This is a genomic window from Psychrobacillus psychrodurans (assembly GCF_050209195.1).
GTDB classification, from domain to species: Bacteria; Bacillota; Bacilli; order Bacillales_A; family Planococcaceae; genus Psychrobacillus; species Psychrobacillus psychrodurans.
In genome coordinates this window covers 807,400-1,730,145 of record NZ_CP189791.1, presented here as the reverse complement: position 1 = coordinate 1,730,145, position 922,746 = coordinate 807,400, and the positions used below count along the sequence as shown (strand labels likewise).

The 922,746-nt window shown below is 35.9% G+C and carries 838 protein-coding genes, 1 tRNA gene, 1 other RNA gene, 6 pseudogenes, 5 riboswitches and 4 other annotated features (2 of these 855 cut by a window edge); of the genes and pseudogenes, 144 read left to right on the top strand and 702 right to left on the bottom strand.

Annotated features, from left to right (window positions below; all coding sequences use genetic code 11):
• Positions 1-268 carry the end of a LysR family transcriptional regulator gene (locus tag ACQCPR_RS08140; protein WP_090561633.1) on the top strand. 635 nt of this gene lie to the left of the window's left edge, so 268 of the gene's 903 nt are visible here — the last part of the coding sequence; its start codon lies beyond the left edge, outside the window; the stop codon is at positions 266-268.
• Positions 269-425: 157 nt separating this feature from the next.
• On the opposite strand, the gene ACQCPR_RS08135 is transcribed toward ACQCPR_RS08140, so the two are convergent.
• From ACQCPR_RS08135 to ACQCPR_RS08110, 6 genes are all read right to left on the bottom strand, one after another.
• Complete coding sequence (locus tag ACQCPR_RS08135; protein ID WP_427138724.1) at positions 426-1,196, bottom strand: DUF2935 domain-containing protein; 771 nt, start codon at positions 1,194-1,196, stop codon at positions 426-428.
• A 375-nt stretch (positions 1,197-1,571) separates the two neighbouring features.
• The gene (locus ACQCPR_RS08130; protein WP_427138723.1) at positions 1,572-2,120 is read right to left on the bottom strand and encodes an NADPH-dependent FMN reductase; all 549 of its coding nucleotides are present in this window, start codon (positions 2,118-2,120) and stop codon (positions 1,572-1,574) included.
• A 162-nt stretch (positions 2,121-2,282) separates the two neighbouring features.
• Positions 2,283-3,659, bottom strand: coding sequence for a gluconate:H+ symporter (locus ACQCPR_RS08125; RefSeq protein WP_090561639.1), 1,377 nt, complete (start codon positions 3,657-3,659; stop codon positions 2,283-2,285).
• Positions 3,660-3,733: 74 nt separating this feature from the next.
• Positions 3,734-4,747, bottom strand: a complete 1,014-nt coding sequence (gene pdxA, locus ACQCPR_RS08120) for a 4-hydroxythreonine-4-phosphate dehydrogenase PdxA (protein WP_090561641.1) — start codon at positions 4,745-4,747, stop codon at positions 3,734-3,736.
• 3 nt (positions 4,748-4,750) lie between these two features.
• Entirely contained in the window at positions 4,751-6,052 is a 1,302-nt protein-coding gene (locus ACQCPR_RS08115; protein WP_090561643.1) for a four-carbon acid sugar kinase family protein, read from the bottom strand.
• A complete protein-coding gene (locus ACQCPR_RS08110; RefSeq protein WP_090561646.1) occupies positions 6,049-6,816 on the bottom strand; it encodes a DeoR/GlpR family DNA-binding transcription regulator in 768 nt (255 codons plus the stop codon). The genes ACQCPR_RS08115 and ACQCPR_RS08110 overlap by 4 nt, the downstream gene beginning before the upstream one ends.
• 303 nt (positions 6,817-7,119) lie before the next feature.
• On the opposite strand from ACQCPR_RS08110, the gene ilvA reads away from it, so the two are divergent.
• Together ilvA and ACQCPR_RS08100 are read left to right on the top strand one after the other, a co-directional pair.
• Positions 7,120-8,382, top strand: a complete 1,263-nt coding sequence (ilvA, locus tag ACQCPR_RS08105) for a threonine ammonia-lyase IlvA (protein WP_427138722.1) — start codon at positions 7,120-7,122, stop codon at positions 8,380-8,382.
• Between the two features lie 163 nt (positions 8,383-8,545).
• A complete protein-coding gene (locus ACQCPR_RS08100; RefSeq protein WP_340879519.1) occupies positions 8,546-10,027 on the top strand; it encodes a catalase in 1,482 nt (493 codons plus the stop codon).
• Positions 10,028-10,437: 410 nt separating this feature from the next.
• Here the strand turns inward: ACQCPR_RS08100 and ACQCPR_RS08095 are convergent, their stop codons facing one another.
• From ACQCPR_RS08095 to ACQCPR_RS08085, 3 genes are read right to left on the bottom strand one after another with little or no spacing between them, the layout of a single operon-like run.
• Positions 10,438-11,235: an ABC transporter ATP-binding protein gene (locus tag ACQCPR_RS08095; protein WP_241598868.1), complete on the bottom strand. Its 798-nt coding sequence runs from the start codon at positions 11,233-11,235 to the stop codon at positions 10,438-10,440.
• Positions 11,228-12,259 carry an ABC transporter permease gene (locus tag ACQCPR_RS08090; protein ID WP_241598866.1) on the bottom strand — a complete coding sequence of 344 codons (1,032 nt, stop codon included), beginning with the start codon at positions 12,257-12,259 and terminating at the stop codon, positions 11,228-11,230. The genes ACQCPR_RS08095 and ACQCPR_RS08090 overlap by 8 nt, the downstream gene beginning before the upstream one ends.
• 18 nt (positions 12,260-12,277) lie before the next feature.
• Positions 12,278-13,270 carry an ABC transporter substrate-binding protein gene (locus ACQCPR_RS08085; protein WP_427138721.1) on the bottom strand — a complete coding sequence of 331 codons (993 nt, stop codon included), beginning with the start codon at positions 13,268-13,270 and terminating at the stop codon, positions 12,278-12,280.
• Between the two features lie 232 nt (positions 13,271-13,502).
• On the opposite strand from ACQCPR_RS08085, the gene ACQCPR_RS08080 reads away from it, so the two are divergent.
• Together ACQCPR_RS08080 and ytzI are read left to right on the top strand one after the other, a co-directional pair.
• Positions 13,503-15,251, top strand: a complete 1,749-nt coding sequence (locus tag ACQCPR_RS08080) for a GGDEF domain-containing protein (protein ID WP_427138720.1) — start codon at positions 13,503-13,505, stop codon at positions 15,249-15,251.
• 391 nt (positions 15,252-15,642) lie between these two features.
• Entirely contained in the window at positions 15,643-15,780 is a 138-nt protein-coding gene (gene ytzI, locus ACQCPR_RS08075) for a YtzI protein (RefSeq protein ID WP_094030647.1), read from the top strand.
• Positions 15,781-16,074: 294 nt separating this feature from the next.
• Here ytzI and rlmN read toward each other — a convergent pair whose 3' ends face one another.
• The 3 genes from rlmN to ACQCPR_RS08060 all read right to left on the bottom strand — a co-directional run bounded on the left by rlmN (position 16,075) and on the right by ACQCPR_RS08060 (position 21,845).
• Positions 16,075-17,148, bottom strand: a complete 1,074-nt coding sequence (rlmN, locus tag ACQCPR_RS08070; protein WP_090561660.1) for a 23S rRNA (adenine(2503)-C(2))-methyltransferase RlmN — start codon at positions 17,146-17,148, stop codon at positions 16,075-16,077.
• Between the two features lie 283 nt (positions 17,149-17,431).
• A complete protein-coding gene (locus ACQCPR_RS08065) occupies positions 17,432-18,241 on the bottom strand; it encodes a sulfurtransferase (RefSeq protein ID WP_427138719.1) in 810 nt (269 codons plus the stop codon).
• A 13-nt stretch (positions 18,242-18,254) separates the two neighbouring features.
• Positions 18,255-21,845: a dynamin family protein gene (locus ACQCPR_RS08060; RefSeq protein ID WP_427138718.1), complete on the bottom strand. Its 3,591-nt coding sequence runs from the start codon at positions 21,843-21,845 to the stop codon at positions 18,255-18,257.
• 673 nt (positions 21,846-22,518) lie between these two features.
• Between ACQCPR_RS08060 and ACQCPR_RS08055 the strand changes: the two genes are divergently transcribed.
• From ACQCPR_RS08055 to ACQCPR_RS08040, 4 genes are all read left to right on the top strand, one after another.
• A complete protein-coding gene (locus tag ACQCPR_RS08055; RefSeq protein WP_090561667.1) occupies positions 22,519-22,971 on the top strand; it encodes a chemotaxis protein CheX in 453 nt (150 codons plus the stop codon).
• Between the two features lie 199 nt (positions 22,972-23,170).
• Complete coding sequence (locus ACQCPR_RS08050; RefSeq protein ID WP_090561669.1) at positions 23,171-23,293, top strand: cytochrome c oxidase subunit 2A; 123 nt, start codon at positions 23,171-23,173, stop codon at positions 23,291-23,293.
• 21 nt (positions 23,294-23,314) lie between these two features.
• Complete coding sequence (locus ACQCPR_RS08045) at positions 23,315-23,791, top strand: cytochrome B5 (protein ID WP_427138717.1); 477 nt, start codon at positions 23,315-23,317, stop codon at positions 23,789-23,791.
• Positions 23,792-25,459 carry a b(o/a)3-type cytochrome-c oxidase subunit 1 gene (locus ACQCPR_RS08040; RefSeq protein ID WP_090561672.1) on the top strand — a complete coding sequence of 556 codons (1,668 nt, stop codon included), beginning with the start codon at positions 23,792-23,794 and terminating at the stop codon, positions 25,457-25,459.
• A 182-nt stretch (positions 25,460-25,641) separates the two neighbouring features.
• Here ACQCPR_RS08040 and ACQCPR_RS08035 read toward each other — a convergent pair whose 3' ends face one another.
• From ACQCPR_RS08035 to ACQCPR_RS07980, 12 genes are all read right to left on the bottom strand, one after another.
• Positions 25,642-26,139 carry an SRPBCC domain-containing protein gene (locus ACQCPR_RS08035; RefSeq protein WP_427138716.1) on the bottom strand — a complete coding sequence of 166 codons (498 nt, stop codon included), beginning with the start codon at positions 26,137-26,139 and terminating at the stop codon, positions 25,642-25,644.
• 31 nt (positions 26,140-26,170) lie between these two features.
• Positions 26,171-26,779 (bottom strand): transglutaminase-like domain-containing protein, encoded by a 609-nt coding sequence (locus ACQCPR_RS08030; protein WP_427138715.1) that lies wholly within the window; start codon positions 26,777-26,779, stop codon positions 26,171-26,173.
• A 290-nt stretch (positions 26,780-27,069) separates the two neighbouring features.
• On the bottom strand, positions 27,070-28,569 hold the full coding sequence (locus tag ACQCPR_RS08025) for a carboxypeptidase M32 (protein WP_427138714.1): 1,500 nt from the start codon (positions 28,567-28,569) through the stop codon (positions 27,070-27,072).
• A 20-nt stretch (positions 28,570-28,589) separates the two neighbouring features.
• Positions 28,590-30,488: an ATP-dependent DNA helicase gene (locus tag ACQCPR_RS08020; protein ID WP_427138713.1), complete on the bottom strand. Its 1,899-nt coding sequence runs from the start codon at positions 30,486-30,488 to the stop codon at positions 28,590-28,592.
• A gap of 58 nt (positions 30,489-30,546) precedes the next feature.
• A complete protein-coding gene (locus ACQCPR_RS08015; RefSeq protein ID WP_269920934.1) occupies positions 30,547-31,674 on the bottom strand; it encodes a THUMP domain-containing class I SAM-dependent RNA methyltransferase in 1,128 nt (375 codons plus the stop codon).
• Positions 31,674-33,395: a putative bifunctional diguanylate cyclase/phosphodiesterase gene (locus tag ACQCPR_RS08010; RefSeq protein WP_427138712.1), complete on the bottom strand. Its 1,722-nt coding sequence runs from the start codon at positions 33,393-33,395 to the stop codon at positions 31,674-31,676. Before ACQCPR_RS08010 ends, ACQCPR_RS08015 begins: the two co-directional genes overlap by 1 nt.
• A 106-nt stretch (positions 33,396-33,501) precedes the next feature.
• An RNA gene (gene rnpB / locus ACQCPR_RS08005) (RNase P RNA component class B) lies at positions 33,502-33,885 on the bottom strand.
• A 226-nt stretch (positions 33,886-34,111) separates the two neighbouring features.
• A complete protein-coding gene (gpsB, locus tag ACQCPR_RS08000) occupies positions 34,112-34,411 on the bottom strand; it encodes a cell division regulator GpsB (protein ID WP_090561685.1) in 300 nt (99 codons plus the stop codon).
• A gap of 79 nt (positions 34,412-34,490) precedes the next feature.
• Entirely contained in the window at positions 34,491-35,765 is a 1,275-nt protein-coding gene (locus ACQCPR_RS07995) for a ribonuclease H-like domain-containing protein (protein WP_427138711.1), read from the bottom strand.
• Entirely contained in the window at positions 35,755-38,034 is a 2,280-nt protein-coding gene (locus ACQCPR_RS07990) for a DEAD/DEAH box helicase (RefSeq protein WP_427138923.1), read from the bottom strand. The genes ACQCPR_RS07995 and ACQCPR_RS07990 overlap by 11 nt, the downstream gene beginning before the upstream one ends.
• Entirely contained in the window at positions 38,027-38,395 is a 369-nt protein-coding gene (locus tag ACQCPR_RS07985; protein ID WP_269920931.1) for a YppE family protein, read from the bottom strand. Before ACQCPR_RS07985 ends, ACQCPR_RS07990 begins: the two co-directional genes overlap by 8 nt.
• A 75-nt stretch (positions 38,396-38,470) precedes the next feature.
• Positions 38,471-38,626: a hypothetical protein gene (locus ACQCPR_RS07980; protein ID WP_211893974.1), complete on the bottom strand. Its 156-nt coding sequence runs from the start codon at positions 38,624-38,626 to the stop codon at positions 38,471-38,473.
• A 183-nt stretch (positions 38,627-38,809) separates the two neighbouring features.
• Between ACQCPR_RS07980 and recU the strand changes: the two genes are divergently transcribed.
• Together recU and ACQCPR_RS07970 are read left to right on the top strand one after the other, a co-directional pair.
• The gene (gene recU, locus ACQCPR_RS07975) at positions 38,810-39,409 is read left to right on the top strand and encodes a Holliday junction resolvase RecU (protein WP_090561692.1); all 600 of its coding nucleotides are present in this window, start codon (positions 38,810-38,812) and stop codon (positions 39,407-39,409) included.
• A gap of 21 nt (positions 39,410-39,430) precedes the next feature.
• Positions 39,431-42,115: a PBP1A family penicillin-binding protein gene (locus tag ACQCPR_RS07970; protein ID WP_340879509.1), complete on the top strand. Its 2,685-nt coding sequence runs from the start codon at positions 39,431-39,433 to the stop codon at positions 42,113-42,115.
• A gap of 132 nt (positions 42,116-42,247) precedes the next feature.
• Here ACQCPR_RS07970 and ACQCPR_RS07965 read toward each other — a convergent pair whose 3' ends face one another.
• From ACQCPR_RS07965 to ACQCPR_RS07915, 11 genes are all read right to left on the bottom strand, one after another.
• Positions 42,248-42,538: a YpoC family protein gene (locus ACQCPR_RS07965; RefSeq protein ID WP_427138710.1), complete on the bottom strand. Its 291-nt coding sequence runs from the start codon at positions 42,536-42,538 to the stop codon at positions 42,248-42,250.
• Positions 42,525-43,181 carry an endonuclease III gene (nth, locus tag ACQCPR_RS07960; RefSeq protein ID WP_427138709.1) on the bottom strand — a complete coding sequence of 219 codons (657 nt, stop codon included), beginning with the start codon at positions 43,179-43,181 and terminating at the stop codon, positions 42,525-42,527. The genes ACQCPR_RS07965 and nth overlap by 14 nt, the downstream gene beginning before the upstream one ends.
• Positions 43,182-43,190: 9 nt before the next feature.
• The gene (locus ACQCPR_RS07955; protein WP_427138708.1) at positions 43,191-43,901 is read right to left on the bottom strand and encodes a DnaD domain protein; all 711 of its coding nucleotides are present in this window, start codon (positions 43,899-43,901) and stop codon (positions 43,191-43,193) included.
• A 40-nt stretch (positions 43,902-43,941) separates the two neighbouring features.
• Positions 43,942-45,237: an asparagine--tRNA ligase gene (gene asnS / locus ACQCPR_RS07950; RefSeq protein WP_340879506.1), complete on the bottom strand. Its 1,296-nt coding sequence runs from the start codon at positions 45,235-45,237 to the stop codon at positions 43,942-43,944.
• A 21-nt stretch (positions 45,238-45,258) separates the two neighbouring features.
• On the bottom strand, positions 45,259-45,747 hold the full coding sequence (locus ACQCPR_RS07945; protein ID WP_093494675.1) for a DUF5590 domain-containing protein: 489 nt from the start codon (positions 45,745-45,747) through the stop codon (positions 45,259-45,261).
• Positions 45,748-45,749: 2 nt separating this feature from the next.
• On the bottom strand, positions 45,750-45,920 hold the full coding sequence (locus ACQCPR_RS07940) for a YpmA family protein (protein WP_090561709.1): 171 nt from the start codon (positions 45,918-45,920) through the stop codon (positions 45,750-45,752).
• Positions 45,921-45,941: 21 nt separating this feature from the next.
• Positions 45,942-48,704, bottom strand: a complete 2,763-nt coding sequence (gene dinG, locus ACQCPR_RS07935) for an ATP-dependent DNA helicase DinG (protein WP_427138707.1) — start codon at positions 48,702-48,704, stop codon at positions 45,942-45,944.
• Positions 48,705-49,233: 529 nt separating this feature from the next.
• Positions 49,234-50,226 (bottom strand): S66 family peptidase, encoded by a 993-nt coding sequence (locus tag ACQCPR_RS07930; protein WP_427138706.1) that lies wholly within the window; start codon positions 50,224-50,226, stop codon positions 49,234-49,236.
• A gap of 299 nt (positions 50,227-50,525) precedes the next feature.
• The gene (locus ACQCPR_RS07925) at positions 50,526-50,864 is read right to left on the bottom strand and encodes an ASCH domain-containing protein (RefSeq protein WP_090563509.1); all 339 of its coding nucleotides are present in this window, start codon (positions 50,862-50,864) and stop codon (positions 50,526-50,528) included.
• Positions 50,865-51,028: 164 nt separating this feature from the next.
• On the bottom strand, positions 51,029-52,258 hold the full coding sequence (locus ACQCPR_RS07920) for an MFS transporter (RefSeq protein WP_427138705.1): 1,230 nt from the start codon (positions 52,256-52,258) through the stop codon (positions 51,029-51,031).
• A 29-nt stretch (positions 52,259-52,287) separates the two neighbouring features.
• Entirely contained in the window at positions 52,288-53,292 is a 1,005-nt protein-coding gene (locus ACQCPR_RS07915) for an ROK family protein (protein ID WP_427138922.1), read from the bottom strand.
• Positions 53,293-53,910: 618 nt separating this feature from the next.
• Here ACQCPR_RS07915 and ACQCPR_RS07910 point away from each other — a divergent pair.
• The gene (locus ACQCPR_RS07910; RefSeq protein WP_427138704.1) at positions 53,911-54,915 is read left to right on the top strand and encodes a nucleoid-associated protein; all 1,005 of its coding nucleotides are present in this window, start codon (positions 53,911-53,913) and stop codon (positions 54,913-54,915) included.
• 251 nt (positions 54,916-55,166) lie between these two features.
• Here the strand turns inward: ACQCPR_RS07910 and panD are convergent, their stop codons facing one another.
• The 9 genes from panD to ACQCPR_RS07865 form a co-directional block, all read right to left on the bottom strand.
• Positions 55,167-55,550, bottom strand: a complete 384-nt coding sequence (gene panD, locus ACQCPR_RS07905; protein WP_090561723.1) for an aspartate 1-decarboxylase — start codon at positions 55,548-55,550, stop codon at positions 55,167-55,169.
• Positions 55,551-55,606: 56 nt separating this feature from the next.
• Positions 55,607-56,437, bottom strand: a complete 831-nt coding sequence (panC, locus tag ACQCPR_RS07900) for a pantoate--beta-alanine ligase (RefSeq protein ID WP_427138703.1) — start codon at positions 56,435-56,437, stop codon at positions 55,607-55,609.
• Positions 56,412-57,269 (bottom strand): 3-methyl-2-oxobutanoate hydroxymethyltransferase, encoded by an 858-nt coding sequence (gene panB / locus ACQCPR_RS07895; RefSeq protein WP_090561727.1) that lies wholly within the window; start codon positions 57,267-57,269, stop codon positions 56,412-56,414. Before panB ends, panC begins: the two co-directional genes overlap by 26 nt.
• A 218-nt stretch (positions 57,270-57,487) precedes the next feature.
• Positions 57,488-58,477 carry a biotin--[acetyl-CoA-carboxylase] ligase gene (locus ACQCPR_RS07890; RefSeq protein WP_427138702.1) on the bottom strand — a complete coding sequence of 330 codons (990 nt, stop codon included), beginning with the start codon at positions 58,475-58,477 and terminating at the stop codon, positions 57,488-57,490.
• On the bottom strand, positions 58,461-59,675 hold the full coding sequence (locus ACQCPR_RS07885; protein WP_427138701.1) for a CCA tRNA nucleotidyltransferase: 1,215 nt from the start codon (positions 59,673-59,675) through the stop codon (positions 58,461-58,463). The genes ACQCPR_RS07890 and ACQCPR_RS07885 overlap by 17 nt, the downstream gene beginning before the upstream one ends.
• Positions 59,653-60,783, bottom strand: a complete 1,131-nt coding sequence (gene bshA, locus ACQCPR_RS07880; protein ID WP_090561733.1) for an N-acetyl-alpha-D-glucosaminyl L-malate synthase BshA — start codon at positions 60,781-60,783, stop codon at positions 59,653-59,655. Before bshA ends, ACQCPR_RS07885 begins: the two co-directional genes overlap by 23 nt.
• Positions 60,784-60,795: 12 nt before the next feature.
• Entirely contained in the window at positions 60,796-61,203 is a 408-nt protein-coding gene (mgsA, locus tag ACQCPR_RS07875; protein ID WP_090561735.1) for a methylglyoxal synthase, read from the bottom strand.
• 10 nt (positions 61,204-61,213) lie between these two features.
• Complete coding sequence (dapB, locus tag ACQCPR_RS07870) at positions 61,214-61,990, bottom strand: 4-hydroxy-tetrahydrodipicolinate reductase (RefSeq protein WP_090561737.1); 777 nt, start codon at positions 61,988-61,990, stop codon at positions 61,214-61,216.
• 2 nt (positions 61,991-61,992) lie between these two features.
• On the bottom strand, positions 61,993-62,325 hold the full coding sequence (locus ACQCPR_RS07865) for a nucleotide pyrophosphohydrolase (RefSeq protein ID WP_269920918.1): 333 nt from the start codon (positions 62,323-62,325) through the stop codon (positions 61,993-61,995).
• A 102-nt stretch (positions 62,326-62,427) separates the two neighbouring features.
• Here ACQCPR_RS07865 and ACQCPR_RS07860 point away from each other — a divergent pair, with 102 nt between their 5' ends.
• Positions 62,428-63,297, top strand: coding sequence for a YitT family protein (locus ACQCPR_RS07860; protein ID WP_090561741.1), 870 nt, complete (start codon positions 62,428-62,430; stop codon positions 63,295-63,297).
• A 355-nt stretch (positions 63,298-63,652) separates the two neighbouring features.
• On the opposite strand, the gene ACQCPR_RS07855 is transcribed toward ACQCPR_RS07860, so the two are convergent.
• The 34 genes from ACQCPR_RS07855 to prsW all read right to left on the bottom strand — a co-directional run bounded on the left by ACQCPR_RS07855 (position 63,653) and on the right by prsW (position 94,175).
• Positions 63,653-64,276, bottom strand: coding sequence for a zinc metallopeptidase (locus ACQCPR_RS07855; RefSeq protein ID WP_241598888.1), 624 nt, complete (start codon positions 64,274-64,276; stop codon positions 63,653-63,655).
• A 115-nt stretch (positions 64,277-64,391) separates the two neighbouring features.
• Positions 64,392-64,988 (bottom strand): DUF1405 domain-containing protein, encoded by a 597-nt coding sequence (locus ACQCPR_RS07850; protein WP_427138700.1) that lies wholly within the window; start codon positions 64,986-64,988, stop codon positions 64,392-64,394.
• 68 nt (positions 64,989-65,056) lie between these two features.
• On the bottom strand, positions 65,057-65,836 hold the full coding sequence (locus tag ACQCPR_RS07845; RefSeq protein ID WP_090561748.1) for a menaquinol-cytochrome c reductase cytochrome b/c subunit: 780 nt from the start codon (positions 65,834-65,836) through the stop codon (positions 65,057-65,059).
• Positions 65,837-65,878: 42 nt separating this feature from the next.
• A complete protein-coding gene (gene qcrB, locus ACQCPR_RS07840; RefSeq protein WP_090561750.1) occupies positions 65,879-66,553 on the bottom strand; it encodes a menaquinol-cytochrome c reductase cytochrome b subunit in 675 nt (224 codons plus the stop codon).
• Between the two features lie 20 nt (positions 66,554-66,573).
• Positions 66,574-67,077 carry a ubiquinol-cytochrome c reductase iron-sulfur subunit gene (locus ACQCPR_RS07835; protein WP_090561754.1) on the bottom strand — a complete coding sequence of 168 codons (504 nt, stop codon included), beginning with the start codon at positions 67,075-67,077 and terminating at the stop codon, positions 66,574-66,576.
• A gap of 157 nt (positions 67,078-67,234) precedes the next feature.
• Positions 67,235-67,681 carry a YpiF family protein gene (locus tag ACQCPR_RS07830; RefSeq protein ID WP_090561756.1) on the bottom strand — a complete coding sequence of 149 codons (447 nt, stop codon included), beginning with the start codon at positions 67,679-67,681 and terminating at the stop codon, positions 67,235-67,237.
• A gap of 12 nt (positions 67,682-67,693) precedes the next feature.
• Positions 67,694-68,245, bottom strand: coding sequence for a ReoY family proteolytic degradation factor (locus tag ACQCPR_RS07825; protein WP_090561758.1), 552 nt, complete (start codon positions 68,243-68,245; stop codon positions 67,694-67,696).
• Between the two features lie 20 nt (positions 68,246-68,265).
• Positions 68,266-69,510 carry a tetratricopeptide repeat protein gene (locus tag ACQCPR_RS07820; RefSeq protein WP_427138699.1) on the bottom strand — a complete coding sequence of 415 codons (1,245 nt, stop codon included), beginning with the start codon at positions 69,508-69,510 and terminating at the stop codon, positions 68,266-68,268.
• 191 nt (positions 69,511-69,701) lie between these two features.
• On the bottom strand, positions 69,702-70,991 hold the full coding sequence (aroA, locus tag ACQCPR_RS07815) for a 3-phosphoshikimate 1-carboxyvinyltransferase (protein WP_340880830.1): 1,290 nt from the start codon (positions 70,989-70,991) through the stop codon (positions 69,702-69,704).
• Positions 70,992-71,006: 15 nt separating this feature from the next.
• Positions 71,007-72,107, bottom strand: a complete 1,101-nt coding sequence (locus tag ACQCPR_RS07810; protein ID WP_427138698.1) for a prephenate dehydrogenase — start codon at positions 72,105-72,107, stop codon at positions 71,007-71,009.
• Positions 72,107-73,207, bottom strand: coding sequence for a histidinol-phosphate transaminase (gene hisC / locus ACQCPR_RS07805; RefSeq protein WP_427138697.1), 1,101 nt, complete (start codon positions 73,205-73,207; stop codon positions 72,107-72,109). Before hisC ends, ACQCPR_RS07810 begins: the two co-directional genes overlap by 1 nt.
• Positions 73,208-73,229: 22 nt before the next feature.
• Positions 73,230-73,592 (bottom strand): chorismate mutase, encoded by a 363-nt coding sequence (gene aroH / locus ACQCPR_RS07800; protein WP_090561766.1) that lies wholly within the window; start codon positions 73,590-73,592, stop codon positions 73,230-73,232.
• Entirely contained in the window at positions 73,585-74,679 is a 1,095-nt protein-coding gene (gene aroB / locus ACQCPR_RS07795) for a 3-dehydroquinate synthase (RefSeq protein WP_427138696.1), read from the bottom strand. The genes aroH and aroB overlap by 8 nt, the downstream gene beginning before the upstream one ends.
• A gap of 2 nt (positions 74,680-74,681) precedes the next feature.
• Complete coding sequence (gene aroC, locus ACQCPR_RS07790; protein ID WP_427138695.1) at positions 74,682-75,863, bottom strand: chorismate synthase; 1,182 nt, start codon at positions 75,861-75,863, stop codon at positions 74,682-74,684.
• A gap of 290 nt (positions 75,864-76,153) precedes the next feature.
• Positions 76,154-76,924, bottom strand: a complete 771-nt coding sequence (locus ACQCPR_RS07785) for a CheR family methyltransferase (RefSeq protein WP_090561772.1) — start codon at positions 76,922-76,924, stop codon at positions 76,154-76,156.
• Between the two features lie 340 nt (positions 76,925-77,264).
• Positions 77,265-77,711, bottom strand: coding sequence for a nucleoside-diphosphate kinase (gene ndk, locus ACQCPR_RS07780; protein ID WP_090561775.1), 447 nt, complete (start codon positions 77,709-77,711; stop codon positions 77,265-77,267).
• A 145-nt stretch (positions 77,712-77,856) separates the two neighbouring features.
• Positions 77,857-78,831 carry a heptaprenyl diphosphate synthase component II gene (gene hepT / locus ACQCPR_RS07775; RefSeq protein ID WP_427138694.1) on the bottom strand — a complete coding sequence of 325 codons (975 nt, stop codon included), beginning with the start codon at positions 78,829-78,831 and terminating at the stop codon, positions 77,857-77,859.
• 18 nt (positions 78,832-78,849) lie between these two features.
• Positions 78,850-79,554, bottom strand: coding sequence for a demethylmenaquinone methyltransferase (locus tag ACQCPR_RS07770; protein WP_427138693.1), 705 nt, complete (start codon positions 79,552-79,554; stop codon positions 78,850-78,852).
• A 3-nt stretch (positions 79,555-79,557) separates the two neighbouring features.
• The gene (locus ACQCPR_RS07765; RefSeq protein WP_427138692.1) at positions 79,558-80,319 is read right to left on the bottom strand and encodes a heptaprenyl diphosphate synthase component 1; all 762 of its coding nucleotides are present in this window, start codon (positions 80,317-80,319) and stop codon (positions 79,558-79,560) included.
• A 54-nt stretch (positions 80,320-80,373) separates the two neighbouring features.
• A complete protein-coding gene (mtrB, locus tag ACQCPR_RS07760) occupies positions 80,374-80,595 on the bottom strand; it encodes a trp RNA-binding attenuation protein MtrB (protein WP_090561783.1) in 222 nt (73 codons plus the stop codon).
• Positions 80,596-80,662: 67 nt separating this feature from the next.
• Positions 80,663-81,232, bottom strand: coding sequence for a GTP cyclohydrolase I FolE (folE, locus tag ACQCPR_RS07755; protein WP_090561785.1), 570 nt, complete (start codon positions 81,230-81,232; stop codon positions 80,663-80,665).
• 234 nt (positions 81,233-81,466) lie between these two features.
• Positions 81,467-81,739, bottom strand: coding sequence for an HU family DNA-binding protein (locus ACQCPR_RS07750; RefSeq protein WP_090561787.1), 273 nt, complete (start codon positions 81,737-81,739; stop codon positions 81,467-81,469).
• 172 nt (positions 81,740-81,911) lie between these two features.
• On the bottom strand, positions 81,912-83,390 hold the full coding sequence (spoIVA, locus tag ACQCPR_RS07745) for a stage IV sporulation protein A (RefSeq protein ID WP_090561789.1): 1,479 nt from the start codon (positions 83,388-83,390) through the stop codon (positions 81,912-81,914).
• Positions 83,391-84,134: 744 nt separating this feature from the next.
• Positions 84,135-84,845 carry a hypothetical protein gene (locus ACQCPR_RS07740; RefSeq protein WP_427138691.1) on the bottom strand — a complete coding sequence of 237 codons (711 nt, stop codon included), beginning with the start codon at positions 84,843-84,845 and terminating at the stop codon, positions 84,135-84,137.
• Positions 84,846-84,858: 13 nt separating this feature from the next.
• Positions 84,859-85,068, bottom strand: coding sequence for a DUF2768 family protein (locus ACQCPR_RS07735; protein ID WP_269915712.1), 210 nt, complete (start codon positions 85,066-85,068; stop codon positions 84,859-84,861).
• Between the two features lie 380 nt (positions 85,069-85,448).
• Complete coding sequence (locus ACQCPR_RS07730; protein WP_427138690.1) at positions 85,449-86,468, bottom strand: NAD(P)H-dependent glycerol-3-phosphate dehydrogenase; 1,020 nt, start codon at positions 86,466-86,468, stop codon at positions 85,449-85,451.
• Between the two features lie 30 nt (positions 86,469-86,498).
• The gene (der, locus tag ACQCPR_RS07725; RefSeq protein WP_090561795.1) at positions 86,499-87,809 is read right to left on the bottom strand and encodes a ribosome biogenesis GTPase Der; all 1,311 of its coding nucleotides are present in this window, start codon (positions 87,807-87,809) and stop codon (positions 86,499-86,501) included.
• Positions 87,810-87,909: 100 nt separating this feature from the next.
• Complete coding sequence (gene rpsA, locus ACQCPR_RS07720; RefSeq protein WP_427138689.1) at positions 87,910-89,058, bottom strand: 30S ribosomal protein S1; 1,149 nt, start codon at positions 89,056-89,058, stop codon at positions 87,910-87,912.
• Between the two features lie 93 nt (positions 89,059-89,151).
• Entirely contained in the window at positions 89,152-89,739 is a 588-nt protein-coding gene (locus ACQCPR_RS07715) for a lysophospholipid acyltransferase family protein (protein ID WP_090561800.1), read from the bottom strand.
• Position 89,740: 1 nt separating this feature from the next.
• Positions 89,741-90,415: a (d)CMP kinase gene (cmk, locus tag ACQCPR_RS07710; protein WP_427138688.1), complete on the bottom strand. Its 675-nt coding sequence runs from the start codon at positions 90,413-90,415 to the stop codon at positions 89,741-89,743.
• 191 nt (positions 90,416-90,606) lie between these two features.
• Positions 90,607-91,254, bottom strand: coding sequence for a flagellar brake protein (locus ACQCPR_RS07705; protein ID WP_427138687.1), 648 nt, complete (start codon positions 91,252-91,254; stop codon positions 90,607-90,609).
• Positions 91,255-91,329: 75 nt separating this feature from the next.
• A complete protein-coding gene (locus tag ACQCPR_RS07700; RefSeq protein WP_427138686.1) occupies positions 91,330-92,613 on the bottom strand; it encodes a PepSY1/2 domain-containing protein in 1,284 nt (427 codons plus the stop codon).
• A gap of 9 nt (positions 92,614-92,622) precedes the next feature.
• Positions 92,623-93,438 (bottom strand): spore cortex-lytic enzyme, encoded by an 816-nt coding sequence (gene sleB, locus ACQCPR_RS07695; protein ID WP_090561808.1) that lies wholly within the window; start codon positions 93,436-93,438, stop codon positions 92,623-92,625.
• A 44-nt stretch (positions 93,439-93,482) separates the two neighbouring features.
• Positions 93,483-94,175 (bottom strand): glutamic-type intramembrane protease PrsW, encoded by a 693-nt coding sequence (gene prsW, locus ACQCPR_RS07690; protein WP_090561810.1) that lies wholly within the window; start codon positions 94,173-94,175, stop codon positions 93,483-93,485.
• Between the two features lie 68 nt (positions 94,176-94,243).
• Here prsW and ACQCPR_RS07685 point away from each other — a divergent pair, with 68 nt between their 5' ends.
• Complete coding sequence (locus ACQCPR_RS07685; protein WP_427138685.1) at positions 94,244-95,209, top strand: asparaginase; 966 nt, start codon at positions 94,244-94,246, stop codon at positions 95,207-95,209.
• Between the two features lie 163 nt (positions 95,210-95,372).
• Here the strand turns inward: ACQCPR_RS07685 and ACQCPR_RS07680 are convergent, their stop codons facing one another.
• The 6 genes from ACQCPR_RS07680 to ACQCPR_RS07655 form a co-directional block, all read right to left on the bottom strand.
• Positions 95,373-96,350, bottom strand: a complete 978-nt coding sequence (locus ACQCPR_RS07680; RefSeq protein WP_427138684.1) for a YpdA family putative bacillithiol disulfide reductase — start codon at positions 96,348-96,350, stop codon at positions 95,373-95,375.
• 25 nt (positions 96,351-96,375) lie between these two features.
• A complete protein-coding gene (locus tag ACQCPR_RS07675) occupies positions 96,376-97,143 on the bottom strand; it encodes a metallophosphoesterase (protein WP_427138683.1) in 768 nt (255 codons plus the stop codon).
• Positions 97,144-97,219: 76 nt separating this feature from the next.
• Positions 97,220-97,852 carry a CBS domain-containing protein gene (locus ACQCPR_RS07670; RefSeq protein WP_427138682.1) on the bottom strand — a complete coding sequence of 211 codons (633 nt, stop codon included), beginning with the start codon at positions 97,850-97,852 and terminating at the stop codon, positions 97,220-97,222.
• Positions 97,853-97,930: 78 nt separating this feature from the next.
• On the bottom strand, positions 97,931-98,527 hold the full coding sequence (locus ACQCPR_RS07665; protein WP_427138681.1) for a LysM peptidoglycan-binding domain-containing protein: 597 nt from the start codon (positions 98,525-98,527) through the stop codon (positions 97,931-97,933).
• A gap of 80 nt (positions 98,528-98,607) precedes the next feature.
• Positions 98,608-100,023: a RecQ family ATP-dependent DNA helicase gene (locus ACQCPR_RS07660; protein WP_427138680.1), complete on the bottom strand. Its 1,416-nt coding sequence runs from the start codon at positions 100,021-100,023 to the stop codon at positions 98,608-98,610.
• The gene (locus ACQCPR_RS07655; RefSeq protein WP_427138679.1) at positions 100,020-101,051 is read right to left on the bottom strand and encodes a helix-turn-helix domain-containing protein; all 1,032 of its coding nucleotides are present in this window, start codon (positions 101,049-101,051) and stop codon (positions 100,020-100,022) included. Before ACQCPR_RS07655 ends, ACQCPR_RS07660 begins: the two co-directional genes overlap by 4 nt.
• A 110-nt stretch (positions 101,052-101,161) precedes the next feature.
• On the opposite strand from ACQCPR_RS07655, the gene ACQCPR_RS07650 reads away from it, so the two are divergent.
• Positions 101,162-101,410: a ferredoxin gene (locus tag ACQCPR_RS07650; protein WP_090561824.1), complete on the top strand. Its 249-nt coding sequence runs from the start codon at positions 101,162-101,164 to the stop codon at positions 101,408-101,410.
• 614 nt (positions 101,411-102,024) lie between these two features.
• Here ACQCPR_RS07650 and ACQCPR_RS07645 read toward each other — a convergent pair.
• The 12 genes from ACQCPR_RS07645 to ACQCPR_RS07590 all read right to left on the bottom strand — a co-directional run bounded on the left by ACQCPR_RS07645 (position 102,025) and on the right by ACQCPR_RS07590 (position 114,824).
• On the bottom strand, positions 102,025-102,618 hold the full coding sequence (locus tag ACQCPR_RS07645) for an ECF transporter S component (RefSeq protein ID WP_427138678.1): 594 nt from the start codon (positions 102,616-102,618) through the stop codon (positions 102,025-102,027).
• Positions 102,619-102,771: 153 nt separating this feature from the next.
• Positions 102,772-102,904, bottom strand: a riboswitch (FMN riboswitch).
• A gap of 302 nt (positions 102,905-103,206) precedes the next feature.
• Positions 103,207-104,451, bottom strand: coding sequence for a hypothetical protein (locus tag ACQCPR_RS07640; protein ID WP_427138677.1), 1,245 nt, complete (start codon positions 104,449-104,451; stop codon positions 103,207-103,209).
• A complete protein-coding gene (gene sigX, locus ACQCPR_RS07635; RefSeq protein ID WP_090561831.1) occupies positions 104,444-104,980 on the bottom strand; it encodes an RNA polymerase sigma factor SigX in 537 nt (178 codons plus the stop codon). The genes ACQCPR_RS07640 and sigX overlap by 8 nt, the downstream gene beginning before the upstream one ends.
• Positions 104,981-105,294: 314 nt before the next feature.
• Complete coding sequence (locus ACQCPR_RS07630) at positions 105,295-107,073, bottom strand: ATP-binding protein (RefSeq protein ID WP_427138676.1); 1,779 nt, start codon at positions 107,071-107,073, stop codon at positions 105,295-105,297.
• Complete coding sequence (locus ACQCPR_RS07625) at positions 107,066-107,782, bottom strand: response regulator transcription factor (RefSeq protein ID WP_090561835.1); 717 nt, start codon at positions 107,780-107,782, stop codon at positions 107,066-107,068. Before ACQCPR_RS07625 ends, ACQCPR_RS07630 begins: the two co-directional genes overlap by 8 nt.
• A gap of 336 nt (positions 107,783-108,118) precedes the next feature.
• Positions 108,119-109,318, bottom strand: coding sequence for a c-type cytochrome biogenesis protein CcsB (gene ccsB / locus ACQCPR_RS07620; protein ID WP_427138675.1), 1,200 nt, complete (start codon positions 109,316-109,318; stop codon positions 108,119-108,121).
• A 4-nt stretch (positions 109,319-109,322) separates the two neighbouring features.
• Positions 109,323-110,981, bottom strand: coding sequence for a cytochrome c biogenesis protein ResB (gene resB, locus ACQCPR_RS07615; RefSeq protein WP_090561839.1), 1,659 nt, complete (start codon positions 110,979-110,981; stop codon positions 109,323-109,325).
• Positions 110,982-110,994: 13 nt separating this feature from the next.
• Positions 110,995-111,531, bottom strand: a complete 537-nt coding sequence (gene resA / locus ACQCPR_RS07610; protein WP_241598791.1) for a thiol-disulfide oxidoreductase ResA — start codon at positions 111,529-111,531, stop codon at positions 110,995-110,997.
• Between the two features lie 99 nt (positions 111,532-111,630).
• Complete coding sequence (locus ACQCPR_RS07605; RefSeq protein WP_090561843.1) at positions 111,631-112,365, bottom strand: pseudouridine synthase; 735 nt, start codon at positions 112,363-112,365, stop codon at positions 111,631-111,633.
• 107 nt (positions 112,366-112,472) lie between these two features.
• Positions 112,473-113,420 carry a D-alanyl-D-alanine carboxypeptidase family protein gene (locus tag ACQCPR_RS07600; protein WP_427138674.1) on the bottom strand — a complete coding sequence of 316 codons (948 nt, stop codon included), beginning with the start codon at positions 113,418-113,420 and terminating at the stop codon, positions 112,473-112,475.
• Positions 113,421-113,485: 65 nt separating this feature from the next.
• On the bottom strand, positions 113,486-114,052 hold the full coding sequence (gene scpB, locus ACQCPR_RS07595; protein WP_427138673.1) for an SMC-Scp complex subunit ScpB: 567 nt from the start codon (positions 114,050-114,052) through the stop codon (positions 113,486-113,488).
• The gene (locus ACQCPR_RS07590; RefSeq protein WP_090561848.1) at positions 114,045-114,824 is read right to left on the bottom strand and encodes a segregation/condensation protein A; all 780 of its coding nucleotides are present in this window, start codon (positions 114,822-114,824) and stop codon (positions 114,045-114,047) included. The genes scpB and ACQCPR_RS07590 overlap by 8 nt, the downstream gene beginning before the upstream one ends.
• Before the next feature lie 54 nt (positions 114,825-114,878).
• On the opposite strand from ACQCPR_RS07590, the gene ACQCPR_RS07585 reads away from it, so the two are divergent.
• Positions 114,879-115,382 (top strand): DUF309 domain-containing protein, encoded by a 504-nt coding sequence (locus tag ACQCPR_RS07585; protein WP_427138672.1) that lies wholly within the window; start codon positions 114,879-114,881, stop codon positions 115,380-115,382.
• 8 nt (positions 115,383-115,390) lie between these two features.
• Here ACQCPR_RS07585 and ACQCPR_RS07580 read toward each other — a convergent pair whose 3' ends face one another.
• The 12 genes from ACQCPR_RS07580 to ACQCPR_RS07525 form a co-directional block, all read right to left on the bottom strand.
• Positions 115,391-115,750: a GNAT family N-acetyltransferase gene (locus ACQCPR_RS07580; protein ID WP_427138671.1), complete on the bottom strand. Its 360-nt coding sequence runs from the start codon at positions 115,748-115,750 to the stop codon at positions 115,391-115,393.
• 304 nt (positions 115,751-116,054) lie between these two features.
• Positions 116,055-117,371: a diaminopimelate decarboxylase gene (lysA, locus tag ACQCPR_RS07575; protein WP_427138670.1), complete on the bottom strand. Its 1,317-nt coding sequence runs from the start codon at positions 117,369-117,371 to the stop codon at positions 116,055-116,057.
• Positions 117,372-117,439: 68 nt separating this feature from the next.
• On the bottom strand, positions 117,440-118,870 hold the full coding sequence (locus ACQCPR_RS07570; protein WP_427138669.1) for a spore germination protein: 1,431 nt from the start codon (positions 118,868-118,870) through the stop codon (positions 117,440-117,442).
• A gap of 14 nt (positions 118,871-118,884) precedes the next feature.
• The gene (locus ACQCPR_RS07565) at positions 118,885-119,667 is read right to left on the bottom strand and encodes a SigF/SigG family RNA polymerase sporulation sigma factor (protein WP_090561857.1); all 783 of its coding nucleotides are present in this window, start codon (positions 119,665-119,667) and stop codon (positions 118,885-118,887) included.
• Positions 119,667-120,113 (bottom strand): anti-sigma F factor, encoded by a 447-nt coding sequence (gene spoIIAB / locus ACQCPR_RS07560; protein ID WP_090561859.1) that lies wholly within the window; start codon positions 120,111-120,113, stop codon positions 119,667-119,669. The genes ACQCPR_RS07565 and spoIIAB overlap by 1 nt, the downstream gene beginning before the upstream one ends.
• Positions 120,103-120,459, bottom strand: a complete 357-nt coding sequence (locus tag ACQCPR_RS07555; protein WP_090561861.1) for an STAS domain-containing protein — start codon at positions 120,457-120,459, stop codon at positions 120,103-120,105. Before ACQCPR_RS07555 ends, spoIIAB begins: the two co-directional genes overlap by 11 nt.
• 789 nt (positions 120,460-121,248) lie before the next feature.
• Entirely contained in the window at positions 121,249-122,538 is a 1,290-nt protein-coding gene (locus tag ACQCPR_RS07550; RefSeq protein ID WP_427138668.1) for a thymidine phosphorylase, read from the bottom strand.
• A 109-nt stretch (positions 122,539-122,647) separates the two neighbouring features.
• Positions 122,648-123,826 carry a phosphopentomutase gene (deoB, locus tag ACQCPR_RS07545; RefSeq protein ID WP_427138667.1) on the bottom strand — a complete coding sequence of 393 codons (1,179 nt, stop codon included), beginning with the start codon at positions 123,824-123,826 and terminating at the stop codon, positions 122,648-122,650.
• Positions 123,827-123,898: 72 nt separating this feature from the next.
• Positions 123,899-124,798: a site-specific tyrosine recombinase XerD gene (xerD, locus tag ACQCPR_RS07540; RefSeq protein WP_090561867.1), complete on the bottom strand. Its 900-nt coding sequence runs from the start codon at positions 124,796-124,798 to the stop codon at positions 123,899-123,901.
• Positions 124,799-125,026: 228 nt separating this feature from the next.
• The gene (locus tag ACQCPR_RS07535) at positions 125,027-125,470 is read right to left on the bottom strand and encodes a Fur family transcriptional regulator (protein WP_090561869.1); all 444 of its coding nucleotides are present in this window, start codon (positions 125,468-125,470) and stop codon (positions 125,027-125,029) included.
• A gap of 85 nt (positions 125,471-125,555) precedes the next feature.
• Positions 125,556-126,023, bottom strand: coding sequence for a hypothetical protein (locus ACQCPR_RS07530; protein WP_090561871.1), 468 nt, complete (start codon positions 126,021-126,023; stop codon positions 125,556-125,558).
• A 50-nt stretch (positions 126,024-126,073) separates the two neighbouring features.
• Positions 126,074-126,622: an NUDIX hydrolase gene (locus tag ACQCPR_RS07525; RefSeq protein WP_269920875.1), complete on the bottom strand. Its 549-nt coding sequence runs from the start codon at positions 126,620-126,622 to the stop codon at positions 126,074-126,076.
• 88 nt (positions 126,623-126,710) lie between these two features.
• On the opposite strand from ACQCPR_RS07525, the gene ACQCPR_RS07520 reads away from it, so the two are divergent.
• Positions 126,711-127,613, top strand: a complete 903-nt coding sequence (locus ACQCPR_RS07520; protein WP_427138666.1) for an aldo/keto reductase — start codon at positions 126,711-126,713, stop codon at positions 127,611-127,613.
• A 196-nt stretch (positions 127,614-127,809) separates the two neighbouring features.
• Here ACQCPR_RS07520 and ACQCPR_RS07515 read toward each other — a convergent pair whose 3' ends face one another.
• From ACQCPR_RS07515 to ACQCPR_RS07505, 3 genes are all read right to left on the bottom strand, one after another.
• Positions 127,810-129,933 carry an AAA family ATPase gene (locus tag ACQCPR_RS07515; RefSeq protein WP_427138665.1) on the bottom strand — a complete coding sequence of 708 codons (2,124 nt, stop codon included), beginning with the start codon at positions 129,931-129,933 and terminating at the stop codon, positions 127,810-127,812.
• Positions 129,934-130,166: 233 nt separating this feature from the next.
• Positions 130,167-130,430, bottom strand: coding sequence for a DUF3886 domain-containing protein (locus tag ACQCPR_RS07510; protein WP_427138664.1), 264 nt, complete (start codon positions 130,428-130,430; stop codon positions 130,167-130,169).
• 8 nt (positions 130,431-130,438) lie between these two features.
• Positions 130,439-131,620: an acetyl-CoA C-acetyltransferase gene (locus ACQCPR_RS07505; protein ID WP_427138663.1), complete on the bottom strand. Its 1,182-nt coding sequence runs from the start codon at positions 131,618-131,620 to the stop codon at positions 130,439-130,441.
• A 106-nt stretch (positions 131,621-131,726) separates the two neighbouring features.
• On the opposite strand from ACQCPR_RS07505, the gene ACQCPR_RS07500 reads away from it, so the two are divergent.
• Both ACQCPR_RS07500 and ACQCPR_RS07495 read left to right on the top strand, forming a co-directional pair.
• Entirely contained in the window at positions 131,727-132,623 is an 897-nt protein-coding gene (locus ACQCPR_RS07500) for a hydroxymethylglutaryl-CoA lyase (RefSeq protein WP_427138662.1), read from the top strand.
• 11 nt (positions 132,624-132,634) lie between these two features.
• Complete coding sequence (locus tag ACQCPR_RS07495; RefSeq protein ID WP_427138661.1) at positions 132,635-133,564, top strand: alpha/beta hydrolase; 930 nt, start codon at positions 132,635-132,637, stop codon at positions 133,562-133,564.
• A gap of 62 nt (positions 133,565-133,626) precedes the next feature.
• Here ACQCPR_RS07495 and ACQCPR_RS07490 read toward each other — a convergent pair whose 3' ends face one another.
• The 5 genes from ACQCPR_RS07490 to yneA form a co-directional block, all read right to left on the bottom strand.
• Positions 133,627-133,845, bottom strand: coding sequence for a YneF family protein (locus tag ACQCPR_RS07490; RefSeq protein ID WP_090561886.1), 219 nt, complete (start codon positions 133,843-133,845; stop codon positions 133,627-133,629).
• 209 nt (positions 133,846-134,054) lie between these two features.
• Complete coding sequence (gene tkt, locus ACQCPR_RS07485; protein ID WP_427138660.1) at positions 134,055-136,055, bottom strand: transketolase; 2,001 nt, start codon at positions 136,053-136,055, stop codon at positions 134,055-134,057.
• Positions 136,056-136,141: 86 nt separating this feature from the next.
• Positions 136,142-136,375: a DUF896 domain-containing protein gene (locus ACQCPR_RS07480; RefSeq protein WP_090561890.1), complete on the bottom strand. Its 234-nt coding sequence runs from the start codon at positions 136,373-136,375 to the stop codon at positions 136,142-136,144.
• Positions 136,376-136,437: 62 nt separating this feature from the next.
• The gene (locus ACQCPR_RS07475) at positions 136,438-137,088 is read right to left on the bottom strand and encodes a YneB family resolvase-like protein (protein ID WP_427138659.1); all 651 of its coding nucleotides are present in this window, start codon (positions 137,086-137,088) and stop codon (positions 136,438-136,440) included.
• Positions 137,085-137,402 (bottom strand): cell division suppressor protein YneA, encoded by a 318-nt coding sequence (gene yneA, locus ACQCPR_RS07470; protein ID WP_427138658.1) that lies wholly within the window; start codon positions 137,400-137,402, stop codon positions 137,085-137,087. The genes ACQCPR_RS07475 and yneA overlap by 4 nt, the downstream gene beginning before the upstream one ends.
• Before the next feature lie 173 nt (positions 137,403-137,575).
• Here yneA and lexA point away from each other — a divergent pair, with 173 nt between their 5' ends.
• A complete protein-coding gene (gene lexA, locus ACQCPR_RS07465; protein ID WP_090561896.1) occupies positions 137,576-138,196 on the top strand; it encodes a transcriptional repressor LexA in 621 nt (206 codons plus the stop codon).
• Between the two features lie 186 nt (positions 138,197-138,382).
• Here lexA and ACQCPR_RS07460 read toward each other — a convergent pair whose 3' ends face one another.
• Together ACQCPR_RS07460 and ACQCPR_RS07455 are read right to left on the bottom strand one after the other, a co-directional pair.
• Entirely contained in the window at positions 138,383-138,739 is a 357-nt protein-coding gene (locus tag ACQCPR_RS07460; RefSeq protein ID WP_427138657.1) for a peptidoglycan-binding protein, read from the bottom strand.
• Between the two features lie 38 nt (positions 138,740-138,777).
• Complete coding sequence (locus ACQCPR_RS07455; RefSeq protein ID WP_427138656.1) at positions 138,778-138,957, bottom strand: M23 family metallopeptidase; 180 nt, start codon at positions 138,955-138,957, stop codon at positions 138,778-138,780.
• A 226-nt stretch (positions 138,958-139,183) separates the two neighbouring features.
• Here ACQCPR_RS07455 and ACQCPR_RS07450 point away from each other — a divergent pair, with 226 nt between their 5' ends.
• The 4 genes from ACQCPR_RS07450 to ACQCPR_RS07435 all read left to right on the top strand — a co-directional run bounded on the left by ACQCPR_RS07450 (position 139,184) and on the right by ACQCPR_RS07435 (position 141,484).
• The gene (locus ACQCPR_RS07450) at positions 139,184-139,354 is read left to right on the top strand and encodes a hypothetical protein (protein ID WP_427138655.1); all 171 of its coding nucleotides are present in this window, start codon (positions 139,184-139,186) and stop codon (positions 139,352-139,354) included.
• Between the two features lie 210 nt (positions 139,355-139,564).
• Positions 139,565-140,104, top strand: a complete 540-nt coding sequence (locus ACQCPR_RS07445; protein WP_090561900.1) for a hypothetical protein — start codon at positions 139,565-139,567, stop codon at positions 140,102-140,104.
• A gap of 346 nt (positions 140,105-140,450) precedes the next feature.
• Positions 140,451-140,621 (top strand): hypothetical protein, encoded by a 171-nt coding sequence (locus tag ACQCPR_RS07440; protein WP_427138654.1) that lies wholly within the window; start codon positions 140,451-140,453, stop codon positions 140,619-140,621.
• Between the two features lie 428 nt (positions 140,622-141,049).
• Positions 141,050-141,484, top strand: a complete 435-nt coding sequence (locus tag ACQCPR_RS07435; RefSeq protein WP_427138653.1) for a hypothetical protein — start codon at positions 141,050-141,052, stop codon at positions 141,482-141,484.
• Between the two features lie 577 nt (positions 141,485-142,061).
• Here ACQCPR_RS07435 and ACQCPR_RS07430 read toward each other — a convergent pair.
• The 3 genes from ACQCPR_RS07430 to ACQCPR_RS07420 all read right to left on the bottom strand — a co-directional run bounded on the left by ACQCPR_RS07430 (position 142,062) and on the right by ACQCPR_RS07420 (position 142,711).
• Positions 142,062-142,289, bottom strand: coding sequence for a hypothetical protein (locus tag ACQCPR_RS07430; protein ID WP_427138652.1), 228 nt, complete (start codon positions 142,287-142,289; stop codon positions 142,062-142,064).
• Positions 142,280-142,417, bottom strand: a complete 138-nt coding sequence (locus ACQCPR_RS07425) for a hypothetical protein (protein WP_427138651.1) — start codon at positions 142,415-142,417, stop codon at positions 142,280-142,282. Before ACQCPR_RS07425 ends, ACQCPR_RS07430 begins: the two co-directional genes overlap by 10 nt.
• A gap of 90 nt (positions 142,418-142,507) precedes the next feature.
• Positions 142,508-142,711: a hypothetical protein gene (locus ACQCPR_RS07420; RefSeq protein WP_427138650.1), complete on the bottom strand. Its 204-nt coding sequence runs from the start codon at positions 142,709-142,711 to the stop codon at positions 142,508-142,510.
• Between the two features lie 339 nt (positions 142,712-143,050).
• Here ACQCPR_RS07420 and ACQCPR_RS07415 point away from each other — a divergent pair, with 339 nt between their 5' ends.
• The gene (locus tag ACQCPR_RS07415; RefSeq protein WP_427138649.1) at positions 143,051-143,179 is read left to right on the top strand and encodes a hypothetical protein; all 129 of its coding nucleotides are present in this window, start codon (positions 143,051-143,053) and stop codon (positions 143,177-143,179) included.
• Between the two features lie 114 nt (positions 143,180-143,293).
• Here ACQCPR_RS07415 and ACQCPR_RS07410 read toward each other — a convergent pair whose 3' ends face one another.
• Positions 143,294-143,422 (bottom strand): hypothetical protein, encoded by a 129-nt coding sequence (locus tag ACQCPR_RS07410; RefSeq protein ID WP_427138648.1) that lies wholly within the window; start codon positions 143,420-143,422, stop codon positions 143,294-143,296.
• Positions 143,423-143,492: 70 nt separating this feature from the next.
• The gene (locus ACQCPR_RS07405; protein WP_427138647.1) at positions 143,493-143,624 is read right to left on the bottom strand and encodes a hypothetical protein; all 132 of its coding nucleotides are present in this window, start codon (positions 143,622-143,624) and stop codon (positions 143,493-143,495) included.
• 95 nt (positions 143,625-143,719) lie between these two features.
• Between ACQCPR_RS07405 and ACQCPR_RS07400 the strand changes: the two genes are divergently transcribed.
• Entirely contained in the window at positions 143,720-143,998 is a 279-nt protein-coding gene (locus tag ACQCPR_RS07400; protein WP_427138921.1) for a phage integrase SAM-like domain-containing protein, read from the top strand.
• A pseudogene (locus ACQCPR_RS07395) lies at positions 143,971-144,642 on the top strand (site-specific integrase). Before ACQCPR_RS07400 ends, ACQCPR_RS07395 begins: the two are co-directional and overlap by 28 nt.
• 118 nt (positions 144,643-144,760) lie before the next feature.
• On the opposite strand, the gene glnA reads toward ACQCPR_RS07395, so the two are convergent.
• The 16 genes from glnA to ACQCPR_RS07315 all read right to left on the bottom strand — a co-directional run bounded on the left by glnA (position 144,761) and on the right by ACQCPR_RS07315 (position 162,211).
• Complete coding sequence (glnA, locus tag ACQCPR_RS07390) at positions 144,761-146,095, bottom strand: type I glutamate--ammonia ligase (RefSeq protein WP_427138646.1); 1,335 nt, start codon at positions 146,093-146,095, stop codon at positions 144,761-144,763.
• Positions 146,096-146,135: 40 nt separating this feature from the next.
• Positions 146,136-146,519: a MerR family transcriptional regulator gene (locus tag ACQCPR_RS07385; protein WP_090561907.1), complete on the bottom strand. Its 384-nt coding sequence runs from the start codon at positions 146,517-146,519 to the stop codon at positions 146,136-146,138.
• A gap of 137 nt (positions 146,520-146,656) precedes the next feature.
• Positions 146,657-147,907, bottom strand: coding sequence for an aminotransferase class I/II-fold pyridoxal phosphate-dependent enzyme (locus tag ACQCPR_RS07380; protein WP_427138645.1), 1,251 nt, complete (start codon positions 147,905-147,907; stop codon positions 146,657-146,659).
• Between the two features lie 79 nt (positions 147,908-147,986).
• Positions 147,987-148,286: a rhodanese-like domain-containing protein gene (locus tag ACQCPR_RS07375; protein ID WP_090561911.1), complete on the bottom strand. Its 300-nt coding sequence runs from the start codon at positions 148,284-148,286 to the stop codon at positions 147,987-147,989.
• A gap of 74 nt (positions 148,287-148,360) precedes the next feature.
• On the bottom strand, positions 148,361-148,582 hold the full coding sequence (gene hfq / locus ACQCPR_RS07370) for an RNA chaperone Hfq (RefSeq protein ID WP_090561914.1): 222 nt from the start codon (positions 148,580-148,582) through the stop codon (positions 148,361-148,363).
• 63 nt (positions 148,583-148,645) lie between these two features.
• On the bottom strand, positions 148,646-149,566 hold the full coding sequence (gene miaA, locus ACQCPR_RS07365) for a tRNA (adenosine(37)-N6)-dimethylallyltransferase MiaA (protein ID WP_427138644.1): 921 nt from the start codon (positions 149,564-149,566) through the stop codon (positions 148,646-148,648).
• Complete coding sequence (locus ACQCPR_RS07360; RefSeq protein WP_090561918.1) at positions 149,559-150,455, bottom strand: alpha/beta hydrolase; 897 nt, start codon at positions 150,453-150,455, stop codon at positions 149,559-149,561. The genes miaA and ACQCPR_RS07360 overlap by 8 nt, the downstream gene beginning before the upstream one ends.
• A gap of 25 nt (positions 150,456-150,480) precedes the next feature.
• A complete protein-coding gene (locus ACQCPR_RS07355) occupies positions 150,481-152,127 on the bottom strand; it encodes a glycerol-3-phosphate dehydrogenase/oxidase (protein ID WP_269920856.1) in 1,647 nt (548 codons plus the stop codon).
• Positions 152,128-153,639: a glycerol kinase GlpK gene (gene glpK, locus ACQCPR_RS07350; protein WP_090561922.1), complete on the bottom strand. Its 1,512-nt coding sequence runs from the start codon at positions 153,637-153,639 to the stop codon at positions 152,128-152,130.
• A gap of 12 nt (positions 153,640-153,651) precedes the next feature.
• Positions 153,652-155,460, bottom strand: coding sequence for a DNA mismatch repair endonuclease MutL (mutL, locus tag ACQCPR_RS07345; protein WP_427138643.1), 1,809 nt, complete (start codon positions 155,458-155,460; stop codon positions 153,652-153,654).
• A 21-nt stretch (positions 155,461-155,481) separates the two neighbouring features.
• Positions 155,482-158,052, bottom strand: coding sequence for a DNA mismatch repair protein MutS (gene mutS, locus ACQCPR_RS07340; RefSeq protein ID WP_427138642.1), 2,571 nt, complete (start codon positions 158,050-158,052; stop codon positions 155,482-155,484).
• 150 nt (positions 158,053-158,202) lie between these two features.
• On the bottom strand, positions 158,203-158,340 hold the full coding sequence (locus ACQCPR_RS07335) for a YfhE family protein (protein WP_139219679.1): 138 nt from the start codon (positions 158,338-158,340) through the stop codon (positions 158,203-158,205).
• A 212-nt stretch (positions 158,341-158,552) separates the two neighbouring features.
• Positions 158,553-159,107, bottom strand: a complete 555-nt coding sequence (gene cotE, locus ACQCPR_RS07330) for an outer spore coat protein CotE (RefSeq protein ID WP_093494601.1) — start codon at positions 159,105-159,107, stop codon at positions 158,553-158,555.
• Positions 159,108-159,225: 118 nt separating this feature from the next.
• On the bottom strand, positions 159,226-159,801 hold the full coding sequence (locus tag ACQCPR_RS07325; protein WP_427138920.1) for a nucleotidyltransferase family protein: 576 nt from the start codon (positions 159,799-159,801) through the stop codon (positions 159,226-159,228).
• On the bottom strand, positions 159,802-161,424 hold the full coding sequence (locus tag ACQCPR_RS07320) for a hypothetical protein (RefSeq protein ID WP_427138641.1): 1,623 nt from the start codon (positions 161,422-161,424) through the stop codon (positions 159,802-159,804).
• Positions 161,417-162,211 carry an ABC transporter ATP-binding protein gene (locus ACQCPR_RS07315; protein WP_241598738.1) on the bottom strand — a complete coding sequence of 265 codons (795 nt, stop codon included), beginning with the start codon at positions 162,209-162,211 and terminating at the stop codon, positions 161,417-161,419. The genes ACQCPR_RS07320 and ACQCPR_RS07315 overlap by 8 nt, the downstream gene beginning before the upstream one ends.
• 193 nt (positions 162,212-162,404) lie before the next feature.
• Between ACQCPR_RS07315 and ACQCPR_RS07310 the strand changes: the two genes are divergently transcribed.
• Positions 162,405-163,604, top strand: coding sequence for a CynX/NimT family MFS transporter (locus ACQCPR_RS07310; RefSeq protein ID WP_427138640.1), 1,200 nt, complete (start codon positions 162,405-162,407; stop codon positions 163,602-163,604).
• A gap of 39 nt (positions 163,605-163,643) precedes the next feature.
• On the opposite strand, the gene ACQCPR_RS07305 is transcribed toward ACQCPR_RS07310, so the two are convergent.
• Entirely contained in the window at positions 163,644-164,699 is a 1,056-nt protein-coding gene (locus ACQCPR_RS07305) for a nitric oxide synthase oxygenase (RefSeq protein ID WP_427138639.1), read from the bottom strand.
• A gap of 346 nt (positions 164,700-165,045) precedes the next feature.
• On the opposite strand from ACQCPR_RS07305, the gene ACQCPR_RS07300 reads away from it, so the two are divergent.
• The gene (locus tag ACQCPR_RS07300) at positions 165,046-165,309 is read left to right on the top strand and encodes an excalibur calcium-binding domain-containing protein (protein WP_090561940.1); all 264 of its coding nucleotides are present in this window, start codon (positions 165,046-165,048) and stop codon (positions 165,307-165,309) included.
• A gap of 272 nt (positions 165,310-165,581) precedes the next feature.
• Positions 165,582-165,654: transfer RNA gene (locus ACQCPR_RS07295), tRNA-Val, on the top strand.
• 175 nt (positions 165,655-165,829) lie between these two features.
• Here ACQCPR_RS07295 and ACQCPR_RS07290 read toward each other — a convergent pair.
• On the bottom strand, positions 165,830-166,018 hold the full coding sequence (locus ACQCPR_RS07290) for a hypothetical protein (RefSeq protein WP_313894938.1): 189 nt from the start codon (positions 166,016-166,018) through the stop codon (positions 165,830-165,832).
• A gap of 148 nt (positions 166,019-166,166) precedes the next feature.
• Here ACQCPR_RS07290 and ACQCPR_RS07285 point away from each other — a divergent pair, with 148 nt between their 5' ends.
• Positions 166,167-167,060 carry an NTTRR-F1 domain gene (locus tag ACQCPR_RS07285; RefSeq protein ID WP_313894937.1) on the top strand — a complete coding sequence of 298 codons (894 nt, stop codon included), beginning with the start codon at positions 166,167-166,169 and terminating at the stop codon, positions 167,058-167,060.
• A gap of 206 nt (positions 167,061-167,266) precedes the next feature.
• Here the strand turns inward: ACQCPR_RS07285 and ACQCPR_RS07280 are convergent, their stop codons facing one another.
• From ACQCPR_RS07280 to ACQCPR_RS07270, 3 genes are all read right to left on the bottom strand, one after another.
• Complete coding sequence (locus ACQCPR_RS07280; protein WP_313894936.1) at positions 167,267-167,641, bottom strand: YolD-like family protein; 375 nt, start codon at positions 167,639-167,641, stop codon at positions 167,267-167,269.
• Positions 167,638-167,859, bottom strand: a complete 222-nt coding sequence (locus ACQCPR_RS07275; RefSeq protein WP_313894935.1) for a transcriptional regulator — start codon at positions 167,857-167,859, stop codon at positions 167,638-167,640. Before ACQCPR_RS07275 ends, ACQCPR_RS07280 begins: the two co-directional genes overlap by 4 nt.
• Before the next feature lie 126 nt (positions 167,860-167,985).
• Positions 167,986-168,144 (bottom strand): hypothetical protein, encoded by a 159-nt coding sequence (locus ACQCPR_RS07270; protein ID WP_427138638.1) that lies wholly within the window; start codon positions 168,142-168,144, stop codon positions 167,986-167,988.
• 285 nt (positions 168,145-168,429) lie between these two features.
• Between ACQCPR_RS07270 and ACQCPR_RS07265 the strand changes: the two genes are divergently transcribed.
• Positions 168,430-168,603 carry a helix-turn-helix domain-containing protein gene (locus tag ACQCPR_RS07265; protein WP_427138919.1) on the top strand — a complete coding sequence of 58 codons (174 nt, stop codon included), beginning with the start codon at positions 168,430-168,432 and terminating at the stop codon, positions 168,601-168,603.
• A 307-nt stretch (positions 168,604-168,910) separates the two neighbouring features.
• On the opposite strand, the gene ACQCPR_RS07260 is transcribed toward ACQCPR_RS07265, so the two are convergent.
• The 4 genes from ACQCPR_RS07260 to ACQCPR_RS07245 form a co-directional block, all read right to left on the bottom strand.
• Positions 168,911-169,387: a hypothetical protein gene (locus ACQCPR_RS07260; RefSeq protein WP_427138637.1), complete on the bottom strand. Its 477-nt coding sequence runs from the start codon at positions 169,385-169,387 to the stop codon at positions 168,911-168,913.
• 24 nt (positions 169,388-169,411) lie between these two features.
• Positions 169,412-170,944 carry a T7SS effector LXG polymorphic toxin gene (locus tag ACQCPR_RS07255; RefSeq protein WP_427138636.1) on the bottom strand — a complete coding sequence of 511 codons (1,533 nt, stop codon included), beginning with the start codon at positions 170,942-170,944 and terminating at the stop codon, positions 169,412-169,414.
• A 749-nt stretch (positions 170,945-171,693) separates the two neighbouring features.
• Positions 171,694-172,530, bottom strand: a complete 837-nt coding sequence (locus ACQCPR_RS07250; protein ID WP_427138635.1) for an STAS domain-containing protein — start codon at positions 172,528-172,530, stop codon at positions 171,694-171,696.
• Between the two features lie 665 nt (positions 172,531-173,195).
• On the bottom strand, positions 173,196-173,867 hold the full coding sequence (locus ACQCPR_RS07245; protein WP_427138634.1) for a DNA alkylation repair protein: 672 nt from the start codon (positions 173,865-173,867) through the stop codon (positions 173,196-173,198).
• Between the two features lie 840 nt (positions 173,868-174,707).
• On the opposite strand from ACQCPR_RS07245, the gene ACQCPR_RS07240 reads away from it, so the two are divergent.
• The gene (locus ACQCPR_RS07240; protein WP_427138633.1) at positions 174,708-175,694 is read left to right on the top strand and encodes a DUF2268 domain-containing putative Zn-dependent protease; all 987 of its coding nucleotides are present in this window, start codon (positions 174,708-174,710) and stop codon (positions 175,692-175,694) included.
• Positions 175,695-176,280: 586 nt separating this feature from the next.
• Here the strand turns inward: ACQCPR_RS07240 and ACQCPR_RS07235 are convergent.
• Entirely contained in the window at positions 176,281-176,928 is a 648-nt protein-coding gene (locus ACQCPR_RS07235) for a hypothetical protein (protein WP_090562198.1), read from the bottom strand.
• Between the two features lie 329 nt (positions 176,929-177,257).
• Entirely contained in the window at positions 177,258-177,551 is a 294-nt protein-coding gene (locus ACQCPR_RS07230; RefSeq protein ID WP_427138632.1) for a hypothetical protein, read from the bottom strand.
• 510 nt (positions 177,552-178,061) lie between these two features.
• Here ACQCPR_RS07230 and ACQCPR_RS07225 point away from each other — a divergent pair.
• From ACQCPR_RS07225 to ACQCPR_RS07210, 4 genes are all read left to right on the top strand, one after another.
• Positions 178,062-178,754, top strand: a complete 693-nt coding sequence (locus ACQCPR_RS07225; RefSeq protein WP_427138631.1) for a response regulator transcription factor — start codon at positions 178,062-178,064, stop codon at positions 178,752-178,754.
• A gap of 80 nt (positions 178,755-178,834) precedes the next feature.
• Complete coding sequence (locus ACQCPR_RS07220) at positions 178,835-179,758, top strand: ABC transporter ATP-binding protein (protein ID WP_427138630.1); 924 nt, start codon at positions 178,835-178,837, stop codon at positions 179,756-179,758.
• Positions 179,751-180,500, top strand: coding sequence for an ABC transporter permease (locus ACQCPR_RS07215; protein ID WP_427138629.1), 750 nt, complete (start codon positions 179,751-179,753; stop codon positions 180,498-180,500). Before ACQCPR_RS07220 ends, ACQCPR_RS07215 begins: the two co-directional genes overlap by 8 nt.
• A gap of 20 nt (positions 180,501-180,520) precedes the next feature.
• Positions 180,521-181,417: a sensor histidine kinase gene (locus ACQCPR_RS07210; RefSeq protein ID WP_427138628.1), complete on the top strand. Its 897-nt coding sequence runs from the start codon at positions 180,521-180,523 to the stop codon at positions 181,415-181,417.
• Between the two features lie 233 nt (positions 181,418-181,650).
• On the opposite strand, the pseudogene ACQCPR_RS07205 reads toward ACQCPR_RS07210, so the two are convergent.
• The 3 genes and pseudogenes from ACQCPR_RS07205 to ACQCPR_RS07195 all read right to left on the bottom strand — a co-directional run.
• Positions 181,651-181,764: pseudogene (locus ACQCPR_RS07205) on the bottom strand (DUF3221 domain-containing protein); the annotation flags it as partial.
• A 30-nt stretch (positions 181,765-181,794) separates the two neighbouring features.
• On the bottom strand, positions 181,795-181,989 hold the full coding sequence (locus tag ACQCPR_RS07200) for a hypothetical protein (RefSeq protein WP_427138627.1): 195 nt from the start codon (positions 181,987-181,989) through the stop codon (positions 181,795-181,797).
• Positions 181,986-182,507 (bottom strand): hypothetical protein, encoded by a 522-nt coding sequence (locus ACQCPR_RS07195; RefSeq protein ID WP_427138626.1) that lies wholly within the window; start codon positions 182,505-182,507, stop codon positions 181,986-181,988. Before ACQCPR_RS07195 ends, ACQCPR_RS07200 begins: the two co-directional genes overlap by 4 nt.
• 900 nt (positions 182,508-183,407) lie before the next feature.
• Between ACQCPR_RS07195 and ACQCPR_RS07190 the strand changes: the two genes are divergently transcribed.
• On the top strand, positions 183,408-183,548 hold the full coding sequence (locus tag ACQCPR_RS07190) for a hypothetical protein (protein WP_427138625.1): 141 nt from the start codon (positions 183,408-183,410) through the stop codon (positions 183,546-183,548).
• A 437-nt stretch (positions 183,549-183,985) separates the two neighbouring features.
• On the opposite strand, the gene ACQCPR_RS07185 is transcribed toward ACQCPR_RS07190, so the two are convergent.
• From ACQCPR_RS07185 to ACQCPR_RS07165, 5 genes are all read right to left on the bottom strand, one after another.
• Entirely contained in the window at positions 183,986-184,642 is a 657-nt protein-coding gene (locus tag ACQCPR_RS07185) for a Type 1 glutamine amidotransferase-like domain-containing protein (protein ID WP_427138624.1), read from the bottom strand.
• 141 nt (positions 184,643-184,783) lie between these two features.
• A complete protein-coding gene (locus tag ACQCPR_RS07180; RefSeq protein ID WP_427138623.1) occupies positions 184,784-185,062 on the bottom strand; it encodes a hypothetical protein in 279 nt (92 codons plus the stop codon).
• A gap of 476 nt (positions 185,063-185,538) precedes the next feature.
• Positions 185,539-185,775, bottom strand: coding sequence for a DUF4181 domain-containing protein (locus tag ACQCPR_RS07175; RefSeq protein WP_427138918.1), 237 nt, complete (start codon positions 185,773-185,775; stop codon positions 185,539-185,541).
• Between the two features lie 287 nt (positions 185,776-186,062).
• The gene (locus tag ACQCPR_RS07170; protein WP_427138622.1) at positions 186,063-186,230 is read right to left on the bottom strand and encodes a hypothetical protein; all 168 of its coding nucleotides are present in this window, start codon (positions 186,228-186,230) and stop codon (positions 186,063-186,065) included.
• Positions 186,231-186,576: 346 nt separating this feature from the next.
• The gene (locus ACQCPR_RS07165; protein ID WP_427138621.1) at positions 186,577-187,056 is read right to left on the bottom strand and encodes an NUDIX domain-containing protein; all 480 of its coding nucleotides are present in this window, start codon (positions 187,054-187,056) and stop codon (positions 186,577-186,579) included.
• Positions 187,057-187,649: 593 nt separating this feature from the next.
• Between ACQCPR_RS07165 and ACQCPR_RS07160 the strand changes: the two genes are divergently transcribed.
• Entirely contained in the window at positions 187,650-189,338 is a 1,689-nt protein-coding gene (locus tag ACQCPR_RS07160; protein ID WP_427138620.1) for a M3 family oligoendopeptidase, read from the top strand.
• Between the two features lie 226 nt (positions 189,339-189,564).
• Here the strand turns inward: ACQCPR_RS07160 and ACQCPR_RS07155 are convergent, their stop codons facing one another.
• The 10 genes from ACQCPR_RS07155 to ACQCPR_RS07110 all read right to left on the bottom strand — a co-directional run bounded on the left by ACQCPR_RS07155 (position 189,565) and on the right by ACQCPR_RS07110 (position 198,383).
• A complete protein-coding gene (locus ACQCPR_RS07155; protein WP_427138619.1) occupies positions 189,565-190,035 on the bottom strand; it encodes a DUF5412 family protein in 471 nt (156 codons plus the stop codon).
• A 1,230-nt stretch (positions 190,036-191,265) separates the two neighbouring features.
• Positions 191,266-192,225, bottom strand: a complete 960-nt coding sequence (locus ACQCPR_RS07150; protein ID WP_427138618.1) for a DUF3885 domain-containing protein — start codon at positions 192,223-192,225, stop codon at positions 191,266-191,268.
• Positions 192,226-192,273: 48 nt separating this feature from the next.
• Positions 192,274-192,741 carry an Imm30 family immunity protein gene (locus ACQCPR_RS07145; RefSeq protein ID WP_427138617.1) on the bottom strand — a complete coding sequence of 156 codons (468 nt, stop codon included), beginning with the start codon at positions 192,739-192,741 and terminating at the stop codon, positions 192,274-192,276.
• A gap of 202 nt (positions 192,742-192,943) precedes the next feature.
• A complete protein-coding gene (locus ACQCPR_RS07140; protein ID WP_427138616.1) occupies positions 192,944-193,285 on the bottom strand; it encodes a cell division protein FtsK in 342 nt (113 codons plus the stop codon).
• A 239-nt stretch (positions 193,286-193,524) separates the two neighbouring features.
• Positions 193,525-193,809 (bottom strand): 3-isopropylmalate dehydrogenase, encoded by a 285-nt coding sequence (locus ACQCPR_RS07135; protein ID WP_427138615.1) that lies wholly within the window; start codon positions 193,807-193,809, stop codon positions 193,525-193,527.
• 168 nt (positions 193,810-193,977) lie between these two features.
• Positions 193,978-195,702 (bottom strand): MutS-related protein, encoded by a 1,725-nt coding sequence (locus ACQCPR_RS07130; protein WP_427138614.1) that lies wholly within the window; start codon positions 195,700-195,702, stop codon positions 193,978-193,980.
• A gap of 342 nt (positions 195,703-196,044) precedes the next feature.
• The gene (locus ACQCPR_RS07125; protein WP_427138613.1) at positions 196,045-196,449 is read right to left on the bottom strand and encodes a CPBP family intramembrane glutamic endopeptidase; all 405 of its coding nucleotides are present in this window, start codon (positions 196,447-196,449) and stop codon (positions 196,045-196,047) included.
• A 441-nt stretch (positions 196,450-196,890) separates the two neighbouring features.
• Positions 196,891-197,022 carry a hypothetical protein gene (locus tag ACQCPR_RS07120; RefSeq protein WP_427138612.1) on the bottom strand — a complete coding sequence of 44 codons (132 nt, stop codon included), beginning with the start codon at positions 197,020-197,022 and terminating at the stop codon, positions 196,891-196,893.
• A 175-nt stretch (positions 197,023-197,197) separates the two neighbouring features.
• Positions 197,198-197,794 carry an SMI1/KNR4 family protein gene (locus ACQCPR_RS07115; protein ID WP_427138611.1) on the bottom strand — a complete coding sequence of 199 codons (597 nt, stop codon included), beginning with the start codon at positions 197,792-197,794 and terminating at the stop codon, positions 197,198-197,200.
• A 313-nt stretch (positions 197,795-198,107) separates the two neighbouring features.
• Positions 198,108-198,383 (bottom strand): hypothetical protein, encoded by a 276-nt coding sequence (locus tag ACQCPR_RS07110; protein ID WP_427138610.1) that lies wholly within the window; start codon positions 198,381-198,383, stop codon positions 198,108-198,110.
• Positions 198,384-198,844: 461 nt separating this feature from the next.
• Here ACQCPR_RS07110 and ACQCPR_RS07105 point away from each other — a divergent pair, with 461 nt between their 5' ends.
• The gene (locus ACQCPR_RS07105) at positions 198,845-200,038 is read left to right on the top strand and encodes a winged helix-turn-helix domain-containing protein (RefSeq protein WP_090562239.1); all 1,194 of its coding nucleotides are present in this window, start codon (positions 198,845-198,847) and stop codon (positions 200,036-200,038) included.
• A gap of 621 nt (positions 200,039-200,659) precedes the next feature.
• Positions 200,660-201,625, top strand: a complete 966-nt coding sequence (locus tag ACQCPR_RS07100; protein ID WP_090562241.1) for an aromatic acid exporter family protein — start codon at positions 200,660-200,662, stop codon at positions 201,623-201,625.
• A gap of 277 nt (positions 201,626-201,902) precedes the next feature.
• Here the strand turns inward: ACQCPR_RS07100 and ACQCPR_RS07095 are convergent, their stop codons facing one another.
• The 3 genes from ACQCPR_RS07095 to ACQCPR_RS07085 all read right to left on the bottom strand — a co-directional run bounded on the left by ACQCPR_RS07095 (position 201,903) and on the right by ACQCPR_RS07085 (position 204,017).
• Positions 201,903-202,148: a hypothetical protein gene (locus tag ACQCPR_RS07095; RefSeq protein WP_090562243.1), complete on the bottom strand. Its 246-nt coding sequence runs from the start codon at positions 202,146-202,148 to the stop codon at positions 201,903-201,905.
• 188 nt (positions 202,149-202,336) lie between these two features.
• Complete coding sequence (locus tag ACQCPR_RS07090) at positions 202,337-203,434, bottom strand: DUF418 domain-containing protein (protein WP_427138609.1); 1,098 nt, start codon at positions 203,432-203,434, stop codon at positions 202,337-202,339.
• Entirely contained in the window at positions 203,427-204,017 is a 591-nt protein-coding gene (locus ACQCPR_RS07085; RefSeq protein WP_090562248.1) for a TetR/AcrR family transcriptional regulator, read from the bottom strand. The genes ACQCPR_RS07090 and ACQCPR_RS07085 overlap by 8 nt, the downstream gene beginning before the upstream one ends.
• A gap of 283 nt (positions 204,018-204,300) precedes the next feature.
• Between ACQCPR_RS07085 and ACQCPR_RS07080 the strand changes: the two genes are divergently transcribed.
• Entirely contained in the window at positions 204,301-204,453 is a 153-nt protein-coding gene (locus ACQCPR_RS07080) for a Spo0E family sporulation regulatory protein-aspartic acid phosphatase (protein WP_427138608.1), read from the top strand.
• Positions 204,454-204,763: 310 nt separating this feature from the next.
• On the opposite strand, the gene ACQCPR_RS07075 is transcribed toward ACQCPR_RS07080, so the two are convergent.
• Positions 204,764-205,723: a serine hydrolase domain-containing protein gene (locus ACQCPR_RS07075; protein ID WP_427138607.1), complete on the bottom strand. Its 960-nt coding sequence runs from the start codon at positions 205,721-205,723 to the stop codon at positions 204,764-204,766.
• A 365-nt stretch (positions 205,724-206,088) separates the two neighbouring features.
• Positions 206,089-206,189: riboswitch (purine riboswitch) on the top strand.
• An 88-nt stretch (positions 206,190-206,277) separates the two neighbouring features.
• Here ACQCPR_RS07075 and ACQCPR_RS07070 point away from each other — a divergent pair.
• The gene (locus ACQCPR_RS07070) at positions 206,278-207,447 is read left to right on the top strand and encodes an MFS transporter (RefSeq protein WP_090563549.1); all 1,170 of its coding nucleotides are present in this window, start codon (positions 206,278-206,280) and stop codon (positions 207,445-207,447) included.
• Between the two features lie 465 nt (positions 207,448-207,912).
• On the opposite strand, the gene ACQCPR_RS07065 is transcribed toward ACQCPR_RS07070, so the two are convergent.
• From ACQCPR_RS07065 to ACQCPR_RS07020, 10 genes are all read right to left on the bottom strand, one after another.
• A complete protein-coding gene (locus ACQCPR_RS07065) occupies positions 207,913-208,476 on the bottom strand; it encodes a class I SAM-dependent methyltransferase (protein WP_090562253.1) in 564 nt (187 codons plus the stop codon).
• Positions 208,477-208,521: 45 nt separating this feature from the next.
• Entirely contained in the window at positions 208,522-208,731 is a 210-nt protein-coding gene (locus ACQCPR_RS07060) for a hypothetical protein (protein WP_427138972.1), read from the bottom strand.
• Positions 208,732-208,758: 27 nt separating this feature from the next.
• The gene (locus ACQCPR_RS07055; protein WP_090562257.1) at positions 208,759-209,172 is read right to left on the bottom strand and encodes an RrF2 family transcriptional regulator; all 414 of its coding nucleotides are present in this window, start codon (positions 209,170-209,172) and stop codon (positions 208,759-208,761) included.
• Between the two features lie 543 nt (positions 209,173-209,715).
• On the bottom strand, positions 209,716-211,323 hold the full coding sequence (locus tag ACQCPR_RS07050) for a helix-turn-helix domain-containing protein (RefSeq protein WP_427138606.1): 1,608 nt from the start codon (positions 211,321-211,323) through the stop codon (positions 209,716-209,718).
• Positions 211,324-211,428: 105 nt separating this feature from the next.
• Positions 211,429-212,406 (bottom strand): ABC transporter substrate-binding protein, encoded by a 978-nt coding sequence (locus ACQCPR_RS07045; protein WP_427138605.1) that lies wholly within the window; start codon positions 212,404-212,406, stop codon positions 211,429-211,431.
• A gap of 748 nt (positions 212,407-213,154) precedes the next feature.
• Positions 213,155-214,150: a glutaminase gene (locus ACQCPR_RS07040; RefSeq protein WP_427138604.1), complete on the bottom strand. Its 996-nt coding sequence runs from the start codon at positions 214,148-214,150 to the stop codon at positions 213,155-213,157.
• Positions 214,151-214,614: 464 nt separating this feature from the next.
• Positions 214,615-214,989: a YolD-like family protein gene (locus ACQCPR_RS07035; protein ID WP_090562264.1), complete on the bottom strand. Its 375-nt coding sequence runs from the start codon at positions 214,987-214,989 to the stop codon at positions 214,615-214,617.
• Positions 214,986-215,207: a transcriptional regulator gene (locus ACQCPR_RS07030; protein WP_340879424.1), complete on the bottom strand. Its 222-nt coding sequence runs from the start codon at positions 215,205-215,207 to the stop codon at positions 214,986-214,988. Before ACQCPR_RS07030 ends, ACQCPR_RS07035 begins: the two co-directional genes overlap by 4 nt.
• A gap of 215 nt (positions 215,208-215,422) precedes the next feature.
• Positions 215,423-215,728: an NIPSNAP family protein gene (locus tag ACQCPR_RS07025; RefSeq protein ID WP_269921217.1), complete on the bottom strand. Its 306-nt coding sequence runs from the start codon at positions 215,726-215,728 to the stop codon at positions 215,423-215,425.
• Between the two features lie 235 nt (positions 215,729-215,963).
• On the bottom strand, positions 215,964-216,434 hold the full coding sequence (locus tag ACQCPR_RS07020) for a DUF3291 domain-containing protein (RefSeq protein WP_427138603.1): 471 nt from the start codon (positions 216,432-216,434) through the stop codon (positions 215,964-215,966).
• A gap of 254 nt (positions 216,435-216,688) precedes the next feature.
• Between ACQCPR_RS07020 and ACQCPR_RS07015 the strand changes: the two genes are divergently transcribed.
• Positions 216,689-216,829: a hypothetical protein gene (locus tag ACQCPR_RS07015; protein ID WP_241595748.1), complete on the top strand. Its 141-nt coding sequence runs from the start codon at positions 216,689-216,691 to the stop codon at positions 216,827-216,829.
• A gap of 191 nt (positions 216,830-217,020) precedes the next feature.
• Here ACQCPR_RS07015 and ACQCPR_RS07010 read toward each other — a convergent pair whose 3' ends face one another.
• Complete coding sequence (locus ACQCPR_RS07010) at positions 217,021-218,286, bottom strand: M48 family metallopeptidase (protein ID WP_427138602.1); 1,266 nt, start codon at positions 218,284-218,286, stop codon at positions 217,021-217,023.
• A 162-nt stretch (positions 218,287-218,448) separates the two neighbouring features.
• Between ACQCPR_RS07010 and ACQCPR_RS07005 the strand changes: the two genes are divergently transcribed.
• On the top strand, positions 218,449-220,638 hold the full coding sequence (locus tag ACQCPR_RS07005) for a YhgE/Pip family protein (protein ID WP_427138601.1): 2,190 nt from the start codon (positions 218,449-218,451) through the stop codon (positions 220,636-220,638).
• A gap of 689 nt (positions 220,639-221,327) precedes the next feature.
• On the opposite strand, the gene ACQCPR_RS07000 is transcribed toward ACQCPR_RS07005, so the two are convergent.
• The 9 genes from ACQCPR_RS07000 to ACQCPR_RS06960 all read right to left on the bottom strand — a co-directional run bounded on the left by ACQCPR_RS07000 (position 221,328) and on the right by ACQCPR_RS06960 (position 233,406).
• Positions 221,328-223,292: an LTA synthase family protein gene (locus tag ACQCPR_RS07000; RefSeq protein ID WP_427138600.1), complete on the bottom strand. Its 1,965-nt coding sequence runs from the start codon at positions 223,290-223,292 to the stop codon at positions 221,328-221,330.
• Positions 223,293-223,856: 564 nt separating this feature from the next.
• Positions 223,857-223,937 (bottom strand): YjcZ family sporulation protein, encoded by an 81-nt coding sequence (locus ACQCPR_RS06995; RefSeq protein WP_139175955.1) that lies wholly within the window; start codon positions 223,935-223,937, stop codon positions 223,857-223,859.
• 144 nt (positions 223,938-224,081) lie between these two features.
• Positions 224,082-225,515, bottom strand: a complete 1,434-nt coding sequence (gene glgA, locus ACQCPR_RS06990) for a glycogen synthase GlgA (RefSeq protein ID WP_427138599.1) — start codon at positions 225,513-225,515, stop codon at positions 224,082-224,084.
• A 17-nt stretch (positions 225,516-225,532) separates the two neighbouring features.
• Positions 225,533-226,639, bottom strand: coding sequence for a glucose-1-phosphate adenylyltransferase subunit GlgD (gene glgD, locus ACQCPR_RS06985; protein WP_427138598.1), 1,107 nt, complete (start codon positions 226,637-226,639; stop codon positions 225,533-225,535).
• A 15-nt stretch (positions 226,640-226,654) separates the two neighbouring features.
• Positions 226,655-227,812: a glucose-1-phosphate adenylyltransferase gene (locus ACQCPR_RS06980; protein ID WP_427138597.1), complete on the bottom strand. Its 1,158-nt coding sequence runs from the start codon at positions 227,810-227,812 to the stop codon at positions 226,655-226,657.
• Positions 227,802-229,751 (bottom strand): 1,4-alpha-glucan branching protein GlgB, encoded by a 1,950-nt coding sequence (gene glgB, locus ACQCPR_RS06975; protein ID WP_427138596.1) that lies wholly within the window; start codon positions 229,749-229,751, stop codon positions 227,802-227,804. The genes ACQCPR_RS06980 and glgB overlap by 11 nt, the downstream gene beginning before the upstream one ends.
• Before the next feature lie 279 nt (positions 229,752-230,030).
• Positions 230,031-231,053, bottom strand: coding sequence for a glycoside hydrolase family 15 protein (locus tag ACQCPR_RS06970; RefSeq protein ID WP_427138595.1), 1,023 nt, complete (start codon positions 231,051-231,053; stop codon positions 230,031-230,033).
• A 398-nt stretch (positions 231,054-231,451) separates the two neighbouring features.
• A complete protein-coding gene (locus ACQCPR_RS06965; RefSeq protein WP_427138594.1) occupies positions 231,452-232,459 on the bottom strand; it encodes an LLM class flavin-dependent oxidoreductase in 1,008 nt (335 codons plus the stop codon).
• Between the two features lie 377 nt (positions 232,460-232,836).
• Positions 232,837-233,406 (bottom strand): hypothetical protein, encoded by a 570-nt coding sequence (locus ACQCPR_RS06960; protein WP_427138593.1) that lies wholly within the window; start codon positions 233,404-233,406, stop codon positions 232,837-232,839.
• Between the two features lie 975 nt (positions 233,407-234,381).
• Here ACQCPR_RS06960 and ACQCPR_RS06955 point away from each other — a divergent pair.
• Positions 234,382-234,819, top strand: coding sequence for a hypothetical protein (locus ACQCPR_RS06955; RefSeq protein ID WP_427138592.1), 438 nt, complete (start codon positions 234,382-234,384; stop codon positions 234,817-234,819).
• A gap of 163 nt (positions 234,820-234,982) precedes the next feature.
• Here ACQCPR_RS06955 and ACQCPR_RS06950 read toward each other — a convergent pair whose 3' ends face one another.
• Positions 234,983-235,690 carry a TrkA C-terminal domain-containing protein gene (locus ACQCPR_RS06950; protein WP_090562317.1) on the bottom strand — a complete coding sequence of 236 codons (708 nt, stop codon included), beginning with the start codon at positions 235,688-235,690 and terminating at the stop codon, positions 234,983-234,985.
• A 242-nt stretch (positions 235,691-235,932) separates the two neighbouring features.
• On the opposite strand from ACQCPR_RS06950, the gene ACQCPR_RS06945 reads away from it, so the two are divergent.
• Positions 235,933-236,934, top strand: coding sequence for a YeiH family protein (locus ACQCPR_RS06945; RefSeq protein WP_427138591.1), 1,002 nt, complete (start codon positions 235,933-235,935; stop codon positions 236,932-236,934).
• 226 nt (positions 236,935-237,160) lie between these two features.
• On the opposite strand, the gene ileS (ACQCPR_RS06940) is transcribed toward ACQCPR_RS06945, so the two are convergent.
• The 3 genes from ileS (ACQCPR_RS06940) to ACQCPR_RS06930 all read right to left on the bottom strand — a co-directional run bounded on the left by ileS (ACQCPR_RS06940) (position 237,161) and on the right by ACQCPR_RS06930 (position 243,599).
• Positions 237,161-240,256 carry an isoleucine--tRNA ligase gene (gene ileS, locus ACQCPR_RS06940; protein WP_427138590.1) on the bottom strand — a complete coding sequence of 1,032 codons (3,096 nt, stop codon included), beginning with the start codon at positions 240,254-240,256 and terminating at the stop codon, positions 237,161-237,163.
• Between the two features lie 53 nt (positions 240,257-240,309).
• Positions 240,310-240,549, bottom strand: a binding site (T-box leader).
• Positions 240,550-240,600: 51 nt separating this feature from the next.
• Positions 240,601-242,037, bottom strand: coding sequence for a 4-hydroxyphenylacetate 3-monooxygenase, oxygenase component (hpaB, locus tag ACQCPR_RS06935; protein ID WP_427138589.1), 1,437 nt, complete (start codon positions 242,035-242,037; stop codon positions 240,601-240,603).
• Positions 242,038-242,813: 776 nt separating this feature from the next.
• A complete protein-coding gene (locus tag ACQCPR_RS06930) occupies positions 242,814-243,599 on the bottom strand; it encodes an SDR family NAD(P)-dependent oxidoreductase (protein WP_090562327.1) in 786 nt (261 codons plus the stop codon).
• 247 nt (positions 243,600-243,846) lie between these two features.
• Here ACQCPR_RS06930 and ACQCPR_RS06925 point away from each other — a divergent pair, with 247 nt between their 5' ends.
• Positions 243,847-244,170: a DUF3889 domain-containing protein gene (locus tag ACQCPR_RS06925; protein WP_427138588.1), complete on the top strand. Its 324-nt coding sequence runs from the start codon at positions 243,847-243,849 to the stop codon at positions 244,168-244,170.
• A gap of 106 nt (positions 244,171-244,276) precedes the next feature.
• Here ACQCPR_RS06925 and ribH read toward each other — a convergent pair whose 3' ends face one another.
• The 3 genes and pseudogenes from ribH to ribE form a co-directional block, all read right to left on the bottom strand.
• Positions 244,277-244,741 (bottom strand): 6,7-dimethyl-8-ribityllumazine synthase, encoded by a 465-nt coding sequence (gene ribH / locus ACQCPR_RS06920; protein ID WP_427138587.1) that lies wholly within the window; start codon positions 244,739-244,741, stop codon positions 244,277-244,279.
• Between the two features lie 36 nt (positions 244,742-244,777).
• Positions 244,778-245,365: pseudogene (ribB, locus tag ACQCPR_RS06915) on the bottom strand (3,4-dihydroxy-2-butanone-4-phosphate synthase); the annotation flags it as partial.
• A 12-nt stretch (positions 245,366-245,377) separates the two neighbouring features.
• Positions 245,378-246,013, bottom strand: coding sequence for a riboflavin synthase (gene ribE, locus ACQCPR_RS06910; protein WP_427138586.1), 636 nt, complete (start codon positions 246,011-246,013; stop codon positions 245,378-245,380).
• Positions 246,014-246,152: 139 nt separating this feature from the next.
• Positions 246,153-246,284, bottom strand: a riboswitch (FMN riboswitch).
• Positions 246,285-246,472: 188 nt separating this feature from the next.
• Positions 246,473-246,604, bottom strand: a riboswitch (FMN riboswitch).
• Between the two features lie 207 nt (positions 246,605-246,811).
• Positions 246,812-246,943, bottom strand: a riboswitch (FMN riboswitch).
• 290 nt (positions 246,944-247,233) lie between these two features.
• Here ribE and ACQCPR_RS06905 point away from each other — a divergent pair.
• On the top strand, positions 247,234-247,458 hold the full coding sequence (locus ACQCPR_RS06905; protein WP_427138585.1) for a hypothetical protein: 225 nt from the start codon (positions 247,234-247,236) through the stop codon (positions 247,456-247,458).
• Between the two features lie 60 nt (positions 247,459-247,518).
• On the opposite strand, the gene ACQCPR_RS06900 is transcribed toward ACQCPR_RS06905, so the two are convergent.
• Positions 247,519-248,379, bottom strand: a complete 861-nt coding sequence (locus tag ACQCPR_RS06900) for a YitT family protein (RefSeq protein ID WP_093494514.1) — start codon at positions 248,377-248,379, stop codon at positions 247,519-247,521.
• Between the two features lie 217 nt (positions 248,380-248,596).
• Here ACQCPR_RS06900 and ACQCPR_RS06895 point away from each other — a divergent pair, with 217 nt between their 5' ends.
• Positions 248,597-249,490 carry a 3-hydroxyacyl-CoA dehydrogenase gene (locus ACQCPR_RS06895; RefSeq protein WP_427138584.1) on the top strand — a complete coding sequence of 298 codons (894 nt, stop codon included), beginning with the start codon at positions 248,597-248,599 and terminating at the stop codon, positions 249,488-249,490.
• A gap of 54 nt (positions 249,491-249,544) precedes the next feature.
• Here the strand turns inward: ACQCPR_RS06895 and ACQCPR_RS06890 are convergent, their stop codons facing one another.
• The 124 genes from ACQCPR_RS06890 to ACQCPR_RS06275 form a co-directional block, all read right to left on the bottom strand.
• Positions 249,545-251,014, bottom strand: coding sequence for a protein adenylyltransferase SelO (locus tag ACQCPR_RS06890; protein ID WP_427138583.1), 1,470 nt, complete (start codon positions 251,012-251,014; stop codon positions 249,545-249,547).
• Positions 251,015-251,599: 585 nt separating this feature from the next.
• Positions 251,600-252,307, bottom strand: a complete 708-nt coding sequence (locus ACQCPR_RS06885) for an ABC transporter permease (RefSeq protein ID WP_090562356.1) — start codon at positions 252,305-252,307, stop codon at positions 251,600-251,602.
• Positions 252,304-253,152, bottom strand: coding sequence for an ABC transporter ATP-binding protein (locus ACQCPR_RS06880; protein WP_090562359.1), 849 nt, complete (start codon positions 253,150-253,152; stop codon positions 252,304-252,306). Before ACQCPR_RS06880 ends, ACQCPR_RS06885 begins: the two co-directional genes overlap by 4 nt.
• A 120-nt stretch (positions 253,153-253,272) precedes the next feature.
• Positions 253,273-254,283, bottom strand: a complete 1,011-nt coding sequence (locus ACQCPR_RS06875) for a LytTR family transcriptional regulator DNA-binding domain-containing protein (RefSeq protein ID WP_427138582.1) — start codon at positions 254,281-254,283, stop codon at positions 253,273-253,275.
• A 112-nt stretch (positions 254,284-254,395) separates the two neighbouring features.
• Positions 254,396-256,423, bottom strand: a complete 2,028-nt coding sequence (locus tag ACQCPR_RS06870; RefSeq protein ID WP_427138581.1) for a TRAP transporter permease — start codon at positions 256,421-256,423, stop codon at positions 254,396-254,398.
• Complete coding sequence (locus ACQCPR_RS06865) at positions 256,416-256,931, bottom strand: DUF1850 domain-containing protein (RefSeq protein WP_427138580.1); 516 nt, start codon at positions 256,929-256,931, stop codon at positions 256,416-256,418. Before ACQCPR_RS06865 ends, ACQCPR_RS06870 begins: the two co-directional genes overlap by 8 nt.
• Before the next feature lie 73 nt (positions 256,932-257,004).
• A complete protein-coding gene (locus ACQCPR_RS06860; protein ID WP_093494506.1) occupies positions 257,005-257,994 on the bottom strand; it encodes a TAXI family TRAP transporter solute-binding subunit in 990 nt (329 codons plus the stop codon).
• A gap of 228 nt (positions 257,995-258,222) precedes the next feature.
• Positions 258,223-258,660, bottom strand: a complete 438-nt coding sequence (locus tag ACQCPR_RS06855) for a RicAFT regulatory complex protein RicA family protein (protein WP_090562374.1) — start codon at positions 258,658-258,660, stop codon at positions 258,223-258,225.
• Positions 258,660-260,207 carry a tRNA (N6-isopentenyl adenosine(37)-C2)-methylthiotransferase MiaB gene (miaB, locus tag ACQCPR_RS06850; protein ID WP_090562377.1) on the bottom strand — a complete coding sequence of 516 codons (1,548 nt, stop codon included), beginning with the start codon at positions 260,205-260,207 and terminating at the stop codon, positions 258,660-258,662. Before miaB ends, ACQCPR_RS06855 begins: the two co-directional genes overlap by 1 nt.
• A 339-nt stretch (positions 260,208-260,546) precedes the next feature.
• Entirely contained in the window at positions 260,547-261,413 is an 867-nt protein-coding gene (locus tag ACQCPR_RS06845) for a 2-oxoacid:ferredoxin oxidoreductase subunit beta (protein ID WP_090562380.1), read from the bottom strand.
• On the bottom strand, positions 261,400-263,154 hold the full coding sequence (locus ACQCPR_RS06840; protein WP_427138579.1) for a 2-oxoacid:acceptor oxidoreductase subunit alpha: 1,755 nt from the start codon (positions 263,152-263,154) through the stop codon (positions 261,400-261,402). The genes ACQCPR_RS06845 and ACQCPR_RS06840 overlap by 14 nt, the downstream gene beginning before the upstream one ends.
• A 218-nt stretch (positions 263,155-263,372) precedes the next feature.
• Entirely contained in the window at positions 263,373-263,639 is a 267-nt protein-coding gene (locus ACQCPR_RS06835) for a stage V sporulation protein S (protein ID WP_090562386.1), read from the bottom strand.
• Positions 263,640-263,723: 84 nt separating this feature from the next.
• Positions 263,724-264,521, bottom strand: a complete 798-nt coding sequence (locus ACQCPR_RS06830; RefSeq protein ID WP_090563553.1) for a TIGR00282 family metallophosphoesterase — start codon at positions 264,519-264,521, stop codon at positions 263,724-263,726.
• A gap of 93 nt (positions 264,522-264,614) precedes the next feature.
• Positions 264,615-266,171, bottom strand: coding sequence for a ribonuclease Y (rny, locus tag ACQCPR_RS06825; RefSeq protein WP_090562388.1), 1,557 nt, complete (start codon positions 266,169-266,171; stop codon positions 264,615-264,617).
• Positions 266,172-266,834: 663 nt separating this feature from the next.
• The gene (gene recA / locus ACQCPR_RS06820) at positions 266,835-267,905 is read right to left on the bottom strand and encodes a recombinase RecA (RefSeq protein WP_269921255.1); all 1,071 of its coding nucleotides are present in this window, start codon (positions 267,903-267,905) and stop codon (positions 266,835-266,837) included.
• A gap of 179 nt (positions 267,906-268,084) precedes the next feature.
• Positions 268,085-269,341 (bottom strand): competence/damage-inducible protein A, encoded by a 1,257-nt coding sequence (locus ACQCPR_RS06815; RefSeq protein ID WP_427138578.1) that lies wholly within the window; start codon positions 269,339-269,341, stop codon positions 268,085-268,087.
• A gap of 14 nt (positions 269,342-269,355) precedes the next feature.
• The gene (pgsA, locus tag ACQCPR_RS06810) at positions 269,356-269,934 is read right to left on the bottom strand and encodes a CDP-diacylglycerol--glycerol-3-phosphate 3-phosphatidyltransferase (protein ID WP_090563557.1); all 579 of its coding nucleotides are present in this window, start codon (positions 269,932-269,934) and stop codon (positions 269,356-269,358) included.
• Positions 269,935-269,988: 54 nt separating this feature from the next.
• Positions 269,989-270,849 carry a helix-turn-helix domain-containing protein gene (locus tag ACQCPR_RS06805; protein ID WP_427138577.1) on the bottom strand — a complete coding sequence of 287 codons (861 nt, stop codon included), beginning with the start codon at positions 270,847-270,849 and terminating at the stop codon, positions 269,989-269,991.
• Between the two features lie 16 nt (positions 270,850-270,865).
• Entirely contained in the window at positions 270,866-271,672 is an 807-nt protein-coding gene (locus ACQCPR_RS06800) for a DUF3388 domain-containing protein (protein ID WP_090562399.1), read from the bottom strand.
• Between the two features lie 157 nt (positions 271,673-271,829).
• Positions 271,830-272,561 (bottom strand): elongation factor P 5-aminopentanone reductase, encoded by a 732-nt coding sequence (gene ymfI / locus ACQCPR_RS06795; protein WP_427138576.1) that lies wholly within the window; start codon positions 272,559-272,561, stop codon positions 271,830-271,832.
• On the bottom strand, positions 272,554-273,855 hold the full coding sequence (gene yfmH, locus ACQCPR_RS06790; protein ID WP_427138575.1) for an EF-P 5-aminopentanol modification-associated protein YfmH: 1,302 nt from the start codon (positions 273,853-273,855) through the stop codon (positions 272,554-272,556). The genes ymfI and yfmH overlap by 8 nt, the downstream gene beginning before the upstream one ends.
• On the bottom strand, positions 273,848-275,125 hold the full coding sequence (yfmF, locus tag ACQCPR_RS06785; protein ID WP_427138574.1) for an EF-P 5-aminopentanol modification-associated protein YfmF: 1,278 nt from the start codon (positions 275,123-275,125) through the stop codon (positions 273,848-273,850). Before yfmF ends, yfmH begins: the two co-directional genes overlap by 8 nt.
• Before the next feature lie 300 nt (positions 275,126-275,425).
• Positions 275,426-276,385 carry an ABC transporter permease gene (locus tag ACQCPR_RS06780; RefSeq protein WP_090562411.1) on the bottom strand — a complete coding sequence of 320 codons (960 nt, stop codon included), beginning with the start codon at positions 276,383-276,385 and terminating at the stop codon, positions 275,426-275,428.
• Between the two features lies 1 nt (position 276,386).
• On the bottom strand, positions 276,387-277,433 hold the full coding sequence (locus ACQCPR_RS06775) for an ABC transporter permease (protein WP_093494496.1): 1,047 nt from the start codon (positions 277,431-277,433) through the stop codon (positions 276,387-276,389).
• Positions 277,423-278,973: an ABC transporter ATP-binding protein gene (locus tag ACQCPR_RS06770; RefSeq protein ID WP_090562417.1), complete on the bottom strand. Its 1,551-nt coding sequence runs from the start codon at positions 278,971-278,973 to the stop codon at positions 277,423-277,425. Before ACQCPR_RS06770 ends, ACQCPR_RS06775 begins: the two co-directional genes overlap by 11 nt.
• 140 nt (positions 278,974-279,113) lie before the next feature.
• Entirely contained in the window at positions 279,114-280,202 is a 1,089-nt protein-coding gene (locus tag ACQCPR_RS06765) for a BMP family lipoprotein (protein WP_427138573.1), read from the bottom strand.
• Positions 280,203-280,248: 46 nt separating this feature from the next.
• The gene (locus tag ACQCPR_RS06760) at positions 280,249-280,977 is read right to left on the bottom strand and encodes a GntR family transcriptional regulator (RefSeq protein ID WP_093494493.1); all 729 of its coding nucleotides are present in this window, start codon (positions 280,975-280,977) and stop codon (positions 280,249-280,251) included.
• Between the two features lie 198 nt (positions 280,978-281,175).
• Positions 281,176-283,419: a DNA translocase FtsK gene (locus tag ACQCPR_RS06755; protein WP_090563559.1), complete on the bottom strand. Its 2,244-nt coding sequence runs from the start codon at positions 283,417-283,419 to the stop codon at positions 281,176-281,178.
• A 434-nt stretch (positions 283,420-283,853) separates the two neighbouring features.
• A complete protein-coding gene (locus tag ACQCPR_RS06750; RefSeq protein ID WP_427138572.1) occupies positions 283,854-285,521 on the bottom strand; it encodes a ribonuclease J in 1,668 nt (555 codons plus the stop codon).
• Between the two features lie 394 nt (positions 285,522-285,915).
• Complete coding sequence (gene dapA / locus ACQCPR_RS06745) at positions 285,916-286,797, bottom strand: 4-hydroxy-tetrahydrodipicolinate synthase (protein WP_427138571.1); 882 nt, start codon at positions 286,795-286,797, stop codon at positions 285,916-285,918.
• Positions 286,798-286,799: 2 nt separating this feature from the next.
• A complete protein-coding gene (locus ACQCPR_RS06740) occupies positions 286,800-287,846 on the bottom strand; it encodes an aspartate-semialdehyde dehydrogenase (RefSeq protein WP_427138570.1) in 1,047 nt (348 codons plus the stop codon).
• 78 nt (positions 287,847-287,924) lie between these two features.
• Complete coding sequence (locus ACQCPR_RS06735; protein ID WP_427138569.1) at positions 287,925-288,512, bottom strand: dipicolinate synthase subunit B; 588 nt, start codon at positions 288,510-288,512, stop codon at positions 287,925-287,927.
• Entirely contained in the window at positions 288,512-289,312 is an 801-nt protein-coding gene (locus ACQCPR_RS06730) for an NAD(P)-dependent oxidoreductase (RefSeq protein WP_427138568.1), read from the bottom strand. The genes ACQCPR_RS06735 and ACQCPR_RS06730 overlap by 1 nt, the downstream gene beginning before the upstream one ends.
• The gene (locus ACQCPR_RS06725) at positions 289,309-289,584 is read right to left on the bottom strand and encodes a YlmC/YmxH family sporulation protein (RefSeq protein ID WP_090562440.1); all 276 of its coding nucleotides are present in this window, start codon (positions 289,582-289,584) and stop codon (positions 289,309-289,311) included. The genes ACQCPR_RS06730 and ACQCPR_RS06725 overlap by 4 nt, the downstream gene beginning before the upstream one ends.
• A 627-nt stretch (positions 289,585-290,211) precedes the next feature.
• A complete protein-coding gene (locus ACQCPR_RS06720) occupies positions 290,212-291,441 on the bottom strand; it encodes a M16 family metallopeptidase (RefSeq protein ID WP_427138567.1) in 1,230 nt (409 codons plus the stop codon).
• Between the two features lie 94 nt (positions 291,442-291,535).
• Positions 291,536-293,656, bottom strand: a complete 2,121-nt coding sequence (gene pnp, locus ACQCPR_RS06715) for a polyribonucleotide nucleotidyltransferase (protein ID WP_090562448.1) — start codon at positions 293,654-293,656, stop codon at positions 291,536-291,538.
• A gap of 155 nt (positions 293,657-293,811) precedes the next feature.
• Positions 293,812-294,081 carry a 30S ribosomal protein S15 gene (gene rpsO / locus ACQCPR_RS06710; RefSeq protein ID WP_090562453.1) on the bottom strand — a complete coding sequence of 90 codons (270 nt, stop codon included), beginning with the start codon at positions 294,079-294,081 and terminating at the stop codon, positions 293,812-293,814.
• A gap of 857 nt (positions 294,082-294,938) precedes the next feature.
• The gene (gene ribF / locus ACQCPR_RS06705) at positions 294,939-295,892 is read right to left on the bottom strand and encodes a riboflavin biosynthesis protein RibF (RefSeq protein WP_427138566.1); all 954 of its coding nucleotides are present in this window, start codon (positions 295,890-295,892) and stop codon (positions 294,939-294,941) included.
• Position 295,893: 1 nt separating this feature from the next.
• Positions 295,894-296,814 (bottom strand): tRNA pseudouridine(55) synthase TruB, encoded by a 921-nt coding sequence (gene truB / locus ACQCPR_RS06700; protein ID WP_427138565.1) that lies wholly within the window; start codon positions 296,812-296,814, stop codon positions 295,894-295,896.
• A gap of 69 nt (positions 296,815-296,883) precedes the next feature.
• Positions 296,884-297,225, bottom strand: a complete 342-nt coding sequence (gene rbfA, locus ACQCPR_RS06695; RefSeq protein WP_090562463.1) for a 30S ribosome-binding factor RbfA — start codon at positions 297,223-297,225, stop codon at positions 296,884-296,886.
• Positions 297,226-297,247: 22 nt separating this feature from the next.
• Positions 297,248-297,526, bottom strand: a complete 279-nt coding sequence (locus ACQCPR_RS06690) for a DUF503 domain-containing protein (protein ID WP_090562467.1) — start codon at positions 297,524-297,526, stop codon at positions 297,248-297,250.
• Positions 297,526-299,892, bottom strand: coding sequence for a translation initiation factor IF-2 (gene infB / locus ACQCPR_RS06685; protein WP_427138564.1), 2,367 nt, complete (start codon positions 299,890-299,892; stop codon positions 297,526-297,528). Before infB ends, ACQCPR_RS06690 begins: the two co-directional genes overlap by 1 nt.
• A 4-nt stretch (positions 299,893-299,896) precedes the next feature.
• A complete protein-coding gene (locus tag ACQCPR_RS06680; RefSeq protein ID WP_090562473.1) occupies positions 299,897-300,217 on the bottom strand; it encodes a YlxQ family RNA-binding protein in 321 nt (106 codons plus the stop codon).
• A complete protein-coding gene (gene rnpM / locus ACQCPR_RS06675; protein WP_427138563.1) occupies positions 300,214-300,492 on the bottom strand; it encodes an RNase P modulator RnpM in 279 nt (92 codons plus the stop codon). Before rnpM ends, ACQCPR_RS06680 begins: the two co-directional genes overlap by 4 nt.
• Before the next feature lie 19 nt (positions 300,493-300,511).
• Positions 300,512-301,642, bottom strand: a complete 1,131-nt coding sequence (gene nusA, locus ACQCPR_RS06670) for a transcription termination factor NusA (RefSeq protein WP_427138562.1) — start codon at positions 301,640-301,642, stop codon at positions 300,512-300,514.
• Positions 301,643-301,664: 22 nt separating this feature from the next.
• Positions 301,665-302,144: a ribosome maturation factor RimP gene (gene rimP / locus ACQCPR_RS06665; protein WP_090562482.1), complete on the bottom strand. Its 480-nt coding sequence runs from the start codon at positions 302,142-302,144 to the stop codon at positions 301,665-301,667.
• Between the two features lie 134 nt (positions 302,145-302,278).
• Positions 302,279-306,592, bottom strand: a complete 4,314-nt coding sequence (locus tag ACQCPR_RS06660; RefSeq protein WP_427138561.1) for a PolC-type DNA polymerase III — start codon at positions 306,590-306,592, stop codon at positions 302,279-302,281.
• A gap of 74 nt (positions 306,593-306,666) precedes the next feature.
• Positions 306,667-307,932: an RIP metalloprotease RseP gene (rseP, locus tag ACQCPR_RS06655; RefSeq protein WP_427138560.1), complete on the bottom strand. Its 1,266-nt coding sequence runs from the start codon at positions 307,930-307,932 to the stop codon at positions 306,667-306,669.
• A 45-nt stretch (positions 307,933-307,977) separates the two neighbouring features.
• Complete coding sequence (gene dxr, locus ACQCPR_RS06650; protein WP_427138559.1) at positions 307,978-309,126, bottom strand: 1-deoxy-D-xylulose-5-phosphate reductoisomerase; 1,149 nt, start codon at positions 309,124-309,126, stop codon at positions 307,978-307,980.
• 17 nt (positions 309,127-309,143) lie between these two features.
• Positions 309,144-309,935 carry a phosphatidate cytidylyltransferase gene (locus tag ACQCPR_RS06645; RefSeq protein WP_427138558.1) on the bottom strand — a complete coding sequence of 264 codons (792 nt, stop codon included), beginning with the start codon at positions 309,933-309,935 and terminating at the stop codon, positions 309,144-309,146.
• A complete protein-coding gene (locus ACQCPR_RS06640; RefSeq protein ID WP_427138557.1) occupies positions 309,932-310,726 on the bottom strand; it encodes an isoprenyl transferase in 795 nt (264 codons plus the stop codon). The genes ACQCPR_RS06645 and ACQCPR_RS06640 overlap by 4 nt, the downstream gene beginning before the upstream one ends.
• A 192-nt stretch (positions 310,727-310,918) precedes the next feature.
• Positions 310,919-311,476: a ribosome recycling factor gene (gene frr / locus ACQCPR_RS06635; protein ID WP_090562503.1), complete on the bottom strand. Its 558-nt coding sequence runs from the start codon at positions 311,474-311,476 to the stop codon at positions 310,919-310,921.
• Complete coding sequence (pyrH, locus tag ACQCPR_RS06630) at positions 311,476-312,201, bottom strand: UMP kinase (protein ID WP_340773644.1); 726 nt, start codon at positions 312,199-312,201, stop codon at positions 311,476-311,478. The genes frr and pyrH overlap by 1 nt, the downstream gene beginning before the upstream one ends.
• Positions 312,202-312,442: 241 nt before the next feature.
• Positions 312,443-313,327: a translation elongation factor Ts gene (gene tsf, locus ACQCPR_RS06625; protein WP_427138556.1), complete on the bottom strand. Its 885-nt coding sequence runs from the start codon at positions 313,325-313,327 to the stop codon at positions 312,443-312,445.
• Between the two features lie 102 nt (positions 313,328-313,429).
• The gene (gene rpsB, locus ACQCPR_RS06620) at positions 313,430-314,152 is read right to left on the bottom strand and encodes a 30S ribosomal protein S2 (RefSeq protein WP_090562513.1); all 723 of its coding nucleotides are present in this window, start codon (positions 314,150-314,152) and stop codon (positions 313,430-313,432) included.
• 151 nt (positions 314,153-314,303) lie between these two features.
• Positions 314,304-314,780 (bottom strand): DUF6115 domain-containing protein, encoded by a 477-nt coding sequence (locus ACQCPR_RS06615; RefSeq protein WP_427138555.1) that lies wholly within the window; start codon positions 314,778-314,780, stop codon positions 314,304-314,306.
• An 8-nt stretch (positions 314,781-314,788) separates the two neighbouring features.
• Positions 314,789-315,091: a hypothetical protein gene (locus ACQCPR_RS06610; protein ID WP_090562518.1), complete on the bottom strand. Its 303-nt coding sequence runs from the start codon at positions 315,089-315,091 to the stop codon at positions 314,789-314,791.
• A 143-nt stretch (positions 315,092-315,234) separates the two neighbouring features.
• Positions 315,235-316,005, bottom strand: a complete 771-nt coding sequence (locus tag ACQCPR_RS06605) for a FliA/WhiG family RNA polymerase sigma factor (protein ID WP_427138917.1) — start codon at positions 316,003-316,005, stop codon at positions 315,235-315,237.
• Between the two features lie 115 nt (positions 316,006-316,120).
• On the bottom strand, positions 316,121-316,438 hold the full coding sequence (locus ACQCPR_RS06600) for a hypothetical protein (protein WP_427138554.1): 318 nt from the start codon (positions 316,436-316,438) through the stop codon (positions 316,121-316,123).
• Positions 316,435-316,932: a chemotaxis protein CheD gene (locus ACQCPR_RS06595; protein WP_427138553.1), complete on the bottom strand. Its 498-nt coding sequence runs from the start codon at positions 316,930-316,932 to the stop codon at positions 316,435-316,437. The genes ACQCPR_RS06600 and ACQCPR_RS06595 overlap by 4 nt, the downstream gene beginning before the upstream one ends.
• Position 316,933: 1 nt before the next feature.
• On the bottom strand, positions 316,934-317,566 hold the full coding sequence (locus ACQCPR_RS06590; protein ID WP_427138552.1) for a chemotaxis protein CheC: 633 nt from the start codon (positions 317,564-317,566) through the stop codon (positions 316,934-316,936).
• Positions 317,567-318,034, bottom strand: a complete 468-nt coding sequence (locus ACQCPR_RS06585; RefSeq protein ID WP_427138551.1) for a chemotaxis protein CheW — start codon at positions 318,032-318,034, stop codon at positions 317,567-317,569. It lies immediately after the preceding gene.
• A gap of 32 nt (positions 318,035-318,066) precedes the next feature.
• Positions 318,067-320,130: a chemotaxis protein CheW gene (locus ACQCPR_RS06580; RefSeq protein ID WP_427138550.1), complete on the bottom strand. Its 2,064-nt coding sequence runs from the start codon at positions 320,128-320,130 to the stop codon at positions 318,067-318,069.
• A gap of 14 nt (positions 320,131-320,144) precedes the next feature.
• Positions 320,145-321,242, bottom strand: coding sequence for a protein-glutamate methylesterase/protein-glutamine glutaminase (locus ACQCPR_RS06575; protein WP_427138549.1), 1,098 nt, complete (start codon positions 321,240-321,242; stop codon positions 320,145-320,147).
• Positions 321,242-322,114: a MinD/ParA family protein gene (locus ACQCPR_RS06570; RefSeq protein ID WP_427138548.1), complete on the bottom strand. Its 873-nt coding sequence runs from the start codon at positions 322,112-322,114 to the stop codon at positions 321,242-321,244. The genes ACQCPR_RS06575 and ACQCPR_RS06570 overlap by 1 nt, the downstream gene beginning before the upstream one ends.
• The gene (locus ACQCPR_RS06565) at positions 322,098-323,213 is read right to left on the bottom strand and encodes a flagellar biosynthesis protein FlhF (protein ID WP_427138547.1); all 1,116 of its coding nucleotides are present in this window, start codon (positions 323,211-323,213) and stop codon (positions 322,098-322,100) included. Before ACQCPR_RS06565 ends, ACQCPR_RS06570 begins: the two co-directional genes overlap by 17 nt.
• Positions 323,210-325,243, bottom strand: a complete 2,034-nt coding sequence (gene flhA, locus ACQCPR_RS06560; RefSeq protein ID WP_427138546.1) for a flagellar biosynthesis protein FlhA — start codon at positions 325,241-325,243, stop codon at positions 323,210-323,212. Before flhA ends, ACQCPR_RS06565 begins: the two co-directional genes overlap by 4 nt.
• A gap of 25 nt (positions 325,244-325,268) precedes the next feature.
• Positions 325,269-326,354: a flagellar biosynthesis protein FlhB gene (flhB, locus tag ACQCPR_RS06555; protein ID WP_241595917.1), complete on the bottom strand. Its 1,086-nt coding sequence runs from the start codon at positions 326,352-326,354 to the stop codon at positions 325,269-325,271.
• A 1-nt stretch (position 326,355) separates the two neighbouring features.
• Positions 326,356-327,132, bottom strand: a complete 777-nt coding sequence (fliR, locus tag ACQCPR_RS06550) for a flagellar biosynthetic protein FliR (protein ID WP_241595920.1) — start codon at positions 327,130-327,132, stop codon at positions 326,356-326,358.
• Positions 327,133-327,136: 4 nt separating this feature from the next.
• Positions 327,137-327,406: a flagellar biosynthesis protein FliQ gene (gene fliQ, locus ACQCPR_RS06545; RefSeq protein WP_093263173.1), complete on the bottom strand. Its 270-nt coding sequence runs from the start codon at positions 327,404-327,406 to the stop codon at positions 327,137-327,139.
• Positions 327,407-327,418: 12 nt separating this feature from the next.
• Positions 327,419-328,084 carry a flagellar type III secretion system pore protein FliP gene (gene fliP, locus ACQCPR_RS06540; RefSeq protein ID WP_241595921.1) on the bottom strand — a complete coding sequence of 222 codons (666 nt, stop codon included), beginning with the start codon at positions 328,082-328,084 and terminating at the stop codon, positions 327,419-327,421.
• Positions 328,077-328,766, bottom strand: a complete 690-nt coding sequence (locus tag ACQCPR_RS06535; RefSeq protein WP_427138545.1) for a flagellar biosynthetic protein FliO — start codon at positions 328,764-328,766, stop codon at positions 328,077-328,079. The genes fliP and ACQCPR_RS06535 overlap by 8 nt, the downstream gene beginning before the upstream one ends.
• A gap of 4 nt (positions 328,767-328,770) precedes the next feature.
• On the bottom strand, positions 328,771-329,133 hold the full coding sequence (locus ACQCPR_RS06530; protein WP_241595927.1) for a response regulator: 363 nt from the start codon (positions 329,131-329,133) through the stop codon (positions 328,771-328,773).
• A gap of 19 nt (positions 329,134-329,152) precedes the next feature.
• The gene (gene fliY, locus ACQCPR_RS06525) at positions 329,153-330,313 is read right to left on the bottom strand and encodes a flagellar motor switch phosphatase FliY (RefSeq protein ID WP_427138916.1); all 1,161 of its coding nucleotides are present in this window, start codon (positions 330,311-330,313) and stop codon (positions 329,153-329,155) included.
• Positions 330,306-331,304 carry a flagellar motor switch protein FliM gene (gene fliM, locus ACQCPR_RS06520; RefSeq protein WP_241595929.1) on the bottom strand — a complete coding sequence of 333 codons (999 nt, stop codon included), beginning with the start codon at positions 331,302-331,304 and terminating at the stop codon, positions 330,306-330,308. The genes fliY and fliM overlap by 8 nt, the downstream gene beginning before the upstream one ends.
• 29 nt (positions 331,305-331,333) lie before the next feature.
• Positions 331,334-331,768, bottom strand: a complete 435-nt coding sequence (gene fliL / locus ACQCPR_RS06515; RefSeq protein ID WP_427138544.1) for a flagellar basal body-associated protein FliL — start codon at positions 331,766-331,768, stop codon at positions 331,334-331,336.
• Positions 331,758-331,979, bottom strand: a complete 222-nt coding sequence (locus ACQCPR_RS06510) for a flagellar FlbD family protein (RefSeq protein WP_241595935.1) — start codon at positions 331,977-331,979, stop codon at positions 331,758-331,760. Before ACQCPR_RS06510 ends, fliL begins: the two co-directional genes overlap by 11 nt.
• 65 nt (positions 331,980-332,044) lie before the next feature.
• The gene (flgG, locus tag ACQCPR_RS06505; protein WP_427138543.1) at positions 332,045-332,974 is read right to left on the bottom strand and encodes a flagellar basal body rod protein FlgG; all 930 of its coding nucleotides are present in this window, start codon (positions 332,972-332,974) and stop codon (positions 332,045-332,047) included.
• An 81-nt stretch (positions 332,975-333,055) separates the two neighbouring features.
• Positions 333,056-333,436 (bottom strand): TIGR02530 family flagellar biosynthesis protein, encoded by a 381-nt coding sequence (locus tag ACQCPR_RS06500; RefSeq protein ID WP_427138542.1) that lies wholly within the window; start codon positions 333,434-333,436, stop codon positions 333,056-333,058.
• Between the two features lie 20 nt (positions 333,437-333,456).
• Entirely contained in the window at positions 333,457-334,095 is a 639-nt protein-coding gene (gene flgD / locus ACQCPR_RS06495) for a flagellar hook assembly protein FlgD (RefSeq protein ID WP_427138541.1), read from the bottom strand.
• A 3-nt stretch (positions 334,096-334,098) separates the two neighbouring features.
• Entirely contained in the window at positions 334,099-335,286 is a 1,188-nt protein-coding gene (locus ACQCPR_RS06490; RefSeq protein ID WP_427138540.1) for a flagellar hook-length control protein FliK, read from the bottom strand.
• A 32-nt stretch (positions 335,287-335,318) separates the two neighbouring features.
• Positions 335,319-335,912, bottom strand: a complete 594-nt coding sequence (locus tag ACQCPR_RS06485; protein WP_427138539.1) for a MotE family protein — start codon at positions 335,910-335,912, stop codon at positions 335,319-335,321.
• 8 nt (positions 335,913-335,920) lie between these two features.
• A complete protein-coding gene (gene fliJ, locus ACQCPR_RS06480) occupies positions 335,921-336,370 on the bottom strand; it encodes a flagellar export protein FliJ (protein WP_090562580.1) in 450 nt (149 codons plus the stop codon).
• Complete coding sequence (fliI, locus tag ACQCPR_RS06475) at positions 336,371-337,693, bottom strand: flagellar protein export ATPase FliI (RefSeq protein ID WP_241595949.1); 1,323 nt, start codon at positions 337,691-337,693, stop codon at positions 336,371-336,373.
• Positions 337,694-337,698: 5 nt separating this feature from the next.
• Entirely contained in the window at positions 337,699-338,478 is a 780-nt protein-coding gene (fliH, locus tag ACQCPR_RS06470) for a flagellar assembly protein FliH (protein WP_427138538.1), read from the bottom strand.
• A complete protein-coding gene (fliG, locus tag ACQCPR_RS06465) occupies positions 338,462-339,475 on the bottom strand; it encodes a flagellar motor switch protein FliG (RefSeq protein WP_427138537.1) in 1,014 nt (337 codons plus the stop codon). Before fliG ends, fliH begins: the two co-directional genes overlap by 17 nt.
• A gap of 122 nt (positions 339,476-339,597) precedes the next feature.
• Entirely contained in the window at positions 339,598-341,187 is a 1,590-nt protein-coding gene (fliF, locus tag ACQCPR_RS06460; RefSeq protein ID WP_427138536.1) for a flagellar basal-body MS-ring/collar protein FliF, read from the bottom strand.
• A gap of 59 nt (positions 341,188-341,246) precedes the next feature.
• Positions 341,247-341,552: a flagellar hook-basal body complex protein FliE gene (gene fliE / locus ACQCPR_RS06455; RefSeq protein WP_427138535.1), complete on the bottom strand. Its 306-nt coding sequence runs from the start codon at positions 341,550-341,552 to the stop codon at positions 341,247-341,249.
• 20 nt (positions 341,553-341,572) lie between these two features.
• Complete coding sequence (flgC, locus tag ACQCPR_RS06450) at positions 341,573-342,034, bottom strand: flagellar basal body rod protein FlgC (RefSeq protein ID WP_427138534.1); 462 nt, start codon at positions 342,032-342,034, stop codon at positions 341,573-341,575.
• Positions 342,035-342,036: 2 nt separating this feature from the next.
• Positions 342,037-342,426 carry a flagellar basal body rod protein FlgB gene (gene flgB / locus ACQCPR_RS06445; protein WP_427138533.1) on the bottom strand — a complete coding sequence of 130 codons (390 nt, stop codon included), beginning with the start codon at positions 342,424-342,426 and terminating at the stop codon, positions 342,037-342,039.
• A 280-nt stretch (positions 342,427-342,706) separates the two neighbouring features.
• The gene (codY, locus tag ACQCPR_RS06440; protein WP_090562602.1) at positions 342,707-343,486 is read right to left on the bottom strand and encodes a GTP-sensing pleiotropic transcriptional regulator CodY; all 780 of its coding nucleotides are present in this window, start codon (positions 343,484-343,486) and stop codon (positions 342,707-342,709) included.
• An 84-nt stretch (positions 343,487-343,570) separates the two neighbouring features.
• Positions 343,571-344,962, bottom strand: coding sequence for an HslU--HslV peptidase ATPase subunit (gene hslU, locus ACQCPR_RS06435; protein ID WP_427138532.1), 1,392 nt, complete (start codon positions 344,960-344,962; stop codon positions 343,571-343,573).
• Positions 344,959-345,507 carry an ATP-dependent protease subunit HslV gene (gene hslV, locus ACQCPR_RS06430; protein WP_090562607.1) on the bottom strand — a complete coding sequence of 183 codons (549 nt, stop codon included), beginning with the start codon at positions 345,505-345,507 and terminating at the stop codon, positions 344,959-344,961. Before hslV ends, hslU begins: the two co-directional genes overlap by 4 nt.
• An 18-nt stretch (positions 345,508-345,525) precedes the next feature.
• Positions 345,526-346,425, bottom strand: coding sequence for a tyrosine recombinase XerC (xerC, locus tag ACQCPR_RS06425; RefSeq protein WP_427138915.1), 900 nt, complete (start codon positions 346,423-346,425; stop codon positions 345,526-345,528).
• A 71-nt stretch (positions 346,426-346,496) separates the two neighbouring features.
• Positions 346,497-347,807, bottom strand: a complete 1,311-nt coding sequence (trmFO, locus tag ACQCPR_RS06420; protein WP_093494451.1) for an FADH(2)-oxidizing methylenetetrahydrofolate--tRNA-(uracil(54)-C(5))-methyltransferase TrmFO — start codon at positions 347,805-347,807, stop codon at positions 346,497-346,499.
• Positions 347,808-347,822: 15 nt separating this feature from the next.
• Positions 347,823-349,898: a type I DNA topoisomerase gene (gene topA, locus ACQCPR_RS06415; protein ID WP_427138531.1), complete on the bottom strand. Its 2,076-nt coding sequence runs from the start codon at positions 349,896-349,898 to the stop codon at positions 347,823-347,825.
• Between the two features lie 110 nt (positions 349,899-350,008).
• Positions 350,009-350,890, bottom strand: coding sequence for a DNA-processing protein DprA (gene dprA / locus ACQCPR_RS06410; RefSeq protein ID WP_090562615.1), 882 nt, complete (start codon positions 350,888-350,890; stop codon positions 350,009-350,011).
• A gap of 734 nt (positions 350,891-351,624) precedes the next feature.
• Positions 351,625-352,527: a succinate--CoA ligase subunit alpha gene (gene sucD / locus ACQCPR_RS06405; RefSeq protein WP_090562618.1), complete on the bottom strand. Its 903-nt coding sequence runs from the start codon at positions 352,525-352,527 to the stop codon at positions 351,625-351,627.
• An 18-nt stretch (positions 352,528-352,545) separates the two neighbouring features.
• On the bottom strand, positions 352,546-353,706 hold the full coding sequence (gene sucC, locus ACQCPR_RS06400) for an ADP-forming succinate--CoA ligase subunit beta (RefSeq protein WP_090562621.1): 1,161 nt from the start codon (positions 353,704-353,706) through the stop codon (positions 352,546-352,548).
• Between the two features lie 116 nt (positions 353,707-353,822).
• A complete protein-coding gene (locus ACQCPR_RS06395) occupies positions 353,823-354,122 on the bottom strand; it encodes an EscU/YscU/HrcU family type III secretion system export apparatus switch protein (RefSeq protein WP_427138530.1) in 300 nt (99 codons plus the stop codon).
• Positions 354,119-355,978 carry a hypothetical protein gene (locus ACQCPR_RS06390; RefSeq protein WP_427138529.1) on the bottom strand — a complete coding sequence of 620 codons (1,860 nt, stop codon included), beginning with the start codon at positions 355,976-355,978 and terminating at the stop codon, positions 354,119-354,121. Before ACQCPR_RS06390 ends, ACQCPR_RS06395 begins: the two co-directional genes overlap by 4 nt.
• 4 nt (positions 355,979-355,982) lie before the next feature.
• Positions 355,983-356,753, bottom strand: a complete 771-nt coding sequence (locus tag ACQCPR_RS06385) for a ribonuclease HII (protein WP_090562628.1) — start codon at positions 356,751-356,753, stop codon at positions 355,983-355,985.
• A gap of 326 nt (positions 356,754-357,079) precedes the next feature.
• Positions 357,080-357,931 (bottom strand): ribosome biogenesis GTPase YlqF, encoded by an 852-nt coding sequence (gene ylqF, locus ACQCPR_RS06380; RefSeq protein ID WP_090562630.1) that lies wholly within the window; start codon positions 357,929-357,931, stop codon positions 357,080-357,082.
• A 14-nt stretch (positions 357,932-357,945) separates the two neighbouring features.
• A complete protein-coding gene (lepB, locus tag ACQCPR_RS06375; protein WP_090562632.1) occupies positions 357,946-358,506 on the bottom strand; it encodes a signal peptidase I in 561 nt (186 codons plus the stop codon).
• Positions 358,507-358,792: 286 nt separating this feature from the next.
• Positions 358,793-359,137: a 50S ribosomal protein L19 gene (gene rplS, locus ACQCPR_RS06370; RefSeq protein ID WP_090562635.1), complete on the bottom strand. Its 345-nt coding sequence runs from the start codon at positions 359,135-359,137 to the stop codon at positions 358,793-358,795.
• Positions 359,138-359,275: 138 nt separating this feature from the next.
• Entirely contained in the window at positions 359,276-360,004 is a 729-nt protein-coding gene (trmD, locus tag ACQCPR_RS06365; protein ID WP_269921484.1) for a tRNA (guanosine(37)-N1)-methyltransferase TrmD, read from the bottom strand.
• Entirely contained in the window at positions 360,004-360,522 is a 519-nt protein-coding gene (gene rimM / locus ACQCPR_RS06360) for a ribosome maturation factor RimM (protein ID WP_090562638.1), read from the bottom strand. The genes trmD and rimM overlap by 1 nt, the downstream gene beginning before the upstream one ends.
• Positions 360,523-361,386: 864 nt before the next feature.
• Entirely contained in the window at positions 361,387-361,620 is a 234-nt protein-coding gene (locus ACQCPR_RS06355) for a KH domain-containing protein (protein WP_090562641.1), read from the bottom strand.
• A gap of 14 nt (positions 361,621-361,634) precedes the next feature.
• The gene (gene rpsP, locus ACQCPR_RS06350; protein WP_053590001.1) at positions 361,635-361,907 is read right to left on the bottom strand and encodes a 30S ribosomal protein S16; all 273 of its coding nucleotides are present in this window, start codon (positions 361,905-361,907) and stop codon (positions 361,635-361,637) included.
• A gap of 104 nt (positions 361,908-362,011) precedes the next feature.
• On the bottom strand, positions 362,012-363,367 hold the full coding sequence (gene ffh / locus ACQCPR_RS06345) for a signal recognition particle protein (protein ID WP_090562644.1): 1,356 nt from the start codon (positions 363,365-363,367) through the stop codon (positions 362,012-362,014).
• 13 nt (positions 363,368-363,380) lie between these two features.
• Positions 363,381-363,710, bottom strand: a complete 330-nt coding sequence (locus ACQCPR_RS06340) for a putative DNA-binding protein (RefSeq protein ID WP_090562647.1) — start codon at positions 363,708-363,710, stop codon at positions 363,381-363,383.
• A 71-nt stretch (positions 363,711-363,781) separates the two neighbouring features.
• The gene (gene ftsY, locus ACQCPR_RS06335) at positions 363,782-364,807 is read right to left on the bottom strand and encodes a signal recognition particle-docking protein FtsY (RefSeq protein WP_427138528.1); all 1,026 of its coding nucleotides are present in this window, start codon (positions 364,805-364,807) and stop codon (positions 363,782-363,784) included.
• A gap of 13 nt (positions 364,808-364,820) precedes the next feature.
• Complete coding sequence (gene smc, locus ACQCPR_RS06330; protein WP_427138527.1) at positions 364,821-368,375, bottom strand: chromosome segregation protein SMC; 3,555 nt, start codon at positions 368,373-368,375, stop codon at positions 364,821-364,823.
• A 3-nt stretch (positions 368,376-368,378) separates the two neighbouring features.
• Positions 368,379-369,137, bottom strand: a complete 759-nt coding sequence (gene rnc, locus ACQCPR_RS06325; RefSeq protein ID WP_090562656.1) for a ribonuclease III — start codon at positions 369,135-369,137, stop codon at positions 368,379-368,381.
• Positions 369,138-369,415: 278 nt separating this feature from the next.
• Positions 369,416-369,652, bottom strand: a complete 237-nt coding sequence (gene acpP, locus ACQCPR_RS06320) for an acyl carrier protein (RefSeq protein WP_090562659.1) — start codon at positions 369,650-369,652, stop codon at positions 369,416-369,418.
• A gap of 198 nt (positions 369,653-369,850) precedes the next feature.
• Positions 369,851-370,597 carry a 3-oxoacyl-[acyl-carrier-protein] reductase gene (gene fabG, locus ACQCPR_RS06315; RefSeq protein WP_090562663.1) on the bottom strand — a complete coding sequence of 249 codons (747 nt, stop codon included), beginning with the start codon at positions 370,595-370,597 and terminating at the stop codon, positions 369,851-369,853.
• Positions 370,590-371,540, bottom strand: a complete 951-nt coding sequence (fabD, locus tag ACQCPR_RS06310; RefSeq protein ID WP_090562666.1) for an ACP S-malonyltransferase — start codon at positions 371,538-371,540, stop codon at positions 370,590-370,592. The genes fabG and fabD overlap by 8 nt, the downstream gene beginning before the upstream one ends.
• Positions 371,533-372,528, bottom strand: coding sequence for a phosphate acyltransferase PlsX (gene plsX, locus ACQCPR_RS06305; protein ID WP_090562669.1), 996 nt, complete (start codon positions 372,526-372,528; stop codon positions 371,533-371,535). Before plsX ends, fabD begins: the two co-directional genes overlap by 8 nt.
• Positions 372,529-372,543: 15 nt before the next feature.
• Positions 372,544-373,110 (bottom strand): transcription factor FapR, encoded by a 567-nt coding sequence (fapR, locus tag ACQCPR_RS06300; RefSeq protein ID WP_427138526.1) that lies wholly within the window; start codon positions 373,108-373,110, stop codon positions 372,544-372,546.
• Positions 373,111-373,206: 96 nt separating this feature from the next.
• Complete coding sequence (gene recG, locus ACQCPR_RS06295; protein WP_427138525.1) at positions 373,207-375,255, bottom strand: ATP-dependent DNA helicase RecG; 2,049 nt, start codon at positions 375,253-375,255, stop codon at positions 373,207-373,209.
• Positions 375,245-376,144: an L-serine ammonia-lyase, iron-sulfur-dependent, subunit alpha gene (gene sdaAA, locus ACQCPR_RS06290; protein WP_090562679.1), complete on the bottom strand. Its 900-nt coding sequence runs from the start codon at positions 376,142-376,144 to the stop codon at positions 375,245-375,247. The genes recG and sdaAA overlap by 11 nt, the downstream gene beginning before the upstream one ends.
• 12 nt (positions 376,145-376,156) lie before the next feature.
• Positions 376,157-376,819: an L-serine ammonia-lyase, iron-sulfur-dependent subunit beta gene (gene sdaAB / locus ACQCPR_RS06285; RefSeq protein ID WP_090562682.1), complete on the bottom strand. Its 663-nt coding sequence runs from the start codon at positions 376,817-376,819 to the stop codon at positions 376,157-376,159.
• Positions 376,820-377,448: 629 nt separating this feature from the next.
• Positions 377,449-379,104: a DAK2 domain-containing protein gene (locus ACQCPR_RS06280; protein ID WP_427138524.1), complete on the bottom strand. Its 1,656-nt coding sequence runs from the start codon at positions 379,102-379,104 to the stop codon at positions 377,449-377,451.
• A gap of 16 nt (positions 379,105-379,120) precedes the next feature.
• Entirely contained in the window at positions 379,121-379,483 is a 363-nt protein-coding gene (locus tag ACQCPR_RS06275) for an Asp23/Gls24 family envelope stress response protein (protein WP_093494436.1), read from the bottom strand.
• Between the two features lie 1,175 nt (positions 379,484-380,658).
• Here ACQCPR_RS06275 and rpmB point away from each other — a divergent pair.
• Complete coding sequence (gene rpmB / locus ACQCPR_RS06270; protein ID WP_090562690.1) at positions 380,659-380,847, top strand: 50S ribosomal protein L28; 189 nt, start codon at positions 380,659-380,661, stop codon at positions 380,845-380,847.
• Positions 380,848-380,896: 49 nt separating this feature from the next.
• Here the strand turns inward: rpmB and spoVM are convergent, their stop codons facing one another.
• From spoVM to gmk, 13 genes are all read right to left on the bottom strand, one after another.
• Complete coding sequence (gene spoVM, locus ACQCPR_RS06265; protein WP_235753847.1) at positions 380,897-381,031, bottom strand: stage V sporulation protein SpoVM; 135 nt, start codon at positions 381,029-381,031, stop codon at positions 380,897-380,899.
• Positions 381,004-381,660: a thiamine diphosphokinase gene (locus ACQCPR_RS06260; protein WP_427138523.1), complete on the bottom strand. Its 657-nt coding sequence runs from the start codon at positions 381,658-381,660 to the stop codon at positions 381,004-381,006. Before ACQCPR_RS06260 ends, spoVM begins: the two co-directional genes overlap by 28 nt.
• Positions 381,657-382,325 (bottom strand): ribulose-phosphate 3-epimerase, encoded by a 669-nt coding sequence (gene rpe / locus ACQCPR_RS06255; RefSeq protein ID WP_427138522.1) that lies wholly within the window; start codon positions 382,323-382,325, stop codon positions 381,657-381,659. The genes ACQCPR_RS06260 and rpe overlap by 4 nt, the downstream gene beginning before the upstream one ends.
• A 3-nt stretch (positions 382,326-382,328) precedes the next feature.
• Positions 382,329-383,210, bottom strand: a complete 882-nt coding sequence (gene rsgA / locus ACQCPR_RS06250; protein WP_427138521.1) for a ribosome small subunit-dependent GTPase A — start codon at positions 383,208-383,210, stop codon at positions 382,329-382,331.
• Positions 383,211-383,221: 11 nt separating this feature from the next.
• Positions 383,222-385,213: a Stk1 family PASTA domain-containing Ser/Thr kinase gene (gene pknB / locus ACQCPR_RS06245; RefSeq protein ID WP_427138520.1), complete on the bottom strand. Its 1,992-nt coding sequence runs from the start codon at positions 385,211-385,213 to the stop codon at positions 383,222-383,224.
• A gap of 2 nt (positions 385,214-385,215) precedes the next feature.
• Positions 385,216-385,983, bottom strand: coding sequence for a Stp1/IreP family PP2C-type Ser/Thr phosphatase (locus ACQCPR_RS06240; RefSeq protein ID WP_427138519.1), 768 nt, complete (start codon positions 385,981-385,983; stop codon positions 385,216-385,218).
• A 10-nt stretch (positions 385,984-385,993) separates the two neighbouring features.
• Positions 385,994-387,346: a 16S rRNA (cytosine(967)-C(5))-methyltransferase RsmB gene (gene rsmB / locus ACQCPR_RS06235; RefSeq protein ID WP_090562708.1), complete on the bottom strand. Its 1,353-nt coding sequence runs from the start codon at positions 387,344-387,346 to the stop codon at positions 385,994-385,996.
• Positions 387,343-388,284: a methionyl-tRNA formyltransferase gene (gene fmt, locus ACQCPR_RS06230; protein WP_427138518.1), complete on the bottom strand. Its 942-nt coding sequence runs from the start codon at positions 388,282-388,284 to the stop codon at positions 387,343-387,345. The genes rsmB and fmt overlap by 4 nt, the downstream gene beginning before the upstream one ends.
• Positions 388,281-388,769 carry a peptide deformylase gene (gene def, locus ACQCPR_RS06225; RefSeq protein ID WP_090562714.1) on the bottom strand — a complete coding sequence of 163 codons (489 nt, stop codon included), beginning with the start codon at positions 388,767-388,769 and terminating at the stop codon, positions 388,281-388,283. The genes fmt and def (ACQCPR_RS06225) overlap by 4 nt, the downstream gene beginning before the upstream one ends.
• A gap of 23 nt (positions 388,770-388,792) precedes the next feature.
• Positions 388,793-391,204, bottom strand: coding sequence for a primosomal protein N' (gene priA, locus ACQCPR_RS06220; RefSeq protein WP_427138517.1), 2,412 nt, complete (start codon positions 391,202-391,204; stop codon positions 388,793-388,795).
• Positions 391,201-392,406 carry a bifunctional phosphopantothenoylcysteine decarboxylase/phosphopantothenate--cysteine ligase CoaBC gene (coaBC, locus tag ACQCPR_RS06215; RefSeq protein ID WP_427138914.1) on the bottom strand — a complete coding sequence of 402 codons (1,206 nt, stop codon included), beginning with the start codon at positions 392,404-392,406 and terminating at the stop codon, positions 391,201-391,203. Before coaBC ends, priA begins: the two co-directional genes overlap by 4 nt.
• Before the next feature lie 107 nt (positions 392,407-392,513).
• Positions 392,514-392,738 (bottom strand): DNA-directed RNA polymerase subunit omega, encoded by a 225-nt coding sequence (gene rpoZ / locus ACQCPR_RS06210; RefSeq protein WP_093494426.1) that lies wholly within the window; start codon positions 392,736-392,738, stop codon positions 392,514-392,516.
• Positions 392,739-393,359, bottom strand: a complete 621-nt coding sequence (gene gmk, locus ACQCPR_RS06205; protein WP_090563572.1) for a guanylate kinase — start codon at positions 393,357-393,359, stop codon at positions 392,739-392,741. It lies immediately after the preceding gene.
• A 424-nt stretch (positions 393,360-393,783) separates the two neighbouring features.
• Here gmk and ACQCPR_RS06200 point away from each other — a divergent pair, with 424 nt between their 5' ends.
• Positions 393,784-395,469, top strand: a complete 1,686-nt coding sequence (locus tag ACQCPR_RS06200) for an Rqc2 family fibronectin-binding protein (protein ID WP_427138516.1) — start codon at positions 393,784-393,786, stop codon at positions 395,467-395,469.
• A gap of 1,279 nt (positions 395,470-396,748) precedes the next feature.
• On the opposite strand, the gene ACQCPR_RS06195 is transcribed toward ACQCPR_RS06200, so the two are convergent.
• Both ACQCPR_RS06195 and ACQCPR_RS06190 read right to left on the bottom strand, forming a co-directional pair.
• Complete coding sequence (locus tag ACQCPR_RS06195; RefSeq protein ID WP_090562730.1) at positions 396,749-397,585, bottom strand: YitT family protein; 837 nt, start codon at positions 397,583-397,585, stop codon at positions 396,749-396,751.
• A gap of 57 nt (positions 397,586-397,642) precedes the next feature.
• Positions 397,643-398,539: a LysR family transcriptional regulator gene (locus ACQCPR_RS06190; protein WP_427138515.1), complete on the bottom strand. Its 897-nt coding sequence runs from the start codon at positions 398,537-398,539 to the stop codon at positions 397,643-397,645.
• 260 nt (positions 398,540-398,799) lie between these two features.
• Here ACQCPR_RS06190 and ACQCPR_RS06185 point away from each other — a divergent pair, with 260 nt between their 5' ends.
• Together ACQCPR_RS06185 and ACQCPR_RS06180 are read left to right on the top strand one after the other, a co-directional pair.
• Positions 398,800-399,072, top strand: a complete 273-nt coding sequence (locus ACQCPR_RS06185; RefSeq protein WP_427138514.1) for a small, acid-soluble spore protein, alpha/beta type — start codon at positions 398,800-398,802, stop codon at positions 399,070-399,072.
• A gap of 159 nt (positions 399,073-399,231) precedes the next feature.
• Complete coding sequence (locus tag ACQCPR_RS06180; RefSeq protein ID WP_427138513.1) at positions 399,232-400,035, top strand: YgaP family membrane protein; 804 nt, start codon at positions 399,232-399,234, stop codon at positions 400,033-400,035.
• A gap of 142 nt (positions 400,036-400,177) precedes the next feature.
• On the opposite strand, the gene psiE is transcribed toward ACQCPR_RS06180, so the two are convergent.
• The 48 genes from psiE to ACQCPR_RS05940 all read right to left on the bottom strand — a co-directional run bounded on the left by psiE (position 400,178) and on the right by ACQCPR_RS05940 (position 449,502).
• Complete coding sequence (gene psiE / locus ACQCPR_RS06175) at positions 400,178-400,624, bottom strand: phosphate-starvation-inducible protein PsiE (protein WP_427138512.1); 447 nt, start codon at positions 400,622-400,624, stop codon at positions 400,178-400,180.
• A 241-nt stretch (positions 400,625-400,865) separates the two neighbouring features.
• On the bottom strand, positions 400,866-401,783 hold the full coding sequence (gene hprK, locus ACQCPR_RS06170) for an HPr(Ser) kinase/phosphatase (RefSeq protein WP_090562745.1): 918 nt from the start codon (positions 401,781-401,783) through the stop codon (positions 400,866-400,868).
• Between the two features lie 239 nt (positions 401,784-402,022).
• Positions 402,023-402,655 (bottom strand): orotate phosphoribosyltransferase, encoded by a 633-nt coding sequence (pyrE, locus tag ACQCPR_RS06165; RefSeq protein ID WP_427138511.1) that lies wholly within the window; start codon positions 402,653-402,655, stop codon positions 402,023-402,025.
• Positions 402,652-403,362, bottom strand: coding sequence for an orotidine-5'-phosphate decarboxylase (gene pyrF, locus ACQCPR_RS06160; RefSeq protein WP_427138510.1), 711 nt, complete (start codon positions 403,360-403,362; stop codon positions 402,652-402,654). The genes pyrE and pyrF overlap by 4 nt, the downstream gene beginning before the upstream one ends.
• Complete coding sequence (locus ACQCPR_RS06155) at positions 403,359-404,273, bottom strand: dihydroorotate dehydrogenase (RefSeq protein ID WP_427138509.1); 915 nt, start codon at positions 404,271-404,273, stop codon at positions 403,359-403,361. The genes pyrF and ACQCPR_RS06155 overlap by 4 nt, the downstream gene beginning before the upstream one ends.
• Positions 404,270-405,046 (bottom strand): dihydroorotate dehydrogenase electron transfer subunit, encoded by a 777-nt coding sequence (locus ACQCPR_RS06150; RefSeq protein WP_090562758.1) that lies wholly within the window; start codon positions 405,044-405,046, stop codon positions 404,270-404,272. The genes ACQCPR_RS06155 and ACQCPR_RS06150 overlap by 4 nt, the downstream gene beginning before the upstream one ends.
• Entirely contained in the window at positions 405,043-408,240 is a 3,198-nt protein-coding gene (gene carB, locus ACQCPR_RS06145) for a carbamoyl-phosphate synthase large subunit (protein ID WP_427138508.1), read from the bottom strand. The genes ACQCPR_RS06150 and carB overlap by 4 nt, the downstream gene beginning before the upstream one ends.
• Positions 408,233-409,333, bottom strand: coding sequence for a glutamine-hydrolyzing carbamoyl-phosphate synthase small subunit (gene carA, locus ACQCPR_RS06140; RefSeq protein WP_427138507.1), 1,101 nt, complete (start codon positions 409,331-409,333; stop codon positions 408,233-408,235). The genes carB and carA overlap by 8 nt, the downstream gene beginning before the upstream one ends.
• Positions 409,330-410,610, bottom strand: coding sequence for a dihydroorotase (locus tag ACQCPR_RS06135; RefSeq protein WP_090562768.1), 1,281 nt, complete (start codon positions 410,608-410,610; stop codon positions 409,330-409,332). Before ACQCPR_RS06135 ends, carA begins: the two co-directional genes overlap by 4 nt.
• A gap of 1 nt (position 410,611) precedes the next feature.
• A complete protein-coding gene (locus ACQCPR_RS06130; RefSeq protein ID WP_427138506.1) occupies positions 410,612-411,490 on the bottom strand; it encodes an aspartate carbamoyltransferase catalytic subunit in 879 nt (292 codons plus the stop codon).
• Positions 411,491-411,732: 242 nt separating this feature from the next.
• Positions 411,733-413,052: a solute carrier family 23 protein gene (locus tag ACQCPR_RS06125; protein WP_427138505.1), complete on the bottom strand. Its 1,320-nt coding sequence runs from the start codon at positions 413,050-413,052 to the stop codon at positions 411,733-411,735.
• 93 nt (positions 413,053-413,145) lie between these two features.
• Positions 413,146-413,685 (bottom strand): bifunctional pyr operon transcriptional regulator/uracil phosphoribosyltransferase PyrR, encoded by a 540-nt coding sequence (gene pyrR / locus ACQCPR_RS06120; protein WP_090562776.1) that lies wholly within the window; start codon positions 413,683-413,685, stop codon positions 413,146-413,148.
• Positions 413,686-413,891: 206 nt separating this feature from the next.
• The gene (locus ACQCPR_RS06115; protein ID WP_090562778.1) at positions 413,892-414,818 is read right to left on the bottom strand and encodes an RluA family pseudouridine synthase; all 927 of its coding nucleotides are present in this window, start codon (positions 414,816-414,818) and stop codon (positions 413,892-413,894) included.
• Positions 414,818-415,294: a signal peptidase II gene (lspA, locus tag ACQCPR_RS06110; RefSeq protein ID WP_090562782.1), complete on the bottom strand. Its 477-nt coding sequence runs from the start codon at positions 415,292-415,294 to the stop codon at positions 414,818-414,820. The genes ACQCPR_RS06115 and lspA overlap by 1 nt, the downstream gene beginning before the upstream one ends.
• Before the next feature lie 336 nt (positions 415,295-415,630).
• Positions 415,631-418,381 carry an isoleucine--tRNA ligase gene (ileS, locus tag ACQCPR_RS06105; protein WP_241596035.1) on the bottom strand — a complete coding sequence of 917 codons (2,751 nt, stop codon included), beginning with the start codon at positions 418,379-418,381 and terminating at the stop codon, positions 415,631-415,633.
• Between the two features lie 73 nt (positions 418,382-418,454).
• Positions 418,455-418,675: a binding site (T-box leader), on the bottom strand.
• A 49-nt stretch (positions 418,676-418,724) separates the two neighbouring features.
• Positions 418,725-419,234, bottom strand: coding sequence for a DivIVA domain-containing protein (locus ACQCPR_RS06100; RefSeq protein WP_090562787.1), 510 nt, complete (start codon positions 419,232-419,234; stop codon positions 418,725-418,727).
• A gap of 97 nt (positions 419,235-419,331) precedes the next feature.
• On the bottom strand, positions 419,332-420,120 hold the full coding sequence (locus ACQCPR_RS06095; protein WP_427138504.1) for an RNA-binding protein: 789 nt from the start codon (positions 420,118-420,120) through the stop codon (positions 419,332-419,334).
• 48 nt (positions 420,121-420,168) lie between these two features.
• The gene (locus tag ACQCPR_RS06090) at positions 420,169-420,432 is read right to left on the bottom strand and encodes a YggT family protein (protein ID WP_090562793.1); all 264 of its coding nucleotides are present in this window, start codon (positions 420,430-420,432) and stop codon (positions 420,169-420,171) included.
• An 18-nt stretch (positions 420,433-420,450) separates the two neighbouring features.
• Entirely contained in the window at positions 420,451-420,930 is a 480-nt protein-coding gene (locus ACQCPR_RS06085) for a cell division protein SepF (RefSeq protein WP_241596038.1), read from the bottom strand.
• Entirely contained in the window at positions 420,927-421,619 is a 693-nt protein-coding gene (locus ACQCPR_RS06080) for a YggS family pyridoxal phosphate-dependent enzyme (RefSeq protein WP_090562800.1), read from the bottom strand. The genes ACQCPR_RS06085 and ACQCPR_RS06080 overlap by 4 nt, the downstream gene beginning before the upstream one ends.
• A gap of 80 nt (positions 421,620-421,699) precedes the next feature.
• On the bottom strand, positions 421,700-421,933 hold the full coding sequence (locus ACQCPR_RS06075; protein WP_090562803.1) for a YlmC/YmxH family sporulation protein: 234 nt from the start codon (positions 421,931-421,933) through the stop codon (positions 421,700-421,702).
• A gap of 226 nt (positions 421,934-422,159) precedes the next feature.
• Positions 422,160-422,939: an RNA polymerase sporulation sigma factor SigG gene (sigG, locus tag ACQCPR_RS06070; RefSeq protein ID WP_090562806.1), complete on the bottom strand. Its 780-nt coding sequence runs from the start codon at positions 422,937-422,939 to the stop codon at positions 422,160-422,162.
• Positions 422,940-423,028: 89 nt separating this feature from the next.
• Positions 423,029-423,736, bottom strand: a complete 708-nt coding sequence (gene sigE / locus ACQCPR_RS06065; protein ID WP_090562808.1) for an RNA polymerase sporulation sigma factor SigE — start codon at positions 423,734-423,736, stop codon at positions 423,029-423,031.
• On the bottom strand, positions 423,736-424,578 hold the full coding sequence (locus ACQCPR_RS06060; protein ID WP_427138503.1) for a sigma-E processing peptidase SpoIIGA: 843 nt from the start codon (positions 424,576-424,578) through the stop codon (positions 423,736-423,738). The genes sigE and ACQCPR_RS06060 overlap by 1 nt, the downstream gene beginning before the upstream one ends.
• 899 nt (positions 424,579-425,477) lie before the next feature.
• Positions 425,478-426,632, bottom strand: coding sequence for a cell division protein FtsZ (ftsZ, locus tag ACQCPR_RS06055; protein WP_090562814.1), 1,155 nt, complete (start codon positions 426,630-426,632; stop codon positions 425,478-425,480).
• A 42-nt stretch (positions 426,633-426,674) separates the two neighbouring features.
• On the bottom strand, positions 426,675-427,964 hold the full coding sequence (ftsA, locus tag ACQCPR_RS06050; protein ID WP_427138502.1) for a cell division protein FtsA: 1,290 nt from the start codon (positions 427,962-427,964) through the stop codon (positions 426,675-426,677).
• Between the two features lie 100 nt (positions 427,965-428,064).
• A complete protein-coding gene (locus ACQCPR_RS06045) occupies positions 428,065-428,415 on the bottom strand; it encodes a small basic family protein (protein ID WP_090562821.1) in 351 nt (116 codons plus the stop codon).
• Position 428,416: 1 nt separating this feature from the next.
• Positions 428,417-429,139: a DUF881 domain-containing protein gene (locus ACQCPR_RS06040; RefSeq protein WP_090562824.1), complete on the bottom strand. Its 723-nt coding sequence runs from the start codon at positions 429,137-429,139 to the stop codon at positions 428,417-428,419.
• A gap of 18 nt (positions 429,140-429,157) precedes the next feature.
• The gene (locus ACQCPR_RS06035) at positions 429,158-429,883 is read right to left on the bottom strand and encodes a DUF881 domain-containing protein (protein ID WP_340879342.1); all 726 of its coding nucleotides are present in this window, start codon (positions 429,881-429,883) and stop codon (positions 429,158-429,160) included.
• Positions 429,861-430,658: a cell division protein FtsQ/DivIB gene (locus ACQCPR_RS06030; RefSeq protein ID WP_090562830.1), complete on the bottom strand. Its 798-nt coding sequence runs from the start codon at positions 430,656-430,658 to the stop codon at positions 429,861-429,863. Before ACQCPR_RS06030 ends, ACQCPR_RS06035 begins: the two co-directional genes overlap by 23 nt.
• A gap of 1 nt (position 430,659) precedes the next feature.
• Entirely contained in the window at positions 430,660-431,733 is a 1,074-nt protein-coding gene (locus ACQCPR_RS06025; RefSeq protein WP_427138913.1) for an FtsW/RodA/SpoVE family cell cycle protein, read from the bottom strand.
• A 37-nt stretch (positions 431,734-431,770) separates the two neighbouring features.
• Complete coding sequence (gene murD, locus ACQCPR_RS06020; protein WP_427138501.1) at positions 431,771-433,126, bottom strand: UDP-N-acetylmuramoyl-L-alanine--D-glutamate ligase; 1,356 nt, start codon at positions 433,124-433,126, stop codon at positions 431,771-431,773.
• Between the two features lies 1 nt (position 433,127).
• Positions 433,128-434,099, bottom strand: coding sequence for a phospho-N-acetylmuramoyl-pentapeptide-transferase (mraY, locus tag ACQCPR_RS06015; RefSeq protein ID WP_427138500.1), 972 nt, complete (start codon positions 434,097-434,099; stop codon positions 433,128-433,130).
• A gap of 46 nt (positions 434,100-434,145) precedes the next feature.
• Positions 434,146-436,014, bottom strand: a complete 1,869-nt coding sequence (locus tag ACQCPR_RS06010; protein WP_090563574.1) for a penicillin-binding transpeptidase domain-containing protein — start codon at positions 436,012-436,014, stop codon at positions 434,146-434,148.
• Between the two features lie 101 nt (positions 436,015-436,115).
• On the bottom strand, positions 436,116-438,320 hold the full coding sequence (locus tag ACQCPR_RS06005) for a penicillin-binding transpeptidase domain-containing protein (RefSeq protein WP_427138499.1): 2,205 nt from the start codon (positions 438,318-438,320) through the stop codon (positions 436,116-436,118).
• Positions 438,317-438,685, bottom strand: a complete 369-nt coding sequence (gene ftsL / locus ACQCPR_RS06000; RefSeq protein ID WP_090562841.1) for a cell division protein FtsL — start codon at positions 438,683-438,685, stop codon at positions 438,317-438,319. Before ftsL ends, ACQCPR_RS06005 begins: the two co-directional genes overlap by 4 nt.
• Positions 438,686-439,636 (bottom strand): 16S rRNA (cytosine(1402)-N(4))-methyltransferase RsmH, encoded by a 951-nt coding sequence (gene rsmH / locus ACQCPR_RS05995; protein ID WP_241596044.1) that lies wholly within the window; start codon positions 439,634-439,636, stop codon positions 438,686-438,688.
• A gap of 132 nt (positions 439,637-439,768) precedes the next feature.
• Positions 439,769-440,200 carry a division/cell wall cluster transcriptional repressor MraZ gene (mraZ, locus tag ACQCPR_RS05990; RefSeq protein ID WP_090562848.1) on the bottom strand — a complete coding sequence of 144 codons (432 nt, stop codon included), beginning with the start codon at positions 440,198-440,200 and terminating at the stop codon, positions 439,769-439,771.
• Positions 440,201-440,779: 579 nt separating this feature from the next.
• The gene (bshC, locus tag ACQCPR_RS05985) at positions 440,780-442,396 is read right to left on the bottom strand and encodes a bacillithiol biosynthesis cysteine-adding enzyme BshC (protein ID WP_427138498.1); all 1,617 of its coding nucleotides are present in this window, start codon (positions 442,394-442,396) and stop codon (positions 440,780-440,782) included.
• Between the two features lie 108 nt (positions 442,397-442,504).
• Entirely contained in the window at positions 442,505-442,873 is a 369-nt protein-coding gene (locus ACQCPR_RS05980) for a DUF3397 family protein (RefSeq protein WP_427138912.1), read from the bottom strand.
• A 1-nt stretch (position 442,874) separates the two neighbouring features.
• Entirely contained in the window at positions 442,875-443,765 is an 891-nt protein-coding gene (locus ACQCPR_RS05975; protein WP_427138497.1) for a 2-dehydropantoate 2-reductase, read from the bottom strand.
• A 427-nt stretch (positions 443,766-444,192) separates the two neighbouring features.
• Positions 444,193-445,734 (bottom strand): acyl-CoA carboxylase subunit beta, encoded by a 1,542-nt coding sequence (locus ACQCPR_RS05970; protein ID WP_090562861.1) that lies wholly within the window; start codon positions 445,732-445,734, stop codon positions 444,193-444,195.
• A gap of 15 nt (positions 445,735-445,749) precedes the next feature.
• A complete protein-coding gene (locus ACQCPR_RS05965; RefSeq protein WP_090562863.1) occupies positions 445,750-445,962 on the bottom strand; it encodes an acetyl-CoA carboxylase biotin carboxyl carrier protein subunit in 213 nt (70 codons plus the stop codon).
• Entirely contained in the window at positions 445,959-447,320 is a 1,362-nt protein-coding gene (locus ACQCPR_RS05960) for an acetyl-CoA carboxylase biotin carboxylase subunit (RefSeq protein WP_427138496.1), read from the bottom strand. Before ACQCPR_RS05960 ends, ACQCPR_RS05965 begins: the two co-directional genes overlap by 4 nt.
• Positions 447,321-447,447: 127 nt before the next feature.
• The gene (locus tag ACQCPR_RS05955) at positions 447,448-447,849 is read right to left on the bottom strand and encodes a hypothetical protein (protein ID WP_090562870.1); all 402 of its coding nucleotides are present in this window, start codon (positions 447,847-447,849) and stop codon (positions 447,448-447,450) included.
• A 60-nt stretch (positions 447,850-447,909) separates the two neighbouring features.
• Positions 447,910-448,671 carry an enoyl-CoA hydratase/isomerase family protein gene (locus tag ACQCPR_RS05950; protein ID WP_427138495.1) on the bottom strand — a complete coding sequence of 254 codons (762 nt, stop codon included), beginning with the start codon at positions 448,669-448,671 and terminating at the stop codon, positions 447,910-447,912.
• Positions 448,672-448,764: 93 nt separating this feature from the next.
• Positions 448,765-448,938 (bottom strand): 50S ribosomal protein L32, encoded by a 174-nt coding sequence (gene rpmF, locus ACQCPR_RS05945; RefSeq protein ID WP_090562877.1) that lies wholly within the window; start codon positions 448,936-448,938, stop codon positions 448,765-448,767.
• A gap of 24 nt (positions 448,939-448,962) precedes the next feature.
• Positions 448,963-449,502: a YceD family protein gene (locus tag ACQCPR_RS05940; protein ID WP_090562880.1), complete on the bottom strand. Its 540-nt coding sequence runs from the start codon at positions 449,500-449,502 to the stop codon at positions 448,963-448,965.
• A 124-nt stretch (positions 449,503-449,626) separates the two neighbouring features.
• Between ACQCPR_RS05940 and ACQCPR_RS05935 the strand changes: the two genes are divergently transcribed.
• Positions 449,627-450,844 carry a nucleotidyltransferase gene (locus tag ACQCPR_RS05935; protein WP_427138494.1) on the top strand — a complete coding sequence of 406 codons (1,218 nt, stop codon included), beginning with the start codon at positions 449,627-449,629 and terminating at the stop codon, positions 450,842-450,844.
• A 1-nt stretch (position 450,845) separates the two neighbouring features.
• On the opposite strand, the gene ACQCPR_RS05930 is transcribed toward ACQCPR_RS05935, so the two are convergent.
• Positions 450,846-451,892, bottom strand: coding sequence for a SepM family pheromone-processing serine protease (locus ACQCPR_RS05930; RefSeq protein WP_427138493.1), 1,047 nt, complete (start codon positions 451,890-451,892; stop codon positions 450,846-450,848).
• Positions 451,893-451,988: 96 nt separating this feature from the next.
• Between ACQCPR_RS05930 and ACQCPR_RS05925 the strand changes: the two genes are divergently transcribed.
• A complete protein-coding gene (locus ACQCPR_RS05925; RefSeq protein ID WP_090562889.1) occupies positions 451,989-452,867 on the top strand; it encodes a hypothetical protein in 879 nt (292 codons plus the stop codon).
• A 315-nt stretch (positions 452,868-453,182) separates the two neighbouring features.
• Here the strand turns inward: ACQCPR_RS05925 and coaD are convergent, their stop codons facing one another.
• Genes coaD through ACQCPR_RS05910 form a run of 3 tightly spaced genes read right to left on the bottom strand, consistent with a single transcriptional unit; the run spans position 453,183 to position 455,670 of the window.
• Positions 453,183-453,668, bottom strand: coding sequence for a pantetheine-phosphate adenylyltransferase (gene coaD, locus ACQCPR_RS05920; protein WP_427138492.1), 486 nt, complete (start codon positions 453,666-453,668; stop codon positions 453,183-453,185).
• 1 nt (position 453,669) lies between these two features.
• Positions 453,670-454,236, bottom strand: coding sequence for a 16S rRNA (guanine(966)-N(2))-methyltransferase RsmD (gene rsmD, locus ACQCPR_RS05915; protein WP_427138491.1), 567 nt, complete (start codon positions 454,234-454,236; stop codon positions 453,670-453,672).
• Between the two features lie 15 nt (positions 454,237-454,251).
• Positions 454,252-455,670 carry a hypothetical protein gene (locus tag ACQCPR_RS05910; protein ID WP_427138490.1) on the bottom strand — a complete coding sequence of 473 codons (1,419 nt, stop codon included), beginning with the start codon at positions 455,668-455,670 and terminating at the stop codon, positions 454,252-454,254.
• 53 nt (positions 455,671-455,723) lie between these two features.
• Here ACQCPR_RS05910 and ACQCPR_RS05905 point away from each other — a divergent pair, with 53 nt between their 5' ends.
• Entirely contained in the window at positions 455,724-456,110 is a 387-nt protein-coding gene (locus ACQCPR_RS05905) for a DUF7147 family protein (RefSeq protein WP_090562901.1), read from the top strand.
• A 6-nt stretch (positions 456,111-456,116) separates the two neighbouring features.
• Here the strand turns inward: ACQCPR_RS05905 and ACQCPR_RS05900 are convergent, their stop codons facing one another.
• Positions 456,117-456,389, bottom strand: a complete 273-nt coding sequence (locus ACQCPR_RS05900; RefSeq protein ID WP_427138489.1) for a YlbG family protein — start codon at positions 456,387-456,389, stop codon at positions 456,117-456,119.
• Positions 456,390-456,582: 193 nt separating this feature from the next.
• On the opposite strand from ACQCPR_RS05900, the gene ACQCPR_RS05895 reads away from it, so the two are divergent.
• Entirely contained in the window at positions 456,583-457,485 is a 903-nt protein-coding gene (locus tag ACQCPR_RS05895) for a glycerophosphodiester phosphodiesterase (RefSeq protein ID WP_427138488.1), read from the top strand.
• A gap of 617 nt (positions 457,486-458,102) precedes the next feature.
• Here ACQCPR_RS05895 and ACQCPR_RS05890 read toward each other — a convergent pair.
• Positions 458,103-458,552, bottom strand: a complete 450-nt coding sequence (locus ACQCPR_RS05890; protein ID WP_093494382.1) for a YlbF family regulator — start codon at positions 458,550-458,552, stop codon at positions 458,103-458,105.
• A gap of 83 nt (positions 458,553-458,635) precedes the next feature.
• On the opposite strand from ACQCPR_RS05890, the gene ACQCPR_RS05885 reads away from it, so the two are divergent.
• A complete protein-coding gene (locus ACQCPR_RS05885) occupies positions 458,636-459,133 on the top strand; it encodes a PaaI family thioesterase (protein WP_427138487.1) in 498 nt (165 codons plus the stop codon).
• On the opposite strand, the gene ACQCPR_RS05880 is transcribed toward ACQCPR_RS05885, so the two are convergent.
• Positions 459,082-460,473 (bottom strand): UDP-N-acetylmuramoyl-L-alanyl-D-glutamate--2,6-diaminopimelate ligase, encoded by a 1,392-nt coding sequence (locus tag ACQCPR_RS05880; protein ID WP_427138486.1) that lies wholly within the window; start codon positions 460,471-460,473, stop codon positions 459,082-459,084. The two genes, ACQCPR_RS05885 and ACQCPR_RS05880, sit on opposite strands and share 52 nt — an antisense overlap.
• A gap of 177 nt (positions 460,474-460,650) precedes the next feature.
• Between ACQCPR_RS05880 and ACQCPR_RS05875 the strand changes: the two genes are divergently transcribed.
• On the top strand, positions 460,651-461,382 hold the full coding sequence (locus ACQCPR_RS05875) for an aspartate kinase (RefSeq protein WP_269921375.1): 732 nt from the start codon (positions 460,651-460,653) through the stop codon (positions 461,380-461,382).
• Here the strand turns inward: ACQCPR_RS05875 and ACQCPR_RS05870 are convergent, their stop codons facing one another.
• Positions 461,383-462,471, bottom strand: coding sequence for a CAP domain-containing protein (locus ACQCPR_RS05870; RefSeq protein WP_241596077.1), 1,089 nt, complete (start codon positions 462,469-462,471; stop codon positions 461,383-461,385).
• 151 nt (positions 462,472-462,622) lie between these two features.
• Here ACQCPR_RS05870 and ACQCPR_RS05865 point away from each other — a divergent pair, with 151 nt between their 5' ends.
• Positions 462,623-462,988, top strand: coding sequence for a YugN family protein (locus ACQCPR_RS05865; RefSeq protein ID WP_090562923.1), 366 nt, complete (start codon positions 462,623-462,625; stop codon positions 462,986-462,988).
• A gap of 103 nt (positions 462,989-463,091) precedes the next feature.
• Positions 463,092-464,156, top strand: coding sequence for a sporulation integral membrane protein YtvI (ytvI, locus tag ACQCPR_RS05860; RefSeq protein WP_241596079.1), 1,065 nt, complete (start codon positions 463,092-463,094; stop codon positions 464,154-464,156).
• 60 nt (positions 464,157-464,216) lie between these two features.
• Here ytvI and ACQCPR_RS05855 read toward each other — a convergent pair whose 3' ends face one another.
• The 7 genes from ACQCPR_RS05855 to cyoE form a co-directional block, all read right to left on the bottom strand.
• Positions 464,217-464,678, bottom strand: a complete 462-nt coding sequence (locus tag ACQCPR_RS05855) for a DUF420 domain-containing protein (RefSeq protein WP_090562930.1) — start codon at positions 464,676-464,678, stop codon at positions 464,217-464,219.
• A gap of 31 nt (positions 464,679-464,709) precedes the next feature.
• Positions 464,710-465,621 (bottom strand): cytochrome c oxidase assembly factor CtaG, encoded by a 912-nt coding sequence (gene ctaG / locus ACQCPR_RS05850; protein ID WP_340879329.1) that lies wholly within the window; start codon positions 465,619-465,621, stop codon positions 464,710-464,712.
• Positions 465,622-465,876: 255 nt separating this feature from the next.
• Positions 465,877-466,212 (bottom strand): cytochrome c oxidase subunit IVB, encoded by a 336-nt coding sequence (gene ctaF, locus ACQCPR_RS05845; protein ID WP_090562936.1) that lies wholly within the window; start codon positions 466,210-466,212, stop codon positions 465,877-465,879.
• A gap of 1 nt (position 466,213) precedes the next feature.
• Positions 466,214-466,840, bottom strand: coding sequence for a cytochrome (ubi)quinol oxidase subunit III (locus ACQCPR_RS05840; RefSeq protein WP_241596081.1), 627 nt, complete (start codon positions 466,838-466,840; stop codon positions 466,214-466,216).
• 2 nt (positions 466,841-466,842) lie between these two features.
• Positions 466,843-468,705, bottom strand: coding sequence for a cytochrome c oxidase subunit I (locus ACQCPR_RS05835; protein ID WP_090562941.1), 1,863 nt, complete (start codon positions 468,703-468,705; stop codon positions 466,843-466,845).
• Between the two features lie 34 nt (positions 468,706-468,739).
• Positions 468,740-469,822: a cytochrome c oxidase subunit II gene (gene coxB / locus ACQCPR_RS05830; RefSeq protein WP_090562944.1), complete on the bottom strand. Its 1,083-nt coding sequence runs from the start codon at positions 469,820-469,822 to the stop codon at positions 468,740-468,742.
• A gap of 99 nt (positions 469,823-469,921) precedes the next feature.
• Positions 469,922-470,845: a heme o synthase gene (gene cyoE / locus ACQCPR_RS05825; RefSeq protein ID WP_090562947.1), complete on the bottom strand. Its 924-nt coding sequence runs from the start codon at positions 470,843-470,845 to the stop codon at positions 469,922-469,924.
• 324 nt (positions 470,846-471,169) lie between these two features.
• Here cyoE and ACQCPR_RS05820 point away from each other — a divergent pair, with 324 nt between their 5' ends.
• Positions 471,170-472,081: a COX15/CtaA family protein gene (locus tag ACQCPR_RS05820; RefSeq protein ID WP_090562950.1), complete on the top strand. Its 912-nt coding sequence runs from the start codon at positions 471,170-471,172 to the stop codon at positions 472,079-472,081.
• Between the two features lie 746 nt (positions 472,082-472,827).
• Here ACQCPR_RS05820 and pyc read toward each other — a convergent pair.
• From pyc to ACQCPR_RS05805, 3 genes are all read right to left on the bottom strand, one after another.
• Positions 472,828-476,268 (bottom strand): pyruvate carboxylase, encoded by a 3,441-nt coding sequence (pyc, locus tag ACQCPR_RS05815; protein WP_427138485.1) that lies wholly within the window; start codon positions 476,266-476,268, stop codon positions 472,828-472,830.
• A gap of 12 nt (positions 476,269-476,280) precedes the next feature.
• Positions 476,281-477,444, bottom strand: coding sequence for an FtsW/RodA/SpoVE family cell cycle protein (locus ACQCPR_RS05810; protein WP_090562956.1), 1,164 nt, complete (start codon positions 477,442-477,444; stop codon positions 476,281-476,283).
• 66 nt (positions 477,445-477,510) lie between these two features.
• Entirely contained in the window at positions 477,511-477,792 is a 282-nt protein-coding gene (locus ACQCPR_RS05805; protein WP_090562958.1) for a YlaN family protein, read from the bottom strand.
• A gap of 176 nt (positions 477,793-477,968) precedes the next feature.
• Between ACQCPR_RS05805 and ACQCPR_RS05800 the strand changes: the two genes are divergently transcribed.
• Positions 477,969-478,466, top strand: a complete 498-nt coding sequence (locus ACQCPR_RS05800) for a peptidyl-prolyl cis-trans isomerase (RefSeq protein WP_427138484.1) — start codon at positions 477,969-477,971, stop codon at positions 478,464-478,466.
• Positions 478,467-478,477: 11 nt separating this feature from the next.
• Complete coding sequence (locus tag ACQCPR_RS05795) at positions 478,478-478,681, top strand: YlaI family protein (RefSeq protein ID WP_090562964.1); 204 nt, start codon at positions 478,478-478,480, stop codon at positions 478,679-478,681.
• Positions 478,682-479,632: 951 nt separating this feature from the next.
• On the opposite strand, the gene ACQCPR_RS05790 is transcribed toward ACQCPR_RS05795, so the two are convergent.
• The gene (locus ACQCPR_RS05790; RefSeq protein ID WP_241596089.1) at positions 479,633-479,959 is read right to left on the bottom strand and encodes a YlaH-like family protein; all 327 of its coding nucleotides are present in this window, start codon (positions 479,957-479,959) and stop codon (positions 479,633-479,635) included.
• Positions 479,960-479,980: 21 nt separating this feature from the next.
• Complete coding sequence (gene typA / locus ACQCPR_RS05785; RefSeq protein WP_090562966.1) at positions 479,981-481,828, bottom strand: translational GTPase TypA; 1,848 nt, start codon at positions 481,826-481,828, stop codon at positions 479,981-479,983.
• Positions 481,829-481,932: 104 nt separating this feature from the next.
• Here typA and ACQCPR_RS05780 point away from each other — a divergent pair, with 104 nt between their 5' ends.
• Positions 481,933-482,118 carry a YlaF family protein gene (locus tag ACQCPR_RS05780; RefSeq protein WP_090562968.1) on the top strand — a complete coding sequence of 62 codons (186 nt, stop codon included), beginning with the start codon at positions 481,933-481,935 and terminating at the stop codon, positions 482,116-482,118.
• A 24-nt stretch (positions 482,119-482,142) separates the two neighbouring features.
• Here the strand turns inward: ACQCPR_RS05780 and ACQCPR_RS05775 are convergent, their stop codons facing one another.
• Together ACQCPR_RS05775 and ACQCPR_RS05770 are read right to left on the bottom strand one after the other, a co-directional pair.
• Entirely contained in the window at positions 482,143-482,949 is an 807-nt protein-coding gene (locus ACQCPR_RS05775) for an inositol monophosphatase family protein (protein ID WP_427138483.1), read from the bottom strand.
• 104 nt (positions 482,950-483,053) lie between these two features.
• Positions 483,054-483,251: a hypothetical protein gene (locus tag ACQCPR_RS05770; RefSeq protein ID WP_090562975.1), complete on the bottom strand. Its 198-nt coding sequence runs from the start codon at positions 483,249-483,251 to the stop codon at positions 483,054-483,056.
• 157 nt (positions 483,252-483,408) lie between these two features.
• On the opposite strand from ACQCPR_RS05770, the gene ACQCPR_RS05765 reads away from it, so the two are divergent.
• Positions 483,409-484,038, top strand: a complete 630-nt coding sequence (locus ACQCPR_RS05765; protein ID WP_427138482.1) for a YktB family protein — start codon at positions 483,409-483,411, stop codon at positions 484,036-484,038.
• 38 nt (positions 484,039-484,076) lie between these two features.
• Here the strand turns inward: ACQCPR_RS05765 and ACQCPR_RS05760 are convergent, their stop codons facing one another.
• Both ACQCPR_RS05760 and ACQCPR_RS05755 read right to left on the bottom strand, forming a co-directional pair.
• A complete protein-coding gene (locus tag ACQCPR_RS05760) occupies positions 484,077-484,346 on the bottom strand; it encodes a UPF0223 family protein (protein ID WP_090562981.1) in 270 nt (89 codons plus the stop codon).
• Positions 484,347-484,362: 16 nt separating this feature from the next.
• Positions 484,363-485,319 (bottom strand): NAD(P)H-dependent flavin oxidoreductase, encoded by a 957-nt coding sequence (locus ACQCPR_RS05755; protein WP_427138481.1) that lies wholly within the window; start codon positions 485,317-485,319, stop codon positions 484,363-484,365.
• Positions 485,320-485,456: 137 nt separating this feature from the next.
• On the opposite strand from ACQCPR_RS05755, the gene ACQCPR_RS05750 reads away from it, so the two are divergent.
• Positions 485,457-486,926, top strand: coding sequence for an aminotransferase class I/II-fold pyridoxal phosphate-dependent enzyme (locus ACQCPR_RS05750; protein WP_090562987.1), 1,470 nt, complete (start codon positions 485,457-485,459; stop codon positions 486,924-486,926).
• Between the two features lie 90 nt (positions 486,927-487,016).
• On the opposite strand, the gene ACQCPR_RS05745 is transcribed toward ACQCPR_RS05750, so the two are convergent.
• From ACQCPR_RS05745 to ACQCPR_RS05690, 12 genes and pseudogenes are all read right to left on the bottom strand, one after another.
• A complete protein-coding gene (locus tag ACQCPR_RS05745; protein ID WP_427138480.1) occupies positions 487,017-487,691 on the bottom strand; it encodes an LrgB family protein in 675 nt (224 codons plus the stop codon).
• Entirely contained in the window at positions 487,688-488,065 is a 378-nt protein-coding gene (locus tag ACQCPR_RS05740) for a CidA/LrgA family holin-like protein (RefSeq protein WP_427138479.1), read from the bottom strand. The genes ACQCPR_RS05745 and ACQCPR_RS05740 overlap by 4 nt, the downstream gene beginning before the upstream one ends.
• A 251-nt stretch (positions 488,066-488,316) precedes the next feature.
• The gene (locus ACQCPR_RS05735; RefSeq protein ID WP_272508854.1) at positions 488,317-489,138 is read right to left on the bottom strand and encodes a polysaccharide deacetylase family protein; all 822 of its coding nucleotides are present in this window, start codon (positions 489,136-489,138) and stop codon (positions 488,317-488,319) included.
• Between the two features lie 298 nt (positions 489,139-489,436).
• A pseudogene (locus ACQCPR_RS05730) lies at positions 489,437-489,860 on the bottom strand (MarR family winged helix-turn-helix transcriptional regulator).
• The gene (locus ACQCPR_RS05725) at positions 489,820-490,131 is read right to left on the bottom strand and encodes a transporter suffix domain-containing protein (protein WP_427138478.1); all 312 of its coding nucleotides are present in this window, start codon (positions 490,129-490,131) and stop codon (positions 489,820-489,822) included. Before ACQCPR_RS05725 ends, ACQCPR_RS05730 begins: the two are co-directional and overlap by 41 nt.
• A 319-nt stretch (positions 490,132-490,450) precedes the next feature.
• A complete protein-coding gene (locus tag ACQCPR_RS05720) occupies positions 490,451-491,161 on the bottom strand; it encodes an ABC transporter permease (RefSeq protein ID WP_427138477.1) in 711 nt (236 codons plus the stop codon).
• Positions 491,161-492,060 carry an ABC transporter ATP-binding protein gene (locus tag ACQCPR_RS05715; RefSeq protein WP_427138476.1) on the bottom strand — a complete coding sequence of 300 codons (900 nt, stop codon included), beginning with the start codon at positions 492,058-492,060 and terminating at the stop codon, positions 491,161-491,163. Before ACQCPR_RS05715 ends, ACQCPR_RS05720 begins: the two co-directional genes overlap by 1 nt.
• A gap of 721 nt (positions 492,061-492,781) precedes the next feature.
• Positions 492,782-494,194 carry a dihydrolipoyl dehydrogenase gene (gene lpdA, locus ACQCPR_RS05710; protein ID WP_427138475.1) on the bottom strand — a complete coding sequence of 471 codons (1,413 nt, stop codon included), beginning with the start codon at positions 494,192-494,194 and terminating at the stop codon, positions 492,782-492,784.
• Between the two features lie 3 nt (positions 494,195-494,197).
• Positions 494,198-495,556 carry a dihydrolipoamide acetyltransferase family protein gene (locus tag ACQCPR_RS05705; protein ID WP_427138474.1) on the bottom strand — a complete coding sequence of 453 codons (1,359 nt, stop codon included), beginning with the start codon at positions 495,554-495,556 and terminating at the stop codon, positions 494,198-494,200.
• A 31-nt stretch (positions 495,557-495,587) separates the two neighbouring features.
• Complete coding sequence (locus tag ACQCPR_RS05700) at positions 495,588-496,565, bottom strand: alpha-ketoacid dehydrogenase subunit beta (protein ID WP_090563011.1); 978 nt, start codon at positions 496,563-496,565, stop codon at positions 495,588-495,590.
• A gap of 3 nt (positions 496,566-496,568) precedes the next feature.
• The gene (gene pdhA, locus ACQCPR_RS05695) at positions 496,569-497,681 is read right to left on the bottom strand and encodes a pyruvate dehydrogenase (acetyl-transferring) E1 component subunit alpha (RefSeq protein WP_090563014.1); all 1,113 of its coding nucleotides are present in this window, start codon (positions 497,679-497,681) and stop codon (positions 496,569-496,571) included.
• 233 nt (positions 497,682-497,914) lie between these two features.
• Complete coding sequence (locus ACQCPR_RS05690) at positions 497,915-498,562, bottom strand: YkyA family protein (RefSeq protein WP_427138473.1); 648 nt, start codon at positions 498,560-498,562, stop codon at positions 497,915-497,917.
• Between the two features lie 133 nt (positions 498,563-498,695).
• Here ACQCPR_RS05690 and def (ACQCPR_RS05685) point away from each other — a divergent pair, with 133 nt between their 5' ends.
• The gene (def, locus tag ACQCPR_RS05685) at positions 498,696-499,253 is read left to right on the top strand and encodes a peptide deformylase (protein WP_090563020.1); all 558 of its coding nucleotides are present in this window, start codon (positions 498,696-498,698) and stop codon (positions 499,251-499,253) included.
• A gap of 130 nt (positions 499,254-499,383) precedes the next feature.
• On the opposite strand, the gene ACQCPR_RS05680 is transcribed toward def (ACQCPR_RS05685), so the two are convergent.
• Positions 499,384-500,313, bottom strand: coding sequence for a carbohydrate kinase family protein (locus ACQCPR_RS05680; RefSeq protein WP_427138472.1), 930 nt, complete (start codon positions 500,311-500,313; stop codon positions 499,384-499,386).
• Between the two features lie 13 nt (positions 500,314-500,326).
• The gene (locus ACQCPR_RS05675; protein ID WP_427138471.1) at positions 500,327-501,100 is read right to left on the bottom strand and encodes a Cof-type HAD-IIB family hydrolase; all 774 of its coding nucleotides are present in this window, start codon (positions 501,098-501,100) and stop codon (positions 500,327-500,329) included.
• Positions 501,101-501,528: 428 nt separating this feature from the next.
• Between ACQCPR_RS05675 and ACQCPR_RS05670 the strand changes: the two genes are divergently transcribed.
• The 3 genes from ACQCPR_RS05670 to ACQCPR_RS05660 all read left to right on the top strand — a co-directional run bounded on the left by ACQCPR_RS05670 (position 501,529) and on the right by ACQCPR_RS05660 (position 504,356).
• Positions 501,529-501,738: a DNA-dependent RNA polymerase subunit epsilon gene (locus ACQCPR_RS05670; RefSeq protein ID WP_090563028.1), complete on the top strand. Its 210-nt coding sequence runs from the start codon at positions 501,529-501,531 to the stop codon at positions 501,736-501,738.
• A 3-nt stretch (positions 501,739-501,741) separates the two neighbouring features.
• Positions 501,742-503,409 (top strand): ribonuclease J1, encoded by a 1,668-nt coding sequence (gene rnjA / locus ACQCPR_RS05665; protein WP_090563031.1) that lies wholly within the window; start codon positions 501,742-501,744, stop codon positions 503,407-503,409.
• Positions 503,410-503,729: 320 nt separating this feature from the next.
• Entirely contained in the window at positions 503,730-504,356 is a 627-nt protein-coding gene (locus ACQCPR_RS05660; RefSeq protein WP_090563035.1) for a LysE family transporter, read from the top strand.
• Here ACQCPR_RS05660 and ACQCPR_RS05655 read toward each other — a convergent pair.
• The 3 genes from ACQCPR_RS05655 to ACQCPR_RS05645 form a co-directional block, all read right to left on the bottom strand.
• A complete protein-coding gene (locus ACQCPR_RS05655; protein ID WP_427138470.1) occupies positions 504,353-505,687 on the bottom strand; it encodes an amino acid permease in 1,335 nt (444 codons plus the stop codon). The two genes, ACQCPR_RS05660 and ACQCPR_RS05655, sit on opposite strands and share 4 nt — an antisense overlap.
• Before the next feature lie 239 nt (positions 505,688-505,926).
• Entirely contained in the window at positions 505,927-506,586 is a 660-nt protein-coding gene (locus ACQCPR_RS05650; RefSeq protein ID WP_090563041.1) for a potassium channel family protein, read from the bottom strand.
• 76 nt (positions 506,587-506,662) lie between these two features.
• Positions 506,663-507,109, bottom strand: coding sequence for a TlpA family protein disulfide reductase (locus tag ACQCPR_RS05645; RefSeq protein WP_427138469.1), 447 nt, complete (start codon positions 507,107-507,109; stop codon positions 506,663-506,665).
• Between the two features lie 454 nt (positions 507,110-507,563).
• Here ACQCPR_RS05645 and ACQCPR_RS05640 point away from each other — a divergent pair, with 454 nt between their 5' ends.
• From ACQCPR_RS05640 to ACQCPR_RS05615, 6 genes are all read left to right on the top strand, one after another.
• Positions 507,564-508,106 (top strand): helix-turn-helix domain-containing protein, encoded by a 543-nt coding sequence (locus ACQCPR_RS05640; RefSeq protein ID WP_427138468.1) that lies wholly within the window; start codon positions 507,564-507,566, stop codon positions 508,104-508,106.
• Between the two features lie 32 nt (positions 508,107-508,138).
• Complete coding sequence (locus tag ACQCPR_RS05635; RefSeq protein WP_427138467.1) at positions 508,139-509,245, top strand: ABC transporter ATP-binding protein; 1,107 nt, start codon at positions 508,139-508,141, stop codon at positions 509,243-509,245.
• Positions 509,235-510,059, top strand: coding sequence for an ABC transporter permease (locus ACQCPR_RS05630; protein ID WP_427138466.1), 825 nt, complete (start codon positions 509,235-509,237; stop codon positions 510,057-510,059). Before ACQCPR_RS05635 ends, ACQCPR_RS05630 begins: the two co-directional genes overlap by 11 nt.
• A complete protein-coding gene (locus tag ACQCPR_RS05625; protein WP_241596146.1) occupies positions 510,043-510,846 on the top strand; it encodes an ABC transporter permease in 804 nt (267 codons plus the stop codon). The genes ACQCPR_RS05630 and ACQCPR_RS05625 overlap by 17 nt, the downstream gene beginning before the upstream one ends.
• Positions 510,843-511,916 (top strand): ABC transporter substrate-binding protein, encoded by a 1,074-nt coding sequence (locus ACQCPR_RS05620; protein WP_427138465.1) that lies wholly within the window; start codon positions 510,843-510,845, stop codon positions 511,914-511,916. Before ACQCPR_RS05625 ends, ACQCPR_RS05620 begins: the two co-directional genes overlap by 4 nt.
• A gap of 476 nt (positions 511,917-512,392) precedes the next feature.
• On the top strand, positions 512,393-513,577 hold the full coding sequence (locus ACQCPR_RS05615) for an MFS transporter (RefSeq protein ID WP_090563060.1): 1,185 nt from the start codon (positions 512,393-512,395) through the stop codon (positions 513,575-513,577).
• 203 nt (positions 513,578-513,780) lie between these two features.
• Here ACQCPR_RS05615 and ACQCPR_RS05610 read toward each other — a convergent pair whose 3' ends face one another.
• From ACQCPR_RS05610 to ACQCPR_RS05555, 12 genes are all read right to left on the bottom strand, one after another.
• Positions 513,781-516,378 carry a VWA domain-containing protein gene (locus ACQCPR_RS05610; RefSeq protein ID WP_427138464.1) on the bottom strand — a complete coding sequence of 866 codons (2,598 nt, stop codon included), beginning with the start codon at positions 516,376-516,378 and terminating at the stop codon, positions 513,781-513,783.
• On the bottom strand, positions 516,362-518,119 hold the full coding sequence (locus ACQCPR_RS05605; RefSeq protein WP_427138463.1) for a vWA domain-containing protein: 1,758 nt from the start codon (positions 518,117-518,119) through the stop codon (positions 516,362-516,364). The genes ACQCPR_RS05610 and ACQCPR_RS05605 overlap by 17 nt, the downstream gene beginning before the upstream one ends.
• An 11-nt stretch (positions 518,120-518,130) precedes the next feature.
• Positions 518,131-519,006, bottom strand: a complete 876-nt coding sequence (locus tag ACQCPR_RS05600) for a DUF58 domain-containing protein (protein ID WP_427138462.1) — start codon at positions 519,004-519,006, stop codon at positions 518,131-518,133.
• Positions 519,003-519,995 carry an AAA family ATPase gene (locus tag ACQCPR_RS05595; RefSeq protein WP_427138461.1) on the bottom strand — a complete coding sequence of 331 codons (993 nt, stop codon included), beginning with the start codon at positions 519,993-519,995 and terminating at the stop codon, positions 519,003-519,005. Before ACQCPR_RS05595 ends, ACQCPR_RS05600 begins: the two co-directional genes overlap by 4 nt.
• 11 nt (positions 519,996-520,006) lie before the next feature.
• Positions 520,007-521,443 (bottom strand): hypothetical protein, encoded by a 1,437-nt coding sequence (locus tag ACQCPR_RS05590; RefSeq protein WP_427138460.1) that lies wholly within the window; start codon positions 521,441-521,443, stop codon positions 520,007-520,009.
• Positions 521,444-521,455: 12 nt separating this feature from the next.
• A complete protein-coding gene (locus tag ACQCPR_RS05585) occupies positions 521,456-522,298 on the bottom strand; it encodes an ABC transporter permease (protein ID WP_093494339.1) in 843 nt (280 codons plus the stop codon).
• A 1-nt stretch (position 522,299) separates the two neighbouring features.
• Entirely contained in the window at positions 522,300-523,229 is a 930-nt protein-coding gene (locus ACQCPR_RS05580) for an ABC transporter ATP-binding protein (protein WP_090563074.1), read from the bottom strand.
• Complete coding sequence (locus tag ACQCPR_RS05575; protein WP_427138459.1) at positions 523,229-525,631, bottom strand: hypothetical protein; 2,403 nt, start codon at positions 525,629-525,631, stop codon at positions 523,229-523,231. Before ACQCPR_RS05575 ends, ACQCPR_RS05580 begins: the two co-directional genes overlap by 1 nt.
• A gap of 58 nt (positions 525,632-525,689) precedes the next feature.
• Complete coding sequence (locus tag ACQCPR_RS05570) at positions 525,690-526,565, bottom strand: LysR family transcriptional regulator (protein WP_269921421.1); 876 nt, start codon at positions 526,563-526,565, stop codon at positions 525,690-525,692.
• An 803-nt stretch (positions 526,566-527,368) separates the two neighbouring features.
• Positions 527,369-527,809 (bottom strand): cyclic-di-AMP-binding protein CbpB, encoded by a 441-nt coding sequence (gene cbpB / locus ACQCPR_RS05565; RefSeq protein WP_427138458.1) that lies wholly within the window; start codon positions 527,807-527,809, stop codon positions 527,369-527,371.
• Between the two features lie 103 nt (positions 527,810-527,912).
• On the bottom strand, positions 527,913-528,680 hold the full coding sequence (fadH, locus tag ACQCPR_RS05560) for a 2,4-dienoyl-CoA reductase (protein ID WP_090563083.1): 768 nt from the start codon (positions 528,678-528,680) through the stop codon (positions 527,913-527,915).
• A gap of 323 nt (positions 528,681-529,003) precedes the next feature.
• Entirely contained in the window at positions 529,004-531,043 is a 2,040-nt protein-coding gene (locus ACQCPR_RS05555; protein WP_427138457.1) for a sensor domain-containing protein, read from the bottom strand.
• A gap of 193 nt (positions 531,044-531,236) precedes the next feature.
• On the opposite strand from ACQCPR_RS05555, the gene ACQCPR_RS05550 reads away from it, so the two are divergent.
• Positions 531,237-531,701, top strand: a complete 465-nt coding sequence (locus ACQCPR_RS05550) for a YkyB family protein (protein WP_427138456.1) — start codon at positions 531,237-531,239, stop codon at positions 531,699-531,701.
• A 339-nt stretch (positions 531,702-532,040) separates the two neighbouring features.
• Here the strand turns inward: ACQCPR_RS05550 and ACQCPR_RS05545 are convergent, their stop codons facing one another.
• The 7 genes from ACQCPR_RS05545 to ACQCPR_RS05515 all read right to left on the bottom strand — a co-directional run bounded on the left by ACQCPR_RS05545 (position 532,041) and on the right by ACQCPR_RS05515 (position 537,838).
• Positions 532,041-532,946, bottom strand: a complete 906-nt coding sequence (locus tag ACQCPR_RS05545; RefSeq protein ID WP_427138455.1) for a chemotaxis protein — start codon at positions 532,944-532,946, stop codon at positions 532,041-532,043.
• A 68-nt stretch (positions 532,947-533,014) separates the two neighbouring features.
• On the bottom strand, positions 533,015-533,884 hold the full coding sequence (locus ACQCPR_RS05540; RefSeq protein ID WP_427138454.1) for an NAD(P)-dependent oxidoreductase: 870 nt from the start codon (positions 533,882-533,884) through the stop codon (positions 533,015-533,017).
• A 142-nt stretch (positions 533,885-534,026) separates the two neighbouring features.
• Entirely contained in the window at positions 534,027-535,271 is a 1,245-nt protein-coding gene (locus tag ACQCPR_RS05535; protein ID WP_427138453.1) for a hypothetical protein, read from the bottom strand.
• Complete coding sequence (locus tag ACQCPR_RS05530; protein ID WP_427138452.1) at positions 535,264-536,424, bottom strand: DUF58 domain-containing protein; 1,161 nt, start codon at positions 536,422-536,424, stop codon at positions 535,264-535,266. The genes ACQCPR_RS05535 and ACQCPR_RS05530 overlap by 8 nt, the downstream gene beginning before the upstream one ends.
• Positions 536,421-537,359: an AAA family ATPase gene (locus ACQCPR_RS05525; protein ID WP_427138451.1), complete on the bottom strand. Its 939-nt coding sequence runs from the start codon at positions 537,357-537,359 to the stop codon at positions 536,421-536,423. The genes ACQCPR_RS05530 and ACQCPR_RS05525 overlap by 4 nt, the downstream gene beginning before the upstream one ends.
• On the bottom strand, positions 537,356-537,553 hold the full coding sequence (locus ACQCPR_RS05520; protein ID WP_427138450.1) for an aspartyl-phosphate phosphatase Spo0E family protein: 198 nt from the start codon (positions 537,551-537,553) through the stop codon (positions 537,356-537,358). The genes ACQCPR_RS05525 and ACQCPR_RS05520 overlap by 4 nt, the downstream gene beginning before the upstream one ends.
• 93 nt (positions 537,554-537,646) lie before the next feature.
• The gene (locus ACQCPR_RS05515; protein ID WP_427138449.1) at positions 537,647-537,838 is read right to left on the bottom strand and encodes an abortive phage infection protein; all 192 of its coding nucleotides are present in this window, start codon (positions 537,836-537,838) and stop codon (positions 537,647-537,649) included.
• 123 nt (positions 537,839-537,961) lie between these two features.
• Between ACQCPR_RS05515 and ACQCPR_RS05510 the strand changes: the two genes are divergently transcribed.
• The 3 genes from ACQCPR_RS05510 to ACQCPR_RS05500 all read left to right on the top strand — a co-directional run bounded on the left by ACQCPR_RS05510 (position 537,962) and on the right by ACQCPR_RS05500 (position 539,589).
• Complete coding sequence (locus ACQCPR_RS05510; RefSeq protein WP_090563100.1) at positions 537,962-538,150, top strand: YkvS family protein; 189 nt, start codon at positions 537,962-537,964, stop codon at positions 538,148-538,150.
• 61 nt (positions 538,151-538,211) lie between these two features.
• The gene (locus ACQCPR_RS05505) at positions 538,212-538,823 is read left to right on the top strand and encodes a CPBP family intramembrane glutamic endopeptidase (RefSeq protein WP_427138448.1); all 612 of its coding nucleotides are present in this window, start codon (positions 538,212-538,214) and stop codon (positions 538,821-538,823) included.
• 136 nt (positions 538,824-538,959) lie between these two features.
• A complete protein-coding gene (locus tag ACQCPR_RS05500; protein WP_427138447.1) occupies positions 538,960-539,589 on the top strand; it encodes a hypothetical protein in 630 nt (209 codons plus the stop codon).
• 701 nt (positions 539,590-540,290) lie between these two features.
• Here the strand turns inward: ACQCPR_RS05500 and ACQCPR_RS05495 are convergent.
• Both ACQCPR_RS05495 and ACQCPR_RS05490 read right to left on the bottom strand, forming a co-directional pair.
• Positions 540,291-540,737 carry a MarR family winged helix-turn-helix transcriptional regulator gene (locus ACQCPR_RS05495; RefSeq protein ID WP_269921434.1) on the bottom strand — a complete coding sequence of 149 codons (447 nt, stop codon included), beginning with the start codon at positions 540,735-540,737 and terminating at the stop codon, positions 540,291-540,293.
• Between the two features lie 75 nt (positions 540,738-540,812).
• Complete coding sequence (locus ACQCPR_RS05490) at positions 540,813-541,868, bottom strand: ATP-binding protein (RefSeq protein ID WP_427138446.1); 1,056 nt, start codon at positions 541,866-541,868, stop codon at positions 540,813-540,815.
• Positions 541,869-542,048: 180 nt separating this feature from the next.
• On the opposite strand from ACQCPR_RS05490, the gene ACQCPR_RS05485 reads away from it, so the two are divergent.
• On the top strand, positions 542,049-543,803 hold the full coding sequence (locus tag ACQCPR_RS05485; protein ID WP_427138445.1) for a B12-binding domain-containing radical SAM protein: 1,755 nt from the start codon (positions 542,049-542,051) through the stop codon (positions 543,801-543,803).
• Between the two features lie 317 nt (positions 543,804-544,120).
• Here ACQCPR_RS05485 and ACQCPR_RS05480 read toward each other — a convergent pair whose 3' ends face one another.
• Both ACQCPR_RS05480 and ACQCPR_RS05475 read right to left on the bottom strand, forming a co-directional pair.
• Positions 544,121-544,540: a phage holin gene (locus ACQCPR_RS05480; protein WP_427138444.1), complete on the bottom strand. Its 420-nt coding sequence runs from the start codon at positions 544,538-544,540 to the stop codon at positions 544,121-544,123.
• A gap of 12 nt (positions 544,541-544,552) precedes the next feature.
• Positions 544,553-544,939, bottom strand: a complete 387-nt coding sequence (locus ACQCPR_RS05475) for a hypothetical protein (RefSeq protein WP_427138443.1) — start codon at positions 544,937-544,939, stop codon at positions 544,553-544,555.
• Positions 544,940-545,034: 95 nt separating this feature from the next.
• Between ACQCPR_RS05475 and ACQCPR_RS05470 the strand changes: the two are divergent.
• Positions 545,035-546,271, top strand: a pseudogene (locus tag ACQCPR_RS05470) (IS3 family transposase); the annotation flags it as partial.
• A gap of 170 nt (positions 546,272-546,441) precedes the next feature.
• Here ACQCPR_RS05470 and ACQCPR_RS05465 read toward each other — a convergent pair.
• The 5 genes from ACQCPR_RS05465 to ACQCPR_RS05445 all read right to left on the bottom strand — a co-directional run bounded on the left by ACQCPR_RS05465 (position 546,442) and on the right by ACQCPR_RS05445 (position 548,855).
• The gene (locus ACQCPR_RS05465) at positions 546,442-546,948 is read right to left on the bottom strand and encodes a hypothetical protein (protein ID WP_427138442.1); all 507 of its coding nucleotides are present in this window, start codon (positions 546,946-546,948) and stop codon (positions 546,442-546,444) included.
• 144 nt (positions 546,949-547,092) lie between these two features.
• Positions 547,093-547,902, bottom strand: a complete 810-nt coding sequence (locus ACQCPR_RS05460; protein WP_427138441.1) for a hypothetical protein — start codon at positions 547,900-547,902, stop codon at positions 547,093-547,095.
• A 102-nt stretch (positions 547,903-548,004) separates the two neighbouring features.
• Positions 548,005-548,148, bottom strand: coding sequence for a CD1375 family protein (locus tag ACQCPR_RS05455; protein WP_427138440.1), 144 nt, complete (start codon positions 548,146-548,148; stop codon positions 548,005-548,007).
• A 31-nt stretch (positions 548,149-548,179) separates the two neighbouring features.
• Positions 548,180-548,317, bottom strand: a complete 138-nt coding sequence (locus ACQCPR_RS05450; protein WP_427138439.1) for a hypothetical protein — start codon at positions 548,315-548,317, stop codon at positions 548,180-548,182.
• A 235-nt stretch (positions 548,318-548,552) separates the two neighbouring features.
• On the bottom strand, positions 548,553-548,855 hold the full coding sequence (locus ACQCPR_RS05445; RefSeq protein ID WP_427138438.1) for a hypothetical protein: 303 nt from the start codon (positions 548,853-548,855) through the stop codon (positions 548,553-548,555).
• Positions 548,856-549,011: 156 nt separating this feature from the next.
• On the opposite strand from ACQCPR_RS05445, the gene ACQCPR_RS05440 reads away from it, so the two are divergent.
• Positions 549,012-549,155, top strand: coding sequence for a hypothetical protein (locus ACQCPR_RS05440; protein ID WP_427138437.1), 144 nt, complete (start codon positions 549,012-549,014; stop codon positions 549,153-549,155).
• 101 nt (positions 549,156-549,256) lie between these two features.
• On the opposite strand, the gene ACQCPR_RS05435 is transcribed toward ACQCPR_RS05440, so the two are convergent.
• From ACQCPR_RS05435 to ACQCPR_RS05400, 8 genes are all read right to left on the bottom strand, one after another.
• Complete coding sequence (locus ACQCPR_RS05435) at positions 549,257-550,609, bottom strand: TrkH family potassium uptake protein (RefSeq protein ID WP_427138436.1); 1,353 nt, start codon at positions 550,607-550,609, stop codon at positions 549,257-549,259.
• A gap of 98 nt (positions 550,610-550,707) precedes the next feature.
• On the bottom strand, positions 550,708-551,478 hold the full coding sequence (locus ACQCPR_RS05430; protein ID WP_269921438.1) for a TerC family protein: 771 nt from the start codon (positions 551,476-551,478) through the stop codon (positions 550,708-550,710).
• 222 nt (positions 551,479-551,700) lie between these two features.
• Complete coding sequence (locus ACQCPR_RS05425) at positions 551,701-552,789, bottom strand: SDR family oxidoreductase (RefSeq protein ID WP_427138435.1); 1,089 nt, start codon at positions 552,787-552,789, stop codon at positions 551,701-551,703.
• Positions 552,790-552,862: 73 nt separating this feature from the next.
• On the bottom strand, positions 552,863-555,922 hold the full coding sequence (locus ACQCPR_RS05420; RefSeq protein WP_427138434.1) for an efflux RND transporter permease subunit: 3,060 nt from the start codon (positions 555,920-555,922) through the stop codon (positions 552,863-552,865).
• 807 nt (positions 555,923-556,729) lie between these two features.
• Entirely contained in the window at positions 556,730-558,304 is a 1,575-nt protein-coding gene (locus ACQCPR_RS05415; RefSeq protein WP_090563121.1) for a peptide chain release factor 3, read from the bottom strand.
• Positions 558,305-558,490: 186 nt separating this feature from the next.
• Entirely contained in the window at positions 558,491-559,540 is a 1,050-nt protein-coding gene (locus tag ACQCPR_RS05410; protein WP_427138433.1) for a M42 family metallopeptidase, read from the bottom strand.
• 43 nt (positions 559,541-559,583) lie between these two features.
• A complete protein-coding gene (locus tag ACQCPR_RS05405; RefSeq protein ID WP_427138432.1) occupies positions 559,584-561,764 on the bottom strand; it encodes a sensor domain-containing protein in 2,181 nt (726 codons plus the stop codon).
• 243 nt (positions 561,765-562,007) lie between these two features.
• On the bottom strand, positions 562,008-563,396 hold the full coding sequence (locus tag ACQCPR_RS05400; protein WP_427138431.1) for an aldehyde dehydrogenase: 1,389 nt from the start codon (positions 563,394-563,396) through the stop codon (positions 562,008-562,010).
• Positions 563,397-563,678: 282 nt separating this feature from the next.
• Between ACQCPR_RS05400 and ACQCPR_RS05395 the strand changes: the two genes are divergently transcribed.
• Positions 563,679-563,822 carry a hypothetical protein gene (locus ACQCPR_RS05395; RefSeq protein ID WP_427138430.1) on the top strand — a complete coding sequence of 48 codons (144 nt, stop codon included), beginning with the start codon at positions 563,679-563,681 and terminating at the stop codon, positions 563,820-563,822.
• A gap of 58 nt (positions 563,823-563,880) precedes the next feature.
• On the opposite strand, the gene ACQCPR_RS05390 is transcribed toward ACQCPR_RS05395, so the two are convergent.
• Positions 563,881-564,723, bottom strand: a complete 843-nt coding sequence (locus ACQCPR_RS05390; protein ID WP_427138429.1) for a DNA-3-methyladenine glycosylase family protein — start codon at positions 564,721-564,723, stop codon at positions 563,881-563,883.
• Positions 564,724-564,772: 49 nt separating this feature from the next.
• Here ACQCPR_RS05390 and ACQCPR_RS05385 point away from each other — a divergent pair, with 49 nt between their 5' ends.
• On the top strand, positions 564,773-565,504 hold the full coding sequence (locus ACQCPR_RS05385) for a thermonuclease family protein (RefSeq protein ID WP_427138428.1): 732 nt from the start codon (positions 564,773-564,775) through the stop codon (positions 565,502-565,504).
• 38 nt (positions 565,505-565,542) lie between these two features.
• Here ACQCPR_RS05385 and ACQCPR_RS05380 read toward each other — a convergent pair whose 3' ends face one another.
• Entirely contained in the window at positions 565,543-566,127 is a 585-nt protein-coding gene (locus ACQCPR_RS05380) for a phosphatidylglycerophosphatase A family protein (RefSeq protein WP_090563132.1), read from the bottom strand.
• Positions 566,128-566,229: 102 nt separating this feature from the next.
• Here ACQCPR_RS05380 and ACQCPR_RS05375 point away from each other — a divergent pair, with 102 nt between their 5' ends.
• From ACQCPR_RS05375 to ACQCPR_RS05365, 3 genes are read left to right on the top strand one after another with little or no spacing between them, the layout of a single operon-like run.
• Positions 566,230-566,952, top strand: coding sequence for an alpha/beta hydrolase (locus tag ACQCPR_RS05375; protein WP_427138427.1), 723 nt, complete (start codon positions 566,230-566,232; stop codon positions 566,950-566,952).
• A 58-nt stretch (positions 566,953-567,010) separates the two neighbouring features.
• The gene (locus ACQCPR_RS05370; protein WP_427138426.1) at positions 567,011-567,526 is read left to right on the top strand and encodes a YjcG family protein; all 516 of its coding nucleotides are present in this window, start codon (positions 567,011-567,013) and stop codon (positions 567,524-567,526) included.
• Positions 567,527-567,529: 3 nt separating this feature from the next.
• Complete coding sequence (locus tag ACQCPR_RS05365; protein ID WP_427138425.1) at positions 567,530-567,958, top strand: GNAT family N-acetyltransferase; 429 nt, start codon at positions 567,530-567,532, stop codon at positions 567,956-567,958.
• Positions 567,959-568,482: 524 nt separating this feature from the next.
• Here ACQCPR_RS05365 and ACQCPR_RS05360 read toward each other — a convergent pair.
• From ACQCPR_RS05360 to ACQCPR_RS05345, 4 genes are all read right to left on the bottom strand, one after another.
• Positions 568,483-569,838, bottom strand: coding sequence for an arsenic transporter (locus tag ACQCPR_RS05360; protein WP_427138424.1), 1,356 nt, complete (start codon positions 569,836-569,838; stop codon positions 568,483-568,485).
• A gap of 241 nt (positions 569,839-570,079) precedes the next feature.
• Complete coding sequence (locus tag ACQCPR_RS05355) at positions 570,080-570,754, bottom strand: DUF6897 domain-containing protein (protein ID WP_427138423.1); 675 nt, start codon at positions 570,752-570,754, stop codon at positions 570,080-570,082.
• 39 nt (positions 570,755-570,793) lie between these two features.
• On the bottom strand, positions 570,794-572,560 hold the full coding sequence (locus ACQCPR_RS05350) for a hypothetical protein (protein WP_427138422.1): 1,767 nt from the start codon (positions 572,558-572,560) through the stop codon (positions 570,794-570,796).
• Between the two features lie 88 nt (positions 572,561-572,648).
• Positions 572,649-573,146: a hypothetical protein gene (locus ACQCPR_RS05345; RefSeq protein WP_427138421.1), complete on the bottom strand. Its 498-nt coding sequence runs from the start codon at positions 573,144-573,146 to the stop codon at positions 572,649-572,651.
• Between the two features lie 183 nt (positions 573,147-573,329).
• Between ACQCPR_RS05345 and ACQCPR_RS05340 the strand changes: the two genes are divergently transcribed.
• On the top strand, positions 573,330-573,767 hold the full coding sequence (locus ACQCPR_RS05340; protein WP_427138420.1) for a hypothetical protein: 438 nt from the start codon (positions 573,330-573,332) through the stop codon (positions 573,765-573,767).
• 341 nt (positions 573,768-574,108) lie between these two features.
• Here ACQCPR_RS05340 and ACQCPR_RS05335 read toward each other — a convergent pair whose 3' ends face one another.
• From ACQCPR_RS05335 to ACQCPR_RS05305, 7 genes are all read right to left on the bottom strand, one after another.
• Positions 574,109-574,414 (bottom strand): hypothetical protein, encoded by a 306-nt coding sequence (locus tag ACQCPR_RS05335; protein WP_090563150.1) that lies wholly within the window; start codon positions 574,412-574,414, stop codon positions 574,109-574,111.
• An 80-nt stretch (positions 574,415-574,494) separates the two neighbouring features.
• Positions 574,495-574,740 (bottom strand): stage VI sporulation protein F, encoded by a 246-nt coding sequence (locus tag ACQCPR_RS05330; protein ID WP_090563152.1) that lies wholly within the window; start codon positions 574,738-574,740, stop codon positions 574,495-574,497.
• 30 nt (positions 574,741-574,770) lie between these two features.
• The gene (locus tag ACQCPR_RS05325) at positions 574,771-574,911 is read right to left on the bottom strand and encodes a YjcZ family sporulation protein (RefSeq protein ID WP_090563154.1); all 141 of its coding nucleotides are present in this window, start codon (positions 574,909-574,911) and stop codon (positions 574,771-574,773) included.
• A gap of 67 nt (positions 574,912-574,978) precedes the next feature.
• Positions 574,979-575,344, bottom strand: a complete 366-nt coding sequence (gene spoVAE, locus ACQCPR_RS05320; protein WP_090563156.1) for a stage V sporulation protein AE — start codon at positions 575,342-575,344, stop codon at positions 574,979-574,981.
• 1 nt (position 575,345) lies between these two features.
• A complete protein-coding gene (locus tag ACQCPR_RS05315) occupies positions 575,346-576,353 on the bottom strand; it encodes a stage V sporulation protein AD (RefSeq protein ID WP_427138419.1) in 1,008 nt (335 codons plus the stop codon).
• Positions 576,347-576,802 carry a stage V sporulation protein AC gene (gene spoVAC / locus ACQCPR_RS05310; protein ID WP_090563160.1) on the bottom strand — a complete coding sequence of 152 codons (456 nt, stop codon included), beginning with the start codon at positions 576,800-576,802 and terminating at the stop codon, positions 576,347-576,349. Before spoVAC ends, ACQCPR_RS05315 begins: the two co-directional genes overlap by 7 nt.
• On the bottom strand, positions 576,802-577,194 hold the full coding sequence (locus ACQCPR_RS05305) for a hypothetical protein (protein WP_090563162.1): 393 nt from the start codon (positions 577,192-577,194) through the stop codon (positions 576,802-576,804). The genes spoVAC and ACQCPR_RS05305 overlap by 1 nt, the downstream gene beginning before the upstream one ends.
• Before the next feature lie 135 nt (positions 577,195-577,329).
• Between ACQCPR_RS05305 and ACQCPR_RS05300 the strand changes: the two genes are divergently transcribed.
• Complete coding sequence (locus tag ACQCPR_RS05300) at positions 577,330-577,848, top strand: CotY/CotZ family spore coat protein (RefSeq protein WP_090563164.1); 519 nt, start codon at positions 577,330-577,332, stop codon at positions 577,846-577,848.
• A 285-nt stretch (positions 577,849-578,133) separates the two neighbouring features.
• On the opposite strand, the gene ACQCPR_RS05295 is transcribed toward ACQCPR_RS05300, so the two are convergent.
• From ACQCPR_RS05295 to ACQCPR_RS05270, 6 genes are all read right to left on the bottom strand, one after another.
• Positions 578,134-578,499: a hypothetical protein gene (locus tag ACQCPR_RS05295; RefSeq protein WP_427138418.1), complete on the bottom strand. Its 366-nt coding sequence runs from the start codon at positions 578,497-578,499 to the stop codon at positions 578,134-578,136.
• A 52-nt stretch (positions 578,500-578,551) separates the two neighbouring features.
• Positions 578,552-579,904 (bottom strand): magnesium transporter, encoded by a 1,353-nt coding sequence (gene mgtE, locus ACQCPR_RS05290; RefSeq protein WP_427138911.1) that lies wholly within the window; start codon positions 579,902-579,904, stop codon positions 578,552-578,554.
• A 303-nt stretch (positions 579,905-580,207) separates the two neighbouring features.
• A complete protein-coding gene (locus tag ACQCPR_RS05285; protein ID WP_427138417.1) occupies positions 580,208-581,119 on the bottom strand; it encodes an RluA family pseudouridine synthase in 912 nt (303 codons plus the stop codon).
• Positions 581,116-581,922 carry an NAD kinase gene (locus ACQCPR_RS05280; RefSeq protein ID WP_090563176.1) on the bottom strand — a complete coding sequence of 269 codons (807 nt, stop codon included), beginning with the start codon at positions 581,920-581,922 and terminating at the stop codon, positions 581,116-581,118. The genes ACQCPR_RS05285 and ACQCPR_RS05280 overlap by 4 nt, the downstream gene beginning before the upstream one ends.
• Positions 581,919-582,596, bottom strand: a complete 678-nt coding sequence (locus tag ACQCPR_RS05275; protein ID WP_093494299.1) for a GTP pyrophosphokinase — start codon at positions 582,594-582,596, stop codon at positions 581,919-581,921. The genes ACQCPR_RS05280 and ACQCPR_RS05275 overlap by 4 nt, the downstream gene beginning before the upstream one ends.
• Before the next feature lie 32 nt (positions 582,597-582,628).
• A complete protein-coding gene (locus ACQCPR_RS05270; protein ID WP_427138416.1) occupies positions 582,629-583,012 on the bottom strand; it encodes a hypothetical protein in 384 nt (127 codons plus the stop codon).
• 97 nt (positions 583,013-583,109) lie between these two features.
• Between ACQCPR_RS05270 and ACQCPR_RS05265 the strand changes: the two genes are divergently transcribed.
• The 5 genes from ACQCPR_RS05265 to ACQCPR_RS05245 all read left to right on the top strand — a co-directional run bounded on the left by ACQCPR_RS05265 (position 583,110) and on the right by ACQCPR_RS05245 (position 587,563).
• Positions 583,110-583,685: a CYTH domain-containing protein gene (locus ACQCPR_RS05265; protein ID WP_090563180.1), complete on the top strand. Its 576-nt coding sequence runs from the start codon at positions 583,110-583,112 to the stop codon at positions 583,683-583,685.
• A gap of 5 nt (positions 583,686-583,690) precedes the next feature.
• The gene (locus ACQCPR_RS05260) at positions 583,691-584,344 is read left to right on the top strand and encodes a lytic transglycosylase domain-containing protein (RefSeq protein WP_427138415.1); all 654 of its coding nucleotides are present in this window, start codon (positions 583,691-583,693) and stop codon (positions 584,342-584,344) included.
• 543 nt (positions 584,345-584,887) lie between these two features.
• Positions 584,888-585,286, top strand: a complete 399-nt coding sequence (locus ACQCPR_RS05255; RefSeq protein WP_090563181.1) for a globin — start codon at positions 584,888-584,890, stop codon at positions 585,284-585,286.
• Positions 585,283-586,101 (top strand): ClpXP adapter SpxH family protein, encoded by an 819-nt coding sequence (locus tag ACQCPR_RS05250; protein ID WP_241596219.1) that lies wholly within the window; start codon positions 585,283-585,285, stop codon positions 586,099-586,101. Before ACQCPR_RS05255 ends, ACQCPR_RS05250 begins: the two co-directional genes overlap by 4 nt.
• A gap of 137 nt (positions 586,102-586,238) precedes the next feature.
• Positions 586,239-587,563, top strand: a protein-coding gene (locus tag ACQCPR_RS05245) for an IS3 family transposase (protein WP_427137854.1) whose coding sequence is annotated in 2 segments (ribosomal slippage) — positions 586,239-586,635 and positions 586,635-587,563 — 1,326 coding nt in all. Because the reading frame shifts where the segments join, the coding sequence is not laid out codon by codon here.
• A gap of 678 nt (positions 587,564-588,241) precedes the next feature.
• On the opposite strand, the gene pepF is transcribed toward ACQCPR_RS05245, so the two are convergent.
• The 10 genes from pepF to ACQCPR_RS05195 form a co-directional block, all read right to left on the bottom strand.
• On the bottom strand, positions 588,242-590,062 hold the full coding sequence (gene pepF / locus ACQCPR_RS05240; RefSeq protein ID WP_427138414.1) for an oligoendopeptidase F: 1,821 nt from the start codon (positions 590,060-590,062) through the stop codon (positions 588,242-588,244).
• Between the two features lie 62 nt (positions 590,063-590,124).
• A complete protein-coding gene (locus ACQCPR_RS05235) occupies positions 590,125-591,285 on the bottom strand; it encodes a competence protein CoiA (RefSeq protein WP_427138413.1) in 1,161 nt (386 codons plus the stop codon).
• A gap of 384 nt (positions 591,286-591,669) precedes the next feature.
• Positions 591,670-592,338 carry an adaptor protein MecA gene (mecA, locus tag ACQCPR_RS05230; protein WP_090563209.1) on the bottom strand — a complete coding sequence of 223 codons (669 nt, stop codon included), beginning with the start codon at positions 592,336-592,338 and terminating at the stop codon, positions 591,670-591,672.
• Positions 592,339-592,562: 224 nt separating this feature from the next.
• Entirely contained in the window at positions 592,563-592,958 is a 396-nt protein-coding gene (spxA, locus tag ACQCPR_RS05225; protein ID WP_175453953.1) for a transcriptional regulator SpxA, read from the bottom strand.
• A 405-nt stretch (positions 592,959-593,363) separates the two neighbouring features.
• The gene (locus ACQCPR_RS05220; RefSeq protein WP_090563213.1) at positions 593,364-594,572 is read right to left on the bottom strand and encodes a putative glycoside hydrolase; all 1,209 of its coding nucleotides are present in this window, start codon (positions 594,570-594,572) and stop codon (positions 593,364-593,366) included.
• 328 nt (positions 594,573-594,900) lie between these two features.
• Positions 594,901-595,833, bottom strand: coding sequence for an ABC transporter ATP-binding protein (locus ACQCPR_RS05215; protein ID WP_427138412.1), 933 nt, complete (start codon positions 595,831-595,833; stop codon positions 594,901-594,903).
• Positions 595,833-596,897 (bottom strand): ABC transporter ATP-binding protein, encoded by a 1,065-nt coding sequence (locus tag ACQCPR_RS05210; RefSeq protein ID WP_093494282.1) that lies wholly within the window; start codon positions 596,895-596,897, stop codon positions 595,833-595,835. The genes ACQCPR_RS05215 and ACQCPR_RS05210 overlap by 1 nt, the downstream gene beginning before the upstream one ends.
• 15 nt (positions 596,898-596,912) lie before the next feature.
• Complete coding sequence (gene opp3C, locus ACQCPR_RS05205; RefSeq protein WP_427138411.1) at positions 596,913-597,932, bottom strand: oligopeptide ABC transporter permease; 1,020 nt, start codon at positions 597,930-597,932, stop codon at positions 596,913-596,915.
• Positions 597,932-598,864, bottom strand: coding sequence for an oligopeptide ABC transporter permease (gene opp3b / locus ACQCPR_RS05200; RefSeq protein ID WP_427138410.1), 933 nt, complete (start codon positions 598,862-598,864; stop codon positions 597,932-597,934). The genes opp3C and opp3b overlap by 1 nt, the downstream gene beginning before the upstream one ends.
• A gap of 192 nt (positions 598,865-599,056) precedes the next feature.
• Positions 599,057-600,769 (bottom strand): peptide ABC transporter substrate-binding protein, encoded by a 1,713-nt coding sequence (locus tag ACQCPR_RS05195; RefSeq protein WP_427138409.1) that lies wholly within the window; start codon positions 600,767-600,769, stop codon positions 599,057-599,059.
• A 237-nt stretch (positions 600,770-601,006) separates the two neighbouring features.
• Here ACQCPR_RS05195 and ACQCPR_RS05190 point away from each other — a divergent pair, with 237 nt between their 5' ends.
• Both ACQCPR_RS05190 and trpS read left to right on the top strand, forming a co-directional pair.
• A complete protein-coding gene (locus tag ACQCPR_RS05190; RefSeq protein WP_427138408.1) occupies positions 601,007-601,354 on the top strand; it encodes a DUF3899 domain-containing protein in 348 nt (115 codons plus the stop codon).
• A 48-nt stretch (positions 601,355-601,402) separates the two neighbouring features.
• Positions 601,403-601,616 (top strand) — a binding site (T-box leader).
• 54 nt (positions 601,617-601,670) lie between these two features.
• Entirely contained in the window at positions 601,671-602,663 is a 993-nt protein-coding gene (trpS, locus tag ACQCPR_RS05185) for a tryptophan--tRNA ligase (protein ID WP_427138407.1), read from the top strand.
• Between the two features lie 239 nt (positions 602,664-602,902).
• On the opposite strand, the gene ACQCPR_RS05180 is transcribed toward trpS, so the two are convergent.
• The 7 genes from ACQCPR_RS05180 to ACQCPR_RS05150 all read right to left on the bottom strand — a co-directional run bounded on the left by ACQCPR_RS05180 (position 602,903) and on the right by ACQCPR_RS05150 (position 611,273).
• The gene (locus ACQCPR_RS05180; RefSeq protein ID WP_427138406.1) at positions 602,903-604,750 is read right to left on the bottom strand and encodes an oligopeptide ABC transporter substrate-binding protein; all 1,848 of its coding nucleotides are present in this window, start codon (positions 604,748-604,750) and stop codon (positions 602,903-602,905) included.
• Positions 604,751-604,813: 63 nt separating this feature from the next.
• Complete coding sequence (locus tag ACQCPR_RS05175) at positions 604,814-605,722, bottom strand: ABC transporter permease (RefSeq protein WP_340879283.1); 909 nt, start codon at positions 605,720-605,722, stop codon at positions 604,814-604,816.
• Positions 605,723-605,752: 30 nt separating this feature from the next.
• A complete protein-coding gene (opp4B, locus tag ACQCPR_RS05170; RefSeq protein ID WP_427138405.1) occupies positions 605,753-606,715 on the bottom strand; it encodes an oligopeptide ABC transporter permease in 963 nt (320 codons plus the stop codon).
• Between the two features lies 1 nt (position 606,716).
• Positions 606,717-607,664 (bottom strand): ATP-binding cassette domain-containing protein, encoded by a 948-nt coding sequence (locus ACQCPR_RS05165; RefSeq protein ID WP_241596284.1) that lies wholly within the window; start codon positions 607,662-607,664, stop codon positions 606,717-606,719.
• Positions 607,661-608,650 (bottom strand): ABC transporter ATP-binding protein, encoded by a 990-nt coding sequence (locus tag ACQCPR_RS05160; RefSeq protein WP_427138910.1) that lies wholly within the window; start codon positions 608,648-608,650, stop codon positions 607,661-607,663. The genes ACQCPR_RS05165 and ACQCPR_RS05160 overlap by 4 nt, the downstream gene beginning before the upstream one ends.
• A 423-nt stretch (positions 608,651-609,073) precedes the next feature.
• A complete protein-coding gene (gene fabF, locus ACQCPR_RS05155) occupies positions 609,074-610,309 on the bottom strand; it encodes a beta-ketoacyl-ACP synthase II (protein WP_427138404.1) in 1,236 nt (411 codons plus the stop codon).
• 28 nt (positions 610,310-610,337) lie between these two features.
• A complete protein-coding gene (locus ACQCPR_RS05150) occupies positions 610,338-611,273 on the bottom strand; it encodes a beta-ketoacyl-ACP synthase III (RefSeq protein WP_090563233.1) in 936 nt (311 codons plus the stop codon).
• 164 nt (positions 611,274-611,437) lie between these two features.
• Here ACQCPR_RS05150 and ACQCPR_RS05145 point away from each other — a divergent pair, with 164 nt between their 5' ends.
• Complete coding sequence (locus tag ACQCPR_RS05145) at positions 611,438-611,626, top strand: YjzD family protein (RefSeq protein WP_090563235.1); 189 nt, start codon at positions 611,438-611,440, stop codon at positions 611,624-611,626.
• Between the two features lie 221 nt (positions 611,627-611,847).
• Here ACQCPR_RS05145 and ACQCPR_RS05140 read toward each other — a convergent pair whose 3' ends face one another.
• The gene (locus ACQCPR_RS05140; protein ID WP_427138403.1) at positions 611,848-613,983 is read right to left on the bottom strand and encodes an ATP-dependent Clp protease ATP-binding subunit; all 2,136 of its coding nucleotides are present in this window, start codon (positions 613,981-613,983) and stop codon (positions 611,848-611,850) included.
• Between the two features lie 144 nt (positions 613,984-614,127).
• Here ACQCPR_RS05140 and ACQCPR_RS05135 point away from each other — a divergent pair, with 144 nt between their 5' ends.
• Positions 614,128-614,862 carry a Crp/Fnr family transcriptional regulator gene (locus ACQCPR_RS05135; protein WP_427138402.1) on the top strand — a complete coding sequence of 245 codons (735 nt, stop codon included), beginning with the start codon at positions 614,128-614,130 and terminating at the stop codon, positions 614,860-614,862.
• 187 nt (positions 614,863-615,049) lie between these two features.
• Here the strand turns inward: ACQCPR_RS05135 and ACQCPR_RS05130 are convergent, their stop codons facing one another.
• Positions 615,050-615,370 carry a metal-sulfur cluster assembly factor gene (locus ACQCPR_RS05130; protein WP_090563238.1) on the bottom strand — a complete coding sequence of 107 codons (321 nt, stop codon included), beginning with the start codon at positions 615,368-615,370 and terminating at the stop codon, positions 615,050-615,052.
• A gap of 240 nt (positions 615,371-615,610) precedes the next feature.
• The gene (locus tag ACQCPR_RS05125) at positions 615,611-616,369 is read right to left on the bottom strand and encodes a prolyl oligopeptidase family serine peptidase (protein WP_090563239.1); all 759 of its coding nucleotides are present in this window, start codon (positions 616,367-616,369) and stop codon (positions 615,611-615,613) included.
• Positions 616,370-616,499: 130 nt separating this feature from the next.
• On the opposite strand from ACQCPR_RS05125, the gene ACQCPR_RS05120 reads away from it, so the two are divergent.
• The 3 genes from ACQCPR_RS05120 (at position 616,500) to ACQCPR_RS05110 (ending at position 618,844) form a co-directional block, all read left to right on the top strand.
• Positions 616,500-617,312: a Cof-type HAD-IIB family hydrolase gene (locus ACQCPR_RS05120; RefSeq protein WP_090563245.1), complete on the top strand. Its 813-nt coding sequence runs from the start codon at positions 616,500-616,502 to the stop codon at positions 617,310-617,312.
• A gap of 22 nt (positions 617,313-617,334) precedes the next feature.
• Positions 617,335-618,186 carry a DegV family protein gene (locus ACQCPR_RS05115; RefSeq protein ID WP_427138401.1) on the top strand — a complete coding sequence of 284 codons (852 nt, stop codon included), beginning with the start codon at positions 617,335-617,337 and terminating at the stop codon, positions 618,184-618,186.
• 148 nt (positions 618,187-618,334) lie between these two features.
• Positions 618,335-618,844 (top strand): DUF3231 family protein, encoded by a 510-nt coding sequence (locus tag ACQCPR_RS05110; protein WP_090563247.1) that lies wholly within the window; start codon positions 618,335-618,337, stop codon positions 618,842-618,844.
• A gap of 302 nt (positions 618,845-619,146) precedes the next feature.
• On the opposite strand, the gene ACQCPR_RS05105 is transcribed toward ACQCPR_RS05110, so the two are convergent.
• Complete coding sequence (locus tag ACQCPR_RS05105; protein WP_427138400.1) at positions 619,147-619,881, bottom strand: YqcI/YcgG family protein; 735 nt, start codon at positions 619,879-619,881, stop codon at positions 619,147-619,149.
• Between the two features lie 168 nt (positions 619,882-620,049).
• On the opposite strand from ACQCPR_RS05105, the gene ACQCPR_RS05100 reads away from it, so the two are divergent.
• Positions 620,050-620,904 (top strand): dimethylarginine dimethylaminohydrolase family protein, encoded by an 855-nt coding sequence (locus ACQCPR_RS05100; RefSeq protein WP_427138399.1) that lies wholly within the window; start codon positions 620,050-620,052, stop codon positions 620,902-620,904.
• A gap of 144 nt (positions 620,905-621,048) precedes the next feature.
• On the opposite strand, the gene ACQCPR_RS05095 is transcribed toward ACQCPR_RS05100, so the two are convergent.
• From ACQCPR_RS05095 to ACQCPR_RS05055, 9 genes are all read right to left on the bottom strand, one after another.
• Positions 621,049-622,491 carry an alpha-amylase family glycosyl hydrolase gene (locus ACQCPR_RS05095; RefSeq protein WP_427138398.1) on the bottom strand — a complete coding sequence of 481 codons (1,443 nt, stop codon included), beginning with the start codon at positions 622,489-622,491 and terminating at the stop codon, positions 621,049-621,051.
• Between the two features lie 344 nt (positions 622,492-622,835).
• On the bottom strand, positions 622,836-622,997 hold the full coding sequence (locus tag ACQCPR_RS05090; protein WP_269920459.1) for a hypothetical protein: 162 nt from the start codon (positions 622,995-622,997) through the stop codon (positions 622,836-622,838).
• 90 nt (positions 622,998-623,087) lie between these two features.
• A complete protein-coding gene (locus tag ACQCPR_RS05085; protein WP_427138397.1) occupies positions 623,088-623,450 on the bottom strand; it encodes a YisL family protein in 363 nt (120 codons plus the stop codon).
• Between the two features lie 55 nt (positions 623,451-623,505).
• The gene (locus ACQCPR_RS05080; protein WP_427138396.1) at positions 623,506-624,402 is read right to left on the bottom strand and encodes a fumarylacetoacetate hydrolase family protein; all 897 of its coding nucleotides are present in this window, start codon (positions 624,400-624,402) and stop codon (positions 623,506-623,508) included.
• A gap of 45 nt (positions 624,403-624,447) precedes the next feature.
• Positions 624,448-625,644 (bottom strand): DUF418 domain-containing protein, encoded by a 1,197-nt coding sequence (locus ACQCPR_RS05075; protein ID WP_427138395.1) that lies wholly within the window; start codon positions 625,642-625,644, stop codon positions 624,448-624,450.
• A gap of 11 nt (positions 625,645-625,655) precedes the next feature.
• Positions 625,656-629,369, bottom strand: a complete 3,714-nt coding sequence (gene addA / locus ACQCPR_RS05070) for a helicase-exonuclease AddAB subunit AddA (RefSeq protein ID WP_427138394.1) — start codon at positions 629,367-629,369, stop codon at positions 625,656-625,658.
• Positions 629,356-632,850 carry a helicase-exonuclease AddAB subunit AddB gene (addB, locus tag ACQCPR_RS05065; RefSeq protein WP_427138393.1) on the bottom strand — a complete coding sequence of 1,165 codons (3,495 nt, stop codon included), beginning with the start codon at positions 632,848-632,850 and terminating at the stop codon, positions 629,356-629,358. The genes addA and addB overlap by 14 nt, the downstream gene beginning before the upstream one ends.
• Positions 632,851-633,379: 529 nt before the next feature.
• Positions 633,380-633,931, bottom strand: coding sequence for a signal peptidase I (lepB, locus tag ACQCPR_RS05060; protein WP_269920463.1), 552 nt, complete (start codon positions 633,929-633,931; stop codon positions 633,380-633,382).
• The gene (locus tag ACQCPR_RS05055; RefSeq protein ID WP_090563273.1) at positions 633,924-634,565 is read right to left on the bottom strand and encodes a TVP38/TMEM64 family protein; all 642 of its coding nucleotides are present in this window, start codon (positions 634,563-634,565) and stop codon (positions 633,924-633,926) included. Before ACQCPR_RS05055 ends, lepB (ACQCPR_RS05060) begins: the two co-directional genes overlap by 8 nt.
• Positions 634,566-634,651: 86 nt before the next feature.
• On the opposite strand from ACQCPR_RS05055, the gene ACQCPR_RS05050 reads away from it, so the two are divergent.
• Both ACQCPR_RS05050 and ACQCPR_RS05045 read left to right on the top strand, forming a co-directional pair.
• Positions 634,652-635,383, top strand: a complete 732-nt coding sequence (locus ACQCPR_RS05050) for an AzlC family ABC transporter permease (RefSeq protein ID WP_427138909.1) — start codon at positions 634,652-634,654, stop codon at positions 635,381-635,383.
• 3 nt (positions 635,384-635,386) lie between these two features.
• Positions 635,387-635,695 (top strand): AzlD domain-containing protein, encoded by a 309-nt coding sequence (locus ACQCPR_RS05045; protein WP_211893376.1) that lies wholly within the window; start codon positions 635,387-635,389, stop codon positions 635,693-635,695.
• A 636-nt stretch (positions 635,696-636,331) separates the two neighbouring features.
• Here ACQCPR_RS05045 and ACQCPR_RS05040 read toward each other — a convergent pair.
• From ACQCPR_RS05040 to ACQCPR_RS05025, 4 genes are all read right to left on the bottom strand, one after another.
• Complete coding sequence (locus ACQCPR_RS05040) at positions 636,332-636,589, bottom strand: CsbA family protein (RefSeq protein WP_090563280.1); 258 nt, start codon at positions 636,587-636,589, stop codon at positions 636,332-636,334.
• 8 nt (positions 636,590-636,597) lie between these two features.
• Positions 636,598-637,767 (bottom strand): PDZ domain-containing protein, encoded by a 1,170-nt coding sequence (locus tag ACQCPR_RS05035; RefSeq protein ID WP_427138392.1) that lies wholly within the window; start codon positions 637,765-637,767, stop codon positions 636,598-636,600.
• Positions 637,768-637,853: 86 nt separating this feature from the next.
• Positions 637,854-639,269: a S41 family peptidase gene (locus ACQCPR_RS05030; RefSeq protein ID WP_090563284.1), complete on the bottom strand. Its 1,416-nt coding sequence runs from the start codon at positions 639,267-639,269 to the stop codon at positions 637,854-637,856.
• 71 nt (positions 639,270-639,340) lie between these two features.
• Complete coding sequence (locus ACQCPR_RS05025; RefSeq protein WP_090563286.1) at positions 639,341-639,919, bottom strand: peroxiredoxin family protein; 579 nt, start codon at positions 639,917-639,919, stop codon at positions 639,341-639,343.
• Positions 639,920-642,150: 2,231 nt separating this feature from the next.
• On the opposite strand from ACQCPR_RS05025, the pseudogene ACQCPR_RS05020 reads away from it, so the two are divergent.
• Positions 642,151-643,474 (top strand): annotated as a pseudogene (locus ACQCPR_RS05020) (IS3 family transposase).
• 72 nt (positions 643,475-643,546) lie between these two features.
• Here the strand turns inward: ACQCPR_RS05020 and ACQCPR_RS05015 are convergent.
• The 27 genes from ACQCPR_RS05015 to ACQCPR_RS04885 all read right to left on the bottom strand — a co-directional run bounded on the left by ACQCPR_RS05015 (position 643,547) and on the right by ACQCPR_RS04885 (position 679,737).
• The gene (locus ACQCPR_RS05015; protein WP_269915647.1) at positions 643,547-644,860 is read right to left on the bottom strand and encodes a murein hydrolase activator EnvC family protein; all 1,314 of its coding nucleotides are present in this window, start codon (positions 644,858-644,860) and stop codon (positions 643,547-643,549) included.
• A 24-nt stretch (positions 644,861-644,884) separates the two neighbouring features.
• Positions 644,885-645,772 carry a permease-like cell division protein FtsX gene (ftsX, locus tag ACQCPR_RS05010; RefSeq protein ID WP_269920469.1) on the bottom strand — a complete coding sequence of 296 codons (888 nt, stop codon included), beginning with the start codon at positions 645,770-645,772 and terminating at the stop codon, positions 644,885-644,887.
• Complete coding sequence (gene ftsE, locus ACQCPR_RS05005; RefSeq protein WP_090563293.1) at positions 645,762-646,448, bottom strand: cell division ATP-binding protein FtsE; 687 nt, start codon at positions 646,446-646,448, stop codon at positions 645,762-645,764. The genes ftsX and ftsE overlap by 11 nt, the downstream gene beginning before the upstream one ends.
• A 288-nt stretch (positions 646,449-646,736) precedes the next feature.
• Positions 646,737-647,087, bottom strand: a complete 351-nt coding sequence (gene cccB, locus ACQCPR_RS05000; RefSeq protein WP_093494254.1) for a cytochrome c551 — start codon at positions 647,085-647,087, stop codon at positions 646,737-646,739.
• Between the two features lie 44 nt (positions 647,088-647,131).
• Positions 647,132-648,007, bottom strand: a complete 876-nt coding sequence (locus ACQCPR_RS04995; RefSeq protein WP_427138391.1) for a YitT family protein — start codon at positions 648,005-648,007, stop codon at positions 647,132-647,134.
• Between the two features lie 801 nt (positions 648,008-648,808).
• Complete coding sequence (locus tag ACQCPR_RS04990) at positions 648,809-650,275, bottom strand: methyl-accepting chemotaxis protein (protein ID WP_427138390.1); 1,467 nt, start codon at positions 650,273-650,275, stop codon at positions 648,809-648,811.
• A gap of 82 nt (positions 650,276-650,357) precedes the next feature.
• A protein-coding gene (gene prfB / locus ACQCPR_RS04985; RefSeq protein ID WP_418939770.1) for a peptide chain release factor 2 occupies positions 650,358-651,462 on the bottom strand; the annotation gives its coding sequence in 2 pieces (ribosomal slippage) (positions 650,358-651,395 and positions 651,397-651,462; 1,104 coding nt in all).
• A 235-nt stretch (positions 651,463-651,697) separates the two neighbouring features.
• Positions 651,698-654,208, bottom strand: a complete 2,511-nt coding sequence (gene secA, locus ACQCPR_RS04980) for a preprotein translocase subunit SecA (RefSeq protein WP_427138389.1) — start codon at positions 654,206-654,208, stop codon at positions 651,698-651,700.
• A 230-nt stretch (positions 654,209-654,438) separates the two neighbouring features.
• Positions 654,439-654,996 carry a ribosome hibernation-promoting factor, HPF/YfiA family gene (gene hpf / locus ACQCPR_RS04975; protein WP_090563306.1) on the bottom strand — a complete coding sequence of 186 codons (558 nt, stop codon included), beginning with the start codon at positions 654,994-654,996 and terminating at the stop codon, positions 654,439-654,441.
• Positions 654,997-655,110: 114 nt separating this feature from the next.
• Entirely contained in the window at positions 655,111-655,488 is a 378-nt protein-coding gene (locus ACQCPR_RS04970) for a PilZ domain-containing protein (protein ID WP_340879268.1), read from the bottom strand.
• 143 nt (positions 655,489-655,631) lie between these two features.
• Positions 655,632-656,126, bottom strand: coding sequence for a C40 family peptidase (locus tag ACQCPR_RS04965; protein ID WP_427138388.1), 495 nt, complete (start codon positions 656,124-656,126; stop codon positions 655,632-655,634).
• A 179-nt stretch (positions 656,127-656,305) separates the two neighbouring features.
• Entirely contained in the window at positions 656,306-657,994 is a 1,689-nt protein-coding gene (locus tag ACQCPR_RS04960) for a methyl-accepting chemotaxis protein (protein ID WP_427138387.1), read from the bottom strand.
• Positions 657,995-659,103: 1,109 nt separating this feature from the next.
• Positions 659,104-659,952 carry a VOC family protein gene (locus ACQCPR_RS04955; protein WP_427138386.1) on the bottom strand — a complete coding sequence of 283 codons (849 nt, stop codon included), beginning with the start codon at positions 659,950-659,952 and terminating at the stop codon, positions 659,104-659,106.
• Between the two features lie 349 nt (positions 659,953-660,301).
• On the bottom strand, positions 660,302-661,225 hold the full coding sequence (locus ACQCPR_RS04950) for a threonine/serine dehydratase (RefSeq protein ID WP_427138385.1): 924 nt from the start codon (positions 661,223-661,225) through the stop codon (positions 660,302-660,304).
• A 71-nt stretch (positions 661,226-661,296) separates the two neighbouring features.
• A complete protein-coding gene (gene leuD / locus ACQCPR_RS04945) occupies positions 661,297-661,878 on the bottom strand; it encodes a 3-isopropylmalate dehydratase small subunit (RefSeq protein WP_427138384.1) in 582 nt (193 codons plus the stop codon).
• A gap of 233 nt (positions 661,879-662,111) precedes the next feature.
• Complete coding sequence (gene leuC / locus ACQCPR_RS04940; protein WP_427138383.1) at positions 662,112-663,527, bottom strand: 3-isopropylmalate dehydratase large subunit; 1,416 nt, start codon at positions 663,525-663,527, stop codon at positions 662,112-662,114.
• A 19-nt stretch (positions 663,528-663,546) separates the two neighbouring features.
• On the bottom strand, positions 663,547-664,647 hold the full coding sequence (gene leuB, locus ACQCPR_RS04935; protein ID WP_427138382.1) for a 3-isopropylmalate dehydrogenase: 1,101 nt from the start codon (positions 664,645-664,647) through the stop codon (positions 663,547-663,549).
• Between the two features lie 264 nt (positions 664,648-664,911).
• Positions 664,912-666,453, bottom strand: a complete 1,542-nt coding sequence (locus ACQCPR_RS04930; protein WP_427138381.1) for a 2-isopropylmalate synthase — start codon at positions 666,451-666,453, stop codon at positions 664,912-664,914.
• Entirely contained in the window at positions 666,440-667,471 is a 1,032-nt protein-coding gene (ilvC, locus tag ACQCPR_RS04925) for a ketol-acid reductoisomerase (protein WP_090563326.1), read from the bottom strand. Before ilvC ends, ACQCPR_RS04930 begins: the two co-directional genes overlap by 14 nt.
• 144 nt (positions 667,472-667,615) lie before the next feature.
• Positions 667,616-668,131, bottom strand: a complete 516-nt coding sequence (gene ilvN, locus ACQCPR_RS04920; RefSeq protein ID WP_090563328.1) for an acetolactate synthase small subunit — start codon at positions 668,129-668,131, stop codon at positions 667,616-667,618.
• A complete protein-coding gene (ilvB, locus tag ACQCPR_RS04915) occupies positions 668,128-669,882 on the bottom strand; it encodes an acetolactate synthase large subunit (protein ID WP_427138380.1) in 1,755 nt (584 codons plus the stop codon). Before ilvB ends, ilvN begins: the two co-directional genes overlap by 4 nt.
• A 131-nt stretch (positions 669,883-670,013) precedes the next feature.
• Positions 670,014-670,265 (bottom strand) — a binding site (T-box leader).
• Positions 670,266-670,310: 45 nt separating this feature from the next.
• The gene (ilvD, locus tag ACQCPR_RS04910) at positions 670,311-671,978 is read right to left on the bottom strand and encodes a dihydroxy-acid dehydratase (RefSeq protein WP_090563332.1); all 1,668 of its coding nucleotides are present in this window, start codon (positions 671,976-671,978) and stop codon (positions 670,311-670,313) included.
• Positions 671,979-672,905: 927 nt separating this feature from the next.
• Entirely contained in the window at positions 672,906-673,337 is a 432-nt protein-coding gene (locus ACQCPR_RS04905) for a hypothetical protein (protein ID WP_427138379.1), read from the bottom strand.
• 332 nt (positions 673,338-673,669) lie between these two features.
• Complete coding sequence (locus tag ACQCPR_RS04900; protein ID WP_427138378.1) at positions 673,670-675,352, bottom strand: methyl-accepting chemotaxis protein; 1,683 nt, start codon at positions 675,350-675,352, stop codon at positions 673,670-673,672.
• Positions 675,353-675,441: 89 nt separating this feature from the next.
• Positions 675,442-677,124, bottom strand: a complete 1,683-nt coding sequence (locus ACQCPR_RS04895) for a methyl-accepting chemotaxis protein (RefSeq protein WP_427138377.1) — start codon at positions 677,122-677,124, stop codon at positions 675,442-675,444.
• Between the two features lie 153 nt (positions 677,125-677,277).
• Entirely contained in the window at positions 677,278-678,966 is a 1,689-nt protein-coding gene (locus ACQCPR_RS04890) for a methyl-accepting chemotaxis protein (RefSeq protein WP_427138376.1), read from the bottom strand.
• An 18-nt stretch (positions 678,967-678,984) separates the two neighbouring features.
• Entirely contained in the window at positions 678,985-679,737 is a 753-nt protein-coding gene (locus ACQCPR_RS04885; protein WP_427138375.1) for an NlpC/P60 family protein, read from the bottom strand.
• A gap of 437 nt (positions 679,738-680,174) precedes the next feature.
• Between ACQCPR_RS04885 and ACQCPR_RS04880 the strand changes: the two genes are divergently transcribed.
• Positions 680,175-680,501 carry an SCP2 sterol-binding domain-containing protein gene (locus tag ACQCPR_RS04880; protein ID WP_427138374.1) on the top strand — a complete coding sequence of 109 codons (327 nt, stop codon included), beginning with the start codon at positions 680,175-680,177 and terminating at the stop codon, positions 680,499-680,501.
• A gap of 1,016 nt (positions 680,502-681,517) precedes the next feature.
• Here the strand turns inward: ACQCPR_RS04880 and ACQCPR_RS04875 are convergent.
• The 14 genes from ACQCPR_RS04875 to ACQCPR_RS04810 all read right to left on the bottom strand — a co-directional run bounded on the left by ACQCPR_RS04875 (position 681,518) and on the right by ACQCPR_RS04810 (position 693,678).
• A complete protein-coding gene (locus tag ACQCPR_RS04875) occupies positions 681,518-681,871 on the bottom strand; it encodes a hypothetical protein (RefSeq protein ID WP_427138373.1) in 354 nt (117 codons plus the stop codon).
• A complete protein-coding gene (gene fliS / locus ACQCPR_RS04870; protein WP_427138372.1) occupies positions 681,868-682,269 on the bottom strand; it encodes a flagellar export chaperone FliS in 402 nt (133 codons plus the stop codon). The genes ACQCPR_RS04875 and fliS overlap by 4 nt, the downstream gene beginning before the upstream one ends.
• 30 nt (positions 682,270-682,299) lie before the next feature.
• Complete coding sequence (gene fliD, locus ACQCPR_RS04865) at positions 682,300-683,808, bottom strand: flagellar filament capping protein FliD (protein ID WP_427138371.1); 1,509 nt, start codon at positions 683,806-683,808, stop codon at positions 682,300-682,302.
• 17 nt (positions 683,809-683,825) lie between these two features.
• Positions 683,826-684,197: a flagellar protein FlaG gene (locus ACQCPR_RS04860; RefSeq protein WP_427138370.1), complete on the bottom strand. Its 372-nt coding sequence runs from the start codon at positions 684,195-684,197 to the stop codon at positions 683,826-683,828.
• Positions 684,198-684,384: 187 nt separating this feature from the next.
• On the bottom strand, positions 684,385-685,209 hold the full coding sequence (locus ACQCPR_RS04855) for an SDR family oxidoreductase (protein WP_427138369.1): 825 nt from the start codon (positions 685,207-685,209) through the stop codon (positions 684,385-684,387).
• Positions 685,210-685,234: 25 nt separating this feature from the next.
• Positions 685,235-686,167: a Gfo/Idh/MocA family protein gene (locus ACQCPR_RS04850; RefSeq protein WP_427138368.1), complete on the bottom strand. Its 933-nt coding sequence runs from the start codon at positions 686,165-686,167 to the stop codon at positions 685,235-685,237.
• The gene (locus ACQCPR_RS04845; RefSeq protein WP_427138367.1) at positions 686,161-686,946 is read right to left on the bottom strand and encodes an SDR family oxidoreductase; all 786 of its coding nucleotides are present in this window, start codon (positions 686,944-686,946) and stop codon (positions 686,161-686,163) included. The genes ACQCPR_RS04850 and ACQCPR_RS04845 overlap by 7 nt, the downstream gene beginning before the upstream one ends.
• 18 nt (positions 686,947-686,964) lie before the next feature.
• Positions 686,965-687,666 (bottom strand): cytidylyltransferase domain-containing protein, encoded by a 702-nt coding sequence (locus ACQCPR_RS04840; protein ID WP_427138366.1) that lies wholly within the window; start codon positions 687,664-687,666, stop codon positions 686,965-686,967.
• The gene (locus tag ACQCPR_RS04835) at positions 687,663-688,712 is read right to left on the bottom strand and encodes a nucleotidyltransferase family protein (protein WP_427138365.1); all 1,050 of its coding nucleotides are present in this window, start codon (positions 688,710-688,712) and stop codon (positions 687,663-687,665) included. Before ACQCPR_RS04835 ends, ACQCPR_RS04840 begins: the two co-directional genes overlap by 4 nt.
• A 3-nt stretch (positions 688,713-688,715) precedes the next feature.
• Positions 688,716-689,339 (bottom strand): acetyltransferase, encoded by a 624-nt coding sequence (locus tag ACQCPR_RS04830; RefSeq protein ID WP_427138364.1) that lies wholly within the window; start codon positions 689,337-689,339, stop codon positions 688,716-688,718.
• On the bottom strand, positions 689,332-690,411 hold the full coding sequence (gene neuB, locus ACQCPR_RS04825) for an N-acetylneuraminate synthase (protein WP_427138363.1): 1,080 nt from the start codon (positions 690,409-690,411) through the stop codon (positions 689,332-689,334). Before neuB ends, ACQCPR_RS04830 begins: the two co-directional genes overlap by 8 nt.
• Positions 690,408-691,541: a UDP-N-acetylglucosamine 2-epimerase gene (gene neuC, locus ACQCPR_RS04820; protein WP_427138362.1), complete on the bottom strand. Its 1,134-nt coding sequence runs from the start codon at positions 691,539-691,541 to the stop codon at positions 690,408-690,410. Before neuC ends, neuB begins: the two co-directional genes overlap by 4 nt.
• Complete coding sequence (locus ACQCPR_RS04815) at positions 691,541-692,695, bottom strand: LegC family aminotransferase (RefSeq protein ID WP_427138361.1); 1,155 nt, start codon at positions 692,693-692,695, stop codon at positions 691,541-691,543. Before ACQCPR_RS04815 ends, neuC begins: the two co-directional genes overlap by 1 nt.
• Entirely contained in the window at positions 692,692-693,678 is a 987-nt protein-coding gene (locus tag ACQCPR_RS04810; RefSeq protein WP_427138908.1) for an NAD-dependent 4,6-dehydratase LegB, read from the bottom strand. Before ACQCPR_RS04810 ends, ACQCPR_RS04815 begins: the two co-directional genes overlap by 4 nt.
• A 191-nt stretch (positions 693,679-693,869) precedes the next feature.
• Between ACQCPR_RS04810 and ACQCPR_RS04805 the strand changes: the two genes are divergently transcribed.
• Positions 693,870-696,470, top strand: coding sequence for an IPT/TIG domain-containing protein (locus tag ACQCPR_RS04805; RefSeq protein ID WP_427138360.1), 2,601 nt, complete (start codon positions 693,870-693,872; stop codon positions 696,468-696,470).
• 51 nt (positions 696,471-696,521) lie between these two features.
• On the opposite strand, the gene ACQCPR_RS04800 is transcribed toward ACQCPR_RS04805, so the two are convergent.
• From ACQCPR_RS04800 to ACQCPR_RS04730, 15 genes are all read right to left on the bottom strand, one after another.
• Positions 696,522-698,204: a motility associated factor glycosyltransferase family protein gene (locus tag ACQCPR_RS04800; protein WP_427138359.1), complete on the bottom strand. Its 1,683-nt coding sequence runs from the start codon at positions 698,202-698,204 to the stop codon at positions 696,522-696,524.
• Positions 698,205-698,720 (bottom strand): hypothetical protein, encoded by a 516-nt coding sequence (locus ACQCPR_RS04795; RefSeq protein ID WP_427138358.1) that lies wholly within the window; start codon positions 698,718-698,720, stop codon positions 698,205-698,207.
• A 75-nt stretch (positions 698,721-698,795) separates the two neighbouring features.
• On the bottom strand, positions 698,796-699,617 hold the full coding sequence (locus ACQCPR_RS04790) for a flagellin (protein WP_427138357.1): 822 nt from the start codon (positions 699,615-699,617) through the stop codon (positions 698,796-698,798).
• 163 nt (positions 699,618-699,780) lie between these two features.
• Positions 699,781-699,996, bottom strand: coding sequence for a carbon storage regulator CsrA (gene csrA / locus ACQCPR_RS04785; protein ID WP_427138356.1), 216 nt, complete (start codon positions 699,994-699,996; stop codon positions 699,781-699,783).
• A gap of 3 nt (positions 699,997-699,999) precedes the next feature.
• Positions 700,000-700,449, bottom strand: a complete 450-nt coding sequence (fliW, locus tag ACQCPR_RS04780) for a flagellar assembly protein FliW (RefSeq protein ID WP_427138355.1) — start codon at positions 700,447-700,449, stop codon at positions 700,000-700,002.
• A 118-nt stretch (positions 700,450-700,567) separates the two neighbouring features.
• Positions 700,568-701,122 (bottom strand): DUF6470 family protein, encoded by a 555-nt coding sequence (locus ACQCPR_RS04775; RefSeq protein ID WP_427138354.1) that lies wholly within the window; start codon positions 701,120-701,122, stop codon positions 700,568-700,570.
• Between the two features lie 90 nt (positions 701,123-701,212).
• On the bottom strand, positions 701,213-702,112 hold the full coding sequence (gene flgL, locus ACQCPR_RS04770) for a flagellar hook-associated protein FlgL (protein ID WP_427138353.1): 900 nt from the start codon (positions 702,110-702,112) through the stop codon (positions 701,213-701,215).
• Between the two features lie 15 nt (positions 702,113-702,127).
• Entirely contained in the window at positions 702,128-703,696 is a 1,569-nt protein-coding gene (flgK, locus tag ACQCPR_RS04765) for a flagellar hook-associated protein FlgK (RefSeq protein WP_427138352.1), read from the bottom strand.
• Positions 703,697-703,708: 12 nt separating this feature from the next.
• A complete protein-coding gene (locus ACQCPR_RS04760) occupies positions 703,709-704,203 on the bottom strand; it encodes a flagellar protein FlgN (protein WP_427138351.1) in 495 nt (164 codons plus the stop codon).
• An 18-nt stretch (positions 704,204-704,221) separates the two neighbouring features.
• Complete coding sequence (flgM, locus tag ACQCPR_RS04755) at positions 704,222-704,485, bottom strand: flagellar biosynthesis anti-sigma factor FlgM (protein ID WP_241595519.1); 264 nt, start codon at positions 704,483-704,485, stop codon at positions 704,222-704,224.
• A gap of 322 nt (positions 704,486-704,807) precedes the next feature.
• Entirely contained in the window at positions 704,808-705,224 is a 417-nt protein-coding gene (locus tag ACQCPR_RS04750; RefSeq protein WP_340879231.1) for a TIGR03826 family flagellar region protein, read from the bottom strand.
• 43 nt (positions 705,225-705,267) lie between these two features.
• A complete protein-coding gene (locus ACQCPR_RS04745; protein WP_427138350.1) occupies positions 705,268-705,891 on the bottom strand; it encodes a ComF family protein in 624 nt (207 codons plus the stop codon).
• Complete coding sequence (locus ACQCPR_RS04740) at positions 705,888-706,877, bottom strand: DEAD/DEAH box helicase (protein ID WP_427138349.1); 990 nt, start codon at positions 706,875-706,877, stop codon at positions 705,888-705,890. Before ACQCPR_RS04740 ends, ACQCPR_RS04745 begins: the two co-directional genes overlap by 4 nt.
• Before the next feature lie 353 nt (positions 706,878-707,230).
• On the bottom strand, positions 707,231-708,073 hold the full coding sequence (locus ACQCPR_RS04735; protein WP_093494193.1) for a DegV family protein: 843 nt from the start codon (positions 708,071-708,073) through the stop codon (positions 707,231-707,233).
• 108 nt (positions 708,074-708,181) lie between these two features.
• The gene (locus tag ACQCPR_RS04730; RefSeq protein ID WP_427138348.1) at positions 708,182-708,769 is read right to left on the bottom strand and encodes a nuclear transport factor 2 family protein; all 588 of its coding nucleotides are present in this window, start codon (positions 708,767-708,769) and stop codon (positions 708,182-708,184) included.
• Between the two features lie 130 nt (positions 708,770-708,899).
• Between ACQCPR_RS04730 and ACQCPR_RS04725 the strand changes: the two genes are divergently transcribed.
• On the top strand, positions 708,900-709,082 hold the full coding sequence (locus ACQCPR_RS04725) for a hypothetical protein (protein ID WP_427138347.1): 183 nt from the start codon (positions 708,900-708,902) through the stop codon (positions 709,080-709,082).
• Between the two features lie 11 nt (positions 709,083-709,093).
• Positions 709,094-709,273 carry a nuclease-related domain-containing protein gene (locus ACQCPR_RS04720; protein WP_427138907.1) on the top strand — a complete coding sequence of 60 codons (180 nt, stop codon included), beginning with the start codon at positions 709,094-709,096 and terminating at the stop codon, positions 709,271-709,273.
• A 623-nt stretch (positions 709,274-709,896) separates the two neighbouring features.
• Here ACQCPR_RS04720 and ACQCPR_RS04715 read toward each other — a convergent pair.
• The gene (locus ACQCPR_RS04715; RefSeq protein WP_090563421.1) at positions 709,897-710,571 is read right to left on the bottom strand and encodes a response regulator transcription factor; all 675 of its coding nucleotides are present in this window, start codon (positions 710,569-710,571) and stop codon (positions 709,897-709,899) included.
• A 35-nt stretch (positions 710,572-710,606) separates the two neighbouring features.
• Positions 710,607-711,752 carry a sensor histidine kinase gene (locus ACQCPR_RS04710; protein WP_427138346.1) on the bottom strand — a complete coding sequence of 382 codons (1,146 nt, stop codon included), beginning with the start codon at positions 711,750-711,752 and terminating at the stop codon, positions 710,607-710,609.
• Positions 711,753-711,892: 140 nt separating this feature from the next.
• Between ACQCPR_RS04710 and ACQCPR_RS04705 the strand changes: the two genes are divergently transcribed.
• Positions 711,893-712,528, top strand: coding sequence for a YigZ family protein (locus ACQCPR_RS04705; protein ID WP_427138345.1), 636 nt, complete (start codon positions 711,893-711,895; stop codon positions 712,526-712,528).
• Positions 712,529-712,558: 30 nt separating this feature from the next.
• The gene (locus tag ACQCPR_RS04700) at positions 712,559-713,728 is read left to right on the top strand and encodes a CAP domain-containing protein (RefSeq protein WP_427138344.1); all 1,170 of its coding nucleotides are present in this window, start codon (positions 712,559-712,561) and stop codon (positions 713,726-713,728) included.
• Positions 713,729-714,122: 394 nt separating this feature from the next.
• Here ACQCPR_RS04700 and ACQCPR_RS04695 read toward each other — a convergent pair whose 3' ends face one another.
• From ACQCPR_RS04695 to ACQCPR_RS04595, 21 genes are all read right to left on the bottom strand, one after another.
• Entirely contained in the window at positions 714,123-715,658 is a 1,536-nt protein-coding gene (locus ACQCPR_RS04695; protein WP_427138343.1) for a SpoIID/LytB domain-containing protein, read from the bottom strand.
• Positions 715,659-716,354 carry an SH3 domain-containing protein gene (locus ACQCPR_RS04690; protein ID WP_427138342.1) on the bottom strand — a complete coding sequence of 232 codons (696 nt, stop codon included), beginning with the start codon at positions 716,352-716,354 and terminating at the stop codon, positions 715,659-715,661. It lies immediately after the preceding gene.
• Between the two features lie 18 nt (positions 716,355-716,372).
• Positions 716,373-718,919: an SH3 domain-containing protein gene (locus tag ACQCPR_RS04685; protein ID WP_427138341.1), complete on the bottom strand. Its 2,547-nt coding sequence runs from the start codon at positions 718,917-718,919 to the stop codon at positions 716,373-716,375.
• A gap of 982 nt (positions 718,920-719,901) precedes the next feature.
• The gene (locus tag ACQCPR_RS04680) at positions 719,902-720,939 is read right to left on the bottom strand and encodes an LCP family protein (protein ID WP_427138340.1); all 1,038 of its coding nucleotides are present in this window, start codon (positions 720,937-720,939) and stop codon (positions 719,902-719,904) included.
• An 80-nt stretch (positions 720,940-721,019) separates the two neighbouring features.
• Positions 721,020-722,240, bottom strand: a complete 1,221-nt coding sequence (locus ACQCPR_RS04675; protein WP_269920547.1) for a glycosyltransferase family 4 protein — start codon at positions 722,238-722,240, stop codon at positions 721,020-721,022.
• Between the two features lie 13 nt (positions 722,241-722,253).
• The gene (galU, locus tag ACQCPR_RS04670; RefSeq protein ID WP_427138339.1) at positions 722,254-723,117 is read right to left on the bottom strand and encodes a UTP--glucose-1-phosphate uridylyltransferase GalU; all 864 of its coding nucleotides are present in this window, start codon (positions 723,115-723,117) and stop codon (positions 722,254-722,256) included.
• Between the two features lie 27 nt (positions 723,118-723,144).
• Entirely contained in the window at positions 723,145-724,212 is a 1,068-nt protein-coding gene (locus tag ACQCPR_RS04665; protein ID WP_427138338.1) for a glycosyltransferase, read from the bottom strand.
• The gene (locus ACQCPR_RS04660; RefSeq protein WP_093496597.1) at positions 724,209-725,324 is read right to left on the bottom strand and encodes a glycosyltransferase; all 1,116 of its coding nucleotides are present in this window, start codon (positions 725,322-725,324) and stop codon (positions 724,209-724,211) included. The genes ACQCPR_RS04665 and ACQCPR_RS04660 overlap by 4 nt, the downstream gene beginning before the upstream one ends.
• Positions 725,321-726,619 carry an oligosaccharide repeat unit polymerase gene (locus ACQCPR_RS04655; protein WP_241595474.1) on the bottom strand — a complete coding sequence of 433 codons (1,299 nt, stop codon included), beginning with the start codon at positions 726,617-726,619 and terminating at the stop codon, positions 725,321-725,323. The genes ACQCPR_RS04660 and ACQCPR_RS04655 overlap by 4 nt, the downstream gene beginning before the upstream one ends.
• 168 nt (positions 726,620-726,787) lie before the next feature.
• Positions 726,788-727,852 (bottom strand): non-hydrolyzing UDP-N-acetylglucosamine 2-epimerase, encoded by a 1,065-nt coding sequence (wecB, locus tag ACQCPR_RS04650; RefSeq protein ID WP_427138337.1) that lies wholly within the window; start codon positions 727,850-727,852, stop codon positions 726,788-726,790.
• A complete protein-coding gene (locus tag ACQCPR_RS04645; protein WP_427138336.1) occupies positions 727,849-729,447 on the bottom strand; it encodes an asparagine synthase-related protein in 1,599 nt (532 codons plus the stop codon). Before ACQCPR_RS04645 ends, wecB begins: the two co-directional genes overlap by 4 nt.
• Before the next feature lie 13 nt (positions 729,448-729,460).
• Positions 729,461-730,870 carry a lipopolysaccharide biosynthesis protein gene (locus ACQCPR_RS04640; protein ID WP_427138335.1) on the bottom strand — a complete coding sequence of 470 codons (1,410 nt, stop codon included), beginning with the start codon at positions 730,868-730,870 and terminating at the stop codon, positions 729,461-729,463.
• The gene (locus ACQCPR_RS04635; protein WP_241595470.1) at positions 730,871-731,602 is read right to left on the bottom strand and encodes an acyltransferase; all 732 of its coding nucleotides are present in this window, start codon (positions 731,600-731,602) and stop codon (positions 730,871-730,873) included.
• A gap of 13 nt (positions 731,603-731,615) precedes the next feature.
• Positions 731,616-732,932 carry a nucleotide sugar dehydrogenase gene (locus ACQCPR_RS04630; RefSeq protein ID WP_427138334.1) on the bottom strand — a complete coding sequence of 439 codons (1,317 nt, stop codon included), beginning with the start codon at positions 732,930-732,932 and terminating at the stop codon, positions 731,616-731,618.
• 18 nt (positions 732,933-732,950) lie between these two features.
• Positions 732,951-733,964, bottom strand: coding sequence for a Gfo/Idh/MocA family protein (locus ACQCPR_RS04625; RefSeq protein ID WP_093496602.1), 1,014 nt, complete (start codon positions 733,962-733,964; stop codon positions 732,951-732,953).
• Positions 733,961-734,698, bottom strand: coding sequence for a hypothetical protein (locus ACQCPR_RS04620; RefSeq protein ID WP_427138333.1), 738 nt, complete (start codon positions 734,696-734,698; stop codon positions 733,961-733,963). The genes ACQCPR_RS04625 and ACQCPR_RS04620 overlap by 4 nt, the downstream gene beginning before the upstream one ends.
• A gap of 79 nt (positions 734,699-734,777) precedes the next feature.
• Complete coding sequence (locus tag ACQCPR_RS04615; protein WP_269920558.1) at positions 734,778-735,893, bottom strand: DegT/DnrJ/EryC1/StrS family aminotransferase; 1,116 nt, start codon at positions 735,891-735,893, stop codon at positions 734,778-734,780.
• Between the two features lie 73 nt (positions 735,894-735,966).
• Positions 735,967-737,031: a glycosyltransferase family 4 protein gene (locus ACQCPR_RS04610; protein WP_090563465.1), complete on the bottom strand. Its 1,065-nt coding sequence runs from the start codon at positions 737,029-737,031 to the stop codon at positions 735,967-735,969.
• 766 nt (positions 737,032-737,797) lie between these two features.
• Complete coding sequence (locus ACQCPR_RS04605) at positions 737,798-738,202, bottom strand: hypothetical protein (protein ID WP_090563467.1); 405 nt, start codon at positions 738,200-738,202, stop codon at positions 737,798-737,800.
• 90 nt (positions 738,203-738,292) lie between these two features.
• Positions 738,293-740,794 carry a phosphodiester glycosidase family protein gene (locus tag ACQCPR_RS04600; RefSeq protein ID WP_427138332.1) on the bottom strand — a complete coding sequence of 834 codons (2,502 nt, stop codon included), beginning with the start codon at positions 740,792-740,794 and terminating at the stop codon, positions 738,293-738,295.
• A gap of 36 nt (positions 740,795-740,830) precedes the next feature.
• Positions 740,831-743,179: a hypothetical protein gene (locus ACQCPR_RS04595; RefSeq protein ID WP_427138331.1), complete on the bottom strand. Its 2,349-nt coding sequence runs from the start codon at positions 743,177-743,179 to the stop codon at positions 740,831-740,833.
• Between the two features lie 166 nt (positions 743,180-743,345).
• On the opposite strand from ACQCPR_RS04595, the gene secA (ACQCPR_RS04590) reads away from it, so the two are divergent.
• On the top strand, positions 743,346-745,715 hold the full coding sequence (secA, locus tag ACQCPR_RS04590; protein ID WP_427138330.1) for a preprotein translocase subunit SecA: 2,370 nt from the start codon (positions 743,346-743,348) through the stop codon (positions 745,713-745,715).
• 144 nt (positions 745,716-745,859) lie between these two features.
• Here secA (ACQCPR_RS04590) and ACQCPR_RS04585 read toward each other — a convergent pair whose 3' ends face one another.
• Positions 745,860-747,590, bottom strand: a complete 1,731-nt coding sequence (locus ACQCPR_RS04585; protein WP_427138329.1) for a methyl-accepting chemotaxis protein — start codon at positions 747,588-747,590, stop codon at positions 745,860-745,862.
• 278 nt (positions 747,591-747,868) lie between these two features.
• On the opposite strand from ACQCPR_RS04585, the gene ACQCPR_RS04580 reads away from it, so the two are divergent.
• Positions 747,869-748,774 (top strand): LCP family protein, encoded by a 906-nt coding sequence (locus tag ACQCPR_RS04580; protein WP_427138328.1) that lies wholly within the window; start codon positions 747,869-747,871, stop codon positions 748,772-748,774.
• A 530-nt stretch (positions 748,775-749,304) separates the two neighbouring features.
• On the opposite strand, the gene ACQCPR_RS04575 is transcribed toward ACQCPR_RS04580, so the two are convergent.
• From ACQCPR_RS04575 to ACQCPR_RS04560, 4 genes are all read right to left on the bottom strand, one after another.
• Positions 749,305-750,465 (bottom strand): aminotransferase class I/II-fold pyridoxal phosphate-dependent enzyme, encoded by a 1,161-nt coding sequence (locus tag ACQCPR_RS04575; protein ID WP_427138327.1) that lies wholly within the window; start codon positions 750,463-750,465, stop codon positions 749,305-749,307.
• Positions 750,466-750,728: 263 nt separating this feature from the next.
• Positions 750,729-751,157 carry a VOC family protein gene (locus ACQCPR_RS04570; RefSeq protein WP_093496611.1) on the bottom strand — a complete coding sequence of 143 codons (429 nt, stop codon included), beginning with the start codon at positions 751,155-751,157 and terminating at the stop codon, positions 750,729-750,731.
• A 93-nt stretch (positions 751,158-751,250) separates the two neighbouring features.
• Positions 751,251-752,234: a GMP reductase gene (guaC, locus tag ACQCPR_RS04565; protein ID WP_427138326.1), complete on the bottom strand. Its 984-nt coding sequence runs from the start codon at positions 752,232-752,234 to the stop codon at positions 751,251-751,253.
• 117 nt (positions 752,235-752,351) lie between these two features.
• Positions 752,352-752,549: a hypothetical protein gene (locus tag ACQCPR_RS04560; RefSeq protein ID WP_427138325.1), complete on the bottom strand. Its 198-nt coding sequence runs from the start codon at positions 752,547-752,549 to the stop codon at positions 752,352-752,354.
• A 207-nt stretch (positions 752,550-752,756) separates the two neighbouring features.
• Here ACQCPR_RS04560 and ACQCPR_RS04555 point away from each other — a divergent pair, with 207 nt between their 5' ends.
• Positions 752,757-752,912 carry a hypothetical protein gene (locus ACQCPR_RS04555; RefSeq protein ID WP_241595445.1) on the top strand — a complete coding sequence of 52 codons (156 nt, stop codon included), beginning with the start codon at positions 752,757-752,759 and terminating at the stop codon, positions 752,910-752,912.
• A 92-nt stretch (positions 752,913-753,004) separates the two neighbouring features.
• Entirely contained in the window at positions 753,005-754,111 is a 1,107-nt protein-coding gene (gene menC, locus ACQCPR_RS04550) for an o-succinylbenzoate synthase (protein ID WP_427138324.1), read from the top strand.
• A gap of 316 nt (positions 754,112-754,427) precedes the next feature.
• On the opposite strand, the gene ACQCPR_RS04545 is transcribed toward menC, so the two are convergent.
• Positions 754,428-756,740 carry a 5'-nucleotidase C-terminal domain-containing protein gene (locus tag ACQCPR_RS04545; protein ID WP_427138323.1) on the bottom strand — a complete coding sequence of 771 codons (2,313 nt, stop codon included), beginning with the start codon at positions 756,738-756,740 and terminating at the stop codon, positions 754,428-754,430.
• Between the two features lie 269 nt (positions 756,741-757,009).
• Between ACQCPR_RS04545 and ACQCPR_RS04540 the strand changes: the two genes are divergently transcribed.
• Complete coding sequence (locus tag ACQCPR_RS04540) at positions 757,010-757,987, top strand: proline dehydrogenase family protein (RefSeq protein ID WP_093496616.1); 978 nt, start codon at positions 757,010-757,012, stop codon at positions 757,985-757,987.
• Positions 757,988-758,121: 134 nt separating this feature from the next.
• Here ACQCPR_RS04540 and ltrA read toward each other — a convergent pair whose 3' ends face one another.
• The 4 genes from ltrA to ACQCPR_RS04520 form a co-directional block, all read right to left on the bottom strand.
• A complete protein-coding gene (gene ltrA, locus ACQCPR_RS04535) occupies positions 758,122-759,396 on the bottom strand; it encodes a group II intron reverse transcriptase/maturase (RefSeq protein WP_427137677.1) in 1,275 nt (424 codons plus the stop codon).
• Between the two features lie 1,150 nt (positions 759,397-760,546).
• A complete protein-coding gene (locus tag ACQCPR_RS04530; RefSeq protein WP_427138322.1) occupies positions 760,547-761,722 on the bottom strand; it encodes a PepSY domain-containing protein in 1,176 nt (391 codons plus the stop codon).
• Positions 761,723-761,761: 39 nt separating this feature from the next.
• Positions 761,762-763,123, bottom strand: a complete 1,362-nt coding sequence (locus ACQCPR_RS04525; RefSeq protein WP_427138321.1) for a sensor histidine kinase — start codon at positions 763,121-763,123, stop codon at positions 761,762-761,764.
• The gene (locus ACQCPR_RS04520) at positions 763,113-763,820 is read right to left on the bottom strand and encodes a response regulator transcription factor (protein ID WP_427138320.1); all 708 of its coding nucleotides are present in this window, start codon (positions 763,818-763,820) and stop codon (positions 763,113-763,115) included. The genes ACQCPR_RS04525 and ACQCPR_RS04520 overlap by 11 nt, the downstream gene beginning before the upstream one ends.
• Positions 763,821-764,155: 335 nt before the next feature.
• Here ACQCPR_RS04520 and ACQCPR_RS04515 point away from each other — a divergent pair, with 335 nt between their 5' ends.
• Positions 764,156-764,755: a transposase gene (locus tag ACQCPR_RS04515; RefSeq protein ID WP_427138319.1), complete on the top strand. Its 600-nt coding sequence runs from the start codon at positions 764,156-764,158 to the stop codon at positions 764,753-764,755.
• A 23-nt stretch (positions 764,756-764,778) separates the two neighbouring features.
• Here ACQCPR_RS04515 and ACQCPR_RS04510 read toward each other — a convergent pair whose 3' ends face one another.
• The 4 genes from ACQCPR_RS04510 to ACQCPR_RS04495 form a co-directional block, all read right to left on the bottom strand.
• Entirely contained in the window at positions 764,779-765,576 is a 798-nt protein-coding gene (locus tag ACQCPR_RS04510) for a gamma-glutamyl-gamma-aminobutyrate hydrolase family protein (protein ID WP_427138318.1), read from the bottom strand.
• 64 nt (positions 765,577-765,640) lie between these two features.
• Positions 765,641-766,717, bottom strand: coding sequence for a branched-chain amino acid aminotransferase (locus tag ACQCPR_RS04505; protein ID WP_340879197.1), 1,077 nt, complete (start codon positions 766,715-766,717; stop codon positions 765,641-765,643).
• Between the two features lie 266 nt (positions 766,718-766,983).
• Entirely contained in the window at positions 766,984-768,114 is a 1,131-nt protein-coding gene (locus ACQCPR_RS04500) for a glycerate kinase (RefSeq protein WP_427138317.1), read from the bottom strand.
• Positions 768,115-768,258: 144 nt separating this feature from the next.
• Complete coding sequence (locus ACQCPR_RS04495) at positions 768,259-768,744, bottom strand: C40 family peptidase (protein ID WP_269915903.1); 486 nt, start codon at positions 768,742-768,744, stop codon at positions 768,259-768,261.
• A gap of 350 nt (positions 768,745-769,094) precedes the next feature.
• Here ACQCPR_RS04495 and ACQCPR_RS04490 point away from each other — a divergent pair, with 350 nt between their 5' ends.
• The 3 genes from ACQCPR_RS04490 (at position 769,095) to ACQCPR_RS04480 (ending at position 772,506) form a co-directional block, all read left to right on the top strand.
• Positions 769,095-770,795, top strand: coding sequence for a methyl-accepting chemotaxis protein (locus tag ACQCPR_RS04490; RefSeq protein ID WP_427138316.1), 1,701 nt, complete (start codon positions 769,095-769,097; stop codon positions 770,793-770,795).
• 320 nt (positions 770,796-771,115) lie between these two features.
• Positions 771,116-771,679, top strand: coding sequence for a transposase (locus ACQCPR_RS04485; protein WP_427137164.1), 564 nt, complete (start codon positions 771,116-771,118; stop codon positions 771,677-771,679).
• Entirely contained in the window at positions 771,643-772,506 is an 864-nt protein-coding gene (locus ACQCPR_RS04480; protein WP_427137165.1) for an IS3 family transposase, read from the top strand. The genes ACQCPR_RS04485 and ACQCPR_RS04480 overlap by 37 nt, the downstream gene beginning before the upstream one ends.
• A gap of 62 nt (positions 772,507-772,568) precedes the next feature.
• On the opposite strand, the gene gdhA is transcribed toward ACQCPR_RS04480, so the two are convergent.
• The 4 genes from gdhA to ACQCPR_RS04460 all read right to left on the bottom strand — a co-directional run bounded on the left by gdhA (position 772,569) and on the right by ACQCPR_RS04460 (position 777,974).
• A complete protein-coding gene (gene gdhA, locus ACQCPR_RS04475; RefSeq protein WP_269920577.1) occupies positions 772,569-773,951 on the bottom strand; it encodes an NADP-specific glutamate dehydrogenase in 1,383 nt (460 codons plus the stop codon).
• Between the two features lie 221 nt (positions 773,952-774,172).
• Positions 774,173-775,144, bottom strand: a complete 972-nt coding sequence (locus tag ACQCPR_RS04470) for an LCP family protein (protein WP_427138315.1) — start codon at positions 775,142-775,144, stop codon at positions 774,173-774,175.
• Positions 775,145-775,662: 518 nt separating this feature from the next.
• A complete protein-coding gene (locus tag ACQCPR_RS04465; protein WP_427138314.1) occupies positions 775,663-777,258 on the bottom strand; it encodes a M20/M25/M40 family metallo-hydrolase in 1,596 nt (531 codons plus the stop codon).
• A 278-nt stretch (positions 777,259-777,536) separates the two neighbouring features.
• On the bottom strand, positions 777,537-777,974 hold the full coding sequence (locus ACQCPR_RS04460; RefSeq protein ID WP_427138313.1) for a HEAT repeat domain-containing protein: 438 nt from the start codon (positions 777,972-777,974) through the stop codon (positions 777,537-777,539).
• 202 nt (positions 777,975-778,176) lie between these two features.
• Between ACQCPR_RS04460 and ACQCPR_RS04455 the strand changes: the two genes are divergently transcribed.
• Complete coding sequence (locus tag ACQCPR_RS04455; RefSeq protein ID WP_090565238.1) at positions 778,177-778,377, top strand: hypothetical protein; 201 nt, start codon at positions 778,177-778,179, stop codon at positions 778,375-778,377.
• A gap of 78 nt (positions 778,378-778,455) precedes the next feature.
• Here ACQCPR_RS04455 and ACQCPR_RS04450 read toward each other — a convergent pair whose 3' ends face one another.
• The 12 genes from ACQCPR_RS04450 to ACQCPR_RS04395 all read right to left on the bottom strand — a co-directional run bounded on the left by ACQCPR_RS04450 (position 778,456) and on the right by ACQCPR_RS04395 (position 793,503).
• Positions 778,456-779,250 (bottom strand): hypothetical protein, encoded by a 795-nt coding sequence (locus ACQCPR_RS04450; protein ID WP_427138312.1) that lies wholly within the window; start codon positions 779,248-779,250, stop codon positions 778,456-778,458.
• On the bottom strand, positions 779,247-779,981 hold the full coding sequence (locus ACQCPR_RS04445) for a hypothetical protein (protein ID WP_427138311.1): 735 nt from the start codon (positions 779,979-779,981) through the stop codon (positions 779,247-779,249). Before ACQCPR_RS04445 ends, ACQCPR_RS04450 begins: the two co-directional genes overlap by 4 nt.
• 796 nt (positions 779,982-780,777) lie before the next feature.
• On the bottom strand, positions 780,778-781,461 hold the full coding sequence (locus tag ACQCPR_RS04440) for a hypothetical protein (RefSeq protein ID WP_340879188.1): 684 nt from the start codon (positions 781,459-781,461) through the stop codon (positions 780,778-780,780).
• Positions 781,462-781,506: 45 nt separating this feature from the next.
• Complete coding sequence (locus tag ACQCPR_RS04435) at positions 781,507-782,955, bottom strand: ribonuclease YeeF family protein (RefSeq protein ID WP_427138310.1); 1,449 nt, start codon at positions 782,953-782,955, stop codon at positions 781,507-781,509.
• Complete coding sequence (locus tag ACQCPR_RS04430) at positions 782,952-783,254, bottom strand: YwqI/YxiC family protein (protein ID WP_090565249.1); 303 nt, start codon at positions 783,252-783,254, stop codon at positions 782,952-782,954. Before ACQCPR_RS04430 ends, ACQCPR_RS04435 begins: the two co-directional genes overlap by 4 nt.
• A 21-nt stretch (positions 783,255-783,275) precedes the next feature.
• Complete coding sequence (locus ACQCPR_RS04425) at positions 783,276-783,635, bottom strand: YwqH-like family protein (protein ID WP_090565251.1); 360 nt, start codon at positions 783,633-783,635, stop codon at positions 783,276-783,278.
• Positions 783,636-783,654: 19 nt separating this feature from the next.
• Positions 783,655-784,164, bottom strand: a complete 510-nt coding sequence (locus ACQCPR_RS04420; protein WP_090565253.1) for a type VII secretion EssA family protein — start codon at positions 784,162-784,164, stop codon at positions 783,655-783,657.
• Entirely contained in the window at positions 784,154-787,003 is a 2,850-nt protein-coding gene (gene esaA, locus ACQCPR_RS04415; protein ID WP_427138309.1) for a type VII secretion protein EsaA, read from the bottom strand. Before esaA ends, ACQCPR_RS04420 begins: the two co-directional genes overlap by 11 nt.
• Positions 787,000-791,478 (bottom strand): type VII secretion protein EssC, encoded by a 4,479-nt coding sequence (essC, locus tag ACQCPR_RS04410; protein ID WP_427138308.1) that lies wholly within the window; start codon positions 791,476-791,478, stop codon positions 787,000-787,002. The genes esaA and essC overlap by 4 nt, the downstream gene beginning before the upstream one ends.
• Before the next feature lie 57 nt (positions 791,479-791,535).
• A complete protein-coding gene (gene essB / locus ACQCPR_RS04405; protein ID WP_340879183.1) occupies positions 791,536-792,909 on the bottom strand; it encodes a type VII secretion protein EssB in 1,374 nt (457 codons plus the stop codon).
• Entirely contained in the window at positions 792,896-793,135 is a 240-nt protein-coding gene (locus tag ACQCPR_RS04400) for an EsaB/YukD family protein (protein ID WP_093494092.1), read from the bottom strand. The genes essB and ACQCPR_RS04400 overlap by 14 nt, the downstream gene beginning before the upstream one ends.
• A 74-nt stretch (positions 793,136-793,209) precedes the next feature.
• Positions 793,210-793,503: a WXG100 family type VII secretion target gene (locus ACQCPR_RS04395; RefSeq protein ID WP_090565261.1), complete on the bottom strand. Its 294-nt coding sequence runs from the start codon at positions 793,501-793,503 to the stop codon at positions 793,210-793,212.
• A 1,239-nt stretch (positions 793,504-794,742) separates the two neighbouring features.
• Between ACQCPR_RS04395 and ACQCPR_RS04390 the strand changes: the two genes are divergently transcribed.
• From ACQCPR_RS04390 to ACQCPR_RS04380, 3 genes are read left to right on the top strand one after another with little or no spacing between them, the layout of a single operon-like run.
• Positions 794,743-795,495, top strand: a complete 753-nt coding sequence (locus tag ACQCPR_RS04390) for a DeoR/GlpR family DNA-binding transcription regulator (protein ID WP_427138307.1) — start codon at positions 794,743-794,745, stop codon at positions 795,493-795,495.
• Positions 795,492-796,403 (top strand): 1-phosphofructokinase, encoded by a 912-nt coding sequence (gene pfkB, locus ACQCPR_RS04385; protein ID WP_427138306.1) that lies wholly within the window; start codon positions 795,492-795,494, stop codon positions 796,401-796,403. Before ACQCPR_RS04390 ends, pfkB begins: the two co-directional genes overlap by 4 nt.
• A 16-nt stretch (positions 796,404-796,419) precedes the next feature.
• Positions 796,420-798,342 carry a PTS fructose transporter subunit IIABC gene (locus ACQCPR_RS04380; protein ID WP_427138305.1) on the top strand — a complete coding sequence of 641 codons (1,923 nt, stop codon included), beginning with the start codon at positions 796,420-796,422 and terminating at the stop codon, positions 798,340-798,342.
• A 120-nt stretch (positions 798,343-798,462) separates the two neighbouring features.
• Here the strand turns inward: ACQCPR_RS04380 and ACQCPR_RS04375 are convergent, their stop codons facing one another.
• The 10 genes from ACQCPR_RS04375 to ytxJ form a co-directional block, all read right to left on the bottom strand.
• A complete protein-coding gene (locus ACQCPR_RS04375; protein ID WP_427138304.1) occupies positions 798,463-799,278 on the bottom strand; it encodes an undecaprenyl-diphosphate phosphatase in 816 nt (271 codons plus the stop codon).
• 62 nt (positions 799,279-799,340) lie between these two features.
• A complete protein-coding gene (locus tag ACQCPR_RS04370; RefSeq protein ID WP_090565274.1) occupies positions 799,341-800,078 on the bottom strand; it encodes an ABC transporter permease in 738 nt (245 codons plus the stop codon).
• Entirely contained in the window at positions 800,071-800,991 is a 921-nt protein-coding gene (locus tag ACQCPR_RS04365; protein WP_427138303.1) for an ABC transporter ATP-binding protein, read from the bottom strand. Before ACQCPR_RS04365 ends, ACQCPR_RS04370 begins: the two co-directional genes overlap by 8 nt.
• Before the next feature lie 76 nt (positions 800,992-801,067).
• Positions 801,068-802,105, bottom strand: a complete 1,038-nt coding sequence (locus ACQCPR_RS04360) for a sensor histidine kinase (RefSeq protein ID WP_427138302.1) — start codon at positions 802,103-802,105, stop codon at positions 801,068-801,070.
• Positions 802,095-802,808: a response regulator transcription factor gene (locus tag ACQCPR_RS04355; protein WP_427138301.1), complete on the bottom strand. Its 714-nt coding sequence runs from the start codon at positions 802,806-802,808 to the stop codon at positions 802,095-802,097. Before ACQCPR_RS04355 ends, ACQCPR_RS04360 begins: the two co-directional genes overlap by 11 nt.
• 180 nt (positions 802,809-802,988) lie before the next feature.
• Positions 802,989-803,348, bottom strand: coding sequence for a hypothetical protein (locus ACQCPR_RS04350; RefSeq protein WP_090565282.1), 360 nt, complete (start codon positions 803,346-803,348; stop codon positions 802,989-802,991).
• A gap of 304 nt (positions 803,349-803,652) precedes the next feature.
• The gene (locus tag ACQCPR_RS04345; RefSeq protein ID WP_427138300.1) at positions 803,653-805,146 is read right to left on the bottom strand and encodes a class I adenylate-forming enzyme family protein; all 1,494 of its coding nucleotides are present in this window, start codon (positions 805,144-805,146) and stop codon (positions 803,653-803,655) included.
• A 208-nt stretch (positions 805,147-805,354) separates the two neighbouring features.
• Entirely contained in the window at positions 805,355-807,106 is a 1,752-nt protein-coding gene (locus ACQCPR_RS04340; RefSeq protein ID WP_427138299.1) for a mechanosensitive ion channel, read from the bottom strand.
• Between the two features lie 132 nt (positions 807,107-807,238).
• Positions 807,239-808,054 (bottom strand): STAS domain-containing protein, encoded by an 816-nt coding sequence (locus tag ACQCPR_RS04335; protein WP_427138298.1) that lies wholly within the window; start codon positions 808,052-808,054, stop codon positions 807,239-807,241.
• A 23-nt stretch (positions 808,055-808,077) separates the two neighbouring features.
• Positions 808,078-808,410, bottom strand: a complete 333-nt coding sequence (gene ytxJ, locus ACQCPR_RS04330) for a bacillithiol system redox-active protein YtxJ (RefSeq protein ID WP_427138297.1) — start codon at positions 808,408-808,410, stop codon at positions 808,078-808,080.
• A gap of 161 nt (positions 808,411-808,571) precedes the next feature.
• Between ytxJ and ACQCPR_RS04325 the strand changes: the two genes are divergently transcribed.
• Both ACQCPR_RS04325 and ACQCPR_RS04320 read left to right on the top strand, forming a co-directional pair.
• Positions 808,572-809,081, top strand: a complete 510-nt coding sequence (locus ACQCPR_RS04325) for a YusW family protein (protein WP_427138296.1) — start codon at positions 808,572-808,574, stop codon at positions 809,079-809,081.
• Positions 809,082-809,150: 69 nt separating this feature from the next.
• A complete protein-coding gene (locus tag ACQCPR_RS04320) occupies positions 809,151-809,624 on the top strand; it encodes a YusW family protein (RefSeq protein WP_427138295.1) in 474 nt (157 codons plus the stop codon).
• A 260-nt stretch (positions 809,625-809,884) separates the two neighbouring features.
• Here ACQCPR_RS04320 and ACQCPR_RS04315 read toward each other — a convergent pair whose 3' ends face one another.
• Both ACQCPR_RS04315 and ACQCPR_RS04310 read right to left on the bottom strand, forming a co-directional pair.
• Positions 809,885-810,349: a divergent PAP2 family protein gene (locus ACQCPR_RS04315; RefSeq protein ID WP_090565297.1), complete on the bottom strand. Its 465-nt coding sequence runs from the start codon at positions 810,347-810,349 to the stop codon at positions 809,885-809,887.
• Between the two features lie 79 nt (positions 810,350-810,428).
• Positions 810,429-811,094, bottom strand: a complete 666-nt coding sequence (locus ACQCPR_RS04310) for a diphthine--ammonia ligase (protein WP_427138294.1) — start codon at positions 811,092-811,094, stop codon at positions 810,429-810,431.
• A gap of 117 nt (positions 811,095-811,211) precedes the next feature.
• Here ACQCPR_RS04310 and ACQCPR_RS04305 point away from each other — a divergent pair, with 117 nt between their 5' ends.
• Positions 811,212-811,547, top strand: a complete 336-nt coding sequence (locus ACQCPR_RS04305; RefSeq protein WP_427138293.1) for a DUF5658 family protein — start codon at positions 811,212-811,214, stop codon at positions 811,545-811,547.
• Between the two features lie 138 nt (positions 811,548-811,685).
• On the opposite strand, the gene ACQCPR_RS04300 is transcribed toward ACQCPR_RS04305, so the two are convergent.
• The 4 genes from ACQCPR_RS04300 to ACQCPR_RS04285 form a co-directional block, all read right to left on the bottom strand.
• Positions 811,686-812,717 (bottom strand): M23 family metallopeptidase, encoded by a 1,032-nt coding sequence (locus ACQCPR_RS04300; protein WP_427138292.1) that lies wholly within the window; start codon positions 812,715-812,717, stop codon positions 811,686-811,688.
• 270 nt (positions 812,718-812,987) lie between these two features.
• The gene (locus ACQCPR_RS04295; protein ID WP_427138291.1) at positions 812,988-813,689 is read right to left on the bottom strand and encodes a gamma-glutamyl-gamma-aminobutyrate hydrolase family protein; all 702 of its coding nucleotides are present in this window, start codon (positions 813,687-813,689) and stop codon (positions 812,988-812,990) included.
• A gap of 96 nt (positions 813,690-813,785) precedes the next feature.
• Positions 813,786-814,679 carry an NAD-dependent epimerase/dehydratase family protein gene (locus ACQCPR_RS04290; protein ID WP_427138290.1) on the bottom strand — a complete coding sequence of 298 codons (894 nt, stop codon included), beginning with the start codon at positions 814,677-814,679 and terminating at the stop codon, positions 813,786-813,788.
• Between the two features lie 226 nt (positions 814,680-814,905).
• A complete protein-coding gene (locus tag ACQCPR_RS04285; protein ID WP_090565308.1) occupies positions 814,906-815,385 on the bottom strand; it encodes a metal-dependent hydrolase in 480 nt (159 codons plus the stop codon).
• Positions 815,386-815,547: 162 nt separating this feature from the next.
• On the opposite strand from ACQCPR_RS04285, the gene ACQCPR_RS04280 reads away from it, so the two are divergent.
• Positions 815,548-815,949: a hypothetical protein gene (locus tag ACQCPR_RS04280; protein ID WP_090565310.1), complete on the top strand. Its 402-nt coding sequence runs from the start codon at positions 815,548-815,550 to the stop codon at positions 815,947-815,949.
• A 98-nt stretch (positions 815,950-816,047) separates the two neighbouring features.
• Here ACQCPR_RS04280 and ACQCPR_RS04275 read toward each other — a convergent pair whose 3' ends face one another.
• Both ACQCPR_RS04275 and ACQCPR_RS04270 read right to left on the bottom strand, forming a co-directional pair.
• Positions 816,048-816,710 carry a ribonuclease H family protein gene (locus ACQCPR_RS04275; RefSeq protein WP_427138289.1) on the bottom strand — a complete coding sequence of 221 codons (663 nt, stop codon included), beginning with the start codon at positions 816,708-816,710 and terminating at the stop codon, positions 816,048-816,050.
• A gap of 333 nt (positions 816,711-817,043) precedes the next feature.
• Complete coding sequence (locus tag ACQCPR_RS04270) at positions 817,044-817,919, bottom strand: helix-turn-helix domain-containing protein (protein WP_427138906.1); 876 nt, start codon at positions 817,917-817,919, stop codon at positions 817,044-817,046.
• A gap of 261 nt (positions 817,920-818,180) precedes the next feature.
• On the opposite strand from ACQCPR_RS04270, the gene ACQCPR_RS04265 reads away from it, so the two are divergent.
• Positions 818,181-819,116, top strand: a complete 936-nt coding sequence (locus tag ACQCPR_RS04265; protein WP_427138288.1) for a putative bifunctional diguanylate cyclase/phosphodiesterase — start codon at positions 818,181-818,183, stop codon at positions 819,114-819,116.
• Between the two features lie 401 nt (positions 819,117-819,517).
• Here ACQCPR_RS04265 and ACQCPR_RS04260 read toward each other — a convergent pair whose 3' ends face one another.
• From ACQCPR_RS04260 to ACQCPR_RS04225, 8 genes are all read right to left on the bottom strand, one after another.
• Positions 819,518-823,405, bottom strand: a complete 3,888-nt coding sequence (locus tag ACQCPR_RS04260; protein ID WP_427138287.1) for a S8 family serine peptidase — start codon at positions 823,403-823,405, stop codon at positions 819,518-819,520.
• A 727-nt stretch (positions 823,406-824,132) separates the two neighbouring features.
• Positions 824,133-824,984, bottom strand: a complete 852-nt coding sequence (locus ACQCPR_RS04255) for an STAS domain-containing protein (protein ID WP_090565318.1) — start codon at positions 824,982-824,984, stop codon at positions 824,133-824,135.
• A 92-nt stretch (positions 824,985-825,076) separates the two neighbouring features.
• Positions 825,077-825,676 (bottom strand): transposase, encoded by a 600-nt coding sequence (locus ACQCPR_RS04250; protein ID WP_427138286.1) that lies wholly within the window; start codon positions 825,674-825,676, stop codon positions 825,077-825,079.
• Between the two features lie 219 nt (positions 825,677-825,895).
• Positions 825,896-826,825: a transketolase family protein gene (locus ACQCPR_RS04245; RefSeq protein WP_427138285.1), complete on the bottom strand. Its 930-nt coding sequence runs from the start codon at positions 826,823-826,825 to the stop codon at positions 825,896-825,898.
• A gap of 5 nt (positions 826,826-826,830) precedes the next feature.
• A complete protein-coding gene (locus tag ACQCPR_RS04240) occupies positions 826,831-827,664 on the bottom strand; it encodes a transketolase (RefSeq protein WP_427138284.1) in 834 nt (277 codons plus the stop codon).
• 385 nt (positions 827,665-828,049) lie between these two features.
• Positions 828,050-829,315, bottom strand: coding sequence for a PTS ascorbate transporter subunit IIC (locus ACQCPR_RS04235; RefSeq protein WP_427138283.1), 1,266 nt, complete (start codon positions 829,313-829,315; stop codon positions 828,050-828,052).
• A 12-nt stretch (positions 829,316-829,327) separates the two neighbouring features.
• The gene (locus ACQCPR_RS04230; protein ID WP_090565328.1) at positions 829,328-829,597 is read right to left on the bottom strand and encodes a PTS sugar transporter subunit IIB; all 270 of its coding nucleotides are present in this window, start codon (positions 829,595-829,597) and stop codon (positions 829,328-829,330) included.
• A 2-nt stretch (positions 829,598-829,599) separates the two neighbouring features.
• Positions 829,600-830,046, bottom strand: a complete 447-nt coding sequence (locus ACQCPR_RS04225; RefSeq protein ID WP_090565330.1) for a PTS sugar transporter subunit IIA — start codon at positions 830,044-830,046, stop codon at positions 829,600-829,602.
• A gap of 323 nt (positions 830,047-830,369) precedes the next feature.
• On the opposite strand from ACQCPR_RS04225, the gene ACQCPR_RS04220 reads away from it, so the two are divergent.
• Genes ACQCPR_RS04220 through ACQCPR_RS04205 form a run of 4 tightly spaced genes read left to right on the top strand, consistent with a single transcriptional unit; the run spans position 830,370 to position 834,912 of the window.
• On the top strand, positions 830,370-831,866 hold the full coding sequence (locus ACQCPR_RS04220; protein WP_090565332.1) for a DUF6583 family protein: 1,497 nt from the start codon (positions 830,370-830,372) through the stop codon (positions 831,864-831,866).
• 34 nt (positions 831,867-831,900) lie between these two features.
• Entirely contained in the window at positions 831,901-833,121 is a 1,221-nt protein-coding gene (locus ACQCPR_RS04215; RefSeq protein ID WP_427138282.1) for an ABC transporter permease, read from the top strand.
• Positions 833,118-834,275, top strand: coding sequence for an ABC transporter permease (locus tag ACQCPR_RS04210; RefSeq protein ID WP_427138281.1), 1,158 nt, complete (start codon positions 833,118-833,120; stop codon positions 834,273-834,275). The genes ACQCPR_RS04215 and ACQCPR_RS04210 overlap by 4 nt, the downstream gene beginning before the upstream one ends.
• A complete protein-coding gene (locus ACQCPR_RS04205) occupies positions 834,238-834,912 on the top strand; it encodes an ABC transporter ATP-binding protein (protein WP_427138280.1) in 675 nt (224 codons plus the stop codon). Before ACQCPR_RS04210 ends, ACQCPR_RS04205 begins: the two co-directional genes overlap by 38 nt.
• A gap of 1,019 nt (positions 834,913-835,931) precedes the next feature.
• Here ACQCPR_RS04205 and ACQCPR_RS04200 read toward each other — a convergent pair.
• The 30 genes from ACQCPR_RS04200 to ACQCPR_RS04055 form a co-directional block, all read right to left on the bottom strand.
• On the bottom strand, positions 835,932-836,873 hold the full coding sequence (locus ACQCPR_RS04200) for a bile acid:sodium symporter family protein (protein ID WP_427138279.1): 942 nt from the start codon (positions 836,871-836,873) through the stop codon (positions 835,932-835,934).
• A 157-nt stretch (positions 836,874-837,030) separates the two neighbouring features.
• The gene (locus ACQCPR_RS04195) at positions 837,031-837,330 is read right to left on the bottom strand and encodes a Zn-ribbon domain-containing OB-fold protein (RefSeq protein WP_090565362.1); all 300 of its coding nucleotides are present in this window, start codon (positions 837,328-837,330) and stop codon (positions 837,031-837,033) included.
• Between the two features lie 4 nt (positions 837,331-837,334).
• Positions 837,335-838,468 (bottom strand): thiolase C-terminal domain-containing protein, encoded by a 1,134-nt coding sequence (locus tag ACQCPR_RS04190; RefSeq protein ID WP_090565364.1) that lies wholly within the window; start codon positions 838,466-838,468, stop codon positions 837,335-837,337.
• Between the two features lie 2 nt (positions 838,469-838,470).
• Positions 838,471-839,946 carry a class I adenylate-forming enzyme family protein gene (locus ACQCPR_RS04185; protein ID WP_427138278.1) on the bottom strand — a complete coding sequence of 492 codons (1,476 nt, stop codon included), beginning with the start codon at positions 839,944-839,946 and terminating at the stop codon, positions 838,471-838,473.
• On the bottom strand, positions 839,930-840,430 hold the full coding sequence (locus ACQCPR_RS04180; protein WP_241595343.1) for a PPC domain-containing DNA-binding protein: 501 nt from the start codon (positions 840,428-840,430) through the stop codon (positions 839,930-839,932). The genes ACQCPR_RS04185 and ACQCPR_RS04180 overlap by 17 nt, the downstream gene beginning before the upstream one ends.
• Positions 840,423-841,169, bottom strand: a complete 747-nt coding sequence (locus ACQCPR_RS04175; RefSeq protein ID WP_090565370.1) for an SDR family NAD(P)-dependent oxidoreductase — start codon at positions 841,167-841,169, stop codon at positions 840,423-840,425. Before ACQCPR_RS04175 ends, ACQCPR_RS04180 begins: the two co-directional genes overlap by 8 nt.
• 15 nt (positions 841,170-841,184) lie before the next feature.
• Positions 841,185-842,507 (bottom strand): TRAP transporter large permease, encoded by a 1,323-nt coding sequence (locus ACQCPR_RS04170; protein ID WP_427138277.1) that lies wholly within the window; start codon positions 842,505-842,507, stop codon positions 841,185-841,187.
• Entirely contained in the window at positions 842,504-842,998 is a 495-nt protein-coding gene (locus ACQCPR_RS04165; RefSeq protein WP_093493996.1) for a TRAP transporter small permease, read from the bottom strand. Before ACQCPR_RS04165 ends, ACQCPR_RS04170 begins: the two co-directional genes overlap by 4 nt.
• A 12-nt stretch (positions 842,999-843,010) precedes the next feature.
• Complete coding sequence (locus ACQCPR_RS04160; RefSeq protein WP_090565375.1) at positions 843,011-844,024, bottom strand: DctP family TRAP transporter solute-binding subunit; 1,014 nt, start codon at positions 844,022-844,024, stop codon at positions 843,011-843,013.
• A 4-nt stretch (positions 844,025-844,028) separates the two neighbouring features.
• Entirely contained in the window at positions 844,029-845,336 is a 1,308-nt protein-coding gene (locus ACQCPR_RS04155; protein WP_427138276.1) for a (Fe-S)-binding protein, read from the bottom strand.
• Positions 845,329-846,726: an FAD-linked oxidase C-terminal domain-containing protein gene (locus tag ACQCPR_RS04150; protein ID WP_427138905.1), complete on the bottom strand. Its 1,398-nt coding sequence runs from the start codon at positions 846,724-846,726 to the stop codon at positions 845,329-845,331. Before ACQCPR_RS04150 ends, ACQCPR_RS04155 begins: the two co-directional genes overlap by 8 nt.
• A 312-nt stretch (positions 846,727-847,038) precedes the next feature.
• Positions 847,039-848,121: a CdaR family transcriptional regulator gene (locus ACQCPR_RS04145; RefSeq protein WP_090565382.1), complete on the bottom strand. Its 1,083-nt coding sequence runs from the start codon at positions 848,119-848,121 to the stop codon at positions 847,039-847,041.
• Positions 848,122-848,354: 233 nt separating this feature from the next.
• Entirely contained in the window at positions 848,355-849,227 is an 873-nt protein-coding gene (locus ACQCPR_RS04140; RefSeq protein WP_427138275.1) for a Gfo/Idh/MocA family oxidoreductase, read from the bottom strand.
• The gene (locus tag ACQCPR_RS04135; RefSeq protein ID WP_427138274.1) at positions 849,224-850,546 is read right to left on the bottom strand and encodes a hypothetical protein; all 1,323 of its coding nucleotides are present in this window, start codon (positions 850,544-850,546) and stop codon (positions 849,224-849,226) included. The genes ACQCPR_RS04140 and ACQCPR_RS04135 overlap by 4 nt, the downstream gene beginning before the upstream one ends.
• 59 nt (positions 850,547-850,605) lie before the next feature.
• Positions 850,606-851,664 (bottom strand): dihydrodipicolinate synthase family protein, encoded by a 1,059-nt coding sequence (locus tag ACQCPR_RS04130; protein ID WP_427138273.1) that lies wholly within the window; start codon positions 851,662-851,664, stop codon positions 850,606-850,608.
• Positions 851,665-852,681 (bottom strand): NAD-dependent epimerase/dehydratase family protein, encoded by a 1,017-nt coding sequence (locus ACQCPR_RS04125; RefSeq protein ID WP_427138272.1) that lies wholly within the window; start codon positions 852,679-852,681, stop codon positions 851,665-851,667. It abuts the gene before it with no gap.
• 18 nt (positions 852,682-852,699) lie between these two features.
• Complete coding sequence (locus tag ACQCPR_RS04120; protein WP_427138271.1) at positions 852,700-853,944, bottom strand: Nramp family divalent metal transporter; 1,245 nt, start codon at positions 853,942-853,944, stop codon at positions 852,700-852,702.
• A 383-nt stretch (positions 853,945-854,327) separates the two neighbouring features.
• Positions 854,328-855,947 carry an extracellular solute-binding protein gene (locus ACQCPR_RS04115; protein WP_427138270.1) on the bottom strand — a complete coding sequence of 540 codons (1,620 nt, stop codon included), beginning with the start codon at positions 855,945-855,947 and terminating at the stop codon, positions 854,328-854,330.
• A 65-nt stretch (positions 855,948-856,012) separates the two neighbouring features.
• Entirely contained in the window at positions 856,013-856,888 is an 876-nt protein-coding gene (locus tag ACQCPR_RS04110) for a carbohydrate ABC transporter permease (protein WP_269920637.1), read from the bottom strand.
• Between the two features lie 219 nt (positions 856,889-857,107).
• Positions 857,108-858,019 carry an ABC transporter permease gene (locus ACQCPR_RS04105; protein WP_427138904.1) on the bottom strand — a complete coding sequence of 304 codons (912 nt, stop codon included), beginning with the start codon at positions 858,017-858,019 and terminating at the stop codon, positions 857,108-857,110.
• A 388-nt stretch (positions 858,020-858,407) separates the two neighbouring features.
• Positions 858,408-859,049, bottom strand: a complete 642-nt coding sequence (locus tag ACQCPR_RS04100; protein WP_427138269.1) for a YesL family protein — start codon at positions 859,047-859,049, stop codon at positions 858,408-858,410.
• A gap of 67 nt (positions 859,050-859,116) precedes the next feature.
• Positions 859,117-861,387 carry a heparinase II/III domain-containing protein gene (locus tag ACQCPR_RS04095; protein ID WP_427138268.1) on the bottom strand — a complete coding sequence of 757 codons (2,271 nt, stop codon included), beginning with the start codon at positions 861,385-861,387 and terminating at the stop codon, positions 859,117-859,119.
• A 26-nt stretch (positions 861,388-861,413) separates the two neighbouring features.
• Complete coding sequence (locus tag ACQCPR_RS04090) at positions 861,414-862,844, bottom strand: extracellular solute-binding protein (protein ID WP_090565400.1); 1,431 nt, start codon at positions 862,842-862,844, stop codon at positions 861,414-861,416.
• A gap of 80 nt (positions 862,845-862,924) precedes the next feature.
• Positions 862,925-863,986, bottom strand: a complete 1,062-nt coding sequence (locus ACQCPR_RS04085) for an alpha/beta hydrolase family protein (protein WP_090565402.1) — start codon at positions 863,984-863,986, stop codon at positions 862,925-862,927.
• 5 nt (positions 863,987-863,991) lie between these two features.
• Positions 863,992-865,809 carry a hypothetical protein gene (locus tag ACQCPR_RS04080; RefSeq protein ID WP_427138267.1) on the bottom strand — a complete coding sequence of 606 codons (1,818 nt, stop codon included), beginning with the start codon at positions 865,807-865,809 and terminating at the stop codon, positions 863,992-863,994.
• 298 nt (positions 865,810-866,107) lie between these two features.
• Entirely contained in the window at positions 866,108-867,352 is a 1,245-nt protein-coding gene (locus tag ACQCPR_RS04075) for a DegT/DnrJ/EryC1/StrS family aminotransferase (RefSeq protein WP_427138266.1), read from the bottom strand.
• Positions 867,353-867,367: 15 nt separating this feature from the next.
• Complete coding sequence (locus ACQCPR_RS04070; RefSeq protein ID WP_427138265.1) at positions 867,368-869,050, bottom strand: hypothetical protein; 1,683 nt, start codon at positions 869,048-869,050, stop codon at positions 867,368-867,370.
• A gap of 569 nt (positions 869,051-869,619) precedes the next feature.
• Positions 869,620-872,220, bottom strand: a complete 2,601-nt coding sequence (locus ACQCPR_RS04065) for a bifunctional 2',3'-cyclic-nucleotide 2'-phosphodiesterase/3'-nucleotidase (RefSeq protein ID WP_427138264.1) — start codon at positions 872,218-872,220, stop codon at positions 869,620-869,622.
• A 603-nt stretch (positions 872,221-872,823) separates the two neighbouring features.
• Positions 872,824-873,291 carry a competence protein ComK gene (locus tag ACQCPR_RS04060; RefSeq protein ID WP_427138263.1) on the bottom strand — a complete coding sequence of 156 codons (468 nt, stop codon included), beginning with the start codon at positions 873,289-873,291 and terminating at the stop codon, positions 872,824-872,826.
• A gap of 247 nt (positions 873,292-873,538) precedes the next feature.
• Positions 873,539-874,018: a sigma-70 family RNA polymerase sigma factor gene (locus ACQCPR_RS04055; protein ID WP_427138262.1), complete on the bottom strand. Its 480-nt coding sequence runs from the start codon at positions 874,016-874,018 to the stop codon at positions 873,539-873,541.
• Between the two features lie 574 nt (positions 874,019-874,592).
• Here ACQCPR_RS04055 and ACQCPR_RS04050 point away from each other — a divergent pair.
• The 3 genes from ACQCPR_RS04050 to ACQCPR_RS04040 are packed head-to-tail and all read left to right on the top strand — an operon-like array spanning position 874,593 to position 878,845.
• Positions 874,593-876,818: a putative bifunctional diguanylate cyclase/phosphodiesterase gene (locus ACQCPR_RS04050; protein WP_427138261.1), complete on the top strand. Its 2,226-nt coding sequence runs from the start codon at positions 874,593-874,595 to the stop codon at positions 876,816-876,818.
• A 19-nt stretch (positions 876,819-876,837) separates the two neighbouring features.
• On the top strand, positions 876,838-878,472 hold the full coding sequence (locus ACQCPR_RS04045) for a thiamine pyrophosphate-binding protein (RefSeq protein WP_427138260.1): 1,635 nt from the start codon (positions 876,838-876,840) through the stop codon (positions 878,470-878,472).
• A gap of 1 nt (position 878,473) precedes the next feature.
• A complete protein-coding gene (locus ACQCPR_RS04040) occupies positions 878,474-878,845 on the top strand; it encodes a carboxymuconolactone decarboxylase family protein (protein WP_427138259.1) in 372 nt (123 codons plus the stop codon).
• Between the two features lie 385 nt (positions 878,846-879,230).
• Here the strand turns inward: ACQCPR_RS04040 and ACQCPR_RS04035 are convergent, their stop codons facing one another.
• From ACQCPR_RS04035 to kduI, 10 genes are all read right to left on the bottom strand, one after another.
• Positions 879,231-879,854 (bottom strand): bifunctional 4-hydroxy-2-oxoglutarate aldolase/2-dehydro-3-deoxy-phosphogluconate aldolase, encoded by a 624-nt coding sequence (locus ACQCPR_RS04035; RefSeq protein ID WP_427138258.1) that lies wholly within the window; start codon positions 879,852-879,854, stop codon positions 879,231-879,233.
• A gap of 32 nt (positions 879,855-879,886) precedes the next feature.
• Positions 879,887-880,834: a sugar kinase gene (locus ACQCPR_RS04030; protein WP_427138257.1), complete on the bottom strand. Its 948-nt coding sequence runs from the start codon at positions 880,832-880,834 to the stop codon at positions 879,887-879,889.
• Positions 880,835-880,863: 29 nt separating this feature from the next.
• Positions 880,864-881,628, bottom strand: a complete 765-nt coding sequence (kduD, locus tag ACQCPR_RS04025) for a 2-dehydro-3-deoxy-D-gluconate 5-dehydrogenase KduD (protein WP_427138256.1) — start codon at positions 881,626-881,628, stop codon at positions 880,864-880,866.
• A gap of 22 nt (positions 881,629-881,650) precedes the next feature.
• Complete coding sequence (gene kduD, locus ACQCPR_RS04020; RefSeq protein WP_427138255.1) at positions 881,651-882,415, bottom strand: 2-dehydro-3-deoxy-D-gluconate 5-dehydrogenase KduD; 765 nt, start codon at positions 882,413-882,415, stop codon at positions 881,651-881,653.
• Entirely contained in the window at positions 882,390-883,427 is a 1,038-nt protein-coding gene (locus ACQCPR_RS04015; RefSeq protein WP_427138254.1) for a zinc-dependent alcohol dehydrogenase, read from the bottom strand. Before ACQCPR_RS04015 ends, kduD (ACQCPR_RS04020) begins: the two co-directional genes overlap by 26 nt.
• A 101-nt stretch (positions 883,428-883,528) precedes the next feature.
• On the bottom strand, positions 883,529-884,836 hold the full coding sequence (locus ACQCPR_RS04010; protein ID WP_241595287.1) for a TRAP transporter large permease: 1,308 nt from the start codon (positions 884,834-884,836) through the stop codon (positions 883,529-883,531).
• A 1-nt stretch (position 884,837) separates the two neighbouring features.
• A complete protein-coding gene (locus tag ACQCPR_RS04005) occupies positions 884,838-885,371 on the bottom strand; it encodes a TRAP transporter small permease (protein ID WP_427138253.1) in 534 nt (177 codons plus the stop codon).
• 14 nt (positions 885,372-885,385) lie between these two features.
• Positions 885,386-886,411: a TRAP transporter substrate-binding protein gene (locus tag ACQCPR_RS04000; RefSeq protein ID WP_427138252.1), complete on the bottom strand. Its 1,026-nt coding sequence runs from the start codon at positions 886,409-886,411 to the stop codon at positions 885,386-885,388.
• Between the two features lie 18 nt (positions 886,412-886,429).
• Positions 886,430-887,398, bottom strand: coding sequence for a C-terminal binding protein (locus ACQCPR_RS03995; protein WP_427138251.1), 969 nt, complete (start codon positions 887,396-887,398; stop codon positions 886,430-886,432).
• A gap of 33 nt (positions 887,399-887,431) precedes the next feature.
• Positions 887,432-888,262, bottom strand: a complete 831-nt coding sequence (gene kduI, locus ACQCPR_RS03990; RefSeq protein ID WP_427138250.1) for a 5-dehydro-4-deoxy-D-glucuronate isomerase — start codon at positions 888,260-888,262, stop codon at positions 887,432-887,434.
• Positions 888,263-888,473: 211 nt separating this feature from the next.
• On the opposite strand from kduI, the gene ACQCPR_RS03985 reads away from it, so the two are divergent.
• The gene (locus ACQCPR_RS03985) at positions 888,474-889,241 is read left to right on the top strand and encodes an IclR family transcriptional regulator (RefSeq protein ID WP_427138249.1); all 768 of its coding nucleotides are present in this window, start codon (positions 888,474-888,476) and stop codon (positions 889,239-889,241) included.
• 241 nt (positions 889,242-889,482) lie between these two features.
• On the opposite strand, the gene ACQCPR_RS03980 is transcribed toward ACQCPR_RS03985, so the two are convergent.
• Entirely contained in the window at positions 889,483-889,899 is a 417-nt protein-coding gene (locus ACQCPR_RS03980) for a hypothetical protein (RefSeq protein WP_427138248.1), read from the bottom strand.
• 163 nt (positions 889,900-890,062) lie between these two features.
• Between ACQCPR_RS03980 and ACQCPR_RS03975 the strand changes: the two genes are divergently transcribed.
• On the top strand, positions 890,063-891,745 hold the full coding sequence (locus tag ACQCPR_RS03975) for an Ig-like domain-containing protein (protein WP_427138247.1): 1,683 nt from the start codon (positions 890,063-890,065) through the stop codon (positions 891,743-891,745).
• 153 nt (positions 891,746-891,898) lie between these two features.
• On the opposite strand, the gene ACQCPR_RS03970 is transcribed toward ACQCPR_RS03975, so the two are convergent.
• From ACQCPR_RS03970 to ACQCPR_RS03935, 8 genes are all read right to left on the bottom strand, one after another.
• Complete coding sequence (locus tag ACQCPR_RS03970; RefSeq protein ID WP_427138246.1) at positions 891,899-897,169, bottom strand: S8 family serine peptidase; 5,271 nt, start codon at positions 897,167-897,169, stop codon at positions 891,899-891,901.
• Positions 897,170-897,532: 363 nt separating this feature from the next.
• Entirely contained in the window at positions 897,533-899,896 is a 2,364-nt protein-coding gene (locus ACQCPR_RS03965; protein ID WP_427138245.1) for a hemoblobin-interacting domain-containing protein, read from the bottom strand.
• Positions 899,897-900,103: 207 nt separating this feature from the next.
• Positions 900,104-901,192: a response regulator gene (locus ACQCPR_RS03960; RefSeq protein ID WP_427138244.1), complete on the bottom strand. Its 1,089-nt coding sequence runs from the start codon at positions 901,190-901,192 to the stop codon at positions 900,104-900,106.
• Positions 901,193-904,198 (bottom strand): ATP-binding protein, encoded by a 3,006-nt coding sequence (locus tag ACQCPR_RS03955; protein WP_427138243.1) that lies wholly within the window; start codon positions 904,196-904,198, stop codon positions 901,193-901,195.
• Positions 904,199-904,437: 239 nt separating this feature from the next.
• Positions 904,438-905,898, bottom strand: coding sequence for a DUF2628 domain-containing protein (locus ACQCPR_RS03950; protein WP_427138903.1), 1,461 nt, complete (start codon positions 905,896-905,898; stop codon positions 904,438-904,440).
• Positions 905,899-906,057: 159 nt separating this feature from the next.
• The gene (locus ACQCPR_RS03945) at positions 906,058-910,089 is read right to left on the bottom strand and encodes a choice-of-anchor I family protein (protein WP_427138242.1); all 4,032 of its coding nucleotides are present in this window, start codon (positions 910,087-910,089) and stop codon (positions 906,058-906,060) included.
• A gap of 348 nt (positions 910,090-910,437) precedes the next feature.
• A complete protein-coding gene (locus tag ACQCPR_RS03940; protein WP_427138241.1) occupies positions 910,438-915,159 on the bottom strand; it encodes an endonuclease in 4,722 nt (1,573 codons plus the stop codon).
• Between the two features lie 21 nt (positions 915,160-915,180).
• The gene (locus ACQCPR_RS03935) at positions 915,181-917,874 is read right to left on the bottom strand and encodes a 5'-nucleotidase C-terminal domain-containing protein (protein ID WP_427138240.1); all 2,694 of its coding nucleotides are present in this window, start codon (positions 917,872-917,874) and stop codon (positions 915,181-915,183) included.
• Between the two features lie 342 nt (positions 917,875-918,216).
• On the opposite strand from ACQCPR_RS03935, the gene ACQCPR_RS03930 reads away from it, so the two are divergent.
• Positions 918,217-918,903 (top strand): hypothetical protein, encoded by a 687-nt coding sequence (locus ACQCPR_RS03930; protein WP_427138239.1) that lies wholly within the window; start codon positions 918,217-918,219, stop codon positions 918,901-918,903.
• A 266-nt stretch (positions 918,904-919,169) separates the two neighbouring features.
• Here ACQCPR_RS03930 and ACQCPR_RS03925 read toward each other — a convergent pair whose 3' ends face one another.
• Positions 919,170-921,422, bottom strand: a complete 2,253-nt coding sequence (locus ACQCPR_RS03925; RefSeq protein ID WP_427138238.1) for a hypothetical protein — start codon at positions 921,420-921,422, stop codon at positions 919,170-919,172.
• A 185-nt stretch (positions 921,423-921,607) separates the two neighbouring features.
• Between ACQCPR_RS03925 and ACQCPR_RS03920 the strand changes: the two genes are divergently transcribed.
• Together ACQCPR_RS03920 and ACQCPR_RS03915 are read left to right on the top strand one after the other, a co-directional pair.
• A complete protein-coding gene (locus ACQCPR_RS03920; protein WP_427138237.1) occupies positions 921,608-922,429 on the top strand; it encodes an SLAP domain-containing protein in 822 nt (273 codons plus the stop codon).
• A gap of 225 nt (positions 922,430-922,654) precedes the next feature.
• Positions 922,655-922,746, top strand: partial view of a hypothetical protein gene (locus ACQCPR_RS03915; protein WP_427138236.1) — the 5' portion only. 523 nt of this gene lie beyond the right edge of the window; the window shows 92 of its 615 coding nt (coding positions 1-92); it begins with the start codon at positions 922,655-922,657; its stop codon lies beyond the right edge, outside the window.

Below are 922,746 nucleotides of genomic sequence, written 5' to 3'. Positions count from 1 at the left end.
TGGTTTCACACCAAAAGTTTCTTCTGAAGGTGAAGATATGGATGCAATCAAAGGATTAGTTGCGGCAGGAATAGGACTAACACTACTACCTGAAAGTACCTTCTATGACTCTACACCTAGATTCACAAAAAAAATACCAATTGAATTGCCTAATATACGAAGAACAGTAGGAATTATTAGCCCAGCTACACGGAATCTCTCCCCTTCTGAAAAGGTTTTTCATGATTTTGTAGTACAATTTTTCTCGCTTCTGGGCCAATATCAATAGATTATCAATTCTTTTAACTAATAGCACACAACCTGTTCCTACGATAAACGAAAAGAGCGATGCCTTTTAAAGCATCGCAACTAATCTTGATAAATATAGGACTGGACGTTACAGAAGGCTAACAATCATAATTCAATGGTATTCCATTCACGAAAGTTTACATGTTCTCTACATTTGAGGATTCTGCCACCTTGGTTAAATAATATTTTTCTTCTCTTGCCATATGGTCTGCCATTGAAACGGTAAAAGTCCCAAGTACTTCTGCACTAAGTTCCATTTCTTCTAGTTCATTTAAAAAAGTTAAAAATAAATCCATTTCTACTTCTACATTATCATTAAATCTACTTAATGCTGGAAACTTGTTGATATTTGTGCGTAGGTAACCAGTCAATTCAACCGCTTTTATATAAAACTGATCAAAATGCTTGGCAAAGGTTCGACTTTTTTCCTTTAGTCTTTTTTCTACATCATCCATTCGAGCATCGATTGCTCCAGCATGACCGGAAGCGTCCATGAGCCAAATTAAATGATGGTGCAATTCGTGAAAAATTGGTGGTACTTCACCTTTTTCCAGGTAGCTTAATACCAGTTGATACTCTTCTAATTCATTAACCATATGACTCAAGAAAGTAGGCGTGAGGTGGATACCCATGTCCCCTAGTAAATGTCTTTTAATAATAGATAGTTTAAATGATTTTAGTTGTTCCACATACTCTGCGGCAATACTCGCGAAGGAAATGGCATTTGCTTCATTCAAAGAATTTACTTGAGGAAGAAGTTGATGGAACTGCTGGATAAAATAAGTTGCCTTTGCGATGTCCTCCTTCTGTGAAGGATAAAGAGAATCATGAATAAAGCGAGAATGGTCTCCTAGCACCCGAAGCCAAAACTGATGTTCAAAGACAGCACTTTTCAAATAATTTTCCAATCCGAATACATCTCCTTTAATTTTACCTCTACTACACTTTATTCATATCAAATAGTATTATTAATGAAATTATGTGTAACCCAAAATGTCCTTTAGCCTCTATAAAATAAATTTGCATAAAGAGGCGGGGACAGAAGTAGAAATTTTATTGGATATGGAGAAACCTTTACTAAATAATGGATATTTAATCAAATTGATTGGAATGGAGGGGCGACTCCTACGGGAATAGCGTGATGCTTGAGACTACAGGCTCAGGCCACGCCCGTGGAAAGCGTCCCTGTAATGGAAATCAGTTTTGTGCATAGCAAAAAAACAGCATTTTTCTCAGAGAGAAAAATGCTGTTTTGGGGGTTCTGTCCCAGCCTCTTAACATACTTATTTAACTTTGTTATAGAATTCCACAAAATTATTAACGACTTGATCTAAGAAATCACTTGTCGCTTGGTCTGTGATTTCATTTTGTTCATTTATCTTTGTATGAATAGCTCCAATATATACTTCATTGCCTGGCAGTAATTTTGGTTGAAGAGTCGGGTTGGAGATAATTTCTCTTAAATGCATTTGCGCACGTACACTACCTAGTACACCCATAGAAGATCCTACGATAAAAGTTGGTTTGTCTTTAAGGTCATGTCCACTGCGTGACATCCAGTCAATCGCATTTTTCAATGCGCCCGGAATAGAGAAGTTATACTCTGGAACTGCAAATAGTACAGCTTCTGAATTACGAACTTTCATCTTAAATTCCATTGCTCCTTTTGGAGGATTCTCTTCTATATCTGCACTAAACATTTCTACATCATTAATGGATACTATTTGAATATCCAATTGCTCGGAATAACGTTTTTTTATGTACTCCACTAGTTTTAAATTGTATGAACCTTTTCTATTACTTCCTATAATAGCCGTTACTTTAATTGTCATTTGAACATCTCCTCTTTCTCAGTTGTTTAAGGAATTGGTAATGTTTACTTACGGTTGTTAGTATATCACTATAATTCAAAATTATGCTGAGATTTACTCATTCACATCCATAAAAAATAAGATCGCTAATATTTTAGCGATCTTATTCCAATAGTAATATTTTTAACCCACGATAGCATTAGCGGTTACTAACATGATTAATGCAGTTAACCAAGCTAACGTTGTAGGAACCGACCAAACTAAAACCTGTTCCTTCAATTTAGTAATACCAAGCATACGGTTAACAACCCAGAACATGGAATCGTTAAAGTATGAGAATAGCATTGCACCTAATGCGGCTGCTTGAGCAGCAAGAGCTAAGTTGACATCTAAATTCGCTAAAATTGGCGCCGATATTGAAGCTGCAGTAATCATTGCAACTGTCCCACTACCTTGTATTAATCGTACAATAGAAGCAATGAAGAATGGAATTAATATTGCTGGAAGCGGCAATCCTGCAATAATTTCCGCAAGATAGTCACCAGTACCACTATCACGTAAAACAGTACCTAAAGCACCACCGGCACCAGTAACTAGTAAGATAATACCTGCTGTTGTCATACCTTCTTCCATTCTGTCCAACGCTTCTTCACGCTTCATATAATTAGCCAAGCCGTAAATAGCTGCTACTAATCCTAGAGCTAAAGCGATAATTGGTTGACCTAAGAACAATACGTAATCCCAAGCTCCACCTGTAAATTCCAAAGCAGACAAAGTTGTGTTTAAGAATATTAAAATAATTGGTAATAAAATTGGGAAAAACGATTTAAATAAACCAGGAAGTTCTTTCTCACGATCATGCGATGCTGCTAAGAAATCATGATACACTACTTCAGATGAATCTTTACGAACAAATCCTTCTCCATCTTCTTCTGGTAATTGATAGATTCGTTTCCCAAGCCACTTTGCATATAATACTCCTACAATGATAATAGGCACTGCAAAAATGAGACCCCAAAATATCATTTCCCCAATATCTACACCAAAAATACCCGCAACTCCTAATGGTCCTGGAGTTGGTGGAACTGCATGGTGAGTTGCCACCAATCCAATTGCAAGTGCAACTCCAAGTGTAACTACTGATTTACCAGTTTTACGCGATAAAGATTTAACTAAAGGATTTAAAATAACAAACGCTGAATCTACAAAAATTGGAATCGAAACGATATAACCAGCAATTGCCATTGCCCATTCTTCTTTTTTCTTACCAACTAGTCGTATTAATGAATATGCAAGTTTTTCTGCTGCACCAGTAACTTCTAAAATACGGCCCATCATTACCCCTAAACCTACTACTATACCAATAGAGGCTAACGTATTTCCAAAACCAGAGGTAATTGAGTTTACGACTTTAAGCGGCTCCATTCCTCCTATTAATCCGGTAATTGACGCAGCAATTATTAAGGCTAAGAAAGCATGAATTTTAGTTTTTAAAACAAGTAAAATAAGAACTGTAATACCAATTGCTAAACCAAGTAACATTTGCATTTCTAAAGTCATTCCCATGTAACCCCTTTCAAAACTCTATTTTTAAAATAGAAGGAAAGTAAATTACTTTCCTTCTATTATATTACTTACAATGATTCACGAGTAAATTTCGGCGCATACTCTGCAGCAAGTTTGATACACTCGTACATACTTACTTCAGAAGCAATGTTTTTCCAAGCAATATCAAATGCTGTACCATGATCAACAGATGTACGCAGGAAAGGAAGCCCATTTGTAATAGATATCGTACGGTGGAAATCCGTCATCTTCGCAGCTATATGACCTTGATCGTGATATAGAGAAAGAACCGCATCATATTTACCATGAAGTGCTTGGAAGAAAACTGAATCTGCTGGTACCGGACCATAGGCATCGATTCCATCTGCTTTCGCAAGCTCAACTCCCGGTTTAATTTCTTCTACTTCTTCCATTCCAAATAGACCGCCTTCACCTGCATGAGGATTTAATCCTGCAACAGCAAGCTTACGATTTTCAACTCCAAGACGTTGCAGAGCTTTGTCACATCTATTTAAATAATCACGAACTCTTTCTTTTGTCATTTGTGTGATTGCTTCTGCTACTGACACATGACGAGTTAAGAAGAAAATTCGCATTCCATTTACTTGGAACATTGTTAGTGGATCAGGTGCACCACCTAAATCTTCTAACATTTCTGTATGGCCGATATAAGGAACTTTTGCTGCTTTTAATGATTCTTTATTGATCGGTGTAGTTGCAATTGCTTTAACTTCTCCAGCCATTGCAAGTTCTACTGAGCGTTTGATAAATTCAAATGCTGCTTGACCGTTTTGTGCCGAAACTTGCCCAGGCTCGAATTGTTCCATATTAATATTAGCTAAATCCATTACATCAATTGTTCCATATTCATAAGAACCTTCAGAAGGAGATGTAACAACACTAACACTTAACTTTACTCCTGTTACCTCGATTGCTTTACGAAGTATGTTCGCATCCCCAACTACTAATGGTTTACACATAGTATAAAGTTCTTCTTTTGCTAAAGATTTCACTGTTATTTCAGGACCAATACCGGCCGCATCTCCCATAGGAATCGCAATAATTTCTCTTACTGTAGTCATTTCCTAAACACTTCCTTCTTCTTTTTTGTTTGTTAAAAATCTTACACATTTATAAATAGAGTATTTATCCCCTACCATGCCACCTTTAGTGATTACAGGAATGCCATCAAAAACTCCTCCTATAAAATGACCATACGCCGCTAAAGGAAGTACTTCATCCTGCAAACCGATAGCCTGCGCTTCGCTAACAGAACATAAAGCTGCTGTTACATCTCCACCACTGGAAAACATTCCATCAATTGTGTGCTCTGTTTGGTCAATAACACTATGAGTAACCCTTGCCAAGCCTTCCGTTAAACGTTTAGCAAGTATTTCTTCCGTTACCCCTTCCCTAACGGCAATTTCTTTTAAGTTTAATTTCCCCGCACCAGGTGCATAAGTAGTGATGATTAGAACTTCTTGCTCTTCAAGTTTAATAATCGCTTCCTTCATTGCGCGCTCAATTTCATCTTCCCACGTACTACTGGTAGAAGCTAAGGCCGCCGTATTTACGTAAACCGGATCAGCGTTTTTCTTTTCAATTAAGTAATTAAGCTGTCTTCCAGTTAAAGGAGTTATACTACCAACTGTCACAATGAATTTGTTAGTCAAGACATGTTGATGCGCTTTCAAACGACTATAAGATGCGGATAATGGACCTGGATCCACTGGTACGAAAATCACACCCTCAATTGCAGCCATCGATTCCGCTATATGATCGATTTCCTCATTGGTTACAGCATCTACAACAATAATCCGATTACCTGCCTCTATTTGTCTCATCATTTCTAGATGTATACTATTTTTCCCTTTTAAAACTCTTCCTAATCCTATATGAGAAACCGGATACTGACTTTGCTCACTCATAATAGTTGGCACATGGGATATCGTAATTGGATTCATAGGATCTTTTGCAACATCAGTAGACTCCACAGGTACGCCATCTACTAATAGATAACCTCCAGATAAGATACGTCCCGAATCTGGATAAGAAGTAACTACTACTGCCACACTGTTTTCTCCTAATGCATCTAATAATGTGTCTGTTTCTACTCCAAGGTTTCCACGTACAGTACTGTCGATGCGCTTACAAAACACACTTGCTCCCCATGTTGAAAGCTGTTCGTACGCTTTTAAAACTCTTGTTTGTGCAGAACCCGGCGCGCAGTATCTGCTATCTGTATCTACACTAATGGAGGTAAATCCACCAATTGTTGGTACCTCTCCTCCAAATACTACGGTAGCGCTATTAAATCCGTTTTTAGATAACAACACCCCTGTCGCATTAGCACCAGTTAAATCGTCTGCAATAATTCCAACTTTCACTTTCTCACACCCTTTATAAAGGTAGTCATTTCGCTGTATATTTCTTCTACTTCTTCTGGTAGTGATTGATCTGTTATTATAGCCGTCACAGAATCAATACTTGCTATTTTAGCAAACGCTTTCTTTCCAAACTTCTGTGCATCTACTACTAAATAAACAACTTCACTACTGTTAATCATCTCTCTTTTAATAGAAGCCTTTTCCAACGTGGCAGACGTAATTCCTAATGTAGAATGAACTGCATGTGCACCTAAAAATAGTATGTCTACATGGATTTCTTTTAACATTTTTTCTGCATATGTTCCAAAAACGGCACCAACACCATTTTGTATTTTTCCACCAAGCATAATGACATCCACTTTACTATCCATTAATTCTGCCGCAATTTTGATATCATTTGTAACAATTGTGAGATTTTCTCTCCGTTTTAGACGTTTAGCAATCTCAAAGTTTGTTGTCCCAGAATCTAGGAATACTTTCATGCCATCTTGTACTAGCGTAGTTGCTATTTCAGCAATTTCCATTTTCTGAGGGTGTGCCTCTGAAATTTTTTGTAGATAACTCTGTTCAGCAATAATAGCCTCGGGTATTGCAGCTCCACCATGAGTTCTTATCAGTTTTTTCTGCTTTTCTAATTCATCTAAGTCTCGGCGAATTGTCATAGCAGATACATCAAGCAAATTCACTAAATCTAAAATATCTACTTTACCTTTGACGGAGAGTTCTTCAATAATGCGTTTCTTTCTTAATAATGGAGTCGTCATACAATTCTCCTTTTTATAAAAACGTTTACTATGAACATATTATGTTCGTTTTTATCGATAAAGTCAACATTTTTTGTTAATTTCACATTTTTAATGTGAATAATGAACATTAAATCGCATTTTATTGTTTAATAATTTAGAATTTTATATAAAACGCTGTTGATTTAACGATGTAGTGTGTTAAAATATAGTAATCTTTATCAATAACACCTATGCGCCATTACAGCAGTCATCTCCGCATTTAGAAGTAGGAGGCTTATTCAGACGCAAGTTAAATATAAAAATGGAGGTACCGTTCCTATTATGCAATTAACAGATACGAAATCTATACAAGTCGAGAATGTTCTTATTGCACATCAGTTTTTAAAAGATGTTGTCTACCATACTCCCCTACAAAAAAATGAATATTTATCCGAAAAGTATGGAGCATCTATTTACTTTAAACGCGAAGATTTACAACATGTCCGCTCATTTAAATTACGTGGAGCATACTATAAGATTAGAACTATTGAGGTAGAGGCAAAGGAAAAAGGGGTTGTCTGTGCCAGCGCAGGTAATCATGCACAGGGAGTCGCATATGCTTGTGCACAATTAGGAATCATTGCGAAAATTTTTATGCCATTAACCACTCCCTCACAAAAAATTGAGCAAGTGAGAATGTTTGGACGTGAATTTGTTGAAATCATTCTTGCTGGGGATACTTTTGACGACTCTGCAGACAGTGCAACTGCTTATGCAGAATTAGAGGATAGAATTTTCATCCACCCATTTGATGATGCTGAAATCATTGCGGGTCAGGCTACTGTCGCGGTAGAAATTATGAATGACATCGATGTTCCTCTAGATTTTCTGTTTGGTAGTATAGGAGGTGGCGGATTAATATCTGGTCTTTCTACATATATAAAAAACGTCTCACCTCATACTAAAGTGATTGGCGTTGAGCCTGCAGGAGCTGCTAGTATGAAGGCTGCCTTTAATAACGAAGGCCCAGTCATGTTAGATTCAATTGATAAGTTTGTGGACGGCGCGGCAGTAAAATGTGTCGGAAATCTTTCTTATAATCTTTGCAAAAAATACGTAGATGATATTATCCTTGTACCTGAAGGAAAAGTTTGCACAACGATTTTAGATTTATATAACAAACATGCCATTATCGCAGAACCTGCTGGAGCCTTATCAGTTGCGGCATTGGATTTATACAGTGAAGAGATCAAGGGGAAATCGGTAGTTTGCGTTATCAGCGGAGGGAATAATGATATTGGTCGTATGCAAGAGATTAAAGAGAAATCATTAATCTACGAAGGATTACTCTATTATTTCATTGTAAAATTCCCTCAAAGAGCTGGAGCATTACGACAATTTCTTGATAAAGTTCTTGGACCAGATGATGATATTACGACTTTTGAGTATACAAAGAAAAACAATAAAGAAAGTGGACCGGCTCTTGTAGGTATTGAATTAAAAAATAGAAATGACTATTCTGGCATACTTTCTCGTATGAATGAGAATGGATTTTCCTTTAAGGAAGTAAATAAGGATAGTACCTTGTTTGAATTGCTAATTTAACGAAAACCTATGTAACATCAACGTTTGTAACGATTGATGTTGCATTTTTTATTGTACTAAAATAAAGTTTTTTAAATCTCCACACCTCAATTCTAGCAATATATTCATCCGTTTGATATAATGATTCTTGTATTATAAATATTCTAATCTAGGGGGAAATTGAATGTCAGAAAATCAAAACAACAACAACAAATTGACAACTGCAGCGGGCGCGCCAGTAGTAGATAATCAAAACTCGCAATCAGCCGGACCACGAGGACCACTTTTATTACAAGATGTATGGTTATTAGAAAAACTAGCACATTTTGATAGAGAAGTAATTCCTGAGCGTCGTATGCACGCAAAAGGATCAGGTGCTTATGGTAAATTTACTGTAACTCATGATATTACTCAATATACTTCAGCAGCTCTTTTCTCTGAAATTGGAAAAGAAACAGAAATGTTCGTTCGTTTCTCAACTGTAGCTGGTGAACGTGGGGCAGCAGATGCTGAACGTGATATCCGTGGTTTTTCTATGCGATTCTACACTGAACAAGGTAACTGGGATCTAGTTGGTAACAACACTCCTGTATTCTTCTTCCGTGATCCACTTAATTTCCCAGATTTAAACCATGCTGTTAAACGTGACCCACGTACTAATATGCGTAGTGCTAATAATAACTGGGATTTCTGGACGTCATTACCAGAGGCTCTTCACCAAGTTACTATCGTAATGAGTGACAGAGGAATTCCGAAATCTTACCGTACAATGCATGGCTTCGGTAGTCATACATTCAGTATGATCAATGCTAATAACGAACGCGTTTGGGTAAAATTCCATATGCGCTCGCAGCAAGATATCGAAAACTTAACTGACCAAGAAGCAGTTGAAGTTGTAGGGGTAGACCGTGAAAGTCATCAACGTGATCTTTACGATAATATTGAAGAAGGTAACTTCCCTAAATGGAAAATGTACATTCAAGTAATGACTGAAGAGCAAGCTAATAATATGCCTTACAATCCATTTGACTTAACTAAAGTTTGGTACAAAAAAGACTTCCCACTAATCGAAGTTGGTGAATGGGAACTTAACCGCAATCCTGAAAACTATTTTGCAGAAGTTGAGCAAGCAGCTTTTACACCAGCTAACGTTGTGCCAGGTATTAGCTTCTCACCAGACAAAATGCTTCAAGGTCGTTTATTCTCATACGGGGACGCTCAACGTTACCGTTTAGGTGTAAACCATCACCAAATTCCAGTTAACACACCAAAATGCCCTGTACACTCTTTCCATAGAGATGGAGCGATGCGTGTTGACGGTAATAAAGGAAGCACACTTCACTATGAGCCAAACAGCTATGGTCAATGGAAAACTCAACCAGAATACAAAGAACCTCGTTTAGCACTTCAAGGAGATGCTGGTATTTGGGATTTCCGCGAAGATGATGATAACTATTATGAGCAACCTGGTAAGCTTTTCAGATTGATGAGCTCAGAGCAACAAGAAATTCTGATTGATAACACAGCACGTAATATGAATGGTGTAGAGGAATTTATTAAGATTCGTCATATCATTCACTGCTTCAAAGCTGATCCTGCTTACGGACAAGGACTTGCAGAAGCTATGGAAATTCCATGGGGTAATGTCGAAGCTGCAATGGCTTAAGAAGAAAAACTTAGAGTGGCTAGTCGTAACTAAGGTTACGACTAGCCACTTTTTTAAAAAGCAAGTATATAAAGACGTCTCGTGAACACTGGATTCATTGGAGTTAAAAGATTAAACCCCTGATTTCCGTAACAGGTGGGCGCTTTTCGCGGGGTGAGCGATGAACCATCATCTGTCTCACTAATCCCGCCGGAGTCGCCACCTTCCACTCCTATCAACTGAATGTGTTGCCCTAAACAATGTAGATTTTCTTTTAACATAGTACATTTCATTATTACTAATATTAATAAAAAAACACTTACTTGCGTTAAGAAAATAATTACTTGCGAAACAGAAAATCTATCAAATATCCAGTTACCCAAAATCACAAAAAAATGAAAGAGCAGCACTTTAGCTACTCTTTTACTTTTTTATGACGATAATAGTGTTCGGTCACTCGTAAACTTTTGACCTCTAATTCGTTGGAATTCTTCCATTAGAATTTCGATTGTTAGATTTTTCTTTTCTACTTCTCCGACCTCTAAAATAATTTGTCCTTTATCCATCATGATTAAGCGATTTCCTAAGTCTAATGCTTGTTGCATATTATGAGTTACCATTAGAGTGGTAAGATTATCTTTTTTGACCAGCTTTTCCGTTAAATTTGTTATTAATTCCGCACGAGAAGGATCAAGTGCTGCTGTATGCTCATCCAGCAATAAAATGGAAGGCTGTGTAAAGGTAGCCATCAATAAGGATAATGCCTGCCTCTCCCCGCCAGAAAGTAATCCAACTTTAGCGTTTAATCGATTTTCCAGATTTAGATGCAATCTTTCTAATGAGTGGAGAAAAAACTCTTTTCTTTGTTTATCCACACCAATTTTTAGACCTCTTTTTCTATTTCTAGAGTATGCTATTGCTAAATTTTCTTCAATTGTCATAGTAGGTGCAGTTCCCGACATCGGATCTTGAAACACTCTTCCGATAAACTGAGAACGCTTAAATTCTGGTAGTTTTGTTACATCGTTATCACCTATTGTAATTTGTCCGAAGTCTGGTGATAATGCTCCAGATACCATATTTAACATGGTAGATTTACCAGCACCATTACTACCAATAACCGTAACAAAATCCCCTACTTTTAATTCAAGATTAATTTGATCTAAAGCAATTTTCTCATCTGCGGTACTTTCATTGAAAATCTTGTTAATATTGCGTAATTTAAGCAAGGTTCTCACCCTCCTTACTTTTTATCAAAGTTTGAGACTCACGAAGTTCATGACGTTTTGCTTTCCTAATTTTTTCACGACGTTTATCAAAATACTGAGGTAAAATTAGCGCAACAATTACAATTATCGCTGTGATAAGTTTCATATCACCAGTGTCCATTATTTCCACTCGAAGTGCTAAAGCTAAAACAATTCGATAAATAATAGCACCTGCTATTACTGCAAGAGTCGTACGAACAATTGTTTTTGTACCGAAAATGGCCTCGCCTATAATTACAGATGCAAGCCCGATCACAATCATACCGATACCCAAACCTATATCCGCTGCTTTAGAATATTGAGCGAACAAAGCTCCCGAAAATGCTACTAATGCATTTGACAGTCCAAGCCCTAATATGACAAGCGTATCTGTATTAACAGAAAAACTGCGAATCATTTTTTTATTATCTCCAGTAGCCCGAATCGCTAATCCAACTTCAGTTTTTAAGAACCAATCAAAAACTAATTTTATAATAACTACTAAAATAGCAACAATAACCACTGTACCCCAAGTCTTTGGAACGTACTGTATACCCATAGAAGTTAAGAATCCATTAATCGAATCATCAATACCTAAACTTCCCCACCAATTAAAAAACTGACTAAAAAGAGTTTCTGAATTCATTAAAGGAATATTGGGGCGTCCTACCGAGTTCTCAACAGTGAATCCCATTATCCGTAAATTAATCGAATACAAAGCAATCATCATCAATATCCCAGAAAGTAACGGATTAATCTTTCCTTTCGTGTGTAAAAGGCCAGTCATACAGCCCGCTAAAAAACCAGCAACAATTGCTACAATTGTTGCAATAGCTGGATGATAACCGAGAACAATCATTGCTGCGGCAGTACCTGCACCAGTCACAAAACTACCATCCACCGTTAAATCGGGAAAATCTAACACTCGGAATGTCAAATACACGCCGAGTGCCATAATTGCATATATAAATCCTTGTTCCACTGAGCCAAAGATTGCTGAAAACATAATATATCAAACTCCTATCTATTCCACAAATTCAGATTTCCACTCATCTTTCACTTCAATCCCAAGAGTATCAACAGTGCCTTTATTCAATACAAATCGCAAGTTTTGTGGATATTGAACTGGTAAATCTGCAGGTGTACTTTCACCTTTCAGAATTTTCACAGCCATCTCTCCTGCTTCGTATCCAATATCAAAGTACTCAAATCCATAAGCTCCTAAACCACCACGTTTTACCGAATCAAACTCACCAACCATCATTGGAAGCTTATGTTCATTTGCAACATCTACTACTGATTCAAGTGCTGATACTACTGTGTTATCCGTAATAATATATAAAGAATCTACTTTTCCAATTAATGATTCTGTTGCTTGTTTTACTTCTGCTGAAGTAGAAACGGAAGCTTCAACAACATTTAATCCAACTTCAGCCATCTGTTCTTTTACTGCATCTACTTGCGCTCTTGAATTTTGCTCACCAGAGTTGAAAACCATTCCAACATTTTTAGCACCAAGTTCATCCTTCAAAAATGCAATTGTGCTAGGAATAGCTTCTGGCTGGGTATCTACAGTACCAGTAACATTTCCACCTGGACTTTCCATTGAATCAACAAGCTCTGCACTCACTGCATCCGTAACGGACGTAAAGACTACTGGAATATCTTCTGTAACAGCAGAAACGGCCTGTGCGCTAGGAGTTGAATTAGCAAATATTAAGTCTACTCCCGAGCTTACTAGATTATTTGCAATTGTTGTATTGGCACTATTATCATTTTGTGCATTTTCTACCTGGTATTCTACCACTAGTCCAGCATCTTCAATCGCTTTTTTGAAACCATCATATGCTGCATTTAATGATGGGTGCTCAACGATTTGAGTAACCCCAATTTTAAATTTATTTGTTTCACCTTTTATTTCTGATTCGGTAGATGTAGACTTATCTTCACCACATGCAGCTAAAAATAGTATTGCTGCTGATAAAATCACACTTAGCTTCTTCTTGTTCTTATTCATCTTCTAAATACCCCCTATTAGCAATACATCAGCGATTCAACTCGCTAAAGCATTATGATAAAGCAATGTTACACTGGAAATGCATAATAGTCAATAACATTATGAATTATTAAAAAATTTTATAGCGTTATGTGATCGTTACAATTTCTTAACATAGAAATCAAATGTAGGTGACAATTCTTCTTTAAACTATAAATTAGGATATTTTGCTTTATTTTAGGGGGAAATTAAAATGGCAATTTTAGAAAATGATTATTATGATCTTTTTAGTTATATTTTAGAAGAAAAAGCTATAGAAACAGTTTTCCAACCAATTATTTCACTACAAACTGGGCAAATATACGGTTATGAAGCATTAACGAGAGGACCGATTAATACCGTATTATATAATCCCGAGAATTTATTTGATTATGCATTGAAGACCGGAAAGTTATGGGAGCTTGAAAATGTTTGCAGAGCAAATGCATTGAAATGTGCACATGAATTACAAGCTGAAGGGAAACTTTTTTTAAACGTAAATCCCAACGTTATGAATGACCCTAAGTTTAAACAAGGGTTTACGAAAGAATTTTTGTCACTTTTTCAGATGGATCCTGATTCAATAGTATTTGAAATAACTGAACGGGAGGCTATCAACAACTTAAAGGATTTTATAAATACGATTGATCACTATAAAAGACAATATTATCAAATCGCTATTGATGATGTAGGATCCGGATACTCTGGACTAAATATTATTACGGATGTACGTCCGCATTTTATAAAGTTAGACATGAAACTAACCCGTAACATTAACAAAGATAGAACAAAACAATTGCTCGTTAGAAGTTTATGTGAATTTGCTAATTATTCACAAATACATATTATTGCAGAAGGCATTGAAACAATGGAGGAATTACATACACTGATTGCTATGGGAGTGCATTTCGGACAAGGATACTATATTCAAAAACCAAATTCGAAGTTATTTCCAGTTAGCAGCGAGTTAATAAGTATTATCAAAAAAGAAAATAACCGAAAAAATAGTATTATTTCTAATCGTCTAACCGACACATCAATTGAACATATCGCTACTCCCTTACATATGATTTCTAGTGATATGCCTATCTCCAAAGTTAGTAAATTAATGGAATCAAATGACTCCCTTCCTGGTTTTTGTATCAAAGAAAACAAAAAGTTAATTGGAGTAATTACAAGAAACAAACTACATTTGAAATTCAGTGGTCCTTATGGATACAGTTTATATAATAAAAAACCAGTATCAGCAATTATGAGTAGACAATTTATGAAAGTAGATGCTAGCACACCTATAGATGTTGTTGCTAAAATCGCTATGAAACGAGATCCATTACACTTATATGATTTCATTACAATTACGAAAGAAGAAAATTATTTCGGTATTGTCACCGTCAAGGATTTATTGGAGAAAAGTATGCAACTAGAAATTGATTATGCGAAGCATTTAAACCCACTTACAGAATTACCGGGGAATATTATAATTGAACAACAGCTACAAAAATGTATTGAATCTTCGAACGATCTGATTGTTCTCTATTTAGATATTGATAATTTCAAACCGTACAATGATGTATATGGATTTGAAAAAGGAGATAAGGTAATTATAGACCTTGCCAAAATATTAGAGAAAGTTTGTCCTTCTGAAGGATTCATCGGTCATATTGGTGGAGATGATTTCATTCTAATTACAGATATAGCTAGATGTAAAGATGTTTGTGAAGAGATAATTGAACAATTCAATCAATCCATTGAGCATTATTACTATGCGTATGATTATATAAAAGAATATATTATCTCAAAAAACAGGCACGGAGTAGAAGAACAATTCCCTCTCTTAAGTATTTCAATAGCAGGATTAACAAATCGAGAGAGTCATACTATTTATGAACTTTCAGAGAATGCAACAAAACTAAAAAAACAATGCAAGCAGTTGATAGGAAGTAATTATTTAATTCAGTACTAAATGAGTCAGTTTCATAATTACTTGTTTCATTTAAAAGTACGATTGTTTACTTAATATCGCAATATATTATTCGTTTTTTTAAAAGCGATCCAGTTGATTGGAGTGGCAGGCGGCGACTTCAGCGGGAACAGCGCGAGCTGAAAGCCCCAGAGGAAAGACATTAACCGCAGGAGCATATGTTTTCCTAATCACGAGGAGATTGAAGCCGTGCCCGCGGAAAGCGTCCGCCTAGAGCGGAAATCAGCGTTGTCCTGATTTAACTATATAATATTCTTTATGAAATTGATTCAAATGAGTAAGTTTAACAAAAGCAAATTGTGGAATCTGAACAACATTTGATATACTCTTATGCTATGATGTAGCTAACAACTCATTATTAGGAGGATCTTGGATGATTACCGTAATAATCATTGGTATATTTATATTCCTAATTGTTTTAGGGCTCACAATTTTCACTATAAATAAAGGATACGCATTTAAGCATACAATTGACGAAATACCTGTAAAAGACGATAAGAAAAACCGGTGAAAAAGCGGTCCGGTTCTTTAAGTTCAAAAACTGTATCCAACACTTTCGAAGTGACTTGGACATACTTGTAGCTATATTATTACCGCTAGATTTTTTGGATAACTAGAGAAATGCTGCTTTCTTATTCATGAAAGAAACCTACAGGAATGCAGTGACAAAGGGATTAAAGCAGTGCACGCAGAAATATAAAACCCCATGAACCCAGTGTTCACGGCACATTTTTATAAATTTTCTTGTCTTTAAAAAAACGCATAGCCACAATGGCTAATGCGTTTTTTCGTTCATATAAAATTCTTAATTGGAAACTTTTACTTTATCTTTTTTAATTTGTTTACTTCTCAATTGTCCACATGCAGCATCTATATCTGTACCCTGCTCCATCCGAACACCACAATTAATACCTTTGTTTTTCAATGTTTGGAAGAAAGCACTAATAGATTTTTCACTACTGCGTTGATATTGACCGTGCTCATCTACTGGATTGTACGGGATTAAGTTTACATACGAAAGATGACGTTTGTTTTCTAGAAGTTTTGCAAGTTGTTGCGCTTCTTCTACATGATCATTCACATCTTTAAGTAGTATATACTCAAATGTTATTCGGCGATTTTTCTTCTCTAAATAATAGTCCACTGCAGCCATTACTTTTTCAATTGGAAACGCTTTGTTGATGACCATAATTTTCGAGCGAAGTTCATCATTTGGTGCATGCAAGGAAACGGCAAGATTTACTTGGATATCCTCTTCTGCGAAATCCATGATTTTCTTCGCAAGACCACTTGTCGAAACAGTAATATGACGAGCACCAATAGCAAGTCCTTTTTGATCATTTACTGTTCGCAAGAAATTCATAAGGTTTTTATAGTTATCAAACGGCTCCCCAATACCCATTACAACGATATGGCTAACACGTTCTTCTTTTTGAATTTTGTCTAAATGGAATTGCACCTTCATAATTTGTTCCACAATTTCCCCTGCATCAAGATCACGGCTCTTTTTAAGCAATCCACTTGCACAGAAGCTACATCCGATATTACAACCTACTTGCGTCGTTACACATACTGAAAGACCATACTTAAAGCGCATTAGTACTGTTTCGATTAAATTTCCATCCTGCATTTCAAAAAGGAATTTAATCGTTCCATCCGCTGATTCTTGTTTTACACTTTCTTTTAGCGTCTGTATGACAAAGTTTTCTTCTAATACTTGAAGACAATCCTTATTTACATTTGTCATTTCCGCAAAGCTTTGTACGCGTTTGATGTACAACCAGTCCCAAACTTGTTCAGCCCGGAATTTCTTTTGACCATGTTCCATTAGCCATTCAATTAATTGATCTCTAGTTAGACCATATATAGATTTTTTCATTATTAGCCCTCATTTCATGCGTATACAATTTGCCTATTATACTATAGTTATTTACCCAAGACAACTTATTATACTGGAAATAAGGTTGAAAAGAAATATTTATGCTCGTTTAACTTTATTCAGCATGTTTTTTACGTTCAGATGGAGTCCACATCGTTAAAGCCTCCGGCGGATGCCACAGATTTTTAAAGGGATTTACCGAGCGAGCTCGAAAAAAATCTTGGCGCACTGTTTTCTGCGACGAGCTTGCGCAGGAGCAAATATGCCAAGGCGTATTTGATTATTAAGTTTCCACTTCATTCTCTCTTATCCAATCACTATAGCTACCAACATATAGCTGGACATCTTCGTAGCCAGCCTCTTTTAAACATCCATACAATGGCGCCGCTGTAACACCACTACCACAATAAGCTATAACTGGTTTGTCATTTGGAGCCAAGTTACTCAATTTTTCTTGTAACTCTTTCTGCCCTAAAAATTTTCCATCTTTTTTGAGTTGCTCCCAGTCAAAGTTTATCGCAGTTGGAATATGACCAGCAATCGGATCAATGGGCTCACTTTCACCTCTATAGCGGACATTGGATCTAGCATCTATTAATTGACCATCTTTTTCGTTTGCAACAACTTGTCTTACTTCATCTATTGTAAGTAATCTACTGTTGTTCCACTGGGGTATCGTAGTTGAGTGTGTTATGACAGGCTCGATTTTAGATACTAAAAGTTTGGTCTTCAATTCTTCAAATCCAGAACGGGATACATATATATTTTTAAAGCCTGCCCATTCCAACAAGAAATATGCACGTAATGCAAAAGGAACAGCTCCTTGGTCATAAATTACGATAAAATCATTCAGGTTTAAACCAGCTTGCTGAACAAGGCTTGTCATTTTTTCCTTAGAAATCATCGGGTGGCGACCATTTTGGCTGAACATATCAGATAGATCATCTTCTAAATCCCAATATATTGCACCATCTATATGTTCCTGATTATACATAAGACGCCCTGCATTTTTATCACTTAAGTCAAAGCGAGCATCGATAAAACGGGGATTATTCTCTAAAATCTCTGCTAATTCTATAAATACTTTAGCCATATAACCACTCCTTTTATAGTTGTGCGTATACTGTTTTCCACATTTGAAGTGTTTCTTCTTGCTCTAATAATTTTCGTTCGGCATCGATTTGAGTAATCGACTCTTGTAATAACTTCAAACGTAAAGCCTCCGATTCAATATCAGAGTATTGCTCAATCCAGTTGCCTAAACGCTCTTTTTCTTTCGTTAAGTACTCATCTGCCTCTACCTTAGATTCATCAGATAACGTATCACGTAGTTTTTCTTTTTCATTGTTTTCAAAAAAGCTTTTAGGATTTTTATAGTAGGATTTAACGTGTTCATATTTAACAATATTATCAAAAGGCCCTACAAAATCCAGAAGTTCTCTCTCCATAACTTCATGCGGACTAAAGGTAAAACTTAAATTCCAATCTTTGAGTACGCGTATTTCTTCTTTTTCTAATTGAAGGATTTGTTGCTGAATATATTGTAGTATACGGAAATTTGAGACACGCATTTCTTGTTCTAAGTCGAAACGTATCATTTTAATAATATCTTTTAAAGCAAGATCCAATGCAACTGAAGCAGAGTTATTAGCAAACAACGATGGATTATATGCTTCTTTGAAGAACTCATTAAAACGATAATATACACGTTGCAACACATAATACAACAGCGTATCTAGCTCCTGCTTTGCTTCTTTTGCAATTTGTGTAGATTTAGAATTTGCATAACGCTTACGAATATTTTGTTCTTGAGTTCGAAGCTCTATTAATCGTTGTTCTTTTCGTGCAAGATTTGCTTCCGTCTGTTTTATTAAACCAAGTAATTTCGATTGCTGGCGAGTTGCTTCCTCTTCTAGTGCTGAAATGGAAATTTGCTTTAAATCTTTTTCTAGAAACTGATGAAATGATTCTTCAAATTGTTGTATTCCTTCATGCAATGATAATCCACCGAGTTTCTCTTTTAATCCTTGTAAGCTAGATACTCCATACACTCTTGGGAAACGTATACCAAATCTTTGAAGTTCATCGTGGACATATTGTTTTACTAAATTGGCTTCCTCTTCAGAGTCTGCTAAATCGATTGCATTTACTACGAAGAACATTTTATCAAGCTCGAATGCATCCTTAACTCTTCCTAGCTGTATTAGGAACTCACGGTCAGCTTTAGAAAATGCATGGTTAAAGTACGTTACAAACAAGACAGCATCAGCATTCCGAATATAGTCAAAAGCTACACCGGTATGTCTAGCATTAATCGAATCTGCTCCAGGAGTATCTACAAGTGTTACTCCTAGTCTCGTTAATTCACAATCATAATAAAAATCAATGAAGTCTACAAAACAACTTTTGGATTCATCAGCGACAAATTGTCCAAATTCATCTCCAGAAACGTGTAAAACATTCCCTAATTGCTCCTTAAATGTTGGGTATCCTTTATAAAAGGCTGTAACAAACGATTTGTGTACTTCCTCTACTACCTTCTCCTTCATTACAGAACTAGCTTTTTCAAAAGCTTCCTCTAATGTTTGAATACATATTCCAAGCTGTTCATACGCATAAGACACATCTTCTAAAATCTGTTCCTTCGATTTTAAAACAACGTCAGCAGTATTATGCAGATGGTGTTCTGTCACAGGATGAATCTTATTAATAGCGGCTGTTGTAGGATTCGGTGAAACTGGTAGTACATTCGCTCCCATTAATGCATTTGAGAAGCTAGATTTGCCAGCACTAAATGCACCAAACAATGCGATGGTAAATTGCTGATTTTCCACTCTTAGTGCTTTTCTTTTAATCGATGCAGCTGCTTCTTCAAAAGCAGGTAATTCTGCTAATACTTCTCCTATTCTTTTGGCACGACTCACTACAGCCTCTGCCGAAAGAAAATCTTCTTCACGCTTTACTTCCACTACCTCTTCTATATTTAAAATCGGTTCCTCAGAAGAATACTCTTGCTCAACATACTCAGTTATAGAACTTTCAAATTGAAGTCGTTCATGTTCCCAGTTTTTTAATAATTCATCGCGATCCTTCCTAATCGATAAAGAAGGAGTATCAACTGTTTTTTCAAATGTTTGTATTCGAGTATCTATTTCTTCCAAAGCATGTATAGCTAATTTTTTTTCGTTAAGATCCTTTGTTTTCGATTCAATTAGGTCTTCATCTTCCATTGGACTCTCTTCTATATAATGTATATTCTCTTCTTTCCATACATCCGTTTGAGTAATATAATATCTATTCACTGCTTCTGTAACTCGATTGGCAAAATTTAAAATTGCATTTCCAGTTGTACTTGCTCCTTCATGTACTGAATTGTCGATCAGGATAGAAGGAATACTAAATTGCATTTCATCGATTTGTTGAATTTTTTCTTCTGTTAATAACGAAAGGTCTTTTAACATACGCTTCATCAATAATTTCATATGAGTAGTTATATTAGTAGAAATAATTTTTTCTAGCATGCTGATAATGTCATTAAGTCTTCTTTGTCTTTCTTCTTCTGTCTTCTTTTTACTACCTAAAAATCCCACTTTAAAGTTTGACTGCTTACTTTCAGCATAAGACTTTAAAGCCTCCCGCATTTCGAACGTCATAATGGAAGCATTTTCTAGTATGTTTTTCCGTCGGTCTTCAAAAGTCTCTTTCCATAGAGTTACATCTTGAAGCTTTACTTGTGTTTGAGCCAGTTCCAATTGTTCTAAAATATCTTCTTTGTTATTCCACTCTTCTTCACTTAGCTGACTCTCAAAGGTTTCAAAACATGCCGCTTTTTCATCCTCTAAAAAATGTAAATGCTCATCTTTTAACTTTTCTAACGTCGCGTTAGCCAGTGTAAGATAATACTCCTCTTTGTTTTCAATAGAACTAGTAACTATTTGTTGAACCTGTGAAAAATCATTATGTATAAAATCATTATTTTTTAAGCTTGTATAAAAAATTCCTTTTGGATCGACAGACCAAGATTTGAATGCATCTGCAACTGATTGCTTATAGGCTGTAAAAGGTAATTCTTCCTCTCTATGTTTATCCACTTGGTTTACGATTAGATATACATTTTCATTATAATGAAGCAATTGTTTCGTAAATTGAAAGTTTAGCTCTGACTGTACATGATTATAATCCATAACGTAAAAAACTATATCAGCCAAATGCAATGCAGACTCAGTGGAAATACGATGTGCGTCATCAGTGGAGTCAACCCCAGGGGTATCCATTATGGTAATTCCTTCAGGGAGACTAGAACCAGCATGACCTATTTCAATTTGGGAAACTTTACTTCCATCTTTTGAGTATTTTTTAACTAATTGAATATCATACTCCCCAGAAAACCTAACTGGTGGCTGCTCCACAAAGTGGACTAAAGCATAGTTTTCACCTGTATTTTGGACAGTAACGATATTTGCAGAAGTTGGAATCGGGCTAGTTGGAAGTAATTGTTCATTAACCAAAGCATTAATCATACTAGATTTCCCGGCAGAAAAGTGACCTGCAAACGCAATTGTAAATGTTCCTTTTTCCAATTTCCCAGCAAACAGTTTAGATTTACGATAGCGTTCATCATCATTATTTTGTTGGAAAACAGTTGCAAGTAATGCATTTTGTTCTTTTATCTTTTGTAATTCATTTGAGTTCTGCATATTAAAAGTATATCTCCTTCATAATTCGACAATGTACATCTATCATAGCAAAAATTTAAAGCCTGTAACAATATTCTTTGACTCTTTTATATAAATGAAAACCATTAATTAATCGCAGTTTTGAGATGCAAACGCTCTCATTTTACTTTTTGCAATACCTTTCATCTATAGTTACCACCCTTAATGTTAGAAGGATACTCAGTGTAGATTTGCTCTTTCTAAAACTTAGGATAAGTAATACTGTGATTTACGTTTCAGATGGTGCTTTACTTGGGCAGTATCCAAGCCTCCCAGCATTGCGACCATCCTAGAAGGCTCATGCGTAGCGTGCGTCAAGCACACATCTGTGTAAAAAGCATATATAACCTTCCCTACCAAAACGATAAACAGAAAAAATGACTCTATTTGTATGCACAAATAAAGTCATGTGGGTTATTCATATTATTTTGGTCTTTGGCGCAGTAGACTTTAAAATATATACAGTTAACACACTGTACACTATAAGAGATGCTCCAATTATAATTGCCAACATATAAATCGCCCTCTCAACTGAATTTGATATTCATTCTCATCGACATAATACCATAGTATATTTTAAAATTCTACAATACCTATTCTTTTTTCCTATATTACATGATAAAATTGATACATCTATACTAGATGGAGGGAAGAAATGAGCGCTTCAAAACATATACAAACAATTTTAAATGGAACCATCCAATCATTAAAATCAGTCATACCAATTGCAATGGATATTAAATCCCCTTCCTTAATGGTTCAACCATTCGAACAAAAAGAAATGGGTGTACTAATAGGAATTATCGGTGATATTAAAGGGCGTATAATTATTGACTCCTCAGCTGAATCCTTTTCTGCAATTGGAGCAACCATGTTCGGCATGCCATTAGAAGGTGAAATGCTCGAATCATTTACAGGCGAACTTGGAAATATGGTCGCAGGAAATATATGTACCTCCGTTGCAGGAAATGGCGTTGAAATTGATATTACACCACCTACTGTTATAGTCGGCACTACTCGGTTATTTGGATTTCAACATGCTTTCAAACTTCCAGTAGAGATTGAGAATGTTGGTGAGATGACAATTATCTTAACGATAGATGAATAAAAAGCAGAGCCTCCTTTTTAAGGATGGTTCTTTTTTTATGTAAAAAATTCATTCTAATTAAGTAATTACTCATCTATACTTTCACATTTCACATATAGTTCACAGTTTGCATCCGTTCGTGTGATTTTTATCACATCATCTATTAACCAATCAATTTATTATGGAATTATACAAGTTGAATAGGAGGAGGTGTAAGTAAATGTCGAAAAAGAAAGAAAAAAACCCTGATTTAAAAGGAACTCTTTATTCTGTTGGTTTTGTTGGTTTATTTATATTAGTTTCTTGGTTCATGGCATTTTACTTATTCATTGATAGATTTTAATTTAATGGAGGTTAAAGACTTATGCATATTCATAAGTATGAAAAATGGTGGCTAACTTTTGGGATTAGCTCATTGGTATTATTTTTATTTATAGTAGGTTTTAGTGCATTTCATTATGGCTCACATCCCCCAACTGGAAAAGTTTACATCGATCCTGAGCGAGTTGATGAGATTGTACCTTTTAATAATCCAGGGGTTCATAAAGTAGAAGGTAAAGAATGGGATTATGAAGTAGTGCTAGTTGCATCTGCATTCTACTATAATCCGCCTGAGATTGAAGTTCCATTAGGTTCCACCGTAAAGTTCATAGCAACTACTAAAGATGTTGTCCATGGATTTCAAATTGTAGGAACAAATATTAACATGATATTAGAACCAGGTTATGTTTCAGAATATGTAACAACGGTGGACAAATCTGGCGAGTTTTTAATCTTATGTAATGAATACTGTGGCATAGGACATTCTACTATGACGTCCATGTTTAAGGTGGTGGAGTAAATGACAACGATTAAAGAAAAAGCAAAAGAATTTACAAAGGTGGATCGTCGTGATGGTAAGTTAGCCCTTGCTCATATATATGTAGCATTTATCGCATTATTCATCGGAGGTCTTTGTGGGTTATTACAGGTTTTAGTTCGCTCTGGTAAGTTTACACTCCCTTGGGGAATCGGTTATTATCAAGTTTTAACTGTTCATGGTGTGTTACTCGGCCTTATTTTAACAACATATTTTATACTAGGATTCCAAATTGCTGCTATGAGTAGAACTTCTGGAACTTTTACAAACAAACAACGTTCACTAGGTTGGATTGGTTTCTGGATAATGACTACTGGTACGATTGCAGCTGCAACTATGGTATTACTTAATGAAGCTTCTGTATTATATACATTCTATGCCCCTCTTCAAGCACACTGGATTTTTTATGTGGGAATGGCATTAGTAGTAGTAGGATCATGGATTGTTGGACTAGCAAAAATTATGAAGTATAGAGAATGGCGTAAAGTGCATCCAGGTGAATCTAGTCCCCTTCTATCCTTTATGGTAATTGTCAATATGGCAATGTGGATTATTTGTTCTCTAGGTGTAGCTGTGGAAGTTGTATTCCAATTAATTCCTTGGTCATTGGGCTGGGTTGATAAAGTGGATGTTCTGCTTTCTCGTACATTATTCTGGTATTTCGGTCATCCATTAGTTTATTTCTGGTTGTTACCTGCATATATGGTATGGTATGTCGTGATTCCAAAAATTATTGGAGGAAAAATTTTCTCTGATGCCTTAGCAAGACTTTCATTTATGTTATTTCTATTGTTCTCTATACCTGTAGGATTCCATCATCAGTTAACAGAACCAGGGATTGAATCATTTTGGAAGTTTTTACAAGTAGTTCTAACAATGATGGTAGTAATTCCTTCTTTGTTAACAGCTTTCTCCATGTTTGCTACATTTGAATTACGTGGTAGACAACTTGGTGGAAAAGGGTTATTTGGATGGGTTAAAAAACTGCCTTGGAAAGATGCTAGATTTGCTGTACCATTTATCGGTATGGCCGCATTTATACCTGCCGGCGCTGGGGGTATTATTAACGCATCCCACCAGATGAATCAGTTAATTCATAACACTATTTGGGTAACAGGTCATTTCCATCTAACGGTAGCAACAACTGTAGTTCTAACATTCTTTGGTGCTTCCTACTGGTTATTACCTCATCTAACTGGTAGAGTGTTGACAAAACAAATGAATAAGCTTGCTATTATTCAAGCAATCGTTTGGACTGTTGGTATGTCAATCATGTCAGGTGCTATGCATATCGTTGGATTAATGGGAGCTCCGCGTCGTTCGGATTTTTCTACCTACGGTGGTGCAGAACAAGCAACTGACTGGATACCTTACCAAATAGCACAAGCAGTTGGTGGTACAATTCTATTTGTTGGTATCATTTTAATACTATATATTGTGGTAAATCTGTTGTTCTTTGCTCCTAAAGGTGAAACAGAGTTTCCTGTTGGAGAGGTTTCGGAGAATGCAGAAAAAACTCCTATGTGGTTGGAGAATTGGAAGATTTGGCTAACAATATGTATCGCTTTAATCTTGTTTGCTTATACCGTTCCAGTTATAGATATGATACAAAATGCTCCGCCAGGCTCAAAAGGATATAAATTCTGGTAATTAGATAATAATAGAATGGTTAGTCGAGACATATGTCAAGACTAACCATTTTTATATTCTCCACTAGTATTGTAGAGAAGTATCCGTTCATATAAAATCAAAAAATAAAAAATTACCAAATACAATGAGAACATTGCTATTAACAGTGTGCACATTGTTCTTTTGTACGTCCTAGACCTATATCAGTTTTTTGAGATATTTGATAGATAATCATCCAGTTGAATGAAGGTTCCTGTAAAGCCCTTCTGAACCATTTCTTGCGACTCCTCGTAAGTTTTCATTTCCTCCTCAGTTGGAGTTACAAGTGTCCCAATCATCGTAATTACTGTTTTACCTTCATGCTCAGTGAATGTAAAAGTATTGAGAATTTCCAATGGCCAGTTGTCATCAAAAGGAGCACGTATGATGTTACCCTTTTCATCAGAAAAGAAAGAAGTATAAACGAGTTTGTCTGAAACATTTACTTCATGATATATAAATTTGACCCACATGACATTACCGTCAGGAGACGTATGGCTGTAATGAAAGACTCCGTTCTGGCGTAGCTCAAACTTAGATATATCAAAAGCCCATCCTTTTGGGCCCCACCAATTCTGCAGATGTGTTGATTCGGTAAATGCCTTAAATACAAAATCACGAGGAGCGTTGAAACTATGGGTGATTTCGGTTTTTGTAATCATTTTAGTCCTCCAATTATTGTTTTTGAAAAACCTATAAACTCTCTGGTAAATGATGTTTATACATTTCTAATACATCAGTATGCTTTTCTAACACAGCAATCGTTTTTGGATGTGGCTTTTCATAGATAACAGGATAATCCTTTTCATCAAATACCTCTTGAACCGAAAACGCTAACTTTTCTTGACCAACAGAAAATTGAGCATTAATCCCCTTTTTATTTCCCCTAGTGTCCAGCCTCACCCATTTATTAAGTGACTTTAGAAATACAGCATTTAAAGCGTGTATACAATACCCTTTTTCTGGTGTATCAAACAACATTAAACGTTGGTAACAGAAACCTGTAGGGATTCCTTGTGATCGCAGTAGAGCCGCTAATAAATTTGATTTTGCATAGCAGATCCCCTCTTTATACGTTAAGACATCTGATGCCTTACGCGTCACACGGTTCCCTTGAATATCCCAAGAGTGAGATATTTCATCACGAACAAATTCAAAAGCTATTTTCGCTTTTTCAATTTCTGTTTGAGATAGATTAAAAAGCTCATCTATTTTCGATTTTATCAAGGCATTAGAATAATTAATTTCTTCTAATTCAAGCAAATAATCTTCTAATTTATCAGTTTCACATATTAGATGCATTAGCTCCACTCCTAAATCAATTATTCGTGATACTTACCCTATTTGAGACTTTTTATCATAGAAACAACTTTTATATTTATGCCGTTTGGTTTATGTACAACTTCCTCATCATAGATTTCAAACCCAATTGAACTATATAACTTTATATTTTTTTGGCACAGTCATACAAACTTTGCAAAATATCGTAGTCACTCCTTTTTATTGCCATGCTTCAATACATTGGAAGATATCATTTGTTTTTTTACTTTAAAAAATACCCAAGCAATATTCGTTGCTTGGGTCACATTTGTTTAAAGCTTATATATTCTTGTATACTTTTCTTCTAAATAATCTGCCAGATAGTTTCCATTAAGACCTTCGCCTGTCGCTGCTTTTAGAATATCCAATGGCTTTTTAAGAGCACCATATTGATGTACATTTTGTGTAAGCCATTCCTTGATAGGAGACAAATTGCCTTGTTCCAACAAACTATCAAACTGTGGAATATCTTTTAGCATCGCTGCTTTAAACTGTGATGCATATATATAGCCAAGTGCATACGAAGGGAAGTAACCGAAACTAGCACCAGCCCAGTGGACATCCTGTAAAATACCTTCTGCATTAGTAGATGGTCTAACACCTAAATATTCTTCATACTTAGAATTCCAAATCTCTGGTAGGTCCTCTACTTTTAAATCTCCATTGAACAGCCCTTTTTCAATTTCATATCGAATCATGATATGTAGCGCATACGTCAACTCATCAGCCTCAATACGGATTAAGGAAGGTTTTACTTCATTGATTGCCCGAAGAAAATCCTCCACTGAAACGTTTCCAAATTGTTCTGGAGAATAGCTTTGTAGCTTTTTATAGTTTTGCTCCCAAAACTTTGGATTACGTCCTACAAAATTCTCATAAAATAATGATTGTGATTCATGAATACCCATGGAAGCGCCACCAGCTAAAGGTGTTCCGGTTAGTTCTTCTGCAACGTTTTGTTCGTATATAGCATGGCCACATTCATGAATTGTACCGAATATAGCAGAACGGAAATCAAATTCATCATATTTAGTCGTTATTCGAACATCGCCTCTATTTAAGCCAGTAGCAAATGGATGTACTGTTTCATCCAATCTTCCAGCATCAAAATCATAACCGAGTTGTTTAAGTATATCTAAACTAAATGCCTCTTGTTTTTGTTTATCAAAAGAGTGGAACAAGAAATCTGTAGTTGGCTGATTGGGTGATTCCGAAATCCGTTTTAATAAAGAAACAATTTTGTCCCTTAACTCACTAAAAACTTGATCTAAAATTTCAGTAGTCATACCAGGCTCGTATTGGTCCAACAATACATTATACGGATTGTTATCCGTAACTCCCCAATACTCCACAAATTTCTTTAAAGTTTCAACCATTTCTGTTAAATATGGTTGGAACATACCCCAGTCGTTTTTGTGCTTCGCTTCTTCCCAAACAGATTCCGATTTAGATTGAAGTACAACAAATTTTTTATATTCATCAGCAGGAATTTTTTTACTGAGATTGTATTCCTTTTTTACTTCTTCAAAAACACGTTTAGTCACTTCATCTACAGAACCCAGCTCCAATTCCATCTGGTCAAGTAACCCTTTTAGTTCGTCTGAAGTCGATAAGTTAAATACATCCGTTGCAAGTACCCCAACAACCTCTGATCGTTGATCGATACCCTTTTTTGGTGCACCAGTTCGCATGTCCCAATAAAGCACCCCCAACGCTTCTTGGTAGGCACCAATTTTTTTCACATAATCTAAAAAGCTTTGTTCTACTGACATTTCTTTTCCCCCTTGTATCATTACGAAATAGTTGTAGGTAAAATTCCTGTAAACCTATTTTCTAGCTTTGCTTCTGTTTCATTTAACAATAAATGAATCTCCCCATAATCACTAGATGTACGGATTAAGCGACCAATACCCTGTTGTAATCTTAAAAGCATAAATGGCAATTCTACTTCCTCAAATGGATTATTAGAGAAAGATCGTTTTGCATCAAATAGAGGATCTACTGGTGGAAAAGGTAGATCATAAATAACTACTCTAGTTAGTGCTTCTAGTGGTAAATCTAAACCTTCCCAAAGATGATACGAACATAAAGTAGAGTACTCACCATTTTGGAACTCTTTAACAATTGTTGAAAGCTCTCGATCTCCTTCAAAGACGATATCTTTTCTATCTCCTATAGTTGCTCTAAAAGAAGCCATTGCTGCTTTGGATTTGAACAAAATAAGTGTTTGCATCGAATTATTTAACAAGCTTTCTACATAACCGGGTTTTTCCTGCTGTTCCATTTCCTTGGTATATATCTTCATTACTTCATCATAATCAAATGGTGATGCGACGGAGAATGATTGGAATTTTTCAATTCCTAAAGAATCTGCTATATACGTAAAGTCCTTTTCTATGGATAATGTAGCGGAAGAAAAAACGATTGGTATTTTAGAGGTAAATAATTTCTCATGTAAAATATCTGTAACTAATCTCGGCATAATGATTAATGTTTCAAAACCATCAATGATTTCTAACCATTCAATCCCATCCCCTTTTTCGGTAAATAAACGAAGTGAGAATGTATATTGCTCTAAAAACTCTTCTACCATACGGAGCTCATATTCCGGGATTGTATATAACTCAGATTCGAATACAAATTCTTCTAGTAAGCTATCCGCTACTCCTATAGCTTGTTTACATAGTTTCATTAACTCAGGAGATTTATCAACCTTCATCCGATCGATTTCTTCCATATTACTTCCAATTCGTAATAACCCAAATATTTTATCATGTAATTCTTGTAATACTTCCATTAAATTTAAAGTCTTTTCTCTAACACCATCGACCATAACTTTTTCCAATAATCGAATTAGCGTTTCACTTTGGATTTCATAAGTCAAAGCTTTTTGAGCAGCAAATTCAAGTAAATGGCCCTCATCTAGAACAGCCATCGAAACCTCTGGCAATAAAGGCATTTGACCTTCACGGACACGAGATTCCTTCGTCCAAATATGCTCCATTAAAAATTCATGTGAGCATATGATTAAATCTGTAGACTCACGATAATGCTGTCGATGTATTGTTTGACCACAACGATTTCGTAAATCGCATACCATACATTGTTGAGTTGGATGATAGTTTACTTTTTGCCAATCTTCATCACTTACTCCAGCAAATTGGCTGCGCTCGCCATATGGAAAAATCTTTTGCATAGATGAATGAGCATAGACAAAATCTGGAACTTTATCTTCAATTTCTTCTAAGAAATATTCGTTATCATCATCTTTTTGTGCTTCTTCTAGTCGCTTTAAACATAAATATTGATCACGTGATTTTGCTAATCGTACATCAATTTTAATATCCAAATAGTTCTGAAGCTTAAAAATATCCCCAGCTTCTTTTACTAGCTGTTCAATTAATGTTTCATCTGCACATGCTATCAATGCCGGTTTTCCGGTATAACGAGCATATGAAATAGCAGGAAGTAAATATGCTATAGTTTTACCAGTACCTACTCCAGCTTCTGCAAATAGTACATTTTTTTCTTTTAACGTTTTTTCAATCTGATAGGCCATGAAAATTTGTTCATCACGACATTCAAACCCTTTTTCGGGTAATTCATCATATAACACATCACCCATCCAATCCCCTAATGATTCGAAGAAAGAACGGTCTTTTGAAAGTTGGAATGGTAAAGCTTGTTTCATCTAAAAACTCCCTTAAATAATAATATAACAGTAAGGGAGAACATAGTCTCCCTTACTGTTATGAACGTTTACCCCAGAACTGATAGTAATCCGTTCGAATAAATCCATTAAATAATTTACGCTTTTTTGTTGCTCTTCTACCGTATACGTTCTCAAAGTTCTCCATAGACGATAACATATATACGGACCATGAAGGATATTTATCCATTAAATGGCCTAATTCACTTATTACTTGTTCAATTACTTCCACTTCTCCAATACGTTCTCCATATGGTGGATTACTAACCATTACACCGTCTGTAAAATTAGTAGTAAAGTCCTTCGCATGCATTTGCTTAAATGTGATTATATCAGCGAATCCAGATTCAAATGCATTTTGCTCTGCAATTTGGACCATTTTATGATCAATATCTGATCCGATAATTTGAAGTTCTTGATCATAGTTTGCTAAAGATTCTGCTTCATTACGCACTTCTTCCCAAATTGTTTTTGGCATCCATGGCCAAGCTTCACTATGAAAATCTCGATTAAAGCCAGGAGCGATATTTTGACCAATCATTGCTGCTTCTATCGGAATAGTGCCTGATCCGCAAAACGGGTCAACAAATGGTCGGTTGGGACTCCATTTAGAAATTTTTACTAAAGCTGCAGCTAGTGTTTCCTTCAATGGTGCTTCCCCTTGACCGTGACGATAGCCACGCTTGTGGAGACCTGCCCCACTTGTATCTATCGTAATTGTAGCAATGTCTTTTAATATACTTATTTCCAGTTTAAATGTTGCTCCAGATTCATCAAGAAAGCCAATTCTTTTATGGGCTAATTTTAATCGTTCAACTACTGCTTTCTTTACAATCGCTTGACAATCTGGAACGCTGAATAATGTTGATTTAACCGACTTTCCTTGAACAGGAAAAGCTGCATCCACGGGTAAGAATTTCTCCCATTGCACTGCTTTCGTACGCTCAAAAAGCTCATCAAATGTTTTTACAGGGAACTGAGCAGCTACAATTTTAACTCGGTCCGCAACACGTAACCATATATTTGCTCGTGCTATTGCACGCTCGTCCCCTTCAAAATAAATTTTACCGTTTTCTGTTGTTGTTTCATATCCTAGTGCTTTTACTTCATCCGCAACGATGGATTCTAATCCCATAGCCGATGTAGCTACTAATTTAAATGTTGTCATTATATATTCCTTTCCTGTCTATAAATTTCCCATATCTCGATAAAATCCAAAAGATCATTGGGTGCTAGTGGTTTACTATAATAATAACCTTGAATGATATCGCAGCCCATTTCTTTTAAAAGCTTAGCCTGATCTTTCGTTTCTACACCCTCTGCAATAACTTTAATACGTAGGCGATGAGCCATAAGAATGATAGCTTCCACTATAGCTTGTTTGTCTTTTAAGCTAGTAATTTGCTGGATAAAGCTTCTATCTATTTTCAAATAATTAAGGGGAAATCTATTTAAATAACTAAGGGATGAGTATCCTGTTCCAAAATCATCTATTGATATTTTGAACCCCATAGCTTTTAGTTTTATTAGTTTAACTACAATATCTTCTGAATCCTTCATAACTGTGCGTTCCGTTAACTCTAACTCTAGAAGCTGCGGACTACAATTATACTTCATTATGATCGAATTTATGCGCTCGATGAAGTCATCCTGTTGAAAATGAAGAGAAGCAATATTAACGGATACCGGTAATACACTTATATTCCCTTGTGATCTTGACTCCAGTATATCCATACAAATTATTTCTAAAATAACCTCGCTTAAAGGGATAATAAGACCAGTGTCCTCAGCAAGAGGTATAAATTCAACCGGTGAAACGAGCCCTAATTTTTCATTGTTCCATCTAACTAGAGCTTCTACTCCAATAATCTCCTGTGTCGCTAACCCTATTTTGGGTTGATAATGGATATAAAAATCTTTATTTTGTATAGCTTTTCTAAGCTCTGCTTCTAGGACAATCAATCTTTTGGAATCTTTTTTCAAGTCATCAAAATAAAAAGCATATTGATTTCTCCCATTTTGTTTGGCAAAATACATTGCCTTGTCAGCTTTATATATTAATTTCTCTATTTGTTTACCATCCTGTGGAAAAATACTGATTCCTATACTTGCAGTAACATAAACTTCAGTTTCACCCACATAGAATGGTTTATTGAAAAGCTTAGTTATTTCCTTAGCAAGATGTACAGCTTCTTTTTGATTTTCTATATTCGATCTGGAGTATAGAAATTCATCTGCACCATATCGCGCAAAAATATCGGATGGACCTACAATCGAGTTAATCCGGTCTGCAACCTCTATTAAAATATGGTCACCAACTTCATTACCCAAGGTGTCGTTTATCTGCTTAAAACGATCTAAGTTAATAAATAAAATAGAATGGCTATCATTCGAATTATTTACTTTATCAAATAATAATTCATTGAACGCGTTTCGATTTGAAATATTTGTTAAAAGATCAGTTTGCGTTAGTTCCTCTAGTTCTTTTTCCGTTTCTTTTGCTAGAGAGATATCAGAAAAAATCCCATAATAATTTGTTAGTATACCTGTATCATCATATACACTATGTATCTCAAGGATTTCTGGAAATATTTCACCATTTTTACGTCTATTCCAGATTTCCCCTTTCCAATAACCTTTTGAATGAATTTCTGACCACATTACCGTATAAAAGTTAGAATCTTGTTTACCTGATTGTAAAATACTTGGAAATTCCCCGAGTACTTCGTATGACTTATATCCAGTAAGCGTTTCAAAGGCATTATTGACCAGTAAAATCTGCATTTTTTCATTTGTTATCATAATACCTTCTACAGTAGAATGAAAAATTTGTTCAACTAATTTGTTTGAATATGTCTGTAATCGTTCGGGTGGTTGTTGTTTTTCCACAATCCAGTACCTCCCTTGTTACGAAATTTCTTTAAATCATATATATAATAGAAAAGCTCTCCGAAAATGGAGAGCTTCTTAGTTATTAAATATAGCCACTCATACACTCAATAAGCCATGTTTTGTTTCCACGGTACTCAAACGGTGCATTACCTCGTACGTTTGTGGATGGCAATCATCTATCTACAGATTAAATCTGTTCTTCTATCCGTTCAATTCCTTCAAGAAAATGCCCCTACCATAATTTGGGTTTCTCACTCGTGGGGTTTACCTCGTTCCACCTGTATAGTTTCCTATACAGCTCCGTCACTGTGGCACTTTCAGAGATTGTCAGCCATATCCTAAGACTTAGGCCTTCATCCCGCCGTCAGCTATAAATAGCTGCCTTAGTTTATTTTTTCACTAAGCACGAACACTACATTCATCTCAGAATTGTGTGAGCATGGACTTTCCTCTACAATGTCAAGCATTGCAGCGATTGCCCGAATATATAAGTGGTATAACTATTATATACGAAATACTTGTTAGTTTCAATACAAGATTACATTAAATTCGCTTTGTTGTATTGCTTCACTTTGTTCAGATGCTAGAAAAACGTGTATCCTGGTTTTACACCAACTTACATGTTAAATAACACAAAAAAAATTGTGGTTTATGAAAGAGGCTTTATGTTCTCTCAGTAGGCGTTTTCCATTCAATTGAAAGAACTTAAGTAATTATTCGTACAGTTTACTGCCGAAGACATGTTTTTCAAGATGTGAAAGACGCTTTAAAATATCAAAATTAGTTGCTCCCGTTTGTGGAGGTGCAGCAGCCTGTGTTCTCTTTGGTAATTCTTCTAGTTGCTCTGTCAATTTTTTGTTTTCTAATTGAAGTTGAGCTAGTCTTTTTTCAAAAGCCTCGTAATCTTGAATGATATCGTCTAAAAAAACATCAACTTCTTCTTGGTTATAACCTCTTAAGCCCGTTTTAAATTCTTTTTCTAATATATCAGAAGCCTTTAGTTTAAATTCCATATGGTATCTTCCTTCCATCTACAATTAGCTACTCGTATTATAGCATATCATTGTCGAATAATGGAGTTTTTTCAGCCAATTATATGCGCTTTTTGTTGTGTTCTGCGCTTTCCCGGGAAATATTTAATTTCCGGATTATTCTTGTTTCCCTTTTAATAAGTTCTTTTTTCAAGCGTGAATGCATGTCTGTATTCAGTTTTGCTTCATAATCTATACATTGCTGCGTCATTTCTAGAGCTTTTGGGAAATTTTTAAGTTGATGTTCGAATAGCTTGGCCAACTCGATAAATACCTCAATGCGATATTTCCCAGAAATCTCTTTTAAAGCATGGGTGAAAGCTAAATGACTATCCTCGTATAAACCAACTCTTTTTAGATGGAGTCCAACAAAATAATAAGCAATACTTGACTCTTCGTCTGAAAAATTATTTACTACAAAAGTAAACCAATCCAAACTTCTATCCATCGTTTTTAAATCACGAAACCATTTTCCTATATTCGTATAGGTTGTTGCTGTTTCAACTACTTCCTTCTCTTGAAGTAACTCCACTGAGAGAATATACAAAGTAACTAGCGATAGAATATCCCATTCATTATGTTTTAACACTTTCATCAAATTGATAGGATTCCCACTTTTCACTGCATCAAAATATATTATTGGTGCAAGATGACCAGGAACATCATTTTCTCTTCTAAAACCAAGCTTCATTTCCTCAATTTGTTTTAACTTAAAACGATCTAACTCTCCCTTCCAAATTCTTTTAGAGGAATGCATTAAGTCAATTTGGTGATGTTGCATTAGCCGCGGCAGATTATTTCTATTCATCGTCCATCTTGTAACTAATTGAGGTAGGTCAAAACTCTTTCCGTTATAAGTAATCATAGTTTGTTCGTTTTTCCAAAAATCAGTCGCTTTTAAAAAGCTTACCTCTTGCCCTGGATCTGCCAGTACATATTGTGTCAGCAGAAACCCATTGTCTACTACTTTCAAAATTCCGTTTAAGAAAATTTGCACTCCAGCGCCTTTTAACCCAGTAGTTTCGGTATCATAAAAACTAAAAGGACTTTCTTTTTCAATTGTTAATGGGTGAGTAGGATATACTTCTTGCATAAATTTTATTGCCTGTTGTAGCTTATTAAGCCCAATATTTCCATGTATATGCCCCGAATGATAAAAAGTTTCCTTTACAAAGTAAAACCCATTTTCATCCTTTATAAACTTCAGACCCGCATTTTGCCATTGTTCAACATAAAAGGGAAGCGCCATATCCGACACTTCCTTTATTTCTATTTGTTCTACGGGTTTCTTTTTGATTAAACCTTTCATTTCCATTAGCTTTTTTTCATACGACATGACGGCCCACCTGTAATAAATGAAGTAACTTAATAACTTCTTTTTTTAAATTTAGTTCAGCGTCCTGAGCACCGATACACGCCGGACATCCATTAATACAAGAACAATTCTCTACCTGCTCCGTTACTTTTGGTATCAACTCATTCCAAAGGTCGTACATTCTTTCGGACAAACCAATACCACCCGGATAACTATCATACATATAAAAAGTAGGTTTTTCTCCGTGAATAGATTTCACCTGTGGTACAACATGAATATCCTTTGCGTCACAATGAATAAATAGAGGGATAAACGCATGTAATGCATACGAAACTCCAGTCATTGCATCTGACAGTAATGTGTCTTTCCAGTCTTCAGGCTTATCAAAACTAAACCATGTAGAAGAGGTGTGTAATTCTAATGGAGGTAAATGGATTTGACCGGAACCGATGTTATCATGCGTATCGAATTTAATTTTTTTAAATATAGTTGGTTGTGCTAAAACAATGATGTCACCGAACCTGAGCATACCAATTTCCGCTTCTTTTATTTTGTCTTCACTAAGCACTTTTAGCTCTATCGCAATATTGGCATCTGTAAAGTAATCGACATCGACCTCTCTTACAAATGCTTTCTTTTCTTCCCAATCTAAAATTTCTACTTGAAATTGAGTACCTTGATGCAAGTAAATAGCTTCTTCATGAAGTAAGGTCATCGCACTATATTGATCCATTTCACCAATAACCCTCGTCTTAGTTGGAATTGACTGATCAATAATAATGACGTTCTCTTGAGAAGCAGAACGTAGACTTATATTGCTTGCAGGAAAACTATCAGACATCCAATGCCATTTTTCAGACGTTTTTAAAAGGACCCCTTCGCTTTCTAAAAATGCGAGTAATTCCTGTATAGAAAATTCCGCATACGAATCTACAGGTGAAAAAGGCAGTTCAAATGAAGCACATTTCAAATGGTCCATTAAAATAATCATATTATCTGGATGAATCCTAACTTCCTCAGGAGACTGTCCAAGAAAATATTCAGGATGTTTAACCACATATTGGTCAAGAGCAGTCGACCCGGCCACATAAATAATAAGTGCTTCATCCTGTCTTCTGCCTGCTCGACCAGCCTGTTGCCATGCACTTGCGATGTTCCCAGGATAACCCGTCATAATACATGCCTGTAGCTGACCAATATCTACACCTAACTCTAGCGCATTTGTACTTACAACTGTTCTAATTACCCCTTCTCGTAAACCCTTTTCAATCGTCCTTCTTTCTGAAGGTAAATAACCACCGCGGTATCCTCGTATAGTTTGATCATTAATCTTTTTACTTACTAAAGACTGTAAATACGTCACAAGCATTTCTACTCGAACCCGACTCTTCGCAAAAACAATAGTTTGAATACCATTTACGTATAATTCCCCCGCTAAATCTCTCACTTCTAAAACAGCACTTCTTCGTACATTAAATACAGGATGAACTATTGGGGGATTGTAAAATACAAAGTGCTTTCTTCCTGCTGGCGCACCGTTCTGATTGATCAATTCATGAGTTGTATTTGTTAAATTATCTGCTAATTCTTTTGGATTTTTTATCGTCGCAGAAGTACAGATAAACTGTGGATAGCTACCATAATATGCACATATTCTTTTCAGACGTCTAATAACATGCGCAACATGACTTCCAAATACTCCCTTATATGTATGAATTTCATCTATTACAATATACTTTAAATTTTCAAATAGCGTTACCCATTTTGTATGATGCGGTAAAATTCCCGAATGTAGCATATCGGGATTTGTTAATACAATATGACCTGATTTTCTAATTTTTTGTCTTATACCTGGAGCTGTATCTCCGTCATATGTATAACTAAGTATTTCTTCCCCAGTTGCTTCAATCAATTTATTTAGATCACTTTTCTGATCTTGTGCTAATGCCTTAGTTGGAAATAAATATATTGCCCGTGAAGTTGGATCTTCCATAATCGATTGTAATACTGGGAGATGATAACAAAGTGACTTACCAGAGGCTGTTGGAGTGATAGTAGTATAAGACTTACCAGTTGAAGCAGCATCGAAAGCGAGTCGCTGATGTATATATAACTGATTTACACCACGACTTTTTAACGCCTTTTGAATAGACGGATGCATAGTCTCTGGAAAAGGGGCAAAAATCGCTTCTTTTTCTTCTGTTGTATGAATATGTTCAATTTGTGGAAAGCGATTTCCATCCACTTTCCACTCATCTAATAATTGTTGGATACTCTTTTTTTCAAGCATGCTCATCCCCTACCTCCTTAATAGCTTGGGCAATTGTTTCTAGCGTATATTTGGATGAATGGACAGCTGAAAGAAACCTCTTTTTGCTTGTGCCCTTGTAGTAAGATTGGACGATAAACTGTTTCATGGAGTCAAGTAATGAGTCAATTTGGCTCGGGTGGACATATTTTGGACGTTTTACTTGTATCCATTTCCGAACCAGTTGTTCCCATTCAAAACATATCTCATCTATTTTATATGCATGTGGCTTCACATCTGTAAAAAAATCTGGTTCTTTATCTAGTTCTCTATATAAGTGAAAACGCGAAATACAATCGTCGCATTCTTTCATCAACTGGTTACTAAGCTTTAATAATGACAAAGTGATCCCTCGCATTCTAGTTATAGTTTAGCAAATTCTCACCTATATTACTAGTTTTAAGCGAACGTACATTCTTTATAATTTATTTTCGATTTTTTCGAGCTTTCCAAGAAGTCGAAACGAGTTTTTACTAAAATCCTCTTCAAACTTGTCCTGTTCGTCATTTAATCTATTTTCTAATAAAAACTCCAGAAGTTCTAACTGATCTATAAGTCTTTCAATTTTATTCATCATATACTCCTCCTTTTTAGAGGTATATTCGCTAGTTTTACATTCTCTCCTTCCTGTTTGACAAAGCATCTTCTTTAAAGACAAAACAAGTGTTTACTCGACATCAAGAGAAATGAAACCTTATATATTAGCTGTTCGTCTAATGTACTTGTGATAAACTAATAGCATAAAGAGGTGATTATTTTGGCTATTCATTATCCAAATGGAAAAGCGTATATCCCGGTTACCAAAACAACAAAAGAAAAGAAAAAAGATTACTCTTTCAGTAATAGGGGTAAGACGTTAGAAGACGAAATAAATGATGCAAATGAATTTTATATTGCACAGGATATTGCTGTAATTCATAAAAAGCCAATACCTATACAAGTCGTCAAAGTAGATTACCCATCTAGGAGTAGTGCAGTTATCAAAGAAGCATATTATCGGACACCTTCTACAACTGACTTTAATGGAGTATATAAAGGTAAATATATTGACTTTGAAGCAAAAGAAACGGAAAATAGAACAGCATTTCCTTTAAAAAATGTTCATCTTCATCAGGTTGAACATATGAGAAAAGTTTCTAAACAATCGGGAATTACCTTCCTACTCGTCCGTTTTTCTGCATTAGAGCGTTATTTTTATTTACCTTTTGAACAATTATCGTTATTTTGGGATAGAATGCTAACAGGGGGAAGAAAATCTATTGCTTTATCCGAAATGGAAACAAGCGCTATAGAGATTACTCCAAAATATGCACCAAGAATTGATTATATAAAAATAGTTAATGACTTGAACGTATAAAGTGAAAGTGAGGAGACGTTTATGAGTGAGCAAAAAATGACTCGTGAACAACGCAGAAAACAACAAGAAAAAAAGAAACAACCTAAGACACCAGCTAAATTATGGATGAAAAGAATATTGTTAACTATCGTAATTATAGGAGTTGTAGGACTAATAGCTGGAGGATCCCTGTTTGCCTTCTATGCAAGCAGCGCGCCTGAACTGGATGAAACAGCTTTAAAAGATCCTATTAGTCCAAAACTATTAGACGCTAATGGAGACCTATTCGCAACAGTCGGAGCAGAAAGTAGGGAATATATTCCTTACGATGAAATTCCAAAACAAATGGAAGATGCAATCATCGCTACTGAAGATGCTCGTTTCTATGATCATTTTGGAGTAGATGTATTACGTTTAGGAAAAGCAGTACTTGCTAACGTCACAAATGGTTTCGGCGATCAAGGAGCGAGTACAATTACACAACAGGTAGTAAAAAATTCATTCCTTACAAATGAAAAAACATTAAAAAGAAAAGCACAAGAAGCTTACCTTTCAATTCAACTAGAAAGGGAATATGAGAAAGAAGAAATATTTGAAATGTACTTTAACAAAGTTCTAATGTCTGGAAGAATATACGGATATGGAACAGCAGCTCAGTATTTTTATGGTAAAGATTTAAAAGATCTTACATTAGATCAATACGCTGTACTTGCAGGTATGTCGCAACGTCCAAATGCGTTTAATCCGTTTAAGGATCCAGAGCTTACAGAGAAAAGAAGAAATGTCGTTTTACACTTGATGAACCTACATGGCAAGATTACAGAGGAAGAAATGAAAACAGCTCAAGCAGTTCCAATAGAGGATACTCTCCTACCTGAGGATCAGCGAGTTGCCAACCAAGATTCCAAATATGATGCTTTCATAGATATCGTATTAAATGAACTAGAAGCCAATGGTGATGGAAACGCAATTTCTGAGGGAATTACTATCCACACTACACTGCAACCAAATGCACAACAGCAAGTAGAAAAAACATTAAATTCCGATATGTTCCCTACCGATGATATTCAGTCGGCTGTAGCAGTAATTGATACGAAAACAGGAGCTATCGCTGCTGTTGGTGGTGGCAGAAATTATGGAGCTGATAGAGGTTTTAACTATGCTCAAGACATGACTACACGTTCACCCGGCTCGACGATTAAACCATTAATCGACTATGCCCCAGCAGTAGAATTTTTAGACTGGTCGACAGGACATACACTTGTTGATGAAAAGATAACTTATACTGGATCAGAACAAGTAGTACGCAACTTCGATGGAAAATATAAAGGTAAGATGACATTTAGAGAAGCGTTATATAATTCCCGAAACGTTCCTGCAGTAAAAACACTGCAAGAAGTAGGAACAGATAATGCACAAGAGTTTGTTAACCGATTTGGAATTGACCTAGGTAATGTAACAGAAAGTAGTGCAATCGGTGGTACATCGAAAGCAATGTCCCCTATTCAAATGGCTGGAGCTTACGCGGCATTTGGAAATAGTGGAATCCATACAGAACCATATGCAATTAACAAAATTGTTTATCGAGATGGAAAAACAGAAAAAAATTATAAACCAAAAGCAAAAGAAGTTATGAAAGATTCTACTGCTTATATGGTTACCGATGTGTTACGTGATGTAATGACAAAAGGAACTGGTAAGCGAGCTGCTATCAGCGGTTTAGATATTGCAGGCAAAACAGGAACATCTAACTATAGTAGAGATGATATGAAGAAATGGGACCTACCAAGCAGCGCCTTTCCTGACGTTTGGTTTGCTGGTTATTCCACAGACTATTCAATTGCTATTTGGTCTGGATATCCAGAGATGAAAACACCGATGACTACTAATGAGGAGCGGAACCTACCTCAAAATATTTTTAAAGAAGTCATGGCTAACATTTCTGCTGACTCAGCAAATGAAAAATTTAGTAAGCCCAATTCTGTTGTAGAGGCTACGATTGAAAAAGGCTCAAGTCCACTTAAACTGGCAAGCGAATATACACCAGATGAACTAAAATTAACGGAACTATTTGTGAGAGGCACGGAACCTACAGCAGTTTCTGAGGAATATAAACAACTCGAATTAAACAGTCCATCCAATCTTTCAGTGGAATATGATGAACTAACATCAACTGCAACTTTAGCGTGGGATTTTGAACAGGAAGATCTTGAATCTGAAGTTCAATTTGAAGTGGCTGTTACGATAGATAATGGACCACCTGAAGTAATTGAAACAACTAAGCAAAATGGGTTAATCGTCCAAAGCCTTATTCCAGGAAGTACCTATGTATTCAGTGTAACAGCAGTTTCTGATGATATTCGCAGCGAAAGTGTCCCTGTAACGTTAACACTAGAAGCTATTGTTGAAGAGGATTTAGATGATTTAGATCCAGATGGAGAAGACGTAGAAAATCCAGATGGTTCGAATAATGGAAATGGAAACGGAAACAGTAATGGAAACAACAATGGAAATAATAATGGTAGTAGTAACGGTAATAATAACGGTAATAACAGCGGGAATGGGAATGGAAATGGCAATGAAAACGGGAATGGGAACAGTGGTGGAAATGAAAATGGATCCGATTCAGGTGATGAAACTGAAAATCCAGATGGCGGTTCAACGGAAACTCCACCTACTGGGACTGGAGAAACCGGCGGAAATGGTGAATCTGGAACTAATCCTTAATAAGATATAATAAAAGTAGCAGGTCATGACATTAGTCAAGACCTGCTACTTTTTGTTAAATATTGGAAATGAGAGAAGAACATTGATAGTACTGGAAAATGAGAGTTATCTCTAACTTCAAATCCGATCAATCTAATGATTCATTTGTGCTCGTATGCGCGCAATTTTTTTCTTAGTTTCCTTAAATAGCTCCTCAAGTTGAACAAATGCAACATATTTTACCATATTCGATTCGATAAATATTACGCGTTCTATATAGTTTAGTGGAGCAGCTTCTGCTACCTCATTAAGAATAGCCATAAGAAGTTCGATGCCCTTTCGCATTAGCTCAATCTTTTTATTATCATTTGTTTTAATTAATACTATTAGTTCTTCGCGAATAAATTCCCATTCATCCAAATAACGTAGACTACTGAGCGACAATTTTATTCATCCTCTTCTTTCCTTCTCTACAAACCGAAAGTAGGGGGCATTCTGGGCAATTTGGATTTTGCGCTTTACAATGATAACGACCAAAAAAGATTAATTGGTGATGAGTTTTGGACCATAATTCCATGGGCGTCTTTTTCATCAACGTTTCTTCGACTTGTAGAACTGAATCCTTCCACCTGCAAAGTCCCAAACGTTTAGAGACTCTCTCTACATGCGTGTCTACTGCAATCGCTGGGATATCAAATGCGACAGAAACTACTACATTTGCTGTTTTACGACCTACTCCTGGGAAAGTAGTAAGTAAATCACGATTAGGTGGTACTTCCCCATCATATAATTCGAATAGCTGTTTACTAAGCGCTTGAATATTTTTAGCTTTATTTCGATACAAACCAATCGAACGTATATCGGTCTGTAATTCTTCGATGGATACAGCTAAATAATCCTCTGGTTTTTTGTATTTTTGAAATAAGTTTTTTGTTACTTTATTCACTAACACATCTGTACATTGTGCTGATAGCAAAGTAGCGACTAATAATTCGAATGGATTATCGTGAACCAACTCACAATGAGCATCTGGGAACATTCGCTCCATTTCATCCAAGCAATATAACCACTGTACTTTTGTAAGCAAAATTTACACCTACTCTCTTTCTTCTAACCAGTTGTAAAAAGGCACTTTCAAACTGGAAGATGGTTGTTCCGATGTTTTTTGTACTGGAACATGCTGTCTAAATTGTGCCGACTGATTTTCAGCAGCTTCTACGGTTTTAATATTTTTCTTTCTCCAATCAAATAATATTCGATCTATATAGCGAAGACTCAATTTTTGTGAAAGTACTGCTTCCTTTAAGGCTAATCGGATGAGTGACGCAGAATGCTTGTCTTGATCAAACCACATACCTATAGTCTCATATTCCATCGGGGATAATAATCGACCAAATTCTTGCTCGAATAATTTATATATATCCCCTTCCTCTTCCTTGCTACGAAGATCCTTTACATCATTTTGTTGCTGCTCCATATAATCTACTAGCAGCTCCCATAATTGATGGAATGCATAATATTCATAATGTATACCATTTTGATCTAAATGCTGCTCTATTTGAATTAACCCTTTTTGCATTAGGCGTTGTAAAATAGTTACTACTTTATCTTCACTAAAATAAGTACGTTCTACTAAATTTTGTGGGGTAGGAAAATGAATTCCTGCTTCTCCATAAGCGATTAAATGTAATAATAGAATAGCTTCTTCATCTCTTATATTAATCGCTTTATAATGACTAAAAAAAAGCTGGGAAATAGTTACATTCCCCTGCTCAGTCCAGATACGGAGTCGATCTCGCTTTTGCATTTTCGTACTCCTTTCTCTCTATATAATTTCTATTTACTTATTATGGATACAAACGATTTAATAAACGTGGAAATGGAATAGACTCACGAACATGTTCTGCCCCACTAAACCACGCTACTGTACGCTCTAGTCCTAGTCCGAAACCAGAATGAGGTACAGAACCTTGTTTACGTAGCTCTAAATACCAAGCATACGCTGATTCATCTAGATTATGCTCTGCAATACGTTGCTTCATAAGGTCATAATCATGAATACGCTCAGAGCCACCAATAACCTCACCATAACCTTCAGGAGCGATTAAATCTGCACATAAAACTACATCATCACGTTCAGGGTGTGGTTGCATGTAAAAAGGCTTAATGCCTACTGGATAGTGTGTAATAAACACCGGTTTATCATAACTTTCTGCGATAGCAGTTTCATGAGGCGAACCAAAATCATCTCCCCACTCTATATCATCGAAGCCTTTTTCATGTAAAAACTTAATAGCATCATCATATGAAATACGTGGAAATGGCGCTTGAATATTTTCTAATTTCGAAGTATCACGACCAAGACGTTCTAATTCTAATGTACAGTTTTTCAATACTGATTGAGCAATAAATGAAACATACTGTTCTTGTACTTCTAAGCTTTCTTCAAATTCAACAAAAGCCATCTCAGGTTCAATCATCCAGAATTCAATTAAGTGACGACGTGTTTTAGATTTTTCTGCACGGAATGTAGGTCCGAAAGAAAATACCTTCCCTAGTGCCATAGCTGCTGCTTCCATATATAATTGACCTGATTGAGAAAGAAATGCATCCTCGTCAAAATATTTAGTATGGAACAATTCAGAAGTTCCTTCTGGTGATGAACCAGTTAAAATGGGTGGGTCCATTTTTACAAAGCCATTCTCATTAAAGAATTCATATGTAGAACGAATAATTTCATTACGAATTTTCATAATCGCATGCTGCTTTCTAGAGCGTAACCATAAATGACGGTTATCCATTAAAAACTCTGTACCATGTTCCTTAGGGGTAATAGGGAAATCTACCGCTGCATGAATTACTTCTATTTCTTTTACCTGAAGCTCATAACCGAAAGAAGAACGTTCATCTTTGATCACTTCACCAATTACATACATGGAAGTTTCTTGAGTTAGCCCTTTTGCAGTTTGAAAAATTTCTTCTCCAACTTCTTCTTTTACTACTACACCTTGTACAAATCCAGAACCATCACGTAATTGTAAAAATGCAATTTTACCACTTGAACGTTTATTCGCAAGCCAAGCACCCATTTTTACTGTTTCACCAGCGTGGTTGGACATATCTTTAATCATGATTTTTTTCATATTACCCTCCAAAAGTTTTGACTATAAGTTTGATATTCGCTTCCACCATTCCCCATTATCGAATAACAAGTAGACATAATTGAGGTTGTCTTCTGCATTAACATAGGTTATTTCCCACACCGGTCCTATTTCTTCTACACCAAGTTTAGCATGTAATAGCTTACCGTCTTTAACATCCTTCATAGCTAGGTCCACAGCTTTCTGCTCCGATATACCTTCGTCTAAGCTCACTTCCATTATCTTTTCATCCGACTGCTTGTCTGGCAAAAAATACGCTTTTTCTTCTCCTTTAGCTGTCGTTCCAATTACCGTATGAAAAGTGGAAGTATTGTTATATACATAGGTCTTATCCACCTGAGCTAACAAATTGTTATCCAACGCATACGATTCTGCTTTTTCCGCTGAATCCGAGAATGGACTTTTTGCTTGAAAGTAAATTAATAAGCTTAATATTATAGTTAAACTTAATGCAAAAACTACAATAAATAATAACCATTTTTTAAGTGTCATCTTTATGTCCTATAAATGGTGAAAACAGCTTTATTTTCATCCTGCTTATCTAATGCTAGCCCAAACATTAAATCTTTCTCTTTTAAAGTTCGATTTAATGCATCAACTATTTTATATAAGTCTGATTGGTAGTCGACTACAACAGTCGATAGCGTTTCAATTTTGTTTTCCATATTCCTACCTGCTTTCTAAAATCATCCTTCATTAGTATACCAATTTTCTAGCTCCAAGACCATATTTTCTAGCGATACTTTCTTAACAGGAATATTAGGAATTGCCTGTAAAAAGTCTTTCCCATATGATTTCGTCTCAATTCTTCTGTCTAAAACAATGAAAACTCCTTTATCAGCAGATGATCGTATTAAACGTCCGAATCCTTGTCTAAACCGTAACACTGCTTCCGGTAATGAATAAGCAGAAAATGGGTTATGACCATCTTTTGTTATTAAATCTGCCCTTTTTTTGAATAGAGGGTCATCTGGAGACGAGAACGGTAAACGGACCATAATGATCACTGATAATGCGTCACCAGGTACATCGACTCCCTCCCAAAAACTATTCGTCCCAAATAGAACTGATTTGGAGAAACGTTGGAATGATTTTAACAACCTCATCCTGCTACCAGAAGTCATTCCTTGTGCAAATAGCATATAGTCATCCAATAAATGAGTATCTTGTATTAATTCCACTGTTTTTCTAAGCATATCTTGGGAGGTAAATAAAACAAAGCATCGACCTTCCGAAACAAGGACTGTTTGTACTACTGCTTCTGCAACAGCTTCAATATAATCACTTTGCGATACCTGTTTAATATCGGGCATATTTTCTACTATCAGTAGCTCCGCCCCATTATAATAGTCGCTAGAGGCTTTATACTGAAAGATAGGTATTTCTGAATTTAATCCAAGCTGAGAAGTGATAAAATGCCTATTAGAAGGCACTGTTAACGTACCAGATGTCCAAATAACAGCTCCTACTTCACGGTGAGTCTTAATTGCATTTTTAATATCATCTTTATAGTTAAGTGGTCGCTTAATAACAGTGAGGCTACCAGGAATACTTCTTGTATCAATCTCTAGCCATCTCGCCTCTGTTACTCTATTCTGTAAGAAAATCTCATCCCATTCACTAACTTTAATAGTCAATTCTCTTATCCAATACTGCCATTCATTGATGAATGACTGTATTGTTTCTTCTTCAATATGTTTACTGTACGATTCGATCATAGATTTAGTTGAGAAGATAAAAACCTGAATAGAATTAGCAACAGCACGGAAGATAGATTGATCTAGCTCAAGGTCTTCTAATGCAATCATTTTTTTAGTGCTCTTCCCGTTTCTTTTGCTTTTTTGAAGAAAGGCATCAATAACATACGATACAGCGTGATCAAATTTTTCTATGGTTTCTACATATTGCTTTTCTAAACGAACTTGAACAGACAAAGGAACATTCAGAATTTCCAATTTTTGAAGTAACTGTTCGGTATCAAGGGTTCCAAATTGTCCTAACACGTATTTCCAATTAGTATATGAAAAAATACGTTCACCACGGGACATACTAGCATGAATCATTTGATGTGCCTCATCTATAATCATTGCACAACCAGAAGTAAGTATTGGTTGTTCCCTTTCTTGATCGGCCATAATCATCGCGTGATTGGTCACCAAAATATGGCAATCCTTACTTTTGCGAAGAGCTCTTTCATAAAAGTCATATTCCCCTACTTCTTTTAAATTCGAGAGACTTCCTCGTCTAATTTTATCTATAAAAAGTTGGCCACCTCCAGAAACATTTAGTTCTGTAAGATCCCCATCTTCTGTTAAAGTCAACCACACTAATATTTGCATAATCGTAAACGTTTCATCGTATGACTCATCATCGAGTTGGACCTGCTGCCAAAAGCTATATAAATCAATATAATGATGCATGCCTTTTAGTGTTGCAACCTTTACATTCATGTTTAAAATCGTATTTATCTTTGGTATTTCCTCACTAACCAACTGATCTATCAGATGAGTTGTATATGTACTAATGACAACAGGTCTTTTCGTTTTGATAGAATAGAGAACAGCAGGTAATAAGTATCCTAATGTTTTACCTATTCCCGTTTCGGCTTCACACACTATTTCTGATTCATTAATAAGAGCTGTTTGAATTTGATCCATCAATTCAAATTGTCCCGCACGTTCTTCAAAGCTAGGAAAACCCTTACTAAATAACTCTACCTTCTCATCCTTTGTTTTAGGATATAAAAGTAATTCGGATACTTCCTCTATCTCCCACGATATTTGCTTTATCGGTATTCCTCGGTAAATTAGATAGTTTTCTGATGTTACCTGTTTTCTTTTACTCACAAGTACATCAAAAAATAATATAGATAAATTAGATTTTAATTGAAAGGACCTCTTATGTAACAGCTCAATAGTTTTAAGTGGTAACTTCATTAATTGATCAATACACTTTATCAATAAATGAGCAGTTGCTTGAGCATCATCATCCGCTCTATGAGCAGATTCCAAATCTATTTCTAACTCAACTGCGATATCCTGAAGCTTATAACTATAAAGGTTTGGAAACATTAATTTTGTGAATTCTACCGTATCCATTGTTTTACATACTAACTTCGGAAGTCCAACTCGTTTCAATTCTTTTTGAAGGAAGGGTAGGTCGAAGTTAATATTGTGCGCAACAAAGATATGATCCTGCAGCATTTCTAATACTTCCGCTCCAATGTCCTCAAATAATGGTGCATTTTGAACATCGCTATTAGCTATGTTCGTCAAATCCTGGATAAATAGAGGAATTGGCTTTTCCGGATTAATAAAAGACGTATATGTGTTTATTAATTTGTTATTTTCAATAAATACAATTGCAAGCTGAATAATACGGTCACCATTCGTCGATGAGTGCCCTGTTGTTTCAATATCGACAACTGCATATTTATGATTTTTCATCATTCCCCAACTCACAGTCCTTTTGTTCTAAAAAAATTGTACCACATTCACTTTCCAGTGACGAAACTTTTACTTTCGAATATACATCTCGAGCGTCTTTTTTGGCTTTGTTTTAAAGTAAGAACTTGGTAGAAAAGATTGTTAAATCGTTATGACTCTGGTGTTCGGGTTTTCAAATGTTGCGCTGGTTATTTGTATTAAGATTTTGAAAGTCGTCACTTAAATCTATCGGATTTTTTGTCGAATAAGGGATAATTTGATGGTTGTGGAAGTGGGTATTATATGGAGAATATCCTTAATTGAACTAACAAAGTAGCTTCAATATTAACAAAATTGATACTTAGAAAGACGCTTTCTACTACAATCCTATAGTGAAAAAGCGTCTCCATTTTTTTAAAATCGCACTGCGCTGTATAAATTTGAGATATAATGAGAGGCATCTTCCGAATTATAATGTTCTCTGTTAGTTTCACAAACTTCTAACTACATACAAAAAGAAACAAGCAGGAATTGCAATAACGTTTATTCCAATTTATATCCATTTTTCTATGCATATTACCTTTTTAGCATCTGCATCTAATTTCACATTTTTACCGATAGCTAATGGATGCATTGGATGAGTGTGGCAAGTATCGAATTCTGCTAAAATTGGAATATCTATTGTATCTAATTGTTCTTTCAACAAATCTAATGGCTGTTTTCCTGTTCCTAGATCATCATATTGTTCATGTTTACCTAAAATAATGCCCGCGACTTTATCAAAAACACCATGTAACTTAAGCATAGCAAAGTTTTTCTCAACAACAGCAGCATTTTTCATACAGTCCTCAATTAATAATATGTCACCATACTCAATTGTTGGAAAATAAGGAGAGCCAATAAATCCATACATCGCATTTACATTTCCTCCTATTAATCTACCTTCTGCTATTCCACTTTGCCCAGTTATCCACTCATTACGATAAAGAGTTTTTTCAGTCGTTTTTTCAAGCCAATTTACCGGCTCATCGGACCAATATGAAGGCATTGGCACTTCGTAAGGAAGTATATTTTCTTCCATGAAATAATGTTCAAAATAACGATATGTATCTTTTACAAGTGGATCAAATTCACCAAAAGAAGGAATAAGAGCAGGACCATAATATGTTGTTATACTTGTTTTTGCATAAAGAGCAAGCAATACAGCAGTCGCATCAGAGTACCCGACGATTAACTTTGGATTATCCTTAAATGCTTCATAATCTATATATGGTAACAAACTATTTGAATTTGTACCCCCAATAGTAGACATAATCATTTTAATATCGGAATCCCTTAATAATTTATTTAATTCTTCTGCTCGTGCTTTTGGAGAACCAGAACGATAAGTATCTGATACTCCTGTCAGATTCCCTTCTACAATAACAAAACCTTTTTCTTCTATAAAAGCCTTAGCACGTTGAAAACGCCGATAGGCTGTAACAGTTGCAGGAGAAGATGGGGTAAATATTCCTATTTTATCTCCCTTTTTTAGCCTTTGGACCATTTTTCACCCTACTTTCTATATGCTATTTTTAATTAGCAAGCATCAAATAATAATATTTTGCTTCTTGCAACAATCTACTTAAATCAACTGATGCTTTGAATGCGATATATATTGCAATACTCGCTCATATAGTTATAATTACTCCGCTATCTTTAAGCATTTTTCTATTTTCTTATAAATTGCCAGCGATGTTATAATCTTTATAATAAGAAAATCTACTTTTTCTAATTGATAAAATATGAGTTAGTTTAAGCCCCTAAATAATGTAAACAATGTGTGCAGCAGAAACACTGTTTAGTTTAGTATTTTATAGTGATAGCCAATGTACCCCATTCTTCTTCTTTTTCTGGTGTATATATGTCATATGTTCCTTCTAACATTTCCTTCATAGACCAACCCCCACAATCAAAGTCTTCAAACGAAATATTTCTATACATTTCTTCAAAAGTATCAAATATCCTTAAATTTGTAACTCGGACTTTTAATACTTCACTTTGTTCGGGCAACCTTATAAATTCGATTGTATCACCTATTTTAATTTCCCTTCTCTTCTTATCGTTTAAGCGTACCTCAACAATCTTCTTACCTTCTCTAATTGGTGTAAAATAATTTCCATATAGACCCATTTGATGTACCATTTCACTCACTACTAATTCACCCATCTTCCCTAATTTATTTCTCCATTCTCTTCAGTTTCCTTCCTAACATGCCTATTTACTTTACTTCAATAAAAAATGCCATTCTACTTCTTGAAGAATAGCACCTGTTATATGTTCACGTATCATTAAATAAATCTCGCTACTTAAAGTGTTGTTGAACTTGTATCATTCCTTTTATAAACATCCTTCTTCGTCATTATTATATTTAACTTTTCTGAACTCAGAAGCATTGCTACAACAAATATTACAATAGCAATTGGGAAAATTCCTATTGTTGACTGAGAGGCCATGAAACCAAGAAGTGGTGGCATGAAAGTTGTACCGGTATACGCAAGCGCCATTTGATAGCCCATAATTGTCTGTGAGTTTTTTTTCCCAAAACGTGTTGGTGTCTCATGCAACATACATGGAAATATTGGAGCTAAACCTAATCCAATAGTTATAAACCCAATAAGTGAGAAAACAGACGGCAATGGTAAAACTAAAATAATAGTACCAATCAAAGCTATTATTTGTCCCCACCGTATAAGCGTACGGTTAGTGATTTTATAAGTAATAAACCCAGTTATTAATCTACCAATAGTTATCCCTGCATAATAAAAAGAAATCCACCCAGCAGCAGTTACTACGCTCAACCCTTTGACATTTACTAAGAAACTGCTTCCCCAAAGACCAACTGTTGCTTCAACCCCACAATAAAAAAAGAAGGAAGAAAGTGCCAATTTAACTCCTTTAGTTTTTAGGGGTTTTATATTATTATCGCCTTCTTCAAGTTCAACTTTTAAGTCTTCACGCTCATCCTGTATTGTAATATCGCTCTTTCTGCTAACCTTTTTCCATATAGGCAAAGTGAAGAGAAGGAGAATAACCAATGCAAACTGAACACCAGAAATAACCAAATACCCATTTCTCCAGGAATTGTCTTCTGAAATAAACTGTGCCATAGTAATTGGTCCCAGAGTTGCACCGACTCCCCAAAAACAATGTAACCAACTCATATGACGTGCCTTATAATTAGTAGCTACATAATCGTTTAAACCTGTATCAACAGCCCCTGCTCCTAGTCCAAGTGGAACAGCACATACAATTAACCAAACGATTGATGGAGCAAAATGAAATCCAAGCAAAGCTACAGCAGTCATTAGTACGCTAACAAATGTGACTTTTCCAGTCCCATAACGTTTAAGTACCCTTCCGCTAATCAGACTCGAGATAATTGTACCACCTGCTATTGTCATAAAAAGAACTCCTGCAGTTTCGAGTGGAGCTCCAAAGTCTGGCTGCATTACGGGCCATGCAGACCCCAACAAGGAATCTGGTAAACCTAAGCTGATAAAAGCCAAATAAATGATTATCAAAAGAAATGTTGCCATAATTCACCTCATCTACATTCTAAATATTTTTACTGAATTGTTTCATTTATAAGAAGATTAATTCCAAGACTTTGTAGTCCATATAAATAATCCTGCCTCCAATCACTTATAGTAAGGTTCGGAAGATGTTCTGGTGGTATATATTTAGAGCTTGCTATGGCAATTTTATCTATAAATTCTTCATCCACTTCATTATTGCAAAAAATGATGGTATGTGGATTAATGATGGCTGTTAATGATGCTACTAAACTGCTGATCGGTACGATCTGATAATCCTTGCAAAAGGCAATATCATCATATTTAGGTCCATTTTCCAACGCTTGCTGGAAATTTTGATTATTATTTTGAGGGACAAAAGAAACCTCTCCTGCAAAAAATGTATTTCCTCGCACTACATTTCCATTTATCAACAATCCCGCACCGGGACCATTTTGACCGGAATACAAATATACGAGCGATTGATTGTCCTTAACTCCTCTATTTTGGTGATATCCAAGAACTGCAGCATTCATATCGTTTTCTACAACCACGGGTATAGAAAAATGATCCTCATAGAATCCTTTTACATCCAAATTTTGAAACTGCTCATATCCAGGTATATAAAAAATCCTCCCATTATCAACTGAACCAGGAACCCCTATTGCGATTGAATTAATTTTTGGATTATCACTCACTAATCTTTCAATGCATATAGTTAATAAATGCAGATCATTCTCCTCTAATACACTGGGAACTTCTCCGCGTTCCTTTATTTCTCCCAAACAATTAAAAATGACATAATTGGTCTCGGTCTTTTCTAAGTAAATAGCAAGGCCGAGCATATACTCCGGATTGTACTTATATCTCTTTGCCCGTCTCCCACCACTAGATTCATCTAAACCGACTGAAATAATTTCACCATTCATCTCCATCTGTGCAATGAACTTACTTATTGTTGGAAAACTAATTTCTAATCTTTCGCTGAGTTCTACTTTTGTTGCGCTCTCAGATTCTAAAAGATAAGTTCGAATATGAGAAAGAATTTCCTTCTTCATAGATTTTGGAGTAGTATTCACATACGTCACCTCCTACGAAATATACTTAGTAAAATACTTTAATAAGTACGGATAAATAACTTATTAAAAGCCTTTAATAAGTATTTCTCATAACATACCATATGAAAATATCAAAAACAATTAATTTATTTAATATTTCTGATTAATAAAATAATATTATTATTTTTTACATTCAAATGAATATGCACTTGTGATATTATTATGGATTTTTAATATGACTTCTCCATCCACTTCATAACAGCGTGTACTAGCTATATTTATTTCTGAAGTATTGAGATAACTAAATGCAATTGTTAATGAAGTTATTACAAATAAAGTACTAACTAGTATCCAAAAAAATGCAGTAAAAAGTCTATTTTTATATATAATCATTGTTAGAAAACCTCCTATTTGAATAGAACCTATCTATCCTACCCTTTAATACGTTTAAATGTAATAGATGTTCCACTTTCTTTAGTCAATAATCCCTCTATAAATATTACTGATTGGTTACTAGATTAACATTATTTTTTAAACAGTCCTCTATTAGATAAAATATCATAAGAAGTATGATATGGTAAACTATCTACAACTAAAGATTAGAAGGTGAAGAAGTCCATGCTAGAAGTAAGTGAAAGTAAATTAACACAGTATGTAGTCCATTATGTAGGAGATACGCTTGTTTTGGGAGATGGGGTATTTTCTCAACCCGAGACTATGCTTGAAGCAGCTTTTACTCAATTAGCTTTTAACAAAATTGATTTAGAGCAGCAATACGAATTTTTTCACGAATCAAATATAGGATTAAACGAAGTCTATACATTTGTAAATTCAATCTTTGATCAAGATAGCAGCTTTTATGAACAATCCAAGCATATTGCCAATCATTTAAAAAGTGTATCTCAGCACCCTAATATTAAAAACGGTGAATTGTTTATAGGATTATTCGATAACTGCTTATGGCATACAGAAGTGAAAAAGGTGATAGCCATCGTAAAAATCGATGAAAAAGAGATGTTTTTAGATGTAAAAAATGAACATAACAAAATGATAGTGAACGGGATCGACGGTATTAATGTAAAAAAAATCAATAATATGGCTGTCATCATGGACATGGGACCAGACGTAGCACCTGCTGTTTTTATGAAAACGAAGAAAAAAGAAGATGTCGTATATTGGCAAGAGCGTTTTCTAAAGATTAAAGTAGCTGATGAACATTATCATAAAACAAATCTAGCATTAACAGAGTGTAAAAAATATATCATTAAAGAAGAAAACTACACAAACACGGAAAAATTGGGTTATTTGAATAAAACACTCGATTACTTTAGAAATGAAGAAGAATTCCAAGTAGATAGCTATATTGAAACAGTATTCGAAAAAACCGATTCAGTCCAAAAGGATATTATCGTCAATTCAGTAAAAGCTTATGAAACAGTTATTTCTGAGAGTGCTATTGCAAAGGTAGAAAAAACGTATAAACGTAAAATAAAACTAGATTCCAACATCGAGATTCAAGTAAATGTACGGGATATAGAACAAATCGATGAGCTGATTGAAGTTGGCTTTGATGAATCAACCAATCGAAAGTTTTATAAAATTTATTTCCAAGAAGAAATTTAAACTTTAAGACTCACTAAAATCTAATGAGTACAAGAAAGACTAGAAGAAAAGCCAGATCGAGGATATTAACTCGATCTGGCTCATTTTAAATAATTATACTTTTCCACTCTCTTTGCTTTACTCGCAAGCTAGACAAACTAAGTAATTGAAATGGAACTAGCTCGGATTATAAGTTACCAGAAAATCTAAAAAAACCCTACCAATAATATCAATTTTCACTATCTTCATGAGTAGATCGATTCTTTTTCAAATTACATTACTGTAGCTTCAGGTTCGTAATGGATGATTTGATCGATAGAGTTATCTTGATTCATAATCGCAACTGTTGGCTTATGGGATTGTGCCTCTTCATTCATCACATATGCATACGATAAAATAATCACTATATCTCCACGTTGAACTAGGCGTGCTGCTGCACCATTTACACAAATTACTCCACTTCCACGTTTACCTGAAATAATATATGTTTCAAAACGGGCTCCGTTATTGTTGTTAACGATATGCACTTTTTCGTTTGGTAACATACCAACAGCATCTAGTATATTTTGGTCGATTGTAATACTTCCAACATAATTTAAATCCGCTTCCGTCACAACTGCGCGGTGAATTTTACCATTTAACATCATACGTAGCATTTGTTACACATCCTTTTTCTTATATAAATTTCTTAAAAGCAAATGAGATCGACTATTTAAGTTAAAATATTATCTATCAAACGAGCTTTCTCAAAAAATACTGCTGTCGCAAATAAAATTTCCTTCGTTTCGTCAGCAACATTCTGCAAATCTGGATATGACAATGCCTCTAAATAATCAATTTTACCCGACGTATTACTTTCAATATGTTCTTTCCCTTTTGCAATTGCCACAGTTAAATCATTTGTTTTTTCCCATGTTATTTTGGCTAACTGTAACGCTTGGTATAAATGAACTGCCTCATCACGTTCTTGAGCACTTAAAAATACATTACGAGAGCTTTTAGCAAGTCCGTCTGGTTCTCTCACTGTTGGTATACGTACTATTTGTACTGGAAAATTATACTCATTCACAAATGTCTCAATTATAGCTAGTTGCTGCGCATCCTTTTGTCCAAAATAGGCATTCGTAGGCTGAACAAGATTAAATAGCTTAGTAATTACCTTAAGTACACCATCAAAATGACCTGGTCTGCTCTCCCCACATAGCTTTGTCGAAAGATTCCCCACATTTATAGTAATGCCACTTTCAAATGGATACATTTCACTAGCACTTGGAAGGAATAATATATCCACTCCTGCATCTGTCGCTAACTGTGTATCTCTTTCAATATCTCTTGGATATCGGTCTAAATCTTCGTTTGGTCCAAATTGAGCAGGATTTACGAAAATACTTGCCACAACAATGTCATTATCGATTCTTGCCTTATTTAATAATGCGAGATGTCCTTCGTGCAAATAACCCATCGTTGGAACGAAGCCAATTGTTTTTTCTTTATTTAAAGCGATTATATTTTTAAGCTCATTTATCGTTTGTACTATTTGCATGATTGCCTCCATAAAGTGCGGAAAGTTGTTCTTCCTTCATCGTAAAGGAATGCTCTAGTGTAGGAAAAATACCACTTTTAACTTCCTCTACATATTGCTTTATTCCTTCTAAAATTGGTTCACCAACATTTGCATATTCCTTCACAAATTTAGGAATATGATGTGTACCGTATTTCACCATATCATGGAAAACTAACACTTGACCATCAGCTGCTGGACCTGCTCCAATACCAATAGTCGGGATTGTTAGAGATTTAGAAATTTGTTCTGTCAGTTGATGTGGAATACATTCTAAAACGACCGCACATGCTCCTGCTTTCTCACATAATTTTGCGTCCTCTATTAGCTTTTCTGCAGCCGCTGCAGTTTTTCCTTGTACTTTATATCCACCTAGGACGCCCGCAGATTGAGGCAGCAAACCAAGATGAGCAATAACTGGAATACCTGCAAACGTCAGCTTTTCGATGACTGGTAATACATCATCCGCACCTTCTAGTTTCACAGCCTGCGCCCCTGTTTGTTGCATTAATTGTATTGCATTCGTTAGCGCTTGGTCTAATGTAGTATGAAACGTTCCAAAAGGCATATCTACAACTAGGAAAGTATCCTTCGCTCCACGTCTAACAGCTTTCCCATGATGAACCATGTCATTAATCGTTACGAAAACAGTAGTATCATAGCCAAGTACTACCATACCTAGTGAATCTCCCACAAGAATCATATCCATTCCTGCTTCTTCTGCAAATTTTGCAGTCGGAAAATCATAAGCTGTCATCATCGTAATTTTCTCATTGTTATTTTTCATACTTATAAAATTACTCGTCGTTTTCATACTATTATCCCTCCATTTGTTGTGAAGAGAAAACCATATAAAAACCCTTCTATTCCATTTGGACAGAAGGGCAGAAAAATTATGTTCATAGGTTTTCTCCGTCCCTGTCATGTAGATCAAGGCAGACTATTTAGTTAAAAAGATTTTTCTAAAGGTGCAGTTCAATAAGATACTGCCCAACACTTACAGAATAACAAAAATATTTGAATCCGTCCAAATTAATTTTTCCCTAGTAAATGGATATCTGCAGAATACACACCACGTATTTCACCACTATCCAACTTTATTTCTAAAACACCATCATTTGTAATACCTAAGGCAACACCCTCGAGGGTTTCTCGTAACGTAGTGGCACGTATGCGTTTCCCAATCGTACAGTTATGACTTTCCCATAGAATTTTAATAGGTTTAAAGCCATTTTCTACATATAAATCCCCATACTTTTCAAGATAGTAAAGTATTTTAGCTACTAATATTGAACGATCTATCTCTTCACCATTCTCTATTTTCAATGATGTAGCGGTTTTTTGAATGGATTCTTCAAATGCACTCAGTTCTTGATTTACATTAACTCCAATTCCTATAATTATGGAATGGACTATATCCATATCAGCCTGTAACTCGGTCAAAATACCTGTAACTTTTTTTCCGTTAATAAGAATATCGTTTGGCCATTTAATCTCCGGAGTAAGATTTGTCACCTCTTGAATTGCTTGTGTAATTGCTACTGCAGAAACAAGTGTGAATTGAGCAGCGAACTGGGGACTAATTGCTGGACGAATAATAACACTCATCCATATACCTTTATTTGCAGTTGAGTTCCAGCTTCGATCTAATCTTCCTCTTCCATCAGTTTGTTCCTCTGCAATGACGACTGTACCATGTGGGGCACCTTCACGTGCTTTGTCAGCCGCAATAATTTGAGTAGATTCGCAAGTTGTATAATACTCTATTGTTCTTCCTAATTGCTTCGTTTTCAGATTAGGAATGATTTGCTCTGGGATAACTAAATCAGGTATAGACTGTAGTACATAGCCTTTCTTTTTGATGGCTTCAATAACATAGCCATCCTCTTCAATACTTTTCAAATGCTTCCAGATCATGGTCCGAGAGATATGTAATTCATCAGCAAGCTTCTGACCAGAGACCGGTTCACCCTTTGCATTTATTAGTTGAGATAGAATTTTTTCTTTAATGGAGATATTCACGAGAAAACCATTCCTTTATATCATGTCTGTCATTTTTTATTTGACCATTGACTATCATGCTTGTTAATATGTCTAATACTTCTTTTATCCATGGACCTCTTTTTTTGTTTGCCCATTGCATAAAGTCATTTCCGTTTACAACTATATCTTTTTTTGAGTTAATCGGAATAGCACGTTTTTGAAGCAAAAATTCCTCAAGCGGAAGAGCTATATCGTTTGAAAGAATGGATTTTCCATAATGATACGCTACCCTTAAAACTTCATCACTATATTGGAATAATTCATCAACCGTCCAAGCGCCATTTAACAAATTATGAACTGCTTGAATAACATTTTTCACCTGTTTTTTCTCAACATTTGAACATTTATAATGATTTAATAGCTCATTAATATCATTTTCCTCTATAGACTGAATGAGTACAAAGAATGCCCACCCATTTGCTTTAAGATTAAAACTAGAGAAGTTGACCCAACTCTGTAAATTTCTTTCCCAATCTCCCGGAAAAATGCTCGATAATCCACTGTCTACAAAAAGTTTCATGCCTTTGTATGGAAACTCACTTAGCCATATTTTTTCCAGCTCGACTTTCACTCTTTCAATGGAAACATGTCCAATAAGTGCATGCAAGGAACGAATTGCATTTAACGTCTCAGAATCAAGTGTAAAATTCAGCTGTGCCGAGAACCTAACTGCTCTAAGCATTCGTAATGCGTCTTCTGAAAATCTTAACTGTGGATTACCAACTGCTTTAATTATTCCTGCCTCGATAGCTTGCCTTCCTCCAAAATAATCGACTAGCTCATCTTCTTTTGTTAATGCCATCGCATTTATCGTAAAGTCTCGTCTTTGAAGATCCTCTGTTAACGTACGAACAAATTTAACTCCATCTGGTCTTCTAAAATCTGAGTATGTCGATTCAGACCTATAAGTAGTTACTTCAATTGGCTCGTCCAATACAACTAATACAGTACCATGTTCAATTCCAACATCAATCGTATGAGTAAATATCTTTTTGACTTCATCCGGCGTGGCGTTTGTGGTAATATCCACGTCATTTACTGGAGCGTTACGTATAAAGTCTCGGACAGCCCCACCCACTACAAATGCTTCGAAACCTGCTTGTTCCAGTTCATCAATTATTTTATAAGCTGCTGGCCACCGATTTTTCATAACGCTATTTTCTCGCCACTCTTTCATACATCTCTTCATATTGCGCCACAATACTTTTGGAACTGAATCGATCCTGTATAATCTCAAATGATCTATCTACTATTTGTTTATGTAATGTTGAGTTTTGTAAAATTTCCACACCATATTCTGCTACCTTTTTCCAATCTCCTAATTCAACGATATATCCATTTTCCCCATTTGTAATAACCTCAGGAATCCCACCGACATCAGTTCCAATACAAGGTACACCACATGCCATCGCTTCTAATAGTACTAAACCAAATGATTCTTTTTCTGAAAGTAATAGCATAAGATCCGAAATTGCATATAGTTCAGATAAACTCTCCTGTTTTCCTAAAAACAATACATCCTTTTCGACGGAGGTGCCTTTAATAGACTCCATAATAGGATGTTTTTCAGGACCATCTCCTACCAACAAAAGTTTAGCTGGAACATTCTGGTGAATTAGTTTAAAGCTTTCCACAATATCGGGTATATGCTTCACTTTTCTAAAGTTAGAAACATGAATAACTACTTTTTCATCAGGTTTGATACCTAATAATTCTTTTAGATTACCAGGATCTTTTTTAGTATATTCTCGTTCATCTATAAAATTATATATCGTATCAATTTCTTTATTCGGGGCTATTAAATCCATTGTTTCTTGAGCAAGGGAGTTAGATACCGCAGTAACAACATCCGATTTTTCTATACCATATTTAATCGCACCTTTTAGCGACGAATCATATCCTAGCACTGTTATATCTGTTCCATGTAAAGTTGTAACAATCCCAATGTCTGAATTTGCCATATTTTTTGCCAAAATAGCACACACTGCATGAGGAATAGCATAATGGACATGTAAGACATCTAATTGTTGATCAACAATTACCTCTGCCATTTTATTGGCTAATGCAATATCATATGGAGCATATTGAAAAACAGAATAGCTATTCACTTCCACTTGATGGAATGTTATTGTTGGATATATTTTATTTAATCTGAAAGGGATCCCTGAAGTAATGAAATGTATTTCATGCCCTTTTGCAGCAAGCATCTTCCCTAGTTCTGTTGCAATTACACCTGATCCACCTACTGTTGGATAGCAAGTAATACCTATTTTCAATTTACGCACTTAACCACTTCCTTAACGTGAACGTCTCTCTTCCAATAAACGCCAATCTAAAAAACCTTGTTCTATTCCTTTTAATAGTATTTCAGCTGTTCCCATGTTTGTTGCAAGAGGAATCTGATATACATCACAAAGTCGAATGAGCGCAGTTACATCTGGCTCATGAGGTTGAGCTGTAAGCGGATCCCGGAAAAATATGACCATATCCATTTCGTTATTTGCAATTGCAGAACCTATTTGTTGATCTCCACCTAGCGGTCCTGATTTATATCTAAATATTTTTAAGCCAACTTCATCCATAATTCTAGTACCTGTTGTTCCGGTAGCATATAAGTCATGCTCCTCTAATATCGATTTAAAGGCAGTTACAAACTGTATTAAATCTTCTTTTTTCTGATCATGTGCTACTAATGCAATTCTCATTTTATACCTCCTATAAAATAATATCCTCTAAACCGTAAGTCAGTATATTACGTTTCATAACTTCTTCGATAGACAGTACAATTCCAGACATAAAGGAAGCACGGTCAAAAGAATCATGACGTAGAGTTAGCAATTGACCTTCTCCCCCAAGTAGTACCTGTTGATGTGCAACTAAACCAGGTAATCGGACACTATGTATATGCATGCCATCCATATTTGCTCCTCTTGCGCCCTGAATTGTCTCTTCCTCCTCAGGATGACCTTGTTCCATTGAAGTACGTGTTTGTTGAATCATTTGAGCCGTCTTAATAGCTGTTCCTGAAGGGGCATCTACCTTTTGATCGTGATGCATCTCGATAATCTCTACATTAGGTAAATATTTTGCAGCTGTTTGTGCAAACTTCATCATAAGGACAGCACCAATAGAAAAGTTAGGGGCGATAATACACCCTACCTGTCTTTCTTCTACTTTGTTACGTAATGTATCTAATTGTAAATCAGTAAAGCCAGTTGTACCAATAACTGGTCTTACACCATACTCAAGTGCTGTCATAGCATGTTCAAAAACAGCTGAAGGTACCGTCAAATCGACTAATACATCAGGTTCTGTCTGCTCGATTAATAAATTTAAAGATGTGAAAATGGGAATATTATCTCCTAAGCACTCCATATCTTTTTTAGAATCTAAAACCGATACTAATAAAAAATTCTCGTTCTTTATAACCGTTGCTACTGCTTCTTTTCCCATTTTACCCCTAGGGCCGGCTATCGCTACTTTAATGACCATTATTAGTCCTCCTTGATCGTCCATCTATCTTTGTCTCTTGTATTGTATTTGTTTAAGACTTGCTCTAGTGACTGTTGCAGATCTATACCTTCCGCATTTGCCAAACACAATAGTACAAAAAAGAAATCTCCCATTTCATCAGCAATTTCTTTTTCCACTTCTGTAGGTTTCTTTTTCTTTGTCCCATACTTATGTTGAACCTCCCTAGAGAGCTCCCCTAATTCTTCAGTAAGTCTTGCTAATAGCTCCATAGGTGGAAAGTAACCTTCTTTAAATTGATTTATATATGTATCTACCTCTAGTTGTAATTCGGACAACGTTTTTTTCTCTTCCATTGTTTATCCCTCCTATATCCTAATAAAAATAGCAGCTAGTTGTCAAAAGCATCGAAATAATCGATAATAACTTTAGTATGAACTAATAAGTGAGGTGGAACAATGGGACTTGGACTTAAATTTAAAAATATTGTGATGATTATTTTGGGAGCAGCTATATATAGTTTTGGCTTTGTTCATTTTAATATGCAAAACGAACTTGGAGAAGGTGGATTTTCTGGTATTACTCTCGTTTTATACTTTGCATTCAACTGGGATGTAGCCTTGATGAACCTTTTATTAAATATACCAATGTTCATCATAGGTTGGAAGCTGCTCGGCCGTAAAATGTTTGCTTATACATTAATAGGGACCATTTCAGTATCTATATTTTTAAAAATATTTAATATTTATGAATTTCAGTTAGGGTTAGAAGATGACCTTTTTCTCGTATCACTATTTGCTGGTGTTTTTGTAGGATTAGGTTTAGGAATTATTTTCAAATATGGAGGTACAACTGGAGGCGTAGATATTATTGCCCGTCTTGTATTTAAATACAAGGGATGGAGCATGGGTAAAACTATGTTTATCTTCGATGCATTTGTCATTTTGTTATCTTGGGCAACTTTCTTAAATGAGCGTTCTATGATGTATACCCTAGTAGCCGTATATGTAGGTGCAAGAGTCATTGATTTTGTTCAAGAAGGAGCTTATTCTGCTAGAGGTGCATTTATCATTTCAGAAAGACAAAATGAGATTGCAGATCTGATTACCAATAAGTTATCTCGCGGAGTAACTATTTTAAATGGTCATGGACATTTTACAAAAAGTAGTCGTGAAGTAATATATTGTGTTGTAGCTAAAAACCAGATAAGTGTGTTGAAATCAGTTATTAGCTCTGTTGATCCACATGCATTTGTTTCTATTACAGAAGTAAAAGATGTAATGGGTGAAGGTTTCACATTAGATGATGAGAAAAATCCGATAGAATAGTTATAAGGGATTGTTCAAGTATTTTACTTGGGTGATCCTTTTTCTAACTATACGTTCCAGTTCAATTAAAAGAGATTAAAAATTACTACAGGATAAGATTTTACCTACATAGCGGTTGCTTAATACACCATTTACTTGTGGAACGACAAATTCTTCCTAGATATAAATAAACCGGGTAAAAAGACGCCTGAACATCTTCAATAGAAATCTAGATATGCAGTGATTTCCGCAGCCAAACGAAGGATTGAGACAATGCCCTCGGTAAGCGGCGAGAACCCAATGTTTACGGAACACTAAAAATAAAAAAAATGAAGAGGATGACTACTGTCATCGCCCTTCATTCTTTTAAATAATCTTAATCATTCCGAGTCATTCCAGTATAGATCAATACTAAACGTAACAACTCTAAAACAGCGACTGCTGCAGCAGCAACATAGGTTAATGCGGCTGCATTTAATACTTTTTTCGCATGAGGTTCTTCCTCATTGCGAATAATGCCGTGAGACACCATTTGGTTCATAGCCCGGTTAGAAGCGTTAAATTCCACTGGTAACGTAACGATTTGGAATACAACACCCGCAGCTAACAACACAATCCCTATTAATAAAAGATTAGAGAAGCTAGCAAGCATACCTATCATAATGAATATCCAGGAAGCATTAGAAGAAATATTAGCAACTGGTACTAATTTGTGTCGTAAACTTAAAAATGAATATGATTCTTTGTGCTGAATAGCATGACCAACCTCATGTGCTGCAATCGCAGAACCTGCAACAGAAGCTTCATGAAAGTTGTGAGAAGATAATGCAACTATTTTTGTCATTGGATTGTAGTGATCACTTAAAAATCCTCTGCTTTCAACAACTTGAACATCATTCAAACCATTTGCATCAAGAATTGTTCTTGCCACTTGAGCACCTGTCATTCCTGAAGTAGAACGAACTTTTGAATATTTTTTATATGTCCTTTTAACTTTCATTTGTGCATACAAAGGCAATAATAAAATTATCGCAAAGTATATGAGATAAGAAACCAAGTTTCTTTTCCCCCTCTCTAATCTATACTATTTATTTTAATAGGAATAATAGAGACATTCAACTAATAAGCTTTGACCTTTTTTGATATATGAAAGAAGCTAAAGAAATACAAGCAATGGATAGCCAGAATGTAAAGTAACCAATCTGATTAGCATATTTGTATAAACTGCTATAAACTGGCATTTGATCAAATACATAATCTATCACATCATTATGTAATGTCCAAATAGCAGCAATAAATATATGTATCCAAGTAAAGCGATAATAAGGAATGTATAATATAGCTTGGATTGCCATTGCAAAATGAGATGCAACAAGCATCCATCCCATCCAACCGAGATAATCATTTTCCACATACGTCCAAATATTCATCACTACTGCCCATAATCCATATTTTACAAGCGTGATTAATGCTAAAGCTTCGATTAACTTCCAATTTTTCTTAAACAGCCATGCGAACAAGGCAATTGTAAAAAATAAACTAGCTGTAGGACTGTCGGGCACGAATAGAAGAAACTTAGCTTCTGTTTGGGACAACTGTCCTTCATACCAATAGTAGCCATAGAGGGTACCAAATAGGTTTACTATGAGCAATAGCCACATAAATGTTTTGTTAAAGAGAACCATCTTTGTGTACAGTAGCAATTCTTTCATTTATTTTGGCTCCTTTTTAATATGAAAAAAAAGAGAGCCAGTTTCCTGACTCTCTTCACTTGTAAAAATTATTCTGCTGGTTGAAGTGTTGTAATAAACTCAGCTAGTTTTTGTAATTCTTCTTCAGTACCTGTGTAAGTTCCACCAGGCATACCGCCTCTACCTTCATGAGCGATTTCTACGATTTCCTCAGCAGTCATGTCTAAACCTGCTAATGGCAAACCAATACCGCCCTCAAAGGAGTTACCGTGACACCCAATACATGAAGAAGCCTGGTAAAGTTGATAACCCTCCGAGGTTTCATCATATTCAACAGAAACTTCTTCTTTAATTTCACCGTAAGCTTTAGCAGCTTCCCAGTCATGGTTTACAACAGATTCCCATGTTAAGAAAATAATTGAAGCAATTGCAAGAAGCATGAATCCTGTCGGTAATGGACGTTTCCATGGGCTTCTTTCTTTACTTGTATCTAAAAATGGAACTAATAATAGCGCTCCGAAAGCCAATCCTGGCATAACGATTGCTCCAATAATATTATACGGTCCAGAAGCAAATTCATATTTTAATAATTGGTATAAAAATAAGAAATACCAGTCTGGTACTGGAATGTAACCTGTGTCAGCTGGATCAGCTGGGCGTTCAAGTGGCGATGGATGTGCAACTGTTAATACCAAATAACCAACTAAGAAAACCGCACCGACTAACCATTCTTTAAGTAAAAAGTCAGGCCAGAAAGCTTCTGTTTTACCTGGATACTCTGAATAGTCCTTTGGAGTGTTTTTCTTACGATTAGAAAGATCTGGTACACGTGAGTCTCCAACAAATTTCATGCCTTTTCCGCGATGCATAATGTCCCCTCCTTGTTAAGAATTATCTGAACCACTTACCCATTATAGTGGTCCAGAAATACCTTGACGACGAATCATGATAAAGTGAGCTGCAAGTAATCCAAATAAAGCAGCCGGCAAGAAGAACACATGAATCGCAAAGAATCTTGTTAATGTTTGTGCACCGATGATTGTTTCATCACCAGCTAAAAGTGTTTTAATTATTCCACCAATAAATGGAACAGATGCTGCAATTTCAATACCAACCTTCGTTGCGAACAATGCTTTCATGTCCCAAGGAAGTAGGTAACCTGTAAATCCTAAACCTAACATAACGGCGAAGATTAGTACTCCGACCATCCAGTTTAGTTCACGAGGTTTTTTATAAGAACCAGTAAAGAATACACGTAATGTATGTAAGAACATCATAACAATTACAAGTGATGCTCCCCAGTGATGCATCCCACGCACTATTTCACCGAATGCTACTTCATTTTGAAGGTAGTAAACAGATTCCCATGCATTTTCAATATCCGGTACATAATACATAGTTAAGAACATACCTGAAAGAATTTGAATTACTGTGATGAAAAATGTTAATCCACCGAAACAGTATACAAATGCAGAGAAATGGTGTGCAGGGTTTACGTGTTCTGGTACTTCATGGTCTGCAATATCACGCCATATTGGTGTAATATCTAGACGTTCATCCACCCAATCATAGATTTTATTAAGCACTGATGTCGTACCCCCTTACTTTAAACTAATGTGTTAGGAATAGCTTTCCCAATTTCTAAGAACCCGTCATTTTCACGAACTTCATATTGATCCAACGGACCTAGAGGTGGTGTTTTTGGAACATTTTTACCGTTTTTCTCATAACGACCCGCGTGACATGGACAGAAGAACTGATTTTTGTGAGCTGGGTCTGCTTCCCAGTTTACTGTACAACCCAAATGCTTACATACAGGAGATAGTGCGATAATTTCATCGCCTTCTTTGTATACCCAAGCAGCATTGGTAATATCAGACTTGTACCATGCATCCACTTGTTCAAAAGTGAAGTCAACACGTTCTGGAACTTCCGTAATATCGGCAATTTTCTTCTCCGTTAGTACAAAATCTCCGCCTTCTTTTTTCTGCAATACAGGATCAACTGCAAATCGTACCATTGGCATAAGCATTCCAGCTGCCATAAATCCGCCAACACCTGTTAAAGTGTAACTTAAAAATTGACGTCTTGATACTTTATTGTTACTCATCCTTTTCCCCCCTCTTACTTAAAGGTCAGTCCAATGGACATACTTGCTTGAATAATAATACTAGGACATATACATGATATATCAATAAAAAAGGAAGGTCAATAATCGATTTCCTCGAATTATAAACTTTATAGACAAATCATGAAACAAATTGTCACTAATTCGCCCATTTTTTCGCGAAAATAGGAATAAGTTGTCGTAATTGATCTTCTAGTACTGAGTTTCTCATTTTTTGGTCCATGGAATCCAGTGGTACAGATGGAATCCAAATAATATTTTGTTCCTCTCCCATTGTACTCCACTCTCTATCAGAAGTAACGTAAAAGATATGCTTGAAGGATGCTTTGTTTAGTTCTTCCTGCCAATCTTTAAATACGGATTGCTTGTCCTGACTTTTTGTATAGGAGAAGGAAGGAAATAAAACAATCCTTCCTTTGAACTGATTTTCAATTACGTTTGCTAGGGACAGTGTGAAGTCAGCTGCAGATGCTGCAAATTGGAAGCCCTCATCTGAGCCATCAATTTGTATTAATGGAATCACTGCTGTGTCTATAAATTCTTTTTGTGCTTGATATACTGTGCTATCTTTTCCGTTCCAATGCATTTGTAACCTCTCCTAAACCTCTTTTTGTTGTATTTGTTTCCACAATGAAGAAAGCTCCATGAATTTTTCTTTGTTATTATCATCTATCGCTTGATCAATCTGCTTTTTTAATTGTTCCACTTGAAATGAATACAAGCTTTCACTAACTATATCCTCGGCTATCAATTTATCTTTTTCACTAATCTGCAAATATTTCGGCATATATGGATTCTCTTCTAATACCGCCAAATACTCAGGACTAGGTGGCATCATTTGAAAGTTCAATTGAATGTACATATCTTCTTCTGGATGTAACCGCAAATCATGGAAGGACTTTTCAGCATCAGCAGTCATGATACTTCCTTTGTAAAAGCGAAATGGGATACCTGAGGACGTCGTAACCGACATAATCATCGCTCGAGGACAATAATGCGCCTCCTCCACAAAGTGTACATTATTCAACAATGTTTCGTGGCTTATCAAGTAATTCAAGATCCACACGCACTCTCTTCTTTTCATCTGATACTTTTTTAAAAACCACCGAACAAATTCTTTTTTCTCACCAACTGAAACAGAAGCAGTCACGTAACCTCTCCTTCCTTCATTTATTCAAACATTTCAAACCATTCACTATTTTCTGGTTGAAGTTTTTGTAAAATTAACACAATATCTTTTGCCTCTGCTCTTTTCCCTTCTTCTAAAAGGAAATAAACGTATTTCTCTAAAAAAGGAACATCCTCTTTATGTTCAGTATATGCAAGCTGATAAAATTCGTATGCTTTTTCGTAGGATTCTAATCTTTCATACGCAGCTGCTAAAAATGGATACATTGCAGACCATTCAAAATGCTCTTGCTTCAACGTTTCATAGAGTTCCACTAACTCCTCATCTTTCTCTTCTGTTGAAAATAAGGAAGACAAAATGAAAATAGCATCCATATATTCTGGGTCAAGAGCAATTGCTTCTCTTAAAAAAGTTTCTGCTTCTTTCACTTTACCCAATTTCAAGGAAATTTTACCTGCAAATAAATAATATTCTTTTTCATATTCATCACGGGTGATACCATCTGTAATTGTTTTTAGAGCATCCTCATTTTTTTCCAGCATTGCATAGGTCTCAGCAAGAAGCATATACCCTGAGAAGTAGTCAGGATCAATTTGAAGGAGATCTTCTAATTGTTTTGCAGCACTTTCATAATGCTGTACCTGGAAGGATGCATAAGCTGCATGGAAAAGTACGTCTGGGGCAACTTCTTTTTTCAGTGCTTCTGTATAATATGGAATCGCTTCCTCATATGCTGCCCCAGCACTATAGATTTCTGCTAGTTTAAGCGGTAAATCTACTGCTTGTATAGAGTCCTGATGAGGCAGTAAATCCTCCATTACTCGTGCTGCCTCTAGGTATCGACCAGTTTCAAACAACAATTCACCTTTAGCATACATTAGTAAAGGTTCTTTTGGTAATAGCGTGATTGCTTCATTTATCTTTTGTTCTGCAACCTCATATAACCCAATCATTTGATAATAGTCAGCTAATGTAAGTAGGGCCTGCGGGTAAGCATCGCTAGTTTTTTCGATAGTTGTTAGCATCTCTAGAGCTTCATCTTCTTTATCCATTTCTAAATAAAGCTGGGCTTGATCAATCTTCAATTGATTCTCTTCAGGAAATAAAAACTGAAGATGCTCTAAGACTGTAATAGCTTCCTGTATAAAACCAAACTGCGTTAGTAGATCTGCAAGCTGGTATTGCTCATCTGGATCGCCATTCAATAAAAAATTATCAATCATTGTTCCAAGTTTTTCCATGTTTCCTTCTTCCATCGTCTGGATAAAAGGTGTCAAGTTGTCCATGTTATCACCATTCTTTCATTATACCTTTATCCTACAAGAACATTTGTTTTTGAACAAGAAAAAAACCCTCTTCTAAAAAAGAGGGTTTTTATTTTTTTCATTTATTAATGAGGTAAAGCACCCGTGATGTTTAACTATAAAGGTGTTCAGCTAATGATCAGTAAGGAATGAAGCTTTCCCTAATCTAAGATTCATTTGATCACACTCGAAATATCTTCAAAAAATGTAGGGTATGAAACAGCAATACATCCCGCATTGTCAATTGTGACAGGTTCTGTTGTTATTAGGGAAGCAACTGCAGCCATCATACCAATACGGTGATCTCCATATGTGAGAATATCTCCGCCATGAAGTGTTGTCGGCCCCTCTATTATCATTCCATCATCTGTGGCAGTAATATTTGCTCCTAGTTTCTTCAACTCATTTACTACTGCATCAATTCGGTTCGTCTCTTTCACTTTTAGCTCTTCTGCATTTTTAATAACAGTTTTGCCGTTAGCTTGTGTAGCGAGTAAAGCTATTATAGGTATTTCATCGATGAGCCGAGGTATGAGTTCTCCTCCGATTTCTGTTCCAACTAAAGAAGAGGACTCAATTTCAATTGTACCCATCTCTTCGTGACTGCTATTTGCTGCGTCATTAACTGTAAAAGAAGCACCCATTGCTTGAAGAACATCCATAATGCCTGTTCTTGTTGGATTTAACCCTACATTTGTTAAAGTTAACTTACTACTAGGAACAATTGCACCAGCTACTAGGAAGAACGCTGCAGAGGAAATATCACCAGGTACGACAACGGCAGTTCCATTAAGCTTTTGTCCGCCTAGAAGTCTGATCGTCCTATTATCAACGGTGATGTTCGCACCAAAGTGTTCTAGCATTTTCTCTGTATGATCCCTAGAAGTTTCTATTTCTTCAACTACTGTTTCACCGTTTGCATTTAAAGCTGCTAGTAATATTGCAGATTTCACCTGCGCACTAGCTACTGGCATCGTATAGTGAATAGCTTGTAATTTAGTACCTTCTACAGCAATAGGAGTAAACTGACCGTTTTCTCTCCCGATTAGCTTAGCATTCATTTGTTTTAGAGGATCTGTAACTCTTCTCATTGGACGTTTTTGGATTGATTCGTCACCTATTAATACCGAAGATACCGATGAACCAGCTAAAATTCCAAGCATTAAGCGAGTAGTTGTCCCTGAATTCCCCGTATATAATATTTCATCGGGTTCTTTCCAGTGCGTGATTCCCTTACTATTGATATTTACTTTGTCACCTTCTATAGATATTTCAACTCCAAGCTTTTGAAAGCAATCAATCGTACTTAAGCAATCATCACTTTGCAAAAAGCCTTCAACTGTAGTAGTCCCTTCAGCAATAGCTCCGAACATGATAGAACGATGCGAGACAGATTTGTCCCCAGGTATACGAATAGCACCCTCCAATGAGGGCTGTGCATATTCTAATTTCTTGCTAGTTATCAAGATCACCCCTCCTTAAGAAATATACGTTTCATATGATGTATTATTGGCAATACAGTCTACCGCTTTAGCACGATCATCTGTTGATTGAAAGCTTATGACAAGTATTCCGAAAACGTCTTCACGAGTTTCTACAATTCGTAAATTTGTAATACTAATATTGTCTTTAGCTAAATATCCTGTAATCTCCGAAATAACACCAGGATAATCAGGTACATCAACATAAAGGTCGAAAGAGCTAAACATTGCACCCTGTGCATTTATAGGAAGATCATCTCTTACTCTTTTAGCAGTAGCAAAATATTCTTCTATATCACTAGAATCTGCGTATGATAGTAAGTCTTGTAATTTACTCATTTCATTCGTCCATGCCTGTAATTGATTACGTAGTTCTTTACGATTTTGAAGCGTTATATCTCTCCATACAATCGGGTTTGCAGAAGCAATTCTTGTTATGTCTCTAAATCCGCCGGCTGCAAGTTGTTTTGTAAATGGATATAGTTCGTTTTCAAAAGATAATTGATGCACAAGTGAGGCGGCAACTAAGTGGGGGAAATGACTAACTACAGCAGTCATGTGATCATGTTCCTCTGCTCCGACTTTTACCAGCTTCGCTTTCGTCACCTGCAATAAATCTATCAGAACTTGAATACGTTCATAAGATTCGTCTTCAAAAGGTGTGAGCAAATAATAAGCATTCTCAAAAAGAATCGGTCTGGCAGCCTCTACACCACTTTTATGGGAGCCCGCCATGGGATGTCCACCTATAAACGTAATGCCCTTTTCTCTTAAAGAAATGGCAGCTTTCATAATTTCTTTTTTGGTACTTCCCGTATCCGTAATAATTACTTGGTTCTTTAGTTGCCATTTTGGCAATTCATTCATTAATCGGATTGTTTCACTTACTGGAGTAGCAAAAACAATTACATCCGCACACTCCGTTCCATCTTTCATGTTTATGACTATTTCATCTATGACACCAATTCTTTTCGCTGTCCTAAGGGTATGACCATTTTCATCATACCCAATTATTTTCACATCTTTATTGCGTTTTAAACCAAGTGCTAGAGATCCACCTATTAATCCGAGACCAATAATAAAAACTGTTTGCTGCATTATAAGACGCCTTCCTCTTTTAGAACTTCATCTAGCTTTTCTAATAACTCGCTATTTTGCTGTTCTGTCCCAATTGTTATACGAAGGTATCCTGGTTTCCCTAATGCATTCCCACTTCGAACGATAAACCCTCGCTTCATTAATCCTTGGAATACTACGTCACTATTAGCTTTGACTTCCATTAAGATGAAGTTTGTTTGGGAAGGAAAATAATCTAAATTTCGTTCCTCGCAATATGCCACGAATTGAGCTTTTCCAGTGTTATTTTTCTCTTTACATTGTTCTATAAACGCTTGATCTTCTAATCCAATAAGGGCTACCTTCTGACTTATAATTGTATTATTAAATGGCTCCCGAGTTGGTTCTAGTTGAGCTATTACTTCTTCTGATCCAATCGCATAACCAATTCTAAAGCTTGCAAGTCCATAAGCTTTAGAAAATGTACGCATTATTAATATATTTGGGTGTTTTTCTAATAATCCAAGAGAATCCTTGTAGTTATTGTCTGTTATGTATTCTGTGTATGCTTCATCTAAAACGATCAATACATCCTTTGGCACTTTTTCAATAAAATCTTTCAATTTATCGCTAGGTGTTAGTGTCCCTGTTGGATTGTTTGGATTACATACCCAAATGATAGCGGTGTTCTCATCAATCGCTGCAAGCATACTGTTTAAATCATGCTCCCCGTTATTTGTAAGGGCGATTTCACGAACTTCTGCTCCTTCAACAATCGCATTATGCTTATATTGACCGAATGTTAAATCTGCCATAATAGTATTCAACCCAGGTCGTAAAATAGCTCTTGATACGATAAGAATATTCTCGTCAGAACCATTACCAAATAATAATTGTTTTTCAGAGATGTTTAAATGATTCGCTACAGCTGTTCTAAGGTTCGAAGCATATCCATCAGGATAGATGGCAAAATCTAAATTCGCATTTGCGAAGTATTCTTGTACTTTTGGAGACGCACCATATGGATTTTCATTAGAAGCAAGTTTCGTCACTTTTTCTAAGTTAAACATTCTCTTCACTTCGTCGGAAGTTTTGCCAGGCTGATATGCATGTAACCCATTAATCTGTTGTTTGAATTTCATTTTAACCCCTCAGTTCTATAGTTTATTTGAGTAAATCTGGTCTTAACTGTACAGCGTTATTTAAATAAATATGTTGTATCTCTTGCTGCGGTTTTGTCGTATTTACATGCATTAGTAATCGTATACACTTTTCCAACGCTCCAGGAACGTTCATTTCATGCGTGCACATTACTGGGACATACGCCCATCCTTCTATGCCTCGAACAGCTCTTGCAGGAAAAGCAGAAGTAATATCCGTCGTAGTAGATATGATGACTGAAGCGATATCTTCTGGTAAAATACCATTTGATTTTGCCATTTCTTCTACAAGACGTCTAGTTTCCTGAAGTACTAATTCATTTGAATCCTCTGTTACTGTAGTTGCTCCTCTTACGCCTCTAATCATTAGTTGCCTCCTTAACCCATTGCCGCAGTTGTTCATCGCATCTTTTAATTTCTTCCACCGAAATTATTTGCACAAATGGATTCCCAATTTCTTGAAGCAACGCAAAATGTAGTTCTCCATTTGTCGTTTTCTTATCTTTTTGCATAAATTTAGATAAACTTTCAAATGAACACTGAAGCACATGTTCAAAATTATAGCCAAGTCTTTTCGCTAAATCATACACTTTTTTGGCATATCCTTCTTCCACATTTCCATGAAGTTCACTTAGCATTAACGCTGGAATCATTCCAATCATAACTGCTTCACCATGCGTAATTTTACCGTAGCCTACAGATGCTTCAATTGCATGACCATATGTATGACCAAAGTTCAAGAATTTACGATAAGATTGTTCCTTTTCATCTAATTCGACAATACGAGCTTTTACTCGAATTCCTTTTTCAAGCCATTGTAATAATTCTTTATTATTGATTGCCTTTAAGTTGGGAAGAGCAATAAATTCATCCATCCAACTAGCATCACTGATAATCGCATGCTTTATAACCTCTGCAAGGCCAGAGCGAACTTCTGCTGCTGGTAATGTTTTTAAGAAATGAAAATCATATAAGACTTCCGAAGGTTGATAGAAAGCCCCAATCATATTCTTTCCATTTGGGTGATTGATGGCAGTTTTACCTCCAACGGCACTATCATGTGCTAGTATAGTTGTTGGAATTTGATAAAAAGGAATACCACGCATAAATGTTGCCGCCACAAATCCAGTCAAGTCCCCAACTGCTCCCCCTCCTAATGCGATAAGAGCAGAATTCCTTGAACAATTTTCTTCCAGCAAAAAGGTTTGGACTTGAAAATAGGATTCAAACGTTTTGCATGCCTCACCGTTTGGAACAATATAAAGTTTAAAAGACAGATTAAAATTAGTACGAACATAGTCTTCATGAAGTCTCCAAACATGTTCATCCGTGATTATCACTAGTTGATCATATTTTTTAAAATCTGCTGCTCGTCTTTCACAAAAAGATTGTAAAATATTCTCTCCTAAAAAAACTTCATAAACAGAGTCTTTCGTTTTTACTTGGATAGACATCATTAAAACCCCTTTGTATATGCTCTATGACTCTCTATGTCTGCAAGTAATGTATCTATTTTATCTCCATGAAAGGTTTCTAATACCGCTTGTGCAATCTCCCAAGCAATAACTGCTTCAGCAACTACTGAAGCTGCTGGTACCGCACAGCTATCAGATCTTTCAATACTAGCCTTGAACGGCTCCTTCGTATCAATGTCCACACTTTGAAGCGGCTTGTAAAGCGTAGGAATTGGTTTCATCACACCTCGTACTACTATTGGCATTCCCGTAGACATACCTCCTTCAAGTCCACCTAGACGATTTGTATCGCGTGTATATCCTTCTACATCATTCCAAGAAATTTGATCATGAACTTGACTTCCAAAAAGGTTAGCCATTTCAAATCCTAATCCTACCTCTACACCTTTAAATGCATTGATGCTCATCATCGCCATTGCCAACTTGCCATCTAACTTACGATCATAATGGACATAGCTTCCAACTCCAGCTGGCATACCAGAAACGATTACCTCTACCACTCCACCAATGGTGTCTCCAGCTTTTTTTGCATTATCGATTGCCTCTACCATTCGGGCTGATGCTTCCGGATCTAAACAATATACCGGATCTGCCTCAACAATCTCACGAATTGCCTCTACTGTTTTGCCATTAGCTAGACTTAAATCGGCTTCAATCCCACCAATTTTCGTCACATGTGCCACGATGGATATACCTAGTTTACTAAGCAATTCTTTTGCAACAGCTCCTACAGCAACTCTTACCGTAGTCTCGCGCGCAGAAGATCGCTCTAGAACATTTCGTAAATCACGATGACCATACTTCATACCTCCAACTAAATCGGCATGACCAGGACGAGGTCTTGTAATTTGTCTTTTAATATCCTCAGGATCTATTTCTTCTCCAAGAGGCTCAATTCCCATTATATTCGTCCAATGCTTCCAATCATCATTATTTACAACTAGGCAAACTGGAGATCCTAATGTTTTCCCGTGGCGTACACCTGAAGTAATAGCAACTGTATCTTTTTCAATTTGCATACGTCTTCCACGACCATGTCCACCTTGACGACGTTTTAATTCTTTATTTATCATTTCACTCGTTATTTCTAATTGGGCTGGTAACCCTTCAATAATCGCTGTTAGTTGTGGTCCATGTGACTCACCTGCAGTTAAATATCTCACAGCACTTTCCCCCTTCAACTCGCTAAAGTATTTGTTTTTCACTATAACAAAATTTTAGAACAATGTATACAAAAAATGTGTAAGTACCTTTTAAAGGCTAGTTGAAAAATAAAAATCATTCCTCAACTGAAGTCGACCTTTGTTCAGTGAACGATTGTCTTGACTTATCTATACTTTCTTTTCATTAATCATTTACCACTTATCTTCCACTATTGCTGAATTCGTGCGACCTTCTATTCATTATCTTTGCTTAGAAGAAAAACTGTCCGGAATTTCACGGACAGTTTTTCTTATTTTTTCCGATAAAAAAAGGTATCTTCCGTTTCAAATCCATATTTTCCTGGATTGAATATTTGCTCAGTACTACCAACAAATAGTATTCCACCGGAACGAAGGGAATCGCTAAAATTTTGATATATTTGATCTTTTGCTTCCTCTGTGAAGTAAATCATAACATTTCTACAAACAATCAAATCAAAGTTTTTATCATATGTATCTTTCAATAGATTATGTTTTTTGAATGTTACCGTTCTTTTAACTGCATCACTCATCTTATAAAATGGAGTTTGGTTCTCAAAATGCTTATTCTTCATATCAGTTGGAACCTCGGCTAGGGAACGTTCAGGGTAAATGCCAACTTTCGCACGTTGAATTGCATTTTCATCTAAATCCGTTGCGTGTATAGCAACTTGAGTTAAAGGAACATGATTGGACAGAACCATTGCAATGGTATAAGGTTCTTCTCCAGTAGAGCAAGCTGCACTCCAAATTTTTAGACGTTTATTTGTTTCTAATAATTTTGGGAATATTTTAGTCTGTAGTATTTCCCACCGTTTTGCATTCCGATAAAACTCCGAAACATTGATTGTCATCCTGTCTAGAAATTCATTCATTAAATCTCTATTGGAGTCGAGAGCTTGATAAAATTCAACAAAATTTTTATATCCCTTTTTTTCATACAACGAAGTTAGTCTACGACGCATCTGCGCCTCTTTATATGCTGCAAGATCAATGCCTGTCTTTTTCTTAATGGAATCCACAAATTTAATATAATCCGGCAAAATGATTTCGCCCCCTTCTAAAACCTATAATTAGTATATCCTATACGTAGCATTTCGAACATACTAAAAAGACAGACAAATATGAACACTTACCTACCATTTAGTTTGTTGAGTGTGAGTTTCTCTCGTTTAGGTCAACTCCCTCGGATAAAAAGAGATGCCCCTGGTTTAAACTCCAATCTCACTTCTAAGATCGATATGCCATTCGAATAACAATGCATTTCTCTGTTAGCAGTTATTCTCTCTCATTTTAGCTATATTCTATCTTGTAGCTTCTTTTTTCAAAACAAAAAAAGGTTGTTTATGAATGAAGTCATAAACAACCTTTTTCTATTTCTTATTAGTTAATCCAGTTGTTAGCATCTTTTTTGTATGATACTAGCTCTTCTTGCTTGAAGAATAATCCGATTTCGCGTTCAGCACTTTCAGGAGCGTCAGAACCGTGGATAATATTTTTCCCTACAGTTACTGCGAAATCACCACGGATAGTTCCTGGTGCAGATTCTTTAGGGTTTGTAGCACCCATCATTAAACGAGCAGTTGAGATAACATTTTCGCCTTCCCATACCATAGCAAAGACCGGTCCAGAAGTGATGAATTCTACTAATTCTCCGAAGAATGGGCGTTCTTTGTGCTCGCCGTAATGTTGTTCAGCAAGTTCGGTAGGAATTTGCATTAATTTTGCTCCAACTAATTGGAATCCTTTTGCTTCAAAACGACCTACGATTTCACCGATTAAGTTACGTTGTACGCCATCAGGTTTTACCATTAAAAATGTTTTTTCCATAGTTAACACTCCTCGAATATATATAATGGACTTTATTCTCCACCGTTACAAATATTATCATTATAATGCATTATTTTCAAATTAAATTAACAACTTAGTTTTTCGCTACGGAGTTCCAAAAGTAAGCAACTAATCAATCTTCCTCTTAAAATTTCCTTTTGCTCATGAATAGCGCAATATTTTGTAACGATTTCTTCGCTGAATTTGCCGGTAATTGCTTAACCTCATTTAGCGCTTTTTGTAAGTATATATTACTTATTTGTTTGGCACGTTCAATACCGTCTGATTCGCGAATTTTCGTTAACAATATTTGTCGATTGGTGTCGCTAATAGTTCCAGCTAAAATATCACTTAATAAAGGTTCAATGGCTGGATCGTTTTTAACGAATAAAACAGGCAGAGTAATATTGCCCTGCGCGAGATCAGATCCAGCAGGTTTGCCTAATTCCTCGTCAGAAGATGTGAGATCTAAAATGTCATCAATTATTTGAAATGACATACCAACATAATATCCAAACCGCTTCAAATGACTTACAGTTTTTTCATCTGCTTTGGAAGCAATTGCACCTAATTCACAGCTGGCTGATATTAATATTGCCGTTTTTCGTTTAATTCGACGTAGATAGTCTCTAACTGTTTGCTCTAGATAGTGCTTATCCTCAATCTGAATAATTTCACCAATACAAAGTTCCACCATTGTTTGAGATAACACTTCATGTGCATATGTATTTTGTAAATCTGTTATGTATTCAATTGCATTTGCAAAAAGAAAATCACCTGTATACATCGCAACCCGATTGTTCCATTGCGCCTTTACAGTTTCTCTGCCCCGTCTGGTTTCTGCATCGTCTATTACATCATCGTGGACGAGAGAGGCCATATGAATGAGTTCAACTGAAACAGCCACACTTTTTATTGAGTCTATAGAGTAATTTCCGAATTTCGCTGCAAGCAAGACGAAAACTGGTCTAATTCTTTTACCTCCAGCAAGTAGTAGATGAAGAGACGCTTCATTCAATAAGTGAGAAGAAGAATTCACCGCTACAGCTAATTCTTTTTCGATGATTTCAAGATCCGATTTTAAATCGGAATAGAGTAACTTCAACTTCATCTTGTCCACGGTTACAACCTCACTCACTTAAATATCTTTTTTATATCCAATATGTCTAGCTGCCGCTCCACCACTATATGGTTTACTAGTTACATTGACCAAACCCACTTTTTCAAAGAGCTTTGTTAAATCAGCTCTATTTGGAAATTCTTTAGCTGACTCCTGTAACCATGAATATTCTTTATAGCTTTTTGCAAATAGTTTTCCGAATAGGGGCATAATATAACGGAAATAGAATCGGAACAATCCATTAAATAGTTTAGAATCTGGCGTAGATGTTTCTAAACATACAACCATTCCACCTGGTTTAACAACACGGTTCATTTCACTTAATACTTGTGTATAGTCGGGAACATTGCGTAAACCAAACCCAATCGTTACATAATCGAAAGAATTATCTTCGAATGGCAATTCCATAGCATTTCCTTGAATTAACTCAATTTGCGAAATATCCTTAACTTTTTCTAATCCTACATTTAACATGTTCTGACTAAAATCTAATCCTCTTACTTCACCAGTTGGTCCAGTTGCCTTTGCCAATGCGATTGTCCAATCTGCTGTTCCGCAACATACGTCCAATGCTTTGCTTCCACGTTTTACTTGCATAGCCTTCATCGTATCTTTTCGCCATGCTTTATGTTGTTGAAAGCTAATAACCGAATTCATGGAATCATAATTATCGGATATCTTTTCAAAAACTTCATGTACATGTTGTTCTTTTGATTTTCCCACGATTTAACCTTCTCTCAACTGCTTTTCTAAGGTGCATCTCATTAATTTATCTAACAGTAGGCCTTTTAGTTGGTCTTGCAATAGCTCTGAGTTAGTTATTTCTTCCTTGAGTAAAGACTCAACTTTTCCTATCTCCACCTGTAGCAAATTAATATTGGCTTGTAATTGACTAGATTTACTAATGTAAAATGGTTTGCCGCCTTTTTCATATGCTTCTAGTTCTCTTTTTAGAGCAATGAGTAGCAATGATTCTTTCATAACGAATACATATTCATGAAATGAATAATATTCATATAATTGTTCGATAGATTTAGATTCAATCAGTTGGATAGATTGTATGATTTCCTCAAAGCTATATAATTGTCGATCATAAAATCTAGTCTTCTGTTCAGATATAGTTGCGACACCATCCGACAATTGTTGGATTAAGTCTAATTGTTTGTCACTAGCTAGTAACTGGTAATACTTCCCACTATAATAGTCCCCAGCTAATACTTGTAGTTGCTGTTCCTTAGTGGTTGCATTCAATTCTTTTACTAAGTCGTGAGCAGCTAAGGCAGAAAAGATAAGTGTAACTGCAATGGCAGATTTACTTTGGGACTCATCCCATTCTTCCCCATTAAATAGTGGTAAAAGTGTAAAAAACAAACGCTCTTCATCAATGACAGGAGCCCCGGTATATTTTAACAAAGTACTATGTTGTACTTGCTTGAATATGCCATCTTTATACTGCTTTATATGTTGTTTGATCAATGCTTCGTTCATACACTTTACTCCATTTCCCAACTGCGCTTAATCTGTCTATCTGGTTATTTTAATTTATTTTTTAGAATCGGATTGTATAATACCATTTGCAGAATGGATTGATGCTTTTCCTCTGATCTTCATGGCCGACGTATGTTCGGTAAATTGGGCAATCATAACTTCACCATTATCCAGTTTTTCAGAATGATGAAATTTTGTATCTGTTCCTCTTGTAAGACCGATTACATGAACTCCATCTTCCTCTGCTTTTATCAAAATATAATCTGAACTAGACATATTATAGTCTCCTTTGTTCACAGTCTTTTTCCATCATACCATATTCTAAAGCCGACATCCAAAGGTGTTACTTCATCTTTATGAATGAAAGTATTTCTGAGCGCTTCACATCGTCAGTTTCTAAAATTCCACGTGCAACAGCAGTAATTGTTTTTGCACCAGGTTTTTTAATACCTCGCATTGTCATACACATATGTTCTGCTTCCACTACTACATACACACCATGTGGATTTAGCATTTGCATTATATCATCCGCTACGCTTGAGGTGATTCTTTCCTGTAGTTGTGGGCGTCTTGCTGTAGTTTCAACAGCTCTAGCAAGTTTACTTAAGCCCGTCACAACCCCATTACGAGGAATATATGCTACATGTGCTTTACCGTAAAAGGGAACTAAATGATGTTCACACATGGAGTAGAACGGTATGTCCTTTACTAAAACTAACTCTTCATGTTCTTCGTTAAAGACAGTTTTAAAATATTCCTTTGGATCCTGATGTAAGCCTTCGAACATTTCTGCGTACATTTTAGATACTCTCTTAGGTGTCTCTAATAATCCTTCTCTATTTGGATCTTCACCGACTGCTTCTAAAATCATTTTAACAGCTTCTTCTATCTTGTTCAGATCGACTTTTGTCATCTGTAGACCCCCTAAAACTATGTATTATATCAATTGCATCTTAGCATATGACATAATTATAATAAATAAATTTATTCTAATGTCATATCTGCATATTTTATCTCGTTAATAGCTGAAATTCTTTTTTTGGGTTATAGCTTAACAATTGAACAATCTGATAACAGAACTTAATTGAAAAGAACGGCTACCGTGAAGCAAGCTCCACAATAACCGTTCTATGTACTACAACATCAGTTATTTAACTGCGTCTTTAAGTGCTTTACCTGGTTTAAACGCAGGTACTTTGCTTGCAGCGATGTCGATTTCTTTACCTGTTTGTGGGTTACGTCCTTTACGTGCAGCACGTTCACGAACTTCAAAGTTTCCAAAACCGATTAATTGTACTTTTTCACCATCTGCAAGAGCAGTTTGAATTGATTCAAATACAGCTTCAACAGCTTTAGAAGCATCTTTTTTAGAAAGTTCTGTAGCTTCTGCAACAGAGTTAACTAGTTCTGTTTTATTCATACCATTCACCTCCTCTCAAAGGAAGATAGCTTCAATCCTGTAAAAAGAGTATCACAACCAAAAAACCTTCGCAACACAATTTACACGAGTTTAGCTAAGTTTCCTCAAAAAAAGGACATTTTCACACAATAACAGGACTTTTTGCATACTCGCAAAAAGTCCTGTATTGACTTCACAATATAAATGTGACCATCCCTCGGTCACCTTCATTTACCATTCGTTCAATCGTTTCTCGCATTCTCTTCTTCGCTACGTCAGAAACACTTTCTGTTTTATAACGTAAACTTTCTTTTAAAACTTCCACTAGAGAAGTTCCAAAAACCTGTGTTTGCCATAAAGCATCTCGGTCGTGTAAATACCCATGTTTTAAATCCTTTAATAATTGCTGACTATGAAATTCAGACCCGATTAATGGTGCGAATTCAGCTTCCATATCTACACGTATAATGTGGAGAGAGGCAGCTTTTGCTTTTAAGCTTACACCATAGAAATTATTTTGTTTGATAATTTCGGGAGCGGTAGGCTGAAAATCTTGAATTGTTGGTAATGATACGCCATAACCATGTTTTTTAGCTGCTTCCAAAGCATCTGAAAATTTATGATATGCCTTCTTTGCGGTAGATGCTTCTTTAACGAACAGTAGCCAATCCTTCTTCGACTCAATAGGTTCCTCTAACCATTCATCGCAAACTTCCTGAAACACTTCGGGTTTTAAGCCAATTTGTATACATGCTGACCCTCTACCGGGATTTGCTTCTACAACTTCTGCTGACTGGATAAAGGGAACTTGCTTGAATCTAGAAGCTAATTCTTTCACGTCTTTCATTTTGGATACTATTTGCAGCCATTCTTGTAAGGAGGAAGTGATAGCATTATTGACAAAATGGTCAGGTTCTAACACATCTGTCCAATCTGGTTTTACTAATTCGATATCCGTGATCGGAAATTCATAGAGTGCTTGTTGGAGTATGTATTGAATTTCCTCAGCAGTCATACGATCAACGGCAGTTGCAATTACTGGAACTTCATGTTGTCTTTGTAATTCTTCACTTAATTGAATCGTCTCTAAATGACCTGGATTTTTACTGTTTAGAACGATAACGAATGGTTTACCAATTTCCTTTAATTGTGTAATTATTTGTTGTTCTGCACTTTCAGCTGCCATACGAGGAATATTATTTACTGATCCATCCGTTGTGACAACAATACCAATAGTAGAGTGATCTCTAATTACTTTGTCTGTCCCAATTCTAGCAGCTTCCTCGAAAGGTATTGCTTCGCTATGCCATGGTGTATGCACAAGCTTTTGCCCTTCTTCACCAGAGTGCGTTTTAATGCCATCGATCATATAACCGACACAGTCTACTAGTCTGATCTGTAAGCGTAGTTGATCTTCTCCTAAGTGGATATTTGTCCCGTGTGCTGGTACGAATTTCGGCTCCGCTGTCATAATCACATTGCCTGGAGAACTTTGAGGCAATTCATCTTGTGCACGTAGTCGCTCGGCCTCTTCCTGAATATTCGGGATTACTACTAACTCCATTACACGTTTTACAAAAGTAGATTTACCTACTCGGACAGGGCCGACTACACCAATATACACATCTCCATTCGTTCTTTCTGCTATCTGTTCATACAGTTTACTCGACATGGATACTCTCCTTTCTTAGCAATTTAATATATGCACAAAAAAAACGTTTCATGCATATCGCACGAAACGTCCTTTTTAACTTCTAGAAACGATTGATTATTAATCCACATTGTCTTGCTCAAATGCATGTTATAGCTAGACATAGAAACTGTTACTTAAATACTAATATTAGTTAAATATAAAATGTGACAAAACCATTTATAAATGGTATTTGAAACAAAGATGCAATTATTTATTGTGATTTATAGATGTAAAGATTTTCAATTTATATAAGTTTAAATGATTCAATTTCACAAAGAATATTATATAGTAAAACCCGAACAACACTGATTTCCACTAGATTCGCCGGCTACCACTCCAATCAACGGGATCGCCTTAAAAAACGAATAATATATGGCGATATTAAGTAAACATTCGCATTTGGTAAATGAAACAAGTAATTATGAAATTGACTCAAATAGTAAATATTTATCCGATTAGGAAAGAAAAACACAATAACATTTATATTTCGAGAACCACAGGATAAAAATCAAATTCACTATTCTCTCTAATAGTTTTTGAAGGTGGACTGACAGAGAAATGTCATAAAATTATCAAAAAAGTGATTCTGATTGCAACATCCATCACAATCAAAATCACTAAAAATTCACTTGGTAATATTATAACATCAAGAATGATCAAGACATTTTGAAAACAATTTAAACAGTTTTCCACTTAAATTTAAGTCTTTATAACTATTTCTTCTTACTTACTCAACATAAAAACTGGCTCATTTTGTTCATTAATCGTGTAGGGAAGGGAATATGCAGGAACAATTGCAAAATTATCCGTTAACAAAAAACGAATGTCATCTCCCGGTTTTATTTGCTCTTCTGTTTCTTCGAGTAATCTATTCAATTCTATTGAGTAATCAACATAGACCTCCCCATCGCCAGTAGCAACAATCGGTAATTGAGTATCAGAATATGGACTTTGAATGGATAATTCACTATCATATCCCATTTTTTTATAGTCCAACTTATAAACACCTTCTACAATGGTCTCAGCAATAGGTCCGAATCCATTTATCCCTTTTCGATGGTTGATGTCACGAAGGGTATCTGCAATACGTAAGTCTACTAATTTAACAGTAGGATTCTCTTCTACATTCATTAGTACATATTGATAAATACCCCCAGCTTCATAAGAATTAGCAGGAGCCTCTCCAAGTTTAGATGGAATGATTTTACTAAAGTCAATTGGGTATTTAATGTATTGGTCAGTTTCCATATCGCGTGTTTTTATCGGTAATAGTCCACTGGAATCTTCCTGAAAACTATCAACAGCATTTTGAACTGCTAACAGTTGATCTTCATATGGTAATAAATTTTCAGGTTCATAACCACTTTTATAACTACATCCAGCTAAAAAAATCACTAACATAATTACAACAGCAAAAAGTTTAAAGTTTTTCATAGGAATCTCCTTACTAAGCCTTAGTTGGGTTAGATATTATATAAATCATCGTAATGAAACCTATAAACAATAATATGTATGCGATTAAACCTAATATAAATTTCAAGAATTTATTTTTCAGTTTATTCTTTACGAAAAACATAAATGCCATAGCTAAAAACATACAACCCATAGATCCAAACGATATCCACATTTTATCCATTGATGATACTAATAACACCACAACAACTTCCACACCTTTCTTCAATAAAAATACAAAACAAACTAAAAGCGCACAACGCCAATGAAAGCCCCGCCAACTTGCTTATATGACAAGCTTTACTCCGGGGTAAGCGTTGGTAGAATTTCACGTGAAGACGACCCTTTGCAAAAAAGTTATTCTGTCTAAGATCGTGACACCATGTAACAACCAATGACTACTATGTCTCATCCAGTTTCCCTGAAAGCCCGATGCGACTAAGGAAACTAGGCGTTGAAGATAGACAAATTCTAACAAAAAAGTTTGGGGCAACACTTACAAGGAACTATTAAATAAACAACATTTCAAGTATACAGTCAAAAAAGAGTTGTTATTATCAACAACTCTTTCCATTTGTGACAAATTTAGAACGTTTTATAATCTTCTAATTCGTGTTTTTTCGTGCGGTGCATCAAAATATCTACTGCCTCTTTAGGATTGACCTGTTCAAATAAAACGGAGTGCAAGGCTTCTGTAATCGGCATGTCCACTCGTTGCTTAATAGCGAGCTGATATGCTGCTTTTGTAGTACGGACACCTTCTACCACCATTCCCATCTCTTCTAACACAGTATCCAGGGTTGCCCCCTTACCTAACATATTACCAGCGCGCCAATTTCTTGAATGCACGCTTGTACATGTTACGATTAAGTCACCCATACCTGTTAATCCAGAGAAAGTGTATGGTTGCGCACCAAGACTAATGCCTAGACGAGATATTTCTGCAAGCCCTCTAGTTATTAGAGCCGCTTTTGCATTATCTCCGTATCCTAAACCATCAACAATTCCAGCTGCTAATGCAATTACGTTTTTTAAAGCCGCACCAATTTCTACACCGATTACATCATCGTTTGTGTAGACACGGAAAGATTTGTTCATAAACAAATCTTGAATCTTCTCGGCTGCCAGCATATTTTCACTTGCAACTGTAATAGTTGTTGGATGCTCTAAGACAACCTCTTCTGCATGACTAGGACCAGATAATACGACTATTGCTTCCGTAACACCCGCAGTTAACTCTTCCTCAATCATTTCTGATATCCTTTTTAGCGAATCCGGTTCAATCCCTTTAGAAACATGTACAAACAGTTTCTTCTCATCCAAGATAGTTAACATGTTTTCGCAAACTTCTCTAATCGCTTTAGTTGGCACAGCAATCACAATAACATTTGCATGTTGAATTGCTTTTTGAAAGTCACTAGTAGCCTTTAGATTAGCTGGCAAAATAGTGTCAGGCAAATACTTTTTGTTTGTATGGTTAATAGTTATTTCTGTTGCCTGTTCATCTCTGTGTGACCAAAGTAAACAATCATGGTCATTGTTTGCAAGAACCATTGCAAGGGCTGTTCCCCAACTTCCTGCACCCAGTACAGTTACTTTTTCCATCGCTATTTCGCTCCTTTAAAACTAATAGGATTAAGTTCTTGCGCGTGTGATAATCCGGATTGGAGTACCCTCAAAGTCAAAGGACTCTCTTATACGATTTTCTAAAAATCTTTCATAAGAAAAATGCATCATCTCTGGCTCATTAACAAATACAACAAAAGTTGGCGGTTTGATAGCCACTTGAGTTGCATAGTAAATACGCAGTCTCTTCCCTTTATCAGTTGGAGCTGGATTTCTCGCTACAGAATCTTCAATTACCTCATTCAATACAGATGACTGAACACGCATTGCATGATTTTCACTTACCTGATTAATGACCGGTAACAGTGCATGAACACGTTGTTTCGTTTTAGCAGAGACGAAAACGATCGGTGCATAGTCCAAGAATTGGAAGTGATCTCTAATTTTTTTCGTCATCACATTCATTGTTTTGTCATCTTTTTCAATAGCATCCCATTTGTTCATGACAATAATAACTGCTTTTCCAGCCTCATGTGCGTAACCAGCAATTTTTTTATCTTGTTCTTGAATACCTTCTTCTGCATTCAAAACAACTAAAACAACGTCAGAACGTTCAATCGCCTTTAAAGCACGTAAAACACTGTATTTCTCCGTCGTTTCATATACTTTCCCTTTTTTACGCATACCTGCTGTATCAATCATTACGTATTCTTGGCCATCAAAAGAGTATTCCGTATCAATCGCATCTCTTGTTGTACCCGCGATATCACTTACGATTACACGATCATGTCCTAAAAATGCGTTTATCAAAGAAGACTTCCCTACATTTGGACGTCCAATTAGAGAAAATTTAATAACTTCTTCGCCATATTCTATATCTTCTACATCTGGGAAATTCTTCGCTACTTCATCTAGCAAATCACCTAATCCAAGTCCGTGGGAGCCTGAGATTGGGAAAGGTTCACCTAATCCTAAAGCGTAAAAATCATAAAGCATATCCCGCATATCCGGATTATCGATTTTGTTAACAGCTAATACAATTGGTTTTTTAGTTTTATACAAAATTTTAGCAACATATTCATCTGCTGAAGTTATTCCTTCCCGACCATTAGTCAAGAATATGATAACATCAGCTTCGTCCATCGCTATTTCTGCTTGCTGCTTAATCTGTTCTAAAAATGGTTCGTCGCTTAGTTCAATACCACCTGTATCAATAATATTAAATTCATGTGTCAACCAATCGGCAGAACTATATATACGATCACGTGTAATACCTGGAATGTCCTCCACAATAGAAACACGCTCTCCTACGATTCGATTAAATATAGTCGATTTGCCAACATTTGGCCTACCAACGATTGCTACTACTGGTTTTGTCATTACTTTTTCATCCTTCCAACTTCGTCTAAGTTGTATTATACAACAAAAACACAAAAACAGGCGACTTTATTGAAGTCGCCTGTTCAATATATGGTATGTTTTAGTTATTGTTTGTGAAGCCTTTCAACTTGTCTCCTAATACATCACTTATAGAGAATCCTCTTGATTCTTCAGGCATTTGATAATCTTCTATATTGTATTTATCTTCATTTTCAACTAATTCTTTAATGCTTAAAGAAAGACGTTTATCAGCAAGGTTAACTTCAATCACCTTAACTTGTACTTCTTCACCCTCTTTTAAGACCTCTTGTGGATTACTAATATGCTTATGTGCAATTTGAGAAATATGCACAAGCCCTTCAACTCCAGGGAATACTTCTACAAACGCACCATATGAAACTAGACGTTTTACTTTCCCCGTAAGTACTGCTCCTTTTGAAGCTTTTTCTTCCACTTCAGCCCATGGTCCAGGCAATGTATCCTTGATAGAAAGAGAAATTCTCTCTGCATCACGATCGATAGATAAAACTTTTACCTTAACTTCTTGCCCTTCTTTTAAAACGTCTGCAATATTTTCTAAATGCTCGTACGAAATTTGTGAAATATGAACAAGTCCATCCACTCCACCAATATCAACAAATGCACCGAACGATGCTAGACGTTGTACTGTACCTGTTAAAATGTCACCACTTTTGATGGATTCAAATGTTTGTTGCTTGCTAACAGATTTTTCATCTTCTACAACTGCTTTATGAGAAAGAATCAGTCTATTTTTTTCCTTTTCAATTTCAACTATTTTAAAAGTTATTACTTTCCCTTTATAGTCTTCAAAGGACTCTACAAAATGATCCTCTATTAATGAAGCAGGGATGAAACCACGGACACCTAAATCTACTACTAGTCCGCCTTTTACTACTTCTTTAACCTCTGTTTCAATAATTTCTCCAGATTGGAATTGCTGTTCTAACTTATCCCAAGCTTTTTCCGCATCCACTTTTCTTTTAGAGAGAACAAAATTAGTTTCTTCCACTTTAGTAATCATTAATTCCAATTCGTCACCGATGGAAACGGAGTCGGATGCTTTTTCAATATGCAAGCTAGATAGTTCACTTATTGGAACTATACCATCATAAGGTGCTCCTTCAATTGTTACGATTATAGATTTTTCATCTACTTGTGCAACAGTTGCTTTTACTAGTTCACCCTCTTTAAACTCATTCGTGTCGTTTAAGTTCATTTCTTCTGACATATGATATTCCTCCTTCACAGCGTCTCTATTCTATATTATGCGAATTGGCACAGAATTACAAAAGGAAGCACTTTTCAAATTAAAATTTTCTAATTATTTTGATTGGTGCTCTTTTAATAATTGAGCAATATTCTCCATTATTACTTCTGTAACTTCATCTGCTGAAGCCTTTCTTTCACGATAAGGTTTTATATCAATTGGTTCGCCGTATACAACTTTTAACTTTTTAAAAGGTTTATAAGGACCAATTATAGCGCAAGGAACAACATTTGCTTCTCCGCGTAATGCGAAGAACCCCGCTCCACTAAATCCCTTCCCTAACTTGCCATCTTTACTTCTTGTCCCTTCAGGAAATAATCCTACTACTTCCCCTTCTTTTAAAAGCTTAATAGCTGTTCTCAGGGCATCGCGGTCACTTAGCCCTCTCTTAACTGGGAAAGCATTCACACCAGGTAAAATCCCCTTTAATAGTGGGACATTAAATAATTCTGCTTTCGCCATAAAATGGACTGGCCTAGGAGCAAGTATCCCTACTACAGGTGGATCCAATGCATTAATGTGGTTGGAGCATAATAAAATACCACCATCTTTTGGGAAATTTTCGGTTCCAATAACTTCAAATCTATATATTGGTTTTAATGCCGAAAAAACAACCGTCTTTGCAAAGGAGTATATATTCAAATTAGGACATCCTTTCTTTTGCAAGTTGCATAATTTTTTCAGATACTTCATCAACCGTTAAGTACGTCGTATCTATAAAAATTGCATCATCTGCCTGTATTAAAGGTGATGCTTGTCGTTCACTATCTAACTTATCTCTAAGCGCAATCTCTTGTTTAAGTTCTTCTAAGTTTGTTTCAATTCCTCTATTTTGGTTTTCTAGATATCTCCTATTTGCTCTTTCGTCTACACTAGCACTCATAAAAATCTTTAGCTCTGCATCCTTTAATACATGGGTACCAATATCTCTTCCATCCATTACAATGCTCCCATTTTTGCCCATTTCCATCTGTCTTTTTACCATTTCTTCTCGTAATGTCGCATGTGCAGCAACCGCTGATACAGAAGCTGTAACTTCTTTTGAACGAATTTCCTCAGTGACAGCCATATTATCAAGAAATACCAATTGACCATCTGGAGAAGGTTTTAAATCAATCAAAGTATCCTTTAGTAAGTATGTTAATTTATCTTCGTCTTGCAAATCTATGTTTTCTTGTAGTGCTTTATACGTGATTGCACGGTACATTGCACCTGTGTCAACATATGTATACCCTAGTAATTCTGCAGTCTTTTTTGCAATCGTGCTTTTACCTGCTGCTGCAGGGCCATCAATGGCTATTTGTATTTGTTTCTTCAATCTATTTGCCTCCACTCTATTCCTTTACATTTTATCATAGAACTGTATTAATGAGAAAAAAGCAAGTGTCCAAATGATAATTTGGGTTACATCTCTCAAAAAGCCTTTTATGAAATTGACTGAAATTAATATCAAAAATTTTAAGAGGCTACCCAAAAGTTATACTTTTGAGCAGCCTCACTTCTTTTCATTTAATTCATCGTTTTCTTTCGAATCGATAGTTGACGCTCAAAACAAAATCTTACTATTTGTTGTTTATCTAGGTCATCCGTATCTGTAAAGTTTAAAGAAGCAATAGTAAGTGATTCTTTTTCCCAAATCCTAATTACTTGGGCTAGAGTTGTAACATATTTAAGGTCTCCATTGTTAAACAATAGAGGAATTAGTAATGTCACTTCGTCTCCAGCTTTAAAGTTGACTGGTTTATTCAAGATAACAGCGGATCCACCGGCACTGATATCATCTGTAACGAATTGGTATCTTTCCCCTTCAAATTGTACAGAAATATCGATAGAAGTATTTACACGTACAAAATCTCTACGCTGAATTCGCAAAAATTCGGAATCTGCTGGAAATGCAAGTCTAACCATTGGTATTTGTTTTGATTTTTTTCCTAATACCTCTGTTTGAAATGCATAAACTGCCTTTGAATCTTCTACAAAAGTTGCTCTTAGCTGCATGCCGTCCATTAAAAAAACTGTCCTATTGGATATTGTATCCGTCGGGTAATCGATATAAATAAATTGTTCGTCTAGATCAACCACTTTACATCGATACTTTTCTGTTTTATCAGTAAAGGTTGGCTCTAACGTTAATTGTGTACCAACTTTGATTTTCATAAGCAACCCTCTTTAGTGTTATAATATACTTTCTATTATGACACTGAAATGAGTATATTTCTATAGAAAAAAGTTCTATGGAAGCTTATCTGCATGTAAAATTTCATGGTTTTCGGTATCTACATAAATTTTGTACGTGCCAATAGTATCATTTTTAGCTAATACTTGATAGGCTAAACGTTGCTCTAGTTGTTTATTTTCTACATATGCTAAACGTTCTTCCTCAATGTAAAAGTTACTTGAAAAGAGCCCCACATTATCTAACGGTACTATTTCTTGCTTACCAATTTTTTCTTTCTGAATATATTCCATGGCATTTAAACCGAGCAATTCTCCATTGTCCTTAGCAATTTTCAATTGAATACCATCTGCATAAATTAAAGCATCATTATTTTCTTCTTTTCTTGCAAACGATAAATGCCAAGCCACTGAGTTTTCACGATATTCTACCATCTCTGTATCGGTAAACCCTAATGTTTTCATATATTCAGCTGACTTATCTTTCATCTGCTGTACTGTTATAGTCGTCTTTTCAAAAGGTCTTTCCAGCAAAAATGACAGTATGTGTCCACCTTTTTTGGTCAAATCTGCATATCCTATCCGAATACCTTCATGGAATTCGATATGATAAAAAGGATAAGGGGCATCCTGGGAACTTTCTGTTATATGAATTTTTGCATCCTTAAATTCTGGAAACAATTTGACGAACTGTTCCTTAGCCTCATCTTCCGTTATTTCGGAGTCCTTAATATGCTGTAAATCCTTTTTCTTTTGCTGATCCGTTTCACTGGCAGTCATAGGGAAGTCGCTTTCTGTATATGCCTTTACAGAGTTCCCTAGTGACTTCCAATTTTTCTCACCATTTTTATCTAATTTATTTTGAACAAAGGCTGTTACAATATAGTCTTTATTTCCACCGTCTTTGTTCGTAAATGCCCACTGATCTGAAAGGGCTTGCAAGTTTTCTCTAGTACTGACCATATTCTTTTGCCATTCGTCAATTGGCACTTCTCCATTTTTCACCTGCGCAGCACCATTACCTAGTCTGTTTAAATAATTCATCCATACTGTAGATGTTTCGCTACTAATAGGCAATGAACTTATAGAAGTTCTTATATCAGAGGAAATCCGCCATACATCATCTAAGGGCTGTTCTAGTGCTTCTTTATCCGTAAATAGCATTGTCTGATCGACGGATTCAGTTAGCTTAGTTAATTTTTCTGATGCTGAGGTCAATTGATTGGAGTATTGTACTGCTAATGCATTTTCTAACCTGTTATTTTGAGACTGAACTGAGAAATGATACATAAGGAATACTACTGCGACGGAAGACACGATTACCCATATAATTTTTTTCATTTTATCTCCTTATGCACAGAAAATATGCTGTCCTATTGTTTTAATTTGTGGTCTGCTCCATATCCATTCACTTGTTGCAGTGTCTGGATTGAAATAATAAATAGCATTTTCAGTTGGATCCCATCCATTTAGCGCATCTAACACAGCTTCCTTTGCACGTTCATTTGGTTCAAGCCAAATTTGCCCATCCGCTACTGCTGTAAATGCTAAAGGCTGAAAAATTACTTCTGAAACCGTATTTGGAAAATCTGGATGTTCGATTCGGTTTAAAATTACTGCTGCTACTGCAACTTGTCCTTCATAAGGTTCTCCACGCGCTTCTCCATATACAGCATTAGCAATCAGTTTCAAATCTTTTTCCGAATATTGTGGAGGCAGCTGCATATTTGTACTCTCTGCTTTTTTGTTTTTTACTTGCTTATCTAAATCCACCCCACCATAATGTGTAAAACTATTCCCTTTATTTATCTGCTCGTGGACAAATTCTTTATTGTAATCTGAAACACCTACTAATTTTTTCTTAGTGTCTTCTCCTAGTAGGCCGTCGATTGGAAGCCCATATTTTTCCTGGAAATTCCTCAGTGCCCAGTAAGTACTATAACCAAATTTACCATCTATCTCACTCTTATAAAATCCAATATACTGTAACCTTGCTTGGAGTTCGATAACGTCGTCTCCGTAAGCACCCCGTTCTAATATTTGAGCAGAGAAAGCCTGGGTAGTTGGTTGCTCATTGATCAATGAATAACTAAACGTACAAAATAGCAAACTAATCAGGATGTATTTTATTTTTTTCAAACGACATCTCTCCTTTTTATTTAGCATGGAGCATGAAGTGTCAAAATATACAAAAAAAGTCTAGCATATAGCTAGACTTTTTCTTCTACATAATATTCATGATTCTTATATCTTTTTCTACGGGATAAAATATGGGCTTTCTTTACTTTCGATAAACTAAATAGCCACAAAAACAACATAAATGGTACCATTAATAATAACTCCAAGCCTGTAATACCCAGAATACTATTATAAACAGTGTGCAAGGCTAGTGGTCCTATCAATGCGTAAAATATTTCATAACGAGATTTCGTTAAGGTCGTGAATTTTGCTCTACCGATATAATACCCCATTAAAACGCCAAATAGGGCATGACTGGAAACTGGAAGAATTGCACGTAAAATTGCTTCATCCATACCAAAATTCAATAAATATAATATATTTTCAACAGTCGCAAAACCTAGTGCTACGCTAGCACCATATAAAATGCCATCGTAGGGATCATCAAACTCTACATGCCCATAGATAGCTACTATAAGAACCAACCATTTAAAGAACTCTTCTAGTGCACTCGTTACAATAGCTTGATGTAAAAATAAAGAAGAAAAAATCTGTTCCTCTTGAAAAACATGTTGAATAAACATTATTGGAAATGTTAATATAGCGCCATATATAAATGTATGTAACAATAATCTGGAGGGTTCTGCAGATATTTCTTTACGTAAGTAAAAAAAACTTAATAATGCCAACGCTGGGGCTATTGCAACGGAAAGTAGTATGAACATAAACTTACTCCTTCCATTTCATTATTACTATTATACCTTAAATACACAGATTATGGGAGGTACTTACATTGAAAACTATTTTATTAATCCATACAGGTGGCACAATATCTATGCAGGTGCACGCAGACACAGGAGCTGTTGTTCCAGCAGATCAAAATCCACTTTTAATCGAGGCAGGAAAACTTAAATCATTAGCCAATATAGTAGAAATAGAGGCATTTAATCTCCCTTCACCTCATGTTACACCCGACGAAATGTTAGAGCTGAAACAGCTAATAGATCAATATATTATAACTGACGATATAGATGGTGTTGTCATTACGCATGGAACAGATACATTAGAAGAGACTGCATACTTTTTGGACCTCACTGTTGATACGGAAATACCAATTGTCCTTACGGGTGCGATGCGCTCTTCCAATGAAATTGGTGCAGATGGGTTATATAATTTAATGTCTGCTATCCAAGTAGCTTCTTCCGATGATGCAAAAATGAAAGGTGTACTAGTTGTATTAAACGATGAAATACACACTGCAGAAAATGTAACTAAGACCCATACCAGCAATGTGAGTACGTTTCAGAGTCCACAATATGGACCTATCGGGTTTATTTCTAAATCCATCGTACATTTTCATCATTCACCCAATCACCGTATCGTTTTTCCGATTGAACATATTGAGAAAAAAGTTGCATTGTTTAAAGTATATGCGGGAATGGAGCCAGACTTGCTAAAAGCATCGATAGATTTAGGATACGATGGAATAGTATTAGAGGGGTTAGGTCAAGGCAATGTACCTCCAAGCCTTGTTTCTGTCATTGAAGAGACATTAAACAAAAATATTCCAATTATATTGGTTTCTAGATGTTTTAATGGAATTGCACAAGATGTGTATGGTTATAGAGGAGGAGGAAAAGGCCTTAAAGATGCTGGTGTAATTTTTGCACAAGGCTTAAATGGACAAAAAGCTAGATTAGCATTGCTGATAGCATTAAACCATCCTGATCCACAGAAAGCAATTGAGTATATTTTTTGAGATACGAAAAAGCAGTGTAGAATATTTAAGAGTAGTTGTCGTACTGACTATACAACGACAACTACTCTTTTTTCAATCAAGATAATAAAGTGAAGAAATTTGTATAAATGTTATCACAGAAACAAGCATTAAAATATTTGACTCATATAGTCATGAAAATGACTCACATATTGTCTTGTTTTCTTTTAATTTCTTTTGCTATTTGCTCTCCATGGAATCGTCCATTTTCTATAAAAATTTCATTTGCATTATTACCAGCTGCAATTACACCAGCTATGAAAATCCCTTCTACATTCGTTTCCATTGTATCCGCATCATAAGTTGGTCTTCCTGTAGCTTCATCAATTTGAATACCCATTTGTTTTAAAAATGTATGATCAGGGTGATAGCCCGTCATTGCAAATACATAGTCATTTGACACTTGGAATTCCCCAGTTTGACTATTTTTTAATGTTACATTAGATACTCCTATTTCTATTACTTCTGTATTAAAATGCATTTGTACCTCGTTATTTCTTACGAGACCATCAAACTCTGGAAGTACCCATGGTTTTATACTTGGTGAATATTCATTCCCTCTATAAGCTACCGTTACATTAGCTCCAGCTTTGTTTAGTTCTAAGGCTGCATCAATGGCTGAATTTTTCCCTCCGATAACCAGTACATCTAAACCAAAATACGGATGTCCCTCTTTAAAATAATGTTGTACCTTTCCTAAATCTTCACCAGGAATATTCATATAGTTCGGATGATCATAATAACCAGTTGCTATGACTACATATGTTGCCATATAAGTTCCTTTAGAAGTATATACCTTAAAATTATTTTCTTGTTTCTCTACTTTTAGCACCTGTTCATATTTACGGACATCAAGGTTTTTAAGTTTTGCTACTTCTCGATAGTAGACTAAAGCCTGATTTCTTTTGGGCTTTCTCTCCTCTACTATAAATGGAACTTCACCTATTGATAATTTCTCACTTGTACTGAAGAAAGTCTGATGTGTGGGATAATTATAAATAGCCTCCACTACATTTCCTTTTTCAATTATGAGGGTTTTTAGTCCGATATTTTGTGTAGAAATAGCTGTTGCTAACCCGCAAGGTCCTCCTCCAACTATTAATATATCTACCTGTTGAAACACAAAAAAACTTCCTTTCTTTGTTCACTTAATTTCTTCCACTTATGGTTACTAAATGACATTCAGATTTTGCTCCCAGTCTCAATGGTACCGCAGTTGTTCCAAATCCATTACTTATGAGCTCAGCACTATTTTCTTTTTCACGATAGCTACCGTTCTCATAAATCCCAAATGGGCCAAAACGTATTTGGCCACCATGGAGATGACCCGCTAAGAGAAGATGCGGCTTACATACCTTTTTGGCATTATTAAAGTATGCTGGAGCATGAGTTGTAAAAATGATAATATCAGATTCAGTAACGTCTTTGAACGCTTCATATATTTTTACTGGTCCCTCAAATCCATCATTAATCCCTACTACACGAACAGAAAAATTGTTTTTTTCATATTTAATAGAGTTGTTCTCCAATATACAGACATCATGCGAATAAAGGATATCTCGTAAATTTTGTTCCCCAACTTCTCGATCATTGTTACCGAAAACGTAACAAGTATTTCCTAATCTGGCAAGTTGTCTAATATTATCATTCGTCCGTTTTAAAGGGACTCCCCTCTCCGTCAAATCTCCTCCGATTATAACGATATCTACTTTTCCGCTGAGTTTTTGAATAAGCTCATCACTTATTTTTCTGCGATGGATGTCGGATATGAAAAAAATATGAAAATGATCTTCCTTCTTCCATTCATCAATATACAATGAATGGGTATGAATATTTGTTTGAAAAGCTAAAAATAACATATACAAAAAAATAATAAAAAATATAAACAATCCTATACCAATTATCCATCCTATCAAATATATACCCCCATATAACATGGAAAAGGACAGGGAAATTCCCCTGCCCTGCACTCGTGTTTTCTATAAGCTAATTTTACTCTTCTTTGTCAATATGTAAAACACGAAACCCCGCTTTTTCTAAATCTGCTAGAATACGGTCAATTTTTGAATCGTTTTCAATCTTTAATACAATACGTCTGAATAGTTTATCTGTTTCATCAAAAGTTACGATTGAAATGACCGAAGCGTGATATTTATGCAGTACATCCGTCATTTTTTGAATTCGTCCTTCAGATTCTACAGAAGTAAAAGTTATACGCGTTCCCTTACTATTCATACCAAATGCACTTTTAAATTGTATTACCGAATCATAACGAGTTACTAAACCAAGAAATTTTCCATCCTCCACAACAGCTAGGACAGGAAAATCATGAAGCTTAATCATTGCATTTTCGAAAACTTCTTCGTAACCAACAAATATATCCTCGTTTGTCATAATATCTGTTACTTTCGTTTGCTCCATGAAAGTTTGTTTATCAAGATTGCTATAGAAATGCGCTTTATACAAAAGGTATTTGTTAAACATACCTACATATTGGCCGTTGTCTAAAATCGGTAAAGCATCCATTTCTTTTTCCTCTAAAACACGAAGAGCCGACGATACAGAAGTATCTACTTGAACTGTAATACACTTTTCTTTTGGGACCATCACACTTTTTACAAACATATTAGCACCTCTTCCAACTAGAATATACCCTATATTATATATTCAACATTTATGAAAAATATCCTTCTTTGTATATGTTTAAGGTAGTACTAACTTTTGACCAACAGAAATTTCATTTGACGAAAGACCATTAGCAGATTTTATTTTTTCGACCGCTGCTGGATCTTTATAATAATTAACGGCAATACGATATAGTGTTTCATTTTCCTTAACTATATGCGTTTTGGAACTAGCTGCTTCTGTAGGTTCTGTTTTATCTACTGCTACTTCTTCTTGCTTTGGCTCTTCAGTAACTTCCTCTGTCTGTTCAGCTGGTTGCTCAGTTTCTTCAGGAGTAGTTACCACTGGAACTTCTACTTCTTCTTTTTCTTCTGCTTTGGTAGTTTCATCTTTTTCTGTCCCATTATTAATAGCTTGCGTTTCTACATGTATCGTATCATTTTTTACTACTTCTGCTTTATCTGGATCAGCTACATAGAAAAATTGTACGTAAATAAATATACTAATTGGGATTAATATGAAAATGCAAAAAACAACTGGGATTAATAAATTTCTAGATTTTTTCTTTGGTTTCTGATTTGAACTTCTACTTCTTCTCATTTCATTGGTATCGTCATCTTGTCCTATGGATTGTCGATGTTCGTCGATTTTTTTTTGATAATCATCTTGGTTCATTTTATTCAAACTCCATTTCTGCCTTCATTTCTACTTCTATTATGACGAATATTGTAGAAAAAGTAAACTTAACAAAAGTATTATGATGGAAGAAGTATATTTAATCTATCTATCCAATTCATTTCATCTTGCCTATTCTTTTCATCAGTTCTTTTCCTTAAAATGCTAGAAACATTTAATTTACATTTGGAGCAACAATGATGGGGTCGTTCTATTAATGCTTGATCAAAATAATGAAGTAGCTGCTCCCTCAAACAAGAATCATTTCGAATCATTAAGTAAAAACTTTGAATATCCTGCCACTTTTTTTGTTTAATTTGCTTAAATAATTGAATAGTTTGCTGTTCATTTAATTGCTCTTTCCAATAAGCTAGAATGCGGCTTGTAGTCTCTGCCTGTTCAACTTCAGAATATTCTTCTTGATAAGCAAAATGAATGTCTTGTTCCTCTGGAAAATCTTGCATCGCTACGTAAAATGTTTGCTCAACATCTGAAGAAGTATATAAGAGTGAGGCGATCGCCTGATTGCCATCTCTTGCAGCTCTTCCAACCTCCTGCATATAGCCTGCTACAGATGTCGGAATATGATCATGAATAATTTGCCTGATATTATCTTTGTGAATACCCATTCCAAAAGCATTTGTCGCACAGATCCAATCTAATTGTCCCTGCTGAAACTGTTGCTGGATTAATATCCTGTCACTTTGCTCCATTTTTGCGTGGTAATAGGCAACAGAAATTCCTTGTTCTCTTAGCATTGTTGCATAAACTTCCGTCTTTTTACGTGATTGTGTATAAATTATTCCTGGACCTTCAGTAGAGATAACTCTACCTAATATCCATTTCATTTTTTCTTGTTGGTTTTCAACCTCTACTATTTCATATGCAATAGCAGGACGATCAAGTGAATGAATGTATTCAAATGGTTTTGTCATCCGTAAAGTTTCTTTAATATCTTTGACAACTTCGCTTGTCGCAGTTGCTGTTAATGCAAGAACATTTACGGCTTTTAGCGAATGTATCCAACTTGATATCCTCAAATAATCAGGTCGAAAATCAAACCCCCACTGAGAAATACAATGCGCCTCATCTGCTACAACATATGCGATGGAAAGCTCTCTAAGCGCACGGTTAAATTGTTCATTTTGGAGCATCTCTGGTGAAGTAAATATAAATTTAAAATCATCTAAGTGACGAAAAGCCATTTCTCTTTCTTGGAATGGTAAAAATGAATTTATGGCAATAACTCTTTTTTCTCCTAGTAATTTTAGTTGCTCCACTTGATCCTGCATAAGAGATAAAAGAGGTGACACGATAATCACAGTTCCTTCCATTAGGTATGCTGGTAGTTGATAAAGAAGGGATTTCCCCATACCAGTAGGAAGTATAGCAACAACATCCTTTCCTTCTATAATTTGTTCAATTATTTCCTGTTGCCCATCTCGGAAGTTTTCATGACCGAACTTTTTCTGAAGAATTTCATTTAATTTATTCAAGAATTCTTTTCTCCCTTCGTCAATGCTAAGCGCACTTGAAAGAAACTAATTTCCGGTAATCTTTGTTTTATTAATGTGAGTTTTTTTGTTTCTAGTTCGTTTGATAGATGAAGAATTTCTTCTACTTGCTCCTTAGAAATAAAAGCAGAAATAGAGAAATTTTTATCGTTTGAGACTATTTCAATAACATGATCTTCTATTGTATTAATCTTCAATTTTCTTATTTTAGCAATTTCTTCAATAGAATATCCCTTTTCGAATAGACTATTTGTTTTAAAAGCAGATTCAGTTAGAGGCGTATCGATACGAATATCTTTAGCTAAATTAAATAACCGGGGACTTGTCTCTATCGAAATATTGTCTAACATACTATGTAAACATTCTAAAAAAATTATTTTGATGTTCAAGTCTGTCATATGATAGTGGCGAGCCAGTTGTTCCCATGTCAAACCAGTTGTCTTATAGCCACTAAGCCGATAAACAAACAACGTTCTGTGTATGTCATCAAAAGAAGGATTTTCAAGTAAATAAAAAATTTCTTGCTTAATGTCGGTATTCAAGTTAAATTCACGAAAATTATTTTGGATTAAAAAGTCTTTAACAAAATGCTGTATAGAAATATCCTTTTGGTTTGGTACGAATTTTTTTTCATTCGCTTGGAACTGCGATAATGTTTGGATAACTAAGTCTATTCTTTTCCAAAAAAGTTGTTCCTTGCCCCTATATTTCCAACCATTAAATAGAGGTTCTTTATCACTCGGTAGTATTTCAATTCCTTTTTCAGTTATATATACGAGTGATTCATTTACCCGAATAAACTCATTTTTAAACAGCTCATTTATCGCTTCATCATAATCTTCCTTCGATAATTGTGGAAGGATAGAGAAGAAAGCATGAAGTTGAAAATATGTCACATCTTGAATGGTTTGTCCTGATTTTTTGCCTTTTAATAAATAATATGGGGCATTCTCAGAACGTTGCCCAGATATTTTATGTATTATAAATAGTAATATTTGATGAAAATGCATAGGAATACCTCTCTTTTCTGAAGTATTTTGGTTGAAATGTATGGAAAACATCTTTAGAATGAATAAGATAGCATATTCGTTTTAGTAGTTATAAAGGAGAGAATATAATAATGGCAAAATATACAATTGTAGATAAAGATACATGTATTGCATGCGGAGCATGTGGAGCAGCTGCCCCAGATATTTATGATTATGATGATGAAGGTATTGCCTTCGTTATTTTAGATGATAACATGGGTACAACAGAAGTTCCAGAAGAACTAATGGAGGACATGGAGGATGCATTTGAAGGTTGTCCTACTGATTCTATTAAAGTAGCAGATGAATCATTTGAAGGCGACGCTTTGAAATTCGAATAGTATATTGAATGGTGGTTGTGACTCTTGTCATGATCACCATTCTTTTTTATTCTGTAAGAAAAACTGGGAAAAAAAGATACCAGTGCCTTTAAGGTCAAAACCTGTCCCAATCGTTTACGAAGGCTTGGACAGACGTTTTGCTATATTGTTACCAAGTGAATATTTAGTGAAATTGGCGTTTACCTATCCTCGCCCTTCTGCTGTTTGGTATGCGATGCACTTCATATCATAAAGCACTCGGAACATAGGCTTTGTGCGTATACATCCTCATCTTTTATGAAATAATTGAATCCAATTTTATCGTTACTTGCACTCACCTATTGTTTACTTGCTTACATCTGTTTCTTACTTGCGGTCGTAAAGAGCTTACTTGCACTTGGTCCATATTTACTTGCGGTTTATTGCCTTATACTTGCGAAATGGATAATTCCCCCAAAATATTTGATTAATTCATAACCTAATGTAACTGAATTACTAATTGTTGTTTTCTACTTATTAGTTACAATGCTATGAATGATGTCTTAGATGATCCTATAATAATCGCGGTATTATCCATTTATATTTACTATCCTCTAAAAAAAAAGTTGTTCCTCCTAATGGAGAAACAACTTTTTTTAATTTGTATTAGGTTTCATATATGAATTAGTAACCTTATCAAGTAAAGGTTTTATACGTTTAAATAATACAATCATCACAATAGTTACTATTACGCCTTTAATCAAATTAAAAGGTAAAATACCGAAAATGATAGTATTAAACAAGGCAGTACCGGTTTCCATTGGGAAATTTAAGAAATAAGTGTACATTGGTAAAAACACATAATAATTTAAAACACTCATACCAATCGCCATAGATACTGTACCTGCTCCTAGTCCTACCATAATTCCTTTTGACGTAGTAACTTTACGATAAATCAAATACACTGGTGTTAAAAATAAGATACTAGTTACAAAGTTAGCCATATGACCAACAGGTACACCAGTTGGACTTCCTGCAAATAACCAATCTAACACATTCTTTAAAAATGCGACTAGAATTCCTGCTATTGGTCCCATCGTGATTGCAGCGATTAAAGCTGGTATATCACTAAAGTCCACCTTCAAATATGCCGGTAAAACCGGTAATGGAAATGCAAGTAACATTAAAACAAAAGAAATACTACTAAGCATTGCGACTGCAATAAGCATTCGCGTTTTGCCTTTTAACATAAAATCCTCTCTCCTTTTGCGATTCACTCCACAAGAAGAAAGGTTCAGCTCGTTTGCACACTTAAAGAATCCCTTGAACCAATAAAGTTCAAGGGAGAAACAAGGTACACTTAAATAAGCGTATCCGTATAAGCATACGAGAAACGACTGCACCTTCACCTTCTCCCATCCAGACTATACTGTCGGCTTTGGAATTTAACCAAATCAACCTGTTAAGGTTCGCGGGCTGAAGAAATAAATTTCTAATACCGCCGGTCGGGAATTGCACCCTGCCCCGAAGATGAATCAATATTTTGTTGATCTTCAAGATTAATATCTTGAATTAATAACATTTTATCAAATATAAACAATATATGCAACAGACCTGTTTGTAATTGAGACCAACATCCTAATATAGGCTATAATAAAAAATTTACGGGCTTTTTTGATTTAATTAATGGCTATATTTGAAATCTTATGGGCTTTCATCTCGTTATTATTCCTGGATTGATTGTTTATGGGCTATTTCCATAACTTTATAGGCTATCGCTTACCCAGATACAAAAAAACTGCCAAGCTTTAGTTGATAAGCATTGGCAGTTACGTTATTTAGTTGGTTCGCAAAGTAAAACCATTCGGTCCGATTGGAACAGGAAGTGAGCTGCTTAAATTAATTCCATCCCAACTTTCTTGTACAACATTTTCTAATTGGATGGATTGATTAAAGCTTGCGGCAGTTAGGGAAAAAGCTTCTAATAATCGAGATGCCTCACTCACATCTAAAGATTCCAGGTTTAAAGGTTTATCGAAGCGTATTACTAAACCTTTATCCTCTCTTATTGTGTAGGTCACATTATTTGGTATAACAGAAGTGTATATATCATTTCCAGGATCTCTCATATCCATCAATGCTTCCGATAATGTAGCGAATGTTTTATTAAAATTAGGTGCTAAATATGTCTCTCCATTAGAACCATTATATGCAAAGTAATTTACCTTTTTCTCTGTACCTTTTAGCTCCACAGGTTCATCTAGCGTACCGACTTGATCCCAGTCAATCGGCGAACCATCTTCATTGACCCTTAAAAAGGTATCAAAATCAGTGAAAATTTCATTGATAGAAGCTAGATAAGGCGCCATTGTTCCAGGGGCAGCATCATAACCATGATCTACTGGTAAGTAGTGCTTTAACATTTTACCTTCTGTCAAAAAGTAACCTTTGTAAGGATGGTATTCTTGGAATCCAAGGGAAATCTCATCAATCCCAAATGCGTATCTTTCATATAGCTCGAAGCTATTTGGTGTCTTATTTGGAAAATCCATATCTATTTGTTCTTTAGGAATTACAATCGTTATTGGAATAGAGAGAGCATTTTCTAATAAAGAAAAATGAAAAACTGTTCCTCCATTTAAATCGTTCTCGTAAACAGAAGTAATTAGACTGTCGAAAGGAACTAATTCATACGAAGATACTATTTTTCCAGACATAGTCGACATATCGCTAGACTTGTCTTCTTCAGTAGCCATTGATGCTTCTTCTGGTATGTCCATCGTTCTCATATGATCTTTTGCCATAGATGACTCTTGGGCTTTATCAGCTGTGGAACTCTCATTCTTATTTATAAAGGAAGAGACGAGAACTGTTAATATAAGGACAGAAGCTACGGAAATGATAAAAGGTAGCCATTTGTTCATTGAAACCTCTAGTCGATTACGTTTCTCAGGCCTCTCCTGAATTTCTATTTTGGATTTTACCAGTTTATACATTTCATCTTTCGAGCGTTTATCTGTAAACTTCGGCATGTTATTTAATAGCTCATCTAATACACGATCTTCTGTCTTTTTCTCACTCATGATGAACATCTGCCTCCTTTTGCTTATCAGATAATCGTTCACGAAGTGCTTTTATTGCACGATGTTGCGTTGTCTTCACTTTCCCTTCCGACCAATTTAGAATTTCCGACGTTTCCGCAATCGAAAGTTCCTGGAAATATCGCATAATAATAACCATTTTCTGATCTCCCGTACAATCATCCAATGCAATTAATAATGTTCTCATCTCATCATTAAGCTGTACTAAATCTTCCGGTAACATTTCGGAAGATGCAAGTTGCATCGTTTCCCAGTCAAATGAGTCAAATAACCTTTTTTTTCTGACGGTTTGTTTTCTAAAATGGTCAATTGCAATATTTTTGGCTATTGAAAATAGCCATGTCTTTTCTGAGCTTTTCCCCTCAAAGCTACTGTAAGCTTTAAGCACTCGTACATATACTTCTTGAACCAAGTCTTCTGCAGTTTGTCTATTTTTCACCAAATATATGAGAAACTGAAAAACGTCTTGATGATAGGTATCATACAAGCGGTGGAAAACGGAGTCATTCATAGGCTCCCCCCGTTCTTTCAATTAGTCGTTTCAAGTACATATTTGTTACACGCCTTTTCCCACATTAACACAGACAATACAACTCTCATTTAGAAGATTAGATGGGAGAATAACTGCCTGTATAAGCCCAACGTAGAACATAGTTGAAAACGCTACGACAGATGGATCTGTCTCTGTAACACGCTTCCCACGAGACACGGACCATCAGGAAGTTGTTTACTCAGGTATTGCGGTCCGAATCAATACACAGCGTTATATACAAGAGTCCATTTTCATCCCTCGGGATGTGAAGGTAATCTTCACAGTTTGTAGTTTCACTTTATTGGCAAGTTAATAATAAAGGATGTACCTACTCCAATTTCACTTTCTGCAGTTAGCACACCATCATGTCTTTCCACAATGTTTTTCGCAATTGCCAATCCTAAACCAGTGCCACTTTTCCCTCTAGTTCTAGCCTTATCAGCTTTATAAAAACGTTCGAATACATACGGAAGATCTTCTTTTGGAATGCCATATCCAGTGTCGATTACCTTTATAACAAATTGTGTATCTGACTTACATAATTGGACGGTGACAGAACCATTCTCTTTTGTATGCCTAAGGGCATTATCGATTAAATTGGTTAACACTTGTTCCATACGATCTTCATCAATTTCCATCGATAAATTTTCATCTATATTATGTTTAAAGGAAAGTCTAATATTATTTTCTTTGGCAACTTGATCAAATTTTTGTGTTATTCGTTCAATTGTCGGGACAACAGAAACCTTTTCTTTATATATACTTAGATAACCTGACTCTAGGCGGGCTAAATCTAACAATTCGGTTACTAGTCTTCCCATTCGCTTAGACTCATCGTATATAATACGGATCATTTCATTCTTATCCTCTTCGGTTGTAACGACATTATCTATTATTGCTTCTGAATAGCCTTGTAGCATCGAAATAGGCGTTCTAAGCTCGTGCGAAACATTTGCGATAAAGTCTGACCTCATTTTATCTAAACGATGCTGTTCAGTCATATCACGAAGTACTATTACTGCACCACGCACAACATTACCACTAGTGTATAAAAGACTAATAGATGCAGCAAAATAGGAGCCTTTAATCTCTAATTTTTCGTCAAACTCCTCTTGAACATCAAAGACATACTCTAAAAGATGATGAAGTTCAGCAGGTAGCTTAGAATCATCTAACGTCTCTGCATTTGCATACCATTTGTTGAGAAGGATATCTGCCTGTGGGTTACTAACTTGAACTTCAAATTTAGTATCAAATGTAATAACCGCATCCGTCATAGATGTTAGTATACTCGCCAGTTGTTCCTTTTCTTGGTTAATCACTTCTACATGATGTTTCAATTGTTTCCCCATTTGGTTAAAAGCGATTCCTAGTTCTCCAATTTCATCCTTTTGCAGATACGGAACTTTTGTTTCAAAGTTACCTTTAGCTAATTGAATCGCCGCTTCCCTCATAGACCTAAGTGGTAAAGTAATTCGTGAGGTTAAGAAAAAAGTAAACATCGTAGTTAAAAGTAACGCGATAAATCCTGATAAGAAAACAATTTTCGTAGTACTATTAGTCGTCTTACTAACTACTTCCAAACTTTGATAAATAAATACAGCACCATGAATGTTCTTATTGGATTCTAAAGGGGCAGCTAAAATAATATAATCTTCCATCCGATCTTCACTATTCATGGCCGGCATTAGCATTTTCTTCACAATTGGCTCATCTGAAGTGTATATTTTAGATAATTCCTTATTATCCAATATTTTTTTCTGCACTACATCCTTGTTAAGACCTTCATGAACCGATAAAAAAACGGATTCTGCATTCCGTACAATTAAAGTATTAGTTTCTGTACCTAAAATATCTTGTATAATTTTAAACGAATCTTCTACATTGTCATGTTGCTCAACAATTTTACCGATAGTTACTGCCTCTTTACGAAGTGACTCTTCCGCCTGCTCTGTATGAAAATCACCTAGAAATTCAAGTAATAAAACGGTTACAATAAATAACACAAATAAGACGAGAAGCAGTATGGTTCCCCATAGCTTCCCGACAACACTATTCCAAATTCTATTCATTTATGACCTCGAATTTATATCCGACACCCCACACAGTCACAATCATTTTAGCAGACTTTTCGGAAACTCTATTTAACTTTTCACGTAACCGTTTTACATGAGTGTCAACTGTTCTCAAATCCCCAAAGAAATCATAATGCCAAACTTCTTTTAGTAACTGCTCACGATCAAATACTTTATCTGGCGCTTTCGCTAAGAAATATAGTAGTTCATATTCTTTAGGAGTTAAACCTACTTCTACCCCATCCGCAGTAACTCTATGCGCATCATGATCTATCGTTAGATGCGGAAAGACTACTATTTCTTTTGAAATAGATGTTCCTTGAGAAGGTGCAAAAGCAGTAGAGCGTTTCAAGAGAGCTTTTACACGTAATACTACTTCTCTTGGGCTAAACGGCTTTACAATATAATCGTCTGCTCCAAGTTCAAAACCTTCCACACGGTTAGCTTCTTCACCTTTAGCTGTCAATAATATGATAGGTGTTTCTTTATGCATACGTAGCTCTGTCATCACTTCTATGCCATCTTTTTCGGGCATCATTATATCTAATAGGATGCAATTATACTCAAATTCTAATGCGAGCTGTAATGCGATTTCTCCATTTTCAGCTTCTTCTACTTCATATCCTTCTCGTTCTAAATACATTTTTAAAAGACGACGAATGCGTTCTTCATCCTCAACTACTAGAAGTTTAATTGTTTCAGACATAGTTTTATCAAACCTTTCTATCAACATCTACTTTATATTGTACAATTACTGTATCCAAAATGAAAGAAAAGCTCTTCCTCCCGTTAAGTAAAGAGTAAAGAGCTTTCTTACTGTGCACTAGTTCTATTTTATATCTATTTCCAACGCCTAGCCCCTCGAGTCCCTTCAGGATTTCAGGGTCGCACGATGCGGGTCAGTCAGTCGTTGTGACACGATGTCACGACCTTAGACTGACCTCCCCTCTGCAAAGGATGGCTTTACGTGAAATCCTTCCAGCGCTTGCTCCTGCGCAAAGCTCGTCGCAGAAGAACGGTGTCGGGGCATACACTTTTATTGTTATGCGTAAGAATGTAATCCCGCTAAAATTAGATTTACTGCAATCAAGTTAAACATAATTATGATGAAACCAATTAGAGCAATCCAAGCTGATTTCTTTCCTTCCCAGCCTTTTGATAAACGAAGGTGTAAGAAAACTGCATAGAATAAGAACGTGATAAGTGCCCATACTTCTTTTGGATCCCAACCCCAGAAACGTGACCACGCTTCATGCGCCCATATCATGGCGAATATTAATGCTCCAAGTGTAAACACAGGGAAACCGATTAATACTGAACGATACCCGATTTCATCCATCAATTGAGAATTAGACTTTTTCGTAAGTGGTTGTAAAACAGTAGAAATACGTTTACGTAATATTAAACGAAGTAATACATAAATTACTGTACCAAATATAACTGACCAAACAACTGTAGTTAATTTTTTTGCATTTACTAACGGTGGCATTTCCACAAGTGGTTCAAATGCTCCATCTGTAATTGCTTCTGATTCATTCATACCAAATAGAGCTGGCATTGTGTATACAATTGTATGTTGTGTTTCATCTTTACTTATATAGTTGTATTCTGCATTATAATTCACTAAATAAAACGATAGCGAAGCAACAACAAATCCTACAACAAGGACTAAAACGTACATAACTGCCTCAATGCCAAAACGTTCCAAAAATCCTTTGAATCCTCGTCCTTTTGTCAGATCGATATTTTTCAATAAATAAATAAATCCGGCTACAGCACTAATCGCTAAAATTGCCTCACCCATTGCTGCAGTAATAACGTGAATAGTCAGCCAGTAACTTTTCAAAGCCGGTATTAGCGGGGTAATTTCTTTTGGGAACATACTTGCATATGCAATGATTAGTAAAGCTATTGGTAATGCAAACAATCCAAGAGCAGGAGCTTTATATATAAAGTAAATAAGAATAAATGCTCCTACAATCATCATTCCAAATGCAGTAGTAAACTCAAATAAGTTACTTACTGGCGCATGTCCAGCAGCAATCCATCTAGTAATAAAATAGCCGAGATTAGCAATAAATCCTATAATGGTAACGGTAATCGCTAATTTGCCCCATCTATCAAAGGACTTGGTGGTTTGAGCATTTGAAGATTTCACTGCTCCTCCAAATAAAAATGTAGCAACTAAATATGCTACAAAAGCTATAAATAATAAGGTACTACTTAGAGATGCCATATCCATTTTGTTAAACTCCTTCTTCTTTATCCACTTTTTCTTCTAAAGAATCTATATCCTGCTGATCTAGATATTTTGGAAGATGAGCTACTTCTGTAACCTTGTCCAAATCTCTCTTAACACTTAACCAATTTTTGTTTGTATGCGCAGCAACAACCGTCTGTCCATCTTCTGATAATTGAATCCAAATCCTACGATGGTTCCAGTAAGAGCCTTGGGCTACACCTATCATAAATATAAGACCACCTAACGCAAGAAGTGGAAGTGTTAAATCTTTACGAACTGTTAAACCAGATACATCTCTCGTTTCCACGCTTTGGAAAGCAATTTTATGTTGGTTTACCCCTAGAGGTTCTACAGTTTCTTTAATCATGACAAAGCTAGTTTCACCTTTAGGGAATTCAGGACTATACATTTTTATCAAAAAGGCAGGATTGTTTGGAAGTGGTGATTGAGATTGCGGAACCCCTTCTTCAAATCCAGTAAAATCAGCATAATAATCCATTATCTCGACCTTATATCCCTCATCTAATTCATAAAAAGGTTGAGGATCTGCTAAATCAATCGTAAACTCTCCAAATGATTGCTGTGTCTCTTTATCCTGTAATTGGAATGTCATCGTTGCTAATTCATCCAAGCGGAAGTCCATTTGGAACACTGAGAAATTATCAAATTTAATTGGTTTATTTACTTGAATGGAAGCTTCCTTTTCAAATTTCAAGTCCTCTGTATGTCCTGCTACAGAATCTTCTGGTCCTTTATATAAGGAAACGTCTGTTTGATAGTTCTTTGCAATCGTACCTACTCGATCAATTGCATCTCCGTATACTTCTTTAGATTCTTCTTTCGAGTATGTCTCATAGATGAATTCTTTACTTTCTAAGAAATATCCGTCTGTTTCAGGTACATAAAGCGTTTCACCTTCACGTAACCACATTGTTTCATCTACATAGAAACCAGGAAGGGCACGAAGCATTACACCAAAAAGGAAAATAATAAGTCCTAGATGGTTAACGTACGGACCCCAGCGTGAAAAACGTCCTCGTTCTGCTAAAATCGCATTACCTTCACGTTTTACATTGTATTTTAGCTCTTTAAGCTGTTCTTCCGCTTTCAGCAATGACTCTTCAGTAACTTCCGATTTACCCATGCCAAAAATACGTTGTCGCTTCAAGAAACTTAAATGTCTCTTCGTCTTTTGCTTTTTCAATGATTTATAAAGAGGTATGACTCTATCTAAACTTGCTATTACTAGAGAAATACCAAGCATACCAACTAATACCTGAAACCACCATGAGCTGTATAAGTCCGATAACCCAAGCTTATAATACAGGGTTCCAAACCCACCATACACTCTCTGATAATATGCAGCAATATCAGTTTCATTTGTTGCTGGCACATAAAATACTTGTGGAAGTATAGTTCCAATTGCAGCTGCAATTAGAATCGCTACGATTATCCACATACCTACTTTTACACTGGAAAAGAAATTCCATACTTTATCAATTATCGTCTTATTATACGTTTGAGACCGTCTTGCAGATCCTTCATAGCGCATATCTACAATTTTTTTCTCTTTTGTCTCTTCAGTTAATGGACGACCACAGCTCTCACATAACTCTGTACCAGCTGGATTAACGTTTCCACATGCACAAACTATCTTGTCCATTTTTAAGACTCCTTCATGAAGGTTTAATTTGATCCATAAAATTCGCAATATCTTCTTCGGTCATTTCGCCTTTAATAATTTTCTCAATCTTACCTTCTGGATTGATCAAAAAAGTAGTTGGCAGCGGATCAATATTATACGATTCCATTACACTTTTATTACGATCAATTGCTATAGGAAAAGTTAAACCATATCGATTTGAAAAACTATTTACCTTTAGGTCTGATTCACCAATATTAATAGCCAGTGTTTGGACACCCTTATTAGCATATTCACCGTATTGGTTGTCCATGGCCGGCATTTCTTTTGCACAAGGCTTACACCATGTACCCCAGAAGTTCAGAAACACACCTTGCCCTTTATAATCAGACAAACGTCTTTCAGTTCCATCCATATCTACTAATACGAAATCTGGAGCTTTATCGCCTACTTGTAATACAGCATTTTTCTCTTTATTTAAGTTGGAGTAAACTGTAAAAACAATAGCTACGACGAGTACTGCTAATATAGCTGTTCTCATATAAAAACGTCGTTTCTTAGACTGTGCCAATTTGCTAACCTCCATTTCCAAGCATAATCATGAATTATTATAACAAAATTTACAAATTAAAAGAGCCTTACTTATGAAGGCTTTGTGAACACATAGGTTTTATTTTCCTATTTTCCCCGTCTCTGCTAACACTCTCATTTGTTTTACTTCATGAGTAGTCAATTCTCTCCATTCCCCGGCATTTAAACCGTGAAGAGTTAAGAAACCAAATTGTTCTCTTTTTAGCTTTTGAACAGGGAAACCTATTGCATCGAACATTCTACGTACTTGTCTGTTTTTTCCTTCATGTATGGTGATCTCTATAATCGATTTATCAGCTTTTCGCTCGGAAGATAGTAGCTTTACTCTAGCAGGAGCTGTTTTACCATCTTCTAAAACAATACCTCGTTCCAGTGGTCGCAACTGTTCCTTTAAAGGGATGCCTTTTACTCGTGCTACATATGTTTTATCCACTTTATATTTTGGGTGTGTGAGGGCATAAGAAAAATCTCCATCATTAGTAAGAAGTAACAAACCTGATGTTTCATAATCCAGTCTTCCTACAGGATATAAGCGCTCTTTCACATGTGGCAATAAATCCGTTACTGTTTTTCTGCCTTTATCATCCGAAACAGCCGAAATTACTCCACGTGGTTTATAAAGTAAATAGTATACTTTTTGCTCTTTTTCTAATTTAACCCCGTCAACTTCTACTACATCATTGTCGGACACTTTTAACCCTTGTTCTGTTACTACTTTTCCATTCACTTTAACTTTTCCTTGTGTAATCATTTCTTCCGCTTTTCTTCTAGATGCCACACCTGCATGTGCGAGCACTTTTTGTAATCTTTCCAACACATTCACCTCGTCCATTCTATCCAAATCATATGAGTGAATTATGTCATACTTTGGGACAAATTAAAAGAAGACAGTCTTTTGTAATAACTGTCTTCACCATAATTCTATTTAATTTTCATTACGTTAAATTTTAATGCAATCTCATTATTAATCGTAACATTCCAAAGATAGGGTTTTTTTTCTGATGATTTACGTGGAATCATCAATACATTTTTAGTCACATCTTTTTCTTCTTTTTTAAGTAAAAGGAAATAATCTTTTTTCACTTCAATAATCTGTTTATCTAACAGACGATATTTTCCTTTTTCCACAACCTTGACGTTATCGTATGTCTGAAAAACATTTGCTGCAAGAGAAGAATGAGTATTCCAATCATTCGAATGGTTTAATGTTACTACAATAACTTTTTTCCCATTATCCTCAAAATAAGTCACTAGTGTTCTTCCTGCTACTTTTGTATACCCGGTTTTTCCAGCTACCGCATACTTATTAAAGTGCAATAATTTATGTTTATTTCTCCAAGTTACGGATCTTTCTTTAGGAGTATAAGTTTTAGCTGATGCAATTTGAGTATATGACTCGTTCTGCAATGCCAATCGGAACATATTAGCCATATCTAAAGCAGAAGCATAGTGCTCATCATGGTGGAGTCCCGATGGATTAGTAAAATGAGAATTTTCTAACCCAGCTAACTGTATTTTTTCGTTCATCAATTTTGTAAAGCCTTCTATAGATCCACCTGTATGCTCAGCAAGCGCATAAGCAGCGTCATTACCTGATTGTAACAGCAACCCATACAATAAGGATTCGACAGTCCAAACCTCACCGGCCTTTAAGTATAGAGATGATCCTTCTTGTGTTGCAGCAGCATTTGAGATTGTTATTTCGTCATCGAGCGACACATTATCCAACACTGTTAAAGCAGTCCAGACTTTAGTTAGGCTTGCGATTGGTAGTTCTGAATTTGCATTGCTACCCTCTAATAATCTCCCTGTATTTGCGTCAATAACAGCATAAGAGGACGAGGCTTCCACATCATTTACATTCCACAAAAGAAAAAGCAACAGAAACAATACCATTTTTTTTAAAATGAATCATACTCCTCATTCAATTATTTCTACCCTTCAAAGGTCTCTTGAAATTTCGTCATAAATAAATCTGTGTCTTCCATTTCATCAACGGACAAATCTTCAGGTAGTGGCGGAAGTGCTTTAATATCTTTTAACCCAAAGTATTGAAGAAATTCAGTTGTCGTTCCATATAAAATAGCCCGACCTGTCCCTTCTGCACGGCCTATTTCTTGTATTAGACCTTTAGAAGAAAGAGTATGAATTGGTCGCTCTGACTTAACACCACGAATTTCTTCAATCTCTACTCTCGTAATAGGTTGCTTATAAGCAACAATTGCTAGAACTTCAAGAGATGCCTGCGACAATGACTGATTTGTTGGATTCTCTACTAGTCTCTGAATACTATCTATATTTTCTTGCTTCGTAACTAATTGATAGGTTCCTGCTAATTGCTTTATCTCAATTCCCCTAGTGTGATTCGTTTTATATTCCTGTATCATTTCCTGGAGGATCGCTTCTATTTCCTCATATGCCGAACTAGTTAGGAAAGCTAATTGTTTTTTAGTTAGACCATCCTCTCCACTTACAAATAATAGACTTTCTATATTACTCATCAATTTCATCTTGGAATTCACTTTCTATATCTTCCTTTCGCAAATGCACAAACAAATCTTCAAAATTACTTTTTTGTTCTACATGTATAATCTGACGTTTCATCAGTTCAAGTAGAGATAAAAAAGTAGTAACGATCGAGGTCTTATCTCTTGTAGGGAATAAATCGTAAAACGATAATTTCCCTCCTCCCTTTTTCAAAACCTCAATAACATTTTTCATCTGAGCTTTAATCGATATTTCTTGTTTACTTATTCGTGTATGAAGTGGTGCATTTATTTGTTTTCTTCGCAACATTTTTTGAAAAGCACCTAGCATATCGTACACATTTGCGTCTAATTCAAGTAATTCTAATTGTTTACTAGTTTGGTATTCACTTAAATCTGTTGGTGGCCTAGAATAATAGAGTGAACGTGTCTCCTCCATCTCATGCAAGTTTTCTGCTGCTTCTTTATACTTCTTATATTCTATTAATCTTAGTACAAGTTCATCCCTTGGATCTTGTAAATCCATATCGAAATCATCGTCCATGTCATCGTCTTGGTGAATTGGCAATAACATTTTACTTTTAATCGATAGTAAAGTTGCAGCCATTACTAAGTATTCACTTGCTTCATTGAGTTCTAGAACACGCATTGCGTGAACATGTTCCATATACTGCTCTGTGATTTCCGCCATTTTTATATCGTATATATCTATTTCCAAACGATTTATTAAATGTAATAATAAATCTAGAGGTCCTTCAAACGCTTCTGTTTTTACTTCGTAAGTCATAAAACTCCACCTATTATCGGTTTTTAACATTATTATAGAGGAAAGGTGATTGTATTGCACCCTACATTTCATACTAGTTTTGTCGCATTTCTAAAACATTTCAATGAAACCTTCGATTATTTTGAGTGTCACGAGTTATTGGAAGACTATTGGAAGGAAGTTTCTCCAAGGCATAAAAATCATGCGTTAACTGCTCTAATCTTGTTAGCAACTTCTATGTATCACTGGCGTCGCGGAAATCTAACTGGAGCTATTAAAACGATGAGAACAAGTATTAAAAGAATGGAAATAACGAAGAATTCTCCTTTCTTTGAAAACCTAGATTTCCAAAAGTTAACAAAAAATATGACATCTGCACTCGAATTAATGAGTAGTAACCAAAAGTTTCAAGGATTTACTATCGATATAACTAATCCTAGTCTACAAACGCAAGTAAGTCGCGTCCATTTAGAAACGAATGAGGACATACATTTTCTTATTCATAAACATATGCTTCGGGATCGTTCAGAAATACTGGAGGAACGAGAAAGAGAGAAAAAAAAGAGAGATGACTTATAAAATTAAAGTCATTCCTCTTCTTTTTTTGTTTGGCATTTAGTATAAAATGATTCTACATCCTCAGATGGCTTTATGGAATTAGTTTGTAAAACGGCTGGAAGTTTTTCCAACATTTTTTCACCAAGACCTTCACCACGGTGTGAAGGGTTGACTGAAAGATGTTGAATTACTGCTTCAGTACCTTCCATTCGTACTCCTATTAATCCTACTAAGTCGTCCTCTTTCTTCCAAAGAAACAAATGCCACTCTGGATTTGTCTCATACTCATGAATTGTTTCTAATAATTTTTTTACATCTTTTTCATGAGGCATAAAGGAAAGTAGCCCCATTGAAATTTTTTCAAATGTTTTTTTATAGCGAAGTAGCATAATTAAAACCCTCTTTTAATTTCTTGGCTTGTTTATTCATTCATTATTGATATTATACATACGAATATACAACTCTAATTTGAGACCCTTACAAGGGTAATTTAGTTCGCAAAATCTATAAACGTATCATACCCAACACTAAATTAACATAGTCCAATTTCTTAAAATATCTGTATTCGCACCTTAACTTACCATTTTTACAAATTCGCATTTGGTGCTATAAATAACCAGTATATGACACCCCATACTATTCCAACAATAAAAATCATTAGAAATAGCATTACGTTTGCCTTTTTCATCTTGTTCACTCCTTCTCCATTGTTAAAGGAAGGTCAAGATGTATGAGGTCTTCCAACGTCTCTCTTTTCACAGCTAATTGATGTTTACCATTTTCTACAAATACTACCGCTGGTTTCGTTAAACGATTATAGTTACTAGCCATGGAATAACCATAAGCGCCTGTACAGAACATAGCTAGAATATCTCCTGGCTCAGCAACAGGTAATTGTATATTTTCGATTAGCTTATCACCAGACTCACAACATTTACCAGCAATTGTATAATTATTTGTTAACTTTTCGTCCATTTTGTTTGCAATAACTGCGTCATATTCAGCTCCGTATAATGCAGGTCTGATATTGTCGGACATACCTCCATCAACTGCTAAATAATTTCGAACATCTGGTACAATTTTTTCAGATCCGACAGTATATAACGTAGTTCCTGCATCTCCAACTAATGATCTACCTGGCTCTATCCAAATTTCTGGCATTTTAAAAGAAGAATTATGCACGAGCTCTTTTACAATTTGTATCATTTCTTTTACATATACAGCTGGTTCAAGCGGAGCATCCTCATCTGTATATTTTATACCGAAGCCACCGCCTAGATTTAATACACCACATAAGAAGTTATAATCTGTATACCACTCTATCATTTTAGTAATTAGCTTCTCAGCAGCCACCTTAAAACCAGTCGTGTCAAATATTTGAGAGCCAATATGACAATGCAAACCAAGCAGCTGAATATATTCATCCTGATATACATCCAGAAATGCTTGGTCAGCTTGTCCATTCAACAGATCAAACCCAAATTTAGAATCTTGTTGACCCGTTGTAATATAATCATGCGTATGGGCTTCAACACCAGGTGTTACCCTTAATAAAACATTAACTTTTTTCTTGGTTTTTGCAGTAAGAATCTTTAATAATTCTATTTCATAAAAATTATCGACAACTATACAACCAATATTATGCTCAAGAGCTAATAATAATTCTTCTTTACTTTTATTATTTCCATGAAAATGAATTCTTTCTACTGGATATCCTGCTTGAATCGCAGTATATAATTCTCCAGCAGATACCACATCTAATGATAAGTTTTCTTGTTTCATCAATTGATACATTGCAACACTTGAAAAAGCTTTACTCGCATAAGCAACTTGTGCCGATATATGTTGATCTCGGAATGTCTGGATGAATGCATGTGCTCGTTCTCTAATTAGAGACAGATCGTACACAAACAATGGTGTTCCATATGTTTTTGCAAGCTCTAAGCTATCTATTCCACCAATCATTAAGTGACCTTTTTCGTTTACAGCATGCCGTGAAACTAGCACCATTTAGTTCGCCTCTTTTCCCTATATCTATTAAAACTTTATCACAATAGATAAGGAAATGGCAATGCACATTATGAACGTTTACGATCTGGTGATCTTGTTATAAATGGTCGTTTCGCATCATCAGGCATTGGAAACCTAATGATCAAACGCATAAATGCCCTTGGAAAAAAAGGTTGAAGTGGCCATAAATAAGGCACATTTAAAGGTTTAACAGAACATACGTACCAAAGCAATGCTAAAGAAGCTACAAAAAATCCACTCGGTCCAAATAACGCTGTACTCAACAGAATAATCGTCCTAAATATTTTTGTTGTAATACTAAGCTCATATGAGGGAATAGAAAAAGTGAATATCGCTGTTATAGCAGTATATAAAATAACCTCTGGCACAAAAATTCCTACATCAACAGCCATTTGTCCAATAACTAACGCAGCTATAATCCCCATCGCAGTTGATAGCGGAGTAGGGGTATGGATAGCAGCAAGCCTTAAAAATTCTATCCCAATATCTGCAAATAGAAGCTGTAATAACAGCGGTATGTCAGTGGATTCTTTCGGTCCAATGAAATCAAGAGCCTTTGGTAAAAACTCTGGATGTACCGATAATAAATACCAAAATGGTAAAAGAAATAAACTTAGAAGAACCCCTACAAATCGAATCCACCTAACCACTGTACCAATTGCTGGTGCTTGCCTGTATTCCTCAGCATGTTGTAGGTGGTGAAAAATAGTCGTAGGTACTATAACTACGGATGGAGATGTATCTACTACTATTATTATATGTCCTTCTAGTAAATGCGCTGCTGCTATATCTGGCCTTTCTGTAAATCGTACAAAAGGCAAAGGGTGAAACCCTTGTTTAAATAGCCATTCCTCTAATGCTTTGTCCGTCATAGTAATTCCATCATGTTTTATTTGCTTTAATCGATCTCGAATTTGAGTAAGATTATCTTCATTAGCAATATCTTTAATATAAGTTATTGCAATATCAGTTTGACCTAACTCCGTAATTTGGTGTAGCTCAAAGCGCAAATTGGTATCCCGAATCCTTCTTCTAATGAGTGCTGTGTTTTGGATTATGTTTTCTGTAAATCCATCCCTTGAGCCTCTTACAACCTTCTCATTATCAGGTTCTTCAGGTGATCTTCCAGGGTACGAACGAACATCTATTGTATATACTGAACCATTTGTTAATATAAAAGTTACTTGTCCACTCAAAAGTGCAGCAAGCCATTTTTCCTTGGAATCATATTGCGTAATAGAGTAATACGGTAAATAATGCTCAATAATATCATTTTCGCTTATTGTTTTATCTGTAATTTTCATTTGGGTGTTCGTTAATAATTGTGTAATTACTAGGCCATCAATCAGTCCAGTAATAAATACGAGTAGTACAGGAAATTCATATAAATGGGTATGTAAAATTCCCACATCAAAAGACTCGTTTTCACCGAACTTTTCTTTTAAATATAATTCTGCTTCATCCTTACTAGTAAACAAGGGTTTCGTTTCAATCACCTATCTTTTGCATTTGTATTCGTATGACCTACTGGTACTAGCCAGGTTTTTAATTGAGTTAATATTTTCTTCTCTAGTCTCGACACTTGTACTTGGGAAATTCCTAATCGTTCAGCAATGTCACTTTGTGTACAATCAAGATAATAGCGTAAATAGATAATCATTTGCTCTCTTTTTTCCAGCTTTTCTACTAACTCACGTAACGGAATATGCTCAAATGGTTTCTCAGAACGCTCGTCCTTCATTTGATCCATTAACGTTAGTGCATCCCCGCTATCATTTTCATAAAGCTGCTCCTGCAACGATGCCGGATCACGAAGAGCATCTGTGGCCATCACTATTTCTTCTCGTGAAACCTCTAAAATATGCGCAAGCTCCAAAATAGTTGGTTGACGCTCAAACGTTTTTAAAAAGTCATCCGTAGCATGACGAATTTTAAAATTTAACTCCCGAATCGAGCGACTGATTTTCACCATTCCATCATCTCTTAAAAACCGCTGAATCTCCCCTATAATCATAGGAACCGCATACGTTGAAAACTTCACTTCATAGGACAAATCAAATTTATCTACCGATTTCATCAAGCCAATACAGCCGATTTGAAACAAATCCTCTAGATCTGCTCCTCTTGATGCAAACCTTTGGACAATAGACCATACAAGCCTAGTATTACCCTCAATCATTTGCTGCCTTGCTAATTTATCACCAGTCTGTGATAGCGCTATGAGCTCTCTCATTTTTTCTTGAGTTAGTAAAGTAGACGGTTTTTTATTTATCATTAGACGATCCTACAAGATTCCTGGATTGGTACAAATTGCTTTGTTATTGTTACAGTCGTCCCCCTATCAGGAATGGAGTAAATCTCAACTCCGTCACTAAAGCTTTCCATAATTGTAAAGCCCATTCCCGAACGTTCCTGCTCAGGCTTTGTCGTAAATAGTGGTTCACGTGCTTGATTTACATCACGTATTCCACGTCCATAATCTACTATAGAAACGATAATTTCTCTATCTACTCTTTGTGCATGCAATTCAATTTTTCCGATACCATCTTCTTCATAACCATGAACGATAGCATTCGTTACAGCTTCAGAGATGACTGTTTTAAATTCAGATAACTCTTCAATTGTCGGATCAATCGTTGCGATAAAACTAGACATAACCATTCTAGCTAATGCCTCATTCTCACTTTTAGCGATAAAAGATAATGTGATCTCATTGTCCATAAACTATTCCCCCTAACTTAGACATTATTTCAATTTCGGATTCGCTATAGATATAAGGGCTTAAACCTGCAAACTGAAAAATTTTACGCATTGTTGGTGACGGATTTACAATAATTGTTTGTCCATCTATCGGAGCAAGCTCTCTCATTCTGCCTAAAATTAACCCTATCCCTGAGCTATCCATAAAATTCAAATCTTTCAAATTCCAAACTATTACTTTAATAGACCCGTTTTTTATCATTGGAACTATCTCATTTCTAATATCATTTGTACTGTGATGATCTAATTCACCTTTTAATCGAATAATAATAATTTCGTCTCCTACTTTTTCTACTTCATGAATCATACAATCGCCTCCTTAGATAGCGCTATTCCACATGTTCCTTGAAAACTCCTTGCGCTTGACAAAAGTAGAAGAAATCATCTCTTATTAGTCGATTTTCGACAGAGGGTGGTCATTTAAAGTATGGGAACATATTCTTTTTTTTAATCAAAAAATAGGCATCTCGCTAAAGTTTTTAAAAACCTTAGCGAGATGCCTATTTTGAATGTTTTAAACTGGAAAAAAGTCGCCGTTTAGCAAGTAAACGTCACCCTAATGCAAGTAAGTAGACATGGAGAGCAAGTAAACGAAATAATTGTATTTCTCCACTTTGTTGAGACATTGGAAAAATAAACCACTTCGCAAGTAAATGTCCCTCATGAGCAAGTAAAACTACTGCTTCCGCAAGTAAACAGTCACAGAGAGCAAGTAAACCTAGAATACTTTATTACTGCAAGTAGCATTTCTATAGCTTCTTCCTTTGTGGCTGCCTTTTCGCAACTACTACCATTTTCAAAAATATCTTCGGTTTAATCATCAGTACCGTTTCCATTTAATGTATCATTAGATTCCACTTTTCCAGTTTTAAGATGCACCTCGAAAAACTAATTGGATCCTTCAAATTTGTATTAGTTAAGGAAAATTTGAAGTCTATTTAAAAGTTAGCTAATATTATATTAGCTCAAAATGGAATTCAATATATCAAATTTTAAAAAGTGATCTAGTTTTCTTTCATGTATTTTTATTTATTTCTACACTTATTTAAAATAAAAAAGTTGGTAAGCTAAATCCAATTAGCTAACCAACTTTTTTTTACATTATTTTTAAAATAGAATTGTTTTTGATTGGTTCATCTTCAATAATTTTATAAGCTTCTTCAATCAACTTAATTGATTCCGCTACATCATCTTTGTTTGAATATAGAATAGCTAATGTATCACCTTTTTGAACTTCTTGACCAGTTAATGATACCAGTTTAACTCCTGCATCAAAATCAAGGGTATCCGCTTTTGTTAAACGACCTGCACCTACTAATAGAGAAGCCATACCAATCAATTCAGCATCAATTAAATTGATATAACCATCTTTTACAGCTTTTACTTCAATCGTATGCTTAGTATCTTTCGGATTAATATCAGAAGCATCTCCGCCTTGAGCAGTTATAAACTCTTTGAATTTTTCCAATGCAGCACCATTTGTAAGTGTTTCTACTACTTGTTTTTGCGCTTCATCTTCACTTACTCCAGTAGCTAATTGATACATTTTTGAAGATATAGCTATTGTAACTTCTAACAAGCCTTGCTCACTATCTTTATAGTTTCTAAGGAAATCATGTGCTTCTGCAACTTCTAATTTATTACCAATGTTATGACCTAAAGGTTGGTTCATGTCAGTGATAACAACTGATACTTTTCGACCTAAACTTTCACCAATGCTAATCATAGTAGAAGCCAATTCTGTAGCATGATTTAAATCCTTCATGAAAGCACCTTTACCACATTTGACGTCTAGTACAATGCCGTCTGCCCCACTAGCAATTTTCTTACTCATAATTGAAGAAGCAATTAACGGGATTGAGTCCACAGTACCTGTTACATCTCTTAAGGCATATAATTTTTTATCTGCTGGAGTTAAATTACCAGATTGACCAACAATCGCAATTTTATGTTCATTTACCTGCTGTATGAATTGATCAGAAGTTAATTCAACATTAAAACCTTGTATAGATTCTAATTTGTCTACAGTACCACCTGTGATACCTAATCCTCTTCCACTCATTTTTGCAATGGGAATGTTTAATGATGCTAAAATCGGTGCAACAAGAAGACTAATTTTGTCTCCTATTCCTCCTGTTGAGTGCTTATCAACTTTGAATCCTTCAATAGAAGATAAGTCAATAACATCACCTGATTCAACTATAGATTTTGTTAACCATGATGTTTCATCTTTATTCATTCCATTTATTAAGATTGCCATCAACATTGAACTCATTTGATAGTCTGGAATTTCATCATTTGTATACTTATTAATCATATATTGTATTTCTTCTTCGGTTAATGAATTGTTTCTTTTTTTCTTATCGATTAAATTAAGCATATTCATAGTAATTAATCTCCTTACACATATCTTTTATTTTTACAAACTTAATATTAGGCGTCCACCTGGAGTGGAATTTTACTATCCTTATGAAATTAATTCATATAAATATGGATTATCTTAATAGAGAAAGGAAACTCTCTCCGAATTCGGTAGTCGATACACCAAAGTTTTCACTAATCGTTGCTCCAATGTCGGCAAATGTATTACGTAGTGGTAACTCGGTTATTTCCTTAAATTTTGGTGAGTATACGATTAACGGAACATATTCTCGCGTATGATCTGTTCCTGGCATAGTTGGATCATTTCCATGGTCTGCAGTAATTATCAACAAATCTTCCTCTGTTAACTTTGGAAATACTTCTTTTAAACGTACGTCGAATTCTTCTAGAGCTTTACCATAGCCTAACGGATCGCGGCGATGACCAAATAATGCATCAAAATCAACTAGATTTAAGAAACTGATTCCTTTAAAGTCTTTATCCAGTGTAGCGATGAATTTATCCATCCCATCCATATTATCTGTTGTTCTTTCCGTAGAAGTGATACCCTCACCATTATAAATATCGTTAATTTTACCAATTGCGATTACATCTAGTCCCTCGTCACTCAGTTCGTTCATCGCTGTACGACCAAAAGGTTTTAACGCGTAATCATGGCGATTTGATGTACGAACAAATTTACCCGGTCCTCCGATAAAAGGACGAGCAATTATGCGACCTACTAAAAATTCCTCCGACAGAGTTAACTCACGTGCAATTTCACAAATACGATACAATTCTTCTAATGGAATTATTTCTTCATGTGCTGCGATCTGTAGCACAGGGTCAGCAGATGTATATACAATGATGGCACCAGTTTTCATATGCTCTTCGCCAAGCTCATCTAAAATTTCTGTTCCACTTGCCGGTTTGTTTCCAATTACTTTACGACCAGTTTTCTCCTCTAATTGGGAGATTAACTCCTGGGGGAATCCGTCTGGATATACTTTAAACGGTTTATCAATATTAAGACCCATGATTTCCCAATGTCCAGTCATTGTATCCTTACCAACAGAGGCTTCCTGCATTTTACCAAAATAAGCGGTAGGCTCCGCCTGTCTAGCAATCCCTTGAATATCATCAATGTTACCAAGTCCAAGTTGTTCCATCTGAGGCATATGAAGTCCGTTCATTTTTTCTGCAATATGCCCAATTGTATGTGATCCTACGTCACCAAAGACGTCGGCATCTGGTGCTTCTCCAATACCTACAGAATCCATTACAATAACATGTATGCGCTTAAATTTATTCATTTTATAACCTCCTACTATTTTCTTCTAGTTTACCAAAAAAAAACAAAATGTACAGGTCAGACCTCTGACAATTTATGCTCTAGGATGGAATTGTTTATAAACATCCTTTAAACGGCTTTTGCTAACATGGGTATAAATTTGAGTCGTAGAAATATCGGCATGTCCTAGCATCTCCTGAACAGCACGTAAATCCGCTCCATTTTCGATTAAATGTGTTGCGAATGAATGGCGAAGTACGTGAGGTGTAATTTCTTTTGAAATCCCTGCTGTAGTAGCATGCTTATTTAATAACTTCCATATTCCCTGTCTAGTTAGACGTTTTCCACGTTGATTAATAAAAATTGCTTCCGTTTTTTCGGACTTCAATAATTCTGGTCTTGCATTCTCTATATAAGTTACACATGCTCTAATGGCAGAACCACCTAAAGGTACAATTCGTTCTTTGCCACCTTTTCCAAATACACGAACAAATCCCATGGATAAATGAATATCTTCCAGATTTAAGTTCAAACACTCACTAATCCGCATCCCACTAGCATACAAGAGTTCAAACATTGCTAAATCTCTTTGGCCCTGTGGTTTGGACTGATCAATACTATTTAATAGATTATTCAATTCCTCCACTGACAGATATGTAGGCAGTTTTTGTTCTAGTTGGGGCAAATCTAAATGGACAGAGGGATCTGTGTTCGCCACTTTCTCTCTTAATAAAAATTGATGAAAGGAACGTATAGAAGAAATATGCCTAGAAATGGTTCGAGCAGATTTTCCATTTTCTTTTAAAGATCGCAGATACAAAACAATATGCGTGCGCTCTATCTCATTTAGACTATGTAGTTGCTGCACTTCAAATATATGATGTAAATAGTCGGTTAAATCTTTTTTATAGGAGGTCAATGTATTACTCGCTAACTGGCGTTCAATTTGCAGGAAGTGCATATAATCCTCTAAATGTAGTATTCCATTATTCATGTTATTCACTCCTTTTAATGAGACAATCTAGGCAAATTTCGTAATGAAGAATTTAAAGTAAAATAGATTTCCGTTCTACTACCCTTTCATTCTTCGAAACTAGCGAAGCAATGTGAAAGAATTTACCGCTCCCACTGGAATCACTAGTTTGTGTGTAATTATATTGAAATAAATTATGTAATTGACTTAATCATTTAAAAAAAGGATAGCAATAAGCTATCCTTTTGTTTATTTATCCTCTTGGCAACGGTAGCATATACCGTGAAATGTTAGACGATGGTCTTTTATTCTAAAGTTCCACTTCTTTTCTACAATAGCTTCTACATCTTCTAACAAATCTTCTTGAATTTCATCTACAGCTCCACATTCAATACATACTAGATGATGATGAAAATGCGCTGCACCTTCTTGTCTTAAATCATAGCGAGATACGCCATCACCGAATTGAATTTTATCTACCACATTCAATTCGTTTAATAACTCAAGCGTTCTATAAACTGTTGCAAGTCCTATATCAGGTGATATTTCTCTAACTAGTAAAAATACATCTTCTGCACTTAAATGATCTTCCTCATTTTCAAGCAAAACTCGGACCGTCGCTTCTCGCTGCGGCGTCAGTTTATAGCTCGCACCAGATAATTGTTTTTTTATACGATCAATACGGCTTTCCATATGACGCCTCCTTAACTGAATCCATTATACCAATAATTGAATTCTCATTACAAGAGATTCACATAATAATAACTATTAATAAAAACTAATTATTAAATAATATAAATGGTATTAAGATGGATTCTATAATTATAACAATTATATAAAAGGATAGCGAAAAAATATTAATACGATTTGCTAAAGCTAATAACAAGACACAATACACTAGCTGAAATGGAAACCACCAAAACACATAAGGAAAAGTAGATTCCTGTGTTTGTAGTATATAACTCGAACAATATCCATAGAATGTAATCTTAAATGCACAAATAACTAAAATTAGCTTTCGTAAAAAAGGATGCTGATAAAATAAAAAAAACACAATGGCAAACATAAGGTGAGGAAAAATCGTTTCTAAAAAAGTAGGCTGTTCTATTAATAGAACGCGTGCATCCAAGAGATTAATAATCCATTGCTGCTGTTCTGCCGTACTTTTTTCAAATAATACTAAACCTCCGATAAAACTAACAACGAGTACACATAATGAGATGAAAATAGTATAAGTCTGGTTCAAATTGGAACACCCCCCTATCTACTTTCATCATATGCTTGTACTATCTTAAATCATGCTTCTTTAAAATAATCTTTCAACCAAATATATGCAAAGGCAGTTTTAGCATCATAGATTTGTTGTTTTTTAACCATTTCTTCCATCTCGGAAAGACTCACATGTAGTAATTCTACAAACTCATCTTCATCCAGGCCTACTGGTTGCTCCAACTTTTCAATATTCTCTGCAAAATATAGATGAATAATCTCATCAGCAAACCCTGGTGATGTGGCAAATGATTGAATGTATTGAAGTTTGTCCGTCGTATAGCCCGTCTCTTCTTCCAATTCACGCAGCGCAGTTATTTCGGGAACTTCATCAATCTCTATTTTTCCAGCGGGAATTTCAATAATTGATCGTTCTAAAGCTTTTCTATATTGTTCCACTAAAATTATTTTCATATCTTTTGTTACAGCTATGACCGCTACAGCACCAGGGTGTTTGACAATCTCTCTATTACTAGTTTTACCATTTGGTAGTTCTACTTCATCTATCTGAAGAGATATTATTCTTCCTTTATATTTAACCTCAGATTGAATTGTTATTTCCTCAAATTTTTTCAGAACGAATCGTCCTCTCGTTTCTAGTGTTTCACTTTAGTTGAATCTATCTATTTGACATTGTACCATGTAGAAAAGGACGTGATGAAACTTGAAGAAAAGACAATTAGGTAAAAGTGATATATACGTATCTGAAATCGGACTAGGATGCATGTCACTCCCATCAAATCAAATAGATGCGGATAAAATTATTCAAGTAGCACTTGAAAACGGTATTAATTATTTTGATACAGCAGATCTTTATAATAAAGGTGAAAATGAAAAGATTGTTGGTAATGCCCTTAAGAGCAATCGACAAAATATTATATTAGCTACGAAGGTTGGAAATCGACTCAATAATTCTGGTGATGGTTGGTCATGGGATCCAACTAAGGAATGGATAACAGATGCAGTTCATGCCTCTTTAAAGCGACTTCAAACTGATTATATAGATGTTTATCAGCTACATGGGGGCACGATGGAAGACAATGTAGAAGAGGTTATAGACACAATGGAATCTCTTCAAAAAGAAGGGTTAATTCGTGAATATGGCATATCCTCTATTCGCCCAAATGTCATAGACCGATTTTTACGCAAAAGTAATGCCGTCTCTGTTATGATGCAATATAGCCTACTAGACAGAAGACCCGAAGAGTGGTTTTCCTTGCTAGAAGACCATCAAGCTTCCCTGTTCACGCGGGGAACAGTTGCAAAAGGTTTCCTTACAGCAGATGGTCTTAATCGTGCAATTAAAACAAAAGATTATCTTAGTTACACGCAGAAAGATTTAGTTGATACTATCAAAAAATTACAAACATTAGAAGCTCCGATTGCTTCTATTGCACTTCAATTCGTGTTACAAAGAAAAGTGACAGGTTCTCTGATCATTGGAGCTAGTAACTCGGAACAATTACTTGAATCGATCGAAGCTTATAAACAGCAAGTGCCAGACACCATTCTATTACAAGCAGCAGAAATAACAAAGCAAGAGTTGTACACGGAGCATAGAGTTTAAAGGAACCTTCATAATTAGGGAAGTGCTGAAACAAGAATATCGCGGTTTGTGGGACTATGATAGCTTCCTATGATATGAAATCTTTAAGCCATGCTAAACGATGTAATATAGTAAGACATAAAGCCTAATACATCCTACTTTAATAGTTACACGAAAAAACACCCCCTGAATAGCTTTCAGGGGGTGTTAAATATTTTTATACTTTGCGAACAACAATTTCATCATCCATAACATCTACATGGACCTTTTTAATCATTTCTTCCTCTAAAATAAGATCTGTTAATGGATCTTCAATTTTGTCTTGAATCACTCTGCGAAGCGGTCGAGCACCGAACCGTTTATCGTAACCTAATTTGACCAAGGTTAGTTTTGCTTCCGACGAAATCGTCATATCAATATTATTATCTGAAATTGTTACTAGTAAATCTCCAAGCATCAAGTCTATGATTTTTAGTAAATTTTCTTCTGTCAGTTCATTGAATGCGACAATAGCATCGAAACGGTTGAGAAATTCTGGTTTGAAATAAGCCCCTAGCATTTCAAGCATATTGATGGATTCATGTGCTGGTTGATTGAATCCTACACTTACTTTTTTGTCGCCTGTTCCAGCATTACTCGTCATTATTATGACCGTATCCTTGAAACTGACTGTACGGCCATGCGAATCCGTTAATCGACCATCTTCCATTATTTGCAGGAACATATTTTGTACGTCAGGATGTGCCTTTTCAATTTCATCCAACAATAAGATGGAATAAGGATTACGGCGAACATGTTCTGTCAGTTGACCTGCTTCCTCATGGCCTATATAACCTGGAGGAGAACCAATAATTTTAGACACCGAATGTTTCTCCATATATTCACTCATATCAAGACGAATTAACGTATCACGTGAACCAAATAATTCCTCTGCCAGCACTTTTGTAATCTCTGTCTTACCGACACCTGTTGGACCGACAAATAAGAAAGAACCAATAGGTCGATTTTTAGATTTTAGCCCTGCACGACTACGACGGATCGCTTTGGCAATTTTATCGACCGCATCTTCTTGGCCAATTACTTTTTCACTAAGATTTTCTGCGATTCCTTTCATTTTTGCCTGTTCTGCTGCTTGTAGTTTTGTCACAGGAATTCCAGTCTTTTCTTCTACGATTAATTCGATATCTGCTACCGTCACATTTACTCGAGCTATGTCCTCATTTTGTTTTACCTGCTCCAATTGTTTCCGCAACTGGATTTCCTCAAAGCGTAAATTTGCCGCTTTCTCGTAGTCTTCTTTTTCTGCGGCTTGATCTTTTAGCTGAATGACTTCGTTAAGACGTGTTTCGATTGACTCCGAATATGCTGACGTATGTGTCAGATTTAACCGTGCCCCCACTTCATCCATCAAGTCGATTGCTTTGTCTGGTAAAAATCTATCTTGGATATACCGTTGTGATAAAGTAACAAAAGCTTTAATCGTTTCATCTGGATAGTGCACTTCATGGAAGTTTTCATACCGATCCTTGATACCATTTAGAATGTGAATCGTATCTTCTGTAGATGGTTCCTTTACAATAATTGGTTGGAAACGACGCTCAAGTGCAGCGTCTTTTTCAATTTGACGATATTCTTTCAACGTCGTTGCACCAATAAGTTGCATTTCTCCACGCGCCAAAGCAGGCTTCAAAATATTACCGGCATCCATTTTTGAACCTTCTGCCGTGCCTGCCCCAACGAGTAAGTGAATTTCATCAACAAATAAAATCACGTCTTTCCGTGTTTGAAGTTCCTCGATTAATTGTTTTATTCGCTCTTCGAATTGCCCTCGAATACCGGTGTTCGTTACGAGTGAAGCGACATCTAACAAGTACACTTGTTTGTTCATTAATTTCACAGGTACATCGCCTTCATGGATTTTTACTGCAAGTCCTTCTGCAATAGCAGTTTTACCAACACCTGGTTCCCCAATTAGAACGGGATTATTTTTATTTCTTCTATTTAACGTTTCAATGACACGTTTTACTTCTTGATCACGTCCAATTACTGGATCAATCCGCCCATCTTTAGCATCGTTGGATAGGTTTTTACCAAGTTGATCCAACAAACTATTGCCATGAGATTCTTCAAGCTGTCTCGTTTGTGTTCGTGCCTGTTGGCTCCCATTCGATTGGAAAAAATGTTCTGCATCATTGCCAAATGACGGTATTTTTCCTGCAGTCAATTGCCCTTGAATATCTTGAAAACATACGTGGCATAAGTTCATTTGCATTCCTTGATGATTCAACTGCACTTTCAGGCTCATCGTTGCATCATTTTTACTACAATGTTGACATTTCATATTTATTTCCTCCTATATACATAACTTTTTGACTTTGACTATATTTAACCTTTGAGATTAGTATACACTGACCTTTTTTGACTTTCAAATAAGATGCTTAGCTTTTGAATCTATTTTGCTGACTCTTTGCAGACAGAGTTATTTCGCTAAAAACTATGTAATGAATATAATTATCAAACAAAAAAACAGTTTAGCAATCCATTTATTGGATTACTAAACTGTATCTAATTCACCTAGAACTTAGAGCCACCAAAGCCATATTCATCTAGTAGTTCTTCAAATGATTTGTTCTTTTCTTTTTCTTTCTTTTCGAAAGCGAGTTGTGCTTGTCTTTCTTCCTCTTTTTCTTGTTCAGCTGTTACTAATTGTTTCTTCGTTTCTTTTAGTTTTGCTAGAACGTCAGATGAAAGTTTGTCAGACAATGAATTCCCTTCATCCAATTGCTTAGCAGGCTTTACTTGTTGTTGTCTTTGTTTTTTCTTAGCCAATATGTTCACCTTCTTTATTAACGTTTAACTATGGTTGCAACTCCTTGGCCACCACCGATACAAAGTGTTGCTAGACCGGTTTTCGCATCTCTCTTCTTCATTTCGTGAAGTAAGGTAACGAAGATGCGTGCACCACTAGCCCCAATCGGATGACCTAATGCAATCGCTCCACCATTTACATTTAGTATATCATGATTAAAGGATAGCTCTCTATCAACAGCAATCGATTGTGCTGCAAAAGCTTCATTTGCTTCAATTAAATCGATATCCGCTAATGATAATTGAGATTTGTTTAATACTTTTTTTACTGCTTCCACAGGTCCAATCCCCATAATGCTCGGATCCACTCCTGCAGATGCATTTGCTACCACTGTCGCTAGTGGTTGAAGACCAAGTTCATCCGCTTTTGCTTTGGACATCACCACTACAGCAGCTGCTCCATCATTAATACCTGAAGCATTACCCGCAGTTACAGAACCGTCTTTTTTAAATGCTGGACGAAGCCCAGCTAGTTTTTCTTCAGTAGAACCTTTCTTTGGATACTCATCCTGAGAAAAGATTACTGGATCCCCTTTTCTTTGAGGAATTTCCACTGACACGATTTCATCAGCAAACTTACCTTCTTCTATCGCTTTAGCTGCTCTGCTCTGCGAACGTGCAGAAAATCTATCTTGTTCTTCTCTAGTAATATTATATTGATCACATAGGTTTTCAGCGGTTACCCCCATATGGTAATCATTAAAAGCACACCATAGACCATCTGAAATCATGCTATCTACTACCTTTTGATCGCCCATACGGAAGCCATCTCTAGCGTTTTTCAACAAATAAGGAGATTGACTCATGTTTTCCATTCCACCTGCAACAATAATATCTGCATCTCCTGCAATTATAGCTTGAGTAGCAAGATGAATTGCTTTTAAGCCAGAACCACATACTTTATTAATAGTAAGAGCAGAAACTGATTGTGGCAAACCAGCCTGAATAGTGGCTTGTCTAGCCGGATTTTGTCCTAAACCTGCTTGAAGGACATTCCCCATAATTACTTCGTCCACAGCATCTTTAGAAACCCCTGCTTTCTCTAATGCCTTTTCAATTACAATAGCACCTAGTTTAGTAGCTGGCACATCTTTCAAAGCCCCTTGAAACGAACCAATTGCAGTTCTAACTGCGCTTACGATTACAACTTCATTTGTCACGTGATTTCCTCCTTGTTTCCCCTGTATTAAACAAACTTCTACAAAGCAAAATTTAAATTTGCTTGTTTAACCATCCTTTCTTTACAATAAAGAGGGAGGGATGATTATGTTTAGTTTACCAAATAAAGTGACAATTATCGAGGTAGGTCCAAGAGATGGCTTACAAAATGAAAAAAACGAGGTGCCGACAGAAGTAAAATTAGCCTTTATCGAAAAACTGCAACTTGCAGGAATAGAGGAAATGGAATTGACTTCTTTCGTATCACCAAAATGGGTACCACAAATGAAAGATGCCATTGAAATAGTCACCCAAGTTAAAAAGTTGGGTAGACAACTCGTATTAACCCCTAATCATAAGGGCGTTGAATTAGCCAAACAATCCGGTGCACAGAATTTCGCCGTTTTTGTTGGGGTTTCAAACAGTTTTAATAAAAAAAATATTAATAAAACTACGACAGAAAGTATGGATGAACTCAAGCCTATTGTGGGAAAACTATTACAAGAAGGTCATTTTGTTCGTGCCTGTATATCCACTGCATTTTATTGTCCATATGAAGGAAAAGTAGATTCATCGGACACGCTTGCATTATGTAAGGAATTTGTTTCATGGGGTGTAAACGAACTTAGCGTAGCTGACACTATTGGAATGGCTAATCCGCAGGAAAGCTATGAATTATTCGACTCACTAAAGAAGGAATTCCCTGGTACACTAATAACTGCTCATTTTCACGATACTAGAAAAATGGGAATAGCCAATATTCTTGCTAGCCTACAAGCGGGAATTGATCGATTTGATACATCAGCTGGTGGTCTTGGTGGCTGTCCTTTTGCACCTGGTGCTACAGGGAATGTAGCAACCGAGGATGTTGTGAATATGCTACATCAAATGGGCATTGGGACGAATATAAATCTCGACTCATTGCTTAAGGCAGTAGAAGTGGTTGAACCGTATGTGTCCAGGCAGATAGACACGGGAATGTATAAACTATTTAAAAGTAAGTAGGGGTTGATCAGATGAAGAGACGTGTAATTATTTGGACGAGTATTTTTACTAGTGTCTTGACCGCTATGGCTACGTTCTTTGGTTTCTTTGTAACTAATAGGCTTATGTATATGAAGAAAAAAGAAAATGATTTTATATTAAATCGTGAAATAACTTCTAAACGATTAGATGAAGCCTGGTTTAACGCAGTAAATAAAACAGAACAATGGATTGAATCTAAAAACGGATATTCCTTAAAAGCTATTTTTGTCGAGCCATTAGAAACAAATAATTATGTCGTTATTTGCCATGGAGTTACAGAAAACAAAATTAACTCACTCCGTTTCGTTCGTATGTTCGAAAGACTAGGCTTTAATAGTGTCGTCTACGATCATCGTAGACATGGTGATTCTGGTGGCAAGACAACTAGTTTCGGCTTTTACGAAAAGGTAGATTTACAATCTATTGTTGAGGCAGTAAGAGAAAGAGCTGGGAAAGATGCGGTTTTAGGTATCCATGGGGAATCTATGGGCGCTGCTACTACATTATTGTATGCTGGTTCTATAATAGATGACGCTGATTTTTATATTTCAGATTGTGCATTTTCTGATTTTGAGCAGCAAGTTTTTCATATAATGACACAGACGACTCCACTTCGAACTAGTTTAGCCATTCGATTTGCTAATTTGTTTTTGAAACTTCGTGATGGATATACGTTAAATCTCGTTTCACCAATTGATGTTATAGACAAGATTGAAAAACCTGTCTTGTTTATCCACAGTTTACAGGATGATTTTATCTTACCTAAAATGACCGAAGATTTATACGAAAAAAAACAAGGCCCAAAGACTTTAAAATTATTTGATATTGGTGAGCATGCTAAATCCTTCAATGAAAACAGCAAGGAATATGAGCAAGTTGTTGCAGATTTCTTACAAGAAAATGGCTTACTAAACAAATAAAATCTATTTTCAGATGAAGTATAGTTTCTTTCAAATAAAAAAGCACTCAGTTGAGTGCTTTTTTATTTTTGCATTTTATTCATTTGATTCATCATTTGTTTAACTTGTTTTTCAGAAGGCTTACGACCCATTTGTGCCATCATCATACGAAGCATTTGTTCATTGATCGGTGGATTTTCTTTTAAATATTTCATCATATATTGACGTGCCGCAAAAAATCCTATTGCCACACCAGCGATTAAAGCAACGATTATAATAACAATCCAAATCCATGTTTGCATATATTCTCCTCCTTTACGAACTTATCTACGTGTACAAGACACCACCCCAAATTATACTATAGATTCTTTTTGCATTCTATTATAATTTTAAATAAAGTGAAACTTCACTTTGAAGGGCTATCTTCTACAGCAACCGCATGCAATTGCGGTATAAAAAAAAACAATTCGAATACTTAATATCAAAGTATTCGAATTGCTTGTACAACTGTTTACTTTTGAAGTAATGCTTTCATTTTTGCAACTACGTTCTCTACAGAGAAACCATATTCTTTCATTATAATTTCACCAGGAGCACTTGCACCAAATTTATCAATAGCAATTACGTCCCCTTCAAATCCAACATAACGATGCCACCCTAATGAAGCACCCATCTCAATTGCAAGACGTTTCGTTAAATGAGATGGTAATACCGCATTTTTATAAGCCGAATCTTGCTTCTCAAACAAATCCCATGATGGCATAGAAACGACAGAAACTTCGATTCCTTCTTTAGAAAGTGCTTGTTGTGCTTCCACAGCAAGACTTACTTCTGAACCAGTTGCAAGTAAGATTGCCTCCGCTTTTTCATTAGGTGCTGCAACATAAGCTCCTTTTGAAACTCCTTCTTTAGCTAGTTCAACGGAATTTTCAAGAGTCGGTAAATTTTGTCTAGAAAGAACTAAAACTGTAGGGTTATTTTTTGATGATACAGCTAGTTTCCACGCTTCTGCAGTTTCATTAGCATCAGCTGGACGGATCACAGATAAACCAGGCATTGCTCGTAAAGAAGCTAAATGTTCCACTGGCTCATGAGTTGGGCCATCTTCCCCGACAGCGATACTATCATGCGTGAATACATACGTTACAGGAAGTCCCATTAATGCCGATAAACGAATTGCTGGTCTTACATAATCACTAAATACGAAGAAAGTACCACCAAATACATTTAGCCCACCATGTAAAGCCATTCCATTTAAAGCAGTTCCCATTGCAAATTCACGTACACCAAACCATATGTTTTTCCCAGCATAATCATCAGCTGAAAAATCTCCAACATTTTTCATAGTTGTTTTGTTCGATCCCGCTAAATCGGCACTACCACCGAAGAAAGATGGTAGGTTTTGAGCAATTGCATTAATAGCTTCTCCAGAAGCAGAACGAGTCGCATGTGAAGTACCAGCTTCATATGTTTTAAGAGCGTCTGCATAGTTTTCAGGTAATTCACCAGAAATCGCAGTTTTTAATGTCGAAGCTAACTCAGGGAATTCAGACTCATACTTTTTCAGTTTTTCATTCCAAGCGGACTCTTCTTGAATACCTAATCGTTCTGATGCTTGTTTAAACGTGTCATAAACTTCATCTGGAACATAAAAGTCCTCTTCAAATAACCATTTATATTCAGCTTTAGCTAAAAGTGTTTCGTCTTTTCCTAACGGCATTCCGTGAGCATCTGACTTACCAGAACGGTTAGGAGAGCCAAACCCAATAACAGTTTTAACTTCAATAATTGTTGGCTTGTCATTTTGAGACTTCGCTTTTTCAATAGCACTTGAAATTTCTTCAATATTATTTCCGTCTTTTACATGAATGTAGTTCCAACCGTATGAATCAAATCGTTTTGCTACATTTTCTGAGAATGATTTATTTAAATCACCATCTAAAGAAATATCATTACTATCATATAATACAATTAACTTATCCAACTGAAGATGTCCAGCAAGAGAAATTGCTTCTGCAGCTACACCTTCCATTAAATCACCATCACCACATAAAGCGTAAGTGTAATGATCAATAATAGAATGGTTTTCTTTATTATAAGTAGCAGCTAAATGCGCTTCCGCCATCGCCATTCCTACCGCCATTCCAATTCCTTGACCAAGTGGACCTGTTGTTGCTTCTACTCCTGCAGTGTGACCGAACTCTGGATGTCCAGGAGTTTTAGAATCCCATTGTCTGAAGTTCTTAATCTCCTCCATTGGTAAATCATAGCCACCAAGATGAAGTAAGCTATATAAAAGCATAGAGCCATGACCTGCCGATAACACAAAGCGGTCACGGTTAAACCATGTTGGGTTACTTGGATTATGACGTAAATGTTTTGTCCATAATGTGTAAGCCATTGGCGCTGCCCCCATTGGTAAACCAGGGTGACCAGAATTTGCTTTATCGATTGCATCAATAGATAAAGTTCGAATCGTATTAATTGCTAATAAATCGGATTGTAATGACATGAATGACATCCTCTCAAACAAATTTTTTCTATATTTCTAGTTTAGACAAGAATGTCTGTATTATCAATGGTTTCTGAAATGATTAATTAATTCAGAAACTTTCCTTTCTTCGCTTCCTGAACTTTTACAGGTGTCACATCATTTCCTTCGGGGTCAATTATTTTTACACTTTCGATTGTATCTCTCATTGTGGAACGAAAAGTTTCCAAATATTCTTTGCGTAAAGAGCTTTGTTCTTTTGCTTCTTCAATAGAAAGACCCGATGTTTTAGATTTTCTAGATAACTCGCCAATTCTCGCTAATTTTTCTTTGCTTAACAATTTATTTCATCCTTTCACTTTATCTAAATATAAAGGTAAGGAAAAAACACACAGAGTGCAAGTCATTTCACTCCATGTGCTTCTATATACTCAATATAACGTCTATGTACTGTTGCTTTACTAATATTAAATCCTAAACCTTTTAAGGTCATTGAAATCTCTTCATAAGTAAGTCCTGCATTCCGAAGTCTGACTACTTCTTCTAAAGGAACATCTATTCTTTCTCTACCTTCAGGGTTCCCTTTTGTCTTTAAGTTTTTCTCTGGTCTATATCCCTCGGAGACCGCTTTCTTCATACCTCTTCTGATTTTAGCGTTGTGTAATTTCCTTTGATACTCTTCTACAAGCGCAAGTATTTCCAGTAACATAGAATCCATTTCATTTAAATTGATAACACCCTTGTCCTGTAAAGTATATATTGAGGTATTTGTTTTTTGAAGAAGATGCAGAACTGCCATTCTTCCATTTCCTCTACCAATTCGGGTTTCATCTTGAACAAATATCGCTTTAATTTCATTTTCTTTTATATAATCCAGTAAATCTAATAAGCCTTCACGTTCAATATCATATCCACTATGTTGATCTATAAATACTTTCTCTACTTCATAATTGTGTAGCGTTGCAAATTCTAATAGCTCTTCCTCCTGCCTTTGTAAAGATGTCTCTTGAGACTCTTTTTCAGTACTCACTCGACAATATATAACTGATTTCATTTAGGATCGCCCGCTATCTCCGTTTCATGATTGAAATGGTAACTTTTTTCCTCCACTGGGATTTTAAGCATCTCCCCAGCTTTAATATGTCCATCTTGTAAATTATTCATAGCTATAACCTTATTAATCCATACTTTTTTATCTTCCTTCACGCCATACTCATTTGCTAACTCCCATAAAGAATCGCCTTGCTCTATATTAATATGAAGACTCTCATCAGTTGAAAAAGAATTCGAGATTAATATAAACATTATAAAAGCAATACTACACGCTACAAATATTGTTAGAAAATAGTTTTCTTTAATCCAAGTCATAAATAATACCTCCAATAGAATGTGTGTTCGTAATGTATATTTCAATAATAATGCGAACACTTGTTTTTGTCAACAACAATTAGAACCTATGTTTGCATTAAAGTTCTTCGCCTGTTATACTATTAATAAGATAGAAAAGGATAGAGATTAATTACTCTAAAAGAGGTGAGCATATGAAAAAAGCATCTAAGAGACAGGAAGACATTCTAGCTTTTATAAAAGAAGAAGTTCGTAAAAAAGGATATCCACCATCTGTTCGAGAAATAGGAGAAGCTGTGGGCTTAGCCTCTAGCTCAACTGTACATGGACATTTAGCGAGACTGGAAAGTAAAGGCTTAATAAGAAGAGACCCGACTAAACCACGTGCCATTGAGATTCTTGATGGATTAGGTAGTATTGCTGAAAAACAAAATGTTGTGCATGTCCCACTTGTAGGTAAAGTTACCGCTGGTGTTCCCATTACCGCAATTGAAAATATAGAAGAGTTCTTCCCGCTTCCAGAAACTTTTGGTACTGCCGATGATAATTTATTTATGTTGGAGATTATGGGTGATAGTATGATTGAAGCAGGTATATTGAATGGTGACTACGTCGTTGTAAAACAACAGCAATCAGCCAATAATGGAGATATTGTCGTTGCTATGACAGAGGAAGATGAAGCAACTGTTAAACGATTCTTTAAAGAGAAGTCTTACTTCCGTTTACAGCCTGAAAACTCTTCCATGGAACCTATCATCGTAAATTCAGTTAGTATACTCGGAAAAGTAGTTGGTGTTTACCGCAATATTCAATAGATTTAACGTACTTGACAATATACTTAAATATCAGTAAGATAACGAAGAGCCGATATCATATTTCAACGAAAAGTGGACATTTTCGTTGAAATCATCGAAAAACCCCTTTACCTTTATGGTTGAGGGGTTTTATTTTGTCCGAATTTCTTTTTTTGTTAACATATTCTGTTTTCCTCTTAATGTTTTTTATTTTTTCTTTAAAGCAACTAAAGTTCTTGGCCCAACTATTCCGTCAACTGCCAAGCCGTTTTTCTTTTGAAAATCTTTAATAGCTGCAATTGTTAAAGTTCCCTCGATCCCATCAACCATTAGTTTATAACCTACTGAATTTAAAAGCTTTTGTACATCGGTTATATCTGTTTCGCTTATATAATTTAAAGGATTCACTGCATTTGGCTGCCCCGCCTCGTAAGATGGTATGTGAATTTCAAAATGCAAATGTATTCCTGTACTATTTCCTGTTGTGCCCTTTATACCAATCTGTTGGCCTTGTTTTACATTTTGTCCAATCTTTACGGTAAATGATTTTAAATGAGCATACAAGGTTTCATATTTCTTACCGTTTAAAGTATGGACAATTGTTATTGTGTTCCATAGCCACCTATAATTTTTGCTCTCGTCACTACTCCACTTGCTGATGCCTTTATAACCGGACTTCCATCACTTCCGAAATCCACTCCTTTATGCTCTTTAACTATATTATTCCTTCGAATTTCCCCAAAATGCGATGTAATTCTTCCTTCGCATGGTCTGATAAACAATGTTTTCCCCCCCTTCTAATTTAAGTAGAGATTCAATATCCCCTTACTAGTAAATGCTAAAATAAATAGTAACAAATAGTCAATTGCCATTATATTTATCAAATAAAATAATAAAATGGTTAAAAATGCGTAAATTTGGGTATTAGTATTTATAATTGAACATAGGTTAAATTAATTATATTATTTTTATATCAGCCTATATAACTATAAAGGGGCAAAAAAACTTATGAAACTAATTATAGTAGAACTAAAAAAGCTCATTAATGATTACTATAGATGCAATAACTACCATCTGAAGGAAGAAATTTTGATCGATATCAATTTGTTAAAAGATGCTATAAGAATCTTAGAAAAAAGAAAGTTAGAACTAAACACAAACAGCTCACTTGGTTATTAACCAAGTGAGCTGTTTTATATATTTTTTTAAACCATACTTTGTTTTACTGTATCTCTAAAACTCACCCACCTATATAAACTACTTCAAATCCCTCCATATTTATATTATTTATTCATACGAGATAATCAATCTAACTAGTCCGATTAATTTATAGGACATATATTATTGTATGCCGATAATTTGGCAAATCTATTAAAAGGAGGTGATTATATGGTTCTTGTACTTCAAGAGTTTACTACCCCAGCTAATACAGTTGTCATTGCAGATACAGCTGCACCACCCGGAACACTTCCTACACCTGCAGTGTTAACTCCACCAGCAATGGTTTCACCCTTGATAGACGGAAGTAATGCTTACATTTGGTCTCCAAACACAGAATCCAGCCAAACAGTAACATTTCAAAGCACCTTTGATATTGGTACTTTGCCAATTCTAACTCTAGCATTACCACTTTCTGCTTATTATGCTTTTGCAGCAAACGAAACCGTTTCAGTTACTGCATCTTTAGAAGTAGTAAATCTACTTGGTACCGTAATTGCTACAATCCCGCTTTTTGTAGGAGCAAACTCAGGTAGCTCTCAGGACGTTGCAATTACATCCGGAGACACATTACTTGCAGTAGGCCTTTTAGGCAATGCAGGTCGTATTGTAGTTAATGCCACTGTAACTTCTCCAGTAGCTGCTGGATACTCACCAAATCCCGGTAGATATTTGGGACAACTTACAGTGCACAGTATTCTAGCATTGTAGTATGGATGAAGAAATAAAATAAGGTAACAGTTTTTTGCCGTCAGTAACACATTGAAATAGAGAAAAATGCTCCTCTTCTAACAGAGAAAAGCACAAATTTCTAGGAACAAGCCCTCCTTGTTTGTGGAAATGTATATATTTTGGAGGGGCGCGTATAAAACCGCGCCCCTCCAATCTTTCTATTAATAATTAACTATACAATTGCATTATATAAACTTACTAAAGGAATAACAACAAAAAGGAACGATACTAACATTTCAAAAATTATAGGTCAAATTTCTTCCAATTACACATAATTTGTTACATAATATAAAATAGGAAATATAGATCATTAGGGGGAGCACTTTTGCCTATCATTTTAATATATAAAGAACTAAATCACCTAATAGATGATTACTACAAATGTCCCTTTACTCATATAAAAGAGCAAATTCTCATAGATATTAATCTTCTAACAGATGCATTGCTAATGTTCGACGCAGATCTTCAATTGGAAGCTCCACTTAAATCCATTTAAGCACAATCAACTTATCAACGGAATATAGGTGGGGCAATTCTTGTCAAAACATTAAACAAGGACATGTGCTACAAAAGACAATATGCAACTTACAACAAATGATATGGTCAACATATAAAAAAGCGTTGATAGCGTAGTGCTACCAACGCTTTTTTATTTTATCATTTTCAAGCATTGTTCAGGATTAGAGCGTTTCATTCTAAGAATTAATATAAGTACGTGGTAACATAAACAACTACTTATCTAGAGCGTGATTTTTACGCACTTTCATATAATGTAATAGCCAAGGTACTCGATTTTAATTATTTTTACCGAGTTATTCATCTAATATTTCAACCTCAAATTCTAAAACCGTCTCCTAAGAATCTCAATGAGGTTGTTTACTTTAAATCTTTCCAATAAAATGAAATAAAGGGAGATGATAGAGTATGAAAAAAATATTTTTCATCGGCGCTTTAGCTGTATTATTGTTAACTGCTTGTGGGAATGAAGGAAATTCTGATGAAACCAATACCTATAAAGTATCACAAGGTAAAATAACGAATGAAAAGCTATTAATTAATCTAGCAGTTCGCGCAGAAACTATTATTGAAAAATATGATGGAGTCGATAATGTAAAGGTAGAGGATGCTGAAATTGAAGCTAAAAAACATCCAAATTTGAGAAATGATGAAACTAAAGAAATTTATAAGAATGTTTACTATATCGAAGGTGAGTATTCATATCAGGGTAAAAAATATGATTTCGTGTGGAGTGTCTCTTTTAATAATAATGATATTGATTCTGGAGGACAAGTTCTTCAATATATATCGGACATGGAAACAGGCGAAAAAATAAATGTCAATAGATCACTAGCAGATTGATTATTATAATCCTCTACAATAAATAAAAAAGCGTTGGGAGCTTAGAGCCCCAACGCTTTACTATTAATACATTTTTAGATATTGCTCACGTTCCCATGGGTGTACAGTCGTTCTAATGACATACTTATTTAATTTCAAGTTATTTGAGGTCAGAGAAGTACCATTATATTAATGTTATCGTGATTATGAATTATGTGTGATTATGCTTACTATTTTATTTTTGGGGTATTCATGGGGTGAATTATGGTGTACGAAAAATCTAGACCATGCTAACAAAGGTGGTCTTTTATTTTTATTATTCACTACCATAATAACAAATTCTCCAAATTAGGATTACTTTTCACAACTATTCTTTCATCAATCTCTTCTAACCAGTTATAAAACTTCACAGGCTTACTCACACGTAGTTGTTCCTCCACAGATGATATTGTGGACGTATTCTAATTATAAGCTCCTAAGAATGCACTCCTTAATGTCTTAGTTAAAGTTAATGTTCCATCTGTGCAATATCACTTATAAGCTTGAAGATAACATTCTTCGCTTTAATGAAATCAGATACATTATTTAACTCTGTTGCTCATACTGCTTTATGCAGCTGATGATCTAAACAGATGGTTAATAGGTTGTCCAAGTCTAATGCAAGCTCTGGATTCGATTTCTTTAATATGATGGACATGCAACTCAATGCTCTTGCGTTGTCCTTTGACTTTGATTGAATCGATATGAACCTTCCCTTCAGCTTTACATAGTTGGCAATAGAATCATTCAGTTCATTTTGATTTAATGAAAGTGAAATTAAAGCCAATCAAAATCATACTCAATTTCAATCTTTGCAGCTTCCCATTCTGCACCACATGAAGAACAAACTCTATCACCTTCAAACGTTACTGGGAAGCCTTTGTCACAATAACGACATTCCCAACGCTTCACCATTGCCATCACCTCACACTGTTAATTCATCTAAATATCCTACAAGCTTTATCAACATGGCATGTTTGTTATATATAGTACCTTTGCTATAACCTACTTCATCTGCAATTTCATCAAACATCTTTCCTTCGATATATCTGCCATATAGAATCTTTTATTTACTAAACTGAATTTTTGGACAATACGCTTAATATCAATCAAATCATTCATTTTATGAGCGAGATTAAATTCTAAAGTGAAAATTTGTTCTTCAAGTTGCGCTCCGTTACTATCAGTGGATAACTTGACTCCTATCAAGTCACCTCCTGTCCATCGACCTAACTCACGCTTTGAGCGAGTAATCGAATTTTCTAGTTCAATAATATCAATCTCAATTTTTCAATAGTCTTTCAACCATTCATACATGTAATCACCTTCCTTTGTGGTGTTGATATCTCTCAAGACCTGCTCAGCAAATTCACTAGAAACTGACATAGATATATAAATAATTCAATTGTCCAAAGTTTACCAGTAGGATAATTTTAAATGCATAAAAACTCATGTCGAATACTGTAGAAATTATCATACTAAATGCCCTTTATTTTCCATTTTATCAATGTTACAATAGATTTAATATTCAGAAAGGAAGTGATTTTAATGAAAAAAATGCAAAAAGTTATTCTATCTGTCTTACTTCTTTCAGCAATATTTGCAGGTACAGCGTCATCAGTATTAGCTGATGAACAAGGGCCGTGTGGCATGAAGCCATGTCTTCAAACACCTTAAATTATGCACTATGAATGTCTGTTCTTTGTCTTGAAGAGAATATTCTTTAAGGCAAAGAATAAATAATCAAGTGAGAATCTCAATGAGGTCATACTTTTTTATAATTTCCCTCTTTCACATAATGTTGTCTACTGCGTCGTACCTCTCCATTCTTTTAACTCGCTTACATAAATTCAAAATGTATAGAATGTATTCCAATCTACCAATGGCTAGAATAAGTAGGATGAATAGAATGATTGTCATAACCGTTCCCCCTCCTGCATCATTTCAAATCGTTCACGGTACATCAGAATTTGTTGCATCAATCCAACATTTAACTATCAGTCATAAGTAAATCTTCTACCTGTTTACGAAGTCGTTTATTATCCTCAACTTCATCAGAATAATCAGCATATGCTTTTTTCGTTTCTTCTTTTTCAGCAGCTAAGTGTTTTTCATAATTCATCTTTTGTGTAACACGCAGCTGAAAAAGTACAAGAAAAAATACAAGAAGGTTATGATCAATCGGATATTACATTGAGCGCTTATCTAGATTTGTGGATGAAAGAATATAAGGAGGGGAATATCAGTAAGAACTATCATTCTTTCTTAAATAACTGTATAGAAAACCATATCAAACCATATTTTAAAAATATCCCTTTAAAGTCGATTAGTCACGAGACTTATCAAAAATTCATCAATCATCTCTTTAGAGAAAAGAAGCTTGCTCGCAACACTATTTTAAAAATCCACAATGCTATTTACAATTGTATGAAACAAGCGAAGAAAAACAAACGTATTTCTGATAATCCTTGTGTAGACGTGGTGATGAGGAATTAAAATTTATTGACTCAGATAATATTCCAGAACTTTTGAATCATGCATATCAGTACTGTTATATTTATTGGATATTTTTGAAAGTGCTAATTGAAACAGGCATACGAAAAGGTGAAGCCGCCACTTTACAATGGAATGATATTAATTTAAAAGAAAAGACTATTTCTATTAGTAAGAGTATGGATTTTCAACCTGGAGAAAATGGAGAAATATTCGGAGATACTAAGAATAGAAAGACAAGGGTTATCGATATCGCTGATACTTCAGTAAATGCATTGAAAACACATTTCAATTCACAAAACTAAAACAAACTTCTTTTAAACGATATTTATCGTCATGATTTAAACTTAGTCTTCTGCAGGAAAGATGGACAGCCCATGCCCAAAACTAGTCTATTCAGTGCTTTTGGCAGGATATTAAAAAGAGCTGGATTAAACTCTTATCCAATTCATTCTTTACGTCATACGTATGTAGTTATCCTATTAGAAGCTGGTGCAGATATAAAATACATTCAGAAACAACTAGGTCATGGCAGTCAACAAATCACTTCAGATGTGTACGCTTATTTATCTAAAAAAATGAATAAGAAAAACACCGAACAAGTCAATGAAAGACTGAACGATGTTTTTAAAGATATAAGTAAATGATATTTTTTTATAAAAATAATGGGGTGAATATGGGGTGCAAGCTATTTTTCTGAACTACTTTATAATTACACCCCACACTAAAACCCTCTAAAACCCTATAAAACCCTATAATATCAGCTTAATACATTTTCAAGTATTGCTCACGTTCCCATGGGTGTACAGTCGTACGGAACATATCCCATTCAATTTCTTTCGCTTCTACAAAATTTGCATAAATATGCTCACCTAATGCTCTGCGAATAGTTTCACTCTTACCTAACTCTTGTACAGCAGCATGTAAAGTTGGTGGTAGGTTATGAATGCCATTTTCGATGCGTTCTTCTTCTGTCATTACGTAAATATTACGGTCCACTGCTGGTGGTGGAGTTAGTTTATTTTTAATACCATCTAAACCAGCCTGAAGTATTACCGCCATCGCAAGATATGGATTGGCTGCCGGATCTACTGAGCGAACTTCAACACGTGTACTTACACCTCTTGAAGAAGGAATACGGATTAATGGACTTCTGTTTTGTCCTGACCACGCCACATAACAAGGAGCTTCGTACCCAGGTACTAGGCGTTTATATGAGTTAACTAATGGATTTGTAATTGCAGTAAAGCTTTGTACATGCTTCAATACGCCAGCCATAAATTGCATTGCTGTTTCACTTAACCCGATTTCTGCTGATTCATCATAAAATGCATTTTCTTTCCCTTTAAATAAAGATACATTAAAGTGCATTCCTGAACCGTTTACGCCAAATAGTGGTTTCGGCATGAATGTCGCATGTAAACCATGTTTACGAGCAATTGTTTTTACTACAAGTTTGAACGTTTGAATATTATCACATGCTGTTACTGCATCTGCATATTTAAAGTCAATTTCATGTTGACCTGGAGCAACCTCATGGTGAGATGCTTCAATTTCAAAGCCCATTTCTTCTAGCTCGAGAACGATATCGCGACGGCAGTTTTCCCCTAAATCCATTGGTGCTAAGTCAAAGTAGCCACCATGGTCATTCAGTTCAAGTGTTGGCTCCCCTTGAGCATCTAATTTAAATAAGAAAAATTCAGGTTCAGGTCCTAAGTTAAAGCTAGTAAATCCTAACTCTTCCATTTCTTTTAGGATACGTTTTAAATTATTACGGGGATCTCCTGCAAAAGGAGTTCCATCTGCTTTATTTACGTCACAGATTAGACGAGCCACTTTCCCTTTACCCGTAATCCAAGGGAACACTACCCATGTATTTAAATCAGGTACTAAGTACATATCTGATTCTTCAATTCGTACAAAACCTTCGATAGAAGATCCGTCGAACATCATTTTGTTATCGAGAGCTTTATCGAGCTGACTCACTGGAATTTCTACGTTTTTAATCGTACCTAGTATGTCTGTAAACTGAAGACGTATAAAATTCACCTCATGCTCTTGAACGAACTTTTTAATATCCTCTTTTGTATACTTGCTCATTGTTTCACTCTCCTAGTTAATTAATGTATATGAACCTCGATTATCTAAAAAATCGAGATAGGTCCCCTTGTCGCAGAGAAGCTCGTTGTTGTCTTTGAGCTAAATGCATTTCTTCTTTTACTATTGCACGTAGTTCTCTGTCCGAAATTACTTGTCGAACTTCTTTTGAAGTAATTGGACTGTTTTTCATTTCAAAAATCTGCTTGATTCCCGCAATATTAACACCTGTTTTCAATAAATCTTTAATCTCTAATAATATATCAATATCATCTAATGAAAACATGCGCTGTTTACCTTCAGTACGTGCAGGGTGAACCAGTTCTTGCTCTTCATAGTAACGAATTTGCCTTGCAGTCAAACCAGTAAGCTGCATGACAATATTCATAGAAAGTAATGGCATTGAACGTCTCCATTCCTTTTCCATCACTGCACCTCCTAGTAGGTTATATAAATAGTATATGTCATGTTAGTTAACATGTCAACATCATGTTAGGAAAACTAACAAATATTTTTCGGAAAATTAAAACCATTCCTTATAACTCAGAAATGGTTCTACACTTTTTATTTGTTGAATGTTTGTACGGCTCCTAAAATAGCATATTTCACATGTTCGTATGTTAATCCACCCTGAATAAATGCCGTGTAGGGAGGACGGATTGGCCCGTCGGCTGTTAACTCCATACTCGACCCTTGTACAAATGTACCTGCAGCCATTATGACATCGTCAGCATAACCTGGCATATAAGCTGGTTCAGGCATAAACTGAGCATTTACTGGGGAATGCATTTGTATTGCTTTACAAAACTGAATCATTTGATCGGCAGTTTGGAATGATACCGATTGTATTAAATCTGTACGCGGCTCTGCATAGTGTGGTTCAGTTGTCATTCCGATTTCCTCCAAAAGTGCCGAAGTGAATATGGCTCCCTTCACTGCTTGAGATACAACATGCGGAGCAAGAAAGAATCCCTGGTACATATCCATTAATGCATTTAAAGAAGCACCCGCTTCTGCTCCTATACCCGGTGAAGTCATTCGGTAAGCACATTTAGTGACATATTCCTCTTTCCCCGCAATATAGCCCCCTATTTTAGCAAGACCACCACCAGGGTTTTTAATCAGAGAACCAGCCATTAAATCTGCCCCCACGTCCGTCGGCTCCAACTCTTCCACAAATTCTCCGTAACAATTGTCTACAAAAATAATAGCATCCTCTTTAATACTTCTGATTTCGATAACCATTTGTCTTATTTGTTCTATCGTAAACGAAGGACGTACTGCGTAACCCTTCGAGCGTTGAATTGCAATTACTTTCGTATTACTTTTCACAGCGCTTTTTACAGAGTCCCAATTGACTTCCCCGGTATCCATTAAATCCACGTGATTATATGTAATGCCAAAGTCGGCTAGGGATCCTGTATCCTCTTTCCCTCCACTAACTATCGATTGTAAAGTGTCATAGGGTTTGCCCGTTATATATAGTAATTCGTCATTTGGTCTAAGCACACCGAACAAGCTTATAGAAATCGCATGGGTCCCTGAAATAATTTGAGGACGCACAAGTGCTGCCTCTGAACCAAACGTCGTTGCATATACTTTTTCCAATGTATCTCGACCTTCATCATCATAGCCGTATCCAAACGATGGATGGAAATGGTGATCACTAACCCCATGATTCTTAAAAGCCTGAATTACTTTTTGTTGATTTAAAAATGCAATTTTTTCTACAAGTTTGTGATATGGTGCTATTTTGGATTCAACCTGTTCAGCACGATCCAATACTTCTTTTGATAATGTGGTTGTAAATGTCATGTAATATTCTCCTATTTTTCTTCAAAATACAAATAGAAAAGACTAATCTCATAAATGAAATTAGCCTTTTATCTATAAGTTAGAACTGCAACTCGCCGTCCCAGTCCATCATCCCTCCAGCAATATTCGTTACGTTATATCCATTTTCCTCTAGAATTTCACAGGCCATTGCGCTACGGCCACCCGCTTTACATACTATGTAATGAGGAACTGATTTGTCGAGTTGATCCATGCTGTTTTCGATTTGTCCTAATGCGATATGCTTAGCACCGGGAATAATCCCAGTTGCCACTTCATCACTTTCACGTACATCGATGACACTGATTTCTTCCCCAGCATCTATTTTTTCTAAAAGTTGTTCTGTCGAAATAACATTCATATTAAACTCTCCCGCTTCTCTGTTTATTCTATAAAATCATAATAGGAGCATGCCCATCTGTCAAACAATCCATATTACTCCTCTGTTAGCTTAACTGGTTTAGAAGGAGCAAATGTAGAAATGGCATGTTTGTAAATTAACTGTTGCTTTCCATCTGATTCAAACAGGACGGTAAAATTATCGTAAGACTTTACTAACCCCTTTAGTTGGAAGCCATTCAATAAAAATACTGTTACAAAAATATCATTTTTTCTAAGCTGATTTAAATATAAATCTTGAATATTCATAGGTTTCATCCCAATACCCCCATTATACAATTTGCATGTGTATACATACTACATAGTTAATATTCGCTTTAATTATTCATTTTCCTGCATAAATTCATTAATTTCTTTTATAATTTTTTCGGAATCAGTAAACGGATTATACCAATGGATATCCATTTTGTTTCTAAAATACGTTAACTGCCTTTTTGCATACCTTCTAGAGTTTTGCTTCAGTTGTTCAATTGCTTCCTCGAATGAAACCTCTCCATCCAAATATGCATATATTTCTTTATAACCGATGGCTTGGATTGATTGAACATTTCGGATTCCTTTACTGTAGAGCGTCTTTACTTCTTCCAAGAGTCCTTTTTCTAGCATTATGTCTACTCGATCATTAATGCGATTATATAATTGCTCACGTTCTATAGACAGGCCAATAATATAATGTTGATATATATCTTCATGACCCTGGTTTTGTTCAATATCATTCTTTTGCTTCCCAGTTAGTTCTACTCGTTCAATCGCTCGTATCACACGTTGGATATTATTTGGATGTATATCCTTTGCTGCCTCCGGATCAAGTGATTGTAAATGTTCAAATAATTTATAAGGAGCCATATTTTCTAATTCCGCAAGTCTAGTTTCATCTCGATTCGGTTGTTCCGTAAATCTAAAGTCATACAGAACGGATTGAATATAAAGACCAGTCCCTCCAACTATAATCGGAATTTTACCCTTTAATGTAATTTCCTCAATTTTACCTCGTACGAGCTTTTGATACTCCGCAACAGAAAAATTCTCCTCAGGTTCCTTAATATCGAGTAAGTGATGAGGAATACCTTCCATTTCTTCTTGGGTAATCTTTGCAGTTCCTATATGGAGCTCTCGATACACCTGCATCGAGTCTCCATTTATAATTTCTCCATTAAATGCCTTAGCCAGTTGAATACTTAAAGCGGTTTTGCCGACGGCAGTTGGTCCGACTATTGCAATTACATTTGCAGTATTATGCATTTTCTATCATCCAATTTGCAATTATTTCATATGTTTGAAGCTTATTTACCTCGTTTAATATTTCGTGTCGCGCATCCTCTATCAAATGTAAGGTTACGTTTGTCATTCCAACACTTTTTAATCCAGTAGCGACTTTGAATAAATCTTTTCCGTCTTTTCCAACAGGATCCTTGGCACCACTAATAACTAAAACGGGTAAATCCTTTTTTATATGATTATTTTCTATGTCTTGGTGAATTATTTTTAATCCATCGAAAAGGTCAATATAGAATTGGTTCGTTGGTATAAAACCGCATAGCGGATCTTCAATATATTTTTGTACTTCTAGTTCATCTGTTGTAAGCCAATCAAATGGTGATTTCGGATCTTTTATTTGTTTATTGAAACCTCCAAATGCCATACTGTTCAGTACTTTCCCTTCAGATTTGGGACTTTTTACAGCAGATATAAGTTTACCGACTACTTTACCAACGTCCCCCATAACTCCAGGACTATAAGTGGTGCCAGAAAGGACAACTTTCGTTAAGGAGTCACTATATTTTTGCATATATCTTCGAGCAATAAACGACCCCATGCTATGGCCGAATAGAATAAGCGGAATATCCCCTAAATCCTCCCTCACATGCAGCAACACTTCGCGAACGTCTTCGGCTACCCGTTCAAAACCTACCTTATCTGCAAAATATCCAAATTGCCCATTTTTTTCAGCTGTTTTACCATGTCCACGGTGATCATGACCGGTAACGACAAACCCTTTATCAACTAGAAATGTAGCGAAATCATCATAACGACCAATATGCTCTACCATTCCATGTAGAAGATGGATATGTGCAATCGGGGGTGTATCAGGAGAAAACTTAACGATATGAATTAGATGATCATCTGACATTTTGCCTTCTAAGATAGTTTTCAGCTTAATCCCAACTTTCTTTTAATGTAGCTTCATTCAAGAGTGTATCTAGTTGTTTATTAAAAGCCTTTGTTTCCTCTTCTGAGTATTGAAGCAATTTTTTCATCACATTCACTATTTCTTCTTTATACTCGTTAAAATGCTGTATATCAAAATAGAGCATACCAGTTCTTCTTACCAAAAAGTCTTCAGGAGAATATGCCATCTCTTCATGCACTGCGTAATAAATTTGGGCTAGTATTGCTAAAGGCAAAGTTGAAGGGAATGTAGAAAGAATTTGTGCATATTGAAATACTTTATCTACATTCGTCCCGTACATTTTGGCCAGTTTCCTTCCTTCCAAACCAGAAAGTCCGTAAGCTTGAGCTACTTGTTCCTTTTGAGTGAGAAAAGCCTCCCATTGTTTAGAGCCTCCAACGTCTCCTCCGGATAGCGTTAAATGCCTCGTTACACATGGTCCGTATTTTTCATCCCCTAATTGCTTCGATATTTTATCTACAATAGTTTCAGCCATTTTTCTATACCCTGTGAGTTTACCTCCAGCTATTGTAAATAAACCAGCTTCCGACTGCCAAATTTCATCTTTTCGAGAGATTTCTGATGGATTCTTCCCATCCTCAAATATCAATGGACGAACCCCCGCCCATGTAGACTCCACTTGATTTGCGGTAATATGAACTAAAGGAAACATAAAATGAATTGCTTGAATTAGGTAATCGACATCTTCCGTTGTAGCTACAGGATGCCGAATATCACCTTCAAAGAACGTATCAGTTGTTCCTACATAAGTTTTACCATCACGTGGGATAGCAAAAACCATTCGTTTATCAGGTCCATCAAAATAGACAGCCTGTTTAAGAGGGAAAACAGATTGGTCAATAACAACATGCACACCCTTGGTAAGCTTTAGTTTTTTATTGTTCTCAATAGCATCCAAAGCACGAACTCCATCAACCCAAGGACCAGTAGCATTAACTATTTTTTTGGCATGAATGGAAATTCTTTTATTGCTAACTGTATCAACGATTTCCGCACCAATTACTTGATTATAATCGTCATATATAAATGAACGTGCTTTAGCATAGTTTAAGCACACCGCACCTTTTTCCATTGCTTTTTTTAGCACCTCAATCGTTAGACGTGCATCATCTGTACGATATTCAACGTAGTATCCTCCACCTAGTAACCCTTTACTTTTTAGTAGAGGTTCTTTTTCAAGTGTCTCTTGATCGGAAAGCATTAATCTTCTTTCCTCTTTCTTAACACCAGCTAAATAGTCATACATCTTTAAGCCAGCTGATGTAGAGAGTGGTCCAAAGGTACCTTTTTTATGAAACGGTAGTAGCATCCATATAGGTTCAGTCACGTGAACCGCATTTTCATATACAATTTCTCTTTCTTTTCCTACATCAGCAACCATTTTCACTTCCAATTGTTTCAAATAACGCAAACCACCGTGCACAAGTTTTGTGGACCTACTGGAAGTTCCAGCAGCAAAATCTTGCATTTCTACCAAAGCAACAGACATACCTCGTGTAACAGCATCTAGTGCTATGCCCGCACCTGTAATCCCTCCACCTATAACCAACACATCGAATTCATAATAATTTAGTGTATTTACTATTTGGTCACGCTCTACAGAAGACTTCAATTATTCCACCTCTTCGTCTGAAAGTTTGAAAATACGTGTTGCTTCGACTGCTTTTGTCCAACCCTTATATAGTTGTTCTCTTTTCTCACTTTCCATTTTTGGCTCATACTGCTTTTGACTTTCTCGCAAACCGGATAGTTCTTGTTCATCTTTCCAGAAACCAGTAGCTAACCCTGCTAAGAAAGCAGCTCCTAATGCTGTTGTTTCATTGAGCTTAGCAAGTTCTACAGGTAAGTTTAATAAATCACTTTGAAACTGCATAAGAAATTCATTGCTTACTGCTCCACCATCTACTCTTAATATCTCTACATCTACTCCCGAATCTTTTTCCATCGTATCAAGCACGTCTTTTGTTTGGTAAGCAAGAGATTCTATCGTTGCACGTATGAAATGCTCCTTAGATGTGCCTCTCGTTAATCCAAAAATTGACCCCCTTGCTTCAGAATCCCAATAAGGAGTTCCAAGCCCGACAAAAGCTGGAACAAAATAGACACCTTCCGTAGAATCTACTTTTTTGGCATATTGTTCTGACTCAGGTGCACTCTTTATCATGCGAAGCCCATCTCGAAGCCATTGGATCGCAGAACCAGCAACAAATATACTTCCCTCTAACGCATAGGTCACTTTACCATTTAATCCCCAAGCGATTGTCGTTAATAAACCAGAAGGCGAAGTAACTGCTTCTTCACCTGTATTTAAAAGCATAAAACATCCAGTTCCATACGTATTTTTAGCCATACCTTTCTCAAAACAGCATTGCCCAAATAGTGCAGCCTGTTGGTCCCCAGCTGCTCCTGCAATGTCTATTTCTTTACCAAAGAAAACAGATGGATCAGTCTGTGCGTATACTTCAGACGAAGACGCTACTTTAGGGAGCATTCCCATAGGGATAGATAGCTTTTCACAGATTTCTGAATCCCACTTTTGATCATATATATTATAAAGCATCGTCCTAGATGCATTGGAATAATCTGTCACATGTGCTTTTCCATTTGAAAGTTTCCAAATTAGCCACGTATCTATCGTTCCGAAAAGTAGCTCACCCGCTTCTGCTTGCTCTCTCGCACCATCAACATTATCCAATATCCATTTTACTTTGGTAGCAGAAAAGTATGGGTCCAATTTCAAGCCGGTCTTGTCTTGAAAAAAAGTTTCCAGATTATCTTTTTTAAGTTCCTCTATAATGGATTGAGTTTGTCTGGATTGCCAAACAATCGCATTATAAACAGGTTTCCCTGTATGTTTGTTCCATACGACTGTTGTTTCTCGTTGATTTGTAATTCCAATCGCATGTACATCCTCAGGCTGGTTCCCACTTTCAGTTAGGACAGCAGCCAGAACCGATAGCACAGATCCCCAAATTTCTTTCGCATCATGCTCAACCCAACTCGATTTAGGAAAATATTGTTTAAATTCTCGTTGAGCAGAGTGAACAATATTGCCGAGCTTATCAAAAAGTATTGCTCTAGAGCTTGTCGTTCCTTGGTCAATTGATAATATATATTTTCCCATTCCCGTTTCCTCCTACATAACTCGTTTGAACATTTTCTCAACCTCATACGTCGAAAAATGTACGATTACTGGTCTTCCATGTGGGCAAGTCAATGGATGTTGCGCATTTTTTAAGCTTTCGAGCAGCTGTTCCATATCATTCATCGTTAAATAATGATTTGCTTTGATGGATAGCTTACAACTCATCATAATAGCTGCATCTTCTCTAAGCTTTTTTATATCCGTTTTACGGTTGTTCAATACCTGTTCAATCAGACCCTCGATTATCTTCGTCTCATCGCCTTTAGGGAACCAAGTAGGGTAATCTCTTACGACAAAGCTAGCAGAACCAAACTCCTCTAAAAAAATCCCTACATTATTCAATTCGCTCAATGACTCCTTAATACGGTAGGCCTCGTCTAAAGAATAGTGAAAAGTCAGTGGCAGCAATAGTGATTGTCGTTCATTTGCATTTACTTCCCCAATCTTTTCCTTATAAAACTCATATTTTACACGCTCTTGCGCAGCATGCTGATCTATTAAATAAAAACCATCATCACTTTGGGCAACAATATATGTACCATGGATTTGTCCTACAACATGCAAATCAGGAAATGGCTTTTTATCCTCCACATATTCAATCGGTTGAATATCGAGGTCCGCCAATGGCTCTACCTCTTCATATACAATACTAGGCTGTTCTTCAGGTGGATTATGTGTTTGTTCGGATATCACACCCTCATAGTTTGGAGTAATTGGTTCCTTTTGAACTGGCTCATATGTTTGTTTGAAGAAATCGAATTGTACACTCGGCTGCTTTTTCACAACTGGCTTCTCTATAATTTCAGGTGGTTTCTGCACGCGATGCATGATCGAACGTATTGTTACTCGGATCATTTCCATCAGCTCTTTTTCCTTACTTAGACGAATTTGATGCTTAGCAGGATGAACATTCACATCCGTTAGTATCGGATCCATTTCAATATTTAAAACAACAATCGGATACCTGCCAATCGGTAACAATGTATGGTAGCTATCTACTATTGCGTTATTTATACCATAGTGTTTAACCCAGCGACCGTTCACGAGAACGGTTATATAGTTTTTAGAGGCTCTTGTTATTTCTGGTAATGTTGCAAAACCTGAAATACGAAAATCTGATGATTCCTTGTCGAATGCAACCATCTTTTTTACATTAGAAATCCCATAAATTGAAGCTAAAACCTGTTTCAAGTCTCCCCTTCCACTGGTCTGCACAATAGTTTGATGATTATGTGTAAGTTTAAACGCAATCCTCGGGTAACTGATTGCTAAACGGTTTATCAAGTCAATGGAATGCCCTAACTCTGTTTGAATCGTTTTCAAATATTTTAAACGAGCTGGTGTATTATAAAATAGCTGGCTTACGATTATATCAGTCCCTCTTCGAATAGGAGCAGGGGTATTAGATAATACCCTACCACCTTCTAACTCTACTTTTGTCCCAATATTTTCGCCATTTGATGTCCATAAACTAATTTTAGATACAGAGGCTATACTAGCAAGTGCCTCTCCACGAAAACCTAATGAACGTATTCTAAAAAGGTCATGCTCCGTAGTTATTTTAGAGGTCGCATGTCTAGAGAACGATTTTACAGCATCCTCCTCATCCATCCCCTTACCATTATCAGTCACTTGAATTTTAGCCAGACCCGCTTCTTCTAGTGTAATTTCAATAGAGGTACTTTCTGCATCTATTGCATTTTCTACCAATTCTTTCACAACTGAAGCTGGTCGCTCTACCACTTCACCGGCAGCAATTTTGTTGGACAGGAGTTCGTCCATTAAAATGATTTGTCCCATTTCATTCACCTACTTCCTGCGCTATTCTAGCTCGTTTTGTAACTCGTACAATAGTTGAAGTGCTTCTAAAGGAGTCGTACCTGATATATTGACTTTCTTCAACTTTTTTATTATTTTATCCGTCGATTTATCATCTTGGATAACTACTGGTTCTTTACGTGTCTTTGGTTGTTCATCGAAGAAGGATAATTGGGTTTCGCTTACCTGAACAGCACTCCCTCCTTTTTCCTCCTGATCCTCGAAGGTCGCTAGGATATCACGTGCTCGGGAAATAATTTGTTCCGGCAATTGTGCTAACTCTGCTACATGGATACCGTAGCTCTTATCAGCAGGACCATCTTTTAGCTTGTGTAGAAAGACCACTTTTCCATCTTTTTCAGTTGCTGACACATGTACATTTCGGAGCTTTGGTAACGAGTCCTCTAAATCCGTCAGTTCATGATAATGAGTGGAGAAAAGCGTATTAGCTCCTATATTTTCATGAATATATTCCATCATAGCTTGTGCCAAACTCATGCCATCATAGGTAGAAGTACCACGGCCAATTTCATCGAATAACAACAAACTCTTACTTGTAGCATTCATAATGGCATGCTGTGATTCCATCATCTCAATCATGAAAGTACTTTGCCCACCCGCCAAATCATCGGCAGCCCCAATACGAGTAAATATTTTATCGACAATTGGAAGCGTCGCAGATTCTGCAGGTACATAGCATCCAATTTGCGCCATTACAGTTGTAATGGCTATTTGACGCATAAAAGTACTTTTACCAGACATATTAGGACCAGTGATCAATAGCATATTAATATCTTCCGTAAGAACACAGTCATTTGGTACATATAACTGATTGTTCATCATTTTTTCAACAACTGGATGTCTCCCCTCTTTAATAATCATTGCATTGGAATCATGGAAAACAGGTTTCGTTAATCTATGGTTCTCTGCAACCTGGGCAAAAGAGATAAAAACATCTAGCTCACTAATTTGTTTCGCTAATTTTTGAACTAGCGGAATATATGTTTTTATTTCTTCTCTAACTTGCGTAAACAATTCATATTCCAAAACTAGGCTTTCATCTTCTGCAGATAAAATAAGGGATTCTTTCTCTTTAAGCTCGTCGGTAATATATCGTTCTGCATTCGCAAGTGTTTGTTTACGGACATATCTAGACTCATCTGCTAAATGAATATTCGATTTTGTTAGCTCGATATAATAGCCAAAAATCCGGTTATATCCTATCTTCAAGTTTTTAGAACCTGTAATTTCTCTTTCCCTTTGCTCAAGTTCTGCAATCCACTTTTTACCGTTGACAGAGGCATCACGTAGCTGGTCCAGTCGTTCATGGAAACCGTTGTTAATCACTCCGCCGTCTTTTACGGAAATCGGAGGGTTCTCACTAATCGCTTCTTGTAACTTTCTCCAAATAACTTCACAATCCTCTAATGCGTTCCCAAGTCTTTGCAACTCTTGATCTTCCGATTCTACGAGTAGCTGTTTAATAATAGGGACCTTAGAAAGGGACTGCCTTAACTGGGCAAGATCTCTCCCGCCAGCACTACCAAATCCAATACGGCCTACAAGACGTTCTAGGTCGTATACTTCCTTGAAAGCTTCTTTAATCTCTTCACGAAGCATAAAGTCATTCAAAAAACTCGTTACTATTTCTTGACGCGCTTCAATCGATTGTCTGTTTGCAAGGGGCTGATGAATCCATTGCTTTAATTTGCGTCCACCCATTGCAGTCACTGTTTCATCTAATAACCATAATAATGTACCTTTTTGGTCACCACTTCGAATAGATGATATTAGCTCTAAATTTCTCTTAGAATGATAGTCCATTGCTAAAAAGGATTCTCTTTGTTGAAAAGTGAATGGTTGAATATGTAATAGAGATTGTTTTTGCGTTTTTTGAATATATTGTAATAATCGTTTAACCGTTTGATGTGTTTGATCGGGATGGTTCGGAATGTATTTATGAATATCTTCATTCGATAACTCATCTTTTTCAATGGAAACCGTAAAATCATGAATAGCAGATAATTCATTGATCAAGACGTACATTTGTTCACTGACGATCAATTCTTTTGCCTGGATTGCCAGTAGCTCCTGTACTACTTCCTTTTCATCTCCTGTAAGAATAGTCGTAAAGCCATCTCCTGTTGATACATCTAAGTATGCAAAAGCGACTTCATTGGTAGCAGCAAGCAAGTCAGCAGAAGCAATAAAATAGTTAGACTTCGTTTGCATAGCTTTTCCTTCGATTATAGTTCCTGGTGTAACAAGACGTACAACCTCTCTTTTAACTACACCCTTCGCATGTTTAGGATCTTCCACTTGTTCACAAATAGCGACTTTATAGCCCTTACTTATAAGCGTTTCGATATATCCTTGAGCAGAATGATGAGGTACTCCACACATCGGTATATTGTCCTTCCTACTAGTCAGCGTAATTTCCAAAATCGCAGCAGCTTTAATAGCATCATCGTGGAATAATTCATAAAAATCACCTAAACGGAAAAACAAAAACGCATCTATGTGGTCTTCTTTAATTTTTAAGTATTGTTGCATCATTGGAGTTTGTGTAGTCATTTAAATCCTTCTCTCTTCATTACTAATATAATGATTATACCAAAAACAATAAGAAAAGAGGCAGAAGTAAGAATCGCGTAAAGGATATATGCGATTAGTACTAATAAATTGAACCCTGAATTATCGACCTATTCAGGGTTCATAATTAGGTTACTTTTTAATCGGATTTTTTTTAAATGACTCTTCATCAGCACGTTTGAATTCTTTTGGATATATTACTTCTTGCATAGAAGATAATCCATTATCTTTCTTAGTAAACTTCTCATGTGGTTGTTTCCGGTCCTTCATAGTGAACACTCCTCTCATTTTTAATCTTTATTAGTTTTTCCCTTATCATGAGAGATATTCAGTCAGTTATATAATTGAAACAATTGAATAAAACAATAAAAAATAAATTCACGTAAATATTCATTTTCTTGATCAAATAATTGACTCAATAAAAAAAGTCATTTCCTAATTTTTTAGGCAATAAAAAAAAGCCGGAAGAAATAGCCGGCTTGTTAAAGGGACGAAGAATCTTCTGCTTCTTTGGAGGAACCGGTGGATCCTGCAGAACTTGATGACGAACTAGAAGAGCTTTCTTCCCCATATGCCCATTCTTCTTCAAATTCCGCTTCATGAACTTGAATGCATATAGTTGTTTCTCCTACAACCTCAACAAGTATTTCTCTTTCTACAGTTACCTGGAACTGTGTTCCTCCTGAAATAATAATTGCCTCTGTACAATTTGGTTGCTGTAACACACGTACATGTACTTCTTCCCCAGTAGAGTCTTTATCGCGATAATGTAACTTAATACGATCTTTGTAATTGATCGTTTCTGTGAACACAGAAGTTTTGGAATGATCATGATGTGCATACCAAACGTTTATATCAAATTTTCCAGTTACTTCAACATATCTTCCGTGTTTTTTAGACGAACATGTGTGATTAATAACCCAACATCCTAAAATACTCGACGGTGTATTTGGTGGACGAAGCACTTCACAGGATTCTGTTCTCTTTTTACCTTTAGCAACAACAGCTTTCGTCACAATATGGCGCATGTGTTTCATTTTTTTCCTCCTTGTAATCAAGTCATAACATCATATGCGCCCATCGCCCAATCGGTTCATCAAGTTTCAAATGTTATGTAGAATAAAAGAAGGAAAACAAAAACTAATGTACTTTTTGTCACATCTTGCTGTTACTTATACTTATATTTGGCCAAATAGAATGCCAGTTTTTCCTATGGATACGTTGCTCGTAAATTTCTAAAAGTTCTTTATTTGTTGCAAATCGAGGAACTGGTTTCACTGTCATCTGCAGGATATCCACTATTCCATGTGGAGCAACAACTACTATTTCATTCTGATCATTTAATTTCACTCCTATTGCTGTCACTGTTTCCGGAAAATTGGATATTCCATCTTCCGAAGATTTATAAGGCGGCAGGTTATTTATCCTATGCATTCTAGCCTGATTTTTCACAGACCATGGAATATTTGGTCTCAACTTCTGTAGCTGGTCCTCCCATTTTTTCTCCTCTGACTCTTCCGTATTATGAGGATTAAAATAAATAACATCGATATCAGCTAATGGAGTTTTTTCCTTATATCCATGTAAAGTATCCCAAATCTTCGAGCGTACAAACCCTGCGCATATCCACCAGTCTGGCAGCTCCAATTGCTGAGCTACTTTTAATATATCCATCATCCATTTATCTTCTATTATTAAAGTTTCTATATCTTCTATTGTTTGAATAACAATTCATCCCTTCGAGAACATTAACTTCCATCCTATGAAAATACTTATTAACAGTATGAAGGCATATACCGGTAAACCATAAGGAATGATTAAAACCACAGCATGTAACGCCGCCATAAGTCCTACTATGAACATACTACCGAAAACTTTAAAAAAGGCATTAGTTTGTGTATGCTCATGCGAACTAGTGAAGGGAAACTTCCCCTTCTTAAAAATGCCATAAGATACTAATGTTAGTGCAATTGTGGCTAATAGGACAACGACTAAGTCCAGAATTATTTTAAAAGAAAAAATCCATAAAAATATAACACTAAGCATAGTTAAAATAGGTATGAAATAATTCATTATGCTTGCCTTTAGAGTTGCACTATAAACAATTGATTTGTTTTTAATAGGAGCAGCGTAGAAGATCCATTGCCCTTTATAATTACCAGAGTACTCGAGCATTTGCACAACGGATGGAATCATAATTAGCGCAAAATATATGACCATAAATGAATTTCCGCTTTTCATTTCCTCATAAGAACTAGTGCTTAATGTATTGAATAAAAAGATAAAAGGAAAAATAACCGCAAATCCTAGTAAGGGAAATATTTTTAGCTTTAATTCCCTTTCTTCTTTTAACATAAGAGATGCAAACTTATAAAAAGTACGCTCCTCTTTAGTTCTACATAAAATTTTTGCAAAAACTAATTGTAATTTACGATTTTTCTTTTTCCTTCTGTTTGTATCACTTTGTAATTTAGATAGGTTTCGTTCAAAGGTCGGCATTAGACGAATATACACCGCAATCGCAAGAAATGGAGTTAAAAGAGCGAGTAATGATAATACAATTATATGAAAAGAAAAATCTTTATTTAAGATTAATTCAAAAGGTGCTGCGAACCAAAAAGGAGGCAGTAACGTATGCCACCAAGCAAAGGTATACGAAATTTCAATATTAACTATTTGAAATACGCGCCCAACTAATTGATAACTTACCGCCATCCCAATTGCTAAGAAAATTTGTACATAGTTAATAATATCCTTTAACATTTCACCACTAAAAAAACGAAGAATGAACAAATAAACAAAAGCGGTCAACACCACAGCCAAACTACTTATCAATATTATTTCTATTAAAAATAAGAGTGCAAATATAATACCAAATTTAAATATACTTACAATAAGTGGAATAATTACAAACGCACCAGTTAAAAGAACCATATATATCATAATATGAGTAATCTTCGCTGCATTTAAAGTCTTTTCACTAACGGGTTTCGGGTGAAGTATATTTTTATCCCGTATATCAAGCAGAACAGCAGAAAAATCAGATACCATTGATGTCATTAAAATGACAAATAAGGAGCTAAACATAATAGTAAGAGAAAATAGAAACTCATTACCTAAAAATAGAAAAGGAACTAAAAAGAGAATTCCAAATAACGCGTACATCCATAAGGATTTTAGAAACTGGTTCCCTTCTTTTTTTACATTTGAACCACTAAAAATAGCCGGCATCCTTCTGCTATCCATCGTCAGCTTCAGTTGTAGAATCAAACGCATCACATCATAGTCTATATTCAACTTTTGAAAGACAGGTCTAAAACGATCTAGTATTCTAAGTGATGCAAAATCATTCATGGACGCTGCCTCCACGAACTAAATCTACAAACCTGCCTGCAATGTCCTCGTGCTCGGTAAAACCAGTCAACTGATTGAAGATGTCTTCTAACGACCCTTCCTGATTCTGCGATTTTAACTCTTCAAAAGTTCCATCCGCTACTACTTGACCATCTACTAATAATACAATTCGGTTACTGATTTTTTCTACAACATCCATAATATGGGAAGAATAAAAAATAGTCTTCCCTTGCTGTGCAAGCTTTGCAAGTATCTCTTTTATAACCATTACACTGTTCGCATCTAAACCACTAAGCGGTTCATCCAAAAACAATAAATCCGGGTCGTGTAACAAACTCGAAATGATTAATACTTTCTGCTTCATCCCTTTTGAAAAAGAGGAAATTCGTTGATGAAATACAGTTTCTAAACCAAATTCCTTCATTAAACCGAATGCCTTTTTCTCCGCTTCCTCACTACTTAATCCGTATAGTTCACCTGTGAAGGATAGATATTCGAATGCAGTAAGATTTTCATAAAGCTCAGCCGTCTCTGGCACATAGCCAATTCTCTTTTTATAGGAATAATCACTTTTGAGAATATTTTCTCCAAAAATTTCTATAAATCCAGTATAGCCATCTAAAAGGCCAAGCATCATCTTTACAGTTGTACTTTTTCCTGCTCCGTTTGGTCCGATATAGCCAATAATTTGACCTTCAAATACATCTAGATTGACACCTTTTAACACTTGTTTATTTCCAAAACTTTTAGATACTCCCACCAATGATAATACTTTCTTAGCAGTCAATTGAATCCCCCTATTAATATATCAATTTCGAATTGTAAATATTTACATATCTATTTTATCATAACAATTCTCTTAATATTCCATTATTATCTTTTATAGAAATATCTTTCTAATATATCTATTGAACTTCAAGGACAAAGGGTGTAGCATTTTCTAATATCGAAATACATAATCTCGTAAGGAGAGAATTCATTTGTTAACGAATCAAGAAACAAATAAAAAGACAATTGCATTATTAATAATTGGAATTATTTTCATTTCAACGACACTACGAGCACCACTTACTGCCGTAGGTCCAATTATTTCGTACATACGAGATGGATTAGCCATATCGAATGTATTAGCTGGGTTTATCACAACGATTCCACTTCTGGCGTTTGCGATCATATCCCCTTTTGCCCCAAAGATTGCACGACGCTTTGGGATGGAAATGACACTCTTTCTGGCAATTCTATTATTGGCAATCGGAATAATTATTCGCTCGCTCGGAACACCATTCTTCTTACTATTAGGCACTGCTTTAATAGGAATTGCGATTGCTTTTGGTAATGTACTAATCCCAAGTTTTATAAAGCTTAAATTTCCTTTACAACTTGGTCTAATGACTGGAGTGTTTACCGTGTCCATGAACTTATCTGCAGGTATTGGGGCAGGTATCAGCTATCCAATAGCAGATGGGACTTCATATGGTTGGCAAGGTGCACTTGGTTTTTGGTCGGTTCTTGCGATAGTCGCGTGTATCATATGGTTACCACAAATCAAGCAAAAACAAATAGTTGTCGTAAGCCCTACAACTAATGTGGTAAAAGCTAAGTCTATTTTAAAATCACCTTTAACCTGGACCATAACCTTATGTATGGGTCTACAATCACTTATTTTTTATACAACTGCAGCATGGATTCCTGAAATATTACAAACCAAGGGAATGGATGCTGAAAGTTCTGGATGGATGCTTTCCTTTATGCAATTTGCGCAGCTTCCAATGACTTTCCTTATTCCAATTCTCGCAGGTCGACTTAAGGATCAGCGAATACTTGTTGCATTATTTACGGTTTTCTATTTAATAGGTTTCACTGGTTTATTGTTTGGAGATATTTCACTTTCTTTACTTTGGATGATTACACTTGGCTTAGGTGGGGGGGCATCGTTTGGTCTTGTAATGATGTTCTTTTCGCTTCGTTCTCGCACACCCATGGAAGCAGCTGATTTATCGGGTGTTGCTCAGTCAATTGGATATTTACTCGCAGCAGTTGGACCGGTGTTCTTTGGATTTATCCATGATGAAACAGGAAGTTGGTATACACCAATGATTTTATTCATTGTAACCGTCATTCTCCTCTTCTTAGTTGGAATGCATGCTGGGAGAGATCGATATGTCTCGGAGGAAGTCTAACAAGAATTGAAAAAAGAAGCATGAAATCATGCTTCTTTTTTAATACGGTGATGGTTGATAGGAATAATTTGGCGTTACTTTTTCATTATTATATTGCTTATGGAAGATATGAGTGGTAGCAGGGGACATTGGAGGAATAAGCCATGTCCAGTTGCCTGTTACGTCACGATCTGCATCCTTCTCAATTTCTTCGAATTTTTTAAATTGCTGTGCTGCAGTATGATGATCTACAATACTGACACCGTCTTTTTTGAAGGAATACAATACCGCTACATTTAGTTCCAATAGCGCACGGTCTTTCCATAGAGAAGCATTAGATTTCGTATTTAATCCCATATGTCTTGCAACTGAAGGTAACATATTGTAGCGATAATCGTCGGCCAGATTCCGTGCACCAATTTCAGTTCCCATATACCATCCATTAAAAGGAGCAGCAGCGTAAGTAATACCTCCCATTTCTAACTTCATACTTGAAATCATCGGAACTGCATACCATTTTAGTTGTAAATCCTCAAACCATTCATATTCAGGATGACGAATGGGCACTTCTAAAATATACTGCTCCGGAATATCAAATAATTTCGGAGGGTGATCTTTTATCTGAATGACAAGTGGTAGAACATCAAAATTGGTTCTCTTCCCTTTCCATCCAAGCTCCTCACATTTTTTCGTAAAAACAATAGAATCAGAATCTCCTATTATCCAATCTTCCGTTTCATAGCCAGCATATCTAATTAGCTGATGATTCCAAATCCGTACATCTTTTGGTGAAAATATTGTAATGGTAGGTCTGATCCGACCTTCATTTGTCGCAAACTGCATATGCTCTATTAGTGCTTCAAATACAGCGTCCTCGGTATGTAAATCCCGTTTATCAAAAACAGTAAGGCTTTGCCAAAATAGTCGTCCTATGCACTTATTGCTATTGCGCCACGCTACCTTGGCCCCAAATTCTAACTCTTCGGTAGTATGTTCATAAGTACCTTCTATTTTTATCTGATTTTCTACTTCACTAAATCGCGTATGCATGTCTAATTCTTTTTTACCAGTTTCATCATAAAAAAGACGAATAAAATTTTGTGCTTCCAATAACATGATTGTAGCACCTCCCCTATATCTCCATCTTAGTAGAATGATGCCTCTGCAAACAAGTACCAGAGATGAAAAAGATGTGAGGAATTTATGACAGTAAAAGTACTTGTATTAATCCTTTTTGGTATATACGTATTTATCTAATATATGTTAAAATATAATTAACATGGGATATTATGGTTCGTCTGCTTCGGGTTTTGAAAATCTGCTTAAAGTTAAAGGACCCTTTTAGATTGAAAGAACGAGATATAGTTATCTATGTCTCTTTTTTATCAAATGGATATAGTAGTTTTTACACGTACCTTTAGACATAGTTATTTACTTATTAAAAAATTTAGGAGGAGTTACAATGAAACGAATTTCAGTAATTTTACTTTCAGCAACATTAGTTTTTGGAGTTTCTACAATTTCACCAACAGAGACAGATGCGGCAGCCAAAAAATTTAACAATTGCACAGAGTTAAACAAAACCTATAAAGGGGGAGTAGCCAAAGCCGCGAATATTAAAAATAAAGGTGGAAAAACTAAATTCACTCCTTTTGTATCAAAAGAAATTTATGACGCCAACATAAAAAGCGATCGTGATAAAGACGGCATTGCTTGTGAGAGATAACTATAAAATAATAGTTTGAGAATAGTTTTATAAGATAGAATATTATTCCCTTGTTTTACATTGACTCGATTCCATTTTTTACTTTTTGATATAACTATAAAATAACCTTGAAAGGTGTTAGCTTTTCAAGGTGTTATTTTTTATTTAGTTTCAGGATTCCTCTTTTAATAAAGTGATTTTATGTAAGAATATATCTATAAAAGTATTCCTTTTAGATATATACTAGCTCCCTACTTTATAGTATATTTATATACAGAAACATTGAGTAAATCGGTCTTGTAGCTCAGTTGGGAGAGCACCACCTCGACAAGGTGGGGGTCGCTGGTTCGAGACCAGTCGGGACCATCTAAACAAAAGCCTTTAACCTCAGTGGTTTTGGGCTTTTTTCAATTCAATTTAATACCTATAAAACAAGTGAAAATCCTTCTTATGTGACCGATATGTGACGAATTTATTAAAAACGTGTTTTTTGGACTTTGTACAATACAAATTTCCATAAAATAAATTAAACCACCTTCCATTAATCTGGTTGGTGCTTTTTAGCTTTCTCTACTTCTTCAGCTTCCGCTCTATTTATGACTTCGCATAATTTACCTAAAGCTATAAGTTCTTCTCTGTTCATTCGTGACATCTCTTCAAGGGCACCTAGTACTAACTCTGGAGGATGTTCATCCAGTAACTTATTAAATAGTTCTTCCGTTCTATCCATTTCAATCACGACCTTTAATTAATAATAGTTTACTTTTCAGAGATAAGTATTCCAGTGAATACAATTGCCCTCTTAGTTTATAAATTAAAACATAATATATAAAGACTTTAATTAATAAAGTTAATATTAATAGAAAGGTGGTGATTACATGACGATTCAAAATCTAGTAATCAATGGAGATTTTGAGACTGGAACCCTGTCCCCTTGGATTTCGGATAATGCAACAATTACTAACCAATATTCACATTCTGGTTTTTTTTCAGCTAGACTTCAAGGTGGCAATGTAGTATCTTTTATTGCCCAAACTGTTTCCGTTAATGAGGGCGAAGGATTTGAGTTACTTGTTTCATTAGCCAAAGTTGGATTTTCCCCTGCTGCTCCTGTACAGATACAAGTTATTTATTTGGATAGTATGGATAATTCGCTCGGGAATGGTATCTTCGTTAATGTACCCGTGGACCGAATCCCTACAGCAGACAATGATACATGGCTTGAAATCTATCAAACGACAACTCAATCTCCCCCTGGTGCTACACAGGCATTTATTTTGATAAATAGTCTTCCTCAAGCAGGAACGAGTGATATTTTGGTCGATGATGTCGCTCTATTAACTGCACCGACTGCACCACCTGACCCGGGAGTGAACCCAACGTTTGGTTCATTATATGGTTTTAATACAGCTAGAGTTGCTCAACAAGGTGTAAATATAGAGTTTGATTTTGTTGGACCAATCCTGAATACGGATCCCGATCCAGAAACAAATAGTATTACAATCTTATCAGATGGTGTCTATGAAATAACAGCATCTTTAGAGAATTTTAATACGGGAGGAAGTTTTGTACGCTACGGTATTAGAAGAAATTCATTAACGATTCCAGGTTCAAGTTTTGCCTCACAACCAGGTGGAACAATATCTATTGGGAAAACCATTCAAGTCGATTTAATTGCAGGAGATATCATAACAGTAGTTCCAGATCAAGCGATCGATGGAATCCCACAATATTCAAGTGCTGCACTTACTGTTAATCTTATTGGCTCTTAAGATTAGAATGAAATTCTGAAATTTTTTACAGGGGTGCCGGACTAGTAAATATAAGATTCACATTGATTCGCCCAAATCTACTTGAAGTTTTGAACTAAAAAACTTAGCTTCGATATAAACTTACCTTAGGTGCTATGATTTTCATTAGGCAAAAATATAAATAAGTCAGTATTGCATCGGACTTATTTTTATTTTTGCCCTCTTCATTAATCCATTATAGTTACGTCTACTATTTCATCAAGCTTTAATGATAACAAATAAAAAGGATCTTTCAATTCGATTTCTCGCTTCTGCAAATTCACACTTTCTACCGTACCTCTGTTGTATATAAATTCTCCATTTTTCCATCTTTTAATTTTTGTATCAGCTTTACTTTTAATGGCTGCATCCAAAGTATGTTGAATGGCATCATAATCCCATTCGTCTAATTCTGGTTTAGGTTCTCTTTTAATTTCTTCACTATATTGTCTTAATAAGGCTACGTGTTCTGGAAGCATCATTGCTACCCATTTCTTACTTCCTCTGTCTTGTAAACGTGACAAATCAAATATTGGCTCATCCTCATAAAAACCGTGATTCATACCACCCCACGCTCCTTATGGATGATGGGAACACATGCGAGTACATTTTCAATTTTAAAAGTCCTTTTATTATTTCGTAAAAAACAATGCGCTTTTAATGTATTACCCTCCACACACAACACCTTTACTTTTCGCTTACTGATTTCACCATTATTTTTCATGTAGATCATTTCAATTATTTGATTGAGTTGCATGGATTTTAAAATATTTATACGCACATATGTTCCCCCCTTCTTTTGACTAGTATACGAACAATAGTTCTATTTTACAACTAGTAATTTTAGGGAAATAAAACTTACTGTCATTCACAATATGTATAAAAGCAAACATGTATAGGTAATATATCAGAACCTAAAATACTCTATTAAATGGTTTTTTTCACCAAAAAAAGAGTCATTAATCATCTCGTAGATGATTATTACAAATGTCCAGACGACTAAACCTTCAGATGCTAACTCTTTCCGCATTTGAAAATATATTTTCATTGCTTCTTTTGTTGACAAATTTATCACCCTATACTTACTTATTAATTCGTTCTTGCTCAGCTAGACTGCTAAACTGCAGGCAGAGATTCGGTATTTGAAACAGTCGATTTAGATTTTAAAAAAGTACGCAGCATTGGAAAAGAACCGACGCCAAATGAGTTATCCAATTAGTCGAAGAATTAAAAGAAGTTTTGTCCGTTGGAAAAAGAATGAGGATCAACACGTACAAAAGGAGATACGATATCAACAGATCGGCGACTTGTACAAACAACATATGATTCGAATGGTTATCAAAAAAAAGAAATCTTGAAAGAACGTGACCTTTCACAACGTGAATTGGCACGAATGACAGGTCTGCGACCAAATACAATCAGCCATCTTTGTTCAGACAACGTAGACAGGGTTTATTTATCGACATTAGAAACGGTATGCAAAGTGATAGACATCGACATTCAGGAGTTAATCGAGGTGGAGTAGTCCTCTTGTACTAGTCGTTCTATGTACGTAAAAGTTGCGAATAAATATAAAAGATAGGGGGAAAGCGAAGGTTGGGCTTCGAAGAATAGAAATGGTGGTATCTGATGTAATTATGGTTATTTGCTTAACAAAATAAAGGGTAAATAGGGCATACATTTTAAATGTGTGTACGTACTTTATAATTGTAAAAACATAATATAGGGCTTACAGGGGTCACTCATATTCTCCGTATAAAAAATGAACTATTCGTACTCCCCTCCCAAAATAAAACCTTAGAGATTGTCTATATCTCTAAGGTTTATATAATTTATTCCTGTGTTAGAGGTGTAATAAAACAATTATCTATTGAAAACCTATTAAAAAAATCCAATGCTTCTTGAGTTACAACTAACTCGCCTTTCGGTGATAAACAGAAATGATGCCCTGACCAGTTTTTGAAGTTCTCTTCTTCTACTTCAATTTTACCAAGCGGAATAAATCTGCTAAATTTAGGTATTTCTTTATCTGGATACATTTCTATAAACTCATCTGACTTTGTAATCAAACACTCTTCAAGTTTGTAATCGATAAAATCACTATTCTCTAATTCTGTTCCAAGTTTACTTGACACGATGAAGGCTGGTGTTGACTCTAAAAGGTCATCTCCTAGCCATCCTTCAAATTCATAATGTAAATATTTTACCTTTTCTGATATACCCTCTGTTGCAATTTCTTCTTCTGTTCCATAAATGGTATATTCACCATGACCACCTGATACTTCTGGTTCTAAAAAATATAATATCATTAGTTTACTCCTCCTACCACAAACTTACCTTTTCACTGGCGGATTAAAATTTCCACCATATTTCTTATCTAACTCTATCATATAATTTATTACTTCTTCTTTTGTAGGATTTGGATTATTTCTATAAAATCTATTCCAATCCCTTCTTATTTTTGATAAATGTATATCACTGTTTATTTCTTTTGGTATCCCTCTCAGGTTTTCTAGAGCATGTATTTCTTCAAGTGAAAATATATTAGGATGTCTTTTTAATATTTGTTGCTCAATTGCATGATGTACCACAACACTACCTTTAAGGTCAGGATACTCATTAAAGAATGTCTTTTTATAGTCCTTAATATTTTTACCTTTTTCTATACCCTTAGCTCCATCATTAACATTATCCACCGCTTTGCTTGCATCCTGAGCTTCCTCTATTGCCTTACTTCCTTTTACAGCAAGTTTCCCACCGGTACTAGCCATACCTACAACTGGAATCATCGCAGAAAAAGAAAGTGTCGCATTTAATGCGTCCCCTCTTGCCGTATAGATTAGACCATTTGCCCCATCTGCTATTTCACCAACAACAGGTATAAGCCCCGCTATATCCAAACCAAACTGTAAAGAATCTAGTATTTTGTTTTCTTTCGGTTTGTCGACTTTAACGGTCTCTTCTTCCTTATATTCAACTTTGGAAACAACTTCATAGAAAACTGTTTGCCCTACAACATACTCTTTAATGAGTAAACCATTATCATACGCATGATATTTTACATTTTCCGCTACGTTTTCTTCAATAGTCTTAACTTTCTTTCCATGCATCGCTTGAAAAGTCGGTGCAGTAATCATTGCACCAATCAGCTGTTCCTGTTCTCTTACCCATAAGTAATTTGGATCTAAGAATACTTTTGGGAACAGCTCTGTTCTAATATCACTTCTAAACGTAAGGACATCCCACTGACTCGGCAAAAAGTTTATATCCTTGACCCCAGCTTGGAACAGCCCTTCCATATCTGTCAGCCACGTGTCCATCGTCTGCAAGCCTTGTTCAATTGGATTTAGTGCATATGTCTGAAGAGCATCAAATTCATAAAGTTGCATTAAGGTATCATCCCGTTTTCTTTTAGAACTAATGACTCCCTCTTGCACTCCGCTATCGTCTAAATGTGGCAGGGCAACAATATCACTCACTTGATCCATGATACTATTTGCCTCATCCGTCAAGCTAGCAGTGAGTTCACTAATAAGCGTTAGTCCCTGTTCTAGCTCTCCTTCAAGGAATGTTTCGAGTATGTAACCGGAGGAATCAGGTTCCAGTGAATGAAGTGCTGCCTCCATCTGGTTAAGCACTTGTTTAAACTGTTCAGAAAACAACTGGAAAAAGTGAAGAAACGGTAAATGGCATTCCTGGTAAAAAGAGCGGATGGCATTACCTCCCGCTCCCTTTAATTGATCCTCCATCTGAACTAGACCCTCCACTGCATGGTGGATTGCTTTCATTTCACTGCTTAGCCTATCTAACATAGTAATATTGCGCTGTATCCCATCTTGAAATAAATCTACATCCAATATTTTCATAGGATTTGCCTCATCGAGCATGTACAAATAATCAATTCACAATATTCTTTATTATACATTATTTCCCCACAGGTGAACATTCTTCTCCCCCTCTAGCAAACTATTAATAGTTATAATATTCCATTTATACTCACGAAGGTAAAGGGAGAAGTGATAATATTCAAAAAAATAAACCATAAGAATTAATAAATAAATAATAGATCATGACTCATTCACTATCATAGAAAGAGAATAGTAGTTAAATAGATAGTAATGAATATGTAGTTTGATTTTATCTTTAATGAGAGAACTTGCTATATGAAAGTAAATGTTGCTATTAAAAAGCTGGAGTCTAAAAAATGGTACTAATACATTAAGTGGGGATTTTATTTGGAAAAATCAAAGAGGCATACCTAATAAAAGCAATTCTGAAATTAAATCATGAAGGATGCTATTACTGAAACTGTTGTAACCTATCCTCATCAAATGAGTACCGTTAAAGCCATGCGCTATTTTCGCTCTTAAGCTTAATAGTTTCAAAGTTACCTTTTTCTTTCATCATAATTTCTTTATCATCTGTACCAAAGTAATAATCAACGAATCTCCCCAGCAATTCTCTTGCTTTCTTCTAAAGTTATTAATCTAGCTAAAACTCATTCATGGAATAATTCATATTATTTTATTAGTTTCTTGGAGAGAACCTACTCCACTTGTCACACTGTCACTCCTTTTTAATTATTAAAAAGAACGTCCCTATTGGAACGCCCTTATCATTGATTATTATGTTTACTCATAGCTTGTTCAATGCTAGAGAATGTTTTTATATCCTTAAAATCAATCCCTAGTTGTACTGTTGTTTGTGCTATACTTGGACGCAATCCTGATATTGAAGTATTCACTCCAATTAATTTCAGTGCATTGATCATTTGAAAAAGTTCATGTGCAACCATTGTGTCTACGATAGGTACACCTGACAAATCAATAAACAAGTGATTGATTTGCAAATTAGTACATTGTTTTAATGTTGATTCTAAAATTACTTTAGCTCTATATGTGTCAATTTCCCCAACTAGTGGTAATAAAGCTGTAGTGCTATTAAATTTAATGACAGGTGCACTTAGTTCTATAATCATCTCTTGTTGAGATTTTAATCTTAATTTGGACTGCTCAATAAATTCATTAGTAAATTTGAGAATAACCTTATTGATTGTAGACAATATTGCGCTCGTATAGGCTATTATCTGTTTGATTGAAAGTTCGTTAGGATACTGACCCGTAAATTCTTCTAGCAATTCCAAGTAAAGTTGCTGTTGATTAAAAAATTCCCCTATTATTTCTGTGAGTGGAGTATGTTGGTGACCTACGTCATTAACAACTATTGTAATAAAATCATCAAAACTTTTTTCACATACTTCTTCTGATTTATTAAACATTTCAACAAATTTTTCATGGAATAAATGGTTCTGTTGTTTAAGCAATTGTATTTCTTTTGGATTAGAAGTACCATAAATACCGTTTTGTTCTTTGTTTAGATTCTCATACCATCTTTCTGTTAATTGCCATGTTTTACTTTTAAGAAAAACATACAACTTTTGATTTTTGTCCATTTCATTTCCTACTTCCGTCTTAAATTTACAATTTTACCATTCAAAATACTACTATTTTGATAGTACCATAGAAAAAAATAGAAAAAGACATTTTTTATGAAATTATACAGTAATCTACATCACATAAAATGATCATAGATTGTTAAAGTTCTCCTCAACATTATCTTGTGAAGTACTATCTCCCCCCCCAATCCCGTTCAACAGATCATACTCATTAAGCAAAGTTCTCCATTCATTAAACATTTCAATTTTTCTTTTTACCCTTTCTCCATGTTCCATAGAAAAATTGAAAGTAAGGTTTTTCAAGTCTTTTTGTCCTCGGACTCATTTTTCCCTCCTAAACTCAGAAGTAACATTCGAAATAATCGTATTAACTTGAATATCGGGTTCTGTATTATTGCAAGCAGTTAATATGCTACAAAGTCCAATTAATAAAGATTAAAATGCAATATCCTAACATAAAACCCCATTCCTTCATAAACTAACCTGTCGCTTGAGTTAAAATAGAAAATGTTTCACAAACTCCTCTAACAAATGGTTTCTGACTACCTATTTATAGGTCTGTCTAAGATCAATTTCATTGTATTTTGATCTGCTAGTATAGTAGGTTACCAACAAAACAAACGTGTTGAAGGCGTTTAATTAAAAATAAATACAAATTCAGGTTAGTTTTCATTATTTCGCTTATTAACTTCAATCATAATGAACTCTGGCAAATAGTTGGGAGTACATCCTTTTGATACTATGTCATCTTTGTAAAGGCCAGTTCTCTCACCAAGTTTAATACAACGTGCACGATTTTTTTCATCATAAACGCCTATCCAGCCTGCGGTTAAATTCATAGCCCATTGAACTTCCGGCTCTTCCTTCGTAATATTAGCTTCTAATACAGATAGCAAGGCTGAGGTGTTATCAGGCGGTGTTTGCCCAGTCCATCTCAATCTCCCTTGATAATACCAGAAAGCTCGCCTTTGAAGAGCAGAAGGACTATTTCCCCATGACTCCATCAATGCAATATTCTTCTTTTCTTTGGTAAGCTGATTAGCCATTAACCAATCCATTAAGTTATTTCGCTCATCAAAAGTGTGAGTCTGCATATCCTTATCAAGCTCATTTAACACATCTTGTGAAAGAAGTTTTTTGTCCATAATTAAGATTGCTAATAGTCTGGGCAAAAACTCTTCAGTTGACCAAAGTTCCATAGCTAGTTCGTGATCTTTCTTAATGTCCTTCGCAATTTTTCGTAAGTCGCCAAGCTTAGTTTTACTATTGATCTGAGCTAGAATGTTCTCTGCTTGTGAAGAGCGTTTTATTTCTGTATCTTTTTTTTCATCCATTTTATACAACTCCTTTATTAGCACTGTTTCATAATATGTCCTTGATGGGATATATCAAGAACTTAATTTAGTTATAAGTCATATGCAGTGGTGCGCATCAAAAATTCCCCTTTTATATATTGTGGAATATATCGTATCAAAGCTTTCTCCACTCATGATAGAAGAGTAACCATTTTTAATATAATAATAACATTTACTTCCTTTTAGTTGCATATGAAAAAAGCATTCCTTTTTTAAGAAACGCACCAGTTAGCCATCCATGAACCACAAAATCACTTCACCAGAAAGAATGCAGGTCATTACTTATAGTCTACCGAAAACAATAGACATATTAATGTTTGATCTTCTCTTTTTTAGCTTTATTTTCAAGTCCCTCTAACCCTTTAATTACTATAAAAATTTCAAGCAATAAAGTGATTTATAGAACTAAACTACTGCATTAAGGCAAGAAAAAAGTGCCACCACAGACTTGAAGTAAAGCAAATTGTTCAATAATTTACATATATTAACTTATTCAACACAATCTCAAACAAACCTGCTTCTTCACCTCACAATGCATCTTTGGGAGCAACTTAATGTGCTGGACATAAAAATAGACTATCGAAATGATAGCCATATATTACCAAACACTCGTTAGCTTAAGTACATTTCTCATAAAGGTCTTATTTATAATTGGAAAGGTAGTCTCCCTTCTTCCCTCCAACTATACCAAGCCGACCTATTATCTTAAAAGTAGGTTTTGTTTTATCTTATTAAAATTAATAGTTTAAATTAATGAAACTTTTAGACAAAATGGAATGTATAGGAAATAGGTCAATATTGAAAAGGGAGATGAAGTTTATGAATATCACAAGAAAAGTTTTTGTTTCATTTTGTATACTTCTATTATTTTTTATTTTATCAGCCTGTAAGCAAACTGAAAAATCTCATGAGAATATCATTATGGAAAATGAACAACAAAATATATCCTACTCTTTTAAAAACCCCAATACAGGCCAAGAATTTACTATAATTCATGCTTATATGCTTTATAATAACTATTTTGAAACTGTAAAGGATAATCCAGATGAATCACTAAACCAATTATATCAACAGGTAATTATCGAACCTATATATGATGCTTGTTTTAAAGATGCAGAATATGATAAATTTAGTGTATTTGAATGGACACCGGCTGAAAGTGATTTTAATAATATTAGAGTTCAAATTGAATCACTGGATAAAGATTATATGAATAAGTTATTTGAGGAATCCCTTGTCAAATCATCTGACGTACTTTCCTCAAATAAAAAAACAACAGTATGTGTTTTTCCTGAAAATGAAAGATTTCCTTCTGACATGATGACATTAGGAACAGGGAAAATTACAGTCTTTCTCAGTGAGCTTAATAATTATTTTAAATTGAGCGAACTCGATAATTATACTAAATCAGGTATTTCGCATGAATATCATCATAGTGTTTGGACCGAAAAACATTTTACGGAAGATTATTTCATGACAGTTTTAGATAATATAATTATGGAGGGGTCTGCCATAATGTTTGAAACCTTAGTATACCCTGATACAAATAGTAAGGATTTGGTGCTTGACGAAAGCTTTAACAAAGAATACTGGAGTAAGATTGAAACATATCTTGAAAGTAGTGGTACCAATGATTTTATATTAGGTGGCTCTAAAGGTTTACCCGATTATTATGGCTATAGTGAAGGCTATAAAATGATTAGATCTTACTTAAACTTGCATCCCGATGCGACAGTAGAAGAATGGACTTCCAAAAGTCCGAGAGAAATTCTTGAAGAAGGGAATTATCTGGCTAATTACGAGTAGATTTCCTTATTAATGGTCTTGATACTTTATGTGTCCTTTTCTAACATGTAGAAAAGGATTTTTTATTTATATCCATGAAACACTTCTTTCACTAAGCTGCTGCTTAGTTCAATAAGAAAATACAGCAACCTAGATAGCTCAACGATCTTCAAGTAAAGCACTTGAGAGTTTAACAAGACCTTAATAAGATATAGATAAAGGTATCTTCATTATTTTATACTTTTTCAATAATAGTAACTAAATTTACGCAAATAATTATCGCAAATATTGGATTAAAGAAATTCCTAATTCTGCAACGCGAATCACAACATTCACTTCCTTCCACTTTCGTATTGAACTAAACTGCTGCGTTAGATCGATAAGAAAAAAGGCTTTACTCCTTCTTGAAGAATAGCACCTCATTAGTTGAAGAACGAAATTAGTAGTTTCAACAGTTTCACTCAAGAGAATCAACTATTAAGTGGTAAAAAATTCTATCTTCGCATTCACTAAACACAATTTTTCCTCCATAAAAAATAGCCCAGATTATAAACTGGGCTACATTGTATAATATCTATCCTTCTATTTATTTTATTCTATTAAATTATTACTTATTAAGTAATGCTAACTTGGACTTAGATGGTGTTTCATATTTCAAAGCACCGTCCATATTGACAAACAATCCGCCGCCTAAGCCATATCCTCCTCCGTGATTATCTAATACGAACGTATAGACACGATACTCTCCACCCGCTGGTAACACTTCTTTTCTACTAGTGCCATCTGCATTAAATGTTGACACATCTGCGGAAAGTGTTACTTTACCAATCTGTCCTACTTTAAGTTCCGTTTTACCCCACATTACTTTTGCAGATGAATCTTCTAGTAATGCAAGCTTTGCTTTAGATGGTGTTTCGTATTTCACATTTACACCATTTAATTTACTATTTTGTACAACATAATACTCACCGCCTAAATTGTACATAGGTGCATATCCTTCTGGTGTTTTGGTGGAATATACTCGATACTCTTCGCCAGGTTTTAAAGCACGAACAGCACCTCCATCAACTGAAGGGTCTTTACCGATATGTAATAGAGGTGTGTCTTTTAAGATGGTAACTTTACCAATTTGCCCCTTCTTTAATTCCGTTTTACCCCACATAACTTTTGAGGTTGAAGCTTCTGATGTTATGCTACTGAACGTAAACATCGCTACTAAAGTGAATGCAATTACTATTAACTTACTTTTTTTCATTTTCTTACCTCTTTCAACAATTAATAAATTAATTATAACATAAAATATAGTAATATTATGATATAAATATTAACTATATATTTTGAACATCGAGAAAGTTCTTCACTTATTGAACACCTGCCACGTTTGTTGCAGAAGAAAGTAGTAATCTCGCTATCTATATTGATTAAAAGTTTGTTTTATTTGGCATTATCGATTTAATAAAGGCTATCATTCTAGTTAACATTGGGAGCAAATAAATATAGAATCATTTTATCTTTCCCTCAATCACGACATCTAGTGCTATATTCCCTTTGAAAACAGTAAGATTTCAAAAAGAACTAGGAAGCTTACATTTCGTTCCATTTTATTGTCATTTGAAAGGGAATATTACCGTCTTCAAAATTAACAAAGTCACTTGCTATATCTTTGACAAAAGCCTGCCCTGCCAGAGGATATCCACTTTCTCTTATTCGTGTCATTGCATTTAGAGAATCGGAAATAATATGATTCCCTCCTGAAATAAAATAAATCCCTACATATCTCCCTTTTGCTTTCTCGAAGTTAGCCTTTTTGGCATTATCCATATGTTTATACTTCGTGATTTCTATTTTCTCAGCTGGATGGTCTGTGATATCCAACATAATGCCAAAATGATACCCATCAAAGAGGTAATTTGCTATTAATTCTTCTTGTGGAGAAGGCCAGTCGACGTACAGCCATTCTTTATTAAAATTTTTAATATAGACTTGATTGATGCCGATTTGATCATAATGTTCTAACTCGACAATTTTTTGATCCAGTGTATTCTTTACTGCAACTAATTCTGTTGAATTTTTTTGCAGACGCTTTTAGTAGTGCCTTGTTTGGAAAGTTACTTGAAAATGAAAACGGTTCATTACGACTTAATCCTTTTTCCCTTATAGGGGAGAATTTAATTTTCAGCAATATATATGTCATATACAATAATAGGAGTACTAACTTTGAGCTTTTTTTCTTTTTTCCAAAAACCCATCTAATGGCTGATTTATTTATCGCCGACTAGTGGTCAGACATTTCTTTATCAACAATTAGTTTTTATTAAGCTCTATAGATTGAATTCCTTGACATAGATCTTATTTAAATGAATGATAAAAATTGTGAGGATGATTAAGATGAATGATTTAAAAAATATATTAATAATTGAAGATGATGAAGATATTAATCGATTACTTTGTGATATTATCAGCAAAAATGGTTATTCTCCTAAGCCAGCTTACTCTGGGACTGAGGCGCTAATTTATTTAGAAAGTCAAAATTGGGATATGGTTCTGCTTGATTTAATGCTTCCTGGCTTATCGGGCGAAGAAATTCTAAGGAAAGTAACTAAAGAAAGTAATGTACCTGTCATTATTATTTCTGCAAAGTTGGGAACACAAACAAAAATTGATGCTTTAAGGGCAGGTGCGGATGACTATATTACGAAACCTTTCGATATTGAAGAAGTTTCTGCCAGAATCGATTCTTGCCTAAGAAGATATCGACGTGTGGTCAATGTGCCAATAACCAAACAGATTTGCCACAAAGATCTCATGGTTGATACAGATGCAAAAAAAGTGTCTGTGAATGGGAATGAGGTAAAATTAACAGCGCTTGAATTTGAGATATTATTTTTAATGATGTCCTCCCCCAAGAAGGTGTTTACAAAAGCCAATTTGTTCGAGAGTATTTGGAATGAAGAATTCTGTGGTGATGATAATACGATTAATGTTCATATGAGTAATATAAGAAGTAAGTTATCCAAGGCAAATTCTGATGAAGAGTATATCGAAACGATTTGGGGTATGGGTTATAGGTTAAAAACTTAAGGTTTTCTTAAGGATTTGCTTAAGACTTTCTTATGTATTGCTAGTTATACTAAGAGCATTGCATGAAGGAGGTAAAAATAATGAATAAATATGTTCTTAAAAGCAATCGTTTGTCTAAGAAGTATCACAATAATATGGCTCTTAACAAAGTGAATGTATCGATTAAAAAGGGATCCATATATGGTTTTATTGGGCAAAATGGGGCTGGAAAGTCAACTCTAATTCGCGTCGTATGTGGGCTTGCCTATCCGACAACCGGGACGATCGAGTTGTTTGGAAAGAACAGTGAACAAGAGTTGATCGAAGCAAGAAAACGAATTGGGACAATCATTGAGGGACCAGCCTTATATCCGAATATGACAGCTTCTGAAAATCTAGAAGCGCATAGGCTATTAAAAGGAATACCGGGGAAGGAATGTATTGAAAAAAACCTTACTCTTGTAGGCTTACAGAATACAGGAAAAAAGAAGGCCAAGAATTTTTCTTTAGGGATGAAGCAGCGTCTTGGACTTGCAATCGCTTTGTTGGGAGATCCTGAATTTTTAATTCTTGATGAGCCCATAAATGGCCTAGATCCAATGGGAGTAGTCGAAATACGTGAATTGTTAAAGAAGCTCAATCAAGAGTATGGAATTACAATCTTAATTTCCAGCCATATTTTAAGTGAGCTCCATTTATTAGCAACTCATTATGGAATCATTCATGAAGGGGAATTGCTAGAGCAGTTATCGGCAACAGAACTAAATGAAAAATGTCAGCAATATTTGCATATTAAGGTAGATAATCCAGACAAAGCGGCAACCGTTATAGAAAGGCTTTTTACAACGCAAAATTTTGAAGTCATGCCAGACGGATCAATTAAGTTGTTTGCATTTGTAGATGTACCGGGAGAAATTTCAAAAGCCCTGACAACTGAAGGCTTGGTTATCGAACAATTCATGCCCATGGGAGAAGATTTGGAAACCTACTACACCCATCTCATCGGAGGTGTAAAACGTGGATAATCTCTTGAAATCAGAATGGTATAAGTTAAGAAAAGATCGATCTTTTTGGGTATTGATATTGTTCTTACTCGCTTTCGCTGTTTTGTATCCTCTTACACTGCAAAGCGGTGAAGGTGTTAATGGAAACGACTATTATCGTGGTTATATTCTCTCCATCAACAATGAGATCGTAAGGCTGTTACCAGCTATTTTAGCAGGTTTCTTTATTGCGAGTGAATATTCGATGGGAACGATGAAAAGTATCGCTTCTTCAGGCAATAGTAGAATTCGGATATATTTTGCCAAGTTGACCGTGTTTTCGATTGGATCCATCATCATTTTATTAATACTACCGATTTTCATGATGGGCGCTAGTGCGATTTATAAAGGTTTCAATGCCATGCCTGAATGGACATTTTACTTACAGTCTATTGGATTGATTGCGCTTTATGCAGCAGCCTTCGCCTCTATTATGGCGCTCTTTTCAACCCTCTTAACTGACAGTGGAAAAGCAATAGGCTTTCTACTTCTATTCTTTGGTCTTATCGGGGGCTTGTTAGAGTATTTAAGTGCCAAGGTTGCGTTTTTAGAACCTTTCATTACTAATTCTATATTTATGTCTTTTGAGACGATCATAACCATTGATCAGATTGGGCATTGGAATAGTGATGATGTGTTCACTTTTGTAGTAGTTCCAATCCTGACATTTCTAGTATTCGGGTTTTTGGGGAGTTTCATTTTTCGAAAACAGGAAATTAAGTAAAAAGTAGAAGGGTGAGTTGTATGCTTTATGTAACGATATTAGTCATAATTGCTTTAGGATATTTTCTCACCCGTCTATACTTTTTGAAAAAGGAAATCAAAAGGGCAACCCGTCAACTCAGTGATCTAAACAAAAACATAACCGATAAGAAAGTAGATATTCGCTTTTTTGATCGAGATATTGAGAAACTAGCAAAAGAAATAAATAACCAAATTGATTTAACAAAAAAGGCAAAAGCAGAAAAGAGTTTGACGGAAAATGAGTTAAAACAAGCGATATCGTACATATCACATGATATTCGCACCCCTATGACCTCAATATTGGGTTATATGCAGTTATTAGAATCAGATGAAATAACACCAGAGATTAGAAAAGAATATACCAGTATCGTTAAAAATAGTGCAGGGAGATTAAAGGTTTTACTTGAAGACTTTTTTGAGCTCTCGATTATCGAACAAGCAGATTATCCCGTGAAAATTGAAGTGATTAAATTAAATCATCTGATTGTAGAGGTACTAGTAGGATTTTATGAAGAATTTAATAAAGGAAATCTAGAGCCAACTATTAGAATTCCAGATCATGATATTATAATCACGGCCGACCCATCTGCTGTTAAACGAGTCATTGAAAATTTAGTCGTAAATGCAATTAGACATTCAAGCGGTCATGTAACTATCCGACTTGAAAAACTGAATACATCCGTCCAACTGACAATTAGTAACTCGGTTACCCAGTTAAGTGAACAAGATTTACATCATATATTTGACCGTTTTTATAAAGCGGACCGAACAAGGATTGGAAAAGGGACAGGATTAGGGTTACCTATTGCGAAAAGCTTAATGGGGAAAATGAATGGGAATCTTACTGCTGAGTTAATTGAAAACCAATTATTTATGAAGTGTGAATGGAAATATTAGGCGCGATATGAACAGACACTTTAATATAAATGGTAAATCTTTTTGGCTATGTTAAAGGGAAAGGTTGATTCAAATACACATACCTCCCAGCTCTACAGTTAGTTCATGAACTAACTATTAGAACGTAAATTGTTCTTAACATAAATTCTTTACTCCTTCTTGAAGTAAAACACCTGTCAGTTGAATAAGGATTAAAGTTTGTTATTTAATAAATATCACTTTTTTATATCTTTTTATTTATCTATTACTTCGATTTTTGTTCCATGACCAGACCCGGGTAAACTTGTATCCATGGCGTCATACCAAACTTTTACTTTGTCTCCTACTTCAATACCTGAAATTTCTTTATCAAAGCCAAAGTATGATGCTTGTAACGATTATGAAATGACCTCTTCTTCAGATAGAATCATTGTTTCTCCCTCTAGTTCTTCTTCATAAATAAATACTTCACGAGCGTCTACCTTAGCAACAATCCCTTCCATGACCAGTTCATTATCCTTACTCTCTTCTTCACAACCAAAAATAGTAAGCCCCCCAAAAACTATCAAAAGGAATAGATATCGTCTCTTCATTTATTTAGCTCCTCCCATTTATTATCTAGTATAGTATTTTTCAAGGATTGAACTAACCTGCCACGGTTGTTGTAGATGAAAGTAGTAATTTCGCTATTTATATTGATTAAAGTTTGTTTCATTTGGTATACCGATTTAATAAAGGCTATATCTTTCTCGTTAACATTGGGACCAAAAAATTCCATCCCCCAATGTTCGGAATGAAAAATAGTGGTGGCATTTTTACTCAAAAAAATAGAGAACCATTTTATCTTTCCCTCAATATTTACATTATTAGATAATAAATGATTTACCACATCTAGCGATATATTCCCTTTGAAAATAGTAAGATTATTTTCATTAACTGTTTCAAGTGAGGCTTTAAGCATAGATTTGACTTCCTCTACAGCCTCTTTTTCTTCATTCCAACAATGGATTTCTATAGTATCTGATTGTGATAAAAAATAGTTCATCAAAGGACCCCAGTAATCATTTTTTTCATGTTCATCAGATACACTAAAATACAGTTGGAAAACCATTTTACTTCCTCCTTTACGGGTTTTTTTATATACTTTTGCTCAAATTTCTTATTAAACTAACCGTCGTGTTAGTTCAATAAGAAAAAATGCTTTACCCTTATTGGATTAAAGCACCTATTAGTTGGGCCCAATAATAAGTTCTATTTCTCGATTGTTTAAGAATCTGTTATTTGCGCGGTAAAATAAGTTCCTCTTTATCATCTACTTATCGATACGGTAATACTTTCATCTACTTGATGTAATTGATCTCCGTTATTATCTGGTGTTGTTGATTGAATTAATTCATCTTCATTTATGCGATAGTTTTTACTTCTAATTTATACCTCTATAATTATGGGAAATAGTGTTGTCAATCGTTTTAGGACTTTCTCTTTACCGCATAAAAAAATAGTGTATGAAAGATTTGATTCAGTTATTTCATAACTAGCTCGCCAATTTCCCCCTTCTCCTTGAAAGGAATACTTTCCCCTTTTCGCTACACGCAACTAATAATATCAATCCAAGCAAATAACCAGAACTAAAGGTAATTTTTTCATAATATACCCCTTCTGTATATTACAATTCGAGAAACGAAGGAAAAGTATACTGTTCTGAAATACTAAAAATACGTAACTTACCTTTCCCTATAATATCTTCACACGACCACCTCGATGGTTGATATGTTTGCTATTTATTCTTCATTAATTCTATAGAAGTTTCAAATGTGTTTATTTTAAAAACATACTTCAACAGTGATAAATAAGGAAAAGGAACACATTTTTTTAGTGGTAAAAGAACAACCTGCTTATAGTGAAACAGTAGGCAGGTTTCAATTTCATATAAATGCAGAAAAATCAGTTTAATTGAAACTTATTTTAGCTAACTTCGTATTAAGGTATAGATTAAAAAGGAGGAATTATAATGAAAAGTATTGAAAAGGAGTATCCGATATTAAAAGAAGACCGTAGACGAAAAGAAAGTAAAAACGGGAATATTAAATCACTTATTCTTTTAGTTATCGGACTTATAGGAATAACTATTAAAATAATATTTTTTAGCTGAAACACCTGTTACTCGAATTTTCATTATGAAGTCCATATTTTTAGTATTTGCTGAATAATTACCTCATTGCCAAACGTGAACCATAATAAAAGCGAGAAAACTATTACTCCCATCACAACTAAATCATGTAAATTATTGATTTTCTATATGTATTAAGGGATTAATGACGTATCAAAAGTGAGTAATTACGACCGAAAATTATCCTGTTAGTTTTTCGAAAACCGTAGTAGTAATACCTCCATTCTCCATAATATTTAATATTTTTTATTGACGCCTTATTCAACTATACTGCCGCTTTAGTTTAAGTGTAACAATTCACAATGCAAATCTGAGAACAACTTAATGTTTGGACATAAAATAGACCATCGAAATGATGGCCAAATTTGCTAAAGCACATTGTTAATCTTTACAGGTAGCCACTTGGCCATTCACTACAACTAGAGCGTCGCATCCAATTTCTGAATCCTCGAGTGGGAAATTAAAAAAACATTGCCAAAAACGTCGATTTTATCCTCCTTTACACGTATAGCACAATCTTTGTTCGACGCATAAATATTTATTTCTTCCGATAGGAGAGATAGTTCGCTTTGAACCAGTGCAATGTTATTTTCAAGATCAAAATGAGACAGGACGGAAAAATTGTCAAGACCGATTCCGTTGAAAACAGTGCTCATTTCAACTTTATATCCTAAGTTTTTCGAGCATAACCATTTTGCGGACATGTTGATTGCACCAGCACTTGCTCCCATCACTACGGCGCTGCTTTTTTTAATCGAATCCGATAATTCATATTCTATCAAAAAGCCATTTTGTTTAAGAGTATCCCCTCCTAATAAGAAAATGACTGAAGCATTTTGAATTATCGTTTTGGCATCTTCCTTCTGTACGCGATAATTAATTAAATGATATTCATCAAACATAATGCCAGCCTGGTCAAGCCACGAGCGTTCAGTAGCACCAGCTTCTTCATAAATAGATGGATTCGAGCTAATCATAACAAGCGATTTTCTATCAGTTATATCCTGCTGTAACAAACTGCACAGATTCACTGGAAATAAATTGTTAAACCAGCCTAAATAATAGTGAGTTTTCATAAGTCCCCCCGTAGTATAGCGTAAATAACATTTATTCCTTGTGTCACTCATTCCGTTTTCTAGTTACCATCACAAAATACTCTCCATATGGCCCAAATGTTGTACACAACAACGCTTATTAATATATTTTTCTTCATTACTTCACTTTATTGATTTATTTAACCTGTTTTTAGTAAAAAAACCTAAAACTACTTCAATAATACCGCTTAACAATAAAATTAGATGGGATAAGATTAAGAAGCCTACACTGTCCATTTCTTGCTTGATTTCGATTATTAAAGTGAAGGTTAATGGATATGTAAAAATAGATAGTATTAAAACAATCCCAATTATTAGTCTATTCATCCCGTTTCCCACACTTAGCTGAAAAGAAAAATAAACAATAACAAGTGATAATATTAACAAAATGACATTTAACATTTTTTAATCACCTCTCTTCGTTTACTTATTCCACTAACTTGCATCGTTAGTTCAATTAGAAAGATTGCATCAACCCTTCTTGAAGTAAGTTTCAACTAATTTTGGAATAAATCTTTCTTTTCCTGGAGAGAGATCCTTATAAACTTAAATCCTAAAAAAGTAATTATGCTGTGTCTTCTTTAGGATTACGTCTGCCTATTAAAAACCTAATATGATACCTGTCAAAAATGTGGTGTTAAACCCACTTGTCGAATACTCTACAGTAATGACTCCCCATAAATATGTTGGGATTAAACGGTAACATAAAATAGAAAATCCAATTTCAGTTAAATTTTCCATTTAGAACTAACAAAATCCATTTCTTCGTCTTCAACTAAACTGCTTCGTTAGTACAATAAGAAAGAAGCTACCCATACACAGTCAGCCATTTGTTTACTTAGCACCCGTCAACTTAATAAAGGATCAAGTAATTTAAATTAAAAAACGATTATTATTGCTATTAAAATAAAAAACATTTCAGATAAAGTCAAAATAGATTGTTTCGGATATTGTGTATATTTCCATTCAAAAAATGCTCTTACCATATAATCCAATACCATAAAAACAATTACTGCAATTAAAGTCAGATAAATTAGATCTTCATAATAAAAAAACATCACAAAAGACAGAGTTATTAAAGTAATCGCAGAAAAAGTTCTCAAACCTTTATCAATTTTTCGATGTCACTCGTTTATGTAATTAAAAGAAAAAAACTCTTTTTTTACTTTATCAATTTTAAGTAGGTTCCTCAGAAGAAGCTTAACTATTGAAATAAGGACAAAAACAATTAACACAATCAAACCAAATTTTATCCAGAACACACAAATCCTCCTATTCTATTTACCTGTGGCCTTGGTTCAATGAGAATAAAGTCTATAAACCTTGTTTAACTAAAGCACCCTTTGAATAAGTACCTTCTCATTTATTATATTTTATCAACGAAATGTGTCCATAGTTTACTTCATCGTTTACTTTGTATTATTTTTTTTTTTCTAAATAAAAATGTAATTATTATACCCGCAATAAGAATCATAATAGCCACTTTTTCGCCAACTATATTTTGTCCATACAGGAGAACTGGACTAGCCATTAAAAGTAAACCAATAAATCTAAAAATACTAATGATCATCTAATCTAACTCCCATCTTCTTCAACTAACCTAAGAGATTAAGACGGCTTTTATTTTCCAAAATTCTCAATTTTAAAACAAAAATACCCCAAAAAGCACCATTATTCCTACTATTTTAACCATTATATTTTTATTAGGTTCATTCAAAATGGTGATACTTAAAAACAATAAACCAACAAAAATTATTAGAAAACCAAGTAAAGAACTTATTTATTTCATTTTACAACTCCCATGAGATAACGAATTAGTTGAATGACCTTGTATTTTAATAATTCGTTATTAGTTTTAATATTCCCCTTAAAGCACACCGTTAGTTGAGGAAGTAAGGAATTAATTCCCCGAAACTTCACCTAACAGCTTGATTTAGTTTATGTTCTTCGATTAAGTCAATATTTCTACCCTTAGTGGTATAACTCTGTAAATAAGAACTGATATTAGCATACATTTCAACATCTTGTAACTCTGATATTGGTAGCCATTTAACATCTATTTGATTCGAATCTGGATTTTCTGGAAATTTTGGAGTCGTGTGGTTTATTATTTTGCATTCAAACATCATAACTAACGTATGTATTTTTCCATACTTTTCAAGATTAAGATATGGTGTATATTCATAAACAAAGGCTAAAGGACCTACTTCTACATCTACACATGCTTCTTCTTTGGCTTCTCTTTTAACTGCAGCAGTAATAGATTCATTTGGTTCTGTTCCACCAGCAGGTAAATCATAGACGATACCTCTTATCGGGTCATTATAAACTGTTAATAATATATTATTATTTTCTATGATAATTGCACCTGCACGTACTCTGATATGAAATTGCATTTAATCCCCCCTATATTTAATGTCAATAGGTTACATTATATCGATAAAAATGCACTTTATTAATATATAATTCAACGTTAAATAATAATATCCTTTATTTGTTCTTCCTCAACTAAATTGCTGCGTTAGTATAATAAGAAAAAATGCTTTACTTCATCTTGAAGTAAAGCACAGAATTAGTTGAATAACAAAATTTCCATTTTGAACTAATATTCAATTGAATTGGCTATATCTAACAAGGTTTCAGGAGTAACTTTATCTGATACTCGTTTATCGATTTTCGCTACAAACATTGATGGCCAACCGGTTACAGACTTTGCTACTAATTGATTACTTTTAGGATGAAGATATGGAATTACTGGATACAAATCAACTGAAAGAATATCTCGCTAGCAGTTGAAAAGATTGAAATAGTCTAATAGTGTCACTTTTAGTTAAGAAAGATAATGCATTCATTTATAAAAATAAATTTCAGAAATTCTCTATGAGTACTTTTACTCTTTAGCGTAATTTTTTACTTAAAAGCTTCCGTTATTGCATTTTAAAGTAATTTATATTACTCTTTAAAGTAATATAAACTTGGAGGGAGAAAAATGAGTATTAGACAAAAGGGTTCCATATTAGATATTGACCAATATGAATTAGACTTTGACAGAATGTTGAAAGACTTTACAAATGCAACTTCTTTTGAGGAGCAAAATGTCCAGTTCGAAAGGCTGAACCATCATCGGCTTGCTTATCAAGCGTCAGAAAACAAAGCGAGGATTCATTACTTCCAAGATATTACAAATGATGGATACAATAAACAGCATGCCTTTTTCCAAGAGTTCGAGCCACGCTGGCTTTGGATGACAGGGGAATACTACAGAGAGATTTTGGACTCGAAATTTAGGGAACAGCTTGAGAACCAGTGGGGCAAACAGCTATTCAAAATAGCTGAGATTAAGCTGGAAACCTATTCTGATGAAGTACAAGAAGATATCAGGATGGAAAATCGTCTTGTATACGAGTATCAGGAGCTGTTGGGAAAAGCAGTCATTCCTTTCGATGGAAAAGAGCTTAGATTAAGTACCTTGGCTCTATACCTTAACTCAACTGATCGTGAGGTTCGAAAAGCAGCCTTTGAAGCAAAATCGGGCTACTTCAAACAGCATGCCTCTGATTTTGACCGTATCCTTGATAATCTGATTAATACACGTAACCGAATCGCGAAAAAGTTAGGTTATTCCTCCTTTGTGGAACTTGGCTATGTCCGAATGCATAGAACAGGACATACACCCGACGACCTCGTTCAATACCGCAAGCAAGTGAGAGAGCACGGGGTGCATTTCGTTTCTGCTCTTAGAAAGAAACAGCTGAACCGTATTGGCGTTTCCAAACTAAAGTATTATGATGAGAGCTATTTCTTCAAAAACGGTTCACCCTCACTTAAAGGGACACATCAGGAAATATTAGAGGTTTATCGGACTATTTTCCGTGAACTGTCTCCTGAAACAGGTACATTTTTTGATGAACTGATGGAAAAAGGGAATGTTGACGTGGAATCACGTACAAACAAAATGGGTGGGGCATTCGCGTCGTATAGTGGTCCGGAAGTTGCTTCATTTATCTTCGCAAATTTCAACGGCACATCCAATGATGTCAGGATTTTTGCACATGAAGCTGGCCATGCATTTCAGTTTTATATGAGCCGTCACTCCAATATTCATGAGTACATTATTCCGTATGATTCCTGTGAGGTATTTTCATTCACAATGGAACGTTTTGTCTGGCCATGGATGGAACTGTTTTTTGGGGAAAATACGATGAAGTATCAGTTTTCCAACTTGACCGAAGCATTTATTTATATGCCAATTGCATCAGTTGTTGATGAATTTGAACACTTCCTGTATGAATTTCCAACAGCCACCATGCAAGTTCGTAAGCAAAAGTGGAGAGAGTTGGAGCAAGACTACTTGCCTGAGCGGGACTATGATGGCAATGAATTTTTACAGCAAGGTACAGGGTTTTATGAAATTGGGCATTTGTTCACTTCGCCTTTTTATTACATGGACTATGATTTGGCTCATTTTGCTGCTGTCCAGCTATGGATGAAACAGAAAGATGACCCAATATCCGCTTGGGAAAGCTTCCTGAAAATATGCAAACATGGGGGACGCCTCCCCTACTCTGAACTCTTAAAGAGTGCCGATCTGGAGTCTCCTTTTGAAGATGGAAGCATGACGAGGCTTCTTGAAAAGGTCAAAAACTGGATTAATCAGGTTGATGATCGTTCATTTTAATAAAAAGTTTATGGGTAGCTGAAATTCCATTTTCGGCTACTTGTTTTGTCTAGTAGCTGTTTTCGATTATTTCACCCTCCTTTACCTGCAGCGTTAGATTAAGTGTAACAGTTCACAATGCAAATCTAAGAACACCTTAATGTTTCCGAGATAAAAATAGACTACCTAAATGGGTGCTGCACCATGATTTCCTTATTTTACCAAAGCATCCTATAGTAAAAAAATTTTAATCCAAAAAATTTTCCCCTTTATCCAAGTCCAGAGTGTGATTGTTAATTATAATAATATGGTTATTGTCCCATTCCACATCAACCTTGTGCATAGGGTCTTCATAATAAATCCTCTTTTTAAACCAAAGGGGACCATTTACAATTCCTTCTACACTAATAGAGGAAGCTGCTCCACCGTTTAATGTGTAAAAATCGATGATGATTTTAGAGTCGGGTGATTGTGCTGTTTCAATGGGTTCTCTCGCAAATGTATTTACTGCTACCCCTAATAGAAAAATTACCGAAAGGGGGAATGTAATTAGCACAGTAAGCCAACTTCTCCATCTTGCTGGTCTACTACTTTTGTCTTTCAATCCAATAATGCCCGTAACGAAAGCAATAACAGTGAGTAACCATAAGGTCAAAGCAGGTGGTGCTACTTGCCAAGTTCGGTTATATGATGCATATAACGATTGTAATGAAAGCACTAATAATATCAAACATAAAATGAATGACTACAAATTATATTTTCTTCCCACTAAATTACCTCCCGTTTAGAAGTTCTGGTGTTCCCCTAAAAAACTTCTTATTGGAATAACTCGCGGCGCTAGTTAATAAAAAGCTGCCCATAAATACTGCCTCATGTTCTGCTAAAGTACACTGTTAGTGAAATAATTATTATCCAAAATTCCTATCCAAAAACAGAAGTAGATAACTACCTGCACAAAGATAAATTGCAACTTGAGTTATGATATAAATTGAACGTTCAGGAAAAGTTAACTTTCTTTCCCTCTTAATTTTCTTGAAATGTCTAAAATAATAGAATGAACATAGGAGTAGTATTATTGCTGATACTTGGAATAAAGTTTCCAATATACTAACCAAAAAATCGTCTCCCCACATTATAATCTTTTTTATTTTATTCTTCTGTTACTACTTCAATAAAAAAGAATTACTGTTATTACACTAAAGCACACAAGAAAAGTTTGATATCCATTAACCGCTGTCATTCTTATTGTCCACATTATTTCTTTTAGGTTGAACTAGCCAAGTTACTAGTAGAAAAAACAGTCCAAAGCAAACTCTATATAATGTATTTATTACTCTACTATTTTCATCAAATAAATCTATTGATAAAATAAAACTTAAACAATATCCAATAATAAAGATAACGAAATAGCGAAATATTATTTCTACACCCCTATTCTTTAAAAAATCCAACTCAAACATCGAAATCAACTTGGTATTCTTGGTATAACAATAGATCTTCAAAAAGTGATAGCCTTGTTTAACTAAGCACCCGTTGATTTAAGTATGGTTTTTCACATTTTTTGTTTATTAGTATTAATTCTATTAATTTACTCATATTGAACAGCTAAAAATTCTAAATACCCCTCTTTAAAATAGCTCTTCAGTTTTCGTTTACTAAAAAAAATCTTCCTAGTAATATTTTTAAAAATAACGTGCGTACTATTCTTCGTTAGCTGAAAGGTAAAACTTTCGTACTCAACACTTTTAAATCCTATCGAATAGGTTTTGCGGTACTGTAATTTGGGAGGTAGCCAATTAAATTTATGATGTAACATAAATGGTTTCATAATTACATCTCCTTTTTATTCCCTTTTACGACAGTTATCAATGAAAATTGTTTTGTTCTTGTTCAATTAAACTGCTTCGTTAGTCACTTAGAAAAAAGGCTTTAATCCTGGATTTTCAAATTAAAAAGCTTCTTTAACTGACCATCCTTTGTACTCACTTTTATATTTTTTTGAATATAAAGCCATGAGCTCAGTTTGATAATCAACAATTGCCAAAGCCTCTGTTTTTGTTACTTTAATGTTAGTACACTCGCTATTTTTGTTACTGATCGCAATATTAAATCCTGTTTCACCTATCTCATTGATACATTCTTCTGCATATTCATTTGGTATGGTAAGAGCATGAGTAATGAGACATGTATTGTCCTGAGATAAGTTAATTTTAGTTTCTTTTACTTTCAGTCTGTTTTCTCTATGTCTTTTTTCTCTTTCCTCTATAGTTTCATGATAATTAAATAAACCTTCTTCAAAAGCGTAGTCTATTTCAATACGGTTATAGTCTAAAATCCACTTTCTAAACTTATGGTATACAGGCACAAGAGTATCTTTATTTAAGCCAAAAACATCACATCCACGGTCGTCATACATGTGAAATATTATGCCCTTTTCAGTGCTAATAAAGTAAACAGATTCTCCAATAGAAGGCTCTCTTCCTTGTTCATAATTCCCTATGCCTTCCAATACTTCCTTGTAGCTTATAGACTTTAAACGTGAGTATACAAATTTCACTTTGTACTCATTTTTTATTTCTATTGTTTGACCCGTTAACTCATCATAATCCTCATCTAAATCGTAAAAAGTTTCCTCTTCTATTTTTTGTTTACTCAATAAGTTATACAGGTATTCTGGGGTGTTATTTCCAAACATAACATCCTCTGTTACATTCCAATCTTTTATAAAAAGATAAATAAAATCATTCGGCCTGAACACTTCTTCGAACAATGTGGTAACTCTTGTAACAACTTGATTAATTCTTTCTTCAGTTCCATTTTTATATGGATGACCTAGTTCGAACCTTAGATGCAAATCACTTGATAAGTTAGGGAAATTACTTTCTATGTACATCATTATTTTTTCCATTATTGGAATTCCTCCCTTAAATTAATCAAATTAAAATCAAAGAAAGTGCTAGTAATACAAAATTATTTTTATCTCTTCAACTTTGCTCCCAAATTTATTAGGAGCTTCGTTCTTGATATCATTTAATAATTTCAATACCACCTCCTGATTTTGAACATTAACCTCTTTTAATGCTTCACCAAATAGTCTCCTATATTCATCATGGTTTAAAATCCTAAAATGCAAAATTTCTATCCACTCTCTGCATTTTTCAATATTATTTGGAATGGCATTTATCAGCGATTTTAAAGCTTCTTTTGGAGAAAATTCACTTAAATATTCTATTGTGTGTACAAGCCCCCACATAATTTCTTCGTGTTCGGTGTCATCCTCTAATATATCAATCAACTTTCCAATTATATGATAATCACTGGTTTTACCTATTACTTCTAATGTTTCTTCAAATAATAGAATTTCATTTTCAGTTTTCATAAAACGATTTAATTTCAAAGTATTAATTTGATAATCTAATTTCATGTGACTTCACCTCTTTAGTACCAAATTTCTATATTCACAGACATTTTTATTAGACTAAACTGCTTCGTTACTTCAATAAGAAAAAGGCTTTACTCCTTCTTGAAGTAAAGCACCCGTTACTTTAAGTGTAGTCCTTCACAACCGTTATATAAGAGAATACCTTAATATTAATTTTTTCTCTTCTGAAAACAAAAACATTGTACTAGATTATTAATTGATGAACTTCACCTGTAATAAACATCAATAACCCCAATAAAGATAATATTATTCCCATAATAAACGTCCAAGGATTATCTTCTTTTTCCTTATCAAAAGTAAAAAAAGTTACTATACAAAAGATCAGAGTAATAATAGAAAAAGGATATTGAGGAAATACGAAAGCAAATCCACTAATAATCATTCCTACCACTCCATACGGATTTTGAGATGGAATGCTATCCATATATTTTATATCATCCTCCGATAAATCCTCGTTCCTGTCTCCCCATATGTCTATGTTCTTCCATCTGTTGAGGAAGTCGATAGTTTTTTTAAATATCTTCATAAATCACCACTTTTCAAATCATCGGACTTTTTTCCTCAAAACCTACAATGTCATTCGAGACCACTATGGTTTTCATCATAAATCATTTTATAAAACTAATCTGAGGCATTACTTAATTACGTTTAAAACAAGTTGAGATTCTATTTTGAAATTAACTTTCCATTTAAACAAGCAAAAAAATATTTTCCTTATTCAACTAACCTGCTGCGTTAGTTGAATATAATCGCGATTTACATTTTTTAGCTCCTAAATTTCTTTATTACAGTTACTAAAATTGCAATTAAAAAAACGATGACACTATTTACTATTAGATATTGTCCTACTCGGAAACCATAGAATATTGCAAAAGCATCATTAATAATAAATACTGCTAATGCACCACCGAATGCCCCTAATAAAAATGCTAATAACAATATTATAAAAGCAGCAAAATATAAATTTTTCTTTTTTTTGTAAGATATAAATCCAATAATATTTGCAATTACAATAAAAAAGCCCATAAGTATTAAAAAAAAATTAGTCATTTAACTCCCCCTACATAAACGCATTTTACCAATGCCGCGTTAGTTCAATAAGTAAAAGCTACCCTTACAGGTAGCCACTAGTTTAATTAAAAATAAAAGAGCAAGAAATTTTAATACCATTTTATTTCCACTAGTTTTGAATCTAACAACATATTCACTAAAAAATGATTATAATGAAGACTTGTTTTCTGCCTCTTTTAAATATATAGAAGACTTCTCCAACTTATTACCATTATCAAATACATCCCATTTGCGTTTCTTGGTAAAGTTCTGTGCCAACCTATTCGATCTATTTGTTATACTTTTTGGATATCTAAGCATTTCGAGTAGTTTGATGGCGTTCCTCGACTTTGAAGGTCCTGAATGAATTTTATAATCAAATCGGACCTCTCCATTTTCGATAGATTCCCTGAAATGATAATTCACATACATATTTTCAGCTATTTCAGTTAGTTCAATATCATGCGATGCTAGGACATTCATTCCATTATTTAATGAAAGCCATTCCATTATTGCTGCTGATGCAGCAATTCGTTCGATTGTATTGGTACCCTTTAATATTTCATCAATAAATGATAGACATGGTTTTCCTTCTTCAATAAGTTTAATAATACGGTTAAGCGATTTTATCTCTGCAATAAAATAACTATCCCCATTTAACACGTTATCTTGAATAGCCATAGACGTTACGATGTAACTCGGCTTCATAGTCCATCTTTCAGCAATTACAGTGTTAATTGTCTGTGCTAAAATTGCATTAATGGCGACTGCTTTAATGTATGTTGATTTCCCGGAGGCATTAGAGCCTGTGACGAGCGTACACTTACCCAGGCTAGATGTATTTGAGACTGGCTTCGTTATAAGTGGATGAGCCATATTCTCAAAAAACAGTTCTTCCTTATCAGTAAAAGTAGGTGTACAATAAGTTCCCATTGATTTACGATAAAATGCTATCGCAATTGCTGCATCCATTTTTCCAATAATTGTCCAGACTTTAAAATATTCTTTTTGATGTGTGGAAATTGTCTTAATAATATTATTATATGAAATGAAATCCAATAAAAAGAGAATGCGTAAATATTCAAGTAATACATCGAACTCTCCACCACTGCCACTTCCGAACGAAGCTATTTTATTAAAAGTGATTACTTTTTTAATAGGTTGAACATTTTTTTTAAGATCTTTTATATGTATCAAAAGCTTTGGATGCCTAAGATTAGCTATACGCTTTCCTGTATTAATAATAGCAGCTACATACCCAACAGAGTAAAGATCATTCTCTAATTTCATTTTGTTCCGGTAATAAATAAATGTATTTATGCAAAGTGATGATATAAGACTGACAATTCCATATTTAAGACTGAAAAACAACAAAAGAATGGAAGCAACTGGAAATAACGAGAAAATAACATAGAAATATGCATATTTTATTTTATTATCTTTAAGATCGTAAATAAACGATGAAGAATTTGTATAGTTTTGTTTGCCAAGTCTTGAAAGGATTAGAAGGATCTCTTCTCTTAATTGCTGATCCGCTGCAATTAATCTATATAGTTCCTCTTCGTTTTGTTTTTTGGATGGATTAATATCCCTAAGCTGATTAAATAAATACTCTGATCCAACAGTTGATTGTGTGTAATTGAGTTTTTGGAAGACATCATTCATAGCCAAATCATCCCAAGTCAGCTGATCTAGACCAACGTAATTCTTTGAGTTTCTATGCCTATTAGACCAGTAAGATGAAATAGAATTAAAATCTAAGTTTAGTTGGACAAACTCTCCAGTCTCCCACTCATTTCGAATCTTTATAAGTTTCTTTTTATTTTTCGTTAATAAATGATAAACGATAATAGCTCCTACAATAATTAACGCGATTACAATTGGATTTAACAATATAAACACTCCTGATATTCTTCGAGTCAGCAAATAGAATTAATAAAAAGTAAAACTAAAATAGTGATTTTCAACACAAATGATTAAAGTCACTTATCTTTCAACAAATCAACATCACTTTATTGAACTTTCCCTTTACTTTAATACGATTGGATCATATAGAAGTTCCATTTTTAATTAAATTTACCAATTTAAATTCGTTAATAATCAATCCTTCTTTTTTTATAACAAGGAAATGTTTTTGATCATTCCTTATGAATATCATACTTACTTATAGAACTAACCTGCCGCGTGTGTTCAATAAGAAAAAAAGCTTTACTTCTGCTTGAAGTAAAGCACCAGTTAGTAGAAGAGTAATACTAACAAATTATACAAAGAATGAATAATAATTACTGACCAAAGAGAATTACTTTTCTTATATACAACCCCAAATATAATACCCAACACAAAAACTGTTAATATGGAACTTAGAATATAAGGGAATTCAAATAGATCTTTATAAAACCAAATAGGAAGATGAATCAATACAAAGAGTAAAGCTGTAATTGTATTTGCTATCCAGAATCCAAGAGAATCCATTAGTTTTCTTAATAAAAAACCTCTAAAGACAATTTCCTCAGTTATACCAACCAATAGAATAGTATTAAGCCAGCCGTTAAATCCTATTTGAAAATCGATATTTTTTTTAAAATGATAAGTTTTATTAGAAAATAGAATATCAAGGCTAAGGATACCCAACCTGTCCATTTTAGACCTTTTCTAAAGTTATGATGTAACTGTAAATAAGAAAACGGTTTACTTTTTTCCAAAATTTTAACTAATAAAATAACAGGAATGATCCAAATACCTATTTTAATAGTGACTGATGATAAAGCTCTTGGGATGGGGGCCATTAAATCTAAATATTGCACCAACCATAATTCTCTGATACACCATAGGGCATAAAATATTATGAAATATACCCAAATATAGTTTTTATTTACTTTTAATTCTATCAGAAACTTCCCCTTCTCTTCTTCAACAATCCTTTTGCGTTAGTTTAAGTACAGATATTCACAATCTTTTTTATATCCTAAAGCAAATATCCAATTCTACATGTAAGATAGTTGGCATAATAGCGTTTTGTGAAAAACAGCCTTTACCTTTCACACCAGTACTCAAGCATCCAATAGGTGAAGAACTAGTATTTTATTTTTCATTCAATTGTTTTAACAGTTCAATTATTTCTTTATTTTGTTCATTTGCTGTTCTTAACTTCACTTCAATAGTCAAGCAACTTATTGCTATCACAATAACACCAACGGTTATAATAAAACCCATCTTTAATTCTCCCTCACTACATCTATATTGCTTCATAAAAACCTAGACTCTACTTCAACTAAACTGCTGCGTTAGTTCAATAAGAAAAAAGGCTTTACTCTTTCTTGAAGTAAAGCACCCTTTACTTGATTAAAAAAAGATCATTGTTATTGAAGTATCGCACCGTTTGTTCCTTTTAAATTTTCTTAATATACTCATACACATCTTTAGGTTGTATATTAAGCAGGCTAGCAATTTCTGTAATTTTCTTGCCTTCTTTTTTCATTTCCTTTACTTTTGTGTCCAATACTTCCTCGCATTCTTCTGCAATATCGAATAACGGATTCAATAAAGATTCCCATATCTCAAAATCCACAAATTTGTTTTTTTCTAAAATGTTATTTACCAGTGCTTTCAACTCTTTATTTTGAATAGTTTGTTTTCTTCCTAAGAACTGCTTTTCTGTAAGAAAACACCCTATATCTTTAAAAATATTTAGGAATGATTCCATTGAATCTGCAAGGAAACTGCCACTATCCCAATTGTCCATTCCGTGCATCTGACTAGATACAGGGTACCCATCTTCATTTAACTCAATTATAATGGGATCACCACACAGAGTTTCATATGCAATAACAATCCAATTATCATTCCATGTAGCCTCCTCATTGGTTACAAGAGAGTTTCCATCGATGTCGGTACTAAATCCTACTTGACGTTCATCAAGTTGTTCGAAAGAAAAGATTTCAAGATTTACATAGTCTTTTATTTTTTCGTACTCCAAGTTGATCAATTTCTAATTTCTCTTAATGTCCTCTTTTTGATTACAAGAATCAAACTTTATATTTGGCATTATGACCACAATCCAATCTATACTTTATATTTATCTTCATTTTTCATTTTCATTTTTCACAAAAAAATAAAGACAAAGAATATCATTAATAATATTCTACAAATATGTGGAGTTTCCTTCCTAAACTAACCTGCCCCTTTCGTTGAAGAAGAAAAATGCTTCACTCCTTATTGAAGTAAAGCACCCTATGGTTGAATAATATTATTTTCTCTCTCTAATTAGGTTCCTATTTTCTATTACGAGAAAATGACCATTATCTAATATCTGATTTTAGCTTATCAATATAATTTTTTCCTTCTAATAGTGAAAGACCTAAATTTTCTCTTGCTTTTTTAATCGCTTTTACGTCTTCCCTATCTTTTATTAGTTCACGCAATTCATTATTTATTGGATTTTCTGGGAGTCCATGTTGTTTGGTTAATTGGTCTAATGTGTATTGTATTCTTTTCATTCGACCTTCCAATTTCTCTAATTTGACTGACAAATAAATTACTATTAGAAAAGATACGATTATGATATAGTATTCCATTTATCTAAACACCCCTAAAATATATTTCTTGTCTCTACCTTACATACGGATTCAAAAAACAAAGGTTTCACAATCTCCTCTAACAAATAGTTTTAATTCCCGATTAATAAGTCTTTATAAAAGTCTTTCTAAAATCAATTTTATTGTATTTTGAACTTTTAGTATAATAAGTTCAACTAAACAATCGTTGATTCCTTCCCTTCAGAATCTACTCTCCTATTTATTTCATCCGTTTTCTCCAGCTTTTTTTATTCGTTTCTTAGTACCACTAAACATATCCCCGTGGTCAAATAATGCTGCTGTTATGTCAAGCAGGCTTACCAGACTCAAGTCAACCAATAAAAAGTCTAAGAAACACTCTTAGCTATAATTATGAAAAAATTTATCTCATCCGTCTCCTTTGTTTTTCCACTCCACTGTAATATAATAAAAAACTAAACTAGAGGTAGGTGCGAACAATCATGATTCAATTAACAAATCGACAGGCACGGCAATTTCTGTTGTTGAAGCATGGACTTTTGGGCAAATATAAATTTAGTGGGAAACAGGGCGTATTGGATTTTGCTCGCCAGGTCAGCTGTATCCAGTACGACCCCATCGATGTTTGCGGAAAAAACGCTGAATTGGTGCTACAATCGCGAATTAAAGGATTTACTAAGGGAATGCTCTACGAGTTGCTTTATGAAGATAGAAGCCTTGTAGATTATCCCGACAAAAACCTGGCCATTATACCTGTCGAGGACTGGCCGTATTTTGAACGATACAGGCAAGCCGCGCGACAACATGCTGAACGATATCCTGAAATGGAAGCATTAACAGCGCAAGTACGTGCTCACATCCAAAAACACGGTGCACTAAGTTCGAATGATTTAAAATTGGATGGAGATTTCTCGTGGCAATCGGCCATTCACTGGAGTGGAGGAAACAATTCATCTCGATCGGTGTTGGAACAGATGTATTCGACAGGTGAGTTGATTATCCATCATAAAAAAGGAACGCGTAAATATTACGATATCGCCAAGAAGTACATACAGCCAAATCTACTGAATGCATCAGAGCCGCTAGAGGATGAGCTTGAACATCATAAGTGGCGGGTACTGCGTCGAATTAGCTCTGTAGGTCTATTATGGAATCGTGCGTCAGATGCATGGCTGAACATTTGGGGGTTGAAAGCAGCACAGCGCAACGAAGTTTTCCGTCAACTATTACAAGAATCTTCCATTGTTGCAGTTTCTGTGGAACAAATGAAGGATACACTGTATTGCGTCGCAGAGGATTTACCGCTTATTGAAGCCGTTCTACAAAATCAGGAGCAGAAATTGCGTTGCGAGCTTATTGCCCCGCTTGATAATTTCATGTGGGACAGAAAACTTATCAAAGAATTGTTTGACTTCGATTATACATGGGAGATTTACACGCCTGCAATCAAACGAAAATTCGGCTATTATGTAGTGCCTCTATTATATGGAGAGAGCTTTATTGGACGCGCAGAGATAATCGCGGATCGAAAAACTGGAACGCTAATTGTTAAAAACATCTGGTATGAGAACGGTGTGAAACAAACAACACGATTGCAAACTGCTTTGAACAGTTGTTTCCAAAGGTTTGCGTTATTCAACGGGTGTGAGACGATTACGACAGAGTCTAAGAATTGATATTTGTAATATTTGTATAGTAATAATAAATTTGTTTACTTTTGGGGAAAAAGCCTTACTATTCATTTGTAGTAGATTAATCGAGTAGATGGGATTCTTTCTACCTTGTAGTATATTGTGTTTCTTCCCCCTCTCAAAACCGTGCTTGCGATCTTAAGCACATGCATTCTCTTAGTCATCATTCACAGAATATAACTAATCTCTTTTCATAAGTCGTATATATTCACCTTATTTCTTGATGAAGGTAACGTATAGGTCTTAAGAAAAAACTGGTTTTATCCCAAGTAAAAGATTTTCTTTGACTTCTTCTATTGAATTGTTGATATAGTAAATAGTAGCTTTCAAAAAGAAACGATTGCTCGACAGAAATACCTGCATACATACCCCTGAGGTAAGTAAAAATAATTTTACTACAATAAGATTTTCCATTCTAATTAATCAAATATAACCAGTCTTAATTATGGTTTTGATTTGATTACTCGAGTGCAGGGTTTGTTGCGCAAATTACGTACATCCGTATTATTTGTGCAATTATCTCCAGCTTAGTGAATTAACGCGTTTTTTGTAAAACAGGTAGTATGCAAGGATTTACATAGTAAAAAATAATAGGATGGTGCTTCTATGATTGGTTTTGGTTATCGGACGATAAAGACTGCTGTAGGAGCAGGTCTGGCAATTTGGATTGCGAGTTTATTGGATTTGGAATTTGCAACATTTGCAGCAATCATTGTTATTATGTGTATTGAGAAAACGAAGAAAAAAACATTAATTACAATTAAGGATAAATTCTTTGCCTCTCTTTTATCTTTGATTCTTGGTGCTTTGTTGTTTGAATTATTGGGTTATAATCCTATTGTCTTTTCCTTATTTATTATTTTATTTGTTCCACTCCTCGTAAGAGCTCATATCCAGGGTGGTTTTGTCACAAGTATGGTTGTCGTTTTACATGTTTATACTGTAAAGGATGCTAACTGGGCTATTTTTCTGAACGAGCTCTATATCATTTTTATAGGTATGGGTATTGCTCTTCTTGTTAATAGTTTTATGCCAAATCTCAAGCGAGATATTGAAATCTTTAAGAAGGAGATTGAACAAAAGTTTGAAGTTATTCTCTTTGAATTCTCTGCCCATTTAAGGGATAGTATGCGAAACTGGGATGGGAAAGAAATACTTGAAGTAGAGGAATTGATTAATCAATCCAAAAGCATAGCCATTCAAGATGTAGAAAATCATCTGTTGCGAAAACAAAATAAAGACTATTATTATTTGGAAATGCGAGAGGATCAACTGGAACTCCTAAAACATATGATGAAAATCGTTGCTATCTTCTCTTCCTCTAGTCTAGACGTCAAACAGAAAGAAATGATTGCAGAGTTTTTGGAGAATTTAAGTCGAAACGTTCATTCGGGAGATACAACCGACATTTCATTAAATGAGTTAGAGGATTTAAATGCCTTGATCCGCAAGATGGATTTGCCAAAGACAAGAGAAGAATTTGAAGTACGGGCAAATCTATTTTATCTGATTTTTGAAATGAAAAACTATTTAAACATAAAGAAAAAACTTTTTGTAAAAAGAAGTCGATAATGGAAGAGCTAGCGAGAATGGATATTTAGTTCATTAACAATAAAAAGTCTCTTGTAGCTTATCAAATCCAATCAATCCTATATTTTTTCGGCACTTGTGCGAATCAACTATACTAGTCAACAAACAATTATAGATTAAATTATCACCAATTTATCCCCAGTTTTATAATTTCCAAAACAATATAAAATAGCGAGGTATTCGATTATTAAATCGACAAATACCTCGCTAATTTAAACTCTATTCCAATGGTCTCGGTGAGTGTTTCTCTGTTGAGCACTTATTTGTTGTTTTTAATGTAGTCCATACCTTTTGGTGTTATAGCTAAAACTAGGTTATCTGAACCTTGCCCACTATCTAAGGCATATTCCTTTTCGATAAGGTATTCAATAGCTAGTTTGCTATTGAGGTCTGCATTTACCATTGCTTTAGGTAATACATAACTTCCTCCATTATTAGCAAAATGATAGTCATACAGACTTTGCAATAATATATTTGATAGTTTATTTATTTCTTCATTAGTCATAAATAATCCCTCCTCACTAATCAATATACAACACAAGAGGAAAAAATTCTTTATTTTAGCATTCGATGCACAATATTCATTATGGACCACTCTACCCTCCGAGAAAAGTGTTGCATATAATTCATCCCCTCTAGCAGTATAGATAGCACCAACCATTTATACTATCTGCTATTTCTAATGGAATCATTCTAGTTAACAAGCTTTCTCATAACCAATTCAAGTGGACCTCTTTTAAATTTCATTCTCCATATTATTGAAAACAAAATACTCCCTACAAAAAACAAAATGGAAAATATCAATGAAAATCCAAGTGTCTGATATTCCAATTTATTTAATAAAATCAATATCCCAATACCAACAAATACGTGACTTACATAATGAGTTAAGGCTAATTGGCCTGTTTTAACTAAGGCATTTATTAACCAATTCCTAGAGAATTTACTTGTAATATAAATGGAAATTACTACTACAAGTAAAGCTGAAGAAGCATTTGATATTAGGTAGAATAGATTTGGAGGTATTGGTCCTGTTTGAAATAAATAACTTGCACTTTCTACATCTAATATCCTAAGAGAAAACTGAAGTAAAACTCTAGATATGAACTCAGAGAATATTAAAAGTATTGAGGAAATTATTCCTATTTTTTTAAGGATAATCTTATTTGTTAAATCGAGCCGTCCTATAATCATGCCTATTAAAAAGAAGCAAACCCAAGGAAATATAGGATGGTAACCATTAAACAATAAATTTCTTAAATATCCTTCGGCAGTCCAAAAGTCTGTGTATTCTATAAACGGTCTATCGAGATTCCATCCCTTTAAATAGTTACCTGTTACTTGCATAATTTGAGCAATTAGGCCAAAAAGGATACATATTATTATAATAATTTTGTTAGAAGCAACAATTAAAAATGAAGCGATAAACATAAACACACCATAGTAATGTAGAATATCTCCAGTCCAACCTACTACGTATAAAACCATACCTAGTAGAAATAGAAAAACAGATCTTTTCCAGATGATTTTCTTGCTCTTCCTTATTAATAAATCTGAATTTCCATTTCTAGCTTGCCTAGTCATTAAGGATATACCAATTCCAGCCAACAAAACAAAGATTGCAGAAGCTCTGCCTTGAAAAAGCTCTGTAAACCATATTAACCACTCTGCACCATTACCCTCAGCCCCAACTATTACCTTATAGTTAACAACAAACATTCCAAATAAAGCTAATGCTCTAGCAAAGTCGAGCCCCTCTATCCGTTGATTTGTGATTTGGCGTTTAATCATTTCTAACTCCCTTTAGCACACTTTTTACTGCTTCTTCCCATGTCCCCTTGTAATCTAATTCAAGCCCTGTCAATATAAAATTGCCTATATTATCTATAACCATTACAAGTATATTAGATTTGTTTTCAACATTATCCCTATTAACAACACCAATTTTAACGCCATAATTCATTAACATACTAAAGTTTTCAAAGTAGCTTTTCTGTATTTTATTTAACTGAGTCATATATTTATCATTCCTTGTTGCTAATAAAATATATTCATTAAATATTTTATTAAAATAAACATCTCTTTCCTGTTCCTCGATCATTTTAAATCCAAAGTTAAGCAGAAATTGTTCAAAGTTATTAACTGTCAAATCATCAACCGTAATGGTAGATTGAATCATTATTTCCTTGCAAATTTCCTCAAATAAAAAATCAATTAGTTTTTCTTTCGAGTCGAAGTAATAATAAATAGCTGGCTTTGAAATGCCTACTCCTTTAGCAATCATGGCTAAACTAGTTTTATCAAATCCATTTTCTGCAAACATTTTATAAGCAGTTTCTACTATGAGATCATACGTTTCTTTTTTATCTTTCATATTATTACTCCCCATATTTTACTTACCGGTCGGTAAATTTATGATAGCATCGATTAAAGAAATATTAAACAATTTGTTTGTAGAGATTAATTTATTTTTAATAATTTTAAATTTTAGTATATTTATAATTTTCAAATTAAATTATAATATAAGTAATTATATTAAATACATAATTTAAAGTAATAATTTTATTCCTTAAAAATTGAATTGAATATCCTAATCACTTTATTCAATTTAACCATAGAGACAAAGCTATGATTACCCAATAATCTGGAGGTTTTTTATGAAAAGCTTAGTTAGTAAGAAAAAATTGGAAATTATAATAGAGATCAAAAGAAAAGTTATGTGTAAAAAAGCAATTATTTTAGGATTCACTCATCCAGAAGTGGTTAAATGTAGTCAAGAATTAGATGTATTACTTAATATTAGAAAGTAGTCAAAAACGTCATCGAACTTTAAAGAATATGTTAACTTCGTCGGAATAATTCCAAACTCTAATATCACGATTCATCAGTACATAACAAAAACCTTTATTTAATTTTATTAATTAAAATACAGATTCTCACAAAAGCGTTTTTTATCATTACAATTATAAAGAATCATTTTTAGATAAATTGATGCTAAACTGGTATTTTCCATCCCTCTAGTCTTATTTTCATATTATTATATCTAGAGAACTAAGCTTGGAGAATTATTTCCAAGCTAAGTTTTTTTTCTGGCACATTCACTAAAGCACCCGATTTATTTTATTCGAACAATGGCATAATATGCTTTCTAATCAATTCAATTCTATCCTTGGCACGTGGCATAAATCGAGAAGCAATAGTGACTACCATTTCCTTTTTGGGGTTTATGAAAATTACATTGCCACCATCACCCAGAGCTGCATAGCAATCATCAACAATCCACCATAAGTAACCGTATGACAACTCACCCCATCGAGTTTTTTCCTTAGTGCTGTCCTTTATCCATTTGGAAGATAGTATTTGATTACCGTTCCATACACCACCACTTAAATATAACTGACCTATTTTAGCCATATCCCGTGCCGTTAAAGTAAGCCCCCAACCGGCGGTGTTTATACCTTTAGGGTCTACTATCCAACCAGTTACATATTTATCCTTAAGAAAAGCTAAATACTCTTCTTTGTTTTGTATAATTACATTTTTAGGAGCTTTGATTTTAAGAGGTTTAAACAAACTTTCCGTTGCGAAATCAATCACAGATTGACCTGTTGCACTTACAAGTACACCTGATAAAATATGTGTTCCAACGGTTGAGTATTTAAACTCTCCAATATCGCCTTTCCCCCCTAGCAAATCCAATGTAGCCTTTATCCAATCATCACTTGTATAAATTTTAGTATATGGCTCTGACTTATATTTGTACGGTGCGGTCATTGTCATCAAATTTTTTATGGTGATATTTTGTATTGTTTTTTCGCCACGCTTAACTGTGTAATCCGGAAAAAATTCTAATACTTTCTGTTCAACATTTTTAATATATCCTTTATCTATTGCAATACCAATAAGAACAGATATTATACTTTTGGTTACAGATGCTATATGCAAAACATCGTCTTTGGTGTACCCATCAAAATATTTTTCATAAATCAAACTTTCATCCTTTATAATAACAACGCCTGATATATTGGAATATTCTGTTTTTATTAAATCTTCAAAGCTAGAAATAGGATTATTATTCATTCTCACCTTTTTGTATTGGCATATTGACGTCAAATATATCAATCCATTCCTTTCGTTAAGTTGTTTTATCAATATTGATGTAATAAAGATTAATTTAATATAAAATTATATTCAATTCTTTTTTTTCAAATAAATACGAATGTGCTAGGCAGCACTTTGTCAATTCAAATCCTTTATCCATCTTTTCTTTGACTTTATAAATAACTAAACAAAACGTGGGCACAAACATGACAAAAATCAGTACAATTGATCAAATAGAAAAATAACATAATTCCATCTTTACTTTCTGAATTATGAGGAACACATATATCGCAAATAACACTTGAATGGTAGGAGAATTGGTAGTAATATCAATAAAGTGATCACACTTAATACTATATAGAAACTGTATAATCTCTAGAATATGGCTAGAGGGTATCTACCAGGAACCATAACAATCCTGACTACAGAAAATGAATTTTTTCATTTTTTATAGTCAGGATTATTTGTGTTTTCTGTAGAAAATCTTAAAAGCAATTTCTTTATTTTAACTTAGAAGGGAAATGAAACAGAATATGAATTTGAAAGTATTTATATTAGCATTATCAACCGTTGCGGTAGGATTGGTTGAATTAATCGTTGGTGGAATATTGCCGACGATAGCCGAAGATTTTAATATTTCATTAAGTACTGCGGGGCAACTTATTACGGTGTTTGCACTTATCTATGCCATTGCCGGTCCAGTTCTGTTGGTATTGACCAACAATATAGAACGTAAAAAATTGTATCTTGCTTCTATGTTTGTATTTTTCATCGGAAATGTAATGACATATTTTAGTCCAAACTTTACCTTTATGATGGTAGCAAGGGTGTTTACGGCAACTAGTACAGCACTTGTCGTTGTCCTTTCCTTAACTATAGCTGTTAAGGTTGTTGCTCCTGCTCACCAAGCAAAAGCTTTGGGGCTAATTTATATGGGGATTAGTTCGTCACTAGTGTTAGGTGTACCATTGGGAATACTAATTTCCAATATGTTTGGATGGCGTGTAATATTCCTTGGAATCGCTGTATTATCAATTGGATCGATGGCACTAATTTCTCTATTTTTGGGCCGCATTCCCGGGGAAACAACAATTCCACTTTCACAACAATTAAAGGCTTTAGGAAGTCAGAAAATAATCAGTGCCCACCTTGCTACGATGTTAATGCTAGCAGGACATTATACGATTTATGCCTATTTTACACCATTCTTAGAGACGAATCTTCATTTAAATTCGAACTGGATTAGTATCTGCTATTTTGTTTTTGGTATTGCAGCTGTAAGTGGTGGAGCATTCGGAGGAACTCTTTCAGATTGGATTGGTGCTCGCAAAAGTATCATCATCGTTATCAGTGCATTTGCTGTTATATTGTGTATTTTGCCATTAACAACCTCTTCACTCTTTTTATTTATACCAACGATGATGGTTTGGGGAGCATTGAGCTGGAGCCTGGCACCGCCCCAACAAAGCTATTTGATTCAAATAGATCCAGCTACCTCTGCTATACAGCAAAGCTTTAATAATTCAGCATTACAAATTGGTATTTCACTTGGGTCAGCAATTGGAGGCCTAGTATTAAATCAAACGGGCTCAGTTTCCAGTACAGCTTGGTTTGGGAGCGGCATTGTCATTATTGCGTTATTGTGTGCTATTTTTTCTATTACGAGACCTATTATATCAAAAGAAAAAAAGGAAGCGGTCTAATTTTCCCAAATGGTTAAGCGTTGGCGATTGTAATATTACAAAGTACAAATTACAAGTTTATTTTGTGCCATTTCAAAGAGTGTATTTATAAGAAGGGTAACTCCTCAAAATATAAATGCACTCTGAAATGCTGTATCAATACTATTTTATTGATTTTAGAACTTGTTTTAAAAAACATATTTTTTTCCTTCGTATCTTCGCTGTTTACCCTTTAGTCTTCAGAAAGTAAATTCGACTCTCCATCAATTTCTATGCCCGCTGTTCTTTTATTAAATTTTCAAGATATATAGTACTGTTGCTTAGAGTAATTATAGTATTGGAAGTCAATTGAACAATATTATTCTTAAAATATGCTTATTGTACGAAAAAATAGACCATCAAAATGATGGCCATGTTACTAAAGCACTTTTATATTAAGTATTTTAAAGATACTTAATATCTTTAATTGAGATAAAAGTCAACCGGTTAATTCGTATTCTGCGCAATGAGCATGTATAGAGATTCCGTCGGGAAAAATTTCTCTGTTATCTGGAACCCTGCTTCTTTCAGTTCCTGCTCCATTCCTTCCATGGTAATTCTCGGTGCTTTCTTGGAACTTCCTTTTGGTTCAAGTTCCAAACAGATTAGATAACCTTCTTTTTTCAGTACTTTTTTCATTTGCCGTAACAGCGGAGCCAGCGGCTGAATTTCATGTAGTACCAGGGAAGCAATGATTATATCGATAGAGCCTTCAGGTAAACAAAGAGCCTCCATACTGCCCTGTACCGAGACAATATTACTGAGCTGTTCCTCCAAGGCTTTCTCATTTATTATTTCCAGCATGGTAGCGTCGATATCCAGCGCATATACTTTCCCCTTAATTCTTTTTGCCGCAGGGATGGAAAAATAACCGGTACCAGCACCAAAGTCCAACATGCTGTCCGTTTCTTTTACAGGAATCATGTTCAACAGCTGTTCCGGCGAGAACTCTTTTCTTCGTTCAGGACTTTCCAAGTAAGATAATTTTCCTTTATTGTGCGAGTGATGCATATAAATCCTCCTTTTTTAAGCAGCTATTTAAGCGTGCTGTTACTACTAGTTAAATTTTTCTTCTATCAGTTCTGCATATACAGCCATAGCAGCCATACTGCCTTCCCCCGCAACAATAATCAGTTGAGAGGGACCAGCAATTCTTGTATCCCCGCAAGCAAACACCCTTTCAGTTTTACGTCTTGATCTTCCAAGTACTAAAGCAGCATTCAGTCCACCCTGCCCTCCACCAATAATAGCGCAATCTATTATCATCTTTTCCTCTCCATTTAAAATAAAAATTTAACTTTTTACTTCTTTCAGTTTGGATTCTGCCTCTTTAGCAATATCGATCAATAACTTTGAGTGAAGTTCAGCTTTCATATTCTCCTCTGCCTGCCTCATGACATTCTCAATCAAGCAGCCTTCATGATGAATGGAGCAGTCAAATAAGCTAGTATCTCCTTCAATCGCATTTATAACATCCAAAAAGGATATTTCATGTTTTGTTCTAGAGATTTTATAGCCTCCCTTCGCTCCAGGCGTCGACTCAATCAAACCTGCTTTTGTAAGTTTGGTAAGTATCTTAGAAAGATACGTCGGGGAAAGATGCTGCATTTCGGCTAATTCCTGCACTCCCACCAAGTTTCCTGCAGGCTGCAGTATTAAATGAACCATCGTATGCAAGGCGTAGTTTGTCGCATTTGAATACTTCATACATTACCTCCTTATATTTAAAGACGATATTAAAGACTTTCAATATCTCTAATACGAATAAATTTATCACTAGACGTGAAGGATGTCAACTTGGGGGAATCTTCGAACGAATTCCTAACCTATCAAATTTCCAATCCACTTTACATTCCATTTGAAATGGAAGCTAATTTATACTCCTCTCTTAATTTTTCTAGAAAGCATTTCTTCTACAAATAGCTCACAATGACCGACAAAATTAGTTCAGTAAAATAACTCATTTATTATGATTAATTTCTCCAAGTTCTTCTGCAAAAGTTCCATAATAACACTTATTGTATTGTCTTCTTTCCAATCTGTATTCCCTTTTTACCTAACTGCTGCTTTGTCTTAAAAAAAAGAATAGTTCGCACTTTGAACTACTCTTTATTAACTATTAATTTCATCAATAGGGCATATTGGATTATTTTGCTTGTACAAATATTAAACTTCCCCGGCAACAGTATTCCAGAGGAGCTTAATAGGTACTTGGACTTTCCAATATGTGTTCTAGTTATTGTTTCAATTTTAAACTAACACTCTAAGTACATCGTCTATTTTTTTACTACTGGCTATATGGCCATAGTTCATCCATGTCATAAAATCGACTTCGAACGCACGACAATTTCTAACAGCAGGGATTTCCTTCCAATGAGGATGATTAATCTGACGCCTTTCTGCCCCTATTTCTCCTTCATGCCATTTATCAAACACGAAGAAAATATAATCTGCATCTAGTGATTTTAACCATTCCCATGATACACCTGCTCTACTCTCCTCAAGAGTTAACTTCTGAATCTTAGGATGAAGTATAATTCCTAAATCCTCAGTAAGAAAGGACTTTGTATATTGTTGATCCATAATAATGCAGTCGCTCTTAAATCTTATGAAGGCATACGTTTGACTTTTCTTGGAATGGTTCAACAAATTCCTTGCGCTTGTTAATTTTTCTTCATATTGCTGAATGGCAATCTCGGCTTGTTCAACGCGTCCCAATCGTTTGGCTAGTGTTCGTAATGTTAAACGCCAGTCTGCATCATCTTTTGAAATAATTTCGGTATTTGCAAAATGCTTACATCGCTCATATTGATTGGAATGGTACTCGTATTCACTTTTACGTGCAATAATTAAATCCGGCTCATATTCCGAAAGTGATTCGTAGCTTTCTTGCAAAACATTAAAAGTTGGAACATGTATTAATCCAAGATAATCTAGCTGCCCCCATGCTGGGTGAGCCCACTGAACAACTGGGGTAATCCCTAAAGTTACTAGTAAATCCTCCATAAATAATGAAACAACACGAATAGTACTTTGGTTTTGTTTACGATACTGGCCCGGAGCTAAACCCACAGACTTACTAAAGCATCTATTAAAGTAAAACTCATTGTTGAAACCAACATGATTAGCTATCTCATGTATGCGATCCTCTGTTTTTAATAGTAAATGCTTCGCTTGATCGATCCTCAGATTATTAACAAAACCAAGGGGAGTTTGTCCAGTAAGCTTTTTAAAGATTTGTGAGTATTGCCATGGAAGCATGTTCACATCTTCTGCAAGTGTAGCCACTGTCACCTGCTCGGCAAAATTGTCTTTTAAATATTTAATCGAACCTTTAACTGCACTATGTAAATCCGGTAAAGGTGCTAAACTTTCTTTTTGTTTAAGCACATACCTAATTAATTCCTCGAATCGTACATGATTGTAATATCGCATTAATTCGTCTTTCTCATGACTATGCCGTTCAATTTCCTCCAACAAATCAATACACTTTGAAAATGGTACACAATTCCATAGACCAGTGTCTGTGAAAATGGAAGATTTGTACTTATCATTAGAACTATCCGAATTTGGAATTTGAATCACATTGAATGTAATAACATAAAAAGAAATGCTATTTTTATATGGATAGATATGAACGGCTTGATTTGGTTTCACGATAGCTATATTACCTCTGACAATTCCTTTCGCACCATATCCAATATCCATATTTGCCTCGCCATCCGTTATTGCAATTAACATGTGTTCACCAGAACTACTAAATTCTTCACCGTTCAATTCATTCAAATTGATATGTCTGATTCCAACCATAATGTAAAAGGCTGACGGATAACAAGGAGGGATCACTTCACTACACACCATACATCATCCTTTCCATTACGATAATTATATTCTTAAAGAGAAAGCCCTTCAATGATACTGAAGAGCTTTCCCATTTCTTTTGCTATATCAAATATGAAAACTCTACTTCACTATTAATCTTAGTAAATCTTCCATTTTCATTGTATTTGCTTTAATAGCTCCTGATTGCCAATGAGATCGCTCCAGTTGATAAACATGGTTGTTTTTTACAGCAGGAATTCCTTTCCATAGAGGATCTTGAAGCAGGGCAACAGCCTTCGCATTAGACTCGGAGTCCCAGGTACCATTGGAAGGGAATATGATAATATGATCAGCGTTAAACTCTGGGATTTTTTCCTGTGAAATAACATCATGTGCCTGGATGTTTTTCACCCACTCAAACGGTTCCAAACCAAGGTCTTTGTAAATCATTCCAGTATATGGATTATTCAGACCGAATAAACGCAATTCCGGTTTGTCTCCTACATCCAGACGTACTACAGCAACTGTCTCGCGTCCAATAGCCTCTTCCAATTTCACTTTGGTGTCGGCAATCTTTTGCTTGTAATCTGCTATTACAGTAGTAGCCTTTTCTGGAATACCCAATAAATCAGCGATCGTTTTGAGAGTCTCTTCTGCATCCCAAAGTACTTCATCAGGAACGCGATAAGTAGGTGCGATTTTAGAATACAATTGATAAGATTCATCCATTCCCCCAGTTAGGATTATTAAGTCTGGATTTTTTTCCAACATTGCTTCCAAACTTCCTGTGATATCAAATAACGGAACATCTGACAATCCTAAATAATCTTGTTTACCCCAGCTTGGATGGTACCATTGTACAATTGGTTCAACACCTAGTGCCACCATATAATCCTCTAAGTAAATCCCTGCTATTCTCTTAGGCTTGACAGGAATTTCAACCTCGCCAAAAGCATCTTTAACTTTCCTTGTGTCAGTATTCTCTTCCTCCTTACTTGTTTGTTTATTGTCTTCAACATTCGTGGATGTTTCCTTTCCATTATTACATGCAGCCAAACTTACCATAATAGTGAGTAGGACCACCAACCAACTAATCTTTCCTAATTTTCGCTTTGCCATACTATACTCCCGCTCCTTTATTTCCTATTAATACAATTAAATGATTATGATTATCATTATCATTAATCTCTTTTATCATTATATTCTTTATACATGACTGTCTCAATGCACATATCTAAATCTATTTTGCACAAATACTATAACTACAACTTTTTAAATACATCAAAATGTCTTTTTAAAAAAACAATGTCACCAAACCAAAATATATAATCTATCATTCCATATTTAACTAACTTGTCGTATGAGTATAATTTAAGTGTAATGTCTCACAATGGATTGACGAAATCTGCTTAATGTTTTGGACGTAAAAAAGACCATCAAAATGATGGTCGTGATTAACTAAAGTACTCATTAGCCACACATGTAGTACGAAATCAGTGCTACACCACAGTGAATGTAAATGTGAAAAACGGGTATAAGATACTAGGGCTGGGATAGGAAGGCTGATGTACTATGGTGCCATCAAGTCCATTCTTTAGTCTGACTCCAAAGAACACGGTTCAACACAGACTGTCGCACTCAATACGGGTAGCACTCAAGGGAGACTAATCTTAATCTGCTTTACCTTTTAGTTCGATATAGACTTTGTGAAGGCTCAGCTTTTAAAAACTATTTCTGATCCACTTTTATTATGCAATTTAATAGTTTTCAGCATTTTTTAATTTTCATGGGAGTTGAATAAGGGGTTAATGATTAGCGTAATATTCTTTTGGATTTGTTATTCTATTTTTGTGATAGCACACCACATTTAAAAAATATTAAAGTCCCATTCTCTGGATATTTGCTTTAACAGCATAACTCCTGCAACACTATTACCAAATTCATCAATGGCAGGACCATATATTCCTATTCCACAGCCATCCATAAATGGGGAATCACCGGATCTACCTCGCGGGGGAATTGCTGCCAATATACCACCCGATACTCCACTTTTTGCAGGAATACCTACAAATGCAGCAAATTTACCAGAAGCATTGTACATACCACATGTGACCATTAACGCTTTTGTTAACCTAGCTACTTCCTTAGAGAAGATTTGCTCCTTACGGATAGGATGATATCCGTCATTTGCAAGGACTAGGCCAATCATGGCAACATCTTCGGTAGTTACTTCAATTGAACATTGCTTTAAGTATACTTCTAATGCTTCTTCTACAGTACAATCTAAGAATCCCATCTCTTTTAGATAATAAGCTAAAGCTCGATTTCGATGAGCCGTTTGCCACTCAGAATGAAACACTTCCTCATTGATAGTTGGATATCTCCCAACGATTCTTTCTATTAATAGAAGTATAGATTCCACTTTTTCGACAGGATTTCGTCCACCTAGTAATGATGCAACTGTGATTGCTCCAGCATTTATCATCGGATTGAAAGGTCTTCCAGGTTTATGAACTTCTAGGCGAATAATCGAGTTAAAAGCATCCCCGGTTGGTTCGACGTCCACCCTTTCTAAAACATAAGAAATTCCATAGTCTATACATGCAGCTATAAAGCCAATCACCTTCGATATACTTTGTAAAGTAAAAGCGGTATCAAAATCACCCATCTTTACCATTGAACCATTTGAACCAATGATACAAATACCTAACTGTGAAGGATTTGCTCTTTCTAACGCTGGTATATAGTTAGCACATTTCCCTAAATTCGCATAAGTTCTACTATCTTGTACCCATGCTTTTATTTTGCGGGAATGTTCATGATTATCAAATCTAATTTGTGTATCTTGCTGTACAACTTCCATATCTTTTCTTCCTTTCGGTATCTAGTGCACAACTGCGGCTTAAATAGCCTAGTAACTACATACATATATACCACAAAAAAAACAAGAAATCTAACTACATTTTCTTTATAAAGGAAAGGTATAAATTCGGTTTATCGAAATAGTAGACAAAGTCAATAGAAAGCTTCTTTTTCATATTCTAAGGGTTCTAATTTTTCTCCATTTTCTTTACTATTTAAAGTATTGTTCAACCTCTAAATAAAGGTTCTTAATGAGCTTTCTGCCGTGCTTAAGGCATCAGCCCTTTCGATTTGCTAACATTATGGAGCTCTCTTGCTTCAACCTGTTGGCTTTCGGCCCGCCACCTAACTTTCCGATCACCTCTTCTTGAGAACGCCGGATGGATTGTCACATGAACCTTAAACTCCTTGAAATACATCCCCCTTAAGTTATCTACTCGAAATGAGCAAGTGAAGTCCTGCTTATTAATCCATAATAGTTACATCTACTATTTCATCTAATTTTAATTGCAACAAAGAAAAGGGATCTTCTAGTTCCATTACTCTACTTCGTAAATCTATACTTTCTACAATACCTCTGTTGTAAATGAATGCTCCATCTCTCCACATCTTCACTTTAGTATCAGCCTTACTTTTAATGGCTATATCCAGTGTGTGATGTATTGCATCGTAATCCCATTCGTCTAACTCTGGTTTTGGTTCTCTTTTAATTTCTTTGCTATACTCTCTAAGTAAAGCTACATGTTCTGGAAGCATCATCGCTACCCACTTCTTACTTCCTCTGTCTTGTGCCTTAGATAAGTCAAGGATTTGTTCAGATTCGTAAAATTTATCGTTCATACAACTTCACGCTCCTTATGGATGATGGGAACACATGCGAGCACATTATCAATAATAAAATTACGTTTAGCATTTCGCTTAAAACAAAACACTTGAATAGTATCCCCTTTAATCTTCAGGACTTTTACCTGCCTCTGGCTTATATTACACTTAGAATCCATATACATTAACTCAGCAAGCTGATTACGTTCCATACATTTCATTAAATTTATACGCACACTCGTTCCCTCCATTCTTATGCTTAGTATACGAACGTTTGTTTGATTTTACAACTAGTAATTTATGGACAAATAAAAATACGATCTACCCATATATGGTAAGTCGCAAATTTTAATCATTTAATTGACTGGTTACACTTTCAATGAAATCAATAATTTTTTGTGTAACTTCTTTATTAAAGCACCTGTTTGGTAAGATATGTATAATTATTAGTTCACTCGAAAACAGGTCTCATAAAGCTTCTCTCATAACTTAAAATACATCTCGTTTCCTCTGCAAATTTATAAGCTTCCTGACATTCTGCATCCAATGCCATCTTTCTTCGGTACTCTTCATAAGCAGTCAAACTAGGGAAACTGAATAAGGCATATGCAATATTGTTAGCACCTTCATGTGGGAGATAATAACCTTGATGTGTACCACCTAACTTATTAACTAATCGAATCCACATTTTACTATATACTTCGAATTCCTTTATTTTATATGGGTCAATAACGTATTTTAAATAGCATGTAATCATCTAATTACCCCCTTTTTCTCATCATAACATAATATTTGACTAACGATTTATTTAAATAGAAAATTCTAATAATTATTTTTTGTACATGAATATATAAAAAAAATCCCGGTCAAATGAACAGGACAGTAGATTTATTTACTATTTAGTTTTGCAGTCATACTTATAACAACGCTTTTGTTCCAGACATGAAACAGATATTATAAGTGTAATTTGTTTAACTAAGTACGCTATTACTTCAAGAAGATTTAATCAAGATGGTCTCCCCATTTTCATCAAATGCTTGCTTAAAATCAAATGCAAAAGGTGTGGAGCCATTCTGGATATAATAGTTATATCTTTTGAATGCCTCCTCCCATGAGACATCCTTGACCTTTTCTGTCCACCATACTACATATGAGAGATGTTTTTCTGGATATATCTCAATCCATTTGTTTCTATCCCGTAATGCTTGCAAATGTTGCCTTGAATAAGTAAAACGATATAAGGATTGAAGGTCTTTCCATACTGTTAATGTAAGAATAGGAGAACCATTACCCTGTATGGTTTCTTCAGAGATAGTGACTCCATCAGGTGAAAATGCCTCTACAAGACCAGATCTAGTTGCCTGACGATATACTCCATCTCCCACTTGAAAAAATTCACGAGAGGCAGAGTGATTATAAGGGTGGTTTAGCCTACCAACAGTATAGATTGATACTAATGTCATAAGGACTCCTCCATCATTTAGCCTTTACCTATATATATTCTAATATAAAGTGAAAAATCCTTCTTTTACTAACCTTATTAGTTAGATGAAAAAGTTTACTACAAATCCTTTTTGGCGAGGGAATTTCAATTCCTTTCAGAGATTCATTTTAAGGCTATGAAGAATTTGAAGATCTTACTTTTTTCAAGAGCATTAGTATATCCGTATTTTTATTATGACTCTGTGCACATTAAACTTTAGGAGGTGACGATATCATGTCAAATAAAAGTAAACCAAACTTTAAAAAGAAAGAACCTAATTCAAGAAATGACAATCGTGAGGAATTTGCAGAAGACTTATATTCTAAGCAGACTAAAGGCAAAAATACACAACAAAATAACCAACAAAATCGATAATTCAACCGTTAGCTGGATTTAATTGTGGAACAACTCTTATCACCATGTATTCATTGAAACTTCTATTATTGCAAAACTAATTGAAACAAAAGATTGACTTCGTAAAGTCAGTCTTTTGTTTGCTCCTTTATTAGAAAACACAATATAGAGGAAGATTAAAAAAATTTAATCCTTTGATGTTATCGGCCTTTTTACTCTTTGGATTCTATTTCATTGGTCACATTAATAATTCTTTCAAGCGTAGTTGGATGAGAATATCGAAACCATTTAACGAGGAGTGGAGGATTCACCTCGTTCAAACCAGCTTTCGTAAGCTCTTGAAAAGTACTCACAGCAGCACTTGGATCCTCTACTAACTCTATTGCATACTCGTCAGCTCTTACTTCTAGATATCTAGAAATGTAATTTGAAAGTGGACTTGAAGCAAATAATAGGAAGGAAGTAATAAGGAAAAACAATGGTAGTGAATGGATAGCATTTATCTGTTTTATTTTTAAAATATGTTTAAAACGAGCGATAAACCAAAGCATTAATTTCGCTGTTAACCAAAGCCCTAAAAGCGTAGTTATAATGGATTGTGTTATTCCAAAATATATATGTTTCTCCACGTAATGACCCATTTCATGTGCCATAACGAATAGGATTTCACTTTCTGATAAGCGATTTAATGTTGTATCCCATAATACTATCCTCGAATTACTCCCAATCCCCGTCACATATGCATTTAGCGCATTAGTCTTTTCTCCCATATTTACTTCATAAACATGTTCTGCTGGTATATTTGCTTGCTCGGCCAATGTAAGAATTTTCGTCTCCAATTCTTTGTTAGTGAGTGGGTAGAAATCATTGTATAGTGGGTCGATTAATACAGGTTGAATGAACATGATGAAAATGGAGAACGGAATCATTAGTAAACTAGCAGTTAACCACCATTTCTTTGGATTCCTATTAATAAGCCAATAAAGAACAGTAACAATTACTACAGTCGTTCCGAAGTCCACCCAAAAGTCAATTACATTATCACGCATCCAGGAATTGAAAGTCTGGGTACTGATTCCATAGTTTTTGCTTAAGGAATACCTATAATAGTCTAAAGGGAATAAAACGATAAATATAAATAGAGAAAGTAAAAATAAGTATAAAGCGTTTTGCAAAAACGCCCATTGGCTCTTCACAGTAGTCCATTTTTCGAACACTTGAGAAAGCCCAGTAATTAGTATAAATAAATAAACAATCCATTCGAAGGGTGTTGCTACAAAATAGAGGAAATTTTTTATTTTTGAATATTCTTCACTAAGGTACAATTCCCGCTCTGACATAAATACATGCGGATCTACAACAGTTCCATTCAAAGGTACCGGTATACCCCCACTATTACTATGAAAAATATATACATACATTACTATCGCGTATAGCCCAAATAACAATAGGGCTGCAATCCCACATTTTCTTGCCAAATCCACTTCAACTCCATTCACTCTCTCATACATTAAGTGTAATCAGAAAAAAGAAAGATAGAACCACTTTCTATCTCCCTGTCCATACTTACATTAGTCGCTATCTATTGGGGTATACTACAACCATCAAAGACCTATCAAATTCAGTAGGGTGGACTAGTTATGAAAAATAGTTGGGTTATTTTCAAGACAGACATTCAAAATATAAGCAGGAATTGGGTTGCTGCAATTATTATAGGGGGGTTAGTTTTTCTACCTTCTTTATATGCATGGCTTAATATATACGCTTCTTGGGATCCTTATGCTAAAACTGACCAAATTCCTGTGGCTATTGTGAATGAAGATACAGGAGCAATAGTCCGTGGTGAACAACTAAATGTTGGAAATCAACTGGTCGACACATTAAAAGATAACCGGGACATGAACTGGTCTTTTACTTCACGCAAGTCCGCTATGGAACAAGTTGAATATGGTGATTTTTTTGCCGTAATTATTATCCCTAATAATTTTTCCGAAAAGTTAGCTTCCGTCGTTTCAGATAATCCCCAGAAGGCGGATATAGAGTACTATGTAAATGAAAAAATTAACTCCATTGCACCCAAAATAACGGAAAAAGGTGCAACGGTTATTGTTCAAAAAGTTAGTAGTCAATTCATCTCAAGTGTGAATGGAGTCATTTTTGACCTCTTTAATGATTTAGGAATTGCAATAGAAAGTGATCTACCAGATATTCAAAACTTCGAAAACTATGTATTTAAAATGGAAAAAGAATTGCCTACGATCCATAAATTGCTTACTGGTGTTAAAAATGATGCTTCTTCCGCACAAAAAATTATCTCACAAGCTAATTCAATGGTGCCACGAGCCGAACAAATAACGACTGAAGGTTTGAGTTCGATTGAAAAAACAATAGATTTCTTGACGAAAGCACAAAATCGCTTAAATGAACTGGCACCTGTAGTTGAAAATGATTTGGAAAAAGTATCGGAGATTGCACAAAGTACAAATGAATTTATTCAAAGCGTTCAAAACGTCCAATTGGATTTTACAGAGTTGGACAGAGTAAAAGAGGATCTTGACAACAAGATAACCTATAATATACAAACAGTTGACTCTATCGAGAAGGACCTTAATTGGTTAAAGGAAGTAGCCAATAGCTCTAATGATTCTAATTTGGAAGAAAACAACGTAGAACAACAAACAAAACTAGCTCATGCAATTGATAGAACGAACGAACTGAAAGCTTTTTTACAAGAAGCGCAAACAAATGCACGAACAATTGATACCCTTGTAAAAGATAAAGAACAACAAATGCAAAAAACGTTGAATGATTTACAAAAAATAGCTCAGAATACATCCGTCCAACTGGATGCCTTTATAAACGAATACAAGAACACGATTGAACCAACTATTCTTTCCGAAGTAGCTAAAGCAAAAAAGACTTTAGGAAATGCCAAAGAAATGCTAGCCAGTATACAGTCCACTCTACCAGAAGTCACCCGTACCCTAAACAGCACAGACGCCCACATAAAAGAGGGAAAAACAACATTGGATCAAGCATTGGCACAATATCCTTATATAAGTGATAAAGTAAACCAATTAGCAGATAGGATACGAAAAGTTCAAGGTGAAACGAATATTAGTGAAATAATCCAGTTACTCCGCAATGATCCACAAGCGGAACGTAGCTTCTTTGAAGAACCAATCGTCTTGAAAGAAAACAAACTTTTCCCTATCGCAAACTATGGAACAGGTATGACTCCTTTTTATACAGTTCTTGCTATCTGGGTCGGTTGTTTGCTTCTTATCTCCCTGCTTGCTACAGATACCAATCATGAAAGTAGTGTAAGCGAACGAGCAGTGTATTTCGGTAGACTGTTTACATTTTCAGCTATTGGTCTTCTACAATCATTAATTGTAACAATAGGTGACATTGTTCTTTTAGGTGTTGATGTTAAAGATTCTTTCTGGTTTATATTATTTGGGTTTCTTATTAGTTTCGTTTTCATGTCAATTGTTTATACGCTAGTTTCTGTTTTTGGTGATATAGGTAAAGCGTTTGCAATTATTATGCTTGTCTTGCAAATTGCTGGGGCAGGTGGTACTTATCCAGTCGTTCTATTACCAGAGTTTTTTCAGGCGATTAACCCTGCACTCCCTTTTACGTATGCAGTCGATATTATGCGAGAAGCTGTAGGTGGTATAGTGTGGCAGAGAGCAATACGAGATGCTTCCTTCCTTTTGCTATTCAGTCTAGCATTTTTAATATTCGGCACCTTCCTTAAAGAAAAGATTAACCGAAAAACAAAACTAATGTTGAAAAAGTCACGAGAATCCGGATTATTTCACTGAACTATAGTTATATAGAAAATGTGGTGAATGTAAATTAGAGATACAGGAGCAATCAAAAATAGGCACCTGAAATAGTACCAGGTAGAAACGCATCCGCCTGAAACATATATCAACGGCTCCCCAATTTAAAATAGCGAGTAAGCGAACGATAAATCGTTCACTTACTCGCTATGAAATACCTTTGAGGACTCTTTCAGTGCCCTTTTCAAGGTCAAATAGTTTTTATATCACTGTTCACATATTCTTTAAGGATAAGTAATTCCAAAACGTCTTGCGCCGAATATCTATAAACCGCATGCTTAGGAATTAATTCGTTAAATTGGTTAACTAATTCATTAAGCGTTTCAAAATAAAAATCATTCAATGTTACTTCTAATTTCGTAATAGTGTTCACCTACTTCTTTTTTAGAAGTATGAACTTATCAAGTGAAAACTACTCAGTTTATGGGATATCCAAATCTTGATGCCAGAGGAAACTGGGACAATTGAAGACTATTAACTACTAATTAATAGTCTTCCGTTGTCATATGAGGAGTTTCTTAAACGCTAAAATAAAGTGAGCAATTCAACCTCCGAATGGTTCGATGATATATACTTCAGTCTATCTTCCAAGATATTTAGCAATTGTGAAATGCATGCCAAACCTATCTCTGTGTTACCCACCAACTATATATTAGGTGTATTACTCCCTATTTTTCTTCATTATCAGTTTCTTCCGTTACACCCTGATTATAATTGAATTCAGAAGGATTAACTTTAGAAAATCCCGCAGGTGTATAGAATCTCAATAAGTCACCATTTACAACTTTATCGGATAATTGTAATTTTTTATCCACTTCTTTTTTATACTCAATCGCTTTCTCTAATTGATTATCATCATCTAGTGGTAAACCTGTTGTTGCATCATAGAATTTTTCATCAATCGCATAGATGGTAGGAGTTACATAATCACCATTTCTAAATGTTACTACATTATTATGCTCTTTTGATAATAAGTCAGTACCAAAATGAACGTAATTTTGTGAATCAATACCAAGTAAGTGTAATAAGGTGGGGAGAAGGTCTATTTGCCCTCCGTAAGTATGATTAATTCCACCTTGCATTCCAGGAACGTGAATAATTAATGGTACACGTTGTAAATTGGTACTTTCGTATGGAGTAATTTCTTTTCCTATGATTTGTTCCATTGCTTTATTATGATTTTCTGAAATACCGTAATGGTCACCATAAAAAACAAGCATACTATTATCATATAAGCCAGACTTTTGTAATTCACCAATGAACTGTTCAATTGCTTCATCTGCATAACGAGCAGTTTGGAAATAATCATCTACACTTGCATCACCAGTATCAGCTTTATCAATTGTTGTTAAGTTTTGATCCATTTTATACGGATAATGATTCCCAACTGTTATAAATTTAGAATAGAAAGGCTGAGGTAGAGCTTTTATATAATCTAATGATTGTTCAAAGAATGGCTTATCCAGCAAGCCATATTCAGCCATATCTTCTCCAACACTAGTGTCATAATAATTGGCATCAAAGAAATGGTCATAGCCGAATGATTTATAAATTTCGTTACGATTCCAAAAGGTTCCGTTATTACCATGGAATACAGCAGATGAATAACCACTCTCTTTTAAGATTGCAGGAGCTGCTTGATAGGTATTCTGACCTTTTGTAATAAATGCAGATCCTTGCGGTAAACCAAATAAAGAATTTTCAAGCATAAATTCAGCATCCGAAGTTTTACCTTGTGCTGTTTGATGGAAGAAGTTATCAAAGTATAGTGTATTCGGATCTTTAATTAAAGAATTTAAGAATGGTGTAACTTCTTCACCATTTATTTTATAATTCATTAGAAAGTTTTGAAATGACTCTAAATGGATATAGATGACGTTCATTTCTTTTGCTGCCCCAAAATATTCTGGGTTAGATTCACCATAGTTAGATTTTGTATAGTTAATAATTTCTGTCATATCATCGCTATCAGCTAAAACCCTTTGTGAAGAGGCCTTTATAGTTTCAGTAGCGTCATAAATAGTATAGTTATACATTCCTAAATACTTCACAATATAGCTTCTATCAAAGCCACGAGTTAATAGCTGTGGTCGATCAATGTTAGCTAGTCCTAAATTTAGTATAGATATTGCTAACACAAAAGCAATTCCTGTAATAGCTTTTTTATATCCAATTCTACTATTATCTTTTTGTGTTTTTTTAGATAAACATAAGTAAATTAACAAAAGTACATCAACAAAGAACAATATATCGTAGGGTTTTAATAAAGAAATTACACTGCCACCTAAGTCTCCAAAGTTCTGCGTTTGAGTAAACGTAGGTAATGTAATAAAGTCACTAAAGAATCTATAATAAACTGTATTTGCATATAAAAGAATAGACATTAAAGTGTAGAATATTACAAGTAAAGTATATTTTCCTCCTCTGAAAAAGAAAGAAAACCCAAGAAATAACATGGCGGAGCCGAGTGGATTTAATAATAGAAGGAAATGTTCAAGGAATCCTTCTACTCCTAAGTTAAACTGAGTTACTTGTGTGATATATGTTTTAATCCATAGCATGAAAACGGCTAAAAAATATAGACTAGAAAACTTCTTTAAAAAAGCAGTCTTTTTATTACTTAAAATTTCCATTTTATCACCTTCCGATTAGACTAGCGATCAAGCTTTAAATTATTGGAGTAATTTGGTAACAATATTTTAATATAATTTTATAAAGCTAATATAACCTACATCTTTTTCTGACTTATGTCAAGTAAAAGTTTACTCTCTCTCTCTCTCTCTCTCTCTCTCTCTCTACTACTCCTAATCTTTGGTGTCAGTTCATTCTTATCATTGCTTTCCAATTTAATAATTAGCTGATTTAATATAAATCATAGTATAAAACCTTGAAAGCATTTAGCTAATAAAGGTAATAGAATTTTTTAACTACTAAATTATTTCAATTGTGCTCTATTAAAAAACTCAGCAATAAAAATTTTAATCAGTTGATGATATCTCTTTCTTCTATGTATTTTAAAAACGCCTTGCAGTTCTCCTCCAGTATCAATAGACTCAATAGTAATTAAGGGTTAAAAGAACAAGTTTTTAAAGTCGAACTTCCATCAATTATTCCTAGCATGTTGGAAATAGCATCTACTCTATGACTAATTATTATATTTTTGGCCAACTTTCTCTTTAATTTCGAACGTATTTGTATTAATTAAAACTTGCTCCTACAATAATTAGTAAAATAAACAATACTACAATCAACTCGAAGCTCGACCCATTATTTTTCATTTTCACTAAATAATAATTAACGCATTTTCATTTAAATCTCTAGTGATTTTCAATTTGCGAACTACACAAAGACGCATCCCTCAATGGAATGCGTCTTTGTGTAGATTATCAGGTTTTACAACCATTGTTAACAATTCTTGATTATTAATGGGACTTAAGGAGATTCTCATACAATTTTATATATTGCTGCGAAGATGAAGACCAGCTAAAGTCCAGATCCATTGCACGACCTACCAGGTGGTCCCACTTAGTAGGTTGGGAACGATATAGTGCTACTGCACGCTCAATTGTATGAAGCAATTCGTGTGCATTATAATTAGCAAAGCTGAATCCATTTCCTTCTTCTGTTATTTCATTGTATGGCATAACTGTATCCTTCAGCCCCCCCGTTTCACGGACGATTGGCAAGGTTCCATAGCGAAGTGCGAGCAATTGCCCAATACCACACGGCTCAAACTGAGATGGCATTAAAAAGAGATCCGAACCGGCATAAATCTGTCGCGCCAATGCTTCGTCAAAATAAAGGTTAGCTGACACTTTATCCGGATAAATGCCTTCTAAATAAATGAACGTTTCTTCATACCGCTGATCTCCTGTTCCTAGTAAAACAAACTGAACATCTAGACCAATAATTTCATGGAAGACATGTAAAATCAAATCTATACCTTTTTGATCAACTAGTCTAGTAACCATTGAAATTATGGGAATATCAGCATGAATAGGTAGCCCAAGTTTTTCCTGAAGGCGCATTTTATTTATAGACTTCCCCTTATAATCGTCGTATGGAAGGAAAAGATTTTCATCCACTTTAGGATCGTAGGAATTATTATCTATTCCATTCACGATTCCTTGCAGATTAACACCTCTTTTTCGTAAAAATCCATCCAGTTTTTCCCCATAATATGGAGACTGTATTTCAGATGCATAGGTTGAACTAACAGTCGTTAGACAATCTGCGAAGGCGAGTCCTCCTTTGAGGTAGCTTACATTACCATAAAACTCTAAGGCGTCCAAATGATAATATTGCTCGTCTAGATCCAACAAATCAGTTAGAACTGATTTAGGATATACACCTTGATAGCGTAAATTATGAATGGTAAACACAGTTTTAATTCCCTTATAATACTTATTGTTTTCATAATTAGCTCTCAATTGAACAGGAATCAGCCCTGTTTGCCAATCATGACAATGTATAATATCCGGTCGCTCCTCTAGAAATGGTAAGGCCTCTAGCACGGCTCGCGAAAAGAAAGCGAAACGTTCACCATCGTCGTCAAAGCCATAACTACCATGCCTATTAAAATAATATTCGTTATCTAGAAAATATACAGTTACTCCTTGATAATGAATTTTCTCTATACCACAAAATTGACGTCTCCATCCTACTGGTACTTCAATGCTTTTAATCCACTCCATCTGTTCTTTAAAATTCAATGGGAGATCGTCATATTTAGGTAATACTATGCTGACGTTTACTCCCTGTTCTTTTAAAGATTGAGGCAAGGCGCCAATAACATCACCTAGTCCCCCGGTCTTTATAAATGGGGCGCACTCTGAGGCTGAAAATAAAACATTCATGCTAGTGTACCTCCAGTTTAAAATACTACTTCTTTTCTGATTACAATCGGCTTATTCATTGCTGTGATTATTTGATTTTTAGTAATGACAACTTGTTTATCAGTAATCACATTTTCTATATGAGCTCCTTCTTCAATATCACCTTTTTGCATAATGATACTGTTTTTAACTACTGCTCCCTTTTTAACTTTAACCCCTCTGAAAATAATACTATTTTCAACAGTGCCTTCAATAATACACCCATTTGCGATTAATGAGTTAGAAACCTTGGAAGAAGTTGCAAATTCGGCAGGTGCTTCATGTTTGATTTTCGTGAAAACTTCCCACGAATCATAAAAAAAGCTTCGAAGAATTTCTGGATTTAGAAATTCCATATTACTAGTATGATATGTTTCTAGGGAATGAATAAATGGCATATAACCTGTAAATCGATATCCTTGCACTTTAAGGTTGATTAAATTTGCTTTAACAATATCCTTTAAAAAATCATATTCATCATATTCTATACAATTCTTTATTAAATCTATTAATAGTTGTTTCTTAATCACATATGTTTCTAAACATATATGATCACCTTTCTTAGGTGACGTAAAAAAATTTATATCACCAACTACACCGTTTGTATCAAGTGAACATTGATGATAAATTGGTCTTTTCACTGCCTCCCCATCGTAATCCTTATACAGAACTGTAATATCAGCACCATTACTTTCATGCTGTTTGATCACATCATTAAAGTCAATTTTACAAATATGATGGCCAGGAGCAATAATTACTGTATCTGCAATTGCCCGCTGGAAAAATTCTAAATGATCATAGAACTGCTGCAAGTCTCCTTTAATTTTTTCGTCAGGATGGATTGAAGGTAAAATGAAAAGACCTTGTGAACGGTGATCGAGATCCCATTCCTTTCCGGAACCTAGATGATCCATCAATGATCGATATTTATCTTTTGCGAAAATAGCAACTTTACTTACAGAGACGTTCATAAAGTTTGACATAGTGAAATCAATCATCCGGTAACGTCCGCCAAATGGTAAGGAGGCTAAGCAACGATGATGAGTTAATTCTTTTAATATAGGTCTTTCATTTACAAGATTAATAACACCTAATACATTCCTCATTGAACCTACCTCCTATTATAAAGCCTTCAGCAAAGCACTTTCCGAGGAAACCCGTTGATTTTCACCAATTAATATGAGTCCTTTTTTAGAGTCAGAGATTACAGCACCATCTTCAATAACTGTACCGCTACCGATTATAACTTTTTCAACGATAACATTATTACCGATTTTCACATTTGGCATGATTACAGAATTTTGTACAATAGAGCCACTGCCAACTTGGACATTATAGGAAAGAACTGAATGATCTACCTTTCCAAACACCAAACAACCTTCATTGACTAAAGATTGTGTTACATCAGCATCTTCAGATATATATTGTGGGGGATGGTTGGCATTTCCAGCGTATATTTGCCAGTTTGGATCTCCTAACTTGAAATTTGAAGGTTCCTCCAATAAATCCATATGTGCTTCCCACAGGCTTTCAATCGTTCCGACATCTTTCCAGTAGCCTTTAAAGCGATACGCTTGTAGTTTTGCTTCATCCTTCAGCATTTTGGGAATTATGTCTTTTCCAAAGTCATTAGAAGAACTACTATCCTGTTCATCTTCTGTTAAATATTTTTTAAGATGTTTCCAATTAAATATATACACTCCCATCGAAGCTAAATTACTTTTTGGATATTTTGGTTTTTCATCAAATTCAATAATTTGATCCGTTTCGTTTGTATTCATAATACCAAAGCGATTTGCTTCTCCCCAAGGTACCTCTAAGACAGCTATCGTCGCATGTGCACCCTTTTCAATATGATCTTCGAGCATATTATTGTAATCCATCTTATAAATATGATCTCCTGAGATTACAAGTACATATTCTGGATTATTATGATCGATAAAGTGGAAGTTTTGGTAGACGGCATTTGCTGTACCTTTATACCATTCACCACCATCTTTTCCCTGATAAGGTGGTAGCATCGAAACCCCACCGTTATTCCGATCAAAATCCCATGGACGGCCGTTCCCAATATATGAATTTAAAATGTGCGGCCGATATTGAGTTAGTATGCCGACAGTATCAATACCTGAATGTGTACAGTTACTTAAGGTAAAATCGATAATCCGGTATTTCCCTCCAAATGGCACTGCTGGTTTAGCTAAGTCACTCGTCAATTCCCCGAGCCTCGAACCTTGACCACCTGCTAAAAGCATTGCAATCCATTTTTTAGATGCCATTTGTACTGACTCCCCTTTTTCTTTTTTTCGTTTCTTTCATGAATATAGCTATCCCTAATGGTGGTACAGTTATTTCTAAGCTATAAGGTTGGTTATTTTGAGAAATTTGACTGGCATTCATTGGGGTTGAATTCAACTGTCCCGACCCTCCATATGAAGTAGCATCACTATTAAATGCTTCAAAATATTTACCCTTGGTCGGAACTCCTATTTGATATTTATGGTAAACAGTGGCTGAAAAATTACAAACAATAATGCAATAATCCCCCTTACGTTTTCCTTTTCTCATAAAGGTAATCACACTTTGATCTGCATTATCCGCGTCGATCCAATGAAAGCCGACTGGCTCATGATCTAATCGCCATAGTGAAGATGTTTCTTGATATAATTTATTTAAATCTCTATAGTACCGAAAAAAAGTGGAATGAGCGTCAAAATCTAATAGCATCCAATCCATTTCTTGTTGGTATTTCCATTCGTCAAATTGTGCAAATTCACTACCCATAAATAAAAGTTTCTTCCCTGGATGCGCAAATAAATAGCCAAATAAGAGGCGAAGGTTTGCAAATTTTTGCCAGTAGTCACCGGGCATTTTATTTAGTAATGACCTTTTGCCGTGAACTATTTCATCATGTGAAAATGGAAGGACAAAGTTTTCTGAAAATGCATATAAAAACGAAAATGTTAATAAATGATGATGCTTTGGTCGTTGATTAATATCAAGCATCATATATTTGAGCACGTCATTTGACCAACCCATATTCCATTTATAATTAAATCCTAGTCCACCTGCACTAGTTGGACTTGTTACCAACGGCCATTCGGTTGCTTCTTCCGCCATCATCAGAGCACCTGGGAATCTTTGGAAAATATTCTCATTTAACTTTTTTAGAAATTCGATTGCTTCAAGATTCTCTCCACTTCCATATTGATTTTTCAATTTTACAGGGAGAGGATTATCATGATTTAGGTAAATCATGGATGAAACTGCATCTATACGAAAACCGTCTACATGATAGACATCCATCCAAAATATTGCGTTTGAAATGAGGAAGCTGACGACTTCAGGCTTACTATAGTCAAAGCTATATGTTCCCCAAATTGGTCTCTCTGCTCTCATTGGGTCTGCCGATTCGAAAAGTGCCGTTCCATCGAACTTTCCAAGTCCATGTATATCCTTACAAAAATGTGCAGGCACCCAGTCAAGTATTACGCCAATGTCCTTTTGATGGCATCGATCTATAAAATACATTAGTTGTTCAGGCGTACCATATCTGCTAGTCGCTGAATAGTAGCCAGTTATTTGATAACCCCATGAACCATCGTACGGATGCTCCATAACAGGCATCAACTCAATATGTGTAAAGCCATTATCAATTGCATAATTGATCAATTCATCTGCAAGTTCTTGATAATTATAAAACTCCCCATCTTCTTTTTGTTTCCATGAAGCCAAGTGAACTTCGTAAATCATCATGGGTTTGTGATAAATATCCTTTTTTACTCGGTTTGCCATCCATTTTTGATCTTGCCACTTAAATGTATTCAAATTGTAGATAATAGAAGCTGTTTCTGGTCGGAGCTCCGAATAAAAAGCATACGGATCTGCTTTTAACTCCTTCCGTCCATCTGGTCCTGTAACCTCATACTTATAGATATCACCATGTGCAAGTTCAGGAACAAATAAAACCCAGATTCCAGATTGATCCAAGCATTCTAGTTTATGCTGAGTACCATTCCAATTATTAAAATTACCTACAACGGAAACCTGTCTTGCATTTGGTGCCCAAACTGCAAAACGAACACCTTGTATATCTTTCTCATCAAGTATATGAGCTCCGAGCATCTTATAACTTTCATACAGTGTTCCTTCATGAAAAAGGTATACATCAAAATCACTTGGGTATAGCTGGTTATTCAACTTCATGACTTCTACCATTTAAACACCTCTTTCAATCTATGATTTTCTCAATATAAATACCAATTCTACTCTAAATTATTCGCCATATATCTTTAAACACCTTTTAATATTTAACTATTCCTAATATTCGATAAATATTGACATAATAAAAAATCCTCCATACAATGGAGGATTTTTGTGAAATACATTTTGTTCATGCAATGTTAATAACAATAAAATACTAAGGTCCGTTAATCGTAGAAAAGTTATCAGCTGTCCTCCCTTGTTAAAAGATAATCTTATACCTGTATTTTGAGCTCAGTCATTTCCTGTCAATTGTGTAGAATGTGTATTTACCATACGGTTTAAAAATAAATATGAAAGCGATACGGACCATGCTAGTGGAGTGTTGCCATTTGGGACATTTTTACCGCCAATATATAATTCAGGGACTTCCCAATTTTCTGGTACGATTCTTTCCGTTTTATCCACATATTCATAAGCCTTGTCATGCAACCCCAGTTCAAAATAACACAGTCCAAGCCAAGGTAGTCCAAAGCACCATTCTGCTTCGCTGCCTTCGTTATAATACTGATCGTTACGATAACGAATACAGCCATTTGTCCGCTCAAGTTGTTCGGAAACCATCTCGACTATCTTAAGTGCAGTTTTCCTTTCAATTACACGATACGGATAGATAAGTGAAAGAAGTGATAAATCTGTTTCTTTTGTTTCACTTTCACGAGGTAATAGAAAACGCAGCGTCTCTTCACCTTTTTGAATTAGTTCATCCTTAACATTCACAAGCATTTTCACCGCACTCAAGCCTGCCACACATGCACCTACACTTGAAGCATGTAGTTCCATATTTTCTTCCCACATTCCATTATCCTTTGCTTGCCAGTACCCTAGACACTCTAGATAGTCGACTAGTTTCTGAACAATAGAAAGATCATTCTCATCACGGATAACTTTATGTCCGTGGCTTAATCCCACTCCTACTCCCCATAGGAACGCTCCAATCGCATCATTCTGCGCATGACCCCATTCTTGGCTCAATTCCTCTAAATCTGTGGAATATCGCGAGTGGATATACTCAAAAAGATAAACCGGTTTTTTTTCTCGGTGAATATCTATTTTCCATTCGTATGTTTTAAATAGTTCAAATAAAGCATGATATGCTTTTTCATACCGATCAGAATTGCTTTGTAAAAAAGGCAATACCGTGTATACGACATCACGTATCCAGACAAAATGGTAGTCTTTTGAAACGCTGGCTGTATAAGCTCCATTCGATAGACGCATCCGATCTAAAACTTCAATTGCATTGTTAATTTTCATTTACTGGACCTCCCTTTAATAATTCTATACAGTGATTGTTAACTATTTGCATTTATTCTAGACAAATAAAACACGAAAGCGCTCCCATAGAAAAGTAAAAAAAATTAGTACTTATATTTTATGTAGGAATTTTTCTATTGGAAAAGCAACCAGACCCAATTCCCAAAAATATCATTAGCTTGCACTTTATAATCCGTTTAGGCAATGACCCGATGCAAATTTTATTAATGTCATACCTACTTATTAAAATACAAAGAAAAAAACATAACCTTATCCTATAGGGATTCAGTCATGTTTTCGTTTGACGCCAAAAAATGGTTGCTACATTCAGCAAAAATTTTAAAATTCCGTTTCGTTTGAATTCCACATAGAATTCAATTTAGTAAGAAATAGGCTGCTTATAGTTGATCAACAGCTTCCTTCAATATTTCATATGAACGTCTTCTTGCTTCTTGATCGTAAATATAAGAAACAGCCATCAATTCATCAACGTGGAATGCTCCTAGGAATGATTTTAATTGGGTACTGATTGCATTTAGATCTCCCTTAAATGTATAAACAGACATTCCACGGACAGCATTTTCTTCTAAATGGTTCCAATGACCATCCATTGTATCTATTGGGGGCTGTAACAAATCCTTTTTACCGCTTACTACATTTAAATAAAAACGATCACTAGATGTTGCAAGCTTTTTAGCTTCCTCATTTGTATCTGCTGCTATCACATTTACACAAACCATCACATATGGTTCTGACAAATACACAGAAGGAACAAACTTATTACGATAAATTTGTATCGCTAGTTCAAACTGTTGGGGGGCAAAATGTGCAGCAAATACATAAGGTAGTCCCAAACGAGCGGCTAACTCTGCGCTTGAAGTACTCGAACCAAGAATGTAAATTGGTACTTTGACACCTACACCAGGAAAGGCACGAACTCCACCTTGCTGATCTAATGATTTAAAGTAATTTTGCAATTCCACTACATCCTGTGGGAAAGAAAAAGAAGTTTCCTGAGTCGTTCTGCGTAGAGCATGAGCAGTTTGCATGTCAGTTCCCGGAGCACGACCCAGTCCTAAATCCAGTCTATTCGGATAGATTGTTTCAAGAGTACCAAACTGCTCTGCAACAACAAGTGGTGCATGATTTGGTAACATAATACCACCTGACCCTACTTTAATAGTTTCTGTTTTTTCCAATACATGACCGATTAAAATAGAAGTAGCAGAACTAATAACAGTCTGCGAATTGTGGTGCTCCGTTAGCCAATAACGATTGTATCCGATCTTTTCCGCATGTTGTGCCAGGCTAACCATATCTTTAAAAGCTTCTTTGTTTGACTGGCCTTCTTTGACAGCCACTAAATCCAAAACCGAAACAGGAATGGGCTTAAGTTTTCTTATCATATTTTTTTCTTCCCTTCGTTATTTAAACGTCTCTAATAGATAATAATTCTAGGTAAATATTTGTTCAAGGTATCTGCTTTATAAACGACAGAAACTAAAAATAGACACCCTAGATTGTATAAGTAGAATAATATATAAAGAAAAACGAAAGTAACATTTTTTTTAAAAAAGAAGCCCCACTACTTTTACAACAGTGGGACAACTTTAATAAAATTAAGATTCTCTGTGAATTACGGGGGTCTTCAACTTTTAAAATATATTCTTTCTATTCAACGTTTCATTAGACTCTAGCAATATACATAGCTATAAGTATTGATATTTACCTCACATAACAATAATTATTTTAATACAAGAAAACCTGGAAATATAATTATTTTTTAACCTGTTACTATCTCATAATCTATAACTTTGTCTTCTTCATCAAACCAGATAATTAGGTAAGAGCTATCCATTTGTATGAATCCTAACTCAAGACCAAGCAGGTATTCTATAGCATTCTGTTCGCTGTAAAACGAGTTTTTTTCTGGAACTCCTAATTGCTTTTGGATATCTTTTTTTGTTTGTCCGACTATTTTATTTTCTTGTAAAAAATCATAGACAATATACCTTCTGTCATCAGGATAATTCAACCACTTTTCCGTTGTAAAATTTAGTTTTTCCTCATTCTTCCCTAACATATCTATCAAAAATAAAGGCGGAATGAAACTAAGAATAGCAAAAACCAGTAACAAAGTTCTACGTTTTTGTGCATGCTTAAGATAACTGTATTTCCACAAAATTAGTATAAACACTAAAAACAAAAAGAGTGGCACAAGAACTGCAGACAGACTTAATATGCTAAATGTCGCATAAAAAAAAGCTATGATAACCGCAAGTCCTAAAAAAAGTAATGAATACAAAATAACGCCTAAGATAAATATAATATCTGTTGATTCTTTTTTAGCCAAGTCCTAATCACTCCTATTTAATTTGATAAAACTGTGATTATTAATTCCTTGAAAATGCTAGCTTTTATTTTTAAAAATACATTTGGTAGATCAAGAGTATTTAAAAACTCCACTCCCTGTAACCTATCGGATACCCTAGAATTCTCATGGGGCCAGCTACTTAGAAATTATGGAGTTTTCTTATCTCTATACAAATTCCTTTCTTTTCAAAATGCTATGATAAAAACCCTGCACAATATCCTCTGAGATCGTATGATTTTTCACTTAGATAAACAAAGTAGCTCCCCTCCTGCGTTCGAATGAGTCCCAAGAATAATCGATCCTCACCCCTATCTTCCATATTAACCCACCTCTAGAAGTAACAGTTAGACGAATTGCGCAAAAGAATTGTTTCATTTTACTTTGTATAAAATTTTGAAATAAAAAAATTCAATAGTTTATGTTAAAATACTAATGGAATAGACCAAGATTAAATAAATAAATGTCGACAAAATTGCAGTGCTTGGCACTGAAAAGGAATGTTTGTATTCGTTTTTAAATTGAGTTCTATAAACATAAAAAAGTTGGCCAAAAGTACAGTGATAATTTTACTTATAAATGAGTCAATTTCATAATTACTTGTCTTATTCAAAAATACGAATATTTACTTAATATTGCAATATATTAAAAGCGATTCCGTTGATTGGAGTGGCAGGCGGTGACTCCAGCGGGAACAGCGCGAGCTGAAAGCCCCGGAGGAACGTAGTGACGAGGAGATTGAAGCCGTGCCCGCGGAAAGCGCCGCCAAGAGCGGAAATCAGCATTGTTCGGATTTGACTATATAAAATTCTTTATGAAATTTATTCAATTATATAAAATGATCAATTATTCACATTTGATGTAACTATAACTACGTTGTTGTATCTTTCAAAGTTATTGAAGCCTAGAGTAATAGAACTGGGTATATGTGATTAATATAGAAATAGGGGAGATTTTTTGAAGAATTACTTGCCTGGTTTTATCATATCGTTGATTCTATTTATAATCCTAGCTATAGTAAATCAACAAGTTTATAGTAATGTCATGTCTTTAGATTTGCTGATTCCTTTGTTGGTACTTCAAGTTACCTTTTATAAATTTTTTATTGTAGACAAAAAGCGTTTACCGTATTTTATTTTCATTTGTATTTTTTTAATCACTGTTTTATTTTCTTTACCAGAGTTAACTCTTAATCAAGCAAAAGAGAAGGTAATTAACAAGTATGAAATGAACATTTTAAAAACAGACACGATTCCGATTGAATTCGACAATATCTGGAATCCTTTCAACCCAAATAGGGCTTACTTTTTTAAAGGATATAGTTCAAGTTCAGATAAAGAAGTTTCAGTAATGATTATACCTAATAATGGTATGGTTGTTGTAATAAATCAGTAAGAAAGCACAAAAATTTCGCATGGGAATAATTATTCTAAACCTCTATTTTTATAATTAAAGCCTAGGAAGATAATGGAGATCTACCCTGGCGATGCAGGTCAATATTTCTAATCTAACTTTATTTAATGTATCTATTCTAATTTAGATAATTTTGGTACTAAGTTTAATTCCGACGATCAATTTCGTTCTTTATCTCCTCTTCATGTTCCTTCAGTTCTGCTTTAAAAATTCTTCTAATCACTTCTTTATCACCGAACATTAAAATGAAATCTCCGGCTTGAAGCTCGGTATTTAGTCTTTTCTTTCGGATAATAATTTCTCCTCGCTTTATTGACAAAACATTTATGTCTTCCTCTGAATTTAATTTCTCTATTAGTTTTCCACCAATCATAGTTGAAGAACTGTGGAGTGGAACTTCCACTAAGTAATCATTCTCTTCTGTTAAAAAGACATCTTTTATAGTCATATCTTGAAGATCAAAGTTTCTTTCAAGTTCATGCTCAAATAAGACGGTTAGTTTATTTTTGACTTTACCAACCTTTAAAACAAATAAGAACAAAACCAATGTTCCAGCGACATAACCTATTTTCATAGTGAAAAATTCATCTGACAATATGCTGCTAATTGCAGAAATAATAACCGCTAAAGAAAATGCACCAAAGAGGATTAAAAAAGCACCAAGCCTTCTACGTATGGGGTGATCAATAATTAGTTCTGATTCCCCTGTCGTAAATCCAGTTCCTGTAAGCATGGAGATAACCTGAAATCTGGCAATATTTTTTTTAAGTCCTGTAAAAGTAAACAGGATGGTATTAATTTCTATTACAATTAAAATAATCGTTAAATACACAACAACAAATACATAGCCCATATAGTTCCACCCCTGATTAAAAGTCCTTTAAGTTAATCTTTATTATCCAACAATTTACTAATATATATACTTGGACTTTAAGCTTCACTTTCCCACAAACTGCTCGATTAAAACATTTCACTTAAATAGTTCCCATACCTATATGTCTATTTGTTTCTATTGGTACCCAAAAACAAAGCATGTGTATATTATGTTAAAATGATTTTTAGCGAGAACAGTAAACTATTTAATGAGGTAGAAAAATGACAAGGAAAATTATAAATCTTTTACCTGGACTATTAGCTTGTATTGCAATTGCAATGTTTGGTATAGCTCTCGGTAGAATATTCCCTAATTTAGGAAGTGGCTTATTTGCGATTTTGATTGGTATATTATTTGGCAATCTAAAAATAGGTTCATATTCTATTTTAAAGTCGGGAGTAAAGTTTTCAGGAAGTAATTTATTATATATTTCTATTGTGCTGTTAGGAGCTACTTTGACTTTCAATTCATTATTGGAAATCGGAATATCAGGACTAACTTTTATTCTCATTCAAATGACAGGGACGATTATGTTTGTTGTTTGGTTAGGAAAAAAACTACGATTCGGCGAGGACTTTGGTTTACTGATGGCTAGTGGAAATGCAGTCTGTGGCTCATCCGCAATTGTGGCAACTGCACCAACCATTCAGGCGAGGGAATCTGACGTTGCCGTTTCTATTACAATTGTTAATCTGCTGGGGACGGTTTTGATGGTCATGTTACCATTGATTATAAGTGTAATTTTTCATGACAATGTATTGCGTTCATCTGCTTTAATAGGTGGAACATTGCAATCTGTTGGACAAGTAGTGGCTAGCGGAAGTATAGTCGGTGAAACAGTTAAGGATCAGGCAGCCGTCTTTAAAATCAGTCGAATTATATTTCTAGTAGGTGTTGTTTTCGTTTTGAAACAAATCAAACTAACAAAGGTAGAGCAGCCAAAAACAAAGGTCCCATTTCAATGGAATACAATCGTTCCATGGTATGTCGGAGGGTTTTTCATATTATGTTGTATAAATAGTATTCTACATTTCCCTGAAATAGCTACTCATTCCATTAAAGGATTCGGAAACTATTTGGAAATAATTGCTTTAGCTGGAATTGGATTGAGTGTTAAAATTAAAGACCTTACCCTAAACGGTTGGAAGTTATCGGCTTATGCCGGTGGAATCGGACTATTCCAGATTGTATTTGCTCTATTATTGATTTTGCTGTTATTGTAAAATGAACTTCCTTTTGGGAAGAGGATGGCGAGAAGTACTATGAGTTAACTAATAAAGGTTTAAACTTAATACAAAAAGAACAATTACAGTTAAAGAATCGATATTCCTTAAAAGATTTATTCCAGCGTCCCTGGAATGGAAATCAATTTTGTGCACAGCAAAAAAACAGCATTTTTCTCACTGAGAAAAATGCTGTTTTGGGGTTCTGTCCAACCTCTTAGTGCAATTATTCTAACTGTATACTAAAGCTTACTTTTTGATTATCTAACATAATAGTTATTGATGAGTCAGATTCAAGGTCTGAAACAAATTGTATATGATGAACCAATACATTTGTTTTTATTAAGGAGTCAAAACGCTCAATTAATGATTTGGAATCCTCGTTGCAACTTATTGAAAGATTTATATATTTTTCAATTGGATAATTATGCTTTTTACGTGTGTCCTGAATGATACGTATAAACTCACGAATTTGCCCTTCTTCTATTAACTCAGTAGTTAGCTTCGTATTTATAAGTACCTTATAGATTCCATCCTCTAAAAATGCATAATCTTCTTTCATATGGGATTCTGTATTTACATGCTCTTTTAACAATACATAGGATTCATTTGACAAAACTATTGTTATATTTCCTTCTGATTTTAGTAATTCTTTTTCGGAAACCGTCAAATGCTCCACATACTGTTTCACATCATTCACATTTTTACCAAATACAGCACCAGCTGTTTTGAAGTTTAACTTAAACGAAACTTCTTCTAGCTCTTCCAAATCCGTTACAAAATTTATTTTTTTTATGTTTAGTTCGTCTTGAATAATGGATTCATATTTCTTTAAGTTTTCGTTGGATACTACTGTATAAATGACCATTTCGGCTAGTGGTTGTTTTACTTTCAAGTTATATGAATTTCGGATGCTGCGACCTAACTCCACAATCTTCAATACAGCATTCATATCATCCTCTAATTTTCTATCGATGAAGTTGCTTTGATGTTTTGGGTAGTCTTGAAGATGAACGCTGGCATTTTGTAATTTTAAATGTATGTCCTCTGCGATGTATGGACTAAACGGTGCAACTAATTTACTAACAGTACTTAATACTTGGTATAGAGTATTAAATGCTGCACGTTTATCGTCAGAAAAACCTGTCGCCCAAAAACGCTGTCTCGATCTACGAACATACCAATTACTTACTTCCTCTACTAATTCAGCAATTTCACGAGTAGCTTGAGTAATTTGATAATCTTCCATAAACTCTGTTACCTTTTGAACTGTACTATTCAGCCTTGAAAGAACCCATCGATCCATTTTTGTTTGTTCACCAGGTTTCGTTCTATCGAAGGTAAACTGATCAATATTTGCATATAGTGAATAAAATTTAAAAATATTATCAAGTGTATCAAGTAGCTTAGAACTAGCTTCTTGTACATTCTTTGACGAAAAACGTTTTGGATTCCATGGAGAACTATCGACTAATAATGACCAGCGTAATGCATCGGCACCGTACTGATGCATTAAATCAAGTGGATCTAGTGCATTCCCTTTACTTTTAGACATTTTTTGACCTTGCTCATCTAATACATGTCCAAGTGACAACACATTTTTGTAAGGTGCTTTTCCTGTAAAGAGGGTTGATACAGCAAGCAAACTATAGAAGAATCCTCGAGTTTGATCAATTCCTTCTATTACTACATCTGCAGGGAACTGATCGTTAAATTGTTTATTATCACCAAATGGATAATGGTGCTGTGCAAAAGGCATCGATCCGCTATCAAACCATACATCGATTACTTCAGGCGTACGCAACATTTCCCCACTACATTTTGGACAAGTACAGAGAATGGTATCTATATATGGCTTATGCAACTCTAAGTTTTCAGGCAATGGCTTAGATGCGAGTTTTGCTAAAGATGTAATACTAGTCGGAGCTACTTCATATTCACAGGTTGAACAAATCCAAATGTTTAAAGGGGTTCCCCAGTAACGATTTCGGCTGATATTCCAATCCACCACATTTTCTAAGAAATTCCCAAAACGCCCTTTTTTAATATGGTCAGGATACCAATTTACCGACTCATTATTTTCAACTAGCCGTTCCTTTAATGCTGACATCTTAATGAACCAACTGTCCGTTGCATAATAAAGTAGAGGTGAATCACAACGCCAACAATGAGGATAGCTATGCTCGTATTTCTCCTTATGAAATAATAAGCCGTTATTCGCTAATAACTTAATGATCTCAACGTCACTGTCCTTCACAAATTGGCCAGCTAAATCTGTGACCACTTCTGTATAACACCCTCGTTGATCCACGACATTTACGAAAGTAAGTCCGTTTTGTTGTACTGTTAGATAATCATCCTCACCATATGCAGGGGCAATATGCACTATTCCTGTACCACTCGTTTCTGTTACATAATCCGCTAACACAACAATATGCCCTTTTGTTATATCTATATAATGGAATGGCGGAAGATAAGGAACACCTTCAAATTCGACTCCTGAATGTTCACTTAGGACAATAGCTTTTTCTCCTAACACAGCAGGAACTAATGATTTTGCAAGTATATATATTTCACTTTCTACCTTAGCCCGCACATAGACTAGACTAGGATTCATAGCAAGCGCTACGTTTGCTGGTAGAGTCCAAGGTGTTGTAGTCCAACCAAGAAAGTACTCATCAGCATTTACGAGTTTAAACTTAACCGTAGCAGAGAGATCCTTTACATCTTTATAACCCTGTGCCACTTCATGTGAACTCAAAGATGTTTGGCAGCTAGGACAATAAGGTGATACTCGATGTCCTTTATAAAGCAGTTTATCGTGATGAACCTTACTTAAAATATTCCAAACACTTTCCATATACTCGTTACTTAATGTTAAATATGGGTTATCCATGTCTACCCAATAACCAAGTTCTTCGGTAAAAGAACGCCAAATTTTTTCGTATGTGAATACACTTTCCTTGCACTTCTTAACAAAATCCTCAACACCGTAATTTTCAATATCTTGCTTCCCTGATATTCCTAGCTGCTTCTCTACTCCAAGTTCAACTGGTAAACCATGTGTGTCCCATCCTGCTTTTCGCTCGACTCTAAACCCTTGCATAGTTTTATAGCGAGCTACAACGTCTTTAATCGTTCTTCCTAATGCGTGGCCGACATGCGGTAGGCCATTTGCTGTTGGTGGTCCCTCATAAAAAACAAATGGAGTGTTCTCTTCCCGGTTTTGTACAGACTTTTCAAAAGTTCTATTGTTTTGCCAATACTCTCGAATTCTTTGTTCCCTTTGTACTTTACTTTCTTTTACATCTTGCGCACTCATCACTATTCCTCCTATACATTGTATAAAAGGCATACAAAAAACCCCGTCCCAAGTAAAGGGACGGGGTTAACCGCGATACCACCCTAATTCTATTGAGCCGATCCAATAGCACTTAGCAACGTACAAATCATACGTGTTCTTTTTAACGGTAGACACCCGGATAAGCTTACTAAAATCTTCAGCTCTTCTTCTCAGAGAGGATATTCATGTATAACCTGCACACTGACTTTCACCAAGTTGTCAGCTCTCTGGGAACAAATCGATACATTACTCTTTCTCTTCAACGAATTTATATGCTTTTATTGAATAGTAATATAGCAAAATTAGAAGATAGTGTCAATTATTTATTGTTTCAAAATATCTTTCACTCGTTGTACATATTCTTCCGTATCATAGGAAAAGTATAACTGACTTGCCAATCGAACAGGATCACCAAAGAAAAAACGTTCATATAGTGTTTGTCGTGTGCCAAATGCACTCATAGTTAAATCCCATGCTAATCGGAAAAGTTTGACACGATCCTTTCCAATGTCTTCCCAAGATTGTAAGTAGTGATTTAACTCATTTCTAATAGGCGATTGAAATGCGCTTTCGGTTGGGATGGACATTAATCCACTGGCACCTAAGAGCTGAATTATTTCGCTAAAACGCGGATATATGCGTGGAAATACATTCATAGCAATTTGTAATGTGGTGCTGTCTGGTTGCATCCATCCACCTTTGTCTACTTTGGCCTCTACTTCTGATTTTATCACCAACGCTTTCATCGTTTCCAAGGCAATAATTATTTCAGTTGCTTTCTCTTGCACATGTTGATATTCCTCAATATTAATTGTTTCAATAATAGATTGGACAATTCCCAATATGAATTCAGTTTTCACAATCTGCCTAGATGCTACTTGGTGAAGTGTAAAGGGCAAGAACGAGCTCGACTTCATAAAATTAGTTGATATAAATAAATTGTCATAATAAAATACACGCTCCCAGGGAACTAAAACATCGTCAAATACTACGATACTATCAATTTCTTCGTACTTCGAACTTAATGGATAGTTAAAATTGGAGTCTCCTCCAACAAATGATTCCCTACCGATGAATCTTAACCCTTTTGTATTACAAGGTATTGAAAATGCAAAGCTATTACCTTCTTCTGCTTTCCCCCCTGCTGCAATAACTAATAGTTCATCCGTTATTCCACCTTGTGTCGCAAGTAGTCGCGCACCTTTTATAATGATTCCATCTTTGTTCTTGCCCACTATTTTTGCGGCTATAGGTTCATCTGAACGTTCCACATAAAGTTGTGTGCGATTTACTTGTGGTTCTATAAACGTATGAGTCATAGAGATGTCATTTTCTCTTGCATATTCGTAAAATGATTGTAGATTATCTGGAAAACAATTCTTTTGGTCCTGCAATAAATGAACTGATGAGGCTAATGCCATTAATACTGTGTTCATATAATCCGGACTTCTTCCCATGAGTCCATTGTTCGATTTAGCCCATTGCTGCACCATTTCTCGTCTTGCCCCTAAATCCTCTTTTGTCTTGGGCTGCAAATATGACATTCCTACCCATTTTTTTGTAGTTGGAGATAAATAAGTTAGAACATTTTTTAAGTCTTTGTCATGCTGAAGATCGTACAATCTAGCCTGACTTTTTATAATTCCTTTAAAAGCAGGATGCTCAGAAATGTTCCCTGATACAGGCTTTCCGTCTATCCAAACATCCGCTTTAAGCTGATCGATCCGATTAATATACTGCTTGCCTGTTATAGCTGGCATACTTTCACTCCTAATGTTTAGGCTGCACTTAGCTCTATAATATTACTTTTAGAGTAGAGTTGTGACTGTAAAGGTGGGATGATTCCACTGCTCTTTCAGGAGATGGTTTGTAAATTACAAATAACCATGTGTTAAAAAAGTAGGATTACAGGATAGCGAGGAAGAAGGTTTAATTCATGGCTATTAGAAAGTCGAAATAGAAATTCGGGATATATAACACATATGACGCCTAAGAAATCAAAAGGAAGTGATTTTCTTATTAAAGCAGATACAATGGAAGAGCTTGAACGCAAATGTAAAATTGACTTGGAGGACTTCAAGCAACTATTAAACTAAAAATTACTGAAAAAGCTACAAATGAGGATTGTGGTCGAGGAAACTCTGCTTATGATCTAATATAAATATTGACTGATTTAAATAATTAGAAACCCTTTTACAATTAGGATTTCTAGTTTTGTTTTCAATTCCATAATATTATTAAATTTACATTTTAATTGAGTCAATTTCATAATTACTTGTATTATTTAAAAGTACGTATGTTTACATAATATTGTAATAAATTATTCGTTTTTAGGGAAAGTTGATCCCGTCGATTGGAGTGGCAGCCGGCGACTCCAGCGGGAACAGCACGAGCTGAAAGCCCCGCAGGAACGTAGTGACGAGGAGATTGAAGCCGTGCCCGCGGAAAGCGTCCGCCTAGAACGGAAATCAGCATTGTTCGGGTTTAACTAAATAATATTTTTTATGAAATTGACTCAATTGATATTCTATTTCCCTTAAAGTGTTCCACCAGATCCACCATCGATATTTACGGCTGTTCCAGTTACATAGGACGCAGCATCGGATACTAGAAAAGTAATGACATTTGCTGCTTCAGTTGTTTCACCAATTCGTTGAAGTGGAATCGTAGGACCTACTACATTTCTAGAATATTCTTCCCAAGTAAGTTCTGGAGCGTCCTTTTTCCATTTTAATTCGATTTGATTACTTCTGATAAGTCCAATGCAAACTGTATTTACCCGAATATTGTCTTTGCCTAAGTCTTTACTCATAGCTTTAGTCAAAGCCATTCCAGCTGCTCGACTAACTGTCGTTGGTAAAGAACTTGCAGGCGGTGTTTTCCCTAAAACTGCTGTTACGTTTACAATAGCTCCTCCGCCTACTTCTCTCATATAGGGAATTGCAGCTTTTGAGGTATGTATTGCTCCAAATAATTTTAAGTCTAAATCTGTTTGCCATAAATCTGTATCTACTGAATCGAAAGGATTGGCAGAGGAAGTACCCGCATTATTAACTAAGATATCAATTCGACCATAATGACTAATTGTTTTTTGAATGATTTCTTTACAAGCTTCCTCTTTTGTAATGTCAGCAGGAACAATTAATACGTCTGCTCCTGTTTCAGTTTTAATAAATGCAGCTGCCTCTTTTAATTTTTCTTTTCCTCGTGCACAAAGTACTACACTTGCTCCCTCTTGCACTAATTGCAATGCTGTTTGTAAACCTATACCTTTACTTGAACCAGTAACTATTGCTACTTTTCCTGCTAATCCTAATTCCATTATGTTGCCCCCTTGATTTCGGTATCCTGTTCATCTTTCATTATATTACAAGTTTATCATTTTTCAGAATTATTACTCTCGTTATATAAAAACAGGCTACATGAAAGAATATATGTACTGATGAAGAAATACAACTTCCTTAAAACCTAAATTACGTTGTATTCGATAATGTTTTAATAAACATGCCTCTTCATAGAATTATTTTCAACGAAAGACTCATCCTAAACAAAAGGAAAGGAGTTTAATCATGCAGAAAATAGTTATTGCACTTGGAATTATTACTTCTACCCAATTAGTTCCAGCACATATACAGTCGATTGCACCTACACAACAGGAAATACCTGCTTATGCTAAGTGGGGACAGCTAGCTATGAAAGAAGCTCAATCCAAATATCCGAATGCAAGTATTATTGACTACCTACATGAAGGAAAGGAAACTAAAGAAAGTTCTACAATTGAAAAATTTAAGTTATTGTTAAAAGATAGTGGTAAGGAATTTGGAGTATCTGTAAGGATTGAATATATTACTGATACTGATGAGCTTGTTAATATTCAAATACAAGAAAATTAGGATTTATTTTTAACATTTTTTTCTTATTATAATAAGGAATATTATTAGTAAACTAACCAATGACCTGTTGCGTTGGTCATTGGCTTCTATATTATTATCGCTCTTTTTACATTATCTTCAAAAGATTTGCCATCTCAATTGCTGATATAGCAGCATCGTACCCTTTATTCCCTACTTTTGTACCCGCTCGTTCAATAGCCTGTTCAATTGATTCAGTTGTAACAATACCGAAAATAATTGGAACTCCAGTTTGTAAACCTACTTGAGCGATTCCTTTTGCAGCCTCATTACATACATAGTCATAGTGTGTAGTAGCTCCACGAATTACTGTTCCAAGACCAATGACAGCATTATAATTATGTGATTCAGCCATTTTTTTTGCAATAAACGGTACTTCGAATACACCTGGAACCCATGCGACTTCTATGTTTTCTTCCTTTACGCCGTGACGTTTCAATCCATCTATTGCGCCATCAACAAGCTTTGCATTAATGAAATCATTAAAACGCCCTACGACAATACCTATTTTCAAATCTGTTCCGATTAAATTTGCTTCTATTGTTTTTACCATCTTATTCTCTCCTTAGTTACCTTTAATATTTATTAAGTAATTTGATAATTCTTCAATTGTTACAATCTTCACTTGAAATTGTTGGGCAAATTCCAGTAAATCTGGTAAGCGTGCCATTGTCCCATCTTCGTTCATAATTTCACAAATTACACCAGCTTTTGACGATGCACAGAGCATTCCAAAATCCACTGCAGCTTCTGTATGTCCTCGTCTTTCTAATACACCACCAGGTTTTGCAATAAGAGGAAAGACATGTCCAGGTCGCTTAAATTGTAATGCTCTTGCTTCTGGATTAATCACTTGCAACATTGTTTTAGAACGATCGAAAGCACTAATCCCTGTTGATGTGGTCTCGTGATCAATCGACACAGTGAATGCCGTTTGATGAAAATCTGTATTGTTAGAAACCATCGGATGCAATTGTAATTCCTGGGCAATTTCTTCATGAATAGGCATACAAATCAACCCCCGACCATACTTAGCCATGAAATTAATATTTTCTGGTGTAGCAAATTCTGCTAAGCAAAGAAAATCGCCTTCGTTCTCGCGGTTTTCATCATCAATTAAAATAATGATCTTACCTTGTTTTAAATCCGTTATTGCTTCTTCTATCGTATTTAGCATGTTATTATCTCCTTAAAAACCGTTCTGCTTTAGAAAATCTTGTGTAATAGTTGATTCCTTTTTATTTTTAACATATTGATACATATACTTTCCTAGCATGTCACATTCAATATTGACTAGTTCACGCTCTTTCTTCATCCCTAACACTGTCTCTTTGTTTGTATGGGGAATTAGTGAAATAGTTATTGTCGACTTTGTTATTTCAAAAATAGTTAAACTTGTGCCATCTACGGTAATAGATCCTTTAGGAATACAAAAGTGACTTACATCTTCTGGTACAGTAATATCAATATAAACTGCATTTGCAGTAGGTCGTTTCTTCAATATCGTACCTACTCCGTCAACATGTCCGGAAACGAAATGTCCACCAAAACGGCCATTTGCGCCCATTGCTCGTTCTAGGTTAACAGCTGACCCATTATTTAATAAATTGGTTGTAGTCGCATGAAACGTTTCTGGCATTACATCTACTGTAAATTCAGTTTGAGAAAATGTGATTACAGTTAAACAAACACCATTTACTGAAATGCTATCGCCCAATCTTATATCTTCTAAAATTCTGTCAGCTTGGATAGAAAGTTGCATACTGCTAGCACTTTTTCGAATGTTATTTACTATACCTTGCTCTTCTACAATTCCTGTAAACATTGTATCCTCCTTTACTAATATGTTTTGAGGAGAAATCAGAAGCTTCTTAAAAACAAAAAACTCCGCCCACAAAGGTGACAGAGGAAAATTAGGTAGATTCAAACAAGCCTTTTGTCAATATTTCTCAAAAAGCATCGAACTACTCCTTCTCCCATCCAGACTATAACTGTCGGCTTTGGAATCTCACCAAATCATGCGTTTTACGGCTCACAGGCTTCAAGATTGCTCTCTTACTGTCGATTGGGACTTTCACCCGACCCCGAAGGATAATTATTCAATTTTGAAAAGCGCTAGCTCCTATGTCAACCTTGCCAAGCGCTAGAAGAATTGCAATAAAGACGTTCTTTTCTGGACATTAAAAAACACATCCAGAATTCATTGGATGCGAGAGAAGTCATACTTTAATAAGCCCTTTTATACCGTTTTTTAGCATAACTAAAAAACCTACTCATTAGGCACTTATTCCTTCTCCCATCCAGACTATAACTGTCGGCTTTGGATTCACACCAAATCATGCGTTTTACGGCTCACAGGCTTTAAGATTGCTCTTTTACTGTCGATTGGGACTTTCACCCGACCCCGAAGGATAATTATTCAATTTTGAAAAGCGCAAGCTCCTATGTCAACCTTGAACGCGCTAGAAGAATTGCAATAATGGCAATCTTCGCCTTAATTGCTAAGTCTTATCCAGACATAAAAAAACACATCCAGAATTCATTGGATGCGAGAGAAGTCATACTTTAATAAGCCCTTTTATACCGTTTTTTAGCATAACTAAAAAACCTACTCATTAGGCACTTATTCCTTCTCCCATCCAGACTGTAACTGTCGGCTTTGGACTCTCACCAAATCATGCGTTTTACGGCTCACAGGCTTCAAGATTGCTCTCTTACTGTCGATTGGGACTTTCACCCGACCCCGAAGGATAAATTATTTAATTGGTCTAAGAATAACAAGTCCTTAAATTTTTTGCAAGTTATTCCGATTACAAACTCCTAACAAAAATTAAATCAGAAATCTAAAAGTCCGTCCACATTAACATTTACAATTGCAATGATTGCTTATTTTAGCCAGAACTATTCTGTCTTGAGTTTATTGTTATGAACACCTCTTCTTTTTAAATAGATATACTAATATGTTTACAACTTATAGAAGTTCTATATCTTTCAAATAATCATAAAATACATAGATTCTAAAATATAAAATAAGGGGAAATGGAAATGTATGCTGTTCATTTTATGGAGAAAAATATAATTGTTTTAACTCAAGTATTGAGAGATATACCTGTGGTCGAAGACAATCTAAAAATTAAAGGCCGAAAAGGCAAAGTGATTAGTGTCCAAGAAACCGAAGAAAATGGCATCCATGTACAAGTTGAATTTGAACAGATTGTAGATAAAAATAAAGCTGCTACAAAAGAACTTGGAAAGAAAAAACGAAAATAATTTTTGTATAATAAATACCCGTTAAATGACGATAGTTACTCATTTAACGGGTTTATTGTATTAGTGAATATCACGTTTTTTGAAGCTACCGCCTCTTACTTCTGCCACATCTGTGATCACAACAAAAGCACTTGTGTCCAATTCTTTAATAATCGTCATTAATTTGTTTTCTTCCATACGAGTAATTACACATGTAACAATATCCATTGTTTCATTTGAAAAACCGCCACGTCCACTTGAATATGTAACACCACGACCTAAACGATCTTGAATTGCAGAGCCAATCTTCTCAGATTGTTTACTAACAATACGTACAGATTTAGACTTTTCAAGACCAACTTGAATTACATCAATTACGATTTTAGCTATGTAATAAGTAGTAGCTGAATAAAGTGCACTTTCTAAACCATATATAAAACCTGCACCTACAAAAATAAACGCATTGATAAGTAAAATGATATCTCCTACTGAAAACGGTACTTTTCGAGATACAAGGACTGCTAAAACTTCTGCTCCATCAAGAGCTCCACCGTTTCGAAGGACAACCCCAATACCAACACCTAGCATTACTCCCCCAGATATTACTACTAATAAAGGATCCTTTGCACTTAAAATTGGCTCGATATGATGCAGTAAAACTGTAGAAATAGATAGTGATGCTATTCCAACAATACTCATTATTGCAAAGGTTTTACCTACTTGTTTATATCCTAAATATACAAATGGAATGTTTAATACAAATAGTAATACGCCAAGAGGAATATTAAATAAATATGTTCCCATGATACTAACGCCTGTTACCCCACCGTCAATAACTGAGTTTGGTATTAATACAGCTTCAAGTGCATAACCCGCAATAGCTGCACCTATTACGATTAAAATTATTCGTCGGGTTGTATCCGCTACTTTGTTCGTCTGCATACGCTTTTAAAACTCCTTTTTCTAAAAATTGAACCTAACTAGATTACTCTTTAATTTTAAAGATAAAAAAGCTATGTTACAAGTTAGAGTTCCTATAATTAGCCCTTTCTATATTATATAGTGTTTGTTATATTCATTTTGCTAAACTCTGCTTGAACATTCGCTTAAAGGGTATAGTAAAACGATTATACTTTTTACATTGGAGAGGAGATTGTAAATGAATTACGAACAAATTACTGTTGCTGGTAGTGGAGTTTTGGGAAGTCAAATAGCTTTTCAAACGGCATTTAATGGTTTTCAAGTTGCAGTATATGATATTAATGATGAGGCTCTTGACAATGCAAAAAATAGAATGATGAATTTAAAATTACGTTATAAAGAAGATTTAGGAGCTACTGACGGAGAAGTTAACGAAGCATATAATCGTATTTCTTTCTACACTGATTTAGAAAAAGCTGTAACTGAAGCGGATCTCGTAATCGAAGCAATCCCTGAAGTTGTACCAATAAAAAATAATTTCTATAAGGACTTAAGCAAAGTTGCACCACAAAAGACAATTTTTGCAACTAACTCTTCTACATTACTACCTAGCCAATTTGCCGAAGTAACAGGTCGACCAGGAAAATTTCTAGCATTACACTTTGCCAATGAAATTTGGATGAACAATACAGCCGAAATTATGAAACACCCTGGAACAGAGACACAAGTTTTTAATGACGTGATTAAATTTGCCAAAGCTATTGGGATGGTAGCCTTACCACTACAAAAAGAACAGCCAGGATATATATTGAATTCTCTACTAGTTCCTTTTTTAGAAGCTGCTCAACAACTATTAATAAATGACATTGCTGATCCGGAAACTATCGATAAAACTTGGATGATTGCAACCGGCTCTCCAAAAGGTCCATTTGCTATTTTGGATATCGTTGGAATTAATACCGCATACAATATTGCCAATGCAAAAGGACAATCTGGCAACGATCATTTCATTAAGTTGGCCAATATTTTAAAAACGGAGTATATCGATAAAGGCAAAACTGGCAGTGAAGCTGGAGAAGGATTTTACAAATATCCAAACCCCAATTATTTGAAACCTGATTTTTTGTCCTAATTTATTAGTACAAGCCTGTAAACTTAGAATGTTTACAGGCTTGTTTTAACTTTTTTAAGTACCGCAAAACGTTTTATACGGTCTTGAGGTATCAGGGGGTAGTGAAGTATAATCCATATGATCAGAACTATAATCGTATGGTTTTGAAATTACTTTAAGAAGGCTCTTTAGCACACTATAATCTTTATTATTCACTGCTGCTTCAATTGCTTCTTCTACCCGATGATTTCTTGGAATGACTGCAGGATTACTTTTCTGCATCAGCTGCTGGATAAATTCTTTAGACACATCTTGTTTTTCAAGTCTAGCTAGCCACTTCTCATACCATTGGTCAAAATCTTTTTTACCAAACAAAACAGTTTCCTCTAACTTATCAAGAGTCATCAATCGGAATGTATTAGTATAGTCTGCTCTGTATTTCTCCATAAGTTGAAGCAAGTTATCAATTAACGAAAGGTCCTCTTCTTCTATATTAAAAATACCTAGCTTATTCCCCATTCCTGTCAACCAGTATGTCTCATATTTTTCCGGAAATGCCCCTATTTTTTCTGTTGCAAGTTTGACTGCTTCTTCCTGGTCTTCATGAATAAGTGGTAATAAACTTTCTGCCAACCTTGCTAAATTCCAAGCAGCTATATTCGGTTGATTTTCATAAGCATAACGACCATGAGTATCGATTGAGCTAAATACTGTTTTCGAATCAAAAGTATCCATGAAAGCACAAGGACCATAATCGATTGTTTCACCACTTATTGTCATATTATCCGTGTTCATCACTCCATGAATAAAGCCAACAAGTTGCCATTTCGCAATTAAAGCTGCCTGATGCTCAATTACTTCCTGGAGTAATAATAGATAACGATTTTCTTTATCCAATAGTATCGGATAATGTCTCTCTATTGCATAATCTGCCAAGTCTTTTAAATCGTTTATACTTCCCCATTTTGCAGCAAATTGAAAAGTACCAACACGTAAATGACTAGAAGCTATACGCGTCATTACAGCTCCTGGTCCAACAGTTTCCCGCATAATATCCTCACCTGTAGTGACTACAGAAAGGCTACGAGTCGTTGGAATACCAAGTGCATGCATAGATTCACTAATAATATATTCACGAAGCATTGGTCCAAGTCCTGCTCTTCCATCTCCTCCACGAGAATATGGTGTTCTACCTGAACCCTTCAACTGGATATCAACTAGTTCTCCCGAAGGCTTAATATGTTCACCGAGCAGCAGAGCTCTACCGTCCCCTAACATAGTAAAATGTCCAAATTGATGCCCAGCATAGGCCTGTGCTAAAGGTATCCCACCTTCTATTGTGCGATTGCCAGCCAGTTCCTCAATACCTTGTCTACTTTCTAATGCTTTAGGATCTAGTCCTAACGTAGTTGCTAATTCTCCATTTAAGACAACAATTTTTGGGTTGCTAACAGGATTTACATTAATAACTGTATACATTAATTCCGGCAGATTGGTATAAGTATTTTCCAAGTTCCATCCTACTTTTATATTATCTTCTGTCATCGAATCTTCCTTTCCTTATTTGATAAGGCAATACTAGATACTTATTTTTATTATACCCTTACTTAGTCAAGATACGCTTCCATTGCATTTATACTTATCTTTCAAAAAGAGAATGCCCTATAAAAGGCATTCTCTCGGCTTGACGAACAAAGTATTTTTATAAACTGCTATGAGTAATAATAAATATCTTTAAAGTGGTTGCTTTATCTAAATAAAAGTATATATAGTGGAAACCTTTAAGGAGTTGTTTATAAGGCAAGGACCACCACGAAGACTCCTGTGGGAACAGTTTGAGCAGAAGACCCCGCAGGAAAGACATTGGTCGAACTTTGTTTGACCAATGTCTTGACGAGTAACCGCAGGAATATGTTTTCGCAGTGACGAGGAGGCTGAAGCCAAGCCCATGGAAAGCGAAGTGGTGGTCCTTGCCGATTTTAGTATACAACTCTATGCACCAAAAATTGAGTTTGTCTACAGTCTGAAAGAATGCCCTATAAAAGGAATTCTCTGTATATTTAAACAAATATTAATTGTTCAGGAACAATAAAGCCCCTACAGTTTGCTGATGCTTTATCATACTTAAAACTAATCCACCATTCGTTTTTTATATACAATCACAGTTAATATATATACGACCACAGTCCAAATCAGAATTATAGCCAGATTTGAAATTACATCACCGAATCCTGCTCCTTTTTCCACTTTTGTTGCAAGGTCAATTAGTTGAATGTTTGGCAAATATTCAACTATCTGCAATACTGGATACTTCTCTATCCAAACAGTTACAAATGATCCCATTGTAAAAACAGCAATAACAGGAAGAACTATTACAGAAGATTCCATAACTGATTTTGCAATAAGCCCTAATAAAGTTCCTAAACCTATGAAGAAAACAGATGAAATAACAATAGCTGTTGCAATGATTGCTATATTAGCTGGACGATATTCCGATAAATATGCACAGAAGAATGCAATAACAATAGTTAATACAAATGATAACAGGCTTTTTCCACCAAGAATTTCTAATGTACTGGCTGGGGATAGCATAAGTCCACGTAGTGTGTTCTTTTCTTTTTCTTCTGCTATCAAGCAACACTGGACGTATGTACCAACCATGGCAAACGTCATATTAATATTCATAAAATGAGCTTGTATTGTATCTAATCCCATACGGCCATATACAGCTGCTAAAATTAGTGGTAAGAATACCACGATTGAAACTGCTAAGTTTCTTGAGAAATCCTTAAAATCTTTTTGAAAAATTGCATTTACTCTCTTCCATGAAAACGTCATACCAATTCTCCTCCAGTCACTTTTACAAATATATCTCCTAAAGTTGGTTCATTTGAATGTACTGTTTGAACTCGATTCTCTTTCATAAGCTGGAACATTTCTTCTGCTCCCTCTGAATCCTTTCGTAGTACAACTTTCTCATTGTTCGATAATTCTACAGTTACTGTCCCATCTGCAAATTGTTTTTTAAGCTCTCCTGGTTTATCAAGAAGTTGAATTTTTCCCTTGTGAAGGAAAGCTACTCGGTTACATAAAACATCAGCCTCTTGCATGTCATGAGTAGTTAAGAATATCGTTGTTCCCCTATTATTTAATGCACGTAAGCCGTTATAGATATGTAGTGTATTTACTGGATCCAATGCAGAAGTTGGCTCATCTAAAAATAGCAGTTCAGGTTCATGTAATATTGCTCTAGCTAAATTGACTCGCTGCGTCATTCCTTTAGATAAAGTGGAAATCTTCTTTTTCCCAGCTTCCTTTAAATTGACAAAATCCAATGCCTCATCAACTTTAGAATTGGGTAAGTCATAAAGTTTGCAGTAAAGCTGAAGATTTTCAATTATTGACAGCCTTCCATATAATCCACTATTATCTGTTAGAACACCAAATCGTTTTCGAGCTGTTGGATTTTTCAGGACAGAAACGCTCTCTCCAAAAACGAAAGCTTCTCCTTCTGTTGCATTCAATTGTCCCGTTAAGATTTTAATAGTTGTCGTCTTGCCAGATCCACTAGGTCCAAGAAATCCAAAGATCTCTCCCTTTTTAACTTCAAATTGAACATCTTCAATTGCTTTAAAGTTTGAATAATATTTTGCTAGACCCTTCACTTCGATTGCGTTTTCCATTTAAAAACCTCCTAATTTTTTGGTTGAGCATTTTTGTATGAACAACCTAAGATTAAGAGATATTCTCATTAAAAACCTTATATTTCAGGTGAATGGAGTTAAATTTGGGGTGAACGGAGCTTATTTTAGGCCCAACATTCCTTTTAAATCAGTCATTTTCGTCTTTGAAAGTGGTATAGATGATTTTTCCGAATCATCCAGAACTAAACTGTAACTATTTCTAGTCCATGTAATTACTTCGCGCACTTTTTGTAAATTCACAATATAAGATCTGTGACAGCGAAAAAATCCAAAGGGTAATAATCTTTCTTCTAAATCATTTAACGTAAATGCACACGGAAAACTTTCTCCCTTATTATGCAAAAAAGTTTGTCCCTCAATACTCTCTATATAATCGATTTCTGGTGGATCAAATAATACAATTTTTTCATTAACCTTAGTTGGTATTTTTTCAAAACGAATAGGTTGAACAATCTTGTCTTTATGTTCATTTCCTGTTTTCGTATTTGAATCATTTTGCGTATCCACCTCTAAGTGAATTGGATGAAGTCCTTTTTCATCCAAGCGGTATATTTGATCAGAATAAGCTATAGCACTTTCTACTTGCCCCGTCAAAATAAGAATTGTTTTCTGTGACGAACTCAGCATTTTAAGTATATTGATAAAGATTTTTTTCGATTCAATATCTAGATTTTGATCGGGTTCTTCCATTATGTATATGGCAGGATTTTGAATAAGTATATGTGCAAGTTGAACACGTTTCTTTTCAGAATATGAAAGTTCTTTTATTCTCTTATTTTTTTTGCTTTCCAACTGCACAGTCTGTAAAACTTCTTCAATTGATTGATCGGATTGATGAATACGATGGAAAAATTGTAGAGATTCCTTCACTGTAAGTCTTTCATATTCCCCTTCACGTAAGAAATAAAATCCTAGTTTTTGCTCGGGACCAATTTCTATACTGCCTTTCGATAGGTTGGTTTTCCCTAATAATATGAATAGCAGTTGCTCACGAACATTGACGTTTGTACATAACGAAACAATTTCACTTTCATTAATAGTTAAGTTAAACTCCGGAAAAAGTATTGCATCATTCATCTGCTTTTCAGCTAGTATAAATTTCATTGACATGTAAAAAACCCCAATTCTATCTATCTTAACTCTATTATATAAAAACACGAGCCAAAATGGGCTCGTGTTTTACTTTAAATTTATATTATTTTACTTAAGAAGAGATGAAATTTTAATGTGCTATTGCTTCTGGATTATTCTTACCCTTAGTAAACAATTGAATTGCTAATAGGATTGCAAAGATAATTAATCCGGCAATATCTGAAAAACTTTCTGGGTAAATCAAAAGCAACCCAGCTCCAACTGCAAATATTCTTTCAATCCATGTTACCTTGCGATACCAATATCCAATCATTCCTGCACCAATTGCAATCATTCCGGTAATTGCGGTAAATACAACCCAAATAACTTCAAGGAATGTCGTATCTATCATGAGTAATGCAGGCGAGAATATCACCATATATGGAATGATAAATGCTGCGATTGCTAATTTAGCAGCCACAACTCCAGTTTTAATTGGATCTCCACCAGAAACCCCTGCTGCTGCAAATGCTGCAAGTGCAACGGGAGGTGTAATATCTGCAATAATACCAAAGTAAAATACGAACAAATGCGCAGATAAAGCGACAACTAATGGTACTGTAGCACCTGCCGGCATATCAAGCATCAAAAGTGTGATGATAGCTGGTGCAGCAATCGTTGACGTAATTACATAATTGGCTGTTGTTGGAGAACCCATGCCCAAAACAATAGATGCTAGCATCGTAAAGAATAGAGTTAGGAAAATATTTCCACCTGATGCAGAAATAAGACCATTTGCCAGACTAAGTCCTAATCCAGTTTTTACAACTACTCCAACAATAATTCCAGCAGCAGCGGTTGCCGCTGCAACTGCTAATGCAGTTCTTGCTCCATCAACTAGAGCATCTATTATATCTTTAAAATTCATTCTGGTTTCTTTATCAATTGCACTGAATACTACGGCAGCAACAATTCCCCATAATGCTGCTTGCATCGTTGGTACTCCTATAAACATTAGAACAATAATCGCTATAATTGGTATTAATAAATATAACTTTTTCAAAACTTCTTTGCGATCTGGCATTTCTTCTTTTGACATACCTTTTAGTCCAACACGTTTTGCCTCAAAATGTGTCATAATCCATATACCAGCAAAGTATAAAACTGCTGGTATCGCTGCTGCTTTTGCAATTTCCCAATAAGTAATACCACCGATAAACTCTACCATTAGGAATGCCGCTGCACCCATAATTGGGGGCATTAATTGCCCACCTGTAGACGCTGCTGCTTCTACTCCACCTGCAAATTCCTTTCGATAACCTAGCTTTTTCATCATTGGTATCGTATAAGAACCAGAAGTTACTACGTTAGCAACTGAGCTTCCTGAAATAGTACCCTGTAACGCACTGGAGAAAATGGCAACCTTTGCAGGTCCCCCAGTTAAACGACCTGCAAGTGTTACCGCTAAGTCATTGAAGTACTGCCCAACTCCGGTTTTCACTAGGAATGATCCAAATAGCAGGAAGACAAATATAAATGTAGCAGATACACTAATCGGAGTACCTAAAATTCCATCTGTTGTAAAGAACATTAGATGCACTAAACTGTTTAAATCTTGCCCTCTGTGCGCTAAGAAACCTGGAAAATACGGTCCGAAGAATGCATACACTAAGAAAACAGTAGCGATTATTGTAATAGGTAACCCGACAGTACGGCGAGCTGCTTCTAAAGTTAATAATATTGCTAAAGCACCTACTATAAAATCTAAATCTGTCATTGTTCCTACTCGAAAAACTAATTCTTGATATTGTATAGGCCAGTAGAGACCTACTCCAATAGATAATATGGATAAAAGATAATCATATATTGGAATTTTTCTTTTTCGGATAGATTTTTTCATTGCAGGGAACATTAAGAAAATAAGCGATAATGCAAACCCTAAATGTATTGACCGTTGAATATAAGCTGTAAATTGACCTTCAATAGCTGTATAAAGTTGAAATAAAGAAAATGCTAATAATCCAAAGAAAATTACCTTCTTCATAATACCATCTACAGATCTTGTATTAGATTCAGGATCGTATTTCTGTAAGATGGCTTGCTGTTCTTCTTCCGATAACTGTTGAAAAGATTCTGTTTCTGTCGATTCGCTGTTCGGTTTTGATTGTTTTTCAGTCATTCATCTTAACTCCTTTCCATTGTTCATATAGAGATACTTTTTTTACTTTAAATTCATAAGCTTTACTACGTTTTAACAATTTTTTTAAGTCATAATCCTTTTGTTTATATTTAAATATTAAATCCATATCAATATCGGCAACAAAAAGCGTAAAGGAATCGATAACTTTATCATCGTAGGAAAGTTTATAGATTCCATCTTTCTCTTCAAAAGTTTGCCCTTCTTCTGCGTGTCCAGGCATTCCAATTGCTAAATCCTCATACATCATTGATATTAATTGAATTTTAGAATCCTCTGTTATTTTATAAAGTTCTATTACGTCACTTTTATGTATAGAATGTGTGAATATAATTTGGAAGTCTCGTACATCCTCAATCCGTAAATAATATAATTTAGGATCGTCACTTCTAGTTTCAGTAAAAACAAATACTTGTTGATATGGAAAGAAAAATGAAATGCCAACTACGCATAAAAGGACTATTATTCCAAACACCTTAAGAAACCGCATTTCTTTGCTCCACCATTCTTTCAATAAAAAAGGGACATGTAAGCAACAGCAACATGCCCCCGAGCATTTAATTTTATTTATTTACTTCATCAAAATACTTTTGAGCACCAGGATGAATTTTAATTCCAATACCTTCTAGCCCAGTTTCAGGTTTAATAAATTGACCTTTTGGATGAGTAATACTACCAGCATTATCATAAATTGCTTTTGTCATTTCATAAACTAAGTCCTCTGGTAGCTCGTTAGTTACAGCTAGCATTGCTAATACAGATACTGTAGGTACTTCTTCAGTTAATCCATAAGTACCTGATGGCACTACATCTTTAGCGTAATATGGATATTTTTCGATTAGCTCATCAGCTTTTGCATCTTCTACAGGAACGATTACTACATTAGCAACTGCGTTCAACGCTTCTACAGCCCCAGTTGGAGTTCCCGCAGTAATAAATGCCGCATCAATTTGACCAGCTTGTAAACTATCTTGTGATTCACCAAAATCTAAGTTTTGTGGTTCAATATCGTCCATCGTTAATCCATGAATTTCAAGTAGTTGTTCTGCATTTGCATATGTTCCTGATCCAGGAGCACCTACAGAAATTTTCTTACCTTTTAAATCATCGAATGACTTAATACCAGTTTTGTCCGTAGTTACTAATTGAACTGTTTCTGGATATAGTGCACCAAGTGCAGAGATTGTATCTACTTTATTGTCCTTAAACATTAACTCTCCTTCTGTTGCATAGAAAGCGATGTCTGTTTGAGTGAATGCAATTTCTGCAGTCCCCTCTTTTAGTGCTGTCATATTTGCTGCTGATGCTTGTGAAACCTCAGCTGTAGTTTTAATCCCAGTTTCACTGCTGATTAATTCCGCAAATGTTCCCCCAAGTGGATAATACGTTCCTTGTACTCCACCTGTTAATAAGCTCAAAAACTTGTAGTCTTCTTTTGTTTTACCAGAATCTCCATCTGACGATGAATCCCCTTCATTTGAGCCACATGCTGCAAGTATTAATAAAACAAAAATACTTAGTATGCTTAATAGCTTAAACTGCTTTTTCTTCATACAATTTCCCCCTCATATATATATTCCCAAAGTACATAACAATTTTAACACAAAAGTTTAACAAATTGCCAACCAATTATGCATTTTCAGTGTTTTTATAAAAGTATAATACTAGTTTTCTTTTCAGTACAGAACTATTATTAACCTAGTTTTGAAAGACTCGGAACAAGCAATTAAAGGCATCCATTTAATCCTTTCAGATTAAATGAATGCCTTTTAAAATAAGTATTATGAACAACTATCGTACGTTGTATTTTTTACTTTTGATCCTGTTTCGCCTCTTAATAGGTCACCATCAGTTGCTTCAATAATTTGATTTGTTACGTTATTAGAAATTGAATTTGCAACTAGTTGTAGCAGACTATTTACGTCACCTTGTGATTGTTTGAATTGTTGTACAATCGGTAGACTATCAATTTCTTCCTCGATTGCTGAAATTTTACCCTCAATTAGTGTAAGAGCTTTTTCTTTCCCTAAATGCTGAAAGTTGACAGCTTGTTTTTGTAAGCTTTTAAGACTCGCTATTTTTTCGCGTACCTTTGTATTTTCATTGATTTGCTCTTCGGCACGTTTGAAGAATTCAACTTCTTCTGTATTTGCAATCATAGTTGCAATTTCTTTTGCTTTTTCAATAATTTCGTCTCTAGTATATTTTGTTGTAGACATTATACTCCCACCTTTTGCTCGATTGTTTCATTTACTAGTTCCCCAGTAAGTGACCATGTTTTTGCTTCTGTTATTTTCACTTTAACTATTTGGCCAATAATATCTTTAGGACCAACGAAATTAACTAGTTTACTTTTACTTGTGTAGCCTGCAAGTACATCGGGGTTGTTTTTACTCTCACCTTCGACTAAAACTTCCACAATTTGTCCAGCATGTCTTTTCATAGCTTCAGCTGACATATCATTTACTAACTTATTTAAACGCTGCAGTCTTTCCTTTTTCACTTCCATCGGTACGTTATCTATCATTTTTGCAGCTGGAGTACCTTCCCGTGGAGAGTAAATATACGTATAAGCAATTTCGAAACCGACTTCTTTATATAGTGATATTGTTTCTTCAAATTGTTCATCGGTTTCATTTGGGAACCCAACAATTATGTCGGTTGTTAATGAAACATTTGGGATAGCAGCTTTTATTTTACGAACAAGTTCTAAATAATGCTCTCTTGTATATTTACGAGCCATTATTTTAAGGATATCCGATGATCCAGATTGAACTGGAAGATGAATATGATCGACTAAGTTTCCGCCTTTTGCAAGCACTTCGATTAAGTGATCATCAAAGTCCCTAGGATGACTAGTCATGAAACGTATGCGAGCTACGTCAATCTTCCGAAGGTCATCCATTAGATCACCAAAGCGATAATCTAGATCTTCAAAGTCTTTTCCATATGCATTTACATTTTGACCAAGCAATGTTACTTCCTTGTACCCTTGCGCCGCTAGATGTCTAATTTCTTGGATAATATCTTCCGGGCGACGACTGCGTTCTTTTCCACGTGTATATGGAACGATACAATATGTACAGAATTTATCACAGCCATACATAATATTAACCCATGCCTTAATCGAACCCTTACGTACTCTCGGCAAGTTTTCTATAACGTCTCCTTCTTTAGACCAAACTTCCACTACCATTTCTTTAGAAAGGTAAGCCTCGTTTAATATATTAGGAAGACGGTGAATATTATGTGTACCAAAAATCATATCTACTTGATTGTAAGTTTTTAATATTTTGTTGACAACTGATTCTTCCTGCGACATACAACCACAGACGCCGATTAATACATCTGGATTTTTTTGTTTTAAATGCTTAAAATGACCAAGCTCACCAAATACTTTGTTTTCAGCATTTTCACGAATGGCACAAGTATTTAGTAAAACAACATTTGCATCGTCTACAGTATCCGTAGGTTCATATCCTAGTTGCATGAAAATGCCTGCCATTACCTCTGTATCATGCTCGTTCATTTGACAGCCATAAGTACGTATATAAAATTTTCTATTTTGACCCATGCCTTTAAATTGCTCTGCAATAGCAAAGTCGTTGTGGTATTCTACCTCTTCTTTGCCACGTTTCTTCGCATCTTTTAATGATGGTGGAGTATAGACTGCTTGAAAATATTTACTATAATCCTTCTCGGACTTTTTATCCAAAGAGCTAGCTTCCTTCACTTGAGTACTTTGTAAACGTGATTCCTCGTTCATAAGAACTCTCCTTTCCTTCATTCGTGAAAAGTACGAATATCCCTCCTATTATACTGAATAGTTCTCTAATGCCACAAGGCTTTCAACTTAAAATTTCTTATTTAGACAAATTAAGCTCATATAATTGGTTTATTGAGGTTGGGTGGGAAATGTTATGGGCTATTTCTTCATGTTTAAGGTCTATCCAAGCATACTTAAGAGCTATAATCTGTCTATTAAGGGCTAGCATTGATTTTATGGGCTATCTTCTGCTTGTTATGGGCTATTTTTTAATATTTATGGGCTTTCGTTCGTATAAAAATAGCCCATGAACATTAACGGTTCATGAGCTCAGTTATATCACATAAAGTCTTGAATTAAAGCGTTGAATTCCTGTTCACTCATCTTCAAATTTTGATCGACAAGTGGGGTTGGTGCATAACCAGGAACTTGTTCTTGGTAGGATGGGGCGTTTTCATCTTGATAAATAATACCTGTAACAAGACCTTCTGTTTCCATTACTACTTTCATAGCTTCTTCTCTGTTAGTAGAGTCATATCCTTCGACAGCAGAAAGCTTTGTTAAATGTTCTTTAAACCAGTCATAAGTATTTACCTTATTGTAAGTTACGCACGGGCTAAATACATTGATGAACGAAAATCCTTTATGATTAATGCCAGCTTCGATAATTGCAGTTAGCTCTTTAATATCAGAAGAAAATCCTTGCGCTACAAAAGTAGCTCCAGAAGTTAGGGCCAGTTCTAATGGTTGAACAGATGGTTCAATTGCTCCTCCAGGAGTTGACTTCGTTTTAAAGCCCTCTGCTGAACGTGGGGATGTTTGCCCTTTTGTTAAACCGTAGATTTGGTTGTCCATTACAACATAAGTTATATCGACATTACGACGGATGGAATGAATGGTATGACCCATCCCTATTGCAAATCCATCACCATCACCACCAGAAGCGATAACATGTAAATCTTTATTTGCCATTTTTAATCCCTGCGCAATTGGAAGTGCGCGACCGTGAATACCATGGAAACCATATGAATGAATATATCCAGAAATACGCCCAGAACAGCCGATACCCGAAATTACAGCTAAATCATGTGGTTGAATGCCAACATTTGCTGCAGCACGTTGAATTGCTGCCTGCACCGAGAAGTCACCACAACCAGGACACCAGTTAGGTTTTACATTATTACGAAAATCTTTAAATGTTACCATCTGTTAGCAACTCCTTTACTTGTTTTGCAAGCTGTAATGGTAAAAATGGTGTGCCGTCATATTTTGTTACACTTACCAATTTATCATGACCGCCAACATTCATTTTAATGATATTTGCCAATTGACCAGTTGCATTATTCTCTACTACTACTACTTTTTTCGCTTTTGCAACTAGTGAGTGCATTTCTTCCACTGGGAATGGATGAATTAAACGAATCTGTGCATGATTTACTTTTATATCACTTTCAATAAATGTTTGTTGTAATTCTTCTAGCACCCCTCTAGTAGAGTTAAAGCCAACAAATAGTATATCCGCTTCTTCGTAAGGTGCGTTTACGTATACCGGCTCTTTGAAGTTAATATGCTTAAGCTTCCCTAAACGTTTATCCATTTGAGCTTTACGATTTGTTGCTGCCTCAGATGGTTTACCTGTTTCATCATGCTCAACTCCAGTTACATGGTGAATAGCATGCTCTGTACCCGGAAGAACACGTGGTGATACACCATCTTCCGTTACTTCATAACGCTTGAAGTAAGATTTATCTTCAGCTACAGGAATTTCATCATTTTCTACTAATTTACCACGACGGATTTCAACCTTAGAATAATCAAATGGCTCTACTGTTTGTTTACCTAATGATAGTTGTAAATCGGATAAAATAATTACTGGAAGCTGCAATTCCTCTGCAATATTGAAAGCTTGAATAGTATCATAGAATGCTTCTTCTCCAGTACTTGGTGCAATAACCACCTTTGGAATTTCTCCATGTGTTCCATAAATCATTTGCATTAAATCGGATTGTTCTTGTTTAGTTGGTAAACCTGTAGAAGGTCCCCCACGCTGTGTATCCACAATTACAAGTGGTTGCTCCGTCATACCAGAAAGACCGATTGCCTCCATCATCAATGAAAGCCCTGGACCTGCTGATGCTGTAAATGCACGAACACCACCATAGTTTGAACCAATTGCCATTGTAGCAGCAGCAATTTCATCCTCTGTTTGTATAACAGATCCACCAAATAATGGTAGTTTTTTAATCATATATTCCATAATTTCCGATGCAGGAGTAATCGGATATGCAGCCATAAAGCGAACACCCGCTGCTAATGCACCAAAAGCAATCGCATCATTTCCTATCATAAACATCCGATGTTTTCCATCAGCAGGCGCAATTTCCCACTCACCAAGACGATCTCCCAGTTGCTCAGCCATTGTTTCAAAGCCCTGCTGAATAGCTTGCATGTTTTTTTCTACTACTTCTTGTCCCTTTTTACCAAAAATTTCATCCACTACCCCTTGGAATACTGCTTTATCCAAGTTAAGTAGTGCGGCACTTGCGCCAATTGCTACCATGTTTTTCATAAGAGATGTTCCAAGTTCTGCCGCTACCTCTGTGAAAGGAACAATATACATTGGTGCCTTACAATCTTCAGGTGCTACTGGTGAGAATTTCGCATCTGCCAAAACTACACTTTTTTCCGTTAACTCTTTGTAGTTGACATCGATTGTTTCTTGATCGAATGCTACTAAAATATCTAAATCATCTGGAATTGTACGAACTTGCGTTGGACGTACACAGATTTTATTGTTTGTATGGCCACCTTTAATTCGAGAAGAGAAATGACGGTATCCGTACAGATAGTATCCTAGGCGGTTCATCGCCATTGAGAATATTTCTCCTGTACTTTCTATACCCTCTCCTTGCTGCCCTCCTACTTTCCAAGAAAGCTGTTGCAACATATAAACATCTCCTTACTATTCGACTAAATACTAATTTCCTTCATAAGTTTATCATGAACTAGCAGTTATCACTATGTATTCCCCGTATTTTTATAGAAATTCAGACCTTTGACGGAAACGTAGTGTCACAAATTATACGAAAAAATTCTATAATCCATTTAGTTAGTACTAATTATTAAAAAGAGAGGTCGCCTACTATAAAAGTAGGGACCCCCCGTCTATTTTGCTTTTTTTTCAACAAGTAACTTTAAAGCTGTTCGATCTTCACCAGATATGACAATATCGGTGAAGGCAGGAGAACAAGTTAGGTCTGTTCCACTTGGGGCTACAAATCCTCGGGCAATTGCTATCGCTTTGATAGCCTGATTTAATGCTCCTGCTCCTACTGCTTGCATCTCTGCATACCCTTGTTCTCTAATTACTGCAACTAATGCCCCAGCAACTGAATTTGGGTTTGATCTGGAAGATACTTTTAAAGAATCCACTATCATTTCTCCTTTTGTCGCTATATTATGAACTTGCTTCTGGTTCATAATCTAACTTATGCGCAGGAGTAATCTTTTAGACTTTTAGCCTTTAAATGGGTAATCCTCGTTTATATAAATTCGTTCCTGGTGTATTGCTTTCCCAGTGGTATTGTCCACTTCTACAAAGAAACCGCTAAGCACAGAACGTCCCGTCTTTGGTACTTCAAAACGAGCTGGCATATTCGTTTGAAAACGGTAAAGAACATCTTCTTTTTTCATACCTAGTACCCCATCGTATGGACCTGTCATTCCAACATCTGTGATATAAGCAGTACCTCCAGGTAATATACGGGAGTCAGCAGTTTGAACATGCGTATGTGTTCCAACTACAACAGAAGCTTTTCCATCTAAATGCCAACCAAATGCGATCTTTTCACTGGTAGCTTCTGCATGAAAATCTACAAAGACAATTGGTGATAGTTTTTTCGCATCTTCAACCATTTCAGTAGCCATCTTAAATGGATCATCATGGGGTGGTAAAAATGTGCGGCCATGCATATTGATCACTGAAATGGTATGACCACCTTTAGAGATGGAAGTCATCCCTTTACCAGGAGCATCCTCTGAAAAGTTCGCAGGACGAATTAAATAATCCGTGTCATCGATAAAATCCATAATTTCTTTTTGATCCCAAGTGTGGTTACCCATAGTTACTACATCTACTCCCATATGAAGCAATGATTGAAAAATACTTTTAGTAATCCCACGTCCTGCAGCTGCATTTTCCCCATTAGCAATAACTACATCTACATTATATTTTCTTTTTAATCTTGGTAAATAATCTTCTAATGTATCTCGTCCCATCGAACCAACGATATCACCTATAAATAATATTCTCATTACTATTTCATTCCTTTCACGAAAAAAAGGCTTCATTTCGAAGCCTTTTTGTTAATACTAACTTAGCAAACAGTAGAACACCATTGTTGAATGTTATTTTGCATATTCTACAGCTCTAGTTTCTCTAATAACAGTCACTTTAATATGACCTGGATAATCTAATTCTTCTTCAATTCGCTTACGGATATCTCTCGCCAAACGATGAGCAGTTAAGTCATCAATCTGATCCGGACGAACCATTATACGAATCTCTCGACCAGCTTGAATAGCAAATGATTTTTCTACACCCTCATAGGATTCAGAAATCTCTTCTAATTTCTCCAAACGACGAATGTAGTTTTCTAATGTTTCGCTTCTTGCACCAGGTCGTGCTGCTGATAATGCATCGGCAGCCGCCACTAATACGGCAATAACAGAAGTAGCTTCTGTATCTCCATGATGGGAAGCAATACTATTAATGACTACTGGATGTTCTTTATATTTTGTTGCAAGCTCAACACCAATTTCTACATGGCTGCCTTCCACTTCATGGTCAATTGCTTTCCCAATATCATGAAGTAACCCTGCACGTCTTGCAAGTGTTACGTCTTCACCAAGTTCTGCAGCTAATAACCCAGCTAAATAGGCAACTTCTGTTGAGTGTTTTAATACATTTTGACCATAGCTTGTACGATAACGGAGTCTACCTAGAATTTTCATAAGGTCGGGATGTAAATTATGAATTCCAATATCGAATGTAGTTTGTTCACCAATTTCGCGAATTTGCTCATCTACTTCTCTTCTAGACTTTTCTACCATTTCTTCGATTCGCGCAGGATGAATTCGTCCATCCTGTACCAGTTTTTCAAGTGCTAAACGGGCAGTTTCTCTTCGAATTGGATCAAAGCCTGAAAGAATCACAGCTTCTGGAGTATCATCGATAATTAAATCAATACCAGTTAACGTCTCAAGTGTACGAATGTTTCGACCTTCACGCCCAATAATACGACCTTTCATCTCATCATTTGGCAAGTTAACTACAGAAACAGTTGTTTCTGCAACATGGTCTGCTGCAAAACGTTGTAACGCAAGGGAAAGAATCTCACGAGATTTTTTATCGGATTCTTCTTTAGCTCTAGTTTCCGATTCCTTTGTCATCACAGCAATATCCGTAGCAAGTTCATTTTCTACTTCTTGAAGAATTATGGATTTCGCCTCTTCACGAGTTAAAGTAGAAATTCTTTCTAGTTCAGTTTGTTGCTTTTTAACTAGTTCATCCACTTTGCTTTCTTTCTGTTCGATATGCTGTTGTCTTTCAGTTAGAGCATCATCTTTACGCTCAAGACCTACTTCTCTCTTGTTTAGAGCATCATCTTTACGATCAAGGTTCTCTTCTCTTTGTAATAACCGATTTTCCTGTTTTTGCAGTTCGCCTCGGCGTTCACGGATGTCAGATTCTGCTTCATTTCGTAATTTGTGAGTTTCATCTTTGGCTTCTAAAAGTGCTTCTTTCTTCAACGCTTCCGCTTCTCGCTTTGCTTCATCTATGATAATTGCTGAAGATTGTTTTGCACCAGTCACTTTTGAATCGTTCACGTTTTTCAGATAAATATAACCAACAACGGCACCGACAATCAGACCAAGCAAAGCGGAGATGATAATTTCTGTCATTCGAACACCCCCTAATGCTATACTTTTTAGTTTCAGTCGGCACGTATATACAAAAACATATACGTAATGCCTATAATCATTTAATAATAAAGAAATTATACAATTTTAATTGTATAGATGTAGAAATACTCTGTCAAGGAAGGGAGGTATAATATATGAAAAGTAGGACAAAATAAACATCTGGATATAAGCAGTTTCATTCAAGCGAATAAAAATACAGTTTTTTATTGAAAATCATGGTTTGAAAAAGTCTACTTTAAAAAGCATAGGCTTTCTTTACGGACAAAAACCGTTTCTATCTTTTTTGAGGGCTTTTGCCAAACATCCTGCTATATTATACAGATGGACTTTTTGGAGAGTCTGGTCGTGACTAACGTCACGACTAGTCTCTAGGTTAGTGCGTTTTTGTTTAACTAGAGAAAAGATGATTCTTATTCAAAGTGAAAGGTGGCGACTCTGCCACGATCAGTGAGACAGATGAACCAACACGTTGAGCGCAATCGACGGTGATGGTTCATCGCTAACCCCTGCAGAACGGGTCCAACTGAAGCGCAAAACAGCTGCATGATACATTCTTAAAAGACCTCTGAACCCAGTATTCACATTACATGTTTTTTAACTTTCAAAAAAAGTCTCTCAAATGAATGAGAGACTTTCTGGACTTTATTCTTCATCTAATAGTAATTCGAACTCTCCGTCTTCTTCCTCTTCGACTTCATGTCCACCAATCGTTAGTGAACTCGCTGCCATTCCAAGTGATTCACGGATTTTACCAGTTATTTCAGCTTTAATAGAAGGATTTTCTTTTAGGTACTGTTTTGCATTTTCTCTACCTTGACCTATGCGCTCTTCATTGTACGCATACCAAGAACCACTTTTTTGAATAATATCAAACTCTGATCCTATGTCAACTACTTCTCCTTCTTGTGAAATCCCTTCACCATACATAATGTCTACTTCTGCAGTTTTAAATGGTGGAGCTACTTTGTTCTTAACTACTTTAATCTTCGTTTTGTTCCCCATAATATCGGTACCTTGTTTGATCGCTTCTGCACGTCTTACTTCTAAACGAACAGAGCTATAGAATTTAAGCGCACGACCACCTGGTGTAACTTCTGGATTTCCGAACATTACTCCAACTTTTTCACGAATTTGGTTAATGAAAATTGCAATCGTATTCGATTTATTAATTACACCTGATAGCTTACGCAATGCTTGTGACATTAAACGTGCTTGAAGTCCGATATGAGAATCTCCCATCTCTCCTTCAATTTCCGCTTTTGGAACTAATGCTGCTACCGAGTCAATTACTAAAATCTCAATTGCTCCACTTCGTACAAGAGCTTCTGCTATTTCAAGTGCTTGCTCCCCTGTGTCTGGTTGCGATAACAGTAATTCATCAATGTTTACACCAAGTTTTTGTGCATAGACTGGATCTAAGGCATGCTCAGCATCGATAAATGCAGCTTGACCACCAGTTTTTTGTATTTCTGCGATAGCATGAAGAGCAACAGTTGTTTTACCTGAACTCTCAGGACCATATATTTCAATAATACGTCCTCTTGGATATCCGCCTATTCCTAGTGCAGCATCCAGTGCTAATGAACCACTAGAAGATGTAGAAATTTCTAGATTTGTTTTTTCTCCTAGTTTCATAACAGAACCTTTACCAAATTGTTTCTCTATTTGTTTTAACGCCATATCTAAAGCTGCTTTACGATCATTGTTAGCCAATTATATTTCCTCCTCAAAAGAAATGATGATGTTTTTTATTTCTATTCTTACTATACTCGGTCTTTGAGAAATTTACAAGAAAAAAGCGAACGTTCATTCGTTTATTTTTTATAACTATTTAATTTTGAGTGTGAAAAACGACTCAAAATTAAATTTTGGGCCGTTTTTATAAATCAAAATTAAATTCCTGATAATTTTAGTTCCCGCAACAAACGTATCAAATAATAGATTGTAAACTTCACTGTTCTAATTCTATTCGTGTTTCGTAAACCTGATAGATTAAGCTTGTATGTTACTGGCTTAGTATCGCCCAATGCGATTCCAATCCAAATTGTACCTGCCGGTTGACCCCCATGACCATCAGGACCCGCTGCCCCGGTAATGCCCACACCGATATCCGTCTGAAATTTTTCTTTTACTCGAAGAGCCATTTGCTCAGCACACTGACTAGAAACAACGCTGTATTTCTCAATAATATCAGCATCAACACCTAATTGGTTAATCTTCACATCTTTTGTATAGGTAATCATTCCACCCACCAAAGCTTCTCCCATTCCCGGTACTGCAGCAAGCTCCGATTGGAAAAGTCCCGCCGTCATACTCTCTGCAGCTGAAATAGTAAGGCTATTTTCAATAAGGATTTCTCTCAGCTTTGAAGGTAGAGAGTCATTATTATAACCATAAACAAATTTACCTACACGGTTGAGGATTTCAGCTTGTAACATTTCAATCTTTTTCCAAGCTTCTTCTTCAGAATTACTTTTTGAGGTTAAACGAAGTGTAACCTCACCATCAGATGCAAGTGGTGCAAGTGTTGGATTCGTTTGGTTCTCTAAGAGATCCTGCACTTCTGTTTCCAATTCAGCTTCTCCAATTCCATAGAAACGGATAACATGGGACATAATAACATTTTCATCCAAAAGGAGTTGAGGTAATAATGGCTTCGCTTCGAATTGGAACATTGGCTCCATCTCTTTCGGTGGTCCAGGAAGTAGCATATATGAATGACTATCCGTAGAAAGTAACATCCCTGGCGCCATACCATGTTTGTTTTCCAGCACGGTGCATCCTTCTAAAACAAGTGCTTGTTTTTTATTGTTTTCCGTCATTTTACGACCCATGCGCTTGAAGAAATCTTCAATATACATGATTGCATGATTATCTAGCACTAAGTTCATACCTAGATGCTTTGCAATAGTTTCTTTCGTCAAATCATCTTTTGTCGGACCTAATCCACCTGTGAAAATAATAAGGTCTGCTCGTTTTTCTGCAATTTTAATCGATTCTAACAGCCGATTCGCATTATCTCCAACTACCGTGTGATAGTAAACGTCCAGACCAATCTCTGCTAATTGAGTGGAAATAAAACGGGCATTTGTATTAGAAATCTGCCCTAGTAATAACTCTGATCCTACTGCAATAATTTCTGCCTTCATGAAGAACTTCCTTCCTACTTAGAATCTAGTAACACCTTGCGGTTCAAATAAAAATAATCCCATCCAGACCAGACCGTAAAGAATAGACATACATACAGCATGATCATATCAAATGGTATATGGAACATTTCAAAGAATATATTACCCAATAAAAGGGAGGAAATCGCAACGATTTGTGTCCACATTTTAATTTTGCCTAATTGATTGGCAGCTACTACCTCGCCTTCATTCGCTAATATTAATCGAAGACCAGTAACTGCAAACTCACGGCTGATAATTAATATTACTACCCATGATGGTGCCATTCCAAACTCAACTAAAATGATTAAAGCGGCTGAAACTAATAACTTGTCTGCTAAAGGGTCAAGAAATTTCCCCATATTCGTAACTAAGTTATATTTTCTAGCGTAGTACCCATCTATAAAGTCTGTAATCGAAGCAATTATAAAAATAATCGCACCAACTAGATGTCCAACAGGAATAGTTGCACCCAATAAAGTAATATCTCCCCAATTGAAGTCTACAAGCATAAAAAACATAAAAACAGGTATTAAAAATATACGAAACAAAGAAATTTGGTTTGGTATATTCATTTTCATGAAAAAAACTCCTTTCAATTTCAAATAAAATAGCCATCACTAAGATGACTATTTGTTGAACTGTATTACTACGTTTTGAGTAACTTCTGTACTTTTAAACTCAACTACTTCGTCATTAATTGTAACAATGTTTCCAGGAGCATGACCAAGACGTATACGTATTCTTGATAATGCACTTGCATCAAATTCAAAGGTTTCTCCAGCCTTTACCGCTTGATCCACAAGTGTTTTGTCATTTTCATCCCTAATATTCAACCACGTATTATTTGCTGCGACCAATTTTACTGCATAACTTTCTGCACCGGTTAAATTATACGTTGAAGTTACACCTTGTATATCTACGAATGATAACTGCTGTGCAGGTGGTTCTGGCTCTTCCACAACTTCTTCTACTGGTTCTTCCTCAACTGGCTCTTCTTCAGCATCAGGTTGTATATTTTCATTGTCCTCAAAAGTTGGTTTATTCTCTTGCGTTAACTCGTCGTTAGTAACTTCTGTATCCGGATCATCGGCTCTATTTTGGTATAAAAACCAAAACATTACGATAATTGCAATAACAAAAACTACAACCATAACCATTGGGAAAATCTCCATCAATTTACTTGACGATCGTCCTCCTAATGCTCGTCTAGATGGTGTTGTAGGAATATTTTTTGTTACTTCCTCGTTTGATGGAGAAGGGATCTCTGATTTATACGTTTCTAATAATTCGTCTCCATTCATTCCAACTGCCTCTGCATATTGTTTAATAAATGCACGAACATAAAATGCACCTGGCATAGTTGCATAATTACCTTCTTCAATACCTGCTAAGTACCGTTTTTGAATTTTTGTTATTTCTTGCAAATCGTCAATACTATAACCCTTTGCTGTTCTCGCTTCTTTTAAGCGAGCCCCAAGTTCAGTCAATTAAAACACCTGCCCATTAAAAATTGAATCCACCAAATCCGCCAAAGCCCGTCATCCCTTTGTCAGACATTCCGTGGTTTTTTTCCATCATTTCATATGTGATTTGCTCGTCCGGACTATGACGAAGCTCGATAATATAGTCAAAATCATCAAGAGAATACTCAGAATGCTGGATGAACATATCAGGATGTTCCACAACCTTGATAGTCGGCATCCGCATCATTTCCCTTACTAACTGTAAATGCTTTTCATCATTTGATTTTCTTGTTACAATACCATCTAATATAAAAATATTACGATCACTAAACTCGTCTCCTGCCAATTGACTTCTAATTGTTTGTTTAATCATCGTAGAGGACAAGAATATCCATTTTTTATTTGCACATACACTTGCTGCTACGACTGATTCCGTCTTCCCTACTCTTGGCATTCCTCTAATTCCAATAAGTTTATGTCCTTCTTGCTTAAAGATTTCAGCCATAAAATCTACTAAAAGACCAAGCTCATTACGAACAAATGTAAATGTTTTTTTGTCGTCTGCATCACGTTGAATATATCTACCATGACGAACTGCAAGACGATCTCTTAGCTTAGGTTCCCTAAATTTAGTCAATTGAATCGTTTCCATTGTTGAAGCGATATGTTCAAAACGTTCAATGTTTTCTTTTTTCTCTGCTTTTATAAGCATACCCCGTCTGCCTTCATCTACACCATTAATCGTTACAATATTAACTCGAAGCATACCAAGTAAAGAAGCAATGTCACCTAAAAGTCCTGGACGATTAACTTGAATTTCATATTCAAAAAACCATTCACTAGCCATGTTATATCTTTCCCTTCTCTATAGATGACGTTTCACTTCATGATTAGTTCTATCATATATGATTTTGTAGTCGAATAAAAGAAAAAAAGAAAAGAGCGTGTAATACTCTCTTTTCTTTTTCTATTTGGTTTCACTATTTGCGACATGTAGTAGGGTATTAAATATACCATCCACCATTAACCCGAATGATTTGACCTGTTATGTATTTGGCCTTTTCACTCGTTAAAAATTCGACGGCATCCGCTATATCTTGCGTGGTTCCCAAAAAACCGGCAGGAATTTCTTCAAGAATCAGCTGACGAGCTTCCTCTTCAATATGAGCGTTCATTTTTGTATCGATAAATCCTGGTGCGACCGCGTTTACCCTTGTTCGTTGTAGTGCAACCTCTTTAGCATATGCCTTTACAAAGGCATGCTGAGCTCCTTTTGCAGCAGAGTAGGCAACTTCAAAAGAGGCACCTGTATCTCCCCATATACTGCCAACAAAAATAACTGAACTACTAGACTGCTGACGAAGCTTACTATTTAGTTTTCCTAATAATGCCATAGGATGCTCCACATGCACTTGAAACAACAGACGAATATCATCTAAGCTAGTGTCCTCTAAACCTTTGTACAGACTATGTCCCTGGGCAAATACTATCGCTTGAAGTGTAAATATAGAAGCAACTATTTTTTCAATACAATTCGGATTACTCATATCTGCTTGTACTACGATAAACTCTTGTTCAGGATAAGACTTGTTGAGTTCTGTTACTAATGTTACTATGCTTCCTTTATTATTTGCATAGTGTAGGTACATGGACCAACCGGCTTCCGCGAGATTACGACATATTGCGTGACCAATTTCACCGGATGCACCTAACACCAATGCAAACTTTTTACTCATTACTTTTCTCATAAGGCAAGATTGTAAAGACAGTATGAGCATTATCGTCTATTAACGATTGGAATGCTGCTTTCACCTGATCCATTGTTAGTTTCTCTAAAGCAGGAACAACATCAAATAAATTCATGTCATTGAAGGAGTATCGTGTAAATTGATTTGCTATATATTCTATGGAATTTAGTGCTCTTAAGAAAAAGCCAATTTTCTTGCGGACGATACGTTGTAAATCTTCATCCTCCACATTCCAATTAGAAGCATAATTTTTAATGGTTTCCTTTATTTTCTCGGTTAGTTCAGTCGGGTTAACGGTATCTGAACCAATCATTGTAAAACCATAGCCTTGCTCCATTGAGAAATCTGCTGAATAAGATTCATCAATCCATCCATTCTCATATATTTCTTGATAAAATGCCGAACTTCTACCGAATATCATTTCAATTGCTACTTGCATCGCTAGTTCATAATTTAACATTTCATCGCCAGAGATGTCGGTATTACTTGCTTTAATGCCAAATAATACCTTAGGTTTTTGAACATCCATCTGAAGAGTACGTTCTTTTTTATCGACTGCTTTTTGCTCCTCAGGGTAGAAACGTTTGATCTCCTGTGGTTCCTCAAATGTTTTTGCCGCTTGATCTGCTTTGATGAAGTCCATCATCTCTTCTGGATCAACTGCCCCCACTACGAATAAAACCATATTTAATGGATGATAGAAAGTGTTGTAGCACTCATATAAATGTTCTGCTGTAATATGGCTAATAGTATCAATTGTCCCTGCAATATCAATCTTTACTGGGTGTTCTTTATACATATTTTCGATTGTCCCAAAGTACAAACGCCAATCTGGCTGATCGTCATACATCGTAATTTCCTGACCAATAATACCTTTTTCCTTCTCTACGGTTTGTTCTGTAAAATAAGGCTGTTGAACAAAATCCAACAACGTTTTCGTATTATCTAATACATGGTCTGTCGAGGAAAACAAGTACGCCGTTCTTGTAAAAGAAGTAAATGCATTAGCAGATGCACCTTTCTCACTGAACTTTTGAAATACATCCCCTTCTTCTTTTTCAAACATTTTATGTTCGAGGAAATGAGCAATGCCATCAGGAACAATAACAGGTTCATCTTTACCTAAAGGAATAAATTCACGGTCTATAGAACCATATTTTGTAGTAAAAGTGACAAATGTCTTCGAAAACCCTCTCTTCGGCAAAATATAAACATCTAAACCATTCGGAAGTGTTTCGTTGTATAATGTTTCTTCTAATTGTTGAAAATACGTTTTATTCATCTGCTGCACCTTCCTTGCCTGAAAGGAAATAAACAAATTCCTTTTCAATAGTTAATGCCATTTTTTGTATTTGTTCTCTTGTAACATTCATCCATTTTTCGACCCAATCTTCTACGGTAAAGGATGAGTTCAATTCTTTATATTGGTCGTATATTTCAATTTGAGCACGCGCGGAATCTAAAGCTTCTTTCAGTTGATTGGTAAGCATAGATTTTGTTTGGTTTAATTCTAAGTCCGAAATATCGCCTGCTTGCATTGCTTTTAGTTGTTCATCTATTAATGCGACCGCTTTTTCCTGCAAATTAGAATCTATTCCTGCTAACACAAATATTAATCCATAGAGTGAAGAGTAACTACTCGATGCATAATAAGCCATACTTTCTTTTTCCCGCACGTTCATAAAAATTTTAGAATGCGAAAATCCACCTAAAATACCATTTGTAAGCTGCATAACCGGAAATTCTTCCGAGAAAAAAGTGATAGGTGTTTGATAGGCAATATGAAGTTTACCTTGTTTCATATCTTGTATTTCATGAAGAAATTTCTTATCAGTTGTTTCGCTCGGTATATCTACTGGCTTTTCAATCTTTTCTGTTCGATCTACAAAGGAAAAATGACTCTGCATTTTTTCTTTTATTTCCTGTATATTTACATCCCCAACTACATAGATAGATAAATCGTCTTTTGTTAGCAAATCATGATGCATATCGATTAGTTGTTCGTTTGTAATCGCTTTAACAGCCTCCACTGTACCATTAGATGTAATAGAAGCTGGATTATTTGGGCGAATGTTCTCTAACAAACGTTGTTGCGCATATCTGGTCTTGTCATCATACATGGATTGAATTCGTTCAATTACCTGTTCTTTTTCTCTTTTTACAATTGATTCACCGAATTTGCCATTCTCCAAATTTGGTTTAAAAATAACGGTATGTAATAAAGAAAATACTTCATCGACAATTTTTTCATTGGATAAGTATGCATCGTTTACGGTTTCTGCGTTCAGTGAAAAAATATGGTGGCTCCCTTTTTTCGTTGTATCAAAGTATAAAGCAGTTCCATACAAGTCGTCTAAGCGCTTTCTAAATGCTGCATTTGTAGGGTATACTTCATTGCTGAATTGTAATATATTCGCTAAAACTGCACGAATAGATGCTTTTTCTACTGTTAAAGGTTGTTTCCATTTGAACGAGATATTGATCGTTTTGAATTGTTCTGTAGGTCTCACAAAAAGCTTAACGCCACTTGCAAGTTCGAATTGTTGAAACATAAGTGATCCCCCTTTTTCTTTCTAGTGTATCTCAGTTAGTGATTCACTATACATTTTCTAATTATATCAGTCCAAACAAAAAGGGACCAATTAATTGGTCCCTCTTCCATTTTATATTTAATTTCGATTATTATACACTATACTGTCGATTTGAGTTGCAGAAACTGCAGAAACATCCAGCGCTTTCACAGGCGCTCCCAGCTACTCGGTCGCTTAACACGTTGGATTCGACGTCTTTCCCTCTAACCAAATTTATAGATTAAAATAATAAAGAAATACTGTATTCACTATAACTATAATTTATCGTTTACCTTTGATATAAGGTATTCCACTTGCTTTTGGTGCGTGTGCTTTTCCTATAAATCCGGCTACTGCCAATATAGTTAGAGCATAAGGCAAGATGTGTAAGAAATAAGTTGGTACTTGATCTACATAAGGAATCTGACCACCAACAATACTTAGTGCTTGAGCAAACCCAAAGAACAATGCTGCTCCAAGTGCTCCAAGTGGATGCCATTTACCAAAAATCATTGCTGCAAGAGCCATGAACCCTTGTCCATTAATAGTAGTATGACTAAATTCTCCAGAAATAGACTGAGAGTAAACTGCACCACCTAATCCTGCAAGCGCACCAGAAAGGATAACAGCAATATAACGCATTTTAGTTACATTAACACCCATTGTATCTGCAGCCATCGGATGTTCCCCTACAGCGCGTAGACGTAATCCAAATGGAGTTTTGTAAATAACGAACCAAGCCAACACTGCAACTCCGATTGCTAAAATTGAAGTTCCATATACATCTTTAAATAGCATTGGTCCAATTATCGGAATATCACTTAATAGCGGAATATCAAAGCGAATAAATCGCTCTTGAATATAATCTGTTTGACCTTTATCATAGATCATTTTCACAGAGAAAAGAGCAATTGCAACCCCTAGCATATTGATCGCAACCCCGGATATTGTTTGGTCAGCACGGAAAGAAATCGATGCAACTGCATGCATAACCGAAAATATCCCTGAAACAATCATTGCGGCAATTAACGAAACCCATGGAGTCATAGCGCCAAATGTATCGACAAACATTAAGTTAAATAGAATACCGATAAATGCCCCCATTACCATTAAACCTTCTAATCCGATATTAATAACACCAGATCGTTCGGAGAAAACCCCACCGATAGCTACGAAGATTAAAGGAGCTGCATAGAAAATCGCAGAAGGGATAATAAAATATAATACATCTAAGAAGCTCATATTATTTCGCCTCCTTTTTCTTGTTCGCTTTTTCAAGGAAATAGCGAATAACGTAACCACATGCTACGAAGAATATAATAATAGCTATTACAATTGAAACTATTTCTACTGGAATACCAGCTTCGTTTGGCATATTGAGAGCTCCATATTTTAATGATCCAAATAGCACCGCACCAAAAATTACTCCCAGTGGAGTATTCGCTCCTAATAAGGCAACTGCGATTCCATCAAAACCAATACCAGTAAATCCACCTTTAACATTTGCGTATTGGAACGTACCTAACGCTTCCATCGCACCAGCTAGTCCAGCAAATGCACCGGAAATTACCATAGAAAGAATAATATTCTTGTTCACATTCATACCAGCGTACTCAGACGCATGTTTGTTAAAACCAACTGCTTTTAACTCGTAACCAGTTGTTGTTTTTTCTAATAAAAACCACATCAATAACACCATTGCTAATGCTATGAAAATACCATAATGCAAACGGGAATAATCTGTAATACTTTCGAAAAATGCAGATTTTAAGGAAGCCGTTGCATTTATCGTTCCTGTATTGTCCCCGCCATCCGATACAACTTTTATCAATGCGTTTGTTGTATGTAAAGCAATATAGTTCATCATGATTGTTACGATTACTTCATGGACCTGTAATTTTGCCTTTAAAAGACCCGGAATGAAAGCCCATAATGCTCCAGCTAAAGCTGCTGCGATAATTGCAAATGGTAAATGGATATACATAGGTAGATCAAATGCAATCCCAACATAAGCTGCTGCAAACCATCCTACTAATAATTGTCCTTCAACCCCAATGTTAAATAATCCTGTACGGAAAGCAAATGCTACTGATAAACCTGCAAGTAAATATGGAGTAATTTGACGAATAGTTTCTCCAATCGCATAAGTATCCCCAAAAATACCATTCCAAAGTGCAGCATACCCTTGCACCGGATCATATCCACTTACTAGCATGACAATGGCTCCTACGAGCAATCCTAAAATAACAGAAATTACAGGGACAAGTATATTGACTACTCTATTCGACATGAGTTGTTTCCCCCTGTTTATCTATGTTTGAATTCTTTTTTTGACCTGCCATCAATAATCCTAACTCTTGTTCAGAGGTTTCTTTAGGCAATAATGTATCTACAATTTGTCCATCATAGATAACTGCAATACGGTCGGATACATTCATAACCTCATCTAATTCAAATGAGAGTAAAAGTACCGCTTTTCCCTTATCTCGTTGTTCAATAAGACGCTGGTGAATAAATTCAATAGCTCCTACATCGAGTCCACGTGTTGGTAATGCCGCGATTAACAATTCTGGATCACGTATAACTTCTCGTCCAATAATTGCTTTTTGCTGATTTCCACCAGAAAGTGCACGAGCAGGTGTGTGCTCCCCTTGCGTACGAACGTCAAAGTCGTTAATAATTTTTTGAGCTAGCTCGGAAACTTTTGAATAATTCATAATCCCATTTTTCGAAATAGGATCTTGATAGTAAGTTTGTAATGCAATATTATGCCCGATAGAAAAGTCTAAAACTAAACCATGCTTATGACGATCCTGTGGAATATGACCTACACCAGACTCTGTAATTTTACGTGGTTTTTTATTGGTCAAGTTGGTTCCATTTATCGATATTGAACCAGATTTTGATTTCCGTAGACCAGTGATTGCCTCGATTAATTCACTTTGCCCATTACCATCAATTCCTGCAATCCCTAATATTTCACCCTTACGGACAGTTAAGTTTAATCCTTTAACTTTATCGATTCCACGATAATCTGCTACGACAAGGTCCTTTATAACGAGTGTATCATCTGTAGGATGTGCTTCACTTTTCACAGTCTTAAATTCTACTTGTCTACCAACCATTAATGATGCTAATTCATTTGGATTTGTTTCTGCGGTAACCACAGTACCAATTCCTTCACCTTTTCGAATAACGGTAACTCGATCAGATACATCCATAATTTCTTTTAACTTATGCGTGATCAAAATAATTGATTTACCCTCTTGTATTAAGCGCTTCATAATTTGGATAAGCTCACTAATCTCTTGAGGAGTAAGCGAAGCAGTCGGCTCATCGAAAATCAGTATATCTGCACCGCGATAAAGCGTTTTCAATATTTCAACTCGTTGCTGCATCCCAACAGAAATATCTTCAATCTTTGCATTAGGATCTACATCTAATCCATACATTTCTGAAAGCTTTTGAATTTTTTTTGCTGCATCTTTAATATTGACAATGCCTGCTTTTGTTAACTCATTTCCTAATATTATATTTTCTGTAACTGTAAAATTCTCAACAAGCATGAAATGCTGATGGACCATACCAATACCTACCTCATTCGCAACATTTGGGTCCGTAATTTTAACAGTCTTTCCTTTTACTTTTATCTCGCCGGCCTCAGGTTGATATAACCCAAATAAAACGTTCATAAGGGTGGATTTACCAGCTCCATTTTCTCCTAAAAGAGCATGGATTTCTCCCTTTTTTAACTGAAGGGTAATGTTATCATTTGCAACAAACGATCCAAACTCTTTCCGTATGCCAAGCATCTCTATTACATATTCCAATGAATTCACTCCCCACTATAATACTAGTACTAAATTAATACAGGAAAGACTTTATACTTTGAAAAGTTAAAATCTTTCATCTATTAATTTAAAATATCATAAAGACCGAGAAAATTCGGTCTTTATGATGTTGGATAATACTATTTTTCTACTGTTTCAGGAACTACGATTTCCCCAGCAATAATTTGTTTAGAGTACTCTTCAATTTTGTCAAGAACATCTTGTGGGATAGCTCCACGAGAATCTGCAAGCTGTACTCCTTTTTCTGCTAGACCATAAGTAACCGTTTCCCCACCAGGGAAGTTACCAGCCATTGCTTCTTTTGCAATTGTTTGTACTGCAATGTCTACACGTTTTTGCATAGATGTAAGAGTTATATTTTTATCGCCAACTGCACCTTCTTCGTATTGGTCAGAGTCAACTCCGATAACCCATACGTTTGCATTAGGATCTTTTTCTTTACGTTCTTTTGCTTCAGCGAATACACCATTACCTGTACCACCAGCAGAGTGGAAAATAATATCTACGCCTGAAGAATACATACGGTTTGCAGTTGTTTTACCAAGTGCAGCATCATCAAATTTACCAGTGTATTGTACATCTACTTTAATAGATGGGTCTACAGCTTTAACACCTTCTAAGAATCCAGCTTCAAAACGTTCGATTACTGGAATTTCCATCCCACCAACAAAACCAATTTGTTTAGATTCAGACATTAGAGCAGCAGCAACACCTGCAAGGAATGAACCCTCTTGCTCTTTGAACATTACAGATGCAACGTTTGGTTTATCTACGATAGCATCGATAATTGCAAGTTGTGCTTCTGGTTGTTGGTCTGCAATAGTACCAATTGGTTCTTCCATTAAGAATCCAATCCCATAAACTACATCAAAGTCACGACGTACTAAGTTATTTAAGTTCGTAATATAGTCAGCGTCACCAGTTGATTGAAGATAGTCATATCCACCATCGCCTTTTTCAAGACCATTTTCTTTACCGAAAGCTTCAATACCTTCCCAAGCTAGTTGGTTGAAAGATTTGTCATCAACTCCACCAACGTCAGTTACCATTGCTAAAGAAAAATCTACTGCTTCAGTAGTACCTTCAGAACCTGTACCCTCTGAATCTTTTGGTTTAGTTGTTTCTTCATCTTTAGATCCACATGCTCCTAGAATTGTTCCAGCAGCTAGTACTAGTGATAGACCTAATCCAAATTTACGTTTTGTCAACTTGAAAACCCCCATTATTTTTCTTATTAGCAGGAATTATTACATTTTACACCCTTTTCCGAACAACGTGAAAGCTAAATTTATCTGCTCGAAAATAATTTTTCGAGTACAAAACCACACGATCGTTTTCATCGTAATGGAGTTGTTTTAAAACAAGCAATGAAGTTTCTGGCTCACAATTCAAAGTTGGTGATGCAATCTCGTGGTAACCCACAGGATCTATAAACGTCACCGCGTACGAAATATGTATTTCCCCAGACTCCTCTAATGCAGTAAAAATAGAGCCTTCTTCTCTAATGAGAAAATCATTAGGTAAATAATTTTTCGGAACCTTATCGACACAATATACAACTGGTTCGCCATTTGCAGTACGGACACGTTCCATCGTAACTATCGATTGCTCATCACCGCATTGAAATCTTAAAATATCATCCTCAGATGGAATCGCTTGCATAGAACTCAAGTAAATAGTACCTGGCTCCATCCCAGCTTTACGAATCATAGAAGAAACGCTTGAAAGCTGTTCGATACCTGATGTGAAAATTGGCTTAGAATTTACAAAGGTACCCACACCATGCCGTCTGATTATTACATTTTCTTCTTCCAATAAGCGAAGAGCCTCTCTTAAAGTTGCACGACTTACTCCTAGCGACTTGGCTAATTCAAATTCAGAAGGAAGTTTTTCCTTTTCTTTAAATATGCCCTTATCGATGTCTTGTTTAAGACGATCAATCACTTGCAGATATAAATGACGATGGTCTACTTTTATTGTCATCTAAAACACCACCATTTTGAAGAGATCAGACCTCTGATGTAAAACTTTCCTACTAATCAGTCATACTATACCATTTTTAAAACGCGAAATAAATACTTTTATTTATATTAGGTTAAAAGTCGTTACAAAAACTTTATTGATTTGTAATGATTTTGTCATACTTTTTTTAGAAAGTGTTATACTATTAAACCTTTTGACTCAAATAAATTCATCATCTACCGAGTGTTTGGAGACCAGAACCTGTCTTGGCTTACTTCCTTCATAAGGTCCGACAACTCCACTAAGTTCTAGCTGATCTATAATTCTGGCTGCTCTAGAATAACCGATTCTAAATCTTCTTTGAAGCAATGACACCGACGCAGTTTGCATTTCTGTTACAAGTTGAACAACCTCATCATATAATTCATCTCTATCTATTTGTCCTTCAGATTCTTCCACTTCGTCAGGAATCATTTCATCTTGATAATTTGCTTTTTGTTGTTCAATAACAAAATCTACAATTCTTTCAACTTCCGCATCTGACAAATATGCTCCCTGTACTCGCACCGGTTTGGAGCTACCAGCTGGAAGAAATAACATATCGCCTCTACCTAATAGTTTTTCTGCTCCGCCCATATCTAAAATAGTTCTAGAATCAATAGCTGAGGAAACTGCAAACGCAATTCTAGAAGGTATATTTGCTTTAATAATTCCCGTGATAACATCAACGCTTGGTCTCTGTGTAGCAATAATTAAATGAATACCCGCAGCACGAGCCATTTGGGCTAAACGAGTGATAGAATCTTCTACATCATTAGAAGCTACCATCATTAAATCCGCTAACTCATCTACAATTACAACTATAAATGGAAGTTTTGGATGTTTTTCTTCATTTTCTTCATTCCATCTATCAATATGCTCATTATAACCTTCCATGTTTCGGGTTCCAGTATGTGAAAATAGTTCATATCTTCTTTCCATTTCCGATACGATTTTTTTCAAGGCTTGTGATGCCTTTCGCGGATCTGTTACAACCGGCGCAAGCAAATGTGGAATCCCATTATACATATTAAGCTCTACCATTTTTGGATCAATCATCATCATTTTTACTTCATGTGGTTTTGCGCGCATCATAATACTTGTAATTATCCCATTGATACATACGCTCTTCCCACTACCTGTGGAACCTGCAACAAGTAAATGAGGCATTTTATTTAATTGTGCAAGAACAGCTTGTCCAGTAACGTCTCGACCAAAACCTATTAGTAGCTTCAGATTCGGTTTATTATTTTCTTCTGATTCTAGGACCTCTCGTAAGCTTACAATTGCTACTTCTTTGTTAGGTACCTCAATACCTATTGCCGATTTCCCAGGAATAGGTGCCTCGATTCGAATATCTCTAGCAGCTAAAGCTAGTGCAAGATCATCATGTAAACTAACAATTCTGCTAACCTTTACCCCAACGTCAGGTAGAACTTCATATTTAGTTACTGCTGGCCCTAAGTGAACTTGAGTAACCTTTGCTTTTACTCCGAAACTTAAAAATGTTTGCTCTAACTTTTTGGCATTTGCTTGAATTGCGTTTAGTTCTCCACTTTGGTCACTATAACCAGGTGAATCTAATAAGCTAATAGAAGGCAATTGATAATCTTCATTTTCAACTGTCACATTTTCCATATTAATCTCTAATGGTTCAACAGCTTCAGAAGGTTCCTCAACCACTTCTTTTCTAGCTATTCGTTCAGTGAATGCTGAAATGATTGGCGACGAAGATTGTTCTACTTCTTCTGTTTCAACAGGAATTGCCTCTATTACAGTAACTGCTTCTTCTTGAGCAGCCTGTTTCTTGTTTCGACGGGACTGGCCCTTCGGTGGAGCTGGTGCTGGTTTTACTTTCTTTTTTTTCGTTCTATTTAGGAAACTTTCTTTTAGCTTCGGAAATGTCTCTACTAAGAAAGGAACAAGTGCTTTTCCAGTCAGCAGAACGATTCCTATAAATAACATAAGCCAGCCTGCTACTTTTGCTCCTGCCGAATCGAAGAGAACATGGAATGTCGCAAAAAGAATGGCTCCTATTATTCCCCCACCTAACGAACTATTTCTATCGGTAATCCCACCACTTTCAACTAGAACACGATAACTTTCTCTTAGAACGGAATTTGTCACCAATGCTTTTCCTTCAAATAATTGCTGAAATAAAGCGATGTGACTAAACAATAGTAAACTGCTTAATATAAATGCACAACCTAATAGTAGTCGATGATTCCATGCTGGAACTGATTGTTTAATCATAATTATAAGTGCATAAACGATGAGCATAAACGGAACCGCAATATGCCAATTACCAAATAAGAAATAACTTATATAAGCCAAGAATTCCCCAACAAGCCCATATTCAAAAAAAGAAATGATGGATAATCCAATAATTAGAAGTCCAATAATTTCATAAAGGAGCGGATGCATTGTTTTTTTTGCTGGCTTTTTTGTCGGTCTTTTTTTCTTCCTTGCCAAAGTGTCACCTACTTTCTAAATTTTATTGATATTACTTATAAAAAACACCCGGTCCTCTCAGAACAGAAACCCAGATATGCCGTTGATCTCCGCTCCGAGCGGACGCTTTCCGTGGGCACGGCTTCAGCCGCTTCCTTTGCTCCTGCGCAAGCTCGTCGCAAAAAAGATTTTCACTACGCTCAGTCCACCTTGCTCGCGGAAAGCGTCCACCTGTTTCTGCATTGCTGCGCTAGCTTCGAAAAATAAAAGTACGTTGTAACGGAAATAACAGTATTATTCATTCTTTCAAATTCCATGAATCCAGACTTCACACTACATTTTTAAATACTTTCTTTAAGATAAAAAGGATTTCCTTTCGTTTTCGGAAAGGAAATCCTTTATTCACATTAATATTCCATAATAATCGGGATGATCATTGGACGTCTTTTTGTTTGCTGGAATAAATATGAATTTAGCGTATCACGGATTTCTTGTTTTATGTTTGTCCATTCAAACGTTTCTTTATTCACATATTTTTCAACAACAGTTCTAACTAAGTTAGCAGACTCGTCCATTAGCTCTTCAGACTCACGAACATAGACAAATCCTCTCGAAAGAATTTCTGGCCCGGAAGCAATTTTCTTCTGTGCTCTGTTTAACGTAACAACTACAATAAATATACCATCTTGTGAAAGTAGCTTACGATCGCGCAGAACAATATTGCCTACATCACCAACACCAATTCCATCGATTAAAATGTTTCCAGCTTGAACTCGACCACTCATTCTCATTTTACCGCTCTTATATTCAACAATATCGCCTTTATCGGCAATGAAAATTTCCGATTTGGACATTCCAGTTGCTTGAGCCAATTTCGAATGGGCCATCAACATGCGATATTCCCCTTGGATCGGTATAAAGTATTTAGGCTTTGTTAAGTTAAGCATCATTTTCAAATCTTCTTGACTTCCATGACCGGAAACATGGACATTTTTTTCAGAAGTTAGTACTTTCGCTCCAACTTTTGCAATTTGGTTCATCGTGTTATACATCCCTACCTCCATACCAGGAGAAGGAGTAAAAGTGATTAAGACTGTATCTGTATCTTTTATTTTAATATCTTTATGGTGTTTACGGATCATTTTTTCTAAAGCTTCTAATGGTTCTCCTTGCGTACCAGATACAATGATTACAATATTTTCATCATTATGTTTAGAGATTTCTTTAATAGAAATCATTGTGTCCTCTTCTACATTGAAATACCCAAGGTCTAAACCAATTTCAAAAATATTTTCTAAGCTTTTCCCTGCAATCGCAACTTTTTTCCCAGTTTCAATAGCTTTGTCAATTACTTGTTGTATACGGATAAAGTTTGATGCATATAGAGCAACAAGTATACGTCCTTTAGCAGCGTGGAATGTTTCTGATAATTGGTTTTCAATTACCGCTTCTGATGTGGTATAACCTGGTCTTTCTGCTTCAGTTGAATCAGATAGAAGAATAAATACACCATCTTCACCTAAACCAGCTATTTTTGCTATGTCCGGACGATATTTTCCTTTAGCCGATTGATCAAACTTAAATTCCCCTGTGTGAACAATTGCCCCTTCAGAAGTATGGAAAACAATTCCGAGTGAATCCGGTATACTATGCGTTGTATGGAAAAAGGTTACATATGTACCTTGGAAATTCATCCGACTTTTGTTTGTTACTTCGAAAAATTTGACTGGTTGCTTTGTCGGCAACGCCTTTAAATGCGTTTTTGCCAGAGCTATAGTCAATTTAGAACCATAAACTGGTGCTTGTACCTTCTGTAGTAAATAAGAAATAGAACCAATCGCATCCTCGTGACCATGCGTTAAAAAGATCCCTTTTACACGTTCTTTGTTTTCCACTAAATACGTAATATCTGGTATAACGATATCTATTCCTAGCATTTCATTTTCTGGGAACATTAATCCACTGTCTACGACAAATATTTCTTCATCTATTTCTACTACATACATTGCTTTTCCGATTTCCCCAACTCCACCGAGCGGTATAATTCGAATAAGTTCATTTTTTACTTTTACCAAATCTTTTCCTCCTATAAATCAATTACGCCTCGAAATTACGTCCAGATTTTGAATTGTACTTAGGCCTGCTTAATGCAGGTCAGTTAGCTACTATCGCATGAATACGACGATTTTACTTTAGCAACTTCTAAGAGTCTGTTCAAATTCTGTGACATCCGCCAGAGACTTAAATTATCAGCAAGTGCTAATACTCACCGAGTTGTTATTACATTTTAGTATTCATCTCTACGCTTTCTCCAGAAGTGAGAGATATCTATTCCTACGTTTGATTGTTAAATTTTTACTGAAGAAGGTAACCCGACCAACATCCACTAATCTCCATTATATCGGACGTCAACGATTCACACAAATAAAAAAAAGGCTGAAATAGGAAATCTTCAGCCTTTCCGCTAAATTATTTAGTATTCAAGTATTGTTCCCATACTACATCAAATTCCCTTTTTTCACTTTCCGCCATTTCAACAAGTGGTAGGCGTAAACTTCCTGCATCTATCCCTACCTTAGAAAGCGCATATTTTACAACAATCGGATTGGGATGTTTGAATAACGCTTGTATTAGCGGCAATAATGATTGATGAATTCGTGAAGCTTCCGTATGATTACCAGACCGAAAAGCTTCAATCATTTCACTCATTTCATTCCCCACAACATGGGAAGCAACCGAAATTATTCCGGAACCCCCTACGGCTAGTAAAGGAAGAGTTAAAGAATCATCTCCACTATATACTTCCAAATTACCTTTTGTTTCGGACAAAATTCTGGTCATCTGGTCTAAATTTCCATTAGCTTCTTTTAGAAATTTAATAGATGGAATTTTACTCAGCGTTACCATTGTCTCCAATTCCATATTTATAACAGAACGGCTTGGAATATTGTAAACGACAAGTGGTAAAGTAGTTGCATTTGCGATTGCTGTAAAGTGGGCAATTAACCCTCGTTGATTTGGCTTATTATAATATGGTGTAACGATCATAAGACCATTTACTCCAAGAGCTTCCGCCTTTATAGACAAGTCAATAGATGCTGTTGTACTATTACTTCCTGTACCTGCGATAACAGGAACTCTATTATTCACTTTCTCTACAACGAATCTCAGTAAACTTAGCTTTTCTTCGGTTGATAGAGTAGGAGATTCCCCAGTTGTACCGGTAATGACAAGGGAGTCAGTCCCTGTCGCAAGTAAATGTTCGATTAATAGTTCTGCCTGTTCATAATTGATAGAACCGTCTGACCGAAATGGGGTAACCATTGCCGTAGCAATAGAACCTATATTCATTTTTACACCTCTTTTAATATACCTTCAGAAATAAGTGTTTCTGCAATTTGTATAGAGTTCAGAGCTGCACCCTTCAATAAATTATCTGATACAATCCACATATGAAATCCTTTATCATTCGATGGGTCTTTTCTTAAACGGCCTACAAATACATCGTCCTTATCCTCAGCATAGTACGGCATAGGGTATACTTGTTGATCAGGAGCATCCTGTAACGTAATACCCTCAGAATCTGCAAGAAGTTGCCTTACCTGATCAAGAGTGACGTTATCTTGTTCTACTTCTATATATACAGATTCGGAATGCCCCGTCACAACTGGTACTCTTACACATGTAGCTGCGATTGAAAGATTCGGTAAAGACATAATTTTTTTCGTTTCATTCATCATTTTATGTTCCTCAAATGTGAAACCATCTTCGGTGAATACATCAATTTGTGGAATAACATTTCCTGCAATAGGATAATGCTTATCAGCACTTTTCACTGGTAAAATTTCTGGTTTTACTTGTTTATCTTTTATACTTTTGGATTGTGTTGTTAGTTCGTTAATAGCAGCTGCTCCTGCACCAGACACAGCTTGATAAGTAGACACTATAACTTTGTTCAAACCAAATTTCTGTCTAATAGGTTCAAGTGCGCAAACCATCTGAATAGTAGAACAATTCGGGTTAGCAATAATCCCTGTTTGTTCATGCAACGCTTGTTTATTCACTTCTGGAACTACTAGCGGCGTATCTTTATCCATCCGGAAGGCGCTTGTATTGTCGATAACTATTGCTCCTCTATTACTAGCTTCTTTTGCTAAAGCTTTCGATATAGAACCACCAGCAGAGAAAAATGCAACGTCAACACCTTCAAAAGCCTCCGGCGTCGCTTCTTCAATTGTATAAGTGCTCCCATTTACTTCTACTTTTTTTCCAGCTGATTTTTGGGAAGCTAATAATTTTAAAGTTGTATATGGAAAACTTCTTTCTACCAATTTTTCGATAATTTTTTGACCGACTGCACCTGTCGCTCCAACTATTGCTACTGTGTACCCCTGTGACATGAAAAGCTCTCCTCCTAGACCAATGCTATTTTTCGATATTGTATTATATTATACATGAAAATACATCATCATCAATATTTATAATTCGTGAGAAATTAGTAAAGGTTGTAATTGTTTAAATTGAATTGCATGTTCTACTGTTGGGACTATTTTTGTAAAATCAGCAATAAGTGAGTTTGGTTTGTTATGTGGGCTATCTTGGCCGAAGGGGATAAAGTATATATTTTTGGTAGAAAGTAGTTTCATAATATTCATGCCATTCAATCCTAATGCATCATTTGTTGATATTCCGAGCACTACTGGTTTTCCATTTCGCAATGTAGCCTTTGCTGCCATTAACACCGGGGAATCTGTTTGGGCATTGGCTAGTTTACTAATAGAGTTCCCAGTCATCGGAGCTATTATCATACAATCCAATGGGTTTGTTGGCCCAAATGGTTCTGCTTCTACTATTTTTGATACTACTTTACTACCACTTGCCTGTTCAATTTTCTGTATCCATTCCTCACCTGTTCCAAAACGTGTTGCCGCAGTCAGTACAGAATAGGTAATAATAGGAACTACAGTTGCTCCTAAATCCGTAAACTGTTTAATCATTGGAATTACTTCCTCATAAGTACAATGAGAAGCAGTTATCCCTAAGCCAATTCTAAGATCCTTTAACACTATTTTTCCCCCTCCAGTAAAGCCAATTGAGTTTGCACAGCCTTTGCTATTAAATATCCTGCATCCTTCGGAAAATACAAGCCTGGTAAGCTAGTGGAATGTATATAATTTGTAGGGATTGAATTGGCTGACTCGAGTAGACATCCTGGATTTGAAGCTAGATCATAAACTTTTTTAAATCTAGTCGTATCGGACGGGCTAAGCCATCTATTTGGAATGGTATTAATTAGATAGGTTGAGAGTCCACCTTGGTTTTTAACTGCATGCTCCAATTGCTCTATCTGGTACCCATAACTTTTTGCTTCAAATAACTGATGATCAGAACGTACCGAGATAATTACTTCGGCACCTAAATGATGCAGGGCAAAAGCCAGTCTTTTTCCTACTCTTCCGTAGCCTGTAATGATGAATTTTTTGTTATATATTGATTCTTTTTCGCTTCTATAGAAATCATTTATGAATCCCTCGGCTGTCAGATTTGCATTTTCCCAAATCCACTGTTCATCCTCTAAATAATAAAAAGCATGGACTTGGCTATTTTGTATTTCCTGTTCGATCTGTTTATTCTTTTTTCCAACGAAAAGGAGAAGACATGACTCTGGCAAAACGAAAGAACTTTCAATTTGTAATGCTGGTATAGGTAAAAAGATTATGTTAGGTTGAAAATCGTTTATTGCAGCTTTCAGTTCTTCCGTCCAAATCATCGTTGGAAATATTTTCACATCTAGTAAGTTATCTAATGTTTCTTGTAAAAACGGTAGACGGGCATCTGTACCTATGATTGCACATTTTTTTTTCACGAATATTCACTATTTCCAATTTCATAGTTTGCTTCATTAAACAGGATTCTGTCTTTTCCAATGAGAATAATTTCTTCCCATGCTATAAATTCTTTTTTCTTACCAGATTTATTTCCTTGAAAAAATGAACCTGTTGTTCTTTGAAAAACTTCAAAACCTTCAATTTTTCCATTCTCAGGATTGAAGAGTAATTCAGTGTCTGCTAGCTTGCCATATCTTGCGCCGTCCTTAACTTGGATAAGTTCTTTTTCTGCAAGTTCCGAAAGTAACAATCATTCTCCCCCTTATTGATTTCTATTTATATATATGCCATTTCGGGGTACAAAGTGAATAAAAGAAAACCTGGGCAATAAGACGCACGGTTCTTAAAGTACAAAACCTGTTTCTAGCGTTTTCAGTAGGCTTTAGCCAGACTTACTAAATTATTACCGGATAAATTTTTAGGTAATTTTATGACGTTTGTCTGTCCCTTGCACTCCTACAACTCTTAGAAACAGATTAGTTCGTTTTTGGATAACTAGAGAAAAGATGTTACCTATTCATAGAGTAAGCTCTCGAAGATGCAATTTCGTTCGCTATTTTGCTTCTTTAATTAGTGAGCACTCACTATTTCCCTTTATTTCTACTAGTTCTAAAGAATATCTACTTTCTTCATCCTTCATGATAAAATAGTATCTCTAATTCAACAGAGGGTTTTATTACTATATTAATTTTGACTACTATTATTATCTAAGCTATAGACTATTCTATATCTTATAGTATAGTACTACATATTATATTGATTGTAGCGGAAAGCGTCCGCCTAGAGCGAAAATCAGCAGTATTATCCATCATTCCAATTCCCATTACCCCAGTGTTCAATGACCATTTTTATATATTTCCCATATAAAAAAAGCCGATCAGTTTTGATCGACTTTTGGTATGATGATGGAAATAGCTGGTTTGTGAGAAAATGTTTCTGCAGCAAGGTCCATTACTGATTGTAATGTAACTTCATCAATTGATTCACTTACTTCATCTAATGAACGATGTTCTCCGTAGAGTAATTCATTTTTTCCGTTACGGCTCATTCTAGCATTAGAACTCTCTAATCCAAGAAGTAAATTACCTTTTAGTTGCTCTTTAGCATTAGAAACTTCTGTTTCAGTAAATCCCTTTTCAAGGACGGATTGTATCGTTTGCTGAATAGACTCTGATAGTTCTTCTAGTTGGTTGTTTGAAGTACCACCATATATAGCAAGTGCCCCTGTGTCTTCATAGGAAGAATGATAAGAATAAATAGAGTATGCGAGACCTTTTTCTTCTCTGATTTCTTGGAAAAGCCTAGAGGACATGCTACCACCCAAAATATTATTCATCACGACTAAACTATAAATATTATCAGCTTTTACGCTTAAACTTGGATAAGCTAAACAAAGATGTGCTTGCTCTGTCTCTCTAAAGTTTTCCACATGCACTGGTTTCAAATTAGGCGTTGCTACATCTATTTTCTCATTATTATTTTGGTCTAATGGACTAAATAATGTTTCAATATGCTGTATTAGTCCTTCAGGAATATTTCCTGCAACAGAAATGACTACATTTTCTGGCGTATAATGTTTTTTCATATAAGCCAAAATCTTTTCTTTTGTGAAACTATTCAACGTTTCCTCTGTTCCAAGAATAGGAGATCCTAGAGGATCATTTTCGTACATCGCTTGCCATAAATACTCGTGAACGATATCATCTGGTGTATCCTCTACCATATTAATCTCTTCAAGAACAACCTGTCTTTCTTTCTCTATTTCATTTGCATCAAATTGAGAATGAAAAAACATATCTGCAAGTATTTCTACTGCATGTTCAGCATGATGATCCAATACCTTTGCATAGTAGCACGTATTTTCTTTTGAAGTGAAGGCATTGATATTTCCACCAATACGATCGAATTCTTCTGCAATTTGCTTTGCTGTTCTCTTTTCAGTTCCTTTAAATAACATATGTTCAATGAAATGAGTTAAACCATTTTCTTCTGGCAGCTCATATCTTGACCCAGCTTGCACCCAAATCCCCACAGCTACAGAACGTACATATGGGATATGCTCAGACACAATCCGAAGCCCATTCTTACATGTAATTTTGTTTATCAAATTAACACCTCTGTTTATTCTATTCAGCTATTTAAAAAGGTTGCCGTAGCTACATGTCTACGGTCAACCTTTTATATCGTGCTGATATTGTTGATTATTTGTTTTCTTGTTGCTCAGCGCGTTCTTTTTCTTCCTTAATTACAACTTTACGAGATAAATTGACACGACCTTGATTGTCGATCTCGATTACTTTCACTAAAAGCTCATCACCTAATTTAAGGACGTCCTCTACATTTTTCGTACGTTCCTCTTGAATTTCCGAAATATGCAATAAACCATCTTTTCCTGAGAAAATCTCTACGAAGGCACCGAATTTTTCAATTCGTTTTACTTTTCCTAAGTAATATTCGCCAACCTGGGCAACTCGCACGATGTTTTCGATAATTTCTTTTGCACGTGCAATCATCTCTTCATCAGCTGAAGCGATATAAATTGTACCATCTTGCTCTGTATCAATTTTCACGCCTGTTTCATCGATAATTTTATTAATTTGTTTACCACCTGGTCCAATTACATCACGGATTTTATCCGGATTAATCTTGATAACAACAATCTTAGGCGCATATTTAGACAACTTCTCACGTGGGTCAGAAATTGTTGCAAGCATACTTTCTAAAATTTGCATACGGCCAATTTTAGCTTGTTCTAACGCTTCTTCAAGAATTGTTCTTGATAACCCATCAATTTTAATGTCCATTTGAAGTGCTGTGATTCCTTTAGATGTACCAGCTACTTTAAAGTCCATATCTCCTAGATGATCTTCCATCCCTTGAATATCCGTTAAAATTGTATAATGTTCGCCTTTTTTCACAAGTCCCATTGCAATACCCGCAACAGGTGCTTTTAAAGGAACACCTGCGTCCATCATTGCAAGAGTAGACGCACAAATACTAGCTTGTGATGTAGAACCATTAGATTCTAATACTTCAGCTACTAAACGAAGTGTATATGGAAAATCAGCTTCATCTGGAATAACTGCTTCTAAAGCACGTTCTCCTAATGCACCGTGTCCAATTTCACGACGACCTGGAGCACGTATAGGACCAGTTTCTCCAACACTAAATTGTGGGAAGTTGTAATGGTGCATGAAGCGTTTAGTTTCTTCTAGACCGATACCATCAATAATTTGAACATCACCTAGAGGTCCTAAAGTACATATACTCAAAGCTTGTGTTTGACCACGTGTAAACAATCCAGAACCATGTGTTCTAGGTAATACGCCAACTTCTGACGAAAGAGGACGGATTTCCGCTACTCCACGGCCATCAGGACGAATTTTATCTTCTGTAATCAAACGACGAACTTCGTCTTTTACCATTGCGTCTAAAATTTCACGCACTTGTTTCAACGTTTCGTCAGTAGCTTCTTTTTCTGTGTATTGTTCTAAAACTTCTGTTTTTACTTCAGTAATAGCATCTTCACGAGCATGCTTTTCTTGTACTTGAATTGCTTGTACAAGTTTTACTTCGCAAATGCCCTTCACTTCTTCGAAAAGCTCTTTATCCAACTCAAACAGAGGAATATCTTTTTTCGCTTTTCCAACTTCAGCTACTACTTTTTCTTGGAATTCGATTAACTTGATAATTTCATTATGACCAAACATAATTGCTTCAAGAACCGTTTCCTCTGAAACTTCTTTTGCTCCAGCTTCAACCATGTTGATAGCGTCTTTTGTTCCAGCAACAGTAAGATCTAAAGTACTCTTCTCCATTTGCTCAACTGTGGGATTAATAATTAGTTCTTCGCCAATTAACCCAACTTGTGCACCTGCAATTGGTCCATCAAATGGAATGTCTGAAACGCTAAGAGCTAAAGAAGACCCTAACATTGCTGCCATCTCTGAAGAACAGTTTTGGTCAACAGACATAACGATTGAAATAACTTGTACCTCGTTACGGAATCCATCAGGGAATAAAGGACGAATTGGACGGTCAATTAAACGACTAGTTAAGATTGCACGTTCCGATGGACGCCCTTCACGCTTAATAAATCCACCTGGTATTTTTCCTACAGCGTAAAGTTTTTCCTCATAGTTAACTGTTAATGGGAAGAAGTCTAAATTCTTAGGGTTCTTCGACGCAGTTGCTACAGATAATACAGTTGTATCTCCGTATCTTACTAAAACTGCTCCGTTCGCTTGTTTTGCAAGTTGTCCTATTTCTACTTGCAACGGGCGTCCTGCCCATTCGTACGTAAATACTTTCTTTTCACTCATGTAATCTGGACTCCTCTCGACTTCAAAAACTCCTTAAAAAAAGGGTATATAATGGTTATATGTATCATAAGTAGTGTATCAAAAATCTTTCAACTATGCGAAGTTTTTTATGCAAAAGAAAAAGCGGGATAAATCCCGCTTTCCTAAATCGAATCTTATCGACGTAATCCAAGTTTTGCGATTAGATCACGGTAACGTGATACTTCGTTTTCACGTAAGTATTTTAACAAGTTACGACGACGTCCAACCATTTTGAATAGACCACGACGTGAGTGATGATCTTTCTTATGAGTACGTAAATGTTCGTTTAAAGAGTTAATCTCTTCTGTAAGAATTGCGATTTGAATATCAGCAGATCCAGTATCACTTTCGTGAGTTCTGTACTCAGCGATTAGTTCATTTTTGCGTTCTTGTGTAATTGCCATGTTGTTTTCCTCCTAAATTCTAGTTATCCCCTAATCCTGAGCAATCGTTGGAGAATCGAAAAAGCCAAGGAAAGGTTAAGTACAGTATTGTACTTATAAAGATTATCATAAAAAGTTTAGTGAAGCAACTAATTAGTAATAGAGAAAATTAATGATTCTTGTAAAAATCTGAGAAATTTTTATGTCATTGCACTAAAAATCTATATATTAATTCTCTGATTCCCGTTCCATACGGACGCTTTCCGCGGGCGAGTAAGTCGAGCCTCCTCGCTCTACTCGCTGTGGGGTCTCGACTTACTCGCCGTTCCCGGTGGAGTCGCCGCATTGCACTCCAATCATTATGTGGGCAGTACTAATTATGGAGATTGAATACAGAACCTTTAATAAAAACTATCACTATCATTTTGACAAGCGTATTGAAAACTTCAAATTATTAAATAGAAATTGAACTCTATTAATGGACGTAACTTCTGAGTAGAACAACCGGGAGTGCACAAAATAATACGTTAATTTTACCAGAACTTTCCGATCCATAAATATTGATTATATCATGGGATTTTTCACTACACTAAATTAGACCAATTTCTATGATCTAAGCGATAGACTGTGCTCTATATATGTTGAATGATACTCACTTCCTTGATTGTAGCGGAAGGCGGCGACTCCAGTGGGATTAGCTTGAGCTGAAGACCCCGCAGGAGTGCAGCGACGAGGAGGCTAAAGCCAAGTCCACGGAAAGCGTCCGCCTGAAGCGAAAATCCGTATCTTTTTTCATTCTTTTAAGTCCCTTAAAACCAATATTCACATGACTGTTTTAAAAAAGCTACCGAAATTAAACTTCGGTAGCAAATCTATTATCAGTCATCTTCTTTTTTAAAGAACTCAATTGCAACTTGCTTGTCTTTTCCGATTTGTTCTTTTAACTCATCAATTCCATTGAACTTTTGTTCTGATCTAATGCGCTTATACCAAAGGACCGTTACTTCTTCACCGTAAATAGATTGATCAAAGTTAAAAATATGTACTTCAATTGAAAGCTTTTTCTCTTCGGGATTATTAAATGTTGGTTTATAGCCTACATTACATACACCTTCATGCCAAGTCTCCTGAACACAAATTTTAACTGCATAAACCCCAATTGCAGGTGTAAATTGCCCCTCAGATGGTTCGACATTTGCCGTTGGGAAGTTAATAGTTCTTCCTCTTTTGTCTCCATGTATAACTACCCCTGTTAACTTAAAGGGTCTCCCTAATAATTCCTTTACTTGCTCCATATTACCAACAGTTAGCTCTGATCTAATACGAGTTGAGCTAATCTTGTCACCAACTAACTCCTTTTTATCTACAACTGATACTTTAAATTTACTATCAGAAAGAAGCTCCATATCTTTCATAGTTCCTTTTCCAAAAGCTCCAAATGAGAAATCAAAACCTGCTGTAACATGCTTAACATTTGCTTGTACAATAAAAAATTCGATAAATTGCTCTGGTGTTAATTTTGCAAAGTCGGAAGTAAACCGAACAACAAAAACCGCGTCCACTCCCAAGTTTTTCAAAATTTCTAATTTTTCTTGAAGAGGTGTTATATAAAATACTTTTTCTTTTCTACCGCCTAACACTAATGAAGGATGGGGATCAAAGGTCATAACTGCCGTTTTAATATTTAACTCTTTTCCTCTATTAAGCGCTTCTTGAATTACTGCTTGGTGACCATTATGCACACCATCGAAAAATCCAATAGCCATAGAATATGCTTCGTTTGATTTATTGTTAAATAAATGATTGGGATAAGCTAAGTGATGTACGTCCATATTAATCTCCTTTTTCAGATGAAAACATTTTTTCTGGTTTCATCATACCATTTTTTGTTGGATGTTTAATATAAACTGCAATCGGATTCTCCAGCAATAAAAATACTACTTTCTCGTTTTCAGCTAGTAATGGATGGATTTCTACTACTTGTCCATTCGTAATACTCTTTATGTTTTCATCATTCACTTCAAGTGTTGGCCAACCCGATAATGCATCTTTTAAAGGGAGTAATGTATCTGCCAAAGTTTGTTCATTAACAGCTTTCTGTACATTGGTTAAAGTTAGGCATTGAGCTTTAGTAAAGCTTCCTGAAGAAGTTCTAACCAAAGACGACATATGTGCAGGATAACCAAGAAGTTCACCAATTTGAACAGCAAGTGTTCGGATATAGGTTCCTTTTCCACAGTCAATTTCTATGTTAAAGGTAACCTCCTTGCCTGAAAAAGTAGCTGCATCATCCAATAAGTTAATATTATGAATCATCACTTTCCTACTTGGACGTTCTACTTCTTTTCCTTCACGGGCATATTCATACAACTTTTTCCCGTTCACTTTGACTGCTGAATACATAGGAGGAATTTGAGTAATTTCTCCTGTTAACTCTTCTAGTACACCTAAAATTTGTTCACGGGAAAAAGATTTTAGGCTAGAGTCATTTTCTACTATATCTCCATCTGCATCTTCAGTCGTCGTTGATGTACCAATAGAAATAGTAGCTACATACGTTTTTCCTTGATCCATTATGTATTCAGACACCTTAGTAGCTTGCCCTAAACAAATGGGTAAAACTCCCTCAACACTAGGATCCAATGTTCCTGTATGTCCAATTCGTTTCATTTTTAGTATTTTTCTAAGTTTAAATACACAATCGTGTGAAGTCATTCCTTTTTCTTTCCATAAAGGCAATATTCCTTCGTACATTAGTTCACCCCCGGTATATAACAAAGAAGTCTGCTTCAGTAAAATAAGCAGACTTCTTTGTTTGTTTTATTACTCAGATGGTTTATTAATTTGTCTTAATAAATCATCAATACGATTACCATAAGCTGCAGATTCATCATATTCAAAGATTAGTTCAGGCGTAATACGTAAGCGAATACGCTGCCCAATTTCCGAACGAATAAATCCTTTCGCTTTTTCTAATGCTTTTAAAGTATCAGCACGGTTTCCTTCAAGGACTGTAATGTAAATAGTCGCTTGTTGTAAATCACCAGTAACAGCTACATCTGTTACTGTGATAAAACCGATACGTGGGTCCTTTAACTTACGTCCGATTATTTCGCCCAACTCTTTTTTCATTTGTTCAGCAACTCGGTTAGCACGCATTGACATGATCGCTACACCTCATTTTCATTTATAAATATTCTTTACTTATATTAATGCATTCCCATTCAGGATTAGATTCGAGAAAACGGATGGCGTTCATAAGCTCTCGTTCTGCTGCATCTTTTTGCGAGGCAATTGAAACGATTCCTATAGTAGTACGCTGCCATGTATCTTGATGATCTAATTCTGAAATAGAAACATTATACTTCTGTTTTGTTCTAGTGAGCATTCGTTGAAGGACTGCTCGCTTTTCTTTTAAAGAATGTGCAGTAGGAATGAGAAATTCGCAATCTGCATATACAATCATTATCGTTTAATTTCTTCCATGATATACGCCTCTACGATATCGCCTTCTTTGATATCATTAAAGCCTTTAATAGTGATACCACATTCATATCCTTTAGCAACCTCTTTTGCATCATCCTTGAAGCGTTTTAGTGTATCAAGTTCACCTTCAAAAATAACGATTCCGTCACGAATGACACGAACACCACTATCTCTAGAAATTTTACCCTCTGTAACATAAGAACCAGCAATCGTACCAACTTTAGATACTTTGAAAGTTTCACGAACTTCCGCTTGACCGATGATTTTTTCTTGGAATTCTGGGTCAAGAAGTCCCTTCATCGCATATTCAATTTCTTCGATTACTTTATAGATAATACGGTGCAGACGAATATCTACGCCTTCTTGATCTGCCATACGTTTAGCATTTGTATCTGGACGTACGTTAAAACCAATAACAATTGCATTCGATGCAGCTGCTAAGCTAATATCTGATTCCGTAATAGCTCCTGCTCCAGTGTGAATGATGCGGACATTAACACCTTCAACATCAATTTTCATAAGGGAAGCAGCCATAGCTTCAACAGTACCTTGAACGTCTGCTTTAACGATTAAGTTTAACTCTTTCATTTCACCTTGTTTCATTTGATCAAATAAATTGTCTAATGTCACACGAGTTTTTTCTGAACGTTGAGTTACTTGAGCTTCTGATGCACGAGATTCTCCAACTTGACGAGCTGTTTTTTCATCTTCAAATACGACAAAACGATCACCCGCTTGAGGTACTTCGTTTAAACCAGTAATCTCTACCGGCGTAGATGGACCTGCCTCTTTCACACGACGACCAAGATCATTAACCATTGCTCTTACACGGCCAAATGCATGACCAACAACGATAGGATCTCCAACTTTTAACGTACCATCTTGAACTAACAATGTAGCAACAGAACCTCTACCCTTGTCAAGTTGTGCTTCAATTACAGTTCCTAATGCAAGGCGATTTGGATTTGCTTTTAACTCTCCAACCTCAGACACAAGTAATACCATTTCTAATAGATTTTCGATTCCTTCACCTTTAAGGGCTGAAATTGGCACGAAGATTGTTTCTCCACCCCATGCTTCTGGAACTAATCCATGCTCAGTTAACTCTTGCATAACACGGTCAGGGTTAGCAGATGGTTTATCCATCTTATTAACTGCAACGATAATTGGAACCTCAGCTGCTTTAGCATGGTTAATGGCTTCTACAGTTTGAGGCATAACACCATCATCTGCTGCAACTACCAGAATCGTAATATCCGTAATTTTCGCACCACGTGCACGCATTGTTGTAAATGCAGCATGTCCTGGTGTATCTAAAAACGTAATCTTTTTGTCATTATCAATAATCTGGTAGGCACCGATATGTTGAGTAATACCGCCTGCTTCCCCTGCAGTTACTTTTGTATTACGGATTGAGTCAAGAAGGGTTGTTTTACCATGGTCAACGTGCCCCATAATTGTAACCACTGGTGGACGCTCCGATTGCTTAGTACTGTCTTCTGGAGTAGGATCGAAGTGAACTTCTAAATCAGTAATATCGATTCGAATTTCTTCTTCCACTTCTACACCATAGTCTGCACAAATAAGTTCGATTGCATCCTTATCTAACACTTGATTTATTGTCGCCATTACGCCAAGTAGGAATAACTTTTTGATGATTTCTGCTGGTTCACGACCAATTTTTTTCGAAAGTTCTAGAACAGTTAAAGAATCGGTAAACGTAATTTTCTCTGGAAGTTCGCGTTCTTTTCTTGGTACTGGTGGTTGAACTGGTGTAGTAGGACCTTTTCTACGTTTTTGGAATTTTTGACCAGGTCTATTACCACCTGGACGATTTTGACCACCCGGACGATAAGCACCAGCCGGAGCTTTGTTGTTAGTAAATGTCTTTTTAGGTTGGTTATTACTTCCTTGTGTGCTACTAGCTTGCGTATTAGTACCTGATGTACCAGGTTTTGTATTCGATTGGTTAGCAGGTCTAGATTGTCCTTGTGACGCTGGTCTTTGTTGACCTTGGTTAGCTGGTCTCGACTGTCCTTGTGATGTAGGTCTTTGTTGACCTTGGTTAGACGGTCTCGACTGTCCTTGTGATGAAGACCTTTGCTGTTGACCTTGATTAGTTGGTCTTGATTGATTTTGTTGTACTGGTTTTGACGATGTTTGTGCAGGTTTAGCTGTTTGCTGTGTAGACTTTTTATAAATACCATCAAGCTTTTTGATAGCTTCACCTTCAAGTGTTGACATATGATTCGTTACTTGAATATTCATCTTTCCTAGTTGCTCAATAACTTCTTTACTTGATTTATCTATTTGTTTCGCGTATTCATGAACTCTGATTTTAGTCATTAGCTCACCCCCGGTTATATTCGTTGAGAAGGCCGGACAGTTTTTTAGCGAAACCGTCATCCATAATGGCTATTGCCACCCTGGCCTCTTTTCCCGTCGCATGTCCGAGATCGTGCCGGTCTCCAAAGACATGCAGCTCAACGTTAAAAGATGCACATTTATCGTTAATTTTTTTTGCTGTATTTTTAGAAGCATCATTCGATAAAACAACTAGTTTTGCCTTTTGGCTTCTTATTTCTTTAACTACTAATTCTTCACCAGTTATTGTCTTTCTTGCTCGAGTCGCTAAACCCAATAGATTAGATATTTGTTCTCCTAATGTCATTTGAGTTTTTCTCTTTCAATAATGACGATTAACTGATCGTATATTTCATTTGGAATTGGTGCTTCTAAATGAGTGCCTAATGAATTTTTCTTGTTCGCTTGGTTTACCGCTTCGATAGATTTAGATACATAAGCTCCACGACCTGATTTTTTACCAGTTAGGTCCACAGATACTTCTCCTTCTTTCGAACGGACGATACGAATCATTTCTTTTTTCGGAAACATTTCACCAGTAGCAACACATTTACGTAACGGTATTTTCTTTTGAACCGCCATACAAAATCACCATCCTTGCTTATTCTTCTTTATAAAAATCGAAATCATCCAATTCTTCTTCATCCAAGTTTTCTATTATAAGTTGTGGAGAATTTTCATTTGGATAAATTCCAAGTTCTCTTGCATCTGTTTCACTTTTAATATCAATCTTCCAACCAGTTAGTTTTGCTGCAAGACGAGCATTTTGACCTCTTTTGCCAATTGCAAGTGATAGCTGATAATCTGGAACTACAACAGTTGTAGATTTTTCTTCTTCATTTACTTGAACGTCGATTACTTTAGAAGGACTTAGTGCATTTGCTACAAACACTACCGGATCTTCAGACCATTCAACTATGTCAATTTTCTCTCCACTTAGCTCATTCACAATTGTTTGTACTCGAGCTCCTTTTGCACCAACACAAGAACCAACTGGATCTATTTCATCATTATGTGCAAAAACAGAAATTTTAGAGCGGTCCCCTGCTTCACGAGCAATAGACTTAATCTCGACAATACCTTCAAAGATTTCTGGTACTTCCATTTCAAACAGGCGACGAAGTAAGCCTGGGTGTGTTCTAGAAACGAATACTTGAGGACCACGTGTTGTGCGTTCTACTTTTGTAATATACACTTTTATGCGTTCATGAGGTCGGTATGTCTCTGTTTGAATTTGTTCATTCGCAGGTAGTACTGCCTCTACTTTTCCTAATCCCACGTATATATTTCGTGCATCTAATCGTTCCACAATACCATTTACGATATCATCTTCACGATCCACATATTCTTCGTAAATAAGACCACGTTCAGCTTCACGGACACGTTGAGTTACAACTTGTTTAGCTGTTTGAGCAGCAATACGACCAAAATTACGCGGAGTTACTTCCTCTTCCACTACATCACCAATTGCATAATGTGGGTTTATAACCCGAGCATCCTCTAAAGAAATTTGCAAGCGATCGTCCGCAACTTCTTCTACTACATCTTTTCTTGAATAAACCAGCATAGTACCAGTAGCTAAGTTAATATCCACTCGAACATTTTGGGCTTGGTTAAAATTTCTTTTGTAAGCTGTCACTAAAGCAGCTTCTATTGCTTCTATTAAAACATCTCTTGAAATTCCCTTTTGTTGTTCGAGCGCAGTTAACGCGTCTAATAATTCACTACTCACTGCTTTCACTCCTCCATATACGTTATGCAGAGAAATCAATTGCTAAACGAGCAAGCGCAATTTTCTCTTTTTCAATTTGAATTTTAACTCTTCTAGTTTTAACTCGTACTTCAATTAATGCGCCTTCTTCTATTGAATATGAAAGTAATGTCCCTTCAAATTCCTTTGCCCCGTTCACTGGTTCGTATGTTTTGATATAAACATATTTACCAATTGCCTTCGTAAAGTCAGCATCTTTTTTCAAAGGTCGTTCTGCTCCAGGAGAAGAAACCTCTAAAAAGTAATTTTCCGATATCGGATCTTCTACATCTAGCTTTTCACTTAACTTTTCACTAACCTGAGCGCATTGTTCAATATCTATACCGCCAGTTGGAGTATCGATATAAATACGTAAAAACCAATCTCGGCCTTCTTTTACATATTCTATATCTACAAGATCTAAATTTAACTCTTGTAAAATAGGCGATACAAGCTCTTCAATTTTACTTGTAATATTACTCATATAAGCCTCCTACACAACAATGATTTTCTATATAACAACAGAAAAGAGCGGGAAATCCCACTCTTTCGTCACAGAACTATGAAACATTGGTAGTTTTATATTACCATACATCATGTAGCCTTGCAAATTTCCTACTAAAACAGTGAAAGCTGATTGGCATCTGGTAACCCTTCTAAACAGCCCATCGTATCCATATAATCGATGATTGTCTTCGACACTTTACCTCTCTGCTGAAGGTCTTCCTTCGATAAAAATTCACCATCAATTCTTGCTTTAGCAATTTGGAAAGCAACATTTGTGCCTAATCCTGGTATCGAATTAAAAGGAGGAATTAACGTATTTCCTTCAATTTTAAATTCATTGGCATGCGATTTGTATAAATCCACTTTTTGGATTTTAATACCTCTTTCGGACATTTCAAGCGCAATTTCTAGCACCGTTGATAAACTCTTTTCCTTTGGAGATGCTTCCAAACCCTTCGCATTTATTTCATCTAATTTAGCACGAATTGTATGAGAACCATTAACCATAGAGATTAAGTCAAAATCAGATGCTCTTACTGTCAAATACGCTGCATAATATAGTATGGGGTAATGAACTTTAAAATATGCAATACGAACAGCCATTAAAACATACGCGGCAGCATGGGCTTTCGGGAACATGTATTTAATTTTTTTACAGGATTCAATATACCAATTGGCAACTCCCTGTTTCTTCATCTCTGCTTCAAATTCTGGAGTAAGTCCTTTCCCTTTCCGGACGGACTCCATGATCTTAAACGCTAAAGAAGGCTCTAACCCTTGATAGATCAAATAAACCATAATATCATCTCGGCATCCAATTACGTCGGAAAGCTGACAGGTGCCAGCTTGGATCAGTTCCTGAGCATTTCCAAGCCATACATCTGTACCGTGAGATAACCCAGATATTTGGACTAACTCAGAAAATGTAGATGGCTTTGTTTCTTCTAGCATTTGACGAACAAAACGAGTTCCGAATTCCGGAATTCCTAATGTACCTGTTTTACAGTCAATTTGCTCTTCCGTTACACCTAACGATGCCGTTCCACTAAATATCTTCATTACTTCTGGATCATCAGTTGGAATTGTTTTTGGATCAATACCAGATAGATCTTGAAGCATACGTATAACAGTAGGATCATCGTGCCCCAGAATATCTAGTTTTAACAAATTATCATGAATGGAATGGAAATCAAAATGAGTTGTTTTCCATTCGGAGTCTTGGGCATCTGCAGGAAACTGTATTGGTGTAAAATCATATATATCCATATAGTCTGGAACAACAATAATACCACCTGGATGCTGACCAGTGTTTCGCTTAACTCCAGTACAGCCCTGTACTAAACGATCGATTTCCGCACCACGAAGAGCTATATTATTATCATTCATATAGCCTCTGACATATCCATAGGCTGTTTTTTCAGCTACGGTTCCAATTGTACCAGCACGAAATACATAATCCTCGCCGAATAATTCCTTCGTATAATTATGTGCAATAGGTTGATACTCACCGCTAAAGTTTAAATCTATGTCGGGTACTTTATCTCCTTTGAATCCTAGGAAAGTTTCAAACGGAATATCTTGTCCATCTTTTACATAAGGAGTATCACATTTAATACAATTTTTGTTTGGTAAGTCGAAGCCAGAACCTACTGACCCGTCCTGGAAAAACTCTGAATGTTGACAACTAGGACATACATAATGAGGTGGTAACGGGTTTACTTCTGTAATTTCAGTCATTGTTGCTACAAGAGAAGAACCTACCGAACCCCTCGAACCAACCAAATAACCATCATTTAATGATTTTTTTACTAATTTATGAGAAATCAAATAAATAACAGCAAAACCATGACCTATAATGGATTTTAGCTCTTTCTCAATTCGTGCTTCAACTATTTCAGGCAATTGTTCCCCATAGATTTCTTTGGCTTTAGAATAAGTAAGAGTTCTTACTTCCTCATCTGCTCCTTCAATCTTAGGTGTATATAAATCATCTTTTATTGGTTTAATGTCTTCAAGTGAATCTGCTATTTTTTGAGGATTAGTAATTACAATCTCTTTTGCCAGGTCTTCTCCAAGAAACGCAAAGGAATCTAACATTTCATTGGTCGTACGGAAATGTACTTTAGGTAGCCCATGACGATTCAATGGATTGGCCCCACCTTGTGAGTTTACTAATATTTTTCTAAAAATAGCGTCATTTTCATGCAAGTAATGCACATTACCGGTTGCTGCAACTGGTAAATTTAATTTTTTACCAAGTTTAACCATTTTACGTATGATATCTTCTAAATTCCATTCATCTCTAACTAATTCTACTTCGATTAAATGTGCGTACACCTCTTTAGGATGTATTTCTAAATAATCATAGAACTGAGCAATCTCTTCTACTTGTTCTAATGGTTTTTGCATGAGTCCCTCAAAAACTTCTCCTTTATCGCATCCCGATCCAATGATTAGACCTTCTCTATGTTTTTGAAGTACAGATCTTTTTAATCTTGGTACACGATAGAATGTAGTAGTATGAGCAAGGGATACTAATTTAAACAGGTTTTTTAAACCTATTTCATTTTTAGCTAAAATTGTACAATGAGTTGGCCTAGCTCGTTTATAAGAGTCACCTTGTCCAATATGCTTGTTAAAATCATCGTGGTATACTATTTTGTGTTCTTCTGCTTCTTTTAATAAATGAAGCAATAAATAACCTGTTGCTTCGCAGTCAAAGATTGCACGGTGGGCTTGTGTGAGCTCAATATTGAATTTTTTAGTTAGAGTTCCAAGTCGATGGGACTTCATCTCTGGATGTAAAAACCGAGCAAGTTCCAAAGTGTCTATAACTGGGTGATTGAAATGATCTATGCCAGTTCTACGATATCCCTCGTACAAGAATCCCATATCAAAAGATGCATTATGTGCAACAATAATGCCATCTCCAATAAACTCATAAAAGTCTTTAATAACCTGTTCTATCTCAGGTGCATTTCGAACCATTTCATCTGTAATTCCAGTTAACTCAATGGTTGTTGCAGAAAGTGCATGGTGTGGATTTACAAATCGTTCAAACTTATCTATTATATTGCCGTTTTGCATTTTAACAGCGGCCAATTCAATTATTTTATCGTAAGTGGCAGATAACCCTGTAGTTTCAACGTCAAATACAATATAGACAGCATCTTCTAATGCAGTATGTTGCTCATCATAAGCAATAGGAACCCCATCATGTACAAGATTCGCTTCTAATCCATATAGAATTTTAATGCCATTCTTTTTCCCAGCAGCATATGCCTCTGGAAATGACTGCAAATTAGCATGATCAGTAATAGCTATAGCCTTATGCCCCCATTTAGCTGCTTGCGAAACTAATGATGAAACTGAAGAAACAGCATCCATTTGACTCATCGGAGTATGAAGATGTAATTCTACTCGTTTTTCTTTCGCTGTATCCATTCGGACCATCGGATTTATCTCGTTCATATCTTGTGCCATAATGATTAAATCTCGTACAAATGTATCGTTTTGCACTGAGCCTCTAACCTTTATCCACATACCTCTCTGCAGTCGTTCCATCATTTGGGCATCTTCTTTATCTCTAGAGAACATCTTCACTAATATGGAGTCTGTATAATCGGTAACTTTTGCAGTTAGAAGTGAACGGCCACTTCGCAACTCTTTAACTTCTACATCGAATACAAATCCTTCAATCGTCACTCTACGTTCTTCATCCTGGATTGTTTTTATATCGATAATAGGCTCATCTTTTTTAAGCGGTACCCCCAGTTGGAAAGGTCCGTCTGTATTTTGGTTTCCATTTTCCTGTCTATTTTGATCGCGTTTTTGCATATCTTCTAACGCTTTTTGACCAAGCATCTCTTCTTCTAAACGGCGTTGTTCTAGAAACTCCATCTGAGCTTTAGCTATTGCTTCAGTATCTTCTACTAAACGGAAGTCGAAGGCTATTTTAGGAAATCCAAACCCGACATATACATTCGATAATTGTTCGATATATTTCTTTTTAAACGTACGTAATTCAATCTCCTGTCCACAGGTTAAATGAATCATCTGGCCGTTCCATTCAGGTTGTTGTTTTAATAAGCGCTCTTTTAAAGGTGGAGCCATATCACTTAACTCTTTAAGAACTAACGGCCAATATTGATTGATCAACTCCTGTGAAACATCTTTTCCATCACTTTTAATAGTTAGCAATATATTAGCTATACCAGAAAACTTTTCTATTAGCCTTGTTTGGAGTATCGTAAATACATCTATAGGTAGTATAGCCTCTAATTGAATTTGAAAATCCCATTGTCTATTTTTCTTATGTACAGTGAATCGATCAATCGAAGCATGTTCAAAATGCTTTACGAAAGAATCCTCTGTTAAATCGAGCTGTTGCAATAACAAATGCATCCTCATTTTCCCGTCATCCATAACTCTTACCCCTCCTTACTCCAAAGATAAAGGAAGGAAGTTCAGATAGTTGAACTTCCCCCCCTTTAGAATTTTTACCCATTAAAGAAAAACCTTTGTATGTCATTCCATGTAACGACAACCATTAATACCATGAGCAGCATAATCCCTACAAAGTGGACCATACCTTCTTTTTGTTTATCTACCGGTTTCCCTCGTAAAGCTTCAAACAAGAAGAATAACAATCTACCTCCATCTAATGCTGGTAATGGCAACAGGTTCATAATACCAAGATTTATACTAAGTATTGCAGCCCAGTGCATTAAATTGTATACACCATATTGAGCAACTTTTTCTGTCGCTTTATATATACCTACTGGCCCTGATAAATCATCAATGGAGAAATTACCAGTTATTAATGTACCGAGTATCGTAAATATACGTTTAGTCCATTCATATGTCTGTTCTGCTCCAAAGACAACTGCCTTAGCGGGATTCTTTTCCATAGGACTAGTGTATGTAACACCAATTTGTCCAACTTTTTCTTTCTTTACTACCGCTTCATTTGGTGTCATAGATAGATTTACTTCTTGTCCATCACGTTCAACTGTAAATTCCATCAGTTCATTTGAACTAACCTTCACTTTTTCTGATAGTTCATCCCATGTAGTAATTGAAGTTCCATCTATTTTGGTAACTAAATCACCGTCTTGCATACCTGCTTTTTCGGCAGGACTGTCTTTAACAACCGTAGTTATAACAGGTTCATATGTTGGTAATCCTTGGAACAAACCAAGTGCTAAGAAAATGAAAAAGGATAGGATAAAGTTAAATAGTGGTCCTGCAAAAATAGTCATCGTACGTTGTCCAACTGACTTGGAACCGAATTGACGATCTGCAGGTGCAATTATTGTTTCATTGCCTTTTTCATTGATGACAGCATTTCGCGCTACCTTATATCGCACTAACTTTTCTTCTTCATTGTATCCTTCTATAAACATTTTATCTGTTAAATTAGATCTTTCTACTTCTAAAAATAACATATCTGGAAACTGTTTGTTTTGATTTAATAAAATTTGATCGATTTCATCTAAATCATTCAAATGTATACCTAAACGAAAACCTGGCTGTAGTTCAACGGAGTCCATATCTTCCCCGGCCATACGGACATATCCACCAATTGGCAATAAGCGCAGTGTATAAAGAGTCTCGCCTTTTGTATATCCAAAGATTTTAGGTCCCATACCAATCGCAAACTCACGGACCATAATTCCTGCTCTTTTAGCAAAGATAAAATGCCCTAGCTCATGGAAAAATACAATACTTCCAAATATAATTATAAACGCAATGGCTGTCTCCATTATATCCCACCTTTAGTTTCTAGCTGATTATGCTTTCACATCTCATCATTTTACCATGTTCTCAACGGATTTTCTTGTTTTTGCATCTACATGTAGAATTGTTTCCAAATCTGGATCTGAAAGGTTCTCATGCTCATTCATTGCTCGTTCAATTAACTCATCAATTGTTAAGAAGCCAATTTTTTGTTGTAAAAACAAAGATACAGCTGCTTCATTTGCAGCATTTAGCACCGTTGTCATTGTACCACCTGCTCGTCCTGCATCTATAGCCAATTTCAATGCATGATAACGCGTGTAATCCATCTCTTCAAAATTTAATTTCCCTATTTGAGCTAGATTAAGACGCGGTGCATTTTGTCTTGTCAATCTCTCTGGATAAGACAATGCATATTGAATTGGTACACGCATATCCGGTGTTCCTAGCTGTGCAATAACACTAGTATCTTGGAATTCAACCATCGAATGGATAATACTTTCTCGGTGAAGCAACACTTCAATGTCATCATAAGCAATATCAAAAAGTACTTTCGCCTCGATTACTTCCAGACCTTTGTTCATCATCGTGGCTGAATCAATCGTAATTTTCGAACCCATCGACCAGTTCGGATGATTAAGTGCATCCTGTACTGTTACATTTTTTAGTTCATCCCGTGTACGATCACGAAAACTTCCACCCGATGCAGTAATTATTAGCTTTGCAATTTCCGATCGTTTTTCTCCGTTCATTGCTTGAAATAATGCTGAATGCTCACTGTCTACTGGTAGAATAGGTACATTATATTCCTTTGCAGCTTTCATTACTAAGTGACCTGCAGTTACTAGCGTCTCTTTATTAGCAATTGCAATTGTTATTCCTTGTTTGATAGCTTCTAATGTTGGTCTTAAACCCACACTACCTAATACTGCATTCACTAAGACATCCGCATCAGCATGGGCAGCAACTTGTACTAATCCATGGTCACCAAAAACTATTTCGATTTGAGGAAACTCTTTTCGCAATTGATTGGCATCCTCTTCGGATAAAACAGAAACTAAAGGAACAGCAAAGTCTCGAATTATTTGCTTTGTAGTTTCTATATTTTTCCCCGCTGAAAATGCTACTAGTTGGAACTGTTCTGGATGTTCTTTTATTATATCCAGTGTTTGTATCCCGATAGAACCAGTGGCTCCTAATAAACTTATTCTTTTCACCATGAAATAATGTCGTCTCCTTATATAAAATGTAAAAAGTGAAGAAGCGGTAAGACAAATAAAATACTGTCAAAACGATCCAAAATTCCACCGTGACCTGGCAACAGATTACCAGAATCTTTCACATTATAATGTCTTTTTATCGCTGATTCCACTAGGTCTCCAAGTTGTCCGAATATAGATGCAATAATAGTAATTCCTATTAAAACTAGTATCGATGAAGTAAGTGGGCTGATCCATTGAATGATAAAAGCAGTAATTAACGCCCATATGATTCCTCCAACAAATCCTTCTACCGTCTTATTTGGAGAAATTTCAGGCCATAATTTCCTTTTCCCGATTTTTCGACCTGTAAAATAAGCACCAGAATCTGTTGTCCATACTATAAGCAATGCAAAGATAACGTATGCCAAACCTTCATTTCTTGTTTCAATAAAATAATAAAAACCAATTCCAACGTAAAGTGTACTCAAAATTACAAATGCAGCATCATCAAAAGTAAAACGATTTTTTACTAATACTGTATAGATTAACACTAAGAAAACTCCAACAAACAACCATTCTAATTTCGTGTGTCCTGTATACGTTAATATCTCTTCCGCAAAGGATGACGGCAATAATAGTAGAAACAGGAGTAGAAACGAAACTAAACCAGCAAATGAAAATATGCTTATACCCTTCATACGCAGCATTTCATGCAAGCCAACTGCTGCTATTATGTATACTAATATCGTGAAAACAGACCCGCCTAATAAAACAATCGGGAGGAATAGTGCTAACGCAATAGCACCAGTTATAATTCGTTGTTTCAATTCACTTCTTCCCCCTTAAGTCCACCGTATCTTCTATTTCTTTTTTGATAGCTTTCGATAGCATCTAACAAACTAGCCTCATTAAAGTCAGGCCATAACGTATCTGTAAACCAAAACTCAGTGTAAGCAAGCTGCCATAGCATGAAATTGCTCAGTCGCACCTCGCCACTCGTTCGAATAAGAAGGTCAGGTTCCGACAAGTCTTTAGTCATTAAATGACTGTTCAATAACTCTTCCGTAATTTCTTCTTCGGAAATTTCATCTTGCTCTATTTGCTTGGCAATACGTTTAACTGCTTGCACAATTTCATTTCTACTTCCGTAGTTCAAAGCAAAATTAAGTATCAGACCATCATTTTTTGCGGTTTCCTCTACCGCTTTGTTAATAGCTCTTTTAGTATGCTCAGGTAGCACATCTAAATTCCCCATCATACGCACTTGAACATTTTGCTCGATTAGTTCTGGTAAATACGTCCCTAAAAACTCCTCGGGGAGTCGCATTAAAAAGTCTACTTCCATTTTCGGACGCTTCCAATTTTCTGTTGAAAAAGCATACAAAGTTAACGTGTCGATTCCTACTTCATTGGCGAATCGAGTTATTTTTTTCACAGTCTTCATACCTTCATGATGTCCAGCAATACGGGGAAGGGACCTCTTTTTTGCCCATCTACCGTTCCCATCCATAATAATCGCAATATGGCATGGCAATTGTTCTTTTTGGGCATTTTCTTTTCGTTCATCTAAATGAATATCGATTCTTTTATCATTTTTACGAATAAGTTTTTTAAACATTTAGAAACCCCCAATCTAAACCAAGTCGAACGTCTATACCTATCATATCAAAAAAACGTACATATAAAAAGACGTCCCCTTCAAAGGACGCCTTTTTTAAATAAAAGTTCAAAGGTGCTTAACCAAAATACTTCATTGAAAAAGATATTGGTATTCCTTACTGCTTTAATCCCAAACACATCTTTTTAAAGATTAAACATCTAAGATTTCTTTTTCTTTTTCTTTTGTAATTGCATCGATTTTTTCAATATTAGCATCTGTTAGTTTTTGAATTTCATCTGTATAGTTTCTTAGCTCATCTTCTGTTATTTCACCAGACTTTTCAAGTTTCTTCAAGTCGTCATTACCGTCGCGGCGAACATTACGAACATTTACTTTTGCTTCTTCCGCTTCTTTTTTCACTTGTTTAACTAATTCTTTACGACGCTCTTCCGTTAATGCTGGGATTGCAATACGAATTAATGTTCCATCATTAGTTGGAGTAATCCCTAAATCAGATTTCATAATCGCTTTTTCAATATCCCCTAGAATTGTTTTATCATAAGGTAGAATTGTTATTAAGCGGGCTTCAGGTACAGAAATACCAGCCATTTGATTGATTGGCGTAGGTGCTCCATAATAATCTACTGAAATTTTATCAAGTAAAGAAGCACTAGCACGACCAGCACGGATAGTAGATAACTCTCTACTATAAACTGATATCGTTTTTGCCATTTTATCTGTTGTTTGCTCTATCACTTTTTTCGGCATTATGAATTCCTCCTAACGACTGTACCTATGGTCTCCCCTAGCACAGCCTTTTTAATATTACCTTTTTCCATTATTGAGAATACAATAAGAGCTATGTCATTATCCATACATAAAGTAGAAGCAGTAGAATCCATAACTTGCAGACCTTGTTGAATCACTTCGATAAATGAAAGATTATCATATTTTACTGCTGTACTATCCATTTTAGGATCAGCAGAATATACACCATCTACATTATTTTTGGCCATTAAAATAACATCTGCTTCTATTTCAGCAGCTCTTAAAGCTGCTGTTGTATCTGTTGAGAAGTATGGATTTCCGGTACCTGCTGCAAAAATAACTACACGCTTTTTTTCTAAATGACGAATGGCTCTTCTACGTATGTAAGGCTCTGCAACTTGTCGCATTTCGATAGATGTCTGAACGCGTGTTTCGACACCTGCTTTTTCAAGAGAATCTTGTAGTGCAAGTGAGTTCATAACTGTAGCAAGCATACCCATATAGTCAGCAGTGGCACGATCCATGCCCATTTCGCTTCCTACTTTACCTCGCCATATATTTCCACCACCAACAACTACCGCAACCTCTACACCAAGATCTACAACTTCTTTCACTTGTTCGGCTACAGATTTAATAATGTCAGGAGATAAACCGAAACCTTGTTCTCCAGCTAATGCCTCGCCACTTAATTTTAAAACGATTCTTTCGTATTGTGGTTTGCTCATAGGTATCCTCCATCTCTATCTTGAAAAATAGGGAACACAAGTTACGTGTTCCCTGGTTGTTATTGTATATTATTTCGAGCAAAAACGCTTATAAGGCGTCTGTCGCTTTTCTATATTGTCCAGCTCCGGCGCCTAGCATCTCGAGTCGCTTCAGAATTTCAGCAAAGGCAAAGTACGCCTTTTTCGTGAAATTTTTCCAGCGCTTTTCGATGCTAGATTAGGCGCCTACGCTTTTCTAATATTAGTTTCCTTTAACCTGGCTCATTACTTCTTCTGCGAAGTTGTCTTCACGTTTTTCGATTCCTTCACCAACAGCATAGCGAGTGAATGAAACTAGTTTACCACCAGTTGATTCAACAAATACTTTTACTTTTTGGTCTGAGTTTTTAACAAATGATTGCTCTAATACACAAACTTCTTCAAAGTATTTTCCAAGGCGACCTTCTACCATTTTAGCAACGATATTTTCAGGTTTCCCTTCATTTAAAGCTTGTTCTGTTAATATTTTGCGTTCACGTTCTACTTCATCAGCAGAAACCTCATCGCGTGAAATATAAGCAGGGTTTAATGCTGCAATATGCATAGCAACATCTTTAGCTGCTTGGTCATCTGTTGAACCTTCTAATAATGTAAGAACGCCGATACGTCCTCCCATGTGAAGGTATGGACCAAATGCATCTGCATCTGTTTTAGTTTCGATTACGAAACGACGAAGTGTAATTTTTTCTCCAATTTTAGCAACTGCGTTAGAGATTAAGTTTTCTACTGTAACTCCTTCTTCAACAGTTGAAGCTAAAGCTTCTTCTACTGAAGCTGGTTCTGTAGCTAATAAATGAGAAGCTACTGTTTGTACTAATTGTTGGAAAGATTCGTTTTTTGAAACGAAATCAGTTTCTGCATTCATTTCTAATAATACAGCTTTGTTTCCTTCAACTTGAATATAAGTTGTTCCTTCAGCAGCAATACGATCTGCCTTTTTAGCTGCAGATGAAAGACCTTTTTCACGTAAAAAGTCAATTGCTGCTTCTAAATTACCATCTGATTCAACTAAAGCTTTTTTACAATCCATCATTCCTGCACCAGTTTTTTCACGCAATTCTTTTACCATTTGTGCTGTAACTGCCATTATAAATTCCTCCTAGTACATTTAATATCATTTTCTCAAAAAAAGGTGATAAGAGGTTTGGCCGCTTATCACCTGTTAATTACAATTTGTATTACTCAGGTCTTACTCAGCTGCAACTTCAGCAGAAGTTACTTCTTCGTCTTCACCTTGTCTTGCTTCAAGTAATGCATCCGCCATTTTAGCTGTTAATAGTTTAACCGCACGAATTGCATCATCATTTGCAGGAATTACATAGTCGATTTCATCTGGATCACAGTTTGTATCAACGATTCCTACTAATGGAATGTTTAATTTGCGAGCTTCTGCAACTGCAATACGCTCTTTACGTGGATCAACAACAAACATTACATCCGGAACAGCTTTCATATCACGGATACCGCCTAAGAATTTAACAAGACGCTCATGTTGTTTTTTAAGTTGAACAACTTCTTTTTTAGGAAGTACTTCAAAAGTACCGTCTTCTTCCATTTTTTCAATTGCTTTTAGACGAGCTACACGTTTTTGAATAGTACCGAAGTTTGTTAAAGTACCACCTAACCAACGTTGGTTAATGTAGTAGTTACCTGAACGTTCAGCTTCTTCTTTAATAGCTTCTTGAGCTTGTTTTTTAGTTCCTACGAAAAGAACTTTCCCACCGTCTTGACCTACTTGACGCATGAAATCATAAGCTTCTTCTAATTTCTTTACCGTTTTTTGAAGATCGATAATGTAGATTCCGTTACGTTCAACAAAAATGTATTTTTTCATTTTTGGATTCCAACGGCGAGTTTGGTGACCGAAGTGTACACCAGCCTCTAATAATTGCTTCATTGAGATTACTGACATGATTTGTTTCCTCCTGGTTTGGTTTAGTCTTCCGCATTCATCATTTTTCTTTAGCTACTCTATAAATAGAGCACCTGCTAAATCCATCCGAAATGCGTGTGTATTCATACCGTTTTCTAATATAACATATGATTTTTATACTTTCAACTATTTAGTCGTTAAATTTTAGAAAAAGCTCCACTTCTGTCTTCCCTATTTGTAACATTTTTGCTATTTCTTCAGGATTTTTTCCTTCTTCATAATGAAATAACACTTTTTCTCTCAAAGTTTCAGGAACTTTTTTCTTTGTCGCTTGAGCAGTTTTCAAATAACTGCTTGCAGCTATTTGTTTAGATACAAATGAATTCTGCGGTTCAAAAGCTGTAGCCTCTTTTATTGATGGTTTTTCTATAACTTTCGTATGTGTTGTTCTAGGTACTTCTGTATTTTGCAGTTCCTTCAAAAGTCGATTATTTTCATCTATAATTTCAGCGATATAGGCACTAAAAGAATCTTCAATGTCGATTAAAACTTGTTGTTGCTTTTCTTCCATCTTACTAAACTTCGAAATTTTGGCATTTAATAGAGCAATAAAGTAAAAACTCATTATTTGCAATAAGAATAATATTATTAAAATAGTCGTTATCATAACTGCTCCTAACCACTAAAATCTACAAAGTTCCCCTTGAAAGGATGCTTTGTCTCTTTTATTTCCTGTTCTCTCTTTTTTCTATTTTGACGCTCTTGTTCCATTCTTTCTTTTTCTTCATCTTGGGAACTTGTCTCCGAGGCTTCAGTAGACTTTGTGACCGTTTCTCTATTTTTTTCTAACTGTCTTTCAGAAGCTGCTTGCGCATTAGATTGTTGTATTGCACTTTGTTGTTGGATTTGATCGGCTACTTTACCAGCATCAAACGTCTTAGGAATAGCTATTTGAAGTTCTGCTAATTTTAAGCTCATGGTAGTATCCCCTTATTCTATATATGCCAATTCAATAATTTAGTAATAAAATCCGAAAAGTTAATTTTCGCTCCAACTCACTTTATGGATAATTGAATATCACATCGCTATTCGCATTTTCTATTGAAGTAAGTATGAATAACTTATACATTCATCATTTCATTCATTAATAGCTTTCGTAGTTTAAAAAGTGCTTTCGAATGAATTTGAGATATTCTAGAAGTAGACAAACCTAGCATTTCTCCAATAACTGTAAGCGTCAATTCCTCTGTATAAAACAAATTTAACACTAATTGTTCATTTTCATTTAGTTGTTGAATTTGATTTGCTAAATCTTCAATTAGCTCTCGTTTAACCATTTGTTGTTCTGGAGTTTTCTGAGAGTCATCTCGAATGACATACGATTTATTTTCAGCATCTTCACTTTCTTGTAGCTGCTCATCGATTGACAGTACATTCGAGAAAAAATGCTCCTGTACTGTATGGTATACATCTTCAACAGGCATTTCGACAAATTCCGCTATTTCTTCGGCGGATACATGTCTCATCAACTTTTGCTCGAGTTCTTCAATTTTAGATTCTAATTTCTTCGCTTTTTCTCGCGAAGAGCGCGGAAGCCAATCTTCCTTCCTCAACCCATCAATGATAGCCCCTCTTACACGAAACGAAGCATACGTATCAAATTTTAACTCTCTTCTATAGTCAAATTTATTTAGAGCATCAAATAATCCCATCATTCCTAAACTTTTAAGCTCTTCTTTAGATATATTTTTAGGGATACCTGCACCGATTCTTTGCACATGATAGTTGACTAGTGGTATATATTTTTTCATGAGTAAATCTCCGGCCTGAGGATCTTTGCTTTCAGTCCAACTCTTCCAAAGAAGTTGCTCATCTGTCGAATCTTGATTTATCAAAATTATCCCCCTTTCCAATATATCTAATCATTATTGTTATTATAACAAAAATCTCACTAAAAAGGGGAGTCGAAACTATCGACTCCCCCGATTTTTTATACATTTCGACATATCAGGTCTGTGAACTGGTTTGTTCCTCTTCGTTTAACATTGTCTTTACTAGCTCTGCATAATCTTCTGGGGAAATTTCAGATTTTAAAATTTCAACATCATTATCTATCGGCATATCTTCCATTTCTTCCAGCGGATTACTTATTATATATCTAATAATTGCTCTACCCAAAAATGTTAGAAGAAAGAATACAAAAGCAACAATACACGCATCAAAAATAATTGCCATACCTTCTATAAAAGGATAAGAAAATAAAAAATACACACTGAAAGCAATAAGCGCTACCCAAAAGTTAGAAAGAATAGTTCCTACCATCATATATCTCTCACTCCTTGGTTCACTGTTCTAATATTTAATAGTTTTGTAGTAGGATCAAACTCTATTGTTCTACCACTATTTCCCCCCGTATCTTCTGCGATAATAGGAATAGAAAACTTTTTTAAATACTCTTTAACTGCCTCGACATTACGTGGCCCAATTCTCATCGTCTCACTAGTAGTAGAGAACTGAAACATTTGAGCCCCTCCAGCTATTTTAGCTTTTAACTTATAAGGTTGAATACCTTCAGTTTTTAACTGCTCCACCATCGCTGGAATACCAGTATCTGCAAATTTCGCAATATTTATCGCTTCCGCTCTTCCTAGACTCGAATCAGGTAGCATAACATGAATCATACCTACCGTCGTTGATCTCTCGTCATATAGAACAACTCCTACACACGAACCAAGTCCGGAAGTACGTATTTTATCTGGAGCTTTTGCAATATTCATATCTGCAATGCCGACTTTGACTATTTGACCTTGTGCGTTCATATTAGTTAACTCCTAAAGCTTTAAAAATAGCTTCAAATGATTCTGGATCTGGTAATAAAAAGAAATGTCCTTTCACACTCTCTTCGTTCGGAACATCCACTTCATTGATAGCTGTATCTATTACAATGACATAATCACTTATATGAGATAACTCTACCAATCCAAAACTTATAATAGCACCAACCATATCTACGCTTAGGGCAGGTACAGTAGGGTATATTTTTAAACGTGTAAAATCTGATAATGCAGATAGATAGGAACCAGAAAGTATATTGCCAAGCTCTTGCATGGCAGAGGCCCCTATTTCAGATACTTCACCTGTTTGAAAATCGAAAGTTTCATCTTGTACCAATCTTCGTATAAATCGATTCGCCTGTTCCACTGGTAGGACAAAAAACATACTACCAGTAACGTCACCTTCTATACGAAGATAAATGCCGGCAACTACACTTTCTGGGCCTCCAGCTAAATCCATCATATCGTCAAATGATACCATTTCCACCTTTGGTACCTTCATATCAATTTTTTTATTTAATAACGTCGACAATGCTGTAGCCGCATGCGCAGCGCCAATGTTTCCTATTTCCTTTAAGACATCTAAATGCATGGAAGTTATTTTACTGTCATACATCATTTAAACTCCTGACTTAATAGGATTTAATACATGATTTAAGTGAAGAAGGATTAACAGACGGCTATCAATTTTCGCAACTCCAGCTATAAAGTCTTGTTCCATACCTCCAACTACCTCTGGCTGTGGTTCAATTGAACCTACTGGTATATCTAATACATCATTAGCCGAGTCAACAATTACTCCAACATCCATATCATCCATATCATCCAGCGTTATTATAATAATACGAGTAGATTCGTTTAAACTACTCTCTCCTAATCCAAAACGATTTTTCAAATCAATAATAGGAGTAACTACTCCACGTAAGTTGATAACTCCCTTCACAAATGAAGGGGTTTTAGGGACACGTGTAATATATATAAGTTTCTCAATACCTTGAACCTGACTAACAGGTATAACATATTCTTTATCTGCCAATTGGAAAACTACTACTTTTAAATTTTCATAATCTACTGCTGTTTCTGTCATAATGCTCTCTCATCCTTTCTAGTAGATGCTATTTAACTGATTAATGCATTACAATCTACAATTAGTGCTACCTTACCATTACCTAAAATAGTTGCACCGGAGATTGCGAATACACTTGATAAATATGCACCAAGTGATTTTAAGACAATCTCTTGTTGACCGATAAACGAATCTACTACAAGACCAGCCATTTTGTCTCCTTTTCGAACAAGAACAACAGAGTGAAATTCATCATCAGTACTTTCTCTAGGAACATCAAATACATTTTCTAAGAATACTAACGGAACGACCTTGCCACGGAAATCTATTACTTTTTGATTGTGAGCATTTAATATATCAGATGAACGGATAATCGCAGTCTCAATAATAGAAGAAAGAGGTATAGCATAAATTTCCTCACCAAGTTCTACTAACATTACTGAAATAATAGAAAGCGTCAACGGTAATTGGATAGAGAATAATGAACCTTGCCCTTCCGTTGAAGATATATCAATAGAACCACCAAGGGATTCAATCGTCGTTTTTACTACGTCTAATCCAACACCTCTACCTGAGACATCCGAAATAACATCAGCAGTAGAGAATCCAGAAGAAAGAATTAGCTCTGCTACTTGTTTATCACTCATCGCTTGAGCACTTTCTTTTGAAACAATTCCTTTTGATATAGCTTTTTTCAAGACTTTTTCACGGTTAATGCCCGCACCATCGTCCTCAATCTCGATAAACACATGATTACCGCTATGATATGCGCGAAGTACTACTGTACCTTCCTCTGGTTTACCTTTAGCTAAACGGATTTCTGGACTTTCTACTCCATGGTCTAAGGAATTTCTAATTAAATGTACAAGAGGATCCCCAATTTCATCAATTACTGTTCGGTCTAATTCTGTTTCAGCACCAATCACTTCTAAATTGATTTTTTTATTTAAATCACGTGCTAACTGACGTACCATTCTTGGGAATCTATTGAATACTGTTTCTACTGGAACCATACGCATATTTAATATAATATTTTGTAGGTCACCAGTTATGCGGGACATACGTTCTACAGTTTCATCTAACTCGCTGTTATGTAAATCTTCCGAGATTGACTGAAGACGACCACGGTCAATTACTAACTCCTCAAATAAATTCATCAATATATCTAATCGTTCAATATTCACACGAATTGTTTTACTAGATTGAACTTGATTGTTTTTAGATGTCGGCGACTTTTCAGGAGACTTTACTTCCACTATTTGTTGGTTATCTTCAGTAACATCAGTTAATTCCACCACTGAAGTCTCTACAACTTTGTCTACCTCAAAACTATTACGTTTTTTTAGTTGTTCTAATGTTACTGAGTTAACTATTACTTCTATCACTTCAGAAACTTTCATCAATTTCTTTTGCACATCTTCTGAAGTTTCAGTTGTCACTAGAGCTACATAGAAAATCTCATCAAAATCTTCACCCTCTAAATTCTCAACTGTTGGGGAAGATTTTATAACGTCACCCATTTTTTCTAATAATTCAAAAACCATGTATACTCTAGCAGCTTTAAGTAAGCAATCTTCACGCAGTTTGACAGAAATTTCATAGGTAAAGAAATCCTGTTCGACTGACTGCTGAATTACAGTCATTTCATAATCGTCATAAGTTAACCAGTTATCTTGGGTAGTAGTAGTATCATCTATAATAGAGGGTTCTACTGTAGTAGCAGCAACTGGAATTACTTCTCCAGTTTCTATTTTATGGAGCTTTTGTACAGTATCTGTTACATCCAGCTTTCCTTTTCCTCCCGCCGCAATATCCAATACCATTTCTTCCAATTGGTCGACTGCAACGAAGACAACATCTAATAATTCAGCAGTGACATGTAGACGACTATTTCTAATTTCATCTAAAACATTTTCCATTTTATGCGTTAAATTTGCGATATCTTCATAACCCATTGTTGCTGACATGCCTTTTAAAGTATGCGCAGAACGGAATACTTCATTAACAATTGCTATATTCTCAGGATTTTTTTCTAATTCTAATAAATGTTCATTACAAGCTTGTAAATGCTCCTTACTTTCTTCTATAAACATTTCCAAATATTGATTTGTATCCATTGATTAACACCCCTTTAAGGTAGATATTGTATGATGGTTTTTGCTATTTGATCTAAATCCACTACTTCATTTACTAAATTTGTTTCTATAGCAGCCTTTGGCATTCCATATACAATGCAAGTACTCGCTGCTTCTGCAATGGCCACAACGTTTCCGCTATTTTTCAACTGTTTAAGACCGAGAGAACCATCAGATCCCATTCCAGTCATAATAACTGCAATCTTATCAAAATCATTAAACTGGCTATTATCTTCAAAAAGTACATCTACTGCCGGTCTATGTCCAGATCGTGGCGCTTCTTTGTCATCTAGTACGATGAAGTATGATGCACCTTTTTTCTGGATGCGCATATGGTAGCCGCCAGGTGCAATATACGCATGTCCATTTTGAAGTACATCGCCATCTTCCGCTTCTTTTACTTCTATTGCTGATAGTTGATTGAGCCTTTGTGCCAACGATTTCGTAAATCCGGCGGGCATATGTTGAACAATTAATACTGGAGCCTTTATACTGCTTGGTAATTTTGTAATCACTTCTTGAAGTGCTCTTGGACCTCCAGTTGAAGTTCCAATTAAGATCATTTTCTTCTTCAGCTTATCCCATTTAATAACATTTGGTGAGTCGGGTATTTTCTTTATTTCTACATTTTTTGTAGTTAATTTTTTTAATGGTAATGGTGAACGTTTCTTCATTTTATTTATTGATACTTGAGCTGCATTTTCTACTTTTTCTAATAATTCCTCTTTAATCTTATGTAAATCTAAAGAAATAGTGCCACTTGGCTTCGCGATGAAATCAACGGCACCATATTCCATTGCTTGAATCGTACTTTCCGCTCCACTTTTTGTTGTACTAGATAGCATTACAACAGGAACTGGCATATCGGACATTATCTGGCGTAGTGCATCCAAACCATTCATCACTGGCATTTCAACATCCATCGTGATGACATTTGGTTGTAGAGTTTTTATCTTTTCAATTGCGTCTTTTCCATTTCTAGCGATACCTATTACTTCTATCGATTTGTGATCAATAAAAAAGTCACTAATAAGTTTACGCATAAATGCGGAGTCATCTACTATTAACAACTTCATTTTTGGTTTCACGTCCATCATCTCACGCCCCTATGCGAAAAAAGACTTTTTAATCGAGATATGAATTTATTGTGCTTAGGAATAACTTCTTCCGCATCATCAAAATCAGTAAATGTAGAAGTAATTTTTTTTAACTTTTTTGTTATTTCAGCTTGTGGATATAAAATAGAAAATGGTATTTGTTCCCTTACTGCTTTTCGAACAACTGAATCCTCAGGCAGAACGCCTAATACCGTAATTTCTTTGGATAGAAATTTGGACATTGCTAATTTTAATCTACCGGTTGTGTCTAAACCTTCTTCATCGGTAAATGCTCGATTGCAAATAAGGAAAAAGTTTTTCTCAGAATCTTTATAGTAAATATATTTCATCATCGAATAGGCATCTGTAATGGATGTTGGCTCTGCCGTTGTTATAACAATAATATCGTCAACTGATACTAACAAATCCAATGTCTGACTCGTGGCACCAGCCCCCATGTCAAATACAATATAATCAAAGTTCTTCTGTAAATATTCGAATGCTTCTATTAACCGATCAAACATATCTTCTGTCCATTCCATTACACCATTTAACCCTGAACCACCAGATATATATTGTAAATCGTTTGGACCTTCGAACATCACTGATTCTATCGACTGATCTCCCACTAAGTAATCCTTTAAGTTAGAGGAAACTGATTTACCCAGTAATATATGAATATTCCCCATTCCAATATCCATATCAATTAATACAACTTTTTTACCTTGTCCACTTAAAGTTGTAGTGAAATTAATAGAAAAATTACTTTTTCCTACTCCACCTTTACCACTAACAACTGCTATTGATCGCCCAAGCCTATTTTGGTTCCGAAGCATTTTCATTCTAAGTTCTTCAGCCTGATCTCTCATAGTGAATCCCCTTTAAGAACAATTTGAGTAATTCTTCAAGACTAGCTTCCATAATATCCTCCGGGACTTCTTGACCATCCGTATAGTAAGCAAGTCCCTTATTATATTTAACCATTAAATTGATAATTGAGCCAATAGTATTTGTTTCATCTACCTTAGTAAAGATAAATTTTTCAATTGGAAATTCACTAAATTGTTCTATTATTACTTCCATGTCCTTTTGTTTAGATGTTGAAGAGAGTACTAGGAAAGTTTCTGTATTTACTTCAAATTCTATTAACTTTTGTAGATCTCTAACAAATTTAGTTTCTTTATAGTTCCTACCAGCTGTATCTATAAATACGATATCTAAATTTTCAAATTTAACCATCGCATCTTGCAAGTCCTGTTCGTTGTAGACAATTTCGAGAGGAGCTTGAAGCAAACCAGCATATGTTTTAAGTTGTTCAATTGCAGCAATCCGATATGTATCCGTTGTTATAAATCCGACTTTTTTCTTCTTTTCTAAAACTGCTCGTGCTGCCATTTTAGCTATTGTCGTCGTTTTACCAACACCTGTTGGACCTAGAACATTTATATATTTCTTCGTATACGAAATCCCACCGAACGGAAGGTGCTCCAGTTGTGTTTCAAGTATATTTTTCGTTATCGTAATTTGCTCTTCCATTTCGAGAACTCCTGTATTACTTTTCAGATGCACAAAAAGCTCATCACTAACAGGTGTGATAAGCTCCTCTGACAATTCTTGCTCTTGTAAATAGTCTATAAGAGTCTTCATTTCTGTTGGATATGAACTTAACATTTCTGGGCGCCCGATGTTCTTTACCATTAGTTTTAAGTCTTCTAATTCCTTTTTTATCTCTACAGAAACATTTAGATGTTCTTGAGGTACCACCGATGGCACCTCAAATGTATTACTCGATTGTTCGAATGTGTCCATACCAGCTACTACTTCAATAGATTTTTTCTTAAACAAGCCTAAAAAACCTTTTGAAAAGACTACCTTTGAACTTAAAATAACTGCGTCATCACCAAGTTCTTTACGTATTAACTTCATAGCTTCTGGCATTGAACTCGCTATATATTTTTTCATTTTCAATCTACATTCACCACCCCGACACTTTGTACCTCAATGGAGGATTCTAGTTCATTATAAGAAAGAATTGGTACATGTGGGAAATATCTTTCTGTCATTTGTCTCACATACATTCTAACTGCGGGTGAACAAAGAATGATTGGAGATTGCTCCATCATTGAAGCACGCTCAATCTCTTTAGCCATAGATTCTAGTATCGCTTGAGAATCACTTGGATCTATAGATAAATAGTTCCCATGTTCTGTTTGTTGAATACTATCAGCAATTAGTTTTTCCACTTTACCAGAGACCGTTAACACTTTTAACACATTACTATTTCCAGCATATTGCGTCGTAATTTGCTTCGCTAAAGATTGTCTTGAGTATTCAGTTAATACATCGGCATCAGAGGTCATTTTTGAATAGTCCGCAAGGGTTTCAAATATGATTGGCAAATTCCGAATTGAAACATGCTCTCTTAATAGATTGCTTAATATTTTTTGAATCTCTCCTACTGTCAATGGAGTAGGTGTTAACTCGTCTACTAAGATTGGGTATGTCTCTCTAATATGATCGATTAATTGTTTCGTTTCCTGGCGTCCTAATAACTCATGTGCGTTATTACGAATAATTTCAGTCATATGTGTTGAAACAACACTTGGTGGATCCACAACGGTATATCCAAGTATTTCGGCTTCTTCCTTCACAGATTCCGTTATCCATTTAGCTGGTAAGCCAAAGGAAGGTTCTACAGTATCAATACCCTCAATTGAATCATCGTCTCCAGGACTCATAGCTAAATAATGATCTAAAAGAAGCTCTCCTCTTGCCATTTCATTGCCCTTAATTTTGATGCGATATTCGTTTGGTTGTAGCTGAATATTATCACGTATTCGAACTACCGGAATAACTAACCCTAATTCAAGTGCAAGTTGTCTACGAATCATTACGACCCGATCAAGCAAATCCCCACCCTGAGCAGCATCTACTAAAGGAATCAATCCGTAACCAAACTCAAACTCGATTGGATCCACGTTTAGCAAATTAATAACATTTTCTGGACTTTTCATACTATCAGTTGTTACTTCCTCTTCAAATTCTTCCATTTCATCTGGATCTTCTTTTCTAGCCTTGCTCATCATATAAGCTCCAACAGCAAGTGCAGTAGCGATAGGCAAAGTTAAAACTAAACCAATTGGTGTTATAATGCCTAGAAGCGTTATTGTTGCAGCAGCAACATAAAGAAGTTTCGGTTGATTAAATAGTTGGCCGGTAATATCTCCACCAAGATTCCCTTTAGATGCAGCTCTTGTAACAACTATCCCAGTTGCAGTGGAAATTAATAATGCTGGAATTTGGGAAACTAGACCGTCCCCTACTGTTAGTGTTGAAAATTTTACTGCTGCTTCACCAAATGGAAGTCCAAATTGCACAACTCCGATAATAATACCGAATAATAAATTGATAATAACGATGATGATACCTGCAATGGCATCCCCTTTTACAAATTTTGTTGCCCCGTCCATAGCACCATAAAAGTCTGCTTCACCGCCAACCTTTTCACGTCTTTCACGTGCCTCTTTCTCGGAAATCATCCCAGCATTTAAATCCGCATCGATACTCATCTGTTTACCCGGCATTGCATCTAATGTAAAACGAGCTGCCACTTCAGCAACACGCTCGGCACCTTTTGTAATTACTATAAAGTTTATAATTACTAAAATAGAAAATACAACTAAACCAACAAGCATATTCCCGCCTGTTACAAATGTACCAAAGGTTTCAACTACTTTACCCGCGTCACCTTCTGCTAAAATTGCTCTTGTTGTGGAAATATTTAACGCAAGCCTAAACAATGTTATAAGTAAAACGATTGTTGGAAATACTGAGAACTCTAAAGCTTCTTTCATATTCATAGCTGTCATCAATATTAATAACGCTAGTGTAATATTTATAATAATAAGAAAACTTATTAACCAATGAGGAAGAGGTATTACGAGCATCGCCACAATAGATATTACAGCTGCCAATACGGTTATATCGCGGACTTGCATATACTTCCACCTCTATCTTTATCAATTATATTTTTTGTTTAATACGATATACATAAGCCAATACTTCGGCAACTGCTTTGAAAAACTCGTCAGGAATTCGTTGACCAACTTCTACTTGGTCATACATTGACCGAGCAAGTGGTCTATTTTCAACCATGACAACATTATTTTCCTTCGCAATTAGCTTTATCTTTTGTGCAACAAAATCTGCACCTTTTGCTACTACTGTTGGAGCATCCATCGATTCATCGTCGTATTTTAAAGCAATTGCAAAGTGTGTAGGATTCGTAATAATGACATCGGCCGTAGGGATTTCTTGCATCATACGACGCATCGCCATCTCCCTCTGTCTTTGGCGAATACGAGACTTTATAATTGGATCCCCATCTGAGTTTTTATGTTCATCTTTAATGTCTTGCTTAGACATTTTAAGATTTTTTTCGTAGTCATACTTCTGATAAAAGAAATCCAGGATAGAAATAAATAATAATACACAAGAAGCACCTATTCCCATTGTTCCAGTTAACCAGCCGACAGTGGAAAGTGCATCCCAAGCAGTTTTAAACGATAGAGATAAAACTTGTTCCAAATTAATCCAAAGGATTAAAGTAGTTACAGAACCAATAAAAGATATTTTCAAAATAGATTTTAATAACTCAATAATTGCTTTAAGGGAAAAAATCCTTTTAAGACCTTTTATAGGATCAATCTTTTTCAAATCAAACTTCAAGGGCTCTGTAGTAAACAATAACCCAAACTGAAAGAAATTTGCACCAACTGCAGCTACCACCGCTACCAGCATTATTGGTAATAAAATTATAGCCATTTCAAGAAGCATATCTTTATAAATAATTATTGCTGTATCAATTGTCAAAGTTTCTATTAACATGTACTTAGTAAAGGTCATGCTAAAAAACGAGAATATCTCTGTTCTTAAAAAACTAGCAAAGAAAAATAGAAATAGAAAAACGGAGAGTAATACAATCGCACTTGTCACATCTGGACTCTTTAATACTTGTCCTTTTTTACGAGAATCCTCTCTCTTTTTAGGAGTAGCTTTTTCTGTTTTTTCTCCCGCAAAACACTGGAGATCCAAGCGTAGAGCAAGCATATTAGCCACCACCTAAAATTATCATTAAGTCACGCATTGCAACAACCAAAGTTTCAAATAACCGCTGTACGACTGCCAGAAGTACCCCCATCATCACTAGAAGAACTATAAAACCTACAGCGATTTTAATCGGAAATCCAATAACAAATATATTTAACTGAGGTACAGTCCTTGCAGTAATACCAAGAGCTATATCCACAAGAAATATTGTAGCAACTATTGGTATAGACATTTGAAATGCTACAGCAAAAACTCCAGCGAAAGTTTTCATAATGAATTCTACATAATTCTCTTGTCCAAAAGATGGCCAAACCATTTCCATCGGCATAAATTGATAGCTATAAAAAATACCATCTAACAACAAATGATGACCGTTTAACGCTAACAACAACAATAAGGATAAAGTATTCAAAAATTGTCCTATTAATGGACTTTGAGTACCTGTTTGAGGATCAATAACATTTGCCATTGCAAATCCCATTTGAAAGTCAATAAATCCACCTGCAATTTGAATAGCTGACATAATAATATAAGCAAGTAAACCTATAAATAATCCAAATATAACTTCTTTAATAATCAACAGAATATAATCTCCATTTATTTTAAATGGTTCGACATCGAGGGTATAATACATCATCCATGATAAGACTACAGCAAAGGCTATCCGATGTGTTGCAGGTATTGTTCGATGCGAAAATAGTGGTAACACTACAAAAAATGCGGAAACACGAGCAATTATAAGTAATAACACAGTTAAACTTGGTAAGATCGCATCCATAGTATCAACCAATGTATCGTATTAAATTCTCAAAGATATCGGCTGCATAGGAGGTGACTTGCGAAAGCATCCAAGGACCAAAGAAAACTATAGCAACTAAAACTGCAACAATTTTTGGCACAAATGCAAGTGTTTGTTCTTGGATTTGTGTAGTTGCCTGAAAAATACTAACCGCAAGACCTGTAATTAAGGCAACTAAAAGAAGAGGACCTGATGCAAGAAGAATGACCCAAATTGCTCGTTCCGCAATTGAAATTACCATTTCATTATTCAATACAATCAGCTCCTAAAAACTTTGTAAAATAGATTTCATAACTAAATACCATCCATCTACTAAAACAAATAGTAAAATTTTAAATGGTAGTGAGATCATAACTGGCGGTAACATCATCATACCCATTGACATTAGTACACTCGCTACAATCATATCAATAACTAAAAAAGGAATAAAAATCATAAAACCAATTTGGAATGCTGTTTTAATTTCACTAAGTGCAAATGCAGGTACCATAACTGTTAAAGGAATATCCTCGATTGTTTCAGGTCTTTCTGCTTCTGAATACCTTAAGAAAAGTTCTAAATCTTTTTGTCTCGTATGCTTACTCATGAATTCTTTAAAAGGACCACTGGCATTTTTGTAAGCTTCTTCTAGAGTAATATCTTCATCAAATAAAGGAGTTAGTGCCTCTTCATTAACTTGCTGTAATGTTGGTGCCATGATGAAAAATGTTAAAAATAGTGCTAAACCAACTATCACTTGATTTGGTGGCATCTGATTAGTTGCTAATGCAGTTCGAACAAATGAAAGTATAATAACTATTCTGGCAAAGGACGTCATCAATATTAAAATACTAGGAGCCAATGATAAAACCGTTAGCAAAAGCATTAATTTTATAGATGTGGAGAGATTTGATGGGTCGCTGTCCGAGAAAAACTGGACAAATTCATTCATTGTTATCGCGCTCCTTCGTCTTCCAATCCTTTAATACATTACTACGGTCTTTTTGAATTTCTTGTAACCTCTTCTGAAAGGTCTCATCAAACGAAGATTTCTTATCCTCAGTCTCCGTTCTTGAATTTCCTTTTTCTTTCAAGCGACCTATTAACTCAGATATGTATGGAATACTCTTTCCAATATCTATTTTTTCTTCATATACTTTAGTTAAGTTTTCTATTTCTTCTGGATTAGTTATTTCTTTTAACAAAGTAATATCGTCTCCAATACCAACTAAAAATATGGAATTACCTACTTGCATTAGCTGTAAGGATTTCCCCTGTCCAACTCCAACCCCACCTAAATTATGAATAAGCTGATTGGTCTGAAAGTTTTTGTTTCTGCTATTTACAAAGCGAAGTAAACCATAGAGTAAAGCAATAACGAACAAAAGTGCAAATATCATTTTGATATAATCCCAAGCTGTTACAGAAACACCCACAGAAACGGGTTCATCATTCGTTTCTGGAGTTTTTTCTATATTAGCCTCTGACTCTTTTTCGTTATTTTGATCTTTATTTAATTCTTTATAGTAGTCTTCTATACTTTTATTTGAATCTAATTCTGCTTTTACACCTAGCTGGGTTCCAAAAGTTAGTAAGAGAAGAACACTTAAAAAGAGGGGGAATTTCCTTATCATGTCATTACCCTAAAGCTTTTGAAATTGCTTCAATTACACGATCAGCTTGGAAAGGTTTTACAATGAAATCATTTGCTCCGGCTTGAATTGCATCAATTACCATGGCTTGTTGCCCCATTGCAGAGCACATAATGATTGTGGCAGTTGGATCTTTTGCTTTAATCTCTTTTAGGGCAGCAATTCCATCCATCTCAGGCATTGTAATATCCATCGTAACTAGATCAGGTTTAAGCTCATTATACTTTTCAATTGCTTGAACTCCATCTCCTGCTTCTCCTACTACTTCAAAACCATTTTTGCTTAAAATATCTTTAATCATCATTCTCATAAATGCTGCATCATCTACTATTAAAATTCTTTTCGACATAATATGTCTCCTCCAGTGCTTATCTTAAATTATTAATACGTTCAGCTTGACTTAAAATATCTGTAATACGAACACCAAAATTCTCATCAATTACAACGACTTCTCCTTTGGCTACATGTCGATTGTTGACAAGAATATCTACAGGCTCTCCAGCCAATTTGTCGAGTTCAATGATGGAGCCACTTGTCAGTTCCAAAATTTCTTTTACAGTTCTCTTAGTACGACCTAATTCTACTGTTACTTGGAGAGGAATATCAAGTAGTAAATTTAAATTTCTAGACTCATTTTGCGATAAACTTGGTGCTTCAAAGTTAGCAAATTGTGCTTGTTGTACTTCCACTTGTGGTGCTTGTGGTCGTGATTGATGCTGATTATACTGCACCTGCGGATGCATTTCAGCTGCTTGTTGTGTTTGCGGTTTAGACTGTTGTTGAACTGGTTGCTGATGTACTTTTTCTTCTGTAATAGTTGCAGCTACCTCAGGTTCTTCTCCACCTATTAATGATTTCACTAAATTAAGCCCAAACTCTAATGGTAATAGCTGCATAATATTGGAATCTATTAAATCACCAATTTTAAGACGGAAAGATATTTTTATAAGCAATTCATCTTCTGGAAGTGCATCTGTACCTTCACCTTCAATTAGATTCATAAGATCGATTGTAGGAGGTGAAATATCCACTTTTTTATTAAAAACGGTAGACATTGAGGTTGCAGCTGAACCCATCATTTGATTCATCGCTTCTTGTACTGCGCTTAGTTGAATTTCGCTAAGTTCTGGTTTTGGATCTAAACCATCCCCACCAAGCATTAAGTCAGCAATAATAGCAGCATCCGATTGTTTTATAACGAGAAGATTCATACCAATCAGTCCAGTGGTATATTGTACTTGGACCGCTACATAAGGATGAGGAAACTCTTCTTTAAGTTTACTACGGTTAATCATACTAATGTTTGGTGTAGTAATATCTACTTTTTGTCCTAAAAGGGAAGAAAGGGCTGTAGCAGAACTACCAAATGAAATATTACCAATTTCCCCGAGGGTATCCTGAGCAAATGAATCCAAATAGTCTTCTATATTTATCTCTTTCGTAACTACTTCTTTTGTACCTTCTTCATCTATATTCGTTCCTCTAAGGAGGGCCTCAATTTCTTCTTGGGAGAGCATATCATCACTCATCATCATCCTCTCCTCCTTTCACAGTTTCAATGACTTGAACAGCCATTCGTTTTTTTAGTTTACCAGGTTGACCAATAAATTTAGGAATGCCACCAACATTAACTGTTAGCGGGTCATCAATTTTAGTATTTAACTGAATGACATCTCCTAATTGTAAGTACAACAGATCTTCCATAGATATATCCGTTGTCCCAATTTCCGCAACAATCGGAATTTCTGCTGCTTTTACACGTTTTTTTAGAACCTCTAACTGTTCAGGCGATACTTCTTTTTTATTCGTTTGCATCCAGTATCGCACCGATAGGTTAGGGACAATCGGTTCTAATACAACATGTGGGATACAAATATTAATCATCCCACTTGTTTCTCCAATGACTGTATTAAAGGAAATGACCACTACTGTTTCATTGGGAGAAATCATTTGTAAAAATTGTGGATTGACTTCTAACTCTGTTAGAATAGGATCGATATCCGCAATATTTACCCATGCTTCCCGTAAATTATCAAACGAACGCTCAAATAAATTGGTCATAATCTTCGTTTCAATTTCTGTTAGATTATCCACTTTTGTATGTGCTTGTCCTTTACCACCCATCATTAAATCCAGCATGGAATACGCAATATTTGGGTTAATCTCCATCAGAATATTTCCTTCCAGTGGTGGAACCTCGAACACATTGATCAATGTCATATGTGGTACCGATCGGACGAACTCTTCAAAGGGTATTTGATCAACCGACACGACCGATATTTGCACATATGTTCTTAACTGGGCAGAAAAAAATGTAGTTAATAGACGCGCAAAGTTTTCATGGATTCTCGTTAAACTTCGAATCTGATCTTTTGAAAAGCGAAGTGCTCTTTTGAAATCGTATGTCCTTACTTTTCTAGCCTCTTGCTCACTTTTCATTTCATCTGCTGTCATTTCACCTGTTGAGAGTGCACTTAACAATGCATCTATTTCTGATTGAGATAATATATCACCTGCCAATCTGCCCACCTCCATTCGAAAAAGTTACTTTATTGAATTATATAAGAAGTTATATAAACTTGTTTAATTTTTCCGTCATCCATTAGCTCATCAATTTTTGTTTTTAATGCAGTTTCAAACAACTCTTTGCCATCTTTACCATCTAAGTCTTCAGGAGTCATTTCAGACAGTTCCGTAATTACTATATTTTTCACTTGGAAATCCCTTTTTGTTAACTCTTCCGCTGCTTCCTTACTATCTGTTTGGACCTTTAAAGAAATGCGGATAAATTTGTTAGCTGCTAAATTTGTTGTTATTTCCGGTATATCTACAGAAGACTCGATAATTTCATCAATTGTCGGCTTACTATCACTTTCATCTGGCTTGTTTAACTGCATGACTATTAGTAAAGCGACTACACCTACTAACGTAATCGAAACTAAAATAATAAGCATAATGGTTAATAGTTTATTTTTACTCTTCATCTTGTTCACCTCTTATATGCGGGTTCGATAATATATGTACTTCTTTGTAATACTGAGCGATCTTGTTTTCTACCTCTTCACGAGATTCTAACGCAACATATTTATGACCATTCGTGAGCGTTATAGTAGTATCCGGAAAAGATTCAACCGTCTCTATGTATAATGCATTCAACGAAAACTCTTTGCCGTTTAAACGAGTAAGATTAATCATTATAAAGGGCCGGGCCATTAAAGGAACGGCCCAACCCTCCCTTACAATAAATATTAGTTAAAAGATTAACGTTTTAAGTTAATCAGCTCTTCTAAGATTGAATCAGAAGTTGTAATAATACGTGTGTTTGCTTGGAATCCACGTTGTGCAACTATCATATCAGTGAATTCTTCAGAAAGATCGACGTTGGACATTTCTAGGAAACCAGATTCTAAAGAGCCCGTACCATTTTCAGTACCAAATGAATAATAAGGAGTACCTGAGTTACTTGTAGTCGAATAATAATTATTACCCGTCTTCTGCAAGCCTCCAGTATTAGCAAATTTGGCAGTTACTAGCTTACCTGCATATTGAAGGTTACTATTTGCATCTACATAAGTGACCATTCCATCTTGTGAGATAGACATACTTTGAGCGTCAGTAGGTATACGTATTGGACCAACATTATTACCAGCGGGAGCCCCCCCTCCTGCAGGTATAACGTAACCAGGAGCTGCAGGAGCTGGTGCTGATGCTGCACCAGCTAAATCCCTAGCATTTTCAGTGAATCCATATACATATTTACCATCACCGTTTACTAAGTATCCTTTAGCATCCATGTAAAAATTCCCAGCTCTCGTATATTGCAAGTTATCTAAAGCCACAACAGCACCACCTGGTACTGGAGTATTGGCAGAATCTCCTACAACAAAGAAACCATCACCTGATATTCCAATATCTAGAGTTCTACCAGTAGTTTGTAGTGATCCGCCAGAATGAATTGTATCAATTGCAGATAGTTGGGATCCTAGACCAACCTGTTTAGGATTAACCCCCCCACGAGTAGCAGAAGCACCTGATGCTCCTGAAGTAGTTTGTGAGATTAAGTCTTTAAAAACCGTACGACCTTTTTTGAAGCCATATGTATTAACATTGGCGATGTTGTTACCAATTACATCTAGTTTTGTTTGAAAGTTTTTTAAACCTGAAATACCTGAGTACATTGAACGAATCATTTATTTTTTCTCCCTTCTATTTGCGTGCTAGCTTCTATCAATCAGCTACACATAGCATCCTTTTCAGGTCCTGCTATTTTATTAGTTCAGCACAATAGTGCCATCGATTTTTGTAAATAATTGATCTCTCGCTTCCGTTCGATCCATAGCAGTAATCACTGTAGCATTTTTTGCACTGACGATTAAAGCTGCCTGATCCATCAATACTAATGATTCATTCACACCTTTTGAGCGAGCTTCTGATACTTTGTCACTCACAAGTTGCCACTCTGCGTCTGTTATATGAATATTTCGTTCAGTTAGACGCTGATTGGCATGTTTACTAATCTTCAATTCTGTTTTTACAGTTGCCTCATGTAGTTGCTGTAAAAACGATTGTTTAGTAGTAGTGACTTGTTTAGATGGTAGTGGTTGACGGATAGTTGTGTGCAGCGGAACGCGATTAAGATTAATGTTGCCCATTGCAAGTCTCCGTTCTATTTTTATTTAATCGACATTAGTTCATCTGATTTAATAGTTGTGCCATCACTTAAGTTAAGAACGACAGCTCCATCTTTTTTTGAAACAGATACTACTTGACTTGTTGTTTCTGATGTTGCGCCAGTAGGAATATAACTAACAGTTTTACCTATTAACATACTTGCTTCAACTAAACCGTTCGAACTCGTTCCTCCACCTACAACTTCTGAAATATTACCTGGTGAAATTACTTTTCCATCAGCCAGTGTGAACTGTACTGAACCATCAACAAATTTAATAGCAGAAATAGTTCCTGTTCCTTCATTAATGATAGGTTTGTTATTTGCATCTACCTTATCAGTCACTTCATGCCATTTTACTTGTTTTCCAACAAAGTTACTGTACTCAATCATTTGGGTTTGTTCTTGTGCCATTGCAAACTTTTCAAATGCATTGGACAAGTTAGTCATTTGTTCTAGTGATGAAAACTGTGCCATTTGGGCGATGAATTCATTATCTTTCATCGGGTTAGTCGGATCCTGGTTTTGTAATTGTGTCATTAATATCTTCAAAAACTCATCTTTTCCAAGCGTACTATTTCCTGTTGTGCGTTGTTTTTGCTGTGGTAAATACATACTGCTTGTAATTGGATTCATAGCCATATACTAAACCTCCATTTCTTTTAATAACTCAACAAAAGTAGAAGAATCTTCTGCTTCTTCTTTAGTTGTCTCTGGTTGCTCTTGCTGCTGTTGTTTAAATGATTCTTGGAAAGTTTGGTTTCGTTCTTGTCTAGTAGACTCTTGTAATGCTTGAGTAATTTCAAGCTTATCCACTTGAATATTTTGGTTTACTAGACCTTGTCTTAACTGACTAGAATGAGAATCTAACATTTCTTTTCCAAGTGCTGTTGATGCAAGCATTTTAGTCGTCAGTAATCCATCTTTTTGGATTATCTCAATTCGAATAGATCCAAGATGTTCCGGATTAAGCTTTAGAACTAATCTGTTCGCTCCGCCAGCTTGTCCGAATTGTGCACGATTCATAGCTTTTTGTAATTCTTTTACGAACTCTTCAGATTGAGCAGGCTTTTCAGTAGGTAGCGTCACCGATACCGTTTGAACTTTCGTTTGAACGTTTATGGAAGACTGACCCTGTACATTAGAAGTTACTTCTTTTGTTTCAATCACCTTGTCAGCTTGAGAAACTACTTGCTTAACGACTATTTGCCGAACAACAGATTTCATTGTTTGTTCTATTGTAAGTTGTTTTGTAACATTTGCTTTTTGAAGTGTTTCCTTCACATTACCTAGCAATTGCTGCGTGTCGAATAATGTTGTTTCTTGTTTTAATGTCAAATCGGATTTTTTCCCAATTAGTTGCATCACTTTTAGCATTTCTAATGCTTGTTTTGCTTCTACTGGAGTAGCAGGTCCTTGCCCATCTAAAGATCGCATTATCGCATCTGTTAGCTTACTCGGTTGTTCTTGGATACCTGCTAGTAAATCCCAAACATTTGACCCTGTAGGTTCTTCTTCTGTATCCGTTTTTTCACCTAAAAGCTTATTCAGTAGCTCTTTTAGTTGTTTTGGATCAATCGACAATTCTTTTGAATCCAATAACGATTCTGCCTCTTCTAGTGATTCTGCACCTAGTAACGTTAATAATTCTTCCACTAGATTTTCAGCAGATTCATCTGGGATCGGCGTAACAGGTTGTTGTACTTGTTGACTTGACAGTATTTGACCAAAAACACTTCCAAATACTTGATTGTTTTGAACTTGTGTTTGTTGCTGACCTTTTGGTTGAACAGCAATATTATTCCCCATATTCACAACTGTTGCGATATTCATTTATTCACCTCCTTTCCTTTTAGATACTGCTATTACTCTGCCATTAACTCTGTATACTTGGCAGCGTCTTCTGGAGTCATTTTTTCATAAATACTTGCTACTGTATCTGGTTTAAGACTCGTCAAAATACGTAAAGCTTCTGCATCACTCATTTTAGTAATAACTGGTGCTGCTGTTTTTGCAGACATTTTTTCAAAGGTAGAAACAATTTCTTCGTAATCACGCTTGGCGCTTTCTTGGTCTCTTGTTAATTTTGCAATTTCATCTAATAATCTTTCTTGTTCTATTAAAAGAGCTTCTTTTTCTGTTGCTGAGTTATCTAGTTCTTTTTGAACTTTATCAATTTGAGCTTCTTTTTCTTGGATTTCTGCTTGTAACGAGACAACTTTTCCTTCTAATACATCTGTTTTTTTGTCATCTGTTAAAACCTGTTCCTCACTAAAACCAGTTATCTCTTTTGCTTTTTCAAAAACATTTATATTTGCTATTTGAGCAATTACTAGTAAGAGAAGTAAAGTAAATAAAAGAGGAATTATAAACCAATAAAAGAACATTTTTATTTTACTTATACCTTTTGTTTCACTATTTCCTTCAATACTTTTGTTTGTTTTGTTCTTTTTAGCCATGCTTCTATTCACCTAATCTCTTTGTTTTGAAACTTCAAAGAAGATATTTCATCTAATTGAATTGTTTCTAGTCTTTGTTGCTCTTGATGAAAATGCTCGAAATCTTTTTCTTTTATCTTTTCGAACTTTTTCACCTCTAATGATTTTTCGAGAAGTTTCTCTTCCATCCAGTTCATTTTAGATCTAGCTTGAATGACTTCCTTTTGAATAATATCAATTCTTTTTTGTAGTCCTTCAATATAGTTCGAGTAATGATGGATATTGTTAATGGAAAGGCCAGAAACTAGTAAGCTATTTTGAGTTTCCGTAGTGTCTTCTCTTTTTTTCAGCAAATTATAGAGTTCTGTTGCAACTTTTTCAAAGGCAGATACCGATTCCTTGTAAGCCAATTCAGTTTCTGATTTTTCTTGTTCACGAATTGTTAAAACTTTGGCAAATTTAAATTCATATGCAACCATTTATGAAACACCACCTGATAATTTCACTAATTCATCTACGGAGGAATTTAAAGATACCTTATCTAAATATCCTTGTTTTAAAAATGAAGTAATTAAAGGTTCGTACTGTATAGCTTCGTCAATTTCACGAGATGTACCACGCTTATATGCTCCGATATTGATAAGATCTTCCGATTTATTGTACGTAAAATATAAATCTCTCAATCTTTCCGCAGCTTTCACATGATTTTCATCTGAAATATGATTCATCAATCGACTAATACTTTTTAATACATTTATAGCTGGATACTGTCCCTTGTTAGCAAGTGAACGATCCAACACAATATGACCATCTAAAATTCCGCGAACGGTATCTGCAATTGGCTCATTCATGTCATCGCCATCTACTAGTACTGTGTAAAATGCTGTAATAGTTCCGTTTTCATTTGTACCTGTTCTTTCTAGTAGCTTAGGTAAAATGGAAAATACTGAAGGGGTATATCCTCTAGTTGCTGGAGGTTCTCCCACAGCAAGACCCACTTCCCGTTGTGCCATTGCTACACGAGTAACGGAATCCATCATAAGCATTACGTTTAACCCTTTGTCTCTAAAGTATTCTGCGATAGCTGTAGCTGTAAATGCACCTTTAATCCGCATTAATGCAGGTTGGTCAGAAGTAGCTGCTACTACAATCGACTTCTCTAACCCTTCTTTTCCCAAATCTCTTTCGATAAACTCTCGAACTTCTCTGCCGCGTTCTCCAATTAGTGCAATAACATTTAAATCCGCGTTAGTGTTTCTAGCAATCATTCCAAGTAAAGTACTTTTCCCAACACCTGACCCTGCAAAAATACCTACCCTTTGACCTTTTCCGACTGTTAGCATTCCATCTATTGCCTTTACACCGACTTCAATTTGTTCTTCAATAGGTGGTCTTGTCAACGGATTTGGGGAATCTTTTTCGGTACCAACTGTCATCAAACCTTTAGGCAAAACAGAACCATCAATTGGATTTCCCATCGAATCTAAAACTCTCCCTATTAACTCTGGACCAACCTTAATCTCTAATGGACTATTTGTCCCTTCGACTAAACAGCCAGTTGATATTTCTCTAATATTCGTATAGGGCATTAATACTACGACTTCTTCCTTAAATCCAACTACTTCAGCAAGAATAACGGAGGCACCTGTTTTTGGTGAATTTATATGAATCTTACAAACATCACCAACAGAACTTTCAGGACCTTGTGATTCAATCATTAATCCAACAACTCGACTAACTCGACCATATTTTTTAAAAGTAGGTACATTCGAAATTTGTTGAATTAAATCTACAGCTTTCATCACATTCACTCCATACTATCAAGAATATCTACTAGCTTTCGTCGCAACTCCTGGACCTGCTCGTCAATACTGACAACGATTCTTCCATGATTTGTTTCTATATAACAATCAGTTCTATTCATATCTTCATCTACGAAAATCATAAATGGGACATCTACAGGAAAGATGGAAGAGAGTTCTTGTCTATTATTAGATACGAGTTCAAAATAGATGGGTGAGACATAAAGTTTGATCTCTTTCATTTCTCTTGCTTCTTTTAAACCTCTTTTAACAATCGATAAAAACAACTCTTCATTTTCATCTAGCTTTGTTGCAATAATTCTCTCTGTGGTTCGTATAGCCAATTCCAAAATGACCTGTTCTTGTTGTTGCAAGTAATTTGCCGCATTCTCATGAGCAGTTTGCACTGCATCATTAGCTAATTTTAATGAGTTTTGCATTTCAGCCTGAGCTTTTAAACGGCCTTCTTCCATCCCTTGCATAAAGCCTTCGTCATACGCTTGTTGCTGAAAGGTTATCTTCTCTTCTTCCCATTCACTCAGCTGATTTTCGATATACTGTTTAGTTTCTTCGATATCTTTAGTTAAATTAGATCGTTTCTCTTCTATTTCTTGATTTACTTCTTCTATCATTTTACTTCGTTCTTGTATAAGAACATCTAAAGTCAACGGCTCGTCTGTGTTCAACACTTCTTGAACATATAAATTCCTTATTTGAATGGATTTTGAATTTTCCTTTGTTTCATTCAAATATACATTTCGGAAAATTTTAGACAATGATGTCATCTCCTCCACCACGAGCAATTATTATTTCGCCTGCATCTTCCAATCTTCTAATTACAGTAACAATTCTAGATTGTGCTTCTTCCACGTCACGAAGACGAACTGGACCCATGATTTCCATTTCTTCTTTAAATGTCTCAGCCATACGTACGGACATATTGCGGAAAATAACATCTTTAACTTCCTCACTAGAAACTTTCATCGAAAGTAGAAGATCTTCATTTTCACAGTCACGAATAACTCGTTGAATAGAACGGTTATCCAGTGTGACAATATCTTCGAATACGAACATTCTTTTCTTAATCTCTTCTGCGAGTTCAGGATCTTGTATTTCTAGAGCATCCAAAATTGTTTTCTCAGTTGTTCTATCCACACCATTTAACACTTCTACGACTGCATCGACACCGCCCGTTTCTGTGTAATCCTGGGTAACTGTCGAGGATAGCTTGCGTTCAAGCACAGATTCAATTTCACTAATCACTTCAGGTGAAGTAGAATCCATTGTAGCTATTCTTTTTGCAATATCTGCTTGTACTTCCTGCGGTAACGATGAAAGAATTATTCCAGCTTGCTGTGCTTCTAAGTAAGAAAGAATTAGAGCAATCGTTTGTGGATGTTCATTTTGAATAAAGTTAAACAGTTGAGCTGGCTCTGCACGTCTAGCAAAATCGAATGGCCTCACTTGTAAAGAAGAAGTAAGTCGATTAATAATTGCCTGTGCATGATCTGTACCTAATGCTTTTTCTAAAACTGTTTTTGCGTACCCAATACCACCCTGCGAAATATAGTCTTGTGCTAATGCTATATTGTGAAATTCTTCTATTATATCTTCTTTAATCTCAGGCTCTACTTTTTTCACCCCAGAAATTTCAAGAGTTAAACGCTCGATTTCTTCTTCATTTAAATGTTTATAAATAGAAGCAGACACTTCAGGTCCTAGAGAAATTAATAAGAGCGCGGCTTTTTGTTTTCCACTTAATTCTTTTTCCTGCTTGTTCATAGCCGTCCCCCCAATCAATTACGCTTCGGCGTAATTGTGTCTAGATTTTAAACCCAGCAATTTTGGGTTTAAAATCTTTGACATCCCGCCGGAGGCTTTAACTTTATTTTAGTAAAACAAAGTTAATCCTCTGATATCCAAGTACGTAATAACTTCGCAAATTCCTCTGGCTTGTTTTTAGCCATTTTTTCGAGTTGTTTTCGTCTTAGTGTCGATTCGGTTTCTTTTTCAGTATTTATATCATCTACCTTAAGCTCTTCTTGTTGCTCTTCTAGAATAAACATTTCTTCCTCATCGTTTTTTCTAGAACGTAGTAAGGATATTACTAGAAGGATTATTGCTACTAGTAAAATTCCACCGATTACATATACCCACCAAGGAATAGTCGATTGCGTACTTGTCGTTGTCGTCGCTTTTCCGTTAAATGGTTGCACAGAAACTACAATTTTTTCTTGTAGTAACTCCTCAGTCAATTCTCCACCTGCTTCTTCATCTATAGAAGTACGAATGATTGTTGCAAGAATTTGTTCTATATCTTGTTCTACACCGTCTGGCATAGTAGTAACATCATCAGGACTAGGTGGTTCTACCATCACTTGAATACCTATATCTCTAATTTTATATGGGCTTTCTACTATTTCTTTTCGAATACGATTTACTTCACTATTAATCGTGTCCTCAATTCGCTCATAATCACCGTTTGACGTAGAACCTTCTACATAGTTTGTAAAGTTATCAGTTGCATCCTCTGTCGCTGGAGTACCACCTGCTACGGGATTCTCACCAGTAAAAGTTTCAGAAATACGCTGGGCACTAATTTCAATTCCCGCCATATTTTCTTCATCAACCGGTTCTACTAAATTTTCTTCTCGATTTTCCTGTTTGAAGTCAATGTCTGTAGTAACAGAGACGACTACTTTATCTTGTCCCATTAAAGTACCTAACATTGTTTGAACTTGACGTTGCAAATCACGTTCAATTGTTTTCTTAATCGACATTTGATCGTTTACATTCGCTCCTGCTGTATTTGCATTTGCTTGTTCTAGGTCAAAGTACTCTAAATACTGATTTCTTATGCTGATATCTTCTGGAGCTAGATTAGGAATTGACTTGGATACTAGGTTATATAAGGACAAAATCTGTGTATCTGTAAATTTGTATCCTGCCTCTGTATTCAAAACTATCGCTGCACTTGCAGTTTCAGTGGTTTGAGATAAAAATACCCCTTCTTCAGGTAAAGTTATCATTACCTGGGCATCCTTTACTCCTTTGACACCTTTAATCAATTTCGCAAGCTCTGTTTGCATGGAAGCCAGTTTTAACACATTAAACTCATTATCTGTCATACCAAATCCCGCGTTTTGGGAAAAGAAATTATAGTCGATCATACCCGATTCAGGATAACCTTCTGCTGCTAGTTGTACTAATAATGAATCAACTTGCTCTGTTGGTACTAATATGGACGTTCCACCTGGAGCAATTTCATTTGGCACTCCTTGTGCATCTAATGTTTCTTTAATACGTCCGATTTCAGATGGTGATACATCTGTATAAAGCGGAACAAAGTTAGTTTTATTCATCATTAAAGTTACAGCTATAGCTAGAACGATAATTCCTAACAAACTACCAATCATTGTTCCTTTTTGCATTTTAGTGCGACTCTTCCAAAAATTGGTTGCATCGCTTATCATTTTTTTTATACGCTCATTCATTATTATCCTCCGGCTATGGTGAATATTTTTACCCGATATTTAGCGATAACCGAGAGAGGTTATACTGACATACGCATTATTTCTTGATATGCCTCTACTACTTTGTTCCTAATTTCTAATGTCGCATTTAATGTAATACTTGCCTTTTGAGATGCAATCATCACATCGTGTAATTCGATATTCCCACCTGTTAATAGCTTTTCAGTAGCTACATCTGATGCTTTTTGATTTTCATTCACAGTTTGAATGGCTGTTTTTAAAAAATCACCAAATTCATCTTGTGCCTCTGCGGGACTTAATTTCGAAGTAGTCGAAACCGGATTTATTTGTGAAGGATTAAATAATGATATGGATTCTATTGACAATTTAAACTATACCTTCTTTCTTATTTCCCTATTTCTAAAGCCTTAGACAACATCGCTTTGTTTGCATTAAAAACCGTTACGTTTGCCTCATAGGATCTCGTTGCTGATATTAAATCAACCATTTCTCTTAAAGGGTCAACATTTGGCATTTCTACATACCCATCTGCATTTGCATCGATATGTGTCGGATCATACACTAATTTAAAAGGTGTTTCTGTATCCTCTTTTACATCACTAACTTTTACTCCACTACCGACATTTCTATTTTGGGAAGTGCCCATTGCCACATTTAAGAAATTCGAGAAATTACCTTCTAAAGGCTTTAAAGTAACAGACTTTCTTCTATATGCTTGCCACTCACCGTTTACTAACTTTGCTCTAGTTGTATCTACATTCGCCATATTGGAGGAAATTACATCCATTCTAAGTCGTCCGGCAGTTAATGCTGAGGCTGTCGTATTCATTCCATGAAAAATCGACATAATTAGCGTCCTCCTTTAATAACAGTTTGTAATGTATTCAACTTGCCACTTATTCTATCTATTAGTGCATTATAATAGATTTGATTGGTCGCTAGATTTGCTTGTTCCTTATCCATATCAACGCCGTTGCCATTGTGGTTATAGCTGTAATTGTAATCGAACACACCTTTTGCACTAGAGTTTCTATGAAAATCTATATGTTTTTCTTGTGTTCTATGCGCTGATATAGTCGATTGTTTAGCGTCGGATAAGTATTCACTAAAACTAACACTTTTCGCCTTATAATTAGGAGTGTCGACATTTGCTATATTTTGCGCAATTGTCTTTTGCTTTACCGTTGCGAAATCTAATCCTTGCTCTAAACTTGCTATTGCACCACCAAATATACTCATTTTGTTCACCTCTTCTTTAAAGTATTCGACATATATTTCTGTAATCTTCTTTTAATATCACGATAATCTTATTGTAATGATTATGTAACATTGTGTCTATTGAAATTTTGATAAATTAATGGGACTTTATACCTTTTTTTGGATATCTTCCGTCTATTTATGTCGATTTTAATCATTTTTTTAATATTCAGATATATTCAAAGTCCTAATATTGTCTCATTTTTATCCCAATCAAAAAAACTCTTCCACATAAAATGGAAGAGTTTTAATTTATTCTTGTTTATTTCATTTTAAGATGAGCTAATTCTGCAAGAAACTTATCATTTAATACTTTGATATACGTCCCCTTCATCCCAAGTGATCTTGACTCAATTACACCTGCACTTTCAAGTTTACGAAGTGCATTTACGATAACAGATCTTGTAATTCCTACGCGATCAGCAATTTTAGATGCTACTAATAGACCTTCACTGCCATCTAATTCTTCAAAGATATGTTCGATTGCTTCTAATTCACTATAAGACAATGAGTTTATAGCCATTTGAACAACCGCTTTACTACGAGCTTCTTCTTCAATTTCCTCTGATTTCTCACGTAGAATCTCCATACCAACAACCGTTGCACCATATTCGCCAAGGATTAAATCATCATCTTCAAACTCTTGTTTTAGACGACCTAAGATTAATGTTCCTAAACGTTCACCACCGCCTATGATCGGAACAATTGTTGTTAAACCATCTTTAAATAACTCACGGTTTTCTTCTGGGAAAACAGAATGCTCGCTGTAAACATCTAAATTTGATGATGTTTCGTCCACGTGAAAAAGGTTTTTTGTATATTGTTCTGGGAATTGACGCTCTTCCATCATTTTAATCATGCGCTCATTTTCAATTTGTTGATGAACTTCAAAACCTAATAATTTCCCTTTTCTAGATACGATAAAAGCATTACTTTCAATTACTTCACTTAATGTAGCAGCCATTTCTTTAAAGTTAACTGGCTTACCAGCAGATGCTTGTAACATCGAGTTAATTTTTCTTGTTTTAGTTAATAAATTCATGAATTGAATCCTCCATTTAATTTTCTTATTTATTTTAATATTCTAAAGGTTTTTAATTGTTTTAGATACTAATTTGAATTGATTTTATAAAATAAATTGCGATAAATCTCTATTTTTCACAATTTTGTCAAGTTTTTGGTCTATATAAGCAGGGGTAATCTGAATATGAGCTGGCGAAATGTCAGACGCCTCAAAAGAAAGCTCCTCTAAAATCTTCTCTAGAATTGTGTGTAAACGTCTCGCTCCTATATTATCGGTCTCCTGATTGACTTCATAAGCGATTTCACCAATTCTTTCAATTGATTCTTCTGAGAACGTAATGGTTACTCCTTCAGTTTCTAAAAGAGCCTTATATTGTTTAATTAGAGATTGGCGCGGCTCTTTTAAAATACGAACAAAATCTTCTTTTGTCAATTTTTCTAATTCTACGCGAATTGGAAAACGCCCCTGTAATTCGGGGATCAAATCTGACGGCTTAGCCATATGGAAGGCTCCCGCTGCTATAAACAAAATATAATCTGTTTTTACTGCACCATATTTTGTAGTAACTGTAGATCCCTCTACAATTGGCAGAATATCTCGTTGAACACCTTCTCTAGATACATCTGCAGAAGAACCGGCACCATTCTTACTTGCTATTTTATCCATTTCATCGATAAATATGATACCTGTTTGTTCTGTTTTTTCTATAGCAATTTGGGACAGTTCATCTTTGTCTATCAACTTGTTCGCTTCTTCTTGCATTAATACTTTACGTGCATCTTTTACTTTCATTTTACGTTTTTTCTTTTTCTTTGGCATTAGATTCGATAGGGCGTCTTGCATATTCATCCCCATACTCTCCATTCCACTTGGTTGTAGAGCATCAAATAGTGAAGGAGTTTGTTCCACAACCTCTACAGTTATATACTCTTCTTCCAATTTTCCATCTCTTAAATCTTCGGCAATTTGCGAGCGTTTTAAACGTACATCTGTATCTTCTACATCAGTAGTATCTTCTTCTTTGCCTCCGAATAATGCTTCAAATGGATTGGAATTAGAATTCTTTTTCTTTAAGGAAGGAACAAGTAATTTAACGATTGCATCATTTGCCAAACGAATCGCTTGGTCTTTTACTTCTTCCATCTTCTCTTCTCGAACAATTCGTATAGCTGCTTCTACCAAATCTCTCACCATGGACTCAACGTCTCTACCGACGTAACCTACCTCAGTAAACTTTGTTGCCTCTACTTTTATAAAAGGTGCTTTTGTTAATTTAGCAATCCTTCTAGCAATTTCTGTTTTCCCGACTCCTGTAGGTCCAATCATTAGAATATTCTTTGGAATCACTTCGTTTTTCATCTCTTCATCCAATAATTGTCGACGATACCGATTTCGAAGTGCGACCGCTACTGCTTTTTTTGCAGCTTCTTGACCAACGATATATTTATTTAGATGCTCAGTAATTTGTTTTGGGGTTAAGTTAGTTTCCTTCATTCACCTAATACCTCCACAATAATTTGATGGTTTGTAAATACACATATATCTGCAGCCGTAGTTAGCGCTGCCTTAGCAATTTCCTTTGCTGTCATATTCTCTCCAGCGTATTGCTTTAAAGCTCTTCCAGCAGCTAATGCATAGTTCCCGCCAGAGCCGATAGCTAGTATACCATCATCCGGCTCTATCACTTCACCCGTTCCGGATACAAGCAATAAACTATTTTTGTCCATCACTAGCAGCATTGCCTCTAATTGACGTAGCATTTTGTCTCCTCGCCATTGCTTGGCAAGCTCAACTGCTGCTCTTTGTAAATTTCCGTTATATTCTAAGAGCTTTCCTTCAAACATTTCAAATAATGTAAATGCGTCTGCTACAGAACCTGCAAAACCTGCTACAACTTGACCATTAAAAAGTCTTCTCACTTTTTTTGCAGTATGCTTCATCACTACTTGGTTACCTAATGTCACTTGCCCATCTCCAGCCATAGCATGGCTGCCATTATGACTAACTGCAAATATCGTGGTTGCATGAATATTACCCATTTTTATTACCTCCAATATTTACGCACGAGGATGCGCATTCATATAAGTTTTACGTAAATGCTCTTTTGTTACATGTGTATATATTTGTGTGGAAGATAAGCTTGAATGTCCCAATAGCTCCTGCACACTTCTAAGATCTGCTCCGTTATTCAATAAATGCGTTGCAAATGTATGTCTTAGCATATGTGGATAAATTGTTGAATTAATAGATGCCTTTTTCAACATTTGGTTCAATATATATCTAATCCCGTCTGTTGTTAAGTGTTCTCCCCGACTATTAACGAATAAAAATGAATGGGTTGTTTTCTTCATCAGCTTTGGTCTACTATTGACCAAATAATCATCTATTGCCGCTAATGCATAATCACCTACAGGAACGTACCGCTCTTTTCTCCCTTTACCCATCACTCGAACGACACCATACCCACTATCTATATGACGCAGTTCAATCGCAGTAAGTTCACTAACACGTATTCCAGTTGCATATAATAATTCTAATATAGCAATATTTCGGATAGATAAGGAATCGGTTCCTCTATTCCCTTCAAACAATTGCCTTATTTCCTCTTCATAAAAAAAATGAGGTAGTCTTTTTTCTTTTTTAGGATGAAACAAAGATTGAAATGCATCATCTGGAATATTATATTCTTTATGTAGAAATTTATAGTAAGAACGAATGGAGGAAATCTTTCTAGAAATAGAGGTTCTTGCTAGTTTTTCCTCATATAGCTTTGTCACATATAATCTCGCATGGATATACTCAACCTCACTTAATTCAGAAACTCCCTCGATGTCTAAAAAAGACAAAAATTGCTTTATATCTTTCTCGTACTCCTGAATTGTATGATTCGAATAATTCCTTTCTAATCGTACGTATTCCATAAAAGCATGAAGTTCTTCAAACCCTATAATGATTATCAACTCCGCTCCAGTAAATCTCCATTGTAAAAGCCTCTAAAAGTATACAACTTTTAAGAGGCTTTTAGCAATTATAACGCAGTACTTTTCATAAAATTTTGAATTGTTGTCAACGCTCTATTTGCTAATTGTTCGACTTTTACTTTTTTATCTCTAACTTTCGGCTGTAATTCAGGGAATAAACCAAAGTTGATATTCATTGGTTGGAAGTTTTTCGGGTTCGCTTCTGTAATATATCTTGCCATGCTACCAAGTGCTGTTTCAGCCGGTAATACGACTAATTCTTCACCTTTTGCCAATTTCGCCGCATTTATTCCAGCCAACAATCCACTTCCAGCTGACTCCACATACCCTTCTACACCCGTCATTTGACCCGCAAAGAAAATTTGTTTGTTTGCTTTTAGTTGATAAGTTGGTTCTAAGACATATGGCGAATTAATGAACGTATTACGATGCATCACACCATAACGTACTATCTCCACGTTTTCAAGACCAGGTATTAGCTTCAATACCTCTTTTTGCGGTCCCCATTTTAAATGTGTCTGGAAACCAACAATATTATAAAGAGTCCCCGCACCATCATCTTGTCTAAGCTGAACAACCGCATATGGACGTTTACCTGTTTTAGGATCTTCTAACCCTACAGGTTTCATTGGACCAAATAATAATGTCTTACGACCACGCTCAGCCATTACCTCAACAGGCATACAACCTTCAAAGTAAATTTCTTTTTCGAATTCTTTTAATGGCACTACTTCAGCTGCTACTAATGCATCGTAAAAGCGATTAAACTCATCTTCAGTCATTGGGCAATTTAGATAAGCAGCTTCACCTTTGTCATATCTGGATTTCAAATAAACTTTATCCATGTCTATGCTATCTTTTTCTACAATAGGTGCTGCTGCATCATAGAAATACAAATAGTCTTGACCAGTCATTTCTTTTACTTTTTCTGCAAGTGCCGGAGAGGTTAACGGACCAGTTGCTATAACAGTAATTCCTTCTGGGATTTCTGTTACTTCTTCATTTACAATTTCTATCAACGGATGATTACGTATGGCATCTGTAACTCTTCCAGAGAAATCATGTCTGTCAACAGCAAGTGCACCTCCTGCTGGTACACTGCTGTTATCTGCTGATTGTATAATAATAGAGTCTAACATACGCATTTCTTCTTTAATAACGCCTACAGCGTTAGTTAGGTTGTTGGCTCTAAGCGAATTGGAGCAAACCAATTCAGCAAATTTATCTGTATGATGCGCTGGAGTTTGTTTAACAGGGCGCATTTCATAAAGACGTACTTTAATACCTCTTTTAGCTATTTGCCATGCCGCCTCGCTTCCTGCAAGTCCTGCACCAATAACGTTTACTATTTCAGTCATGTCGTATCCTTCTTTCTAACTTTGCGGATCTTCTTTATAATCACACGCAACACATTGTATTTGTATACCTTTTTTCAGTTTTTTCTCTACTAACATTTCGTTACACTTCGGACATGGTCGACTTATCGGCTTATCCCAAGAAACGAATTCACATGTCGGATATTGGTCACATCCATAAAATAAACGCTTCGTTTTACTTTTTCTTTCAACTATCTGACCTTCTCCACACGCTCGGCAAGGGACCCCAATTTCTTTGATGATTGCCTTTGTGTTGCGACAATCGGGGAAATTGCTGCACGCCATAAATTTGCCGTATCGCCCTAATTTATACACCATTGGGGAACCACAGTTTTCACAATCTTCCCCAGTTGGTTCATCTTTAATTACGATTTTCTCCATCTCAGCATCTGCATACACGACACGCTTCTCGAAATCCTGATAGAAGCCATCAATTACTTCTACCCATTTAACCTGTCCCTCTTCTACACTATCCAAATCTCTTTCCATCTGTGCGGTAAACTCTATGTCTAAAATTTCAGGGAAGAACTCTAACACAAGCTGATGAACTATTGTTCCAAGCTCAGTAGGAACAAAACGCTTCGTCTCTAAAGCTACATATCCTCTTTTTTGAATCGTATCTAAAGTTGGAGCATAAGTAGAAGGTCTACCTATTCCTAACTCTTCCAATGTTTTCACCAGTCTTGCCTCCGAGTATCTTGGAGGAGGTTGAGTAAAGTGCTGCTTTGGCTCAATGGACAAAGCATTAACCTTATCTCCGACTTCTAGAACCGGTAATAATTTGTCCTTATCGTCCGTTTGATCATCTGAACCTTCTACATACACCTTCATAAATCCAGGAAATTTAACTTGTGATCCATTTGCTCTAAAGTAAACTTCTCCATTTTTTAGATCAACAGCCACTGTATCTAATATAGCCGATGCCATTTGGCTAGCTATAAAACGCTCCCATATTAACTTGTATAGTTTTAGTTGATCACGAGAAAGGATCGCTTTTAGTTCATTAGGAGTTCTTAGGACACTTGTAGGTCGAACAGCTTCATGTGCATCCTGTGCTTTTTTCGATTGCTTTTCTACTTTCTTCGTAGAAATGTATTCAGAACCAAATTCATTTTTGATATATTCCTGTGCGTCAGCTTTTGCACTATCCGAAATTCTTGTTGAATCTGTACGCATATAGGTTATTAACCCGACCGTTCCTTGTTTTTTCCCTAGATCGATACCCTCATACAATTGCTGTGCTAGCATCATTGTTTTTCTAGCTCTAAAATTTAGTTTTCTTGCAGCTTCCTGTTGAAGCGATGATGTCGTAAAGGATGAAGCTGGATTACGTTTGCGTTCTTTTTTTACTACATTTGCAACTTCGAACTTTTTGCCCTTCATTAACTTCAGTACTTCTTTTACTTCTTCTTCTTTAGATAGCTTCCTTTTTTCTTTCTCACTTCCATAATAAAGTGCATCGAAAGCTTTCTTATTCTTATCGAACTGTCCTTCGATCGTCCAATACTCTTCTGGTATGAAATTATTAATTTCATTTTCTCGTTCAATGATTAAACGAAGAGCTACAGATTGCACACGTCCTGCTGAAAGTCCTTTTTTTACTTTTTTCCATAAAATTGGACTTATATTATAACCTACAAGTCGGTCTAAGATTCTTCGTGCTTGCTGAGAATCTACTAAATCCATATTTATTGGTCTAGGGTGTTTAAACGATTCAAGAATAGCATCTTTTGTAATTTCATTAAATACAACTCGGCAATCCGATTCTATATCTACATTTAAAGAATTTGCCAAGTGCCACGCAATAGCTTCCCCTTCTCTGTCGGGGTCAGCCGCGAGATAAATTTTCTTCGCTTTTTTTGCTGCTGTTTTCAATTCCTGTAGTACCGGGCCTTTACCCCTTATCGTAATATACTTTGGTTCGTAATTATTTTCAGTATCGACACCCATTTGACTTCTAGGTAAATCACGTACGTGACCAATCGATGCTTTCACTTTATATTTTTTTCCAAGATATTTTTCTATTGTTTTTGCCTTTGCTGGCGATTCAACAATTACCAAATAATCCGACATAAATCTGCCTCCTTATAGAAGGTAACTCGCTTTAATCTTCAAAACAAATACCTGTTGCAAAATGTATAACAGTTTTCTTATAAAAGCAAGACTTTTCATTTTTTAGTTTTTTATTTATTTAATTCTTCTAGTATTTGATGTCCATTCCAGATTGGTTTCGCACCTTCTAATATTAGCATATTTGGACCTATTGAAAGCGGAGAGTGTATGGAACCAGGGATTGCAAAAATCTCTTTACCATTTTCTAATGCATGCTCCATTGTGGAAACTGTACCACTCTTTTTTGTTGCTTCTGTAATAACAACACCTTGGGAAAGTCCACTAATAATTCGATTTCTCATAGGAAAATTCCATTTTTGAGGTGTTATATAAGGAGGGTACTCCGTTAATAATAACTGATTTTTCTCCATTTCGTTCGATAATTTCAAATTTTGTTTAGGATATACGTGAAATAATCCTGTTCCAAGAACTGCAATTGTTTGTCCACCTAAATTCATCGTTATTTGATGTGCCAATGTATCCGCACCCTTGGCAAGTCCACTAATAATTACATACTCTTCATTTACTAACGGAGGTAGTATTGATTTGATACTTTCTGCGGAGTAATCCGTAGCCTCTCTCGAACCGATAATTGCTATTTTTTTAGGATTGGCAAGTAATTCTATTTTACCTTTTAGGTAAATTACAGCAGGAGGATCATACAGATTTAATAGACTTTTAGGATAGTTGGGATTGGAAAAAAGAATTGGGGTAATCGAGTGCTTTTCATACATTTGAAACATCGGAATTTCGACAAATTCCTTAAACATTTTTTGGAGTTTAATAGCTCGATCGAGGGAGATTTTACATAATTTCGCCAATAAATGCGGGGATATTATATCAAATTGAGCTAGACTTTGATCATACTCAAGTAACGGACGTAGCTTATTTAAAGGTACTGGATAAACATAATGTAAAGCTAAAAAGCGGTTAACAAATTGACTTTTACTCATCGGTTTCCTCCTCTATTATACGACTAGTTTAGTATTGTTTTTCTTTCATTCTTAGAATTATTTAAGAAAGACCCAGGCAAAAAGATGCCTGGTCCATTACGAACAGAAACATAGATATGACACTGATTTCCGCTTCGGGCGGACGCTTTTCGTGGGCACGACCTCAGCCGCTTCCTTCGCTTCGCTCGTCCAGGGTCTTCAGCTCGCGCTTGTTCCCAAAGGAGTCACCGCCCTGCATTCCAATCAAGCTTGTATGCTTGAAGTAAGCGGATAATTGAGTTAATAGTACTTACTATATTATCGTGTATTTGGAAATAAGTAATGTTTGAACTGGGATCTATTACAAAGAAATTTTACTGTCTAGGAATTATCATTGAATAACAGCATTTCTAATTCAACAGAGATTAGATTATAGATGATGTTTTACTAAATAAAATTGGACCACTCTTACTATCTATGCGATAGGCTTTGCCCAATCTTATAATGGAGGAATATACACTAGTTGATGGAAGTGGAATTTGTCGATTCGAGCGGGATAAGCGAGAAAGTTGAGACCCACAGGTAGCGGAGTATACGAGAGGGCTCGGCCTCGCCCGCGGAAAGGGTCCACATGAAACGAAAGTCACAGAATTATTCATTATTTACCACAAACGAAGTTTTTCTGTTCCATTTTCATCTACCTAGAATTATTTAAAAAAATACGGCAACATCAGTTGATGTGCCGCACTTCTATATTAATGTGTTTTACAAGAATCGTAAATACCTGCTTCTTTAATCGCTTCGATTAAAGTTTCACCAATTACAGATGGAGTTGCTGCAACTTTCATGCCTGCCGCTTCCATTGCTTTGATTTTTCCTTCTGCAGTACCTTGTCCACCGGAAATAATAGCTCCAGCATGACCCATACGTTTACCAGGAGGTGCAGTTTGCCCACCAATGAATCCAATGACAGGTTTTGTCATATTAGCTTTAATCCATTCAGCTGCTTCCTCTTCTGCAGTACCACCAATTTCCCCAATCATAACTGCTGCATATGTGTCAGGGTCATCGTTGAATTCTTTTAGAACATCGATGAAGTTTGTTCCGTTAACTGGGTCTCCACCAATACCTACAGAAGTAGATTGACCGATACCTGCATCCGTTAACTGAAGAACTGCTTCATAAGTTAGAGTTCCTGAACGTGAAACTACTCCTACATGACCTTTAGTATTGATGTAACCTGGCATAATACCAATTTTACATTCATCTGCAGTAATAACACCCGGACAGTTTGGTCCAACTAGACGTGTTTTTTTACCTTCCATGTAACGTTTAACGTTAACCATATCTAATACTGGGATATGCTCAGTAATACAAATAGTCATATCCAATTCAGCGTCAACTGCTTCTAAAATTGCATCTGCAGCAAATGGTGCTGGAACATAAATTACTGAAACGTTAGCGCCAGTAGCTTTAACAGCATCTTCAACTGTATTGAAAACTGGTACTCCTTCTACTTCTGTTCCACCTTTACCAGGTGTAACCCCAGCAACGATTTTAGTTCCATATTCTAACATTTGTTTTGTATGGAAAAGAGCAGTTGAGCCCGTAATTCCTTGTACAATTACTTTAGTATCTTTATTAATGTATACGCTCACTTTTTGTCCCTGCCTTTCTTATCCTACAAGATTAACGATTTTTTGAGCACCGTCTGCCATTGAATCTGCAGCAACGATATTTAAGCCTGATTCATTTAATAATTTTTTACCTAAATCTACGTTAGTACCTTCTAAACGAACTACAAGTGGTACTTCTAATCCTAATTCTTTCGCTGCAATAATAACACCCTCAGCGATGATGTCACACTTCATAATTCCACCGAAGATATTAACAAAAATACCTTTTACGTTTTTATCAGAAAGGATGATTTTGAATGCTTCTGTAACTTTTTCAGCAGTCGCGCCGCCCCCAACGTCAAGGAAGTTTGCGGGTGATCCGCCGTAATAGCTAATTGTGTCCATTGTTGCCATAGCTAGACCTGCTCCATTAACCATACATCCGATATTTCCGTCTAAAGAAATATAGCTCAGGTCATATTTTGAAGCTTCGATTTCTTTTGGATCCTCTTCATCATAATCACGCATTTCTAATATGTCGTTATGACGATATAATGCGTTACCATCGAAGTTGAATTTTGCATCAAGTGCTAAAACATTGTCATCAGCAGTTACTACTAATGGGTTAATCTCAACGATTGAAGCATCTTTTTCTTTATAAACTTGATATAAACCAAGCATGAATTTAGCTGCTTTGTTCACAAGTTTAGCTGGAATATTCATGTTAAATGCCATGCGACGTGCTTGGAAGCCTGTTAAGCCTACAACTGGATCGATTTCTTCATAGAAAAGTTTTTCAGGTGTATTTTCAGCCACTTCTTCAATGTCCATACCGCCCTCTTCAGAGCCCATTAATGTTACACGTGAAGTTGAACGGTCTAAAACTAGCCCTACATAATATTCTTTCTTAATGTCGCTTCCTTCTTCGATCAGTAAACGTTTAATTTCTTTACCTTCAGGACCCGTTTGGTGAGTAACAAGTACTTTACCTAATAGTTCCTTCGCGTATTCACGTACCTCATCTAGATTTTTAGCGATTTTTACTCCACCAGCTTTACCACGCCCACCAGCGTGAATTTGAGCTTTAACAACAATGACGCTTGATCCTAATTCTTTTGCTGCTTTCACTGCCTCTTCAGGTGAGAAAGCTACAATTCCGTTAGAAACTGCTACGCCATATTGTCTCAGGAGTTGTTTACCTTGATATTCATGGATATTCATCTTACATCCTCCAATCAAACTTATGTCAAGTAATTTACTACCTTTCTAATTGTATTAAAAGTGTCACATCTTGTCCACAAAAGTATGATATTTAGCTAAAACAACTAATATTCAGACTACGTGTCGAAAGATTTAACTCTGACTTCTTTTTCTTTATCAATTTTATAAATATAAGCAAATACCTCTGCAACCGCTTGATATAACTCTTCTGGAATCGATTGATTGATATCTAATTGTCCGAGAAGTTCAACTAAACTTGCATCCTCCTGAACCGGAACATTAAATTCTTCTGCTTTTGCCAATATATTTTCTGCTATTTTACCTTTTCCTTTGGCAACTATCTTTGGAGCATCACTAAAACCTGGATTATACGTTATGGCAACTGCTTCTTTTCGAGTATATTTTTCATCTTTCATATACGAATGTCTACTCCTTGCGTGTCAAAAGTTTTTGGTTTTGACTTCAAAACAGATGTCATTTTTTGTTCCTCAAAAGTTTTTACGAATACTCCTGATAGTTGATAGCCGACTGAGGATAATCCTGCCTTTAATGTTTCCTTAAATTTATCTGCGAAGGAAACCAACTGCGTATCATTGTTATATAAAGTAATTGATACTACTCTATTTTGCACCTGCATATCTACCACGGTTTCTTCTAAAGTATCTAACTGCAAATAAAACATTATTCTAGCAAACTCAGAATCAATTTTACCATCCTCTTTCATCCGACCATTCCATTCAAGTGTAGCATCCATTTTTTTACCTAAAAACTCCAATGGAACTTGCATCAATAGCTGGTGTTGTGGTCCATTTTCATTGGATAGTATTTGTAACCCATTCATACGACCAAGTACAACTTCTGCGCTTTCTCTAATCGCAGAAGAAATGGTCTGGTTTTGCAGTAACTCCACAATCTGTGGCTTTAGTTGGGTAGCTAATTGTCTGATTTCGTCACTATTAGCCCCAAGTTTCGCTTCATAACCAAATCCTAGTGATTTCAATACTTCTTTCATTGCATGTTCAAATGCTTTTCCATCTAATTGTTGCATAACTTGCTGTTCTGATTGCACTAGTGTTTGAGTTAATACATTACTACTCGTAGAATTTTTACTAATACCCGTTATTTGCTGTAGAGTCTGAGCAATCGATTCTACAGAATCCCCCTTACCAAGCAATGACACTAAATGATCCTTGGGGGTTAATCCATTCATATCCTTTGCAAAAATTGCTTGCTGACTTTGCTCAGCAAATACTTTTGTCAGGGCATTGTTTATTACTTGAAGCTGGTTAGGCTGATTATCACTTTTCAGTAAAGCTATCACTTCACTTTTTTGGTTTGCCGTTAAAGTAGGTTGCTGAATTACCCAATTACGAAATTGTTCTAACGCTGTTCTTTTTTCTGCTGGGACAGCCTGACCAAGCTTTAACAATTGGTCTCCAGCAGAGTTCACAATTGACTGCTGGTTAGTTAATGGTGTGGGATTTGCAAGACTTGCAGTAGCTGGCAGAACACTGGAGTCCTTTAATGTTTGTAGCATTGTCAATCGTGAGGATATCGGTTGCTGCTGGTTTTGAAGGGTTTCTATTTGCTTACCAAGTATCGCTCCAGCCACTGGTCCATTAAATGGTTCTGCTATTTTCTGTAGATTTTGAAGCATATTATTTTTCAATGCTGGCTCTACCGTTTGATCTTGTTGTAATTGAAACTGCAAATTTTGCAGGATATTATGCAATCCATCGGTAGATTTACCACTCAACACTGTTTGAAACATTGAATTCGTTAAAGGTAACTTCATATCTATTATCTTCTGAATTGTTTCTAGCGCCGCTTTCATCGTCATATCTTTTGGAAGTTGTTTTAATAACTGTTCTACTTGCATTAATGTATCTTTAGAAACGGGTAATTGTTGTTTTAAAAAAAACTGTATCGCTGCTTGCATTTCAGTTGTTTTTGGTAAGTTCATCGCTTGTAATAATTGTTGCCCTTGTTGCACCAATGTATTTCCTTGCGTGAGAGGTCCTGTAACTACTTTCAGCTGTAATTCAGGAGCGGATTTTTCTACTTGGAAAAAATGAGAATCTCCAGCTTTTAATGGAGTCTCTAATTTAGCTATTACTTTTTGATTTCCTATTTGGACTTCTGCAGTTTGATTTGGATACAGTTTTTTTATCGTACCGTGAATCACTTGACCTTCCTTCATAGGAGTTTGTGACTGAGAAGTAACCCCAGAAGTTAATTGGGATTGAATAGTTGAAAAAGATGTCGAAGTCACTTTATCACCTCATTCTTAATATGGATTTGATCGGTTCGAATGTTTTTCGATGATGCTCAGTTGGACCGAATTTCTCTATCATTTCAACATGTAGCTTTGTACCGTAGCCTGCATGTTTATTAAACAAATACATTGGAAATTGCTCGTGCAACTGATCCATGTATTCGTCCCGTGCTGTTTTTGCTAATATGGACGCTGCAGCGATTGCTAAGCTTTGTGCATCACCTTTTATGATTGAATGGACTTTAATATCAATCGGCAAATTCATTGCATCTACTAATACGACATTTGGTCTAGTTTTTAAACTTAATACAGCTTCTGTCATGGATTGTTTCGTTGCTTCATAAATATTAAGTTGATCTATTTTTTCAACCGATTGGAAGTGGATACTGTATGCAATTGCATTTCGTTTAATCGCTATAGCTAGTTCTTGTCGTTTATTTCTGGATAATTGTTTAGAATCGTCTAGGCCAATTAATTCTTCTGTAGCATTTTGAAGAATTACCGCTGCTGTTACCACTGGACCGGCTAAAGGGCCTCTACCTGCTTCATCCACACCTGCTACTAATTCATTTTCCAGAGAACAATAGCTTCTATCGAAGACAACTTTTTGTTCATGCGATTGACGTTCTAATTGGAGAAGCTGTTGTTTTTTTTTCCAGCTCGTCCATAGTTTCCTGGCACCAATTCGTTCATCCTGTTCTAACTCAGTTATCCAATCTTCCGAGCCCTTTGATTTTTCCAATTTATTTTTGATCTCTTTTAGACTTAACAATTTATTCACATTCTTTCTATATCTAATCTATGTATCGGCATTTGAGTCAATTTCATAATTGTTTGTTTCAATTAAAAACGAAAGTATACTTTTATTACAATATTTATTGGTTCTTTAAAAGTCGATATTATTGATTGGAGCGGAAGGGAAGCGTCAGTTTCACGAGCTGAAAGCCCTGAAGAACCTTTTGAGAGGGACAAAAGTTAAAGCATGCCACATCCCTGGAGCAGAAATTAACATCGCACGGCTCCATTAAGTACTAATAGGACACTCTTTTGAAAAGAGAAAACCCTTTTTACCAGTGGCAAAAAGGGTAGTATGTCTGTTTAATATTCCTCTACAAAATCAAATGTTAATCTTCCTAGATGTAGGTTTCGAACGTCCCGAACAATCAGTTCCGATACTTGATCGTAATCTATTTCGGTCCCATTTGTATAACATCTTCTTAACTTCCCAATTTTGTCAAATGTTTCTACTAAATCTTCGCTCATCTCTTTTATTTGATACCGTTCTTCCATCCGTTTTGGATAGTGATCCTGCAAGAAGTTTAAGCCATAGACTGCCAAATCTTCCATATTAATCACTGCATCTTTAATAGCACCAGTAAGGGCAAGCTTATAGCCCACTTGTTGATCCTCGAACTTCGGCCATAAGATACCTGGAGTATCCAGCAATTCAATTTCTCTTTCAACTTTAATCCATTGTTGCTTTTTCGTTACACCTGGTGTATTACCCGTTCTCGCAATATTTTTCTTGGCAAATCGGTTAATCAATGTTGATTTACCCACATTTGGTATACCAACAATCATTGCACGTATTGCTCTAGGCTTTATACCCCTGTCCTTCATACGGTCCCATTTAGGCTTTAAAAGCTCTTTTGCCGCCTTGAATACAGTTTGGAGCCCTTTACCTTCTAAAGAGTTAATCGCCACCGCAGGGTGACCTTTTTCCTCAAAATAAGCAATCCACTTTTTAGTTTGTGTTTCATCAGCCATATCCATTTTATTTAATATGAGTAGTCTCGTTTTCTGATGTATAACTTCATCTATCATTGGATTTCTAGATGATAGCGGTAAACGTGCATCTATTAATTCAAATACGATATCCACTAATTTTAAGTTCTCGGTTACTTCTCTTCTTGCTTTGGCCATATGACCAGGAAACCATTGAATTGTCATAGTGCACTTCCTTTTTACTTTATCAAACCAATTTCATTGAGTGGCCAAAAAACAATATTTGTATTTCCAATAACTTCATCAATTTTAACCAAGCCAATATGTCGACTATCTTTACTATATCTTCGATTATCTCCCATTACAAAAATATAACCTTCAGGGATTTCTGGTTTCTGAGTAATCTCTTCTAAAGTGAAATCATCTGTAAGAGTACCTTCTGTTATTTCACTTTTGTATTGATCTAAATATGGTTCTTCCATAGCTTCTCCATTTACATATAACTGATCATTTTTATACTCTACATGATCACCAGGGAGCCCAATTACACGTTTTATATAATTTTTTTGCTCTGGGGCATGAAATACTACTATGTCATAACGATCTGGTTCACCAACCATATAGCCTATTTTGTTGACAACCATGCGATCCCCATTTTTTAAAGTAGGCATCATTGATTCTCCGTCTACTACGATAGGTGTAAATAAAAAGAAGCGAATTATTGCTGCTAGTCCAAAAGCAATTAATAGAGCTTTTGACCACTCCCATAATTCATTCTTTTCTTTTTTTACTTGTTCCATCAACTTGCCCCCTTTGGTTATTGTCTTTATTGTACAAGGAAATCTCTTTTCAAGCAAAAACAATTGTCCACTTTTCTTGTTGTTTACGTGATTTGTTTATATGAACTAAATAGAAAATAGCCTTTTAATGAATCTATTATGATCATCTGATATAAATGCCATTATTCTAAAATATTTGTTAACAAATCATATTAAATATTTCTTATGAATTAACTCGGACATAATTATAATAAAAAATGTTGTAGCAAAAGTGTAAACACCTTTACTACAACATTTACTTTTGCTATTAACGACGCTCTTTAATACGAGCTGCTTTACCACGTAGGTCACGTAAGTAGTACAATTTAGCACGACGAACTTTACCACGACGGATAACTTCTAAGTTTGCAATTTTTGGTGTGTGTACAGGGAATGTACGTTCAACACCAACACCGGATGAAATTTTACGAACTGTAAAAGTTTCGCTAATTCCGCCACCACGACGTTTAATTACAACACCTTCGTACATTTGGATACGTTCGCGAGTTCCCTCAACAACCTTAACGTGAACACGAACTGTGTCCCCAGGACGGAATGTTGGAAGGTCTGAACGTAATTGTTCTTTAGTGATTTCTGAAATAATGTTTTGCATCATTTTCTCTCCTTCTGTAGAATGCTCTTACACACAGTTGCTGTTGCAGCGGAACACCCAAAATCAGTACTTTTCATAAAAGCACATAGTAAAATATAACACAACTAATTATTGGATGCAATAATTATTAGAAATTTACTATCCTTTTATTTCTTTTAATAAACGCTCCTCGTCGGAAGTTAGTTCAATCCGCTCCAATAAATCTGGCCTTCGCATGAATGTTCTTTTTAATGATTCTTCTTTGCGCCACTTTTCAATTGCTGCATGGTTTCCAGACATTAAAACATCTGGAACTGTATGACCTCTGAATTCGACTGGACGAGTATAATGGGGATGCTCTAGCAAACCAGTGGAAAAGGAATCTTTCTCATGCGATTCTGCATTACCCAAGACATTAGGCAATAATCTCACAACACTATCCACCACCGTCATGGCTGCAAGCTCGCCACCTGTTAAAACAAAATCTCCAATAGAAATTTCGTCTGTCACTAAGTGCTCTCGAATTCGTTCATCATAGCCTTCGTAGTGACCACAAATAAAAACAAGCTCTTCTTCCCGTGCTAGTTCTTCCGCTTTTTTCTGCGTAAAACGTTCTCCCTGAGGACACAAAAGGATAATGCGTCTACTTGGTCCTTTACTTGGCGGAAGAGCCTCTATGGCATTAAAAATAGGTTCTGGCTTTAACACCATCCCTGCACCACCGCCATATGGATAGTCGTCCACTTGATGATGTTTGTTACCTGAGTAATCCCTAAAATTTACTACATTAATCGTTGCTTCATTCTTTTCTTGGGCCTTTTTCAAAATCGATGAATTAAATACACCAGTAAACATTTCTGGAAAAAGAGAAAGAATGTGAATGTTCATCATGATAACAGACCATCCAATACTTCTATTTTGATTTTTTTATTTTCAATATCAATTGATTTCACTACGTCTTCAATATAAGGAATATAGTGGTCTTTTTTTCCTTTTTCGGGTCTCACAGCCCAAACATCGTTGGCGCCAGTTTGAATTATTTCTGTTATAGTTCCAATAATTTCACCTTCAGTAGATTCTACTGTACAACCTATAATTTCGTGAAAATAGAACTCATTTTCTTCTAACTCTGAAAGGTATTTTTCAGAAACCTTTAAAATTGCGTTTTTAAATGCTTCTACATCCTTCAACAATGAGTATCCTTCAAAAGTTAATAAATCAAAATTCTTATGTCGACGATGACTCGCTACTTTAACAATAATTGGTTTAGAACCATCTGCTTTATGTAACGCTAGTTCGCTTCCAACTTCATAGCGTTCGTCAGCAAAGTCTGTTGTAGAGATTACTCGAACCTCTCCCCAAATACCGTGTGTATTTACTATCTTACCTACATTAAACCATTCCATTAAGATTACCTCCTAGTAAGAAAACCGGGTAAAAAAAGACGCCCGGACCTTTAAAAATAAAAATGTAGATATGTCATTGATTTCCGCTCCGAGCGGACACTTTCCGTGGGCACGGCTTCAGCCGCTTCCTTCGCTTTCGCTCAGTCCAGGGTCTTCATCTCGCGCTTTTCCCACTGGAGTCGCCGCTCTGCGCTCCAATCAATTAAATCCACTTAATATGTTTGGCTAACTAGTATAAAATCACCTAAGTACACATGTTTTATCTTAAAACAAGTAAAGAAATAAGGGACTTAGGAAAAAGAAGATCCACTTTCTACATTCTTCTTTACAAAATAGTAGCTCAGTTCAACAGACGATTTTATCCCTATATTACCCTGACTAAATTTATTATCCAAGCGATAGACTATGCAAAATCTTATAGTGCAGTACTATTCACTTAATTGATTGTAGTGAAATGTGGCGACTCCAGCGGGATAAGCGACAAAGTCGAGACTCCACTAAGAAGAATCGTAGCGCCTGACTGAGGAGGCTCGACCTCGCCCGCGGATGCCGACAGGATGTTGGTCACAAAGACTTTGCCACAAGACGTGGCGCACTTAGCCTTTGTTCTCCACTTGTAACGCTAATCAGTAGTATTATTTATTCATTCTTTCACCCTTAAACACAGTGTACACGGTACAATTTTATATACCTTCTTAATCTTTTAGAAATGCGCAGGCGCCTAGGTCAGCCCTGACAACGTTCTTCTGTGACGAGCTTTACGTAAAATCCTGAAGCAACTCAGGTGGACTAGGCGCTGGAGCTAGACATCTGAGTATAATGTTTTCATAACTATCAAAAAAGGAAGAACAAATTGTTCTCCCTTTAATCTAATATGTCGACATATGTTTTTTTCTTTTGGTGACTGCCTGCTGCTGAGTAAACAATTGTACGAATTGCTTTCGCGACACGCCCTTGTTTGCCAATTACTTTCCCCATATCTTCAGGATGAACAGAAAGTTTATAAACTATACGGTTTATACTTTCTTCTTTTTCAACCTTTACATTTTCTGGATAATCAACTATCGGTTTAACGATTGCTTCGATCAGCTGCTTCACATTGTCCCCTCCGATTATTTGCCGAGTTTTGCGTTATGGAATTTTTCCATAATTCCTTGTTCTGAGAACAAGTTACGTACTGTATCAGATGGTTTCGCACCGTCTTGAAGCCATTTTAACGCTAATTCTTCGTTAATTTTAACTTCAGCTGGTTTAGTAAGTGGGTTGTAAGTACCTACTGTTTCAATTTGACGACCATCACGTGGTGAGCGAGAGTCTGCTACTACAATACGATAGAAAGGAGATTTTTTTGCTCCCATACGTTTTAAACGAATTTTAACTGCCATTTTCATTGCACCTCCGAATAGTTTCACACAAGATAGTATATTATCAAGGTTTTATTTGTTTGTAAAGTGTTTTTTCTTAACACCCTGTTTTTTTTAGTAAAACTCTACTTAAACAACGAGTCTAGACCTGGCATTTTCATCTTTTTCTTGCCTTTTTGTTGCATGTTGGTCATTTGTTTCATCATTTTTTTCATGTCTTCGAATTGTTTCAGTAATCTATTTATATCTTGAATAGATGTACCAGATCCTTTAGCAATTCTCTTTTTTCTTGGTCCATTAATAATCTCAGGAGTTGTTTTTTCTTGCGTTGTCATAGAATAAATGATGGCTTCTACACGATCCATCTGTTTTTCATCCACCTTCGCATTTTCCAATCCTTTGATTTTGCCTGCACCTGGTAGCATTTTTAGAATTTCATCTAAAGGTCCCATCTGTTTCACTTGACCAATTTGTTCTAAGAAATCATCGAATGTAAAACTCTGCGTGCGGAATTTTTCTTCTAATTCCTTCGCTCTTTCTTCATCGACATTTGCCTGAGCTTTTTCTATAAGTGACATCATATCGCCCATACCTAAAATTCGAGAAGCCATTCGTTCAGGGTGGAATGGCTCTAATGCATCCATTTTTTCACCCATCCCGACAAATTTAATCGGTTTTTGAGTAACAGAGCGAATAGATAATGCAGCACCACCGCGTGTATCTCCATCTAGCTTCGTTAAAACGACACCCGTAATACCTATAGCATCATTAAAGTTGTTCGCAACATTGACTGCATCTTGACCTGTCATTGCATCTACAACTAAAAACACCTCATCAGGCTCTTTGATTGCACGGATATCCTTTAATTCCTGCATAAGTGTCTCATCAATATGAAGACGCCCTGCAGTATCTATAATAACTACATCGTGATGTTCTTCTTTTGCTTGCTCCATAGCCTGTTTGACTATTTCAACAGGAGAAATATCTGTCCCTAATGCAAACACAGGTAATGATAGCTGTTTCCCAATAGTTTGTAACTGTTGGACTGCCGCTGGTCTATAGATATCGGCAGCAACTAATAGAGGCTTTTTATTATACTTTTTACGTAGAATATTGGCCAATTTACCCGTAGTTGTTGTTTTCCCCGCACCTTGCAAACCGACCATCATAATAACTGTCGGGGGTCTAGTAGAGAAAGAAATTTGACTTTGCTCTCCACCCATAAGTTCAGTCAATTCATCTTTAACGATTTTAACAACCTGTTGTCCTGGTGTTAAACTTTTCATCACGTCTTGCCCAACGGCACGATCCGATACATTTTTGACAAATTCTTTTACTACTTTTAAGTTAACGTCTGCTTCAAGAAGTGCATATCGAACTTCTCTCATCATTTCTTTTACATCGGCTTCAGAAACTTTCCCCTTACCTTTTATTTTCTGAAGTGTGCCTTGGAGTCGCTCAGCTAACCCTTCAAATGCCATGCTCGTTCGCCTCCTAATCCCATTCTTTTAATTGATTAATGAGTTGAATCAGTTCTTTTTCAGATGATTGATCTTTTACAAGAGAAAGCAGTTGTTCCACAGTTTCTTGTCTACGTTGAAATTTAGAAAACAGACTAAGCTTTTCCTCATACTCTTCCAACATAGCTTCAGTTCGGCGTATGTTATCATATACCGCTTGCCTAGAAATAGTATATTCTTCTGCAATTTCTCCAAGAGATAGATCGTCTAAATAATAAAGCTGCATATAGCTTCTTTGTTTATCTGTTAATAAAGCCTGGTAAAAATCGAAGAGAAAATTCATGCGAGTTGTTTTTTCAATCATTCCCATCTCTCCTTACCATTTCACTTGTCATACTATATTTTAGTAAGAGAAGAGACAACTGTCAAGTAAAATTACTTGTCTGACTCTTCCGCGTCTTCTAAATCCAATCCATCAGCAAAAAGTCCGTATACGTACTTCTCAGCATCAAATGGTTGTAAATCATCCATTTTTTCCCCTAGTCCAACAAATTTAACTGGGATATGAAGTTTATTGCGTATAGCAAGCACTATACCACCTTTTGCAGTACCGTCTAGCTTAGTTAAGACTATTCCCGTCACATTTGTTACTTCTTTAAATGTCTGTGCCTGAACAAGTGCATTTTGTCCAGTAGTAGCATCAAGAGCTAATAGCACTTCATGTGGAGCATCAGGTATCTCACGAGAAATTACCCTATGAATTTTTTCAAGCTCATTCATTAAGTTAACTTTGTTTTGTAATCTCCCCGCAGTATCACAGATCAACACATCCACATTGCGAGATTTAGCCGCTCTTACAGCATCATACATAACAGCTGCGGGATCAGAGCCTTCAGACTGCTTAATGACTTCGACTCCTACTCTATCTCCCCAGACTTGAAGCTGATCAATTGCACCAGCACGGAAAGTATCCCCCGCTGCTAACATGACATTTTTGCCTTCTTCCTCTTTTAGTCTATGAGCTAACTTTCCAATAGTTGTTGTTTTACCAACCCCATTTACTCCGACAAACAAAATTACAGACAATCCACTTTCTTCTAGTTGAAGTTCTGCTATATCGTCTTCTCCAGCTTTATAAATTTCTACTAATTTCTCAGAAATAACCGATTGAATTCCAGAAGTATTTTTAATATTTTTGCGTTGTACCTCAAATCTTAAAGAATCCATCAGTTCTGTAACAGTTTCAAAACCTACATCTGCTTGAAGTAAAATTTCCTCAAGTTCCTCAAAAAAGTCTTCGTCCACTTTACGGTATTTGGCAACTAAATCATTAACCTTTGACGTAAATTGGTTCCTTGTTTTGGAAAGACCTTCCTTGAACTTATTGGTAATCGAAACTGTTTCTTCCACTTCTGGAGTAGAACCTAACATTTTCTCTTTGAATTTTTTAAAAAAGCTCATATATAAACTCCTTTTAAGTTACTAGTTCCGCTTCTAATTTAACAGAAACTAATTTAGATATACCAGATTCCTGCATTGTAATACCATACAGGACATCTGCACCTTCCATTGTTCCCTTACGATGTGTAATAACGATAAACTGCGTATTATGACTGAATTTCTTCAAATAATCGCTATAACGAGTTACATTTGCCTCATCTAGAGCTGCTTCCACTTCATCCAAAATACAAAATGGAACCGGGCGTGTACGTAGAATAGAAAATAATAACGCAATGGCAGTAAGTGCTCGTTCTCCACCAGATAATAAAGAAAGATTTTGGAGTTTTTTTCCTGGAGGTTGGGCAAGAATATCAATACCCGTCTCAAGTAACGAAGTGGGATCAGTTAATACTAAATCTGCCTGCCCACCACCAAACAATTCTCGGAACACCACTTTGAAATGACGTTGAATTTCATTGAAGGTTGTTTCAAAACGAATTGTCATTTCCTCATCCATTTCTTTAATAACCTCATGTAATGTTTCTTGAGCAGATAATAGATCTTCTCTTTGTTCTGTCAAGAATGAGTGGCGCTCGCTAACTTGTTCATATTCCTGAATCGAACTAAGATTGATAGGACCTAACTCTTCAATAGATCGTTTCAATAATTTAACCTTTTTACGGGCTAAATCCTCATCCATCTCAAATGGATAATCCCGCTCTGCATCTACCAATATCATTTCATAAGTTTCTTCTAAATGATTTTGTAACGTTCTCATTTCTACTTCTATTTTACCCTGCTTTATATCTAATGCACGTTCTTCCGTAAGTTGAACATTCGCTTGTTGTTGCAGCTGTTTCAATGCAATTTCTGCTTGTAAAATTGTTTGTGCAAGTTCTGCACGCTGAGTTTTACCAGATTGAATTTGGACGATTAAATGTTCTTTTGTCTGTTTGCGTTGATCTATTAGTTTCATTAGTTCTTCAGGAGATGTACCACCCTGGTCATCATTTTCATACCAAGCGATTTCCTTCTGCAATGTTGCCACTTTTTGTATACTCGCTACGCTAGATTGATCTAATAAAACCTTTTCTTTGTCTTGTTGAGAAATTTGTTCATTGACCACCGCGATAGAAGAAAGTATTTCACCTAATTCATTTTGGAATTTATCTTTTTCTTGTAGGGATTGTTGTTTCAATGTTTGCAATTCGTCGATTGTCTTCTGAATAGAAGTCAAGGATTCGTTAATCTCTGCGCTTCTGGAAGCAGTTTGCTCTTTTTTCCGAACTAAGCCTTCATGTAGATTATTCTTTTCTGTTTTTTCTTCATCGTATTCCAACAACTGATTCGTCAATCTAGAAATTATAGCAGCACATTCTCTGGATTCTGAGAGTAGTTTATGTTCTAGCTCTCTCAATTGCTCACCGGAGAGTCGAGTTTCTTCTAAATCTTTTTTCAATTCTTGAACTTCTTGCTTTCTTTTGGAAACAGAAACTTCTGCTTCCAAAACAGATTTTTCTAGTTCCACTAGTTTTACATTAAGTTGCTCTAGCTCTGCTTTACGTGTAAATAAAGATGATTGCTGTTTAACTGAACCTCCTGTTAAAGAACCTCCAGCATTCACTACATCCCCATCTAGAGTAACGAAACGGAATTTATATTGTAATCGGGCAGCCATTTCATTGGCACCTTTTAAATCTTTGGCAATAATGATATTTCCAAGTAAATTTTCTACAATAATTTGATAACCACCTAAATAGTTTACAAGTTTATCCGCTGTATTCACAAAAGACGGATGTTCCTTAATAGAATTTAGTGTAGATTCGTTTATTTTACGAGATTTCATAACCTGTAAAGGCAGAAATGTTGCTCGTCCCACTCTTTTCTTTTTTAACCAATCTATTGCAATTCGAGCATCCTGACTACTATCCGTAATTATATGCTGAGATTGGGGACCAATTGCAGTATCAATTGCAGTCATATACGATTCTGGTATTTGAATTAGCTCGGCAACTGCACCGTGAATTCCTTTTAGTTCCTTTTTATCTCGCGCAATAAGAACCTCTTTAACTCCTTGGAAAAACCCTGAAAACTCAGATTCTAACTCTTCCAATGAATCTCTTCTAGCTTGCATTTGATGTTTCATTTGATAGGCTTTTTGAAGCATTGTTTGCTGTTCTTCAAAAGAACCTTCCAGTCGTTCTGAAACTTCTCGTTTGGTTTTATAATCCGCAAGTTTTTGTTGTAGATCCTTTTGACAATTTACCAATAATGGATCTAGTTCATTTTTGCGGATTGTTAGTTTTTCTAATTCGTCTTTGATTTCCTGATAATCTGCAGTCATTCTTTCAGAAGAAACTAATTCAAATTGAAGTTGCTGCTCCATATGCTTCATTTCGTTTTTCATCGTTGCTTCTTCATTCAGCAAATCGATATACGTACTTTTTAAATCTTCAATTTCTTCTTCCATTTCGGAAGCTGATTTACTCAAAACATGATCGATTTGAACTTTCTTAGTACGAAGCTCTTTGAGTTGAGCTAGTTTTTCAGATTTAGCTAAACCATTAGTTTTCAATTGCTCTTCTAGTGTTTGGACTTTATATTGTTCCTCTTCCAGAGCTTTTTTCAACTGCGATATTTGCTGACTAGCATTTTGCTTTTTCTCTGCCAAAAGTAATTTTCTACCTTCTAACCGTTCTAGCTCAGAACTAGACTCTACAAGTTCGCTTTGCTCTATATCTAACTTTCCATCAATATCAGACATCAGTTTTCTATGTTGTTGAATATTTTTTTCCAACTCATCAATTTGTACTAGCAAAGACTGTTTGATTTGCTGAAGTTCTTCTAATTTTGTTTGTAACTCCATATTTTCTTGAACATATAATCTTAAGTCGTGGGCAATTACCGCGATTTCAATATCCTTTAGCTCCGCTGACATCATTAAATAATCAGAAGCCAAAGAAGACTGGATTTGTAGAGGCTCCATTCGACCATCTAATTCATGTAAAATATCAAGCACGCGATTTAAATTATCATCTGTTTCGATCAGCTTGAATTCAGCTTTCTTTTTACGTTGCTTATACTTTAGAACACCCGCAGTTTCCTCAAAAATGGTCCGACGATCTTCTGGTCTACTATTTAATATTTCATCAACTCGTCCTTGAGAAATAATAGAAAAAGCTTCTTTTCCAAGTCCCGAGTCCATAAATAAATCGGTAATATCCTTTAGTCTACATGTTTGTTTGTTTAACAAATATTCACTGTCTCCCGAACGAAACACCCTTCTAGTCACACTAATTTCCGCAAAATCAAGAGCAACCCGTTGATCTGCGTTATCTAATATCAAGGTCACTTCTGCAAAGTTCAAAGCTTTTCTAGAATCACTTCCAGCAAAAATGACATCTTCCATTTTTGCACCTCGAAGGGATTTAGCAGATTGCTCACCTAATACCCATCTAATTGCGTCTGTAACATTACTTTTCCCACTACCATTCGGTCCTACTACTGCAGTTACTCCAGGAACAAAATCAATTCCTATACGATCTGCAAATGACTTAAATCCAACTATTTCCAATCTTTTAAGGAACAATGATTATTCCTCCCGTTCTGAATCCCTAAAATAGAGTATGGCTAGCCTTGCAGCTTGTTGTTCTGCCTCTTTTTTGGAACGACCATTTCCTATACCCAGTTCTTTAGTGTTTAAAATAACCCGAGAAACAAAAGTTCGATTGTGAGCCGGACCTTTTTCCTCTACAATTTCATAGCTTAACGTACCATTATTTTGTTGTTGAATAATTTCTTGTAATTGACTTTTATAATCCATCACATGCGAAAAAGCACCGAGTTCGATTTTAGGGAAAACAATTTTTTCTAAAAACTCTATCACTGTTTCTAATCCCTGATCTAAGTATAAAGCACCGATAAAAGCTTCAAAAACGTCTGCTAGAAGCGCAGGTCTTTCACGACCACCTGTCAGTTCCTCCCCTTTTCCTAACAATACATATTTGCCGAAGTTTAACTCATTAGCAAATAATACAAGTGATGGCTCACAAACAATTGCTGCTCGAAGTTTAGTTAACTCTCCTTCACTCATACCTGTATACTGTTGAAATAAATATTGAGAAACAGACAGCTCCAACACCGCGTCTCCAAGGAATTCTAATCGTTCGTTATCGGCAAAAAATTTCCGTCGATGCTCATTCACATAAGATGAATGGGTAAAGGCTTGATACAATAATGTTGAGTTTTGAAACCTAATCTGAAAATGCTCCTGGAACTGTTCAAATTGTTCTTTTACAGTTTCCGAAAAAACTGACTTACGTGTAATATTTTTTTTGCGATTTACTTTCATGAATTATCTGCCTTTCTCACTTATCATATGTCCTTCTAAGTTTACCCGTTTCTAAACTAATGTGCAAAAAGAAATAGAGACGTTCTGTACTATTCGCACGGAATAAGTAGAACGTCTCTGCTACTATTAGATTTTATGTAGTAATCTCCAGAAAAGCGCAAGTGCCTATATTAGCCCTAAAAGCACTGGAAGGATTTCGAATGAAGGCTTACTTGGCTTTAACGAAATCCTGAAGCAACTCGAAGGTCTAGGCACTGGAGCTGGACACTTCATAAAATTTAACCTTGTTTGCTTTCAATATACTTAACTGCACTACCTACAGTTGAAATTTGTTCAGCATCTTCATCTGAAATTTCCATATCGAATTCATCTTCTAATTCCATTACTAATTCTACCACATCTAGTGAATCTGCACCTAAATCTTCACGAAAAGATGCTTCTAATTTCACTTCGCTCTCATCTACTCCTAGACGATCAACGATTACTTTTGTTACGCGTTCTAAAACTGTTGACACATTAGTCACCTCCCCTCAATGATTATACAAAATCCTGCAATTTAATGAAAGAGTCACTGTAATTTAAACCCTTGTTAAACACTACTATTCTTTTCCGTTGTAGGCGGACCCTTAACCTTAATTTTAATGTAGCGGTAAACACGATAAATAAGTAAAGTTATATAAAACTCAATCTAGGCACCTTTTGGAATAGAGATCTTACATATACATTCCGCCATTAACATGAATTGTTTGACCTGTTATATAATTTGCGTCTTCTGAGGCTAAAAATGCAACTGCCTTAGCAACATCCAATGGATTCCCAAACTTAGCCAGAGGAATCTGACTAAGCATTTGAGACTTAATATCCTCTGGCAAGGCATCTGTCATATCTGTTGTAATAAATCCTGGAGCAACCGAGTTCACAGTGATATTACGACTTGCCAATTCTTTTGCAGATGACTTTGTTAAACCAATAACACCTGCTTTTGCAGCGACATAATTTGCCTGCCCTGCATTACCAGATACACCGACAATGGAAGTGATATTTATGATTCGGCCAGCACGTTGTTTCATCATTTGTCTTGTGACAGCTTTTGTACATAGAAAAACACCTTTTAAGTTCGTATTAAGCACATCATCCCACTCTTGCTCCTTCATACGCATAAGAAGATTATCTCGAGTGATACCAGCATTATTCACTAAAATATCTACAGAACCGTATTGTTCTATAGTTGAACTTATTAGATTTTGAACATCATCTGATTGGTCGACATTCGCTTGAATTGCAAATGCCTCTCCACCAGTTGCCTTAATCTCTTCTACAACTGCATCCGCTCTATCTTTACTACCACTATAGTTTACAGCTACCATTGCTCCTTCTTTTGCTAAATATAGAGCAATATCTCTCCCTATCCCACGAGAGGCACCAGTTACAATTGCAGATTTACCATCTAATTTACCCATTTTGTGCATCTCCTAACTCTGTAATAACTTGCTGTAACGTCACTTCATCATACACACAATAAGTAGTTACAGATCGATCAATTTTTTTCACTAAACCACTTAATACTTTTCCAGGACCACATTCCACAAAGACTGTAGTTCCTTGCGCAATCATTTGTCGAATTGATTCTTCCCAGCGAACAGGTGAATACAGTTGTTCTACAAGCAAATTTTTAATATGACTAGCATCTGTAACCGGTTCAGCAGTTACATTGGAAATCACAGGTATAGAAGCTTGTCGTAATTCGACCGCTGAAATAGCGGCGTCTAATTGCTCCGCTGCAGGTCTCATTAATTCGGAGTGGAATGGACCACTAACAACTAAAGGAATTGCTCTTTTTGCACCAGCTTCTTTTGCTTTACTAGAAGCCAATTCTACTCCAGAAGCGGTACCCGAAATAACAATTTGCCCAGGACAATTTAAGTTAGCTATTTGGACAACCTCACCATTTGCTGAAACAAAATCAGTGACAGCTGACAATTCTTCTCTGCCCAATCCTAGTATTGCAGCCATTGCGCCTTCTCCTGCTGGCACTGCCTCGTTCATATATAATCCTCTTTGATGAACCAATAAAACAGCTTCCTCAAAGCTTAGAACATTTGATGCAACAAGGGCAGAATATTCGCCTAAACTATGACCAGCAGTGAAATGCGGAATAATTCCAGCTTGTTTTAGTTTGTATGCAACCATTGAACTTGTAGTTAGCAATGCTGGCTGTGCATTATAAGTTTTAGTAAGTTCCTCAGCAGGTCCATGTAACATAAGCTCACTCAAAGAAAATCCTAATACCTCATTTGCCCGCTCATAGAAAGTACGGCATTCTTCATTATTCTCTACTAATTGTTGACCCATCCCTACTGATTGAGATCCTTGTCCAGGAAAGATAAAAGCTATTTTAGTCATTGGATGATTCCTTTCTTAATGTGGTAGAAATGATGTCTGCAACATTATGCTCCACCATTGTTCGAGCCTGTCTTATTGCATGATAGATTGCACGACCGTTTGAAGACCCATGAGCTTTAATAACAGGATTCTTTAGTCCGAATAAACCTGCACCACCATATTCAGAGTAATCTAGGGTATTTTTTAATCCTTTAAGTTCACTTTTAACCAATAAAGCAGAAATTTTCGTTTTAGCAGATGTATTAAAAGCTTCCTTCAATAAAGTAAATATACCCGAAGCAGTACCTTCAATCGTTTTAAGTACCATATTACCAGTAAAACCATCTGTTACAACAACGTCTGCTACTCCAGTAAGTAAATCTCGAGATTCAACATTGCCTATGAAATTGATCGGGGCGTCTTTTAAGAGAGTATATGTCGCTTTAGTTAGCTCGTTCCCTTTAATATCTTCCGTCCCAATGTTCAACAGCCCAACACGAGGATTTGAAATTCCTCGAACTTTCTCAGCATATATACTACCCATAACCGCAAACTGCTCTAAATGCTCTGGTTTAGCATCCGCATTAGCCCCTAAATCTAACATTACAAATCCTTTGCCATCTAGTGTAGGTAAAGTAGGTGCTAAAGCAGGTCGATCTACTTGGTCGATTCGACCAACTATAAATAATCCTGCTGCCATTAAAGCGCCAGTATTCCCGGCTGACACACATGCATTCGAATTTCCATTTTTCACGGATTCCGCCATTTTAACCAGGGAGGAATTTTTCTTTCTTCTAATTGCACGAACGGGTTCATCCGTTCCTTCAATTACTTCATCTGTATGTATAACCGTTAAACGTTCATGATGTTTGATTAAAGAAGCAAGCTTTTCCTTATCACCATATAGTTGAATTTCTACATCAGTGAACGCATCTAATGCCTCATAAACACCCTTTACAATTTCGTGGGGAGCATTGTCGCCGCCCATTGCATCTATTGAAATTTTCATTTTTTATCACCTTTTTTATGACATCGTAACTCTGTACATACTAAATTGACCTACGAAAACCGTCTCATTTTCAACTTTGCTAGTTACCTCTATTATCGTACTATTCTTTTCGGCATCACTATTTGATACTACCGCTTTTGCAATTACACGATCACCTGCTTTGACAGGTTTGACAAAAGTAAGGTTAGACTTTCGAGTAAGTGCAAGATCGTCATTTATAACCGCAACAGCCAGTGAATTTGCCTGGGCAAATAAATGGTGTCCTCTTGCTATACCATTTCTAGCGAATACATGATCTTTTGTAATATCCAATATCGAAATGGCTTGCTTATCAAGATCTATATCTATGATTTCTCCAATTACTTCATCAATTGGAAGGGATTTGACCTCTTCTTCAAAGTTATGAGCAGCTACAGATTTAATACGTTCCCGCAATTCTGGAATAGATAATTCCATTCTATCCAATCGAATAGTTTGAACGCTCACTTTGAAAGTAGAGGCTAAATTTTCATCTGTAATAAACGGATTTTTCTCTAGCGTCTCTAGAAGTAATTTCTGCCTATCTTTTTTGGAGTATTTCATTTCTTCACCACCATTTTAGCACTTGGTACTAATATCAGTATATAAATATTAAAAAAAGAATGCAAGAATTGATTCAAAATCATTCTTACATTCTCTTTAATCAATTCGTTCACCGTCCATAGCTTTTGAATTGATTAGTATATCCCTAAGCAAGGTCATTTCATCAGAATTCCAAAATTCTTCAGAGTCTAATAACCTCTCTGCATCTACCTTAGCAGTATTCAAAGCCCTGTAATCGTGTACAAGATCTGCTACTTTAAACTCTGGAAGCCCACTTTGCTTTTTCCCGAAAAAGTCGCCAGCTCCTCGAAGCTCTAAATCTTTTTCTGCTAGGACAAATCCATCGTTTGTCTCGGTCATGGAAATCATTCGCTCTTTTCCTTCTTCGGACTTTGGATCAGCTAGCAATATACAATACGATTGATATTCACCTCGACCAACTCGCCCACGCAATTGATGAAGCTGAGCTAATCCAAATCGTTCTGCATCGAAAATAATCATAAATGTTGCATTAGGAACATTCACGCCAACCTCTACAACAGTAGTGGAAACTAATACTTGGATGCCGCCTTCTGAGAAATCTCTCATTACTGCTTCTTTCTCATCCGAATGGAGTCTTCCATGCATTAATCCAACTGTAGAGTTACCCTTCAGTTCCTCAGACATCATATTATACACATCCACTGCATTTTGGACATCGAGCTTTTCAGACTCCTCGATTAAGGGACAAATTATATAAGCTTGTCTCCCAGCGGCCAGTTCATTTTTTAATCGAGCTATTAGTTTATTTAACTGATCAGGCTTCATCCAATGAGTTTCTATTTTCTTACGACCTGCAGGCATTTCGTCAATAATGGAAACATCCATTTCACCAAAAGCCGTAATTGCTAAAGTACGAGGTATAGGAGTCGCAGTCATAAATAGGACGTCTGGATTTTCACCTTTATCTTTTAGGACTCTCCGCTGCTCCACTCCAAATCGATGTTGCTCATCTGTTATAACTAGACCAAGCCTTTTAAATTCAACATCTGGTTGAATTAATGCGTGTGTACCTATCAAAAGATCTATAGTCCCAGCTTCAAGATTTTCTAATACTGCTCTTCTTGCTTTAGCTTTTGTAGAACCTGTCAGCAATGCAATTCTCACACCCACTGGAGATAGCCATTCATCAAGCGAGCTTGCATGTTGCTCAGCTAATATTTCTGTCGGTGCCATTAGCGCTCCTTGATACCCTGCTGTAATAACTGCATATAGGCAAATAGCAGCGACTATTGTTTTCCCGGATCCAACATCTCCCTGTAGAAGGCGGTTCATACGATGAGGTTCACGCAAGTCTCGACATATTTCATTTACTACTCTTTTTTGAGCACTTGTCAGTTCATAAGGTAAAGTTTCTATTAACTTTTTAACTAAGTCATTATGGAAGGCAATCCCATTTCCGACGTTTTGTTCTTTTCGCACCTTTTTTATAGCCTGCATTTTCAATTGAAAAACTAGTAATTCCTCATATACAAAGCGTCTTCTCGCATCTTTAGAATGCTCCGCGTCTAGTGGGAAATGAATACCTTCTAAAGCATCTGATATACCTGGTAAACGATATGGTACTCGAATAGACTCTGGTAATGGATCTACTAGGGATCCCTTCATTTGAGTTAATGCTTGCCTCATAAATTTTCGAAATGTTTTTTGATTGATTGAACCTTTAAGAGAATACACCGGTTCAAAATCCTGTAAGTCTGTTTTTGGACCAATCGAAAAAGTGGAGACATTAATAACCTGTCTTCCTCGATCCCATTTTCCTGTGACTGTTACAATTGAACCAGGAATAATTTTATCTTTTAAATAACCTTGATTAAATAATACAGCTTTTATTAAATGCTGCCCTGCCAGAATACGGACTTGCATTCTGGATTTGTTCTTCCCTAAAAAAAGAAGTGAAGGCTCGCTTTCGACCCTTCCCTCTACCGTAACTCGTTCATTATGCGCTGTTTCTGCTAGGTTCTTCAGCCGGAAATCCTCGTGTCTATATGGAAATGTCATGACTAAATCCTCTAATGTAACAATTCCTAGGTCCTGTAATGCTTTAGCTGTTCCAGTTCCAACTCCTTTTAAAGAAGTAACTAGATCATTCTTACTAGTTTCCACTTCCCACTACTGCCCCACCAAAAATTTTAGCTTCCAACCACTTACCGGTAGGAGTTGCTGCAAGACCACCCTGACCTGTTTCTCTTAGAGAAGCTGGCATCGTCTGTCCAATTTTATACATAGCATCAATTACTTCATCACAAGGAATTCGACTCGTCACACCCGCAAGTGCCATATCGGCTGCAACCAACGAATTAGAAGCACCCATGGCATTTCTTTTCACGCAAGGTACTTCGACTAGTCCAGCTACAGGATCACAAACTAAGCCAAGCATATTTTTTAAGGTTATCGCAAAAGCTTCTGCACATTGAGCAGGAGACCCGCCAGCCATTTCTACTATTGCAGCAGCAGCCATTCCTGATGCTGATCCAACTTCAGCCTGACAACCACCTGCTGCTCCTGAAATAGAAGCATTATTTGCAACTACAAATCCAAACGCACCAGATGTGAACAAGTAACGTATCATTTGCTCTCTGGTAGGATTCAATTTGTTTTTAACCGCAAATAAAGTACCTGGAACTACTCCTGCCGACCCTGCTGTAGGCGTTGCACATATCGTTCCCATAGCAGCATTAACTTCGTTAGTTGCTACAGCTTTGCTTACGGCATCTAACATCAGCTCTCCGGTTAACGTATTACCTTTTTTAAGATAGTTTTGTAGTAGAACAGCATCTCCACCAGTTAGGCCTGAAGTAGATTGAACCCCGCGTAATCCTTTTTCTACAGCTTCTTCCATAACTGTCAAATTACGATCCATTTGAGCCATTATCTCTTCTCTTGAACGATCCGTAATCATTATTTCTTGTTCTATCATTATTTCGGAGATAAGTTTATTTTCCTGGGTTGCTCGCTCCACTAATTCGCGAACGTTACGAAATAGAACTTCCATTTGTATTCCCCCTTAATCGGCGATTCTAGTTACTTGTGTAATATTAGGTAAATCGCTGATTTCTTTTAATAGTTGTGCATTCACATTTTGATCGACTTCAATAACCATTAATGCCATATTCCCTTTTTCTTTACGTGAAACTTCCATATGTCCAATGTTAATATCATATTTTGCCAAACAGTTCGAAACACTTGCAATACATCCTGAACGATCCTCGTGAACTACTAAAATAGCAGCTAAATCCCCAGATAGACGTAGCGGAAAACCATTTAACTCCGTAATTTCGGTCTTTCCTCCACCAATTGAGATTCCGACCATAGACATTTCTGAAGTTTCGTCACCAATAACGATGCGAGCGGTATTCGGGTGCTCAGTATTTGCAGTTTCTGGTATAAATTCATATGTTAAGCCTGCTAGTTGTGCATCTTCAAACGCTGTCTTAATACGTTCATCAAATGTATCGTAATCTAGCAATCCACCAATAATAGCTTTGTCTGTTCCATGTCCTTTATAAGTTTCAGCAAAAGATCCGTATAGATGTATTTTAGCCCATGTAGGCTGTTTTCCAAATAAATCTCTAGCCACTCTTCCAATGCGAGCCGCCCCTGCAGTATGGGAGGAGGAGGGACCAATCATGACAGGTCCGATAATATCAAAAACAGATTTAAATTTCACTGATTAAACCTCCACAAGATGTTATAGTAATCCCATTTTACACTCAAAGCAGAAAATAAACAAAGTATTGTATTTTGTTAAGTTAAGTGTTGAGCAAATGGAGTACGAGGATATATTATCTATTATATGTTTTGGAGTGAATCGAGACAATATAAGGAGTGGTTGAGATTTAAAGGATAAATTTTCCCTTCCACATGTAAATCTCACATAGGAGCAAGTAAACAGCTTGGTTAGCATATCAATTTTTATATGATTGAATCAATTTCATAAAGAATATTTTATAGTTAAATCCGAACAACGCTGATTTCCGCTCTAAGCGGATGCTTTCCGCGGGCACTGCTTCAATCTCCTCGTCACTACGAAAACATATGCTCCTGCGGTTACTCGTCGCAAAGACATTTGTCAAACAAAGCTCGACCAATGTCTTTCCTCCGGGGCTTTCAGTTCGCGCTGTTCCCGCTGGAGTCGCCGCCTGCCACTCAAATCAACGGGATTGCTAAAAAAAACAAATAATATATATCGATATTAAGTAAACATTCGTATTTTTAAAAGAAACAAGAATTTGAAATTTGCTCGAATAAAGCAAGAAAAAACCATGTAGAGAAAAATTCTCCACATGGGTTTTTGTATTATTCTACAGATAAAATATATGGGTACAATGGCTGTTTACCATTATAGACTTCTACTTCTACATCCCCGTATTGCGCTTCGATAAAAGCAGCAAATTCGTTTGCTTCCTCTTCACTTACGTCTTCTCCGTATATGACAGTAACAATTTCAGCTTCTTCGTCCATTAATGATTGGATCAAGCTAGTAGTTACCTCATTTAAGGAAGGATTAGAAAGAACAATCTTACCTTCTGCAAGTGCCATAAAATCATCTTTTTTGATTTCGACACCATCTATAGACGTATCACGAACAGCAAATGTAACTTGTCCAGTTTTGACATGTGCATATGCTTCAGTCATATTGTTTTTATTTTCGTCTACGGTTGCTTGTGGATTAAAGGCTAATATTGCAGCCATTCCTTGTGGGATAGTTTTAGTAGGAACTACCGCAGCTTCAATTCCTAGTATTTCCGCAGCTTGTTCAGCAGCCATTACAATATTTTTATTGTTCGGTAAGATTAATACTCGCTCAGCTCCAACTGCCTCTACAGCTTTCACAATATCCTCAGTTGATGGATTCATTGTTTGTCCACCCTCGATTATTGCTGATGCTCCTAGGCTTTTTAATAATTCTGAAACTCCACGCCCCATCGCTACAGTAACAATCGCATATGGATGAATTTCAGCTTTTTTTGCAGTTGCTTCAGATGAATATCCTTCTCCAACGATTTCAGTATGTTGCTGACGCATATTTTCTATTTTAATCTTAATGAGGTCTCCGTATTGTTGACCGTATGTTAGAACCTCACCTGGCGTTTCTGAGTGAATATGAATTTTAGCGATTTCATCATCAGAAATTACTAGTAAAGAATCACCATATTCACTTAAATCATTACGGAATGCAGTTTCATTAAATGCTTTTTTGCCTTCTTCGAAACGAACCATAAATTCTGTACAAAAGCCGAATTCAATATCTGCAGTATCCATAAACCCTTGAACATTCATATGATGTTCAGCACTGACAAGGTCATCCATTGAAGTACCTATCGTTTTACTTGGGAGCGCTTCACCTTTTAGACTTGCTAAAAACCCTTCATATACAAATACAAGTCCTTGTCCGCCACTATCAACTACTCCAACCTCTTTTAATACAGGTAATAAGTCTGGTGTTCTATCCAAAGATTTTTTTGCTTCTATTACAATTGCTTCCATTAGTTCACGAATATCATCCACATCTTCGCTAACCTCTACAGCTTTTCTAGCAGAATCCTTCGCGACAGTTAAGATGGTACCTTCTACTGGCTTCATTACTGCTTTATATGCAGTTTCAACACCGTAGTTAAATGCGTCTGCAAATTGTTTTGCATTTAATACATCCAATTGTTCAATCGATTTACCGAAACCACGGAACAATTGTGATAAAATAACGCCTGAATTTCCACGAGCCCCCATAAGTAACCCTTTAGAAAGTGCTTGAGCTGTTTTTCCAATATGTTCATTTGTATGTGCAGCTGTTTCTTTTGCACCTGAAGTCATGGATAAGTTCATATTAGTTCCTGTGTCACCATCTGGAACAGGAAATACATTTAATGCATCTACATAATCTGCGTTTTGGAAGAGATGATGCGCTCCCATCTGAACCATGTCTGCAAATTGGATACCATTGATTGATTTCATTATTTTCTCTCCTTATTTACACGTTAGCCACGCGAACTCCTTGAACATACACATTAACGGATTTCACTGACATACCAAGAGATTTGTTTAGTGTGTATTTTACTTTTGACTGTACTTGATAGGCTATTTCTGAAATTTTCGTACCGTAGCTAACAATTATATACATATCAATATGTAGATTATCTTTTTCTTGTCTAACTAAAACACCTTTAGTGAAATTTTCTTTTCTTAATATATCTGTTAATCCATCTCGAATTTGATGCTTTGATGCCATACCAACTATCCCATAGCATTCAATAGCTGCTCCACCAGCAATTTGAGCAACTGTATCTTGTGATATATCAATTAGTCCGAATTCATTTTTCAATTCAATTGACATGTTAAGACCTCCCAAGTCTTTTTGACTATCCTTTATTGTACTACACCCATTAAAATTATAAAAGAGACGTTTACATTCGTCCACTTTTTCAATGTTTTGTAAATATGTACTAGTTAGTAAATGAATAAACTTTTAAGTAAATTGGGGAAATCAGGTAAAAAGACACTCGGTCCTTTACTAGTTGAAAATATACATGAGAAATGCCCTTCTCAAAGATTTTCATAACTAATTTAGAGCCTCTGCGTTGCACGCTGTCCTTTGTATTCAATAGGCACACAAAGTACCATGAACACACAGATGAAATATACTAAAGCATTTATATCCTAATATTTAATGAATGATTTAATCTTAATTTAACTTTACTTGCTCTCGCCTATTGTTTACTTGCTTCCACCTAAAACTTACTTGCGGTCGCAAAGGATTTACTTGCTCTAAGTCTATATTTACTAGCGATCTATTACCAATTACTTGCGAAAAGGATAATTTTACCAAAACATTTTATTCATTCACACCTAATAAGGAGAATCAAATAATCAAATTATTAAAATTATTTTCTACTCGTTGAGTCGAATGCATTGGATAATGTCTTTATATGACTTTGCTTATTCATCTTGTTTATCATAAACGTTTGATATTAATTTATGATTAAGGACTACTACTTAACTGATTGTAGCGTAAGGCGGCGACTCCAGCGGGAAAAGCGTTAGATAAAGACCCCGCAGCGAAGACATTGACCAAACTTTGTTTGGACAATGTCTTTGCGACGAGTAACCGCAGGAGCATATGTTTTCCAGCGAGGAGGCTGAGGCAAACGCCCGCGTAAAGCGTCCGCCTAAAGCGAAAATCATAGCGGTATTATTCACTGTTCACTTTTCTTAAACTAATTCTTCCAGAGCTTTTCGGGTCTTACACAGGCGCTTGCGCTTTTCTAAGTTGGCCAGCTCCAGACGCCAGCAGCTCGATCGCTTCAGAATTGTAGAAAAGGCAAAATACGCCTTTTACTACAAGTCTTCCAGCGCTTTTCGCTGCTAAACGGCGTCTTGCGCTTTTCTATGCTGTAAAGGTTTTTTTCTTGATAAGTCTTGCACTTCATTATGGTCTGTGGTAAATTATTAAAGTATGTGAAATATCGAACTGAAAAATCTTTCAGCTTCTTTTTTAAAGGAGGAAATATAATGCCAAAAGTATGTGCAATCACTGGGCGTAAAGCTCGTTCGGGTAATGCTCGTTCTCACGCAATGAACTCTACAAAACGTACATGGGGAGCTAACCTTCAAAAAGTACGTATTCTTGTAGATGGTAAACCAAAACGTGTATGGGTTTCTGCGAGAGCTTTAAAATCAGGAAAAATTGAGCGCGTTTAATCGCCCTCATAATTAATGCCAGGCCGACAAAAGTCGACCTGGCATTTTTTCATTTCTTCTTCTCTTCTTTTTTAAATAGCCGTATACAAACCTTCACAAAACTACTCACCGATTTAGGCAATCTAAATGTGTAGACCTTCACACAATTCCTCCCTTTTAGTCGCTGCTTCTTATCATTAAACATATGCCCGCAGTAAAAGAGATAGTACCAGTTCTATCTTTAAGTTCATTGCTTGTAAATTTAGCATTACCAACATTTATATACTCATCTTCTACATCGTATAGAAAACCTTGTAAATTCATATTCTTCACATGTTCTCCAAAAGAGAAAAAAGAAACATACTTATAATGATTATCAAAACTAATGGTATGAGTTCCCGACGGTAAAAATTGAATGATATTTTGATTGTTTTGGATGGTAAAAATAATAGTTGGATTTTCCATTTGAAAACGACAAATATCATGTAGTGCCGCTTCATAATGATCTAAACGTCCACCTGTAACTCCTGTTACGATTACTTCTTCAGGTTTATATTCTAAAGCAGTGAGTATTGCAATATGAGTATCGGTTTCATCTTTCTCCATTTGTAGTTCTGTTACTTTTTGTATTTTTTGCTTCATGAAACTCTGCTCTTCCTGTGTAAGTGAATCAAAGTCCCCTATAGCTTCATTTGGCAATATTCCCGCTTCTAGCAGTCCCAAAGCACCACGATCAGCGCCTATAAAAATAGCTTCATCTGTATGAAAAGGAAGTTGTTTAAAATCAACAACTTCCTTAGATGGTCCACCTGAACAAACTACTACTCGCTTCATTTTGGAACTACACTTAAACCAGCTTCTCTAATCGTTTGAAGGGCTTTTGCTTTGTCAGGAGCGTTATAAATTGCAGATCCAGCAACTAATATAGTAGCCCCTGCTTCGACACATGGTTTAATTGTTTCTTCATTGATACCGCCATCAATTTCTATTTCAATAGATAAATTACGTTCTTTAATAATATCTGATAACTGCTTTACTTTAGGTACAACAGAATGTATAAACTTCTGTCCACCAAATCCTGGATTAACAGTCATGAAAAGAACGATATCAATATCCTCTAATACATGTTGTATTGTTTCGATCGGTGTATGTGGATTTAAGACTACTCCAGGTTTTACACCGAATGAACGGATAAGTTGAATCGTTCTATGCAAATGCGGACATGCCTCTACATGAACTGTAATGTAATCTGCTCCTGCCTTGGCAAAAGATTCAATGTATTGATCCGCATTTTCGATCATCAAATGAACATCTAAAGGTAGCTTTGTGAGTGGGCGAAGTGCTTCTACAACAATTGGGCCCATCGTAATATTCGGAACAAAATGCCCGTCCATTACATCAATATGAATCAGTTCAGCACCCGCTTTTTCAACTTCTAATACCTCTTCTCCTAATTTAGAAAAGTTTGCTGCTAGTATAGACGGCGCTATTTTTACCATAATTTAGTACCTCGGCTTTCTATCCATAATTTCTTCTAAGAATTGTAAATAATGTTTGTACCGAAATGATTTTATCTCACCGGTATCGACTGCTTCTTTCACTGCGCATTTTGGTTCTTTTACATGCATACATTCTCGAAACTTACAGTCATTTTGCTTTACCACAAACTCAGGGAAACACCGGTAAAGTTCCTCTTTTTCCATCAAATCAAACTCAAACGAACTAAATCCCGGTGTATCTGCAAGTAGTCCCCCGCAAACCTCAATAAGTTCCACATGCCTTGTTGTATGCTTACCTCGTCCTAATGCGTTGGAGATTATACCTGTTTTTAAATCTAATGAAGGTAAAATCGTATTTAACAAGGTTGATTTACCCACTCCGGATTGGCCTGCTAGAACGGTTGTTTTACCTTCTAATAAAGGAGTAATTTTCTCATCAAACGCAGGATCATCTTTATATGTCATAAACAACTGATAACCTATTTTTTCGTAATCCTTCATATATTCCCTAATCTGAGTTTCTAGTTTCTCATCCATCAAGTCGCTTTTAGTCAAACAAATAATAGGCTCAATATGAAATGATTCTAATACAACCAGAAAGCGATCCAATAAAATTGTATTAAAATCAGGTTCTTTAATTGAAAATACCAGTATTGCTTGATCAATATTAGCGATAGGTGGACGGACCAAATTATTCTTTCGCTCATGGATGACTGTAATTGTACCGTCATTTTTTCCTTCCACTGTATAATCAACAAAGTCACCAACTAATGGTGATTCACCTCTGTTTCTAAATACACCTCTTCCACGACATTGAATAACCTTTCCATTATCATAAACATAATAAAATCCGCTTAATGCTTTTCTAATTTGACCTGTTGGCATCCGAAACCTCCCTATTCTAAATCTTCATACGGTATTGTCTCTCGTACAAACTCAGTGGAGTTTATATCAATCCGATATGTTGCTTTTTCACCTTCACTAATTTCTAATTTCAATTGTTTTACTACCGTTTCAGTTAAGACAAATTCTTCGACTGGCTCGGCCATTGTACGAGTTTTATCTTGAATATAAATTCTAACTACTTGCTCTTGAACAACAGGTTGCTCGTTATTTTCTTCCTCATCACTACCATTTTCTTCATCCGCTTCTTCTACTACAGGCTGTTTATAAGGGATCGTAACAGATTTTACGACAGTCTTTGTAGGCTTGGCCTTTGGACCATCCGAAATAGTTACTTCTATCGTGCTACCAGGACTCACTTTTGTATTTGGTTTCGGTGTTTGATTTATCACATTTCCTTTTGGAACGGAGTCATTTTTACTCTTCACATATTTTATTTTAAATCCAGAAGATTTTTCATAATCCTTCAAAGCTTTCTCGTTCCAATCAGTCAGATCGCTAACCGTACGTAAGTCAGGACCTTTACTGACAGTAAATAGAAGATCCGTTTCATCTGGAATAATTTCTTCACCTACACCTGGTGTCTGCTCAATTATAGTACCTTTGGGCTGGTCGTCAAAAGCTTCCTCTGTTTCTATATTAAAATTTTGTAATAATATTTTTACTTGATCTATATCTTTACCGACATAATTTTCAAGGACAAAGGATTCTTTTCCTGAAGAAACAAATAAATGAATTTCAGTATTTTTTTCACGAAGCTTGCCCGATTCCGGTGTCGTTCGAATTATCTTGTTTTCTTCTACTTCTTCTGAAACCTCTAATGTTTCATCGCCAATTATAAATCCTTCTGACTCTAATTGTTCAATAGCTTCTTCTAGTTCTAGGTTTGATACATCTGGTACTGGTATCTTATCAGCCTTAAACAGTCCAGGAAAAACGATGAACAAAAGCAATAATAAAAGAATTATTCCCCCTAGAATTCCACCAATTATTTTCCGTTTTTTGTTCTTATTTTTTGGCTTTACCGGTTTCGTAAACTTATTTGAAGCGGACATTTTTTTTGTTTCAGTAACTTCATCAAATGAAACAGGCTCTTTAATAACTGGCAATACCTTCGTGGCATCATCATCAACAGCTACTACGAATTTCTCCTCACCAGCTCTTTCAGGAGATAATGCAGTAGCCAAATCCGCTTCCATTTCTTCTGCAGAACGGTACCTGTCCTTCGGGTCTTTCGCTGTGGCTTTTAACACTACATTTTCAATACTTTGCGGTATGGATGGAATAATCTTTCGTATCGATGGCGTTTCTGTTTGTAAATGTTTTAATGCGATTGATACCGCGGACTCTCCTGAAAATGGGAGTTGTCCAGTTAAGAGTTCAAATAAAACGATACCTAATGCGTAGATATCTGACTGTTTTGTTGCCGTACCACCTCGTGCTTGTTCAGGCGATAGATAATGTACTGTACCTAATACAGAATTCGTCTGGGTATAGGAAGTTGCACTTAGTGCCATCGCAATACCAAAATCAGTTACCTTTACATTTTCCTCTTCATCCAACAAAATATTCTGCGGTTTAATATCTCGGTGAATAATATGATTATTATGAGCGGTTGAAATAGCCGACGTAAGTTGCTTCATAATCATTACAGATTTCGTTGGGGAAATCGGTGCATTCAGCAGTATGTATTCTTTTAACGTTTTGCCCTTAACATATTCCATGACAATATAGTGAATATCTTCATCTTCACCTACATCGTAAATATTGACAATATGGGGATGGGTAAGGCTTGTTGCAGAAAGGGCCTCACGTTGAAAACGACGGTGTAATTCTTCTTCATTAGAAAAATCATATCGCAACACTTTGATCGCTACATCACGATCTAAAATCATATCATGTGCCAAGTAAACATTGGACATGCCGCCTCCGCCAATCATTTCAAGTAACTTGTATCTGCCACTTATTCTTTTACCTATTAGCATCCTCACACCTCCTTGTCGTTGTTAGATAATAGGATTAAAGAAATATTATCTTCTCCGCCTGACTTATTTGCCTCATCTACTAAAACTTGCCCTTTTTCTTCAAGCGTCTTTTTAGAATATAAAATGGACTGCATAAATGATTCACTTACCTTATTGCTTAAACCGTCTGTACAAAAAAGTAAATAAGAGTTTGGGTGAAAAACAATCTCATAAAAGTCTGGTTGAATTGTACGTTCAGTACCAATCGCTTTCATTAATACATTTTTATTGGGATGTGTCTTCGCTTGTTCCTCACTAATTTCCCCAGAATCTATAAGAACATTAACATACGAATGATCTCGAGTAATTTGAAGGACTTGCTCGGGTGATATTAAATAGACGCGGCTATCCCCAACATGAGCGATAATTCCTTGATGATTTTCAAACAAACCAGCGATTAATGTCGTACCCATACCTGCACATTCTGCACTCACTTTAGAATGCCTACTAACAGTTTGGTTGATCGATTGAAATGTATAGGTTAACCAATCTCTAGCTTTTACGATAAACGGATTGAATGCAGCAAAATATTTTTTAAACTCCGTAACAGCAAGCTCACTTGCAACGTCTCCTGCTTTATGACCACCCATACCATCTGCGATTACAGCCAATAACCGTCCGTCTTCTCGCAAAAAAACCTCTACTCTATCTTCATTTACCGTTCTTTTCATTCCTACATCCGTCTTCACAACAAACTTCATCTTATCATTCACCTCTTTTGAATTTGGCAAAGAGTGGTCTCTATTTCTTTTTTTGAAATAGAGCTACATAAAATCCATCACTACGTAAATCTTGTGGAAAAATCTGAAGCGTTCCTTCGTTTTTCTGATTCTTTATACGTTTAATAACGTCTGGAAATTGTTGAAGTTCCATATCAGGATGTGCATTTAGAAATAGCTGAGTCGTTCCTTCGTTTTCTTCTAAATCAACTGTACACGTACTATAAACCATTAATCCATCCGGTTTTAATAGTTTATATGCTTCTTCTAGTAAGTTCATTTGAATTGGTTTAAGGGAAGCAAAATCCTTCTCCTTCTTTGTATACTTAATATCAGGTTTACGTTTCATCACGCCAAGTCCACTGCAAGGCGCATCCACAAGTATGCGATCAAATGATTGTTCTGCATAATTCTCACTAGCTTTTCTTCCATCCATCTCCACTGTTTCGATAAAACTAAAACCTAAACGCTCTGCATTTTCTTCCACTAGCTTTAATTTATGCTGGTGAATATCCATTGCCACTAGTTTCCCTGTGTTTTTCATTTTTTCGGCAATATGAGTAGTTTTACCTCCGGGTGCCGAACACATATCAAGAACGGTCATTCCAGGTTCCGGTTGAAGAACATAAGCGGGAATCATCGAACTTTCATCTTGAATTGTTACAAAACCCTCCTGATAAGCAGTTGTTCTAGCTGCTTGTCCGTTAAATAAGTATATACACTCTGGAATGATTTCACTTTTAGCCACAATATGTCCTTCTTGTGTCATTAAATGAAGCACTTGATCAACCGTACGCTTAAATAAGTTTACTCGCAAAGTTGTAACAGGTGGTTCATTATTTTCTTTCAACATTTTCTCCGTCGTTTCAAAACCATATTGTGATATGAAACGCTCTACCATCCATAGAGGGTGGCTTGTTTCAATAGATAGTCGTTCTTCTTTATCTTTAATCTCTTCCGTTGAACGGACGCCTTCTCTTAAAATTGAACGTAATATTCCGTTTACTGCTGAGGCAATCCCTTTATGTCCTCTTCTTTTCGCGATTTCGACCGCCTCGTTCACAGCCGCGTGATCAGGAATACGCGATAAATAATGGATTTGATACAGAGATAGGCGTAGTAACTGTTTAACCCAATCATCTAATTTACCTTTTATAAACGGTTGTAAATAGTAATCTAATGTCATTTTATATTGAAGTGTGCCATACGTTAATTCCGTAAGTAACGCACGGTCTTTCGGGTCAATCGTATACTTTTCTATCGTTTGGTGTAACAGCAAGTTACTATACGCTTGCTGCTTTTCAACAGCCATTAAAATAGTAAGAGCAGCATCTCGGACATTACCTGTCCAAATTTTTTCGCTTTTTTTCGTCATTCAAATATATCTCCTATTCGCAATTTCGAACCTACGCCACGCAAATAATCTTCTGCGGACATTTTCTTTTTACCAGCTGGTTGTAACTCATTAATGCGAATTGCTTCTGACTTTCCAGTTTGAACAGCAAAATGATCCGATCCAATTTCCACAACAGTACCAGGTTTTTCATTTGTGTGAATAGAGGTAGTATTCGCCTTCCAAATCTTAACTACCTGTCCATCTAAAGTTGTATATGCTACAGGCCATGGGTGAAGCCCACGGATTTGATTGTGTAATTGCAGTGCTGAATTATTCCAGTCTATTCTTTCTTGTTCACGTGAAATATTTCTAGCAAAAGTTACTTTTGTGTCATCCTGTTTAGTACGATTATTCGTTTTTGCAATAATCGAAGGCAATGTTTCTTTAAGAAGCTCAGAACCTACTGCACTAAGTTTTTCAAATAACATACCAGTATCATCATTATGCTCTATAGATATTTCGCTTTGCGATATGATATCTCCGGCGTCTAATTTCTCTTCCATATACATTATTGTGACGCCTGTTTTACTTTGTCCATCTATAATTGCTTGATGAATTGGAGCTCCTCCACGGTAGGCAGGTAGTAACGAAGCATGAACATTAATACAGCCCAGGTTAGGAACATCCAACAGTTCTTTTGGGAGAATCTGCCCGAATGCAGCAGTAATGATTAAATCTGGCTTAAGAGCGATAATTTGCTCTAATTCATCTGATCCCTTTAGTTTATTTGGTTGAATGACAGGTAAACCAAGTCTAAGAGCTTCTTCTTTTACTGGAGGCGCTGTCAGCACTTTTTTTCTACCTACTGGTCGATCTGGTTGAGTTACTACAGCCTTTACTTTATAGCCTCCATCCACTAACATTCTTAGGATAGGTGCGGAGAATGCCGGGGTACCCATGAAGATAATAGATGTCATACTTCTTCCACCTCGTTTTCAAGTTCTTCTAACTCAACATAACGAATTACCTTTGTCGTAAATAAAACACCATGCAAATGATCTATTTCATGTAAAATGGCTCTGGCTTCATAATCCTCGGCTGTTAGTTCATATAAAGCACCTGTTCGATCTTGAGCTTCTACCTTTACATGAAATGGACGCTCTACTTCCCCATAAATGTCTGGAAAACTTAAACATCCTTCCACTTCTATTTCTGATCCCCCGATTTCCACTATCTCAGGATTAATCAATTCGATAATATCCTGTCCTTCACCTAGGTCTACGATTGCTGCTTGAATAGCCTCTCCGACTTGTGGAGCAGCTATTCCGATTCCATCAGAAGCTACCATAGTGTCGTACATATCATCCAAAAGTTCGGCTAGTTTTGTATCAAATACAGTAATTTCTTTACATTTCTTTAATAATACATCATTTGGATGTGTAATAATTGGTCGTATTGCCATTTCTTTTCCTCTTTTCAAACACCTTATAAAATAGTGGATGGATCCAGATCAATTGTTAAAATGATTCCTTTTTTTATCCACTCGGTTCGGTATATTTTGATTAATTGTTGGAGTTTTTCCACTAATATTGGTTCTTTTTTGTATTTTATCAAACATTGGTATCGATATCTATTTTGTATTTTACTGATTGCACTAGAAGTTGGTCCTATTACCATTGTGGTGGAAGATAAATTCGTTCGGAGCCAGTCAGTCGCTAGTTTTGCATATTCGGCCGCTAACAGGACATTTTCATGTGTAACCTGAACAAGTGTTAAATAGTAGAAAGGAGGGTATTCGAACTGTTTTCGCACCAACATTTCTTTATGATAAAAAGGCTCATATAATTGTGATTTTGAATATTCAATTGCATAATGCTCTGGAGTATACGTTTGGATGTACACCTGTCCTTCTTTGTCATGTCGGCCAGCTCGTCCACTTACTTGTGTCATTAGTTGAAACGTTTTTTCTGCTGCTCTAAAATCAGCTAAGTGCAAAGTTGTATCTGCATTTAACACTCCAACCAGCGTAATATTTGGGAAATCCAATCCCTTGGCGATCATTTGAGTTCCAAGTAAAATATCCGCTTCTCCATCTCCAAATTGTTTTAAAATTCGTTCATGTGAACCTTTCGTTTTAGTCGTATCTACATCCATTCGTAGAACTCTTGCATAAGGGAATAATTTAGTTATCTCCTCTTCGACTTTCTGGGTACCCGTTCCGAAAAAGCGAATATGCTCACTTGAACATTCTGGACATTGCTTCGGCACTGGTTCTTCATGTCCACAATAATGACATTTTAACTGCTCCCCCTCTCGGTGATAGGTAAGCGAAATATCACAATTGTCGCATTCAACTACAGTTCCACAATCTCGACATAAAACAAAGGAGGAAAATCCTCTTTTGTTTAAAAATAAAACGATTTGTTCATTCTTCTCTAACTTTTCTCTGACAGCATCTGCTAGCCCTACACTGAACATAGAACGATTTCCGTTTTTTAACTCAGCACGCATGTCCACTATATTTACAATCGGCAATGACTGTTCCTTTGCACGCATATTCAAAGTCAATAAAGTGTAGACATCTTTAGTAGCACGAGCATACGATTCAAGTGAAGGAGTAGCACTACCTAAAATGACTGGGCAGTTATGAAATTCGCTTCTCCAAATTGCTACATCTCTAGCATGATACCTCGGTGTATCTTCCTGTTTATAGGTAGACTCATGCTCTTCATCTAAAATGATTAAGCCAAGATTTTTAAAAGGAGCAAATATTGCAGATCTTGCTCCAACAACAACCTTTACCTCTCCACGCCAAATTTTACGCCACTCATCAAACTTTTCGCCAGCTGACAATCCACTATGCATCACAGCTACTTGATCATCAAAACGCAATTTAAATCTTCTAGTCATTTGTGGAGTCAATGATATTTCAGGCACAAGCATAATGGCTTGTTTGCCTTCATTGATTGACCTTTCAATAGCATTCAAATATATCTCTGTTTTACCGCTACCAGTAATACCGTGTAACAGAAAAGTAGTATTCTGATCATTATCCTGCGCATCATTAATCTTTTGAAGTGCTTCTTGCTGTTCATTCGTCAATTTAAATCTTCGATCTTGGTCATTGTATTCTAAGCTGTTTATCTCGCGGTATATTTCTTTATTTTCCTTTTCTAAAATTCCTTTGTCGATTAAAGCTTTAACCGTATGATTATTAGTTTTTGCAAATTTTTTAAGTTCTTCCATTGTAAACGAAGGTTGCTTTTGCATTAATAACCATTCAATTAATTCTTTTTGTTTAACAGCATTTTTGGGAAGTTCATTAAGTTGCGTATGAACTAATTCCAAGTCCTCCACTATACGATACTTAGCGATTGTTTTCACTTTTGCATTTTGTTTAATCACAGTTTCTAACCGAAAATTTCCTTGATTCAAATATTTTTTCATCAATCGTAATAAACCAGCTTTTTCAAATACTTCATAAGCAATAGTTTCTTTTGCACCAAATAATGCCAAAGATTCTATATCTACTCCATCTGGATCTACAAGCATAATTTCTTTTTTATATGTGGCACGAAGAGCAGCTGGCAACATGACTTGCAGTGCGTCTATTTCATAGCATAATGTTTTATGGGTCATCCATTTCGAAAGTTGTAATAATTCTTCAGTAATTACGGGCTCCACGTCGATTATTGAAATAATCTCTTTTAACTTAGAAACATCTAAAGCAGAATGTCCTTTAATATTCGTTATAAATCCTTGTACCTTTCTATTTCCGAAAGGAACATGAACTCTGCTCCCGCGTTCTATAACCGTTTCTAAATTTTCAGGAACTATATAGTCAAAAGGCCGATCAATAGGATAAGCTGAGACATCTACAATAACTTCTACTATCATTTAGAATCATCTTTTTCCAAATGAATAATTGTTTCCATTAATTGCATCGCAAGCTCTTTTTTGCTTTGATTTGGAAACTGCCGCTCTATATTTTTACCAACTAACGTAACAGTATTTGTTTCTGTTCCAAATCCTGAATCCTCTTCAGTCACATCATTTGCAATGATATAATCCGCGTTTTTCTTCACTAATTTACTTTTTGCATAATGGATAACATCGTTCGTTTCCGCTGCAAAGCCTATTAACAATTGGTTTTTTTTTCGTTTACCTAGTTCCAAAAGAATATCTGTAGTTCTTTCTAATACAAGAGCTGAATCACCTGCTTGCTTTTTCATCTTTTGAGAATATACCTCTTTTGGCTTATAATCAGCGACTGCAGCTGTTTTTATGACCATGGAAGCTGTGTCAAAATGAAGTAATACAGCATCTAACATTTCTTTTGCACTTTCCACGGAAACTAGTGTTACATTTGCTGGGGGAACTAAACTGACTGGACCAGAAATCAATATAGTTTCTGCACCAAGACTTGCTGCAGCCTCAGCCATAGCGTATCCCATTTTCCCACTAGAGAAATTAGTCAAAAATCGTACAGGGTCTATTCTCTCTCTAGTTGGACCTGCTGTTACGACAACTTTTGTTCCTTTTAAAGGTAGTTCTTTCGGTACAAAATACATTCCTACCAACTTTACTATTTTTTCCGGTTCTTCTAATCGACCTTTTCCTACATATCCACATGCTAAAAAACCTTCAGAAGGTTCGATAAACTGATAACCATCACTTGAAAGTTGGGCAATATTACGTATAACTGCAGCATTTTCATACATATGTACATTCATCGCAGGTGCTATCCATACATCCGAAGTTGTTGCTAGTATTGTTGTAGTTACCATATCATCCGCAATACCATTTGCTAATTTGCCGATTACATTGGCAGTTGCAGGAGCTACAATTACTAAATCTGCCCAATCCGCTAAATCGATATGTGCAATAACGCTAGAATCTTTTTCATCAAAAGTATCAAAATACACATCATTTCTAGACATAGCCTGAAAGCTTAATGGCTGAACAAATTCCATTGCTGATTTTGTCATCATTACTTTTACATTTGCCCCTGCTTGTGTCAATTTACTAACCAATGCTACTGCTTTGTATACAGCAATTCCACCGGTAACACAAACAAGAATTTTTTTAGAAGTTAACATCATGAATTCTCCCCTCTAAACAACAACCTCCCAAAGAACCGTACATTCTTTGGGAGGTTGCAGTTAATCCGCAGCTTGTTAAGACATCTACTACGTATTGTTAAATATTATACTTCGTCTTCGTAAACTACAGAATCACTAGATGATTGTATAGTTAGTTCACCAGCTGCAACTTCTTCTAACGCTCTCCCAACTTGCTTATGAGATACATATGAAGTTAGACGTTCGCCGCCTTCTTCTTGTAACTGTCTAGCTCGCTTGGAAGCAACACTCACTAAAGAATATTTTGAATCGATTTGGGTTTTTAATGAATCTACTGATGGATATAACATTTAAAATTCTCCTTCCAGCATAGCTGAATATCTTTTTTCTACACGTTCACGTCGACAATGTTCGGCTACTACTATCGCATTTATTTTCGCACATGCTTTAGCCACTTCATCGTTTTCTACCACATAATCATATAAATGCATCATTTCAAGCTCTTGCCTTGCAGCTTTAATTCTTGAACTAATGACATCCTCCGTTTCCGTCCCTCTACCTATAAGTCTTTGCTCAAGCTCAGAGAGGCTTGGCGGTGCAAGGAAAATAAAAAGAGCCTCCGGAGCTTTTTCGCGAACAAGAGCAGCTCCCTGAACTTCTATTTCTAAAAATACATCTCGTCCAGAATCTAATGTTGCGTTTACATAGTCAATAGGTGTCCCATAGTAGTTTCCAACATAGGATGCATATTCTAACAATTTACCTTGTTCGATCAGTTGTTCAAATTCTTCTTTTTGCTTAAAGAAATAATCTACTCCATCTACTTCACCTTCACGAGGGCTTCTCGTAGTCATGGATATAGAATACTCATAGTTTGTACCTGGCTCTGAAAATAATTCTTTTCGGACTGTCCCTTTACCTACTCCAGACGGACCTGATAAAACGATCAATATACCTTTTTCTCTTCGCATAACGTCTCCTTCAAATACAGTCATACTACGTCGACTTCTTCCAATTACATACTTAACTGATTATAACACAAGTACAGTGGAAAATGATAAGATATATTAGAAAAGCGCAAGCGCCTATGAAAGAACCGACACCGCTCTTTTGCTACGAGCTTTGCGCAGGAGTAAACGAACTTCCTTTCTGCGACGAGCTTTGCACAGGAGCAAACGAACTTCCTTTCTGCGACGAGCTTCGCGCAGGAGCAAACGAACTTCCTTTCTGCGACGAGCTTCGCGCAGGAGCAAGTGCTGGAAGGATTTCACATAAAAGCGTTCTTTACCTTAGCTGAAAACCTGAGACAGTATTGAAAAGCATAGGACGCCTTTTTACTTTTACTTTAGGTACTGGTTACTAAATACAAAATAATGTTTTGAAAGAGGAATACTTATGGCTTTTGATGGTTTATTTACAATTTCAATGACAACTGAATTACAGCAGCTCGTTACAGGTCGTATTTCTAAAATACACCAACCAAATGCACAGGAATTATTAATGCACATAAGGGCTCAAGGTAAAAATTATAAACTTTTGTTCTCCGTTCATTCATCCTATTCACGTGTACAAATTACACAAGAAACAATTGATAATCCCGCCCAACCACCACTTTTTTGTATGGTTTTAAGAAAGCATTTGGAAGGTGGAATTATTACTGGTATTTACCAACATGAAAGCGATCGAATTATTATTTTCCAAATACAGAGTAAAAACGAGATTGGTGATGATATTTCACGTGAAATTCATATGGAAATCATGGGACGGCACAGCAATTTACTTTTAGTTGACCCTTCTCGTAATCTTATTTTGGAAAGTATAAAGCATCTATCTCCATCCATGAATAGTTATCGTACTATTTTGCCTGGTCAACCATATATTGCACCACCATCTCAAAATAAGTTGAATCCACTGGAGATTTCAGAAGAATTAGAAGGAGTACTGCAATCGGGCAACGATCCTAAAGAAATTATGGACCAAATTTCTGGGTTTTCTCCACTACATGCAAAAGAATTAGTATATAGATTCCAAAATTCTAAAGATAGAGTGAAAACCTATAAAGAATTTATAGATGAGATTAAACAGGGTGGCTCTAATAAACAAATTGTAGAAGTAAATGGGAAAACCTTCTATTCTCCCAATGCATTAACACATTTAGATGGCAACAAATTTAATGAGGAAAGTCTAGGCAATTTACTGGATCGTGTTTATTTCGCAAAAGCAGAGCGAGACCGTGTGAAGCAACAGGCTGGAGATTTGGAACGATGGCTTCAAAACGAACTAAACAAATTAAAGTTAAAAATGAAAAAACTCCAAAAAGATTTCGAGCAAGCTGAAAACTTAGATACGTATCAGCTATTCGGCGAACTGTTAATGGCAAACGCATACGCGATTGAAAAAGGATTAAAAGAAGTAGAGCTTGTCAATTATTATGATGAAAATGAAAAGACTGTTCTTATTCCATTAGATATTCGGAAAACAGCTACACAAAATGCACAGAGGTACTATAGCCGTTATACAAAAGCAAAAACTGCATTACTTAAAATTGAACAGCAATTTGAAATTACAAAAGAGGATATAGAATACTTCGAGTTACTGCTCCAGCAAGTTATGCAAGCTTCTCCAACCGATATTGAAGAAATTCGGGAAGAACTTATGGAGCAGGGTTTATTAAAAGCAAGGGCATCGAAAAAGAAGAAAAAACCAACGAAACCGATACCAGAAAAATTTATTGCCTCCGATGGCACAGAAATTTCAGTTGGCAAAAACAACAAACAAAATGATTTTGTAACATTTAAATTAGCTAGGAAAACCGATACATGGCTTCATACAAAGGATATCCCTGGATCTCATGTAGTAATACATTCTGATAATCCTTCAGAAACTGCATTATTAGAGGCGGCAAATCTTGCTGCTTATTTTAGCAAAGCTCGTGAATCAGCTTCAGTTCCGGTGGATTATACTGTGATTAAACAAGTGAAAAAACCTAACGGATCAAAACCTGGGTTTGTTATTTATTTTGAGCAGACGACATTGTTTGTAACACCGGATGAAGAGAAAATTAGAAATATGAAAAAGTAGAAATTTCTTAGAAAATTGACGTATTTAATTAGATGATATATTTGTTATAAGGAACAATCGATAGGTCAGATGGAAGTAGCTCCCTTACTTCTATCTGACCTGCTCTTTCTTTATATACACTAATTTTAATGCTTTTCGTATACTTATAATTCCTTTACCAAGTAATTTTGTGTTCTCTACAATCTCAATAATAACTACTTCTAACAAAGCAAAACTGAATACAACAAGAAGTACAATAAAAGCAATTTTATCGAAAATGCTATCGAAGGGATTAGGGGAATTAGAAATATAATTTAGTCTAATATAAAAAAAGATCACTCCTGAACCCAAGGAAAACACTGGTATATATCTTATAAATCTTTTAGATATCTTTATCCCCAAATAAAAAGTAATACAAGCAATTAGACAAATTAAACTAAAACAAATAAGTAAAGCAAATTTCAAACTCATTGAGCACCTCTTTCATACTAACTAAAATTTGGATTATTATTCTTCAAATAATCTCTACTCTACTCTATTCTATTCTGAAAATTGTATAGATAACACTTCATCATAGAGAAACTAAACTAGTGCATGATCCGAATTCTTGTAAGTGCATTAACTTCCCTATTTCAAATAAAAGTTTACCCAATTCAGGAAAAATTTATGCTGTATTTGAGGATTTAGAAGCATGCCATTACAGTTGAAGAGAGAAGTAGCTTAACAATAATTTTTCTAGTGAATCTGCCATTTAACCATAAAAAATAACCCATCATTGTGTGAGTTGGAACTCTGATGGGTTATTCCTATAAAACAGTCAATTAATTTGAGTGAGTCACTATAAAGGGTATTCCTAAAACCATTTATTTACCACTTAGGTTAATGAAACGTATAATTTTTTCACTTGACCTTGTTTCCCACAATCTTTTTATTCACTCGATAAAGGAGGAACCATAAAAAGAATGTACAGATAGCACTTTCAAATATACTAATAATCAAGACAAACAAAATTGAACCAAAGTCTTCTAATTCGTTGAAATGATATAGTTGAAACTTCCAATTAAAAAAAACATTATTTATGGCAATTAATAGTAAGACGATTGGAAAAACAATCCGAAAAAAATTAGTATATTCTTTTGGCAGGATTAATCTCATCTTTTCACCCTCTCACAACTCCAAAACCTTCTTTAAAAGTGAATATTTGATTAAAGGCTACTACTACTACTACTACTACTACTACTACTACTACTACTACTACTACTACTACTACTACTACTACTACTAATAATAATCTTCCATTCTACTGAACACTAAAACTACTACCTAATACATCACGTACTTCATGGACGACAACAAATGCCTGCTCATCTACGCTACTAACAGTTTGCTTTAATTGGACTAATTCCTGTTGGTTGATGACAATATAAAGGACTTCCTTTTGATCCTGGCTATAGCCGCCACGACCTTCAAGAATTGTTACTCCTCGAGACATTTTAGATAATATAAATTGGCGAATTTCTTCGGAACGTTCCGAAATGATTGTCACAGCTGTTCGGCTATTTAGTCCTTCAATTACATAATCAATTACTTTAGAACCTAAAAATACAGCAACAAGTGTGTACATCGCTTTTTCCTGACCAATGATGAATACCGAGCCAGCAATAACGACAATATCAATGATAAGGACGCCCTTACCCAGACTCCATCCTAAATATTGATTGGCTAAACGAGCTAAAATAGCGGATCCCCCAGAAGTTCCTCCAGCTCTGAACATTAAACCTAGACCAAGACCAACAAATACCCCTGAGAACAATGCGGCAAGCAATGTGTCACCATTCAATTGATGTCCTACATCTTCTGTGATAAATAGAAATAAGGAGGAAAAAATAATTCCAAGTACTGTATATATCATTGTCTTTCTATCAAAAAACTTATAACCAATCACTAAAAGAATAGCATTGATAATAAGGTTCACAACACCTGGTGACCATTCGAATAAATAATAAGTAATAACAGTTATCCCAATAACCCCACCCTCAGATAACCGATATGGGATTGCAAAATAGTTAATACCGACTGCGAACAATAAGGACCCAATTATAATTAAGAATATTTCTTTAGTACGTTGTTGTGCCATGTTATGTAATTCCTCCTACCAATAACCAAGCAAAAACTCTACATATGTAGTTTACTGTCAGTCTTCAGACTCCCATTTCTTTGCGTGTTTTTCGATTATTTCAATTAATTTATTCATAGCTGGCGTTAGCCACTTATCTTTGTGATATGCAAGTTGGGTAGTTACGAACTCATCGCTATGCACCCAAGGAAGTGCGACTAAACTGCCCCGCTCCAATTCCTCTCTCACCGTCATCAAAGGTAAATAGGATAAACCTAGCCCACACTTCACCGATTGTTTGATTGCTTCAATATTCCAAAAGGCAATGCGTGAACAACCAACACCATCGTCTTTAATCCATCTCTCCAACAAGTCACGGTAACTTCCTGCCTCCGTCAGAAGCAATACTTCATCTTCCAAATCATTTGGAGTGATTACCGCTTTACCACATAAACGATGGCCTGCAGGGGCAATCATTACCAGCGTCTCTTTCACTAAATCCCTCGTTATAATATCTGAACCTAATTTTTCAGGATTTGTAAATAGAGCCAAGTCAAACTTTCCGGATTTTAACTCATTGTTAAGCTCCTGACTTTCAGAAGGTTGCAAAATAAGCTGGACTTTTGGATACATCCTTTTAAATTCATACAGTATGGTCGGTAATCTATATACCATTAAAGATTCATTTGCTCCGATTAATACTGTACCAGAAGGCTCATTATTTAATTTGGATGAATCGACCGCTTCTTGATAAAGTTTTAAGATTTCATTGGCATATGTAGCTAGATGTGTACCCGCATCCGTTAAAACTACTGTTTTTCCTAATCGATCAAAAAGGCGGTTCCCTACAGCCTCTTCCAATGCTCTAACATGATTCGTAACAGTTGACTGCGTATAACCCAATTGCTCACCAGCTCTAGTAAATCCACCGCAATCAGCAACAACCAAAAAGGTTTTTAAATTGCGAAGTTCCATAGTCATTCCCCCATATGAATAATATTCCTCATATTGTATAGGAATCCTTTCTAAAAGACGATAATTTACCGCCAAATGCAATTATAGTACCTATCTAGATATTAAGGAAATGAATTATTTTAATTAAAATCATTTAAAATTTTAGGGTTAATAGTTACTACAAGAAAAACTATGCTGCTACCAACAACTTTTTAATGAAATACCAATAGTGTAAAATCTCATTTTTCGTAAAGACTACCTTATGAAGGAGTGAAGACAAAATGGCAAATAAAAATAAAATATTAGTACCTTCTGCACGTAAGGAACTAGATAAATTGAAGGTTCGAGTAATGAAAGAACAAGGTTATGAGGTAAAAAGTAATAATCCAGACGATGTAAAATACGAAATTGCAGATGAATTAAGTATTCCCTTAAATAACGCATATAACGGTAAACTTACTTCAGAACAGGCAGGAAAAATTGGGGGCCCAATTGGAGGGAGTATGGTAAAAGAAATGGTTAGAATGGCACAAGAACAAATGCTTAAGAAATAAATTCTTTTCCCCACAGAAATAATATCGTATAAAAATGGAATGTATGGGGATTATAAGGGCTGAAATGGATCAGTATAAATATCTGTTTCTTAATTTTACTACTTATTTCTTTGTATTATTTCCCAAGCAATAATGAAATGAATATTAGGAGGTCATGACATGGCATTTAACCAACAAAATCTTAATCCAGGAACTGCATTCTTCCGACTCATGGTAGGTTCAGTAATGACCACTTATGGTACCCTACGCCTTTTACGTGAACCAAAAAGTAGAAGTGGAAAGATGCTTGTCCTTTTTGGGTCTATGAAAGCAGCTGAAGGAGCAACAAAATTTTGTCCAACTAAAGCGTTAGGAACTATTATGGAAAATCTAGCAAGTGAAAATGCAAATCAAGGTGCACAAGCTAATGCTAATAATATGATGGCAAACGGAACTCAATCTGGACAATATGCTTCAGGTGGCAATGCTGGACAAAAAAGTGGAAACATCATGCAAATGGTTGGAAATATTGCACAAAAATTAACAAGCACATCTTCGTCTCAAACTGCTTCTGGCTCACCAAGTATGGGAAGTAGCCAAAATAGTAGCAGTGTTGGACAAAATTCTATGGGGACCAATGCACAAACAATCGGAAGCATTGCTCAAACTGTCGCACCACAGGTTAGTCAAATGGTCAAAGACGTAGCAGGTATGACCAACTCAAAAAATGCCTCTGGAACAAGTGGGACAGGCAATATGAAACCAAATACAAATGGGAACACAAACAAGAAAGATGCTATTACAACTGGGAGCAATACTAAATCAGCCTCTAGTTCAACTATTAAGCAATCTGCTTCTCAAAAATCAGATACAAAACCGCAGCTAGATGGAACTGCGAAGAATACAAACCTAGATTCAACCATCATTGACGCAGTATCCAAATCTGGTCAAAAAAACATTTCTACTCCAAATATTCTTCAATAAAAGAAGCCGAAGAATAGGAGCATTAATCTCAAGATTTATTTGTAATAAAGATGCATTACAATAAAAAACGTGTTGCGTAGCAAATGTTTACTTAATAAATACGCAGCACGTTTTTTAGTTAACATTACTGATTTACACCATACTACTCTTTAAAGAACAATTGACGCTTTGGTCTTTCCAGAGGTGTAATATTCATAATGAAATAACCGACTATTAAAATCAGTATAACTAGTGAATAGATTAATGTATCAATCGGGTGATCATGCTCGACAATAATTAGCCTAATCATGGCAGTAATTCCTACATATAAAAAATACCTAAGTGGAAAATGATAGTCTTCCTTAAAATATTTAACAATCATTGTAATGAATTCAAAATATAAAAAGAAAATGAGGATATTTGCAAGGAATTGCTTGTAATCACTGGACCCAACAGTTATCAAAATTTTAAAGAATACAGTTAACTCTTTAATAAGTAAAAATGATAAAATTAGCGCTAACAATATTAGACAGAAATTCAGAAACATTTGCAACATCTTTGGGATAATTGATAAAACTATAGAAAATTCTTTTTTTAATAACTTTTCCATTTAAAATCCCCCATTCCAAATTATAAATACAAATTCATCTGCTTTTATTCTTATCCTTTCTATTTAGCGTGGAATCCCCAAATAGAGCTTTCAATTATTTGGTGATATCATTTAGAGAATAATAAACTGGAAAACGCTTCCAAGTCTATAATTTTATTTGAAAATAAAAAATATTTTAATAAAGCATAAAAAGTACCCACCGTTAAAATAAATACGGTGGGCGCTTTTTATGTATTCTTCACTAATCTTCCATTTCTTGCTCTAGTCTTTTCACAAATTCTTCTGCAGCACTATATCCTTGCTGCTTTAGATACCAATTATTTGCGGCAGCTTCAATAAGACCTGCTACATCACGACCTGGTTGTAACTGAATTTGAATATGAGGTATCTGAACGCCCATATAATCTATAAACTTAGTTTCCAATTCTAACTCATTATTCAATGTATTGCTTTCCCATTTAGTTAACTCAATATCTAATGCTATACGTGTTTCCTCTTGAAATGCTGTACGACCATACAGACGGACTACGTTTAATAATCCAATACTTCGCAAAGCCAAGAATTCTTTGTTTTTTTCATTATGAGATCCCAAAAGCGTCTGTGGACTTAGCTTTTTTAAAACGACAATATCATCTGCAACTAATCTATGACCGCGTCCAATCAATGTATGAGCTGTTTCACTTTTACCTACACCTGATTTACCACGTAACAATATCCCCATTCCGGACACATTCACACAAACACCATGTATCGAAATCTCTGGTGCCATAGCTTTAACAACGAATGCATCAAGTTTTGCACTTACTTCGCTAGTGGAATCAAATGTGCGCAGTAATGGTATTTCATTTTCAACACAATATTGTATTAATCCTGGTGGCTCCTCTTGATTAGATGTAATTATTATACAGGGCGGATCGTATTTAATAATATTGCCTATTCGTAATTTACATTCTTCTTCTTGGAGTGTATGTAAGTAGCTTATTTCATTTTTACCTAAAATTTGAACATGTTCCGTTGCTATAAAATCAAATTTATCCATAAACTCCAACCCTGGACGTCGAACTTTTGTTTTCTTTAATACCCGATGGCATTGATCGTGACCAGATAAAACTTCCAAAGAAAATCTATTCACAAGATCTGTCACCATTAAATTCTTCATATCTTACACTCGTCCTCTCAATAACAAGTTCCATATTAAATCTTAAGTTATATGGTCCCGTCCGTTTAAATTAAACGGAATCCAATATCGCTAACTCATAATATAACAAATACCAAAGCAAATAGCACATATGGAAATAAATAAATTAATCTCGGTACCTATTTTAATCGTGTGTCCAGGTATACGTTTCTCTATAAGAAAACGATCTCCTTTTGTTAGGGAGATCGTTTTACTATAAGTTATTTCAACAAGCCTTGTTTTAAATCATTATGCCATTTAGAAAGCATTGGAATATCCTCTTCTCCAATTATTCCTGCTTCTTTTGCAGCAGATGTTAACGCATCATAGTGTGTTAAGCTGACAAAAGATATACCTGCTTCTTTAAATACTTGTTCAGCTTTAGGTAGTCCATAAGTAAATATACTAACTACACCTAGTACTTCTATACCCTCTTTTTGAAGAGCTTCAACTGCAACTAGACTGCTTCCACCTGTGGAGATTAAGTCTTCTATCACTACTACTTTTTGCCCTGCGATTACTTTACCTTCAATTTGATTGCCACGGCCATGTTCTTTTGCTTTTGACCGGACATACATCATCGGCAGCTCCATTAAATCACTTACCCATGCAGCATGTGGAATACCTGCAGTTGCCGTACCTGCTACTGCTTCTGTTCCTGGGAAGTTTTTCTCGATTGCTTCTACTAATCCTTGTGCAATTTCTTTTCTAATAGTAGGCGAAGACATTGTAATTCTGTTATCACAGTAGATTGGAGATTTGATACCAGAAGCCCATGTGAACTGGTCGTTAGGTTTTAATGCAACTGCACCAACATTAAGAAGTGCCTTGGCAATTTTGTTTTCTAAGCTCATGCATTTTCCTCCCACATTTTCAAAATAGTTTCATATACTTGTACTGGGTTTTTCGCTTTTGTAATCGCTCGTCCTACGACAATATGAGAGGAGCCAAGGATTCGTGCATTTGTAGGAGTTGCTACGCGGACCTGATCGTGAGCTTCACCTTCTTCTAAACGAATACCTGGAGTAACTCTTAAAAATTCATGACCACATGCAGCTTTAATTTTCCTTGCTTCCAAAACAGAGCAAACGACTCCATCTAGCACTGCTGTTTTAGCTAGCTCCGCATAATGAACAACCGATGCATCAATCGTCGTTTTAATCAGTTGTTCCTGTTGCATTTGAGGTTCAGACGTTGAAGTTAGCTGAGTTACAGCAATAATTGAGGGTCTTTTGCTGCCAGTTGTGGTACCAGCCTCTAATCCTTCACGTGCAGCAATCATCATAGCCGCTCCCCCAGCTGCATGCACATTGACTAAATCTGCACCTAAACGAGCTAGTCCTTTCATAGCTTGGCCAACTGTATGTGGAATATCATGTAATTTCAGATCAAGAAAGACATCATGACCCATTTCTTTCAGACGATAAACAATGGAAGGTCCCTCTTGCAAATAAAGCTCCATACCTACTTTTACAAATAACGATTGATCAAAGGGTGTTAGAAATTGATATGCATCACTTGCATTTGCAAAGTCTAATGCGATAATAGGGCTATTTTTCATAGTCGTTGACTCCTTCCCACTAAATCATTTACTGTCTCATAACCTAGTTCATCTAATTTAGCTGGAAGCTGTTCGATTAACATTGGACAAACAAATGGATCTACAAAATTTGCTGTCCCTACTGCTACCGCGCTCGCACCAACAGATAAGAAGTCAATCACATCATCAATTGTTGTAATTCCACCCATTCCGATAATAGGAATAGACACTCGTTTCGCTACATCATAAATCATACGAAGTGCCACTGGCTTAATAGCCGGACCTGATAATCCACCTGTTACGTTTGCAATTACTGGACGACCAGTTATAGTGTCTAAGCGCATGCCAAGTAATGTATTAATCATTGTAATACCATCAGCTCCACCTGCTTCTACCGCTTTTGCAATCTCTCCAATATCAGTTACATTTGGAGATAGCTTCACGTATACAGGAACAGATGATACTGCTTTTACCGCCTTCGTTAACTCTTCTGCAATAAGGGGGTCTGTTCCAAATGTAATACCACCTTGTTTGACATTTGGACAAGAGATATTTAGTTCAAGTGCGTGCACATTTGGCGCCTTTGAAATCGCTTCTGCAACAGTGACATAATCTTCAGTTGTATAGCCAGCTACATTTGCAATAATTGGTACTTCGTATTGTTCAAGCCATGTGAGTTCATTTTCCATCACTTTAGTTAATCCTGGGTTTTGTAGACCAATTGCATTTAACATTCCAGCTGGGGTTTCTGCCACGCGTGGTGTTGGATTACCTAATCTCGTTTCTGGTGTTGTTGCCTTAATCATAATGGCACCTAACTTAGACAAATCGTATAATTTTGCATATTCCTTTCCAAACCCAAAACAACCAGATGCCGGCATGATTGGGTTTTTCAAAGAAAGACCTGGTAATTGGGTAGCTAATCTATTCATACTTGAACCACTCCTGACGGGAACACTGGACCATCTGAACAAACCTTCACATAATCAGCATCTATTTTCTCAGTTGTATCACAAACACATGCAAAGCATGCACCAATTCCACAACCCATTCGTTGTTCAAAAGATAAGTACCCTTCTTTTTCTGGGTACATTTTTTCTAATGCTGCAAGCATCGGTGTGGGACCACAGCTATAGTAAACCGCAAAATCATCTTTTAGTGTTTCTAATACATTTGTTACAAATCCTGCAGAGCCATAACTACCATCCGCGGTTACGATATGGGTATCTCCAAGTTCAATAAATTGCTTTTCATAAAAAACAACGGATTCCGATTGAAACCCTAACACATGGATAGGTTGTACACCTTTTTCCACAAGTCTTTTGGATAATTCATACAAAGGTGGAACACCAATACCGCCACCTACCAGTAAAGCCTTTTGACCAGCTTCTATTTTATCAATTGGAAAACCATTTCCAAGAGGTCCAAGTACATCGACTTGGTCCCCTTGTTTTTTTTCAGATAGAAGTGAAGTTCCTCTTCCATCTGCTCGGTAAATCATCGTAAATTCTAATGTTTCTTTATTTATAGTTGAAATACTTATTGGTCTTCTTAGCAAAGGTTCCATTTGATCAGACACTCGTAGATGGACAAATTGACCTGGTTGTTTCATATCCAGTACAAGAGGTCCAGTCAATGTGAGTTCAAAAATGTTCGTCGCAATGGATCTTTGGTGTACGACTTCCATTTGCTCCTGTCTAATCATGCTTTAGCCTCCTGATGTTTCATAGTCTCCGTAGAGAATGTCATCGATTCAATAACACGTAGCATCGCTTCTGCAGTATCTAATGAAGTTAAACAAGGAATACCATTTTCTACAGACTCTCTACGAATACGGAATCCATCACGTTCAGGCTGCATGCCTTTTGTCAAAGTGTTAATGATAAATTGCGCTTCCCCTTTTTGAATTACATCTAATAATGTAGTTCCTTTTGAACCGATTTTATCTACAATATCTACTGGAATTCCTGCATTTTTTATTGCTTTTGCAGTGCCTTGTGTTGCCATAATGCGGAACCCTATTGCATAAAATCTTTTCGCAATTTCTGTACCCTCTTCTTTATCTTTATCCGATATAGTCATTAGTACCGTGCCGTGGTCTTTGATTTCCATACTAGCTGCTGCTAATCCTTTATATAACGCTTTTTCAAGTGTAATATCTTTCCCCATAACCTCTCCAGTAGATTTCATTTCAGGTCCAAGCGTAATATCTACACGACGAAGTTTTGCAAAACTGAATACTGGAACTTTGACATACACTCCAGGGCTATTTGGGGCAAGTCCCGGTGAATATCCTTGATCGATAATCGTTTGACCTAAGATTGCTTTTGTAGCAATATTTGCCATTGGGATAGATGTGATTTTACTCAAGAATGGTACTGTTCTACTTGAACGTGGATTTACTTCAATTACGTAAACCTCATCCTTAGAAATGACATATTGAATATTCATCAATCCAACAATTTTCAAACCTTTAGCAAGTCTTGTTGTGTAATCTACCAGTGTATCAATCTGTTGTTGAGAAAGTTTTTGTGGCGGATACACAGCAATTGAGTCACCAGAGTGAACTCCTGCACGTTCAATATGTTCCATAATTCCTGGTATTAATACATTTTCTCCGTCACAAATTGCATCTACTTCAATTTCTGTTCCAGTTAAGTAACGGTCTATTAATACTGGTTTTTCAGGGCTTGCTTCCACTGCGTGCTCCATATAATGTTTGATCTCATCTTCGCTATATACAATTTGCATTGCACGACCACCAAGTACATAAGAAGGTCTGACTAATACAGGGTACCCTATCTCATTGGCAATGCTTGTAGCTTCTTCTACAGAGACTGCAGTTTTACCTAGTGGCTGAGGAATTTCTATTTCATGTAGAGCCGCTTCAAACTTGTTGCGGTTCTCAGCACGGTCAATGTCTTCTAACGTTGTACCTAGAATTTTAACTCCTCTTTCTTCAAGCCCAGCAGCTAAGTTAATCGCTGTTTGTCCCCCGAATTGTACAACTACACCTTTCGGCTGCTCTAAGTCAACGATATGCATGACATCTTCTAATGTTAGTGGTTCAAAATATAACTTATCTGAGATGGAGAAGTCAGTTGAAACTGTTTCAGGGTTATTATTTATAATAATTGCCTCGTAACCTGCTTCTTTAATAGCCCAGACAGAATGTACAGTAGCATAGTCAAACTCAACACCTTGACCGATACGAATCGGACCTGACCCTAGTACAATTACGCTTTCCTTTTCTGAACGAATGGATTCATTTTCCTCTTCGTATGTTCCGTAGAAGTATGGTGTTTCTGACTCAAACTCCCCTGCACACGTATCGACCATTTTGTATACTGGTACAATTCCATTTTCTTTTTTAAAGTTATATACTTCTAATTCAGTCACATTCCAATATTTCGCAATAGTTTTATCTGCAAAGCCCATGCGTTTTGCTTTATAAAGTACGTCTTGGTTGAACGGATTTTTTTGAATAATTTCTTCATATTTCACGATATTTTGAAGTTTGTTTAGGAAAAATAGATCAATTTGGCTCCATTCATGAATAGTTTCAACAGTTACTCCACGGCGAAGTGCTTCTCCTATGAAGAATAATCTCTCATCTCCTGCACGACGAATACGTTTTTCCATCCAGGCATCTGTTATGGATTCGCTATTTTTCATTTCGATATGGAAATGACCCGTTTCTAGTGAACGAATTGACTTAAGTATTGCTTCCTCAAATGTGCGTCCTAGGGACATTACTTCCCCAGTAGCTTTCATTTGTGTTCCAAGATTACGTTTAGCCGATTCGAATTTATCGAATGGCCATCTTGGAATTTTCGCTACAATATAATCCAATGCAGGCTCGAAGCAAGCGTATGTTTTTTGAGTAACTGGATTCATCATCTCATCCAGTGTAAGACCTACTGCGATTTTAGCTGCAAGTTTTGCGATTGGATAACCAGTTGCTTTTGAAGCCAGTGCAGAAGAACGGCTAACTCTTGGGTTAACTTCGATAATATAATAATTGAAGCTATGCGGATCAAGTGCTAATTGAACATTACATCCACCTTCAATTTTAAGTGCACGAATTATTTTAAGAGATACATTTCGAAGCATTTGGTTTTCACGGTCAGACAATGTTTGTGTTGGAGCAACTACGATTGAATCCCCTGTATGAATTCCAACAGCATCGAAGTTTTCCATATTGCATACGACAATGGCGTTATCGGCAGAATCACGCATTACCTCGTACTCTATCTCTTTATATCCAGCAATCGATTTTTCAAGTAAACATTGAGTTACAGGGCTGTATTTTAAACCACTTGTCACAATTTCAGCTAAATCGGCGTCATTGTAACAAATACCTCCGCCTGTACCACCCATTGTAAATGCTGGACGAACGATAACTGGGTAACCAATTCGCTCGACGAATACTTTCGCTTCTTCAAGATTATGGATAATATCACTATCTGGAACTGGTTCATTTAATTCATTCATCAATGAACGGAATAGATCTCGGTCTTCTGCTTTATGAATCGCCTCTAGTTTTGTACCTAGTATCTCGATTCCTAGTTCATCTAAAATTCCAGATTCATCGAGTTCAATTGCCATATTCAAACCAGTTTGCCCACCAAGTGTAGGTAATATTGCATCAGGACGCTCTTTACGAATGATTTTACTAACAAATGGTAATGTAAGAGGTTCAATATAAACTTTATCTGCGATTTCTGTATCCGTCATAATAGTTGCAGGGTTGGAATTCACAAGAATAACACTATAGCCTTCTTCTCTAAGTGAAATACAAGCTTGTGTACCTGCGTAGTCGAATTCAGCTGCTTGACCGATAACAATTGGACCGGAACCTATTACTAGTATTGTTTTTATATCTTTACGTTTAGGCATGTGAATTCTCCTTTTTGCTTTCTGTATTCATTAATTTGATAAACTCGTCAAATAGATGTTTTGAATCTTCTGGTCCTGATGATCCTTCTGGGTGGAACTGAACACAAAATACCGGGAACTTAGTATGTCTTACCCCTTCTACTGTGCCGTCATTTAAAGCTATATGTGTAATTTCCAAATCAGTTTGTGCAATGGAATCTGCATCAATTGCATAACCATGGTTTTGCGAAGTTAACTCTGTTCTACCAGTTCTTATATCTTTTACTGGGTGATTTCCTCCGCGATGACCAAATTTCAATTTGAAGGATTTAGCACCACTTGCCAGTGAAATAAGTTGATGTCCGAGACATACTCCGAAAATCGGTACTTTTCCGATAATTCCTTTTACCATTTCAATTGCTTCTGGAATATCAGTTGGATCTCCAGGTCCATTAGATAGCATGACACCATCCGGGTACATACCTAGAATTTCAGTTGCTGAAGTGTTATATGGGACTACAATAATATCGCAATCACGTTTGTTTAGTTCTCTTAATATGCCATGTTTCATACCAAAGTCCACCAGTACCACTCTTTTTCCACGTCCAGGACTTGGGTATGGTCGAGTTATTGAAACTTGTTCTACTAAATTTTTAGGAAGTTCAGTTGCTTGAAGTTCTTGTACTATTTGTTCCACATTCACCTCTTCGTCTGCATTGGTAAGTCTTCCTTTTAATGAACCGTGCATACGAATAATACGTGTTAGCTTTCTTGTATCAATTCCTTCAATTCCGGGAACGTTTTTAGCATTTAAAAATTCACTTATAGTAGCAGTATTTCTGAAGTTCGATGGTTGTTCAGCAAGCTCTCTAATAACAACTCCAGAAAGTCCTATTTCTATAGCTTCAAAATCATCTGGATTTATACCATAGTTACCAACCATAGGATACGTAAACGTTAATATTTGCCCACAGTTAGAAGGATCTGAAATGGATTCCTGATAGCCTGTCATTGCAGTTGTAAAAATTACTTCACCAATTGTTCCTGCATCACTTCCAAATGCATTTCCCTTAAATACCGTACCGTCTTCTAATATTAAGTATCTTGTTTTCATGCTTGTTCCTCCTGCCATACGATTTCTCCGTTATACATTGTAAGTTGTGGCCAACCATTGCAGGCCCATCCGTTAAACGGTGTATTCTTTCCTTTGGATACAAAAGCTTCTTTAACAATCTCTTGTTCTTTTTCTAAATCCAATAAAACTAAATCGGCTGGAGCACCTACTTCAAGCTTTCCAAACTCAAATCCAAATACTTGTGCTGGTTTGATAGTTAGGTATTCCAATAGCTGCTTGAGTGTCCAATCACCTGTTTTAACAAAGTGAGTATATAATAATGGGAATGCTGTTTCTAAACCGACAATTCCGAAAGGAGCTTTCTCAAATCCAAATGACTTTTCTTCCTCAGTATGAGGAGCATGATCTGTTGCGATAAAATCTAAGGTTCCATCTACCAGTCCTTCACGCAGTGCCATCATATCTTCTTTCGCTCTAAGTGGAGGGTTCATCTTCCATGCTGCGTCATTTGATGGAATATCGTCCTCACATAGTAATAAATGATGCGGGCTTACTTCTGCTGTAACCTGAATACCAGCTTTTTTAGCGTCTCTAATCACTCGAACTGATTCTTTCGTACTCACATGACATACATGATAGTGAGCACCTGCTGCTTCTGCGAGTAAAATGTCTCGCGCTATATGTACTGATTCAGAAACAGAAGGTATACCTTTTAAACCAAGTTCTTCGCTGCGTTTCCCTTTATGCATCACGCCACCGTAGATAAGCGTGTTATCTTCACAGTGAGCGACAATCGGGATATTGAATTTTGCTGCTTCCTCCATTGCTTCTAGCATTGTTCCAGCTTCCTGTACACCAACACCATCATCTGTTAAAGCAAAAGCTCCAAGATTTTTTAAAGCTTCGATATCTGTTCTTTCTTTGCCCGCTTGTCGAATTGTTATGGAACCATACGGTAATACGCGTACAAGTGCATTTTTCTCTACTAAATCTAATACATGTGAGAAATTTTCTGCACTGTCAGGTACGGGTCTTGTATTTGGCATAGCGCAAATGGTTGTATAACCACCTTTTGCTGCTGCTTTCGTTCCTGTTTCAATCGTTTCTTTATGCTCTCCCCCTGGTTCACGTAAATGAACATGTACATCAATAAAGCCAGGTGAAAGTAATTGTCCCTTACCATCTATTAGTTGTGCACCATTTGATGTGATACTCGCTCCGATTGCTTCAATTCTTCCATCTTGAACTAAAATAGCAGTTGTTTCTAGATTTCCTTCATTGTTAACTATTTGAACGTTTTGAATAATTTTTGTCATGTTATTCTCTCCCTTTCAAAATCATTTCAATGACAGCCATGCGAACATAAACACCATTTTCCATTTGCTTAAATATCCTTGACCGATCACATTCTACTAACTCACTAGCTATTTCCACGCCTCTATTGAATGGTGCTGGATGTAAGATAATTCCAGTTTTTTTCATTTTCCGTTCACGTTCTATTGTCAGACCATATAAATGATGATATTGCTCTTTAGAAAATGTTGTCTTCCCATCATGTCTCTCATGTTGAACACGGAGCATCATGAGAACATCACTATCTTCTATTACATCATCGAATTCATTAAACGCTTCGAACTCTCCCTGCCACTCTGGCGGGCATACAAATCTAACTTGTGCGCCTAATTTTGCAAGTGCATCTGCATTAGACCTAGCAACACGACTATGGTTGATATCTCCTACAATCGTGATTACTTTATCTTGTAAAGTGCCAAACTCTTGCCAAATTGTATAAATATCTAAAAGACTTTGCGTTGGATGATTTCCTGTACCGTCTCCCCCGTTGATAATCGCAGGTTTAACTTTTCCAACTAATTCTTCAAAATAATTATTTTGTTCATGCCTAATTATTAATACATCTAGCCCAATGGATTCTAAAACTTTTACTGTGTCATAAAGTGTTTCACCTTTTAACGTACTAGAGAATCCAGCATCAAAAGGAAGGATTTCTAAATTCAATTTTCTTTCAGCCATTTCAAAGCTCATTTTAGTTCTAGTGCTAGGTTCAAAAAACAGGTTTGATACCATGTATTTATTTTTCAGAGTTGAGGTGATACCATCACGAAACGCCTGTGTTTGTTTTAATATCTGATGTATTTGATCTGCTGATAAGTCTTTCATTGATACTAAATTCTCCATGAATATCCACCTTTCTGTTTAAATCCAATTCTCCTTGGTGAATTTGCGTCCAGATTTTTTTCGAAAAGCTCGATAAAGTCTGTGACATCCACCGGAGGCTTGTTTAGTAAATGTTAAAACCTCCTCGAAAAAGTTTCGAGAAGGTTCGTTTTTGCATAGACAAGTAGTGGGATCATGCTACCTGTCCCAACTTGCTATCCGAACCTTTTGCTGACTCACTGTTCAACTTCTTAAAAGGTCTATTATTTAGTTTGATGTAAATCTGTACTTTCTGCTTGTTTTCTACCTGGTAGGATCAGATTTAGTATAACCCCGATAATTGCCGCTAAAGCCATACCTTCAATACTAAGAGCCTCTGTGACAATGAATTTTGCCCCACCGATTCCTATTACTAGAATTACAGAAGCAATGACTAGATTTCTACTATTGCCAAAATCTACTTTTGCATCCACTAACATACGTAACCCACTTGCTGCGATTATCCCAAATAGTAGGATAGATACACCGCCTAAAACTGCTGTTGGTATCGTAGAAATGACTGCCATTGCTTTTCCAAAAAATGAAAGTAGGATCGCTACTACAGCTGCACCTAAAATAACATAAACACTATATATACGAGTTATTGCTAACACTCCAATGTTTTCACCGTAAGTAGTTTTAGGTGGCCCACCGATAAGTGCACTTACTAACGTTCCTAGACCATCACCTAGTAATGACCTATGCAATCCAGGTTCTTTTATGTAGTCTCTTTCTACAACTTTCCCTAACACGAGCTGATGCCCAATATGCTCTGAGATTGTGACGATAACGATTGGAACCATCACTAGTAATATATTTAAAGTAACAACAAAATCATAATGTACTCCAGGAACTAAAAAGTCTGGTGAAGCGAACAATTTCGCTTCTTTTATTGGGGTAAAGTCAACAATCCCGATAATAATGGAATATATATAACCTACAACTAATCCTATTAAGATTGGCATTGTACTAATTATATTTTTGAAGTATACCGTACAGATGATCGCTGTAAACAATGTAACTAAAGCTGCTGAGAAGTGCAGGAAGCTATATTCTTTTAAGCCTGATTCTGCATTTGTTATATTCATTGCCATATCGACTGCTGTACTCGACAATCCGAGACCAATTACCATAATGACAGGACCTACGACAATTGCTGGTAAAAGCTTCATGATCCATTTATAACCACTTTTCCAAATTACAAGAGACACAATTCCATAAACTAATCCTACGAAAACTGCCCCGATCATGGCATTACCCGGATTAATAGCTTTTCCCGATTCATTCAACCCATTTACTGCCACAAGAATAGGTGCGATAAATGCGAACGACGATCCTAAATATGCTGGTACTTGGAATTTAGTTACGAGTAAGAAGATAATTGTTGCTATCCCGCTTGTTAACAATGCAATCGCAGGGCTTAAACCTACTAGCTGTGGTACTAATATGGTAGATCCGAACATCGCAAACATATGTTGAAAACTTAAAGTGATGAGCTGTCCACCGGATGGCTTTTCATTTACATCTAAAACGGCATTTGACATGAATTTTACCTACCTTTTAAATAATTTTTGGAAGTATATGCTTCTTACTCAATATCTGTTTATCTCCAGCGCTTGTCGGTGCTTTCTCTTTGCTTATTCGTAAATGGTTACTGCATCTACTTCGTCTGTTTCTGTAACTTTTACAACAATTCTCTCACTGCTAGAGGTAGGTATATTTTTTCCAACATAGTCTGCTCGTATCGGTAGCTCGCGATGCCCTCTATCAATTAAAACTGCTAACTGAATTTGAGATGGTCTTCCTAAATCCATTACTGCATCCATTGCAGCGCGGACAGTTCTACCGGTAAATAAAACATCGTCAACCAAAATAACTTTTTTATCCTTCACATCATGTGTTATATCAACTTGTTGTACTAGCGGTTCAGCTGTATCATTCTTCAAGGAAAGATCATCTCTATATAGCGTTATATCAAGCTCTCCTGTTTTTATCGGTTTGCCCTCAATACGTTCGATTCTACCCGCTAGACGCTGAGCTAAAAATGCTCCTCTAGTTTTGATGCCCACTAGAATACATTCATCAATCCCCTTGTTACGTTCAATAATTTCATGTGCAATTCTTGTGAGTGCTCGATTTATCGCTTGCTCATCTAGAATATTCGCTTTTTCTCCCATCAACTTACATCTCCTTTGAACAAAATAAAAAACCTTCTAAGCTCGAGAGCCCAGAAGGTTGTAAATGCGTAATAAATTAGAGTGATTCCTAAAAATCCGCAGATTGATAGTGAGTCACGTTCACAAGTACCTTCTCAGCCTCTCTGGACTGTTATTAAAGGTGAAGCTATATAATTTTTTCTTATTTCTTTCACTAGTATAGAGTACTATTCCTCATTAATCAATGATTGTTTTTTTAAATCTTGTATCAAATTAGTGAAATCCTCTGGAAGTGGGTAGGAGAACTCTAAGTATTCTCCCGTTTTTGGGTGAATAAAACCTAATAATCCTGCATGTAAAACTTGTCCATCAAAACTAATAGTTTTTTTCGGGCCGTATTTTGGATCTCCAGCAAGTGGATAACCGATATATTTCATATGAACACGGATTTGATGTGTACGTCCAGTTTCCAATTGGCATTCAACTAACGAAAATTTATCAAATCTCTCTATAACACGAAAATGTGTAACAGCGTGCTTACCATTATCTACTACCGCCATACTTTGTCTTTCTTTTTTATCACGAGCAATAGGAGCATCAATCGTCCCTTTATCGTGAGCAATGCGACCATGCACAAGTGCTGTATACTTACGAGTAACTGTTTTCTTTACAAGTTGGTCCACTAACGAGACATGTGCTACATCATTTTTAGCAACCATCAAAAGACCTGTCGTATCTTTATCAATACGATGCACAATTCCAGGACGCATAACTCCATTAATACCTGACAAATCTTTAATTTGATACATCAGACCATTAACTAGTGTTCCAGTAGTATGTCCAGGTGCAGGATGTACAACCATTCCACGAGGTTTATAGACAACAACTACATCTTCATCCTCATAGATGATTTCTAAGTTCAAGTTCTCGGCAACAATATCAAGTGGAACAGCATCTGGAGGTGTAACCACAATAACATCACCAGCTTTTACTTTATAGCTCGTTTTTGCTGGCTCATTATTTACTGTTACAAATCCGTCTTTTATAAAATTTTGAATTTGTGTACGTGACCAATCTGATTCAAAAGATGCAATTGCTTTATCAATGCGCTCTTTTGCTTGTTCATTTTCAATAATAAATGTTAAATCTTCCATTACTTCACCTTTTTCTTTTCAGCTCGTTCTTCTTGAAATACGAATAATATTATAATTACAACACCAATAGTTAGTGCAGCATCCGCCACGTTAAAGATTGGAAAATCATAATTAATAATAGGTATTAAAACATCGACGAAGTCTACTACTTCGCCTCTCCAAAGTCGATCAATAAAGTTCCCTATTGCTCCTCCAAGTAGCATCATCAAACCAGCTTGAAATATTGGCTTTCCTTTTGCTTCTTTATGAAAATAATAGATAATTCCAATGATGACGATGACAGTTACAATGGTAAAGAATCCTATTTTTCCTTCTAGAATGCCCCAGGCTGCCCCTCTATTTCTATGAGAAAGTAGCGCTAGGTAAGGGTCCCACATAATAATTCGTTCACCAAGTATCATATTTTTAACGACTAGCCATTTTGTCCATTGATCTAATGCAATGACAAAGGCCGCCAGTCCATAAAATTTCCACACATTATTTCCCCCACATAACAAATTCTTTTCAGCAAAATTGAACACTCTCCATCTAGTTTAACACAGAACCATGCAATACGTAAAAGAGCAGTCACAATTTCAACATCGATTATGTACCATAAGAGTTGAAAGGATAACCGTTTTATGGGCTATTTGCTCGATGTTAAGGACTATAGTAGATAATTTAAGGGCTATATTGAATTTATGGATTATTAAAAGTGATTTATGGACTATCCGAAAACACTTAAGGGCTTTTCCTTTAAAATTAAGGGCTCTCTATCCTGTTTCCTATAAAAAATGTGATCCAAATAATTGGACCACATTTCTTTGTTTTATTTACTTAACAACCTCTGCGCAACGTGCACATAAAGTTGGGTGTGCTTCACTTGTACCAACTGTTTCGGAAATTGTCCAACAACGCTCACATTTTTCACCATCTGCTTTTTCTACCACAACAGAAGCATGCTCTAATACTAAGCTGTTTGCTGGTGCTTCAGACGGTGCACCGCCTAATTCAAATTTAGAAACAATGAACAATTGTGCAAAGTCAATGGCATCTGTTTCAAACAGTGCTTTATAGTCATCATTTACATATAAAGCTACTTTAGCTTCTAATGATTTACCGATTGTTTTTGCATTACGCGCTTCTTCTAGTGCTTTTAATATATCATCACGTAATTCCATAATTTTATCCCACTTAGCTGCTAAATCCTTGAATTCAGGATAATCAACAGCTTCTGGCATATCCGTTAATTGAACACTTTCCGCAGTTTCATGCTCTAAATAAGCCCAAAGCTCATCTGTCGTATGAGGCAAAATAGGTGTTACTAATTTTAGTAAAGCTAATAATGTATCATACATAACTGTTTGCATAGCACGACGATCCGAGTGGTCCTCACCATAGATATACACAACATCTTTTGCAATATCTAAGTAGAATGAACTTAACTCACTTGATACAAAGTTATTCACCGTATGATATACACTTGCAAAATCGTAGCGATCATATGCAGCTCTTACTGTTGTAATTACTTCTTGAAGTTTCATGTACATATACTGATCCACTTCACGAAGATCCTTGAATTCCACACGATTATTAACAGGATGGAAGTCACTAATATTACCATGTAAGAATCTGAATGTATTACGGATTTTACGATATACTTCTGATACCTGTTTGAAGATCGCATCTGATACACGTACATCTGCTGTATAATCTACAGAAGCTACCCACAAACGTACAATGTCTGCGCCTAACTGATTTATCACTTTAGAAGGAACGATTACGTTTCCTAAAGATTTACTCATTTTACGTCCATTTCCATCCAATGTGAAACCATGGCTTAACAAACCTTTGTAAGGAGCGTGACCAAACATAGCCGTACTTGTTATTAACGAAGAGTTAAACCAACCACGATATTGATCCGATCCCTCTAGATATAAGTCAGCTGGGAATACTAAATCGTCGCGTTCTTCTAGAACACCTTGATGAGATGAACCAGAATCGAACCATACATCCATAATATCTGTTTCTTTAGTAAAGATACCATTCGGACTTCCAGCATGTGTAAATCCTTCTGGTAGTAATTCCTTTGCTTCTTTTTCAAACCAAATATTTGAACCGTGCTCACGGAATAGTTTAGAAACATGTGAAATAGTCTCTTCTGTCAGAATCGGTTCTCCATCTTCCCCATAAAATACTGGAATTGGAACTCCCCATACACGCTGACGAGAAATACACCAGTCTCCACGATCACGAATCATGTTAAATAGACGAGTCTCCCCCCATGCAGGAGTAAACTTGGTATCTCGAATAGCTTGTAACAATTCATCTCTAAATGCCTCAATAGAAGCAAACCATTGTGCTGTAGCACGATAAATAACTGGTTTTTTTGTACGCCAGTCATGCGGATATGAATGTGTAATAAATGTAAGTTTCTCAAGCGCACCTGCAGCCTCTAAAGCTTCAGTAATCGCTTTGTTAGCTGTGTCATAAAATAATCCTTCAAAACCAGGTGCTTCAGCAGTCATTACACCGCGGTCATCAACTGGACAAAGAACATCTAAGCCGTAAGCTTTTCCAACGTAAAAGTCATCTTCCCCGTGTCCAGGAGCTGTATGAACACATCCAGTCCCTGATTCAGTTGTTACATGCTCTCCTAAAATGATAAGAGAATCACGATCGTATAATGGATGTTTCGCTACGAGACGATCCATTTCCTTACCTTCCAGTGTACGTTCTACTGTATATTCTTCCCAGCCTAATTCTTCCGCAACAGATTTTACTAAATCTAATGCAACGACAAATTTAGAACCTTTCGTATTAACAACTGCATACTCAACTTTAGGATGCAAGGAAATAGCTAGGTTTGCAGGAATTGTCCAAGGTGTTGTAGTCCAAATGATAAATTTTGTTCCTTCTTCCAGAACTCCTTTACCTTCAGTCACCTCAAAGCTTACATAAATAGATGGTGATTTTTTATCTTGGTATTCAATTTCTGCTTCAGCCAATGCTGATTCACTTGATGGTGACCAGTAAACAGGCTTTAACCCTTTATAAATATATCCTTTTTTAGCCATTGCACCGAATACTTCGATTTGACGTGATTCAAATGCAGGAGTTAAAGTAACATATGGATTATCCCAGTCTCCACGAACACCCAAACGTTTGAATTGTGAGCGTTGATTGTCAATTTGTTGATATGCATACTCCTCACAAAGCTTTCTAAACTCTGCTAAAGACATCTCTTTACGTTTTACACCTTTGTTGGTTAGTGCTTGCTCGATTGGTAGACCATGTGTATCCCAGCCTGGAACGTAAGGTGCATGGAAGCCTGACATAGACTTGTGACGGACAATCATATCTTTTAATACTTTATTTAATGCATGACCCATATGAAGATCGCCATTGGCATAAGGTGGTCCATCATGTAATACAAAAAACGGACGATCTTTTGTATGATCCTGTACTTTTTTATAAATATCCTGATCTGCCCATTTAGTTTGAATTTCTACTTCTTTCACTGGTAAATTTCCACGCATAGGGAAATCAGTTTTTGGCATTAATAACGTATCTTTGTATTCCATCTTATAACCTCCTAATTATTAAAAGCATGAGTACTATATAGGAGTGGCAAAAACAAAAAAACTCCACATCCCTAAAAGGGACGAGGAGTTATGCTCGCGGTACCACCCTACTTGCGATTTGTATAAAAATCGCCGCTTAGAATGCCATAACGGGGCACTAACCGAAGACACTTACTACATGTTCAGTGCCCTTGCTCCAAAGTGATATTCTAAATAAGATTCTCCCCTGAGCTCTCACCACCCTCAAGTCGCTTTGTCGAAATCTATTTTAGACGTCTTTTTCAACGCATATTATATGATATGAAATTATTATAGGTAAAGTATGGCTATGAGTCAAGAAATGTTAATCTTCCGTAACAGATATACGATCAATTGCTTCTGTATCCACATCATATTCCATTAAATGATTCCAGTCATCTGTGTTGATCAAATCTAGCTGGGCTTCGACTAACATTTTAAAACGATTACGGAAAACTTTTGATTGTTTTTTCAAATCCTCGATTTCCAATGCAATCCTTCTAGCCTTAGTTAATGCTTCGTTAACAATCCGGTCAGCATTTTTTTCTGCCTCTTTCACAATTAGCTTCGCTTCTTTTTGTGAATTGCGACGAACCTCTTCTGCTGCCTCTTGTGCAACGACAATTGACTTATGTAATGTCTCTTCAATTGAAGTAAAATGACCAACCTTTTCGCTTGAAGTTTTAAGCTTTGTTTCTAATTCCTTTTTTTCTTTCATCAATATTTCAAGATCTTTCATAATTTGATCAAGGAATTCATTTACTTCGTCTTCATTGTATCCTCTAAATCCTTTACCAAATTCCTTGTTATGTATATCAAGTGGTGTTAGTGGCATTTTAACATCTCCTTTACTTACTATTCTTCTATTCTTTCTTACATTATACATTTCCAAGAAGGTGAATACATCTAAATTTGAAATATTCTTATAAAAATTAGTTTTTAAGTTCTAACCTACCTATTTGAAGTCGTAATTTATCTTTTTTTGTTCTTCCTTCAATCATTATTAATTTTACTCTTCCATGCCCTCTAATAGAAAGTAAATCAAGTTCTTGTAACTCAAGAGATACCTGATCCTTTTCTGACCAGTTCACTTTGACCTTACCACCTTGAATAAGGGATGCTGATTTTTGACGCGAAATATTAAAAACTGAAGCAATCACTGTGTCTAACCTAAGGGAACTAACCGTTAAAGTATCAGTTATCCATTCCTCCTGTTGAACAAAATAATCGATTGGATCTTCTATCACATTTATATGAACTTTCACTTTCCCAATAGATGTGAAATTAGCTCGAACGTAATCTAAAACCTCTAAGGCAACGACGAACTGAATGGCTCCATCTTGTACACGTATATCACCAAATTTACTACGATCAATTCCTAGTGACATCATTGAACCAAGAACATCCTTGTGCTTTAGCGTTACAAATTTAGTAGGATAATGAACTTCCACTACTTTCGAAGAGAAATCGTTATCAGATGGAGTATAATAAGAAGGAAACAATAAGACTCTTCTTCTTTCCGCATCCTCTAGTGCACCTTGAGCGCTAGAGTCAATCTCTTCATATTGCCTACGAATCGAGTCTAAGATAAATTGCTGCCTTGGGTCTAGAAAGTCCGTCAACTTAGGAGCATATCGATCCTCAACTTCCCGCATCATACTCACAACCTGTTCTATAAAAGGCTGTTCTTCTTTTCTAAAATGTTGCAATACATTTTCCATATTAATATTTCCCTTTCGACTATAGTAAAAAACCCCACGAAAGTGAGGTTAGACAACTATATTAGCTATATAATATATGCCCGTCATTGCTAGGTTTAATACAAAAATTGCCACGATTGGTGAGATATCAATCATCCCTAATGGAGGAATAATTTTTCTAAATGGTTCTAAGTATGGCTCACATATTCTCCCTAAAAACTTTCCAAAACCTGATTGTTGAATGCTCGGAACCCATGACATTAAAATATACGCTATTAATGCATACGTATAAATTTGAACACCCCAACTTATTAAAGATAAAACTAATCCCATAATTTAAATACTCCTCTGTTAATCTAAGTCATTATAGTAATAATCCGATATTGCACCATCGACTTCAACAGAATCTGGTGCACAAAGGAATATATCCGTACCTATTCTTTGTATGTCTCCACCTAAAGCGTACACTGTCCCACTTAAAAAGTCGATTATTCGAATTCCCTGCTCCTTATCAATACGTTGCAAATTTACAATCACAGCCTTTTTACTTTTTAAGTGTTCAGATATATCTTGTGCTTCTGCGTATACTCTCGGCTCTATCAATATTACTTTTGAAGACTTTTGGACATTTTGAATACTAACGAGATTAGGAGTGTTCATATCCTTTGGAATCGTATTGAATTTACGTTCTTTAGGAGCAGACTTTACAGTCTGTTGTTTTATATTATTATCAACTGTTTTTTGCTGTTGAGGTCTTGGTTGCTGCGCTTCTGATGCTTCCTCATCTTCATCTAAGTAGAAGAAATTTTTCATCCAGTTTTTCATGCTCATACCATTCCCTCCCTCTCTTTTCCAACCAATGCTGTTCCGACTCTAATAAATGTTGCACCTTCTTCTATTGCTATTTCATAATCTCCAGACATTCCCATGGAAAGTTCTGTACATGGGGCGCCTGCTATTTGTTTAGCTGCAATTTTACTTTGGAGTTGTTTCAATCTGCGGAAAACATTTCGAATGATTGTGTCATCTTCCGTATTAGGTGCCATTGTCATCAATCCAATAATGCGAATACGTTTATGGTTTTTAAGCTGATCTACAAATGCTTCCACTTCTTCAAAAGCAAGCCCATGTTTTGACTCTTCTTGGGATACGTTTACTTGTACAAAACAATCCTTTGTGGAGGTAGCTCTTTTCTCAATTTCATCCGCTAAACTCATCCGGTCTAATGAATGCAGGAAATTTATATGGTTAATAACTGATTTAACTTTTCTTGTTTGCAATGAACCTATGTAATGCCACCCAACATCATTAGAAATGGCATCTAACTTTTTCTGTAAACCCTCTGGTCGATTTTCTCCCAAATGCCGTATACCATTTTCTATTACCTCGTTTGTTCGACTAACTGAAACTTCTTTTGTTACTGCTATTAATGTAATATCTTCTATCTTTCTATTACCTCGGTCGCATGCATTTTGCATACGCTGTTGAATTTGTTCTAAGTTTTGTTGTACGTTTGTCATTCGAAACCCAACTTTTCATCAATTGTTTTTGTTTATTGTATCAATGAAAAGCCGTTTTATCAATGATGAACATTGTAAGTCTATGTTTTTGATACAATTATAACATCTTTTCCAATTATCGCTATATTTTGTACGGCTATTTTCTTTGTGTCTCTTTTTTTATTAAAAAAAGTTGGATACGCTCCATTTTCTTCTACTAAAAATGAAATAATATAACCAGTTTCTTTATCAATTTCTGCATCTACAATATAGCCGAGTAATTGCCCACTCTTTGCTTCTATTACTTCTTTTTGCTGCGCATCTGAAAATTTCATCATTAACCCCCTTTATTCATTATATGAATGAAAATGAAAAAAACGCTTTTTTTCAAAAAAGAAAAAAATCCAGATTGATTTTTAAAAAGTGTTTTCTGCCGGACCAAAAGTAACTACGATTATGCTCCACCCAAATCACAGGAGCTAACTTGTTGTTCTTAAGAAATTTATAACAACAGAAAAACGCTTCTTCGAAAAAAAAGAAAAAGCGTTTTTGCTAAATAACTTATGGATTCAATTGGCTTTGAATAGTTGATAAGGCACTTTTCTCTAATCGTGAAATTTGTGCCTGCGATAAACCTAAGTCCATCGCTATTTCAGTTTGTGTAGCTCCATAGTAAATTCTCTTCGTTAATATTTTCTTTTGTCTTGTATCTAGCTTCTGAAAACTATCCTTCACAGTAAAATAAGTTACCCATTGATCTTCGGATACATCATTATCGCATAATTGGTCCATCATATAAATAGCGTCTCCACCATCACTGAATATTGGTTCTTGTAAAGATACAGGATCTTGAATAGCATCTAAAGCAATTAATATATCCTCCACTGAAATATCTAACTCTTTTGATAAGTCATCCAAGGTTGGTTCTTGTAAATGTTCGTTGATAAACTGTTCCTTTGCTTTCATAGCTTTATATGCAATATCTCTTAACGATCTTGATACTCGTACTGAATGATGATCACGTAAATGTCTTTTTATTTCTCCAATAATCATAGGAACTGCATACGTAGAAAAACGGACGTTATGCTTTAAATCGAAATTCTCAATTGATTTGATGAGCCCAATACAACCAACTTGAAACAAATCATCTGCTTGCTCTCCTCGGTAAGCAAACCTTTGAACTAGGCTTAAAACTAGCCTTAAATTACACATTACCAGTTCATCTTTAACAGATTCTTCACCAGATTGTAAACGGATAAACAATTCTTTCATTTCTTCATGCTTAAGTAAAGGAAGCTTAGATGTATCAATGCCGCATAATTCAACTTTTGTTCTCGTCATAGATCTTCCTCCGGACTTTTTAATTGTTCTAAGTCAGTTTGTCCGGGAAAGAAAAGATTATTCTATACGTTTCTATCCAATTTCACCCATTAGGCAATTGGTTCGTTTAACAGCTCCTTTAAATCTAAAATGATTTTTTTTTCTAAACGTGATATATATGATTGCGAAATACCTAAATGATCAGCTACTTCTTTTTGAGTCATTTCTTCTTTACCATTTAAACCGAACCGACATTGCATAATGTACTTCTCCCTATTTCCAAGTAAATTTATTGCTTCAAATACATGTTGACGCTCTAGTTTTTTCTCCACATCTTCAATGATTAAATCCTCGCTAGTACCTAAAATATCTGATAGTAATAGTTCATTCCCGTCAGAATCAGAATTTAAAGGTTCATCAAAAGATACTTCTGACTTCATACGATTTGTCTTACGTAAATGCATTAAAATTTCGTTCTCTATACATCTTGATGCGTAAGTTGCGAGCTTGATACCTTTTTCTAGATTAAACGTCTCTACAGCCTTAATAAGTCCGATTGAACCTATACTAATAAGGTCTTCTATATTAGTATTTGTCTGATCAAATCTTCTCGCAATGTAAACAACTAATCTTAAGTTTCGTTCAATTAATACATCTCTAGCATGTTCATCGCCATCCATAAACGCCAGTAGCATCTCTCGTTCTTCTTCTCTCGATAATGGTTTTGGTAATGATTCATTGCCACCAATATAATGTACACTTTTTCTTCTAAAGGAAAGTACCCAATAGTAAATCTTACGCAACCAATTCATCAGCATTATCCTACACTCCTTTTTTTCAAATGAAAATATGAGGAACTATGTAATATCCCATCCGCCCCATGTGGAAACTTTTCTCTTGCTTTCGTCATAACAATATAACCTTTAGGTAATGCCTGATCTCCAATCATCCAGTGATCATACTTAATACCAACAACCCATGTTTTATGCTTTTGAATCGTTGCAATTGGAATTAATCTTAATTTACTTGCATATTCTTTTGAAATCTTGTCCAATCCGGTTCTTCCATCAAACTCCCAATTACTAATAGCTTCATATAACGCATGTGGCAGAATTTCCTGCAACATTTCAGCTGCCACAAAGTGGACAGGATCATTAGATAACGGTTCCGTACACACATTTCCTGAGTCTATAAAAAGTGTCAGCTCCTTAGAAACACCAAATAACGAAACGTTAGATGAATATAGAAGCTCTCTTTCTCCTTGAGTAATATTCAGATGAAGGACATGTTTGGTCAACAAATATAGACCACCTGTTGCAATCAACGCAAAGTTCATAATCATAAACAAATTACTACTATTGTCATACAAAGGAGCAATAGCTGTAAGTAAACCGCCAGCAAAAACGCTAGTCAGTAACGTTAAAATAATTGCTTTTCCTATTTGCGAACGTTTTTTCCAAAAAGCAATCGCAATCATTACAAAAAAAGATAAAAATATTGTACTCATAGAATGAGAGAAAACAACTGTGATTACTCCAGCCGTTAGAGCAGATAGGAATAAATACCTTTTCTGATTTTCAATCCACCCAATTTTATTGGCAAATGCCAAAACGGTATAATTGAAAAAAGTATTGGTTACAATCATTACTTCCGCATACATAGTTTCCCTCCTTTTGACTAAAGCTTAGCATCTAAAGTTTAAGAAATTTGTCAAAAGACCGTTCAAAAACGTTCTTTTTTTACGACAAATAATAAGAGTTAAAAAATACAAAAAAAGATGCCAATTAGGCTGGTGGTGACTGAACGTCACCATCAGCCTCTGTTTTCTCAGCAGTTTTATGGCATTTGTCTCTCCGTCACCCTTATACCTTCTAGAAACAGGTTAGTGCTTTTTGGGATAACTAGAGATAAGATACTCTCCAATTCAAAGAGGAAGCTCCCGAAGATAAAATTTCGGGAGCTCTAACGTTAATCTATAAGGCAAATACCGGCTATTTATTGTCATATACTTTTTACTAGTGAAGAAATATATAAGAAATGCCTTTTTTGAATGCTTGATAACACAAATCTAACCGCTCTGTATGTAATTGTTGTATTCTATACCACTCAAATTACCAAAAACTTATTTTTAGCTCCGGAATCAAAAATATCCTTATATGCAGGATTTGATCTTAATATTTCTTTACTTGCTCTCACCTATTGTTTACTTGCTCCCATCAGTGGCTTACTTGCGGTCTTAAAGTTTTACTTGCTCTAAGTCTATATTTACTTGCGGACTATTATCTTTTACTTGCGTAGTGGAAAACTTTTACAAAATTTTCAACCAAAACATGTAGAACCATACTACTAATAGGTGTTTCTATTCACTGTTTCGACTGAAATATTCCTACATATTCATCATATATATATAAAATCTTGATATTAATTAATTTATAAGGAGTCCTTCTAACACGGGAAATTATAGCATTACTATTCATAGCTTCATTATCAGGAACTTAGCATTTTTATATACTTTATTCAAAAAAAGCAACCACCGAAGTGATTGCTTTAGTCTTTATATTAGTTTCTACGTTGACGATTTCTTAAGAAAGTTGGGATATCTAATGCATCCTCTTGTTGGTTATGAGATACATGTCGATCTTGTTGAGGTGCTTGTTGTTGCACTTCTTCTTTACGCTGTTCACGAATTGGTGCTACAGATGGTTGTGGCGTTCTGCTGCCGCCGAAACCTGTGCTTCGAGGTTGTTTTTGTGTGATAAGTTCTTCGTTGAATCCAGTTGCAATTACCGTAACAACTATTTCATCTTTCAAGTTATCATTAATAACCGAACCGAATATCATATTAACTTCTTCATCTGAAGCAGAGGCAACAATATCAGCCGCTTCTTGAACTTCAAACAGACTTAAGTTTGAACCACCAGTAATATTCATCAAGACACCAGTTGCTCCATCAATTGATGTTTCAAGAAGTGGACTTGAAATAGCCTTTTTCGCAGCTTCTGCAGCACGATTTTCTCCTGCAGAAATACCGATACCCATAAGTGCTGCACCTTTGTTTGACATAATTGTTTTAACATCTGCAAAGTCAAGATTGATAAGACCAGGTACTGCGATCAAATCAGAAATACCTTGAACCCCTTGACGTAGTACATTATCCGCTTCTCTGAAAGCTTCAAGCATTGGTGTGTTTTTATCTACGATTTCTAACAAACGGTCATTTGGAATGACGATTAACGTATCAACTGACTCTTTCATCATGCTAATACCACCAACTGCTTGTGTAGAACGTTTACGACCTTCAAAAGTAAATGGACGTGTTACTACACCAACTGTTAATGCCCCTAAATCACGTGCAATTTGAGCAATGACTGGTGCTGCTCCAGTACCTGTACCGCCACCCATACCTGCTGTGACAAATACCATATCTGCGCCTCTTAAAGCTTCTTCTATCAGTTCTTTACTTTCTTCCGCAGCTTTTTTCCCTACCTCAGGATTCGCTCCTGCACCAAGACCGCGAGTTAGTTTTCCACCAATTTGTAGTTTTACTTCGGCTTTTGACATATTGAGAGCTTGTGCATCTGTATTAACAGCAATAAAATCTACTCCTTGAACACCGTGTTCAATCATTCGATTTACAGCGTTGTTACCGCCACCACCTACTCCAATAACTTTAATGATCGCTAATTGATCTTCATTTGTTTCAAATTCTAACATGCTATTGCCTCCTATGCTCTCTCTGCTATGATAAAGGGTTTGTTATTCGAAAAACTTGTCAAAAAATCTTTTTGCTTTTGTCATTGCGCTATCTTTGTGTTCATTGGTTGTTTGCGCAGTTTGTTTTTGTTTTTTAGACACCGCAACTGTGTCATTTGGAACCGAATGCGCTAATGCATAGCTACTACCAATTTTACCATAGAAAAGATCTTCTTTATAGGCATATCTTATAAGACCAACTGCAGTCGTATATTGTGGCTCACGAACCCCAATATAATCTGGAGTATATAGTCTTACTCTTGTTTGGAGTATATGTCTTGCCAACTGACCTAAACCTTCCAGTTTAGAAACTCCGCCAGTAATCACTACTCCTCCTGGTAAGTCTTGTAAACCAAGTCGATAGAATTCTTCCAGAACTAGTTCAAATAGCTCTTCAAGTCGAACTCCGATGATTTCAGCAATATAACGTTGCGAGTATTGTTCCTTCATATCAGCTCCTATTACAGGTACTTCAAATAATTCATCATCCGAAGCATCATCATAGAATGCATGTCCATATTTTAGTTTAATCATTTCTGCTTGTTCGGTTGGTGTTTTCAGTACAATAGATAAATCTTTTGTAATATGATCTCCACCTACCGGAATAACTGAAGTATTAATTAAATGTCCTTCATTAAAAATGGCAATCGTTGTGGAACCCCCGCCTATTTCAATATAAGCAGTGCCATGATTTTTTTCATCTTCAGTTAATGCAAAATGGCCACCAGCTAAAGGTTGCAAATAAATCTCCCTTATTTGGAGACCAGCTCTTTCCACACATCTTAACACGTTATGTAAAATTGTTTTGGATGTAGTCATCATAATACCGTCTAATTCAAGGCGGGTGCCAATCATCCCTCTTGGATCTTTAATTTCCTCTAAGTGATCGACGATAAACTGTTTTGGCGCTATATTAATAAGCTCTCTCTCAGGAGGAATAGACATTACTTGAGCAGACTCAATCACACGTTCTAAGTCACCATCCGTAATTTCTCTATCCTCACGATTAACAGCGACTACTCCTTTAACATTTTGAATATTCGCCATATTTGCTGGGATGCCTAATACTATTTCATTAATAGACATACCAATCATTCTTTCGGCTTCATTAACAGCTTTTTTTATAGATTGTACGGTTGCATCTATATCCACAATGGTGCCTTTTCTTATTCCATTTGATTTTACATTTCCTACACCTATTACATGCAGCGAGTCATCATTCATTTCGCCGATTAAGACCTTGATTGATGACGACCCAATATCTAGTGATACGTATAATTCTGATTGATTCAACCCGTGGCACCTCCTGTAAACTCTTTATTTATTATTCTAGTGTAAAAATAGTATAAAGTCTAAAATTTTCTAAAGAAATAGTCAATTACTATATAAAACCTTATTGATTTTTTCTTTCCGACCATTTAGTTAACATTATTCGACGAATAACTGCTATATTTTGAAATAATCGTACTCCAAACGCAAAAATTGCAGCCAAGTATAAATCTATCCCTAAGTGGACTCCTAAAAATGCTAGAGCTGCAGCAAGAGCAATGTTGAAGAAAAATCCTGAAACAAATACTTTATCATCATAAACATGCTGAAGATGGGCACGTATTCCACCAAATAAAGTATCAAGTGCAGCCAATACTGCTATTGATAAATAGCTTTCATATATTTCTGGAACCTGCATTTCAGTTAATAAACCGAGGGAAATCCCAAGTATCAGTCCTAATAATGGCAACCACATTTCATGACTCCCCTTCTGGTACTTCTTTTAAGAAATGATTGTTCACTGGCTGGTCATAAGCTGAAATACTGATAATCTGCTCTGGCTCACCAATCTTAAGTTTTAAATTATCGATATAGAAGTCGTCACCGATTGTAGAAGCCTCTAACTGATTGTACATTTTTTGTGCCTCATCATAGGTAGAAGTTCCAATTCTGATCATAAATGGAGCATTTCTTACAGGTATATTATTCACTGTAGTTTTACCATTTACATCTCTTATTGGTGAAGAATATATTATACGTTTACCGTCAACTTCAATATCTTTAGCTTTAAAACGATTGATTTCATTGATTAGACGAATAAGTAGGTCTGGTGAAATACCTTCTACAGGTTGTCCAAGTGCAATGCTTTCTAGTGATGGCTCTACTTTAATAGTAAGCCCTGGACCAGTATAATCTACTAGACCAATATCTTCCTTTAGTTGCACCACTGTATCCTCTAAAGCAAACGCAGCACTTTCACTCACCATATTCCCATATTTAAGGATTGTCTGATCTAACATATAAACTTCAGATAGTAACTCTGAGTGTGTTTCAGTTTCTTTGGACAGCTCTTGACGAATAGCCCATATGTCTCGTGTGTCTCTAGTTTCTGGATTTTGAACGGTGTTATATTGTACTGCTAACATAAAACCCACTATTAACAAAATTATGGTGAACCGAATATAGACGGTTTTTTTCATTATTCGGCCTCCTTTTCGTTAGCTATAATCATCATCCCTTAAAGCAGGCATAGTTATTAAATCTTTTTCTCCGACGGTTACCACTATATTATCACTAGTAAGTTGATCTACAACGCCTCCACCTAAGTTTACGGAGGCGAATAAAACTTTGGGATCTCCTACTGCTTCTATTGTGAATGGAGCAGGAAAGGTTTTCCCATCAACCACAATTACAGGGCCAGTACATCGTATATAGGAGTTTGCGTGAAGCCGCTGACCATTAATAGATATAGCCTCTGCACCTGATATTTTTAATTCATTGATCACTTTAAAAACATGACTCTCATGTACAATGTAATCATTTGGGTTTTCTTGAGAAGGATTATATGCCCCGTCTTCCAACGAAACAGTAATTCCTTTTCCTTGTGATGGAATATCACCAATTAATAATCGAAGTAATTCTGCTTCCTCAACTAGCTCTTCCACACTTTCTTCACTCTCTACAAAAGATTGTTCATAATCCCGAACTTTTTGCTGCTTTACGATAATTTCTTCCGTTAGTTCTTTATTTCGTTCTTTTTGTTCTACTAATTTTTCTCTATATTTTTCTTGTTGTTGGAACCCCGAGACATCTGAAGCGTTTTCATCTGTGTCATCTGAGGAGATGCTATACGAATATGCAAGTATAAATCCTAACACTAAACTTACCATCGATATAGTAATAAGTCCCCTAGACGGTACTTTAAGGAGTTTGGTCTTCCTCATTTTCCACAACCTCCTCCTTTTCTGGTACATTGTACACATCTACATATGGTTGAAAAAATGTTCCTACTTCTAAATCTACAATCCCTTTCACTTCTGGATTCAGTTGAGAAACAATAGACGGGTAGTAATTCATTTTCTCTCCAAATGATGGAATGATTGCTTGAACCTCATTGCCATCATTCATATACACTTGAATAGAATAGGCATCGTTTTCGGTTGGTGTATATTTAATCTGTGAAATACCCGTTAACACTTCACTGTCTAAGAGCTTTAACTCTTTAATCATTCTTTGACGAATTTTCTCATCTTCAAACCCAGTAAATATGGGACCATCCTTAGGAATAACTTGTCCATCTGTTTTAATAATCTGCCCATTTTCTAAAATAATATGAAGAAAATCGCCTTCCTCAAGGTATCCTATTTGATTAAACTCATTAACCTGTATATGAACGGATGTTAACCACTTCCGCTGGACATGCACTGATTCTACCCAGGCATTCCCTGCCAATAGATTTTCTATTTTACTTTCATTAAAACTCCACATCGATTCACCAGTAACCAATGTACTTTCTTCTATGTACAATTGCTCTGGAACTAGTTTTGCACCATCTAATGAGATTGTTTGAATTTGACTATAAGATGATTGGAAATATAAAACAATCAACAAAGTAGTTACAAAGAGAAAAAGTAGAATGGAAAATTTTTTGTTTGTTCTACGTCTTCTTCGCTCTTTTAGTGTAGGTATACGATCTTCAATATCAATAATTTTTTCCATTCTACCGCCCCCCTTCTTTATCAGTTTCTTTGGCTAAATTTAAAATAATTCCAATAATCCCCCATGTCATCACTAATGACGATCCCCCATAACTGATGAATGGTAAAGTCACTCCTGTCACTGGTAACAGTCCAGTAACTACCCCCATATTTAAAAATGTTTGTACTGCCAACAGGGAAGTAAATCCGATAATCATCAGCTGGCGTTCACGTGTTTTTGCACGTGCAGCCATTGTGAAACTAGTCGTAAAGAAAGTCACAAAGGCAAGTACGATGATGAATCCCCCGATGAAACCTGCCTCTTCTAATAGAATAGAAAAGATAAAATCATTTTGAGGTTCCGGCAAATATAAAAACTTCTGGCGGCTATTTCCATAACCAAACCCGAATAATCCAGCAGGACCTATTGCAAGCAATGATTGTATAGCTTGAAACCCAGATCCCAAAGGATCGTTCCAAGGGTCTAAAAAAGCTTGAATTCGTACAAGTCTGTATGGTGCTGAAACGATTAATAACACAAAAGCAACAATTCCACTCAAGCCTATCCAGAGGAAGAACTTAAACGGAAGACCTGCTGCGAACAATAAAAAGAATACAGCAACAACCAAGACAAATGCAGAACCAAAGTCTGGTTGTACCATGATAAAACCAATTGGTAATAATAACAGGACCGCACTTTGAATATACATTTTCATCCTAGAATTTTTTTCATTTGCAAGGGAGCTTGCCAAAACTCCTAAAACAGCTATTTTAGCTAACTCAGCTGGCTGAAAGTTCATAAAACCAAGTGAAATCCAGCTTTGAGATCCATTTCGAACAACTCCAATGCCTGGAATCAAAACGCCGATTAGCAAAACAATTGCAACTATATATAAACCTTTCCAAAATCCATTCGACCTTATGAAACTCGATTTTTGAATAATAAAGGCTCCAAAGATCCCTACAACTAAATATGCAGCTTGTTTTAACGCAAAAGGCATTTGTCCTTTATAATGGACTTCGCTCCAATAGGAACCTGCTGAATGAACAAATAATATACCTATAATGGATAAAAACAGTACAGAAGATAGGAAAATAAATTTTCTTGTATCTTTCGTTTAGGTCATCCTTTCATTACTCTTCTAGAGAAATAACTCGATTGATAAATTCTTCGCCACGTATCTCAAAGCTTTCATATTGGTCCCAACTTGCACAAGCGGGAGATAATAATATAATATCCCCTTCCGATGACAACTCAGTTACCATTTCAAATGCTTCACCTAATGTTTGAACACTAACTACAGAAGGTATTCTCTGTGCTTCTCCAAACTTTTGTAGTCTGTCTTTAGTTGCTCCGTAATGGACTAATGCTTTCACACGATGTAAGTATGGTATTAATTCATCAAATGAATGTCCACGGTCCACACCACCTGCTATTAATATAACCGGCTCCGTAAATCCTTCCAATGCACTTTTAGTAGCAAGTGCATTGGTAGCTTTTGAGTCATTATAGAATTTACGTCCCTTCCACTCCCTGATAAACTGTGTGCGATGCTTAACCCCATGGAACGTCGACAATACTTGCATAATAGCTTCCACAGAGCAATTCATCATAAGTGCAGTAGCAGTAGCTGCTAATGCATTTTCTAAATTATGTTTACCTCGTAGCGCGATGATTGATCTATTAAATAATTGTTCACCGTTCCAGTAAACATATAAATCATCCGCACTAATACCATCCTTTGTTTTACCACTTACATAGAAAGGTATTTTGGATGCATTACTTTTTTGGGCATAATCTTTTACAATTTGCTGCTCCCCATTAAAAACTAGCCAATCGCTAGCATCTTGTTTTTGGGTAATTTTAAATTTAGCATCTGTGTATTCTTGAAAATCCCTATGATAATCTAGATGTGCCTCATACAAGTTAAGCAATACGGAAACTTTAGGCTTTAAGTCTTCTGTACCCATTAGTTGGAACGAAGATAATTCAGTGACGATAATATTGTCTTCTGTTGCTTCTTTTGCAACACTAGTTGCCACCGTCCCAATATTTCCAGCTATTTTTGGCTTTTTATTGGCAGTTGCAAGCATTTCAAATATTAATGTTGTTGTTGTTGTCTTCCCATTTGACCCTGTAATTCCTATCATAGGAGCTTCGCTAATACGATACGCTAGTTCTACCTCTGTCCATACTGGAATACCTCTTTTATTTGCCTCTGCAACGACTGGATTGGTATAAGGTATCCCAGGATTCTTGACGATAAGACTAAACCCTTCGTCTAAAAGATCTTCCGGATGACTTCCGCAAATAACTGTAAGCCCTTTGGACAACAAATACTGAGCGTTTTCGTTTTGCTCAAATGGCTTTGAATCATTTACGGTAACAAAAGCTCCTAAATCATGAAGAATTTCTGCAGCAGCAGTACCACTTTTCGCCAATCCTAAAACGAGTATTTTTTTATGAAATACAATTGGTAATTTCTTCATATTACAAAACCTCCAAGCAGACTACAATCATTGCAGCTATAAAACCTATTGCCCAAAAAACGGTAACTATTTTACGTTCATTCCAACCTGATAATTCAAAATGATGATGAATTGGGCTCATTTTAAATATACGTTTTCCGGTTGTTTTAAAGCTAATTACCTGCAAAATTACGGACAATGTTTCAATTACAAAAATAATACCGACTAGTAGTAATAACAATTCATGTTTAACTAGAATGGATACCATTGCTAGTGCGCCACCTAATGCTAGAGAACCCGTATCTCCCATAAACACTTTTGCTGGATTTTTGTTGAATAATAAAAACCCTAAAAGTGAACCCGAAACACTGAATGTGAATATAGCTATATCTGTTTGTTCATAAGCAAGTGCTAGAACACCAAATGTCGCAAAAGCAACCGTTGCAGTTCCTGCTACTAAACCATCTAAGCCATCTGTTAAATTGACAGCATTTGAAAACCCTACTAACCAAAATATTAGGAACGCAATATACAATTGTCCTAAAGCTAGTTCCATTTGTGTAAATGGTATTTCAATGGTTGTATCAAACGGACCTTGCTTTAGTAAGAAATACGCAATTACCGCAATAAGAATCTGACCAATTAGTTTCTGAATAGAAGTTAAACCCAGATTTCTCTTCAATACTACTTTTATAAAGTCATCTAAAAACCCAATTACACCGAATCCTACCAGGATAACTAATAATACAATTGACTGAGTCGTTAACTGATCAAAATAAAATGAAAGAGCAAGTGTAGAAATAATAATAGATGCTAAGAAGATAAGTCCTCCCATTGTAGGAGTACCCGCCTTTTTATGGTGCGACTGTGGGCCTTCTTCTCTTATACTTTGACCAAATTTCATTCTTCTTAAATACGGAATAACTATTGGAGCAAGAATAATAGTGATAAAAAAACTAACAATAAGTGTAATAACCGTTGTAGACAATGTCATGAAAAAATCTCCTTAAATACGATCAACTAATAATGAATGTACTGTTTTATTTATTTGTGTAGACATGTATTGTTCCATCTAATGGGATGAGCCCATTTTCTTTTGGTAGCTGAGATATTATTTCGTCTCCCTCACCATGCCAAACAATAGTAAATGGATACATATAGGACGTAATTTCTTTCCTTTTCGTTCCTACTAGGTTTGGTGTACGGACTTGTTCCACATCTCCCCATCTATACTCTTTTTCCAGTTGGGTGCCACTACCCTTAGTCTTCATTGAATCTTCCAAAATTTGACCTACAATTGGTGCTGCAATGACTCCACCAAATTGAGTGCTATGTTTTGGGTTATCAATTGCCACATATACAATAAGCTCAGGATTATCAGCAGGTGCAAATCCTATAAAGGAAACAATGTATTCCCCTTCCATATACCGCCCGTCTTGAACTTTTTGTGCTGTTCCTGTTTTACCACCAATACGAAGTTGGTCGCGATACGCGTTTCTACCTGATCCTTCCGCAACAACGTGTTCCAAAGCATCTCGTACAATGGCTGAAGTTTCCTCACTAATAACTTGACGCTTCATCTCTGGCTCACTACTTGATAATATTTCGTTTGTTTCCCCATCAATTGTATTTTTCACAATAAATGGTTTATACAGATATCCACCATTAACTGCTGCGGCTACAGCTTGAACTTGTTGGATAGGTGTAACAGATATACCTTGACCAAAGGATGTTGTAGCATGTTCAACTGGTCCAAAGTTCTCTTTACTAAATAGAATACCCGTTGATTCCCCAGCCATCCCTGATCCTGTAGATTCACCAAAGCCAAAGTTGCGTATGTACTCCGACAGTTTCTCTGCACCTACTCTATTCCCTAGTTCAATAAAACCAGGGTTACAAGAATTTTCAACAACCTCTAGGAATGTTTGATCTCCATGTCCTTCACGTTTCCAACAACGGAGTCTCGCTCCCTCGACCATTGTATACCCGATATCATGGAAATGATCTTCCTCTAAGTCTACTACTTTCTCTTCTAATGCGGCACTTAATGTAATAATCTTAAAAGTTGAACCAGGTTCAAAAGTCATCCAGACTGGTAAGTTTCTGTTATAAATGGTTGAGTCCACCTCTTGATATGAAGATGGATCGAAATTAGGAGCAGAAGCAAGGGCTAATATTTCACCGTTTTTCGGATTCATGACGATTGCAATCGCTTGAGTCGCCTCATACTTTTGCATAGCTTGAGTAAGTTCACGTTCAACTACTTTCTGAATATCTAAATCCACGGTAAGCTGAACATGATTACCTTTTACTCCATTTTTCCAACCATCATCCACATGAGGAAGCGGTACTCCCTTGGCGTCGGTAAACATTCGCACTGCTGAAGACTCGCCTTTTAAAATAGAATCATATTGATATTCGATTCCAGCAAGCCCTTGTGCATCATATCCAGTGAATCCTACTAATCTAGATAACATATTACCATAAGGATAGTCTCTTATATAATCTACTCCTGCATACAATCCTTTAATATTCTTATCTTGTATGTCCATTGCAAGTTCACTTGAAATATTTTTTCCTTTTGGTGCAATCTTTACCAAGTAGCTTCTTTTGTTTATTTGCTCTAAAAGCTCACCTTTGTCCATGCCAATTAAAGGACCAATTTCATCAGCTACTTGTTCTGGATCATCATTTTGAGATGGCATATAAAACAAGGTAGGTGAAAGCTTATTGCCAACAATTACTTCACCATTACGATCCAAAATATTCCCACGCAGCGATGCGTAAGGTAGTTCTCTATCCCAGCTTTCTTTCGCTTTCGTCGTAAGTTCATCAAACTGAAAAAATTGAAGTTGAACTAACTTGAACAGTACCAATAAGAATAAAAAAATAATCATAATCCAAATCATGCGTAGACGTACAATTTGTTTTAATTTTGAAATTGCCAATTCCCCTTTAGTCCGTTTTAGATAACTTATGAGAAAATGACTCTAACTATTCTATCCCTCTTTTAGTCCTGAGGTAAATCTGTAAGTGATTCTTCTTTGCTTGTCTCCATATTCGTTACTTCATCAGGAGTGGCAAGTTTTACGACTATGGGAGTGTCAGCCGTTACGATCGATCCTCCAGTCAAACTCTGTTCTGTTACAAACCCTTCTCCAACAATTTCAATAGGTAATTTTGATAATGATTTATATAACATTATATTTCTTTTTGACCAACCCTTAAAGTTTGGTAATTGAATGTCTCCCTGTCCCTTTATAAAGACTGTGCTATTTGAAATAGTGGATGCATTAGCCATAGGATACTGTTCTTCCACCTTATCCGACTGACCGATAACTACTGTTTTTAAACCCTCTGCTTCAAGTTTACTTTGACTCTCAATTATATTTTCTCCAATTACATTAGGCATTTTAATTGGTTTTGCAAGTTCCGTGTTCTCCGGCTCGATATTTAAATATTTCAAACTTCTTTCTGTTACCGAGTTGAAAATTTCAGATGTCGTTTCGGAACCTGATTCAGTTGGCTCCAAATTAGGTCGATGAACCATGATATATACGATTAACTCCGGGTCCTCAACTGGAGCCATCCCTATGAAAGAATATAGGAAATCATTTCTTCCCCAATAGTAACCACCACCAGGTTTTGCTATTTGAGCAGTTCCAGTTTTTCCAGCTGATGTATATCCATTTAACTTGAATTTCTTAGCAGTACCTATTTCTGATGTTATAGTGCTTTCCAGTATTTCTTTTACCTGCTGTGCAGTCTCTTTAGAAATTGGAGATTTTTTTTCAGTTGGTTTATGATTCTCCACTACTTCATTTGTATTAGGATTGACAATTTGCTCAATAATATAGGGTTGCATCATTTTACCTTCATTTGCTATTGCAGTCATACCCTGGACCATTTGTATAGGTGTAACAGTTGTCCCCTGACCAAATGTTGTAGTAATTCGTTCAACTGGTCCAGAATCTGCTATAATTCCAGAAGCTTCATTGGGGAGGTCAATTCCCGTCTTCTGTCCAAATCCGAAGAGTTTAATGTATTCATTGAATGTTTCCTCTCCTATTTGGTTCAGTAAGTAAGCCATTGATACGTTGGATGAACGTTGGAAACCTTCTAAATACGTTATATTACCCCACCCTACTACGTTATGATCACGAATTGTTCTATCGTAAATCGTATAGGATCCAGATTTAAACCTGGCATTAGGTGCCCATACCCCCTCTTCAATTGCAGAGGCTAGTGTGAATACTTTGAAGGTAGATCCTGGTTCAATTGTCTGCTCTGTTACTTCATTTAACCAGTTAGTCGATAATCCTTCTCTTGTATTCGGTTCAAAGGTAGGTCGCTGGGACATTGCTAATATCTTCCCAGTTTTCGGATCTGCAACAACTGCCGTAATCTTTTCTGGTTCATATTTTTCTTGCACTTTATTCATAGATTCTTCTAAAAAGTTCTGAATAGTCTTATCTAGTGTGAGCTGGATATCCAAACCATCCTGTGCCTTTGTTACCATTTTCTCAGCATTCGGGAGTAAAAAACCTTTAGTATCACTTTTGAATTCGACTTTACCCGGAGTGCCAGTTAACTCTTCATCATAAATATATTCAAGACCCATTTTCCCAACAGGTTCAGCTGTCCCATCTTCTTTCTCTTCTTTTAGAGCGAAACCTATTAAATGGGAAGCAAATTGGCCATTAGGATATAATCTTTTCAAATCCTCGATAAAAATTATTCCAGGTAGTTTGTTACTTTTAATCTCTTCCATTAATTGATTGTTAATATCTCTACCGGCTTTTCCGAACTCCACTTGATATTTCTCAGCTTTTATATTTTTATCTAGTAAACTAATAATCTCTTGTTCTGTCATATCTATATAATTCGATAATACTTTAGCAGTCTTTGCCGTATCAGTAACATGTCTTTGTACACTACTATTATTAGAGGCACTTGGACTAATCACAGCAATCATTTTATAGCTAAGTGTATCCTGCGCAATAATTTCACCATTACGATCAATTATTTTACCTCTACTAGCTTGAAGAGTTTGTTCTCTACTATATTTATTCTCTGCTTTTGTTGATAATTCTTGTCCTTCGGCTGTGCCTGTATACTGTATAAATACAAAACGACTAAGTAATAAAAAAAAGAGCCCTCCATATAGTAAAAACATTAGAAAGGCTCCCCATTGAAAACGAAATTTCTTATTCATTGTCCTGGCACTACCTTTACGTTTTGCTCATTCAGTTTCAAACCGAGCTCTTCCGCCTTTTTCCAAATGCGATCATAGGTAGATAATTCATTTACTTGTATAGACAAGTCGGTATTCTTTTTCACAGTAGAGTCAATTTCCTTTTCAAGTAGAGAAATATCGGTAGTTGTTGCCCGTACAGCGGTTTGAGTTTGAATAATCATTAAAGACAAAATGGTAACTATAGCTAATAACCCAATAAAAAGGATTTTTTCTCCTCGAGAAATCAGTTTATTACGTTGTTTTGCCGGCTTCTTTACAAGTGGTTGTTCAGGGTAAGAAGGCCGAGTTATGTATGTTTGTGACTGATGTTTACGAATAGCCATTTAGACACTCCCCTTTTCGATTAATTTTTCCACAATGCGTAACTTTGCTGAACGGGAACGATTATTTACTGCTAATTCGTCCTCCGACGGGACAATCGGTTTCCTTGTAACCAGCTTTAACATTGGCTCCATGCCTGCAGGAATCATTGGTAAATTTGGAGGTAAATCAGGTATAGAAGATGCTTCCTTAAAAATTGTTTTAGTTAGTCTGTCTTCCAAAGAGTGGAAAGTAATAACACTTACTCTTCCCCCTACTTTGATAAGCTTAATAGCATCTTCAAGGGAGTCTTCTGCCGCTCCTAATTCATCATTTACTGCAATTCGGATTGCCTGGAAAATACGCTTTGCAGGATGACCTCCAGTTCTTCTAGCAGCTGCCGGTATGCCTTCTTTTATTAATTCTACGAGTTGGAATGTAGTAGCAATTGGCTCTATTTCTCTAGCCTTTTCAATTTTACGCGCTATCTGTTTGGAAAACTTCTCTTCTCCGTAACGGAAAAATATTTTGAGTAGTTTTTCATAGGACCATTCGTTGACTACATGATAAGCAGTTAACTCACTTGATTGATCCATACGCATATCTAAGGGTGCATCATAGTTGTAGCTGAATCCACGCTCAGGAGTATCTAATTGTGGAGATGATACTCCTAAGTCATACAAAATCCCATCGACTTTTTCAACACCAATTTGGTAAAGTTCATCTTTTAAATAACGAAAGTTAGCATGGACAAAAGTAACTTTATCTAAAAACGGTGCAAGTTTTGTCTTGGCATTTTCAATAGCCGTCATATCTTGGTCAAAGCAAATAAGTCTACCTTTTTCATTTAATTGTTGTACTAAATACTCACTGTGGCCAGCTCCGCCTAGTGTGCAATCCACATAGATCCCATCAGGACGAATAGCTAGTCCATCTACTGTCTCTTTTAATAATACGGTTGTGTGATGAAACAAGCTGTCCCCTCCTCTTTATTAAATTAACCTTGGCGTAGTTCTGTTTAGATTTATATCGAGTTTACTCGATGTTAATTCCACCAGATACTTTATCCTCGTTTAGCAGGGGAGAAAACCCCTACTAGTTAAAAGTTATATGTCAAAGCCAATCATATTTTCTGCAATATCATTGAAAGAATCCTCAGATTCCACAAAATAATTTTCCCAAGCATCTTTTGCCCATATTTCAAGACGATTCGATACTCCAAGTACGATACATTCCTTGTCCATTTTTGCATAGCTACGGAGGTTGATCGGAATATTAATACGACCTTGTTTGTCTATTTCTACTTCGGTTGCACCTGAGAAGAAAAAACGAGTAAATGCACGAGCATCTTTCTTAGTAACTGGGAGTTCTTTTAATTTTTCTTCGAGTTTTCGCCATTCATTCATAGGATAACCAAATAAGCAATTATCGAGACCACGCGTTAAGACAAAACTGTCATCTAAATGCTCTCGGAATTTTGAAGGAATTATTAACCGTCCCTTCGCATCAACGTTATGTTGATATTCGCCCATGAACATGCTACTCACCCCACTTTATGTCATTAACATACCACATCGCTCCACTTTCCTCCACCGTTTTTTTTAAAACAGGACGATAATTCTTTAAAATGTGTAAATAGTACTTGTTGAGACAGGATTTCTAGCAATTTCAACAAAGTATTCCTAGAACTTTAAGACTTATAAAAGTTAGAATATTGGCCGGTTTTTATATAATGATTACAACCTTTTCAAAAATTGCAGATGAAATTCCTCAGAATGTGGGGGAGATTCCATTAAAATAAACCATCGAATCAAAAATAAGGTGCTTAATTGGATAATTGGCATGTTAGTTGGAAAAGTGCGTCTCATACAAAAATCAGAAGCGCTCAGATCTAATCCTGTTTCTACCGTTTTATGAGCTCTTAATTTGATCACCCTCTAAAACTTGATTGATTGTAGTGCAAGGTGACAACTCCGACGGGAATAGCGTCAGGCGAAGACCTTGCCAGCAGGATTATACATTCTTGAAAGTTCCTGGAACTCAGTGTTCACAGGAAATTTTTATTTACTTCCCTATCTCATAAAAAATCCCCCACTTAGGAAAGTGGGGGCATAGAATTATAAATAAATCACATGATGTTTACCATTAAATTCATAAGGAACCTCTAATAATTTTTGAATTAGAGATGGACCATACTCATTCAACAATTGAATAGGTGTATATGTGCGTTCTTGTAGTCCGCCGTTTGGCACTAGATTCATACTAATACGATCATAGCGATTAATAGTCGCATCTAACTTACTTAGGAATGTATCTTCAATTGCATTATGGATGAATTTCAGCTGCTTTTCATGGTTAAGTAAATTCTTTTGCACTAAAGGAGACAGCTTTAACCCATCGTTCATTAAAAGTTTCTCAAGCTTTTCATACTTTTCTATAAGATCTTCTTTTATTTCTTCAACCAAATGAGGGATTTCTTCATTACGATTATTATTAATGTAATTCAACTTAGCATCTTGCAGTGATCCATCCCACACATCTTCTATAGTAAAGGATAACTTCTCTAATAATGATTGCGTTTTGGCATTGACAATAGAAATACTAATTCGTGGCATAAGAACCGGCATTTTCATATCAAAAAGCTCAAATGCTGTTTTAAGTGTACCCCAATAAGCAATTTCACCAGGTCCAGCAATGAAACTTAACACCGGGAAGACCATTTCCTGCATAATTGGTCTAGTCACCACATTATTACTTAACCTCTCAGGATGTTCTCTAGCAATTACCATCATTTCATCTAGCGTAAACGATATTCCCTTTGCCTCATGGATAAATCGATCGTTGACTCTTTCAAGCAAAAAACGTTCTCCCTCTTCAATATAAAATAAATGAGCCGCTGATTCTTTTGCTTGTATTGGAGTACCAAACCCTTCTCGCTCCATTTCTCCTTCATGTTCAAATACAACCTTAGCTATTTCTGCAGAATGTAATATTTGTAACTGGAAAAAATCACTTTCCAGTTTTCTTAATGGTTCATATGCAGCATCTAATAAAAGTAACCCTTCTTCTTGAAAAAGTTCATTCATCAAAGCTGTAAAAAAACTTGTATACGTTAAGTTATTTTCTAAAAGCTCTATGACTTTTAATTTAAGGCTTTTCGTGTATAAGGTCTCTGGTAAACTTTTGAAAATTTCATCCAAATAGCCATTCATTAGTTGTAGATCGAAAGTAGATTCGGAGGCAATTTTTTTGATTCTAGACTTTTCCGGATAAACAAGCTTTTGAAGTGTTCGACTTCTTTCTATGTAGACATGATTTATTTCATCAATATCATGATCCTCTCCTGCAATCCAAAAAACAGGTATAACAGGCACTCCTAGTATTTCCCTTTGTTGTTTTGCCAATGCAATAACAGAAATTGCTTTATGGATTGAATACAACGGTCCAGATAGAATCCCGGCTTGCTGCCCTCCAATAACTACAATCCCATTGTTTTTAAGTTCATCTATATGCTGCTTACTCTTCGCAGATATACCATATTTACTCATAAATGAAGTTATCACTTCAGCAAGTTCAGTTCTTTTATGTTTACTAAAATCAGCTTCTTGAATCCTTTTATTAAATGCCTTTTGATTCCATTCATAATGAAAGAAAGAAGATAAGTCAGTAATATCTTCCAAATATTTCTTGTAAAATGAGGAAGCGAATGGTTGTGTGTACTGCTGTAATCGCACGTTTTTTCCACCTCGGTTATTTTCATATTCATTTTGGTGAAAATTCACCAAAGCTATCATCTTAAATACTTTAAGAGTATATCACTTACTATTTATGTGTGAAAATTATTAGCTTATATAAGTTAAAACATATCGGATAACTCCGAATAACCATAAAATCGCATACATACAGCATAATACCAGAAATAACATTCTCCAAATTTTCCTTAATAAAGCAATTACTTCGATTTCTTTTATAGAGCGCCATTCTAGATAAGTCATAATTGTAGCAAAAATAATGGATAAAATAACTAGATGCCAACCAATCTCTTTTAAGAAGATAAAAGAAAACAAATTAGTAACAGAAAAATATAAACATAAAGTCGATATATCAGATGCTATTCCAATTGACTTTTTTCTTTTTCGTAAAATGTATTTACTAAAAAGAAAAGTAATCAAAAAAACAACTACCGGATATATAACGAAAACTGAAAGCACATTAACGATTATAATCACCTTCTTTATTCATTTCACTTAATAATAAATAAAACGCCTGTAATATAGGCAATGTTTTCTTTCTTAGAGTGGCTCTCTCTAATATAGCTCCAACTATTGTATCTAACTCCATCATTCGACCATTCTCATAGTCCTTAAGCATGGAAGAACGATTGGATCCAGTATTCTCACAAAGCGCCACAACTTCATCCCATGTAAGCCTTTCTTTCCATTCTTCAAATGCTTCCATCATTTCGTTGTACATACTTCTCAATATAACTTTGTATGAATCATTGTTAATAAGCTCACTGTTTGTCACGCAAGCAATGGTAGTCAATGGATTGATTAAACAATTTAGCATCGCTTTTTTAACAAGCATTTGTTCGATGTTCGGTGTTAAAATCATCGGAAATTTGTCATTATTCCTCTCCACAATATTGTTAATGAAATGCCATTCACCCTTATAAAACCCAATATAAGTTGGACCTACCCCTAAGTGTTGAACCGTATGTTTATTTTTTTTCGTAGCACCATGTAACACAGAACCGATCATAATTGTATCTTGTTGTAATTGCTCTAGGAAATCTAGATGTGAAAGTCCATTTTGTATAAATAATAGGGGGATATGTAGTGGTAAAGAGTTTAACTGGTTTTTTAATTGTTTAAGATGATGATACTTCACTGCAATAATAATAAGATCCATTTGTTTTAGAACAGCTATATCCGAAACGATCTCACAAACAATTCGTTCCCGATTTTCATTACTTTTTTCTATGTATAAATGCTTGTCTACATTAGTTTCTCGGACTAAGAAAGTAATACGATGTCCCGCCTCCGAAAAATAAGCACCAAATAGTAGTCCTATCGCTCCTGCACCAACAATTCCAATATTCATAAATTCACCCCTGTGTCCTAATAAAAACCGGGAAAAGACATTCCCAGCCCTTTAAGTTCAAAATCAGTTTCTGTCGTTTTCGAAGGGCTTTAGACATACGTTTTCCTATGTAATTACATTATGAGTACCAAATACACTTACTTTGTGCCCAATAAGCATATCATCTTTTATGAATAATCCGATTTTAATTTTTCTTTCTTGCTCTCACCTATTGTTTACTTGCTTCCACCTCTAACTTACTTGTGGTCATGTGTGATTTACTTTCTCTAAGTCTAAATTTACTTGCGGTCTATTGCCTTTTAATTGCTAAATGGGTAATTTTTCCAAAGTCCTTTATTTATTCAAATTTTTTCAATTACACTTTTTATATACTTTCAAATCTTTCAAAAAAGGTCTACCTCTGAGGTAGACCTTAGCATTAATAATATTATACAGGAAGCACCGGATGTTTTCGAGGTGCATTTACTATTTGTTTGCCTTCATAGAAGCGCAAACGATTTGCGAGTTCCGAACGTAAAGCACTTGGTGCTACAATCTCATCGATAATCATTTCAGAGGCAAGTTTATAAATATCAATTTCCTCTTTATATTCCGCATGCTTTTCTTGAACAAATTTTAAACGTTCCTTTGGATCTTCGATTGCTTCAATTTTGTTTGAATATACAGCATTTACTGCCGCTTCTGGACCCATTACAGCAATTTGCGCTGTAGGTAAAGCAATACACACATCTGGCTCAAATGCCGGACCAGCCATTGCATATAAACCCGCTCCATATGCTTTACGCACAATAACAGATATTTTCGGAACTGTTGCAGAACTCATTGCTGCAATCAGCTTCGCCCCATGTCTAATAATACCTGCACGTTCTACTTTCGTTCCAATCATAAATCCAGGAACGTCAGCTAGGAATAATAGTGGAATGGAAAATGCATCACAAAGTGAGATAAATTTCGTTGCTTTATCGGCAGAATCAACAAAGAGTACTCCACCTTTAGCTTTTGGTTGATTGGCAATAATCCCTACTGCTCTACCGTCTATTCGTGCTAATCCAGTAATTAGCTCAGGAGCGAACAGCTTTTTCACATCAAAGAAAGTTCCATCATCAATAATCGCATCTATTGCTTCGTACATATCAAATGGTGCATTTTGATTTTCTGGAATGATTTCTTCTAGTGTTCTTCCTTCTTTAATAGCCTTTGCTTCCACTTGTTTAGGTTTTTCTGTATAGTTCGACGGGAAGAAGCTTAAGTAGCGTTTAGCCTCTAAAATTGCCTCTTCCTCTGTAGAAACAAGTACATCCCCTACACCACTGACTGTACAGTGCATACGAGCTCCGCCCATTTCTTCAAGTGTTACCTTTTCACCAATAACCTTTTCGGCCATTCGAGGTGAACCTAAATACATGGAAGCATTACCTTCAACCATAAAGACAATATCACAAAAAGCGGGTATATATGCTCCTCCAGCAGCAGAAGGACCAAACAATAAACAAATTTGTGGTATAAAGCCAGAAAGTCTTACTTGGTTATGAAATATCCTCCCTGCTCCTCGGCGATTTGGAAACATATCCAGCTGATCCGTAATACGAGCACCAGCTGAGTCTACTAGGTACAGCATTGGCACTCTATTTTTTTCTGCTATTTCTTGGATGCGAATAATTTTTTCAACTGTACGTGATCCCCATGATCCAGCTTTTACAGTGGAATCATTTGCCATAACGCAAACAGTTTGTCCATTCACTTTACCAGTTGCAGTTACAACCCCATCTGCTGGCAAATCCCCTGCCTCTACATTCGCAAAGCGGCCATCTTCGATATATTCCCCATTATCGAAAAGTAATGCTAAACGATCACGTACAAATAATTTATTTTGCTCTTTCATTTTTTCATGATACTTTTCATGTCCACCAGAATAGACTGATGCTAGTTTTTCTTCTAATCTATCATTATACCCCTTTGATTCTCCCACGGTTTAAAGCCCCCTTTATTCAAACGTTACTAAAACATCGCCTTCATTTACGAAGTCGCCTTCTCCGGCATTGATTGTTGCAATTTTACCCGCTGTTTCCGCTTCTATTGGAATCTCCATTTTCATGGATTCCAATACCATTACTACCTGCCCAGCTGATACTTCTTCCCCAACTGCTACATTTACTGTAAATACTGTTCCTGCCATTGTCGATTCTAAATTTTTCATTTTGAAACTTCCTCCCTTTGTTTGTTCATCCATTCCCCTAAAACAGATGTTGAATACTCACCACTTATAAAACTCTCATCTTCCAAAAACTGATGGAATAGTGGAATATTTGTTTTCACACCTTCTATTTTAGCAGAAGAAAATACTTTTTGTGCAGACTCTATCGCTAATTTTCTATTTTCTGCATGAACAATTATTTTAGAAATCATCGGATCGTAGAACGGCGTGACTTTATCACCTTCTGCGTAACCTGCATCTATTCGAATTTTCTCATCTGTTTCAAAGCTTTGCGCAGTGATAGTTCCAGGTGATGGGAAAAATGTTTTTGGGTCCTCCGCATATATTCTAAATTCTATTGCATGTCCATTAGATTTTATCGAAGATTGATCTTTCACAGGTAGTTCTTCTCCAGCAGCAACCTTTAGCTGCCATTCTACTAAATCGAACCCCGTGATAGCTTCCGTAATCGGATGCTCTACCTGTAATCTAGTATTCATCTCTAAGAAATAGAACTGATGATTATGATCTACTATAAATTCAACAGTCCCAGCATTAATATAGTTTACAGCTTTCGCTGCATTAACAGCTGCCTCCCATAATTTCTCCCTAGCTTCCTGAGGGAAATTGGGAGAAGGTGCCTCTTCCATAACTTTTTGGTTTCTACGTTGAACAGAACAATTTCGTTCAAATAAATGAACAATATTTCCATGAGTGTCCCCAAAAATTTGTACTTCAATATGTCTAGATGAATCAATAAATTTTTCAAGAAAAACTACATCGCTACCAAAATATGATTTTGCTCGTGTTTTAATAGATTCAAAATTTTTAACAAGCGTGGCTTCATCATCACATCGGATCATCCCTATACCGCCACCGCCAGCACTCGCTTTAAGCATAATCGGATACCCAATCGAAGAAGCCGCTTCTATTGCCTCTTCTACAGAAGCAAGTCCTTCTTCCGTTCCGGGAACAACTGGAACGTTCGCATTAATCATCGTAATTCTTGAACCAATTTTATCTCCCATTTTTTCCATTGTTTCTGGTTTTGGACCAATAAAAATAATACCTTCTGCCTCTGCTTTACGGGCAAACTCAGCATTCTCCGATAAAAACCCGTATCCCGGATGAATCGCATCAACTTTTTCCCTCTTTGCAAGGGCAATAATATCATCTACTTTTAAGTATGATTGTTGAACTTGATTTGGACCTATTAAAAAAGCAAAATCAGCCTCTTTTGCGTAAGGTAAATCTTTGTCAGCTTCCGAATAGATTGCCACAGTTTCAATATTTAATCTTTTACATGTTTTAATAATTCGTCTAGCTATTTCTCCCCTATTTGCAATTAACACTTTCTTCATCTTATTTCCCCCTTCGTTTGACATTTCCCCATCTATATTAGTCTATACGAATGGTGAAAGCGATTTCAACTATATTCTTCAGTATTGTATCTTATACAATAAAAGAAGCCTTATAAAAAGGCTTCTTTTACTTGCGTTCGATATGAGTAATACCTTGTTTAACCCAGTTTAATAACTGTTCATAATCATTTTTCAACAAATTATATGCACTTGAAATTTCATCGTAAGAATGCTTCATTTCATCATAACTTTCCATTGCCAATTGCAAATGGTTTTGAAGCGATGAGGAATCTGCTATTTCTCTAGTAGAATACGAGGTTGTTGTTTTATGTTCTTTTTTAATAATTTGAGGGCGTAGATTCTTGTTCCATCGGAATGCACACGCCTGCTTTGATCTTCCTAGTAATACACTAGCTTCCTGAAAACCAGAAATTTGCGTGTGGCCTTGATTAATTTTGTTCAAAATTATTTCTTTTAGAAGATTATCTTCTTCTTCAGTCCAACTATCTTTTCTCAATTTTACATTCATCTAGATCACCCTTTGCTTTTTTATTAATATATGCAAAGTGGGTACAAATAGACTCTCATATTATTTCTTTTTAGATAAAAATGAATCGACTGCTTGATGATGCGCTTCTTGCTCCCATAGAACGGAACAAGTTCTAACCTCTTCTATAATTCTTTCGAATAATTTAGTCTGTTGCCATTTTCGAATTAATTGCATTTTGTATGCTTTTAATACAGATTCATGTGGCACAATCATTTTTTGTATAAATGTTTCTAGGGCATCGTATTTATTTCCTTCGAAAACTTCCGTTGCCCAGCCAATCGCTTGAAGTTGGTCAGATTCATAAGGAATCGATTCTGTTAGCATTTGGAGTGTATGATCTAGTCGCAACCCTTTTTCCCATAAATAGGTTCCTCCGCCCCAACCAGAAGTAATCGCCAATTGACCTTGAATGAATCCACATTTTGCGCCTTTCTTTACTAAACGATAATCGCATAAAGTTGCAATCTCACAACCTCCACCTACTGCGGTGCCGTTAACTAACGCTAAAGTAGGAATTGGCAGCGTAGCAACATCATATAAAATAGTCGCTGCGTCACTTAACATTTCATACGATTCTCGCTCTGTTTTCAACTTATGTAGAACAGTTAAATCGCCACCGGAACAAAAAGACTTATCCCCTGCTCCTGTTATTACTGCTAATTTAATAGAACTTTCATTTTTTACTGTATGTACTAACTCTTTAAACCCCTCTAAGACTTCCATGTTTATCGCATTATGTATAGCAGGTCTGTTTATTTCTAAAATAATTATTCCTTCTCTTTTTACTAATGTATAAGCCATTTACTCGCACCCCTTTAAAAAAATGTGAATAGAGAAAAAGACTACCGAAGAGCCATGGTCTCTTTGGTAGTCTTTTAAGGAACAAATACTGAATTATTTGCTCAATACTTCTTTCCCTTTGTATTGACCGCAAGATTTACAAATACGGTGAGCCAATTTCATTTCACCACAATTTGAACAAGCAACCATACCAGGTACGGATAATTTAAAATGTGTACGACGCTTTCTTTTTACAGTTTTAGAAGTTCTTCTAGCTGGTACTGCCATAGGTGGCACCTCCTTACAGATCTATTATTCGTCTGTTTGATCAAAATACTTAGCTAAATCAGCAAGTCTTGGATCTACTTTTGGTTGTTCATCTTCCTGCACTTCTTTGAGTTCTTCGTCTGTTGCATAACTCCAACCATTTCCACCCTCATGTCTAAATTGGTCTGCACCTTCTTTATACACTTGCATTGGAATTTCTAAAAGAATTAATTCTTCTAGAACTGGATCTACATCAATAACATCGCCTTCTACAACATGAAAGTTATCATATGCTCTTGCGGAAGCGAGTGCTGTCTCAGACCAGTTGAAGATTTCATCAGATTCAATCTCAAATGGATATTCTACATCTTCCCAAGTGCGTGCACATGGTAAAATAAGAGTCCCTGAAAGCTGAAAGTGACAAGTCATTTGCGCTGCACCAAATGTACAGTGCCCTTTTACGTGAACGGGTGAAATCCTTCGAACGTCCTGGTTCCGCTTCTTCACGTTTTCGAGTTCCACGAATTCATCTAAAGTTAGTCCGTTCTCACGATATTTAGATAGCTGATGAATTGCCCATTTCATACGATTATCACCTCAAGACAACAAAGTTGATTATATAATGACTGATTTTAGATGTCAAGATAATTTCTTGTCACTACATTAGTTTAACATTATACTGGCATTAAGGAAAGGATTTGATTTAAAGATGAAAGCAACTGGAATTATTGTAGAATATAATCCATTTCATAACGGTCATTTGCATCACCTACAGCAAACTCGTATAAAAACGAATAACGACATCGTCATTGCCGTCATGTCTGGTAACTTTCTTCAACGTGGGGAACCAGCCCTAGTTGACAAATGGACTCGTTCAAAAATGGCCATTGCTTCAGGCGTTGACTTAGTAATTGAACTTCCTTATGCATTTGCTACAGCGCAGGCGAGTGATTTTGCGAAAGGTGCTATTTTCTTATTAGATGCTTTAAAGTGTAGTTCCTTTTGTTTCGGTAGTGAAGAAGGTTCATTAGAAGCATTTCAACAAACCTACAGTCTATTATCAACCAAAAAAGACGAATATAATACAGCCATTGCAAATTATATAAAAAAAGGTATCAGTTATCCTAAAGCATTAAATGAAGCGTACAATGACATTTCTAAAGCCTCTACGGACCGTTTAGTAGATCTATCTAAACCAAATAATATTTTAGGATACCATTACGTCCAGGCTGCAAACCTTTTAAACAGTAATATTAAACCTGAGACTATTCAACGTGTTGTCGCAAATTTTCATGATGATGCTAATAATAACGAAACTATAGCCAGTGCAACTGGTATTCGCAAATTACTATTCGAAGGGCAGAAAATCTCTGAGGTAAATGCTTTTATGCCTAGTCCTAGCTTAGAAGGACTGAAGGATTGGGAAAGTACCTACTTTTCTTTTGGTAGCTGGGAAAAATTTTATCCGATACTACGAATACTTATACTTCGCTCATCGAAGGAAAAGTTGGCACAAATTGCAGAGATTACCGAGGGTATGGAAAACGCCATTTGGAAAGCTGCTAAGACACACACTAACTTTGAATCTTTTATGCAACAAATAAAATCAAAGCGCTTTACATGGACAAGGATTCAACGAATGTTAACACATATTTATACTGATTTTACTTGGGACCAATTACGTGACATTGATTTACCCACTTATATTAGACCTCTATCAATGAACAAGAAGGGGCAAACGTATTTACAAAGCATAAAAAAAGACTTGCAGCTCCCTCTAATTAGTAGAGTAGCCGCAAGTAAAAATGATAAACAGTTACAATTAGATATTAAAGCTGCCGACCTTTATTACTTAGGATTACAGTCTTCGTTTGGTCAAAGCATGGTTGGTAGTGATTTTCGAACTGCCCCTATTATTCAAGAATAGATTATTTGGGCTCTAAGTGTTCTAAGTAAGCAAGAGCATCATCAATAGTTTTCACAGGTACGATTTTCATATTCGTACCTATTTTTCTTGCAGATTTTAGTGCTTCCTCATAATTAGATGTTAGACCAGGATTATTTTCCAAAACAATAGGATCAATATCATCATCAGGAGCAAACATTATTTCCATGTCTTTATTGTCCGCAGCTATTACTTTTAAGTCTATCCCTCCGATTCTACCAACAGTTCCATCTGGTCCCATTTCACCTGTTCCTGCTATCTTATATCCCTTTGTAATATCTTCTGGTAATAACTGATTCAGTATCTCTAAAGTAAACATGAGCCCAGCTGATGGTCCACCAATATCTTCAGAGTTGATATGTACACCAGGAGTCGTTTCAACTTTTTTGTCCGCAGTGTAACTAATTCCGATACCTGGCTTTTCAAGCACTCCGGGAATTGATTTGAGAGAAACTTCTTTATCCACCTGTTCCCCATCACGCTCAACCTTTAAACGAATAACATCCCCTTCTCCTTTCTCAGCTAGATAGGCTCTTATAGACTCTTCTGTTAAATCATCGATATCATCCATTTGCAAAATTTTATCACCAGCCTCTAATACTCCATCAGCTGCACCTTCATCCACTACATTAAAAATAAATATTCCGTTATTTGATACCGTATAAGGCTTATTCGCACGGTCAAATGCAACTGAAATAGCATTAAATTGAGAATTTGACATAAGCTTTAATTGACGAACATTATATTCTTTTTCGTCTTCATCTTCTTGACGAATTTCATTTGCTTTGTAAATTTTTTGACTATCTGTAATTTTAGCATAGGCGTATGTGAGCGGTGTAGCTTTTGCTAAAGCAATCGTTAGGAGACTCAATGTACCTTCGTCATCTTGATCACCACCATCGACTTCTACAAACGGATCTAATTCGTATGCACCACCCGGTCTAGAAATATAAGATTCTAATGGATAGAAACCTAATGCTAAAACTATCACTACTATGAAAAGAAGGATTATAGGATTTCTCTTCTTCATCAAAATATCCCTCTCTTTCTAAAACACATTTGAATATTAGTTTATCACTTCCATTTTTTTCTGACAAAATATATGTGAACAAAGGATGAATTTTACATGCATCGACTGATTACAATTGGAAGCTGGGCACTTATAATCCTTTTATTTTTGCAGCCTGGTGTTGCACACAAAGGTGCAGTTGAAGGTATGAGGATTTTCACAACTGCTCTACTACCTTACTTACTGCCTTATTTAGTAATAACACAGCTATTTATACGTTCTCAAAACTCGTTTTTAAACACGACAAATAAATTTAAATTGTATTTTAATATCTATTTATTAAGTGCTATAGGTGGTTTTCCAAGTGGTGCTGCAGTTATTACTTCATTGAAGGAACTGGGTACGCTTAATAAGAGTAATGCTAGTTGGTTAATCGCAATATCCCATGCTCCTAGTCCAATGTTTGTAATAGGCTTTGTAGGGATTGAAATCTTCCATGCTGAAATTGCGGGAATTAAACTCTTACTTATAATTCATGCGGTGAACTTAATCTTTTTACTAGTATTTATCTTTTTATCTCCTCCTATCCATGAAAATACGCATATTCAAAAGTCTTCTGAGTCGCCATTCCAGGAGAGTATTAAAGAGACCTATCAAATATTATTGCTCATCGGTACTACTGTTATATTTTTTACTACAGTAAGTTTTATAGTGTTTGAATCCGTAAAAGAAATTCTACCTAATATTTCACCTATTCTACTTGTTTTTATTGCTTCTCTTTTTGAAATGACCGGCGGGATTAGCTTAGCAGGGGAAATGTTATCAGGTTCCACGTTTTTACCATTTGTAGTCGCTATTATTATTGCATTTAGCGGAATTAGTATTCATATGCAAATAATTGTGCTTGCACAAAAAGCAAATATCCCGATTCGCAAATATGTTCTGTTCCGCTTTCTACATATTCTTATCATTCCGATATTGTTTTTCTTTTTGTGATTCTTCCTTTGTTAAAAAAATAATAAACCCGGGTAAATTTGATGTCCTGACTTTAGTTTCTAACGTTTCCGAAGTGCTTTGAACAAGATTTTTCGCTATGTTATTATCGATGATTTTTTGAAATTCTGATGGTGATTTATGTCACTACTAGACTCTCTTTCTTTCGGTAATCTTAAGGCGTTTAGCGTCCGCCTGAAGCGGAAATCATAGCGGTTTTATTCATTTGTTTAAATATCAAGATCCCCGTGATTATGCTACTTTTTTTTATACTTATCTTCAAAAAGAACCTTGCATAATAGCAAGGTTCTCTAGTTTTTAATATGTATTATATTTTACTTTTAAAGCTTCTTCGACATGAGATGGTACAAGTTCATCTATTTTACCGCCGTACCTTGCCACTTCTTTCACTATACTTGAGCTAAGGAAAGAATACTGATTTTTAGTCATAATAAAAAATGTTTCAATTTTATCATTTAATACACGATTCATAGAAGTAATTTGCATTTCATACTCAAAATCAGAGACAGCACGTAAACCCCGAATAATAGCGCTCGCATTCACACTTTCAGCGTAATCTATCAATAATCCAGAAAATGTTTGAACTTTGACATTTGGTAAATGTGAAGTAGCATCTTTGATTAATTGCATTCTCTCTTTTACAGAGAAAAGCGGATTTTTAGAAGAGTTGTTCAAAACAACTACAAAAACTTCACCAAACACTGAGGCTCCACGATTAATTATATCTAAATGACCATTAGTAATCGGATCAAATGTTCCTGGTACAACAGCTATTTTCCCCAATTTAATTCCCCTCCTCTTTAAGGTAACGATAAATAGAGATAACCGTTCCACCGTAAATCTCTTTTTTCACTAATTCAAAGTCACCGTAGGATTTTTCAAGAATGACATTTTTCTCATGTTCACAAACAATAATTGCAGTATCACTCATACATCCTTTGTCTACTAGCGTTTGAACTAATTCATAATACATTACTTTGTTATACGGAGGATCTACAAATAATAGGTCAATTTTAAGTTCTCTTTTCTCTAAAGCTTTCACTGCTCTTATGGCATCTGCTTTGAAAATTTCACCTGAATCCTCTAAACGACACTTCATCAAATTATCTTTTATGGTTTGTATAGCTTTTGGGTCTTTTTCGATAAAGATACATGTATCGATACCTCTGCTCAAGGATTCAATCCCCAAATTACCACTACCTGCAAATAGGTCAACGGCTATACCACCGTCAAAGTATGGACCAATCATATTAAATAAGGACTCTTTTACTTTATCTGTTGTAGGTCTTGTATTCATCCCAGGGACCGCTTTTAATGGCAGCCCTTTATTCGCACCTGATATAACTCTCATCTCAAAACTCCAATCCTAAAATAGTGCGGATTGTGTAATATTAATACGTTTGTCTTGCTTTTCAATATTCAATAAAAACAAACGTATCATCCACGCTTCTTCAATATATAATTGTGATGCTATAACCTCAAACGGTTCCGATAACGCATCATATCTTTTATTATTTAATACATAGAATGGTTCTTTAATCGGAAAACGAAATGCTCTAGTTGCATTTTGAACATATAAGCCTTTGTCCGTGTCGTTAAGAGTATACCCCAAAGAAGTTAACAATTGTTCTGCAGCATATAAAACCTTACCATCCTTGAATAGAACTTTCATCTCTTCTTGCTGTTGCTCATTTATATATACAGGTCTAGGATCTTCAAATAATAATGGGAAATTTTCTGCCCCTGATTGTTCATTCATTACAAAAAAGGAAGTCTTTAAATCGATAATATCTGTCAATATTTTATCAAATTCTGCTGCTGTTGTATTTTTATTATTTAACAAGGCTGTTTGAAATTCTGCTCGTTGATCGGATGTTAAATAGTTATTTATCGTTTCATACATCCAAATGGACTTCGCTGAACCGACAGGTATTTCAAACAAAAAGTTACTTAAAACCTCTGCAATCAGCTGATTATCTTGAGCTAAACCATATTGAGCTTGTATATTCTTGATGATAAGCTCTTGTTGTATAGAAGCTATATCCCCTTGTTGTATAAATGCAATTCGAGTGGCATCAATTTTATTTTTATTTTCCTCAAATAATATTGCTAAATGCTCATCATTAGTTGAATCTAACTCCCCTATTATGTTAGTGACTTCATCCGGTAAAGTATTGGAAGCATAAACTGTGAAGTAATCATCTTCATATTGAACAGGTAATACCTCCTGCTGCCAATATAATTCTTGCACATCACCCGCACCAAAAGAAAGTGTATAATCGATCAGTTCCAATGAAGTTGTACCGATTAAAGGCAATCCAGATACCCACATACCACCTCTTTTCAACTCATCGGTAATATCAAGTGAAGTGAGCGAGACATCTCCTGTTTCTAGTTTAACTAGGAAGTTTTGGATCATTTGTCCATCCTTTAACCCTTCCACTAAGGGAATTTCATAAGAAATACTCTGCTTAGAGTTTTCCCCTACTTTAAATGTAGTCATCTCTTCGGACAAACGGTTACAACTATCACTTGTATCTAGATCACAGCTTCTATTCTCACTAATAATCGGCCATGATAAAGCAACTTCTTCCTTTGGTATATTGTTAAAATGTTGTTTAATAACAATCTTGTCATTCTTTACTTTCATCTCCACATCCTGCTCATAAAAAAATACTTGTCCATTCTCTTCTAACTCGGATGAGTATGCATCGTATTGAAACAAAAGTAGAACACTATTAGAAACAATAAGGAATAGACATAAAAAACTTAAAACAAATTTCATAGAATTGTCCTCCAACAAAGTGGTAATATATATAAGAAAGGAAGTGTTATCAATTGATTCAACGTTTTATAGAACTAGGCGAAGGTTATGGAGATATTTACGAACTCTGTGAACTTGCAAGAGTAAACAAAGATCGTATACACCAAGCATTTATTTTTTCTTCAACTAAAGACAATATAAGATATTTTTCTATCGCAATCGCTCTAAAACCAGTAAATACTGCAAACTTTTTTCCCATATATATATGTCGAGAGGGTATAGTTGAAACGCAACAAGAATCAAAACGACTCACTACATTTAAGGAAGCTTTGGCTGAGTTATCAATCGAACCCATTAAAGTCGACATAAAACACTCTTCTATCTATGTGGATGTAAATTTATATTATCAGTATATAATTGGTATTTTACGTTTAAATCATTTAATTCCACCGCTACAGTAGGCTTAGTTATAGTCCGATTTTATAATCGTATTCTTTCGCTTTATCTGGTTTACTATTTTCAAATTCAGTTTTCAAAAATGGTCTATATGACTCTAAAATTTCCTTAACATAAGGCAATTTGTTCATCTTTTGCTTAGCAGCATCAATTTGATCATGATCGCAATATAATACGACATATTTTTGTCTTTTTGAAATATAATGAACGTGACCAAACTTCCGCAAGGATTTAGCTTGTTTTAAATGATGCACATAGACAATTAGTCCTTGTCTTTCTGTCATACTTTTCCCCTCATTTCTTCCTCTCAAGAATAACATATGGAGGAATTTGATAGCAACAACAACTAGCTGACAGTTTTATGTACTTTGGATATAATAAGAAAATGCCCTTGGTAAATGAAATTCATACTGGATAATTCATAGAAACAAGTAATATTTTTATTAAATACACTTCACTCTAAGGAGGAATTGATTTATGGGTAAAAAGTCAAATGTTGCTTTCGCACTTGCAGCCGCAGCAGGTGCAGCTTGGGCTAGTACTAAAGCACTTTCCAAACCGCAAAGTCGACCACCTAAAAAAGCATTGGAATATGAACAACCTATTATATTGGCACATCGCGGAGGATCAGCACTTGCCCCAGAATGTTCTCCTTCTGCATTCGAACAAGCTGCAAAACTTGGGGTCCATGGTTTTGAAATAGATATAAGACTAACAAAAGATGAAGAGATAATTGTATTTCATGATGAAGAACTAAACAGAGTAACTAACTTTGCTGGAAAAGTATCTGACTATACATTAGCGGAATTAAAAGAAGCAGATCTTGGACATCATTTTTTGGATGTTGAAGGAGCCCCTTCCTTTAAAAACTGTGGCGAACAGATAATAACCTTAGGGGAATTACTAAATTCATATCCACAGATGCTGATCAACATGGATATGAAGGATGCTCCTCAAACTTATGAAGGAAGTTTAATGCCTTCCAAACTTTGGAGACTTTTAGAGGAGCATCAAGCATTAGATCGTGTCGTGGTCGCTAGTTTTTATGATGACCAACTAGATCGTTTTAACTTATATGCACAAAATTCGGTTGCACTAGGTGCAAGCGAAAAGGAAGTAAAAAAAGCGTATACAGCATATACAAGTCAATTTAAACATTTATATCATCCAAAGGCCGATGTCTTTCAAATTCCAGTAAGATCAAATTTATTCCCACTGGATAATCCAGGTTTTATCAAATTTTTAAATTCATTAAATATCCCAGTTCACTATTGGACAATTGATGATCCAGAAATGATGAAAAGACTAATCAGCAATGGTGCAAAGGGAATAATTACCGACAGACCAGATTTAGCGATGGAAGTGCTGAAGCTAGATTAGTAACTAAATGAGAAGAAGCGAGAGCAGCATTATAAGTAGAATACAGGCAACGTTGATTTCCGCTCCGAGCGGACGCTTTCCGCGGGCACGGCTTCAGCCGCTTCCCTCGCTCCGCTCAGTCCAGGGTCTTCTGCTCGTGCTTTCCCACTGGAGTCTCCGCTCTGCGCTCCAATCAACTAGGTCCACTTTATATAATCAGATAATTGGATATAATACCATCTTAATATACGTGTTTTATCTTAATATAAGTATTAATGAAATGGACTCAGATAAAAGAAAATCCACTTGCTTCTTTCATGATAAAATAGTATATCTATTCAAGCAGAAGGTTTTATCCCTATAATAATTTTGATTACTCTTAGTATCTCAGCAATATGCTTTGCTTTATCTCAGAGTTGAGAACTACACTTTATATTGATTGGAGTGCAAGGTGGCGACTCCAGCGGGATAAGCGAGAAAGTCGAGACCCGCGGAAAGCGTCCACCTGAAACGGAAATCAGTAGTATTATTCATTTTAAAAGTTCTGTATATCCAGCGTTCACGCTGCATTTTTATATAATTTCTTTCAAAAAAAGATGTGTGCATTTTTTGCACACATCTACACTTTACTAATAACGTTAGGCAGAACAAGAACAAGATCCGCCTGTACCGCATCCACTTCCGCAGCTAGAGCCCGAGGAAGCGAAAAATGGATTACTTACAGGAACCTTAACGCCTTCTGAAACAGATTTACCAATTAACAAACTCACTTCGTCCAGTAAGTCCTGCAATTCGTTCTCAGCGACTTTCAAGTGCGCCACTGCATCTACCATATCCAATTTTCGTTTAGTTACACGAATATCTTTCATAACCTTCGAATAATCAGGATGGTATTTCCCGAAACGTTGAACCTCTTCGTATTGCTCTTTTAGTCTAGTGAAGCTATTAACCTCACTTACTAAAGATATATCTGTATATACAGCACGATGTGCATCTAAGTATTGGTAAAATTGCTCAGAGGAAAGAATCATAGTACATAATATATCCGACTGGTCCATTATATCGACCCATTCGTTAGTCATAATCATTTGATTAACCTCCAATCTGAGTTAATCATACCAGAAAAGTAAAAACAAATGCCAAACTATTAACTTTTTGTTAGGAGAAAATAATGAACAAACTACAAAATTTATTCGACAAAGTAGCAGAACAGTCATCTAAACAAGAACTAAGCTTAATAAATGATTTTCTAAATGCGATTCAACAAAAGCAGCAAAACCAGGCCCCTACATACTTAAATGCCGTATTTCAAATGGATACTCAGTATGAGCAAGATCAATGTATTGTCACAATGCCAATAACTCCAATCACACATAATAGTTTTAATATGCCTCATGGCGGTATTATCGCTACACTTTCTGATAATGCAATGGGATTTTTAATTAATAAGGATTTACACCCAGAAGGAAAAGGTGCAGTAACAACGAATATGACAATTCACTATGTTAAATCTTCAACGGAAAAAACCTTAATAGCAACTGCTAAATACTTACATAAAGGTCGTCAAACAATAGTGATGGAATGCACCGTAACACAGCCTGACGGAAGAAAAATTGCTTATGCTACAGGATCATTTTTTGTAATTAATCCTCCCACTTCTTCAAAATAAGAACTAACTACATCACGATCAGAAAAAGGGACTACGAGGTCATGTAAAATTTGCTCTTGTTCATGTCCCTTTCCTGCTATTAATACAACATCTCCTTCTTTTGCTATTTGTAGTGCATAAATAATGGCTTTCTTTCGGTCAGGTTCTATATGATATTTCTTTTTATCCAAACCCCTTACAATTTCTTTTATAATATCTGTTGGGTTTTCATCTCGTGGATTATCGGAGGTTATTATTGATTGTGTTGCAAAAGTTGTTGCTACTTTTCCCATCTCGTTTCGTTTTTTCTTATCTCTATTTCCTCCACATCCAAATACAACGTATATATTATTTTTAGAAAAAGCATCAATAGTTGAAAGGCAAGCTTCCAAAGCATCTGGTGTATGCGCGTAGTCGATTAGCACTTTAATCCCTTTATTGTTATCTACATGCTGAAATCTTCCGTTTGGAAGCATAAGAGGTTTTATATTATGAAGTGGAACCTTCAAAGCCCATAAAGAAGCAAGTGCAGCGGCGAGATTCATCCCATTATAAAATCCACTGTTCTTCATTTTCACTTCTATTTCTTCATTTTTCACATAAAATTGATACGTTATTTCATCTTCATTGTCGTTTTTTTGTTGAAAAGTAACAGTATTACGAGCATCGACACCGAAGCTTATTATAGGTAAAAAAGAATTTTGAGCAACTGTTCTACACCATTCATCATCTGCATTTACTACTAATGTGGTACATAGTGGTACGAGTAGTTCTTTTGACTTTTTATACGGAACCATTCCCCCATGGAATTCAAGATGATCTTTTCCAATATTCAAAAATACTCCTACGTCTATCGGATAACTCCCTAAGCGATTGTCCAATAATCCTTGCGAAGATGCTTCTAAAATGATGAATTCGACAGAATGCTCATAGCAATAATGTACAATCTGTATAAAATCATAGAATGGTAGCGTTGTATTATTGCGGAAATTTTGTTTCAACTGCTTTCCGTTGATAAACACCCCTAATGTCCCGATTACACAAACCGATTTCCTTTGTTGCATAAGTAATTGACCTATAAAAAAAGCGACTGTCGTTTTACCATTTGTCCCTGTAATCGCTACAGTCTTCACTTTTTTCCCATACAATTCATAGGTTTTTTCGCAAATTCTCTGCTTAAATCGTTCCATATCTGAAGGAATAATAATCTGAGGAACACAGCAGTCTGCTAGAAAAACTTCTGATATTACTGCAACTGCTCCCAGATGAATCGCTTCATCTATAATACGACGACTATTTCGTTCACAAATAAATATATCGCCTTCTTTAATCTGCTTTGAGAAATTAACAATCTTGCTCATCCGACATATTGAAAAGTCGCCAATTACACTATATGTTAATCCTTTTAAAAGTTCATTTAACGGATAAATAGTAACACACTCCCTACACCATTCTTGTAAAATCGCATACAGTAAAATGAATTCCCTGTATCGTATGAACGGAGTGTTTGAAATGTCACGAATAGAGTGGTTGAGATTATGATTGTTCAAAAATTTGGCGGTATTGCCATGCAAAATCATCAGAACAGACAATTAGTAATACAACGAATCCAGCAAGCTATCAATACCCATCAAAACGTGCTTGTTGTTGTTTCGGCAATGGGAAGAAGGGGGAAACCCTATGCAACTGATACTCTTTTAGATTTGCTTCCTATCAACGACAATAGCATTGAAACAGATTTGCTCTCTGCATGTGGTGAGTTGATCTCAAGTTCTGTATTATCAACAGAACTAAAAACTGAAGGAGTATCTTCTACCCTTCTTTATGGCAAAAACGCCGGCATCATAACGAACGAAACGTATGGAAATGCCCTTATTAAGAAAGTAGACATGAGCTCTGTACATCAAGCATTTGAAAATTTCCAATGCGTCATCGTCCCAGGTTTTCAAGGTGTCTCAGAAAGTACACACAATTTTACTACATTAGGAAGAGGTGGGAGTGATCTAACCGCCGTCGTTTATGGATATTATTTAAGTGCTGACGTAGTTGAATTTTACAAGGATGTCCCTGGTATCATGACGTCAGATCCTTCTACAAGTAAGAATGTGGAGCTGATACCTTTTATGACCTATGAGGAACTTCAGGAGAAGATAGATGAACCTGTCGAAGTCATACAAAAAAGAGCAGCTACATTTGCTGCTCTTCATCAAGTCCCTTTGCACATTCGCTCTTTGTATCAGGAAAGTGAGGGAACGTTTGTCTCTAACTAATTATTGTAGAATATCCTTAGTAGTATTTACAGCAGTTCGTTCAATAAAGTTTTGCGTATAGTAGCTACCGTAAACCCCAATACCAGTATGTGTATAATCCTGACCTAATAAAATCTCACGATGATCATTAGAATTCATCCAACCATTTACGGCTTCTCCTGCATCAAAATAAAAAGCGGCTGTATTTCCAGCGGCACTAGAAAATTCAATTGATGACTCTTTTAATTGATCACTAAACTTGGATACCTCAAACTTTTCATTGACAACAATATTATTTTTCGCCATTTCCTCACTATTATCCATCGCAATATTTTGCAATTCATTATCAGACACTAGTAATCGAAGGTTATTACGATAACGATATACATTTGTAAGTTCAAATACCTGACGCTCATTTGCGCGGTCTATCGCAGCTTGAAAGAGGGAATCAGGAGTTTTTGTTTCTACCATAATTCCGTTATATAAAATATCATAAGGCTTATGCAGCAAAATAGTTTTGGGGTCTGTAAACCTAACTGCTTCTAGCTGCCGACTTTCCGAATCTATATATAGCATAGCAAATAAATTATCAAACTGAACTAATATTCTATTGTCTATGTCATCTTCCGTAAGAGAAAAAGTATAAGTATTTGAATCTATAGAAAATGTAATTTCAGATTGCACTAACGTAAAACGATAAATTTCATCTACGTCTTGCCCAATTTTATAAGGTGCGACCTCTACGTTATCTCCAGCAGCAAAGGCTTGGGTTACTTTATCCCCTTCTACTCCAATTAACAAATAAGTTTTAAGAGACTGATTGTATACCCACCACTCATATCCAAATGCTGATGGTTCGGTCCGAGTAGGTTTCCCTAATAACTCAATAACCGCTTGGGTCGAACCTCCTACTAATGTTGAAACTCCTTCCTTGGGACGTGTAAATGCGGTCTCAACTTCCACCACTTCTGTTGAAGAGTTTGGAATTACCTGCCCTGTATTATTTGAGCCAGTAATGAGCTCATTTTCATGTACAGGATTATCAAAATATATAAATATCACTAGTACTATAGCTATAGCAATAACAATACGTATTAGATTATTCATCATAACTTCTTCTCCTAACTCTTCCACCATTTCTCCTAGTATACCAAGGTTAACTAGAAAGACACAATGTTACCATTGCAACATTATCAAATTTGAATTAATATTAATAGGAACAGATTCTATTTGGAATATGAACGTGAAGGAGGACAATTCAATGTATTTCGAAAACACTGGTATAGAAAACACTGTCATTGATCTAAATATATTAGATGACCTTATGAAAAAGCAAGGTTTAGTTCGTGCAGGTCAATGGGATTACGAACGTGTTACTTATGATAAAAAGTATGTTATAAAAGAAGGTACATTTTATCTTCGAGTATTTGGTTTCACAAAAGATGGTGATGTAGGGGCACACGATGCAAATATTACACTTTTAAAACCGGTTATAGGAAAACACTATTATCCACATGGTGTTGAATATGGCGAAAATGAAGTTTTCCCAAAGCATCTCCTAAAATCTTGTGATCAAACATTAGCCGCTGTAAGAGCAGAATTAGCTGCTTTTGAAATTCATGCTTAATAGGAAATCCTAAAACGCAAGAGTTTAATTCTCTTGCGTTTTTTCTGTTCAAAAATTAGGAACTTGTCTATACTGTTAATAAACGACAAGAAAGGAGCGTATAATGGTCTTAAATTTTTTTAAAAAAGAATATATAAAATATATTGTTCTTGTCTTTATACTCTTATTATTAACAATATTTATCCTTCCTGTTTCCATTCCAATTATACTCGCTTTACTTACAGCTATTATTATGGAACCTGTCGTAAAGTTCACTCAAAAAACATTTAAATGGAAGCGTAAACCTGCTGTCATAACTAACTTTGTTCTTTTTATTATCGTCATTTCCGGACTATTATACTTGGTAATTACCAAACTAATTAGCCAGCTTATTCACATCTCTCAGACCATTCCTACATATATTAATAACTGGACCGGATTATGGATTAACATGCAAAACAACATATTTAAATACACAGAAGGTCTCCCTACAGAAGTTGTCGTATCGATTCAAAGTAAATTTGATGCTACATTAGAAAGTATGAGAGATGCCCTACTAGATATACTTAGTTACAATAATATTTCTACACTTTTAACGAATATACCGAACTTTTTAGTCAGTTTTATAGTGTTTATTATTGCCCTTTTTTTATTTATGTTAGATTTACAGAATTTACAGCTTAAATTTTTTCATTATTTATCAGATAACACAGCTGGTAAAGTACGTTTTATGTTTTCTAACATAAAGAAAGTAGCTATTGGTTTTATGAAAGCCCAAATTATAGCTAGTTTTATTATTTTGGGGGCAGCATTCATTGGCCTATTACTTATTATCACCCCAAAATATGCTTTAATAATGGCTATCGTTATTTGGATAATCGATATTATCCCGATATTGGGTTCCATTGCTGTATTAGCACCTTGGGCTATTTATCATTATCTAACAGGTGACATGGTATTGGGAACTAAGTTAACTATATTGGCAGTTGTGCTACTAGTGATACGCAGAGCTATAGAACCTAAGTTAATGGGTTCTCAGATGGGAATATCCCCTCTTGCAATTTTAATAGCCATGTTTATAGGAGCAAAGCTATTTGGTTTCATTGGGTTTATGATAGGCCCTCTTGTAGTTATTATTTTTATTACTGCTAAAGAATCTGGAATGCTTAAACTAAATTTTAAAATTTAAACGATTATAAAAAGCCTATACTCTATTGGAATGATTCCAATAGAGTATTGGCTTTTCTTTTTATCCACCTATTATTGCTTTGATAACCGATGTAGTTTCTCCACCTGTATAAAATACATATAGCAATAAGTAGACAGCAACTCCTGTTATTGCAACTAAGAACCATATTACACTTGTGATTGGTCCAATTTTACGATGCTTTTGGATATTATTTTTATATCCTAGATATAGAGTTACCAAACCAAAAAATGCACCTGTCGTTGCTAATGTAATATGAAATATTAAAAAGATTGTATAGTAAATTTTAATATCGGCTGGTCCACCAAAAGCTGTATTACCAATGAAAATAGTTCGTGAAGCATAGATGATGAAAAATATTAAAGCTGAAATAGCGGCTGCAGTCATCGTTTTTTTGTGGGCTTCAATTTTCTTTTGTTTTATGAATGCCCAACCAATAGCTACTAAGATAGCACTTAACACGATAAAAAATGTACTTATTGTTGGTAGAACTGGTAAATTCATCAATCATTCTCCTCAAATCACTATATTAAGATTATAGTCTAGCCTGTACTTTTAAATCATCCAGAGCTTTTTGCGTAATTTCTTCTGCGTTGTCCTGCTCATTTTTATACCATTTGAAGAAAATGGACATTAAGAATACTGCATATATAATCTCTTGAACAATTTTCATCAGAATACCACCCAATTGCTGATCTGCGATAGGTGTCATATTGGAAAATAATTCAGGTCCACTTAATGATAGTCCCGCTAATGTACTTGCTGGAACACATAGCTCCATCGCTTTCAACCAAGAATCCGAATTTGTGTACGTATCGTACAATGGTGTTCCAGTGAATATAATCAGCGCACATGCTGGAGTTATTAAAACTGCACTTCCTATAATGAATCCTATCTTTTTCAAACCGTGTAAACGTCCAGTAATTCCTTTTATCTCTATGATTGACCACCACATGAAAAGTGCTGACAGGAATAGAATAAACGTGTATGTTCCATGTAATCCTTCATCCAATTTGATATAATCGAAAAACAAAGGAATATGGTAAAAAGAGAACAACCCTGAGAAGACAATTAGTGAAAGTAATGGCTTTGTTAAAACTGGAAAAACCTTACGTACCACAGGTAATTCTATGACGACTTTCCATACCCACCATGGTATCCCTTTCATTAAAAGCGGCGGAATTAATAATAATAAAAGTGCCATCTGGACCATATGAAATGAGAACATAATATGTGCCATTAAATCCACTGGAGAACCTTTTACAATATATAAAAGTACAATACCTACTAAAAAGTAAACAGCCTCTTTCATTTTCAACGGCTCGGATACTTTAAAGTCATTTCTCCATTTGACAGTTATTAAAAAATATAAAATAGTTAGAAATACTATTACTCCAATCATCACTGGGCTCCACATTGCTTGGAATCCAAATATACTTAAAGGCATAGAAATCATCGCTCCTTTTTAGGTAACTTCCTTTATTATATAGGTCGAGCCCAATAACTTCAATGAACGAACTATGACATTTAGAATTTAAAGCTACATCCTTCACCTTTAAAAAATTTGCAAACAATACAATTACTATTAATTTCTTCCTCCCAGTATTTCCAATCTAATTTGTATGTCAATAGATTATAAACTTCTTTATTCTATAAAAAAAGCCGAGACAAAGTGTTTAACTTTGTCTCGGCTTTAAATTGTTTAACCCCACCAAATAATTGTAAGGAAAGTTAAGATGAAAGTGAAAGCTATCAAACAAGCACTGTACAAGAAAAATGCAGCTACCTGATGATTTTTTTCGCTCATATGCATGAAGTAGTACAGTTGTAAAACTACTTGAATTGCTGCAAGCAATAAAATAACTGGAACTATTAAATATACGGAAAAACCAGCAGCTACAGTAGTAAAAGCAATTAATGTTAAGAATATCATAATCGCAAAAGTTGTAACTTGGTTACGCATATCTTTTTTACGTTTTTGCTTAATATATTCAAATTCTGTTTGTGATCTCACATAAACTTGAGCGTCGTGTGACATATTAACCAACAACTCCCATCAAGTATACTACTGTAAAGATGAATACCCACACTACATCAATAAAATGCCAGTATAGAGAAGCAGTATAATATTTTGGTGCATTATACAAACTAAATCCTCGTTTAGCATTACGTAACATTAATAGAATAATCCATCCCAATCCAATTACTACGTGCAATCCATGAGTACCTACAAGCGTAAAGAATGAAGATGAAAAAGCACTTTGACCATAAGTAAAACCTAAATGTACATAGTGGTTAAACTCATAAATCTCTAAACATAAGAAAGCTAATCCTAAAAGAACTGTTATAGCTAACCAAGTTTGCATACCTCTAAAATTGTGATTTTTCATGTGATACATTGCGTACACACTTGTTAATGAAGAAGTTAATAGTAACATCGTCATGACAAATACTAACGGTAATTCAAAAAGTGTTTCAGTTGAGAAAGTCATACCACTTGGACCTTTGTTTTTTAACGCTAAATAAGTAGCAAACAAACTTGCAAATAGTACAGTCTCTCCACCTAGGAATAACCAAAAGCCTAAAAATTTATTCTTACCTTCTAAAGTAACTTGCTCAGGATGATCTGGCCAAGTTTGTGGGGTGTACTTTTTATTAAAGTCCATAATTATTTACCCCCTTCATCATTCATTAAATCTTCTTTGTGAATATGAAAACCATGATCGTCTTTAATCGAACGAACAGCCATAGAACCAAGTGTAATTGCTAAACCTAGTACTAATACTGGAATTGCCCAATCTTTTTCACCATTGTATAGTGCTCCAAAAGCTGCGATGAACAAACCAATCGTCATAACAAAAGGAATGAAAGAATTGTTAGGCATATGGATATCAGAAACTGGTTCTGCATATGTCATACCTTCTTTGTTACCTTCTTGTTTTTCAATCCAGAAAGTATCTAATCCACGAACAAGTGGAGTTTGTTTAAAGTTATAAAACGGAACTGGTTGTGGAATAGCCCACTCCAAAGTACGTCCGTCTTCCCAAGGGTCATTACCAACAGGAACGTTTTTAACAACTGTAATTATGATGTTAATTACTAGTATAATTACACCAATTGCCATGAGTGCAGCACCTGCAGAACTGATTAAGTTGAAAGTATCCCAACCTTGGTTTGCTCCGAAAGTAAATACGCGACGAGGCATACCCATAAGTCCTAAGAAATGCTGTATAAAGAACGTACAATGGAAACCAATAAAGAAGAACCAGAATGTCCATTTACCTAACGTTTCATTTAACATTTGATTGAACATTAACGGCCAATATAAATGTACCGCTGCTAGAATTGCTAGCACTACCCCTCCAACGATTACATAATGGAAATGGGCAACGATAAAGTATGAATCATGTAATTGGTAATCAAGCGGTGCTGCTGCTTGCATAATACCAGTTACCCCACCTGCTACGAATGAAGGGATGAAACCTAATGCATATAGCATTGGAGTTGTGACTTTAATGCTACCACCCCAAATTGTAAGCAGCCAGTTAAAGATTTTCATACCTGTTGGAACAGCGATTGCCATAGTAGCAACTGCGAAAATCGCATTAGCTGTTGGTCCTAAACCAACTGTAAACATATGGTGAGCCCAAACCATGAATCCTAGGAAACCGATTAATACGGTTGCAAAGACCATAGATGAGTAGCCAAATAAACGTTTACGCGAGAACAAAGCGAATATTTCTGAGAATATACCAAAGGCAGGTAGTATTAAGATATACACTTCAGGATGCCCGAAAATCCAGAATAAATGCTCCCAGATAATTGTATTACCACCCATTGTATGATCAAAGAAGTTACCACCAAACATACGGTCAAAGATTAAGAAGAATAATCCAATAGTAAGTGGTGGGAATGCAAATAATATCAATGCACTAGCTACAAATGTAGTCCAAGTAAACAATGGCATACGCATGTACGTCATACCTGGAGCGCGCATATTAATAATTGTTACTAGGAAGTTAATACCTCCTATATAAGTACCAGCACCGGATATTTGTAGCCCAAGTGCATAAAAGTCAATACCATGACCAGGTGATGCTAATGATAATGATGCATAAGAAGTCCATCCTGCGTCAGGTGCTCCACCCATAAACCAAGATAGGTTAAGGAAAATACCACCAAACAAGAATAACCAAAAACCAAGCGCATTTAGAAATGGAAACGCTACGTCACGTGCGCCAATTTGAAGAGGCATGACTGCGTTCATAAATCCAAATAATATAGGCATGGCTGCAAGGAATATCATGGTTGTACCATGCATTGTAATAATTTCGTTAAAAAGACCAGCACTTACAAAATCATTATCTGGTTGTGCTAATTGAATACGAATAAGCATTGCCTCGATACCACCGATTACGAAGAACAAACCGCCGGCAGCAAGGTAAAGGATTGCGATTTTTTTATGGTCTACTGTTGTTAAATAGTCCCATAAAGTTGCGCCAAAGCCCTTTTTCTTTGCGATAGAACTCACAACTTTAACCTCCCTCATAAATTATCTGCGGAACTTATTTTTCTACAGATAGTCCCATTAGATATGCTGCAAGAGCATCTAATTGGTCTTCACTAAATTTTTCGCCGTCGTTAATAGTTTCTGGCTGAGGCATTAAGTTACCTGGTTTGTATAATTGAGGATCATTAATCCATTTTTTTAAGCTTTCTTCATCATGGGACATAAATCCAGCAACACGATTACGATCACCAAAAGTTGCTAAGTTTGGACCCATTCCGCCGGTAGTACCAGCACCTGAAGTTGCGTGACAAGCGATACAGCTAGTATTGAAAATTTCTTCACCTTGAGAAGCAAGTTCACCTTCTGCAACATGCTCGTTAGTTTTCATTGTTTCAACCCAAGCATTAAAATCTTCTGGTTCTAAAGTTTTCACTTTGAAATCCATAAGGGCATGTGACGGTCCACATAGTTCCGCACATTTACCGTAGAACACACCTTGTTCTAGATTAGCAGATGCATCATCAAATTCTAAATAGAATTGGTTAACATTTTCTACGTTTGTATCCATTTTACCGCCAGCTGTAGGAATCCAGAAGGAGTGTTTCACATCAGCAGCTTTTAAATTGAAATAAACTTTTTGATCCGTAGGAACTACTAACTCTTGAGCTGTAACAATTCCTAGATCCGGATACTCAAATTCCCACCAATAAAGACTTGCTTTAACATTTACAGTTACATTTGTTTTGTTTCCTTCTTCATCGACTTGATCCATTGCAGCTACATCCGCATGTTTATAAGTATAGTAAACAGTCGGTATAGCAAGTACGATTAACAGTAATATTGGAATAACTGTCCATACTATCTCAAGCGTATGACTTCCCTCTACTTGTTTAGGAATAACATCTTCCCCAACTTTTTTGCGACGGAATTTCACTAGAGCAACCACATAAATAATTACTACTACAATAATAACTAAAGCCATAATAGCAGAAGATAGTAATAACAAGTTAAATTGATCTCTACCGACTTGTCCTGCAGGTGTAAGCGTTGATAAGTATTCTTCGCCACAACCCGATAAGAAAATCGTTAGAGCTGCTAACAGTGAAAAAAGTCGCCATTTTTTAAGCCCTTTCATCATAGCTAAATCAAACCCCTCTTTCATAGTTGTTTTCATGTTTCTTTGGACTGTGGTTCTGTTTATATGAATTCTTGTTGACTAAAGAAAGAATTCCAAGGATTAAATAAAAATAGAAAAAATAATTATCGCTACGAATAATATCGTCATATAGTTTAAGGAATATATAAACATACCTGTTGCCCATTTTATATCATCCTTCACACGGAAACCTTTGATGGAGAAGTATAACCAACCAAGATTTAGTGCAGTTGCCAAAACAACAAATATTATACCTAATTCCATTAATAAAAATGGTAATGGGAATAATAGTAGAATCCATAAAAGTATTGACACTTTTGTACGTTTAAAACCTTTTACTACTGGTAGCATTGGGATATTGGCAGCTCGATATTCTTCTGTACGCTTCATCGCAAGCGCATAGAAATGTGGAGGTTGCCATGCAAACATGATTAAAAATAAAGCAAGTGCCCCAAAACCTAATTTAGGTTCAACAGCAGCCCACCCGATTAAAGGTGGTATTGCACCAGATATACTACCAACTATTGTGTTACTCACATATTTTCGTTTAGACCACATCGAGTATAACACAACATAGCTGACGATTCCTGCTAGTCCCCACACTCCCGCTGAAGTAGAGGCCAAAAACAATAAAATTTCACCTACAATCAATAGTGAAAAAGAAGTTATTAGCACGGCTAATGGACTAAACCTTCCAGTAACTGTTGGTCTTCCTTTTTTGCTCTTCATGACAGGATCTATATCACGATCGATAAAATTATTCATTGCTGCAGAACCCGCGATAATCATTCCGGACCCTATTAACGTATAAAATAATATATCCAACTCTCGAAGAAAGTTTCGATCGGTAAATTGAAATGCTAGCCACATACCAGTAAAAGTTGTAAATAAGTTAGAATTGACTATACCTATTTTAATGAGAGATAAAAAATCTTGAAAAAATGAAGTGTTTACTCGTTCAGTTTCAGTCTCATTAGTTGCGGTTATTGAATGACCATTTGACATGCTGTCCCTCCTTTCAAAGATGTAAGCATATTCCGCTACCTTTTACTATAACGAAAATCTTAAGTAATTTCTACAGTTAATGATAATTTTCGCATAAATATAGTTGAGATACTCTTTTATATACTTAGGACATATCAATAGTAATGCATTTTCGTGCATTGTTTGTGAATGTTCGAGTACGAATTTATGAACAATTTGTGAAATGCAATTACTCTACCTATTAGTTTGAAGGTTATACATTGTATTTTCCTCCGTGATTCGATATCATCAAAAAGCAGATACCGTCTTTTTAAGACGAGCAAGATACATAAAGTAGGTGACGTATTGCACATTCATAAAAATTTAAAATTGTTAGCTGTTGCATCTACAGTTGGTATGCTGCTCATTCTTTTAGGAGGAGCATTAGTTACTAAAACCGATAGTGGTATGGGTTGCGGTAGACACTGGCCTGGTTGTAACGGACAACTTATACCCGATGTAATAACTGCTGAGGTATTGATTGAATTCTCACACCGTCTAGTTACAGGGGCTGTTGGTATATTAATCGTCGCCCTAGCAGTTTGGTCATGGAAGGCGCTTGGACATGTTCGAGAAACAAAATTCTTATCAGCAATGGCAGTATTTTTCTTAGTCGCTCAAGCATTAATTGGAGCAGCACAGGTAAAATGGGGACAAGGCGACTTTATATTAGCTCTTCATTTTGGTATATCTCTCATCTCCTTCGCTTCAGTTTTATTATTAACCTTATTAGTTTTCGAGATTGACCGTAAGTTCGATACAGATAAAATCAGAATCGGCAAAACATTAAAGTTCCATACAATTGGTGTTACACTTTATTCTTATATTGTCGTATACACCGGTGCATTAGTTCGACATACAGAATCTAGTCTTATATGTAATGACTGGCCATTATGTAATAACGACCAGTTTGCACTTCCTTCTAATTTATATGAGTGGGTACAAATGGGGCATCGAGCTGCTGCAGGATTAATATTTATTTGGATTTTAATTATAGCGATTCACGTAATGCGAAATTATAAAGATCAGCGGGCAATTTACTGGGGATGGGTCATCTCTTTAATACTAGTCTCCTGCCAAGTAATTACCGGTATGTTAGTCGTGTTGACTAAACTAAATCTTTACATAGCTTTATTGCATTCTTTATTTATATCCTTATTATTCGGTCTGTTATGCTATATGATTCTACTATTATCAAGAAGTAAAATGAATAACTAAGAACAAAAAAAAGCAGGGTAAACAAACGTCAAGTCCTTTAAGAACAAAACCTTTTCCTCTCGTTTCCGAAGGGCTTTGGACAGACATCTTGCTTATGATTATCGAGTGAATATTTAGGGATATGTTTGGTTGAGACTTACGTCACAACCAAACATATCCCTTTTTCCGGAAATATTATGGCGATTTGCTATCCGTTGCCCTCCTGCAACTCTCTTAGAAACAGGTAAGTGCGTTATGATAATAAGAGAAAGACACTTTCATATTCATAGAGGAAGCTCTCGAAGATAGAATTTTGTTCGCTGTCTCACTTCTTTATTTGGTGAAAACTTACTACTTCTCCTAATTTTCACTAGTATTAAAGAAAATCTACTTCATTCATCATTAAGTAATAGTATCTCTAATTCAACTGCAATTTCAGATAGCTTTTCTTCTTACATTAACTGAAATTAATCTTATTATCCCTAGCGATAAGCTGCGCTAAATTTAAATTGAGTACTACATATTATTTTGATTGTAGTGAAAGGTGGCGACTCCAGCGGGACCAGCACGAGCTGAAAGCCCCGGAGGAATGTAGTGACGAGGAGATTAAAGCCGTGCCCGCGGAAAGCGTCCATCTGAAACGGAAATCTGTAGTATTTTTCATTCTTTAAAGTCACATGAACCCCGTGTTCACCGGACATTTTTATATACTTATTCTAAAATAAAAGGCTGTCAGACAGGAATGTCTAACAGCCTTTGCTTATTGGTTATTCTTTATCCATCACGATTAACAAATCACCAGTTGCAATTGCCTCTCCAGCAATAACATGAATCTCTTTTACAACTCCATTAAATGGGGCTTGTACGGTAGTTTCCATTTTCATAGCTTCCGTAATAAGGAGATGTTGACCTCTTTTCACTTTGCTGCCTGTAGAAATTGCCACCTTCAGAACAGTACCTGGCATAGTTGCCCCAATATGACCTTCTTTTGTCAAATCTGCCTTTGGTTTAGATAAATGGCTCACTTCTACATTCATATCCTGAATAGAGATTTCACGTGGTTGACCGTTTAATTCGAAATAAATAATACGGTTTCCATCATGGGTTGGCTCGCTTATAGAAACAAGCTTAATAATTAAAGTTTTTCCTACCTCGATTTCCACTTCAATTTCTTCCCCTAATCTCAATCCGTATAAAAATGTGGGTGTATCTAATACCGAAACATCTCCAAAGTTTTTATCCATTTCACTATATTCTTCAAAAACCTTTGGATATAGAGTGTAAGCAAGAATCTCTTGACTCGTAACAGGTCGCTCTAATTTATGGAATAACATTTCTTTAATTTCTTCGAAGTCCACCGGCTCGAGTAATTCACCTGGACGAACTGTTATCGGTTGGCGACTCTTTAGAATCACTTTTTGTAATTCTTGTGGGAAACCTCCGTAAGGCTGTCCGATATAGCCTTCAAAAAACTCTATAACAGAATCCGGAAAATCGATTGTCTTCCCTCTAGTAATGACAGAAACTTCATCTAAATTATTTTGTACCATGAATAAAGCCATATCCCCTACCACTTTAGAAGATGGGGTAACTTTCACCACATCACCAAATAATAGATTTACACGAGAATACATTTCCTTTACTTCTTCCCAGCGCTCTCCTAGTCCAACTGCTTTAGCTTGTTGTTGAAGATTACTATATTGTCCCCCTGGCATCTCATGAACATAGATTTCAGTATGAGGACTCATCATACCGCTTTCAAAGTCTTGATAATATTTGCGAACATCTTCCCAATAATAAGAGATTTTTTCAAATGCCTCGATATTTCCAATAACCTCTCTATTAGAGCCTTTTAGCGCATAACTTAAACTACTTGCACTCGGTTGTGAAGTTAGACCAGCCATTGCACCTAATGCTGTATCCACTATGTCCACTCCTGCTTCTACAGCTTTTGCATACGTATATACACCGTTACCACTAGTATCATGTGTATGAAGATGAATAGGGATATCAACTGTGCTTTTTAACTCACTTACTAGACGATAAGCAGCTTCTGGTTTTAAAAGTCCAGCCATATCTTTAATCGCTAAAATATGTGCCCCTGCGTTTTCTAATTCTTTTGCCATGTCTTTGTAGTATTGCACCGTATATTTGTCTCTAGAATCATCTAAAATGTCACCAGTGTAACATAGTGCCGCTTCTGCAATTTTTCCTGATTGTCTAGTTGCATCTATAGCAACTTCCATCCCTTTTATCCAGTTTAGGCTATCAAAGATACGGAATACATCGATACCAGCTTCTGCAGACTTTTGTATAAACTCTTTTATCACATTATCCGGATAATTTTTGTAACCTACTGCATTTGCTCCACGGAATAACATTTGGAATAATACGTTTGGAATCATTTGTCTCATTTTTATCAAACGATCCCAAGGATTTTCTTTTAGGAAACGGTATGCAACGTCAAAAGTTGCCCCTCCCCACATTTCGTAGGAGAATAAATCAGGCATCCCTTGTGCTGATTCCTTCGCTATTCCAAACATATCGTGTGATCGAACTCGTGTTGCTAATAGTGATTGGTGAGCATCACGGAAAGTAGTATCCGTTAACAATACACCTTGTTGTTGCTTAACCCAATTAATCACACCATCTGCACCATGTTCATCTAAAATTTGCTTTGTGCCGATTGGAGGAGCAGTACTCAGATCAAAACTTGGTGTTCTGATAGCACCAAAAATAGGTTTAGACTTTTTCTCGATACCTGGGAAACCATTAATCGTAACATTCCCTATATAATTTAATAATTTAGTTCCACGGTCTTTGCGATTTGGGAATAAAAATAATTCAGGTGTTGAATCGATGAAACTTGTATTAAACTGACCAGAAATAAAGCTTGGGTGTTTTACGACATTTTCCAAAAAAGGAATATTTGTTTTAATCCCTCGAATTCGGAACTCCTGCAAATTTCTGTCCATTTTAGCTGCCGCTTCTTTAAAGGACATTCCCCAAGTAGAAACCTTCACTAATAATGAATCGTAATATGGAGATATTACAGCACCCTGGAACCCATTTCCTGCATCTAAGCGTACTCCAAATCCACCACCTGAGCGATAAACCATTAATTTACCTGTGTCTGGCATAAAGTTATTTAATGGATCCTCTGTAGTTACACGTGATTGAATAGCAAATCCAAATAACGGCATGTTTTCCTGGCTTGGAATTCCCATTTCCTCACTATTAAGCGCTGTGCCATCCGCTATTTTAATCTGTGCATGGACAATATCCACACCGGTGATCATTTCTGTAATCGTATGCTCCACTTGAATTCGAGGATTTACTTCTATAAAAAAGAATTCATCTTCCGTAACTAAAAATTCTACTGTTCCAGCATTTATGTAAGAAACATTTGTCATTAATTGGACAGCCGCTTTACAAATTTTGTCGCGCAATTCTGAATTTAAAGAATTTGAAGGTGCTATTTCCACAACTTTTTGATGTCTTCTTTGAATTGAACAATCGCGTTCATATAAATGAATTAAATTACCCTGAGTATCACCGAGAATTTGTACTTCAATATGTTTAGGCTGGAAAATACAGCGTTCAACATAGACTTCATCAGAGCCAAAAGCAGCTTTAGCCTCTGATTTAGCACGTTCATATGCACTTTCAAGCTCATCTTCAGATTGAACTACGCGCATTCCACGTCCGCCGCCACCTAAAGATGCTTTAATCATTAAAGGATATCCGTGAGCTTTACCGAATGCCCGTACCTCTTCAACAGTATCTAAAGGTCCATCACTTCCTGGAATAACGGGTATACCTGCTAATACTGCTTGTTCACGAGCTTTCACTTTATCTCCAAACATATCTAAATGTCTAGAGGTAGGTCCGATAAAGATAATCCCTTCCTCTTCACATCTTTTCGCAAAATCTACATTTTCCGAAAGAAAGCCATACCCTGGATGGATTGCATCAGCTTTACTTTCTTTTGCAATACGAATTATATCTTCAATGTCTAAATATGCATCGATTGGTTTTTTACCTTCCCCGACTAAATAGGACTCATCAGATTTAAATCGGTGAAACGAACCACTATCCTCTCTTGAGTAGATAGCTACTGTTCGAAGATTTAACTCCGTACATGCTCGAAAAATACGTATTGCAATTTCCCCTCTATTTGCAACTACAATCTTTTTAATCTTTTTCATCCCATACACCCCTTATTGTCTATTTTTTTCATGCTTCACGAACATAGATACGTTCATCAATATCCCAAGTGCTGCCGATAAAATAATAATAGAAGTACCCCCATAACTTATAAATGGAAGTGGTACCCCGGTCAGCGGGATAATTCCAAGCATTCCTCCTAAGTTTATAAAAGTTTGAAAACCTATAATACTACCAATACCCGCAGCGATCATACGAGCTTGAGAATCCTTTGTAGATAATGCAATGCTAATCGCTTTGAATACAATAAAGAACAGACCACATAAAACAATTAATACCCCAATTAGTCCAAGTTCTTCTGCTATGATAGCCATGATAAAATCAGTATGTGGTTCGGGTAAATATCCATATTTCTGATTGGAATTCCCTAAACCTAAGCCGGTTAAACCACCTGATCCAATGGCAATATAACCATTTACAATTTGATATCCAAACCCTTGCTCGTAATCAAAGGGATTGAAAAATGCTTCCAATCTTCCTCTACGACGATCTGTCAACAATGCATCTTTCATCATATAGATGGCAAATAGACCCGCTACGATAACTATACCAATTAATCCGATTATTTTGGAAAATGATTTAAATTTAATTCCACTAGCTGCAATTACTGAAATAGCTACGAAACTAATAATCATTGTATTCCCAACGTCTGTCTCCATCATAATTGACACGAAAACAAAAAATAACACGATTAATGGTGGTCCCACGGATTCATTTAATTTATCTAATGTACCATTTTCTGATTTTTTTGCAAATATTCCAGCAAAATATAAAACTATTACTAGTTTTGCAATTTCGGAGGGTTGGATATTAAAACCTAAGTCGATCCAGCTCTGAGAACCACTTTCTCCACCAACTCCGATAATATGCACTAAAAATAAAAGAGTAAACATAACAAGAAGCATTAGTTGCATCATTACTTTATTTTTATAATGCTTGTAAGGAAAAAAAGCAGTTATAAAAAATACTGGAATACATAGCAGTAAATTTGTTTTTTGCTTATTGAAAAAATGGTCAGGATCCCAACCGTAATTGAGTACTGCCCAGCCCATACTGGCGCTATAAATCATTACCAAACCAAAAAAGCATAAAGCTAAGTAAACAAAAAATAATGGGTAGTCAAAGTTTCTTGCATAACGTTTTAAATATGAAATCATGTATTATACCTCTATTTCTTTATATAGAAAAAAAACTCAAACAGTTAGTTTGTTTGAGTTTTATAATTATCTTTCTGTATGAATCTCATGTAAAACGGATAATTCTTTTTCAAGAGAAGCGATAATCTCTTTTCCTTCGATTTTCTCTAAAAGGCCAAGTTTTACCGCAAAATCTATTTCACGTGATAATCCAAACATCTGCGTGTCTAAAACCTCTTCATAAAGAGGGCATTGAGGCATCGTTAAGTTATCCATCTGCACTTTTATAAGCTGTGCAATCTTTTCTGCATCTTTTTTCAAAAGCTCTAGAGCCTTATCTTGATACGAAATTTGTATATTAGTATCCATGAGGACGCCCCCATTTTTATAATTTCTAATTATTTATCTCCTAAAGTGTATCTTTTGAACAGAAAAATTGCAAGTGTTCTCTCATTTTACTTGTAGAAATAGTTAAATATTCTTTAGAACTTTTCAATTTAAAGGTATACTTATTATGATTAGATAGTTTAGAGGAGGCAATTTTGTTGGAACTTATCATACCAGTTAAAGGTGCAGTTAAATTTAATATTACGTTAGACCCTACCGTTTGGATTTTCGATGATCGTAAAATCGATTTGGATGAGTTTTTTTCTGGTGAGTATGAGTACAAAGATGAACTAGAAGAGTATACAAAGGTCACATCAGCTCATTGGTCCCGTGAAATCATTGAAGGATCTACAAATCCACCAACTTTACAAACTGAGAAAAAATTCGACCGTACGAAAGCACTAACAAGTACTTTCGGGATTGATATGAAACCATTTATCCTAAATTCTGAGCCATTGCCAAATGCAACAAAAGTTGTGGTCGAAACGACAGAGGGTGAACATATATTTTCTTTTGAAGATTTAGATACTTTATTATTAAAATTTAGCCATAAGGGGAAACCACTTCGTGAGGACGGCCCTGTCCATATATTAAAAAAAGATGGATCAAATATTAATACTCCGATAAAATCTGTCACAGCGTTTCGTGTAGAATAGGAGATGTATAGATGAAAGTACAATGTGCCATTTGCGATCGAATTGATGAACTTCCAAATGATTTACCACTGGCTAAGAAGCTCAGAAATCGCCCAATTCACACGTATATGTGTCCAGAGTGTCATGACCGTATTGAAGAAAGAACTAACCGTCGTCTTGCAACCGGAAAGTTCATTTTTTACAAGAGCTCACGACTAATTGAAAACGAGTTTTAATATTAATTATACGAAAAGCTGGCCATAAAACGCTCAATCTTTTAAGGCCAAAACCTGTTTTTATTATTTCCGAAGTGCTTTAGGTAGCTGTTTAGGTATATTATTACCGAGTTAATTTTTAGGGATGCTGGTTGGTTGTGATGTCAGTCACAATCAACCAGCATCCTTTTTTTCGGTAATCTTATGGCGTTTGTCTATCCTTACCCCTTCAACAACTTTTAGAAACGGGTTAGTGCGCTTTTGGATAATTGAGAAAAGATGCTTTCTTATTCATAGAGGAAGCTCTCGAAGATACAATTTCGGGAGCACTATCGCAACTCTAAACAATAGATATCAGCTATTAACTTATCATTTACGAATGATTCGAGCCTATTTTATCTTTACTTTCTCTCATCGATTGTTTACTTGCTTCCATCACCGGCTTACTTGCGGTCATGTATTATTTGCTTGCTCTTAGTCTATGTTTACTTGCCATCTAATACCTTTTACTTGCGAAACGGATAATCTTTCCAAAATTTTCTATTCATTCAAAACCTTAATGTGTAGAATTAAAATACTAATAGCTATTTTCTACTCCGGGGTCGACTGCAATGGATAGTTCCTTTAGATTATCCTGCATCGTGTTTTTCATAAAGGATTAATTTAATTTATAAATAATAGCCACTTACTTAATTGTTTGTAGTGTAAGCCAGGAACTCCAGAGGGATTAGCGAAAAAGTCGAGACCCAGCGGAAGCTTTTATTTGAACAAAGGTAGTAACTCAAATTTTTGTGTCGAAAATTCGAATATAGTGTCCTTCTGCACCGAGGGAGCTTTGCCTCGCCTGCAGAAAACGTTCGCCTGAAACGAAAATCAGCGGTATATGACTGAATTTTTATTAAGTATTTTCCCTTAATCAATGCTTTCACATATTTTGCTCATTTTTTTTAAAAAGAAAAAGCTCAACTACATTTAAGTAGTCGAGCTTTGTTTTTTCTCAAGTCGTAAGCGTATTTTGTAAATAATTAAAATCAATGCTGCCACGATTAACCCTTCCACAACAGGAAGGAAAAATGCGAGGAACGTCAACATTAAGCATCCTAATAACAAGAATACGTAAATTACAACATTTTGACTAAAACGCAATTTCTTTGCAAATCCAAGCTTGTACACAAGCACAGAAAGCAAGAAAATTAAAACAAATAGCACATAACCAGCTATATCGAAATTTGGCATAACCTCATAAATATATCTCGCTATACTAGACATTCTACCAAATACGAATTGCTTTTCCTCCAAGGTTATTCACCCTTTCAGTTTCTATTCAAGTTCTGCATTTTTCTTTTTCTTCGTAACACGTTCACGTTCATTCTTCTCTAGAATTTGTTTACGTAGACGAATAGACTCAGGTGTAATTTCTAGATACTCGTCATCACCTAAATACTCAATAGCTTCCTCAAGTGTCAAAATACGAGGTCTTTTAATAACATTAGTTTGGTCTTTATTAGCTGAACGAATGTTAGTTTTTTGTTTCATTTTCGTTATATTAACTGTGATATCAGCATCACGAGTATTTTCCCCAACGATCATACCTTCATAAATCTCAGTACCTGGTTCAAGGAATAATGTCCCGCGATCCTCCACTTGCATCATACCATAAGTTGTTGCTTTACCAGTTTCCATTGATACAAGAACACCTTGGTGACGTCCTCCAACACGACCGGAAACTACTGGTTGATAGCTATCAAACGTATGGTTAATGATACCGAAACCTTTAGTTAAGGACATGAATTCTGTTGTATATCCAATTAATCCACGAGCTGGCACCATGAAAATTAGACGAACTTGGCCATTACCATTGTTGACCATGTCAATCATTTCACCTTTACGTGTACCCATCGATTCAATAATAGAGCCTACAGCGTCTTCTGGCACATCAATTTGTACTCTTTCGATTGGCTCACATTTTTTACCGTCAATTTCACGTATAATAACTTTTGGTTTTGAAACCTGTAACTCGTAACCTTCACGACGCATGTTTTCGATTAAAATCGACAAATGAAGCTCTCCACGACCAGAAACAGTCCATGCATCTGGAGATTCTGTATCTTCAACACGTAGTGAAACGTCTGTTTCTAGTTGAGAACGTAGGCGCTCTTCAATTTTACGTGAAGTAACCCATTTACCTTCGCGTCCAGCAAAAGGTGAGTTATTTACTAAGAATGTCATTTGTAAAGTTGGCTCATCAATACGTAACGGAGTTAACGCATCAGGGTGATCTGTAGGGCATACTGTTTCACCAACATTGATTTGTTCCATACCTGACACCGCTATCAAATCTCCAGCTTTAGCTGACTGAATTTCTTCACGTTTTAAACCGAAGAAACCGAATAATTTTGTAACACGATAGTTCTTAACGGAACCGTCTAATTTCATTAATGAAATTTGTTGCCCAACTTCGATTGTCCCACGGAATACACGACCAATACCAATACGTCCAACATAGTCATTGTAGTCCAGTAGTGCTACTTGGAATTGTAATGGCTCATCAGAGTTATCAATTGGTGCTGGAATCGCTGAGATAATCATTTCGAATAGACATTTCATATCTTCTTCTTGTTTAGAAGGATCATCATTTAAAGAAGCAGTTCCGTTTACACCTGAAGCATAAACAACTGGGAATTCTAGTTGATCTTCATCTGCACCTAATTCAATAAACAATTCTAGAACTTCATCTACTACCTCTAGTGGACGAGCTGAATCTTTATCTACTTTGTTTACTACTACGATTGGTGTTAATTTTTGTTCTAACGCTTTTTTCAATACAAAACGTGTTTGAGGCATACACCCTTCATATGCATCGACAACAAGTAAAACGCCATCTACCATTTTTAAAATACGTTCTACTTCTCCACCGAAGTCAGCATGTCCAGGCGTATCAAGGATGTTAATACGCGTTCCATTATAATTGACCGCAGTGTTTTTTGCTAAAATTGTAATACCGCGTTCACGCTCTATATCATTCGAGTCCATGGCTCTTTCATCAACATGTTCATTTGTACGAAAAGTACCTGACTGTTTTAATAATTGGTCGACTAATGTCGTTTTCCCATGGTCAACGTGTGCTATAATTGCAATGTTTCTTAAATCTTGACGTATATTTGTCATATTTCCACTCCATATTCTTTTTTCGAGTCCATAACTGTGTTATTATATCACAAGTGAAACTAAAGTAATATTATTTTTTATCATTTATTTTGGAGGTAATTATTTTGGGTCATATTAAATGGATTTTCGTACTATATTCTTTAGGTGCAATTTTATCAATGGCACTTGTCGGAATTGCTATTGCACTGCGGAATATTCCACTTATTTTTGTATTCCTTATTTTATTGTTCGTCATTATGGGATTTGGTTTCAAAACAAAGAAAAAAATGCGCGATGCAGGCTTACTTTAAATGCCTATTCCTTTCCAGCAGGATTTAATCTGCTGGATTTTGTTTTATTTGAATATAATCTGTCAATAATTGTTCATGTAATCCTGGTTTGGATATGATAAAGCTATCAGCATCTAGTAAATCTAGATGCTCAAATGCTAAATTAGTAGCAATTGCCCCTACTTCTTTTGCTATGACCATTCCTCCGGCTATATCCCAAGGTGATAATCGCATAGATATATAAGCATCTAACTTTCCAGTCACTACATAAGATATTTCGATTGCTGCTGATCCAAGTGACCTAGTACCTCTGACGGTTTTAAGTAAGTTCACCATCCCTTCATGATGTACATATCTATTTGGCACTACCCATCTTGCATTTATACCAACAACTGCCTCCTCAACCGAAGAAGCACCTAACTTTGGCAAACGCAAATCATCCAAATATGCGCCACCGTTTAAGGACCCACTAAGTAACGTATCTTCCATAACATTATATATATATCCTAGGATTCCTACTCCATCCTTATATATTCCCAATGATATAGCAAAATTTTGTTTTTGATGAATGAAATTTGTTGTTCCATCTATTGGATCAAGTAACCATACAAAACCACTTAAATCCTTTATGTCATCTCCAAATCCTTCTTCTCCAAATATTCGGTGCTCTGCAAAATCTGCTTTAATATGCTTTATAAAAAATTTTTCTGTCTCTTTATCTATATTAGTGACTAGATCATTTGCCTCTGACTTCGATTCAATGATGAGTTCGGAAGTCAGAGAAGTTTTAATGTTATATGCCGCTTCCTTTATTAACGACTTTGCATATGTATCAAGCTTGTGTATATCCAATCGTTCCACCCCTTCTTAACACCTATACTTTTAGTATAAAGAAAAAAACACCGGCTGTCTTTTCATTAGCAGGTGTTTTTTAAGGTACTCCTATGATGGAAACATTAATCGAGAGCATTTAGTTCCTCCAAAAGCTGGTGAATTTCAGCTAATCGATTTTTAGAAGCACTTATTTCTTTTTCATTTTTATTTGTCATTGCGTCAAATAAGGTCGCTAACTCATAATCTAACTCCATTTTTAATGTTTGAATTTTCTCTTTTTCCATGTCTTCCTTACGAATAATATGCACTACCTGTCTCATCACAACCACCCCTTCTTATTTTATATCGTAATATTCAGAAGATTCTTTATAATAAAGTATGCTACCATATAAATAATGTCTACTGAAAAATACTACTTACAAGATTTTTACCCAAATTTCCTATAAAATAAACATAGAAGTTGAAAGGAGTCTACATATGAGCAAAACATTTTGGACAGTTGAAGATTTTGATGTCTTTCAAATAGATGGACTTGAAAACAGAATGGCTGGATTAATCGAAAAAATTAGACCGAAATTCGAGGAGTTAGGCGGTCATTATAGTCATTATTTTTCTACAATACTTGGACAAGAATATTATCCCCATGTAGCTAAGCATGCAAGACGTTCGGTTAATCCTCCAAAAGATAGTTGGGTAGCATTTGCACCTTATAAGAGAGGATATAAAGCTCTACCACACTTCCAAATAGGTCTATGGGGTAGACACGCTTTCATCATATTAGCTGTTATTTATGAGGCACCCGATAAAGTAGCTATTGCTGAACGGTTATTAAAGAAAAAAGGATTATTTAACAAATTGCCCGCAGATTTTATTGTTTCTGGAGATCATATGAAGCCTGAAGCCTCTTTGCTAAAAAAAGAAAAGAAAGATGGCCTTGAACAACTACTGGTTCGTTTAAAAGATGTAAAAAAGGCAGAATTTTTAGTTGGCCGTCATATTAGTAGAGAAGAAGCTGTAAAACTTACTGAAGAAGAGTTCTTGGAACTTGCAGAAGAAACATTTGATCATTTATTGCCAATATATAAAACGATGGTCCACATGAAATAATATGCACCTCCTATACTTTTCAGTATAGGAGGTATTTTTTAACCCTTGATGATGCTACCGTCTGATTGCTCCTTCATCTTTTTAATAATAGGAAAGCTTACATAACCACTTTCTTTTTCAAATTCACGAAAATATGTTTTTTCTTCCGCAATAGAAGGTACTATTTCTTTAAATCTTCGGTATCTTTTCATTAGTTCTTCGCGTTTGATTCCATTTTCATATGCTTTTTCTATCGCTTCAAAAAATTGTACTACATCCACTATTTCTTCTGTCGACCAATCCAATGAAAAAGGGTATGTGTATTCCATCTATTACTACCTCCTTCTATTTCCACTTTTTTCGAATGTCCATTGCTTGCATTTCCATACGATCGAATAATTCTTGTACGGAAGGTATATCTTTGATGAACCCTACCGACTGGCCAGCCCAACCGAATCCTTTCTCTTCATCACCTTCGTAAATGAATCGCTTATTCGCTTCACCATTAATGTAATCCTTAAGAGCATCATATGTTACATTTTCACTTTCAATACTTAAAATAGAATCTGTCCAACTACTTTTTATGGCCCTTGCAGGTGCACCAAGGGATTTCTTAATAATTACAGTGTCCATTTCTTCGCTCTTTATTAATGAATTTTTATAAGCAGATGAAGCATGCACACATTCTTTTGTGGCGATGAATCTGGTACCCATTTCAATTCCTTCGGCTCCAAGTGCATGAGCAGCCATCCATCCTCTGCCATCTGCGATACCACCCGAAGCGATGACGGGTATCGACACAGCATCCACCACTTGAGGGATTAATACGATAGATCCGATATCATCTCTTCCAAGATGCCCTCCACCTTCATGCCCTACTACCATAACTGCATCCGCACCAAGTTGCTCGGCTTTTTGAGCTTGTCGTTTAGCAGCAACTAAGACTAGTTTTTTTATCGAAGTATTAGCGAGTTTTTCTAAAATAGGAGCTGGATTTCCCCCTGTCATCGATATTACTGGAACCTCTTCCTCAATAGCTACCTGCAACATATGCTCATACGGTCTCCCAGTTTGGCCAATTGCAAAATTTACACCAAATGGTTTTTCCGTCAGCTTTCGTACTTTTAGTATTTCTTCTCGCAACTCTTGTGGCGTTTTTAAACTCATGGCAGTTACTTGTCCTAAACCCCCAGCGTTTGAAACAGCTGCACATAAATCAGAATACGCTAGATAAGCAAGACCTCCTTGAACGATTGGAAGCTTTGTACTTAATAATTCTGTAACCCTTGTTTGAAAAGCCATTCTTCCCCCTCCTTATATTAATAGTCTAATGAAATTGTTCTATTGATACAAATTACAATGATTTTGATAGTATTACAGCTATTGAAGTGCTATAATTTCTTTTGTTTTATAAATTCTAACTAGAGGTGGTATGAACGTTGTCACAATTAGAAACTCCATTATTCGATGCATTACTAAAGCATCGAAATCGTCATCCAATCCAGTTTCACATTCCTGGGCATAAAAAAGGGAAAGGGATGGACCCTGCATTTCGAGAGTTCGTTGGAGATAATGTACTTTCTATAGACTTGATCAATATTGCTCCTTTGGATGATTTACACTCACCTAAAGGTGTAATAAAAAAAGCACAACATTTGGCAGCAGAAGCATTTGGTGCTGATGAAACATTTTTCTCTGTACAAGGGACAAGTGGTGCAATAATGACTATGATACTTACTATTTGTGGACCTGGAGATAAGATTCTTGTTCCACGAAATGTTCATAAATCGATAATGTCGGCAATTGTATTTGCTGGTGCGATTCCAGTTTTTATCCATCCAGAAGTAGATAAAGAATTAGGAATCTCTCATGGTATATCAGTAGAATCGGTAGAAAAAGCATTAGATGCACATCCAGATGCAAAAGGATTACTAGTTATTAATCCTACCTATTTTGGTTTAGCTGCGGATCTTAAAAGAATCGTGGAGCTTTCGCATAAGAAAGGGATTCCTGTTGTAGTAGACGAGGCACACGGAGTTCATATTCATTTTCACGATTCACTTCCCGTTTCTGCAATGCAAGCAGGGGCTGATATGGCTGCAACATCTGTTCATAAATTAGGTGGATCCATGACTCAAAGTTCTATTCTCAATGTAAAAGAGGGCTTAGTATCTACTAAACGTGTGCAGTCTATTTTGTCCATGTTAACAACAACTTCCACGTCCTATCCATTACTTGCATCATTAGATACTGCAAGACGACAACTAGCTATCCATGGCGAGGATTTAATAGGGGATGCTATTCGACTTGCAAAAGATACACGTAAACGAATTAATGCAATTCCCCATATTCGTTGTGTGGGGGAAGAAATATTACAAACATCTGCTACGTATGATATGGACCCAACAAAACTATTAATAAGTGTTAAAGACATAGGTATGACAGGGTATGATGCGGAAATCTGGTTAAGAGAAAAAGCAAATATAGAAGTAGAGCTTTCAGACTTGTATAATATTCTATGTTTAATCACTCTTGGAGATACAAAAAAAGAAGTTAATTTACTTGTTAACGCTCTTTCAAGAATGGTGGCTGCCCACGAATCTGATGCAGTCGTCGTAGAACCATCTGTTACTCTGCCAGATATACCAGGACTTGCTATGTCACCTAGAGATGCGTTTTACGCAGCTACAGAATCTATTCCGCTAAAACACGCAAGCGGTCGTATCTCTGCAGAGTTCGTAATGGTTTATCCACCAGGTATTCCAATTTTTATTCCCGGGGAAATAATTACCCAAGGTAATATAGATTATATAACGATGAACATTGAAGCAGGGCTACCTGTCCAAGGTCCTGAAGACGACACACTTGAGATGATTCATGTCATTAAAGAACATCAAGCAATATTTTAATAATTTTAAAGGAACTCATTTTGATGAGTTCCTTTTTTTGTATTGGACAAAAATATTAAGCTAAATGGGATGATATTTCTAAAATTATTATTAGATTAAAAGAGTAAATAACGGGCAAACAAATGACCCTAATACTGCACTTAAAGTCATAGAAACAGAGCCCATTGTTAATGTTTCCTCCCCATACTCCCCTAGTTTTGAAACACCAATACCGTGAGAGGCACTTCCCATTGCTATCCCTCTACTTATCTCATTATCGATGCGAAAAACCCTAAAAATAAAGGGTCCAAGAATAGCTCCAACTAAGCCTGCAAAAATAACGAAAACAGCTGTTAATGTTGAGATACCTCCTATTGCCTCACTAATTGGAATAGCAACCGGAGAGGTAATAGACTTCGGTAATAAAGACAATAGAACATGTTCATCGAATGACAAAAGCTTAGATAAAATAGTAATACTGATTAAACCTGAAAACAAAGCAATCAATACACTCAGGAGTATTGGAACTTTATAGTTGTAAATTTTCTCTCGGTGAATATATAGGGGATAGGCCATACTGACAACAGCTGGTCCTAATAATTCATTTATCCACTTTCCCCCCGACATATATGTATCATAGGGTATTTTACTTATTAATAAAATTATCACAATCAGTACTGTTGTAGAAAAAATAGGAATCAATAGCGGGTATGTAAATCTCTTATAAACGATAGACATTACATAAAAAAGCACAATTGTTCCGATTACCATCATAATTGCAATCATTCAATCTGCTCCTTTTTTAATGACTTCCCTTCAACATACTGACAAAAAACTCCGGTTATTATGATGGTTATTATTGTACTAATGACAATTGATACAACCATTCCTAAACCAGCCCAAGATAAGAACTCTGGATAATCCATAATTCCAATAGTAGCTGGTATAAAAAATAGCGCCAAAAAGGTTAATAAAAAACCTGCTCCATCCTTTATAAGATCAACCGGTATTATTTTAAAATATAAACAACTAAAAAGTAAGAACAGTCCAATAATACTTCCAGGAAATTGAAGGGAGAGACTTTGTACAATCCAAGATCCGATAAGCGAAAAAAGATACAAAATAATTACCTGAAGCACAATCCGAATAATTTTAACCATATATGCACTTTAAAGAATCTACCATAAAGCTATCACCTCCGAAAAAATGGTATTTAAAAAAAATATATTCTTTATACCATGTCCTGTAGAAATACTAAGTTGATAATAGGATGTTTTTTATTACAGTAAGTTCAACTAATTGTAGTACTATTGAAGACTATCGATTTAATAATTTTCATTAAACAGAATACAAGATACAAAATTGTACACTCTCTTTAAAAACACCTTTGGAATATCCAAAGGTGTTTAAATTATTGTATTCCTTTAATTGTTTTTGGATCAATCAAATCATAACCTTTTGCACGCAGCCCCTCTACAATACCCTGCAAAGCCTCTGCAGTCCATTCACGATCATGCATTAATAAATTTGCGCCATCTGTTAAATATTCAGTGTTCACCATAATATCAGTCAAACTTTCAGCAGTACGATATTGTTTTTCCCAATCATATCCATATGTCCAATTCATTAAAAGCATACCTTCTTGTAGGACAAGAGATTTACTAAAGTCTGTATTAACTCCAAAAGGTGCACGGAAGAACTTAGGCTTTTCACCAATTACTGCTTCTACGGTTTCATTTACTTTTATAATTTCTTCCTTTTGTTGGTCCTCAGAACTCTCTTTTAAATTAGCATGGGTTTGTGTGTGATTTCCGATTGAAAAACCCATATCATAAATAGCTTTTAAATTGGCTTTTTCTTCATCGGTATCTATAAAATGTCCATTTACGAAAAAGATAGCAGGTGCATTTAACTCTTTCAAAGTTTTTGCCATTTCTACTGCATATTTTTCAGGAGCATCATCAATTGTAAGCAAAACCGCTTTTGGATTCGCAGCTCCAATTGGCTGGAATGTCCAGTTTGCCTCGTTTAATTCGTATAGCGATTCGGGTTCCTTAATAGCAACTTCCTCCTCTACTACCTCATCCTCATTCATTTCTTCTACAACAGGCTCCTGAGATACTGGGGTTGTCTCTTCCGTTTCCTTTCCTACTTCAGGCTTTTCATCTGCAATACCACAAGCAGAAAGTCCAAGTAACATAATTGCTGGTATTATCCAAGTTGTAAGTTTCAATATAATCACCCTGTCCCTTCCTCTTTATTTTAACAGGCAGAAGAGATAGTTAGTAGGGTATATTTCTATGCCTATAGCTTAATCTTGCAATTAGTTCTTCAAAAATCGCAACGAGAGAATAGTTAATCCTTATTCGACCAGAACTAAGATCGCCCATAAGCACAAGTAAATTTAAGTACATCACTTCACAATCTTCACTTTCTTATAAACTATTGAAATATTAGTACTAACTCCGACTTTCTAAAAACTCTTGACGAAATGTAAAAAAACTATAACAGATTCTTAATAATCATCACAGTTACTCAAATATTTCTCGTAACTTTTGAAGCATTAATAACATATTTGTCAATTCTACAGGTGACAAACTCTTATGATATTTATCAGAAACTTGTTGATGAAAAGCTTCCATTTCTTTTTTATAAAGCAACCCTTTTCGCCCAATTCAATTGAAAATGTACGCTTGTCCTCTACATGTTGTTTTCTAGTTATATAGTCTTCCTTTTTAAGTTTTGCTAACTGTTGACTGACCGCACTTTTCGTGATGCCCATTTTTTCAGCCAGTTCTGTAGGTGAAGTAAATGGCCGTCTAATAATTAAATTTAACAATACATATTGTTGGTCATTAATATATAATCTTTTTCGCTTTTCTCGAGTATAATCCATATGTCTTCAATCGTTTGATTAATCCGATTTGCTATATTTTTCACGTCTCTGTAACTCACTATTTTTCCGCCATTTTTTGGGGTTTAAGTAGCTTTTAAATTTTGCAGCTACTTCTTTTCCAACAAGTAAAGCACCTATCCAAAACATAACTTCAGCTATTATTATGCTAACTGTTATGGTAACAGCTTTTACTTTAGTTGGAAGTGGTGTAAATGGCGTGATAATCGGGATTAGCCACATTGAAAGTGAGAGGATCAAAAGTCCTATTCCAAGTTTATACAAACTGGATTTTTCTTGTTTCTGTTCTGTAGAAACTTTTTCTTTTTCCACTTATAAATCCCCTATTTTTTTATTTTAGTTTACTTAACTAAATCATATGATAAAAGAAAATTGATTACAAAAATATTTGAAGATACATTTAAGAAAATACTTCTTCCAATTCTGTTTTGTTATGTAAATTGTATAAATTTTGAGCATTTTTATATTTTCATTTGAATTCTATAAGAAAAGATCTGACTATCTCATCTATTGTAAAACCAATCTATATAGAATTGTCATAAAATTTCTATTACCTCTGAAGCTAGGAATGACACCAAAGTAGGTTGTACTGGGTTAAATAACTACATTCTTTTCTAATGATAGTTTTCATTTAGAGTTTTCTACTTTTTGAGACCACAACTATAAAAATCGTAATCAAAATTAGGCTGTAAATAAAGATCCAGGCAAACTGAGCGTAAACCAGTACAGGGACAGAGGTAATCTTATCTCCAACACTCATGATTTCCAGGGAGTAACGTAGAGGTGGTAGAATCCAGGTTAGTATTTTTACTTTTAGAGTATCTGCTTTCGCCACTGCAAGAGCCAAGGAAACAACCAATATACTAATAACACCCCACCAAGAATTTACATTACTTTTTACAAGTTCCCTCGTGAAAAATAAGGACAGTGCAATCGAAAGAATAACTAAACTAAAATGCGCCAAAAACCCCATGACAATATGGATCGTAAGAAGCCCAGGCTTAAAGACATGAAAAACGATAGGATACACAACTGCTACAATACTTAGTATCAGACCGACAAATGCACAATTAATCACGAGAGCTAGATAATATCCACTTTTATTTTTCGCATGTAAGATAGTAAGTTGTTGTAGACCTTGATCCTCTGCATGCAAAATCGTGATTGTGACCCAACCCATAATAAAAAACAACACTAATGACGTAAATGAATAGCTATCTAATATAGGATTAGGTATGAAAGTATAATTGATGATGAGAATCATGATAAAAACTGATACTGGGGGAACGTATTTGTGTGTTCGTATATAATTAGCAAATTGGTAGTGTATTAAGCCCTTCATTATTGTATTTCGACCCCTTTTTTAAAACTGTCATAAAAGTGATTTTCCCTTACTAAAGGCGCTAGCAGCTGGATTGTGGCCCCTCGATCCAGAAATTCTTTTACAATTTTATTCGTTTGTTCTTTGGTTACACTCAGTTCTATCAACCTATGTCCGGAACTGGTTTCCTTCTCTTTCACGATGGTTACTTTCTCCCTTAACAGATTGAGTGAAACGGTGTTTGACAGTTCAAAGACTATCCTGTTCATGGGCTCATCTTCTATCTGTTGATTTCTAGTATAGGTGATTTGGCATTGGTGGATGACTAGGATGCGGTCTACTACCTTTTCAAGCAACTTTGTCTCATGACAGGTTAAAATAACACTAATATCCCTTTCCTTTAATGAGATTAACAGTCTCTCGAATTCTGTTTGTGCATTTAAATCGAGACCAGAAAGCGGCTCATCCATAATTAGCAGATCAGTTTCTTCGAGCATTGCTTGCATAATAATTACCTTTTGTTTCATCCCCTTAGAAAAATGCTCTATTCGGGTGTTTTGGTTTTCTTCCATATGAAATATTTCCAACAAGCTGTTAATCCGCTTTTGCAGCCAATCTATCGGCAGCCCTCTAATTTTCCCCATGTATGTCAGATACTCTCTCGGAGTAAACGGAATAACCACAGGAGTCACCTCTGGTACGTATCCAATCCGGACCGGCTCTCCATTTCGAAAAATGATTTGGCCACTATCTGGCTTCGTTAACCCTCCAATCATTTTCAATAACGTACTTTTTCCTGACCCGTTTTTTCCAACAATAGCCGTAATCTCCCTGGAAGGAATAGAAAGGGACACCCCCTCCAGTACTGAAATGTTTTTGAATTTCTTGGTTATATTCTTTAATTCTATGAAAACATCCACTTCCACACACCCTTTAACTCTAGTTAATAGTATTTGTACGTAAATCTATTTAGTAAGTTTCAATTAATTGCAATAAATTTACACTCATTTCTCTCCCCGCTAAACGCTTATAAAAAAGGTTCTTTGTCAAATAACGCTGGTGAACATTGAATTATATTAAGGCTGATTAGAATGTCGGGGAAACTGGCTTTCTAATCTGGCTTTTTTTATAGTGAATCGAATACCCTGTTACTTTCCGTTCCAGATGGCGCTTTCCGCGGGCACGGCTACAGCCTCCTCGCCGCGAAAATCGCGCTCCTGTGGGGTCTTCAGCTCGCGCTGTTCCCGCAGGAGTCACCATCTTTCACTACAAGAAACCTAAAGTGTACTTTAAATCGAGTGAAAACTTATAACCTAAAAAGGCAGACTAGGTTACTTCTAAGTGTGTTTGTCTTAAATCAGATTCAGCTGGCTTGAATTTAAAGTGAATTAATTTTGAGTCTTGAATATCAATGAGCATTCTAATATCATTAGCAACTGACAAGTGGGTTTCTTCCAAGATGATGGTTTTCGACGACTTTAATTCTACGGGGAGCTTCACTTGTTTTCTATTTAAAATAGTTAGTGCAAGTTCATCACCTTCACCAATAATCTGGAGAAGGTAATTTTTTTCACTAACGTTATAAATTATAGAACCAAAAAAATAGACTTGTCGCAAAAGCGAACAAGTCTAAATGGTAAATTATTTAGAAAGTATATGAATTGGATGACCCATAACGACTTCTGCCGCTTCCATAGAAATTTCACCTAATGTTGGGTGAGCATGAATAGTCATTGCAATATCTTCTACAGTCATTCCTGCTTCGATAGCTAAACCAAGTTCAGCAATCATATCTGAAGCTCCTTGACCAACGATTTGAGCTCCAAGTAATAAACCATCTTCTTTACGAGAAACTAGTTTAACGAAACCTTCAGTAGCATTCAATGCTAGTGCGCGACCGTTAGCTCCGAATGGGAATTTCCCAGCAGCTACGTCATACCCTTGCTCTTTTGCTTGTGCTTCATTAAGACCAACAGTAGCCATCTCTGGATCAGTAAAGCAAACAGCAGGAATTGCTAAGTAATCCACAACAGATGTTTGACCAGCGATTGCTTCTGCAGCTACTTTCCCTTCGTAAGATGCTTTATGAGCAAGTTGAGGACCAGCAACAATGTCACCAATAGCATAGATATTAGAAATGTTTGTACGACACTGTTTGTCTACTTCTAATAATCCACGCTCAGCAAATTTAAGACCAATTTCTTCTAGACCCATCTCATCCGTATTAGGACGACGACCTACAGTAACTAAAACATAGTCAGCTTCGACTTTTTTCTCTTCTCCACCAACTTCATAAGTTACTACTACGCCATTATCCGACTCTTCTACACCTTTAGCAGATGCTTTAACTGCTATCTCAACGCCTTTTTTCTTCAAGCCTTTTTTAACAATTGTTGTCATTTGTTTTTCGAAACCAGCTAGAATATCATCGCCACCTTCAACAATTGTAACTTTTGAACCTAAGTTAGCAAAAGCAGAACCAAGTTCAGTACCGATATATCCACCACCAATTACAACTAAGTTCTCTGGAATCTCAGGTAGACTTAATGCACTAGTAGAGTTTAATACACGTTTAGAGTATTTAAAAGTTGGAATTTCTACAGGGCGTGACCCTGTTGCGATAATTGCATTTTTAAATGTATATGTTTGCGCTGATTTTTCATCCATTACACGAACAGTGTTAGCATCAACGAAATATGCTTCGCCCATAACTACTTCTACGTTGTTTCCTTTTAACAATCCAGAAACACCGCTAGTTAATTTTTTAACTACACTGTCTTTGAAAGCTTGTGATTTAGAAAAATCGATTTTTACATCTGTAGCTGTAATTCCCATATCATCAGCGTGTTTTGCTTGTTCAAAACGGTGACCAACAGAGATTAACGCTTTAGAAGGAATACATCCTACGTTTAAGCAAACTCCTCCGATATATTCTTTTTCCACAACTACAACTTTTTGTCCTGTTTGTGCTGCGCGAATAGCTGCAACATATCCTCCAGGGCCTGAACCTATTACAAGTGTATCTGTTTCGATTGGGAAATCTCCTACTACCATTTTTTACGCCTCCATTAATAATAGTTCTGGACTGCTAAGCAAACGTTTTATATGATTCAAAGCGTGCTGTGCAGTCGCACCATCGATCATTCGATGGTCAAAGCTCAATGATAATGCTAACACAGGTGCAGCCACAATTTCACTATTTTTTATTACAGGTTTCTCCGAAATTCGACCAATTCCCAAAATAGCAACCTCTGGATGATTGATAACTGGAGTGAACCATTGTCCGCCCGCTGATCCAATATTAGTAATAGAACAAGATGCACCTTTCATTTCAGCTGCAGCAAGTTTACCATCACGTGCTTTTCCAGCAAGTGCATTAATTTCATCTGATATTGCAAAAACAGATTTACGATCCGCATTTTTGATAACTGGAACTAACAATCCTTTATCAGTATCTGCTGCGATACCAATATTGAAGTAATGTTTTTGGATAACCTCGTTTGTATCGTCATCATAAGATGTGTTTAACGCTGGGAATTCTCTTAGTGTACTTACAAGTGCTTTCACTACATATGGTAAATATGTTAACTTGATATTTTTTTCAGCTGCAATTTCTTTGAACTTTTTACGGTGTGCAACAAGTTCAGTTACATCTACTTCATCCATTAATGTAACATGTGGAGCAGTATGTTTTGAATGTACCATTGCTTTTGCTATTGCTTTACGCATTGGTGAAAGCTTTTCTCTAGTTTCAGGGAATTCTCCTTCAAATGAAACTGGAGCTGAAGTTTGAGCTGTTTGTTTAACTTCTGCATCTGTAGATGTCTCAGCTTTTTCTTCCATTGCTGAAGGTTGATCTCCGGATAAGTAAGCTTCAATATCTTCTTTTAAGACACGACCATTTTTACCTGAACCAGTCACTTCCGAAATGCTAACATCGTTTTCACGCGCAAACTTGCGAACAGAAGGCATAGCAATTACACGTGTATCGCCTTTTGGTTGTTCCTTAGGTGCAGTGTTAGTGTTTTCTGTAGAAGCTTCTTTTTTGTTTGGAGTCTCTACTTTTTCTTTGTCAACTACTTGACCAGCTTCTGCAGTTGCTTGAACTTGTGCTTCAGTTTTTTCTTCTGCTTTGTCCTCATCACTATGATCGCCTTTAAATTTAAGGTCTTCATAACCAGGTGCATCAAGCTTAACTAGTATATCTCCAACAATAGCTACTGTCCCTTCACTTACAAGAACTTCCGTAACTTTCCCTTTTACAGGAGAAGGAATCTCAACAACTGCCTTATCATTTTGTACTTCACATAAAATATCGTCTTCTTGTACCTCATCGCCTGCTTTTACAAACCACTTAACAATTTCACCTTCATGTATACCTTCACCTATATCTGGTAATCGAAATTCAAATGACAATGTATTCACCCTTTCTATAACAGATTTTGTATTAGAATGTTAAAACTTTTTTAGCTGTTTCTACTATATCCTTAGAACTTGGTAACCAAACCGTTTCTGCTTGAGAGAACGGGAAAACAGTATCAGGAGCAGTTACACGTAATACAGGTGCTTCTAAACTTAAAATTGCACGTTCTGTAATTTCTGCTACAACGTTAGCTGCAATACCAGCTTGCTTCTGCGCTTCTTGAACAACCATTGCGCGACTTGTTTTTTCTACAGAAGCAATAATTGTTTCAATATCTAATGGCTGCACTGTACGTAAATCGATTACTTCTACAGAATGTCCTTCTTTTTCAAGTTCTTCTGCAGCTTTTAAGCTTTCATGTACCATCGCACCATATGCAATAATAGTTAAATCTGATCCTTCACGTTTTACATCAGCTTTCCCAAGAGGAATTGTATATTCTTCTTCAGGAACTTCGCCGCGGAAAGAACGATATAATTTCATATGCTCCAAATAAATTACTGGATCATTATCGCGAATTGCTGAGATTAGTAATCCTTTTGCATCGTATGGAGTGGAAGGAATAACAACTTTCACTCCAGGTGTCGAAGTCATAAGAAGTTCTAAGCTATCTGCGTGCATTTCCGGTGTATGTACACCACCACCGAATGGAGAACGGATAGTTACTGGTGCATTAAAAGCTCCTCCAGTACGGAAACGCATGCGAGCTAGCTGACCAGCTATAGAATCCATAACCTCAAAAACAAAGCCAAAAAATTGAATTTCTGGAACAGAACGGTACCCTTGTAGTGAAAGACCTACTGCAAGACCACCAATACCTGATTCTGCAAGAGGTGTATCAAACACACGATCTTCTCCAAATTCTTTTTGTAATCCTTCTGTTGCGCGGAAAACTCCACCGTTAACGCCTACGTCTTCACCGAAGACTAGAACGTTTTCATCATTTTTAAGCTCAGTACGGAGTGCGTCCGTAATTGCTTGAATCATCGTCATTTGTGCCATCGGTTACTTCGACTCCTTCTCTGTGTAGTAAGCTAATTGCTCATCTAAGTTATATGGATTTTCTTCATACATAATATTAATCAAATCAGTTACCTTTTGTTTAGGTGCTGCATCTGCTTTTTTAACTGCTTCTTTAATTTCTTCTTTAGCTTTTTCAATTACTTCTGCTTCTTTTTCTTCACTCCAAATACCTTTTGTTTCTAAGTATTTACGGAAACGAACTAATGGATCTTTCTTTTCCCACTCAGAATCAGTTTCTGAAGTACGATAACGAGTCGGATCATCTCCTGCCATCGTGTGAGGACCGTAACGGTAACACATAGTTTCAATTAGTGTTGGTCCTTCTCCATTAATTGCACGTTCTCTAGCGTCTTTTGTTACCGCATAAACAGCTAAAGGATCCATACCATCAACAAGTACACTAGGAATACCAGCAGCAATACCTTTTTGAGCTATTGTTTTTGCCGATGTTTGTAGTTCACGAGGTGTAGAAATCGCGTATTGATTGTTCTGTACGATAAACACTGCTGGTACTCGGAAAGCTCCAGCAAAGTTAATACCTTCATAGAAATCACCTTGCGATGATCCACCATCACCTGTATAAGTGATCGTAATCGCTTTTTTACCACGTTTTTGCATACCAAGCGCTACTCCTGCTGCTTGGATAAATTGGGCACCAATAATGATTTGAGGTGGGAAAACATTTACACCTTCAGGAATTTGGTTCCCCATAAAATGCCCACGCGAGAATAGAAATGCTTGCCATAAAGGTAAGCCATGCCAAACAATTTGAGGTACATCACGGTAACCTGGTAGAATAAAATCCTCTTTTTCAAGCGCATACTGAGATGCTAGTTGAGAAGCTTCTTGACCTGCCGTTGGAGCGTAAAAGCCTAAACGTCCTTGTCTGTTTAAAGAAATAGAACGCTGATCTAAAATACGTGTATAAACCATACGGCTCATCAACTCTACTAATTCCTCATCTGATAAGTTAGGATTTGCTTGTTCGTTCACAATTTCCCCGTCTTCATTTAAAATTTGAAACATTTCAAACTTATCTTCAATTTCGTGAAGCGTTTTCATAGGGTTTAACTGCGCTTGTTTGTTTGCAGCCATTATTACATCTCTCCTTTTCTTCTGTATTAAAATTTTCATCTAAATATAGTAGTACAACAATATTTCATTATTAGTATACTCAAGAATAAATCTTGGGTCAATCATATGAAATAAACGAATTTAATTGTCGGAACATTGTAATATTAACAATCTGTATCACTCTCGAATTATGTCTGTACTATATCAGATTACTATAATTATATAAAAAAGCAGCTCTACGTAGAGCTGCTTTTTTATTTTGCATCTTTCTGTAACGAAGTTAACACATCTTCTTTAACCTCATTTACCCTGATAGTTGCATCATTAAACTTCTGGACAGATTGTTGAACTAATTCGTTATGCAAATTTACTTCCTTAACTTGTTCTTGTATTGCAGTTACATCCGCTGATTCATCAACTAACATTTTGTATAATTCCTGCTGCATATTAGCCAGTTCATTATAGTTATTCGTAACTTCTTCATACGCTTTAATACGCTCATTCAAAGAAGTCTCTATTTCTTTTAGACTTTCTTTTTCGGAAGCTTCTTTTGTTTCAGAAACAAGTGAACTTATTTGTTTGATACTTTCAGAAGTTGATTTTATTGAGGCAGCTTCCTTTTCAACTAAAGCTAATCTAGTTTTTAATAGAGTTGCAGTATCTTCTACCATTGTCGTAAGTTCTTCTTTCTGATCTTTTGTCAGTTCCATCATCTGTTGAAAGTTTGCTTGTTCTTTTGACTCTGTATCCGCTAATTCTTCTTGTACATCTCTATAATCGGCTTCCAGATCATAAATTTCTGTTAAGATGGTTGATAGCTTTTGTTCTGTCGAATCACCAAAATTACAGCCAGCAAGAAGAAATATAATGCTGCAGATGAGTATATATTTGCTTATTTTCATCAATGAACCCCCTATACCCATTCAACTATAATTGTAATAACTATTAATTTCAACTGACAAAAAGGCTGTTTTTGTTTAGTATATGGTCAAATTTCGCTATAATAGATATATGAACATTGAAAGGACGATTAAAATGATTTTAATGAATAACATTGTCAGAGATGGTCATCCATCTTTACGAAAAAAAACTGAGGAAATAACTTTCCCATTATCAGAAGAAGATTTAACTCTAGCAAATGAGCTATTGGAATATGTTATTAACAGTCAAGATGATGAAATGGTAGAGAAATATAAAATACGACCAGGAATTGGTATTGCAGCTCCACAGGTAAATGCTAACAAAAGAATGTTTGCTCTTCATTTAGAAGATGAAAACAATGAAGAGGTTAGTTTTGTGGCAGTAAACCCAAAAATAATTAGTCATTCTGTTGAAAAAACGTATATTTCTGCTGGAGAGGGTTGCTTGTCTGTTGATGAAGTAATTGAAGGATATGTTCCAAGATATGCGCGCATTACTGCAACAGGATTTTACCCAGACGGGACTCCTTTCAAAAAACGTTTAAAAGGACTAGCAGCTATAGCTTTTCAGCATGAACTAGATCATTTAAATGGCATCATGTTTTATGATCATATAAATAAAGAGAATCCGTACGCTCCTATTCCGGATTCTGTTCCATATGAACGAAAATAAACCAATACATAAAACGCCAGTCCTATAAGTGTAGAACTGGCGTTTTGTATTGAATTGGAGTTTCTAGTCGCGATTTGTATTTTTTATATTGCGATTCTTCACTCTGACCTTGCGATTTCCATGGATAAACTCATTTTTCCAAATCAATCAGTCTAGGCATGGCAGATAATGCACCAGATTTAGTTGCACAGATCCCACCTAATTTATTGCCAAACGAAACATACTTGACCCAGTCATCTATTGATGATGGGTACCCTTCCAAATAAATCTTAGAGAGAATACCTGCTACAAAAGCATCTCCAGCTCCGGTTGTATCTATGGGAATTACTTTTTCTACTGAGACATGCTCAACTTCGCCATTAATCACCGCATAGGTTCCTTCAGCACCGATCGTAATCATTACTGCGTCAATATTATAAGGCCTTAACTGTGCGATTCCATCTTCTATTGTTGTCGTATTAGTTAAAAAGAATAGTTCTTCCTCGGTTAACTTTAATATATTTACAAAATCAAAAAAAGAACAAATAGTTTCTTTACAAATCTCTTCACTCTTCCATCGTAACGGTCTAATATTAGCATCGAAGGAGATAAGAACATTCGATTTTTTCATACTCTCAACAAACTTTCTTGTAGTCATAAGAGCAGTTGGATGAAAGAGAGTTCCTGAACAGAAATGAAATACTGATGTCTGATCAATTACCTCGCTTTTAATAGAGGAAAAGTCCACTTGGATATCAGGTGTCTCATCTACATAACGTTCGAAATGACGTTCATTATTTTCCAACAGATGAACATAAACTCCACTTACCTCTTTTTCCGGCACAATTTGTGAAAAAGATAAATCTACACCTTCAGCCATTAATTCATTTCTTACAAATTCAGAGGTTTCATTTTCCCCAGTTACGGTTATAAACGAGGAAGCTGCTCCAAGGCGAGCAACACCTGCAGCAACATTAACAGTAGCTCCACCTAAAAACTTTGAAAATCGACTATTACTCTGGTCTTCTGCAATATAGTCGACAAATGCATCCCCAAATATGAGGACAAACTTCTTGGACATCAAACAAACTCCTTTAGATTAAACTTAATTTTTTCATTGCATTGATTAGTCCGCTCTCTGATACATGATCCGTAACAAAAGTAGCGTGTTCTTTTAACTCTTCTACACAGTTCCCCATAGCAACACTTGTCCCAGCAAATTGAAGCATTTCAATATCATTTAAGCCGTCTCCAAATGCAACTGCATCTTCCGGTCCTCTTCCAATATGCTTTAGTAAAAGATCCATCCCTTTTGCTTTTGAAACACCCTTAGGAAGTACATCACAAGAAACACGATGCCACCGGACGAATTTCAAACTAGGAAAAGCTTGTTCATATTCTTTTTGCTCTTCAAAACTGCAAAAGATTAGTGCCTGATGGATATCATTGGTTAAAAAGAAATCTTCTGCATAACGTGGCAAGTCTACCTTCAACGTAAAAATACTATCAAATACATCTGGATGATCTTGGAAATTAGAAACCATCTCATCACTATCCATATAAACCAATGGTTGGTTCCTAGCATTTGCAAAGTCCGTCAAACGCGTCAGCTCTTCTTTTGCAAGAATTCCTTTATGTAGCACTTTTCCTTTAAACTGAACAATTTGTCCATTATAACAAACAAATGAATCTATTTTAAATCGATCTAATACAGATTTAGCTGTAAAAGGGGAACGCCCAGTGGAAATAACAATTTCATGTCCGTTATCTCTAACTTTTTGAAGAGCTTCCTCCACACCATTTGGTATATTTTTGTCGTGATCTAAAATAGTTCCATCAATATCAAAAAATAAAATTTTGTTTTTCATAATAATTTCTCCATTCTCAAATACAAATTATTTGACTTTTCCGTCTAAATCCTTTACACATCTATTCCTACAGTATATAATACTCTATAAGGAGTGAATAGCCATGTTGAAACGCCTGAAAAGGAAATTGTTGAGACGGCTCGGTGGAATGCTCAGAAACAAAACGATTGCATAAATATGAAACTTCAATCTGTCGGGTGGCATCCCCGCTGATTGTTAGTTGAATCATTCGGGCGTTTACGGGTAGTTAATCTCTCAATTACGCTTCAGTCCATGGACAAAGCGCAAAAGGGGAAGTTATACTGCCCGTTAACGCGGGATAAATACTTTTGCCCTCTAAATTGGAGGGCTTTTCTTTATTTTAAATAAGTGTCGTGATAATATAAAGAGAATTGATTTATTTTGAACGTGAAAAAGGAGAGTATAAAATGATTTTTAAAGTTTATTATCAAGAGAATGCACTAGAAGTACCAGTTCGCGAAAACACACAATGTTTATATGTAGAGGCAGAAAATGAGCGCGAAGTTCGTGCACTTTTAATAGACCGCAAATACAATATCGAATTAATTCAGTTGCTTGAAGGTAATCATTTAGAGTACGAACAAGCAAGCGAGAATTACAAAGTAGAGAAGATTTAATATATGAAATTTGTAAAAAATGACCAAACTGCAGTTTTCGCCCTCGGCGGACTAGGCGAAATCGGCAAAAACACATATGGCGTTCAATTTCAAGATGAAATTATTTTAATCGATGCTGGTATTAAGTTTCCTGAGGATGACTTACTAGGCATAGATTATGTAATTCCTGATTACACTTATTTAGTGAAAAATGTCGATAAGATTAAAGGTTTATTTATTACACATGGTCATGAAGATCATATTGGTGGTATTCCTTATCTTTTAAAACAACTTAATGTACCAGTATACGGAGGAAAGCTAGCGCTTGGTTTATTACGAAATAAATTAGAAGAGCACGGCTTACTACGTCAAACAAAAATGATTGTTATTGAAGAAGAAGATATTATTAAATTTAGAAAAACTTCAGTAAGTTTCTATCGTACAACACATAGTATTCCAGATGCGTTTGGTATTGTTGTCAAAACTCCACCAGGTAATATTGTACATACTGGTGACTTTAAGTTTGACTTTACACCTGTAGGCGAACCTGCTAACTTGACAAAAATGGCAGAGATTGGTCGCGATGGTGTTTTATGCTTACTATCGGATAGTACGAATGCCGAAATTCCAAACTTTACAATGTCTGAACGTAAAGTTGGAGAAAGCATGGATTCTATCTTCCGAAAAGTAGATGGTCGAATAATCTTCGCTACTTTTGCGTCTAATATTCATAGACTTCAACAAGTAACAGATGCAGCTGTTCTTCATGGTCGTAAAATTGCCGTATTTGGTCGAAGCATGGATAATGCTATGACAATCGGTCGTGAACTTGGCTATATTACTGCTCCAAAAGAAACTTTTGTGGATGCGAGTGCATTGAATCGATTACCTGCGAATGAAGTATTGATCCTTTGTACAGGTAGTCAAGGGGAACCGATGGCTGCATTATCTCGTATTGCTAACGGTACACACCGACAAATTCAGATTCAACCTGGAGATACAGTAGTATTTTCTTCTTCTCCAATCCCAGGAAATAGAGCTAGTGTCAATCGTACGATTAACTTGCTATTCCGAGCAGGAGCTGAAGTAATCCACGGGTCATTAAACAATATTCATACTTCAGGTCATGGTTCGCAAGAAGAGAATAAACTTATGCTTCGCCTTATGAAGCCAAAGTTCTTTATGCCGATCCACGGTGAATATCGTATGTTAAAAATTCATACTGAGTTAGCCGTAGACTGTGATGTAGATCCGGATAATACATTCATTATGGAAAACGGTGAAGTACTAGCTTTAAGTGCCAATGAAGCACATGTTGCTGGGCGCATCCCTTCTGGTGATATTTATATTGATGGAAGTGGAATTGGTGATATCGGTAATATTGTTCTACGTGATCGCCGTGTCTTGTCAGAAGAAGGATTAGTTATTGTTGTTGTAAGTGCTGATATGGAAAAGAAAAAAATTGTATCCGGTCCTGATATTATTTCTCGTGGATTCGTTTATATGCGTGAATCAGGAACAATGATCAATGAGGCTCAACAAATGTTGAACAAGCATTTACGATATACTATTCAAAGCAAAGATACAGAGTGGTCTGAATTGAAAAATGAAATTACGGATGTACTAAGTCCGTATTTATATGAGAAGACGAAACGACGTCCAATGATACTTCCAATTATTATGGAAGTGTAAAATAATCCCCTCAGAATCCATGGATTCTGAGGGGATTTTATTAAAAATATAAAAATAAGCGCTTACTCTCTTTAAATAAGATATGTCACATGAACTCTTGGTTCGTGTAAAACAAGAGGCTGAAGCCATGCCCACAGAAAGTGTCCACTCTTCACTACAATCAACGACATAGCTCGGTTTCTGATCAGAGAGAACCGGGCGTCTTTAGCCCTGTTTTTCTTATGACAAAATATAAAGAGAATTCTTTTACTTTGCTTAGTTGTACAATCCCGTCTTCCTGAATATCATACAAAGATATCATTACTTTGGGGGACTCAATTATGAATTCTATCTTTGCTTATGTTTTTTTAGGTGTTTCCTTAGCAGCTCCAGTAGGACCAGTCAATGCTGCACAATTAAATACAGGTATTAAAAACGGTTTTTTCCACGCATGGATTTTTGGATTTGGGGCTTTATTAGCAGATATTTTGTATATGGTATTGGTCTATTTCGGTGTTGGTCAATTTATTGATTCTCCATATATCAAAATATTGCTTTGGTCTTTTGGCTGTTTTGTACTAACTTATACTGGTATAGAAAGTATATTCTCTCTACAAAAAATTAAGTTAAACTTTCGCAAAGAGAAAAAAATTAGACTAAGACAAACATTATCGTCTGGATTCCTTCTATCTCTGTTAAATCCATTAACAATCCTTTTTTGGTTAGGTATATTTGGATCTGTTCTAGCAGAAGCTTCTCAAAAACTTACGGAAAGTCAACTTTTTTTATACAGCTTTGCAATTATTGCAGGAATAATATTATGGGATACTTTTATGGCCTTCCTATCAAGTGGGGCACGTAAATTCCTATCGAATAAGTTTTTAATCATAATCTCCATCATCTCATCTCTTTCTATGCTTGGTTTTGGGATATACTTTGGAATCCAAGCCTACCAGTTACTTTTTTAAGTCTCATCTTCTTTCCATCTCTTGCGTAAAAATAACACTATGATGGCAATAACTGATAGAAATCCTAGACTGATAAAAAAACCTGGTCTACTAGTTGTATGGAAGATTGCACCACTAACAGCTGCTGATACAAGAATAATTCCTATTATTCTTTTTATCTTATCTGCTTTTGTTGCTTCAACTAGCCTTTGGTACATAGATAAGATAAACAGCCAATTATAAAGCAACATCAAGGCGGCGGCTGTTGTTATATACTGATAGACTTTTTCTGGTAATAATAAAGAAGTAACTATTGAAAGAATAAGACCTACTGAAGTTAGTGCTATTGCTGGTAACGGCATCTTAAACTTTTTTTTCGTTTGCTTGCTAAATATTGCAGGTGCATCACCCTCTTCAGATAAGGTTGTAAGAATAGTCGTAACTGAAAAAAGAGATGCAGACATAGTTGAAAAACCGGCAATGATAATTGCAGCTGTAAACACATGAGGGAAAAAGTCTAAGTTAAAACCAGATAAAGCTGTAACAAATGGGCTCTTGTCTTCCTTAAACTTTGTATAAGGCATTAATAATAATGCCAAAGTAAGAGAGGTAATATAAATTATACCAAGTAAGCCTAGCATGACTTTACCAGACTTCGGAGCATCTTCTTTCTTTTTCAAATGAATTGCCATAACTCCCATTACTTCAATTCCACCATGGGCATAAAAAGCAAATAAAAGTGCACTCCAAAAGCCTAAAAATCCTTTCGGGAAAAAACCCTCTACACTACTAGGAACATCTCCCTTTGGATTGCCGTCTAGTACCCCTGTTAATGCCAAAATGGCAATGACGATAAACATAAAAATAGCAGCAATTTTCATCACTGCGAAAACACTTTCCAATTTCCCAAACGCTTTTGCTCCAATAAATAGTACAAGTAATCCACAAATTGCGTAAATTAATGCAAATATCCATAAAGCTACTTTTGGAAACCAAAGCTTAGTCAAAAGAGAAATTACCGTCAATTGACTGCCAATGATTAAAATTTCAGAACACCAGTAAACCCACCCACTACTAAAGCCCGCCCATCGCCCATAAGCTTTTTTAGCATATGTCCTAAATGATCCTTTTTGTGGATCATTTGCAGACATTTTAGCAAGTGCTTCGAACACTATATAAGTAGCACAGGCGGCCATAATAAAAGCCAATATTACGGAGGGGCCAGTCATTTGAATCGCTATGCTAGATGCTAAAAAAAATCCTGTCCCTATTATACATCCTACCCCAATAAGAGATAACTGCCACCAGGTTAGATGGGCCTCTTCTTTATTGTTAACTTGTTTTTTGGACATGTTGCACCTCCTCGTAAACTTAGTCTTTCACGAGGAATTATAATTATGTGTCCAGATAACTGTAAAAGTATGGTTACTATTAGTTTAGATTTCTTTGCCAATTAGCCATCCATGCAGCATAAAATAGTGCTGAACTACAGAGAATTTAAATGGTAAGAGGAGTCAATACTGGTTGTTCAATGAAAAGAGGCTATTCATGACCATAGTCACAAACAACCTCTTTAAATATACTGTCTTTTTTATGATAATACTTTTTTTTCAAAACGAATAATATCTACATCCGCTCCAATAATGATTAGAACATCATTTAGTATGAGTTTTTCATCCGCCTGTGGAGAAACAATGATATTATTCCCACGTTTGATAGCTACAATATTGATACCATATCGCGCACGAATATCTAAGTCAATAATGGATTTACTTGCTATTTTCTCATTCACTCTTATTTCCATAATTGAATGTTCATCTGAAAGCTCTAAGTAATCTAATACATTATTAGATAAGATATTATTAGCGATACGGATACCCATATCTCTCTCAGGATGTACTACTTGGTCTGCCCCAATTTTTCGTAGCACTTTTTCGTGATAATCATTTTGTGCTTTCACAGTGATTTTTTTAACACCAATCTCCTTTAGCATTAGTGTTGTAAGAATACTCGATTGAATATCATCACCAATAGCAACTATAACATGCTCGAAGTTTCGGATTCCAAGTGATTTAAGCACTGCTTCATCTGTTGTATCAGCTACTACTGCTTGCGTAGCGATAGTCGCATACTCATCTACTCGCTCGGATGCTATATCAATTGCCATAACATCCGCTCCTTGATCAATAAGTTCTCTAACAATACTACCGCCGAATCTCCCTAAACCGACTACAACAAATTCTTTGTGCATTTTAATGCCCCCTACATATCTAATACAGTAAGTTTACCACATCCAATCAGTTTATAGATACGAAATCTATTAGTCATTATTTGTTCTCATTCATCAGCATAAGTAATCTTTTTTCTAACATCATCATACCTGTTTCTCCCGATTGTTTATGACGTAATAATCCCTTTTTATCAAACAAATAAAAAGAAGGAACAATTCGATTTTGAAATTGTTTAGTTACGATCAGCTCGTGGTCAAGATAAATGTAATCTTCCATCTGTCCTTTTTTAATTGCCTCTTTTATAGGCTTCTCCTGTAAGTCCTCTTTAGATCTTGGCATATGAATACCTATAAGGTGAAAAGTCTCCCCATATTTTGCTTTCCACTGTTTAATGTAATTATATGCTCCGCCACATAAAGAGCAGCTTACTGACCAAAAGTAAACGACAACAGGCTTTTCCCCTATTAACTTTTCAATGTTTATTTGCCCATTTATCCATTTCGAATCAGTCGGTAATAATGGTATTTTGGTACGTAGCTTCACTGCAAATATCCCTTCTTTCTTTAAGCATTCATTTATTATATGCGTACACCAAAAATAGCGTTTATCGCGATTTACAAGCTGAAATACCGTTAACTCAATTTTGGGGAGAAAATCGAGAATAATAATTAGGAATAAACAGCTGGTAAGCTCAACGTAAAACATAGACGAAAAACGCCACGTCGAGTGGCTTCATCTATGTGATCCACATCCCGTGAGCATCGGACCAACATGATATGTGTCAGACGGGCATCGCCTCACGATGCGGTGTTATTTATCTGAGTTCTAATTTCCATCAATGGAGATTCAGAAAACCCCACTGTTAGAAGTTTCACTTTATCTAGCTTAAAAAAACTTTGAAATTCGTCAAATAAATTGTTAAAGTAAACTTTAAGTTGTGTTAAAATAAACTTTGTTTGAAAATAATACTGTTTTATTTCCGAAGGAGCCTAAAAATATGCAAATTGGGAAAAAAATAAAAAGGTTACGCTTAAAAAAAGGTCTTACACAAGAAGAATTAGGCGAAAGAACAGACTTAAGCAAGGGATTTATCTCTCAATTAGAAAGAGATATAAACTCTCCTTCTATAGAAACACTATTTTCGATTTTAAATGTTCTTGGCTCTAAGCCAAAAGATTTTTTTGATGACGAGCAATCATGCACGAAAGTGGTATACCCAACAGAAGAACAGACCGTTTACTTGGACGAAGAAAAAAAGTACAAGCTCCACTGGCTGATTTCAGAATCTAATGAAAATGAAATGGAACCGGTGTTAATTTCACTGGATTCTGGTGGACAATTTAAACAATTTGAGCCTTCTCTTTCCGAGACTTTCATCTATGTTCTACAAGGTAAGGTGACCCTAACTTTAGGTAAGCAAACCTATATTGCATCTGCTGGTGAATCCCTTTATTTTGAAGCAGCTGACAATCATCTTCTACAAAATGCAGATGAGGAAATCGCTAAGGTAATCTACGTCGTTACTAATTCTTATTTGTAAGGAACTTATTTATATAACAATGGAGGTATATTATGTCTGATAATACTATTATTCGTTTTGAGAATGTGACAAAATCATATGACGCAGAAACGACCGTATTAAATAACATCAACTTAGAACTAGAGCGTGGGAAGTTTTACACATTGCTTGGTCCGTCTGGTTGTGGAAAAACAACTATTTTACGATTAATTGCTGGATTTATGCAGCCTACGAGTGGAAGTATTTACTTTAATGGAAAACTCATCAATAACGTGCCTGCCAATGAACGGCAAGTAAATACAGTATTCCAGGACTATGCTTTGTTTCCACATTTAAATGTATTTGAAAATGTAGCATTCGGTCTTCGAATTAAAAAACTTGGCAAAAAAGAAATTGAACAAAAAGTTATAGAAGCACTAAAATTCGTTAACTTAGTAGGTTACGAAAAAAGAGAGATTGCGGAAATGTCAGGTGGACAAAGACAACGTGTGGCAATTGCAAGGGCAATTGTAAATGATCCTGAAATTATTCTATTGGACGAGCCTCTTTCTGCATTGGATTTAAAATTACGCTCAGAAATGCAATATGAACTTCGTGAACTTCAGCAAAGACTTGGTAAAACATTTATATTTGTAACACATGACCAGGAAGAAGCATTGGCAATGTCTGATGAAATCTTCGTTTTAAATGAAGGTGAGATTGAGCAAAGTGGTACGCCAATGGATATTTACGATGAGCCGATTAATCGTTATGTGGCTGACTTTATCGGAGAGTCGAATATTGTTTCGGGTACAATGGTCGCCGATTTCCGCGTAAAAATTGGTGGGAAAGAGTTTGAATGTGTGGACCAAGGACTTAATCCAAATGAAAAAGTGGATATCGTCATACGTCCAGAGGATTTAGAAATAACAGCTGTCGAAAAAGGGAAAATGAAGGTAAAAGTAGATACGCAATTATTCAGAGGAGTTCATTATGAACTTTCTACTTACGATGAAGAAGGAAATGAGTGGCTTGTACACTCAACCAAAAAGGCAGACGTTGGAGAGTTTATAGGCTTAGATTTCGATCCCGAGGCTATTCACGTTATGCGTTTAAATGAAACAGAAGAAGAATTTGATAAACGTCTCGAGTCTTATGGAGAAGACGCATATGCAAACTAAAACCACAAAAACGTTTTATTTAATACCATATTATGTATGGATTGTATTATTTGTTGTTGCACCAATCGCGTTAATCGCCTATTATTCCTTCTTCGATTTAAGTGGAAATTTCACTTTAGACAATTACCTAAGCTTTTTTACATCTGTTTACTTAAAACTAACCCTTAGTTCGTTTTGGTATGCTTTCTTAATAACATTTTTCACTTTAGTTATTGCTTATCCAACAGCCTATTTGCTCACAAAAACGAGACATAAGCAATTATGGCTACTGTTAATCATTATTCCTTCTTGGATCAATTTACTATTAAAAACATACGCATTTATCGGTATTTTTGGTTTATATGGTCCAGTGAACGCATTTTTAAATGTATTTGGATTTGGCGAAACACAAATTTTATTCACAGATTTTAGTTTCGTCTTTGTAGCGGTCTATATATTTATTCCATTTATGATTTTACCTATTTTTAACTCTCTGGATAAATTAAATCCATCCTTAATAGATGCCAGTCGAGATTTAGGAGCATCCAGTTGGACTACTTTTTCAAAAGTTATATTACCGTTAACAATTAATGGCGTTAAAGCAGGGATTCAAGCTGTATTCATCCCTTCCCTCTCATTGTTCATGATTACTCGCTTAATCGCGGGAAATAAAGTTATTACTCTAGGTACAGCTATTGAGCAGCAATTTTTGGTTACACAAAACTGGGGAATGGGATCCACTATCGCAGTTTTCTTAATAATATTTATGGTAATTATTATGATCATTACTGGTCAACGTGATAAGGGGGCTAATTCAAATGGAAAAAACAAGTAAGACAGCAAAGTTTTACTTAGCCCTTGTGTTTATCGTATTATATACACCAATCCTCTATTTGATTTTTTATTCTTTTAATAGTGGTGGTAGCATGAATGGCTTTGAATCATTCACTTGGGAACATTACGCTGCTGTTTTTTCAGATACCCGCCTAATTATGATACTTCTAAACACAGTTATTGTCGCATTACTTTCGGCGTTAATTGCAACTATTATTGGTGTTTTCGGTTCAATCGGTATTGTATTTATGCGAAATAAATCACTGCGGAAATCTATCCTTTCTTTAAATAATGTTCTAATCGTTAGTCCAGATGTTGTAATTGGGGCATCTTTCCTAATCCTCTTTACTGCTATTGGAGTAAAACTTGGATTTGCATCTGTTTTAATCTCACATATTGCATTTAGTATTCCGATAGTAGTATTGATGGTATTACCTAAGCTACAAGAGATGAATAGCACGCTTATAGATGCAGCGGCAGATCTTGGGGCAACTAAACGTGATATTTTGACTCGTGTTATTATCCCTTTTATTAAACCTGGAATTTTCGCAGGATTTTTTATGGCTTTAACATATTCTTTAGACGATTTTGCAGTAACATTCTTTGTAACTGGAAATGGCTTTAGCACACTTTCTGTCGAAATTTATTCGATGGCAAGAACCGGTATTACGTTAACTATTAATGCATTATCTGGAATCGTCTTTATCGTGACACTTCTTCTCGTTGTTGGCTATTACTTTGTTAGCCAACGTGGGAAAAACCCTGTCGGAATGGGGGTTCGAAAATGAAAGAAATAATAAGAGCATCCATAGCTATTGTTGCCGTTTGTATCATTTTGTTTGGTGTTAACAAATATTTAAATCAAAGCTCGGGTAATGCAGGTAGTGATACATTGACAATCTTTAACTGGGGTGAATATATTGATCCCGATTTAATCACTCAATTTGAGGAAGAATCCGGCTACCGCGTTGTTTATGAAACTTTCGATTCCAACGAAGCAATGATGACGAAAATTGAACAAGGCGGAACTTCATATGATATCGCGGTACCATCCGAGTATGCGATTGATAAGATGAAAGAAAATGATTTATTGCTTGAAATTGATCATTCTAAAATTCCGAACTTAAGTAATATTGATCCATATTTTTTAGATTTAGCATTTGACCCAAAAAATAAATATTCCATCCCTTATTTTTGGGGTACAGTTGGAGTAGTATTCAATCCTACTCTACTAGATGGACAAACCTTTGAGAGTTGGGAAACGCTTTGGGATCCTTCCTTAAAAGGAGAAATTTTACTTGTAGATGGTGCACGAGAAATCATTGGAATGGGGTTAAACAGCCTAGGTTATTCCCTTAACTCCACTGATGAAAAAGAATTAAAGGAAGCTACAGCTAAACTAAAGGAATTGACCCCAAATGTAAAAGCAATTATCGGGGATGAAGTAACACCTTTAATGATAAATGAAGAAGCTTCAATAGCTATAACTTTCTCTGGCCAAGCAGCAGACATGATGTGGGAAAACGAAGATTTAGATTATGCAGTTCCTCAAGAGGGATCTAATTTATGGTTTGATAATATGGTTATCCCTAAAACAGCAGCCAATGTTGAAGGAGCTCATGAGTTTATCAACTTTATGTTAGATGCCGAGGTTTCTGCACAAAATGCAGATTATGTTGGATATTCGATACCAAACTCTGCAGCGGTTGAGCTAATGGATGAAGAAGTAACTTCTGATGAAAGGTTTTATCCTCCAGAAGATGCTCGAGAAAACCTGGAAGTTTATAAAAACTTAGGTCTGGAAATGCTCGGTAAATATAACGAGCTATTTTTAGAATTTAAAATGAGTACTAACTAAATAGGAGAGCCGTCGCTAAGACGGCTCTTTTTATTGTGTAGAAAGCATATAAAAATGTAGATGGACTATAAAGAAAGAGTGATTGAATAATCCTAATGATTTCCCTTTCAGGTGGACTCTTGCAGTGGACGTTGGCGTTGGCCTCCTCGCTCGGAAAACCTAGGCTCCTGCGATTACACGTCACAAAGACATTATACAAACAAAGTTTGGCCAATGCCTTCGCTGGGGGGCTTCGAAATTTTTTTTCGACGAGCTTGCGCAGGAGCAAGGGAAACGGCTGAAGACATGCCAATGGAAAGCGTCCACTCGGAGCGGATCAACTGCATATTTACCTTTACCTAGGGGACCAGACTCTTTTCACTCGGTTTTTCTTATGTCAAAAATCATATAATTCGTTACACGAAAGTTTTTATTCTTTGAGGAATATGGTAGAATCGATAGACGTGTAGAAAGTATTTACAGAAAGCAGGAATTTTATGACAAAGAAAACAAACAACTCTGCATTATATATATTAATGTTTAATATGTTTATAGCAATGTCTGGGATAGGATTAGTAATACCAGTAATGCCTCAATATCTAGAAACATTCGGAGTCGCTGGTCAGGCATTAGGCTTTATAATAGCTTCCTTTGCTTTTGGCCAGTTTTTATTTTCACCATTAGCTGGTGACCTATCTGATACTTTAGGACGAAAAAAACTAATCATTGTGGGACTAATCATTTTCGCTGCCTCTCAATTATGGTTTGGACTTGCTACTCACGAATGGATGTTATACTCTGCACGGTTTATAAGTGGTATTGGAGGTGCATTTTTAGTTCCAGCGACTATGGCATTTGTAGCAGATATAACCACTTTAGAAGAACGTGGAAAAGGAATGGGTCTTTTAGGGGCATCAATGTCTTTAGGATTTATGATTGGGCCAGCGCTAGGAGGATTTTTAGCAAAAGTCAGTTTAACATTCCCGTTTTATATGGCTTCTATTGCAGCTGTAATTGCAGCTGTTGTTTCAGTTATTATTCTACCTGATATTAAAAATGCTATTTCGGAGACTCCACCAGAGCCTAAAAAACGTGAAAATATATTAACACAAATGAAAAATTCATTGAAAACTCCTTACTTTATGATGTTAGTTATCATATTTGTTTTCACTTTTGGTATAGCAAATTTCCAAACGACATTTTCATTATATGTAGATCATAAGTATAATTACACTCCTCAAGATATAGCCGTTGTTTTAACTGTAGGTGGATTTATAGGTGTTATCGTACAAACCTTAGTAGTTGAGAAACTATTTAAACGTTTTGGTGAATTAAATGTTATCCTAGTCAATCTAGTAGTTGCTGCTATAGCATTTCTACTGTTCTTCGTGGTAGATGGTTTTGCCCTTGTATTAGTTGTTGCATCGATATTTTCGACTGCTACTACACTCATTCGTCCAGCAGTTAATACTGTTATATCTAAATTGGCAGGGAATGAGCAAGGTTTTGCTGCAGGTATGAATAATGCTTATATGAGTTTAGGAAGTATGATTGGTCCAGCTCTTGCAGGAATGTTTTTTGATATTAATATTAATTATCCATTCATCGTAGGATCCGTTATTTTATTAGCTTCTTGGGCTATCACACTTGTTTGGATTAAAAGAAAGAAACCAGTAGTTTAATCGTAAAAGCAGACTATTGAGTGCTATATACTGACTGTTTTTAAAGGGGGTAGTCGTGACTGACGTCAGGACTACCCCCTCTTTTTTATTTAAGGCATTACCAAGTGAATATCCCATTTTATAAAAGCAGGACTCCTCGCGGTGATCTAATTTTCATTTACTTCAATGACTTCATTTAATTCGAACGGTTAATTTTATACTACTTATCTTTTTTTCTTTTCTCTAACTAACTTTCCTACATTCGTTGTAGTAGTCGAATTTACTGGCTCTAACTTTTTCCTAGATCTTTTGAACGGAGCAAATAATAGATTGAATCCGAATCTTCTAATCGTGATATCAATAAAGAACAATATGATAGCTACCAATAAAAGAAAGTGTTGGATAGATTGTTTCTCTGAGCTAGATAGTTCCATTTCACGGAATACTTCAGAAGGTTCCGTTAGTAGCTTTCCATTCGTTCTGTTAGTAATCATCTCTAGAGTTTCTGTACTCGGCTTTTGTATTTTGTATTCCTCACTATAAGGAATGGAAATACCTGCTTGATATACAGCATCCTGTTCATTTGAAATACGGAAGAACACAAGTCCGGGATCACTATCTACCGTTACTCTTGCTTTACCAGGCGCAAGTGCTTCGCTTGTAACTGAAAGCTCTTCTCCTTTTTCATTGACAGCAGCTACCTCCAAAAATGACGACTTGCCAGATGGATCCGTAACGGTAAATGATTCGTCTGCTGATTTTTGGATGGAAAAGGGCACATCACTATAGGCTGGTAACAACTTTGATACAGCCGTATTCCAAAAGTCTCCCCAATTCTTCCATCTTGCAAAGTCACCGCTCCATTCACCTGTTGAATCCGATGTAAATGCTATCGTCCGACCGAGTCCATACATCCATTCAGCTAATACTGGATCCTCTTTTTCACTTTCAGCAATAATGGATGCTGTTTGTTTCGGTGTAGTTGCAATATAAGCATTCAATTGCGGAACTCCTTCTGAAAATAAGCTCGTCCATGCTGCGTCCCCATAAATAGTTGGATAGAACGGATTATCTTCAATATAAGTCCTAGAAATCATTGCTGTCTCGGTGGACATTATCGCTGGAATGGTGGATTCATCCTGGACATCATAAAACGTTCCCCCTCCCATTTCTGCTAAGCTTTCCAATAATGCCCTATCCGCATCTTGGCCAACAGCAACGGTGGAAACAGTTATTAACTCCTTTGTCCCATTCTCTATTAACGTTTGATAATCATTACTTGTAGCTGATTGTCCATCCGTCAATAATATAATATGCTTTCGCTGAAGTTTGAGAGGAGATAGTTTTTCGTATGCTGCAGCTAGACTCGTATAAATTTCTGTTCCCCCACCTGGCCCTACTGATAGTATACTTTCAACCGCAGACTCTTGATCATTTAATGGAGCAGCTTCAATAATTTCCCATGGACGATCATCGAATGCGATAAAACCAAGTGTATCTCCTTCTCGAAGCATTTCCACAGAACGTGCCGCTGCTTCCTTCGCATATTCTAATTTTGTTCCACTCATACTACCAGATCGGTCCATCACGATGATTAACCCAAGTGAAGGAAGTTGCTGTTTTCCTTTTATCTCCATCTCAACTGGTAATAAACGTTCAATTGGACTCTTAAAATAGCCTCCTAAACCAAAGCTATTTTTCCCTCCAACCATCATAAAGCCGACACCAAAGTTTTTCACCGCCTGTTCAATTACTGTCATCTTTTGTTCACCAACGACGTGACCTGGTACATTATCAAATATAATCGCATCATATGCTAAATAATTCGATAGATCGAAAGGCAACACACTAGCATCAATAACGTCTGTTGAAATTGCCTGTTGGTCAATCACAGCTGCGATATTAGAAGAATTACCATCATGAGTGACTACTAACAGTCGAGGTGAGCTCTCTACATTTGTAACACTTGTCAGCTTGTTATTCTCAATCAGCCCATCTTCTGCAAGAACTACTTGAGCTTCATATTTAAGTAGTCCTTCCCCCTTAGATGCATTTCGAAATGTATAAGTATTAGTTCCTGGTTCTATTTTAATTTGTTCTCTTGTTATTAGCTGATCATTTTGATATATAAGTAACTCTGCAGCTGAATCACTTGTCGCCTCTAGTGTGACATTCAGTTGTTGTTGCTCACCTTCAAATGCTACCGGCGGTGTCTCAAAAGAAGTAATTGCCACATCTTCCGACGACAATCTTGCCCTTTGAACAACATCTATCGTGACATTTCCTCCAGCAATTTTCACAATTTCATCTTTGACAGAACCAACCGTTTCTAACCCATCCGTAAAGAGAACAATTCGTGTTGCCTTGTTAGGCTCTACAATGCCTGTTGAAAGCTGTAGTGCTTTTGCTAGATCAGTATTTCCTGCTTCTGCCATCGGGCTAAAAACAGGTAAATTTATTTCTCCATCAGTTAAGGCAATTTCTGTTTGAAAGTTCTCTGCAAACGTATATACACCTACTAGATGAGAAGACTTTTTAGATTGTAAGCTTTCGTCTATCCATTCTGTTATTTGCTGATCAGTCCCTTGTAAGGAAGCTGAACGGTCTATCAAAAATAGAACCTGTTCTTCCTTAATAGGTAATAATAAATATGGATTAGTAATACCTAATATCAAACAGAGAATTGCTATAATTCTTATACAAAATACTATTTTACCTTCTTTTTTTAATAACTTTTTATCTTTTTTCCAAGTCCAAATAAAATAAATACCAATAGGAATTAGTAGCAATAGCCACAGTGGTTGGTCAACTCGTAAATCCACGTCGTCTTTGCACCTCCCACTCTATAACACATAATATTACTAATAAGATTAATAGATAAGGAACAAAGGAATGAGCTTGGTAGTCATCCTCCCCATTTGTCTGCTGGTTGTTTACTTTATATGAAATTCCTTTATCAATCACTTTTTCTTCTTGTGGCAATATAACAGAAAGATTTTTCACGATATCGTTCGAACGCAGTGCATATAAACCTGGTTCACTTGGTGCAAGGAATTTCCCACCATTTTCAATGGTATATTCATACTCATCACCCATCGTATAAATTTCCCACTCCTCTGTAGCTCCAAGGGATAGAGGCTTTCGCTCGTTTGGAGTGAATGTTCCTATGTAATCACTTCCCACTGAAAGATACTCCTTCACACTCCACATGAAAAGGGGGAACGTTGGACTTAATGGCCAATCCGTCATTTGAATATCTGCAAGGATAATAATATCTCCGGTTTCAGAGGTCTGGATAAAAGGATTGTCCCCAACAGTAGCAATAGTAGTATAACCGTCAACAGGGGGATATAATGAGCTTACATATATATCTGATAAATCAGCAAACGCAAACAAAGGAGATTCGTTTGTCTTCACTATTCCATTTACTTCTTTTGGTGATACATCATTCCTCCCTATATACAAGGTTGGTTTCTCATTTTCATCATCTATTCCAAATTGATTGGTAACAATTATACCTTCTTCCTTTAACAACTCTACTTGTTCTGAGGGTACACTGCTCACATTAATATCTAATGACTGGAAGGCAGTTCGAACTAGCGAATGAATGGAGCTGTCTATGAAAACATTAGTCAATTGATCTTGCATAAAAACGATCGTCTCATTATCTAATAGGTAAGAATCCTTGATGTCTATACTTGCTTTCAAATAACTTGAGGTACTAAGCTGTTCAAATGACAACGTAATTGTTTCCTTTGGTGGTAATATAACTTCTTCAGTCAATAATTTCTTCTCTTCATTTGATATTATAAGCTCAGTTGTGAACTCCTTATTTGACTGATTCTCCAATTGAACTAGCGTAGAGATTCCATTTGTAGTTTCTGTTGCACCAAAACGTTTAATAGATACATTCGTAATATCTGTCGTTAAAGCTTCGACATTCCAGCTTACATTTTCATGCTGCAAAGGAAGTGATTGTCTGTCTAATTCATCAGTAAAAATATATACAGAGGTCGCTTTTTTTTGGAAAAAAGATTGGGCAAAATCCAATGATTTTGACATATTTTCCGCTTCATAGCTTATTTCTAGTTTCTTAATTTCATTTACCATTTGCTCTGTATTTGTTTCTTGACGTAATAGGACAGTTGGTTCATTTCCAGTTGTGATTAAAGTAAGTGGTTTGCCTGATAATTGCTCGACTAGTTCAACCATTTTCTTTCTATGTTGTTCAAAAAGAGAAGTAGAATTATTCGCATTTACTTTCATTGTTGCAGAAGTATCTACGATAAATACAATCTGTTCTCCAGCAATAGCTTTCGTTTTCCAATATGGTTGAAGTAGTGCTAGAACAAGTAAAATCATTGCAACCATTTGTAGATAAAACAAAGTATTACGCTGCAGATGCTGCAAATAAGGAGAAGCTTTTGTTTCCTTCATTGCCTCCTGCCAAAATAAAGTAGAAGAAACAGATTGTTTTACATACTTTTTTCGGAAAAAATAATACAGAAGTACAGCGATTGGGAAAATTGCTGTCCAAGCATATATTAATTGATTAATACCCAAACCTTATCACCTCATTGCACCCAATTTGCTCGTAGTAACTGATGAAACATCGTATGCGAAATACCTTCATCTGCATTAACTTGAAGTAATTTAATACCAAACCTATGACAAAGTAGTTCTATTCGCTGTTGGTGCTCTTTTCTTTCCTGATGATATGCTTCTAGTACTCGAGAAGATATCGATACATTTACTTGTTCCGAAGTTTCAATATCCTCCAATTGCACATCTCCACCATAAGATGGATCTAACTCTTCACCAGTAACAACTTGTAAAACTCGAATATCGCCAGCAAATTTTGGTAGCTTTTGAAGGAATCTTTCCCATGACTCAATACTTTCCAGGCAATCCGTTATGACAAATAAAACTGTACTATCCTTTGGTAGAAATGGAAGTGCATGATCTGTAAAAGAAGAACTCATAGCTGGCTCGTCTATATCAGAAATAGTTTGGATGAAGGCTTTCCGGTAGGTTGCTCCCTTTCTTCTGAAAGGGGACTTCTTACCTTCACTAACAGCTGAAAAGGATAATCGATCATCCCTCTGAAGTACAAGAATCCCCAAAGATGCTGCTAATTGTTTAGCAAAGTTCCATTTAATAGGTTGCCCCATTGACTTTGTAGTATCAAGTAAAATATGCACTCGCATTTCTTGTTCGTCTAAAAACCGTTTGATAAAATAATTATCTGTACGTGCATACACATTCCAATCTATTTGCCGTACATCATCACCAGGTGAGTATTCCCGAAAGTCTGAAAAGTCTAACGAAGCACCAAAACGTTGTGAGCGATGAGAACCTTTATGCTGACCTCTTAGTTTCGATTTAGATGTTATCGATAATCTACTTAGTTTCCCAGCCCAATCCTTTGGAACTAATTGTTCATTAATCATATAGCTTGTCCTTGCTTAACTGTTTGTAGGATAAGGTCAATCAGTTCATCTGCTGTTTTCCCTTCTGCTTCCCCTTCATAATTAAGTAATAAACGATGTCTCAATACAGGCTTAGCAACTGTTTTAATATCTGCAATTGATACATGATAACGCCCAGCAACTAGCGCTCTGGCTTTAGCAAGCTTGATCAAACTTTGTAATCCACGTGGACCACTTCCATATTGAACATACTGAGCAATTTCAGGAATGCTAGCTTCTTTGGGATGTGTAGCTGCAATGATATCCACTGCGTATTCCAACATATCATCTGCTATAAGTACTTCCTTTACCATCTGCTGGGCATGTACTATTTCTTCTGCATTCATTATTTTATTCAATAGAATCGTTTGCCCACCCGTCGTACGTTTAGTTATTTCCATTAATTCGGCTTTGGAAGGATACGATACAAGTATTTTACATAAGAAACGGTCCATTTGAGCTTCTGGTAATGGATAGGTTCCTTCCATTTCAATTGGATTTTGAGTAGCAAGAACGAAAAAAGGTCTATCCATTTGTTTGGTTTCCCCTAGCACGGTGACTGTTTTTTCTCCCATTGCTTCTAGAAGTGCACTTTGCGTTTTAGGTGTTGCTCGATTTATCTCATCTGCTAATACCATTTGGCTAAAAATTGGTCCTTTTTGAAAGGTAAATTGTTGTTTTCCATTTTCTAATCTTTCAATCATACTCGTACCAGTGATATCCGAAGGCATTAAATCCGGGGTAAACTGAATACGAGAAAAGGATAAATCTAAAACTTCCGAAACTGTTCGTATGAGCATCGTTTTACCTAACCCAGGTAAACCTTCTAGTAAAGCATGCCCATCTGCTAACACACAGTAAATAGAAAACTCGACTGCCTCCTTTTGACCAACGATAAATTGCCCTATTTCAGTTCGAACATCGCCTAAACGATTACTCATATTCATATAGTCTTCTGTTGTAAAAGTCATATTTCCCTCCGTTATTCACTATTTTCAACTGACGAAAAGTAATCTTGAACAATCCTTTGTAAATCTGATGGTAACTGCATACGTTCAGAGGTTTTTATATAGGACTCTGAGTATTCATTGACCACTTCTTCATATGGTCTTGCGGAGCCACGAGTTATGGGGGTATCGGCAGGTTGTTCACTAGCGGAATCTCCGTCTCCAAGTTCACCTGGATCGACTGATGTTTCTCCAGTTCCTCCAATCCTTGAGGGAATAGAGAGTAAATCTCTACTTCCTAAACCTAAACCTGCACCAGACCCAGCTCCAGTACCTTGACCTTGACCTTGACCTTGGCCTTGGCCTTGTCCTTGGCCTTGTCCCTGTCCTTGGCCTTGTCCTTGGCCTTGGCCTTGTCCTTGGCCTTGGCCTTGCCCTTGCCCCTGTCCTTGGCCTTGGCCTTGCCCTTGCCCCTGTCCTTGGCCTTGGCCTTGACCCTGGCTTTGGCCTTGGCCCTGGCTTTGTCCTTGGCCTGTTTGATTATTCCCCTGTTTACCTTTATTTTTGCTAGAAGATTGACTATTTTTACTTCCTTTAGCGATCTCACTTGAACTGAACGGTAAAGATTTACCCATCTTACTTAACGTAGTTTGAGAATTAGATGCACTTTTAGCTAGTGAATTATTAGTATCTATTAGAGATGCTAACTCTTTTTGCTCCTCGACTGTTAAAGAAGAGTCAGATGCACCTTCCAGCTGAGGCACCTCTTTCTTTTGCTCTAACTTCTGTTCCTTTAGTGCTAATTCCTTTTGTTTTTTCACTACTTCACGTAGAGCTTCTTCTGCTGTATCTACTTCCTTTAGTTTTTCTTTCAGATTATTTAGTTCTTTTTTTACTGGCTTTGACAACTCTTTTTTCTCAAGCTTACTTACCTCTTTCTTTAGTTCCTTAACAATCTTCTGCTCTTGTTCCAAATCCTTTGCCTCTAATTGTGTAGTAGCTGGGAATGCATACAAGAAGAGAACAGCCGCAAATGCCAAAACAAATCCCAAAATCCACTTTGGCTGAAAATACTTTTTGTCGCGTTTCCTAAATAGCTGGAATGCAACTTCACTGTTTTGTACCGCTTTATCTATTAACCCTTTGGAGAGCAAAGACTTTTCCTCGAGGAAAGCTAAAGCACTTACCAATAAATTATCTAGATAGAAGGAATCTAACTTTTGTACTGCTTCACTTTTTGTTGGTCTTTTCCAAAACGCATACAAAAACGTTCCTATAAAAACAGAACTTCCAACAAGAATGGAAGTTCTTAAATAATACGGAAGGACAAACAAACGGGATACTAAAAGAATTAACGCAGTAGCACTAAAACCGTAAAATATAGCAGCTTGGAACATTCTAATATAATGCTCTGCTGCAAGGCTATTTTTAGCTTTTAGAATGTACCGGATTAACTTTTTTGGACTATTCATCTATCGTCCTCCTCATTTTGTCCGCTTCATATTTACTCGTAACTTTTTCACCGATATAAAAATAGCTAATGCTGTAATACAAATATAAAAGATTGCATAGCCTGCCCAAATGGGAAAATCTACTTTAGTTGTATCCGTTATAAAAGTATCTGATCCTGGTGATACAAGCGTTAGCACTAACACAACTGGGTTAATACTCGCAAAGAAATGACCTACCGGTGAAGATGATAGAGAACCTGATACCATCGTATTCATTCCTGTTATAACTAAGTAAATAAAACCAGTTACCGCACTTAAGAAAATCATTGTCCCATATGTTGCTATCATTGAAACAATTGTTTTACGAATGATGGTCGAATACATAATTCCAATACTTCCGATGGCAAGCATCGTTAAAAAGAAATATAAGAAAATAATCCCTAGTTGTCCTGGTGATACCCCACCAAATAAGAAAACCATACTATAAATCGGTAAGCCTGCTATTAATAGCAATAGTAAAAATGCAATGGATGAAGTTAATTTTCCAAAAATTATTTGAAATGAAGTCTGTGCTGTCGTTAATAATATGTTTAATGTTTGCTTTTCTCGCTCTGAGCTAATAGCACCTGCCGTTAAACCTGGAGTGATGAAAAGTATTAATCCTAATTGTATATAAGTGAGCATTGTGAACATAAAAAAGCTTTCTTCTGGGCGGAAATATCCAGTACCTGAGAATTGAGTTGTTAGTAAGATAAATCCAAAAACAAAAATGCACATGGCGATTAAATAAAATAGAATTCCTATAAAACTTTTTGGGGAACGAAAGCGCAACTTTATTTCTTTTACCAATACTGGATTAGAAAACACCTGCTTCATATTATTTCGCTCCTTTCGTTATTTCCATAAAGACATCTTCAAGATCTGTTTCTGTCTCGGAAAAGGAAATAATTTTTATTGAATGATCCATCGCTTTTTTCAATAAATTGATTTGATCGTCCTCGGTACCTCTATAATTGAAGGTAACCGAATTTTTCTCTGTGTGTAATTCCACTGAAGATACAAAAGGATCCTCTTCAAAAAAGGTCGCAACATTTTCTAATAATCCCTTTGCCTTCACCGTAATATGTCTTTCTCCTGCAAGTTGTGCTTGGATGTCAGCGACAGAGCCGTGCGCGATAAGCCTTCCCCCGTCAATCACACCTATTTCATCACACATTTCAGCTAACTCTGGCAATATATGTGAGGAAATGAGTATCGTTTTCCCCATTCCTTTTAACTGCTTTAGTATATCTCTCATTTCTACACGCGCACGTGGATCAAGTCCTGAAGCCGGTTCATCTAATATAAGAACCTTTGGATCATGTATTAGTGAACGGGCCAAACATAAGCGTTGCTTCATCCCTCGTGAAAGTAAATCGACATATTCATAACGTTTATGGGAAAGATTAACTAGCTCAAGCAACTGAGGTATTAGTACCTTTCGTTCCACTTCTGAAATTCCATAACTTGCTCCATAAAAATCTAAATATTCATTTGCTTTTAATTGATCATACACTCCAAAAAAGTCAGGCATATAACCAATTTGTTTGCGTACATCACTTGGATCTGTCCTTACACTTTTTCCGTTAACAAAAGCATCTCCAGAGGTCGGCTGAAGTAATGTTGCAAGTATTGAAAAAGTTGTGGACTTACCTGCTCCATTCGCTCCTACGAAACCAAATACTGTACCTTCTTGTAGTGTTAAATTTATATCATTTAATGCATAAAACGAACCGTATTTTTTTGTTAATCCTTTGATTTCTATCATTACTTCACCTCCCCCTTCACACGTACTTCTGGAAGTCGTGTATATGGATCCCCTTGCACTGATTTTTTGATTAGTTTGTAATGTATTATTCCTGTTTCATTGATATACGTATCAATATTTTCAGTTAAAGTAAATCGACTTTCAGTAATTTCTTCAAAAGACTCTGTTTTTAAGTTCCAAATTTCAATTGTATGGGAATTGCGATCTGTATTTGCAATTTGTAGCTGTGTCCAATTGACCTTATCTACAGGTAGTGTTTCTGGTACTGTCCAAAATACATTGTATTCCCCATCATCTAAATACCACTCGAGATTACTATTTTGAACTGGTTCCATATATTTACCATATTCTTCGGTATTTACATTGACTGTAAACATATTAGCTGGAAGCGTAAACTCTCCAGAGAAAATAGTAGTAGCCGTGAAAGGTTGAATAACTAAATGCAACGCGGAAAGCTCTACTTTTTTGTTCTTTAATTCAATCGGAAGAATATTGTCCTCAGCAAAGCCTGTAATTGCTGGAGCTGAGTTAGAATTTTTAAACATAATACTCGATGAATATAGAGCTTGTTTTCGTTGGGTCAATAAATCCATTTGGTTGTTCGCAAAAGCTCCGTAATTTGTATTAACATATGGGTTAGAAATTGGCATTAGCATGACCGTACCAAGATCCTTATCAACCTCTAGCTTTTCTCCAACAGCGAGATCACCTAATTTATACAATTTACTACCTGACCAAATTGCGACATCTTTTAAGCCAAAAGGAAAGTTATTTTGAACTGTTCCAAGAATCTTACTTGAATCGACTCTTAAATCTACCTCGAAATTACCAACATCTTGAACTTGTGTCTCCCCAAACAATGAAGATACAGACCAATAACCAACATCACGGAATGTAAGTTCACTATTCGTTGCATGTTTTTCCATAATTGCATTTTCATGCACATTAGCAGTTTGTCCCGTGAACGAATTTGTACCTCTTTGTGCAACCATCGTAGTGGAAACCGGTGCATCAAAAGTAAAATCTCCACCTTTATTACTTAAAATCGATTCTGCGTAATATCCATGTAAGCTCTTATCTTCATTAACTTGAAGAAAGGAGGATTGCTGGACTTGAGGTCTTGCTATTCTATCCTTTGCACCATAGCCAAAAATCGCAAGTGAAGCGATTATCGCAGTAAGTGGAATGATTCCCCAAGCATATTCTCGTTTGTCTTTTCTCTTCAAGATAATATATAACAATGGAACTATAATAATCATATATACAATGACAATACCTATCATTAGTGGTGTAGATACCTTAAAGGAACTAAATAACGAGTTCGTTCCACCTAAGTTATATACAAGCTCATCTTGCGTATTATAACCGTACATACTTTGTGTATTTTTCACTTGTACTGACTGCAATATGCTGGACATTAAATCACTATAAACAGGATCAGCCGCCAAAGGAGCATCTCCAAGTGAAAAAGTAGTTTGAATGATTGTTCCGCTGCCGACTTGTTTGGTAGCTGCTAGTAATGTCCCATCCAGTTGTATCGATGGTGCCGATCCACTTGTCAAAGATGCATCATATATCTTCAAATCATTGGACAGCAAGTTATTCGCTGTTAATGCACTTGCTTGTTGAGCAGTGATACTTTGCGTTGTTGTATGTAAATTTAATGGTAAATACCCACTTATGCTTCCAAGCTCTGCTGCTACATTATCGGAGGCACCAACTACCATTATTCCACCATATGAGACATAATCGATAAGTGCTTGCTGTTGCTGTTCAGTTAAATCAGCAATTACGAACTCATCTATAATAATGTAATCTGCCATTTCCCAGGCAACTGCTTCTTCCGGTAACACAAAGTCACTCTGCTGCGCTACATGAATAATTTCATCGTTCATTTGATTTGGTTGCTTAAGCTGATTGAGAACTTTTAGACGATCTGCACTTTCCGTTAATGTTAAATAGTAAATGGTTGCTGGATCTTGAAAGCTTGTTTTGAACGTTTTATTTCCTTTGAAGGTGATGGACTTCCCTTTTTCCCATCCTCCCTCAAAAAAGTGAATCATTTGAACATTATTTCCTTGATACATATAATCTTCCGCTAACCCACTAGCTCCTACCTGAATTGTCTTTGTTTCTCCTGCTCCAATCTCAAACGGAATGGACTGTGCATTTCCTAAATTATAGGACTCAGCTAAGTCGAGGACGATGTCACCTGAAAATGCATCCCCTTTATTTTCCACTGTTAGAGATATAGGCAAGCCTTCGCCATATTTTGCTTTTCCATTAAATCCAGTCGTCACTTTTACATTCAGTTCAGGCGCTGCTAATGCTTCAATTGATGGCAATAAAATAAAATAAATCATAAATGCTGAAATAACCATCACAAACTTTTTTATATGCATCTTTTTCCCCCCTTTGTCTATATATGTATTAGTACGATAATGGCGGAGTTAGGTTCCTTCATTGAAAGTTTTTTGCGTGTTTTTTGACAATTTCGACAAAAGCGCCAACTTGAGGTAGTTCAAATGCCGCATCATAACCAATAAGCCATGTATCTCTAGTCAATTCAAACTGCTCTTCATCATTTGTTAAAGGTATTTTGTTCACATTCTCATGTCCCGTTAATGTGATGGAAGGTAGAATTGCATAGCCTATTCCATTTAGTGCCATTTGTTTACATGTTTCAATTTGATCGACGATAATTTGTCTTTTAGGATTAATTGCAAAATGCTTCTGCCACCATTGTTGAATTTCCTGATAATAGTTAGAATCACTTTTGAATTGGATAAAAGGTTTTTCCGTTGTCAACACTTCATCAATGGACGTCATCTCCTTGTCCACCAAATATAAAGTATCTCTAAACAAATGAATTTTGTTCCCCTTCCAATCAGATTGTCCACGCACTATTCCAATCTGAGCCTCACCATCATATATTGATTTGACAATTTCTGAACTCCATCCAGTTAAAAGAGAAATCTTAGCTTCTGGATATGTTTGTACGAAGTCTTTCAATACTTTTGGTAACCAATTTTGCCCTACAATTGAAGCACATGCAATTTTCAAGGTACCATGTACTTTTGATGATAATGATTGAATCGTTTCAAATACTTCCTCTCTTTGCTGAAGTACCTGTTTAGCAAAATCAATGACGAGCTCCCCTTCTGGCGTTGCAGTTAAACCTTTTTGAGATCTCAAAAAAAGCTTTGCATTCCATTCTTTTTCAATTGTTTGGAGTCTTAGAGATAACGCTGGCTGAGATAGGAACAATCTTTCAGCAGCTTTTCGCATATTTTGTTCCTCTGCTAATGTTCTAATAATAAGAAAATCTGTTACCATAGTCTTTCCTCTTTTCAAATGGGATTGTAGTGACATTCATACGCATTCTAAAAGGATATGCACATAAATGATTTTATAAGGAAAACCGAGCAAAAGACGCCCGGATCTTTTAGGTCAATACCTGTTTCTGTCGTTTCGAAGAGCTTTAAACAGCCTTTTTACTATATGATTCCCGAGTGAATTTTTAGGGATGCTGGTTGGTTGTGACGGACGTCACAACCAACCAGCATCCCTTTTTTTCGATAATCTTATGGCATTTGTCTGTCCGTCGCTCTTCTACAACTCTTAGAAACAGGTAAGTGCGTTTTTGTTAACTAGAGAAAAGCTACTTTACTATTCATTGTGGAGGCTCTCGAAGATGCAATTTCGTTCGCTATTTCGCTTCTTTATGGGACAAACACATACTACCTCTCTTTATTTCCACTAGTATAAAAGAAAATCTGTTTTCTTCCACCATTATTGGATAATCGCATTTTTAATTCAAAAGCAATTACAAATAACTTTATCACTTTCTTAAATTTGACCAATTTTATTATCTAAGCGATAAGCTATGCTATATCTTAAAGTGGAGTACTACACACTAAGTTTATTGAAGTGAAAGATGGCGACTCCAGCGGGAACAGCGAGATAGTCGAGACCCCGCGGAAAGCGTCCAGCTGAAACGGAAATCACAGTAGTATTATTCATTTTTTAAGTCTTATGAATCCAGTGTACACGGCACATCTTTTTATATTTTCTTTTCTTTTGAAAAAAAGAAGGCCATCTTAGATTGGCCTTCCTTGATAAAAAAAATATCTAAAATTTTATTGTGCCTTATATAGGTACTTCTTCATTTGCTTCAATATGACTCTTCTAGTTAAAATCCCTAAAAAAGTTCTCTCATCGTCTACTACACAGATATAAGGATTATTTACTAATAAATCTAACCCTTTTTGGAATTTCTCATCTACATGAATGACAGCAATGTCTTTTTTCATAATATCGTCTACTTTTAAATCTGGTAAACGTTCATATTCAATATGTTCTAATCCTAAAATTTCGTCTGTAATTTGTTGAGAACTGATTAACCCTTGAAGTCTATATTTTACATCTAATACTGGAATAGAAGAATACCCAGTTTTTGTGAGTACAAGTAAAGCGTGTTCTGCGTTATTTCCTAATTGTACATGTGCAACCTTTTCTGCAGAAATAATGTACTCCAAAATCGGAATTTGTAAAAAATCTTTGCTGCTCACAGTTATCATTGCATCCTACTCCTTTGTTTGCTTTCATCATAAGAAAACACCCTATGTAACTATCATAGCATATTAAAGGAATAAAAAAACCATGAAATCGCTTACTTATATGTTAGAAAGGATTTGGATTTAACCATTGACCACCGTCTAACGTTACAATTTCACCATTCATATAAGAAGCTTTATCGGATAATATAAATGTCGCAAGTTCTGCAATTTCTTCTGGTTTTCCTAGGCGTCCAAGTGGAACAGATTTAAGTGTTCGTTTTGCTGCTTCTTCTGATTCCCACAGTTTTCCTGCTCCTCCAGTACGCTCAATTGGGCCTGGTGCGATTCCGTTTACTCGAATCCCATATTTACTCCCCCATTCAACTGCTAATGTTCTAGTTAATGACATAACACCAGCTTTTGCAGCAGCTGAATGGACTACTCCTGCTCCTGCTCCCCATGCATATGTGGCAAGCATATTTAAAATAGACCCCTTACTTCCTTTGCTAATCCAGTAGTTTCCAATAGCACTTGAACAATAAAAAGAACCATTTAGAACGATATCAATTACAGCTTTCCACCCGTTAGGTGAAAGTTTTTCTGCTTCTACTATAAAATTACCCGCCGCATTATTAACTAAACCATCAATTTGACCATATGTTTTATCTGCAAAATGAATCATTGCCTCTACATGCTCTGGATTTCGAACATCCATTTGAAAGTACGATATAGTATTACCATATGCTTCAATTTCTTTTTTAGCGCTCTCTAGTCTTTCTAAATCACGCCCGGTTATGACTACATTTGCACCTTCTGATACAAACTTCATAGCCATGTATTTTCCCATTCCGTTTGAGCCACCTGTAACAATTATCGTTTTCTGTTTTAACATAATCAAACACCCCTTTTAAATTGAATGAACATTCACTCAATATTTTATCATATATAAACAAATAAAACCGTAAATTCTTTGTCCAGTAAAAGATCAATTAAAGTTAAAAACTGTTACTATTTTGTCCAAGGTTTTCTTGCGTACTTCTCCCTATGCTATTTCCCATTACTAGAGAAAGGAACACCAATAACGCAAAAAGCCTTCATCTGAAACAATAATCAGCATTGTCAATAAATAAATCATGCTCTTTATAACACCTATCTCGCTCTTGAAGACATAAAGTTTTATACTTTCATTAAAAAAGCCGTAAATTCTTAATGAATTTACGGCTTTTTATATTGCATATATGATTCATTGATATCTTCAATAGGAACAGGTTTACTGAACAAATAACCTTGAGCTTTTTGGCAATTAGCTGATTTAAGTATTTCTACTTGTCGATCCTTTTCCACGCCTTCTGCAATAACTTCCATGCCTAAGCTATGAGCAAGTTGGATAATTGTTGTAGCAATAGCTGCATTTTTATCATCTAATTCCATATCTTTTATAAATGATTGATCTATTTTAATAATATCTATAGGATATTTCTTTAAATAGCTTAAAGAAGAATACCCAGTTCCGAAATCATCAATCGAGATTACAACGCCTATATCCTTCAGTTCTTTTAAAGTAGTAAAAGTATCCTGCATATCGGTCATAGCACTCTCCGTGATTTCCACTTCTAATGAACTAGGTTTGATATCATACTTCTGGATTTTCTCGTGTATCTTCACAGCAAAATTGTCTTGTACAAATTGTTTTGGTGATATATTTACTGCGATTCTAACTGGGCGGTACCCTTTTTCTTGCCAATATTTTAACTGTTTACAAACCTCTTCTAACACCCAATCTCCTATTTGCATGATCATTCCCGATTCTTCGGCAAGAGGTATAAAATTCATTGGTGAAACATATCCAAACTTTCTATTGTTCCATCGAAGTAATGCTTCAAATGAATTTATTTCACCTGTTACTAGATTAACTTGTGGCTGATAATGTATAGAAAACTCTTCTTTCTCAATTGCTCTTCGCAAATGTGACTCCATTAAGGCATCATTTGGAAAGGCTAAATTCATTTGTTCTTGGTAATAACGATAATGTGCTCTTCCTCTATCTTTAGCTATATATAATGCTTGGTCCGCTTTTATAAGTAATTCATCCATCTTTTTTCCATCGTACGGAAACATAGAAATACCTATCGATGCTGTAACGAAATATTCTTGATGATCTAAGTATAGTGGCTTAGATAGTTCTATTAAAATATTTTCTGCAAACTCACTAGTCTCATCTCTTGTTTTCCCTATCACTATAAAAACAAATTCGTCCCCACTTTGACGATATAAATTATTCGATTTATCTATGTACAACCCAAGTCGATCTGCAATTTTTTTCAGTAACTCGTCTCCATAATTATAGCCAAGTGATTCATTTATCATTTTGAATCGATCTAAATCAATCCGTACTACTGATATTTCAGTACCCGGTTCTGCATTCATTAAAGTATCCCGCAAATGTTCTTTTAAAGCACGCCTGTTCCAAAGACCAGTAAGATGATCATGGTAAGCAAGATAATATAATTGTTCTTGTTCATCCGATTCTGTTTTTGTATCTCGAAGAACCAAATGCAATCCAATTACATTATTATTTATTTCTATCGGTAAGGCTTTTATATACATAGGTAAATAATGCCCATTATCATGACGTATTAAGCAATTTTGCATTTCAGTAGCATAGCCAGTGAGTGTTTGCTTCACCATCAATTGAAAATTTCTCATTGAGTTTTCCTCAATAAGCTGTTCAATTGGTTGTCCTACTAAGATTTTAGGATCATACCCTAAAATCTTTGAAGTTATAACGTTTAAGTCGAGAACGTTTCCATTCTCACAAACAGAAATGATGGAATCTAAATTATTGTTAAATAGGGACAGATATTTGTCTTTATATCTTTTTAATATACTTTTTTCAATCTCATCCTTCGTCCTATCATACATTGTTACACCATAAACCATCTCTATTCCATTTTCTAACAACATAATAGCAACATCATACTTATAATGGTGTTTTTGTATGTTAAAAGGAATATTTTGATGGAACTTATATTTTTCATTGCTAACAAGTAGTGTTTGTAGTTGATTTGACAATTTTTCTAATGAACTTTGTTCAAATGGTTGTAAAATAGATGTAGCAGCATCATTTGCATAAATAACAGCAAATCCATTTTGTCCATCTTTTTTAAGTAAAAATGTTGGGATGTTGGGATTTTCCTTAATGACATTGATTAAATAATCACTGATTGCTGTGTTTTCATTTGTTGAATTATGCATATAGGCCTCCAATGATTACGATAAAAGAACTTAATATATATATAATTCTACTTCATTTTATCAGTTTATACACTACTTTCTTTAGAAATATTATCCAAATATATTTATTTTCTATATTTATTTGATTTGTGTACACAATTTGCAATGGAATTGGTATGATATAATTATGGAGCAGCTTTCGAAGGGGGATTATATGTCAGTTTTATTAGATGAAAAAAACATAGCAACAGCAATCTATACAGTAAACCGTCATGCGAAAACAGCAATAGATAACAGGCCACTTTATGAATTAAAAAAGTTAACAATTGATAAACTATTAGCTGAAAACAAAGCAAAAAAAGTTGGTCTTCATTTCGTCCGAAACCCAAAACATAGTCAACAACAATCCTCAGTCTTGATCCAGTATGCCGACTATTACTTTCATATGATTCCGGTAAAAGAAGATTTTAAGAACCTCCCACATCTTGGACAATTAGACGATTCCTATCGAAACCCAATCCAAAAGATGAATTTAAAGATGGCTAAGCAGTTACTTACCGATTATATTGGTCCTCAACTTATTGTGAAAAAGTCCTCAAAACAACCTGTTGTTTGTACTAAGTCCTACATGAAAGAGAACCGAAATAAACGTACGATGAAATCTTATTTAGATAGGTAAGTAATTTTATAAACGAATAGAAAACTAGCAGGAAGAAACCAATCTTTCTGCTAGTTTTTTAATATAAAGTATATGGTTAATTATGCTAAGAACGAAGTATCCTTAGTACTTTAAAGAATAAATAATACCACTGATTTCCGTTTCAGATGGACGCTTTCTGCGGGGTGAGCTGCAGGCCCTGGACTAAGCGTGAGCGAAGGAAGCGACTGAAGTTGTGCCCACGGAAAGCGTCCGCACGTAGCGGAAATCAACGGTATTTCTACGTTTCTGTTTTTAGAGGACCAGACGTCATTTTACCTGGTTTCTCTTATCCCGCTCTCCATTTCAAACTAGACACACTTATAATATAAATTTATCGATTTTAAGAACTAGTTCGGCTATTTCTGGTTTACTTATTTGATCCTCTGCTCCGACTTGATCTCCTTTATGGCGAAGATCATCGGTAATTAAACTAGAGAATATTAGCACAGGTAACTTCGATAAGTTTTTATGCTCTTTTATCTTTTTAGTTAGTGCATGACCATCCATTTGAGGCATTTCTATATCTGTTACAACAATTTGTACATGCTCTGAAATGTCACTTGTTACTGATGTTAGTTGTTCTAAATAATTAATAGCATCTAACCCATTCTCAAAAAACTCCAAGTTTGCGTATCCAGCTTCTATCAGAGTATCATGTAACAGTTTACGAAGTAATGGTGAATCCTCAGCTATGACAATTTTTTTGTCTGAACGCTCACGTTTTCCTAGCTTTTTCACAGACTCTACACTGATACCTGATTCTGGATTAATATCGACAATAATTTTTTCAAAATCTATTAATAGAATCATTTCTTCTAGTCTTTTAATAACCCCAATAACATGCGAAGAAGCACCTTGATAAATATCGGATGGTTTTTCAATTTGATCCCATGAGATACGATGAATTTGAGTAACATTATCCACATGGAACACGACACGTTGTTTGTTGAACTCTGCTACGATAAACTTTTCTTGGTCACTTTTGTTTTGGACAGGAATTCCTAAAACTCTATTCATGCTTACTACAGGCAATACCTCACCACGAAGTTGTACAATACCCTCAACGTGTGGATGTGCATGTGGGATAAACGTTATTTCAATAGGTTGAATTATTTCCTTTACTTTGATTACATTTATACCAAATTTATTTTGTCCAACTTGAAATTCTACAATTTCTAATTCGTTCGTGCCACTTTCAAGTAATATTCCTTTATGGTCGTTCATGATGAATCGCCTACCTTCATAATATGTATTACAGCTATTATAACATGCGCTAGTAAATAATTACTATATTATAAATAGATATTGATTAAGGCTTGTGTACCATTTTCTGCGTAACCTTCATTTATTAAGTCCTCATACAATGATTTTGCTAGTGTTAAACCAGGTAATTGTAAATCCATCTTATCTGCCTCTTCCAAAGCAATCTTCATGTCTTTCACAAAATGCTTTATATAAAAGCCTGGTTCATTGTTTCCTGCTATCATTCTCGGTGCTAAATTACTAAGTGACCATGAACCTGCTGCTCCTGTTGAAATGGAACATAAAACTTGATCTAAATCCAAGCCAGCTTTCCTTCCATAAGCTAATGCCTCACAAACACCTATCATGCCAGTAGCTATAGTTATTTGGTTACACATTTTAGTATGCTGCCCCGCACCAGCAGTCCCTTGGTATAAAATAGTTTCCCCAAAGAGATTTAATATTGGAAGTGCTTGGTCAAATGTCGACTTGTCTCCACCACACATAACAGAAAGCTTCCCTAACTGTGCACCAACATCTCCCCCAGATACAGGGGCATCTAGCGACAGCATCCCCTTTTCTTTTGCTTTTTCATCAATTTTCTTTGCTAAAGTTGGTGTAGAAGTTGTCATATCTATAACCACTAAATTAGCATTTTCTATTTGAAAAATACCATTGTCACCAAAATACACTTCTTCCACATCATGAGGATAACCGACCATTGTAAACAAGATTTCAACCGTTTGTGCAACTTCGCTTGGAGATAAGGCCATTTTTGCTCCTGCTTTTACAAGATCAGCTGCCTTATCTTTCGTTCTAGTATAAATTGTTACTTCATGTTTAGCGTTTAATAAATGCTTCACCAAGCTTTTCCCCATCACGCCAGTACCAATAAATCCAATCTTAAATTGTTTTGACATAGTTAGACCTCCGTTTATATTTTCTAATACATTTAGTGTACCAAAAAAAGAGGACCACCCATATAACTTTTGGGTGATCCTTAAAAAGGGGGAAATGAGAATGTTGCTGTGTTCTTTATTATTATGCCCCGCTCAGACATTTTTAAACATCTTTTTTAAAAAAATATTTTGTTTTTATTTTTTCCAAGTTAGATAGGAAAAATTCAGCCTTCTCAGATTGAATTGCTCGACCGCCATATCTTACTTCCTCATAAACTTGAAAGAACTCATCTATCACTGCCCATTCCATCCGTCCGAACCATTCACGTACAGTTTCACTTTTAGTTCGATCATATTCATACATGGAAGCCTCTATTTCAAATTCTTTATACTTCTCTCTTAATAGTGACGTATCCACTTGATACAGGGATAGCTGACCATTCAACCGTTTCCTTTCCTTATCCTCCTCTAACTCTTTATTTATATAATGAATAACACTAGAATCTGCCGATAAAGTATCTGGTTTATTTTTCAATAAAAATCGGATGAAAAATATAATTATAATAACTACTATCGCAATGAAGATTAGTTCAAATGGAAAGCCATTACCTATACTTTCCGAAACTATTTCGTTTGGCTCCATTTCCGTTTGCTCTTCTGACTGGATCCGTTCACTTTCTTTCGGTACTTTAATTTCTAAACGACTTAACAACTTGTCTAGATATTCTAACAAAGGCATAAATGGAATGATGGCGATACTCATAACCTTCCCGAACAGAACATCAAGTCCTTTTCTTATAAAAGGAAAAATAAAATAAAGCACAGTGGATAAGCACACTATAGAAAACAATCCTAGGAGAAATCCACCTATTACCTGAGACATTGAAGCTGAATTTTGTTTATTAGTACTCACCCAAACCGCATACAATCTCATAGCGATAGGAAATATTATTCCTGAAATAACTACGCAATATAATGGAAAAATATAGTTCTCCACACCAATGATAAAACAGACAAAATGGACAGCTAAAAATATTAAAAAGAAATTCAAATTATAGTTACTTTCAACTGTTTGTTCATCCTGTATTTTGTTAAATCGTACTTGTATACGCCAAATTGAATACCCAACACCTATAATAAATAACCAAAGGGGACAATTAAACAAAAATAATAATAGTAGAATAACAGTAGGAAGTATAAATGGAATAATTGGATTTGGTCCAATTCTACTCATTATTATTTGCGTGCAAATAGCTATGATAATTTGAAGTATAATCCATAAAAAAGGTAATTCGAAGGTTGTCTCATGATGAAAAATAACCAAAAGTAACGCAATGATCCATACATCTTGAATGTATTTTCCTATTGATTGTGCTTGAACATTTAGCTTGTTTATCATTTTATCCATGAGAGATGCCTCCTGCATTTGCAGAAGACTTATATATTACATTCGTTCTCTGCTCCCACCGATGTAAAAACGGTGTAAACGTATCTTCTCTATTCGTAATCACATAGGTTGCAACTGGTAGCTCTTCATGTATATCTAAGTATGCTAGTAGTTTATCAAAAGGAACAAGACTATTAGCAATTGATAGGATGGAGAGTAATTCCATTGCTTGTATACGATGAGAATCTCCACTACCTAATGGGAGATACACAAAAGGTACTTTTCCTGATGCTCTAATATTTAACGCAAATGAAAATGGAATATCTTGCTTGTAGCAAGCATCAGCGTAGGAAGCAAGCCACTCTAATTTGTCTTCAAAATCAGAAAGAACATTATATTTTTCTCCTACATTGATAACAAACAAAACCGACACATTTGCAACACGTGTAAAAATCTTTGTCTGTAACTGCTGAGTCTTCGCACTAGCCTTCCAATGTATATGATGGAACTGGTCACCAGGTTCATATTCCCTTGTCCCAACAGGGAAGAAAGGATCATCGAACAAAGAGGAATTTAACGCTAATTCTCCTTGTTTCAATTTTGACGGCGCAAAGTCCTCATTTATATCGTATATAGTTGGAAAAACAATGGCATCTAAAAGTATATAAGGTTTGAATTCCAATAATATAGATCCTTCTGTTAATGGATGAGGAATTTCAACTTGGAGATGTTTAATACGAGCAAGGCCTCTACTCACCCCTTTAATAGGAACCTTTAATGAGACACTTTTATTATAACCAATGGAAAAAGGAATTTTAACTTCATGAAAATCACCCACTGCTGTATTAAATATTCTATCTGGCTCAATATTCTTCTGAAAAGAAATTATTAAATTAGCGTTCCAGATTGGAAGCCCTTTATTATTGAAATTTAATGTGAAGTGTGAGGAAGTATCTTTTATCAATCGTATTCTATTTTTATCATTCACAAAGTCAAACTTTTGGCCTACTCTATGAAAATATATTATTTGTACTAAAGCAATTAACAATAAAAATGAAATAACCGCAACAAAAATGAATTGTTTAAATAGAAAACTGAGTATTAAAGCAAAAACGAGAAGATCTAAATACATTTTAGTATTTCTAATACCGGAACCATGACGATTCCAATTCATCGTACATTAGCCTCAACAGGTGCTTCCACCTCTTCAACTATTGTTTTCAAAATCTCTGCTAGATTGTGAATAAGCATTCCTTGCGAAGATAACTTCATCCGATGAAGACATACTGGTTCAATAATCTTTTTCACGTCATCTGGTGTCACGAAGTTTCTATTGTTAACAAAAGCATATGCCTTCGCAGCTTGTAGAACCGCCAAAGAAGCACGGCTACTAAGCCCTAGTTCTATGTATGGGTGGTTTCTAGTATGATGTACGATTTGAATGATATACGTCATGATATCCTCATGAACAGTTACTTCTTTCACTTGCTCTGTCCACTTTTCAATCTGTTCCAAAGTAACGATTTTATTAATATTAACTTTTCCTGGAGAGTGACCAAATTGCTGCAGTATACTTTTTTCCTCTTCCTGAGAGGGGTAATCAATCGTCAATTTAAATAAAAATCGGTCTAATTGCGCTGCTGGCAAAGGAAAAGTACCTTGTTGCGATTCTACTGGGTTTTGAGTGGCAATAACCATAAACGGCTTTAAAAGCGGTATGGTTTCCCCATCTATGGAAACTTGTTTTTCTTCCATTGCTTCCAACAAACTAGACTGGGTTCGTGGAGTTGCACGATTGATCTCATCTGCAAGTAATATATTACTCATTACTGGTCCCATTCGAAGAACGAACTCTTGTTTTTGTGGATGAAAATAACTAATACCTGTAACATCTGAAGGCAATACATCCGGTGTAAATTGTAAACGTTTAAATTCACCATGAATTGCTTCTGCAAATGCCTTAGCCATCATTGTTTTCCCGGAGCCAGGAACACTTTCCAATAAGACATGACCTTGTACTAATAACCCCATAAGCATAAAGTCAATTTCTTCTTTTCTCCCAATAATGGCCTTATTCAGTTCTTGTTGTAATAATGATATACTAGTCAATTTACTCTCTCCCCCTTGTTATCTCTCTTTTTGGTCTTATCCTCATCCCTAACTTTATGTTGAAAGTCATTTAATAATTGATCTAACTCTTCACTTAACTTTATCGTATTATGATTTAAGACACCTTTTTCTAGGGCTGATCGAATCATTTTCTCTCTAGTATCCTCTATTTTTTTTAACCTTGTCTCTGACATACTGATCGCTCCCCTTAACAATGTAACTTCCCTCCAGTATACCTTTTGACGAGCATGACTAAACCAATAGATGTACGACAATTTATGACATTCTTAGCTTCTTGGAGTATTTAAATAGGTATATATTACCCGTCCCCCTTGTTCTGCATTACCAGAGAAATGTTTAAAATCTTCTCTATGGACTAATACTTCTCTAAAAGCTATAAATTCATTTTTTTCTACGACTATATTTTGAATATCCCCATTTTGTAGCATATTAAGTTTTTCTTCATATGATTCTTGCATATGGATCAATCCTTTCGTTGATTTTTTATATTTTTTTTAAGAAGTTTAGTGAAAATACTTTACGTAGTCCTTATTTTAAGGCAAACTGTATTATATTATGTTCTTAAGGGGATGGGACACTCTATGAAAATAGCTGAAGTTGGGAATATTATTGAATTCAAAGATGGTCTTCAAGGTATTGTAGAGAAAGTTAATGAGAACTCGGTGATCGTTAACTTAACTTATATGGAAAACTTTAACGAACTCGAAACAGAAGAGAAAACAGTTATCAATCATAAGCGTTATAAAATATTATATAGTAATGAAGATTAAACGTCATGCCGTTCCTCTCAAAAAGAAGGACGGTTTTTTAAATATTAGAAGGATGTGTATTATGTTTCGTCAATCACCCATTTATCAACTTGTACTTTCATTAATTCTTGCTTATTTTCTATCATGGATCACTTTTTCAAATGAGAAGGTTTTTTGGTACTTTTATACTTTCTCAGTATTTTTTCTAATGGCAGCCTTCTTCTACTTTTCCAAAATAGAAGAAGACAACAATTCAATCCACTCAATTATCATTGGGTTTATGTTTGGAGCACTTTCCTATGCTGGCATACTAGGAGCTTATCTTTTAATGGACATGGGACCATCCTATTGGACAAACAGTATTGATAATTTTTTAAGCCATTATGGTCCATCAGCCATCTGGCATTACCTTTTGCTAATATTCATTATTGCTCCTGGGGAAGAAGTTTTTTGGAGAGGATTAATCCAACAACATTTGAAAAAATATATGCAACCTAAATTTGCCGTTATTTTGAGCTCCCTGCTTTTTGGGTTGTCGTTCATTTTCACTGGTTTTTGGATAGGTATATTAGGAGGATTTTTCGTCGGTGTCATCTTTGGTATACTATATGAGTGGAAAAGAAGTATCACTGCCATAGTTCTTGCACATATTACACTGCTAGTTTTATTGTTTTTAGTATTGCCTTTCACTTGAAACAAATAAAAACCCTTTTCGTCTATATAAGAAAGGCGCAAGCGCTTGAAGAATTGCATTTGGGGATAGACGCTGGAGCTAGACAAATGCTGACTAAAGGAAGCACTTGGTTATTTAAAAAAGGAGCTGAATACGGATGAAAAAAATTTATACATTGTTTACTATTTTAGTACTAACAGTTCTACTCACAGCATGTGGGACAAGCACAACAACTGAAGAACAGGATAATTCCAATGAAACAGTAAGTGGCACTACCGAACAAACAACTTCCCCGGAAGAAACGGAAAATATTGAAACAGATACAGCACAATCCACTACTTCTCCTGAAAAGGCACTGGAAGGAGCCATTACAGAAAGTGATAGTCAAAATTATTCCATCACTGTTGTAGAAGGCTACGAGTTAACAGGTGAAGAACCTAACAAAGACTTGTTGTTCAATAAAAACAATGATTTACAGTCAATGCGTATCGAGACTTTCTCTGCAGATGAAATAACAATCGAGGAAATCCAAGAAAATTTAGTTTCAACTTTACAAGCATCGAATGAATCTGCAACTGTTACAGATCTTAAAGAAGAAAATCTAGTTCCTACAAATGATTCCATAGATAATACTTCCGCTCATCAGATTGAAACACCTGAAGGTAAGGTTACAGGTTTTGCATTTGAACGAGAAGGAATGATTGTTAAACTAACAGTATTTGACACAACTGATTCTCCATCACTAGAAACATTTGTACAGATGGCAGAAACAATTAAAGCAAAATAAGCTAAGCTTAAGTACTCTTTCAGGCCAAAATCACTTTCTATCTTTTTGGAAAGGCTTTAGGCAGACTTGTTGCTATTATATTGCCCAGTGATTTATAAGTATGTTGGTTGGTTGTGACGTGCGTCACAACCAACCAACATACTTTTTTTAGTATAATCCGTCGCACTCCTATTCTTAGAGTCTTTGGGATAAGTTGAGATATATAATCCATCACATCGACGCGTTAGCGACGGTGATGGCTCATTGCTTCCCCCGGGGATAGCATTCACCTGTATTTATTCATTCTTTTAAGGTCAATGAAACTTTTAATCACAGGATATTTTTATATACTTTGAATCAATTTCATAAAGAATATTATATAGTTAAATCCGAACAACGCTGATTTCGCTCTAGGCAGACGCTTTCCGCGGGCACAGTTTCAATCTCCTCGTCACTACGATGCTCCTGCGGTTACTCGTCGCAAAGACATTGGTCAAACAAAGTTCGACCAATGTCTTTCCTGCGGGGCTTTCAGCTCGCGCTGTTCCCGTTGGAGTCGCCGTCTGCCATTCCAGTCAACGAGATCGCTTTTTAAAAAAAGAATAATATATTGCGATATTAAGTAAACATTCGTATTTTTAAATGAAACAAGTAACTATGAAATTGACTCCTTTCTCTAATAAAAAAACTGCGTCCCATACTGAGGGGCGAAGTTTTTTTGGTTAATAAGATAAGTTTTTAATAGATAGACCTAATTTTTTTATGAGTTCAATTACTTCCTGCTTTTCATCTTCAGCTAATGCATCCATGAGACCTACTAATTGTTCCTCATGACGTGGAAATAATTCATCCATAAACTTGGTGCCTTCTGCAGATATTTCAGCATATGTCACACGTCTATCAGTTGGACTCGATACTCTTTTAACATAGCCTCGTCCCTCAAGTTTATCAACGACATACGTGATTGACCCACTTGCCAATAAAATCTTATTACCAATTTGCTGAAGTGGTTGCTTACCTTTATGATATAAAAGCTCTAGCACAGCAAATTCTGTTGGATTTAAACCATTTTCCTGGAAAAACTGATTGGTGCACTCATGTATTACTTTATGAGCACGTGACAATACTATAAATAGTTTTAGCGCACTGTTTGATTGTTCTGCTGTCATAATACGTCATCCTCACCTATATAAAATACATTACCCACTATTATATAGGTCCTTGGTTTGTATTGTCAAAAAGCTTTATAAACTATTTTGACATGGAAGGATGAAATCGAAAGTAGTTCCTTCCCCAACTAAACTTTTAATCTCTATATTTCCACCATGTTCTTCAATAACTTTGTAGACATGTGATAGCCCAAGACCTGTCCCGGTTGATTTTGTAGTAAAAAAAGGTTGGAAAATTTTATTGATATGTTCATCTTCTATCCCATGTCCTTGATCACTCACAGAAATACTAACAGAGTTACCAAGCTTGTATGAAATATTAACATGAATATTTCCACCATTAGGCATTGCTTCTATGCCATTTTTAATAGCATTTATAAATACCTGTTTCAATAATAAACTATCTCCATAAACTCGACATTCTTTTTTAATCAGACTAGAAACATTAAGGTTAATTGATTTTAATAATGCTTGAGGAGCCATAAAATTCACAACTTCTAAGATTGTATCTTCTACATTTATGACAGTAAACTTGGATTTACTCGGTTTAGAGAGTTCTAAAAATTGAGTGAGGATTTCTTCCATTTTATTGATTTCGTCATTTATTACAGTTAAGTATCGCTTTGCATCTTCTGTTGCATTTTGATTTAATAATTGTGTAAACCCTTTTAATGATGTCATAGGATTTCGAATTTCATGTGCTATACCTGCTGCCAGTTGTCCTAATGTACGAAGAGATTCTGACTGATCCAGTCTTTTCTTCATATACATTTTTTCCGATTCATCAGTTATCTCAGCCAAATAATGCCCACTATCGTTTTGCTTGGAAATTACTATATGGACATATTTATATTCACCAACAAAAGTTTGTAATTCCCCATGAATCTCCGAATACCCTTCGTTTAGAAGCTTGTCTAAGAAGCTACTTTTTGCTTCAATGGGATTATTAAACAAACTATACAGTTGATGTGCATTCATTCCAATTACTTCACTTTTATTCGTTTGTAAAATTTTTTCTGCATAAGAATTCACATCTAATATTATTCCTTTGTCGTTTATAAATATAAGTCCACTTGAAAAAAGCTGAAATATATGTTCAAACTTTTCCTTATACTCGTATTTTGTTAACAAGAAATACACCAGCCCTTTCTGAATTTACAAACTACATTCTTATGATGGACAACAAATATTTATTTATATATTCTGATTATTCCATAACCTTGGACAGATTGACATAATGCATATGACCTATATTGTCGACAGGATTATTGGCTGATACAATAGAAATGAGAAAAAAGGAGTTTATGAAAAATGAATATAATATTGACCACCTTGAATGCGAAGTTTATTCACACTAATTTAGCACTACGCTGTTTAAAAGCATATGCAGAACCTGAGTATCACCCCTCAATAATAGAGTACACAATAAAAGATCCAACTTTCAATATTGTTTCAGATCTTTATCAAAAGAAGCCTAATGTTGTTGGTTTTAGCTGTTATATTTGGAACATTGAAGAAACGATAAAAGTTATTAAAATGTTAAAAACTGTTGACCCATCGGTAGTTGTCGTTTTAGGGGGACCTGAAGTTTCCTATGATACAAATCTCTGGTTACGACAAATAAAAGAAATCGATTATATTGTCGTAGGAGAAGGAGAACAATCATTTAAAGATTTACTAGATTTTTTATCTCAGAAACGGATGATAAATGAGGTTCCTGGTTTAGCTTATGTACAAGATGACAAATTTATACTTAATCCGCTACCACCAAAACTCGACTTAAGATTATCCCCCTCCCCCTACCGTTTTGACGAAGATATCCCCGATCTACCAAAACGTATTGTCTACGTGGAAACAAGTAGAGGATGCCCATTTTCTTGTCAATTTTGCTTATCTTCTATAGAAGTTGGTGTGAGATATTTTAATCGGGATAAAGTAAAAGAGGATATTCGGTTCTTGATGGACAATGGCTCTAAAATTATTAAATTTGTGGATCGTACATTCAATATTAGTAGAAGTTACGCAATGGAAATGTTTCAATTTTTAATAGATGAACACCAACCAGGAGTAGTTTTTCAATTTGAAATCACAGCAGATATTATGCGCCCTGAAGTTATTCAATTTCTAAACGAGAATGCTCCAGCGGGATTATTCCGGTTTGAAATAGGTGTACAATCTACAAACGATTTAACAAATGAACTTGTTCAACGTCGTCAAAACTTTGAAAAACTAAAACGAACTGTAACTATGGTTAAAAGTGGTGGGAAGATTGACCAACATTTAGATTTAATAGCCGGTCTTCCAGAAGAGGATTATTCTTCTTTTAGAAATACATTTAATGAAGTATTCGAGATGCGTCCTGAGGAACTTCAATTAGGATTTTTAAAATTACTTCGTGGAACTGGTCTACGCGTTGAAGCTGAAAAATATGGCTATGTCTATGTAGACCAAGCTCCATACGAAATATTCTCTAATAATGTATTAAACTTTGATGACATTTTACGCATTAAACAAGTGGAGGATGTTTTAGAGAAATATTGGAATGCACATCGAATGGATAGTACTCTCGAATATTTATTCGAACATGTATTTGAAACACCTTTCGATTTTTTCCAACAGTTCGGTACATTCTGGGAAGAGAGGAACTGGTCAAAAATCGGCCATCAACTAGAGGACTTGTATACTAGACTTTATGCGTTCTTAGAAGGACTAGATAATATTTCATTACCTACTATTCGAAGTGTAATGAAAATAGATTATTTATCTAAACAAAAGTTCCAACCTCGCAAACCTTGGTGGAATAATGATCTCAATAAGGAAGAACAATCTAAAATGTATAAATTATTAGTAGAGGATCCCACTCTAGCCGGAGAATCATTTTCTACATTACAGTTGAATGAACGAGAATTATATAAACAAACATTTATCACACCAATTTCTATTAATGTAGATGCATTTATGCAAGGATTTATTGAGGAAAAAGAAGGTTATTTATTAACTACCTTTGGAAAGACAGAGACACCTCATTTATCTTTTGTTAGCGGAAAAACTGCATCTCATATTTAGTTTTATTAAAATTTGATCCAGTAAAATTCGGAAAATCATTAAGAATCAAAACCTGATTTTATATTTTCTGAAGTGCCTAGGACGGATACTTTTTGTTATATTTTCGAAAAACTGGTCGTGACCTGCTGTCACGACCAGCCTTTATTTTTTCAGTAATCTTAACAGATGAAACATCACAACGTATCGAAGAGGCGGGGATGGTTCATCGCTCACCCTGCGGAACGCGTCCACCAGAAACGAAAATCAGTAGCATTAAGCATTTTTAAAAGGTACTGCAAACCCAGAGTTCCCAGGTCATTTATAAATACTTTCCTATTTCATAAAATGAGGTGGGACAGAGCAAAAAATTGATTTCCATTCCAGGGACGCTTTCCACGGGCGTGGATTGCAAAGACTGTAAAACTGGTTAGATTCACATAACAATCACCTCCTTCAAAATAAAAAGCCGCCAGATGGCAGCTTATTTTGGTTTTTGGTTCCTTGTATTTCATAGCTCGTGGACTATCATTAAGACCTTTTGTAGTTGGATCAATTAAAGAAGTCACTACAGCAATAAATACTGTAATAACTAAATGAGGAGTTAAAATAGCTTTTTTAGCAATATCCCAAACCCTCTGCCAAGTTGTTAAATCCTCTAGATTAACTCCAAAAGAGACTCCTATTGGTGCTACAATCGCCAATACTAATGCTGCATAAAATAATCGGTTTTTAAATCGTACTTTCCAGTTGATGTTCATAAACGTTTCCTCCTAGTTTTTTAATATCTCAATAACTGCTGCAACTCCTGCTAATATTCCACCAGATCCACCTAGCACCCCGATAAAACCAAGTGCAATTTTTGCTCTTAGACTCAATTGCTTTAGAGTAACTTTTTCTTTCAACACAAGCTTTTTATCATCTGTACCAAAGTAATGATCTACGAATCTTCCAAGTAAGTCCCTTGTTTGTTGACCATCTTTCATGACTGTTAACTCTAAGCTAGTTTGAGATGCGGTGATTTTTCCTATTTCTACTCTAAATTCTTCTTGTACTTCTTCTAACTTTTTAAGTCTTGGTAAAACCTCCTCATGAAATAACTCATCATGTTTAATTACCTTTTCAAAGGTATCTTGCATTGAACCTACTCCTCTTGTCACCCTCTCACCCCTTTTTGGTAAATAAAATGAGCACCCAGTTTGAAGTGCACCCCAATTGTTAGACACAATCTAACAATTGGAGGTGTATTTTTTTTATGTCTAAATTTACATTTGAAGAAAAATTATTTGCAGTACAGAGCTATTTGAACAACGAAGGTGGATATAAGACAATTGCCAAACAAATTGGCACGGTTCAATCAACAGTAGTTAAGTGGGTGATGCTCTACAAGCAATATGGGATAGATGGGCTTATGAAAAGCTATACAAATTATAGTGCAGAGTTTAAACTAAACGTACTAAATTATATGAACGAACATAGGACGTTTTTGTATGAAACTGCTGCCATTTTTAAAATCCTTTCTCCTTATACGATTACAAAATGGAAAAACACACTCGAAAAAGCTGGAGTAGACGCCCTAGAATCAAAAACAAAGGGGCGTCAATCTTGAAAAAAGAAACAAAGAAAGCAACACCAACTGAAGGGTCATTTGAAGCATTACAAGCAGAAAACGGGCGTTTACGCATGGAGAATGCCTATTTAAAAAAGCTGAACGCCTTAGTTCAGGAAAAGGATGCACTACAACGAAAGACAAAGCGCAAGTAGTGTATGAACTAAGGGAAGAATTCGCTGTTAAAAAGCTAATCAAAGTTGCGGGGATAGCACGTAGTACCTACTATTACTGGATAATACCTTTGGGCGTGGAGATAAGTATGAGGAAGTAAAATCAGTTATCTCTTCGATTTTCCACGAACATAAAGGTAGATACGGATACCGTCGTATTACATTCGAACTGCGCAATCGTGGATATCAAATCAATCACAAAACGGTTCTTCGCTTAATGAAGCAGCTTGGTTTAAAATGCCTTGTGCGCATGAAGAAATATCGTTCGTACAAAGGGCCTGTCGGAAAAATTGCGCCTAATATCTTAAAGCGTGATTTTGTAGCAACGAAGCCGAACGAGAAATGGGTAACGGATGTGACTGAATTTCATTTATTTGGTGAAAAACTCTATCTCTCGCCCATACTTGATTTATTCAATGGCGAAATTATTGCATATAACCTAGAGTCACGACCAGTATATCCACTCGTTTCGAAGATGTTAGACCAAGCTTTGATGCGTTTATACGGGAGACGCTCCAATTCTCCACTCAGATCAAGGATGGCATTACCAAATGAAACAGTATTCTAAAAGTTTAAAAGCACATGGGATCACGCAAAGTATGTCCCGTAAGGGAAATTGTCTTGATAATGCGGTAATTGAAAACTTCTTTGGGTTACTAAAATCCGAATTACTTTACCTACAAGAGTTTGAAAGTATGGCTCACAATAAAAACTTTTAATCTTTGTTTATCGACTTTGTTCGTTTGTTTTTTACTTTAAAAAACAAAAATGGTTAAATAAATTTATCAATTCAATATCCTCAAAAGAATTAATACTATAGTCCAACTAGTTCATAAAAGAACGCTCCAAATGGAGCGTTCTTTTTGAAATCTACTAATTATTATTTTCCTTTTTCTTTATACTTATGAATAATTTTTAGTGAAGTTTCAGGTAAATAAGGCCATGCTGCATTAGCACCTTCAAAAAAATGATCTTCTTCTGCAAGATGCCAATATAACCTAGCTTCTTCATAATGATCAACGTGTAACCTTTTTATAATTTCTTGATATTCTGTAAAGTTCCTGATCTCAGTAACACCAAGTCCCAATAAATATACAAGGCCGCTATCACCAACTAAACTTTCTAACAGCATAGAAATTGCTTGCTTACCTTCTTTAAATAACATTTGAGGATCATACATACATGTCGAATCATGATGCACTATCCTAAAATTTTCTACTAAACTATCATCATTTCCTTTATACCACTCTAAACACCCATCTTCTATACTTTCAATAACTTCGCCACAGTTATCGCAAATCCATTGTTGTTTGGGTTTTAATCTTGTATCCAACTCAGAAAAGACAATAATAAAAATCCCCCCATTTTTACTAAATAAAACCAACATAGGATAATTATATTATATATCTAGCAGAAAAAACATTCTATTTCTACTGTTAAGAAATAGGTAGAGTTTTAAGTCTATAATTATATTATTTTGTATAACTACTTAAAGGTATGACGCAATATGTTCCTAATCTGAATAAATCTCTTAATTTCTTTGGTAAGATTTATCGTACTTGCTATTGTTTACTGAAATCGAGAAAAAAGGATTTCCATCTCCTCCAATTCCTGTAGAAAAACTTAGTTCTTCATCTCCATTTCTCCAAATAGCATCATAGTACTTACCTTCTCTTAAAAAAACTTCATTAGGTAAACCAATTTCTGCGGACACAACTTTTATTAAATCATCTCGAAACTGGATAAATTCTTTATCGCTGTATTTATTTAAGCTAAATCCAGTTTGAGACAAATGATTGATTTTTTTATCATCAGGATTATAAACAATTATTATTATTTCACTTTCAAAATCTTTATGTTTTAATTTTGTATTGACCCCCTTATCTCTGACTACTAGGCAACAATAGCCGTTCTCGTAATTGGTGGTATTTAAAGAATTTATAACATTTTCATCATTCATCCCCCATTTCAAGTAAGGAAAGAATTGTTTTGTTATCCCCTCCACTTGCAAGACTTTTTTCTTTGATGGCGTTTCATATTTCACTTTTGAATTTTGGGGGATGAAATTTCCACCACCTACACCATAAAGACCTCCGTGGTTACTTTTATAATTGTATACACGGTATTCCTCTCCTTTTTTCATCGTACGAACAGTTATTAATGATCCGTTGCTGCCCAATTTCACAAGTGTTGTATGCGCAAGAATTGTTGCTTTACCAATTTGACCAATTTTTAATTCTGTTTTCCCCCACCTAACTCTTGTTGATGCTTCTGTTACTGTAACATTTGATATTAATAAAGTTATACATACCATTACAAATATTAGAATGCTTCTTCTCATTACGCTGACCTCCATTTTTAAACAATCATTCGATATATCGGTCATCTTTCATATTAATTTACTGAAACTCACGCTTGCATATACTGAGGTTAATCAATTTCTCTATTTAGAGATTGGATTCCCTTGCCCATCTAAACCAAGTGTAGCTAAATCGGCTAATACAGGTTCTTTTGAATGAGCTGGCACTTCCTCAATTGTTCTGCGTTTCCCTGCGATTAATCCACTAAAAATTGCTACCATAAACATAATATTACCCCCAATTATTTTTAATAGTATTTTAATTGCTATAATCTGTATCCAATACATATTGAACACCCTCACGATCTTGTTCTGGAACATCCTCTATAGTTCTTCTTGGTGGTTCTGCGGATATCAAAGCGGCAAAGATACGGTGTATAGGTTTAATTTCTGGCATTTAAAAACCTCCTGACATCAGAAGGTAGAGTTCGGCTATTGCCTCTTTGTTGTTTAAATCTTCTTCTTTAAGTTTTAGGTTTTCTTGTTGTAATTTTTCTATATCAGTCGGTGGTTGTGGCTCGGGTTCTTGTGGAGGATTTTCGTCCCAGTATTTTTGTTTTCTCTCTGTTAGGGTTTCCGTAATACCTAACTCATTCGTTCGAGACTTATATATCCCTTATTCGTCTTCCCATTCAGATCCTGCCATTATCTAGCCCCTCCAACACTTCAAGTGTTCCAGAATTCACAACTTCTCCGCCTACATTATTAAAAATTTCCAAGTTTATACTGTCTATGTTAGGCGGAACTGTAGGGGTACCCCCACCGTTAAAGGTTCCGAATACATGATGATAATCTCCTATGTTTCCTTGATAAGAGAAAAAACGACTACTAGAGTAATAACGTGGTCCAAGCCCGCTCAAATTTTCTATATCTAAAAGAAATTCCGACACGTTCCCTGGTGCTTGTCCCCCTATTGTTAGATTAGGAATTCCCACGTACTCCACAAGAACAGAAAACTCTAGTTGGTCGTGTGTTTAACCTAATTGATCGAGCGGTAGGTGATGTTCGTGCTGAGGTAGAAGTTATGGGTATGCAAGCCTCTTGCTAATGGAGAATTATCACTTGCAATGGATGGTGGAGGAACCCTTAAAGTGAATTACCACGTACCATCTGGTAACAAGGAAGCTCTTGCAGGTACCGATATTTGGGGTACTGATCGGCTCGGCCATGGGGACATTAAAATCACAGCTAATACCTATCTCATATTTCTGTTAATCATGAGAGAAAATCAATAAACTTATTCGATTCCTATCTAAAAAATGACTAAAAGGGGTCAAAAAGGGGTCCAAATGAATACTCCCCCTTTTTAACCCCTTGATATCAACGGTTTATTGAATTACCCAATAATTACGCGTTCTTTTGGATAATGATATTTTGTTTTGTTATGCTTTCCTCCTAGTGTAAACAAGAAAGAAATTAAACCTACTCTTCCTATAAACATCAGAACCATTATAGTTATTTTCCCTATATTCGACAGATCCTCCGTAATACCAAGACTCATACCGCATGTTCCAAAAGCAGATGTTATTTCAAATATTAAAGAGGAAATTGGTACATCAGGCTCCGTAACGGAAAGTAACAATGTAGCAGTGAAAACCATGACTAAAGCCAGAATAATAACAGCATATGATCGATAGACATCTATTAAGTGTACTTCTCGATTAAATACTTGAATATTATCTTTTCCTCTTGAAAAATGGATTAGAAAAAGAAGCGCAATAGCAAAAGTTGTAGTACGAATTCCACCCCCGACTGAACTTGGTGAAGCTCCTATAAACATTAAAACACTCATTAAAAAATTGGTACCTTCACTAAATAGTGTAACATCCATAGTCGTCAAACCGGCTGAACGTGTAGATACTGAATGGAAAAATGCAGTAAAAAACTTCTCATGCCATGGCATATCCTTAAAGGAATTAAAAAGTTCTAATAAAAATATCATAACTGCTCCAAAAATCAGAAGCGCTCCATATGTGATGGTCGTTAGCTTTGTAAATAAAGAAAAACGAAAGTTCTTGTTTTTGTTCGATAAAAATTCTTTTACTTCAATTAAAACAGGAAAACCTATTGCTCCAAATACGATCAATATACTTGTTATCGTTTGCACAAAATAGTCATTATGGTATGCAAATAATGATTGCCCAGTAATGTCAAATCCTGCATTAGTTGTTGCGGACACAGATGTGAAAATTCCATGCATCGCTGCTTGTTTTAACGTATCAAAATACTGTGTAAAATATAAAGTTAATAATATCGCACCGATAATTTGAATAAGTAGAAGGATTTTAACTATCTCTTTAATCAGATGAACAACACCTGATAAATTGGATTGATTATGATCAACCATTATTAATTGTCTTTCACGTAGTCCAATCTTCTTACCTGCAATCAACCAAATAAATGTTCCTAATGACATAATCCCAATTCCGCCAAGTTGTAGAATAAGAATAAGCATAAAGTAGCCAAACACACTGTATGTATCCAAAATACTAACAGCAGTTAAACCAGTAACGGAAACAGCGCTTACTGCAGTGAACAAACTATCGATAAACGCTACTTCAACCCCTGGTTTATGTACACCTGGTAAACGTAGAAGAATAACAGAAATAGCAATTGCAATGAAATAATAAGTGACAATTACTTGAGCTGGTGTAAATTTTAATTTCTTTTTTATTTGTGGTTGCTTCATAATTTTATTTCCTTTCGGCATTCCAAGTAATCATTATCTCATTGTAAAAAAAAAAAGCGTAAAAAGATAGTTAAAACTAACTTTTTACACTCCCTAATTTAATTAGCTTCTTTTTTCTGTTTCGCAACACCTAATAGGTAACCGCCAATTGCTATCCCAAGTAATATAATCCAAAATGTTATCTTCCAAGGAGTAGAGTGAGGGAAATGCTCATCTAAAACTCCAACATTCGGATGTGCTAATGTCATAACCGCAAGTTTAACCCCAACCCATCCTACTATTAAGAATGCCGCTGTTTCTAATGTAGGCATTTTTTCCAGTAACTGAACGAATTTATGTGCTGCAAATCGCATAATTATCAAACCGATAACTCCACCAATGAACATTACTGCAAACTGCCCACCATTTATACCACCGATTTCAAATTCTCCCCAATGTGGTAATGTTACCGCGATTGCAACTGCAGCTAACATAGAATCTATTGCAAATGCTATATCTGCCAGCTCTACTTTTAATACAGTCATCCAGAATCCAGAGCCTTTTTTAGGTTCCATACCTTCCACGTCTAAATGTGGTCCTGGAGTTTTCCGCTGATCATAAATATGTTTGATCGAAATAAATAATAAATATGCTGCTCCTATTGCTTGAACTTGCCAAATATTCACTAAGAAAGTGATCATAAATAACGCTAAAAATCTAAATACAAACGCACCTAATAATCCATAAAATAACGCTTTTTTCTGTTGATCTTTTGGTAAATGTTTCACCATTACCGCCATTACTACCGCATTGTCAGCAGCTAGTAACCCTTCTAAACCAACTAATACTAATATTACCCATCCGTACTCTAACAATAATGACGCGTCCATCAAAGTCCTCCTTTTTGCATATAAAAAGACCCCTGCCTTTAAAAAAGGCAAAGGTCTTGCTAAGCAAAATTAATAAAATTGCTATCATAACCGGTGGCAAAAACCACGTAATGACGACTATGAAATAGGTTTCCCTATAGCTACTCCCCTTTGACGTTAGTCAAGAGTCTATTTAATTATGTTATTAATTATAACATATTCCAAACATTTGTAAACTAATAATTACTTTAATGGAATATGATATGTTGAATCGTCTTTATGGGCATTATAAAATGTAATCATAGCTGGGATAGATAGTATAAAATCTGGACATGTTATTTTCCCTTTTTCTAAAATGGATTCCGCATTTGTCGTGTCAAATGTTGCGTTCCAAGTTAAATAATCTAACGTTTCTTTTTCTACCTGTAAAAATTTTCGCACTGGAAATAGGGCAACGAAGGATCTTGCTATTAATAATGGTAGTCTTCCTCTTGGATACTTTCCAGTGATTTCTTTTACAAATGCTTTATAAACCACTTCTGCTGGATATGGTCTGGGATCGGTCAAATGTATGGTTTGTCCTAATGCTTCTTCACTAAATGAACAATAGATGGATGCCTTTGTAATATAATCACTAGGTACAACATTAATATATGCGCTTGATTTACCTAAGTATGGTAGGAAAGGAAGCTTCTTCAAGTTTGAAATCATGTTAACAAAGAAATACGGACCATCAAACTTAATTGTTTCTCCGGTTTCTGAGTGTCCCCTTACAATACCTGGTCGAATAATTGTAACAGGTATTATTTCCTTTAACTTCTCAACAAGTAATTCTGCCTCATATTTTGTTTCCTCATAATAATTTTTAAAACCCTCTGGTCTAATTAATTCCGTTTCTAATAATTTCCCTTCTCGCAAACCTGCTATATATGCTGTACTAAAATAGATATATCGCTTTAATTTGGAGAATTGTGTTACTAATTTATTAAACATTTCTGTACCATGAACATTCACTTTCCATGCAATTTCTTTCGGTACAGCTAAATCATAAATAGCGGCAAGATGCCAAACATATTCAACTTCTTTTCTTAACTCTTTAAGAATATCTTGATATATCCCCGCATTAGGAACTGTAATATCTCCCTCTACTATTTCTATAAAGGAAGTATTTAATTGACCTTGATAAATTTCCTCAATCATACTTTCCGCTACTCCCTTTTGAGAAGGAAGAACTAGGACGTAAATCTTCGTATAAACCTTTTGCTTGTGTAATTCTTTTATAATACTTTTTGCTAAAAAACCTGGAAATCCAGTTATTAATGCTTTCGCCATACGATACACCCCTTTTCTCATTATACGTAAAAAGAGCCTTCAAATGAAGACTCTCCCTCTTTTTTTCTGAATATTAGGATACTTTATTATTTCTAGTTTCTTTATCAAAAAAACTATAAATAACTGGAACTACGTATAGAGTAAGAAAAGTAGAACTTATTAATCCTCCAATAACAGTAACCGCCATAGGTTGATTAATCTCAGTACCTTCCCCAATTCCTAAAGCTAAAGGTACGAGTCCTAATATTGTCGTCAACGCAGTCATCAATATCGGTCGGACACGATCGCGGACAGATGTAATAATTGCCTCGTATGAAGACATTCCATCTATTTTGCGTTGATTTATATAATCGACTAATACGATACCATTATTTACAACAATTCCAACCAATATTAAAATTCCAATTATGGCTGAAATACTGATTGGTAAATTAGTAGTAAAGAGTCCTATAAAGATACCTATGACTACAAGGGGTACAGTAAACATAATGACAAAAGGGTATTTGTATGATTCAAACTGTGCTGCCATAACTATAAATACTAATACCACTGCAAGTAATACTGACAGTATCATATCATTCTTGGAGTTATCCAATAATTCTCGATCACCGCCATAAGATACTGCAATATCCTCTGACAATTTCTGATCTTGTATAATCTCATCAACTAAATCTGACATTTCACCTAGCGAATACATGGACTCATATTTTACTGAAAATGATACCGCACTAGCTTGGTCAACACTTCGAATTGCGACAGGTCCTTCTGCTATTTCTACATTTGCCACATCCTGTAGGGCAATATACTGGCCCGATGGAGTTCGTAACTGCAATTGCTTTAATTGTTCCAAGTTACTTCGATATAACTCATCATATTTCACATAAACACCTAATACTTGGTCATTTTCATCAATAATTTGAGAAGTTAATACCCCTCTTGTAATATTATTAACGGTCTGCGCAATTTGAGCTGGTGCTATTCCATACTCCGTAGCCTTGTCTCGAATGACATTAATCTGGATTTCTTCCATTTTTGTGCTTAAATCATTTGTAACTTCTACAACTCCCTCTAGGTTTTCCAAATCTTGTTGTAATTTGTTTACTGCTGTGTCCAACGTGGTCTTATTATTAGATGAAACAGTAAATGACACTACATTTGGAGAAGATCCAGAAGCAGTCTGCACATTGAAATTAATTTCTGCGGTATCTCCTACAGCTTTTACCACCTTTGGCTGTACTTCGTCTACAAAGGTAAAAACGGAACGGTTTCTATCCTCTAATGCTTTTAATTTCACTGAAATTTCAGCTGTATTGGAGCTTGAACTTCCTCTAGACTGCCCTTCTTGACTGCCACCGACAAAACTCACATAAACCTCTATATCCTTCTCTTTTTGTAGGACATCTTCCACTTTATTTACAACATTATCTGTTGCTTTAAAAGAAGAGCCCTTTTCAAGAGTTGCTGAAATAGTTACAAATCCTTCATCAGTTGCTGGCAAAAACTCTGTTCCAACTCGGAATAAACCGATTCCTGAAACAACTAAAAGAATAACAGTGATCATTAATATCATTGCACGATGACCTAAAGTCCATTTAATCGAACGCTCAAAATTATTATATGCTTTTGACCTTCTTCTTTTAGCTTCAAGGTTTCCTTTAGGCTTTTTCAGTAATTTACTTGCCATCATTGGAATAACAGTAAGAGCTACTACCAATGACGCAAACAAACTAAATGAAATCGTAAGTGCAAATTCAGTAAATATTTGTCCAATTAAACCGGATAAAAACAGAACAGGCACAAAAACAGCTATAGTTGTTATAGTAGAGGCAGTAATAGCACCTGCTACCTCCTTTGTGCCAATACTGGCGGCTTCTTTTGGTGTCTTTCCTAATCCTAAATGCCGCTCGATATTTTCAATAACTACAATGGAGTTATCTACAAGCATCCCAATACCAAGCGCGAGTGCACCTAACGTCATAATATTAAGTGAAAACCCAGCAAAATACATAAGAACAAAGGTTACAATTACTGAATATGGAATTGCTACACCTACAATAATCGGACTTCTAATGCCTTTTAGGAATAAAAACAAGATAATCATTGCCAATATTCCACCCGTTATTAGGGTGGTTCCAATATTACTAATAGCAATTTTCACATAATCCCCTTGATCAAAAAGTATATTTGCTTTTACATCCTGAAACTCATTTTTTTCCAGTTGCTTTTCTAATGCTTCTTGAAAAGCTGTAGAGACATTAGCTGTATTAGCACTAGATTCTTGGAAAACAGATAGTAAAACAGCAGGTTCATCATTTGCTCTAGTTTCGGAAAATTGATCTTGTTTTGTTAATTCGACAGCAGCTACGTCAGCAATCGTGACACTCGATCCATCCAATGGGTTAACTGTTACTACCAAACTTTGTATATCCTCGACAGATGTTAACGTACTAATTATTCTAGTAGTCAATGATTTATTCTCGTCTGTTTCAATGGGGTTACCTGGAAGTGAAATATTATTAGCTTGAATGACTTGTACAATATCCGTTTGTGTAAGTCCTTTGCTTTTTAATTTCTCTTGGTCCAATAAAATCTGCACTTCTTCAATCAAAGAACCAGATACATTAACACTAGCAACTCCTTCAGTTCTTAACAATTCTTTCTCTAATTGCTCCGCTATAAGCTGAATATCTGTTTTAGAATCCTTCGTATTCAATGACAGTTGGATGACTGGAAATTGTGCAGGATCAAACTTCAAGAATCTTGGTTTATCTGCACCTTCAGGAAGAGGTGTAATATCAATACGTTGCATGACATCTAGCTGAATTGCATCCATATCCGTAGACCAATCGAATTCTAATAGGATGAAATTAGCTCCTTCTTGGGATGTACTATTAACAGATTCAATACCTGGTAAAGTGCTAAGTGAAGATTCTAAAGGCTTCGTAATTTTCTCGTCTACCTCAACAGGACTTGCCCCTTGATAATTCGTGACAACTACTGCGATTGGTGGATTTAAATCTGGTATTAAGGTAACAGGTATTTTAAAAAATGAAACCCCACCCAGAATAATGATTAAGAACATAATAACAGTTGTAAATACGGGTCTTTTTATGGAAAAGTCACTAATTTTCATTTTCAGGGGCCCACCTTCTTATTTGCTCTTTCTATCATATGCTCTACTCAAGAAGAGTTCAAATTTTTATCAAGTTTAAAGATAAGTCTAGATGATTTGACATAATCTATATATTTTGTAATATTCTGCTCAGATATGCGCAATTCAACTTTCCTATTAGATAAATATTCCATTTCACAAGTAAATCAACATCGAGAGCAAGTAATGCAACATTACCCATAGCGCAAGTATAGTCAAAATTATCGCAAGTAATGGTATCGAAGATGGAGATATCTCCATCTAAATAGTCTCTATACGGATGTAGGCTTGCCGCACACTACGCATAAGCCTTCAGACATGATCGCTATTGCTCCTGCGTAAAGCTCGTCACAGCAAAAGCGGCCCGCTAATACAACCTTTTGAAGTCCCCTTCTTCGCACTCATGCGGCTTGTAAGGCGCACATCCTAAAGATTCCTACAGCTAAGGAAATCACTATTAAATAAATTGTTTTCCTGTAAATATGCTTTTCAAAATCATCATTTTTGTAATAAGCGTTCTGCTAAATTTTCTTATAATAATCTTCTCACATTTGATTGAAGTGGAAGGTGGCGACTCCAGCGGGAATAGCGTGGTCAGGTGAGACCCCGCAAGGAGCGCAGCGACCGAGGAGGCTCACGACCCGCCCACGGAAAGCGTCCACCTGAAACGTAAATCATATTATTGCTACAACTTGAACTGTTCAATATGAAAAACTAGAACAAGTATGTATGCTCTTCAAATACCATAAGAATTAGAAAGAGGTCACCTTATAGGCAACCTCTTGGATATTAGAGTAAATTATAAAGTTTAATATGCTCGTATTTATCTTGGAACCAACGAGTGGCAAACTCATTTTCAAATAAGAAGACATAATTGTCATAACGATCTCTTACAAGCATTGAACGCGGACCTGTCATAGATTCCTTAACATCTTCCTCGTTCTCAATCCATCGTGCTACCTTCGAGCCGATTGGTTCCATTCGGACCTCCACATTATATTCGCTGCTCATACGATGCTCAAACACTTCAAATTGAAGTTGTCCCACAGCACCTAAAATAACTTCCTCTGTGTGAAGTGTTTTATAGTACTGGATGGCCCCTTCCTGCACAAGTTGTAAAATCCCTTTGTGGAAATGCTTAGACTTCAGTACGTTTTTAGCAGTTACTTTAACAAATAGCTCCGGTGTAAATTGAGGTAGTTTTTCGTAAGTAAAAGCTTTTTTGCCACCAACAACCGTGTCTCCTATTTGATAATTCCCCACATCGTAAAGTCCGATAATATCACCTGCAACCGCCGTTTCAACTGTTTCACGATCATCAGCTAAAAATTGAGTCGATTGTGTCACTTTGAAGGTTTTTCCTGTCCGAGCCAAAGTAACGGTCATACCGCGTTCAAATTTACCAGATACAATTCGTACAAAAGCAATTCGGTCGCGATGCGCTGGATTCATATTTGCTTGGATTTTGAAGATAAAACCAGAGAAATCCTCGTTTAACGGATTTACTTCTTCTTCATGTTCTGTCATGCGTGGCTGAGGAGTCGGTGCAAACTGTAAATAAGTCTCTAAAAATGTTTGAACCCCAAAATTAGTTAATGCACTGCCAAAAAATACTGGTGTTAAGTCACCAGCTAATATTTTTTTCTCATCAAAATCATTACCGGCTTCATTTAGTAGCATAATATCTTCCAAAGCCTGAGTGTAGTATGAAGTCTCTTTCATCGAATGATCAACTGCAAGCTCTCCCTCATCATCTAAAGGAAGGAATCTCTCAGATTCTTCTGTACGGAATTGCTCAATTCGCCCGTTATAACGATCGTAGATGCCTAAAAACTCTTTCCCCATACCAATTGGCCAGTTCATTGCATAAGATTGAATGCCAAGAACTTCCTCTAGCTCTTCCATTAGTTCAAGTGGTTCTTTACCCTGACGATCAAGTTTGTTTATAAAAGTAAAGATTGGAATTCCTCTCATACGACAAACTTTAAATAGTTTTAACGTTTGTGCTTCAATACCTTTTGCAGCATCAACAATCATAACTGCGCTATCAACTGCCATTAGTGTACGATACGTATCCTCACTGAAGTCCTGATGACCAGGTGTATCTAATATATTTATACGACAATTATTATAGTCAAATTGCATAACAGATGATGTAACCGAAATTCCACGTTGCTTTTCGATTTCCATCCAGTCAGATGTTGCAAATTTCCCAGTTTTTTTCCCTTTTACAGTTCCTGCATCACGAATTGCTCCGCCAAAGTATAGTAGCTTTTCTGTAATAGTTGTTTTACCAGCATCTGGATGGGAAATAATTGCAAAAGTTCTTCTTTTCAATATTTCATCTTGTAATTTTATATCCATTCTGTTATATCTCCTTCTTATTCACTTACTAATCATATGGATTTAGGGAGCAAAAAACAAGTAAAAAAAAGCGCAAGCGCCTATTTTAGACTCGAAAATCGTTCATATGCCTTTAACCTGCATAAAACGACTCAAGCAACCTTAGACGCTGGAGCTAGATTAAAAAGAATTGGTATTACCCGATTCTTAAGAAATTTGTGTGTTTACATAACTGTATAAAAGTTTAGCTGTATTTTCTAATGAATCAATATGTGTACGTTCATATGCGTGAGAGGCCTCTATACCAGGACCTAATAATGCGTGCTTCACGTCATACCCAGCTCTAATAGCAGCCGATGCATCTGACCCATAATAAGGATAAATGTCTAATTTATAATCAATATTTTCTTTTTTAGCCAACTCTACTAATTGACGGGTGAATTCATAATGGTATGGTCCTGAAGAATCTTTTGCACAAATAGATACTGTAAACTCATCCGACAATTGTCCATCTCCAATAGCACCCATATCAACAGCCAAATATTCTACTGTTTCTTCCGGTACATTAGAATTACCCCCATAACCAATCTCTTCATTATTCGAAATATAGAAATGTGTTGTATGCGGTAAAGTCACGTTTGTATCTTGAATTGTTTTGATTAATTGAAGTAGTAATGCTGTGCTTGCTTTGTCGTCTAGATGACGAGATTTAATAAAACCTGCCTCAGTTTCTTCAAATCGAGGGTCGAATGAAACAAAGTCACCCACCTCTACACCTAACTTGCGTGTATCTTCTGCAGTTAATACTTTTTCATCAATACGGACTTCGATATTTTGTTCATCACGAGGTAAACTACTAGCGTTTTTATATACATGTACAGTAGTTTGATGCATTAAAATAGTACCTCGAACCTTTTTACCATTTGCTGTATGAATAGTACAATATTCACCTTCAACAGCATTCCAATTAAAGCCACCAACCATAGTAAGCTTTAATCTACCGCTACCTTTAACTTCTTTTACCATAGCACCTAATGTATCTGTATGCGCAGTTAGAAGTCGATGCTTGGTTTCATCTTTTCCTTTTATGGTAGCGATTAACGCACCTTTATTTGTACGTATATAATCCACTTGGAGTTGATTTAATATATTCTCCATAAAGTCCATAATCTCTTTAGTAAAACCAGACGGACTTGGAATTTCTACCAGCTGCTTTAATAATGAAACCGTATCTTTTACATGAAATGTAAATGTCATTTATTTATCCTCCTTCAATTCCTTACTAGTATCTTACCAAAAATTATATACTTTTTAATACAAAACTTGGTACTTCATGTGCTTCTATTGGTTTTGAATAATAATATCCTTGTATAGTATGACAGTCATGATCCTTTAAAAACTCCACGACTTCTATGGTTTCTACTCCCTCTGCAACTACCTCAATTCCCAAACTATGACCTATTCTAATTATGGAGGATACAATTACTTCATCTTTGCCTAGGAATACTCGATCCATGAGACTACGGTCAATTTTTAAAGTATGAATCGGCAGCTCACTTAAGTATCGGAAATTAGAGAAACCTGAACCAAAATCATCCATTGCTAGCTTAATTCCAAGTATCTCTAATTCTTTCAGTAGCTTCACAAGTCTATCCATATTTTTCATCAAAATGTTTTCTGTCATTTCTATTTCCAAATACTTCGGAGGTAATCCTGTTTTCTCTAAAATTGCATGCAGGTTTGATAGAAAATCATATTGCTCTAGCTCTACAGGACTTATATTAACGGAAATAGTTTGAAAGGGAACCCCTTGTTTAATCCACAAAACACCTTGTTTACATGCTTCTTCTAAAACGTATTTTCCAATTGAAATAATGAGACCTGTTTCTTCTGCGAAAGGTATAAAATCATTTGGAGGTATAATTTCTTTGCCTTTTTTATTCCAACGGATCAAGGCTTCATAGCCATCAACAGTTTCCCTTTTCAAATTGACTTTAGGCTGATAGACAAGGTAAAACTCATGATTATCTAACCCTGATCTGATGTCACTTTCTAAACCTACCTTGTTAACATAGCCTTCCATATGTTTTAGATCGAATAGCACCGCATTACGTTTACCATACTCTTTGGAAATATTTAATGCTAAGTCGGCTGCTCGATGTATTTCCTTATAATTGGAACCGTGTAGTGGAAAACAAGCGATACCAATAGAACACGATATATGTATTTCCATACCTTCTATACAAAATGGTTCTTCAATCTTATGGATTACTTTTTTTGCATCTTCTAGCGTTTTAGTATCTTGTTGCTTTTTCCCTATCAGCACAACAAATTCATCGCCACCAATACGATATATCTCTCCTACATTTCTGTAGAATTTCATTAATCTTTCAGCAACTAACTTTAATAACGAGTCACCGGTAACATGACCTAAGGAATCATTAATGTTCTTAAATCGGTCTAAGTCAATATACACAAAACTAAATGGAAAGTGATTGTTGATCTTTTGTATAATATCTCTTTCTAAGGCAGCTGTGTTATAAGTATTTGTCAAATGGTCTCGGTAAGCAAGCTCAGAGAGTTTGGTTCTTGCGGATTCGAGTTCTGTTATATCATTGCCAATTCCAATCGCGCCACTTATTATTCCATTTTGTTCAATAGGGGAGATTGTAATATGTACACATCTATTACCTAACCATTCCTTATAGGAGACTTCCTCACCATTATTTACTTTTTCAAGATAAAATAATAATCGGTCTGTCATCTCTTCTGAAAAATATGTATTTAAACGATGGATTGGAGTTATTATTTTTTTCTTAATAGAATCACTGTTAGGTTGAATAGTTTGAAGTCCTTTATTTACTAGATAGTCTGAAGCCACTTTCCCAGTTAATAATGAAAAACCATAGTTATTATCACTATCTTTTTCCACTTTGAACACTAAATTGTTAATGTGGTGCACTACTGTTTCAAAAGATGATAATAGTCTTGACTGTAATAACATTTCCTTCTCTTTTTCGAGTGTAATATCAGTACGGATACTTAGAAAATAAGTTTCACTACCATATGTTTCAACAGGTATAATATAAGTTTTTACCCAATACAATTCACCGTTCTTGCGTCTATTGCATATTTCCCCCGTCCAAGTGTTCCCTTTTAGAATAGTAGACCACATTTCTTTAAAGAAAGGTTCAGGATGAGTTTTCGAATTTATTATTCTATGTGTGTTTCCTATTAATTCTTCTTTTGAATACCCCGTAATATCGCTAAAGCGATCATTCACGAATAATATTTGTCCTGACTTATTTGTTACAGCAATAATCATTGTTTCATTTACTGCATAATCCATAAGTTCCATCTTAAAAAAGGCATCTTCTAGCTTTTCTTGAAGTGCTATATCGCTCGCCAATGACTCATTGAAAATTGCATTTTTAAATTTATATAATAATTCATCGGTGTTCGTATTAAATACAGACTTCATCTTGCTTCCCCCGCCTAAATATGATTAATTAGTATCAATATTACATACAATATTAGTAAAATAGTCTCTATTTGTCAATGTAGTTATAATATTTAAATATGTATAATTTAAGTCCTTTTATTAAGAGTTAATCAGTTTTTAAGGCATTCCTAAAGCTTTTGAACGTTTAGATTCATATTTTGTTAGTATTATATAAAAACCATCATAACTCATAGAATTATGATGGCTAAGTCTGCATTTATATTACTTTAGTAACCCTCTAACTAGCTTCACTTTATTTTTGTACGGTGGGAAAACAATATTGATTGGTAAGGTAGTGTTTTTCTTCACTATGGATTTTTGATGGGTAAATAGAGTAAAACTTGCTTCTCCATGATAAGATTGAACGCCTGAGTTTCCTACTCCACCAAATGGAAGATGGGCACTACCAGCATGTGTGATTGTGTCATTTATACATCCTCCACCAAATGGAAGCTCTTGAAGAAAGAATGCCTGTGCTCTTTCGTTTTCGCTAAACATGTAAGCCGCCAATGGTTTAGGTAATTGACGTATTCGATGAATTACTGTCCGCAAATCATTGTAACCAATTATCGGTAACAATGGTCCAAATAATTCATCAGCCATAGAGGGACTATTAAAATCAACCCCATTTAACAACGTGGGTTCAATAAATAAATCATCTCGGTCCGTCTTACCTCCAAAAATAATATGATCACTTTCCGCTTCTAAAATCTGCATAAGTCGATCAAAATGATTACCATTCACTATTCTTCCGAGGTCAGGACTTTGTTGCAAATCTTTTCCATAAAACTGAGTTATAGCTTTCTTCATTTGTTCGATAAACTTATCTTTTACATCCTCTTCGACTAATACATAATCGGGTGCTATGCATGTTTGGCCCGCATTAACGAATTTTCCCCAGACAATACGTTTAGCTGCAATAGCTAAGTTTGCTGTATGATCAACTATTGCTGGACTTTTTCCACCTAGTTCTAAAGCAATTGGAGTCAATCTTTCAGCAGCTGCTTTCATCACTATCTTTCCTACCTGGACGCTTCCAGTAAAGAAAATAAAATCAAAAGGAGCATGAATTAACAAAGAAGTTTCTTCCTTTTCACCCTCTACAACACGAATATATCTTGGATCGAATGCTTCCGAAATAATTTTTTTCACTATTTTAGATGTATGTGGTGTAGCTTCAGATGGTTTAATAATAGCGCAATTACCTCCAACAATAGCTCCTATTAGTGGTTCCATAATAAGTTGAAATGGATAATTGAATGGTGCAATGATCAAAACAGTACCATAGGGATCATTTACGATAAAACTTTTAGAAGGCATTAAAGCAACTGGAGTTTTTACATACTTTGGTTCCATCCACCGCTCAATGTTTTTAACCATATAAGAAATATTGTCATAAACTAATCCGATTTCTGTAACATATGATTCAAATTCACTTTTTCTTAAGTCTTTGTATAATGCGTCTATAACTTCTTCTTCATACTTTTTAATCGTATTCTTGAGTATTTCCAACTGTTCTATTCGAAATGCAACTGGTCTAGTTATTCCAGCATAAAAATATGATTGATGCTCACCTAACATATGATTTAGTTGTTGTTCTGTGAATTTCATTAATATTCACTCCTTTTAATCTTTTTCTTATGGGAATCATACTATTTATTTCTAATAGAAGAAAGAACAAACATTTATTTTGAAATACATGAAGAGTGTCTTTCGTGGAATACTATTTTCATGAAGTCTTTTATAACTTATTCGACTGCAACTATAAGTCTATAAGATTTCAGAATACCCATGCTAAATGATTCATTATTCAAATAATCGGTTTATGAATGAAACTTGGCAGGGTATAGAATTAATATATAAAAACAAACAATTTAAAGGGAGGAAATAAAAATGACAGAAACAGAAACTTGGTGGGAGCCCATTTTCACTGGAGCTTTTGCATTAGGACTTAATAAAGAACGTATAAATGAAATTGAAGAAGAATCATTTTTATATTTTAAAGAAGAACTGGATGAAATGGAGACAACTAATTGAATAAATTCTATAGGATTTCAGCTTTTCCCTTCATATGATAAAAGGAAAAGCTGATTTTTCATTCTATATTTCTCCAAAGATATAAGGCAGCATAGCTATTATAAGGTGACCAAGAATCTAAGTGAGGTGCTATTTCACTTTTCATAGGCTTTCTGTCTAAATTCCATAGTTGCTTAAGTGAATTTTGGAGCCCTACATCTGCTAAAGGAAATAAATTCTCTCTTCCTAGACCAAATAACAAAAAACTTTCCGCAGTCCAAGGACCAATTCCTCTGTATTTTATCAGTTCTGAGAGGATGAAATCGTCTGATTGAGATACAAGTGCTTCTAGGTTCAAATTACCCTCAGCAATGGCTTTAGATATCCCAATCACATACTCAGCCTTTCTTGTACTAAATTGCATTTCGCGTAACGTCGAAACCTCAAGATTGGCAATAATCTCAGGAGCTGGATACAACCAGATACCCTCTTTACTACTACCAAATGTATGTACAAATCGCTCTGTCAATGTTTTTGCAAAAGAAAGATTTAGTTGTTGATGAATTATACTTTTAATAATATTCCCATACAACGAAAAGTCAGTAATAATTGGAGTGCCCTCAAATTTTAAAAATAACGAATGTAAATTCGTTCCTAAAAAGTGCTCGTGAATACGCTCTAGACTTCTATTGAAATGAAATATGGACAGGACCCGTTCATATTGTTCATCTGTCTCTAAACCGTTTATCATAAATTTTGGTTCATGCAATGTTCCGATACTTTGAATTGTTATTATTGTTTCATCTATCGGGATTTTGACTGTTTGTTTGGAGAGATCAACGCAGTTTAATGGATCTAAAGCTAGTCTACTTAATACATCCTCCATACTATATTTGAATGCTAATTCCAAGGTTTGTGTCATAAGTTTAACCCCTTTCCGATTAGATGATAAACTGCTATGGGTGATATCAATGAAAAAGTCTATTTTATGTATAGGACTTCTTTTTGGCTCACTGTATGGCTATGATGAAAATTCCACTAATGGAGTCAACCAAACTATAGGGAGTACTGAACAAATTCCAGTAGAAGTTGTTGAGGTTATTGACGGTGATACTATTAAAGTTAAGTATAATGGAAACACAGAAAAAGTACGATACTTGTTAATAGACACTCCAGAAACAAACCATGACCCATTAAAAAAACAACCATTTGGTGAAGAAGCAACACAACGGAACAAGAAATTATTAAGTAGTGGAGATGTGACAATTGAGTTTGATGTAGGAAATCGAATAGACGACTACGGCAGATTGCTTGCGTATATTTATGTTGATGGTGAAAGCATTCAAGAAAAGTTACTAGAAGAGGGGCTAGCACGTGTGGCTTACATTTTCTCGCCGAACACTAAGTATTTAAATAATTTCGAGGAAGCTTCCGAAATAACTAAAGAAAAAAATACTGGAATATGGGAGAGAAAAGATTACGTGACTGATCGAGGTTTCGATGCTTCTGTAATCACTAGTAACACCACTGAGCAAGAAATTGAAACATCTAGAAAATGTAACATCAAGGGTAATATTAATCGACAAGGCAAAAAAATTTATCATATACCTAGCGGTAAATATTATGTAAAAACAAATCCTGAAGAATGGTTCTGTACCGAGCAGGAAGCTATAAAAGCCGGGTTTAAAAAGTCTGGGGAGTAAAAAACAAACTGTGCAGCCTCTTAAGAGGCTGCACAGTTTTAGGTTCTAGCACCTTTTACTTTAGCTTCTGGTACTGTTTCTTCTGGTGGAATATCTGCAAAAGTTTCATTTTCCTCTTCTAAATCTCTTGTACGATGTGCTAATCGTGAAGCTGCACTTGAAGCTATGCTTGCTACTAAGTCATCTAGAAATGTGTGAACAGCTCCGCCAATTTTTGTATCTAATTTTGAAATAAGTCCAATTTTATTTTTATCTAAATGACCAAACGTAGTTACTGCAATACTTCCGTAAGTAAATACTGCTCCAAGCGCAATTGTTTCGTCTACCCCAAACAAACCTTCATCCGCTTCAACTATTTGTTGCAATGGTGCAGATAACATCTTTTTCTCTGCTAACTCGTCAAGTTCAATACCAACTAATATAGCATGTTGCATTTCTCTTTTTTTCAGCACGCTTTTTACGGATTCTACACAATGCTCCATAGTAAGCCCTTTGTTGTATGGAAACTGCATTTCGTATACAATTTTTGCAATTTCTTCAATTGTAACTCCACGTCTTTTTAACGCGTCTTTTGTAGCCTGCTCCACTTCACGTGAATGAACTCTAGACGTCTGTCTATCCATTTTATTATCCCCTTTGTTGTTTCATCATTTCGTTTATTATACCTCTTTGCTAGTATATGATACAATTTCTGTACTACAACATGAATGACTTAGGAGGAACTTATGAATAAGGGTACTATACAAGATATTACACTTTTTAGCGAGTCTTTACAGGAAGAAATGCAACTACTTATTTATTTGCCAGCAAACTTTTCACCCCTTTATAAATATTCTGTTCTCATCGCGTCCGATGGAAAAGACTATTTTCAGTTAGGTAGAATTTCTCGAATTGCAGATGAATTATATGAAGAAGAGGCAATTGAGAACTTAATCATTGTTGGAGTGCCTTATAAAAACGTAAAAGATCGTAGGGACAAATATCATCCAGACGGTTCTCAGCATGCCGCATATATACGATTTTTAGCACAAGAATTAGTCCCTTATATAGATGAAAAATATCCTACTTATCAGGTTGGTATGGGAAGATCACTTATTGGAGACTCCTTAGCTGCGACTGTTTCGCTTATGACAGCTTTAGCCTATCCAAATACGTTTGGGAAAGTAATAATGCACTCCCCATTAGTAAATGAAGAAGTTCTAGATAAAGTGAAAAAACACGAGGACGTTCATGCATTTTCTCTTTACCATGTGATTGGAACCGAAGAAAAAGCGGTGAAAACAGGTGACGGTTTATTGACGGATTTCATCACTCCAAATAGAGAGTTACACAATTTAATAAAAAATAAAGGATTTTTGACCTTTTATGACGAATTAAGAGGAGACCATACCTGGAAGCTATGGCAACCAGATATTAAAAGATCACTGTTGCAAAATTTTAGCCTATAGAAAAATATTTGTTATAATAGTAATGTGTTTTATGTAAAAATTCGAGGAGGTAATGAAAATGAAATACGGGATTGTTGCTTTTCCATCTAAAAAGGTACAGGACTTCGCCAACTCCTATAGAAAGCGTTATGACCCTCACTATGCTCTAATCACTCCACATATGACAGTTAAAGGAGTATTTGAAGCAGACGAAAATGAGATAAAGTCAATTGCTGAAAAGGTTTCAGAAGTTGTAAAAAGTCATAAACCATTTACATTAAAAACAGAGAAGGTTAGTTCATTTGCCCCTGTTACCAATGCAATATACTTTAATGTGCAGCCAACAGCTGAACTAGTTAAACTTCATAATGATTTAAATGCAATTCAATATAATGATGAGGAGAGTTATTCGTTTGTTCCTCATATTACAATTGCTCAAAAATTGAGTGCAAGTGAACATGATGATATTCTTCCTCAGTTAAAAATGATTGGGGCGGAATTTGAAGAAGAAATTGACCGTCTTCATCTTTTATACCAACTAGAAGATGGATCATGGACAGTTTACGAAACATTTAGATTATCTGGAGCTGAGTAAGTATTGGTGTACGCAAAGAAAGTTGAAACTGAAAAAGAATATGAAGATGCAGTTAAAATTAGAAGAAAAGTTTTCGTAGAGGAACAGGATGTCCCACTTCACCTTGAACTCGATGAATATGATGCGGATGCTGTGCATTTTGTAGCATACGATGGTGACATCCCTTTTGGTGCAGGTCGAATAAGAGAAATTGAGCCAGGCATAGGAAAAGTCGAACGCGTCTGTATTCTTCCTAATTATCGTGGTAGAAAGTTAGGAAATCTAATGATGCAATGCATGGAGGACTACTCTATTACCGCCGAAATTACCAAGTTAAAACTAAATGCGCAAAGTCAGGCTATTCTTTTTTATGAAAAAAGAAATTATACAATTACTTCACCTGAATTTTTAGAGGCTGGCATTCCTCACCGAGCTATGGAGAAACTAATTTAATGTAGTGATTTTTCGGAGGGTTGTGACTAACGTCATACCCTCTTTTTGATTTTGATAAGAAGAAAAAATGAAGTAAACCAAAATGAAAAGAAATGCTTTTACTATTTATGCTCAATATCGACGTTGCGCACATTTTTGTAATAGTAATTTTTCGTTATGATTTTATTCAATATGATGTATTTTAGTGTCATTCCTTACTTTAAATTCATATATATACTAAGAACGAATGTAATACGAATACTTGTCAAGCTGTTTTAAAACTCTTGAAACTGCTGTACTTGGACTTAACTGACGTTTATTATACTGATCTATTATTAGCTGAAGAATGCATTAAACTATATACGTATCCACATTAAATTAATCTTAACAATCCAATATTTTTAATCTTCTAGTTGGGGATAAGATTTTTTATGCTGGATTCTTTTTGTTTTAATGAAGAATAATTAAAGTTAAAAAAGCAGGAATTTCGGTATTGAAAAATTCCTGCTAGCTCATAGCTTCTTTATTATTAATATTTATTATAGTTAATTAAAAACGAATTGTACCCAAAAATACAAAAGGGTTAGCGTTACAATTGTTGATATCGGAATAACTTTTATCGTAATACTTAAATAATCTTTCCATGTAATTTTAATTTTATTCTTTCTTAAAATATCCATCCAGATAAGGGATGCGAGTGTTCCAATTGGTAACAACAGTGAACCCATGTCACTTCCAATAATATTAGCAAGATAGATTGTTTTTAATGTGATTGGGTCTAAGCCCATCTCTGTTAATGTTATCGTCCCTATCATCAATGCAGGATGATTGTTAAAAAGGTTAGAGAGTACAGACACTAATCCCCCCATAATTAAACTTGCTTGAAATAACCCTTGCTGAACTATCGGTTCACACCATTGAACTAATAATGCAGTTAGTCCTACGTTGTGAAGACCAAAAATAATTACATACATAGAAAATGCAAAAATTAATATATGCCATGGCGTCTTTTTCAAAATATCTATCGGATTAGATTTTAAATAGTACCCTCTCCAAATTAGAAGAATGAGCGAACTAATTACTGCTACAATTTCAATGGGAATGTTTACATAAGATGCTACAAATAGCATCCCTCGTACAACTAATACAAAGAATAGGATCTTCAACATAAACTTAGTACGCTTTTGTTTTGTTTCTAAGGAAATACTTGCTTTCAAAGGATGGAAGCTTTTAGAGAAAAAGGATTCTTCAATATTAATGAGAGAGTTTGGTAGGGTTACTGGCAGCTTTTCCTTCACTAGAATAAACATTAAATATGACATAAATAATAATCCTAAAGTTGCAGGGACAAACATCATTAAAGTATGCATCCATAAAGACATATTCACAATCTCTAAAGCTATTAGGTTAACTAGATTACTTACTCCTATAGGTGCGCTGGAGGCAGTAGCAATTAATGCTCCACTGATTAAATAGGGGATTTGTTGAGGAGTCTTTAGTCTCATGTTCTTAAGTAGTAGTATTAAAATGGGAGTAGTTATTAAAATACTACCGTCGTTATTAAACAGTAGTGTCATCCCAAAGCATAATAACTGTATATACCAATATAATCGATAACCCGAACCTTTTGATAAACTTACAATTCGAGTAGCTACCCAGTTGAAAAAACCGAAGCTTTCTAATATGACAGCCATAACAACTGTCGATATTATAGTAATGGCGGCCCCTCCAATTTTGTTGATTATATCTAAAGCATCTTCTAGTGACACAATTCCAACTAATAATATAATCACGGCACCAATTGTAGCTGGCCAAGCTTCATTTACTTCTCTAGGTCTTATAAAAATGACCAACATAGTAGATAGGAACACCAAAATGGCGATTCCAATTTGCAAACTCATACATATACCATTTCCTCTCCTTGTTAAGATTGTCCGCTTCCTTGTATGTATATTCCCTTTCCACTTAGAGAAACGAGTAGTATGTCCATATTCTTAAAAATATTCTATCTAATTCACTACTCTCATTAATAAATAAACAAAATCTATTTAGTCCCAACTTCAAGAAGCATGAAACATTTCATGCTTCTAATTTAGTTTTTTTTTTTACCCTTTATAATGAAAGATTTAGTTATTATCTTCCTTATACTTCGTGGATAGTTTTTATATGATCAATATTTAGATAATCCTTAGTTGCTCTTGCTTTTTCTAACTCAATAACTTGTTCTTCTACATTTTTAATTTTTCCTATATGACTCTTACTTCCACCAATATTGAACACTATCATCTTATCTATAAACTGTTCTATTCTAGTTTTAAAGGTATTGACATGAGTTCCATTAGCTGAAAGTTTGGAGTAGTTGTTGTTTAACCCATAAGGGGCTTCATTTGTAGTATAAGGAATTAGCCACTTTAAGTGATTTATAGATATATACATAGTTTTATAGACGGGTGAATAAAACTCAAAATAGTCTTTCATTATCCGAATAATACAACCATGTAGTGGCTGATCATCTGTTAAATAAATTTCTGAGTTCTTCCCTTCGGCTTGTTTTAGCGTTACTTCTAAGGATAAATTCGCGTTATTTTCTCCAGATTTTATACTATACGACTCCGTAGTTAGAACCGTATCAAATTCATTTTTCTGAATAACACAAAAGCATTGGATATGATTAATAGGAATATATATATAATCTGTTCCGTTAAAAATAACCAATAAGTCTGTTCCCACATCGATGAGAGTACCCTTTAGTATCTTTTTTCCTGAAACCTCAATTTGAACAAATTTCTTGATCAGACTTTGAATAGTTTTATTCAAGGTCACAACTCCTTTTAGCATTTATACGTCCAAAAAATACTAGTTCCTTAATTTCCGGTACATTTTTGTTGCATGGCTCAATAATGATATATACTGTTTTTCCAATGCAGTTGTGTCTGATTTGGAATCATAAAATGGATAACCACTTACCACTTCACTCCGTCTAATTTTTTCTGGACCATATACTCTGTCTTCTGCTCTTGGGTGAAAATAGAATTTGTTATCTTCTTGTTTAGAATTTATTCCATTTGAAATTTGTACTGCAACGTAATTCATTAAAGCAAAGTATTGCTGCTCCAGCATTTCATTTACCTCTTCTTTACTCAGCACATTTACATTTAATACTGTTTTTTTTTTTTCTGATGTCTCCGATTCTTTATCTAGGACATTCAGTTTGTCCTGGCGATCCGTATTGTTTATCTGATTTGAAAGTGATGGTTGTTTATTTAGCCCCGTATCACGGTTAATAATCATAGTATTTTCTATAGGTGTTTCAAGTTTCTTTTTCGAATAAGTTTTCTTTGGTAGTGCAACTGTGGATTGATCGTTGTTCATAGTACTCCAAGCTGTTAGAAGTACATCTTTCCTCTTCAATTTCAAAGGATTTTGGGGAAGATTTAATTGTTCGTCGGAAAACACATTTTTTTGTTCTTCTATTATTAAATCTTCTAATTGAGGAGAAATCGAATTTTCTTCTAATGTATCGGTATTTATCGATTCAGTTACTTCCTGAGGGATATCTATTGTTGCTGCTTCTTGGTCACTTACTAATACATTGACTTCCGCTACCCCTAAATCAAAGCCTATACTTTCTAGTGTCTCTTCTAATTGAGAAGATGCGTTTCCTTCCATTGGATACGTATTAATATGTTCAGTAACTTCCTTTGGATTATCTAACGACGCCACTTCCACGTCATTAACAAATATATTGGCAGACGCTTCTACTAGATCCAAAGTTATGCTTTCCAGCGTCTCTTCCATTTGAGGAGAAAACGCATTTTCCTCGAACATATCGGTATTCATCGATTTCGTTACTTCTGTATGAACACCAGCATCTATTGTGGATAATTTCTCTTCTTTAACTAAAATATTTGGAGCCGCTGCCTCTAGATTCAAGCTTTTACTTTTTAGCGACTCTTCCAATTGAGAAGAAATTGCATTTTCTTCTATTGCATACGTATTTTTAGGTTCCATTACTTCCATTTGAATACCACAATGTATTGTGGCTAACTTCTCTTCAGTAACTAAAATATTGGCATCCGCTGCTGCTTGATCTAAGTTTCTACATTCTAATTCTTTCAATTGAGTAGATTCTTTGCTAGTACCCATTCTATATAATTTTTGGATATTAAGCTGTTCCCTTTTGTTTAAAAAATAATAGTCACTTTTAGATATATTGCAAGAAATATCCGTAACATGTGAAATAGGTATATAAAGTAACTCTTTGTTATTGATTAGAATAATATAATCCTCGAAAATACTGCTTAATACACCAACAAGAGTAGGATTACTAAATTTATTTATAGTAACCCAGTGGTATCTTAATGCAATTAGCACATCTATCAAATCATTTCTAACTAAATGTGGACTGGATTCCTTTGCTATGCGTAAATCTTTAGTGCTCTTAGAAAGTGCTTGTATTTGGTGAATTTCGATATAAACAATACTTCTTTCCACTTCCAAAACAATATGATTATTTTGAATATCTAATAAGATACCTTCAACAAATTGATTTTTTGTTAGAAACAACCCTATATTCCTGTTTTCATTTGAATATAATACATTTTCGAATTTTTTTCTCTGCATTTGGAGGTCCCCTCCCTTTTAGAATATTCGCCGCTTTTAAATATAAAAAGCGACGAATGTACCCTCTATTATTAATAAACTTTATTTTTTATTCTTCTTGATCTTTTGAATCGCTTATATTATCTTCTTTGTCATTTTTACCTTTATCTTCTTTAGTTTTTTCAAGCTTTACTCCATAACTGATATTACGAATATGAAATAAAGCAACTCGAATTATTTCTTCGTTCGCCACAATGGTTACAAAATCATCTGTAACTACGTCCATAACCCCTTCTAACGTTTCAGGTCCACCACGGTTAATTTTTACCCACTGTAGTGTTAAACAATCCAAAACACCTTTAAAATCATCTGCTTGTATATACTCAAAATCCTTAGGTATATCCAGATTGAATTCTACCTTGTTCTTTGAATTATAAGTCAAGCTTTTAATATGCTGAGTATTATAATAAATAATGCCATCGTTTTCTGTTAGTAAAGTAAAGTGATCATCCGCTGTTGACAAAAGTTTACCAACCCGCGATTCCGGACCTCCTCTATCTACTTTAATTACTTTATCTACTAGAGACTGTATCATTTTTTTATTCACCTTTATAACCTCCTTTTTTAGTATCCTAGTATCTATATGTATCCTGGGATAATAGTGTATTGGTTAAATGCCCATCTACCGATAATTATACAAGCACTAAAATAGATTAGTTCCCGAACAAAACTGTACTATTCCACATACTCTGTAATAGTGACATTAAATTATAGAAAGTAGTGATTCATTTTGAAAGAACATAAAAAGAAAATAATGCCTCATCATAAATCCGAAGATACATCAAAAGAACATACTGATAGTGATGTAAGCGAGTCAGAAGAACAAAACGAAGGTTCTAAGAATAGAAAAGAAAAAGACCAGAAAAAAGAAGATAAGGATAAAAAAAGTTCTAAGGATATAGAAAAAAAAGAAGATAGTAATACAGAAAGTAAAGAAAAAAAGGACAAAAAGGACTCTAAGGATTCAGAGAAAAAAGATGTTAGTAATACAGACGAAAAAGGAAAAAAGGAAAGAAAAGAAAAGGACTCCAATGATTCTGAAAGTAATGAGGAAGATCGTAATGATAAAAAGAAAAAACATGATAAATCAGAATCCAATGAGTTAAATGAAAAAGATTCTGAACATAAGAAAGACTCGAAAGAAAAGAAAAAAGGACATAAAAAATAGTAAACTTTTTCTATTTTGAATGCACTTCGGACAAATGATTGAGATAATTTTTCTTCTCAACATTAGAGGTTAATGATTTTCCTCACATGATGTGTAGTAGTAAAGATTAACTTCACTCAAATGTTTGATAAATTAACATCCAGATGAAACATTGCAATAATAAATAAGATATATACAAAGTTTTACACAGTAAAAAAGGTCTAGCTAATGTCCATCATGGATATAGCTGGACCTTTATTTAATGCTCTAGTATATCACCATCTTTTAGGGACAAAAATGGCGGGAGAAAGAAAAATCGCTTATCGGAATAGAGCCGATAAGCGATTTTCTGATACTATGAACTAAACATATAAGTTAACACTGTTTCCTTTGCCACTTATTTCAGCAATTATAGGAGATAGGTTTACTGGATTCGGATGAATAAAGCCTTTAAATAAAGGTTGGATTGATGGTCTTTCTAGTTCCGATAACTGCTGTTCCTCTTCTTCTTCAAGAAGTTGTTCTTGCTTTTCTAAATGATCCTCAAAATCTGATTTAAATTTTACGTTTTGTACATCATCTATATAAGCAAAATTATAATCATTTGATATCATACGATTTGCATAAACCTGTGATTGAATCGGTTGCATTGGAAGAATGTATCCCATTAACTCCACCTCCACTTTATTGTCTTTACTTACTATTACCCCATCCTCTTCTTATATAAACCTAATAAACTAAATATATTTTATAATAATTTTTCAATATCTTTTAAACTTAAAGAACTTCCACTTTGTATAATAGAACGAGTTAGCTCATCTTCTAATTGTTGAGAAACAGGCTTATTTGCTAGCTTGCCAACTTTACGGACAATTTTACGGACCTGTTTTTCATCTGTAAAATCAGCATATGAGATGGCATTAGCAAGCGTAAATAGTTCATCCATTGATACACCAGTTTTATTTTCAATTGATTTAAAAAATGAATTTTGCATAGTTTTTCCCCCTCACATCTTTATTTTTTATTAATAAGGGAGAAAGCTTCTACCAACAATGATTAATAATATAAATAATACTACGATTAGTACAAATGTAGAACTCTTGTTACCTCCGTTCTCATATCCTCCTTGATATCCTGGATAACCTCCGCCACAGTAACCATACATACTCTTTCCCTCCTCTCCTCTTCAACTTATAGTATGCAAGAGGAGATTGGAAAAAAGGGCGATTCAACTAGTACCTTGTTTTCCGTTTTTGAAAAATGAATGCACCAATTACGCCAAACAATATTGCAGCACTAATACCAGAGCTTGTGACTTCAAACATTCCAGTTAAAACACCAATTAAACCATGCTTCTCTGCTTCTGCTAATGCTCCGTGTGTCAATGAGTTACCAAAGGAAGTTATTGGAACAGTAGCTCCAGCCCCAGCAAAGTCAATCAACGGCTCATATAGACCAAAACCATCTAAAATAGAACCTAGCACAACTAATGTACTTAATGTATGTGCAGGTGTTAGTTTAAATACATCCATGAAAATTTGTCCAATGACACATATTAATCCGCCAACTACAAATGCGGTTACTAATGAAGAAATCATCCTAACCCCTCTTTTCCATGCGGCATTCAATGGCATGTGCAATACAAGGGATTGTTTCCCCTTGCTGAAATGTTAATGGAGACAAAAGTGCCCCTGTTGCTACTAGTAAAACTCTTTTATAAAAACCTTTTTTTAACTGTTCGTATACTTGACCAAAGAACACTGTTGCCGAGCATCCAGCTCCACTGCCACCTGCATTGAAAAACTTATCCTTTCCATAGAACTGAGCTCCCGCGTCTTGAAGCACGACCCCAGTATTCTCATCCTGAAACATTTCTTTCAATATCAAAATTCCTATATTCCCTAAATCGCCTGTCATAATGACATCGAAGTCTGCTATCTTACTGTTCGTATTAGTTAAATGCCGCTCAATTGTATCTCTAGCAGCAGATGCCATTGCAGCACCCATATGTAATGGGTTTGTCTGATAACTGTCAACAACTCTGCCAATTGTTGCATGTGTCACAACTGGAACATTTTTTATATCTTTTTCTAATAGCGAAAAACCTGCTCCTGTTACAGTCCATTGGGATGTTTTAGGTTTTTGAGTACCATACTCAAGTGGATATCTAAACTGTCGCTCCACTGCTTGATGATGACTAGAAGCACCAGCAAGTACTGTCCGCGCATTTCCTGACTCCAACAAAAGACAGCCGAGAATAACCGATTCCATTGAGCTGGCACATGCAGAAAAAACACCAAGGAATGGAATGGCCAAATTTCGTGCTGCAAAATTTGTCGGTGATAGTTGATTGATAAGATCGCCTCCTATCAAAACATCTACCTTATCTACCTGGGTATGACTTTTTTTAGCTGCCCAATGACATGCTTTTTCAATCATTCTAGAATGTGCCTGCTCATTCGTTTCATCTTTCTCCGTCTCTAATGAAAGAACCTCATCAAAGGAGTCAGCATAAGTACTATCCTTTTCAACTGGTCCCACAACTATTCCCGTATTGGCTATGCAGATTTTGGCTGTAAACTGGAGAGTACCAAACGTATTTACCATGAAACTACACCTATATTCACCAATATTGTTTTAATAAGTGCAACGACAAATGCAGAGAGCACACCGAATAATATAACAGAGCCTGCAAGCTTGAACATATTGCCTCCAACACCCAACACATAACCTTCTGATTTATGTTCTATAGCGGCTGAGATAACTGCATTTCCAAATCCTGTAACTGGTACTGCTGATCCAGCCCCTCCAATCTGAGCAATCTTTTTATACAATCCAGTTCCTGTTAAAACCATCGCGATAAATACTAAAGTAGCAACCGTTGGATTAGCAGCAGTTCCTTCTGTAAAAGGGAAAAATCGCATATAAAAAAAAGTGATTAGTTGTCCAATAGTACAGATTATTCCCCCTACAATAAATGCTTTTAGTATGTTCATAAAATAGGGTACTTTAGGATTTTTTTCATCTACTATTTTTTGAAATTGTTTTTGGTCCATTATGTCTCTTCCTTTGATAATGATTTTATTTTTTCAATCGACTTTCTAAGGTCCTCCTCCTTCAACTTCTTATCAATGATGGATTCAACTTCCCATATTATTTTTTGGTCTCCAGTGACAAGTACTTTTTTTTCTGGGAATTTTTTTTCAATTTGTTTTGTTATTTTTTCTTCTATTTTCGTTTTATTAAAACGGTCAAAACGGTTTATATAAATTGCCACTAATATATCTTCCTCGTTTATCACACCTTTATACCCATGAATCGAATCCTGTTTTTGCATGATCGGTTTTAGTGAAGTGGAATTATCTGTAGGAAATAAGACTTTTTCTTTTTCGCTCGAACATGCGCCCAACAATAAAACCATTAGAAAAACAATTACGCTTTTTTTCATAAGATTTACTTACTCCTTTTTCGTGTTAGTATGCACGTGGCTTGTTGAAATATGTAAATGGGCTACGAGATATTTGCCCTTATCAAGATGAACTTCCCACATACGTTAGTAAGAGATGAAGAGGAGGTGAAATTAATGGGTTGTGGAAATATAGGTGATGTTACTGACGAAAAGCGATCTAGAAATTGTGTTTGTGATGTTGTCCGCGCTATTAAAGACATTCAAGATCAAGCAACAGATGACGATTGCCCTCAATGTCCAACAAATTGTTTTCTAGAACCACTTGGAGGCCTTGTTAGCCCAGCTGCTCGACGCCAAGCTGACACTCGAGTATTTATGCTATTAACAAAAGACGGAGATCCATTTAAAGCATTTTTCCGTGATAATGATAGATTTGATTGTGATTGCATTTCTGTTTTCTTCCGTGTAGAAGATATTTTTGATGGTTGCTGTGCTACTTTACGAGTATTAGAGCCACTTGACAGAGAACGTCAAGAAGTTGATCTATTGAACGATTGTGGTACAAAAATCGATTTAAGAAAGCTTTGCAAAGTTCGTAATTTCAGATCAACTGGTAGCTGTGTGACAGTAGACTTGGATTGTTTCTGTGCAATTGAATGTATCGCCGATGTATTTTTAGGTGTATGTGACTGATCGTTTCATCATTGTAGTGTCTATTCCGTTCGGGCCGAACCCGAGCGGTTTTTTTATTGATTGGAGTGGAAGGCAGCAACTCCTGCTCGAACGAAGTCAAACTAATCCCCAGCTTACTTGAACAATCATGGTAAGGAGGTTTAGCGACTGCCTGTGGGAAGTTTCTACCTGAAACAGAAGTCAACATCATCCTTTTAAAAAACACTAGAAAAACAATGAATTAATCACCAGAAACTTACAGAATTCCAACAAAAAAAGCTATCCTATAATAGGATAGCTCACATTTCAATTCAATATACTTCCTCGCCATACAATTCTTTCAATATCTTCTACAGGATACGTCAATAATTCTCCTGTACCTACAAGTAAAATAACTGTATCTTCCTCAACTTTCTCAACCTCACCCTGCACCGATACTCCATCCTTTAGATGAAATATTAATGGACGGTAAACTTTTCGTTGAAACGGTTTTGCTAAAAAGTTCAATTTATCTATAATTGCTAGTGTCTTCGTCGAGTAACTTTTTTGTATTTCATAAATCGATGTACTTTCATCTAGTAATTCATATGGTGCTTCAAATCTTTCTTTTGGTGGTAGATGAAAGACAGGAGGACCTTTTATAAAGATTAAAGGATCATTAAACGCGTTCATTAGCACATCCTTTTTCCTTTACTTTATGCAACTTTAAAAAATATGATACAAACTACAAGGATGAGATAAATAAAGTGGCCAGTCCAAGGTATATTAAGATACTTACTACGTCATTGACCGTTGTGATAAATGGTCCTGATGCAACTGCTGGATCTATCTTCATACGATGAATTAATAAAGGAATAAAAGACCCTCCTAATGTAGCGATAAAAATAGATCCAAAAATAGATGAACCTACCAATATGCCAATTAGTAAATCATGTTTCCAAAAATATACTACTCCGACTACTAGTAAACCACAAATGAGACCGGTAATAAGACCAGTACCCGCTTCTCTAAAGAGTAATTTACTCTTGCTTTGTTCTTCAATATCACCAGTTGCGATACCACGAACAGCGACCGCTAGTGCTTGCGTACCACTATTACCAGCCATACCAGCGATTAATGGAATAAAGACAGCAAGTAATGCCACTTTATCTAGAGTTTGCTCAAAAATACTCATTAAATTAGCAGTAAACATTCCAAGGAACAATAAAATAATTAACCAGGGCAATCTTTTTCTAGCAGCCTGTAGTGGTCCCTTATCAAAGGTATCCATGTTAGAAACCCCAGCAAGTTTTGAATAATCATCTGATGCTTCTTCTTCTAAAACATCTAAAATATCATCGACCGTAACAATCCCAAGTAAATGATTTTTAAAATCTACTACTGGAACAGCTAGAAAATCATAGTCTTTGATCATTCGAGCTACTTCCTCTTGATCAACACTTACTAAAACGCTAACTACCCGATCATTCATTACATCTTTTATGAGCGTATCCTCATCTGCAATGATTAAATCACGAAGTGAAATTACACCAGATAGTTTATGTTCATCATCCACTACAAATAAATAATAGATTGTCTCTGCTTCTGGTGCAGCACTACGTAAAATAGTCATTGCGGAACGACATGTTGAATTCTCAGGAATTGCTACATATTCGGTCGTCATAATGGAACCAGCTGTATATTCTTCATAATGTAGAAGATCCTTAATTTCTTGTGCAGATTCTCTATCCATTATGTTTAAATAACTTGCAACTTGATCTTTACCTAATTCATTTAATACATCTACCGCATTATCTGTATACATAAAGGAAAGCATATCGGCAGCATAAGTAATATCCATTTCCTGCAAAAATAGATCATATTGTTCATCATCAAACTTTGTCGCTTCAAATAGCTCAGCTATTTCTTTAGGAGAAAGATAATGATAGATTTTCTTCCTTAAATCAGGCTCCACCTTTTCAAAAAATATGGATTGATCATATGGATGAAGTTGCATAAATTCTTCTCTAAAATTATCCATTGAATCATTTAATAAAAAATCAATTAAAACGGATTCTTCTAAAGGTTGTTGAGTCATTTCATCTTTCATCTTTCTCCCTCCTCTCAGCATTTGTCTCGCAGTATAAATTCCCCACATCCTATGGCAACATCGGCACTTTATTGGCTCAAGTAAAAAAGCATAAGTTGAAGATAATTGCCCATAAAAGCCTGAATGGTTCTCCTTACAATCCGTGAGGGATGAAGAATCCCCTCAAATCGATGTTTCACTTTGTCCTTACTTATTGTATGGAGTAAGCATTAAATAAGCAATAAAAATATTCCCTAGGAAATAATCAACAAATACCCTATAAATATGAATTCCCACCATTCCTCCTATCAATTAGGAAGAAATAGTGGGAATAAGCTCTTTCATGTCTTCTGGGAAAGGAGCAATTAAATGAACTTTCTCTTTTGTAAAGGGATGAACCAAGGTCAGTTCTCTCGCATGAAGCGCTTGTCTATTTATTAACCTTAGATTGCCACCATATAAATCATCGCCTAGTAAGGGATGACCTATGGACATCATATGCACTCGAATCTGATGTGTCCGACCAGTATGTAACTGTAATCGCACATGCGTAAGCTTTTCTCCAATATTTTCAAATCGGGACAATACTTGAACAGAGGTTTTGGCTTGTTTACCTTCAGAATCGATAACTCTTTCAATAATGCTTCCATTCTTTCTACCAATGGGAGCATCTATGAGAAATTCATCTTGTTGAATATGGCCATGAACAATTGCCTCATATGTTCGTGAGATTTGTCCAGACTTTTGCATTTCACTTAATAAATGATGAGCATGTCGATGCTTTGCGACACAAATGATACCAGATGTATCCTTATCCAGCCTAGTTACAATATGTACAGTAGAGGATAACCCACTCTCCTCCAAATATCCAGCTAGAAAATTCGCCATTGTACCAATAGGATGCTCTCTAGACGGAATTGTACTAATCCCAGCAGCCTTTGTGAGAATGAGAAGATGATTATCCTCCATCAAAATAGGAAACCGTACTTGCTGTGGAATTAGTCCGTCACTTTTTTTCTCTGGTGGAAATGTAATCTGTACCATATCACCTGAATCTAATTTATGCCTTACCGTCTTCTCTACTCCATTAACGGTAATTTTACCACCCTCGTATTTAATACTAGTCAATGCTTTTTTTGAAATACCATATTTGCGAATTGCATCTCGAAGTAATTGTTGCGGTTCATCTATTCGAAATGTTAATTGGATTAATTCTTCCTTCATATTTCCAAATCACTATCAATAAAGGAGGAATGTACTCTGTGCCAAAATGGAAATGCTCTAAACCGAGCGAAGCGTACTTTTTCATCTGCTACTCGATACTTAATAGATAGGACATCTTTATGTAATAGCTGAAGATGATCCACCGTTACCATGAAATCTGGTCCTTTCACAGGTTTTAGTAAACATGAGTGATGTTTTGGCAAGACAAGCGATGAACCTACGGTACGAAACACTCTGTTATTAATAGATGCGATTTCAGCAAGTTGAATTGCCTCTAGGGAAGGATGAACAATGGCACCTCCAAGTGCTTTGTTATACGCTGTACTTCCCGATGGAGTAGACATACATAATCCATCTCCTCTAAAACGTTCAAAATGATCTCCGTTCAACTCCACATCCATTACCAAAGTAACGTCCGGGGATTTTACAGTCGACTCATTTAACGCCAAATAGACTGAACTATCTTCACCATGTCTATAATTAATCGTCACCTCAAGTAATGGGTATTCTATTACTTCAAATTCTTTCTTTGCAATACTAATAACTAGCTTTTCAATTTCTTCTGGTTTCCAGTCCGCATAAAAACCTAGATGCCCAGTGTGTAGCCCCACAAACGCCACAGAGGTGGTTAAATGTTTGTACTTATGAAAGGCATGTAGTAATGTGCCATCGCCACCAATTGATAAGACAATATCTGGATTTTCTTCATCTATTACCAATCCAAAATCTACTAGATACGTTTTAGCGCTTTCCATCAATTCATTGGATAAATCATCATTTCGAGACAATATGAAAAACTTCATTCACGTGACCTCTCTTTCGTATCGGTTTCATGGAGACTTGGATGAGAAAGTTCCTTATTTTCACTAAAGTATTTTTGTGCTTCTTGGATTTCTCCTCGAATTAAAGACATTTCTTCATCTAATCGAAATGCCGCTTCAGCTGCATATTGAAGCCTCTTTTTTATTTCTTCTGGAAAGATTCCTTTATACTTATAATTCAAGGAATGCTCGATGGATGCCCAAAAATTCATTGCTAATGTTCGTATTTGAATTTCAGCAAGAATATTTATCTCACCATGAATTGTTTGAACAGGATATTCAATAATCACATGGTAGGATCTATACCCACTTTGCTTTTTGTGAGAAATGTAATCGCGCTCCTCAATAATTCTTATATCATTTCTAGTACGCAGTAAACTTACGACTGTTTCTATATCATCTACAAATTGACACATCATTCGTAAGCCTGCAATATCTGGAATTTCCTGCGCCAACGTATCGGAAGGCTCAAATACTATTCCTTTTTCTAATGATTTATCATAAATACTAGCAAGTGGTTTAACACGACCTGTTACAAATTCTATCGGTGAATTTGTATTATCTCTCTCAAACTGAGCTCGCATTCCTTTTAATTTTACTTTTAACTCTGAAACTGCCTGCTTGTACGGCTCTAAAAAGCGATCCCATTGCCCCATAAGCTTGACCTCCACTTCCCTTGAACTAAGTACTATGCTTTTAAAATTTCGCTAAATGCTTCTTCCACAGCTCGGGAAAAATCAGCACCGTAATTGTCATTACCTTCAATATTGAAAATAAGCATAGTTAGTTCTTCTTTAAAGCCAAATAGAGTCAGCTCTTTTTCACCGATTTGCAACGAAGGATCTACTACTGCTTTTAAGGTATTTACGAGCAATGGCCAAACTTCCTGACCAAACTTTAAATAATGATACTCAGTCTCATCTTCTAATAGGTAGATAAAAGCACTTGAATCCGAATCAGTAATCATTTGACCAGCCGCTTTTATATTAGGATTATTAGGAAACACCTCTAGTGTAAATCGTATATCATTTTCTAATTGAACACCACTATGCACATTATAAGTAATAGGCAAAATAATCGTTCCTTTCTGTCCATTCTTCCACTATTTTAACATATTGAAACTAGTTGAAAAGCGCATATAATAGAAATAATAGGAAAGGTCGTGTATTATGCAAACCGAAAAAGAAATAGAATTTAAAAATTTATTAACAAAACAAGAATTTGAGCTATTTTTATCGTATTTTCAGGTAGACGATAAGGACTTTCGTTCACAAACAAATTATTATTTTGATACGCAAGATAACTTTTTTAAGGACAATAGGATGGGTTTTCGCTTGCGTGTTTTAAGTAACCAAAATGAGCTTACACTTAAACGACCGCTAGAAGAACATGTAATGGAAGAGAATACAGTACATATATCTGACCAAGAGAGAGATGCAATCATTACCAAAACCTCTTTTCCTTCTATTCCCTTTTTGGAGCAATTTAATCTTGATTCTCCATTAATATGTATTGGAACCCTGCAAACAAATCGTGTCCAGGTACCTTTTGAAAATGGAATTCTTTTTTTAGATCATTCCATTTATAGTCAAACAGAGGATTTTGAGGTAGAATATGAGAGTAGTGATGTAAAATATGGAGAAAAAGTGTTTCTTGATTTGTTAGATTCACATAATATCCCCATTCGACACACCGACAAAAAAATTGCTCGCCTTGTGAAATATAACAACAAGTTGAAAGGTTGATCCCTTTGGATATTCAATCCCTAAAAGTTTTAATGGAGATAAATGCAATGCAATCACTAGGAAGTGTGCAGAGTTCACAAAATAACGCTTCCACTTCATCCATGTTCTCAGATATGTTAGGACAAGTGCTACAATCTAATACAGGAGATCAGTCAACTGAAGATTTAACTTCTTTACTATATAGTGGTGACTCCCCTGTATTTGTACCATCTAATATATATTCTGGGCAGAGTAGTTTAGCAGATGTCCTTTCTTCTTATTCATCGACTCCTACAAATAATAGGACAGATTATGATGAAATTATTAAGAAAGCCGCAGCAACTTACAATGTTCCAGAAAAACTTATTTCATCCATCATTAAACAAGAATCTAATTTTAACCCCGCAGCTACTAGTTCTGCTGGAGCTTCAGGGCTAATGCAATTAATGCCAGGTACCGCTAAGTATTTAGGTGTTACTAATTCGTTAGATCCTGAACAAAACATAATGGGTGGAGCCAAATATATCAGCCAAATGCTCTCTCAATTTGACGGAAATATTGAAACGGCCCTAGCAGCATATAATGCAGGACCGGGAGCCGTAAAAAAATACGCTGGTATCCCACCATATAAAGAAACACAAAATTACGTTCAAAAAGTAATGAATTACTTCCAAGCATAGCCCGAGTAACAACAACCTATTAAATTTAATAGGTTGTTTTTTTAAAAGATTAGAAAGTATATAAAAATGTCCTGCGATCACTGGGGTCGTGGAATTTTAAAAACGAAAAATACTATAATTTCCCTTTCAAAACACTTCATGCTTCGAAACTAGCGTGACTGACGATACAACCAACATCTTTAAAAATCCACACGGCTATCATATATACGACAAGTCTGTCCAAGCATTTCGAAAACGATAAATATAGAAGGCGCTTGGGCTTTTCTTATAAGTATCTCGTTTTTTTTATCTTAAAAAGCTATTTACTTGCGCTGGTAGGTGTATTACTTGCTCTGTCATAGGATTTACTTGCGTTACTTTTTAACATAATTGCGCTCATAACTTGATTACTTGCTTTTAAGTACAATTTACTTGCGGAAAGCGTAATTTATCCATTTTTTACTACATTCCATCTTTTGCTTTTCTATGAGATAATCTAATTGTTTGAGATATTTGGGTTTCGTTGATAGAATAAGTATAGTGCTAGAGCAAAGGAGTAAGAAAATGACACAGAAGCCAATACTTCCTTACGATGAAATCGGAGCAGAGAAATTACATCAGCTTGTCGATACGTTTTATGGCAATGTAGCAAAGCATCCGCTGCTTATACCGATTTTTCCAGACGATTTATCGGAAACAGCTAGAAAACAAAAACAATTTTTAACTCAATATTTAGGTGGACCTAATTTATATACAGAAGAACACGGACATCCGATGATGAAGATGCGCCATAATCCATTTCCTATTACGCCAAAACGCGCGCAAGCTTGGCTCTCCTGCATGAGAGATGCAATGGATAAAGTAGGTTTAGAAGGCAAGGTTCGCGATACATTTTATAGACGTCTAGAGCTTACAGCTAACCACATGGTCAATCAAATGAGTCATGAGGAGGAAGAAATGTGACAAGAATACAAATTCCGTCCGAGACGTTCACATCCCCATTAGTAAACAAGCCGCTTGAAATGTATGTGTTTTTGGACCCGTTATGTCCGACTTGTTGGGATATGCAACCTACCCTTCGGAAATTGCAAGTAGAGTATGGACAGTATTTTACTGTACGCACTGTTCTTAGTACTCAATTAAATAAGTTAAATATAATGTGTAACTTCCCAAGTTCCAATTTGGGTAATGATTCTTATAATATTTCCCAAATTGAACACTCTGTTTTTCCTTCAATAGCTGTGAAAGCTGCAGAATTTCAAGGAAAGAAAGCTGCTTTACGATTTTTCATAAAAATACAAGAGTATCTGTTTTTGAACACTAAAAACGTCACATCCTTTTCTGTATTACAGGAGATAGCAAAAGAAGTTAATCTTGATGTAGATGAATTTACTCGTGACTTTCTTTCCAATGAATGTGCTAGGTCCTTTCAAAGCGACCTATCCATTACATGTGAAATGGAAGTGGACTCTTTTCCAAGTATTGTATTCTTTAATGAAAATATCGAAGATGAAGGTATAAAAGTAGCTGGAAATTATCCTTATGAGATATATGTACAAATCCTGCAAGAAATGCTATATGAAAAGCCAGAAATTCAAGATCCTCCATCACTGGAAAAACTTTTTGATCGATTCCATTCTTTAACCACAAATGAAATTGCAAGCTATTATAATATTTCCGATCAATTAGCTGACCGTGAACTTAAAAAACTACTATTATTACAAAAAGTTGAAAGACTTCTCTTACCAAACACAACCGTGTTATGGCGATTAAAATAAATAAACAACAGCCTATCTGATTGAATGAACTGAACCCCGAATAGTGGACACTTTAAAAAAAGTGCCCTTTCGGGGTTTTTTCTATGGAAAAAGCCCGTTATACTAAAACCTAATATATAGGAACGGGAGTTACACTTATGAGTAAAATCTATTTTAATGAACATCAACGACAACTGTTAGAAGCCAATCCTAATGTAGCTTCAGTATCTGATCGAGCGATTCAATATACACCTGAGTTTAAAAAAATAGCAGTCGAACAGAATTTAGCAGGTAAAGGTCCTTCACAAATCTTTATAGAAAATGGATTTGATCTTGAAATGATTGGTTCTACCAAAGCTAAGAATTCTTTAAACCGTTGGAGAAGAACCTTCAATCAATATGGTGAAGATGGATTTTTTGAGGAGCGTCGAGGTAAAGGAAGTACAGGTCGACCGAATACAAAAAATCTATCACCCAATAAGAAACTGGAAAAAGCAGAAGCTCGTATTCGTTATTTAGAAGCGGAAATCGAACTACTAAAAAAGCTGGAGGAACTCGAAAGGCAGGCGAAGAAACGCTAGTAGCTGCACATAAAAAATACGAAATTATCAATGAAGTAATTCGCAAATACCAACTAATAAATAGCGTCTCTGAATTATGTGCAGTTGCGAATGTTAGTCGCAGCGGTTATTATGCATGGATGCAGAACACGGAAAAACATGCATTACGAGCGCATAATGATTATGAAGATTATCTCTTTTTAAAGTGCATCTACGATGCATTCAAAGGGAAAATTGGCTACCGTGGGCTTTATATGGAAGTGTGTGCGTTACTTGAAACACCAATGAATCCAAAGAAAATCCGTCGTCTAATGAGAAAATACAATTTCTTTGCGAAAGTACGTCGGGCAAACCCATATAGAAATATTGCAAAAGCAACTCAAGAACATAAGACATTACCAAATGTTTTAAATCGCGAATTTACACAAGATGAACCTGGAAAAGTATTCTTAACCGATATTACCTATTTGAAGTATCGTGGAAAAACAGCGTACCTCTCCTGTGTAAAAGATGTAGCTACACGTGAAATAGTCGCTTATGAATTATCTCAAACGCTAAAAATGACTATCGCTTACAATACGCTCGTTAAGTTGAAAGAAAAACTAGTGGAAAATGTTCATCCAGAAGCCATGATCCATTCTGATCAGGGATTCCATTATACACATCCAGAATTTCAAAAACGATTGAAACAAATGAATATGAAGCAATCTATGTCTCGAAGAGGCAACTGTATCGATAATGCACCAATGGAGTCCTTCTTTGGACACATGAAAGATGAGATGGAATATAAACAATCAAAAACCTTTGATGAATTAAAACAACGGGTTGATAGCTACATGATTTTCTACAACGAATCAAGAAAACAATGGAATCTAAAAAAGATGACTCCGGTAGAATACCGAAGCCATCTGATAGCTGCTTAAATAGAAGGTTGCTTTTATTATACTGTCCAAAATTTAGGGCGCAGTTCAGAAAGATAGGCTGTTGTTTTATATTAGTCTCAATTTAGAATTATAGTAAGAAAAAGCGGGGAAAGACATACCCGGTCCTTTAAGATAAACCCGTTGCTATCGTTTTCGAAGGGCTTTGGACAGACGTTTCTTCAGGCTTATTTTATTAAGAGCATGATACAACTGATTTTCAGAATAGCCTCTCTGCTTAATACCACCGAACTAGCCTCCTCTGTTCATCATTTCATCCTTTTCCCGGTAAATTTTAAAATTACAACAATTCAATCTGTAGTTCATTTTGATTATGGGTAATCAAAATGAATTCTTTTCTTACAGTAATTAAATTAGATAAAACAGAAAATGCCCATTTCCTCCTACCGAGGAAAGGGCATTTTCAATTACAAAGGGGATGGGAGAAATGTTCACGTTCAAACAAAGGGGTGTATGTTATCTTGTGATTTATTTCACACTCTTACTTTACCACGTCGGTTTATATAATACAATATATTAGCGCCGCTTTTCACAAATTCGCCATACATCATAGGACGTCCTACCTTTATATTTTTGAATATGATTGGAACTCAACTTCGAATATAGTATTAGTAACTCCAAAATTAATAAAAGCCTAACATAGCGTCAGGCTTTTATCATTTATTTCGTTAAAAGTAATTGTTCTAACTCATTTAGTTTTTCTTCAAATACGCGACATGCTTCCTCAATAGGATCGGCAGTATTCATATCTACTCCTGCTTTTTTCAATACTTCGATTGGGTAATCTGAACAACCTGCTTTTAGGAACTCATTAATATAACGGTCAACAGCCGGCTTACCTTCTGTAAGTATTTGATTGCTAAGGGCAGTTGCTGCGCTTAAACCAGTTGCATATTGGTATACATAGTAGTTGTAATAGAAATGAGGAATTCTTGCCCATTCCAATCCAATTTGCTCATCAATAATAATTTCATCACCAAAGTACTTTTGATTTAACTTATAGTATTCTTCCGTTAGCTTGTCAGCAGTTAAAGCTTCACCATTTTGATCTAACTGATGAATAATATGTTCAAATTCCGCAAACATGGTTTGACGGAAAACAGTTCCACGGAATCCTTCCAACCAATGATTTAACAGGTAAATACGTTTCTTAGGATCGTCAATTGTTTTCAATAGATAATCGTTCAATAATGCTTCATTGCAAGTAGAGGCAACCTCTGCCACGAAGATGGAATAATCTCCATAAACATAAGGCTGATTTGCTCTTGTATAATAACTATGAATACTATGTCCAAATTCATGTGCTAGCGTAAAAAGGTTGTTTACGTTATTTTGCCAGTTCATTAGAATATACGGATTGGTACCATATGTCCCTGAAGAATATGCTCCAGATCTTTTACCTTTCGTTTCCACTACATCAACCCAACGACTTTCAAGTCCCTTCTTGACGATAGAAACATATTCTTCACCTAGAGGTTCAAAGCTCTTAATCATCGCATCGCAAGCCTCTTCGTATGTGTATTCCATATTCAATTCTTTTACTAATGGTGTATAAAGATCCCACATATGCAATTCATCTAAGCCTAACACTTTTTTACGTAGACTTACATATCGATGAAGTAAATGGACGTTTTTATTTATTGTATTAACTAAGTTATCATATACACTCTCGGGAATATGATTGTTAGACATCGCTGCCTCACGCGCTGAAGCATAGTTTCGAATTTTTGCGTTGACATTGTCTCCTTTAATATTGCCTGTTAGGGTAGAAGCGAATGTGTTACGGAATTTACCATACGTATCATACATTGCTTTAAATGCATCCTCACGCACACGTGGATCCTCACTTTCCAAGAAACGTGAATACCTGCCATGTGTTAGTTGTACTTCATTGCCATCTTCATCTTTAATAGATGGGAACTCTAAATCAGCATTATTTAATTTGCCGAACGTATCAGATGATGCCCCAGCGACCTCCGAAAATTGTGCCAGTAATGCTTCTTGTTCTTTTGGGAGAACATGTGGGCGTTCTTTATTGATTTCTTCAAGTAGTTGTCTGTATATTTGTAAATCATTACTCTTTTCTAAATAACTGGCAATAACAGACTCATCTACTGAAAGAATTTCTGGCACTAAAAAGGATAACTCTGTTGAAACTTTTACATACAATGATTTAATCCGACTGTCCATAGCCTGGTAAGTGCTATTAGCTGTATCTTGGTCGGTACGCATATGTGCAAATGTATATAGTTTACGTAATCTCGAAGTAATTTCATCACGATAAGTCAACACTTCCAATAGAGCATTTGCTCCTTTATCGATCGTCCCTTGATAGGAAGATGCTTTCTCCGACAATTTTGCAACCTCTTGGTATTCCCTTTCCCATTCATCATTAGAGGCAAAAATATCTTCTAATTTCCATGTTAAATTTTCTGCTACTTCATCACGGGTCAAGATTTTATTCTTTGTATCTCTAGTCAAGTTAGTATCCCCCTCATATTGTTTCGAATTTCGAATCACTTACTATTTTCTCAATTTTCTAATCAATTTGCAAGGAATTCACTGTATAACAACTGCGTCATCGACGAGTAATTTATATTACTATTATATATGACATTATCTGATGAAATAAGACAGCGTTGCAATAGATAGAGATAAGATTCAACCGCCTTTATATGTTGAGCTGAAGGTTTGGAAGTTAGTTTGTTTCTATAAAACAGAAATGATTCGCAATGTCGGGTATCTGCTTGCTGAAGTGATAAGTCGAGTTTATACAAATAGTCGATAAATTGAATTTGCCACTCGACAGCATGCTCTGAAAAAATAGATGCATGCTTTGTAGGTATACCTATAAACATAGGAAGGTTTTTAGGATGGATTCTCCATCTATAGCATATTTGTAGAAAAGGAGATTGTATTCCTTTTCTATTAAAAAAGAACAGATTGTCTATCTGTTTAGATCGATGATGCATATATACGTTGAAGTACTTTTGAAATTCCTCCCATGAGTTTCTTTTTATAATGGCGAATGGCCAAGACTGCTTTTCCAAAGAAAGTTTCTTTACTTTTACAATATAATTATTTGCCTTTATATGCATTAGATTTGAAATATAATGAAAGTTTTTAGATGGAGGACAATAGGTGATTATTATTTTCCCATTAGGGGTTGAGTAAAAAAACTGCTGTCGATATGCGGAGAGTTGCATAGTCCCTATTTCTTGAAGTGGGAATTCAGACATTGTAGGTGTTCTTAATATCCATATGGGGATTATCTGCTTAGCAATATAACCTTCTGTTCGCTGCTGAATTGCATTAATTGGGATTTGGCTACACTGAAATTCTATTGCAAAAGGGTAAGGTTCACTTTGAACATATAGATCAGGTCTTTGATGAAGGGAAGGAAGATAGGCTTCTAGTTGAACTGGTGAAGAGTGCTTTTGAAAGAACTCATATAAATGTAATTTACCATTTAAATGGTCCTCGCTTTCCCCTTCTGAAAAAGCGGTAGTGCAAGAAATATTACGAATATGGGCAAAGTGCGGTATTTTTATTAAACCATTTTTTAATATGACTTGTTCATTACATTGTATACAAGAGAATTTCTTGCTTGTCTTCAATTTGTCTAAAAAAATTCTTGGATACTGTGCTGGTATGATAATTTCTCCATCTGCTGTTACTGCTGATAATATTAGTATCACCTCCATATATAAATATACAAATTTTCAGTCAATAATGCAACCTCCTTTGTCTCATAAGAGAACAGCAGATCATAAAGCTGTGTTAAACATTTCAAAGTGTATTGAACGGACTCGTCCCTATATTATTACACTTTTATTTTTTTGAAAGGCTTCGCTAGACTTTATTATTATGTACTATTCTTATTATTGATTGAAGTTACAAGGTAATGAATCCAGAGGCATATGGCTAAGGGAGATCTTACTGTGAAGCGAGGAGACAGAGGCATCACCCGCAGGACGCGTCCAGCTGAAACAGAAGTCAGGAGTATTATTCACTCTACAGGTGTCGAGAACCCATTGGTTACGGGACACTTTCATTCTTTAAAAAAAACCTTCTATAAATAGAAGGTTTTAAAAATGCTTATTTAATTCATCTAGAACTCTGCTTTCGATTATCTGTTTTCCATACTCTTGAATAATATGAATAGTCGTTTTTGAATTATTTGCAAACTCTGAAACAACACTCAATATATTAAGTACTGAATCAAATTCTGTTATTTCAAAATCAAAAATGATATGCAAATAGTATTTTTCTTCGTAAAAATACAAAGAGGTCTGTAAGTCTGCTTCATCTAACTTTTTAGCAAGACCAATTACATCCTCGAAGCTTTCAAAAACAAATGTATAATCCATTGGTATTTCTTCTAATTCATCCATATAACTTGAAAAATCATCAAATTCATGTGCGCCAATTGAACTTGATACCCCATTTTTAAATATTTTACTGGATATATCATCTACATCCGAATTGCTCCCTATACGCTCATCTTGTTTTGTTATTTCCGTTCTTGTCACAATCACTTCCAAACCCTTTTCCATCGCATGAACTTGAATCCATAAGGGACCATCTAATTCCTCAAAATGATCATCATCATGAACCTCATCCATCATTTCCCAAAAAAGCTGCTCGCTCTTATCCTTATTGAACCAGATTTCATCTCGGCTGAAGCCTCTTTCTTCAATGTCGATGTATGAAATGTATACTTTGAAAGTGTTATCATTGATACGCTCGATATCCATTTAACACATCTCCTTTCGCTTCTTACCGTCTCAATTGTGTAGTGTCTATTACTATTGTATGTCGTTTGTGAAAAAAAGAAAAGGATTCCTGCTTCACTTTTAAAATTATTAACCAAACTATATGCATTGTAGAAAATTTTCGCAACGAATGCAAGTAGAAGGAAAAAAGAAAAGCCAATTATTTTTCAAAACGAACTTTGAAAAACAATTAGCTTAGTATAATACTAGTTAACTAGACGTTGTGCTTCAAGTAATTGATAAGCACGTACTTTTCTAGGTAAGAATCTACGAATTTCATCTTCGTTGTAACCAACTTGTAGGCGCTTTTCATCTAAAATAATTGGTCTACGTAGCAATCCAGGATGTTCCTGAATTAATTCGTATAGACGTTGCAACGGAAGACTTTCTAAATCCACATTAAGCTTTTGAAAAATTTTCGAGCGTGTTGAAATAATTTCATCTGTTCCGTCTTCGGTCATTCGTAAAATTTCTTTTATTTCACTTATACTAAGTGGTTCAGAAAAAATGTTACGTTCTTTATATGCTATCTCATGTTCCTCTAACCAAGCTTTTGCTTTTCTACAAGAAGTACAACTAGGTGAAGTGAATAAGGTTACCATCATTTTAAAAAAACACTTCCTTTCAAATGTCTGTGTTATATAAGGTAGATTATAATTAATTTAATGTAGTAATATACTTTCTAAGTATACACCACTTTTAATTCATTTTAAATACGTTTTACTGAAAATTTTACCTTGTAAAAATTACTGTCACAATTTCGTGTTACTTATTAAGAATTCCTTATATTTAATAAATCCAATTTAAGTACATATTAATTAATACCCATCATTTAAAGAACTTAAACATTTCTATTATAAAAAATAGCATTCTCAATTAGTGATACTTAATGAAAATATCTGTTATACTTAATAGTACGTTCAGAATGTAAAAAGGTTTCAAAAAAGAAAAAAAAGTAGGATTAAATTTCATCCTACTTCTTTAATCATTTTAGTTTTATCTTATCCTTAAGGCGTATAATTTACCCCTTTAGAATATTTGTTACCTGCATTCCATAATAAATACTCTTTTATACCTGCTTCACTTAACGCTTTAATCTGCGCCTCTACTTCATCTTTACCATATTGTTGATAATTACCTGCCCCCAAATAGGAAGCTGTAAAATCTTGTAGCCATGGTCTAGAAACCGGAGGATTTTCAAGCTCTGCTAGTTTTGCATTTTCAACTTTTGCATATTCCTGCACTAATCTATATGGTTCTAAATCTGGTTTAGCAATTCCGAAATAAGAAGTCCAATGACTTGGGTAAATCATAGAGGAAATAACATCTACATTTTCAGAAATTTTGTTGAAATTTTGACCAATTCCTGGTGCTTCTGGTAAAGTGGCTGAATAACCGAAAATATCAACTGATAATTGTGCACCATATGGTTTAAGCTTTTCTTTTGCATAAGCTACAAAATCTGTAACCGCTGAAACTCTACGTTGAACCAAATCTAATTCGGAAGTTTCATACTCCCCCATAGAGTATTTCAAAGTATTTTCTCTTTTTTCAAATCCTTCAGGAAAACGAACATAGTCAAATTGAATTTCTTTAAAGCCCATTTTAGCAGCTTCGATTGCAATTTCTACATTATAATCCCATACTTCTTTCATAAATGGATTAACGAATGCTTCACCCCGCCCATTTTTCCAAACTGATGAACCTTCTACAAATGACCATTCAGGTTTGCTCTCTGCAAGCTCAGTATCCTTGAAGATAACGACACGAGCAATAGGGTAGATTTCTTTTTCTTCCATTTTCTTTAACATTGTCTCTGGATCTTTTATGTATGGTTTACCTATATCGTATTTGGTCAGAGGGGAATCCTCTTTTGGAACGTATGTAAGATTACCGAAATCATCTTTAATGTCTATAACCATGGCATTAAGATCCGTAGTATCCATTAAATTTAATAAATCATTAAAACGTTCTCCTCCTGCGGAATGTCCGGTTACATATACGCCTCTTACAGCATCTGGATAATTGAACGTCAATCCAGAATCATAAACAAATAATTTAGAAGAGGAAATAAGAGATTCGTCTATTGCTTGAAAGCTATACTCCTTAGTCGAAAAATCTTTTGAAAATAAACTAGTTTCTGCGCTAACTGCTCCAGGCAATAATACGGTCATTGCAATCGATGCAGAGGCTATTATTCTTAGATGTTTTTTCATATATTTAAAAATCCCTTTCCTATAAGTCACTCTATTCTAACAAGTTGAATCTATGAAAGAAAGTGCCATTAGTCCAAAAGTAAGATAAATTACTAGAATTTATTAAAGTTACTCTGTCTGTACCCATAATTACTTGTTTTAAACCTTTTCAGTATATAATTTTTTAGTTACTTTTTAATAAGTCATTATCCAGCGGGATAAGTTAGAAAGTACTTATAGCAGAAATTAATGTTTTAGGTTCCACTATAAATTAGTTAGAGAAATCTTATACTTTCTTCAATAAATAACGACCATTCAGGGTTGAATGGTCGTTGATTTATAATACTTATCAATTTGAAATAGTTTGTAAAGTTGCAAACTCTTTTTCTGAACAATATACAAAATGTCCAGGTGTTACTTCTCGCATAGCTATCTCTTCTCCATCTTGATAATTATGAGAGGCAGAATCATATGATTTACGTACACGAGTACGCTCATAATTTGGATCAGGAAGTGGTATTGCAGACAACAATGATTGTGTGTATGGATGCATTGGATTATTGTATAGGTCCTCTGCAGGAGCTAGTTCTACTAGTTTCCCAAAATACATTACACCAATACGATCGGAAATGTATTTAACCATAGATAAATCATGTGCAATAAATAAATAAGTTAAGCCTTTTTCTTCTTGTAATTCTTTTAATAAGTTTACTACTTGCGCTTGAATAGAAACATCTAGTGCAGAGATTGGCTCATCGGCAATGATGAATTCTGGGTTAACTGCTAATGCTCTCGCAATTCCTAGACGTTGACGTTGACCACCAGAAAATTCATGTGCATAACGATCTGCATGCTCGCGATTCAAACCAACTGTTTCTAATAATTCAACCACACGTTCTTTGCGTTCTTTTGGATTTTTAACAAGTCCATGAATATCTAGACCTTCTGCAATAATATCCAGTACTTTCATACGAGGATTCAAAGATGCATACGGATCTTGGAAAATCATTTGCATTTTACGGTTAAATGACTTTAAATCTTTTTTTGATTTTTTATCATGTACATTTATACCATCATAAATTACTTGTCCATCTGTTGCATCGTAAAGACGGATAATTGTACGACCAGTTGTGGATTTACCACAACCAGATTCTCCAACTAGTCCAAGTGTTTCCCCTTTATAAATATCAAAACTGATATCATCTACAGCGCGAACTTCATTAGGCTTACCTTGATTGAAATACTGCTTAAGATTTTTAATTTCTAGTAATTTTTCAGCCATCAGTAAGTACCTCCTTCCGTTCCTTCATAATAGCGACTGCCTGGAAACTTTTTCATACGTTCTACAATTGCTAGTGGTGGTTCTACTTCTGGCGCATCTGGATGTAACAACCATGTTGCTGCTGAATGAGTATCACTTACCTTAAAGAACGGCGGTGCTTCTTCTAAATCTATTTTTAATGCATAATCACTACGTAGAGCAAATGCATCGCCTTTTGGAGGATACAATAAATCAGGAGGAGTTCCCGGAATTGCATATAATTTTGCTTCTGCTGTATCCAGTGATGGCATCGAACTCAGTAAGCCCCAAGTATACGGATGTTGTGGGTTGTAGAATATTTCATCGACAGTTCCAATTTCTACAATTTTCCCCCCATACATCACTGCGACTCTATCAGCTACATTAGCAACAACCCCAAGGTCATGTGTAATGAAAATGATAGATGTATCTATTTTCTTTTGTAGATCCTTCATTAATTCTAAAATTTGTGCTTGTATTGTTACATCTAAAGCAGTTGTAGGCTCATCCGCGATAAGAATCTGTGGATTACATGCTAAAGCAATAGCGATTACAATACGTTGGCGTTGCCCACCTGAGAATTGGTGAGGATATTGTTTAATACGAGCTTCTGGTTTAGGCATACCTACTAAGCGTAAAAGATCAACTGCCACTTTACGTGCTTCTGTTTTACTAACCTTCTGGTGCTTTAAAATTGGTTCCATGATTTGGTTACCAATTGTCATCGTTGGATTTAAAGAAGTCATTGGATCTTGGAAAATCATCGAAATATCTTTCCCACGAATCTTTTGCATCTCTTTGTCCGATAGCTTAGTCAAATCTTTCCCGTTAAACAAAATTTGACCATTTTTAAATTCTGAACTTGATTCAGGCAATAAACGCATAATTGCCTTCGTTGTAACTGACTTACCAGAACCAGACTCTCCTACAATTGCAAGTGTTTCTCCTTTTTTCAAGTCGAAGTTAACACCACGGATGGCTTTGACTTCACCAGCAAATGTATGGAAGGAAAGCTCTAGGTCATTAACTTCTAATATCTTTTCCATTATGCTTTCCTCCTATTAGTCTTTCATTTTTGGATCAAGTGCGTCACGTAATCCATCACCAAGTAAGTTAAATGCAATCATTAGTAAACTAATAATAATAGACGGATACAAGAGAATATGTGGTTGGAATTGAACCAATTTGTAACCATCGTTAATAAGAGTACCTAACGAAGCTTCAGGTGGTTGTAACCCTAATCCAATAAAGCTTAAAAATGCTTCAAAGAAAATGGCACTTGGAATTGTGAACATTGTATTGATAATAATTATCCCTAAAATATTTGGTAAAATATGTTTGGTAATAATACGACCATCTGTTGCACCTAATGTACGTGATGCTAAAACAAACTCTTGGTTTTTGAATTTTAATACTTGGCCACGTACTATACGGGACATCCCTATCCATCCTGTTATAGTAATCGCAATAATAATTGCGGTTATCCCTGGGTCCATGACCATAATCATGAGGATAACAATTACAAGTGTTGGAATGCCGTAAAGTATTTCTACTATACGCTGCATAATATCATCGACACGACCGCCATAATAACCAGATATCCCACCATAAGCAACTCCAATAACCATGTCAATTAAAGCTGCTACAAAAGCGATAAATAAAGAAATTTGGGTACCTTCCCACACACGTGAGAATAAATCCCTTCCTAAACCATCCGTACCAAACCAATAGTACGTATCTACTTTCTTCATTTCATATAAGTCTACTTCTTTACCTGCTAGAGTACCAACACCATCCATTATTCCAAGTTTTTCAATTCCAGGAACTTTTGGCGGTAGGTTAGCATGGGTGATTGTTTGTGTTGATGAATCATGTGGGCTAATCATTGGCCCAACAAAAGCCATAATGATGATAAAAGCCAAAATGAATATACTAACAATCGCTGCTTTGTTTTTACGAATTCGTAGCCAAGCATCCTGCCAGAAACTTAAACTTGGTTTTGTAATACGCTCTGCATGACTTGCGTCAATATGAACTCTTTCAAAGGAAGCTGCAGGTGGTTTTTGTAAGTCGTGTTTCATTAATCTTTACCTCCTGACAAACGAATACGTGGATCAATGATGCCATAAAGTACATCAACTAAGAATATTATGACAATTAGGAATACAGAGAAGAATAATGTTGTTCCCATAATTATAGAGAAGTCATTAGACATAATAGATTTAACAAACTGCTCACCGATACCAGGAATTGCAAAGATTTGTTCGATAACAAGCGAACCTGTTAACAATCCTGCTGCAAGTGGCCCTAAAACTGTAACTAGTGGAATCAATGCATTACGGAATGCATGCTTAAATGCGACTTCAAATCCATTCGCACCCTTAGATTTTGCTAATGTTATATAATCCGAACTTAAAACTTCAATCATCTCTGTACGTATAAAACGTGATGACGTAGCTAGTGGTCCCATTGCTAAAGCAATAGATGGTAGTATGCTGGACTTCCAACCGTCATTCCATAAAGCTACCGGGAAAAGTTCCCATTTAACTGCCAACCAATATTGAAGAAATGTTGCGAAAACGAAAGATGGAATTGAAATACCAATTATAGCTACAAATGTGCTACCGTAATCCCAAATAGTATTTTGCCTTAATGCTGCAATCATACCTAATAGTATACCTATTGCTACACCTAGCACTAAACCTTGAGTTCCGAGTAACATAGATGGTCCTAAACGATCAATGATCAAATCTGTTACGCTAGCATTTTTAAATTGGAATGAGTTGCCTAAGTCACCTTGTGCCAAATTTAACATGTACTTTGCGTATTGTACTGGAATCGGTTGATCTAATCCGTATTTCGCTTCAACTAACGCAAGTTGTGTAGAGTTAAGTTTTGAAGCAGAGCTAATCGGGGATCCTGGAAGCGCCTTCATTAAGAAAAATGTCGCCGTCGCAATCAGGAAAAATGTAATAAACATATAAAAAACACGACGAATAATGTATTTTGCCATCTTTGCACCTCCTAAAAAGATATTTTTAACTTATATACTACTAATATATATAAACAGATAAACTAGGTAATTGTCAAAATCAAATTATTAATATTAAATATTTCGTGAATTCAGATTCATTTAAAAAGAGAGTACATGGTCCATTAGGATACCATATACTCTCTAACTATGAGATTTTAAAGCTTGTAAATTTTACTTAGTTTTACCTTCTATATAAGCCCATTTATAGCTATAGTCTCCACCGAATGGGTGAGCAACAATACCTTTAACATATGGTTTTACTAAGAACATAAGACCGCGTTGATAGATTGGTCCAACTGCATAATCTTGGTCTACGATTATTTTTTCAGCTTTAGCCATAGCTTCCCAACGTGCTGGTAAATCTAAAGCTAGTGAACCATTAATATCTTGTAATAATTGGTCATACTCAGGATTAGAGTAAGACATTTGGTTGTTACCGCCGCCAGTTTCCCATAGACTTAAGAACGAGAATGGATCTTGGTAGTCAGGTCCCCATCCAGCAACTTGAATGTCGTAATCTTGGTTAGTATCTAAGTCCAAACGAACATTGAATGGTACTTCTTTAAGAGTAATAGTTAAACCTGGTAAATTAGTTTCTAATTGAGATTTTAGGTATTCATCCATTTTTTTAGAAGTTTCAGTGTCTCCACCAAGAATTTCTAGAGTAAGTTCAGTAACACCTAGTTCTTTTAAGCCTTTGTCCCATGCTGCTTTTGCTTCGTCTACATTAAACACAGCCATGTCTCCATTAACTTCACGGAAATCATTTCCATCTTCATCGAAAGCAAATTCACTTGGTACGAAAGAATATGCTGCAGTAGAACCGTTAGCTAATACTACAGACGCTAAGTCTTCTTTGTTAAATGCTTTAGTAATTGCTTCACGAATATTTACGTTAGCAAGTGGAGTTTTTTCTCCTAAACGTTCTTGATTGTATTTGAAGTAGAAAGTTGAAGTATCTGCTTCTAATAATAATTCTGGGTCAGCAGCATATTGCATTGCATATTCACCAGTTAGACTTGTACGATCTTTTTCACCATTTGTATATAAGTTTACAGCAGTTGAATTTTCTTTTACTACATCATAGTTAATTTCAGTAAGTTTTACGTTTTCTTTATCCCAGTACTGCTCATTTTTAAGTAGTTGCCAAGATAAACCTGTTCCGTCCCAGTTAGCTAGAGTAAATGGTCCGTTGTATAAAACTGCATCAGAATTTTTCGCGTAGTTTTCACCTTGCGCTGTAACGAATTCTTCTTTTTGTGGTAAGTATGTTCCAAATGACATAAGTGATAAGAAGTAAGGAATCGGTTTTTCAAGCGTTACTTCTAATGTTTTTTCGTCAAGCGCTTTAACACCTAATTCAGTGTATTCAGCTTCACCATTAGAAATAGCAGTAGCGTTTTTAAGAACTCCGTTCATCATGTATGGACCGTATTCAGATGCAGTATCTGGGTTCATAGCACGTTTCCATGCAAATTCAAAGTCATTTGCAGTTACTGGAGTACCGTCAGACCAGTTAGAATCACGTAGAGTGAATGTATAAACTAATCCATCTTCAGAAACAGTTGGTTCACCATCAGAGATTGCAGGAACAGCAACATTTTCTTGATTCAAACGGTATAAACCTTCGTTTACGTTGTTAAGTAGATCGAAACCAACTGCATCAGTTACTAGAGCTGAGTCCATTGTTGGAATTTCGGCAGTTTGTATCAAGTTTAAAACTTGTTCCTCATCTGCTGCTACTTCTGTTTCTTCAGTTGTTGCATCTTTATCGTCTGTGTCTGTAGTTGTATCTTTAGCATCTTCGTCGCCACCACAAGCAGCTAGGAATAGACCAACAACTAACAGTAGGCTTAAAAGCCATACAAGCTTGCTATTCTTCAAAAAAATAACCTCCTTAAATATTCAGAAAAATTCATTACAATATTTATTATACATTTTCTTTTGAGCTTGTACAGGTTTTTTTAAAATATTTTTACAATAGTGTAACAAAATCATTACATTGTCCTAACAATTGTGAATGTTTGGAAAAGAAATTGTTTATTTTTGTTAATTTAAATAATCAATTTTTTGCATATTTTCTGAGTCTATTTTATAATTTAAAATTGATAGAGGTGAAATATGAAAAAAAAATTGATATACTTTCTTGGTTGTCAGGTAATTATTTTTGCGCTAATGCTTTTAGTTTATAAAAATATTCAACTCATCCCTTACATAAACATGTCCTTTTTTGTTGGTGGAACAATTACTTTTGTTGGTTTAATGACATATGTCGTATCAGGTGGTTTTTTTGACTTTTTTACTGAAAGTACACGTAAAGTCTTTACCCCTAAACATATGAAAAAAGAGGCAGAACAGATGCGGTTACCGTCTCAGATATTTTCTTTTCCACATAAGCCAATTATTGCATTAGGTCTCTCTAGCTTATTTTGTATGTGTATCGCTTTATTCATTTATTATAGTAACTAGGAGTACTTGATTTTTGAGTTCCTTCTATATATAATAATCAAAACAAAATAATGAGCTTTGAGGAAGAAAAGTACATTTACCTATGTATGCTTAGAGAGTCTGTGGTTGCTGCAAACAGATCATACTTTAAATGGAATGGGCTTCTGAGCAGTATATGTGAAAGTAAGTAGCATATACCGTCCCCTTCACGTTACGAAGAAGAGTGGCTAATTATTTTAGCAAGCTGGGTGGTACCACGGATTTAACATCGTTCGTCCCTTTTATAGGGATGCATGATGTTTTTTTATTTTCTAAATAAGAAAAGGAGACTCGAAAAATGAAGAAAATTTTTTCAGGCGTACAGCCAACAGGTATTATTACCCTTGGGAATTACATCGGTGCTTTCAGACAGTTCACTGCATTACAGAATGATTTTGATTGTGTGTTTTGTATTGTAGATCAACATGCTATTACAATTGCACAGGATCCAAAAGAATTGAGCGGTCATATACGTTCCTTAGCAGCGTTATATATTGCAGTCGGTATTGATCCAAAGAAGTCTACATTATTTGTGCAATCTGAAGTTCCTGCACATGCACAAGCAGGATGGATTATGCAGTGTATCTCTTATATCGGTGAATTAGAAAGAATGACTCAATTTAAAGATAAGTCTACTGGTAAAGATGCTGTTTCTGCTGCATTGTTAACTTATCCTCCATTAATGGCAGCAGATATACTTTTGTATCAAACAGATATCGTACCAGTTGGAGACGATCAAACCCAACATGTTGAATTGACACGTGACTTAGCTGAAAGGTTCAACAAACGTTACGGAGAGGTATTTACAATTCCTGAAATACAGTTACCTAAAAATGGGGCTCGTATCAAATCCTTACAAGACCCACTAAAGAAAATGAGTAAATCAGATCCAAATCAAAAAGCTACGATACGCCTTTTAGATAGTCCAAAGGAAATTGAAAAGAAAATTAAAAGCTCTGTTACAGATTCTGAAGGTATCGTTACATTCGATCCTAAAAACAAACCCGGCGTTTCCAATTTATTAACCATTGAATCCGCTTTAACGGACGTTTCAATTTCTACACTTGTACAAAAATATGAAGGAAAAGGATATGGAGACTTTAAAGCTTCTGTAGCTGGTGTTATAATCGATCATCTTACTCCTATTCAACAAAGATATGAGCAGTTGCTAAACTCTTCTGAACTAGATGAAATTCTAGACTTAGGAGCTACAAAAGCACAGGCTATTGCAAATGATACATTGACTAAGATGGAAGCCGCAATGGGCCTCGGAAGAAGACTACAACGGTAATAGATAGTAAGGCTAGGCATAAAAATACAAAGTCTGTTGACTCTATCATATACATGAGTACAGATCTCCATGAGTATCCTAGTGATAAAAAGTTTAAATAAAGTACTAAGTGAGAGCAGCTAATTACTGCTATTCCATAACTGATTAAAAATATTAATAGTCTTATTAGTATCACATCCTTATAAGACTATATGAAAAACCGCTGCTAAACTTTCATTTAGCAGCGGTTTTTTTATATACTATTTTACTGGAGTATCAGCAAGTAACTCGATCTCGTAAGGATCGATTTCTGTTTCATGACCGAAGTCATAGTTTTTCACACGATTATTAATTGGACGTAACTCGTAACGGAATTGTAATGGAATAACAGCAGAAACATCTGCCATATATTCTTGCCATTCACGGAACTTATCAGAACGGAACTTAGGATCAAGTGCGTCCTTAGAATCGATATCAGTTAATAGACCTTCTAAAGCATCTGATGTGTAACGGCTGAAGTTATAAACTGCTGTTTTAGAGTATAGTCCAGCTGGAGATGGATTTGTACCCGTACCCCATGCGCCCATAAAGATGTCAATTTCTGGATCATCTGCTTGGACTTTATCGTAGAATGTGTTGAATTCGATTAGACGACCTGTAGCTAATTGTACATCTAAACCAACTTCACCCCAATTTTGTAAGTAATAAGAGATTACTTGTTCTTGAGTTTCATCACCAGCCATTGCAGCAAGTTTGATTGATAATTTTTCCCCTTTAGGGTTTTCACGAAGACCATCGCCATCTGTATCCTTATAACCAGCGTCGTCTAAAAGTTTAATAGCTTTTTCAGCGTCATAGTTATATCCTTCTAATGAACCATCATAGAAAGATTTGAAAACAGGTGGGATTAGAGAGTTAGCACGTTCACGTAAATCGAAGTAGAATACTTCATTAACTTGCTCAACGTCTAAAGCATAACCCATTGCTTGACGTAATACTTTGTCACCCATTTTCGCTTCTGCTTCATTTGTAATTGCAAGACTTGCGTCATAATCATATTTACCAAGTTTGAATCCTAAATATGAGTAGTATAATTCTTGACGACCAAGGAGTGTAATATTTTCAAGATCTTTTATATTTTCATATGCGCTCGTTGGGAATGAAAGCGCCATGTCGTACTCACCAGTCTCAATAGCTTTAGCAGCTGATGAACTTGGAACAGTCTTAACAATTACACCATCAAGTTTTGATTGACCTTTCCAGTAGTGCTCATTGCGTACAAATTGTACAGACTCACCTGGAACGATTTTTTCGAATTTGAATGCCCCTAAAGTAACTGGGTTTTTACGTATTGCGTCATGTTCAAGTAGTTCTGCAACAGGAATATCTTTTAAAATATGACTTGGTTCAGCATAGCCCCATAGTCCATCTCCACCCGAGTAAATTGCAGGCGATACTTTGTTAAACGAAATTTCTAAGGTAGTTTCATCCACTTTTTTCAAACCAGAAATTGTATCTGCTTTTCCATCATGGTATTCTACAGCACCAACGATATTTTGGAAATCAGAATCATAACGAACTCCAGCATAATCAGGGTGACCGATAATAAGGTATGGTTGGATTAAGTCTTCAACTTTAAGAGGTTCTCCATCGGACCATTTTACCCCTTCTCTAATTTTAATTGTTGCTTTATTATTATCTCCATCTACTGTTAATGAAGCAATACCAGTATCAGTTAAAAGGAAATCTCCATCAGTATCAAAAAGTGAGTTACTAGCAAATTGCATAATCTCATCATCATAAGCATCTTCATATAGTACATAAGCGAAAATACCTTGGAATGGAGAATCGTTTACTAATGCAACTTGTAAAGTTCCACCTTCAATAGCTTCTCCTTCATTATCCAATACTACTGGAAATAAATCATCTGAAGCAGGTTGTTCAGCATCTTCTTCTGCACCTTCTTCTGGATCTTCTTTAACTGTATCCTCCTCTGTTTTGTCCGGCTCATCAGCAGGTTTTGCTGAATCATCATCTGAATTACAAGCGGCAAGAACTAACATAAGAGTTAACAGCAGTGCCAATAGAGCTATAAGCTTTTTATTCATTCTTTTTCCTCCTTTTTTTATCTCTTTATATATATCAAACGCACTTGCGTCTAATAACAGTTTTTAACCAAGTCTTTGACGTGCATCAGCAGATCGTCGAATGGCCTGACCAACGTAATTGATCGCTAACATAAGTAATAAGATTAGTAACGCTGCCGGTAACCAGTTCCACCATGCATTTTCCATAATGAATGGATCGAACGCATAGCTTACAAGTGACCCCAAACTTGGTGTAGAGGGTGGTAAACCAAAACCTAAAAACGATAGTCCAGTTTCTAATCCTACATTTCCTGCAAAGTTCAAGGTCATTTCTACGATTAATATAGAGCTTAAATTTGGCATCATTTCTTTGAAAATAATGACGAAATTATTTGTACCTAACGTTTTCGAAGCACTAATATAATCTCTCCTACTTTCAGTTAGTGCCTTGCTTCGAATAAGCCTCGCAGTACTAACCCATAAAAATACACTCATGATCAAAATAAACGTGAAAATAGTATATTTTGGAACCATAGTTACAAATACAATAATGATCATTAATGTCGGAATAGTAATGAAGAAATCGATAATGCGCATGAAGATATTATCAATCCATCCTCCAAAATATCCTGTCACTAAACCAATTACAACACCTATAAAACCAGTTATGAGCGTAACTGCAATTGCAATTGTCAAAGAGTTTCGTGCACCTACTATTAATTGTCCAAGGATATCACGTCCACCTTTATCTGCTCCTAACCAGAATTTTTCTCCTGGTTCTGCTAGCTTGTCTCTTAAACTTATTCGCATCAATTGTGTTTGGTCTATTTGGGCGGCCCAATAATAAATTCCTCCAATCACAATAATTAAAGATATAAGCGAGAACATAGCTAGTTTATCTTTCATAAACTCCCGCGCTATAACTTGAAAACCTGTCGTGGGAGAGCTTGCTTTCATCTCTTTGGTTGGTTCAATAGCTTCAGTATTTTTCATGTTCTGGACTCTCCTTATCCATTATTTTTGTTAGTCAATCCTAATTCGAGGGTCAACAATGCTCATGATGATATCGGATAATAGACTTCCTAATAATGTTAAGAATCCAAAAAGCATAACAAGTGCTGTAATTACACTATAATCACGCCCACTTATTGCCTCAATGAACAATTTACCCATACCTGGATACCCAAAAATGGTTTCAATAAAGATAGATCCGGTTAAAAGTCCAGTGATCGTGAAACCTAAGAATGCTGCAATCGGTAACAATGAGTTACGGAATATGTGACGTGAGTATACTTTGTTGATAGGAATACCTTTACTTCTTGCGGTACGAACATAATCCATCGTTTTCGAATCGATAATTTCCGTGCGTAAATACTGAATGATTGCTGTAGTAGCAAGTAAAGCATAGGTAATGGCTGGTAATAATATATGGTAGAACTTACTCCATAAGTAGCCGAGCGTACCTGAGTCGTATTTGATATCTACCGTCCCACTTGTTGGGAACCAACCTAGTTCATAACCGAAGAAGAACAGATTGATCAACCCCAAAATGAATGTTGGTATTGCATATACGATAAAACTATAGAAAACAATCGTTTTGTCTAGGAATGAATCGTGGTATCTACCAGATAATACTCCTAAAGGAATAGCGATTAAATATAGTAAAAAGACACTAAGTAAAGATAACCATAATGTATGCATTGCACGGTCTCCGATTAAATTAGCTACCGGCACGTTAAATGTGTAACTTCGTCCGAAGTCTCCTTGGAATGCATTTCCAATCCAATTCACATATTGGACATACCATGGATCATAGAAACCAGCTTTAATCCGAAGCTCCTCGAGCCTAGCAGGATCAGTTTGTGGAGTGATTAGTCCAGTGAAAGGGTCACCAGGCATAAACTTTGCCATAATAAATATTAAAAGACTAAGTACAAATAATTGTGGAATCATGATAAGAATTCGTCTAATTATTGTTTTCCACATACTACATGCCCCCTTTATTCTGAGCATTTGTTGCTACTTGATGTGTTTCGGAAATAGTTTGTAAATCAAATACTCTTCCATTTTCATCATAATAATCATGATGATTCGTTAAATAGTCTACTTCTACCGCTCTTCGAATTTTCTTTCGCTCTTCGCGGTTTGTTGGATTTACCTCCGGAATTGCCGAAAGTAATCTCTTTGTATATATATGTTGAGGATTTGTATAAATGTCTTTCCTATTACCGGACTCTACAAAACGCCCTTTGTACATAATCGAGATATTATCACACATATGTTTGACTACTCCAAGATCGTGGGATATAAATAAGAAACTTAACCCAAACTCCTCTTGGATATCTTTTAAGAAGTTTAAAACCTGTGCTTGAACTGATAAGTCAAGTGCGGATACTGGTTCATCTGCAATAATTAGTTTAGGATTACTGGCAATCGCTCTAGCAATACCGATACGCTGCTTTTGTCCACCTGAAAATTCATGTGGATATTTAAGTCTTGCTTCCTCGTTCATACCTACAATTGCTAGTAATTCATTAATTCTTTTTCTTTCTTCACCAGGAGAAAGTTTTAAAAAGTTCCGAATAGGTTCTGCGATGATATCCTGTACTCGTTTACGGGGATTCAAACTAGAATGCGCATCTTGGAAAATCATTTGAATGTCTCGGTTATAAGCTGAATTTCTGCCTCTAGCTTTGTTTGTAACATTTTCACCTTCATAAATAATACTTCCAGATGTAATTTTCTCTAATCCTATAATAGATTTTCCTGTTGTAGATTTCCCACAGCCTGATTCACCTACTAATCCGTACGCTTTCCCTTTTTCAAATTCTAGACTTATTCCATCTACCGCGTACACATTGTCCACTATTGTATTGAAAAATCCTCCACGGATAGGGTAATGCACTTTTAAGTCCTTAATTTGCATGAAACTCATAGAGAATTACCTCCTTTTTCACTCTCAAAGTGAAAGTGTTGCCAGCATGTACATCTAACAAGATGACCCGGAGATACTTCATGCATATTTGGATTTTCCTCATGTGCCTCTGCCGGAATCCACGGAATACGATCTGCGAATCTACATCCTACTCTCGGTAATTTTACTAATGATGGGACCATCCCTTGTATTACTTGGAGCTTTTCATTCTCACTATTCATCTGTGGTATAGAATTTAGTAGAGAACGTGTGTAAGGATGTCTAGGATTTGCAAATAACTCTTCTACAGGAGCCTCTTCAATAACCTGACCTGCATACATAACCGCAACACGGTCTGCTGTTTCTGCTACTACACCTAAATCATGTGTGATTAATATGATACCTGCTCCAGTTTCCTTTTGAAGCTCTTTCAACAGATCCAAAATCTGAGCTTGAATAGTAACATCAAGTGCAGTTGTTGGTTCATCAGCTATAATGATATTCGGTTTACAAGAAATAGCGATCGCAATAATAACACGTTGTCTCATCCCACCCGAAAGTTGGTGGGGAAATTGTCTAGAAATTCGCTCTGGGTTGGGTATTCCTACTTGTTTTAACAGTTCTAAAACTCGGTTATTTCGCTCTTGTTTTGACATTTTAGTATGATACACAAGTCCTTCTTCTATCTGCTCTCCAATTCTCATTAATGGGTTTAAAGCAGATAGCGGGTCTTGGAAAATCATTCCTATTTCTTCCCCACGAACTTCGTTTAACTTTTCCTCTTCCAATAGCGCAAGGTTTTTCCCCTTATAAAGAATTTCTCCTTGGACTCTTGTCTTGTTATGATCATACAATCCAATGATAGAAGTTGCTAAAGTAGATTTCCCACAACCTGATTCACCAACTATTGCAAGTATTTCATTTTTTCTTAAGGTGATGGATACACCATCAACCGCATCGTAATATGTATCTTTTATGCGAAAACCAGTATGTAGGTCTTGTATCATTAAAAGCTGATCTAAGTTGTTCAACGTATTACTCCTTTCAATCATCACTTTTCTAAACTATTAATTTAGCAAGATAATTACTTATTCAATTTTTACATTTTTCTGTTTATTTAATTCTTAAGATAAAGTCTATTACAGTTTTATTACAATCGCAATATTATTTTTTTATTATTTACTCAATTTAGTCTTTTTTGAATATTTGGTCACGCTATAAATCTATTAATACCAATACATTTGGATCTCTTTTAATAGTTAAAATTATTTTTTGCAATATTAACCATTCGTCATGTTTCAACAAATTATCTTATTAAAACGTTGTTCTCTCGTCTAAAGCACTAGTGTTACAACGCTTTAAATCGTTGATATTTAAACATATAAAAAAGCATTTCCAAATTTTACTTGGAAATGCTTTTTGAGAAGAATTTATATTTTTTTGAATAAAATACTTGCATTATGTCCACCAAAACCTAATGAATTACTCATAGCGAACTCAATATCCGCTTTTCTAGCGGCATTTGGCACATAATCTAAATCACATTCTGGATCTGGAGTTTCTAGATTCATCGTCGGTGGTAAAATTCCTTCTTTTAATGCTAAAACAGTGAAGATTGCTTCCACTCCACCAGCGGCTCCTAGAAGATGACCCGTCATTGACTTTGTAGAACTCATCGCAAGTTTATATGCATGCTCTCCAAAAACAGTTTTCACTGCCATTGTTTCAAAATGATCATTATAAGGAGTGCTCGTTCCATGTGCATTTATATAATCGACTTGCTCTGGTGTGATTGTCGCATCCTCTAACGCTTGTTTCATCGCACGTGCTGCTCCTTCTCCACCCGGAGCTGGAGCCGTAATATGATGCGCATCACCTGTGGAACCATATCCGATAATTTCTGCATAAATTTTCGCACCACGAGCTACGGCATGTTCATATTCCTCTAAAATAATAATCCCTGCACCTTCTCCGATTACAAATCCATCACGATTGGCATCGAATGGACGAGAAGCTTTTTCCGGATTAGTATTTAACGTAAGTGCTGTATTTGATACAAATCCTGCTACCGACATGTGAGTAATTGGAGATTCTGCACCACCTGTAATCATTACGTCTGCATCTCCACGTTCAATCACCTTAAATGCATCTCCAATAGAATTTGTACCGGATGCACAAGCAGTTACCGAGCATGAATTAATAGCTTTCGCGCCAAAATGAATTGACACTTGCCCTGCTGCCATATCTGGAATCATCATTGGAACAAAAAATGGGCTAACTCGGCGTGCTCCTTTTTCTAAGAAAACACGAAATTGAGCCTCATAAGTTTCCATTCCACCAATCCCAGAGCCAATCCACACTCCTGTACGAAGACCCACTTCTTCTGTAATGGTAAGATTTGCGTCTTCCATCGCCATGATAGATGCAGCTAATGCATAATGGGTAAAACGATCCATTTTTCGTGCTTCTTTTCTTTCGATATACTTTTCAATATCAAAATCTTTCACTTCAGCTGCAACCTTTGCTGCAAATTGTGATGCATCTAGTCTTGTTAGCATACCTACACCAGATTTACCTTCTTTTATACCCGACCAAGTTGTTTCAATATCATTACCTAGTGGTGTAACAGCGCCTAAACCAGTTACTACTACCCTGCGTTTCTTCATGAATTATTCATCCTTCCAAATTGTAAGTTTATTTTCCCCATTTTAGTGCAATTGCGCCCCAAGTTAAACCTCCACCAAAACCAACCATTACAATGACATCATCGTCTTTTACTTTACCATTTTTCACTTCTTCATCTAGAGATAGAGGTATGGAAGCCGAAGATGTATTACCATACTTATGGATCGTTTTAGACATTTTTTCAATAGGTAACCCTAGTCTTTCTCTAGAAGATTCCATTATACGGATATTGGCTTGATGTGGAATTAACATGTCAATTTCTTCTTTATTTAACCCAGCTTTTTCTATTACATTTACAGCAGATTCACCCATCTGTCTTACAGCAAATTTAAAAACTTCTCGTCCGTTCATTTGAAGATGCGGACCTTCTTGCGATAAATGCTTGCCTCCACTACCATCAGCACCAAGCTCGAAGGATAAAATACCACGACCTTCAGAAACTTTACCTATTATCGCAGCGCCAGCACCATCTCCAAACAAAACTGCTGTGTTTCTATCTTCCCAATTAGTAATTTTAGATAGTTTTTCTACTCCGACTACAAGGACGTGTGAGTAAGTATTAGACTCCACAAATTGCTTCGCTGTTACTATCCCATATATAAATCCTGCACATGCTGCCGACAAATCCATTGCAGCGGCATTTGTTGCACCAAGTTGTTCTTGTAGCATAGTTGAAACACTTGGAAATGGTCGATCTGGAGTTACCGTTGCTACAATTATTAAGCCAATTTGATCTGCAGTAATTCCTGCATCTTTTATTGCCTCTTTAGCAGCTTTCACCGCCATATGAGAAGTGTTTTCTTCTGAGTCTGCAATTCTACGTTCTTCTATACCAGTCATCGTTCTTATCCATTCATCAGATGTATCCATTCTTTTCTCAAGGTCTTCATTTGTCAAAATATGTTCAGGTGCATATGTACCTAAACCAATTATTCCTGCATTCATGAATGTTCCTCTTTTCTTATAATCTATTATTAGTACCTGGTATTAATAATAACGAATTTATGTATATTTTTCAACAACAGAGTTTCTTTTACCAAATATTCTTTTGTAATATGCTATGCTATGGTATGATACATATATAAAATTAGCGCCTGAGGTGAAATTACATGCAATATATAATGACATTTGTCTGGTCAGTACTTTTAGTTTCTATGTTAAATTACGTAGTAAGTTCCGTTCAAAACGTTGAGTTTGTATTCATGAATGGTATTATCATGTCCATTCCAGTTGCAATTATGGTTTTAATCATTGCTGCAATCATTCCAAACGAACCAGTAGCTAAAGCACATCACTAAAAAACAGCCTTCCTTCTTGGGAGGCTGTTTTTATATTCCTAAAATTCCTGTGGATTTTGCATGTTCATTTTTATATGAAAGCAATTATAAGCTATTCAAGATAGAAAAGCTCATATACACGTTTTACGAGAAAGCTTGGTGCTAGAGCATATTTTCTTTTCATCAAAAAACCATAGATAAATCACAATTTATAGGTGAGTTATCTATGGTGTATTTACCGATTAGCTCTCAATCGATATTTTTAGTTTATCTTCTTCCATTATAGCCACTATTTTGCTGCCCGGAAGAACGGTACCTCCGATTAAAAGTTTGGCCACTGCTGTTTCTAAATAACGTTGGATGTAACGCTTTAATGGTCTCGCTCCAAATGCAGCATCTGTTCCTTCTTCAACAATCCACTGTGTCACTGATTTATCCACCTGTAACTCAATTTCTTGTTGCTGTAATCGTTTTTGAAGTTGTTTCACGTATTTCTCCGTAATTTTAATAAAATGGTGCGTTGTCAATGAGTGGAACATAATGATGTCATCTAATCGATTTAATAATTCCGGTTTAAAATGCTCACGTAATGCACTCATAACAAGGTTTTCTTCTTGTTCAGAGACTTCCCCCGTTGTATTCGCTAAATATACTGAACCAATATTGGAAGTCAAAATAACAATGGTATTCGTAAAGTTAACAATTCTTCCTTGGCTATCTGTAATTCTTCCATCGTCCATCAATTGTAATAAAATATTAGCAACATCTGGATGCGCTTTTTCTATTTCATCTAGCAGCACTACTGAGTATGGATTTCTACGTACTGCTTCGGTTAATTGGCCACCTTCCTCATAACCGATATATCCTGGCGGCGCGCCAACTAAACGGGAAACACTATGTTTTTCCATGTATTCAGACATATCAATACGGATAAAGTGCTCCTCAGAATCAAATAAGTTAGCTGCTAGTGATTTAGCAAGTTCCGTTTTTCCGACACCAGTAGGTCCTAAGAATAGAAAAGAACCAATTGGTTTATTTGGATCCTTAATACCCGCTCTTGCACGCCACACAGCTTCTGTTACTAATTGAACTGCTTGGTCTTGTCCCACTACGCGCTCTCCTAGTGTTTCTTTCAGCCTTAAAAGTTTTTCTCTTTCGCCCTCAACAAGTTTTGTAACTGGAATTCCCGTCCATCTGGATACGATTGAGGCAATTTCTTCTGCTGTTACTTCTTCGCGCAGTAACCGTGTTTCTGAATCTTCATTGATTTGATTTTCATATACTTGAAGTTCTTTTTCTAGTGTTGGAATTTTCCCATGACGAAGTTCAGCTGCATTGTTTAAGTCGTATTGGTTTTCAGCTTCTTCTAATTCTCGACGATAACGATCCAGTACTTCTCGTTTTTGCTGTATTACTTGAATGGCTTCTTTTTCTAATTGCCATTTATTTCGCATTTCACTAGTCGAAGCCTCTAGTTCTTTCAAATCTTTACGCAATTGTTCTAGTCTTTTCTTACTTGCATCGTCTTTTTCTTTCATTAATGCTTGTTCTTCAATTTGAAGCTGCATCATTTTTCTTGTAACTTCATCGAGCTCCTGTGGCATTGAATCGATTTCTGTTCGAATCATTGCACATGCCTCATCGACTAAGTCGATTGCCTTATCAGGTAAAAACCTTTCTGTAATATAACGATTAGAAAGCTCGGCAGCTGCAACGATTGCCCGATCATGTATTCGCACACCATGATGTAGCTCAAAACGTTCTTTAAGTCCACGTAAAATAGATACTGTATCTTCTATTGAAGGCTCTCTTACCATCACTTGTTGAAAGCGTCTTTCAAGAGCTGGATCTTTTTCAATATACATTCGATATTCATCAAGTGTAGTAGCTCCAATACAATGTAACTCACCTCGTGCTAGCATTGGTTTAAGCATATTCCCAGCATCCATTGCACCATCAGATTTTCCAGCACCAACTATTGTGTGAATTTCATCGATAAACAAAATAATTTGTCCTTCACTATCTTTCACTTGCTTTAAAACCGCTTGAAGACGTTCTTCAAATTCTCCTCGATATTTTGCACCGGCGATTAAGGAACTCATATCAAGCTCAAAAATTTCCTTCTCTTTCAATCCTTCAGGTACATCTTTACGCACAATTCGCTGTGCTAAACCTTCTACAATAGCTGTTTTCCCTACCCCTGGTTCTCCAATTAGTACAGGATTATTTTTCGTTTTTCTTGAAAGGATACGAATAACATCTCTAATTTCCTGATCGCGGCCAATAACAGGATCCATTTTCCCCTCTCTAACTGCAGTTACTAGATTTCTACCGTACGTTTCTAAAGGACTTTTTTCATCTTGTTGTTTCATTTGCATATGCAAACCTCTCCTTATGAAATTAGTTTGACCTTCTTTGACTATTATAAGTATAAGTCCTTAATAATAACTTTGTAAAGAAATATGGCTAATAGTATTTCTCTAATATATCTTCTAAATATGCTATTATATAAGAAGGTGCACATGAAAACGAATGTGAATGAAGGAAAGGAAGTAATAATTATGAATGAACATAGCTCCAATTCACAGGGTATACATGCACTGTTCGAACAATTTGGAACCAACTTAAAAGTAGATAAGGATCGTCCTGTTTTCTTAGAAGGTGAAAGTGCAGAAGATATCTACCTCATCAAAACAGGTACAGTACGCATTAGTAAGGATACTGAAAGCGGTAAGATGTTGACTTTACGAATTACTGGAAATAATACATTTATCGGAGAAACATCTATTTTCTGCGAAACTATTTATCATTCTGTCTCAGCTAATGCGATAGAAACAACTCAATTATTAGTATTACCACGCACAACGTTGGAAAAATATTTATCAGATTGTTCGTCTCTCATGATGGAATGGATTCAAGTAATGCAAATGCATAGTTTGAAAAACGAGACTCGCTTTAGAGACTTGTTGCTTCATGGGAAAAAGGGTGCGTTATTATCCACCTTAATACGATTAACAAATACTTATGGGATAAAACAGGAGGATGGAAGCATTCTCATTGACTATGCTATGACCAATCAGGAGCTAGCCAACTTCTGTGCGACAAGTCGAGAGGTCGTAAACCGAATTTTAAATGATCTAAAGAAAAAAGATGTGCTTTCTTTAGACAAGGGAATGATTACGATTCATGATTTACAGTTTTTACGAACGGAAGTAGAATGTGATAACTGCCCACTTCATATTTGTCGGATTGACTAGTATAGGAAGCTGCTGAAATATTTCAGTGGCTTTTTTTATTGGTAAGATTTTATTTGGTTGAGTTCTGAGTGGGTTGGGTTTACTTCAAGTTGCTGTAGGTGATAAACGGTTTAGATTGGGGTGAACTCCATAATAATAAAAGTCGAATCTTGTATGATTCGACTTTTATTATATATGGTATATTTTATTACCTTACCCCAAGAGCTATTTTAGCGTAGCGGGACATATTGTCTTTTGACCATGGTGGGTTGAAGACAATATTTACATCTGTATCTTTTACTTCAGGTAGTTCACCAAGTGCAGTTTTTACTTGATCGACAATCTGTGGACCCATTGGGCATCCGATGGATGTTAATGTCATTGTAACTTTTGCAATATCTTCATCTGCTAATTGTACATCATATACTAAACCTAAATTGACAATATCAATACCTAGTTCAGGGTCGATAACATTCTCAAGAGCGGCCATCATACTATCCTTCATATCTTGCTCTGTATCTTGACTCATTTTGAAAACCTCCTCTATTCTATTCTGGTTTAACAGGCGGAAATACTACCATCTCAACTTTTCAAAAGAAAATCAGAGGAAATGGTGATAATAAACAGCCTGTAATTCGCCGATTGGTTCGGACCAACAAGATGTTGGTCACTCAGGAATTGCCTAAGTTCCTTTTCCATTAATGGGGATAAAAAAATTCCCAATAATAGAAGTTTCACTTTATATCTTAATCATATCAAACTCGTCAGTTTATGCCAAACTGTTTGCAAGCCACTGCATAGAAGTTAGCATTCCTTTTCGTGATACTGCATGTCCTGCTGATTTTTCATTCATTAGGACTATATTCTGTTTATCATATTGTTTTCTGAGAGCGGCAATGAATTGGGCAGTTGGTTCATATGGTACAACAGGATCCTTTTCTCCATGCCAGAAAAATAGTGGTGTTTCAATAAGGTTATCCGAATGAATTGATGCATCAAAAGTCGATAAGGTGTCGAACATATTTTTCTTCTCTTCTGCATTTAATGGTACTTTGAATCCTTTTTGCTCTACGGAAGCAATTTGCGCTTTGGCAAGTTCTACATAACCAGGTGTTCCCATCATAATAGCAGCAGCATCAATCCAAGGATATGCCGTTAAACAACCTAAAGTAGTAATCCCACCCATAGAAGTTCCACCGATACCAATTTTTTGTCCGTTGAAATAGCCACGCTTTTCTAATTCATGCTTAATATGTCCAACTTCTTCAATAGAAGTTAAAACAATTTCCCAAAAACGTAAGCTGATTTCTACATCATCTAATTTCTCGTCTCGTTCTCCATGCAAATGTGCATCTGGTAGAATGACTCGACAACCTTGTTGAACAAGCTGATATGCATAATGTAGGTTATGCTCTTTTCCACTTTCAAATCCGTGTAAAAAGATGACAATTGAAGCATCTTTTTTTGTATCTTCTTTATAAATATGTAATAAAGGAATGTTTCCCCATGCCTCGGTTGTTACTATCATTTATATCCCACCTTTCTTCTATTATTATTCTACCAAAGTAATCTAGAGAGTACAAAGAGGCTGATTTTACATTTTGACGTTATTCGTTGAAAACGATACACTTTAACATAAGATAGAAGGGAGTTTTTTTATGAAACAGCATTTAATCGTGTTAGATTTAGATGGAACTTTATTGACCGATGAAAAAGTAATTTCAGCAAAAACTAAAAACATACTTCAACAGGCAAAAAATGAGGGACATGAAGTTATGATTGCCACTGGTAGACCATATAGATCCAGTGAAATGTATTATAAAGAACTTGGTTTAACTACACCAATTGTAAACTTTAATGGAGCATTTGTTCATCATCCTAGAAATTCTTCATGGAAAACTTTACATACTCCGATTGATTTAAAAGTTGTAAAACAAGTAGTAGAGGCTGTAGAAAGTTATTCCATCAAAAACATGCTAGCTGAGGTACTTGATGATGTGTATTTACATTATCACGATGAAAAGATACTTTCTGCATTTTCATTAGGAAATCCACAGGTTACAACTGGAGACTTAAAGTCTCTTTTGAAAACTGACCCTACTAGTTTACTAATCCATGCCGAAGAAGATTCAGTCGATTTAGTTCGTCAGCATTTAAGAGATGTACATGCGGAAGTAATTGACCATCGTCGTTGGGGTGCCCCATGGGATGTCATTGAGATTGTAAAGCATGGTTTAAATAAAGCCGTTGGATTATCACATGTATCCGAGTTTTTGAATATTCCACAAGAACGTATTATTGCATTTGGTGATGAAGATAATGATTTAGAAATGATTGAGTATGCTGGTGTTGGGGTAGCAATGGGAAATGCTATAAGTCCTCTTAAGAATATTGCTAACGAAGTTACTTTATCAAATAACGAAGATGGTATTGCGGAATTATTAATAGAAAGATTAAACTTAACTAAATAATAGAGATACAGGAGGATGAGAAATGAGAATATTTGCTGATAGTGCTACAGATTTACCAAGAGAATTTTTTGAAGATAACAACGTTCTATTAGCTCCACTTAGAGTTCATATTGATGAAGATGAGTATGAAGACATTATTGGTATTGATTCATCTGAAGTTTACGCAGCAATACGGGCAGGAAAGCATCCAAAAACTTCACAAGTTTCACCAGAATTATTTTTACGACTATTTGAGGATCTTGCTAAATCTGGAGAAGAAGGATTATATATAGCCTTTTCGTCGGCTCTATCCGGAACCTATAGTACGGCTATGATGATGCGCGAACAATTATTAGAAACGTACCCAGATCTGAAACTAACGATTATCGATTCACAATGTGCATCACTCGGATATGGTTTAGTATTAAAAGAAGCAGTTAAATTACGTGATGCAGGAATGGACAATGCTCAAATTATTGAAAAAGTACGTTTCCATGCAGAGCATATGGAGCATTTATTCACAGTAGAAGATTTAGATTACCTAGCACGAGGTGGGAGAGTTTCTAAAGCAAGTGCATTTGTTGGTGGATTACTTAATATTAAGCCTCTTCTTCATGTGGAGGATGGCAAGCTAGTACCTCTTGAAAAAATTCGCGGTCGCAAAAAAGTCTTGAAGCGAATGATTGATATGATGGACGAACGTGGTGATACGATTAGTGAACAGTCAATCGCCCTTTGCCATAGTGATGATGAACCTACAGCTCTAGATTTAAAACAAATGATCGTGGATAGATTTCATCCGAAGAGTATTGAAATACATTCCATTGGTTCAACTGTAGGAGCACATGTCGGTCCCGGAACAATGGGTTTATTCTTTTTAAATAAATTATCATAAGAATGCGAAAGCGCATATGTTTATTTATAAATTGAGGTCTATATTATGTAGATCCTCTTTTTTTATTGAATGAATACTTTCTCATAAGCTCCACATACTACCATTTACATGGATAATATCTGTGAAAATGAAACCAAGGAGTGAAATAATGGGTATCTTAAGTGGAAATCCTAAGGAAGAACCTCTGCATTATGGTGAAGTATTTGCTATTTGGACAAATTTAGTAATGAATAACGGGCTAATTGCTGCATACCAGACCTTTTATAATCATGCTGGTGATGACGAGTTGAAAGGGTTAATTGAAGAGTGCGTTAAATCAATGGAAGAAGAAAATAAACAAATTGAGAAAATACTTAAGGTAAATGCTGTTGGGTTACCACCTGCTCCTCCTGCTCGACCAGATGCTCGTCTTGAAGATATTCCGGTTGGAGCAAGATTTAATGATCCAGAAATTGGCGCAGCATTGGCTAAAGATTCAGCAGCTGGGTTAGTAGCTTGTAGTAAAGTCATGGGTGAAAGTATACGTGAAGATATCGCTATGCTCTATGGCCAGTTCCATACTGCTAAAGTACAGATTGGCGCCAAAATACTTCGCTTAAACAAAAGTAAGGGCTGGTTAGTACCACCTCCTCTTCATCATTTCCCTGGTAAAGGATAAGAATATATGTATTGCTCGTTCGCTAAAAATTAGTATGAGTTCCGAGTAATAATTCCAGTAGTGCTTTACTGCATAATTTCCAAGAAATATATAAAGGCGGGTAATGATTTTTATCACTACCCGCCACTCTATTTTCAATAACCTTGGGCGGTCTAGTAGGACAATTCCGATTGCCATCTGTTGCTCCCATTCATCAGCGGTTATGACAGAATGGTATTATCTATAATACTAACTTAAGCTATATACCTATATCCTCATGTTTTTTCCACAAATAATGCTATATGAAAGCATAGAATAGTTTTTTAAACTTGTGATTTATGGCGGAATGGACATTTGCCTTGAATCGGCACAATATCATCACCAATAAAGGATTGCTTCCATTCGTTATGCGTAGGGTCGCCGAAATGGCCGATATCTGGATGCTTAGGTAGCTGATCCCATGCTTCTACACGTTTACGAACTTTTTCACGTGACATAATACCACCTTTTTCAGTACCTTCTAATCCTTCAAATATTTTCCGTGGTTGAAATCCAAGAACCATCGCATTTCCTAGATGACGTGTCTTTCGCTTCTTATATGCTGGAGCATTTCCAAATACAAAAATCGGCTCTCCGTTGAATCGGAAATCCCACAAATAGTGATCAGGGTCACGAGGACTGTCTTCTGGCCATTCTACTTCATCGACTTCATGTAAGTATTGAAGGATATCCCAAAATTGCTTTCGGTAATCTTCGATAGAACCTTCTGACTCAAAAGGTTCTACAAATACAAAAAGGCCGTGTCTCTTGTAGTTTGGTAATTTAAATAAATCTAGAAATCCTTCTACCGCAGAAGGTAAATTACTCCAGTCGTCTTGATTGATAAAAGCGTAACGGAGTTCACCTTTCAACTCACCACTCATTCCAAAAAAACATGGAAACGTTTTATCCGTTACCGTGTTATGAAAAGTTTCGTATTCTTTATAGAGCCAACTCGGTAAGTCTTTTCTAGTATGAAAATCTTCTTTTGTCAATAAAGCTTGTTCCTTTGTAATCATACAATCTCCTCCACTATCGATATCTAGATATTCTATACCTAGCCTTTACCCCATGTTAAATTTTCTGAAACAACATTGTTCAAATGAAAATAAATTTCACAAATAGGTTATGAAATGAAAAATCAAGGGAATAGAAAAGGAATAAACCAAGAAAGTGGAGGTAGCCTAATGGTAAAAATATTCAAAGATCAATCTCAAATACAATGTCAAAGTGAATATGGTGAACTTCAAAAAGTCATCCTATGTGAACCTCAGTACATGGAAATTAAAGAAGTGATTAATGACGTTCAAAAAAAATATATAAATAGCAGTATTGATCGTTCACTTGCGATTTCACAGCATCAGTTATTTGAACAAACTTTACGAAATGCTGGTGTGGAAGTGATTAAACTACCACCAAGTAAAGATCACCCGGAACAAGTTTTTACTAGGGATATTGGTTTTACTTTAGGTAATTGCTTGTTTATCTCCGAAATGGCAAATCCGATTCGCCAAGGCGAAGAAAAGGTATTAGCAGAGTGGATGAATGAACATGATATCTCTTATAAAAAACTATCCACACATTCCATCGAAGGTGGCGATGTAATCGTTGACGGCCACCGTGTATTTGTTGGAATTAGCCATCGGACAAGTAAGAAAGCCATACAAGATTTACAAGAAGAATTACCAGAATTTGAAATTTTCTCTATTCCTTTTAACCCAAAATATTTACATCTTGACTGTGTGTTCAATATCCTTTCTTCCAAAGATGCCTTGATTTTTCCTGATGCAATCGATCCGGAAATCGTCGACAATTTGTCCAGTATGTATAATTTAATCGAGGTGAGTGAAAGTGAGCAGTTCTCAATGGGGACGAATGTATTGTCTATCGGGAATAATCGAGTACTTAGTTTACCATTAAATTCTGACGTCAATCATCAGCTTAGAAAGCACGGATATCAAGTAATTGAGGTTGATTTCTCGGAAATCATTAAATCAGGCGGATCATTCCGATGCTGTTCAATGCCAATTGTACGTCAATAACAAAGTAAAACATTTTAATTCGGGAAGAATCCGCCTGAAGCAGAAATCATAGCGCTGCTAGTTCACGGAACATTTTTCTATTCTTTCTGCATAATCTAAAAAAACTGTCCACCTTATTTTGTATGGGGGACAGTTTTTTTGCAACTATTTATTCTCTTCATCCATTCTTCTTTGCTTTCCTTTTTTCCAAACTATAATCAGAAATAACATAAACAATAAGTAAGCGATGATCATTGCTGCGATGTAGGCGCTATTTAGACCTTTATCTTCTTTAACTTGATACACTTCGGCTATTTCTCTATCCAGTACTAAACGATAGGAACCATCATCGGAAGAACGAACTGTATCCGACTCAAATAACCCACGTAGTTCTTTATCTTCGCCTATTTCCTCACTCGAAATGTCAATTCTTTTTGTCTCACTAGTGTTATTGATGACAACGATAAATGTTTCTTTATCAGAATATCGTTTGTACACAGCATACCCATCTTTATTTTCTAATAGTTTCATTTTACCAGTTCGCATCGTTTCTGATTTTGTACGAATGGATGCCATGTCTTTTAAATATTCAATTAGCTCTTCATCTACACGGAAATTCATGATTTGATGGCTATCTTGTGCATTTTGACCATTCATCGCTATTTCCGTTCCGTATGTCATATAAGGTACACCTGGTAAGGTAAGAATAGTGCCGATTGCCATTTTAATACGAGTAGGTGGGAACATATTCTCCAAGGCACTATGATACGTAATTCTTTCAGCCAACAAATGATCCACCATTAATAGATTATTTTCATTAGCTAAAGAAATAGTTTCTGAAGGTCGATCTGTATTTTTGAAAGTATCCCGGAAACCTAGCATTAGCTTTTCCGAATACTCTAAGTCAAAATTAGCTTCTGACTCCTCGAGAGCAATGACATACATTGGATCGCGAATTTCTTTTACTGCCGCAATTAAATCATTTATAAAAGAAGTTGGTGCACCATCTAGCTCAGACAATTTAATACCATCAATTTTGTAGGCTTCTGCAAAATTTACAATTGTCTCAGTAAGAGCCTGTTGTACTTTAGGATTAGTCAAGTCAAGATGCATTTGACCATTTTCTTTTGATAGTATCCAATTACTTTTCTTGTTATCAGTAGCCCAAATATGGTTCTCACTATAATTATTTAGAGGAAATTCAACCATAATCTTTAAATCTTGTTCGTGCGACTTGTCTAATAGCTCGTTAAATTCTTCTGGTGTCCCGAATTGTTTTTCTAATTCATCGAAATTTAAAATTCGCTTTCCATCATAAGATTCTGTTGCAAAAACTGGACCTATGGAGATAGTAGTGAATCCCATATCTTTAATGTGCGCCATTTTTTCCATAACACCAAGAAAATCCCCACCAGCGAATGCATTTGGATCTTTGGGATTGACATTATAATCGTTTGTTCCTAATTTATTGAAGTATCGATCTACATATAGATCGTAAATACTTTCGTTATGTATAGAGTTATTCGTTTCTGCATTACTCACTTGAGATGTAGTTAAGCATAGACTACTCATCAGCAATCCAGTTATAATCCATTTTGTTAACTTCAAGGTAAATCCTCCTTTGACGCATATACATATTATTTTAACAAAGCAATGTTTTAATCGCTATCGTTTCGCAATTAAAGCAATAAATATCTATAATATTTAGTCCAAACTGTGACAGGTTGCAAAGTAATCATAAATCTACTATTTAGAAGGTTACTTGCTTTATACGAGATTAAAATTGCTCTTAAATGTTTACAAATAGCACATAAATCGTCAATAGAAGCTTATAAACTTCGGTATAGCCCTTAGATTCTCCCCTTCAGCCCAAAAGTGTAACGAAATATCCCATAACATCTAACATATAGCTCATAACACCACTATTCTTTTGGCATAACAAAAACCACCGATCATTTCGGTGGCTTTTGTGTTTTATGGAATTCTTGAAGGATATGTGATTGGAGTTCAACTTGAGAATCTGATTTGTTTTTTTGTAGATTGGCAATGACAAATGATGCGCCTACAAATGCAATCATAAGAACAATGAGTAATATTAGCAATGTTATTCCCACTTGCCACTCCTCCTCTCTTCTTACCTATCAAAATAGCATAATATCGATAAATTGAAAAGAAGCTTCCACTATGTGAAAGCTTCCCAAAACTTAAGCTAAGAAGTTGATACCCATTGGTAATTTGAAACCAAGGAAAAGTACGATAAAGAAGAAAACAAACATTAACACTAAGAAAGTTGTAAACGGTTTTCCTTTTGCCTTTTTCACTAAAGTCATTTCCATCATACCAATTATCAATATGCCTGCTAGGAATTTTAATCCGTAAAGCATTCCTTCACCGAAGTCCATACCTTTGATGAACAAAGCAACTCCAGTAATGATAATTAGGATGTAGAACAAACGTAAAATCATGTGAACTACTTTCGGTTTTGCAATCGCTAATGCTACAAAAAATAGGATTAGTGCGACTACCCAAGTGGTAATGTGTAAATGTGTTGATGCTAAGAAATCCATTTTTTCCACCTCAATTATACTTGTAGTTTACTACTATCCTATTTAGTGTACCATGTTAATCGAATTTGTTCACTAATGTACCTATTCCTTCAATAGAAATTTTGACTATATCTCCTGACTTTAGGAAGCGTGGTGGATTAAACCCTTTCCCTACACCTGCAGGAGTTCCTGTTAATATAACATCTCCTGGTTCTAGGATAACTGACTTTGAAATTTCAGCAATAATTCGTTCAACCGAAAATAACATGTCAGATGTTTTTCCGTTTTGACGAATTTCATCATTTACTTTTGTGACAACTGCAAGTTCCTGTGGATTTGGTAACTCATCCTTTGTTACTAAGTATGGTCCCATAGGGCAAGACCCTTCAAGACTTTTGCCTAAGAAGTATTGCTGATGCTTCGTTTGTAAGTCACGCGCAGTTAAATCATTGGCAATTGTGTATCCAAAAATATAATCATAAGCTAACTTTTCCGGAATATTTTTTCCTTGTTTACCAATAACGATTGCTAGCTCTCCTTCGTAATCGTAGGAGTTTGTTACATCTGCATGTAGTGAAAGAGTTTGTTCATCTGCTGCAATGGAAGTTGGAGACTTCGTAAAGACAACAAAACTACTTGCAACGCCACCCATTTCTTTCGCATGATCAGCATAGTTTTTACCTACAGCCATAATATTTTTGGGAGTACGCGGAATTGGTGACAGCCATTCGATTTCAGCGAAAGAGCGTTTAAAATCATTTGGATTCTCTGCCTTCAATGCTGCTTCTACTAATTTACGAATTTGTTCGACAAAATCCATCCCTAAATGAACACCTTCTACGATTGTAGTAGGAAATTGGGGTAATACTTGGAGCGTCTCTTGAATTTGTAAAACATCCCATACTGCCTCTTCTTTTTTGACTTTAGGTCCGAAGTAAATTTTGTCATGTAAACGGTAGGATAACAGTTTCATCTTTTGGACACTCCTTTAATAGTTTTGAATCTATCAATTAGTCTATTACAAATTAGTTTCTTTTTCACCTATTTTAGATAAACTATTTGAATAAGTCAGTTTTCTCCACAATAACTCTACAGGACCTTGCTTAAATTTCATAAACCAAAATTCTGCAAACACTATTTGTAACGCGAAAATGCCTACCGCCATCCATGTACCAGTACTTATATCGATTTTTCCGTATAACCCGAATCCATAGGAATAAAAAATAGTCGTTGCAATAATCGATTGCATTAAATATATTGTCATGGACATCCTACCAGCCTTCGAAATTGGAGATAGTATTTTTGCACCGATTGGAATGGAACAAACCATGGCAATTACGCCTGCGTATGCAATTGCTTGTAGTGGTCCTCCAAAAGTATCTTGAACGCTCATAGTGAACAAGTTCGCTTCAGTTAAGTAAGGAAGCCATTTGATAGCTGTACCTGCTATTAAAGTTACTAACACCGTAATAATCCAAAACAACTTTAACTCTCTTGCCCTCTCAATAAGCTTCCACTTTGCTGCTGCTGCACCTAATAGAAGAAATGGAACGATTGTAAACAGCATGCTTATGATGATTAGACCATTTCCACTCATATATAACCAATCAGCTAATCGTTGAGAGAAAATATCACCCCATGATCCTTGCCCGTATGCAACAATAGATGCTTCAATTTCCTGTATTCCAGTATAAATAACCATGGCATCTAGCTCTATTAGAGAGCCCAAGTAGACTAAACCATTTAGTAAACCATTTGGTATTAAGAATAAGAAAATACTTATGAGAAGCAACCAAATTGGCTTTAATCTAATGATGAGTATTAAAACAAATCCCGCTAATGCATAGGTTATCAAGATGTCTCCTGCCCATATAAGAAATGCATGAATACATCCAATTATTAGTAAAACAGACAATCGTCGTACTGCAAATTTGGAAAATGGACTCCCATTTGCTTCAGACTTCATATACTGCATTGCCAAACCATATCCAAATAACATGGAGAATAGTGGATATACACTTCCTTGTACAAAAATGTCAATCATTTTAAATGTCTCATAATCACTTGGGTTTTGATACCAAGTATATGGATTTATATAAATATATGGAGTATGAAAAAATAGCATATTCACGACAAATATCCCTAGTAAGGCGAACCCTCTCATTACATCTATCGAGATGATGCGCTCATTTACTCCTGTTGGTTTGATTAGCAAGCTTTTTCCCCCTAAAATGACACTGTTCTATTTATGTCAAACAAGTATAATACTTTCTCTTTAATCTCTACTTGTAAAATTGCTTCAATTGCCTGTGTATAAAGTGACAATTGAAGTTGATAACGTTTTTGCATTTCTTGCTGTAATAAAGACTCGTTATTAACTAAATGTTTAACTTTATCCGTTTTATAATCCAATAAAACCCAACGCCCATCATCCTCTAAAAATAAGCAATCGACGACTCCTTGGATAATTTGTTTGTCGCCATCATTATCCTCTAGTGCATACGTAAAAGGAAATTCTCTCATCACTTCTTTTGCATTTCGTAAACGTTTTGCTATTTCTGAGCTGAAGAAAGGTACCATTTTGTTTGGATTAATCGCAGCTTGTTCAGCTTTCGTTAAAATTTCCCTTTCAGCCAGTCTTTCTGCAAATAGCAGAACCTGCTCCTCATTTTTTTCTTCGTGAAGATCAACGTTTTGCATAAAAGCATGTACCGCAGTACCTGCTTCTGCCCCTGTCAATTTTGCTTCTTGCTGAAGGAAAAATGGACGCTTCGCAATCTTTTTCAGACTAGTAGGACTAGACATTTGAAAATAGTCATCATCTGATTGGTCCATAAGTTGCTGTATTCTTTTCATCTCACTTACCGTTTGCTTTGATCGTTTATGAGTAGTTATTTCATGCAAGTATGTTGTATCAAAACGTTCCTGAATCTTCTTTAAATATATATTTTGTGTTGGATCAATCAACTGGTCCAATTTAACAGCCTCTTTTTCTTCCACTTGTACAATATGCTTTAAATCATTTACACATTTAGCGACAATTCTCCAATTCGATTCACTATCCACTATATTCGCTTCATTTACATCCGATAACTGGCGGAAATTTGTATGTCTTGATAAGGCTGGACCAATCCAATCTAAATACCCTTTTGCTTTTGCACGCATATAGTCCGGCAGCATTTCATCACTTAATACGTTTTGGGCATCTTGCCATTTTGCCAATGTTTTTGCTAAATCTTTTATAGATCCAATGAGGTATAAATGCTCTTTTGCACGCGTCATGGCCACATATAAAACCCGCATTTCCTCCGCCTTCAACTCCATCTGCTTTTTTTCTTTCATAGATAAAAATGGCAATGAAGTAAATGAAATACGCTTTTCCGGATCAATTGCTTTAACAGCAAGACCAAACGATTGGTCAAACAAGTAGGACTCATTAAAATCCATTTGGTTAAAAGGTCTACCCATTCCAGCTAAAAAAACAACTGGAAATTCTAAACCTTTGGATGAGTGGATAGTCATTAAACGAACAACATTCTCCTTTTCACCAATAGCTCGTGCAGCACCTAAATCATCCCCTCTTTTACGCATACGATCGATAAAACGTAAAAAACGGAACAGTCCTCGGAAGGAAGTTTTCTCATAATCGATTGCACGGTCATGAAGAATACGAAGGTTTGCTTGTCTTTGTTTACCATTTGGCATAGCACCTACTATTTCGTAGTAATGTGTATCCAAGTATATTTGCCATATTAAATCCGCAAGTGAACCTCTTCTACTTAAATCGCGCCAATCCTCATATTGAAGTAAGAACCTTTGTAGTTTCTCAGCAGTATCTGCAGACAGTCCCGGCCCTCCGGTAGATACAAAAGTTTTTAATGCATCGTAGAAAGGCTCTTTTGGAGCAGATAAACGGATAAGTGCGAGCTCTGACTCTGTTAGTCCTACAAATGGCGACCTGAGAACGGATGCAAGTGATATATCCTGATAGGGATTATCTATTGCACGAAGCGTATGAAGCATTATAAGAACTTCAATTGCTTCAAAATATCCCTTCGAAAGTTCGGCGTACAAAGGAATACCAGCTTCTTTAAATTGCTCTGTAACCTCTCCTGACCAAGTCATCGAGCGCATCAATATAACGATGTCACTGTACTCGACGGGACGATGAGCTTTTTTCCATGGATCATAGACAGTTTGTTTAGAGTGAATCATCTCGTTTATTTTTGAAATAATATAACGTGCTTCGGCTTGCGATTTTTTTAACTCTTCTTCAGCAATTGCTTCTATCGTTTCTTCCTCTTCCTCTAACGGTTCTGCACTGCCATCTTCTACTTCATATAATAGAGCAAGCTCAACAGGTGTTTCAGTTTCTTCATAGGGTGCTCCTGGCTTTAACGATGCTGCTTCATCATACACAATTTCTCCTACTGACTCACCCATAATTTGACTGAAAATATAGTTGGTTGCATGTAACACTTCCTTTCTACTGCGGAAGTTAGCATTTAAATCTATTTTGATGCCTGAATTAATCGGAAGATCATTGAATGCAAGATATTTCCCTAAAAATAGCATTGGTTCTGCTAAACGGAATCGATATATGGACTGCTTCACGTCGCCTACCATGAACATATTCCCTGTATTTTCATCGCCACTTTTCACAAACTGTAAAATGGTTTCTTGTAGTAGATTAGTATCCTGATATTCATCTACAAGTACTTCTTTAAAACGAGACTTATATTCCTTCGCAATATCTGATGGTATAAGTTCACCATTTTCATCCTGCTCGGATAGAATATCTAATGCAAAATGCTCCAAATCTGAAAAGTCGACGAGACCCTTTTCATTTTTAGCTGCAGTATACCTTTCTCCATAAACTATAGTCAGTTCTACTAGTTTTTGTAGCTGAGGTGCCATTAAACGCATTTCCTCCAAGAGCCGTTCTGGAGTTCGTGTAAAATAATTATCCTTTAAGTCATTAATAATTTTCTTCACTTTAGTCCGTTTGTCTGTCGCTTGATTTTTCATTCCTTCATCACAGGAATCTTTTTTTATGGCTGCTGCTCTTCCCCATTTAATGCCTTGGAAGTAATGAAAAACACTTTGCCACGAGCTATTCTTCATCAAATCTACTGCCTCTTGAATCATTTGCTGATCGATCATAGCAGTTTCTGCAAGAGGTGCCGGGCCATTTGGTTCATTTGCAAGTCTACGAATCTCCTCGGTTACAGCGATCGCTTCTTCTAAATGATGGATGATTGCAAGCTTCAACGGACCCATAAACGATAGTTCGTCTATAGACATATCTACTGGCAGATTATAAGCTTCTGGAATTGCCAACAACCATTTTTGGGGCTCTGGATGAACGCGCGAATAGGAATATAGTTTTTCAATCATCACTTCAATTGATTGATCGTCACGATCGGAGGTGAAACTATCAGACAATCGGTACATCGCCTCCGGATTGTCAACATGATAAGCTTCTTCTAATACTTCTGCTAACATATCGTCACGCATGATTGCTGCTTCTGTTTCATTTGCAATACGGAAACCTGGATCTATCGTTAGCATATATGCATATTGCCGTACAATGTTTAAACAAAATGAATGCAGCGTAGAAATTTGTGCTTTATTTAACAAACTTAGTTGTTTTCGTAAATGATTTGATGTTGGATCGTTTGCTATTGCCTTTTCAAGCGCCTCTGCCATTCGGTGACGCATTTCTGCAGCGGAAGCATTGGTAAATGTAACAACTAATAACTCGTCAACATTGATAGGTTGTTCTTTCGCAATAACCTTTTGAATGAGGCGGTCGATGAGGACAGCTGTTTTTCCAGATCCTGCAGCTGCGGAAACGAGCACATCTGAACCCGTAGCCCAAATTGCCTTCCATTGTGCAGCTGTCCATGTTAGCTCTGCTGGCATATTAGGAATGTTCATTTGAACCCATCTCCTCTCGTATTTTTTCTGCTACTATTTCTGGTTGCTCCACTTTCAATACACGTACTTGTTGAGCTGGATCCCCGGGATCGAATTGGCAAACACTACGATAAGAGCAATAGTTACAAGGCATTTTATCTTTTATTCGATAAGGTAGAACGCGAGTATCCCCGGCATTCATGCCATTCCCTGCTTGCTCATGCTTTTTACGAACAAAGGACTGTAGCAATCTCATTTGCTCTGGCTCAACTACCTTGGAAGATGATTTCGACAAGTTTCCGTCTTTGTTCATACGTACTGGAATCACTTTCGAAAATCCTGAAATCTGCTCGTCCATTTCCATAATTACTTCTGGATCATCAAGTAGTAGACCATTCATTTTGTATGATTTATAAATCGCATCCTCTAATTCTGCATCTTCCATTTCTTTTTGGGACTGAATAAATGGATTATGCATATGCACATATAAGACTCCTGCTGGATCAGCATCCTCATGTAGCCATATATCCGCATTTTCAACAGCAACATCTAAATAAGTTAACATTTGAAGAGAAATACCATGATAAACCTCGTTCAAATCAATCCCTTTTTTAGATGATTTATAATCGACAATCCGTACAAACATATTGCCGTTAATATTAGCTGCATCCACTCGGTCGATTCGACCACGCAATTGCATTTTACGATTACGCTTCAGTGGAATTTCCAAAGCAGGGAGCGCCTCACCAGGACCGAAACCAGCTTCTATAGCAATTGGAACAAAGCTGGACCCTTTAGAATGTTGGCTTAAGGCAATCAATGTATTGGCAACGATTTGCTCCAATTTTCGTTGAATATATCGATATCGATTTGTACTTAATAATAATTGGTGTACAAAGACTGGCACAATATAATCGACTGCTTGTCTAGCAAGTTGGTAGCATTGTGGTCGAGTTAACTGAGACCACTGTAAATCTACACGCTTTGTTTCATCCGCAATCCATTTTAACGCCGCATGGAATAAGTCTCCCATTTGTGGTGCTTCTAATCTATATTCTGCACGTTCTTCTAGCTTCAGGCCATAAGATGCGTAGTGTGCAAACGGGCAGCTATAATATTTTTCTACACGAGATACACTGGAAATAATCGTTTCCCCATATAGGGCTTCAGTCATCTCTTCATTTAATTTCTCTGTTTTATTGCCATGTATTAAGGGCTTTGTAATTCTTTTTACTAGTTTCGACCAATAAGGATCCATTAAATAATACTGATAAACCGACTGCCACACTTCGGGTAATTCCCCTGTTTCTAGAGCACTTCGAAGCTGCGTAATAACATAAGGTAAAGTAGGACGTGGGTGACTAATAGAAGTCAGATCTAATTTATCTGTTAGCATATCGCTCGGATCGACTACAGCTACTTCAACAGGCAAATCACTTACCATTTGATGTAGCTTTTTAATATACATGGAAGGTAATAGTGCTTTCCCTTCGTTGTCTGCCATTGGATAAGATACGTATAAGAAATGTGAAGCTGTTACAAATGCTTTATAGATTAAATAATTTTCATCCATCAAGCGCACTTTCGACGTTGGTGCAAGTTCAAATCCAATTTGCATGAACCATTCACGCTCTGTATCAGTTAGTATCCCTTCATGATCCATCCGCTTTGGATAAGCTCCATCATTAACTCCTAGTACAAATGCCGCTTTTATATTCGTTAGACGAATGATATCAACATTACCAACAATCACTTGATCAATAGTAGGTGGAATGCTAGAAAAATCAAGCTGATCATAACCCTCATCTAAAATTTTGGCTACTTCTTCCAAGGACATTTCCTTCTCGCCAAACATCAATACAAATTGGTCGACTACATTTACCCACTCATTCCATACTTGCTCATGTTCGGAAGCGAGGAGTAATTGGCCGTTTTCCTCTTCAGTTTGCTTCAAGCTTTGCAGTTTTTCATATACGTTTAGTGCTTCTATAAATGTATAGATAGCTATTGCATAATCTTTTCCTGTTTTACTTTGTTTCAACTGATCGGACAGAGCTTTGATTGGTTCAACGATCAAATCTCTTATTGTATGGATATCTGCTTGAATACTTTTTTCTTCATCGGTTTGCACTTTGGAATAAAATTCTAAACCACGATATTTTTTATAAACCCAACGTCTTTCATCCCACCATCTATCTCCATAGATTCCGAATGCCAGTACAAAATTTTCTAAACGATCCGCACGCTCTCTCCACGTTTTTTTAGGGGCATCTAACGGAAAAAACAAATCAGTCTTCACTGCGCGAAACACTGGTTCATACTTCCAGTCTGTTCGAATAATTTCTAAAATGGTCCGGCTAAGTTCGATTAGTGGATGATGTAACATCGGTTTCTTTTTACTAATGAAAACTGGAATATCGTACTGTGGGAAAATAGTCTCGATCAACCCTTCATACGTATCTGCATCTCTATGCAAAATAGCCATTTCGTTATAACGAACACTTTTTTGTTGCATCAATTCTCGTATTTGCCTTGCTACTGCATGCATTTCCGCACGACGATTGGCAGCTTCTGTTATTCGAATATTCCCTTCTGAATTTGTTTGCAAGGGAGGAAGCTGATCCAGATTTGCCTCAATATGAGCAATTTCTTTTGACATAAAGCGTTTCTGTTCATGCAGATGCACTGCTTCTTCGATTTCAACTTGTTCGGTTTGTGCTATTTCTAATAACCTAGCACATGTATTTGCTGGTTGATAGAATAGCGATTGTTCATCTACAGCATCCTGCAATGATTCCATTGGTAGAGCAATTGTAATACGCTTTACCTGTTTCATTAATTCCGCGATAATCTCTAATTCTCTTGTTGTAAATGAAGTGAAACCATCGATGTATATATCTGTTTTTGCAAGGAGTGTAGAGTCTTTTATTTTGGTTGCTAATAATGTTAAGTAACCTTCCCCGTCAATATAGCTAACTCCTAGTTTTTGCTCCATCTTTTCAAGCATTAGCATTATATCGGAGGATTTATCTATAAGCGTTTTTGGGGCGTTAACATTTTCTAGATTGTTTAGGGCATTTGCCATGGTAGAGTAATCCATGCAGTATCTACTAAACTCTTTAAGTAATACTTCGATTTGATCGGTGAATCCTCTTTTTGTTGCTGCTCGCTTAAATAGCGTAAATTCGTCTTTGTGATTTTCAAGCAGACTCCGAATAAGCATACGATAACCAAAGCCACTTATTTCTTCTTTGGCAATTCCACCTGTTTCTTGAAGAACACGCCACGCTAATCGTTTAAATGTAGTTACCTGTGCTCGAATTAGTCCTGGAAGTCCCGATTCTGCTGCAAGGTCATACTCACTGGAAAATGACATTTGGTCGGGAACTATGTAGAATATTGGGTCTCCTATAGGAGCTCTTTGTAGTTCTGTGATTATTTCTTGGTGGATAAAGGTTGTTTTTCCATAGCCTGATCGGCCACTAACTATTCGTAGCGACAATATTTTCAATCTCCTTTCGGGCGAAGTTTTCTTTTAGGTTATATGTAAAATAATTATAGGCTGTGATTTTGTTTCAGGTTGACGCATTCCGCGGGCGTTGCCTAAGTCTCCTCGCTGGAAAATATATGCTCCTGCGGTTACTCGTTGCAAAGACATTGCCCAAACAAAGTTTGACCAATGTCTTCGCTGCGGGTTCTTCACCTAACGCAGTTACTCCATTCAATTAGAGAGTAGCTATAAGATTGAGCAGAATAAATATTATAATAACGATAATCGAAAAGGTTAAATAGAGAGAGACATCAAAACCTAAACTTTCACATGTTACTTGCGGTGTCATGTTGATTACTTGCGTTTCTAAGGATTTTACTTGCTTTACTATATTAGTTACTTGCGCTTTACTGTCTGTTTACTTGCTCTCGATGCTAATTTACTTGCGGAACGGGAAATTTATCCAAAATTTGATATAGTAATAAAAAAACCCGAATAATCTCCTATCTCTATTGTACAAAACATACTACAGAGAGGGAAATTATTCGGTAGTGAATTGAGTCGTTGACTGCGAAATCGGCCAGTAACGTGCTTGCACCTCACCAACAATTTTTTCAGTATCTACAAAGTGAAAATATCGACTATCCATGCTAGAAATACGATTATCTCCTAAAACAAACAATTTATCTGGTGGAACCCGGTTACTTCCGGTCATTTCCTCTAATTCAAAATTTCCTGTGAAGTTATCATTTGGATTTTCATATGCACTATAAGATTCTAGAAAAGGCTCTTCTACTTTTTTGTTGTTAATAAACAACTCATCGTTCTCATAACTAATCTTATCACCTGGTAGACCAATGACACGCTTTACATAATCTTCACCCTGATCTCCATGGAAAATCACAATATCCATATGCTCGATTTTGGAAAGTTTTGTCACAATCACTTTATCTTTATTATGCAATGTTGGCATCATCGACTGACCCACTACCTCATAATTTGTCACAATGAACATTCTGACGAACATCACGATTAAGATACCTATTACTAATGCCATTAACCATTCCAGCATTTCTTTTTTTACATTATTCAAGACTTTCTCCTCTTTTGTTTTTTCTTTCGCTGCTGATTAATCGAAAATCTGCTTCTACTTTTTTATTTATTCTTTTTTCAATTGCTTTACCAACAAACCATAGAATAGCAATTAGCAAAATGACAATAGCTGTTCTAATAGGTTGAGTAATCAATGCCTTAATGTCTGAACCAATAAAACTGACAACAAAAATCATAATGAGTTTACCTAATGCCAGCGTCCAGAAATACGTATTTTTTTTCATATCTGAAAGTCCCGCAACAATATTGACTAAAGCAGAAGGTGTGAACGGGAAGCAAACGAGTAAAAAGAGTGGTCCAAATCCATTTCTCTCTACCCATTTTATAAGTTTTTGAATTCTCACATGCCTCGTTATAAAACCTAGGACACGTGCTCGTCCATATTTTCGAATCACTAAGAATACTGCATAGGAACCGGCAACCGATCCTATCCAGGAAATAAGAAAACCAATCAGTAGACCATATGCATTGACGTTAGCAACTATAAAAACGACTAATGGTAAAAATGGAAGAAAGGCCTCCAAAAACGGCAATAGAATACCAATTAGTGGTCCTAGTGCTCGATAATCATGTGTTAAATCTGTTAATGTCTCTATTGAAAACCAGTCCGGCATTTGGCTCTCCTCCAAATATGTATATTTATACTATTCCCAATATTACTGTACATAAAACTCACTTCTTATAGTATAATTTGTTGATTATGTATTCAGGTGGTGAACGTTTTGTGAATAATAGATCATTTTTTTCAGGATTAAAGGCTGGAATCAGTATTGCTATTGGTTATTTTCCGGTTGCCCTAACATTTGGCTTGCTTGCAAAAACGACTGGACTTTCAATTTGGGAAGCCACAGCTATGAGTATTTTCGTTTATGCAGGAGCAGCTCAATATATGTCCCTCACACTCATTTCAAAAGGTGTTGACCCTATTTTAATCGTTTTAAATACGTTTGTCGTTAATATTCGTCACTTCTTAATGACGGCTGCGCTGAACGAAAAGATGCAAAGTGAAAAAAGGTGGATTAAAGGTATTTATGCTTTTGGAATCACAGATGAGAGTTTTTCGGTACTAGCTACACAAAAAGATAAGAAAATAGCTACACCTTTTGCCTTTGGAGTAGCCTTAATAGCTTATAGTAGCTGGGTTGTCTTTACTGCAGTTGGTCATGTCATTGGGGCAAATCTTCCAGCATTTTTACAAGCAGCTATGTCCATTGCTTTGTATGCCATGTTTGTCGGACTACTAGTACCCTCTATGCGAGGAAATAGAAAGGTAGTAATGCTTGCTCTTTTAGCAGCTATGATTAACGGGTTCTTTTACTGGACTCAGCTATTATCCACTGGTTGGTCCATTTTAGTTGCTACACTGGCTTCTTCTATTTTTATCGAAATAATTTATGCAAAACGTGGGAAAAATTTACCAAAGGGGGTATAACAAATGGGTATGTGGTATTGGTGGACATTGCTTGGAATGGCTCTTGTTACATATATTCCTCGGGCGTTTCCTCTCACCTTTTTAGAGGGAAAAGAATTGCCTCCAGTCGTATCAGGTGTATTACGTAATATTCCTTTTGCAGTCTTAGGTGCTTTAATCTTTCCAGCTATTTTATACGTACAACAAGATAATCTATTATTTGGTTTAATAGGAACGGTTGTGGCATTTAGCTTAGCTTTTCTATTTTCAAATGTGATGGTTGTTGTACTTGGTACAATCGGAGTTTTAGCTGTATATAGTTTGATATTTTAATCGTACATAAAATTTATGCCTTTGATTTCCGCTCCGAGCGGACGCTTTCCGTGGGCACGGCTTCAGCCGCTTCCTTCGCTCCTGCGCAAGCTCGTCGCAAAAAAGATTTTCGCTACGCTCAGTCCAGGGTCTTCAGCTCGTGCTGTTCCCACTGGAGTCGCCGCTCTGCGCTCCAATCAACTAGGTCCACTTTATATAAACGGATAATTGGATATAAAACCACATAAATATAGTTTTTTTATCTTATAAGAGTTATGATCAAGTTGACTCTTATAAATAAACTTACCTTCTTCTTTTATTATAAAATAGTATTCCTAATAGGGCAGATAGGTTTTATCCCTATAAATTTTTTTTGATGACTCTTAATATCTCAGCGATATACTTTGCTAAATCTTATAGTTTAGTACTACACATTATATTGATTGGAGTGTAAGGTGGCGACTCCAGCGGGATAGCTTGAGCTGAAGACCCCGCAGGGAGCGTAGCGAACGAGGAGGCTAAAGCCAAGCCCGCGGAAAGCGTCCACCTGAAACGGAAATCAGTAGCATTATTCATTCTTAAAAGTTAAGTAAAACCAGTGTTCATTCTGTATTTTTATATACTTTCTTAACTTTGAACAAAAAAATCCGCTCTCTTTCAAAGAGGCGGATTTTTTTTATTTTTACTAGTTTTCATATGAGTACTATACCAGAAGCCGATTGTAAGTGATGCAGCGTCGATCATATAAATCCACCATCGATGTGTGTAGCCTGCATAGACTGATGCGGCAAATAATGCAACGGTTAATATTAACGCAACATAATGATTGAATGTTATGCGTGTAAATAATACAACGAGTGCTGCAGGAGCAAAAATAGCCAATATTATTTGAGTTGTGAGTGATAGTGATTCCATAGTTTCTCCTATCTAACTAAGATTAGACCTAGTCGATAATGATCATGTCTAAATAATATGTGCTGACGAAGACGTAATTCTCCATTTGAATCTAATACTTCAAGCCGACAATGCGCGGCATTTATTTGAACTGCTTCATATAATTCCTGTTCGTTTTCAACTTTTTGTCCGTTTACTTTTACAATACGTTCTCCTATTAACAGCCCCATTTTCTCTGCTGGAGAACCGGACAGGACACCCGCAATCATAACACCATTCGATTGTGGTGAGACAGCATAATTCCCTGTTTTTTCTTGTTGATACTTTATGATTGTTATAAGCAATCTTGCTATTACTCCGACTAGTAGAGCAATTGCACTAACTAATGGCTCAAAATAACCGAAAGCTGCAATTATCGTTATAACAATCCCTAATTGCCAAACAATTTTTCCGTATCCTGCGAAGAAATGAATGGGTAGAGAATGTTGAGATTTTTGTTGGAAGCCAATTACAAATGGAAATAAAACCAAAGAAAAGCTCGTTTCACCAAGTAAAAACTGTGGCCAATAAGGTAAATAAGTCGGAATGACATCGCCAGGAATTATAAGTAATATAGGCAATAGCCATAATCTTTTTACATGATAAACGATTGCTTCTACACCTCTAGCAGTCATCACTAGTTTTGGAGAAGCTTGTGAAGCACCATGTTTTTGAATAAGAACACCTTCAACAATAAGTAGAAGACCCGCTATTATAGCTATTGGAACAATCCCATTTTGTAAAATATCCAAACCAGAAATAGTCCATGAATATAGGTCTAATGACCAGCCATATGTATACATGGCATAGATTGTTGCCGTACCTAATGCAATTGCGTAAATCGCAGAACCAAACTGATACGTAAATAATAATATAAATAAAATCATCCACGCGCTATATACCCATAACCAAGAATTAGGAATAACTAATCCCACAACTACACTGACAACAGATATAATTAACGCCCAAATTAATCCATCCAACAAGAATTTCTTAGTTTCTGTCCATCCCCATAGTAATCTTGTGCGAAACTGCCTTCTTTCTCTTTTTACTCGAACATATCCGATCAATATCGAGAAGAGAAGCGTAATATATACTGAAGGATGAAGGAAAAAACGTCCAATTCCTTTAACCAATTCGATTAAAATTTCTTGCACCATACGCATCCCCCTCACTTGCAACTATACTTCCTATTATTGTAACAAACAGAGAGGGCTTTGCGTATAGGATTTTCGTATTTACTTTGTTATTTTATATCATGAAGTAAATAACTAATACCCATTTGGAACTGCTTATCATTTTCTCTACTAGTTTTATAATCCAGAATAGTTTTTGTTAATGACTGAAAAAGTGCATCATCTATCTCATTGAATTTATCCAAGCTTCTCTCCTCTCGATATTTTTCAACTGCTGCTCCCGTATCTTCATCAAAGTATCCATCTTGGCGACTTATATTATAACCAAGTGCGCCTAATACTTGTTGAACATACTTTACCTCTTCCCCAAAGTCACCTACACGAAAATTACCTTGATAATATTTTGTATCCATTGTATATAATTCATCAGGTTCGACCTGTAAGTCTGCTTGAATGCCTTTATGATGAATCCACTCTTGTTTTGGAGTAAGCCATTTATGAGTAGAGATTTTAAGCTTTCCACCATTCTTCAGTGGACGTGTTTCCTGAACAGTCCCTTTACCAAAACTTGTTTCTCCGACAATCATCGCACGCTGGTTATCCTTCAATGCTCCAGCTAGCACTTCACTTGCGGAAGCACTTCCACCATTTTGTAATAGCACTACTGGGAGCTTGTTTAGATACTGATTATCCTGTGTTTCAGTATTAAGCATTTCCAACACACCTTTTGCATCTTGCATATAGGCGAAAGTGGAGCCATTCGGCAATAAAGTACCGATAATAGTAGATACACTAAACAAATAGCCGCCAGGGTTTCCTCTTACATCAATTACTAGCCCATCTATCCCTCGTTCCACTAATGCCTTCGTTTGTTTCTCCCACTCTTCTCCAGTCTTCTCACCAAATAAAGTGATATTCACAATACCAATTGAATAGTCTTCTACTTCATAAATATCACTGGAAACCGTATGCATCGCAATCGTATCACGTTTCATATGTAATTCTACATGGCGATTCTCACTAGCTCGATACACCGTCATTTTCAAGTTAGATCCTTTTTTACCACTTAACAGCTGTATTAACTCTGCCATTGACTTGCCTTCTACTCTTTCTTCGTTCACACGTACAATTTCATCCTGAGATTTTAAGCCAGCTTTAAAAGCAGGCGAATCCTTTAAAGGTGCCACTACGACAAATTTCCCTGCCGAGAGCATAATCTCCGCTCCAATTCCAACTCTTTCTTCTGCAAGTGAAGCCTCTTGATTCGCAGCTTCTTCCTTAGTTAAATACGTACTATGTGGATCTTCTAACGCATCTGCCATTCCACGAATTGCACCTTCAACGAGCAGATTTTCATTTTTAGAGAATACCGCCTCTTTTTTTATTAATTTGAACGCTTCATCAATGACTTGACTATTGCTCACACTTTTTTGTTCTGTAGCTGAAGGTTTCATCAACCACATATACCCGATACCTAAGATAACAACGACTAACAAACCATAAAGAAAAAACCGACTTTTGCGCAAGTTCAACCTCCTACTTTTCCACTAATATATGTGTGAAAACAGGAGTTTAATACTTGCTCAAAAATCGGTTGTTATTTTAAATTACTCACATAGTCTGTCAACATTTGCTCGTCCATCGGTCCAACAATCTTATTTTGAATGGTTCCCGTAGTATCTATCATATAAGTAGTTGGTATTGTAATCGCTTGATATGTTTCCCCAACTATCCCTTCCTCATCTAGTGGTATAGGAAAGCTAAGTGCATAATCTTCTTGAAACGCTTTGACTTTGTCCAGACCAGTATCAGTACTTGTCAAATTGACCGCTAAAATTTCCACATTTTCTTTCTCTGCCATATCTTCATAATAGTTTTGCATATGTGGCATCTCTGCTTTACAAGGAGGACACCAAGTTGCCCAAAAATTTAATACAACTTTCTTTCCTTTATAATCTGCGAGTGTGACTTCCTCACCCGCTAGTGTAGTCAGAGTAAAATTAGGTGCTGCATTTCCTTTTCCTAAGCCTTCGTTTGCAGCATTGTTCGCTAAATCAGTACCCATTTGCTCGCCCGCAAATGCTTCTTGTTCATCAATATTATCTCTTACAAAGGATATTGTTGCGATTGCTACTAATGCAGCTATAACTACTAGTCCAATAACTTTTTTCTTCATATTATACCTCCTACTGGTACGATAATATTTCACTGCCCTTATTATATGTTATCTGTTGCTTTAAATACGAATTAAATGAGCTGAATATGTGACTATGTAGTGAATTAAGAACTGGTAATTGGGTATGCATTTATTTATTGAGTAGTTTTGTATCCGGATGTGTGCTTGCCGCACGCTACGCATGAGCCTTCAAGGATGGTCGCTTACGCTCCTTCATCCTTTTTGAAGTCTCATTCTTCGCGCTCATGCGACTTGGAAGGCACACATCCTATTTTTCGACAATTAAATAGAATTAATTTCTAAAGGAACGAATTGTCACATTAGTAGTATAAAGATTTCCATCAATAAAAGGATAATTATTCCTTTTATTGATGGAAATTTGCATTTAGAACAAGTAAACGATCCATATATGCAAGTATTATCTACATGACCGCAAATATTCAACCTAACAAAGCAAACAACTAATCATCAGGTAGAAATTTTACCATAAAGAAACTTTCTATCCGGATGTGCGCTTGCCGCACGCTACGCATGAGCCTTCAAGGATGGTCGCTTACACTCCTTCATCCTTTTTGAAGTCTCATTCTTCGCGCTCATGCGGCTTGGAAGGCACATATCCTATTTTTCACCGATGAAATAGAATTGATTTTTAAAGGAACGAATTCTCACATAAGTAGTATAAAGATTTCCATCAATAAAAGGAGAATTATTCCTTTTCGCAAGTAAATTTGCATCTAGAACAAGTAAACGATCCATATATGCAAGTATTATCTACATGACCGCAAGTATTCAACCTAACAAAGCAAGTAACTAATCATAAGGTAGAAATTTTATCATAAAAAAACTTTCTATCCGATGTGTGCTTGCCGCACGCTACGCGTGAGCCTTCAAGGATGGTCGCTTAAGCTCCTTCACCCTTTTTGTAGTCTCATTCTTCGCGCTCATGCGGCTTGGAAGGCACACATCCTATTTTTCGACAATTAAATAGAATTAATTTCTAAAGGAACGAATTATCACATTAGTAGTATCAAGATTCCGTTGGTAAATGGATAATTATTCCTTTTCGCAAGTAAATTTGCATCTAGAACAAGTAAACGATTCATATATGCAAGTATTATCTACATGACCGCAAGTATTCAACCTACCAAATCAAGTTACTAATCATCAGGTAGAAATTTTATCATAAAGAAACTTTCTATCCGGATGTATGCTTGCCGCACGCTACGCTTGAGCCTTCAAGGATGGTCGCTTACGCTCCTTCATCCTTTTTGAAGTCTCATTCTTCGCGCTCATGCGGCTTGGAAGGCACACATCCTATTTTTCGACAATTAAATAGAATTAATTTCTAAAGGAACGAATTATCACATTAGTAGTATCAAGATTCCGTTGGTAAATGGATAATTATTCCTTTTCGCAAGTAAATTTGCATCTAGAACAAGTAAACGATTCATATATGCAAGTATTATCTACATGACCGCAAGTATTCAACCTACCAAAGCAAGTTACTAATCATCAGGTAGAAATTTTATCATAAAGAAACTTTCTATCCGGATGTATGCTTGCCGCACGCTACGCTTGAGCCTTCAAGGATGGTCGCTTACGCTCCTTCATCCTTTTTGAAGTCTCATTCTTCGCGCTCATGCGGCTTGGAAGGCACACATCCTCTATTTCACCGATGAAATTACATAAATAGGATAAAAGATACCAAATAAATGGATATAATCCCTATTACTTAAGTGAATCTACATCGAGAGCAAGTATCCAACCTACCAAAGCAAGTAACAGTGATTTCTCGATGTAAAAATCCCTACTATACGAATGGCACTGCTGTTCGCTCTTTTTCATCAACCTATTCTAATTATTGTTTTTATAATACTAATCCGGTTCAATTATAAAGTAATATCTACTTATTGTTTGGAGTGTAACGTGGCGACTCCAGCGGGAATTGCGTGTCCAGGCGAGACTCCATAGGAGGCTCATAGACAGCCCGCGGAAAGCGTCCACGTGAAACGGAAATCATAGTATTCCCTGTTTACTGTTATCTGAGAATTGTAGTAGAAATACTCTATTAAATTCTAAGACTTTTTAATTCTAAAAAAAACAACGCCTCTCCATGATTTGAACTGAACCCCGAATAGTGGACACTTTAAAAAAAGTGCCCTTTCGGGGTTTTTTCTATGGAAAAAGCCCGTTATACTAAAACCTAATATATAGGAACGGGAGTTACACTTATGAGTAAAATCTATTTTAATGAACATCAACGACAACTGTTAGAAGCCAATCCTAATGTAGCTTCAGTATCTGATCGAGCGATTCAATATACACCTGAGTTTAAAAAAATAGCAGTCGAACAGAATTTAGCAGGTAAAGGTCCTTCACAAATCTTTATAGAAAATGGATTTGATCTTGAAATGATTGGTTCTACCAAAGCTAAGAATTCTTTAAACCGTTGGAGAAGAACCTTCAATCAATATGGTGAAGATGGATTTTTTGAGGAGCGTCGAGGTAAAGGAAGTACAGGTCGACCGAATACAAAAAATCTATCACCCAATAAAAAACTGGAAAAAGCAGAAGCTCGTATTCGTTATTTAGAAGCGGAAATCGAACTACTAAAAAAGCTGGAGGAACTCGAAAGGCAGGCGAAGAAACGCTAGTAGCTGCACATAAAAAATACGAAATTATCAATGAAGTAATTCGCAAATACCAACTAATAAATAGCGTCTCTGAATTATGTGCAGTTGCGAATGTTAGTCGCAGCGGTTATTATGCATGGATGCAGAACACGGAAAAGCATGCATTACGAGCGCATAATGATTATGAAGATTATCTCTTTTTAAAGTGCATCTACGATGCATTCAAAGGGAAAATTGGCTACCGTGGGCTTTATATGGAAGTGTGTGCGTTACTTGAAACACCAATGAATCCAAAGAAAATCCGTCGTCTAATGAGAAAATACAATTTCTTTGCGAAAGTACGTCGGGCAAACCCATATAGAAATATTGCAAAAGCAACTCAAGAACATAAGACATTACCAAATGTTTTAAATCGCGAATTTACACAAGATGAACCTGGAAAAGTATTCTTAACCGATATTACCTATTTGAAGTATCGTGGAAAAACAGCGTACCTCTCCTGTGTAAAAGATGTAGCTACACGTGAAATAGTCGCTTATGAATTATCTCAAACGCTAAAAATGACTATCGCTTACAATACGCTCGTTAAGTTGAAAGAAAAACTAGTGGAAAATGTTCATCCAGAAGCCATGATCCATTCTGATCAGGGATTCCATTATACACATCCAGAATTTCAAAAACGATTGAAACAAATGAATATGAAGCAATCTATGTCTCGAAGAGGCAACTGTATCGATAATGCACCAATGGAGTCCTTCTTTGGACACATGAAAGATGAGATGGAATATAAACAATCAAAAACCTTTGATGAATTAAAACAACGGGTTGATAGCTACATGATTTTCTACAACGAATCAAGAAAACAATGGAATCAAAAAAGATGACTCCGGTAGAATACCGAAGCCATCTGATAGCTGCTTAAATAGAAGGTTGCTTTTATTATACTGTCCAAAATTTAGGGCGCAGTTCAGATTGGAGAAGCATTGTTTAAATATTATAAGGAAATATATCTCAATGGGTTAACAGAGTTTTTCGCCATACCTTCCCAGTTTCCTAAATGAATTTCAAAATGCAAATGAGGTCCAGTAGAGTTACCAGTAGTACCAATTCCACCGATAATCTGCCCTTTCGACACAACTTGTCCTTTACTTACTTTAATACTGCTTAAATGCGCATATAGCGAAGTAAAAATTTGACCGTCAATAGAATGAGTTACCATAATTACATTTCCATATGTGCTGAGCGGAGAAGCATAAGAAACAACTCCATCTGCAGCCGATACTACCGGGGTACCTGTACTGTTTGCAATATCAATACCATAGTGAGTTTTTACTACACCATGTATCGGGTGTGTTCGACTACCATATCCAGAAGTGAAGCGTCCAGATGCAGGTCTAGTCCAAGAACCAGCAGAGACATTTGGTATGGCTGAAGAAGAACCGCCACTCGCAGCTTGCTGACGTTTTCTTTCTTCCGCTTCTTTACGTTTCTTTTCTTCAGCTGCTTTTCTTGCAATTTCTGCTATTCTTTTTTGTTCAGCAACAATTTTATTTTGCGTTTCTTGGCTTAAGTTTAGAATTTCGTCATATTCTGTTTCTAATACTTCTTTTTCTTCATGTAATTTAGCCTGTTCTACTTCTAACTGATCTACTAAATTACCTTTTGAAGCCTTTTGAGTGTCTAGAGATGCCTTCAAACTTACAAGCTCATTTTTACTATCTTCCTGTTGTTGGAGTTTTTTCTCTAGGCTTGCTTGTTGCTCTTCTAATTGGGCTTTATCATCTGCCTGTTCTTTTAAGATGGTACGGTCTGCATCCATCAACGTATTGACTGCAGAAAAGCGGTCAATAAAATCGATGAAACTATTTGCCCCTAGCAATACATCTAGGTAACTAACAGAACCCCCACTTACTTGAACTGCACGGATTCGTTCTTTTAATAGTTCATCACGCTCTTCAATTTTTCTTTCAAGTTCTTTAATTGAAGCATGTAATTTTTCAATCTCAGTTGTTGTTAATTTAATTTGGTTTAGCACTTCAGCAATCTGAGATTCCGTACTAATAATCTTAGTATCCAGCTCTTTTATTTGAGCCATAATTTGATCTATTTTTGATACGTTTTGGTCAATCTTGCCTTCTGTATCTTTAATATTTGAGTCAATACTATTTTTCTTTTGTTCTAATTGTTTTTGTTCGTTTTTTAAATCATCTAGAGTATTAGCTAAAGCACTTGGTGTTGTTATTAAAAGTGCACCTGTAGTAGCTATCGCCATAATTCTTAGCATCCATTTAGACTGTTTTCTCAACACTTCTTGCTCCCTTCAATTTACAAACTACACACGTAGAAACTTACGGACTGACATAAAACTTCCCCAAACGCCTATGAGTACGCCCATTAATAAGATCAAGCCGTTTACTTGATAAATAAATGGCGAGAAATCTAGCAGTTCAAATAATTTTCCTTGTTTCAATTTTGGTGCTAGCAAATTAGAAATATTATAGTAGAGTACTGTTACTAACGTGATAGGAACAATAGACCCTAAAATTCCAAGCCACATACCTTCTAAGATGAAAGGAATACGTATAAACCAATTCGTAGCTCCAACCAATTTCATAATTTCAATATCTCTTCTTCTTGCAACGATAGTAATACGAATTGTGTTAGAAATTAGGAACATTGCTGTAAATAGCAATGCTAAAATCAGTACTAACCCAACGTTTCTTCCCGTGTTCAAGAACGAGAATAAATTTTCTATCTTTCCTTCGCCATACTTCACTTCAAACGTATTATCGAGACGGTCTAATTTCTTTGCGACTGCTTCGGTCTCTTGAGGATTTGTAGCTTTAGCATAAAATACATTATGTAATGGATTCTGTTGGTCATATAATCGTAAATCTTCTCCAAAATCAACTACTAATTTACTTAATTCATCACCTTTTGGAGAATATTTAACTTCTGCTACTCCAGCTGTCTCTTTAATCTCTTGCTCTAGTTTTGTTATAGAAGCTTCATCTGCTGTTAACTCAACATAGACTTTAATCTCTACGTCTTTCTCCAAATCATCTGCTACTTTGTTTAAGTTCATCATGATCATGACGAACACTCCAACAAGTAACAATGTAACTGTTACTGCACTTACGGAAGCAAATGTCATCCACCCGTTGCGACTGATGCTCTTTAAACTTTCTCTGAAGTGTCTTCCTAATGTTCTACCCTTCATAACCGTATTCTCCTCCGTATTCGTCTCGAGTGATTAATCCACCCTCAACTGCTATAACACGGTGTCTAATAGTATTAACAATTTCTCTATTATGAGTTGCCATAATAATCGTTGTTCCTCGAGCATTGATTTCTTCAAATATATTCATAATTTCCCATGAAGTTTCTGGATCTAAATTTCCTGTCGGTTCATCTGCAATTACTAGCTGTGGAGTATTCACAATTGAACGAGCAATCGACACACGTTGCTGTTCTCCTCCTGAAAGCTCTGTTGGGAACATTCTTGCTTTATGTTTCAAACCAACTAACTCTAATACATCCATAACTTTTTTGCGTATTACTTTTGGTGTTTCTTCAATAACTTCTAATGCAAACGCCACATTTTCATAAACATTCAAACGGGGTAATAACTTAAAGTCTTGGAATACTACACCAATTTGACGTCTTAAATATGGTACTTTACTGTTTTTGAGACTTGCTAAATTGGTACCATTGATCAAAATATCTCCTGAGGTAGGGCGTTCTTCTCGATACATCATTTTGATGAATGTCGATTTTCCTGCTCCACTTGGTCCTACTACATAGACAAAATCACCTTGTTCAATCTTTACATCAATACCGTTAGCGGCAACAATACCATTCGGGTATTTTTTGTAGACATTTATCATTTCTATCATTATAAACCACCTAATTAGATTCGTCATAAAATGCAACACGCCTATTATAACATTAGAAGAGCTTTTGTTTGTTACAAATAGATTTCAATTTATAGGTAATTATAGGTAGTTTTTTTAAAAACAAACCTACGTTTTAGCCTAAATAGTAAATTTCTCTTACCTACTTTATACCCTTCTTCAACATACATTCTACACCAATCGCGGAGATTCCTTCTTTTATATCAATAAAAAAATCAGCTGCTCAATAAGAGCAGCTGATTCCATATTTAGGTTTGATTTTCACTAAAATTACTTCTTAGCAGCTAACCACTCTGCTACTGCTTGAGCGTCATCACCAGAAATAATTCCACCAGGCATAGCGCCTCTACCGTTTTCAATAACGTTTAAAATTTCATCTTCTGATAAGCGTGAACCTACATTATTTAGAGCTGGGAAGTTACCTTGCCCTTCTAAATTTTGACCGTGACAGCTAATACATTTTGCACTAACTATCTTTTCTGCATCCACAGAGGCTGTTTCAGTTGTTGTACCTGAGTCTGTTGATTTATCCGTATCTTTATCGGCATTATCATCACCGCCACCACATGCTGCTAGTACTAACCCTGCCCCTAATATTAAAGCTAAAAGTTTCTTGTTCATGTTACTACCTCCCTAATTTAGTTTGCATAAATATTATACCTTAGTTAAGATCTTTTGAAACCTTCTCCCAGTACCTCATAGGCATCCGAAACTATGACAAAAGCAGCAGGGTCAATAGTTTTAATGATATGTTTCAACTTTGTGAACTCTGTCTGATATGCCACAACCATTAAAATTGGTCTTTCTATATTCGTATACCCACCATAAGCTGGAAGTTTTGTTACACCGCGATCTATCTCGGTATATATAGCATCTCTAATTTCATCTTGTTTATTCGTAATAATATAAATCATTTTGGATTGACTAAACCCTAATTGAACAAGATCAATCGTTTTTGTCGTAACAAACAATGCTATTAGCGCATAAAGAGCCTTCTCAATGTCGAAAACGACTGCTGCACTAAGTACTATCAATCCATCTAATAAGAGGACACTTGTCCCAAGAGAAAATCCTGTATATTTTGTAATTATTTGAGCAGCTAAATCGGTTCCACCTGTGGACGCACCGCCTCTAAAAACTAGGCCTAAGCCAAGGCCTACAGTAATTCCGCCAAATAATGCGCCAAGTAATGGATTCATCGTCCATGGTTCCCAATTAGCAGACACTAACACCACTGCTGGCAGCACTAATGTTCCAACTAAGGATTTAATACCAAATTTTGCTCCCAAAAAGATAAGTCCTGATATAAACAAAGGAATATTAAAAGCATATTGCACAAGTCCTGGCTCCCAACCAAAAACTCCTTTTAAAATTGTACTGATCCCACTAACTCCACCTGAAGCGATTTGGTTTGGTAATAAAAAGACGTTAAATGCTAAAGCAATAATAGCTGCGCCAACAATTACATAAACATAATCTTTCGAATTTTTTATGAGGGGATGTGGTTCTTTATATTGTCTACGATTATAATTAGTTTCCATTTCTTATCCTCTTTCACTTAAATACTTGTATTTGCCTGCACTAGTATAACAAGTGAGAAGTAATTTGTGAACTTCAACAAGATAGCGTGTTGACTAGGTGAAGTGAATGAAGTAGAGGATTTTGGATGATATATATGTTATCTCTCAACATTAGTGATCTATACATACAATTGAGTCAAGTTCATAAAAAAGTAATCATTAGTAAAAGCCAAACAATGTTGATTTCTGCATCAGGCGGTCGCTTTCCGCGGGCATGACTTCAATCTCCTCGTCGCTACGAAAACATATGCTCCTGCGGTTACTCGTCGCAAAGACATCGGTCAAACAAAGTTTGGCCAATGTTTTTTCTGCGGGGCTTTCAGTTCATGCTATTACCGCTGAAGTCGGCACCTTGCGCTCCAATCAACGAAGTCCACTTTAAATGTTCGGATAGTTGAATATAACATCACATAAATATTTCTAATTTATATTGAAATGAGTAATTATGAAAATGACTATAGTCAAAACCCCATTTATTTAATAAGAGAAGAAACAGAGAAAAAGCGAAATCTTTTTCATAGCATTTTTATGATTGTAAAGACTTACATCATGACTAAAAAGCTCAATTCTAATTAGAAGTTAATTACTACTCGCTTAATTGGTTGGAGTGAAAGTTAGCGACTCCAGTGAACGGTGTAAGACAAATGAGCTATCACATCTACTCGTTGTCGACCGTGATAGCTCATCTCTCACTCCACGGAAAGTGTCCACATGAAACGGAAATCAGTAGCATTGTGTCTCTAGACATGCTTTTAGTAGTAGCTATATTTTATTAATGCTCTGCGCTTCTTTGTATGTTTGATCGATATATTTGGCAATAGCCTGTTGATCTTCGGTTATTTGAACAAGTGTTGCGTTGAACTCTTCTACAGTGGCTGTACTTTCTTCTATAATTGCGGCGAACTCATTTGTACTAAGACTAATGGATTCTGTATTATTTGAAATGACATCCACATCTTGTAAGAATTTAGCTAACTCGTTTTGTAAATTCTTCATTGTTTCATGAAGTATGTTAAATGACTTATTGGATTTATCAGCTGTTGCTACTTGAGCGTAAATTTGGTTCACTCCATTTTCTAGCTTATTAAGAGCCTCTTGATTGAATTTATTTAATTGATTCAAATTATCATCTATTTTTTCCAGTGATTGATCGGTTACTCCTGCAAGTTTTCGGATTTCTTCTGCAACGACAGCAAATCCTTTGCCTAGTTCTCCGGCTCTTGCAGCTTCTATTGAGGCGTTTAGGGCTAGAAGATTAGTTTGTGAAGTAATTTGGCGAATATCACTTGCAAAATTATTTGTTTCATTAATTTTTTCAGAAAGTCCATTAAACGTTTTATTTAATTCTACAAAAAAGACTGTAAATTGATCAATTTCATATTTCATCTTCTCCATCACTGCAGAGCCATCCGAAGCATTCTGTTCTGCTAATTCTGCTTGTTTAACAATTTCATGCAAATGTCCGGCCATTTCTTTAACAGAATCAGAAGTTGCCTCTGTATTTTTTACAATTTCAACTACGTGGTCTGCTTGTTTTTGAGAACCAATACTAACTTCTCCAACAGCAACAAGCATTTCTGCCTGCGCATTATTGGTATTAAATGTATTAGTGCGAATTTGCTCTAAATTAGTCGTAATGACAGATACAGCGGTTTCTAATTTTTGATGTAAGGAAGCATCTTCAACTGATTTTACCTTGGCATCTTCTATAAGCTTTTCGACATTAGAGAATAACTTTTTACTTTGTCTTACTTGTAGGAAAATCCCAAGTGCCATAACGAACTGTATAAGAAAAATATTGACGATTCTACCTTCAAATATACCTGAGTTGTCCATTAATATATTATTAATCATGGCTATTACCGACAAAATATAACCGAATATAAAAATACTCTGTTTAGAATGCAAACTACTTAAAATTAGGATAAATAAAGCTAATACAATTGTGGCAACACTCACGACATTAAAAAAACTCATACTTAATGCTGTAATTGCTCCTGCGAGGATAACAAAATAAGGAAAAATAAGTGCAATAGCTGATGCTTTCCTTGCAAATAAATACATGATGACTGATATAATAAATGGAATTGCAAGTGATACAATAATCACGGTTTTCTCTTGAATAATAATTTGTACTAATAAAGCTAACCCAGAAGCCAACCCATAAGCTAAAAATAAAATGAAGTTTTTTCTCCTTAAATCTTCGTTTTTCAACTCATTAATATTCATTTCTACTTCCCCTATCCTTAATATTCTGAAAAATAAAAAAACCGATATTATATAATTATAACATCGGTGTTTAAAACGTCTATTAATTTATTTTTGAACGTAGGTAAGCGTGAATAAACGGATCAATTTCACCATCTACAACTGCATGAACATTACCACTTTCTTCATTTGTACGGTGATCTTTTACCATCGAATATGGATGGAATACGTAAGAACGTATTTGACTTCCCCAGCCGATTTCTTTTTGTTCTCCTCGGATTTCCAATAATTGCGCTTCTTGTTCTTCGATTTTCAGCTGATAAAGTTTAGATTTTAATAATTTCATCGCATGCTCACGGTTTTTAATCTGTGAACGCTCTGATTGACAAGTAACAACTGTATTTGTAGGTAAATGTGTAATACGAACTGCTGAGTCTGTCGTATTAATATGCTGACCACCAGCACCAGTTGCACGATACGTGTCAATTTTCAAATCTTCAGTACGAATATCAATTTCGATTTCATCTGTGAACTCAGGCATTACTTCACATGAAACAAAAGAAGTATGACGACGTCCTGAAGAGTCAAAAGGAGAAATACGAACAAGACGATGAACGCCTTTTTCCGCTTTTAAATAGCCATATGCATTATGCCCTTTGATGAGTAAAGTTACCGACTTAATACCAGCTTCATCTCCAGGTAAATAATCGATTGTTTCTACTTTAAAGCCACGTTTATCTGCCCATCGTTGGTACATACGTAACAATATAGATCCCCAGTCTTGAGACTCAGTACCACCAGCACCAGGGTGCAATTCTAAAATTGCATTATGTTTATCGTATTCCTCGCTAAGTAACATTTGCAATTCAAAATCACTAAGCTTGTTTGTAAAATCTTTTAATTCGTTACCAAGGTCTTCCTGCAACTCTTCATCAGGCATTTCTTTTATCAATTCCAAAGTCATCTCTAAGTCTTCTTGAGTGGATTCAAGATTACGATACTCTTCTACAATAGCTTTTAATGCATTTGTCTCATTAATCACTTTTTGAGCTCCCTGTGCATCGTCCCAGAAATCAGGAAATGTCATCAGCTCTTCTAATTCTTGAATTCGGACCTCTTTGTTTTCTAAGTCAAAGAGACCCCCTAAAGTCTTTTAACTTGCCTGAAGTTCTATCTAGTTCATTACGTACTGTTGCAATTTCTATCATTTGTTGTTCCTCCGACTTTCTTGATTTCATTCGAATATTGTACTGTAGCATTAGCATGAGTGTTCTTGTTTATGCAGTGAGACTACTTTATGACTAATGCCATACAGTATAAACTTAGCTGTATCCCTTCCCAATCTGAACGAAGACCCACATTATGTGGGTCATTCAGAGGTTGCGACAGGATTTCGTGAAATTAAACTGTATCATTTAGCATAGACGCTTCCACTTTTTTTTATTATTGCACTGCTCCATGACAGTTTTTGAATTTTTCACCGCTTCCACATGGACATGGATCGTTACGTCCAACAGAAACTTGTTTGCGTACTGGTTTTTTCTTCACAGGACCGCTTTCTTCTTTTGGATTTATAGCTTGCCCTTTTGCTACTTCTTCGCGTTCTAGGTTATTGCGAATTTCAGCTTTCATCGCATATTTTGCAACGTCTTCCTGGATGGAATCGACCATAGCTTCGAACATAGCAAATCCTTCACTCTGATATTCACGAAGTGGGTCTGTTTGCCCGTATGCGCGTAAATGGATTCCTTGGCGAAGTTGATCCATTGCATCGATATGGTCGATCCATTTGGAGTCAATAGAACGAAGTAATACTACTTTTTCAAACTCACGCATACGTTCAGCAGTCATTTCTTCTTCCTTCGCATCGTAGAATCGAATTACTTCTTCTTTGATTTTTTCGATCATTTCTTCTGAAGATAAATTTTGTAGTACCGATTGTGTTATTACACCTTCAGGCAATAGGTTCGCTTGAATGTGATCTTCAATTCCTTTCAAACTCCAATCAGCCTTATTCTCAGAGCTTGTATGGGAAGAAACTAAACGCTCAATTGCACCGAATAACATGGACTCAACAAGTGCACGCATATTTTCTGTTTCTAATACTTCATTACGTTCCTTATAAATAATTTCACGTTGTTGACGTAGTACATCATCATATTGTAATAAACGCTTACGTGAATCGAAGTTATTTCCTTCTACCCGTTTTTGCGCTGATTCTACTGCACGGGATACCATCTTCGATTGAATTGGTTGCGTGTCATCCATACCTAGCTTCGACATCATAGCACGCATGTTATCAGAGCCAAACCTGCGCATTAATTCATCTTCCATTGATAAATAGAATTGAGTAACCCCAGGATCTCCTTGACGACCAGAACGTCCACGTAGTTGGTTATCTATACGACGAGATTCATGTCGTTCCGTCCCAATTACTGCTAAACCACCAACTTCAACTACTCCATCGCCTAGTTTAATATCTGTTCCACGACCAGCCATATTTGTTGCAATCGTAACAGATCCTAGATGACCAGCAGTTGCAATAATTTCTGCTTCATGTTCATGGTTTTTGGCATTTAATACATTATGCTTAATACCATGTTTGGTTAATAAATTAGAAATAATTTCAGAGGTTTCAATAGCAACTGTACCAATTAGAACTGGTTGACCGCTTTTATTGCGCTCAGCAATATCAGCAGCTGCTGCTTCGTATTTCCCATTCATGGATGCATAGATTAAATCTGCACGATCATCCCTTGCAATGGGACGGTTTGTTGGAATCGCAATAACATTCATATTGTATATATTGCGGAACTCCTCTTCTTCCGTTTTTGCTGTACCAGTCATCCCCGACAGCTTATCGTACATACGGAAAAAGTTTTGGAACGTAATCGTAGCCATTGTCATCGATTCGTTTTGGATTTCTAAGCCTTCTTTTGCTTCAATCGCTTGATGAAGACCATCACTATAACGACGACCTTTCATTAGACGACCAGTGAATGAATCGACTATTACAACATCGCCCTCTTGAACGACATAGTCGACATCCAAATGCATAGAAGCATGGGCTTTTAATGATTGATTGACAGCATGATTTAAACGAACATGAGTCAAATCAAACAAATTATCTATATTGAAAGCTTTTTCTACTTTTTCTACACCAGTATCAGTTAGTGTTACACCTTTTGTGGATTCTTCATAAGAAAAATCTACTTCTTTTGTTAATGTACGTACAAATGCATTTGCTTGTTTATATAGAAGTGCTGCTTTGTTGGCTTGTCCTGAAATGATTAAAGGTGTTCTCGCTTCATCTATTAAGATGGAGTCAACTTCATCGATTACTGCATAGTGAAGAGGACGTTGAACTTTATCTTCTTTATACAACACCATATTATCTCGTAAATAATCGAACCCAAGCTCATTGTTTGTCGAATATGTAACATCCGCCGCATAAGCTTCACGCTTTTCTTCTTTAGACAATGAATTTAAGTTCAATCCAACACTTAATCCTAGGAAATTATATAATTGTCCCATCTCAGCAGCATCACGGCTAGATAAGTATTCATTGACAGTCACGACATGCGCACCGAGGCCAGTAATTGCATTTAAATAAATAGACATAGTTGAAGTTAGTGTTTTACCTTCCCCTGTTTTCATCTCCGCAATATTACCCTCGTGAAGAGCAGCCGCCCCCATAATTTGAACACGGAAAGGGAACATTCCAAGAACACGTTTAGATCCTTCGCGCGCTACTGCAAATGCCTCTGGCAATAAACTATCTAAGCTTTCTCCTTTTGAATGGCGACCACGGAACTCTTCTGTTTTCGCTCGTAGTTCTTCATCAGACAATGCTTCCATTTTACTTTCTAATGCTTCTACTTTATCCGCAATTTTCTCTAGGCGTTTTAGTTCACGTTTATTTAAATCGAACACTTTATTTAATACTCCAAGCATCTATTTTCACTTCCCATTTAGTCTTACTCTCCATTTTACCATTCGTTCTAAAGGCACGCAAATAAGGTACACTATTATTTTGCATGCACTTGGAGCCTTATATGCATATTGCATAAGTAAAAAGTGTTTCTGATTATTTAGACCACCCATCATTTTACTCGCTATTATCCCATATAAACGATAAAAACTCTCCTCGTAATGAGGAGAGTCCCGTATTTAAATTTAGACGCTTAGTTTGTTTCGATTAAACCGTATTTTCCATCGCTACGTTTATAAACAATATGCGTACCATTAGATTCTGCATCTGTGAAGATGAAGAAATTATGACCAAGCATATTCATTTGAAGTACTGCTTCTTCCTGATCCATCGGTTTTAGGTCAAACTGTTTAGTACGAACGATATTATATTCATCTTCTTCAGTATGATCTGTTACAGCATCTGGTGGATCAATTGTTGCAAAAAATGTTGCTACACCTTCACGTTCACGGAACTTACGATTTACTTTTGTTTTATATTTTCTAATTTGACGCTCTAATTTATCAACGATTAAATCGACAGCAGCGTACATATCTGCATTGCGTTCTTCTGCTCGCAGTGTTAAATTTTTCATAGGAATTGTTACTTCTACCTTTGTTTGCTTGTCGTTATACACTTTTAAGTTAACGTTTGCAGTTGCTTGAATTTCTTCGTTGAAGTAACGGTCTACTTTCTCAATCTTCCCTTCAACGTATTCACGTATTGCAGGAGTCACCTCAATGTTTTCTCCACGAATGTTAAAGTTTAGCATGTAAACTCCTCCTTTAATTTAACTCTATATATATATTTCAACACCACCTTTAAAATATCCTTCTTATTTTAAAGTTTTTATTTATTTTTTGTCGAAACTTGTAATAATTTTTACTTACCTAAGTTCCATCTCTTTGCGTCTACGGTTTTTTAGCTCTCCAATAATCATTTTTTCACTCTCACTATCCCCAACTAACTTTATGCCATATTCATGACCATCTGCTTTTCGGTGGGACCAAACAAATTCTCCTACCATTGAAATAGGATTTGTATCTAATGTGAAATGTAATTCAACATGATGTAATTGATCTATGGAAATAAATAATTCACTAAACATCTTCAAGCCATTTGGACTGATATCTATAATTTTGCAAATACCTTTGTTTGATAATTCCACTCCATTACTGCCTTCATTTTGTTTTATTAAACGAAATGTTGCATCGCAAGGTTCTTCAAATGTATAACGAAAATACTCGTTACGGTTATACTTCAAATTCCTTCCTCCTTCCGATGGATACTTATAATATATTTTTCATTATGCAGAATTAACAAAGAATTATCAAACGATAAGAAGATGTTGGGAACACAAAAAAAGTTCTACCGTAGATTATACGATAGAACAGATATGTATATGTTTTATTTGTTTACCGCTACTGTTACATCAGCAATTCGCTTAGCTCCCACGTAACGATCTCCCCAATAATATGGATCACTTAATTTATCGATTTTCACACCTTTTGAAGTGGATGAATGGATAAATTTGCCGTCTCCGATATAAATACCAACATGTGAGACGCCTCTACCAGAAGTATTGAAGAATACTAAGTCACCAGAAGATAAATCACTTTTATCTATTTTAGATCCTGAAGCGTACATTCCTGAAGAAGTTCTTGGAAGACTTACTCCTAAATCATTGTACACATAGCTTACAAATCCTGAACAATCAAATCCTGCTTTTGTTGTACCGCCACCACGATATTTTGTGCCAATTAAATCCTTAGCTGTTGCTACTAATTCAGATGAATTAACAGAACTTGCTGCTTCCGTATTTACTGCGAATGTTGATATAACTAAGAGAACGGATAATGCTAATATAGCCATGACTTTTTGCGACATAGATTTTAAATTCATCGTGTTCCCCCAAGGTTTAAAGTTTTCTGATTATTTCTCTAAACTCATCTTACCACTCTTTAAACCTTTTTAATTTTACAGTTATGTAACAATTGTGTTACAAGAAAAACTAAGTGTTTTCAACGGATTACACAAAAAAAACCTAACAAGTATAGAAATAATTACTTGTTAGGACTAATTTATATGACAAATCTAGTGCTTGATTTCTCCAAAATAATTGCCTGTTCACTTACATTATTTATCAATTTAGAAAGCATTTCGATTGTCTGAACATTAGATAAAAGCATGTCCTCAGTGTGCTCCATTTGCGCTGTGTTAGATTCGATTGATTCTATTAATGCAAATATGAGTTTCTCAGAAGTATTCTTTTCTTCTTCAATCGTTAGAATAGAATCTTTCATATAATCATTTTGATTTTTGGAATCTCGTATATAGGAAACTATTTTATCCATTTTATGATGCAGCATCTCAAACGTTGCCGCGTTATTTTTGGATGTAGCCAATCCATCAGCAAAAACGCTTGCCATCTGAGTCCCTTGTTGAGTAATAGAATTAGATATCTGATGAATTGTGGAAGCTGTACCAGACACTTCATCTGCAAGTTTTTTTACTTCTTCCGCTACAACTGCGAATCCTTTACCATGTACACCCGACCTGGCAGCCTCTATTCCAGCGTTCAATGCCAATAAGTTAGTTTGCTTGGAAATCGTTTGGACGATTGTAGTCATTCGTGCTATTTCTTCAGTCCGATCTTGCAGTATTTTTCTCTCTGCATCAGCTTCTTTAAATAATGTTCGTAATTTTGCCGATTCACCAGCAGCATTTTTCAATGCCGATGCACTTTCATCAGCCATTTGTACAGCAATTGTGGAATACTCGGTCAGTTCAATTACTTTTTCTGTTACTTCGCCAAAAGTCTGGGAAAACTCCTCTAAAAAGGAACGGATACTTATAGAACTTTCCTTTTGCTTTAGCATACTTCCACTCGTTTCATGAATAGCTAATTTGACGATATTTGTGCTATCTACTGTATTAGTGGAGTATTCTTTTAACTCTGCGCTATTTCCACTCAATTTCTCTGCAGTATATTTAATAGTTTTTACGATATCTATAAGGTTACCTCGCATCTCATTCATCGCTTTTGATACTTCACCAATTTCATCGTTCGCTAAAACTTGTAATGGTTCGCTATTTAAATTTCCTTCAGATATATCTTTTGCAGATAAAACTACTTGTGCTAGCTGGGTTTTAATTTGTCTATTTGTTATTAAAACTAAAGCAAGTGATAGTAAACCTGCTATAAGAAAAGCAGTAACTACAATAACAATGGTATTTTTCTGACTTTTGGACATTTCCTCTATTGAAAGCTGTCTTTTGTCAGATTCACGTTGTCTAGTTTCTTCTAATATTAAAGTCAGGCTAGTGTATTTTTCATTGATAGATTGAAGCTGTCTTCGTTTCGCAACGTTTTCTTTATTGACAACCGATTCCTTTAAATTATTCTCGTATGTAGTTTCAATTGATTGTAATGTTTCTAAGAAAGCCTTCCAATCTACATTAGGTATTTGCTTACTAGCTACATTTAGTTGACTTGCTAAACTCTCTTTTGTCAATTTATAATCTTGATCGAAAACTTCTAATGGATCTCCTGCGAAATTGGATATAGCAATGTATAAACTCGCAACCTCCGATCGCATAATATCTACACTTTCCACACTTTGTGACGAAGTTTCCATATCATCAGCTAATTCTTGATTGTGAACTACTTGGATGATTAATAAAACAGCCATCACCCCGAATAAGATAAAGGAACTAAAAATTGCAATTAAATACTTCATTCGCAGTGGAATAACAGACCATTTTTTCATAGGTATTCCGACCTCCCCAGTTGAAATATAGCATAATTCTTTAAAGAAATGATTGTGTTTTCTGAAACTTAACATGAATTTTACAAAGTTGAATTTTAAAACATGATGTACGTTAAAAGCAATCTTCGAAAATACTTCAATATTTCACATCATTCACAGACAGTCTAATTCTGTCGAATCAATACCGACTAGGGATGGTCGATTGTCGAATGCGTGCGCAAGAAACTACATAATAATCAATATAGCTGATTTAAGTCGAATTCAAGCAAATTGTGTCAAGAGTTAAAACGAATAGTTGCTGACAAAAGAGAAGAATCTATAGAGGAAGAAGAGAAAGATTAGAGCAAATAATTTCGATTGAATATATTGCGAAGCGGCTTTATTTTAGTTAAATTATCACATTTCTCAAATAAACACATAGAGTTTAATAATCGGTGGCGGTATGCTGAAGATATTATAAATGAGGGAGAAGACATAAAATGACTCCGATAGTTCGGAGTCATTGCAGACTGTAGACAAACTCAATTTTTGGTGCATAGAGTTGTATACTAAAATCGGCAAGGACCACCACCTCGCTTTCCGTGGGCTTGGCTTCAGCCTCCTCGTCACTGCGAAAACTATATGCTCCCGCGGTTACTCGTCGCAAAGACATTGGTCAAACAAAGTTCGACCAATGTCTTTCCTGCGGGGTCTTCTGCTCAAGCTGTTCCCACAGGAGTCCTCGTGGTGGTCCTTGCTTTATAAACAACTCCCTAAAGGTTTCCACTATATATACTTTTATTTAGATAAAGCAACCTCTTTAAAGATATTTATAATTACTCATAGCAGTTTATAAAAATACTTTTGTCGTCAAGCTGAAAGAGGCTGGGACAGAAGTAGAAATTTTATTGGATAAGGAGAAAACTTTACTAAATAATGGATATTTAATAAAATTGATTGGAATGGAGTGGCGACTCCTACGGGAATAGCGTGACGCCTGAGACTACAGGCTCAGGCCACGCCCGTGGAAAGCGTCCCTGGAATGGAAATCAATTTTGTGCACAGCAAAAAAACAGCATTTTTCTCACAGAGAAAAATGCTGTTTTGGGGTTCTGTCCCAGCCTCTTGCTTTATTTTAAGATTAATTTAATTTTATTTTGGGAAGGATCTTGCACAACAAATACTCCATTTTCTTCCACAATATCTGAACCAATTTCTATGACATTAGTAATTGCAGCTTGTAGCTCTTCGTTTGTTGGAAAAACTACTGAGAATGTCTTTAAACCAACTACGTTCTCTGGTGTAGGAGGAGCGTCAACCCCAGCCCAAGTGTTTAAACCAATATGGTGATGATATTTGCCTGATCCCATAAATAATGCTCCAGGATAATTAGGTGTCATAACATCAAAGCCTAATGCGTTATAAAATTTCTTTGTTGCATCCAGTTCAGAAACATGCAAATGAATATGTCCCATTACAGTTCCTTGAGGTAGCCCATTCCATTCTGTGTTTGCACCATCCGCTAAGATACTTTGCGCATTAATTTGTAGTGTAGCCATCTCGACGTATTCATTCTCCCATTTCCAGTCAGAATCTGGACGATCACTGTAAATCTCAATTCCATTTCCGTCTGGATCATTCAAGTAAAGTGCTTCACTAACTAAGTGGTCTCCCGCTCCAATGCGAATATTACTCTCTGCAAAGTGTCTTAAAACTGCACCTAGATCTGCACGTGTCGGTAACAATAGAGCGAAGTGATATAACCCAGTTGTTTTTTGTTGTGTTGGCATTATACCCGAAGGTTGTTCAATAGAAATCAGTGCATTCTTCCCATCAGCAGTAAGTAAAATTTTGTCGGCGTGTTGCTCAAGAACTTTAAAGCCTATAATATTTTCATAAAATTCTAGTGAACGTTGAAGATCCACTACTTTTAGTTCTACTAAATCTACAAATGTGTGCGGTTTATTATGGTATTTCATTTGAAATCCTCCAGTTAATTTGTTAGTTTTTGGTTACTTTTCGTAAGTAATTATATTTTAGTTACCTATTGAAGTCAAGTGATGGGTTTAGGTTAAGTGGATGGCAGAGTGAATCACAAGTTCATTGGGCAGAATCGCAAGATAGTTGGCGAGAATCGCAAAATCTGCGCACCAAATCGCAAATTAACAGGATAGAATCGAAATATAGGGCATGCAAATCGCAAGTTCGGTCTAATGGGGATTGAGTTTTGTTTTGCTGTCGAATATTTTAGTTATTCCCTATATAGATTTGATTAATCTATAGTATTAAAACACCACTAGCTCAATGGCTAGTGGTGTTCGAGAGTCGTTATTTAGCTAAAGGCATATTCGTACATAGTTGCTGGCATTCGTCTAGTTTACTAACATCGATGTTGCCACCACTAACAATTATGCCGACATTTTGGGAGGATTCTGGAATGCGGTTATTCAATACTGCCGCTACTGCTGCAGCTGCAGCACCTTCGATGAGCGTTTTTTCACGTTCAAGCGTGAAGAGAATGGCAGATGCTATTTCTTGTTCGCTCACGGTGATTACATCGTCCACTAGTGCTTGAATAATGTTCATAGTCAAATTCCCTGGTATTTTCACGTTGATACCTTCAGCGATTGATTTGCCCAAGAATGGTAGCAGACCGTTTCCTTTATAAGCAAAGGCAATTGCAGAAGCGTTTCTGGATTGGACTCCGATAACTCGGATATCAGGACGGATGGATTTTACTGCAAGAAGGGTACCAGCTAGTAAGCCTCCTCCGCCTGCTGGCACAACAATCGTATCTAGCTCTGGACGCTGCTGAAGCATTTCCATCGCTACGGTTGCTTGCCCCTCGATAACTGCCATATCGTCAAAAGGATGGATGAACGTTGCTCCTGTTCGAAGCTGTTCCTCACGAGCAGCAATATACGCTTCATCGAAATTTTGACCGATTAGTTTGACTGTTGCTCCATACCCTTTCGTAGCATTTACTTTCGAAACGGGTGTTCCAAGCGGCATGAAAATCGTGACTGGCACATTTCGTGCTTTACCAGAAAAGGCGACACCTTGTGCGTGGTTACCAGCAGAGGCTGCGATTAATCCTTTGGCACACTCGGCTTCGCTTAGCTGCGATACTTTATTCATAGCGCCTCTAATTTTAAATGACCCAGTTTTTTGCAGGTTTTCTAATTTCAAAAACACATTTTTCTCGGTAATTTTATTGAATGTGGTCGATTTTTTAAACGGTGTGCGATGCACAAACTCCGCTACTTTCTCAGATGCTAGATATAAACCTACAGTGTCGTATGAATTCCCAACAAAACCATCTCCTAATTAGCTATTTTTTTATCTTCGTAAGCTTTTATTTTATCTTCATATTGGAAGGTTAACGAAATTTCATCCCAGCCATTTAGAAGCATTTTCTTTTGGTATGGATCAATGTCAAATGAATACACAATACCGTCCGCACCTGTTACCGTTTGCTCTTCTAAATTTACTGCTACGTTATACACTTCTTTACTTAACAATGCTTCCACTTCATCCACCGATAACTTTATCGGTAAAATCCCGTTTTTCATGCAGTTATTATAGAAGATATCCGCAAAGCTTGGTGCAATGACTACTCGAAAGCCATAATCCAAAATAGACCATGGTGCATGCTCACGGGAGGAGCCACAACCAAAATTGTCATGTGCTATTAATATAGTAGAATCTTTATATCGTTCATCGTTTAATACGAAGTCTTTAATTGGCTCATCATTTGCATCGAATCGCCAGTGATAAAATAGGTATTTACCGAAACCAGTTCGTTCAATGCGTTTTAGAAATTCTTTCGAAATTATTTGGTCAGTGTCTACATTTTTTTGATTCAAAGGTGTTATGACACTTATTATTTCATTGATAGGCTCCATTGATTTTCCTCCTTAAGCATTTACTAGATTAAGAGTTGAAATTAACCTAAGTTCGTCGCATCCTTGCGACAACGGTTAACTGACCTGCATCACGCAGGCCCCACCTTGATCAATTTACTCCTTTAAAAAATCTGTGACATCCGCCGGAGACTTAAGCCAGCAGGGTGTTGGTCACACAGGCGTTGCTGCAGGACGCGGCGATTTTAGCCAGAGTTCCTTTAATACAGTAAGGGTTAAACTCCTACTGTATTAAGTTGAAATTTGCGAATGTCTACAATATGTCCTTCGATTGCTGCTGCTGCTGCCATTGCTGGACTCATCAGGTGCGTTCTGGAACCAGCTCCTTGACGACCTTCAAAGTTGCGGTTGGATGTAGAGGCGCAGTGTTCCCCTGCTGGCACGACATCTTCATTCATCGCAAGGCACATACTGCAGCCCGACTCACGCCATTCGAATCCTGCATCAAGGAATACTTGATCGATCCCTTCTTGCTCTGCTTGTTTTTTTACCGTTTGGGATCCCGGAACGACAATGGCTGTTACGTTTGGATGCACTTTACGACCAGCAATTACGTTGGCTGCTGTACGAAGATCACTTAAACGTGCATTTGTACAGGACCCGATAAATACATTCGAAATAGCTATATCCTCTAGAGGCATTCCCTGTTCTAGACCCATGTAAGCTAGTGCTTTTTCATGTGCTTGTTGATCACTTGTCTCCATGAAATCAGATGTGAACGGAATATTTTGCGATACACCAGAACCCATAGAAGGATTTGTACCCCATGTTACAAATGGTTCAATCTCATCTGTAGAAATTTCTACAGTTTTATCGTAAATAGCACCCTCATCAGTCGCTAAAGCTAACCAACGAGCAGCTTCTTTCTCAAATGCTTCACCTGAAGGAACATGCTCACGACCTCTAAGGAATTCAACCGTTGTCTCATCCGGGCTAATCAATCCAGCTCGTGCTCCTGCTTCAATGGACATATTACAAATGGTCATGCGCTCTTCCATTGATAGCTTACGAATCGCTTCACCAGTATATTCCACGATGTAACCTGTTCCCATATCAATTCCAAACTTTGAAATAATCGCTAAAATAATATCTTTTGCAGCAACACCATACCCAAGGTCACCCGTTACTTTAATTTGCATCGTTTTTGGTTTAGCCTGCCATAGTGTCTGAGTAGAAAGAACATGCTCTACTTCACTAGTACCTATACCAAAAGCAATTGCCCCGAATGCACCATGTGTAGATGTATGACTGTCTCCACAAACAATTGTTTTACCAGGCTGTGTTAAACCAAGCTCTGGTCCAATAATGTGCACAATCCCTTGGTCAGGATGATCCATATTGGCAAGTGGAACCCCAAATTCTTCACAGTTTTGTTGAAGAGTAGTGATTTGTTTACGAGCGATAACGTCTTTGATCTGTTCTCTATTCCGAGTAGGTACGTTATGATCCATTGTTGCATAGCATAGATCTGGCCGACGAACCTTACGTTTATTTAGTCGTAACCCTTCAAAAGCCTGCGGAGATGTCACCTCATGGAGTAAGTGTAAATCGATATAGAGAAGGTCTGGTTTACCTTCTTCCTCATACACAATATGTTCATCCCAAATTTTCTCAATAATCGTTTTTACCATTTAGTTCCTCTCCTTTTGGTTAGACATAAGAAAACATAATACTATCTGATACAAATTCTGAGTCTAATTCTTCTATAACCTTTAAGGTCCATTCCGTTGTAGACAGCACTCGTTTCCCTTTTATTTGAAGGTCACTTGTGAAATTACCGTCATTCAATACATTAAATACCGCCTCTTCAATAGCCGCTGCTTCCGTTTCCATTTGGAATGCTTCACGTAGCATCATTGCAGTTGAAAGAATTGTTGCTGCTGGGTTTGCTTTATTTTGCCCCGCAATATCAGGCGCAGAGCCATGGACTGGTTCATATAAACCAAATCCATCCTCACGCCTACTTGCTGACGGTAACATGCCTAAGGAACCGGTGATTACGGAAGCCTCATCACTTAAAATATCACCAAACATATTTTCCGTAACAATTACGTCAAATGAATCTGGCTTCGTGATCAACTTCATCGCAGTTGAGTCCACAAGCATATGCTCTACTTCTACATCAGGATAGCCTTGTTTTTTCTCTTCGACGATTTCACGCCATAATTTACTAGAATCTAATACATTTGCTTTATCTACAGATGCAAGCTTGCCACGACGGCTCCTTGCTAATTGGAAAGCAGTATCCACAATTCGTTCAATTTCACTGCGTGTATAAACTAAAGTGTCGACTGCGTAATCATTAGTTTTCTTACGTGGCTCTGCAAAATATAAACCACCTGTCAATTCACGTACAATTACTAGATCTACCGCCTCTGCAACTTCCTTTTTAAGAGGAGAGGCTTCAAGTAATGCGGGAATCGCTTTTACAGGACGAATATTCGCATACAATCCAAAATGCTTCCGAATAGCTAGCAGTCCTTTTTCCGGGCGTAAATGAGATGGATTTTGATCCCACTTTGGCCCACCTACTGCGCCTAAAAGGATGGCATCACTTTTACTGCATACGTTTATCGTTTCTTGTGGTAGGGGATTTTCACAAGCATCAATTGCTGCCCCACCGATCAATCCGTATTGTAAGTTAAACGTATGGTTAAAACGTTTTGCAATTGCTTGAAGCACCTTTACTGCTGCTTCTGTCACTTCTGGACCGATTCCATCTCCCGGTAATACCGTTATCGTTTTTTCCATCCCATTCACTCCCATTTTTTTGTTTACAGAGTTGATTATCACTCCAGGTGGACGCTTTCCGCGGGCACGACTTCAATCTCCTCGTCACTGCGAAAACATATGCTCCTGCGTTACTCGTCACAAAGACATTGGTCAAATAAAGTTCGAATAACGACTTTCCTGGGGGCTTTCCGATCGTGCTGTCCCACTGGAGTCGCCGCATTGCGCTACAATCAACGTAATCCAATTAAATTTTACTGAATTTATCCCACCTATTTATTACTGTCACTGTCCTACCGCGGCTTGCTCTTTTATTTGAACGTTTACTAATTGACGATTAATAGCATTGATGTATGCTCTAGCAGATGCTTTCAATACATCCTGAGAAGCATTTCGACCAGTTGTCGTTAAGCCGTTATATGTTAAATTAACAACTGCCTCTCCAAGTGCATCCCGCCCTTTGGAGACAGAAGATACACGATAGTCTAAAATACGAACCTCGCCTTTTACAAGTTTTTCAAGTGTATTGAAAATTGCTTCCACCGCACCTGATCCTGGACAAGTTTCCATTACACTTTCACCAGACGGAACTTTTACTGTAATCGTAGAGGTTGGAACATTGTTCTCATATTGAATGATGAGTTCCTCTAATTCATACACTTCCACTTCTCCACTTTTCACCTGCTGGTCAGTCAATAAAACAAATAAATCTTCTTCACTTATTTCTTTTTTACGATCCGCTAATTTCTTAAATGCTACAAATGCTGCATTTAGCTTCTCTTCACTTAATTGGAAGCCCATTTCCACTGCTCTGCTAAAGAATGCATGACGTCCTGAGTGTTTTCCAAGCACAAGCTCAGTTGCTACATCCCCAATCAAATCTGGTGTAATAATTTCATACGTTTCCGGATTTTTAAGCATGCCATCTTGGTGAATACCAGATTCATGGGCAAATGCATTTTTTCCGACAACCGCTTTATTTGGTTGAATAACAACACCTGTCAGCTGGCTAACTAGTTGACTAGTACGTTTCGTTTCTTTCAATAAAATCCCAGAATCGGCTTGGTAATAATTATTGCGGATATGTAATGCAACAGCTACTTCCTCCAGTGCCGCATTACCCGCACGTTCACCGATACCGTTAATAGTACCTTCTACTTGAGTCGCCCCATTTTCAATAGCTGCTAAAGTATTGGCAACAGCCATTCCTAAATCATCATGACAATGAGCGGATAATTTCACTTTTTCGATACCTATCACGTTTTCACTTAAGTATTTGAATAAAGCACCGTATTCAATAGGAGTTGCGTAGCCTACTGTATCTGGAATATTAATCGTTGTTGCGCCTGCTTTAATCACTTCATTCATAATCCGTACAAGGAAATCCTTGTCTGAGCGGGTTGCATCCTCTGCCGACCATTGTACAAGTGGAAAATATTTTTTCGCTAGCTTCACAGATTCAACAGCAATCTCAATTACTTGCTCAGGTGTTTTATTTAGCTTATATTGCATATGGATTGGGGAAGTTGCGATAAATGTATGCAGATGTGGTTGCACGCCACCTTTTAGCGCTTCCCAGGATGTCTCAATATCACTCTTAATCGAACGTGCCAAACCAGTAACAACTGAATTTTTCAGTGTATCCGCAATTAGTTTAACTGCTTCGAAGTCTCCAGGTGATGAAGCAGGAAACCCTGCTTCAATAATGGAAACACCGTACTTTTCAAGCTGACGAGCAATTTCTAACTTCTCTTTTGTATTTAGATTAATACCAGCTGATTGTTCGCCATCACGTAGAGTTGTGTCAAAGAATTCAATTTTGCGCACTGGTCACCACTTCTTTCTTGACTTTTTTCCCTTCATTGATGAAAGGCATCATTTCGCGAAGTTTTGCTCCAACTACTTCGATTTGGTGCTCAGATTCTGCTTGTTTGATAGCATTATATTTTGGACGATCTGTTTCGTTTTCTTTAATCCATTCTCTTGCAAAAGTACCGTCTTGAATGTCTGTTAGGACGTCCTTCATACGATCTTTTACGGATGAGTCGATGATCCGTGGACCTGACACGAAATCTCCCCACTCCGCAGTGTCTGAAATAGAAGAACGCATTGTAGCCATTCCTCCTTCATACATTAGGTCAACGATAAGTTTTAGTTCGTGTAATGTTTCAAAGTAAGCAAGCTCTGGTTGGTAACCTGCTTCTACCAATGTTTCGAAACCAGCTTTTACGATAGCTGTTGTACTACCACAAAGTACTGCTTGCTCTCCAAATAGATCTGTCTCTGTTTCTTCTTTGAATGTTGTTTCTAAAACGCCTGCACGAGCTGCTCCGATGCCTTTAGCATAAGCAAGTGCTAGGTCTTTTGCCTCGCCAGTTGCATCTTGATAAACTGCGAATAATCCAGGTACTCCTGCTCCTGCTTCGAATGTTCTACGTACTAGATGACCAGGACCTTTTGGTGCTACTAAGAATACATCCACATCTGATGGAGGAACGATTTGACCGAAATGTACGTTGAAGCCATGCGCGAATACAAGTGTTTTGCCAGCTTTTAATGAAGGTTGAATTTCAGCTTCATAGACAGCTTTTTGTCTTTCATCTGGTAATAAAATCATGATAACATCCGCTTTTTCAGCCGCTTCTTTTACGGAATATACTTCTAGACCATCCTCTTTTGCTTGATCGAATGATTTACCTTCACGAATTCCTACAACTACATCAAATCCTGAATCCTTTAAGTTTTGTGCGTGTGCATGACCTTGTGATCCGTACCCGATGATTGCGATTTTTTTGTCCTGTAAAAGTCCTTCGTTGATATCTCCGTTATAATACATTTTAGCCATTGTTATTTCCTCCTCGAATTTGGGTTTTTTATATTATTTTGACTCATTAATCACATCTGCTGATTTACGCGGTCTGTGAGCCCTCCCACTGGAGTCTCCGCCTATAAAGTTTCTAAATACCAAAACTAAAATATTCCAAAGTCATTATTTTAAAATAGATAACTGTGGTGCATTTACTTTTTGTGTCTCTCGAACAAAAGCAGTTACGCCTGTTCTTGTCAGCTCTTTTATGCCATAAGGCTTTAACAAATCAATAAATGCATCAATTTTCTCAGGGCTACCTGTGACTTGGAATGTGACAACATTTTTTCCAGTATCAATAATAGAAGCTCGGAAAGGTTCAATGATACTATTAATCTCTGCTCTTACAGCTGGTGGCGATACGACTTTCAAGAGTGCCAACTCTCTTACAACAATTTGTTTTTCTGTAATATCATTCACTTTTAGCACATCTACTTGTTTTTGCAGCTGTTTTAATAGTTGCTCAAGCTTTTGTTCGTCCTCCACATTTACGACAAATGTCATTTTGGATATTTCAGGATTTTCTGTATGCCCAACAGTGATGCTTTCTATGTTGAACTGACGCTTCATGAGTAGACCTGTAACACGATTGAGAACTCCGCTTTGATTGATCACGGTTACTGTTATGATTCGTTTCATTCTGGCTTCACTCCAATCATTTCATGTAACCCTTTACCTGGAGCAACCATTGGATAGACACTTTCTTTTTGTACTACTCGACAATCAATTAATACTGGCTCATCGGATTCTAGCGCTTCTTTTAATAGCACCTTCGCATCTTCAAACGTTTCAATTTTATAACCTTTAATATCATAGGCCTCCGCTAACTTCACGAAATCTGGTTGAACCGGAATAAGTGATTGCGAAAATCTTTCCCCATGGAATGTCTCTTGCCATTGGCGAACCATTCCAAGAGCTTGGTTGTTTAAAATAATAACTTTTACTGGAATTCTTAGCTCCTGTAAAAGTGATAGCTCCTGTAACGTCATTTGAAAACCTGCATCACCAACGATTGAAACTACTTTCGCGTTCGGTTTAGCTAGCTGTGCTCCAATTGCTGCTGGGAAACCAAAACCCATTGTTCCAAGTCCACCAGATGTTACCCAGTTATGCGGCTGAGTGAATTTATAGTACTGTGCTGTCCACATTTGATGCTGCCCAACGTCTGTTGTGACAACAGCATCTCCGTTTGTATACTCATGGACTAGCTCTAAAACTTGCTGTGGAAGTAATCCACGTTCCTCACTCGCTTGATAATGAAATGGGTATTGCTCTTTGGAAATATTCAAGCTTTCTAGCCATGCCGTTGTGTTCCCGTTCGGTGAACCTTGCGCAAGTAATGCTTCTAAAGCTTCTTTTGCATCCGCTACGATTGGAATTTCTGTAGGAACATTTTTACCGATTTCCGCTGGATCAATGTCTATATGAACTACTTTTGCGTTTGGTGCAAAGTAGTTTAAATTTCCTGTTAGACGGTCATCGAATCTTGCACCAACATTTATGAGTAAATCACAGGTTTGGATTGCCATATTAGCTGTATACGTTCCATGCATTCCCGCCATTCCTAGGAAAAGTGGATGATTTCCTTCGATACCACCTAACCCTAAAAGCGTGTTCGTTATCGGTATTTGATATTTTTCTGCAAATACAGCTAGTTCATCGGTTGCTTTTGCGAATAATACGCCTGCTCCCGCAAGAATTAACGGCTGCTTTGCAGTAGAAATAGCTTGCGCTGCTTTTTGAATTTGTAAAAAGTTTGGTTTTGTCGTTGGCTGGTATCCTGGAAGATTGACTTCCTGTGAGTTTTCCTCCGGCGTTACGAACAAACTCGTAGCCATATTTTTAGGTATATCTACGACAACTGGTCCTGGACGACCTGTAGAAGCAATATGAAAAGCTTCGTTAATGATTCTTGGAAAATCTGCTACATCTTTAACTTGGTAATTATGTTTGGTAATAGGCTGGGTAATGCCGATAATATCTGCCTCTTGGAATGCATCTGTACCAATCACGGTTGTAGCAACCTGCCCTGTAAACACAACCAGTGGAATTGAATCCATCATCGCATCGGCAATACCAGTTACTAAATTCGTTGCACCAGGTCCAGAAGTGGCAATCACTACACCAACTTTTCCTGAAACTCTTGCATACCCTTCTGCTGCATGAATAGCTCCCTGTTCATGTCTGGCAAGAATGTGCTTAATCGGATTTTTGTACAATGCATCATAAATAGGTAAAACCGCTCCACCTGGATAACCGAATATTACTTCTACCTGATGTTTCTTTAACGTTTCAATAAAAACATCCGCACCATTCAATTGTCTAGGAGCCTTTGTGGTTATCGGCTCATCATAAACTTGCTCAGCTTCCTCAACGGTCAACTTCATCATTAATTCCTCCTTTTTATCAAATCGTCCAGTTTACTTAGAAAAGCTTTTCGACTTTGCGCTTTAAATTGCTGAAGTCTAATTTATAAAAAAGAAAAGAATTTCACCCCACACAAATAAACCTTCGTTTTTTGTATAGGGATGAAATTCTTTTCATGGTACCACCCTAGTTCGTAGCGCAACCGCTACCTCGCAGATAGCAGACAAACGCCCACCATCCATTTATAACGAGAGTAGCTAAACTACACCCGGAAGTATCTATTAGGTTTCCCATTCAACACTTCACTCCGAGGGGATGTCGCTAAAGGTTGTACTGTCGGTTCCCACCACACCGACTCTCTGTAAATACAAGATTCCTTTAACTTTTGCCTCATCAATGATTTAAATATTAGATTTAATCAAATTAGCCTTGGCTTATTTGCTTAACTAAATTAGATTTTCATTACTCCACCAGTGCTTGCTGATGTTACTAATTTTGAATATCTTGCTAAATAACCTTTTTTAATCTTTGGTTCAAATGGTTGTAAGTTTGCTTGTCTGGTAGCTAATTCCACATCGCTAACTTTCAAATCTATCGTTCTATTTGTTAAATCAATAGCGATCACATCATCATTTTGCACTAAAGCAATCGGACCACCATCTGCAGCTTCAGGAGAAATATGTCCAATGGAAATTCCTCGAGATGCTCCAGAAAAACGACCGTCTGTTATAAGTGCTACCTGAGTTCCTAATCCACGCCCTTGAATGGCTGATGTCGGAGCAAGCATTTCTGGCATCCCTGGTCCTCCTTTTGGACCTTCATAGCGGATAACCACTACATGACCTGCTTGAACTATACCGTCATCAATAGCTTCTTGTGCAGCTTCTTGTGAATCAAATACAATTGCTTTACCAGTAAACTCTTTAATAGAAGGGTCCACTGCACCTACTTTAATAACTCCGCCTTCAGGAGCGATATTTCCGAATAATACGGATAAGCCACCTACAGGACTATATGGATTTTCTTTTCGGCGTATGACTTGATCATTCGTAATTTCTGCTTCTTTCACATTTTCATAGAGTGACTTACCAGTAATCGTTAGCCGATCTGGATGAACCGCTCCAGGAATTTCGCAAAGCTCTTTTATAATGGCACTAACCCCTCCTGCAAGATGTACATCATGCATGGAGTAGTCTGATGCTGGCATAATTTTCGATAAATAAGGAATACGCTTAGCAACTTCGTTGATCTCTCTCACGTCGTATTCGATTTCAGCTTCATGTGCAATTGCCAATGTGTGAAGGACAGTGTTTGTAGAACCTCCCATTGCCATATCGAGTGCAAATGCATCATCGATTGTTTCTTTTGTTATCAAATCTCTAGGTTTTACATCTTCTTTAACCATACGTACAAGATGATGTGCCGCTTCTTTTATGAGGCGATGACGTTCATCCGATGTTGCAATAATCGTTCCATTACCCGGTGGTGTCATTCCTAACATTTCCATTAAAGAGTTCATGGAGTTAGCTGTGAACATCCCTGAACATGAACCACATGTTGGACATGCATTTTGTTCAATATCAAGTAGTTGTTCCGCTGTCATGCCACCTGATTTATAAGACCCTACCCCTTCAAACACAGATGTGAGTGAAAGCTGTTTCCCATCAGCTGAAGTACCAGCTTCCATCGGTCCACCTGAAACAAATACAGATGGGACATTCGTTCTTACCGCTGCCATAAGCATTCCCGGCGTAATTTTGTCACAATTTGGAATGTAGAACACTCCGTCGAACCAGTGCGCATTAATCACTGTTTCAGCTGAATCTGCAATAAGTTCACGGCTCGGAAGTGAATATCTCATCCCGATGTGACCCATTGCAATCCCATCGTCTACACCAATCGTGTTGAACTCAAATGGAATTCCTCCAGCTTCTCGAATTGCTTCTTTAACGACCTCTGCAAATTTGTTTAAATGCATATGTCCTGGAATAATATCAATATAGGAGTTACAAACACCGATAAACGGTTTATCTAAATCTTTCGTTTTGACCCCAGTAGCGTAAAGTAAACTTCTATGTGGGGCGCGATCGACGCCTTTTTTTATCATGTCACTTCTCAATTCAATCGCTCCTATACTTTCCGCTTATGTAGCGTTTAGCTTTGCAGCTCTGAATATTAAGTCATTGTGAATTTTCTCACAATATTTAATATATTGTTGATATCATATCGCCTTTGAAATGCCGCGTCAACACCCTTTTTTATAATTGTCAGTTATTTTTGAATATTCTTTTTGTTTGTAATCGCTTACATCTGCGATATATCGCATTTCGCAGGATTTAAAAATAATTGTGAATTTTTTTAAAAATGACGGGAGTATGGAAGATTTTATTGTTGTCGATGAGCGTGGACAGATGAATTTTATTTAAGAGTTGATATTATATAGTAATTTTGTATCTTAAGACGGAGAATCACAAGTTGTATGAGGTAAATCGCAAATCAAACGGGGCAAACCGCAAGTTCGGCTTTGCGAATCGCAAGTTGCGAACGGATTTAGGTCCTGCGGAATGGAGAATCGCAAGTTGTATAGGGTAAATCGCAAATCTAACAGGGCAAACCGCAAGATCGGCTTTGAGAATCGCAAGTTGATATGAAAAAAACCTTTCTCAACAAAGAGAAAGGTTCAGACTGTAGACAAACTCAATTTTGGGTGCATAGAGTTGTTTACTAACTTCGCTTTCCGTGGACTTGGCTTCAGTCTCCTCGTCACTGCGAAAACATATGCTCCTGCGGTTACTCGTCGCAAAGACATTGGTCAAACAAAGTTCGACCAATGTCTTTCCTGCTGGGTCTTCTGCTCAAGCTGTTCCCACAGGAGTCTTCATGGTGGTCCTTGCCTTATAAACAACTCCTTAAAGGTTTCCACTATATATACTTTTATTTAGATAAAGCAACCTCTTTAAAGATATTTATTATTACGCATAGCAGTTTATAAAAATACTTTTGTCGTCAAGCTGACCCTTTCTCAACAAAGAGAAAGGGTTTTCTTCTACCATAAATTCGGTTTTGCAACCATGAACCACAGCATGATTAGTAATAATAAAATATATTTCCACACGTTAGAGTTTAACTTTCTTATGAGTGTATCAAGATCAATCGTTCCTGCTTGGAATTCACGAATATTAGGCTTAAATGCTTTAGCTAGAAATAATATGGAACTTGCCATAACTAGAATTGTCATAATCACCCATGATGTCGTCCATGGCCAATTCCCCTGCCAGACAAGTAGAATACCTGAACCAACAAGCACATGACCAGCGTGCTTCACTAGACGAATCGCTGCTTGAAACACCTCTAATGATGTATCTATCATTTCTTTATTTTTACCTTTCATCCTATTTAATAAAGGAAATAGAACAAAAAATGGTCCAATTGATAAAACTGCACTAATCACATGTATGAAAATAATGAATGTATACATTTCTAAACAACTCCCTACTGCAAGTATACTTTATTTTCATCGAATCTTTTGTGACGAGTTCAAGAATATTAAAAGATAATTTAGACTTAAATAGGGGTGGTCCCTAGTTTTAATTTACATTCAATATGGTGTTCCCTAAAAAAGAATGAATGGTAAGAACAATTTGAGATTAACTTTTGTCTAAATTTTGCAGGGATTTTTTCGCGCATGTTTTCATTTGGACCACGATTTATGCGATTTTCCCAACATTTAAAGCCGTTCTCGCAACATTCCATTTCCTTTATGCAAAAAACGACACCTATTGCTATTACAAATAGGTGTCGTTTCTTGTTTTATATTCTAAAATGGCTTACTTCATTTTGTAGTTTCTCTGCTAAATCTGCTAAAGATTGTGCACTTGAAGAAATTTCTTCGTTTGCTGCTAGTTGTTGTTCAGTTGCAGCGCTTGTGTCGCTTGCGCCGTCCGCTGCATGTGTTGCTAGTTTTTGAACTTGTTGGACACTGTCTGTTACGAAACTTGCTAGTTCTGAAATGTGACTTATTGCAGTTGTAACGGATTCTACTTTTTGGACTACATCATCTACACTTGTTTCAATTTGTTGGAAGACATTTAATGATTCTGTTGTTTTCGTTATACCTTCTTCAATTTTATCTCCCCCAGTAGTAATTGCTTTTACTGCGGACCCAGATGCTGATTGGATTAATTGTACCATTGATTCTATTTCAGAAGCAGAGTTTTTGGATTGCTCAGCTAATTTACGTACCTCTTCTGCAACTACTGCAAAGCCTTTTCCGTATTCTCCAGCACGAGCAGCTTCAATTGCCGCATTTAATGCAAGTAGATTCGTTTGATCTGAAATGTCTGTTATAAGTGATGTGATATTTTGAATTTCATTGGAATGTTTAGCCATGTTTTTCATAATTTCTGTTGTTTCATTGAAAGTCTCATGAATGGTATTCATTTGGCTAGCCACATTTGTTACTACAGAAGACCCTTGTGTTACGAGTGATCGTACACCATCCGTGGCTTTTAACATGTCTTCATTACTAGTAGCAATTTGGGAAACTCCTTCTTGTAAGTCTGTCATGGAATGCATAGAGGCATTCATTTGCCCTACTTGTTCTTCACTTGCGACCATTTGCGCTTCGGCAGATTTTGCAACCATCTGTGAGGAAGCTAAACTTTCTTCAGAGCTTGCTGATAGTTCTTCCGCATTTGCTGCTAGCTGCATCGAAGAATCGCGCACACCAGATACAATTCGTTGTAGATCATCCGACATTTTATTGAACGTTGATGCCATCTCGCCTACTTCATCCCTATTCTTAATAACAATAGGCTCAACCGTTAAATTCCCATCTGCTATTTCGGCAAGACCATTTGTTACTTTCTTAATAGGTCTAGCAATACTTCTACTTATGAAGTGGGATACAAGGATTCCAATTACCACACTAAGAATAGTAAGTAATAAAGTAATAATATTTGACATTGTCACATATGTATCCAATTCTTCTCTTGTTTGACTCGCACTTTTTTCCTCAATAGTTTTTAATTCAACTAATGCTTCACTAATTTCTAGGTTAAGCTGAGTAGATTGAGATGCTGCCTTTTGATACATACCGTTGACCTTTTTCAGCTCAATCATTTCAGTGTTTGCTTCAAATAACTGTGTGGATTGCTCCTGTAACTTTTCTACTATTTCTAATGCATCTTTATTATCAAGATTTTTAGATAAAGAAGTTATAATCTCCATAACTTGTTTATAATCCGCTTCTAGTTTCTCTACAGACGCTAGTTTACTAAACATTAGATATTCCAGCACGGACGTGGACATTTCCTTTTGAATTACTTCCACTTTTTCGACAAGAGACACACGTTCCAATTCTTCATCGATTAATGAATCATATCTAGTCGACACATCATTTGTTGTCCACATAGACATAACACTCGCTATTATTAATAAAACCAATACTGCTGAAAATCCACCCCATAATTTCTTAGAAATTGTTAACTTCATTATTATCCCCTTTTCTTCCAAACGATTTATATTATTTATTAAGCTATAAAAGACTCTAAAACTAACTGGTGATTTAGAGTCATTGAAAATTATAGTTTAAAATGACTTACTTCATTTTGTAGTTTCTCTGCTAAATCTGCTAAAGATTGTGCATTTGAAGATATTTCTTCGTTTGCAGCTAATTGTTGCTCAGTCGCAGCACTTGTATCACTAGCTCCATCCGCAGCCTGTGTAGCAAGTGTTTGTACTTTATCGGCACTCACTGTAACAGAATTAGCCATTTCCTGAATTTGTCCAATTGCAGTCGACACTAATTCTACTTTTTGAACTACAACCCCTACACTAGTTTCAATTTCATTGAATACATTTAGAGATTCTGTAGTTTTTGCAAGGCCTTGCTCTACCTTATTCCCACCAGTCGTTATTGCTTTAACGGCAGATCCAGAGGCAGTGTGAATTAACTGTACCATCGACTCAATTTCAGACGCAGAGTTTTTCGATTGCTCTGCAAGTTTGCGAACTTCTTCTGCTACAACAGCAAAGCCTTTACCGTATTCTCCAGCACGAGCTGCTTCAATTGCAGCATTTAATGCAAGAAGGTTCGTTTGTTCGGAAATATCGGTAATCAGTGATGTAATGTTTTGTATTTCGTCTGAGTGTTTAGCCATGTTTTTCATGATTTCAGTTGTTTCAGTGAACGTAGTATGAATTGTTTCCATTTGATCAGCTACTTCAGAGACAACAGAGGACCCTTTTGTTACTAGTATTTTCACACCATCTGTCGCTTGTAGCATTTCATCATTACTATATGCGATTTCTGATACGCCTTGTTGTAGTCCTCCCATTGAACTCATGGATGACTCCATATGATTTACCTGTTGTTCACTTGCAATCATTTGCTCTTCAGCAGATTTCGCTACCATTTGAGAAGACGCAAGACTCTCTTCAGAGCTTGCAGAAAGTTCTTCTGCATTCGCCGCTAATTGCATAGAAGAATCGCGGACACTTGATACGATTTGTTGTAAATCGTTCGACATTTTGTTAAAGGTTGTCGCCATTACACCGACTTCATCTCTGTTTTTAATAATGATTGGCTCAATCGCTAAGTTGCCCTTTGCAATTTCCTCAAGACCAGCTGTAACCTTTTGAATTGGTTTAGAAATGGATCTACCTACAAAGTATGATATTAAAATACCCACGACAATAGCTAATACAGTTATTATATTTAGTGCTATCGTTGTTTTATCTTCATAATCCTCTAACTCTGCTCTTGTATCTGCCATATTGTCTTCTTGAATTTTTTTTATTTCAGCTAAAATACCAAGTACACCTGTATTAAGTTCAGAAGATTTTTCTGCATATTCTTCAAATGGTTTATTTGCAGTTTTTAGCTCAATAATCTTATTGTTGTTTTCAAACAACTTCTCCGTTTCTGTTTGAAGATCTTTCATCAACTTAACCGATTCTGCATCTGTAGATTTTTCAATCAAAGCTCTAGCTGCAGTCATACCTTTTTCTATCTCAGCATCAAACTTATCTACAGCATCTCTCTTACCGAACATAACAAACTCTAAAACGGCAGTTGACATGTCTTTTTGTATAACTATAATTTCCTCTACTAGATTAATTTTAGTTATATCATCATCGAGTAAATCCTTATATCTATCTGTTAATTTTGTTGTTCCACTTTGAGTAAGAATACTAGTTATTACTAATAATACTAAAACCGCACAAAAACCAAACCACATTTTCCTTGAAATCGTTAACTTCATATATATCCCCTTTTTCCTATACAACTACATTATATAAATCCAAGTAACTATACTATTATACATAAATTAAGGGTATTTGGACATAAACATTTTGAATATTTTCAGCAAAATATCCTATGTCGTATTAAGCGACATAGGATAGAAAAACTTAAGCTATATTTTAAAGTGACTAACATTATTTTGTAAGGCTTCTGCAAGATCTGCTAGGGTCTGCGCATTGGACGAAATTTCTTCATTTGCAGCAATTTGTTGCTCCGTTGCGGCACTTGTATCATTAGCGCCATCTGCTGCAAGTGTTGCGAGTCGCTGAACTTCTACAGCCCCCTGAGAAACTGACTCCGCCATTGCCTGTATCTGTTCAATAGCTGCAGAAACAGATCCCACTTTGTAACCAACCTCTCCTACTGCTTCTTCAATATTTTGGAATACTGTTAAAGATTCCGTTGTTTTAGCGATGCCGGCTTCCACTTTCTTGCCGCCATCAATAATAGCATGTACAGCATCACCAGAAGCACTTTGAATCAGTTGAACCATTGAAGCTATTTCCGTCGCAGAGTTTTTAGACTGCTCAGCAAGTTTACGTACCTCATCCGCTACAACAGCAAAGCCTTTGCCATATTCACCAGCCCTAGCTGCTTCAATAGCTGCGTTTAAGGCAAGGAGATTGGTCTGCTCTGAAATATCCGTTATTAAAGCTGTGACGGTTTGTATATCATTGGAGTGCTTCTCCATATTTTGCATAATAGTCGTCGTATCATTAAATGTAGAGTGAATTGTATCCATTTGTTTAGCAACTTCTGATACAACATTAGAACCTTTTTGGACTAGATTTTGTACATCATTTGCTGCATGTAACATATCTTCGTTACTAACACTAATTTGACCGATCCCTTGGGATAGCTCTGTCAACGACTGGACAGAAATATCCATATGGTGTACTTGCTCATCACTCGATACCATTTGAGCTTCGGCAGATTTCGCAACCATTTGTGAGGATGCCAAACTTTCTTCTGAGCTCGCCGAAAGTTCCTCTGCATTAGCAGCAAGCTGCATAGAAGAATCCCGAACTCCAGAAACTATTTGACGCAAGTCTTTAGACATCATGTTGAAGGCTGTGGCCATTTCGCCAACCTCATCTTTATTTTTAATAACTATAGCTTCGACAGTTAAGTTTCCAGTTGCAATTTCTGTAAGACCTGCGGTAACACGTTTCACCGGTTTTGAAATACTTCTGCTGATGAAATACGCTAAAAGAATTCCTAGTATAACACCCAATATAGCTAAAGAACTGACAAATATTTTAGCTCCAAACTCATAATTAGTTAGCTCGTCTCTTGTTTTATCCATATCAGCCTGTAAAAACTGCTCAATTTCACCCAAAATGGATAGCGCATCTGTATTCAGCGTTTTCGATGTTCCAGTAAGTTTATTAACTGCTGATGTATCTTTATTTGTTTGTGCTGTTATTACGTCTACATTTATAGCGGCAAACATATCATTTTTTTTATCAAATTCTGTCATCATTTCTAACGCCTCAGGAGAAAACAAATTGTTTCGCAGCTCAGCAGTCAATTCAGTTGTTCTTTGCTGATGTACGTCGACGTTTTGTCTTGCTGCATCAGTATTAGATACTAAATAATCCAATACTGCACTAGCAGTGTCTTTTTGCGAAATCTCAATTTCTTTCACTAGATTCACTTTAAGCGCTCGATCATCTAGTAAAAATTGATATTTATTACTAGTTTCCATAATTGCCATAATTGATAAAACAGAAACGGCGATTAATAATACTAAAATAGCAACAAAACCAAGCCACATTTTCCTGCCAATGGTCCACTTCATATAAATCCCCCTATATCCCTATTTTACAGTTAATGAATTGAAACGATTGAATGAGACAAAATGCTCTTTCCAATAAGAGGATTCTAAACTCGCTACTTCTACACCTTTTGCCCCCGCATGGATAAACTTATTTTCTCCAAGATAAACCCCCATATGAGAGATTCCCTGCTTATATGTATTTTCGAAAAACACCAAATCACCTACAACTGGGACCGCCACATTAGCAGTTTGTGTATAGTAACTCTCACTACTTTGTCTCGTAATATCTAACCCTGCTTGAGAATGAAGGAAATATATAAATCCGCTGCAATCAAATCCAGCAACTGTATTGCCAGCATATAAATATGGAATTCCTTCTAAATGTTTTGCAAAATCTACTATAAAAGAGTACATAGCTTGTCCTTCAGTCGATAAATTCATTGCTTGCACAGCATTCGGAGCAATAGTTAGTTGTTCATCTTTCGCTTGAACTGGCGGAATTACTGTTTCCTGTTTTGGCTTAGTATTCTCTATTATTTTGGGGCTAGTAGAAACTACATTTGTTGTTGTTTTAGAAGCAACTGTTGGTTTTTTCACTACCAATTTCTGTTTAAGGTAAATATTATCTTTTTTTAGTTTATTCCACGTTCGAAGGTCATTGACCGCTACTTTATTTATCCTAGCTATTTTCGTTAATGTGTCTCCTTTTTTAACTTCATATAAGGTATTGGCACTAGCACCTGATGCAAATGAAACAAGTAAAGCTGTTACTATCAGCACTTTCTTGAACATAAAGACCCTCCTTCTATTTAACTATTAATCTCATCATACCATTTCTATTAAATAATCACATTATAATTTTTATTAAATTGAGTCAATTTCAAAATGAAGTAATTTGTAGTGAAATCTAAACTAAATTAATTTCCGCTTCAGGAGGACGCTTCCGTGCTCTCGGCTTCAATCTCCTCGCTACTAGCGAAAACATTTGCTCATACAGTTTTTCAGCTCGCGCTGTTCCCGCCGGAGTCGCCACCTTACGCTCCAATCAGCGAAGTACACATAAAATAAGCGGATGGATAATTGAATATAATATCACTTTAATATTCTTGAAATTAGAAATTATGAAGTCGACCAATTTCCCAGGAAATATTAGCTCGTAAATAAGATGAAACTATGCGAAAATAAAACATGAATGAATATTCACTCATAAACGGGAAGGATGAGAACTAATGAATGAAATATGGCAATTAATTGAATCTACTATGAATGAAAACTCGGCACCATTTCAAAATGAAAATGTACGTTTTGAATTTAATTTAACAGGGGATAATCCAGGTGTGAAACAGCTAATTTTAGAAAATGGAACTGCGGAGGTAATAGATGATACTTCAACAAAGGCAGATTGCAAGTTAACATTGAGCTCGAAAGACTTTATGAAACTACTAGTGGGTGATTTGAATAGCACTACTGCATTTATGTTTGGGAAGTTGAAGGTTGATGGGAGTATTGGGTTGGCGTTGAAGTTGGAGGGCTTGTTGAAGGAGTATAGGTTTTGAGATTAGTAACCATTTAACTTCACATTTCCGATTATAAATAACTAAAATACTTGTGAATAAGGAGGTCTCCTTTCTATTTCCTCCACTATATTTATATATTCATAATTTTTCTTCTTTAAAGTGAATAGTCTTCTACCAAAACTCATTCTTATTTATGACCTAATATGTTTTTTTTGCTCAACTGACCAATATGACTCTATTATCCAGCAGTATATATATAACTTTTGATAATTTCTTTAGTGTTATTAATTCCCATGTTGTAACAGGCAAAATATATAAATGGCCGACAATAATCCTCCGTTAATTAATTAAAACATTTCTAAGTAACTTATTTTTTTGATCTTATCTGAAAACTCTATCAAAAGAAAGTGTCCTAGGATATAAGAATTCCCCTTTAATAGTGTACTTACTCTAAAAGCTTCTGTTATCTCAGGTTCTATATAACAATCTATATTAGAACCACTAAAAAATGGACCAAATAAATGAACACAGTTTTCTAAAACTTCAAACCACACTTTTAAAATTCTTATGATTACTCATGATAGGCATTTAGATATAAGCTGTTTTATTTGTTCTATTACTTGGTCCTGTATACTTAATAGCCCTGTCATTTAAGTAATTATCAATCTGTTTTTTCTATTTCTGATATGTTGATTTCACTATTATCTTTATATACTGAAAATAATCTTACAATATAACGGGATGAAATTGAAATGCTGTCTAATGTTTGATTTGCTACATAAAAATTTGTATATGAGGTTACATGATGTACCTTTTGTTGAAGTTTTTAGAATCTCCCTGTACGACATTCACCACTTTTTCCAATCTTTTATCTAATCAATTTAATACGTGCGATGTGTAGAAACGATGGTTTTGTTTTATCGTTGGTATTGCTTCTTCGTGTGCATCTTGGAATACATTTATCCGATCAACTCTATACGTGCATAATTCAGATGTCAGATGGAATATAGGAATACAAAAAAACATGGTAAGGATTAGTTCCCTACCATGTTCGCCTATTGTTTCGTATCGTAAAAAGTTCCGTCTCTCATTACATTACTGTATGGTGTTACGTAACTTTTCATATTGCTTTTCTTGGATTTTGTTTCGAAAATATCCGATCGAATTTGCTTTGTAAATATGGTAAGTTTCTCCTGAATACTACCTTCCAAAGTTAGGAGCTTTTTACCTAAAACTTCTTCTTCTGTAGTAAACGGAGCCGTTATTTGCGATTGCATTTTTTCACGGACGTCTAGACATTTTTCAATACTTGCTATAGTCTCGTCGCGGTCAGCTTCATCCGTGTTCCGTGTTAGTTTTAGAAGGGTCTCGGTCACTTCATGCCAAACTTTCATCGCGGGACGAATCATATTTCATTCACGTCCCCGTATTGTTTTTGACGATTAATTTGAATAACTTGCTTCCAAGTATCTCGAAAATCTGTAATAATAGCAGCTGCTTCCTCGAACATTTTAGCATCTTTTTTTATGTTACCATCGATCAGTCGACTATTTACAAATTCATATAGGACAAGCATGTTTTGTGATACAGGGTATGATGTATCCAACGTCACCATCAATTCTGATATAATCGCCTGTGCTTTTTGTGAAGATGTATTCAACTCTTGAAAATTCTCGTTGTTTAGTGCATTTTTAGCCTGTTGGATGAATTTCAGGCAACCATTGTACAGCATAAGCGTGAGTTCACCAGGCGTCGACGTATTTATCGAGTTGTTCTTATAAGCCGCATAGGGGTTATTTATAGCCATAAAATTATCTCCTTTTGTGTTACTAACTTATTAAGCTCCCCCACCAAGAGCATTCATCAAGTTAGCCGATTGTGCATTTGCACGTTGAATTGCATTTTCCATTGCGTTGAATTGTTTCCAATAACGGGCTTCTACCACTTTTAAGCGATCTTGGAACTTGTCCATTTGTTTATTTATGCCTTTTAAGTTGCGTCCTAAAGTAAATGATTCCTCCGTAGAACCGGTATCTCCAGCACGTTTATGAATATCTTTATAACTACTTTCCGCAATAGCTCTTAGTCTAACTGCAAACCCTTGCTCGCCTGTCGTACTACCAGGAGTTGTTGCAGCTCCAGTTTGCGCGAACATTTTTTGAACTTTATCGGGATCTGCATTGATAGCTTCTTTAAGTTTTTTCTCATCAACCACCAATTTACCGTCCTTTTGCCAAGCATACTGACCACCTGGCGTTGCAATCCCAATATCTTTCAGTGAGCCTTGGTCTTTAACGGAGCCCATAAGTGCAGAGCGCATCTGTGATACCATTCCTGAAATAACAGGATCATTTTTTAGCAATCCACTTTTTGCTTTCTCTTCCCATAATTCGACTTCTTTATCCGACATTGCCTCTTTCTCTTCTGCAGAAAGTGGTTTAAAGTCCCGGTTTGTTTTTTCTCTAACTAAACCATTCAACTCATCCATTAGTTTATTGTAGTCATCTACAAACTTGACGATATTATCAAAAACAGCATCTGTGTCTGGCTTCGTACTAAAATTTATATCTGTTTTATTTGCTGCTTTGAGAGTAAATTCGAACCCATTAACATCGACCGTATTTTTTGAACTTTCCATTCTAAGACCATTTACCGTATATATCGCATTTTGGCCCTTATTTGCAGTAGCAACCGTTTTTCCTTCCAGTCCAAGCTTATTTGCAACATCCCCTGTGCTAGTAACTACGATTTCACTAGGACCATTCGCACCATTATTCCCACCATTTTTAGTAGACAATGCAATTTGACCTGACTTCGCATCGTAAAAAGCATTTACCCCTGTCTGCTTCGTAATTCTATCCATTACATCTGAAATTTTATCTGTAGATGCAATAGTTATATCTTTATCTTGCATTACTCCATTTTCATCTATCGCACTTATTTTAAGCGTGGTTCCAGTAATTCCAAGATCAGCCATAGTTGTTGTTGCTGGTTTTCCAGCACCTGCTGCTATTACATCACTTTGCATTGTCGAGTTTTTTGCTAACTGTTCAATTTTAATCGTTCCTGAAAAATCGCTCGTTGAATTTTTGTTTTTAATGGAAACATCGTTTGGCGCAGAGCTTTCCGTAATTTTCGCATTAAATTTAGTTGAAAGTATCATATTGTTGAACGTATTATCGCTAAACTCTTTCACCTTTCGATTTACAGCACGGTAACTATCTAGTTGCCACTGAAGCGTTTGTTTCTTTTGGGTAATTTTAGTAAGTGGGATTCGTTCCGCATTCATTAAATCTTTAATAATTGACTCTGTATCCATTCCTGATGCTAATCCACCAATTCTCATAATTAGTTACACCTTCCTTATATTTTGTGATTGACAAACAAACCATTAAACTCTCGCATAGCAGCATGAGCATCCATCAGTTTTTTTGAAGGAATTTCTTTAATCACTTCATGCGTTTTTGGATCGACAATTGTTACATAATATTCATTCAATTTTTCATGGAACTCGAATCGCAATTCCGAATTCGAACCTTCTAAAAACTTATTCATGCTTTCCGTCATTTGCTTTGCCTGATCGGCAGGTAATTGATCCCCATCCGCAGCCTTCTGCAGAGCTTTACTTACTATTTTTTGAAACTGTTCAACCATGACATCCTTGTCTGGTCCGCTCCGCTCCAATTGAGAACTTCCTTGCGTTGATACCCCATTCCCTTCAATACGACTTACCATTTCCCATACCTCCTTGTATTTGAGAGCACTCACATATTGATTATATCGGCTAGTCAAAATAGAAGTTAAGAGAATTGGTAAAATTAAGTATTACGCCTATATTAAGTTAAATCATAAATGCAGTTTCAACTAAAAATTGAATCAGAGAAAAATATTTTCATTCCAACATTTTAAAAAACTCTTTCAATTACCACGCATTCAACCCGCCATCTATTATAATATTCTGTCCAGTTACATAACTGGATGCATCAGAAGCTAAGTAAATAAGTGCTCCAACCATTTCCTCTGGCTGCGACATGCGCCCCAATGGAATACGATTGCTATAATTTTTCTTAAAAGTATCATTTTGTCCACTTTCTACTCCACCAGGTGTAATTGCATTTACACGAATACCTTCTTTTGCCCAATAGGTAGCAAGATACTTTGTCAGACCTATAACCCCTGCTTTAGATGCCGAATAAATTGCAGGTGAGTTAATTTGGCGATCTAAATAATACGAACCTTCATATATCCGTTGATCTGGGGCCATCACACCATAGATAGATGAGGTCTGAATTATAGAGCCGCCTTTTTGTTGCTCCTTCATTACTTTTCCAACATGCTTAGCAACAAGAAACATTCCGTCTAAATTTGTTCCCATTATTCCTTTCCATTGATCTATATCATAGTCTTCGAAATCAGCAAAGAAAGCATCAAGATCATTTGATTTTCCAGCGGCATTATTATGTAGTATATGAATTTCACCAAATTCATTTTGAACTAATTCAACCATTTTCTTTACTGATGACTCTGACGCAACATCACATTCAAAAGCTAAAGCTTTTACACTATATTTTGCAGTAATTGATTTAGCTATATCTTTTGCTGCCTGAATATTTATATCTACCACAGCAACATTTGCTCCTGCATCCGCCAACCCAGAGCAAAAATGGCTTCCTAGTATACCGGCACCACCGGTAACAATTACATTTTTATTTGTCAAATTAAACAAATTTACATATTCTTTTCTCATCTAGTCTTCCTTTCTCAAATTACTTTCATTTCAAAGATTCTTTAAACTCATCTAAGTATACTATTCTACGTTCTTTTCGGGATATATTCCCTGCAATCAGTAAGCAAATTGCTAAAAGGGTATCCCGAGGTTCATAATGCATCTCATTTGTCTCAACCAGTTTAACAAATCTCCATAATAGCCTTCTGAACATAGAGAAATTGTCATTGACTTCAATCGATTCTCTTTTGTTAGAACCCCAAATATTAATATTAAAAGTTTTTGGCACTTCTTCTAATGTAGTGATTGTCCAAGCTAATCCATTTTCAAATAGTATCACGAAAATACCTTCAGATCCCTGTATATATTCTATCGATTTTGGCTCGAATGGTATTAGCCCCAGTACTGCATCAATGAGATGAATCCCGTATTTGTTCCAATCATTTATCACTGTTGATTGAATGCATTTCAACTTCCCAAACTCTGCTAAATTACTTCTAATATCGTCTAGTTCTATTGCATAACGCATTCCAGAGAAGGACATTAGCTGACCACTTAATAGAAATGGTTTATAGTAATTCAACTCTTCTTCATCCACAGTCAAAGGTTTATCTATAAATACTTTCAAACCAGCTTCAAGAAAAGGCTTAGCCATTAGTAGATGGTTTTCATAATCATCTCTTGCAATAAGAACTGCGTCTACATGACCAATCATGTCTTTGTAATCTTCTACAATATGCTCTATTTTACAGGACTTTGCTATACTCGTACTTATTTCTAAGTCTTGTGTCCAAATATGAGTGATCTCCGAATTATCAAATCCAATTTCAGATATATCACGTTTTTTAACATACTTGTAAATGACATCCCAACCAGATTTCTTGAAGTGTTGTTCATGAAAGCCATTCATGATTACACTGTATGAATAAGGATGTCCGTTTCCTTCAGAAATACCGACTAATCCAATTTTTTTTACCATACACCCCAACCACCGTCAACACAAATATTTTGTCCAGTCATATAACTTGATGCATTCGAACATAATAATGCAACAGTTCCCTTTAACTCATGTGGTTGCCCTATTCTGTTCAAAGGATTTTTACCTGAAAGTCTGTTCATAAATTCTTCATCTTTTTGGGTTTCAGGATGAGGAAATGGACCTGGGCTTAAACAATTCACTCTAATTTCATGTGGCGCAAGAAAACTTGATAAATACTTAGTAAATTGAATAACCCCTGCTTTTGCAGCACCATAGCTAGGAGGATTCGTATATTTTTCATCATTATATAATCTGTAATCAGGTGCAACATGTCCATACATAGAAGTAATATTTAAAATAACTCCCTTTGATTCAATTAATTTTGGCATTGTTGCTTTCACTAACCTAAAAACAGAATTCAAGCTCATATCGATGTCATATTCCCAATCAGAATCGGATATTGATTCAAACGAGTTCTTATTACCCGACCATGCATTATTTACAAGGATATCGATTTTATTTAATTGACTTACAATATTCTTGATGGACTCCTTATTCATTAAATCCAATTGAATAGCTTCTATTTGCACATCCGGAAATGCAGTTTTCAACTCATTCACTTTATCTTTGCATTTCTCCAAATCTCTGCTAGCAATAATTACATTTGCCCCTAATTCGGCTAATGTTTCACTGATAGAGCTTCCTAAATAACCCGCTCCACCGGTAACTAGTGCAGTTTTACCTTTTAAATCAAATAGTTTTTCTAATGAATAAATCAATTTAATCACTCCATCACTTCAAATATTTTTTAATGAAATTAGTGTTTCAGCAATAATAAGATCAACTGAATCATCAATATCAACTGACCTTTCTTTTGGCATAATAATTGCTCCTGTTTTGCCAATAACCAAGCCAATACTATCCTGATTAATTTTACTAGCTTTCACTATATATACAGCACCGTTTAGCTGATACGCTTCTGGTAATTCCTGCCTAGGAAGCCACGGTACTGCCCCTTCAATAAATATTTCAGGATGATCATCATTTATCTTCCAGGCCCGATGAGGATTTAACGTTGCTTCTGTGTAAGTCGCCACAGAATCAAAATCTTTCTCAACTATTAGATGAATGCATCCACTAATATCCTTTATAGTTCGTAAAGGAGACGTAGGTTCAAGATAAACTAAATAATCCGTATCATAGTTACTTTTCTTTAGCTCTTCTAAAACATGCCGTACGGTATCTATAGGCAGAGAATTATCTTGTGCAAATTCTTTAGGTCTAAAATGAATATCAGCTCCATATTCTTGTGCAACTTTTGAGATATCGTCACAGTCAGTTGATACGATTACCTTATCAATCTCAGGTGTTTTCAGTGCTAATTCAATTGTCCAAGCAATTAATGGTTTTCCAGCCAGATTTACAATATTTTTTTTTGGAATGGTCTTACTACCACCTCTTGCTGGTATTAGTGCCACCACTTTTTTTTGACTATTCATTTAAACCCCTCCTTAAAATCTCCATTTGCCTTTTCGTAGTCATCTAACCGTCCTATATCTAACCAGTATTCTCTTAATGGAAATGCTGAAACTTTTTCTTGTTTAGCCATCAACTTTTTATAAAGCTCGGGCATATCATAAAACTCTTCATTTGGTACAAGTTCTAGTGCCCCAGGGTTCAACACATAAATACCCGCATTCACAAAACTTTTATGTACCGGCTTCTCTATAATTGATAACAATTGATGATTTTCTGTTTCAATGACGCCATATGGAATCTGATATTCGTACTCACGAACACACATAGTTGCAGCAGAATTCGTTTCATAGTGAAAATCTAGCAACTGTTCAAAATTTATTTTTGTTAATAAATCACCGTTCATCACAAAAAAAGGTTCCAATGGTTTTTCAGACAAAAGCGACAATGCACCCGCTGTACCCAATCTTTTTGTTTCTTCTATGTATTCAATATTTACACCAAGATGTGCACCGTCCTGAAAATAATCCATAATCATTTCTTTTTTATAGTTAACCGATAAAACAAAATTCGTAAAGCCATAGTTTTTAAAACTCTCAATAATTGTCTCTACAATTGGTTTACTTCCAACGTTTAACATTGGTTTTGGTATTGTATCAGTTAGCGGACGGAGTCTTGTTCCAAGTCCTCCAACCATTAATACCACTTTATTAACTTTTTTTGACGTTAACTCGAGCTCATCAGAAAACACTATACGTTGTAATTGATTAGTACTTGAGATGAGGGGCAACTGCTTTAGTTTTCTTTCTCTCATTTTCTTTTTATAATAATTGGACCTTTTGCCCTCTTTTTCACAAATTGGAGAAGTATTCATCACTTCACTGATAGCGGTATCGAGCGAAAGCCCCTTTAAAATTCCACGCCTAATATCGCCATCTGTTACGGTTCCTAACAAAAACAGATTATCGTCTACTACAGCAGCAAATTGCATAGTCGTAGCATCGATTAATCTCATAGCCTCCAAAATCGTTGTTTTAGGTTGAACAAGAACATCTTTCCAACTTTTCATCAGTTACACATCCCTTGCAGGAACTCCATAGGCGGTTTTCCTGTTTCCAATATTTTTTACAACAACTGAACCTGCCCCGACTAGCGTTTCGTCACCAATCGAAATTCCTTGAATTATTGCTGTCCCAACACCGATAAGACTATTCTCTCCAATTTTAACTCCTCCTGATAGAGTAGTACCAGGTCCTAGATGGGTATGACTACCGATAATGCCATCATGGTCGATAATAGTGCCTGTATTAATGATTGTGTTGTTTCCAATAGTTACATTAGTTTGAACAATAGCCCCCGCCATTATTTGAACTCCATGTCCAATTTGTGCTGTAGGAGAGACAATGGCAGCATTATGAACGACATTCGCAAAAATATAGCTTTTTTCACTAAATTGTTCAAAGATCGATTTGCGTATAGGTGAAATATTAATCGTTCCTAGTCCTAATACTAGCTCTACTTCATCGATATGATAATTAATAATAACATCATCTGTACCCAAATATGGTAGTTTCAAAAAGTTTTCTTTCTCGTTTGGTGCGGTATACCCTATTATTTTTCTTTGCTGTGCAATTAGTATTTCTACTAATACAGCGGCATGACCACCATTTCCTATTATGATTAATGGCTTATTCATCGATTAAGTCATCCACTCTATAAGAACGCTTTGCAGCTTTCCCAATTAAAGACCAATACGAAGTTGGTGACATTCCATTACCAGGACGTTTAATAGCAAAATGGCTTTCCGTAAATATTTCGCCAACAGCTATCTCTACCTTAGCAACAATACTCTTTCTAGCAGCTTGCCGATTCTCAAGTTCAATTTTGGTTGGAATTTTTTGCCCAGTTCCAAGAGATTTTTCAATTGTTCTAATCCCAGCGACCATTTCTTTTAACTCTGTTGGTTCTAACGAAGCAAGATGATCTGGACCTGGTAAATTGCGATCTAATGTAAAGTGCTTCTCTATTACAACTGCTCCTAATGCCACTGCCGCAAGCGTTACTGCGATACCTTCTGAGTGATCAGAAAAGCCGATTGGTAATCTTAAATCTCGTTTCATCTCTTGCATTGCTTTCAGATTTATAGTATTCGATGGTGCAGGATATTCCGTTGTACAGTGTAAAACTGTCACATATTCATCTAAAAGAGACTTTGCTTCTCTCGTTTGATAAAATGTTCTAACTTGAGCTAGATCAACTAATTGTTCTGGATATGCTAAACCATAAGCTATGAATGACAATGCATCATGAATATCATCCATTGTCGCCATTCCCGTTGATAGAATCATTGGTTTTTTCTTCGTAGCAATATAGTGAATAAAAGGACTATTCGTAAGCTCACCAGAAGGGATTTTAAAAGTCCTCATTCCGATTTCATTTAACAAAAAATCGACACTTTCCATATCAAAAGGTGTCGACAAAAATTCAATCTGATTGGCATCACAGTAAATTTTAAGTTCAACAAATTCCTCATAAGTTAATTCTAGTTTTTTCAACATCTCAAATTGAGAAGTTGCTTCACCTAGATTATTCACTTGATAACTAGCTTGTTGTGCAGAACGCGTTACTAAATTCTCTGCTTTAAATGTTTGAAATTTCACCGCATTCGCACCTGCTTGCTTTGCGACATTAACTAATTGTTTTGCCATTTCAAGTGAACCATTATGATTAACACCAGCTTCGGCAATTATATATGTTTGATTGCTCATAGGTCATAAAACTCCTTTTGAATCGACTGAAGAGGAAACTTTTTAATTTGCTTGACGATTTTTTTGGATACTTCCCCATCTCCAAATATTTGTTCATATGAACCTTGAAATTTCATCGCTTTTTTAATCGCTTCATAAATAGAATTCTCATCAAGAGAAGCTTGTATAACTGAAGATGGACATTCTCTACCCAATTGGCGATTTCCACAATTAACCGTTGGAGTCCGTAAATAAGGTACTTCAATCAGCCCACTAGATGAGTTACCAATAACAATTTCTGCGTGTTTCACTGCACTTAAGTAACGTAACTGTCCTAGCGATTCGAAAAGATACGCATTAGGTTTTTTCAAAACAAATTGCTCAATCTCTGCATTAACAACCCTTCCACCGTTATCTGCATTTGCTTTTGTGAAAATAAGATGGGCATCCGGGAAGCGATTTAAAGCAGATAGCAGTGGATATATGCCACTTGTATTACCATTGGTTTCAGGATGATAGGTAATTAAAAAGAACGGTTTATTGTCGTCAAGCTTTAGATCTGTACATAATTCAGCTTTAGTGAGCAATGGTATTTTTAAAATATTCTCGATACCAAGAGCTCCTACATTCCATACACGTTCCGGATGTTCCCCTAGTTGGATAACTCGCTTACGATGCAATTCCGTACTGACAAAATGCCAGCTTGCCATTTTCGTAATCGAATGGCGGATGCAATCATCATATGCCCCAAAAGTCAATTCTCCTCCGTGCAAATGAACAATTGGCAGCTGCATAATAAGTGCTGTTTGTGCAACAGCCAACATCTCAAATCGATCTCCAAGAATAATTAGTAAGTCTGGTTTTAGTCGTTTAAATGCATCTGCAAAACCAATTGTTGCAAGCCCTATAGACTTAGCTACACCTACTGAAGTATCAGATGAAAGTAGTATTTCAACTTTTTCATTTAGCATAAATCCATCTTGCTCAATCTGATTATATGTCATGCCAAACTCTGGCGATAGATGCATTCCCGTTGCAATTATTTGTAGTTCTAGGTCTTCATCCTTTTGAATTTCTTTCATAAGCCAGTAGAGTAGGCCATATTCAGCTCTTGTACCAGTGACAACACATATTTTTCGACGCAAAGACATCACTTCACTTTCAATGGTGTACTCGGAATGTTAATTAACGTATTTTTTAATTGTTTTGTTACAATCAATTCAGCTTTTGGCATATGTTTGTACGGACTTAACTCATCCATCGGTGTCCAGATCGGTCGGGACATTACACCATTTTCATTTAAAAACTCCAAGACGGTATCGCGACTAAAATTTTGTTCTAATATCAAAGACTGCAACCAATAGTTTCCTTTTGTATTAGTTGGTTCTTTAAATAAAGTTACTCCATCTATACACATAACTAGCTTCTCATAAAACTGAGTAAGCTGTCTCTTCTGTTCGATAAAAGTTGCCACTTTATGCAACTGTGCACAACCAAGCGCTGCATTAATGTTTGGCATTCTATAGTTGAAACCAACCTCATCATGCTCATACTCCCAGCGATGAGGAACTTTAGCAGTTGTGGTTAGATGTTTGGCATAATCAGCGAGCTTGTCATCATTCGTTAAAATGGCGCCACCTCCACCTGTAGTCATGATCTTATTGCCATTAAAGCTCAATGCACTAACACGACCAAATCCACCTGTATGTTTTCCTTTATAATAGGAACCAAGTGATTCAGCTGCATCTTCTACAAGCACTAAGTTATAACGTTCACAAAGTTCAATTAACGGATCAATATCGACTGGATGACCAAATGTATGCATAGGTACAACCGCACGAATTACTCTACCTGTTTTCTTATTCATCAATTGTCCATTCTTCATTTCACCGATATCCTTAATATGCTCTTCCAACATGAACGGATCTAGTCCAAGCGTTTCTTCGCTAACATCGACAAAATGTGGTATTGCTTGTAAGTACGTTGTTGCATTTGCAGTTGCGATAAAAGTCAGTGACGGCATGAATACCTCTTCGTTTGCTTGTACCCCTGCTACTTTCAATGCAATATGAAGGGCTGCTGTGCCATTGACTACTGCAACAGCTCTTTTTACTCCAGTAAACTCAGCCAATTCCTTTTCAAAACGGTCGACATACTTTCCGACTGATGAAACCCATCCGGATTGTATGCAATCAGTGACATAATCCAATTCCAATTCATTAAATGTTGGTTCATGAAGTGGAACAAAATCTTTTTGATATAACTCCTTTATGGCAGTAGCAAATGTAATCCATTGACGATTCATATATTGTACACGTCCGTTTTATATGAAGCTAAATTTTGGGGATTTGTAAACCACTCAATAGTCTCCTCTAAGCCCCTTCTTAAACCATCTTTTTCACCGTAGTTGGGTTCCCATCCAAGAATGTCTTTTGCTTTCTGATTATCTGCCCACAAACGTTCCACTTCGCTTTTATCAGGACGAATACGTTGCTCATCCGTTTCAATCGTCAGACGTACATTCATAATATCTGCAATCATTTCTGCTGTTTCTCCAATGGAAACTTCGTAATTTGACCCTATATTAATAACTTCCCCATTCGATTTGTCGCTATTCATAACAGAGATGAAGCCATTCACAGTATCTTTCACAAAATTAAAGTCACGAGTAGGACTAATAGCTCCTAATTTTATATTGGTGTTTCCTGCTGCTAGTTGACCAATAATTGTCGGAATAACAGCACGTGCCGATTGACGTGGACCATATGTATTAAATGGCCGAATAATTGAAACCGGTGTATCGAATGATTTGTAGAAGGATAATGCCATCTGATCTGCGCCTATTTTAGAAGCGGAATAAGGAGATTGCCCTTGAAGTGGATGATTTTCATCAATCGGAACATATTTAGCCGTTCCATATACTTCACTTGTAGATGTATGGATAACTTTTTCAACATTCAACTCACGTGCTGCTTGAACAACATTTAACGTTCCTTTTATATTCGTATCAACATAGGTATCTGGTGAGTGATAGGAATATGGGATGGCAATCAAAGCAGCTAAATTAAGGACATGTGTGCACCCTCTCATGGCTTCTTTTACACCGTGAGGATCACGAATATCCCCCGAGAATACATCTAGATTCTTTTTAATCTCATTAGAAGTTTGATCTAACCAACCCCATGAATTAAATGAATTATAATAAACAAATGCACGAACGTCGTACCCTTGACGAATTAGTTCTTCAGTTAGATGAGAGCCAATGAAACCATCCGCACCCGTAACCATTATTTTCGAATTTTTCAAAGCATTTCCTCCTATTACTATTTACTCATAACTAAAGTCCTTTAAAAGGATAATTTTTAAAACTTTAGTGCTAAATGACTGAATTTTATCTCATGATATAAATTACCTAAACCTAACTTCCATTTTGCCGATATAAAAATAGAATTATAATAGATTAGAAAGGAATGGATTCCATGAAGTTTTTTAAAAGTTTAAAACTATTTTTAATAGCTATCCTTATTATCGGCATAGCTTTACCACTTTCAACAGAAGCTGCAACAGTTAAAAGTGGCGATTTAATGAAAATTAACAAAACAGTAAGTAACAACACCCTCGTTAAAGGGGAGACAACTGACGTAACACTTACTGTAAAAGGTACTCCACAAGATTCTACCTTTGTAAAACCTAATGATGTGGTTTTAATCATTGATAAGTCTGGGAGTATGCAGGCTGATAATAGACTGAATGCTGCAAAAGACGCAGCTAAAGAATTTATCGATTTGATGGATTTAACGAAGCATGAACTCGGAATAGTAGACTATAGTGATCGTGCATCTACTTTTCCTTTAACTACTGACAAAACTGCTGCAAAAGCATATGTTGATACAATTCAACTAGGCGGAGGGACAAATACGAGTGATGCGATTAGAGCAGCTACTGCAACGCTAGCAAATAAACGCCCTGATGCACAACCAACAATTGTCATTATGACGGATGGAGCTGCAAATAGTGCACCAGACGCTCTAGCTGCTGCTAAAGCTGCTAAAGATGCTGGCATCACGTTCTATTCAATCGCTTTATTGGGACCAAACGAAAACCCTGATACTAGCGCGCCTAACAAATTATTACAGGAAATGGCTTCTTCATTTGATCATCATCATTTCGTCTTAGGTTCAGTTGGACTATCTGATGTATACAAAGCAATTGTAGAAGAAATTGGTCTTGCAAGTGCTTATAATGTAACAATCACAGATACAATTTCTCCTGAGTTTGAATTGGTTCCTGGTTCATATGATCATCATATCCCTAAACCAACTGTTACAGGCAACAAGATCGAATGGTTCATCTCTGAATTGAAGACAAATGAACTAAGTTTTACTTACCAAGTACGTGCGAAAGCTGATGCTACTGCTGGTAAATACACTGTAGCACAAACATCTTCAACATTTGAAATTGGCGATGGTTCTACATATTCATTGAACACTACAAACCCAATTGTTGAAATTAAAAATCACGCACCAATTATTACAAGCATCACAGAAGATAAAGGTCTTACTACAGGTGGAGAAACAGTAACAATTACTGGCCAAAACTTCTTAGCTGGTGTCAAAGTTTACTTCGGGTCAGTTTTAGGTACAGTTACTTCAGTTACCGACAATGAAATTATCGTCACTACACCTGTTGGTACGCAAGGAACCGTACAAGTTAAAGTTGAAAATACGGATCGTCAATTTGCAATTGGTAACTTTAACTATTATGCAATCCCAACAATTACAACTGTCTCACCTGCTGAAGGTCCACTAGAAGGTGGCAATACAGTTGTTATAAACGGGACAAATTATTTAAGAGGGGCCGTAGTATATTTCAACGGGGTTGAAGCCCCAACTAGCTTTAGTAGTGCTACTCTTTTACGTGCTACTGTACCTACAGCTAGCGTAAGTGGAGTTGTAACAGTTAAGGTAGTCAATCCTGATCAGTCAAGTGTAGAACTCATAGATTCATATACTTACCTTGCTCCACCACCACCTCCAGAGATTGAATTAATAAGCTTATCCCTAACAAGTGGTGAGCTCAAGGGTGGGTTAAACACTATTCTTACCGGGAAAAATTTTGCTCGTGGTGCAAAAGTATATTTTGGAGATGTTGAAGCTACCACAACCTTTATGAGCACTACTTCCCTTAGAGTATCTGTACCTGCAGTTACTCAACCAGGAAAAGTTGCGGTAAAAGTTGAAAATCCAGATGGAATGAGTGCTACATTAACGGATGCTTATGAGTATTTAACGCCGCCACCAGCACCAATACCTGAGATTACTTCTTTGTCCGTAGATACAATCTTAGTAGGCCTATCACAGAGTACAGTTGTTTCTGGAAAAACTTTTGACAGTTCTACAAAAGTATTTTTTGGAAACCAACAAGCAATTGTCAAATATCTTTCTTCAACTACTTTACGTGCTACGATTCCAGTAAGTAATGTAGCAGGTGCAGTAGACGTGAGAGTAGAAAACAATGATGGTCAAGGTTCTACATTGGTAGACGGATTTACGTACACAGAACCTGTTCCAGATCCTGCACCAATCATTACCGCACTATCAAGTAACGTAGGTTCTACTGTTGGTAATGATATTATTACAATTACGGGTGATAACTTTAAAAGTGGCGCTAAAGTATATTTTGGAGATAAACTAGCAACTTATACATCTCTTTCACCTACACAAATCACAGTAAAAACACCTAGTGTAACAGTAAAGGGTATTGTTTCTGTAAAAGTTATTAACCCAGATATGCAAGAAGCTACATTACAAGATTCCTTCAAATATGAAGGAATTAAGCCTACAATTACTCGTATATCTTTAGATAATGGTTCAGTAAAAGGTGGCTATAATACAATTGTCTATGGTACAAATTTCACTAGAAATTTAACTGTAACTGTTGGTGGTAAACCAACAACATTCACATATCTATCTGGAACTCAACTCCGTGTTGCTATACCAGCCGGTGTGGCGCCAGGAATCGTCGAAATCGTTGTGAACCTTGATGGTGACATGGATAGCATTCCATTCACATATAACTAAATAGTACAAAATAAAGAGTCATGGCTTTAATAACAGCCATGACTCTTTATTTTAGTTCTTTAACCTTTGATCCGTTATTATTTCAATACAAATCTTACTAATGAGCGAGTAAAATTTCTCCAATTCTATTATTAGTTCCAAATAATTTTTACTCATATACTTCTTTTTAAGGTCAAACATTTTAAATTTGTTGTCGATTTTTTTAAACATAAAAGTTAAATTAGCAAGTAATACTTCTTCTAAGATTGCATTTTGCCTAATCTCACTAAAATCTTTTACTACCTTAGGCATATCGTTTGCCGTCACAACCGAAATTCGAACTAATCTATCCAAATTATCTTTTGCTTCGAACACTTGTTTTTGTAAGCTCTTTAGTTTTCTAGTAAATTCTTTTCTAATTGCTAGCGAGTCGATTAAGTCCTCTTGAGGATCCTCCTCCATAATAATTATATTTTTTATCTCTTTTGTAATAATGCTTTCATCAATATATGTTGCACCTTCGATTTTAGCACCGTGCTTAGATAAATTAAATATCGCGATATCAGCTGGTAGCCCTAAAATCATTGCTTCAAATGTTTCTAAAAATATCTTCAATTGCCTTGTAGTGCCTACCTGATGACCTAGATTATTTGTTACTAACAATTCTTCTTTGACATTTTGCACAGCCGCATGATGCTGTACTCCTTCAGCATAATAATCTCCATTTACCAAGGCTAAATCCTGACCGACTAAATAGACTTCTGAAAAACCAAAATGTATAATTACACGCAATGTAAAGATAGCTACGGATGGTGAAGGTTGTATAAATCCAAACAGATTTTCAACGAATTGAGGAGAAATATTATCAGATGTTGTTTTTGAGACCACTAATCGACCTTTATGGTTCGTTTGAATATTTGAATTTGACATCGTTTCATAAATTAAAGTGCCTTCGAAATCAATTCCTTCAAAATGTGTTTCATAGTTCACAATACCTGCGTCTATACTTAAAACATAGTCAGGTTTAATACCATTATCAAGTAATACACGTAAAGCAGGACCAACCACAAAAATATAGAAAAAGTTTTTATTCTGCCTTAAAAATTCTATATGTTGTTGAAGTGATGGTCCTGCTGCAACCAAAATGGCTCTTTGCCCTTTGAACTTATCTTTTAAAGTATGTATTTTAATAGCTTTTTCCGTGTATTTTATATTTAATAATGGTTCAATAATCCAATCTTTCGCAAACTTCATCTCAGTATTATTGATAATTTGTTTTGTTTGTATTCCGTCATTAATAACTTCTAAACAATTTTTTATAGCAGGGTCGTCAATTTTCATGTAATTAGGATGTATTTGAATAGATGTAGGCAAACCAATATACTCCGATAAAAATGCCATAAATGAAATAGAACTTAGATCTTTATAATATAGTAATGATAATTTATCCTTCTGGCTTTTAAAAGTCTCTGTATGTACATCACTTACTAGTACTTCTTGGAATGGCTCAATAAAAAGAATATGAGCATTTTGCTTATAAATATCATACTTTACAAGTTGCTCTAACAACTCACCATTACCATAACCAAGAATAATGATAAAATTATTTTTTAAAGAAGAGATTTTTTTTAGAAAACGTTGCGCCTCTTTCTCTGGTGAATACAATGAATTCAAGGGTGTTGTCTTTCCTGCTTTTTCATAAATATAGACTTCCTTATTTGAATCAGATTGCTCGGTACGAATTGTATAAGTCATTTACATTACCTCATTTGTCTCATCTAAGAAATAATGAAGAATAGGCAATACTTCATATTCTAATATATCTAATACATATTCTAAGTTTCCTTCTTCAGCACGCGCCAGTGTTTTAGTTGAAATGTCATTCACTTGTTGTTGATTGACTAAACTTTTTTGTAAAAATTCTTGGACAACTGAAAACTCTAATAATGCTTCAGTTGTTTGGACAAAGCCATTTAAAACGTCTGAGAAGTTTTCTGTTTCGCGCATATCTTCAATATATACTTCCACTTTTTGAATGTAATTTTCTAGTTCTTCTTTAAATTCCCTAAGCAATACTGTAGTATACATAGCTACTAATCGAATCTCTGGAGCATTGGTTTGTAACAGACTCGCTAATTCTTCCTGTGTTACCGGAACTTGATCCTCTCTAACGATGATTAACTTTTCTTTAAACAAGTAATCCTTCAGTTGTTGCGCTACTATTTCTAACTCATTTTCCTCAGTCACCAAATAGTCATTTACATATAGCAAAGTATTCCCTCCTTAATCTAAAAAAAAGATAGCCAGTTAAGGCTATCTATTTTTTAATCATTGTTTAACTACTGATTAACGAAGTAGTTGTAGTACACCTTGTGGTTGTTGGTTAGCTTGTGCAAGCATAGCTTGTGAAGCTTGTGTCAAGATGTTGTTTTTCGTGAATTCCATCATTTCTTTAGCCATGTCAACGTCACGAATACGTGATTCTGCAGCTGTTAGGTTTTCAGAAGAAGTACCTAAGTTGTTGATTGTGTGTTCAAGACGGTTTTGAACAGCACCCATTGTCGCACGTTCTCTTGAAACTTGACTAATTGCTGCATCGATTTTAGTAATCGCTTCAGTCGCACCAGTACGACCTGTGATAGTACCAAGTTGAGCTGCATCTACACCTAAAGCAGCTGCACGCATATCTTGGATTGTAAACGTAATAGCTTGACCAGAGTTTGCACCTACTTGAAGTACTTTGTTAGACATCCCACCACTTAATAGTTTTTGTGTATTGAATTCAGTTGTTGTTGCAATGCGGTCGATTTCTTTAGTTAGCTCATCGACTTCTAATTGCATAGCTTCGCGGTCTTGAGTTGTATTTGTATCGTTACCAGCTTGTACAGCTAGCTCACGCATACGTTGAAGGATTGAATGTGTTTCATTCAATGCACCTTCAGCTGTTTGAATAAGTGAAATACCATCTTGTGAATTTTTAGCAGCCATATCTAGACCACGAATTTGTCCACGCATTTTTTCAGAAATTGCAAGACCCGCAGCGTCATCGCCAGCACGGTTGATTTTAAGACCTGAAGATAGTTTTTCGATGCTTTTAGAAGCAGCAGCGTTGTTACCAGTAAGTTGACGGTGCGTGTTAAGCGCAGCGATGTTGTGATTAATTCTCATTATAAATTTCCTCCTTGAGTGTGTTTAGTTCACATCCATGTGAACTAGATTTTTTTTGTTTACAACGTTCAGGAATCGGCCGGTATTCCTTACTTGCTGCTTACAATATTAATATCGGATTAGCTTTATATATGTTTAGTTTATTTTTTTAAAAAGTTTAATATTATTTTGAGAGTTTCTTGAAAAGGTCTTCTTTTAGTTCAGTTGCTTCTGTATTTGTTTCGGAAACAGTAAGAATTAGTTCACCTCGCAAAATTTCCATAGACTTTGGCGCATCAATTCCTAACCGAACAGAGTCTCCTTTTACTTCTAGTACTCTAAGTTCGATGTCATCCCCAATTTTGATTGTTTCATTAATTTTACGGGATAGTACAAGCATCGGTCACGCCTCCTCTTTATTTGGTAATGGTTTCGAGCCAATTACGTGACGTACTGCAAATTTATTGTCATTGAGGATCATTTGCTTCGCTAATTTTTTTGTTGTATGAAATACAATAGGAGCTTGCAAGTTAATTGTTGACGTTTCTAATGGATCTTTTAATGACAAAACCCCTAGAACAAAAATATCATCCTCTTGTTTAATATCAAGTAATTCAATTGTTGGTTCATCGATATCAAAGGAATATTCATGCACTAATACATATGGATTTCCTACAATTAGTGCAATATCTCTTTTTTTAGTTGATTGTAATACTTGAAAAAGTGAGTTCCCTTCAATTGGGAGTAAAACAAATTCTTTTTGGTCTTCGAAACCTGGAACGCCCTTTGGAAAACGCCAAAGTTGTTCTAAATTTAGTTTTACTTCACCAAAGAACTTTGTTTGGATTAGCATAAGATTCACTCCTTTTCTTCTTGCTTACGATTAATACTACCATTGTATCTCTCTCAAAAATAGACTTGTATATATACAAGTCCTTTAGTCAATTATTAATTGGAGAGCTTTATCATAACTACCATTTAACATCAATTTTAATGGACGGCCATTGTTCCATTTGAGCTGTCAATTTACTTGGAGTGTATCGATAAATTGGTTTCTGAATTGTAACTTCATTTATCGGCTTTTGTGGCTCTACGTTAATATCGAGTGTTCCCGGTTGAATTGACATTTGTAGCTTTAATGGATTCGGAACAAACTTGATGCCTAATGATTTCATTGGGCGGCTTCCATTTTCAATAGCTTGCTGTTTGATGACATTATTTCCATTGCCAATATTCATCAGTTCCCTGCCCTGTTCCGCCCGGCGTGCAATCCCTTCCATCCCTTCTTGGATACCAAGTTCGGCAAACTCCTCAGTTCGTTTAAAAACGCTTTTCAAATCTAAATCGGCACGTACTTCTGTCGTATCAAGAGAAAGCTCGGAACTTGTCGTTGAGATTTCTAGAATAGCAGCAGGTTGTTGTTGCGAAAGAATTGCACGTGGTTGTTCTATTTCTTGAGTTCCTGGTGTATTTTGAAGACCTAGAACACCTCGTGTCGTAGTAATTTGAAGTTGTGGGATATTCAATAATGTCACCTTCTAAAGAAAGACGTTTGGATTTATATCCAAACGCCTTTTTAAATTTTGATAATAATAAGTAATTAATTCCGCGAAGACTTAGCGTAGAAAATCTACTAATGATGGTTGGATAATTCGAGATCCAACAGCTAATCCAGCACGATGAATCGATTCCTGCGTAATCAAGTCTGTAATAGCTTCCTCATATTCAACATCTTCGTTTTCAGACAATTGTTTAGTTACGATTAAATTTTGTGAAGAGAGACGATTTTCCATCATCTCGACGCGATTTTGACGTGCTCCTATTTTTGAACGAGCTGTAAGTACTGTATCCATGTTTTTATCCGCTAACCCTATGAAATTATCTAAAGGAGCATTTGTTTCTAGGGCAGTTTGTAGCTGATTCATCATATCATCAATTTCATCAAACACTCCGATTCCGTTCGTATTTACCGTTATTTCTACGCCTGCATTAATCTCGATGTTGACATCTTCTGTAACTCCAGGATGATTTGCATTTAAAAATCCGTTTGCATCATATAGCGGAGCATTCCCATTTGGATCGTACAAGGGAGCTAGCGTTTTGGTGCCAGAAAATATATACTTATCTCCAACTTTCGAATTTCCTAAATCACGGATTTGTAATTTAATTTGCTCGATTTCTTTTGCAATTTTGTCGCGGTCATCTGGTGTTTTTGTATCGTTATTGGCATCTATGACCAGTTCTCTAACTCGTTGTAACGCTGCCCCAACTTTATCTAGTCCATCATCTGATGAATCTAGCCAGTTGTTTACTTCACCTAAGTTACGTTCAAACTGTTCTACTCTATTTAAATCGGATCTATATCCAATTCCCTTCATCGCAATTACAGGGTCTTGTGATGGACGAGATATCTTTTTACCCGTATTGAGTTGTTCTTGAAGAGTACCCATCTTTGAGTAACTGCTCGATAAATTACGAAGCATATTACTCGACAGCATTGATTGAGTTACGCGCATATTATTTACCCCCTTTTATAATCCTACTCGGCCCATTCCATTTATAATTTTATCTAGAGTTTCATCTACTACTGTAATCATACGAGCAGATGCATTGTATGCTTGCTGGTATATGATCATGTTCGTCATTTCTTCATCTAGTGAAACGGAACTTACTGATGCACGGTTATTAGCGATTGTAAGTTGTTTAACTGCTGTAGTTTCAGCAAGACGATTAGCTTGCTCTCCATCTACCCCTAGTTTTCCGATTAAAGATTGATAGAAGGATTGAACAGTTGCATTGCCTAATCCCAATATTGAAGTTGTTTTAACTGCTGCGAGTAAAACGGCATTTTTTCCATTACCTTCTTGATCAGGTTCAGTAGAAGCAGCCACTTTACTTGGGTCATCTTTTATGACTTTATTTACTGCAATATTTCCAGCAGTAATAGTGTTCCCATAGTCTGGATTGTTCGGATCAACTGGAGCATATGGAATATTTGGATCTACGAAAAAGTTTTCTAAATGTGAGTTACCAGGAGGAAGTCCATAACCCTTAGAGTGAACTTCATTAAACGCTTTAGCAAATTCTTGAGCCATTTTATCAAGTTGGGCAAGCATTTCTGGATATACGCCTTCTTTATTGGCTCCATATCCATATGAATTAATAAGGGAAAGCATTTTACCTTGATTTGGTAAAAGTTCCGTATGATTAATCGTAGCACCATTTGCCGGAATCCCGTTAATCGTAAATCCTTGGAACGGATCTTTAGTATCTCCTACAGGAAGATTATGTTCAAATTGCGATGCTTCTTTGCCTTCGACAATTTTAATAGTATCGTTAGGTACTGGTTTACCTGTTCTAATACTTATCGTCATGTTGCCTTCTGCAATTGCAAGTGAATTACCACCATTTTTGGCGTATTCTATTTTTATAGGGAAGTACTGAGATAATTCATCAACTAAGGTATCGCGAGCATCATACAAGTCATTTGGCAAATATCCATTTGGCTCGACTTTAGCGATGTTCTCATTCAGTGCTGCGATTTGTTTTAGAATAGAATTTACATCTTTTGTTGTAACATCAATTTCGTTTTTTAAGTTACCTTGTACTTCTACAAGTTGTTTATAAATATAATTAAATGATTCCGCTGCTGTAACTCCACGCTCAGTAACCACTCTCCGGGTACCAGCATTTTCAGGTGATGTACTCAACTCTTCTAGTGATTTCCAAAATAAATCTAATGATTCATTTAGACCATAATCGGATGGTTCTGCCATGATATCTTCCATTTGTGTAATTGCTTTTGATTTGGTTTCCCAATAACCAAGTTCGTTCGTCTCTTGTCTATATTGACGATCGATGAATTGGTCACGAATTCGTTGGATAGAATGTGCCTCTACACCTGTTCCGATAAAGCCAGGAACTTTTGGTGCATTTAAACCAATCCCTGGATATGGAAGTGTTGGTTGCATATTAACACGTTGACGAGAATACCCGAGAGTGTTCGCATTTGAAATATTATGTCCTACTGTATAAAGAGCTGTTTGTTGTGTGAACATACCACGTTTACTAGTTTCTAATCCCATAAATGTAGAGCGCATGGGTTCGCCTCCTTAGACTTGTGAGTTGAAGTAGGTTTTGTCATTTGATGGACCTTTTACTTCAGTTTGTGAGTAGTTTATTTGGTCTGGCTTTGGACGCAACATATCGAGTGTCATGTTGACAAATTGTAGTGATTGATATGTTAACTGTTGATTTAAATCATTTTGTTTTTTTAATGTTTCTAATGTTAATAATAGATTATTGCGTGCTTTTATTAGTTGGGCTTTTTCTGTGTCTGTGGTGGTATTTTCTATAACTAGTGCTACAGTTGGGTTGTCAGTAGGAGCAATTCCTTTTGCTCGAAGGTAATCCGTTACCTCTAACTGACGCTGTTGTTCTAGCTGTGAAATGCCTGCAACATGTGCCTGCTCGTCCTTGAGCAGTTGGTTTAGACTGTCCATGTCACCAATTTTGATAGCTTCAGTTTTTTTGTATGCAATCTCTAGCAAACTTTTGTGAAGCATATCTAGTTTTGTTAAAGATTGCAAAATGTTATCGATGGACATGTTTGTAAGCTCCTTTTACTAGATGCGGTAATAATTTAAGATATTGGATGCTAATTGTTTTGCATCTACTTTGTATGTTCCAGCTTCGATATCTGCTTTGATGGCAGCCACTCGTTCTGCTTGTTCTACTTCAATAGACGACTTTGTTTGCATGTTTTTAGCAGCGGATGAAATTTCCAATTGATCTGCCGTTGTTTTAGTTGTTTGCTGTACTTTTTCCGCTTGTTGCTGATTGCGTTTGTAGGGATTTACTTGATTTAAACCAACGTTTGTTATTTTCATATAAGAATTCCTCCCCTCTTCTTGCGTAGTGTCTATGTATTATTTCGGCACTAAATATGAAGTGTTTAGAGTAATTTGAACGATTTATAAGGAATAGGTCTTGTGAATTAAAGCTGTTAGTGGAATTGAAGGGTCTTTTGGTGGAACTAGTGCTTGGTTGAGTGATAAAGGTTTTGATTGGGTTAAACTCGTGTGCCTTTCGATGGAACTTGGGTAGCTTGTAGCGCCTTCATGCGTTGTGTGTTGAACTCGTATACTTTTGGGGTAGTTATTTTATATTAAAGTTTTCACCTAAGTAAAAACTCCCACACAAAGTGAGAGTTTATTTTCTTTTGGTATCTGCATGGTAAGTTCCATGATCCTGGTTTGCTACTTTGTCTCTGAATTCTTTTGCTGCATCAAATTGACGGAGTCCTGATTTTAAATCTTCCGTACATGTTTTACAAAGTTTGCCTTGGTTCGTGATTTTTCCACAACTATCACATGGATAACCTAAATTTGGGAACATTGCTGGTTGCAGACGGTTTTTGCGTACCCACTTATGTAATAGTGATTCCTCAACGCCGGTTGCTTCTACAATTCGCTCTACTGTTGCTGCACGGTTTTCGCGCTTGCGGAGGAAGCGATATACTATTTCGTATAGTTTTTCTTCGTTCATTGCACAGTTGTTACATACTTCTCTCATTCCTGTATAGTTAAAAAACTCGCCGCATGAAGGACAATTTTTTAGTTCTCCCATGGTGTTACCTCCAGATAATATTCTTTTATCTTTTATCGGCAAGTTAGCCTTTTATTAAAGTGATTGCATCCACTCTTTTCGCCCCGGAGTCCTTTAAAATCTTCGCAGCGTGATGAATGGTAGCACCAGTTGTATAAATATCGTCGAATAAAATATAATTTGTTTCTTCTATGTTACTCATTGATTCGAACAAGTTTGTGGTTTTTAAGCGTTCCTTTTTTGTTTTCTTTCCTTGTGTTTTAGATTTTGTTTTAACGAGTAATTGTTGATAGGAAACTTGTGCTGCATTTAACAGCTCGTCAACTTGAGCAAATGTGCGTAATTCTAATTTTTCTGGATGCATGGGAATAGGGACGATAATGCCTTCTCTCGTCTGAAATGCCTGTTGCAGCTTCCCAGCAAAGACTTTTGCTAATGCTACGTCTTGTAGAAATTTGTATTGGTGCAGAAATTCTTTCATGGGTTCATTATAAGTGTATAAACAAAAGACTGAGTCGACTGTTCCTTCATAAGGTGTTCTTAGAAAATCGGTAAAATCTATGGTCGAATCTGATATATCAAATTTCTCGAAGCATCTAGTGCAAGTGGAAGAGTCCAATTGGTTTAAAAAGAGCTTAGACCAAGTTGGTGTAGATTGATAAGGAGTGCCACAAATTAAACAAGTCATGAACGATTCCATCCTTTTATCGTATCCTTCGCTTTATCCATTTCTTTACTTATCCCATGATGAAAGAATGTGATGTCTCCGCTTGGATACTGTGCAGACCTGCCTACTCGTCCACTTATTTGAATGAGTGCACTGGAAGTGAAAATCGGTTGCTCTGCTCCCACTACTGCTACATGGACATTTTCAATCGTTACCCCACGTTCTAGTATGGTCGTTGTTAGTAAACCAGGTATTTGCTTTTCTCTTAATTGCATAACTAATTCCTTTCTATCTGGGTGTTCAGCGTGAACTCTAGGTATTTCTCCTGGGAAGTTTTCAAGCATTTCGATAGTAGGTAGGAAGATTAGAAAAGGCGTTTCGATTTCTATTTTTTCATTTATCCACTTTAGTAGTTTGTGTGGAATTTTCCCTGTCTTCAATTGTCTGAAGTAACCCCAGAGGCTATCGAATTTAGGTACTGGAAGGTCGTGGCCGTGATATCTTCTCGTGAGAATAGATTGATTGGTTGTTTTTAAAGATTTGGTAGGAGTGGCTGTTACGTAGTGAATGGCTGCATGTTGTTTAGCCGCTTTAGTAACTGCTGCTTGGAGTGTTTCGTCCGCATAATAGGGAAATGCATCTGCTTCGTCGACAAATACGACGTCGAAGGCATGTACAAATCGGTAAAGTTGATGGGTAGTGGCTAGCACTAATTCAGCAAATCCTTGTTGGTCAGGTGCACCTCCATACAATGCATGAATTGTTGTATTTGGGAAGACTTTGAGAAAGCGAGGGTATAACTCTAAAATAACATCCGTTCTTGGAGCAGCAACACAAACTCTTTTGCCTGCTTGTAAACTTGCAAAAATGGCGGGAAATAGGAGCTCTGTTTTTCCTGCTCCACATACTGCATTTAATAAGTGGGATTTGTTTTGTTCGACACTAGCAAGTAGTTCTTCACTTGCCTTTTGCTGAAGTGGGGTAAGTTCCCCGCTCCATGTAAACACATGAGCGTTCGCGCCGCGAGCATGCTGCTTGGCCCACAGGAGCAATTCTGAGCAGCTACTCACCCGCCCCATTCGGATACAGTGGCGACAATAGGTACAAATTTTGTTACAGCGTGCACAGTTGAATGTGTGAAAAAAGGATTGATTTGTGTTGTGGCATCTGTTGCAGACGTTCTTCTTTGATTGCCAAAAAAGGACAGATTCTGTTTTTGCGATGATGCCGGGCTTTAGGTGGATGTAGCCGGAGTTAATGTGGGCGTCGATGACTTCGCGGGGAAATGGGGTATGTTCGCGAAGCCATATGCGACCGGTGAGAAAATGCTGCAATTGTTCATTCATAGGCGTTCTCCTGTTTAGTTATTTTTATACCAACCGAGACCCATTGACCCTTCCCCAAGGTGTGTACCAATTACGGGACCGAAATAGCTGATCGTGAATTCTACGTTTGGCATTGTTGCTTGGAGTTCGTTTTTCCATGCGATTGCTTCGTTTTCGTTGTTAGCATGGATGATCGTTGCTTTTATGTTGAATTTGTTTGAGTCAGCCTGGAGCATGTCCGAGATACGTTTCATCGCTTTTTTTCTCGTTCGGACTTTTTCGAACGGAACAATAACTTTGTTTTCGAAGTGCAGAATCGGTTTTACTTGAAGTACAGATCCAATGACGCGCTCGAAGCCGTTTAGTCTTCCTCCACGATGGAGATGGTCTAGATTGTCGACCATGAAGTATGCTCTCATTGTTTGTTTCATGCTGTCTAGTTCTGCAAGGATTGCGTCAGGTGTAGCACCTTCTCTGGCCATTTCAGCGGCTTTAAGTACGTAGAAGCCTTGAACCATACAGGAAATTTCTGTGTCGAATGTGCGTACGTCGATGTCGTTTACCATTTCTCCCGCTTGTTCTGCTCCAGCAAGTGTTCCGCTGATACCACTTGAGAGATGGATGGAGATCACCGCGTCGTATTCTTTTGCTAGCTGTTCGTATGTTTCGATAAACTTTCCAAGTGCAGGCTGGGATGTCTTTGGTAGGGCTCCACCCTTACGGATTTTATCGTAGAATTCTGTGGTGTTAATGTCTATTTCTTCTTGGTAGGTGTCATTTCCGATGACAACGCTTAGCGGCACCATATGAATATTCAGTTGGTCACGAATTTCTTTCGGGATATATGCGGTGCTGTCGGTTACGATTGCTGTCTTCATTTTATAAATCACACTCCTAACTTTAAGTTTACTGAAGTTTTGTTAGAAATGAAAGGATAAAAAAGCCCAAAACATGATATTTGTCATATATGTTTTGGGGAAGTGTGATTATTCAGTTGATTCACCTATATAGTAGACGCTGGAAACTAACCATTCACTGTTTTCTTTGACGAACACAGTTACTTGGCGACCATTTTGGTCTAGCTTAGCGCCTGTATCCATTTGCTCTAGTGAAGTATGGATATTAGAGAATACTTGTGCTTGTGATTTGTCATATTTAATGATGGTGATGTTTTCCGCCGTCCGGATCGTGTCGAAGTCTTGGAAGGTTTCTTCGACTTTCACTTTTTCAGCATCGTAGTTGAAGCCTTCTGGATTTTTCGAAATTGTGTTCATGTAACGTTCAGTATCTTCTTCATTGAATGATTCCATGTATTCAGTAAAGGAGTCGATTATAGCTGTTTTTTCTTTATCTGGTACATTCGTCTCTTCTTCAATATCTCCACCTGACAATTCGAACCCTACATTTGTTTCACTTTTGTCTTCCGCACCATGATCTGTTGTGGCTTGAGTGTTCGTTGGAGCAATGTCTCCTGCAGAATTGGTGTTTTGGTTTTGAGCTGTTTCATCATTACTATTGCAAGCTGCCAGAGTTAGTGCAAAGGCTGCGAGTGTAATTGTTTGGATTATTTTCATTTATGTCTCCTCCTGCTGAAGGTTATTTTGTCATAATTAGGACGAAAACTCAATTAATATGTTCCTTTTATTAATAGGTAGAATATTCCGGTATTGGAATGTAAAATATAGGTAGAAAGGAGGTGAAGTATTGAATGGACATTTTGCTTTGTTAAACAGGTTGCGTGATGGATCTGGGATAGTTGATTTTATTCAAGAGGAGATTCGGAAAAAAGAGGCCGGAGTACGTGGTGAGGACCGGCTTCTTGGTCGGTTGAAAGAGCTGCGTTTGCAAGGTGAGTTTCGCTTTTTTTGGATGTTTGTTTGGAGCTAGATGATTGGAAAGTGCAAATCGACTGTGTTGTTGTGACCGACCGGTGCTGCATCGTGCTCGAGTCGAAAAACGTAAGTGGACGCTTGTATTTTAATGAAGAGCTAGATGAATTTTACAAGGAAGAAAATGGAGTAGAACCCCCATTTCTAATCCGTATTTTCAATTGTTGCGACATATTCGCTTCATGCTAGAATTTCTACGTAACACCCATCCACTAATGAAAGTGACTGGCGCTGTCATCATGACCGCTAAGTCCTGCCGCATTATGCATAGACCTACCCATTATCCCATTTATAAGTTAGAGAGCATGGTTGAGAGAGTGCCTCAGATGTACAATAGTTCCGGTGATGTTAGTTTTTCTGCTGAAGAACTAATGGTTGTTGAGAAGTTGATACTGGAGAATAGATCTGCTTTTGTGTATCCGCCACTTTGCGAGCATTATCGAATTCCCTTGTCTTATCAATGATAGAATAACAAATAGAGACTTCCGAAAATTTTGTATGGTCGAATCTATTTATAGCGCTTCGAGAATGCTAGGTAATATGGATTTACAAGTGCATAAAGCTGGAGGGAGAACTTATTATACGAAAAAATAGGATTACATTTTAGTAGCAGATTGTTTTTAGGGTGATTCACAAATTAAGTGATTCGAATCGCAAGGTCTTCACCGCGAATCGCAAGTCGAATCGCATTTTAAGATGAATCACAATATACTTCACCAAAATCGCAAGGTCGTTCCTGAAAATCGCAAGTCACATTGATTGTCCAAAGCAAAATCCCACTCCAAAAGATGGAGTGGGATTCATTATGTGTGTTATCGAACTTCAACCCAACCGTTTTTGATGCCGGTTACTACGGCTTGGGTACGGTCGTTTACGTTCATTTTTTGGAGTATGCTGGATACGTGATTTTTTACGGTTTTTTCGGAGATGAATAGAGTTTCTCCGATTGTGCGGTTGCTTTGGCCATCTGTTAGTAATTGTAATACTTCGCATTCACGTTTAGTTAGTAAATGGAATGGACGACGAATTTCTGTTTGATGGAAGTTTCCTTTGTTTTCACGTTCGCTTAAGCGACGGAATTCTGCAACTAGGTTACGTGTTACTTTTGGATGTAAGTATGACCCACCTTTTGCTACTACTTTGATGGCAGAGACGATTGCATTCGCATCCATTTCTTTTAGCATGTATCCTAGTGCACCTGTTTTAAGTGCGTGTGATACATAGGACTCATCGTCATGGATAGATAGGATGATTACTTTAGCTTCAGGATATTTTTCTAGTAATTCTCCTGTTGCTTCTACTCCATTTTTAGTAGGCATATTAATGTCCATTAATACTACGTCTGGTTGATGCTTATCATAAAGTCCAAGAACGTCATTGCCGTCGTCACCTTCTGCTATTACTTCGAAAGAGTCTTCAAAATCTAAAATACGTTTAACTCCCTCGCGAAATAGTTGGTGATCATCTATAATTATTATTTTTGTCATGTTCATTTCCTCCTATAATTAAAACGCCGTATTTATTATTCCTCATTTAATGGAATGCTAAACAATATCGTAGTGCCTTTGCCTGGTGATGAAATAATTTTCATCGTCCCTTCTAACAAATCCACTCGTTCTTTCATACCGATTAAACCAAAGGATTTTTCTTTAGCAATCTCCGGATCAAATCCAGCTCCATTATCTTTGACGATAATATTTATTTTTTGTTTCAACCATTCTACTTTCACCGTTGCTTCAGTAAATTTTCCATGTTTAGTTCCATTTGTTAAACACTCTTGGACTATGCGGAAAATGGCTACTTCAAAATTAGTTTCTAGTCGTTTCTCTTCTCCAAAAGTTTGGAAATCAATCTTTCCTTTTGGATTGTATTCTTCGATTGTTGTTATATACTTTCGAAGCGTTGGTATTAATCCTAAATCGTCTAATGCCATTGGTCGTAGGTCGTAAATGATACGACGTACTTCTGATAGGGCATTACGAACCATTGTTTTTAGGTCAATAATTTCTTTCATCGCTTCGTCTCCGCCACGTTGCTGATATGTAAGATTGATTAAATCGGTTCTTAGTAGTACATTCGCTAGCATTTGAGCGGGGCCATCGTGAATTTCCCTTGAAAGTCTTTTGCGTTCTTCCTCTTGTGCTTCGATAATTTTCAAGGTGAAATCTTGTTTAATTTTTGCATTTTCAAGTGCTGCACCTACATTTTTCAAATCGGATGTTAAGTAATTCATGACAATATTCACTTGATTGACCAGATGATCTGCACGCTCAATCATCTCCAATAAGCCCTGTAACCTGCGTTCTAATTCGTCTCTTCGAAGTCTTAGCTGTCGTTCTTCACTACGTTTGATAAGAAGATTTATTTGAATTTCATTTGCAGTTTCGTAGGCTTGGCGAACTTGTGGTTCATCGTATGAGTCAAAATTCTTAGACACTTCTGCTAAACGATTTCTGGAAAGCTTCGATTTCGCTTCAAGCGCATCCCCTTCAATAATAACCGTCTCGATATTTCCACGAATAATTTCTAACTCTACTTTCATTTCTTCAAAGCTTTGTCGACTTTGTTCGCTTATAATGAATATATCCTTTTTCGAATGATCCATCACTTCGACCATTCGATCGAAAATAACATCTAACGATTGTAATTCACTATTCTTATTCGTCATCTGTTTTTTCTCCTTTATGTGCCCAAATGAGTCTTCATTCACTAATGATGACAAGTCCTATTATAGCACTAAGTGACTAAAAATAAATTAAAATTACTTTACAACTATGTTTCAATAGAATCAGGAGGAGAAATATATCTATGAGAAAAGATTACCATACTATTCAAGGCTACGGAGAAAGCGAGATCGTTATTCAAAAATCACGTTTTATTACTTACGTGAATCGAGCTGAAACTGAAGAACAAGCACAAGAATTTATTAATAATATCAAAGCAAAGCATAAAAGTGCTAATCATAACTGCTCTGCATACATTATTGGGGAGCATGACAATATACAAAAGGCAAACGATGACGGCGAACCAAGTGGCACTGCGGGAGTCCCAATGCTTGAGGTGCTCAAAAAACAAGGACTTCAGGATACAGTTGTTGTCGTAACTCGTTATTTTGGAGGTATCAAACTCGGTGGCGGTGGACTTATCCGTGCATACGGGAAAGCAACTACGGAAGGAATCGATGTTGCAAAAGTGGTGGAACGTAAGCTGCATCATCTCATGAAAGTCTCTATCGACTATACTTGGCTAGGAAAAGTGGAAAATGAAGTACGTAACTCTGTCTATCCCTTGAAAGAAATTATCTATGCAGATCAAGTCGAAGTCTTAGTATATACAAAAGCAGATGAAGAAGAAGGCTTTATAAACTGGGTGGCAGAAATCACTAATGGACAAGCGAAAATTGAGATTGTCCAAAAAGAGTTTTTGGAATTTACGGTGAATTGATTTATACTTTTACTATGAGGAGATGAATCTATGAAAAAACTATCTATTGTAGTATTATTACTTTTCGCTTTAATTTCAGTTCCAACGATCTCTCAAGCAGCAGATTGTCCTTCCATTGTTTCCTGGGATGGAGTACAACTAAAGTCCGGGCAAATCGGCCGAGTTTTGATACAAAAACCAACGACTGTTTATAAAAATATCAATGGAAAATTTGTGGCTTCTAGAACTGTAAAACCTGGTGAGAATTACAGAGTATACGCCAACAAGTCGACATACTATCATCTTGGTGGCGGGTTATTTATTCTAGACAATAAAGATATTTTGTATCAGACACCATCTAAAAGTAAACTAAGTCAGTTAAACTGTGTGAAAACCACTCCAACTTCTCTTTCAATCGGAGATAACAAAACAACTGCAATAGCAAAACTAGATCCGCAAAAAGTAGCTGTTGTAAATGAATTTGGTGCGCCAACTTCCGTTTATCACAATAACTACAATGACTTTTATGCAATAAGCTATTTAAAAAATAAAGTAGCATCTATTTATACGAAAGATAAAAGTTATCAAGTAAGTGGAGTTTCAGTAGCTAATACTATTGAACATTTAGAAAGTAAACTGGGTACAAACTATGAAACTACGGGAAATACGTATCCAATCGAAATTATTACTTATGATCTACCAAAATATGAAGCAAACTTTTTCATAGATGTGCATAATGATAATAAAATTTCTGCTATCTATTTAATTGACCACGAGATGATTAATAATAATCCTAATTTATATCCAAAAAAATCTACGACTTTAGAAACAAGCTATGAAACTCTTTTATTCGAGTTAACGAATGCTGAGCGTAAAGCGCAGGGAGTGACTCTTCTTCAAAACTCTTCGAAGGTTGCTAATGTTGCACGAGGTCATAGTATAGACATGGGTTTAAATGATTATTTTAACCATGATAATTTAAAGGGTGAATCACCATTTGACCGCCTTTCGAACGGCAGCATACAATATAGAAATGCTGGAGAGAATATTGCAATGGGCTATACGAGTCCCTATTTTGCTCATGAAGCTTTGATGAATTCTTTAGGTCATCGTAAAAACATCATTAGCACGGCTTACACACAATTGGGTGTAGGTGTTTACTTTGCAAAATGGGTCTATGGCTCAATTCCATATTATACTGAGAACTTTATAAAACCTTGATAGATAGGAAGCAGCCCCGAATTGATGTGAAATTCTGGGCTGCCTTTTTCATTAATTTAAAGGTAGCAATTTAATAATTGAGCTTTTAGTAGTTTATTTCCGCTCCAGGCAGACGCTTTCCGTGGGCACGGCTTCAGCCGCTTCCTTCGCTTAGCTCAGTCCAGGGTCTTCAGCTCGCGCTGTTCCCACTGGAGTCGCCGCCCTACGCTACAATAAACTATGTCTACTTTTCAAAAACAGACAATTGAAATCATTATTAGCTAAATAAACAAGGTTTACATGGTAAAACGTCCAGATGAAATTAACGATAGTAATAAGAAAAATTTTAGCATCTAAGCGATTCTCTAAAAAGATAATAGAAAAAGGCGACCACAAATGCGGTTGCCTTTTTCTATTAGAATTTCTCGATTGTCGTTCCTTGGTAATAATGCTTCAGAATACGATCGTATGTCCAGCCAGCTTCAGCGCGTGCTTTTGCACCATATTGACTCATGCCGATTCGGTGGCCATAGCCTTTTCCGTTAACTGTAACTGTTTGGATTCCTGTACTTGTTACTCCTGTTGTTGAGATGATGCCTTCGTTCGTTTGTACATTCACTGAACCATTTGGAACTGTTAGTACTCCCGAAGCTGTTTGAACTGACATTCCGTTAAGTGATGTCACCTCAGTAGAACCTTTAGCTCCTTGAATAGCTAAGTCCGTTCCACCTGTTGGTTTAGTGAAGGAAATATCAAACCAGCTTGACTTTAATGATGCATTTTTAGCATCTAAAAATACATTTCTCATAACAGATTCATTGCCAGAAATGGTTTTCTCGCCGGATGAAGTAATTGCGGTTACTGCGGTTACTTCCCCGTTGGATCCACCTTTTGTTAGCTTGATATCTAGTAAAGTATCAGTTGATGCAAATCCGAATTTCTTTAAAATATTTGCCACTGGTATACTAACCGTCCAGTTTTTATAAGGTGATTGTTCAATAGAATCGTCTACAGATACAAAATGTGAAACCTGTGTACTATTCCATACCTCACCAATATTGGCGGTTTTACCACCACTTGTCGAGTAGAAATAGGCTTGAACAAGTTTGCCATTTGCTTTTACTACTAATCCATTAGTAGCTTCTACCGCAGCATTTGTATTTTTATGTTCTGATGAGTAACCTTTGTACATTTGGTCCTTCGTCGTACTGCTTAGAATACCAGCTTTACTTAATGTATAGCTTCGTGCAGCAACTGTCTGTGCTTTTAATGCTTCAATATGCCAAGAAGCTGGTGATTCATTCGGAATTACACCTTTTAAGTAGTTTTCTAAATCAAGTCTATTAACGATTTGAACTGTTGCACCTGATTTAACAACATTAAAACTACCACGATATGAACTGCCATTTGATGTCTTTCCTATAGGTAATGAGGAAACCTTTGCAACTATACCACTAGTAGCAGGAATCCAAGATGAAACACCTTGATCATCCGTTATAGAGTACCATGTTTCCCCACTGGCATTTGTAAATTCATCAACTAAGTTTGCCCCTTGGAAAGCTGTGTATGATTTAACAGTCTCATAATCAGCTGTAGCACCTTTTTTACCATCAACGCTTTTATTGAATACAACTATTTTTTCATCTCCAGAAATTGCATGTAAAGCATATCCATTTGCCGAATACATAGCTGCTCCTGTTTGATAGATGGATACTTCCCCATTTACCTGAGAAAAAGTGACTGGTGTATCTGGTAAAGCATAAAACATTTCATTTGTCGTTAAGTTTTGGAGCTTGTAAACTCCTGATAGGTTAAGAGAAGTTGTAGAGGCATTATGTACCTCTACTTGTACTTGTTTGGAATAGCTCTCTTGTTTATATGCCAAGGCGCTATTTGTTGAAACTAAGCTAAGCACTGCTACTGATAAGATGGCGATAACTTTTTTCTTCAATTATTTCACCTCAGTCAGCGTACTTAGCACCCAACCTTTAGTACCCTTTGGAGTTTGAACATTATACCAAGTTTCTCCATTTGCATTTTTAAATGATCCTAAATAGGTTAATGTTGACCCTTTAGCTACTGTTTCAAGCGATTTATAGTTTGTAGTTGCCCCTTTGCGAACATTTGTAGCTTGTTTTGTTACAACTTTTGAAGGTATGAACTCACTTGGTTTAGTTGTAGAAACATCGTTTGAGAAGACCCAACCTTTTACAGTAGATGAAACTTCTACACGATACCATACTCCATCTGCCCCTTTGTGCTGACCGATAACAGTTAGTCCTTTGTTTGCTGCAATCGTTGAAAGAACTTTATAGTTTCGTGTTGCTCCACTATGCACTTTTGCGCTTGTAGTTGTATAAACTACGGCTGGTGTTTCAGTTGAGGGTGCAGTTGTTGGCGGTGTCACTACAACATTGCCACCCTCTGCAATTGCTTTTTGTAGCTGTTTAATAGTTGCATCTTGTTCTGCAAGTTGTTTTTCTAAAGATGTTACTTTTGTTTGTAGTGGGCTTAGTTGTGCTTGTACCCATTCAACGGATGCTAATAGTAAGTTTGAATCCGCTTTTGTTGAAGTTGGCGTATTGATCGTTAATAACAAACTTAGTCCTAGGACAGCCCCGACCGTTGCTAATAATTTCTTTTTCATCGGCTTATCTTCCTTTCATTATTGATTGAAATAGTTTTCTAATCCTTTACGAATTCCAGCTGCCGCTTTTTTGCGGAAGGAAGTAGAAGCCAATTGAGCTTCTTCCGTCGGGTTGGATATAAATGCTAGTTCTACTAATACGGACGGAATTTTGTTCATACGATTTACATAGAAGTTTTGTTGCTTAACTCCACGATTATAAGTTCCAACTGCTTTTACTAAATCAGCTTGAATACTCTTCGCAAGTGCCAAACTCTTTGGTCCATTAAAGTTTACTGTCGAATTGTAATATGTTGTTGTTCCTTTTGAAGTAGAACTAAATGAATCCGCATGAATACTAATAAATGCATCATAATCAGAAGCATTTGAGATACCCGTACGCTCTGACAGCTCCAAGAAAACATCACTATTACGTGTAAGCGTTACAGTTGCACCTGCAGCTTCAAGTTCAGCTTTAAGGAATTGAGCGGTTGCAAGATTTACATCTTTTTCCTTCGTACCATTTTTACCTACTGCTCCAGGGTCCTTAGCGCCGTGTCCTGCATCTATAACTATTTTCTTGCCAACCAAGCCTTTTGGTACTACTTTGATCGTTAACTCTTTATTATAATCACGAATGGTATAGGTGTAATTCGAATCGAAAGTGATTAATAATACAGATGTACCTCCAGAAACCTTCTCTACTTTCATACTCTTGACACCAGTAACCTTCGATTTAATCTCGTTAATATCTGAAAGATTACCATAAATGCGTAGAACATTAGCAGAAGGCATAGAGTAAGTAATGTCGAACGTCGATGGTTTAGACCAAACCATATAGTTTTGACCATTTCTAACTTCAGTTCGACCATTCGTTAATGAAATTGGCGAGTTGTCAGAAAGTACAGAAGCCTGGATCCAACCACGTTTTTCATTTTGTGTTTCGATATTAACCCAACCATTTAATGAACGCAGAACACGTACAGGAGTGCTTAAGTAGATGGTATCTACTTTTTTCGCGGTTGCACTTGCTCCACTATATACTGTAGATGTTTTAGTACCATATTTAGTTGGGATATTTTCATTTATTTCGAAATCTGGAATCCAACCTTGTTTTCCATTAGCCTGGATGTTTAACCAAGTTGTCCCATCGGTTGAAACTAATTTGCTCAATACAGTGAATTTTGTATTCTTTGGTAAGCCTACTAAAACCGCTGAGTTATAGTTGCTATTTGCATACAGTAATGCATTAGCACGTAGAATCGTCCCTGTTTCCCCATTACCTGGAGTGACTACTGGAGTCTCGTCGACTTTGTCTACTACTGAAACAACTGATTGATGTAACCATGCATCTCCATTAGTCGAAGTTACTTTATACCATTTTTCATTCTTACTATCTGTTGCATATTGTGCTGAAACGAATTGATCATTTAACTTCGATTGAGTTACAACATCGTAAGTGATTCCAGGACCTGAACGCATATTTGCTACAGAAACGGAAACCTTCAAATTTGTTTCCTCTACAACGATATTTTCTTCTGGTTTTGGCGTTTCAGTCGATGGATTTTCGGGTACAGTAGAAACACTTTCAAATGCGGATGAGGGAATCCAGCCTTTTTTCCCAACAGCATAAGTTACTTGATACCATTTTTCTTTTGAAGCGTTTGTAAACTCTTGATGGATTGCTAGTTTTACTCCCATTTGGATCGTTGCCACAGTTTTATAGTTTTTAGTAGCTCCAGAATGAACTGTCGAGGTTTTACTTACAACTTTATTGGCAATGGAGTTATCTTCAAAAGCAGTTGCAAGAATCCAGCCTTTTTTCCCAGTGGCATATGTAACTTGAACCCATTTTTCATTGTAACCATTTGTAAATTCTTGGTGAACTACTAATGTTGTACCCACTTTTGCTGTAGAAACAACTGTGTAGTTTTTTGTAGCGCCTTTATGAATTGTTGTTTGATTGATTACTTTCATCGATGTTGCTGTTTCACCAGCAGTACCGTTCAATACGAATAAGTCAGAAGATACCCAGCCTTTTTTTCCTTTATATTCAACATTGAACCATATTTCGTTAGAGGTATTTGTAAATGCCCCTAATATTTTTAGTGAAGTGCCAACTGGAATAGTAGCTACTACTTTATATGCAGTTGTTGCTCCACTTCTCATTTTAGAAGCACTAGTCCCTATTTTTTGCGTTGTACCTACATATGAATCTCCAGATTTAGTCGTAGACGCTTTAACTGCTGCAGTAGCTGCTGTTAAATAATCACTAATAATCCAACCTTCCGTCGAATTCAAGGAGACTTTGTACCATACTTCTCCCTTACTATTTTTCTCATTGGCAACTACAGATACCATTTTACCGGCTTGTACAGATGTTATTTTATCGAATTCTGTACCAGCGCCAGTTCTGACATTGACATTATTTTCAGTAAGCAGCGCTTTGTTGCCAACCAATTGTTGAATGTCGTCTAATATTGCAGAAGTTGAGGCTGCATATACGGATGGTGCTTCACTAGCAAGAAGGTTAAGCGGCAAAAGGACAGAAGTTGCTAAAACTGATGATGCGATTACTTTTTTCATTTGTTCCTCCTAGAACGTTTATTTCTTCCATTTTAAAACACAGAATTTCATAAAACAATCCAACGAATGTAATTAAAACCTATGTATTATAAATTTAACATATATCATAATTTTATGGCATAAGCTAAAAATACCCATTTGTATAACAATAAGGTTACAAGTTTCGAGTTTTCATGTAATTGAATTGTAATAAGATAATTTTGTTGCTATGGAGAATAGTGTAAGATTCTAAATTATACTGTCTAAACTGTGAAAAGTATCTTGGCTAATTAATAGAATAAACCTAAGGGCTTTGGACAGATGTTTTGCTATATTATTACCGGGTGAGTTTTTAGTGATATTGATTGTGACGTCCGTCAAACCAGTATCACTTTTTTCGTTAATCTAATTGGGTTTGCTTGTCCGTCGCCCTCCTACAACTCTTATAAACAGGTGGTAAGTTCGTTTTCGTATAACTAGTAAAAGATATTTCCAATTCATAGAATAAGCGCACGAAGATATACTTTCGTGCGCTATTTCGGTTATTTATTTAAGATACATATCCTTATATTTATTGAATGATTTGATACTAATTTATCTTTACTTGCTCTCACTTATTGTTTACTCACTCCCATCTGAGGTTTACTTGCTATCGTAAAGGACTTGCTTGCTCTAAGCCTATATTTACTTGCGGACTATTATCTTTTACTTGCGGAAAGGATAACTTTACCAAATTGCTCTGCTCACAGCCTAAATGTTTAAAATGGAATTACTAGAAGTTGTTTTCTACTCAATATACCGACTAAATTGGATAGTATCGCTAGATGATCTTGCAAACTCATCGTGTTTTCCATAATAGCTTGATATTAATTTTTGAACAGTAACTACCTACTAGGCGAAGGCAACACTCGCGAAAAGTGTCCACCTGAAACGAAAATCAGTAGTCATGGTACATTTTTTATAAAAAAAAGAGTAAGACGAAACGCCCCGTAGGACGCTCATCTTACTCTCCCAATGTTAAATTATTTACACTCTTCGTTTTATTTAGGTCACTTTGAGCATTTTGTCCAAAGTCATCTAAATTCAACTTAAGTTGCTGTTGAATTTCTTCAATAGATTCCTCTTCAGGTATGAAGTAATAGATCCCTCTAATTGTGGCATCATCTCCAGAGATTTGTAGCTGTTCAATTGGAGAAGATTTTAAGTTCTGATACATTTTTATCAGTCCTAAATACTGAGAGGTAGGTATATTTGTTTTCACATTATTTCCGACATCAGCAATCATATCATCGATTTTGGTAATATTACTTAGGCTTGTGCCTTTATTGATGATTTCTTGAATCACATCTTTTTGACGTAAGTTACGCCCCATATCGCCTTGAGGATCCGTTTTACGCATACGTACATAAGCAAGCGCTTCGTTTCCATTTAAATCCATTGTTCCTTCAGTGAACGTCTTCCATTTTAAACTGTCTGTTAACTGAGCTTTAAATGTAAATGGTACATCTACTTCAATACCGCCAACCGTATCAACAATATCCTCGAATCCCTGGAAGTCAGTAGAAACGTAATAGTCTATTTTTAAATCTAATAATTCTTCTACAGCATTGATCGTGTAGTTAATACCACCGTTTGCGTAAGAGTGATTTATTTTGTCTTCATATCCTAGATCAGGTATATATACTTTTGAATCTCGGGGTATACTAACCATTGAGATTTTTTCTGTTTTAGGATTGATGGTCGCTACAATAATAACGTCGGATCTACCGTAAGTAGCGCCTTCTTGGTTTTCAATACCAGCAAGTAAAAATGTGAAAGCTGAATCTTCCGCTATCGCACTTTCAAACTTACTTTTTGTTTCCTCTACTTTATCTCGTTCAAGTGGTTCATACATATTTGCTGTAGCATTTTTTGTCTGTAAAGATAGGTTAGTAGCAAAAACTATCACACCAGACAATAAAAGCATCGAAATAACTAGAACTGTATATAAAATTTTTCTTCTCGTCTTCTTTTTTCGTTTTGTGTGACGTGAAGTAGCCATAATTCTTCCCTACTTTACTGTTAAAATATAATCTAACCAATTATACAAAAATTTTTGTCAAATGTATATCGAAAATACACTTACTTCTTCGTAAGGTTAGACAACAGGTCTTTGACAATGGATACCCAACTGTATTCATTCAATGCCAATTTCCGACCACATTCTTTCATTTCTGAACGATCTGTCTCATCCATTTCTACAAATGAAAACATTGTATCTACTATAGAATCGACATTTTCTGGCTTAGCAACAAGTCCAATATTATTTTTTGTCACGATTTCGGCACTTTCCCCTTTACCGCAATATAATACAGGAACCCCTGATGAAGCCGCAGGGAAAATTTTAGATGGACGTGCTCCTTCAAATAACTGTATATCACGCAATGGGACGATACTTACATCCGTGACAGAAAATAATTTAGGCATTTCTGTCAAAGGTAAATGTCCTAAAAAAGCAATGTTGGTAAGGCCTAATTCTTCCGCTAATTGATGTAGCTTTTCTTCTTCGGGACCTGCCCCTGCAATTAAGAAAAAGGCATTTGGTACCATTTCTTGCATATTCTTTGCTGCATGCAAAATATACTCTAGACCTTGCGCATATCCTAGATTACCACCATAAGAAAAGACAAACTTGTTTTGTAGATTAAACTTTTCTACATATTCAGCATCTTTTTCTCGTGGTTGGAAGAAATTCGTATTTACTCCATTAGGAAGTACAAACACTTTATCTTCTGGCTGGGAGTGGTTAATGATATATGAACGAATACCGTCTGTTGCAGTAGCTATTTTCCATGAATGTTTATATAAAAATGACTCTAGAATTTCTGCAAGCTTTATGAAAAACTTATTTTTTACAAGTCCTAATTTCACTGCGGACTCTGGCCAAACATCGGCTACGTTAAAGACAAACTTTGCTCCTTTTAGTTTCGCACTAATCAAGCCCGTTAGTCCTAGAAATATTGGTGGTGAGTTAACTATAATAACATCTACTTTTCCAGATTTCAATAATCCATAAAATGAACTGAATGTAAATGAAAAATACGAGACCAAACGTTTATAAAAAGTCCCTTTTTTGGAAGGATATATCCAAGTACGATGGACAGGAATTCCATCCCACTTTTCAAACTCATATTTTTTCCCTTTATACTCCTCTGGAATAATTCCGTGAGGATGATGAGGAAAAGCCGTAACCACTTGAATATCATGGCCTTGAGCTAAAAGTTCTTTACTTACCTCATATACCCGAATTTGCGGGGCACCCGTTTCAGGTGGGAAATGTTGACACAAATATACAATACGCATTTAAATCACCGTTTTAATCTTTCAATTTATTCTTTAAATAGGCTATTAATGGCTCTTTTAAATCGTCACGTTTTAATGCAAAGTCAAATGTCGCTTGTAAAAAACCTAATTTATCACCTACATCATAACGTTTACCTTCAAACATATATGAGTAGATAGATTCTTTAGCTAACAAGGAATCAATGGCATCCGTTAATTGGATTTCTCCTTTTGCATCTGGTTGCACTTTTTCCAGTTCTTCAAATATACCAGGTGTCAAAATATAACGACCAACAATTGCTTGGTTGGATGGAGCATCCTGAATAGCAGGCTTTTCCACTAATCTTTTTACTGTATATAATTTATTATCTACTTCGCTATAGTCAACTATACCGTATTTATTTACATCTTCGGTCGGTACTTCATTGACACCTAAAATACTACTTTGAGTTGACTCATACATATTAATCATTTGTTTTAATGCAGGTACTTCTGCGTCTATAATATCATCGGGTAACAAAACAGCAAAAGGTTCGTTGCCAATAAATTTTTTCGTACAAAGAATTGCATGACCTAAACCAAGAGGCTCCTTCTGACGCATATAATGTATGTCCACCAGATTAGAAATGTTCTCCACTGTTTCTAACAACTCAGTTTTTCCAGTTTTCTTTAATAGTAGTTCTAATTCGATGGATTTATCGAAATGATCTTCCATCGATTTTTTATTGCGCCCAGTTACAATAATAATATCTTCTATTCCAGAAGCAATTGCCTCTTCAATAATGTATTGTAAGTTTGGTTTATCTACAATTGGCAGCATTTCTTTAGGTAATGCTTTCGTTGCAGGTAGAAAACGAGTCCCAAACCCTGCCGCAGGAATAACAGCCTTCTTAATCATATCCAATCACCTTTCTCTTTCTAACGATTATAGATACTTTTTATATAACTCTAACATGTAATGTGCGTTATCAATCCAACTATAGTGCTCTGCTACATGTGATACTCCAGCTTGTCCCATAGATTCTCTTAAGTCACTACTTTTAGCAAGTTTTTTGAATGCACTCGCTAATTGTTCCGGACTTTCTTTATCTGTTACAATGCCAGTTACACCGTCTACCACTACTTCTGGAAGACCGCCTACATTAGATACGACTACCGGAACACCACAGGCCATTCCTTCTACTGCTGCCACTCCAAAGCTTTCACTATTTTCTGTAGATGGAACCGCGAAAATAGACATCTTACGGATAACATTAGGGACCTCAGTATTCGGTACTTTTCCAGTAAAGGTTGTAACTGCATCAATACCTAAATCCTTAGTTAGTTGCTCATATTCTGCTCTTTGTGGGCCATCACCTGTAATAAGGAGTTCAGAGTTTGGAAATTCTTTATAAAATAATGCAAAGCCCTTCACTAAATCAGCTATCCCGTATTTATCTTCTAACGCTTTTACAGTTCCAATAATAATTTTGTCACTTGTTTGTTCTTTAGCTGCTTCCGGATAAAAAATATTAATATCTACACCAAAAGGAGTTACTTCTACAAAACGATTCGTATATAAATTTGTTTCTTTAGCCATCACATGACTTGTAGAGAAAATAGCAGTAGCTTTACTTAACGTGAACTCTATCAATTTTTTATTAAGTTTATTCTTTTTAGGAAAATCAAAAATATCTTTTCCCCATACCGAAACAAAATACTTTTTATAATTGACCATCGCACCTAACAACCCGTAGCTAGAAACAAAATGCGAATGAAGCACATCTGGTTGCCATTCTTTCAACATTTTTTTCAATGCCGGAGCTGCCGCTAAATAAGAAGCTTTGCCAGGTAATGACTTTGGCAATACAATAGTCGGAACCAGCTTTGCGTTGTCCTCTGAGTAATGATCTTTAAACGTGTACACTTTCACATCGATTCCTTGAGATTGGTAGAATAACGCCCATTTTTGTGTATGAATCGATCTGCTTGGTGCTAATAACGCAATTTTCATTGGTTACCTCCTATTAGTGCATGCGCCGCTTGTTCGGCACGTTCATTCCATGCATGCTTTTGTAAGAAAGTTTGCTGTATATTTTGTTTGTATTCAGCAAACTTTGGTTGTATCGCTTGCATTCCTTCTACAAGACTCCCGGCATCATCACCTGTTAGAACCCCGTAAGGTCCTGATCCAATGAAGTCCTCTTGTGCAGAACAATTGGTAGCAATGATTGGTAGGCCTGCTGTTAAATATTCAACTAGCTTAATTGGCACTGCAAAGTCATTGTATACAGAACGTTTTCGAGGAATAAATGCAAAATCTACTTCTTCGTATAGTTTTTGTAGTTCTGTCCCGCTGACATGTTTCACTTCAATATACGATTTGTTTAGCTTTTCCTTTTCTAAACTAGTTAAGTCGTTATATTCATCTTCGCGACAAACAATCACTAAATTTCCTAAAACATCGTCTTTGTTTAACAAAGCATAAGCATCTACCAGTGTAGGCAGTCCATAATCATCATTATTAATACCACCTACATAGATACCTTTGAACGGCTTTTTAATGTTGTCTGAATTAGTTTTAATATCTGCAAAACGTCCACCTGGTGGAAGAGCCATTTTGGAAGCATTTATATTCACGTATTTTCCCATAGCATCACTCGGTAAGAAAACAGTATGAACGTATTTCCCGTAAAATTTTTCTTCCATTTTATAAATAGATTGCATGATGAATTTTTTTATACCTCTTAAAGAATATAATTCATCAAACTTCCAGTATACATCTCTGTAAAATACTCCAGTCGGAACTTCATGTTTCTTAAGCATCTGAAATACTTGTTTATCTATTTTCCAATCTTTCGGAATATGTCCAGCATCCGTAAGCCATAACGGAATCGTTTGATTTTCTGAATAACAAAACAATGTGTGCTCTAGTTTTTTATCCTGTAAGAATTTATTCCAAAGTAGACGACGTTCATTTGTACTACCAGAAATAACGACTAATTCAACACCATGCTTTTGCGCATAAGCTTCAAATGCTTTTATCATTTCTACAGGACGAATAGCAGATCCACTTTTGGGATTCGTTGCTATCGTAAATGGATAATATATAAGAATATTTTTCATGCTTTCACCTTTTTCCTCTTCACCTTACTCATAAGGAATGTCCAAATAACGTGAAAATACTGCTCTAATATAAATAATCCGGCAAGAACGACTGTCATCATTATCCAAATTGGATTGAAGAAAAAGTCTGCTGCTCCACCAACAAGTGTTCTTGGGATATTAATGGTAAAGTAAACTGTTAAAGCAATAACGACTGGAGTTTTTGGTAGTCTTAAGAAAGCGATATATAACAACTGGACAACTGCAGCTACATAAATAATACAAACTATAACTCCAACATATCCAAATGATCCAAAAGCTTCTCCAATGAAAATCGTATTTAATACGCCGCCTGTCCCTTTATCTACATTTTCAGGGAACACATTTTCCATGACCATTCTTGCTGTACGCACCTGTTCAATATCGAATATACCAGCGATAAACGAAGGTAATCCTTTCATCTCCAGTAAAGCGATAGAATGTGAGTACGTATCTAAATGTAAAAAGAAAGGAGATATTTGCGCTAGAATAATTCTTCCAATTGGACCAGAATTATAGGACAAAAAGCTCTCAACTTCTGTTACTCCTTGGATAGCTACATACATGATTACTAATAATACTGTCCCTGAAATAACAAAGGCACTGATTTTCTTCCAATTTAACTTTAGTGTTTGTGTGAATACACCTGCTAACAACAACATGATGACATAAAAGAAAACGGGTGATTTTGCCAAATCGTATGTAGTTATTACTAAAGATGACATAAACAACAAAAAGAATACGATCTTCCAATATAATGCTCTAGATTGTGTTGTATATATAAAAGCAATTATTGAAAGAACCGGAGTTAAGGCGATTGCAAATATATTTCGTATATATACATCAATTCCACTAATTCCTCGTGACGCATCAATACGCATCTTCGCCAGTTCCGATGTATTTCCTTTTAACAATTCAAATAAAGGTACAGTAGAGGTCTTCAGCATTGTATAAGCTACTGCTAGCACAGATATAGCAGTAAGTGCACCAAAGGCTAATCTAAACAAGCGTCTATTCTTATCTACACTTGTACGAACGGGTTCGTGTAGGTAGCGGTCAAACTCTATTTCCGAATTAAAACCTAATATTCTTCCTACAACCAATTGCGTTAGTGGGAATAAAATCATTAATAACGTCAACAAAATAAATCCAATGATTCGATACTCCTCATGGTCCATTCGTTTAATCATATAATAATCATCAATCCCTAATGCTATCAATAATCCGCCAATATAACTGGAGATAAGGAAAGAATAATAATATATTATGGTAATCATATTTGGCTTTACAAGAGAAAGGCTTCCAGAGACCTTTTTAAAAAGGTATGTGGAAGCCACCACAGTAAAGAGCCATATGCTAAAAATTAACAATGCTCACACCTACTTTATATTCATCAATAACGCCCAGATTTGATCTGTGGGTTTTGCTAGATTATATCAAAAAAATTAAGCTAAATATTCCTTCAGTAACGCTAGCACTTTTTCGGATGTTTTTCCATCTCCAAATACAGGTGTATAAGAAGGTGTTACTTTTTTGTTTACAGCAGCTACTATTTTGTCCGTGTCTGTACCAGTTAGAATATTTGCATCTTCTATTAATGTTTCTACCCATTCAGTTTGATCACGAACTGTTACACATGGGACTTCTGCGAAATATGCTTCTTTTTGAACGCCACCAGAATCTGTAACTATTTTTTTCGCATTAGTTTCTAACGAAAGCATATCCAGGTAACCAACTGGTTCGATAACATGTAAGTTTGGAATTTGGTCTAATTTAAATCCATAATCCTCTAATTTATGCTTCGTACGTGGATGAATTGGCCATACCTTTTTATCTGGGATTTGACTAAATGCATCTAATATAGATTTCATACGATCTACATCATCCGTGTTTTCTGCACGATGGATCGTGATTAATAAATAATCTTTTGCAGTTAGGTTTTCACGCTCTAAAATAGTCGTTGATGATGCTGCTAATTCTTTATTATACAATACTGCATCATACATTACGTCTCCCACATTATAAACGCCTTCGGATATATGTTCGTTTGTTAAATTTTGTATTGCTGTATCAGTTGGACATAGAAGTAATGTAGAAATATGATCTGTTAGTATGCGGTTTACTTCTTCTGGCATTTTCTTGTTAAAACTACGTAGCCCCGCTTCTATATGTACAATAGGTACATGAAGCTTTGCAGCTGCAAGTGCACCGGCAAGTGTTGAGTTAGTATCTCCATATACAAGTACAAAATCCGGAGTTTCAGTTAAAATTATTTCTTCAATTTTAGCTAACATTTCTCCAGTTTGTTTCCCGTGGTTTCCAGAACCAATACCTAAATGATAATCTGGTTTTGGAATATTTAATTCTTCAAAAAAGATGTCGGACATATTTGCATCATAATGCTGTCCAGTATGAACTATTAGTTCTGATACTTCTTCACGGATGACTCGTGATACTGCAGCAGCTTTTATGAATTGGGGTCTTGCTCCTAAAATTGTAAGAACTTTCATTTTGTAATCTCCTTCATCATTTCAATCATGTCTTTTACGATAAATGAATTAATATTATATGGATGTTCATACTTCTTACCATTTCTTGTGAATTTTAACGATTTTACATATTGCTTATAAGTTGGGTAGATACCGAACCATTCCATTGGCTCATCAAAGTATTTTCGATAAAGGTTTTTCTTCCTATATAGCTTGCGCAAAATAGGATAGAGCATGCCATACTTATTTTTCAACGAATTTTCTGGACCTGGTTTTTGAGGCATTGAATAATAATCTGGATGCATTTTATGCAATGTATAATCGTATAAATATTTTTTATATTTTAAGTCTGCTGGAAGCTTACTGAAGAAATGGATTAACCGATCATCCCATAACGGAAGGGACCAGCTTTGGCCAAAATACTCATACACTCGAACAGAGTTAATGATGAACTTGGATTGTCTTTCTCTCCAGTTCCATTCATCTATTAGTGAAGACACTCGCTCATTCGTGTAATTGGAATACACTTCTATGTCTTCGATTAAACCTCTTCCTATATTCGTGTTTGCATAAGTTTTTTCTCCATTAAGTTCCCATAACCGGAAATGCTTATTCATGATGAAGGTTTGAATTTCACTCACTTCAAATTCTTTATCAATAATCGATTCATAGGGTAAGTGGCCACCCGCTAGGTAATCTAGGGAATGACCTGGTAGGAACACAGCATCCTTTAAATTTTCTTCTTGTACTAAAAGCTTGGTACTCGGGAAATCTTGTAAATGTGCAACAGAGACACCATTGCTAGAATACACAACATAGTCTTTCCAGTCCCCCGACTTGTACATGTCTTCCCACATTTTCTTATCATAAGCAAAATACTTCCACTTAAGCCCTAACTGATCAGCTATTTGCTTACTAACAGTAGATTCCCCATTACCGGGTCTTCCATATGTAAATGCAGTAATATTATCTTTTAATCCTCGTTCCACCAGATTTAAAGCGATTAACCTAGAATCATAGCCACCACTAAGTGGGATAACTATTTGACGTCCTTGCAAACGTGTTGCTAAATCATCAAATAATTCATGGAAAACCTGCTCCAATTCTGCAGCAAATGTATCTATAGAAGCTGATTCTTTTTCCAAAACATATGTGTAATAATATGTTTGTTTTGCATCTTTAGCTAGTTCTACATAGGAAACAGCCGGCACTTGAAGCCAGTCAGCAAAAAGTGTTTTATCTCTAAATACAAACCCCGTTACAAGAAACTCATCTTCTGCCTCTGGCACCATTTTCATGCCTTTATAAGGTGTGATATAGTCTTGAACAATCCAATTGGATGCAGAGTCTTGGGAATAGAATAATGGGATAGATCGTTTCATATCCGTCACTAAAGTAGTATTATGTTCATTTGTGAAAACTAAAGCGTACTCCCCATTCCAAGTGGAATATTCCATCGAGGAAAGCTGAGCTGCACTAAATATGCTACCAAAGTTTTCATGGGTGACATATTGATTTTCGTAGTAGAAATAACCTCTAAAAAACCCTTCGTACCCTTCGCCTGTAATAGGATAAAAATCTTTATGCCTAAGGTTAATCTTACAATTTCTCGCCATGCCATATCCCCCATTACTTTCTAAAATATTTATCCATTCTAACTACTAATACTAGTACTAAAAATACAATCCATACTCCAGCTATCAACCAGTCATTTAACTCTGTTAATTGAATATAAACGATACTCAATGTGGCAGCTATTAACCAAAAGATTGTCCATGCCATCTTAAATCCAGAGAAAGGCACATAGTAAAGCTTCTGACTTTTGCGGAACACGATGAACAGAGCCAAACAGTATGACAATACATAAGAAATAACAGTACCCCAAATTAAGAAAATTGGGACGAATATAAAATTCAATATAACAGAAACAACTGCCGCTATTCCAAATGCTATGGAAATATGTTTTGTCTGTTTAGAGTAAAATATCCCCGTAGAAACAATCATATAATAAAAACTTAAAAATGTTGCGATGGAAATTGGTGCTACGTATTGAAATGCTGTTCTAAAATCCTCGGGCATCACCAAAATTATCCACGGCATAAAAGTGGCTAATGCTAAAACTCCTAAACTACCTATCAATAAAAATGCTGCATATAACGTAGAAAATAGTTTTGGACTACTTTCCTTATCTTTTAATGACATGGAAAAAGGTCTCCAAGCAAGTTGTATCCCACTAGTCAATAAAGTGATAAATGTAGCGAATTTAATAGCAGTACCATAGATCCCTATGTCTGATAAGGTGGCATATGCCTTGAGAAAATAGTTATTTGCATTAGCAATAATCCAAAACGCTAAAGAAGCAGGTACCAAAGGAGTTGCATATACAAGTATTTTCTTTAGAATACTCCAATCAAACAAAGGTTTTAAATATATTCTTACTGGCTTTATTAATACTAAGACTATAATAGCGACACTTAATAATCGGGCCAATAGAATCCCCTCAAGTGACGTCCACACGAACATCAAGAAAAGCAATGACACAACAGCGATTAAAAGCATCTTTGCAACAGTTGTTATGACAACTCTCTTCGTATGAAAGTCATATCTCAATATAGTTAATACAAGTGTGATTATAGTATCCAAACAAAGTGTTCCAAGTGCAATATAAAATAATTGCGATTGACCAGAAACATCTAATAGTAATACAGAAAGCCACTCTCCACCGATTAAAAACACAACGAATAATAAAATAACTATGGATATCCTAAAGGTCATAACGGATCGAACATACTTTTCACGTGTCTCTTTGTCTTTATACTCAAAGTAGTAATAGGCCAGAGCCGAATCTGTACCAAAAATCACTAAGAAAGTAAGCATCGACACATTTGTATCGACGAGTTGAAGCAAACCTACTAGCGATGTATCAACTAAATAATGAGCGTATAAAGGAAAGAGGATGAAAGCTATTAGTTTCGTCCCTACATTCATAAATGCGTAAAGGAGCGAATCCGCTCCTAAACGTTTTAACTGAGAGAACACTTAGAGAAGCTCCTCTTCAGGTACATTTTTTAAGAATTTTGCCGGGAATCCTTTGATTACCGTTTTTTCTTCTGTATCTTTTGTAACAATTGCTCCTGCTGCTACAAAAGTTTCTTCTGCAATTGTGATTCCCGGAAGAATTATAGATGCTCCACCTACACGTGCACCTTTTTTCACAATTGCTCCTTTGATTTTATCAAAACGAGCTTCAGTTCTACCCATAAAGTTATCATTCGTCGTAGTTACACATGGTGCGATAAAAACATGATCTTCTAAAGTAGAATGTGCTGTTATATATGAATTCGATTGAATTTTAGTACGTTCTCCGATGGTTACAAAGTTTTCTACCGTGACATTACGTCCGATAATAACGAATGCACCAATCTTAACATCTTCACGTACGGTCGCTAAATCAGCGATTAATGTACTCTCACCGATAATAGCTCCTCTATAAATAATCGTATTTGCTCCAACTGTACATTCTTTTCCTAATTCAAGGGGTGGAATTACTTTCGTGATTTGCATCGTGCTTGTTTTAGCTGGTTTTGGTTGCTTTCCAACAACAGCACCATCATCAATTGTTGTACCATCCCCGATAATCGTATTCGCATGAATCGTCACACGATTACCGATACGAACGTTATTGCCTATTTTGGCACCTTCTTCAATTACAGAAAAATGACCAACTGTTGTTAGTTCACCTAATTCGGCAGTTTCATGTATAAAGTTCATATTCATGTCCCCCTTATAGTTTAATGTAACGGTTTGGAGTTTCGATTCCTTTGAATGCATTACGCGTATCAAATATAACTTTCGATCTCTTCGCAATGTTTTCATAATCAAATCCAGTATGGTCAGTAGCTAGTACAACGATATCTGCATTATCAAGCATCTCATCAGTTAACTCTGAAGTATGAAGAACTTCACCATTTACACGATAAGATTCGACATGTGGGTCTACTGTTTTGAAATCAGCACCATGATGTAATAATAACTCAACTAATTTTAGTGATGGAGATTCACGCATATCATCGATATCTTTTTTGTAAGCTACACCTAAAAGAAGAACTTTAGCATTACGTAATGCTTTACCTTCATCATTTAAGATTTGCATAGCACGTGTAATAACGTAATCTGGCATAGAGTTATTAATTTCTCCTGCAAGTTCGATTAATCTTGTGTGGTAGTTATACTCACGAGCTTTCCAAGTTAAATAGAATGGATCGATTGGAATACAGTGTCCGCCTAGACCAGGACCTGGATAGAATGCCATAAAACCATATGGTTTCGTTTTTGCTGCATCAATTACTTCCCAAACATCAATTCCCATTTTCTCACAAAGGATAGCCATTTCGTTCGCAAGAGCGATATTAATATGACGGAATGTATTTTCAAATATTTTTTCCATTTCAGCGATAGCTGGACTAGAAACTTTGTGTACATCACCTTCTAATACGCTACTATATAGTGCAGCTGCAACATTGGTACATTTTTCTGTAATACCACCAACTACTTTTGGTGTGTTTTTTGTATTAAAGTCTTTATTACCTGGATCTATACGTTCTGGCGAATAAGCGATAAAGATGTCTTCTCCTACATTAAATCCTTGGTCTTCTAAAGCAGTACGAATAATTTCTTCTGTAGTACCTGGGTAAGTTGTTGACTCTAAAACAACTAATGTTCCTTTTTTCGCATATTTAGCGATTTCATTTACTGAACTCTCCACATAAGAAGTATCTGGTTGTTGGTAAATATCAAGTGGTGTTGGTACACAAATAGCAACTGCATCCACTGCACTAATAGAACCATAATCAGATGAAGCTGTTAAATGACCAGAGTCTACCATCTCTTTCAAGTCGTTATCTACAACGTCACCAATATAGTTAATACCTTGATTTACTTGTTCTACTTTAGATTCTTGTACATCAAATCCAATAACTGTATATCCAGCTTTTGCTTTTTCTACTGAAAGGGGTAATCCCACATAACCTAGGCCTACAACACCGATAACCGCTGTATGGTTTTCGATTTTCGCTAATAATTCTTCATAGTAATTCGACATATATGTCTCTCCTTTAAATTAACTGAATATAATACGTTTTCCTGTCTCTGATGATTCAATAATTGCCTCAATTAGTCGGACAGGATTATAACCATCTATTCCACCAACTTCTGGTTCACGATCCTCATTGATAGCTGCAACCATATCTTCAATAATACAGTCATGTCCTTTTTTGCCCCAAGGATCATTTTGTATTTTCGTTTTCAATGCTTTTACTTCATCTTCTGAATAACCTTCTACATCCCATGTATCAATAAACACTGCATTTTTTCCACTTACTTTCACGCTTGCAGATTCACCGAAAATGGATAGGGATTCTTCCAGGTTTTGTGGATACACTGTAGTTGCAGCTTCCACCACTCCTAAAGCTCCGCTTTCAAACTCAATTAAAGCAGTAGCTACATCCTCTGTTTCGATGTCGCGGAAACGAGTTGCCACCATCCCTTGAACTGATTTAACTGGTCCCATAAACCATAATAATAAGTCTAGATTATGTATGGCTTGATTCATTAGCACTCCACCATCGAATTGTTTCGTACCTCTCCATGGTGCTTGGTCGTAATACTCTTGTCCTCTATTCCAACGAACAGTTGCATTAGCATGGCTTAGCTTTCCAAATTTACCTGCATCCATTAACTCACGAACTTCCATAATTGCTGGACGGTATCTATTCGGATGTACGATGGAAAGTTTAACTCCTGCGTCTTTTGCAATCTCCATCATTTCTTTTGCATCAGCCGAATTAAGTGCCATTGGCTTTTCAGTCACTATATGTTTGTTATACTTTGCTACTACCTTCGTTAAAGTTGCATGTAAACCAGAAGGAACACAAATATTCACTACATCAATTTGTGGATTCTCAGTCAACATTTTTTCTAAATCTGTATATTTTAATACATTTTCATCATCTAATACTAATCTATCGGGATTTGTATCACAGATAGCAAAAAGGTTAGCTCCTTCTGCATTTTGGATAGCAGCTATATGTTTATCTGCGATGAAACCCATACCTACAATTGCAAATTGAATCATACTCTTTTACTCCCTCTAGCTTCTAAAATATATTTCCATAAAGATAAAATAAGGATAGCAGCTAATATCCCAAGAATGAATCCTGCGATTGCTCCTTCTAAACCGTACGATTTTGTTTTAACTACATAAGTATTTGCCAGTGCAGGTTGTTCATAAGTGATAATGTCATTTCTAACACGCTGCTCTGTAGCTAATGCATTTTTCAGGTCCATTTCTGCAGTACTTAATAATGCTGAAAAGTTATTTACAACTGTTAAATTTTCTGTATCACTAAGAATTCCTTTATAGGACTCAATTGCAGTCTTTAATGTTTCAATTAAGGAAGCTTGATTATTTGCATAATTTTCTGTTCCTTGAATAACTTTGTCATGTTGAGCCATTAAGTCTTCTAATAATAGATCATTAAACTTTGATATTTCTTTTGTTAATTCTTCCTCCTTGTTTCCATGAGTTTCTACCTTAATATAACTTCTTGTAGGTACAAATACTTCTGTAGCACCAGTAAAGTGTTGCCCATACCTTTCTTGAATATGCTCAGGGTTTGTTAATGCTTCTAACTTAACAGAACCTGTAAAAATTGTACTTTTTGCTACGTATTCTCCATCTTTAGGAATTAGCATCGAACCAAGATATCCCAACAAAGCTACTATTACAGGAATAATGATAAACCATACTTTTTTCTTCCAAAAAAATTCTAATGAATCGTACAAACGATATGTTCTATTTTCAGCCATTTCACTTCTCCTTTAAATCTCTTTAACAGGCAGTTAGAGGGAAACGTAAATAACGTCTCCCTCTACTTTTATCCATTCATTATTTACTAGCAAAAAACTCAGCGATTTTCTCTACCACATATTGTTGTTGTTCTTCTTTTAACTCTGGGAACATTGGTAAAGAAAGTGCTTCATTTGCAGCTTTTTCAGCTTTAGGGAAATCACCTTTTTTATAACCTAGGTTTTCAAAAACTGGTTGAATATGCAATGGTAGTGGGTAATAAATCATTGTAGAAACTCCATTTTCATTTAAGAAAGCTTGTAATTCATCACGACGTTCAGTCAGAATCGTATATTGATGGAATACATGATGGAATCCTTCAACGATAACAGGCGTTTTTACATGATCTGCTACTTTTTCGTTTAGTAAATTTGTGTAGAAGTCTGCATGTTTTCTACGTTGCTCACCCCAAGTATCTAAATGTGGAAATTTCACATTTAATACAGCTGCTTGCAATTCATCTAAGCGACTGTTGTAACCAAGTACATGGTGGTAATATTTTGGTTTACTTCCGTGCACACGAATTACACGACTTTTTTCTGCAATATCATCATTATTTGTAACGACCATACCTCCGTCACCATATGCACCAAGGTTTTTCGTAGGGAAGAAGCTATAAGTTGCTGCATCTCCTAGTTCACCAACTGTAAATTCACCTTGTTTAGCACCAATTGCCTGTGCAGCATCTTCTACAACGAATAGATTATGCTTGTCCGCAATTTTACGAATACTAACCATATCTGCCATTTGTCCATACAAATGAACCGGAATAATAGCTTTTGTTTTATCTGTAATATGTTTTTCAATCTCATTAGGATCTAAGTTAAAAGAAATTGGGTCAATATCTGCATATACCGGTGTTGCACCAGTTCTAGCAATCGCTCCACCAGTCGCAAAGAATGTAAATGGAGTTGTAATAACTTCATCTCCAGGTCCAACCCCCGCAGCTTGTAACGCTATATGAATTGCATCACTACCATTCCCACAACCAATACCATGAGCAACATGACTATACGCAGCAATGTCAGCCTCAAGCTTTTTAACATTACTACCAAGAATGAATTGTGAGCTACTCATAACACCATCTAAGGCTTCTAATACTTCACTTTTTAATGATGCATATTGTTCCGATAAATCTAACATAGGTACTTTCATTTTATCAACACCAACCTATCCATGAATTAAAATCTAATATAAGTTTTAAAGCAATATGTGAAAAGCACAATTATTAATCGCGCTTATACCCAACAACCTTTTGGAATACAGAAATAATAGGTCTGTATTCTTCACTAACGAGTCCAATCTTTTCAGCAATAATTTCAAACGCAATTAATATAAACAATAAGATAAATATCGCCCATCTTAATGTTAATGTTTCAAATGTAATTGCGGCTATACTAAATATTAAACCAAAACCATATATCACCAAAACAGTATCCCGGTGCGTTAACCCTAGGGCTAATAAACGGTGATGTAAATGTGACTTATCTGCAACGGATATAGGTTTCCTATTTACTACTCTTCTTATAATCGCGAATGAAGTATCGAAAATTGGTACACCTAAAATCATAATCGGTACAACAAAGCTAAATAAAGTTACACTTTTGTATAAACCAAGTAATGAAAGTATCGATATTGCATACCCTAAAAACATTGATCCTGTATCACCCATGAAAATTTTTGCTGGGTAGAAATTATGGAACAAGAATCCAAGCGTACTCCCCAATAATATTAGGGAAAGTGTAAGAATTAACATCTTATCTGCTGAGAAAGCTAGAAAAGCAATACTTGCAAATACTATTGAAGAGATACCTGCTGACAGACCATCCAATCCATCAATTAAATTGATGGCATTCGTAATAGCTAATATCCAAAACAATGTAACTACATATGAGAAGATACCAAGCTCAAATACACCAATGAACGGAATATTTAATACATCGATTGTTAATCCACTACCCATTACTGCACAAGCCGCCAAAATCTGACCTAATAGTTTAATTTTAGCTGATATCTCATATTTATCATCTATTATTCCCAAAACGATTATGATCAATGCACCGACCATAATACCTGTAATTTTTGCTTCATACAATCCTGCCACAAAATAACCAGCAATTACTGCTATAAAAATAGCAAGGCCTCCCAAACGAGGCATTACATTTTGATGTACTTTTCTTTCAGAAGGTTTATCAACCGCTCCTATTTTATGTGCTAGTTTAATAACAAGCGGGGTTACCGCTATTGCTGTCGCCATAGATATGATAAAAGCAAGAAGTAATTTTATATCCAAATATATCATCCTTGTTTTATTATTTTCAAAAATTAAAGTACAACATTCATTTAGACGTATACGCTATATGAAAGTTTCTTCAATTACTGATTATACTATAAAAATACGCTTATAACCAAATTTAGTATAAAGAAAGAAAAGACTGATTTTTCTTTTATAAATACATAGGAAATCTGTCTTAGTTTATGGAATTAATAATCCCCACCCTAATGACCTCTTAAAAAACAAATCCCTTCTATTATAACAAGTTATATTTTCTAGTCAGTTTTCAAGATAATGAAATTGATCCGAAGAGAATTCCTATACGGATGTGCGCGGGCCGTACGCTACGTATGAGCCTTTAGGGATGTGTCGCTTGCGCTCCTGCGGCTTGGAAGGCGCACATCCTTGGAACCGGTGTTAAAAAGTAATTCATTCTCTAAGAAACATAAATTAGAGGTTTTATGTACATATGGATTGCGGTTTTGATACTTATTACTTCATTATGAAATCGACTCTATATAAGCTAAATAACTAAAACTCAAAATCGTGACATCGTCCTTAGAAAGCATCCACTTGAAACGGAAATCGGTAGTATTATTGTATAGACCTGATTGTTCAATATACTTGGATATCCGAGTTGAAGTATATAATTTAATACTTTCTTAGAACAAAAAAATCCTGCAAAACTCACAGGATTTACATCATAGATTATCTACTAAAAAACAAAGGAGCGCGACAGTAGTCACACTCCTTTAACGAAAAGAATAGTTATATAGAACTCACATTAAGAGAATTCTGGCCAATTAACTTGATACTGATCTCCATCAATTTTTTCTATCGTTCTATACTTGAATGGTATTAGCTCATCTAACTTAAACTCTTCTAAAGCTCTTTCTAAGGGTAGTAATTGAAAACTATCCTCTTCTTCAAGAATCAAATATGCTCCTACAACTTTACCGTTTTCTTCCGTATTAATACGAATAAAAGCTGGGAAGAAAAGATCATTATTGGATTGAATGACAGAAGAAGCTAGTATTACATTATTACCATCCTCGACAATGTTATCTTGTTCTATTTTATCAAATACCTTTAACGCCCACGCTTGTCGCTTATAATACCCTATAATCTTTTGAGCATTAGCTTCTACTGATGCGTTAAAATTCTTCGTTTCTTTTTCTTCCGAATCCATGTACTTCCCTCCACAATTAGCAAAAATCCATACAAATTACGTTATCATACATCAATATAGTTCGCAACTTCTAATACTTTTTCCTTACTTTTAATCTTTATAAATAGATTGAATGTCATCTATTATAATTTCACCATTCGTTTTGTTAGCATTTTCTGTTTCCATATAACGAACAGGTAATGCCATCTTCAATGGATATGTCAGTCCAGCTGGTACTTCTGTAGAAACAAATTGCCAATCTGTCCAGTTCACATTTTTACTAAAGTCTAATTGAACTGTTTTCCCAGAGGCATCAGTTATTTGTGAGCGTAACCAATGGCCTTTGCCATCTCCTTTTACCCACATACCTATTTTCTTAGCTGGTGTGCTGATTGTTAAACTTGTTTTTGCATCAACATATGCGCCTGATGTTCCAGTAGTACCTGCAAAATCATAAGCTAGTTTAAGAGCTTTTGATCCATCGCGATCATTCGTTACTGATTGCACAGAAACAGTTTTTACTCGATCACCTGAAGCTTCATAGTTGGAGATACCTTTATTAAAAGATTCTAAAATAGTTGGTGCCACATCTCCTACAACTACCGGAATAGTTGCTGACTTAGAACCGTATGTTACAGTAATCGTTCCAATACCATCTTTGTTTGGAGCTGTAAATTTACCATTGCTTATTGTTCCAATTGTAGTCGTCCACTTGAAAGCAGTAGGGGCAGTAATCACTGCTTGTCCATTATTCATTCCACTCGCTGTAAGTTGTGCTGTTTTTGCTTTAGCTACCTGTAAAGAGTTTACACTTGTTTTTATACTATCCAACGTATTTGTAACTTTAATATTGATATTTGTCGTTTTCCCGTCATAAGTTACAACTCCTGCGTATGTTCCTGGTCCAGCAGTAACTGTTTGTTTACCGTTCGAACTTTTTATAATTGAAGAAGTTACTGTACCATTACCAGATACTGCTACAGGGTTCATATACTGATCGATACCTTTTACAGGTACTGAAAGATTAGTATAAGTTGCTCCTTGGAAAAGGTTTAAAACATCGGACGCAGGTGCTATTGTTGCAAGTGCACTTGTCTTATATTTACTTATAAATAGTAGTGTATTAGATACAGAGCGTTCGCCACCATCTGAAGGCTTATTGGCTACTGATACTTTATTGGCACCTAGCTCTCTAGCTACTAGAGTAGAAGATCCACCACCATCAAATGTCATTGCATATTGTGCACCTAAATCTTTCATGAGTTTAGCAGTATTTTGAAGAGTTAAACCTTTACTTGCAGTACTTCGACCATCTACTACAATCGTGAAAATACTACCGTCTTTTTTAATACCAACAGCAGTACGTGGTGCGACACCTGCAACTTTAATCGTTTGTAGTGAACCATTTTTCACTAAATGATAACGACCACTTACGGATTCACGAACATCATTCCATTCAGCTGGAGTGAATGCAGTTGTAATTTCTATTTTGTCACCGATTTGTACTTTTTCTAAAAACTGACTAGCAAAATGGTGTCCAGATAGAATTATTTCACCGCTATTTAGTTTTGCATTTCCAACGTTTGTAACATTCTCTGTTACTGTACCTACTAATTTTTCAGATCCATTTAATTTACCAGATTCTACTTTTACTCTAACTTCAGTCCCTAACTCATTAGTTCCAGTAGTTGCTGAAAAGTCTTTTGTGTAGATTACTAGGTGATTTGCGGCTCTTGATCTATTAACTGAATTGATAGCATATGATTGTCCACCATTAACTATTACATTCATCGCAACCTTTGGAGCACCGATAATTGCTCTACCATTTGACTTAATCCCTAAAACAGCTAAATCACTTAAAGCAGTTTGAGGCGTTGACACGATAGAACCGTCCATCATCATTAAATCAATTGGTTGACCATACTTATCGAAATAATCTCCATTTACTCCTCCTACAACATGATAGGAATCATTTTGGACCACACTATTTGCTTGTGATGAAGTAGTTTCAAATCCTTTAATTTGATCTTTTGCTAGTTCTGTTTTCAGCTCAATATTAGACGTAACTCCATCATATTCCAGCATGAATAGTTTTTGTGAACCATTTGAGGAATCGATATCAAAGAACTTTTTACGTACGCCAGGTGCTATCTGAGTAACAGATTGGCTAGAAACCTTACCTATTGTCAAAGAAGGTGTCTTTTCCACAGGAAATAGATTAGAAGCTGTATTTCCTGGTGCCGGTGATGATCCTTGTGCATTTGCTAGTTCTTTTAATTTTGCTTTTGATGGTGTTTTGTATTCTACATAACCAGCCATTTTAGTAATGTACATACCACCACCAAGACCGTATTGTCCACCGTATAAATTATCATAACGGTAAACACGATATTGTTCGCCAGGTTTTAATATTCTTTGAAATACCAAACCATCTGAAGTGCGTTTCCAAAGGTTAATTGGTTTTACAACTTTAATTTTACCTGCTTGTCCTGGAACCATTAAAATTCCATCCCAATAAACTTTAGTTGTTTGTGCTTCTACACGTTCTGTTTGGAATAATCCGCCCATGGCTACAGCAAAAATTATAAAAAGGTATAGCAATTTTTGTTTCATTAAGTTACATTCTCCTTCGCTTCGTTGAGTTTTCTCTTACTGCTCAGTTTGTTTTATCGCACGATTTTGCTCAATTGTATATCTCCATAAATTACTTCCATCATAGAAATATAAATTACCATTTAAATCTTTTTCCAGGCCGTAAACGCCTTTATCTTTCAACCACTCTACTTCTAATGTATCTTTTGTAACTTTAAATAACTTTCCTTCTACACTTCCGTAGATATAGCCGTCTACATTTTCAATAATTTGAGCATTACGGAATCTACCAGATATTAATGGTAATAACTCAACCGTTTTAATATCAGTCCACTCATCTGTGTATACAAATAACTTTCCATCCGCCATACCCCACACTTTATTATCTTTATCTACTATTAAACTAGTAATCATACTTGCACTAAATGGTAGATGGATATACTTTTTGTCTTCCGGGGTACTTCTATTAAAATAGAATAATCTTGCTCCCCTTGGATTTACTTGTTGGTTTGCATGAATAGATGTACCACCAAATACTTGCGTTCCTCTACTTACTAATGAAACGATACTTTGGTTATAAATATAATTCTCGTAAATTTCCATTTCTTCTGTTTCAGTATCATAAAATGCTAAAGCACCGCCACCAACACTAGTATCTGGTAAAGTACCAAATATGATTTCTTTGCCTTTATTGTAAGGTGCAACAGCAGTTGTACGCTCTTGTCCATATTGGTTCATACGAATAACTTCTTTTGGATTCCCAGTAGTCCATTCTTGTTCACGATCATAAACTAGAAGTCTAGCAAGTGGGTATGCCCCAATATATAGTTTGTTATTGATATCGAACATCGACTCAATTTGACTAATGTTACGGTACAATTCCTTGTTACCTGTTTGTACATCATAAACTCCGAGTCCACCAGACATATATCCATTAGCGAAAATTTTAGTACCATCTGAGCTAGAAGCAAGTGTGTACAATTCCACAGGTTGTTCTGGTAATTCAAATTGGTGATAAGTCATTTCACCTGTTTGAGGATTATATTCAAAAATCTGACCTAAATTATCAACCATACCAGAAAGAACAAATTCTTTTGGTTCTTCAATTGGCTCTTCTACTATTAAATCTTCATCATTTGGAACTTCTTCCTTAACCTCTTCATCGATTGGTTCTACAATAACTGGAAGAGTCTCAACAATTTGAACATCTTTTACTAATTCATTTTTCACTTGTGGAACAATAACATCTTCTAACGATGGGTCAGTTGGAGTTGCTTCCCCCTTAGAATCATCTCCACCTTCAGTGATTCCTTCTTTACCATTCTCTTCTTCAACCTTTGGAGATTCTTTTAAAATAAAGTCTAAATTAATAGCTTCCGTACCTTTCGGCAAATAAACACCTAATTCTGTATGCTCTTTTGTTTCAAAATCATATTTTATTAGCTGTTGCGCTTTTGTATAATATAGCGCTTCTTCATTCGGCGAAATAGTTGAAACTGTTTTAGACTTCAATTCAAACTCATCGACAATTTTTAATGTTTTACGGTCAAATACTACCGCTAGATTCGACGGATGTAATCTTGCAACGATATAGTCTTCCGTTAGAACTAAATCCTGCGCATATTTTTCAGACATATATTTAGATGGTAAGAATGAAGTGAAATTTTTCGTATTAGGTTTTTTCACTAATAAGTCCATTGGAGAACCAATCGAAACATAAATTTCATCTTTCTCTTCATCAGCTACAATTGCTTTTACAAATTCTCTTCTTTTACGAATTTGACCAAACTCTTCTATTTCTTCTGTTTCTGTATCAAAGGCAACTAGACTTCCTCCGTACGCAGAACCAGCATATACTTTCTTCCCAGAAACGATTAAATCTTGGATTGACGTATCGCTTTTGTTTGAAAAAATAGCACCGTGTTTTTCAAATTCTTCTGTGTTTGGATCGTAGCTATATAGAGTGCTAGATACAGAACCACCAACCCATAACTTCCCATTTTCATCTACATCAAGACCCCATGCACTTTTTGAGTCTTCAAGAGTAAACGTATGTAAGATTTTTTTTGTTTCATAATTGACAACAACTAAAGCTGCGGGAGAACCATGCATGATGTAATAAATGAAATACTCTCCCTTTTCATTTGCTGCAATTTTAGAAGATACAGCTGATGACTTGTAAATCATGGAACCCAAATTCTCATAGCCTTCTAATACCACATCTTCTTGTGGTTGTTCAACTTCAATAGTATCTTCCAACCATTCCTCAGAATCACCATCTACTTCAATGACCTCTTCAACATTCTCTATTTGGTCTTCCGTGGCTTGTGATTCCTCTGCATAAACTGTTGAACTAATTGGTGCAACTAACATAAAGCAAATCATAGATGTGTAAATCTTTCTCATTTTATAACCCCTTTCCCTACTATTCTAACATTAACATCTATTGGTAACATTTAAAACTTATTGTTGTAATATAATTGAAATATTAGTACATTATCTTACAACTGCTCGCTTATACAATTCATGATATAATGGAGTTTGGAATTTAAAAGTAGGGAGAATGAATATTATGTTACATTCTATTAAAAAGATGATATCTGGTGAAACAATTGAATTAAAGCAGCTGAATAAAATTGTTTCTAAAATAAATGCCTTAGAAGAATCGTTTTCACTTAAAACTGATAAGGAGCTCCAAGCATATACACAAATTTTCCGCGACCAATTAAATAACGGAATTTCTCCAGAAGAATTAATCATTGAAGCTTTTGCTGTCGTTCGAGAGGCGTCCAAACGAGTTCTTGGCTTACGTCATTATGATTCTCAGTTAATGGGTGGAGCCGTACTTACTCAGTCACAAATTGCTCAAATGCAGACTGGGGAAGGTAAAACGTTAGTAGTAACGTTGCCTGCATATGTGTTTGGCGCACACGGAAAAGGAACACATATTATTACAGCAAACGAATATTTGGCAACACGAGACTTCCAACAAATGAAACCCCTGTTTGAATTTTTAGGTTTGACTGTCGGATTGAATATTTCCGGATTGGAAGCTGATGAAAAACAAGAAGCATATAATTGTGATATTACATACGGTACGGGAACCGAATTCGGGTTTGATTACTTGCGTGATCATATGATTCAAGGTTCTGATCAGTTAGTTCAGCGTCCACTATTTTATGCACTAATTGACGAAGTGGATAGCATATTAATAGATGAAGCAAGAACTCCTTTAATCATTGCTGGGAAATCAAATGCTAGTCTAAACTTATTCCCAATTATGCATATGGTAATTGAGTCCTTTGAGGATAAAGTGGAATATGATTATTATCCAGAAACCAAGCAAATCGTTTTATTGGACGAAGGTGCTGACCGTTTAGAAGAAGCGTTCGGAATTGACAATGTATATGATAGTGAACATCGTGAATTTATGCATATCGCTATGCAAAGTCTTCGTGCTAAAATAGTAATGCGAAAAGACGTAGATTATATCGTAAAAGACGATAAAATTATGATTGTAGACCCTTATACAGGTCGTGTAATGGAAGGTAGGACATTCAGTGATGGATTACATCAAGCGATCGAGGCAAAAGAAAAAGTTTCATTAAAAGAAGAAAATAACACGCAAGCATCGGTAATGATTCAGCATTACTTCCGTTTATATAAACATGTTTCCGGAATGACAGGAAGTGCTGTTCCTTCTAAAGATGAATTTTGGGAAACATACTATTTACGCGTTACAGAAATTCCAACAAACAAACCAAACCAGCGTAAGGATTTGGAGACACTTGTCTATTTAACAAGTGATGATAAAATTAAAAAAATTATAGAAGAAACCAAGAAATACCATGATATTGGTCGTCCAGTATTAATCGGAACTACTTCTATACAACAATCTGAAAAGCTATCTATTGCTCTAAAAGAGTTGGATTTAAAACATTCTATATTGAATGCCAAAACAGAAGAAGATGAAGCAGAAATCATTTCTAATGCAGGGCAGTTGCATAAAATTATGCTTGCCACTAACATGGCTGGTCGTGGGACTGACATTATTCTTGGTGAAGGAGTACCCGAATTAGGTGGACTTCATATTATAGGCACCGAGCTACATAGCAGTGCTCGTATTGATATGCAGTTACGTGGCCGCGGAGGTCGCCAAGGAGATCCTGGCAGCACACAATTTATTATTTCTTTGGAAGATGAACTTTTCTACTATTATGACGAAGACGAATTTGAGAAATATAAAAATAAAGTAAAAATTGATCAAACTGGTTTAATACTTGCCCCAAACCCTTCCAAATTTGTTTATAATGTGCAAAAAGTTATTGAAGGCACTCATTTCTCTAGTCGCTCTCACTTATTGAAACTAGATGATATTAATAATGATCAGCAATCAGTTATGTATAATTATCGTGAGAAAGCACTATATGTTGAAAATATGCAGTCACTAATAATCGATGCTATGCATGAACGCATGGAAAACCTAATCCAAGAACTTAATGAAATTAATTTGGATAATAGCGAACATGCAGCCATGTGGAATGAAATTATTGATGAGATTAAGATTCTATCAACTTTAACTTTAGATATGGAAAACCTCATGGACTCCACTGACAAGGAGAGTAAAATCGAATTAGAGGCATCATTGAAAAATGTATATAGTCAAGCTCTGGATATTGCGAGTACTGTTTCCCTTGAAGAAGACATATGGCCGAATATACAGTCCATATACTTAGAAACATTAGACAGATCTTGGATCACACACTTAGATAATCTACATCATTTAAGAGAAGGTATTAATATACGTGGATATGGTCAAGAAGACCCGTATAGACTATATGCATTTGATGCTCTTCATACTTTCAATGAAATGTTACAGGCTTTCTTCCGAGATATAATTCGGTATTTCTTACAGCTTAATGCAACGAAAATAGAAGATTAAATATAGGTTATTCAATTTATATAGAGGTCCATGGTATATGTAATGGACCTCCTTCAAGATTAAAGGCTAACACGACAGAGTAAATTTCATCTCCGTCATGTTAGCCTTATTTAAATTTTCCTTTTTGTTACGCATTTCGATTTCTTACTTAAATCTAGCAACTAGCTCATGCATTTTCTCAGCTTCTTCGTGAAGTTCTAATGCCGACTTCATAATTGATTGGATAGCAATGTTTTGTTCATCGATAGAAGCGTTTACTTCCTCTGTAGATGCAGCTGATTCTCCTGCTACTATAGAAATATTGGAAATTGATTGTACAACTACTTCATTACTAGTGACCATTTCTTCCATATCTTCATTCAAGCTATTTAGATTATTTTTTACTTGTTGAATAGACTGAGATAGATCTACGAATGATTGCTTTGTGTTATCAACTGATTTCATTTGTTCATTGGAAATCATAAGCGTTTCGTCCATTTGCTTCTGAGCGGATTTTGTATCTACTTCAATTTCGTTTAATAATTGTTTTACACTAGTAGTGGCAGTTTGCGTTCCTTCTGAAAGTTTACGAACTTCTTCGGCAACTACCGCAAAGCCTTTCCCATGTTCTCCCGCTCTTGCGGCTTCGATACTTGCATTAAGTGCCAATAAATTAGTTTGAGCTGATATATCTGTAATGGTATGAACTATTTGAGAAATTTCTCCCATTCTAGTTGTGAGCTGCATAAAATCTTCTTGTAGGATGCTAATAACCCTTTGGAAATTATCTGTATTATTTGCCAAGTATTGAACACTTGATAGTCCATCATCCTGGAGTTTATTCATAAGAGTAACATCATCTAGTATGACTGTATATTGCTTACTTGTTTTTTCAATGATGGAAGATAAGCTACTTACTTTATCGATTGCCACCTCTGCTTCCTCTGCTTGAATAACCGCTCCTTTAGAAATCTCAGTAATCGCCAAGTTTACTTCATCAGCAGATGCAGTAGTTTCCTCTGTAATTGCACTTAACATTTCAGATGAGTTTTTCATTTGATCGGAGGATAGTCGTGTTTGACTAACCATTTCCTCTAAACTATTTTTCATTTCATTCACATTCTGCGCTAGTTTTCCTAGTTCATCCTTTGTCTCTATTGGTATCAAACTCCCACTTAGCTTACCTTTCGCTATCTCTGAGGTGAGAATCATAATCCTCTTAATATACGAGGTCATTTTACCCGCAAAAAACCAAAATAGTGCAATTCCTATAAGCAATGCACAAACAATTGCAATCACAGATGTATTAAGTACTGCCATAGCTCCCTCATTGAAGTCCATTTCATAAGTACCCGCAGCAATAACCCAGCCCCAGTTTGGATCTTCCATACTATACGTAATTTTTGGTTCTATTTTTTCTGGGTTATTAGGAAGTGGCCAATCATAAGAAACATAGCCTCCACCATCTTTAGCAACTTCAATAACTTCTCTTATAAAATATCTACCATCATCTGTTTGATTGTCATATAAACTTTCCCCTTCTAAGCTTGGATGCACTAGTAATACTCCATTTTCATCCACTACGTAAAAGTAGAAGTTATCCCCATACTTTGCCGGATTTTCTATGTTTCGTGTTCCATCTTCATTTAAGTTACCCAGAATTTTAGAGGCTGCTCTTTGTTGTGCCTCTTCTAACGTTATGTGACCTCCTTCATATTCTTTATTGAGTTCTTCTATCAAATCAAGAATTGCATATGTACCATTTTGCATTCCAAGCTTACCGATTTTTTCTAACTCATTTTTAGACACATTGTAATTGATAATTCCTACAGCTAATAGCGGAAGAAAAATTACGACTATAGCTAATAGAACTAATTTGTTTCTAACAGATCTCATTAGTAACACCCCTTTAGACCCATTATAATAAGAATTTCACGAAAAATATATAGAAAATTTAATATATTCAGATATTTTATCGTTAATTTCGACATAAATAGAGAGAATTCCTGTTATTGAACGGTTCTATTGTCATATCCCATAATAAAATAGATTTTTTTATTCGTTTAATAAAATCAAATTCTATACATACTAGAACAAGTTTAGATTAATAATATGGATCGTGTATTCATATATTTACGAAAAGCCTTTATAGTTAAAAGAAATGAGGACCATGAATGTCGAAGAAAATAATTTGGATTACTATTATTAGTTCATTACTTATAGGTGGAACAGTCTACGCTGCTAGTATTTATAAAAATGTATCTACGACACTCGAGACTATCCACGAACCCGAAATCCGAAAAGTTTCTAACCTTCGAGAAACGGAGGTGGAGCTCGTAGAAAAAGAACCAATCTCGGTATTATTACTCGGTGTAGATGAACGAGAGGCCGATGTCGGTCGTTCAGACACAATTATCGTACTCACCGTTAATCCCTCCCTTGCTTCTATAAAAGTATTGAGTATTCCTAGAGATACATATACGGAAATCATTGGATTAGACAAAATGGATAAATTAAATCACGCTTATGCATTTGGCGGGATAGATATGGCTCTACATTCTGTCGAAAGTTTACTAGATATTCCGATTGATTATGTAGTACAAGTTAATATGGAAAGCTTTTTAGAAATTGTTGATAGCGTTGGCGGTGTGACAGTCGAGAACACATCCGTTTTTGAAGAAAACGGTTATTTATTTGAAAAAGGTCCGATTCATTTAGATGGGGATAAAGCGCTTAACTATGTACGTATGCGAATGAATGATCCGCTAGGTGACTTTGGCAGACAAGCTCGTCAAAAACAAGTTCTTCTAGCCGTTTTAAAGGAAGGAGCTTCATTTAGCAGTCTGCTCCACTATAAGAATTTGTTGGCCACATTAGCGGAAAACATCCGTACCAATATGACCTTCGATCAAATGATGGATATACAAAAAGGCTATAAGGAGGCACTGACAAATATTGAGTCTATTTCGCTGGATAGTGGAAGTGGCAAGCGAATGAATAATATTTGGTATTACGTGCCTGAAGAAGAAGAATTGAATGAAGTGACGATGATTTTGAAGAAGCATTTAGAGATTGAATAGCAGGAAGTTGATTTGGTTGGCTACTTGCGTTTGATTGATCGATACTTGCGGTCGTGCGTTGGTTACTTGCGAACGTGATATATATACTTGCGCACACGATTAAAATACTTGCGGTCAGTTAGCGTTTACTTGCAAAACGGGATATTTATCCATATTCAGTGACTTCAAAAGATGCTGGGACAGAACCCCAAAACAGCATTTTTCTCTGTGAGAAAAATGCTGTTTTTTTTGCTGTGTACAAAACTGATTTCTATTCCAGGGACGCTTTCCACGGACGTGGCCTGAGCCAGTAGTCTCAGGCGTCACGCAATTCCCGTAGGAGTCGCCCCTCCATTCCCCTCAATTTGATTAAATATCCATTATTTAGTAAAGCTTTCTCCTTATCCAATAAAATTTCTACTTCTGTCCCAGTCTCCCTTTTTTATTCCCGTAAACCATTCACAATTAGGTATAACCTCTCCCACCCCTTGAGTATACGTAAACTTAAAGTGCAATAAAAAGACACTAAACAACGTCTAGTGTCTTAGAAATTATTTATTTAATGAAAAGAGGAATTTTTCTAGTCTATTTAATCCTTCCTCTAGCACAGTCATGCTGTAGGCATATGAAATGCGTATGTAGCCCTCTCCATATGTTGTAAATGCACTTCCGGGAACAACCGCGACTCCGCCCTCTTGTAATAGCTTAGTAGCAAAATCAAATGAATTCAATCCATACTTTTTTATCTCAGGGAAAATATAAAAAGCTCCATTTGGCTTTTCAACAGTCACCTCCATATCCGTTAAACGACTATAGACAAAGTCACGTCTTTTCACATATTCAAAGTTCATTTCAGTCGGTGTATCCTTTGCATTTGTTAATGCCTCAATTGCCGCATATTGAGCAGGTAGTGAAGCACAAATGGTGTTAAACGCATGTACCTTTACTACATGTTCCATCACATTTGCTGGACCCATCAAGAAACCAATTCGCCAACCAGTCATCGAATGTGACTTGGATACCCCATGGATATAAAATAATTTATCGCGTATTTCCATATAGCTTGCAAAAGAATGATGCTTTCCAGAGAAAGTGTTTTCGCTATATATTTCATCAGTTAGCACAAATATATTTTTCTCTTTTATAACATCAACTAATCCATCCATCGTCTCTTTTGTTAGAACAACCCCAGTTGGGTTAGAAGGGTTATTGAAAAACATAGCCTTTGTTTTATCCGTAATTAAGTTCGCAAGTCTTTCAGCAGAAGGCTGAAAATTAGTGTCAGTCGTATCTAAATACACTACTTTGGCTCCGCAAAGTTCAATAACAGGTACATACCCAGAATAAGTAGGAGCCGGTAGGATAACCTCGTCCCCTTCTTCTAATATTGTTCGAAATACTGCATCTATCGCTTCGCTAGCACCGTTTGTAATAACTATTTCATTTTGGATATCATACGAGAATCCATATTTATCAGAGAAAAAAGAGTTCACAGCGTTTCTTAACTCCAGAAGTCCTGCATTATGCGAATATCCAGTTAAATTTTGTTCAATCGCTCGAATACCTGCTTCTTTTACAGAAAGTGGTGTTGGGAAATCTGGTTGACCAATCGTCAAATTAATCGCATCAGGATAATGAACTAATTGATTGGAGAATTGTCGGGTTCCAGGGATTTTCAAGGATTGCGCTCGAGGGTTTATTCGTATACTCATCGTATTATCTCTTCCTTCTATTATTTTTCTAGTATGTTTATATGTAAGTATACTGTAAACAGTATCGGTTTATCATTATATTTTGAATTATTTAGAAAACGAAAATGAGATATTTAGAAAGAATCGAGCCTTTTAGAGACACACTCTGTTAATATTATTCACGGTTAGTTTTGGACATTGCAGGATGCTTGTAGCAGCAGTTTTCACTATTTTCAAAAAATGGCCATGCAACATATACTAACGTTGCATGGCCTTTTAAATTATTATTGTGGCATTTGATCAGTTTCGTGACTAAATTGCCATTCGATGCCGAATTTGTCTCTTAGGGATCCATAACATTTACTCCAAAATGTTTCTTGGAGCTCCATGCTTACTCTACCGCCCTCTTTTAGTGCGTTAAATGCAGATTTAACCATATCTTCTTCTTTACTAACAAAAGCCAAACTGATATTATTTCCTTCCATAAAAGGTGATCCTGGAAATGTATCAGAGAACATTATATTGCTACCATTAATATTTAAGCGAGTGTGTAAAACTAAATCTTTTGCTTCCTCAGGCAGTACATAATCAGGGTTTTGTGGTGATTCACCAAATGTCATAATTTCTGGTTTTTCTGTCTTAAATACTTCTGCATAAAACTCTGCAGCCTCTCGACAATTCCCGTTGAAAGTAAGATATACATCTATAGCCATTTAGAACACTCCTCTTTTCAAATAATGTTATTATTCAAATAATAAAATAACAACCTTATTGTAACATTGGACCGTCTATAATAACATAAATTTTTAGTAAACTTTATCTCCATTGAAAATAGAGTTTTTCACAATTACATAATCTACATTGCGAATCGATTCTAATTTATTACCACCAGAATAAGAAATAGAGGATTGTAAGTCTTGTTCCATTTCTCTTAAGGTATCTTCCAGTGGTCCTTTATACTCTACAAACATTTTCTTGCCTTCAACATTTTTCTTTTCGCCTTTTTGGAATTCAGATGCAGAACCAAAATATTCTTTATACTGTTTGCCATCCTTTTCCACTGTAACACCAGGAGATTCTTCATGTCCTGCAAATAGAGATCCAATCATAACCATGGAAGCCCCGAAGCGAACGGATTTTGCAATATCACCGTGTGTACGAATTCCACCATCAGCTATTATTGGCTTGCTAGCTGCTTTCGCACACCAGCGTAGTGCAGCAAGTTGCCAACCACCAGTTCCAAATCCAGTTTTAATCTTCGTAATACACACTTTCCCTGGACCAATACCAACTTTTGTTGCATCTGCTCCAGCATTTTCTAGCTCTCTCACAGCTTCTGGAGTACCTACGTTACCAGCGATGACAAAGCTCTCCGGTAAGTGTTTTTTTAGGTGTTTAATCATATCAATTACTGCATTGGAATGACCATGTGCAATATCTATAGTAATGAATTCAGGTATAAGTTTCTCTTCTACCAACTGTTCAACAAAAGCGTACTCTTCCACTTTGACTCCTACACTAATAGAGGCAATTAATCCACGTGACTGCATACTCTTGATAAACGCAATACGTTTTTGTGGTTCAAAGCGATGCATAATATAAAAATACCCTTTTTCAGCTAAATAATTTGCAATATTTTCATCTATAATTGTCTGCATATTAGCAGGTACTACTGGCAATTTAAATGTATGCCCTCCAAGTGTGACTGTAGTATCACATTCAGATCTACTATTTACCACACACTTTGCCGGAATTAATTGAATATCTTCATAATCGAATACGTTATCCATCATTTACACTCCCAAATACGAATATTTATTATCAATTGAACTGAAATGTTCGTCCATTTGGTAATTTACATCATATTTAGTAGTATGTCAATCTTTATGGTGTTCATGTGTCATATTTTAATGAATCTTCTCTCGCTTGTTTAAGTCTATATGCATTTCGATTACTTTGATACGATCACTTAATTCTAAAACTGCCTGCATAATTTGGTGCTGATCAGCCTTTGACATATATGTATATCGTTCCATCTGATCAACCGTTGCCTCTACCTTTTGTATACTTCGATTCATTACTTGAACTAGATATTCGACAGTCATATTTTATCTACTCCTTTCATTTCTTTTATTGTAACTATTTGTTAAGATGTTGCAATTATCAGAATTAAAAAAATAAATAAAACTATGGAATTTCTATAACTTTTTCGATCAAAGAATTCATTTTTATAGCGATTTTTGATATGCAAAATAATTTTTTGATGTTTCATGTCATATTTTATTTTTGAATAATATAATAATAGAAAGGATATGAGGAGGAGATTTTCTATTAACCCAAATCCAGTTGAACAAGAAGAAATGGATTATAGAAATGACTTAGATATACAAGCGTCCCTTCATATGATTTGGGAGGGAGCACCTGTTTCACCATTAGATACGGAGAAAGAGGCGTTAGATCCACACTAATTTCCCCTACAATTGTAGGGTTTTTTGATTTGTTTTAGTGGCTAGAACATGATAAGTTGGTTGATATTAGCTTTAACTAGAGGAGTAAAAAAATGATAATAAAAAAAATGAACTTGCGCCATTTAAAAATGACAATGAAGAATCCATTCGTCACTAGCTTTGGAAGTATGCAGGAGAAAGAGTTTTTCTTATTAGAAGTATTCGACGAAGATGGCAATTCTGGTTGGGGCGAATCTGCAGCTTTCCAAGCTCCATGGTATACAGAAGAAACAGTTCAAACAACCTTACATATGATTAGAGATTTTCTTATACCACTGTTATTGAATAAAGAAATCAATCACCCCGATGAAGTTAGTGAAATTTTTACCCCAATCCGAAAAAATAATATGGCGAAGGCTACTGTTGAAGGGGCTATTTGGGATTTATATGCAAAACGTAACAAACAGTCTCTAGCGCAAGCTCTTGGCGGAGTTGCAAAAAAAATTGAAGTTGGTATTAGCATTGGCATCCAAACAAGTACGGAGAAGCTCTTAGAAGTAGTACATCATTATATTGAAGAGGGCTACAAACGCATAAAGGTGAAAATTAGACCAGGATATGATATCGAAATGATTCAAAAACTTAGAGATGCATTTCCTCACGTTCCTCTCATGGCAGATGCGAATTCCGCTTATACTCTAGATGATATAGAGCTATTAAAAAAACTAGACGACTATCATTTACTTATGATTGAACAGCCTTTGGCAAGTGATGATATTGTTGATCATGCTAAGTTACAAAAACAGTTGAATACCCCTATTTGCTTGGATGAAAGTATACTCTCTGTAGAAGATGTACGCAAGGCGATTGAGCTTGGTAGTACGAAAGTAATTAATATTAAGATTGCTCGTGTTGGAGGTCTAACTGAAGCAAAGAAAATTCATGATTATTGTATGGAAAAAGGTATTCCTGTTTGGTGTGGTGGAATGCTAGAGGCAGGTATCGGACGTGCGCATAATATCGCTCTTACCACCCTGCCAAATTTCGCGCTACCAGGTGATACTGCAGGATCTTCTCACTATTGGGAGGAGGATATCATTTCCCCGGAAATAGTAGTGGTGGATGGTTACATTGAAGTTCCAAAAGGATATGGAATTGGCTTCGAACCGAATATGGAGGTAATTGAACGTTATATGTTAGATTCGATTGTATTCGAATAGTATTGTAATCCTTGTTTGGGCAAATAAGAAGAACCGGGCAATAGACTCCCGGCCCTTTAAGAACATGAACATAGATATGCCGTTGATTGTAGCGAAGAGCGGACGCTTTCCGTGGGCACGACTTCAGCCGCTTCCTTTGCTCCTGCGCAAGCTCGTCGCAAAAAAGATTTTCGCTACGCTACGCTCCGTCCAGGGTCTTCAGCTCGGGCTGCACCCATTGGAGTCGCTGCCTAAGCTCCAATCTTTGTAATATAATTTATATTTTCCATACTAAAAAATCCTTTCACTACTCTAATAGCGAAAGGATTTACTTCTATTACTTTTTCACGTCCACAATACGACCTTCTGTTTTATTGTTAACTGTTTTTAACGTTTTCAACTGTTCTTGAAGGTTTTCCCAGTCTGAAAGTCCAAGGTCTGTAACACGACCCTCTTTATAGATTTTTTCAAATACATCATAGCTATCGCCGCCTTTAGCTGTAAACGCATTTGTGGCTACTACATATTTTTCACCATCTTTAATATCCACAAACGATCCATCCGCTGCTTTGTATTTGATTGATACTACACGTTCTCCAGCAGGTTTCGAAGAATCGAACTCTACTTTTGCACCAGCAACGTGTAAGAAACCACCATTCTCTTTTGGATAAGATTTAAAACTAATTTCAAATGCAGATTTTAGTTCTGCTCCAGTGATTTCCATTGTAGCTAATGTATTACCGAACGGAAGAACTGTAATTACCTCTCCAACAGTAATCGGACCTTGTCCAATTTCTGCTCGAATTCCACCACCGTTTTGTAATGCCATAATAACTTTGTTATCGTATTGTTTTGCTTTTGAAAGCATACCATCAGTAATTATATTTCCAAGAGCAGTCTCATTTTTACGAACACTCGGCTTAGTATCATCACCATCTGTACGAGGTAATTGTAATTCTTCTTCTGCAACTACACCAATTTCTGTTTTATTGATTGCATCTATTTTATCCGAATATGTTTTTAATAAAGTAGCTGCTGTAGGATCTTCTACTTGATCTTTAATCTCAACAAGTTCTCCAGCATGTCCGACTATTTTACCGGCTTCATCAAAATCTACGTCTAGTGTCCCTAAGAATTCACTATATTGTGAAGCTTGTACGATAATAGTAGGATCTTTTTCCTTACCAGTACTATCTTTTTCTACTAGTACCGGCTTCTCTAACTTAGTATGGCTATGTCCACCAACTATTACATCAATGCCATTAACAGCAGCAGCTAGTAACAAATCATTATCCACTGTAGGGTTGTCATCATATCCAATATGAGTAACTGCAACAACTTTATTGACACCTTGTTTCTCAAACTCATCAACCATTGTTTGAGCTGCTTTTATATAATCAGTAAAAGTTACATCTTTCGGACTGGATATATTAGCAGTTTCTGCAGTAGTTAGACCGAATAATCCAACCTTCTGGCCGTCTATTTCTTTAATAATACCACTATAAATTTGTCCATCTTTTGGTTCTGTTGATACATTTACATTAAATAGCCCTTTTAAATTAGTATCTTTTGAAAAATCAACATTCGAACTAACGAATGGGAAGTTAGATTTCTCAATAAATTCTTTTAATGCTTTATGTCCTTCTTCGCTACTACCTAAATCAAACTCATGATTTCCAAATGTCATTACATCATAATCCATTAGCTTCATTAATTCTAAATCTGCTTGCCCTTCAAATTCATTGAAATATAAAGTACCTGAGAAGACATCTCCAGCGTCGATAAGTAGAGAAGAAGGTTTTTCAGCTCTCACTTCTTTAATAGCCGTTAAACGTTTAGGTGCTTGTGTTGTACGTGCATGTGTATCGTTTACATGCATTAACGATAATGTAAAGTCTGCTTTTACTTGTTCACTAATATTTTCAACATATACAAGTAATTCTTTTATAATTGGAGAAGAATCACTAGGTAATTTTTCTATTAATAGATTGATAGATTCAAGTACTTTTAAAGCTTCTTGTTCTTTATTTGCAGCTATGTAAGCTTCAGCTTCCTTCGCTTTCATAAATATAGTAACTGGCACCATTAATTCATCCCGCTTTTGGTTTGCTGGTTCTTTATATTGTTCTAGTAATAGATCACGAGCAGCTTTCCCAGTAAAACGATACAAAATAGCAGTACGGGTTTTTAACTGTACAGAAAGTTTATGATATGCTTTCTCTATCTTAACCCAATCTTTACTTGTTTCTGCTTGTTCAATTTCTTTCATAATTGGAGCTAAGTACTTGTCAGCATAGTTATAAGCATCAATATAAGGAATAATGCCCTTAGTTACACGTTCGTGATATAGCTCATCTAAATTTTTTAGTAATAAATCTTTGTTTTTTACATTGGATTTAACGATTTCATTTCTAGCTTTTTGGTAGTTTGCTTTAGCAGTGTTCAAAGCGGGGTAAAGGTTCTTGCTAGCCGCAAGTTTTCCAGCTTGTGCTGGGACTACATAGGAATAAGCTGAGTTTTTAATATCTTTCCTTGCATTGTCAACTACCTCTTGTAATGAGCTATTTGCAAATGAAACGCTTGAAACAGAAAATAATGATGTTGCAATTACTACAGCTACAGCTGATTTTTTCATCTTACTATTTCGCATGTCCTGCCTCCTAAAAATGATTTTGAATAATTAATTAATGATGGTAAAAATTACTCACTATCTCAAAGTTAACTTACTATTTTACAAATGGCAAGTTAATTTTCTGATAATTTGACAGGAGATTTCATATAGATTTATATGTATTAAATAAAAGTATCTTTCCCCTCCCTCTGTTTGATAGAAATTTGTCGAACTATGGCTAAAGGAATACTATTTCCACTGTAAAATGTGTTATAATGAATCATCAAAACAGAGATAGGAGCATTACAATGTTAAAAGATTTTTTTATGGCTTTGTCTGAGAATCAAATACTAAATGGTGCGGCAAAAAAATATGGTTTAAAAATGGGTGCTCAGCATGTTGTGGCTGGAACAAACATAGAAGAAACAATAGAAAGTATTAAAAAGCTGAACGCAATGGGTATTTCTTGTACAGTCGATAATTTGGGGGAATTTGTCTTCGAAAAAGAAGAAGCATTAGCTGCTAAAGCACAAATTATCGCAGTAATCGAAGCAATCGAGGAACATCAAGTAGATGCACATATTTCTTTAAAACCATCACAGCTTGGTTTAGATATTGATTATGACTTCGCTTTAAATAATTTAAAAGAAATTGTACAAACTGCACATAAATATAATACATTCATCAATATTGACATGGAGTCTACCAAACATTTACAACCATCTTTTGATATTTTGGATGAGCTTTCAAAAGACTACGATAACGTTGGAACTGTTATTCAAGCATACTTCTATCGTGCAGTTGAGGACATTCAAAAGTATAAAAACTTCCGTCTACGTATCGTAAAAGGAGCTTACAAGGAGCCTGTGGAATACGCATACCAAACAAAGGAAGAAATTGACAAAAACTATATAGAACTTATAGAATGGCATTTATTAAATGGTAAATTCACTTCCATCGCTACTCATGATCATAATGTGATTAACCATATTAAACAGTTTATCAAAGACAATAATATTCCTTATGATAAATTCGAATTCCAAATGTTATACGGTTTCCGCACTGAGATGCAACAACAACTTGCAAAAGAAGGCTATAACTTCTGTACGTATGTACCATTTGGACAAGACTGGTACGGCTACTTCATGCGTCGACTAGCAGAGCGTCCTGCAAATATGAACCTTGTTGTAAAACAAGTTTTCAATAAGAACACGAATACAATGATAGGTCTAGCTGCTGGTGCATTTGCACTTGGGCGTTTAACGAAACGTAATAAACGTAAATAATGAAGAAGTTGTCTCCCAGTAGTAAACTACTGGGAGACAACTTTTTTGACTAAATCGAGTAGAGGGAAAATAATTTAATTATTTTCGCCCCTCTCACACCACCGTACATACGGTTCCGTATACGGCGGTTCAATTTATATTACAGTGTGTACTTTTAGATAATGTTCTAAAGCAGATGGAAGTCCTCTTTGCTTAAGTCTTTTGTTTGAGATTGCTCTATGAACAACTTTTGAAAGTCCGATGTACCGATAACCTTTTCGACAGTAAGTTAATCCTTTCGCTTCTTCCTCTGGAATTCCTAATTGGACAAGCGATTTGATTTGTTTCTTCGGTACCTTCCATTGCTTCCAGACGATAACTCTGATTCTGGAACGAAGCTTCTTATCTATCAAGGTCATCGCTTTTTTCATATTTGAAATTCTAAAGTAATTAACCCATCCAAGTATGACTTGTTTTAGTTTTAAAATTCGGAAGTCCAGCCGGACACTCCAACTTCGTTTGGTTAATTTTCGAAGCTTTCTTTGAAATTTTTGTATGGACAGTGAATGAGGTTTAACTTGATATTTGTTATTTAGAAAATCGTAGTAATACCCAAATCCCAAGAATTTTAAGTCTTTTGGACGGGAGATTTTACTCTTTTCTACGTTGACTATCAGTCCTAATTTCTTTTCTATAAATCTCACGAGTGATTCCTTCACTCTATTTGCGGCTTTTTCACTCTTCACAAAGATTAAGGCGTCATCAGCGTATCTCACGAAGTGGAGTCCTCTACTTTCTAGTTCCTTATCCAATTCGTTTAACATAATATTACTCAACAACGGGCTTAGGTTTCCTCCTTGCGGAGTTCCAACTGGTGTATCTTCATATTTTCCATTCACCATAACCCCACTGGCAAGATATTTTCTTATAAGAGAAATGACATCTCCGTCGTCTATTGTATTAGAAATGATTCGCATGAGTTTATCGTGGTGGACTGTATCGAAAAATCTTTCCAGGTCAATATCCACAACCCAATCATGTCCATCATTCAGAAATTCCAAGCTCTTTATAATTGCCATTTCACAACTTCTTTTCGGTCTAAAGCCGTAACTGAATTCGCTGAACTGCTTTTCGAATATCGGACTGAGTACTTGATGAACCGCTTGTTGAACTACCCTATCCACTACTGTTGGTATTCCCAGTTTGCGCATCTTTCCATTTTCTTTTGGGATTTCCACTCGTAAGGCAGCTTGTGGTTGGTATTTTCTAGTTCTGATGCGCTGACGTATCTCATCCTTGTTCTCTTTCAGATATTGTTTCAGCTCATCAACAGTTATTCCATCGACACCACTTGCCCCCTTATTTCTATAGACACGCAAGTAGGCATCATTCATGTTTTGATTACTAAGGATCTTTTCTAAAAGTTCCACACTCGTTTCTCCTTTCCTCTCACGTAGTAAATGATATCTCCGTTTTGGTTATCCTCTGAGTTACGCTCATACTTTTACCATTAACACATTCGGAGTTCGTCACTTACGCATTCGTGGCGTTGAAACACTATAAATTGTTCAGCCCTTCATGACCTTAGGTCATTACTATGGCTTCTGCTGACTTCTTGCGACTAACCTTTTTCGACTGTACATATGTACATCCGCAAGACCTCCCAGGGTAAGACAGCTATCTTTCCTCTTTTACTCGCCTGATTTACCCTACAAAGTTACGCACATCTTTTGGACTTTAACTTGTTTAGGAGCCTTATCCCTTTGTAGAGCCTTTGTATCAGATTTCTGTTCGTCGAGCCAAGATTTTATTCCACGCTTCCTTCAGCCCTTACCTCACGATAAGCACCTTGCGCTTCCTTAGTGGTTGGTCGATGTGTACCCCCACAGTGGACTTTCACCACCTAGATAGTTGCCATGCCTGGCACACTAAAAAAACCGGGCATATAGACACCCGGTCTCTCAGAACATAAAACTAGATAAGCCGTGTTTCTTTTACAAGTTTAGAAAATTGGGAACGGTATCAGCAAAATTAACGAGGATTACACTATAAAACTAACTCATGATGAATTTAACACTAGTAATAAGGAAAATCCTACCACCTAAATGTTATACTTAGGCCCAATCCCCTAGTGGAGTAATGGTTCGTGCCGAATTCAGTGGGATAAGTGAAAAGTCTAGAGCCCCCGTACAGAGGCTCGGCCTCGGAAAGAGTCCACATGTAAAGAAAATAAATAGTATCACTAATTCTTTCAAGTCTCATAAAAACAGTGTACACGATATATTTTTATATACTTTCTTATAAAAAAACACCTCACTCTACGGGGAATTGTAGAGTGAGGTGCATTTTCCCTTGTTATCGCTCAAGGATTATATTATTACGCCGTAAATATTATTACCTTCATTCGCTTCGTTTTATCGCTTTGATCGCCGTAAGATCGTTCCCCTATTATGCTTAGTTGCCTGAACTTGTTTCCTTCAAACTAGTTCAACAACTTGAAATGCTATTCATTTGTTAATTTCATAATAAAGGATCAAAATGAGAAAACCGCTAGAGTTTTATTAGAATTTGATGAGAAAACTATTCCCAAGTCACAGAAAGTATTTTTCCAGAGATAGCATGTACCTGTATTGTTGCTTTCGTTTTCTTTTCTTTCGTACTTTCTTTTGTTTCCTCTGTTTTCGTAGCCATCATTACAATTAAATAATATCCACCCTCATCTGTCTTTACAAAGGAATTACTATCTACTGTTCCTTTTTGTTGTTGCTGCGCAATCTTTAACGCTTCATCTGCAGTGATTAAAACTGTAACGGGTTTTTCAGTTACTTCTGTCTTTTTTTCGTCTGTTTTCCCTACAGCAATATCACTAGTCTCAGTTTTCTGTTGTTCTTCTGTCTTTGGGCTTTCCGTTTTTACAGTCGTTTCACTTTTAGAAGTTTCAGATTTAGCCGCATCTGTTTTTGGTGACGTATTTGTTTTAGATGGCTCATTTTTTGCCGTGTCTGCTTTGTTTGCATCTACTTTACTTGTATCTGATTTACTTACATCTGCCTTAGCTGTATCTGTGTTAGAAATCTCTGTTTTAGTTGTATTCTCTGTTTTTGTTTCTTTTTTAGCATCTTCCTTGGAAGTCTCAACCGGTTTAGTCGTTTCAGATGCCAACACTTCTTTAATAGCATCTTTGATCACTTTTTTAATAGGCTTTTCTTCTGTTTTTACTACTTTATCAGCAGTTGTTTGTTTTGACTTTTTATTATCCGAAACATTAGGATTTTCCACAACTTTTACTTTCGCAGATGAGTCCTTTGATTTTTCAATAATAACTAATTTAGAAGTGCCATTAGATGAAATTATATTACTTTCAACTATTTCCCCTCTAGAAGAGGTTTTAGCATTTTTCGGACTTACTTCAGGACCCATATCTAATACTTCATTAGCTTCTTGAGTTTTAACAGGTACTTCTTCAATAATGAACTCATCCGTGTGTTTCAAGGAACTCACATCACCAGTAGTGGCATTCATTTCGACCAAATACACTTGTCCACTTTTTGCAATTATCGCCTCATAAACATCTTTATCATCACTTTTCTTCACTTCAGCTACTTCTGCATCATACATTTGCTCGAGTTGGGTGCGTACGTTCTTTTCGGTCATAAGTAAAGAATCTGAGCCAATGTTGACTACGAATACTATTACTACGATACCGACTGTAGCGATACAAACGATAAAAGTTCTTTTCATTTTATTAAATTCCATTGACGCACTCCCCCTCGTATTCATCATAAGTGACGAACATTAAAAATCCATGAGAATTTGATTAGAAGGAAGAAAAATATGGATGGTTGTACCAAATCCTACCGTGCTTTGAATTGTTAATTTAGCACAAAGGCGATCTGCTATATCTTTTGCAATAGCCATCCCAAGTCCAGTCCCACCTGTTTTTCGATTTCGTGCTTCATCGACCCGGTAAAAACGATCAAAAATTCGATCCAAGTCTTCTTTGGGAATACCATCCCCATAATCCATGATTGAGATAGTCGTTCCTTCCTCGCTTTCTGAAATTGTTGTCTTAATATCTTTTTCGCTATATTTACGAGCATTATCCAAAATGATAAATAGTAACTGTCTTAATTGCTCTATATCAGTATTTACATAGGATGGTCCATTAACCTTTAATAAAAAGTTTCGATCATATCCAGTTCGCATTGACTTTAAGGTTTCTTCCACTAAAACATTCACATCAATCAATTCAAAATTATGTTGTTGTTTTCCGTTACTTTTTGCCAGCACTAACATTTGCGACACCATTTCTTTCATTCTGCTCGTTTCTTTGATAATTGCCTGAACGGATTCTTCCGCAATTTCAGTATTACTGAAACCATGTCGAGACAATAGTTTAGCGTAACTTTCTATTACTGTTAATGGTGTTTTTAATTCGTGTGAGGCATCAGATACAAATTGCTCCTGCTTTTTAAAGTTTTGCTCCAGCTGCTCCATCATCTCATTAAAAGCAATCCCCATTTGAGCTATTTCGTCTTTTCCATTTGGACGAACCGCTATTTTTTCATATTTTCCTGAAATTCTACTATGAAACATTGTATTTATTAGTTTATTGATTGGCCTCGTAATTATTTTTCCTAATGTAACACTCGAGGCCATCATCAGTAACATCCCAGCTACTGTTACACCAAGTAAAATAAGACGAAGGAAATCTAAATTATTCCCCACATCTATTAATTGTTTCATCGTCTGAACTTCTACAACTTCTCCATTCGGCCAAATAACTGGTTTACTTATTGTCAAAACAGGAGTACCTTCAAGACTTCCAATTGAGTACCGTTCATCCTGTTCAAAATAAGGTTGATAAGTAGTTAGCTCTTCAACTGATTGAACTACTAATTGTAGTTCTCCTTTGCCATCTAAGATCCGTATTCCTCCACTAGTTGGTATATAGGTGCGCAAAATTGTGGCAGGGTCATCCTTTTCTTGCATTTTACTTAATGCAGTTATCATAGAGTCTACATCCGTGTTGAGTTGATTATATTCCGAATCATAGGCCATATCTTCAAATAAAAAATATACACCTATATTCATTAAACCTATGATTAAAAGCGTCAATAAGGTAGAAAATAGATGTATTTTAGTATTAAGCTTCATTCTTTTGCTCCTTCAGCACATATCCAACACCACGGACGGTTTGTATAAAAGAAAGTAACTCGTTTTCTTCTAACTTTTTCCGAACATATCGTATATAAACATCTACAACATTCGTATCCCCATAATAATCAAATCCCCAAACAGCATCTAGTAGCTGCTCTCGCGTCAACACTTGGTTAGGGTGCTTCATCATATATAATAGTAAATCATACTCACGAGGCGTTAGATTGATAGATACTCCCGAGTTAGTAATTTCACGTGTTTGTTCATTCAGAATAAGCGTCTGAAAAATATGCACATTTTCATCATGAACAGGAACTGGAGTGGATGATTTAGAAAAACGAATTGCCGAACGCACGCGAGCTAACAATTCCTCAATTTCAAATGGTTTAGTTACATAATCATTCGCTCCAAGGTCCAATCCAGCTACTTTATCTTCTGTATTGTTTTTTGCGGTTAACAAGATTACTGGCGTTTCATCTTCTGTAGCACGAATTCTTCTTAATACATCCAATCCATTTAAACCAGGAAGCATTAAATCCAGTAAAACTAAGTCCCATTGATGCTCTCGATATTTGATCAATCCGTCTGTTCCCGTATATGCAATATCCACTGTGTATCCTTCAAACTCAAGCTCTAATTGAAGAACACGTGCAATATTTTTTTCATCTTCTACAATTAACACCCTGTCCTTCATTGGACACACTCCTTTTTCCCCTATTTTATCACACAATATAATGCAGTGCAGTTTCATAATAAGCCAAAAGGTGAACCTTTCCAGGTACGAGTAACGTTCCTTGTGTACTTTGTATAGGCTTCTCGGAACATTTGCTACTGTAAGGGGAAATTCCCGATAGCATTAGAATAGAGAATTGATAATTTTATTTTGAGTACAATTATTGATGGAAAATTGAATTTTGATTAGTTATTTTAAGTAAGAATGGAATTGTTGTTTGTAATAATAAATTTTGACAATTGTAGTTTACTCTATTTTATATTATGGTGTTGTCAAATAGAGGAGGCGAAGTTTAAATGGGTAATATTCGAAAAGTATGGCAGCCAGAAATTTTTTATCATATTACAATGCGAGGAAATCAGATGCAAAATATCTTTATTAATAAAGAGGATTTCATGTTCTTTACACATACGCTATCTCAGGCTCATAAATTATATTCCTTTACAATAATTGCTTACTCTCTTATGAATAACCACTACCACCTACTTATACGTTCTCCTAAAGTTCCACTTTCAGATGTGCTAATTTTCATTAATCAACAGTACTCAAAATATTTCAAGCTTAAATATAAATACTGGGATCAGTTATATGAATCTAGATATTATACAAACATGATTTCTGATCCGAAAGAGTTATTAAAAATAAGTAAGTATATACATCAAAATCATCTTTACATAAAAAGAAACATTTCAAAGAGTATGGCAAACAACCAGTATAGCTCCTATCAGTTTTATATAAATGAAAAAAAGCAAAAGCCTTCTTACCTCGATATATATTTACTACCAAATTTGATTAAAAAATATCCTGAATTAAGGACGGAAAATTATAAAATATACTGCGAGGATATTCAAATTGAGGAAGAAAAATCCTACCATCGCCAATATAGTTTGACATAGGTAGGATTTCTCCAAAAGGCCAGTTAAGCTATTGTTTCTTCAGATGGAACTAGTCCAATAACTTGTGCATTCATTTTACTTGCTTCGACGAAAGCTTTAAAGATTAGACGAACTGTATCAACTTGTCCTTCCATCATTTCAGGATGCCATTGAACCGCTACAACAAATCTATTAGGCTCTTCCCATTCTATTCCTTCGATGATTCCATCAGGAGCAGTCATCGTCACCTTAAAACCTTTGCCTAGCTCTTTTACAGCTTGGTGATGGAAACTATTTATTCTTAGCTCATCATTTTGAAAAATATTATGTAATATTGAACCACTTTCAATTCGAACCGGATGAGATGCGTGATGTCTAATTGATTTTGGTACTGAGTGGTTGATCCCCTCCGGTTTTTGAGATGATAAATCCTGATATAGTTTGCCACCGGTTGCAACGGTAAGTAACTGCATACCACGGCATATGCCAAGTACAGGAATGTTCATATCCGATAAAACTTTTCGGGCTAGCCTAATTTCATGGAAATCCCTTTTTGGTTCAATAGCTCCTAATCCAAATTTCGGATATTCTCCGTAAAAATATGGATCTATATCAGAACCTCCAGAAAATAATATCCCATCCAATTTTTGAAGAAGAGGAGTCAATGTTTCTAACTCTGTAGTGATAGGCAAAATAACTGGTACCCCTCCCGCTCTTTCAATTGCAACAATATAATCATCTGCAAGCAATTGCCATTCCTGATTTTTTGCACCGATTCCTGCAGCCAATCCGACTATGTCATCTGATAAATAATTAGCGCATATACCAATTAGTGGTTTCATCGTAAAGCATCCTCCCCATAAACAAAATTAACGCCTCTCTGTGAAGAGAAGCGACTAAAAAACATTAATTTTCTAACTCAACAACCCAGCCAAATGGATCTTCGATAATGCCTCGTTGAATTCCAGTTAACGTATCATATAATTTTTGGGAAAGTTCTCCTGTTTCTCCGTTATTTACGTAGAATAACTCACCTTTCCAGCGTAATTCTCCGATTGGAGAAATAACAGCAGCAGTACCAGTTCCAAATGCTTCGTCCAGTTTACCGTTCAAATAAGCTTCACGTATTTCTTCCATTGAAACTTTACGTTCTGTAATTGGAACACCCCAGTACTTCAACAATTCAATGATAGACTTTCTGGTAATCCCGTCCAGAATACTTCCGTTTAAGGCTGGAGTAACTACTTCTCCATCAATTTTGAAAAAGACATTCATACTTCCTACTTCTTCAATGTATTTTCTCTCTAATCCGTCTAACCAAAGAACTTGAGCATATCCTTCACGATCAGCTACTTCCTGAGCTTTTAAACTTGAAGCATAATTACCGGCTGTTTTTGCTGTTCCTGTTCCACCAGCAACTGCTCGAACATATTCACTTTCCACTAAGATTTTTACTGGATGAATGCCCTCTTTGTAATAAGATCCGACCGGCGACATAATGATGATGAAGCTATATGTTTTAGAAGCTGATACACCAAGATGTGCTTCAGTTGCGATCATAAAAGGTCTAATATAAAGTGATGTTCCGGGTTCTGTAGGAATCCATTCTTTGTCTATCTCGATTAACTGTTTTAAAGCACCAATAGCTAATTCTTCTTCTATTTGTGGCATGCTTAAACGGTCTGCCGAAATATTCATACGTTTCATGTTTTGCTCGGGGCGGAACAATCGAACAATTCCATCTTCCGAAAGATAAGCCTTCATTCCCTCAAAAACCGTTTGTCCATAATGTAATATAGAAGCAGATGGATCTAATGTAAGTGGCTGATAAGGGACGATACGATGATCATGCCAACCTGTTCCTTCTGTGTAATCAGCGATAAACATATGATCCGTAAATTTCGTTCCAAACACTAGCTGATTTGCTGGTGTTTTCTCGTTTTTCGCTCCATTTTTTGTGAAATTAATTTTTAGATTATTCATGGCATGTTTCCCCTATCAATAAAATTAGTAAATTGCAACAATTTTAAGTGTGCAATATATTATATGCAATTATACTACTTTTACGAGAATTAGAAATACCTTTTTAAAATTATTTTCAAAAAATTTAAAACTCTCTAATTAAAATTAAACACAAATTGTTTAATAGTTATTTATCAAGCAATTTTAAAAGGTAATAACTACATTTAAAATTAGGGTGATTTTTGGTAGTTTAATTATGATTCGTTAAACTTAGCAATATTATTTAATTATAAATTTAAAATCGATTTTATTGTTTCTTTTGTTCTCTCCTTCAGGTAATAAGATGCTCTACGCATAGATTTTTCAGCAGAAATTGTTTCATTTGCTATACTTACAAGCTTGAAAAAACGAGTAGATAGAGCTGGTATACTCTCTAATTCAATGACTCCGGATACTAAAATAACTGGTACGTTATGTTTATTTGCAACTTTAGCAATACCAATAGGAGCCTTTCCAGAAAGAGTTTGAGAGTCTGATTTACCTTCACCTGTAATGATGAAATCAGCATCCTTGATATGCTCTTCAAAATTGATTGCTTCCATTACCACTTCAATACCCGGTTTCATATAAACTGGAAAAAATGCTAGAAAAGCACCACCTAGTCCACCAGCAGCGCCCGCTCCTGGCAATTTATGTAGTGTAATTTGCGTGACTTCTTCTATTATATTAGCTAGTTGTTCTAGACTTTTATCTAGCACCTCTAACATATTTGATGTCACTCCTTTTTGTGGACCAAAAACTTTTGTTGCACCGTTTAATCCTACGAAGGGATTATCCACGTCAGAAGCCAATATAAAATGGCAATCCTTTATTCTATCATCAAAGTCTGTTGGATCAATTTCATGTAAATCTCTTAAAAATTGAGGTCCAAGAGGAATTTCTTTTCCATATTTGTTTAAAAACCTCATCCCTAAAGCACGTAACATTCCTGTTCCACCATCATTCGTTGCACTACCCCCAAGCCCTATTATGAACTTCTTGTATCCACGATTTAAAGCATGAAGTACAAGCTCTCCTGTACCAAATGTGGAGGCTTGTAAAGGATTTTTCTCCTCTTTCTGTAATAGCATAATTCCAGATGCTTTCGCCATTTCAATAACACAAGTTTCTCCATCACCAAGCACTCCATACTCCGCTTGTATTAGACGACCTATAGGATCATGAACCTCGACATCAATAGTACTTCCTTGAGTTGCTGTAATAAGTGCTTCGAGTGTCCCTTCTCCTCCATCTGCAACTGGAAGTAATACCGTTTCGATGTCCTGACTAATTTCTTTGATGGCTTTATTAATCTCATAAGTTGCTTCTATAGCAGTTAAGGAACCCTTATAGGAATCAGGACTAATAACAATTTTCATACTACCATCCTTTTAAAATCATATTAATAAATTCAAACAAACAAATGCAACTATATGCATAGGAGATTACGATTTCCGTCCTTAATCATTTAAGATTTAAAAAACCGTTTCAGCTATAAGCTAAAACGGTAGTATATGTTCAAATTATTTTTTTGCTACTGTTACGTTCGCTACTCTCTTAGCACCAACGTATTTTTTACCCCAATAATAAGGGTCATTTAATTTATCAACACGAACACCTTTAGATGTTGAAGCATGGATAAACTTACCGCTACCTATGTACATACCCACATGAGATACGCCTCTACCAGAAGTATTGAAGAAAACCAAGTCTCCAACTGCTAGGTTTGCTTTTTTTACAGCTTTCCCACTGTTGTACATTCCCGCTGCTGTTCTTGCTAAATTAACCCCTTTGCTTTTGTAAACATATCCGATATAACCTGAACAATCAAAACCAGCCTTCGTTGTTCCACCATAACGATATTTAATTCCTACTAAACTTTTCGCACTCGATACTATTTCATTGGATGCTACAGTGCTTGCTGCTTCTGTATTTCCTGCAAATGTTCCCGCGGCTAAAACTACAGTTAAACTAAAGATTGTGATGATTTTTTTAAACAAAGAAGTCAAAACTTATGTTCCTCCAAAGATGTGTATTGAAAAATAGATTCAAAATGTTTTCTGAAAATTTCTCTATACACATATTAACACCTTTTAAACTTTATTAACTTTACAGTTGTGTAACAATAACATTACAGAGAATTATACGTTCTAAAAAGTAATCTACTAATACATTAGAAATCTTATAGTTCTATATTAGCTCTTAAGTAACATAAAAGCAGTTAAAAAAATATAACTCGGAAGTAAAATAGTTACATATTTGTGTTAATTCTAATTATAAAGGTATATCTTTTATATCTGTTTCTATGGTATAAATGTTATATAAGTTACATGGAAAGTTAGACAGGAGAGAGTTTAAAATGAAAAATACTTTAACAATGCATTTAGGGATGATTATTGTTGGAATCATTGCTTCTATGCTGTTAATCACTTCGTTTGCTACATACAATACTGCTTATGACGAACTATATAAGGCAGCTGGTATTGAAGCTTATGGGTGCGCAAATATTACTACTGGTTTGATTCAAGCGGATGATGTTAAAAAGCTAATTGCTGGTGATACTTCCACCATTGACAAGGTTAGCGAGCAGCTAAATTGGACTACTGCTCATAAAGATATATTTGAAACCCAGTATATTATAGATTTAGATGGTAAACTACTCGCTATGGATGATAATCTTAAAGAAGATGGCTTTAAAGCTGGAGATCAGTTTTATATAGATAAGGATGCTATTGCAATGTTAGTAGAAATGCAACATTCTACATATTCAGAAGCCTATGAATTTGCCGGCTTAGAAAGACTTTCTGGCTATGCCCCTATATTTGAAGATCATGATCCTTCTAAAGATATTATTGCTATTAGTGTTATTGATTTTGATGCATCTATTGTTACTGATCGTACTTGGGACGTTGTTAGTGGAGGAATACTTATTAGTTTGATCCCATTGATGTTAGCATCATTAATTACACTTTATTTAATTAGAAGAAAAACAAAGCCGCTTTCAGCACTTATTGCACATGCAGGTGAAATTGCAAAAGGAAATTTAACAGTCAAGGACACACATTTCACAAGTAAAGATGAAGTTGGAGATTTAAGTCGAACATTAAATACATTAGCTTCGAATCTACGAGATATTATAGGAACGCTACAAAAAACGTCCGTTCAATTAACAGATAATGTCGAAAACAACTCTATTTCACTAAACGAAATGAAAGATGCCATACACCAAGTCTCAACTAATATGAGTGAAACTGTTGCATCGGTAAGCGACGGAACAATTACAGCCGAACGCTCCTCCAATATTTTGCAGAACCTAGCACAAGGTTTACAAAATTCAAAAGATCGTGCAGATACAACTGTGATAAACTCTAAAACAACTATGAACACTGCCGAAGAAGGTCTAACTCGTGCAAGTGAAATTAGTCGTGATATGGATAAAATCAAATCTGCATCCATTGAAACTAGTGAAACAATCGGGCGATTAAATGAAGCAACTACAAAGATTCAACAAATTACTAGTTCTATCTCTGCAATTGCAGCACAAACTAATTTACTAGCACTAAACGCTTCAATTGAGGCCGCTCGCGCTGGTGAGCATGGAAAAGGATTTGCAGTTGTTGCGGAGGAAGTTAGAAAACTAGCTGAACAATCTAATACCGAAGTGGAGCAAGTCGAAACTATCATTAAAGATATTACCGAAAGTATTAAGCTAGTAGTAGATTCTACAGAAGAAAGTACAAAGTTAATCGAAACAGGTTCTTCGACTGTTCTTCAAACATCTCAATCATTAAGTGATATTTCTACAGCCGTTGCAAAAACCGTTAAAGAAATATCCATGATTTCTGATATGACAACTACAGAAGCAGATAATTCGAAACAAGTCGTAGTGTTGATCAATCAACTTACTGAATCAATAAAAGAGATTGAACAAGTTACAACATCAATTTCAGCAGCAACTGAACAAACGACAGCTTCAATTGACGAAATTGCAAACCGTTCTAGTGAAACAAATGATATTGCACATCAGTTAAATCAGATTGTAGGTAAATTTAAGCTTTAAAGTAAACAGTAAGAAAAACTAGGCAAAGAACATGCCTGGTCCTTTAAGAACACGTAACTACACTCTATTTTGACAGAAGTGGAATGTGACGACTCCAGTGGGATAAGCGAGAAAGTCGAGCCCCCGCGAATGAGGCTCGTCCGCACGCGGAAAGCGTCCACATGAAACGCAACTCACAGGATTATTCGTTCTTTAATGCCCCATGAATCCAGTGTTCACAGCACATCTTTATATACTTTCGAATCTTTTAAAAAGGAGCAACTCGGTGCTGCACCCCAAAAGTTAGAGTAAAAAAATCTAACTTTTGGGGTGTTTTTTCTATGGCAAAATATAGTGAAGAATTTAAATTGCAGGTGGTACAAGAATATCAAAATGGTCTTCTTGGGTTTAGTTTACTAGCGAAGAAATATGAAATTCCAAATAAATCACAAATCAATAAGTGGGTACGTGCTTATAAGGAATTTGGGGTAGAGGGCTTATCCAGAAAAAAGACAAAGCAGGTTTATTCTGTTCAATTCAAGCTCGATGTATTAAACTTTATGAGACAAACAGGTGCTTCTTATCAAGATACGGCAATTGAATTTAATATGAATAATCCAGCGTTAATAGTGAGTTGGAGCCGCATTTTTTTAAAAGAAGGGATAGAAGGCCTGCAAGAAAAAGCGAAGGGACGGCCTCCTATGTCTAAAAAACCCAAAACCAAACCTACCAAACAAGAAAGTACAATGTCTCGTGAAGAAGAATTAGAACGTGAAAACGAGCTTCTTCGCCTTGAGGTCGCATATCTAAAAAAGTTAAAAGCTTTTCAGGAGAACCCGGATGCCTATCTCGAAAAGTACAAGCTACGTTGGCATTCGAACTCAAGCAAGAAGGATTCCGATTAAAAGATGTACTAAAAATCGTTGAGATTCCTGAAGCGACCTATCATTATCACATCAATCAAATGAACAATGAAGATTCAGATCAGGAATGGAAAACACTGATTTCAGCACTATTTGAAAAGCATGAAGGACGATATGGTTATCGTCGAATCCATGCGGAATTACAAGCGCAGGGACATGTGATTAATCATAAGAAAGTACAACGAATCATGAAGGAAATGGATTTAAAGTGTGTGAAATTCGTTCGTAAATCTCGTTATAGATCGTATAAAGGCAAAGTAGGTAAAGTCTCAAAAAACCGTTTAAACCGCCGATTCAAAACGCCACACGCCTTACAAAAACTTGTGACAGATGTAACAGAACTCAAGTGTACAGGAGAAGAAAAACTATATTTAAGTCCGATTATGGATTTGTACAACTGTGAAATCATTAGCTTTAGTATGTCTAAACGTCCTACACTTGACTTTGTGATGGCATCTTTAGAGCAGGTAATACCGATTATTAAAGCGCACGCAAATTACCGTACAACGATACATTCGGATCAAGGATGGCATTATCAACACAATACTTGGGTGAAGACTTTAAAGCGAAACAAGATATTCCAGAGTATGTCTCGTAAAGCAACGTGTGCAGACAATGCGGCGATGGAAAACTTCTTTGGCTTACTCAAACAAGAAATGTATTACGGTGAAGAATTGATGTCTTATGATGCGTTAAAACAAAGGATTGAAACGTACATCAATTACTATAACAATGAACGGATTAAACAAAAATTAGCCGGCATGAGTCCTGTAAAATATCGAACTCATGCCAGCCAATTAGCTGCATAATAAAAACTCTAACTTTAAGGGGTCACTACCCTCTCTAACTAGAGAATTGCTCCTTTTCTATATTAGTGAATACCATGTGCTACCATAGCGTCCGCTACTTTAAGAAATCCTGCGATATTTGCTCCTATTACTAAATTACCTGGATGGCCATAGCTTTCTGCAGCATTATAGCAGCTAGTGTATATGTTCTTCATGACTTGCTTTAATTTCTCATCTACTTCTTCAACCGTCCACGATAAGCGCATGCTATTTTGCGACATCTCCATTGCTGAAACAGCTACTCCTCCCGCATTTGCTGCTTTAGCTGGTGCAAATAAAACGCCACTTGCTTGGAAAGCAAGAATGGCATCTTCTGTGCAAGGCATATTAGCACCTTCCCCTATTGCCTTTACCCCGTTTTGGATTAATATAATCGCATCGTCTTTTGCCATTTCATTTTGTGTAGCACAAGGTAAAGCAATATCACATGCCACTGACCAAATGTCCATGCACCCCTCATGATATACAGCATTTTTATGAACCTTTGTATACTCCTTAATTCTTTTACTATCAAACTCTTTTAATTGTTTGATAGTTTCTACATCGATACCATTAGGATCATATATATATCCATTTGAATCACTACATGCCAACACCAATGCACCAAGTTCAATTGCCTTCTCCATTGCGTAGATTGCAACGTTTCCAGATCCAGAAACAACTACTTTTTTTCCTTCAAAGCTATCATTTGCTGTTTTCAACATTTCTTCAACAAAATAGACTGTGCCGTAACCTGTAGCCTCTTTACGCCCCAAGCTTCCTCCATGATTTGGATCTTTTCCTGTAAACACACCAGCCTCATAGCCGCCCCTTAAACGATTATACTGGCCGAACATATAACCTATTTCTCTCTTCCCCACTCCAATATCTCCAGCAGGTACATCCATATCAGGCCCAATATATTTACTTAACTCGGTTATAAAGCTTTGTGTAAATCGCATTATTTCACGTTCTGACTTTCCTTTCGGATTAAAATCAGAACCACCTTTACCTGCGCCAATCGGCTGCCCTGTCAACGCATTTTTAAAGGTCTGTTCGAAGGCCAAAAATTTCATAATGCTACTATTTACCGTCGGATGAAAACGAATTCCTCCTTTATAAGGCCCTAAGCTATTATTAAACTGTACTCGAAAACCACGATTGACCTGAACTTTTCCAGTGTCATCTTCCCATGCAACTCGAAATGTAATTACTCGGTCAGGCTCCGTAATCCGCTCTAGTATTCCATTATGTATATATTCAGGGTGCTTTAGAAATACAGGACGAAGTGAATCAAATATTTCACGTGTTGCCTGTAAAAACTCTTTTTCCCCTTGATTTCTGTCTTTTACTAACTGGAATACCTCATGTACATAATCATTTGCTTTGCTCTTATATTCTGTATTATTTCTTGTAGTTATTTCCATCCAATTACTCCTATCGTAAAAAATTATTAGTTTCATTATCTCCAAAATACTTTAACTATTCAACATATTTATAAACAAAAAATTATAAATATACAAAATAGTCTTTATTTATAATGTAAACAATCTTAAAATTTCATTAGATTACTATGACAGTAATAGTTGAAAAAAAAGTAAATTAGGTAATTATGAAATTGACCCATTCGCCTACCTTTATCATTTTTTTAGTTCTTTCCTAGGTTGGCCTTCAAATTTTGCTTAAGTTCTTCCAGAGAAGCCTCGTTAGGGATAAAATACGATAATTCCTTATTTTCTATTTTACTGTAAATTCTTTCATCTTGTCCCTCCAAGGTTAACGGGACGATAGGAGAATCTTTAATTTCTTGGTATAGTTTTACAAATCCCAAGTAATCAGAGGTTGGCATATTTGTTCTAACATTTTCCCCAACGTTTTCTATTAAATCATCAAGTTTAGTTACACTGCTAAAACGTGTAGATTCGTTTAGTATTGCTTGAATAACTTGTTTTTGACGTAGATTACGCCCTTTATCCCCCTCTGGATCTTTTTTACGCATTCGAACATATGCAAGAGCTTCATTTCCTTTTAGTAGCATAGGACCTTCCGTATAGGTTTTCCATTTGAGTGTATCTGCTAGTTGGATATCTACTGTAAACGGCACATCCACTTCAATTCCCCCTAGCGTATCGACGATATCTTCAAATCCTTGAAAATTCGTAGTAACGTAATAATCGATTGGTATTTCTAACAAGTTTTCAAGCGCATTTATCGTGTAATTTATTCCACCATATGAATAAGCATGGTTTACTTTGTCTTCTCTTTCTAATTCTTCGATATATAATCTTGTATCTCGAGGAATATTAACCATCGAAATTTTTTCCGCTTTCGGATTAACAGTAACTAATAATAGCATATCCGAACGACCATATTTCGCCTCTTTCTCGTCATCCACGCCTGCTACTAATATGCTAAAAGGAGTGATTCGTAACTTCGTCTGCTCTTCTTCTTCTCTTTCTAAAGGTACATACATTTTAGAAGTTGCATTCTTTGTTTCCTGAGTAAGACTAATAGCAAAAGCGATAACTCCGACGAGCAAAAAGGAAGAAATAACAAGTGCTAATAGAATAATTTTCCTTTTTTTCTTTTGTTTTTGTTTAGACCTTCTTGAAATAGGCATTGTTCTCCTCACTTCATCGTTAGTTTGATTATTCACTCTAATTTAAATACTAACAATATATAATAAATTATAATAGAAATACATTATTATTTCCTTTATAAATGAATCAATTTCATAAAGAATATTGTATAGTTAAATCCGAACTACGCTGATTTCCGCTCTAGGCGGACGCTTTCCGCGGGCACAGCTTCAATCTCCTCGTCACTACGAAAACATATGCTCCTGCGGGGCTTTCAGCTAGCGCTGTTCCCGCTGGAGTCGCCGCCTGCCACCCAATCAACGGGATCGCTTAAAAAAAAACGAAGAATATTGCGATATTAAGTAAACATTCGTATTTTTAAATGAAACAAGTAATTATGAAATTGACTCAAATAATTAGGATTAATATATACAGGGTAACATGGAATGACGTTTGATTTACTGGATGGAATATTAATGCTAATTACATTAATAAAGTAATAGAGGATTTCTGCAAGAAAAAAAGACTCCCCTTTTTAAGGAAGTCTCAATCGATTTACTTAGTACAAACTTCTAATCAATGCTTCCAACATTACAGGCATCTCTATAAAAGCACTATCTACATGGAGTCGCTCAGTTTTTTGGTGAGCATCCTTACCAAATGGTCCAACATTCAAAACTGGACCTTTTAACTTCGCCATGTCGTTAAATGGAATGCTATAGGTGTCTCCCCATACAGGTGTATTATTTTCAAATGCTGTCCAGCCCTTACCTTCATCCTCATAGTTCACATAACTTAAATCACAAATTCCATTGAAATAATGGATTCGATCTATCTTATTGTTGAACGATAAGCTTGATTGCTTCATCAATTCCACTGCTTCTTTAATCAGTGGATCATTGGAAGTGTTAACTGCTGGGTAGTAAGGTGGTGTGAATAGGATAACTGTTGCTGGTGCTAACTCCTGGCATTGGATCATCAAGTCATCTACAATACGGAGCGATTTTTCTCGGTCATCCCATTCCTCATTTGCTAGCGTTAGTTCTTTAAGATGTTCTACTTGTTCTTTTCCTAATTTTTTATATGCATATTCGAGCAATTCTTCATAGCGCAAAACCTTTACTTCTCCTATCCCCGTTACCTGCTCCCGCTCACAAATTATAGAATATTCTTCGTTCAATGCTTGCATTGCATCTTCTGCAACTTGTTCGAACAAATCCATCACTTCCGAGGCAGTACGTTTCAGTAAAAACACATTATATAATGCAACCGCACGGTAAGGTGTTTGCGTAGAATAAGACAGTTTCAGATCCTTCTGCTGCAATGAAACTGGTAAAGGCGTACTCTCCCCAAGATCCGTCTCACAAAATAGATTATTCCACTCCATCCGTTGCGTTAAGAAGGATGCAATATAATTGGCAGTCATGCCTTTCATAGGTTCTCCCACATGTGTTTCCTTCCCGTAAAACAAAGCGGCTGGCATGATTTTACCAATCGTACCTGTATAAATATACTCTGCAATATCAGTTGGATTTTGAGAAAATGAAGGTTCACTATTTAAAAATAGCTTATAGCTTAATCCGAACTCCTCACGTATTCGCACTAAATGTGTAACTGCAGCACGCATACCAGCAGAATTGACTTCTTCATCTGGAACAGTAGTTAAAATAAGATTAATAGGCCACTGCTCAACACTCGCTTTTTCAATTAACTGCATATGTAGCGCAAGCCCCATCTTCATATCCATCGTGCCACGACCAAACAAATACTTACCAGTTTCCAAATCAGTTCTAGCACCTTCAGGCAATTCTTCTGGATTCTCCATTAACTTTTTTGTTAACTCTTCTGGAAAATATGCAAGCGGCTCCAAAACACCATACTCTTCCGTTTGAACCGTATCAAAATGACTAATCAGCACTATTGTCTCAGTCGCTTCTGGGTGCTTGTACAACGCAGTCACTACTTGTCTACCAAGTCCCGCATCATGCATTTGTAATAGACTTGGATGATTTTGAAAATAGCGTAGTTCCCCTAGCTTTTTCACTAATTTAGGGGCAAACGCCCGCTCTCCCTCTGTTAATGTAATACTATCCCAGCTAACCAATTCACATAACAAAGCCCGTAGTTTCTCAGGTGTATCCCATAATTTGCCCATGATGATTTATCTCCAATCCCCATCTATATTAACTATCTATTTAAAATATAGGGTCTACCCTATAAACTGTCAATCTATTTCGAATTTTTTATTATTGATACTTATTATTTCTTAAATTTTATATCAATAAATCGCAATTTTATGACGTCACTATTTTCATTTCAGAAGTATATATAATAAATCAGCAATAATAATTAATCGGTATTAAATACTTACTTTTATAAAAAAAGCAATTGCCTATGATGACAATTGCTCTTTTTTAGTATTTAAAATGTATGTTATTTTAAGTTAGACCATTCTTTTTCTAACCAATTTTTAAATTCTTCGCCTTTGTCACCTTCATACGTATCATATACATCGATACGCATTCTTTTTAATTTTGTTAAATATTCTTCAAAGGTATGATCCTTAGGTAAACTCTTCTTAACACGAACAAATACTTTGTTTGCTCCTTTTACTAATTCGAACTTTTTACGTTTCGGTAATTGTGCTTCTTCCCCAAAATCTAAAAGACTTTGGAAAGCAGCTTCTTGTACTTTGTAAACTGGATCATTTGCAAGGCGTGTTCTTAAAATGTCTTTCACCTGATTATGATTGTACATACCTAATTCAACTACTGCGTCATAGCGTGCCTTCCAGCTTGCAGTACGATTGGCAGCTTTCTTCAGTTCCTCATAATTCTCTGGTAACTCAGTTTTAATAGTTTTTTTACTCATATGATTCAAACTCCTTTATATTCTCTAATTCAGTATTTTCAGCATCCCTTCATTATATACTACTTAAGTAGTATCACCTAATTTATTTCTATAAGAAGGTCTTCCTCATTAAGTCTCATAAACTATATACCCAATAAAACTATTTTCTATCTATTAACCTTTATCAAGGCGAATGATATACTCCGTTAAAGGAGGGAGAATATTGCGTAATGCTGGTGAATTAAAAAAGTATAAATTTTACCTGAAGTTTAAAGGTGGTCATAATCTGATATTCGAAACGAATACAGATATCCGTACAGCTGAAAGGAATAAAGTGAATGGTGGGCTATTTGTAGATACCGAAAACAATTATACGATCAACCTAGCGCAATTGGAAAGTTTAAATGTCAAAATACTTCATTGAAAATACATAAGAATTACAATCTAACAGACATCAAGCACATTTCGATTATTTGAAATGTGCTTGATGTTCTACTTTCATTTATTTAATCGTTGCTTTCTTAGCTTGCATCCTTACTAAAACTTCTAAAATCTCTGAAACAATGTCCAAATTTGTACTTTGTCTTCCTTCTAATAATTCCTTATTGTCCTGTTGAATCATCTTGAATGTCCAATTATTATTAGGAGATGTTAAAACATGCATACCTTCGATAACCCAACCGGCATCCTCTTTGAAAAATACCATTAGTCGATTATTATGTATCATACTTTTTAGCGCCGCATCCAATTGACTACTGATACGTTTCCAGTCTTCCCCTAAATTGATAGAATCCAAGCTCTGCACATCTGTCACTGATCCGGCTTTCACCCAAGCATTGTATGCAGCAGGAGAAACAAAAATAGTTTCACTTACAGTGACAGAGTGCTTTTCTACACCTACTAGCATTCGAGGGTAAATGACATTATTCCAAACATGATCAGGCGCACCATGAACGTATAACGTATATTCACTTTCTTCGTTTTCTTTACATTCCACTACATGGTCTTTGCTAAAGTAAAAATAACTTTTCTGATTTCCATCTTTCATAATCTCTACAACCATATTAGTACGCGACATGATCCATAAAGCATTACCGAAGTTTTCTTCTAATTTAATTTCCTTATCGACTAAATCAATAAGATTAAGCTTATGAAGTTTTTTATAGGTCTTCTCCCATACCCTTTCTATTTCGTATTTTGTTAGGTGTTCGAAGGGATTAGAAAAGCCTATTAAAGTTCTCGTATTTAACGTTTGCATCATTACAAAAATATCCTGTACTGTAAATGTTGGAATCATTCTTTTCCCTTCTTTCTTTTTTTCTTGTTCTTTTTCTGCTCCGTGTATCTGTCGCTTTTTGGCAATCCAAATTCAGGGAATCGTTGTTTCACAATATCTATATTTTTATTAATAAAGAAATATCTATGAATGTTAATCGTAAAAAAAGCAGTACAAAGAGATAAAATTGATATCCCAACTATTAACAAAATATTTACAGCTGACTCTGAGTAGATAAAGGATAAAATAAATTGACCGATAATGTAAGAACTACCACCAATAGCTGTCCAGGCTATAGGCATAGTTCTTTTTTGTTGTAATTTATAATATGTTCCACTGTATAGTGCTTTCCAGTTTAACCAATTGATCACCCCCAATAAGAGGACAAACAAAACTAAATTAATAACAAAAGGAGTACTTCCTTTCCATTCCATATTTACATATATTAATTTTAAAATTACTAAAAAAAACACGTAAGTATTCACTACTCCGTATATACCAAAGAATAAATAATACGATTTTTCGTATTTATATGGATCAATCAAATAAACAATTGCCCATAACTGAATAATTATGATTGGTATAATTGCAGCAAGGAAAAAAGGCAAAGAGAACGGCACTCCTAATAGTGGTATTATTCCAACCACATATAACAGTATTAGGAAATACCCGACTATACCACTTCTGTTTTCCTGGGGTGATTCTAGATTTAAATACGATAATTTAATGTGGTCTAATTTAGTATTATTCATATTAATCTCCCGTCTCAGGAAAGATTATTTTTTTATATTCTTATTCATATTCTTCTTTTTCTTTCTCGTTCCTCGTCTCTCAACCATTGGTAACCCAAACTCTGGAAACATTCTCTTTACTATTTCCATATTTTTTTATGAAAAAATATCGGTGAATATTAATTGAAAAAAATGCGGTAAATAAAGATAAAATGGACAGACAAACAATGATTAATATACTTATTCCCGAGTCTGTATAGACAACAGATAATATTATTTGCCCTAATATATAGGAAGTCCTGCTATTGATGCCCAACCTTCTGGAATGGAACTCTATTGTTGTAACTTATAATATGTCTCATTATAAATAGCTTTCCAATTCATCCAATTCATACCACCAATTAATAAGATGAACAATATTACATTAAATAAAAATGGACTCAAGCTATCTATGATTTATATAAAATAATTTTTGTATACTAACGAAATAGACGTAAGTATTGACGACACCATATACCCCTAGAAATAAATAATAGGATTTTTCGTATTTATAAGGTGCTATTATATAAATAATTCCCCAAAATGTTATTAATACTGTTGGAATAATAGCGGAAAAGAAAAATATCTTATTAATGGTTCCCCTAAAAGGGGGTAGAATCTCAATTAAATAAAAATTACAAGAAAATTCCCTAATACACTTTGTTTATTAAATTTTGGTGAGTTAAATTTTAAATACGATGATACGATGAAAAAGTATTAGACATTCCATCTTTTTCTATTAGAATTCTCTCCTAACTAACTTCAGATAATATATGAATTATTTCTTCTTTTTCTTCCTTTTTGTATTTCTCTCCATCTCTGGCAATCCAAAGTCTGGATACACCTGTTTTACCAATTCCATATTCTTATTAATAAAATAATAGCGATGAATATAAACAGAAAAATAAGAAGTCAATAGAGCAAGTGAAGAAATAAGTACAATCAGAAGGGTACTCACTGCGTCGTCACTATAAATGAACGACAATATAAACTGACCAACTATATAACCTAATGCCCCAACCATTGTCCAAGACACATTAATACTCTTTTTTTTCTGCAACTTATCATACTTACCAGAGTAAAGAGCTTTAATATTTAATATGTTCACACCTACTATCAATGCTATAAATAACAAAAGCCATATAATAAAAGGTTTGATTCCCTCTACACCCATATTCACATAAAGTAATTTTACAACGACTAAGAAAAAAACATAGGTATTAACTACTCCATAAATACCGAAAAATAAATAATAGGATTTCTCATTTTTATAGGGATCAATTAAATAAACGATTGCCCAAATGGAGATTAGAACAATCGGAATAATGGCAGCAACAAGAAATGTAGAGGAAAAAGGTTCACCAATTATCGGCATTATTCCAGTGAAATATAAAAACATGGTGAAAAATACAATAATATTCTTTTTATTTACCTCAGGTGTTTGAAACTTTAAATAAGACAATGTTACCGCATCTATGTTTTGCTGTATTATTTCTCTCTCCTCCTATCAATCAAACCAGGAAGCAATCCCGTCGATCATTCCTTTTGTTCCTATTTTGATAGCATCTCCAATTGAATCAGAATTCCCATCACCATTTACATCCATAATTTTAGCCTCATTCAAAATAGTAGTCACCACTGCACCGAAAAATAAACCCGCCACAGCTCCAGCAACAACCCCTATCGGTCCGCCAGCTGCACCTACCATTGCTCCAGCTTGTGCTCCTGCCCAAGCTGATGCAGCCATAGAAGCTCCAGCTATTGCAACATCTCCTGTTACGTTACCAGCTATTTGACTAGCTGACTCATTATTTTCAATACCATGATAAATATCACCACCAGCTGTTGCAAATATACCGACATATCCTAACTTATTAGAAGACCATCGGAATGTCGATTTTACATTGGTCGCTCCGTCAACTCTTTTCCAAACTTTTTCATAATTAGTTGCATTTGCGCCAGTATATGTTTTTTTCTTTACACCAATTAAATCTGGACGAGTTATCTTAACAACTGGCGTGGGGACTCCTTTTCTCATTTTACTTTTGAGGGTTATACCAAAACCTTGAGAAGCCAATCTTATTTCCTTATACGCTACGTGCCCAGATGATGCAGATCCTAGTAAAGTAGCTGCTGCATTAATAGGTTTCTCTTGCCAATCGTTAATATTAACACCAACAGTGGTCATAATCCCTTCCCATAAATTCTTTTCTGTATAGGCAGGTGCTGATACTTCCACATTATTCTGTTCTACTCGGGGATCTGAAGCTAGCATATCTATTTGGTGCTGCAAATAGAATTGACCAATCGGTGTTGCATCCTGTACAGAATTCCAACTATCTGCCGGGAAGTTAACATCCGTTAATCCTTCTTCCATTAAATATTCAATATCTGTTAGCCATGCTTCCATATTTAACATGGCTGCCTCTATTAAAAGTAGCGCATTCGTTTGAGTCAAATCGAATTCATTTAGATCGGTAACCGTATTATCCCTAGATGTTCTTGCACTAGTTACGCCCTCCTGTACACCACTGTCATCTAAATGGGGCAGAGCAACGATATCAGAAACAGAATCCATAATGCTATTGGATTCATCTGTCAAACTAGTTGTTACTTGAGAAATTTCTGTTAAACCCTCTTCTACTTCTCCTTCCAAATACGCCTGGCGAATAAAGCCATTGGCATCTGGCTCTAATGCATCGAGTGCGGAATTCATAGTAGTAAGGGTTGTATTAAATAGAGAATTAAACGTCAAAAAGAAATGTAGAAAAGGTAAATGGCAATCATTATAGAACGATCTTATTGCATCTCCCCCCTCCCCTTTAAGCGTTTCCTCCATAGCTACTAAGCCTTGCACAGCGGTTTGGATTGCATTCATTTCTCCTTCAAGTCGAGAGAGCATATTAATATTACGCCCTATACCATCGTGAAACGGATGTACGTCTAATATTTTCATTGGGCTGCCACACTTGTTCCATTGATGGTACACTGCATAGCCGCTGATATTTTTTGATCAGACTCTTCCATAAAGTCAATTGAAGCGGAGGTAGTTTGTATATTTTGGGTTGATAATGTTTGATATTTTACAAGTAATTGGTCCAATTTTATGGATAATTCGTTGAACTTTGTAACGACATCTAGAGTATTACCCGTAATAGGTGGCTCTGCTTTTGGATTCAGCAAATCGACTGCACTAGTCATTTCTCCAATTTGATTTTCCACATCTGCATATACGATTTTAACTTCCGTAGACATAATGCTTTTCCTCCTTGCAAGTTAGTTTGCTTTAGCTTGATTTTGACGTGCTTGCTCCGCTCTAAGATTTGCTATTATTTGTTCAATAGATGCAATTTCAGCAATCAATTCACTTATTTTCGCAGATATAGCACTAAACACATTAGAAAATTGACTTCCTGATATATCTACATAGCTAGTATGAATACCCGATTCACGAATATCGTCAAACTTATCTGCATGAGTCCCCTGCCAAGTAGTAGCAGTGAGCTCAGGCTCTAAACACTTCGGTTCATTCGTATTAAATTCTGATTGCTTCCCTTGCAAAGAAGATTGACATGCAGTTAATCTTTGCAGATCTTCCTTCTTTTTAGCTAATAAAGCAATATAATATCCAAGCATATACATTTCCTCCCTTTTTTCATTTGGCTGATTTAGTAGATTCAGAGGTATTAACTAATTTGGGTAAAAGGATAACAAATATTGCAATAATACCAATCCCTACTAATCCTAAAAATATAAAGGTCCTTATCTTTCCGCTAGAGGATTTCTTCTCTCCCATTGGGGAAACCGATAACTCTGCTTGTTTTGTATCTTTAGCAGAAAACAGCTTTAACTCTGAGGACTTTGCCGTTACGGTACTTTTTTCCCCACGTTCAGCCGTTAAAAACAAGTAAGAAGTATCTCCTCTGTTAGGGAGTTTATTTCTTCCATCAAAATATATATCCACTTGTTTTTTAGGAATTGTATTTTTCATTTCAGTTTTCTTCTTATCATGCAGATAATCGGTGTTTTTCTTAAATTCTAGTTTTTCATAAATCATAGGATCCAAGTCTTCTGCTTTTTTTGGTTCTTCCGCAAGGACGATAAAAGCATTTCCAACGAGCATTAAATATAATATTGGAAACAAAAGACGTAATTTAACTTTCATACGCTTCATCTGCCACAGATGCTTTTAATCTATTATTTTTATTCATAAAATATGTGGTCGTTAGCATCGCTATTGCGATTACCGCTGTTATTACTGCACCCCATATAAAGCTGGTTTCAGGTTCATATTTGATAGACATATAAACGGTAGACAAAACATCTGGAATATTAATATCAGGTACAGCCAGTATTAATAGTGGAATAATGTATAAGCACATCAATGCCACACTAGCAAGCCAACCAACTGATTGTCCGAATTCTAATGCTACACGAATTATTGCTGCGCCTGCTAGCAGTAATAAAATAGTAAAGATTGTCCATTCTAGTGCACGATGGTCATTTAAAATGTACATATAGATACTGTAGAAACTAATAATTAGACCAACAATTATGGACAATAAAGCTGTCATAGTAAGTTGAAGCCCAATTGAACCTTCTTTCATCTGATAAGAGAAATATCCGATTAACAAACTACTGATTAATAGAATGATAAACAAAATAACAGGTGGAACTTTCTCCATTTCATCAGAAACGACTGCTTCTCCTTTTACATCTAGCGGGTTCACAAAATGATTAAATGCATATCCGTTTTCCTGACCATCTACATATGTATTGGCAAGAAATTCTTGAATATCATTATCAAATTCAGACATGACAGCCACATTCGTATCCCATTTCCCACTAAATTCATTCGAGGTATCTTTTATATTGTCTGCTTTAACAGTTAAGTCGTTTGCATAATCTACTAAACTGCTTTGTTTTTGTGATAAGGACTGAATCATTCCACTTAACGTTACTAATTGGTTCGTCACATTTTGTTGACCAGCCATTACTTCCCCTTCAGAAGTAGTCGCCACTGGCTCACCTGAAGGAATCATATTTGCTGGATTTTGAATTTGCGCAAGTAAAACATTTGCTTGCTTGTCAATAGAATTTAATTCATTAATCAACGATGCATGTTGTTGTTCTGCAGTTTCTTTATATCCCGACATAATCGCAGCAAACGTTGTACTTAAGTCGGACATTCCTAGTTCGGTTTGAGGAATACTTTCCCCAACAGAAGTCCAACCCTCTAGCTCCAATTCGTTAATATCCACAACATTTTTCAGCAATGTTGTTAAAATTTCATCCTTCAACATAGCATCCTTATTAGCACTATCTCCTCCCTCATTGAGGGTAAATTCAAATTGTTCTAAAGTAGCGTAGTAGGATAACAAAGAACTTGTATCTGTTTTTGCTGCACCTTTTGCGAATAGCTCCTGCAGTCTAGCACGTTGTTCGTCCGCCAAACTTGAATTAGCTAAAAGTGCCTCTTCTTTTTGTTTTATTTCCATACCTATACGAACCGTATCCGTTGGGTATGAATTGATAATTTGTTGAACTGATTCATACTCTCTGTAAATAGAGCCATAGTTTTCTAATAAATTCGCATATTCCGTAGAGGCATGTGAATAATCTGTAGTTCCTGTTTGTTTTGCACTAGCCCATGTTGCTTCTCTTTCAGCCAGTAGTGCTGGAATTGAACCCAATTCTGCTTGAAGCTTATCAATTTCACTTATAAAAGTGGAAGTTGGATCCGTTTCTGCTACTTTTGATTTTAAAGATGTCAGTCCAGATAAAATACTATCTACCTTCGCACGTTCTTGTTCAAGGCCAAGTAAATTAGTAGAAGCTTTCTCCACTGCTTTTTGTTCTAGCTGTTCTTTAATAGAAACAAACTGATTTGGCTCTGTACCTATGGAAGCTGCTGCAAGAACTGCATTACCACTTTTCCCTGCTTCAATACCTTTTTCTAGATTAGATAAAATGGTGTTATTATAACGATCGATCGCACTACCTTGCACTACTAGCAAGTCCGTAACTTGACGATCTACTTCATTTTTTCGAAGCTCCGATAATGCATTAAATTTTTCTTTATTGGTATCAATAATGCCATTCACTTTTTGAATTTCTTCATTTAATTGGTTATTACTATCCTCTAGCAGTTGTACAGACTGATTGAATTGCTCTGCTTGTGTTGCTGCTGCTGCGTGGATTTTAGCCAAACTATCATCTTGCACTTGCTGTAGTATTTGTCTTTGGGTATTCTGAAACTCCTTATATTGCTGTACATAGGTTATGAAATTGTTCATTTGTAATCCAAACGAATCGGCATTTTCAATACGACTAGTATGTGCATTATTTGCAGACCCGAGAGTTGTTTGCAATGATTCCATTTGATCCTTTTGTCTTAGCATTTGTTCAGCCAGTGTTTCTGATTCTGGCTTATAGTATGCTGACATAGCACTAAGAAATTCTGTTTCTTTTCCTAAAATACTTGTAAACTCTTTTTTAATATGATTCATTTCTTGTGCTATATAGCTCCAGTACAAAGTTGAAATTTTATCATTTACACGGTCTGTTGCTACTTCTATTTCATGCAAAACATGTTCCTTACGTAACCCTGTTTTCTGACGCTGCACTTGGTATGCAAACTCCGCTTTTTGGGGATTTTGTTCATCATACGACATAATATTTCCCGAGAAATTGGAGGGAATATAAACAATTGCATCGTACTGGTTTGATTTTAAACCGTTTTCTGCTGCCCCCCGCCCCATTACTTCCCATTCATAATCCGAGTCCTCCGCTAAAATGGATACTACTTCTACACCCATTTGAACTGTTTCTGCATCCTTCGTTAAACCCATATCTTCATTTACAATAGCTATGGTACGTTTATTTGAGTTATTCAAATCGAGAATATTAACACCCATTAGCTGGAAAAAAATAATGGGAACAGCTAATATTACTAGAATTCCAGCACCGTATTTTAATAGTCTGGTATTTATACTTGATTTCATTGTACTATCGTCCTCTCCAACTCACTTAAAGGAATCTTTACTTTTGTATCGTTCCCATTCAAAATATAATGTGCAAATCCAAGCGGAAGTTCCGCTTCTTTGCGCTCATACGCTACTGTAAACAAAGTTTGCTCCGACTTTTTCATGTACACGAGCGCCTGTCTTACAAGCTTCAACTCATTCGTGAAGGCATCATAACCTTTAGTGATTTCTGCATTATTACCAGACATAATGACATTGAAGCCTAAGTGAGCGTAACGCTTCATCAGTTTCGCTAATCTGTCCTGAAGGGTAATATCAGCTACTTGTAAGAATCTCGTATATCCATCGATGATGAAGTAAGAAAGCGTAATTTCTATAGGATCTCCTTGTTGAATATTTTCGAGGTAAGCCTGTTCGATTTCCGAATAATATTGCTCTGTTCGTGTAATCCATTCTGCCAGATTCTCTTTCGTTTCCAGATAGTCAATTGCATCATAATCAGCAAATTTTGATAATCCTCTATCAAACGAATCAAATATAGTAATGAATCCTGTTTTTTGTTCTAACAGTGTGTGAAGCATCCAAGTTATCGTATTAGTCTTCCCTCTTTGAACCTGTCCAACAAGTAAACAATGACGATTTTTCTTAAAGTCAATGGAGATTGGTAGAACAGTATTTTCATCCAATCCAATTGGAACGATTCCATCCTTTTTCTTACCATCAAAGTAGAAGGAGAAGTTTGTAGATGTAAGCTCTAGTGGGAGCATCGGAATAGGTTTCGGATAACTATCTTCCTGGTGCTTATTTCGTAAACTTTTAACTTTTGCTTTGATGGACTCTAATACTTCATAGTCATCTGATCCACTCGCTGGTAAATAAATTTGCGCAAAATGGGTATCCTCTTTTTTCAAAATTGCTCTACCCGGGAATGGCTCTAAATCGAATGGTACTCTGCCAACTACTGTAAATGACTCTGTCGTATCCATTAAATAATGAACGATCTTCGTTTTTAAGTTATTCATTAAGGACTGTCGAACCGATTGAACTCTTGTCGCTGCCACGAACAAATAAATTCCGAGTGATTGACCATCCCGACCAAATTGAATCAGTTGTGCTTCTAGCTCTTCCATTTCTTCACGGACAATATCATAATTATCAACTGCTATATACAGAAGAGGTAACGCCTGCGTTGATAACTTATTGTACATTTGGATGTTACTTACTTCTGATTTCTGGAAGGCAATTTTTCGCTTAGCAATCTCTTCTTTTATAAGCTTGACTAGCTTATCTCTTTTCAGCTCTTCATCGATTGTAAAATAATCTGCTGTATGAGGGAGCTGTCTAAGTGGTAATAGTGATCCATTTCCATAATCGAGCAAGTAAAAGTTTACTTCTTCCGGAGATAGGTTTTCTGCTAGCCCCAATATTGTTGAAAGTAATGTATATGACTTACCATAGCCCGAGGAACCGAATACTCCAAGATTTCCATCCTTTGTCCAGTTATATGCTACCGGTGACTGGCTTTGCTTATCTGGTTCATCGATCATTCCAATTGGGAATCCAGATTGACTAGTAGGAATATCTAGTTGCTTTTCAAGTCGTAAGGCTAACGGCTCTAACCAAGGACTTGCTACTTTTTGAATATTCATTTCAGCAGTTATTTCCGCAATTTTCCCTGTCACTGCCTCCATCTCCGTCATTCCACTTGAATTCTTCTTCACACTTGTAGCTATCCCAGAAAGTGGATACAATCCAAGATCAGTAACAATTGCTACATCCTCTTCTCCCTCTAACACCTCTTCCTTATAAGGGGCCCCGCTCCACGCTGACTGGAATAGTTCATACACTTCATTGTTTCCAACTTGTAAATAACCACGGCCAGTTACAGTAATAGAAGCGGCATCCCCATTCTTCAAAATTTCCTTACTATCCGATGCATCCTGTACCTTCAATGCAACTCGGAATCTCGCGTTACTCCAAATCTGTTCGTCTATAACTCCCCCTGGCTTTTGGGTAGCTAAAATAAGATGTACTCCTAAACTCCGACCGATGCGAGCTGTACTTACAAGTTCTCGTATAAATTCAGGTTCCTCACGTTTCAACTCGGCAAATTCATCGGAAATGAGAAATAAATGAGGAAGTGGTTCCATCGCCTTTCCTTCTTTATAAAGTGTCGTATAATCATCGATATGAGTAACGACGTATTGATCAAACAAACGCTGTCTTCGTTTTAGTTCACTATTTATAGAGGCAAGTGCACGCATACTAAAGTTTTTACTGCCTTCAATATTCGTAATCGTTCCCAACAAATGCGGAATATGCTTGAACGGCTGTGCCATTCCTCCACCTTTGTAGTCGATTAATAGAAAGGCTACTTCATGTGGATGATAATGAACTGCAAGTGATAATATATACGTCTGTAGAAATTCACTTTTCCCCGAACCCGTTGTACCAGCTAACAAACCGTGGGGCCCATGTGCCTTTTCATGTAAGTTCAATGCCACAAGCTCATTTTTCCCTTTAAAACCTATTGGCACAGCAAGTGATTTTGCTGACTCGTTCATTGTCCAATTTTGTACTATTGGGACGTGCTCAATTTCTTTAACACCGAACATCTCTAGAAAACTAACCGAGTTTGGAATAGAATTTTTTATTCCTATTTGATGATTCAATGTTCGAAGCATTCGTGTAAATCTCTCGTTCGTAGCAGGATCAAATTCATCTAAGTTGAATGGGATATCTACAGCCTTGCCAGCCTCAATGAGAATATCTCCCTCGTGTTCGTTGACGTATCGAATAAGAGTGTGAACGTTTTCGGTCATTCTTTCCTGTGCCGATTCCGCGAAAATAACGGATATTCCAAGGTCTTTTGTATTTTTGCTTTCTAAGTATTCCAAGATGACATGCTCAGCAAGCAATGAATAATTGGAAACGAAGAAAACTAAATGTGGCGCAAATATTGTTTTGCCCTTCTGATCATCTGTATCTCGCTCACGAATTATTTCATATAACGAAGACAATAATTGATCCCTAGTTTCCTCGTTATGTATCAACCCTCTTGCATGCATATTCGGAAGTTTAAAATGTGGTAACCATTTCATCCACTCAATTTCAGCATACTCATCATGATTGAAAATATAAATAAATCTTGTATCATGATAGCTTTGAGAAAATGCCATTTGACCAATTATTTGCTGAAGTTCTCGCTTAATCACTGATTCTTTTCCAGTTAACCCTAAGATACCTTCGGATAATTTAGTTGTTATTGGTGCAGCAGGAATTTCTTTATAGACCTTTTCCATTCGCTGAGCTTGTTTGAGCAAATTATCTATTTCTCTATTCGCTAAATCACCTGAAGAAAGTTTAATTTCATAGCTAGATTTCACGTTTCCTGTTCCTAATCTAAATTCTAAAAAGTCATGACTATCTAAAGTTCTCTCCCAGATTCTACTAGATAAATCACTGGTCATTTGTTTCATCTCTTCAAAACTCGGGAAATGATAGTCCAACACTTTCTTTTGTTTCTCGGAAAGCTCATAAAGTTCTTCTCTCATGTTCTCTAAATACGCTTTATAGACTCGAAGGCGTTTTTCCGCATTCCGCTTATGCTTCTTTTTGTCACGGAAATATTGAACAGTAGAGGTAACTAGTACTGTTAAAAACATAGTAATAGAAATAATAACGAAAATTCCCCTAGGGATAAAAATTGCTACTAGTGCCATCACTACAAGCATCACCAGTGGTGGTGCGATAATGAGCCATAATCCTCTTCCAGAATCATCTGTTTCTTGAGTCGGAAATGTTAATGAAATTTTGTCATCTGGAAGATCATAAATCATTCTAGGTGTACGACGATAATCAGGATACATATGCAGAATTTCAGATTCAGGAACATCTATAATAGAAAGTTTCGTTGCAAAAGGAACAGCAGCAGTCACCTCGAGCAGGTCTTTTTGGAGTAATTTCATTTCCATAAAAGCCCACTGAAGCACATCTCCATCAGCTAGAATTGTATTAGATTCTACTATCTTGCCATTTACATATAAAGGACAGCCAAAGTCTTTCTTTATAATCCATCCATCCTTTATTTTGTTTAACGAAAAATGCCCGGACTCAACTTTTGGAAAACTTGTTTTAAGTCTTTGAAATGTCGCAATTTCTAATTGGGTATCAAAGGAAACCTCATTATCAAAGTCTATATAGTATGTTTCCGAAGTTAGCGGAGTGGAGGAAATATACAAATGGAGCATTTTTTGTTTTTGTTCAATCGTAAGGCCCTCATCATCAGTAAGCCTTCCGAAAGGTTTATCTCCACTATAAACTGCTAGTCCAGCATCATCCCTTGTTAATGTAATAGGACCATTGACAAAGGGAAATGTCTGAATCGTAATATCATGTTCAATTGCTGGACCAATTGTGAAAGATGTAAAATCATTTTCAGGTACAGTTATTCGCTGATAATTTTCGGCGTAAAACAACCATAGTTGTTGCAATAGGTACACCTTCTTTCGAACCATTTTTATAATTCATCTATCCGTATTTTCTTATTTCTACTTCGGTTGTTCTGTTTGTTGTTCTTCTGCTTGTTTTTGTTCGAGTTCTTGTTGCTCTTTTTGTTTTTGTTCAAGTTCTTGTTTTTCCTTTTGTTGTTGTTCAAATTCTTGTTGTTCTTTTTGTTTTTGTTCTAATTCTTGTTTTTCCTGTTCTTTTTTCTCTAGTTCTTGCTGCTCTTGTTCTTCCATTTCTTCCATTAACTTTTCATATTCCTCTACTTCTTGATCAATTTCATTAAGTAATTCTTGCATTTCTTCACCGGTTAAACCTTTATCTGCCTTCACTTCTTCTCTTCTTTTCAACAAACCATAGGTAATTAGCTCGCCATCCTCCATTGCTCTTGCGATATCAACAGCATTCTCTGCTTCTCCACGACCGAGATAAATCCAATATCTTAGATAATCTGCGTCGGTTTGTAATGTAATATTAGAAAGCACATTTTCTTTTTGTTCTTCATCCAAGCGTTCATTCGTAACAGATGAATAAGCAAGTTCGTAAAGAACGATATATGGCATAGACTTAACGCTATAAGGACTTAAAGTTGTAACTACTTGGCTGTAATTTTGACCGAGGAAGGATGCTTGACTATCGATGTATGCTTCGTTTTTTGGCTTTTCGTGTACAAAAAATATGATTGTAAATACAATTGCAGGAATAATAAGTACACCTAGCCCAACCGATAACCATTTGGTAACTTTCCATTTTTTTCGAGGAATCTTCACATTTTCTAGTTCTTTTACTTCTAAGTGCTCCATTTGCTGACTTATGAAGTCGAGTAATGAATCACTTTCTTTCATGGCCATAATGGTAGCGCCTGTTTCTTTGAGTTCGAGAATCTCCGAATACTTCAAATACTCTTCAAATGTGAAAGAGCCGTCTATTGCGGCTGCAACTACGGCTTTTGTTTCTAACCAGACGCGTTCATCATTTGCTTCAAAAGGCGGTAAACTGCCTAATACACCGTAATAAAGAAAAACAGGCTCCATTCCTCTGCTATACACAATATTTTCTGGGGACACGATTAAATTTAAACGAGGATATGAATGTGAGTTAACTTTTTCTACTAATTGGTATGCAAACATCCAACGAGACTTTTCATCCTCTTTTTGGATGTCATCAAATCGCCTAAAGGTCTCTGGGATATCAGCTTGAATAATAAGCTCGTTATCGGTAATCACTATATCTTTTTTAATTTTTGGATTAACTTCTTTTAGAAAAACAACTTCTTCTGTTCGCTTAAATCCCACTCTTTCTTTTTGAAAAACAAAAGTAGTTTTTAGGGGTTCTTCATTTATTTCTGCACCTATACGGTTTTTTAAGTATGTATGTGAATGATTGGCCATCTTTGTAGCTCCTTCAAATAATTTCAATTCGATCACCTGTCGTTATACCACAGTGGGCTAACGTCAAATGTCCAGGGAATATTTTATCTTTATTTACTACACGCACCCAATGGCCTTCGCGTGGAGTTTTAGATATAGAATTGGCCTGCCAGGCAATATCAATCATTTTTTTCATAGTATAATAATCAGAAAGTCTTAAATCTAAGACTTTTCCATCGTATTTAGAAAGATCTACTGTAATCTCTATATACACTCTCTCACCCCAATTAAGGAAAAAGCGCCTTCCTGGAGGAACGACGCTCTACTATTTGACATTCTAACGGTTGATTATCCGCGAATTTGACTAGCAACTTGTTGATCTGCATCTTGCAACGCTTGACCAGCACGGCTTAATTGAATTCCTACTTCACTTAATAATTCACGCATTTCATTGAAATGAGGTTTAAGTCTCTCATATTGCTCAGCGAAGGCTGCACTTGAAGAACCTTCCCACATTGATTGCAATTCACCAATCATGCCATCTAGACGACCAATTTGAGAAGCAACCTCCCCTGATTCATGGTTGTAGCGAGAAGCCATAGCATCTAACTCAGCCGGTGTTACGCGAATAATTCCTGACATTCCATACATCTCCCTTATCTTGAAATTTTGTGGCATTTATAAAATAACTGTGTAGTGCTTTTATAAGGACCCACAGGTACTTCCTACATTGGTAAAAATGGGTAATTGAAGTCAACTAACACCCAATACCCCAACCTCTTACTTTATAAACCTATTTCTATAAATTATTTTTATAAATTTATAAATAGTAAGATTCGTATAACACTATATGACGTAAATTCGTGTTATTAATTGAACCAACTTATTATGAAATTGAGTCTCTATAATAGGCTAAGAAACTGTTTAGAAAAGTTTTTAACTACTTAATATGGTGGAAGTACTAGAAAACTTTTCCTTTAATATAATAAATACCATTACATATTCTTATAGTCAAAAATCCTATAAAAATTAGTAAATTTCAATAGAACTATCAACTCATAGACTTTAGTCACTAAATTTTAACAATTAGATTTGCATAATGTTTTTTTGTTTTCATTTTTTAATATTAGTTTTAAATAATCAAATTATTAATATTAGAAATAAAATGAATTACTTTTTTCTCATTTTTCACAGAATATATCGTGAAAATATCTCGGTACAAAGATACTCAAAACTATGCATTTCTATGTCATTGCTTTCCAATTGAATGTTTAAAGAAACATTACATCAAATAGGTATATTATTCGTAGTGCACTTCAAAATTATGGACGGCTAACCTATTTTGAGTATTAAGAAAACCAGGCAAATAGAAACCCGGTCCTTATAGTTCAAAACCTGTATCTAACGTTTTCGTAGTGCTCTGGACAGACTTATCGTTATATGATTACCGAATGTTTTTAGAGCAGCTGGTCGTGACTAACGTCGCGACCAGCTGCTCTTTTCTCGGTAACCTTAAGATAATTGTCTGTCCGTCTCCCTACCACTACAACTTTTAGAAACAGGTTAGTGCATTGTATGAACGAGACACTTTCCTGGGCTCAGTCCGGGTGCTCTCCGCGGCTGCATCCCCTTAATCGCCGTTCTTCACTCATCTCCACACCAATTTTGTTACTTTAATATCTGATTATTTTTGGATTATTATTTATCTCTTCCTATATAATCCTCGTATTATGAAAGTGGAGTTCGTGATTACCTGATAAATTTGTTATACAAATGATTGTTTTTGAATGAGTTTGAACGTTTTTGATTGATTATAACTATTACTTAGAGTATTATGGTTTTAACAGAAATATAACTATATTCTAGGAAGCGGGTGATGACTTGCTAACAAATGAAAGACATTCCTATATTTTAAAGAAGTTAGAAAAAAAACAAGCAGTAAAAATCCAAGATTTAGTGGATGAAACTGGTGCTTCCGAATCGACAATTCGAAGAGATTTGACTGAACTTGAAAGCCAGCAGAAGCTAGAACGCGTTTTTGGTGGTGCAATTCTGACGAGACACAATTTAATAGAACAAAGCGTAACCGATAAATCTACTCAGAATCTATCCGAAAAAATCCAAGTCGCCCAAGCAGCAGCGGAACTGATTAAAGAAGGAGACAGCGTCTTTTTGGATGCTGGTACCACGACTTTTCAAATGATTCCATTTCTGCAGAACAAAAACCTGGTAGTCGTAACGAATGGTCTGACACTCGTTGATACCTTGAATGAATATGGCATAACCACTTATTTGACCGGTGGATTATTTAAGTCGAAAACTAGTGCATTTGTCGGTTCTCAAACGGTACTGGCTATGAAAAATTATCGTTTTGACGTATGTTTTCTCGGGGTAAATGGTCTGCATGTAGAAAACGGTTATACGACACCAGATCCTGAAGAAGCGGCAGTCAAACAAGTGGCAAGTTCTTTGTCCCGAAATACCTTTGTGCTCGCTGACCATTCTAAAATCAATCAAGTCAGCTTCGCTAAAATCATGGATTTGGAAAATGCCATGTTGATTATCGACAGTATGCCTTCAGAAATACTCGATGATTTCAGAAAAAAAACTTCAGTAAAGTTGGTGCACGAATGATTTATACTTGTACGATCACACCATCAATCGATTATACCGTTTACCTGCCTGCTTTCGAAAACGGTAAACTAAACCGTTCTGAAGAAGTGTATTATTATCCCGGCGGTAAAGGCATTAATGTTTCACGCGTATTAAACAGACTGGGTGTTGAAAGCCAAGCTCTAGGATTTACTGGTGGCTTTACAGGCAGCTATATAGAAAGCTTTCTACAAAAAGAAGGTGTAGCTACTGATTTTATTGAAACTTCACAAATAACCCGGATAAATATAAAAATCAAGTCAGAAAAAGAAACGGAATTAAACGGACCAGGTCCACAATTGACAGAACAACAATTGATGATCCTTACAAATAAAGTAAAAGCCATGAAAAAAGGCGATTGGTTCATTCTTGCGGGCAGCCTTCCTGGCTCTATCCCCGATAGCTATTTTCTCGATCTAGCTAAGATTTGCAGTGAGAATGGAGTGCGTTTTGTACTGGACACATCGGGTCCCGCACTAAAAAAACTGACAAATGTTCCATGTTTTTTAATCAAGCCAAACCTCGATGAACTGGGCGAATTATTCGATACGAAAATCACAGATATAAAGGCTGCACACTTCTATGCCAAGAGGCTTTTAGAAAACGATATTAGACATGTCATAGTGTCGATGGGCGCTGATGGGGCTTTGCTCGTTACCAAAAATCTGTCTTTAAGTGCAAAAGCACCTATCGGTACCGTCATTAATACCGTAGGATCAGGCGATTCTCTCGTTTCCGGGTTTATCGCTTCCTATTCAAAAGAAGAAAATCCTGAAAAAGCTTTTCGGTACGGTGTCGCAAGTGGTAGTGCCACGGCCTTCCGTTCCGATTTATGCGATCAACAAGGCGTAGAAGCATTACTTGAACAAGTAGAGATCACCCCAATCTGACAAAGGATGTGACAGAATGAAAATTATACAATTATTGACAGAGGAAACAATTATACTGTATTTAGATGCCACTTCAAAACAACAAGTTCTGGAAGAACTGACCGGGCAATTAGAACAAGCGGGAAAACTAGTGGACCGACAAGCATTCCTACAAGATATCCTAGCACGTGAAAATCAGAGCACTACAGGTATTGGAGAGGGTATTGCTATTCCGCACGCCAAGTCATTAGCAGTGAAAACTCCAGCTATTGCATTCGGAAGATCTGAACTTGGCCTCGACTATGAATCATTGGATGGCCAACCGGCACATTTATTTTTCATGATTGCAGCCACTGAAGGTGCAAATGATGATCACCTTGAAGCCTTATCAAGACTCGCAACATTTTTAATGGATGAAAAATTCCGTTCCCGTATCCTTGCAGCCAGTTCGAAGCAGGAAGTATTAGAGGCAATTTCAGATAAAGAGACGGAAGACGAAGGTCCAGAACAGGCATTTGCAGAAAAAGCTGAAACACGGACCGAATTATCCGCTAAAAAGATTCTGGCTGTAACAGCCTGTCCAACAGGAATTGCCCATACCTATATGGCGGCAGAGAAACTCAATGAACGTGCAAAAGAACTCGGTATTACGCTAAAAGTGGAAACGAACGGTTCGAGCGGCGTGAAAAACCGTCTGACCGATGAGGAAATTAAAGAAGCTGAAGCAATTATCGTAGCTGCGGATACAAAAGTCGATATGGCTCGCTTTGATGGCAAACCGGTCATCCAGACTGCTGTAGGTAAAGCGATATACGAAACAGACAATTTACTTAATCGTGCGGTGAATAATGATGCACCGGTCTATAAACATGACAAATCTAAAGATGAAGCATCCTCTAATGAAGGCAAGGGTGGATTTTATAAACATTTAATGAACGGTGTATCTAATATGTTACCGTTTGTAGTTGGTGGTGGTATTTTAATTGCCATTTCGTTTTTCTGGGGTATTAATGCCTCCAATCCGGAGAGTCCCGAATATAATGAATTTGCTGCTATGCTAAATACCATTGGTGGCGGCAATGCCTTCTTCCTTATGGTGCCTGTTCTAGCCGGATTTATCGCGATGAGTATTGCCGAACGTCCGGGATTTGCACCTGGGATGGTCGGTGGACTGATTGCAATTACCGTGACAGGAGTAGAAGGAGCAAGCGGTGGTTCTGGATTCCTTGGCGGACTTATTGCAGGGTTCCTTGCTGGTTATGTAACGCTGTTAGTCAAAAAAGTATTTTCTAGGCTTCCCAATTCACTTGAAGGTTTAAACCCGGTATTATTCTTTCCAGTATTTTCAATTGCTATTACCGGCATAATTATGATGCTAGTCAATCCAGAATTGACCAAAGTTTATACAGGTATTTCAAGCTTCCTTGAAAGCCTCGGTGGAACTAACCTAGTGCTAGTCGGATTACTTCTTGGAGGCATGATGGCAATTGATATGGGCGGTCCTGTCAATAAAGCCGCCTATACATTTGGTATTGCTATGCTTGATGCACAGAACTTTAATTTCATTGCTACTGTCATGGCAGCGGGTATGGTGCCGCCACTCGGCGTAGCAATTTCTACAACGCTATTTAAAAATAAATTCACAAAACCTGAACGTGAAGCCGGCAAGACCGCTTATGTGCTCGGTGCTAGTTTTATCACAGAAGGTGTCATTCCGTTTGCAGCAGCTGACCCTGCACGCGTAATCCCGGCTTCTGTTGCCGGAGCTGCGGTCACCGGTGCATTGGTTATGCTGTTTGACATCGGTTTGCGGGCTCCTCATGGTGGAATCTTCGTTATCGGTCTCGTTGATGGAGGAGCGGCAAATATTCTAATGTATGCCATCGCTATTCTCGTAGGTTCCTTTATTACTGCTATAATCCTCGGACTACTGAAAAAGAAAATCGCAGTAGCTGCATGATACAATACACCTTAGCTTTCGGATTTCCTCCGAAAGCTATTTTTATTTAGGTATATTTAGTTAATGGTTGATACTTACACGGTTTCTAATATAGCAACAGAGAAAAACAATTTATATCCACTAAAAGAAAATTAGTAGCAATACTCCTATGAAGAAACAATAATAGGTAAAATAAACAAGCTTCCCATTTTTCATAATTCCCATAAACCACTTCATCGCAAAATAGGTCATTAAAAGTGTTGCTATAAACGCCGCTAAATACGGAATTGCTAATTCTGCTTTATTCGGTTCATTTAGAAAATCTGAAAATCCTAATATAACCCCCCCGAGGCTAATAGGAATATACAACATAAATGAAAATCGAAGTGCAGTATCTTGTTTCATTCCAACAGCAATCGAGGAAATAATGGTTGCTCCTGAACGACTAATCCCTGGTGTTAATGCAACAGCCTGCCCTAATCCTACAAGGAAAGCATCCTTAATTTTAATATCACCCTCGCCTTTATTACCTTTAATGTTGCGAATCAACCACAAGGCAATCCCAGTTACGAAGAGCATAACCGCAATCGTTGTCATGCTAACACTTTCAGCAATATAATCACTTAATAAAACCCCAAGAACACCCGCTGGAATTGTACCAATGATTATAAAGAAAACAAAACGATAGTCGTCCTTATAACTAGATTTTTTTGTTTTCAAATAAAGAATTGAATTTACCGCAAGTCTTACGATATCTTTTTTGTAAATGAAAAGTATGGCAAATAGTGAAGCTGTATTTGTTAATATAGCAAAAGTAAATCCTTGTTCACCTAGCCCCAAAATTTCACTAGCAATCATTACATGCCCACTAGACGACACGGGAATTGGTTCTGTAAAGCCTTGAACTAGTCCAATAATAATCATTTTGATTATTAATATAATATCTACTTCTCCCATTTTGGCCTCCCAATAAATTATCATTTTTAGATCAACGCATTATGATTAAGGAATTTATTTTTTCAATGGATATCCACCTTTTTAAAGTAGACGATGGCTACGATAAAACCAATGATAGATGTAATAAAAATAATGGTATAAGATATTTCCGCTGGGTATGTCGGTTGAAGAGTACCATTTGCGATATCTCCTGCTGCTGCCCATGGAAATAGCGCCCTATGTTCCGAATTTGCACTCATTACGTTAATCAAGGTTATTACGATTGTTAGTATAATTGTTGGCACATAATTCTTCATCACAACTGCTACAAGTACAATAGGAGTAGATAGAATAAAAACAAGTACTCCACCTGCAATAAATCTACCTAAGTATTCAACTATCAATAAGGTACTTAGACCTTCGAACTGCCCTAATATCCCTAAAAACAGTGTTAATCCCCAAGAAACTAACGTCAATAGCATGATCCACATAAATAAGATGACTAATTTACTCATTATATAGCTTATTCGTGACACTGGAATGGTTAAAAGATTTTTCAACGTATCTTCCAAATATTCACGACCAAATAGATAAGCAGTAATCACTCCATATAAAGGAACTCCTATTATTAATACAGTATACAAATTAGTTTCATAAAAAATTTCATCAAATGTAATTAGTTGAGCTGGATTTTCAGTCTTCATATGGACATAGGATGCGACTACCACCATAAAGGGGGCTACCACTGATCCTAGAATACTAATTAAGAACATCTTAGAGCGTTTTAGCTTTAAAAGTTCTGTATATAAAAGATTAACCAATCGTGCCACCCCCAACTAAATTTGTAAAATAGTCTTCTAATTTGTCTTCGCTCATCGTAATCTTGAATACTTCAATATCGTTTTGTACAAATAATTTGTTCATTTTTCCCTGTTGTCCTAAGTAAGAATAAACGCGGATATTACCATCATCATGAGCTTCATAATCATAAATATTAAAGTGCTTCTCTAGGAGCATCACTGCTTTATTGTCGTTAGATACTTGAAACTCTATATATCTACGGTTTCTTTTTCTAAGATCATCAAATGTGACCTCTTCTAAGAGCTTCCCTCCATGAATAATCCCCATCGTATCTGCCAATTGCTCTATTTCTGATAAAATATGACTTGAAATTAATATGGTTATATTTCTTTCTTCAGCCAGTAATTTAATTAGGCGTCTCATTTCCTTAATACCAATAGGATCCAACCCGTTAGTAGGTTCATCTAATATTAAGACTTCTGGATAATGGACAAGAGCTCTTGCAATCCCCAATCTTTGCTTCATTCCTAAAGAATATTTCCCTACTAACTTTTTCGTTTCATCCTGAAGTCCAACAATTTCTAATGCTTCTTCAATTGCATTTTTCTTATAAATCCCCATGATTTTGGAATTAATTAGTAAGTTTTCTTTTGCTGTAAGGTTTTCGTAAAACCCAGGCACTTCAACCATAGAACCGATCCTTCTTAAAATCTCCTTTTGATTTTTAAACAAATTTTCTCCGAATATTTCGATTTCCCCATTGGTTGGTTTGATTAATCCTAATAGCATTCTAATTGTTGTCGTTTTCCCTGCACCATTTCGTCCTAAAAAGCCATATATCTCCCCTTGCTTCACACTCATACTCAAATGATCTACTGATGTTTGGTTGCCATATACCTTCGTTAGATTAGTGGTTTTGATAATCGTACTCATTTTGTAACACCTTCTTTCTGTAATCCTAGTTACATTATAAGTAGGAATATTTAAACGCTTCTTATCTATTTCTTAACTATTTCTTAAATGTGTTCGAGTTGTTTTGTCTAGGAATCGAAAAGCCAAACGTAGTTTTTTGCCAAGGAATACTTTCAACCCATATTTCTCCTTGGTTTTTTTCTACAAGTGCTTTAGCTATAGAAAGTCCTAGCCCACTTCCCGCACTAATAAGAGTCCTAGATAGATCCCCTCTATACATTCTTTCGAATACAAATTCAAGGTTCTCTTTTGGTATGCCTGGTCCTTGATCCCAGATAAGAAGTTGATATTCATTAGCTTTTTCTATAAGCTCTATCCCTAGTGTTTTCCCATCTTTTCCATGTTCCAATGCGTTTTGAATTATATTACGAATGATTCGCATAAGGCTTAGACGATCTGCTATGACAAAGCATTTTTTTTCAGGGATACTAATATGTAGCTCTGTATGATCATTCTTCACTTTAGGTAAAAACTCAATTAACAATTCTCTAGCTATTTCAGCTAAATCCAGGGATTCTACTTTCAATGAGATTTCATCTGCATCAAGCTTTGCCATATCAAATATTTCATCGATCAATTGTTTTAAACTATCTGCTTTCTTAGAAATAATCACAAGGTACTCCTGTTTTTCTTTTTCTGAAGTTGCTATATCATCTTGGAGGGCATCAATATATCCAATAATTGAGGTAAGGGGAGTTCGAATATCATGAGAAATACTAGAGAGAAGGCTTCTTCTAGCAGTTTGGGATTTAATAGACTGGATTTGAACTTTTTCTATTTGTTCAATTAGTTCATTAACAGAAAAAACTACTTCATCAAATAAGGAATTGTCCTGTGCTAATAATCTTGTCTTAAAGTTCCCTTTAATTGCACGTCTTAACTCCACTATCATATGTTTTAGTCTAGCTCTAGAGCGAAGCCTTAATATTAAATGAATGAACGTTACAGAAAATAGTAAAATGAATAATGTCCCTTTGAACAGTCCTATTAATTGATCATTGAGATCAATGAATAAGAGTCCAATAATCACTATAAATTGCAGGTTAGTTAGCAGTAAATATTTGTCATATTTCATTTTTTTCACCTATAAACTTATATCCAATACCCCATACAGTTTGAATAAATTGTGGGTTAGAGGGATCCACTTCTATTTTCTTTCTAAGTTTCCTAATGTGAACCATCACTGTATTGTCATCTTCTATATAATTTTTGTCCCAAACATTGCGAAATAGTTGTGTTTTGGTAAATACTTGCTCTGGATGAGAAGCAAGAAACTTCAGTAGGTCAAACTCCTTTGCAGTTAAAGATATTTCTTCTCCAGCTACAGTAACTGTGTACTTTTTAAAATCAATGTTTAAACCTTTAAAACTAATGAGATTTTTGTCATGGGAATTGCCACTGATACCTAATATTAGATATCTCCTCATAAGAGCCTTAATTCTTGCGATAACTTCATTAATACTAAAAGGCTTTGTAATATAATCATCTGCTCCTATGCTTAAACCTAAAATTTTATCAACTTCGTGATCCTTTGCAGTGAGCATAAGTATCGGCACATTCGTTTGAATTCTTAGTCTTCTGCATACCTCTATACCATCAATTTTTGGCATCATTAAATCTAAGATGATTAAGTTATATGTATTTATATCAAATAAAGCAAGGGCTTCTTCTCCGTTTGCTGCTACATCTACTCTATACAATTCTCTTTCTAGATATTTTTTCAGCAAATCTCGAATATCTTTGTCATCGTCTGCTAACAGTACTCGAATATCTTCCATATTTTCACCTATTTCTTATATAATTTAATCAATTTCATAAAGAATTTTATATAGTTAAATCTGAACAAAGCTGATTTCCGCTCTAGGCGGACGCTTTCCGCGGGCATGGCTTCAATCTCCTCGTCGCTACGAAAACATATGCTCCTGCGGTTACTCGTCGCAAAGAAATCCACTTGATAATCAGAACAGCAAGAATTTAATTAAAAAATCAATAATAAAAGTCTTATTGTAATTTAAAAAGAAAAAAAGTTGCTGGGAACCACTATAAATCAGACAAACTAACGCTAATATTGCAAGTGACAAATTTATTATCGCACTTATTTTATTACTGTCCCATAATTCCAACATCATCTGGTGAACTCCTCTAAACATCCAAAAAGCTAGCAGTAATAACCACCCGAAGTTGTTGTTCAAAGAGTTTTTATCGAAGAAAAACTTTATAGCCCCCAAGATTAACACGATATAGATTACATTAAATATAACTCTGATTATCTTATTTTCCAATTTATCCTTTTCTGTCACTTGTCTCATAATTAACATAAATACCTCCTATGGTTCAACAACTATTGAATAAAAATTATAAATATGAATTCTTAAACCATTAATTATATCAATTCCCTATTTAATTCCCTATTAAAATAATTTTGATTTATTAATAAATTAAGAAAAACTTATATATGTTGTTTCATAGAAAATAAATTGCATATAAATAAGCTCCTACGGGAATAGCGTGACGCCCGTGGAAAGCGTCCCTGGAATGGAAATCAATTTTGTGCACAGCAAAAAAACAGCATTTTTCTCACAGAGAAAAATGCTGTTTTGGGGTTCTGTCCCAGCCTCTTAGTTAGTTTCGTAATACAGTCTTTAGTACTTTCCCACTTGCATTTCGAGGTAAAACCTCTATAAATTCAACTTCAACTGGTAGTTTATATTTTGCCAATTTTTTCGAGCATGTACTTAAAACCTCGTCTTGAGTTAATTGTTTTCCTTCTTTCAAGACGACAAAAGCTTTTGGGACTTCTCCGTAAATACTATGTGGAACCCCAATTACTGCCGCTTCTAATACTTCAGGTATCTCATAAAGAACTTCTTCTACTTCAACTGGGAAGACATTTTCTCCACCGCGTATAATCATATCTTTCTTTCGATCCACAATATACAATAGTCCATCCTCGTCCATACGGCCTAAATCACCGGTATATAACCATCCATTTCTAATTGCCTGACGTGTTGCTTCCTCGTTTTTCAAATACCCTTTCATTAACTGAGGGCCCTTCACAACAATTTCTCCTACTTGGCCAGAAGGGAGAGCTTTGCCATGTTCATTGACTACTTGAATCTCTGTTCCTGGAACTGGTTCTCCAACGGAACCTACTTTAACAAGTGCATAATGATCCTTTAATGTCGTTGCCGCTGGGGAGTTTTCTGTTTGTCCATATATATTCTGGACTTTCACTTCTGGGAACATTACTTTTATTTTACGGATTAACTCAAACGGCATGGTAGACGCACCATACGTAAATAGTCTTAAATTAGATAACCTTAGCGTTTCCATTTTGGAGCTATTCAACAAAATACTATACATTGCTGGTACACCAAAGAAAACGGTGATTTTCTCTTGTTCCAATGTGTCCATCGTTTGTTCCGGAGAAAATCCCTCTTCAATAACAACAGTTCCACCAGCGTAAATAACTGGAATGCTAAACACATGACTTGCTGCACAATGAAAAAGAGGAGCTACAATTTGCATGCGATCCGTTGAATTTAGTTCAAGTGCCTCAACATATAGTTTCGCAGTTGCTCGAACATTAGCTGCCGATAGCATAACCCCTTTTGGCTTACCTGTCGTACCAGATGTATAGAAGATAACAGTAGTAGTATTTTCATCTATTTTAATTTCATCAAATAATAAACTTTCATCATTTAATACGGTGAGTAGCGTATCTTCTTCTCCTAAACATAGAAGATCATCAAAACAATTCATTGTTTCTGGAATATCGTCTAATATTGTTTGTAAACGAGTATCATATATTAATGCCTTTGCTTCTGAGTGGCTAAATATATAGTTAACTTCTGCTGCAGTTAACTTTGTATTTATCGGTAATATCGTAAAACCACCTAGCTGACATGCATAATAACACGTCAAAAAATAATCTGAGTTTATCATATAAACTGCTATGATATCCTCTTGTTTATACCCTTGCGATTGAAAATAACCTGCAAGACGTTTAGCCTGCTCGAACATATCTTCGTAGCTTGTCTCCCTACCTTTAAAAGAAGTAATTATTTTCGTTGGTTGTTCTTTTGCTAAATATGCCAACCTCTCTGCTACTAACATTCTATTCCCCCTTTTATAGTCACTCTCTTTTAATATTCATAAATTACTGAATATTAAAACTTCAATACTATTATACATAAATAGTAGAGAAATCATAACTAATTTCTGTGGTAATCTATAAGAGTGGGGATAGATATATGATCGGACAAAAACGTTCTTTTCTCAGAAAAAAAACTCCAGCGAGATTATTTCTCGCTGAAGCAATTTATTATTGTTCATCTTTTCTTTCGTCAATCGGTGGTAAGTCCTCGAACGGGTGAAGATCATCCGTCGATGGAATATTATAGCCCGTGCTAGGTGAATCTTCCTCATGTGTAGGATTTACTTCAGTTACATTAGCTTCTCTAATAGGACTCATTTCATCCATATGAGGACTTGCCCCTTTTAAACTTTGCTCTGTTTTTGAAGGGTCTTGAAAATTTTCTTTAAATGATTCTTTCATCGATTCCTTTTCTTGTTGATATTTCTCTTTAGATACTTCTGCATCATCTAAGCTTTTTTCCATTTTCGTTAAATACTTTGTAGCATGCTCTCGGCCACCAAGTCCAAATGCAAGACCGAATGCCAATGCCACTCCTCCAAGAATAAGGATGAATGCTGCGTTAATAATTGAAGCAGCAATACCTAATTGATCTAATGCCATGAAAAACGCAAATGCTAAAATAGCATATTTTGCTACATAACGAAGGAAGTGCGGTGTTCCTGATGAATGCGTCATCACGTTGCCAACTATTTTTTCTACTAAACTAGCTAACCAGAATCCTACAGCTAAAATAATTATTGCTGCAATTACAGAAGGTAAATAAGCAAAGATACCAGTCGCCAACGTTACCATAAAGTCTAATTCTAATAGTTGAAGTGCTTCCACTACAAATAGCAAGATAATAATAACTTGTACAATCGTCCCTAGTAATGTAGCAAACGATGGTGCTCCTCCAGTAACAGATTTGAATCCCATTTTTCCAAAAATTGAATTCACACCTAATTTTTCTAGTAGGGATACAACTACATCCTTAACCCATTTGGCAGCAACAATACCAACTAGTACAAGAACAATTGCTACGAAAATCTTTGGAAGCATGGTCATAACATCATTCAACATTGCAATTGCCGGGCCAGAAATACCTTCTAAATCTAAAATCTCTAGTGCTGTAATCGATACTGGAATCATTATTAAAACTAATGCAATGATACCAACAATTTTCGATAAACTAGTACCTTCAACGAAAGAAGATAGTTTCCATTTATCCGCCAGTCTATCTGCTCCAGCAGATTGTAATAACTTTTCTATTATGTTTCGAACTAGTTTCGCAACAAACAAACCAATTGCAAATACAATTCCAGCTGATATTAACTTCGGTATAAAGTTGAAAAAGCTTGCAAGCATCCCTTCAAAAGGCCCACTTAAACCGTTAATTCCTAATGCATTCAATACAGCGGGAATAAATAACAAGAATATTAAATAATATGCAACTTTTGCTGTAGTTTCCGTCCACTTAGCTTGGTTTTCAGGTTTTGCGTCAATTCCTGCCTTCGCCGAGTATTTATTTAAGTTGAGTTTCGATCCAGCCATTTGAATACCTTTTTTCACAACAGTAGCCAAAACCCATGCAAATAATAATATCAAAGCAGCCTTCAATATGTTCAAGAAAGCTCCAGTCAATCCTGAATACATCGAAACAAATGGTGTTGCCATCGTATTCAAATTTAAAATATTAAAGAATAATACTAGTGCTAAAATCAACACAATAACAAATACAACTTTACTAATAATCTTCTCTACGGTCCATTTGGACTTCGTGTTTCCTAAACGTTCATTTACCCGAAACTTTCTCAATAACTTGTGAGTAGCATTTTCCAATACTTTTGCAACGATAAATCCAATAACAAGTGCAAGTATTGCAACGATTAACTCAGGTAAATATGATAATGTATCATTCCAATAATAGCGATCTAGCATACTTTTTCCTCCTTCTATTCAACTTTATTTATGTTGTTCACATAATTCAGTTACCCCCCAAGCAGAAAAAATAAACAGGTATACTAAAAAATCCAATCCCACAAGTGAAAGGATTGGATTAACTAAAATATATTATTTTAAACTATCTATCGCATGTTTTACACTTCCATATGTATCAAAAGAAGTAAAATCAATTCCAGCTTTAACTACCGTCATCGATAAATTAGGACGAATTCCAGAAAATAACACATGGATCCCTAATAGTCCAAGCACATTGTGAATCGTGAATATATGCTGAGCTATTTCCGTATCTATTGCTAAAATACCACTAAAGTCGATAATCAGATGGTCAACCTTTAAACTAGGAATGCTAGGAACTACATAATTTAACAAATGTTGAACACGAGTATAATCAATAGCACCTATTAATGGTAAAACTGCAACCCCGTCTTGAATAGGAACAATGGGTGCAGATAGCTCATTAATTTCTCGCTGATGATCCTTCATTAATTTATCACGATACATTTCATACGCTTGAATAGTTTCTGACATACTTACATCCATTAAATAACAGAATCTATTATTTACTTTAACAACATCTTCTGTAGATAACCCATGTTCCATTGAAATTTGAGATATTTTTTGCAAAAATAACAACCGATTAACTGCATAAGGTTTTATAACTGCAGAAAATTGATGAAACAACCTCGCTTCTGCTTCCCCGTTCTGCTTACTCCACTCTTTCAGTACTTCTTCAGCTGACTCTTTAGAATCTTGCAGAGATTCGGACAGCAATACCAAAAACTGTACGTTTTTTTGTATGGCATGTTCAAGCTCTTCCTGCGTTAATTTAATACTCAAGTTTTCCAGTGCTGTATCGGTAATATCCCGTATAATCGTCTCTGCATTATCCACTAAATAATTGCTTACTTTTTGTATAGGTTCCATTCCTTTGCTCTAATCCCCAATCTTTATAAAGTTGCTGTTACCTTATCTAATGTCTTTTTAGTAATTTTCCAGTGCGATGCATTCCACACTGCTTCTCCATTTGCTATCAAAAATGTTTGAGGAGATTGATGTTGAATTCCCAGGTCAATAGCTATTTCATTGGATACAGAACGTTGCTCTATCACCTTCACCAGATAGCGGTCCATCTGTTTTTCAAACGAACTGAACTCTCCATACGCATGAGCACTTACGGGACAGGTTGTACTATGCTTGAACACTAGTACTGGTTTTTCACTTGACCGTTCCAAAACTTTCTTCCATTGGTCAACAGATGTAAGTTCCGTATAATTCTCCATTCAATCATACTCCTCCTTATTAGAACGATATGTTTCTTTACCCCATAATACTAATCATAATCATTTATAACTTCAATTAATAAATATACTAAAATGTTTAAGGCATCTATTTTGGGTTATATAATACAGTAGGTTTGAACACCTCGAAAGGAGCCAACTAGATGAAAACCACAAAATTTAAAGTAATAACTTCAACATTTCTAACTTCGGCATTACTATTAGGAGCTTGTGGAAACAACAATGATGAAGTAGAAGAAAACGAACTCAATGAAACCGAAGTACAAAAACAAGAAGAAGAAACAGCAAAAGAGGACACTGCTGTAGAAACTCCTGAAGAAGAACCAAAAGAAGTAGCATTCCAGTCGTTTAATCTACACATTGATACTGCCGAAGCAAAAGATGCGGTAGTTGCACAATATACCGCAGAACCAAAAGACTCTCTTTACACTAATGAAAAAGATTCTGCGAACATAGAGGGAGAAGAAGCTAATGAACTTCTTAAATCTGTTCTTGGTGAACTACAACTAAACAAAGATATGGCCGATGAAGATGTTATTCAAAGAGTCACACTTGCTTTTGGTATGGAAGAATATACAAACTTAAATTTAGAGATTGCTTATGATGGTGAAAAAGAAGTTAAAACCTATACAGATAATAAAAATAAAAAATAAATACACTTAACCAAGTTGGACTTTCTAACTTGGTTTTATTTTTATTATGCTATGAAAGGGGTCATCATCTTGAAATTGTCTAAAATACTTAGCACTATAATATTAACCTCCGCACTAACTTTAGGAGCATGTGGTGGCAACAATAATGACGAAACAGAAGAGAATGTTCCTAATGGTACAATAGTTAATCCAGAAGAGGATAATCTAGTAGATGAGAATCCCAAAAATGAATATAGCTTCACTAACTTTGACCTTCACATCGATACACCTGATAATACAGATGGTATAGTGGCTCAATACAATGTCGAATCAGAGGAAGCAATATATAGTAATATGCATGCCGCTACCAGTTTACAAGGGGATGCTGCCTATGCTGTGCTCCAACCAATTTTCTTAGAACTACAACCAATGAAAGTAATGAGTAATGAAGAAATAATCCAAAGAGTAGTATCGGCATTTGAAGTAGATGAGTATACGAAGTTTGATTTAGAAATCGAATATACAGATGGGGAGACTAAAACTTATAACGACGAAAACCAATAAGAAAAACCGATTTTAGAGACGTTAGCCCCCTCTCAAAAGAAGCCTAGGCAGCGTTGTTCGGGTTTCACTATTTAATATACTTTTATGAAATTGATTCACTTTTTTATTTTTAAGAAAAACCAGCAAAAAGACGCCCGATTCTCTCTGAACAAGAACCTAGAAATGCTATGTCCAATCACCTAATGGATTATCTTACCTTTTAGAAGAACAAAGCCAGGTTAGAATTCCTATCTAACCTAGCTTTTGAATATAACAATTGGTTAATCTTCTAATTTAGCACACAAAACTCCAAAAGCAGTTCCTAATAGCGCACCAGCCATTACTTCTACCGGTTGATGACCTAGAAGTTCTTTTAACTCTCCTTCTCGTTGAACATATTCAAAGCTAGGAAAATTACCAGATAGCGCCACAATATTATCTTCCAAGTCGTTTACTAATTGAGCAATTTCACCTGTATGTCTACGAATTCCCTGTGCATCATACATCACAATTACACCGAAAACAACCGCTAGAGCAGTTTCCGTATGACGAGCACCTTTATTTGTTGCGACATAAGATGCCAAAGCCGCTACACCCGCTGAATGAGAGCTCGGCATTCCTCCTGTTGTAAAAGCCTGCTTTAAATCCCAGTTACCCGTTAGCTTTTTATGCGTTAAAACCTTCAAGCCTTGTGCTAAGCCAATTGCCGAAAGCGCAGTAATAATTCCTCTATTCATTTTCGTCATTTGTATTCTCCACCATTTCAAAATTATATGTATTTCCTTCTTTACGATACCCTTTTTCAGTACTAATAATCAAAAAGGTTTAACTTTTTCCTTCGATAGATACTTGTGAGAAAATATAATCACCTCTTACGACAGCTTCTCCAATTTTAACTGGAACCCTTTTAGAAAAAATTGGACCGTCCACAACGACCGTATGAAATTCTCCATTTTCCCCACAAGCATCAATCTCTAATTCTTCTAGTTCTACTATTAATTCTTTCGAAAATTTTCTCCCAACAAATTCTGCTGGCATCATAGAAGTGTTAACAACTACAATCCAAGCCTCAAAACCTACGTCTAACAACTCCTCAATAATTCTTCGACGTGGCTCCTTCCACAATGGATGCACAGCAACAATACCCGATTTCTCACACGTCTTTTGTACCCATTCTAAGTGACCCTCAAGATCAATATCTCCAAATACACCATGTGTAATTCCTTGAACACTGCACTGATCCATTGCATCTATAAATTGACTCTCATAGGAATTCCAACTTGCTTCTTTTATGAACAATGGCACCCCTAAACTTTCTGCTTGAGCTCTCACCACTTCAAGGTGAAGTGCATGAGATTTAGAAATTCCTCCATTCTCTTCAAACATTGTCAGTAACCTTTTTGGTTTCATCCCCATTTTCATTGCACGATAATAAGCCATTGCAGAATCCTTCCCACCACTCCAAGAACATATAAATGGAATATCTTTCAATCTTGGCACATCCTCTCTTAACTAGTTTCATTGTAATCTATTTTTATAAATACAAGAATATATTCCTCCACTTCCATCACATACTAATAGAAAAACAGGAAAGAGGATTATATCACTTTGCAATCAATTTCTTCTACTTCACCTCGAAATAAACTGATTAATATGGGCATTATCTTGTTACTACTTGCGACTTTCGATGCTCTTTTTACCGATTTTGGAATTCAAAATCATCTTATTACAGAATCCAATCCGATTATGAATACTATATATAATGTTAATGTTGCAGGTTTTTATTTTTTAAAAATAGCTCTACCGGTTTTATTAATCGGAATTGTATCCAAGTTAGAATCGAAACCATTCATACTGATTTTATTAAATATAGCAATTTCCCTCTATGTAGGTGTACTCATGCTTCATTTATTTTGGATTACTCTTGCTTTTATTGGGCATTAACGACCTGGTCGATTAGATCGCCACGTCCTAAACGTCTTAAGATTGCCACCTTCATTAGTTAACCCAAGCAACAAAGAATAAGTGGATGAAGTAACCCATTGATCGAAGTTTCACTTTCTCGACATGTAAATCCAGCAACTAACTCGCTGCTGGATTCTTTTTAGCATTCCTTTCCTGCTGTTCCCAACGCTTCAATAATGGAAAAGGGTCGTAAGCCCACTCCGTGCGACCGTTAAATTTATACATTCCGTAATGCAGATGTGGCGGGAATTTACCCGAGGTTCCTTCACGACCGTATCCTGAGCTACCAACATAGCCAATGACCGTACCTGGTTCCAAAATATCGCCTTCTTTTAACTCCTTCGTATAACCCGACAAGTGGGCGTAATAATGATAGGTATTATTTACATCACGAATCCCAACACGCCAGCCGCCGTAATCATTCCAGCCCTTCGTTTCTACAATTCCATAAGTTGTTGACTTCACTGGTACACCATAGGAAGCGAATAAATCGGTCCCTTCATGCATACGACGACCGCCCCAACCGCGTCTGTCACCCCAAGTACTACGGTAACTGTAATTATGCTGAAGAGCCAGTGGAAATGCACGTCCATCAAGGTCAACCGTATTATAATGCTTATAAATTTTAGCATTTGTTATGATCTGTTTAACTGCTTCATCTCGAATATAATATTCCTTCAAGGACTTTTCAAAATCTTCCTCAGTTACCACACGTTCATTCAAGTAATTAGTTAGAGTATACATCACATCTTCATCCTGTTTAAGATCAGCAAAACCATCATTATTCCCATCAAGACCTTTTCCATCAAAGAAAGTTATTGATATAAGATCGCGGTCATCTCTAATTGGATTCAATAAACCAACCCAAAAGTCAGTGGAAAATTGAAACGCCACAACACCATCTCGTTTCGGAAGATCACTTCGAACCTCTTGTAGATTTCGTTCATATTGGTCAATTGCCGCCAAGTAATACCACGGTAGCATTTCACTCGAATACTTTATATAATAATCCATGCGCATTTCCAAAATCTGCTCCCGCGTTGGTTCCTTCTCCGCTGCTGAAACACTCGTTGAAATCATAAATGAAAGCACACATGCATAAAAACCTCGCCTCAGCCAGCTACTCAAAGCCAATACCTCCTTATTCATGATTCAAATAGCTTTCCCCAGAAAAAACAATTCATGAATTACATTTTTTAAGTAAAAAAGAGAATAATAAAAACGACTGCAATTAAACAGTCGTTTCAAAGCATTAGTTATCAGGGATCCAATGTTCCTAATATGTTTTAGGCTGACGCTTTACACAGGAGTGGTTGATGAGCAATCACCCGAAGCTTCGTTTCCGTTTACATTCCCTTAGCCCCTTACAAACCCTGGAACTCGACAGAAAACCTTTAAAAACTTGTTCTCTGTCTAACTTTATTTCTTACACTCATTTATAAATGCCTCAAATATCGCAAGCGAACTGGTATCATTTTTACTTATTAAGCTCTCTGGATGCCACTGAACCCCCATAACAAATGTGTGGTATGTGCTTTCAAAAGATTCAATTACACCATCACTTGCAACACCACTGACGATCAAACCATCTGGCATATTTCGAAGTGCTTGATGATGATAGCTATTCACCTTAAATTTATCCACCCCAACAATTTTACGTAACAAAGATCCTTCTGTCACTTCAACAAAATGAGAACCATGCCAATTTGGAGCCTGCTGATCATGCTGTAATAATGAACCATCTCTTTGTGAATAAATATCCTGATACATATCCCCACCCATCGCAATACTCATAATCTGTGCACCACGACATATCCCTAAAATTGGCTTATTCAATTTCAACATCTTTTGAATAAGTGCTACTTCAAACCGGTCTCGCTCCGGCATAATATTACCCAATCCAGGCAGTGGCTCTTCACCAAACAACGTGGGATCAATATCTCCACCACCAGTTAATAACAGCCCATCGATTGTACTTGCTATTTCCTCTATACCATCCATCTCTAAATTCGGCAGCACAATTGGAACACCTCCGAACTGCGTGATTGCACGAACATTACTCAACGGAACTGATAGCAAATCTTCTTTAATGTTTGACGAAACACCAATAATAGCTCTCACTCAGATCACTCCCCCTGGTAAAAATTTCTGTTTTTTAGAATATCTGTTTTTTATAAAAACATATTTTAATTTATTGCACCAAACTAATTGTAGTGCCTAATTTACATCCATTTTAGCTAATGCCTCACCTATTAGCCCAGGCAAGTACTCCTTCAAATCTTTAAATTCATAACCTAGTGACTTTGCTTTTTCATTGCTAATCAACCAAGTTGCTGAAATATTGTAAGGTGATCCGCTCTCTTCTTCGGTCGTTGTAACAATATTCGCATGCTTCTCAACTTTTTCTTCAATATATTCAAGCAGTTCTCCCATTCTCACGTAACCATTGGAAGTCGCATTAATAGGACCTTCAAAATCAGATTGGCCAACCCATGCTAAGAAATCACCAGCCTCCTCCTCTGATATAAAATCCATAGCAGCCTCTAGGTTGACGAAATGCACATCCTCATGATCTCTTACTTTTCGAATATAGTAATTTAATCTCTCTGTATAATCATTAAGTCCAATTACAATTGGAAATCTTACTGCTACGACAGGAAAAGGTGAACGCCAAAAAAATGCTGCTTCAGCTTGTCTTTTTCCTTCACCGTAGGAAAAGTCTTCTTTTGAGCCTACATTTAAACTGTACTCAAATGGATTGAAATCCTCTTCAGTAAATCCTTTACCTGTGCTAACTGATTCATAGACAGATTTAGAAGATGTAAATACATACTTTTTCGTTTTCCCTTTAAAAACGTCTATTGCATCTATCGCTTCCTGGGAGGAGTAACATATTTGATCAAACACGATATCCCATTCGGTATCTACAAAATTCTTCTGCATATCGCTAACATCTAGGCGGTCGACCTTTATGCGACTCACTTTATCTTTAAAAGGATCCTGCACATTCCCTCGTGAAGCAATTGTTACATCAAACCCTTGCTTCAATAATGATTCGACTAGCTGTACTCCAAAAAACCTTGTTCCGCCTAACACCAATGCTTTCCTCATATTTATAGCCCCCTTATTTGTACATCTTTCTTAACTATCCCACTTCTATTACTAAATCGTCAATTATATATTGCGAGTTTTCTATAAATTCTATTAACTTAAGAAATCTAAAACAATTATAAGTTCCATGGAAAAATTCGTTTTATTATACTAACTAATACGGCTTATTATTATAAAAAACAACTTTCCTAACAAAAAAAAGCCACTCTTAAGAGTAGCTTTTTTGTTAAAAATAATTTCCGAATACACCATAGCCGAAATAGACGGTTAGTAGTGATAATACTGCAAATACGAGGTACTCAACTGTGCCACCAGTCCTGGTTGTGACGGGAAATCGAACGGTAATCTTTAGTGGGTATAGTAACTTGATACCGTTTTTCGTCGCCATATCTAATATGTAGTGACTCGCCATACCAATTAAAATTCCTAGGATGATTGAATCATTATCAATAAAAGTATTCAAAAGGACGGCCATTAATACTAAAAACAGTAAACTATGCGTGAAAGAACGGTGTCCAAAAATGGTATTAATCAAGCTTGATAATACCTTAAATTTCCGACCAATTTTACTGCCCCCATGGCAAATGTCAGGTATGATTGCCCCAACGACGCCAGCGCCGACTAATAGGACGGGCTCGTAGTTTGAAACTTGAGCAAAAGCAAGACTTGCTGCAAGACCGCCAATGATGTGTGTGTTTCCTGTCATGCTTTTTTCTCCTTCTTCTTGTAAGTCGACTATTATTTTATCCTATTTTTAGTATGAAAGTTATCGGGCATATGTACTGTTAAAACAATTAAAAAAAGGACAGATAAAAAAGGATTGAGCTTGAAAAGAAATGGGTATATATAGAGAAAGGGAGTGATGATTATGGCAAACGGAAATAAAAGATCTATGTTAATAGGAGCAGCTACAGCACTTGCAGCAGTATATTTCACAAGTAAAAACAATAAAGCACAATTAAAAACTGCAGTAAAAAATTCTAAAACGAAGATTGACTCTATGGTATCTGCTAAAAACACAAAACCAAGTCAAATGACAAAGACGGGCTTCTCAGATCCGAATGATCCAGATGACAATCGTATGGTTGAAGAGGGTGCCATGACAAGCGTTCAATATTATAATGAAAATGTACAAGATGCTAACTCAAAGGCAGAAGCAAAACAAGCTTTCCCGAAATCTCAACAGAAAAAATTAGCTAAAAAAGTAGAATCTTTACCGGAAGACAACAACGATTCACCAGCAAAACAAGAAAATGCAGCACATTTATAGAAATTATGAATATAGAGCAAAGTAAAAACACCATTGCCCACACAGGCAATGGTGTTTTCAATATGTAGGTAGGCAATTAAATAAATAAGAAAGTAAACCTAATCCTCTACCAACTCAATTACAGCCTTAATCTCAATACCATTCAAAGCCTGTGTCGCTAAGCGATCTGCTTCTCCATTAATCTTTCTCGGCACAAGCTCATACTCAGCCTGAATACCGAGATCTTTTAATTTGGCTTCAATTCGGTCGGCCCATCCAGTTAAATCCCTCTCGATTACTGGCCACTCGCCGTTCAAATGATTGATCACTACCTGTGAATCACCTATAAATCGAACAGGCAAATGATGAACGCCTAGTAAATTCAATTCCTGTAAGCCTAAATGCATCGCTGCATATTCTGCTTCATTATTCGATTCCAAACCCGTCGCGGCAGCATTCCGTCTTAATCGATATGCCTTTCCATTCTGCTCATAATAAATAACACAGCCAAGCCCAGAACTTTTCGTTTCACGGTCATATCCGCCATCGAAATACACTACCACATTATGCGGCTCCGTTTCAATGCCTTTCAAATATCCCTTCAATTCCTTTACTGTCCAAGAGCTATCAAAACGGTCAACAAACGTCACCGTCTTTAATCTCCCTGTACGCTCGATATCTTCCACAAACAATAGAGCTTGAGCAGCTGGTACTTCCTCTGAAAAGAAATCCATCTCCGCTCCTCTCGGCGTTTTGTAAACCCACTCAATTCGCACCTTCATCAAGCATTCCTCCTTCGATAAGTATTAGTATTTCCATTGTATATCACATTATGACACTTCTACTGAAATCCAAAAAACCTTAATATAAAAATAGCGGTCGAAAGAAGTTTTCGACCACTTAAGAAAATATCCATTTATGCATATCCTACATATTTCTTTCAATAAATCTAGTATATTAGAAATGCAAAAAGTATTTAATACATCAAATAATTAAGTAATAAGTACTCTTTATTAAAATAAACAATAAGTAATAATTGAGTGTATTTCTTAATTATAGAATTGGATTTATTCTATCAATAGAAACTCTATGAAAATTGAAACAAGACTCCCAGTCTACTGTAAAAATTGTTTTTTATTTTGATTAATCGCTTGAATATAAAAAGGTAATTCTTGAAATTCGAAGAAAAACAGAGCTTGTTGATACACTTCTTTGATTTCAGCTATAGGAGCAGCTTTCTTTTCTAAGCATTGGCCTTTGTAATACAAGAACTGACCATTTAAGAACATAAAAGAGCTTTCCTTAGATTTTTGAATTCCTTGGTTTGCAGCTTCAAGTGCAGCATCATAGTCTTTAATGTCATATAAGGTTTTACATTTATTAAATAAAACAGTTATTAGAGTTCTATTTATTTTATAGTCACTATAGTTTTTATGAATATGCTCTTTTAATATTTTATTAAAATGATATAGACATTTTTGACTTTCACCTTTTTCACCATAAACATTGGCGATAGTATTATTAACTTTAATTTGCAAAAATCTAAATTGTATTGTAGTTGGATTTGAATAATTTAAAATACCTTTTAAGTTATCTATACATTTTTCTGGTGAAATCATTTTCAAATAATATTTTGCGGTACTTAAAATATAGTCGAGGTATAAGTTTAACCAAATGTTGTCGTTATCTATCTCATTACTATTAATTATTGAAATTACTCTTTTATAGTTATGTTCTTTTAAGTGGTACTCAATCTCATTTATTAATCCCTCACTTTCTAGAACATTTTTATGAAACAGCATTTCAATAAAATACTCTACTGGGACTTGGAGTTTTAAAGCTATCTTCAATAAAGTATCTATTGCTGGATATACATCCCCAGCTTCAATTCGACTAATCGTCGATTGTGTACAAATATCTTTTGCGAGCTCCTTTTGGGATATTCCCAATTCTGCTCTAAGTTTACTTATTTCTAAGCCCAAATATTTCATTTCCAACAGAATCACCCCATATTATAAATAAAAAGGACGGTATAAAAATATGAAAAAATTATCTATTATTCTATTAATTGTATTAGCAGTAGCACTATACCCTAACGTAAATACTGAAACTGCAAAGTCATTCGGTAACCCTATCACTACTTTAGATCTTCCATACATTAATTAATCTAATAAAAGTCCAATAAAGTTATTTTCCATTTATAGTTTTATTGGACTTCTCTTATCAAAACCATTATATAAGGAGACTAACCAATGCAGCCTACAGCAAATCTTGATATATACTCTTCATTACATAAGAATAGCGCAGATACTAAAAATAATCATCAAAAAAATATCATTTCAGATCTTAATGGCATTGAAGGAACTGATTGCAATCAAGTATTTGCATCCTCTCAGACTGCACTGGATATGGACCTTATAAATGCAATAGATAAAAACCAATTTGAATTGTATTATCAACCTAAAGTAGACACAAAGAAGGGTTTAATAATTGGAGCAGAGGCACTGATTAGATGGAATCACCCGAAATTAGGGTTAATCCTTCCTAAGGATTTTATTCCATTAGCAGAAAAAACGGGTTTTATTAATACAATTGGCAAATGGGTAAAAAAAACCGCTTGCGCGCAAAACAAAGCTTGGCAAGATGATTTGTTACCTGCTATTCCGGTTTCTATTAACTTATCGGCATCCCGATTTATGGAGAAAGATTTAGTCATCAGTATTCAGGAAACCCTGAAGGAAACTCAGCTTGAATCTCAATATTTAGAAATTGAAATTACAGAAACTTCTATTTTAAAAAACGAAGAAACGGTTTTCTCTCTATTAGATGAGTTAAAAAATATAGGAATCAAAATAGCACTTGACGATTTCGGAACTGGTTATTCTTCTTTATCCCATCTGCATCATTTTAATGGGAAAATCGATATATTAAAAATTGATCGTTCGTTTATACAGGATTTAAGTCTTTCAAAACAAGAGGATGCAAACTTTATTGTACATATGATCATTCAATTATCGAACCATTTAAAAATGGATGTAATCGCAGAAGGAGTTGAAACTATGGAGCAATTGCAGGTATTACAAGGCTATAATTGCAACACTGTACAAGGATATCTATATTCTAAACCGTTGCCTGCAAATCAATTTGCCGAATTATTGAAAAAGCAGAGCATAGTTCCTAGTCGTTAAAAAATCTACAAAGAGAAAATCTTAATTTATTAATGGCCAACACAAATTTCTCATACCTTTGGAATCAACGAGTTTATAAATGTCTCTTCTTTCATCTCACAGTGTGCTTTAACACTCTAGTCTTCATTGAAATGGATTAACTTTATGAAAAGAATTCCTATTTCACGAAACCTTACTCCAATGCCTAATAATCCAATTAACTATATGCAATCATTTATTTCACCCAAGACAGGTGGGGTGGAAAAATAATTGAAAACTACTATTAGAAGTAGCCCATTTTGGTGTATCTGCTGCTTCTATTTCTCTATGTAAACAAATATAAAACCATTCGATTCGATATTTCTATCGAATCGAATGGTTAATTGTAGTCTATTTTCAGAATTGTTCCCTAAACAGGGACACTATTTATTCCCTTTCCCAGGTTTTACAACAGTTACGTCAAAAGTCAGCGTATGCTCACCATATGTTACAGTAACAGTTGTTTGGCCAGGTCCTTTACCTTTCACGACGCCAGATTTTACAGATGCTACATTATTTTTATCAACATTGTAAGATGCTAGTTTTGTAACGTCCTTTTCTGTCGATTTGTTATCAACAGTAGTTACTTCTTTAATGGTAACTTTAACTTCTTTACCAGGTCTTGTTTCGACCTGATTTTGATCAATAGTTAGTGTTACTACTGGATTGACAACATCAGGTGCTTTAACCGTAACATTTACAGTTACCTCATTTCCACCATATGAAATAGTGATCGTCGTCGATCCTTCTGCTTTCGCAGTGACTAATCCATTTGTTACTGTTGCGATGCTTTCGTCTGCTACAACATATTTAGCTTCTGAAGTTACATCTTTCTCTGATGCATCACCATTAGCAAGTGTTGACGTTTCCGTAACCGCTAGTTGAGAAGTTTCACCTTTTATAATAGCTAGTTCTGTTGGGTTAACAGAAAGTGTTACTTCTGGATCCTGTGATTTTACCGTTACATTTACAGTTACATCATTTTCACCATATGAAACAGTAATTGTTGTCGTTCCTTCTCCAACTGCAGTGACCAATCCATTTGCTACTGTTGCGATGCTGTCGTCTGTGACAACATAAGTAGCTTCTGAAGTTACATCTTCCTGAGTAGCATCACCTTCTAAAGGTTTTGAAGTTTCTGTTACCGTAAGTTGTGCTGTTTTGCCAGATGTTAACACTAGCTCAGTTGGATCAACAGAAAGTGTTACTTCTGGAGCTTCTTTTTCGTAAATTAATGATTCGCCAACATTTCCAGCCGCGTCTTTAATAACTACTTTTACAGCTTCTGTTTCAGCTGTAACCGGGAATGAGAAGCTACCGTCTTGGTTCAAATCAAACTCAACTGCTGCCGATGCTTCACCGTTGACTGTAGCAATATACGATGCATTTAACTTTTCATTTAAATTATAGTCTAGACCATATAAATATAATTCTTCATTGTATTCGATATACTTGTCTGTAACTTGACCAGTCGCAATACCTTCTGCAACTGCTCCAGTAATTTCTGGTTTAGTAGTTTTCACGACAATTGGTCCAACATAATCTTGGACGGTTCCTGATGCAGCTAAACCAGTGAAGTCAATTGTGTATAAACCATCTGGAATAGTTGTAGCTGGTTCACTGCTCCAAGGTTTATACTGCCCTGCAATATTCAGGTTATAGGACCCAGCACCAAGTGCCGAACCTGCGTGCAAATAACCAATATAACCGTCTCCATATTCTCCACCCTCTGGATTCATAATATCCCAAAGCTCGATATAGTTAGTAGTTACGTCCCCAGTTAATGTGAATGATAGAACAGCAGAATCTTTCACACCATCGCCATTAAATGACAAATCTGTTTCTGTAATCTTGTAATCTCTCAGTTCCGTCGCTTCAGCTCCACCAAAATCTGCAGCAAATGGCAATGAAATTTTAGAACCTTCACCCTGAACGTGAATGTAGCCAAGTATTTCATCCCCAGGTGTTGTAGTTGTTGCTGAAGCTGTTAAAGTTACATTTAAAACTTGCTCACCAGCTAAATTGAATGTAGGCTGATCAACCGTTACCTGTGCATCACCGAATGATTTTATGACATCAACTGTAACATTATATTCGCCACCATTACCTTTAATATCTTTTACTTTAATTTGTTTTGTTACTTCAAGATTTTCTTCCAGTGATTGTGGACCGAAAGTAACTGTTCCTTTTAAATTTTCCACAATAGCACCATTAGCATCTAATACAGCAGTATCTAATGCATAAGCAAGAATTTCTGGATGTGCTGCTGCATATGCGTTTACACGACCAGCACCTTGTGAGAATACATCATATTTTGCAGTGTTCAGTATTTTTGCCGTATTTGAAAGTGCTACTTTCACATCAAATGCATTCCAAGATGGATTAGCTTGTTTCACAAGTGCTACAATACCTGCAATATGCGGTGTAGCCATCGAAGTTCCTGTTTTACGATCAAACGCTTCATCGTAAACAACTTCAGGGAAATCTGCTTTGTACATAGGAATGGTAGACATTATATTTGTACCAGGTGCACTTACATCTGGTTTAATATCAAAGTTTGGAGTAGATGGTCCTCGTGAACTAGAATCATTCACATCGTCTCCAAGTGTTTTCGTGGAAGCAAAATTACCAAAACTAACTTTTCCTGTTCCCTCTGCCAATGCTGCACGAATTGCTTCACCATCAGTTTGAGACATATCAAACGTCGGAAGGAAAGCAAATGAATCACCAAGGAAAGTACCTGATGCATTCGGTGCATTTGATCCACCAGCAAAGTTATGAATAATAGTAGCCACTGCCCCTTTAGCCTTTGCATTTGCAATTTTATCGACAAATGCAATACTACCACGGGAGATCAATGCTACTTTTCCTTCAACATCAATTCCTTCAAAATCTGCTACTTCTCCATTTCCAGGTACGGCAACTAAGTCAAACTCACCTTGAAGTTGTGTAGCTAAATCTTGTCCAAAAGTTGTACCCATCAACCCTAATTGTTTTGTTAAGTTGTATCCACCAACTGTAACGTTAATTTCCCCGTTATACATTGTTTCCGGATTTGTAGTATTACCAACCGCAATTCCTAAACGAGCTGTAGCAGGGGTACCCATTGTTCCACGATTAGGACCTGAGTTACCAGTTGCAACTACCCCAATTGTTCCAGCTATCATTGCATTGTTAATAGCAAATGAACCTGCATCCGTTTCGGAGTTAGCTCCACCACCAAGTGATAGATTGATAACATCCATTTCTTCTAATACAGCTGTTTCAATTGCTTTAACGATACCAGAAGTAGAACCACTTCCATATGCGCCAAGTACACGGTAAGCGTATAAGTCTACTTTAGGTGCAATTCCTTTAATACCATATTCATTCGCCCCGATTGCCGCGATTGTCCCCGCTACATGCGTGCCATGAGATGTATAGAAAGCACTACCGTTCGCATTAAATTCTGGTGTTCCCGCTGGACGTTCTACAGGAGAGGTTTCTGATGCATCATCATCTGCTCGAGTTCTCGTATAAGTGGATGAGTTCGGTATGAAATTCTTCCCGCCTTTATATATTCCTGCAAATTCAGGGTGATCCGCATCGATACCGGTATCCAGAACTGCTACTTTAATTCCTTGACCTTCAATTCCATCATCCCAAAGTTGTTCAATACCTAGGAATGATATACTTGTATTCATTTGAGCTTCTAATGTTTCATCTTTTTTAAGTTCTGATGATTTCGTGGTATTAATTTCTGAAGCATGAACAGTAGTATCTGGTTCGATTAATGTAATCCCTTCAACCGTAAGTAGTTTAGGAATATCATCTGCTTTTACAGTTGCTGCAAATCCGTTTAATACAGTATCAAACGTGTATCCTTGCTTAATCTGAACCTTTTTAGCAGTTAGCTCTTTTTTTACTTTTGTTTGTTGCGCTTTTACATTGCCACGAACCTGATTTGCTCGAGCATTAGAGAATTTATTGCCTGTAACCTGACTTATCCCTTGTTCTAGTGCCACTGGTTTTTCGGATAAATGTACTATTACTGCAACATCTTGATTGCCTGATACATTTTGTAAACTTTCGTGAAGGGTTGGACCATCTTTAGACAAGCTCAATTGCTCTGCAATAGCCGCCTTCAGTTGAATCGTACTTTCGCTTTGACTATTCTGCTTGAACGGTTTCGTTTCTTCAGCATTAGCTTGCGAGAATGGAACTAATAAAGAAAGCACCATAATTAAAGCTAGAATACTACTAAAGAACTTCATAAACTTAAACTTCTTCAAATCTCATTTCCCCTTTGTCTTTAATTTCGCACTTACCAATAAAGTGTGACACTACCAACTTATCACAAGTAAACTAATACGAATATCGAAATTTCTAAAAATTAAGAAAAATTGATAAATAGTATTAGTAAACTAAAAAAATGCGTAACTTTTGAACCTGTTCAAAATACGCATTTTAGGAGTTTATACTTCTACTATATAGGGTGTATGAAAAATCATTACAACTATTAACCTACTTTAAAAAACTATAGTTGAATTAGTATTGTAAAACTCACAATTGTTTATTAAGAATCGTTTCCGAAGAGTTTAGACAGTCGTTTCGTTATCTCACTATCAATCTAACGTTTTATCGTCCTCCTATAACTCTTATAAACATGAAAGTACGTTTCTGAATAACTGGAGAAAAGATGCTTTTCTAATCAAATAGAAGCGCCCGAAGATACAATTTCATTCGCTATAGTGAACATTATCTATTTTTCTTTATTTCCATTTCCACTAGTGTAAAGAATATCAACTTTTCATCCTTCATTACAGATCCCTTAATCAACAGACGGTTTTATTACTATTTTAACTTTGAGTACTGCACGGTATATTGAATCAGTGGAAGGCAGTGAAGGTTCATCGCTCACACCACGAATAGCGTCCGCCTATAACGGAAATCAGCTGTATTAATGATTCTTTCCAGTCCAGTCAGCCATGTTATCACGCTACATTTTTATATACTTTCTTATCTTTGGACATAAACTCCAGTCCTCAACAGTGCTTGCTTTAAAGAACTAAAAGTAGAAATATTGCCAAAATCTACTCCTAACTGGATGGAAGCCTGTGCCACTTCAGGTCGAATACCTGATAGAGAAGTTTTAATGCCTAGCAATTGAAGTACATCTATTAGGTGAAACATTTCATTTGCTACCATTGTGTCCATAAACGTGACGGAAGAAATATCTATGAAAAGCTTATTTATACCAACTTCTACGCATTTATAGGGCACATCTTCCAATAAAGATCTCGCCCTAGTTGTATCAATCTCACCGATAACAGGCAATACTCCAACACCATCCAAGATTGGGATAATTGGAATACTTAATTCATTTATCAAATCTTGTTGAGCATTTAATCTATTGTTAGATAGTTCATAATACCTTGAAGAAAAGCTATGAATAAGCTGATCAAATGCTGTATTAAATAAGCGACTCCATTTTAGTATGTGGGTATTGTTTACTTCATCTAAGTGATCATTTGCAAAGTGCTCCACATAAAACCATATTGTTTCACGAGTTTTATTTAAAGCCTGTATGACGTCATGAATAGGAGTATTATGTTCAATTCTACTTTTCGCTACTGTCTCTGCCCATAATAGAAGCTGCTCCTGAAAGCCATTCTCTTCCTCCAAAAAAGCATAGGCCACTGTCCTAATAGTCAAAGCATGCTGTTCCAACAATACTTGATCTATCTCTGGATTTGGATTATTAGAATAAAAAGAACCATCAAAATCACTTTTTGCGGTAAACCATTTACTCGTAATATTACCTGAGTTTTCAAGAATGTAATCATAAAGTTCTTGATCAATCGATGCCATTTTTTCCGCCAACTTTCTTTGAAATCTATTCTACTAATAATATTATAATAGTATGTCCCTGTGTAAAAAACTATTCTGACACTTTTCGACAATTAAGTTTTTAACGTGCATCCTGAATTTTGTAGAATTGTATGATGCACAGGGGTCTTTTTACAAAACTCACAATACTCAGCATTTGTTTTCTCTAGGGGGTGTGGAAGATACTCCTTTAAAACATCACGTTTAAGAAACTTTGGAGCTTTTTTACTTTCTTCAAAGTAAAAGGGGTAAGAGCTATATGGGTACCACTCAAGGCGATTGACTAATGGTTGTTTGGTGTTTATAGGGTTCCGGTGTATATATATACTAACAGCTAATAACCCCGAATACGATTTCACTTCTTTTGCAAAATATCTACTTTGATAAATTCGCCCGACATGATTATATCTTTTGGAATAGGATGAAGTATATCTTCGGTTGATGTGTGCCATGATTTTACTTAAAGATTCACTTTCTGTCTTCATCAACAAATGATAATGATTGGTCATAAAACAGTAGGCTAGGAGATGAAAGGGATATTGATCGTGGGCATATTCGAAGATTCTCATGAGCTCTAACATATCTCGGTGTGAACCAAAAATAGGTAGTCGATTGTTTCCGCGCATGATGACATGATAATACGAATCCGGGTTTAAATTTCTTTTTCTTGTCAATTTTATACCTCGCTTTTCTTAGATTTATAGAATTATGATTTGAAAGGTTATTGTTTTAGGGAAAGTAATCTTCGAGGGAGTGAGATTGGGTGTCTTCATACAAGTGTAATGAAAGGTAAACTAATTGTCTATAGTTTTCTGAATATTACACTGCACAGGGACATCAAAAATACCCCCTCCATCTCACAGACAGAAGAGAGTATTAATTGTAGTTAAATATCAGAATTGTTTGCTACACAGGGCAGTCAAAGACTTTCTAATTTCATCCACTGAAAGTCCATTTGACTCCAGCAGCTCTTCATCCGTCCCGCACCCCAAAAACCTGTCTGGAACCCCTATTCTAACAACTTTCTTAGGTAATTCTTCAGATAAAATTTCCGAAACAATGCTACCTAGTCCACCACGTATATAATGTTCTTCCACTGTTACAACTAGTGGAACTTTTCTAGCAGCGTCTATTAACAGTTTTTTATCGAAGGGTTTTAGCGTTGGAAAGTGTAGATGGGCAATTGAAACACCTTCCATTTGTTTGATAACCTCGGTAACACGGAAGGTCGTGCTCCCGGTGGTAACTAGTAAGACTTCTGTTCCTTCCGCTAGGGTTTTACCTTTTCCAATTTCAAAATCAGAATCAGGTAGAAAGGAAGGAATCGTTTCATCTCTAGTTAGCCTTAAATACATAGGTCCAGCTGTTTTATGCATAGCTTTCATAGCGGAGACCGTTTCACTGGGGTCGCTTGGGGCAATGACAGTCATATTTGGAATTGTTGTCATAATGGCTATATCATCTAGAGAGTGGTGTGTTTTACCAGTGTTGCTCGTCAACAATCCGCTATAACTGCCAACTAGCTTTACATCAAAATTAGTCTGGGCAACACTAACAACAATTTGGTCTAATGCTCTTTTCGTTAAGAAAGTGGCAAAGCTACACACCCAAGGCTGAAATCCTACTGAAGCTAGACCAGCTGCCACGCCTACCATATTCTGTTCTGCAATCCCCATTTGTAAAAAGGAATCTACTGTTTCTTTCTCTATAGAATCTAGACGAGTCGAGTTTCCAAGATCCCCATCTAAAGCAAGAACTCTAGAATCTTCTTTTGCAATTTTCGCCAATTGCTTTCCAAATTGGTCCCGTACATTTATCGACATCTGCTTTACTCTTCCCCCTCTAGTTCAGTTAAAGCCATTTGATATTCCTCATCATTAGGGGCTTTTGAATGCCAGACATAATTATTTTCCATGAAACGAACACCTTTACCTTTTGTTGTGTTTGCAATAATCGCTTTAGGACGACCATTCAAGCTACCTTTCACCTCAGTCAGCACTGCTATTAAATCCTCCATGCTATGTCCGTCTACTTCCCATGTTTCAAAGCCAAAGCTTTCAAACTTTCTTTTTCCATAACGCTCTGGGTCCATTCTTTTCTTACCATTTTTCCACCCATATTGCTGCAGTCCGTTTTGATCCATAATAACAATCAGATTATCTAACTTATATTTTTCCGCGATATTTGCCGCTTCCCAAATTTGGCCCTCCTGTGATTCCCCATCTCCAATCAAACAATAAACACGGAAATCCTTTTTCAGCCTCTTCGCACCAATAGCCATACCAACCGCCGCTGATAAACCTTGTCCCAAAGAGCCTGTAGACATATCCAACGCATCTAGTTTGGTCATATCCGGATGTGCCTGTAGTCGTGACTCGTACTGATCAAAAGTTTTCAATTCTTCTTCGGAAATGTATCCTCTCAATGCAAGCGTAGCATAAAGTCCCAAAGCCGTATGACCTTTTGAAAGAACAAAACGATCCCTATCCTCCCATTTTGGACAAGAAGGATCTATAGATAATTGATGGAAAAATAGACTAACTAATATATCCGCACATGATAGCGAACCACCAACATGTCCCTGTTTTTTATAATAAGCAGTGGATAAAATCCTTTTTCTGAGCACTGTAGCTGTAAGCTTTAATTGTTCAATCGATATCAATAAGTACCTCTCCTCATAAAATAAAACTTCAATCAGCTTAGGATAATTCATCCACCGCTGACTTAAAAAATGAACTCAGGCAAATAACGCCGTATCGTGCGGCAATGCCTGAGTTATTAACATTCTGATAATCTAAGGCTCCTAGGAAGCAAGTCTCCTTTATTAGGCAAGTCGCGTGGAGATTTTCGTCTAGGTTCTAGGCGAGCAGTTATCTCATAATTAAACTTGTTGCATAAGGCCATATCTTGATCTGGAAGTATTACGACGCATAGGATGTACTAGTTAGTGGCGATATTGTAACAAGAAGTTGCAACATCAGCCTGCAAGTTAATGCGTGTCACAATTAGGAATTCTCCCTTCCCCCCAGAAGGTCACCTAATAACTTTTAACTAAATAAACTTGTAATGAATCCAATAATAATTCCGATTACACCAAAGTCCGAATCACCAAATGTTGTGTTAGCAAAGCCGAGCTCTCCCAAAACTGGTAATAAAAATGCTGGTAAGAAGCTGATCAAAACACCATTTACAAATCCACCTGCAGCAGCACCAATTCGACCTCCTGTTGCATTACCAAATACTCCGGCACCCGCTCCTGTAAAGAAGTGAGGAACAAGACCTGGGATGATCAGCGGCAATGATAATACACCTAACAACGCCATACTTATAAGACCACCTGCAAAACTAAAAAGGAAACCAATCATTACAGCAGTAGGAGCAAATGGGAAGACAATTGGTATATCTAGTGCAGGTTTTGCACCAGGGACAAGTTTATCTGCAATCCCTTTAAAAGCTGGAACGATTTCATTTAGAATCATACGTACACCGAGTAAAATAATACTCAAACCAGCAGCAAATGTAATACCTTGCATGATACTAAACATAATAAAATTTTGATCTCCGGAGAAACTAGATACAACATCTGAACCTGCTAAAACAGCTATTATAATGAAGATAGCTACCATTGTTAAAGCAGTAGATATTAATGAATCCTTCAGAAATGCCCATTTCTCAGAGATTTTAATATCCTCTGTGGACTTCGCTTTATTGCCAAACCATTTCCCTATTAAACCAGCAGAAATATAACCAAACGTTCCAAAGTGACCAATCGCAATATCGTCATTCCCAGTTACCTGTCTCATAAATGGTTGACCGAGCGCTGGCATTAAAACCATGAAAAAGCCAAGTAATATGGAGCCGACAATAACTAAAGTAGCTCCCTCCATGCCAGATGTTCCTAAAACGGCAGATAATAAAGCAGCCATAAAAAATGTATGATGCCCAGTTAAAAATATATATTTCCAAGGCGTAAAGCGTGCAAATAAAATATTCGCAACGAATCCAAATCCCATAATAAGTGCTGTTTCCGTCCCAAACATTTGTTGTGCAATAGCGACAACCGCTTCATTATTCGGAATCACACCTTGAATATTAAAGGCCTCTTCAATAATTCCGCCTAAAGAATCTAAAGAACCTACAATCACTCCAGCACCTGCGCCTAAAATAAGAAAACCTATAATACTTTTAAGCGTACCTGACATTACTTTTGTAGTAGCAGCACGCTGAGCAACAAGTCCAACAAATACTATTAAACCAACTAACACAGCAGGAATGCTTAAAATTTCATTCATTAAGAATTCAAAAAAAGCCATACTCGATCCCCCTTATGTGTTTAATACTGACTCCAATGCACCTCTTATTTCATTTGCATCCGCAATATTTTTCACACTAACAACCTTTACTTTTCCGCCCTCCAATTGTTTAGCAAATTCTTCATTAGTGAAGATAAAATCTGCGTAAATACTAGAAGCAGTAGTAAAATCTGCAGTTTCTACATCTGCTGTAATGCCTTTTTCCTTTAAAATTTTTTCGATTGTCATTTTTAACATCATGCTAGATCCAAAACCCATTCCGCATACTGCTAGTATTTTCATGGCTAATGCTCCTCTTTGTCATTAAATAGCTGTAGAATTTCGTCATTCTCTGTTGCATTTTTTAATCTTTCCAGCGTATCCGCTTCGGAAATCACCTCCGCTATTTTTTGTAAAATGTAAATATGTGATTCACTATTTAAAGCGGCCAAGCCGATTAATACCTTAAACTCTCTACCGGGTGCAAAAGCAACCTCTTCTTTTAAAACAACAATACTAATTCCTTCTTGGATAACCCCATCTTCCGGACGAGCATGAGGCATGGCAACACCAGGTGCTATTAAGATATATGGCCCAAGTTCTTGAATATTACTGATCATTGCATCTACATATGTGACTTCTACTTTTCCCGTTTTCACAAGTATTTCTCCGCAAATACGTATAGCAACTTGCCAGTCCTTCGCTATAACATCTAGCAATATTCCTTCTTCTTCTAGTAGTCTACGATTCAATTTTTTTCTCCTTTGTTGCTTTTCGTATTATATGCATGTTTGAGTTTGAACATGAGAGTGGCAACCTTATCTCTTAGATAGTAAAAGATCTTCTGCACTTTTTTACCCAAGTATGCGTAGACTAGAATTGTTTGCTACACAGGGACAGAAACATACCACTTTTTTGTCGAAAAAAATAGGAATTCCCAATTTTTTTGATTTTTTTATAGATAAAAGTCCCTCAAATATATTTATCTGCTATAATTATTATCAGATACATATGATGTAAAATAATGAAAAGCAGTTATTTGCTACCATATGTGGAATTGAAAGGAAGGTTTTAAATGAAGAAAAGTATATGGATTATCGCAATTATTTCTTTTTTTGTGTTGGCTGGAGGAGCATCTGCTTTTTTCCTAGTGAGCAAAACACCTAAAGAGCAATATTTCTATTCGGAGGTTAAGACAATTCAACATATCCAAGAACTTGTCGAAACACGCTATGAAAATGAGACCGAATGGGCAAAATACGGTACAACTAAAGTTATCGATAGCACATATGATTTATCGGGTGAATATCAAGATGATACTAATCCTGAAATAGAACAAGTGGTAAATAACTCTAATATTGCAATGCGAATTGCAAGTGATCCAAATAAGAAAGAGGTAGAAGCTGAGATCAATGCAACGATTCTCGGCGTGGATGTTGACCCTATTAAAGGCTATATTACAACGGAAGAAATTATTTTAGGGCTTCCTTTTTATGATCAATTACTTCAATTGAAGGATAAAGATTATGGAAACTTAATGCGCGCTATAGATCCAAGTTATGTAGGTAGTGAAAAACTTGGTCTAGAAAATTTCTTAGGTAAAGATAACGTTTTATCCGAGGAGAATATCGAATATCTAAAAGAAGAATACATGATGTATCTATATGAATCATTACCGGAGGAATCATTTACAACATCAAAAGAAAAAATTGATGTAAATGGGAAATCGATTAAAGCAGAAAAAGTATCTATGGCGCTTTCAGAAGCTGAAGTGAAGAAGATTTTAACAGATGTACTTAAAAAAGCACAAAAAGATACAAAATTCAAAAAAATGGTTGAGGATTACTTGGAGAGTTCGTTTGAACAGTTTACTGCTACCGGTATGCCAAACGAAACATTTGAATTTGATGAAGTAATGGAAGATCTAATTAGCTCAGTAGATGAAATTGACCTACCTGATGGTATAAAATCTACTATTTGGCAAGATGCAGATTTAATCGTTAAAAGGGATATTAATATAGAAATAGCAGACCTAGGTAAATTAGAAATTGCTGGCACACAATTACTAGAAGACTCAGCACAAAATTGGAATTATACAATTAGTATGGATGATGAGCCACTACACTTTACAGGAGACCTTACCGCTACCAAAGATGGCACTTATAAGGATGAAATCTCCTTCTTAGATGATAACAAAGTTGGTCTAGTCTATAACGGTGAAGAAAAAGTATCAGGTGATGATAGAACATTCGAACGTAAATTTGCACTAGAGGATGATTACCAACCAATGGAGTTTTTATGGAGTGGAAATTCAAGCTATAAAAAAGACTCTATGCAAGCAAAGCATGAATTCTCGATTGAGTTAGATAGCAATTCAAGCGCTATTATAAATATTAGCGAAGAAAGTAAGATTATTAAAAAAGTGAATGTTCCATCAGATTCAGAGAAAATGGTGAATATCGGAACAATGGATGCCGAATCACTACAACAATTAATGATGGAAGATATTTACCCTGAATTGGAACGCTGGGGAATGAACATAACAGAACAACTCGAACAGGAATTATATTAATAATACCTAATTAAAAGAAATGAGTGGATGCATCTTGATCGATTTGAAAAAGATTGCCTTCTTTACGACTCAATATGGAAAAAGTATTCAGAAGAAGTGGAAATCACTTCTTCTGCTTTTTCTTTTCCCTATTTTTCTGCTAGTTTCAACGCTTGGAATCGTTGCCTCCCTTTTTGTACCGTCGGCTAAAGAAACTATTTCCATTGCTTTTGTGGATGAAGACCAAACTGAAGAAACGAAAATATTACTGGAATTCATGACCCTTTCTTTAGATAAAGAAGAAGCCATTGAAATAATCTCTATGTCAAAAGAGACTGCAGATTATAAAATAGAGAACAATGAAATAAGTACATACATACTATTCCCTAAGGAGTTTACTAAAAAGCTGTATAAAGGAAAGTCTGTCTCCCTAACGATTGTAGGAAATCCTTCTCGAACAGTAGATAGCTTCATTGTAAAAGAATTAGCAGAAAGTATGACACGTTACATTTCTTCAGCTCAAGCTAATATTCTAACAGTCTATGATTATGCAAGTAATGCTTATATTCCAGAAGAAGAATTAGAAGGACTTATCTTTGAAACATTTATTGAATTTACTTTATATACATTAGGAAGCGGGCAAATATTAGACGAAGAAGTAATCACCAATATAACAACAACTTCCCCTACGAATTATTATGTAGTAGCTGGTTGGTTTATTGCATTTAGTATATGGCTATTCGGAAGCTATTCATTGTTAAGAAAAGAGACACATGTCGCCTTGAGAATACGTTGGAAGTTACTTGGAGTAACATACTGGCATACGAATGTTTCGCAAATAATTGTTGCACTCTTAGTAAGCATGTTATTTGCTACTGTTACTTTAATACCGATTGTTAAATACTTTGCGGTCGAGTTATTTATATTAGATTATTTCCGTCTATTTCTGTTTATTTTATTGTATGGATGGCTTTTATTAGTTAGTTTATCGTTAGTTGATCTATGGATTTCATCTAAAAGAGTAGGATTACTCCTTCAATTTTTCCTGATATTAATGTTGATTGTTTCAAGTGGAGCATTCATTCCTACTATTTATTTTCCTTTATTGTTGAAAAATCTACTTCCATTTTTCTTTTCTTTTGAAGTCTTCCGATGGATTGTAGATATTGTGTTAGTTGGACGAAACTACGCAGACTTTACCCTACTAGGAATTCAATCGTTCGTGGGACTGATACTGTTGTGGATCTCTACACAGTGGAAGGATAGGTGGAAATGATGAAAGGTATTTTAGCGATACAAGCGATGAGGCTGCGTAAGGAATGGAAAGTTTTATTAGCCTGGCTTATACTACCTCTTGTTTTCACTGTAATGACTTTCAGTGCGGTAAATAAATTTGGCGATGAGTCAAAGGTACCAATTGGACTAGTAATAGAAGATGAATCTGTCCTTTCTGATGCTTTAGTTCAACGTATTATGAATACAGATTATTTACAAGTTAATAGACTAGACCTTCAAAAAGCTAATGATCTATTAGAAAAACATGAGCTCGATAGTGTTTATGTCATTAAGGAAGGATACGAGAAAGATATTGTAAGTAATCGTCGTTCTCAGCTTATTGAGGCATATTCATCCAATAGGTCATTTGCTTACTTTGCTGTTGCAGAAACGATTAGCTCATATGTTCAAGAAGAAGCAACACGTACTAAAGCCTCTACGGAAATTAAAAAGTTATATGAAAAGTATGGCTCCAGTGAAGAATGGAATATAGAAGAAATTTTCAAAACGAGTAAAGAAAAACAGGAAAAGAAACAGCTAATTACGACAAGCTTTTCCTTCCAATGGACACCAACTGAAACAGAAATTGAAAGTAGCTCCCTTCTATCTGTATGGGGAATATGGGCTTTTTTCCAAATCATTGCTACATTATTTATTTTTGATTGGATAGTGAAAGCAAATAGTATACAAATAAGGGTGCGATGGACATTTACTAAAATGTCGTTAAATAGCTATATATCCTGGAATTTATTGTTCTATACGGTTTTATTATTTTTTATGGATATAGTCACTCTATCTATTCTTCACTTTCTAGATTTAGCAACTCCAAATGTACGATTAATCATTGCGCTACTTGGTTTCCGGATCACAATAAATATGCTAGCTGCTTTACTTGCTAGAAACTATACTAATAGTTTCTTCTATTATATTAGTTCCATTGCAATCTCCCTTATCCTTACAATATGTGGGGGGGCATTTATCCCAATAGATTCTATTATAAGAAGATGGCCATGGATAGATTCTTTCAGTCCGGTTTATTCATTGTTACATGGTAGCATCGCTTATGCATTTTTAACATTCATTATTGTTATAACAATAGTTAAAGGAGGTAGTCAGCGTGTTGCAAGTAAATTCCCTACAAAAAAGCTATCATAAACAAAAAATATTAAACGATGTAAACCTTATAGTGAAACCTGGTGAAGTTGTCGGGTTAGTTGGAGAAAACGGAGCAGGTAAATCAACTCTATTGGAAATTTTAGCTACTGTGCAACCACAATCTAATGGCAGTATTATATTAGAGGATAAATCTTATTCAAAAGATATTAAAAACATCCGTAAGATTATAGGTTATGTCCCTCAAGAAATTTCTTTATGGGAGGAATTCACTGTAGCAGAAAACTTCATGTTCTTTGAAAAGCTTTCCTGGAAAAGAAGATCAGTAGAAGAATGCAAACAGCTCTGCCTTGATATGCAACTAAACAAATGGGATGAACCAGTGGATTCATTATCCGGTGGAATGAAAAGAAAACTAAATCTAGCAATCAGTCTTATTCATGACCCCATTTTAATCCTTCTCGATGAGCCAACTGTAGGTATCGATATGAAATCTAAAGAAGAGATTGGAAACTATTTGGTTAAATTGGCAAAAAACGAAGGGAAAATGATAATTTATACGTCTCACGATATGAGCGAAATTACTTCTTTTTGCGATCGTATATACTGCTTAGGAAAAGATCCATTCTACGCTGATTTACTAAAGTCTAGAGGCATTGCTGTGGAAGAACTGGTATAAGAGGGAGTTCCTTGTCTGGGTTCCGGAGAGTGTCCCTGTGTAAGACACAACTTCAACACTATTCTGAATTGTTTTTCACAAAGGGACGAAAATGGTGCGGGCTGTGACTAAAACACCTAAGGCATAAAGTATTGAGAGCTCCTACTCAATATGCCCGCCTAAAACCTCTAATTAAAAAATCGTACACATTTTGTGATTAAATCTAACTACCCTAAATATAATATAACTGCACAATTTTCTTTAAAACCTTTAAGTAAACTATATTATAATAATTCCATAATTGTTTGCTACACAAGGACAATCACAAAAAGCTCGTTCATCAATTTCTTGATGAACGAGCTTGGTCTTATTATGAATAAATCTAAAGAAAAGCAAATTGTAGCGTATTGTCAGAATAGTGTAGAATTGTTTCTTACACAGGGGCGTTTCCTAAGAAGAAAACAGGAAAGAAAAAAAGCGTAATCCTAATAGGACTACGCTTTCTTCCTTCCCTAATAGGGAATACACTCGGAAAATTTGTATGTTGCTTAGTTAAACCGTAACTGACAATTTTAACATTCATCTCGTCAGTGCAGTTATGTCGTCTAATAGGAATCCATCAGACATTAAAGTGCACTTCCACAAAAAACTTTTTTTTCACTTTCAGGTAAAACACGTTGGATAGAAACCTAAATATATCGGTTCCCAACGAGAGTACCTTTCGTCAGTAAAGCAAATTTTCCGCCAAGGCTGTGCAAATCATCCATTGAAGTCTCTTGTAAACTCATAGTTTACCAGTCCCTTCCTACGGTAGTTCCGCCTTGTACTATTTATATACCCCGCTAAAAAGTAATTAAACATCCATTATTAAATTTTTTTTCAAACTTTTTTATGGAAGTTAAGAAAGTTTTTTCATCCATCTCCTACAGTATTATAACTTGCTTTATTAATTCGTAATGCCTCCTGTTCGGTGTGCTTACTTTTCCCTCTTATAAATAGGGCAGAACCTTTTCTCGTTAAGTCCTGAATTGTCTTAGATTTTACACAGGAACGACTTTGTGTTTCCGAGCAAAATAATTCGACATGATAGCTCCAAGCGTCAAGTTGATGACCATATTCACTACTGCTGGAACGGCTGCAAGCGAACTCACATGCTCTAAAGCCAAAGTAGCTGCCAGTGCAGTATTGCAAATTCCAGTTTGAAATAAAATTGAACGTGCCGCTGCTTCCCCTACCTTAAGCACTTTCGCTAAGTAATAGCCACCAAACATCGGAATGGATACCTGAAGTAAAACTGCAAAGGCAATGAGTGGCAGTAGATGTAAATTTTCCTCAAGGGAAGACTGTGCACTTGATATAACCGAAACAATAATTAAAAACAAGGCTAGCTGAGAGAGAATAGATGTATAAGGTTTCACCCTATTGACGCTATGGCTGAATTTCCATTGTAAAAAAACTCCTAAAAATAAGGGAATAAAAACGATATAAATAATATTTAAAAAAATTGACCAAAACTCAATGGGAATAAGCTGACCTGCAAATAGTTGAGTTAAAGAAGGTGTTAGTACTGGAGATATTATGGTATCTAAAGTGGCCATCGTAATACTTAATGCTACATCTCCTCCTGCTATAAAAGAGAATAAATTAGCTGATGTACCACTAGGAACTGTTCCAGATAGAATAACCCCAATAGCTACTTCTGGATAGTCCCCCAAAAATAAGAAAGCCACTCCAATAGATACCCCAACCATTACAGTCCACTTTAGGATTATTCCAATAAGGGCATTTTTAGGGTGTTTAATCGCGGCGATAAGTTGTGTAGTAGCAAGTTGCATACCCATTAACAGGAAAATTGCGCCAAGACCAAATCCTGTCCAACCTCGAAACCCTCGAAAAGCATCGGGGAAAAAATATGCAATACAAGCCAGTGTCACAATCCAAAAAGGCAAAAAACGCGAAATAATCGAAGCAATAAATTTCAAAGAGTACACCACCCTATACTAAACTAACGGTTTCTCCTAACAAACTGAGTATCGCTAATTCTATTATCATTACATTCCAAAAAAATTCATAAATGTGCAAGTGCCTTTGTATTTTTCTTATTCCTAAAAAACCTGTGCTATAAAAGCACAGGTTCATTTATACTTTTTTATAAAGATAAGCCCCATTTTCGACTCGATCCAATTCAACAGTATCTCCAATCGATACATCGCCCATTAAGCGGCCAGTAACCTTAGCAGTTGTATTCATCAGCTGTACCAATACCACATTATATGGAGCAATTTCTGCAAACTCAACGGGTGGAACATGGATTTTTGTGAAACTATATATTGTTCCATGGTCAGAAATCTCTTGCTCTTGTATATCTGAGGTACCACAACTCGGACAGTATATACGTTTTACAACTGTGTCATGCCCGCAGCAAGTATAAACTTTCATGTAATCACAACCTTTCCAAGATATGAACAGCTGAGTACGAGCCTGTCCCACCTAAATTTTGTGCGAGTGCAATTCTTGCACCCTTTACTTGGTTTGGAGCAGTGCCATTAAGCTGATGAACGAGCTGATAAATCTGAGAAAGCCCCGTCGCTCCAATTGGATGACCTCTAGATAACAACCCACCACTTGTATTAACTGGTTTCTTGCCTCCAGGTTTCGTATGTCCAGCTTCTACTGCTTTCCAACCTTCGAGTCTTTTGAAAAATCCTAGTTCCTCTATAGCAATGATTTCTGTCATGGAGAAACAATCATGAATTTCAATAACATCGATATCCTCAGGACCTAACCCTGCCTTTTCGTATGCACGTCTTCCCGATTCCCCAATTGCAGGAATAGATAGCAATTCTGCTGCATCCTGCATTTGGGTAGGACCTGATACAAGTGCAGAAGCCCGTACATGGATACTACTTGGTTTCCTAGAAATGACTATCGCTGCTGCCCCATCAGTCATAGGAGAACAGTCGAATAATCCTAAAGGCTCGGTAATTAGACGAGCATTCATAATTTCTTCGATGGATGTTGCTTTCTGGAATTGAGCAAGTGGATTATTAAGTGCATTTTCTCGATTTTTCAAAGCGACCATTGCTAAATGTTCCTTGGTTGCTCCAGTTTCATGGAAATATCTATGAGCAAGTACGCCGAAAAACCCTGGGAATGTAAGTCCTGCATGCTTTTCATTTGAATCGGTATCCATAGCTGCATTAATAGCCTGCGTTACATCTGGAGTATTTGCATGCTTCATTTTTTCTACGCCCGCTACTAAAACTGTATCGTATTCTCCACTCATTACCCCTAGTATTCCTTGACGTAGTGCGATACCACCTGATGCACAGGCACCCTCTACTTTTGCAGTAGGAATATAACCAAGGCCTAGGTCATTTGCGACGATTGCACCTAATATTTCCTGATTACTCATGCTACCCGCAAGAAAATTCCCTACAAACACTGCGTCAATTTTAGGTCTACCTGCTGCTTCTAGTGCCTGACGACTTGCATCTAATAACAAACTTTTTAAGGTTCTGTCCGAATGATTTCCGAATTTCGTCATCCCCACACCGTGTATATATGTTTTTGTCATCCTTACACTCCTACATGTTGTGACTTCAATTCACGTTTCAATATCTTTCCATATGAACTCTTAGGTAGCACATCTACAATGTGTATTTCTTTTGGCTTTTTGAAACTTGCTAAATGATCCATACACAAGGCTAGCAATTCAGTTTCCTCGACTCCAACAGTACCATTTAAGACGACATAAGCAGCGATATTCTCTCCCCACTTTTCATCTTCCACACCAATTACGCATGTTTCTTTCACTCCTGGATGCAGATTTAAAACTTCTTCTACTTCACGGGGATAAATATTAACTCCCCCCGATATAATAACGTCTTTCTTACGATCGACTATATGTAAAAATCCTAATGCATCTCTCCAACCCAAATCTCCTGTATACAGCCACCCATCTACTAGTGTCTCGTCTGTTGCTTTTTTATTGTTCCAATAACCCTTCATGACTAATGAACCTTTGCAAATAATTTCACCGACTTCTCCTTGTGCAACTTCCTCGTTTTCATCATTGACAATTTTCATATCAACAAAGGGACCGATTTTCCCGCATGACTCGAGTCTATTCGGGAGCTCATGGCGAGGCATCATTGTTATGCACATTGGAGCCTCCACCTGTCCATAGGTTTCCACAAAAATGGTTCCTGCTTTATCCAATGCTTCCTTTAGCTTAGTCGAAGCAATAGGAGAACCCGCCATATTAATGGATTTAAGGGTTTCTAGTTTTGTTGCATCAAATGCTGGATCCTGTATCATCAGATTCACCATCGTCGGCACCATGAAGATAATACTGACTTGATCTTCTTTTAAATGATTCAAAAATTGATCTGATTCAAATTTATCGTAGACAACTTGTGTTAAACCATATAACCAGGCAACATGACTTAGAAAATTACTGCCATGTGTCAATGGCGCAACATGCCCAATGATATCCGAATAATCTACATTACAGACTTGTGATAATGATAGCGAACCAGCGATCATATTTCGATGACTCAACATTACCCCCTTTGGACTACCAGTCGTACCTGATGTATACATAATGGCAAATATATCATCTTCATCTACCTGCTCCAAAAATACTTGTCCATAATGTTCTTTAATAACCTTTTCATACTTTTCCCCTACAGTTAGCTGTGGAAGATTTCCACTAAGTGTAGACAATAGCTCCTCTTCTCCGATAAGTAGGGAAACAGTTGCATCATTTATCATATAGTCCAATTCTTTGAAATGAAGACGGTAGTTAAGAGGTACCTTTATAATTCCGGCATGTGCAAGTGCTACATCCAATTCAATATGCTCTGCTCGATTTTTCATTAATACCGCTACACGATCTCCTTTTTGGATACCTTGCGCATGAAAGTATGCAGATAAAGCTAGGGTTCTTTCTTTAAATTCCTTATAGGTGAATGAACGATCTTTGTCCTTCACTGCAACCTTATCTGGATTGGCATCTGCAGCCTTTAAAGCCAACTTACTTATTGTCTCCATTTAAAAGCCCACCTTTCGAAAATTGAAATACTGGCATTCCCCAAATCTCATCTTCTTTTCGTTGCATTACTACGTCCTCTAACGGGAAAATAATATACTCAATCGTTACAGCTACTGGATTTTCATCTTCTAAGAAATGTCCTCCACTAATAACAGAATCACAGTCTACAAATACACCATGCATGTGAATATCCGTTTTGCCCTGTTCATCGTATCCGACAAATCCTGTTGCAGATAATAATTCTACAGGGGAATGCGTACACTTTTTGGCGGAATATTTAATCCGACCTTGCGTTCCATCACGCTCAACCTGAACATAAGTAGCATATTGCAATGACCCAATACATTGAAAGTGAGCAGCCTTTACTCCATGCTCCTGGCAAATCTCTTTAATACCTTTGAAAAGATCTATATCTTTTGTCAGACGCCCTACGATTCTCTGAGTTGTAGTGTCATAGACGGATTGAAGGGGAACCTTAACCAATACTGTAACCTCCATCCACTTTCAATACTTGAGAAGTTGAATAGCTAGCTGCTCTGGAGGAAAAATATAATACTGCCTCTGCAATATCGTCTGGTGTTCCCATTCGATCAATAACCTGGTCAGATGTATCGTAGGCAATTCCTGCAGTAATCCCTGTAGCTACAGCACCTGGTGCTACCGAATTACATGTAATACCGTACTTGCCTACTTCTTTTGCAATCCATTTCGTAAGAGCAATAACCCCTCCTTTAGAAGCAGAATATGCTGGACCAGAACGACCATTCTTTTCTCCACCGGAAACGACTCCGCCATTTATTCCAGAGATGGAGCTAATATTGACAATGCGTCCATAATTGGCATCGCGCATATGTGGATAAACACATGCCTGACTAAACAAGAAAGTTGCTTTTAAATTGGTATCTAAATCACGATCCCACATGTCGACAGTCATATCTTCTAAATCGAGTCGACTACATGTACCTGCATTATTAACCAAAATATGTATTTCACCAAATTTTTCAATCGTCCTTGCAACGGTTGCTTGGACAAAATCTTTATCTCGAATATCTCCTAAGCACTCTAAGTAAACAGAATCCCCTAACTGAGCAATTGTTTTTTCACATGAATTCAAATCAACAAGAACTACATTTGCTCCTTCTTTAGCGAGCTGTATAGCAACAGCCTGACCGATCCCACTAGCTGCACCAGTGATAATAGCTACTTCTTTTGAAAATTTCATCCCTTATTTCCCCCTTTATTTTACATTCATTAGATCAGGTAAAAACGTTGATATGGCTGGAACAAATGTGATTAACATTAAAACGATAATAGCCGCCACTATAAATGGTAGTACCCCTCTTGATATACCAATAATATTCGTCTTAGATATACCTGCCGCTACATATAGGTTGAGTCCTACTGGTGGTGTAAAAAGACCGATTGCCAAATTGACTGTCATGAATACACCAAACACGGTTGGATCCATATCTATGAAAAGCATGATTGGCAGTAATATAGGAACGAATATATAATAAGCTGAAATTGCATCGATAAAAGCACCTGCGATTAAAAGCAATACATTTATCAATAAAAGAATGACAACTGGATTACTCGAAATCGATAAAATCATATCACTCATATCACGAGCAATTTGTTCTGTTGTAATTATGTAAGCAAATACCGATGCAGCACTAACGATAATCATTACGACTGCAGTTTGAAGAGAAGCGTCTACAAAAATACGATACATGCTCTTGAAAAGATTTTTTCTTAATACAAATAAGCCAACGATTAAGCCGTAGACTACCGCAACTACAGCGGCTTCCGTAGGAGTGAAAAATCCACCATATATTCCTCCCAAAATGATGAAAGGAATAAATAAGCCCGGCAATGCCCTAACAAATGCTTGCCATCTTTCTTTACCAGAAGCTTTTTGAACTACAGCCTCATCAGCATGAAAAATGCCTTTTTTCTCTTCCTTACGACGCACGTAGAATGCAGCAACAATGAATGCTAACCCCATAAGCAAGCCAGGAATTACTCCTGCTAAAAAAAGACGGTTTATCGTAATAGGAATCTGATCACCAGCCACTACAGCAAAAACGATGAATGCAATACTAGGTGGGATAATGATACCAATTGCCCCTGAGCTCGCAACCAATGCTCCAGCTGTTTCTTTGGTATAACCACTTTTAACCATTGCTGGTATGAGAATACCACCAATTGCTGCTACAGTTGCCGGACCAGATCCCGATATAGCTGCAAAGAAAACAGCCACTAACACAGTTACAAGAACAATGCCACCTTTTCTATGACCAACCATAGCCTGTGCAAATTCTATTAAACGTTTGGAAATCCCTACATGATCCATAATAACTCCAGCTAATATAAAGAATGGAATGGCCAGTAAGGTAAATTTCGCTACACTTGTGTACATAATATCCGTGACCGCTTCTAAACCGTACAACCCATTTGACGACACTAATACGATTAATGATGAGATCCCAAGTGAAATCGCAATAGGTACACGAAGGAAAATCAGTACAAAGAATGCTCCAAATAACAGTAAGGCAATCATAGTTGCTCTCCTTCCTTAGATGTAGATGCCTGGTCCTTTAGCTGCCATTCCTGCCATCCAACTTGTATTGTGCGCACGATACATAAAATTGCCCCAATTGGAAGTGACAAAGTCATCACCCATGTTGGCCATCCAAGTGCAGGTGTTTTCTGCCCCATATCCATTTGAAATAAAATCGTCTGAATTCCATACCAGAACAGGACTCCAAATAGAACTAATCCACAAATTGTTGAAATGGCAATCATACTGCGTTTCAAAACTTTTCCACCTAGATCATATAAAAGTGTAAAGCCAAGGTGTGAGTAATTACGCACACCCATGGCAGTACCTACAAAAGTAAGAAGGACAAAGAGGTTAATAGTCAATTCCTCTGTAAAAGACAGAGATATCTGAGCAAAATTTCTAGAAATAATATTAGCAAAAGCAATAATTGTCATTGCTAGTAATGCTAAGACTAGAATAATTTCTTCTACTTTATTAAGGATTTTCATCCGACAACCTCCTTATCTCTTTTGGAAAGCTTCCAGTAATTCAGCACCCCATATATCTTTGTATTTATCGTATAGTGGTTGTACTTCTTCTTTAAATGCAGCAAGCTCTTCGTCAGTCGGCTCATAGAACTGCATACCACTAGCTTTTAATTCTTCAATTTGGGTTGCTTCTTTTTCACGTGCCTGCTCAACTTGATATGCTGCCGCTTCTTTCCCTAGTCGATCAAAAAGCTCTTTGTCCGAATCACTTAACGAATCGTATAGTTTCTTGTTCATCCCAAGCACTAGTGGATCATACGAATAGTTCCACAGTGTCATGTAATCTTGTACTTCATTTAGCTTAGATGAATAAATAACGTCTATAGGATTTTCCTGACCATCAATCGTTCCTTGCTGTAATGCAGTAAATACCTCGGAGAAAGTCATCGTTACTGGGTCAGTACCAAGTTCACGGTATAAATCTGTATACATCGTAATTCCTGGTATACGAAGCTTCAGTCCTTTAATATCCTCCGGACCTTTTACTTCACGTACACTATTAGTTAGTTGACGGAAACCGTTTTCTCCATATCCTAAAGCCTGTACTCCTTTTTCAGCTAATACTTTTTTCAGTTGATCTCCACCATCTCCGTTAAATACCGCATCTGCTTCGTCTAAATTGTTAAAAAGAAAGGGTGCTGAAGCAACACCGAAACGTTCATCCAAAATGGAGTAAATGATGGTTGAGTTGAAAGTTAAATCAATAGTTCCTTTTGAGAGTCCCTCTACTGCTTTACCAGAATCTCCTCCAGATAACTGTTCATTAGCAAATAGTTCTAAATTAATACGACCATCACTTTCTTCTGCTAGGTCCTTTTTTAGCTTTTCTGCAGCTTCATACCAAGTAGAAGACTCAGAAACTGTTACCGACATCTTTAAGTTATACTCCTTATCCTCCGCAGAAGATTCCTCTCCTCCACATGCTCCTAAAAGTAGAACTGCTGATAACCCGATTGTCGTAAAGATGGAACGTTTTAATTTTTTCATTTCCTTACACCCCTTTTTTATAATTGATCATTGATTCGTATAAAAAATCAACGATATGTACAGCCTCCATTTGATCAGATAAACCTTCTTTTTCAATACCAACCTTCATTTGAAGTAAGCAGCCTGGATTGGAAGTCACTATTTTCATAGGTGCGACTTCTATCACCCCTTTCATCTTTTGGGTTAGAATTTTATTCGACATTTCAGGTTGCAATATATTATAAATTCCCGCGGAACCACAACAGCCTGCTGCATTTGGCATTTCCTGAAACTGATAACCAGGTGCTGCTTGTAGTAAGGCTCGTGGTTCCCTCCAAACTCCATTCACATTGCGCAAATGACAAGAGTCTTGATATGTAACAATTGCCGTTGATTCATTTTTACTTTGTGGAAGCATTTCCACCATTCCTAATTTCACTAATAGAGATGAAATATCAATAATCTTTTTTGAAAATTTTACTGCATCTTCTGTACCGAGTAATTTCCCGTATTCACTTAGAAACGCTCCGCAGCCTCCTGCATTTTGAACAATATAATCATAGTCATCATGATCGAATGCTCGTATATTTTTCTCCGCGTTACGCTTTGCTTTCGGCACCTCACCACTATGACCATGAAGTGCACCACAGCATTGTTGCCCAGAAGGTATCTCTACTTCCACATCTAACATATTTAAAAGTTCGATAGTTCTCTGATTAGTTTGTTGAAACATTGTATCCATGAGACAGCCTGTGAAAAATGCTACTTTTGTTGAAATAGCTGTTGTTTCCCTTTTAGGCTTTTTTAAAGAAATTTTAGGTAGGACTGCCTCCATCTCTTTAAGCTGAGTGGAGAAAAGATCCATAAATCCAATTTTACGAGCGACTTTTTGGATACCAGTTGCCTGATATAAAGCAATCAGCTTCACTGTACCTGTCATTAGCCTCTGATCTGCAAACAGGCCATCAAACGTTACTTTTCTAATTGCCTTTTCTTTCAGAGTGGTAGGTTTTGCATCTTTAATGGCATGTCTTGTCTCCTCTATTAACGTTCCATATTGAACTCCTGCTGGACAAGCCGGCTCACAAGCACGACAACCAAGACAGACATCAAAAGCTTCCTCCACTGACCCATCCCACTTCACAACACCATCTCTCACTGCCTTCATTAAAGCGATTCGACCGCGTGGGGAGTGTGTTTCATCTTGCCCAGTCATAATATAAGTAGGGCAGGCTGGTAAACAAAAACCGCAACGCATACAGTCCATTAGCAAATCCTCTTGTACGTACTCCTGAAAGCTTTTCTGCATCCGCTCTGCGAGTGCGCTAGCCATACTGCACCACCACCCTTGGTTTTGTAGATTTAGCAAACAACTTCCCAGGATTGCATACATTATTCGGGTCAATCGCTTGTTTAATGGACTTCATGAGCGTGATACCTTCTAACCCTATCTTCCATTCCAAGTAGGGAGATTTCATCTCTCCTACACCGTGTTCTCCAGTAATCGTTCCTCCTAGTGCAATTGCAGCTTCAAATATTTCAGCAAAGGCAGCATCTACCCTTTGCATTTCTTCTTCATCTCGTATATCTGTTAAACAGGTGGGATGTAAGTTGCCATCTCCCGCATGACCAAAGGTGTAAATCTCAACATGGTGCCTTTCTGCAATTCTTTGAATCTCACGAACCATCTCAGCTAGTTCAGAGCGGGGAACCGTAGCATCCTCTAAAATCGTAGTCGGTCGTTTCCGTGCAAGTGCTGACAGTGCACTTCGTCTTCCAGCTTTTAAACGAAGAGCTTCTTCCGTGGAATTTGCAATAGCAGAAGAGGTTGCCCCATTCTTCTTTGCAATTTCAATCATTTTGGCAACATCGGAACTAACTGTCTCTGCTGCTCCATCCTGTTCCATTAATAACATCGCTTCTGCGTCGGTTGGCAAGCCAAGACCCATGAATAACTCCACTGCATCCATTGTTCCTCGGTCCATAAACTCAAGCGTAGCCGGTATAATTTTTGCAGCTATAATTTCCGAAACCGTAGAAGCAGCAGCTTCTAGTGAGTGGAAGTAGGCAATCCCTGTTTTCTGTGTCTGTGGTAGTGGTATTAGTTTTAGAATTATTTCTGTAATAACTCCTAAAGTCCCCTCTGCTCCAACAAGTAAAGAAGTCAAATCATAACCAGCTACATCCTTCGCCAATTTACCACCGGTTTTAATAATGTCCCCATTCGGTAACACAGCTTTCAGTCCCATGACATAATCCTTCGTTACTCCATACTTGAGTCCTCGAAGACCGCCTGAATTTTCGCTAACATTCCCTCCGATGGTGGAAATTTTCATACTGCTCGGATCAGGAGGATAAAATAACCCTCGTTCTTCTACATAATTACAAAGATCCAGTGTTATAATGCCTGGTTGTACATTGATGCACAAATTAGCTTCATCAAAATCTATTATTTGGTTCATTCGATTAAAAAGAAGTACAATTCCTCCATTAGTAGGCACAGTACCAGCTGCTAAATTTGTACCGGAACCACGTGGCACTATTGGAACAAGATACTTCTGGCAGACAAGCATAATTTTTTGAATTTCTTCTGTAGAAGCGGGGGATACAACAGCATCCGGTAATGACTGGAAACCAGCAGCTGCATCATAGCTATAGCTTGTAAGATGTGCAGCAGATGTCTTTATATTTGCATCTCCTACTATTCCTCGAATTTCATCTATCCACAGCAATATTTATTCCCTCCTCTGCGATATCTTTGATAGCGCTTACAAGAATTCTACAAAACTACGAGTTGTTTTAAAATGTCCAATCATCCAATAATTCTGAATATACTGATGTTTATTTTTGTCCATTTGGACAAAGAAAAATCTTCGCTACTCTGATAATTAGAGCTAGTTACTTGTTTTACGGATCGAAAAAAATTTTCGTCAGAGTCATAAAGGTAAACTACATAATTACCACAAAAAAACCATGAATCGAATTCATGGTTTTTGCATCTGTATGAAGAATTTAATCTACCTTTGTCATGGAGATTAAATTCGTTTATAAAGTCTATAAGCAGTATAGATCTCAGCTAGATGTGCTCGATTAGACAATTGCATAGAAAGCATACTTTCAATTTTGGATAACCGATATTTCAAGGTATTCTTATGTATAAATAATTTATCTGCAATTTCCTGAAGACTTCCATTATCATTAAAATAACAATCTAGAGTATCTAAGAGCTCCAAATCCTCTAAAATGGGCTTAATCGTTCTACTCAAAAAAGTATGGATGCTTTCATCCGAAAGATCATAGTATAAAAGTTCCAATTTAAGGTCTTCCTCAAAAACGATATTTTTCTGTCGGATAGAAATGTTAATAGCGGTCTGCGCCTGTAAAAATGAGGTTTTTAAGTCTCCTTGCTGACCTACTCCAATCGGTTGAAAATCTCCGTATATCTTCATTAACCGTATCTCCATCTTCTCAAAGGATGAAATCAGATGATTTTTCTCTACCTCTGGTATAAAAAAGATTAGTTGCCCTAACCCAGACCGGACGATCATTAAATCTGGATGAATGGTTTGGTTATTCTTCATACGCTCTACTATTTCTTTATCAATATACTGACTTCCCTGCAAGATAGCTATGCGGCAAAATTTTTCGATGGGAAACCCTAATAATTTTGCTTTTTTCTTCGTCTCTGTGTCAGACAGCTCCTTTAAAAAATAATCGGAGACAAAATACTCCAGTTCCCTGACTGATCGTTCCCTTTGTTGACGAGACAAAAAATCAGTTATAAAAAGTTCTACTACCTTCCGAACAAGCTTTGCATACTTTTCCACTGTTTTAGGTGTACCTGTTATCCCAATAACGCCAATAGCCTTATCTTCAATAACAATCGGCATAACCATACCTGGCCGAACACCTCTTAACTCCTTACTCATTTCTTCCGTCATATGTAATTGTTTAAGACTTTTAATTGATATTGAAGCCCCTTCATGAAACGAATTCAACCGCTGAGGATCTGTACTAGCTATGATGAATCCCGTGCGATCTGTGACTAAAACACTTTGGTCAATAAGCATTGAGAGTTCCTCCACAATTTGCTGCCCTAAAACCTCTAAATTAAACATCTTCAACTCCCCTTTGCGATTAAACTACCTCGCCTATATATTGCATACTACATGAATAATATAATAACACATTTTTTTCTTAATATTTATAATTGTTTGGCACACAGGGACACAAAAAAACACACCCTCCAGTTGAACCTAGAGAGTGTGTGTTCGAGGTGCCCCTGTGTAAGACACAATTTTAACACTATTCTGAATTATTTCTTACACAGGGAGCGAATTGTAGTTAACTTTCAGAATTGTTCCCTGCACAGGGACGTAATCCTTTCTATCAATTCGATAATTTGCTCCGTCTCCTCTATCGGTACTGGTGATACTCCAGTTTCAAAGAAATGCACGACTTGCTCGATTAGTCCTGCGTAGTAAGGCTTCTCTTCTTCCCATAATCGTAGGGAATGAACGCTTTCCTTTGAATGAAGTATTGCTCCAAAACGATTATGCCAGTCGTTTTCTCCTCTGATGATTACATGTTTTCCACTTGCAAATGTCATATGAATTTGTTCACAATCCGGATATGTTTCTATTTTCATGTGTTTAACTTTCGTACCAAAAATTGTTACAACCATCTCTAGTAAGTGAATTCCATACCAAAAGTATCCTGGCATTTGTTGTTGGCGAGGAGTTGGTCCAAAAAAGTAGCCACTCTCGATTTCTGTATTATTAGCTGCAGCTATGACTGATTCTGAAAATCTTAGGGATGATGAACTCATGACTGGAGTGTGATGAACTTTACTGAGATTAATCAATTCTTTCATTTCGTTGCTGCTCATAACAACTGGTTTATCTATAAAAACCGGTTTACTATAGCTAACTACTTTCTTAAACCAATCTAAGTGGTTTCTTCCATCAACTGTTCCAATGATTACTGCATCGACAACAGTCATTAGCTCTTCAACGTCTTCAACTGGTATTACTCCATATTTACTTGTGACTATTTTATAGTAATTAGGGAAGCGCTCACGACTAATAGGTAAATCCTTAGAATACGTTGGGATAGCATGAGTTATCTTAGCTCCTGCAACATAATGTGAAGCCTGAGAATCATTTAATAACTTCGTGAAAATTTCACTATGTGATGTATCCAACCCTATTAAACCTATTTTCATATACTATTCTCTTCACTATTTAATAGTGTGAAAACCTGGCGTGGTCTACCTCTTCTCGACATTTTCTCTGTTCCAATCACCTCTATTAAAGAAGCATCCAACCAAGATTGAACAATTCTATGAGCACTCCTTGGTGTAATACCCAAAACAGAAGCAAGCTCATGGGCCGTAAATTCATTTTTCTTTTTTCTTCGAATTAGTGCAATCGTCTTTTCTATATTCGCTGCATTCATACCAACTGCTTCAGATTGTTGGATTAAGAGTTGATCTGTCACCGCAAGCGGATATTTCATAGGTGCCGCTATATCAATTGGTCCAAATACACTTCTATCTTCACTAACTATATAACAGCTATCTCCGCCGTTTTCTTGTGCTTGAATAAGTGCTACTCTCGCATGAGAGCCTGCCTCTAATGCAGAAAATCCAAATCCAATACCAATGGATAAGGTTACACCTATCTTCTTCTTCAATTCATCTACAATCGGCAATACTTTATACCCTTCTGTAACTCTTTCAAATATTCCACGATTTGTGACAAACAAATATTCTGTGCTACTTAATGCAGTCAAATAACCGCTCATTTGCTCAGCAAAATGGAGTAACATTCGATATGTAGTATGATTTCTTTTTTGTATTTGCTGCTCTGTCATAAAATCATTTGCTATAGCAGTTGAGTTTTCTATAAAGATTCTTCCTATGATAATTTGCATTTCTTTTTGCTTTCGTTGATTAGTTCCTAATAGCATTCTTTCAATAGACACAATAATATCTTCTTCTGAAGGCTTCAGCCATTCATTTGTAATATTATTATTTGTCAATAATTCACTTACTAATTTCAAGCTTGTAATTACAACCGTAGAAGAACATTTTTCGAAGTTTTCCATATGAAAATTTAGAATCTCGTCCACGTTTTCAAGAGAAACTAAGTTATTGTAGTTATCATAACTAAACGTTTCTTCTACATTTTTTTTTACAATTTCAATATAGTCACTTTGAATTCCATCAAAACTTATATGAGTGAAATTCATTCTATTTTTCATTTTATAAAGTGCTTGGTATAATCCCGCTCCTTTTAACGGTATATAAAATGCTGGAACTTCCATTGGCACCTCTTCTTTAGCGACCAAATATGGAATTCGTCCCGAATAAAATAGACAATCCACTTTATCTCTTAACTCCGCTGTGAATTCTTTTGCTCTATCTATTTCATCAGACAAACGGAAAATCGGTTGTATGGTAGGGAAAAGATTAAAGCAGCGAACAAGCGTATCATAAATCCAAGTCGGACCAATTACTCCTACCTTTATATGAGATTTCATATCCTCTTCCTTTCCAGTAGGAAAAGACACATGATTGCTAATGTGTCTTTTCCTACTTTTTATTGGTTTTTATCATTACGAAGAAACTCCTGTACAAATGCATCATCATTTAACTGCGGATAGGTTGCATAAACACGATCGATTTCGTTTGCCTGACCTGGACTTAAAGTTTCATGATCAGTTAAACACCAATTCCCCTGCAGAAGCCCTTGTCTACTAAGCACTTCATTAATCCCAGCAATACTTCCTTTGAATGCATTTTTTGAATCGAAGAATGCAGAGTTTGCATCTGTTACATCCTGCGCAATAGAAAACCAATGTTTATCTATGTCATTATCGAGTCTGGCCTGTTTTATTTTCTCAAATAGCTTTACAGCCTCATGCGTCCATACCGACCAATGTCCTAAAAGACCACCTACTATGCTTTTACTTTCCATTTTACCTTCTACTTCAAACTGGTATGCTGCAAATAAATCTAAAACAATATTATCGTCATTGCCAGTGTAGAGTGCAATTTCATCTTTTCTTGGAGACGCACAAACCGCTCTTATTACATCTAAGGTTAAATATCTATCAAAAGGAGCCATTTTAATACCGACCACATTATCGACACTAGCAAACTCCTCCCAGAATTCGTAGCTAAAAATTCGTCCTCCAACAGCTGGTTGTAAATAAAACCCAAACACAGGTAATTCATTTGCAACAACTTTTGTCCGTTCAATAAGATCATCTTCTGAATACTGATGTAATCCACCATTACTTAAAAGCACCATATCATAGCCTAGTGCTTTAGCTATTTTTGTCTCTTCTAATGCCTGCTCCGTACCTCCACAAACACCCGCTATTTTTAGAAACGGACGCTGTAGCTGTGCTTTTTCGACTTCTTCCATCGCTAAACGTAAAACAATTTCATATAGATTAAACTGAGGATCTCTAATTTCAAATTGAGTCGTATGAACACCAACTGCAATACCACCTACTCCAGCCTCTATATAGTATCTAGTCAATCTCCTTTGAGCATATTCATCTAATTGTTTATCACTTGTTAATGCTAACGGATGAGCAGGGATAAAGGCACCATCTTGTAAATGTTTCTGTAGTTCTTGTGATAAAGCCATTTAGAATTGCCCCTTCCGTTCCTGAAAGTGAGTTGGTTTATTAATCGTTTCTCCATCATTTGCTACCCAGTCTGCTGTCCATTCAATCATCTCTCTTATGGAGACTCTTGGATATCCAAATAACTTATGTGCCTTACTCGCATTATTTAATAGAGCATTTTCCTTTTCTACTCCATCAAATATTGGAGTCTTCCCTAGCAATTTTCCAAATTCATTGGCAAGCCATCGAACTGGTAACGTTTCTGGACCCGTTACATTTAAAATGGTTGGAGGTGAGCTTGCTATTAATAACGATCTTATTGCATATTCATTTGCATCCCCCTGCCAAATGACATTCACATGACCCATCGATAAATCTAAAGGTACCCCGTTATTCACAGAGCGAGCAATTTCGAGTAAGACACCATATCTCATATCGATCGCATAGTTTAATCTGAATACGGTTAATGGAGTATTATCCTTATGAGAAAAATAAGTAAACACTCGTTCTCTCCCAAGGGAAGATTGACCATACTCGCCAACCGGAGCAACTTCATGCAATTCATTACAGCCACCTGAAGTCAAAGGTACTAATGGGTATACATTCCCAGTTGAGAAAGCAACAATGTTGGCGCCCTTAAAATGCTCTGCTACTCTACCTGGCAGGTATGTATTCATCGCCCAGGTAAAGTGTTCATTGCCAGTTGTACCAAATTTATTGCCCGCCATATATATGATATTTTTTTCTTTCGGGAGCAGTTTCAATTGTTCATCATCTAATAGATCTGTGGAAATTGTTTCGATTCCTGCTTTTTCTAAATCTTCTTTCAATGTTCCATTGGAAAAGCGGGATACGCCGATTACCTTCTTATCTAAACCAGCTTTATCAATAGCTCTTTTAGCCATCATTGCTAAAGTAGGTCCCATCTTACCTCCAATGCCTAATATCAATATATTACCATCTATTTTTCGCATCTCATCTACTAGTGCATCAGATGGTTCGGTCATTAAGTTTTCAAGTTCTTCAACTGTTTTCAAATGAATCCCTCCAATTTCTTATGAGAAAAAGATATTTTTTATATTATTGAAAGCTAAATAGATTAAAACTATTAGTCCAATAACCCCTAGGACATTGCTTAATAATTTATTTTTAAGTTCTCCCATAATATTTTTATCATTAGCTACTACTAAAATAGCAATTGCTATAAAAGGCACAACAAATATCGTAATGGCTTGTGCAAAAACAATTAGATTCAATGGAGCAGAACCAAATACAATCCCAATGATAGAACCGAAGAGCATCACTAAAATAATTAGTAGTTTCACCTTCATATTCGACAAGTTGCTGCCAATGCCAAGACCATCCGCTAGTAATGATCCACCAATCGTTGCATTCCCCATCAGTGAAGAAAAGGATGCCCCAAACAATCCGAGCATAAAGACAATAGTAGACCAGTTACCAAAAAGTGGTTCTAACGCTAAGCCCATTTCACTTGCGTCATTAACGATAAGTCCCTGAGGCTTCAAAATAGTTGCAGCTGTAATCATTATTAGGAAAGAAATAAAACCTAGAAGAAAAATTCCTAAAAAGGATTCCTTACGACCACTTGCAGCATCTGTAATTTTCCAACCTTTTTCTTTTACCAAATAAGATTGATATACAGCTCCAACAATGGAAAAGCTTGTTGCAAATAGTGCTATGATTAACCCCATACTTCCTTCAGGTAACACCGGTAAGAATCCTTTGAAAATATCCACTAATGATGGTTGGACTACTATAACAGTGATCAAAAATGCCAGTAACATAATAACTACTAAGACCAGCATCATTTTTTCAAGAATTTGATAAAACTGTTTTGCAAATAATAATCCAATAGATATGAGAGTAAAGATGATAATCCAAATGGTAGGATCCATATTAGTAACTGTAGATATAGCTATCCCTGTACCAATTGCATTACCTGCTTGGAATGATGCGGTAACCAAAAATGCACCAACCCCTATTAATACTCCAGCGAGCAATCCCCATTTTTTCTTAATTGTTTGAATGAAACTATGATCAGCTGCTAAACCAATCCGAGTACTCATTTCTGTAAATACCATCATTAAAATAATAGCTAAAATAATGGTCCAAACTAATTGTGTGCCATATATTGCCCCAATTTTAGAAGATAGCGTAACACTTCCTGGACCTAATACTAAGGCCGAAGTGATTAAAGCCGGTCCAAGATAATTAAATATATTCTTCCTTTTTGAGATTTTACTATCCTTTGCTAATTCTGTTTTTCCCTCCACAACCACACTAATTCCCCCTCTAACAAATTATTCAGAATACTCTATAATTATATTAGCTTACCGACTAAATTTATGACATGACTTTAATAAGTCTTTAATTTGGGTGGAGGAATTCTCAAAAAAGAAAAATGCAAGATCCATATATTTTCTAAAGACCCTAGGGATAAATAAGGTTACATCATCCCCATCAACAAGAGCTTATAACATGAGAATGATCTCTTTCTGACCGAGCGGGTTTGTGAATGTCCGACATAGCGCTCTATCCCCTCCTCATTTAGTCCTATGAGACCGGGGCAAAACCCTATACGTCCGAACAAAAAGTGTCAGCAGTTTTGCAAAATTTTTTAGAAAAATGACCTGCTCGCATTAGCGAACAGGTCATTTTTATATTACTTCCATTCTCTTTCTGTATATCCTTTAGATTTGATTCCTTCGTTTGTTTCTTTAATAATCGCTTCGCCACCCTTTTCAAGGTACTCTTCAACTAGTGCGTCCCAGTCAGATATTGGTCTTTGACCAGCGATCATTTTCGATTGTTCGTTGATTACGAATTGAAATAAATCTGTACCTTTTTCTTGGTTTGTTTGTGATAGAACACCATGAGAAGGATCGACATATAACTCGCTCGTTTCAAACATTTCTTGTAATGATGCAGTCATTTCTTTCAACTCTGGTAGTGTATAGCTATCCGCATACGTAATATTTGCATCCTCTGGAACCTGTTCTCTGTTATCCAAGAAATAGGTTGATGGCGCAAGTCCTTCAGAAGAGAACGTTGGAATTTGGACAGGTAATCCATTTTCCATATTATAACCAGTTCCTTCTTTACCTAAATAGAAGTCAAAGTCCGCATTTTGAGGATTTTTTTCCTCAGCCGGGAAATAAGTTTTCCCAAAGTCTACTAACTCTAATGCTCGATATAATTTCCCTTCGTCTTCTGCAAGATTAGCATTTAAAGCAAGAATACCTGAGTTACCTGAACCCATTGTGAATCCTTTCGATTTGTCTGGTGCTTCAAATGGAGGAATTGCTACTAGCTTCGCTTCTGGATTAATAGATAATAATCCATCGAAATACTCCTGTGACATCCCAGAGACACCGCCTACGAAAATTCCAGCTTTACCGGAGTAAAACTCATTATTAGTACTCGCCCAATCAAGAACGGCAAAGTCTTTTGTCATAGCGCCTTCTTTATACAAATTAGCAAAAAATTGAACTAAGTCTTTTCTTCCATCAGAAATGATACCTGGAATAAAATCTCCATCATCATTTTGGTGATACCAAGCATTGAAGTCCCAATATGTTCCCATATTAAAGCTTGGGTTAATATTTTCTCCAATAGCTACTCCATACGTATCTGCCTTTCCATTCCCATCTGGATCTTCTTTCGTAAATGCAATAGCAACTTTCTCTAACTCTTCGTAGTTTGTTGGTACTTCCAATCCTAATTTATCGAGCCAATCCTTACGAATAATTGGTGTAACAGGATATGGGTTGGAATAACGCGGAATTCCGTATATCTTTCCATCTACTTTAAAAGAATTGTAAATATAGTCTGGAATATTCCCTAATGTTTCGTAATGTGATAAATAGTCATCTAGGGGTAGAAATGCTCCATCTTCTGCCCATTGATAAAAACGGGTATCGCCAGCTTGGAATCCAACTAAATCTGGCATAGAACCTGATGCTACAATGGCAGAAGATTTTTCAACATAATCACCTTGAGGTATAATCTCTGGTTTATAATCTACGTTAAATCGCTCATTTATCATATCTAGACCAGGACTTTTTAATGGAGGTGGATCACCGAAACGGAATGTCATCCCCGTGATTGTATATTTCTCACTATGATCAAATGGATCAACCTGTGCATTTGGAGCTTTTTCTCCTGCGGTTTCATTATCTTTGTCGGTTGTATCTTTCTCATCTGTATTTTCATCCGTACAAGCTACTAACATAAAACTAAGGAAAAGAAGTAGAAAGCTAATCATTAGGTGTTTATTTTTCACATTAACCCCTCCATTTATCTTTTTGTAAGGCTTCTTTAACAGCAGTACCGACAATTTTCTAAATACTATCCTTTTACAGATCCAAGCATCACTCCTTTTGCAAAATGTTTTTGTAAGAACGGATAAACAATAAGTATTGGTAAGGTTGCCAATAAAATAGCAGCCATCTGAACCGTTTCTGGAGGCGGTAATGCCTCTACCATTGCTGCATGACCACCTAACGCTGCATTTGGTTCATTTACAATGACAATTTGTCGCAAAATAACTTGTATCGGCCACTTCGAGGGGTCATTCAAGTAGAGAACACCTGAGAAATAGCTATTCCAGTGGCCCACTGCATAAAACAGACCAAAAGCTGCCAACGCTGGTTTTGATAAAGGTAAGATCACTTTAGAAAAAATTTGGATATCATTGGCTCCATCAATAATAGCAGCCTCTGTTAGTTCCTCAGGGATCCCTTTAAAAAATTGAGTCATGATGATTAAATTAAATGGACTGATTGCCACAGGTATGATTAGTGCCCATAACGAATTCAATAAACCAGTTTCTTTTACAATAATATAAGTCGGAATCATTCCAGCAGAAAATAGAACAGTAAATAACACTAAAAACAAGATTAACCGTTGCCCAATAATATTTCTTGTTAAAGAGTAAGCCATCGTAGATGTAAAAACTAGATTAACAAATGTCCCTACCACAGTGATATAAACCGTCACCCATAGAGAACGAATAAATTGATCGGACCCTAAAATATACGTATAGGCATCTGTCACCCATTCCTTTGGCCATAAAAGGAAATCACTATTGAGTACATCGCTTACACTTGAAAATGAAACGGAAAAAATGTATAAAAAAGGAAATAGCATCGTAACAGCTATTAATAACAAGAGTATGTTATTAAAGATTTCCATTACCCTTTCGCCACCAGTAGCTTTAAACATAACCTTACCTCCTTACATAATAAGAAAAGCACAAGTGCCTATGTCACAGTCTAAGTTCGTGACATCGTGTCGCAACGACTGTATGACCCACATCGTGTGGGCCTCCGACTAACGCTGGAAGTATTTCGAGTAAAGGCGTTCTTTGCCTTTACCGTAATCCTAAAGCGACTCGAGGTGCGTGGCGCTAGACTCAGACAGATAAAGATGAAAGATGATTCATTAATATAAGCCATCTTCTCCAAATTTTTTCGCAAGTCTATTGGCAAGAACGACAAGTATTAAACCAATAATTCCTTTAAAAAGTCCTACAGCTGTAGCGAAACTAAAATTAGCCTGCTGAATCCCCTTAAAATACACATAAGTGTCTAAGACATTTCCTGTTTCCATATTGAAAGGATTCAACATTAAAAAGATTTGCTCGAAACCACTATCCATTACATTTCCTAAACGAAGGATTAGTAAGATAACAATAGTACTCTTTAGTGCTGGTAAAGTTATATGCCACATCTGCCTTAAACGACTAGCTCCGTCTATTACAGCAGCCTCATATAGATGCGGACTAACTCCAGACAATGCCGCTAAAAAAAGAATAGTACCCCAACCTGATTCCTTCCAGATAACTTGGAGAATAACTATTGGCTTAAACAAAGCTGGATCAGTTAAAAATGGGATTGGATTGATTTCTAAAAAGTTCACTAGAACATTGTTGATTAAGCCTTCACTTCTAAGAAAAATAACAGTTATCCCAACAACGACTACCCAGGATAAGAAATGAGGTAAATAAACAATAGATTGAAGAAATTTCTTATATAGCTGATTTCTAATTTCATTAAGCATTAAGGCGAGTACGATAGAGATAGGGAAGGCAAAAAAGATTTGTAACATTGAAATTTGTAGTGTATTCCAAATAACTTGAATAACTTCAGCGTCTTCAAAGATTAACTTAAAGTATTTTAATCCGACCCACGGACTATCTGCAAACCCTCGAAACGGGCTATAATCCTTAAATGCTAGAAGAATTCCTGCCATTGGTATATAGCGATATATAAGAAAATATAAAATTCCCGGTAAGATTAGTAGTAACAAATAGCGATCTCGCCATAATTTATTTTTTAATGACTTCTTTTTTATTTCAGTCGGGATATTATTTGATACGGCTAATGTTGAATCCAACGTATCAATTTTTTTGTTTTTAGTTTCAATAACAAATCTCCCCTTTCTCCAAATACTTAATTGCCTATTAAATCATTCCAATACATGTATATTACATGTATTTAATAATAATTTAAATTTTACAATAATTCAATATTTTTCTGAAATTATATTCTGTTATCTTCTGCCTTACTTTCATAAAAGTATATTAAATAGTGAACTTTGAACCATTTTGATATACGCTTAAGGCGGACACTTTCCGAGTGTAAGCCACCTTGCGCACCAATCAATAAGTTCAGCATTCTTAACAACCGAATAAAAAACTGGGATACTTCTTAATTATTTATCTATTTAAATGAATAAATAGTTATGAAATTGACTCATGTGCCTTTTTATTTTTCTCTAAGTTCGTAAACATTTTGTTAGAAATCATCATTAACACTAGGCTTATAAGGCTGCCTCCGAAAAACGGTAGTAGTCCCGGAATTTTAATCATTAAATAATATGGAAAATAGAATCCTAAAACCATTAGGACAGAGAACAAGGGATTAGAAAGGACAATAAGTAAGCAGTTTCTAAAATACTGCTTTAATGTCAGTTTATATTGAACATAAACAGGAAATGCATATAGTAAAGCAACTATATAAATAGCACCAAGTATAAAAAAGAATAAAGAGACTATTAATGCCCAGATAGTAGGAATACCACGAAAAAACTGTAAATCCACGTACAATATTAATCCTAGTACCGCCCATGAATAGCCGTATTTATTAGACTTTAAGAATTCCTTTCTATATTCGTTTTTAAAATGAGCGAATACCTTAAGTTCATCACCTTCATCTTGTGCCCACTTTCTGAGTACAGAGAACATCGCTACGGTTGCTGGAAAAAAACCTGCAATTCCAGCACCAATTACTATTCCTATCAACCAAAGAATATTTAAATATGCAAGCTTTAATGCCCAATCCATATAATGATATAATGAACCTCTCCATCCAGTAAGTTCCATGTAAACCACCTCTTTAAATGCGTTTTTCATTGAAAATTCAGTTATTTAAATGCAAATTTTCACTACTTTAAATGAATAGTTCGATTTCATATAATCCTTGCTCCAAATATAATTCAAGCATCCCCTGGTCAATTTGATAGTTTATCAAATGCTCATCATTATTAACTAATAGAATTGTCGGTTGAGGAGTTTTCAGTGAAAACTGAGTATTTTTTTGAAGTTTAAGTTGTATTTTGGCTCCTATGTCGTTAAATTGAGCAGAGATATTCATCTCTTTAGACGATTGAAAGATATAATCACTTTGTACTTTCAAACAGGTCCCATTTATTACAGAAAACTTACTTAGCTTGCTGTCATCGTTCTGAAATGAAATCCAGCCCTGTTCTCCTTGAAGACCAATTTCTCCATTAGAGGATGTTTGCCACACAGAATCTCTATTTTCATTAACAAGAATATGATCCGTAATGCCTTGACGAGCTATCTCTATATGAAATTGTGACTCTAATCTATTTACTGAATAAGCAAATTCGTTTTTTGAAGCTTCAGGAACAAGCATTGTTATTAAATGTTGCATTTGCTCCTTATCCTGCGGCACTATCTTTAGATATGAGCCATACTCCTCTGCTCCCTTATGCTGTTCTACACTTTTCTTTGTATCTTTTGGATAGCAGTTGTAAATGGAAGCAGAGACGTTGTTTCCAAAGAATGTGATATGTGTTTCTTCTGTCTTCTCTCCTGGCAGCAAATTTTTATCTCCTGCATATATTTGTGCTGTTGTATGGAAAAGAAAGCTGAGTACGCTAGCCTTATCCTCTTTAACAACTTTATCTATAACAAGATAATAGCTATTATCGATATGTACTATTTTTCGTTCCCATTGTGAAATACTTTTGTCATAAGCACCAGACGCTTCTCCACTAACAAAAGAAAAGTAGTCAGATGTATACCAGTCTACAAATTTACTCTTTCCTAATTGAGATTGTCCTTTATTGTTAACAAGCATACTGTTATGCCCTATTGTCCCAATCGTATAATCTCTCCTTGGTCCTTCTACATAATCCTGATAACCTGGATTGGATATTAGCCATTCTCCTGCAACATGTAATATAAAATTGTTTTGATCAAAATGATTATGATTCTTTGCGGACTGGCTTGAATTGAAAGCTAATAGATGATCATGATCCTTCCACCCACTTCTTAATGAAGCCCAACCTATCGTAGAAAAAATATTGGAGCACCTATTTCCATAGTATTTTTCTGGATCTAAAGGCGCAGGTAGATTATTCGTATGAAGCAATGTTTCCAAATGACTTCCAGAGAATTTATTCATATACCAGCTTGCAATACGATTTTGGTTTTTAGATGCAAGTATCGACATAAGATAAGAAATATCCAAGCTATAAAATGAATCTGAAAAGTTTACAAAGCTCACCTTTCCACCAGTCCCAAGTGAGTAGATGAAAAGATCAGGAAGAAAACTAAAATATGAATGCTGGAGAAATTCATTATTTCCTGTTGAACGATGGTACGTATCTACTGCCATTAAAATATGCCTTGCAGCTACATTTAAATACAATAGCCCTTCAATGTCCGGATCTATTAGCCTACTATTTAAATAATTGCTTATATAAATACAAGAGTTGAAGATGAATGGTTCCACTTCGTCCTTACAATCACTATCTAAGATGGCTAGGGATCCGATAAGCATCGCTACTTGCTTCGATGCAATAATATTATGACTATCATGATTATTAAAATCTATACGGAAAGGCTGTAAACCTTTTGTAAAAATAGCATGTTTAATCATATCTTTCTCGGTGCTGGATAAAGTATGTAAAATTGCATCATACCCAATAGCTGAACCTATTGTAAAATGCGCATTACTTAAATTACCTTCCGCACCTCGTAGCGGAAATTCAAACCATCTAGTAAACGAAGATAGAGCAAGGAGGTACTCCTTTACTTTTTCAGCAAACCTTTTATCCTTTGTTATTCCATAAGCAAAGGATAAAACACGGATTCTTTCTTCAATAGCTCGAGAATACATCGTCCAAAAAGGATAATCTATATATCCTGGTGGATCTCCAACAGGCTCTAATTGTATTAATGGCAAAGGAATAGTTAGTTGAACAGAGCAACTTGGATAGACGACCGTAAACTCTTTTTCGGCTATGTATGATTCTGCTAATTCCAGTATTTTATACCACGAATTGTTAAAATCAATGCTGCTTTCCAGTTTCTTATCTGCCACTCTTGTTTTCATTTCTTTTAGTTCCTCGTCATTAAATAAAATTCGAGGATGTGGCTTTAATCGCTTAAGATGTTGAGCAAATTTCATCACAAGTGCACCCCTTGAATAACGTTTTAAACGTTATATGTTGCTTGTTTTAAATTAAGAAGCTCTTCTATTCGTTTACATGTATCCTCTGCTTTTTCCATATTGGCCCAGAAAAATTGCATCTCTCGTTCGATTAGTTCAAACTCCTCTATTGTCAGATCAAGATCCCTAATCGTCTTGGATGTTCCCATTACTTCTTTAAAAGCATTATATTGTTCCGGATGAACTCCTGGCTGCAGAAGATTATTATCCTCTGCAACTATGCGAAGCATCGGAATAGTACATCCATTTTGCTTGAGCAATGTTTGTGCTTCAGTACTTACCATAAAGCTAACAAGTGCTTGTGCTGCCTCTTTAATTTTGCTATTTGCACTAATACCTAAAGCACCACCCAAGAGTAGTGTTCCCGGCGTTTCATTTTGAGGAGGCGGTAAGACGTCCCATTTAATCTTATGATCTCTAAATTCATTCATAAAATAATAGGTAGTCAAAATCATTGCTGCCCCTTCTCGCATAAAAAGATTTTCTGCTAACTCATTACTCCCGTGAGAGAAGATAGGCGATACTTGATGCTTATACATTAAATCACCACAGTAATTCAATGCTTCTATATTCTCTTTTCTGTTCATTACTGATTTAGAGCGGTCCTCTGCCATAAACAATCCTTTGTTTTGCAACAGAAACACCGGCCACCGATTCGTAGAAGATGAAAAACAAAAGCCATATTCTTTAATAATACTGTCACTTTGTAATCCCTTTGTTGTACGTGCTGATAACTCTAACAAGTCATCCCAGTTTTCCATTTTGAAGTTCTTTGAAATTCCAGCTTCTTCAAACATTCGTCGATTATAGCAGATCATCACTGGTGAAAATACAAATGGCGTAACAGGTACCGTCTGATTATATGTGAACATATCAAACACTTGCTTATAGCTATCCTTTTCTATGTCAACATGTTCTGGTAAGAATGGTTCTAGCATATCTAAAGAATTCGACTCCATTAACTCTCGAAAATGATAATCAGATACGATAAATACATCTGGTCCATTATCATGCTTTAAGGATTGTGTCAGATTATATATATACTGACTATTAGGCAGAATTTGTAGATTTACTTTTGTGAATGGGTTGAGTTGCTCGAAACGTTTGATAATTTTTCGTATAATTTCAATCTCATAAGAATTTGAAAACCAACCAAGTGTAATAGTTTGTTTTTGTGTATCATTTGGAATAGTTACTCGATTACCTTTTCCAGGTATCTTCTCAATTAGACCTTCCTCTACGAGCTCTGCCAATGCCTTCCTAATGGAAACCCTGCTTAATTCATACACTTTACTTAATGTGTTTTCTGGAAGAATGAATTCACCAGGTTTTATCTTCCCTGAGATAATTTCTTCTTTTAATTCATGAATAAACTTGTTATAGCGATTTTCAAAAACACTTTTGCGTTTTAGCAATTGTCACAACTCCCTACTAAATGATTGCTCTACTTTTAATTAGAATAGCATATTTTGCAATGTAAACTTGAAGGACTACTTTAGCTCAACCATTTATCTAGAAAAGTATAGGCGTTTTGGCGAATTTCAGGTGGAAAGTCATGTCCAGAGTTCCCTATTAAGGATTGAAATTTCCCCTCTTGTTCCAGCCATTCATATAAGGAGTTAAGTTCAGCGAAGCCTTTTGCTGCAGGTTCCCAATGAGGAAATATGCTGTCATTTTGACCCATCCACATGAATAATGGGGTTGGAGCAACTAAAGCAGCAATTTCAGTGAACTCAAACGGGATAATACCTTCATTGATATAATCACTAATCTTAGGTATATGACTAAACCACTCTCTTCTGCCCCAGCGATGTTTCTCAGGATCTTGAGCGAAAAGAGAAAATCCACAACTACAAACTACCGCTTTAACCCTACTGTCGACTCCTGCTAGAAAGAAGCTATTATACCCGCCTAACGAATGTCCAATTGCTCCAATTTTGGAGGTGTCTACTATACTTAGGTCCTCCAACAAGCTAATTCCCTGCCTGTGATCAACAATCATCTTAGCAACTGCTGACCAATTTGGGTGACTTTTATAAAATGCTGCTGTTTGAAATGGCTGCTCATTCCTTAATAAACGTTCTCCTGCAGTTATCGTATCTGGAGCTAAAACAACATATCCTCTATTAACAAGCTCCAATCCGTATTGTCTATTTTTCCTACCTGCTGCTGTACTTATGTCTTCCTTTCCACTATCACTAGTTGGATGGAGAGCAAGAACTGCCCGAAATTGCTCGCTATTAGCTGAGTTCAATAATTGAAGTACATCACTTTTGGATGCAATGTTTTCTTCTCCACTAACTTTAGGAACTAAAAGGTTCGCTGGTACCCAGTCCTTGTAAACCGTGGAATAACAGATGTTGATCAGGTAATAACCGGTATGAATTTCCCAGTAGTTTATCTTCATACTCGTTTTAACTAGAGGAGGAAGACCACCTATACAATCTAGCCAGTTCTGCATAATTGTAGATCTTTTCTCATGCCATTCTTTCATATCGCTTACATTATGCAACAATGGTGGAGGTCCATTTTTTTCGATTTCTTTTAATATATACATGGTCTTCATCCCTCCCCAATTTGGATACTGAATAAATGACTTCCACTACCATAGTAAATTCGGCTATCCTTCTGAACAATACCACTGGTAGCGGCCATTGGTAGTGTATGAACTACCTTAGGTTCTACGCAATGTTTCCCTTGTATCTCTACACTGAGTAAAGTATGACTAAGAAGACAGTAGAGCGTGTTAGTTTGTAAATCATAAGTAAAACAATTTCGAACAGTTTGGCCCCAGTTGGATAAATCTTTTTGGAATAGTATCTGTTCCGTATATGGATCGCAAACGAAGTAAGTACTTTGATCGGTAAGACAGTGGGCACAGTCATACTTGTCAATAAATAGTTGAGCAATTTCACGTGCACCCTCTATCGGAACAAAACTATTTTTAACTTTTTTGGTCTCCCAATTTAATATATATAAACAAGCTTCTTTTTCTCGTGATTCTGCTCCACCAGGTGTCTCAATACTCGTTCCGCCAAGGATATCTCCGGAGCTCAATTCTCCAAGGCTAATCGTACTTTGATTTTCAACTAATGTTTCATGAGTCAATAGATGGTTTTCTTCCGTTTCAATATGATAAATACCTAATGATCCGCCAATCATTCCATACCCAGGAAACCCTCCCCATACAATATGCTCATGATCCTTTAAAGCAATTGCACAGCGAGGTCTATGAATACTCTCTTCCTGTGCAACCAATTTCGGATTTACGCTCCTACTAAATTTCTTAGTCGTATCAAAAACTAATAATTTCCCGCCTGCGTATGCTGCGCCTATAAGTAAATTCCCATAGGTGGCATAGGCAGCAATATTTCCGCCTCCTCCTTTTTCAATAACCTCTCCACCAAAATTAGTCATTTTTTTCGTGCAGCTATCAAAGCTAAAAAATTGTAGTGGGTGCATAGATGTACCATAAATATAATCATCTGGTCCGAGATAAATAGTAGACAATTTCGCTCCGTCCGAAGTATAACTAAAATGTATAGTTTTTGTTTGTGCAGTTTCTCTGTTAACTAGTTCAATAAGCCCCTCAGATAAGCTGTATCTCTCTATATGATAATTTCCATCCTGATACCTATGAATCCTTTGAAATCCTGTACCAGTATAAAAAGAGGGAGATACCTTTTCAACATTTATAGATTCGAAGTCTCCATTTGAAAACTTCATCCATTGTGGAGAACTAGTTTCTCCTATATGTCCATATACAAACCCGTCTTCTCCTAAGTGGATATAGCCAGTGCCTTTTTGTCTTTGAGATTTTATTATAAGGTCTTTTTTCAAACCTCTTTCTAGATGAAAGGCTACTATATTTTTACTTTCCGTTCCAATTCCTATATATGCCCAACCTGATTGATCCACTGCCACACTCCCTGGATACTTTTCGCTATAATCCACCCTGCCATAATCGATGATTTCTTTTGAGAGAGGCGAATAACAGAGTAAATGACAATGTGGATACGAGGTGAAATAGATATTCCGCGCTCTATCTTCCGCAAAGCTAAATCCTACAATTTCTTCCCCGTTTTCAATCATCTTGTAATAAATGAATTGCTCTAAAAAAGGGTCCAATACCATGAACATATTTGCAGCACCAGTGTAGAATAATCCATCGCTACTAAACGAGGAATAAGGATATTCATCGTTATTATCAGGAAAAAACACTTGTTTTATATGACCATTTTCAAGATTAACAATAACAACAAATCCTTTAGCAGCAATAACAAACCTGCAGTCACCCTTCTCATTTCTACATAAAGCAGCTGTTCTTTCTTCCTCTGCGGAAACTGGAATTCCATAGTCTGTAAATAGGTTTTTATGCACTGTAACCCTCCTTCCAGAATTATTTACTACCTAAATCAATTTCATAAAAAACATATTTAATAGTGAAATCCCAACAACGTTGATTTCTGCTCCAACGCACTTTCATGTTTCGAAGCTAGCGCAGCGATGCAGAAACAGGCGAACGCTTTCAGCTCCCGCTCTTACCGCTGGAGTCGCCGTCTGCCACTCCAATCAACGGGATCGCTTAAAAAAACGAATAATATATTGCGATATTAAGTAACATTCGTATTTTTAAATGAAATAAGTAATTATGAAATTGACTCAATTAAACAAGTAATTATGATATTGATTTGCTATGAAATGAAGCAACTTTATTAATTGCGGCAATCATATCTTCTACGTCTTGATCTGTATAGAACTCATTTATATTTAATCGAATGGCCGTTTCTAAAATACTCTCTGCGTTTGGACAGCTTCCTATGGAGTAGTCATAGGCTCCTAGATTAAATGGATAATGGTTATTCAAATATGCCTGTTTCTTTTGAAATATAGGCTGCGCATATAACACCTTTGGTATATAACCCGGTTGGTTTGGAATTCCTTCTTCCGCTAAAGCTTCTGAAAATTCCTCTCTTGAGCACGTTAACTGTTCCAGATTCAGAGTGAGCATATAAAACCAATAACTGCACCAGCCTTCGTTAGTAATTTTCATCGGATTGATTCCTTTAATAGTAGCGATTCCTTGCTTTAATCTTTCCCCTAACTCATTGCGTCTTGTACAAATCCAGTTAAGCTTTTTCAATTGTGCAATTCCAACCGCACCCTGCAGCTCGGTCATTCGATAATTCGGTGCTAAATATTCTATATCCTTCATCACAGCGTCTTCTTGTCTTCGATAATTTTTATCTGCAAATGCATGCGTTGTAAAATAATCAGATTCATTTCCTGAGTTTACAGTCACCATTCCACCGTCACCAGTAGAAATATGCTTAAAATCATTAGTACTAAAGCAGCCATAATCCCCTATGGTACCTGTTAATCGACCTTTGTAAGTCGTTAAATAACTTTGAGCACAATCCTCCACGACCTTGATGTTATATTTTTTGGCAAGTTCCATAATTGGGTCCATATCGCAAGGGTTACCTGCAAGATGAACAACAATTATTGCCTTCGTCTTTGCTGTTATTTTTTCTTCGATTGATGTAGCAGTCATTGTATAACTATGAGGATCCAAATCAGCGAAGACTGGGATGGCATTTTGGTAGAGAATACCTACCACTGTACCTTGGTCTGTAATAGGACTTGTAATAACCTCATCTCCAGCAGTAACTCCAGCTGCTCCAAGTGCGACATGTAGTGCAGCAGTTCCAGAAGAAGTAGCAACACTGTGTTTTACTTGATAAAGATTATTGAAATCCTGTAAAAACTGCTTTACTTTATGACCAAAATGATAAAATAATGTATTTTGCTCTAGTGCCTCCAGTAATTCCTTTGCCTCTTCTAACCCAAAGCGTTGCCCTGTACCAAATGGTGTCGTTTTCACCTTTGCTCCACCATTTATTGCTAATATGTTTCCTTCCATTATAAGTCCCCCATATTAGGTTCTTTTGATTTGAACTTGTTTACAATTAACACCAAATCGTTGCACTATTACTTCATCATCTGCTGATGCATGGTCCTCCGCTATTGGTATGAGAAGCATAAAATCATTTTCCTCATCCCGGCTAGTTACTTTAATGTCTCCTGAATAACTAATTCCATTAATTGTAAGCCCACGACGTGCGCGTTCCCAATCATTAATTTGCTTACTAGTCCAGAAGGTAAATCCTTGAGTTTTAGCAGTTGTTATTAATTGAACAATGGCCTCTCGCACTTTTGGCTGATGGTAAATATGGTATTGATGGAACAGAAAATGCGCTACACCATTAACCCGCTTCACTCCATCTAAAAATGGCTGAATGACACTAACATCTGATAATGTATTGTGATTTAGATCTTGTGTTAAAAACCCAATTTCTAAAACGTCATATAGTCTATTCTTTTCATCTGCCCAAGCAATTGGAAAATAAGGATGACATGTGCCAAATAAAAAACCAATATTCCCTTTTTTACTTGGACCTCTCGATTGATCCACTTGGATTCCATTGTTTTCACACCAAGTGTATAACTCTCCCCAACCCTCAAAACGTGTATAGTGATTTTTATTAGATACAGTATGGTTTGTATTTGTCGTTTTTTCTAACCAGTCTAATTGTGTTTGAAAAGCTTCCGCTGACCAAACCCCTTCATCCTGCTCTAGTGCATTGTAATGAAGGGCAATTTCATGACCATCACTTTTTATTTGGTCATATATCGAGGAACTGTAGCCTGGTGCAATCATGCACCAAGTAGACCGAACATTTTCTGCTTTCAGCGTATCTAGTGTCATTTGAGCTGATTCATCCACATTTAAATCACTATCATGGGAAATCATCGCAACATGTTGTACTTTTGATGGCCAATAGTCTAAGAAGGGAAGTGTTAAACCTTTTCCTAGCACTATTTTTAATAAATGTTCCATTATTACTTCTTTCCATAAGTCAGCATATGGGTGAGGGAAATAAGGCATTCCAGTTTCTGTAAATGCACGATCTTGAACCCAATCCAGTTCAAAGCCATCCTCTGCCTTTAAAATTTCCTCATCTAAATTTGCCGTACCATCCGGGGCTGGTATTCCATCCTCTATAACAGGCTTCGTTCCCTGTTGCAAACCAACGATCGTTTGAGGAATCGGTACTGACCAGCGTTCAAGTGTTCCAGAACCATACTTTATTTGCTGTAATGCAGATACTCCCTGCCATGTTTTTGCCTCATCAGCTACAGCACCAAATTCTGTTACGTCTAAATCAGTTTCATGCGTCCAAGGCTCGGCATCTAGGAAACGTAAAGGGGTATGTTGGTTTAAAAAGGCAGATAAATCTGCATAACCCTTTTGAGACGCAAGCTTGTTTGAAAAACCTAGTTTCTTTCTTATAGAGTCCAATCCCCCATAAGAAACGACAGTCCCACCAGCGTGTATATATTCTAATATTTTGCTGCACGCTTCTTCACTATCTCGGATGTGACTCACAATCAACACGTCAAATGAATTATACTTATCCGTTACATCTAGTTTTTCATATGGGATTCTAAAATGATCAAGAATTTCAAATATAAAATACTCGAAAAGGTTTTTCTTCTTAGACCACTCTAACTCCGCATCCATATCATCAAAAACAACACCAATTTTGGCCATTTTCATATTTCTATCACCCTTCGAAATATATTAATATACAAGTAAATTACATGTATATAAATTTTTATAATTATTCATATTTATATTATTTTTATTGATATGATGTAATTAGTAGTAAAACTACTAGTATTATATGAAACACCTGTATATAACATGTATTTAAAATTATTATATGTATAATTTTCTGAAAAATCAATGTTTTATTTTACTCTTTATATTTCATACTCTTTTTTAGACTAGTCCTCGCTTACTCCCTACTAATTGCTTCTTTATATACAGTTCATAGTTATTAATCCAGAGCTTTCAGAATTATTAATTCACAAAATCGCCCCTCAGCTCATATACGGGAAGGGGTGTTAATAATCGGGAAATATCAGAATTGTTTGCTACACAGGGATCCTTTTGATTAGTTCACATTAAAATCCCCCTCCAGCTCTTGTGCAAGAGGGTATGTTATGGATTGCCAAGTATTAGAATTGTTTACTACACAGGGACATAAAAAAACACACCCTCTAGCAGAAACCTAGAGAGTGTGCGAATTGTAGTTAAATATCAGAATCGTTTGTTACACAGGGTCACTTTATAGAATACTTCCCAAACCCATCCGTACCTTCGCCAACATATTTAATGTTGCCGTCTGCAGGGATTACTTTTTCTGCTTGTTTGGAAGATTCAAATACGATTGTTGCGTTTGCAGGAAGTGCTGCAAATTTCCAGTTGCCGTCAGCAGATGGATCGATCGTTTTCTCAGCAAGAATATAATCAATAATTGTTTGACGGTTTTCATCTGGATAGATTTCAATTGCTGTTGCATTACGTACTCCTGGGAATGTTCCATTTGCACGATAGTTGTTTGTTGCTACGATAAACTCTTGTTTTAAGTCGATTGGCTTACCATCGAATTGTAAATTTGTAATACGAGATGATTTATCATTTACTAGATTTCCGTCTGCATCATATTTGGCTGGTTTCGTCACATCAATTTCATATGTTACACCATCAATTACGTCATAATTGTAAGAGCGGAAGTCTGTATTAATAAGTTGTTGATCGCCAGTTTTTGTTGCATCGATTTGGTTGAATTGACCTGCAGACATTTCTAACCATTCTTTTACGTCAGCTCCAGTAACTTTAACAATTGCTACTGTGTTGTCGTATAAATATAAATCAGCTACGTTCTTAATGGCTAACTCGCCTTTTGGAACATACGTGTAATATTCAGGGTCACTTCTTGTTCCTGCTTTGAATGGTGCACCAGCAGAAAGTACTGGAAGTTTTTCATTTTCTGTACCTTTTAGTTTTGCTTTTACGTACTCAGTTTGAGCATTTGTTACGATTTGGATAGATGGATCATCTTGTACTTGTGAAAAGTAGCTATGAATGTCAGCTGTTGTTGTTCCAACTGCTTGGCGTACGTATTTAATCGTTCCTTCATGTGCTTCTTTTACAGCGTTCACTATAGTTTTGTCTACATCCGTTGCATCTTTTGCAATTGTACGTACTTCTGCTTTAGAATTTGTTACAGCCCATTCGTTGCCCTCTTTCTCTAACGTTAAGTCAATTACACCTAAATGACTACCAAATTTACCTGGCATTACAACTGGAACACCGTTGATCGTACCTTTATCGATATTTACATTCGTTAAAGAAGCATCAACTTTACCAGGGAATACTTGGTGAGCATGTCCTGTAATAATTGCATCAACACCTTCAACCTTCGTTAGTAAATATGTTACATCTTCTTCGCCAACCTCATGCTTTGTATCTCCAAGACCTGAGTGAGAAAGAACGACAACTACATCTGCTCCAGCTTTTTTCATTTGAGGTATAACAGCTTCCACAGCTTGCACAGAATCTTGCACTTTTACTTTTCCCTCTAGATGAGATTTATCCCATTTCAGGATTTGCGGAGGAACAATTCCAGTTACTCCAACTTTGATCGTTGATTTGTCACCTTCTGCATCAACCACCTCTTGGTCAATTAACACATACGGTTTATATAATAATTTACCAGTTGTTGCGTCTTGAACATTCGCATTCACATAAGGGAAGTTTGCATCATCCATTACTTCATCTAAATAATCAAGACCGTAGTTAAATTCATGGTTACCAAAAGTTGCTCCGTCATAACCCAACAATTCCATTGCAGTTACAGATGGATGCTCTTCCCCATCTACTAATTTATCTATAGCTTGCTTGTATGAACCTAGTGGAGTTCCTTGAATAGCATCGCCGTTATCGAATAATAAAGAGTTGCTATTTTCAGTACGCGCTGTTTTAATAAGTGTTGCAGTTTTTGCAAGACCTAAGCTATTAGACTCAGTATCTTTGTAATAGTCATAGTTCACAATATTCGTATGAATATCAGATGTACCTAAAATACGTAATGACACTGCATCTTTAGAGCCTGATTCCACTTCTGCTCCTGATGCTTTAATAACAGCTTCTAATTTTTTCAATAAATCTTCTACCATTGGATATGAACTAGCGGTTGGAAGTTTATCTAGTAAAGGTGCTATCGTATCGATTACCTTTTTAGCTTCGGTTTTATTGCCAGCTGCTAATAACTTTTCAGCTTGAACAACCTTCATATAAACAGTGACAGGAACCATCAACTGATCTCGTTTCGTATTTGCTGGTTCTTTATATTGGTCTAACAATAAATCTCTCGCAGCTTTACCACTAAAACGATAGAGAATTGTTGTACGACTCTTCAACTGAACAGATAGTTTATGATATAAAGTCTCAACCTTCGCCCAATCTTTTGCAGATTCAGCTTTTTTAATGTCATTCATAATAGGAGTTAAGTATTTGTCTGCATAGTTATAAGCATCGATATAAGGAATGATTCCTTTTGTAACACGTTCATTATAAAGAGCGTTTAAATCTTTGAGTAAAACGGCTTTACTTTTCGCATTAGACTTCGTAATAGCAGCCTTTGCTTTCACATAATTATCTTTTGCTTTATTAAGTGCCGGATACAACTCTTTGCTTGTAGCAAGCTTGCCACTTTGAGCAGGAACTACATATGCATAAGCTGCATTCTTCATATCTTTTCTCGCTTGATCTACAACATCCTGCATTGAACTACTCGCAAAACTAACATTCGTACTTGCCAACAAAGATGTTGCTAATGCTGCAGCTACTACAGATTTCTTGAGCGTATTCTTCTTCATCCTGTCACTCCCGTTTGATAGATTATATTCTCCCAGCTTAATTTTCATAAGCCCCTTCCTTAAAGATAATGGAAAAAACAGCCTATTACAACAAGAATATTGTAATAATTTCGTAAATAAAGTTAAGTTTAAGCGACACATTTAAAATCCCTTCCATTATTAAATAGAACGAGATTTGTAAAAATCTTTATATAGTTCATATAAGAGAGCTGTCAAAGAAAAACTGGGTAAATAGACGCCCGATCCTTATAATTCAAAACATGTATCTAACGTTTTCGAAGTGCTCTGGCTCTGGAAAGGCTTATCCTATAAGATCCCGAATGTTTTTAGTGCAACTGGTCTTTTCTCGGTAATCTTATGGCATTTGTCTGTCCTTCTCCCTACTACAACTTTAAGAAACAGGTTATTGCATTTTACACAGAGTTCTCAGGAAATTTTTATATAATTTCCTATCACTCAAAAAAAGCATCTGAAAAGTATCTTCAGACGCCACACGATTAAATATTTAGTTAGGAGACAATATTTTTGTACACTTCAATGCCAATTAACTAGCTTCAAGTTACATAAACAAAAGAAACCTTATACAATATGTTCCCTATGTACCTATTTTTTTCGATGGTACATACCATATATATTTAACGAGGTGTGTAGTCTTTGATGTTGTTTTAACAATACATGCTTGGAAGCATTTACAGTGACAGAGATTCCATTAAGAAAATGGATGACTGACATCCCCTTGCTTAACTCAACCACATAAAAAGGGTGATTAAATATCCAAACACACTCTGGATTCCTATAGGACATCGTTGGAAAAGCACCGAAATCATTTGGCTCTATGAGCAACGGTGTCTTTACCGAATATTTCATTAATTTTTTCGTTGCTTTCAAACGTCCCTCCAATGTAGATGCAAATCTATTACATGCATCTTCAAGTAAGTTCAATGTACTCTCTTCTGAATAATAAGTTCCATGTGTCGTCACGATTCGCGTCTTCACCTTATCTTTAAAAACAGGCTCAATTATTAATGTTTGGTTATCAATCAATCCAGAACTTTTTTTAATATCTTTCACCGTATATCCCCCTTTTTTGTCCCCTCCCTGCAAGTACATCCTACCAAATTACAATATAACATACTAGTCTAAATTTACTAAATATATGCAATATTTTAAAAATAATTCCTAATTACCCCTTCTAGTAAAGTATTATTTAGAATTTGGTCCTATATTAGAAAAACATTTTCTATCCGTTTGGTATAAAGTAACTGAAAAAAATACCGAGAAGTGTCGAAGATCACTCTCCCGGTAAAAACTTTAAATCCTATTTTTCAATATGTACTCTCAATTTTGCAAGCATTCTTTCTCGTCTCTTTTTAATACCTGGTATTGTTATGCCAGCTCTCGTTGCGGCCTGCTGCAGCGAGATCCCTTCCACGAAAATCCACATCAAAAGCTCTCGCTCTTTTGCATACAATGATTCAATTGCTATTTCCAAATCCTCCCGAAATAAGCTTGTTTCAAGAGATTGTTCAAGTAAAAATGCCAATTTTTCATCCTCCACAGTGTCGACTTGCTCTTCCTGACGTTTTTCTCGTTTTAATTCATCGAGCATTCCACCGTAAATCGAGCGGTACGCATAAGGTGCAAAATCTCCCTTTTCCACATCGAACCACACCCATGCCTTCCATAAAGCAATTCTACCTGCCTGTCTATATAACTCATGGTTTTTATATATGCTTAGCTTCCGAATGCAAGCAGAAATCATCGGCTCAAATTGCTCCAATACATATTCAAATTCCATCAACGCTAAGTTCCTTTTTGAGTCATGCACGATTCGTTTATTCCTAGGTAGCCTAAGAATAATTAACTTCTTATGCAAAATCTAATGACTATTTAAAAGATTGTAGCTTAGTAAACGTTATGCTTTAGTCTATGGAACGGTATGTATTGTGAGGAAAAACAGTTAAAACTGATACAAAGTTTTAAGGATGACTGGTTCCAGTCTAATTTTGAATTATTTTAAGAACATGATATATATTTACCTACTATACGAGTAAAAAAGAGAACTATTAGTGTTTATAATAAACTCCCAATAGTTCTCTTTATTATATTTGCAATCAAGGGTATGGCTTTTCGACATATAATAGATAACAGTCTATTAGTTTGAAATTTACTACGTTTTGCTGTAAAATTAGTATATTGGAATTCTTTCTACTGGTTAATTTGTAAAGACTTAACCTTAGCAGAAACGGATTCTTTTTTTTCGCTATTTTATAATAAAAGCATAAGCATATATTTTTTCATTTATCAATTTATTAAAAATTTGACTCAATTAAATTAGGGTATATATAATATAAACTTTTTAGGAGGAGAACATGGATACGACGGAACCATACTACATTACAGAATCTAAGAGAGCATGCATAGATGCCGGAATGGATCCGAATGAGATATCGAGACCGAAAAGGTTTTTAGATGAAGAGCAGTTTGCAGCAAAGAGAAAATTTTATAGTGAAATACTATCAGTTGTGCGTTTTTTCTCAAATAAGCTACTAGATTCCTTAAAAGGCACCCCCATACTTGTTGTAGTCTCTGATGCGACCGGTTACCTATTGGAAATCGAAGGGGATGAAACCATCAAGTCTACCATTGAACAATTTGGGATCAAACCTGGCAGCCTGTTCGTTCAAGAAGATACAGGCACAAATGTTGTTAGTTTATCATTACAGCAAAGACACCCTATCAGCTTGATTGGTGAACAACATTATCATAGTTTTCTTCATGAGATTGCTTGTTATGGAACAGCTTTTCACTATACGGATGAGAATAACTTGCTTGGTAGCGTTTCTATTATGATGCCTATCCAATTTCAAAATACACTTTTCTTAACGATGTTAGCTCAAGTGATAGATTCAATCGAAAGGGAACTATTATTAAGAAAACAAAATAAAAAGCTTAATATTATGAATCAGATTATGTTAAGTAGAACAAGGAATGGCATTGTTATTACGGATGAGAAAGGAATTACAACCGAGTTTAATAGCTTTGCTGAACAAATTTCGAATAACAGCAGAGAAGCTGTTGTGGGTAGAAATATTCTTGAATCACATTTAACAGGTGAATATTTTAAAGAGGTACTGGAACAAGGGAGAATAGTTAAAAATGAGGAAATAAAATTTAAAGGTGACTCAGGTAACCTCATTGTTTGTCTCTTTGACGCACAGCCAATTTATGAAGAGGACAAGATGATTGGTGCATTTGGTCAGTTCAGAGACATCTCTGATCGCTACTTGCTACAGGAAAAATATAATTATTTAGCTTATCATGATGATTTAACGAATTTATCAAACAGACGACATATTAAAAAAGAATTAGAAGCCATTATCCAGCAAATATACGATGGTCAACAACGTACCTTGGCTGTTTTATTCATAGATTTGGATCGATTTAAAGTCATTAATGATAACTTTAGTCATTCTTATGGAGATAAGTTCTTAATCGAGGTAAGCAAACGTTTATGTGGTGCTCTTGGAGAGAAGGATATACTTGCGCGAATGGGTGGGGATGAGTTTGTCTTTCTACTGAAGGATTTTGTTGATATTGATTATGTCATGAAAAAAGCAGAAGAGATAATTCAGCTGTTTCAGCAACCTTTTTATGTTAGTGGAAAAGAGTTAAATACAACAGCTAGTATTGGGGTGGCTATTTATCCCGACTACCCAATTTCAATGGAGCAACTCATGGTCTATGCTGATAACGCGATGTATCAAGCAAAATCAGAAGGTAAAAATCGATACGTCGTTCATTCATCAGAATTATTGGATGTAATGATGGACGAATACATGCTGGAGGTCGATTTAAGAAGAGCCTTGGATAACGATGAATTTGTACTTCATTATCAGCCCCAAATTAATAACGATACTGGTAAATTATTAGGTTTTGAGGCATTGTTACGTTGGCAGCATCCTACACTAGGTCTCATACCTCCAGGAACGTTTATAAAACTGGCAGAAGAAAATGGATTAATCACCCAAATTGGAGAGTGGGTCATCAATGAGGCTTGTTCCCAAAACAAAAAATGGCAAGATGTTGGTATGACCCCAGTAAAAATGTCCGTTAATCTCTCAACACAACAATTTCTTACAAGAGATCTCTTGGCATTTATGGAAGATATGTTGGAACGTATAGCTATCGATCCAGCTTATGTGGTCGTTGAAATTACCGAGTATATGGCAATGGAATACGATTACTCTATTCAAATATTAGAACAGCTAAAAGCACTTGGTATTGGTATCAGTATTGATGATTTTGGAACAGGATATAGCTCGCTCAATTATCTTAAAAATTTTCCGGTTGATTATATTAAGATTGACAAATCCTTCGTAAGTGAAATTATGAACAATGAGAAGGATGCCATCATTGTAAAAGCAATAATTACATTAGCTCACAGTCTTCGTAAGGAGGTAATTGCAGAAGGGGTGGAAACACAGGAACAGCTAGATTTCCTTAAAAGTCATCATTGTGATATTTCACAGGGGTATTACTTTAGCAAACCGCTTTCTGCAGATGAAATCGAGAAGATTTACCTAGAACATCATTGATTACAGGAGAGATGACAGCATGAAAACGACTTCTGCCGTATTAGTATCGAATTTTAAACACTGGGGAATTCATCATATATTCGGCATTCCGGGGAAGGCAGTATCTCCTATATTATTCGAATTATTACACCATAATATGGAATTTGTATTAAGTAAACATGAGGCAGCAGCAGGGTTTGAAGCTACCGGCTATGCCCTGATGAATCAGAAAATCGGGGTCGCAGTTGGTACTTCCGGACCTGGTGGTACTAACCTGATCACTGCTGCCGGCCAAGCAATGGCCTCTAATCTACCCCTATTAATTATCACAGGACATCCCTCGATGAAAGATACTGGTAAAGCAATGGGTCAGGACTCCAGTCTATTCGGAACTGACCTTGTAGATATGTTCAGATCTGTTACAAAGTTTAGTGCACGGGTAGAACGAGGCGATATGCTACAGTCATTTCTACAGCATGCGCTAGAAAAAGCTATGACCGGTGTAAAAGGACCTGTGCATCTGTCTATTCCATTTGATATTTTGTTGGAACAGATTGAACCATTCCAACTAGATTTACCATTGCCTTATGAAATGATATCTCCTTTAACAAACGAAGTAATCGATAGATTAAATCTTGCAAAACGTCCCCTTCTATTTTTAGGAAAAGGTGTTCATTCAAGTAAAGCATATAGTGAAGTACAGCAACTGGCGGAACATTGGAACATCCCTGTCATTACAACTCCAGGAGGAAAGGGAGTATTTCCTTCCAATCATATGCTTTCATTAGGAGCATTCGGATTGGGTGGTACAGACGAAGCAACCGCTTACTTTCAAGAGAATGTTGACCTACTCCTTGTAATTGGTTCAAGACTAAGTGATATGTCCATTGCCGGTTTATCTGAAGTGATGTATCCCGAGCACATCATACACTTCGACTATGATCCGACGTTTATCGGAAAATCGATTCCAGTTCCAACTACTCCAGTTCTTGGTGATATAAAAGGGAATCTGAAAGTTATCTTAAAGTATATAACTAAAATAGATAGTTCAGCATTTTTAGCGCCAATCGAGTTGATCCCACTTCAGGACAATAATCCAGGTGAGCGAATCTCTGCAGTCCAAGTAATAAGGGCAATGCGTTACGGACTTCCAGAGGATGCAATTATTTTCGGAGATGATGGCAGCCACTCTTTTTACGGGATTAAGTACTTTGACATTTATAAACCCGGGACTTTCTTTTTTGATGATATTTTCGGTGCGATGGGTAATGGTATTGGCTTTTCCATAGGTGCTAAGCTAGCAGCCCCGGAAGAAACTATTGTATGTTTAGTTGGGGATGGATGCATGTTTATGCATGGTACGGAGCTTTCTACGGCATATAATTATAACTCCCCTGTCCTATTTATTGTTTTGAATAATGGACGATTGGATATGGTGGAAAAAGGAATGCAAAAAATGATTGGCTCATCTATTGGCGGTGTATATGAAACTCCGCTCAACGTTACTAAATTTGCTGAGTCTATGGGATTAGAAGCATTTACATGTTATAGAGCTACTGAATTAATCGATAGTATAAAAGAAGCTTTACATAAGATAGAAGCAACGAACAAACCGATAGTGATTGAAGTATTAGTAGATGAAAATGAAATTCCACCAACTATGGGGAGGCAATAATATGGAAAATAACAAGCGATACGAGGCTGGTTTAGATACAATGGAAGAACTATTTTCACAAGATGTCCGAAATGGTATGGAAGGAATAAAAAATATATCACCTGACCTTTGGGAGATGATTGTGTCCTTTGGCTTTGGAGATCTCTACTCTAGAAATACGCTTTCCTACTCACAAAGAGAAATCATCACACTCACAACTCTTATCACACAAGGTGCTTTCGATCAGCTCAGAGTCCACCTGCAAGCAGCACTAAATGTAGGTCTGTCAAAAGAAGAAATTATTGAGATCATCATCCACTGTGCTGGATATGTTGGGTTTCCAAAAGCTGTACACGCAATGGGAATTGCTGGTGAGATTTTCGAAGAGGTATAGGAGTAAACTGTCCCTGTAAACTGTCCCTGTGTAAGACACAATTAGCATTATTCAATTCGTTGCGCAGGGATTTTGCTTCACTTTCATCAATAAGTACTATTAAATATATATTAATGCCATAGTGCTAACTTCCCTATTCTCTATCACATCAGTTTAATTCGATATTCTCCAAACACATGACACACAGAATTGTAGTCTATTATCAGAATAGTGTAGAATTGTTTCTTACACAGGGACAAATAATAACTCCACTCAAGATTATTTACTTGAGTGGAGTTATTTTTAAATCTTTGAACTTTTTGAATGTTAACTTTTTATAATGTCTATGCTAACCTTAGTTAATACTGAGTTGAAGTGAATTATCAGAGTAGTGTAGAATTGTTTCCTACACAGGGACACATTGTACCCATTCTTTGGTTTCACTTTGAAGTCCAATCCAATCATTTTCCTCAATAAACTTTTTCTTCACAAGAGAACTTCCAGCTCCAACTGCATCTGCTCCGACTTCAAAATAGCTTTTTACAGTCGATAAGTCTATCCCACCAGTACACATAACTGGTATGTGACTAAGGGGACCTTTCACATCTTTGATAAACTGAGGTCCTAACACAGAAGCTGGGAATAGTTTTACCATCTCAGCCCCTGCTTGAATCGCAGAGACCATCTCACTTGGTGTGAATACACCAGGTACAAAGAATATTTTCTGTTCTTGTGCATACTTGGCTACAGCTTCATCAAAATTCGGAGCAACGATGAACTCAGCTCCAGCTGCTATTGCATCTTTCGCTTTTTCCACTGTTAGTACAGTTCCCGCACCTATAGAAATATCGGAACTGTATTTGGTACGTGCTGCATTTATAATATCGGCTGCTCGTTCTGTATCCATTGTAATTTCAATAGAACGTATGCCACCTTCGAGTAAGGCATTTATAATGTAATCACTTTTTTCATAAGGAATCTTCCTTAAGACGGGGATGATCGGAACCTGCGTTAATTGTTCGATTTCCATCAAATCACGTTCCTTTCAAAGATGTTTTTATACTATCTCTCAATCACATTTAATAGTCCTAACTTTGCCTGAACTTCTTCTAGATAGGGAAGCCCTTCGTTATCTCCTGAAACTTGAACGACCATAGATCCTATTGTATTAGCAAATTCTAAAGTTTTTTCAATCGGCCAGTTTTGAAGCACTCCATATAAAAAACCTGCATCAAAGCCATCTCCAGCACCAACTGTATCCACTACTTTTACAACCTTCGGAGCTTTCGAGTGAAACCATTTTCCATCCAATAATACAGAAGCCCCGTTCTCCCCATCCTTCATCACAATTTTTTCACATGAGTAATGGCTAAGTTCTTGTATAATCTCTTCCGTCTTAGTAGTCTGGAAAATCAGTTCTAGCTCTTCCTTTCCTGCCAGTAAATAGTCGACATAAGGTAAATAGGATATGATGGTCTCTCGTGCTTCTTCCTCTGTCCATAAACGAAGACGAATATTTGGATCGAAGGACACTTTAACGCCATTTTCTTTTGCTATTTGTATAGCTTTTAGAATGACATCCCGATTATTTTGATTTATGGCTGGATAAACACCTGTTACGTGCAATATTTTCGAGCTTTTTATGTAACCTACAGGAAGAAGATCAGGTGTGATCGTTTCCGTAGGTGATTTATGACGATAGTAAAAGGTCTTTCCAGTCCCAGATTCTTGTACTTCTTTAAAGTTAAGTGAAGTTGGGTAACCTTCCTCTAAAATCACTTCTCCTACATCTATCCCTTCACCCCGAACAGTATTGACGATGTGTCTTCCAAATTCGTCTTTCCCTAGTCGACTAATCCAACCTGTTTTCAAACCAAGACGAGCGCAGCCGATAAGCACATTTAACTCCGCTCCACCAATTTTCCGTTCAAATTGATTGACGAAACGTAATGGGCCTTTTGAAACCGGATCGAAAGTGATTAGTCCATCTCCGATAGAAATAATATCCATTTACAATCTTCCTCTCCCAAAAACAATCATCATCGACCCATCCAACCGCCATCAACGACTAAGACATGACCGTTGACGTAATTGGAAGCGGATGAACTTAAGAATACTGCGGCTCCAGCGATATCTTCTGGTGCTCCCCATCTACCCGCTGGTATTCGTTCCAATATAGATTTACTTCTTTCTTTATCATTGCGAAGTGCTTCTGTGTTGTTAGTTTCAATATATCCCGGAGCAATTGCATTAACTTGAACTCCTTTGGAAGCCCATTCGTTTGCAAGTGATTTGGTAAGTCCTGCAACTGCATGTTTACTCGCTGTATAGGCAGGAACATTAACTCCGCCTTGGAATGATAACAGCGACGCAATATTTATGATTTTCCCTTCACCCTTTTCTATCATTCTTCTACCTATTTCTTGAGAAAGGATAAAGATAGAATTAATGTTTACATTCATGACTCTCATCCACTCTTGCTCATCGTACTCAGCCGCTGGTTCACGATAAATAACTCCTGCATTGTTGACTAAGATATCTACATGGTGGTCAGCTAGTACAGGTTGTAGCTGTTCTCGAATTGTCTCTACTTTACTTAAATCCATTAAGATCGTTTCATATGTACCTCCAACCTCATCGATTTTTGCTTTTGTTTCCGACAAGTTGTCCTGATGTCCGAGTAATAGTACATGGGCACCTGCTCTAGCTAGCCCTACTGAAATACCTTGCCCAATACCAGTGCGAGCACCAGTCACAAGAGCTGTCTTTCCCGTTAATGAAAAAATATTTTGATGATTAGTCATATCCATTCCAACTCCTTTATTATTATCTCCCTAACCAACCGCCATCAACGGCAATTGTGAATCCGTGTAAATAATCTGATGCATTTGATGATAAAAATACGGCTGTACCAGCGATATCCTCTGCTTTGCCCCATCGTCCTGCCGGTATGCGATCTAGTATTTGTTTATTACGTACTTCATCAGCAACGAGTGCTGTATTCATTTCCGTGTCCATATATCCTGGTGCAATGCAGTTAACATTGACGCCTAATCTTGCCCATTCGTTTGCCAATGATTTAGTAAATTGCATAACCGCACCTTTACTTGCCGCATACGCAGGAACCGTTAAACCACCTTGGAAAGATAATAATGATGCTAGGTTTATAATTTTACCTGATCCTTTTTCAATCATATGCTGTCCAACTTTTTGTGCTAAGAAGAATACTGCATTAGCATTGACATTCATAACGAAATCCCAATCTGCCTTGTCAAAGTCAACTGCTGGGGATCTTCGCTGAACTCCTGCATTATTGATTAGAATATCAATTTTACCCATCTTCCCAATGATTTCTTCCACCAATTCATCAAACTTTTCTATTTGTTGAAGGTCAAATGATATTCCAATCGCTTTCACTCCAACTGCCCTAATACTCTCAAGATATTCTTCATGAATATCCCTGGCAATGACAACGATATTTGCTCCAGCCTGTGCAAGACCTAAAGAAATTGCTTTTCCTATTCCTTTATTTCCTCCTGTTACCACTGCTACTTTTCCTGATAAATCAAATAATGGATTCGTTGTTCTCATCTCCTACATGATCAAATTGATAAAGTACTTTAATCGCTTCAGAAGGTGTCACCAGTAAATCGAAGCCTTCTTTTGCTTTCTCTGGTGGAAACACATGTGTTATCAATTGTTCGAAGTCTAAATTATTCACTAGAATCTGCATCGCAAGGTCAACATCTGTAGGTGTATAGACGCGAACGAACCGAACAGTCAGCTCTTTGAACATCCCTTGAAGCAATTGAAATTCTGCTGGTTTTTTATAAGCCGCAACAATAACAATCTTTCCTTTTACTTTTACTATATCGGTCACTAAATCCAGTACGCTTGGATGTCCTGCACAATCGAATACTATATCTGCACCTAAATTAGACGTAAGTGCTCTCACTTCTCTTTGAATATCATCCTTGATCGGATTAAGTGTATGAAAACCTAACTCTTTTGCCATCTTCAGACGGTCATCGTTTGTTTCAATAACTGTAACTTGTGAAGCTCCGTAATGACGTAACGTCAACGCAACACAAAGTCCAATCGTACCTGCTCCAAAAACCACTGCACGGTCTCCCGCTTGATACCCACCTTGTCGAATCGCATGTACAGCAACTGAAATTGGTTCCACCAACGCTCCAGTTTTTAAGGAAACTTCTTTCGGTAATGGCACAATACAATGATTAGGCACAGCTACATACTCAGCCATTCCACCATCTGAATCAATTCCTACCAATTTTAAGACTTCACAAACGTGAGGATTTCCTGTATTACAAGGATGACATTTTCCACATGACAGCAATGGATTGACTGTCACTTTTTCTCCGACTCCAATTGTCGGATGCTCACTAGCGATGGTTCCTGAAAATTCATGTCCCATGATTAATGGTGATTTTGCACGTGGATGAGTTCCCGCAAATATATTTAGATCGGTTCCACAAATCCCCACGTGGGAAGTTTTTATCAGTGAATAATTTTCCTTTAAATCTGGTTTTGATACCTCCCTAAAAGAGACATCGTTAGGTCCCGTATAGACAATAGCTTTCAACTTACTTCCCCCACTTCGTTAGTAAACATAAATCGGCCATACCGATAACGAATTATCGAAATGACCGATTTACCTTGACTAATGATTTATCATTATCGGCCTTACTTCACTAATCCAAAAAGCTCAGGGATAAAAAGTGAAATAGAAGGAATGTATGTAACAATTAGCAATATAACAACTGTTACTACAAAGAACGGTATCAATGGTTTAATGATACTTTCTATCTTCAAGTTAGCGACCTTGGCTCCAACAAATAACACTGGCCCTACTGGTGGTGTGATAGTTCCAATGGACAAGTTAAATATAAGCATAATTCCAAAATGAACTGGATCCACACCAAAGCTCACAGCAATCGGTAAAAAGATAGGTGTGAAAATTAATACAGCTGGAGTTGGATCCATAAACGTCCCAACAATTAACAAGACTAAGTTCATAATCAATAGAATAATATAAATGTTGTCTGTCAAAGCTAGTAATGTATCAGCTATTATGCCAGGTATATTGGTAAAAGCCATTACCCATGACATGATGGAAGATACGCCGATTAAAAAGATTACAATCGATGTTGTTCGAGTAGAATCTAACAGAATCCTCGGTAAATCCTTTACCTTAATTGTCTTATAGACAAAGGAAAGTAATAACGAATACACAACTGCAATTGCAGAACCTTCTGTTGCAGTGAAGACACCATAAATAATTCCACCGATTACGATAATAATTAAGAACAAACTTGGAATTGCATCCAGAAATACACGCAATGCTACACGTAATGACACTCTTTCATCACTTTTATAGCCACGTTTTTTAGCCATAAAGTAAGCAACAATCATGCAACCAAGACCCCACATGATTCCTGGAATATATCCAGCCATAAATAATGCAGCTATTGATGTGCCTCCACTTACCAAGGAGTAAACAATTAACGTATTACTAGGTGGGATAAGCATACCAGTTGGTGCAGATGCGATGTTTACTGCTGCATTGAAGTTTCTGTCATATCCTTCTTTTGCTTGCAAAGGGCCCATCGTACTTCCTACAGCAGCTGCAGCTGCAACTGCTGAACCACTGATTGATCCAAACATCATATTGGCTACAATATTCGTATGCGCTAGAGAGCCAGGTAATCTACCACTTAATACTTTCGCACAATTTATTAGTCTTAACGCTATACCGCCGTTGTTCATGATGACTCCAGCCAGTACAAAGAATGGTATTGCTAGTAGCGTAAATGAATTGGTACCAGCAAACATTCTTTGCGCTGATGTCAAAAGAGAGTTGTCAAAATCCATAATAGAAATCATCGCTAAGACAGAAGCAATCCCCAAACTAACAGCAATTGGAGCACCGATGATCAATAAAAATGCTACACAGATCAATAGAATAAGCGCGGCTTGCAAAGCTACATCCATTTTACATTCCTCCTTGCAAGTCGCTCTTAGCTTTTGGTGTTGTTGACAGATCAATTTCTTCTAAAGATTTTTTCTTTGTTACAATCAAGTAAATACTATTTATACAATAGTAAACAATAAATATTCCGCTTAAAGGAATGGCTGCATATAAATAGCCAACGGGAATATGTAGCGTAGCATTCATTTGATTCCAAGCAAGGCTAGTAGCACTATATCCGCCCATAATAAGAACTAATACAGCAAATACAATTACTACTAACTCGATAAATACTTCCACTCCCATTCTCATCTTGTCTGGAAACTTTTCGCGGACAAAATCGATTGCCATATGACCATTTTCTCCAAAGACAAATGCAGAACCAAACAAAGTTAGCCATACAAAACAATATTTCGCCAATTCCTCTGAGAAAACACTTGGGCTATTAAATACAAATCGGGTCACGACTTGCCATGTGACAAGTAACACTAGAAAACTAAATAGTGTTATACAAACAACCGCTAATATTTTGTCTAAAACTTTTTTTACTGTATTCATAAAATCACTCCGACCTATTTAGCAGCTTCTCTTACTTTGTCGTAAAGAGCTTTTGCACCTTCAGATGATAATTTCTCTTCTAGTAACGGTTGCACTGCATCTTGGAATACCTTAATATCTGGCTTATTGAACTCTGCACCATCTGCTTCAGCGTCCGTAATCGCTTTCTCTACTTCCGTATCCCAAAGATTAACAGCATTATCAACCGCTTTCGCAAATCCTTCTTCAAATATCTTTCTATGCTCTTCTGACATTCCTTTTAATAGATCATTATTTATTATTAAATAGTCGGGAATCATCAAATGCTGTGTATAAGAGTAGTATTTAGCAATTTCACTATGCTTTAAGTTAGCATAGATTAACTCATTATTTTCTCCACCCTCAAGTACTCCTGATTGTAGAGCAGTATAAACTTCCCCTTGACCCATCGGTGTACCGACGCCACCCATTTTTTCCATCATTTTAATATTTGTATCACTGTCAATGATTCGTACTTTAAGTCCTTTTAAATCTTCTGGTGTTTCAATCGGCTGAACATTGTTGTATACATTACGGATACCTCCGTGGAATGCACCAACTACAGACATCCCTTGGTCTTCAACAGAACTATATAGATTCCCTATGATATCTGAATTGTTAAATACGGATAATTGATGATCTTTTGAATCGAATACATATGGTAGATTGAATACAACGAATTCATCGTTAAAGTTTTCCATTAAACTACCTGCTACAATGGACATCGAAATTGTTCCTGATTGAACAAGTTCAATTGTTTCGCGTTGGGCACCCAACAATTCATTTGGATACATTTTAATTTCATAGGCACCGTTTGTTTTTTCTTTTAACTCTTCACCGAACTGCTCCATTGCTTTATATTGTGGATGAGTATCTGGTTGATTGAAAGCAACCTTCAACACTTGTGTTTTCTGTGATTCACCATTTACTGCCACAGTTTCGTCTTCACTACAACCAGTTAAAAATGCCGCCATTGTGAAAGCGATTCCAAAACCTACTATAGCTTTTAATCTTTTTTTCATTCTCTACACCCCTCATTTTCAAGTTATATTATTTATTGGATAATGCACTTGTTCCCCTTGTAAAAACCTAACCGCTTCTTCAGCAACTTTTCTTTTTAACTCTTTAGCTGACTCCTCGGAATACCACCCCATATGCGGTGTGCAATATAAATTCTCATGTCTTAGCAGAGGTGAGTCCAAAGGAATCGGTTCAATCTCCGAAACATCCAGTGCAGCACCTGCTATCCATCCTTCTGTTAACGCCTTGTCTAGAGCATTTTCATTGATAATCCCACCACGAGATACATTTATTAAATAAGAAGAACGTTTCATCTTTTGTAATTCTTCTTCTCCTATTAAGTGGTACGCTGAGTCAAGTGGGCAATGGATAGACACAATATCAGATTCTTTTAATAGAGTTTCTAAATCTACAAATTGAACAAATTTAGGTGCACGGTTTACTCTTTCTTCCGTCATCTTGGGATCATAAGCTATAACTTGACTATTTAGCGCATGCACGCGATTGGCGAAAGCAGTGCCTATTCGCCCGATCCCTATTATTCCAACCTTCCGCTCTGAATGGCGATAAACAGGAATACTCTTTTGGTAATCCCAAACTCCTTGTTTGACCAGTGAACTCATTTGGGATACTTTACGGGTTAGCGTAAGTAGACAAGCCAGCGCGTGATCTGCTACTTCTTGTGTGCCATAGTCTGGTACATTACAAACCTGCACACCATACTTAGTAGCAGCTTGGACGTCTACATTGTTTACACCTACACCGTATCGGATGACGAGTTTTAAATTCGGACTATTTGCCAGAACGTTCTCCGTAATAGGCGCGTACTGGTTGATCCAAACAGAAGCATCATAGCATTGTTCAATCAAATCCTGTTCCGTCTTACATTGTTTCTTTTGGAACTTAATGGCGCTCTTACTTAGAATCTCTGTCTCAATTTCAATGTCGTAATGATCACAATCTGTAATAATCACAGCGTTATTAGCCACAATTCCACCTCAATTTTTATAAACTAAAAATGGTTATCTAATTTCTTTCATATCAACGAAATCCATATCGTCAAAATCCTGATTTTCCCCACACATTCCCCAAATGAATGTATAGTTGCTAGTACCAATTCCTGAATGGATAGACCAGCTTGGTGATAGAACTGCCTGTTCATTTGCCATTACAATGTGACGCGTTTCAGTAGGTTGCCCCATAAGATGAAAGACTCTCGTATCTTCTTGCATATTAAAATACAAATAGACTTCCATTCGTCTTTCATGAGTGTGGCATGGCATAGTGTTCCAACCACTTCCCTCTTCCAAAACGGTCATCCCCATACTTAGTTGACAAGTTTCCAGTACGTCTGGATGGATGAATTGATAGATTGTCCGCTTATTCATCGATTTAATATCACCTAATGGTCTTGCAATAGCTTGGTCCTGGCTAACTTTTACTGTCGGATACTTTTTATGGGCAGGACATGAGTTTATGTAGAACTTAGCTGGACTGTTCGGGTCATTTGACTGAAAGATTACTTCTTTCGTCCCTCGACCAATATAAATACCTTCTTTACTATTAAGTTCTATTTTCTCTCCGTCTAACATAATAACGCCGTCTCCACCAATATTAATAACACCCATTTCACGTCTCTCTAAGAAATAAGATGCCGCAAGCTCTTTTTCAGCACTTAGTGTAAGCGCTTTCTCTTTAGGCATAGCTCCACCGTAAATAATACGATCTACATGACTGTAAGTTAGTTCAATAGAGTCTTCCAAAAATACAGATTCCATTAAAAATTGATCTCTTAGCTTATCAGTTGTATAACCTTTTACATCTTCTGGATGATGCGAGTACATTATTTTCACTTCAAACACTCCTCCAAATAATATTGTTCCACCTAGTGGAACGCTATTCCATAATTAATCATAATATACTTTCAGAATACTTACAATACATATTTTATAAATATCTAAATTTTTTATCATTTACGGTCCTGTCATTTACAAATCATTTTTAATATCTTAAGATTGAAAAAAGAACGCTGCTTCAAATAGATATAATTTAGGGGTGCAATTCATGACAAATGTACAATCGCTAGAAAGAGCATTAATGTTATTGAACACAATATCTGAGTATCCAGATGGAATACAGATTGCTCGTCTCTCAGAAAAAGTAGGGCTATCTAAAAGTACTATTCATCGTTTACTTTCTACGCTCCTAAATCTGAATTATGTAGCTAAGGTAGAGGAAACTGATAAATATAAACTAGGTTATCAAGTTGTTTATCTATCACGAAATATGATAAATAATTTAGATATCATTAATATTTCTAAGATTCACCTAGAGCATCTCTCTAATAACGTAAATGAAACAGTCCATCTATGTATTGAAGATAATGGAGAAGTACTTTATATAGATAAAATTGAAAGCAATCAGACCATACGCATGTTTTCTCGCATCGGTCACAGATCTCCTATGTATTGTACTGGGGTAGGAAAAATACTACTGTCTGGAATGTCAGAGGATAAATACAATAAAATTGCTCAAAATACTATTTATACTTCTAAAACAGCTAAAACTATCCAATCTAAACAAGAACTAGATGAAGAGATAAAACTTGTTAAAAAACATGGATATGCTTTAGACAATATAGAAAATGAAGAAGGAATTCGCTGTATTGCTGCGCCCATTAGGGATTTCCAAGGTCGTATTATTGCAAGCTTCAGCATATCTGGACCAACCAGTAGAATGACGATGGAGCGCGTAAATGATGAACTGATTGATAAGGTGAAAGAAACAGCATTGAATATCTCCCAACAATATGGCTATCGCCCAGGAGTATAGTTATTTTTTTATGCCAAGATATAAGCACTATGATATAAATTTAAATAGATAGAACAAAATAGTTTAACATGCAAAAAGTGGCTGAAATATGATTTCAGCCACTTTTTAATTTTTCGATTTAAAATAAAAATAAGGAGAGAATTGTTTCCTACACAGGGGCACACAAAAATAAATAGAAGTCCTTCCATCGACAATAGGATGAAAGGACTTCTATTTAGGTTATTGTTTTTCAGGACACATTCTATTGTATATCTACAACTTCCAATGCTGGAGGGTCGACTGGTGTCGTAATGATTGGTTTAGGAGTTACGAGCGCTAATTTTTTCTTTGAAGGTGTTTCGTATTTTACTTTCGTTGTGTTCTTTTGAACGAAACTGCCTCCACCAACACCGTATAACCCGTTATGTTGACCTTTGTAGCTGTACACCCGGTATTCATCGCCTTTTTTCAGTATACGAACAGTCGACAATGTACCATTACTTTCCACTTTTACGAGTGGTGTATCTGCTAGAATTGTCACTTTCCCGATTTGCCCTAACTTAAGCTCTGTTTTTCCCCACATTACTTTCGTTGCAGCTAGTGTGTCTGTTGGGATTGCCATAAAAAGTCCAAATATTAATAAAATCGATAGTGTTTTTTTTGTTAGCTTTATAATCATGAATATCTCCTCCAATTTTCGATAATTGATTTCAACTACTATTGTAATAGATATTTTATAATTATGTTATCAATTTCTAAAATAATCCAAAACGTCATAGAACTTTAGTACATAAACTGGTAGTATGGTAGGGTGAAAGATTGTAATAAAGGAGGAAGTTTAATTGGTACAAAAACACCATTCAAACAAGAATATTATCATTAGTTTTCTTATGCTATTAATGATGTTGATACTACCAGCATGGGTAGCTGCCGCTCCAACTGATGAAGCTACAAACATAAGTACTAACAAAATCTGGACTATTACTTTTAATAAGGCAGTAGATCCTACTAGCGTTAATCTCAACTCAGTTTATGTTTTGGATCAATTTGGTGTTAAGAAAAATGGTACAATTACCGTTTCACCAGATCAGAAGAGTGTAACAATTGCGCCACCCGTGGAAGGTTATAATTTTTCCAATACGTATACATTACATATTACGAATAGCATTAAAGATGAAAGTGGTAAACCACTGTCATCAAACAAACAAAAGAAATTTACCATTGAAACTCCCGGTACATATGATATTGTGAATATCGCTTCCGATGGAACAACAAGTTTTGTTAAGTCATATGATTCATACGAAAATGCTTTAACTAACTTGAAATCTAGCCAAGGAATCCAATATAAGGATTCGCTTGTTAAGATTCCAAGTGGAATGGTGGTAACTAGAGCTCACGCCTCCAATGTATTAACGAATATATATTCGGACAAACAGCTTACTAAACCAGTTACATATGTCATTTCAAATACGGAACTACCGTATATAAGTTCCTCTGATACTTACGTGGAAGTTAATGTGGCCGGTAAAAACATGTTTATAAGTCAAGAAAATAGTAAATTAATTCCCCAGAATGCTTTAACAGGAAGATCCTATTATTCCGTTTCAAATAGTGAGCTAGTTCATTCGATTTATTCGACTAGTAGTAAAACCTACTCTTCTTATCAAATCGGAGCTGCTCCTGATTTCATGACAGCTGGTCAAAAATATTATAGTGTTGATGGTACACATTTTACAAACACATCGGGACAAGAAATCGGGACAAGCTATCCCTATTTCAAATACCTATCCGCACGGAGTAAAACAACCTATACAGCTGAAGAAATTGATGCGTATATAAGTGCTATGCTTCTAAAACTAGAAAGTGATTATCCAAATAATGTGCTATATCAACAAGCTTCTCAAAAAAGTAAACTCATTGGGCTTGGTTCTTATCTTAAACAAATTGAAGAAACACAACATATCAATGCATTATTTATCCTAGCATTGGCACAACATGAGAGTGCCTATGGATTAAGTAATAGAGCACAACAATACAATAACTTATTTGGGTTATATGTATCCGATAACAATCCACTTGCTAAGTATTTCCCAACAGTCGAATCCAATATTGATGAATTAATTAATGCCTTTATAAATAAAAACTATCTTCCACCAAACGCTGGTTACGCAAACGGTGCTGTTTTTGGTAATAAAGCAATTGGTATCAATATGAAATATGCATCTGATCCATACTGGGGAGCAAAGGCAGCTGGTCATATGTATCGCATCGATCAGATGATGGGCGGTAAAGATTCAATTACAAAATACAAGCTTGGAATTACGAATACAACAGGTTTAAACGTTCGAACTGGACCTGGAACGGAATATACAGCTGCGTATAGATATACAAAAGCCGGAATGCCAATCACTATTTTAGATGACAATCTACCAGAAGCTGATTGGATCAAAATTCTGTCGGATTCTGCGGATTATAAGGAGCTATTTATCCATCGTAACTATGTTCAGGAAATTTCGGTTAAATAACATAGATTCCACATATTCAAAAATGCCCCTGTGTAAGATACAATTCTGAATTGTATCTTACACAGGGAACAAAAAAACAGCCCGCTCCTCTTAAATATAGAGGAGTGGGTTTTTCGCACAACTATCAGAATTGTTTGCTACACAGGGACCGTTTTAGGCAGGAACAGGGACCACAGTTTCAGAGCCTGGAATAATAGATTTGAAACTTGCTTCTGAAACATTTACATTTACCGTTAGTTCGTGTTTACCGTATTTAACGGTAATCGTAGTGCTTCCAGCTTTTTTCGCTCTGATTAAACCACTGTTCACTGAAACTATTGCTTTATCCCCTGGAGTATATTTTGCAGCTGCTGTTACATCTCTTTCAGTTATTTGACCATCTGGAGTTGTTGTTACTTCTTTAATTGCCACGCGTATCTCTTTTCCAGCTTCTAACTCGATTTGTGTGTTATCTGCCACTAGTGTTACTTCTGGTGCTGCAACTGTTACATTTACAGTTAAATTGTTTTCACCATAGCTAATATTGATCGTTGTAGCTCCGGCATTTTTTGCTCTGATTAAACCATTCGTTACAGAGACCACCGAATTATCTGCTGCTTTATATTTTGCAGATGAAGTCACGTTTCTTTCAGATGTTTTGCCATCTGCTGTTATTGTTATTTCCTTAATAGTTAGTTGTGCTTCTTTTCCAGGTTCCAATTCAATTTGAGAAATGTCTGTAAATAAAGTTACTTCGGGTTTTGTAACCGTTACGTTTATAGTTATTTCATTTTTACCATATTTCGCAGTGATTGTTGTACTTCCTGCATTTTTTGCTCTTACTAATCCATTCGTTACAGTAGCCACTGCTTTATCTGCCACTGTATAGGTCGCAGCTGTTGTTACATTTCTTTCGGTTGTTTTTCCATCTGCTGTTGTTGTTACTTCTGTAATTTTAAGTTGGGATTCTTTTCCTGATTCCAAACTAATATCTGGTTTGTTGGCGGTAAGTGTTACTTCTGGTTCTGACACTGTGACATTAATAGTAACTTCATTTTTGCCATATTTAGCAATAATTGTTGTGCTACCTACACCTTTTGCTGTTACTAAACCTTTGTTGACTGTAGCTACTTTATTATTTCCAGATTTGTATGTTGCCAGACTCGTTATATCGGACTGTTTTGTTTTTTCATCTGCTGAAGTGATTACCTCTTTAATTGTTAGTTGTGCTTCTTTTCCTGGTTCCAAATTAATTTCTGTTTTGTTTGCAATCAAAGTCACTACTGGCTCTGTAACTGTCACACTTATAGTTACTTCTTGTTTACCATACTTAGCTGTGATTGTAGTTTCCCCTGCTTTTATTGCTGTTACTAAACCATTGCTCGCAGTAGCAATTTTACCATTCGCTACTTTATACGTTGCAGCCTTTGTTACGTCTACTTGCTTTGTTTTTCCATCAGCTGTTGTTGTTACTTCCATGATTTTTAGCTGAGACTCTTTTCCTGGCTCCAAATCAATTTGTGTTTTATTCGCAGTTAGTGTCATTCCTGGTTCTGTTACCGTTGCATTTACTGTTAGCTCATTTTTTCCATATTTAACTGTAATAACTGTACTTCCTGCATTTTTAGCTGTTACTAATCCATTTTTCACTGAAACTACTTTATTGTCTGCTACTGAATACTTGGCAGCACTTGTTACGTCTGTCTTTTTCGTTTTTCCATCTGCTGTTGTTGTTACCTCTGTTATTTTCAGTTGCGTTTCTTTTCCTTTTTGCAAATCAACTTGTGTTTTGTTAGCCGTTAAAGTTACCTCTGGTTCTGTTACCGTCACATTTACTGTTAGCTCATTTTTACCGTATTTAATAGTAATTGCTGTACTACCTGCATTTTTAGCTATTACTAAACCGTCTTTTACGCTAGCCACTTTATTATCAACGACTTTGTAAGTTGCAGCTTTTGTCACGTCTTTTCGTTTTGTTTTTCCATCTGCTGTTGTTGTTACTTCTGTAATTTTCAGTTGTGCTTCTTCTTTTGGTTCCAAATCAATTTGTGTTTTGTTAGCAGTTAAAGTTACTCCTGGTACAATAACTACTGGATCTTTTACAGTCACATTTACTGTCACTTCATTTTTACCATGAGTAATAGTAATTGTAGTAGAACCTTTTCCTACCGCAGTTACTAATCCATTTACAACTTTTGCAATACTTTCATCTGCTACAGAATATGTAGCTTCTGAAGTTACATCTTTATTAGTTGCATCACCTTCTACAGGTGTAGATGTTTCTGTTACAGTAAGTTGAGACGTTTCTCCAGCTGTTAAGTCTAGCTTAGTTGGATTAACAGAAAGTGATAGAACTGGTTCTGGTACTTCCGTTTCTTTTTCGTAAATTAATGCTTCGCCAACATTTCCTGCCGCATCATTAATAATTACTTTCACTGAATCTGTGTCAGTTGTTACTGGGAATGTAAAGCTACCGTCTTCATTCAAATTAAATGAAACCGCTGCTTTTGCTACTCCATTTTCAGTGGCAATATACGAAGCTTTTAATTTGTCATTTAAGTTGTATTCTAAACCGTATAAATATAATTCTTCATTGTAATCGATATATTTGTCTGTAATTTTCCCCGTCGCTATGCCTTCCGTTACTGCTCCAGTCACTACTGGTTTTGTAGTTTTTACTACAATCGGACCCACATAGTCTTGGACAACTCCTGAAGCTGCAAGTCCAGTGAAGTCAATTGTGTATAGGCCGTCTGGTATTGTTGTTGCAGGTGCAGTCCCCCATGGTTTGTACTGTCCAGCAACGTTCAGGTTATATGATCCTTTTGCAAGTGAAGTTCCTGAATGTAAGTAGCCGATGTAGCCGTCACCATATTCGCCACCTTCTGGATTCATGATGTCCCAAAGTTCAATATAATTTGTTGTTACGTCGCCAGTTAATGTAAACGAAAGAACTGCAGAATCTTGAATTCCGTCTCCATTAAATGATAAATCTGTTTTTGTGATCTGGTAGTTTTTGATTTCAGTTGCTGTTACTCCACCAAAGTCAGCCGCAAATGGCAAGGAAACTTCTGAAGACCCACCGTTAATGTTGATATATCCAAGTATTTCAGAACCGTTTGGTGCAGTTGCTTTAGATGCAGTCAATGTAACTTTTAACACTTGCTCTCCAGCAAGATTGAATGTCGGTTTGTCTATCGTCACTTTTGCATCACCAAAGGATTTTGTTACATCCACTGAGACGTTATAGTTTCCACCTTTACCAGCAATATCTTTCACTAAAATTTCTTTTGTTACTGATATATTACCTTCTTTAAGTGATTGTGGACCGAAAGTAACTGTCCCTTTTAAGTTTTCTACAACTGCTCCAGTACCATCTAACACTGCAGTATCTACTCCATAAGCAAGTATTTCTGGATATGCTGCTGCATATGCATTCACACGCCCTGCACCTTGAGCAAATACATCATACTTCGTTGTATCCAAGATTTTAGCAGTATTAGAAAGGGCTACTTTCACATCGAAAGCATTCCAATCAGGATTTGCTTGTTTTACAAGAGCAGCAATACCTGCGATATGTGGTGTTGCCATTGAAGTTCCTGTTTTACGATCATATGCTTCACCGTAAACAGCATCAGGGAAATCTGTTTTGTACATTGGAATTGTGGACATAATATTTGTTCCAGGTGCACTTACATCTGGTTTAATATCAAAGTTTGGTGTAGAAGGTCCACGTGAACTGGAGTCATTTACCTCATCTCCAACAGTATTCGTAGAAGCGAATTTACCAAAGCTAACCTTTCCTGTTCCCCCTGCCAATGCAGCGCGGATTGCCTCGCCATCAGTCAAAGACATATCATAAGTTGGAAGGAAGGCAAAAGAATCCCCCAGGAATGTTCCAGAAGCATTTGGTGTATTCGATCCGGTTGCAGAGTTATGAATAATCGTAGCAACTGCTCCATTTGCCTTTGCATTCGCAATTTTATCGACAAACGCGATATTTCCACGAGCAATCAATGCCACTTTACCCTCCACATCAATTCCTTCAAAGTCTTTTACTTCCCCAAGGCCAGGTACTGCGACTAGGTCAAACTCACCTTGAAGTTGTGTAGCTAAATCTTTTCCAAAAGTTGTACCCATTAATTGTAGTTGTTTTGTTAAGTTGTAATCTCCAACCGTAACTTTTACTTCTCCATTGTGCATCGTTTCCGGATTTGTAGTGTTACCAACCCCAATCCCTAAACGTGCTGTAGCGGGAGTACCCATTGTGCCGCGGTTAGGACCATCATTACCTGTTGCGACAACTCCGATAGTACCAGCAATCATTGCATTATTTATAGCAAATGATCCTGCATCCGTTTCGGAGTTTGCTCCACCACCAAGTGAAAGGTTGATAACGTCCATTTTTTCAATAACAGCGGTATCTATTGCTTTCACAATACCTGAAGTTGATCCACTGCCATATGCTCCAAGTACACGATAAGCATAAAGGTCTACTTTAGGTGCAATCCCTTTAATGCCATATTCGTTTGCTCCGATTGCGGCAATTGTGCCGGCAACATGGGTACCATGAGAAGTGTAGAACGCACTTCCATTTGCATTAAATTCAGGTGTTCCTGCTGGACGTTCTGAAGGTAATGTTTCAGATGCATCATTATCTGCACGTGTTTTTGTATAAGTGGATGAATTTGGAATGAAGTTCTTTCCACCTTTGTAAATGCCGGCGAATTCAGGGTGATCAGCATCAATACCTGTATCAAGTACCGCTACTTTAATGCCTTGCCCTTCGATTCCTTCACTCCAAAGCTTTTCAATACCTAAGAATGAAATACTTGTGTTCATCTTAGCATCTACTTTAGGATCTTTTTTAATCACAGATGACTTTGTTGGTTTTGTTTTTTGTGGTTCCTCTGACGCGTAAACAATTGTGTCTGGTTCCACTAATGTTACTCCTTGAACAGTAAGTAGTTTTGGAATGTCACTCGCTTTAACCGTTGCTGCGAAGCCATTCAACACTGTGTCAAAGGTATATCCTTGTTTAATAGCAATATTTTTTGTTGTTAATTCTTTTATGACTAGTGTTTGTTGTGCTTTTACTTTTGTTCTCACTTGGCTTTCTTGTGTGGTCGAGAAAGCTCTTCCTTTTAATTCGCTTATTCCTTTTTCAAGAGCTACTGGTTTTTCAGATAAATGTATAATTACTGCAACCTCTTGGTTACCAGATTGGTCTTGTAAATCTTTGTGTAGCTTTGGCCCACCATCTATTAAATTTAATTGTTCCGCGACAGCTGATTTTAACTGCATCGTACTCTTGCTTGGTGTGTTCTGCTTGAATGGCTTTACACCTGAGTTTGCAGAAGCAGTCATTGCAGGACTGAGCATCGTTAAGATCATAGCTAGTACCATAAAGGTACTAAAAAATTTAATTAAAAACTTTTTCTTCAATATAATTCCCCCTTTTCCCAACCTAATTTACTTTACGAAACTATAAGTTTGGCTCCTTACCGCTAATGCTTTTTTATGAAAATCGCTTCCTTCCTATGAATAGTTACTTATAAAGTAATTTTCATGATGTAATATCATTTCTACTATATGTGCTAGTCCTGGTGGCTATGACATGTCCCTATTAAAAAGGTCCCTGTGTAAAATACAATTCGGAATTGTATCTTACACAGGGACCAAAAAAGAAAAATCCCCTCTAACATAGTTAGAGAGGATTGGGATTAGTTTCTAGAATAGAATTGTATGGTGCACAGGGACCAATCAGTTACTTTGCAGATATTTCAAAAAAACAGGGATCAAAAAATTCTAAAATATACGGTTTCCAGAAGCATCAAACCATAAAGGTCCTACCGAATCATTATAATCAAAATCCGTTCCCTGTATACCTCTACCGAAGTAGTGGATAGTCACAATTAATTCTCCATTCGAATTGGTAACGCCAATTGGGGTATCAACTATAGCAGGTATTCCTGCAGTTGTTTGCGGCATCGTATATGTTATTAAAGCTACTCCATCACTGCTTATTTCAACTTTTTCATTGACTTTGTGATTATTATTCACAGCATTTAATTTTAGACCAAAATGATAACCTTCAATTACATTTCCATATTGATCTTTTGCAGATAGTTTGTATACAGGTGTTCCGCCGACGTTTATTATACCACCAATATGTTGGACACTAGATTTGATATTACTGAATTCTCCTGCATTTACTATTTGATTAACAGTAGATTCCTCATATCCATCGGCAACTATAGTAATTGTTTTGATACCTTTGGACTTAATTACACCTTGATTGATCGTCAAAATATTTACACCTATACTATATTGATCACTTGTTAGTGAAATGTTATCAACCATTACCTCTACTATTTTTGATTTCCAAGCAGCGTTATCTGGAATAGTAATTTCTAATTTATTGTCTACATTGTTACTACTCAAGTCTGCTATTAATGTTTTAGATTTTCCATCCACTACCTGATCAATTGCTGCTTTTGCATCATTTAGTGCTAGGACAACTTCTGCTTCTGTCATTGCGGAATTGATTATGCTCGTCCACGTTGTTTTTATAGATAAAATAGTATCCCAGTTCGCTGTACTATAGTTATCTTTTTCAGTTGTTTTAAAGTCTGTTAAATTTTCAATTGCTTGGGCTTTGGCTGTAACAAGTGCTTCTTGTTCACTAGTTTGAACTTGGGTAATCGCCGCTTTTGCATCATTTAGGGCCTGCGTAACTTCGTCAATTGTCATTGCGGAATTGATTGTGCTCGTCCACGTTGTTTTTATAGATAAAATAGTATCCCAGTTCGCTGTACTATAGTTATCTTTTTCAGTTGTTTTAAAATCTGTTAAATTTTCAATTGCTTGGGCTTTGGCTGTAACAAGTGCTTCTTGTTCACTAGTTTGAACTTGGGTAATCGCCGCTTTCGCATCCTTTAGGGCCTGCGTAACTTCATCTACTGTCGTTGCGGAATTGATTGTGCTTGTCCACATTGTTTTTAAAGATAAAATAGTTTCCCAGTTCGCTGTACTATAGTCATCTTGATCTGTTACTTTATATGTCGTTAATTCTGTTTTGGCATTTTCTTTTGCAGTAGTCAACGCTTCTTGGCTACTTGTTTGGATTGCATCGATTGCTGCTTTTGCGTCACTTAGTGCATTTTCAACATCAGTTGGCGATGTTGCAGAATGTATTGTGCTTGTCCACGTTGTTTTTAAAGATAAAATAGTGGACCAGTTTGTTAGACTATAATCTTCTTTATTTGTGTCTTTATATTTTCCTAGCTCAACAATAGCATTACTTTTTGCTATACGTAATTTTCTTTCAGCAGAACTTTCTTTAGGTTCGTCGTCACCATTGCTCATCGAAGGATTGTTAGGAACTACAGGTGATGGTGTTGGTTGAGCAGAAAAAAGTGCTTCTGCCTCTTGTACTTCTTTTGATAACAGATTCGAATAGTTTGTATCTCCATTGTTGGTTGTTTTCGCAACTAGGGTTAGAACTTCATCCATTACCTTTTTGGCTTCTTCTTTTTTTCCTTCATTCCATAATCTTAGAACATCATTGTTTTTCATGAAGATCGTTACAGGGATTCGCAGTTCGTCCCGTTTTGCATCAGAGGGCTTTTTATATTTTTCTAACAATAGATCGCGTGGTGCTTTTCCTGTGAAGCGATACAAAATCGATGTCCGAGAATCTAGTTGGTATGAAAGCTTATGGTACGCTTGCTCTACACCGTCTAAATCCCCTGTAGCATGGGCATCTAACATTTCTTTTAAAATCGGATCCAAATATTTCACAGCATAATTGTATGCGTCAATATAAGGTATTACACCTTTGATAATTTTTTCATCATACAATGAATCTAATTCTTTTATTTTATCTTTCTTTACTTTTGTTGAAAGATTTGATTTTTGTATTTGCTGTTTTACTTCTTTATAATGCTTTTTCACATTATTGAGTACTGGATATAGGTCTTTACTTGGCTCTAAAACACTTTTAAGTGCAGGATTTACATAATGGAGTGGAGCATTTTTCATCTCAAATTTCACGGCATCTATCGATTGCTGGATAGATATCTCTTTACCATACGTAATTGAAGTACCAGAGAAGATGGATGATGCAAGCAGGGTTGCTGCAACAGTTTTTTTCATTATTTTTTTGTTCATTACTGGATGTCCTTCCTTTTTGGGTCCCTGTGTAAGATACTATTCTGAATTGTATCTTACACAGGGACAAAATATTACTACTAGTCTTTTTATAGTAGTTCGATAAGTTTATTTTAGCACTTTAGTCTATACATTTTCTGAACATTACTGACAAAATAAGACAAAAAATCCACCTATCTTATAAAAGTTAGGTGGCTTATGTTATATTTATATATTTTTTATCAAATTAACTAGTTTTTCCTGTGGCTTTATCCCTAAATGATTCCATAGATTAGATTTATATCTATTATAGGTTTCAATTGCTGCTCGATGTTCTCCTTGTTGGATGTGAAATTGAACTTGTAATACTGTAAATCTTTCTTCCCAAGGATCCATTTCTGCCAGTTTGTCTATAGCTTCTTTTAATACTCTATCTTTTTTTGCGTCCATATTCATGATAAATTTATCTAAAAACTTTATAACCTTTTTTTGCAATTGTTCACGCTCTTCTACCGCCCAGTCATAGTATTCTTCTGCTAAGTAATGATTCTTATATAAATCAATGAGGTGCTTGACATCTTCTACTTTGGTTTGTGTTTTGTTTAAGATTATTTTTATGTCCTGCACATCGCTATTTAACTCTATTGCAAATGAATAACGTTCATCATCATACTTTATTGAGTCATGATACCCGTGATTTTTTAGTTCCTTTCTTAAATGATAAACACTTGTGTGTAACGCTACCGATGCTTTGTCTAATGTGCGGTCTGGCCATAGCTCTTCCATGATTTTTTCTCTGTGTACAGATTTGTTTTGGTGAATGAGATAAGCACAGAACTCTTTTACCTTTTTGGTTCTCCACTTGATTGGTTCCTTTAGCTGGTCAAGTAATCGAAAGCCTCCAAGAAAATTTGCTTGGAGTAATGGCACCTGCGGGGATGGAAGTTCCGACTGCAATCTACGCTGTTGGATTCGTTGTACTGTTTTTTCTAAACGCCCTTTTTCAATCGGCTTTAGAATATAGTCCACAGCATGAACATTAAAGGCTTGCAACGCATATTCATCATATGCCGTGACAAAAACGATTTCAGTTTGGGCGGACAATGATTCAATTTTTTGAGCTAATTTTATCCCATTCATCTCTTTCATCTCAATATCGAGAAATAAAATATCGGGCTTTTGTGTAGACAAATTTTCCAATCCTTCAAATGGGTTGGAAAATTTCCCTACGATTTCAATTCCCCCAATTTCTTTCAGCATCGCCTCTAATAATTCTATGGCTAAAATTTCGTCATCAACCAATATCACTTTTAACATTTAACATCCCTCCTTTTCACTTTGTATATGTGGAAATCTTAACTCCACTAGGGTTCCTTTATTTTCTTCGCTGCTTATATGAATAGAGGCATCTTCATAATATTTTAGTCGCTTTACTATATTTTGAAGGCCAACGCCTCTGCTATTATTCTTTTCTATGTTCCAAATCTGTTGTAATTGGTCCTCAGACATTCCTGACCCATTATCCGTTATTCGAAAAACTACCATTTCTTTTTCTCTATTAACTGTGAGTTTCACAGTTCCTTGATCTTCCTTCATTTTCAGGCCATGGATTATTGCATTCTCCACGAGAGGCTGCAGGAGTAATGGAGGAATCAAACATTGAAGCGATTCCTCCACTTGTACTTTCCACACTAATTTCTCTGGAAATCTCGTACGTTGAATATTCACATAAGATTGAATTAGGGAAAGTTCCTTCTCCAAGGGCACCAGGCTATGGGTATTTTCAAAGGAAAAGCTACCCCTCATGAAGTTTGCAAAATCAGTAATCATGACACGTGCTTTATCCAAATCTATATAACTAAGTGAAAGTATCGAGTTTAATACATTAAAAATAAAGTGTGGTTTTATTTGTGCTTGTAAAAATGCCACTTCCATCTTCACTGCGTTTTCGGATGATTCCTTCATTGATAGTAAGTTTCTAATTCTGGTCTTTAGCTCTGATGTATCTAATGGTTTGTGTAGAAAATCATTGGCACCAGACTGGAATGCCGCTATCATATCTTCTGGTCTAACTGCAGCGGTAAGCATTAGAACAGGTAGCTCTGAAACTAGATACGACTTCCTCAATTGCTGGCATACTTCATACCCTGAAAGTTTTGGCATCATAATGTCTAATATAACGAGGTCAACATCAGGATGCTTTTTAATCTGCTCCAACACTTCTTGCCCATTATCCACGGCGATGATGAAATAATTCTCAGTAACTAGTGTGTCTATGAGTACTTTCAAATTTACATGATCGTCATCAGCAATAATTACTTTCTTTCTTCCCTTATTTTCTATAACTGTAGGCATAGGTAGAGAAAAAGGATGTTGCATTGTCTCGTTGTGAGTAGCTTTAGGTAACGTAACGGAAAAGGTAGTTCCTTTATTAACTTTCGAATCTACAGTAATCGTTCCTCCTTGAATATGGACGAGTTCTTTCGTAACACTTAAACCTAGTCCCGTACCTTCACTTGAATTGCTGTATTGGCGGAACGGCTCGAATATAAATCTTAAGTGCTCTGGAGCAATTCCAATACCAGTATCAATAACTTCTATAACTATATTTCCTTCTAGTTCATAGCAACTAATTTCGGCTTTTCCTCTAATAGTATATTTAACTGCATTATCAATTAAATTATATAGGATTTGACGAAGCCTTTCCTCATCTGCCAACACAAATTGGCCTCGCTGAATATGATTAACGACCCTTACATCTTTGTCTATCATGTACGAAAATGTTTCCACTACAACATGTGTAATCGCAAATAAATCCACTGAGGTAATATTGACACGTAAATCTCCTTCTTTTAGTTTCGAAAAATCCAATATATCATTTACTAGGTTCGATAAGCGCTTAGCAATGCCCACTATTAAACCCATTTTTTCTTCTTGATCTTCCGATAAAACAGATTTCCTATCCTCTAACATGGATTCAGAAATTGCTATAATTCCATGTAAAGGGGTTCGAAATTCATGAGAAGTCTTTGCAAGAAATTCATCCTTCAGCTTATCTACACGTAGAAGGGCTTTGGATAACTCTTCTTTCTTTAAGAAGGAATCCATGAAACGATTGGAAATATAAAGTGAAAGCATCGTCAAACAAATAAAAGGAAGTAAGGGTGGTATTGAATTAATGGCGTAGTTTGTTGTAACATTTAACGTCCCGACAGTGAAATATATAAAAATAGTGAAGGTACTAAAAAGTAAATAAGAGGCACCCACAGCTCTTTTGGATATTGCTATAACTTGTAAATAAATTACATACGTTAAAATTAGAAATATATAAAGAGAATAGTATATTTGAAGACCCGAGTTTATCTTTACTGGTAGCAGGGCTGAAACTGTTAGTAAGATACCTAGTATATATAAGAATTTTATAATACTGTTATTCGCGAATGGTTTTAAAGATATGGTAAAAAAGCCGAACATAAACAAACCTATCCAAATACTAGATACCGATTGGATCCTTTCAAACAATTCATAGGGTGTCGAAGGTAACATCGCCAAAAAAACCTTCTCACCATGAGAGACGGCATATAACACATTGGCAAAGCAGAATAATGAAAAGAAAAGCTGCCCTAGCCCAACTCTTGCATGTAAATAAGAACCTAAAAAGTATATGAACATAGCAGAGAAAGCCGCTATAGTTATCCAATCATAAGCAAGGGAATTTTCACGAAGTTTTCCAATACTTTCTTGATCTCCTATAAAAATAGAACCTAATATCCCACCACCAGATGCATAATCAAAATTCGCCACATGCACAATCATTTCTATCTCCTCCCTACTCGGAGAAAAATAAGAAACATATGGAATATTATGAGCTATATAGTCAGAGTCTTCTGCCGGAATTCCACTTTTACCCATTAGTTTTCCATCCATATAAATGGCATTCGACATACGAATATTAGTAGTTTTTATAGCTAAAATTTCTTGAGAATCATTTATTAAAATTTTTAATCGATAGGTACCACTTGTATATTTGGGTACCTTTTTTCCCTCTAGGTCGTACTCCGTCCAAAGAGATGGGACTTGTACAAGATGGGATCGCTGCTCATCAAATTCTTGAGCATCTAGCAACTTGTTAGGAATAAACTCCCATTGTCCATTCATTTCTATTGGTTTTGATTCGCTAATATTATAATTACGCAAATCTAAAACGCCATTTTCTGCTTTTGGTGATATTGGTTTTTCATTCACTAAAATGGAACTCAATGCAAATGCACTTAAAATTAGTATCCCAATAATAGTGCAGATTTTTATATAGTTTTTTTTCATATTTATTACCTTATTCGTAATTATTTCTAAATCTCATTATTAGATAGATTGATTGTAATTGGTAGAACTGGTTTGTTCAATATTTTTTTGAGTTTATACCCAAACATTGCAGACTGTCAAACATCACTTTTAGGCGGAAGGAGTATTCGGTGATTTTAGAAGCCAATACGGCATGAAAAAACTCAAAAAGGTCCCTGTGTAAGATACAATTCGGAATTGTATCTTACACAGGAACCAACTCAATTACTAACTATTAAAGACTTATCAAATATGTAATTATATTCACTTGTGATTACCTCATTTGGATTAAACTTTTCTACAGAACCATTTAAAGTGGTAACCTTCGCTAATCCGTCTGGTGTGAATTGGTACATTTCCGTTCCTATTATGCGAGCACCAGTTTCGTAGAAAAGCTCCATCCAGCCATCATGGTTAATATCATAAAAGTATAGAATTGGCGCATTCTCTGCAGAAATGGTTAGCGACGTCATATCAAGCTCATCAAACTCCACTAAGATCTCTACATTGTCATTTGAGTAACTGCTACTTTCTTGTGGCCCACCTCTAAAGGAAATTGTTTCTAAGATTCCATCATTATTTACGTCGATTTTCTTAGTAATAAAAAAATCAAACATGCTGGGTGCTTGTAATGCAGTAATATAGGAAGGTTCATTAGAAATAGTCTCCGAATTTGTTTTTACCGATTGATCTTCAGCCAAGTACTTTATGGACTCCACTTCACTGTTAAAAAACTTCCACTCTTCTTTTTGAGGTTTCAGTATATGGATGAATATGGACTCGTTATCTTGGAAGTTTTCTCCTTCTACAAGAGTTGTTATTTGAGTTACCCGGACTTTAACTTCTTGTTCTGAAATCGATAGAAATTCAAAATCCTTAAGTTCATATGCCAAGTCAAAGTTTTCAAATAGGTCACTTAACATTTTTTTGGTTTCAGCAAAAGTTGTTTGCTCCGCATGTGTATACACCATAGACATATACTCATCCATATTCTCATTTTCAAGAGCATGTATATTATCTTCAAGCACTTTCTTAATCTCAAATTCAATATTATAATCTGGCTCTGACTCTGTTATTTTGTTATTAGTTGGAACAAATCTGCCCAAGTTCATTACTATTAGTAAATACACTCCAATCAACACAATTGTCCCAATGACGCCTTTCCAACTGGTACCACCTCGCAACTGAATTTCGTTCTTTAATAACTCCACATCACTAATATTACTTTCCGACATTTCTCGAGTTCTTTTTAATGCATGGAGACGGTAAAAATTATTACCGGTAATTCCGACTGTAAAAGAAACAGCTAACCCTATCACAGTATTAAGAATGACCTCATCTATTCCTAATACTGTACCGAAGAGGTTAATTACTATAGAAATTCCTAGAATCGAGAATATTGGCTTATACATTTTCCTATAACCAAACCAAAAAAGTGGAAAGAAAAAAGCTACCCAGTTCCACGTATTCAAACCTTTTGACCATCTTCGTATGTAATAGTGTTGCTTTTTTTCACCTATAAATAATCTAAGTACTTGATTATCAATTTCAGGTTTATTTCTATTTCTTCTCTTGTTAGGAGTGGATTCTATGTCTTCTTTTATTAAAGCTATCTCTTTACCACACGTTGAGCAAAACCTTACAACATCGTCTATTCTAGAACCACATGAAGCACAAAACAGTTATATTCCTCCTATTATTCTTTTCCCCTTCCATATGATATGCTTTTGCATTTTCGGTATTCCACTAAAATTGTTTGCAACACAGGGACAAATCAAAAACGCCCCTGTGTAGCATACAATTCAAAATTGTATCTTACACAGGGACAATCATCTATTTTATCAGTTTGCTACTCCAAATTCATATACAGCTATTGTTCCTGATACTTCATGTGTAGCTGCTAATATTGCTTTGCCAGTTGGACTTTCTGAAGCTGGTATAAATTGTAATCCTTCTGGCGAAACGTCCCCTGCAACCTTTGCAGTGAAGTCCCTGCTCGAAATTAGTGTTACAAACTTAGGTGCGTTTGTATCTGTTAAATCATAAACCATAATACCGCTGTAACGTTCTAAAGCGATAAATCCATAAGTTGTGCCATCAATTTCACCTACTACAGCTGTTTCTGGCTCAGGTCCCTTATCATCGCTACGATTATCTACTTTAATATCATCGCTATTAGTATTGAAATATTTTGGTGTTTTCTCAGCAATAATTTTTTCAAATTCACTTCCGCTGTCATATACCTGCTCCATCGTTACTGCATCAAAGATGGAGAAACTACGACCACCATATCCATAGATTGCTTCATATGCTGTACTAGCTTTGTTTAAACCATTTTCCGTTGTAACTTTATAACCATCTAAAGTAGATAGATCAAATGCATCTAACTCTGCTTGTGTAAATCCTTTATAATTTGCTTCTGTTAAAGCAATTGGTAATGCAAGATCAGCTAACTCTGAAACTTCGCTATATCCTCCATCATCAGCATAATCACGAGAGTCACCTTCGTTTGGAGTAATGATGTATGTTTTACCAGCCACCGTAAATGTATCAATAGCGTCTGGCATATGGAAAGTTAGAATTGGTTGTTTGATAATGTCCGCTTTTTTATCGTCTTTATTTGCATCCATTTCAAATCCTTCTACAGAATGGTCAATGACTCCAAGACCTCTTACATGAAGTATTGTATTCGTTTCAAGATCTACTGTCGCAATTGCATTATTTTCTTGTAAAGTTACATAGGCAGTTTTACTATCATCAGATACAGTTACGTATTCTGGTTCTAGTTGCTCTAAGATTGAAGCCCCTTTATAAGAAGTACGAACTTTTTCATCCAACATTGTCTCTGTAAAGTTAAGTGTTGTTGCAGTTAATGTTGCTACATCAATAACCGAAATAGAACCTTTTGGATCGATAGTTGTATCCTTGTTTGGTTCACCTTCGTTTGCAACAATTGCTTTTTTACCATTTGGAGTAAATGTCACCATATCCGGCAACGCCCCAACTTCCACATGCTTCACATATTTTCCGTCTTTTGTAGCAAATATGATATAACCCGGGTCTGTTTTTTCAGCATAAGCAGCAATTGCGATTAAATCTTCTGTAGGATGAGACGCAATACTTGTTATATTCTTAACTCCTGGGATTCCATAATCTTCAACAACTACACGCTTTGTAGAATCAAGTTGCTTAAATGTCCCAGACTTTACATCTGCAAAATTAAGGATATCAAATCCACCAACTGCTCCATTTGTAACAAATCCTTTGTTGGTCGCAACATCGTATGCTAAAATTTCAGTTCCTGTTTCACCTTGACCGCTGTCATAGCGCGCAATTTGAGAAACTGTAAATTCCTCTGGATTGGAGTTATAAAGCGGTGGCTCAGTTGTTGCTACTGGAGCTGGTGTTGTTCCAGGATCTTCAACGATTTCTGGTTCCGGATTTACAACTTGTCCTGCAACATCAACGATACGACCTTCAATTTTTGTTGGAATCGTTGATAAAGTTTTTAAATGGTCGGCAAAGTTTTCCCAATCTGAAAGACCTAGATCCTTTACTTTTCCTGCTTCATAAATTTCTTTGAAGACATCATAGCTATCTCCGCCTTGAGCTGTAAAGTAATTCGTTGCCACTGTGTATGTTTCTGTGTCTACTATTTTTGTGTAAGCACCATCTGCATTTTCATAAGAGATAGAAACGACACGTTCGCCTTTAAGTTTAGTAGAATCGAATTCTACTTTTGCTCCGGCAACATGCAGGAAACCACCGTTTTCAAGTGGGTATACACCTACACTCGTTTCAAATGCTTCTTTTAATTCCGCTCCTGTAATCTCCATTGTAGATAGTGTATTACCAAAAGGAAGAACTGTAATTACTTCACCTACTGTAATTGGACCTGCATCAATACTAGAGCGGATTCCTCCACCATTTTGGAATGCCATTATTACTTTTGGATTAAGTGACTTAGCTTTTACCAACATGCCATCAGCAATTAGATTACCTAGTATTGTTTCGTTTTTACGTACACTTGGTTTAGTATTGTCTCCATTCGTGCGAGGATTTTCTAATACGACCTCTGCACTAACACCAATTTCTTCTCCAGCAACCTCATCTACTTTTGGTTTATATGATTCTAGTAATTTTTTTGCTTCTGCATCTTCTGTGAATTTACTAACCTCAATCAGTTCTCCAATTTGAGTAGTAACTTTTCCGTTTTTATCAAATTCCACATCAAGTGCACCTAATAAGTCTCCTTGGGAAGATGCCTGTACGATAATCGTTTTGTCCTTTGTTGCACCAGTTTCATTTTTATCCACAACTACTGGAGCTGCTAGTTTTGTATGACTGTGACCACCGATAATAACATCAATACCTTCTACTTGAGCAGCTAATGCTAAGTCATTATCAATTGCTGGGTTGTCATCGTATCCAATATGGGTAACTGCAACAATTTTGTTCACTCCCATATCTTCAAATGCTTTTACTGCTTTTTCAGCTTCTATAATATAGTCTGTAAAAGTCACTTGTCCCGGGCTAGAAAGACCTTTCGTTTCTTGTGTTGTTAGTCCAAAGAACCCTACCTTTTCGCCATTTACTTCTTTAACAATACCATTATAGATTTTTCCATTTTCAGGTGCGCTTGATGCTATGTCACTGAACAGACCTCGTAAATTTTCATCTTTCGAAAAATCTACATTTGCACTAACAAATGGGAATTGAGCACCTTTTATAAAGTCAGCTAATGCTTTATGGCCTTCTTCTGAAGAACCAAGATCAAATTCATGATTACCAAAAGTCATTACATCATATTCTGCGAGATTCATAAATGCTAAATCGGCAAGACCTTTATATTGATTGAAATATAGAGTTCCTGAGAATACATCTCCTGCATCTACTAATACTGCATTGGGGTTTTCTGCTCTTTCTTTTTTAATAGCTGTAATACGTTTAGGTGCAGTCTCTACCTTTGCATGCGTATCATTTGTATGCAATAAAGTAAGTTTGAATTTTTTATCTGCACCTCCGCCATTATTACCACCGTTATTTCCACCCCCAGTGTTCCCTCCACCTGGGGATGGATTAGTTGGCGTTGTTGGGGTTGGGGTTGGAGTAATGTCCATACCAGCTTTTTTAGATACTGTATTTATTTCTTCTAGTAACTCTTTCACCATTGGTAAAGTACTAGTTGATGGTAGTCTTAGCTGTAAAGGTTTGATAGATTCTAATACTATTTTTGCCTCTGCTTGTTTTCCTTCAGCTAGTAATTTATCAACTTGTTTCACTTTCATATAAATAGTTACAGGTACCATTAACTGACTACGCTTCATGTCAGCAGTTTGTTTATATTGGTCTAATAATAGTTCCCGTGTAGCTTTTCCAGTAAAACGATACATAATTTCAGAACGGGTTTTTAGTTGGATAGATAATTTATGATACAGTTTTTCAACTTGTTCCCAGTCTTTTGTCTGTTCTGCTTTTTGAATATCTGCCATTATCGGATTTAAATATTTATCCGCATAATTATAAGCATCTATATAAGGGATTAATCCTTTCGTTATTCTTTCGTTATATAAATCATTTAAATCATTTAATAGAGTACTTTTGTTTTTAGCATTAGATTTTGAGATTGCATCTTTTGCTTTTTGATAGTCTTTTTTAACCTTATTCAAGGTTGGATACAAATCCGTACTAGGGACAAGTTTTCCATTTTGAGAGGGTACTACATAAGAATAAGCAGCCTCTTTCATATCTTTTCTTGCTTGATCTAACATTTCTTGTAGCGAACTACTTGCGTAGCTAACATTTGTAGAAGTTAATAAAGTTGTTGCAAGAACAGCTGACATTATCGATTTTTTCAACGCATGGTTTTGCATAATTTCCCTCCTAAAATTAGTTGAACAATACTATCTCTATCTAAAATTCTCCATTTTAAAAATAATAGAAAAACAATGTCGCCACTTAAATATAGGTCTAATAATTATTAACTTCAATCACATAACTGTAAATAAATTGTAAATACTGTTTTACATGTATTTACAAAAAGGTCCCTGTGTAAGATACAATTCAGAATTGTATCTTACACAGGGACCAAAGAGGTTAAATTCTCAGAAGTTAAATAGAAATGTCTTGTAACAGCTCGGTTGAAATTGTTTGTTACACAGGGAGCAAGCTGATAAGCTACTCCCAAAAACATTTGTGAAAATTTACCATCATGGACTTGATTATTTCCAAATCAGGTTTACCCATTCTGGATGATCAATGAACGGATTGCGGTTTCCTTGCCATTTTTGAATGACATTGTTGCGATTACGTTCAAATTCATCAACTGGGTCTTGCTCATGCCATTTTAGTAGGGTCGAAAGCTTTCCGTGGTATGGCGCACTTCCATTGCCGAGCTTTTCGTTTAGTTCTAAGTCTACTTTGTCGCCTTGTTCATAGCGTGTCGCCATGTAAAAAAGGATTCGTGCTACATCACCTTTGACACGATTTGGTGGCTCAAACGAGTTAGAAGCTCGTTTACATTCGTCACAATTATTTACCGGGCTGCCACCGTTATCAAAATCTAAGTTTCCTCTTGAACTATTCACTTGTACGTCTGTAGGTCTAAGATGATGGATATCGGTTCCTGGTCCTTTACTTGTGCCGAAGTCTCCATGTGATTTTGCCCATGTGTGTTCTCTATTCCACTGTCCTACGTTTCCACCATTGGCAGTTTTAGAACGTGGTACTCCAGAGTAAAACAATATGACATTGTTTGTATTATTCGGATCCTCATCCGTTTCTCGTAATGCTGCCCATACTTGGTCATAAGAAAGCTGTGTATGGTCGTCAATTATTTCATATAGTGCAGTTTTTAAAGCTTGACCTTCTTTACCAATAGCATCTTTATAATAGACATCAATAGGTGAGCTAGCGGAAGTTACAAGTACACTAAATCTTGTCGTTACACTTTTTTCGCCGTCTGTAGCGGTAACTCCTACAATATGGCTTCCTTCTGCAAGTGTTAGTGTTAACATAGACCCTGCTATCGTTCCTAACGTAGAAGAAAAAGTTAGTACTTGGTTTTCTGGATCTGCGAAATGATCTGTTAATAAAATTGAAATAGACTCACCAGGTTTAATTGTTTGACTTGGAATATTATTCTTTACCACTGGCGCTTGATTTTCACCAGGTAAAGAAGGAACCACAATGGGTTCCCCTTTCGAATTTGTGAATTTAATATTTTTGCTATCTGCACCATTAATGAATTCAAATTCTTGAATATTCTCAGCGCCTCTAATTTCTTTTACGTTCGTACCATCAATGATTACTTTTTGGACATTCGTACCTTTGAAATCCATCATCGCGCCAGCGTTTAGTGGTTTAATCGTTACAGTTTGCTCTGCAAAACCGTCTCCATGGAATTCTGCATAATCACTCGTAAAAAGAATGCCTTCTGTGATTTCTGATGAATCGTCAATTGTGATAGATACGCTAGGTTTACCAATAGTAAGTTTCTTTGTTTGAAGATTATTGATATTGTATGTTTTTTCAGCTGTAATCGGTGTAACAGCATCATCTGCAAATATATCAATTTGTACCATTACTGGATCATGGTCACTTGCACGTCCTGCCATATCGGTAAAGTCTGCATTGATATGAAGAATATCGATTTTCGTTTTATTTTCTAAGTTCTTTGTGACTAAAATATGATCTAATACTTGTGAGTTCCCTTGATATAGGTATGTGTATCGATCTGACGTTTCCACCTTATTAATCATATTCGTCATGTGTTCACCTTCATGAATTAAAAGTGCATCAGCAAATTGATAATCGTTAAAGTCACCCAAAGAAACAACATTTGCATCTGGGTTTTTCGTTTTAATATCTATAACAAAGTCAGAAACGATTTTTGCAATGTTTTTACGTTGTACTTCACTGTCATATTTTGGTGGTTGAATGGATCCGAACAATGGTGTATCACCACTTTTAGAGTTCCAATGATTCGCAATAACGATGACACTTTCACCTTTAAAGTCAAATTGTGCCGCTAAAGGTTTACGGCTACTATTAAATGCGCTATTTGTTGGATCAATACGACCTGGGTTAAGTGTTAGCTTGCCATCTTTGTAACCAACAGCATTAGTTGCATTTCCACCAGAAATACCTTCTGTCAACTTTACTCGTTCTGGATTATATAGGAATCCAACACGAATATTTGCATTTGGTGCTCCGCCGTCTTGGTTGTTCACTGGGTCAATATTTACATATTTGTAGTTTGCTCCACCAGCAGTTTTAATTGCAGCAATAAGTCTTTCATAGCTTTGATCTGCCTTTGAATCTCCAGAGCTTTCTCCGTTATTGTCTTGTACTTCAGTTACACCAACAATATCAGGACTCTGCATATCGTTTGCAATTGCTCTTGCTAATTTACGTGCTTTGTCGTCTGTAGTCGATGTTTTATTATTCGAGAAGTTTTCTAAGTTATATGATGCAATTGTTAACTTATCTTCTGCGTTCACAATTGTTGTTTTTTCTGGTTTTGCATTTCCTTTTGTATGGGCAGCTTTCATTTCATTTAAAGAGACATAAATTTTAAAGTTTTGAAACGAATAACCCACTACTCCAGTAATCGGCCCTTTAAACTTATCCCCAGTTGCTACTTCGAAATCCCGTCCAGGTCCATTTGGTTCTAAGCGGAATTGCACGCGGTTTGGATTTTGATTGTCCTTTTCATATAAAACCCCACCATGCAGGGAGTTCGTTGGAGCGCTTTCCAAAACAGTTATCAAATCACCATGCTCTTGAGGAGCTACTGCTTTCACATTTCCAACTTGCACGCGCATTCCTTCGATACTTTCCCAGAAATCGATTGCATCTACGGTTGGATTGAAAACTGCAAGATTGTCGCTATCAATTTTTGCTAGAGACATTTTCGTTTCATCGATTAAGATTGGAGCTGGTAAAGCTACGCCACTTGTAATAACTTCCACTTTTCCACCCTGGTCATTTCTAACATTAATTTGCGTTGTTTTTAAGTCTGTTGTTTGACGATCAGCATATCCGTCATATGCAAATTCACTTACTTTCCCAGTAACTGATACCAAATCCCCTACTTTAATTGGCCATGTGTTTGTTCCGCTGTAAAGTACAATGGCTTCAGAAGTATTTGGATTCGTATCCGCTAGCTCATCCGGTGTTTGTATATGATAGTAGGTTGCTCCATTTAACAAGAACGAGTAAGTAACAACTCCTTGAATGCCTTCTACTGTTTTATTGTCAAAAGAAGTGTGGTGTCCCGCTCCTTGGATATCATGAATTTGAAGACTATCCGTAATTTTATACTCGAATGTCTTCATTTCCGAAGTACCTACTGGAGTAATTGCTACTGCTTTAAGTGTAGTGTTTTCTTTAATCTCGATTGGTGTTGAATATTTTGCGCTATCCTTTGTCGGCTCTGAACCGTTTAATGTGTAATGGATTTCCGCATTCGCCGTCGTTGTAGACAAGGTTATAAAAGTAGATCCATTGAATGTTCCACTACCAGGAGTTGCAGTAACGGGCTGTAGAATGGAACTGTCCTCTACAATATCTTGAACTGAGCGAGGGATAATTTGATATGCGTTATCAAACTGTTGCACAATTCCCGTAATGGATTCATACGTATCTCCAATAGCCAATCCTAATGATTTATTTTCGTCGCGTACAATAAACTCAGTTATGCCATCTGTAGCAGTATAGTTAGTCTTATCAGTATTTACTGCCTTTAATGTAATTTGTTTTGCTTGGACAAGAAGGGATTCATTGTTTTCATTCACTTCTGCTCCTGTTACAAACTTAGGGGTTGGTGCTCCCACATTTTCAGTCTTGCTAACTATCGTCGTACCGTCTAATTGAAGAAGTCCACGGAATTCCGCTAATTTCCCAGTAAGTGTTACTTCATCTCCTACTGCCGCAGGCAAACTTGAAGGACGTATTGCAATACCATTTGCAGCATCTTGAACTGAAATTGAATTTTTTAAGTTTGCAGCTACTATCCCTTTAATAGTAACCGTTTGACCAATAGCTGTAGTTCGTGCTTCTGCAATAGAAATTGCGCCAGACTCATTTAAAACTGTATACGTGAATTCAGCGATAGCACTATCCTTTAACCCTTCTTTCACGGCGATTGCTTTTATCGTAATATCTTTGTCGATAACAATCGGATTTTCATATTTCGTACTTGAGCTAGTTGGATCAGATCCATCTGTCGTATAGTAAATGAAAGCTCCTTCCGTGTTAGTCGATAATGTAATTTCTGTGTCTGCTGGAACAGCCGATGATGGTATTGAAACCGTTACAGCTTCTACTTGGGTTTCTCCGGGATCAGGGTCCCCAATGACCATTGTGTGGGAGCCTAAATTGGAGGAATCGTCTTTTGGCAGTGTCGTCCATTCTGCTGGATTAAAAGCGTCATCGATAATTGTGTCTCCAGCAACAATATTACTATTTCGGACAAGCGTTACATCTTTACCATAGTCTGCAGATGAACCAACTTGCCCAATGGAATCAATGATTGTACCTGACTTCTTTAAAACGACAGGGTCATTTCCATTGAAATTAATAACAGAATTGTTTGCATGGTTTCCCTTACTTTGAATATCTGTATTTGCATCATTATGATATAAAACATACGTATCATTATTAGCTAATGTACCTGTTAATGAGACTTTATTAGCTGTCGCAGCTGCTCCATTTGTATGAAGTTCAAGTGAATAAACACTTAAATCAACTGCTGCTCCAGTTCCATTGTAAATTTCAATGGCCTTATTAAAGCTGCTACCTTCAATATACTCTGAAATTATCAAATCAGATGTATTTGATACGGCTACTGCTTTCGATGGTAATGCAGGGAATACTAAACTAGCTACTAAACTGGCAGATAAGAAAGCATTTATGGATTTTTTCAAATTCCTTTTACGCATCTATAAATTCTCCTTTGTATGTTAAAGAGTAGTTTCTCCATCAACAATGATCCCATCCATGTCCACATTTTTTCCGTTTGCCTCGGAAAGTTCGAGGTTACCTTTAACTGTAATATTTGTAAGTGCTATATTAGTAGAAGGAATACCTTTTATCGTTAAACTTCCTTTAATAATGGCATTTCCAAGGAAGCTGACATCTGTAACCGAAACCCTCACATCGCCGTTATAGATTTTTGGGGCTTCTACTGTTCCTGAAAAGTTCTTCGGATCCACATCTCCACCTGGATATTCATTGTTTGGAGTTTCATCCTTCACATCTACAATCCGTCCTTCAACTTGTGGGTTAACTTGTCTAATGCTTACTAAGTGCTCACGGAAGTTTTCCCAATCAGATAAACCTAAATCGGTTACTCTACCGTTTTCATACGCTTTTTTCAATACATCGTAGCCGTCTCCACCTTTAGCAGTAAAAGCGTTCGTTGCAATGGTGTATGTTGCATCCTCTTTTACTTCCGTGTAAGTTCCATCAGCATTTTTAAACTTGATGGAAGCAACACGTTGTCCAATTGGCTTAGTGGAGTCATAGCTGACTTTAGCACCGGACACATGTAGGAATCCTCCGTTTTCTTTCGGAAATTCTTTCAAGCTGACTTCAAATATTGCTTTTATCTCTGCACCTGTAAGTTTCATCGTTGCTAATGTATTTCCAAAAGGCAGGACGGTGATCACTTCACCAACTGTAATAGGTCCTTGATTTATAGCAACTCGAATACCCCCGCCATTTTGGAAAGCCATAATCACATCTTTGTTGTATTCTCTTGCTTTTTTCAGCATGCCGTCCGCAATGAGATTCCCAAGGGCAGTTTCGTTGCTTCGAACACTTGAACCACCAGTACTAGAACGTGGATTATCTAAAGCATTTACTGCGATTGCTCCAGTCAGTTCATTTTTTAATGCACTAATTTTAGATGAATATTTTTCTAACAGCTCTTTTGCCTTACCATCCTCTGCTTGGTCGTTAACGCTAATTAATTGACCAGCGTGTTTTATTACTTTTCCGCTTTTGTCGAACTCGACATTTAATGTTCCTAAAAACTCACTATATTGATAAGCTTGTACAATAACCGTCGGATCTTTCGCTTTTCCTACTAAATCCTTATCTACCACAACTGGTTTATCTAATTTGGTATGACTATGACCTCCAACAATTACGTCAATGCCAGATACTTTAGCTGCTAACTGTAAGTCATTGTCATATTGCGGATTATCATCATAGCCAAGATGCGTCACCGCAATTACTTTGTTTACTCCTTGCTTTTCGAACTCGTTAACCATTTGTTGAGCAGCTTTCACATAATCTGTAAAACTCACTTTGCCTGGGCTTGAAATATCCTTTGTTTCAGCAGTCGTTAATCCAAACAACCCTATTTTCTGTCCATTTACCACTTTAATAATCCCGCTATAAATTTGACTATTCTTCGGGTTACTTTGTATTTTTACATTAAATAATCCTTTTAAATGCTCATCCTGTGAAAAATCAGTATTCGCAGCTACAAACGGAAAATTAGCTTTCTTCACAAAGTCTGCTAGTGCTTTATGTCCTTCAGCACTCGAGCCCAAATCGAACTCATGATTACCAAAAGTCATCAGATCATATTTCATCATATTCATGAATTCAACATCTGCTTGTCCCTTGAATTCATTGAAATACAATGTTCCTGAGAAGACATCTCCAGCATCCACTAATAATGCATTTGGATTTGCTTTCCTATATTCCTTTACAGCTGTAACACGTTTGGCCACATTATCTAGTTGAGCATGTGTGTCATTTGTATGCATAATGGATAAGTTGAAGTTTGCCCCTGAATTTCCTCCTCCATTATTTCCTCCACCTCCATTTCCACCTCCGTTATTTCCACCACCTGTTGTTGGAGGAATAGTTGGCGCGGTAATTATGATAACTCCCGCTTTTTTACTTACTGTTTCTATTTGCACTAAAAGTTCTTTGATCATCGGCAAATTATTCGTCGTCGGCAATCTATAAAGTAACGGTTTAATAGATTCTAGTACTCTTCTTGCATCTTCTATTTTTCCTGCTGCTATTAGTGTGTCTGCTTCCTTTACTTTCATATAAACAGTTACCGCAACCATCAATTGATCACGCTTTAAGTTAGCAGGATCCTTGTATTGCTTTAACAATAAATCCCTAGCAGCTTTACCTGTAAAACGATATAAAATGGAAGTTCTACTTTTTAATTGGACAGATAATTGGTGATACAACTTTTCAATTTTAACCCAATCTCTTTCTACCTCAGCTTTCTTGATATCTTCCAAAATTGGTGTTAAATACTTGTCCGCATAATTATAAGCATCAATATATGGCACTATTCCTTTTGTAATACGTTCATTATATAAATCATCTAGTTCTTTGAGTAAAGTCCCCTTATTTTTAGCATTTGATTTTAAAAGAGCATTTCTTGCTTTTTGATAGTTTAATTTTGCCAAATTCAATGTTGGATACAATTCTACACTTGTAGCAAGTTTTCCATTTTGAGATGGTACTACATAAGCATAAGATGCTTCCTTCATATCTTTCCTTGCCTGATCAACCAAGTCTTGCAAAGAATTATTGGCCAAACCGACACTAGTAGAAGTTAATAACGATATTGCAAGAACTGAAGCTACTACGGTCTTCTGTACTCTATTCTTTCTCATAAGTTCCCTCCTATATTCTTTAGCTGTTCGCTTATCCTATTTAATACAGTTGAAATTTATGAATATAGAATTAATTTTTAAAGATCAGATTAAACAGTGAAACCCGAACAACATTGATTTCTACTTCATGCGGACGATTTCTGCAAGCACAGATTCAATCTCCTCTGCACCCACATTCTACTGATAATAGATGATTGCTACGAATAAAAAATTTATTAGATTCATATAATCAGAGAGAAGAACTCGCTAGAAATAAGTATCAAAGGAGGAAAATTACTGAATTGTACAAACTGTGGTCATAATCAGGTTACTGGGAAGTTTTGCAGTTTATGTGGAACTAAATTGGAGGAACTTCTTTTTAATGTAGACAGTGTTGCTTCCAGAACAAAATCTGTAAAACCAAATGTCCATGTAGAAAATATTAAAAGAAAAACTAAAATATATAGCTCATATTTTATTCAACAACTAAAAAAACCTTCTCATGCATACAATCAAGGAGAAAGTGAGTTTACAAGTAGTCTTGTAAGTATTATTTTATTTACTGCACTTGTTACAATATCTCTGTTTTTATTTTCAAATAATTTGAATTGGAGCGATTCACCAGGCTTTTTATCCTTTTTTATGGAATCTTTTTTACTTACATTCTTTATCATAGGACTTGTGATATTTTCTTCTTTTCTCATTAGCAGTTTTTTTGGTCCACAGTATTCATTTAAAGTAATTATCAGTTTTTATGGGGGACAATTGTCTGCACCCATTGCCTTAGTAACTGTTTCCATCTTTCTAATGCTTGTAAAATCATTTAGTTATGGAAATGCAATTTTAACTATATCCCTAGTTTTTAGTCTTTTTATACTGCCACTCTATATTATTAGTTTTTTGCTTACAAAAAAACCTTCTGGTGTTGACCCCCTCTACGGATTTGTTCTCTATATTGCTACTTTTACAGTTTTAATGATACTTTTCGTCACTATTGTTGGGAATTCTAAAATGATTGAGTATTTTAATAATATTAATCATTTGTTTTAAATATTAGGTCAGTTCCTGTATTCAAACACTGTTCTAATTTGTTTATTGTTTATTACACAGGGACCATAAGCATTCAAAACACCTTTGATAAACGTACATGATTAGCATGTACCTCCAATTGAAGATGTTTTAATTGTTTGCTACACAGGGATAAATAACATGTGTTCACAAAAAGTCCCTGTGTAAGATACAATTCAGAATTGTATCTTACACAGGGAACATGAACATAAAATTCCCTTCTAGCCTAAGTTAGAAGGGAATTTAAATTAGTTTATTGAATTATTTTCCACAAAGGAAGTTGCTCCATTTCCTGAAATGCTTAATGTAAGCTGGTCCTGGTTCACAATTCCATTAGTCTTGGTAATCACGAATAATGAAGCTTTGTGATTGAATCCAACGTCTGTAGAAACGAATTCAACGATTTGAAGAGTATCTTCATCTATATACTTAATCTTCACTACAGCATTTTTTCCAAAACCATCATTTAATGTAATGGTACCGGATAGCCCTTTTTTAAATTCATGATCATAAGAAGGATAATGGAATGTAAATTCTAATGTGTCTGAAATAGATAAACCATCAGAGCCCTTATCATTTAAATCTATTTGAGTTGAAGCAAATACCCCTTCGTTAATTATTGTTGTAGCAGGGTTGTTTTCGTTCACTGCCCCTTCCCCGTTTATACCATCTTTGCCGGGAGTGTATTGATAAGCAACAAATGTATTAGCCACTTCTTGTAGTAAGCTTACAGACCCAAGTGTCCAATATCCTTTATTATCAACAATTGTTGTTCCTACTAGTATGTCATTTCTATAAACTTTTACTCGATTGCCAGGTTGTGCTGTACCGCTTATATCGTAGGAGTACCCATCAAATGTTAAAGGTGAAGTTACAGGATTTTGGAATACTACTTCAGCATCTTCAGTAACATCAACATGGATGTTCCAAGTAGAATGGTTATCTGCTCTTGTACTATAACTAACTTCTACCCTATCTCCTTTAGATAGGGCCTTTCCGAAAACTTCTTGTGAAACCTGTAATCCATAGATAAAGAATAGATCATTAGCATCCCATTTATATTTATGGTCGCCAGTAAAAATGTAATCATCTTCGGTAGTGTTCACTTCACTATCAATAGTCAACATATAAGGGCCTTCAACATTTTGAAGCTGATAAAAATGTGTAATTCCTGCTTCTTTGATACTATTATTTCCATCTATTTTTTCTATTGTTGGTTGGACATATGTGACTGATGGAGTTTCGGCACTAAATCCATACGCAGCTGCTATTAAAATTACTAGATTTCCATTTTGATCTGCAAAGCCAATCGTCTCTTGACCACTATCTACGCTTTGACCGTTTATAGAAGTAATTACTGCTGAGGTAGAGTTAGTTGCTGTCTTTTCATTTGCTTCTCCCAAGCTAACTTTAACTCTCCCAGTATAAGTACTACCATCGAAATTAGTTAGCTTAGCTGTATATACTTTGAAATTAGTCGTTTCCAGATATGTATTTTCCTTATCAGTTAATGCAATACCTGTTGTATCAGGAACAGCCTCTGTCATAAAGTTCAATTGGTTTTCTTTCCAACTTACCGTGTAACTTGTATTAGCGTCTAAGTCAGATGTATTTAATATTACGGATTTTTTATCCTTGGATAATTGAGCTGATTGAACAGTTTCTCCTGAAACTTTAAATTGACCTGCCACTAAACCTTCTAATGGTATATGGTAGGCTTTAGAGAAATTAACTGTTACGTTATTTTTACCATCAGATGTTATGAACAAAGGTTGTAAAGGTAAAGATCTTAATGTTTCATCATAGGCTTTCGTTAGGAATGTTCTAAAAGTAAAATTCGTACTTTTGTTAGCTATGGAAGAGTTGGCTTTGTCTAATTCTAAGGAGGCTTCTAACAATTTATTGTCTTTAATAAATTCATTCGCTTGGTCGAGATACATTTTAACCGTCACATCGTTTTTGACATCTTGAATTAGTTTTTCCACGGCTGTTTTGACTTGATTACGAATACCATCTCTAGTAGTTTGCCCATATACTCTATCTAATAATTTTACTTGTTTTCTGTATTCAGCTGTTGCTATATGGTATGCAGCTTCTACACTACTAAGATTTGCTGAATCTATCGCAACTTGCAAATTACTTGTTAACTTCGTAATTTTCTCACCAGAGGTTATAGCATCTATGTAAGCTTGTGCACGTTTCACATGAATTTTCGGCTCCACTAATTTAGCTTGAGCATTGAGTTGTTCAGATTTAGAAAACTTGATAGCAGCCTTTTCAGCAGCTGCAATAGTTTCTTTAGTGTTATTATATTGCTCATATGGTCGAGTTTTAAAATCTGCAGATCCTTCTTTGGAAATTGTCCATTTTAATATAGTGCCTGCATTTTGTGCATCTATAATTAATTGTTTTATGTTTGTTGATGCACTTACTTGTGGGGCGGCAATAATAGAAATAATAGTAGTAATTACTATTACAAGTTGCAACGATTTTTTCCTCATACTAATTTGCCTCCATACTAAGATTGTTTATACATCGGAATAATCTATATGATTGTATCATGTAAGTTTAATCAAACTTATTTCTTAATATTGGAAGTGATAGTAGGATAGTAGTCTTTCTATCAGCTAGTAACATTGTGTTATACTTATAGTTAATCACGTATAGCAGAAAGGGACTAAAAAATATGACAAATTCTCCTAAAACATATAAAACTGAAATCGATTTTTCTACAGAATGGGATATACCTGCACCGGAGAAGTATATTTTCCAATATTTCCATCAACAATTAGATGACTTAGAAGCAAATCAATTACATATTCATGGAGTAAAATTATATACAGTGGATTCGGGAATTGTCGTAACAGCTATAATTAGACATTCTTTACCTAAAAAATTACGCATTGATCAAGTTGTTTTAGTTGTGAAAGATAAGGAAGGGAAAGAACTAGCAAAGAAACAATTTGACATGGAGTTGTTTGGAGAGTTAGAAGCATGTACAGCAAGACCGTGGAATTTCCTATTTGAAATGGAAGATATACTAGTACCTTATGATGAAATAGTAAACGAAATGGATTTTGAAATGGCATTTGAGTATTACGAGAAAGTTGTAAAAGACTTCGAATTACACTTAGATGATAATTGGAAGAATGGACTTAATGAAGATCAACAAGGATATGTATACAATCTAGTAGCTTCATTAGAACCAATTAAAGAGAACGAAATCTCAATTGTTGGTTTCCATTTCCATGAATCAGATGACGCAGTCAATATTTATATCATTATTCGTAATGCATTTTCTGATACATTAACCATTGAAAATCTTCCTATTCAACTATTTGATGCTGCCGATGATATGGTGTGTAAACTCGGATTTCCAATCGGACAATTCGAAATTGCTTCTAAGCAAGCACGTCCCATTAGCTTATCTTTCTCCAAAGATGTATTCATGAAAGAGAATCCAGATTTCAGTTCTTGGAAAATTGAAATGATTCCCCAAACTTTATAATCATGAGTAAAGCCGTAAAAGATTCACTCTTTCACGGCTTTTTTTGTATTTCATTTCCAAAGCGGGTTTGCCCATTTTGAATACGAATATAAGATTTCTAGATTCATATAATTAGATTGTGAAGAACTAGCTTGAAATAAGAAACAAAGGGGGAGAATCACTGAATTGTACAAACTGTGATCACGAACAGGTACTGGGAAGTTTTGCAGTTTATGTGGAACTAAATTGGAGGAACTTCTTTTAAATGCTGAAAGTGTTGTTTCTAGAACAAGATCTGTAAAACCAAATGCCCATGTAGATAATATTAAAAGAAAAAC

Coding starts and splice junctions, on each gene's coding strand:
- ACQCPR_RS08130 (WP_427138723.1), bottom strand. CDS start 2,120: ATGACAATTAAAGTAACGGCTATTATAGGAAGTAATAGAAAAGGTTCA.
- ACQCPR_RS08125 (WP_090561639.1), bottom strand. CDS start 3,659: ATGACTTTAGAAATGCAAATGTTACTTGGTTTAGCAATTGGTATTACA.
- pdxA (WP_090561641.1), bottom strand. CDS start 4,747: ATGACTACAGTAAGAGAAATTATTGCGATTCCTATGGGAGATGCGGCC.
- ACQCPR_RS08110 (WP_090561646.1), bottom strand. CDS start 6,816: ATGACGACTCCATTATTAAGAAAGAAACGCATTATTGAAGAACTCTCC.
- ilvA (WP_427138722.1), top strand. CDS start 7,120: ATGCAATTAACAGATACGAAATCTATACAAGTCGAGAATGTTCTTATT.
- ACQCPR_RS08100 (WP_340879519.1), top strand. CDS start 8,546: ATGTCAGAAAATCAAAACAACAACAACAAATTGACAACTGCAGCGGGC.
- ACQCPR_RS08090 (WP_241598866.1), bottom strand. CDS start 12,259: ATGTTTTCAGCAATCTTTGGCTCAGTGGAACAAGGATTTATATATGCA.
- ACQCPR_RS08085 (WP_427138721.1), bottom strand. CDS start 13,270: ATGAATAAGAACAAGAAGAAGCTAAGTGTGATTTTATCAGCAGCAATA.
- ACQCPR_RS08080 (WP_427138720.1), top strand. CDS start 13,503: ATGGCAATTTTAGAAAATGATTATTATGATCTTTTTAGTTATATTTTA.
- ytzI (WP_094030647.1), top strand. CDS start 15,643: ATGATTACCGTAATAATCATTGGTATATTTATATTCCTAATTGTTTTA.
- rlmN (WP_090561660.1), bottom strand. CDS start 17,148: ATGAAAAAATCTATATATGGTCTAACTAGAGATCAATTAATTGAATGG.
- ACQCPR_RS08065 (WP_427138719.1), bottom strand. CDS start 18,241: ATGGCTAAAGTATTTATAGAATTAGCAGAGATTTTAGAGAATAATCCC.
- ACQCPR_RS08060 (WP_427138718.1), bottom strand. CDS start 21,845: ATGCAGAACTCAAATGAATTACAAAAGATAAAAGAACAAAATGCATTA.
- ACQCPR_RS08055 (WP_090561667.1), top strand. CDS start 22,519: ATGAGCGCTTCAAAACATATACAAACAATTTTAAATGGAACCATCCAA.
- ACQCPR_RS08050 (WP_090561669.1), top strand. CDS start 23,171: ATGTCGAAAAAGAAAGAAAAAAACCCTGATTTAAAAGGAACTCTTTAT.
- ACQCPR_RS08045 (WP_427138717.1), top strand. CDS start 23,315: ATGCATATTCATAAGTATGAAAAATGGTGGCTAACTTTTGGGATTAGC.
- ACQCPR_RS08040 (WP_090561672.1), top strand. CDS start 23,792: ATGACAACGATTAAAGAAAAAGCAAAAGAATTTACAAAGGTGGATCGT.
- ACQCPR_RS08035 (WP_427138716.1), bottom strand. CDS start 26,139: ATGATTACAAAAACCGAAATCACCCATAGTTTCAACGCTCCTCGTGAT.
- ACQCPR_RS08030 (WP_427138715.1), bottom strand. CDS start 26,779: ATGCATCTAATATGTGAAACTGATAAATTAGAAGATTATTTGCTTGAA.
- ACQCPR_RS08025 (WP_427138714.1), bottom strand. CDS start 28,569: ATGTCAGTAGAACAAAGCTTTTTAGATTATGTGAAAAAAATTGGTGCC.
- ACQCPR_RS08020 (WP_427138713.1), bottom strand. CDS start 30,488: ATGAAACAAGCTTTACCATTCCAACTTTCAAAAGACCGTTCTTTCTTC.
- ACQCPR_RS08015 (WP_269920934.1), bottom strand. CDS start 31,674: ATGACAACATTTAAATTAGTAGCTACATCGGCTATGGGATTAGAATCC.
- gpsB (WP_090561685.1), bottom strand. CDS start 34,411: ATGGAATTTAAACTAAAGGCTTCTGATATATTAGAAAAAGAATTTAAA.
- ACQCPR_RS07995 (WP_427138711.1), bottom strand. CDS start 35,765: ATGTCGTATGAAAAAAAGCTAATGGAAATGAAAGGTTTAATCAAAAAG.
- ACQCPR_RS07990 (WP_427138923.1), bottom strand. CDS start 38,034: ATGCTTGAAAAAAAGAGTATCCAACAATTATTAGATGAGTGGAAAGTG.
- ACQCPR_RS07980 (WP_211893974.1), bottom strand. CDS start 38,626: ATGAATAAAATTGAAAGACTTATAGATCAGTTAGAACTTCTGGAGTTT.
- ACQCPR_RS07970 (WP_340879509.1), top strand. CDS start 39,431: ATGAGTGAGCAAAAAATGACTCGTGAACAACGCAGAAAACAACAAGAA.
- ACQCPR_RS07955 (WP_427138708.1), bottom strand. CDS start 43,901: ATGCAAAAGCGAGATCGACTCCGTATCTGGACTGAGCAGGGGAATGTA.
- asnS (WP_340879506.1), bottom strand. CDS start 45,237: ATGAAAAAAATCATGATTAAAGATATGTCCAACCACGCTGGTGAAACA.
- ACQCPR_RS07945 (WP_093494675.1), bottom strand. CDS start 45,747: ATGACACTTAAAAAATGGTTATTATTTATTGTAGTTTTTGCATTAAGT.
- ACQCPR_RS07940 (WP_090561709.1), bottom strand. CDS start 45,920: ATGGAAAACAAAATTGAAACGCTATCGACTGTTGTAGTCGACTACCAA.
- dinG (WP_427138707.1), bottom strand. CDS start 48,704: ATGATGAAAAATCATAAATATGCAGTTGTCGATATTGAAACAACAGGG.
- ACQCPR_RS07930 (WP_427138706.1), bottom strand. CDS start 50,226: ATGGTCCAAAGGCTAAAAAAGGGAGATAAAATAGGAATATTTACCCCA.
- ACQCPR_RS07925 (WP_090563509.1), bottom strand. CDS start 50,864: ATGGTACATCAAATGGGTCTATATGGAAATTATTTTACACCAATTAGA.
- ACQCPR_RS07920 (WP_427138705.1), bottom strand. CDS start 52,258: ATGGCAACATTTCTTTTGATAATCATTTATTTGGCTTTTATCAGCTTA.
- ACQCPR_RS07915 (WP_427138922.1), bottom strand. CDS start 53,292: ATGAAGAAGGAAATTCTTTCTCATATTCGAACTTATCTTTTAGAATCT.
- ACQCPR_RS07910 (WP_427138704.1), top strand. CDS start 53,911: ATGCTAGAAGTAAGTGAAAGTAAATTAACACAGTATGTAGTCCATTAT.
- panD (WP_090561723.1), bottom strand. CDS start 55,550: ATGCTACGTATGATGTTAAATGGTAAAATTCACCGCGCAGTTGTGACG.
- panC (WP_427138703.1), bottom strand. CDS start 56,437: ATGCAAATAGTACAAACGATAAATGAGCTTAAAAATATAATCGCTTTA.
- panB (WP_090561727.1), bottom strand. CDS start 57,269: ATGAAAACGACGAGTAATTTTATAAGTATGAAAAATAACAATGAGAAA.
- ACQCPR_RS07885 (WP_427138701.1), bottom strand. CDS start 59,675: ATGAAAGAGTGGCGAGAAAATAGCGTTATGAAAAATCGGTGGCCAGCA.
- mgsA (WP_090561735.1), bottom strand. CDS start 61,203: ATGAGAATTGCATTAGTAGCACATGATCAGAAAAAAGAAGATTTAATA.
- dapB (WP_090561737.1), bottom strand. CDS start 61,990: ATGGTCATTAAAGTAGCGATAGCCGGCCCTAGGGGTAAAATGGGAAAA.
- ACQCPR_RS07865 (WP_269920918.1), bottom strand. CDS start 62,325: ATGGAAGAGAAAAAAACGTTGTCCGAATTACAACTAGAGGTAGATACA.
- ACQCPR_RS07860 (WP_090561741.1), top strand. CDS start 62,428: ATGGGACTTGGACTTAAATTTAAAAATATTGTGATGATTATTTTGGGA.
- ACQCPR_RS07855 (WP_241598888.1), bottom strand. CDS start 64,276: ATGAAAGTTAAAAGGACATATAAAAAATATTCAAAAGTTCGTTCTACT.
- ACQCPR_RS07850 (WP_427138700.1), bottom strand. CDS start 64,988: ATGAAAGAATTGCTACTGTACACAAAGATGGTTCTCTTTAACAAAACA.
- ACQCPR_RS07845 (WP_090561748.1), bottom strand. CDS start 65,836: ATGCATCGCGGAAAAGGCATGAAATTTGTTGGAGACTCACGTGTACCA.
- ACQCPR_RS07835 (WP_090561754.1), bottom strand. CDS start 67,077: ATGAGTAACAATAAAGTATCAAGACGTCAATTTTTAAGTTACACTTTA.
- ACQCPR_RS07830 (WP_090561756.1), bottom strand. CDS start 67,681: ATGCATTGGAACGGAAAAGATAGCACAGTATATCAAGCACAAAAAGAA.
- ACQCPR_RS07820 (WP_427138699.1), bottom strand. CDS start 69,510: ATGGACAACTTGACACCTTTTATCCAGACGATGGAAGAAGGAAACATG.
- ACQCPR_RS07810 (WP_427138698.1), bottom strand. CDS start 72,107: ATGCAGCAAACAGTTTTTATTATTGGTCTCGGATTAATAGGTGGATCT.
- hisC (WP_427138697.1), bottom strand. CDS start 73,207: ATGAAATTCAAACAACAGATTAATGGGTTACATGCATATCAGCCTGGC.
- aroH (WP_090561766.1), bottom strand. CDS start 73,592: ATGATTAGAGGCGTAAGAGGAGCAACTACAGTAACAGAGGATTCAAAT.
- aroB (WP_427138696.1), bottom strand. CDS start 74,679: ATGTCTATCCAAGTAAAAACGAAAGACTCTGTTTATGAAGTTTTTTTA.
- ndk (WP_090561775.1), bottom strand. CDS start 77,711: ATGGAAAAAACATTTTTAATGGTAAAACCTGATGGCGTACAACGTAAC.
- ACQCPR_RS07765 (WP_427138692.1), bottom strand. CDS start 80,319: ATGAACGAAGCATTGATCAAACAACATATAAAGCAGTATAAAGATGGC.
- mtrB (WP_090561783.1), bottom strand. CDS start 80,595: ATGTCTAGTTCAGATTATATTTTGATAAAAGCAGAGGAAGATGGAGTT.
- folE (WP_090561785.1), bottom strand. CDS start 81,232: ATGACAAAAGTCGATCTGAACAAGATAGAAGAAGCTGTTAAAATGATT.
- ACQCPR_RS07750 (WP_090561787.1), bottom strand. CDS start 81,739: ATGAATAAAACAGAACTAGTTAACTCTGTTGCAGAAGCTACAGAACTT.
- spoIVA (WP_090561789.1), bottom strand. CDS start 83,390: ATGTCGAGTAAACTGTATGAACAGATAGCAGAAAGAACGAATGGAGAT.
- ACQCPR_RS07740 (WP_427138691.1), bottom strand. CDS start 84,845: ATGAAAAACTTTAAACTTTTTGCTGTTGTAATTATGTTAGTGATTTTT.
- ACQCPR_RS07730 (WP_427138690.1), bottom strand. CDS start 86,468: ATGGAAAAAGTAACTGTACTGGGTGCAGGAAGTTGGGGAACAGCCCTT.
- der (WP_090561795.1), bottom strand. CDS start 87,809: ATGACAAAACCAGTAGTAGCAATCGTTGGTAGGCCAAATGTTGGCAAA.
- rpsA (WP_427138689.1), bottom strand. CDS start 89,058: ATGTCAGAAGAAATGAACTTAAACGACACGAATGAGTTTAAAGAGGGT.
- ACQCPR_RS07705 (WP_427138687.1), bottom strand. CDS start 91,254: ATGAAAATCAAAGTTGGTACACAATTAACGTTAGAGCCAACCTTTACT.
- ACQCPR_RS07700 (WP_427138686.1), bottom strand. CDS start 92,613: ATGAAAAAAATTATATGGGTAATCGTGTCTTCCGTCGCAGTAGTATTC.
- sleB (WP_090561808.1), bottom strand. CDS start 93,438: ATGCTAAATAAAAAGGAGAGATGTCGTTTGAAAAAAATAAAATACATC.
- prsW (WP_090561810.1), bottom strand. CDS start 94,175: ATGTTCATACTACTTTCCGTTGCAATAGCCCCAGCGTTGGCATTATTA.
- ACQCPR_RS07670 (WP_427138682.1), bottom strand. CDS start 97,852: ATGTTTGTAAAAAGTGTGATGGTCCCAAAAGAAAAGTGTATTACAGTT.
- ACQCPR_RS07665 (WP_427138681.1), bottom strand. CDS start 98,527: ATGAACCAAGATGATTATCAAAAAAAAATCGACGAACATCGACAATCC.
- ACQCPR_RS07655 (WP_427138679.1), bottom strand. CDS start 101,051: ATGCATTTTCATCAAATATTACTATTTATAATACATAAAATATCTGGG.
- ACQCPR_RS07650 (WP_090561824.1), top strand. CDS start 101,162: ATGGCAAAATATACAATTGTAGATAAAGATACATGTATTGCATGCGGA.
- ACQCPR_RS07645 (WP_427138678.1), bottom strand. CDS start 102,618: ATGTTAAAAGGCAAAACGCGAATGCTTATTGCAGTCGCAATGCTTAGT.
- ACQCPR_RS07640 (WP_427138677.1), bottom strand. CDS start 104,451: ATGAGTGAGAAAAAGACAGAAGATCGTGTATTAGATGAGCTATTAAAT.
- sigX (WP_090561831.1), bottom strand. CDS start 104,980: ATGAATGACTCCGTTTTCCACCGCTTGTATGATACCTATCATCAAGAC.
- ACQCPR_RS07630 (WP_427138676.1), bottom strand. CDS start 107,073: ATGAATAGAATTTGGAATAGTGTTGTCGGGAAGCTATGGGGAACCATA.
- ACQCPR_RS07625 (WP_090561835.1), bottom strand. CDS start 107,782: ATGTCTGAAACAATTAAACTTCTAGTAGTTGAGGATGAAGAACGCATT.
- ccsB (WP_427138675.1), bottom strand. CDS start 109,318: ATGGATATGGCATCTCTAAGTAGTACCTTATTATTTATAGCTTTTGTA.
- resB (WP_090561839.1), bottom strand. CDS start 110,981: ATGGACAAGATAGTTTGTGCATGTGGAAACGTTAATCCAGCTGGTACA.
- scpB (WP_427138673.1), bottom strand. CDS start 114,052: ATGAGTAATATAGAAAGTCTATTATTTGTAAGTGGAGAGGATGGTCTA.
- ACQCPR_RS07590 (WP_090561848.1), bottom strand. CDS start 114,824: ATGACTTACGAAGTAAAAACAGAAGCGTTTGAAGGACCTCTAGATTTA.
- ACQCPR_RS07580 (WP_427138671.1), bottom strand. CDS start 115,750: ATGCTACTTCGCTATAAAAAAACATTTGAAAAAATTTCAATGGGGCTA.
- lysA (WP_427138670.1), bottom strand. CDS start 117,371: ATGGTGCTAGTTTCACGGCATGCTGTAAACGAAAAAGGTCACTTAATG.
- ACQCPR_RS07565 (WP_090561857.1), bottom strand. CDS start 119,667: ATGATAAATAAAAAACCGTCTACTTTACTAACTCAAGAAAAAATGAGA.
- spoIIAB (WP_090561859.1), bottom strand. CDS start 120,113: ATGGACAATGAGATCACATTATCTTTTATCGCTAAAAGTGAGAATGAG.
- ACQCPR_RS07555 (WP_090561861.1), bottom strand. CDS start 120,459: ATGATTCATGAAGTAGAAAAAGTAGGAGACGAAATTATTATTATTCGA.
- ACQCPR_RS07550 (WP_427138668.1), bottom strand. CDS start 122,538: ATGAATATGCTTAATTTAATCGATAAGAAAAAAAGAAACAATTCATTA.
- deoB (WP_427138667.1), bottom strand. CDS start 123,826: ATGAATAAATTTAAGCGCATACATGTTATTGTAATGGATTCTGTAGGT.
- xerD (WP_090561867.1), bottom strand. CDS start 124,798: ATGAATAATGGAATACTACATTTAGAGGATTATATGCACTTCCTGCAA.
- ACQCPR_RS07535 (WP_090561869.1), bottom strand. CDS start 125,470: ATGGAAAGCCGTATTGATCGTATAAAAAAACAATTATCTGGTGCGAGC.
- ACQCPR_RS07515 (WP_427138665.1), bottom strand. CDS start 129,933: ATGAAATGTCAACATTGTAGTAAAAATGATGCAACGATGAGCCTGAAA.
- ACQCPR_RS07500 (WP_427138662.1), top strand. CDS start 131,727: ATGTTTAGTTTACCAAATAAAGTGACAATTATCGAGGTAGGTCCAAGA.
- ACQCPR_RS07495 (WP_427138661.1), top strand. CDS start 132,635: ATGAAGAGACGTGTAATTATTTGGACGAGTATTTTTACTAGTGTCTTG.
- ACQCPR_RS07490 (WP_090561886.1), bottom strand. CDS start 133,845: ATGCAAACATGGATTTGGATTGTTATTATAATCGTTGCTTTAATCGCT.
- tkt (WP_427138660.1), bottom strand. CDS start 136,055: ATGTCATTACAATCCGATTTATTAGCAATTAATACGATTCGAACTTTA.
- ACQCPR_RS07475 (WP_427138659.1), bottom strand. CDS start 137,088: ATGAAATCAGTTATATATTGTCGAGTGAGTACTGAAAAAGAGTCTCAA.
- yneA (WP_427138658.1), bottom strand. CDS start 137,402: ATGACTTGGATTAAAGAAAACTATTTTCTAACAATATTTGTAGCGTGT.
- lexA (WP_090561896.1), top strand. CDS start 137,576: ATGAAAAAAGCATCTAAGAGACAGGAAGACATTCTAGCTTTTATAAAA.
- ACQCPR_RS07450 (WP_427138655.1), top strand. CDS start 139,184: ATGAAACTAATTATAGTAGAACTAAAAAAGCTCATTAATGATTACTAT.
- ACQCPR_RS07445 (WP_090561900.1), top strand. CDS start 139,565: ATGGTTCTTGTACTTCAAGAGTTTACTACCCCAGCTAATACAGTTGTC.
- ACQCPR_RS07435 (WP_427138653.1), top strand. CDS start 141,050: ATGAAAAAAATATTTTTCATCGGCGCTTTAGCTGTATTATTGTTAACT.
- ACQCPR_RS07425 (WP_427138651.1), bottom strand. CDS start 142,417: ATGGTGAAGCGTTGGGAATGTCGTTATTGTGACAAAGGCTTCCCAGTA.
- ACQCPR_RS07415 (WP_427138649.1), top strand. CDS start 143,051: ATGAAAAAAATGCAAAAAGTTATTCTATCTGTCTTACTTCTTTCAGCA.
- ACQCPR_RS07410 (WP_427138648.1), bottom strand. CDS start 143,422: ATGACAATCATTCTATTCATCCTACTTATTCTAGCCATTGGTAGATTG.
- ACQCPR_RS07405 (WP_427138647.1), bottom strand. CDS start 143,624: ATGAATTATGAAAAACACTTAGCTGCTGAAAAAGAAGAAACGAAAAAA.
- ACQCPR_RS07400 (WP_427138921.1), top strand. CDS start 143,720: ATGAAAGAATATAAGGAGGGGAATATCAGTAAGAACTATCATTCTTTC.
- glnA (WP_427138646.1), bottom strand. CDS start 146,095: ATGAGCAAGTATACAAAAGAGGATATTAAAAAGTTCGTTCAAGAGCAT.
- ACQCPR_RS07385 (WP_090561907.1), bottom strand. CDS start 146,519: ATGGAAAAGGAATGGAGACGTTCAATGCCATTACTTTCTATGAATATT.
- ACQCPR_RS07380 (WP_427138645.1), bottom strand. CDS start 147,907: ATGACATTTACAACCACATTATCAAAAGAAGTATTGGATCGTGCTGAA.
- ACQCPR_RS07375 (WP_090561911.1), bottom strand. CDS start 148,286: ATGAATGTTATTTCGACAGAACAACTTTTAGAAAAAATAGATGCTGGG.
- hfq (WP_090561914.1), bottom strand. CDS start 148,582: ATGAAACCTATGAATATTCAAGATTTATATTTAAATCAGCTTAGAAAA.
- miaA (WP_427138644.1), bottom strand. CDS start 149,566: ATGCATAATACTGCAAATGTAATTGCAATAGTCGGACCAACTGCCGTC.
- ACQCPR_RS07360 (WP_090561918.1), bottom strand. CDS start 150,455: ATGTCAGATGATCATCTAATTCATATCGTTAAGTTTTCTCCTGATACA.
- glpK (WP_090561922.1), bottom strand. CDS start 153,639: ATGGGAAAATATATATTATCAATTGACCAAGGAACGACAAGCTCTAGA.
- mutL (WP_427138643.1), bottom strand. CDS start 155,460: ATGGGACAAATCATTTTAATGGACGAACTCCTGTCCAACAAAATTGCT.
- mutS (WP_427138642.1), bottom strand. CDS start 158,052: ATGACTACACAAACTCCAATGATGCAACAATACTTAAAAATTAAAGAA.
- ACQCPR_RS07335 (WP_139219679.1), bottom strand. CDS start 158,340: ATGAAGGACCGGAAACAACCACATGAGAAGTTTACTAAGAAAGATAAT.
- cotE (WP_093494601.1), bottom strand. CDS start 159,107: ATGAAACACATGCGCCATATTGTGACGAAAGCTGTTGTTGCTAAAGGT.
- ACQCPR_RS07320 (WP_427138641.1), bottom strand. CDS start 161,424: ATGAATGATTTTGCATCACTTAGAATACTAGATCGTTTTAGACCTGTC.
- ACQCPR_RS07305 (WP_427138639.1), bottom strand. CDS start 164,699: ATGTTATTGGAAGCACAAAATTTTATTCGTCTTTTTTATGATGAAACT.
- ACQCPR_RS07300 (WP_090561940.1), top strand. CDS start 165,046: ATGAAACGAATTTCAGTAATTTTACTTTCAGCAACATTAGTTTTTGGA.
- ACQCPR_RS07290 (WP_313894938.1), bottom strand. CDS start 166,018: ATGGATAGAACGGAAGAACTATTTAATAAGTTACTGGATGAACATCCT.
- ACQCPR_RS07285 (WP_313894937.1), top strand. CDS start 166,167: ATGACGATTCAAAATCTAGTAATCAATGGAGATTTTGAGACTGGAACC.
- ACQCPR_RS07280 (WP_313894936.1), bottom strand. CDS start 167,641: ATGAATCACGGTTTTTATGAGGATGAGCCAATATTTGATTTGTCACGT.
- ACQCPR_RS07260 (WP_427138637.1), bottom strand. CDS start 169,387: ATGATATTATATTTTTTAGAACCAGAAGTATCAGGTGGTCATGGTGAA.
- ACQCPR_RS07255 (WP_427138636.1), bottom strand. CDS start 170,944: ATGAAAATATTGGATGTAGATTTATTTCAAGATGGGATACAGCGCAAT.
- ACQCPR_RS07250 (WP_427138635.1), bottom strand. CDS start 172,530: ATGGACAAAAATCAAAAGTTGTATGTTTTTCTTAAAAGTAAAACATGG.
- ACQCPR_RS07245 (WP_427138634.1), bottom strand. CDS start 173,867: ATGGATGAAAAAAAAGATACAGAAATAAAACGCTCTTCACAAGCAGAG.
- ACQCPR_RS07240 (WP_427138633.1), top strand. CDS start 174,708: ATGAATATCACAAGAAAAGTTTTTGTTTCATTTTGTATACTTCTATTA.
- ACQCPR_RS07235 (WP_090562198.1), bottom strand. CDS start 176,928: ATGAAAAAAAGTAAGTTAATAGTAATTGCATTCACTTTAGTAGCGATG.
- ACQCPR_RS07230 (WP_427138632.1), bottom strand. CDS start 177,551: ATGTTGGATATCACAGACCATCCAGCTGAGAAAATAGAAATCACGAAG.
- ACQCPR_RS07225 (WP_427138631.1), top strand. CDS start 178,062: ATGAATGATTTAAAAAATATATTAATAATTGAAGATGATGAAGATATT.
- ACQCPR_RS07220 (WP_427138630.1), top strand. CDS start 178,835: ATGAATAAATATGTTCTTAAAAGCAATCGTTTGTCTAAGAAGTATCAC.
- ACQCPR_RS07210 (WP_427138628.1), top strand. CDS start 180,521: ATGCTTTATGTAACGATATTAGTCATAATTGCTTTAGGATATTTTCTC.
- ACQCPR_RS07200 (WP_427138627.1), bottom strand. CDS start 181,989: ATGAAGAGACGATATCTATTCCTTTTGATAGTTTTTGGGGGGCTTACT.
- ACQCPR_RS07195 (WP_427138626.1), bottom strand. CDS start 182,507: ATGGTTTTCCAACTGTATTTTAGTGTATCTGATGAACATGAAAAAAAT.
- ACQCPR_RS07190 (WP_427138625.1), top strand. CDS start 183,408: ATGAAAAGTATTGAAAAGGAGTATCCGATATTAAAAGAAGACCGTAGA.
- ACQCPR_RS07185 (WP_427138624.1), bottom strand. CDS start 184,642: ATGAAAACTCACTATTATTTAGGCTGGTTTAACAATTTATTTCCAGTG.
- ACQCPR_RS07180 (WP_427138623.1), bottom strand. CDS start 185,062: ATGTTAAATGTCATTTTGTTAATATTATCACTTGTTATTGTTTATTTT.
- ACQCPR_RS07170 (WP_427138622.1), bottom strand. CDS start 186,230: ATGATCATTAGTATTTTTAGATTTATTGGTTTACTTTTAATGGCTAGT.
- ACQCPR_RS07165 (WP_427138621.1), bottom strand. CDS start 187,056: ATGCAATTTCATATCAGAGTACGTGCAGGTGCAATTATCATAGAAAAT.
- ACQCPR_RS07160 (WP_427138620.1), top strand. CDS start 187,650: ATGAGTATTAGACAAAAGGGTTCCATATTAGATATTGACCAATATGAA.
- ACQCPR_RS07150 (WP_427138618.1), bottom strand. CDS start 192,225: ATGGAAAAAATAATGATGTACATAGAAAGTAATTTCCCTAACTTATCA.
- ACQCPR_RS07145 (WP_427138617.1), bottom strand. CDS start 192,741: ATGAAATTAGATTATCAAATTAATACTTTGAAATTAAATCGTTTTATG.
- ACQCPR_RS07140 (WP_427138616.1), bottom strand. CDS start 193,285: ATGAAGATATTTAAAAAAACTATCGACTTCCTCAACAGATGGAAGAAC.
- ACQCPR_RS07135 (WP_427138615.1), bottom strand. CDS start 193,809: ATGACTAATTTTTTTTTAATACTTATGGGCTTTTTTATTGTAATTGCA.
- ACQCPR_RS07125 (WP_427138613.1), bottom strand. CDS start 196,449: ATGGACAGGTTGGGTATCCTTAGCCTTGATATTCTATTTTCTAATAAA.
- ACQCPR_RS07120 (WP_427138612.1), bottom strand. CDS start 197,022: ATGGGTTTTATTATAACCGTTGGTGTTATTGTGATAGCAATAAGTTGC.
- ACQCPR_RS07110 (WP_427138610.1), bottom strand. CDS start 198,383: ATGGAATACTATATCATAATCGTATCTTTTCTAATAGTAATTTATTTG.
- ACQCPR_RS07105 (WP_090562239.1), top strand. CDS start 198,845: ATGATTCAATTAACAAATCGACAGGCACGGCAATTTCTGTTGTTGAAG.
- ACQCPR_RS07100 (WP_090562241.1), top strand. CDS start 200,660: ATGATTGGTTTTGGTTATCGGACGATAAAGACTGCTGTAGGAGCAGGT.
- ACQCPR_RS07095 (WP_090562243.1), bottom strand. CDS start 202,148: ATGACTAATGAAGAAATAAATAAACTATCAAATATATTATTGCAAAGT.
- ACQCPR_RS07090 (WP_427138609.1), bottom strand. CDS start 203,434: ATGATTAAACGCCAAATCACAAATCAACGGATAGAGGGGCTCGACTTT.
- ACQCPR_RS07085 (WP_090562248.1), bottom strand. CDS start 204,017: ATGAAAGATAAAAAAGAAACGTATGATCTCATAGTAGAAACTGCTTAT.
- ACQCPR_RS07080 (WP_427138608.1), top strand. CDS start 204,301: ATGAAAAGCTTAGTTAGTAAGAAAAAATTGGAAATTATAATAGAGATC.
- ACQCPR_RS07075 (WP_427138607.1), bottom strand. CDS start 205,723: ATGAATAATAATCCTATTTCTAGCTTTGAAGATTTAATAAAAACAGAA.
- ACQCPR_RS07070 (WP_090563549.1), top strand. CDS start 206,278: ATGAATTTGAAAGTATTTATATTAGCATTATCAACCGTTGCGGTAGGA.
- ACQCPR_RS07065 (WP_090562253.1), bottom strand. CDS start 208,476: ATGCATCACTCGCACAATAAAGGAAAATTATCTTACTTGGAAAGTCCT.
- ACQCPR_RS07060 (WP_427138972.1), bottom strand. CDS start 208,731: ATGATAATAGATTGCGCTATTATTGGTGGAGGGCAGGGTGGACTGAAT.
- ACQCPR_RS07055 (WP_090562257.1), bottom strand. CDS start 209,172: ATGAAGTATTCAAATGCGACAAACTACGCCTTGCATACGATGGTTCAT.
- ACQCPR_RS07045 (WP_427138605.1), bottom strand. CDS start 212,406: ATGGCAAAGCGAAAATTAGGAAAGATTAGTTGGTTGGTGGTCCTACTC.
- ACQCPR_RS07040 (WP_427138604.1), bottom strand. CDS start 214,150: ATGGAAGTTGTACAGCAAGATACACAAATTAGATTTGATAATCATGAA.
- ACQCPR_RS07035 (WP_090562264.1), bottom strand. CDS start 214,989: ATGAACGATAAATTTTACGAATCTGAACAAATCCTTGACTTATCTAAG.
- ACQCPR_RS07025 (WP_269921217.1), bottom strand. CDS start 215,728: ATGATTACATGCTATTTAAAATACGTTATTGACCCATATAAAATAAAG.
- ACQCPR_RS07020 (WP_427138603.1), bottom strand. CDS start 216,434: ATGACATTAGTATCAATCTATACTGTTGGTAGGCTAAACCACCCTTAT.
- ACQCPR_RS07015 (WP_241595748.1), top strand. CDS start 216,689: ATGTCAAATAAAAGTAAACCAAACTTTAAAAAGAAAGAACCTAATTCA.
- ACQCPR_RS07005 (WP_427138601.1), top strand. CDS start 218,449: ATGAAAAATAGTTGGGTTATTTTCAAGACAGACATTCAAAATATAAGC.
- ACQCPR_RS07000 (WP_427138600.1), bottom strand. CDS start 223,292: ATGGAAATTTTAAGTAATAAAAAGACTGCTTTTTTAAAGAAGTTTTCT.
- ACQCPR_RS06995 (WP_139175955.1), bottom strand. CDS start 223,937: ATGAAAAATAATGGGTCGAGCTTCGAGTTGATTGTAGTATTGTTTATT.
- glgA (WP_427138599.1), bottom strand. CDS start 225,515: ATGAATGTTTTATTTTCAGCCTCAGAGTGCGCCCCATTTATAAAGACC.
- glgD (WP_427138598.1), bottom strand. CDS start 226,639: ATGAGGAATGTATTAGGTGTTATTAATCTTGTAAATGAAAGACCTATA.
- ACQCPR_RS06980 (WP_427138597.1), bottom strand. CDS start 227,812: ATGGCATCTAAAAAATGGATTGCAATGCTTTTAGCAGGTGGTCAAGGT.
- glgB (WP_427138596.1), bottom strand. CDS start 229,751: ATGGTAGAAGTCATGAAGTTGAATAACCAGCTATACCCAAGTGATTTT.
- ACQCPR_RS06970 (WP_427138595.1), bottom strand. CDS start 231,053: ATGAAAATTAACAATGCAATTGAAGTTTTAGATCGGATGCGTCTATCG.
- ACQCPR_RS06965 (WP_427138594.1), bottom strand. CDS start 232,459: ATGATAAGAAAACTTAAGCCCATTCCTGTTTCGGTTTTGGATTTAGTG.
- ACQCPR_RS06950 (WP_090562317.1), bottom strand. CDS start 235,690: ATGGGCTATGTATTTGTTGTTGTGTATTTAACGATTATTTTAATTGTA.
- ACQCPR_RS06945 (WP_427138591.1), top strand. CDS start 235,933: ATGACAAGGAAAATTATAAATCTTTTACCTGGACTATTAGCTTGTATT.
- ileS (WP_427138590.1), bottom strand. CDS start 240,256: ATGAGTGCGCAAGATGTAAAAGAAAGTAAAGTACAAAGGGAACAAAGA.
- hpaB (WP_427138589.1), bottom strand. CDS start 242,037: ATGCCAGCTATAACAGGCAAGCAGTATATTAATCGGATCGATCAGCTT.
- ACQCPR_RS06930 (WP_090562327.1), bottom strand. CDS start 243,599: ATGGAATTAGGATTAGCAGGAAAAGTAGCAATAGTTACTGGTTCAAGT.
- ACQCPR_RS06925 (WP_427138588.1), top strand. CDS start 243,847: ATGCAGAAAATAGTTATTGCACTTGGAATTATTACTTCTACCCAATTA.
- ribH (WP_427138587.1), bottom strand. CDS start 244,741: ATGGTAAAAACAATAGAAGCAAATTTAATCGGAACAGATTTGAAAATA.
- ribE (WP_427138586.1), bottom strand. CDS start 246,013: ATGTTTACAGGAATTGTAGAAGAGCAAGGTATAGTAAATAACATTCGA.
- ACQCPR_RS06905 (WP_427138585.1), top strand. CDS start 247,234: ATGTATGCTGTTCATTTTATGGAGAAAAATATAATTGTTTTAACTCAA.
- ACQCPR_RS06900 (WP_093494514.1), bottom strand. CDS start 248,379: ATGCAGACGAACAAAGTAGCGGATACAACCCGACGAATAATTTTAATC.
- ACQCPR_RS06895 (WP_427138584.1), top strand. CDS start 248,597: ATGAATTACGAACAAATTACTGTTGCTGGTAGTGGAGTTTTGGGAAGT.
- ACQCPR_RS06890 (WP_427138583.1), bottom strand. CDS start 251,014: ATGACAGAAGATAATATAAAAGTAGGATGGAACTTGGAAAATACTTAT.
- ACQCPR_RS06885 (WP_090562356.1), bottom strand. CDS start 252,307: ATGACGTTTTCATGGAAGAGAGTAAATGCAATTTTTCAAAAAGATTTT.
- ACQCPR_RS06880 (WP_090562359.1), bottom strand. CDS start 253,152: ATGGAAAACGCAATCGAAGTGAAGGGTCTAGCAAAATATTATTCAAAC.
- ACQCPR_RS06875 (WP_427138582.1), bottom strand. CDS start 254,283: ATGTCAATGAAATTTATACTAGCTGAAAAGCAGATGAATGATGCAATA.
- ACQCPR_RS06870 (WP_427138581.1), bottom strand. CDS start 256,423: ATGACTGAAAAACAATCAAAACCGAACAGCGAATCGACAGAAACAGAA.
- ACQCPR_RS06865 (WP_427138580.1), bottom strand. CDS start 256,931: ATGCGGTTTCTTAAGGTGTTTGGAATAATAGTCCTTTTATGCGTAGTT.
- ACQCPR_RS06860 (WP_093494506.1), bottom strand. CDS start 257,994: ATGAAGAAAAAGCAGTTTAAGCTATTAAGCATACTAAGTATTTTTGTT.
- ACQCPR_RS06855 (WP_090562374.1), bottom strand. CDS start 258,660: ATGTCTACAACAAAATATACTAGAGACGAAATTATTGAAAAAGCAAAA.
- miaB (WP_090562377.1), bottom strand. CDS start 260,207: ATGAACGAGGAATCACGTTTACAAAGTACTCAAGTGAAGGAAGCTAGC.
- ACQCPR_RS06845 (WP_090562380.1), bottom strand. CDS start 261,413: ATGGTAACATTTAAAGATTTTCGTAATAATGTAAAACCTAACTGGTGT.
- ACQCPR_RS06840 (WP_427138579.1), bottom strand. CDS start 263,154: ATGTTGCAACAGCTTTCTTGGAAAGTAGGAGGGCAGCAAGGAGAGGGT.
- ACQCPR_RS06830 (WP_090563553.1), bottom strand. CDS start 264,521: ATGAGAATATTATTTATAGGTGATATCGTTGGTTCGATGGGACGAGAT.
- rny (WP_090562388.1), bottom strand. CDS start 266,171: ATGACAGAAATTATCATCTCCGCTTTGCTTGGTCTGATTGTCGGTGCC.
- ACQCPR_RS06815 (WP_427138578.1), bottom strand. CDS start 269,341: ATGAAGGCAGAAATTATTGCAGTAGGATCAGAGTTATTACTAGGGCAG.
- pgsA (WP_090563557.1), bottom strand. CDS start 269,934: ATGAATATACCAAACCAAATTTCTTTGTTTCGTATATTTTTAATACCT.
- ACQCPR_RS06800 (WP_090562399.1), bottom strand. CDS start 271,672: ATGGCTAGTGAATGGTTTTTTGAATATGAAATTCAAGTTAATCGTCCA.
- ymfI (WP_427138576.1), bottom strand. CDS start 272,561: ATGAGTAAAAAGTTTGCATTGGTGTTAGGTGCATCCGGTGAAATTGGT.
- yfmH (WP_427138575.1), bottom strand. CDS start 273,855: ATGAATAAAACGTATTTTCAACAATTAGAAGAAACATTATACAACGAA.
- yfmF (WP_427138574.1), bottom strand. CDS start 275,125: ATGTTTCAACAATTCGAACTTGCAAGTGGCGTTAAGCTTTTTGTGAGA.
- ACQCPR_RS06780 (WP_090562411.1), bottom strand. CDS start 276,385: ATGAGCTTCTTAGATGTATTATATTTTATTATCCCTTCTGCGATTTTC.
- ACQCPR_RS06775 (WP_093494496.1), bottom strand. CDS start 277,433: ATGTCGAATAGAGTAGTCAATATACTTGTCCCTGTAATTTCTGTTATT.
- ACQCPR_RS06760 (WP_093494493.1), bottom strand. CDS start 280,977: ATGACAATAAAAGTAGACCATCGTCATTTATATCTGCAAGTGATTGAT.
- ACQCPR_RS06755 (WP_090563559.1), bottom strand. CDS start 283,419: ATGCATCCGCTCCTTTATGAAATTATTGGACTTCTAATTATTGGATTA.
- dapA (WP_427138571.1), bottom strand. CDS start 286,797: ATGAATATAGGTTCTATTGCTACGGCAATGGTTACCCCATTTCGGTCA.
- ACQCPR_RS06740 (WP_427138570.1), bottom strand. CDS start 287,846: ATGTCACAGGGGTACACAGTAGCAATAGTTGGAGCGACAGGTGCAGTC.
- pnp (WP_090562448.1), bottom strand. CDS start 293,656: ATGAGTGAAAAGAAAGTATTTACGTACGAATGGGCAGGACGCCCGTTG.
- rpsO (WP_090562453.1), bottom strand. CDS start 294,081: ATGGCAATTACACAAGAACGCAAAAATGAACTAATCGCTGAGTACAGA.
- ribF (WP_427138566.1), bottom strand. CDS start 295,892: ATGGACGTACATCACTTAGCTTATCCCAATCATTTATTTAACAATAAA.
- truB (WP_427138565.1), bottom strand. CDS start 296,814: ATGTACGAAGGAATATTGCCTTTATGGAAAGAAAAAGGAATGACTTCA.
- rbfA (WP_090562463.1), bottom strand. CDS start 297,225: ATGTCAATGCGTGCTAACCGAGTTGCTGAACAAATGAAAAAAGAGTTG.
- ACQCPR_RS06690 (WP_090562467.1), bottom strand. CDS start 297,526: ATGATTGTATATGCAGATTGCGAATTTCTCATTCCTACTGCACATTCT.
- infB (WP_427138564.1), bottom strand. CDS start 299,892: ATGACTAAAATCAGAGTTCATGAATACGCGAAACAAATAGATAAATCA.
- ACQCPR_RS06680 (WP_090562473.1), bottom strand. CDS start 300,217: ATGACATTAGGAGAACAAATATCTAATCTATTGGGTTTAGCGACTCGA.
- rnpM (WP_427138563.1), bottom strand. CDS start 300,492: ATGGCGGTTCAAAAGAAAATACCGTTACGTAAATGTGTTGCTACTGGT.
- rimP (WP_090562482.1), bottom strand. CDS start 302,144: ATGAGTAATATTACAAGTAAAATTGAAGAGCTTGTATCGCCTATTTTA.
- ACQCPR_RS06660 (WP_427138561.1), bottom strand. CDS start 306,592: ATGGATGACGGGAAAATGAGGATGCATTTGTTATTGCAACAGCTCGAT.
- rseP (WP_427138560.1), bottom strand. CDS start 307,932: ATGGAGACAGCCATTGCGTTTATAATTATATTTGGAAGTATTGTATTT.
- dxr (WP_427138559.1), bottom strand. CDS start 309,126: ATGGTGAAAAGAATAAGTTTATTAGGAGCCACTGGTTCTATCGGGATA.
- ACQCPR_RS06640 (WP_427138557.1), bottom strand. CDS start 310,726: ATGTTTAAAAAACTTATTCGTAAAAATGATAAAAGAATCGATATTCAT.
- frr (WP_090562503.1), bottom strand. CDS start 311,476: ATGCCGAAAAAAGTGATAGAGCAAACAACAGATAAAATGGCAAAAACG.
- pyrH (WP_340773644.1), bottom strand. CDS start 312,201: ATGAGCAAACCACAATACGAAAGAATCGTTTTAAAATTAAGTGGCGAG.
- tsf (WP_427138556.1), bottom strand. CDS start 313,327: ATGGCAGTTACAGCACAAATGGTAAAAGAATTGCGTGAAAAAACTGGT.
- rpsB (WP_090562513.1), bottom strand. CDS start 314,152: ATGTCAGTAATCTCAATGAAGCAATTATTAGAGGCTGGTGTACACTTC.
- ACQCPR_RS06615 (WP_427138555.1), bottom strand. CDS start 314,780: ATGATAACGACTATTTTAATAATATTATTCTTATTGCAAATAATGAGT.
- ACQCPR_RS06610 (WP_090562518.1), bottom strand. CDS start 315,091: ATGAGCTTAAAATTAGCAGAACTTCAAATAGCTATTCCTAAGACGTTT.
- ACQCPR_RS06600 (WP_427138554.1), bottom strand. CDS start 316,438: ATGATGGTAGGAACTATTCTTTCTAACTTTTGGGTAGCGCTTATTGCT.
- ACQCPR_RS06595 (WP_427138553.1), bottom strand. CDS start 316,932: ATGAACGCACAAGGTCAAATAGTCAAAGTCGGCATTGCAGATATGAAT.
- ACQCPR_RS06590 (WP_427138552.1), bottom strand. CDS start 317,566: ATGATGTATGACAGTAAAATAACTTCCATGCATTTAGATGTCTTAAAG.
- ACQCPR_RS06585 (WP_427138551.1), bottom strand. CDS start 318,034: ATGACAGAAACAGCAGTAGATTATGAAAATTTAAAAGTAGTAGTTTTC.
- ACQCPR_RS06580 (WP_427138550.1), bottom strand. CDS start 320,130: ATGGATACAAATCAATATTTGGAAATGTTTATAGAAGAAAGTAAGGAG.
- ACQCPR_RS06575 (WP_427138549.1), bottom strand. CDS start 321,242: ATGGACGTGAAACCAAAAATGAAGTTGTTAATAGTAGATGACTCCGCA.
- ACQCPR_RS06570 (WP_427138548.1), bottom strand. CDS start 322,114: ATGAGAGATCAGGCTGAAGAACTTAGAATGAAAATGCTTCGGAACCAA.
- flhA (WP_427138546.1), bottom strand. CDS start 325,243: ATGCAAGTCCGCGATATAACCGTATTGGCAGCTGTAATATCTATTGTG.
- flhB (WP_241595917.1), bottom strand. CDS start 326,354: ATGCTTGCTCTACGCTTGGATCTCCAGTGTTTTGCGGGAGAAAAAACA.
- fliR (WP_241595920.1), bottom strand. CDS start 327,132: ATGGATGCGATCTTACCAAGTTTAACTGTGTTATTACTTATAATTGCT.
- fliP (WP_241595921.1), bottom strand. CDS start 328,084: ATGAATGAATTTGTCCAGTTTTTCTCGGACAGCGACCCATCAAATCTC.
- ACQCPR_RS06535 (WP_427138545.1), bottom strand. CDS start 328,766: ATGATAAGGAAATTCCCCCTCTTTTTAAGTGTTCTTCTCTTACTAACT.
- ACQCPR_RS06530 (WP_241595927.1), bottom strand. CDS start 329,133: ATGTCGAAAAGAATTTTAATAGTAGATGATGCAGCATTTATGAGAATG.
- fliY (WP_427138916.1), bottom strand. CDS start 330,313: ATGAGTGATGATATGCTCTCCCAAGAAGAAATTGAGGCCCTCCTTAGA.
- fliL (WP_427138544.1), bottom strand. CDS start 331,768: ATGAAGAGTAAAAATAAACTATTAACCATTATGCTTATTATTTTAGTT.
- ACQCPR_RS06510 (WP_241595935.1), bottom strand. CDS start 331,979: ATGATTAATCTTACTCGTTTAAACGGCAAAGAGTTTTCGTTGAATGCA.
- flgG (WP_427138543.1), bottom strand. CDS start 332,974: ATGATTCGTTCAATGTACTCAGGTATTTCAGGTTTAAAAAACTTTCAA.
- ACQCPR_RS06500 (WP_427138542.1), bottom strand. CDS start 333,436: ATGGGCAACATTAATCTTAATCGCGTTCCGCTGCACACAACTATCCGT.
- flgD (WP_427138541.1), bottom strand. CDS start 334,095: ATGGCTATGAATCCAATTACAAGCAGTATGTATTTACCACAGCAAAAA.
- ACQCPR_RS06490 (WP_427138540.1), bottom strand. CDS start 335,286: ATGAATATCGCAACAGTTGTGAATATGGGGAATAATATTGCTGTTCAA.
- ACQCPR_RS06485 (WP_427138539.1), bottom strand. CDS start 335,912: ATGGCTAAAAAGAACAAAACAAACAAAAGTATTGAAGGAAATAGTGAA.
- fliJ (WP_090562580.1), bottom strand. CDS start 336,370: ATGGTTGCATATGAATTTAAATTTGCCAAAGTTTTAACAATTCGTGAA.
- fliI (WP_241595949.1), bottom strand. CDS start 337,693: ATGAAAGCTGTAGATTTAATTCAACAAATTTCGAATGTACCTACTTTT.
- fliH (WP_427138538.1), bottom strand. CDS start 338,478: ATGACATCATTGTCTAAAATTTTCCGAAATGTATATTTGAATGAAACA.
- fliG (WP_427138537.1), bottom strand. CDS start 339,475: ATGAACAAGCAGGAAAAAGAATTAAGTGGAAAACAAAAAGCCGCGCTC.
- fliF (WP_427138536.1), bottom strand. CDS start 341,187: ATGAATGAGCGTATAAAAAAAATGATAAGCGATGCAACCAATTTTTGG.
- flgC (WP_427138534.1), bottom strand. CDS start 342,034: ATGTCGATTTTTCATGGAATGAATACGACAGCCTCAGCATTAACTGCC.
- flgB (WP_427138533.1), bottom strand. CDS start 342,426: ATGAGTATATTTGGTGGTGCAATAGCAAGTTTAGAGCAAGGATTAGAT.
- codY (WP_090562602.1), bottom strand. CDS start 343,486: ATGAATTTATTAACTAAAACAAGAAAAATTAACTCGATGTTACAAGCA.
- hslU (WP_427138532.1), bottom strand. CDS start 344,962: ATGAAGGAAACTAACTTAACCCCAAAACAAATTACTGAGCATCTAAAT.
- hslV (WP_090562607.1), bottom strand. CDS start 345,507: ATGGGTAATATTCATGCAACCACGATATTTGCAGTTAGTCATAATGGC.
- trmFO (WP_093494451.1), bottom strand. CDS start 347,807: ATGACTGAAATAGTAAACGTTATTGGTGCAGGACTTGCAGGAAGCGAG.
- topA (WP_427138531.1), bottom strand. CDS start 349,898: ATGTCGGATTATTTGGTAATTGTTGAATCGCCAGCAAAGGCAAAAACA.
- dprA (WP_090562615.1), bottom strand. CDS start 350,890: ATGAGTAAAAGTCAATTTGTTAACCGCTTTTTAGCTTTACATTATGTT.
- sucC (WP_090562621.1), bottom strand. CDS start 353,706: ATGAATATCCATGAATATCAAGGTAAACAACTCCTGAGACAATATGGC.
- ACQCPR_RS06395 (WP_427138530.1), bottom strand. CDS start 354,122: ATGAAAGATGAAAAATATACTCGAAAAGAAGCAGTTGCCATAACGTAT.
- ylqF (WP_090562630.1), bottom strand. CDS start 357,931: ATGACAATTCAATGGTTTCCTGGTCATATGGCCAAAGCAAGAAGAGAA.
- lepB (WP_090562632.1), bottom strand. CDS start 358,506: ATGGAACAAGTAAAAAAAGAAAAGAATGAATTATGGGAGTGGTCAAAA.
- rplS (WP_090562635.1), bottom strand. CDS start 359,137: ATGCAAAACATTATTTCAGAAATCACTAAAGAACAATTACGTTCAGAC.
- trmD (WP_269921484.1), bottom strand. CDS start 360,004: ATGAACATTCACATTCTTTCTCTTTTTCCAGAAATGTTTACTGGTGTA.
- rimM (WP_090562638.1), bottom strand. CDS start 360,522: ATGGAATGGTTTAATGTAGGTAAGATAGTAAATACACACGGTATTTGG.
- rpsP (WP_053590001.1), bottom strand. CDS start 361,907: ATGGCAGTTAAAATTCGTTTAAAACGTATGGGAGCAAAAAAATCTCCT.
- ffh (WP_090562644.1), bottom strand. CDS start 363,367: ATGGCATTTGAAGGGTTAGCTGAGCGACTCCAAGGCACACTTCAGAAA.
- ACQCPR_RS06340 (WP_090562647.1), bottom strand. CDS start 363,710: ATGATTGAAAAAACAACTCGCATGAATTTTCTCTTCGATTTTTACCAG.
- ftsY (WP_427138528.1), bottom strand. CDS start 364,807: ATGAGCTTTTTTAAAAAATTCAAAGAGAAAATGTTAGGTTCTACTCCA.
- rnc (WP_090562656.1), bottom strand. CDS start 369,137: ATGAAAGTAAATCGCAAAAAAAATATTACACGTAAGTCAGTTTTTTCG.
- fabG (WP_090562663.1), bottom strand. CDS start 370,597: ATGGGTAAATTAGATGGTAAATCTGCAATTGTAACTGGTGCCTCTCGT.
- fabD (WP_090562666.1), bottom strand. CDS start 371,540: ATGACTAAAATAGCTTTTATCTTTCCTGGACAAGGATCTCAATCAGTA.
- plsX (WP_090562669.1), bottom strand. CDS start 372,528: ATGAAAATTTCAATAGATGCAATGGGCGGCGACAATGCTCCCCACGAA.
- fapR (WP_427138526.1), bottom strand. CDS start 373,110: ATGAAATACTCCAAAAAAGATAGGCAGAAATTACTTCTAGAGACGCTA.
- sdaAA (WP_090562679.1), bottom strand. CDS start 376,144: ATGGAAGTTCTATTTCGTAACGTTCGCGAATTAGTGGAGCGAGCAACC.
- ACQCPR_RS06280 (WP_427138524.1), bottom strand. CDS start 379,104: ATGAAATCAATCAATGGTATCCAATTTGCAGACATGGTTCAGATGGGA.
- ACQCPR_RS06275 (WP_093494436.1), bottom strand. CDS start 379,483: ATGTCAATTGAATTGAAAAATGAATTCGGACTAATTGATATATCACAA.
- rpmB (WP_090562690.1), top strand. CDS start 380,659: ATGCCAAAAGTATGTGCAATCACTGGGCGTAAAGCTCGTTCGGGTAAT.
- spoVM (WP_235753847.1), bottom strand. CDS start 381,031: ATGTTTAATGATAAGAAGCAGCGACTAAAAGGGAGGAATTGTGTGAAG.
- ACQCPR_RS06260 (WP_427138523.1), bottom strand. CDS start 381,660: ATGAAGCGAGTAGTAGTTTGTTCAGGTGGACCATCTAAGGAAGTTGTT.
- rpe (WP_427138522.1), bottom strand. CDS start 382,325: ATGGTAAAAATAGCGCCGTCTATACTAGCAGCAAACTTTTCTAAATTA.
- rsgA (WP_427138521.1), bottom strand. CDS start 383,210: ATGCCAACAGGTCAAATTAGAAAAGCATTAAGCGGATTTTATTATGTT.
- pknB (WP_427138520.1), bottom strand. CDS start 385,213: ATGCTAATAGGTAAAAGAATAAGTGGCAGATACAAGTTACTTGAAATG.
- rsmB (WP_090562708.1), bottom strand. CDS start 387,346: ATGACGAAAAAAAGCGAAAAAATTTGGACAGGTAATGTCCGAGATGCT.
- fmt (WP_427138518.1), bottom strand. CDS start 388,284: ATGACATCTATTATCTTCATGGGTACCCCGGCATTCTCCGCACCTATC.
- def (WP_090562714.1), bottom strand. CDS start 388,769: ATGGCAATACGACCAATTATTACACATCCAAATGATGTATTATTAAAG.
- priA (WP_427138517.1), bottom strand. CDS start 391,204: ATGATAGTAGAAGTTATTGTAGATGTCTCAGCTTATCCTATTGATCGG.
- coaBC (WP_427138914.1), bottom strand. CDS start 392,406: ATGTTAACTTCTAAAAAAATTCTTGTTTGTGTTACCGGTGGAATTGCT.
- rpoZ (WP_093494426.1), bottom strand. CDS start 392,738: ATGTTATATCCATCAGTAGATTCATTAAAAACCCAAATCGATTCAAAA.
- gmk (WP_090563572.1), bottom strand. CDS start 393,359: ATGCGAAGAGAAAAAGGTATATTGATCGTTTTATCAGGTCCGTCTGGA.
- ACQCPR_RS06200 (WP_427138516.1), top strand. CDS start 393,784: ATGGCTTTTGATGGTTTATTTACAATTTCAATGACAACTGAATTACAG.
- ACQCPR_RS06195 (WP_090562730.1), bottom strand. CDS start 397,585: ATGGCACAACAACGTACTAAAGAAATATTCTTAATTATAATTGGGTCC.
- ACQCPR_RS06190 (WP_427138515.1), bottom strand. CDS start 398,539: ATGGAACTTCGCAATTTAAAAACCTTTTTGGTTGTTGCTGATTGCGGT.
- ACQCPR_RS06185 (WP_427138514.1), top strand. CDS start 398,800: ATGGCAAATAAAAATAAAATATTAGTACCTTCTGCACGTAAGGAACTA.
- ACQCPR_RS06180 (WP_427138513.1), top strand. CDS start 399,232: ATGGCATTTAACCAACAAAATCTTAATCCAGGAACTGCATTCTTCCGA.
- psiE (WP_427138512.1), bottom strand. CDS start 400,624: ATGGAAAAGTTATTAAAAAAAGAATTTTCTATAGTTTTATCAATTATC.
- hprK (WP_090562745.1), bottom strand. CDS start 401,783: ATGAAGAATTTAATGGTGACAGATCTTGTGAATAGATTTTCTTTGGAA.
- pyrE (WP_427138511.1), bottom strand. CDS start 402,655: ATGAGCTTAGAAAACAAAATTGCCAAGGCACTTCTTAATGTTGGTGCA.
- pyrF (WP_427138510.1), bottom strand. CDS start 403,362: ATGAAAAATAGCCCTATTATCGCATTAGACTTTGCAAATGCAAGTGAT.
- ACQCPR_RS06155 (WP_427138509.1), bottom strand. CDS start 404,273: ATGAATAGATTAGCTACCCAATTACCAGGTCTTTCTTTGAAAAACCCA.
- ACQCPR_RS06150 (WP_090562758.1), bottom strand. CDS start 405,046: ATGATTAGACAGGAGCAAATGGAAGTCGTACACCAAAGATCCATTGCG.
- carB (WP_427138508.1), bottom strand. CDS start 408,240: ATGCCTAAACGTAAAGATATAAAAACAATACTAGTAATAGGTTCCGGT.
- carA (WP_427138507.1), bottom strand. CDS start 409,333: ATGAAAACAAGATACTTAATATTAGAAGACGGTACGGTATTTAAGGGA.
- ACQCPR_RS06135 (WP_090562768.1), bottom strand. CDS start 410,610: ATGACAAAAATTATTCAAAACGTTCAAATAGTTAACAATGAAGGAAAT.
- ACQCPR_RS06130 (WP_427138506.1), bottom strand. CDS start 411,490: ATGGAGAATTTAGTATCAATGAAAGACTTATCAGCAGATCAAATACAT.
- ACQCPR_RS06125 (WP_427138505.1), bottom strand. CDS start 413,052: ATGTCAAATGCCGTTTTAGATGTAAATGAAAAGCCATCCGGTGGACAG.
- pyrR (WP_090562776.1), bottom strand. CDS start 413,685: ATGGGAGAAAAAGCGAATATTCTAGATGAGCAAGCGATAAATCGAGCA.
- ACQCPR_RS06115 (WP_090562778.1), bottom strand. CDS start 414,818: ATGGAAGATTTAACATTTATTATTGAAAATGAACAAGCAAAAGAGCGC.
- ileS (WP_241596035.1), bottom strand. CDS start 418,381: ATGGAATACAAAGATACGTTATTAATGCCAAAAACTGATTTCCCTATG.
- ACQCPR_RS06100 (WP_090562787.1), bottom strand. CDS start 419,234: ATGCCACTAACACCACTTGATATACATAACAAGGAATTTGGTAAAGGA.
- ACQCPR_RS06095 (WP_427138504.1), bottom strand. CDS start 420,120: ATGGAAAATGTATTGCAACATTTTAGAAAAGAAGAACAGCCTTTTATA.
- ACQCPR_RS06090 (WP_090562793.1), bottom strand. CDS start 420,432: ATGGGATTAGTTTTATCTTTAATAAGTTGGGGTGTTCAAATTTATACG.
- ACQCPR_RS06085 (WP_241596038.1), bottom strand. CDS start 420,930: ATGAGCATGAAAAACTGGATGAAAAATTTCTTCTACTTAGATGAAGAT.
- ACQCPR_RS06080 (WP_090562800.1), bottom strand. CDS start 421,619: ATGACAAACGTACAACAAAACTTAGAACAAATTCAACAGCGTATGCAA.
- ACQCPR_RS06075 (WP_090562803.1), bottom strand. CDS start 421,933: ATGAAATTTTCAGATGCGCAGCAAAAAGAAGTAATAGAAGCAAAGAGT.
- sigG (WP_090562806.1), bottom strand. CDS start 422,939: ATGACGAGAACAAAAGTTGAATTATGCGGCATTGATACATCTAAGCTT.
- sigE (WP_090562808.1), bottom strand. CDS start 423,736: ATGCTGATGAATTGGTTGCGTAAGATTTACTATTGGGTACTTTCCTTT.
- ACQCPR_RS06060 (WP_427138503.1), bottom strand. CDS start 424,578: ATGTATGCGGAAGTAATGATTGTAACCAATACTTTTTTCAATTATACC.
- ftsZ (WP_090562814.1), bottom strand. CDS start 426,632: ATGTTAGAATTTGAAACAAATGAAGATCAATTAGCGATCATTAAAGTT.
- ACQCPR_RS06045 (WP_090562821.1), bottom strand. CDS start 428,415: ATGTGGTTGCCATTATTAGGACTGATACTTGGGATTTCCCTCGGTTTA.
- ACQCPR_RS06040 (WP_090562824.1), bottom strand. CDS start 429,139: ATGAAAAAAACCGTCTATATTCGGTTCACCATAATTTTGTTAATAGTG.
- ACQCPR_RS06035 (WP_340879342.1), bottom strand. CDS start 429,883: ATGAGGAAGACCAAACTCCTTAAAGTACCGTCTAGGGGACTTATTACT.
- ACQCPR_RS06030 (WP_090562830.1), bottom strand. CDS start 430,658: ATGGAAAAAATTATTGATATTGAAGATCGTATACCTACACTAAAAGAG.
- murD (WP_427138501.1), bottom strand. CDS start 433,126: ATGAAGAAATTACCAATTGTATTTCATAAAAAAATACTCGTTTTAGGA.
- mraY (WP_427138500.1), bottom strand. CDS start 434,099: ATGACATTGTCTACAACGGTTATTACACTTATTGTTAGTTTTTTTATC.
- ACQCPR_RS06010 (WP_090563574.1), bottom strand. CDS start 436,014: ATGATTTGGATTATGATTATTTTTTTATTCTTATTGGTACTGTTCAAG.
- ACQCPR_RS06005 (WP_427138499.1), bottom strand. CDS start 438,320: ATGAATAAGAAATTTCGTTTTCAATGGGGAGCCTTTCTAATGTTTTTA.
- ftsL (WP_090562841.1), bottom strand. CDS start 438,685: ATGGCTATTCGTAAACATCAGTCACAAACATACATAACTCGGCCTTCT.
- mraZ (WP_090562848.1), bottom strand. CDS start 440,200: ATGTTCATGGGCGAATATCAACATAACGTTGATGCGAAGGGACGGTTA.
- ACQCPR_RS05975 (WP_427138497.1), bottom strand. CDS start 443,765: ATGAATATTGGAATTGTTGGTGCAGGAGCGATAGGACTACTATTTGGT.
- ACQCPR_RS05965 (WP_090562863.1), bottom strand. CDS start 445,962: ATGAAAAATTTAGAATCGACAATGGCAGGAACAGTATTTACAGTAAAT.
- ACQCPR_RS05960 (WP_427138496.1), bottom strand. CDS start 447,320: ATGAAGAAAGTGTTAATTGCAAATAGGGGAGAAATAGCTAGACGAATT.
- ACQCPR_RS05955 (WP_090562870.1), bottom strand. CDS start 447,849: ATGAATGTAAAATTGAGAAAAGATAGTTGGACTGAAGAAGAAGATAAT.
- ACQCPR_RS05950 (WP_427138495.1), bottom strand. CDS start 448,671: ATGGCTTATACATTAGTAAAAAGAGAAGGAATAATTATTTTAGAAATA.
- rpmF (WP_090562877.1), bottom strand. CDS start 448,938: ATGGCAGTACCAGCTAGAAGAACTTCTAAAACTGTAAAAAGAAAGCGT.
- ACQCPR_RS05940 (WP_090562880.1), bottom strand. CDS start 449,502: ATGAAATGGGCAATTCATCAGCTATCTAAATATCGTGAGAACGGACTA.
- ACQCPR_RS05935 (WP_427138494.1), top strand. CDS start 449,627: ATGAAAGCAACTGGAATTATTGTAGAATATAATCCATTTCATAACGGT.
- ACQCPR_RS05930 (WP_427138493.1), bottom strand. CDS start 451,892: ATGAAGAAGAGAAATCCTATAATCCTTCTTTTCATAGTAGTGATAGTT.
- ACQCPR_RS05925 (WP_090562889.1), top strand. CDS start 451,989: ATGCATCGACTGATTACAATTGGAAGCTGGGCACTTATAATCCTTTTA.
- rsmD (WP_427138491.1), bottom strand. CDS start 454,236: ATGAGAGTTATATCAGGTGCGAATAAAGGGCTGCCATTAAAAGCGGTC.
- ACQCPR_RS05910 (WP_427138490.1), bottom strand. CDS start 455,670: ATGAAATTTGTTTTAAGTTTTTTATGTCTATTCCTTATTGTTTCTAAT.
- ACQCPR_RS05900 (WP_427138489.1), bottom strand. CDS start 456,389: ATGACAGAAAGACAAGGACTAATTGTCTATGTGCATCATTTAAAACAA.
- ACQCPR_RS05895 (WP_427138488.1), top strand. CDS start 456,583: ATGGGTAAAAAGTCAAATGTTGCTTTCGCACTTGCAGCCGCAGCAGGT.
- ACQCPR_RS05890 (WP_093494382.1), bottom strand. CDS start 458,552: ATGATTATGACTAACGAATGGGTCGATATAATGGACCAGTCGGATATA.
- ACQCPR_RS05885 (WP_427138487.1), top strand. CDS start 458,636: ATGAACAAACTACAAAATTTATTCGACAAAGTAGCAGAACAGTCATCT.
- ACQCPR_RS05880 (WP_427138486.1), bottom strand. CDS start 460,473: ATGAGCAAGATTGTTAATTTCTCAAAGCAGATTAAAGAAGGCGATATA.
- ACQCPR_RS05875 (WP_269921375.1), top strand. CDS start 460,651: ATGATTGTTCAAAAATTTGGCGGTATTGCCATGCAAAATCATCAGAAC.
- ACQCPR_RS05870 (WP_241596077.1), bottom strand. CDS start 462,471: ATGATGAATAATCTAATACGTATTGTTATTGCTATAGCTATAGTACTA.
- ACQCPR_RS05865 (WP_090562923.1), top strand. CDS start 462,623: ATGTATTTCGAAAACACTGGTATAGAAAACACTGTCATTGATCTAAAT.
- ytvI (WP_241596079.1), top strand. CDS start 463,092: ATGGTCTTAAATTTTTTTAAAAAAGAATATATAAAATATATTGTTCTT.
- ACQCPR_RS05855 (WP_090562930.1), bottom strand. CDS start 464,678: ATGAATTTACCAGTTCTACCAACAATAAGTACATTTTTTATCGTGTTA.
- ctaG (WP_340879329.1), bottom strand. CDS start 465,621: ATGCCTTTAAGTATATTTGGATTCCAAGCAATGTGGAGCCCAGTGATG.
- ctaF (WP_090562936.1), bottom strand. CDS start 466,212: ATGTCACACGACGCTCAAGTTTATGTGAGATCACAAACAGAATTTGAA.
- ACQCPR_RS05840 (WP_241596081.1), bottom strand. CDS start 466,840: ATGGACTTTAATAAAAAGTACACCCCACAAACTTGGCCAGATCATCCT.
- coxB (WP_090562944.1), bottom strand. CDS start 469,822: ATGATGAAAGGGCTTAAAAAATGGCGACTTTTTTCACTGTTAGCAGCT.
- cyoE (WP_090562947.1), bottom strand. CDS start 470,845: ATGTCAAATGGTCATTCAATAACCGCAACTAATGAGACTGAAACTGAA.
- pyc (WP_427138485.1), bottom strand. CDS start 476,268: ATGAAAAAGATTAAAAAGATTGTAGTTGCAAATAGAGGGGAAATTGCA.
- ACQCPR_RS05810 (WP_090562956.1), bottom strand. CDS start 477,444: ATGATTTCATATTTAAAACGTTATGCAAGAAACTTTGACTACCCATTA.
- ACQCPR_RS05805 (WP_090562958.1), bottom strand. CDS start 477,792: ATGGATACTAATATACAAATTTCGTATCAAGATAAGGCTCTAGAGCTT.
- ACQCPR_RS05795 (WP_090562964.1), top strand. CDS start 478,478: ATGAAAGTACAATGTGCCATTTGCGATCGAATTGATGAACTTCCAAAT.
- typA (WP_090562966.1), bottom strand. CDS start 481,828: ATGACAAATATACGTCAAGATTTAAGAAACATTGCAATTATAGCACAC.
- ACQCPR_RS05770 (WP_090562975.1), bottom strand. CDS start 483,251: ATGAGACAGGTAGTGCATATTATTCGTAAGGAAGACATGGAAAAAGAG.
- ACQCPR_RS05765 (WP_427138482.1), top strand. CDS start 483,409: ATGAGCAAAACATTTTGGACAGTTGAAGATTTTGATGTCTTTCAAATA.
- ACQCPR_RS05760 (WP_090562981.1), bottom strand. CDS start 484,346: ATGGAATACACATACCCTTTTTCATTGGATTGGTCGACAGAAGAAATA.
- ACQCPR_RS05755 (WP_427138481.1), bottom strand. CDS start 485,319: ATGGCTTTTCAAACAAGGGTTACAGAATTATTAAGTACAAAGCTTCCA.
- ACQCPR_RS05745 (WP_427138480.1), bottom strand. CDS start 487,691: ATGATTGCAATTATGATGGTAATCGGAACAATTGTGCTTTTTTATGTA.
- ACQCPR_RS05740 (WP_427138479.1), bottom strand. CDS start 488,065: ATGGTTAAAATTATTCGGATTGTGCTTCAGGTAATTATTTTGTATCTT.
- ACQCPR_RS05720 (WP_427138477.1), bottom strand. CDS start 491,161: ATGAAGGGCTTAATACACTACCAATTTGCTAATTATATACGAACACAC.
- lpdA (WP_427138475.1), bottom strand. CDS start 494,194: ATGGTAGTAGGAGATTTCCCAATCGAAACAGATACACTTGTAATAGGT.
- ACQCPR_RS05700 (WP_090563011.1), bottom strand. CDS start 496,565: ATGGCACAAATGACGATGATTCAAGCAATTACGGACGCACTCCGTACT.
- pdhA (WP_090563014.1), bottom strand. CDS start 497,681: ATGGCTGCAAACAAACAAGCGCAGTTAAACCCTATGAAAACGCTTCAC.
- ACQCPR_RS05690 (WP_427138473.1), bottom strand. CDS start 498,562: ATGAAAATAAGCAAATATATACTCATCTGCAGCATTATATTTCTTCTT.
- def (WP_090563020.1), top strand. CDS start 498,696: ATGATTTTAATGAATAACATTGTCAGAGATGGTCATCCATCTTTACGA.
- ACQCPR_RS05680 (WP_427138472.1), bottom strand. CDS start 500,313: ATGTCCAAGAAGTTTGTCCTCATATTTGGGGATGCATTTGTCGACTAT.
- ACQCPR_RS05675 (WP_427138471.1), bottom strand. CDS start 501,100: ATGAAAAACAAAATTTTATTTTTTGATATTGATGGAACTATTTTAGAT.
- ACQCPR_RS05670 (WP_090563028.1), top strand. CDS start 501,529: ATGATTTTTAAAGTTTATTATCAAGAGAATGCACTAGAAGTACCAGTT.
- rnjA (WP_090563031.1), top strand. CDS start 501,742: ATGAAATTTGTAAAAAATGACCAAACTGCAGTTTTCGCCCTCGGCGGA.
- ACQCPR_RS05660 (WP_090563035.1), top strand. CDS start 503,730: ATGAATTCTATCTTTGCTTATGTTTTTTTAGGTGTTTCCTTAGCAGCT.
- ACQCPR_RS05655 (WP_427138470.1), bottom strand. CDS start 505,687: ATGTCCAAAAAACAAGTTAACAATAAAGAAGAGGCCCATCTAACCTGG.
- ACQCPR_RS05650 (WP_090563041.1), bottom strand. CDS start 506,586: ATGCACAAAGAATTTGTTGTAGTCGGTTTAGGGAGATTCGGCGGTAGT.
- ACQCPR_RS05640 (WP_427138468.1), top strand. CDS start 507,564: ATGCAAATTGGGAAAAAAATAAAAAGGTTACGCTTAAAAAAAGGTCTT.
- ACQCPR_RS05635 (WP_427138467.1), top strand. CDS start 508,139: ATGTCTGATAATACTATTATTCGTTTTGAGAATGTGACAAAATCATAT.
- ACQCPR_RS05630 (WP_427138466.1), top strand. CDS start 509,235: ATGCAAACTAAAACCACAAAAACGTTTTATTTAATACCATATTATGTA.
- ACQCPR_RS05625 (WP_241596146.1), top strand. CDS start 510,043: ATGGAAAAAACAAGTAAGACAGCAAAGTTTTACTTAGCCCTTGTGTTT.
- ACQCPR_RS05620 (WP_427138465.1), top strand. CDS start 510,843: ATGAAAGAAATAATAAGAGCATCCATAGCTATTGTTGCCGTTTGTATC.
- ACQCPR_RS05615 (WP_090563060.1), top strand. CDS start 512,393: ATGACAAAGAAAACAAACAACTCTGCATTATATATATTAATGTTTAAT.
- ACQCPR_RS05600 (WP_427138462.1), bottom strand. CDS start 519,006: ATGATTAATGAACAATTAGTTCCAAAGGATTGGGCTGGGAAACTAAGT.
- ACQCPR_RS05595 (WP_427138461.1), bottom strand. CDS start 519,995: ATGACTTTTACAACAGAAGACTATATGAATATGAGTAATCGTTTAGGC.
- ACQCPR_RS05590 (WP_427138460.1), bottom strand. CDS start 521,443: ATGAATAGTCCAAAAAAGTTAATCCGGTACATTCTAAAAGCTAAAAAT.
- ACQCPR_RS05585 (WP_093494339.1), bottom strand. CDS start 522,298: ATGAAGCAGGTGTTTTCTAATCCAGTATTGGTAAAAGAAATAAAGTTG.
- ACQCPR_RS05580 (WP_090563074.1), bottom strand. CDS start 523,229: ATGATAGAAATCAAAGGATTAACAAAAAAATACGGTTCGTTTTATGCA.
- ACQCPR_RS05575 (WP_427138459.1), bottom strand. CDS start 525,631: ATGCATATAAAAAAGTTTGTGATGGTTATTTCAGCATTTATGATTTAT.
- ACQCPR_RS05570 (WP_269921421.1), bottom strand. CDS start 526,565: ATGGTAACAGATTTTCTTATTATTAGAACATTAGCAGAGGAACAAAAT.
- cbpB (WP_427138458.1), bottom strand. CDS start 527,809: ATGATAACTGTGAGCAGCAAAGATTTTTTACAAATTCCGATTTTGGAG.
- fadH (WP_090563083.1), bottom strand. CDS start 528,680: ATGTTAAAACAGAAAACGATAATTGTTACAGGTGGCTCAAACGGAATG.
- ACQCPR_RS05555 (WP_427138457.1), bottom strand. CDS start 531,043: ATGCATAATTCAACAAATGAAAACACAGCAATCAGTGATTATTTAATC.
- ACQCPR_RS05550 (WP_427138456.1), top strand. CDS start 531,237: ATGTCAGTTTTATTAGATGAAAAAAACATAGCAACAGCAATCTATACA.
- ACQCPR_RS05545 (WP_427138455.1), bottom strand. CDS start 532,946: ATGAACGACCATAAAGGAATATTACTTGAAAGTGGCACGAACGAATTA.
- ACQCPR_RS05540 (WP_427138454.1), bottom strand. CDS start 533,884: ATGTCAAAACAATTTAAGATTGGATTTATTGGTACTGGCGTGATGGGG.
- ACQCPR_RS05535 (WP_427138453.1), bottom strand. CDS start 535,271: ATGGATAAAATGATAAACAAGCTAAATGTTCAAGCACAATCAATAGGA.
- ACQCPR_RS05530 (WP_427138452.1), bottom strand. CDS start 536,424: ATGAATTGGAATCGTCATGGTTCCGGTATTAGAAATACTAAAATGTAT.
- ACQCPR_RS05520 (WP_427138450.1), bottom strand. CDS start 537,553: ATGTCAGAGACAAGGTTAAAAAAAATAGAGGATACTAGAGAGAAAATG.
- ACQCPR_RS05515 (WP_427138449.1), bottom strand. CDS start 537,838: ATGCAAGAATCATATGAAGAAAAACTTAATATGCTACAAAATGGGGAT.
- ACQCPR_RS05510 (WP_090563100.1), top strand. CDS start 537,962: ATGAAAATAGCTGAAGTTGGGAATATTATTGAATTCAAAGATGGTCTT.
- ACQCPR_RS05505 (WP_427138448.1), top strand. CDS start 538,212: ATGTTTCGTCAATCACCCATTTATCAACTTGTACTTTCATTAATTCTT.
- ACQCPR_RS05500 (WP_427138447.1), top strand. CDS start 538,960: ATGAAAAAAATTTATACATTGTTTACTATTTTAGTACTAACAGTTCTA.
- ACQCPR_RS05495 (WP_269921434.1), bottom strand. CDS start 540,737: ATGACAGCAGAACAATCAAACAGTGCGCTAAAACTATTTATAGTATTG.
- ACQCPR_RS05485 (WP_427138445.1), top strand. CDS start 542,049: ATGAATATAATATTGACCACCTTGAATGCGAAGTTTATTCACACTAAT.
- ACQCPR_RS05480 (WP_427138444.1), bottom strand. CDS start 544,540: ATGAACATCAACTGGAAAGTACGATTTAAAAACCGATTATTTTATGCA.
- ACQCPR_RS05465 (WP_427138442.1), bottom strand. CDS start 546,948: ATGTTGGTTTTATTTAGTAAAAATGGGGGGATTTTTATTATTGTCTTT.
- ACQCPR_RS05460 (WP_427138441.1), bottom strand. CDS start 547,902: ATGAGAAGAAGCATTCTAATATTTGTAATGGTATGTATAACTTTATTA.
- ACQCPR_RS05455 (WP_427138440.1), bottom strand. CDS start 548,148: ATGTTTATGGTAGCAATTTTTAGTGGATTAATCGCAGGGAAACGCAGA.
- ACQCPR_RS05450 (WP_427138439.1), bottom strand. CDS start 548,317: ATGCCAGAAATTAAACCTATACACCGTATCTTTGCCGCTTTGATATCC.
- ACQCPR_RS05435 (WP_427138436.1), bottom strand. CDS start 550,609: ATGAAGCAACCACAAATAAAAAAGAAATTAAAATTTACACCAGCTCAA.
- ACQCPR_RS05430 (WP_269921438.1), bottom strand. CDS start 551,478: ATGGACGCGTCATTATTGTTAGAGTACGGATGGGTAATATTAGTATTA.
- ACQCPR_RS05425 (WP_427138435.1), bottom strand. CDS start 552,789: ATGGCGAAAGCATTAATAACTGGATTTCCAGGTTTTTTAGCAAAAAGT.
- ACQCPR_RS05420 (WP_427138434.1), bottom strand. CDS start 555,922: ATGAAAATTAGTGACTTTTCCATAAAAAGACCCGTATTTACAACTGTT.
- ACQCPR_RS05415 (WP_090563121.1), bottom strand. CDS start 558,304: ATGGATATAAAATTACAAGATGAAATATTGAAAAGAAGAACTTTTGCA.
- ACQCPR_RS05410 (WP_427138433.1), bottom strand. CDS start 559,540: ATGACATTTACATTTCATGTAAAAGATACGGTTTCATTATTAAAGCAG.
- ACQCPR_RS05405 (WP_427138432.1), bottom strand. CDS start 561,764: ATGAAGTCTGTATTTAATACGAACACCGATGAATTATTATATAAATTT.
- ACQCPR_RS05400 (WP_427138431.1), bottom strand. CDS start 563,396: ATGAAATTCACAGAACAACAACTAAATCATATGTTAGGTGAGCATCAA.
- ACQCPR_RS05395 (WP_427138430.1), top strand. CDS start 563,679: ATGACAGAAACAGAAACTTGGTGGGAGCCCATTTTCACTGGAGCTTTT.
- ACQCPR_RS05390 (WP_427138429.1), bottom strand. CDS start 564,723: ATGACACAAACCTTGGAATTAGCATTCAAATATAGTATGGAGGATGTA.
- ACQCPR_RS05385 (WP_427138428.1), top strand. CDS start 564,773: ATGAAAAAGTCTATTTTATGTATAGGACTTCTTTTTGGCTCACTGTAT.
- ACQCPR_RS05380 (WP_090563132.1), bottom strand. CDS start 566,127: ATGGATAGACAGACGTCTAGAGTTCATTCACGTGAAGTGGAGCAGGCT.
- ACQCPR_RS05375 (WP_427138427.1), top strand. CDS start 566,230: ATGAATAAGGGTACTATACAAGATATTACACTTTTTAGCGAGTCTTTA.
- ACQCPR_RS05370 (WP_427138426.1), top strand. CDS start 567,011: ATGAAATACGGGATTGTTGCTTTTCCATCTAAAAAGGTACAGGACTTC.
- ACQCPR_RS05360 (WP_427138424.1), bottom strand. CDS start 569,838: ATGAGTTTGCAAATTGGAATCGCCATTTTGGTGTTCCTATCTACTATG.
- ACQCPR_RS05350 (WP_427138422.1), bottom strand. CDS start 572,560: ATGCAGAGAAAAAAATTCGAAAATGTATTATATTCAAATGAAAACAGG.
- ACQCPR_RS05335 (WP_090563150.1), bottom strand. CDS start 574,414: ATGGGATACATTCTTCCAATGCAACCGATTCAATCACAGGTTTATGCA.
- ACQCPR_RS05330 (WP_090563152.1), bottom strand. CDS start 574,740: ATGCAAAATTCATTTTTTAAATCAATTGAAAATAAAACTGGTGTATCA.
- ACQCPR_RS05325 (WP_090563154.1), bottom strand. CDS start 574,911: ATGTATGGTTACTGTGGCGGAGGTTATCCAGGATATCAAGGAGGATAT.
- spoVAE (WP_090563156.1), bottom strand. CDS start 575,344: ATGATTTCTTCATTAGTAACCGCATTTGTAGTTGGCGGATTAATATGT.
- ACQCPR_RS05315 (WP_427138419.1), bottom strand. CDS start 576,353: ATGGTAAATACGTTTGGTACTCTCCAGTTTACAGCCAAAATCTGCATA.
- spoVAC (WP_090563160.1), bottom strand. CDS start 576,802: ATGGACCAAAAACAATTTCAAAAAATAGTAGATGAAAAAAATCCTAAA.
- ACQCPR_RS05305 (WP_090563162.1), bottom strand. CDS start 577,194: ATGAAAAAAAGCGTAATTGTTTTTCTAATGGTTTTATTGTTGGGCGCA.
- ACQCPR_RS05300 (WP_090563164.1), top strand. CDS start 577,330: ATGGGTTGTGGAAATATAGGTGATGTTACTGACGAAAAGCGATCTAGA.
- ACQCPR_RS05295 (WP_427138418.1), bottom strand. CDS start 578,499: ATGAACGCGTTTAATGATCCTTTAATCTTTATAAAAGGTCCTCCTGTC.
- mgtE (WP_427138911.1), bottom strand. CDS start 579,904: ATGACTCAACAACCTTTAGAAGAATCCGTTTTAATTGATTTTTTATTA.
- ACQCPR_RS05285 (WP_427138417.1), bottom strand. CDS start 581,119: ATGAAGGAAGAATTAATCCAATTAACATTTCGAATAGATGAACCGCAA.
- ACQCPR_RS05280 (WP_090563176.1), bottom strand. CDS start 581,922: ATGAAGTTTTTCATATTGTCTCGAAATGATGATTTATCCAATGAATTG.
- ACQCPR_RS05275 (WP_093494299.1), bottom strand. CDS start 582,596: ATGGGGCAATGGGATCGCTTTTTAGAGCCGTACAAGCAGGCAGTTTCA.
- ACQCPR_RS05265 (WP_090563180.1), top strand. CDS start 583,110: ATGCAAACCGAAAAAGAAATAGAATTTAAAAATTTATTAACAAAACAA.
- ACQCPR_RS05255 (WP_090563181.1), top strand. CDS start 584,888: ATGACACAGAAGCCAATACTTCCTTACGATGAAATCGGAGCAGAGAAA.
- ACQCPR_RS05235 (WP_427138413.1), bottom strand. CDS start 591,285: ATGGAGGTGATACTAATATTATCAGCAGTAACAGCAGATGGAGAAATT.
- mecA (WP_090563209.1), bottom strand. CDS start 592,338: ATGGATATCGAGCGTATCAATGATAACACTTTCAAAGTATACATTTCA.
- spxA (WP_175453953.1), bottom strand. CDS start 592,958: ATGGTAACCTTATTCACTTCACCTAGTTGTACTTCTTGTAGAAAAGCA.
- ACQCPR_RS05220 (WP_090563213.1), bottom strand. CDS start 594,572: ATGAAAAAACATCTAAGAATAATAGCCTCTGCATCGATTGCAATGACC.
- ACQCPR_RS05215 (WP_427138412.1), bottom strand. CDS start 595,833: ATGGCTGAAAAATTACTAGAAATTAAAAATCTTAAGCAGTATTTCAAT.
- ACQCPR_RS05210 (WP_093494282.1), bottom strand. CDS start 596,897: ATGGAAAAGATATTAGAAGTTAATGACCTAGAGCTTTCCTTCCATACA.
- opp3C (WP_427138411.1), bottom strand. CDS start 597,932: ATGAAACACGACTTACAAAAACCACCTGCAGCTTCCTTTGAAAGAGTT.
- opp3b (WP_427138410.1), bottom strand. CDS start 598,864: ATGGCAAAATACATTATTCGTCGTGTTTTTTATATGTTTATTACATTT.
- ACQCPR_RS05190 (WP_427138408.1), top strand. CDS start 601,007: ATGAAAAAAAAATTGATATACTTTCTTGGTTGTCAGGTAATTATTTTT.
- trpS (WP_427138407.1), top strand. CDS start 601,671: ATGAAGAAAATTTTTTCAGGCGTACAGCCAACAGGTATTATTACCCTT.
- ACQCPR_RS05180 (WP_427138406.1), bottom strand. CDS start 604,750: ATGAATAAAAAGCTTATAGCTCTATTGGCACTGCTGTTAACTCTTATG.
- ACQCPR_RS05175 (WP_340879283.1), bottom strand. CDS start 605,722: ATGAAAAATACTGAAGCTATTGAACCAACCAAAGAGATGAAAGCAAGC.
- opp4B (WP_427138405.1), bottom strand. CDS start 606,715: ATGTGGAAAACAATAATTAGACGAATTCTTATCATGATTCCACAATTA.
- ACQCPR_RS05165 (WP_241596284.1), bottom strand. CDS start 607,664: ATGAGTTTCATGCAAATTAAGGACTTAAAAGTGCATTACCCTATCCGT.
- ACQCPR_RS05160 (WP_427138910.1), bottom strand. CDS start 608,650: ATGATACAAGACCTACATACTGGTTTTCGCATAAAAGATACATATTAC.
- fabF (WP_427138404.1), bottom strand. CDS start 610,309: ATGAAGAAACGCAGGGTAGTAGTAACTGGTTTAGGCGCTGTTACACCA.
- ACQCPR_RS05150 (WP_090563233.1), bottom strand. CDS start 611,273: ATGAATGCAGGAATAATTGGTTTAGGTACATATGCACCTGAACATATT.
- ACQCPR_RS05145 (WP_090563235.1), top strand. CDS start 611,438: ATGCAATATATAATGACATTTGTCTGGTCAGTACTTTTAGTTTCTATG.
- ACQCPR_RS05140 (WP_427138403.1), bottom strand. CDS start 613,983: ATGCAAATGAAACAACAAGATGAAAAAAGTCCTTTAGAAACGTACGGT.
- ACQCPR_RS05135 (WP_427138402.1), top strand. CDS start 614,128: ATGAAAACGAATGTGAATGAAGGAAAGGAAGTAATAATTATGAATGAA.
- ACQCPR_RS05130 (WP_090563238.1), bottom strand. CDS start 615,370: ATGAGTCAAGATACAGAGCAAGATATGAAGGATAGTATGATGGCCGCT.
- ACQCPR_RS05125 (WP_090563239.1), bottom strand. CDS start 616,369: ATGATAGTAACAACCGAGGCATGGGGAAACATTCCTTTATTACATATT.
- ACQCPR_RS05120 (WP_090563245.1), top strand. CDS start 616,500: ATGAAACAGCATTTAATCGTGTTAGATTTAGATGGAACTTTATTGACC.
- ACQCPR_RS05115 (WP_427138401.1), top strand. CDS start 617,335: ATGAGAATATTTGCTGATAGTGCTACAGATTTACCAAGAGAATTTTTT.
- ACQCPR_RS05110 (WP_090563247.1), top strand. CDS start 618,335: ATGGGTATCTTAAGTGGAAATCCTAAGGAAGAACCTCTGCATTATGGT.
- ACQCPR_RS05105 (WP_427138400.1), bottom strand. CDS start 619,881: ATGATTACAAAGGAACAAGCTTTATTGACAAAAGAAGATTTTCATACT.
- ACQCPR_RS05100 (WP_427138399.1), top strand. CDS start 620,050: ATGGTAAAAATATTCAAAGATCAATCTCAAATACAATGTCAAAGTGAA.
- ACQCPR_RS05085 (WP_427138397.1), bottom strand. CDS start 623,450: ATGGATTTCTTAGCATCAACACATTTACACATTACCACTTGGGTAGTC.
- ACQCPR_RS05080 (WP_427138396.1), bottom strand. CDS start 624,402: ATGAAACTGTTATCCTACCGTTTACATGACAAAATTTACTTCGGACCT.
- addA (WP_427138394.1), bottom strand. CDS start 629,369: ATGAACATTCCTAATATGCCAGCAGAGCTAACATGGACAGCTGCACAA.
- ACQCPR_RS05055 (WP_090563273.1), bottom strand. CDS start 634,565: ATGCCGGACTGGTTTTCAATAGAGACATTAACAGATTTAACACATGAT.
- ACQCPR_RS05050 (WP_427138909.1), top strand. CDS start 634,652: ATGTATTCAGGTGGTGAACGTTTTGTGAATAATAGATCATTTTTTTCA.
- ACQCPR_RS05045 (WP_211893376.1), top strand. CDS start 635,387: ATGGGTATGTGGTATTGGTGGACATTGCTTGGAATGGCTCTTGTTACA.
- ACQCPR_RS05040 (WP_090563280.1), bottom strand. CDS start 636,589: ATGGAATCACTATCACTCACAACTCAAATAATATTGGCTATTTTTGCT.
- ACQCPR_RS05035 (WP_427138392.1), bottom strand. CDS start 637,767: ATGGTGCAAGAAATTTTAATCGAATTGGTTAAAGGAATTGGACGTTTT.
- ACQCPR_RS05025 (WP_090563286.1), bottom strand. CDS start 639,919: ATGAAGAAAAAAGTTATTGGACTAGTAGTTATAGCTGCATTAGTAGCA.
- ftsX (WP_269920469.1), bottom strand. CDS start 645,772: ATGAAGGGTAGAACATTAGGAAGACACTTCAGAGAAAGTTTAAAGAGC.
- ftsE (WP_090563293.1), bottom strand. CDS start 646,448: ATGATAGAAATGATAAATGTCTACAAAAAATACCCGAATGGTATTGTT.
- cccB (WP_093494254.1), bottom strand. CDS start 647,087: ATGAACAAGAAACTTTTAGCTTTAATATTAGGGGCAGGGTTAGTACTA.
- ACQCPR_RS04995 (WP_427138391.1), bottom strand. CDS start 648,007: ATGGAAACTAATTATAATCGTAGACAATATAAAGAACCACATCCCCTC.
- ACQCPR_RS04990 (WP_427138390.1), bottom strand. CDS start 650,275: ATGAATATTAATGAGTTGAAAAACGAAGATTTAAGGAGAAAAAACTTC.
- secA (WP_427138389.1), bottom strand. CDS start 654,208: ATGCTTGGAGTATTAAATAAAGTGTTCGATTTAAATAAACGTGAACTA.
- hpf (WP_090563306.1), bottom strand. CDS start 654,996: ATGCTAAACTTTAACATTCGTGGAGAAAACATTGAGGTGACTCCTGCA.
- ACQCPR_RS04965 (WP_427138388.1), bottom strand. CDS start 656,126: ATGAATTTAAAATCTATGTCGCAAAAAGTCATGGCTATATTAGCATTA.
- ACQCPR_RS04960 (WP_427138387.1), bottom strand. CDS start 657,994: ATGAAAAAATGGTCTGTTATTCCACTGCGAATGAAGTATTTAATTGCA.
- ACQCPR_RS04955 (WP_427138386.1), bottom strand. CDS start 659,952: ATGAAATACCATAATAAACCGCACACATTTGTAGATTTAGTAGAACTA.
- leuD (WP_427138384.1), bottom strand. CDS start 661,878: ATGGAGCCTATCAATGAAATAATAAGTGTCATAACACCTTTGAATCAA.
- leuC (WP_427138383.1), bottom strand. CDS start 663,527: ATGGTAAAAACGATTATTGAGAAAATTTGGGATGAACATATTGTGTAT.
- leuB (WP_427138382.1), bottom strand. CDS start 664,647: ATGGAAAAAACGATAACGGTATTACCGGGAGATGGAATCGGTCCAGAA.
- ilvC (WP_090563326.1), bottom strand. CDS start 667,471: ATGGCTAAAATGTATTATAACGGAGATATCAACGAAGGACTTTTACAG.
- ilvN (WP_090563328.1), bottom strand. CDS start 668,131: ATGAAACGAATCATAACAGTAACCGTGATCAATCAAAGCGGAGTTCTC.
- ilvB (WP_427138380.1), bottom strand. CDS start 669,882: ATGATGAAGTTGACCGTTGAGGAAGCTGAGCAAGTTTATGATGAGCCG.
- ACQCPR_RS04905 (WP_427138379.1), bottom strand. CDS start 673,337: ATGTATACATTCATTATTTTCATACATGTGATTAGTGCAGTTTTATCA.
- ACQCPR_RS04900 (WP_427138378.1), bottom strand. CDS start 675,352: ATGAAGTTAACAATTTCTAAGAAATTATGGGGTGGATTTTCAGCAGTA.
- ACQCPR_RS04895 (WP_427138377.1), bottom strand. CDS start 677,124: ATGAAGTTAACGATTTCAAGGAAAATGTGGTTTGGTTTTTGTGCGGTT.
- ACQCPR_RS04890 (WP_427138376.1), bottom strand. CDS start 678,966: ATGAAGTGGACCATTGGCAGGAAAATGTGGCTTGGTTTTGTTGCTATT.
- ACQCPR_RS04885 (WP_427138375.1), bottom strand. CDS start 679,737: ATGTTCAAGAAAGTGCTGATAGTAACAGCTTTACTTGTTTCATTTGCA.
- ACQCPR_RS04880 (WP_427138374.1), top strand. CDS start 680,175: ATGAATGAAATATGGCAATTAATTGAATCTACTATGAATGAAAACTCG.
- ACQCPR_RS04875 (WP_427138373.1), bottom strand. CDS start 681,871: ATGATTCGTCCCGCGATGAAAGTTTGGCATGAAGTGACCGAGACCCTT.
- fliS (WP_427138372.1), bottom strand. CDS start 682,269: ATGGCTATAAATAACCCCTATGCGGCTTATAAGAACAACTCGATAAAT.
- fliD (WP_427138371.1), bottom strand. CDS start 683,808: ATGAGAATTGGTGGATTAGCATCAGGAATGGATACAGAGTCAATTATT.
- ACQCPR_RS04860 (WP_427138370.1), bottom strand. CDS start 684,197: ATGGTAAGTCGTATTGAAGGGAATGGGGTATCAACGCAAGGAAGTTCT.
- ACQCPR_RS04855 (WP_427138369.1), bottom strand. CDS start 685,209: ATGAGAAAAGAATATGTAAATTTGTTTAATTTGACAAATAAAAATGTA.
- ACQCPR_RS04850 (WP_427138368.1), bottom strand. CDS start 686,167: ATGGTAAAAAAAATTGGATTAGTCGGTATTTCTGAAGGAAACGGACAT.
- ACQCPR_RS04840 (WP_427138366.1), bottom strand. CDS start 687,666: ATGAATAGTCAAAAAAAAGTGGTGGCACTAATACCAGCAAGAGGTGGT.
- ACQCPR_RS04835 (WP_427138365.1), bottom strand. CDS start 688,712: ATGAAAAGTTGGAAAGATGTTCTTGTTCAACCTAAAACAACGATTTTG.
- ACQCPR_RS04830 (WP_427138364.1), bottom strand. CDS start 689,339: ATGAATAAGCCATTAATCATAATAGGAAATGGTGGTCATGCCGCTGTA.
- neuB (WP_427138363.1), bottom strand. CDS start 690,411: ATGAGCAATCAAACATATATAATTGCCGAAGCTGGTGTTAATCATAAT.
- neuC (WP_427138362.1), bottom strand. CDS start 691,541: ATGTCTTTGCGTCGAAAAATATGTGTTGTCACTGGTACAAGAGCTGAA.
- ACQCPR_RS04815 (WP_427138361.1), bottom strand. CDS start 692,695: ATGAATCGTCAATGGATTACATTTGCTACTGCCATAAAGGAGTTATAT.
- ACQCPR_RS04810 (WP_427138908.1), bottom strand. CDS start 693,678: ATGGTTACGGGTGCGGATGGTTTCATTGGCTCTCATCTAACTGAAGAA.
- ACQCPR_RS04805 (WP_427138360.1), top strand. CDS start 693,870: ATGAAGTTTTTTAAAAGTTTAAAACTATTTTTAATAGCTATCCTTATT.
- ACQCPR_RS04800 (WP_427138359.1), bottom strand. CDS start 698,204: ATGACTTATACAATTCGTACCGAGCAATCTGATTCAAATAAGGAAGTC.
- ACQCPR_RS04790 (WP_427138357.1), bottom strand. CDS start 699,617: ATGAGAATTAATCACAACATCGCTGCGCTTAACACGCACCGTCAACTT.
- csrA (WP_427138356.1), bottom strand. CDS start 699,996: ATGCTTGTACTATCCCGTAAAATTAATGAAACAATCAAAATTGGGGAT.
- fliW (WP_427138355.1), bottom strand. CDS start 700,449: ATGCTAATCCAAACAAAGTTCTTTGGTGAAGTAAAACTAAATTTAGAA.
- flgL (WP_427138353.1), bottom strand. CDS start 702,112: ATGCGCGTAACTCAATCAATGCTGTCGAGTAATATGCTTCGTAATTTA.
- flgK (WP_427138352.1), bottom strand. CDS start 703,696: ATGCGCTCTACATTTATGGGATTAGAAACTAGTAAACGTGGTATGTTC.
- ACQCPR_RS04760 (WP_427138351.1), bottom strand. CDS start 704,203: ATGTCCATCGATAACATTTTGCAATCTTTAACAAAACTAGATATGCTT.
- flgM (WP_241595519.1), bottom strand. CDS start 704,485: ATGAAAATAACAAACGTTGGTTTAAATCAAGTAAATCCCTACAAACGC.
- ACQCPR_RS04750 (WP_340879231.1), bottom strand. CDS start 705,224: ATGGGAGAACTAAAAAATTGTCCTTCATGCGGCGAGTTTTTTAACTAT.
- ACQCPR_RS04745 (WP_427138350.1), bottom strand. CDS start 705,891: ATGACTTGTTTAATTTGTGGCACTCCTTATCAATCTACACCAACTTGG.
- ACQCPR_RS04735 (WP_093494193.1), bottom strand. CDS start 708,073: ATGAAGACAGCAATCGTAACCGACAGCACCGCATATATCCCGAAAGAA.
- ACQCPR_RS04730 (WP_427138348.1), bottom strand. CDS start 708,769: ATGAAAATAATCCAAACAATTACACTCGCAGCCTTTGCACTAACTCTG.
- ACQCPR_RS04715 (WP_090563421.1), bottom strand. CDS start 710,571: ATGACAAAAATAATAATTATAGATGATCACCAACTATTTCGCGAGGGA.
- ACQCPR_RS04710 (WP_427138346.1), bottom strand. CDS start 711,752: ATGACGAATAAGAATAGTGAATTACAATCGTTAGATGTTATTTTCGAT.
- ACQCPR_RS04705 (WP_427138345.1), top strand. CDS start 711,893: ATGAGAAAAGATTACCATACTATTCAAGGCTACGGAGAAAGCGAGATC.
- ACQCPR_RS04700 (WP_427138344.1), top strand. CDS start 712,559: ATGAAAAAACTATCTATTGTAGTATTATTACTTTTCGCTTTAATTTCA.
- ACQCPR_RS04690 (WP_427138342.1), bottom strand. CDS start 716,354: ATGAAAAAGAAATTATTAGCAACGGTCGGGGCTGTCCTAGGACTAAGT.
- ACQCPR_RS04685 (WP_427138341.1), bottom strand. CDS start 718,919: ATGAAAAAAGTAATCGCATCATCAGTTTTAGCAACTTCTGTCCTTTTG.
- ACQCPR_RS04680 (WP_427138340.1), bottom strand. CDS start 720,939: ATGGCTACTTCACGTCACACAAAACGAAAAAAGAAGACGAGAAGAAAA.
- ACQCPR_RS04675 (WP_269920547.1), bottom strand. CDS start 722,240: ATGCGTATTGTATATTTGTGTCAACATTTCCCACCTGAAACGGGTGCC.
- galU (WP_427138339.1), bottom strand. CDS start 723,117: ATGATTAAGAAGGCTGTTATTCCTGCGGCAGGGTTTGGGACTCGTTTT.
- ACQCPR_RS04665 (WP_427138338.1), bottom strand. CDS start 724,212: ATGAAAATTGCGTTATTAGCACCAAGCAGATCGATTCATACACAAAAA.
- ACQCPR_RS04660 (WP_093496597.1), bottom strand. CDS start 725,324: ATGAAAAATATTCTTATATATTATCCATTTACGATAGCAACGAATCCC.
- ACQCPR_RS04655 (WP_241595474.1), bottom strand. CDS start 726,619: ATGATTACCATAATATATTATTATTCTTTCCTTATCTCCAGTTATATT.
- wecB (WP_427138337.1), bottom strand. CDS start 727,852: ATGAAAGTTCTTACAATTTTAGGAGCAAGACCCCAATTCATAAAAGCT.
- ACQCPR_RS04645 (WP_427138336.1), bottom strand. CDS start 729,447: ATGGCGAGAAATTGTAAGATTAACCTTAGGCATAAAGATTTTTATCCT.
- ACQCPR_RS04635 (WP_241595470.1), bottom strand. CDS start 731,602: ATGAACTTTATACATGAAACTGCCGAATTAGGTGAACTAACAACAGTT.
- ACQCPR_RS04630 (WP_427138334.1), bottom strand. CDS start 732,932: ATGTCGAATTACTATGAAGAATTATTAGCGAAAATCGAAAACCATACA.
- ACQCPR_RS04625 (WP_093496602.1), bottom strand. CDS start 733,964: ATGATTCAATTTGCAATTGTAGGTATGGGTTTCATCGCAGATAAACAT.
- ACQCPR_RS04620 (WP_427138333.1), bottom strand. CDS start 734,698: ATGGCTGAAAATAGAACATATCGTTTGTACGATTCATTAGAATTTTTT.
- ACQCPR_RS04615 (WP_269920558.1), bottom strand. CDS start 735,893: ATGAAAGTACCTATGTTAGATTTATCGGAACAATATGCATCATTAAAA.
- ACQCPR_RS04605 (WP_090563467.1), bottom strand. CDS start 738,202: ATGGATTCGGAAGAAAAAGAAACGAAGAATTTTAACGCATCAGTAGAA.
- ACQCPR_RS04600 (WP_427138332.1), bottom strand. CDS start 740,794: ATGAAACAAAAATTGCTATACCTTTTTATAATTTTTGCTGTAGCCATG.
- ACQCPR_RS04595 (WP_427138331.1), bottom strand. CDS start 743,179: ATGAGAAAGATTTACACATCTATGATTTGCTTTATGTTAGTTGCACCA.
- secA (WP_427138330.1), top strand. CDS start 743,346: ATGTTACATTCTATTAAAAAGATGATATCTGGTGAAACAATTGAATTA.
- ACQCPR_RS04585 (WP_427138329.1), bottom strand. CDS start 747,590: ATGAGATCTGTTAGAAACAAATTAGTTCTATTAGCTATAGTCGTAATT.
- ACQCPR_RS04580 (WP_427138328.1), top strand. CDS start 747,869: ATGTCGAAGAAAATAATTTGGATTACTATTATTAGTTCATTACTTATA.
- ACQCPR_RS04575 (WP_427138327.1), bottom strand. CDS start 750,465: ATGAGTATACGAATAAACCCTCGAGCGCAATCCTTGAAAATCCCTGGA.
- ACQCPR_RS04570 (WP_093496611.1), bottom strand. CDS start 751,157: ATGGCTATAGATGTATATCTTACTTTCAACGGGAATTGTCGAGAGGCT.
- guaC (WP_427138326.1), bottom strand. CDS start 752,234: ATGGATAACGTATTCGATTATGAAGATATTCAATTAATTCCGGCAAAG.
- ACQCPR_RS04560 (WP_427138325.1), bottom strand. CDS start 752,549: ATGACTGTCGAATATCTAGTTCAAGTAATGAATCGAAGTATACAAAAG.
- ACQCPR_RS04555 (WP_241595445.1), top strand. CDS start 752,757: ATGAGGAGGAGATTTTCTATTAACCCAAATCCAGTTGAACAAGAAGAA.
- menC (WP_427138324.1), top strand. CDS start 753,005: ATGATAATAAAAAAAATGAACTTGCGCCATTTAAAAATGACAATGAAG.
- ACQCPR_RS04545 (WP_427138323.1), bottom strand. CDS start 756,740: ATGCGAAATAGTAAGATGAAAAAATCAGCTGTAGCTGTAGTAATTGCA.
- ACQCPR_RS04540 (WP_093496616.1), top strand. CDS start 757,010: ATGTTAAAAGATTTTTTTATGGCTTTGTCTGAGAATCAAATACTAAAT.
- ACQCPR_RS04530 (WP_427138322.1), bottom strand. CDS start 761,722: ATGGAATTTAATAAAATGAAAAGAACTTTTATCGTTTGTATCGCTACA.
- ACQCPR_RS04525 (WP_427138321.1), bottom strand. CDS start 763,123: ATGAAGCTTAATACTAAAATACATCTATTTTCTACCTTATTGACGCTT.
- ACQCPR_RS04520 (WP_427138320.1), bottom strand. CDS start 763,820: ATGAAGGACAGGGTGTTAATTGTAGAAGATGAAAAAAATATTGCACGT.
- ACQCPR_RS04515 (WP_427138319.1), top strand. CDS start 764,156: ATGGGTAATATTCGAAAAGTATGGCAGCCAGAAATTTTTTATCATATT.
- ACQCPR_RS04510 (WP_427138318.1), bottom strand. CDS start 765,576: ATGAAACCACTAATTGGTATATGCGCTAATTATTTATCAGATGACATA.
- ACQCPR_RS04505 (WP_340879197.1), bottom strand. CDS start 766,717: ATGAATAATCTAAAAATTAATTTCACAAAAAATGGAGCGAAAAACGAG.
- ACQCPR_RS04500 (WP_427138317.1), bottom strand. CDS start 768,114: ATGAAAATTGTTATTAGTCCTGATTCCTATAAGGGTTCCTTAACTGCT.
- ACQCPR_RS04490 (WP_427138316.1), top strand. CDS start 769,095: ATGAAAAATACTTTAACAATGCATTTAGGGATGATTATTGTTGGAATC.
- ACQCPR_RS04485 (WP_427137164.1), top strand. CDS start 771,116: ATGGCAAAATATAGTGAAGAATTTAAATTGCAGGTGGTACAAGAATAT.
- gdhA (WP_269920577.1), bottom strand. CDS start 773,951: ATGGAAATAACTACAAGAAATAATACAGAATATAAGAGCAAAGCAAAT.
- ACQCPR_RS04470 (WP_427138315.1), bottom strand. CDS start 775,144: ATGCCTATTTCAAGAAGGTCTAAACAAAAACAAAAGAAAAAAAGGAAA.
- ACQCPR_RS04465 (WP_427138314.1), bottom strand. CDS start 777,258: ATGGGCAAATTATGGGATACACCTGAGAAACTACGGGCTTTGTTATGT.
- ACQCPR_RS04460 (WP_427138313.1), bottom strand. CDS start 777,974: ATGAGTAAAAAAACTATTAAAACTGAGTTACCAGAGAATTATGAGGAA.
- ACQCPR_RS04450 (WP_427138312.1), bottom strand. CDS start 779,250: ATGATTCCAACATTTACAGTACAGGATATTTTTGTAATGATGCAAACG.
- ACQCPR_RS04445 (WP_427138311.1), bottom strand. CDS start 779,981: ATGAATAATACTAAATTAGACCACATTAAATTATCGTATTTAAATCTA.
- ACQCPR_RS04435 (WP_427138310.1), bottom strand. CDS start 782,955: ATGAAAATATTAGACGTACATCCGTTTCACGATGGTATAGGGCGTAAT.
- ACQCPR_RS04430 (WP_090565249.1), bottom strand. CDS start 783,254: ATGTCTACGGAAGTTAAAATCGTATATGCAGATGTGGAAAATCAAATT.
- ACQCPR_RS04425 (WP_090565251.1), bottom strand. CDS start 783,635: ATGCTTGGATATTATATTGCTTTATTAGCTAAAAAGAAGGAAGATCTG.
- ACQCPR_RS04420 (WP_090565253.1), bottom strand. CDS start 784,164: ATGAAAGTTAAATTACGTCTTTTGTTTCCAATATTATATTTAATGCTC.
- esaA (WP_427138309.1), bottom strand. CDS start 787,003: ATGAAATCAAGTATAAATACCAGACTATTAAAATACGGTGCTGGAATT.
- ACQCPR_RS04395 (WP_090565261.1), bottom strand. CDS start 793,503: ATGTCAGGAATTATTCGCGTAACACCGGCTGAGTTAGATGCTATGGCT.
- pfkB (WP_427138306.1), top strand. CDS start 795,492: ATGATTTATACTTGTACGATCACACCATCAATCGATTATACCGTTTAC.
- ACQCPR_RS04380 (WP_427138305.1), top strand. CDS start 796,420: ATGAAAATTATACAATTATTGACAGAGGAAACAATTATACTGTATTTA.
- ACQCPR_RS04375 (WP_427138304.1), bottom strand. CDS start 799,278: ATGGGAGAAGTAGATATTATATTAATAATCAAAATGATTATTATTGGA.
- ACQCPR_RS04365 (WP_427138303.1), bottom strand. CDS start 800,991: ATGAGTACGATTATCAAAACCACTAATCTAACGAAGGTATATGGCAAC.
- ACQCPR_RS04360 (WP_427138302.1), bottom strand. CDS start 802,105: ATGAAATATGACAAATATTTACTGCTAACTAACCTGCAATTTATAGTG.
- ACQCPR_RS04355 (WP_427138301.1), bottom strand. CDS start 802,808: ATGGAAGATATTCGAGTACTGTTAGCAGACGATGACAAAGATATTCGA.
- ACQCPR_RS04350 (WP_090565282.1), bottom strand. CDS start 803,348: ATGTTAATTATGAGACAAGTGACAGAAAAGGATAAATTGGAAAATAAG.
- ACQCPR_RS04345 (WP_427138300.1), bottom strand. CDS start 805,146: ATGTTAGTAGCAGAGAGGTTGGCATATTTAGCAAAAGAACAACCAACG.
- ACQCPR_RS04340 (WP_427138299.1), bottom strand. CDS start 807,106: ATGCTAGATCGCTATTATTGGAATGATACATTATCATATTTACCTGAG.
- ACQCPR_RS04335 (WP_427138298.1), bottom strand. CDS start 808,054: ATGGAACCTATACAAAAAGTAAGCAATTATTTAGTGGATAATGCAGAG.
- ytxJ (WP_427138297.1), bottom strand. CDS start 808,410: ATGGAGAATTATACGGAACTTACATCTGTTGACCAATGGAAGAAAGTT.
- ACQCPR_RS04325 (WP_427138296.1), top strand. CDS start 808,572: ATGAAAACCACAAAATTTAAAGTAATAACTTCAACATTTCTAACTTCG.
- ACQCPR_RS04315 (WP_090565297.1), bottom strand. CDS start 810,349: ATGACGAAAATGAATAGAGGAATTATTACTGCGCTTTCGGCAATTGGC.
- ACQCPR_RS04300 (WP_427138292.1), bottom strand. CDS start 812,717: ATGAATAAGGAGGTATTGGCTTTGAGTAGCTGGCTGAGGCGAGGTTTT.
- ACQCPR_RS04290 (WP_427138290.1), bottom strand. CDS start 814,679: ATGAGGAAAGCATTGGTGTTAGGCGGAACAAGGTTTTTTGGAGTACAG.
- ACQCPR_RS04285 (WP_090565308.1), bottom strand. CDS start 815,385: ATGACAGGAAACACACACATCATTGGCGGTCTTGCAGCAAGTCTTGCT.
- ACQCPR_RS04280 (WP_090565310.1), top strand. CDS start 815,548: ATGGCAAACGGAAATAAAAGATCTATGTTAATAGGAGCAGCTACAGCA.
- ACQCPR_RS04275 (WP_427138289.1), bottom strand. CDS start 816,710: ATGAAGGTGCGAATTGAGTGGGTTTACAAAACGCCGAGAGGAGCGGAG.
- ACQCPR_RS04270 (WP_427138906.1), bottom strand. CDS start 817,919: ATGAAATATTTGGGCTTAGAAATAAGTAAACTTAGAGCAGAATTGGGA.
- ACQCPR_RS04265 (WP_427138288.1), top strand. CDS start 818,181: ATGCAGCCTACAGCAAATCTTGATATATACTCTTCATTACATAAGAAT.
- ACQCPR_RS04255 (WP_090565318.1), bottom strand. CDS start 824,984: ATGGCATCGATTGATCAAGAACTTTATGATTACATTCTTGAAAACTCA.
- ACQCPR_RS04245 (WP_427138285.1), bottom strand. CDS start 826,825: ATGTCGATAAATGTACGGGACCAATTTGGAAAGCAATTGGCGAAAATT.
- ACQCPR_RS04235 (WP_427138283.1), bottom strand. CDS start 829,315: ATGGCTTTTTTTGAATTCTTAATGAATGAAATTTTAAGCATTCCTGCT.
- ACQCPR_RS04230 (WP_090565328.1), bottom strand. CDS start 829,597: ATGAAAATACTAGCAGTATGCGGAATGGGTTTTGGATCTAGCATGATG.
- ACQCPR_RS04220 (WP_090565332.1), top strand. CDS start 830,370: ATGAAGAAAAGTATATGGATTATCGCAATTATTTCTTTTTTTGTGTTG.
- ACQCPR_RS04210 (WP_427138281.1), top strand. CDS start 833,118: ATGATGAAAGGTATTTTAGCGATACAAGCGATGAGGCTGCGTAAGGAA.
- ACQCPR_RS04195 (WP_090565362.1), bottom strand. CDS start 837,330: ATGAAAGTTTATACTTGCTGCGGGCATGACACAGTTGTAAAACGTATA.
- ACQCPR_RS04190 (WP_090565364.1), bottom strand. CDS start 838,468: ATGACAAAAACATATATACACGGTGTGGGGATGACGAAATTCGGAAAT.
- ACQCPR_RS04185 (WP_427138278.1), bottom strand. CDS start 839,946: ATGGAGACAATAAGTAAGTTGGCTTTAAAGGCTGCAGATGCCAATCCA.
- ACQCPR_RS04175 (WP_090565370.1), bottom strand. CDS start 841,169: ATGAAATTTTCAAAAGAAGTAGCTATTATCACTGGTGCAGCTAGTGGG.
- ACQCPR_RS04170 (WP_427138277.1), bottom strand. CDS start 842,507: ATGATTGCCTTACTGTTATTTGGAGCATTCTTTGTACTGATTTTCCTT.
- ACQCPR_RS04165 (WP_093493996.1), bottom strand. CDS start 842,998: ATGAAAATCCTTAATAAAGTAGAAGAAATTATTCTAGTCTTAGCATTA.
- ACQCPR_RS04160 (WP_090565375.1), bottom strand. CDS start 844,024: ATGAAAAAATTAAAACGTTCCATCTTTACGACAATCGGGTTATCAGCA.
- ACQCPR_RS04155 (WP_427138276.1), bottom strand. CDS start 845,336: ATGGCTAGCGCACTCGCAGAGCGGATGCAGAAAAGCTTTCAGGAGTAC.
- ACQCPR_RS04145 (WP_090565382.1), bottom strand. CDS start 848,121: ATGTTTAATTTAGAGGTTTTAGGGCAGCAAATTGTGGAGGAACTCTCA.
- ACQCPR_RS04140 (WP_427138275.1), bottom strand. CDS start 849,227: ATGAAAATAGGTTTAATAGGGTTGGATACATCACATAGTGAAATTTTC.
- ACQCPR_RS04135 (WP_427138274.1), bottom strand. CDS start 850,546: ATGAAATCTCATATAAAGGTAGGAGTAATTGGTCCGACTTGGATTTAT.
- ACQCPR_RS04130 (WP_427138273.1), bottom strand. CDS start 851,664: ATGGCTTTATCACAAGAACTACAGAAACATTTACAAGATGGTGCCTTT.
- ACQCPR_RS04110 (WP_269920637.1), bottom strand. CDS start 856,888: ATGTTTAAAGCTACTGGTGGCGAAAGGGTAATGGAAATCTTTAATAAC.
- ACQCPR_RS04100 (WP_427138269.1), bottom strand. CDS start 859,049: ATGGAACTTACTGGATGGAGAGGTTCATTATATCATTATATGGATTGG.
- ACQCPR_RS04095 (WP_427138268.1), bottom strand. CDS start 861,387: ATGAAATTTGCTCAACATCTTAAGCGATTAAAGCCACATCCTCGAATT.
- ACQCPR_RS04085 (WP_090565402.1), bottom strand. CDS start 863,986: ATGTATATATTAAAAGAAATCGAAAAAAATGGACCTCCACCATTGTTG.
- ACQCPR_RS04075 (WP_427138266.1), bottom strand. CDS start 867,352: ATGGAAGGAAACATATTAGCAATAAATGGTGGAGCAAAGGTGAAAACG.
- ACQCPR_RS04070 (WP_427138265.1), bottom strand. CDS start 869,050: ATGAAAATGGCCAAAATTGGTGTTGTTTTTGATGATATGGATGCGGAG.
- ACQCPR_RS04065 (WP_427138264.1), bottom strand. CDS start 872,220: ATGAAGAAGAATACGCTCAAGAAATCTGTAGTAGCTGCAGCATTAGCA.
- ACQCPR_RS04055 (WP_427138262.1), bottom strand. CDS start 874,018: ATGGAATTTGAATATGTATTGGAGCAATTTGAGCCGATGATTTCTGCT.
- ACQCPR_RS04050 (WP_427138261.1), top strand. CDS start 874,593: ATGGATACGACGGAACCATACTACATTACAGAATCTAAGAGAGCATGC.
- ACQCPR_RS04045 (WP_427138260.1), top strand. CDS start 876,838: ATGAAAACGACTTCTGCCGTATTAGTATCGAATTTTAAACACTGGGGA.
- ACQCPR_RS04040 (WP_427138259.1), top strand. CDS start 878,474: ATGGAAAATAACAAGCGATACGAGGCTGGTTTAGATACAATGGAAGAA.
- ACQCPR_RS04035 (WP_427138258.1), bottom strand. CDS start 879,854: ATGGAAATCGAACAATTAACGCAGGTTCCGATCATCCCCGTCTTAAGG.
- ACQCPR_RS04030 (WP_427138257.1), bottom strand. CDS start 880,834: ATGGATATTATTTCTATCGGAGATGGACTAATCACTTTCGATCCGGTT.
- kduD (WP_427138256.1), bottom strand. CDS start 881,628: ATGACTAATCATCAAAATATTTTTTCATTAACGGGAAAGACAGCTCTT.
- kduD (WP_427138255.1), bottom strand. CDS start 882,415: ATGAGAACAACGAATCCATTATTTGATTTATCAGGAAAAGTAGCAGTG.
- ACQCPR_RS04010 (WP_241595287.1), bottom strand. CDS start 884,836: ATGGATGTAGCTTTGCAAGCCGCGCTTATTCTATTGATCTGTGTAGCA.
- ACQCPR_RS04005 (WP_427138253.1), bottom strand. CDS start 885,371: ATGAATACAGTAAAAAAAGTTTTAGACAAAATATTAGCGGTTGTTTGT.
- ACQCPR_RS04000 (WP_427138252.1), bottom strand. CDS start 886,411: ATGAAAAAAAGATTAAAAGCTATAGTAGGTTTTGGAATCGCTTTCACA.
- ACQCPR_RS03985 (WP_427138249.1), top strand. CDS start 888,474: ATGACAAATGTACAATCGCTAGAAAGAGCATTAATGTTATTGAACACA.
- ACQCPR_RS03980 (WP_427138248.1), bottom strand. CDS start 889,899: ATGATTATAAAGCTAACAAAAAAAACACTATCGATTTTATTAATATTT.
- ACQCPR_RS03965 (WP_427138245.1), bottom strand. CDS start 899,896: ATGAACAAAAAAATAATGAAAAAAACTGTTGCAGCAACCCTGCTTGCA.
- ACQCPR_RS03960 (WP_427138244.1), bottom strand. CDS start 901,192: ATGTTAAAAGTGATATTGGTTGATGACGAAATTTTAGCCATAGAATTA.
- ACQCPR_RS03955 (WP_427138243.1), bottom strand. CDS start 904,198: ATGAAAAAAAACTATATAAAAATCTGCACTATTATTGGGATACTAATT.
- ACQCPR_RS03945 (WP_427138242.1), bottom strand. CDS start 910,089: ATGCAAAACCATGCGTTGAAAAAATCGATAATGTCAGCTGTTCTTGCA.
- ACQCPR_RS03940 (WP_427138241.1), bottom strand. CDS start 915,159: ATGCGTAAAAGGAATTTGAAAAAATCCATAAATGCTTTCTTATCTGCC.
- ACQCPR_RS03935 (WP_427138240.1), bottom strand. CDS start 917,874: ATGAGAAAGAATAGAGTACAGAAGACCGTAGTAGCTTCAGTTCTTGCA.
- ACQCPR_RS03925 (WP_427138238.1), bottom strand. CDS start 921,422: ATGAGGAAAAAATCGTTGCAACTTGTAATAGTAATTACTACTATTATT.
- ACQCPR_RS03920 (WP_427138237.1), top strand. CDS start 921,608: ATGACAAATTCTCCTAAAACATATAAAACTGAAATCGATTTTTCTACA.